Consider the following 916,314-nt stretch of genomic DNA (forward strand, 5'->3'; position numbering starts at 1 on the left):
GCTCCAGTCCTGGATCACCGCACTCACCGGCGGCCGGCTGCGCTGGCAGAAGCTGCGCCGTACCGGAGTCGTGGGAGCCGCACCGGGCGCCGTGCCGACGCAGCGCCGCGACCGGAGGCCCGTCGCATGACGCACAACCATCCCGAGGGCCCGTACCGGCAGCAGTACGAGAACGCGGGCGGGGACCCGTTCGCACCCCAGCCGTACGCGGAGGCGGCAGCGGATCCGTACGCCCAGCCGTACGCGGACGCGACGGCCGATCCCTTCGCGGAGCCGTACGCCCGGACGTACGCCCAGCCGTACGCGGAGGCAACGCCAGAACCGGCGTACGCCTACCCGGCGACCGCACCCGCGACCGCACCCGCGCCCGTGGCCGTCGCCGACCCGGCCGAGGCGCCGGATCCCCAGCCCGCCCCCGCGCCGAAGGCGCCCGGCCGGGACCGGTACCTGGACCTGCTGCGCGCCACGGCCCTCATCCGCGTGGTCCTCTTCCACACCGTCGGCTGGGCATGGCTGACGGTCGTCTTCCCCTCCATGGGCGTGATGTTCGCGCTGGCGGGCTCGCTGATGGCCCGGTCGCTGAGCCGCCCGGCCGGCGGCGTGATCCGTGACCGGCTCCGACGACTGCTGCCGCCCCTGTGGGTGTTCGGCGCCATCATGCTGGGCTTCATGTTCTACGCCGGCTGGAGGGCCTCGGCGGAAGACGGTCTTTGGTGGTGGCTGAAGATCTTCAACTACCTCGTCCCGGTCGGCGCCCCGCCGTTCCCCTGGACCGTCGGTGCCGACACCGACCTGCTGGGTACCGGCTGGGCCATCAGCGCCATCGTCCCGCTCTGGTATCTGCGCACGTACCTGTGGTTCGTGGTGGCCTCGCCGCTGCTGCTCATGGCGTTCCGCAAGAGCCCGTGGCTGACGATGCTCGCGCCGATCGCGCTGACAGCGGTCATCGAGACCGGCCTGGTGACGATCCCGGGGGAGACCGGCAGCGCCGTAAGCGCCTTCGCGCAGTTCGGAGCCTGCTGGATCCTGGGCTTCGCGCACCAGGACGGCCTGCTCAAGAAGATCCCGCGCTACATCGTCGTATCGAGCGCGGCCATGGTCATGGCCTTCGGCCTGTGGTGGGCATCAGGTCACCTGACCGAAGAGGGCTGGAACCTCAACGCCATCCCGCTGGCCCAGGCCACGTGGTCCCTGGGCTTCACCACCATCCTGCTGACGTACTCGCCGTCCTGGCAGCAACTGCCCGGCAGACTGGCCCGGTTCGACAAGCTGGTGACGCTGTTCAACAACCGCGCGGTCACCATCTACCTCTGGCACAACATCCTGATCCTGCTGGCGGTCCCGCTGATCGACCTGCTCTGGAAGATCCCGTTCGTGAGCAACAACTTCGCCGAGATCCTGGGTGATTCCTACCAATTCCTCATGTTCGTCCTGGTCTGGCCGCTCCTCGGTCTGATGATCCTGGCCGTCGGCTGGGTCGAGGACGTCGCCGGCCGGCGAAGCCCGCGCCTCTGGCCGAACGGCAAGGACCGCAGCAAGGTCGCACAACGATCGGAAGCAACAGGATGAAGCGCGTCAGCTGGCTCCTCTTCGCCATCGCCCCCGTCGCGATGATCTCCTTGTACGCCTTCGCGCCGGCCCAGTCCGAAGCGGACCCGGCGCGCACCGGCGCCGCCAAACGGGCGCAGCAGGAGCTCGAATCGGCCGAGGACCTGATAGCCAAGCTGCCGCCGGGGCTCGCCGCCCCGGACAAGAAGGAGCTCGCCCAGGAGCTGGTGGCGACCGCCATGAACTCCACGAAGAAGTGGCGCAGCCTGTACGGCCACATCGCGGACAGCGGTTACGGCTCCGGCTACTGCGGCGGCGTGGTCGGGTTTTGCTCCGGCACGAAGGACATGCTGACGCTCGTCGAGTCCTACACCGAGGACAACCCCGACAACGGCCTGGCCAAGTACCTGCCCGCTCTGCGCGAGGTCAACGGCACCGACTCGCACAAGGGCCTGGACCCCGGTTTCACCGAGGCGTGGGAGCAGGAGGCCGACACTGCCGCCTTCCGCGCCGCGCAGGACGAACTGCGGGACACCATGTACTTCAAGGAGGCTGTCGACCTCGCGAAGATGGACGGCCTCGGGACGCTCGGCCAGTTCATCTACTACGACGCGATGGTCCTGCACGGCCCCGGCATCGACCGTGACGGCTTCTACGAGATCCGCGAGCGCGTGATGGCCAAGGCGAAGACCAAGGCCGAGGGCGGCAAGGAGGAGGCGTACCTCAACGCCTTCCTCGACACCTGCCGTCAGGTGATGAAGCAGTCGGAGTCCGGACGCGACACCAGCCGCATCGACACCACCCAGCGGGTCTTCCTGCGCGACGGCAATCTCGACCTGAAGACACCGCTGACCTGGCACATGTACGGAGAGGAATTCCGCGTCTCCTGAACGGGCCCTCACCATCGAGCCCCGCCCCCCGTGAGAGCAAGGTTGCGCGGCAGTCATCTCGCGGCACGGGGCTGAAACCCGCCGTCCCTAGCGTCAGGTCCATCGACCCGACACCTGTGGAGGCACGTGATGACTGGGCGGCGCTGGATCGAGCGGTGGGACCCCGAGGACGAGACGTTCTGGCGGGAGGGCGGTGAGAAGATCGCCCGCCGCAACCTCCTCTTCTCGGTGTTCTCCGAGCACATCGGGTTCTCCATCTGGACCCTGTGGTCCGTCATGGTGCTCTTTATGGGCCCGGAGTACGGCATCGACCCGGCCGGCAAGTTCTTCCTGATCGGCACGGCCACTCTTGTCGGGGCCGTGGCCCGTGTTCCGTACACCTTCGCGGTGGCCCGCTTCGGCGGCCGGAACTGGACCGTCTTCAGCGCGCTGATGCTGCTCCTGCCGACGGTCGCGGCGTACGCCGTCATGGAACCGGGCACCTCCTACACCACCTTCATGGTGGTCGCGGCCCTCACCGGCGTCGGAGGCGGCAACTTCGCCTCCTCCATGACGAACATCAATTCCTTCTTCCCCCTGCGCAAGAAGGGCTGGGCGCTCGGCCTCAACGCGGGCGGCGGCAACATCGGCGTACCGGTGGTCCAGCTCGTCGGCCTGCTGGTCATCGCGGTGGCGGGCGCGACACACCCCCGCATCCTCCTGGCCGCGTACATCCCGCTCATCCTCCTCGCGGCGGTGTGCGCCGCGCTCTGGATGGACAACCTGGCACCGGTACGGAACGACACAGGCGCGGCCAAGGCCGCCGTGCGCGACCCGCACACGTGGATCATGTCCTTCCTCTACATCGGGACGTTCGGCTCCTTCATCGGCTACAGCTTCGCGTTCGGCCTGGTCCTCCAGACCCAGTTCGGCCGTACGCCGCTCCAGGCGGCCTCGCTCACCTTCATCGGCCCGCTCCTCGGCTCGCTGATCCGCCCCCTCGGCGGCTCCCTCGCCGACCGCTTCGGCGGCGCGCGCATCACCCTCTGGAACTTCGCCGCGATGGCGGCAGCGACGTCCGTGGTCGTCTACGCCTCCACCACGAAATCCCTCCCCGTCTTCCTGACCGGCTTCACCGCGCTCTTCGTCCTGAGCGGCCTCGGCAACGGTTCGACCTACAAGATGATCCCCGCGATCTTCCAGACGAAGGCGCTGGCGAAGGGAATGGAGGGCGAGGCGGCCGCGGCGTACGGGCGGCGGCTCTCCGGGGCCTCCATGGGCCTGATCGGCGCGGTCGGGGCGCTCGGCGGACTCGCGATCAACCTCGCCTTCCGTCAGTCTTTCCAGACGGCGGGAACGGGCACGGCGGCCTTCGCGGCCTTCCTGGCCTTCTACGCCGCGTGCTTCGCCGTCACCTGGGCGGTATACCTTCGGCGTCCGGTGGCCGTACCGGCGAAGCCGCAGCTCACCTATGCGGAGGTGTGAGCCGCGCGGGTCCGTAACGGCCGGGAAATACGAAGGAACCGAGCCTGTCATGTGTTGTTGACAGGCTCGGCCCTCCGCATCACCAGCACAGCGGTACCGAAAGCCGGGATGTCCGTGAACAACGCCACGCAGGAACCACAGTCAGAACCCCACCACGGCCCGCTCGCGGGCTTCACCGTGGGCGTCACCGCCGCGCGGCGCGCCGAAGAGCTGGGCACACTGCTCACCCGGCGCGGCGCGGCGGTCCTGCACGCGCCCGCGCTGCGGATCGTGCCGGTGGCGGACGACAGCGAGCTTCTGGCCACCACGAAGCAGCTGATCGACGACGCACCCGATGTGGTGATCGCGACGACGGCGATCGGCTTCCGGGGCTGGGTGGAGGCGGCCGACGGCTGGGGCCTGGGCGATGCCCTCCTGGCCGGCCTGCAGAACGTCGAAATCCTGGCCCGCGGCCCGAAGGTGAAGGGCGCGATCCGGGCCGCAGGCCTCACGGAGGAATGGTCGCCCACCTCCGAGTCCATGGCCGAGGTACTGGACCGCCTCCTGGCCGAAGGCGTAACGAACCGGCGCATCGCGATCCAGCTGCACGGCGAACCGCTGCCCGGCTTCGTGGAGGCGCTGCGGGCCGGCGGCGCGGAGGTGGTCGGCGTTCCCGTCTACCGCTGGATGCCGCCGGAGGACATCGCACCGCTGGACCGCCTCATCGACGCGACGCTCTCCCGCGGCGTGGACGCCATGGCCTTCACCAGCGCCCCCGCCGCGGCGTCACTCCTGTCCCGCGCCGAGGAACGAGGCCTGCTTCCCGGCCTCCTGGCGGCCCTCAGCCACGACGTACTGGCGGCCTGCGTCGGCCCGGTGACCGCCCTGCCCCTCCAGGCGCACGGCATCGACACCGTCCAGCCCGACCGCTTCCGCCTGGGCCCCCTGGTCCAGCTGGTCTGCCGCGAACTACCGGGCCGCGCCCGCACCCTGCCGGTCGCCGGCCGCAGCCTCGAGATCCGGGGCCAGGCGGTCGTGGTCGACGGCGAGCTGCGCCCTGTGCCGCCCGCCGGCATGTCCCTGCTGCGAGCCCTGGTCCGCCGCCCGGGCTGGGTCGTCTCCCGAGCAGACCTTCTGCGCGCACTCCCGGGCTCGGGCAGCGACGAACACGCCGTAGAAACGGCGATGGCCCGCCTGCGCACGTCCCTCGGCGCCCCCAACCTGATCCAGACGGTGGTAAAACGCGGCTACCGCCTGGCCCTGGACCCGTCGGCGGACACGAAGTACGCGGACACGTAACGCCACTGCCCCGGCCGGACGGACTGAGGGAGGGCGCCGCTTCGCACTCCACGGTGCCGGGAGGGTCGGTGCCGGGGCGGCACCGACCCCGGAGCCCCCGCCCGGCGGACGGACTCCGGCGCAGCCGCATCGAGGCCGGTAGCTCTTCCAGCGGATCCTGCACCGGTAGGAGGGGTTCCGGCGGGCCCCGTCGCCGGGCACTCTGGGAGGGACGGCGAAGGCGGTGACTGACGCATGGCAGCGGGCAGCGCAGGCTCGTGCGAGTTGCGGTTCGATTCCGGACGGATCTGTCTGGACCTGTTGGCGACAGGCGCGCACCCCACCGAGCAACTGAGCGGCCCCCGACGCCTGCGGGAGTGGCTCGTGGGGGCGGAGCTCGTGCCCGGCGACGCGGTGCTGGACGCCGTGAACGACGAGTGGGTCGGGCGATTCGCCGAAGTGCGGGCGTACGTCGCCGAATTGGTGCACGCACAGCTCAAGGGCCGCCCCGCCCCCCGAGCCCTCCGCCACATCAACAGCCTCGCCGCCACCCCGCCCCCCGGCCTCAGAGCCGTACGCACCTCGGACGGCACCTGGATCAGGACCCTCAGCGACGCTCCCGCATGCGCGCCCCTGCTCGCCGCCGTCGCCCGCGACACGGTGGATCTCCTCACGGACCCCGCCGCCCGCGCCCTCCTGCGCCAGTGCGAGGGCGACAACTGCCACCGCCTGTACCTCGATACGTCCAGGGGCCGCCGCAGGCGCTGGTGTTCCAGCGAGGTGTGCGGCAACCGGGAACGGGTCGCCCGGCACCGGCGGCGAGCAGCGGTCGCGCCCCGCGCCTGAAAAGTTTTTCGGATCGCGTTGAGTCGATCGCCGGACCCCTGCGTAGTGATGGGGGAGGGAGCCACACAGGGTCTCGACCGGGAGGTTCGGGTGCGCGAGGATGCGGCCGTGGCCGATAGCCGTCAGCACAGGGCGCGACATAGAAGCGAGCGCCCGCGCGCCGAAAAACCGACACCGGACGAGGAGTTGATGCGCGCGCTCTACCGCGAGCACGCCGGACCGCTGCTCGCCTACGTACTGCGTCTCGTCGCCGGCGACCGCCAGCGCGCCGAGGACGTCGTACAGGAGACGCTCATCCGTGCCTGGAAGAACGCCGGTCAGCTCAACCGGGCGACCGGTTCCGTCCGCCCCTGGCTGGTGACGGTCGCACGACGCATCGTCATCGACAACCATCGCAGCCGGCAGTCCCGGCCGCAGGAGGTCGACCCGTCGCCGCTGGAGGTCATGCCCGCGGAGGACGAGATCGACAAGGCGCTGTGGCTGATGACGCTCTCCGACGCGCTCGACGATTTGACTCCCGCCCACCGGGAAGCACTTGTCGAGACGTATTTCAGGGGGCGTACGGTCAATGAGGCGGCCGAAGTGCTCGGCATACCCAGTGGGACCGTCAGGTCCCGGGTCTTCTACGCACTGCGCTCGATGAAGCTCGCGCTGGAGGAACGAGGGGTGACGGCATGACGACGCACGACCGGCACTCCGAGCACGACGCCGTCGGCGCCTACGTGCTCGGCATCCTGGACGACGCGGACGCCACCGCCTTCGAGGCCCACCTGGCGTACTGCGAGTACTGCGCCGCCCAGCTCGACGACTTCGCGGGCATGGAACCGATGATGGCGGCCCTGGCCCAGTCCCCCGGCCCGCCCCCGCAGCTGACCCAGCCCAGCCCGCAACTCCTCACCCGCCTCACCGACGAGGTGGCCGCGGGCCGCGCGCAGCGCCGCCGCCGCGGGTTCTACCTGGTCGCGGCCGCCGCCGTGCTGGTGATCGGCGGTCCCACGATCGCGGTCGTGACCACGTCCGACGGCAACGACCCGGACCGGCACGTCGCCGGGGAGCCCCACCCCACCAGCCCCGCCGAGGACGCCTTCTTCAACCACATGGAGGAGAAGATCGTCGCGACCGACGCGAGCACGAAGGTCAGCGCGACGGTGGGCATGGAGAAGAAGGCCTGGGGGACCCACACCGTCCTGGAGCTCAAGAACGTCAAGGGCCCGCTGAAGTGCAGCCTGATCGCCGTCTCGAAGGACGGCAAGGAAGAGACAGTGACGACCTGGGCCGTCCCGAAGTGGGGATACGGCATCCCGGACAGCACGCACGAGATGGCGAAGAACCCGCTGTACGTCCACGGCGGCGCGGCGATGAATCGTAACGAAATCGACCACTTCGAGGTCCGGACCTTCGATGGAAAGCGCCTCGTCGAGGTAGAAGCCTGACAGATCAGCACAATCCCCCGTTCCTGACAGGTGCGGTCGCGGCCCCCCGTCGCGTACGGTTGACGGCTGCCCGCAGCACGTCAGAAGGGGGCCTCGGTGGCCGCGCAGGATGCCGCTGTCGATTCCGTGAATTCCGTTGCCGACTCCTCCTCGCAGGAGTCGGCACGGACCCGCGAAATCGGTGTGGAACAGGATCATCTGGATCAGGTGTACCGCCGTCTGGAGGAGAAGATCCACGAGGCGGAATTCCTCATGAACGACGCCGCCAAGCGCGGCCAGGTCGGTACCCCCGGCGCGCTCGCCGAACGCGACGCGCAGGTCTTCCGCGCCGGAATTCACCTCAACCGGCTCAACAACGAATTCGAGGACTTCCTCTTCGGACGCATCGACCTGCTCCGGGGCAAGGACGGTGAGAAGGGCCCGGACGGCGCGTTCACCTCGGTGGAGGCGGCCGACGACGCGGTACGCCCCGACCTCACCGCGGACATCGCCGAGACGCTGCACATCGGACGTATCGGCGTACTCGACTCCGGCTACAGCCCGCTGGTCATCGACTGGCGGGCGCCGGCCGCCGCGCCGTTCTACCGCTCCACACCCAAGGAGCCGGGCCGCGTCGTACGCCGCCGGGTCATCCGCTCGAAGGGCCGCAAGGTGCTCGGCGTCGAGGACGACCTGATGCGCCCGGAGCTGACCGCGACACTCGACGGCGCCGCGCTGCCCGTCATCGGTGACGGCGCTCTGATGGCGGCGCTCGGCCAGGCCCGCAGTCACACGATGCGCGACATCGTGTCGTCCATCCAGGCCGAGCAGGACATGGTCATCCGCGCCCCCGCCGCCTCCGTCACGGAGGTCTCCGGCGGCCCGGGCACCGGCAAGACCGCCGTGGCCCTGCACCGCGCCGCGTACCTGCTCTACCAGGACCGGCGGAAGTACGCGGGCGGCATCCTCGTCGTGTCCCCGACCCCGCTGCTCGTCGCGTACACCGAGGGCGTGCTGCCCTCGCTCGGCGAGGAGGGCCAGGTCGCGATCCGCGCGGTGGGCTCACTGGTCGACGGCGCTGAGGCGTCGACGTACGACGAACCGAACATCTCCCGCATCAAGGGCTCCTCGCGCATGCTCAAGGTGCTGCGCAACGCGGCACGCGGCGCCCTGGACGCGCCGCCCGCCCCGGCGGCCCCCGACGAGGACGGCCAGCTGACCTTCGGGGACGAGGAGCCCCAAGAGCCGCAGGAGGCCCGGACCCCCACCCGTCTGCGCGTCATCGCCTTCGGCCAGCGCGTGGAGCTGAACGCCGACGACCTCAACCGCATCCGCCACAACGTCCTCAGCGGCACCGCCCCCGTCAACCTGCTGCGCCCGCGCGCCCGAAAGCTGGTCCTGGACGCCCTGTGGTCGAAATCCAGCGGCCGGGGCCGGTACACCGACCAGGAGCTGATCGCGGAACTGCGCTCGGGCTTCGACGAGGACGTCTCCACCGAGCAGCACTTCATCGACTTCCTCGACGCCTGGTGGCCCGAGCTCACCCCGCGTCGCGTGCTCGCCGCCATGGCTGACGACAAGCGGCTCGGCCGCTGGGCCCGCCGCGTACTGAACCCGCGCGAGACCCGCCAGCTGGCCCGCTCCCTGCGCCGCCTGGACGCCGAGGGGAACGGCCCTCTGTCCGTGCACGACGTGGCGCTCCTCGACGAGCTCCAGACGCTGCTCGGCACCCCGGCCCGCCCCAAGCGCAAGCGCGAGTACGACCCGCTGGACCAGCTCAGCGGCCTGGAAGAGCTCATGCCGCAGCGCGAGGAGACGCAGTGGGAGCGGGCCGAGCGGCTCGCGCTGGAGCGCACCGAGTACGCGCACGTCATCGTCGACGAGGCGCAGGACCTCACGCCCATGCAGTGGCGGATGGTCGGCCGCCGGGGCCGGCACGCCACCTGGACGATCGTCGGTGACGCGGCGCAGTCGTCCTGGACCGACCCGGACGAGGCGGCGGCCGCCCGCGACGAGGCCCTCGGGTCCCGCCCGCGCCGCCGCTTCACCCTCACCGTGAACTACCGCAACCCGGCGGAGATCGCCGCCCTCGCGGCGAAGATCCTGGCCCTCGCGATGCCCGGCATGGAGTCGCCCGCCGCTGTCCGGTCGACGGGTGTGGAGCCGCGTTTTGTGACAGCAAACAATGAGCACAGCAGCGTCGTACAGGGCGCCGATCTGGCCCGGACCACCCGGGAGGAGGCACAGCGCCTCCTGGACCGCGTGGACGGCACGATCGGCGTAGTCGTGGCGATGAACCGGCGCGCACAGGCCCGCAAGTGGCTCGCGCCGCTCGGCGAGCGCGTGGTGGCGCTCGGCAGCCTGGAGGCGAAGGGCCTGGAGTACGACGCGACGGTCGTCGTGTCGCCGGCCGAGATCGCGGAGGAGTCCCCGGCCGGCCTGCGGGTGCTGTACGTGGCGCTGACGCGCGCGACGCAGCAGCTCACGGTCGTGTCGGGGGAGCGGGACAAGCCCGGCGCGGACGGGGTTCCGGCGCTGCTGAGGGACTGAGGCGGGGCTGAATCCCGGTCAACCTGCCGTCCGGGATTCACTTGCCGGGGTGGTTTGTTAGCCTGGGTGTGGCACCGGCTCGATCCAAGCCCCCGGGCCCAACCTTCGTCGCTTCGAGCGACCACTTGCCGCGAGGCGAGCATGGCGGGTCGGTGCCACCTAGTACGTACATACAAGAAGAGGTCCGCAGCACCCACGGGTGCTGCGGACCTCTTCTGTTTCACCTGGGGTTCTCGTATGGTGGAAAACTCTTTCCGAAAACAAAATGACCGCATTACCTGCTACCCGCTGGTAGGTGCGACCATCGGAAGGCGCTGCCGGGCAACAGTCGCGGCGGCGTAGCAACGAAGTCAGTGAAAGCAGAGGAAGTCGGCCATGGCAACGGCGCCCAGCGTCTCGTACTCGATGACGGTCCGGCTGGAGGTCCCCGCGAGCGGGACCTCGGTCAGTCACCTCACCTCGGCCGTCGAAGCCTCCGGCGGCTCCGTGACCGGCCTCGACGTCACCGCATCCGGCCACGAGAAGCTGCGGATCGACGTCACGATCGCCGCTTCCTCCACCGCGCACGCCGACGAGATCGTCGAACAGCTGCGCGGTGTCGAGGGCGTCGTGCTGGGCAAGGTCTCCGACCGTACGTTCCTGATGCACCTCGGCGGCAAGATCGAGATGGCGTCCAAGCACCCCATCCGCAACCGTGACGACCTCTCGATGATCTACACGCCGGGTGTCGCCCGGGTGTGCATGGCGATCGCCGAGAACCCCGAGGACGCCCGCCGTCTCACCATCAAGCGCAACTCCGTCGCCGTGGTGACGGACGGCTCCGCGGTGCTCGGCCTGGGCAACATCGGCCCGATGGCCGCGCTGCCCGTCATGGAGGGCAAGGCAGCCCTCTTCAAGCGCTTCGCCGGCATCGACGCATGGCCGATCTGCCTGGACACCCAGGACTCCGACGAGATCGTCGCGATCGTCAAAGCCATCGCCCCCGGCTTCGCGGGCATCAACCTCGAGGACATCTCGGCGCCCCGCTGCTTCGAGATCGAGGCCCGCCTGCGCGAGGCCCTCGACATCCCGGTCTTCCACGACGACCAGCACGGCACGGCCATCGTGGTCCTCGCCTCGCTGACCAACGCGCTGCGCGTGGTCGGCAAGTCGTTCGGTGACGTACGGGTCGTCATGTCCGGTGCGGGCGCGGCCGGTACGGCCATCCTCAAGCTCCTGATCGCGGCGGGCGTCAAGCACGCGGTCGTCGCCGACATCCACGGCGTGGTGCACGCGGCCCGCGAGGACCTCGTCGACGCGGCTCCCCAGTCGCCGCTGCGCTGGATCGCCGACAACACCAACCCGGAAGGCGTCACCGGCACCCTCAAGGAGGCCGTGGTCGACGCGGACGTCTTCATCGGCGTCTCGGCCCCCAACGTCCTGAACGGCGACGACGTCGCGGCGATGGCGGACGGCGCGATCGTCTTCGCGCTCGCGAACCCGGACCCCGAGATCGAGCCCGCAATCGCCCGTCAGACGGCGGCTGTTGTGGCCACCGGCCGCTCGGACTTCCCGAACCAGATCAACAACGTGCTGGTCTTCCCCGGCGTCTTCCGAGGCCTCCTGGACGCCCAGTCCCGTACGGTCAACACGGAGATGATGCTCGCCGCCGCGGCCGCCCTGGCGGACGTCGTCACCGAGGACGAGCTCAACGCGAACTACATCATCCCGTCGGTCTTCAACGACAAGGTGGCGGGCGCGGTCGCGGGCGCCGTCCGTACGGCCGCGAAGGCCGTGGGTTCCGCTGTGACGGGTTCCACGTCCGCCTGACGTTTCCCGGCGGTCCTGGCGGATCACCCGGCGCGTCGCGGGCCGCAGGGCCTCACGGCCCCCTCTAGGGTGGCGGGCAATGAGCCCGTAGGGGCCCTGAAGAGCCCTGCGGTCCGCTTCCGGCAGCGGACGGAGCGTCACCAAGTCGAGCCTGTGGCGCTTTTCGTGTGACTCCGGAGGGTGCCGGATTGGCTTTCCCGCCGCTGGTGGGGGCAGGATGCGTATTTGGGCGCGAGGGTCTGACGACAGACCCGGGTCCGGGGACTGTCCGAGGGCCCTGGCAGCATCGGCTTCGATCTCACGCCTTACAGGCAAGAAGAACACGGGAGTACAAACATGAACCGCAGTGAGCTGGTGGCCGCCCTGGCCGACCGCGCCGACGTGACCCGCAAGGACGCCGACGCCGTGCTGGCCGCTCTCGCCGAGACCGTCGGCGAGATTGTCGCCAAGGGCGACGAGAAGGTCACCATCCCCGGCTTCCTGACCTTCGAGCGCACTCACCGTGCCGCTCGCACCGCTCGTAACCCGCAGACCGGCGACCCGATCCAGATCCCGGCCGGCTACAGCGTGAAGGTCTCCGCGGGCTCCAAGCTCAAGGAAGCCGCCAAGGGCAAGTAACACCAAGGCAGCACCGAAGGGGGCGGCCACCCGGAATATGCCGGGTGGCCGCCCCCTTCGGCGTACCGGCGCGCTTGTCCCGCCGGTGGAGGCCCTGCGAGCCGTCCGCCTCCCCAGGGGGCCGGGAGGGGTGCCGTACGCCCGCAGAGGGCCGCTCACGGCCTCCAGGCGCTGAAGTTTTCTCGACAACAAGAGGTTTACGCCCCCGGGAACTGGTAAGGCGCGCTTTCGCCGACTCAGCGACCCAGGAGTTACCGTGCGCGTATCGAACCAGGCCCGACCGAGCCGCTCCCTCCTTCTGGTGGGCGCCGCGCTTCTGACGGCGACGCTCGCCGCCAGCATGGGATCGGCACCGGCCTCATCCGGCGCCGACGGTCAGGCGTCGAAGAACGCGTCGGTGTCGTCCCAGGACGACTGAGCGCCGACAACGCGCACAGCGAAAGGGGCGGCCACCCGGTGAACCGGACGGCCGCCCCTTCGGCGTAGGTCAGACCATCACACGAGCGCGCCGCCCGGCAGCTCGACCTTCGCACCGAGCTCCACGAGCTTCTCCATGAAGTTCTCGTAGCCGCGGTTGATCAGGTCGATGCCGTGGACCCGGGACGTGCCCTGGGCCGCGAGGGCCGCGATCAGGTACGAGAAGCCGCCGCGCAGGTCGGGGATGACCAGATCCGCGCCCTGGAGCTTCGTCGGGCCGCTGACGACCGCCGAGTGCAGGAAGTTGCGCTGGCCGAAGCGGCAGTCGGAGCCGCCGAGGCACTCGCGGTAGAGCTGGATGTGCGCGCCCATCTGGTTCAGCGCGGAGGTGAAGCCCAGGCGCGACTCGTACACCGTCTCGTGGACGATGGACAGGCCCGAGGCCTGCGTCAGGGCGACGACCAGCGGCTGCTGCCAGTCGGTCTGGAAACCGGGGTGTACGTCGGTCTCCAGGGCGATCGCGTTGAGCGGGCCGCCCGGGTGCCAGAAGCGGATGCCCTCGTCGTCGATCTCGAAGGCGCCGCCGACCCGGCGGAAGGTGTTCAGGAAGGTCATCATCGAACGCTGCTGGGCGCCGCGCACGTAGATGTTGCCCTCGGTCGCGAGCGCCGCGGACGCCCAGGAGGCGGCCTCCAGGCGGTCCGGGAGCGCGCGGTGGTTGTAGCCGCCGAGCGAGTCGACACCGGTGATCCGGATGGTCCGGTCGGTGTCCATGGAGATGATCGCGCCCATCTTCTGCAGTACGCAGATGAGGTCCTCGATCTCGGGCTCCACAGCCGCGTTCGACAGTTCGGTGACGCCCTCGGCCAGTACGGCCGTCAGCAGCACCTGCTCCGTCGAGCCGACCGAGGGGTACGGCAGCCGGATCTTGCAGCCGCGCAGCCGCTGCGGAGCTTCCAGGTACTGGCCGTCCGCGCGCTTCTCGATCGTCGCGCCGAACTGCCGCAGCACCTCGAAGTGGAAGTCGATCGGCCGGCCGCCGATGTCGCAGCCGCCCAGACCCGGGATGAAGGCGTGGCCGAGGCGGTGCAGCAGCGGGCCGCAGAACAGGATCGGGATGCGCGAGGAGCCGGCGTGCGCGTCGATGTCGGCGACGTTGGCGGACTCGACGTGGGACGGGTCGAGGATCAGCTCGCCCGGTTCCTCGCCGGGGCGCACCGTCACGCCGTGCAGCTGGAGCAGTCCGCGTACGACGCGCACGTCACGGATGTCGGGCACGTTGCGCAGTCGGCTCGGTCCGCTGCCGAGGAGCGCGGCGACCATCGCCTTGGGCACCAGGTTCTTCGCGCCGCGGACGCGGATCTCGCCCTCGAGCGGGGTGCCGCCGTGGACGAGCAGTACATCTTCAGTGCCGGTCATGGATCTCGCGTTCCGGAGTTGTCGGACAGGTGGCCAGAGAAAAGAGTAAGGGGCGACTACCCCTGTGCCATAAGGCCAAGCGGGCTTCGCGTATGTCATGAATCAGACACAACACGCTCCGCACAGCGGCCTCTGCGGAGGGTGACGTTCCGGTGGCGCGCGCTCCCGTTGCTGCTGTGCGCCCTGAGCTGCGCAGCCTTGCACACCGCCGTCCGCTCCCCCCGGAGGGCGAATGTGCGGGATCATGTCTGCCATGACGGAGGTGTCCTCGCTCACAGGGCGGCTGCTGGTGGCCAGCCCGGCCCTCGCGGACCCGAATTTCGACCGCGCGGTGGTGCTCCTCATCGACCACGACGACGAGGGCTCGCTCGGCGTGGTCCTCAACCGCCCGACCCCGGTGGGGGTCCGGGACATCCTGCTGCCCTGGGCCGGCCTCGCCGGCGACCCGGACGTCGTCTTCCAGGGCGGCCCGGTCTCACTCGACTCGGCTCTCGGTGTCGCCGTGATCCCCGGCGACGAGGGCCCCCTCGGCTGGCGCCGCGTGCACGGCGCGATCGGCCTGGTCGACCTGGAGGCCCCGCCGGAACTCCTCGCGGCGGCGCTCGGCTCGCTGCGGATCTTCGCCGGGTACTCGGGGTGGGGACCCGGCCAGCTGGAGGAGGAACTGAAGACCGGTGCCTGGTACGTCGTCGAGTCCGAGCCCGGCGACGTGTCGTCCCCGGAGCCGGAGAGCCTGTGGCGGGCGGTACTGCGCAGGCAGCGGAGCAAGCTCGCGATGATCGCGACGTATCCGGACGATCCGAGCCACAACTGAACGGGCCGGGGTGGGTACCCTTGGACGCCATGAGCACTCTTGAGCCCGAGCCCGAGCGCGGGGCAGGTACGGGGACCCTCGTCGAGCCGACGCCGCAGACCTCGCGCGGCGACGGAGACCACGAGCGGTACGCCCATTACGTCCAGAAGGACAAGATCATGGCGAGCGCCGTCGACGGTACGCCCGTCGTCGCGCTCTGCGGCAAGGTCTGGGTTCCGGGCCGCGACCCGAAGAAGTATCCGGTCTGCCCCATGTGCAAGGAGATCTTCGAGTCTCTGGGCGCGGGCGGCGACAAGGACAAGGGTGGCAAGGGCGGCAAGGACAACAGCGGCAAGAAGTAAGCGGTAGGTACGGGGCCGGCCCCCGCGGTGCGCATCGGTGCGCGCCGCGGGGTCCGTTCGCGTTGCACGGAGTGCTCCTGCCGGTCACAAGGTGGTGGAGAGCTCGTTCAGAGTGGTTCAGACCTCTTGTCGGCTCGGGTGGGCCGATCTAGATTCCTGCCTGTTGTGCAGCGCGAAACCGACGTTGCGTATGGTGCAACGCCGACTCGACAGGAGTCCCGGATGAAGCTCTCTGCCCGAATTGCCGCACCGGCGGCCGCCCTTGTGCTGGCCGGCCTCACCGCCACCGCCTGCGCCCCGCAGACCTCCGACAACAGCGCGAAGAACGACGAGAAGAGCGGCACGCTGCGTGTCTGGCTCTTCCAGGAGGTCAGCAACGAGCCCAAGCGGAAGGTCGTGGACCGCGCCGTCGACGCCTTCCGCGCGCGCCACGAGGACGCCGACGTCGAGATCGAGTACATACCGGTCGAGACCCGCGCCCAGAAGATCAAGGCCGCCTTCAACGACCCGAAGAGCGCCCCCGACCTGATCGAGTACGGAAACACCGACACCGCCGGCTACGTCAAGGACGGCGGACTCGCCGACGTGACCGAGGAGTTCGGGTCCTGGGCCGAGGCCGAGGACACCGACCCGGCCGCCGAGCAGTCGGTGACCGTGGACGGCAAGGTGTACGGCGCACCGCTCTTCGTCGGCGTACGGGCGCTGTACTACCGCACCGACGTCTTCAAGGACCTGGGGCTGAAGCCGCCCACGTCGCAGGCCGAACTCGTCACCACCGCGAAGAAGATCCGCAAGGCGAAGCCGGCCATGTACGGGCTCGCGGTCGGCGGCGCGTACACGTACGGCGCGATGCCCTTCATCTGGGCCAACGGCGGTGAACTCGCCGAGGAGAGCGGCGGAACGTACACCTCGGCCATCGACAGCCCGGCCGCACGGAAGGGCATCAAGGCGTACACCTCGCTCTTCGGTGACGACAACTGCCCGGCCGCCAAGTGCGCCGAGATGGGCGGCAACGACACCGTCACCGCCTTCGCGTCCGGCAAGGCAGGCATGGCGATCGGCGGCGACTTCAGCCATGCCGCCGTCGAGGCGGGCAAGGTGAAGGGGAAGTACGCGGTGGTGCCGCTGCCGGGCGTCAAGGCGGGGGAGATCGCCCCGGCGTTCGCGGGCGGCAACAACCTCGGCGTACTTAAAAGCAGTTCGCACCGCACGCTGGCCGTCGACCTGATGAAGCAGCTGGCCGGGAAGAAGACGCAAGGAGAGCTCTTCGAAGCGATGGGCTTCCTGCCGACATACACCGACGTACGCGAGACGGCGGCGCGCAAGGAGCCGTTCATCGAGCCGTTCATCAAGACGCTCACGGCAGGCGCCAAGGCGGCTCCGGCCTCCCCGGGCTGGGCGCAGATCGACTCCTCCCTCGTCCTGCCGACGATGTTCCAGGAGGTCGTCAGCGGCCGCAAGGACGTGGCGGCGGCCTCCGGCGACGCGGCGAAGAAGATGAACCAGGCGTTCGGCGCGGCGCGTTGAGCGGTATGAACGCGATCGCACGGCGCGGCAGCGGATGGACGCCGTGGCTCTACCTCGCGCCCGCCCTGGTCGTACTGGGCGGCCTGCTCGTCTACCCCATCTACCAGCTCGGCCTGATCTCCTTCCTGGAGTACACGCAGGCACAGGTCAGCGGTGGCGAGCCGACCACCTTCAAGGGCCTGGGGAACTACGCCACGCTCTTCGGCGACCCGCAGTTCTGGCAGGTGCTCCTCTCGACCGTCGTCTTCGCGGCGGCCTGCGTCCTCGCCACGCTCTCGCTCGGCTGCGCGCTCGCCGTGCTGCTGACACGGATACGGGCGGTTCCCCGGCTCGCGCTGATGATGGCGGCGCTCGGCGCGTGGGCCACTCCGGCGATCACCGGTTCCACCGTCTGGGTGTTTCTCTTCGACCCGGACTTCGGCCCCGTCAACAAGGTGCTGGGGCTCGGCGACCACTCGTGGACGTACGGGCGCTACAGCGCCTTCGCGCTCGTACTCCTCGAAGTCGTGTGGTGCTCGTTCCCGTTCGTGATGGTGACGGTCTACGCGGGCATCAGGGCGATCCCGGGGGAGGTGCTGGAGGCGGCGTCCCTCGACGGAGCTTCCCAGTGGCGGATCTGGCGGTCGGTCATGGCGCCGATGCTGCGGCCGATCCTGGTGGTGGTCACCATCCAGTCGGTCATCTGGGACTTCAAGATCTTCACCCAGATCTACGTCATGACCAACGGCGGCGGCATCGCCGGCCAGAACCTCGTCCTCAATGTCTACGCCTACCAGAAGGCCTTCGCGTCCTCGCAGTACAGCCTGGGCTCGGCGATCGGCGTCGTCATGCTGCTGATCCTGCTGGCGGTCACCCTCGTGTACCTGCGCCTGCTGCGACGCCAGGGAGAAGAACTATGAGTCTTGTACGCCGTCCCTGGCGCCTGGCGGCGGAGGCGTCAGCCCTGCTGATCGCACTGGCCGTCGCCTTCCCCCTCTACTGGATGGTGCTTTCCGCGTTCAAACCGGCGGGCGAGATCCAGTCGACGGAAGCGAGGCCATGGACGCTTTCGCCGTCACTCGACTCCTTCCGGCGCGTCTTCGAACAGCAGGAATTCGGCCGCTATTTCCTCAACAGCCTGCTTGTGGCGACGACTGTCGTCATCGCCTCCGCACTGATCGCCTTTCTCGCGGCGACAGCGGTCACCCGCTTCCGGTTCAAGTTCCGCACCACCCTGCTCATCATGTTCCTGGTGGCGCAGATGGTGCCGATCGAGGCGCTGACGATCCCTCTCTTCTTCCTCATGAGGGACTTCGGACAGCTCAATACGCTCGGCTCGCTGATCCTGCCGCACATCGCCTTCTCGCTGCCCTTCGCGGTGTGGATGCTGCGCGGCTTCGTGAAGGCCGTTCCCGAGGCGCTGGAGGAAGCGGCGTACATCGACGGCGCCAGCCGCTCCCGCTTCCTCTGGCAGATCCTTTTCCCCCTGGTCTTCCCGGGCCTGGTGGCGACCAGCGTCTTCTCTTTCATCTCCACCTGGAACGACTTCCTCTTCGCCAAGTCCTTCATCATCAGCGACACCTCGCAATCGACACTTCCGATGGCACTGCTGGTTTTCTTCAAGCCGGAAGAGAACGACTGGGGAGGGATCATGGCAGCCTCGACGGTGATGACCATCCCGGTGCTGGTCTTCTTCGTACTCGTACAGCGACGCCTGGTCTCCGGACTGGGCGGAGCGGTTAAGGACTGACGCCATGCTCGATCTGGTACCGGCTCCCGGAGCCGCGGCCTGGGCGCCCCCCGCCCAGGGTCACTACCCCATCGGCCACGACACCGCCCTCTTCGCCCGCCCCGGCACCGAGGGCGTGGCCCGCTGGCTGCGCGCCACAGTCGGCGCCGCCACCGGGCTGCCGCTGCCGGACGGCACCGACAGCGACAACGAACGCGACAGCGGCAGCAACCGCATCGAGCTGCGCATCGACCCCGAGATCGAGCAGGACCTCGGCCCGGAGGGCTACCGCCTGGTCGTGGACGGCTACCTGATCCTCATCGAGGCCGGAGCTTCGGCGGGCGTCTTCTGGGGCGCGCAGACACTGCGCCAGCTCCTCGGCCCGGACGCCTTCCGGCGGGCGCCCGTCGATCCGACCCGTCAGTGGTCCGTACCGATGGTGGCCATCGAGGACAAGCCGCGCTTCGCCTGGCGCGGCCTGATGCTGGACGTGTCACGCCACTTCATGCCCAAGGACGGTGTGCTGCGCTATCTGGACCTCCTGGCAGCCCACAAACTCAACACGTTCCACTTCCACCTCACCGACGACCAGGGCTGGCGCATCGAGATCAAGCGCCACCCGAAACTGACAGAAACCGGCGCGTGGCGGACGCGCACGAAATGGGGCCACCGGGCATCGGACCTCTGGACCGATACACCGCACGGCGGTTACTACACCCAGGACGACATCCGCGAGATCGTCGCGTACGCCGCCGAACGGCATATCACCGTCGTCCCCGAGATCGACATCCCGGGCCATTCACAGGCCGCGATCGCGGCATACCCGGAACTGGGCAACACCGACGCCACCGACACGACCACCCTCTCCGTCTGGGACACCTGGGGCATCAACAAAAACGTACTCGCCCCCACTGACAACACCCTCCGCTTCTTCGAGGGCGTCTTCGACGAGGTCCTGGACCTCTTCCCCTCGACCTTCATCCACATCGGCGGCGACGAGGCACCGAAGGACCAGTGGAAGCAGTCCCCGGTAGCCCAGGCGCGCATGAAAGAACTGAACCTGGCGGACGAGGAGGAACTCCAGTCCTGGTTCATCCGGCACTTCGACACCTGGCTCACCGAGCGCGGCCGCCGCCTCATCGGCTGGGACGAAATCCTCGAAGGCGGCCTCGCACCGGGAGCGGCCGTCTCCTCCTGGCGCGGTTACGCCGGTGGAATCGCCGCCGCCAAGGCCGGTCACGACGTCGTCATGTGCCCCCAGCAGCAGGTGTACTTGGACCACCGGCAGGACGGCGGCCCGGACGAGCCGATGCCCATCGGGTACGTCCGCACGCTGGAGGACGTCTACCGCTTCGAGCCCGTACCCCCGCAGCTCACGCCCGAAGAGGCGCGGCACGTGCTCGGCACCCAGGCCAACGTCTGGACCGAGGTGATGGAGAACCAGAGCCGCGTCGACTACCAGACGTTCCCCCGCCTCGCCGCGTTCGCCGAGGTCGCCTGGGCGGACCTGCCGGCACCCGCCGAACGGGACTTCGCCGGCTTCGAGGCGCGAATGGCGGCGCACTACGAACGACTTGACGCACTAGGCGTCGGCTACCGTCCCCCCACCGGCCCGTTGCCGTGGCAGAAGCGCCCCGCCCCCGACGGAAACCCGGCGACCCTCGGACGCCCGATCGAGGGGTCGCCCCCAAACGTGTGAGCCGGAAGGGAAGGAGAGCACCGCACTGTGCCGGGCCTGGGACCGTTGAGAGACCCCGGCTCGGCATAAGTCGTAAGTCGCACAACAGTCGCTGAAGACCAGCAATTCGCCCTCACCGCCCACAGAGTGCGAAAGCGGACCAATGCCCTGGCCGGGGACGAGGGGCCCCTAGTGGACCCTCGCGTCGGCCGGTTCGCAAGATGTGCCAGAGTTGCCTCGTCCGGGCTGTGAGCACGTACCGTACGGCGCAGCAGACGGGACAGCCGGGACACCGGGAAGGGGCAGCTGGGTTGACCACGCACGCACCGCGGGCGGCGCAGTCCGTGACGCTCCCGGCCTCGCTCGACGAGGCCGTGGCGGCACTCACCGCCATGCCTGCCGCCGTGCCCGTCGCGGGCGGCACGGACCTGATGGCATCCGTGAACTCCGGGCAACTGCGGCCCGCCGCCCTGGTCGGGCTCGGCCGGATCAGCGAGATCAGGGGCTGGCAGTACCAGGACGGAAACGCGCTGCTCGGCGCCGGTCTCACGCACGCCCGGATGGGCCGCCCCGACTTCGCGGCGCTCATCCCCGCCCTCGCCGCGGCCGCACGAGCCGCGGGCCCGCCCCAGATCCGTAACGCCGGAACGCTCGGCGGCAACATCGTCACCGCCGCGCCCACCGGCGACACCCTGCCCGTACTGGCGGCGATGGAAGCGACGCTGGTGATCGCGGGACCGGGCGGCGTACGCCGCGAAACCCCCGTCTCGCACCTCCTCGCCGGCCGCGACATGCTGGGCGCGGGCGAGCTGATCGGCTTCGTGCGCGTACCGCTGCTGCACGCGCCCCAGGTCTTCTTCAAAGCCACCGGACGCACCGGCCCCGGCCGCGCGACCGCGTCCGTCGCCCTGGTCCTCGACCCGGCGCGGCGCGAGGTGCGGTGCGCGGTGGGCGCCATCGCGCCGATGCCGCTGCGGCCCCTGGAGGCGGAGCGCTGGATCGCCTCGCTGATCGAGTGGGACGCGGACCGCAAGCTGGCGCCGGAGGCGTGCGCGGCGTTCGGCGAGTACGTAGCCGCCGCCTGCATCCCGGACCCGGCTCCGGCGCCGGACGGGACCGAGGCCGCGCCCCTCCCGCCCGCCGTACTGCACCTGCGGCGCACCGTCGCCGCGCTGGCCCGACGAGCGCTGGGGAGGGCACTGTCGTGAGCGAGAACGAGAACCCCGGGACGCCGAACCACGGCGGCTGGCAGCCGATCCCGCAGGGCGGCGAGTACGACGCGGAGGCCACGGCGTTCGTGCAGTTGCCCGAAGGGATGACGGACTTCGGCGCCTACGGCGACCCGCTCGCGGCGCCGGGCCACGACTACGTACCGCCGCAGATCACGGTGGCATCGGGTACGGCGGCGACCGACCCGGGAGCGACCGGGACCTGGCCCGCACCGGGCGAGATGCGCTGGCCGGAACCGGAGAGCGCGCAGGGCACGGGGACGACGGGCCAGTGGAGCTTCGAGACGGCCCCCGAGCCGACACCGCCGCTCGCGTCGGAACTCACGGGCCAGTGGACGATCCCGGTGGCGAAGGGCGACCTCCCGGACGAATCAGGCGAGTTCACGACCTCGGCCCTGGCCTCCCAGCGGGGCACCACGCACCCTCCGGCAACCCTGCCGGGCGGCGCGCCGTCCCCCTGGGCGAACACCTCCGAAGCGGCCCCGACGCTGCCCGGCGGAGCCCAAGCTCCGTGGGCCCAGCAGGCACCGGACGCCGAGCCGGGCCATGACGCTATCGACCCGGGACTTCAGCCGACACACCCCCACCCCGAGCCCTCCCAGCTGACGCAAGACTTCGAACCCCACGCGACGCCTCCCAACGCCCCGCAGCAGGACGAGACGGCCCCTTCAGGGAACGCGCCCACCGACCCCGCCCACCAGGACGCGACCACCACCCCCGCCTCGCACTCCACGGTGCCGGGAGGGGACGTGCAGGGGCGCTCCCCGCAGGGCGTCGAACGCAACCACCCCGACGAAAACCCAGTACCCGAACGTTCGACGCCCGAGGAGACGCCCCGGCGCGGCACCGACCCCGAAGCCCCCGCCGACAGCGGAGCCGAAGGCGACGTCCGAGACGCCGCCGCCGCCCCCGAAGCCGCCCACAGCGAACACCCCCACGCCTCCTACGTCCTCCGGGTGAACGGCGCAGACCGCCCAGTAACCGACGCCTGGATCGGTGAATCCCTCCTCTACGTCCTGCGCGAGCGTCTAGGACTGGCCGGCGCCAAGGACGGCTGCTCCCAGGGCGAATGCGGCGCCTGCGCCGTCCAGGTGGACGGCCGCCTGGTCGCCTCCTGCCTGGTGCCCGCCGCCACCACCGCCGACAGCGAGGTCCGCACCGTCGAGGGCCTCGCCACCGACGGCGACCCCTCCGACGTACAGCGCGCCCTCGCCAACTGCGGCGCGGTCCAGTGCGGTTTCTGCGTACCCGGCATGGCGATGACCGTCCACGACCTGCTCGAAGGCAACCACGCCCCCACCGACCTGGAGACCCGCCAGGCCCTCTGCGGCAACCTCTGCCGCTGCTCGGGCTACCGGGGCGTCCTGGAAGCGGTACGCGAGGTCGTCGCCGAACGCGAAGCGACCGCCGCGTCCGAAGAGGCCCGTATCCCGCACCAGGCACCCCCCGGCGCGGGCGGTGTCCACCAGCCCCACCCCCACGAGACCCCGCACGAGCACCCGCACGACGGAGGCATGGCGTGAGCAACGACGCGGCCACCGCGACCAGCGCGACGGCGATCGACGGCATCCAGCCCGAGCGCCGCCAAGACGCACCCGCCCACGGCCTCGGCGCGTCCCTCCCGCCGGCCGACGCCCGCGCCAAGACGGAGGGCACGTTCCCGTACGCCGCCGACCTCTGGGCAGAGGGCCTCCTGTGGGCGGCAGTCCTCCGCTCCCCGCACGCCCACGCGCGCATCGTCTCGATCGACACGGCCGCCGCATCCCAGATGCCAGGCGTACGGGCCGTAGTAACCCACCAGGACGTGCCGGGCGACCCCGCGCACGGCCGCAGCGTCCCCGACCGCCCGGTCTTCGCCTCCGACCTGGTCCGCCACCACGGCGAGGCGATCGCCGCGGTGGCCGCCGACCACCCGGACACGGCCCGCCTGGCCGCCGCGGCCATCGCGGTCGAGTACGAGATCCTCGACCCGGTCACCGACCCGGAACAGGCCTTCGCGGCCGACCCCCTTCACCCCGACGGCAATCTCATCCGCCACATCCCGCTCAGCTTCGGCGACCCGGAGGCCGCCGGCGAGGTGATCGTCGAGGGCCTGTACCGCATCGGCCGCCAGGACCCGGCCCCCATCGGAGCCGAGGCCGGTCTGGCCGTCCCGCGCCCCGACGGCGGCGTGGAGATCTACACGGCGTCCACCGACCCGCACACGGACCGCGACCGCGCAGCCGCCTGCTTCGGCCTGGAGCAGGAGCGCGTCAAAGTCGTCGTCACGGGAGTGCCGGGCGCGACGGGCGACCGTGAGGACGGCAGCTTCCAGATCCCGCTCGGCCTCCTGGCCCTGAAGACCGGCTGCCCGGTCAAGCTGGCGGCCACCCGCGAGGAGTCCTTCCTCGGCCACGCCCACCGCCACCCGACCCTCCTGCGCTACCGCCACCACGCGGACGCCGAGGGCCGACTGGTCAAGGTCGAGGCCCAGATCCTCCTGGACGCGGGCGCGTACGCCGACGCCTCCTCGGAATCCCTCGCGGCCGCGGTCTCCTTCGCCTGCGGCCCGTACGTGGTCCCGCACGCCTTCATCGAGGGCTGGGCGGTCCGTACGAACAACCCCCCCTCGGGCCACGTCCGCGGCGAAGGCGCCCTCCAGGTGTGCGCGGCGTACGAGGGCCAGATGGACAAGCTCGCGGCGAAGCTGGGCATGGACCCGGCGGAGCTGCGCCTGCGCAACGTACTGGCGACGGGCGACCTGCTGCCCACCGGCCAGACGGTGACCTGCCCGGCCCCCGTGGCCGAACTGCTCCGTTCCGTACGGGACTACCCCCTCCCCACGCTCCCCAAGGACACCCCCCAGGACGACTGGCTGCTGCCGGGCGGCCCGGAGGGCGCGGGCGAGCCCAGCGCCGTACGCCGCGGAGTCGGCTACGCGGTGGGCATGGTGCACATGCTGGGTGCGGAGGGCGCGGACGAGGTCTCCACGGCCACGGTGAAGGTCCACGACGGCGTGGCGACGGTGATCTGCGCGGCGGTCGAGACGGGCGGCGGCTTCTCCACGCTCGCGCGCCAGATCGTCCAGGAGATCCTGGGCGTCGAGGAGGTCCACGTGGCCTCGGTCGACACGGACCAGCCCCCGGCCGGCCCCGCGACGCACGGCCGCCACACCTGGGTGTCGGGCGGCGCGGTGGAACGCGCGGCGAAGATGGTCCGCACCCAGCTGCTCCAGCCCCTGGCGCACAAGTTCGGCATGTCGACGGAACTCCTGCAAATCGCCGACGGCAAGATCACGTCGTACGACGGAGTCCTGTCCACCACGGTGATGGAAGCGCTGAACGGCAAGGAGCTCTGGGCCACGGCCCAGTGCCGCCCCCACCCCACCGAGGCCCTCGACGACACGGGTCAGGGCGACGCCTTCGTGGGCCTGGCCTTCTGCGCGATCCGCGCGATCGTGGACGTGGACATCGAGCTGGGCTCGATCCGGGTGGTGGAGATGGCGGTCGCCCAGGACGTCGGCCGCATCCTGAACCCGGCCCAGCTGGCGACCCGCATCGAGGCAGGAGTGACCCAGGGCGTGGGCGCGGCCCTGACGGAGAACCTCCGCACGCCCCGGGGCCTGATCCGCCACCCCGACCTCACCCACTACGCCCTCCCCACGTCCCTGGACGCACCGGACATCCGCATCGTGAAGCTGGTGGAGGAGCGCGACGTGGTCGCCCCCTTCGGCGCGAAGCCGGTCAGCGCGGTCCCGGTGGTCACGTCCCCGGCGGCGATCGCCTCGGCGGTCCGCGCGGCGACGGGCCGCCCGGTCAACCGCCTGCCGATCAGGCCGCAGGCGGCGGTTTCCCAGCCCGTAGCCGGGTAAGCCACGCGAGCCGGGTAGGACGCAAGCCGGGTAGGCCACGCAAGCCACGTGAACCACGCAGCCCAAGTAATTCCGGTGGCGCCCCAACGCCCCGCCGCTAGGGTCGGTTCATGGTCGAAGCACTCGGTCCCGCCGTCGTCCTGATCACCGGCGTCATGGCCTCGGGCAAGTCCACCGTCGCGCAGGCGCTCGCCGAGCGCCTGCCGCGCGCCGCCCACGTGCGCGGCGACGCCTTCCGCCGGATGATCGTCTCCGGGCGCGAGGAGATGCTGCCGGAGGCGAGCGAAGAGGCCCTGGCCCAGCTCGAGTTGCGCTACCGCCTGTCGGCCTCCGTCTCCGACGAGTACGCGCGCAGTGGCTGGACCGCGGTCGTGCAGGACGTGGTGGTGGGCGAGCAGCTGGCGGCGTACGTCCGGCTCGTACGCACCCGCCCCCTGTACGTCGTCGTCCTCACCCCGGACCGGGAAGCGGTGGCCGGCAGGGAGGCCGGACGGCCGAAGACCGGCTACGGGGCGGGCTGGACCGTGGCGGGACTGGACCGGGTGCTGCGCGAGGAGACGGAGCGGATCGGACTGTGGCTGGACAACGCCCGGCAGACGCCGGACGGGACGGTCGAGGAGATCCTCGCGCGACTGGAGGAAGGCAGGGTGTCCTCCTGAGCGCCGTCCCCCGGCCCGCCGCAGCGACGGGTGCGCGCGGGTCCTTGCCTCGGGGCCTGGTCCAGGCCACCATCGACCGCGACTGCCGCACGGCTACGGGCATGGTGACGGGCGACCTGAGAGCGCGAGGGCTTCTATGAGCGACGTGCGTACGACCACAGCCACACCCACACCCACACCCACAGCCACGAGCACGGCCGTCGGCACGGACCTGAGCCGAAGGCGCTTCGGGACGCTGGCCGCCGGCGCCGGGTTCGCCGCGCTGGCGCTGCCCGGGAGCGCGCGGGCCGCGGAGGCGCTGCGGCGCGCGTACCTCGGTACGTACACCACGCAGCCGGGCGGCGGCACCGGCATAGGGCTCGCCTCCTACCGGCCGCGCGAGGGGCAGCTGACCTCCACCGGGGTGCTCGCAGGCGTACAGAATCCTTCGTACCTCGCGCTCTCGCCCGATCGCCGCACGCTGTACGCCGTCGACGAGCGCGCCGAGGGTGCCGTCACCGCCGTGCGCGTCGGGGCGGGGCAGCCCGAGGTGCTGGGGCGCGCCCGCGGCACCGGCGGCGCCGACCCCTGCCACCTCTCGGTCCATCCCGGCGGGCGGTTCCTGCTGACCGCGAACTACACCGGCGGCAGCGTGTCCGTACACCCCATCGGGCGCGGCGGTGTGCTCGGTGAGGTGAGCGATGTCGTACGGCACACCGGGTCGGGGCCGGACCCCGAGCGTCAGGAGGGCCCGCACGCGCACATGGTCGTCACGGATCCCGGTGGGCGGTACGTCGTCGCGGTCGATCTGGGGACCGACTCCGTCCACACCTACCGGCTCGACCCGCGCACCGGGAAGCTGCGCGAACGCGGACGGGCCACGATGAAGCCGGGAGCCGGGCCGCGGCACCTCGCCTTCCACCCCACGGGCCGGCATGCGTACGTCGTCAACGAGCTGGACAGCACGCTGGTCGTGTGCGGCTACGACCGGCGCGCCGGGACCCTGACCCCCGGCACTCCCCAACCGACCCTGCCGCCCGGCAGCAAGCTCAGTGAGCGCAACTACCCGGCGGGCGTGGTGGTTTCACCCGACGGGCGGTTCGTGTACGTCTCCAACCGGGGCCACAACAGCATCGCGGTCTTCGCCACCGCGTGCGGCGGCGCGGCGCTGCGGCCGCTGTCCGTCACGCCGTCCGGCGGCTCGTACCCCCGGCACATCGTGCTCGACCCGTCCGGTGCGCTGCTGTTCGCCGCCAACCAGAAGTCGGGCACGGTCGCGGCGTTTCGGGTGGACCGGCGGACGGGCGGGCTCACGCGGGCGGGCGCGGCGCTCGCGGCGCCGGTGCCGGTGTGCGTGCTGCCGGTGTAGGAGGCGGGCTGAACGGTGCCGTGAGCGGCGACGCAGGCGGGTCCCTGAGCCACTCGGGTGCACGGCCGTGTGCTGATGTCACGACCGTAGGCGGCGGGCACCGCGCCCTCAAGGGATCGGCCCGCGCCGCGACGCGACTGCCACACCGGCGACTGCCACACCGCGTTCATACGCCGCCCCCGGTCGTACGACCAAAGGCCGAGCGCCCGCCCTCCCAGCGACAGGGCTCATCCGCCAGTACGCCCCTTACTCTGGGCGAATGACCGCCCTGGAGCCGCGCGACGCCGAGGTCGCGCCCGAAGCCGACGAGATACCCGGCGGACCCGTACCCGCAGAGCAGAGCGGCGTTCTCGGCAAAACCCACCGCGCGCTCAGCACCGGCATCATCGCCGTCGTCCTGCTGATCGCCTTCGAGGCGACCGCCGTCGGTACGGCTATGCCCGTCGCGGCCCGCGAGCTGAACGGCGTCTCCCTCTACGCCTTCGCCTTCTCCTCCTACTTCACCACCAGCCTCTTCGCCATGGTCCTGTCCGGGCAGTGGGCCGACCGGCGCGGCCCCCTCGCGCCGCTCGCCACCGGCATCAGCGCTTTCGGCGCCGGGCTGCTGCTCTCCGGCACGGCGGACGCCATGTGGCTGTTCATCCTCGGCCGGGCCGTCCAGGGCCTCGGCGGCGGACTGGTGATCGTCGCGCTGTACGTCGTCGTCAGCCGCGCCTACCCCTCCCGGCTGCAGCCCGCGATCCTGGCCGCGTTCGCCGCGAGCTGGGTGGTCCCGTCGGTCGTCGGCCCACTCGTGTCCGGGACGGTCACCGAGCACCTCGGCTGGCGCTGGGTCTTCGTCGGCATCCCCGTCCTGGTCGTCTTCCCGCTCGCCATCGCCCTGCCCGCGATACGCCGCACAGCGGCAGGACCCGCCGACGCGGGCGCCCCCGTCCCGGCGTTCGACCGCCGCCGCATCCGGCTGGCGCTCGGCATCTCGCTGGGGGCGGGGCTGCTCCAGTACGCCGGTCAGGCCGCGTCTGTTCAAGGCGCGGGGTGGCTCTCGCTCGTCCCGGCGGCGGTGGGCGGCGCGCTGCTCGTGCCGGCCGTGCTCGGGCTGCTGCCGCGCGGTACGTACGTCGCGGCGCGCGGGCTGCCTTCGGTGGTGCTGCTGCGGGGGATCGCGGCGGGGTCGTTCGTCGCGGCGGAGTCCTTCGTACCGCTGATGCTGGTCACCCAGCGCGGGCTGTCCCCGACGATGGCGGGGCTGTCGCTGGCGGTCGGCGGGGCGACGTGGGCGTTCGGTTCGTACGTACAGTCGCGGCCGCGCATGGAGCCGTACCGGGAGCGGATGGTGTCCGGCGGCATGGTGCTGGTCGCCGTGGCCATCGCGACCGCTCCCAGCGTGCTGATCGCAGCGGTGCCGGTGTGGGTGGTCGCGGTCGCGTGGGGCGTCGGCTGCTTCGGGATGGGCACGGTCATCGCGTCGACCAGCGTGCTCCTGCTCAAGCTGTCGGCCCCGAAGGAGGCGGGCGCCAACTCCGCCGCCCTCCAGATCTCCGACGGCCTTTCCAACGTCATGCTGCTGGCGATCGGCGGCGCGGTCTTCGCGGCCCTGGGCGGCGGCGCGGTCGGCCACCCGGTGGTGTCCGGGGCCTCCGCCTCCCACCCGGCGGCCTTCGCGGCGGTGTTCCTGCCGATGGCGGGGGTGGCGCTGGTGGGGGCGTGGGTGGCGACGCGGCTGCGCGACGGGCGCGCTTAGTACCGTCGGCGGCATCGCACGGAGACTGAAGGCGCTGCACGAAGCGGTGTGACCCGTATCGCACTCCGCGAGGTCATCGCGTCGCTCCGACGGGCAGGGGACCGGGCCACCGGTAGGGTGGCCCGGTTGTCGTACGCGCCCTGTGACCCCGAGAGCCCCTGAACCGGAGACCGTGACTACTACCGCCTCCCACCACCTCTCACCCGCCTTCCCCGGCCGCGCCCCGTGGGGCACGGCCAGCAAGCTGCGTGCCTGGCAGGAGGCTGCCCTGGAGAGGTATCTCCAGGACCAGCCGCGCGACTTCCTCGCCGTCGCGACGCCCGGCGCGGGCAAGACGACCTTCGCGCTGACGCTCGCCTCGTGGCTGCTGCACCACCACGTCGTGCAGCAGATCACGGTCGTCGCGCCGACCGAGCACCTCAAGAAGCAGTGGGCGGAGGCCGCGGCCCGGATAGGCATCAAGCTCGATCCGGACTACAGCGCCGGACCGCTGAGCAAGGAGTACCACGGGGTCGCCGTCACGTATGCCGGTGTCGGCGTACGTCCGATGCTCCACCGCAACCGGTGCGAGCAGCGCAAGACGCTGGTGATCCTCGACGAGATCCACCACGCCGGTGACTCGAAGTCCTGGGGCGAGGCCTGCCAGGAGGCGTTCGACCCGGCGACCCGGCGGCTGGCCCTGACCGGTACGCCGTTCCGGTCCGACACCAACCCCATCCCCTTCGTCGCGTACGAGGAGGGCAACGACGGGATCCGCCGGTCCTCCGCCGACTACACCTACGGATACGGGAACGCCCTCGCCGACGGTGTCGTGCGGCCCGTCATCTTCCTCTCCTACAGCGGCAACATGCGCTGGCGCACCAAGGCCGGTGACGAGATCGCCGCCCGGCTCGGCGAGCCGATGACCAGGGACGCCATCGGGCAGGCCTGGCGCACGGCGCTCGCGCCGACGGGGGAGTGGATTCCGAACGTGCTCGCGGCCGCCGACACCCGGCTGACCGAAGTACGCAAGGGGATCCCGGACGCCGGCGGGCTCGTCATCGCGTCCGACCAGGACACGGCTCGCGAGTACGCCAAGATCCTCAAAAAGATCACCGGCGACCGGCCGACCGTCGTGCTGTCCGACGAGAAGGCGGCTTCCAAGAAGATCGACCAGTTCGCCGCCGACGAATCACGGTGGATGGTCGCGGTCCGCATGGTGTCCGAAGGCGTCGACGTACCGCGCCTGGCTGTCGGCGTGTACGCGACGACGATCTCCACGCCGCTCTTCTTCGCCCAGGCCGTCGGGCGCTTCGTGCGATCGCGCAGGCGTGGCGAGACCGCGTCCGTGTTCGTTCCTACGATCCCGATGCTCCTCGAATTCGCCAACGAGATGGAGGTCGAGCGGGACCACGTCCTCGACAAGCCCAAGAAGGGCAGCGAGGACGAGAACCCGTTCGCGGAGGAGGACAAGCTCCTCGCCGACGCCGAGAAGCTGGAGGACGAGGAGACCGAGGAGCAGCTGCCCTTCGAAGCTCTCGAGTCCGACGCGGTCTTCGACCGGGTGCTCTACGACGGCGCCGAGTTCGGCATGCAGGCCCACCCGGGGAGTGAAGAGGAGCAGGACTACCTCGGAATCCCGGGGCTGCTGGAGCCGGACCAGGTGCAGCTCCTGCTCCAGAAGCGGCAGACCCGGCAGATCGCGCACAGTCGCCAGAAGCCCGCCGCCGAGGCCGATTTGCTGGAGAAGCCGGCCGACTCGCGGCCCGTCGTCACGCACAAGCAGCTCCTGGAGCTGCGTAAGTCGCTGAACACGATGGTCGGGGCGTACGTCCACCAGACCGGCAAGCCGCACGGCGTGATCCACACCGAGCTGCGCCGCGTCTGCGGCGGTCCGCCGAGCGCGGAGGCCACGGCCGGGCAGCTCCAGGAGCGGATCAAGAAGGTCCAGGAGTGGGCCACCCGGATGCGGTGACATCCGGCCGGAGGTGAGAGCGGGGCCTGGAGGATCGTCTCCCGGCCCCGCTTTTTGGTGGGGGCGGGAACTCCAAGGCGGACACCGCGAGGATCTGGTGGCGAATGTGGATCAATTCCCCGTCGGCGCCCGGATTCTGGACGAGGTCTTCCGCTGAGCGGAGTCGATCGCTACCTTTCCCGCAACGCATACGCCCCGTGGCAGAGCCGCCGCGGAGCGCAGCCGGTGCCATGGCCTGCCGGCGGCCTCTGCGCGCGACCGCCGAAGGGACCGGCGGCGCACAGCGTGAGAGAGCCGCCGCACTCACCACAGAGGAGTGGGCGTCGTGACCGCGGAAACCTCCCAGACGCTCGACCGGGGACTTCGTGTCCTCAAGTTGCTTTCCGATACGGACCACGGTCTGACCGTCACCGAGCTGTCCAACAAGCTCGGTGTGAACCGCACCGTCGTCTACCGGCTGCTCGCCACCCTCGAGCAGCACGCGCTCGTACGCCGCGACCTGGGCGGACGTGCCCGCGTCGGTCTCGGCGTGCTGCGCCTGGGCCGTCAGGTCCATCCGCTCGTACGGGAGGCCGCCCTGCCCGCGCTGCGCTCGCTCGCCGAGGACATAGGGGCCACGGCGCACCTGACACTGGTCGACGGCGCGGAGGCGCTCGCGGTCGCGGTCGTCGAACCGACGTGGACCGACTACCACGTGGCGTACCGCACAGGATTCCGTCACCCCCTCGACCGCGGCGCGGCCGGCAAGGCCATCCTCGCCGCCCGCCAGGGCGCCCTGGCCGCCGACGGCTTCACCCTCACCCACGGCGAACTGGAGGCGGGCGCCAGCGGCGCGGCCGCGCCCCTGGTCGGCATAACCGGGCTGGAGGGCAGCGTCGGGGTCGTCATGCTCGCCGACTCGATCCCCGAGCGGGTCGGGCCGCGCGTGGTCGACGCGGCGCGGGAGGTGGCCGACGCGCTGAGGTGAGGCGCACGAGGGAGAGAGGCGCACGGGGGAGGCGCACGAGGGAGGCGTACGAGGGAGAGGCGCACGGGGCGGAGGTATGGACGCCCACTAGATTGGGGGCGTGCTCTCACGTCTCTCCCGTCCCCGTGTCCTCGCTCTTTGCGGGGCCCCCGTGCTCGCGCTCCTCGTCGTGGCCGCCTTCGCGCCGCTGCCGTACGTCCTCGCGCAGCCGGGTAGTACCGCGAACGTCCTGGGCAAGGACAAGGGCAAGCCGGTGATCACCATCACGGGCGCGCCGGTCCGTGAGACCACCGGGCAGCTGCGGATGACGACGATCGTGGCGACCGGCCCGTCCGTCGACATCGACCTGGGGCAGGTCGTCGACGCGTGGTTCAAGACCGACCGGGCGGTGCTCCCCAAGGAGGCGGTCTACCCGACCGGCGGCACCGACGCCGAGATCGAGAAGCACAACGTCGCGGAGATGGAGCAGTCGCAGGAGACCGCCGTCGACGCGGCGCTCGGCTACCTCGGCAAGAAACCGGAGCAGGTGAAGGTGGACCTCGAGCTCGCCGACATCGGCGGCCCCAGCGCCGGTCTCCTCTTCTCGCTCGGCATCGTGAACAAACTGGACGGCGACGGCTCGGGCGGCGACCTCACCGGCGGCCGCAACATCGCCGGTACTGGCACGATCACCTCGGGCGGAGACGTGGGCCCCGTCGGCGGCGTACCGCTCAAGACGCAGGCGGCCCGGCGAGACGGGGCGACGGTCTTCCTCGTACCGAAGGACGAGTGCTCGCAGGCCCAGGCCGAGCTGCCCGACGGCCTGCGGCTGGTGCCCGTCACGACGCTCAAGGACGCGGTGCGGTCACTGGTCGCCCTGGAGAAGAAGACCGGCAAGGTCCCGAGCTGCTGATTCCGGCGGCCGGACCGCCCGCCGCTATCGTCACGGCCAGCGCCGCCGTCCCGTCCACCATTGCCGCGACGACGACGTCCTTGCTGCTCCGCCCCGGATCTAGCCCTCCCGGATGAAGCCCTCCTTCACCAGCCAGTCCTTCGCCACCGCGTGCGGGTCCTGCCCTGCCACGTCCACCTTCGCGTTCAGCTCTCGCGCGACCTCGGTGTTCAGCCGGGCGCTCAGGGGGTTCAGCAGGCCCGCGATCGCCGGATACCTCTCGTACGTCGCCGTGTGCAGCGCGGGCGCGGCGTTGTAGTTGGGGAAGAAGTGCTTGTCGTCCGTCACGGTGTCCAGGTCCATGGCGTCGATCCGCCCGTCGGTGGTGAACACCTCGCCGAGCAGGCACGACCCCGACTCGGAGACCTGGGTGTAGATGATCCCGGCGTCCATCTTCCTGATGTTGCGGGCCGGGATGTTCATGTCGTACGCCCTCTTCATCCCCGGCAGCCCGTCCTCGCGCGACGCGAACTCGTTCTCCACGCAGACCGTCACCGCCGACGGGTCCTTGCGGGACAGCTCCGCGACGTCCGACATCGTCTTGAGCTTGTACTTCGCATTGTTCCGCTTGCTGATCGCCAGCGTGTACGTGTTGTTGAGGGTCGACGGCGGCAGCCAGGTGACCCCGTTCTTCACATCCGCGTCCCGCACCGCCTCCCACTGCTCCTGCGGGTCGACGATCGGCTCCTGGTTGCCCTGGTAGGTGATCCAGGCCGTGCCGGTGTACTCGTAGATGGCGTCCGCGTCGCCCTTGCTGATCGCCTCGCGTCCGCTGATCGATCCCGGCAGGTTCGTACGGTCGAGGACCTCCGCGCCCGCCGCCTTGAAGATCAGGCCGATCATGTGGCCCAGGACGATGTTCTCGCTGAAGTTCTTCGACGTGACCGTCAGGGAGGCGCCCTTGAGGGGCTGTCCCCGGCCGACCGAGCCCGGCACCACGTCGTCGACCATCGGCGAGCCGCTCTTCAGCCCGCAGCCCGACAGCCCGGCCGCCACCACCAGCATCGCCAGGGCGCCGCCCAGCGCCGTACGCGCGTACCGCATCAGCCGCTCACCGCCTCTCACCCCTCCTCCAGTCCGCGCGGTCTCAGCGCCAGCTCGGCCAGCGACGCCAGCCAGTCCACCAGCAGCGCCAGCGCCACCGTCAGCACCGAGCCGAGGATCAGGACCGCCGTCCGCTGGGTCTGGATGCCCGAGGTGATCAGGTCGCCGAGGCCGCCGCCTCCGACGAAGGTGGCCAGGGTCGCCGTACCGACGTTGAGGACGAGTGCGGTACGGACGCCCGCCAGGATCAGCGGTACGGCTAGCGGCAGTTCGACCTTGGTCAGCGTGCCCGCCGCCGACATGCCGATGCCGCGCGAGGCCTCCACCAGCTGCGGGTCGATCGCCCGCAGACCGGCCACCGTGTTGGAGAACACCGGCAGCACGGCGTAGATCACCATGCCGATGATCGCGGTCGAGGGGCCGATGCCCAGCCAGATGACCAGCAGCGCCAGCAGGCCGATGGCGGGCGTCGCCTGCCCGATGTTCGCGACCACCGTCACGGCCGGGGCGCCCCGGCTCAGGCCGCGCCGGGTCAGGGCGATGCCCAGCGGGATCGCGATGATCAGTACCCAGAAGGTGGAGATGGCGGTGAGCCTGACGTGCTGCCACAGCCGCAGCTGGACATTGCCGCCGGCGAGGGAGTTCTCCGCGATCGTGTCGAGGTCGGCGTTGGAGATCCACAGATACGTCACCAGCAGTACGACGGCGAGCGCGGCCGGCATCACCATCAGCTTCCGCCAGGTGAACCTCCGCTTCGGACCGCTCGTCGGCGCCGACGGCTCTTCCCCCGACCCCGCCCCAGCCCCCTCCGCCTCGTGCCCGCGCAGGTCGTCGCGGAAGCCATGGTCCTGGATCTCGTGCTCGCCCGCCGGGCGCCGGTGCGCGCCGCTCACGAGCCGCCACCGCCCTCCAGATCCACCTCGGTCTGGTGGTGGCGCAGTTCCTCCAGGTCGTGCTGGTGCTCGATGGCGGCCAGCCGGTCGGCCTCCAGCATCTCGTGCACGGAATTCATCAGCGTCTCCATGTCGACGACCCCGATGTACTCGCCGCGCCGCCCGGTCACCGGGACCCGGCCGCCGGAGTCGAGGAGTACCGCTTCCAGCGCGTCGTGCAGCGTCGCGTCCCGCGTGACGGTGTCGAGTACGAGCTGCCCGGCCCGCGCCAGGGAGCCCTTGGCCCGCATCAGGTCGCCGCGCCGCAGCCACTTGTACGGCCGGCCCTGCCGGTCGAGCATCAGCAATTCGTTGTGCAGGCCGCCGCGCAGCCGGTTGAAGACCGTCTGGAGCGGATCGTCCACGCTCACCGTCGGGAAGTCCGCCATCTCCACCTCCCGTACGCGGGTGAGGTTGAGCCGCTTCAAGGCCGCCCCGGCCCCGACGAAACCCGACACGAAGTCGTCGGTCGGATTGGTGAGGATCGCCTCCGGGGTGTCGAACTGCGCGATGTGCGAGCGCTCCCGCAGTACCGCGATCCGGTCGCCGAGCTTGATCGCCTCGTCGAAGTCGTGCGTCACGAAGACGATCGTCTTGTGCAGCTCGTGCTGAAGGCGGATCAGTTCGTCCTGGAGGTGGTCCCGGGTGATCGGGTCGACGGCCCCGAACGGCTCGTCCATCAGCAGCACCGGCGGATCGGCGGCGAGCGCCCGCGCCACCCCCACCCGCTGCTGCTGGCCGCCCGACAGCTGGCGCGGATAGCGGCCGTGGAACTCGCGCGGGTCGAGGCCCACCAGGTCGAGCATCTCCTCGACCCGGTCCTTCACCCTGCCCTTCGGCCAGCCGGTCATCTTCGGTACGAGCGCGATGTTCTCGGCCACCGTCATGTGCGGGAAGAGCCCGGAGGACTGGATCGCGTAACCGATCTTCCGGCGCAGCTTCACCGGGTCCATGTCGGTGACGTCCTCGTCGTTGATCCTGATCCGGCCGGAGGACGGCTCGATCAGCCGGTTGATCATCTTCAGGGTCGTCGACTTCCCGCAGCCCGAGGGGCCCACGAGGATCACCGTCTCACCGGCCCTGATCTCCATGGAGACGTTGTCCACCGCCGGGTTCGGGTTGCCCGGGTAGCGCTTGGAGAGGTTCTCCAGCTCGATGGTGGCGCCGGAAGTGGTCGCGTGGGGCGCTGTCTCAGACACGGATCCCCCTCGGGATGGTGAGGCGGCCGACCAGTACGTACGCCGCGTCGAAGAGCAGGGCGAGGACGACGATGCCGAGCGTCCCTGCGAGCACCTGGTTGATCGCGTTGGCGCTGCCCAGTGAGGCGATACCGCGGAAGATCTCGTTGCCCAGGCCGGGACCCGAGGCGTACGCGGCGATGGCGGCGATGCCCATCAGCATCTGCGTGGAGACCCGGATGCCGGTCAGGATCGGAGGCCAGGCGAGCGGTAGCTCCACCTTCAGCATCCGGGCGGCCCGCGACATCCCGATGCCCTTGGCCGCGTCGACGAGGGACGGGTCCACACCGCGCAGGCCCACGATCGCGTTACGGACGATCGGCAGCAGCCCGTACAGCACCAGGGCGATCACGGTCGGCGGCACGCCGAGGCCCACCATCGGGATCAGCAGACCGATCAGCGCGAGGGAGGGGATCGTGAGGACGGTCGCCGTGGACGCGATGGCCAGGTTCCCGGCCCAGTCGCTGCGGTACGTGAGCACGCCGATGGCGATACCCAGCAGGGTGGCGATCACCATGCACTGGAAGACCGCGCTGATGTGCTGGAGGGCGTCGGTGAGCAGCTGCTGGTGCCGGGTTCCCAGGTACTCCCAGAAGCTCACGCGTGCTCCTTGTACTCCCTTGTCAGCCCGGTCCGTCCGCCGCGGCCTGTTCCACCAGCGGGATGATCCGCAGGGGTACGGGGTTCTCCATGACGATCGCCGTGGAGGCCCGCACAATGCCATCAAAACCGACAACCCGGTCGATCACACGTTGAAGATCGGCGTTCGAGCGGGCGACCAGGCGGCAGAGCATGTCCCCGTGGCCGGTGGTGGTGTGCAGCTCCAGGACCTCGGGGACCGTCGCCAGATGCGCCCGCACGTCGGCCCCCTGGCCCTGTTTGATCTCCAGCGTCGCGAACGCCGTCACCGGATAGCCGAGCGCGGCCGGATCGACGTCCGGGCCGAATCCGCGGATGACTCCATTGGACTGAAGCCGGTCCATCCGCGCCTGCACGGTCCCGCGCGCCACGCCGAGCCGGCGCGAGGCCTCCAGCACCCCGATGCGCGGCTCGCGCGCGAGCAGCACGATGAGCCGCCCGTCGAGTTCGTCGATACCGTCTGTGGACATGGGCTTCGCCTGCTTCCCGGGACGCTGCGCCGACCCTGGTCATCCTGTACAGATCGCACCGCCATTCTCGCGAGTTGGTAGGCATATTGCCCAGAGTTTCAGCGAACTATTGCGCAGCTTGCGATACGGAGAGAGTCTGCCGACATGACTGAGACCACGCACCACACCACTCCCAGCACCGCGCGCGAGGCCGATCCCTTCCCGGTCAAGGGAATGGACGCGGTCGTCTTCGCCGTCGGCAACGCCAAGCAGGCCGCGCACTACTACTCGACCGCCTTCGGCATGAAGCTCGTCGCCTACTCCGGACCGGAGAACGGCAGCCGCGAGACCGCGAGTTACGTCCTGACCAACGGCGCCGCGCGCTTCGTCCTCACCTCCGTCATCAAGCCCGCCACCGACCGGGGCCGCTTCCTCGCCGAGCACGTCGCCGAGCACGGCGACGGCGTCGTCGACCTGGCCATCGAGGTCCCGGACGCCCGCGCCGCGTACGCCTACGCCGTCGAGCACGGGGCGCGCGGCATCGAGGAGCCGCACGAGGTCAAGGACGACCACGGGGTCGTCGTCCTGGCCGCGATCGCGACGTACGGCAAGACCCGGCACACCCTCGTCGAGCGCTCCGGCTACGACGGCCCGTACCTCCCGGGCTTCGTCGCCGTCGACCCGATGGTCGAGCCGCCGGCCAAGCGCACCTTCCAGGCCATCGACCACTGCGTCGGCAATGTCGAGCTCGGCAAGATGAACGAGTGGGTGGCCTTCTACAACAAGGTCATGGGCTTCACCAACATGAAGGAGTTCGTGGGCGACGACATCGCGACGGAGTACTCGGCGCTGATGTCGAAGGTGGTGGCGGACGGGACTCTGAAGGTGAAGTTCCCGATCAACGAGCCCGCGATCGCGAAGAAGAAGTCGCAGATCGACGAGTACCTGGAGTTCTACGGCGGCGCCGGCGTCCAGCACATCGCGCTCGCCACGAACGACATCGTCGCGACCGTGCGCAGCATGCGGGCGGCGGGCGTTTCCTTCCTGGACACCCCCGACTCGTACTACGACACGCTCGGCGACTGGGCCGGCGAGACGCGCGTACCCGTCGAGACGCTGCGCGAGCTGAAGATCCTGGTCGACCGCGACGAGGACGGCTACCTGCTGCAGATCTTCACCAAGCCGGTCCAGGACCGTCCGACCGTCTTCTTCGAGATGATCGAGCGCCACGGCTCCATGGGCTTCGGCAAGGGCAACTTCAAGGCGCTCTTCGAGGCGATCGAGCGCGAGCAGGAGAAGCGCGGCAACCTCTGAGGCTGCGCCGCGCGGGCGTTCTGAGGCTGCGCCGCGCGTGCGTTGCGGGCTGCGCCGCGTGTGCTCCGTGTGCTGCGTGCGCGGCCCTGCGCGCCCCTGACCGGGGGTGCGCAGGGCCGCTATCGTGAGTCATGGCCATGACTAGTGTGAGCGCGAGCACCGGTGACGAGCGCATCGACTTAGCCGTGCCGTCGAAGAGATGGCACTGGAAGAAGCCCCTCAGACACACCACCGTCCTCCAGTCCTTCGCCTTCGACGACTCCCGGCAGCGGGTGTACGTCGTCCAGGTCATGCAGGGCGGAATCAAGCTGGCTGGGGAGTCGCGGGCGTACAGCGGCACGGAGCGGCGGCAGCGCGGTGACATGTGTCTGAACCAACTGGACTTCAGCGGTACGCGGCTGGGGCACATGTACCTGCTCGGGCACGGGCACGGCGTCGGCATGGGCGTCGAGCGGGACAAGGCCGGGGCGACCTGGATCTGGACCGAGTCGGACGGGCGGGTCGCGGACTCCGGGGCGTTCGGGCGCGGCATCACGCGGTTCCGGTTCGTGGACCGGCAGATACGCCGCAGCTCGGCGCAGACCACGCGCTACCCGGTCCCCGGCTCCACCGCGAACCAGCCGTCCGTCGACATGAGCCGCAAACGCGTCGCCGTCCGCCACCGCATCGGCGGCAAGGTCCGCTACCGCGTCTTCTCGCTCTCCCACGCCGTCGCCGGCGACTTCTCGAAGCCCCTGCACGACTTCGCCCAGGCGGCCGCGCACCCCGACCCGGACATCGACTTCCAGGGCTTCGCGCTGTACGGCAACTACCTGTACCAGCTGGCCGGCGAGCCCTACGGGGCCGCCAACCCGCCCTCCGGGCACGGCAACGCGTACGTCTCCTGCATCGACATCCGCACCGGCGGCCTCGTCCAGCGGAGCCGCACCGAGGCCGGCTACTCCCTCGACCACCGCGAACCGGAAGGCCTCGCCGTACGCCGCACCAGCAAGCCGCGGCTGTGCATGGGGTTCGCCTCGGGGGAGGCGGGGGCGCGCAGGTACTCGATCTATTACAAGCAGCACGGATAAGCTGCTGATCATGGCCAGGATGAACGACGTGGGCGGCATGCAGGGTTTCGGGCCCGTCGACACCACCGACGACACGCAGCCCTTCCACGCCGACTGGGAGGCGCGGGTCTTCGCCCTGAACGGCGCGCTCATCGCCCAGAAGGTCTACAACCTCGACGAGTTCCGCGACGCCGTCGAGACGATGCCGCCCGCGGAGTACCTCGCGGCGTCGTACTACGAGCGCTGGTTCTTCGCGATCCGGACTCTGCTGGAACGCAAGGGTGTTGTCGCGGCGGGCGAGCTCGATGACTGACGACCGCTACGCCCCCGGCGCGCGCGTCCGTACCGTCCACCACGACCCGCCGCACCACACCCGGCTGCCGCGGTACGCCCGTGGCAAGCCCGGCACGGTCATCGAGCCGGAGGGACGCGCGCCGCTCGCCGACGCGCGGGCGCAGGGGCGTGACGACTTGCCTCTGGAGCAGGTGTACGCCGTGCGGTTCGCGGCGCGGGACCTGTGGGGCGAGGGCGAGCATGATGTGGTCCTGGACCTGTTCGAAAGCTACCTGGAGGACGACCAGCCGTGACCGGTTCCACCCACTCCGACGCCCTGATCTCCCGCCAGGTCCGGCGCCTGGAGACGCTGCTGGAAGACCGTGGCATCGTCACCGGCGCCGCGGTCGACGAAGCCATCGACGCGTTTCTTACGGGCGCCTCGGCGGCCGGGGGTGCCCGCGTGGTGGCCCGGGCGTGGACCGACGCGGGGTTCCGGGAGCGGCTGCTGGCCGACGGGACCACGGCGATCACGGAGCTGGGGCTGTCGGCCGGGGGAGTGCAGCCGCAGCGGCTGCGCGTCGTGGAGAACACGGCGGACACGCACAACGTCGTGGTGTGCACGCTCTGTTCGTGCTACCCGATCCGGCTGCTGGGGCCGTCGCCCAGCTGGTACAAGAGCGAGGCGTACCGGTCACGGGTGGTGCGGGAGCCGCGGGCCGTACTGGCTGAATTCGGCCTGGTCCTGCCGGAGGAGGTCGCCGTCACGGTGTGGGACTCCACGTCGGAGACGCGCTACATGGTCCTGCCGCGACGGCCCGCGGGCACGGAGGGCCTGGACGAACCGTCCCTGGCAGCCCTGATCACCCGCAATGCCCTGATCGGCACGGCGGCGTTGTAGTCCTGGCCGGCGTGGGGAAAGGAAGCTCGGCGGGGGGCACCGCTCGGCCACCCCTGGGCGGGGGGTGCCGTCTGCGCTGGTTGCGGGGGCTCCGGGGTCGGTGCCGCGTCGGGGCGTCTCCTCGGGTGCCGAACGTTCGGGTACTGGGTCTTCATTGGGCTCGTTGCGTTCGACACCCTGCGGGGAGCGCCCCGACACGTCCCCTCCCGGCACCGCGGAGTGCGAAACCGGGCGGTGGTCAGCGGCGGGGGCGGCCTGCAGGGGGCTCGCCCAGGGCGTTCAGGGTCTCCCGCGCCCTCGGGGCCAGGAGCGGGGAGAAGGACGGGTTGACGCGCAAGGCCTCCTCCAGGTGACGCCTGGCCGCGCCGTACTTGCGCAGACGCTGCTCGATCGCACCCAAGTGGTAGAAGAACTGCGCGTTGCGCAAGCCCTGATCCGTGGCCTTACGCGCGTACTTGAGGGCCTGCTTCGCGTCGCCGGTGCGATACAGCGCCCAGGCCAGCGCGTCCGCGACGTACGCGTTCGGATGCCGCCGCCACTCCGCCCGCAACCGCCGCACGGCGGTGGCCGCGTCCCCGTGGTCCGCGTCGAGTTGGCCGAGGAGGAGTTCATTGCCGACGCCGCCGTTCTTCCGGCTGACCGTTACGCCCTCGCGTACGAAGGCGTACTGCTCCTTCGCCTCCGCCTCGCGGCCAAGGGACTGGAGCAGCTCGCCGTACTCGAGATGCAGCTCCGGGAGGGCGACGTCCGCCAGCGCCGCGCGGTAGTCGACCTCCGCGTCGTCCGGGCGGCCCAGCGCCGCCATGACACGGGCGCGGCCCGCCCGCGCCCTGCCGTAACCGGGGTCCGTCCGCAGGGCCGCCTCGTAGTGACTCAGGGCCTCCTCCGGCTCGCCCCGCTCCCACGCCAGCTCACCCATGAGGTGCAGCCCGGTCACCCTCTCCGCCGGGGAGCCCGCGAGCACCGTCGCGTCGGCCAGCGTCGCCGCCGCGTCCTCACGCCAGCCCCGGTCGCGGTACACCTGCGCCGCCAGCCGCCTCGCGGCCGGGCCCGGGCGCAGCGCCTCCAGCTTCTCCACCGCCTCGGCGGCCGCCTTCTGGTCGCCCAGCCGCGTGTACGCGCCGATCAGGACCGGGTACGCCGTCCACCGCCTCGGCGACTGCTTGCGGACCGCCTCGCCCCACTTCTTCGCCGCGCGGTGGTCACCGCGCGCGTGGGCGAGCGCCGCGAGACCGACCGCCGCGTCCGGATTCGCCTTCGGCCGTACGGAGAGGGAGTGGCGCAGTGCCATCTCCGCGCGGGGGAAGTCGGAGGGGTCGGCCGTCCAGCGGCCCCGCTCCAGGTAGGCCGAGCCGAGCACCGACCAGGAGTGGTCGTCCTCGGGGTGCGCGCGCAGCCACGACTCGCGGTCGCCGATGAGCGCGGTCAGGTCGGCGGGGGAGGCCGGTGCGCCGGCCCCCACGGCCTCGACGGCCGCCATCGCGCGTCCGACGGGACCCGGCGCCGGCGGCGGTCCCCCGTTCAGCCCCTCAATGGTGAGCACTCCCGCGACGACCAGCACCGCCACGCCCGCGAGCACGGTGCGGGGCCCCCTCCGCTTCACCTGCTGTTCCGTCTCCATGCCGCTCACTGTGCGCCAGTACTACGAGCACACCCGGAGCCGCGAAGTGGATCGCAGACGGGTTCACACCGATGGCCCCCGAGTGCCACGCTGGGACCATGGGCGATCTTCTCGAACAGCTGCGCACGGGCCTCCCGGCCGAGGTATTGATCACCGACCCGGACGTCATGGCTTCGTACGCCCATGACATGGCCGGGTTCTGCGAGGCCGGAGCCCCGGCCGTCGTGGTGCTGCCGCGCACCGTCGAGCAGGTCCAGCACGTGATGCGCACCGCGACCGCGCTGGGTGTCCCCGTCGTGCCGCAGGGCGCGCGTACGGGACTGTCCGGTGCCGCCAACGCGACCGACGGTTGTGTAGTGCTGTCGATGGTGAAGATGGACCGGATCCTGGAGATCAGTGCGGTTGACCGGATCGCTGTTGTCGAGCCCGGGGTGATCAACGCGGTGCTGTCGCGCGCCGTGGCTGAGAAGGGGCTCTACTACCCGCCCGATCCTTCGAGTTGGGAGATGTGCACCATCGGCGGCAACATCGGCACGGCCGCGGGCGGGCTGTGCTGTGTGAAGTACGGCGTGACGGCGGAGTACGTGCTGGGTCTGGACGTCGTCCTTGCTGACGGACGGCTCCTCACCACGGGGCGGCGCACGGCCAAGGGCGTCGCGGGCTACGACCTCACGCGCCTTTTCGTCGGCTCCGAAGGCACCCTCGGCATCGTTGTCAGGGCGGTGCTCGCGCTCAAGCCGGCCCCGCCTCGGCAGCTCGTCCTCGCCGCCGAGTTCCCGTCCGCGACCGCAGCCTGCGACGCCGTCTGCGAGATCATGGCGCGCGGCCACGCGCCTTCGCTGCTGGAGCTCATGGACCGTACGACCCTGCGAGCCGTCAACAAGATGGCCAACATGGGCCTGCCCGAGACCACGGAGGCGCTGCTGCTCGCCGCCTTCGACACCGCCGATCCGGCCGCCGATCTCGCGGCGGTCGGTGAGCTGTGCACCGCGGCCGGCGCGGTGTCGGTCGTCCCTGCCGACGACGTCGCCGAGTCCGAACTGCTGTTGCAGGCGCGGCGGATGTCCCTGACCGCGCTGGAGGCGGTCAAGTCCGCGACGATGATCGACGATGTGTGTGTGCCGCGTTCCAAGCTCGGCGCGATGCTTGAGGGGACCGCGGCCATCGCGGAGAAGTACGACCTCGTGGTCGGCGTCTGCGCGCACGCCGGTGACGGCAATACGCATCCGGTGGTGTGCTTCGACCATCTGGACGAGGACGAGTCGCGGCGCGCCCGCGAGTCCTTCGACGAGATCATGGCGCTCGGCCTGGAACTCGGCGGCACGATCACCGGCGAGCACGGAGTCGGCGTGCTGAAGAAGGAGTGGCTGGCACGCGAACTGGGGGAAGTGGGCGTGGAGTTGCAGCGCGCCGTCAAAGCGGCCTTCGACCCGCTGGGGCTGCTCAATCCGGGCAAGGTCCTCTGAGACTCGAGGAGTACGGCCAAGGTCCGATGGTCCGGGTGCGGTGCTGCGCATAGCGTGAGGGGGCAGCAGGACAAGCAGCCTCAACGAGGAGGAACCGTGCCCGCGCGCCTCGACCACACCATCGTCCACAGCCGCGACCGCTTCGCCGCCGCCCGCTTCCTCACGGAGCTGATGGGCGCCCCGGAGCCGAAGCCCTTCGGCCCCTTCGCGAGCGTGCCGCTGGAGAACGGCGTCACGCTCGACTACCTCGACTCCGCGAGCGCGCGGATCGTCTCGCAGCACCTGGCGTTCCTGGTGCCGGACGAGGAGTTCGATCAGATTCTCGCGCGGGTGGAGGAGCGTGAACTCCCCTACTGGGCCGACCCGTACCATGAGCGGACGCAGCAGATCAATCATCATCACCAGGGACGCGGGTTCTACATCGACGACCCCGACGGGCACTCGATCGAGTTTCTTACGCATACGTATGTGACCGAGTGACGCGCCGCTCAGCCCTCGCCGTCCTTGGACTCGTCCGACGGCCACGGGTCCCGTAGATACAGGTCGTCGGCCGGGGTCGGCGTCAGCAGCTCGGCCAGCGCCTCGTCGATGCCGAGCCGCCCGGCCTCCGTCCCCGGCGGGACCGCCCGCAGCGTTCGCTCCAGCCAGGCGGACACGGCCGGGGAGGGTGCTTCGAGCAGTGCGTCCCCGTCGGGCGACGTCAGGGCCACACAGATCATGCTGCGGGAGTCGATCTTCGTCGGCCAGATCCGTACGTCGCCGTGACCGCACGGCCGGAACACCCCCTCGACGAGCAGCTCGCGGGCGAACGTCCAGTTGACCGGGGAGTCGGAGCCGACGTGGAAAGTGATGTGCACGGCGTACGGATCGTCCGTGCGGTAGGTCAGCCGGGCCGGGACGGGGATGCTGCGCTCGGGCGACAGCACCAGGACGAGTTCGAGTTCGCGTTCCACCACGGTGTGCATGAGGGTCCCTTTCTCTCCGGGTACGGGCCCTTCGAGCGGGCCTCACAAGGAGAGAGGGGCTTGTCTTCCGTTCATTACGCGACTTCGCCCGACAACTTCAAAGTCTCGCGGGAGGACGTGGGGAGGCTCCGGAGAGGGTACGGGAAGGCCCTGTGGATTGCCCGGAAAGAAGTGCTTCCATTGGGACCGGCCCGGCGCGTCGCGGCGGTCTGATAGATGTGGACCTCGATAACGAGGCCATCGACTAGATACGGGACACGGTGATGAGCGCCCCCACCCCGGCCAGCGGCGACAGCAGCCCCACTCCTGGCTACTATCCCGACCCGTCCATCCCCGGTTACGTCCGGTTCTGGAACGGGGCCTCATGGGTGCCCGGAACCAGTCGCCCCGCCCCGTCGGACGGCGACGGAATGCCGGCCGCGCCCGCCGGTGCGTCGGCCCCGGCCCCGGCGGCCCCGACCCCGTCCGTGGAGGAGACCGGTCCGGTCTTCTTCGACGAGGAACCCGAGGGCGCGCACCTTCACGGCAACACCCCGGAACCCGCGTCGGCCTGGCAGGCCGACACCTCCCGCCAGACCGGCTTCGGCGGCGAACGCGACCGCCGCGTCTCCTGGGGCTCCGCCGCATCCGACTCCGGCACGTCCGGTACCGGCGGCGATTCCGCTGCCGACGACCCCCGGCGTGCTGCGGCGGCGCCGGGTGACACTTCGGCGGAACAGCGGCGCGGGGGCGGCGGAGTCGACCTCCGGCGTACGGGCGGCTCCTCGCCGGAAGCCCCCTCGGAGGCAGCGCCGCGCGGCGGTACGCCCGGAGCCCCGGGCGAGCGCGACCCGCGCGGCACCGCGGCCGACCCCAGCGGGGGCGCGCTTCCCGGCGTCCGTGCGCCGGGCCGTACGCCGCCTCCCGACAACGGCACGGTCACCATGCGCGCCCTGCGCCGCGGCGACCCGGAGCCCCCGCGCACGGCCCAGGCCGACGGCACGATGGCCATCAGGACCATGACGCCGGGCGCCCGCCGTCCCCAAGTCCCGGGCCAGGCCCAGACTCCTGGGCAGCCCCGGACTCCCGGTCAGGCCCAGGCTGCCGGCCAGGTCCAGGTTCCTGGGCAGGCGCAGTCCCCCGGGCAGGCCCAGGCTCCTGGACAAGGTCAGCCCGCCGCGCAGGCGCAGTCCCCCCGCCAGGGCCACACGCCCGGGCAGGCGCATGCCCCCGGACAGGCGCAGGCACCCGGCCAGGGCCACGCCTCGGGGCAGGGACCCATCCCCGGCCAGGGGCCGTCCTCCGGTCAGGCGCAGCCCGCCGGCCAGTTCCAGGCCCTCGGCCAGGGCCAGGCCGCCCAGGGCGGGGGTGCGGCGGCAGCCGCCGCTCCCGTTTCCGCCGGGGCCGGCGGTGGGGCCGCCTCCTGGGCGCAGCAGGTGCACCAGCTGGCGCAGCCGGACCAGGAGGAGGCGGGCTCCCCGCCCGTCGTGCCCTGGAAGCCGCCGGTCAGCGATCCGTTCCTGCAGGCCGCCCAGGCCCAGGCCGCGGCCAGGCCCGCCGGCCTCGCCAAGCGGCTGGCCGCGCGGCTGATCGACACGGCCGTCCTCGGCGCCGTGGTCGGCGCCGTCGCCGTACCGCTCGTATCCGCCGCGCTCGCGCACATCGACGACAAGATCCAGGCGGCGAAGCTCTCCGGCGAGACCGTGACCGTATGGCTCCTCGACGGAACGACCGCCGGATACCTCGGGATCGTGCTCGGCGCGTACCTCCTCGCCGGAGTGGTGTACGAGGTGGTACCGACCGCCAAGTGGGGCCGTACGCTCGGCAAGAAGCTGTGCCGGATGCACGTACGGGACATCGAGGCGCACGAGCCCCCGACGTTCGGCGTCGCGCTGCGCCGCTGGCTCGTCTACGGCGTGCTCGGCGTCCTCGCGATCGGGATCGTCAACGCCGCATGGTGCCTGTTCGACCGCCCGTGGCGGCAGTGCTGGCACGACAAGGCTGCCCGTACGTTCGTGGCGGGGGACTGAGGGGCCCGCCCCGGATCCCCCGAACGGCACCCGACCGGATGCGGGCGGCGGGCGGGCGCGGTGGACTGCCGTTATGAGCACCGACCAGCCGCCGCCCGGCCAGCCGTCCGATGACGATCCGTTTCGCAAGAAGCCGCCGCCGGACCAGCCGCCGTCGCCGCCGCCACCCTCGGCGGGCGGCGGACCGTTCGACACCGGTGGGGCGGGCGACACCAGTGGCGCGGGTGGGACAGGCGGGACAGGCGACACCGGAGGCGCGGGCGGGCCCGCCGGCCCTGGTGGCCCCGGGGGCCCGACCGGGCCCGGTGGCGGATCGCCGTACGGCGATCCCTACGGCGGCACCCCGTACGGCGCCCCGCCCCCGCCCTACAGCGGCGGCGCCGCCGACCCGCTCGCCGGAATGCCGCCGCTCGCCCCCACCGGCAAGCGCGTCGTGGCCCGCATCGCCGACGCACTGATCGTCGGTGTCCCGCTGGGTCTGATCGGCTGGCTGCTGGGCATGTTCGACAGCTACAACGCCGACGACTGGGACGAAGTCTCGACCATGTCCGACGCCAAGTCGCTGATCTGGCAGCTCGTCACGATGGCCGCGTACATCGCCTACGACACCTATATGACGGCCAAGAACGGCCAGACCGTGGGCAAGCGGTGGATGAACCTGCGCGTCGCGATGCTCAACAACGGCATGATCCCGGAGACCAGTGCCTCGCTGATGCGCGCCGTGGTCCTGTGGGTGCCGGCTCTGATCTGCTGCTTCTGCCTGTGGTGGCTCATCAACCTGGTCATGATCCTGGTCGACAAGCCCTACAGACAGGGCCTGCACGACAAGGCGGCCAAGACGGTGGTGGTCTCAACCTCGTAGCGACTGCCCGCCGACCGCCGAGTGGGTCCGGGAGGACCGCGCGGAGACGGGGCGCGGACCGGGCACTCGCGCCTCCAGGTCCTCGGAGACTGTCCCGGAGACGGCCGCATCGTTCGTACCGCGAACCGTGCGCGCCGTCTTCGGCATGGGCACGGTCAGCGAGACCAGCAGGCCAAGTGCGAGCGCGGCGAGGGCGATGATCGCGACGCCGATGCCCGATGCGGTCCGGGACAGCAGCAGCATGGCGAGGGTCGAGAAGACGACGGTGGCTGAACCGTATGCGAACTGTGCGGCAGTCGGACGCGGCATGGCGAATTCCGTCCTCGGAGCAGCGGCAGGGGGTCTGTCTCAACCGGGTCGCACTGCAGGCGACTCTACGACGGTGAGTGCCCGCACGGAACCGGTAGTAAGCGTGACCTAACCCACGGTGCCGGTGCATCGGGGGCGCACGGAGTCATTCCGAATTCCATCAGGTGAGATCGACGCGCCCTGCGACCGAACCGTAACTGATCAAAAAGCGTCCGCTATCCGGAACTGAACGTCTACATAGTGTACTTGAGCTGTCTGAGTCAAGATCTGTCTTTTTTTCGGCAACTCCGGTCCAATGTCGTCACTTGAGACGCGCGCCGCGCCCGGAACCCCTCACCCTCTTCCGTGCTGACGCGGCCCGCGGGGGAGGACATCATCAAGTGACCACCAACAGAGGGCGGATCAGAGCCGCCGCCGTAGTCGTGGCCATGGCCGCGACCGCCGCGACGGCATCCGCATTCGCCACCGCCCAGGCCGACGAGAGGCCCGCGGGCGCGGCGGACAAGGCCAGTATCGAGCGCCGCGACCCGGCGCCCGCCAAGGGGCATGTAGAGCACGATCTCGAAGGGCCGTTCAGCAAGCAGCAGGAGCTGGAGCGCAAGGCGGCGCTGGAGCAGGTCATGGCCGGCGACGCCACCGTGCAGAAGCGGGGCGCCTCCAAGGTCGTGAAGCTCGACGACAAGAAGTACGTCGAACTGGGCCGGGAGAAGACCGACAAGATCTTCACGATCCTGGTGGAGTTCGGCGACAAGGTCGACGACACCACCATGTTCGACCCGGACGGCGACGGTCCCGAGCCGCCGGTGAAGAAGTACGGCGGCGAGCCCGGCCCCGCGCACAACCGGATAGCCGAGCCGGACCGTTCCGAGGACAACTCGACGGCCTGGCAGAAGGACTACGACCGGAAGCACTTCCAGGAGCTGTACTTCGGCGAGGGCAAGGGCAAGGACTCCCTCAAGACGTACTACGAGAAGACCTCGTCCGGCCGCTACTCGGTCGACGGCGAGGTCTCCGACTGGGTCAAGGTCGACTACAACGAGGCCCGATACGGCTCCAACTACTGCGGCGACTCCAACTGCGCCAACGTGTGGGACACCGTCCGCGACGGCGTGACCGCCTGGGCCGCAGACCAGAAGGCCAAGGGCAAGACGGACGCCGAGATCAAGGCGCAGCTCGCCGGTTACGACCAGTGGGACCGCTACGACTTCGACTCCGACGGCAACTTCAACGAGTCCGACGGCTACATCGACCACTTCCAGATCGTCCACGCCGGCGAGGACGAGTCGGCGGGCGGCGGCGCCCAGGGCGAGAACGCCCTGTGGGCGCACCGCTGGTACGCGTACGGCACGGACGCCGGCAGGACCGGCCCGGCGAACAACCCGGCCGGCGGCGCCGAGATCGGCAAGACCGGCATCTGGGTCGGCGACTACACCATGCAGCCGGAGAACGGCGGCCTCGGCGTCTTCGCCCACGAGTACGGCCACGACCTGGGCCTGCCCGACCTCTACGACACCTCGGGCAAGGGCGAGAACGGCGTCGGCTTCTGGTCACTGATGTCGGCCGGCTCCTGGCTCGGCAAGGGCAAGACCGAAATCGGTGACCTGCCCGGCGACATGACCGCCTGGGACAAGTTCCAGCTGGGCTGGCTCGACTACGACAAGGCCAAGGCCGCGACGAAGTCGAAGCACAAGCTGGGCGTCTCGGCGTACAACACCAAGAACCCGCAGGCGCTCGTCGTCGAGCTGCCGAAGAAGGCCGAGACCACGACTGTCGTGAAGCCCGCCGAGGGCTCCAAGCAGTGGTGGAGCGACATGGGTGACGACCTCAAGAACACCCTCACCCGCTCCGTCGACCTGAGCGGCAAGGCCAAGGCCGAGCTGGCGCTCCAGGGCTGGTGGGACATCGAGGCGAACTACGACTATCTGTACGCCGAGGTCTCGACCGACGCCGGCAAGACGTGGAACGCCATCGACGGCACCGCCGACGGCAAGGCGCTGCCGCGCGACGCCGCCGACAAGCCGGGTCTGACGGGCGTGGGTGGCGCGTACAAGAAGCTCGCCTACCCGCTGGACGCGTACGCCGGCAAGAAGATCGACCTGCGCTTCCGCTACCAGACGGACGGCGGCGCGGGCGGCAAGGGCTTCGCGGCCGACGCGATCACGGTGACGGCCGACGGCGCCCCGCTCTTCACGGACAACGCCGAGGGCGACGACAACGGCTGGACCGCCAAGGGCTTCTCGCGCATCGGTGAGTCCTTCACCAAGGAGTACGAGCAGTACTACCTGGCCGAGAACCGCCAGTACGTGTCGTACGACAAGACGCTCAAGGTCGGCCCGTACAACTTCGGGTTCGCCCCGGCCCGTCCCAGCTGGGTCGAGCACTACCCGTACCAGAACGGCCTGATGATCTGGCTGTGGGACACCTCGCAGAAGGACAACAACACCAGCGCCCACCCGGGCAGGGGCCTGATCCTTCCGGTCGACGCGCACGCCAAGCCGCTGAAGTGGGCGGACGGCAAGCTGCTGCGGAACAAGATCCAGTCGTTCGACTCCACCTTCAGTCGCTACCGCACGGACGGCTTCACGCTGCACAACGCGAACGTGCCGCTGAAGCTGGCGTCGCAGAAGGGCGTCTCGGTCTTCGACGACCGCAAGGGGACGTACTGGTACAAGGAGAACCCGACCGGAGGTGTGGATGTTCCTGACACCAACACCAAGATCTCGATCGTCAGCGAGCCCAAGAGCGGCTCGACGATCACCGTGAAGGTCGGTCCCTCGACCAAGTAATTCGTAACACCGCAGGTCAGAGCATGATCGGCCGTCGCCCTCTAGCGGGCGGCGGCCGTTCGCGTTTAGATGCCTCTTGACCAGCTCTTGTTGACACGACGTCTTATGGGGGATTGATCGGCATGTCCGGTGGAGGTTTCGTACGGCTGCCCGGCGGCAACGTGGTGGTGGCTCTCACCCTGCCCAGCCCGTCGGCCGACGGCCGCAAGGTCCGCGTCCTGGTCCATTCCGTGAACCGGGCCCGCGCCCTGACGCGGCTGCGCAACCTCGGACTGCGGGCGGTCTACCTGCGGGGCAACGCGCACCCGCCGACGCTGGACGAGATCACGGCGGTCCTGCACCACCCGGACGGCCTGCTGTGGCGCACGGCGCCGGAGGAGACGGTGGAGCTCTGGCACCCCATACGGGCCCTGCTGAGACCCGTACGCTCGGCGTGAGAGCCCGTGGGGCCCCCGGCTAGCCCGGCTAGACCACCGGCTTCCCCGACAGCTCCACGCCCGCCTCGCGCAGCTCCTCCAGCGCCCGCTCCGTCGTCGTCTCCGAGACGCCCGCCGTCAGGTCGAGCAGTACGTGCGTGGTGAAGCCCTCGCGGACCGCGTCCAGGGCCGTCGCCCGCACGCAGTGGTCGGTGGCGATGCCGACCACGTCGACCTCCGTGACACCGCGCGCCCGCAGCCACTCGGCCAGCCCGACACCGTTCTCGTCGGCGCCCTCGAAGCCGCTGTACGCCGCCGAATGGGCGCCCTTGTCGAAGACCGCGGCGATGGCGCCCGAGGCGACCGCCGGCGCGAAGTTCGGGTGGAAGCCGACGCCCTCCGTACCGGCGACGCAGTGCACCGGCCAGGAGTGGACGTAGTCCGGGTTGGCGGAGAAGTGGTCGCCGGGGTCGACGTGGTGGTCGCGGGTGGCGACGACATGGCGGTACCCGGCCGGGGCATCACCGATCAGCTCGGTGACGGCGGCGGCGACATCGGCGCCGCCCGCCACCGCGAGGCTGCCGCCCTCGCAGAAGTCGTTCTGAACGTCCACGACGATCAAGGCGCGGTGCATGGCGGGTGCCCTTCGGTGGGGGTACGGCGGTGGGGGGTGCGTGTCCGGTTGCCCGGGCGATGGTTCGAGAGTAGAGATTCCAACGGCCTTGCGGCAGGGGGCCTTTGGCTGCTAGGGGGCCGACGACGCCCTTCGCGCCCGTCCTCACGCTTCCCGCTTCCCACTCACCCCGCGTTCATGCGTACTCGGTGGGGATCACCGGCTCGCCCCTCGACAGCTGCACCGCCGACATCGGCAGGGCCCCGCGCGCCGCGATGTGCCGCTCCCGTACGTCGTCCAGGGGCTCGCGCGCCACGACCTCGCCGCCCTTGATCAGCTCGACCTGCAACTGCCGGCCGGCCAGCTCGGGCGGGACCGGCCCGGTGCCGACGACCTCCGCCTCCGCGACGCCGTACGCGTCCGGCCGGCGCGCCGCCCACTTGCGGCCGCCGATCGAGGTCTTCCCGCCCATCGACTTCTTCGCCACCGGCTGGAGCGGAGCCTTCGGGTCCGCCGAGTCGGCCCTGGCCACCAGCTTGTAGACCATCGAGCAGGTGGGGTGCCCGCTGCCCGTGACCAGCTGCGTGCCGACGCCGTACGCGTCCACCGGAGCCGCCGCCAGCGAGGCGATGGCGTACTCGTCGAGGTCGCTGGTCACCACGATCCTGGTACGGGTGGCCCCCAGCTCGTCCAGCTGCTGACGCACCCGGTGCGCGACCAGCAGCAGATCGCCCGAGTCGATACGGACCGCCCCGAGCTCCGTCCCGGCCACCTCGACGGCGGTACGGACCGCCTCGGCGACGTCGTACGTGTCGACCAGCAGCGTCGTACCGCTGCCGAGCGAGGCCACCTGCGCCTGAAAGGCGTCGCGCTCGCTGTCGTGCAGCAGGGTGAAGGCGTGCGCGCTGGTGCCGACGGTGGGGATGCCGTACCGGAAGCCGGCCGCGAGATCCGAGGTGGAGGTGAAGCCGCCGACGTACGCGGCGCGGGCCGAAGCGACGGCCGACAGTTCGTGCGTACGCCGGGCGCCCATCTCGATCAGTGGCCGGTCGCCGGCCGCGGCGGCCATCCGGGACGCGGCGGCCGCGATGGCCGAGTCGTGGTTGAGGATCGAGAGGATCACGGTCTCAAGGAGCACGCACTCGGCGAAGCTGCCCTCGACGCGCAGGATGGGGGAGCCCGGGAAGTAGACCTCGCCCTCGGGGTAGCCCCATATGTCGCCCGTGAAGCGGTACGAGGCCAGCCACTCCAGCGTCGGTTCGTCCACGATCGCGTACTCACGCAGAAAGCCCAGTACGCCCGGGTCGAAACGGAAGTTTTCCACGGCGTCCAGGACGCGCCCGGTGCCCGCGACGACGCCGTAACGGCGGCCCTCGGGCAGTCTGCGGGTGAAGACCTCGAAGACGGAGCGCCGGTCGGCGGTGCCGGCCCTGAGGGCGGCCTGCAGCATCGTGAACTCGTACTGGTCGGTGAAGAGCGCTGTCGACGGCACATCCACCGGCAGCCCAAGGTCCGCAGTGTTCATGGCAAGGATGCTACCTCCTAATCTCGTCAGAGTGACGATTTCTATGTGGCCGTTTGTGCGACGGCACGTCACGGGTGGCACCATGGGACAAGTGAGTACGGCTCCCGTAGAGATCGAACGCCCGGAGTCGGCCGAGGAAACCTCCGCCGTCCCCGAACCCGACGTCCCCTGGGTGACGCTGGTCCACAACGACCCTGTCAACCTCATGAGCTATGTCGCCTATGTATTCCAGGCGTACTTCGGCTACTCCAAGGACAAGGCGCACAAGCTGATGCTCGACGTCCACCACAAGGGCCGTGCGGTCGTCTCCAGCGGCAGCCGCGAAGAGATGGAGCGTGACGTGCAGGCGATGCACGGCTACGGACTCTGGGCGACGCTCACGCAGGACCGCGGCTGATGGCCGGGCTCTTCGAGGAGATCCCCGGCGGCGGCGTGGCCGTCGCGCTCGACGAGGTCGAGATCTCGATCCTGCGCAGCCTGGCCGTACAGCTGCTCGAACTGGTCGGACCCGGTGAACAGCCGACGGCGGGCGAGGACCCGCTGGCCGCGCTGTTCGCGGAGGGCCCCAGCGAGGCGCCGTCCGACCCCGCGCTCGCGCGGCTCTTCCCCGACGCGTACGGCGATCCGCAGGCCGATCCCGACGACGCGCGGGAGCGGGAGGTGCGCGCCAACTCGGCCGAGTTCAGGCGCTTCACCGAGAACGACCTGCGCGAGCGCAAGCGCGAGGACGCGGTCGCGGTCGTACGCAGCCTCGATTCGCTGGCCACCGCCGGCGAGAGCGGCGCCGTACTGAAGCTCGCGGACGACGAGTGCAAGCGCTGGCTCGGCACGCTCAACGATCTGCGGCTGACCATCGGGACGCGCCTTGAGGTCACCGATGAGGATGAGACCGGGGAGCTCTACCGGCTGCCGGACTCCGACCCGCGCAAGCCGATGGTGATGGCGTACCTGTGGCTCGGCGCGCTCCAGGAAAGCCTCGTCGAAACGCTTATGCCCTGACCTGTCCGGACATACCGATCACCGTGTTCGCTCAACGGACACTCAAATCCGGATAACGATCGCATTAACGCCTGGGGTTCCTTTGCCGCCTCAGGCGTTATTTGTCCCATTTTTCCCGTGGTGCGCGCCACATTGAGCGCAGTGGATCATCGTTGCGGGCGTGATAGATCTTCACGACCGCCCGGGTACGCCACCCCTGTCCCCGGGGGCGCTGACGCCGGCTGACCGCCGGCTTGCACTCCATCCACATCCGGGGGCCCGCCCCTCAAAGGATCGTCACAGTCGATCCGAGCCGTTCGAGGCCGGATCGGCATGGAGAAAGGCGCGACACACCATGACCTCAGTGCAGGTCGACAAGCAGCACGACGGCAGTGAGGCCGAAGGCACGACATCCGGCGAGGGTTACCAGCGCGGACTCGGCTCCCGTCAGATCCAGATGATCGCGATCGGCGGCGCCATCGGCACCGGCCTCTTCCTCGGCGCCGGCAAGGGCATCTCCATCGCGGGACCCAGCCTGATCCTGGCCTACGCGATGGCCGGCCTGGTCATCTTCTTCATCATGCGGGCGCTCGGCGAGCTCCTCATGTACCGCCCGGTCTCCGGCTCCTTCTCGGAGTACGCCCGCGAGTTCGTCGGCCCCTTCGCGGGCTTCGTGACCGGCTGGACGTACTGGCTCTTCTGGGTCGTCACCGGCATCACCGAGGTCACCGCGGCCTCGGAGTACATGCAGTACTGGACCAAGGGCACGGACGGCTGGACCGACCAGCCGCAGTGGGTCTTCGCCCTGATCTTCACGGTCCTCCTCTTCTGCGTGAACCTGATCTCCGTCAAGCTCTTCGGCGAGCTGGAATTCTGGTTCTCGATGATCAAGGTGACCGCGATCGTCGGCATGATCCTGATCTGCGCCGGCATCCTCACCATCGGCTTCTCCGACGCCGGCGACACCGCCTCGATGACCATGCTCTGGGACCAGGGCGGCTTCTTCCCCAACGGCATCGGGCAGACCCTGATGACCCTCCAGCTGGTCATGTTCGCCTTCCTCGCCGTCGAGCTGGTCGGCGTCACCGCGGGCGAGGCCAAGGACCCGGAGACCGTCCTGCCCAAGGCCATCAACACCGTCCCGTGGCGCATCGCCGTCTTTTACATCGGCGCGCTGATCATGATCCTGTCGGTCGTCCCGTGGACCCACTTCCAGCCGGGGATCTCGCCGTTCGTGGCCGCCTTCGAGAAGATGGGCCTCGGCATCGGCGCGGCCATCGTCAACTTCGTGGTCCTCACCGCCGCCCTGTCCTCCTGCAACTCGGGCATGTACTCCACCGGCCGCATGCTGCGCGACCTCGCGCTCAACGGCCAGGGCCCGAAGGCATTCACCAAGCTGACCAAGAACGGCCTGCCCCTCGTGGGCACGTCCTTCTCCGCCGCCCTGATGCTGGTCGGCGTGTGGATCAACTACCAGTGGCCGGGCAAGGCGTTCGACTACGTCGTCTCCTTCGCGACCATCTCCGGCATGTGGGCCTGGATCATGATCCTCATCAGCCAGATCCGCTACCGCGCCAAGTCCGACCGCGGCGAGCTGCCGAAGTCCTCCTTCCGGGCCCCGGGAGCGCCGTACACCAGCTGGTTCGCCCTCCTCTTCATCGGCATGGTCATTGTGATCATGGGCATCGGCGAGGACACGCGGATCCCGCTGTACTGCGCGCCGCTGTGGGCGCTGCTGCTCGGTGTGTCGTGGCTGGTGCTGAAGAAGCGCAACGAGCCGGGCGCCACGGGCGGCCCGAAGGGGAAGGCCGGCTCGGACGCCGACGGGCAGCCGCACCACACGGGCATGGAGACCGCCGCCGACGTCGATCTCGACTGACTCCCGGCTCCACCCCGCTGAACCGGCGCAGCCGATCCCAGCATGTGGTCCCGTTCGTACCATCCCTCGGTACGGACGGGACCCTTTGCTTATCCTGGGGCCCATGCTGACCCTTTCCCAGGCCCTGTACGACCAGATCGTCGCGCACTCCCGCGCCGACCACCCCGACGAGGCCTGCGGCGTGGTCGCGGGTCCGGCCGGGTCCGGGCGCCCCGAGCGCTTCATCCCGATGCTCAACGCCGCCCGCTCGCCCACGTTCTACGAGTTCGACTCGTCCGACCTGCTCAAGCTCTACCGCGAGATGGACGACCGGGACGAAGAGCCCGTGATCATCTACCACTCGCACACGGCGACCGAGGCGTACCCGTCCCGCACGGACATCAGCTACGCGAACGAGCCCGGCGCGCACTACGTCCTGGTCTCCACCGCCGACACGGACGACGCCGGCCCCTTCCAGTTCCGCTCGTACCGCATCGTGGACGGCGTGATCACGGAGGAAGAGGTCAAGGTCGAGGCGTAACCCCCGACGCTCACGGCCGTACTGCGAAACCGTGCGGCGTACGCGGACGGGGTCACTCCGAAGTGCCGGGCGAAGGCCCGGCGCAGACTCTCGTCGCTGCCGATGCCACTGCGCGCGGCCGCGACGGTGACCCCGGCCCCCGCCTCCAGCAGGATGCGCGCCGCCTCCAGCCGTACGCTCTCCACGTACCCGGCGGGCGAGGTGCCCGTCTGCTCCCGGAACAGCCGCGTGAGGTGGCGCGTGCTCACCCCGGCGCCGCCGGCCATCACCCGCAGGCTGTGGTCGGCGGCCGGGTCGGCGACGACGGCGTCGAGCAGCGGGCGTACGAGCGGATGGCGGGTCGGTGGCGTACGGGACGCGGCGGAGAACTGCGACTGCCCCCCGGGCCGCTGGAGGAACACGACAAGGTCCCGCGCGACTCGCCGTGCCGCTTCTGGCCCCCGGTCCTGCTCGACCAGGGCAAGGCATACGTCGATGCCGGCGGTCACTCCGGCCGAGGTGAAGACAGCCCCGTCCTGCACGTAGATGGCGTCCGGCGTGACCGCGACCTCGGGATACCGGCGGGCGAGCTCGGCGGCGTGCTCCCAGTGGGTGGTCGCCCGCCGCCCCTGGAGCAGCCCGGCGGCGGCGAGCGCGAACGCGCCCGTACACACGGCGGCCACTCGCCCCGACACCTGTGCCAGGGCGGCGACTTGGCCGATGGTCTCCGGCGTACGAAGAAGCGGGTCGACGTCCACGGCCCCCGGCACGACGAGGGTGTCGGCCCGGCCCACGTCCCCGGCGGCGAGATCCGCACCGATCCGGAGCCCGGTGGACGTGGTGACGTCGCGCCCGTCGGGGGTGCATACGCGCACGGTGTATCCGTTCCCGGCGGTGGTGAAGACCTCCAGCGGGGCGGAGACATCCATGAGCCGCACACCGTCGAACGCGAACACCACCACCGAGTGAGTCATCTTGCGAGGTTAGGTGCCTGCCCCGCGGCCCCGTCCCGCAGCCCGGACGCCCGCCGGAACCCCATGTCCCGATCTGTGGGGAGCCTGGCCCCACAGGCACGGCGGCGGCGCACCCGCACCGTGCAAGCTGACCCCATGACCAACAACACCGCAGCCGGAATCACCGTCCCCGACACCGGACTCGCCGCCGCCGCCACCGAACTGGTCCGCGACACGACAACCGAGCTGATCTACCACCACTCGCGACGGGTGTTCTGGTTCGGCAGTCTCCAGGGCCGCACCCGCGGCCTCGGCTTCGACCCCGAACTCCTCTACATCGGGGCGATGTTCCACGACCTCGGCCTCAACGAGGAGTTCCGCTCCAGCGGCCGCCGCTTCGAGGTCGACAGCGCCGACGAAGCGCGCCGCTTCCTCCGGAGCCACGGCGTCCCCGAGGACAGCATCCGCCGCGTCTGGACGGCCATCGCCCTGCACACCACGCCCGGCATCCCCCAGTACATGGAACCGGAGGTCGCTCTGGTCACCGCCGGGGTGGAGTACGACGTACTGGGCATCGGCTACGACACCATCACCCCCGACCACCGCGCCGCCATCACCGCACTCCACCCCCGACCCGACTTCAAGAAGCGCATCCTCGCCGCCTTCACCGAAGGCATCGCCCCAAGCCCGACACCACCTTCGGCAACGTCAAGGCCGACGTACTGGCGCACTTCGTGCCCGGATACGAGCGCGGCGACTTCGTCGAGACCATCCAGAACTCCGCCTGGCCCGAGTAGTCCCGGATGGCGTCGGCGTCCCCGAAGGAAGCGCTCACCGCCGACCTCCCGCCCACCGCCCACAGGGTGTCCGCCCAGGTCAGCGGCCATCCGGCGGCAGGGGCGCCGGCCTCCGCCACCTCCCCCTGTCCACAGAACGAGCACTTTTCGACCACTATGTGAGATCACATACCGGGAAGTGGCCCGGGAATCTATACGATGACCGCATGGTTCCCCACGACGTGAGTGAGACGACGCCGAGCACCGTGCTGCTCGTAGCGCGCCTGCACGTCGACCTGTGCCGGCTCGCCAGCGCAATCTGTCCGGCCACGGCCTGAGCCGCGGGCCACCCCGGCACACGCACACGCTTGCCCCTGCGCGGGGGACGAACTGCCGCGCGCCTTTCACGCCACCCTCCTGACAGGAGTCGAAAGCCATGGCCATCGAGGTCCGCATCCCGACCATCCTCCGCACCTACACCGACGGCAAGAAGGCCGTCGAAGGCAGCGGCGACACCCTCGCCGACCTCTTCGCGGACCTGGAAGCCCGCCACACCGGCATCCAGGAGCGCATCGTCGACGACGGTCAGCTGCGCCGCTTCGTGAACGTCTACCTCAACGACGAGGACGTCCGCTTCCTCAAGGGCATCGACACCCAGCTCGCCGACGGCGACAGCGTCACCATCCTCCCGGCCGTCGCCGGCGGCATGGTCTGATGCGGTACGACTCCCCGCTGGCGGCGGTCGGCAACACGCCGCTCGTCCGCCTCCCCCGCCTGTCCCCGTCGGACGACGTCCGCATCTGGGCCAAGCTGGAGGACCGCAACCCCACCGGCTCGATCAAGGACCGCCCCGCGCTCCACATGGTCGAACAGGCGGAGAAGGACGGCCGGTTGACGCCGGGCTGCACCATCCTGGAGCCCACCAGCGGAAACACCGGCATCTCGCTCGCGATGGCGGCCCGCCTCAAGGGCTACGACATCGTGTGCGTCATGCCGGAGAACACCTCCCAGGAGCGGCGCGACCTGCTCGCCATGTGGGGCGCGAAGATCATCTCGTCGCCGGCGGCGGGCGGCTCCAACACGGCCGTACGGGTCGCCAAGGAGCTCTCGGCGGAGAACCCCTCCTGGGTGATGCTGTACCAGTACGGCAACCCCGACAACGCGGGGGCGCACTACGCCACCACCGGTCCGGAGATCCTCGCCGACCTCCCGACCATCACGCACTTCGTGGCGGGCCTGGGCACGACGGGCACGCTCATGGGCGTGGGCCGCTACCTGCGCGAGAACCTCGCAGACATCAAGATCGTCGCTGCCGAGCCGCGCTACGACGACCTGGTGTACGGCCTGCGCAACCTCGACGAGGGCTTCGTTCCCGAGCTGTACGACGCGTCCGTGCTGACCACGCGCTTCTCGGTCGGCTCGGCGGACGCGGTGACGCGTACGCGGGAACTCCTCCAGCAGGAAGGAATCTTCGCGGGCGTCTCGACGGGGGCGGCGCTGCACGCGGCGATCGGGATGGGCAAGAAGGCGGTCAAGGCGGGGGAGCGGGCCGACATCGTGTTCGTCGTCGCCGACGGAGGCTGGAAGTACCTGTCGACGGGCGTCTACACGGCGGAGACGACAGAGGCAGCGATCGAGACGCTGCAGGGCCAGCTCTGGGCGTAGGCGGTACGCGGGGCGGGTGACGCCTGCGGCGGGCTTGTTCCCCCGCCCCGCCCCTTCCCGCTGTGACCTGCTGGGCGGAGCCGGCGGCAAATGTCAGCCCCTCCGGCGTTCGGGGAGCGGGGTCCGGGGGCGGAGCCCCGGCAGTCAGTCCCCCGGTCACTTCAGCCCGTCCGGCTTTGAGGACCGGGGCCCGGGGCGGAGCCCCCCACGCGGCGGAGCCGCACATGTCACAGCGGGAAGGGGCGGGTCGGGGAAAGCCCCGCGCAGCGGCCAACCGCGCAGCGCCCCGCCCACTCACGCCCCGCCACCCCGCGTCAGCGGGACAGGTGCCGGACCCGCTCCCAAACCGCACGGTCCGCCACCCCGACCCGCCGCCGAAACCCCCGCACCCCCACATCCCGCAGCTCACCCGTCTCCAGGAAGCTCCGCCGCCCCGCCGCGTCCCCCACCGCCCCCGGCGGCAACGCGATCACCCCGGGCCGCTCCTCGTGGTACTTGCTGGTGATCTTCGCGATCAGCGCACTGTCACCCCGTACGGACAACACCAGGCAGGGGCGGTCCTTCGACCCGGGCCCGTCCTCGTACGGCACATCCGCCCACCAGATCTCCCCCGCCCGAGGCACCCGCTCCGGCCCGCGCCGACGCGGCCCCCCGGGGCGCCCGGGCGGCCGCGTGCGCCCCCCGGGCCGCCGCCCCCGCCCCCAGCCGTCGACCACGGTCGCGACCAGCGCGATCATCACGACGGCGACCACTGCCACCCACCAGAACCTGTCCATGCCCACGACCGTACCGGCGCGCGGACCGCCCCACCCCCCGCGCGCGCTCCGCCCGAACCGGTGACAGTGCAGGTGAGTTCCCCCACAACGCCCCGCCATCGAGGAGCGACCGGCTCCGTCGCGCCTTACGCTCGACGAACCCGCACGAACCCTCCCCGTCCCTGTTACGGAGGTTCACGCTCCATGAAGCTCACCGTCGTCGGCTGCTCAGGGTCGTTCCCGTCCGCGGAATCGGCCTGCTCGAGCTACCTCGTCGAGGCCGACGGCTTCCGGCTGCTTCTCGACCTGGGCAACGGCGCCCTCGGCGAGCTGCAGCGCCACGTCGGTCTCTACGACATCGACGCTGTTTTCCTCAGCCACCTGCACGCCGACCACTGCATCGACATGTGCGGTTACTTCGTCGCGCGCTACTACCGGCACGACGGCGGCCGCGCCCCCGCGATCCCCGTGTACGGCCCGGAAGGCACCGAGCAGCGCCTCACGACGGCGTACGCCGACACCCCGACCGAGAAGTCGATGGCCGAAGTCTTCGACTTCCACACGCTCAAGACGGGCACGTTCGACATCGGTCCCTTCACGGTACGTACGGAGAAGGTGGCCCACCCGGTCGAGACGTACGGCATCCGCGTCGAGCACAGCGGCAAGTCCCTCGCGTACTCCGGTGACACCGGAGCCTGCGCGGCCCTGAACGAACTGGCCGAGGGCGTGGACCTGTTCCTGTGCGAGGCGTCGTTCACGTACGGCAAGGAGGACATCCCGGACCTTCACCTCAACGGCCGCGAGGCGGGCGAATGCGCCACGCGGGCGGGGGCCGGCCGGCTGGTCCTCACGCACATCCCGCCGTGGACGGACGCCGACGTGAACCTGGCCGACGCGCGCGCGGTGTACGACGGGCCGGCGGAACTGGCGGTCGCGGGCGCGGAGTACGAGATCTGACGTACAGCCACAGCGAAGCGAAGAGGGCCCCCGGACCAGTAGCAGCGACTACGGTCCGGGGGCCCTCTTCCGCGTAACGCGACCGGGGCTTGCTGCTTACTTCGCCTCGGCCTTCTGCAGCTCGGCGAGCTCCTCGTCGGACTCGCGGCCCGGCGTCGGAAGGTTGAACTTGGTGATCGCGAAGCGGAAGACCACGTAGTAGACCGCCGCGAAGCACAGGCCCACCAGCGCCAGGCCCCACGGGTTGGTCGCGATGCCCAGGTTGAGTACGAAGTCCACCGCGCCGGCCGAGAAGCCGAAGCCGTCCTTCATCCCCAGAGCCCAGGTCAGCGCCATCGAGACACCGGTCAGCACCGCGTGGATCGCGTACAGCACCGGGGCGATGAACATGAACGTGAACTCGATCGGCTCGGTCACGCCGGTGACGAAGGACGTCAGCGCGAGGGAGAACATCATGCCGCCGACGACCTTGCGGCGCTCGGGGCGGGCGCAGTGGACGATTGCGAGGCAGGCCGCCGGGAGGGCGAACATCATGATCGGGAAGAAACCGGTCATGAACTGTCCGGCGGCCGGGTCACCGGCCAGGAAGCGCGCGATGTCGCCGTGCTTGCCTTCGAACTCGCCGGCCTGGAACCAGGGGAAGGAGTTCAGCAGGTGGTGCATGCCGATGGGGATCAGAGCACGGTTGGCGACACCGAAGATGCCCGCGCCGACGGCGCCGGAGCCGACCAGCCACTCACTGAGGTTGTGCAGACCCGCACCGAGGACCGGCCAGATCAGGCCAAAGACGATGCCGACGACCAGGCCCGCGAAGGCGGAGAGAATCGGGACGAGACGGCGGCCGCCGAAGAAGCCGGCCCAGTCGGGCAGCTTGGTCCGGTAGAACTTCTGGTACAGCAGGGCTACGACGATGCCCATGACCACGCCACCGAGCACACCGGCGTTGACCGGCGCCTCATTCATGACGATCTTGCCGTCCACGACGGCGGCGACCTTCGGCAGGTTGGAGTCGGTGAAGGTGGCGAGCACCTTCTGGAAGACGAGGTAGCCGGTGACGGCCGCGAGGGCGGTCGAGCCGTCGGACTTCTTGGCGAAGCCGATCGCGATACCGACGGCGAACAGCAGCGGCATGTTGTCGAGAATCGCCCCGCCACCGGCCGCCATGTAACCGGCGAGCTTGGTGATGAAGGTCGGGAACGACTCCTTGCCGAGCATGTCGCCCTGGCCGAAACGCACCAGGAGCGCGGCGGCCGGCAGCACGGCGACCGGCAGCATGAGGCTGCGGCCGATGCGCTGCATGACAGCCATCGCGCCGGAGCCCTTCTTCTTGGCGGCCGCGGGGGCGGCGGCGCTGTCCGTGGACATCATTTCCTCCATGGGGCAAGGCGCCGCCAGGGGGAAATCGGGGACGGCGGCGTCTCCGGGACATCGCGGCGCACTCGCCACGTGGTCTACACCACTCAGTGGTGTAGACCAGTTTTAGCATGGTGAAGGACGGATAAGGAACCCACGATTCCCGTGCTCCAGAACACACCCGCACAGGCACGGCAAAAGCCCCCGGACCGGGCAGGTCCGAGGGCTTTACGGGGCGGAGGCGGCGGCGGAGGCGGCTCTTGGGCGGAGGCGGCGACTCTTGGAGGGCGGCGGCTACTTGGTGCTGTCTTCCTCCACCTCCTTCTCGACCTCCTCCGGCTCGCGTCCCGGAGTGGGGATGTTGAACTTCGTGATCACGAGGCGGAAGAGCACGTAGTACACGACCGCGAAGCACAGGCCGATCGGAACGATCAGCCATGGTTTGGTGCCCAGGTGCCAGTTGACGACGTAATCGATCAGGCCGGCCGAGAAGCTGAAGCCCGCGTGCACGCCCAGCGCCCACGTGATCGCCATCGAGGCGCCCGTCAGGATCGCGTGGAGCCCGTACAGCAGCGGTGCGGCGAACATGAAGGAGAACTCAAGCGGCTCCGTAACACCGGTCACGAACGAGGTGAGGCCCACGGAGATCATGAGACCCGTCACCCTCTTGCGGTGCTCGGGGCGGGCGCAGTGCGCGATGGCCAGAGCGGCGGCCGGGAGGCCGAACATCATGATCGGGAAGAACCCCGACATGAACTGCCCCGCCGAGGGGTCCTCCGCGAAGAACCGGGTCAGGTCGCCCTGGACGATCTTGCCGTCCTCCCCCCTGAACTCACCCGCCTGGAACCAGAAGAAGGTGTTCAGGAACTGGTGCATACCGATGGGGATCAGCAGCCGGTTCGCGACACCGAAGATGCCCGCGCCCCACGCGCCCAGGTCGATCAGATGCTTGGAGAACCAGGTCAGCGCGTCACCCACCGGCTCCCACAGCAGCCCGAACAGCACACCGAGAATCGCGCAGAGGAACGCCATGATGATCGGCACGAGCCGTCGGCCGTTGAAGAAGCCGAGCCAGTCGACAAGCCTGGTGCGGTGATAGCGCTGCCAGACCACGGCGGTCAGCAGACCGATGAGGATGCCGCCGAGTACGCCAGGATTCTGCGGCGTCCCCTCCGGGACCAGTTCGGTGACCGAGCCATCGACGGGAAACGCCTTCAGTACGTTGCTGTAGACCAGGAAACCGGCGACCGCCGCCAGCGCCGTCGAACCGTCGGCCTTCTTCGCGAAACCGATCGCGACCCCGATGCAGAACAACAGCGGCAGACCGAACGCACCGTCCAGGATCGCCGTACCGCCCAAGGTGAGGACCTTGGAGGTCTTGTCCCAGAACGCACCGTCCAGGTACGCCGAGAACAGGTTGCCGAGGCTGACGAGCAGGCCGGCCGCCGGGAGGACCGCCACGGGGAGCTGCAGGCTGCGCCCGACCTTCTGCAGCCCTTGGAACAGGCCGTTCCACCACTTCTGCTGCGGCCTCTGCTGTGGCGCGGCCCCGCGGTCCGAACTCATCGGCGTCCTCCCGGAACAAGTCAGGTTTGGCGGGCGTCGCATACTGGTGTAGACCAGTTGCGGGACGGTCCGGAGCTCGGCCGGAAGACAGGGCACCGGTGACCGCCATCATTCGGTACAGGGCGGTTACTCGCCCGCGAAGTTGGGCCAACCGTGAGTTACCGTGACAAAGCGGCCTCGGTGGGCCGAGACTTCGTGCTTGAACCAACAGGGAGAAAGACATGGCCAGCAAGGCTGAGAAGATCGTCGCCGGGCTCGGCGGTATCGCCAACATCGACGAGATCGAAGGCTGCATCACCCGCCTCCGCACCGAGGTCCACAACCCCGACCTGGTCGACGAGGTCGCCCTCAAGGCCGCCGGCGCCCACGGCGTCGTCAAGATGGGCACCGCGATCCAGGTCGTCATCGGCACGGACGCCGACCCCATCGCCGCGGACATCGAAGACATGATGTGAGTCGCCCGTGACTCAGCCGTGACTCGGCAGTGAGGGGGCCCTTCCGAAATCGCACGCAGGCACGCACGCACGCGCGAACCGGAACGGGCCCCTCACGCATGTACGGACCCGGCGGCTAGGCTCCACACATGTCTCGAATCGACGGCCGCACCCCCGAACAGCTCCGCCCGGTCACCATCGAACGCGGATGGAGCAAGCACGCAGAGGGCTCCGTCCTCATCTCCTTCGGCGACACCAAAGTCTTCTGCACCGCCTCCGTCACCGAAGGCGTCCCGCGCTGGCGCAAGGGCAGCGGCGAAGGCTGGGTCACCGCCGAATACTCGATGCTGCCCCGCTCCACCAACACCCGCGGCGACCGCGAATCCGTACGCGGCAAGATCGGCGGCCGTACACACGAGATCAGCCGCCTCATCGGCCGCTCCCTGCGCGCGGTCATCGACTACAAGGCGCTCGGCGAGAACACCATCGTCCTGGACTGCGACGTACTCCAGGCCGACGGCGGCACCCGCACCGCAGCCGTCACCGGCGCCTACGTCGCCCTCGCCGACGCCATCGCCTGGGCCCAGACCAAGAAGATCGTCAAGGCCGGCCGCAAGCCGCTCATCGGCACCGTCGCCGCCGTCAGCGTCGGCATCGTCGACGGCGTCCCGCTCCTCGACCTCTGCTACGAGGAAGACGTCCGCGCCGAGACCGACATGAACGTCGTCTGCACCGGCGACGGCCGCTTCGTCGAGGTCCAGGGCACGGCGGAGGCGGAGCCGTTCGACCGCAAGGAACTGAACGCGCTGCTGGACCTCGCGAGCGGCGGCTGCGCCGACCTCACCGCGATCCAGACGAAGGCGCTCGACGCCACGCTCTGACTCCGACGAGTCGCGAGCAACCGCGGAGACCCGATCCGGCGTCTCCAAGGGCACGGGCGTACGGGCCGAACCGTACGCCCGTCCGTACAACGTGCACCGCACAACCGTGTACCGCACAACCGTGTACCTGGGGGAGGACCCACTCCATGCGCAGTCGCAGTACTGGCCGTACCAGCCGCATAGCACTCGCCGTCGTCACCGCCGTGGCGCTCACCGGCCTCGTCGGCTGCGGAGCCCTCGACAAGGCGATGGACTGCGTGAAGACCGCCGACGCCATCGCCACCAGCGTCGACAAGCTGTCCACGGCCGTGTCCAGCGCGGCCGACGACCCCACCCAGCTGAACGAGGCTCTCAACGACATCGACAAGGAGCTGACGAGCCTCGACGACACGACGGACAACGCGGACCTGTCGAAGGCCGTCGACGACATGAACAAGGCCGTCGACAACGTCCGCACCGCCGTCGAAAAGGGCGACGAAACCCCGGACATCGGTCCCGTCACGGACGCGGCCACCGAGATCGGCAAGGTCTGCACCCCGTAGGCAGCACGGATACTGGGGGCATGACCCGCCTGATCCTCGCCACCCGCAATGCCGGGAAAATCACCGAGCTGCACGCGATCCTCGCCGACGCAGGTCTCCCTCACGACCTCGTCGGCGCGGACGCCTACCCCGAGATCCCCGACGTCAAGGAAACCGGCGTCACCTTCGCCGAGAACGCGCTCCTCAAGGCCCACGCCATGGCCCAGGCCACCGGCCTCCCGGCGGTAGCCGACGACTCGGGCCTGGCAGTCGACGTCCTGGGCGGAGCCCCCGGCATCTTCTCGGCCCGCTGGTCGGGCACCCACGGCGACGACAAGGCGAACCTCGCCCTCCTCCTCGCCCAGCTGGCAGACATCGACACCGCCCACCGCACGGCCCACTTCGCCTGCGCGGCGGCCCTCGCCCTCCCCGACGGCACGGAACGCGTGGTCGAAGGCCGCATGCCGGGCACCCTGCGCCACACCCCGGCCGGCACGAACGGCTTCGGCTACGACCCCATCCTCCAGCCGGACGGCTACGCCGTAACCTGCGCGGAACTGACCCCGGCGGAGAAAAACGCCATCAGCCACCGCGGCAAGGCGTTCCGGGCGCTGGTACCGGTGGTGCGGGAGCTGCTGGGCTGAACGTGTCGAAGGGGCCGCCCCGACAGGGCGGCCCCTTCGCGCTGTGCGGCCGATGGGATTCGAACCCACATGGGCGAAACGCCCAGAGGCACCTAAAACCTCCGCTTATACCCTTCAGCAACGGCCGCTAGCCGCCTGCCATCCTACTGGGCAAGCGGCTCGTACGACACGGGCGCTTTACTGGGTCGGATCACCCCGTCGGCTGTTTCCTCGGCACCAGGTGCTCGTGACTGCGTGGCAATTGGGGCACAGCAACCGCAGATTGGTGGCTCGGTTGTCACTCCAATCGCCATTGGTGTGGTCGACCTCAAGTGTCATTGGCTTGTCGTGCCAGACCGGACCGATGCCGCACCTCACGCACTCCTCAGGAACGCCAATCTCGCGCAGGGCCCGGCGCAGGATCACTGTGCGGGTACGGTGCTTGCCGGCGTTCTTCACCAGTACGTCTTCGGCTCGCTTCCGCGGCGTCGGACCGGGCTTGCCAGTCCGGTGGCCCTGTCCGAGGAAGTGTGACGTCTCGATGCCGTCCTCAGCCGTCCACCGGCGCAACAGCGCACGCTGTTGACCGTTGTCCGGTCGGCCTAGGGCGTGTCTCTTTGATGGGTTGATCAGTTGATCAGACGTGTCTGTCCGATTAGTGATCACTGATGCGATGTGGGACCGGATCGAGCCGCTTATGCCGGCCGATCCGGACCGTGGACGACGGTGGGCCGACCACAGGCGGACCCTGGAAGCCATCGCGTGGAAGTACCGCACATGCTCGCCTTGGCGGGACCTGCCCAGCGAACTCGGCCCATTCCAAACTGCCCACAAACGCCTGATCAGGTGGGCTGTCGACGGCACGTGGGAACGGATCTTCGCTGCCGTCCTCGCCGCTGCGGATGCCGATGACGACGTGGGCTGGACCGTGTCGGTCGACTCCACCGTCTGCCGGGCTCACCAGCACGCCGCCGGAGCGCCCAAAAAGGGGCACCAGGTCGGTCCGAGTCCGACGATCACGCACTCGGACGCTCACGCGGCGGCCTGAGCACCAAGGTTCACCTGGCCAGCGACAGGCAGGCGCGACCGCTTGCACTCCATGTCACCGCAGGCCAGGCCGGTGACGCACCCGCTTTCGAAGCGGTAATGGATGGGATCCGGGTCCCACGAACTGGTCCCGGGAGGCCCCGGACGCGACCAGCGGTTGTCCTGGCGGATCGCGCGTACTCCTCCCGCGCGATCCGCCAACACCTCCGCCGCCGTGGCATCCAGGCCGTCATCCCACAGCCTGCTGACCAGCTTGGCCACCGCCTTCGGCGCGGTCGACGCGGAGGCCGCCCGCCTCGCTTCGATGCCGCGGCATACAAGCAGCGGAACACCGTCGAACGCTGCATCAACCGCCTAAAGCAATGGCGCGGCTTGGCCATGCGAACCGACAAACTTGCCCTCGCCTACCAAGCCGCACTCCACCTCGCCGCCATCCTCATCTGGACACGCTCAAGTGCCCCAAGCGCATCTTGAGTGCATCAGCACGGCCGAACGCGGTCGCAGTCCTGTCGGCCCAGCGGCCCGGAACGAGACCCAAAGCTGTCCCGTGTCATGCCCCTGTGGGAGGGGCGACGAAACGCCCCTCCAGCGACCAGCCCTTACTCATGCGGTGGCCAGAAGGCCGCGAGGCGAGCGACTCCGTGCTCGACGGACTTCCAGGAACCCGAGAAGGTCAGGACCGCGATCGACGCCGTGGGGAAGCCGCTGCGGTTCAGCCGCGGCAGGAGGTCACCCTCCGCCTCACCCGCGAGGGCATCGGCCAGCGCGTGCATGCCCGGGTTGTGTCCAACCAGCAGCAGATCAACGGCATCGTCGGGGGTCTCGCTGACCAACGCGATGAGTTCGCCCAACGAGGCCTCATAGAGACGATCCTCGAAGACGGTCCTGGGACGCTGCGGCAGTTCTTGCACTGCGAGCTTCCAGGCTTCCCTGCACCGCGCGGCCGTCGAACACAGTGCAAGGTCAGGGATGATGCCGGCCGTGGCCAGGCGCCTGCCGGCGACCGGCGCGTCCTTGCGGCCCCTCTCCGCGAGCGGACGCTCATGATCGGAGTCGTCGGACCATTCGGCCTTGGCATGGCGCAGAAGGACGAGGCGGCGGGTGGTTTCAGCACTCATGCACCCAACCTACACGGAGAGTGCCTGCTTGATAACAAGCTGCAACTCAGGGGGCGCTCGCGACTGACCTCTCCGCTACCGGGCCCCTCCGCCTCACTGCCACCTGATCTGGGCTCAGAGATGACCAAGGAGACAGGCTCTAGTCGCCGCAACGTGTCCGCGATGGTGAAGGACTCCGTGACGGCTTCCCGCACTTCCACGGTGGTGGGACGTGGGCGTCGGTGGGGTGAGAGGTGCGAGACGTCGATGTCGTAGTGCGCGAAGCGCTGCATCAGGTAACGACCGAGGCGTTCGTAGGGGGGTGTGCCCAGAAAAGTGATGACGTCGTTGATGTCTTGGCTTTGTGCGGCAGCTTCGGCCAGCAGTTCCCGCGTGTACCGCCGAGTTACGCTCACTGCTCACTGTCCCTCGCCGGCGAGGTGTGATGTGGTGGCAGCAATTCTGCGACCTTTTCCACGACCACGACCACGGTAAGTATCGGTTGTTGAGTGGCAGTTGGGGCAGAGGAGCCGCAGATTTTCAATGCGGTTGTTGCGCCAGTTCCCGTCGATATGGTCGACCTCAAGAGCCAACGGGCGGCCTAGCCATACGGGCCCGATTGCGCACAGGGCGCAGATGCCGCTGACGCCGAGGTCGCGCATTGCTCGCTGGAGACGCACGTTTGGCGTGCGCCTGGCGTGCGTTGAGTGGTCTTCTACCAGGATCTCCTCGGCGGACCGCCGACGTCGGTTCTCCCGCATGTTTTCTGTGCGCACCTGCGGAGTGAAGTGTGAGATGTCGATTCCCAGAGCGCGGATGCGTCGGCTGATGTGCGTGTGCTGTCCGCCAACGAGGTCGATCCCCAGGTGACGGAGAACCTGGTACATGTTGGTTGAGGCAGCGGCGGCGCATTCGAGCGCCTCCCGTGTCCATGGCGTGCCTTCGCGCTCCCAGTGGGCGGTGTCGATCCCCAACTTGTTCATCCGCTCCCGTATGTACTTGCGAGACGAACCCTTCGGATCGACCCCGAGCTTGCTCAGCATTTCGGACAGCGTCTTCGACGAGTTGGCAGCCACTGCGAGGCGCTCGCGGGTGTAAGGGCTTGCCGGCATGGCCCCCTCCATATCCGTATCCGGTTGCGTGTTCGCGATCTCGTACGGGTAAACGAACCGGTTATCGGATGGTCACGTCCGAAATACGGAATGGAGTGCGCCACTCGGGGCGGGGCGGGGGCTTCGGTGGGCCTGGGGCGTTGATCGCTTCTGCGATGGGGGCCGCCTTTACCAAGGTTGGCGGCGGAGGCCCGCCCCTCAAGGGCGCTCCTGCGTCGCGTCGCCTGCGGCGATTGCGCTCCGCTCCACCCTTGACCGCCGAACCTCCGCCGCAATGCTTAAGGGGGGCGGCCCCCCGGGGGGAGCCCACGGGGAAGGCCCGGCGATGGGCTGCTCGCCGCTGCCGAGCGACGGGTGCATGGGTGGGGCGCACGAGCTCTATGGGGCGGCTCGGCCCCAGGCTCAGCGGGTGCGGGAACGGCCGCTGGTGCACCATCCGCAAACCAGACGCACACACGCACCCACGCCGGCGGAGGGTCGCCCGTCCGGGGCGACATGCGACCCGTCCCGTCTGCGGGTGGGGCGCGTCAGTTGAATGGGGTGACTCGGGCGGGTGTGGCGTCCGCCCCGGCCGGTGGTCGGCTGGGCTACAAGCACGTGGTCGGGCTTGGTGGGTGGAGGGGCGCCCAGGGGTGTGGTTCTGCCGATGGCTGCGGCGCGCCTGCGACCAGCAAGCCGCCCCGTCACCGACAACAAAGCCCGGCACGCCCGGGGGCCTTCCGGCCCGCCGTCCCACCCACGCCAGCCGCACCATCCGATCGGTTCGCCCGGTCCGTGGGGCCGTTGTGGGTCGAAACGCTCCCATGACGACTGGAAGCGATACAGGTGGGGCTGGTGTGGTTTGAGGAGCGTTGGGGCTCGACAAGTGTCGGTTTCATTACAGTTGGCCCTGGGAGGGGAGGTTGGAGTGAATGAATCCCAATGAAGGTGGACTTTTGCTCGCGCCATGGCGGGGGCGCGAGTAACTCGGCCAACACCAGCCCACCGAACCACACCAGACTCACCCATCACGCCAACCCGTCCCCCGGTCGCTGTGCTCGGCCTCGCCGACGCTCCCTCCACGTGGGCCGAAATGCTCCCATGATGACTGGAAGGGACACGGCTGGGACGATTGGGACTAGGTCGTGTCTGACAAATGATCACCGAGCGGGAAGTGAGCGCTCGGTCCAATTGCCTTGCCGTCCTGACGACAGCCAGCAATTCTGGGCAGGTGCCAGGACAGGGGAAAAGAAGGCGGCGGCAAGAGGACGCACGGCAGCGGGTTGCTGCTCGCACCGCGCCGGACGCGGGACAGTGGGAAGTCGTCGTTGAGACTCGGGACCAGGCGGAGATGCGTACGCGGTCGCGCCGTCTTCGGGAGGCAGGAGTTGACGGGTCGATGATCCGGATCGACACGCTGTGTGGGCGCCTGGGGCTGCCGACCACCTACCGGCTGAGCCGTTTCATGACGGACCCCGCGCGAGAGCCCGAGCACGAGCACGAGCACTCTGATCATTGATCTTGTGGCAGGTCGAGGCGAGTTGACGGAAGCGGCGTGGGAGCGAATAGAGCCCCTGTTGCCGCGGGTGGATGGGCGTGGTCGGCCGTGGCGTGATCACCGGCAGGTGGTCAACGGAGTGCTGTGGCGGCTGCGGACCGGAGCTCCGTGGCGCGATCTGCCCGAGCGGTACGGACCCTGGCAGACCGCCTACGAGCGGTTCGCCCGCTGGGAAGCGGACGGGACCTGGGCGAAGCTGTTGGAGCACGTCCAGGTCCGCGACGACGCGGTGGGCCGGGTGGAGTTGACCGTCGCCGTCGACTCCACGGTCAACCGTGCTCACCAGCACGCCGCCGGCGCCCGCAAAAAGGGGCCGCAGACGGGGACGAACTGGAAGATCCGGGCCGCTCGCAGACGCGCCAGGCCCTCGGCCGGTCCCGAGGCGGGCTGACCACCAAGGTCCACCTCGCCGTCGACGGTCGGGGCCTGCCCCTGTCCATCGTGCTCACGCCCGGCAACGTCAACGACGCCCCTGCCTTCGGCCAGGTCCTCGACGGGATCCGCGTTCCGAGAGTCGGCACCGGCCGCCCGCGCAGGACACCGGCCCGAGTCCTGGGCGACAAGGCCTACTCCAGCCGGGCGATCCGGCGCCTGCTGCGGCGCCGCGGCATCGCCGTCACGATCCCCGAGCGCCGCGACCAAGCGGCCAACCGCCGACGCCGAGGGCGCCTCGGCGGCCGGCCGCCCGCCTTCGACGAGGAGGTCTACCGCGAGCGCAACGTGGTGGAACGATGCTTCGCACGCCTCAAGCAGTTCCGCGCGATCGCGACCAGATTCGACAAGCTCGCCGACCGCTACCGCGCCGGAGTCGTCCTGGCCTCGCTGATCCTCTGGCTCCGCGAAACCAGTCCGTGATCATTTGTCAGACACTGCCTAGAGGGGCGTTGGGATTCGTCACGTGTCGGGTTCGTTGCATCCGCCTCCTCGAGGCGGCAGGTGAGGCGACCGGATCGTGCAGAAAGAAGCGACAGCCGGACCGCTGCCTCGGCCGTGACGGGGGCAGAAAGAGCGCCCCGGCCTGGCCCAAGCCCGTCGAGCACGCCTTCCCCTGCAAGCCACCGAACCGACAGCCGACAAGTCGCCACAGCAAACGCACCAGTCACACCAACCGAGCCGACCGCCCCCGGCGCGTGGGTCGAAACGCTCCCACGATGACCGGAAGCGCAAGGACTGTGACGAGGAGAAGAAGGTGGCAGGCGGTCAGGAGAAGATCGCGTGCACCTGGTCGACCGCTGCGGGTCCATAGCCGACCGTACCCATGGGGACTGCCGCGTCGATCGCCTCGATGACGCGCCCGACCCATACGGGCCCGAACCCGCCGCAGAGTGCGATCAGTTGCACGCCATCGCCACGAAACGGCGCGCGATCTCGATGCTTTCCTCGCGCTTGTTCACCCCCACCAGCACCGTGCGGCATGTGCTCGTGTCGACGACGCTGACATCACCGCCTGCGGCACTGCCCGCAGCCGTGTAGATGAACCCCCAGTGTGTGAGCGCCATGCGCGTCCACCTCCTGTGATCGTCAAGACCACCGGCCAATCAGAGCCCGCGCGCATGCCCCGTCGGCCGGATAGCCTTCGGTGGGTTACGAGCAACCGGCAGCCCACGTCGAGCCGTTGGCATGCAACAAACCCCGCACATGACGCCTCTGCGTCGGCCACAAGGAACGGAAACTCGGACATAAAGACCGGTCGTTTTCGTCTTCTGTCGGTTTCGGCCCATCCCGCCCCGCCTAGGACCTCGAACCGGCCCACCAACCGGGCCGTCCGGTCCGATCACCGGCCCCAGCCACCGGCAGAACCACCGCTCCTGCGAGCCCTTCCACCCAGCAAGCCCAGCAACGTGCTTGTGGCCCGGCCGACCACCCGTCGGGGTGGACGCCGAACCGGCCCGAGTCGCCCCATTCAACTGTCGCGCCCCACCCGCGCAGACATCAGGTCGCAGGTCGACCGGGGCGGTCGGCCGTCCACCGGCGTGGGTGTTCGTGTGCGTCGGGTTTGGGGATGGTGCACCAACGGCCGTTCCCGCACCCGCTGAGACTGGGGCCGAGCCGACCCATAGACCGCCCGCGCCCCACCCACCAACCCGCAAGCCACCGAACCCACCCGCGCCCCTCCCCGGAGTTGTCGTGCAGGGCGTTTTTTCTTGGGCCGTCCCCTATTGAGCGTTAGCGGTGGGTCGGGGTGGTGGGTCAAGGGTGGAGCGAAGCGAAATCGCCGCAGGCGACGCGACCGTAGGGAGCGCCCTTGACGCGGCGCCCCGGCCCACCGACACTCGAGCGCTCGGGACGGCCCGAAACCCCCCAGACGCAATCAGTGGTTCACCGGCGAGGCGACCGACCCCGCGCACGAGAACTACGGTTGCGGGCGGCCACGAGGGTGCAAGGGGCGGCCGCGCAGGTCCCGGGCGGGGTGCACGATGCGTACTGGTGCCGCCCGGCGTCCGGGGCGGTGCTCCTCCCACCCGTAGAGGAATCTGTTCGCGTCGCGATCAAACGAGACGGTATCGACCGGCAGGGAGCCGAGGCCGAACTCCTCCCGGCACCAGGCCGCCATCGCTCCGGACAGGGTCTCCGCCTGGAAGTGCGCCTCGGGGAACAAGACGTGATGGACCGTCAGCAGAGTGAGCCGTCCCTGCGGCAGGACCGATTCGATCTCCTGGGCCGCCAAGACCGATCCGTGCCGCAGCCAGCCGGCTTCGTTCGGGGTCAGACGCAGACCCGTGCGGTCGGAGGGCGGGTGATGCAGGACAGGCCTGGTGTCCAGCCAAATGCCGGCGCTGATCCGGTCGCCGCCTGGCGGCGGTGCCGTCACCTCGGTCGACATGGCCGTGAGGTCGATGGCGATCCCCCAGGCAGGGCCGAGCACTCGGTAGGCAACCGTACGCACCAACTGTCCGCCCCGCCCGTGTTGTGCCGGTCCGGCACGACCGCGCACTCATGGTCATGCTCGGACTCATGCTCGGACTCATTCGGGCTCGTATCCGTCCAATAGAAGCCCGGACTCACCCCTCCGTCTTCGCGATACCGATCGGGCAGGAGACACCCGTCCCGCCGATGCCGCAGTAACCCGCCGGGTTCTTGTCGAGGTACTGCTGGTGGTACGGCTCCGCCGGCCAGAACGGGCGGCTGTCCGCCGGGAGGATCTCCGTGGTGATCGTGCCGTGGCCGGAGCCCGTCAGCACCTTCTGGTACGCCTCGCGGGACGCCTCCGCTGCCGCCGCCTGGGCGCGGGAGTGGGTGTAGATCGCCGAGCGGTACTGCGTGCCGACGTCGTTGCCCTGGCGGAAGCCCTGGGTCGGGTTGTGGTTCTCCCAGAAGACCTTCAGCAGCTGCTCGTACGAGACGACCGACGGGTCGAAGACGACTCGCACCGCCTCCGTGTGGCCCGTCAGGCCCGAGCAGGCCTCCTCGTACGCCGGGTTCTCCGTGTAGCCGCCCTGGTAGCCGACGAGCGTCGTCCAGGCGCCCTCCGTCTGCCAGAACTTGCGTTCCGCGCCCCAGAAACAGCCCATGCCGAAGTCGGCGATCTCCAGGCCTTCGGGGTACGGGCCCACTAGCGGGTTGCCGAGGACCGTGTGACGGGAGGGGACCTCGAATTCAGGGGTGGAGCGGCCCTTCAGGGCCTGCTCCGGGGTGGGGAGCTGGGGGGTACGGCCGAACATCATGCGGATCTCCTCCTGGGCGGTCTGCGCCTAGGGTCAACGCACGGAGGAGGCGGAGGATTCCAGCGGCCCCATTCCCGCGCTGCGCAGCGCTGCGCCGCGCCGTGCCGTGCCGTGAATCTCCGCCCCCCGTCGCCGTACGCAGCCCCACAAGCGCTGCGACGCAGCGCCCTCAGCCCGGCAGCGTCGCCGGGCTGCCGCCGTTCGCCTCGTAGCCGGCGACCGCCAGCGCCCGGTACACCGCGTAGCCCGCCGCCGGGTCCTGGCCGTGCGTCCAGGGCAGCGCGCCGACGTGGCCGTCGACGTGCCGCAGCTGGTTCATCGCCTCCGACCAGCGTTCCGCGCGTACGAGGAAGAGGATCAAGAGGTGGCGTACGTGCGCCAGCATCGGGTCGTCGGGGCGTGCGGCGTGCACCGCGTAGAGCGCGCCCTCCATCGCCTTCGTCACCACCGCGCTCTGGTAGAAGCCGCCCACGAGGTTGACCTCGGGCAGGTGCTCGTACACCGCGAACAGGGGCAGCGCCGCGAGCAGCGAGCCCTGCGGGGCACGGGCGGCCGCCGCGGTCGCGAAGGCGTCGGCGGCCGTGCGCGAGCCGTGCCAGTTCTCGCTGCGGTAGCTCAGGGCCGCGAGGTGCGCGCCCATGTGGTTCGGCGCCCGGTCCAGGATCTTCGCCCACAGATGGTCGAACTCCGGCTCGGCGTAGGCCAGTCCGCGCGCGACGGCCAGTTCGGTGAGGTACGGAACCGGGTCGCCCGGGGCGAGCAGCCCCGCCTCGGCGCACACCGTACGGGCCTCCTCCAGGATGATCCGGAAGTCGTCCGTGCCGGGTGTCGACGTACGCCACGCCTGCTGCACCAGGAACTCGGCGTGCACCTGCGCACCGCCCGCGTCCTTCGACGACTCCGCGCGCCACGCCCGCAGCCAGCGCCCACCCTCGCCGGGCGTCTGCGCCAGCTCCAGCGACGCGGCCCCGGCGAACGCCTGCACGCGCTGCCAGCGCACCTCGCCCTCCTTGGGCGTTCCGGCCAGCAGCTGGGCCGCGGCCCGCCAGTCCTGGGAGCGCTGGACCACTTCGAGTACGTCTTCCAGGTCCTGGTCCGGGCCCGGCATCCGGACGTCGAGCAGCTCCTGGCGTACGAAGCCGTAGTCGGCCGGGTCGGCTGCGTCGGGCGAGCCGGGCGCGACCAGGCGGATGCCGCCGGCGCGCCTGCGCAGTACGACGGGGCCGATGACCGCCGCCAGCATGCACAGAGCGATCAAGAACCAGAGAATCTCCATGGCTCCATTGTCCCGGACGCCGGAGGGACGCTCCTGAGGGACCAGGGAGTGGCCGGGGAGTGGCCGGGGCGCCGACGAACTACGCTCGTTTCCCATGAGCGATGACCACAGCTTCGAGACCCTCGCGATCCACGCCGGAAACACCGCCGACCCCCTCACGGGCGCGGTCGTACCGCCGATCTATCAGGTGTCCACGTACAAGCAGGACGGCGTGGGCGGACTGCGCGGAGGCTACGAGTACAGCCGCAGCGCCAACCCCACCCGCACTGCCCTGGAGGAGAACTTGGCGGCGCTGGAAGGCGGCAGCCTCGGGCTGGCCTTCGCGTCGGGCCTGGCGGCGGAGGACTGCCTGCTGCGGACCCTGCTGAGCCCCGGCGACCACGTGGTCATCCCGAACGACGCGTACGGCGGCACCTTCCGGCTCTTCGCCAAGGTCGTCTCGCGGTGGGGCGTCACCTTCTCGGTCGCGGACTCCTCCGACCCGGCGGCGGTACGGGACGCCCTCACCCCGCAGACCAAGGTCATCTGGGTCGAGACCCCCTCGAACCCGCTCCTCGGCATCAGTGACATCGAGGCGCTCGCGGGCGTCGCGCGCGCGGCCGGCGTCCGTCTGGTCGTCGACAACACCTTCGCCAGCCCCTACCTGCAGCAGCCGCTCGCGCTCGGTGCGGATGTCGTCGTGCACTCGACGACGAAGTACATGGGCGGGCACTCGGACGTCGTCGGCGGCGCGCTGATCGTCAACGACGCGGCGCTGGGCGAGGAGCTGACGTACCACCAGAACGCGATGGGGGCGATCGCCGGGCCCTTCGACGCGTGGCTGGTGCTGCGCGGCATCAAGACACTCGCGGTGCGGATGGACCGCCACAGTGAGAACGCCACGCGCGTCGCGGACATGCTGACGCGGCACCCGCGCGTCACCCAGGTCCTCTACCCGGGGCTGCCGGAGCACCCCGGTCACGAGACCGCCGCCAAGCAGATGAAGGCGTTCGGCGGGATGGTGTCGTTCCGGGTCGAGGGCGGCGAGGAGGCGGCGATCGAGCTCTGCAACCGCGCCAGGCTCTTCACGCTGGGTGAGTCGCTGGGCGGTGTGGAGTCGCTGATCGAGCATCCGGGGCGGATGACGCACGCTTCGGCGGCGGGGTCCGCGCTGGAGGTTCCGGGGGACCTGGTGCGGCTGTCGGTGGGCATCGAGTCGGGCGACGACCTGCTGGCGGATCTGAAGCAGATGCTGGGCTGAGCCGGCGCCGCCGCCGGCTGCGGGGGCCGGTGCGGGTGCCGGTGCCGGTGCGGGTGCGGGTGCGGGTGCGGGTGCGGGTGCGGGTGCGGGTGCCTGCGGCGCTGTCCCCTCCCCGCCCCTTCCCGAAACTGGGGCGCTGCCCCAGACCCCGGTCCTCACGCCGGACGGGCTGAAGTAGCCGGGGGCAGGTGGGGCGCTGCCCCAGGCCCCGCTCCTCGAGCGCCGGACGGGCTGAAGTCGCCGGGTGGGTGGGGCGCTGCCCCAGGCCCCGCTCCTCGAGCGCCGGACGGGCTGAAGTCGCCGGGGGTGGCTGGGCGCTGCCCCACCCCCGTCCTCGATCGCGGCCGGAGGGGCTGGGTTTGCGGCCCTGGCTGCGAAATTCGGCCCGCGTGGTGGAACCATCCAGCCCGTCCGGCGCTTGAGGACACGCCCGTAGGGCGTCCCGGGGGCCTGGGGGTTTGCGCCCCACGCAGGCACCACTCGCACCGCACCGCTACCAGCCCTCCAGCGGCGGCGCGACCTCCGACGGCGGCGCCACCCATGGCTGCTCCAGCACCGCCCACACCGTGAACGCCACCACCGTCAGCCCCAGTAGCACCCACATCAGCCGCCGTGCGAGCGTCCGGCGGCGCAGCAGACGTGACCCGCGCTCGGCGGCGCGCGGGGCGAGGTCCGCGGGGACCGGTGGGTAGGGGCCCTCCAGCATCCGCCGTACCTCGTTCTGCTTGTGGTCGGGGAGGCTCACGGCGCCGCGACCTTTGGCCTGCTGCGCATCGCGGCCACCGCACGCGTGCAGATCGCCCGCACCCTCTCCGCCGGCACCCCGATCTGCGCCGCGATCTGCTCCTCGGCGACACCCTCGTACAGGCGCAGGACCAGGACCAGCCGCTCCTGCGGCGTCAGCCGCTCCAGCATCCCGCCCCCGGCGGCAGGCTTGCGGTGCTGCGGGAGGCAGAGCCGGCCGTGCTGGTGGTAGCGCCACGCGCCGCGCGCGAAGCGGGCGGCGAGTTCCTGTCGGGTGCGGTCGTACGGGTCCTCGCCGCGCAGCCGCTCCCAGTCCGCGTACGTACGGGCGAGCGCGGCCGTCAGCAGGCGTCGCGCATGCGTGTTGTCGTCCGGCGGCTCCGCCGTCAGCAGCGTCGCGGCATGCAGCAGCCGTCCTGCCGCGCCCGCGACGAACGCCTCGAACTCCCGGGCCCTGCGGCGATGCCGATCCGCCTGCCGCTCTCGCACGCCCTCATATCAGGCCAGGAACCCGCCCCGGGTCAAGAGGTCGGAGGCACCTGCGAGCCGGTCCCGGCGCCCTCGGTGTCCGGCTCGCCGCTAGCCTCCGCCCCGGCCGCGCTCTGGCGGGCCGACAGTGCGGAATTGAAGCGCGTGAGGAGCGTGCAGAAGGAGTCACGTTCCTCCTGGCTCCAGCCGTCCGTCACCTGCGCCATGAGTTCGCGCCGCGACGAGCGCACCTCGTCGAGCCGCGCCTGGCCACGCGGCGACAGCTGGAGCACGACCGCGCGGCCGTCCTCCGGGTGCGACGTGCGCTTGACGAGGCCCGTGTCGACGAGCGGCGCGACCTGCCGGGTCACGGTCGACGAGTCGATCCCCATGCCCGCGGCGAGCGCCTTGACGCCCATCGCGCCTTCCTGGTCGAGCCGGTTGAGCAGCAGATAGGCCGCGCGGTCCATGGAGTTGCGGACCTGGCCCACACCGCCGAGCCTGGTCTGCTCGGCGCGGCGGGCGAAGACGGCCACCTGGTGCTGGAGGGCATCGAGGAGGCCGGTGTCCGGATCAGTCGTCATGTCCTGGGAAGTGGGCATGGCTGGGGGCTCTCTTCGTGCGGTGGTCGGTTTGGTGGGGGACAGAGTACGCGGGTGGCAGCGGGTGCGTACCGGCGCTGCGATAAACGGTGGGAAGGCCTTGGGCCCCGGCAGCCGCCCGACCGCCGCCCGACCGCCGACCTGCCAGACTTGCGGTCATGAGCTTCCGTACGTCCGATCCCTTCCGCAACCTCATCCTCGACGACATCCGAGGGGCGCAGAAGATGCTCTCCGGGGTGGCGAGGACCACGGCGATGGAAGGCAGCCGGCATCTGTCGCAGCTGGTCGGGTCCCCGGTCCACCTCAAGTGCGAGAACCTCCAGCGGACCGGCTCGTTCAAGCTGCGCGGCGCGTACGTACGGATCTCCGGGCTGTCCCCCGAGCAGCGCGCGGCGGGCGTCGTCGCCGCCAGCGCCGGCAATCACGCACAGGGCGTCGCCCTCGCGTCCACCCTGCTCGGCGTACGGTCCACGGTCTTCATGCCGGTCGGGGCGCCCCTGCCGAAGGTCGCGGCGACGCGGGAGTACGGCGCCGAGGTGCGCATGCACGGGCAGGTGGTCGACGAGACGCTGGCCGCCGCCCAGGAGTACGCCGACCGTACGGGCGCGGCCTTCATCCACCCCTTCGACCACCCCGACATCGTCGCGGGGCAGGGCACGCTGGGCCTGGAGATCCTGGAGCAGTGCCCGGAGGTACGGACGATCGTCGTCGGGGTGGGCGGTGGCGGGCTGGCCGCCGGTATCGCGATCGCGGTCAAGGCGCTGCGCCCCGACGTGCGGATCATCGGCGTACAGGCGGCGAACGCGGCGTGCTATCCGCCGTCGCTGGCGGCCGGGCGGCCGGTGTCGATCGAGGCGGCGCAGACGATGGCGGACGGCATCAAGGTGGGGCGGCCCGGCGACGTACCTTTCGCGGTGATCAATCAGCTGCTCGACGGGGTCGTGACGGTCTCCGAGGACGAGCTGTCGAGTGCGCTGCTGCTCTGCCTGGAGCGGGCCAAGATGGTCGTCGAGCCGGCCGGCGCGAGCCCGGTCGCGGCGCTGCTGAGCAAGCCGGCGTCGTTCGAGGGGCCGGTGGTCGCGGTACTGTCCGGCGGCAACGTCGATCCGCTGCTGATGCAGCGCATCCTGCGGCACGGTATGGCGGCGGCGGGCCGGTACCTGTCGCTGCGCCTGCGTCTGACGGACCGGCCGGGCGCCCTGGCGGCGATGCTGGGGGTGCTGTCGGTGGTGGATGCCAACGTCCTCGACGTGGGGCACGTACGGACCGACCCGCGACTCGGACTCACGGAAGTCGAGGTGGAGTTGCACCTGGAGACGAAGGGCCCCGAGCACTGCGCCGAGGTCAGGTCGGCGCTGAGGGAAGCGGGATACACCGTCATGACGTGAGGGTTCCCCCGAGTTCCGTCCAACCTCGTCAAAACCCTCCGGCGACGCGATGTATCGCGTTACGGTGTGTGGCTTGCCCCGCTGTGGCTCCCGCCGAGCGGGGCAAGTCCGGCAAATCTAATATTCGCGTAGGTAATTCACCCAAGTAACCGGGGGACCCTTATGCCAGGCGCCATCTACGCCGAAGGTCTGGTGAAAACCTTCGGCGACGTAAAGGCTCTCGACGGTGTCGACCTCGATGTGCCGGAAGGCACCGTCCTGGGCCTCCTCGGTCCGAACGGGGCCGGCAAGACCACCGCCGTGCGCGTCCTGACCACACTGCTCCGGCCCGACAGCGGAAAAGCGGTCGTCGCCGGTATCGACGTCCTCAAGCACCCCAACGAAGTGCGCCGGTCCATAGGCCTGTCCGGCCAGTTCGCCGCCGTCGACGAGTACCTCACCGGGCGCGAGAACCTTCAGATGGTCGGCAGGCTCTACCAGATGTCCGCGAAGGCGTCGAAGGTACGGGCGGCCGAGCTGTTGGAGCGCTTCCACCTCGCCGACGCCGCCGACCGTACGGCCAAGACGTACTCCGGCGGCATGCGCCGGCGCCTCGACCTCGCCGCCGCCCTGGTCGTCAGCCCGCCCGTGATGTTCATGGACGAGCCGACCACCGGACTCGACCCCCGCAACCGCCAGGAGCTGTGGGAGGTCATCCAGGAACTGGTCGCGGGGGGTACGACGCTCCTGCTCACCACGCAGTACCTCGAAGAGGCCGACCACCTGGCCCACGACATCTGCGTCATCGACCACGGCCGGGTCATCGCGCGCGGCACCTCCGACCAGCTCAAGGCCCAGACCGGCGGCGAGCGCATCGAGGTGGTCGTGCACAACCCCGAGTACCTCACCACCGCCGAGGAGGTACTGCGTACGTTCGGCAAGGGGGAGAGCAAGACCGAGCGGCACACCCGCAAGATCACCGTCCCCGTCGCCGGCGGCGCCAAGCTGCTCGCCGAGGTCATCCGCGAGCTGGACACCCGAGGGGTCGAGATCGACGACATCGGCCTGCGCAGGCCCACCCTCGACGACGTCTTCATCTCCCTGACGGGTCACGCGGCCGAGGTCGCGCAGGAAGAAGCGGAGGCCGCCAAGTGAGCGCCGTAACGGACACCGCACCCGCCCCCCGCGCCCCGCAGCCGCGCGGCGGTCTCTCCCAGTCGGTCACCGACTCGCTGGTCATCGCCAAGCGGAATCTGATCCGCATGGCCCGGATCCCGGAAATGATCATCTTCGGGCTGATCCAGCCAGTGATGTTCGTGGTCCTCTTCAGCTACGTCTTCGGCGGCTCCATGAGCGTCGGAGGCAGCCTCGACCCTGCCACGTACCGCGAATTCCTGATGGCGGGCATCTTCGCCCAGACCGTCACCTTCGCCACGGCCGGCGCGGGCGCGGGAATCGCCGACGACATGCACAAGGGCCTCGTCGACCGCTTCCGCTCCCTGCCCATGGCGCGCGGCGCGGTCCTCACCGGCCGCACCCTCGCCGACCTGGTGCAGACGGCACTGACAGTCGTGGTCCTCGCCGTCGTCGGCCTGCTGGTCGGCTGGCGCATCCACGAGGGCATCCTCAAGGCGCTCGCCGCCTTCGCCCTGCTGCTGTTCCTGGGGTACGCGTTCTCCTGGATCGGCGCGCTGATCGGCCTGTCGGTCCGCACCCCGGAAGCGGCCACCTCGGGCGGCCTGATCTGGCTGTTCCCGGTCACGTTCGTCTCGAACGCGTTCGTGGACCCGACGATGATGGCCTCCTGGATCCGCCCGGTCGCCGAGTGGAACCCCTTCAGCGCCACCGTGCAGGCCTGCCGCGAGCTCTTCGGCAATCCGGGCGTCGTCCAGTCCGACGCCTGGCCCATGCAGCACCCGGTCCTCGCGTCGCTGCTCTGGTCGGTCCTGATCATCGTGGTCTTCAGGACCCTCGCGGTCCGCAAGTACCGCTCGGCGTCGGTCTGACCGTACGCACGAAGAAAGCCCCCGGCCGGAAATCCGGCCGGGGGCTTTCTTCCGGGTCTGGCGGGTCCGCTCAGCCCTGGTACGGCGTGGCTTCGAGGATCTTCACCGAGGTCTTCTTGCCGTTCGGCAGCTCGTACTGCGCGTCCTCGCCGACCTTCTTGCCCATCACGCCGGTGCCCAGTGGGGACTGCGGCGAGTAGGTCTCGATGTCGGAACTCGCGTACTCGCGGGAGGCGAGCAGGAATGTCGTCGTGTCGTCCTCGTCGCCGTCGAAAGCGATCTTGACGACCATGCCGGGGGCCACGACACCGCTGGTCGTGGGGGCCTCACCGACCTTCGCGTTCTCCAGGAGCTGGGTCAGCTGGCGCACACGGAGCTCTTGCTTGCCCTGCTCCTCCTTGGCCGCGTGGTACCCGCCGTTCTCGCGCAGGTCCCCCTCCTCGCGGGCAGCCGCGATCTTGCCGGAGATCTCCGTGCGTGCGGGACCCGACAGGTACTCCAGCTCGGCCTTGAGCTGGTCGTACGCCTCCTGGGTCAGCCAGGTGACGCTCTCGCTGGTCTGGGTCACAGGTGCTCCTCGTCGGTACTTGGAATACAAAGCAAGCATCGCCCTACCCAGAAGGATGTGCCTCCACGGGCGGGCGAAACCACGAGCCTAACAATTCAGGCGGAAAAGGGGGAGGAGGAAAACGGCCGGGGAGGGATCGGCGCAGGTCAGCCCGCCGAAGCGGGGTCTGCCGTGCAGCCTGTCAGCTCGGTGCTGGTCGCCCTGGCCGTCGTACGGACCGTGTAGATCTCGTCGATGCGATCGGCGTCCGACGCTTCGATACGGACGTCCCTGCGGCCCACTTCGGCGCCGTCCTCCGCGAGCGAGCGCAGGGTGCAGGTGCCGGCCGCGTCAGGCTCCTTGCGTACTTCGAGGTGAACCTTGACCTCGGAGTCCGAGACGGTGTCGAACTTGATGAGCTCGGCGCTGATCTTCTCACCGGTGATGTAGTCGTAACCGAACCAGCCGGTCATCGCCAGCAGTGCGGCACCCAGCACGGCGCCCACGATCTTGAGCTTGCGGTCCGCGCGCTCGTCCGCCGAGCGGCCGTAGCGGCCCTCGGGAAGGTCCTGACGCACCGCGCTCATGATCGTTCCTCCTGGGTCGGGCGGCCTGTATCGGCTCCGGAATTTTCCGCCCCCCGATTCGGTCACTATAGAAGCCGCTTATTGCGCCGAATCATTGAGGATCGAGTCTTGACTGAGCAGCTGCGACTGATGGCCGTTCACGCCCACCCCGACGACGAGTCGAGCAAGGGTGCGGCGACCATGGCGAAGTATGTGTCCGAGGGGGTGGACGTGCTGGTCGTGACCTGCACGGGGGGCGAGCGCGGTTCCATCCTCAATCCGAAGCTCCAGGGCGACAAGTACATCGAGGAGCACATCCACGAAGTCCGTAAGAGAGAGATGGACGAGGCCCGGGAGATCCTCGGCGTCGGCCAGGAGTGGCTCGGCTTCGTCGACTCGGGTCTCCCGGAGGGCGACCCGCTGCCGCCGCTGCCGCAGGGCTGCTTCGCGCTGGAGGACGTCGACGTGGCGGCGGGCCGGCTGGTGAAGTCCATCCGTACGTTCCGTCCGCAGGTCATCACGACGTACGACGAGAACGGCGGCTACCCGCACCCCGACCACATCATGACCCACAAGATCACGATGGTGGCCTTCGAGGGCGCGGCGGACACCGAGGAGTTCCCGGAGGCGGAGTTCGGCCCGGCCTACCAGCCGCAGAAGCTCTACTACAACCAGGGCTTCAACCGGCCGCGCACCGTCGCGCTCCACGAGGCGCTCATCGAGCGCGGCATGGAGTCGCCGTACGGGGAGTGGCTGGAGCGCTGGAAGGAGTTCCAGCGGGCGGAGCGGACGCTGACCACGTACGTTCCGTGCGCGGACTTCTTCGAGATCCGCGACAAGGCGCTCATCGCGCACGCGACGCAGATCGATCCGGACGGTGGCTGGTTCCGCGTTCCGATGGACATCCAGCGGGATGTCTGGCCGACGGAGGAGTACGAGCTGGCGAAGTCGCTCGTCGATACATCCCTCCCCGAGAGCGACCTGTTTGCGGGCATCCGCGACAATGCCTGATGTGAACGTAACCCTGGCAATGACGCAGTTCGTGCCGCTCGCCGCGGACAAGTTCGACAAGAACAAGGTGACCCCGGGTGTTCTCGGGTTCCTGGTGTTCGCGGCGCTGGCCGTCGGCGTGTGGATGCTGATGAAGTCGATGAACCGCCACATGGGGAAGGTCAACTTCGAGGAGGCGCCGGATCCGGCGGCGGAGGGGGAGAAGGCTGCCGCCTCCGCCTCCGCCTCCGCTTCCGCTGCTGGTTCCGCTTCGGCTTCGGCGCCGGCCTCGGGGGACCCGGCGGGGGATCGCTCCAAGGACGCGTAGGGCGGGGGCGGGGGGTGGGGCGGGCCCTGCGGGGCTTGTTCCCCTACCCGCCCCTTCCCGAACTGGGGCGCTGCCCCAGTCCCCGCTCCTCAAACGCCGGAGGGGCTGGAGTGTGCCGCTCAGCGAGCAAATCCAGCCCGTCCGGCGTTTGAGGACACGCCCGCAGGGCGTCCGGGGGCTTGCCCCCAGCACGCGGCGGAGCCGCAAAATTACACAGCGGGAAGGGGCGGGCAGGGGAACAGCGCCGCAGGCAACCCGCACCGCACCGCGCCCCTCACCCCCGCGCCACCCCCACCGGCACGCCCATCACCTCCCGCGCATGCCGATTCGGCACCATGCCCAGCCGCCACGCCTGCCAGCCCGCCGCCAGGTCCACACCCCGCTCCAGCACCAGCTGGTACGCCTCCGCGCAGTCCTCCAGCTTGCCGTCACGCGTCGGGTGGACCGCGTCGATCAGCTGGTAGAGCTCCTCCTGGGCCACCGCCGTGCCGACCTCCGAGCCCCCCGGCGAACCGAACGGCAGCAGCGTGCAGCGCAGGAAACGCGCCCAGTCCGCGCCGCGACGGTCGTCGTACGACGTGAACAGGCGCGCCGCCTCGTCGCACAGCTCCAGCGCCTGCGCCGGGCGGTTGTTGCCCGCGTCCACGATGGCCAGCTCCAGGCACGTCCACGCCTCGCCGTGCGCCACCCCGATGCGGCGGAAGTCGGCGCGCGCGTCGACCAGGAGCTGACGAGCGAAGCCGGAATTGCGGAGATTGCCCGTATGAGCCGCGCGCTGATCACGCGTGACGCGGCCCGAGTGGTGGCGGGCGCAGGCCAGCCCGTACACATCCCGCATCCGCGAGAACATCCCGCGCGCCCGCTCCAGCTCACGCACCGCCTGATCGGTGTCGCCGCGCTCCTCCAGCGCCTGCCCGAGGTAGTAAAGCGTCCACGCCTCGCCCCGCGCGTCTTCCGCCTCGCGGTGCCGGGACAGCGCCTGGCGGAGCTGGTCGACGGCCGGGGACGGGTCGCCGTCCACCAGGCGGGCGCGGGCCAGCTGCGTCAGCGCCCATGCCTCGCCGCGTCCGTCGCGCGTACGCCCGTACAGATCCAGCGCCTCGCGCAGCTGCTCCTCCGCGCGCGGTACGTCGCCCATCCGCAGGTACACCTGCCCGAGCTGGAAGTGCGCCCACGCCTGCCCGTGCAGGCTCTCGCTCTCGCGGTGCAGGACGAGAGCCGTGTCGAGGTGGCTGACGGCGTCGGCCAGGTTCGCCCGGTCGCGCTCCACCGCCGCCAGCGCGTGCAGCGTCCACGCACGGTCGGCGGCCAGCTCGTCCGACGCCTGGAGTACGAGGGCCTCGCCCAGCTTCGCCGCGGCCTCCGTCAGGTTGCCCTGGTGGTGGAGCGTGATGCCGAGCGAGCACAGGGCGCGGGCGGCGCCGGCCTCGTGCTGCGCCTCGAAGTAGAGGTCGACGACCGAGGAGAGTGTCGTACGGGCCTTGTCCAGCTCACCGAGCTGCCGGGCCGCGATGCCCGTACGCCACTGGACCGACCGCACCAGCAAGCCCTGGTCGACGGCCTGCGTCAGCTCGCTGATCTCGCCCAGGCGGTAGAGGTCGCCGCGCAGCAGGCAGTAGTCGCACAGCGCGCCGAGGAGGTTCAGTACGGCCTGCTGGTCTACGCCCTCCGCCTGGCGCAGCGCCGCCGTGATGAAGCTCGACTCGTCGTCCAGCCAGCGCAGGGCGGCGTCGAGGGAGGTGAAGCCGTGGGCGCCGAAGTGGTCGGCGCGTGTCGACGTCTTTCCGTCCACCAGGCGGATCACCGAGTCGGCCAGTTCGCCGTAGTTGCGGATCAGGCGCTCCTGCGCCGCCGCCCTGTCCGCCGCCTCCTCCTCGTCGAGCAGCCGCGCTTGCGCGAAGGCCCGTACGAGATCGTGCAGGCGGTAGCGGCTGCCCCGGACGTGGTCGATGAGGCCCGCCCGCGCCAGCGCGGACAGCAGCCGCTGCGCCTCGTGCTCGTCCGTGGCCAGCAGCGCCGCTGCCGCTGCCGCCCCCAGGCTCGCCCGTCCGGCGAGCGCGAGGCGGCGCAGCAGGCGGCGGGCCGCGTCCGGCTGATCGGTGTAGCGCAGCCACAGCGCCCGTTCCACCGGTTCGACCGGACCGTACGCCGCGAGATCCGTCGCCAGCACACGCGGGGTACGAGCGCCCAGTGAGGAGCCCGCGATGCGCAGCGCCAGCGGCAGCCCGCCGCACAGCTCGGCGATCCCGTGCGCCGCCTGGGCGTCGTACGGGCCCTCCTTCTCCTCCGCCACCTCCCGCAGCAACTCCTCCGCGCCCGCCGAATCCAGCGCCTCCACCGGCAGCTGGTGGACCCACGCGGGGATGTCGGCAGGCAGCTCGAGCGGCTCGCGGGCCGTCACGAGCACCAGACTGTCCGAGCGCTCCGGTACGAGAGTGCGCACCTGCGCCGCGTCCGACGCGTCGTCGAGCACCACCGTCACCGGCAGCCCGGTCAGATGCTGGTGGTACAGCTCGGCCAGCCTGCGCAGCTGCTGCTCCTGCGACGACCTCTCCCGGAACAGCAGCTGCTCGCGCGGCGCGCCGAGCCGGTTGAGCAGATGCAGCAGGGCCTCACGGGTCGACAGCGGCGTCTCATCCGCGGTGTCGCCGCGCAGATCCACCACGCACGCGCCCCGGAACTGGTCCCTGAGGTGATGCGCCGCCCGCACGGCCAGCGTCGTACGCCCCGAACCGGGCGCGCCGTGCAGCACCACGACCGTCGGCCGCGTCTCGGTGCTCGCGCGCGCCGCGTGCACCCACTGCGCGATCTGACTCATCGCGGCCCGCCGCCCCGCGAACGGCCCCTCCGGCTCCGGCAGATGCCCGAAGGACTGCTCCAGTACGGACCGTCTGCGCGCCGCCTGGCTGCGGTCGGCCCCACGCAGCTGCCCGACGGCGGCCGCCTTCTTCGCCGTACCGGTACGCCCACGGGTCGCGGCCAGCAGCACATGCTGCTGGTCCAGGAACGGCCGTATCCCCCGCACCTCCAGGGCCGTCAGCCACTGCAGCCTCAACTGCTCCGCCCCACCGGGCTGCGCCAGCGCGCCGGCCCTGCGGTGGGCGGCGGGCCAGTGCGAGGCGGTGACCTTGGCGACGGTGGCGGCGGCCCCGGCGACGGCGACGACGGCCCCGGCGGCGAGCGCGGTGCCGGCTTCCGTACCGAGGGCCAGGTCCGCGCCGAAGGCCGCGACGGCGGCAACGGCCGCCACCAGGGCCGGAGTCGAAAGATTCGCACCGCTGAGCCGCTCCGTCAGGGACTGCTGTCCGGCCTGCGCCTCGTCCAGCGCCCTGACGTACGCGGCGTACTCCTCCTCCGCCCCGGCCGCCATCGTCTCCATGGCGGCCCGCCCCCGCACCAGCAGTGCGTTGGCATCCACCCGTCCACCCGACCGCCGCGCCTGCTCCTCGACGGCCCGTACCAACAGCCGCTCGGCTTCCACCCGGTGGCTGTCCCGCATGTGCGTCCCCCTCCGACAGCAACGATTGCGGGACAAGTGTCCTGCTTGACGCGCGTCAGCGCGAGAGTGACCGGCCCCGGGATCGCGCGTTGCAGCGGTTGCCGGACGAGTACTCGAATACCTGACGAGGTCGTCATGCACGCCCTGGACAGCGCGCCGGAGCCGGGCGCCGGACGGGCTGATCCGACGTCGTGAGGCAGGATGGGAGTATGCCGAATCGCCTGGCTCATGAGACGTCTCCGTACCTGCTCCAGCACGCCGACAACCCGGTCGACTGGTGGCCGTGGTCGGCCGACGCGTTCGAGGAGGCGCGAAGGCGGGGCGTGCCTGTGCTGCTCAGCGTCGGGTATTCGAGCTGCCACTGGTGCCATGTCATGGCTCACGAGTCCTTCGAGGACGAGCCGACCGCCGAGTACCTCAATGAGCACTTCGTCAACGTCAAGGTCGACCGCGAGGAGCGGCCGGACGTCGACGCGGTCTACATGGAGGCAGTGCAGGCGGCCACCGGGCAGGGCGGCTGGCCCATGACCGTCTTTCTGACCGCCGACGCCGCGCCCTTCTACTTCGGTACCTACTTCCCGCCCGAGCCCCGGCACGGGATGCCGTCCTTCCGGCAGGTGCTGGAGGGGGTCAGTGCCGCCTGGGTGGGGCGGCGGGACGAAGTCACCGAGGTGGCTGGCAAGATCGTCCGGGACCTGAGCGGGCGCTCGCTCTCGTACGGGGCGCCGGAGATGCCGGGCGAGGAGGAGCTCGCGCAGGCGTTGCTCGCGCTGACGCGGGATTACGACGCCACGCGCGCCGGATTCGGCGGGGCGCCGAAGTTCCCGCCGTCCATGGTGTTGGAGTTCCTGCTGCGGCATTACGCGCGTACGGGGTCCGAGGGGGCCCTGCAAATGGCCGTGGACACGGGTGAAGCGATGGCACGCGGGGGGATTTACGACCAGCTTGCCGGGGGGTTCGCGCGGTACTCGGTCGACCGCGAATGGGTCGTACCCCACTTCGAGAAGATGTTGTACGACAATGCGCTGCTGTGCCGGGTGTACGCCCATCTGTGGCGGGCCACCGGATCGGAGCTCGCGCGGCGGGTGGCGCTGGAGACCGCGGACTTCCTGGTGAGCGAACTGCGTACGCAGGAAGGCGGATTCGCGTCCGCGCTCGATGCGGACAGCGACGACGGCACGGGCAGGCATGTCGAGGGCGCTTACTACGTATGGACTCCGGAGCAGCTGCGTGAGGTGCTCGGGGAGCAGGACGCGGCGTTCGCCGCCGGGCTTTTCGGGGTGACTCAGGAGGGGACGTTCGAGGAAGGGGCGTCCGTGCTCCAGCTCCCGGTGGGGGAGGGCGAGGCTGATGCGGCGCGGGTGGCCGATGTCCGGGCGCGGCTGCTCGCGGCGCGCGCCGGGCGGGAGCGGCCGGGGCGTGACGACAAGATCGTGGCCTCCTGGAACGGGCTCGCGATCGCCGCGCTGGCCGAGACCGGGGCGTACTTCGACCGGCCGGACCTGGTGGAGCGGGCGACCGAGGCCGCCGATCTGCTGGTGCGGGTGCACATGGACGAGGGGGCGCGGCTTGCCCGTACGTCCAAGGACGGGCACGTCGGGGCGAACGCGGGGGTCCTGGAGGACTACGCCAATGTGGCGGAAGGATTTCTCGCGCTGGCGGCGGTGTCGGGGGAGGGCGTCTGGCTGGAGTTCTCGGGGTTCCTGTTGGACATCGTGCTCGACCAGTTCGTGGGTGAGGGCGGGACGCTGTACGACACGGCTCACGACGCCGAGAAGCTGATCCGGCGGCCGCAGGACCCGACGGACAACGCGACCCCTTCGGGGTGGACGGCCGCGGCCGGTGCGCTGCTTTCGTACGCCGCGCATACGGGCTCCGAGGCGCATCGGAGCGCGGCGGAGAGGGCCTTGGGTGTGGTGAAGACGCTCGGGCCTCGTGCGCCGCGGTTCATCGGGTGGGGTCTGGCGGTGGCCGAGGCGGCACTGGACGGGCCGCGCGAGGTGGCGGTGTTGGGCGCGGGCGACGACCCGCTGACGAAGGAACTGCACCGGATCGCGCTGCTGAGCGGGGCGCCGGGGGCGGTGGTCGCGGTGGGCGAGGTGGGCAGCGAGGAGTTTCCGCTGCTGGCGGACCGGGGTGCGGGCGCGTATGTGTGCCGGCACTTTGTGTGCGATGCGCCGACGCTGGAACCGGTGGTGCTGAGGGAGCGGCTCGGCGAGGCCGTCCGCTAGCCCCGCGGCCCCCACAACTGGGGCGGAGCCCCAGACCCCGGACGCCCTCCGGGCGTGTCCTCAAACGCCGGACGGGCTGGATTTTGCCGCGCTCGGTGTTCCACTTGCGGCGCCTTTCGCCCGGGGTGCCGGTGTGCCGCGTCCGGCGTTTGAGGACCGGGGTCTGGGGCGGAGCCCCGGTTCGGGAAGGGGCGGGTAGGGGAATAGAAGTCCCCGCCCGCCCCCGCCCGCCTCAGGGCGTCGGATCGGGAAGCGGGGACTCGATCCGGACCGGTTCCGGCATGGCGCGGTCGCCTCGGCGGCGGTAGAGCCAGCGGTCGACCAGCAGGAAGCGGCCCGCGAAGACCACGACCATGGCGGCCGCCGTCGCGGGGACGGGGGCGAGGCCGCCCCAGCCGATGAACAGGGCCGCCAGCGGCAGGCGGGCGACCAGGTCCGCGTTGCCCACCGCCGCGAAGGTGAGCAGGCGCATCGACCTGCGGTGGTGGCCCCGTCGCAGGCGGTAGAGGAGCGAGTCGACCAGGACGAAGTTCCAGAGGAGGCCCGCCTGGTTGGCGATGATCTCGGCCGGGGCGTAGTGCATGCCGCCCGGCCCGTTGAGCAGCCACAGCAGCGCCAGGTTCGGGATGAACCCGGAGAGGCCGATCAGGCCGAAGACCGCGACCCGGGCCCGCGGGTCCGACGTCCGCAGCGTCACCAGGTGACGCAGGAAGCGCAGGCCCTCCTTCACGGTCGACTTGGACTCGCCCGCGTGCCGCTCCCCGAAGGCGTAGGGGACTTCCGCGATCCCGCGCGGGCGGCACCGTACCGCCAGTTCCAGCAGGATCTTGTAGCCGAGCGGCTGGAGGCCGTCCTCCCCGGTGGCTGCCCGCTGCACCGCCTCCCGGCGGATCGCGAAGAAGCCGCTCATCGGGTCGGTCAGACCGCGCAGCGCCCGTGGGAAGAGGGACTTCGTGACTACCGTCGACGCGCCCGAGACCAGCATCCGGTAGCCGCCCGACAGCCCCGACCGGCTGCCGCCCGCCGCGTACCGGCTGGCGACGACGAGCTCCGCGCCGGTCGCCCCGCCCCGCCCGATCAGCTCGGGCACCAGCTCCGGCGGGTGCTGGAGGTCGGCGTCGATGACGACGATCCAGGGGGCGGTGGAGCGGCCGATCCCCTCGACGACCGCGCCGCCGAGGCCGCCCGTCGGAACCGCCCTGTGGTGGAGGGTGACAGGAAGCGGAGTGGAGAGCGCCGCCTCCTCGATGACCTCGCACGTGTGGTCCGTCGAGTCGTCGGCGAAGATCACCTCGGCGGTGATGCCGGCCGAGGCGACCGCCGCGCCGATGCGGTGCAGCAACTCCCGGATGTTGTCCGCCTCGTTGAAGGTGGGTACGACGATGGAAACGTTCAGCGGTTCCGCCGTCACCGTGCCTCCTGCCGGGGCTCCAGGTGGGCGCCGATGTGGGACGTCAGTTCCCAGTCCCTGCGCCCCGTGTACTCGCGCCAGACGGCGCGCAGCGCGGCCGCCGCGAGTACGACGGCGTACACCGGGCCTCCGATCGTCAGCTTCACGTACTGCCACGGACCGATCCGGAAACCGTACTCGCGGCCGAAGTCGTGCAGCGCGACGGCCTCGAAAACCATCATCGCGGCCATCGGGACCATCGGGAGCCAGGCGACCAGCGCGATCGGAAGGGACACGCCGCCCACCCAGGCCAGCAGCAGACCCACTGGGATCATGATGCCGGTGGCGGCCTGGAGGAAGGGCGTGGAGAGGGTGTAACGGGCGAGGAGGCGCTGGCGCCGGCCCGGGAGGCGTCGCCACTCGCCCTTCCTGAGGACTTGCAGGAAGCCCTGGTTCCAGCGGGTGCGCTGCTTGTAGAGGGCGAGGAGCGTGTCGGGTGTCTCCTCACGGGTGACGAGCGCGGCGTGGTACGCGACGACGACCTTGGCGCCGCGTGAGGAAAGCCGTACGCCCAGGTCGCAGTCCTCGGCGAGACAGTCGCCGTCCCAGCCGCCGGTCTCGCGCAGCAGCGCGGCCCGGACGAAGACGGTGTTGCCGCCGAGCGGGATGAAGCCCTTGCGGGCGTGCAGGTGCAGCCGGCTGCGGAACCAGAAGAAGTACTCCAGGCAGTTGCGCAGGCTGTACCAGCTGGTGTCGAAGTTGACGAGCTGTACGCCGCCCTGCACCACGTCCGCGTCGTCGCGCCGGAAGGCGAAGTCGACGTGGCTGAGCAGCTCGGGGTGGACGATGTCCTCCGCGTCGAAGACGCCGACGACGTCGCCCTTGGCGTACGGGAGCGCGGTGTTGAGAGCGCGCGGCTTGTTCTTGGACTCGTGGTGGTCCACGACGGTCTGGATCATGTGCGGGTGCTCGGCGGCCAGTTGGTGCGCTATGGCTGCCGTGCCCGGGTCGTCGTGGCCGACGATCAGTACGATCTCGAAGGCGGGATGGTCGATCTTCAGCATGTTCTCGACCGTGTGCCGCAGCACGGTTTCCTCGTGCCGGGCCGGGACGAGCAGCGAGAAGGACACGCCGTGGTGCCCGTCGGGTTCGGCGAAGGCGGTGGCTGCCAATGTCTCTGGTGTGCGCCAGGCGTGGACCATCCACCAGAGCGTGACGCCGGCGGTGGCCATGAGTATGAGCGAGTCCAATAAAAGGACAGCGGAGACCATGAATTCCCCCCTAGGTCTTCCTGGATGTTCCGTTCCGTTTTTCTCTCCCCGCCGGGGAAGCTAGCAGGTCAATGTTTTGCCCGGCAATGACGCCTGGGCCACACGTCGCCAGCACAAACGGAATGCCAGATTCTTCTTATGTGGCATGCCCGGTGTGTGCCATGCTGCTGCGGCATGCCCGGATCCGGGGGGTCGGATCGCGGGAGCTGCAGGCCAGGGGGGCCTTCAGGGTGGGGGGATCTGCATGAGCAATGCTGTGCTGCGCGCCAATACCCGCAGCGGTCCGGAATTACGGCCTCGTCACGCCGCGTCCACATCTCGGAAAGCTCCGGAATCGCCGGGCAGATCAACGTTTCTCAGAGATTTCGTCTGGGTGGCCCCGCTATTGATTCTGATCGTTTCCGTACGGGCGTGGAACATTGGCAATTTCCCGTTCCCGAATGACGACGAGGGCACTTATCTGGCTCAGGCATGGGCCGTACAGAACGGTGACCTCGCCCATTACACCTACTGGTACGACCATCCGCCGTTCGGCTGGATCCAGCTCGCGGGCCTTTCCTGGCTGCCCGGCTGGCTCTTCCCCGAGCTGCCGACGTTCGTCCAGGGCCGCATCGCCATGCTGCCCGTCGTCGCCGCGGGCGCCGCCCTCGTCTTCGTCGTGGGCCGCCGCATCGGACTCGGCCGCCCGGCCGCCGCGTTCGCGATGCTGCTGTACGGGTTCTCTCCGCTCGCCGTGACGCTGCACCGGCAGATATATCTCGACAACTTCGCGGTCGTCTGGGCGCTGGCCGCCTTCGCGCTCGCCCTCTCACCGCGCCGACACCTGTGGCACCACATCGCCGCCGGCAGCGCCTTCGCCCTCGCGATCCTGTCCAAGGAGACGATCGCGGTGCTGCTGCCGGTCGTCCTGGTGACGCTGTGGCACGGCAGCCACCCCAGGACGCGGAAGTTCTCCTTCGCCGGCTTCGGCTCGGGACTCGTCCTCACGGGCCTCTTCTATCCGCTGTACGCGACGCTCAAGGGCGAGCTGGTGCCGGGCGCCGGCCACGTCTCGCTCATCGGCACGCTCAAGTTCCAGCTCGGCGGGCGCGAGGGCAGCGGCTCCGTCTTCGAGGACGGCACCGACGCCAACACCCTCATCCTGGACTGGTTCTCGCGCGACCCCTACCTGCTGACCGCCGGCTGCGCGGCCGCCGTGATCGCCCTCGCCGTACGCCGCCTGCGGCCCGTCGCCCTCGCCGTCCTGGTGCTGGCCCTGGTCGCGCTGCGCCCCGGCGGCTATCTGCCGCAGATGTACGTCGCCCAGCTGCTGCCCTTCCTCGCGCTCGCCGTGACGGGGCTCGGCTGCGCGGTGATCGCCCTGGTCCCGTCCCGCCACCGCGCGATGCGCCCGGCAGCGGTCACCGCCCTGCTGGCCGTCGCCGCCGTCTTCGTGGCCCCGCACTGGTACCGCGAGGACCGGGACACCGTGCGCGGTGACGACAACGGCGTCTACCACGCGGCCGCCCGCTGGCTGCGCGAGGCGCCGGTCGCCGATCGTGAACGTACCCGCATCGTCACGGATGGCGTGCTGTGGCTGGACGCCGTCGAGGCCGGATACCGGCCGGGCACCGGTGCCATCTGGCACTACAAGCTCGACCAGGACCCCGCGGTCGCCAAGACGCTGCCGCGCGGCTGGAAGGACATCGACTACGTCGTGTCCACGCCCGCCCTGCGCGGTGAACAGCACAATCTGCCCACGCTGCGGGACCTGTTCGAGCACAGCGAGCCGGTCGCGAGCTTCGGGGAGGGAGACGGCCGGATCGACATTCTCAAGGTCGACCAGGTCGACCAGGTCGACAGGGCCAAGGAGCTCCAGGAGGGGGAGGGATGACTCCGTACAGAAGAAGCGAAGGCAGAACCAGGCGCGGCAGGAAGCGCCTGTTCCTCACCGCGTTCGCACTGCTTGCGGCAGGGTTCGGGCTGGCGCCGCTCGACGCCCGCCCGGCCAGCGCGGCACCGAACCTGATATCCAACCCGGGACTCGAAACCCTCGACACGCAGGGCGAGTTCCCCGAGTGCTTCGAGAAGTCCGGGTGGGGCGACAACGACTTCACGTACACGGTGACGGACGACGCACACGCCGGTGACCGGGCCCTGCGCATCGACCTCACCCGCCGCACCGACGGCGACCGCAAGGCGATGATGCTGGAGAACGAGTGCGCGCCCCAGGTCGCCGAGGGCCATCAGTACGACCTGTCCCTCTGGTACAAGTCGACGTCGCCCGATGTGGCCATGACGCTCTTCCGGCACGACAAGACCGCCGGCTGGGTCTTCTGGGCCGACCTCAACACCCTGCCGCAGAGCGGAACGTACGCCCGGACCGAGGTCCGTACACCGGTCGTTCCCGCGAACACCGACCAGATCACCTGGGGCGCGGCTCTCTACGGCGTCGGCTCGCTCACCACCGACGACTACGCGATGGTCGACGCGACCGTGGTGCCCGAGCCGCCCGTCGACCCGTGCGAGGGCAAGGGCCCGGAGTGCAAGGGCGAGTGGACCGTACAGACCGCGCCCTCGCCGGTGCGCGCCATCCACTCCGTACTGCTGCACACCGGAAAGGTGCTGCTGATCGCGGGCTCCGGCAACGACCGTGACGCCTTCGCCGCCGGCACCTTCAAGTCCTCGGTCTTCGACCCGGTGACCGGCAAGTACACGGACATCCCGACACCCGAGGACTTCTTCTGCGCCGGACATGTCCAACTGCCGGACGGGCGGGTGCTGGTGGTCGGCGGAAACAAGGACTACGCGTCGGCGGACGGGACGGTCGGCTACAAGGGGCTGAAGAGCAGTTACGTCTTCGATCCGAAGGTCAACAAATACATCAAGGTCAACGACATGCTGGCGGGCCACTGGTACCCGTCGGCGACGGCGATGGGCAACGGTGACGTCGTCTCGCTCGGGGGCCTGGGTGAGGACGCGGCCGGGACAGTCGTCAACGAGCACTTCAGTTACGCCCAGAACAAGTGGCTCCCGATGGGCGAGGCCAAGCAGGCCTGGTCCTTCTGGGGCCTGTACCCGGCGATGATCCTGCTTCAGGACGGGCGCCTCTTCTACAGCGGCAGCCACACCTTCGGCATCGGCCTGCCCGGCACCGGAGCCTCCGTCTACGACTACGAGAAGGGCACCATCACCGACGTACCCGGGCTGCGGAAGAAGGACGAGCGCGACCAGTCCGCGTCGCTGCTGCTGCCTCCCGCCCAGGACCAGAAGGTGCTGACGGCCGGCGGCGGCAACCACACCGTCTCGCCCGACGCGCACCGGCTGGTCGACCTGATCGATCTGAAGGCGCCTTCTCCCGAGTACGTCGCCGGACCCGACCTGCCGCAGGGCAAGTACAAGGACGGCACCTTCCAGAAGGGCGCCGAGGGCAAGGTCTATCTGTCGGCGGTGATCCTGCCGGACGGCAAGGTCATGGAGACGGGCGGCGCGCTGCACACGTACCGCGAGGACCCGGTCTTCGAGGCGTCGATGTACGACCCGGCGACGAACACGTTCGAGCCGGGACTCGCCGCCGACCCCGTCCCGCGTACGTACCACTCCTCATCCACCCTGCTGCCTGACGGCCGGGTGCTGAGCGTCGGTGACAACCCGGGTGACGGTTCCTTCGAGCAGCGGGTGTCGATCTACAAGCCGCCGTACCTCTTCAAGGGCGCCCGCCCGAAGATCACCTCGGTGACCTCGCAGAAGTGGGCGTACGGATCGGCGCAGCGCATCACGGTCGACAAGCCGGTGGTGAAGGCTTCCCTGATCCGCCCGGCCGCCGTCACCCACTCGTCCGACCCGAACCAGCGCCTTGTCGACCTGCCGATGACGGTCGACGGCAACACCATCGACCTCAGCCTCACCAGCAACCCCAACATGGCGCCGCCCGGCTGGTACATGCTGTCGGTCGTCGACGTGAAGGGCGTGCCCTCGGTGTCGAAGTGGGTGCGGATCGGCCCGCAGGGGCAGGTCGCGGCGGAGCGCGTGCAGAGTTACGCCGACGAACTGGCGGCGGCGCCGAAGGCGCCGGGGCACGGGGACCACGGGAAGCAGAAGAGGAAACCGGGCGTGAAGATGCCCGAGGGTTACGACGGCTGTGACCACGCGTACGGCGAGGTCAGCACCTGCGTGCCGTGGAAGTTCCCGAAGAAGGTGCCGGCGGCCGACCGGTGCGAGTGGCTGAAGTCCAAGGGGTACGGCGTGCTGGACGTGCGGCGCGACCGGCACGGCCTGGACCGCAACAAGGACGGCAAGGCGTGCGGGAAGGGAGATTTCCGCAGGCGCTGACACCGTGACCCACCCGGCAGACCCCGGTGGCCAGGACCTCAGGCGGTCCTGGCCACCGGCCTGTCCACAGCGGTCAGAGTCGTCAAAGCCTTCACATCCTTCAAAGCCCTCACAGCCGGAAGCCGTCGTCGAGGGTGTCCAGCGTGCGGTCGACGAGGGCGATCAGATCGTCCTGCCTGCCGCGCTCGGCCCAGTACACGGTCGTCTCCATCAGGGCGGCGACAAAGCCCATCGAGACGACCCGTACTTCGAGCTCGTCCGCGCGCCGCCCCGTCCGCTCGGCGACGACCTGGCACAGCATGCGGCCGGTGACGGACATGCTCTCCATCATGCGGGCACGTACGGCGGGTACTTCCGTCAGCAGCTTCGAACGCAGCAGCATCTCCTCGGGCTCGTGGGCCAGGGAGTGGCGCAGGGCCTGCGTGACCACGTTGCGCAGCGATTCGACGAGCGGTTCGTCGGCCGGGCGGGCGCGCAGGGCCGATTCCATCAGCGGGTCGTACTCGTCGGTGATGACGATGTCTTCCTTGGCCGGGAAGTAACGGAAGACGGTCGAGGGCGAGACCTCGGCGGCATCGGCGATCTGCTCGACGGTGGTGGCCTCGTACCCCTGCTCGGCGATCAGCCGGTAGGTCGCGGTGCGGATCGCGATCCGGGTCTTGAGCTTCTTGCGCTCACGCAGACCCGGTCGGCGGGGCGGCGCTGTGTCGGCGAGGGGATGCGGGATGTCGGCGGCCATGCCCGCCATTGTCGGGCATCGTCCCTGACGCTCCTTCCGGCTGTCAGTAACGCGTGTCACGATGTGTGTGGGGTAGATGTACGGTCCGTGAAAAAGCGGACTGGCGTGCGGAAGGGGGAGCCGGGATGCGGGGAATCGTCAACGCGCTGGCCGTCGTCGTGGCGGCGTTGTGTGTCGCGAGTTTTCTGGTGGGCGGCGGGGCGGCCGTGCTCGGGGTGGTGCTGGCCGCGGTCGCGGTCGTGGCACGGCAGGTGGCCGTGGCTTCGAAGCCACGGCCACCGCGGGTGGAACAGTCGAAAGAGGGGAGGGCGGCCGGTGGGCCGTCAGGCCGAATAGGCCACCAGCGAGATGCCCACATAGTGGGCGATGAAGGCGGCGAGCGTCAGCGAGTGGAACACCTCGTGGAACCCGAACCACCGCGGTGACGGGTTGGGGCGCTTGAGGCCGTAGATCACACCGCCGGCGCTGTAGAGCAGCCCGCCGACGATCACCAGGACCAGTACGGCGATGCCGCCCGCGCGCATGAAGTCGGGGAGGAAGAAGACCGCGGCCCAGCCCATCGCGATGTAGCAGGGGGTGTAGAGCCAGCGCGGGGCGCCGACCCAGAAGACCCGGAAGGCGATCCCCGCGATCGCTGCCGCCCAGACCGCCCACAGCAGGGTGCGGCCGGTGGAGGCGGGCAGCAGGAGCATGGTGAGAGGGGTGTAGGTGCCCGCGATGATCAAGAAGATGTTGGCGTGGTCGAGTCTGCGCAGGATGGCTTCGCCGCGCGGACCCCAGGTGCCACGGTGATAGATCGCGCTGATGCCGAAGAGCAGACACGCGGTCACGGCGTAGATCCCGCAGGCCACCCGGGCGCGGGTGGAGTCCGCGAGGGCGATGAGCACCAGGCCGGCGACGAGCACGGCGGGGAACATCCCGGCGTGCAACCAGCCGCGCAGCTTCGGTTTGACCGGAATCGGCAGGTCGATCTCGACAGGCCCGCGCCCGGGGCCGTCTGGATTCGTGAGCTGATCGGAGTCGGCGGAGGTCATGCGCACAATCCTAGCTACGCGACCGTAGGTTACGCACAGGTAGGGGCGCGATGAGTGGCGATGCTCACGTGAGAGGCCCCCTGGACATATGGGCGCGCTACGCGGATCATCAGATGAGTGCGGTCGGCACCGGATGAGCGCCAACGAATCAACGTCGTGAAGCATCCGGGTCGCGGCCCCCACGGGGCATACATCTACAAAACACCCTCACTTAGGAGCAACCGTGGCGCGCGAGAACGCGGCTCCCACCACCCTTCCGACGAACCACCAGGAGCTGATCTCCTGGGTCGACGAGATCGCAGCCCTCACCGAGCCGGACCAGGTCGTCTGGTGCGACGGCTCGGAGGTCGAGTACGAGAGGCTCGCCGAGGAGCTCGTCGCCAAGGGCACGTTCAAGAAGCTGGATCCCGTCAAGCGCCCGAACTCCTACTACGCCGCCTCCGACCCCAGTGACGTCGCGCGCGTCGAGGACCGCACCTTCATCTGCTCCGAGAAGGAGGAGGACGCGGGCCCGACGAACCACTGGAAGGCCCCGGCGGAGATGCGCGACATCTTCACCGGCGAGAAGGGCGTCTTCCGCGGCTCGATGCGCGGCCGCACCATGTACGTCGTCCCGTTCTGCATGGGCCCGGTCGGCTCGCCGCTCTCCGCCATCGGCGTCGAGATCACGGACTCGGCGTACGTCGCCGTTTCGATGCGCACCATGACCCGGATGGGCCAGGCCGTCCTCGACGAACTCGGCACCGACGGCTTCTTCGTCAAGGCCGTCCACACCCTCGGCGCACCGCTCGCCGAGGGCGAGGCCGACGTCCCGTGGCCGTGCAACTCCACGAAGTACATCTCGCACTTCCCCGAGGACCGCGAGATCTGGTCCTACGGCTCGGGCTACGGCGGCAACGCCCTGCTCGGCAAGAAGTGCTACGCCCTGCGCATCGCGTCCGTCATGGCGCGCGACGAGGGCTGGCTGGCCGAGCACATGCTGATCCTCAAGCTCACCCCGCCGAAGGGTGAGTCGAAGTACGTCGCCGCCGCCTTCCCGTCCGCCTGCGGCAAGACCAACCTCGCCATGCTGGAGCCCACGATCTCCGGCTGGACCGTCGAGACGATCGGCGACGACATCGCCTGGATGCGGTTCGGTGAGGACGGCCAGCTGTACGCGATCAACCCCGAGGCCGGTTTCTTCGGCGTCGCGCCCGGCACCGGCGAGCACACCAACGCCAACGCCATGAAGACCATGTGGGGCAACTCCGTCTTCACGAACGTCGCGCTCACGGACGACAACGACGTGTGGTGGGAGGGCATGACCGACGAGGAGCCCGCGCACCTCACGGACTGGAAGGGCAACGACTGGACCCCCGAGTCCGGCACCCCCGCCGCCCACCCCAACGCGCGCTTCACCGTCCCGGCCGGTCAGTGCCCGATCATCGCGCCCGAGTGGGAGGACCCCAAGGGCGTACCGATCTCGGCGATCCTCTTCGGTGGCCGCCGCGCCACCGCCGTGCCGCTGGTCACCGAGTCCTTCAACTGGCAGCACGGTGTCTTCCTCGGTGCGAACGTCGCCTCCGAGAAGACCGCCGCCGCCGAGGGCAAGGTCGGTGAGCTGCGCCGCGACCCGTTCGCCATGCTGCCGTTCTGCGGCTACAACATGGGCGACTACATGGGCCACTGGGTCAAGGTCGGCGCGGACAAGGCCGATCAGTCCAAGCTGCCGAAGATCTACTACGTCAACTGGTTCCGCAAGAACGACGCGGGCAAGTTCGTGTGGCCCGGCTTCGGTGAGAACAGCCGTGTGCTCAAGTGGATCGTCGAGCGGCTGGAGGGCAAGGCCGAGGGCGTCGAGACCCCCATCGGCATCCTGCCGGCCAAGGGCTCCCTGGACACCGAGGGCCTGGACCTCTCCGAGGCCGAGCTGGACTTCCTGCTGACGGTCGACAAGGAGGTCTGGCGCGAGGAGGCCGCTCTGGTCCCCGAGCACCTCAACACCTTCGGCGACCACACCCCGAAGGAACTGTGGGACGAGTACCGCGCGCTCGTCGAGCGCCTGGGCTGATCCCTCGCACCGCTGAACTCCGCGGCCGGGCCTTCCTGACATCCGCCCTGACCTGTGGGGTCACCGGCCCGCCGCGGCACAACCCCCGAAGCCCCCTCACGGCTTCGGGGGTTGTTCAATCAGTGGCACCCGGCCCGTGCGCCGAGACGGCACGCGGGCCGGGGCCGTCAGTGGGCTCCGACGAGGCGGAGTTCTTCGAGCGCGGCCGCGTGGGCGTCCATGCTCTCGGCGGCGAGGATCGCGGCCGCGGTGTCGGCGCGCGAGGCGGCGACGACCAGCGCGCGGCCGGCGAGCTCGTGGGCGCGGCGGTGAAGGGCGATCGGGGCCGCGTGCGTGAGGCCGGCGTGCCTGGCCGGCGGGGCACCGCGCAGCCGAGCGACCTGGGTGGCGATACGGTCGGCCGCCGCGCCGAGGCTCAGCTCGTCGGTGACCGCGAGGAGCGCCGCCAGGTGTCCGGCGAGCTGGATGTCCAGCTCCTCCTCGCGGGAACGGTGCGGGAAGTCGGCCCGGTCGACAGCTGCAGCCATGCGGTGGACCGATTTGTTGCGGATCGGCTCGTACATGGGGATGGCCTCCTGCCAGGGTCAGGAGACCAGCCTACATTAGATTCTGTCTAAAGTTGAGCCGAGTCGTGCCGGGCCCGCGCGTCTGTCGTCCGCCTACGGCTGTGCGTATCCGTCCAGGAAAGTGCCGATACGCGTCACCGCGTCCGCCAGCTCCTCCACCGCCGGGAGCGTCACGATGCGGAAGTGATCGGGCTCCGGCCAGTTGAAGCCCGTACCGTGCACAACCATGATCTTCTCGGCCCGAAGGAGGTCGAGGACCATCTCCCGGTCGTCCTTGATCTTGTAGACCTTGGGGTCCAGGCGCGGGAAGAGATACAGCGCGCCCTTGGGCTTCACGCAGGTGACGCCCGGGATCTGGGTCAGCAGGTCGTACGCCGTGTTCCGCTGCTCCAGGATCCGGCCGCCCGGCAGTACCAGGTCCTCGATCGACTGCCGGCCGCCGAGCGCCGTCGCCACCGCGTGCTGCGACGGCATGTTGGCGCACAGCCGCATGTTGGCGAGGATCGTCAGCCCCTCGATGTACGACGATGCGTGCGCCTTCGGGCCGCAGACCGCCAGCCAGCCGCTGCGGTAACCGGCGACGCGGTAGTTCTTCGACAGGCCGTTGAAGGTGAGGGTGAGCAGGTCGGGCGCGATCGCGGCGGTCGGGGTGTGCGTGGCGCCGTCGTACAGGATCCGGTCGTAGATCTCGTCGGAGCAGACGACCAGGTTGTGACGGCGGGCGATCTCGGTGAGACCGCGCAGCATCTCGTCGTCGTACACCGCACCCGTCGGATTGTTCGGGTTGATGACGACGATGGCCTTGGTGCGGTCGGTGATCTTGCGCTCGATGTCGGCGAGATCCGGCATCCAGTCGGCCTGCTCGTCGCAGCGGTAGTGCACGGCCGTGCCGCCCGCCAGTGAGACGGACGCGGTCCACAGCGGATAGTCCGGCGCCGGTACGAGCACCTCGTCGCCGTCGTCGAGCAGCGCCTGCATCGACATCTGGATGAGCTCGGAGACGCCGTTGCCGAGGTAGATGTCCTCTACGTCGAGCTCGATGCCCTTGGTCTGGTAGTGCTGCATGACCGCGCGGCGCGCCGCCAGCAGCCCCTTCGCGTCGCCGTAGCCGTGCGCGCCGGCGAGATTGCGGAGGATGTCCTCCAGGATCTCGGGCGGGCACTCGAAACCGAACGCCGCCGGGTTGCCGGTATTGAGCTTGAGGATGCGGTGACCCGCCGCTTCGAGCCGCATCGCCTCCTCGAGCACGGGGCCGCGGATTTCGTAACAGACGTTTGCGAGCTTCGTCGACTGGATCACCTGCATGCTGGCCACCTTACGGGTGCATAACGGGACCCGCCTCGTGTTTTTGGCCACGCGGGCGTCAGGCGGCAGCACGGGCGCGGCTGACGGGCAGGCGCTCCGGGCGGGCCTCGACCGACAGGAAAGAGGCGCTCGGTCCAGGCCCCCGGATTGTCACCGATTGGACAGCCGTAGCGTCCAGGGGCACCGCCCGGCCGTTCACGCAGCTCCGATAAGTTGACCGGTCATGGGGACGCTGAGCGCTGTCGGGTACCGCCGGCTGGGTGCCATCGGGTCGGTCGCGGCAGCGGTGGGCGGCATCGCGGCAGGCCGGCTGCCGGCCCGCGACCCATGGGGGATGTGGGTCCCCCAAGGGTCCGCGACGACCGTGGTGGCCGCCGTCCTGGCGTACATCGGCCTGACCCTCCTGGTCGTGGCCTGGTGGCAGTACGGGCGGCTCGTCGCCCGGGGCGCGGTCGGCGGGGTGCGCGACACAGTGGTCACGCTCGTCTGGTGGGCCGCACCGCTCGTACTCGCACCGCCGCTGCACAGCGCCGACGTCTACAGCTACATAGCCCAGGGCGCGATGGTCGTCGAAGGCCACGACGTCTATACGTACGGCCCCTCCGTGCTCGGCTCCGACGAGCTCGGAGCCGACGCCGCGGCGAGCGGCGGCGCGCACTGGACCGACACCCCCGCCCCGTACGGGCCCGTCTTCCTCGTCCTGGCGAAGTGGGTCGTGCTCGCCACGGGCGGCCAGATCGTCCCCGCCGTGCTCGGCATGCGGCTCGTCGCCCTGGCCGCACTCGCCCTGATCGTCTGGGCGACACTCCACATCGCCCGCGCCCACGGCGCCAGTGAGACCGGCGCGCTGTGGCTGGGAGCGCTCAACCCGCTGCTGCTGATCCACGTCGTCGGCGGCATGCACAACGACGGCCTGATGATCGCCCTCATGCTGACAGGCGTGGTCTGCGCGCTGCGCGGCCGTTGGGTCCTGGGCAGCGCGGTCGTCGCCCTCGCGATGATGGTCAAGTCACCGGCCGCCGTCGCCCTGCTCTTCATCGGCGTACTCGTCGTACGCCGGAGTCCAGGCCCCCTCCCGTCGCGCGTCGTCAAGGCGTTCGCCGTCCCCGGCCTGGTGGCCGGGGCGGTCGCCGTGGCCACCACCCTGCTCAGCGGCACCGGCTTCGGATGGCTGTGGACGCAGAGCGTCGCCGGGACGATCCACACGCCCCTCTCCTTGTCCAGCGACATCGGCCAGGGCATCGGCGATCTGACGCACCTGCTGTTCGGCTGGGACGCGGAGCCGGTCAAGCGCGCGTTCCAGACGCTCGGCCTGGCCCTCGCGCTCGCCGTGATCGGTTACGCCGCCCTGGCGACCTTCCGCCGCGTGCGGCCCTGGCGTGGCGCCCCGCCCCTGCGTCCGGTCCACGCGCTGGGCGTTGCCCTGCTGGCCCTGGTCGTCCTCTCGCCGATGGTGCAGCCGTGGTACCTGCTCTGGGGCACGGCGGCGATCTCCGCCACCGCCTGGAACGGCAGGCTCGGCCGCATCCTGACGGTCCTGTCCGCGGCCCTCGTCTACGAGACCCACCCCAAGGGCAGCACCCCGGCGTACGGCTTCGCCGTCGCGGGCGTCGTGTGCGTGCTGGGCGCGGTGCTGCTGCGCCGGGAGAGCCGGGAGCGCGGGGAGCAGCTGTCGCGGGCGGCGGGAGTGCGGCGTACCGACCGGCCCGTGAGCGGATCTGTACGGCGCCCGTCCGCGACCGTGAGTCTGCCGTCGACGAGGTCGTACGGGACGCCGGCCGGGAGGGTGCGCGCGGACTCGGAGGCGGAGCCGGGAGCAACGGCCGACGGGGAGAAGAAGGCCACGCCGGCGCGGTAGTTGGTCCGTACCTTTGTATTGCCGCCACGCTCCCGTGGGCCCAAGCTCATGTCATGGACATGGAGTTGAGGCACCTGAAGACGATCCGCGCCATAGCCGACGCAGGCAGCCTCACCAAGGCGGCCGGCCATCTCGGCCTCACCCAGCCCGCTCTCAGTGCGCAGCTCAAACGCATCGAACGGTCACTGGGCGGCCGGCTCTTCGAGCGCGGGCGCGACGGCGTACGCGCCACGGCCCTCGGCGAGCTCGTGCTGGACCGCGCAAGCGTCGTCCTGCCCGCCGTGCGCGAACTGCAGGAGGAGGCGGTGAGGTTCGCGCGTACCCGGGCGCAGAAACCGGGCTTCCGGCTCGGCGGTACGCACGGACCCCTCCTCGGCGGTCTGGTCGACCGGCTGGCCGCCGCCGAGCCGGGCGCCCTGGTCGCCACCCACACCTCATGGTCCGAGCGGGAGATCGCCGCCTGCGCCGCCGAAGGGCGCCTCGACTACGCGCTCATCGGCACCTGCGGCGAGTCCGCGCCGCCCGAGCCGGACCGGTTGGTGTGGAGCGAGGTCGCGCGGGACCCCGTCTTCGTCATGCTCGCCGTGGCCCACCCGCTGGCCGGGCGCCGCGAGATCGAGCTGGCGGAACTGTCTGCCGAGGCCTGGACGGACGTACCGGGCGACGGCTGTTTCGCGGACTGCTTCGCCGCCGCCTGCGCCGGCGCGGGATTCACCCCGTCCCGCGTGTACGAGACGGACACGGCTTCCTGCGTCCACCTGGTCCAGGTCGGACGGGCCGTGGGGCTGTGCCGGGCGACGTTCCCCGCCACGCCCGGGATGGTGACCAGGCCGCTCGCCGGTACGCCGCTGATCTGGCGGCACCTCCTTGGCTGGCACCCCAGGGGACGGGCGGCCGCCACCGCCCCGGCCGTGCTCGCGCACGTCCGCGCCGCACACGCCGACGCGCTGGAGCGCAGTACGGGCGACGGGGCGTGGCCGGCCGCGCGGGCGCCGGCGCGGGCAGCCGCTACGCCCGTGGCCATAACACGGTGAGGGGGGACAACTGAGGGCTCCCTCAAGGTCGTTCACGCTTCTACGGTTTCGGCACGCCCCACACCCCCACCGAGACCGAGGAGATTCCTCATGCTCCACAGACACGCCAGGGCAGCGTGCGTCGCCATCGCCGCCGCCGGCGCGCTGGTCCTTGCCGGGCTGCAGAGCTCGGCGATCGCCACGCAGCCGGCCTCCGCCTCCGACGACGCCGACACCGTTCAGCCGGAACTGCTCAACGCCATGCAGCGCGACCTCGGGCTCACCACGGCACAGGCCAAGGACCGGCTGGAGAACGAGGCCGAGGCGGGCGCCACCGCAGGCCGCCTCCAGCACGCGCTGGCCGGGTCGTACGCCGGGGCGTGGGTGGCGGGAGCGGACTCCGCGACCCTCACCGTGGCCACCACCAGGGCCGCCGACGCCGCCGCGATCACCGCCCGGGGCGCGCGTGCCCGGGTCGTCTCCCACACGCTGGCCGAACTCGACGGCGCGAAGGCCGCATTGGACCGTGCGGCGGCCCGTAACGGCTCCACCGGCGCACCGGTCTGGTACGTCGACGTCCGCGCCAACACCGTGGTCGTCCGCGCGAGCGCGCCGGCGGCGGCCGAGAAGCTGATCGCCGCGAGCCGCGCCGACCGTGCGCTCGTCAAGGTGGAGCGGACCACCGAGCAGCCGCGCCCGCTGTACGACATCCGGGGCGGCGACGCGTACTACATGGGCAGCAGCGGCCGCTGCTCGGTCGGCTTCGCCATCACCCGAGGCACCACCCAGGGCTTCGCCACGGCGGGCCACTGCGGCCGGGCCGGCACCACCACCAGCGGGTACAACCGCGTCGCCCAGGGCAGCTTCCAGGCATCCACCTTCCCAGGCCGCGACATGGCGTGGGTGGCGACCAACTCCAACTGGACCGCGACCCCTTACGTCAGCCAGAGCGGCCAGAACGTCCAGGTGGCCGGCTCCGTCCAGTCCCCGGTCGGCGCCTCGATCTGCCGCTCCGGGTCCACCACGGGCTGGCACTGCGGCACCATCCAGCAGCACAACACCAGCGTCACCTACCCCGAGGGCACCATCAGCGGCGTGACGCGGACGTCGGTCTGCGCCGAGCCGGGCGACTCGGGCGGCTCGTACATATCCGGCAGCCAGGCCCAGGGCGTCACCTCCGGCGGGTCGGGGAACTGCCGCAGCGGCGGTACGACGTACCACCAGCCCATCAATCCGCTGCTCCAGGCGTACGGCCTGACCCTGAAGACGACCACCGGCGACCCGGGCGATCCGGGCGATCCGGGCGACCCCGGCGATCCCGGTGACCCGGGCGGCACGTGGGCGGCGGGCACGGTGTACGCGGCGGGCAGCCAGGTCACCTACGGCGGCGCCACCTACCGCTGCCTCCAGGGCCACCAGGCCCAGACCGGCTGGGAGCCGCCGAACGTCCCGGCCCTGTGGCAGCGCGTCTGAGGGCTCTTCACGGTGCGCGTGTCGCGGCTCTCTCCTGACCTGACGGACGGGAGCCGTGACACGCGCACCACGCCGTTCAGCGCCTCCGGGCCGTACGCCGGACCGACCGCCCGGCGAGGACGTCCGTCCGCCTCCCGTCCTCGATCACGAACCGGCCGTCGACGAGCACGTGCGGGATGCCGGTAGGGAGCGTGCGCGGCGACTCGAAGGTGGAACCCGCCGCGACCGTGTCCGGGTCGAACAGGACGAGGTCGGCGCGGTAGCCCTCGCGGACCAAGCCCCGGTCGGGGAGGCGCAGCCGGGCCGCCGGGCGCGAGGTGAGGTGCGCGACGCACTCCTCCAGGGAGAGGACGCCCAGGTCGCGGGCGTAGTGGCCCAGGTAGTGGGGGAAGGTGCCGTACGCGCGCGGGTGCGGCTTGTAGCCCTGGAGGATGCCGTCGCTGCCGCCGGTGTGCACGCGGTGGCGCATGATCGCGCGGACGTTCTCCTCGTGGCCGACGTGCTGGAGGATCGTCGAGCCGAGGCTGTCGTTGATCAGCAGGCGGCGGGCGGTGACCCACGGCGCCTCGCCGCGCTGGGCGGCGGATTCGGCGATCGTCTTGCCCACGCAGCTCGCGAGGCCGGGGTCACTGACGCCCGAGATCTCGATCGTGTCCCACTCGATGGGGACCCCGTGACAGCCGTCTGCTCCGACGACCTCCATGTGGTGACGGATCTTCTCGGCGGTCTCGTCGTGGCGGAGGCGAGTGAGGATCGCCTCGGGGCCTCCCTCGCTCGCCCAGCTCGGCAGCATGGCGACGAGCGTCGTGCAGCCGGGTGTGTAGGGGTAGGTGTCGAGGGAGATGTCGGCGCCCTCGTCCAGGGCCTTGTCGAGGAGGGCGAGGAGGCCGGGCGCCTTGCCCTTGTTGACGCCGAAGTTCATGGTGGCGTGGGCGAGATGGAGCGAGCAGCCGGCGTTGCGGGTGAGGGTCACCATCTCCTCGTACGCCGCGAGGGCTCCGGCGCCGTACGAGCGGTGGTGGGGGCAGTAGTAACCGTCGTAGCGCGCCACCACGCGGCACAGCTCGGTGAGTTCGGCGTCGTCGGCGTACATGCCGGGGGTGTAGGTCAGGCCCGACGACATGCCGACGGCGCCCTGCTCCAGGCCCTCGGCGACGAGCTGCTTCATGCGGGTGAGCTCGGCGGGGGTCGCCCGGCGGTCGTCCCAGCCGGTCGCGTACATGCGGACCGTGCCCTGCGGGACGAGGTACGCGGCGTTGACGGCGATGCCCTGGCGGTCGAGCCGGTCGAGGTACTCGCCGACGGTCCGCCAGTCGAAGTCGATGTCGGAGCCGTCACCGTTCCAGCCCGTGATTGCCTTCCGCACCTCGGCGAGGGTGCGGTCGTCGACCGGCGCGTACGACAGACCGTCCTGGCCGAGGACTTCGAGGGTCACACCCTGGGCGGCCTTGGCGCTGTGGTCGGGGTCGCGGAGCAGCGCGAGGTCGCTGTGCGCGTGCATGTCGATGAAGCCGGGGGAGAGGGCGAGGCCGTCCGCGTGCAGCGTGCGGCGGGCGGTGGGGCGGAGGCCGCTGTCGCTCTGCCGCCGGATCTCGGTGATGCGGCCGCTGTGCAGTCCGACGTCGGCCTGGTAGGAGGCACCGCCGGTGCCGTCGATGACGCGTACGTCACGAATGACGAGGTCCATGGGTGCGGTTTGCCTCTCGGGGTGTCTGCTGGGGGAGGGCGGAGGGGAGTGGGGCTGGGGGCTGTCGGGGGACTGGCTGCTGGGCCGCTGCGCGGGGCCTTTCCCCCACCCCGCCCCTTCCCGGCCGTGACATTTGCGGCTCCGCCGCGTGGGGCGGAGCCACAGTTCGGGAAGCCACCGCCCCCAGACGTCAGAAGAACGTCCGGATGTAGTCCGTGACCGTCCCGTCCGCCTCGACCAGCGGAATCAGCTGCCACTTGTCGAACGACGTGCACGGGTGCGACAACCCGAGTCCGAGCCAGTCACCCACCTCCAGCTCCGCCTCCGGGTCCGTACGCACCCACCCGTGCTGGTCCGACAGCCCGGTGACCGTGACGCCGGTCGCCGGTCGCACCTCGCCCGTACGGGCGTCCCGCACCGCCTGCGCCTGTGGCAGATCGAGGTCGTACGCCGCATCACGCTTGCCCGCGTTCACGAACGCCTGCTCCGGTGTCGGCCGGGACACCACCTGTGCCCAGAGGCGGAACGCGGGCTGGAGCGCTCCCTCGTCCGGGACCCGGTTGAAGGGGGTGAGGTGGCGGTAGTGGCCGTCGTCGTGCGAGACGTACGCGCCGGACCGCAGCAGCTTGAGCACCGGCAGCGAGAGTTCGGGAATCTCCGCGAACACATCCGCCACCGCGTCGAACCACGCACTGCCCCCCGCGCTGATCACGATCTCCGAGGCGCCGGCCCCGGAAGCGAACCGGCCCGCCTTGTCGAATTCCGCGGCCAGGGCGACCATTTCGCGCAGCCACGCACGCACCTTGTCGCCGTCCGCCTGCGGGACCTCGCCCTCGTACCCGGCCACACCCACCAGCCGCAGCGTCGTCGTGGCCGCCACCGCGTCCGCGACCGCCGTGCAGTCGGCGGCCGTCCGGGCGCCGGTACGGGCCCCCTCACCGGCGCCGAGTTCGACGACCACGTCCACCGGACGCGACGCGGAGGCCGCCCGGAGCGCTTCGTCCATCAACTGCACGCCGCGCACGGAGTCGACGTAACAGATGAAGCGGAAGTCGGGGTCGGCGTCCATCTCGGCCGCCAGCCAGCGCAGTGCCGCCGCGTCGACGACCTCGTTGGCGAGGAAGATCCGCTGGATGCCGTACGCCCGGTACACGCGCGCCTGGTGCGGGACGGCCGCCGTGATGCCCCACGCCCCGCGCTCCAGCTGGCGCGCGAAGAGCTGCGGTGACATGGAGGTCTTGCCGTGCGGGGCGAAGGCGAGGCCGTGCCGCTCGGCGTACGTCTCCAGGAGGGCGAGGTTGTGCTCCACCGACTCGGCGGAGAGCGCGAGCACGGGAGTGGTGAACCCGCCGGTGAAGAGATTGCGGCGCTCGGCGGCGAGTTCTGCGACTGTCAGCCCTTCGGCGTCCGGCGGGAGCGCCTTGAAGCGGTGATCCACGCGCTCGTCGGCGAGTTCGGCGAGTCGTCCGACCGGGTTGCCTGCGGCCATGGGAGCCTCCTGGTGCGTCGTGTTGCAGCATGTGCAACGACCATTGCGCATATCGCTGAACGCTGTCTAACATCCGAGCCGATGCAGGGTCAATGGTGAGTCAGTGGTGAGGAGCCCGATCGTGACCGCGCCCGCGGACGAAGCAGCAGAACGAGATGGAGATGCCGCAGTGGTGGATGTGGTCTGCCTCGGCGAGTCCATGGTGACGTTCCTGCCCTCCCGGCCCGGCCGCCTCGCCGACGTACCCTCCTTCGGCCGCGGTATCGGCGGCGCCGAGTCCAACGTCGCCTGCGCCCTCGCCGCCGCCGGGCACCGCGCGCGGTGGGTGGGCCGGGTCGGCGCCGACGGCTTCGGCGACCACCTCGTCGCCGCCGTCGCCGCGTACGGCGTCGACACCTCCGCCGTCCAGCGTGACCCGCACCGCCCCACCGGCATCTACTTCCGTACGGCGACCGACCGCGACGCCGAGGGCTTCGAGGTCCTCTACTACCGCGCCGGGTCGGCGGCATCCGCGATGTCCCCTTGGAACATGCCGCTCGACGAGCTGGCCGCGGGCCGCGTACTGCACCTGTCCGGGATCACGGCGGCGCTGTCCGCCGACTGCCTGGCCCTGATGCGGGCGCTGACCGCGCGCCGCCCCGGCCGCCCGCTCGTCTCCTTCGACGTCAACTACCGGGCGCATCTGTGGAGGAGCGAGGCCGAGGGCCCCAGCGTCCTGCTCGACCTCGCACGCGGCGCGGACCTGGTCTTCGTCGGTGAGGACGAGGCGGAGGCGGCCTGGGGGGTCCGGGGCGCGGCCGAGATCCGCCGCACCCTGCCCGAGCCGGAGACGCTGGTCGTCAAGCAGGGCGCGACAGGCGCAACGGTCTTCACCCGCGCCACGGCGGCCGGCGCGTCCGACACCGTCACCACCGTCCCCGCCCTTCGCGTCGACGTCGTCGCCCCCGTCGGCGCCGGGGACGCCTTCGCCGCCGGGTTCCTCTCCGCGACCCTGCGCGGCCTGCCCGTACGCGACCGGGTCCGGCACGGTCACCTCATGGCCGCCGCCGCCCTCACCGTCCCCGGCGATCTCGGTACGCCGCCCACCCGCGCGCACGCCGATCGCCTCGCCGCCCTCGACGCCGACGCCTGGGGGACACTTCGTCTCGGCCCCGGCTGGACCGATGCAACGCAGCCACAGGGCGCCGCCGACCAGGAGGTACGTACGCCATGAGCCAGACCGTCGACCGAGCGCTGAGCATCCTGCCGCTGCTCGCCCAGGGACCCGCAGACCTCGGCCAGGTCGCGGAGCGCCTCGGCGTGCACAAGTCCACCGCGCTGCGTCTCCTGCGTACCCTCCTCGAGCACGGCCTCGTCTACCGGCAGCAGGACCAGCGCTACCGCCTCGGCGCCCGGCTCTTCGCCCTCGCCCAGGAGGCCGTCGAGAACCTCGACGTACGCGAGATCGCGCACCCGCACCTCGCCGCGCTCAACAGCGAGTGCGGGCACACCATCCACCTCGCCGTGTACGAGGAGACCGAGGTCGAGGTCCTCTACATCGACAAGGTCGAGAGCCGCTACCCCGTCCGCATGTACTCGCGCATCGGCAAGCCCGTCGCGATCACCGTCGCCGCCGTGGCCAAACTGCTGCTCGCCGACCTCCCCGAGACCGAGCGCCGCACCATCGCGGAGAAGCTCGACTACCCCACCTACACGTCCCGTTCGACGCCGAACGCCGCAGCCTTCCTCAAGGAACTGGCGCTCGTACGCGAACAGGGCTGGGCCACCGACCTCGGCGGCCACGAGGAGTCCATCAACTGCATCGGGGCCCCCATCCGCGGTGCGGACGGCCGGGTCGTCGCCGCCATGTCGGTGTCCGCGCCGAACGTCGTCGTCACCGCCGAGGAACTCCTCACCCTCCTGCCGCTGGTGCGCCGCACCGCCGACGCCATCAGCAGGGAGTACTCAGGAAACACCCCCCCGAAGGAAGCAGGCGCATGAGCGACAAGAGCGAGACGACCGCGAAGGCCGCGATCACCCCGTCCACCCACACCGCCCCGCCCGCCAAGTTCTCCCACGGCGTGCGCAAGGGCAACATCCTCCAGGTCGCCGGCCAGGTCGGCTTCCTGCCTGCCGTCGAGGGCCAGGCCCCGACCCCCGCCGGCCCGACCCTGCGCGCGCAGACCCTCCAGACCTTCGCCAACGTCAAGGCGATCCTGGAGGAAGGCGGCGCGAGCTGGGACGACGTGATGATGATGCGCGTCTACCTCACCGACACCGACCACTTCGCCGAGATGAACGCGATCTACAACGCGTACTTCGAGGAGCAGGGCCTCAAGGAGGCCCCCGCCGCCCGTACGACCGTCTACGTCGGTCTCCCCGCCGGGCTCCTCATCGAGATCGACGCGCTCGCCGTCCTCGGCTGAGCCGAGGCGCGTCACCCCCCTTCTTCCCGCACGCCGTACGTCGTCACGGCGCGGCGCCCACCGCTCGGGCGCCGCGCCGCGATACCCCCTGCCCCGAAAGCTCCATGGAATTACGAGGTCACCCTCATGCCCCTGCTCGTCGCCGCCGCCCCCGTTCCCGCGGAGACCCCACCCCACACCGGCGGTCTCCTCACCCTCATCGACGGCACGGCCGGTCTCCTCACCCTCATCGACGGCACGGCCGGTCTGCTGACCGTCGCGACCCTCGGCATCGCCCTGCTCCTCCTCCTGATCATCAAGGTCAGACTCCAGCCGTTCGTCGCGCTGCTCGCCGTCTCCATCGTCGTCGGCCTCGGCGCGGGCCTCTCCGTCACCGAACTCTTCGGTACGGTCCAGAAGTCCGCCGTCGTATCCGTCATCGAATCCGGCATGGGCGGCATCCTCGGCCACGTCGCGATCATCATCGGCCTCGGCACGATGCTCGGCGCGATACTCGAAGTCAGCGGTGGCGCGGAAGTGCTGTCCTCCCGCCTCCTGCACCTCTTCGGCGAGAAGCGAGCGCCCCTCGCCATGGGCCTGACCGGCCTCATCTTCGGCATCCCGGTCTTCTTCGACGTCGGCATCTTCGTCCTCGCGCCGATCGTGTACGCCGCCGCCAAGCGCTCCGGCAAGTCGATCCTGCTGTACGCGATGCCGCTGCTCGCCGGCCTCTCCATGACCCACGCGTTCCTGCCCCCGCATCCGGGACCGGTCGCCGCAGCGGGCCTCTTCCACGTCTCGCTCGGCTGGGTCATCCTCATGGGCATCGTCTGCGGCATCCCCGCCGTGCTCGCGGCCTGGGCGTACGCCGCCTGGATCGGCAAGCGCGTCTTCGTCGAGGTCCCGCACGACATGGTCGAGGCCGCCGAGGACGCCAAGGCCGCCGTCATCGCCGAGCAGACCGCCGCGGGCCGCAGCCCGCAGGAGCAGCCCGTTTCGCTCGCCACGGTCCTGTCCATCATCGGTACGCCGCTGGTCCTCATCCTCGCGGCGACGTTCTCCTCGATCGCGCTGGACCCCTCCACCCTCCGCTCGGTCATCGAGTTCTTCGGCAACCCCTTCGTCGCCCTGACGATCGCGCTGCTGATGGCGTACTACCTGCTCGGCATCCGGCGCGGCTGGTCGCGCAAGTCCCTGGAACAGGTGTCGACTTCGTCCCTCAAGCCGGTCGGCAACATCCTGCTGGTCGTCGGCGCGGGCGGCATATTCGGCGCGGTCCTCAAGGCGAGCGGCGTGGCTCAGGCCCTTTCCGACACGTTCAACGACGTGGGCCTGCCGGTCATCGTCCTCGCGTACCTGATCTCGCTGGTGCTGCGCGTCGCGCAGGGCTCGGCGACGGTCGCGATCGTCACCACGGCCGGCATCGTGCTGCCGCTCGTCGAGAACGGCGACCACTCTCAGGCCTTCCTGGCCCTGGTCATCATGGCCATCTCGGCCGGTTCGATCTTCGCCTCGCACGTCAACGACGGCGGGTTCTGGATCGTTGCCAAGTACTTCGGCATCTCGGAGCGGGACACGCTCAAATCCTGGACGGTGCTTGAGTCGGTCCTGTCGGTCGCGGGCTTCGCGGTCGCGGCGCTCCTGAGCCTGGTGATCTAGCCGTACGGTACGAGGCAGAGGGCGTCCCGGGACCCGTCCGTCCCGGGGCGCTCTTTCGCCTGTCGGCGATACTGGGCCGGGACGTGTGCGAGAGCGAAGGGCTGACTTCAGTGGAACAGACCGGACACCCGGGAGGCGCGACGCCGGGCCCGCCGAGCCCGTACGGGCAGCCGCAGCCGCAGCAAGGCTTCGGCCCCCCGCCACCGCCCTTCGCGCCCGCGCCGGCTCCTGCTCCTATGTACGCGCCCGCGCCTTCGCCGATGCCCGCAGGACCGGACTTCCTGGCCGCTGATCGGCGTAACGCCGTCGTGGTCGACGCCGAAGGCGTCTCGCTCGAAAACAACGGCGCCACCATCGACTTCCCCTGGCGCGACATCCAGACCGTCCACTACAAGCCCGGCCCCGGGGGCGAAGTCCTCATGGTGGCTGTAGTGCTGCCCGACGGCCGGTTCTACGAGGGGGTGGTGGCCGCCCGCAGCCAGGCGGCGCTCCAGCAGTGGTTCGCCGAACTCGCCCCGGTACTCGGTTACTACCTCGGCGGCCACGGCCGCTAGCGCTGTGGCCGCCGAGGCCTCATCGGGATTGCCCGAGGTTTGCCGCGGCGCCACGGAGCACGCCGGGTGCCAGTCGGCGATGGACGGCGGACAACGGGGGCCACACGACATGGCCCAGGCGCCGGTCATAGCGCAGGAAGGTACCCAACGACACCCGCCCGTCGGTTGCCTGTACGACGAGGTTGCAGGTCAGGAACCAGGAAGCAGCCTCGAGCCGGATCCAGCTCTCGCCACGTTCGGCGATCCGCCACCCGGCTACGGTGTCCGGCGATCGCCCTCGGCTGAGCCGGAGACCGAGGAGGCCCCGCCAAATCAGCCGCTCCCCGGCATCGGGGACGTCGCCGAACATGGCACGAGCCCACTGCTCCGGTGTCGTGACCGCATCCGTACCGGCATCCGCATCCGCATCCGCGCAGAGGGTGAATACGTCGACATAGTCGACGTCAGGCAACGAGCTGAGAGCGCGGACGGGCCCGGGGACGTTGTGCGTTCCCACGGCACTCTCAACGGTGGCCCCGCTACTGTCCTTCGGGCCTGGCCGGCCACGGTCCCGCCACGCGTGTTCCAACTGCCGAGTGAATGCCGGGAGAACGATGAAGCGCCGGAACGGCGAGATGGCGGCCATGTACAGCCGTCCGGACAGTCGGTTGGGCTTCACTAGGGCCGCCATTCGGAGCTCGTGTCCGCCACTCGCGGCCGGCGCCCATCCCAGGTGCATGACCGTGTGGACGGTCTTGTTCGCCACTTCGAGGGCGCACTCGTTGTCGAACTCGTACACCGGAGTGAACGGCCCAAACCCGGCGTCCGAGCCACCTGGGGCCTCGCGGAGGTCGCTCGGCAGACGGTCTTGCAGCGACCGGACCCGCGCCCCGATTCCCGCCTCGGGCTTGTCCCACCCAAAGAGAGCACCGAGCTTCCAGCGCACCGCGAACAGGAACCGGAGCGGCAAGGGGTCCTTCGTGTGTTCGGCGGCCGTCCGCATCGCAGCGAGCATGGTGGGGAAGTCGTCCGGCCCGGCGCCAGGCGTGCGGATCGCCCACACGTCCTCGAGCCGGAAGTCGCGGGCGAGTTCGTGGATTCGCCACGGACGGGTGGTGTGAGCAACGTCAGGGAGTCGCGTCATAATTGGCATCCACCTTCTGTACGGCGCCGTATAGAAGGACCCTAGCCGCTTTTATACGGCACCGTACAGACCTGGGAGGTTTCCGGTGGCAAGCGCCAAGACGCCGCGCGCGGCATGGATCGACGCCGGGCTGCGCGCCCTGGCGGCCGGGGGACCGGACGCTGTGCGGATCGAGGCGCTGGCCAGGTCGCTCGGGGTGAGCAAGGGCGGGTTCTACGGCTACTTCACCGACCGGTTCGCGCTGATCGAGGAGATGCTCGACAGGTGGGAGCGCGATGTCACCGACGACATCATCGAACGCGTCGATGCCGAGGGCGGCCACGGCCGGGAGCGCCTGCGGATTCTGTTCCGCATCGTGGAAAGCCGGGAAGGGCTGACCACCGACGTGAGCACAGAGCTGGCGATCAGAGACTGGTCGCGGCGCGATCCTGCTGTGGCGCACCGGTTGCGGCGTGTCGACAACCGGCAGATGAACTACCTGCGTGAGCTGTTCCGGGAGTTCTGCCACGACGAGGACGAGGTGGAGGTCCGCTGCACCATCGTCGCATCGGTACGGGTGGCGGCCCACTTCATGGCTTTCGACCACGGGACGCGAACCCACGACGAGGTCCAGCGCTTGCTGCTCCAGCGGGTGCTGGAGTAGCCCACAGCACCAGTAGCAACGCACGACCGGAGGGCGCCCGAACGCGGACGCGTACGTCCACGGGGCCCCTCCGGCCGCCTGACCTCCGATCAGCTGCCGGAGCCGCAGTACTGCTGCTCCTTCCCGATGGACCGGTACATGCAGTCCGAGTTCTCCAGCAGTTGCAGCACCGCGTCCCGGTTGCGGCTGGTCTCGCGCTCGATCACCTCGTCGGGCGGATAGAAACCGCCGCCCCCGAAGCCGCTCGGGTACATCTCGAAGGTGTACCCGAAGACCTTCTGGTTGCCCCACAGCCAGTCGTCGATCGACCCGTCCGTGATGTAGAGGTCGCTCGACTGCTCGGGGGTGTAGCCGTTGCTCGCGGCCATCTTCTGTCCGACGGCGGCGAAGGCGTTGCGGTCGTCCTGGGTCATGCCGGGCGCCGTGTCCGCCTTCGTGTAGCCGAACGGCCAGAGCACCAGCTCGCTGTACGTGTGGAAGTCGATGCCGGTCCTGATCTGCTGCTTCCCGCCGACGACCCGCGAGCGGACGAAGTCGGCGACGACCTTCACCTCGGGGGCGGACTCGGCGGCCCGGCCCCGGTACGTCTCGGAGCTGAACGAACCCGAAGAGCCGCCGCAGCAGCCCCACTTGTAGTTCCAGTTGCGGTTCATGTCCGTACCGACGTACGACGACCCGGAGTTGGGCTGCCGGTTCTTGCGCCAGCTGCGGTACGAGCCGGAGGCGATGTCGTACTCGCCGCCGTCCGGGTTGAGGTCCGGCACGATCCAGATCTCGCGGCTGTTGACGACATTGGTGATCCGGGAGTCCGAGCCGTAGCCCGCGCCCAGTTCGCGCAGCAGGTAGAGCGCCATCTCGACGGTCAGGTGCTCGCGGGCGTGCTGGTGGTGGGTGAAGAGGACCTCGGGCTCGTTCTCGTCGGTCGCCACGTTGTCGCTGATCTTGATGGCGATGAGATCGCGGCCCTGGTACGACTTGCCGATGACGCGCTTGCTCATGAGATTCGGGTACTGCTGCAACCGCTGGTTGATCTCCGCGTTCATCTCGGCGTAGTTGTGATAGCGCGAGTCGGCCGGCGGGAAGTCCAACGGCTCGACGGCCAGTCCGCCGGTACGGGCGGGCGGCCCCGGCAGCGCCTTCGGGGCGTATCCGAGCGCCTTGAGCCGCTTGAGCTGCTCGGCGTTGGCGCTGACGACGACCGAGTGGTCGTCGGCCTCGTCCACCGAGACTCCGGTGGCCGCGACGGCGGTACGGGCGGCGGCGGTGGCCGGACCGTGGATCTCGTACTGCCTGATCACTTCTTCCGCTGCGGCGGCGGGGGTGGGCCGTGCCTCTGCCGTGGTCGCGCTCGCGGTGAGCGGCGCTGCCACGGCGAGAGCCACGAGGGCCGCGAGGCCCGCGAGGGTGGCGGACTTGGCGGACCCTCTTCCGCGTATGCGAAGTCGCATGCTGTCTCCTGGGTGGGGAGTGTGGGGGTGTGCGACGCATGTCGTGCGGGAGTGCTGGCCCACATGGTGAGGGCATGGCATGGACAGGTCAAGGGCGTGGTTCGGCCATACGCCCGCGCCGCCGCGCTCTCGCGTACCCCTTGCGCGAGTGCCCCCCGCCCCGCTTTGGTGATCTCGATCGCTGTCGGGGACCAACGGGAGGACGCCGAGATGACAGGCACGACACAGAGCGGCACGGGAGAGGCCGTCGCGCAGCCGCGCAAGTCCAGTTGGAAGTACATCGGCCCCGGAATCGTCGTCGCCGCGACCGGCGTCGGAGCCGGTGACCTCGTCGCGACGCTGATCGCGGGCAGCAAGTTCGGCTACACGCTGATGTGGGCGGCCGTCATCGGCTGCCTGGTCAAGATCTCCCTCGCCGAAGCCGCCGGCCGCTGGCACCTGGCCACCGGCCGCACCCTCTTCGAGGGCTGGCGCAGCCTCGGCCAGTGGACCACCGTCTACTTCGCGATCTACGTCGTCATCTGGGGCTTCGTCTACGGCGCGACGGCCATGTCGTCCTCCGCCCTCCCCATCGTCGCGCTGTTCCCCGACGGACCGGGCCTCAAGACGTGGGCGATCATCACGGGCCTGATCGGCCTGGCCTTCGTCTGGTTCAACCAGTACGCCGTCTTCGAGAAGGTCATGACGGTCCTGGTCGGCGTGATGTTCGTGATCGTCGTGTACGTCGCGGCCCGCGTCGGCCCCGACGTCGGTGCGTCCTTCGCCGGCCTGGTCCCGGTCCTTCCCGACGGCTCGCTCCTCTACACCCTCGGCCTGATCGGCGGCGTCGGCGGCACGATCACCATGGCGGCGTACGGCTACTGGGTGAACGCCAAAGGCTGGACCAACACCGGCTGGATGAAGGTGATGCGCCTCGACAACCGCGTCGCGTACATCACCACGGGCGTCTTCGTCGTCGCCATGCTGATCGTCGGCGCCGAGCTGCTGCACTCCTCCCAACTCGCCCTCACCAAGGGCGACCGCGGCCTGATCGACCTCGGCAAGATCCTGGAGGACCGCTACGGGGTGGTCACGGCCAAGCTCTTCCTCATCGGCTTCTTCGCCACGTCCTTCTCGTCCCTCATCGGCGTGTGGCACGGCGTGAGTCTGATGTTCGCCGACTTCGTCGAGCGGTTCCAGCGCGACCGCAAGGGCGCCCCGGTCGAGGTCGGCACGGTCGAGGAGGTCGCGGCCGGCGTGAAGGAACGCTCGGTACCGTTCCGGGCGTACCTGCTGTGGCTGACCTTCCCGCCGATGACCCTGCTGTGGCTGGACCAGCCGTTCGGCCTGGTCGTGGTGTACGGCGTGCTGGGCGCCTTCTTCATGCCGTTCCTGGCGCTGACGCTGGTGTGGCTGCTCAACTCCACCCGTACGCCGAAGGAGTGGCGCAACGGCATGCTCAGCAACGTGATGCTGGTGGCGGCGGGCCTGCTGTTCGTCGTGCTGTGCGTACAGCAGGTCAGGGAGCTGCCCTGGTAGACGCTTCGGCGCGGTGCAGCGCCGCCGGGGGAGCGGCGGCGCTGCACGGGGGTCCGGCTAGGGCAGGTTGTGTACGTGCGGCCCCACCGCGTTCGACCAGGCGTTGCCGGCCGTCGCGTCCCAGTTCGTGGACCACGTCATGGCGCCGCGCAGGCCGGGGTAGGTCTTGGCGGGCTTGAACGATCCGCAGCCGGTCCCGCGCGTCAGGCAGTCCAGCGCGTTGTTCACGATGGACGGGGAGACGTACCCACTGCCCGCGCCCCGCGTGGACGCCGGTACGCCGATGCCGACCTGGCTCGGGGCGAGGCCGCCCTCCAGCTGGATGCAGGCGAGCGCGGTGAGGAAGTCGACGGACCCCTGCGAGTAGACCTTGCCGTCGCAGCCCAGCATGGAACCGCTGTTGTAGTACTGCATGTTGACGACGGTCAGGATGTCCTTCACCGCGAGCGCCGTCTTGAAGTACTCGGTCCCGGTGTTCTGCATGTCGATGGTCTGCGGCGCCATGGTCAGGACCAGCCCGGATCCCGCCTTGGCGGAGAGCTGGCGCAGCGCCTTGGTGAGGTAGACCGAGTTGATGCCGTGCTCGAGGTCGATGTCGACGCCGTTGAAGCCGTACTCCTGCATGAGCGCGTACGTACTGTTGGCGAAGGCGGTCGCGGAGGCGTCACTGTTGATGGTGACGTTGCCCTTTTCCCCGCCCACCGAGATGATCACCGACTTCCCGGCGGCCTTCTTCGCGGCGATGTCGGCCTTGAAGTCGGCGACGCCGGCGTATCCGACAGCCGGATCGAGATTGAAGACGATCTGCCCGGGCGTGGCAGTCGAGTCGGCGAAGGAGACAGCGATGATGTCGTACTGCACCTGCACGTCACGCAGCTTCTGGACGGTCGCGCCGTTGTTGAAGTTCTGCCAGTAACCGGTCAGCGCGTGCTTGGGCACGGCGGGCCCGGGGCCCGGGTCACCGCCGCCGGGAGCGGTCCGGCCGCTGACCGAAGCCGACTTGGGGGACTCGCCGGCGGAGTTGGTCGCGGCCACCTGGAAGTTGTACGCCGTGTCCGCGGCCAGCCCCGAGACGGTCGCGGAGGTTTGGGTCACGGACTGGACCTTAGTACCACCGCGGTAGACGTTGTAGCCGGTCGCGCCGCTCACGCCCGACCAGGAGAGCGCGACGGACGACGAGGTCGTGGCGCCGACGGTGAGCCCGGCGGGGGCGGCCGGTATGCCCGGCTCGGGATCGGTGCCTCCGCCGCCGTCGGGGCCGAAGACGGAGAGGTCGTCGGCGTAGTAGGCGCTCTGGCCGTACCAGCCGTGGGTGTAGACCGTCACGGAAGTGGTGGAGGGCCCGGCCTTGAAGCTGGTGGTGAGCTGCTTCCAGCCGGACGAGTCGGGCGTCCAGGTGGAGACGTCGGTGGTGCCGGTGCCGCTGGCGCCGAGGTAGGCGTAACCGCCCTGCACCCAGGCGCTGAGGGTGTACGTCGCTCCGGGCTTCACGGTGACGGTCTGCGAACAGCGGGCGTTGTCCTGCCCGGCCGGAGTGGCTTTGAGGGCAGCGGCGCCACCGTGGGCGGGGGAAGGAACGGTGACGCCGCTGCCTGCGGAACAGGCCCAGTTGCTGAGCCCGGACTCGAAGCCGGCATTCTTGGCTACGTTCACGTCGGCGGCTTGGGTCGCGGCTTGGGCGGCGGGGGCGGCCAGCCCGGCGGTGAGGAGTGTGGCGGCGGTGAGAGCTATGAGGGGAAACGCTGGGCGGTCCACTTGCAGCCTCCGGTGGGGGAGTGTGGGGAGGAGTCGCTGGGACGGTGGCCACCGTTTGTTGTTGGTCGTTAAAATGGTTCAGACCAATTGACTTGTCAAGACCTCTGGCGGAGCGGTCAGTTGCCCACTCGCGACGCTCGCGGTGACCGCGGCTCGCACCAGACGGCCCCGCTGACGCGGGCGCCGCAATCGAGCCACGTGGCCCGGCCTTCCGAGCGCGGCGGCCACGCCGTCCGTGATCGGCTATGCGCCGAGAGACCGCACGATTCAGGTTTTGCTGAATTCAGGAACCTGTGTATGTTCGGACGATGCTGACCATCACCCCGGAGGTCGAGGTGCTCGCGCGCTTCGGCCGTGCCCTCGCCGACCCGATCCGTTGCCAGCTACTACTGGCTCTGCGGGACGCCCCCGCCTACCCGTCCGACCTCGCCGAGAGGATCGGAGTCTCTCGGACCCGGTTGTCGAACCACCTGGCCTGCCTGCGCGACTGCGGCCTGGTTGTTGCCATCCCCGACGGCCGACGCACCCGCTACGAGCTCGCCGACCATCGTCTGGGCCACGCGCTCGACGACCTGCGCACTGCGGTCGTCGCCGTCGAGACCGACCGCACCTGTGTCGATGCCGACGCAAAGGGCTGCTGCTGATATGGCTTCGATATCCCCGGCCCGCCGCGATGTGCTGACCCGGCACATACGTCTGCTGGTCGCGGCGACGATCACCTACAACGTCATCGAAGCGATCGTGGCCATCACCGCCGGCGCCCTCGCCTCCTCCACCGCACTGGTGGGGTTCGGCCTCGACTCCGTCATCGAAGTGTCCTCCGCACTCGCCGTCGCCTGGCAGTTCTCGGCCGCCGATCAGGCTGTCCGCGAAGCGCGCGAGAAGACCACCCTGCGGATCATCGCCGTCTCCTTCTTCGTACTCGCCGCCTACATCGCCGTAGACGCGATCCGCGCACTGACGGGCACCGGCGAAGCGGAGCACTCCACCCCCGGCATAGTGATCGCAGCCCTCTCCCTGGCGGTCATGCCTTTCCTTTCCGCCGCCCAGCGACGAGCCGGCCGCGAACTCGGCTCCGCCTCCGCAGTCGCGGACTCCAAGCAGACCCTGCTGTGCACGTACCTCTCCGCCGTCGTCCTGGTCGGCCTGCTCGCCAACAGTCTCTTCGGCTGGTCCTGGGCCGACCCGATCGCCGCACTTGTCATCGCCGCTGTCGCAGTCAAGGAAGGCCGCGACGCCTGGCGCGGAGATGCCTGCTGCGGCCCCGTCCCGACGGTCTCCACGGCTTCCGTCGAGACCGGCGCCTGCGGCTGCAAGCCCGGCTGCACCTGCTGCTGACCAGCGACCCGCACAGTCACAGCGCCGGGGACCGCCGGTTCCTCCACGACACCACCATCAAGTGCCACAAACCCAGCACATGACGCATCCCCAGGTCGCCACAGTGGTGTCAACTAGGGCATAAGCACCGGCCGTTTTCGTCTTCTGTCGGTTTCGGCCCATCCCGCCCCGCCGAGGACCTCAAACCGCCCCACCAACCGGGCCGTCCGGTCCGATCACCGGGGCCCGAAACCCCCAGACGCAACCAGTGGTTCACCGGCGAGGGGACCGACCCCGCCCTGCCGCGCCCCCGCCCCCAACGCCCCGTACGAGAAAAAGGAAAAGTGTTCTCCGCCACGTAGGCCGTGGATAAAGTGCTGGTGCAGCACGACGGAGCAGCATCGATCTGCGTACGCCGCCGCGGTCCGCCGGGATCAGCGGCGTACGGAGTGAACGGGGAAACCAACGTGCCGACCGCGATCGCAGTCACCAGCGCCGACTTGGTGTTGCCGCCCACTGATCAACAGACCCCGACCGCCGCCCTGCTCCAGGCCCCGGACGCCCAGCCGCTCGAAGCGGCCCTCGTCGACATGAACGTCATGCTGGAGCGGTACGGGTACGTCGTCGCCGTCTATCCCGCCTCGATCCCCGCCGCCCACGAACGCCGCCTCCACATCCTCCGCTCCATGCTGGAGACCGACCGGCTGGCACTCCTGAAGCTCGACCTGCCACCCCTGGGCATCGCCGTACTCGTACGCCAGCTACGGCAGTTGTCGATCTGCGACTTCAGCGCCGGTGTCGTCGCCTCCGCCGCCAGGCTTCTCTCTCACTACATCTACGCCGGCGCGCTGCTCAACTCCGTCACCAAACTCGACCGCGTTCCCGTCAGCCTCAAGTCGCACGCGAAGTCGTGGATGCCAGGTACGCAGTTCGGGGTACTGGCCAATCCGAACCCGCAGCTGATCAAGATCAGTAGCAGCGCGGCGGGGGCGGGCCCCGCCGACGGTTACGGGGCCGGGCTCGCCGGGCCGGAATTCGCCACCCAACTGCTTGTCGGTAAAGGGTCCCTGGTCTCCGACTGGGTCACCGGAACGCTCGCCCCCGCCTGGCAGGTCTCCGGCGTACACGAAACCGGACTGCCCGCCGACTCCCCGCGCTGGTGGGGCACAGCGAAGATGATCGAGTTCGCCGCGTTCCTGCCGGACATCTCCGTGCTCTATCAACTCGTTGCGTCCGTGCGGCGGGAGAAATGCCACTGGTGCGGCGTCGAACTCATCGGTGATCGCTGCGGCTTCTGTTCGGCCCCCATCACCCCACCACCCGAGAACCAATCCCGCGCGGTCGGTGTCTTGAACCAGGGGTCGCCCTAGCACCGCGCGGGGCACCATATCTCTTGTGCAGCACAACTGTTCCACGTGTTCCATCGCTTCATGCACGCGCCGCACCACCCCGCTCAATGTCCGTTGATCCGACGTTCCTGATCGAGGTAGCCCGACTCCATGAACTCACGTCAGCGCCGCGGCGTCATTCTGCTGCTCCTGTCGGTTCTCTGCGCCTTCGGGGCGTTCGCCGGCGTGCTCTCGGTGATCAGCGATGTGAACTCCAAGGTGGGCCCGGAAGTCGCGGCGTACCGGCTCAAGAGCGACGTGGCGCCGTACAAGCAGCTCGACGCGGGCCAGTTCGAGAAGATCTCGATGCCGAAGCGGTGGCTTTCCGCCAATGCCGTGACCGACATTTCAGAGGTACGGGGAAAGATCGCGGTGACCCAGCTCCAAAGGGGCTCGCTCCTCCAGAGCGACATGATCGTGAAGAAACCCGAGCTCGGTTCCGGGGAGCAGGAAATCGCGATCATGATTGATGCCGCCACGGGAGTGGCGGGCAAGATCAACCCCGGTTCGAGCGTGAACATCTATGCCACTTTCGAGGGCGAGGACGAAGGGCAGCCGAACAAGTCCCAGGTCATCGTCTCCGGCGCTCGCGTGCTCGACGTCGGCAAGATCACGGCGCTGGAGCCCGGCAACAGCAACAGCGACCGCAGGCGCAAGGCCACCGACGCCGTACCGATCACTTTCGCTCTGAACACGCTCGATGCCCAGCGCGTGGCGTACGCAGAGTCCTTCGCCGAGCATGTGCGCCTGGCCCTCGTGGCCGACGGCAGCGACACCACGATTTCGCCGCGCGACCGTGAGTACACCCTCGACGGGGACAAGTGAGGACCGGCGTATGACGACTCGTATCCTCCCGGCGGTCGGCGATCCTGATGCCGCCCGCGCCATCACCACCCTCCTCAGCCAGCTCCCCGACGCGGAACCGGCCGCTCCGGTCACGGACTCGACGGCGCTTCTCGACACCCTCGCGCGGCTCGCGGGCGAGTCGCTCGACGAGCTGCCCGAGGTGGTCCTCGTCCACGAGCGCATCGGACCGGTTCCCGCGCTGGAGCTGATCCGGGAGGTGGCTCTCCGCTTTCCGGCGGTCGGCGTCGTTCTCGTCACCGCCGACACCGGCCCCGCGCTCTTCACGGCCGCCATGGACTCGGGCGCGCGCGGCCTGGTCGGACTGCCGCTCGGTTACGAGGAGTTGGCGGCCCGCGTCCAGGGCGCCGCCTCCTGGTCCACAGGCGTACGCCGCCACCTGGGCACGGGGCCGGACGTCTTCACGGGACCAGGCGGCACGGTGGTGACGGTCACGGGCGCGAAGGGCGGCACGGGGGCCACGGTCGTCGCCGTACAGCTCGCACTCGCGGCGAAGGCGTCGGGGCGTACGGTCGCTCTGGTCGACCTGGATCTGCAGTCCGGGGACGTGGCGTCGTACCTGGACGTGCAGTTCCGGCGCTCGATCGTCGACCTGGCCGGCATCGCCGACATCTCGCCGCGCGTACTCCAGGACGCGGTCTTCTCCCACCCCACGGGCGTCAGCCTGGTGCTGGCACCGGCGGAGGGTGAGCGCGGCGAGGAGGTCACCGACCGGGTGGCGCGGCAGGTGGTGAGCGCGCTCCGCAACCGCTACGAGGTCGTGGTCGTCGACTGCGGTACGCAGATGAACAGCGCGAACGCCGCAGCCATCGAAATGGCCGACCAGGCGGTGCTCGTCGTCACGCCGGACGTGGTGGCGGTACGGGCGGCCAAGCGCATGGTGCGGATGTGGGACCGCCTCCAGATCCGTAAGGCGGAGGAGACGACCACCGTCGTCAACCGCCACAACCGCAACACGGAGATCCAGCCGCCGCTGGTGGAACGGATCACGGGCACGAAGGTCGCGCGGGCCGCGATCCCGGCCAACTTCAAGGAACTCCAGGCCGCTACGGACTCTGGCCGCATGCAGGACCTGGACAGCCGAGGCACGGTCAGGCAGGCGCTGTGGGCGCTGGCCGGCGAGCTGGGGCTGGTGAAGCCGGCGGCGGGAGGAGGAGGCAAGGGCGGCGGGAGGCTGCTGAGGAGCGACCGGGGGGCGATCGGGTTCCGGGGGCGGGGCAAGGACCGGGACCGCAACCAGGACCGGGATCGGGGCGCTGTCACTGTCGAGCTGGCCGGCATGGCTCCTCTCATCCTCTTTGTGATGATCGCGATGTGGCAGGCAGTGCTGTTCGGCTACACGTTCTCGCTGGCGGGCAACGCGGCGGACGAGGGCGCGCGGGCGGCTACGGCGGCTGCGACGAGCGGCGGCGGGACGGAGGCAGCCTGTGAAGCCGCTGCGCAGGAACACCTTCCGTCGTCGTGGCAGGGCGACGCCGAGATCGACTGTGCGCCGGAGGGCAACCTGTGGCAGGCGAGCGTCAAACTCACCACCCCGATCCTCTTCCCCGGAGCCGGCAACTTCCCGTGGGCCGTGGACGGCAGCGCCGGCGCTGCTCTGGAGGGGGACTAGAAATGAGATTCTTACGCCGCCGGATCGCACGCCGCCGGATCAGCGGTCACGACCGTGACCGGGACCGCGACCGAGGCGCAGCCATCCTGGAGTTCGCCGGCTTCCTGCCCATCCTGCTGATCGTCGCTATGGCCGGTATCCAGCTCGGCATCGTCGGTTACGCCGCCTCCCAGGCGGGCACCGCAGCGCGGGCGGCCGCCCGTACGCAGGCGCAGGACGAGCTGCACGGCCAGGGTGAGGCGACCGGCAAGGCGGCGATGAGCGACTGGCTGGCCGAAGGTACGAATATCGACTTCATCGAGGGCGAGACCGTCACCGCCACAGCCAAGGTGTCGATCCCCTCGGTCGTCCCAGGCATGGCCGACTTCGGCGAGGTCGAGCGCTCGGTGACGATGCCCGCCGACCAGGAGGAGCGGTAGTAGCCCCGCCCGGTACGAGAGGTCCGTACGAAAGGTCCGCACGAAGGAACCGCACGAGCGATCCGCACGAGCGCGAGGAGTCACGCACATGAGTCTGCGGGCACGCATCACCGCCCCCGACGAGCACGCGGGAGGACGGGAGGACGGCCACCTGGTCGCCACCTACCGGACCAAGCTGCTCGAGGAGATCGACCTCGCGGAGATGTCCTCGCTCGCGGCGGGCGAGCGGCGGGCCCGGCTGGAGCGCGTACTCGCCCACATCATCAGCCGCGAGGGGCCGGTCCTCTCCACCGCCGAGCGTTCCCAGCTCATCCGCCGCGTCGTCGACGAGGCGCTCGGGCTCGGCGTACTCGAACCGCTCCTCGAAGACGCCTCCATCACCGAGATCATGGTGAACGGCCCCGACTCGATCTTCGTCGAGCGGGCCGGCCGCGTCGAGCAGCTGCCCATGCGCTTCGCGTCCAACGAGCAGCTGATGCAGACGATCGAGCGCATCGTCTCGACCGTCAACCGCCGCGTCGACGAGTCGAATCCGATGGTCGACGCCCGCCTCCCGTCCGGCGAGCGCGTCAACGTCATCATCCCGCCGCTGTCCCTCACCGGTCCGACCCTCACGATCCGCCGCTTCCCGCGCGCGTACCGCCTCCAGGAGCTCATCAGCCTCGGCACCCTCGACGAGCAGATGCTGATGCTGCTGTCCGCCCTCGTCCGCGCCCGCTTCAACGTCATCGTGTCCGGCGGTACGGGCTCCGGAAAGACCACGCTCCTCAACGCGCTGTCCGGCCTCATCCCCGATCACGAGCGCATCATCACCGTCGAGGACGCGGCCGAGCTCCAGCTCCAGCAGGCGCACGTCATCCGCCTGGAGACCCGCCCGCCCAACGTCGAGGGCAAGGGCCAGATCACCATCCGTGATCTCGTACGCAACTCCCTGCGCATGCGCCCCGACCGCATCATCGTCGGTGAGGTGCGCGGCGGCGAGACGCTCGACATGCTCCAGGCGATGTCGACCGGCCACGACGGCTCGCTCGCCACCGTCCACTCCAACAGCGCCGAGGACGCGCTGATGCGCCTGCAGACTCTCGGCTCGATGTCGGAGGTCGAGATCCCGTTCGAGGCGCTCAGGGACCAGATCAACAGCGCTGTCGACGTCATCGTGCAGCTGTCGCGCCTGGCCGACGGCTCCCGCAAGATCAGCGAGATCGCGGTTCTGGTGTCCCACGGCCGGGAGCGGTTCCAGATCGCCACCGTCTCGCGCTTCGTCGCCCAGCCGATGAGCGCGGACCGCATCGTCCACGGCCGGTTCGAACACCTCGGTCTGCCGCGCCGCATCGCGGACCGGCTGCACCTCGCGAACGAGCCGATCCCGCCCGCGTTCGGCGTCGTATCGGAACTGGACGATCCGCTCAGTCCGCTCAATCCGCTCTATGTCCGAGAGGCCCAGTAGGTACGCCATGAACAATCCCGCAATGCTGGCGATCGGCAGCACGCTGCTCTGCGGCGCCCTCGGTGTGGCCGGGCTGCACACGTACGTCTCGGGCAAGGCCCAGCGTGCCGCCCTCGTCGAGCGCCTGGCCATCACCGGCCCCCACTCCATGGGCCGGCAGCGGCGATTCATGGGTGTCGACCGGCGGCTTCGGAAGACCGCGCTCGGCAGGAAGATCCACACGCGGCTCTCGGCCACCGGACTCGACCTGACAGCGGGCGAGTTCTTCGTGTACGTGGTCGTCGGCGTGGCCGCGCTGTGGCTGATCGCCTCCTCGGTACTGGCCCCCTTCTTCGGCCCCGTCGCCGGTCTGGTCGCCGTCTGGGGAGGCAGCGCGTTTCTCAACTGGCAGCGGCAGAAACGGATCGAGGCCTTCATCAACCAGCTTCCCGACCTGTCCCGGATACTCGCCAACGCGACGGCCGCCGGACTGGCCCTGCGTACCGCGCTGAGCATGGCGGCCGAGGAACTGGAGGCACCGGCCGGCGAGGAACTCGCGGGTGTGGCAAACCAGTTGGCAGTCGGGCGGTCCATCGACGATGCCCTGGGGGAGCTGGCCGAACGCCTGCCGTCGCGCGAGCTCGTCGTGCTGGTCACGACCCTGGTGCTCTCCAACCGGGCCGGCGGCACGGTCGTCGGATCGCTCCGAAACCTCACCGAGACGCTGGAGGAGCGCAAGGAGACGCGACGGGAGGTCCGCACGATGCTGGCCGAAGTCAATGCGACCGCGTACACGATCCCGCTTCTCGGCCTCGGGGCAATGATCATGCTCAACTCCGTCACCCCGGGCTCCATGGAGCGGATGACCAGCAGCCCGGTCGGCCAGATCATCGTGATCGTGGCCATAGGGCTGTACGCGCTCGGGTTCATAGTGATGCGCCGCCTGGGAAAGATCGACGTCTGAATCCGCGCTCCCGCATACGAATTGCCCGTACGAATCGCCTGTACGAATCGCCCGTACGAGCTGAAACAGGAGGTGCCCGGCATGGGACTGCTTCTCGCGCTGGTGGTCGGTCTGAGTGTCGCGGGCGTGTTCCAGGGCATCAAGATGTACCGCGCCGAGGCCAAGATCCCCGGGGATCTGGCCGTCGCCCTGGAAATCGGTGCCTCGCGTGTCTCCGGGACCGAATCGGCGGTCGACCGCCTCGGTATGCGCTTCGCCCCGGGCGTGCTCCGCGTCATGGGGCCGAGGATGGTGGACAAGAAGCGCCGCAAGATCGACATGGCGGGGAACCCCGGCGGCCTCACCGTCGACAGGTACGCCGCGCGCCGCGCCGTATACGGCCTGTTCGGCGGCTTCTCGGCCCTCGTACTGCTGATGGCAGACCTGCCGCTGTTCGGTGTCTTCTGCGTCGCCTACGGGTGGTTCGCGGCGGACGTCACCATCTGGCAGGCCATCCGCGAACGCAAGGACGTCATCGAGCGGACCCTGCCCGACTTCCTCGACGTACTCGCCGTCGTGGTCAGCGCGGGCCTGGGCTTCCGGCAGGCGCTGGACCGCGTATCGGAGAAGTACGAAGGCCCGTGGGCGGACGAGCTGCGCATAACCCTCCGCCAGATGGACATGGGCGTGAGCCGGCGCCAGGCCTTCGACGAGCTGCGCAGACGCAACGAGTCCGAACAGGTCTCGCAGTTCGTGACGGCGCTCCAGCAGGGCGAGGAACTCGGCGCGCCGATCGCCGACACCCTGATCCAGATCGCCAACGACATGCGCCGCACCGACGCCCAGAACTCGCGGCGCCGCGCCGCGAAGGCGATTCCCAAGACGACGGTGGTCACGCTCGCGTTCATGGTTCCGGCGACGCTGCTCCTCATCGTGACCAACATGTTCCTGGGGTCGGAGACCGACTTCGGCTCGGTCTTCGGCGGCTGACGGCCATGGCGTCGCTTCCCACGATCCGGCTCGGCCTCCGGTCCGTCCTCGGGTCCGGCGTCCGCTCCGGCCTCCGCCCCGGCCCCCGGTCGGGGCATGAGCTTCAGGGTGGCGCGGCCGCCCCGGAAGTGGCCCCCGCGTCCGCCCTCGCCGACGACGTACCGGCACCGAGCATCCCGATCCAGATCAACGCCCTGCAGGCGCTGTGCCGCCAGGTCTTCGGCTTCCGCCTCGCCATGATCGCGCTGGGCGCGCCCTTCGCGCTCGCCAGGGCCGGGGGGCAGTTCGGCGGCTGGCTGGTCGGCGGGGCCGTGGTCTTCAGCTTCGTGGGCTCGTATGCGATGCTGCGGGACTGGGAGGTGTTCGGCCCCCTGCTCATCAAGTACCGCACGCTGATGGGCGTGGACGTGCTCTTCGGCTCCGTCCTGCTGCTGACGGCCTCCCCGGATTCGGCCCTCGGCTACGCCACCGTGTGTACGCCGCTCCTCGCGGGCCTGCTGTACGGCTGGCGGGGCGCGGGTATCTTCACCGCGATCCAGATTCTCTTGCTGGCGGCGGCGTACACGGCCTGGGCGGAACGGATGGCGAGCCCGGCCAGCACGCTGCTGATAAGCGGTTTCTGTGTGGCGGCCGGAATCATCGGCGTAACGCTTCGGAATCTGATGTTCCGTTTCGGAGCGGCCACACAGGCCCTTTCCGAGGCCAATGCCCGGCTCGCGGTCACGGACGCGGTGGAGGGCGAACGGGCCCGTCTGGCCCGCGAGATGCACGACTCGGTCGCCAAGACCCTGCACGGCGTCGCCATGGCGGCGGAGGGACTGGCGCAGTCCGCCGACCGCATGGACCCGCTGACCGTCAAGCACCAGGCGGGCATGGTCGCGCGCTCGGCGCGGCGGGCGGCGGCGGAGTCCCGCGAGATCCTCTCGGACCTGCGCAGGCAGGCGGATTACGACACCGGGGGAGTGGCGGTAGGGGACGAACTCGCGGCGCGGCTGGCGGATTTCGGGCAGCGTACGGGCATTGGGACGGCGTTCCGTGTGGTGGGCGAGACGCCGCAGTCGCAGCCGCCCGTACCGCTTCTGGCGCAGGTACCTCCGGCCCCCGTACCGACCGTCCCACATGCGATCGCGCGCCACCTCCTGACGATCGCCACGGAGGCCATGGAGAACAGCCACCGCCACGCCCACGCCTCCCGGGTGACGGTGGAGTTCGGCATGGTCGACGGCGTACTGCGCATCAGCGTGCTCGACGACGGCCGGGGCCTGCCCGCAGGCATCAGCCTCGAAGACCTGCGCAAGGCCGGCCACTTCGGGCTGGTGGGGATGGTCGAGCGGGCGGCCGGTATCGGCGCTCGTATCCGCATCGGACGGGGCCGCAGCGCGGGAGGCACTGAAGTACGCCTGGAACTCCCGGCGGCGGCGCTGACACCGACGACGGCCGGGACCGGCCGACAACCGTCGTCGTCTTTGTCTTTGTCGGCATTGCCACCGCTTCCACCGCTTCCACCACCGATGAGGCTCTCGAACTGAGCCAACGCCCACTGCCCACCGCCCACCGTCCCTAGTCAGTAACTCTCCAACCCTCCCGAGAGGAGGCCGCACCATGCCGGACGAAAGCTCGTACAGTTCCGGGCCCCGCCAGTCCGTGTCGTCGCCGTCCCACGTGTCCCAGCACATGTCGTCGCACACGATCGAACCCCGCTCGGAACACACCCCATCCGGGGTCCGCGTTCCCCCGCCGGCGGCGGCATTCCCCGATCCGTCCCTGTCCCCGTCCCCCTTCGACACCCCCGACCCTTTCGGTGCGCCGTCCCTCCTGCGTGTCGTGATCGCTGACGACAACCCGGTCGTACGGGCAGGGCTCACCGTTCTGCTCGGCGGCCGCGACGACGTAGAGGTCGTAGCGGAGGCAGCCGACGGCCGCCAGGCCCTGGCCGAGGCTCACCATCACCGCCCGGATGTCGTGCTGCTGGATGTGCGCATGCCGGGCGTCGACGGCATCTCCGCGCTGCCGTACCTGGTCCAGGTGGCGCCGGTGATGATGCTGACGTACAGCCGCGAGAGCGAGATCGTGCGTGAGGCGTTGCGGCTCGGTGCGGGCGGCTACTTGGTGCACGGCGAGTTCACGGCCGAGCAGCTGGTCGGCGCCGTACGGGACATCAAGGAGGGCCGCGCCCACTTCTCGGCGTCGGCCCAGGACGCGTTGCTGGCTCATATGCGGGGTGGCGGCGGCGCTGCGCCGACCGGGGCGGGACCGGAGCTTCCGGAGGGGCTCGGCACGGTGTACGCCACGGGCCGGGCGTACACGGGGGCGAGTCGGATCCCTGGCCACGCAGCGGCGCACGATGCGACTGCACACGCTTCGCGAGAGGCCAAGGGTGGGCCAGATGTCTCGGATTCGGGGCGACTACGAGAAAACACTTCGCAGGTGCAATCTGGCATGGCACAGTATTCAACTGACCGGCAGCAGGGTCAGCGGACCCAGCGGCCACGCAATGTCCAGGACTCCGGGCTGAGTGCGAGGGAGGTGGAGGTCATGGACCTGATCGCGTCGGGCATGAGCAACCAGCAGATCGCCGCCACCTGCTTCATCAGCGAGAAGACCGTCAAGAACCACATCAACCGCATCTTCGCGAAACTTCACAGCGCGAGCAGGAGCGAGGCGATCGCGCTGTGGCTGGGATCGGCGAGGGGGACGACCAGTCATGGCTGAGCGGATGAGGACGACGACGGTGCCGCTGCGGGCCCAAGTCGGCTTTTGGGCCCAGGGTTGGGCCCACGGACCCTCTGGGGGGACCCGTGTCCCGACGTACGTTTCTCGAGTCGAAGGCGGCACGCACACGTCGGCCCAACTCGGAGGGGTACCCCATGTCGAAGAACCTCACGCTCAAGACCGCGACGAAGGCCCAGCTCACGATCAACAGCTGGCGGAACACGGTCGTGACCCGCATGCAGAAGCGAGCGGACGAGGGCGCGAGCGTCGTGGAGTACGCCGGCTTGGTCGTGGTGATCGCGCTGATCGTGGTGGCGGTGCGGGAGCTGGACTTGGACGACACGATCTCGGAGGCCATCGGCGACGCGGTGGACGACATCACCGGCGGCTGATGGTCGCTGGTCTCCGGCAGGACCGAGGGCAGACCCTTCCCATGTATGTCGTGGTGGTGGGGGGTCTGCTCTTTCTTGCGTTCGCGTACTTTGCTTTTGCTCAGGCGGCTGTTGCCCGCAATGCCGGTCAGTCTGCTGCTGATGCGGCCGCCCTTGCGGCAGCGCAAGACGTACGGGACGAGTTGACCGACGGGTTCTATGACCACCTGGGTAATCCAAAGGCGTGGCCTGAGTGGCTGGCGGCTGAGAATCTCTTCGCTGGCGACGGATCTGACGCAGCTGCGCAGCTCGCCGATAAGAACGACTCGGATCTCGACCAAGTCCAGCTCACCCAGGTCAATGGCTACCCGGCGTTCAAGGCCAGGATCGTGACCCGCTTTACGGTGGGTGATTCGGTCATCCCGGACACAGAGAACACGCACGCCGAGGCCGATGCCACCGCAGTGATTGAACCCCGCTGCGAGATCGTGGGCAGCGATCCGTCGAAGCTCATTGAGATCGACTGCGAGGGCAGCGGGCTCTGGAAAATCGACCCAAAGACCCCCGTCGCAGAGCTGATCGATCCGCCTGAGGCGTATGACTTGTTCTCTGTCCACCTGGCCGAGTGACGAGTGAACGACAAGAAAAGGAAGAGTCACTAATGAGCATGTGGCACACCATGAAGGCCCGAAGGGCACTGACCGCGGTGGCGATCACGACTGGCTTGGTCCTCACGGTGGCCGGTTGCGGTGGGGATGGGGGAGACAAGTCCGATGCAGGCTCCTCTTCGACACCTGTCGACCAGGGCAAGGGCAGCGAGGAGAAGTCGAAGGGTGCAGAGTCTCAGGCCCCGCCGGTTGAGGATGCCGTCCTGGCTGAAGTGACAGGTGGCGGTGACAACACCACTCTCATCGTTAACTCAGCCGTACGGGACGAAGGAGGCTTTCTCACTGTCAGCGGGAAGGTCAAGAACGGCAAGGGAAAGTTCTGGAACCCTGGTAACTGGAGGGGTGAGGAGAAGGAGCTATCCGAGAACTCCGCCTCCATGGCAGGCGCTTCTCTTGTGGACAGGGCAGGGAAGAAGAAGTACCTCATTCTTCGCGACACCGACGGGCGTTGCTTGTGCACACAATTCTCGGGCGGCTTCAAGGAAAACGAGGAGAAGACGTGGTTTGCCCAATTCCCCGCACCGCCAGCCGAAACCGACAAGGTTGATTTTCAGATCGCTGACATGCCTGTAGCCACCATCGAGATCTCCGATGGCGAGTGACGCTATGTCCTTCACCCATTCCCGCAGTCGCCCGGCGCACTTTGCCGCAGCCACCCTCGCGACGGCGGTACTGCTCACGGGCCTGTCTGTAACGAGCGCCCACGCCGAGCCCTCACCCAGCGTGCCCCCCGGCAGCACCACGACATCGCCACCCCCCGACGTCGACTCCAACTCACCCGGTCTCAAATTGGGCGACGGGGCGACTCTCGCTCCAGCCCGCGTGATCGACATCAAGTCCGTAGTCGAAGACCTCGGCGGCGAGGAGCGGCGCGAGGACACCAACTCCGATGTGAAGTTCGCGCTTCAGGCCGAGGTCCTCTTCGGTAGGGACAGCGCGAAGCTCAACCGGGAGGCTGCGTCCCGTATCAAGGCCATCGCCGACGAGATCATCGCTCAGAAGGCCACCAAGATCCGGGTCTTCGGCTTCACCGACGACCTCGGCTCGTACGAGCACGGCAAGGTGCTGTCCAAGAAGCGCGCGGACGCCGTTCAGCAGCAGCTGAACAAGTCCCTCGACTCCACCGTCACGTTCGAGATCCGCGGTTACAGCGAGGACTATCCGATCGCCGACAACAACTCGGAAGAAGGCCGCAAGAAGAACCGTCGTGTCGAGGTCTCGTTCCCGCGCGGCGAAGTCCCCAACACCGGCGCAGACTCAAGCTCCCAAAGCTGAAGCTGACTCTCGCGGATGAGTGAGCGACTTGCCGGCGTCAGGGTCATAGAAGACGTGGGGCTGCGGTCGGTGTCCGCGAGTGGGCGCAGACCGCAGCGATCTGTGCCCGGCCCCGCGACCCGACTCCCGCGATACGGCGAGGCCGGCGCCCAGAGCGCGTGAGCGCGGCGGCTTGCGGGTTGTCCGCTGTGCTCAGACGCCGACGGCTCGGGGCACTCGATCGCCGCAGAGCTTGTTGATGCCGTCCACGTCCGAGGTGACGACGATCCGTGGCCGCCCGGTGTACCCCAGCACCGTCGCTGCCCAGACACGGGGGCCCGGCCGCGATCCGGCTCGTGCGAGGAGCGCCGCACGCGTTCGCTGTGGCTGCTCGCGGCGTTGGTCGAGGACTGCGGTGGCGATTGGGGCTCCATGGGCTCCGCCAACACCCAATCGCCGTATCGGGGCACCAAGTTCTGGGCGGTCCTACCTTGTGCCGGGCTCGACGCCTCTGTGCCGCGTTCACGTTGGTGAACACGCCCTCCCGCGCCGCAGGCACCCCTGCGGCGCGGTTCGTGGTCAGTCAGGGGCGGTCTCCAGGCACCGGTGCGAGACCGTCGGCCACCAGGCCGGCCAGTACCGCTTCACCGAGCGCGTGCACCGCCGACTGCGGGCGGACCATCACCGTGAACTCCTTGATCAGGCCCGCGTCGTCGACGTGCAGCAGGTCGATGCCGTGGATCGCCTTCCCGTTCACCACGGTACGGAAGAGCAGGACCGCCGAGGGGGCTTCATCGCCATCCGTGCTCGTCTCCGCCGTGCCGTCGTACTCGCCGACGTAACGGAAGTCCTCGAAGGTGCGCAGTAGGACGCCGAAGAGCCCCATCACCTGCTGCTTGCCTTCGAACGGCTGGAACTTCACCGGGCTGTAGAGGCGTACGTCCTCCGTGAACAGCCCGTCCAGCGCCCCGAGGTCCCCCTGCTCCACGGCGGCGCGGAAGCGAGCGGCGGCGGCAGTGGCAGTGGTGGTGGCGCCAGAGGTAGCGGCGGGGCCAGTGGTCTCGGTGGTCTTGTGTCGATCACTCCTCCTCATAGTCATCATTTTGATTAGTCACTTTCTTGGCTAGGATGATGCGGGAGCGTACGACGAAAAGAAAGGGGCCCGCATCGATGGCCTTGCGACATGCCGTGCTGGCCGCGCTGCTGGAAGGCGACGGCAGCGACGGTGACGGCCGCGGTGAGTACAGCGGGTACCAGCTGGCCAAGGCGTTCGACATCGGCGTCGCAAACTTCTGGCACGCCCTGCCCCAGCAGCTCTACGCCGAGCTGGCCAAACTGGAGAAGGAAGGCCTGGTCGCAGGCCGGCAAGTGGTCCAGGAGACGCGGCCCAACAAGCGCCTGTTCCGCGTAACCGAAACCGGTCTCGCCGAGCTCGAAGCCTTCGCCGCCGCCGCGTCGAAACCCTCCTTCATCCGCGACGACCTGCTGGTCAAGGTCCAGGCCGCCGACTCCGTCGACACCGGGCCGGTGATCGAACAGCTTGAGGAGCGGGCGTCCCTCGCCGAGGCCAAGATCGAGCTCTTCGGCAAGGTGCTGCGCAAGATGCGCGGCGAGCTGGACGAAGAGGAGTTCCTACGCCGGGGCGAACGGATCGGCCCGTACCTCACCTGCCTGCGCGGCCTGGCGCTGGAGCGGGAGAACCGGGAGTGGGGGCTGCGCGTCGCGACGGTCCTGCGGGAGAGGCGGGCGGCCGATGTCGAGCGGTGAGTGTGTCCCCTGCGAGCCGTCGGGGCTGTCCGGGGTGCCCATGCCGTCGGGGCCGTCCGTGCCGTACGGACCGTCTGATCCGGTTGGACCGCCCGTGCCGCCCGGACCGTCCATGCCGCCGGGACCGTTCGCGCCGCCCGTGTCGTACGGACCGCCCGCGCCGTACGCGCGTTACGTCGCCCTGGGCGACAGCCAGACCGAAGGCCTCGGCGACGGTGACGACGTCACCGGCCTCCGCGGCTGGGCGGACCGCCTCGCCGGACACCTCGCGGCCGCCAACCCCCAGCTCCAGTACGCCAATCTGGCCGTACGGGGACGACTCGCCGGTCAGGTGCACGCCGAACAGCTGGCGCCGGCTCTGGCGCTGCGGCCCGACCTTGCGACGGTCGTCGCCGGGGTCAACGACCTGATGCGGCCGAAGTTCGACGCCGCTGAGGTGGTCGGTCACCTGGAGGCGATGTTCGCCGCCTTGACCGCCGCCGGGGCCTGCGTGGTGACGGTCACGTTCCCCGACATCGGCGAGATCGTGCCGCTCGCCAGGCCGCTGCGTTCCCGCGTGTACGCCCTGAACGCGGGCATTCGCGCGGCGGCCGCCCGCCACGGCGTCACCGTCGTAGAAACCGGCGGGCATGCCTTCGCCGTCGACCCGCGCATCTGGACCGCGGACCGGCTCCACCTCAGCCCTCTCGGCCACGAACGGTTCGCGGCCGCAGCGGCCCACACCCTCCAGCTCCCCGGCGCCGACGACGTATGGACTCATCCGCTGCCTCCGCACTCCGCCCTCGCCGGTTGGCGGGCGGCGCGCGCCGAACTCCGGTGGGTCGCCGCCCATCTCGGCCCCTGGCTGGGGCGGCGACTGCGCGGCCGGTCGTCCGGCGACGGGCGTACGGCGAAGCGGCCTCAGCTGCTGGGTGTGAGCCCGCCGACGTAAGCCGGAAAGGGGATTCACGCGGTTGTCAGGTGATGCCCAGGACTCCTTGCCGTGGAGCCGGCGCTCGAGCAGAGCGCCGATCGCGTCCGCGGCATTCTCCACGCTGCCGCGCCACTGGGGTCGGGGTCGGGTCGGGGCTCGGGCTGTGGGGCGTCGGCGGTGCCGCTGACGGGGCGAATGCGGGGGGTCGGCGGCCACGGCTGGTCATGGAGTCATGGAGTCGCTGGTCGCGGCTTTCCACTACGGGCTGGGCGCGTGCGTGCCGGAGCCGGGCATGCCGGTACGGGGTGACTTGGCCACCCACGTAGGTAACGCCTGTGCGGTGCCCCCTGCAGCCTCACACTCACGGCGGGCGGCGGGCGGCGGGCGGCAGGCGTGGCGGTTCTGGGGCGTTGGTTGTTTCTGGCGTGGGGGCCGCCTTTGGTGAGGGTGGCGGCCCTCGGGGGAGCCCACGGGGAAACTCCGGCATCTTGTCAGCGAACCTGGTCGCTCTTCGGCCCGATGCCTTTGATCCTGGTCGGAGTTCCGTCCGGGGCGAATGAGTGGTGGAAGGTGAAGGCGTGCGGCGCGGAGCCGTGGTCGTGGAGGTGTTCCAGCCTGGAAACCCCGTCCTGCCAGGTGGGTATCACGCCGTCGGAGACCCACCAGAACACGTAAGCCGGGTGTCCTGTCCTCTCGAACCAGTCGTAACGCCTGTTGAGCGCCTCACGGTGCAGACCGGTGTAGATGGCGTCGAAGGCGGGATGCAGGTCGGTCCAGAGTGAGAGGGTCGTGGCCAGGGCGGTGGTTTCCACCGTATGGCCCTTGCCGTACCAGGTCGGTACGGCGAACTCTCCCCATGCACCCCAGTCCAAGTCGAAGTGTGTGCCCCGGTCGCCGTCTGCCGCTTCAGCACGGGCGAGGTATCCGGGGTGCTGGCTGATCTTCCGGTAGATGGCCTCGCCGCTGTCGTGGAACTCGCGCGTGAGAGGTGCGGGATCGGCGAGAGGTGACTTCAGGACGCCGAATGTGTACAGAGCAAGATGGGGCATGCGTCTCTCCCTGGTTTGGGGTGCCTGGTGTGGCCCTGGTTCGGTGGCTTGCGCATAGGGGCGAGGATTCGTGGGGCGTGACCACCTCGTCCCGTCGCGGGTGGCTCAGCCTGAAAAAACCCTGTGCGACCGTGAGCGACCGCCGAAGACCAGGTGAAGGTAGCTGCCTCCGCGGGCCATGTCGAAGTTGCGTTTTCCCTGCCCAAGTGGCCTCTTGCACAGGACATTACGGGGGCTGGGGCGGTGACGGGCGGGGCAGGCTGCGGGGAGCCAGTGATCCACTTCGGCCGATCGGTTCGCCCGCCATGCCCGTCCGCACCCCTGTCCGATAGCCCCGAGTGCCGCCGAACGCATGCGGTTGAAGAAGATGGCCTACGGCCACAAGACCGAGCACCGGCTGCGGGTGCGTGCACAGGTGGTGCTGCACGCCGCGCATGGACGCTCCAACGCATGCATCGCCCGGGAGACGGGGCTGCATTTGGACACCGTGCGCCGCCGGCGTGGCCGGTCCGCCCAGGCGGGCCTGCCCGGGCTCAAAGACCGTCAACGCTGCGGCCGTCCCGCCTCGTTCACACCGCTGCAGGCCGCCGAGGTCAAGGCGCTTGCCTGCCGGCTGCCTGCCGAGAGTGAAGTACCGCTCTCACGCTGGTCGTGCCCGGAACTGGCCCGCGAGGCCGCCCGGCGGGGCATCGCCCCGATCATGTCGGCGTCGACCGTGCGTCGCTGGCTGGCCCAGGACGCGCTCAAGCCCTGGCAGCACCGCTCCTGGATCTTCATCACCAGCCCCGGCTTCCGGCTGAAGGCCGCCCGTGTGCTGGACCTGTACGCCCGCACCTGGGGGGCGAACAGCTCGGCGATGACGAGTACGTGATCAGCGCGGACGAGAAGACCTCCATCCAGGCCCGGTGCCGCTGCCACCCCACCCTCGCCCCCCGGCAACGCCAGGGCGATGCGCGTCAACCACACCTACGGACGCGGCGGTGCCCTGGCCTACCTCGCCGCCTACGACGTCCACGCCGCGAAGGTGTTCGGCCGCACCGAAGAACGCACCGGCATTGTCCCGTTCATGAACCTGGCTACCCAGGTCATGAGCCAGAAACCCTACGCAAGCGCCAAGCGCGTGTTCTGGATCGTCGACAACGGCTCCTCCCATGGCGGTCAGAAGGCGGCCGACCGGCTCACCGCGGCGTTCCCGAACACGGTCATGGTCCACACCCCCGTGCACGCCTCCTGGCTCAACCAAGTCGAGATCTACTTCTCTGCCCTCCAGCGAAAGGCCCTCTCGCCCAACGACTTCACCGACCTCACCGACCTCACCGACCTCACCGACCTCACCGAGGTCAGAGACCGGCTCCGAGCCTTCGAAGACCGCTACAACGCCACGGCACAGCCGCTCCAGTGGAGGTTCACCACCTCCGACCTGGACGATCTACTGGCCAGGCTCGACCGGCACACCGTCGATCACCACGAAGAATCCTCTGCCGCATCGGCAGCGTGAACAACTCCCGAAGGATTTACGGCGCCGACCACTAAGCGGCTGCGGGAACGGCCGTTGGTGCAGCATCCCGAAACTCGACGTACACGCGCACCCACGCCGGTGGGCGGCCGACCGCCGGGGCCGACCTGCGGACCGTCCCGTCTGCGGGTGGGGCGCGTCAGTTGAATGGGGTGACTCGGGCGGGTGTGGTGTCCACCCCTACCGGTGGTCGGCTGGGCTACAAGCACGTTGCTGGGTTTGGTGGGTGGAGGGGCGTCCAGGGGTGTGGTTCTGCCGATGGCTGCGGCGCGCCTGCGACCAGCAGGCCGCCCCGTCAGCGACAACCAACCCCGGCAAGCCCGGGCGGCCTTTTGCCCCGCCGTCCCACCCACGCCAGCCGCACTACCCACGCCAGCCGCACTACCCACGCCAGCCGCACCATCCGCCCGGTCCGCCCGGTCAGTGGGGCCCGCCGTGGGCCGAAACGCTCCCATGATGACTGGAAGGGATACGGCTGGGACGGTTGGGACTAGAGGGGCGTTGGGATTCGTCACGTGTCGGGTTCGTTGCATCCGCCTGCGCGAGGCGGCAGGTGAGGCGACCGGATCGTGCAGAAAGCGAAAGCCGGACCGCCGCCTCGGCCGTGACGGGGGCAGAAAGAGCGCCTCGGCCTGGCCCAAGCCCGCCGAGCCCCCTCCCCCTCCCCCTTCCCCTCCCCCGCAAGCCACTGAACCGGCGACCGACAACCACCACACCAAGCCCACCAGTCACACCCGCCGAGCCGACCGCCCCAACAGCAGCCCGGTTCGACCCCACCGCGCCTGCGCGTGGGTCGAAACGCTCCCATGACGGCTGGGAGCGATACGGCTGTGACGAGTGGGGTCGGAGAGGCGTTGGGGCTCGTCAAGTGTCTGGTTCGTCGCGTCCCAATGGCCGGTACTTGTTCGTTGTGCGCCCGAAGTTGGCGAGTCTCCCTCCCCGTCGAGGGCCGCACCAGCCGCACCAACAAGACCGGCCGTCCTGCCAGCCGGTCGTTGTCGCCGTCCTTGTGGCTCGGGTGGGTTGAAAATCTCCCGCGATGGCTGGAAGCGAGACGTGCGCCCCAAAACGTGGGCCAGGTGCGCGCCGCTGGTCGGCCGCGCTGCGTGTGCGTCTGGTTTGGGGGATGGTGCACCAACGGCCGTCGCCGCACCCGCTGAGACTGGGGCCGAGCCGCCCCCTAGGCCGTTCGCGCCCCACCCATCAACCCGACAGCCACCAAACCCACCCGCGCCCCTCTCCGGAGCCCCCGTGCAGGGCGTTTTTTCTTGGGCCGTCCCCTGTTGAGCGTTAGCGGTGGGTCGGGGTGGCGGGTCAAGGGTGGAGCGAAGCGAAATCGCCGCAGGCGACGCGACCGTAGGGAGCGCCCTTGACGCGCCGCCCCGGCCCACCGACACTCGAGCGCTCGGGACGGCCCGAAACCCCCAGAAGCGGACTGGGCAGTGCCTCTCATCCGCCCCTGCCCAGGCCCAGGCCGTCGCCCCCGCACCGCTCCCTACGGCCCCGCTCACCCCTCCACCGCTCCCCGCCCTTCCCCAGCACAAGTGCGCTGCGGATCGCCTCGATCATTGCGTCCGGGTGGCGGTAGACGTCGATCGCGGTGAAGCGCAGCGATCTGCGGATGGCTTCGCACAGGGTGAGTTCGTTGAAGCGTTGGACGTCACGACGGTGGGCCTCTCGGTCGCCGTGGTACGCGTAGCCCTCGATCTCGACTGCCACGCCCTCGGCCCGGAACAGAAAGTCGACCGACCGGCGCCTGCCGCCTCGCGGTCTGACCTGTGCCTGGGGTTCAGGGTGCAAGCCCGCGTCGTGCATGCGCAGACGGGCGACGGTCTCGGCAGGCGAACCACTTCTCCGGTCCGCCAGCCCGAGCCGGGCGCGCCCCGTCCGTACACCCCGGCGTGGTCCCGATTCCAAGGCGGTAGCGATCGCTCCGAGGTGCGTGAAGGCGGGGCGTCTCGCCCTTGGGTCGGTCGGCAATGGGCGGATCGACACCGCGGACTCGACCGCGACCAGCGCCTCCTCCCTCGGGCTCGTCCGCAGCAGGTCCACAAGCGTGCGAGTGACAGTCGTGACGCGGATGCCCGAGACGTACGCCGTAGTTCCTTCCGGCAGCGACGTCCGGTGCACCCGCGCCTGCGGCGGCAGCGCGTACGACGACTTCCCGGAGGTCGTGAACTCCAGCCCCCACTCCCAAGCGGCCGTCGTCGTCCACGGCAGTTCGATCTCGTGCAACCACGCCGCCGTTCGGTGGCTCGCGACCAGTTGCGGGTGTGCCAGCTGGATCGCCCGTAACCGCACCATCCGGTCGACCGCCAGGCCCGGCTCCGCCCAGCTTCCTCGGCGGACCTGCGTCCAGCCGTCCCGTCTGAACAGACGGTTGAGACGGGACGGCGTCCAGCCCAGCTCCGTGGCTTGGCGCGTCAGCAGGACGCCGTGCTGACGCTGGGCCAGTGCGGTCAGCGAGACCAGTTCCCCCGTGGTGCGAGTCATGTCGTTGAGGTTCCCAGCCGGCCATCGACCTCGCGACCCCTGTGGAAAAGTCTCGGCTGTCCCGCATCGCGGCCGGTCAGTGGGCATACGACGACACCCAGGTCACGACAGCGACCGGATTGCGGACCGCCTTTGGGCCCACAGGCCCAGGCGCTCACGACCCGATCGTTGTTAACGTGCGTGCGTGCGTTCAGTGGTCGTACGAACGGGAGCGGTGAGACGTGAAGGCACGTTCGGTACGTTCGGCTCGGAAGACGGCGACGGCGGTCACCGCAGCGGCAGTTCTGTGCCTCTCAGCGGCCTGCGGCGGGGCGTCCACCGACGCCGGCGGCAAGAACGACACGGGGACCGAGGCGCAAGCAAAGCCCGCCGCGTCTGCCACCGCCCCCGCCACCGCAGCGGCTCCCGCCCCCGCCACCGACAAGCCCGTCATCAGTACTGGCGAGACCCTGAGTGAAGGCGAGTTGAAGAAGGTCGCCCTGGTGAGCGGAGACGTACCGGACTTTGCCGTTACGCCGATGCAGGGAGCCCACGAAACCGGTACCGAACGAGCCGCGCAGCCCGAGTGCCAGCCCCTCGCCGCCGTCATCAACGGCGCCCCCGAGCCGGCCCCGTCCGCCACCGTCCACCGCACGCTCATGGACGAGTCGGAGGAGGGCAGTGACGACCAGACGGTCGTCACCGAAATCCTGACCTCGTATCCCAAGGGCAACGCGGCCGCGGTGCTCCGAGGCGTCAGCCAGGCCGTCGGGGCATGCGTCGGCGGCTTCAGGACCACGGGCGGCGACGGGCCCTCCATCTACACCGAGGTGAAGGAACTGCCCGCGCCCAAGGCCGGCCAGGAAGCGCTCGCGTACCAGGTGACCGGGTCCTTCGAGGGGGCCAAGGTGCCACTCGTCTTCCAGCTCGTACGGACCGGGTCGACGGTAGTCATCTTCTACGCCGCCAATTTCATCGACGCGAAGACGCCCGAGATCCCCACCCGGCTCGCCACGACCCAGGCAGCCAAACTGCCCTGACACCCTGACACCCTGATGGCCTGATCCCCGGGTTGCCCGACCCGGATTTGAGCCCGGGTTGGGCCCGTGGGCCCATGCCCCGTGAACAGGTGTTCCGTACGGTCGCGGGCATGGCACTTCACTTCGGCCGGTCTCGCGGAAGTCGTCAACAACCACGCACAGAGGCACGCCTGTTGGGTCTGCGCAAGGCGCGGTCGGGGCAGGCGGGGCAGACGACGCTGGAGTACGCGGGACTGGTGCTGGTCGTCGCCGCCATCATCGGTGCGCTGGTCGCCACCGGTCTCGGGCAGACGATCTCCCAACAGGTGGGCGCGGCGGTCTGCCGCGTCACCGGGGGCGGGGACTGTGGTGGCGGTGGTGGCGGCGACCCGCAGGCGCGGGACGACGGCGGCGGACAACCCGTCGCCGACGGTGACGGAGACAGCGACGGCGACGGCGAAGGCACCAGGTCTCCCGAGCAACTTGCCTATGAGAAGGCCCTGGCAGAGCTCCAGGACGCCAAGAACGCCGAGCAGAGCGACACCCAGAAGGCCGAACAAGCGGCAAAGGAACTCGGCAAGATCCTCGCCGAGGAGCTCGGCATCACCGACGCCGTCGACTGCGTCACCAAGGGCAACGCCGGAGCCTGCACGGACACCCTCATCAACGTTCTGACCAGCCTCATCGGCGGAGCCGTCGGCAAGCTCGCGGCGAAATACGGCGCGCCGTGGAAGTGGAAGAAGGCCGCCGAGCTCGTACGGAAGCTGAAGAAGCACGGCGACGAGCTGTACGACGGCCTCACCGGCATGGTCAAGAACCGCAAGCGCGTCAAGGAAGCCCAGGACAAACTCGACGACGCCCAGCGCAAGCTCGACGAGAAGAAGCCCGAGAAGCCCGAGAAGCCGGACCGGCCCGACAACCGGCCCATCACCTGCGCCGCCGCTCACAGCTTCCTGCCCGGTACTCCGGTGCTCCTCGCCGACGGCACGCGCATCCCCATCGAGACCGTACGTATCGGCGACCGCGTCACCGTGACTGATCCGGCCAGCGGCGTGACGACCAGCCGCCGCGTCACGAACACCTTCACGACGTACGACGACAAGGACTTCACCCGTCTGACCATCCGGACGCCCGCCGGGCTCCGGGCCGTCACCGCCACCGACACGCACCCGTTCTGGCTGACGGGCAGTGGCGCGTCGGCGCACCGCTGGGCCGACGCCGGCGACATCAGGACCGGCGCGAAGCTCCGCGCCCCGGACGGCGCCGCCCTGCCCGTCATCGCGGTCGCGCACCACACCCGGCGGCAGACCACTCATGACCTCGCCGTCGCTGAAATCCACACGTATTACGTCGGTGTCGGCAGCCAGAACGCCCTCGTCCACAACAACGACTGCGTGGACAAGGAACTCCTCGACGAAATGAAGGAGACCGGCGTCAAGTTCGACCCGGAGAAGGTCATCAGGGCCGAACGCAACGCCGATGGCAAGATCGTGTTCCTGGAGGAGGGCAACTCGCGGGCCGGCCTCAAGCACATCATCGAAGAGCACGCCGATGATTTCGAGCGGAGTGGAATCGCCCGGGAGGACATCCCCGACCTGGTAATGCAGGCTGCGACCAAGGGCAAGAAGGTCGGTACGCAGGGCAAGGGAGACGGGCGGCCCATCTACGAGGTCGAGTTCAAGGGGCAGAAGCGAAGGGTTGCGGTGACGGTGGGTAACAACGGGTTCGTCGTCGGCGCCAACCCGAAGAGTGCGGGATAAGTGGGATAAGTGGGATAGCCGAAGGTTGCGGAAGGTGCAAGAGGTGCAAGAGGTGCAAGAGGTACGACTGGCCGCCGACTACGACTGTCATCCGGTGTGGGTTCGCGGCAGCGACGGCATCAAAGACAACATCGAGCCCGGGGAACTTCCGGTCGATCAGCGCCTCGCGGAGGACTTGGAGCGCTGGGGCGACGCGTACGACGCCACGCTGAACCGGGACGACCCCATGGCGTCCGGCTTCCCGAGCCCACAGGACGAGACGGAGTTCGCCGAGCGCGGCGCGGTGCTGGCGCGCGAGCTGGCACGGCAACTGGGGGCGGCTTGGCGGGTCACGTATTACGATCCGCGGCTGGCCATGGATGTGCTGTACGGACCGGAATAGTGCGGCGGAGCCTTTCGCTCCGCGTGAGGCGCCCTGCCCCCGGGGGCAGAGCCCCGGTTCGGGAAGGTGCCGGGTGGGGCGTGGAGGGGGGCCGGGCGCAGTGTGGTGGGGAAAAGAAAACACCGCCGCGCACCGGCTAACACACGCCACCACCACTCGGCGGCCCCGCCTCTGCCTGCACGTCCCCGTCCCCGCCCCCGCCCCCGCCCACGGTCACGCGCACCCGCGCGCCGGCCCGCACCCCCCACCCCCGCATCACACCCGCCTCCGCCTCCAGCACATGCCGTGCTCGCCGCCGCAGCAGGCCGAGTCGCCGTGGGGGCATCGTGCGTACGGCGACCACCCGGAACTTGCGGTCCAGGTACGCCACATCGATCGCGAACCGCATCCCGAAGGTGTGCACGCTGCTCGCCGGGCTGAGCATCATCGCGCCCACGATCCCGTCCCGCCCGAGCAGCCCGCGCGTCCGCGCCCGCGCCGAAGTCGCGATCTCCAGTGGCACGGACCGGCCCTCGCCGCCCTCCACCGTCAACGTCCCTGCCCCGTCACGCCATTGCCCCATGGCGCCCGACGGTAGCGAACCCATCGCCACCGCGCCCGCCCGGCGAACGCACCCGCCACTCCGGGCCCGCCCCGGCGAACGCACCCGCCACCGCGCCCGCCCGGCGAACGCACCCGCCACTCCGGGCCCGCCCGGCGAACGCACCCGCCACTCCGGGCCCGCCCCCGCGAACGTACCCCCACTCCACCCCCGCCCCCGCCAACACACCCCACTCCACCCCCGCCCCCGCCAACACACCCCCCTCTGGGCCCGCCCCCGCCCGCGATGGGCCCACGGGCCCATGACCCGGCCCCCGGCCCGTCCTAGGCTGCGCACTGTGTACGACGCCCTGCCGCTGATCGCGGCCGCCGCCCTCTGGGGCGCCGCCACCGGACTGCTGGTGCCCCGTGCCGCCTACCGGCTCGCCGTCGAGCCTGAGCAGGCGTGGCGTGCGGCCTGCCCCGCCGGGCATCCGTTCACCGGCCCCGTTCGCGGCTGGCTCGGCACCGCGCGGTGCGCGCGGTGTGCGGCGGTGGTGGGTGCGCCGACCACGTCGGTACGCGACCCGGCCGGCGCACCGCGCGACCGGCCCGCCCCACCCGTGCCGTACGCGCGCACCTTCCGCCCCGCGGTCGCCACCGCCCTCGCGTGCGCGCTGCTCGCCGCCGGTACCGGGGCCAGGCCGGAGCTCGGGGTGTGGCTGCTGCTGGCGCCGTTCGGGGTGCTGCTGGCGGTCGTGGACCTGCGCGTGCACCGGCTGCCCGACGTACTGACGCTGCCGCTCGCCGCCGCGACCGCCGCCCTGCTCGGCCTGGCCGCGCTGCTGCCGGGCAGCGGCGGGTCCTGGCCGGCCGCGCTGCTCGGCGGTGTCGCCCTCGGCGGCGGCTACTTCCTCCTCTTCCTGATCAACCCCAACGGCATGGGCTTCGGCGACGTCAAACTGGCCGTCGCCCTCGGGACCGCCCTCGGCTGGTACGGATGGCCGGTGTTCTTCGCCGGGGCGTTCGCCGGGTTCCTGCTCGGTGCGCTGTACGGCGTCGGGCTCGTGATCCTGCGGCGCGCCGGGCGCAGGACCGCGATCCCGTTCGGCCCCTTCATGATCACCGGGGCGCTGGCGGGGCTCTTGCTGGGTGGACTCGGCGCTTCTGCCGTCTGAGAGGGCGCCTGAGAGAGCGCCCGAGAGGGGCTGAGCGCGCGCGCCGACCACGCAATCGTGAGAAGTTGCCATGAGACGCACGCACGCACGGACGGGCGGCACGGGATGCCGCCTGCCCGCGATCCACAGCCGCAGCCGCAGCCAGGAGTGCCCGAATGACGCAGCCGACCCGCCCCACCCCGGAACTGCTCGCCGAACTGCGCAAGCCCCGCCCGTACCCGGCGGTGTCGGTCACACTGCCCACGCACCGGCACTGGCCGGAGAGCCAGCAGGACCACATCCGCCTGCGCAACCTGCTCGGCGAGGCCGAGAAGCGCGTCGCCGCGGACCCCGAGGTCACGAAGGCGCAGGCCAACGCTGTGGCGCAGCAGCTGGCCGCCGCCGCCGACCGGCTCGACCCGGAGTACTTCGGTGACGGCCTCGTCGTCTACGCCTCGCCCGAAGAGCACCGGAGCTTCCTCGTCGGCGGGACCGTGCCCGAGCGCATCGTGATCAATACGACGTACCTCACCCGCAACCTGGTCGCCCTGGCGGCGCGGGAGCGGCCGTACCTGGTCCTCGTCCTCAGTACGGGCGAGGTGCGGTTGTGGCGCGGGCAGGGCGATCAGGTGGCCGAGGACCAGGACTCGGGCTTCCCGGTCATCTCGTCGGGCGCGGAGCGCGACAAGGCGCCCAGCCGTGACGGCGGTCAGTGGGCCACCCAGGACTTCCGCAACATGCTCATGGAAGCCGACCGGAAACTCACGGCGGTGCTTCAGGGAAACCGGTTGCCGGTTGTACTGGTCGGGCTGTCGCCGCAGATCGCGGCGTACCGCGAGGTCAGCCACCACGGTCAGGCGCTCGCCGCCGAGCTGGAGGCCGGTGGCCTGCTGAACACCACGCCGGCGGAGATGTCCGCCCAGCTGGCCCCGGCCCGCCGGACCCTCGCCGAGGCCGACACGGCGCGCGCGCAGCACGGACTCGACGAGGCGCGCAGCGGCAAGCGGTACTCGGCCGGTGCGCAGGACGTGTGGCAGGCGGCGGGTGAGGGGCGGGTGGCGCTGCTCGTCGTCGAGGAGGGGCTGCGTGTCACGGCCCGCCCCGACACGGTGGAGGGTGCGGAACGGGCGACTCTCACCCTGCTGGAGCCGGAGGAGGCGGGCGTGCCGGGCGCGGAGGAGGACATCGTCGACTCGCTCGTGGAGACGGTGCTGTCCGCGGACGGCGAGGTGATCTTCGTGCCGGACGAGTCACTGGCGGATGCGCACGGGATCGCGGCGGCCCTCCGGTACTGACTGCCCGGCTCGCCCCGGTGGCTCCCGTGGATTCTCCGCCGATGCCGCCGATGCCGCCGATGCCGCCGATGCCGCCGATGCCACCGGGCCACCGGCCGTATCCGCTCCACCGCCCGCCGGCCGAACTGCCCGCTGCCCAGCGGCAGTACGGCTGCGGAGTCGTCGCCGCCCGCGACGGAATGGCCCTGCTCGCCGACGACCGCTCCCGTACAGTCGGGGAAAGCCGTTGCAGAGCAGAGGAGTTGGCAGTTGAACAAGGACACGGGGCCTTATGTCTGCGGTCTCGACGCCGCGATGGATGTGGTCGGCGGCAAGTGGAAGGCGCTGATCCTCTGGGCGCTGGACGACGGTGGCACTCTCCGCTTCGGGCAGCTCAAGCGCGAGGTGCCGGGGGTCAGCGAAAAGATGCTGATTCAGCAGCTGCGCGAGCTGGAGGCGGACGGCATCGTCCACCGCGAGGTGTACCGGGAGGTCCCGCCGCGCGTCGAGTACTCGCTCACCGGGATGGGGGACGGGCTCAACGCGGCCCTCGGCCCGCTCGGCGCCTGGGCGAATCAGCACATGGAGCAGATCCTCGCGGCCAAGCAGCGCGACGTCGCGTAAGCGGAGCGTCAAGTCCGCTCCCTGCGCCGGATTAGCTCTTGAGGGGGACGGGCGGGGATCCGCAGAAGCGTATTTTCCCTAGTGCCGACTGGCCTCACGCCCTGCATTGCGCCCGCTGGGAAAAATCCTCGGCGACTTTCAGCACGGCGTGGGCGCGAGCACCCTTTACGAAGGGTTATGGTGGAAACCCCCCCTCGGGCCGGTCCGTATCCCCCCCACGGACCGGCCCGTTTTTTGTGCCTCGAAGCCCATCGGGACTACTGGGCTCACCGGGCCTACCCGGCCCAGCCGTCACACCGGCGCCGTCAGCCCCGCCCGGCCCAGATGTTCGTGCCCTGGGTGTCGACCGCGAAGGTGTCGATCTCCTTCAGCTCCGCGTCGGTCAGCTCGGGCCCGCCCAGCGCCGCGACGTTCTCCTCCAGCTGCCGCACGCTCGACGCGCCGATCAGCGCCGACGTCATGCGCGGGTCACGCAGTACCCACGAGAGCGCCAGCTGGGCGAGGGACTGGCCGCGCCGCTGCGCGATGTCGTTCAGACCGTTGAGGCGGCGTACGACCTCGTCCGACAGCAGGCCGGGGTCGAGCGACTTGCCCTGCGTGGCGCGCGAGCCCTCCGGGATGCCGTTGAGGTACTTGCCGGTGAGCAGGCCTTGCGCGAGCGGCACGAAGGAGATGCAGCCCATGCCGGCCTCCTCCAGGGTGTCGAGCAGGCCGTCGTCCTCGGTCCAGCGGTTGATCATGGAGTACGAGGGCTGGTGGATCAGCGCCGGTACGCCCATCTCCCGCAGCAGCCCGGCCGCCTCCTCGGTCTGCTCGGCGTTGTACGACGACACACCGGCGTACAGCGCCTTGCCCTGCCGCACCGCCGTCGCCAGCGCGCCCATCGTCTCTTCGAGCGGCGTCTCGGGGTCGAAGCGGTGGGAGTAGAAGATGTCGACGTAATCGAGGCCCATCCGGGTCAGCGACGCGTCCAGCGAGGACAGCAGGTACTTGCGCGAGCCCCACTCGCCGTACGGGCCGGGGTGCATCAGGTAGCCGGCCTTCGTGGAGATGATCAGCTCGTCGCGGTACGGGGCGAAGTCCTGCGCGAAGATCTTTCCGAAGTTCAGCTCGGCGGAGCCGGCCGGCGGCCCGTAGTTGTTCGCCAGGTCGAAGTGCGTCACACCCAGGTCGAACGCGCGGCGCAGGATCGCCCGCTGCGTGTCCAGCGCGCGGTCGTCGCCGAAGTTGTGCCAGAGGCCGAGCGAGACGGCGGGCAGCTTGAGCCCGCTGCGGCCGGTGCGCCGGTACTCCATGGAGTCGTAGCGGTCACCGGCGGCGAGGTACGAAGGGGAATCAGTCACATTCCCCTCCTTATCACGGACTTGTGACAGGCCGGGTTGGGCCGCCGATACGCCTGCGCAGTAGTGTGGCCGCTTCGGGACTGCATGTGTCCGGCCCAGAAGCGCCGCGCGTGCCGCAGGTCCCGGGGGACGTACCGAAACCCGCACGACGCCACGAGGTGAGACCCAGTGAACCTGCGCGACCTGGTGTACAGGCTCTACGCACGCAGGGTGGAAGGCCGCCTCGATCACGACCAGGTGCCCAAGCACATCGGCGTGATCCTCGACGGCAACCGGCGCTGGGCCAAGGCCTCCGGCGGCACCACCGAGCAGGGCCACAAGGCGGGCGCGAGCAAGATCCAGGAGTTGCTCGGCTGGTGCGCCGAGACGGACGTCGAGGTCGTCACGCTCTGGATGCTCTCCACCGAGAACCTGGACCGCGCGGAGGCGGAGCTGACGCCGCTGCTCGGCATCATCGAAGGCGCCGTCCGCGACCTCGCGGCCGACGGCCGCTGGCGCGTGCACCATGTCGGGACCCTGGACGTACTGCCCGCCCGTACCCAGTCCGTACTCAAGGAGGCCGAGCAGGCCACGGTCGGCAACGACGGGATACTCGTCAACGTCGCCGTGGGTTACGGCGGCCGCCAGGAGATCGCGGACGCCGTGCGCTCGCTCCTGCTGGAGCACGCGCAGAAGGGCACCTCCCTGGAGGAGGTCGCCGAGATCGTCGACGTCGAGCACATCTCGGAGCACCTCTACACACGCGGCCAGCCGGACCCGGACCTGGTGATCCGCACCAGCGGCGAGCAGCGCCTCTCGGGCTTCATGCTCTGGCAGAGCGCCCACTCGGAGTACTACTTCTGCGAAGTCTTCTGGCCCGCCTTCCGCAAGGTCGACTTCCTGCGCGCCCTGCGTGACTACGCGGCCCGCCACCGGCGTTACGGGTCCTGACCCGCTCCCCGGGCAGCCCCGGAGAAGTTCCGGCTCACGGCGTGTCATATGCCATGGCATGACGGCGGGTGTTCGAGGGAATACCCCTTCCAGGTCGACGTCCGGTCCACGGACGTCGTATCTCAGTGAGCGGCAAGTCCGCTCGCCCGGGAGGCCCTTTGTACCAGGACGACCACGCGCTCAGCGTGGACGAAGCGGAGGGCCGGAGCTCGGCCCGCGCATCGTGGCCCGAGCCCGGTCCCACCGCTCGCGACGCCGTCGCACCCCGACCTCATGCGGGTTCAAAAAGGGGGTTCGTCCTTCCGTGGTGACCAGCACAAAGCGCCGCATGCCCGACAGGCGCACTTACGTTCTCGACACCAGCGTCCTGCTGGCCGACCCGAACGCCATGTCCCGGTTCGACGAGCACGAAGTCGTGCTCCCGATCGTCGTGGTCACGGAGTTGGAGGCCAAGAGGCACCATCCGGAACTCGGCTACTTCGCCCGGCAGGCGCTGCGCCTGCTCGACGACTGCCGGATCCGGTACGGACGCCTCGACGCCCCCATCCCGATGGGCGAACTGGGCGGAACGCTCCGTGTCGAGCTCAACCACTCCGATCCCGGCGTGCTCCCGGCCGGCTATCGATTGGGGGACAACGACTCTCGGATCCTGGCGGTGGCACGCAACCTCCAGGCCGAGGGGTTCGACGTAACAGTCGTGTCGAAAGACCTGCCGCTGAGGATCAAGGCGTCCTCGGTCGGCCTGCTCGCCGAGGAGTACCGCGCCGAGCTCGCCATCACCGACTCCGGCTGGACCGGGATGGCGGACCTGCCGCTCACGGCCGAGCAGGTGGATCTGCTCTTCACCGAAGAGACGGTGTACGAGCCGGCTGCCGCCGACCTTCCCGTACATACGGGCCTGGTGATCCAGTCCGAGCGCGGCAAGGCGCTGGGCCGGGTCACCGCCGACGGGATGGTCCGGCTCGTACGCGGCGACCGGGAGGCCTTCGGCATCCACGGGCGCAGCGCCGAGCAGCGGATAGCGCTGGACCTGCTCCTGGACCCGGACATCGGGATCGTCTCGATGGGCGGCCGGGCCGGTACGGGCAAGTCGGCGCTGGCGCTCTGCGCGGGTCTGGAGGCCGTGCTGGAGCGCCGGCAGCACAAGAAGGTCATGGTCTTCCGGCCGCTGTACGCGGTGGGCGGCCAGGAGCTCGGCTATCTGCCGGGCTCCGAGTCCGAGAAGATGAGCCCCTGGGCGCAGGCGGTCTTCGACACGCTGTCGGCCGTGGCGGGCCGCGAGGTGATCGAGGAAGTGCTGGGGCGCGGCATGCTCGAAGTGCTGCCGCTCACGCACATCCGGGGCCGCTCGCTGCACGACGCGTTCGTGATCGTGGACGAGGCCCAGTCGCTGGAACGGAACGTCCTGTTGACCGTTCTGTCCCGGATCGGGGCGAATTCACGGGTGGTGCTGACCCATGATGTCGCCCAGCGCGACAACCTGAGGGTCGGCCGGTACGACGGAGTGGTCGCCGTCGTCGAGAAGTTGAAGGGCCATCCGCTCTTCGCGCACGTCACCCTCACCCGATCGGAGCGCTCGCAGATCGCCGCGCTGGTGACCGAAATGCTGGAGGACGTGCACCTCTGAACCCTCTGGACCCTCTGATCCCATAAGGGATGAAAGGCAGTTGGCGCCGCCCGGCGGAACGCAGGATCCTAGCCGGGCGGCGTCCTGCTGCGCTCAAGTTTCGGTAAAACTCCTGGTGTAAACGGCGTGTGAGCTTTCACACGCAACGGAGAATTGCTTCCCGGCATCCGCTTCCGGCAGAGTCTTGCTTCCGTCAGGCCCCGCATACGGCACACCCGCATCTCCAGGGATGCAGCACCACACAACTCAACAGCCGTCGCCGTATGCCGCCCGAGTCACTACGCGGCGCTCCCGCAAAGGAGTTGCCCACCGGGTCCGCGCCTCCTGTGACCTAGCGATAGGGGAGGCCAGTGCCAGGGGCACGATTGCGTCCGCGAGGTCACCCAAGCGGGCACTGCTGGAAGGAAACCGTGTGAGCCGGATTTCGGTCCGGGGATTCGCCGTGGCTTCGGCTACCGCGGTCACCACTGTCGGCGCCGTTGTGGGCGTCGCCTCGGGCGACACTCAGCCCTCGAACGACAACTTCGAGGCGACCGCAGCCGACACGACGCTCCTCGCAGACATCCCTGCCGGCCAGCAGGCCCAGGTGCAGACCGCGTCCCTGACGCAGCAGGCCGACGCACAGGCCTATGCCGCCGACGTGACCGCGAAGAAGTCCGCGGAGGAATCGGCCCGCCTTCAGGCCGCCAAGGACGCCAAGTCCAAGAAGGAGGCCGCCGAGGCCAAGGTCGAAGCGGAAGCCGAGGCCAAGGCGAAGGCCGAAGCCGAGGCCAAGGAGCGCGAGGAGGAGAAGCAGGCCGCCGCCAGCCGCTCCGCGACGCGTGACGCGTCCAGCTTCTCCGCGAAGGGCTCCTACACCGTCGCCGAGGTCCAGGCCATGGCGCGGCAGATGGTCCCCGCGGATCAGTTCCAGTGCTTCAGCAACATCGTGAACCACGAGTCCACGTGGAACTACCGGGCGAGCAACCCCTCGTCGGGTGCCTACGGCCTCGTGCAGGCGCTGCCCGCCTCCAAGATGTCCTCTGCGGGCGCCGACTGGCAGACCAACCCGGCAACCCAGATCAAGTGGGGCCTGAACTACATGGACGAGCGATACGGCAGCCCCTGCGGTGCCTGGTCGTTCTGGCAGGCCAACAACTGGTACTAGTACCAGCCAGCGGTCGCGCAACTTCGTGGAGCCCCTCACCGTCCTACGGTGAGGGGCTCCACGCGTGTACCGTCTGGGGTCGGTGTCTCCCCGGGGGGAGCGAGTTACGCGACGGGGAGAAGAGAGAGCGACATGTCAACGCAGCCACAGCCGCAACAACAGCCACAGCCACAGCCGCAGTCATCACCACCGCTGGGATGGCTCGGTCGTACGGGCGCCAAACTGACCAGGATGGGTGAGCGGTTGAACGAGCGTCGCGCCGCAGCCGAGGCGGAGGCGGAGGCCGCCGATGCCGCGCGCTCCGGGGACGAGGCGTCGTACGGCTCGGGCTCCGGTGTCGATCACGTCCCCGCACCGCCCGCCTACGCCCCCGCCGTCGCCGCCAGGCCCGATCCCGTCGCCGCCGTCCCGTGGGGGATGCGCGTCGCGGCCGAGGCCGGCTGGCGGCTGCTCGTACTGGCGGGCACGCTCTGGGTGCTGATGAAGGTCATCACCGCCGTACAGCTGGTGGTCCTCGCCTTTGTCGCGGCCCTGCTCGTCACGGCCATGCTCCAGCCCACCGTCGCCCGGCTCCGGAGAGTAGGTCTGCCGCGCGGTCTCGCCACCGCCGTCACAGCGATCCTCGGCTTCGTCATCATGGGCCTGGTCGGCTGGTTCGTGGTGTGGCAGGTCATGGAGAACATCGACAACCTCTCCGACCGCCTCAAGGACGGCATCGAGGAGCTCAAGCGCTGGCTGCTCAACAGCCCGTTCCATGTGACCGAGAAGCAGATCAACGACGTCGCGGAGAACCTCACCGACGCGGTCGGCACGAACACCGAGTCGATCACATCGGCGGGCCTCCAGGGCGTCACCGTGATCGTCGAGATGCTCACCGGAATACTGCTCGCGATGTTCTCGACGCTCTTCCTGCTGTACGACGGGAAGCGCATCTGGCAGTGGACGCTCAAGCTGGTGCCCGCACAGGCCCGGCCCGGCGTCGCGGGCGCGGGGCCGCGCGCGTGGCGCACGCTCACCGCGTATGTGCGGGGCACGGTGATAGTCGCCCTGATCGACGCGATCTTCATCGGCCTCGGGATCTGGTTCCTCGACGTACCGATGGCCGTGCCGCTCGCGGTCTTCATCTTCCTGTTCGCCTTCATCCCGCTCGTCGGCGCGGTGATGTCGGGTGCGCTGGCGGTGGTCGTCGCACTGGTGACCCAGGGGGTGTTCACGGCGCTGATGGTGCTGGTCGTCGTACTGGCCGTACAGCAGATCGAGGGCCATGTACTGCAGCCGTTCATCCTCGGCCGCGCGGTACGGGTGCATCCGCTGGCGGTCGTCCTCGCGGTCGCGGCGGGTGGCCTGGTCGCCGGCATCGGCGGCGCGGTGGTGGCGGTGCCGCTGGTGGCGGTGACCAATACGGTGGTCGGCTACTTGCGGAAGTACAGCATGGAGGCGGCGATGCACGCGGCCCCGGAGGCTGCGTCGGCGGTCCCTGCGGCGGGTTCATCGCCGGAGCGGTGACTCGGCCTTTGCGGACCAGCAGCGTCGTACGGCTGGAGCAATGAGTGAAGGGCCCGCGGACGTGGCGTCCGGGGCCCTTCACTCGTACGTACTGCTGACTACTCGGCGGCCATGACGGCTTCGGAGTCGATCGTCACGCCGACGGCCTGGATCACCGCGGCGATCTTGACCGCCTCCTGGACGGTCTCGCGCTCGACACCCGCCTTGCGCAGTACCTGCTCGTGCGAGTCGAGGCACTGGCCGCAGCCGTTGATCGCGGAGACCGCGAGCGACCACAGCTCGAAGTCGACCTTCTCGACGCCCGGGTTGCCGATGACGTTCATCCGCAGACCGGCGCGCAGCGTCCCGTACTCCGGGTCGGAGAGCAGGTGGCGCGTGCGGTAGAAGACGTTGTTCATCGCCATGATCGCGGCGGCCGACTTGGCGGCCTGGAACGCCTCGGCGGAGAGGTTGGCCTTCGCCTCCGGCTCCAGCTCACGCAGCACCTTGGGCGAACGCGAGGCGATCGCGCAGGCCAGGACCGTGCCCCACAGCTGCTGCTGCGGGAGGTCGCTGTTGCCGATGACCGAGCCGAGGTTCAGGCGCAGGTCCTTGGCGTAGTCCGGTATGGCGGACTTCAGCTCGTCGAGGGCCATGGGTCACTCACCGGCCAGCAGCGCGACCGGGTCGAGGGTGTTCTCGCCCTTGGTCCAGTTGCACGGGCACAGCTCGTCGGTCTGGAGCGCGTCGAGGACCCGGAGGACCTCCTTGGGGTTACGGCCCACGGAACCGGCGGTCACCATCGTGAACTGGATCTCGTTGTTCGGGTCGACGATGAAGACGGCGCGCTGCGCGAAGCCGTCCTCGCCCTCGATGCCGAGGTCACGCATGAGCTCGTGCTTCGAGTCGGCCAGCATCGGGAAGGGCAGGCCGGTCAGGTCCGGGTGGTCCTTGCGCCAGGCGTGGTGCACGAACTCGGAGTCACCGGAGAAGCCGAGGATCTGCGCGTCGCGGTCGGCGAACTCGTCGTTCAGCTTGCCGAAGGCGGCGATCTCGGTGGGGCAGACGAAGGTGAAGTCCTTGGGCCACGCGAAGACGACGCGCCACTTGCCCTCGTAGGACTTGTGGTTGATCTGCTCGAACTCCTTGCCGGTCTCCAGGGAGACACAGGCAGTGAGGTCGTACGTGGGGAACTGGTCACCAACAGTGAGCACGCGCGCTCCTTGCATGAGAGGGAAATCCCTATTCAGGAGTTTCCTGGGGTTTGGACGGATGCCCACAGTGACACAGGAACCATTGATCGCAGAAATAGCTAGACTGGCTTGATCCGATCGGAGGTGGTTATCAGTGGCCGGTAGTAATGGAAAACAGCCCAGCCTGGCGCAGCTGCGGGCGTTCGCCGCTGTCGCGGAGTATCTGCACTTCAGGGACGCGGCCGCCGCGATCGGCATGAGTCAGCCGGCGCTGTCCGGGGCGGTCTCGGCGCTGGAGGACGCACTGGGAGTGCAGCTCGTCGAGCGTACGACGCGCAAGGTGCTGCTGTCTCCGGCGGGGGAGCGGCTCGCGGTGCGGGCCAGGGCCGTGCTGGAGGCGGTGGGCGAGCTGATGGAGGAGGCCGAGGCGGTACGGGCGCCCTTCACCGGGGTGCTCAGGCTCGGGGTGATCCCGACGGTGGCGCCGTACCTGCTGCCGACGGTGCTCACGCTCGTACACGAGAGGTATCCGGACCTGGATCTTCAGGTGCACGAGGAACAGACGTCCTCACTGCTGGAGGGGCTGGCGGCGGGGCGGCTCGATCTGCTGCTGCTCGCGGTGCCGCTGGGAGTGCCGGGGGTGGCCGAACTGCCGCTGTTCGACGAGGATTTCGTGCTGGTCACGCCTCGGGAGCACTGGCTGGGCGGGCGTGAGGACATTCCGCGCGAGGCGCTCAAGGAACTGCATCTGCTGCTGCTCGACGAGGGGCACTGCCTGCGGGACCAGGCGCTCGACATCTGCCGGGAGGCGGGGCGTACGGAAGGCGCGCCGGTCACGACGACGGCGGCGGGTCTGTCGACGCTCGTGCAACTGGTCGCGGGTGGGCTCGGGGTGACGCTGCTGCCGCGGACGGCGGTGCGGGTGGAGACGGACCGCAACGACCGGCTGGTGACGGGGCACTTCGCCGATCCGGCGCCGTCGCGCCGGGTGGCGCTGGCGATGCGGACGGGGGCAGCGCGCCAGAGCGAGTTCGAGACGTTCGCCCAGGCGCTGCGGGAGGCGATGAGGCGGTTGCCGGTGCGGGTGGTGGCGAGCGGTAGGTGAGTGGTGGGGGGCGGGGAGGTGAGTGGCGGCGGCCCGAAGGTCCCGCCGCCACCCGGTCCGTGGCGGACCGTCACTCCGTACGCAGGCCCTCCGGACGCATCAGGCGCCACAGCGGCGGCAGCGACAGGAGCGTCACGAGCAGCACGACAGCCGCGCCGAATCCGGCCATCGAGGCCACCGACGCCCAGTCGACGACCACCCGTGTGGCGGTCATCCTGAGCAGCACCGCGCCGAGCCCGAGGCCCACGCCGGTGGCGAGCAGCAGGCCGAGCGCGATCGGGACGGCGGTCTGCCACAGCACCGACATGCTCAGTGTCGACCGGCGCGTGCCGAAGGCGACCAGCGCCGACAGCAGCTTCTTGCGCTCCCGCAGCTGCTCCAGCTGGGAGACGAGCAGGCTCGCCCCGATCAGCAGCAGCACGCACGCCGCTCCCACGAACAGGCCGGTACGGATCGTCGCGAACCGGTTCGACGCTTCGGTGGTCCGCAGGTGGAAGACGGTCAGTGCCGGGTCCGCCTTGAGCACCGCGGTGCGGGCCCGCTCGATCGCGTCAGGCACGGCCTCGTCCAGCTGGACGTAGAGCGAACCGTGCAGCGCGTCGCCGAGGCCGGCAGGCGCCGCGCCCGTCGTGGCGAGGATGCCACTGCGTTTCATGCCTTGCGGGTCCGGGCGGCCGGCGACCTCCCGCGTGGAGGCGGGCAGGGTCCACGCGGTCGGCTTCGGGTCGCCCTCGTCGCCGTAGACACCCCCCGCGTACAGCTCGCGTCCGGGCTGCAGCAGCCCCGGCGTTGCCGGCCGGTCGCCGCCGCGCAGCACGAACGTGTCGCCGTTCCGGCACGACGGCAGTTTCGCCACCTGGCGCAGCGCGGCGCAGTCACCGACGGTGAGGGTGGCGGTGTCCTGCGGGTCCCTGGGAGTGGCGGCGACCTCGGTGACGCTCAGCGCGGTCACCTCGGCGACGCCCTTGTGCGCCCCGATCTTCCGGGCCACGGCGTCGGACTGCCGGGCGGCGTCGGTGCCGCTCGAGGCGATGACGGCCATCGCCGCACGGGACGGGTCCTCGCCGGTGTTCTTCGTGTACGAGCCCTCGACTCCGGCGAACACCATCTGCAACGCGATCGCGCCCGCGATCGCGACGGCCATGCCGTTGACCAGCCGGGCCGCCGTACCACTGCTCATCTGAAGTCGCCGGACGGCCAGTTGCCAGGAGGGTCCGCCCCCGCCGAGCCGGGAGACGACCGCCTCCACCAGCCAGGGCAGCAGCGCCGTGATCCCGATCAGCAGCAGCACGACGCCACCGATGACCTGCCACTGGTTGAACTCACCGCTGTCGTTGCCCTGCCCGATCATCGGGTAGAGCAGCGCCAGTCCGGCGAGGGGCGGCAGCAGCCGCCACCAGAACCGGCGGCGCGTGGGCTTGGCCGTACGGACCACGCCGAGCGGCTCGATGACCACCGAGCGCAGCCCGAACAGGGTCACCGCGACGGCCACGGCCGGCACGGCGACGGCGACGAGCAGCGCCAGCGCCGGTGACGGGTCGAGGTCGTGGGGGAAGACGCTCAGCCCGAACAGCTCGACTCCCGAAGCCGCCTGCCGTATCGCGGCGAAGAACGCGGCCCCGAACAGCAGGCCGACCACGGCGCCGGCCAGCGACTCGCCCGCGGCGACCCGACGGGTCATGCGGGCGTCCGCGCCGACCAGACGCAGCGCCGCGAGCCTGCGGTCGCGACGCTCACCGCCGAAGCGCACCGCGGCGGCGACGAAGACGGCGACAGGGGTCAGCAGCGCGACGAAGACCAGCACGACCAGCAGGGTCAGGACGGGATCGAGGGACTCCGGAGTGGCGGTGTTGGCGAACCCGGTGACCCGCTGGACCTTTCCCTCCGGTTCGAGTGTGCCGCTGCCCGCGTAGTAGGCGAGCTCCCTCGGGCCGCTCAGCCCGTCGTCCCCGATGACGGCGGTGACCCGCCCGTCCAGCCGGTCGCGCAGCAGATGGCTGCCGTCGGCGTCGAGGAGTTCCTTGAGAGCGGGCGAAACAGCCATCTCACCGGGCGCGGGAAACTCGGCCAGGCCCGGCGGAAGCGGGGCGTCCGCGCCTTCCGGCCTGAGGTACCGGCCGTAGATGTCGTCCTCGCGGAACCGGGTGTCCGTCTCAGCGATCAACAGAGTGCCGGGGCCGGCTTTCTCCGCCGTCGGCGCGGTGAGTGTGCTGCGCGTGTCGGCGCGCTGGTCACGGGAGTTCAGCATGCTCGGGATCGCGGCGGTGACCAGCAGGAGCGCCACGCCCAGACCGACACCCACGCCGGTGAGCAGGGTACGGGTCCAGCCCTCGCGTCCGCCGCCCACGGCGAACCTGACCCCCAGGAGGAGGTCCCTGACCCAGCCGCCGGACGTGGCCGTACGGCTCGTACCCCTGCTCATACGGCGTGCTCCAGGTCGCGGGACTTTCCGTCGCGTACGACGATCTCGCGGTCGGAGTACGCCGCGACCCGCGCCTCGTGGGTGACTAGCACGACGGCGGTGTTCGACGACCGGGCCGCCTCGGTGAGCAACTGCATCACCCGCTCACCGTTGAGGGAGTCGAGCGCGCCGGTGGGTTCGTCGGCGAAGATCACGCGCGGCGAGGAGGCGAGGGCGCGGGCGACGGCGACGCGCTGGCCCTGGCCGCCGGAGACCTCGCCGGGGCGCTTGGCGCGGAGGTTGTCGACCTCCAGGTCGGCCATCCACTTCAGCGCCGCGCGCTCGGCGTCCTTGCGCTTGGCGCCGTTCAGCCGCAGGGGCAGCGCGACGTTCTCGACGCAGGTCAGCTCCGGGACGAGCTGGCCGAACTGGAAGACGAAGCCGAACTCGCCGCGGCGCAGGGCGCTGCGCTCACGGTCCGACAGGGCGGACAGCTCACGGCCGTTGTACGTGATGGTCCCCGAGTCGGGGGTGACTATCCCCGCCAGGCAGTGCAGCAGCGTCGACTTGCCGGACCCGGAGGGGCCCATGACGGCGACGACCTCGCCGGGGTGGATCGAGAAGTGGGCGCCGTCGAGGGCGGGGGTGGGCCCGTACGCCTTGTGGAGGTCGTGGGCGACGAGCAGGGAGCCGGCGGGAGTCATGCGCGTACCTCCGTGGCGAGCTTGTCGAGGCGCGCGGCGGCGAGCTCCAGCCAGCGCAGGTCGGCTTCGAGGTGGAAGAGGGCGTGGTCGCAGATGAGCTGGTCGGCGAGATCGCCCCGGCGCTTGCGGTCCGTGAGCACGCGCATCATGCGCAGGTGCTCACCGCGCTGTACGTCGAGGAGGTCGGCGGCGCTGCGCCCGGTCAGGAGGGCGAGGACGACCTTGGTGTAGAGCGTCGACTGGAGGTACGGCTCGGGCTTCTCCGGCTGGGCGAGCCACTGCTCGACATCGGTGATGCCGGCTTCGGTGATGGCGTAGCGCTTGCGCTCGGGGCCGCCTTCGCTCTCGATCCCGTCGACTTCCACGAGCCCGTTCTTCAGCAGGCGCGACATGGTCGAGTAGACCTGGCCGTAGTGCAGGGGGCGGTCGTGGCCGAACCTGTCGTCGAAGGCGCGCTTGAGGTCGTAGCCGTGGCGCGGGCCGGACTCGAGGAGTCCGAGGAGGGTGTGGCCGATTGACATGCGGAGCACTATACACAATGGGTATACATGCAGTGTATAGGCGCTGAGGCGGGTGCGCGCGTGAACGCCTGCGGCGGGCCTGTTCCCCACCCCGCCCCTTCCCGCTGCGACACTTTGCGGCTCCGCCGCGGGGAGGGCAGGCCCCAGCGTCCCCCCGGCAACTTCAGCCCGTCCGGCGCTTGAGGACCGGGGTCTGGGGCGGAGCCCCAGTGGCGGGAAGGGGCGGGTAGGGGAGAAGCCCCGCAGGGTCCGGCTCAGTCCTGCGGAGGGTCCGGTGCCGCTTCCGGGGTCTTCGGGGGCCGCCCCCGGCGGGGGATCGGGCCGGCGGCGCCCGGGAGGCGGCCGGTTTCCGACAGCGCCCGGCGCAGCAGGAACTCGATCTGCGCGTTCGCGCTGCGCAGCTCGTCCGACGCCCACCGGGCCACCGCGTCGTACACAGCCGGATCCAGCCGCAGCAGCACCTGCTTGCGTTGCTGCTGCGGCTGCTTCCGCCGCGGAGCCTCTTCCGTCACTGGTAGAGCGTGCCGGTGTTGAGGACGGGCTGCGCGGCCCGGTCGCCGCACAGCACCACCATCAGGTTGCTCACCATCGCCGCCCGGCGCTCGGAGTCGAGCTCCACGATGTCCTGCTCGGTGATCCGCGTGAGGGCCATCTCGACCATTCCCACCGCACCCTCGACGATCAGCTTGCGCGCCGCCACGACCGCGCCCGCCTGCTGCCGCTGAAGCATCGCCGAGGCGATCTCCGGTGCGTACGCCAGGTGCGTGAAGCGGGACTCGATGATGTGGACGCCGGCCGCCTCGACCCGCGCGTGCAGCTCGACCGCGAGCTTCTCGGTGATCTCCTCCGCGTTGCCGCGCAGGGACAGGCCTTCCTCGTCGTGCGCGTCGTACGGGTACTCGATCGCGATGTGGCGTACGGCGGCCTCGGTCTGCGTGGAGACGAACTCCAGGAAGTCGTCGACCTCGAACGTCGCCTGCGCGGTGTCCTCCACCTTCCAGACCACGACCGCCGCGAGCTCGATCGGGTTGCCGTACGCGTCGTTGACCTTGAGGACGGCCGTCTCGTGGTTCCTGATCCGGGTCGAGATCTTCGAGCGCGTGGTCAGCGGGTTGACCCAGCGCAGTCCGTCCGTGCGGATGGTGCCGCGGTAGCGCCCGAAGAGCTGGACGACGCGGGCCTCGCCGGGCGCGACCATGTTGAGGCCGCACATCGCGAGGAACGCCGCGAAGGCGATCACGACTCCCGCGATGATCAGCGAGACCTTCGGCCCGGTCGAGTCCAGAGTCGCGCCGGTTGCGATCAGGCCCGCCGCGGCGAGCAGACCCACCAGGCCGAGCAGCAGCGCGAGGCCGCCGCCGATGCTGTGCGCCGCCGTCTCGCGCACCCGTGGTGCGGGCATGTCGGGCAGGTCGGTGGGTGTGGGCGTACTGGTCGTGGACATGGTGTTCCCCCGGTTCCGTGCGGTGTGATCGCGGTACGACTGTTCTAGCAAAGTGATATCACTTTTTCTGGGACCGTAAACCTGTGCGAGGACTTTCGCAACCTTGGAGCCCTCTCAGGAGTCGGTTCCAGAGAGACGGGTGCTGATTCTCACGTACGGAAAAGACCGGATCGGCAGTCCTTTGTCCGCAGGTGCGGTGTTAGCTTTCTGAGCTGACATCCGGGGGCTCGATGAGCGGAGTTACGGAGTAATGGGCCGAGCAGAAGCGCGACAGAACCGGAAGCGCGGTGCGCGCCGGGCGAAGAAGGCGGGAGGCATACGCCGCTTCTTCACGTGGAAGAAGATGCTGGGCACCTTCTTCGGGCTTTGCCTGCTCGCGATGGGCGTCTTCGTGGCGCTCTACATATGGGTGCCGGTACCGGCCGCCAATGCCGAGGCGAAGCTGCAGAGCAACGTCTACAAGTACAGCAACGGCAAGATCATGGCCCGGTCCGGCGAGCTCAACCGCGAGATCCTCCCGCTCGCCAAGATCCCCAAGGATGTCCAGACCGCCTTCGTCGCCGCCGAGAACCAGAACTTCTACAAGGACTCCGGCGTCGACTTCAAGGGCACCGCGCGCGGTCTGCTCAACACCGTCACCGGCAAGGGCAAGCAGGGTGGCTCGACGATCACCCAGCAGTACGTCAAGAACTACTACCTGACCCAGGACCAGACCGTCACCCGCAAGCTCAAGGAGCTTGTGATCTCCATCAAGGTGGATCGGAAGCAGGGCAAGCCGGACATCCTGGCCGGGTATCTCAATACCAGCTACTTCGGGCGCGGCGCGTACGGCATCCAGGCCGCGGCCCAGGCGTACTACGGCGTCGACGCCGAGAAGCTGACCGTCGAGCAGGGCGCGTACCTCGCGGCGCTCCTCCAGGCCCCCAGCCAGTACGACTGGGCGGTGGCGAGCCCCACCAGTCAGAAGCTGGTCACGGAGCGCTGGAACTACGTACTCGACAACATGATCGAGATGAACGCGCTGGATCAGACCAAGCGCGACGCCATGACGTTCGACATACCGCAGAACCCCAAGGGTCCCGCCGGTATGGAGGGCCAGGCCGGCTACATGGTCAAGGCCGCGAAGGACGAGCTGAAGAAGCAGGGCGTCAGCGAGGCCGAGATCGACGCGGGCGGCTGGACGATCACGCTCAACATCGACGAGAAGCGCCAGAAGGCGATGGAGAAGGCGGTCGAGCGGCAACTGGAGTCCAAGCTCGATCGTAAGAAGAGCAAGGTCGACGCGACCCTCCAGGCCGGCGCGACGTCGGTGGACCCGAAGACCGGCAGGGTCGTCGCAATGTACGGCGGCGAGGACGCCACCCGGCACTGGATCTCCAACGCGACGCGGTCCGACTACCAGCCGGCCTCGACCTTCAAGCCCGTCGTTCTCGCCTCGGCCCTGGAGAGCAACTCCAAGACCCAGGACGACGAGCCGATCACGCCCAGCACGATCTACGACGGCAAGAGCAAGCGCCCCGTCGAGGGCAGCACCACCCCCTTCGCCCCGCAGAACGACCTCGGCAAGAGCTACGGCCCCATCTCCGTGCAGCAGGCCATGAACAGCTCGGTCAACTCCGTCTTCGCGCAGATGCTCGTCGACGTCGGCCCGTCGCGGGTCAAGGAGACGGCCCTGCGGATGGGCATGACGGACAAGGGCGGCTTCGACGAGCGTCCCGCGATGTCCCTCGGTGTGATGGGCGCCAGCACGATGGACATGGCGAGTGTCTACGCGACGCTCGACAACCACGGCAAGAAGGTCACGCCGACGATCGTGAAGTCCGCGGAGCACAAGGACCGCGAGGGCGGCGAGGTCGACCTCCCCGAGCCGACCGCCGAGCAGGTCATCGACCGCTCGACGGCGGACAGCGTCACCAAGGTCCTCACCGGAGTCGTGAAGAGCGGTACGGGCATGCAGGCCAGTAGCCCGAACTACAACGCGGCAGGCAAGACCGGTACGTCGGAGAAGAACCGGTCCGCCTGGTTCGTGGGCTACACCCCCGAACTCTCCACCGCCGTAGCCCTCTTCGGTGAGTCCAAGGACGGCGGCAGGCAGGTCTCCCTGACCGGTACGGCCGACGCCGGCCGCGCCAGCGGTGGCGGCTTCCCCGCCAAGATCTGGGCGGACTACACCCTCGGCGCCCTCGGCGGCGGCTCCGATGCCGACTTCGACCTGGAGATCGACCCGGACGACACCTATTCGCCTCCGCCGTCCGACACTCCCGAGCCGACCAACACGCCGAGCACGCCCCCGACAACGCCGAGCACGCCCCCCACGAGCCCGTCCACCACGCCCCCGACGACGCCGTCCACCACACCGCCCACGTCGCCGTCCACCACGCCCTCGACGTCGCCGCCGCCGATCACCATCGGCCCGCCGGACCCCGGCGGTGACACCGAAGGCTCCGACGGCGGCGCGGACGGCGGCTCCGGCGGGGGAGCTGACGGAGGGGCCGACGGCGGCGCCGACGGAGGTGCTGACGGGGGAGCCGACGGCGACCTCAGGCCGCCCCGCCCCTGACCGGCGGCATACGACGGCATACGACTGCGGCGGGCACCCTCGGGTGCCCGCCGCAGTCGTGCGTACAAAAGCGGTTACGGGCGTGTGGCCAGCTCGAACCAGACCACCTTGCCGGACGACAGCCGTGTGGCACCCCACCGTCTCGCCAGCCGGTTGACCAGGAACAGCCCGCGCCCGCCCTCGTCCGTGTCCCGCGCCCGCCGCTGCCTCGGCAGCTGCGGCGAGTCGTCGCCGACCTCGCAGCGCAGTACGTCCGTACGCAGCAACCGCAGCGTGACGGGCCGCTCGGCGTACCGCACCGCGTTCGTCACCACCTCGCTGACCAGCAGCTCCACCGAGTCGCTCAGCTCCTCCAGACCCCACCGCGCCAGTGCTCGCCGCGCCAGTCTGCGGGCCCGGCCGGGCGCCTGCTCCTCCGGCTCCAGGAACCAGTACGCCACATCGCTCGGCGCGATCCCGTCGAAACGGGCGGCGAGCAGTGCGATGTCGTCGTCCCGGTCGCCGGGCCCGAGCATGTCGAGTACGTCGTCACACAGGGCCTCAAGGGGCGGGGAGTGATCAGGTCCCGTCAACTGGGCTGTGGCGGCGAGCCGTTCCCGCAGCTGCTCGATGCCTGTCCACACGTCGCGCAGGCGCGACTCGACCAGACCGTCGGTGTAGAGGAGAAGCGTGGCGCCCGCCGGGGCGTCCAGCTCGACGGCCTCGAAGTCGACCCCGCCGACACCGATGGGCGCGCCCGGCGGCACCCGCAGCACTTCGGCGCGGCCGCCCAGGTGCAGCAGGATGGGCGGCGGATGGCCCGCGTTGGCGATGGTGATCCGGTGCGAGACCGGGTCGTACACGGCGTACAGGCAGGTCGCCATCCGGTCCTGGCCGAGCCGCTGCGCCTGCTCGTCGAGGTGGTGCAGGACCTCCTGCGGCGGCAGGTCGAGACCGGCGAGGGTCTGCGCCGTCGTCCGCAACTGGCCCATGATCGCGGCGGACGTCATGGAGTGGCCCATGACGTCACCGACGACCAGCGCGACGCGGCTGCCCGGCAGCGGGATCGCGTCGTACCAGTCGCCGCCCACGCGGGCCGTCTCGGCGGCCGGCAGATAGCGGGAGGCCAGCTTGACGCCGGTCGGCTGCGGGAGCGAGTCGGGCAGCATGGTGCGCTGGAGCTCGTCCGCGATGTACGCCTCACGCCCGTACAGCACGGCCTTGTCGATGCCGAGCGCGGTGTGCGTCGCCAACTGGGCCGCGACCAGCAGGTCGTTGGCATCGAAGGCGGGCCGCTCGGGGCGGCGCAGGAACACGGCCGCGCCGATCACCCGGCGACGCCCGCGCAGCGGCGCGAGGATCGCCCGGCGCCCGCTCGGCAGGCCCAAGACGTCGCCGAGCAGCTCGGACAGCGCCGCCCGCGCGGACGAGGAGTCGCCGAACACCGGGCGTACGCCTCTGAGCACCTCGGCCAGCGCGCCTCCGCTGCGTACCTCGCACAGCTGCGGGACGGGCAGCGGCTCGGCCTGGACGTCGATCTCCTCGGCCCCGTCGTCCGCTAAACGCAGCCGGTCGGTGCGGCGCAGGCGCAGCATGAACGGCACGGCGGGACGCTCGTCGCCGACCGGCAGCGGATCGCGCAGATAGACGAGGATCGCATCGGTGAAGGTCGGCACGGACGCCCGGCACAGGCCGAGCACGATCTCGTCGAGGTCGATGCCGCGCGCGATCCGCCGCGTCGCCGCCCCCACGAACCGCAGCCGGTCCCCCTCGCTTCTGGCCGCCCCGGCCGGTTCCGGTGCCCCGCCGCCGGTGGCCGGCACAGGAGCGGGCGACGCTGGATTCGGCACTGCTGGGGCCTCCTCCTGCCGTGGCCGGGTGCGCTCGTGCGGCCTGGCAACCAGGGGCTGCCGGCCTTCGTGCGAGGTGGACTGGTGCTCCGTCACGCGTGGGGTTCCGTCCGTCCGGGGAGCTTGTGCGATGCAATCGCTTTGTGTGGCGATATACCCGCTCTGCGGGCGGCCTCGACAAGGCGGCGGGGCCTGAACTCGGCAGACTTGCTCTCCGGCACGGCTCCCACCCCCCTGTGGTGACATACGGTCAGGTCTTGCTCCGGGCCCGCCAGTTGCTGGGGGGCCCGGTGCGCTCAGTGCGCTCAGTGTTGCGGAAGGCGATCCTACGTTTGACCCGTGGGGGCGTTTCAAGGGTCTCACGGAGCGATGTGAACAGGAGTGCGGTCCCAGTCATCGGGCAATCTGGGAACGGCCCACCTGGGATCGGGCCGCCAGTTCTCCCAGCCGTCGCGGAACGGCGCGCCCCACGCGGTGATCAGCCCGACCGCCGCGCGCCCCGCGTCCCGTACCTGCCGGGCCTGGACGTCGCTCAGCAGCCCCACCCGGCGGGCCTGGTCGAACTCGTCCTCGTCGAGCCACTGCCAGGCGCGGTCCGGGTGCACCGAGATGTCCAGGAAGTGGTCCTCGGAGTCGACACCGCCCGACCAGCGGGCGCGCGGCTCCTCCAGATTCACGTACCAGTTCTTGAACCGCCAGCCGCGTTCCCAGAACAACCACACCGACCAGGGGTCGCCCGGCCGCGCCAGCTTCAGCACGCCGGTGCCCCACCACCGCGAGGTGGTCGTGGTCCGCGGCGCCGTGTACCGGGTGGCGAGCGGCTCCTCGTGCACCGGCGTACCGTCCGCGAGCACCGGCCGCACACACTGGGTGCCCGGCGCCATCCACACCGCGAGCAGTTCGTCGGTGTCGCGGACGACCGTGACGGGGCGGCAGATGTGGATCCGGTCGGAGGAATTGCCGCGATAGCGCCAGAGGATGTGGTCCCCCGGCGCCCAACGAGCCCCGCATGCACCGCCCGCCGTATCTGTCATGAGCAGATCTTAGAAGTACGTACCCACGGCTGCTGCGAGCCAGGTCACGGGTGCGTCATACGCAGCACGTCCAATGCCTCGTCGAGCTGCTGCTCGGTGAGGTCGCCCCGCTCGACGTACCCGGATTCCAGTACGACTTCGCGGATGGTCCTGCGCTCGGCGAGCGACTTCTTGACGACCTTCGCGGCCTCTTCGTAACCGATGTACTTGTTGAGCGGCGTGACGACGGACGGCGACGACTCGGCGTATTCGCGGGCGCGCTCGACGTTGGCCGTGATGCCGTCGACCGTACGGTCGGCCAGCAGCCGGGACGCGTTGGCGAGCAGTCGCACCGACTCCAGCAGGTTCTTGCCGATCACCGGAAGCATGACGTTGAGCTCGAAGTTGCCCGCGGCACCGGCCACGGCGACCGTCGCGTCGTTCCCCGTCACCTGTGCCGCGACCATGAGAACGGCCTCGGGAATGACCGGATTCACCTTGCCGGGCATGATCGACGAGCCCGGCTGGAGGTCGGGAAGGCTGATCTCGGCCAATCCGGTGCGCGGTCCCGAGGCCATCCAGCGCAGGTCGTTGCAGATCTTGGTGAGGGAGACCGCGATCGTACGGAGCTGACCGGACGTCTCGACGAGTCCGTCCCGCGCGCCCTGCGCCTCGAAGTGGTCGCGGGCCTCGGTGAGCGGCAGTCCGGTGGAGCGGGCGACTTCGGCGATGACGGCGGCCGGGAAGCCGGGCGGGGTGTTGATGCCGGTGCCCACCGCCGTGCCGCCGAGGGGGAGTTCCGCCAGGCGGGGGAGGGATGCGCGCAGGCGCTCGACGCCGTAGCGCACGGCGGCCGCGTAGCCGCCGAACTCCTGGCCGAGGGTGACGGGTGTGGCGTCCATCAGGTGCGTACGCCCGGACTTCACGACGCCCGCGAACTCGGCGGACTTGCGCTCCAGGGCGGCGGCGAGGTGGTCGAGGGCCGGGATCAGGTCAGCCGTCACGGCGGCGGTCGCCGCGATGTGGATGGAGGACGGAAACACGTCATTGGACGACTGCGAGGCATTGACATGGTCGTTCGGGTGGACGGGGCTGCCGAGGCGCTCGGTGGCGAGCGTGGCGACGACCTCGTTCATGTTCATGTTGGAGGACGTGCCGGAACCGGTCTGGAAGACGTCGACGGGGAAGTGCTCGTCCCAGCGCCCCTGCGCGACCTCCTCGGCCGCGTCCCGTACCGCCTGCGCGATGTCCTTGTCCAGTACGCCGAGTTCGGCGTTGACCAGGGCGGCAGCCGCCTTGATGCGGGCCAGGGCCTCGATGTGGGCGCGCTCCAGGCGCTGTCCGGAGATGGGGAAGTTCTCCACGGCCCGCTGGGTCTGGGCGCGCCACTTGGCGTGGGCCGGTACCCGTACTTCACCCATCGAGTCGCGCTCGATCCGGTAGTCGTCAGTCGTCATCGTGACGTACCTCCTCAGAAAAGTTGAGCACTTGTCTTGTTCTGCGTATTCCCAAGTCGCCTACCCGCCAGTAAATACCGGGGGTAACAACAAACCGGGGAGGCGCAATGCAGCGCACACGGCTCAGACTTCGCTCTACGGTCGCGGCCGCCGCCGCACTGGCGGTGGCCATGGGGGGCGGCCTGCTGGCGACGGCCCCCGCCACCGCCGCCGCCGACAAGACAGCATCGGCTTCCACACCCCTTCCGGCCGAACTGGAGGCCGTCCGCGCCGCCGAGGCCACCACGCTCTACGGCAGCCCGGCCGAACGGCCCATGGCCCAGCGCAAGACCGGGCTGATCTCGCTCGGCGACAGTGAGATCTCCGGGGAGGGCGTCGGGACGTACGAACCCGGCACCAACGGCCCCGACAACTGGTGCCACCGCTCGCCGGACGCCGCGATCCACCGCACCGGCATCCCGGCCGACGTCACGTACAACGTCTCCTGCTCGGGCGCGTACACCGGAAACATCAGAATCGGCGGAAGCAAGCAGTACGCCGACGAGCTGGTCCAGAGCGACAATCTGGCCGTCAAGGCCCGCAACACCCGCATCAAGATGGTCCTGCTGGTCGCCGGCGCCAACGACGATCTCCAGTTCGGCCCGGTCATGACGGACTGCGTCACGCGCTGGCTGACCATCCAGGGCCCGTGCGAGCCCAAGTACGCGCCCGGCTGGCAGGGGCGCGTCGACGGGCTCGTACCCAAGGTCGAGCAGACGGTCCGGGACCTGCGGACGGTCATGCGCGGAGCCGGGTACGCCGACGGCGACTACAAGATGGTCGTGATGGGCTACCCGAGCCCCATCGGCCCCGACTTCAAGGACAACCCGAACTTCCCCGGCAAGATCCCGGGCGGTTGCGTGGGGTACGACTCCGACGCGGCCTGGGGTCGCAACACCGCCGTCCCGGTCTTCGAGCGCGGGATGCGGCAGGCGGCGGCGAACACGGGTTCCGTCTATCTCGACAACTCCCGCCTCTTCCACGGCCACGAGGTCTGCATGGACGACCCGTGGGCGCGGGGCCTCTACATCGACCTGTCCAAGCCCGGCATGCCGGACGCAAACTCGGTGCGCCAGTCCTTCCACCCGAACATCCGCGGCCACGCGGCGTTCGCGTCCTGCCTCACCCAGGTGTACAACTCTGCCCTGCGTGAGGCGAGTTGCGGCGATCCGGCCAGTACGGGAAAGCCGGTGCTCTTCGCGGGGGCGTGGGACGACGCGTACAAGCCGCTGAAGAACGCGGGGACGGGCACGTGCGCCGACGTACCCGGATCGACGACCCGTAACGGGACGGCGGTGGGCGGCTGGGACTGTCACGGCGGCCGGAACCAGGGCTGGTGGTACGACACCGCCCAGAAGTCCGTCCGTACGGAACTGAGCCACGACCGGTGCCTCGACGTCCCTGGCGCGCAGTACCAGGCGGGTACGGGACTGGTCCTCTGGAACTGCTCGGGCGCGGCGAACCAGCAGTTCGTACGCGACGGATCGACGATCCGCCCGGCGGCTTCGACGGGCCTGTGCGTGACCCTGGCGGCGGCCAAGGACCCGCTGAAGCTCCAGGCCTGCACGGGCGCGGCCAACCAGCGGTTCGCGTAGGAAGCAGCTCCCCCGCCCCTTCCCGGTCAGGGAGGGGGCGGGGTGGGTTGGGCGCGAGCACCGCTGACGACGAGCCTTACGCCAGGCCGGGGCCCCGCACCGGGATCGAGGTGAACGTCGGGGCGGGGGCCGGCTCGGTGAAGAAGTCGTTGCCCTTGTCGTCGACCACGATGAATGCCGGGAAGTCCTCCACCTCGATCCGCCAGACCGCCTCCATGCCGAGTTCCTCGTACTCGACGACCTCGACCTTCTTGATGCAGTCCTGGGCCAGCCGGGCCGCCGGGCCGCCGATCGAGCCCAGGTAGAAGCCGCCGTGCGTACCGCACGCGTCCGTCACCTGCCTGGACCGGTTGCCCTTGGCCAGCATGACCTTCGAGCCGCCCGCCGCCTGGAACTGCTCGACGTAGGAGTCCATCCGGCCGGCCGTCGTCGGGCCGAAGGAGCCGGACGCGTAACCCTCGGGGGTCTTCGCGGGACCGGCGTAGTACACCGGGTGGTCCTTCAGGTACTGCGGCATCTCCTCGCCCGCGTCCAGCCGCTCCTTGATCTTCGCGTGCGCGATGTCGCGGGCGACGACGAGCGGGCCGGTGAGGGAGAGGCGGGTCTTGACGGGGTACTTGGTGAGCTCGGCGAGCACCTCGTCCATCGGCCGGTTCAGGTCGATCTTGACGACGTCCCCGGCCTCGTCCAGATGCTCGTCCGTCGTCTCCGGCAGGAACCGCGCCGGGTCCTTCTCCAGCTGCTCCAGGAAGACGCCCTCGGCGGTGATCTTCGCGACGGCCTGGCGGTCCGCCGAGCAGGACACGGCGATGGCGACGGGCAGCGAGGCGCCGTGGCGCGGCAGGCGCACCACGCGCACGTCGTGGCAGAAGTACTTGCCGCCGAACTGCGCGCCGATGCCGATCTTCTGCGTCAGCTCGAAGACCTTCTCCTCCAGCTCCTTGTCCCGGAAGCCGTGGCCGAGCGCCGAGCCCTCGGCCGGCAGCTCGTCCAGGTAGTGCGCGGAGGCGTACTTCGCGGTCTTGAGCGCGAACTCGGCCGACGTACCACCGACGACGATCGCCAGGTGGTACGGCGGGCACGCGGCCGTACCGAGCGAGCGGATCTTCTCCTCCAGGAACTTCATCATGGAGGCCTCGTTGAGGACCGCCTTCGTCTCCTGGTAGAGGAAGGACTTGTTGGCGGAGCCGCCGCCCTTCGCCATGAAGAGGAACTTGTACGCGCCGCCGTCGGTCGCGTACAGCTCGATCTGCGCGGGCAGGTTCGAGCCGGTGTTCTTCTCCTCCCACATGTTCAGCGGGGCCATCTGCGAGTAGCGCAGGTTGAGCTTGGTGTAGGCGTCGAAGATGCCGTGCGAGAGGGCTTCCTCGTCGCCGCCCTCCGTCAGGACGTTCTGGCCGCGCTTGCCCATGACGATCGCCGTGCCGGTGTCCTGGCACATCGGCAGGACGCCCGCCGCCGCGATGTTCGCGTTCTTGAGCAGGTCGAGGGCCACGAACTTGTCGTTCGACGACGCCTCGGGGTCGTCGATGATCCGGCGCAGCTGAGCGAGGTGCGCGGGCCGCAGGTAGTGCGAGATGTCGTGCATCGCCTCGGCGGCCAGGGTGCGCAGCGCCTCGGGGTCGACCTTGAGGAACGTACGGCCGTCGGCCTCGAAGGTGGAGACACCTTCTGCGGTCACCAGGCGATACGGCGTGGTGTCCTCTCCCAGGGGGAGCAGATCGGAGTACGCAAACTCTGGCATTTCGGCCATTCCTCACTCGGCAGACGGCAACTGGCCTCCATTGGCGCAGCCCGCCCACCAGCGTAAGACGCCCGCGGAGTGCCGGGTCTGTGAGGTAAGGCTCAGTTGGCGGACCTGCGCACTAGTCGCGATCTATCGCGTCTGGGTACGCTGGGGTGGTGGACCTCGACAAGAATCAATCAGCGGGCTCCGGCCGCGGACACCCTCAGCAGCCGCAGCCGACCGTCCCCGCGGTGCCCGCCGAGCCCGCCCTCCGGGCGTCGGACGCGGACCGCGACCGGATCGCGGACATCCTGCGCGACGCCATGGCCGAGGGCCGGCTGACCGCCGAGGAGCACTCCGACCGTATCGACGCGGTCTACCGTGCCAAGACCGTCGCCGAACTGGAGCCGCTGGTCCAGGACTTGCCCGCCCCCGGCGGCGACGCCCGGCGTGAGCCGGCCTCGGCGGCGTACGAACCGGCCGACCCCTCGATGCCGGTCGCGGCGGAGAATCTGGTCGCAGTCTTCAGCAGCTCGACGCGCAAGGGCCGCTGGCGGATCGGCGGCAGGACGAACGTCTTCGCCCTCTTCGGCAGCGTCGAGATCGACCTCACCGAGGCGCTTTTCGGCCAGCGGCTGACCGTGATCAACGCGACCTCGATCTTCGGCAACGTCGAAGTCCGCGTCCCCGAGAACATCACACTGCGCGGCAGCGGAACCGGGATCTTCGGCAACTTCGAGGTCGACACCCTCGAAGCCGGTAACCCCGAGGCGCCGGTCGTGGTGGTCAACGGCTACGCGGTGTTCGGCAACATCGAGGCGAAACCCAAGCGCGGAAAGCGCATCGCGGACCTGCACGGTCGCATGCGCAAACACCTCGGGTACTGACGCCGGTCGAGACGGTTCGAAACCCTGTGCATAGGCGTGCGCACAGCGGGTAGGGACTGCTGCATCGCTGCTCGCTCCCGAAGCCGTCGTCAGGAGTAGACCGTGCTGCATCCGCCGCATCAGTCCCTGCAGGTCGCCGCCGTTCCGTCGCAGCGCGCGCCGGCCCGGGAGCAGGCCGGCCCATGGCACACGGAGGCGGTGTGCCGCCGGGACGAAGCCGGGCTGTTCTTTGCCCCGTCGAAGGAACCGACGGCCGCGAGGCTGGCGCGGGAAGAGGCCGCGAAGCGCGTCTGCGCGCGGTGCCCCGTGATGGTCGAGTGCCGGGAGCACGCGCTGCTCCAGCCCGAGCCGTACGGCGTGTGGGGCGGCCTGACCGCTGCCGAGCGCCGGGTGGTCCTGGCGAGGCGTCGGCGGCGCGAGATGGAGCTCGGTCAAGCGGCGCAGGCGGGAAGGATCGCCGCCGCCGGCTGACCGGCTGATCAGGACATGAGGAAAAGGGGCGCCCCCCGCCGTACAGCCGGGGCCGCCCCTTTCTCGTGCCGATTCGTACAGGTGCTGCGTACAGGTGCTACTTCGCGCGGTCGAAGTCGATGGCGCTGTAGGCGCGCAGCTTCGAGAGGCGGTGCGTCGAGTCGATCTGGCGGATCGTGCCCGACTTGGAGCGCATCACCAGGGACTGGGTGGTGGCGGTCTCCGAGCGGTAGCGGACGCCGCGCAGCAGCTCGCCGTCCGTGATGCCGGTGGCGACGAAGAACACGTTGTCGCCGCTGACCAGGTCGTTCGTGTGCAGCACGCGGTCGAGGTCGTGACCCGCGTCCAGCGCGCGCTGACGCTCGGCCTCGTCCTTGGGCCACAGCTTGCCCTGGATGGTGCCGCCGAGGCACTTGATCGCGCAGGCCGAGATGATGCCCTCGGGCGTACCGCCGATGCCCATGAGCATGTCCACGCCGGTGCCTTCGCGCACCGCCATGACCGAGCCCGCGACATCGCCGTCCGAGATGAACTTGATACGGGCGCCCGTCTCGCGGATCTCCTTGACGATGCCCTCGTGACGGGGGCGGTCCAGGATCATCACGGTGACGTCTTCGGGCATCGAGTTCTTGGCCTTGGCTACCCGGCGGATGTTGACCGAGACGGGGGCGTTGATGTCGACGAAGTCGGCAGCCTCCGGACCGGTGACCAGCTTCTCCATGTAGAAGACCGCGGACGGGTCGAACATGGTGCCGCGGTCGGCGGCGGCGAGCACGGCGATGGCGTTCGGCATGCCCTTGGCGTTGAGCGTGGTGCCGTCGATCGGGTCGACGGCGATGTCGACCTCGGCGCCGGTGCCGTCACCCACGCGCTCCCCGTTGAAGAGCATCGGGGCTTCGTCCTTCTCGCCCTCACCGATGACGACGATGCCGTTCATCGATACGGTCGAGACGAGCGTCCGCATGGCCTTCACCGCTGCGCCGTCCGCGCCGATCTTGTCACCGCGGCCGACCCACCGCCCGGCGGCCATGGCAGCGGCCTCGGTGACCCGGACGAGCTCAAGGGCCAGGTTGCGGTCGGGGGCCTCGGGAGAGACCTCGAGCTGAGACGGAAGATGGTGCTCGGTCATCGGAGCGCACCTTTCTGTACGGCGACGGCCGGAGTAAAGAGGGTGCTGCCGACTCTATCGGTACGTCGACAAAATGAGCAGAGGGGGGCACGTATGAGCGGCATATCGGGATGAGATGCCCCTCGCGCGGGCCGTGGGGCGGCATGGGGGACGATGGGGGCGTGGCAGGTATGAAAGGCAAGCAGACGATCCGGGACATGGTGCTGTCCATGGCGGCGATCGGTGCCGTCGTCGCGGGCATCTACACGCTGATCCCGCACGACGATTCGGCGGACCCGGTCAAGGCGGTCGACTACCGGGTGGAGCTCATCACGGCCCGGCGGGCGGCACCGTATCCGGTGGCGGCCCCGGTCGGGCTTCCGGAGACCTGGAAGCCGACGTCGGTCTCGTACGACCGGGAGGGCGGCGACGCCTGGCATCTGGGCTTCCTGGACCCGGAGCGGGAGTACGTCGCGGTCGAGCAGTCGAGCGGCCCCGTGGAGAAGTTCGTCCACAAGGTCAGCCAGAAGGCGACGAGGACCGAGAAGACCGTGCGGGTCGGCGGCGAGAGCTGGCAGCGCTGGGAGGGCCCGAAGTACGACGCGCTGGTGCGCGAGGAAAAGGGCGCCACGACGGTGATCACGGGGACGGCGTCGCAGGAGCGGCTGGCGGAGATGGCCGAGGCACTGGAAGCGAAGAAGCCCGGGACGAAGTCCTGAGACGAGACGTGACGTGTACGACGAAGCCGCCGCACCTTCGGGGTGCGGCGGCTTCGTCGTACGTGATCGGCCTGCTCAGACGGTCGTGATGACCTCGTCGTAGGCCAGGCGCGGAGAGCGCGGGAACCACGCGTCGTCGCCCGGCTTGCCGATGTTGACGACCATCAGCGGGGTGTGGTCGTCGTCCAGGAACTCCTTCTGGACGCCGGCGAAGTCGAAGCCGGTCATGGGGCCCGCGGCCAGGCCGGCGGCCCGGACGCCGACGATGAAGTACGCGGCCTGGAGGGCGGCGTTGAGACCGGCGGCCGACTCGCGGACCGGGCGCTCCGAGAAGAACATGTCCTTGGCCTGCGGGAAGTGCGGCAGCAGGGCCGGGAGTTCCTCGTGGAACTCGTTGTCGGCGGCGAGGATCGCGACCAGCGGGGCGGCGGCGGTCTTCGGCTGGTTGCCCTCGGCCATGTGCGCGACGAGGCGCTCGCGGGCCTCGGGGGAGCGGACCAGGACGACGCGCAGCGGCGACTGGTTGAACGCGGTCGGGCCGAACTTGACCAGGTCGTAGATCGCCTGGACCTGCTCCTCGGTCACCGGCTCGTCGGTGAACGTGTTCGCGGTGCGGGCCTCGCGGAAGAGGAGGTCCTGGGCGGCGGGGTCAAGAACGAGAGACATGCGGCTTACCTTCCGGACGTGCAAGGGGATCAGGCTGTGACCTCACCGTATGGCGAAGTAGGTTAAGTTTCAACTAAAAGCGTGCCGCAGTGATCCGCTTCACAGCGAACCCACTTCCGCCCTGCCCTCAGCTCTCGTCGGCGAGCGAGGCGTCCAAGCGGGCCCTTGCCCCGTCCAGCCAGCGTCGGCACACCTTTGCCAGCTCCTCGCCGCGCTCCCAGAGCGCGAGCGACTCCTCCAGCGTCGTACCGCCCGCTTCCAGGCGCCGTACGACGTCGATCAGCTCGTCCCGGGCCTGTTCGTACCCGAGGGGCGTCGCTGCTTCGTCCGTCTGTGCCATGTGATCCACCTTAGGTATGAGCTGATACGAGCTGGGAAAAGACTGCGGCTGAGCGAGGCGGGACCGGCGTCGCCCTACTCCGCGACCCGCGCTGTGAACTCGCCCTCCGCCACCCGCGCCCGCAGCTCGTCGCCGGGCGCGACCTCGTCCGGCGAACGGACCACCGCACCGTCCGCCCGCTGGAGCACCGCGTAACCCCGCTCCAGGGTGGCCGCCGGCGACAGCGCCACCACTCTGGCCCGGGTGTGCGACAGCTCCGAGTCCGCGCGGTCCAGCAGGTGCCCCAACGTGCGCCGGCTGCGCGCCACCAGGGCGTCGACCTCCGCCTCGCGGTCCTCCACCATCCGGTGCGGCCGCTCCATCACGGGCCTGGCCAGCGCGTGCGCCAGCCCGCGCTCCTCGCGGTCCAGCAGGCCCCGTACGGTCCGCAGCGCCCGGTCGCGCAGCAGCTGGACGCGGTCCAGCTCCTCGCCGACGTCCGGCACGACCTTCTTCGCCGCGTCCGTCGGCGTCGACGCCCTGAGGTCCGCCACCAGGTCGAGCAGCGGCGAATCCGGCTCGTGGCCGATGGCGGACACCACCGGCGTACGGCAGCCGAACACGGTCCGTACGAGCTGCTCGTCCGAGAACGGCAGCAGGTCCTCCACGCTGCCGCCGCCCCGCGCCACGATGATCACGTCGACCTCCGGCAGCTCGTCCAGCTCCTTGACCGCCTGGACGACCTGCGCGACCGCGCTCACCCCCTGCACCGCCACGTTCCGCACCTCGAAGCGGACGGCCGGCCAGCGCCGCCGCGCGTTCTCCAGTACGTCGCGCTCGGCCGCCGACGCCCGGCCCGTCACCAGCCCGACGCACTGCGGCAGGAACGGCAGGGGCCGCTTGCGGTCCAGCGCGAAGAGCCCCTCGCTCGCCAGTACCTTCTTCAGCTGCTCCAGCCTGGCGAGCAGCTCGCCGATCCCCACCGGCTTTATCTCCGTGGCCCGCAGCGACAGCTGGCCGCGCGGCGCGTACCACTCGGGCTTCGCGCGCACCACGACCCGCGCGCCCTCCGCCACCACGTCGGCGATCGGGTCGAAGACCTGCCGGAAGCACGTCACGCCCACCGAGATGTCGTGCGAGGGGTCACGCAGCGTCAGAAAGACGACCCCGGCGCCGGGCCGGCGCGAGATCTGCGTGATCTGTCCCTCCACCCACACCGCTCCGAGCCGGTCGATCCACCCGCCGATGAGGCGCGAGACCTGACCGACCGGAAGCGGGGCGTCCGCGGACGTGTTCAGAGCCATGTACGAAGGCTAGCCGTCGGCACTGACACCCAGGCCGGTCCGGCGCCCCCGTTGCACGAACACCACGATCAGCCCCACCACCAGCCACACCGCGCCCACGATCTGCGCCGCGCCCGAGGCCTCCACGATCACCGCGACCGCCACCGCCGCCCCCAGCACCGGCAGCAGCACGTGCCGCCACCACACCGGCGGCCCCTCCATCCTCCGTACGGCGAACCAGCTCACCACCGACACGTGCAGCAGCACGAACGCCGTCAGGGCCCCGATGTCGACCACCGACACCAGATGGTCCAGGCCGTCGTCGCGCCGCGACGCCCACACCGCCGCCACCAGCGTCACCACGGCCGCCACCCCCAGCGCGAGGCGCGGCACGCCGGAGGCGGCGTCGACCTTCGCCAGTACGCGCGGCAGCCGCCCCTCCCTGGCCATCGCGAACAGCAGCCGCCCGGCCGCCGCCTGCCCCGCCAGCGCCGCGAACGCCGCGCCGATCGCCTTGCTCACCGCCACCAGATCGCCCAGCCAGGTCCCGACCGAGGCGTCCACCGCGTCGTAGAAGGCCGTCCCCTGCTTCCCCGGCTCGGCGGCGAACTCCGCCGCCGACACCGGCTGGAGCAGTGCCGCCAGATACGTCTGCGCCACGAACAGCACGCCCGCGAGACCCAGGCAGACCAGCACGGCCCGTGCCACCTTCGCCGAACCGCCCGTCACCTCCTCCGCGAACGACGCGATCGCGTCGAACCCGAGATACGACAGCACCGCCACCGACACGGCTCCCAGGACCGCCGCTACCGAGAAACCACCCAGCGAACCGTCACCGGTCAGCGGCGACAGCCAGCCGCGCCGCGCCCCGTCCTGCATCAGCACCACGACGGCGGCCACCACGAAGACCCCCAGCACCACGATCTCCATGGCCAGCACCGCGAAGCCCACCCGCGCGGCCGCCCGGACGCCCCACATGTTCAGCCCCGTGGTCACCACCACCGCGAGCGCCGTCCACACCCACTGGGAAACGGACGGCACGAGCGCGTGCATCGCGATTCCGGAGAAGAGATAGGCGACCGCGGGGATGAGCACGTAATCGAGCATCGCCATCCACCCGGCGATGAACCCGGGGCCCTCGCCGAGCGCCTTGCGCGCGTACGCGAAGACCGAGCCCGCCTGGGGGACCACCCGCACCATTTGGGCGTAACTGAATGCGGTGAACGCCATGGCGACCGTCGCGACGAGATAGACCAGCGCCACCGCGCCGTGCGACTTGGCGTCGAGCGTCCCGAAGACGCCGACGGGCGCCATGGGGGCGATGAAGAGCAGCCCGTAGACGACAAGATCCCGGAATCCGAGACTCCGCCGCAGCCCCTCCGTGTCCTTCACGGTCACGGTCATCGCGCCTCCGTACGTAGAACCGGCGTCCAGTCTTGATCACCGAGGCGGTCTTCCGCGTCCCCTGGCCTCCGTGGCGCGGCCTTACGATGGGGAACATGACTGCTACTGCCGCCCGTCGTGTCCTTCTCGCCGCTCCCCGTGGCTACTGCGCGGGCGTGGACCGTGCCGTGATCGCCGTGGAGAAGGCCCTGGAGCAGTACGGGGCGCCGATCTACGTCCGGCACGAGATCGTCCACAACAAGTACGTCGTACAGACCCTGGAGAAGAAGGGCGCGATCTTCGTCGACGTGACGGCGGAGGTCCCCGAGGGCTCGATCGTCATGTTCTCCGCGCACGGCGTCGCGCCGACCGTGCACGAGGAGGCCGCCGAGCGGAAGCTCGCGACGATCGACGCGACCTGCCCGCTGGTCACCAAGGTCCACAAGGAAGCGGTCCGCTTCGCCAAGGAGGACTACGACATCCTTCTGATCGGCCACGAGGGCCACGAGGAAGTCATCGGCACCTCCGGCGAGGCCCCCGACCACATCACCCTGGTCGACGGCCCCGACGACGTCGCCAACGTTTCCGTGCGCGACGAGTCGAAGGTCGTCTGGCTCTCCCAGACCACGCTCTCGGTCGACGAGACGATGGAGACGGTCGACGCCCTGAAGGAGAAGTTCCCGAACCTGCTCTCGCCCCCCAGCGACGACATCTGCTACGCCACGCAGAACCGTCAGATCGCGGTGAAGAAGCTGGCCGAGGACGCGCAGCTCGTCATTGTCGTGGGCTCCAAGAACTCCTCCAACTCGATCCGCATGGTCGAGGTCGCCCTGGACGCCGGCGCCCCCGCCGCGCACCTGGTGGACTTCGCGGACGAGATCGACGAGGCCTGGCTGGAAGGCGTCACCACGGTCGGCCTCACCTCCGGCGCCTCGGTGCCCGACGTACTGGTCGACGGCGTACTGGAGTGGCTGGCCGAGCGCGGCTACGGCGACGTGGAGACGGTGAAGACCGCCGACGAGTCGATCACCTTCTCGCTGCCCAAGGAGCTCCGCCGCGACCTGCGCGCCGAAGCGGCCCGCCTCTCCGGAAAGTGACTTTCAGCGACACTGTCAGCCGCGCACCGTAACGTTGTGACCATGAACGTGTTCGGAGTGGACATCGGCGGATCCGGCATCAAGGGCGCTCCCGTGGATCTGGAGCGCGGCGACCTGGCGGAACCGCGGCACAAGGTACTGACCCCGCACCCGGCAACGCCCGACGACGTGGCCGGGTGCGTGCGTGAGGTCGTCGGCAATTTCGGCTGGAGCGGCCCGGTCGGCATCACCTTCCCCGGTGTGGTCACGGGAGGCATCACCCGTACCGCGGCGAACGTCGACAAGGGCTGGATCGACGTCGACGCGCAGGCCCTGCTGGGCGACCGCCTCGGCCTGCCCGTCACCGTACTGAACGACGCCGACGCGGCCGGGGTCGCCGAGATGACGTTCGGCGCGGGCGCGGGTCGCAAGGGCACAGTCTTCTTGCTGACGTTCGGTACGGGCATCGGCAGCGCGCTCTTCATCGACGGCGCCCTCGTACCGAACACCGAGCTCGGCCACCTGGAGCTGAACGGTCACGACGCGGAGAAGCACGCCTCCACGAAGGCCAAGGAGGACGAGGACCTGAGCTGGGAGCACTGGGCGCACCGGGTGCAGAAGTACCTGGCGCACGTCGAGATGCTGTTCTCGCCGGAGCTCTTCGTCATCGGCGGCGGAGTGAGCCGCAAGGCCGAGAAGTTCCTGCCGCTGATCAAGGGCATCCGCGCCGAGATCGTCCCCGCGCAGCTCCAGAACAACGCGGGGATCGTGGGCGCGGCGATGGCGGCAGGCGCCGCCTCCTAGCTACTCCGCCTGCTCCACACCTACTCCAGCTATTCCACCAGCTACTCCACAGGGTCCGGGCTGGGCCGCCGGGCGGCGCGCTGGGCGGCGGCCTGGGTCGCTCGCCGCCGAGTCATCAGCCGCACTTTGCGTACGCTCGCGATGAGCCCGGCGATGAGCGTGCCGCCGTACAGCCAGCCCGCGTGCACGGCGAGCGCCGTGACCACCGCCATGATCTGGCTGCCGAACCCGCCGGCGCCCCCGGCGATCGGCACCAGACCGACGGCGAAGGCGATGGGTACGGCGATCGGCGCCGTGACCAGGTCGGCCGGCCGCACCCACAGTGCGGTCAGCGCGCTCACCGGCAGGAACAGCAGCCCGTACACGATCGGCGAACCGTCGAACAGCAGCCAGTCGAGACCGCCGAGCACCAGCATCACGGCGGAGGCGAACAGCCCGCTGCCGAGCCCGGTCAGCCGCGGGTTGGGCAGCCGCCGCAAGGCGAGGACGACAGGCGGCACGGGACGTGCCGGTCTCGCCGCCACCCGGTAGACGGCGGCGGCGTCGGCGGACCCGCCCGAGGGGAGCAGGGGGGTCTGCGACCGTTGCTGGGGACGAGGGGGACGTGCCCTGTGTTGCTCCACCCGGACAACGTAGGTCGCAGAGAGGGAGGAATCAGGCGCAGGACACGCCCTTTGGTCGACCTTGGCCGTGCGTTCGATGCCACGTGGCCGATCGAAGGCCTCTCGAGCCACTCCGGCGGGGCCTCGTCAGGCCCCGCCGGGTTCCCGTCGTCGGCCCCGCGCCGCCCGCCCGTAAACTGGGGGATCGGTCCACTCCCGGGCCAGTCCTCACTCCAGGAAGTCGCCAACGTGTCGCTCACGATCGGAATCGTCGGTCTGCCGAATGTCGGCAAGTCGACCCTGTTCAACGCCCTGACCAAGAACGACGTGCTGGCGGCCAACTACCCGTTCGCCACCATCGAGCCGAACGTCGGCGTGGTCGGCGTCCCCGACCCGCGCCTGGCCACTCTCGCCAAGATCTTCAGCTCCCAGAAGATCCTTCCCGCCACGGTCGACTTCGTCGACATCGCCGGCATCGTCCGCGGCGCCTCGGAGGGCGAGGGCCTGGGCAACAAGTTCCTGGCGAACATCCGCGAGTCCGACGCGATCTGCCAGGTCATCCGTGCCTTCAAGGACGAGAACGTCGTACACGTCGACGGCAAGGTCTCGCCGAAGGACGACATCGAGACGATCAACACCGAGCTGATCCTGGCGGACCTCCAGTCGGTGGAGAAGGCGGTTCCGCGCCTGACGAAGGAGTCCCGTCTCCAGAAGGAGAAGGTCGCGGTCCTGGCGGCGGTGGAGGAAGCCCAGAAGATCCTCGAAGCGGGCACGACCCTCTTCGCGGCGGGCATCACGGCCGGCACCGAGAAGGGGCAGCTCCTCCACGAGCTCCACCTCCTCACCACCAAGCCCTTCCTCTACGTCTTCAACGTCGACGAGGACGAGCTGGTCGACGAGGACTTCAAGAACGAGCAGCGCGCACTCGTCGCCCCCGCCGAGGCGATCTTCCTCAACGCGAAGATCGAGTCCGAGCTGATCGAGCTCGACGACGACGAGGCCCTGGAACTGCTCCAGTCCATGGGCCAGGAAGAACCCGGCCTCACCACCCTCGGCCGTGTCGGCTTCGACACCCTGGGCCTCCAGACCTACCTGACGGCAGGCCCCAAGGAGACCCGCGCCTGGACCATCAAGAAGGGCGCGACGGCCCCCGAGGCGGCCGGTGTGATCCACACCGACTTCCAGAAGGGCTTCATCAAGGCCGAGGTCATCTCCTTCGCCGACCTGGTCGAAACCGGCTCGGTCGCCGAAGCCCGCGCGAAGGGCAAGGCCCGCATGGAGGGCAAGGAGTACGTCATGCAGGACGGCGACGTGGTGGAGTTCCGCTTCAACGTGTAGTGGGTGACATACCACCACGTCACTGATCTGGCAAACGTCCAGGTCAGAAGGGGTCCAGCCTTTCGAGGCTGGGCCCCTAAGTTTTTCCCGTGCTGGATCGGTGCTGGATAATCTGACACCTCGTCACCTGTCATCACCCCTCATCACCTGCACCGTGCTGGATCGGTGCTGGGTGACTCTGACTGTCTTGGAGGGCGTCTCGCGGGCCGTCCGCATTCTCCTTATGTCCGCTTTCTATGCGACTGAAGAATGAGACCGGAAGGCACTCAAATACTCCTTGTTCTCGAACAGGCGTTCCATGTTCTACTGGCGGAACATGACGTTCCGAAGGGGGAGGACTGCCTTGTCCAGCCGCATGAAGTCCGCGTTTGTCGACCTGCTCGCCATACCCGAGCGAGGCCACGGGCATCGGGCGTCAGCGGCTCTCGGATACGGCCTACTGGCCACCGCCGTCGTCTTCACGGGAACCATGGCGGTCGTCGAGGACGGTCACGGCCAGGCAGCGAAAAGGACCCCCTTCGCCGCCGTGCCCGACCAAGGGCCCGGCGAGGCCGACATGCCCGGCAACGACGTGGAGACGGGCGAAGAGGCGGCCCCCTCGAAGGGGCAGGCGCAGCCCGCGCCGGTCTACAGCGACGACGAGCGCGACGGATACGTCCCGACCTACTTCGACGGGCACGGCGGCATCGCAGGCGTCCCGCTGACCGAAGAGCAGCGTCGAGCCGTCATGGCCGAGGCTGCCCGCCGAGGCATGTCGAAGGAAGCAGCGCACGCCCTCGCGTACGGCGAGGAGGACGGGGCCGACGACGATGCCGTTCTGGCGGACGGGAAAGAGCACCAGCCGATCTACCGGCAGGTTGCACCCGAGGAGGTCGAACATGCCTCGGTCGAGACTCCTGCCCGAAGCGCTAGCGGCGGTAAGCCAGTGAAGCAGGGGCGACGCGAAGGCGCCGGCACTCAGGGGCGACGGGACGAGGAGCGACAGGCTGGGCAGGGGAAGAACCAGGGTCGAGCGCCGGGGGAGAATCAGAAGCGCGAGAAGGCGTCCCTTACCGATGTCTTCGAGGAGGAGCTGAAGGAGCAGATCCCGGACCCGATCGAGGATGTCCTCGGGCCCTTCAACCCGTTCCGCGCGTTCCTGACAGACCTGAGCATGTACGGCGTCGATGTCGAGCTTGAGGTGTCCGAGCCCGACCCGATAACTGACACAGTCACAGTCACGGGCTCTACGACGGTCAGCGACGACGTGGCGGTCACCGTCGAGGCGGAGGTACCCGTCGAGGAGTCGCGACCCGGCGAGCGGAAGCCGTGCACGATTACGACGACCGTGACGCACCCGGAGACAGGCGTCGTGAAGTCGGAGAGTACGGCGATCGTGCACGACCCGGACGACGTTCCGCGAGTGGCTGTGAACGAAGTCGTAGATGCGGTTTTGGAGGCCAGCGACGGGACGCGGGCCGAGGAGAAGGCTGTCCGGGAGGCCGTCGAAGACCTCGCGGACGCTCACGATCTTTGAGGGTGGCCTATCAGAAGCCGGTGACGGGCTGCCCGGTCAACCGCTGGGCGACCTGCCACAACATGCCGCCTCGCGATGCCTTTACGAGCACCTTGTCACCAGGCAGAAGGATCTTTTCGAGCAGGGCTGCGGCCGTCTCGTTGTCGGCGACCATCGCAACGTCGGGCACACCAGCCGCGCCCGCGTATAGAACGAGCTGCTTCACCATGTCCCCGCCGACGCCGATCACCATGTCCACACCCAGCTCGCCAGCCATGCGACCAACGGAACGATGGGCCTCCACGGCTTCGTCGCCCAGCTCCAGCATCTCGCCCAGTACGGCGATCGTTCGTCCGCCTACCGGCTTGGCCTCTGCCTCGGCCACGTCGGTGGCGGTCGAACCGTCTGCCTCGGTCATCGGGACTCTCCGTTGGTCAGGGGAGCGAAGGTAATCGCGCGGCCGGTGTAAGAGAGGGCCAGGCGGCTGAGCGGAACGCTGTCGTGCCTCTGGCCCCACGCGGACGGGTCGCGGAAGTGGATGGTTGGGTCTGGGCCGTCTTCGTATCCGCGCAGGATGACGAGGTGGCCGCCTGAACGCCCGTCGTCGGGGAACTGCTCGGTCACGGACACGATGAGTGGTGCTTCATCGATCCGGGCCGGCAGTTCCTCGACGAGGACGGGTTCAGCGGTCGAGGGAACTCCAAGCTCGGTGGCCAGGCGTGCGATCCCTGCGTGTAGGGCTCCGCGGGGCGTCAGCACTTCGTTCTTCACAGCCAGTTTGAGGAGTTCCGTCACTGTGGGCGCCTCCTGACCGTAGGCCAGGAGAATCATTCGGAGCGACGCCAGGCCGCACGCCCGGTTGGACCACTCGGTCCGGTCTCCCAGTGCCCACCCTCCATGTTGTTCCCACTCTTCGGAGGAGATGAGCTGTCGGCACATGGGGACATCGTGGACGCGCGGCACAGCGGCAAGCTCCTACTGCTAGGCGGCAGCCTCCCGCGTCGCAGTGGGCCCAGGGAACACGGGAGCGGGCAGGGGGACATCGTACGGCGGCCGGGCCAGGGCCTCATGCAGCATCGCCAGCACGACATCCGTGTGTGCGAGCCCGACCATCGCCGCCCCCACCACGAAGTTGCTGTCTCGGGACATGCCGGGCGTGCTGTTCACCTCCAGCACGTACGGCTCGCCGTCCTCGGTCAGGATGAAGTCGATGCGCGCCGAGCCGCGCAGGCCGAGGCCGTCCCACAGCGTTTGGGCATATCGGGTGACCTTGGCCAGCACGTCGGGCGTCAGCTCGGCGGCCTGCACGGTGACGGCACCCTTCGACTCCACGTCGAGCTTGGTGTCGGCGTCGTAGAACTCTGCTTCGGCCACCTCGGTGGTGAGCGGGGGAAAGGCGACGACGGGGCCGCCGGGCAGCTCCAGCAGGCCCACGGTCAGTGGTGTGCCGCTCATGTAGTCCTCGATCAGAACATCTGCACCCTCTTCGCCAGCCGCCTTGGCCAGGGCGCGAGGCAGATCTGCCGCTTCGCGCACAAGGCTCATGCCGACGCTCGACCCGCCGAACGGCGGCTTGATCATGGCGGGGCGCCCGTTCCAGTTCGCCGGGCCGCCGGACCAGACCCGCCAACCGGGGGTCGGGACGCCGAGCGTCAGCATCACCCGCTTGCAGAGGATCTTGTCGGCGGCCACCGCGGATGCGGCGACCCCACTCCCGCAGTAGGGCACGCGAAGGTAGTCGAGGAGACCCTGCAACCGGCCGTCCTCGCCGTATGGGCCGTGGAGATTCGAGAGCGCCACGTCGCAAGCGGCCAGGTCCGCGATGAAGCCGGGCTCGGTGGGGTCCAGCACGCTCCATTGGGCGCCGATCTCGTCGAGTGCCTCGCCCAGGGCGGTCACGGACCGCTGCTCGACGGGGCACTCCGAGTGGTAGAGCCTGTCTTCGGCGGACACAGGGCCGTAGACGAGGGCGACGCCGAGGCCCTGCCGGCTACGTCCCCACTCGCGCAGCTCCTCGGCGGCCTTCTGTACCGCGAGCTGGGAATCGGGGCTGAGAAGGAGGGTCATGCAAGCACTCCCGAGAAGGTGTGGGTGACCGGGCCGCCAACCCAAGCGGTCCGGGTAGGACGGTCATCGTGCGGACGGACGGTGAGCGGCTCACCGGCCTGGTTGTGGACCGTGACGCCACGCTTGGCGACGAGTCCGCGCATGGTGGCGATGACGACGGCCGCGACGGCGCCGCTACCGCAGGAGAGGGTCTCTGCCTCGACGCCGCGCTCGTAGGTGCGGATCTTGAGCGCTTGGCGGCCGAGGTGCTGGACGAAGTTGACGTTTGTGCCGAGTGGCGCCAGGTTCTTGTGGTGCCGGACGACTCGGCCGACTACGTCCGCGTGGATGGCGTCTACGTCTTCCACGACGGCGACGACGTGTTCCGTGCCGGTGTGCGCACTGTCGAACCACGTCGGCCTGCCGTTGATGATCGTCTGTAAGACGCGGGGTTGGATGGCGCCCACTTCGGCCGTGACCCACACGGAATCGCCGTCGACCCTGGCCTCGTGCATGACGCCTGCCATGCGGAGCTGCATCGTGTGCAAGCCCTGATCGCACTTGGCCACCCACGCCGCACAGCGGAGCGCGTTGCCGCACATCGTTGCGACCGACCCGTCTGCGTTGAAGCAGGCGACTTCGAGCACGTTGGCGTCGTCCTCGGCGGGACGGCTGATGACCAGGCCGTCGGCACCGACGCCGGTACGCCTCGCACACAGGCGCTCTGCCGTCTTGGCCCAGACCGTGGCGTCTCTCGGTTCCGCGTTGGTGATGAGGACGAAGTCGTTGCCCGCCCCATGGACCTTGCGAAATTCCATGCCAAAGCTCCTCGCGTCGTGCGGTGAAGGTGTTTGGTACGAAGCCCGAGCGGGCTGATCAGATGGGGCGGAAGACGGTGCGCGCCTTGCGCATGACCCAGGGCGGCCGTCCGGCGAAGTGCAGGACGCGAACGGAAGCGGTGCCCGCGGACCTCATGTCCCGTATCCGCTGGTACCTGCCGCCGAGGAGAACGAAGTCACCGATACGGACCTCGTTCGGTGTGCTGTGCATCTTTACGGTGTTGGTCGGGATGGGCGGCGCCTCGGCGCGTGCAGCCTTGCTGCTCTGGTGGACGTACTGCATTCAGCCCCTCCAGATTTCGAACGCGATGGCGCCGCCGATGAGAAAGACAGCCGTCATGTAGGCGACCTGCTGGGCGCGGTGATTCATCGGGCTCCGACCAAGAGGTTCTCGACGCGCTGTTGGACGGCTTCGATACCGATCTCGGAAAGAGGCATCCAGGCCGCTGCGCCCGTCTCGATTGCGGAGGGGAAGACGGCGCCGGAGTGCGCGCGAAACAGGTAGCGGATGCCAACTCGGAGGCGAGGGCCGTAGTGATGGTCTCCCGGCTTGGTCACGTCGACCAGGAAGGCGCCCTCGGCGCCGGGTTGGGTCCACACGTCCCGAATACCGACCTGCTCAGCCAACAGGCGCAGAGCGGCACCGCTGAGGGTGTCGTCCTCGTCTTCCGGCTCGGCCTCGGCGAGGGCGTAGCGGGTTCCGTTCCGTAGGCAGAGGACGCAGCCATCCTCGTTCACGACGACGGCCCCCGTCACGACGAGAGGGCAACGCTGCTCGTGGGTGCAAGCTCGGCGCCGGGAGTGGTCAACAGCGGCGTCGTACACCGGCATCAAGGCCATCCGCTCGGCCGGGTGCTCGTAGATGTAGTGCGAGAGCTCACGGATGATCTGGTCTTCCTTGACGCTCACGGCGCACCCTGCCCGTTGCGTTCGGTGTAGATCCAGAGGAGTCGTCGAGTGAGCGTTGCGGCGTCCCGGAGGTAGAGGAACGCGCCGAAGGCCGCGGTGTTCTCGGACGGCCGGTTCTTGGGGTCGATCAGGTTGTTGCCCTTGCGGACGAGCTCCCGTACGTCCGCGTCTTCGTCCGCCCCCAAGTCCTCGCCGAGAAGAGAGTTGAGCTGCTGGACGATGGCCGGCGTGACGCCGTCTATGTCCGCTCGGGTCGAGGAGTCCATGCGCATGGTGAGGACGGATTCAGTGCGTGAGGAGATCGCCTCAACGTCGATGGCGGCCGAGCGTTCGTCCACCGTGTTCCTGGCTAGTCCCTTTTCCTTGCCGATACTTGCCAACGTCATCACTGCCCCCTCCGGGCACGTTTTGAGCCGTGCCAATAAAGCTAGAAAGAGGGACAGTTAAGGGGCCACGAGTGTGCCCGGACTTGCCAGGGATTCACCCTAGAGAGTCGATGGCTGCGGTGATGATTTCACGCGCAGCGGCGCCCGTGACGGCAAGTTCGGCCAGCTCAGCGAACGTCTGGGCATACATGGCAAGTTCGTGCCGCTGAACGATGGTGAGGTGTGCCGAGACCAGCTCGACGTTCACCAGCTCATCGTCGTAGAGGAAGAACCCCTCGACGGGCCACAGGCCCGAGCGGTCGGCGTCCTGGGGGATGATGCCGATGCTGATGGAGGGGAGAGCCATGGCGCTCAGCAGATAGCCCAGTTGACCCGCCATCACATCGGTGCCGCCGATCCGGGTGCGGAGGACGCTTTCCTCCAGGAGGATGGCGAACGTGTGCTTCCCGTAGACGACCTGTTGCTTCTCGACGCGTACTTTCACTGCCGCCGGTACGTCGTCGATGAGTCCTCGGCGATTGCGGAGGGAAGTCAGAAGGGCGCTGATGTACGAGGCCGTCTGTACAGGGCCAGGAATGAGCCACGGCGAGTAGATGCGGAAGCGTTCCGTGCGCTCCCAGAGAGGGACCACGGACTCCTGAGCCGTCTTGAGACCGTTGGACTCCATATCTCGCCACTCGACGTACATGCCCTCGATTCCGCGGGCCGTCGAGATGAGGTCTTCCGCTTCGCTGTGCGCGTCGCAGGCGGCGCACCAGTCGCGAAGGTCGCGCTCCGAGGGGGCGCGGGTGCCCCTCTCGAAGCGCGAAGCCTTCGATTCGTGCCAACCGCAACGTTTGGCCAACTCCCGCTTGGTGATTCCGGCTGCGAGGCGGATGTCAGCCAGTCGTTTTCCGAGCGCTTTGCGGGCTTCCTGGACGCTCGAAGATGGTGATGTCATGTCGATGCGGCTAGAGCTGTCAGATCAGCTCGAACTCTGCGTGTGGAGTCGCCCGCTGCCACACGGCTTCGAAGGCCGAGTCACAGAGCTTCGCCACTTCCGGGTCTTCTGTCAGCTCCAGCAGCATGTTCTCGCCCTCGCCGTCGAAGTGGTTGACGAGTACGAGGCTGGAGTCGAACAGCCAGAAGTCGTTGCCCGGAAGCGCCAGGCCGGTCGCGTTTCGTCGCGAGAGCCAGCGCACGCTTTCCCCAGCCGCGATGTTCAGCCCGTCCGTCACGTCGTGCTCGAAGCGGATGTACTCGCTGACGGGCATCGAAACGATGCGGGCACGCCGGACCTCGACGCCCCGCGAGGTCGCTTCCGTGACGATCGCGTGCCAGTCGGCCCAGCGCTCGGCAGGGTCGAGGGCCACGCCGGCCTTCCAGTCGATGAAAGCCCGGTCGGACTTCATGTAGGCGTCGCGCATCTCCAGGTGGACGGCTGTCCTCTGGCAGTCGCGGAACAGCTCCTCAAACGTCGGGGTCCGCGTCATCCTTCTTCACCTCCGAGTCGGCGTCCTTGGTCTCCTGGCTCAGCTCCATGAAGAACTGCACCATGCGCCGGGGGATCTCTACCACCGACTCGTGACCGGGAATGTCCATCGCCGCCAGGCGCTCGGCCTCCTCCACCTTCCACCCCTGAACGAGGTAGGTGTCCTTCTCGTCGTCGAGGTAGATGGTGGGCGATCCGCCGCTAGGACTCTCCGGGTCTTTGCCGAGCTTAACCAGGGCCATGATGTCCTCCTCGAACGTCGGTGACGATCTGTGTGCCTGAGCTTGCCCGTGACATCGCAGCGGGGCGAGGAACTTGCCAGAACTTGCCAGGACTTCGAAGAAGACACTAGGCGGACGAGGCGGGAGGGACGAGCAGTTGATCAGCCGCATACGGCCGTGACCTGGCCCAATCTGATCCCTCACCGCCGCGTCCTGGCCTATGCGGCAGCCTCCAGCTCGTCGTACCCATCGATGTAGGTCCGGCCGTTCAGCCACGCGGCGAGCTTGCCCACGCCGCGTTCGACGCGGTACCGCACCGCCCGGTCGGTCACTCCGTCTCGGGCAGCGATCAGGGCGTCCGGCCAGTCGAGGGCGAACCGCAGGAACAGGGCCCGTCGCTCACCCAGTTCGAGCGGGCAGGCCGCCCAGGCTCGGCGGATGTCGGCGAGGTGGGCGAACAGAGAATCCGCGGCCCGCTTATCGACGCTGCCCTTCGGCATGTCCGCGTCCGGGGCGGCCGGGTTCCGGAGACCGTACGCGGCCTCTGGCGACCACACTGCCGGGAGGAGGTGCTCGATGACCCGGCGGTCGTACGTACTCACAGGAGACCCTTCTCGGCCCCGTTCAGGGCCGCCTCGTAGGACAGGTGCCGCGACTGGTGGCGAAGGTCCGTGAGCCACGCGTTGCGGAGCTGCTGACACAGCCAGCGGTGCAGGAGGCCGGGACCGGCCGCGAGCATCTCGCGCGCTTCGCTGGCCTTTTCCGCGACGACGAGCGCGGCTTCCTGCCGGGCGTCGTCGCGCTCCAGGGCGAGCCCGTACTCCGTGCCGAACTTGCGGGCCACCACGTCGATCACGCGCTGAACCTGCGGGTCGTCGAGGAGAGACCAATCGTGGGTGACGCTCACCGGACCACTTCCTTGATGGGGGTGTGGCCGTCCTTCGTCACCGCGACGATCAGGCCGGGTGCCCCCGTCGTTCCCTTCGCGTGCCGCCACCAGGTCGATTCGCTCTCCATGGCCGGAGGCTGAAGGAAGGTGCGCGGGCCGTCCGTGTCCACGTGCTCGTGGTGGAGGTGACCGGCAAGGAGAAGGTCCGCCTGGTGCATCGCGGACGCTTTGTTGAAGGCTTGCCCCTTCCACCACTCGAAGTGCCGGCCGGGCCTCCACTGGTGCCCGTGGGCGTGGGCCACAGTGGTGCCCGAGCAGTCGACGACCACGGTCAGTTCGTCCGTGTCCGGCACGTAGAACTCGACGTGGCCGAACCGCTCGGGGTCCAGCGCCAGGGCGTCGCGGACACAGATCAGGGACTCGGTGTCGTGGGAGTCGTCGTAGCGCGTCACGCCCCGGCCCGCGATGCGGACCGCCTCGCCGTGGTTGCCGGGCACTGCGGCCATCGAGACGCGGGAGGCGAGCGGCGCCATGGTCAGGGCGCCGTGCAGCATGACGCGCCGGGTAAGGCGGATCTGCTCCGTGAGCGTCAGCGAGGTCCGCCAGGCGTTCGAGCCGTTCTGCGACACGAAGCCCTCGACGTGATCACCGAGCCACCCCATGTGTACGTGTCCGATGTCGAAGCGCCGCCGGTACACGTCGAGGAGCTCGGCCGCGCGGTCGATGCACTCGACCGTGCGCTTCAGGGTGCCCGCCGGGCCGTCGCCGTCAGCCTTGCCGAACTGCATGTCACCGAGGGCGATCACGAACGTGTGGTCACCCTCATCGGCCTTGGCAACCTGCCGGGGCTGGTGGTTGTCGATGGCCGCCAGGAGCTCGTCAATGTCCAGGCCGGACCGGTCGGCGGGCGTCTTCTTCGCGAACTGGAAGCGCGCCGAGACGCCAGTCTCGCCGTTCGGCATCGTCCACTCGCTCGACCGGAAGCCCTTCACCTCCCAGTCGGCCGGATCGAGGCCCTGAGCCGTCAAGCAGGCCGCCGCGCTGCCCTGCGGGTCCATGCTCTCGGGGCCGCGAACGGTGACTTCGGCAGCGTCGCCGCTCACCTCGATCTGCCGGGTGAAGTCCCGGTCCGGATCGGTCTGGCGAGCCGGGATGGTCGGACCCACGGGCTTCGACAGGAGCTCGTCGAGGAGGTTGCTCAAGAATCGTTCGCTTCCTGGCGCAGTCGGCGCCGGTACGTGCGGATGGTGGAGGCGGACACGCGGTGTCCGTAGCGGTCGAGAATCCAGACGAGATCCTCGGCGGCCGTGTCGTTCATGAGGTGGCGCTCGAACGCCTCCCTCTCGGCCCCGTCGAGGGCCGCCCAGATCGCCTGAAGCCGGGGGCCCGGCCGCCCAGGCAGGTCACAGCGCGTCGTCACGGCGCCTCCCGGCCGAGGGACTCCACCGCCGAGATCGCGAGGGCCGCCAGGCGGATCAGCCCGGCCCGGATGTGCTCCGGCTCGCTCTCGGCGAGCGTGCGGTACGCCTGCGCCAGGACGGCGGAGTCCCAGCCGGGAACGCCGTCGAACTTGCGGGCCGTGTCCGCCGCCATCCACCGATTCGCCTCGCGCTCGTGGTGCTCCCGGCCCTTCCGCGGGTTATGGCCGCCCGCGACCGGCATGGACTGGCCGGAGTACGCCTTGCGGGCCGCCTTCACCTCCGCGAGGACAGCCGTCGCGGGGTCGGGCCTCCGCGCCGGCCTCTTGGTCGTCGTCTTCTTCGCGGTCGTCTCGGTCACTTCGTCTTGCTCGCTTCGTCAATCAGGGAGAGGAGGGCGTCAGCGCCTCCGGCCTTGTATGTCTCGGTCACGTCGCCATCGCGCAGGCGGACGCCTCGGGCCGATCGCAGGGACTTGCACACGCGGGTGACCAGCTCGGCCCCCGCCTCGTCCGGGTCACCCCAGACCCACACCCGAGAGAAGCCCGCCAGCATCCGGCGGTGCCTCGGTTGCCAGAGGGCGGCCCCTGGCACGCCGACCGCGTGGAGGCCGAGACGGCGGAGGGTGATCGCGGCGAGCTCGCCCTCCGTCACGTGGATCTCGTCGCCCGCCGCGTGGATCGCGTCCACCCCGTACAGCCGGGGCGGGTCGTCCTTCAGGGTGTTGTACTTCCCGTGCCGGTAGGTTCGGTGGTCGTGGTCTTCCAGGCAGCGGAAGCGGATGGTGAGTGGGTGCCCGTCGTGCGCCAGGTACGGGATCGCGAGGCGGCCCACCTGCCGCTCGTGGCCGGGGTGAGGGTCAGCGACGACGCCAAGCCGGTACGTAGCCGCCTCGTCCTTGCTGATTCCGCGAGCGAGGAGATACCGCGCGGCGTCCGGCGTAAGCGCTGCCTGATACGCGCTCGTCGCCTCCTCCAGCATCGCCCGTTGTGAGGGCGAGAGAGGTCGCAAGGGCTCGTGCTCCGGCAAAGTCTGTGGGCTCCTTCTTCATCAGCAGCGTGTAGCTGTCGCCGCCTTCGCCGCACGAGTGGCACTTCCACAATCCGCGGTCGAGGTGGTACGAGAACGACGGCGTGTTGTCGTCGTGGAGGGGGCACGGGGCCATGCCCGTCGTGCGCTCGGGGTTGTAGTCGATTTCGTAGTGATCGAGGACGGCGGCGAGGGTGGGCTTCTCGTGCTCCTGGTCCTCGAAGCCGTCCCGGAGGCGTCCCAGGTTCACGGCAGCATCCATTCGTCGAGGTCGTGCATCGGGATCTCGAAGAACTCCTCCAGCTCCATGAGGAGTTGGCCGTCGAAGTCGGGATCGTTGAGGCAGTCGAGGAACGCCTCGAACCCGCAGGCAAGGCAACATGAACGCGAAGATCGTCCCTCCGTCCGAGGCGGCGTACAACCTGATGTTGATCGTTGCTCAGCCACAGCGGGGCGAGAGGCCCGCCCGTTGAGTCAGGGCGGCAGTAACCGGCTCCTTACGCCGGAAGAGGTGGCCGCGTGGCTCAAGGTCAGCGAGACCACCGTCAAGAACAAGTACCGGACGTGGGGACTGCGGCCCCAGAAGGTCGGCCGCCTCCTCCGATTCCGTGAGCGCGACATCGTCGCGTACCTCGACGAACACTACGGGTAACGGCACAGCCCTGCCCCAGCACGAAAGGGGGCCACATGGCGACCGTTTTTCAGAGGTGCAAGACAGACAAGCGAAGCCCGCTCTACCCCTGCGAGAAGGTTCGCTGCGGCCACGACTGGACCGTCAGGTACAGGGAGCCGGGTGGGCGCACGGCCCGGCAGCGCGAAGAGTCGTTCACCAAGAAGACGGCGGCGGACAACTTCGCCAACAAGATGGAGAACGACAAGAGCGTAGGGACGTACATCGACCCGAACGCGGGGAAGATCACCGTCCGGGCCTATGTGGAGGACTGGCTGAGCCGTCGCGTGATCGGCGACTCGACGTTCTCGAACTACCGCGGCTTCATCGACAACCACCTGATACCCCGACTCGGCCGCAAGACGATGGCCGGAGTCGCCAAGCGGGACATCGAGCACTTCAAGGCGGCAATCAGTAAGGAGCTGGCCGCCAGCACCGTGTACGACCGCATGAAGATGGTGAAGCACATCTTCTGGTCCGCCAAGGAAGAGAAGATCATCCAGGAGGACCCGACGAAGGAGGTGAAGAACGCCCCCGGAAGCCGTGCGGTGGACGAGGACGAGATCCCCACCCTCCCCGAGGTCCGCCTCCTCTACGAGCACATGTCGCCGCAGTACAAGCTCACTGTCTGGCTCCAGGCCGGGGCCGGGCTGCGGGTGAGCGAGGCCCTCGCCTTCCACACCGGATGCCTGCGCAATGACGTGATCCGCGTTCGCTGGCAGATCAGCTCAAAGGCCCACCGCGACGACTGCAAGACCCGCCTGGTGCCGCTCAAGCACCGGGAAGAGGGCGAGTACCGCGACGTACCCGCCGCCCCGTTCGTCTGCGACGAGATCAACGCCCACGTCGAGCTGTGGGAGCCGATCCCGCTCACCTTCCAGAACGCGGCGGGGAAGACGCGGCAGGTGGAGGTGTTCTTCCCCGCCCGCGAGCGGGCCAAGGGGATCATGCCCACCGCCAACACGTACAGCTACCACTTCAGGAAGGCGTGCGTGGCGGCCGGGCTCGTGGACGCCGAGGGTAAGCCGAAGTACCACCCGCACTCGCTGAGGCACTTCTTTGCCTCGACCGCCCTGGCGGCCGGCATCCCGATCCACGAGGTCTCGCGCTGGCTCGGCCACAAGTCGATCAAGACCACCGTCGACATTTATGGCCACCTCGTTCCCGAAGCGTGGGACCGCTGCCGAGCGATCATGCAGAAGGCCATGGGGCCGGTGCCCGTCGAGGTCCAGAGCGAGGCGCCGGAGGAGTCCTCCGAGTACGACGCCGCAGCTTGAGTCGTTGGGGCTGCCTCCGTGGCACCGACGGGCCTGATGACGTGTTGCGAACCTGAAAGCGATGATGCAATCACTGTGAGTGAGGCAAGATGGCTGGGAACCCGTATGCCGGACGCAACCCTCAAGGGAGCCTGACCGTGTCGTCTCGTAAGCGATTTACCCAGAGCCATGAGTGGGTCAGCGTGGAGCAGGGAGTGGCGACGGTGGGCATCACCGACCACGCCCAGGCGCGCCTGGGCGAGATCGTCTTTGTCGATCTGCCCGAGCACGGCCGGGGGGTCGAGGCCGGTGACGCTATCGGTGCTGTGGAGTCCGTCAAGGCCACTGTTGACGTGTGCAGCCCAGTCAGCGGCGAGGTTGTCGAAACGAACAAGGGCCTCAATGAGATGCCAGAGGGGATCAACACGGGCGCGGAAAGCGATGGATGGATCTGCAAGGTCAAGATGGCCGTTCCTTCCGAGATGGACAAGCTGATGGACGCTGACGCATACGCGACGTTCGCCGAGGAGGAGGAGTAGTAGCTCGCTGACAGGGCTCCTCGTCAGACGTGACCGGCTGTGCTGGATACAGCAAGCTCTCGAACTACCGTGCTGGGTCTGTGCTGGATCTGATCTCTGAAGGTCACGTTCCCGCAGGTGGGAGCGTTGCGGTGAACGTTCCGCTTCAACGTGTAATTCGCTGATCTGGCAAACATGCAGGTCAGAAGGGGTCCGGCCTTTCGGGGTTGGGCCCTGGTTGGTTCTCGTGTCCGGTCGACCTCATCGGCCGCACCCACTGGATGGATCTCGGTCGCCGTAGTCCATCATGGCGTCTTGAGCTCGTTCGCCTCCCGCTCCCTCCTCCCCGCCTTCGCCCGGGTGCAACGACAGCGTGGATGCCGGGGTCCTTGAGTAGTTCGTGATCGCGCGACAGCTGGCGAACCTGCCTACTAATGTCTATGTTAGTAACGTGGTCGTTAGTATCATGCGCGGAGGTCGGCGGACATGGTGGACTTTGTAGGTCGTCGGCAGGAATTGGCGAGTCTGGAGCGAGAGCTGCAGAAGGTGGCGGCAGGGGTTGGCGGGGAGCGGCCCGGTCGGTGCGTGATGTTGCGTGGGCGGCGCCGGGTGGGTAAGTCGCGGCTGGTCGAGCGGTTTGCGGAGCGCTCCGGGGCCCCGTTCTTGTTCTATGCGGCGACCGGTGCGTCCCCTAGGGATGATCTTGCACGGCTCGCCCGGGACGCCCAGGCATCGACGCTGCCGATGGCGCGGCTCGTGACCGCCGCACGGCCGGAGAGCTGGGACGCCGCGTTCGACGTGCTGGCTGCGTCGCTGCCCGCCGACCGGGCGAGTGTGCTGATCATCGACGAGGTGCCGTACCTGATGGATGCCGATGGCGCCTTTGAGGGGATGCTGCAACGGGCCTGGGACCGGGTGCTGGAGACCAGGCCCGTGCTGCTGGTCCTCATCGGCTCCGATCTTTCGATGATGGAGGCCCTGAACAGCTACGGACGCCCCTTCCATCAGCGCGGCCGGGAGATGGTGCTAGGACCACTGAACCCCGCCGAGGTGGGGCAGATGCTCGGGTTGGAACCGGCGGAGGCCTTCGACGCCGCGCTGGTCACCGGCGGGCTGCCGCTGATCTGCGCGGAGTGGCCGCGAGGTGCAGGGCTGTGGGACTTCCTCGACGAGGCCCTGAGCGACCCGGTCTCGGCCCTGCTGGTATCGGCCGAGCGCTCGCTGGCTGCCGAATTCCCTCCGCAGGCTCAGGCGCGTACGGTGCTGGCGGCTATCGGCAGTGGCGAGCGGACCTTCACCAACATCGCCCGTGCAGCCGGCGGAATCGGGGCCACGCCCCTGCAGCGAGCGCTGGAGCTGCTTACGGACAAGCGGATCGTCGCTGCGGAGCTGCCCGTATCGCTGCGTCCGTCGAGGGATCGCCGCTACCGGGTGACAGATCCCTACCTGCGGTTTTGGCTGCACCTCCTCGGCCCGTCCATGGAGGAGATCGAGCGGGGGCGGGGCGATCTGACCTTGGCGCGCATCCGGGAGAACTGGACCAGTTGGCGCGGCCGAGCCGTCGAGCCCCTTGTCCGCGAGGCCCTGGCGCGGACACTGCCCGATGAGAGGCTGCCCGCGGCCCCCGCAGTGGGCGGCTACTGGACCCGTACCAACGACGTCGAGATCGACATCGTCGGGGCGGACCGCGCCCCCATTGCCAAGGAACTGCTCTTCGTCGGCTCCATCAAGTGGCTGGAGCAGTCGCCCTTCGATCGGCACGACCTGGCAGCTCTCCATCGGCACCGGGCCGCCCTCACTGGCGAACCTGTTCCAGTCGTGGCGGTCTCGCGCAGCGGAGTCGACTGTCCGGGGCTCGATGCCGCCTACGGCCCTGGCGATTTGCTGACCGCCTGGCCGCTGTGACGATCAGGCCGGAGACGTGGCGGAGAAGTCACACAGACCTCGGCCCCTTGCCGGCGCTGTTGTGCAGCGTTGGCGAGCCTGAGTCTTCTCGTACTTCGTCGTGGATCTCGTGCTGGGATGGCGAAGTCCCGCTGAGGTACCAAGTGGAGCCTGGTATCCGGTCGGTCAGTTGTCGCGGGGTTTGCCGGACTCTTCTATGAGATCCGGATACTGCTCCCCACCGGCTGCCGGCCGCGACGCGATGCCGGCCTGGGGCCCGTCCCCGCCTGAGCAGCCGGGGCGGACCCAGCTGGGTCCACCCCCGTCGCGGGGCGTACGGACGCCGTCGTACGCCGGTCAGCACGTCAGCAGGATCAGCTGAGTGCCAGTGGGGTGTCGGGGGCGAGCGCGGCCGCGATGCGCTTGGCGACCTGTTCGGCCATGTTGCCTTCGGGCGTCTTCGCGGTCTTGGTGGCGGAGATCGCGATGGCGAGGCGCTCGGACGGGAGGTACGCCTGGATCGCCAGCTCCTTCGGGGTCCACTGGCGGAAGGGATGCGCCTCCAGTGCTGCCAGGAAGGCCGGGTCGGTGACGTAGTCGTGGAGGCCGGTGGTGTTGCTCCCCAGCATCCGCAGGGTGATCTTGTTGGCGTGGGGCAGGCCGGGCAGCCAGCGCTCCACGGTGTCGTCGAGACGGACCGCCCCCTCCTCCACCAGCTGGAGCAGGGCCGTGCTGATGTAGGAGAAGGCCACGGAGCCGGCGCGGAAGTGCATGTCCGGCTCGGCCGGGACGTTGGTCATGGACTCGCCGAGCGCGTCGGTGACGATCTCGTGTCCGTCGACGGTGACCCGCAACTCGACGGACGTCAGTCGGAGTTCGTTCTTGGCCTTACGGGCGATGTCCCGGACCTGGCGGGCCTCGTCACGGAGGGGGCCCTCGGTCCTCACGCAGTCGTGGCCGTCGCGCCCGTCGTGGCCGTCGCGCCCGTCACGGCCCTCGCCGAGCGCGGGTGCGACGGCGGTGGCCTGGAGCGTGACGGCGAGGAGGGCGCCGCAGAGGAGGGCCTTGCGGGCGCGCGCGGGAGTGCTCAGGCGCCTACGGAAGACGGTGCGTGTCATGCCCGCACTACGGAGGGTGAAATGTCGCTATTGCGCGCGAAACACCCCGCAACGGTTGCGGCCCGCCCATGTGGGGCAAGCGGGCCGGACCCGGGCGGCGCCGTTCAGGTGGCGCTCACGCTGACATGCCCGCCGCCTCCGCCGAGGCGGTCCTGGCCAGGAACCGGCGGGCGCTCGACCGTAGCGTCAGGTGGGGCGGGACACCTCGACCAGGACCACTTCGAATTCCTCGATGCTTCGGGTGGTCACGCGGGCCTTTGAAGTGGCTTCCTTCCGTACTGCCGCGACCGCGCTCCGGGATGCCGCCAGGGTGTCGCGGTCGGTGTAGAACGCGCCCACGGTGGCCCGGCCCGCGGTGCGGTCGACGAGCAGTGACCCGCCCGCGAACCCCGGGATGTTCCGGAGCTTGGGCAGGGCGGTGTCGCGGAACGTCTCCACCAGCAGGTCCACGTCGGCCGGCTCGCATTCGAGGCGGACCAGCCGGAACCACGCGCCCGGCCCGAGCGCCTCCGGGGGACTGGCGACCGCCGCCTCCCAGTTGTCGGTCGCCGCGGTCTGCGTGAACGGCGCGGTCAGTTCGGCGCGTCGTTCACGCAGGCGCTCGTCACTGGCCTGCCGGCTCTGTTCGTCGTCCCACCACGACCCCATCAGCAGTTTGCCGAGTTCGCGGTCGACGAAGACGCCCAAGCCGCGGTAGCCGGGCTGCTCCGCCGCCAGCCGGCGCCCTTCGGTGCTGATGGCCTCGGCCGCGCTGTCGAGCTTGGCCGGATCGCCTGTCGCGTAGGTGGTGCGTACGTACATGGCGCCCTTTCCGAGAGCCCGCGGTGGGCTCGTGTCCTGCACTCCATGCGAGGGCCGGGGCGGACCGGGAGCAAGGCGGCTGAGGCGTTCGGGTGACGCCTTCGGCATTAAATTGGGGATAGAGCAGGCAAACGCGACATAGGGAGGCAGTGATGGCTGAAGCGGCCGAAAAGATGGTCGACCCTGTACGGCAGGAACAGTTCGCCGAGCGGATGCTTCATGTGCTCAATGATTCCTGTCTGGGGTATCTGTGCAGCCTCGGCCACCGCACGGGGCTCTTCGACGCCATGGCCGGTCTGCCGCCGTCGACCAGCGTGCAGATCGCCGAGGTCACCCGTCTCGACGAGCGGTACGTACGGGAGTGGCTCGGCGGGATGACCGTGGGCGGCTTCATCGAGTACGACCCGGCCGGCGGCACCTACCGGCTGCCGCCCGAGCACGCCGCCTCCCTCGTCCGGGCCGCCGGGCCCGACAACCTCGCCTCCTTCATGCAGGACCTCGCGATGATCGGCGACGTAGAGGACAAGGTGCTCGACGCGTTCCGGCGGGGCGGCGGCGTCCCGTACTCGGCGTACCCGCGGTTCCAGGAGCTCCAGGCGGAGGAAACGGCACGGGTGTACGACGCCGCGCTCGTCGAAACGATCATTCCCTTGGTCCCCGGCCTTCCTGAGCGGCTGAGCGAAGGCATCGACGCGCTGGACATCGGCACCGGGCAGGGGCACGCGGTGAATCTGCTGGCCCGGGCCTTCCCCGCCAGTCAGTTCCTCGGCGTGGACATCTCCGACACCGGTATCGCGGCAGCGCGGGAGGAGGCGGAGCTGCTCGCGCTCGACAACGCCAGGTTCGTCGTGTCCGACACGGCCGAACTGGCCGGAACGTACGACCTGATCACAGCCTTCGACGTGATCCACGACCTGGCGCGGCCGGAGCGCGCGCTGTCGGCCGTGGCCGGTGCGCTGCGGGACGGCGGGGTGTTCCTGATGGGCGACATCGCCGCCTCCAGCCGGCTGGAGGAGAACATCGGCCACCCGCTCGGCCCCACCCTCTACACCTTCTCGGTCTTCTACTGCATGACCGTCTCGCTCGGCGAGGGCGGCGCGGGCCTCGGCACGGTGTGGGGCAGGCAGAGGGCGCTGCAGATGCTCGGGGAAGCGGGATTCGACGACGTGGAAGTGCGCGAGGTGCAGGGCGACATCCTCAATGTCTACTACGTGGCTCGTATGCGTAAGGGCCGCCGTTGATGCGTGGTGCCGACACCGCGCCCGGTCCGTGGTGCCGGCCGAGGAGGTGGTCAGGTGAGCGTGAGCAGCGCCGCGATCGCCGGGCCGAAGGCGCCGCCGAGCTGGTAGCAGAGGTTGAACAGCCCTATCACCGTCGGGCGTTGGGAGTCGGGGGCGGCATGGGTGGCGTACACCGCGAGGGTGGCGTTGCCCGCCGTCGTCGCGAAGACCGCCGTCGCGGCCACGAGGAGGAGCAGTGGCGCCCAGGGGCTCACGGCGGCCGTCGCCGGCGCCAGCGCGCCCAGGGTGATCAGGACGGTCAGGACTCTGCGCCTGCCCAGCCGTGCTGAGACCGCGGCGAGGGCCAGGGAGAGGAAGGAGCCTGCGAGGAGGGCGACGAGCTGGCCTGTGCCGACGGTGGCGGTGGACCAGTGCGTACGGTCGGCGAGGAGCTGGGGCACCGCGAAGAGCAGAGTGAAGTACGACGTCGCCAGCGCGCAGGCCAGCATCGCCGCCAGCAGGAACGCCGGGGTACGCAGGAGCGTGGCCGGGACGAAACCGTCGGGGCGGGCGCGGACGTGGGCGGCGAGGAGGGCGGCCGCCGTGAGCGCCGCGGCGGCCGCCGGCAGCGGGAAGTGCGGGACGAAGACCAGGGCGGTGGCCAGGGCCACGAGGAGCGAGGCACCGCGGGCGTCGAAGGGGGTGGTGGGGGCCGGGGAGGTGCGCGGGGCGCCGCGGGTCACGGCCGGGAGGGCCAGTAGCGCGAGTACGGAGACCGCGAGCGACACGCGCCAGGAGAGCGCGTCGGCGAGCAGCGAGCCGACCAGCGGGCCGACCGCGCCGAGCACGCCGAAGCCGGCGGTGATGACGCCCATCCGGCGGACCGAACCCGCCAGGCTCATGGCCGAGGTGACCAGGCCGGCGCCGCCCACCGCCTGGGCCGCCCGGCCGGGCAGGGCCAGTGCCATCCAGGGGGCGAGGGCCACGAGCAGGGTGCCGGTCAGGACCAGGAACGTACTCACGCGCAGGGTGGTGCGCAGGCCGCGGCGGCGCAGCAGGCTCGCCATCAGCGGCGTGCCGACCGCCATGGCCCACGCGAACGCCGTGACGAGCCAGGTGACCGACGCGGACTGTACCCCGAACGAGCCGGCCATCTCCGGGAGGATCAGCACCGGGGCGTTGGCACTGGCGGCCACGGGCGTGGCGAGCAGCGCGAGCCAGAGGGCCGGGACTCGGTGTGCCGGGGCGGCGGGAGTGGGATGGGCGGCGGCGACGGCGGGCCGCGCGACGGCGGGCTCGGGCATGAGAGCTCCTGTTGTTCAGGCTTGATAATCTCAACGTTGAGATAAAAACAGGCCTCGTCTCTCAACGTCAAGTCTCTTAACGTTGAGATTGCGCGCGTTGAAGGGAATCCGGAATGAGCGACGCGGTGGACGCGATCATCGGCCAATGGATCGAGGAGCGCCCGGACCTGGAGGAAGACCTCTGGCCCGTGCACGTCCTCGGCCGGCTCCAGCGGCTCGGGCGCGTACTGGACAAGGAGTTCAGGACGTTCGCTGCCCAACGCGGCCTGGAACTCGGCGAGGTGGATGTCCTCACGACCCTCCAGCGCTCGGGTCCGCCGTACGCCCTGCCGGCCGGCGCGCTCCTCAAGGCCGCCATGGTGACCTCCGGCGCGATCACCAACCGCATCGACCGCATGGAGGCCAAAGGGCTGGTGGAGCGCGTCCGCGAAGAGAGCGGCGGCGACCGGCGCACGGTGAGGATCCGGCTCACCGAGCAGGGCCACGAAGTCACCCGCGAGTACATGGCGGCCCATCTCGCCAACGAGGCTCGCATGCTGAGTGAGCTGGGCCGCGAGGAGAGCGACCGCCTCGGCGACTCGCTGCGCAAGCTGCTGGTGTCCTTCGGTGATACGTCGATCGGCTAGGACATGTCCGGCCGATCACGGTTGTGGGCGGTCAGGCATGATGCCTGGATGAGCATCATCGTCGAGTTCTTCGTAGCTCCGGATGACGCGTCAGCGGCTTTGGCTCTTCAGACCGGGCCGCGACGCGCGTTCGAGTCGCTCTCCTTCGGCAACTTCGATCCTGAAGAGGCCGTGGTCGAGTGGGAATGCCTCCTTGCCGATGGCGGCTTTGAGGAACTCGTCGAAGCCGGGGAGCCTCGTATTGTCGCCGGTCAGGACGATGACGGGTGCGTCGTGTTCGCGATCTCGCCTCGTCTGTCCGGAGCACTCGCTGAGGCCGAGCGGCCCAAGTTGAAGGATGCCGCTGTCTCGTGGGCCGCGCAGCGCGCGGAGCACGGCGCGGTCATCGACGCGGAGATCGCCGAGGTGATCCTGAGTGAGCTGGCCGCTCTCGTCGGCAGCGCCCGACGCCAGGACCAGGGCGTTTACTGCTGGGTCGCTTAGGGGTTCACGTTCGGAGCCAGATGGCGCGTGCTCGCCGCCACCGTCGAGAGCGTCGTCGGGCTGTTCGATCTGGGCAGTCGGCGCCTTGTCCTGGATCCGGCAGGATCCGGCCGGATCCGGTCGCGCGGCGGCGTGCATTCGCGGCCGAGCCCGGCCTGCCGGGCGGCGTTTGGAGAGCCGGCGCGCAGGCCGAGTCCGCGCGGCCGGCCTCGGCCGCCGCGTCATCGCTGTGGCGCCGGCCCCGTCTTCGCCCCCGCGCCGCACAGCGGGACCACGGCGGTTCGGCCCTCCTGTGGCGGCTGCGCGCTCATCGCGGCCCAGCACGCGACCCCGGTCGTTTCGACGAAGAGGCCGCGCGCCGCGAGGTCCAGTTGCGCGGCCCGGATCTGGTCCTCCGTCACGGTCAGGAAGGTTCCCTCCGACTCCCGTACGGCACGCAGGATTTGGCCGGCGCGCGGCGGTCGCGGGATGGCGATGCCCTCGGCGAGCGTGGGGGCCGTCACGGGAGCCGACGTATCGTCGGCCAGGTCCTCCGCCCCCGCGCGGAATGCCGCCGCCAGTGGCGACACCGCCTGGGCCTGTACGGCGATCAGTGCGGGGCGGCTGTCGATCAGCCCCTGGGCGAGCAGTTCGTCGATCGCCAGTGAAGCGCCCAGCAACAGCGTCCCGTTGCCGACGGGGACCACGACCGAGTCGGGGAGCCGGCCGCCGAGGTCCTCCCACAGTTCGTAGAGGTACGTCTTCGTGCCGTGCAGGAAGTACGGGTTGTAGACGTGGCTCGCGTAGAAGGTGCCGGGCTCGTCGGCCGCCGTGCGGGCGGCCACCGCCGCGGCCTCGCGGTCGCCGGGGACGAGGGTGAGGTGGGCGCCGTGCGCCCGGATCTGCTCGGTCTTCTTGGGCGAGGTCGCGTCGGGGACGTACACCGTGCAGGGCAGTCCGGCCCGTGCGCAGTACGCCGCGATCGCCGTGCCCGCGTTGCCGCTGCTGTCCGCGACGACGCGGGCCACCCGGCCCGCGCCGAGGCGGCGGGCGAGCTCCACGAGCATGACCGCGCCCCGGTCCTTGAAGGACAGCGTCGGCATCAGGAAGTCGAGTTTGGCCGAAATGGAGTCGGTGAGCGGTACGAGCGGAGTACGGCCTTCCCCGAGCGTGAGACCGGCCGCCGGACCCGCGAGAGGCAGCGCCTCCTCGTAACGCCACAGCGAATTCACCCGCCCGGCGAGGGACTTGAGCGGTACGGGGGAGGCGGGGACGAAGTCGAGGTCCCAGGGACCGCCGCAGGTGGGGCAGTGCCAGGCGAGGGATTCGGCGGGGGCGCGGGAGCCGTCGGCCGGGCAGCGGTAGGTCATGGATGCCGGTGACGCCGGCGGAGGTGTCGAAGCCGTCGAGATCTTCATCCGGGAAGCGTAGGCAGCGCCGCGCGCGGCGGTCGGTCCTGACGGCTGTGCGGCAAGCGTATTGCGGTCCGAATTGACTCTTGTGGGATTCCTATGGATGCGCCAATCTTTCGCCTGGCAGCAAGGTGTGGGAAACGACGCGGACTCCGAAGCGTTGATTTGTCATGCCCCTGTCGCAACGCCGCACCGCCCCCCACCAGCGCACCGCCAATGAGGAGGACCCCTCACATGTCAGTGATGCGTAGTTCCCGGCGAAGAGTTGTCGCAGCCAGTGCCACCGCAGTCGTAGCCCTCGCGCTCGGCGCGGTCTCCGCCCTCCCCGCCACCGCGGCCGGCGCCGCCGAGGGACGGATCCAGAACGCCGGAGCCCCCGGAACCATCGCGGGCAGCTACATCGTGACCCTCGACGAGGCGGCGGCCGACGCCGGTTCGGCCGAGGGCAAGGCGCTCGCGAAGGAGTACGGCGCCAAGATCAAGAAGACGTACACCGCGGCCCTCAACGGGTACGCCGTCGAGCTGTCCGAGGCGCAGGCGAAGAAGTTCGCCGCCGACCCGGCCGTCGACTCCGTCGTACAGAACCGCACCTTCAAGATCAGTGCGACCCAGCCCAACCCGCCGTCCTGGGGCCTGGACCGCATCGACCAGAAGGCCCTCCCGCTGAACCAGAGCTACACCTACCCGGACACCGCCGGTGAGGGCGTCACGACGTACGTCATCGACACCGGCGTACGCATCACCCACAGCGACTTCGGCGGCCGTGCCTCCTACGGCTACGACGCCATCGACAACGACAACACCGCGCAGGACGGCCACGGTCACGGCACGCACGTCGCCGGTACGGTCGCGGGCGGCGCGTACGGCGTCGCCAAGAAGGCCAAGGTCGTCGGCGTACGCGTGCTCAACAACCAGGGCTCGGGAACCACCGCCCAGGTCGTCGCGGGCATCGACTGGGTGACGAGGAACGCCGTCAAGCCGGCCGTCGCGAACATGAGCCTCGGCGGCGGCGCCGACTCCGCCCTCGACACGGCGGTACGCAACTCCATAGCCTCCGGAGTCACCTACGCGGTCGCCGCCGGCAACGAGTCCACCGACGCCTCCACCAAGTCGCCCGCCAGGGTGGGCGAGGCGATCACCGTCGGCGCCACCACCAGCAGCGACGCCAAGGCGAGCTACTCCAACTACGGCAGCATCCTCGACGTCTTCGCACCGGGTTCGTCGATCACCTCGGCCTGGAACTCCAGCGACACGGCGACGAACTCCATCTCCGGTACGTCGATGGCCTCCCCGCACGTCGCGGGCGCGGCCGCGCTGTATCTGGCGGCCAACAAGACGGCCACCCCGGCCCAGGTCTCCAGTGCGCTGACCTCGGCCGCCACCACGGGCGTCGTGACCAGCCCGGGCAGCGGCTCGCCGAACCGTCTGCTGTACGTCGGTACGGGCGACACCACCCCGCCGCCCACCGGCAAGCGGTTCGAGAACCTCACCGACTACACCATCAGCGACAACGCCACAGTGGAGTCGCCCGTCACCGTCAGCGGCATCACCGGCAACGCGCCGGCGACGCTGAGCGTGCCGGTCGACATCAAGCACACGTACATCGGTGACCTCAAGGTCGACCTGATCGCTCCGGACGGCACCGCGTACACCCTCAAGGGCTACGGCACGGGCGGCAGCAGCGACAACCTCGTCACCACCTACACCGTGAACGCCTCGTCCGAGGTGGCCAACGGCACGTGGAAGCTGCGGGTCAACGACAACGCGCGGTACGACACGGGGAAGATCGACTCGTGGGCGCTGCAGTTCTGATTCCTGCGCGCTGAGCCGAGGTGAACGGCTGAACACACATGGGCGGGGGCGGTCGCTTCGGCGGCCGCCCCTTGCTGTGCGTCCGCGCACACCGGATCCTGACGGTGCGTCGTCGGACGGAGGTGCGGTGGACGGAGAAGGTGTCGAAGCGGTGCGGATCTTGGCGGGGAGTTCTGGCTTCTATACCCCGGCAAGCCCCTGCGTAAAGACAAGTCATCACTTCGGGTGAAACTTTGGCCTGCGCTTGCGGTCAACAACCGACGGTTGCCACGCTGTTGCTGTCTGTCAACCTGATGGGAGTGGCCAGTGACATTCGGTGAGCAGCCGGCTTATCTGCGCGTCGCGGGCGATCTACGGCAGAAGATCGTCGACGGTGCCCTGCCACCGCACACCCGGCTCCCCTCGCAGGCGCGCATCCGCCAGGAGTACGGCGTCTCCGACACCGTGGCGCTGGAGGCCCGCAAGGTCCTGATGGCGGAGGGCCTGGTCGAAGGCCGCTCCGGCTCCGGTACGTACGTACGGGAGCAGCCCGTCCCGCGCCGTGTCTCCCGCGCGGGCTACCGGGGGACCGCGCCCTCGACGCCGTTCCGGCAGGAGCAGGCGGAGGCCGGGGCGCGCGGCACCTGGGAGTCCAGCAGCGAGCAGGAGGAGGCCACTTCGTCCATCGCCAAGCGGCTCGGCATCCAGGAGGGCGACCGTGTGATGCGCACCCGGTACGTCTTCAGGGACGCGGGCGAGGCGATGATGCTCTCCACCTCCTGGGAGCCCCTGGCCGTGACGGGGCGTACGCCGGTGATGCTCCCCGAGGAAGGGCCGCTGGCCGGCTGCGGCGTCGTCGAGCGGATGGCGGCCATCGACGTCGTCGTGGACAACGTGGTGGAGGAGGTCGGCGCCCGGCCCGGCCTCGCGGCGGAGCTGCTGAGGCTCGGCGGCGTACCGGGGCATGCTGTGCTGGTCATCGAGCGGACGTACTACGCGTCGGGGATGGCGGTCGAGACGGCCGACGTGGTGGTGCCCGCCGACCGGTACCGGGTCGCGTATCACCTGCCCGTGAAGTGACCCGTACGCGGACTCCGCTGCGGTGAAGAAGGGGGCGCGCTCTGCGGAGTGCGCCCCCTTGTCCATGGCTTGATGCGTACCTCTTTGTGTAAATGCGTATCCGCTGAGTGAAGGTCAGGCGTACGCTCGGGCATATGCGGATTGCGGTTTCCTGGAGATCCTTAGAGGCGAGTGCACCGGCGGACGGGGGCGCACAGTGAACGACAGCGGTGCCGTGCTCCCATGGCTGGTCATACGGCAGGACGACAGCGGCAACCGCTATCGCGTCGGCCGGTACGCGACGAAGGCCGAGGCGCAGAAGATCGCCGACAGTCTCGACGGCCGAGGCCACAAGCAGCTCTACTGGGTCGAGCGGATAGGCCAGAGCGTCCAGTAGATGTCCGTACGCCGTAGGCTCCCGCCATGACTGATCGTGTCGTGGTGGTGGGTGCGGCCGTGTTCGACGAGGGCCGGCTGCTGGCCGCGCGCCGCAGCGCCCCGCCCGAGCTGGCCGGCCGCTGGGAGCTGCCCGGCGGCAAGGTCGAGCCCGGAGAGACCCCGGAGCGGGCGCTCGTACGCGAACTGCGCGAAGAGCTGGGCGTCGAGGCGGACGTGCTGGAGCGCATCCCCGGCGAGTGGCCGCTGAAGCCCGGGCACGTCCTGAAGGTGTGGACCGTCCGGCTGTTGTCCGGCGTGCCCCGCCCCCTCCAGGACCACGACGACCTGCGCTGGCTCCGTCCGTACGAGGCGGACACCGTGGACTGGCTTCCCCAGGACCGCCCTGCCGTGGCCGAGGCGGTACGCCGCCTGAACGCTGCGCCGGGGCCTGCCGCGCAGGCCTGACGGGAGGCGGCTGAGGCAGGGCGTGCGTGGACATCGCGTACGCCGTTCGTGCCACCGTGCTTCCGGCTCTGCGATAGGCCGGACCGTATATCGGGTATGTGCTGATTAACCCCCCGAAAAAGGACGCGGGCCTGCGGCTGATCTGGGATCTGGGATGTGGTCGGCGTGATCGACACCGACGGCGACTGCGCCGAGTGGACATTCCCTGCTGAGCCCGATGCCGTCCGCTCCGCCCGCCACGCCGTCCGCGACGCGCTGCGCGCCTGGGACCTGCTCGACACCGTCGGCGATGTCACCGTGCTGCTGGTGAGTGAGCTGGTGACCAATTCTTTGCGGTACGCGTCTGGGCCGATCGGGGTCCGTCTCGTGCGCCGTGCGGCCGGGGGCGCCGACGCCCACCCTCCGGGCGCACGCCCCGTACTGGTGGTCGAAGTCTCGGACCCCCTTCCGGATCCACCCCTGGAACGGGTCGCGGACGCCGATGACGAGGGAGGACGCGGTTTGCAGCTGGTGGCCTGTTCCGCCCAGCGGTGGGGCACGCGTCGCGGCAGAACGGGCAAGACGGTGTGGTTCGAGCTGGCTCTCCCTGGTTAGAAGAGTGAAGGGACAACGATCACCGCGAAGCCTCTTCCCCGGCTGAAAAGGAACGAGACCGTGCTGTGATCGTGAACGCCGTGCCGGTTGTGGCCGTAGTGCTGAATACTGCGGGAAGGACCGGTCCGGTGCGTTGAGCTGGAGGGGACGGTCGCGTGAACGAGATATCAGCGGCAGCGGGCGAAGTGATGTGGCAGAACAGCCCGCCCGGCTCGATCTACGACTACATAAGAGTCGCGTCCTTCTCGATCGGCCCGGGCGGGCTGGTCGAGCAGTGGAGCAGGCGGGCCGAGGAGCTGTTCGGTCTGCCCGCGCGCGACGTCGTCGGCAAGGACCCGGTCGAGGCATTCATGCCCCCTGAGCTGCGGGTGCGCGGACATCGCCGGCTCTCCGAGATCCTCGACGGCAAGGAATGGACGGGCCTGGTTCCGTTCCGGATGCCCGGCCGGGAAGGCCGCGACGGCCGCGAAGAAGGCGGCGGAGAAGGCGGCGAAAGCCGCGACGGGCGGGAAGGCGCCGAGGCGCGCGACGAAGCGCCGGCACACGGCATCGCGGAGATCTACGTGATGCCCAGCGCCACGGCCGACGGCGACCAGGCCGCGCTCTGCCTGGTCGTGGACGTCCGTGCCGTGCGCCGGATCGAGACCGATCTCGCCGCTTCGCAGGCCATTTTCGGCCAATCTCCTTTCGGCTTCCTGTTGTTCGGTACGGACTTCACCGTTCAGCGCGCCAACAAGCGCTTCGCCACCGTCTTCGGCGGCGCCGTGGAGGATCACCGCGGCCGCACTGTCCACGACTACCTCACCCGCGCCGAGGCCGACCGCATGTCCGCCGCCCTGACGCGGGTCCTGGAGACCGGCGAGGCCGTCACCGACATGCAGATCGTCGGCACCGCCCCCGGGGAGACGGAACGCAGGCACTGGTCGGTCAACCTCTACCGGGTGCACAGCGGATCCGGCCGCACCATCGGCGTCGCCGGGCTCGCCACCGACGTGACCCGACGCCATGTCGCCGCACGCGAGGCCGCCGACGCCCGCCGCAACCTCGCCCTGCTGAACGAGGCCGGCGCCCGCATCGGCAACTCCCTCGACCTGGAGACCACCGCCCGCGAACTCCTCGACGTAGCCGTCCCGGGCTTCTGCGACCTCGCGTCCGTCGACCTCTACCAAGGTCTCCTGGCCGGTGACGAAACCCCGCCGGGCCGGTCCGACGGCAGCGCCGAGCTGCGCCGCGTCGCCTTCGCCAGCGCCGTCTCCGACGGCCCGCTGGCAGCCCCCGGATGCGTCGCCGACGGCGACGACAGAGGCCCGACCCAAGTCGGCGACGTCCATCGCTACCCGTTCAACTCGCCCTGCGCGAGCGCCCTGCGCACGGCTCGCGTCCAGGCCGTACCCCGTGAGGACGGCAGCCTCGTACACACCACGCTCGCCGTGCCGATGGTCGCCCACGACACCGTCGTCGGCCTCGCCAAGTTCTCCCGTACGAAGGGCAGCGAGCCCTTCGGTGAACGTGACTGGGCGCTCGCCACCGAGCTGGCCGCCCGCGCCGCCGTCTGCATCGACAACGCCCGCCTCTACCGGCGCGAGCACGAGCGCGCACTGATTCTCCAGCGCAGCCTGCTGCCCCCCGGCGACCCGGAGGCCGCCGGACTCGACATCGCCTGCCGCTACCTGCCCGGCAACACGGCGACCGAGGTGGGCGGCGACTGGTTCGACGTCATCGAACTGCCCGGCCATCGCACGGCCCTGGTCGTCGGCGACGTCATGGGCCGCGGCCTGCGAGCCGCCGTCGCCATGGGCGAACTGCGCACGGCCGTAAGGACGTTGGCGCTGCTCGACCTGGAGCCGGCCGAAGTCCTGTCCGCGCTGGACGAGATCGCGCGCGGCCTCGGCTCGCCCAGCGGCGCCCAGCACGCCTCACGCGCCGCCCACAAGGCCCGGGAGGCCGACCTGTCGGAGGTCTACCTCGCGACCTGCGTGTACGCCGTCTACGACCCGGTCACCCGCCGGTGTACGTTCGCCAACGCCGGCCACCTGCCGCCCGTCCTGGTCGAACCGGGCGAGGAGGCGCTGCTGCTCGACGTACCGCCGGGCATGCCGCTCGGCGTCGGCGGGGAGCCCTTCGAGGAGGTCGAGGTCGAGGTCCCGGAGGGCGCGCTGCTCGCGCTCTACACCGACGGGCTCGTCGAGTCGCGCGACCATCCGCTGGAGGAAGGGCTGCTGGCGTTCCGCGCCGCGCTCGCCGATCCAGTACGCCCCCTGGAAGACGTCTGCGACCACGTACTGAACACTCTCGACACCCGGCACGGCGAGGACGACATCGCCCTGCTCATGGCCCGCATCCAGGGGATGCCCGCCGAGTCGGTCGGTGACTGGAAGCTTCCGCGCGAGCCGCGCTCGGTGGGCCGGGCGCGGGAACTGGCGCGGGCGCAGCTGATCACCTGGGGCCTCGAAGACCTGGTGGACACCACGGAGTTGCTGGTCAGCGAGCTGGTCACCAACGCCCTGCGGTACGGCGAGGGCGAGATCCGGCTCCGGCTGCTCCTCGACCGTACGCTCGTGTGCGAGGTGTGGGACGCGGGGCTGGTGCAACCGCGGCGGCGCCGGGCCCGCGACACGGACGAGGGCGGGCGCGGGCTCCAGCTGGTGGGGCTGCTCAGCGCCGCGTGGGGATCGCGGCGTACACCGCGGGGGAAGACGGTCTGGTTCGAACTCGCGCTGCCGACGGGGAAGGCGGACAAGGGCGAGCTGAGTGTCGACCAGGTGCTGAGCCTGTTCTGAGACGCGTCCGCGTCACCCGGTCTTCATGGCGGCCAGCCTGGCCTCGATCTCGGCGTCGTCGCCCAGGCTGTCCAGCTGCTCGAACTGCGCGTCCAGCGACGAGGCGGCGAGTTCCTGCTTGCCCATGGCCTTCGCCTCCTCGCGGCGCACCTTGTCCTCGAAGCGGCTCAGCTCGCTCGTCGGGTCCAGGACGTCGATGTTCTTGACGGCGTCCATCATCTGGTTCTGGGCCTGCGCGGTCTTGGCGCGGGCCACCAGTTCGTCGCGCTTGGAGGTCAGTTCGGTGAGCTTGGTCTTCATCTGGACCAGACCGGCCTTGAGCTTGTCGACGACCTCCGTCTGCATCGCGATGACGGGCTCGGCGGCCTTGGCCTCCTTCTCGGACTGGAGCTGGCGCTGGAGCGCGACTTTGGCGAGGTTGTCGAACCTGTCCGCCTCCGCGGCCGGCCCGGCACCGCGCATCTCGTCGGCCTTCCGGCTGGCCGCGAGCGCCTTGACGCCCCATTCCCTGGCCGCCTCGACGTCCTCCTTGTGGTCCAGCTCCAGGAGCCGCAGATTGCCGATCGTGGTGGCGACGGCCTCCTCGGCCTCCGCGATGTTGTTCGTGTAGTCGCGGATCAGCTGGTCCAGCATCTTCTGCGGGTCCTCGGCCTGGTCGAGGAGTGCGTTGATGTTGGCGCGGGCGAGCTGGGTCACACGGCCGAGGATGGTCTGCTTCGTCATGCGTGTCTCCTTGAGTGGTTACGGGGCTGTCGTCAGGGGGCTCAGAACCGGCCGCCGCCTCCTCTGCGGCCCCGCGTGCCGCCTCCGCCGAAACTGCCGGGACCGCGGCCGAAGCCCCCGCCGCCTCCGCCGAAGCCGCCGCCTCCCGGGCCGCCGCCCCGGCCACCGCCGAGCAGGCCGCCGAGGAGGATGCCGCCGAGCACGGCCCCGTTCAGGCCGCCGCCTCCGCCGGGCCCGCCGCCGATTCCGCCCCCGATCCCCCCTCCGAAGCCGCCGCCGAACTGGTCGCCGTACCCCCGTACATCCTGCTCGGCCAGGCTCTGCGCCTGCCGGGCCATGGCGTCCGCCTGTTGCGCCTCGGCCAGTGCGCCCTGCGCGTCGGACGCCGCGGCGGCCGCGGACCGTTCGAGGTGGCGCTGCGCCTCCGCGAGGCGGGTGCGGGCCTGGCTGCCGACCGCGCCCCGGTTCGTCGTGATGTAGTCGGCGGCCGCGCCGATCGCCGAGCGGGCGGTGAGCGTGGCCTGGTCGAGCAGGGCGCGCGCCCGGCGCCCCGCCGTCTCCCGCTCGCGCGCCCCCGCGAGGGCCTCGTCCAGTACCGCGTCGGCCTCCTCGACCCGGCGCAGGGCGTCGATCGGGTCGTACCGCCCCGACTTCTTCTCCTGCTGTACGTCGGCGACGACCGATTCGGCACGGGCGATACGCCCCTGCAGGTCCGCCGTCGCACCCCCGCCCTCCAGGAGGCCGCGCGCGTCGGCCAGATCGGTCTCGGTCTCCGTCAGCGCGCCGGGGAGCCTGCCCGCCGCCTCGGCGAGTTCGCGGGCGCGGCGGTCGATGGCGTCGACGAGGGTGGCGGCCTGGCCGACGGCACCCTCGGCCGCCCGTACGAACACGGCCGCCTTGCCCGTATCGCCCGCGTCCACGGCCTGGCGGGCCTCGGTGAGGCTGGTCGTCGCGAAGGCGAGCCGGTCCTTGGCCTGCCCGGCGTGGCCGGCGACGGGGGCGGCCGCGGAATCGGCGTAACGCTGTCGCATGGCGGTGAGCATCGCCTCGGCCGTGCCGGTACGCCCGGCGAGGTCGCGGAAGGCGACTTCAGCGGTGGCGAGGGCCTGCGGGGCGTTCTGTTCCAGGGCTCGCAGCTGGTCGAACGCGTCCGACTCGGCGTCGAGCCGTCGGTTGGCGCCGCCGCAGCGGGTGATGATCTCGTCGAGCATGCGGCGCCGGGTGGCGTCGTCCTCCGGGTAGGCGTCGTCGAGCTGCTGGCGCAGCCGGAAGGCGACGGCGAGTTCGTTCTTGGCGTACGTGAGTGCCTCGCCGAAGGGCCGGGCGGCCTCCTCGCCGAACTGGGCGGAGGCGAAGCCCAGTTCCTCCTCGCTGGTGCGGACGGCGTCGTCCGCCTCGACGAGCTCCCGCTTGGCCCGCGAGTCGAGCTCGGGCAGCGGGGTCTCGGGCGCTTCCGCGTGCTGGGCGGGCGTGGTGCGGGTGCTCGCGCGCCTTCTGCGCCGGGCGTACGTGTACGCCGCCAGCGCGCCGGCGGCGCCGACCACGACCACGGGGAGCACGAGGTCACCGGCGCCGCTCACGCCGTCGTCCGGCGTGCCGCCGCCGGGGTCGGCGGGGCCCGGGGTGAGGGTGGGCACCGGCACGGGCTTCCCGGCGAGCACGGCGGCGTAGCCGTTCGCGGCACCGATCGCCGCGCCCGCCCAGTCGTTCTCCCGCAGGGCGGGCTCGATGGCGGTTCTGGCGACGTCGTCGAGTTCGGCGTCGGTGAGGCGGGAGTCCTGGTCGACGGAGTAGGCGTACTGCCGGTCGTGGGTGGCGACGGCGAGCAGCGCGTCGTCGCGGCCGAGCCCGTTGCGCTCGGCGGTGTCGTCGGCCCAGCTCTGCGCGGATCTCCCGGAGAAGTCACGGACGTACGCGACGAAGAGCTGGACGCGGCGGGTGTCGTAGAGCCGGTCCAGTGCGGCCTCGACGTCGTTCGTACGGTCGCCGAGCGCGCCGACCTTGTCGGTGACCTGGCCGTCGCGGGAGAGGCCGATGGGGTCGTCGGCGCGGGCGCCTGCGCCTTGGGCGGCGGGCAGGGCGAGGCACGACGCGGCCAGCAGAGTACTGAGGATTACCCGGGCAGCGGCTGTTCGCGTCACGTTTGTGAGGTTATGTCGCGACTGTGCGCCCCGCGACCGGACGGCGGGCGGGTAGGGGAAAGACCCTGCTTCCGGGGCGGAGCGCCGGGTCAGACCAGCTTGGTCAGGAGCAGGGACGTGTCGTCCGGGGTCAGTTCGATCCCGAACACGTCCGCCAGGACCTTCGGGACCTCCTCCGGCTCCAGCTCCCGCACCTCCGGCGGCCCCGGAACCCCCGGCCTGATCGTCGTCAGCGTGCGGTTGTCCAGCAGGTACAGGCGGTCCGGGTGCACCCGCTGGATGAACGGGCGGTAGCTGAAGGGCGAGTGCGAGCTCGTCGCGACGAAGTGGTTCGCCGTACGGAAGTCGACCGGGTACTGCGGGTCGAGCGTGAAGGTGTGCCGCGCCATCCACCCGTCACCGGTGTCGTCGTTCTCGCTCTCGCCCTCCCGCTCGCCCGCCGGCTGGTACAGCGTCCACCCGTCCGCGCCCGGCGTGACCTCCCCGCGCCGCAGCCGGTACGCCCACACCCCGTCCGTCGTCTCCGTACCGTCCGTCAACTCGATCGGCTCCAGCGGGCTCGCCCCGAAACCGATGTCGCTCAGCCAGCGCTGCCCGTCGATCTCCACGATCAGCATGGCGTGCGTGGTCGGCAGCATCTTGGGGGTGCCCATGCGGATGCGGCCCAGGACCGCGAAGAACGTGAAGCCGAGCCGCTCGAGCGCCGCGGCGTACAGCGAGGCGTGCTCGAAGCAGTAGCCGCCGCGCGCGTTCCCGGTCATCTTGGCCTGGAGCGTGGCCAGGTCGAGCGGGACGTCCTGGCGCAGGACCGCGTCCAGGTTCTCCCAGCGCACGGAAAGTACGTGCGCGCGGTGCAGCTCGCGCAAGGTCTCCAGGGTGGGGGCGCGGTCCCCCTCGTACCCCAGATGGGCCAGGTAGGCGTCCAGATCGAGTGCTTCGCCGTTCCACATGCGTACGTTCCCCGTCGTCTTGTCCGTCGTGTGCGACAGGTGAAGCGCGGGACGTACGGCCTCTATTCCGGGCGGCGCCGGAGGATCTTGTCGCCCAGCCAGACCAGCGGGTCGTACTTGCGGTCAACGGCCCGCTCCTTCAAGGGGATCAGCGCGTTGTCCGTGATCTTGATGTTCTCGGGGCAGACCTCCGTGCAGCACTTGGTGATGTTGCAGTAACCGAGCCCGTGCTCGTCCTGCGCGGCCTTCTTGCGGTCGAGCCCGGCCCCGGCGGCCGCGTCCAGCGGATGCATGTCCAGCTCGGCGATCCGCATCAGGAACCGCGGCCCCGCGAAGGACGCCTTGTTCTCCTCGTGGTCGCGCACCACATGGCACGTGTCCTGGCACAGGAAGCACTCGATGCACTTGCGGAACTCCTGTGAGCGCTCCACGTCCATCTGCTGCATACGGTAATCACCCGCCGCGACCCCGGGAGGCGGTACGAAGGCGGGCACCTCCCGCGCCTTCGCGTAGTTGAAGGACACATCCGTGACGAGATCGCGTACGACGGGAAACGCCCGCAGCGGCGTGACAGTGATCGTCTCCTCGCGTGAGAAGACCGACATCCGCGTCATGCACAGCAGCCGCGGCCGCCCGTTGATCTCAGCGCTGCACGAACCGCACTTGCCGGCCTTGCAGTTCCAGCGCACCGCCAGATCCGACGCCTGGGTGGCCTGGAGGCGGTGGATGATGTCGAGGACGACCTCGCCCTCGTTCACCTCGACCTTGAAGTCCTCCAGAGCCCCGCCGTCCGCGTCCCCGCGCCAGACCCTGAAGGCCGCTGTGTAGCTGCTCATCAGTGGAGCTCCTCTTCGGCGAGGTACTTGACCAGCTCTTCCTTCTCGAAGAGGGCGAGCAGGTCGGGGCGGATGGGTTCGGTGGTCTCCCGTACGAGCGAGATCTGGCCCCGCGCCGGATCCGTCGGTGCCAGGCCGCCCGAGTCGTCCGCCAGTCGGCAGAGCAGATTGACCCGCCGCCACGTCCGCTCCATGGCCGGGCAGTCCTCCCGGGTGTGACCGCCACGGCTCTCGGTACGCTCCAGCGCAGCCCGCGCGACGCACTCGCTGACCAGCAGCATGTTCCGCAGGTCCAGCGCGAGGTGCCAGCCCGGGTTGAACTGCCGGTGGCCCTCGACCCCGGCCCGGCGGGCCCGTACCCGCAGGTCGGCCAGCTTCTCCAGGGCCTGCTTCATCTCTTCCTCGCGCCTGATGATGCCGACGAGGTCGTTCATCGTCTGCTGGAGTTCCTGGTGGAGGGTGTACGGGTTCTCCGGCGGGCGCCCGTCCGCCTCTCCCGGCTCCGGGCCCTCCGCGCTGAACGGGCGCAGCGCCTCGGCCGCCGCCGTGTCCACCTGGGCCGCGTCCGGCTGCGGGCGTGCGGTCCCGGTCCCGAACCCGATCGCGTACTGAGCCGCGTGCAGACCGGCCCTGCGGCCGAACACCAGCAGGTCCGACAACGAGTTGCCGCCGAGCCGGTTCGAGCCGTGCATGCCGCCCGCCACCTCGCCCGCCGCGTACAGCCCCGGGACGGTGCGGGTGGCGGCGGTGTCGGAATCGACCGCGATGCCGCCCATCACGTAGTGGCAGGTCGGGCCGACCTCCATCGCCTCGGCGGTGATGTCGACGTCCGCCAGCTCCTTGAACTGGTGGTACATCGACGGCAGCCTGCGCCGGATCGTCTCCGCCGGCATGCGCGTCGACACGTCGAGGAAGACGCCGCCGTGCGGGGAGCCGCGCCCCGCCTTCACCTCGGAGTTGATGGCGCGCGCGACCTCGTCGCGGGGGAGCAGCTCGGGGGGACGCCGGTTGTTGTCCGGGTCCTCGTACCAGCGGTCGCCCTCCTCCTCCGACTGCGCGTACTTCTCCTTGAAGACGTCGGGGACGTAGTCGAACATGAACCGCTTGCCTTCGGAATTGCGCAGTACGCCGCCGTCGCCGCGCACCGACTCGGTGACGAGGATGCCCTTCACCGAAGGCGGCCAGACCATGCCCGTGGGGTGGAACTGCACGAACTCCATGTTGAGGAGAGGGGCGCCCGCCAGCAGCGCCAGCGCGTGGCCGTCGCCCGTGTACTCCCACGAGTTCGACGTCACCTTGAAGGACTTGCCGATGCCACCGGTGGCCAGTACGACCGCCGGCGCTTCCAGTACGAAGAAGCGGCCGGACTCGCGCTCGTAGCAGAAGGTCCCCGCGACGCGGTCGTCCTCGTCCTTCAACACGCGGGTGACCGTGCACTCCTGGAACACCTTCAGCCGCGCCTCGTAGTCACCGAATTCGCGGAAGTCCTCCTGCTGGAGCGAGACGATCTTCTGCTGGAGCGTGCGGATCAGCTCCAGGCCGGTCCGGTCGCCGACATGCGCGAGACGCGGGTACTCGTGCCCGCCGAAGTTGCGCTGCGAGATCTTCCCGTCCGGCGTACGGTCGAACAGCGCGCCCCAGGTCTCCAGCTCCCACACCCGGTCGGGCGCCTCACGCGCGTGCAGTTCGGCCATCCGCCACTGGTTGAGGAACTTGCCGCCGCGCATGGTGTCGCGGAAGTGGACCTGCCAGTTGTCGCCGGAGTTCACGTTGCCCATGGACGCGGCGATGCCGCCCTCGGCCATCACCGTGTGCGCCTTGCCGAAGAGCGACTTGCAGATGACCGCCGTACGGGCCCCCTGCTCCCGCGCCTCGATGGCGGCGCGCAGTCCGGCGCCGCCCGCGCCGACCACGACGACGTCCCACCCCTGCCGTTCGAGCTGCGTCATCAAACACCTTTCAACTGGTCAACCGGTCATCTAGAACAGCCGCGGGTCGTCGAAGACGCCGGACGCCACCAGGTAGACGTAGAAGTCGGCGAGGGCGACGCTGATCAGCGAGGCCCAGGCAAGCTGCATGTGGCGGGCGTTGAGCCTGCCGACCCAGCCCCACAGGCGATAGCGCACCGGGTGCTTGGAAAAATGCTTGAGCTTGCCGCCGACGATGTGCCGGCAGGAGTGGCAGGAGAAGGTGTACGCCCAGATCAGCACGATGTTGATCAGGAAGACGACCGTGCCCAGACCCATGTGGCCCCACGCGTAGTCCTCGTCGCGGAAGGCGAGCACCGTGTCGTACGTGAGGATCCCGGCGACCGGGACGGCGGCGTAGAAGAAGTACCGGTGGATGTTCTGCAGGATCAGCGGGAAGCGGGTCTCGCCGCTGTACGTCTTGTGCGGCTCGGCGACCGCGCAGGCCGGGGGCGAGGCCCAGAAGCCCCGGTAGTAGGCCTTGCGGTAGTAGTAGCAGGTCAGCCGGAAGCCGAGCGGGAAGATCAGGATGAGCAGGGCGGGTGACAGGCCCCACCAGCTGCCGAAGATCTCCCAGTTGGGGCCGCCCTTCATCGGTACGCAGTTCTCCGCCAGGCAGGGCGAGTAGAACGGCGAGACATAGGGCGCCGCGTAGTAGTCGGCGTTCGCGAAGGCCCGCCAGGTCGAGTAGACGATGAAGGCGAGCAGCCCGGCGGCGGTCGCGGCGGGCGCCAGCCACCAGCGGTCCGTACGCAGATGCCGGGCGGTGATCGCGGCGCGTGTGGCGTCATGGACGCCGTGGACACCCGTGCGGGGCTGGGGTTCTGTGCCAGTGGCCAACGAGGACTCCGTATGGAGCGGGCAGTCGGGACAGGGCGGGGGCCGGGGGCCGTGCGTACTGCTACGGCGCGTGCCGGTCGCGTGCGCCGAGGCCCTCGTCGTCCGAGTCGGTCCACAGCGCGCTGTTGTACGGGTCGTCCGAGATGGCCACCAGGTCGGGGCGCTTCTCGGGCCGGCGCAGGGTGGGGGCGGCCTCGCTCAGCAGGGCCAGGCTCTCGCGGAGATGGCCGGCGTCGGTGCGTACCCGCCTGACCTCCAGGCTGCCGCCGCCCACCTGCTGCTCCAGCCGTTCCACCGACTGGACCAAGTTGTCGAGGCAGCGCTGAACCGCTGCCAGGTCGTCTTGCAGGGACATGTGGTGCCCTCATTTCCACGGTGGCGCGTGGTAACGCTCATGCGCCTGCGAGTGTCGCGCGTCACGTCCCCTCTTGTGAAGGGATGTGCAGCGATTCTCGGCGCGCGGCCCTCCGTGCGCCCCCTTCTGTTGGGCCGCACGGGTGGGGTTCGAGAGGTTCGCCGCCGTGTCGCCGACGGCTCACGCGCGGGGTCCTTTTCAGTTGGGGGGTAATAGATGTGATCACCATCATATGCCGCCAAAAGTGAAAAACCGGGCCCATTCCGACAGGGGATGGGCCGGGCCGGCCCTGGAGGTACCAGCCATGTCCCACGACGGCGTCCCAAGCGGGGAGGCAGCCCCGGTAAACCGCCGCAGGCCCCAGCGAGCGCGAGCGGCCCGCTGTCTCGCGCTCGTCACCGCCGGGGTGCTCGGGCTGCCCGCACTGGCGGGCTGCGCCTCGGGAGACGACGAGGCGCAGGGGGTGACGGTCCCCCAGGACATCGCCCCGGCCGGCCGCGAGCAGGTCGCCGACGGCGGCACGGTGCGCTGGGCCGTCGACACGACGCCCGCCACGCTCAACACCTTCCAGGCGGACGCCGACTCCTCCACCACGCGCATCGCGGGCGCCGTACTCCCGTCGCTCTTCACTCTCGACGAGCGAGGCCGCCCGCAGCGCAACGCCGACTACCTGGAGTCGGCGGAGATCGTCGAGCGCGAGCCCAAGCAGGTCGTGCTCTACAAGATGAACCAGCAGGCGGTGTGGAGCGACGGCCGGGAGGTCGGGGCGCCGGACTTCGTGGCCCAGTGGCGTGCGCTCAACGGCCGGGACACGGCGTACTGGACCGCCCGCAACGCCGGCTACGAGCGCATCGAGCGGATCGAGCGCGGCGCCAACGACCTGGAGGTGCGGGTCACCTTCGCCAAGCCCTACGCGGACTGGCGCTCGCTCTTCACGCCGCTGTACCCGAAGGACGTGATGGGCAGCCCCAACGCCTTCAACGACGGGGCCCGCTCCAAGCTCAAGGCGACCGCGGGTCCCTTCACGCTCAAGGAGCTGGACCGCGCGGGCGGCAAGACCACCCTCGAACGCAATCCCCGCTGGTGGGGGCAGCCCTCGAAGCTCGACACGCTCGTCTTCCGCACGGTGACGCGCGACAAGCGCACCGCCGCGCTCGCCGCCGGTGAGCTCGACATCGCCGACATCGGCCGCAGCACCGCCGACCGCGTCGCGCTGGCCGCGCGGGACGGCGGAGCCAAGGGACAGCAGCTGAACCACGGCCCCGGCGCCGCCGTCACGCCCGCCTCCGCGCTCAGATCCTGGGCCCTCGCCCACGGCTCCTCCGAGGAGCTGGCCGCCGCCGAACAGGAGGCCCGTGAGGAGTCTCGGGTGGCGATCGAGAAGTACGCCGACGAGCAGACCGCACTGCGCGGCTTCGACATCCGCAAGTCCCTCGAACCCGCCTACACGCAGCTCGCGCTGAACGGCACGTCGGGACCGCTGACCGACGACCGGGTACGCCGCGCCGTCGCCCGGGCCATCGACCGCCGCGAGCTCGCCGAAGCCGTACTGAAACCGCTCGGCCTGCCCGCCCACCCGCTCGGCAGCCACCTCGCGCTGGCCGGCCAGGAGGCGTACACCGACAGCAGCGGCGCCCTCGGCGACCAGGACACCCAGGCCGCCCAGGCGCTGCTCGCGGACGCGGGCTGGACGCCGGGCGGAGCCAAGGCGCAGAAGCCGGACGGCGCGAAGGCGGGCAGCGCGGCGGAAAAGAAGGAGAAGAAAAAGGAAAGCGAAGCCGACGAAGGCATGTACATCATCGGGGACGAGAGCGACAGCGGCGCCGGCGCCGGCAGCGACTCCGTGCCCGGTGATTCCAAGCCCGGCGACTCCAAGCCCCGCGGCTCCAACAGCGCCCGGTCCGGTACGTACGTCCTGGCCCCGGCGCCCGCCGCGGCCCTCCAGAGCCAGGCGCTGCGCATGCAGGCACGTTTCATCCAGGCGAAGGACAGCACGAGCGGTGCGCGCACCGAGGACAGCGCCGACGGCGAGAAGAAGGGCGGCGTCGCCGGCGCCTACGCCCCGCTCGGCACAGCCGCACCCGCTCCGGGCGCGGCCCGGGGGCCGCTCGGCAAGGACGGCAAGGCCCTGAACTTGCGTTTCGTACTCCCGTCGGGGCCCGGCTCGGAGACGCTGCGTGCCGTCGGGGAAAAGATCTCGAGGATGCTGGAGCGCGTCGGCGTACGCACGGAGATGGTCAAGGTCTCCGACGACAGCTACTTCAAGGACCACATCGCCTCGGGCGACTACGACCTCGCCCTCTACTCCTGGCCCGCCACCGCCTACCCGGCCACCGACGCCCGCCCGATCTTCGCCAAGCCGGAGCCGGCCGCCGACGGGACGCTGGTGGTCGAGCAGAACTACACGCGCGTGGGCACCGACCACATCGACCAGCTCTTCGACCAGGCCATGACCGAGCTGGACGAGAAAGCGGCCCGTGACCTGGTGAAACGGGCCGACGCCCGGATCTGGGCGGCGGCCGGGTCGATCCCGCTCTTCCAGCGTCCCGAGCTGGTCGCGGTCAAGCCGGACCTCGTCAACGCCGGCGCCTTCGGCTTCGCCGCACCGCGCTATCAGGACATCGGCTTCAAGAAGGCCGAAAACGCCGAGCGAGGGAAGAACTAGCAGGTCAGAACCCTCAGGATTGGCTCAACTCCCTTGCCCGCCGGCGCCCCGGCGGGCAAGGTGCTGTGTGCCCATTGACCCGGCACCGCTCCGCACCCCCACCCCCCACGCGCACAGCCGGATTCTCCTCCCCGCCACAGCTCCGCCGGACCCACGGAGCCCTTGTGCGGGGCCGGTATCGATTGCCCGGGAAGCCCGCGCGGCTCACTCCCCGTACCATGGGGGGTAGCCGTGGCGCGACCGCCCGGCGGGCGTATGAGGAAACGAACCGAATACGACGCCCGATCCCACGATCGAGAGAAGCGCAACTCACCCATGCCCACGCGCCACGACATCCGTAACGTAGCCATCGTCGCCCACGTCGACCACGGCAAGACCACCCTGGTCGACGCCATGCTCAAGCAGGCCGGCGCCTTCGCCGCGCACGCCGCCGAGCACCTCGACGACCGCATGATGGACTCGAACGACCTGGAGCGTGAGAAGGGCATCACGATCCTGGCCAAGAACACGGCCGTCAAGTACCACCCCAAGGATGGCGGCGACGTCATCACGATCAACATCATCGACACCCCCGGCCACGCCGACTTCGGTGGTGAGGTCGAGCGCGGCCTGTCGATGGTCGACGCGGTCGTCCTGCTGGTCGACGCCTCCGAGGGCCCGCTGCCGCAGACGCGCTTCGTGCTCCGCAAGGCGCTTCAGGCCCGGATGCCCGTCATCCTGTGCATCAACAAGACGGACCGCCCGGACTCCCGGATCGACGAGGTCGTCAACGAGACGTACGACCTGTTCCTGGACCTGGACGCGGACGAGGAGCAGATCGAGTTCCCGATCGTCTACGCCTGCGCGCGTGACGGCGTCGCCTCGCTGACCAAGCCCGAGGACGGCACCGTCCCGCCGGACAGCACGAACCTCGAGCCGTTCTTCAACACGATCCTGTCGCACGTCCCGGCCCCCGAGTACGACGAGGCCGCCCCGCTCCAGGCGCACGTCACCAACCTCGACGCCGACAACTTCCTCGGCCGTATCGCGCTCTGCCGCGTCGAGCAGGGCGAGCTGAAGAAGGGCCAGACCGTCACGTGGATCAAGCGTGACGGCACGATGTCCAACGTGCGCATCACCGAGCTGCTGATGACCGAGGCGCTCACCCGCAAGCCGGCCGAGAAGGCCGGCCCCGGCGACATCTGCGCAGTGGCCGGTTTCCCGGACATCATGATCGGCGAGACCCTGGCCGACCCCGAGAACCCGATCGCGCTGCCGCTCATCACGGTCGACGAGCCGGCGATCTCCATGACCATCGGTACGAACACCTCGCCGCTGGTCGGCCAGGGCGGCAAGGGCCACAAGGTCACCGCCCGCCAGGTGAAGGACCGCCTCGACCGCGAGCTGATCGGTAACGTCTCGCTCCGCGTCCTGGACACCGAGCGCCCCGACGCCTGGGAGGTCCAGGGCCGCGGTGAGCTCGCGCTGGCGATCCTCGTCGAGCAGATGCGCCGTGAGGGCTTCGAGCTGACGGTCGGCAAGCCCGTCGTCGTCACCAAGCAGGTCGACGGCAAGACGTACGAGCCGATCGAGCGCATGACGATCGACTCCCCCGAGGAGCACCTCGGCGCCATCACGCAGCTGATGGCGACCCGCAAGGGCCGCATGGAGACGATGACGAACCACGGTTCGGGCTGGATCCGCATGGAGTGGATCGTCCCGTCCCGCGGCCTCATCGGCTTCCGTACGGAGTTCCTTACGCAGACCCGCGGTACGGGCATCGCGCACTCCATCTTCGAGGGCCACGAGCCGTGGTTCGGCGACCTGCGCACCCGTAACAACGGCTCGCTGGTGGCCGACCGCGCGGGCAAGGTGACCCCCTTCGCGATGATCAACCTCCAGGAGCGCGGTGTCATCTTCCTGGAGGCCGGCACCGAGGTCTACGAGGGCATGATCGTTGGTGAGAACTCGCGCTCCGACGACATGGACGTGAACATCACCAAGGAGAAGAAGCTCACCAACATGCGCGCGGCTGCCGCGGACAACACGGAGAACGTGGTCCCGGCGCGCAAGCTCTCGCTCGAGCAGTCGCTGGAGTTCTGCCGCGACGACGAGTGCATCGAGGTGACCCCGGAGACCGTGCGTATCCGCAAGGTCGTCCTGGACCAGAAGGAGCGCGGCCGCACGGCTTCGCGCGCCAAGCGCTGACCCACAGGGATCAGGCACAGCGTCGGAAAGACGGGCCCGGTACTCCACGCAGTTCGTGGAGTACCGGGCCCGTCTGTCTGCCTGTCCTGGGGTCAGCAGAACTTCTTCGCGGCGGTCGGCAGGCCTCCCGGCACCGACGTGCCGCAGCGGATGCCGCCTTCGGCGCGGGCCTTCCAGCTCACGGCCTTGCCGTACCGGCCGGTCTTGATCCACTTGGTGCCGCCGTCGCACCGGTACTGGGTGTAGTAGCCCGAACCCTTCACGACACCGTCGTACAGCACGTAGGTGCCGCGCCTGCTGAGCGTGTGACGGATCGACTCGGAGGAGGTCTTGGTGCGCTTGCCCTCGACCATCAGGCTGGTCTCCAGCTTGCCGCCGAGGCTCAGGATGGCGGCGTCACCGCTGACCTCGGCGCCCGCCGTCGCGTTCACGCTCGCCATGATGCTGGTTTCCTTGCCCATGTTGAACGTCTTGGTGATGGTGCCACCGGTGTAGTGCTCGATGACCTTCTTGTGCGTGATCACGTAACTCTTCTTGGCGCTGGTCCACTTGTAGATGTTGGTGCCCCGGTCACAGATCGGCACGGCGGCGTTGGCCGTCGTCGCCGACACGCCGGTCAGGAGCGAGGCGATGGCGAGCGTGGTCGTTGCTCCGGCCGCGATGATTCTGCGCATGAATTCCCCCTTGCAAGAGCGAACAACTCCCGTAGTCCGCCACTCAGTTCAGCCCGGTCACCCGGGGTGCGAGAGCAGTTTTAGTCGTAGACACGACAACGCCGCAATGGACTTGAGTGGAATATGAGCTTTGCTTGAGTGAATACCCGCGTCGTCGGTTTCGGTCGGGGAGTTTTGCCGAACAATGACCTGTCGCATGGAACCCCGACGCACGATCACACCTCTGCGAGGGGGCAGCATTTGCTTTAGTGGTCAACTGGAAGCGGGTGGTCGTCCCGATGCGCGCTCGGCGCCGGCTCCGTGGGTCGCCGCGACCGCTGTACAGGAATGCGGGCCGGGCGGGTCGGCGCAACCGGTTTTTGCGGTCTTGATGTTCGGTTTCCGGGTCATGGCGACCGATAGATGTGTAACGAGTCCGTTTCGCAACCATCTATCTCTGATCGGTTTGTCCAGATTTCGATCCTTGTACACGATGGGTGTGATCGAACCGAGACCAAAAGTCTGTAGTCGAGCCGTACGTGATGGCCAATAGTTGAGCGCGTAGAGCTCGGGTCAATGGGTCACGCGCTGTGGGGAGTGCCGACTCACGAGCACACGATGGGTACGTGAACTGCCGCCTTCAGGGGTGTTGGTCGGCAGGACGGTGCCCTCTCTTGTAGTGAAAAGTGGACTCATGAGGAGGACCCCATGTGTGGTGCCATAAGCACCGAAAGGGTCGTGCGCGCGGTAGTGATCCCCACGGGGGATGAACGATCGTGACCAGTCCAGCACAGACCGAGAATGCCGCCCTGTCCGAGGTGTCGGGCGGGGATGCATTGGCGAAGGGCGAGGTTCCGGCCCCCCGGAAGGCTGTTGGGCTCTCGCCCGGCCAGCTGATGTGGCGCCGCTTCAAGCGGGATCGCACGGGTGTCGTATCCGCTTGCATCGTCATCTTCTTCTTCGTCATCGCCCTTCTCGCCCCGGTGATCTCGATGGTGTACGGGAAGGATCCGTACACCCTCTACGGGCAGGACAGCATCGAGCTCCTCGATGAGTTCAGCATGCCGACCGGTGCTTTCGGAGGAGTCTCCGGCGAGCACTGGTTCGGCATCGAGCCGAACCTCGGCCGCGATGTATTCATGCAGCTGATCTACGGCATCCGCACCTCGATCTACACGGCACTGGCGGCGACCGTCCTGATGGTCTTCATCGGCGTGCTGATGGGGCTCATGGGCGGGTACTTCGGCGGAAAGATCGACTACTGGCTGGGCCGGATCACGGACTTCCTGCTGGGCTTTCCCAGTCAGCTGTTCTTCATCGCGTCCATGCCGGTGATCGTGGCGGCGTTCGTCCGCCCCGACGAGGAAACGCCCACCTACCTCCGTGCGACCGCGATCATCATCGTGCTGTCGTTCCTGGGGTGGATGGGACTGTCCCGACTGATCCGGGCGTCGACGCTCTCCCTGCGTGAGCGGGAGTTCATCGAGGCCGCGAAGATCGCGGGTGCCTCTCCCTGGCGGATCATCCGCAAGGAGCTGCTGCCCAATCTGGTCACACCGATCCTGGTGCAGGGCACGCTTCTGCTGCCTTCCACCATCCTCTCGGTGGCCTTCCTCTCCTTCGTGGGCGTCGGCTTCGTCGAACCCACTCCGGACTGGGGGCGGATGTTCGCGATCGGCGCGGACATCTATGAGCAGGACCCGGCCTACATGTTCTTCCCCGGTGTCGCCATGGTCGTGTTCGTCGTGGCGTTCAACCTCCTCGGCGACTCGGTCAGGGACGCCTTCGACCCGAAGACCGGCCGCTGAAGTCCCACTGAGGGACAGCTGCCCCCAGGGCGACGCCGGCGATCCGACCGGACGAGCCAGGCAGCACAGTTGGATCACTACTGACAGATAGGTACTCATCACCATGAGCATCTTTGGCACGCGCAAAACCCGCGCAGTGGTCGTCGCTCTGGCGGCCGGCTCCCTGGCGCTCACCGGCTGCAGCAGCAACGGCGGCGGCAGCGACACCAAGGGCAAGAGCAAGAACCAGGACGACGCCGCCGCGCAGGCCTCGGCCGTCAACTACGGCGACGCCAAGTCCTCGACCGGCCCGGCCGTCGAGGTTCCGGGCGCCAAGCCCGGTGGCACCATCACCGTGTACCAGGAGGACGACTTCTCCCACCTGGACCCGGCTCAGACCTACGTCAGCGACGGCCGTCTGCTCGGCCGTCTGCTGCACCGCGGCCTGACGCAGAACCAGGAGAACGACAAGGGCGAGATCACTGTCGTCGGCGACATCGCCACCGACGCCGGTAAGTCGTCCAACGGCGGCAAGACCTGGACGTACACGCTCAAGAGCGGCATCAAGGACCAGAACGGCAACGAGATCACCTCGGCCGACGTCCGCCACACCGTTGAGCGTCTGTACGCGCCGTTCATCACCGACGGCCCGATCTACCTGCAGCAGTGGCTGTCGGGCGCGGGCACCACGTACCGCAAGGCGCTGCCGGACGGTCCGTACAAGGGCAAGCACCTGCCCGACTCCGTCCTGTCGACCCCGGACGAGAAGACGGTCGTCTTCAACTTCAAGACCCCGCAGCCCGACCTGCCGCAGGCGCTCGCGATGGTCGGCTACTCCGTCGTGCCCGAGAAGACGGACACGAAGGAGAAGTACGACACGGCCCCGGTCGCCACCGGCCCGTACAAGATCTCGGACTTCAAGCCGGGCAAGTCCATGAAGCTCGTGAAGAACACGAACTGGGACGCCAAGACCGACTCGGTCCGTCATCAGTACGTCGACGGCTTCAACATCGACTTCAACCACGACGACGACGACCAGACCAAGACCATCCTGGCCGACCGCGGCGAGGCCAAGAACGCCGTGATGTTCACGGGTCAGGTCTCCACCAACCAGGTCCGCAACGTCGTCTCGGACGCCGCGGCGAAGAAGCGCACCATCGACGGCTACGCGCCGTACGTGTGGCAGCTCAACTTCAACCTTGACCGGATGAAGGACAAGAAGGTCCGCGACGCCATCACGTACGCGATGCCGAGCACCAACATCTACAAGCCCGACGGTGGCGCGTACGGCGGTGAGACCGCGACCGGTCTGATGGCCCCGACCGTGCCCGGGTACGAGAAGGACTACGACCCCTTCGGCAAGCTGAAGAAGCCGAACGGTGACATCGAGAAGGCCAAGAAGCTGATCGAGGAGGCCGGCGCCAAGGGCAAGAAGGTCGTCTACGCCTACGCCAACACCCCGGTCCGCCAGCAGCAGGCGGTCGTCATCGAGACCGCGCTCGAGAAGATCGGTCTGGACGTCCAGAAGAAGGAGATCGACGGCGCCACCTGGTACGAGCAGGTCGGCAAGGTCAAGAACGGTCTCGACCTCTACATGACCGGCTGGGGCCAGGACTGGCCGTCCGCCTCCACCGTCATCCCGCCGCTGTTCGACGGCAAGCAGCTGCAGGACGGTTCCTCGGTCTACTCGCACATCAACGACCCCAAGGTCAACGCCGAGATCGACCGCATCCTGAAGATCACGGACCCGGCTGAGGCGACGAAGGCCTGGACGACGCTGCACCACGACATCGTGGAGCGGATCAACCCGGCTGCCCCGCTGTACTTCACCAAGGTGTTCCAGATCCAGGGCTCCAACGTCGGCGGTGCGCGCTACTCCACCGACGTGAGCTACGTGGACGTCACGCGCCTGTACCTGAAGAAGTAGCAACGCATCGATCGGTCCCCGGGGTGTGCGCACGGCGGAATGCACACCCCGGGGCTCCGGTCCTCTCCTCTCGACCCCCTCACAGCCGCCGTCCTGAGAGCAGCGACCAGCCATGCTTCAATTCTTCCTTCGCCGATTGTCCGGCGCAGTTCTGATCCTCTTCTTGATCAGTGCTTTCACGTTCTTCATGTTCTTCGCCATTCCGCAGGATCCCGCTCTGCTCGCCTGCGGCAAGAACTGCACGCCGGATGCGCTGGAAGTCATTCACAAGAACCTCGGCCTTGACCAGCCGGTTCCGGTGCAGTACTGGAACTACATGGTCGGCATCTTCGCCGGGCGCGACTTCGCCGTCGGAGCCTGCCCGGCCCCGTGCTTCGGTTACTCCTTCGACAGCCAGCAGCCGGTGTGGGACACGATCATCGACCGGTTCCCGCTGACTCTCTCCCTCTCGGCCGGTGGCCTGCTCGTCTTCCTGGTTGTCGGTCTCGGCGCGGGCATGATCGCCGCGTGGAAGAGGGGCACCGCCACGGACAAGATCTTCAGCGGCGGCTCGCTGGTTCTCACGTCGATGCAGATCTACTTCCTCGGCCCGATCGTGCTCGGCCTGTTCGTCTACAGCACCGGGTGGCTCAACAAGCCGAAGTACGTTCCCCTCACCGAGAGTCTCAGCGGCTGGTTCATGGGCCTGCTGATCCCATGGCTCGTCATGTCGGTGATCTTCACAGCTCAGTACACGCGTATGTCCCGCTCGACGATGATCGAGCAACTTCAGGAGGAACACGTCCGCGCCGCCCGTGCCAAGGGCATGAGCAGCAAGTTCGTCTTCTTCCGCTACGCCTGGCGTGGTTCCCTCATTCCGATCGTCACCATCATCGGAATGGACATGGGAGCGCTCTTCGGTGGCGCCATGGTCACTGAACTCACCTTCGGCCTGGCGGGAATCGGCCGACTGGCACGTGACTCGGTCCTCGACAAGGACCTTCCGCTGACCATGGGCGTGATGATCGTCAGCGCCGCCTTCATCCTTCTGTTCAACGTCATCGTGGACGCCCTGTACGCGATCATCGACCCGCGCGTGCGTCTGTCCTAGGAGAACGACCGTGACCACACTCACCAAGACCGAAGGCGCCGAGGCTCCGACCGAGTCGGATGCGTTTTTGTCGGTGCGCGACCTGCGTGTCCAGTTCTCCACCGAGGACGGCATCGTCAAGGCCGTGGACGGGCTCTCCTTCGAGCTGGAGCGCGGCAAGACCCTGGGTATTGTCGGCGAGTCGGGCTCCGGCAAGTCGGTTACCAACCTCAGCATCCTGGGCCTGCACAATCCGAAGAGCACCACCATCACGGGCTCGATCCGGCTGGACGGCGAGGAACTCGCCGGCGTCAAGGACAAGCAGCTCGAGCACCTCCGTGGCAACAAGATGGCGATGATCTTCCAGGACGCGCTGACCGCCCTGTCGCCCTACTACACCGTCGGCCGGCAGATCTCCGAGCCGTTCATGAAGCACACCGGAGCCAGCAAGAAGGAGGCCCGCGCGCGGGCCGTCGAGATGCTGGGCAAGGTGGGAATCCCCGACCCGAAGGCACGGGTCGACGACTACCCGCACCAGTTCTCCGGTGGTATGCGGCAGCGCGCCATGATTGCCATGTCGCTGGTCTGCAACCCCGAACTGCTGATCGCCGACGAGCCGACCACGGCTCTCGACGTGACCGTTCAGGCGCAGATCCTCGATCTGCTCAAGGACCTCCAGCAGGAGTTCGGTTCCGCCATTGTCCTGATCACCCACGACCTCGGTGTTGTGGCCAACACCGCGGACGACGTGCTGGTGATGTACGCGGGACGCGCGGTGGAGCGCGGCTCCGTGCGCGAGGTGCTCAAGAACCCGCAGCACCCGTACACCTGGGGCCTGCTCGGCTCGATGCCCCGCCTCTCGTCCGATGTGAGTGAGCCGCTGCAGCCCATCCCCGGCACGCCGCCCAGCTTGCTGAACCCGCCGACCGGCTGCGCGTTCAACCCGCGCTGCACGTACGTCGATCTGGTCGACGGAAGCAGCCGTTGCGTGAACGAGCGTCCGCTCCTCCCCGACGGGCGCGGCTCCGCGTGTCACCTGACGGCGGATCAGAAACAGCAGGTTTTTATCGAGAAGATTCAGCCCCGGCTGGGCTGATCAACCAGCGACTGGGGCTATGACCATGAGTACGAAGAACACGAAATCCGATGTCACCGATGCGGTTCCCGCTCAGCGCGAGCCGGCGTCCGGCGAGCCGCTGCTCGAAGTCCGAGGCCTGACCAAGCACTTCCCGATCCGTGGCGGCTTCCCCATCAAGCGCACGGTCGGCGCGGTTCAAGCCGTCGACAACATCGACCTGCAGGTGTACCCGGGCGAGAGCCTCGGTCTCGTCGGGGAGTCGGGCTGCGGCAAGTCGACCACCGGCCGGCTGCTGACCCGGCTGATGGAGCCGACCGGCGGTACGATCACGTACCGCGGCCAGGACATCACGCATGCCGGCCGCAAGAAGCTGGCTCCGATCAGGTCCGAGATCCAGATGATCTTCCAGGACCCGTACGCCTCGCTCAACCCGCGGCAGACGGTCGGCACGATCGTCTCGGGTCCGATGGAGATCAACGGGATCAACCCGCCCGGCGGACGCGAGGCCCGGGTGCGGGAGCTGCTGGAGATCGTCGGTCTCAACCCCGAGCACTACAACCGCTTCCCCCACGAGTTCTCCGGCGGTCAGCGTCAGCGCATCGGCGTGGCCAGGGCGCTGGCGCTCGAGCCGAAGCTGATCGTCGCCGACGAGCCGGTCTCCGCACTCGACGTCTCCATCCAGGCCCAGGTCATCAACCTGCTGCAGGGACTCCAGCGCGACCTGGGGATCGCCTTCGTCTTCATCGCCCACGACCTGGCCATCGTCCGGCACTTCTCGGAGCGCGTCGCCGTGATGTACCTGGGCAAGATCGTCGAGGTCGCGGACCGCGATTCGCTGTACAACCGGCCACGTCACCCGTACACCCACGCCCTGCTGTCCGCGGTGCCCGAAGCTGACGTCGACCAGACCAAGAAGGAGCGGATCCGGCTGTCCGGCGACGTTCCTTCGCCGATTCTGCCGCCGTCCGGCTGCCGGTTCCGTACGCGCTGCTGGAAGGCGCAGGACAAGTGCGCCACGCAGGAGCCGCCGCTCGTCCAGCTCTCGGGCAACAAGGACGGGCACCTGACCGCCTGCCACTTCCCCGAGGACCCGACGACCGAGGCGCGCGGCGAGGACATCATCCTCGACCCCGCTCTCGTGGCCATCGAGTCGGCGCAGGCGCAGGAGGGCAGCCGGGCCGGCAAGACCGGCTGACTCGCCCGACGGACGTCAGAGCCCCCCGTGGACCGGTACCGGTCGGCGGGGGGCTTTCGCGGCTTTACGGGAGCCGCAACGTGATCCAGGGGACGGTGTCACCCGGCAGCAGATAACGCTCGGTCTCGACGAACCCGTGCTTCTGCGCGAACCGCAGGCCGTCCACGTTGGAGAACAGGACGACGGTCTCGATCACCCCGGCACCGAGCTCCCGCGCCCCCGTGCGCACCTCGGGGCGTCAACTCCGTTTGCCTAGCTCCACTGGAGTTCGTTTTCCAGCAGGCCCATGGTGAACATGTCGTACCACTGGCCATCGCGTCGGAAGGTCTGGCGCAGCCTGCCTTCGTTGACGAAGCCGACCTTCTGATAGATGTGGTGGGCAGCGTGGTTCTCCGTCACGACCGTCAGAGTTATCTTGTGCAGGCGCATCTTCTCGAAGCCGTAGCGGCAGATCGTCCGCATCGCGTCGGTGGCGTAGCCACGGCCCCAGTACTCCTTCTCGCCGAGGTAGATGTCGAGCTCGGCGCATCCGGTTTCCGGCGTGGCGTCGTGCAATGCGACGAGACCGATGAGCTTCGAGTCACTGAGGACCTCGATCCCGAAAAGGACGTCGTCGTACGCATTGCGTGGCCGCTCGGCCATCCACTTCTCGACCTGGGCCAGTGACTGGGCGTACCCGTCGCTCATCCATCGCATGACGTCGGGGTCGTGGTTCCACCGCCACAGGGCTTCAGCGTCCGACGGCGCCATGGGCCGCAGCTTCACCAGATCTCCGAGCGCCATGTCTGCCGGCCCTTCGTGGTTTCGTGATCAATCTTTACGAACCCGGTAGTGGTAACACAGGCTGAGCTGCGCGTTCAATCCGATTTACCGCCGCACGCATTGGGGCAGCACGATGGCCGCTCCGACAGAAGCCCGGCCCAGCGGATGCACCGGGCCGGGAGACCGCGGGACGTCTGGTGGGTTGATCATCTTCTTGAACGGCACATCGAGCTCCGGGAAGTCGAGCATCGCCCGGGAACTTCTCCGGGTCCTGGACAACACGTGCTTCCACATGCCGGTTGACGCCTTCCACGCCATGCGGTCCGAGCACGAGATCCCGGCGGAGGGGCTGCAAGCCGAGATCGACCGCACGGTCAGGGGCTTCCACCGCGCGGTTGCCGGCATGTCCGCCAGCGGCAACACCGTCGTGGTGGACCACGTGCTGAGCCAGCGGTGGCGGCTCCTCGACTGCCTCGGTCTGTTCGCTCCCGAGAATGTCTTCCTGGTGGGCGTGCACTGCCCCTTGGAGGAACTGGAACGCCGCGAAGAAGCGCGCGGCGACCGTGGACCGGGGCTGGCCGCGCGGCAGTTCGAACACGTGCACACTCACGGCGTCTACGACATCGAGTGCGACACGAGCAAGAGCACCCCCCTCGAGTGTGCGCAGCAGATCAAGGACTACTTGCCGCACCGGCCGGCCCCCACGGCTTTCGAGCGCTTGCGACTGAGGATGCCTGCGCGTGGCTGATGCGGAAGGTCGTGTGTGACGTCACGCTCGTGCTCCGCGAGAGCGACGGCCCCGGGCGCGCGCCCGGGGCAGCGTGAAGGAGTGGGTGTACGCCGTTCGTGATGTTTTTCGCCGCGCGAACGGGCCCGTCGGAGTGCGGTACGTACTCTTCTGGGGTGGTATGGGTGCTACGTGAGACCCGAGACCGACCCCTGGAGACGACCCATGCGCGGAGCCACGCACGCCAAGTGGATTTCATGCGCTGTGGCCGTCGCCCTCGCGGCGGCGGCCTGCGGTGGCGGCGGCAACGGCGGCGGTGGCGGTGCGTCGGGGGTGGTCAGTTCGTCCTGGGGTGATCCGCAGAACCCGCTGGAGCCCGCGAACACCAACGAGGTGCAGGGCGGCAAGGTCCTCGACATGCTCTTCCGCGGCCTCAAGCGGTACGACCCGAAGACCGCCGAGGCCAAGGACATGCTCGCCGAGAAGATCGACACCACGGACTCGCAGAACTTCACCGTCACCATCAAGGACGGCTGGACGTTCAGCAACGGCGAGAAGGTCACCGCCAAGTCCTTCGTCGACGCCTGGAACTACGGCGCGCACCTCGAGAACAACCAGCGCAACGCCTACTTCTTCGGCTACATCGAGGGCTACGACAAGGTCCACCCCGAGAAGGGCAAGGCCACCGCCGAAACACTCTCCGGCCTGCGGGTCAGGGACGACAGGACCTTCACCGTCAAGCTCACCCAGAAGTTCTCCACCTGGCCCGAGACCCTCGGCTACGCCGCCTTCGCCCCGCTCCCCAGGGCGTTCTTCGACGACCACGACGCCTGGCTGGCCAAGCCCGTCGGCAACGGCCCGTACACCGTCGACTCGTACGCCAGGGGCTCGCACCTGAGCATGAGGAAGTGGGAGCAGTACCCCGGGCCGGACAAGGCGCAGAACGGCGGCGTGGACCTCAAGGTCTACACCGACAACAACACCGCCTACACCCAGCTCATCGCGGGCAACCTCGACCTCGTCGACGACGTACCGGCCTCCCAGCTCAAGAACGTCCAGGCCGACCTCGGCGAGCGGTACCTCAACACCCCGGCCGGCATCATCCAGACCCTCGCCATCCCGTACTACGACGAGCGGTGGAACGCCGACGGCATGGAAAAGGTCCGCAAGGGGCTGTCCATGGCGATCAACCGGCAGCAGATCACCGACACGATCTTCCAGAAGACCCGCACCCCCGCCAAGGACTGGACCTCCCCCGTCCTCAAGGAGGAGGGCGGCTTCGACGACCCCCTGTGCGGCGAGGCGTGCGAATTCAACGCGGCCGAGGCGAAGAAGCTGGTCGCCGAGGGAGGCGGCATCCCCGGCGGCACGCTGAAGATCACGTTCAACGCGGACACCGGCTCCCACCGGGAGTGGGTCGACGCCGTCTGCAACAGCATCAACAACGCGCTGGGCAACGACAAGGCGTGCACCGGCAACCCCGTCGGCACCTTCGCCGACTTCCGCAGCCAGATCACCGACCGCAAGATGACGGGCCCCTTCCGGGCCGGCTGGCAGATGGACTACCCGCTGATCCAGAACTTCCTCCAGCCGCTCTACTACACGAACGCCTCGTCCAACGACGGCAAGTGGTCCAACGAGGAATTCGACAAGCTCGTCGACGAGGCCAACGCCGAGTCCGACCCGGCAAAGGCCGTCACGAAGTTCAAGGACGCCGAGAAGGTCGTACGCGACGAGATGGCCGCCATCCCGCTCTGGTACCAGAACGGCAGCGCCGGCTACTCCGACCGGATCTCCAACGTGGCCCTGAACCCCTTCAGCGTCCCCGTCTACAACGAGATCACGGTCAACTGACGACTGAGAACTGACACCGGGCCAGGCGTAGCCGAGCGTAGGCGCCCCCTTCTGAGGAGCCCTCCATGGGACGTTATGTGATCCGGCGTCTGCTGCAGATGATCCCGGTCTTCTTCGGCGCCACCCTGCTCATCTTCCTGATGGTCAACGTCATGGGCGACCCCATCGCCGGGCTCTGCGGCGACCGCGAGTGCGACCCCGCGACCGCCGCCAGGCTCCGTGCGGAGTTCGGCCTCGACAAGCCCGTGTGGCAGCAATACCTGACGTACATGGGCAACGTCTTCACCGGCGACTTCGGCACCGCCTTCAACGGCCAGAAGGTCACCGAGCTGATGGGGACCGCCTTCCCCGTCACCATCCGGCTGACCCTCGTCGCCATCGTCTTCGAGGTCGTCATCGGCATCAGCCTGGGCGTACTCACCGGCCTGCGCCGCGGCCGCCCCGTCGACACCGGAGTACTGCTCCTCACCCTCGTGGTCATCTCGATCCCCACCTTCGTCACCGGTCTGCTGCTCCAGCTGCTGCTCGGCGTGAAGTGGGGCCTCATCAAGCCGGCCGTCTCGTCCGAGGCCACGGTCGACGAACTGCTGATTCCCGGCCTGGTCCTGGCCTCGGTCTCGCTGGCGTACGTCACCCGCCTCACCAGGACCTCCGTCGCCGAGAACTCCCGCGCCGACTACGTCCGTACGGCCGTCGCCAAGGGTCTGCCCAGGCGCCGGGTGATCTCGCGCCATCTGCTGCGCAACTCGCTCATCCCCGTGGTCACCTTCATCGGTACGGACGTGGGCGCCCTGATGGGCGGCGCGATCGTCACCGAGCGGATCTTCAACATCCACGGCGTCGGCTACCAGCTCTTCCAGGGCATCCTGCGCCAGAGCTCCCAGACGGTCGTCGGCTTCGTGACCGTCCTGGTCCTGGTCTTCCTGCTGGCGAACCTGCTCGTCGACCTCTTGTACGCCGTACTCGACCCGAGGATCCGGTATGCCTGAGCCCCACTACGAACCCGAAGCGGCGGTCTCGGCGGCCGGAGCCGGGGGCGCGACGGATCTCGCCATGGACGAGGGCGAGACGCTGGAGAAGGGGCCCGGCGGCGGCCCGCTGGGTACGGGCCCGGCGGCCAAGCCGCGAAGCCTGTGGTCCGACGCCTGGCGCGACCTGCGCCGCAACCCCGTCTTCATCGTCTCCGGGCTCGTCATCGCCTTTCTCGTCGTCATCTCGCTCTGGCCGTCCCTCATCGCGAGCGGCAACCCGCTCCAGTGCGACCTGGGCAAGGCCCAGGAGGGCTCCCAGCCCGGTCACCCCTTCGGCTTCGACGGCCAGGGCTGCGACGTCTACACGCGGACCGTCTACGGGGCCAGGGCCTCGGTGACCGTCGGCGTCTGCGCCACCCTCGGCGTGGCACTGCTCGGCAGCGTCCTCGGGGGGCTCGCCGGCTTCTTCGGCGGCGCGTGGGACGCGCTGCTTTCCCGTATCACCGACGTCTTCTTCGGCATCCCCGTCGTCCTCGGCGGCCTCGTCTTCCTGTCCGTCATCACGAGCACCACCGTCTGGCCGGTGATCGGATTCATCGTGCTGCTCGGGTGGCCGCAGATCGCCCGTATCGCACGCGGGTCGGTCATCACCGCCAAGCAGAACGACTACGTGCAGGCGGCGCGCGCGCTCGGCGCGAGCAACTCGCGGATGCTGCTGCGGCACGTCACGCCCAACGCCATCGCCCCGGTCATCGTCGTGGCGACCATCGCCCTCGGTACGTACATCTCGCTGGAAGCGACGCTCTCGTTCCTCGGCGTCGGCCTGCGGCCGCCCACCGTGTCCTGGGGCATCGACATCTCCGCCGCATCGCTGTACGTCCGCAACGCCCCCCACATGCTGCTCTGGCCGGCCGGCGCGCTCGCGATCACGGTGCTCGCCTTCATCATGCTCGGCGACGCGCTGCGCGACGCCCTCGACCCCAAGCTGCGCTGAGGAGCCCCGCGATGCCCGCCATGTTGCTCGAAGTACGCGACCTGCACGTGGAATTCCGTACCCGCGACGGGGTCGCCAAGGCCGTCAACGGCGTCAACTACTCCGTCGCCGAAGGCGAGACGCTCGCCGTGCTGGGGGAGTCCGGCTCGGGGAAGTCCGTCACCGCGCAGGCGATCATGGGCATCCTCGACATGCCGCCGGGGAAGATCACGAGCGGCGAGATCGTCTTCCAGGGCCGCGATCTGCTCCAGCTCAAGGAGGACGAGCGGCGGAAGGTCAGGGGCCGGGAGATGGCCATGATCTTCCAGGACGCGCTGTCCTCCCTCAACCCCGTGCTCAGCGTGGGCGAACAGCTGGGCGAGATGTACGTCGTACACCGGGGAATGTCCAGGAAGGACGCGAAGAACAAGGCCGTCGAGCTGATGGACCGGGTGCGCATCCCGGCGGCCCGGGAACGGGTCGGGCAGTACCCGCACCAGTTCTCCGGCGGCATGCGCCAGCGCATCATGATCGCGATGGCCCTGGCCCTGGAACCGTCGCTGATCATCGCGGACGAGCCGACGACCGCGCTGGACGTGACCGTACAGGCGCAGGTCATGGACCTGCTCGCGGAGTTGCAGCGCGAACTCGACATGGGTCTGATCCTCATCACGCACGACCTGGGGGTCGTCGCGGATGTGGCGGACAAGATCGCCGTGATGTACGCGGGCCGGATCGTGGAGACCGCGCCGGTGCACGACATCTACAAGGCGCCGGCCCACCCGTACACGAAGGGCCTGCTCGAATCGATTCCGCGCCTCGACCAGAAGGGACAGGAGCTGTACGCCATCAAGGGCCTGCCACCGAACCTCATGCACATCCCGCCCGGCTGCGCCTTCCATCCCCGCTGCCCGCTGGCGCGTGACGTGTGCCGGACGGACGTGCCGCCGCTGTACGACGTGCCGGAAGGCCGCGGGAGTGCGTGCCACTTCTGGCAGGAGGCGCTCCATGGCTGACACGGCTGAGGCGATCCTCGAAGTACGCGGGCTGCACAAGCACTACCCGCTCACGCAGGGCATCGTCTTCAAGAAGCAGGTCGGCGCGGTCAAGGCGGTCGACGGCGTCGACCTCGACCTGGTGGCGGGGGAGACGCTCGGCATCGTGGGGGAGTCGGGCTGCGGCAAGTCGACCCTGGCGAAGATGCTGGTGCACCTGGAGCGCCCGACGGCCGGGGTGATCCTTTACAAGGGCGAGGACATCACCAAGCTTTCGGGGCGGGCGCTGAAGGCGGTGCGGCGCAACATCCAGATGGTGTTCCAGGACCCGTACACGTCGCTCAATCCCCGTATGACGGTGGGCGACATCATCGGGGAGCCGTACGAGATCCATCCCGAGGTGGCGCCCAAGGGCGACCGGCGGCAGAAGGTCCAGGACCTGCTGGACGTGGTCGGGCTCAACCCGGAGTACATCAACCGCTATCCGCACCAGTTCAGCGGCGGCCAGCGGCAGCGCATCGGGATCGCGCGGGGGCTCGCGCTGCGGCCGGAGATCATCGTGGCCGACGAGCCGGTGTCGGCGCTGGACGTCTCGGTCCAGGCGCAGGTCATCAATCTGCTGGCCCAGCTCCAGAGCGAGTTCAGCCTGAGCTATGTCTTCATCGCGCACGACCTGTCGATCGTGCGGCACATCTCCGACCGGGTGGGAGTGATGTACCTGGGGCGGATCGTCGAGACCGGCAGGGACGCCGAGATCTACGACCACCCGACGCACCCCTACACGCAGGCGCTGCTCTCCGCCGTACCGGTGCCGGACCCGACGGCGCGCGAGCACCGCGAGCGGATCCTGCTGACCGGCGACGTCCCGTCGCCCGCGAACATCCCGTCCGGCTGCCGGTTCCGCACGCGCTGCTGGAAGGCGCAGGACCGGTGCGCGATGGAGGTGCCGTTGCTGGCGGTGCCGGCGGTGTTCCGGGGCGAGGACTCGCCGGCGGCGCACGACTCGGCGTGTCACTTCGCGGAGGAGAAGCGGGTGGTGCCGATGGAGGAGGGACCCGGCGCCGGCTGACCGGGGCGCCGCCGAGAGCATTTTGCCCGCCTCCCCGCCGAATTCCAGTGGCAACGCACGGATCAATTTCGTTAACGCACAGGCAACTTGACTGACGCGACTCCGATATACGAACGCGTCACGCTGAACAGCGTACGGCCGTGCGGGTGCCGTTGCCCGGCCGGGGGCGCCGCCATGTCGCCCCCGGCCGGGCACCCGCGCCTCCGGTTGTGACCTGCCCCACAGGGTTACGCCGGGCCCAGGGACCGTCGCAGGAAGTCCACCTGGAGCAGCAGCAAGTTCTCCGCCACCTGCTCCTGCGGCGTCATGTGCGTGACGCCCGACAACGGCAGCACCTCATGCGGCCGCCCCGCAGCCAACAGCGCCGACGACAGCCGCAGCGAGTGCGCCATCACCACGTTGTCGTCCGCCAGGCCGTGGATGATCATCAGTGGCCGGTGCTCCTCGGCCGGTTGCGACAACCCCCCATCCGTGACGAGCGAGTTCGCGGCGTACACCTTCGGCTGCGCCCCCGGGTCCCCCAGGTACCGCTCCGTGTAGTGCGTGTCGTACAGCCGCCAGTCCGTGACCGGCGCGCCCGCGATCCCCGCGTGGAAGACATCGGGCCGGCGCAGCACCGCCAGGGCCGCCAGGTAGCCGCCGTACGACCAGCCACGGATGGCGACCCGATCCAGGTCCAGCGGAAAGTCCGCCGCCAGCGCGTGCAGCGCCTCCACCTGATCGTCCAGCGTGAGCGTGAAGTCGTCCTTGATCGCCTTCTCCCAGCCGGGGGAGCGCCCCGGCGTCCCCCGCCCGTCGGCGACGACCACCGCGAAGCCCTGGTCGGCGAACCACTGCGAAGTGAGGTGGGCGTTGTGGGCGGCAACAGCGCGCCGCGCGTGCGGTCCTCCGTACGGGTCCATCAGCACCGGAAGCGGACCGTCCCCATCCGCGTAGCCCGTCGGAAGCAGTACGGCGCACGGAATCCGCCGCGCGCCCCCCTCCACGAGCCGCACGCGCGCGTGCAGCACAGGTTCCTCGGCGTACGACGCCACCACGGCCTCCCGCTTGCCGTCGCGCAGCACCTGAACCACCGTGCCGCTGCTCTTCGGACGCGCCGAAGCCAGCACCGTCACCCCGCCCGACCGCACGGCGGAATGCACCCCGGGCCCCTCCGAAAGCCGCTCCACGCCCAGCTCGTTGACCCGGTAGACGTGCACTTCACCGATCTCGGGAACGGCGGCCTCCGCCCCCGCCGAAGCAGAGATCAGTACATCGCCGTCCGACACGTCCAGCACCGCCCGCACCTGCAACTGCGGCCCGGTCAGTGCCCGGTCCCCAACCGTCAGGACCCGCGCCCCGCCCTCGTCCGCGATCCGTACGAGCCGCCCGTCCGGCGCCCAGACCGGCACTCCGTCGAAAAGTTCGAGCCACACCGCGTCCTCGTCCACGTGCACGGTCCGCGTCGCACCGGTCTCGGGGTCCACCGCCAGGTACAGCTGGCTGCGCTGGTCCCGCGACTGCACGAGGAGCAGCGGGGCGCCCGCCTCCGACCAGTGGACCCGCGCCAGATACGGATGCCGGGCCCGGTCCCACACCACCTCCGTACGCCCGCCGTCGCCACCGCCGCCCAGCCCGTACAGGAAGAGCCGCACCTCCGCATTGGACGTCCCCGCCGCCGGGTACGCCACCCGCGCAGGTTCGCTCTCCGGTCGCGCCGGGTCCGAGATCCACCAGCGCGCCACGGCCGTGTCGTCGGCGCGCGCGACCAGCAGCCGGTCCGACTCCGGCGACCACCAGAAGCCGCGCGAGCGGGCCATTTCCTCCGCCGCGACGAACTCCGCCAGGCCGTACGTCGTGTTCTCGTCCTCCGGCTCGGCGAGCGCCCGGTCGCCGTCGCCCTCGGCGCCGATCACCCGCAGAGCGCCCCCGGAGACGTACGCGACATGCCGCCCGTCCGGTGAGGGCCGGGGGTCGAGAACCGGCCCGGCGGCAGGCAGTTCGCGCGCGGTTCCGGCCCGCAGCTCGGCCGCGTACAGCCGGCCCGACAGGGCGAACGCCGCCAGCTCCACCGCCGCGTCCACGGCGTACCCGACAATTCCCGCCGACCCTTCCCGGCTGCGCTCGCGCCGCGCCCTCTCCTGCGCCGACAGCTGCTCGTCGGCGCCGCCGAGCAGCTCCCCGGGGTCCGCGGCGACGCGCTCCTGCGCGCCCCCCTCCAGGTCGAGGACCCAGAGCCGGTTCGCGCGATCTGTGCCCGAAGAGGACCGGAGGAACACCACACGCGTCCCGTCGGGCGACACCGTGAACGCGCGTGGCGCCCCCAGGGTGAAGCGCTGCGTCCTCGCGTGCTGCCGGGGAAAGGAGAGCTGATTCGACGTCATATGCCCGAAGCTACCGCCCGGCGCACTCTCCATGCGCCCCTCGTGCTGCCGTGCACCGATCAATGCGTACGCACGGATAGTTATGATCCGTAGCGCTTGGTGGGTATGAACCTGCCGACGACTGTCCGCATGCCCGTTTTCGACCCGAGTAAGTGGAGGTGAACCGCCGTGGCACTCTCGATTTCGGCGGTAGTGCTGTTGGCGATCATCGTCATCCTGATGGTCCGGAAATCGGGTCTCAAAGCCGGACACGCGGTGGTCTGCGTGCTGCTCGGCTTCTACCTCGCCAGCTCGTCCATCGCACCCACGATCAACGAACTGACCACGAACGTGGCCGGGATGATCGGGGGCATCAAGTTCTGAGCGGCGCCTCGTAGGGTGGTCCCATGACGGACCAGGACCACCCAGCCCGTCGTCTGCTTCTGGTGCACGCGCACCCCGACGACGAGTCGATCAACAACGGCGCCACCATGGCCAAGTACGCCGCCGAGGGCGCCGGGGTCACTTTGGTGACCTGCACCCTCGGCGAGGAGGGCGAGGTCATCCCGCCCGCCCTCGCGCACCTGGCCGCCGGCCGCGACGACACCCTCGGCGCCCACCGCGTCGCCGAACTGGCCGCCGCGATGAAGGAACTGGGGGTCACCGACCACCGCTTCCTCGGCGGCCCCGGCCGGTTCCGCGACTCCGGGATGACGGGCGCCCCGCAGAACCACCGCGAAGGCGCCTTCTGGGCCACGCCGGTGGACGAGGCGGCGGCGTACCTCGTCGAGGTGATCCGTTCCGTACGCCCGCAGGTCCTTGTCACCTACGACCCGGACGGCGGCTACGGCCACCCGGACCACATCCAGGCCCACCGCGTGGCGACGCGCGCCGCGGACCTGGCGGCCGACGCGGACTTCCGCCCGGACCTCGGCGCGCCCCACGCCATCGCCAAGATCTACTGGAACCGCGTGCCGCGCACCTACGCCGAGGACGGCTTCGCCCGCCTGCGCGCGGCCACCGTGAGCTTTCCCGCCGCCGGCGCCGTGGACGACGTCCCCGGCGTGGTCGACGACGCGGTGATCACCACGGAGATCGACGGCACGGCGTACGCCGCCGCCAAGACGGCCGCGATGCGCGCCCACGCCACCCAGATCGCGGTGGAGGGCGACTTCTTCGCGCTCTCCAACAACCTGGGGCAGCCCGTCCTTACGGCGGAGTACTACGAGCTGGTACGAGGCGAACGGTCCGGGCCCGACGGCGGCCGCGAAACCGACCTCTTCGCCGGAGTGACGTCATGAGCCCGACCCCGGCCCGTCTCGGCGCCTATGCCCTCCTCGCCCTCCTCGGCGCGATCACCGGCGCGGCGGGCGTCCTCGTCCACGCGGCGTGGTTCCCCGGCGGTCTGCTGCTCGCCCTGCTGGCGTCGGCGGGCGTCTTCTACGGCGGCATGTACGTCACGGGCACCAAGTCCGGCGTCGGCGCGTCCGCCGCGGGATGGCTCGTCGCCATCGTCCTGCTGACCGTCAGCCGCCCCGAGGGCGACCTGCTCATCGGCGGCAGTACTGTCTCGTACGCCTACATGCTGGGCGGAATGGCCGTCGCTGTGATCTGCGCCACGATGCTGCAGTTGCCACAACAAGGCACGGCGGGCGCCCGACTTGGCAAATGACGTACCACTTGAGTCCGTGAATCGGCCGCGTCCGCACGGCCGTCGGAACCCCTCTTCCAAGGGCGCGGGGCGCCTTTCGGCGGCGGCCAGTATGGTGGTGCGCGCCGCCGAGCCGCCCGCAGTACCAGGTAAGAGCGGGCGAGCGGAGCTAACCGGGAGAACCTGCCTTGAGTCGTGAAACTGACAGTTCGTCCTCCGGCCCCCAGGGGCGTGGCGGAGCCGCGTACCCCTCGGGTACGCCGCCGTACGGATCCCGCCAGTATCCGTCGTCGCACCCCGGGGACGCTCCGGGGGAGAGCGCCGAGGCCGCCGGTCCGGTGGAACCGGACGAGCCCAGGACCGAGACCACGCTGACCACCCGCATCCGGATCAACATCCCCGGGTCGCGGCCGATCCCGCCGGTCGTCATGCGTACGCCGATGGGTGACGTGGAGCCGCCCTCCTCGCCCGCGAACGGCGCGCACACGGGCAGTACGCCGCGCCCGCCCGAGCCGTCGCCGGACACGGCGCCGAGGAACGAGCCGGGTTCCGGCTCGGGTTCCGGCCCGGGCTCCGGGGCGGGCTCCGGGTCGGGCTCGGGTGAGGACAGGCCGCCGGCCAGCGACTGGTTCGCGCCGCGCAAGTCGTCTGCCGCCCCGGCTTCCGCCTCACCGGCGCCGGCCCCGCCGGCCCCGCCGGCCCCGGCGCAGGGCGGCGGGCAGCGGCCCGACCTCCCGTACTTCACGCCCGAAGAGCCGCAGCGCCAGGGCGCCACCGCGCCCCTGCCGCGCCGCAGCCCCGGCGGTTCGCCCGGCGCGCCCGCCGCGAACGCCGGCGGCTCCGGTGCGAGCCCCCGCCCGGTCGGCCCCTCGGGCCCCGCCGGTCCTCTGGGCCCCGTGGGCCCCTCGGGCCCGACCACCGGCCCTGTCACCGGAAGCGGCTCGTTCCCCGGCCCGTCCATCGGCGGCCCGCTGTTCGCCGGTCCCGGTTCCGCCGCGGGGGCGGCCACTCCTCCGGTCTCGGGCCCGCCGCGCATGAGCGACGACACGGCGGTACTGACGCCGCAGAACCCGGCCGCGGGCCCGCCCGTGGGCGGCAACGTCTCCGGTGACACGCTGACCAGCGGCATCCCCGTGGTCCAGCCGGCCGACCGGCACTCGCCGTTCGCCCCGCCGCAGGCCGACGCCCGCTTCGTCCCCGACCTGACGCCCCTCCCGGGCGACCCGACGGCCCCGGCCGCGCAGACCGCACCGCCGCCTTCCTCCGCTTCCGCCCCCGCCCCCGCCAAGAAGGGCCGCTCGAAACTGGTCCTGGTGGCAGTGGGTGTCGTGGCTGTGGCCGGTGTGGCGTACGGAGCGGGTCTTCTGATGAACCACTCCGACGTACCGAAGGGCACCACCGTCCTCGGCGTCGACATCGGCGGCGGCACCAAGGAAGAAGCGGTCGGCAAGCTCGAGGCCGCCCTCGGCAAGCGCGCCGCCGAGCCGCTCCTGCTCACGGTCGACGGGAAGCGGACGGAGCTCGCGCCGTCCAAGGCGGGCCTCAGCCTGGACAGCCAGGAAACCGTGCGTGGCGCCGCGGGCAGCGACTACAACCCCGTCTCCGTGATCGGCTCCCTCTTCGGCGGCGAGCGGGTCGCCGAACCGGTGATCCCGGTCGACAAGGAGAAGCTCAGCGTCGCGCTGGCCGACCTGGCGGGCACCTCGGGCACGGCCGGCGAAGGCACGATCAAGTTCGTACCGGGCAAGGCGGTCGCTGTACCGGGCAAGGCGGGCAAGCAGCTCGACATCGGCCGCTCGATGGTCCGGGTCAAGGACGCCTACCGCGCCAAGGTGGAGACCGGCAAGCCGAACACGGTGGAGCTGCCGGTCACCACGAAGGCCCCGACGATCGACAAGGCCGAACTCGACCGCGCGATGGAGGAATTCGCGCGGCCCGCGATGTCCGGCCTGATCACGATCAAGGCGGGCGGCAAGCAGATCCAGTTCGGCCCGGCGAGGTCCCTGCCGAAGATCCTCTCCATGAAGCCGATCGACGGCCGCCTGGTGGAGGTCTACAACAAGCCGGCGATCGAGCAGCTGCTGGAGGGCGTGTTCGACGGCGTCCAGATCACCAAGGGCGACGGCAACAAGCACCCGGTCACCGCGGACGACGTGGCCTTCGCCATGCGCACCGCGCTCCTGGGCAGGACCCCGGCGGAGCGCGTCCAGGAGATCAGCCTCAACCCGAGCTGACAGCCGGTGTCGTTGATGGTTCCGGGTGCCGCGCCCTACGGGAGCGGCATTCGGGACGCTGGGCTTTCCCGGGGGCAACCCCCGGCCGAACGGCCGGGGCCTCGGCCCGCGGCGCGAGCCCTCAGCACCCAGCGCGAACGGCCCGCACCGGACCCACCGGCGGGAGGGGGCGGGTCGCGCAGGGGGTGGTGTTCGGGACGTAAAGCGTGATTTGTGCGCAGGGAGTGGGCCTCGTACAAAGACCGCTGCTGCGCGGCTAAATCATGCAGTCGCGAACGCCGCCCCCGGAGCGGCCCGCGCCCGCCCCACGAGCCGGCGCCACACCGCAGCCGGCCGCCGGGCCCCCGCCTCAGTTCAGCCGCGCCCGAGCCGCCCGTGCCCGGCGGCGGATCGCCTCCGCCGTCGTGGGTTCCACCGCCGCCACGACGTCCGCATACGCCTCCATCTCCGCCGCCCCGCCGAGGAAGTCCCCCCGCTGCACCAGCAGTTGCGCCCGCTCGAACCTCAGCCGCGCCGCATGCGAGGGCAGCAGCAGGGACAGCTCCACCGCCCACAGCTGGACGTCCGTACGCTCCGGGCGGGCCGACGCCCACGCCCTGATGTTGTTCAGGATCCGCAGCACGATCTCCAGCGGATCCGCCGGCACCAGTATCGAAGGGTCGAGCGGTTCCCCCGTCGCCCCCGCCACCAGCAGCTCCGCGTCCGCCCCCGTCAGCAGCCGCCCCCCGTCGAACGGGTCGACCAGTACCTGCTCGTCCCGGGCGCCGAAGCCCACGACGAAGTGCCCCGGCAGCGCGACCCCGTACACCGGCGCCCCCGCCCGCCGAGCCACCTCGATCCACACCACCGACAGCAGAATCGGCAGCCCGCGCCGCCGCTGGAGCACCTCGTGCAGCAGTGAGGACTCCAGCCGCTGGTAATCCCCCGGCGTCCCCCCGAACCCGCACCGCGCCCCCAGCAGCTCGGCCACGGCCGACGCCCACCCCCGCGCCCCGCCGGGGCGAAACGGCAGCAGACCCGCCAGCCGGTCGAGTTCGATCTCGGCCGCGTCCATCCCGGCCTCGTCCAGCGAGGCATCCGCCTCCGCGCCCACCAGCAGGCACAGCAGCGCGAGGTCCGGCCGCTCGGCGCGGGCCTCGTCGGCGAACCGACGGCGCCGTTCGGGTTCGGTGGGTCGTCCCATACGCGTCGTACCCGCCCTAGGCCGGTCGGAAGTGGTGGTAGCTGTGGTGCGTGGCGAAGTCCATGCCGTCGTACAGCGCCCGCGCCGCGTCGTTGTCGGCCTCGACCTGGAGCCACGCGGCCGACGCGCCTTCGTCGAGCGCCCGCCGAGCCATCGCCGTCATCACCGCGCCGGCGAGACCCTGCCGCCGGTGGGCGGGGTCGACCTCGACCGCCATGAACCCGGCCCACCGCCCGTCGACGACGCACCGACCGATCGCCGCGGGCACCTCCCCGTCGCCGGGGACGGACGCGAACCACACAGAAGGCCCGCTGCCGAGGACCTTCAGAACATGCTGCCCCGGCTCCTCGAACCGCTGGTACCGCGCCAGCCAGCCCGCGTCGCACGCCCTGGCCAGCCGCACCCGCGAGACGTCCGCGTCCAGATCCCCGATCGGGGCGAGCGCGGCGATCCGTACCTGGGCCGTGACCTCGCGCGACCACCCGCACCGCTCCAGCTCGGCGGCGAGGCGTTCCTGGGCGCCCTCGGCGCCGGTGGAGACCTGGACGTACGGGGGAAGCCCTCTGGCGTCGTACCACTCCCGTACGCGTTCCAGCGCCGCGCCGACCGGCATTCCGGGATCGCCGAGCGGCAGTGCCGAGTTGGCGCGCCGGGTGAAGCCGCCGGCGGCGCGCAGCAGCCACTCGCCGAGCGGCTCGCTCTCGACGGGCCGCCACGCGCGGGCGCACACCCGCGCGAGCTCCTCGAAGGTCGCGGCGGGACCGCGCCGCCGGGCCGGGGCGGAGGGCACGACCTTGCCCGCGACCAGCGTGGATTCCGCGATACGGACGGATTCGCCGTCGCGTCGTGTGATCGACAGCACACCGTTGTCCCAGGATGTGAGAACACCGATCGTGTCGGTGAACTTCGCCCCCGGCACTCCGGCTTCGTCGAGGCGCCTGACTGATACACGTTTGCCCACGTCATCAGGCGAAATACGGACCTCAAGTCGTCCGCCGGTAGTGAATTCCACAGCTCTGTCCGCCCCTCCTGTTCGGATCGTGCCCGGGAACGGAGATACTAGGGGCGGGCATCGACGACGCCGCGCTCCCGCGCGCCACGTGGACGGAGCCGCAGATCGGCCCGCCGCGCCCTATCGAGGAGGAACGACAGCGTGACCTACGTCATCGCGCAGCCTTGTGTCGACGTCAAGGACAAGGCGTGCATCGAGGAGTGCCCGGTCGACTGCATCTACGAGGGCTCCAGGTCCTTGTACATCCACCCGGACGAATGCGTCGACTGTGGTGCCTGTGAGCCGGTCTGCCCGGTCGAGGCCATCTTCTACGAGGACGACACCCCGGAGGAGTGGAAGGACTACTACAAGGCGAACGTCGAGTTCTTCGACGAGCTCGGCTCGCCCGGTGGTGCTTCCAAGCTCGGCCTGATCGAGCGCGACCACCCCTTCATCGCAGCGCTCCCGCCGCAGAACCAGTAAGCGACGAGGCAAGTGCGCCGCCCCGGTCCCGTACGGCCTTTTTCCGCCGTACGGGACCGAGGCGTTTCCAGAGCCAGAGTGAGCCCGTACGAGCACGAGAAAGCGATCCACCGTGTCCGCAGTCACTGACCGTCTGCCCACCTTCCCCTGGGACAAGCTGGAGCCGTACAAGGCGACCGCGGCCGCCCATCCGGACGGCATCGTGGACCTGTCCGTCGGCACGCCCGTCGACCCGGTCCCCGAGCTGATCCAGCGGGCCCTCGTCGAGGCGGCGGACTCCCCGGGCTATCCGACGGTGTGGGGCACGGCCGCGCTGCGGGACGCGCTCACCGGGTGGGTGGAGCGGCGCCTCGGCGCGCGCGGCGTCGCGCACACGAACGTCCTGCCGGTCGTCGGCTCGAAGGAGCTGGTGGCCTGGCTGCCGACGCAGCTCGGTCTGGGCGCCGGAGACCAGGTGGCGTACCCCCGGCTCGCGTACCCGACGTACGAGGTGGGCGCACGGCTGGCGCGCGCCGAGCCGGTCGCGTACGACGATCCCATTGCGGACCTCGACCCCGCCCGCGTCAAGCTCCTCTGGCTCAACTCGCCCTCCAACCCCACGGGCCGCGTCCTGCCGAAGGACGAGCTGATCCGGATCGTGGCGTGGGCGCGCGAGCACGGCGTGCTGGTCTTCAGCGACGAGTGCTACCTGGAGCTGGGCTGGGAGGCCGAGCCCGTGTCCGTACTGCACCCGGATGTGTGCGGCGGTACGTACGAGGGCATCGTCGCCGTCCACTCGCTCTCCAAGCGCTCCAACCTGGCCGGCTACCGCGCCGCGTTCCTGGCGGGCGACGCGGGCGTCCTCGGCGATCTGCTGCAGATCCGCAAGCACGGCGGCATGATGACGCCGGCGCCGGTGCAGGCGGCGACGGTCGCGGCGCTCGGCGACGACAGGCACGTGGCGGAGCAGCGGCAGCGGTACGCGGCCCGGCGGGCGGCGCTGCGCGGCGCGCTGGAGGCGCACGGCTTCCGCATCGAGCACAGCGAGGCGAGCCTGTACCTGTGGGCGACGCGGGACGAGCCGTGCTGGGAGACGGTGGCGTACCTGGCGGAGCTGGGCATCCTGGCGGCTCCGGGCGACTTCTACGGGCCCGCGGGCGACCGTTTCGTACGGGTGGCGTTCACGGCCACCGACGAGCGCGTCGCGGCGGCGGTCAAGCGCCTCGGCGGCTGACGGTCCAGTACACGACGAAGGGGCCCCGGGGGGTACGTGAGTACGTACCCCCCGGGGCCCCTTCTGCTCGGGTACGGACTAGCCGAGCGGCAGGCCCGCGGTGGGCAGCTGGCTGGTCGGCAGGACGCTGCCGGCGGGCAGCTTGCCACTGGTCGGCAGGCCCTCGCCGGTCGCGGTCGAGGTGGTCTCGCCGAGGACCTCGCCGGCGCTCCCGGCGACGTCGCCGGCCGCCTTCTGCGCGGCGGGGGTGGCCGTCTTGCCGGCCTTGCCGATGGTCTTGCCGGCAGCCGGGACGGCCTTCTTGACGGCCTTGCTGCCGGTGTCACCCGCTGTCTTGGAGCTCTTCTGCGCCGCGCTGTCGACGGAGTCGCCGAGACCGGCGCCGTCCAGGGCGGTCAGGCCGCCCAGGTTGGGGGCGGCGGGGAGGTCAGCGGCGCTCGCGGAGCCGGCCGCACCGACCACGGGGGCTGCGCCGGCCGCGATGATCAGTGCGGCGCGGGCGATCCGACGGGTCAGGGGGAGAGACATGGTGCTCCTTAGGCGGGAGAGACGACGTGTGATGGAGACTGTCCGTCCGACGATCAGACGCCGTGACAACCGCTCGAGGGGCGGGATTGGTTGCGGTGCGCCGAGGTAAAGAGTTCGTAATGCGTCGCATTATCGGCTCCGGATGAACCCGGGCAAATGGCGTCCGTCGCGAGGGGGTGCCCGAGGCACGGTTCCCTTTGTTCCCCAGGGATTTGGGGAATGGAGGGGTGACGGTCCGCAGGTGCGTGCGCACCCCTGCTGCCACAGGGCGCGCTTACCGCTTTCGGGTGATCGTCCGCACTATTGCGCGGTGGTGATCCGGACCTCTCCGGAGCCGTTCCGTGCGTCCTGCGGCTGCCATTTCTTTCCGGAGTCACCCGTGGTCCACACGCGGTCGGCGTAGGCGACCCGTTCGATGTGCAGCTCCGCGGCGTGGGCGACGGCCCAGTGCGCGAGCTCCCAGCCGCGCCGGTCCCCGGAGCTCCTGCGGGCGCCCGCCGCCTGCGCGGGGACGGGCACGGTGACGGTCGCCGCCGCGGGGGTCCCGCCGAGCTGCGCGTCGGCGCCGACTGTGTTCGCTTCGCCCCGGGATCCGGCGGCCTGCGCCTTGGGCAGTACATCCGCCCCGAAGTCCCGTATCAGCGCGGCCCGTACGTCGGCCGGCTTGCCCGGCTGCGCGTCCCGGGGCGCCGAGCAGGTCAGCGACGCGGGCGCGCGCCCGGTGAGCGCGGCGGCCAGCAGCGCCGCGTCCGGCTCGTGCTTCGCGTACGCCTGGGGGAAGCCGCTGCGCTGGACGCGCTGGGCGGCGACGGTCAGCGGCAGCCGCGAGTAACCGGGGACCTGCTCCAGGTGCTCGTAGAACTTCTCGGCCGAGTAACCGGCGTCGAGAATCTGCTTCGGGGTGCCCCAGCCCTGCGAGGGCCGCTGCTGGAAGAGGCCGAGCGAGTCGCGGTCGCCGTACTTGATGTTGCGCAGCGCCGACTCCTGGAGCGCGGTCGCCAGCGCGATCGTCACCGCCCGCTCCGGCAGCCCGCGCGAGGTGCCGACGGCGGAGATCGTCGCGGCGTTGACGGCCTGCTCGGGACTGAGCTCGTACGTCGTCCCGTCGCCCTCCGCGGAGCGGACGGTGCAGCGCGGTGCGCCCGCGCCGCCGGTCACGTACTGCGCCACCAGATACCCGGCCAGCGCGAGCAGCACGGCGACACCCGCCGCGATGCGCAGGGTGCGGCCGCGAGTTACGGAAGTGGTGGACTCAGGCACGCTGCCTAAGGTACTGGAGGCGGTTCCGGTGCTTCCCGGGGGACGACCCGGTGGCCTCCGGCCACGGACCGTTAGGCTCGGGGTCATGGCCGAAACTCCGCTTGACCTCTTCCTGGACGCGCCCGCGCTGACCGCCCGGCTGATCGACTTCCCGTCGGTGAGCGGCAGCGAGAAGCCCCTCGCCGACGCCATCGAGGAGGCACTGCGCGCGCTGCCGCACCTGACCGTCGACCGGTACGGCAACAACGTGGTGGCCCGTACGAACCTGGGACGCGCCGAGCGGGTCATCCTGGCCGGGCACATCGACACCGTCCCGATCGCCGACAACGTGCCGTCCAGGCTCGACGAGAACGGCGTCCTGTGGGGCTGCGGTACGAGCGACATGAAGTCCGGGGTCGCCGTACAGCTGCGTATCGCCGCGACCGTTCCCGAGCCCAACAGGGACCTGACCTTCGTCTTCTACGACAACGAAGAGGTCGCCGCGCACCTGAATGGCCTCGGGCACGTCGCCGACGCCCACCCGGACTGGCTGGCGGGCGACTTCGCCGTACTCCTCGAACCGTCCGACGCGCAGGTCGAGGGCGGCTGCCAGGGCACCCTGCGGGTGCTGCTGCGCACGGCGGGGGAGCGGGCGCACTCGGCGCGCAGCTGGATGGGCTCCAACGCGATTCACACGGCGGCGCCGATCCTGGCGAGGCTGGCGGCGTACGAGCCGCGGCGGCCCGTGATCGACGGACTGGAGTACCGCGAGGGGCTCAACGCCGTCGCGATCGAGGGCGGTGTGGCGGGCAATGTCATCCCCGACGCGTGCACGGTGACGGTCAACTTCCGTTACGCGCCCGACCGCAGCGAGGAAGAGGCGCTCGCGCACGTGCGTGAGGTCTTCGCGGACTGCGACATCGCGGAGTTCGTGGTGGACGACCACTCGGGGGCGGCCCTGCCCGGCCTTTCGCACCCGGCCGCCGCGGCGTTCATGGCGGCGGTGGGCGGCACCGCGCACCCCAAGTTCGGCTGGACGGACGTCTCGCGCTTCAGCGCGCTCGGCGTGCCCGCGGTCAATTACGGGCCGGGGAACCCGATTTTCGCGCACAAGCGGGACGAGCACGTCGTCGTCGAGCGGATCACGCACTGTGAAGAGCGACTTCGCGCCTGGCTGTCTGCCTGAATTTCACTGTTCGTCACGTCTGTGGACCTACGCTGACCGGACAATGTTCGGCAGCGGAGGGAGTACGGCATGACGATTCCTGAAGGGGAGCGGGTACCGGAAGAGCAGCGTCTGGGGCCTGTGGTGCGTCGCGGCGACCAGATCCAGCCGGGCACGACCGACCAGAGACTGCTGGACTCCGACGGTGACACCGGGTGGGTGCACACCGACCCGTGGCGGGTCATGCGGATGCAGGCCGAGCTGGTGGACGGCTTCGGCGCGCTCGCCGAACTGCCGCCCGCCATCAGCGTGTTCGGCTCGGCCCGCACGCCGGCGGGTACGCCCGACTACGAGGCGGGCGTGGAGCTCGGCAGGGCGCTGGCCGAAGCCGGGTTCGCGGTGATCACGGGCGGTGGCCCGGGTGCGATGGAGGCCGCGAACAAGGGGGCGCGGGATGCGAAGGGCATCTCGGTCGGTCTCGGGATCGAGCTGCCCTTCGAGCAGGGCATCAACCCGCACGTCGACATCGGCGTGAACTTCCGGTACTTCTTCGTCCGCAAGATCATGTTCGTGAAGTACGCGCACGGCTTCGTCGTCCTGCCGGGCGGACTCGGCACCCTGGACGAGCTCTTCGAGGCCCTCACGCTGGTCCAGACCCGCAAGGTCACCCGCTTCCCGATCGTGCTCTTCGGTACGGCGTACTGGGGCGGGCTGGTCGACTGGCTGCGGAACACGGTGATCGCGCAGGGGAAGGCGTCGGAGAGGGACCTGCTGCTGTTCCATGTGACGGACAGCGTGGAGGAAGCGGTGGCGCTGGTGTCGAAGGAGTCGGAAAGGTAGGCGCTCAGCCGCTGCGCGGGGCCTGCTCCCCGCCCTCTCGGACGCTGCACCTTTCAGCCCCTCCGGCGTTTGAGGAGCGGGGTCCGGGGCGGCGCCCCGGTTCGGGAAGGGGCGGGCAGGGGAAAAGCCCCGCGCAGCGGCCCCGCGCCCCGCGCAGCGGCCCCGCGCGCCACCTCCACCCGCTCCGGCCGCTAGGCCAGCCCCCGCCGCGCCACCGCCGGCGCCCGGTGGCCGGCGATGGACGCCACCATGTCCAGTACCTGCCGCGTCTCCGCGACCTCGTGCACCCGATAGACCTGCGCCCCCAGCCACGCCGAAACCGCCGTCGTCGCCAGCGTCCCGACGAGCCGCTCCTTCACCGGCCGGTCGAGCGTCTCGCCGACGAAGTCCTTGTTGGACAGCGAGACCAGCACAGGGCGGCCCGTCGCGACCATCTCGCCCAGCCTGCGCGTCGCCTCAAGGCTGTGCCGGGTGTTCTTCCCGAAGTCGTGCCCCGGGTCGATCAGGATCGCGTCGCGCCGTACGCCCAGCTTCTCCGCGCGCTCCGCCAGCCTGACGGTCACGTCGAGGATGTCCGCCATCACGTCGTCGTACGTGATCCGGTGCGGCCGCGTCCGCGGCTCCGTGCCGCCCGCATGCGTACACACCAGGCCCACGTCATAGCGGGCCGCCACCTCGGCCAGCCGGGGATCGACGCCACCCCAAGCGTCGTTCAGCAGGTCCGCTCCCGCCTCGCAGACCGCCTCGCCCACCTCGTGCCGCCACGTGTCGACGCTGATCACGACGTCCGGGTGCCGCCGGCGCACCTCGGCCACGAAGCCGACCGTGCGCCGCGCCTCCTCGGCCGCGCTCACCTCTTCGCCCGGGCCGGCCTTCACGCCACCGATGTCGATGATGGCGGCGCCCTGCGACACCGCCTGCTCGACGCGGGCGAGCGCGGGCTCGTCGTGGAACGTCGCACCCTGGTCGTAGAACGAATCAGGGGTCCGGTTCACGATCGCCATGATCACCGGCTCGTGCGCTCCGAACTCGCGCCGTCCCAGCCTGAGCACCGTGTTTCCTCCTCGCGTCGGTCGCCTGCGACCTTAACTGTCAGTGCCGCATGGCACGATCGGGACTGGACAGATTCCGCTTTGCGCGTGGCCCGGGGAGACGCTCGTGTTCTTGTTCTTGGTTGTGGCGATGGTCGTCGTGGTCGCCGCGGTCACCCTCGCCGTGGTCGGCGGAGGCGGCAGCGACAGCGGCGGCGCCCTGCCCGAAGCGCCGCCCGAGCAGCTGGTGGACCCGTTGCCCGCGACGCGCCCGGTGGGCCGCGCCGACATCGAGGCGCTGCGGCTGCCCCTGGCCCCCCGGGGCTATCGGATGGCCGACGTCGACGACGTGCTCGGCCGCCTCGGCGCCGAGATCGCCGAGCGCGACGCGCGGATCGCCGAGCTGGAGGCCGCGCTGGCCGGTGTCCAGGCCAGAGCGGTCGGCGGCGCGGACCTCTTCAAGGGCGGCCCGTTCACCGACGGCCCGTTCACCGATTCACCGGGCGAGGAGCCGCGGTCGTGATCGGCGGCGCCGAGCCCGGCCCGGACGGCCGCCTGCGCTGCCCCTGGGGCCTGGCCACCGAGGAGTACGTCGCCTACCACGACGGGGAGTGGGGCCGCCCGGTCCACGGCGACGACGCGCTGTACGAACGTCTCTGCCTGGAGGCCTTCCAGTCCGGGCTCTCCTGGCTGACGATTCTGCGCCGCCGCGAGGGTTTCCGTACCGCCTTCGCCGATTTCAAGATCGATTCGGTGGCCGCCTTCACCGACGAGGACGCCGCGCGCCTGCTCGGCGACCCCGGAATCATCCGTAACCGCGCCAAGATCGAGGCGACCCTCGCCAATGCCAGGACGCTCGCCGGCTGGCAGGCCGGCGAGCTGGACACCCTGATCTGGTCGTACGCCCCGGATGCCGCGACGCGCCCGGCCCCGCGGACGATCTCGGACGTTCCCGCGATCACCCCGGAGTCCGTCGCGCTGTCCAAGGCGCTCAAGAAGCGCGGCATACGTTTCGTCGGCCCCACGACGGCGTACGCCCTGATGCAGGCGTGCGGTCTGGTCGACGACCACCTCGCCCAGTGCGTGGCGCGCGGTGGAGCGGGCGACTAGCGCGGGTCAGCGGCCGAGGTACTTCGGCTTCTCCTTGGCGATGAACGCCTGGACCGCGATGGCGTGGTCCTCCGACGCGCCCGCCCTGGCCTGGAGTTCGTCCTCCTTTTCGAGGGTCTCGCTCAGGGTGTGGCCCGCGCCGTACGCCAGGGACTCCTTGAGCGCGGCGTACGCGAGCGTGGGGCCCGCGGCCAGGGTGCGGGCGACGGCGGCGGCTTCGGCGGCCAGGTCGGCGGCCGGCACGAGCTTGTTGGCGATGCCCAGGTCGAACGCCTCCTGCGCGGAGATCGAGCGCGGGAAAAGCAGCAGGTCGGCGGCGCGGCTCTGGCCGATCAGGCGCGGCAGGGTCCAGGAGACGCCCGAGTCGGCGGTCAGCGCGACCCCGGCGAAGGACGTGTTGAAGGCGGCCGTGTCGGCGACGACCCGGTAGTCGGCGGCGAACGCGAAGCCCGCTCCGGCGCCGGCGGCGACGCCGTTGACCCCGGCGACGACGGGCTTCGGCATCTCGGTCAGGGCCCGCACGATGGGGTTGTAGTGCTCGCGCACCGTGCTCATGGTCTCGCCGGTGCCCGTCTCGCGGTCGGCGGCGAGCGAGGAGATGTGCTCCTTGAGGTCCTGGCCCACGCAGAACGCCCGGCCGGTGGCGGTGAGCAGGACCGCCCGGACCGCCGGATCGGCGCCCGCGGCCTGCACCGCGTCCCGCAGCGCGACCTTCGCCGCCGTGTTCATGGCGTTCATGGCATCGGGACGATTGATCGTGATCGTCGCGAGTCCGTCGGTCACCTCGTAGAGCACGGTGTCGGCCATCGGTGGGTCCCCTTTTGCGGCTCGGGCAGGCATGTCCTGCTCAGCATGGCGGAGATCACGGGGGCTGCACATGTGACCTGCGTCTAACAATGTGAGGTCGCTGGGTGCCCGGCGGCGGCGAAGTATCGCAGGCGGACCGCCGAATTGAGTGGTTTTGAGAGAGCGCGTTGCACAAGCGATGCCGAGCGATGTTGGTCTTTGGGTCCCGCCATGCGGGATAATGACCTGGAAGCAACGTGTTCGATGCCGGTGACACCTGGGTTGTCGGCTGCGATGAGCTGGTTTCAGGAAGGGGAACGAGCATGGCGGCCATGAAGCCGCGAACGGGCGACGGCCCGCTCGAGGTGACCAAGGAGGGGCGGGGCATCGTCATGCGCGTTCCGCTCGAAGGCGGCGGACGACTTGTCGTCGAGCTGACTCCGGATGAGGCCGATGCGCTCGGCGACGCTCTGAAGAAGGTCGTCGGCTGACGCGGAAGCGCCCGAACTTTTCACTGCCCCGGTACGCCGCAAGCGTGCCGGGGCAGTGCTATGCGCTGGGGGCTGTGTCCGGGTGGCTGTGTGCGGCGGCGGGCCGGTCAGCCGCGGCGTACCGCGCAGAGGAGGCCGTCGCCGACCGGGAGCAGGGCGGGGACGAGTTTGTGGCCCTCGCGGACTTCTCGCAGCAGTTCGCGCAGGCGCAGGACCTCGGCGGGCTGCGCCGCGGAGTCGACCGTGCGGCCGTCCGCGAAGGCGCCTTCGAACACGACGATTCCGCCGGGCTTCAGCAGGCGCAACGATTCAGCGAGGTAGTCCATGTACTCGAGACGGTCGCCGTCGCAGAAGACGAGGTCGTACCCGCCGTCGGCGAGGCGGGGGAGTACGTCGAGGGCGTTCCCGGGGATGAAACGCGCGCGGTTCGCCGCGTAGCCGGCCGCGCGGAACGCCTCGCGGGCGAACTGCTGCCACTCCGGCTCCGGGTCCACGGTGGTGAGTACGCCGTCGGGCCGCATCCCATTGAGCAGATAGATGCCGGAAACGCCCGTACCCGTGCCGATTTCGGCCACCGCCTTGGCGTCCGCGGTGGCAGCCAGAAGCTGCAGCGCGGCACCTGTCCCGGGTGACACCGCGCGCAGTCCTGCCTCCCGGGCCCGATCGCGCGCCCAGTGCAGGGCTTCGTCCTCGGCGACATAGGCGTCGGCGAACGCCCAGTTCGTCTGCCGGTTGGCGGTAATGGCCCTCTCCTGTCCCCGTAGTTGGCGCACCCGTGACTGTATCCGCTGACGTCGGGAACCCGCAGATGGGACCGGGCGTTGAAAGAGGACAGGGGGAGACATGGATCAGGACCGCATGCGGCTTCCAAATTCGCGTAAAGATGCTTATCCGGAGCTAACGGGCGAGGTGGCTATGGTAGGGGCTCCACTGGACACCACCAGAGCCGATAGGGGAGGTGCGGCTGCGCCTGTGGATCGGGGAGGAGTGCTGCGGCGCTTTCTCAGGTCGGCGGGTGAGCCGAAATCCGTGACCGACATTGCTGACCGCACGCCTTCCACGCATTCCGCACAGACCGCGACCTTCGCCTCAGACGCGGAATCTCAGGCGTGGACTCCTCCCACCTGGGAGGAGATCGTCAGCACGCACAGTGGTCGCGTCTACCGCCTCGCCTACCGCCTGACCGGCAATCAGCACGACGCCGAGGACCTCACCCAGGAAGTCTTCGTCCGCGTGTTCCGCTCGTTGTCGACGTACACGCCCGGCACGTTCGAGGGCTGGCTGCACCGCATCACGACGAACCTGTTCCTGGACATGGTCCGCCGCAAGCAGCGCATCCGCTTCGACGCGCTCGGCGACGACGCCGCAGAGCGGCTGCCCAGCCGTGAGCCGTCCCCGCAGCAGGTCTTCAACGACACCCACTTCGACGCGGACGTCCAGCAGGCGCTGGACACGCTCGCGCCCGAGTTCCGTGCGGCGGTCGTGCTCTGTGACATCGAGGGCCTGTCGTACGAGGAGATCGCCGCGACGCTGGGCGTCAAGCTCGGGACCGTACGCAGCCGGATCCACCGCGGTCGCTCCCACCTGCGCAAGGCTCTCCAGCACCGGTCCCCCGAAGCGCGCGCCGAGCAGCGGTCGCTCGCGAGCGTGGGCACCGGTGTGTCCGCGGTGGGCGGAGAGGGCGGAGCCGAGTGAGTGGCACCCGACCGACCTCTGCCGAACAGCACCTGGGAGACCGGCTGGCCGCCCTGGTGGACGGCGAGCTGAGTCATGACGTCCGCGAGCGTGTCCTGGCGCACCTGGCGACCTGCGCCAAGTGCAAGGCCGAGGCCGACGCCCAGCGCCGCCTGAAGAGCGTCTTCTCCACCACCGCGCCGCCGCCGCCTTCCGAGGGCCTGCTCGCCCGGCTCCAGGGGCTGCCCGGCGGTGGCCCCGGGGCCGACGACAGCGACGACACACGGCCGTTCGGACAGGGCGGCTTCGGACACGGAGTGTTCGGCGCCGACACCCCGCGAGCGAGACCCGGACGACCCGGCAACACCTTCGACTTCGGTTACGTCCCGGCCGCCGGGCACACCGGCGTGCTTCCCGGCGCCCCGTCCGGGCGTGGCTTCCGCATCCATGACGTGGGCCGCCCCGAGGCGGAGCGTTCCGGCGGGCGCGGAAGGCGGCTGGCCTTCGCGGCCGCGAGCGCCGTGTCGCTCGCCGCGTTCGCGCTCGGCGGCGCCATGCCGGTCGGCTCCGCGGGTGAGAACACCGCGAGGGGCGGAGGCTCGGGCAACAACGTCACGCCGCTGCGCGCGGCGGGCCCGACCGGCGCCGTCACGGAGAACACCCGCCGCCGCACTACGGGCAACGGCCTGGTCGCCACTGCCGGCGTCGGTACCCATACCGGTGTCAACACCGCCGCGCCGTCCGGGCTCTTCGGAGCGGGAACCGGGCAGGGCGGCGCCCAGGGTGGCTCGCTGACGCAGCCGTTCGCGGCGCCCGCGCTCGCCGGTCAGGCCCCGTTGCCGCTGATACGCCGTTCGGCTCCCGCCCTGTCGCTCGGCTACGCCCCCGGCCACCGCCCGCCGGCGATCGCGGCACCGCCGCCGCTTCAGTCGGCCGCTCCGTCACCGCCCGGGCTGCCCGTTTCTCCCTGAGACTGGTTGAATCCTCGCAGGGATGCCCCGAGGGGGCACGGACAACGGAACGCACGGCCCTACGGGCGTGCTCGTGGGGTGCGGGGAGACATGGACGAGGGCAAGCCCACCGGGCCGAAGGCAAAGTGGTGGAGTCGTCCCGCGCCGGTTCACGGGGCGCCGGAGCGGAAGCCGGAGCCGGAGCGGGACTTGGCACAGGACGCGGTGCTCGCGGCCGCAGCTCCTGCGGCCGTGCCCCGGGCGCCCGAAGCCGCCGGGCCGGTGCCTGCGGCGCCCGGCCCGGTGCCGCCGCGACAGGCCGCTGAGGCCGAGCCCGGCCCGCAGGCGCGACCGCAGCCCCTCCACGCGCCCGATCCGTACGCCACACCGCCCTACGGAGGCCCGGGACCTTGGGCGCCCGCGCCACCCGTGGAGCGCCCGGTGCCGACTCCGCCACAGGGCACGTTCGTACCGCCGGGAGCGCCGGGAGCCCATGGGGCGCCCGCGGCGAACGGGGCCGGTGCCCCCATGGCACCGTCACAACACCACCAGCCCCAGCACCAGGCCCACCCCCAGCCCCAGCACCCCCAGCCCTCCCAATGGCTGCAGTACGACCCCTGGGGCGCGCCCCAGCAGCCGCTGACCCACCCCGGTGACCCGGCGGGCGGCCGGCCGAAGAAGGGCCGCCGGGGCACGCTGCTCGTCGGGGCGTTGCTGGTCGCGCTGGTCGCCGGCGGCATCGGCGGCGGCGTCGGGGCGTACGTCGAACGCAACGGCGGCGTCACCCGCGTCGAACTGCCCCAGGCGCAACAGGCGGACGGCAAGGGCCGCGCCCCCGACAGCGTCGCGGGCATCGCGGCCAGCGCCCTGCCCAGCGTCGTCACGCTGCATGTCAGCGGGGCCGGTGAGCAGGGCACGGGCACCGGCTTCGTACTCGACGCCAAGGGCCACATCCTCACCAACCACCATGTGGTGGACCCCGCCGGTGCCAACGGCACCATAAACATCACCTTCAGCGGCGGCCAGACCGCGAAGGCGAAGCTCGTCGGCAAGGACAGTGGCTACGACCTCGCGGTCGTCCGCGTCCTCGGCGTCGACGGGCTCAAGCCGCTTCCCCTGGGCAACTCGGAGAACGTCCAGGTGGGGGACCCGGTGGTGGCCATCGGCGCGCCGTTCGACCTCCAGAACACGGTCACCTCCGGGATCATCAGCGCCAAGGAGCGCCCCATCACCGCGGGCGGCGAGAAGGGCGACGGCAGCGACGTCAGCTATGTGAACGCGCTCCAGACCGACGCCCCGATAAACCCGGGCAACTCCGGCGGCCCGCTGGTGGACGCCCAGGCCCGCGTCATCGGCATCAACAGCGCCATACGCGCGGCGGACAACAGCGCGGGCCTCGAAGGCAGCCAGGGCGGCAGCATCGGCCTGGGCTTCGCCATCCCCATCAACCAGGGCAAGCGCGTCGCCGAGGAGCTGATCAACACCGGGAAGGCGACACACCCGGTGATCGGTGTCACGCTGGACATGAAGTACGCGGGCGACGGCGCCCGCGTCGGCACCAAGGGCGCCGACGGTCCGCCGGTGACGCCCGGCGGCCCCGGGGCCGCCGCCGGGATCAAGCCTCGCGACATCATCACCGAGGTCGACGGCCGGCCGGTGCACAACGGGCAGGAACTGATCGTCAAGATCCGCGCCCACCGCCCCGGCGACCGGCTGGAACTGACCGTGGTGCGCGCGGGCAAGGAGCGGACGGTCTCGGTCACGCTCGGCTCGGCGGACGGCAACTGAGGGAGAAGCGCACAGACGTCCGCGTGAGTGTTACGTGAAGGTACCGTCCGGACAGATTGGGCGGGTACCGTTGACCGGGCCCGGACCGGTCCTCTGCCTGCGGCGGGGGAAGTCCCACCCGACCTGCGGGCGCGGAGAACCCAAGGAGCAACAAGGTGTTCAGTGACATAGGCGCACTCGAGCTGGTGACGCTCGTGGTTCTCGCCGTGCTCGTCTTCGGGCCGGAGAAGCTGCCGAAGCTCATTCAGGACGCCTCGGCGATGATCCGCAAGCTCCGTGAGTTCTCCGAGAGCGCGAAGCACGACATCCGCTCCGAACTCGGCCCCGAGTTCAAGGATTTCGACTTCGAGGACCTGAACCCGAAGACCTTCGTCCGCAAGCAGCTGATGGACAACGACGACCTCGGTCTCAAGGAGATCCGCAGCAGCTTCGACCTCAAGAGCGAGATGGCAGAGGTCGCGGACGCCGTCCACGGGCGCGACAGCGGCTCGTCGGCCGGTTCCGCGAACGGTTCGAACGGTTCGGCCGGCAAGGCGAATCTGTCGAAGGACTCCACCGGCACCCCCGACCTGCTCAAGAAGCGCGAAACGCCCGCTCAGAGCGAGCGCCCGCCCTTCGACGCCGACGCCACCTGAGCCCCGCCCTTCCCGACGAGCCGCACCAAGGTGGCTATCCTCCATCTGTCCGGATGTGAGGACGCCCGAGGGGGGCGGGCCGTATCCGGACGCCACGGAACAAGGAGGCGGCCGGATAGATGGAGACCACGAGTCGGGTCGGAGCGCAGGGAGCACCCCTGACGCCCAGCACGTCCACAGCGGAGGGGGTGCCAGCAGCCCGGCGTACGGTCGACGGCTATCTGCGCGCGCCCTTCCCCTGGTACGGACTGGATGACGCGTTCACCGGGCCCCGCTGGCTGATGCAGGTCGGCACGGCGGCGGACGGCACGGTGCAACACGGTTCCACGGGCCACGGCGAGGAGCCGTCGATACGGCCCGCCGCCGAGGACGGCCAGGAGAAGGAACGCTTCGCGGTGGTCGTCACCGTCGCCAGCAGCCCGGTGCGACGCAGCGGCGACGGTACGGGCGTACTGGAGGCCACTTCGGTCTCCTCCGCCGCCTGGCTGGCCGGCTCGGGCCTGCTCTCGGCCACCTGGCCCGCCCAGCTGGACCACTCGCTGCGCGACGACTGGCTGGACCAGCAGACCGAGACGGCCTTCGAGCTGGCCGACGACCTGTCGGGCCCCGCCTGGTCGTCGCTGTCGCTGCCGGTGGACGGCGTACCGACGCCCTTCCGCTACCGCGAGTCGGAGTACGGCTGGGTGCTCGCCGGGGCCGGGGAGGACGGCGTGATCATCGGGGCGTACGGGCGCGGGATGAGCGCGTACGGACTGGGCTTCTCGGTGGTGAAGGACATCACGTCGTACGACCAGGGCCAGTAGGAGGTCAGGTCGTACGACGAAGGGGGGCGCCGCTCGCTCGGAGCGGCGCCCCCCTTCGGGGTGCCCGGAACGGTCCCGGACGCGTCAGAACTTGTTGCGCGGGGTGATCCCCAGCGACATGCCCGACAGGCCGCGCGCACGGCCGCCCAGCTTGCCCGCGATCGAGCGCAGCGCCGCACCGGCGGCCGAGTCCGGGTCGGTCAGCACGACGGGCTTGCCCTCGTCGCCGCCCTCCCGCAGTCGTACGTCGATGGGGATGGAGCCCAGCACCGGCACGTTCGTACCGGTCGTCTTCGTCAGCCCCTCGGCGACCTTCTGGCCACCGCCGGTGCCGAAGACGTCGACCATCTCGTCGCAGTGCGGGCACGGCAGGCCCGACATGTTCTCGACGACGCCGACGATCTTCTGGTGGGTCTGTACGGCGATGGAACCGGCCCGCTCGGCGACCTCGGCCGCAGCCTGCTGAGGCGTCGTCACGACAAGGATCTCGGCGTTCGGCACGAGCTGCGCCACCGAGATCGCGATGTCACCGGTGCCCGGCGGCAGGTCGAGCAGCAGCACGTCCAGGTCGCCCCAGTACACATCCGCGAGGAACTGCTGGAGCGCTCGGTGCAGCATCGGCCCGCGCCACACCACAGGCGCGTTGCCCGGCGTGAACATTCCGATCGAGATCACCTTCACGCCGTGCGCCGACGGCGGCATGATCATGTTCTCGACCTGAGTGGGCTTGCCGTCCACGCCCAGCATGCGCGGCACGCTGTGGCCGTAGATGTCCGCGTCGACGACGCCGACCTTCAGGCCGTCCGCCGCCATCGCCGCGGCCAGGTTGACCGTCACCGAGGACTTGCCGACGCCGCCCTTGCCGGACGCCACCGCGTAGACCCGGGTCAGTGAGCCGGGCTGGGCGAAGGGCACCTCGCGCTCGGCGGTGCCGCCGCGCAGCGCGCCCGCCAGCTCCTTGCGCTGCTCGTCGCTCATCACGTCGAGCTCGACGGAGACACTTGTCACACCCTCGACGCGCTCGACCGCCTCACGCACGTTGTTGGTGATGGTCTCGCGCATCGGGCAGCCGGAGACGGTGAGATAGACCGCGACGGCAACCGCGCCGTCCGCCCCGATCTCGACCGACTTGACCATGCCGAGGTCAGTGATCGGTTTGTGGATCTCGGGGTCGTTCACCGTCGCCAGTGCTTCGCGCACCGCGTCTTCCATAGCCATACCGTGATGGTACGGCGCGTACTGCCACACCGGGAAAGCCCTGTCAGCGGTCGGCTTCGTCACTCTCGGAAGCGGCCTCGGGCGGGAATAGGGAGCGCCGCTCCTCCAGCTCCTTGACCAGGTCCACGAATTCCGAGCGGATCCAGTCGCGGGTGGCGACCTCGCCGAGCCCCATCCGCAGCGCCGCGATCTCCCGCGTCAGGTACTCGGTGTCCGCGATCGACCGCTCGTTCTGCTTGCGGTCCTGCTCGTGGGTGACGCGGTCCCGGTCGTCCTGGCGGTTCTGCGCGAGGAGGATCAGCGGGGCGGCGTACGACGCCTGGAGGGACAGCATCAGCGTCAGGAAGATGAACGGGTACTCGTCCCAGCGCAGGGCGGGCGGCGCGAAGATGTTCCACGCCACCCACAGCAGGATGGTCAGGGTCATCCAGACGAGGAAGCGCCCCGTGCCCAGGAAGCGCGCGATCCGCTCCGAGAACCGGCCGAAGGCCTCCGGGTCGTACTCCGGCAGCAGCCGCTTGCGCGCGGGGCGCGGCTGGTCCAGACGCACCCGGGACGCCCTGGGCAGCGCGCTCGAGCCGGTCGCGCTCCGGCCGCCCCGCTCCCTCGGCTCGGCGTTCCTGTCACTGCCCACGGGCGGCCTCCCTGTCCAGCGCCGTGCCCGGAGTTTCAGGGGGCTCGTGGAACTCGGTCTCGCGCCAGTCGTCGGGGAGCAGGTGGTCGAGTACGTCGTCGACGGTCACCGCGCCGAGCAGCGAGCCGCCCTCGTCCACGACCGGGGCGGCGACCATGTTGTACGCGGCGAGGTAGCTCGTCACCGCGGGCAGCGGCGTGCCCGGCGACAGCGGCGGCAGATCGGACTCCACGACGGAGCCGATTAGGGTGCCCGGCGGCTCCCGCAGCATCCGCTGGAAGTGCACCGTCCCGAGGTACTTGCCCGTCGGCGTCTCGTCCGGCGGCCGGCAGACGTACACCTGCGCGGCCAGGGCGGGGGAGAGGTCCTGCTGCCGTACGCGGGCCAGAGCGTCCGCGACCGTCGCGTCGGGCCGCAGCACGATCGGCTCGGTCGTCATCAGACCGCCGGCCGTCCGCTCCTCGTACGCGAGCAGCCGCCGTACGTCGGCCGCGTCGTCGGGCCGCATCAGCATCAGCAGCCGCTCCTTGTCCTCCTCGGGCAGCTCGGACAGCAGGTCGGCGGCGTCGTCCGGGTCCATCGCCTCCAGGACATCGGCGGCCCGCTCCTCTGCCAGCTTGCCGAGGATCTCCACCTGGTCGTCGTCGGGCAGCTCTTCCAGTACGTCGGCGAGCCGGTCGTCGTCCAGCGCGGCGGCCACCTCGGCGCGGCGCTTGGGCGTCAGGTGGTGCAGGGCGTTGGCGAGGTCGGCGGGGCGCAGCTGCTCGAAGGTGGCCAGGAGGTTCTCCGCGCCCTGCCCGTGCTCCTCCAGCGAGAACCCGCTGACCGCCGACCACTCCACGGTCAGCGTCTCCCCACGGCGCCGCAGTGCGCCGCCCTTGCCCTTGCGCACGAAGACCTTGTCGATCTCCCAGTCACGGCGGGCGGGCAACTGCGCGATCGACACGTCGAGGACGGTGACCTCCTCGCCGCTGTCGACCAGCTGCACGCGGCGGTCGAGAAGCTCACCGAGGACGAGCCGCTCCGTCGGGCGCTGCTCGAATCGGCGCATGTTCACCACGCCCGTCGTGATGACCTGTCCCGACTCCACGCCCGTCACCCGGGTCATGGGGAGGAAGATCCGGCGCCGGCTCACCACCTCGACGACCATGCCGAGGAGACGCGGCGGCCTGCTGCCCACGCGCAGCATCGCCACCAGGTCGCGCACCCGGCCGACCTGGTCGCCGTTCGGGTCGAACACGGCGATGCCGGCGAGGTGCGAGACGAAGACGCGGGGGGCGCCTGATGCCATGTGGTGCGCCTCCCTTTCTGGACAAAATGCGGCTGACAACGGGTTCAGGCTAGCTCGTGCCGGTCGCCGCCGCTCCAAAGGGGCCGTCCGGACGGCTCTCTGCCGGACGGCGTAGACGGCACGGGTACGCTGCCTGCTGCCACCCCGGACACCCGCATGAGAGGCAGTGCGCTTGTGACTGCATTTCCCCCGGCCGCCCGAGCCCGCCGGGCTGCCCTACTCGGCGTCGTGTGCGTCGGGCTGACCGCGGCGCTCACCGCTTGCGGTGAGGAACCGGTCGACCCGGACAAGGGGACCAACGGAGTGGGGAGACTCTCGGCGACGGCCATCGAGGCCAAGGCGCGGAACGCGGCGCGCGACGCGGAGTCGGTGCGGCTCTCGGGCACCGTCGTCAGCAAGGGACGCTCGTACAAGCTCGACATGCGGCTCAAGGAGGACGGCGGCACGGGCTCCGTGACGTCCAAGGGCAGCTCGTTCGAGCTGTTGCGCATCGACGACGAACTCTTCATGAAGGCGGGCGCGGATTTCTGGGACCACGGGGCGGGGCGTTCCCCCGAGTCCTCAGAGCCTCCGGAGTCCTCAGAGTCCGACGAGGCGGCCGGGGGCAAGCTGGAGGACAAGTACGTCAAGGTCCCGGACGACGACCCGGCGTACGACCAGCTGCGCGGCTTCACGGACAAGGACGTCCTGCTCGACGGCCTGCTCGGGCTGCACGGCAAGCTCAGCAAGGGCGACCGCCCGGAGGTCGGCGGCGTCCGTACGATCGAGGTCACCGGCGGCAAGGGCGTCGGCGGGAGCCTCGCCGTGTCACTGCTCGGCACGCCGTATCCGCTGAAACTGGAGCGGGCGGGGGGTGCGGGCGTGGTGCGGCTGGCCGACTGGGACGAGGAGTTCGCGCTGGAGGCGCCGGGCAAGGGCGAGACGGTGGACTACGGCGGCCAGCTCCCGAAGACGTCGGACGAGTCCTAGCCCTGCCTACTTCCTCTTCCGCTTCATGAGGAGGCGGGGGAGGGCTGCCGGGGCGGGCAGCCGGGTCGTGGCGCCGGTGGGCAGGGGCTTGGCGGCGAGCGACCCGTCAGGCAGGTCGGTCGTGACACTCTGCGGTTCCAGGCGCAGTACGCGGCACTCGCGGGCCCAGCGCTCGGTCATCTGCTCGGCGTCGGGCGCGTTCAGGCGCTTGCCCTTGAGCTCGGCGACGGCGGCTTCCCATTCGTCGGTCCCGGCCGGGTGCTCGGTGACGGCGGCCGTCCAGGCGACGAGCCGGCCGCCCTTGTCCTTGCTGCGTACGGTGACTTCGGCGCTCGCGCCGTCCGCGAGCCCAGGGAACGGCTGCTCGCCGGTCCCGTCTCCTACTACGTACGCGGCGCCGTCGTGCCACACGTGCCACAGGGACCGGGCGGGGCCGGTGCCGCGCACCCAGATGAGCCCGGACTTCTTGGTGGCCTCCTCGACGAGGGCCTGGTCGAGCAAGGTCTGCGTCATACGGGCCAGCCTAGGCGCTGCCCCGCGGGGCTCGTTCCCCTACCCGCCCCTTCCCGGCTGTGACACTTTGCGACTCCGCCGCGTGAGGGTCTCCACCCCGGACCCCGCCCTGCTGGCGATCCCGGGCCCGCATCGCGCTCGTCGTCAGAGCCAGCCGTTCCTCTTGAGCGTGCGGTGGATGGTCACACAGACCACCACGATCGAGCCCAGCACCAACGGGTAGCCGTACCGCCAGTGCAGCTCCGGCATGTGATCGAAGTTCATGCCGTACACACCGCAGATCATCGTCGGTACGGCCACGATCGCCGCCCAGGACGTGATCTTTCGCATGTCCTCGTTCTGGGCGACCGTCGCCTGCGCGAGATTGGCCTGGAGGATCGAGTTCAGCAGTTCGTCGAAGCCGACGACCTCTTCGTGCACGCGCGCGAGGTGGTCCGCGACATCGCGGAAGTACTTCTGGATGTCCGGGTCGACGAGCCGCATCGGCCGCTCGCTGAGCTGCTGCATCGGGCGAAGGAGCGGGGCTACGGCCCGCTTGAACTCCAGGACTTCGCGCTTGAGCTGGTAGATCCGGCCCGCGTCCGAGCCGCGCGGACTCCCTTTGGCGGGCGCCGAGAAGACATCGATCTCGACCTCGTCGATGTCGTCCTGCACGGCCGCCGCCACCGCGATGTACCCGTCGACGACATGGTCGGCGATCGAGTGCAGCACCGCCGAAGGCCCTTTGGCCAGCAGCTCCGGGTCGTCCTGGAGCCGGTGGCGCAGCGCCCGCAGCGAGCCCTTGCCGCCGTGCCGCACGGTGATGACGAAGTCCTTGCCGGTGAAGCACATCACCTCACCGGTCTCCACGACCTCGCTCGTCGCGGTCAGTTCGGTGTGGTCGACGTAGTGGATCGTCTTGAAGACGGTGAAGAGGGTGTCGTCGTACCGCTCCAGCTTCGGCCGCTGGTGCGCGTGTACGGCGTCCTCCACGGCCAGCGGGTGCAGCCCGAACTCGGCTGCGATACCAGCGAATTCGGCCTCGGTCGGCTCGTGCAGACCGATCCAGGCGAAGCCGCCGCCCTCCCGGACTCGGGTCATCGCCTCGTGCGGGGTGAGGTATTCGGCGTCCTTCACCCGGCGCCCGTCGCGGTAGACGGCGCAGTCCACGACCGCGCTGCTCGCGGACGGGTCGCGAGTGGTGTCGTAACCGCTGTACACGGTGCTGCTCTTGCGCAGGGACGGACGGACCGCTGCGCGCAGGTCACGGATCATCGACATGGCGGGCTCCTTCACGGAGAAGCCGTCTGCGAGGCATGGCACTGCCCGGAATGGAGACGTGCGGGCCACAGCGTCGGGGCGGCCGTACGTCGGCAAAGCGGGCGGCACCGCAGGACGCGGTGACGGCGTTCGCTCAGACACGGATCAGGCAAAAATGAAGTGCTCTTCCGTCGCGCGAAATACCGTGAGCCCCGTAGGTTTCACCGGTTGGCGACCGGGTACGAAGGGCTTCAGGCCCCGGGGAACACTGACTGTGCGGAAGAGCGGTTGGTACTGCCGGGACGACTTCGATCCACCGCAGCCCCACCTCCTCCGGCCGGTCCCCCATGGGGGATGACGTGATGTCGGGGCTCGAAAGCCACGCTTCTGCGTGCTGCCCTGACCAGCGGCCAAGACTATCAGCCCACTGTTGTGTCAAGGCTCTCCCTTTGCCCGTTCCATACGCGACTTATGCTCGCGGCATGGGAGATGTTCTTGCGCTGGTCGAAGCCCGGTTGCGTACGACGCTGGGCGAACCGGACGCGCGCGCCGCTGTCACGTTCCTCGGTACCGACCGTATGGAGGTACTGCGTTTCGTGGACGGCGACATCGTCCGCTACGCCACGCTCGGCATGTCGGCCCAGCCGATGGCCGACCCGACCGCCGTCCTCGCCGACCCGGTGAAGGGCCCGCGCGCCGAGCTGGTCCTTTCGGTACGGGCCGGTGTCGCCGACACCGACAAGGTGCTGCGCCCGCTCGCGGTCCTCGCGGCGTCCCCGCAGGTCGAGGGTGTGATCGTGGCTCCCGGCGCCTCGCTGGACCTCGGCGGGCCGCTGTGGCCGGGGGCGCCCTTCAGCTCCGTACTGGTCGCGGAGGCCGGCGGCCTGGTCGAGGACCTGGAGCTGGACGCCCCGATGGACTCGGTGCGCTTCCTGCCCCTGCTGCCCATGACGCCGAACGAGGCGGCCTGGAAGCGGGTCAAGGGCGCCCAGGAGCTCCAGGAGCGCTGGCTGTCGCACGGCACGGATTTGCGCGATCCGCTGCGCGCATCGGTGCCGCTCGATTGATTGCTGCGGCGCGTCGCGCGCAGCGGTGAAGAACGCGTAGGCCGTTGCCAACGCCGCGGCCCGGGCGGTGGCGGATCCGGCGCCCGGACGGATTCGGCTCCGGACGGGTGATCGTCCTTGACGCGAGGACGGCCGGGGAGGACCGTTGGGCCCTATGAGGGGCGAACCCAGTTGCCCGAAGTGCGGTGGCCGGGTCAGGGCGCCCGGTCTCTTTGCCGACTCCTGGCAGTGCGACGTGCACGGGACAGTGCATCCGCAGCAGCCCGTGATCCCGCCGAGTGTCGAGGCCCTCACCGTCGCGGTGAAGCGTGCCAAGGTCCCGGTGTGGATGCCGTGGCCGCTGCCTGTCGGCTGGCTGTTCACGGGGGTGACCTGCGCGGGTGACGACCGCAGTGGCTCACGTGCCACAGCCGTCGCCTGCTCGGGACCAGGACCGCTCGGCGGTCTCGGCGAGATACTGCTCGTCGCGGAGGAACTCGGCGTCGGCCTCGGCGCGCGCTACGCGGGCGTGGAAGGGCCGGACCCCGGGGCGTACCTGAGCATGGACAAACCGCCGCAGGCCAAACTCCTCGCGGCCGGACGCCCCACCCCGCTGTGGCACCTTTCCGGCGTCCCGGACGACCGGGCCGTCTTCGCCGGCGAGGCGTGCGGGCTGTGGCTGTGGGCGATCGTCTGGCCGGAGCAGTCGGGCCTGATGATGTACGACGAACTGATACTGACCGACCTGCGCGAGGCGGGCGCGGAGGTGGACCTCGTACCGTGCGGGGCGCTGTCGCCGCGACTGCTGGCCTGACTCCGCGGCCCCGTTGCCCCGCGACCCCGGAGTGAACGCGGGCGGATCCGGGGGTGTTCGATTCCCGGCTATCCTTGACCGGTCCCCCCGTCCCGCCGAGTCTCCGGAGTCAAGCGTCGTGCGCATCGATCTGCACACCCACTCCACGGCTTCGGACGGCACGGACACCCCCGCCGAGCTGGTGCGCAACGCGGCGGCGGCCGGGCTCGACGTCGTGGCGCTCACCGACCACGACTCGACGCGCGGCCACGCCGAGGCGATCGCCGCGCTTCCGGCGCTCCCGACGGCGCTGACTCTCGTCACCGGCGCCGAGCTCTCCTGCCGCCTCGACGGCATCGGGCTGCACATGCTGGCGTACCTCTTCGATCCCGACGAGCCCGAGCTGGCGCGCGAGCGCGAGCTGGTGCGGGACGACCGGGTGCCCCGCGCGCAGGGCATGGTCGGCAAGCTCCGGGAGCTGGGCGTACCGATCGAGTGGGACCAGGTGGCCCGTATCGCCGGAGACGGTTCGGTCGGCCGCCCGCACATCGCGTCCGCGCTGATGGAACTCGGCGTCGTCGAGACCGTCTCCGACGCCTTCACGCCCGACTGGCTGGCCAACGGCGGCCGCGCGTACGTCGAGAAGCACGAGCTCGACCCCTTCGACGCGATCCGCCTCGTCAAGGCGGCCGGCGGAGTCACCGTCTTTGCGCACCCCGGCGCCGTCAAGCGCGGCGACACGGTCCCCGAGAGCGCGATAGCGGCGCTGGCCGCCGCGGGCCTCGACGGGATCGAGGTCGACCACATGGACCACGACGGGCCGACCCGCGCGCGCCTGCGCGGCCTCGCCGCCGATCTCGGGCTGCTGACCACGGGGTCCAGTGACTACCACGGCAGCCGCAAGACCGTACGGCTCGGTGAGTTCACCACTGACCCCGAGATCTACGGCGAGATCACGCGGCGCGCGACCGGCGCGTTCCCGGTGCCGGGCGCGGGCGGAAGCCTCCTTCCGTAACACCGCGTTTCCCGGTGCTCCTCCCCCTTTCCTCGTAAGACCCTCTTCTCGCAAGGCCTCACTGTGCTCGACTTCGCCGTTTTCGGATCCCTCTTTCTCACGCTTTTCGTGATTATGGACCCCCCTGGGATCACCCCGATCTTCCTCGCCCTCACCTCGGGCCGGCCCGCCAAGGTGCAGCGCAGGATGGCCTGGCAGGCCGTCGCTGTCGCCTTCGGCGTGATCGCCGTCTTCGGCGTGCTCGGCCAGCAGATCCTCGACTACCTGCATGTGTCCGTGCCCGCGCTGATGATCGCGGGCGGCCTGCTGCTGCTTCTGATCGCACTCGATCTGCTCACCGGCAAGACCGACGAGCCGACCCAGACCAAGGACGTCAACGTCGCGCTCGTACCGCTGGGGATGCCGCTGCTCGCGGGCCCCGGCGCGATCGTCTCGGTGATCCTCGCCGTACAGCACGCCAAGACCGTCGAGGCGCAGGTCTCGGTCTGGGCGGCGATCGTCGTGATGCACGTGGTCCTGTGGCTGACCATGCGCTACTCGCTGCTGATCATCCGGGTGATCAAGGACGGCGGAGTCGTCCTGGTGACGCGCCTCGCCGGCATGATGCTGTCCGCGATCGCCGTGCAGCAGATCATCAACGGCGTCACCCAGGTCATCCAGGGCAGCTGACCCCGGCCCGGACGCACGAGCGCCCCCGTACGCGGTGTACGGGGGCGCTTACCTCACAAACAAACCACTACAGAGTGTTATGAAGCCGAGGTCTCGGCCGGGCGGATGTAAATGCGCTGGCCGACAGAGGCGGCCTGCTGCACGATCCGGTTGACGGAGGCGGCGTCCACGACGGTGCTGTCAACGGCGGAGCCGTCGACGTCGTCCAGGCGCATGATTTCGAAGCGCAAGGCTTCTCCCTTCGTCTGATCCTCCTGCTGGAGAACTGTGTGTGGGAACGCGAGGCTAGGCGCCGCGCGTTCTCCAAGGGTTACAACGGTGTGCACACCACAGTCATTCCCTACGCTAAAGAAAACTTTCGACACTCTAAATACTCACTGGTAGCGGGACCGGTTGTGTCCGCTCGCCCACGCCACGGACAATGAGAGCCGTATGGACGACGCACAGCCTTCGGGCCCCTCTGAACTCGCCAGGGTCACCGCCCGCCTGGAACGCACCAACGAGCTGCTCCAGCGCATGCTCGCCGAGGTGGCGAAGACCCCTTCCACCCACGCGATCTTCGTCGACGCCGGATATGTCTACGCGGCGGCCGGCCTGCTCGTGACCGGGACCGAGGACCGCAGGTCGTTCGACCTCGACGCGGAAGGGATCATCGAGGCCTTCATCGACAAGGCCCGAACGATCTTCGCGGACAGCAGGCTGCTGCGCGTGTACTGGTACGACGGGGCCAGGCGCCGCATCCACACCACCGAGCAGCAGTCGATCGCCGAGCTGCCCGACGTCAAGGTCCGCCTGGGCAATCTCAACGCCAACAACCAGCAGAAGGGCGTCGACTCCCTGATCCGTACGGACCTGGAGTCACTCGCCCGGCACCGCGCCATCAGCGACGCGGCGCTCGTGGGCGGCGACGAGGACCTGGTCTCCGCCGTCGAGGCCGCCCAGGGGTACGGCGCACGGGTCCACCTGTGGGGCATCGAGGCGGGGGAGGGACGGAACCAGGCCGAGCCGCTCCTGTGGGAGGTCGACAGCCAGCGCACCTTCGACCTCGACTTCTGCAAGCCGTACGTCACGCGGCGACCGGTGACGACGTACGAGAACGAGGGCACCCCGCGGCCCACCCGCGAGGACGTCCGCTTCATCGGTGCGCAGATCGCGGCGGCGTGGCTGGGCGCGCGCGGCCGGGAATCGCTGGCGGACCTGCTGCCCGGCCACCCCTACCTGCCGGGATCGGTGGACCAGGAGCTCCTGGTGGAGGCCGAGCGGCTGCTCCAGCGGTCCCTGCGCGGTCACGCGGACCTGCGCCGGGCGCTGCGGGACGGCTTCTGGCAGCACCTCCAGGCGCAGTACTAGCCCCCGGCCGGCCCCTCGGCCCTCACAGGGCGTCCCAGAATCCCGCCAGCGCTTTCGCGGTCTCCTCCGGCCGGTCGGTGTTCGGTGAGTGCTGGGCACCCTCGATCACCGTCCGGTACGCGCCGAGCCGCCCGGCCATCTCGTCGATCAGCGGCACGGGCCAGGTGTCGTCCGAGTCCCCGGACACCACGTGCAACGGCAGCCCCACCGCGGCGAGTTCGGCCACGCGGTCCGGCTCCTTGGTCAACTGCCAGCCGGTGGCGATGAGTTGGGCCGGATTGTGCCGCAGCCAGCGGGCGCGCAGGGCGGTGCCGTCGAGGTCTGTTTCCTCCGGAGGGTCGAGCGCCCGCATGGCTTCCCAGACCTGATCCATCGTCATGGCGCCGAGAGCCTCCGTCAGCAGGGCGATCTTCTGCTGCTGGGCGGGCGAAACCTGGGCGGGGCCCGACGACAGGAGGGTCAGCGACGCGAACGGCGAAGCGTCGAGCAGTACGGCCGCGCGGGCGATCTGACCGCCGAGGGAGTGCCCGACAAGATGCAGCGGCGTACCGGCGGCTCGGGCCTGCGCGAGGGCGTCGAGCCCCAACTCCTGCTGTGCGTACCCCTCTTGGCCCTGCGGGCCCTCGGACTCGTACTGCCCGCGCCCGTCGACCGCGACGACCCGGTAACCCGCCTGCGCGAGGGGCACCAGCATCGCGATGAAGTCTTCCTTGCTCCCGGTGTACCCGGGCAGCAGCAGCGCGGTGCCTCTGGGCTCCGGGAGCGGTGGCTCGGCTTCGAGTGCGGCGAAAACGCCGCGCGAGGTGCGCAGGGGGAGCGCGCGGGTGCCGGGGGGCGGGGTGAATGTGGGCGGCCTGCTCATGCGACGAGGCTAACGCGCCGATGGCCCGGCCCCCGCGAACGGGAACCGGGCCATCGGGACGGCGGGCTGAGCCTGCGCTCAGCCGCGCTGCTTGCTCAGCTCTCCGGCTGGGCGGCAGCGGCCGCGCGGTTGCGGCGGCGCGGTGCCTTCACCGGAGCGGCCTGGGCCTCGGCGGACGTGGCGGCCTCGGTGACGGCCTCGGCCGGCTTGGCGGCGCGGGCGCGGCGGCGGGGCGCCTTGGGGGCGGCCTCGGGCTCCGTCGCGGGGACGGGGACCGTCGCCTCGACTGTTTCGACTGCGGCGTCGGCGGTGCGCGTGCGGCGGCGGGTGCGCTTGGGCGCCTCCGGCTCCGCTGCGGGGGCCGGTGCCTCGACTGTTTCGACTGCGGCGTCGGCGGTGCGGGCGCGGGTGCGGCGGGCGCGCTTCGGGGCCTCGGGCTCCGTCGCGGGGGCCGGTGCCTCGACCGTTTCGACCGTCTCGACGGTTTCAGCCGGGGCGTCGGCGGTGCGCGTGCGGCGGCGGGTGCGCTTGGGCGCCTCGGGTGCCTCCGCCGGGGCGGGGACCGCTGCCTCGACTGCCTCGGCTGCGGCGGCGCGGGTACGGCGGCGCGGCTTCTTCGGGGCCTCGGGCTCCGCCGCCGGGGCCGGAACCGGAGCCTCCAGCGTCTCCACCGCGGCCTCCGTCGCACGGGTGCGGCGGCGACGGCGGGGGGTACGGGCCTCGGCGGGAGCCTCGGGAGCCGCATCGGCCTCCGGCGCCTCGGTGGCCGTGGGGCCACCGGAGACCGCCGTCGCCTCGTCCGCCGACACCGGCGCGCCATTGCGCGTACGACGACGCTGACGCGGCGTACGCGGGGCACGCTCCTCAACGACGGCCGGCGCGGCGGCCGCAGCGGCCGGTGCGGACTTGCGCCCGCGGCCACCCGTCTCGCCGAGGTCCTCGACCTGCTCCGCGCGCAGACCCGCACGGGTCCGGTCGGCCCGGGGCAGTATGCCCTTCGTACCGACGGGGATGCACAGGATCTCGTACAGGTGAGCCGACGTGGAGTACGTCTCCTCCGGCTCGTCGAACGGCAGGTCCAGCGCCTTGTTGATGAGCTTCCAGCGCGGGATGTCGTCCCAGTCGACCAGCGTGACGGCGATGCCCTTCGCGCCGGCGCGGCCGGTGCGGCCGACGCGGTGCAGGTACGTCTTCTCGTCCTCGGGCGTCTGGTAGTTGATGACGTGGGTCACACCCTCGACGTCGATACCGCGCGCGGCGACGTCGGTGCAGACCAGCACGTCGACCTTGCCGTTGCGGAACGCGCGCAGCGCCTGCTCACGCGCTCCCTGGCCGAGGTCGCCGTGGACCGCGCCGGAGGCGAAGCCGCGCTTCTCGAGCTGCTCGGCGATGTCCGCGGCGGTGCGCTTCGTACGGCAGAAGATCATCGCGAGTCCGCGGCCGTCGGCCTGGAGGATGCGGGAGACGAGCTCCGGCTTGTCCATGTTGTGCGCGCGGAAGACGTGCTGCGTGATGTTCGCGACGGTCGCGCCCTCGTCGTCGGGCGACGTGGCGCTGATGTGCGTCGGCTGTGACATGTACTTGCGGGCGAGGCTGATGACGGCGCCCGGCATGGTCGCCGAGAACAGCATCGTCTGACGCTTCGGCGGCAGCATCTTCATGATCTTCTCGACGTCGGGCAGGAAGCCCAGGTCGAGCATCTCGTCGGCCTCGTCCAGGACGAGCGAACGCACGTGGGAAAGGTCGAGCTTCTTCTGGCCCGCGAGGTCGAGGAGACGACCGGGCGTACCGACGACGATGTCGACGCCCTTCTTGAGCGCCTCGACCTGGGGCTCGTACGCACGGCCGCCGTAAATGGCGAGCACGCGGACGTTGCGGACCTTGCCAGCGGTCAGCAGGTCGTTGGTGACCTGCTGGCACAGCTCACGGGTCGGTACGACGACGAGCGCCTGCGGGGCCTCGGTCAGCTTCTCGGGCTTGGCCCGGCCGGCCTCGACGTCCGCGGGGACGGTCACGCGCTCGAGCAGCGGAAGGCCGAAGCCGAGCGTCTTGCCGGTGCCGGTCTTGGCCTGGCCGATGACGTCGCTGCCGGAGAGCGCGACGGGGAGCGTCATCTCCTGGATGGGAAAGGGGGACATGATGCCGACGGCTTCAAGGGCCTCGGCGGTCTCGGAAAGAATCCCGAGGTCTCGGAACGTAGTCAGGGTGCTGCCTCTTCTGTGAGACGCGACGCGACGCGAACGAAGGGGGTCGTACCGTGCCTGTTTTCGTCCGGCCATAAAAATGGGCCGGGAGGCGCGGGACCACGTGCCGTCGCTCAAGCGCTCGTGTCGCTGAGGGGGCCCCTCATCTTGCGGTCGTACGCCTTGGTACGCCCCGCGTGGAGGGCTGTCGGGTCGGAGCCGATCGGGCCACCGACCGGGCATCCTCATTCAATTGCGCCGCGAAATGCCCTGGGCACTCTGCTAGCGCTTTACCACTGTACCCCGGAATCGCGCAGGTGTGTCGGTACGATTTACCGCATCGGGGTCGGGGCAGTGGCTGACCAGGCCCTTACGTACCTGGGAGAGCGGGCTATTGTGCGGTTCATGGAGACGCCTGACAACGCCACTGCACCCGAAGAGACACCCCGCACCGGTATCGCCGCCCAGGACTGGGCGACGGCGTCCACCGAGCCGAATTACCACGCCGCGGTCGTGGACCTGCTGGGCGCGCTCGCGTACGGAGAGCTGGCGGCCTTCGAGCGCCTGGCCGAGGACGCGAAGCTCGCCCCGACGCTCGCCGACAAGGCCGAGCTGGCGAAGATGGCGTCGGCGGAATTCCACCACTTCGAGCGGCTGCGGGACCGGCTGACCGCGATCGACGAGGAGCCGACGGCCGCGATGGAGCCCTTCGCGAAGGCGCTCGACGACTTCCACCGCCAGACCGCCCCGTCCGACTGGCTTGAGGGCCTGGTCAAGGCGTACGTCGGCGACTCGATCGCCAGTGACTTCTACCGCGAGGTCGCGGAGCGGCTCGACTCGGACACCCGCGGGCTGGTGCTCGCCGTCCTCGACGACACGGGCCACGGGAACTTCGCGGTGGAGAAGGTGCGCGCCGCGATCGAGGCGGACCCGCGCTGCGGCGGCCGGCTCGCGCTGTGGGCGCGCAGGCTGATGGGCGAGGCGCTCTCGCAGGCGCAGCGGGTCGTGGCGGACCGCGACGCGCTCTCCACGATGCTGGTGGGCGGCGTCGCCGACGGGTTCGACCTGGCGGAAGTGGGACGGATGTTCTCGCGGATCACCGAGGCCCACACCAAGCGCATGGCGGCGCTGGGCCTGGCGGCGTAACGCCGCATCCGGAAGGACCGGGCGTTACGCCGCCGCCGAACGGCGGATGCGGCCCCTGGGGCGGATGAGGAGCGACAGCAGAACCGCTCCCACTGCCACCGCGCCGATCAGTGTCGCCACGACATGACCCGGGCCGAGTGCGGAATGTGTGACATACGCACCGAACAGGGCCCCGAGCGGTCCCGCGGTCAGGACCACGCGCCGCGCGGGCAGCCGGTCGCCGAGCCGGTGGGCAGCCGCCCAGGCGAGGGCGAAGCCGAGGGCGATGGAGCCGAGAGCTTCCAGGATCACGTGGTTTCCTCCCGTGCGGCCAGGGTGCAAATGGGTCGTAGCCCGTACTACCCCCACCTCGCGGAAGGCAACCCTCCCCGGGCCCGGCGAGCAGGGCCGGCGTACGAGGAACACACGAACAGACGGAACCGGCCCGGTGGGAAGTCCCACCGGGCCGGTTCCGTCTGCGTACTGCTGTGTGGTGCTGCTCTGCAGCCGACGCCTACAGCGCGCCGAAGCCCACCCTGCGCGTCGCCGGCTCGCCGATCTCTACGTAGGCGATCCGGTCAGCGGGAACGAGGACCGTACGGCCCTTCTCGTCCTTGAGGCTGAGCAGCTGCGCCTTGCCGGCCAGCGCGTCGGATACCGCGCGCTCGACCTCCTCGGCGGACTGCCCGCTCTCCAGAACGATCTCCCGGGGCGCGTGCTGCACGCCGATCTTGACCTCCACGGCTATGTCCCTCCGACGGTGTGCTGCGGTGCGCGGTCAGCCGCGCCGTACGCAGCACACATTAGCCCGGTGAGGGGACCCCGAACGCTCCGGCGCCGCACGCCAGAAGCGAACACGCACCGGGAACACGCTCCGGGCAGCTGCCGAAAACGCCGCGTCAGTGCTCGCTGCCGTGCAGCGGGAAGCCCGCGATGCCGCGCCAGGCGAGCGACGTCAACAACTGCACCGCAGTGTCGCGCGGGATCGTGCTGCCGCTGGAGAGCCAGTAGCGGGCGACCACCTGCGACACGCCGCCCAGGCCGACGGCCAGCAGCATCGACTCGTCCTTGGACAGGCCGGTGTCCTCGGCGATGACCTCACTGATCGCCTCGGCGCACTGCAGTGACACACGGTCGACGCGCTCGCGCACGGCCGGCTCGTTCGTCAGATCCGACTCGAAGACCAGCCGGAACGCGCCGCCCTCGTCCTCGACGTACGCGAAATAGGCGTCCATCGTCGCGGCCACGCGCAGCTTGTTGTCCGTGGTCGAGGCGAGGGCCGTACGAACCGCCTGGAGCAGCGATTCGCAGTGCTGGTCCAGGAGGGCCAGGTACAGCTCCAGCTTTCCCGGGAAGTGCTGGTACAGGACCGGCTTGCTCACGCCGGCCCGCTCGGCGATGTCGTCCATCGCCGCCGCGTGGTACCCCTGCGCGACAAAGACCTCCTGCGCCGCGCCCAGAAGTTGATTGCGTCGGGCTCGGCGGGGCAGGCGTGTGCCGCGTGGGCGCGCCGCCTCTGTCTGCTCGGTGGCTGTCACGCCGCCTCCCATGTCTTTCAGTGTCGCGGCCTTTCAACAGCACGGCCGTTCCGTGCGCCGTGTGCGCCGCGCCGCCATCGTACTTTTGGGTAACCCGGGAGCGCGCGGTGCGGACGGAGAATTTCACGGACCGGACGGCTACGGAAGGCCGATCACGTGCTGATCAGGTGCCGGACGGGGCTTTGGGCCGGCCCCGTCAGCGATAGTCGTCCTCGTCGACGGTGACCACGCGGGCCTGCTCGGCGGCGTCCCCGTCGGCCGCCTCCCCGGTGTCGATGCCGGTCGGACGGTCGTCGTGGGTCTGCTGCCATTCCGTGCGCTGCTCTGCGGCGTCCGCCTCGGAGGCGTCGTTGTCGAGCTCGTCGGGTTCGTCGAGGGACTCCACTTCTGCGAAGGTCTCCGGGTCGGTCGGATCGACAGACATCTGGCTGCCTTTCGGGAGGAAGCACGGGCCGGCGCGTACGCCCTTTGCTCCGAGGGTAGATCTGTGACGGCGAACACACGATTCAGTGCGTGATCGTCTCGTAACATTGCCGCATGTCTTCGACCGAGCTGCCCGGATCCAGCCTCGCCGCCGCCACGGTGGTGCCGCGGGTCAGTGCCGTCCGGGTCGCCGAGGGGGAGAAGCTGCGGTGCGTCACCCTGCCGGGGCTGACGCTGAACGTACGCACCCGGCCTCCGGCGCGCACCGGACTGCCGCCCGCGCTGTACGTGCACGGGCTCGGCGGGTCCTCGCAGAACTGGTCCGCCCTGATGCAGGCGCTCGACACGCACCTCGACGGCGAGGCGGTCGACCTGCCCGGCTTCGGGGACTCCCCGCCGCCGGACGACGGCAACTACTCGGTCAGCGGGCAGGCGCGCGCCTGCATCCGGCTGCTCGACGCGAGCGGACGCGGACCGGTGCACCTGTTCGGCAACTCGCTGGGCGGCGCCGTCGCCACCCGCATCGCGGCCGTCCGGCCCGACCTGGTGCGCACGCTCACGCTCGTATCGCCCGCCCTTCCGGAGATCCGGGTGCAGCGCACGGCGGTGCCGACCGCGCTGCTCGCGCTGCCGGGGATCGCCTCGCTGTTCGCCCGGCTCAGCAAGGACTGGACGGCGGAGCAGCGCACGCGCGGCGTGATGGCGCTCTGTTACGGCGATCCCGAGGCGGTCACGCCCGAGGCCTTCCAGCACGCCGTGGACGAGATGAAGCGGCGGCTGGAGCTGCCGTACTTCTGGGACGCGATGACGCGGTCCGCGCGGGGCATCGTCGACGCGTACACACTGGGCGGCCAGCACGGTCTGTGGCGGCAGGCGGAGCGGGTGCTCGCGCCGACGCTGCTGGTGTACGGAGGGCGGGATCAGCTCGTGTCGTACCGTATGGCGCGCAGGGCTGCCGCGGCGTTCCGCGATGCGCGGCTGCTGACCATGCCCGACGCGGGGCACGTGGCGATGATGGAATATCCGGAGGCGGTCGCCAGCGCTGTCCGGGAACTGATCAATGACAGCGGTAGGAGCTGATCCGGCGCGTGGGACGTCATAGTCGCCGAGGCCCCGCACCCAAGGGGGCTGCCGAGAAACCCGCCATACCGGGGCCCGGTGGGGCATCCGCGGCAGGTCCGGACGCGGGAGGCGGACGACGCGGACGGGTGAGAGACGCGGCGTACGACGCCGCGTCGGCGCCCGCGCCCCAGCGGCCACAGCAGCAGCATCAGCAGTACGGCGGCACTCCGGCTCACGGGGTGCCGCAAGTGCGCGGTGGGCACCCCGAGCAGCGGGAGACCGGCGGCGGCTGGGGCGTCGCGCCCGGTGGCAGGTACGGCGACTGGCAGGGGGCGCCTCGCGGGCCGCACGGGCCGCAGGGATCCCATGGGCCGTCGCAGAGCCCGCCCGGAGCGCAGGCCCAGTCCCAGGGCCCGTCACCGTCCCAGGCGCAGGCACGGTACGGGGCGGCCGGGGCCCGGATACCGGGACCGCGGCAGGAGTTCGTCGAGGCGTTCGACGCCCCGCCGAGGGTCCCGTCGGCGGCCGATCCGTTCGGCCCGGTCGCCGACCGCGGCCCCGACGACGAGAGCGCGGCCACGGGCGCAGCCGCGACCGACGCCGGCCACGGCGACGATCTCCAAGACGGCCATGGCGGCCATGACGGCCACGACGCCACCCCGGCCAAGGGCGGCAAGGGACGGACCTTCACCGGGATCGCCGCAGCCGCGGTGACCACCGTGCTCGCCGTCGTCGTGGCCGGGCAGGTCGCCCAGGTGGAGAAGGACCCCGGCGCGGTCCCGGCCGCGGGGGACAGGAGCACCCTCGACAGTGACGCCTCTCGTTCGGACGCCCGGCCCACCCCGTCGCAGGAAGCGGCGGCCGCCCCGGCGACGTACGAGCAGCAGATGACCCGGACGTACCCGATCGACCCGAAGCTGACGGGCCGGGGCGAGTTCCAGGCGATCGGCGGGTTCGACAAGGCACCCGGCAAGGGGCAGAAGTACGCGTACCGGGTGGACGTCGAGAAGGGGCTCGGCCTGGACGGCGCTGTCTTCGCACGCGCCGTGCAGGAGACCCTCAACGACGACCGGAGCTGGGCGCACAACGGCGCCATGACGTTCGAGCGGATCTCCTCCGGGCGGCCCGACTTCGTCATCACGCTCGCGAGCCCGGGCACCACCGGTGTGTGGTGTGCGAAGTCCGGCCTCGACACGCTCTCCGGGAACGTCTCGTGCGATTCGGCGGCGACCGAGCGCGTCATGATCAACGCGTACCGGTGGGCGCAGGGGGCCGAGACGTTCGGCAAGGAAAACATGTTCGCGTACCGGCAGATGCTCATCAATCATGAGATCGGCCACCGGCTCGGGCACGGTCACAAGAATTGCGAGACGCCCGGCGAATTCGCGCCGATCATGCAGCAGCAGACGAAGTCGCTCGACATCGGCGGCATCGAGTGCAAGCCCAACGCATGGGTGTTTCCCGGCAGTTGAGCCCCGCTGCGCACTGGCCGCAGCCTGACACTCCGTAATCGGAAAGCCTCCTAGCGCGACGGAACGCTACCGCGCGGCGAAAGTTACGCGTGTTCACCCCTTTTGGTGGCGCGATGGACAACCGTCCGTCGCGTCACCGGCATGTCCGCATACGGTCGGTCCCGCTGCGAGTCGCCGGACCAACGGCGGCCGTGCACAAGGGAGATCGGGGGTGTGCTCATGCGCATCGGACTGCTCACGGAGGGTGGCTACCCGTATGCGACGGGTGAGTCCAGGCTCTGGTGCGACCGGCTCGTGCGCGGGCTCGCGCAGCACGAATTCGACATCTACGCCCTGAGCCGCAGCGCCCGCCAGGAGGCGCAGGGCTGGATTCAGCTGCCGCCCCAGGTGCAGCGCGTGCGCACGGCCCCGCTGTGGGCGCCGGAGGACGACGGCGGTACGTACGGCCGGCGCGAACGGCGCCGCTTCGCCGGGCACTTCGGGGAGCTGGCCGGCGCGCTCTGCGCCCCTGAGGAGGAAGCCGCGGGCGACCGCTTCGCCGCCGGGCTCTACGGGCTCGCGGAGCTGGCCGGCGAGCACGGCGGGCTGCACGCCGCCCTGCGCTCGGAAGTCGCCGTACGCGCCCTTGAATCCGCCTGCCGCGCACCCGGGGCCAACCGCGCCGTACAAGCGGCGAAAGTCCCCGACTACCTCGAATTCGTCGACCTGCTGGAGCGCGCCCTGCGGCCCCTCTCGCTGGACTGGTACGACGACGAGAGCCTCGGCGCGGTCGACCTGTGCCACGCGGCTTCGGGCGGGTCCGCCGCTCTGCCGGGGCTGCTGGGCAAACGCTTCTTCGGCGTTCCGCTGCTGGTCACCGAGTACGGCGTACAGCTGCGGGCGCGCTACCTGGCGGCGGGTGACACCGCGCGCAGTGCGCCGGTACGGGCGCTGCTCGCCGCGTTCCACGGCAAGCTCGCCGCCGAGGTGTACGACCGGGCCACGCTCATCACGCCGGGCAATACGCACGCCAGGCGGTGGCAGGAGCGGTGCGGCGCCGACCGCGCCAAGCTTCGTACCGTCTACCCCGGCATGGAGTCCGACCGCTTCGCGGCCCTGGGGGAGGGGGGCGACAGCGGCGACCCTCACACGCTGGTCTGGGTCGGCCGCGTCGAGCCGGCCAAGGACCTCGTCTCGCTGCTGCACGCCTTCGCCGAGGTGCGAAAGGCGGAGCCGCGGGCGCGGCTGCGCATCGTTCACAACCAGCACGGGCAGGGCGCCGAGGCCGCCGCGTATCTCGGGCACTGCGAGGCGCTCGCCGCGCAGATGTTCCCCGACGAGGCCGCTGACCAGCACGCCGTCGGCGACAACCCCGTCTCCTTCGAGGAGATCGGCGGGCCCGAGGTGCCGGACCTGACGGACGCGTACGCCGCAGGCAGCGTGGTCGTCCTCTCCAGCGTCGTCGAGGGCTTCCCGATCAGCCTCGTCGAGGCGATGTTCTGCGGGCGGGCCACGGTCTCGACGGACGTCGGCGCGGTCGTCGAAGTCATCGGCGGTACGGGCCTGGTGGTCCCGCCGCGCAACCCCCGCGCACTGGCCGACGCCTGCGTGGCGCTGATGCGCGACCCGGAGCGGCGCGAACGGCTGGGAGCGGCGGCGCGCGCACGTGCGCTCGAACTCTTCACTGTCGAGCAGAACCTCGCGGCATTTCGAGGCATTTACCTGGAGTTGATCTCGCACTGCCCGGTGCGGCGAGAGCCGGTGGGCGCGGACGGCGAACCCCTGCTCTTCGCCCACCCGGCGGAAGCGCACGTGCCGGTCCGGTGGGCCGGCGGTGCGGCGAGCGGCGGCTCGGCCGCCCCGAGCTGGGCGGATGCGGCAGATCTGTCGCGGCGGGTGGGCGCGAGCGCCGGGTCGGGACCGGGGGAGTGCGATGTCTGAGCGACGCAGTGGTCAGGACCCGGCGAGACCTCCGGCGCCCGCGACAGAGCCTGCCGGCGCGATCGAAACCACGACGGCTGCGACCGCGACGGTCGTGAAGACCGCCACCTGGGACGCAGCGCCTGCGGCGGCTGTGACCGCAGCGACCGTCGGGGCCGTACCTGTTGCGAGCAGGGCCGCAAGCACGAACGGCAGCGAAGGAGGCACGGCGATGGGCGCATCCCGTACGCCGGCTGTTCCCGGCGGGGGTGCGTGGGACGCGCCCCGTACGCCCGCGAGTCCCGGCGCGTGGGATGCCGATGCGCCGCCACTGGCGGCCGCGCCCGTCGCGTCCGTCGGTGCCGCTTCGCCGCCGAGGCGTGGGCCCGCCGATCCGGTGCGGGCGCTCATGCACCGGCACCGGGAGCTGTGCGAGCGGGCCGTCGACCCGCTGGAGATCGCCGCCGGGCTCGAAGCGCACGGGGTGACCGACAGGACCGCCGCGCGTTTCCGCCACCGGGACGTCTTCGCGCTCGCCGAGGAGCTGTACGCACGCGTGCCGCGGGTCGGTGACAGTGCCGGGCGTGCCCCGGCGCGCGAGGCCCCCGCGCACGCCGGCTGGATCGCGTACGCGCTGCTGCCCGGCGTGGCGTGCGCCCTCACGGCCGCCGGGCTCGAACTCACCACCGGGGGCGTGTGGTTGGCGGTCGGCGTGACGGGGGTGCTGGTCGTCGCGGTCGCCCTCGCCCTCTGCCTGCGTCACGGGCCCCTGCGCGCCGAGGGGCGCACAGCGCCCGCCGCACGCGTGTGGGTGTGCTGGCTGCTCGGATACGCCGTCTTCGGCGACGGGCTGCTCGGCCGGCTCATCGCCGGCGGCCCGGACGGGCCCTGGCCGATGGAGACGACCACTCTCGTCGCCCTCGCCGCTGCGGCGGCCCCGGCCGCCTGGTGCGCACACCTTCTCGCCGTACAGGCGCGGCGCAAACTCGCCGCGAGCCGCGGCACCGAGGAGTTCGGCGCGTCGGTACGCCCCCTCCTGCTCGCCGTCACCGGGCTGTTCGTGGGCGTACTCCTCTGCCTCCAGATCGCGGTGGGAAGCGTGACCGGCGGCAGCGGCCGGGCCGCCCTGGCGGCCGGGGTGGCCCTCGGCGCGCTCCTGTTCCTCGCCCGGCTGCTCACCGTTCACGGCTTCCCCCGGCCCGCGTCCGCCGGGCTCGCCGCCGCAGCCGCCTTGCAGGTCACCGCCCTTTCCGCCGTACTGGCAGCCCGACTGCCCGGCTGCGGCTTCCTTGCCCGGCCCGTCGAGCACCTCGTCGGTGCCGTTGGCGTGGGCGCCGTCCCGGCCGTCGCCTGCGCCGCCGCCGCGACCGGCCTGCTCGTCCACGCCACCGTGGCCCTCTCCCGCGCCTCGGCCCACGCCGGGCGGCGCGGGGCCGACGACCCGTACCCGGCGCGGGCGCCGCACGGACAGCAGAGTCCGCATTGACCGCACCGAATCCGCCACAGCCCTCCCGCGGAGCCGACGCCGCGGGCGTACACCGCAGCACTCACCGCATCACCGCCACATCCCCGAAGGAGAACGTGAACATGACCCCCCAACCCCCAACTTCCGCCGGTCGGCACCGAGGGGACGCGCGATGAGGGTGCTGCTGCTGGGTGCCAACGGATATCTCGGCCGCTTCGTCGCCGACCGGCTGCTCGCCGACCCGGCCGTGCAGCTCACCGCCCTCGGGCGGGGCGACGACGCCGACGTACGGTTCGACCTCGCCACCGGCAGTCCCGGCGCGCTGACCCGCTTCCTCAACGCCGTCCACCCCGGCGTCGTCATCAACTGCGCCGGCGCCACGCGCGGCGGCGCCCGCGACCTGACCCGGCACAACACCGTCGCCGTCGCCACCGTCTGCGAGGCCCTGCGTCGCAGCGGCTGCGGGGCGCGGCTCGTACAGCTGGGATGCGCCGCCGAGTACGGGCCCTCCCAGCCGGGATCGTCCACCGCCGAGGACGCCGTACCCCGCCCCGGCGGCCCGTACGGCGTGAGCAAACTGGCCGCGACCGAGCTGGTGCTCGGCTCCGGGCTCGACGCCGTCGTGCTCCGGGTCTTCTCGCCGGTCGGGCCCGGTACGCCCGCCGGCTCGCCGCTCGGGCGGCTCGCCGAGGCGATGCGCCGCGCGATGCAGTCCGGGGACGGCGAGCTGAAGCTCAGCGGACTCGGCGTACAGCGCGACTTCGTCGACGTGCGCGACGTGGCGCGCGCCGTGCACGCCGCCTCGCTGTCCGCCGCGCAGGGCGCCGTCAACATCGGCACCGGGCGCGCGGTCCGGCTGCGGGACGCCGCCGCGGTCCTGGCCAGGGTCGCCGGCTACGGCGGCGCCCTGCACGAACTCGACGCGCCGTCCGGTTACGTCCCGGGCAGCGCGGCAGCGGCTGCGCGCAACGGGGGAGTGGGCAGCGTGCTCTCCTCGGTGGGCGCGCCGCGTGGGGAGGTGTCCCCGGAGCACCTGGGCGGCGCGCCGTACCCCTACCCGGACGGCTGCGGCAGCTGGCAGCAGGCCGATGTGCGCACCGCGCGCGACCGGCTCGGCTGGCGGCCCCGGATCAATCTGGAGGAGTCGCTCGCCGACATCTGGATGGAGGCGGCATGCCGCATCTGACCAGGCCCCGGCGCGCGCAGCCCGCGACCGCCGCCGACCGGATGGGTGTCGGTGTTCCCGGGTACGCCCATCCGCTCGTCGCCCCGGTCGAGTGGGGCGAACTGACCCGCCCGGGAACGCCGTTGCACTGGGTGGTGCTCAACGTGTCGAACGGCCCGGGCGACCGCCCCGACCCGCACTGCCTGGAGGCCGCGGGGCGCATCCGTAACGCCGGTGTCCGAGTGCTGGGGCGGCTCGACATGGCGTACGGGACGTGCTCCTTCGGCGAGCTCGTCTCCGACGCGCACCGGTTCCGCGACTGGTACCGGGTCGACGGTTTCTATCTGGACCGCTGTCCCACCGACCGGACGGACCTGGCCCGGGTGCGCCGGGTGACCAGTACCGTGTCCGAGCTGGCCGAGGGCGGCGGCCACCTGGTTCTCGGCCACGGCACGCACCCCTGCCCCGGCTACGCCGAGATCGCCGACCAGCTGGTGACGTTCTCCGGTCCATGGACGGACTACCGCTGGTCACAGGTGGCGGAGTGGACGGCGGACCACCCGCCGGAGCGCTTCTGCCACCTGGTGCACGGGGTGCCGCGTACGCATCTGGAGGAGGCCGTACGTATCGCCCGCTGGCAGGGCGCCGGGACTGTCTTCATGACGGATCGGACGGCCGGCGGGGACGGTGGCGACAGCGGCGGACAGAACGATCCATTTGAGGCGCTGCCCGGCTACTGGGACGAAATCGTCTCGCGGATCGGACCGGGTGTCTCGGAATGAGAAGGGGCGTGGCAGTGTTACGCGGAGAACAACCGTACTGATTGACCGACCTACGGAGTCCCCGTGTCGCTGCCACCCCTGGTCGAGCCCGCTGCCGAGCTCACTGTTGACGAGGTTCGCAGGTACTCCCGCCACCTGATCATCCCGGATGTCGGGATGGACGGGCAGAAGCGGCTGAAGAACGCCAAGGTGCTCGCCGTGGGCGCTGGCGGCCTGGGCTCGCCCGCGCTCATGTACCTCGCGGCGGCCGGTGTCGGCACGCTCGGCATCGTGGAGTTCGACGAGGTCGACGAGTCGAACCTCCAGCGCCAGATCATCCACAGCCAGGCCGACATCGGCCGCTCGAAGGCCGAGTCCGCCCGGGACTCGGTCCTCGGCATCAACCCCTACGTGAATGTCGTCCTTCACGAAGAGCGGCTCGAAGCCGAGAACGTGATGGAGATCTTCTCCCAGTACGACCTGATCGTTGACGGCACCGACAACTTCGCGACCCGTTACCTGGTCAACGACGCGTGCGTGCTGCTGAACAAGCCGTACGTCTGGGGCTCGATCTACCGCTTCGACGGCCAGGCGTCCGTGTTCTGGTCCGAGCACGGCCCCTGCTACCGCTGCCTCTACCCGGAGCCCCCGCCGCCGGGCATGGTCCCGTCCTGCGCCGAGGGCGGCGTGCTGGGCGTGCTCTGCGCGTCCATCGGCTCGATCCAGGTCACCGAGGCGATCAAGCTGCTGGCCGGTGTGGGAGACCCGCTGGTCGGCCGGCTGATGATCTACGACGCCCTGGAGATGCAGTACCGCCAGGTCAAGGTCCGCAAGGACCCCGACTGCGCGATCTGCGGCGAGAACCCGACCGTCACCGAGCTCATCGACTACGAGGCCTTCTGCGGTGTCGTGTCCGAGGAGGCGCAGGAGGCGGCGCTCGGCTCCACGATCACTCCCAAGCAGCTCAAGGAGTGGATCGACGGCGACGAGAAGATCGACATCATCGACGTCCGCGAGCCGAACGAGTACGAGATCGTCTCGATCCCCGGTGCGCGTCTGATTCCCAAGAACGAGTTCCTGATGGGCTCCGCTCTCCAGGACATGCCGCAGGACAGGCGCATCGTCCTGCACTGCAAGACGGGTGTCCGCAGTGCGGAGGTCCTCGCGGTGCTGAAGTCGGCGGGCTTCTCGGACGCGGTGCACGTCGGTGGCGGAGTCATCGGCTGGGTCAACCAGATCGAGCCGCAGAAGCCGATCTACTAGTCGTACGTACGAAAGGGCCGCCCCGCACATGTTGTGTGCGGGACGGCCCCTTCGCGCTTCCCGGGGCTTCAGCGCCCCCGGACCAGCAGCTCGGCAACCCTTTCGAGCGCCGCGGGCGCCAGATTGCGGCGCAGTACCTCCACGAGCTCCTCCGGCGTACCCCGGCTGTCGAGGGTGATTACGCCGTAATCGCGCCTCCGCGCCTTGGGTACGGCCGCCGGCGGCTCCTGCGACGTGCCGGGCAGTTGCTGCTCGTCGCGCGGCAGCCGCGCGATCCGCCGGGCGTCCTCGACCGAGACCCGGCCGTCGGCCAGCGCCTCCTGAAGATCCTCGCGCAGCCTCATCAGCGACAGTCGCTGCGAGACGAACCCCTGTGTCTTGCCGATACGAGCGGCCACCTGCCGTTGCGAGTAGCCGTACGAGGTGATCAGGCCCTGGATGGCCTGGGCCTGTTCCAGCTCGGTGAGATCGTCGCGCTGGACGTTCTCGATGAGTGCGTCCTCGTCGGTGCGGGTCGCGTCCTCCCGTACGAGAACCGGTACCTCACTCAGTCCCGCGAGCTTCGCGGCCGCGAGCCTGCGGTGGCCGTGCAGGACGACGTACGGGGCGTCGCCGACCGCCGCCTCGTGCTGCGGATGCGCGGCGAGGAAGGCACCTCGGGAGACGACGCCGAGGGCCTGGAGCACCCCGCGTTCGCGCAGCGTCTCCGCCAGGCCGTCGAGGTCGCGCAGCTCGTGGCGCGGGTTGTCCGGGTTCTCGGCGAGGTCCGTGACGGGGACGGTCAGCTGGTACGTGTCCCGCCCGGTGGGCGGCGCGGGGGCGCCGCCCGGGGTGAGCAGGGTAGCGAGGTCGGTGCGGCGCCCCATCAGCGGGCCACCGCCTTCTTGGCGGCCCGGGAGCGCCTGGGCCTGGCCGGGGCCGGGATCACCGCGAGGCCGACCTCCAGGGCGAGCCGGAAGAAGTCCTCGCGGGCCTGGAGTGCGACGCGGTTGGCGCCGTACTGCGTGACGACGAGGCCGTCCGCCGATGCGCGGGTGTGCAGCTTGTAGTGGCGTACGACGGTCCGCGCGAGCGGCCAGCCCTGCGCCTCGACGAACGCCCGGGTCTGATCGAGGTCCGCCTTGCCGTCGCGCGGGTCCCAGTTGTTGATGACCACCCGGAACGGCAGTCCGCGCGGCTTCACCACGCGCTCGATGGTGCGCTGGGTGGGCTGGAAGCCGAGCGGCTCGGGCTCGATCGGCACGATCACGTCGTGCGCGCTGTCGAGGACGGCGCGCAGCGCGTCGGCGGCGGCCCCCTTCCCGAGCGGATCGTCGCCGTCGGTCCCGGCGAGGTCGAGCCAGCCGGGCGTATCGACGAAGACGTGCTGGGCGGAGGGGATGCGGGAGAGCGCGGCGAGGCCGGGGAGGTCGTCGTGCGCCTGCACGAAGTCGAACGGCAGGCCGTCGCCGACCCGTTCCGACCACCATACGGCGGAGCCCTGCGGGTCGATCGAGACGGCGACGACGGGCGGGCGCTCGCCCTCGGGCCCGGCGCCGAGCACGTCGGCTGTGACGGCGGCGAGGTTGACGGCGAGCGTGGATTTACCCACGCCGCCCTTCTGATTGAGGATCACGTGTACGTGTGCCACGACCACTCACTCTCCCTGATTCGCGCAAATCCGACATTCGGGATTTACGGTCACTGTGACAGTGGTGCGCCGACGCGCGCCGCATACACGCCGGAGGGCGGCGTCGGCGTCGGCGCCGTCAGGAGCAGGTGGTGTTGTTCGCCGGGACCCGGCCGTCGAGGAAGTACGGGTCGACGGCGCGCGCTATGCAGGGATTGCCGTTCAGGTACGCGCCGTGGCCCTCGCCCTCGAAGGTGATCTGTACGCCCACGCCCTCGCCCAGCTCCTCGACCATCCGCAGTGAGCCCTCGTACGGCGTGGCCGAGTCGCCCGTGCCGCCGATCACCAGGACCGGGGCCGAGCCCTTCGCCCCGACCTCGGGCGTCACATGCTCCCCCTCGACCGGCCAGGAGGCGCACCAGCCGGCCAGGTCCCACGCCAGGTAGGGCCCGAAGACGGGGGAGACCTCGCGGAAGTCGGCGAGGTGGGTCGCCCTGACCTGGTCGCCGCTCACGCGTCCCTTGGCGTCGGCGCAGGATATGGCGCGCTGGGCGTGGTGGTCCGTGCCGTAGCGCCCCTGCCCGTCGCGGTTGTTGTACCTGTCGGCGTGCTTCAGGAGCGTGGAGCCGTCGCCGTTCTCCGCCGCGCGCAGGGAGGCGGTGAGGCCGGGCCAGCTGTCCTCGCTGTAGAGCTGCGCGACGATGCCGGTGGTCGCGAGGCTCTGGGTGAGCGGGCGGCTCGTTCCGGTCGTCAGCGGCTTCTTGTCGAGCCGGTCGAGGAGCCGCACGACGCGCGCGGTGCCGGCCTCGGCGGTGGTGCCGGTGCTCTTGAAGTAGTTCTCCAGGGCGCGCTGGAACCCCAGGGCCTGGTTGCGGGAGTGACGGACGATGTCCGCCGACGGGTCGACGACCGCGTCCAGCGCCATGCGCCCGACGTTCCCCGGGAACAGGTGGGCGTACGTGCCGCCCAGCTCGGTGCCGTAGGAGAAGCCGAAGTAGTGCAGCTTCTTGTCGCCCAGTACCTGGCGGATCAGGTCCATGTCGCGGGCGGCGCTGCTCGTCGCGACGTACGGCAGGACCTTGCCGGAGCGCTGGGCGCAGCCCGCGCCGAAGGCGGCCGCGTCGTCGAGGTAGGCCTTCTCCTCGGCGTGGGTGTCGGGGGTGAAGTCCAGCCGGAAGAAAGCCTCGGACTGCCGGTCGTCCTGGCAGACGACGGCGGAGCTCTCGGCGACGCCGCGCGGGTCGAAACTCACCAGGTCGTAGCGGGTGTGCAGGGTGGTGAAGCCCGGGGCGTGGCCGGGCATCGACGCCACGCCCGAGCCACCGGGCCCGCCGAAGTTGAAGAGGAGCGAGCCGATGCGCCGGTCGCCGTCGGTGGCCTTCGAGCGGATCAGCGCGATGCCGATCGTCTCTCCGGCCGGTTCGCGGTAGTCCAGTGGCGCGGTGAGGGTGGCGCACTGCCAGCGGCCGCCGGGTGCCTGGGCCGCGCTGCCGCGCGCCTTGCGGGGCGCGGAGCACCGCTTCCAGTCGAGCTGCTGGCCGGTGAGTGCGGAGGGGAGGGCAGGCAGCTTGCCGACGCTGTCGGTGTCGCCGCCTACGCCGTCGTCTTCGCTGCCGTCCTGGTGGGCGGAGGCTGTGGGGGACGCGGAGGGCTTGTCGCCGCCGCCGGTGGAGCCGCTGCCGCAGCCGGCGGCCGCTCCCGCCACGAGGAGGGCGGCGGCCGCAAGGGCGCCTGCCCGTACCAGATTCGCCATCGTGGCCCCCCGCGTGCGCCCAGAACTCGAAAAGAGATTCGCCATCCTAAGCGGCCCCACTGACAAGTCCCCTCACAAGCCCCTGCACAAGCCCATGCACAAGCCCTCTGGCATCCCGTGGACCGGACTACGGGCAGACGGTCCCGTCGGCCGGGACCTTGCCCCGCAGCAGGTACGCGTCCACCGCGCCCTGCACGCACTTGTCGCCGCTGTTGTACGCGCCGTGGCCCTCGCCCTCGTACGTCAGCTCGATGCCGACGCCCTTGCCCAGCTCGTCGGCCATCTTCTTCGCGCCCGCGTAGGGAGTCGCGGGGTCGCCGGTGTTCCCGATGACGAGGATGGGGGCCGAGCCGGGTGCGCTCACGTCCGGGGTGTCCCACTGGCCGTCCACCGGCCACTCGGAGCAGCCCGTCAGACCCCAGCCCAGGAAGTCGCCGAAGACGGGCGAGACCTCCCGGAACTCGGGGAGCTCCGCCTTGGTCTGCGCCAGGTCGAAACGCGCCTTGTAGTCCACGCAGTTGATGGCGGCGTTGGCGGCGCCGATGTTGCGGTACGAGCCGTCGGGGTTCCGGCCGTTCATGGAGTCGGAGAGGGTGAGCAGAAGCTCGCCGTTGCCTCCGTCCGCGTCGTCGAGACCCTGCTCCAGGTACTTCCAGTACTCCTGGGAGTAGAGGCTCTGGGCGATGCCGTTGGTGGCGTGGGTCTGGGTCAGTTCGCGGTCGCCGATGCCCTTGACCGGCTTCTTGTCGAGCCGCTCGAGCAGGTCGACGACGAAGTCCTCGATTTCCTTCACGGTGTTGCCGGGCAGCGTGCACTCGTCGCCGCGCTGGACGCAGTCCTTGGCGAAGTTGTCGAGGGCGAGCTGGAAGCCCCTGGCCTGGCCGAGTGAGCCCTGCTCGGAGGACTGGGTGGGGTCGACGACCGCGTCGAAGACCGCCCTGCCGACCCTCTTGGGGAACAAGTGGGCATATACGCCGCCCAGTTCGGTGCCGTACGAGATGCCGAAGTAGTGCAGCTTGTCGTCGCCGAGGGCCTGCCGCATGAGGTCCATGTCGCGGGCGGCGTTGGTGGTGCCGACGTGCGGGAGGTCCTCGCCCGAGTTCTCCTCGCAGGCGGAGGCGTACTCCGCGAGGCCCTCGGTGAGGGCCTTCTCCTCGGCGGCGTCGTCCGGGGTGCTGTCCTGGGCGTAGTACTCGTCGAGCTCCTTGTCGTCCTGGCACTGCACCCCCACGCTGCGGCCGACGCCGCGCGGGTCGAAGCTGACCAGGTCGTAGCGGGAACGCAGCCGCTCGTAGTCCGCGGCCAGGGAGGGCAGGCCGGTCACTCCCGAGCCGCCGGGCCCGCCGAAGTTGAAGACGAGGGAGCCGATGCGGTTCTTCGTGTCGCGGGCCTTCGCGCGGATGAGCGCCAGCTCGATCGTGTCGCCGTCGGGCTTCGCGTAGTCGCGCGGGACGTCCATGAAGGCGCACTGCCAGGTGGCGCCGCCGGGGAGGGGAGAGGGGGAGGTGCCGCCGCCCTCGGCCGTCGACGGAGCGGGGCAGTCCGTCCACTCGAGCTTCTGGGTGGCGAGACCGTTGGTGCCGCTTCCTTCCGTGCCCTTGTCGCCGCTGTCGGAACAGCCGGCGACGGACACGAGAACGGCGGTGGCGGCGAGGACGGCCGTGGCACGCAGGGCGGCGGAAGTCGGCATGCGTCCATCGTGCGACGGGGGGCGGGAGCGTGCGCCCCGGGAGCGCCATTCGGGACGGCGTAGGGGGCGTTGTGAGCGTTCCCGGGACGCCACCGGGGAGCGGTACGGGAGCGGTACGGCTTGTGCGAAGTGACTAGAGCTGTTCCTTGCGCGTCAAGTTGTTGAAGAACAGCCAGCCCGGCAGCACCGGCAGCCAGAACGTCAGCAGCCGGTACAGCAGCACCGCCGGGGTCGCCACCGCGTAGGGCAGGCCCGCGACCGACAGAGCCGCGATGAGCGCGCCCTCGACGGCGCCGACACCGCCGGGCGTGGGCACCGCAGAGCCGATTGCGTTGGCGGTCAGGAAGACGACAGCGACGGTGGCGTAGCTCAGGTGGACGTCGCTCCCGAAGGCACGGATCGACGCGTCCAGGCACATCACGAACGCCGCGGTCAGCAGCAGCATCCCGCCGATTCCCGTGATCAGCTTCTGAGGCCGCTGCAGTACGTCGAGCATGCGCGGCACCACGCCCGCGAACAACGACCGCACCCGTGTCACCACGAACCTGCGCAGGATCGGCACGGCCGTCACCACCAGCGCCAGCACGGCCGCCGTCAGCAGGCCGGCGATCACCGTCCTCGACGGGGAGAGCGTGGGGGTGTGTTCGGTGCCCGTGACATAGCCGAAGATCATCAGCAGTGTGATGTGGCTGGCCAGACCGAAGAGCTGCGAAGCGCCGACGCTTGCCACCGCGAGTCCGGGGCGTACGCCGGCGCGCTGGAGGAAACGGGTGTTGAGCGCCACGCCGCCGATCGCCGCCGGGGTGACCAGCTTCACGAAGGAGCCGGCGACCTGTGCTTTGACCGTTCGCCAGAAGGAGACCTTCTCGGGAACGAAGCCGAGCAGACTCATCGACGCGGCCGGATAGCTCAGCGCGGAGAACAGCGCGGCCACCGCGGCCCAGCGCCAGTCCGCTTTCGCGATCGCCTCGGTGATGTCGTTGGCCATCAGCGTCGAGATCAGGAAGTACGCGGCGAAGGCGCCGGCGATGACGCTGACGAGTGTGCGGAGCCTGATGCGCTCCAGGCGGGCCGGCTCGACCAGCGCCTGCGGACGGATGAGCAGCACCTGATGACGGATCTGCGTCAGCAGGTCCTCCTCGCGTGCCTCCTCCAGAGCCTCCTCTATGGCCCCCTTCTCGGCTTTCTTCTCCGCCCGTACGGCCTTGCGGCCACCGGGAGCCGCGGTGGCCTCCTCGGCGCCCGGCTCGGCCGCCTTGGCGTCGTGCGCGGCGTCGGTCACCGCCTCGCGTTCGCGCTGCGACCGTTCGCGCGCCAGCTTGCGCAAGGTGGAGCGGGTGGAGCGGCTGAGCGCGATCGGCTGGAGCAGCGGAAGGCTGTCGGCGACCGCGTCGGGGCCCAGCACCTCCACGGCGGCGGCCACGGCCCGCTCGGCGCCCGCGCGCAGCCCGAGCGTGGTCAGGAGCTGCGCGACGTCCATGCGCAGGACGACGTCGCCTGCCGCGATCTCACCGCCGCGCAGGTCCGTCAGGATCACCTTGCCGGAACGATCCACCAGGATCGCGTCGCCGACCAGCCTGCGGTGTGCGATACGGCGCGACTGAAGGGCCTTGACCTGACGCCAGGCCCCGCGCAGCAGCTCGTCGGTGATCTCCTCGTCGGGCAGCGAGTCCAGCGAGCGGCCGCCCAGGTGCTGGTATACGAGCATCACGGCGTCCGGGCCGAGCTCGGACGTGGCGATCAGCTTCGGCGCGTTGGCCCCGGCGGCGATGGCGGCGTACGCGAGCAGCGCCTCCTGCTCCAGGGCCTGGCGCAGGGACTGGATGGAGCGGCGCTGGGTGATGCCGCGCAGGGTCACCTGACGCCATACGCGGTAGAAAAACCCCTGCGCCTGCTGTTCCCGGTCGACGACCGTGACGTCCAGAGGCGGCCCGTCCTCAAGGGTGACGAGATAGCGGCGGCCGCGGTCGCCCTGCTCGGCCGAGTCGGACACGTCCTCGGCGCGCATCGCCGTCACGGGGCGGAAGCCGACGTGCCGCAGGCCCGCGAGGAGCGTCTGTCCGGTGGGCCGTACGTTCGGCGATCCGACGGCGTAGAGGGTCCCGTACGCGACCGTCCAGCCGATCAGAACGGTCACGATGATCGAGAACGGTGTGGTCTGGCGGCCGACCAGTACGGCGAAGGAGTTCAGCAGCAGGACCGCCCACAGGGCCACACGCCAGCGCGGCCTGCGAGCCATGCCGACCGCCGTCATGTAGGCGATGACGGGCGCGAGATAACCGTGTACGGGATCGGTCAGTTCGCCGTTCGCCGTTGCCTGCGTGAGCGCTTCCCTGATCGTGTCCGGGGCCGCCTCGGAGACCCACAGGTCGGTGGCGAGCGCCACACCGTGCGCGAGAACGGCCGCGAGTACGCCGTCCGCGATCCGCAGCCCGTCGCGCTTGATCAGCCGCTCGATCGCGAAGGCGACCGGGAGGATCAGTACGGCGATGCTGGAGATCAGGCCGGCCAGTTTGATGAAGACGTCCGGCGTCTGGCCCGTGCCTTTGCTGATGTCCTGTTCGAGTCCGGAAGCGGTGCCGTGCGCGAAGGCCGCGATCGCGAGAACGCAGACGATGCCGAGCACGCCGGCGAGCAGTCGCACCAGGTCGGAGGGGCGGTGCACGCGCGCGGAGAGCAGCGGCTCGTCGCCGGAGACCCGGTCGGTGTGGCTTCCTTCGGGCCCGCTGTCCATGGTCTCGGTGGGCCTCTCGGGAGCGTCAGGGTGCGACTCGGCGCCAGGGGTGCTCGCCGCCGGGGGAGGCTGCACGCCCTGCTCCTTCGTCGTTTCTTCTTGATCTCGTATCACCTGTCACCGCCCGGATGATGGTGGCATGACCGGATGACAGAGGGGGGCATCAGGGTGCATTGCGGGGGCGTGCGGTGTTTTGGGTACGCCCCCTGGAGCAGTGCGCACTGTCGGTGCCGTGGTGCAGGATGGGCCGGATGAGCGACGAGCCGGAAGTCTCCGAACTGCCCGAGTACGCCGAGCGCGTGCTGGAGGTGGCGGAGATGATTCCACCCGGCCGGGTGATGACGTACGGCGACGTCGCCGAGTGGCTCGAGGAGGGCGGCCCGCGCCAGGTGGGGCGGGTCATGGCGCTCTACGGCGGAGGCTCGCCCTGGTGGCGCGTGGTGCGTTCCGACGGCGTACTGCTGCCCGGCCACGAACTGCGGGCCCTGGAGCACTACCGCGCGGAGGGCACCCCGCTGCGGACGGCCTCCCGGCAGTCCGGGACCCACGTGCCGCGCCTGGACATGAAGCAGGCGCGGTGGGACGGCGCCGCGGCCGGCTCCGGCGGAAGTGCACAAGCTCACACGTCTCACACCTGACAGCTTCCTGCATACGGAGCCGCGGCGGGGAAAACCAGGACCGTACGGGGCGCCGGGCGGGTCAGGAGGCTGACTCGCTGCGGCCCGGTCGCCCACTGGCGTAGCGTCGTCGGGACGCGGCACGCGCACACCGACCGTCCCGCGTCACCCACGCCCCGCGCGGGGCGGCAAGTCAACCCGTACACCCACCAGGACCGGCGATCCACGTGAGCTCCTCCCCTTCCTCAGGTTCCGCAGATTCCGCTGGTTCCGTTGGTTTCGCGGGTTCTGCTGGTTCCGCCTGGAATCCCCCGCCCCGTCAGGCGCGGCAGCGGACTGTGGGTGCGTACCGACTGGTACGCACCCGGCCGGGCCCGGTGGACCCTCCTCTTCTGGACGCACGGCAGCGTGCGGTGGTTGACCATGCGGGCGGGCCGCTGCTGGTCCTCGCGGGACCGGGCACCGGCAAGACGACGACTCTGGTGGAGGCGGTCGCCGCGCGTGTCGCCAAGGGAGCCGACCCGGAGCGCATCCTGGTGCTCACTTTCAGCCGCAAGGCGGCGGTGGAGCTGCGCGACCGGATGGCGCTGCGGCTCGGTGGCGCGTACGGGCCGCAGGCGACCACGTTCCACTCCTTCTGCTACGCCCTGGTCCGCGCCCATCAGGACAGCGACCTGTTCAGCGAACCGCTGCGGCTGCTGTCCGGCCCCGAACAGGACGTCGCGGTACGTGACCTGCTGGCGGGCCACGTCGAGCTGGAGCGGGACGGCCGGCCCTCTCCCATTCACTGGCCGGACGAACTGCGCGCCTGCCTCACGACGCGCGGCTTCGCCGACGAGGTCCGCGCGGTGCTGGCGCGCAGCCGGGAGCTGGGGCTCGGCCCCGACTCCCTCGGAGCCTTCGCGGCGCGCACCGGGCGGCCCGACTGGAAGGCCGCGGCGGCCTTCCTGGCCGAGTATCTCGACGTACTCGACATGCAGGGTGTCCTGGACTACGCCGAACTGGTCCACCGCGCGGTGCTGCTCGCCGAGCAGGCGGAACTCACGGGCCGGCTCAGCGCGCGGTACGACGCGGTCTTCGTCGACGAGTACCAGGACACGGATCCGGCGCAGGTCCGTCTGCTGCGGGCGCTGGCCGGGTCGGGCCGCACCCTGGTGGCCTTCGGCGACCCGGACCAGTCGATCTACGCGTTCCGTGGAGCGGACGTCGGCGGCATCCTCGACTTCCCGGACACGTTCCGCGGAACGGACGGCAGCCCTTCACCGGTGGAGGTCCTGACGACCTCCCGCCGCTCGGGAGCAGGCCTCCTGGCGGCCACCCGTCTGCTCACCCGCCGGATGCCGCTGACGCGCCTGCCGGCCGAGAAGGTACGGGCGCACCGCGACCTGGCCACCGTACGCGAAGGGGGCCGCGCGGAGGCCTTCACGTACCCGACGGCGGGCACCGAGCTGGACAACATCGCGGACATCCTGCGCCGCGCCCACCTGGAGGAGGGCGTGCCGTGGAACGAGATGGCGGTACTGGTCCGAGCCGGCGGCCGCAGCATCCCCGCCGTACGCCGCGCCCTGACCTCCGCGGGCGTCCCCCTGGAGATCGACGGCGACGACCTCGCCCTGCGCCACGAGCCGGCGGTGACCCCGCTGCTGGCGGCCCTGCGAGCGGTGGCAGAGGCGGCACTCACCCAGGCGCCGGACAAGGCCGCCGGCCACAGCGAAGCCGACACCCGAGAGCACGCGCGGGCGGCACCTCCAGACGGCCGCGAAGCCGACTCCCCCGACGGTTTGGCCGCGCCCGCCGGCCGCCGCGAAGCCGACGCGCCGGACGGGCCGGCAGCGCCCACTGACGGCCCTCATGGCGTCACGCAGCCCGAAGGCGCGAGCGCCGGCCCCGGCGAGGGCCAGGAAAGCTCCGCCTCACCCGCCACCACCTGGCTCGGCACCGAGGTCGCCGCCGAACTGCTCGCCTCGCCGCTCGCCGGTATGGACACCGCCGACCTGCGCCGGCTCGGCCGCGCGCTGCGCGACGATGAGCGCGCCGCCGGGAACCGGCTCCCGCCGCCCTCCGACGAACTGCTCGCCCGCGCGCTCGCCGAACCCGAGCGCCTGGCGGCACACGACCCGGGGTACGCCCGTGGCGCCCAGCGCCTCGGAGCGCTCCTGCGAAAGGCCCGTACGCTCCTGGAATCCGGCGGCACCGCCGAAGAGGCCTTGTGGGAGCTGTGGAACGGCACCCCCTGGCCGGGGCGCCTCGAACGCGCCGCCCTGCGCGGCGGCGCGGCCGGCCGCAACGCCGACCGCGACCTCGACGCCGTGTGCGCGCTCTTCGACACCGCGGCCCGCGCCGAGGAACGCTCCGGCGGCCGCGGCGCCCTGAACTTCCTGGAAGAGCTGGACGCCCAGGACATCGCCGCCGACACCCTCAGCAAGCGCGCCGTACGCCCCGACGCCGTACGCCTGATGACCGCACACCGGTCAAAGGGCCTGGAGTGGCGCCTGGTCGTCGTCGCGGGCGTACAGGAAGGCCTGTGGCCGGACCTGCGCCGTCGCGGCTCGCTCCTCGAAGCGGACCGGATCGGCCGCGACGGCCTCGCCGAGCCGCTCACCCCCGGCGCCCTCCTCGCCGAGGAACGGCGGCTCTTCTACGTCGCCGCGACCCGCGCCCGCGAGCGCCTCGTCGTCACCGCCGTCAAGGCCCCCGCCGACGACGGCGACCAGCCCTCCCGCTTCCTCACCGAACTCGGCGTCGAACCCAAGGACGTCACAGGCCGCCCCCGCCGCCCGCTCGCCGTAGCGGCTCTGGTGGCCGAACTGCGCGCCACCACCGTCGACCCGGCCGCGACCCCCGCCCTGCGCGACGCCGCCGCCCGCAGGCTGGCCCGCCTTGCCGCGCTCGCGGACGAGGACGGCCAGCCGCTGGTCCCTTCCGCGCACCCGTACCGCTGGTGGGGTCTGTACGACCCGACGCACAGCAGCATCCCTTTGCGCGACCGCGAACAGCCCGTGGCGCTATCGGGAAGCGCACTGGACCAGCTCGCGAACACGTGCTCCCTCCAGTGGTTCCTGGGACGCGAGGTAAAGGCGGACGCACCCGCGACCGCCGCCCAGGGCTTCGGCAACGTCGTGCACGTCCTCGCCGACGAGGTCGCGTCCGGCCGTACGCCCGCCGATCTCGCCGTACTCATGGAACGCCTCGACTCCGTCTGGAACGCCCTGGCCTTCGACGCCCCCTGGAAGTCCACGCAGGAGAAGGGCCACGCGCGCGTGGCGCTCGAACGCTTCCTCAAGTGGCACGTCATGGACCGCGGCGACCGCACCCCGGTCGCGACCGAGCACGCCTTCGACGTCACCCTGGAAGCGGGCGGCGAGTACGAGGTGCGCATCCGCGGTTCCATGGACCGCGTCGAGACGGACGCCGAGGGACGGGCGTACGTCGTCGACTTCAAGACCGGCAAAGCGACCCCCACGCGCGACGAGGTCGCCCACCACCCCCAGCTCGCGGTCTACCAGCTCGCCGTACGGGAAGGCGCGGTGGACGAGGCGTTCGGCGGAACGCGCCCCGAACCCGGCGGCGCCGAACTCGTACAGCTGCGGCAGGCGGCCGCCAAGAAGGACGGCGGGGAGGCACTTCCCAAGATCCAGGCGCAGGAGCCGCTCGCGGGGGAGTGGGTCGGCGACCTGCTCGCCACCGCCGCCGGCCGCGTACTCGACGAACGCTTCAGCCCGGCGACCGGCCAGCACTGCACGCACTGCGCGTTCCGCGCCGCGTGCAGCGCACAGCCGGAGGGCCGCCACATCGTCGAGTAGCGGAAGCTTCACCAACCGTGGTTGTCAGTGGGGCCCGATAGCCTCTGTGGGGTGTCAGCTCGAATCACCGACCCCGAGCAGCTCAAAGAGCTCCTCGGCATCCCGTTCACCACGGAGCAGATGGCGTGCATCACCGCACCGCCTGCCCCGCAGGTCATCGTGGCCGGAGCCGGTTCGGGCAAGACGACGGTCATGGCCGCGCGCGTGGTGTGGCTGGTCGGCACCGGGCAGGTCGCCCCCCAGCAGGTGCTCGGCCTCACCTTCACCAACAAGGCGGCCGGTGAACTCGCCGAGCGCGTCCGCAAGGCGCTGATCCGCGCCGGGGTGACCGACCCCGACGTCATCGACCCCGACAACCCTCCCGGCGAGCCCAGGATCTCGACGTACCACGCCTTCGCCGGGCAGCTCCTCGCCGAGCACGGTCTGCGCATCGGCCTCGAACCGACCGCCCGCCTCCTCGCCGACGCCACCCGCTACCAGCTCGCCGCGCGCGTGCTGAGGGAGGCGCCCGGCCCGTACCCGGCGCTCACCAAATCCTTCCCGTCCCTGGTCAGCGACCTGCTCGCGCTGGACGCGGAGCTTGCCGAGCACCTGGTGAAACCGGCCCGCCTCGCGACGTACGACACCGAGCTCCTGAACACCCTCGCGTCCGTCAAACTCTCCAACGCCGACCTGCGCAAGGTCCCCGAAGCCGCCGGCGCCCGCCTCGAACTGCTCGAGCTCACCACTCGCTACCGCGAGGCCAAGCGCAGCCGCGACCTCCTCGACTTCGGTGACCAGATCGCGCTCTCCGCCGAGCTCGCGCTCACCAGCGAGGAGGCCGGCCGGATCCTGCGCGAAGAGTTCCGGGTGGTCCTGCTCGACGAGTACCAGGACACATCGGTCGCACAGCGCCTGCTCCTCTCCGGCCTGTTCGGCGGCGGCACCGGGCACGCGGTGACGGCGGTCGGCGACCCCTGCCAGGCGATCTACGGCTGGCGCGGCGCGTCCGTCGCCAACCTCGACGACTTCCCCACCCACTTCCCGTACGCCGACGGGCGCCCCGCCGACCGCTTCTCGCTCAGCGAGAACCGCCGCAGCGGCGGCCGCCTCCTCGACCTCGCCAACGGCCTCGCCGTCCCTCTCCGTGCGATGCACGAGGGCGTGGAGGCCCTGCGCCCGGCCCCGGGCGCGGAGCGCGACGGCATCGTCCGCTGCGCGCTCCTGCCCACCCACGCGGAGGAGATCGCGTGGCTGGCCGACTCGATAGCCCACCTCGTCCGCACGGGCAAGGAGCCCGGCGAGATCGCCGTCCTGTGCCGTACGGCGGGCGACTTCGCCGAGATCCAGGGCGCTCTGGTGGCCCGCGACGTACCGGTCGAGGTCGTCGGCCTCTCCGGGCTGCTGCACCTCCCCGAGGTCGCCGACCTCGTCGCGGTCTGCGAGGTGCTCCAGGACCCGGGTGCCAACGCCTCGCTCGTACGCATCCTCACGGGCCCGCGCTGGCGCATCGGCCCGCGCGACCTGGCGCTGCTCGGGCGTCGCGCGCGCCTGCTGGTCCACCGCGCGCCGGGGGCCGACGCGGACGCCGACCCCGACGGCAGGCTGGCCGAGGCCGTCGAGGGCGTGGACCCGGCGGAGGTCATCTCCCTCGCTGACGCGCTCGACACCTTCCTGGAATCCGGCGGAGGTACGGACGACGGCCTGCCCTTCTCGGCGGACGCCCGGGTCCGCTTCGCGCGCCTCGCGGCCGAGCTGCGTGACTTGCGGCGCTCGCTCGCGGACCCGCTCATGGACGTACTCCACAGAGTGCTGGCCACCACAGGCCTGGAGGTGGAGCTGTCCGCCTCACCGCACGCCCTGGCCGCGCGCCGGCGCGAGACGCTGAGCAACTTCCTGGACACGGCGGCGGGGTTCGCGGCGCTGGACGGCGAGGCGAACCTGCTGGCCTTCCTCGCCTTCCTGCGTACGGCCGCCCAGTACGAGAAGGGTCTGGACAACGCCCTGCCCGGCGGCGAAAACAGCGTCAAGGTCCTCACCGCACACAAGTCCAAGGGCCTGGAATGGGATGTCGTGGCGGCGCCGGGCCTGGTCACGGGCCACTTCCCGAGCGAGCAGTCCCGCGACTCGTGGACCTCCCAGGCCAAGGTCCTGCCGCACGCGCTGCGCGGCGACGCGAAGACGCTCCCGGACGTGGGCGTCTGGGATGCCAAGGGGATCAAGGCCTTCAAGGACGAGATGAAGGCCCACCAGCACACGGAGGAACTGCGCCTCGGGTACGTCACGTTCACGCGCCCGCGCTCTCTGCTGCTCGGCTCGGGCCACTGGTGGGGCCCGACCCAGAAGAAACCGCGCGGTCCCTCCGGCTTCCTACGGGCGCTGTACGACCACTGCGCGGCCGGATTCGGCGAAATCGAGGCGTGGGCGGACGAGCCGGCGGAGGACGAGGAGAACCCGTCCCTGCACGAGTCTTCGGCCGACCGGGTATGGCCGCTGCCACTGGATCCGACGTCCATGGCCCGCCGCCGCCGTGCGGCGGAGACGGTCATGGCCCACTTGGCGGCCCTGGCTTCGCGCCCGACGGAGACTGCCGCCGACACCGACGGGGACTTCGCCCCCGCCCCGGAGGACTGGGACACCCTCCTCACTGAGCCCCTTGCGGCGACCCCGGGCCAAGCCCCCACGACAGTCGGGACCGGCAGTGCGACGGACGCCGCGACCCGCGCGGAGGGCGATGTCGATGGCCTTGCTGACGCGTTTTACGACGATGACGGCCCCGAAATGGCGGACTGGGACACGTTTCTCACGGAGCGCCCCGCGGCGGCGTCCGCCCGAGGCTCTGCGGAGGGCGAGACCAGCACCGCGCCTCGCGCCGAGGATGACATCGACGGTGCTGCCGACGTGTTCTACGGCGATGCGCAGGACCCGGCGGACTCGGCCGGCGGGCCCGCCCTGCCACCCCGCGTCGTCCCCGCAGCTCGGACGCACTCGGACTTGGACGCGCACTCCCACGTGCGCGACGCCGAAGCGCCCGGCGCCCGGGAGCATGACCTGACCGCGCCCGCCCACGACACCGTGCCCGCACGCCGCCACCCGGCGGACCCGGCGACGGAGTCCGCCGGGGCTCTCGGCGGGCGGCGCCCGGCGGGCGAGCGGGCGATCACCGGGGGGCCCGGGGGGCCTGGGGGGCCTGGGGAGTCTGCTCCCCAGTTCCGGGAAGGGGCGGGTCAGGGGAACGCCCCCCTCACCCCCGAAGAGGCCCGAGCCGTCGCCTCCTGGGACCGGGACCTCGACGCCCTCGCCGGGGAGCTCCGCCGTGCCCGCGCCACCACCCGGGACGTTCCCGTACCGCTCTCCCTCACCGCCTCGCAGCTCCTGCGGCTCGCCGCCGACCCCGACGGCTTCGCGCACGAGCTCGCCCGCCCCATGCCACGCCCGCCCCAGCCCGCCGCCCGCCGGGGCACCCGGTTCCACGCCTGGGTGGAGTCGCGTTTCGAGGAGCTGCCGCTGCCCATGCTCGGCCCCGACGAACTGCCCGGCGGCGACGAGACCGAGGCCGAGATCGCGGACGAGCGCGACCTGGCGGCCCTCAAGGAGGCGTTCGAGCGCAGCCCGTACGCCCGCCGCACCCCGTACCGCGTCGAGGCGCCCTTCCACCTCACCCTCGCGGGCCGCGTGATCCGGGGCCGTATAGACGCCGTGTACCGCGACGAGGAGAGCGGCGCGTACGAGATCGTCGACTGGAAGACGAGCCGCACGCGCGCCGCCGACCCCCTCCAGCTGGCTGTCTACCGCCTCGCCTGGGCCGAGCAGTACGGCCTGCCCCTCGAGTCCGTGGGGGCCGCGTTCCTCTACGTCCGCACCGGAGAAATCGCACGCCCCGCGACACTGCCTGGCCGTGCCGAGCTCGAACGGATCCTGCTGGACGAGCCCGGTCCGGCGGCCGGATAGGCTCGGGAGCATGAGCGACACCCCGGACAGCGTCGTCCGTACGTACATCGACACGCACCGCGCGGCCTTCCTCGGCGACCTCGCCGACTGGCTGCGCATCCCGTCCGTGTCGGCGCAGCCGGACCACGCCGCAGACGTGCGGCGCAGCGCCGAATGGCTGTCCGCGAAGCTCCAGGAGACCGGCTTCCCGGTCACCGAGATCTGGCCCACCGCAGGCGCCCCGGCGGTCTTCGCCGAGTGGCCGAGCCGTGACCCCCAGGCCCCCACCGTCCTTGTGTACGGACACCACGACGTGCAGCCGGCCGCCCGCGAGGACGGCTGGCATACCGGCCCCTTCGAGCCGGAGATCATCGACGGCAGGCTCTACGCGCGCGGGGCGGCCGACGACAAGGGCCAGGTCTTCTTCCACACCCTCGGCGTACGCGCCCACCTGGCCGCCACCGGCCGCACCACCCCTGCCGTGAACCTCAAGCTCCTCATCGAGGGCGAGGAGGAGTCCGGCTCCCCGCACTTCCGCACCCTGGTCGAGGAGCACGCCCAGCGCCTCGCCGCCGACGCGGTGATCGTCTCCGACACCGGCATGTGGTCCGAGGACACCCCGACCGTCTGCACCGGCATGCGCGGCGTGGCCGACTGCGAGATCGAGCTGTACGGGCCCGACCAGGACATCCACTCGGGATCCTTCGGCGGCGCCGTCCCCAACCCGGCCACCGTCGCCGCCCGCCTCGTCGCGGCCCTCCACGACGAGAACGAGCGCATCACGATCCCCGGCTTCTACGACGGGATCATCGAACTCACGGACCGCGAGCGCGAGCTCTTCGCCGAGCTCCCCTTCGACGAGGCCGAATGGCTCCGTACGGCCAAGTCCCGAGCCACTCTCGGCGAGGCGGGCCACACCACCCTGGAGCGCGTCTGGGCCCGCCCGACCGCCGAGGTCAACGGCATCGGCGGCGGTTACCAGGGCCCCGGCGGCAAGACGATCGTCCCGTCCCGCGCCCACCTGAAACTGTCGTTCCGCCTGGTCGCGGGCCAGGAGCCGGACAAGATCGAGCAGTCCGTACGCGACTGGATCGCATCCCGCGTCCCGGCCGGCATCCGCCACGAGATCACCTTCGGCGCCGCCACGCGCCCGTGCCTGACGCCGCTGGAGCACCCCGCACTCCAGTCCGTCGTACGGTCGATGGCCCGCGCCTTCGGCCGGCAGATCCGCTTCACCCGCGAGGGCGGCTCGGGACCCGCGGCGGACCTCCAGGACGTACTCGGTGCACCCGTGCTCTTCCTGGGCATCTCCGTACCGTCCGACGGCTGGCACGCACCCAACGAGAAGGTCGAGCTCGACCTGCTCCTCAAGGGCGTCGAAACCACCGCGTACCTGTGGGGCGACCTCGCGGCGCACTGGCGCGCCTCCTGAACCTGAACATCGCCCGAATCCACCAGGGGGAGTTGGAAGCACCTGTGAGCACCTCGACCGACCACACGGGCCTGACCGCGGCGGCCGCCGGGCTGCCGATCGGGTTCACGGCCCCGAGCGGCATCGACCGCGCCGCGCACCACCGCCTCGACGAGGCCTGGCTGGCCGCGGCGTGGAGCCACCCGACGACCCGCGTCTTCGTGGTCTCCGGCGGACAGGCCCTGATCGACGAGCCCGCAGACAACGCCGACGGGCGCACCGAACTCGTCATGACCCCGGCCTTCGAGGCCCCGGTCACCGAGACGCACCGCTATTTCCTCGGTACGGACGAGGAGGGCGTCAGCTACTTCGCTCTCCAGAAGGACTCTCTGCCGGGCCGCATGGACCAGTCGGCACGCCCCGCCGGCCTGCGCGAGGCCGGGCTGCTGCTCGGCCCGCGCGACGCGGGCCTGATGGTCCACGCGGTGGCTCTGGAGAACTGGCAGCGACTGCACCGATTCTGTTCGCGCTGCGGCGAGCGCACCGTCATCGCGGCGGCGGGGCACATCCGCCGCTGCCAGGCCTGCGGCGCCGAGCACTACCCGCGCACCGACCCCGCCGTGATCATGCTGGTCACGGACGAGGAGGACCGGGCGCTCCTGGGCCGCCAGGTCCACTGGCCGGAAGGCCGCTTCTCGACGCTCGCCGGCTTCGTGGAGCCTGGCGAGACGATCGAGGAGTCGGTGGCCCGCGAGGTCTTCGAGGAGGCGGGCGTCACCGTCGGCCGTGTCGAGTACGTCGCCAGCCAGCCCTGGCCGTTCCCGTCCAGCCTGATGCTGGGCTTCATGGCGCGCGCCACGTCGTCGGAGATCAACGTGGACGGCGAGGAGATCGAGGAGGCCCGCTGGTTCTCCAGGGACGACCTGCGCGGCGCGATCGAGTCCGGCGAGATCCTGCCCCCGTCCGGCATCTCGATCGCGGCCCGCCTGGTGGAGATCTGGTACGGCAAGCCGCTGCCGAAGCCGCTGAACCCGTAACGCGTCACATCCATACGGAAGGGCCCCACGCCGCAGCGTGGGGCCCTTCCGTATGCGTCCGGCACTCAGGCCGTGCCTCAGACGGCCAGCGCCTGCTTGACCTGCGCGAGGCTCGGGTTTGTCATGACCGACTGCTCACCAGCGGCGGGAACCACGAGGACGGTCGGGACCGTCTGGTTTCCGCCATTCGCCTTCTCGACGAAGGCCGCCGACTCGGGGTCCAGCTCGATGTTGATCTCGGTGTACGCGATGCCCTCACGGTCCATCTGGCTCTTGAGCCGACGGCAGTAGCCGCACCACGTGGTGCTGTACATCGTCACTGTGCCCTGCATGTCGTATGCGCTCCTCTGGTTCGCCGGGGTCCGTGTCCCCAGTGCGTCGAAATTCCAGTGAGTCGAACGTACGGGACCCCACCACCATTCCCGCATTAGTACGACCGGTGCCCAGGCCCTGTGGACAAGCGAACCATCCACCTCCCCCGACCTGGCAGCATGGCGGGGTGACAGCAGCAACGCACTCCTCCCTTTTCCCGCAGGCCCCCGACGTCCCGGACTCGGCGGACGCGGTGCTCGAAGGGCTCGACCCCGAGCAGCGCGAGGTCGCGACGGCCCTGCACGGTCCGGTGTGCGTGCTGGCCGGAGCCGGCACCGGCAAGACGCGGGCCATCACGCACCGCATCGCGTACGGCGTGCGCGCCGGGATCCTGCAGCCCGCCAGTGTGCTGGCCGTCACCTTCACCAACCGCGCCGCCGGAGAGATGCGCGGGCGGCTCCGCCAGCTCGGCGCGGGGGGCGTCCAGGCGCGGACCTTCCACTCCGCCGCGCTCCGCCAGCTCCAGTACTTCTGGCCGAAAGCAGTCGGTGGCGACCTGCCCCGGCTCATCGAGCGCAAGATCCAGCTGGTCGCCGAGGCTGCCGCGCGCTGCCGCGTCCGCCTCGACCGCAACGAGCTGCGCGACGTGACGGGCGAGATCGAGTGGGCGAAGGTCACGCAGACCGTCCCCGGCGACTACCCCGCCGCGGCCGCCAAGTCGGGCCGCGACGTCCCGCGGGACGCGGCGGAGATCTCCCAGATCTACGCGATGTACGAGCAGCTCAAGCGCGACCGCGCCATGATCGACTTCGAGGATGTGCTGCTGCTCACCGTCGGCATCCTCCAGGACCGCCACGACATCGCCGATCATGTGCGCAGCCAGTACCAGCACTTCGTGGTGGACGAGTACCAGGACGTCAGCCCGCTCCAGCAGCGGCTGCTCGAACTGTGGCTGGGCGACCGGCCGAATCTGTGCGTCGTCGGCGACGCCAGCCAGACGATCTACTCCTTCACCGGCGCCACCCCCGACCACCTGCTGAACTTCCGCACCAAGCACCCGGACGCGACCGTCGTGAAACTGGTCCGCGACTACCGCTCGACGCCGCAGGTCGTCCACCTGGCCAACGGCCTGCTGAGCCAGGCGCGCGGCCGCGCCGCCGAGCACCGCCTGGAGCTGGTGTCCCAGCGGGAGCCGGGCCCCGAGCCGGTCTACACGGAGTACGCGGACGAGCCCGCCGAGGCCGAGGGCACCGCCCGCCGCATCCGTGACCTCATCGCCGCCGGCGTTCCGGCCGGCGAGATCGCCGTGCTGTACCGGATCAACGCGCAGTCGGAGGTCTACGAACAGGCACTGGCCGACGCGGGAGTGCCGTACCAGCTGCGCGGCGCCGAGCGCTTCTTCGAACGCCAGGAGGTGCGCAAGGCCATCAACGGTCTGCGCGGCGCCGCCAGGTTCGGCAACAACGACTCACTGCTCGACGACGTCGTCGACCTGCCCTCCCAGACTCGCGCCGTCCTCAGCGGCAACGGCTGGACCACGCAGCCCCCGGCCGGCTCCGGCGCCGTACGCGACCAGTGGGAGTCCCTGGCCGCGCTGGTCCGTCTCGCCGAGGACTTCACGAAGACCAAACCCGCCGCTACGCTCTCCGACCTCGTGGCCGAGCTCGACGAGCGCGCGGCCGCCCAGCACGCGCCCACCGTCCAGGGCGTCACCCTCGCCTCATTGCACTCGGCGAAGGGGCTGGAGTGGGACGCCGTGTTCCTGGTCGGTCTCACCGAGGGCATGATGCCGATCACGTACGCCAAGACCGACGAGCAGGTCGAGGAGGAGCGGCGCCTGCTGTACGTCGGCGTCACGCGCGCCCGCCTCCATCTGGGCCTGTCCTGGGCACTGTCCCGCTCCCCGGGCGGCCGGGCCTCCCGTCGCCCGAGCCGCTTCCTGAACGGGCTGCGCCCCGGCTCCTCGGCCCCCGGCAGCCGTGGCACGGGCGGCAGCGGGGGCGCGGTGCGCGGCGGTGGCGGCGTCAGCGGTACCGGCGGCGCGGCCAAGCGCCGGCGTCGCAGCTCCGCCCTGTGCCGGGTGTGCGGAAAGACGCTCACCGACGCAGGTGAGGTGAAACTGATGCGCTGCGAGGACTGCCCCTCCGACATGGACGAGGCGCTGTACGAACGGCTGCGCGACTGGCGGGCCGGCCAGGCGGAGCGGCTGAGCCAGCCCGCGTACTGCGTCTTCACCGACAAGACGCTGATGGCGATCGCCGAGGCGGCGCCGGGCGAGGCGGGAGAGCTGGCCGTCATCTCTGGGGTCGGCGCGCGCAAGCTGGAGCGTTTCGGAGCCGATGTGCTGGCTCTCTGCGCAGGTCAGGACCTTGGAGGGGCCGACGAGGAGGACTGATTCAAACTCGTCGAAAAAATAGTTTGCGCATGCCCCAGGGATCCCCATAGGTTCTTAACCACGGGAACAGCGACTTCTCTGAAGCCCTGAATCCGTGCTGTACTTATCCGAATACGTAGGGACCGGCACCCGTGCCACCAGGTCCCCGAGACGCCGAGAGGAGGCGAGCCCAGTGACCAGCTTCATGAACTTCACCAAAATGACCGATCGCTCGGTCGTCGCCCCCTGCCCGCTCGGCTCCTCGCTCCGTGGCACCGGTGTGTCCGGCATTCCCGCCGTCCGCCCGGCGTCTCTCGCGAGCCTCCCCGTCCTGGTTCTGGCGCGCAATGAGCGACCGACCAAGGCACCGGAAGCAGCAGTAGCAGCGGCACAGGCGAAGGCCTATGCCTTTGCGGCAGCCGGTGCCGGATTCAAGAAGCAGACGACGCAGCACCACACGATGTGGGCCTTCCGTGGGCTCGAACCCTGGAGTGATCCAGCCTGATCCAGGATCAGGCAGGCGCCTCCAGGGCCGCGGAACCCCACCAGGGATCCGCGGCCCTTCTGTTTTGCCCGAACGGGAGAAACAGAGCGGAGGGGCCTCGGGACAGCAACCGCCACCCGGCCGACCGGCCGGAACGACTCGACGAGGAAACAACCACCGTGCAACTCGAAACGCACGCCCCGTCCGTACCGCCTTCCCAAACGATCACCCCGCCCGGTCTCACGGAGGACCCCGCCTTGACTCCCCTCACCGCGCTCACCGCGCTCACCGCGCTCACCGCGCTCGACGACGCCATCGAGAACCTCGGCGTGCCCGTCCCCTGCCGTTCGTACGACCCGGAGGTCTTCTTCGCCGAGTCCCCGGCCGATGTCGAGTACGCCAAGTCGCTCTGCCGCACCTGCCCGCTGGTCGAGGCCTGCCTCGCCGGCGCCAAGGAGCGCCGTGAGCCCTGGGGTGTCTGGGGTGGCGAGCTCTTCGTCCAGGGTGTCGTCGTCGCCCGCAAGCGGCCGCGTGGTCGCCCGCGCAAGAACCCGGTCGCGGCATGAACGTCACCGGAACCATCGACCGACCCCATACGCACGATCCCAAGAAGCAGGCACCAATGACCTCTTCCCCCAGCGAGCCCTTCGGCTCCGCTACCCATGACGTGACGATCACCGGCGCGAACGACTCGCGTCAGAACAGGAACCGCGAGATGCAACTCATCCCAGAAGCCCTGGCCCGTGCCCATATGCAAGAACGCATGCGGGAAGCCGAGGCGGAACACCAGGCCCTGCGCGTGGTCGCCGCCCGGCGGATGCAGCGCCGCGCCGAGCGCGTCTCACTGCGCGCCCGCCGCGCTCTGGCCATGGCGGTCATGCAGTAACAGGCAGGCACCCAGCAGGCCATAGCAGATGGAAGCCCTCCGCGGGGGCCGGTCCTAACCGACCGGCCCCCGCGGTGCGTTGTGCCGGCCGCCGCCCCTCTTCGGGGATATCGTCACTGAGTGCTGAGTTCTCCCGGGGAGGATCCCCGGCCCCCTGAGCAGGCTCCCGACCCCACCGGGCCGGGTGAGGGCGAGACCATCGTGTGCTCCCGCTGCGGCAAGCCCTCCGAGAGCACACCACCGACCTGGACCTGCTCCGTGGAGAACGGCCGCCGCCACTACTTCTGTGACGACTGCGCGCGCGCCAACCTCAGAGCGATCGAGGGCCGGCTCGACTCCCCCTGGTGGTGACCGGACCCGTCCGGTCACGCCCCGGCCGCCGCCCCGTCCGCTTCTTCGGCCTCCTCGGCGAGGAAGCCGGGCAGCCACTCCTCCAGTTCGTGCCGCAGCCGTACGGTCGCACCCAGCTGGCAGAGCACTCCGATGGTGCTCAAGGTCACCCGGTGGATCAGCAGATAGGCCGGCGGCAGATTGAGCTGCTTGCCCAACTGGTGTGCGGGGGAGCGGATATCGGCGATCCGCGCCGCCTGCTGGCGCATCCAGCCCCGGCTGAACGTGAACTCGTCCGCCTGCGCGGGCTCGATGATCGGCAGCAGATAATCCAGCACCGCGTCCGGGTCGAGGTCGATGGAATCCTTCACGAAGCCCTCCTCGCGGAGCAGCTCGTACACCGCCTCGGCCTCACCGTCGATCGTCATCCGCAGCGACGTGCCGATCGTCGCGGGCAGTCCTCCGGGCAGCCGGTCCACGGTGCCGAAGTCCAGCACCCCGAGCCGCCATTGGCCGACCGTCCCGCCCTCGCCGCCCGCGTCCCCCAGGGGCAGCAGCCGGAAGTTGCCCGGATGGGGATCCGCGTGCAGCAGGCCCGTGCGGGCCGGCCCCGAGAAGAGGAAGCGAGCCAGCAGCTGTCCCGCCCTGTCCCGCTGCTCCGGAGTCCCGTCCGAGATCACGTCGGCCATGGGTATGCCGTCGATCCACTCGGTCACCAGCACCTGGTCGCTCTGGTGCACCACATCGGGCACCACCACGTCCGGGTCGTCGGCGAACACCCGCGCGTGTTCCCGCTGGGCCTGTGCCTCGAGCTCGTAGTCCAGCTCCTCCGACACCCGGTCGCGCAGCTCGGTGATGAGCGGCTTGATGTCCATCCCCGGGATCAGGGGGCCGAGCATCCGGGCAAAGCGGCTCAGTTGGTTCAGATCGGAGAGCAGCGCCTCACCGGCCCCCGGGTACTGGACCTTGACGGCCACCTCACGCCCGTCGTGCCATACCGCCCGGTGCACCTGGCCGATCGAAGCGGCCGCCGACGGCTTGTCCTCGAACTCCAGGAACAGGTCACGCCATTGCGATCCGAGCCGCTCCTCCAGCACCGAGTGCACCGTGCGGGTCGGCATCGGCGGCGCGGCTTCCTGGAGCTTTGTCAGCGCCGCCCGGTACGGTCCGGCGACCTCTTCCGGCAGCGCGGACTCGAAGACGGACAGGGCCTGCCCGAGTTTCATCGCGCCGCCCTTCAGCTCGCCCAGAACCTTGAACAGCTGGTCGGCCGTGCGCTGTTGAAGCTCGCGGGCCACTATCTCGGCCGACTTGCCGCCGATTCGCTTGCCCAGGCCCCAGGTGGCTCGGCCGGCGAAGCCCAGTGGCAGTGCCGCCAGCTTGGCGGTACGGGTGACCGCCTTCCGGGGAAGATCAGACATGAGCCCCTCCAAATCCCAGACACCCGTGGCCGCCTGCGACGGTCACCCGGCCATTGTGTCCTGTGGCTCCCCGGCCCCCGAGGCGCACTCCCCCTGAGTCTGCCCACCGGCGCCGCAGGTACAGTCGCTGTGCGGTGACATCCGTTCCTGCCGCCAGTCCAGCAGCGGCATCGACACCTCCCACCGCACCCCCGTAGTGGCAGGCAGCTCACCGTCCAGAAACGACAGGGCGTGCGCCGCGGCCAGCCCCGCCACCGCGGTCGCCAGGCCGATGTCGCAGGCCGGTACGGCCGCGCCGCGGCCGGAACGCCACTGCGCCAGTATCCGCAGCCATCCCGGGTCCCGGTCCGCCCGCCCCCGCGCCATACACCCCGCGCACGCACTCCCGCCCGGCAGCACCAGCGGCCCCACCACTCCCGTAGCTTCGACGACCCCCGCATAGATATGAGGCGTTCCCGAACGAAGCCACGGCTCCGCGGCCACGGGATCGGGCGCGTACGCGGCGGATCCGTCCCGGGGCGCCACGATCACCAGTGACAGCCCCGGCTCGCCCCCGGCCGCCGGCCCCGCCGATCCGGTGGCCTCCGCCGCACGCGGAGGCCGGCCGGGCGCGGCCCGCCGCACCGATTGCCGTGCCGCCACGTCGCGGCGGCCGCCCACCGACTCCGCGCTCAGCCCGCCCGGTGCGACGTCCCACAGCTCCGTACACCCGCCGTCCAGCACCTCGACCCGCCCCACGCCCCCGGCGGCCAGCACCGACGCGATCGTCGCGCCGACCCGCCCGGCGCCCCGCACCTGGACCCGCATCGCGCGCCGCGCCGCCATCCGCCGTGTCCCGCCGCCCGGTTCGGCGTGGACGACCGAGAGCGTTGCCAGATCGGGCCGCAGTCGGTCGAACACGTCGGCGCGCCCCCGCAGCGCTTCCGCCCCCGCACCGCCGGCCGTCGCGTCGTCGATCAGCCCCGCCGCCGTCAGCCGCCCGATCAGGTCGTCCACCCGTCCGTCGGGCAGCCCCATCGCCCGTGCCTCCTCCCGCAGCAGCGGAAGACCGCGTGTCCCGTCGAGCAGCCCGAGGAAACTGCCCGTCGCGGTGTCCACCGGACCCACGGTCACCGCGTGTGCGGACGTCATGCCGAACTGCACTGTCTGCCGGTCCCGCCATGCCCGCCGCAGCGCGGGCTTCACCATCGGATGCATATCGCCGTCCCCCGTCGGTCTGTCACGAGATCCGCTCTCGGGTCTCAGAATGCACGGCCCGGTCAAAGAGGGCCGAAAGTTGTCCACAGGCGCGGTGTATTAGTCGTACGAGTCGCACCAGGCGTTCAAATGCTGCACACCAGGGAGTGGATCGCGTTCGAACCATCCGGAGGCGGGACTTCCGCCATTGACAGCGGGTAACGTCGTGGTGTGCCCGTCGACCCGCTGCAGAGCGCGACCAATCAGCCGCCACGCGGCTCGCGGTCGAGCGCTGTCGAGGTCCGCAGAAGTGCCCGCCGCAGCAGGACGGTCTCCGCGTACCGTGAGGGCGACCGCACGATCGTGCTCATCCCCGACCGTATGTCCGAGGCCGAGGAGCAGCGCTGGGTGACCGTGATGCTCGACAAGCTCGCCGCCCAGGAGAACAAGCGCGTCTTCGGTGACGCCGAACTCGCCGAGCGCGCCCGCCGGCTGTCCGCCCAGTGCTTCGACGGCAGGGCGCGCCCCGCCTCGGTGCGCTGGGTGACGAACCAGAACACCCGCTGGGGGTCGTGCACCCCGGCCGAAGGCAGCATCCGGCTTTCGCACCGACTTCAGGGCATGCCGGAGTACGTCGTCGACTACGTTCTCGTCCACGAGCTCGCCCACCTGCTGGTGCCGGGTCACGGCCCGCGCTTCTGGCAGCTTCTGGAGGCGTATCCGCGTACCGAGCGGGCGCGCGGTTATCTCGAAGGGGTTGTCGCCGCCGAGCGGTTGCCGTACCTGCCGGGCGCACGCACCGAGTGACGCTCGGTGATTGTGTACCGAGTGTGTACCGGCTTGGCCGGATGCGCCCCTTCGCGGGTTAGCCTGACGCGACGCATTCACCTCGGGATGGGGGACGGTCGTTACGCATGGCCAGGGAATTTCAACGCGGCCACAAGGCCAAGATCAGTGACCTCACAGCGGGCACGGATCTGTACGTAGGTGTGCAGATCGCGGCGCCCGGACTGTCTTTCGACATCAGCTGCTTCGGGCTGGACGCCAACGAGCAGCTCTCGGACGACCGGTATTTCATTTTCTTCAACCAGCCGAAGTCGCCCGAGGAGTCGATTCAGCAGCTCGGCGCACAGTCGGGTGACACCGAGTCGTTCCGCGTCACGCTGGACCGCGTCCCGGCGAACATCCACCGGCTCTCCTTCACCGCGACGATCGACGGTGCGGGCCAGATGTCGCAGGTGGGGCCCGGTTACATCCGGATCGTCGCGGGTGGTGAAGAGGTCGTCAGGTACGCCTTCACGGGTTCGGAGTTCACCACCGAGCGCGCGGTGATGCTGGGCGACTTCTACCTCAAGGACGTGTGGCGGTTCGCCGCGATCGGCCAGGGCTTCGACGGCGGGCTCGACGCCCTGCTGAAGAACTTCGGCGGTGAGGTGGCCGAGGAAGAACCGGCCGCGCAGCCGCAGGCCGCGGCACCCTCCTTCGCGCCACCGCCCCAGGCGGCGCAGCCCGCACCGTCCTTCGGCGCACCCACAGCCCCTCCGGCTCCCGCCCCGGCGCAGGGCTTCGCCCCGCCGCAGCAGCCTGCCCCGCAGATGCACGCGGCGCCGACGGTCGCAGCGCCGATGGCGATGCCGCCGCAGGGTGGCGCCGCAGCGCCGGCCCCTCCGTCACCGTACGGACAGCCGCCGCAGCAGCCGCAGTTCGGCCAGGTCCCGGGACAGGCACCCGGTCAGTTCCCCGGCCAGGGCCAGCCGCCCGGCGGCTACGGCCAGCCGGCCCCGTACGGCCAGCCCCAGGGAATGCCGCCGGGCGTGCCCCAGGGCGTACCGCAAGGCGTGCCCCAAGGAGTCCCGCAGGGCGGAGGCGGCCTCAAGGCGGCCCTCCAGCCCTACCGCGAGGCGGCCACCGGACAGCGCTGGACGCCGCAGAACCAGCAACTCATGCGGGTCGAGCTCGGCATGGGCGGTACGCCGATCCTCGCCCGCCAGGGCAGCATGGTGATGTACCAGGGCAAAGTCGACTTCAGCCACAAGGGCGCGGGCTTCACCGGCCGCATCGTGGGCAACGCGACCGGCCAGGAAATGCAGTTGATGCGCTGCTCCGGACGCGGCCAGGTCTTCCTCGCGGAGAACGGCGCGAACCTGCACCCCGTCGAGCTGCAGGGCGACGGCATCTGCGTCTCCGCGGAGAACGTTCTCGCGTTCGACGAGTCGCTGCAGTACGAGGTCCGTCGCATCGAGGGTCACGGCATTCCCGGCGGTGCCCTTTTCACCATGCAGTTCCAGGGAACGGGCACGGTCGTCGTGAAAACGAACGGCATCCCGGTGGTGCTGCCGGTCACGCCGACCACGTTCGCCGACGCCAACGCCGTCATCGCGTGGTCCTCGGCGTCCCAGGTGATCCTCACCAGCCAGGTGCGGCTGCGCCGCAACGCCTACCCGGGCCACAGCGGAGAGACCATAAACCTGCAGTTCCGGGGAGCGCCCGGAAACTTCATCGTCGTCCAGCCCTACGAGGTCTGAGGGAGCCCGTCATGAATCAGCAACTCGCGGGCTTCGCCCCGACCCCGATCGCGGCCCGTATGGAGAACCACGGGCCCGCGATGCTCAAGGTCGCCATGGCCACCGGCCAGGACCTCTACGCGCGCACCGGCTCGATGGTGGCGTACGAGGGCTTCATCCAGTACGAGCCGAACCCGCCCGCTGCCCGCCAGGTCGCGTCGCAGTGGGTCACCGGCGAGGGCGCGCCCATCATGAAGTGCGCCGGCGACGGCCTGCTCTACCTCGCCGACTACGGCGCGGACGTCGTCGTCATCAACCTCGACAACGACTCCCTCTCGGTCAACGGCAGCAATGTGCTCGCCTTCGACGCGCACCTCCAGTGGGGCGTCGAAAAGGTCAAGGGGATGGCGAAGTTCGCCGGCCAGGGCCTGTGGAACGTCGAGATCGCGGGCACCGGCTGGGTCGCCCTGACCTCGCGAGGTACGCCGATCGTCGTCGAGTGCGGGCGTGGCGAGGACGAGACGTACGTCGACCCCGACGCCCTCGTCGCCTGGTCCCCGAACCTCAAGGTGAAGGGCAAGCGCAGCTTCAAGGCGTCCGCCCTCGTCGGTCGGGGCAGCGGAGAGGCGTACCAGATGGCCTTCTCCGGCGAGGGAATCGTCGTCGTACAGCCGAGCGAGGACAGCACCGACCGCCTGCGGGTCCGGGGCTGAGGGGGAGCGAGAACACACCATGCAGAGCCCGCTTTTCAGTCACACCGAACAGCAGTCCCAGGACCGGTACACCGTGCAGAACCCGCAGCTCCTGCGGGTCTCGCTGCTCGGCCAGGACGACGTCCTCGCGCGCAAGGGCGCGATGGTCGCCTACCAGGGGCTGATCGAATTCGACGGCGAGTACCGGTCGAACAGCCAGCGGCGCGCCCGCGCCAACACCGGTGAGGGCCTCGACCTGATGCGCTGCTCCGGGCAGGGCACCGTCTACCTCGCCAACCTCGCGCAGTACGTCCATCTCGTGGACATCGACCGCGAGGGCATGACGGTGGACAGCGCCTACGTCCTGGCGCTGGACTCCTCGCTCAACACCGAAGTCATCGCCGTGGACAGCCAGTACGGCATCTCCGGCACCGGCAAGTACCAGCTCAACATCACCGGGCAGGGCAAGGTCGCCCTGATGACCTCGGGCCAGCCCCTGATGCTTCAGGTCACGCCGGAGAAGTACGTCAACGCCGACGCCGATGCGATCGTCGCCTGGTCCAGCTCCCTGCGCGTACAGATGCAGGCCCAGACGCACTCGTCGAACGTGCGCCGGCGGCGCGGCGACACCGGTGAGGGCTGGGAGCTCAGCTTCCTGGGGCAGGGCTTCGCGCTCGTACAGCCCAGCGAGGTGATGCCGCCGCAGAACGCACAGTTGGGGCAGGGTGCCGCCGCGCAGTTCGGCGTGGGACAGCAGGGCGCCCGCGGCCAGAACCAGAACAACGCCTGGAACTGACCGCCCACAGGGCACAGGTAAGGGGCGGGCTCCTGGGAGCCCGCCCCTTACCTGTGGCGCGTACGTCCGTCTACAGCGCCGCGCGCGTGCGTTCCATCAGCCGTACGACCGACTCGTCGGCCACGCCCGCCACTTCGTCGTACGTGAACCAGCGCAGATCCAGCGACTCCTCGCTGATCGCCTCGACCGCACCGCCCGGCGCCAGCGCCGCGTACTGCACGTCCAGGTGCCAGTTGCAGGGCGCCGGAATGGGGTGCCGGTCCAGTCGCACGGGGCCGACGGGCAGTAGCGCCAGCCCCGCGATGCCGGACTCCTCCGTCGCCTCGCGCAGCGCCGCGTCCCTGAGCGTGGTGTCTCCCGGCTCGCAGTGACCGCCCATCTGAAGCCACATGTTCAGCTTCTTGTGCAGCGTCAGCAGCACCCGCCCGCGCTCCGGATCGACGACCAGCGCACTCGCCGTGAGATGCCCGGCCCCACAGGCCTTCCACATCCCGTCCGGGTGCGCCGACAGGTGATCCAGATACGCCCGGCGCAGTTCCTCCTGGCCTTCGTAGCTCTTCAGTACGAGGACCGCGTCGTCGTGCAGGGTCACTTGTCGCTGTCGCCCTCTGCGTCGCCGTTGCCTTCGCCGTCCGTGTCCTTCTTCAGGTTCGGCTTCGGCCCGCTGCCGCCTGCCGCCTCACCGAGCATCTTGTCGAGCTCGGAGAAGTCCATCTGCTCGCGGTGCACGAACCCGTCCGGGTCGTCCAGGTCCTCCGCCGTCGGCAGCATGTCCGGGTGCTCCCACAGGGCGTCGCGCCCGTCCAGGCCCCGCGCGTCCGTGAGCGATGCCCACAGCCGCGCCGCGTCCCGCAGCCGCCGCGGACGCAGCTCGAGACCGATCAGCGTCGCGAACGTCTGCTCGGCCGGACCACCGGAGGCCCGCCGCCTGCGCAGCGTCTCGCGCAGCGCGTCCGCCGAGGTGAGCCGGGGCTTGGCCGCCTCGTGCACCACGGCGTCCACCCAGCCCTCGACGAGCGCGAGCGCGGTCTCCAGACGGGCCAGCGCCGCCTTCTGCGCGGGGGTGTCCTCCGGCTGGAACATGCCCTGCTGGAGTGCCTCCTGCAGCTGCTCCGGGTGCGACGGGTCGAGCTGGCCGACCACGTCCTCCAGCTTCGAGGTGTCGACCTGGATACCGCGCGCGTATCCCTCGACCGCGCCGAACAGGTGCGAGCGCAGCCACGGCACATGGGCGAAGAGCCGCTGGTGGGCGGCCTCGCGCAGCGCCAGATACAGCCGCACCTCGTTCTTCTCGACGCCCAGGTCCTTGCCGAACGCCTCGATGTTCAGCGGCAGCAGCGCGGCTTTGCCGGCCGGGCCCAGCGGCAGCCCGATGTCGGTCGAACCGACCACCTCGCCCGCCAGTACGCCCACGGCCTGCCCGATCTGCTGACCGAACATCGCACCGCCCATGGACCGCATCATCCCGAGCAGCGGGCCCGCCATGGCCTGCATCTCCTCGGGCAGTACGTCGCCCATGGCAGCCCCGACGCGCTCCGCGACCGGGTCCACCAGCTGCTTCCATGCGGGCAGGGTCGCCTCGACCCACTCCGCGCGGCTCCACGCCACCGACGTGCTCGCTCCGGAGGGCAGGGAGGTCACGCCGTCCAGCCACAGATCGGCGAGACGCACCGCCTCCTCGACGGCCGACCGCTCACCGGGGCTCACGCTGGAGTCCTTGGTGCCGTCGGCGGTGCCCTGGGAGACCGTCTGGCGCGCGATGTCCTTGGCCATGTCCCAGTTCACGGGACCGCCCTCGTAGCTGAGCATCTGCCCGAGCTGCTGGAAGGCGGCGCCCAGGTCGTTCGGGTTCAGCGAACCGAACATCGCGGCGAACGGATTGTCTCCGCCCGGGCCACCTGGGCCGCCCGAGCCGCCCGGCAGGCTGCCGAACCCGCCGAACGGGTTCGCCGGACCCTGGCCACCGCCCTCGCTGCCCTTCTTCTTGCCATCGTCGCCGTCCTCCGGCTCCTCCGGCGGAAGGCCGAATCCGAATGGGGTGTCACTCACGGGTTTCCTCGGCTCGTAAGGCCGCCGGCTCGGCCGGCGGCGGCTGCCCGACATCACCACCCAGCGTAGACACCGGAACCCGAGAAGGGCTCGGTGCTTCGCCGGGACTCCGCCTGCGGCAGGATGGACGCCACCTGGTACGTACGCGCCACGGCGTGTACGTACTGAAGACAACCGCTGGAGACGCCCGGTGAGTTCCCCAGATCCGCAGGTTCGAGCATCGCAGAGCGCTGAAGTTCGCCAGAGGCGAAACGACTCAACCCCGACAGCCCGAGGTCCCGTCGTCGCGGTCACGGGTGCCGCCTCGGGCATCGGCGCGCTGCTCACCCGGCGCCTTGCCGCGTCCGAGGAGATCAAACAGGTCGTGGCCATCGACGAGCGCCGCGGCGATGTCGCCGAGGCGCGGTGGCACATCCTGGACGTACGCGACCCGGCCATCGCCGAGAAGCTGCGGGGCGCCGACGTCGTGGTGCACCTCGCGCTCGACCTCGACCTGGAGTCGGACCCCGCCGCCCGTACGGCGTACAACGTGCGGGGCACCCAGACGGTGCTCACCGCCGCCGCTGCCGCCGGGGTCCACCGTGTCGTGCTGTGCACGTCGGCGATGGTCTACGGCGCCCTGCCCGACAACGACATCCCGCTGTCCGAGGACGCGGAACTGCGTGCGACCGCCGAGGCGGCCGGTGTCGGCGACCTCCTCGAAATCGAACGCCTGGGCCGCCGTGCGCCCCGCGCGCACCCCGGTCTCAACGTCACGGTGGTGCGGCCCGCCGTCCTGGTAGGCGGTACGGACACCGCGCTCACCCGGTACTTCGAGTCGCCCCGCCTCCTGGTCGTCGCCGGCTCCCGCCCCACCTGGCAGTTCTGCCACGTCGAGGACCTGGTCGCCGCGCTGGAGTACGCCGCGCTGGAGAAGGTCGACGGCGAGCTGGCGGTTGGCTGCGACGGCTGGCTGGAGCAGGAGGAGGTCGAGGAGCTCAGCGGCATCCGCCGCATGGAGCTGCCGTCCGCGGTCGCCCTGGGCGCCGCGGCGAGGCTGCACAGGATCGGCCTCACGCCCTCTCCCGCCGGGGACCTCGCCTACACGATGCATCCGTGGGTGGTGAGCGTGAGCAGGCTCCACGAGGCGGGATGGCGGCCGCAGTGGACCAATGAGGAGGTACTCACCAAACTGCTGGAGGAGGTCGCGGGCCGGCACACCGTCGCGGGCCGCCGCCTCGGCCGCAAGGACGCCACGGCGGCGGGCGCCGCGGGCGCCACGGTGGCGCTGCTGGGCACGGCCGCGCTGGTACGCCGCGTACGCAAGGCCAGGGGCCGCTAAATTCGCGTGCCGGAAGCCCGTCAGAAGCCCGCCAGAAACCGGCCGCATGTAGGACCCTCCATACCGGGGGCCCGTACAGCCGGTCGAAAAGGCTATTCCGCAATGTCAGTGCGGTACGGCACGATGGGCAGCATGGCAGGCACGTACTCCCACCCCGGCGAGCAGGCGGCACAGGATCCCATCCGGCTGCTGGCGATTCGCGACACCCCGCTCTCCGTCGACGAGATCTTCACAGCCGTGGGGGACGACGCCGCGGGCGGCACGGCGCTGTTCGTCGGCACCGTGCGCAACCACGACGGGGGTGCCGACGTGGACAAGCTCGGCTATTCCTGTCACCCCTCGGCCCAGGACGAGCTACGCCGTGTGGCCGAAAAGGTCGTAGCGGATTTCCCGGTACGCGCGCTGGCGGCCGTCCACCGTGTGGGTGACCTAGAAGTGGGTGACCTCGCGGTCGTCGTCGCGGTCTCCTGTCCGCACCGTGGCGAGGCGTTCGAGGCGTGCCGCAGGCTGATCGACGACCTCAAGCACGAAGTGCCGATCTGGAAGCACCAGACCTTCTCCGACGGTACGGAGGAGTGGGTCGGAGCGTGCTGACGCGCTTCTGCGCCGAAACCGTCCGCTGAAACCTGGGTGCCGCCCAAGCGCCCCGATTTGCGTAACCGGGCCCCTGCCGTGAGCGTTGGACGCACCGGTGGCTAATCTGCTGATCGGCCGAATGCGGCCGGTCCCTAGGGGTCGGGAGGACGGAATGGCGGCACTCGCGTGGTTGCTGATTCCGCTTTTCGCTGCACTTGGTGCTGCGATATGGGGAAGCTGGGCAGCCAGAAATCGAACGGCCGGCGATGTCTCCGAACTCGCCGGCTACGCGCGGTTCCGTGAGGCCATGGAGAAGTCCCACTCCGGCACCGACGCCGTCTGACGACCCGTGAAGCGGCCTCGACCGTACGTCCGGGCCCCGAGGCCCCGTACGGACCGGCCCCAGCGGTGTACTGACGGACCCGTCCCGTACTGTCGTTCCATGCCACGCCGCACAGCGACGATGCTCGCCTCCACCCTCATCCTGATCGCGCTGCTGTGCGCGGGCGTATTCATCAAAGTCCCGTACTCGGAGATGTCCCCCGGCCCGACGGTGAACACTCTCGGTGAGGCCGGTGGCGAGCCGGTGCTTCAGATCTCCGGTCGCAAGACGTACCCCACGAGTGGCCATCTCAATATGACGACGGTCAGAGTCACCGGCGCGGACTACAAGATGAACCTCGTCGAAGCGGTCTACGGCTGGCTCGCGCACGACAGTGTGGTCGTCCCGCACGACACGCTCTATCCGGACGGCAAGACGGAAGAGCAGTCGACGCAGGAGAACGCCGAGGAGTTCAGCCAGTCCCAGGAGACCGCGAAAACCGCTGCTCTTCGGGAAATGGGCATTCCCGTGAAGACCCGGGTAGTGGTTTCGACCGTTCTCAAGAACAGCCCCGCCGAGGGCAAGCTGCACGCGGGCGATGTCATCAAGGCCGTGGACGGTACGCCCGTCAAGGACCCCAAGGACGTCGCCAAGCTCGTCACCGAGCACAAGCCCACGGAGAAAGTCGTCTTCACGATCGTCCCCGCCAAGGACGCGGCCGCGGCGGAGAAGGCGGGCAAGGAGCCGGTGGGCAGCGAGGACATCGCCCTCACCACCAAGAAGGCCGGCGACGACGACCGCGCCATCGTGGGCATCCAGGCGGGCCCGGACCACATCTTCCCGTTCACCATCGACATCAAGCTGGCGGACGTCGGCGGCCCCAGCGCGGGCCTGATGTTCTCGCTCGGCATCGTCGACAAGATCACGCCCGGCGACCTGACCGGCGGCAAGTTCGTGGCGGGCACCGGCACGATCGACGAGGACGGCAAGGTCGGCCCGATCGGCGGCATCGAGATGAAGACCGTCGGGGCGCGCAACGCGGGCGCCGAGTACTTCCTGACGCCCGCCGAGAACTGCGCGTCGGCGGCGGCGGACATCCCCGACGGCCTCACCCTCGTGAAGGTCAAGACGATCGACGACGCGAAGAATTCGCTGGAGAAGATCCGCGAGGGGGACACGGCAGGCCTGCCGCGGTGCACCACGGGCTGACCGCCGGCAGCCGTGCCCCCACAGGGCCCGCGGTGCCTACGCCTCGAAGGTCGCGGCCAGGGCCTCGGCGAGACCGGGCACGAGCATGGCGCCGGTGAGCACCTCGGTCGGGGAGTCCTTCTCCCGCAGCCGCAGTGCGGACTCGCGCACGCCGTTGCGCAGCACGGCCACCGTCATACGGACCTCCTGGCGGTCGGGGTGCTTCGCGACCCACTTCGCCAGCTGGGCCTCGTTCAGGCCCTCCGGTACGGACGCCTCGGCGGACGGCGGAAGCATCAGCCGCTCCACTGTCAGCGCGCAGCCGGCCACCGCGTCGGGCCAGGCGATCGTGGCGAGGAACTCGTCGAGCGCGGTGCCCGACGGGATCTCTTCCTGCTCGACGGGCGTGAGTGCCGCCGTCGACCCGCCCTCGGCGAGACCGAGCTGGGCGGCGAGACCCGGCTCCTGGGCACGCAGCTGGGCAGAGTCGACAAGGGCGAACAGCCTGGCGGGCTGGTCCCAGCCAAGGCCGGAGGTGTATTCGTCGATTTCGAGCACGGCGCGGGTGAGCGGGCTCGTGGCCATGGGGGGCCCGGAGGGGGAAACGTTGGACATGGTCGACATCCTGCCTCCTTCGGACCCGAAAGCGGGAACTGAGTAAAGCTTCAGTAAGTTGCATGAGTGGGCTCTACGATCGCGGAGCCTGCTCCTACGACAGCGAACTTTCGAGGTGCGCACCTTGGCTTTCCAGATGCCGGACCGCGGCGGAGGCCCGACAGGGCCACGGATCAGAGTCGGCCGCCCGTCCCGGCGCGTCCGGACCCTGCTCATGACATTGGGCGTCCTGGCCGTCCTGGCCATGGCTTTTGTCATGTTTGCCGGGTTCTGGACGGACTGGCTCTGGTACCGCTCGGTCAGATATTCGTCCGTTTTCACCACCACCCTGTGGACCAAGATCGGGCTTTTCGCCGTCTTCGGTCTGCTCATGGCCCTGGCCGTCGGAGTGAACATCTGGCTCGCGCACCGGCTCAGGCCGCCGCTGAGCGCGATGTCGCTCGAGCAACAGAACCTCGACCGCTACCGGATGGGCATCGCCCCGTACAAGAAGTGGGTGCTCCTCGCAGTCACCGTTCTGGTCGGGCTGATCGCCGGAGCCTCCGCCTCCGGGCAGTGGCGTACCTGGCTGATGTGGGTCAACGGCGTGTCCTTCGGCCAGAAGGACCCGCAGTTCCAGATGGACGTCGCGTTCTACGCGTTCGACCTGCCCTGGTACCGGTTCCTGCTCGGCTTCGGCTTTGCGGCCGCCGTGCTCTCCCTGATCGCCGCCGCGATGGTGCACTACCTGTACGGCGGCCTGCGGATCACCAGTCCGGGAGCCAGGGCCACCGCCGCGGCGACCGGCCACCTGTCGGTGCTGCTCGGCATCTTCGTGGCGCTCAAGGCAGTCGCGTACTGGCTCGACCGGTACGGCCTCGCGGTGAAGTCCAGTGACTTCAAGGCCACGGGCAACTGGGCGGGTCTGCGGTACGTCGACGCGAACGCCTACCTGCCGGCGAAGACGATCCTCTTCTGCATCGCCGTCATCTGCGCGCTGCTGTTCTTCGCGACGCTGTGGCGCCGCACTTGGCAGTTGCCCGTCATCGGCTTCGGCCTGATGGTGCTCTCGGCGATCCTCATCGGTGGGCTCTACCCGGCGATCGTGCAGAAGTTCCAGGTCCAGCCGAACGAGCAGGCCAAGGAAGCGCCGTACATCAAGAAGAACATCGATGCGACGCGCAAGGCGTACGACATCGATGACGCGAAGGTGGACGACTACCAGGGCGTCGGCGACAGCAAGGACAACTCGCAGCTGCGCAAGGACGCCGACTCGGCGGCCAGCTACCGGCTGATCGACCCGAACGTCGTCCCGCCGACCTTCCAGCAGCTCCAGCAGGAGCGTAAGTACTACCAGTTCCCCGCGACGCTGGACGTGGACAGGTACAAGGGCCAGGACACGGTCGTCGGTCTGCGCGAGCTCGACCTCAAGGGCATCCCCAAGCGCAACTGGATCAACGACCACTTCACGTACACCCACGGATACGGCGTGGTCGCGGCCAAGGGCACGGCGGTCAAGCCGGACACCGAGGGCGCCCCGGACTTCATCGAGTCCGGCCTCCCGTCGCAGGGCATGCTCGGCGATTACGAGCAGCGGATCTACTACGGCGAGAAGACCGAGCAGTACTCGATCGTGGGCGGCCCGCAGAGGGAGCTCGACTACGAGAAGAACGGCGAGCCCACCAAGACCACGAGCTACGAGGGCAAGAGCGGCGTCAACCTGTCGAGCCCGCTGAACCGCGCCGCGTACGCCGCGGCCTTCAGCGAGCCGCAGATCCTCTACTCGGGAGCCATCGGCGAGGGCTCGCGGATCCTGTACAACCGCACGCCCAAGGAGCGCGTCGAGGCGGTCGCACCCTGGCTGTCCCTCGACGGCGACGCCTACCCGGCCGTCGTCGACGGACGTGTCCAGTGGATCGTCGACGCGTACACCACCACCAACGGCTACCCCTACGCCTCGCGCACGACGCTGGGGGACACCACGGCCGACTCGCTGTCGCAGACCGACAGCCAGCGTGCGGTGATCGCCCAGCAGAACCAGGTCAACTACATCCGCAACTCGGTGAAGGCCACCGTCGACGCGTACGACGGCACGGTCAAGCTGTACCAGTGGGACACCGAGGACCCGGTCCTCAAGACCTGGATGAAGGCGTTCCCGGGCACGGTGAAGTCGAAGGGCGACATCGAGCCGGCGCTGATGGAGCACCTGCGCTACCCGCAGGACCTCTTCAAGGTGCAGCGCGAGCTGCTCACCCGCTACCACGTGGAGAACCCGTCGCAGTTCTACAGCGGCAGTGACGCGTGGCAGGTGCCGGACGACCCGACGACGGGCGAGAAGAGCTCCGTACCGCCGTACTACCTGAGCCTGAAGATGCCGCAGGAGCAGGACCGGAAGTTCTCGCTGACGACGACCTTCACTCCCAACGGGCGCCCGAACCTGGGGGCGTTCATGGCGGTTGACGCCGACGCGTCGAGCAAGGACTACGGCACGATAAGGCTCCTGAGAGTCACGGGTGACGTGCCAGGTCCGCAGCAGGTGCAGAACCGGCTGAACAGCAATGCCGAGGTTGCCGAGTTCGTCAGGAACATGAAGGGCGCCAACTCGGACATCGAGTACGGCAACCTGCTGACGATCCCGCTGAACGACGGCTTCCTGTACGTCGAGCCGGTGTACGCCCAGGGCAACAACGCCTACCCGCTCCTGAAGAAGGTCGCCGTGTCGTACGGCAGGGAGACCGTCTTCAAGGACACGCTCGGTGAGGCGCTGAACGCCGTCTTCGGGGAGGAGGGCGAAACGCCGCCACCGCCCGGCGATGGTGACGATGACACCACCAGGCCCCCGTCCGACGGCGACGAGTCGCTCCAGAAGGCCATCGAGGACGCCCAGAAGGCGTACGAGGAGGGCGAGGAAGCGCTGAAGCAGCAGGACTGGACCGCGTACGGCGCGGCGCAGGAGAAGCTTCAGGACGCGCTCCAGCGGGCCGCCGACGCGGAGCCGAAGACCGAGGCGCCGGCCAGTCCCGGGGCCGAGGGCGAGAAGCCCGAGAAGGCCGCCGAGAAGGACGGGCAGGGCGACCAGAAGGGCAGCTGAGCTGGGACGTCCCCGCGCCGTGGTACTGTTTGAACACAACGGCGCGGGGTGGAGCAGCTCGGTAGCTCGCTGGGCTCATAACCCAGAGGTCGCAGGTTCAAATCCTGTCCCCGCTACTGAAGAAGAAGACGAGGGCCCGGATCTCGAAAGAGATCCGGGCCTTTGTTGTGTTCTCGGATGGCTCGCGCGTCCGTGCGAAGCGTCGTTCTGGCGGGGGGAGTTGGTGATTGAGCGTTTGGAGTGTCTCTCTGTGGGCATGTCGACAAAACGCTGAAGTGACCTCACTGGCTGCGGTATACCAGGTGTACGCGGGTTGCGGGTGGTGCGACGATGGTTTTTATGGGGGACAGGACAACTCTGTTGGAGACAGGGCGGTTTGTGCAGCGACACCAAGAGCACGCTGTTGACACCGTTGATACCGCCGAGTCCGAGGCGCGGCACCGGAGCGCCGCCGAGAGCGGCGACACGGAGTCCATGAGCGTGCTCGGCTCGCTGCTGCTGCGCCGCGGTGACCTCGACGGCGCCGAGCCGCACCTGCGTGCCGCGACCGCCGACGGCGACCGCGCCGCCGCGAACAATCTGGGCGTACTCCTCCACCAGCGCGGGTACGCCGACGAGGCGGCCGGCTGGTGGCGCATCGCCGCCGTGGCCGGGTCCGCGGCCGCCGCGCACGCACTCGGCCGCCACTACCGCGAGCGCGGCGACGAGCCCGCCGCGGAGTACTGGCTGCGCCAGTCCGCCGAGCAGGGGCACGCGCTGGGGGCGTACGCCCTCGCCGACCTGCTGGAACACCGCAGCGACGTGGGCGCCGAGCGGTGGCTGCGCGCCGCCGCCGAGCAGGGACACCGGGAAGCGGCGTACCGCCTGGCCCGGACGCTGGACCGCCGCGCCGCCGCGGAGGCGCACGACGGCGTGGCCGGTTCCGGCGTCGCGCGCGCGAGGCGCGGAGCGGGCCCGCGCACGGGTGCGGGCGGGCCGAACGCGGCCCGTAACGCGGGGACGGGTCCCGGCACGGCCGCCGGAACCGGCCGAACGGACGCTGACGGCCGGGCCGGCAGCCTGCTCGGCAGCGGCGGCCTGGACGGCGGCTGGGACACGGGCACCGGCCGGGGCACCGGCTACGTCGACTTCGGCACGGGCACGCGGTACCCGGGCGTGGGAGCGGGCACCGACTTCGCTACGGACACCGGCACCGGTCCGGACCTCGGCCCGTCCGGCACCCGCCACCCCGGGTACGGCTCCATCGGGACCGGCGCCGGCGCCGTCAGGGGCGACGGCCGGGCGGGCGGGGATGCCGGCGAGCCCGGTCGTGCGGGCGGGGCCGAAGCGGATACCGCCGCCGACGCGGAACACGGGGCCGGCGGATCGGGGCAGGCCGGTGCGGGCCCGGACACCGGAACGCGCCGGGGCGGGGCCGAGACCGGCACGGGCCCCGGCACCGGTACCCGTCACGCCGTGGCGAGCGGCAGCCGCCGTAGCGGCGCCGGACAGCTCGGTACCGGGCAGTTCGGCACCGGCACCCGGCATGCGGGGATCGGTGCCGGAGAGCTGCCCCCCGCCGTGGAGGCCGAGCAGTGGTACCGGCAGGCCGCCGCGCGCGGGCACCGCCGCGCCGCCCTGCACCTCGGCGCCATCCTCGAAGAGCGCGGCGAGCTCAAGGAGGCCGGGCGCTGGTACCTGACCTCCGCCAAGGACGGCGAGGCACGGGCCGCATGCGCCCTGGGCTTCCTGCTGCGCGACGCCGGTGACGAGGAGAGCGCCGCCGTGTGGTGGCTGCGCGCCGCCCAGGACGGTGACGGCAACGCCGCGAACGCGCTGGGCGCCCTGCACGCCGCGCGGGGCGAGCAGCAGACCGCCGAGCGGTGGTACCGCGCCGCCCTCGACGCCGGTGACGTGAACGGGGCGTACAACCTCGGGCTGCTGTGCGCCGCCCAGGGCCGTAACGCCCAGGCCGACCAGTGGTACCGCCGCGCCGCCTACGCGGGCCACCGCGAGGCCGCCAACGCGCTCGCCATCCTGCTGCTCCAGGGCGGGGACGCGGCCGGCGCCGAGCCGTGGTTCTCCAAGGCCGCCGAGGCGGGCAGCGTCGACGCCGCCTTCAACCTCGGCATCCTGCATGCGGGCCGCGACGACGACCGTACGGCCTTCGTCTGGTACGAGCGCGCGGCCGCCGCCGGGCACACCGAGGCCGCACTCCAGGTCGGCATCGCCCTGCTGCGCGACGGCGAGGAGCAGGACGCCGAGCGGCATCTGCGCTGCGCCGCCGGCAGCGGCAGCGCCGAGGCGGCCTTCCGCCTCGCCACGCTGCTCGACCGCAGGCAGCCCCCGCCGAGCGCGCCCGGGCTCGGCGAGACGCTGGACGAGAAGACCGAGTGCGAGGAGTGGTACGAGCGGGCCGCCGAGCAGGGCCACCGCCGCGCCCAGGTGCGCGTCGGCATGCTCGCCGCCGGGCGCGGCGACCTGGAAGGGGCCGCGCGCTGGTACCGGGAGGCCGCCGAGGCGGGCAGCCGCAACGGCGCCTTCAACCTCGGGCTGCTGCTGGCCCGCGAGGGAAGCGAGCCGGAGGCCGCCCTGTGGTGGTCCCGCGCCGCGCACGCGGGCCACGGCCGCGCCGCGCTGCGCCTCGCGCTGCTCGCCGCCCGCCACGGCGAGCTGGACGAGGGCGAGCGGTGGTGCGCGCGGGCGGTGGAGCTCGGACCGGCCGAGGTCGCCGAGCGCGCGGCGCGGCTGCGCGAGGCGCTGCACCAGGAGCTCACCGCGTAGCCACGGCTGCTGGCGGATCGTTTCACCACTGGTCACCACCTCGTACGGGAACGGATTTGCGCTGGTCGGCGGTGCGACGTAGAGTCATGTTTACCGACGCGGGGTGGAGCAGCTCGGTAGCTCGCTGGGCTCATAACCCAGAGGTCGCAGGTTCAAATCCTGTCCCCGCTACTGAAGAGGTAGCCGAAGGCCCGGATCTCGAAAGAGATCCGGGCCTTCGTCGTTTGCGGGCGGTTGAGGCAGTGCTGAACACAACTGAGCTGAACACAACTGAACGGGCCCGGCACCAGATCTGGTGCCGGGCCCGTTCACATGCGTGGTCGTGGTATCAGGCGGAGGCGCAGTTGGGGCACGTGCCCCGGTAGGTCACCTCGACGTCCGAGATTGTGAAGCCGAAGCGCTCGGAGTCCGGCAGATCCGTGAGGGGATTGCCGATCGGGTGTACGTCGCGGATGGCGCCGCACCGCGCGCAGACCAGGTGCTGGTGCGGGGTGTGCGCGTTCGGGTCGTACCGCTTCGCCCGGCGGTCCGTGGACACCTCGAGCACCTCGCCGAGAGACACCATCTCGCCCAGCGTGTTGTAGACGGTTGCCCGCGAGATCTCGGGCAGCTTGGCCACGGCGCGCGCGTGCACCTCGTCGGCGGTCAGGTGGATGTGGTCCCCGTCGAGGACTTCGGCCACGACGCGCCGCTGAGCGGTCATACGCCAGCCGCGTCCGCGCAGTCGTTCCAACAGGTCACTCATGCGGTCCAGCCTAACAGTGGGGGGACCCTGGTCCCGAACGGGTGTGACTTTGGATGATTGCTTGACTTAGACAGAGTCCATTGTAGGATCGGAAGCGGCAAACGCCAAGGGACAGGACTTGCAGGTATGACGCAGGAGGCGCACGTGACGCAGGGACCGCTTACCACGGAGGCCGGGGCGCCGGTCGCCGACAACCAGAACAGCGAGACCGCTGGCGTCGGCGGCCCCGTTCTGGTCCAGGACCAGGCGCTGCTCGAGAAGCTCGCGCACTTCAACCGGGAGCGCATACCGGAGCGCATCGTTCATGCGCGCGGCGCCGGTGCGTACGGCACCTTCACGCTGACCCGCGACGTCTCGCAGTGGACGCGGGCGAAGTTCCTCTCCGAGGTCGGCAAGCAGACCGAGACCTTCCTGCGCTTCTCGACGGTCGCGGGCAACCTCGGTTCGGCCGACGCGGTGCGCGACCCCCGCGGCTTCGCGCTGAAGTTCTACACGGAGGAGGGGAACTACGACCTCGTCGGGAACAACACGCCCGTCTTCTTCATCAAGGACGCCATCAAGTTCCCCGACTTCATCCACACGCAGAAGCGCGACCCGTACACCGGCTCGCAGGAAGCCGACAACGTGTGGGACTTCTGGGGCCTGAGCCCCGAGTCGACGCACCAGGTGACCTGGCTGTTCGGTGACCGAGGCATCCCGGCGACGCTGCGCCACATGAACGGGTACGGCTCGCACACGTACCAGTGGAACAACGAGGCCGGCGAGGTCTTCTGGGTCAAGTACCACTTCAAGACCGACCAGGGCATCAAGAACCTCACCACCGACGACGCCAACCGCCTCTCCGGCGTCGACCCCGACTCGCACCAGCGCGACCTGCGCGAGTCCATCGAGCGCGGTGACTTCCCGTCCTGGACCGTGCAGGTGCAGATCATGCCGGCGGCTGAGGCGGCGACGTACCGCTTCAACCCGTTCGACCTGACCAAGGTCTGGCCGCACGAGGACTACCCGCCGATCGAGATCGGCAAGCTGGAGCTCAACCGCAACCCGGAGAACATCTTCGCCGAGGTCGAGCAGTCGATCTTCAGCCCCGCGCACTTCGTGCCGGGCATCGGCCCGTCCCCCGACAAGATGCTCCAGGGCCGCCTCTTCGCGTACGGCGACGCCCACCGCTACCGCGTCGGCATCAACGCCGACCACCTGCCGGTGAACCGCCCGCACGCCACCGAGGCGCGGACGAACTCCCGTGACGGCTACCTGTACGACGGCCGCCACAAGGGCACCAAGAACTACGAGCCCAACAGCTTCGGCGGTCCCGCCCAGACGAACAGGCCGCTGTGGCAGTCCGTCCCGGTCACGGGCACCACGGGCAACACCGAGGCCCCGGTCCACACCGAGGACAACGACTTCGTCCAGGCGGGCAACCTCTACCGTCTGATGTCCGAGGACGAGAAGGGCCGTCTGGTCGACAACCTGGCCCAGTTCATCGCCAAGGTGTCGCGCGACGACATCGCGGAGCGCGCGGTCAACAACTTCCGTCAGGCCGACGGTGACTTCGGCAAGCGGCTGGAAGCCGCGGTCCAGGCCCTGCGCGGCTAGTACGGACCGCTTGTCGTGGGCAGAGGGCCGGATTCCCGCAGGGGAGTCCGGCCCTCTTTCGTGCTCAGCCCACCAGTGCGGTCGGCTGTGAGCGGAGCTGTCTGCGGCTCGGTGCCCAGCAGCGGATGATGTCGCGTACGGAGACGACGCCCACGGGGCCGTCGCCGTCCAGCACGATCAGGTGCCGGAAGCCGCCGTGCGCCATGGCGTCGGCGGCGTCCTCCAGCGTCCAGGCGGGCGCCGCGAAGACGACGTCGGTGGTGGTGTGGGCGCCGGCTGTCTCGAGGTCGGGATTCTGGCCGGATCCGAGGGAAACGAGGATGTCGCGTTCGGTCAGGATGCCGAGTCCGTCGGCGTCGGTGTCGAGGACGACGGCCGCCCCGACGCGGCGCTCCGCCATCAGGCGGGCTGCCTGGCGGAGCGTGTGGGCGGGGCCGATGGTGAGGACCACCGTGCTCATGGCGTCACGGACGAGCATGGACAGAGCCACCTCCTTGGTGAAGCGGGTCGCGCAACTCGCTACGAGAACCGATTCACAAGTTCACAAGTGGGGGGACTGTCAGAGTGGCAGCCGAGCGCGGCGGCAACAAGAGGGCGCGGGAGGATGTGTCGGGCGATCGCACGCCCCCGCGCGCCGGTTTCCCGGGCGCGAGGGCGGATGATCACCGCGCAGTGGTACGAAGCCGCTAGCCGCGGAGGTAGCCGAGCATCTCCTCGTGCAGCAGGCCGTTGGACGCCGCGGCGTTGCCACCGTGGGGCCCCGTCACTCCTTCGAGGCTGGTGAAGACGCCCCCCGCCTCCTGGACGATGATCGCGTTCGCGGCCATGTCCCAGAGCGACAGCTCCGGCTCCGCGCAGATGTCCACCGACCCCTCGGCGACCATCATGTACGGCCAGAAGTCGCCGTACCCACGCGTCCGCCAGCAGTCGCGGGTCAGGTCCAGGAAGCCGTCGAGCCGGCCCTGCTCCTCCCAGCCGCTGAGCGAGGAGTACGCGAAGGACGCGTTCACGATCTTGTCGACCTTGGATACGTGCAGCCGCGTCGCCGACGTAAGACTGCGGCCGGTGTACGCGCCGCCGCCCTTGGCGGCCCACCAGCGACGGCCCAGCGCGGGCGCGGACACGACGCCCATCACGGGCTGGAAGCCGTGCTCGCCGGCCTCCATGAGGGAGATCAGCGTCGCCCAGACCGGCACACCGCGCACGTAGTTCTTGGTGCCGTCGATCGGGTCGACCACCCAGCGGCGCGGGCCCGTGCCCTGGAGCCCGTACTCCTCGCCGAGAACGGCGTCACGCGGCCTGCCTCGGTGCAGATGGCTGCGGATCAGTTCCTCCGCGGCCTTGTCGGCCTCCGTCACCGGGGTCATGTCCGGTTTTGTCTCGACCTTGAGATCCAGAGCCTTGAAGCGCTCCATCGTCGTGGCGTCCGCGGCGTCCGCGAGGACATGGGCAAAGCGCAGATCATCGTGATAGTCGGGCATGACTGAACAGTATCGACCGCGTTGTGAGCAAACCACACGGTGTCGCTGTGCGGGCGTGGTCCCTTGTCCGTACGCTCCGAACGAGGCGCACGCGCCATTGACAGTGCCCGGCGGCGCGTCAACCCTGAAACCGGAGCAGCCGGGGAGGCAACGCGATGGCCACAGCGCGAGAAGCCTTGTTGGACGCCGCCTTCGCCGCGCTCGCGGGCCGGCCGTGGTCCGGGGTGCGGATGGTCGACGTGGCCGCGGCGGCCCGGGTCTCGCGGCAGACCCTCTACAACGAGTTCGGCAGCAAGGACGGCCTCGCCCGCGCGCTCGTGCGCCGCGAGGCCGACGGCTACCTGGCGGGCGTGGAACGCGCGCTGGCCGGCGCAACGGCCGATCGTACGGCCGGCTGGACCGTCGAACCGGCGGCCGGCCCGCCGGCGGGCATCGAGAGCCGGCTCGTGGCCGTCGCCGAGTGGACCGTCGGCGCCGCCCGCACCAGTCCGCTCGTACGGGCCCTGCTCACCGGCTGCTGGGGCGAGAGGCTCACCGCTCCGCGCCCCGCCAGGTACGTCCCCAGCGTCTCGGTGTCCCCGGTGCCCGCCCAGCGCCGCGCCGACGCGGGATCGCCGGGGCCCGGCGAACTGGCCGTGGCGGTACGGGACAGAGCGCTCGCCGCACTCGGGGCCGGACGTACGAAGGAAGAGGCCGCGGACATCGCGTACCGCTGCGAGCTGGCCGTCCGTCTCGCGCTCTCGTACGTCGTCGCGCCCGCGGCGTCGGGGGACGACTTCACGCGGCTGCTGCGGACCGCGCTCGGCGCGGCGGGTCTGCGCGGGCCGGGCCCCGGCCGGCCGGGCCCCGGCGGGACGGGTTCGGGCGGGGCGGGCCCGGGCGGGACGGGTTCGGGCGGGCCGGGTCTCAGTGGGCCGAGCCCGAGAGCTGGAGCCCGATGACACCGACGATCACCAGCGAGATGGAGATCAGCTTCAGCGTCGACACCACATCGCCGAGGAAGACCATCCCGTAGATCGCGGTGCCCGCGGCGCCGATGCCGGTCCACACCGCGTACGCCGGTCCCACGTCGAGCTTCCGCAACGCCAGCGTGAGCAAGCCGAAGCTGCCCAACGCGAACGCGGCGAAGGCCACCGTCGGCCAGAGCCGGGTGAAGCCGTGGGACAGCTTCAGGCACACCGCGAAGCCGGTCTCCAGCAGTCCTGCCACTATCACCAGCAGCCACGCCATGGTCGGTGCCCTCCCGCGTCGGTGACTGCTTCGTCTGACTTGGTGCGATTATGCACTTACCAGGAGTGGGCAAGGGTAAACGCGACGCGGTCAGTCGCCTTCGCGCCGCTCCCGCGTGGCGAGCAGTCGGCGCAGCGAGTCGAGCCTGGCCGGATCGGCGTGACCGTCGGCCACCCACTGGTCCAGCGCGCACTCCGCCTCGTCGTGGCTGCAGCCGCGCGGGCAGCCCTCCGTCCCCGGCTCGAGGTCGGGGAAGGCGAGGATGACGCGTGACGGATCCACGTGGTGCAGCCCGAAGGAACGCACGCCCGGCGTGTCGATCACCCAGCCGCGCACGCCCGTGAGCGGCAGCGCGAGCGCCGATGTGGTGGTGTGCCGGCCGCGGCCCGTGACCGCGTTGACCACACCGGTCGTACGCCAACGGTCCTCGGGTACGAGCGTGTTGACCAGGGTCGTCTTGCCGACGCCCGAGTGGCCGACGAAAGCAGTGACCTTGTTCTCCAGATGCTTGCGCACCAGCTCGCTCGCGGCCCCGTTCGCCAAGTCCTCGCGGCTGGTCACGATGTACGGGACGCCGAGCGGCCGATAGGAGGCCAGGAGCTCGTCCGCCGGTGCCAGGTCCGACTTGGTCAGCACGAGGAGAGGTTCGAGCCCGGCGTCGTACGCCGCCACCAGACAGCGGTCGATCATGCGCGGGCGCGGCTCGGGGTCGGCCAGGGCCGTGACGATCGCCAGCTGGTCGGCGTTGGCGACGACCACACGCTCGAACGGGTCGTCGTCGTCGGCGGTACGGCGCAGCACCGAGGCGCGCGTCTCCACCCGCACGATGCGGGCCAGAGTGTCCTTGTCGCCGGTCAGGTCGCCGACGATGGCGACCCGGTCGCCCACGACGACGGACTTGCGGCCCAGCTCGCGGGCCTTCATCGCGATGACCGTACGGCTCTCGACGAGGCAGGTGATGCGGCCACGGTCGACGGTCAGGACGAAGCCTTCGACGGCGTCCTCGTGCTTGGGGCGGGTATGGGTGCGGGGCCGGTTGCCTTTGCGGTTCGGGCGGATCCGGATGTCGTCTTCGTCGGGGTTCTTGCCGTAGCGGCGCATGTCGTCAGGCCCCGTCAGTTTCCGTCGAGCATTCCGGTCCACATCTGCGGGAAGTCGGGCAGTGTCTTGGCGGTGGTCGCCACGTTCTCGATCTGTACGTCCTTGACGGCGAGGCCGATGATCGCGCCCGCGGTCGCCATGCGGTGGTCGTGGTACGTGTGGAAGATCCCGCCGTGCAGACGGCGCGGCCGGATGCGCAGGCCGTCCTCGGTCTCGGTGACATCGCCGCCGAGCGCGTTGATCTCCCGGGTGAGCGCGGCCAGCCGGTCGGTCTCGTGCAGCCGCAGGTGCGCGACGCCGCGCAGGACGGACTCGGAGTCGGCCAGGGCCGCGACCGCCGCGATGCCCGGGGTCAGCTCACCGACGTCACTCAGGTCCACGTCGATGCCGTGGACGGTGCCGGTGCCGGTGAAGGTCAGGCCCTGCTCGGTGAGCTCGCAGGAACCACCCATGGCGGTGAAGATGTCGCGCAGCGCGTCGCCCGGCTGGGTGGTGCGCTCCGGCCAGTCGGGGATCGTGACGCGGCCACCGGTGATAAGGGCGGCGGCCAGGAACGGCTGAGCGTTGGAGAGGTCGGGCTCGACGGTCAGGTCACGGCCGAGCAGGGCGCCGGGGGAGACCCGCCAGACGTTGGGCTCACCGCCGGACTCGGGGGTGTCCACCTGGGCGCCGACCGCGCGCAGCATGTCCACGGTCATCAGGATGTGCGGCATGGACGGGAGAGTGGCGCCGGTGTGGCGTACCTCCACGCCCTGGTTGAAGCGCGGGGCGGACAGCAGGAGCGCGCTCACGAACTGCGAGGACGAGGACGCGTCGATGTCGACCGCTCCGCCGTCCAGCGCGCCGCCGCCGTGCACGGTCAGCGGGAGTGCGCCGCGGCTGTCGTCGTCGATACGGGCGCCGAGCGTGCGCAGCGCCTCGATGACGGCGCCGAGAGGGCGTTCGTACGAACGGGGGTCGCCGTCGAAGCGGATCTCGCCGTCGGCGAGCGCCGCGACGGGCGGCAGGAAGCGCATCACGGTGCCCGCGTTGCCGACGTCGACGGTGGCCGGACCGTGCAGGCCCGCCGGGATGACGCGCCAGGCCTCGCCGGAGCCGCTGAGGTCGCCCGTGGCGGACGAGCTGGACGACACGGTCTCCTCGATGCCGACGCCCATCGCGCGCAGCGCGTCGGCCATCAGCAGGGTGTCGCGGGAGCGCAGCGGGTGGCGCAGCCATCCGGGCTCGGCGGCGAGGGAGGCCAGGACGAGAGCGCGGTTGGTGACCGATTTCGATCCGGGCACGGTGACGGTCGCGTCGACGGCTTCGCCCGCGCGCGGGGCGGGCCAGAGGGCGGGGTGCACGGGGCTTTCGGTCATGGCCATCACTTTAGTGGCTCGCGGCGAACCCGGATCTTGATCAAATGTGGCGAAACCCGGGCGTAACTCGGTGGTGTGAGTAGGCCGACGGGCAGTGACGGCCGTCGGGCCGACGACGGACGGCGCACCGCGGACGGCGGGCATGCGGGCTCTAGAGCCCGAGCAGCCAGCGGCCGCCGCCCAGCAGCGCGCAGACCGACACGGTGTGGAAGAAGAGCAGCCACAGCACGGCCGGTACGTGCGTGAGCCGCGACAGCTGGTCGGCGTCCGAGTCGGGGGCGCCGCCGTGCCGGCGCTTGGACTGGAGCTCGAAGGCGGGCCGGACACCGCCGATGAGCATGAACCAGACGGCGGCGTACGCGAAGGCCGCCTGCACCTGCGGGGTCGTCAGCCAGGAGATGAGGAGGAAGACGGCACCGGTGAGGATCACGGTCAGGGCGCCGTACGCGTTGCGGATCATCACCAGCATCGCGAGCAGCAGGATCGTCGCGATCCAGAGGAAGAGCGTGATGTGGTTCGCCGCGAGCAGCCAGGCGCCGCCGACACCCAGGAGGGAGGGGGCGGTGTAGCCGGCGGCGGCCGTGAGGATCATGCCGATGCCGGTCGGCTTGCCCCGGCTGACGGTCAGGCCGCTCGTGTCGGAGTGCAGCCGTATACCGTCCAGGCTGCGGCCCGTGAGCAGCGCGATCAGGCCGTGGCCGCCCTCGTGGGCGATGGTGATGGCGTTGCGCGCCACACGCCAGACGGCGTGCGGGACGACGACGGCGAGGGCGGCGAGAGCCGTTGCGATCACGAGCCACTGGTCGGGATCGGGCTGCGTACCGAACACGCGGTCCCACAGGTCGCCGAGTTGGGTGCTGTCCATTTTCCGGGCGGCTCCTTGAGGTCTGGGCAGTCGTGGCAGTCTGGCACTTATGTGCGGACGGTATGCAGCGAGCCGGCGGCCCGAGGATCTCGTCGGGCTCTTCGATGTGCGGAAGTGGGAGCCCACGGAGGCCCTCGCCCCGGACTGGAACGTGGCGCCCACCAAGGAGGTCCACGTCGTACTGGAGCGTCCTGTGAAGGACGCACAGGACGAGGGCCCGGTTCGGCAGCTGCGGAAACTGAAGTGGGGGCTCGTGCCCTCGTGGGCGAAGTCACCCGAAGGCGCGGCACGGCTGATCAACGCGCGGGCGGAGACGGTGCACGAGAAGCCGTCGTTCCGGCAGCCGTTCGTCTCGCGGCGCTGCCTCGTTCCGGCCGACGGTTACTACGAGTGGGTCACCGGGGTGGAGGAGCGGCAGCTGGAGGAGAAGGGGAAGAAGAAGCGGCCGCGAAAGCAGCCGTACTTCGTGACGCCGGCTGACGGGTCGGTCATGGCCATGGCCGGGCTGTACGAGTTCTGGCGCGACCAGACGCTGCCGGACGGCCATCCGCAGGCGTGGTGGGTGACGTGCTCCGTCATTACGACCGAGGCGGAGAAGTCGCCGCTGGCGGTCGCGCCGGCCGCCGGGCCGGGGGCGCTGGCCGACATCCACCCCCGGATGCCGCTGATGCTGACGCAGGAGCGGTGGGACGCGTGGCTGGATCCGGCCCTTACAGACATCGAAGAGGTACGGGAGCTGCTGGCGCCGCCGCCGGGCGGGCTGATGCGGGCGTACCCGGTGACCACCGCTGTGAGCAACGTGCGCAACAACGGGCCGGAGCTGCTGGAGGAGCTGGCGGCGCCGGAGGTGGGGACGCTGTTCTGACCCCGTGGGGCGTGGAGCGCCGCAGGCGTCGTTTCGGGCCGTCCGGCAGGATGGGGGGCGTGACGCAGAGTGAGATGGTTGACACCGAGGTCGGGCAGGCGCGGATTACCTGGGTCGAGGCCGAGGCGGCCTGGACCGTGCTCGCCCTGAGCCACGGCGCCGGTGGCGGCATCGGGGCGCGGGACCTTCAGGCGCTCGCGGCCGCGCTGCCCGCGCGCGGGGTGACCGTCGCCCTGGTGGAGCAGCCGTGGCGGGTGGCCGGCAAGAAGGTGGCACCCGCGCCCAAGACCCTGGACGCCGGATGGCGCGGGCTGTGGCCCGCCCTGGCCGGGCCCGGGCTGCCGGTCGTGTCCGGCGGGCGCAGCGCCGGGGCGCGCGTCGCGTGCCGTACCGCCGTGGAACTGGGCGCGTTCGCCGTACTCGCGCTGAGCTTCCCGCTGCACCCGCCCGGCAGGCCCGAGAAGTCCCGGGCGCAGGAGCTCCTGGGCGCCGGGGTCCCCACGCTGGTCGTACAGGGCGGAAACGATCCCTTCGGGAAGCCGGAGGAGTTCCCGGACGGGGCGTACGACCTCGTGGAGGTCCCGTACGGGGACCACGGATTCGCCGTACCGAAGAAGGCCGGAAGCAGCCCGGAAGAGGTGGTGGAAACGATCACGGAGGCCGTCGGGGCCTGGATCGACCGGCTGCGGGAATGATGTGCGCGGCACCTCTGTTATTGCGTGCGTCGACATACACCGCACGTACGTGGAGAGGGAGTCCGTCGCATGGGATCGACCATCTGCCCGAGCCGCTCGAACACCGCTGACCTGGAGTGGACGGTGCTCAGCGCGGCCAAGACCGCCCCTCGTCGGGCGGCGGCCGGGCAGGATCGTCGTCTATCCTCCGATTCGAGCGGGTCCGCATTCGGCCCCGCCACGGCGTTGGAGGAGGTGGGTCCGGTCACTGGGACCGACACAGGGACCGACGACGGCCAGGCGGCGGAGGAGAGCACCGTCGAGCGCAACGCGCGTTTCGAGCGCGACGCCCTCGGCTTCCTCGACCAGATGTACTCGGCCGCACTGCGCATGACGCGCAATCCGGCCGACGCGGAGGACCTGGTGCAGGAGACGTACGCCAAGGCGTACGGGTCCTTCCACCAGTTCCGTGAAGGTACGAATCTGAAGGCGTGGCTTTACCGCATTCTGACGAACACCTTCATCAACACGTACCGGAAGAAGCAGCGGGAGCCTCAGCGCAGCGGCGCCGAGGAGATCGAGGACTGGCAGCTCGCGCGCGCCGAGTCGCACATGTCGACCGGCCTGCGTTCCGCCGAGTCGCAGGCGCTCGACCACCTGCCCGACTCGGACGTCAAGTCCGCGCTGCAGGCGATCCCCGAGGAGTTCCGCATCGCGGTCTACCTCGCGGATGTAGAGGGCTTTGCGTACAAGGAGATCGCGGACATCATGGGAACGCCCATCGGCACGGTGATGTCCCGGCTGCACCGGGGCCGCCGCCAGCTGCGCGGCATGCTCGAGGACTACGCGCGTGACCGGGGTCTGGTCCCGGCGGGTGCCGGAGAGTCGAACGACGGGAAAGGTTCGGGCTCATGAGCTGCGGAGAGCCGCACGAGACTGATTGCTCAGAGGTCCTGGACCATCTCTACGAGTTCCTCGACCACGAGATGCCCGACAGCGACTGCACCAAGTTCGAGGTGCACTTCGAGGAGTGCTCCCCGTGCCTGGAGAAGTACGGCCTCGAGCAGGCCGTCAAGAAGCTGGTGAAGCGCTGCTGCGGCAGTGACGACGTACCGGCCGACCTGCGGTCCAAGGTCATGGGACGGATCGACCTGATCCGGTCCGGGCAGGCCGTGCCCGAGCAGGACGTCACGGTCACGTCGGCCGCCGATCTGCCGGCCGCCGCCAACGAGGCGTAACCGCCTCCACTCTTCTCACCGCTTGTCGCGGAGTCGGCCGATTATCACTCGAAGGTGCTAATCGGCCGCTTCGTCGTCTCCAGCTCCGTTCAACTCGCTAGCGTGGCGCACGAATTGTGTGGCGGGCGTACCGGGACAACAGGAGCGGGGCTGGTGAGAGCTCTTTCGGCGGGGGCGCGCGCGTACATCCTGTGTGCGCTGCTCGCGGCAGCCTGCTGTGCGCTCCCCGCCTTGCGGCCGGGCGCCGGGACCCCCTGGGGGACCACCGCGCTGCTCGCCGCGCTCTACGCCGCGTGCGAGCTGCTCGGGCGCCGGCCGTTCCTGGTGAGCGCGGTACGGGTCGGGGCGGGTTCCTTCTTTCCCGTGCTGCTCGCCGCCGTGCTGCTGCTGCCGCCGTCGGCCGCGGCACTCGTCGCCGTACCCGGGGCCCTCGTCGGCCATGTCGAGCGGCGCCCGCGCGCGGTGCGGCGGGCCTGGCGGGCGGCCCAGCTGGCGCTTGCCGCGTGGTGCGCGGCGAGCGTCTGCACGTTCCTGGACGGCGGTGCGTCGCTGGGCGGCGGGGGCGGGGTTTCGGCCGCAGCGCCCGCTTTTCCGTACGTCCTGCTGCCCGCAGGTGCCGCCGTCCTCGCCTTCTGCCTCGCTCTGACCGCCCTCGACGGCGGCATCCTCGCCACCGCCGAGCGGCAGCCCGCGCGCACCGCGTGGCGAGGGCTGCTCCTGCGGTCCGTCGCGCCGCACTGTGTGCACGGGCTGGCGGGGCTGATGATGGCTGTGCTCTGGCGCAGTACGTACGGGCCGCTCGCCGCGCTCTTCGTGCTGCTGCCGATGTACATCTCCTGCTGGGTCTTCGCGCAGTACCACCGCGAGCGGGCCGCCCACCAGGCCACGATCCGCGCTCTCGTGCAGGCGGTCGACATCAAGGACCAGTACACGCGCGGGCACAGCGAACGCGTCGGCCGGGCGTCCGTGATGATCGCGCACGAGCTGGGCATGGACGAGGACCGCGTCGAGGGCCTGCGCTTCGCCGGGATCCTGCACGACGTCGGCAAGCTCGGCGTCCCCACGCGGCTGTTGCGGAAGGACGGGCCGTTGACCCCCGAGGAGCGCCGCGTCATCGAGCTGCATCCGGAATACGGGCACGAGATGGTCCGGGGGATCGGATTTCTCGGGGAGGCGCGGGCGGCGATCCTGCACCATCACGAGCGGCTCGACGGGAGCGGGTATCCGTACGGGCTCGCGGGCGGCCAGATCCCGGAGTTCGCACGGGTCGTCGCCGTGGCGGACGCGTTCGACGCGATGACCTCGACGCGGTCGTACCGGCGGGCGCGGCCGGTGGAGACGGCTTTGCGGGAGCTCGAACGGTGTGCGGGAACCCAGTTCGATCCGCGGATGGTGGAGGCGCTGACCCGGGCGCTGGCGCGCCAGGGCTGGCACCACCCGGTCACTTCGGACGAACAGCCCGACCCGAGAGGAAACGTCCCGCCACCCGTCCCGCCACCTCGCGTCGGTGACGCCTGCTGCGCCCCTGACCTGGGGAATCCGGCGCCGCGCTCTGTCGCCGCCGCACGGCACCGGGCCCCGGACAGGCCCGCATGAGGGCCGCCCGAGCGGCCGCGCGGCGGAGCCGCAAAGGTTCACGGTGGGAAGGGGCGGCGGGGTGGGGAACAACCCGTACGCGCGCGGACCGGGCCGCGTGACGCGCGCGCGGCCCGCCCTGGCCCTCGGACTCGTGTACGGCGCCGCCTTCGTGCTCTCCGCCTACGCCCTCGGCGACACCCTCTGGTACGGCATCACCGAACCCGGGATCGCCCTCGCCTTCGGCGCGCTCATCGCCGTAGGGGAGTTGTCCCGGTGGGGGGTACGGGGGAGCCCGGCCACGCTGCCCGCCGAGCGCGAGCCCGCCCCGCTCGGCGCCGCCGGGGCCCTCGCGTACGCCCTGCTCGGCCAGATCGCCGGGCAGCCCACCAGCCACGGCCTCCTCCAGGTCGTCGCCGTCGTCGTCGCGGTCTCACTCGCCGGCGCGGTGCCGCACATCGCCGCCGGGCACGGGCCCGCTCTGGACCACGTGGCCCGCCGCGTCCTCACCGTCGCCTTCGCCGCCGTCTGCTTCCAGCCGCTCTACAACTCCGGGCTCTGGGGGAAGTGGGTCGGCCACGGCCCGTACCACGCGCTCCTGCTCGTACTTCTCCTTGTGCTCACCGCGCTGTGCGACGCGGTACTCGCCGCCGCCATGGCCCGCGCCCGCACCGGCTACCCCTACGGGCCGCTTCTCCGCGAAGAGCTGCGGGCGCTTCTCGGGATCGGGTCGGCCGTCTGCGCCACGGGGGCTGTCATGGCGCTCGGTGTCGCCGTCGCGGGGTTGTGGGCTCTGCCCGTCTTCTGCGTACCCCTGCTGCTCACCCAGCTGTCCTACCGCCGGTACGCCGACGTCCGTACGACGTACCGCCAGACCATCACCTCGCTCGCCCGCGCCACCGAGATCGCCGGATACACCCCACAGGGCCATGCCCGCCGCGTCGCCCTGCTCAGCAGAGCCGTCGGGCGTGAGCTGGGGCTTTCCGAGCCGGATCTGACCGTCCTGGAGTACGCCGCCCTGATGCACGACATCGGACAGCTCTCCCTTCTCGACCCGGTGCAGGGAGGAGCCACCGCCTCCCTCCCGGCCGCCGAACAGCGCCGTATCGCCCTCCTGGGGGGAGCGGTCGTACGCCAGACCGGGGTCCCGGCCGAGGTGGCGGTGGTCGTGGAGCGGCAGGCCGATCCGTACCGGGAGCAGCCGCTTTCCGCCCGGATCGTCCGCGCCGTCAATGCATACGACGATCTGGCGGGGGAAAGCGGTGGGGGACTGGGCGGGCCGCTCAGCGCCCTGGAACAGCTGCGTCTCGGCACGGGCCGCGACTATCAGCCCGAGGTCGTGGAATCCCTGGCGCGCGTCCTGTCCCGGGGCGGTCTGACCCCGTCCCCACCTGGGTAACCCATGGGTAATGAGCGGCCCTGTGACCCGGCATGGTTGGATGCGAAGAAGAGGAAGAAGAGGGCGTCCGGGGGGACTGACCTTCAGCGACCGGCAGGCGGGACAGGCGGGAATCGTGAAGATCTTCGGGAAGGTACGGCATCGGCCATCCGCCTCGTGGCGGCAGGCCACCGACCGCGCGTTCACGCTGATCGGTGACGGTCGGTACGAGGACGCGGGGGCTCTGCTGACACGCGCGGCGGACCTCGAACCCTGGTTGTCCGAGTCCTGGTTCAACCTCGCGCTGCTGCACAAGTTCCGGCACGACTGGGAGCAGGCACGCTCCGCCGGCCTGCGCGCCGTCGCGCTCCTCGACCGGGAGACCGGCGCCCCGGACTGGTGGAACGTCGGCATCGCGGCCACCGCGCTCCAGGACTGGCCGCTGGCCCGCCGCGCCTGGCAGGCGTACGGACTGAAGGTGCCCGGCGAGCCCACCGAGAGCGGCGAGCCGCACGGCATGGAGCTGGGCAGCGCCGCCGTCCGCCTCTCGCCCGAGGGCGAGGCCGAGGTGGTGTGGGGCCGCAGGCTCGACCCGGCCCGGATAGAGGTGCTGTCCATTCCGCTGCCGTCGTCCGGGCGGCGCTGGGGCGAGGTCGTCCTGCACGACGGCGTACCGCACGGCGAGCGCGTCACCGCGGCCGGGCCGTCCTTCCCCGTGTTCGACGAGATCGAGCTGTGGGCGCCGTCGCCGGTGCCGACCTGGGTGGTGCTGCTGGAAGCCGCCACCGAGGCCGACCGGGACGCCCTGGAGCGGCTGGCCGCCGACGCGGGGTTCGCCGCCGAGGACTGGTCGTCGTCCGTACGGCTGCTCTGCCGGTCCTGCTCGGAGTCGCAGATGCCCAGCGACGAGGGCGACGGCGAGCACCTCGACCCGCACGACCACAGCGAGCCCGGCCACCCGGGGCCGCTCGGTCACCGCACGGCCGGCGCCGGGGAACTGTGGCTGCCGGAGCGCGAGTGCGGCATCGCGGCGCCGGCGGGACTTGTGCGCGGGCTGCTCGACGGGTGGGTCGCCGACAACCCCGACAGCCGTGAATGGCGGGATCTCGAAGAAGTCTGCTGAGAACTCCGCCGACGCCTGCCCGTAGGCTGTACGGGCACTGGATTCGGTATTTCGGGGTTTTGAGGAAGGCGTACGGCGGAATGTCGCAGCACGAGACGGACCAGCAGGTCATCAACGACGGGTTCGTCGTGGACACGGAGAACACCGAGGAGCGCGAGCAGGCGTACCGCGAGCGAGGTACGGCCCGCCCCATCACCGTCGTCGGGAACCCGGTCCTCCACAAGGAGTGCAAGGACGTCACGGAGTTCGACGACAAGCTTGCCGCGCTGATCGACGACATGTTCGCCAGCCAGCGCGCCGCCGAGGGGGTCGGCCTGGCCGCCAACCAGATCGGTGTCGACCTCAAGGTCTTCGTCTACGACTGCCCGGACGACGACGGCGTGCGCCACGTCGGCGTGGTCTGCAACCCGGTCCTGCAAGAGCTCCCGCAGGATCAGCGGAACCTCGACGAGGCCAACGAGGGGTGCCTGTCCGTCCCGACGGCGTACGCCGAACTGGGCCGCCCCGACTACGCGGTAGTGCACGGCCAGGACGCCCGGGGCAACCCGATCAAGGTGCGCGGTACGGGCTATTTCGCGCGGTGCCTCCAGCACGAGACGGACCACCTGTACGGCTACCTGTACATCGACCGCCTGTCGAAGCGTGACCGCAAGGGCGCGCTGAAGCAGATGGCCGAGGGCACCGCGCGGTACGAGACCGTCCCCAACGACTGAGTTTCCTTCGTCTTGCCGTGGGGCGACTGCCATTGATCCGACAAATGACCCTGGCGGTCGCCCTGTTGACGCGCGTCCACGAGCGCGTCAGTCTCGGGCGTGCCCCCGCTCCTCCGCTCCTCGGCATGGAGGTCCAATGCTCCGACGTACGGCGAGATCCGCCCTCTCGCTTGTCATGCTCATGGTTGCCACATTGGCCGGTACGGTCGCCACCACCGGCACCGCGCACGCCGACGGCTGCTACACCTGGTCCCGCACCCTCTCGCAGGGCGCCACCGGAGGCGACGTCACGCAGCTCCAGATCCGGCTCGGCGGCTACCCCGGCTACGGCGCGGTGCTCGCCATCGACGGCGACTACGGACCCGCCACCACAGCCGCCGTCAAGCGCTTCCAGTCCGCGTACGGACTCTCCGCCGACGGCGTCGCGGGAAGCGCCACCTTCAGCAAGCTCTACGCCCTCCAAGACGATGACTGCACGCCCATTCACTTCACCTACGCCGAGCTCAACGACTGCAACAGCACCTGGGCGGGCGGCGCGGTGAGCGCGGCCACCGCCAAGTCCAACGCCCTGCGCACCATGTGGAAACTGGAGGCCCTGCGGCACGCGCTCGGCGACCAGCCCGTGACCGTCACCAGCGGCTTCCGCTCGCACGCTTGCAACGACGCGGTCGGCGGGGCGTCGAGCAGCCGCCACCTGTACGGCGACGCCGCCGACCTCGGGGCCGGCCCCCACTCCCTGTGCACCCTGGCCAAGCAGGCCCGTAACCACGGCTTCAACGGCATCCTCGGCCCGGGCTACCCGGGCCACAGCGACCACACCCACGTCGACCACCGCGCGAGCCGCTTCTGGTCCGCGTCGAGCTGCGGCGTCTCCTGACCCCGTTCCCGGGAACGCGCCACCGTGCGTTCCCGGGAACGCGAAACCGTGCGTTCCCGGGAACGCTCGAAAAGGCGCCCCTACGCTGCCAGTGCTGGTCCCCGGAACGTACGGCGGTAGGCGTTCGGTGTCGTCCCCAGTGACCGTACGAACTGATGACGCAACGCCGCCGCGTTCCCGAACCCCGCGCGGCCCGCGATCGCGTCCACCGTGTCGTCAGTCGCCTCCAGCAACTCCTGCGCCAGCAGCACCCGCTGGCGCAGCAGCCAGCGGTACGGCGTCGTACCCGTCTCCTGGAGGAAGCGCCGCGCGAACGTCCGGGGCGACATGTGCGCCCGCTCCGCCAGCTGCTCCACGGTCATCTCCTGATCCAGGTGCCGCTCCATCCAGCCCAGCACTCCACCCACCGTGTCGCAGCGCACGTGCGTCAGCGGACGCTCGATGTACTGCGCCTGGCCGCCGTCGCGGTGCGGCGGGACGACCATGCGGCGGGCGATGGTGTTGGCGACCTCGGACCCGTGCTCCTGGCGGACGAGATGCAGGCAGGCGTCGATCCCGGCGGCGGTCCCGGCCGACGTGATGACGGAGCCCTCGTCGACGTACAGCACATCGGGCTCGACCCGCGCCCGGGGATGGCGGCGCGCCAGCTCGGCGGAGAGCCGCCAGTGGGTCGTGCACCGGCGCCCGTCCAGCAGCCCCGCGGCCCCCAGCACGAACGCGCCCGAGCAGACGCTGAGCACCCGCGCCCCCCGGTCGACGGCCCGGCGCAGTGCGTCGAGCAGCGGCTCGGGGTAGGTGCGGGCCTCGCAGTTCTGGTCAGCGGGGATGGCGATGAGATCGGCGCCGTCCAGCCGGTCGAGACCGTGCGGTACGGAGATGGAGAAGGCCGCGGAACGGGCGGCGAGCGGGCCCGGCTCGGCGGCGCAGACCGCGAAATCGTAGACCGGCAGCCCCTGATCGCTCCGGTCGATCCCGAACACCTCGCAGAGCACGCCGAGTTCGAAGGGATTGACTCCGTCGACCAGCGCCACGGCAACGTTTTTCAGCATGCCGGCAGTGTGGCAGTAATTCGAGGTTCCATGACAGTCCTGCCACTGACTTTTCTCGGCCCGGAAGACCAGAGTGGACGTCATGGAAACCTTCTTGAACTACCTCGCGGTCATCGCCCTCTTCGTCCTCCTCACCCTCCCGTCGTTCATCGGCCACGCCAGGGAACGCCGCATCGACCGGCAGCTCAGACAGGCCGAGAACCCCCGCCCGCGTCGGCCGGAAACCACCCGCAGCGCGCCCGGCCGACGGGCCGTGAGGCGGCCCGTCGCGTCGGACGTGCTGTCGTCGGCCGGCAGGTGCTAGAAGTCGTCGTCGAAGGCGACCGAGCCCTCGACCGCGACCTGGTACGCCGACGGGCGGCGCTCGAAGAAGTTCGTCAACTCCTGTACGCCCTGGAGCTCCATGAAGGAGAAGGGGTTCTGCGAGCCGTACACCGGGGCGAAACCGAGGCGCTCCAGGCGCTGGTCGGCGACGCACTGGAGGTACTCGCGCATCGACTCGGTGTTCATGCCGGGCAGGCCCTCACCGCACAGGTCGCGGCCGAACTGGAGCTCCGCCTCGACGGCTTCCTTCAGCATGTCCGTGACCTGCTGCTGAAGGGCGTCGTCGAAGAGCTCCGGCTCCTCCTTGCGGACGGTGTCCACGACCTCGAACGCGAAGTTCATGTGCATGGTTTCGTCCCGGAAAACCCAGTTCGTCCCGGTCGCCAGGCCGTGCAGCAGGCCCCGCGAGCGGAACCAGTAGACGTACGCGAACGCACCGTAGAAGAACAGGCCCTCGATGCACGCCGCGAAGCAGATCAGGTTCATCAGGAAGCGGCGGCGGTCGGTCTTCGACTCCAGGCGGTCGATCTTCTCGACCGAGTCCATCCACTTGAAGCAGAACTGAGCCTTCTCGCGGATCGAGGGGATCTCCTCCACCGCGTCGAACGCCGCAGCGCGGTCGTCCGGTTCGGGGAGGTAGGTGTCCAGGAGGGTCAAGTAGAACTGGACGTGTACCGCTTCTTCGAAGAGCTGGCGCGAGAGGTAGAGGCGCGCCTCGGGGGAGTTGATGTGCTTGTAGAGCGTCAGCACCAGGTTGTTGGAGACGATCGAGTCGCCGGTCGCGAAGAACGCGACCAGCCGGCCGATCATGTGCTGCTCACCGGGCGAGAGCTTCGCGAGGTCGGTCACGTCCGAGTGGAGGTCGACCTCCTCCACCGTCCACGTGTTCTTGATCGCGTCCCGGTAGCGCTCGTAGAAGTCCGGGTAGCGCATGGGGCGAAGGGTCAGCTCGAAGCCCGGGTCGAGAAGGTTCTTGTCAGGATTGGTTGACATTACTGGCATGCCTCGCAGGACTCGGGGTTTTCAAGGGAGCAGGCGATCGCGTCCGCGTCGGGAGCGGGGGATTCGGTCGTCGTCTGCTGTACGGGGACGGGGGCTGGGACGGGGGCCGCGGTCGCCGCGCCGGAGCCGGCCGCGCGGGCGATGCGGGTCGCGGGTCGCGAGCGCAGGTAGTACGTCGTCTTCAGCCCCTTCTTCCACGCGTACGCGTACATCGAGCTGAGCTTCCCGATGGTCGGCGTCTCCAGGAAGAGGTTCAGGGACTGAGACTGGTCGAGGTACGGCGTACGGGCCGCCGCCATGTCGATCAGACCGCGCTGCGGGATCTCCCACGCCGTGCGGTAGAGGGCCCGTACCTCCTCGGGGATCCAGCTGAAGCCCTGCACCGAGCCGCTCGCCTCGCGCAGCGCCTCGCGGGACTGGGCGTCCCAGACACCGAGCTTCTTCAGTTCCTCGACCAAGTAGGCGTTGACCTGAAGGAACTCGCCGCTGAGCGTCTCGCGCTTGAAGAGGTTGGAGACCTGCGGCTCGATGCACTCGTACACGCCCGCGATCGACGCGATGGTCGCTGTCGGCGCGATCGCGAGGAGCAGCGAGTTGCGCATTCCGGTCTTGGCGATACGGGCGCGCAGCGCGTCCCAGCGCTCCGGCCAGGTGACCTCGACGCCGTAGTGGTCGGGGTGCAGTACGCCGCGTGCCGCGCGGGTCTTCTCCCAGGCGGGGAGGGGGCCGCTGACCTCGGCGAGGTCGCAGGACGCCTCGTACGCGGCGAGCATGATGCGCTCGGCGATCTTCGTGGAGAGCGCGAGGGCCTCGGGGGAGTCGAAGGGCAGGCGCAGCTTGAAGAAGACGTCCTGGAGACCCATCGCGCCCAGGCCCACCGGGCGCCACTTGGCGTTGGAGCGGCCGGCCTGCTCGGTCGGGTAGAAGTTGATGTCCACGACGCGGTCGAGGAAGGTGACGGCCGTACGGACGGTCTCGTCCAGGCGCTCCCAGTCGATTTCGCCGTTCCCGAGAACGAACGAACCGAGGTTGACGGAGCCGAGGTTGCAGACGGCCGTCTCGCCGTCGTTCGTGACCTCCAGGATCTCGGTGCAGAGGTTCGAGGAGTGGACCACCGAGCCCGGCTCAGCCGTCTGGTTCGCCGTACGGTTCGACGCGTCCTTGAACGTCATCCAGCCGTTCCCGGTCTGCGCCAGGGTGCGCATCATCCGCCCGTACAGCTGGCGTGCGGGAATGGTCGTACGGGCGAGACCGTCCGCCTCCGCCTTGCGGTACGCCTGGTCGAAAGCGTCGCCCCACAGATCGACGAGCTCGGGAACGTCCGACGGCGAGAACAGCGACCAGTCGGCGTCCGCGTCGACGCGGCGCATGAACTCGTCGGGGATCCAGTGCGCGAGGTTCAGGTTGTGCGTACGACGCGCCTCCTCACCCGTGTTGTCGCGCAGCTCCAGGAACTCCTCGATGTCCGCGTGCCACGTCTCCAGGTAGACGCAGGCGGCGCCCTTGCGGCGGCCGCCCTGGTTGACGGCGGCGACCGACGAGTCGAGGGTGCGCAGGAAGGGGACGATGCCGTTCGAGTGACCGTTGGTGCCGCGGATCAGGGAGCCGCGGGCGCGGATGCGGGAGTACGAGAGGCCGATGCCGCCCGCGTGCTTCGAGAGACGCGCGACCTCGTGGTAGCGGCCGTAGATCGAGTCGAGCTCGTCGAGCGGCGAGTCCAGCAGGTAGCAGGAGGACATCTGCGGGTGGCGCGTACCGGAGTTGAAGAGCGTCGGGGACGACGGCAGGTAGTCGAGGCGGCTCATCAGGCGGTACAGCGCGGCGACCTCGTCGGCGGCCGCGGCGGACTCGTCCTTGGCGAGACCGGACGCCACGCGCAGCATGAAGTGCTGCGGGGTCTCGATCACCTGACGGGTGATCGGGTGGCGCAGGAGGTAGCGGCTGTAGACCGTGCGCAGGCCGAAGTAGCCGAAGCGGTCGTCGGCGGCCGGGTCGATCAGCGCGTCGAGGCGGACCGTGTGGGCGGCCACGAAGTCGGCCGTACGGTCGGCGATCAGGCCCTCGCGGTGGCCGACGGAGACCGACTCGGAGAAGGTACGGACGCCCTGCGTCGCCGCCTCGTCCCGGATCGTGCGGGTCAGGAGGCGGGCTGCGAGGCGGGAGTACGCCGGGTCCTCGGAGATCAGCCCGGCGGCGGCGTCGGTGGCGAGGCCCCGCAGCTCGGCCGCGTCCGACGCCGCGTTGCGGCCGCGCAGGGCGGCGGCGGCGACTCTGCCCGGGTCGGTGTCGGGGAGGTCGACGGTCAGGTCGGTGAGGGTCCGCAGGAGTGCGGTCCCGGCTCCGGGTCCGTCGGACGACTCCGTCGATTCCGTGGCAGTTGCCGGATCGGCTGGCGCGATGGTCACGGGGTGCTCTCCCTCGCTCGGCTCGGGGCCGGCGGGAGGAGGAGTGGGGGCGTACGGGCATGCGTCACCCTTGAAGGGCGGCACACCGCGTAGCGTCCACCGGCCCAACCGCGAGGCCCGGACGTGTCGGTATCCGGTTCGGTCGAGCCGGATACGCCGTCGGCAGGTCGTCGGACTCCTGGGTGCACGAATGCGCACCAATCACACCGTTGCGGGACAGTTCCGGATTCACACCGGATTTCCCTGCGGCGACAGCGAGCATGAGCATACATGTGGGGGCGGTTGGATGAGGCAGCCCCCACATGTTGTGTCGCACGGGAAGAGTGACTGCGGCTGTCACAGGGCTCCGCTATCGTCGTGAGCACAAGGAGGTACGCCCCATGTCAGCGATCGACGACCGGCCCCACCTGCTCCCCGAAGAGTTCGACGAGGCCACGCGCATACTGGCCCGCACGACCGAGGGTGTGCGGCTGGAGCTCATCGACGGGAGGCTGAGGAGCAGGGTTGTGCCGGACGGGGACCACGGGCGGATCATCGAGTGGCTGACGCGCATCTGTCTGCAGTCACGGCCCGAACTGTGGCTCTACCCGGGCCAGGGACTGAAGGTGCAGGCCTACCGCAAGGGCCGAGCCCGGCCCGACGGTTCCCTCGCGCCCAGCGGTGCGTTCGTCGGCCAGGGCGAGTGGGCCGACACCGAGCAGGTGCTGATGGTCGTCGAGGTCACCTCGTACGACACCGACACCGACCAGCGCGACCGGGTGGAAAAGCCCCGCGCGTACGCCGAGACGGGCATCCCGGTCTATCTGCTGATCGACCGGGACACCTGCGAGGTGACGGTCTACAGCGAGCCCGACGGCGTCCGGTACGAGAACGCGCACACCGTCCCGTTCGGCAAGCCCGTCGCGCTGCCGGCCCCGGTCGAACTGACCCTGGAGACCGAAGCCCTGAAGGAGTGGGTGCGCTGACGGCGACGGCCGTCGCATCCCGTGGATGTGACGGCCCGTGCTGGGCGGCGCCCGGTGTGTGCGGCAGCCCTCGCGGATGACGTGCTCGTGGCCGGCTCAGAGCCGGCGCTCCATCTGCTCCACGGCGTTCTTGGCCTGGAGGAGGTCGGCTCCCGTGATTTCGCGGTAGCTCTTGATCGCCGGGATCTTCTTGCCCTCCTGGAGGAGCGCGACGACCTTCTCCATCTCCGGGTCGGTGTGGCTGATGCCCAGGCTGTCGAGGATCAGGTCGATCTTGGCTTCGAGGCGTGCGATCTGGCGTCCGGTGCGCTTGATCCGGCTGTCGGCGACGGAGCCGGTGAGCACGACGAGGATGACGAGGGCGACCAGGGCGAGAAACAGAGTGTGCGTGTCCATGATCGGCGATCCTAGGCGGTACGGCGGCGCCGGATTCCCCTGCTGAGGCGCCCCTTTGCCGCCACCCGGCCTCCGCACGGCAACGGGCCGCCGCCTCCCCCAGGGGAGACGGCGGCCCGTACGAGGCGCCGCTCAGCAGCAGCGGAAGCCCTCGCGGGGGTCCGCCTCGCGGGCGTCCGTGCGGCTGCGTTCGAACTCGCGGCGGGTCATGACCGGCGCTTGGGGGTCGCAGGACCTCGCGTGGGCCACGTACCGGTCGTACGTGGCTTCGCCGGTCAGCTCGCGGACGTACCAGCGGATGCGGCCCGCCGCGCGGCGTACGTCCGTCAGAGTCATTCGGAGGTCCCTGTCCCGGCCGGCGCGGCGTCCGCGGTGTCCTTGCGGATGCCGCCCTCCGGGCCGACGCCGGCCGCGACCAGCTCGGCCTTCTCCTCCTTGGTCGCGATGATCGACGCGGGGGCGACAATCCTGGACTCGACGTACGGCGCCTCGTGGAGCCGCACGGTCTCGGGAGCGCGGACCGCCTTCATGCAGACCCGGCCGGCGTCCGCCAGTACGACCACGATGAGGATCGCGAAGAGCGCGCACAGCACGCCGTCGACCGTCGAGTTGGTGACGACGGTCTGCATCTGGTCCATGTTCTTGGCGGGCGGCAGCACCTGGCCCGCGTCGATGCCGGCCTGGTACTTGTCGCGCTGGGCGAAGAAGCCGACCTTCACGTCGTCCGAGAAGATCTTCTGCCAGCTGGCGGTGAGTGTGACCGCCACGTCCCAGGCGAGCGGCACCGCCGTCACCCAGGCCCACTTCAGGCGGCCGGACTTGACGAGCAGTACGGTGCAGACGGCGAGCGCGACGGCGGCGAGCAGCTGGTTCGCGATGCCGAACAGCGGGAAGAGCTGGTTGATGCCGCCGAGCGGGTCGTGCACGCCGACCCACAGGAAGTAGCCCCAGCCGCCGACGACGACCGCGCTGGCGAACCAGACGCCCGGCTTCCAGCTGACCTGGCGGAACGGCTTGTAGACGTTGCCGAGCATGTCCTGAAGCATGAAGCGGCCGACACGGGTGCCCGCGTCCACCGTCGTCAGGATGAACAGCGCCTCGAACATGATCGCGAAGTGGTACCAGAACGCCTTCATGGCCGTGCCGCCGACCACCGCCGAGAAGATCTCCGCCATGCCGAGCGCGAACGTCGGCGCGCCACCGGTGCGCGACTGCAGGCTCGCCTCCTCGACGTCCTTGGCCGCCTGGGTGAGCGCCTCGGGAGAGATGGAGAAGCCGAGGTTTCTCACCGCTTCGGACGCGGACTGGACGGTGTCCCCCATCACGCCGGCGGGTGAGTTGATAGCGAAGTACAGGCCCGGGTCGATGATGGAGGCGGTGATCATCGCCATGACCGCGACGAACGACTCGGTCAGCATCGCGCCGTAACCGATCATCCGGATCTGCGTCTCCTTCTGGACCATCTTCGGCGTGGTGCCCGAAGAGACCAGGGAGTGGAAGCCGGACAGCGCGCCGCAGGCGATGGTGATGAAGACGAACGGGAACATCGAGCCGGCGAAGACGGGGCCCGTGCCGCTGGTCGCGAATTCCGTGACCGCGGGCATCTTCATCGTCGGCAGGGCGATGAAGACGCCGACCGCGAGCAGCCCGATCGTGCCGACCTTCATGAAGGTGGAGAGGTAGTCGCGCGGGGCCAGCAGCAGCCACACCGGGAGGACCGAGGCGAGGAAGCCGTAGATGATCATCCAGATGACGAGCGTGCCCGGCTCCAGCGTGAAGGTGTCCGCCCACGAGGACTCCGCGACCCAGCCGCCCGAGACGATCGCGAGCAGCAGCAGCGCGACGCCGATGACGGAGACCTCGCTGACCCGGCCCGGACGCAGTACGCGCAGGTAGACGCCCATGAAGAGGGCGATCGGGATCGTCATGCCGATGGAGAAGACGCCCCACGGGGAGTGCGCGAGCGCGTTCACGATGACCAGGGCGAGCACCGCGAGCAGGATGATCATGATGGCGAAGACGGCGACCAGGGCGGCCGCGCCGCCGAAGGGCCCGATCTCGTCACGCGCTATCTGGCCGAGCGAACGGCCGTCGCGGCGGGTGGAGAAGAAGAGCGTCACCATGTCCTGGACGGCGCCGGCGAGGATGACGCCGACGATGATCCAGATCGTGCCGGGCAAGTAGCCCATCTGCGCGGCGAGTACGGGACCGACCAGCGGGCCGGCGCCCGCGATGGCGGCGAAGTGGTGCCCGAACAGGACGCGGCGGTCGGTGGGGTGGAAGTCGACACCGTTGTCGAGCCGCTCGGCGGGAGTGGCGCGGTTCTTGTCGACCTTCAGGACCCGGTTGGCGATGAACCGCGAGTAGAAGCGGTACGCGATGGCGTACGAGCCGAGAGCCGCCGCGAGCATCCACGCGGCGGAGACCTCTTCACCGCGCGAGAGGGCCAGTACGGCCCAGGAGATGGCGCCGACGAGGGCCACCGTGCTCCATATCGCTATGGACTTCGGGGACAGGGCCCGTTGTCTCTGGGCTGGCGTTGTCGACTGCGACTCCGGCATGACGATCCGTCCCCTCGCGCGATCTTTACTCGTAACGTGCGCGAAATCTAGGTCCTGTGACCGCCGTCCGTAACCCCCTGTCCGCATATCGGTACGGACACGGCCCGATCACCGCAGGTCAGGGCCGTACGAGATCGTTGCCGCCGCAGCAGAGGTCGCCCCCGGCCGCCCCCGGCTCGCCGCCGTGTCAGTCCGTCGGCCGCTTGAGGTTCGCGACGAACTTGTAGCGGTCGCCCCGGTAGACCGAGCGCACCCACTCCACCGGCTCGCCGTTCCCGTCGATCGAGTGGCGGGACAGCATCAGCATCGGCAGGCCCACGTCCGTACCGAGCAGCCCCGCCTCGCGCGGGGTGGCCAGTGACGTCTCGATCGTCTCCTCGGCCTCGGCCAGGCGTACGTCGTATACCTCCGCCAGTGCCGTGTAGAGGGACGTGTACTTGACGAGCGAGCGGCGCAGCGCCGGGAAGCGCTTCGCCGACAGGTGCGTCGTCTCGATGGCCATCGGCTCGCCGCTCGCCAGCCGCAGCCGCTCGATCCGCAGGACCCGGCCGCCCGCCGAGATGTCGAGGAGGCCGGCGAGGGTGTCATCGGCGGTGACGTAACCGATGTCGAGGAGCTGGGAGGTGGGCTCCAGGCCCTGCGCCCGCATGTCCTCCGTGTACGACGTGAGTTGCAGCGCCTGCGAGACCTTCGGCTTGGCCACGAACGTGCCCTTGCCCTGGATCCGCTCGAGCCGGCCCTCGACGACCAGCTCCTGGAGCGCCTGGCGCACCGTCGTACGAGAGGTGTCGAACTCGGCCGCCAGGGTCCGCTCCGGCGGTACCGGGGTTCCGGGCGGGAGAGTTTCCGTCATGTCCAGCAAATGCCGCTTGAGCCGGTAGTACTTGGGTACGCGCGCCGTGCGTGTTGCCGCCGCCGCCGTACCCTCGGCCTCCGTGCCGCCCCCGTCCGTGGCCATGACCCGCCTTCCCGACTTCTGTGCTGCTGCCGTCACCGGCTCCTCCGACTGTCGCGGCTCACATGGTGGCACGGCCTTGTCACAGGTCGTCGCCCTTGCTCAGGTGTCGGTCCGATAACGGACGCGAGAGCCCTTCTTATACACCCTTGACACCCCTAAAGGTCTAGGCCAAGCTCCCGGTACTGGTCTAAACCATTAAAGACCAACCCAGCCCCGGGCAGTAGTCGTCGTAAGTCTTCGCGGTGGGCGGGGGGTTGCTGGAATCCCTGAGGAGTGGTGGCGTGAAGCGCAAGCTCATCGCGGCGATAGGCGTCGCGGGCATGATGGTCGGCATTGCGGCGTGCGGCGGCTCGGACAGCGCGGGCGGTGGCGACAAGGCGAAGCCCAAGGAGCTCACCGTCTGGCTGACGGTCGACGCCCAGAACAACTGGCCCGAACTGGTCAAGGCGGCCGACGACACGATCGTCAAGAAGTACCCGGGCATCAAGATCAAGCACGAGTACTACGGCTGGCCGGACAAGAACGCCAAGCTCGACGCCGTACTCGCCACGGACAAGGCTCCGGACGTTGTCGAGATGGGCAACTCCGAGATGGTCGGCTACATGGCCACCGGTGCCTTCGCCGAGATCGACCCGTCGAAGTTCGACAAGTCGGGCGACTGGCTGGACGGCCTCAAGCTGTCCGTCACCTATGAGGACAAGACCTACGGTGTGCCGTACTACGCCGGTGGCCGTGTGGGCACCTGGCGCAAGGACATTGCCGCCGACGCGGGCGTGAAGGCCACGCCGAAGACGTACAAGGAGCTCACCTCCGCCCTGGACAAGATCCAGGAGAAGAAGGGCGACAAGTTCAGCGCCTGGTACCAGCCGTCGCCCGACTGGTACGCGGCCATGTCGTTCGTCTACGACGCCGGCGGCTCCATCGCCGAGCAGAACGGCGACCAGTGGAAGTCCAACCTGTCCTCGCCGGAGTCCCTCAAGGGCCTGGGCGAGTACAAGAAGGTCCTCGACAAGTACATGCACGCCGACAAGACCAAGGACGAGGCCGACCGTCCGATCGTCTTCGGCCAGGGCAAGGCGGCGACGATGTTCGCCGCGGCCTGGGAGGGCGGGACCGCCGCCGACCCGAAGAACGACAAGGTCGGCAAACTGGCCGACAAGATCGAGAGCTTCGTGATGCCCGGCCCGTCCGGCAAGAACCTCCCGGTCTTCCTCGGCGGCTCCGACCTGGCCATCCCGGTCAAGTCCGACGCCCAGGCCGTCGCGGGTGAGTGGATCAACGCGTTCACCGGCGCCGAGGGCCAGAAGGGGCTCATCGGGAAGGGCAACCTCCCCAACAACAAGTCGGATCTGGAGCCCCTGAAGTCGGACCCGGCGACCGCCGTCCCGGCCACCGCCGCCGCGTCCAGCTGGTTCGTTCCCACCGCTCCCGGCTGGGGTCAGGTCGAGAAGGCCAAGATCCTCCAGACCATGCTCAAGGAGATCGGCACCGGCAAGAAGTCGGTCGAGGCCGCCGCGAAGGCCGCCGACGCCGAGATCGACAAGGTCATCAACACCAAGTGACCTTGAGCGGGCAGGGCCTCGCCGGTTCGGCGGGGCCCTGCCCGCCCGCAGTAGGAGAGGGAGCTGTGAGGAGCGCGCGATGAGTGCCGCAGAGACAACCACCGCCAAGGTGCCGCCGACGCGGCCGTCGCCATCACCACGGAACGGGGCGCAAGTTCCCGGAAAGCCCGGAAGGCCCGGAAAGGGCGTCAGGACACGGGTAGCCGACAGGGCCGCCGTGCCCTGGGCCCTTCTCGCGCCCTGTCTGCTGATCACCGTGCTCGTCATGGGCTATCCGCTGGTGCGGCTGGTCACGCTCTCCTTCCAGAGCTTCGGCAAGTCGGAGCTGTGGGGCTTCAAGGACGCCGAGTGGGTCGGCCTCAAGAACTTCGGCGCCATCCTGGGGGACGGCGAGTTCTGGGCCGTCGTCGTACGGACCATCGTCTTCACGGCCGGCGCCGTCATCCTCACCATGGTGCTCGGCATGCTGATCGCCCTGCTGATGCAGCGGGTGTCCGGCTGGGTCAAGGCGCTCATCAGCATCGCCCTGGTGGCGAGTTGGGGCATGCCCATCATCGTGGCCACCGCGATCTTCAAGTGGATCTTCGACACCGACTACGGCGTCCTCAACTGGCTGCTGAGCAAGCTGCCCGGAGTCGAGATGGTCGGCCACAACTGGTTCGCGAGCGGCCCGCAGGGTCTCGCCGTGATCATGCTGCTGGTCGTGTGGGGCGCGGTGCCCTTCGTCGTCATCACCCTGAGCGCCGGTCTCACCCAGGTCCCCAAGGAGATGGAGGAGGCCGCCCGGCTCGACGGCGCCGGTGCCTGGGGCGTCTTCCGCTGGGTCACCCTGCCGATCCTCAAGCCCATCCTCGTCATGCTGACCACGCTCTCGGTGATCTGGGACATGGGCGTCTTCCCGCAGGTCTTCGTGATGCGGGGCGGCAACCCCGAGGCCGAGTTCCAGCTGCTGACCACGTACTCGTACCAGAAGGCGTTCGTCGTCAACGACTACTCCGGCGGCTCCGCGATCGCCCTGGTCACCGTGTTGCTGCTGCTTGGCGTGGTCGCCGTCTACATGCGTCAGATGCTCAAGATCGGAGAGGTGGAGTGACCTCGACCACCGCGGCTCCCGCCGGCGTCCAGCACCGTCCCAAGAGCCAGAACCGTCCCAAGGGCCGTCCCCGCAAGGGCAGGAGGGGAAAGGCCGGCTGGAACGCCGTCGGCCTCCTGGTCTTCGTCGTCATGGGCTTCCCGGTCTACTGGATGCTCAACACGGCGTTCAAGCCGGCCAAGGACGCGATCGACCCCGACCCGCAGTTCTTCCCGAGCCCCTTCACGCTGGAGAACTTCAAGCGAGCGTTCGACGTCGCGGACTTCTGGGGGCCGGTCGGGCGCAGCCTGGCCGTCTCCTCCGTCGTGGTCGTCATCGGCATCGTGGTCGGCATGCTCGCCGCGCTCGCCATCTCGAGGTTCGCCTTCCGTGGCCGCAAGATCGTGATCGTGGGCATCCTCGCGGTCCAGATGGTCCCGCTGGTCGCCATGATCATCCCGGTCTTCCTGCTGCTGAACGAGCTGGGTCAGTACGACAAGATCACCGGCCTGATCATCACGTACCTGACCTTCATCCTCCCCTTCACCGTGTGGACGCTGCGCGGCTTCATCGTGAACATCCCGAAGGAGCTGGAAGAGGCGGCCATGGTCGACGGCTGCACGCGCACCGGAGCGTTCGTACGGGTGGTCTTCCCGCTGCTGGCCCCCGGAATGGTGGCCACCTCCGTCTACGGGTTCATCCAGGCCTGGAACGAGTACCTGTACGCCCTGATGCTGATGAGCCAGCAGAACCAGACAGCCACGGTCTGGCTCGGCAACTTCACCACCAAGCACGGCACGGAGTACGCCCCGATGATGGCCGGCGCCACGATGATGGCCGTCCCCATCGTGATCCTCTTCCTCCTCGTCCAGCGCAAGATGGCCGCGGGCCTGACGGCCGGCGCAGTGAAGGGATAACGCCGCCATGACGACGCTCGTAAGCCGCACCGACACCCTGACCCGCGACGCTCTCGCCGTCCTCCAGCCCGGATTCCCGGGCACCGCGGCCCCTGACTGGCTGCTGCGCCGGGTCGGTGAGGGCCTGACCTCCGTGGGCCTCTTCGGCCGTAACATCGCGTCTTCCGCGCAACTGGCGGCGCTCACGGCCCAGTTGCGAGCCGAGCGTGACGACGTGCTCGTCGCGATCGACGAGGAGGGCGGCGACGTCACCCGCCTGGAGGTCCGCAACGGCTCCTCGTTCCCCGGCAACCTCGCGCTCGGCGCCGTCGACGACACCGCCCTCACCCGGGACGTCGCCCGCGAACTCGGCCGAAGGCTCGCCGAATGCGGCGTCAACCTCAACTGGGCCCCGTCCGCCGACGTCAACTCCAACCCGGGCAATCCGGTCATCGGTGTACGTTCCTTCGGCGCCGACCCGAAGCTCGTGGCCCGGCACACCGCGGCGTACGTCGAAGGCCTCCAGGCATCCGGTGTCGCCGCCTGCACCAAGCACTTCCCGGGCCACGGCGACACCGCCGTCGACTCGCACCACGCACTGCCCCGCATCGACGTGGACTTGGACACACTGCACGCCCGTGAGCTGGTGCCTTTCCGGGCCGCGATCGCCGCGGGCTCCAAATCCGTGATGAGCGCGCATATCCTGCTGCCTGCGCTCGACCCGTCCCGTCCGGCCACTTTGAGCCCGCAGATCCTCACCGGTCTGCTGCGCGAGGAGCTCGGCTACGACGGGCTGATCATCACCGACGGCATGGAGATGCAGGCGATCTCCGCGACGTACGGAATCGAGCGCGGCAGCGTCCTGGCGATCGCCGCCGGCGCCGACGCGATCTGTGTCGGCGGCGGACTGGCGGACGAACAGACCGTGCTGCGGCTGCGCGACGCGCTGGTCGCGGCCGTGCGGGACGGCGTACTGCCGGAGGAGCGACTGGCCGACGCGGCCGCGCGCGTGCGCGCGCTCGCGAGCTGGACGCGGGAGACCAGGGGGGCCCGGAAGGCCCCGGGGCCGGGCGTGGCTTCACAGGAGGGGACCGCGCCCGGCGCCGGTACGGGCCCTCGCGCCGAGGTCGGTCTGGTGGCCGCGCGGCGGGCTCTGCGGATCACGCGGAGCACCGGGTTCGAGCCTGTCACTTCCGCCCCGTACGTCGCTTCCTTCTCCCCGGTCGCGAACATCGCCGTCGGCGACGAGACGCCGTGGGGTGTGGCCGCCGAGCTGGCACGCCTGCTGCCGGGCACCACGACGGGTACGTACGGCAGCGAGAACTCCGCCCCGGAGCAGGTGATCGGGGCCGCGGGCGACCGCCGGATCGTCGCCGTCGTACGCGATGCCCACCGCCACCCGTGGATGGCGGTCGCGCTGGAGGCGCTGACCGCTGCCCGGCCGGACACGGTCGTGGTGGAGATGGGCGTCCCGCAGGCGCGGTCGCGCGGAGCCCTGTACATCGCGACGCACGGCGCCGCGCGGGTGTGCGGTCTGGCCGCCGCCGAGGTCGTCGCCGGCGTCTGACACCTGCCGCATACGACAAGTGCCGAGATCCGGGGGGATCTCGGCACTCGTCCTGTGCGGGTAGTGCTACAGGCCCTGCCAGGCCGGCTTGGCCGCGTACGTGGCGCGGAAGTAGTCGGCCAGCTTCAGCTTGGACGCCGCCGCCTCGTCGACGACGACCGTCGCGTGCGGGTGCAGCTGGAGGGCGGAGGCCGGGACCAGCGCGGCGACCGGACCCTCCACGGTCTGCGCCACGGCCTCGGCCTTGCCCTCACCAGTGGCGAGCAGTACCAGGTGGCGGGCCTCCAGGATGGTGCCGATGCCCTGGGTGATGACGTGGTGGGGCACCTGGTCGATGTCGTTGTCGAAGAAGCGCGCGTTGTCGACGCGGGTCTGCTCGGTCAGCGTCTTGATCCGGGTGCGGGAGGCGAGCGAGGAGCACGGCTCGTTGAAGCCTATGTGCCCGTCGGTGCCGATCCCGAGCAGCTGGAGGTCCACGCCGCCGGCCTCGCCGAGTGCGCGGTCGTACGCCTCGCACGCGCTCTCGATGTCCTCGGCGGACCCGTCGGGCCCCATGAAGGACGCCTCGGTCAAGCCGAGCGGCTCGACGACCTCGCGCAGTACGACGGAGCGGTACGACTCGGGGTGCCCGGCGGGCAGACCGACGTACTCGTCGAGCTGGCAGATCCGGGCGCGCGACGCGCCGGCCCCGCCCGCGCGGACCTTGGCGGTCAGCGCCTCGTAGATGGGCAGCGGGGACGAACCGGTGGCCACGCCGAGCAGCGCGTCGGGCTTGTGGCTCAGCAGCCGGGCGATGGCCGCCGCGATGAGCTCGCCGCCCGCTTTGGCGTCCGGAACGATGACAACTTCCACGCTGAGCCTGCCGATCTGAGAGGGGGAGCCGCTTGTGGTATAGACCAATCTAGCAGAGGGGTCGCCGTCTGCCGGGTGGTCTTCGCCATGCGGACGCCCGTATCTCCATGGTCGACTGGGACGCGCCGATCGTCACCTTTTTGGAGGCACCGAGCATGGTCGAACAGCCAGGCAGGATCATGTCCGCCGAAATCGCGGAGCAGCCCGCGGTCCTGCGCCGGATCCTCGAAACCGGTGCCCCGCGGATCCGCGAGACCGCGCGGGCGATCGCCGCGAGAAGCCCGCGCTTCGTCCTGCTCGCCGCGCGCGGTACGTCGGACAACGCGGCCCTCTACGCGAAGTACCTGCTGGAGATCCAGCTCGGCCTGCCGTGCGGACTGACCTCCATGTCGACGACGACGGCGTACGGCGCCCGCCCCGACCTCAGGGACGTCCTGCTCGTCACGGTCAGTCAGTCCGGCGGCTCGCCCGACCTCGTGGCTTCCACCAGGGCGGCCCGCGAGGCCGGCGCGATCACGCTCGCCGTGACCAACAACGCGGACTCGCCGCTGGCGGCGGTCAGCGAGTACCACATCGACATCCTGGCGGGGCCGGAGAAGGCCCTGCCGGCGACGAAGACGTACACCGCCTCCCTCCTCGCCCTCTACCTCTTCGTGGACGGTCTGCGGGGCGGTGACGGGTCGGCGGCGGCGGCCCTGCCCGGCCTGGCAGACGGGATTCTGGCGCGCCAGGCGGAGATCAGGCAGTTGGCCGGCCGCTACCGGTTCGCCGAACGGATGGTCATCACGTCGCGCGGTTACGGCTATCCGACGGCCAAGGAGGCGGCGCTCAAGCTCATGGAGACGAGCTACATCCCGGCTCTCTCCTACTCCGGCGCCGACCTGCTGCACGGCCCGCTCGCCATGGTCGACAACATCTCGCCCGTCATCGCCGTCGTCACGGCCGGCAAGGGCGGCGAGGCCCTCCAGCCCGTCCTGGACCGACTGCGCGGCCGCGGCGCCGACCTGGTGGTGATCGGGCCGCAGGCGCAGGTCGACGCGGCCTCGGCGGGATTCGTGCTGTCCATGGAGGGCGTACCGGAGGAGCTCCAGCCGGTCCTGGAGATCCTGCCGCTCCAGCTCCTGGCGTACGAGGTGACGATCGCCAGGGGCCAGGACCCGGACGCCCCGCGCGCCCTGGCGAAGGTCACGGAGACCCACTGACCTCCCTCTGTGCCCTTGAGGTCTCAGGCCAGTGAGCCGCCCGTCGTGTCCAGCCACTGGCCCGTGATCCAGCGGGCGTCGTCGGAGGCCAGGAACGCCACGACGTCCGCGATGTCGGAGGGCTCCCCGACCCGGCCCAGCGCCGACATCGCGGCCGCCCCCGCCCACACCTCGTCGCTCGCACGCAGCCAGCCCGCGTTGATGTCCGTGTCCACGATGCCGGGAGCCACCGCGTTGACCGTGATGCCCCGGGGGCCCAGCACCTTGGACAGGTACCGGGTGAACACGTCCAGCGCGCCCTTGCTCATCGCGTACGCGATCAGGTCCGGCATGACCGCCGCGTGCGACAGGCCGGTCGAGACGTTGATGATCCGCCCGCCGTCCCGCAGCCGGTCCGCTCCCCGCTGCGCCACGAAGAACGGCGCCTTCGTATTGACCGCGAACACCCGGTCGTACTCGGGCTCCTCGATCTCGGCGAAGCCGTTCCACGCCGCGATCCCCGCGTTGTTGACCAGGATGTCCAGCCCGTCGGGGGAGTGGCGGTCGAACTCCGCCCACAGCGCCGCCGCGTCCCCCTCCACGCCCAGCTCCGCGCCGATCGCGAACGCCGAGCCGCCCGCCGCCTCGATCGCGGCCACCGTTTCCTTGGCCGCCACGTCGTTGCTGCCGTAGTGCACGGCGACCCGCGCCCCCTCCCGGCCCAGGCGAAGTGCGATGCCGCGTCCGATGCCCCGGCTGCCGCCCGTGACCAGTGCCGTCTTGCCCGTGAGCGTGCTCATTGCGACGCCCCCCATTTCTCTAGTGGTCGCTACAGAAAGAACCGTAACAGATAACCTAACGACCGCTATAGAATTGAGGTCATGGCGACGAGACAGCGCGGCCGGCCCCGCTCCTTCGACCGTGAAGCGGCGCTGCGGCAGGCGACCCTGGCCTTCTGGGAGCACGGTTACGAGACGACGTCCGTCGCCGACCTCACCCGTGTCATGGGGATCGGGGCGCCGAGCCTGTACGCCGCCTTCGGCGACAAGAAGGCGCTGTTCGCGGAAGTCGTGAGCTCGTACGGCGAGTGGTACGGCTCCTTCGCGGCGCGCGCGCTGCACGAGGAGCCCACTGCCCGCGCCGGCATCGCCCGGATGCTCCACGAGGCGGCCGGCGAGTTCACCGATCCCACGCACCCGCGCGGCTGCCTGATCGTCTCCTCGGCGGTCAACTGCACGACGTCGGAGGTCGAAGCGGCCCTGCGCGACCAGCGCAACGCCAACCTCGCCGCGATCGAGGCCCTCATCCGCGCGGACATCGACGCGGGCGTGCTGCCGCGGGGCACCGGTGCCCGCGGCCTCGCGCGCTTCAGCGGCGCCGTGTTCCAGGGGATGTCGCAGCAGGCGCGCGACGGCGCGACGAAGGGGGAGCTGGAAGCGGTGGCCGCGCAGGCCATGTGTGCTTGGCCGGCCGGGGCGGATGACCGCTAATCTGACTCGGCACGGCCATAGACACAACGTAATGGTCTAGTCCACAATGTGCAGGTAAAGCTTCCTCCCTCCCCGCACAGGAGGGCGGAACGAGGTACCGGCGCTCTCTGCCCTGACTGCGCCGTGGCCTCCGTCGGCCGCGCGGGACCGCACATCCGCTCGGCCGGAGCAGCTCCGGGCTGCGGTGCCGGGAGGGCTGAGGGTCCCTCCCAGGCGCCGCGGCCATGGGGTCGCTCGCTCGAACGGGCGGGTACGCTCGCACATGTGCCCTCCATGAACGACCTCGTCCGCCAGCACACCGCTCTGAGTGAAACCGACCTCGAGTGGCTCCACCTGCTGGTCTCGGAGTGGCAGCTGCTCTCCGACCTCTCCTTCGCCGACCTCGTCCTGTGGGTCCCCACCCTCGACGGGACGCGCTATGTCTCCGTCGCGCAGATGCGGCCCAACACGGGCCCCACGTCCTACCAGGACGACATGGTCGGCCACCTCGTCCCGCGCGGCCGCCGCCCGCTCCTCGACGCCGCCCTCGACGAGGGCCGGATCGTGCGCGAGGGGGACCCGGAGTGGCGGGAGGAGGTCCCGGTCCGGGTCGAGTCGATTCCCGTACGCCGCGAAGGCCGAGTCCTGGGCGTCATCGCCCGCAATACGAACCTGCTGACCGTACGGACCCCCAGCCGTCTGGAGCTGACGTACCTCCAGAGCGCCTCCGACCTGGCCCAGATGATTGCCGCCGGGTCGTTCCCCTTCCCGGCCCAGCAGGTCGACATGGACGCCTCGCCGCGCGCGGGCGACGGGCTGATCCGGCTCGACGCGGACGGCATCGTCCAGTACGCGTCGCCGAACGCGCTCTCCGCGTACCACCGTCTCGGCCTCGCCTCCGACCTCGTCGGGCACCACCTCGGCCAGGCCACCGCCGAACTCGCCCCGTCCCGGGGCCCGGTGGACGAAGCCCTGGTCAAGCTGGCCAGCGGCTATGCCCCGCGCGAGACCGAGGTCGAGGGGAACAGCGGGGTCATCCAGCTGCGCGCGATCCCGCTGAAGCCCAAGGGCACCCGGATCGGTTCGCTCGTACTGTGCCGCGACGTCACGGAACTGCGCCGTCGCGAGCGCGAGTTGATCACCAAGGACGCGACCATCCGGGAAATCCACCACCGGGTGAAGAACAACCTCCAGACGGTCGCGGCACTGTTGCGGCTCCAGGCGCGCCGGATGGACTCGGAGAAGGGCCGCGAGGCGCTCAATGAGGCGGTGCGACGGGTCGGCTCGATCGCGATCGTTCACGAGACGCTCTCCCAGAACCTCGACGAGCGCGTCGAGTTCGACGAGATCGCCGACCGGGTGATCGCGATGGTCGCAGAGATCTCGCCGGGAAAGGTCGACTGCCGCCGTACGGGCCGCTTCGGCATACTCGACGCCGAGGTCGCGACGCCGCTGGCGATGGTCCTCACCGAGATTCTGCAGAACGCGCTGGAGCACGCCTTCGCGCCGGCGGAGCACGGCTCGGTCGAGGTGGCCGCGGTGCGCGGCGGCGAGCGCAAGGACGCCCGGCTGCTGATCACCGTCCAGGACGACGGCCGCGGACTGCCCGAGGGGTTCGACCCGCAGCGGACCGGCAATCTGGGGCTGCAGATCGTACGGACGCTGGTGGAGGGCGAGTTGGGCGGGACCTTCGACATGGTCCCTGGTCCCGAGGGCGGTACCCGGGTCGTACTCGACGTTCCCGTACGCGCCGACAAGTAGTCCGACGTACGACGTAGTACGTAGGGTGACGTAGTACGCAGGGCAAGAAAGCGGCGAGCCCCGGACCGAGGATACGGTCCGGGGCTCAAAGCTCACGTTGCTATGCGCATCGGGGGTACTGCGCGCTGCGGCTCGGGGGCGGGTGGTGCGTACGCGCTGTACGCGCCGCCAAGCTCAGGCTCGTGCGGGGTGGTGGTTCAGGCGGTCGCGTTACGCGCCCGGTTGCGGGCGGCGCGGCGCTTCATCGCGCGGCGCTCGTCCTCGCTGAGGCCACCCCAGACGCCGGAGTCCTGGCCGGACTCGAGCGCCCACTGCAGGCACTGCTCCATGACGGGGCAGCGGCGGCAGACGGCCTTGGCTTCCTCGATCTGCAGCAGCGCAGGACCGGTGTTGCCGATGGGGAAGAACAGCTCCGGGTCTTCCTCACGACAAACGGCGTTGTGACGCCAGTCCATGGCTGCTACCTCTCCTTGGTATTACAAGCACGTTGCTTGTGAATGTGAACGCTTTCACGAATCCCCCCGCAAGTGAAGGGCCGACTGCCAGTCGCCTGGTGTGGGTCCTGTGTGGAGGAGGGGTTCTGGCTTTCAGTGGAGGCTGGTGTTGCGGGCCGTCCCGATCGCCATGTAGAGATTCGCAAACCTCGGCAGCGGATACAACCCCTTCTGGAAAGTTTTTTTTGATTCCTCGGTGTCGGGTAGGTCACAGCCGTACTTCTATGGGGTGTAACCCAGCCCGTACGTTCGAGTTAAAGGACTTTTGCGCCTTCCGCTCACACAATCACACGCAGTGCACGGCGAACGCCTGTGAACGTCACGCTCGTACGCAGCCCCAGGTGGTCACCGTCCATCTGGAAGGGCAGTGGGGCCTTCGAATGCAAGGTGAAGTCGGTCAGGTCGTGCAATGTCACCGCATGCTTACCGTGCGGCCCGCGCTCGGGCGACGAGGTCAGCAACTGGGTCGCGTAACGGGCCACGGCAGGGGTGGACAACTTGCTCAGTCCGAGCACGTCCAGCGCCTTGTCGAACGAGGCCTCCGGGGACGCGTACATCGGGCGATTGCCCAGGTAGGTCCAGGGGGAGGTGTTGCAGACTATGGACAGCACAAGATCTTCGACCGGGTCGTGACCGGGGCGCTCCAGGGTGATCAGCCCCTGCCGGCGGTGCGGTTCCGTCACGAACTGGCGCACCACCTGACGCACATAGAGGGCGTGCGTCGAACGTTTTCCGCGCTCCCGGTGCTGCTCGACCCTTCCGATCACTCCGGCGTCGAAGCCGAAGCCCGCGCAGAACGTGAACCAGCGGGCCGGAACCGATTCGTCCTCCGTTCCCGGGGTACCCGCGGCCAGACCGAGACCGACCGTGCGCTCACTGCGGGTCTTCAGCGCGTCCAGAATGGCGCCGGTCGCCTCGACCGCGTCGTTGGGGATACCGAGGGCGCGTGCGAAGACATTCGTGGAACCGCCCGGGACCACGGCGAGGCGCGGAAGCCTTTCCGGGTCCGGACCCTCGTGGAGGAGACCGTTGACGACCTCGTTGACCGTGCCGTCGCCACCGAGCGCCACGACCAGCTCTATGTCCTTGCTCTCCACTGCCCGCCGGCCCAGGTCGCGGGCGTGCCCGCGGTACTCGGTCGTCACGACTTCCAGCTTCATCTCGCTGGCAAGGGCATGGATCAGGACATCGCGGGTGCGCGCGCTGGTGGTGGTAGCTGCCGGATTGACCACGAGGAGTGCACGCATGGGCGCCAGACTACCCAGTGGGGCGTACCCGGCCCAGACCTGGTCCGCCGGGGCAGGCCGTTACGCTGCAGGGGTGAGCAATGAGCAGACTCCCGAACCCCTCGCCGCACCCCGCCCCACCCGGCTGACCGCCGCAGCGGGGCTCGCCGCGCTGGAGGGCCTGGCCCTGGTCGTAGGCGGCGCGTACATGCTCGTCATGGGTCTGCTCGGCAGTCCCGACAAGCCCGAGCAGGCGGAGATGGGCGGCCTGACGCTGCTCGTACTGGCGCTGCTGCCGCTGCTGGCCGCGCGGGGGCTGCTGAAGTGCCGCGCGTGGAGCCGCGGGCCCGCGATCATCACGCAGATCATGGCGCTGCCGGTGGCCTGGACCCTGCTGCGCTCCGAGGGCTCCCTGCTGATCCCGGCCGGCATCGTCCTCGCGGTGGTGGCCGTGACGTCCCTGGTCCTGCTGGTCAATCCCGAGACGACCCGGGCGCTCGGCATTCGCGGTCCCCGCGACGCATAACTACAGCGCCGCGGGTCACCGCTGGGGCGGCACGGACCGTACCTTCCGTACGGGCTACTCCTCGACCAGAAGCTTTTCGCGGAGCTGCGCCAGCGTGCGCGCCAGCAGCCGGGAGACGTGCATCTGGGAGATGCCGACCTCCGTGGCGATCTGCGACTGCGTCATGTTCCCGAAGAAGCGCAGCAGCAGAATCCGCTTCTCGCGCGGCGGAAGGTCTTCCAGGAGCGGCTTCAGTGACTCCCGGTACTCGACGCCTTCGAGCGCCTCGTCCTCGGAGCCCAGCGTGTCCGCGACCGCCGGGGACTCGTCGTCGGTGTCCGGCACGTCCAGCGACAGCGTGCTGTACGCGTTGGCGGACTCCAGCCCCTCCAGGACCTCTTCCTCGGAGATGCCCAGGCGCTCGGCCAGCTCGTGCACGGTCGGGGACCGGCCGTGCTGCTGGGAGAGCTCGGCCGTGGCCGTCGTGAGCGACAGGCGCAGCTCCTGGAGCCGGCGGGGCACGCGAACGGCCCAGCCCTTGTCGCGGAAGTGCCGCTTGATCTCGCCGACGACGGTCGGGGTGGCGTACGTCGAGAACTCGACGCCGCGCTCCGGATCGAACCGGTCCACCGACTTGATCAGGCCGATCGTGGCGACCTGCGTGAGGTCGTCGAGCGGCTCGCCGCGGTTGCGGAAGCGGCGGGCCAGGTGCTCGACCAGAGGCAGGTGCATGCGCACCAGCCGGTTGCGCAGCTCCGCCTTCTCGGCCGATCCGTCCGGCAGCTTGCGCAGCTCGATGAACATCGCGCGCGCACCACTGCGGTCGTGCGGATCGTGGCGCCCGTGCTCCAGCTCCGTGGATTGCTGTCCGTGCTCGCTCATATGGCCCGCCCGCTCTGCCTGCTCCGCCGCCACCGTGCCCACCGGGCCGTCCACCGGTCCGTCGACCGCCGGCCCGTCGGCCACCACCGGTTCGTCGACCGGGTGGGGCCGGGCCTGCTGCTCAGGGATGTCCGAGGGTGCGGGCGCCGACGCGGCCGGGACCGCGCGCCCTCCCGTCGGCGTCTGTGGGCTGAGCTCCTCGTTGCGCACCGGCCCGTCCCCGTCCCTCACGCCGGCCCGGGTCCCGCGCCGCGCTGTTTGTACAGGCTGATGGTGACCGTTCGGTCCTCCGCGACCGAGGAGTCGACCTTGCCCGCCAGTGCCGAGAGCACCGTCCAGGCGAAGGTGTCTCGCTCCGGCGCGCGTCCGTCGGTGGTGGGGGCCGAGACCGTGACGTCGAGCGAGTCCTCGACGAGCCGGAAGACGCAGCTGAGGACGGAACCGGGCACAGCCTGCTGGAGCAGGATCGCGCAGGCCTCGTCGACTGCGATGCGCAGATCCTCGATCTCGTCGAGGGTGAAGTCCAAGCGCGCCGCGAGTCCGGCCGTGGCCGTACGCAGCACGGACAGGTAGGCACCTGCAGCGGGCAGCCGGACTTCCACGAAGTCCTGGGTCCCGGGCTCGCCTGCGATCTGGGACACCCTCACCTCCAAGGTGGCACAAGCTCTTTCGGGGGTCCGGGAGGCAGCGCCCCCCGAAGCCACGCGGTACGTCGTTACGTCGTTCGCCGGTGACGCTATCGCGATCCATTCTGCCCTGTCGCCGGGCCCCCACCCAGGACTGTCACTCATGGTAAGCACATGAGTACGCACAGTGGCTAGGGGTCTGCGGCGCCCAATTGGAAACAACCGGCGCCGGGTTGACGTACCCACACGTCAGACGATCGAACCGTCCTCGTGGCACCAGCGCCAGTGTCCCCGGGCTCGAAGCTGCGTACCACCGAATGGCCGTCCTCGCTCCGGGCCCGGGCCCGGGTGCGGGGCCGCGAAGGGGTGGCGTACTGACGCCGGCGAAGATGAAGGGCCCGCTGGAGATCGTGTGGTCCCGGCCTCTGCCTCAGGGTGCCGAGCCGTCCACGGTGACCGTGTCCCAGGACAGTGCGGGCCGCTGGTTCGTGTCCCTGCTGTGCGAGGACGCGTCCGTCATTCCCCGGCCGGCCGCAGCCGTCGCGGACCGGCTTCGGGCCGTTCTCGAGAGGCGTCGAAACGCCGTCTGGGAACATGCTGCGCAGCCTGATGCGCAGACTCGACCTGGAGGAGGCGGCGGCCTACCGCGCGGAGTCGGGCTGACCCGTGATCACGGCCGCGACGGTGGTGCCGGGCGGGAAGGCGTCCTCGGTGGCGAGGACGGTCAGTCCGTACAGCATCTTGGCGACGTAGAGCCGCTCCACAGGCAGCCCGTGCCGGTCTTCGAAGTCCGTGGCGAACGCTTCGAGTTCCGGGGTGGTACGGGCGTATCCGCCGCAGTGGAAGCGGTCGTCCAGGGTCCAGTCGCCGGCGGGGGCGCCGAAGGCGGCGTCCTGGAGCGCGCGTATCTCGTCGCCGAGGAAGCCGCCCTTGAGGGCCGGGAACCCGATGACACGTTGCCCGGGCCCCAGCCCCGCCGCGAGCCCGGCGACGGTTCCGCCGGTGCCGCATGCGACTCCCACGACGTCGGCGACCCCGCGCAGCTCCCGCCCGAGCCGGACGCACCCCCGCACGGCGAGGGCGTTGCTGCCGCCCTCGGGAACGACGTAGATGTCCCCCACTCCGCTCCTTCCCGAACGCCCTTCGTTTGAAAATGTCACAGCGGGAAGGGGCAGGTCGGGGCAAAGGCCCCGCGCAGCGGCCGAGACCAGCTCGGCCAGCACCTCCGGCTCCGCCTTCGCCCGATACGTCGCCCGGTCCACGAAGCGCAGCCGCATGCCGTCCGCCGCGCAGCGGGCCAGGGACGGGTTCAGGGGGCGCCCGGACAGCTCGCCGCCCCGTACGACACCGATCGTCGGGAAGCCCAGCAGCCGGCCCGCCGCGGCCGTGGCCCGCAGGTGGTTCGAGTACGCGCCACCGAAGGTCAGCACCGTGCGCCCCGCCGCCGCCCGCAGATTCAGCTCCAGCTTGCGCCATTTGTTGCCCGGCAGATCCGGGTGGATCAGATCGTCGCGCTTGAGCAGCAGCCGTACGCCGCGACGGGTGAAGCGCTCGTCCTCGGCCTGCCACAGCGGCGACGGGAGCCGCGGCCGCAGGCGGGAGAGGTCGAGCGCTTCGTGGGTCATGCACCCATTGTCGCCACAGGCGGCGCCACCCACTGGCCTCAGCTGAGGCGTTCGTGGATCCGCGCGCGCATCGTGTTCATCGAGAAGCCCCGAGGGTCTATTTTCCCCGGCTGCCATTCGAGGTGGCCGATGACCGAACGCGAGTTCCATCCGTGGTGCCTGCAGACGGCCGCCGCCGCCCGTTCGATGGCTTCGAGCTGCGCCTCGGGCCACGGGTCCTCGCCGTTGCCGAGGTTCTCGCACTCGAAGCCGTAGAAGTGCCGGTTTCCGTCGGTGTTGGACTCGTTGTCGGGCGGCAGGGCCCGCTCGGCGATGACCGCGCGCAGTACGTCGTCGTCGCCCAGCCCCGCGTGGTTGGCGCGGCCGTACCCGACCAGATGGATCGAGCCGCTTTTGGCGATCACGCCGTGGCAGAGCGGACCGGGGAGTCCGGGATAGCCGTCGCGGCAGATACGTACGGTCTTGGCGGTGCCGGAGGTGACGGTGTGGTGAATCATCACGCCGTGTACAGGCCCCCAGGGCCCCTTGTGGTTGCGGTTGTGCGTACGCCAGTCGCCGACCTGGACGACGTCGATGCCCTCGTCTCTCAGTACGGCGAGAAATCTGCTCGCGGACATGGGTGAGGCCATGACCGCCTCCTTATGTGAGTCGCGCACCATCTCGTACCGCTGCTTGTACCCGAACTCCGCTGTCACGGCTATCTGTTCGGACAGCGTGCGAGCCGATCCGGTCAACTTGCGTGCCGGCCCGTCACTTCGGTGCCGTGCGACATGCCCCGCTCCCCGGTGATCTAGTCACACTCTTTTGTGTAATGGCGCGGTGACTCCCCACCCTGCAAGGCTTCTTGGCGCAGGTCAGCACATGATCGAGAGGGAGTCAGATGTCGGTCGAGGCAGGTTCCGAGATCCGCGAAGAGCAGGCGCAACCGCAGCAGAGTCTCGGTACGGCCGCCGCGCGGAACTTGGCGACCACCACCAAGTCCGCTCCGCAGATGCAGGAGATCACCTCGCGGTGGCTGCTGCGGATGCTGCCGTGGGTCCAGGTCCAGGGCGGTACGTACCGGGTGAACCGCAGGCTCAGTTACGCGATGGGCGACGGGCGGGTGACCTTCGTGCAGACCGGGGAGCGCGTCGAGGTCATCCCGAACGAGCTCTGCGAACTGCCGGCGCTGCGCACCTTCGGCGACGAGGCGGTGCTCGGCGAGCTGGCCCAGCGGTGCGCACAGCGCGAGTACGCGGCCGGTGAAGTGCTGGCAACCGCCGGTGAAGCCGCGGAAACGGTCTTCCTGCTGGCCCACGGAAGGATCGAGAAAGTCGGCGACGGTCCCTACGACGAGGAGGCGGTGCTCGGCGTCCTCGCCGACGGCGCGTACCTCGGAGACCAGGCACTCGTCGAGGAGAACGCCACCTGGGGGTACACAGCCCGCGCGCAGACCGCGTGCACCGTACTGACCCTGTCCCGGCAGGACGTGCTCACGCTCGCCGACCGGGCGGAGACGCTGCGCGACCACCTCACGCGGGTACGGTCGCTGCCCCGCCAGCGCACCAACAAATACGGCGAGGCGCCCATCGACCTGTCCGCCGGCCACGTCGGTGAGGCCGTCGTACCGCACACATACGTCGACTACGACGCGGCCCCGCGCGAGTACGAACTGAGCGTCGCGCAAACCGTGCTGAAGGTCCACAGCCGGGTCGCGGACCTCTACAACCAGCCGATGAACCAGACCGAGCAGCAGTTGCGGCTCACCGTCGAGGCGCTGCGCGAGCGCCAGGAGGACGAGCTCATCAACCACCGTGAGTTCGGGCTGCTCAACAACTGCGACTACGGGCAGCGCTTCCAGCCGCACGACGGCGTGCCCGGCCCGGACGACATGGACGAGCTGCTGTCGCGGCGGCGCGGCTCCAAGCTCTTCCTCGCCCACCCGCGCGCCATCGCCGCCTTCGGGCGCGAGTGCAACAAGCGCGGCCTGTACCCGGAGAGCATCGAGATCGGCGGCAGCCGGGTGCCTTCCTGGCGCGGCGTCCCGATCTTCCCGTGCAACAAGATCCCGGTGAGCGACGCCCGTACGACCTCGATCATCTGCATGCGTACGGGCGAGGCCGAGCAGGGCGTCGTCGGGCTCCAGCAGAGCGGCATCCCGGACGAGATCGAGCCGAGCCTGTCGGTGCGCTTCATGGGCATCGACGAGCAGGCGATCATCCGGTACCTGGTCACGGCGTACTACTCGGCGGCGGTACTGGTCCCGGACGCGCTCGGTGTCCTGGAGAACGTCGAGATCGGCAGGTGGCGCTGATCCCGGCACTCGCCCAGGCGGTCCGTGCCCCCGGTCGGGGGCACCGTACAAACACTGCTGGAGGAAGTGACCGTGACCATGACCAGAGCGGAAGCGGCCGCCACCGAGGGGCACGAGGCGGCGGCCCTCCTCGAACGGACCCGCAGTACCGTCAACCCCGCACTGCGCACGGGCGTGGAGAGTCTGCCGGCGTCGATACGACGGATCGCGATGTACCACTTCGGCTGGGAACTGGCCGACGGCACGCCGGCCGCGGGGCTGGCCGGCAAGGCGATCAGGCCCGCGCTCGTCCTTGCCGCCACCGAGGCGCTCGGCGGGGATCCGAGCCGGGCCGTACGGGCGGCGGCGGCCGTGGAGCTCGCACACAATTTCACGCTGCTCCACGACGACGTCATCGACGAGGACCCGACCCGCAGGAACCGGCCCACCGCCTGGACGGTCTTCGGCGTACCCGATGCCATCGTCGCCGGGGACGCGATGTGCGCCCTCGCGCTGCGGCTGCTCGCCGAGGACCCGCATCCGGCGGCCGGCCGGGCGTCGGCGCGGCTCGCCGCCTGCGTGATCGAGCTGTGCGAGGGACAGCAGGCCGACTGTGAATTCGAGCGGCGAGGACCGCGGGAGGTGTCGCTCGAAGAGTGCCTGACCATGGCCGAGGCGAAGACCGGAGCCCTGCTCGGCTGCGCGTGCGCACTCGGCGCGCTCTACGCGGGCGCGGACGAGGACGAGGTCGCGGCCATGGACGCCTTCGGGAGGGAGGCGGGGCTGGCCTTCCAGCTCATCGACGACCTGATCGGGATCTGGGGCGACCCGGCGCACACGGGCAAACCGGCGGGCGCCGATCTGGCGGCCCACAAGAAGTCCCTCCCGGTGGTGGCGGCGTTGACCTCGGACACCGAGGCCGCCGTCGAGCTCGCCCACCTGTACGCGGGGCCGCTGGACGGGGCCGCCGTCCGGCGCGCGGCCGACGCCGTCGACCGGGCGGGGGGCAGGGACTGGGCGCAGGCGCACGCGGCGGACCGGATGGCCCAGGCCGTGCAGCACCTGGCGCGCGCGGTGCCCGACCTGGGGGCGGCGGGGGATCTGCTGTCGCTCGCCGAGTTCGTCACCCGCAGAACACGCTGATCCGCAGGGGGAGAGACCATTGCCGGCGGGCGTCCGGGGGAAACCCCGGGCGCCCGCCGGCTCGCGTGCGTCAACTCTAGGATCAGTCACGTCAGTTCCGTTGACAGATCCTGATCCTGGAGAGAAGAGGCCGGACCGTGGGCGTGGAGATACGACAGGCGGGGGAGAGCGACCGCGAGGCGCTCGTCAGGCTGCTGGACGAGACCTTCATGGACGATCCGGTGAGCAGCTGGGTCTTCCCCGACCGGGCGCACCGCCGCCGCGTGCACGGCACGTTCCTCGGCGTCTTCCTCGACGTGGCCCTGCGCGAGGGACGGGTCGACGTGACCGAGGACGGATCGGCCACGGCTCTCTGGCTCCAGGTGCCGGCCGGGCTGCCCGAGGAGGAGGACGACACTCCCGTACGGATGAGGGAGGCAGCGGACCCGGACAACGAACGCGCCGAGCTCGTCGGCCGGCTGACCGGCGAGGTGCATCCGCACGACCGGGCGCACGAGTATCTGCTGCTCATCGCCGTATCCCCGGACCGCCAGGGGGAGGGGCTCGGGGCGGCGCTGATCCAGCCGGTCCTCGACCGCTGCGACCGGGACGGCGTACCGGCCTATCTGGAGGCGAGCAGCGCGCGCAGCGGCAAGCTGTACGAGCGGCTCGGGTTCGCCTACACCGGCCGTACGGTCGATCTGCCCGACGGGCCGCACATGTGGCCCATGTGGCGCGAGCCGGTGAGCTGACGCCCGGCGGGGCTTCAGGGCGGTCCGTCAGACGGGCAGGTTGCGCGTGACGATCTTCTCGACCAGCGCGGCCAGTTCGTCCTCGGGGAGCATCCCGGGGAGCGTGAGGATTTCGAGCAGCAGTCCCGTCATGGCGAGATACAGCATCACTACGTCCTCCGCCTCGCCCGGCAGCCCGGCCTCCAGGTGGAAGCGGATGTTGGCGTCGAGGGTGGCGCGTACGGCCTCGGTGAGCTCCGCCCGCAGGGCGGGGCGGCGGGTGGCTTCCAGCCGCAGTTCCAGCATGGCCAGGTAGCTGGTGCGTTCGTCGGTCTGCCGCTGCACGAGCCGGCGCATCAGCTCGATGACCAGCTCGCGGGAGGGAGCGGGGCGCATGGCTTCGGCGACCTGTGCGGGGTCCGGAGCCATCCGTACATAGATGTGGCGTCCGGCCTGGGTGAGCAGGTCGTCGCGTCCGGTGAAGTAGTTGGACGCTGTGCCGGCCGGGCAGCCGGCCTGGGCGTCGACCGCTCGGAACGTCAGCCCGCGCGCGCCTTCCCGGGCCAGCACCTCGATGGCGGAGTCGACCAGGGCGATCCTTCGCTCCGGATTACGGGCCATGCCGCACTCCTCAACTGCCTGTTTGAAAAAGGGGCTTGTGCAACCACTACAGGTGAATCACTATAGCTGTAGTGGTTGGCGGGCGGTGGGCCCGCCGCCCGGCCTGCTTCTTCCGACCAGGGGACCAGTTTGCGCAAGCTCACGTATTACGTCGGTATGTCCATCGACGGCTTCATCGCGGCGCCCGACGGCGCCTACGACTTCTATCCGCTGAGCGAGTCCTTCATCAAGGACTTCCACATCGGCGAGTATCCCGACTGCCTCCCGACGCATGTGCGTCAGCACCTCGGCGTCGACCACCTGGAGAACAAGCACTTCGACACGATGCTCCAGGGGCGCGCCACCTACGAACCGGCGCTGGAGATCGGCATCACCAGCCCGTACAAGCATCTGCGGCAGTACGTCGTGTCGCGCAGCCTGGACCAGTCGATCGATCCCGATGTCGAGGTCGTCTCCGGTGATGTGGCCGCGAAGGTGCGCGAGCTCAAGCAGGAGGAGAGCGGGCTCGGGATCTACCTCGCGGGCGGGGCGAATCTCGCCGCGCAGTTGCTGGAGGAGATCGACGAGCTGGTGTGCAAGGTGTACCCGATCGTGGTGGGTTCGGGCATCCCGGTGTTTTCCGCCGAGTTCCGCGTGTTCGACTTCGCGCTCGAATCGACCCGGACCTTCGACAACGGCACGATCGTGCTGACGTACAGCAAGAAGCGGTGACGACAGGGCTGTTCGGGGCCGTGCATCCGAACGGGCTAAAGTCCGGATCATGACAGGAGAGCCATGGGCCGGCTGGTACCGCGACCGTGAGGGTTCCGTCGCCGTGCACTTCACGGCGGACGGACAACGGTTGCGCACCCGCATCAGGGGAGTCGACTTCGAGGGCGACAGCTTCGACGCGCTGGACCCGGTGGCCGGACCGCCGTCCGAGGGTGCGGGGTTCGCACTGTCGGGCGGATCGTTGTGCGACTGCGTACTCGAGTGGGACATCCCGATGCCGGTGTACGCCGACGGGCGGGTGCACCGGGCCACTCTCAGCTGCCTGCTCACCCTGGGGAAGCCGCTCGCCGGGGGCGGCATCGACCGCGAACACCTCGCCCTGACCCTTCACTTCGACGGGGCGGCGTACGAGTCGGAGCGTGCGGAGAGCGACTTCGAGCACGCGCTGACGGTGATCCAGCGACGGCTGCCGGCCGGGGCGTATCTGCGGGCCTGCATTTCCTGTGCCTTCTCGGACTACCACCCCGCGGGGGGCGGGCTGTTCGGGAACCTGGCTTGTTTCCGAGGGGCAAAGGACGCGTACCGGGCGGTCGAGGGCAAGCGCGAGCTGTTCGAGCTGTGGGATCTGCGGTCGGGCTTCGTACAGGAGACGTGGGCGTGCGCGGACTTCGAGCGCAGGCCGGCGGAGGGGCCGGGGACGGGATACCGCGGCGCGTTTCCGTATGTGCGGGGCGAAGCGGGGCCGCTGACCGCGGAGGCGACGGGCTAGCCAGGATGCCCCGCACTCGCCAGAGCGCTTCCCTGGTTGTCGTTGGGGAACGCCTGTACGTGTACGGGGCATCCGGGAGCCGGGCCGTAGTGGTCAGGAGGCCGGGGCGAAGCCGTTCTGCCAGAGCTGGTTGACGCGGCTGCGCTCGCGCTGGTCAGGGGTGGCGTTCTGGCAGGACGTGCCGGGGCCGCCGCCGGACATCAGCTCGCTGCACGGGCCCGAGTAGTGGTCGGGCAGGCCCAGCACGTGGCCGGTCTCGTGGGAGGTGACGCGGGTCGAGTTGTACTGCTGGTTCTGGCGGTAGTCGAGGAAGATGTACCCGCTGCCGTGGCCGTCGGTGCTGGCGTACGAGCCGCGCGGGTCGTTGCCCTCGCGGTAGACGAAGTCCGGGTTCGAGCCTTCCTGGAGCTTCACGTTGGTGACGGAGCTGTTCCAGATCTGGGTGCTCCTGGCTATCTGGGTGCGGAAGCTCGGCGCCCTCGAGGCTGAGTAGACGACGGTGACCGCCAGGGCGTCGGGGTTCGCGGCGCGCTTCTCGGCGACCGACTTCTTCACGGCGTCGAAGAACGCCTTGTTGGCGGCGGCGTTCTCCTTGGACTTCTCGTACGAGACATACGAGTTGTACGAGGCCGACGGGGTGGAGGAGGCCGACGGGGCCGCCGTCGCCGGTGCGGCGCCGAGGGTCGCGGCGGCGAGACCGAGGCCGAGGGCGGTGGTGAGAAGGGTTCTGGGGTGCCGCATGTTCATGTGGGGGGCTCCTACTCGTTCCGTTCATGTCAAACGGTTGGGTAGGGAGAGTGTCGGGGCCCGCAGGCAGGCCGCGGATGATGGCAACCGGCGATAGCGCGAGCGCATCACCTCGGCCAACTCGCCCCGAATCAAAGGTGATTCTTGTACTTATGGCGTCTGGTGTGGCACGTGGGGGCCGCCTTAGGGTCGTGGCATGGAGCTCGAGGTCAGGCACCTTCGTGCGTTGTGCGCCATCGCCGACACCGGCAGCCTGCACAAAGCCGCCCGTACGCTCGGAATGAGCCAGCCGTCGCTGACCACGCAGCTCCGCCGCATCGAGAACGCGCTGGGCGCGGAGCTGTTCTCGCGCGAGCGCACCGGCTGCCGGCCGACGCCGCTGGGGCGTTCGGTGCTCAGCCGGGCGCGTCCGCTCGTCGAGCAGATGAGCGCGCTCGTGACCGAGACCAGAGCGGCCGCGGCCCGTTCCTCGGAAGGCCCGCAACTGCGCATCGGAGCCACCGCCAGCCGCGTCATCGGCGGGTGGCTGCGCCGGCTCCGCACGCGGTTGCCGGAGACCGACACCTCGCTCCATGTCGACGTATCGGCCCACACGCTGCTGCGGCTGCTCGCGGCCGGGCAGCTGGATGTCGCCTTCGTGCACGAGGTGGAGGGGTCGGCGCTGCGCGTACCCGCCGGTCTCGAACAGCGCGTACTGGTCGAGCGGGAGCCGCAGTTCATCGCGCTGTCACGGGATCATCCGGCGGCCGGCCGGTCCGTGGTGGACCTGGCCGATCTCGCCGCCGACCGGTGGATGATCGACCCCACGGTGGACGGCGAATGGGACGGAGTGCAGCGCGTCTTCGCCGCGGCCGGCCTCGATCCGCCGGTCCTGCGCGGGGATTACCACACCGCGATGTCCCTGATCGTGATGGGCGAGGCCGTCGCGCCGTGCCAGCCGACGTCGGGGCCGCGCGACGACATGGCGATCCGGCCGCTGCGGGGCGACCCGCTCGGCGTACGGCTGCTGCTCGTGTCGCGGCCCGGGTTCGCCGAGGCGATGGCGGTGTACGCCGATCTGGAGGCCGCGTACCGCGACGCGGCGCTGCGGGCGCCCGGCTACCGGCAGTGGCTGCTGCGCAACGAGAGTCCGCTGCCGGCGGGAAGCGCGGTGGCGTGATGTGCGTGCGGTGGCGTGTCGTCGTACGGGGGCGCGCTCACCGCGCTTCTGCGTAAATGCTCACCGCCCTCGCCACGGCCCGTGGGAGCGGCGCTGCCGCCCGCCGAACCGTCGCTCTGGCCGGCGCGACCAGCCGGCTCGTGATGCTCGCGGCCTTCGGTGGGTACGGCCTGTACCGGCTCGTCCTGCGGCGCTCCGGAGTGACCGCCGTCAACATCCGGTCACGGCCATCTGGGGAGCCCTGATGCTCAGCGAGCCCTTCGGCGGGCCCTTTGGCGAGCCCTTTGGCGCGCAGACCGCCGCCGGTCCGGTGGCCGGCCCGGCCGACGTGGTGATCGTCCGCAGTGATGGTGCCAATGGCCGTACGAAGGAATGCTCCCCGGCCGCGGTCCATTGACGCTGTAGGGGGCGGCGGGCGCCTCCGCCGTCCGACAGCGACGTAGGACGCGACGCACCAGCAAAGGACAACTCTCCATGACCCCAGCAATCGCCGTCACCGGAGTGAGCGGCCGGATCGGCGGACGTGTCGCAAGCCGTCTCGCCGGCGCCGGCGTCTCCCAGCTCCTCCTCGGCCGCGACCCCGCCCGCCTGCCCGGCCTGCCCGGCGCGGTCAAGGCGCCGCCCGCCTCGTACGGTGACGCGGAGGCGATGCGAGCCGCGGTGGACGGCGCCAGGACGCTCTTCCTCGTCTCCGCGCACGAGAACCCCGACCGGGTGCGCCGGCACAAGACCGCCGTGGACGCGGCCGTCGCGGCGGGCGTGGAGCGGATCGTGTACGTGTCCTTCCTGGGCGCGGCGCCGGACGCCGCTTTCACCTTCGCCCGCGACCACTGGCACACCGAGCAGTACATCCGCTCCACCGGAGTGCGCCACACGTTCCTGCGCGACAGCTTCTACCAGGCCGCGTTGCCCGCCATGACCGGCAAGGACGGTGTGATCCGCGGCCCGGGCGGCGAAGGGCGCGTCTCGGCCGTCGCGCACGAGGACATCGCGGACGCGGCGACCGCCGTACTCCTCGCCGAGCTGGAGGACCTCGACAGTCACGACGGCGCCACGTACGACCTGACCGGCCCCCGAGCCCTGTCGTTCGCCGAGATCGCGGAGGAGCTGAGCCGGGCCACGGGCCGCGCGGTCAGCTACGTACCGCAGACGCGCGAGGAGGCGTACGCCTCACGGGCGGCGTACAACGCCGAGCCGTGGGAGGTCCAGGGCTGGGTGTCGTCGTACGAGGCCATGGCGAACGGCGAGCTGGAAGCCGTCTCCGACGCCGTGCCCCGCCTCACCGGCCGCCCGGCCACGGCCTTCGCCGACTTTCTCCGCGAGAACCCGGACAGCTACCGGCACTTGACCCGTTAGGGTCCGGTTTCATGGCGGCACGGATGCGGGTGGACACGGCCGAGCGCAGAGCACGTCTCGCGTGGCGGCACCGGCTGGCCGTGGAGGCCAGGTCCGACGACCCGGTGGAGGTCGCGCGCGACCTGGTGGCACTGCACGGCACCGACCCGTCGTCCGTCCATCTCGGCGCGCTGGTACGGATGAAGGCGGGTGGCGTCGCGGACGTCGAACGCGCGCTGTACGAGGACCGCTCGCTGCTGCGACTGCTCGGGATGCGCCGCACGGTGTTCGTCACCTCCCTCGACGTCGCCCCGGTCGTCCAGGCGGCGTGCTCGCGCGCCGTGGCCGCGCGTGAGCGGCGCAGGCTGCTGGACATCCTGGCCGGTACGGGCGTCGCCGCCGACGCTTCGGGCGTCGAGGAGTGGCTGGCGGGAACCGAGCGCGCGGCACTCGACGCGCTGGAGGCCGCGGGCGAGATCACGGCGGCGGAACTGGCGGCCGCCGACCCCCGCCTGGCCACCGAGTTCGTCATGTCGCCGGGCAAGTCCTACGAGGGCCGGCAGAAGGTCGCCGGCCGCCTGCTGCTCCTGCTCGCCGCCGAAGGGCTCGCGGTACGGGGCAGACCGCGCGGATCGTGGACGTCCCACCAGTACCGCTGGTCACCGCTGACCCGGTGGTGCCCGGACGGCCTGGCCGAACCGGACACCCAGGCAGCCGAGACCGACCTGGCCAGGCGCTGGCTGCGCACCTTCGGTCCCGGTACGGCGGACGACCTGCGCTGGTGGACGGGCTGGACCAAGACGCAGGTCAAGCGGGTCCTGGTCGAACTGCGCACGGTCGAGACCGACCTGGAGGGCGGCGGCACCGGCCTGCTGCTGCCGGACGACCTCGACCCGACGCCCGCCCCCGAGCCCTGGGCCGCACTGCTGCCCGCCCTCGACTCGACCCCGATGGGCTGGCACGCACGCGACTGGTACCTCGGAGAGCACGCCCCCCGCCTCTTCGACAGGGCGGGCAACATCGGCCCCTCCCTCTGGTGGAACGGCCGGATCGTCGGCGGCTGGGCGCAGGACGCGGCCGGCGAGATCGTCTGCCGCTACCTGGAGGACGTGGGCCGGGACGCCGAGGCGGCGGTACGCGCGGAGGCCGAGCGCCTTGCCCCGCTGCTGACGGGCGTACGCCTGACGGCGCGCACGCGGGGCAAGACCTGGCTGGAGGAGGAGCTGACGGCGTGAGCGGCGTCCGTCAGCGGGCGAGCTCGTAACTGATCTCGTCCGTCGGGCACTCCGCCACCATGTTCTGCAGCGCGGCCAGCTCATCCGAATCCACGGACAGCTTCCAACGGCCCTTCACCGCCGCCCACTCGGCGATGTACCGGCAGTCGGCGCTGTCGTCGGTCGGCTCCCACCGCGCCGGATCCTTGTCCCCCTTCAGCCGCTTCTCGCTCGCCGTCACGGCGGCGAGCACCCGCGGATCGGCCATGTCGTTCGCGTACTGCTGCCGCTCCTCGGCGCTCCACCCCGAAGCCCCGCTGCGCCACGCCTCGGCCAGCGGCACCAGGTGGTCGACATCGAGCGCTCCGGAACCGGAGTGGTCCCTCTTGTCGTAGTACGAGTGCCACGCGCCTCCCGTGATCGTGCACCACCGGTCGACGGCCGGCGGCGTGGTCGCCTCCGCGATGAGCACCTCCGCCCGCGTGCTGCAACCGTCCTGATCCGGGTCGGTCCAGTGCGTGAACTTCCCGATGCTGTACCCGGCGCCGTCCTCGGCGGCGACGGGCAGATCGGTGATGGCCTTCTCGACGGTGGTGCTCACCGTGTCCCCGGGCGCCGCACCGGCGTTCGGCGCCGCACCGACGACGACTGTGGTGGTGACAAGGGCAAGGGCTGCTGACACCAGGAAGCTGAGCTTGGGCTTGTGCATACGGATCCCTCCAGCTCGTACGGACGGATCAGTACTAGCGACACCTGTCACCCGGACACGCCGCAGAGCCCGCACAGATCACCCGCACGGGTCACGGCCATGCGCGGAAACGCCGACAGCACCCGGCTCCGCGCGGATGCCGGGTGCTGTCGGGCGTACCGAAGAGGGTGACCGGTGAGGTCAGGCCTTCTTCGTCTCCCAGAAGATCTTGTCGATCTGGGCGATGTAGTCCAGCGCCTTCTGGCCCGTCGCGGGGTCGACCGAGGCCTTCGCGGCGCTGAGCGCCTTGAGGGCGTCGTTGACGAGCTGGTGCAGCTCCGGGTACTTCTCGAAGTGCGGGGGCTTGAAGTAGTCGCTCCAGAGCACCGAAACGTGGTGCTTGGCGAGCTCCGCGCGCTGCTCCTTGATGACCGTGGCGCGCGCCTGGTAGTGCGCGTCGTCGTTGGCCTGCATCTTTTCCTGCGTGGCCTTGACCGACTCGGCCTCAATGCGGGCCTGGGCCGGGTCGTACACGCCGCAGGGCAGGTCGCAGTGTGCGCTGACCTTCACCTTGGGGGCAAACAGGCGGGAGAGCATGTAAGAGCTTCCTTCCTCGTGATCGTCTTCTCAGGTGGGACATTACTCCGTGAGAGACGTGTTTTCGCGGGTGCCCCCATGGGCTTAGGTCAAAAGTCCAGGGTGAGTACGGGACTGGTGGAGGATCGGACCGGGAGGTACCGGATGGTGGATCAAGAGCGGGAACCCACAGCGATGTTCGGGGTCGCCGAGGTGACGGGTCTTTCCATGGTGCCGACGCTGCTGCACCGCGATCAGTTGCTCGTGCATTACGGCGCGCAGTTGCGGGCGGGGGACGTGGCCGTACTGCGCCACCCCCTGCAGCAGGATCTGCTCATCGTGAAGCGGCTGGTCGAGCGGCGCGACGCCGGCTGGTGGGTGCTCGGCGACAACCCGGACGCCGAGGTCGTGGACAGCCGCGCCTTCGGGGCGGTGCCGGCCGAGCTGGTGCTGGGGCGGGTCCGGGCGCGCTACCGGCCGGTCCGGGCCGGACGTCAGCGGTCGGCCGGGGTGATGCTGTCCTGGCTGGTTTCCGCCGTACGGCCGGTGCTCGCCGACCGGTCCGTCTCCAGGCGCTTGCGCGCCCGGTAGGCGGCGACGTTGGCGCGGGTCGCGCAGCGGTCGGAGCAGTAGCGGCGCGAGCGGTTGGTCGAGGTGTCCAGGTAGGCGTTGCGGCACGGCGCCGCCTGGCACAGGCCGAGGCGGTCCGCGCCGTGCTCGGTGAGGTGGAACGCGAGGCCCATCGAGGCGATGGCGGCGTAACCCGCGGTCGCGTTGGACGGGTGGTCGGCGAGGTGCATGTGCCAGTCGGGGCGGCCGTCGCCCTTGCGCAGCTCGTGGCCGGAGATCTGCGGGCTGACCGGGAACTCCATCAGGAGCGAGTTCAGCAGGTCGACGGCGAGGGTCTCGTCGCCCCCGTCCGCCGCCTCGAAGATCGCGCGCAGTCGGGCCCGTACGGACCGGAAACGGGTGACGTCCGCGTCCGTCGCGCGGCGGCCCGCCGAGGCGTTGCCGCCGAAAAGGGCCCTGACCGCTTCCACCGACGTGAGGGTGTCCTTGTTGCGGGCCGGCTCCTCGCTGTTGACCAGGCGCACGGCGTAGTCCGAGTAATAGGCCAGTTCCACTTGTAGTCCTTACGAGGGCGGTCTAGGGTCTGCGTAATAGCTGGTGGTGCTTCGAGGGTATTACGGATACGGATCGGAGTGGAGGAGTTCTGATGGCGGATACGGACATGGCAGCGGGGACGGGAACGGACTGGGCGGCCTGGCAGGAGAGCTGGGACCGGCAGCAGGAGTGGTACATGCCGGACCGCGAGGAGCGGTTCCGGGTCATGCTGGACATGGTCGAGGCGCTGGTCGGCCGCGAGCCGCGGGTGCTGGATCTGGCGTGCGGTACGGGAAGTATCACGGACCGGCTGCTCAAGCGGTTCCCGAAGGCCACCAGCACGGGCGTCGATCTCGACCCGGCGCTGCTCGCCATCGCGCGGGGGTACTTCGACGGGGACGAGCGGGTCACCTTTGTGACGGCCGACCTGAAGGACCCGGAGTGGACGCGTGCGCTGCCGTACGAGTCGTACGACGCCGTCCTCACAGCCACCGCGCTGCACTGGCTGCACAGCGACGCGCTCACCACCCTGTACGGGCAGCTGGGCGGCCTCGTGCGCGCCGACGGCGTCTTCATGAACGCCGACCACATGAAGGACGAGGGCACCCCGCGCATCAACGCGGCCGAGCGCGCCCACCGGCACGTCCACATGGACCGCGCCAAGGCCGCCGGCGCGGTCGACTGGGCCGACTGGTGGGCGCTGGCCGCCAAGGACCCCGTACTCGCCGAGCCGACGGCCAGGCGGTTCGAGATCTACGGCGAGCACGCGGACGGCGACACCCCGAGCGCCGACTGGCACGCACGGACGCTGCGCGAGGCGGGCGGGTTCGGGGAGGCGCGGACGGTGTGGCGCTCGCCTTCGGACGCGCTGGTGCTGGCGGTGAAGTAGGCGCGGACCGCGCACGGAAAAGCAGAGGCGGTACGGACCCGCCGGTCCGTACCGCCTCTGCTTCGAGTGGGTGGTGACTACAGCACCTTCGAGAGGAAGGCCTTCGTGCGGTCGTGCTGGGGGTTCGTCAGTACGTCGCGCGGGGTGCCGGACTCGACCACCACGCCGTCGTCCATGAAGACCAGCGCGTCGCCGACCTCACGCGCGAAGCCCATTTCGTGCGTGACGACGATCATCGTCATGCCCTCCTCGGCGAGACCGCGCATCACGTCGAGCACCTCGCCCACCAGCTCGGGGTCGAGCGCCGACGTCGGCTCGTCGAAGAGCATCAGCTTCGGCTCCATGGCCAGCGCGCGGGCGATCGCCACGCGCTGCTGCTGACCGCCGGAGAGCTGAGACGGGTAGTTCTTGGACTTCTCGCCCAGGCCCACCCGGTCCAGCAGACGCTCGGCCCGCTCGCGGGCCACCGCCTTCGTCTCGCCCTTGACCTGGATCGGGGCTTCCATGACGTTTTCGAGCGCCGTCATGTGCGGGAAGAGATTGAAGCGCTGGAAGACCATGCCGATGTCCCGGCGGTGTGCCGCGACCTCTCTGTCCTTCAGCTCGTAGAGCTTGTCGCCCTTCTCGCGGTAGCCCACGAGCCGGCCGTCGACCGAGAGCCGGCCGGCGTTGATCTGCTCCAGGTGGTTGATGCACCGCAGGAACGTGGACTTGCCGGAGCCGGACGGGCCTACCAGGCAGAACACCTCACGCGGAGCGACCTCCAGGTCGATGCCCTTGAGGATGTGGGCGGCCCCGAAGGACTTGTGTACGCCCTCGGCCTTCACCATGGCGGTCATGTCAGGCCCCCCTGGGACTTGAGAAGGAGAAGAGGTTCTTCTTGATCTTCTGCAACGGAGTCGGCGGCAGCGTGCGCAGTGAACCACGTGCGTAGCGGCGCTCCAGGTAGTACTGGCCGACGCTGAAGATGCTGGTCAGGGTCAGGTACCAGACGGAGGCCACGAGCAGCATTTCCATCACGGCGAACGACGTGGAGCCGATGTTCTGCGCGGCTCGCGTCAGGTCCACGTACGTCACGACCGCCACCAGGGACGACGTCTTGAGCAGGTTGATGAACTCGTTGCCGGTCGGCGGCACGATCACCCGCATCGCCTGCGGCAGCACGATGCGCCGCATGGTCTTGCTGTTCTTCATGCCGAGCGCGTGCGCCGCCTCGGTCTGGCCCTCGTCGACCGACTGGATGCCGGCCCGGACGATTTCGGCCATGTACGCGCCCTCGTTCAGGCCCAGGCCCAGCAGGGCGACCATGAACGGGGTCATGACCTGGACCATCTCGTCCTTGTAGATCGGCCCGAGATCGAGGTACGTGAACACCAGGCCCAGGTTGAACCACAGCAGCAGCTGCACGAACACCGGAGTGCCGCGGAAGAACCAGATGTACAGCCAGGCCACGGCCCCGGTGACGGGGTTCTTCGACAGTCGCATGACCGCGAAGACGACGCCCAGTACGAGCCCGATGAGCATCGAGAGCACGCTGATCAACAGCGTGCGGCCCATACCCGCGAGGATCCGGCCGTCGAAGAGGAAGTCTCCGACCGTCTGCCACCGGACATTGCCCTGCGAGAACGCGTAGACCAGCGAGCCCAGCAGCGCGATCACGACCACGCCGGAGACCCAGCGGCCCCAGTGCCGGACAGGGATGGCCTTGATCTGCTCGGGGGAAGCGGGGGCTTCCGTCTTGACGGACGCCGAGTCCTCGGGTGGCTCCTCGGCGGGCGCCTTGTCGAACTTGTCAGTCACTGTGACTGCCCTTCAGTGAACGCTTGAGGCGAGAGACGCCGGGACTTACTTGCCGGCGTTGATGGTCGCCTCGGTGACGGCGCTGTTCTTGACGTCCCACTTCTCCAGGACCTTCGCGTACTCACCGTTCTTGATGATCGCGTTCAGCGCGTCCTTGAGGGCGTCGCGCAGCTCGGTGTTCTCCTTGTTGACGGCGATGCCGAACGGGCCTGCCTCGGTCTGGCCGCCGGCGACCTCGAAGTCCTTGCCGCCGCCCGCGGTCTTCGCGATGTGGGCGGCGACCGGGTAGTCGTTCAGGTCGGCGACCGCGCCGCCGATCTTCACTCGGGTCTGCGCCTCGGCGTCGGTGTCGAAGGCGCCGATCTTCAGCTCCTTCTTGCCGCACTTCTTGGCCTGCGCCTTGAAGGTGTCCTCGTAAATTGTCCCGCGCTGGACGGCGACCGTCTTGCCGCACAGGTCGTCCAGGGACTTGATGTTCTCCGGGTTGCCCTTCTTGACCAGCAGGGAGACGCCCGAGTTGAAGTAGTCGACGAAGTCGACGCCCTTACCGGCCTTGTTTCCCTTGTCGTCCAGGCCCTCCTGGCGGGCCTTGGTGTCGCTCATGGCGGACATGACGATGTCCTGGCGGCCGGTGTTCAGTGAGGTGATCAGGCCGTCGAACGTGCCGCTGGTGAACTCGAACTTGACGCCGAGCTGCTTGCCGAGGGCCGCGGCGATGTCGGGGTCGATACCGACGATCTTGCCGCCCTCCTCGTACTCCATCGGAGCGTACTGGGCGTCCGTACCGACCTTGATCACGCCGGCGTCCTGGTACTTCTTCGGCAGCTTGTCGAAGAGCGGTGCGTCCGACGTCTTCGTGGCGCCGTCGTTGCCGGTCTGGTCGCCGCAAGCGGTCAGCAGCATGGTGCCCGCGACCGCGATCGCGCCGACCGCGACAATCCGGGACGTCCTGGCGGTCGTACGGCGGGTGAAGCTTGCGGTCATGGGTGGTTCCTCCAGCGGGACGGGGGAGTGGCCTGGGAGGTCGGGCACACTACTTCGAGTATCGCGACCTCGTGTGATTACGGCATCTTGCCATTCGGACTAGCCCATTCAGGGCTCCAGTCATGTCAAAATCGGGTAACGGGTGACCCCCGATTCTCAACAGGCCGGCACATCCAGGCCGGACCTTCTGTTGAGTACTGCCGTTTCGGCCGGAAAATCTCCGGCCCGTCTCGCCCTGTGGGACCGAATCATGCCGCCAAACGGACTTGTCACCACATGCGGGCATGAGTCGTGTCACTGAGGCGATACGGGCTCGTCGGCGATGCCGTCGATCAGGTAGAAAAGACGGTTACACCCCTCATCCGGGGCTCAGGGCGCGTGTGCGGCGCGCCCGCGCGTATGTACCTCCTCTCTGCCAGGGCGGGCCAACCGTCCGGCGCAGGGCACGTACGCGGTGCCCGCCCACCCCTCCTCAACCAGGAGCGGCCACCCTCAACTGATGAAGACTTAAGGGGTAAAACAAGATGGCAGCGGAGATCGTCAATCCTCGCAGCGACAGCAGTACGGAAGGTGCTCCCGAGGAGCCCTTCGACCCGGCCTTCGCCCTCCACCGGGGTGGCAAAATGGCCATCCAGGCGACCGTGCCCGTGCGCGACAAGGACGACCTGTCCCTCGCGTACACGCCGGGCGTCGCCAAGGTGTGCAGCGCGATCGCCGAGCAGCCCGAGCTCGTGAACGACTACACCTGGAAGTCGAACGTCGTGGCCGTCGTGACGGACGGTACGGCGGTTCTGGGACTCGGCGACATCGGCCCCGAGGCCTCGCTCCCCGTCATGGAGGGCAAGGCGATCCTCTTCAAGCAGTTCGGCGGCGTCGACGCGGTTCCGATCGCGCTCGCGACGACCGACACGGACGAGATCATCGAGACCGTCGTGCGGCTCGCCCCGTCCTTCGGCGGCGTGAACCTCGAGGACATCTCGGCGCCGCGCTGCTTCGAGATCGAACGCCGGCTCCAGGAAGCACTGGACATCCCGGTCTTCCACGACGACCAGCACGGCACGGCCGTGGTCACCCTGGCCGCCTTGCGCAATGCCGCCAGGCTCACCGGCCGTACGCTCGGCGACCTGCGCGCCGTGATCTCGGGCGCGGGTGCGGCCGGGGTCGCCATCGCGAAGTTCCTGCTGGCGGCCGGGCTCGGCGACGTGGCGGTGGCGGACCGCAAGGGCATCGTCAGCCGGGACCGCGAGGACCTGACGGACGTCAAGCGCGAGCTTGCCGAGATCACCAACCGGGCGGGGCTGAGCGGCTCACTGGAGACCGCGCTGGTCGGCGCCGACGTCTTCATCGGCGTTTCCGGCGGTACGGTGCCGGAGCCCGCGGTGGCGTCGATGGCGCCGGGGGCGTTCGTGTTCGCCATGGCCAACCCGAACCCCGAGGTTCACCCGGACGTGGCGCACAAGTACGCGGCGGTCGTGGCGACCGGGCGCAGCGACTACCCGAACCAGATCAACAACGTTCTGGCCTTCCCGGGGATCTTCGCCGGTGCGCTCCAGGTGCGGGCCTCCCGTATCACCGAGGGCATGAAGATCGCGGCGGCGAACGCGCTGGCGGACGTCGTCGGCGACGCGCTCGCCGCGGACTACGTGATCCCGTCCCCGTTCGACGAGCGGGTCGCCCCGGCCGTCACGGCGGCGGTGGCGGCGGCGGCTCGCGCGGAGGGCGTCGCGCGCCGGTAGTCGGCGTGGGCTCTGCCTGTACGGGCCGTGCCGCACCCCTGCGAGGGGCGCGGCACGGCCCGTGCGCGTTTCCGGCCGGCCCCCGGCTCCGGGAGGGAGGGACGCGTGTCACACCAATGCGTGGTTCCGCCACGGACCCGTCCGCCTTATCGTCATGGTCATGTTCGCCGCCTACGCCGCCCGCATCGACCGTGACCAGCCGCTCAACGGCCTTGAGCTGGGCGAGCGGCCCGTGCCCGAGGTCAAACCCGGCTGGACCACCGTCACCGTCAAGGCCGCCTCCCTCAACCACCACGACCTGTGGTCGCTGCGTGGCGTCGGCCTCGGTGAGGAAGCGCTGCCGATGATCCTCGGCTGCGACGCCGCCGGGATCGACGCCGAAGGCAACGAGGTCGTCGTGCACTCCGTCATCGGCGAGACCGGCCACGGCGTCGGGCCCCGCGAGAAGCGCTCGATCCTGACCGAGAAGTACCAGGGCACCTTCGCCGAGCAGGTCACCGTCCCGGTGTGGAACGTGCTGCCGAAGCCCAAGGAGCTGTCGTTCGCGGAGGCCGCGTGCCTGCCGACCGCCTGGCTCACGGCGTACCGGATGCTGTTCACCAACGCGGGCGTACGCCCCGGCGACTCCGTTCTCGTGCAGGGCGCCGGCGGCGGTGTCGCGACCGCCGCGATCGTGCTCGGCAAGGCGGCGGGCCTGCGGGTGTACGCCACCAGCCGCGACGAGGCCAAGCGCAAGCGGGCCGTCGAGCTGGGCGCGGTGGAGGCGTTCGAGCCGGGCGCGCGGCTGCCGCAGCGGGTCGACGCGGTGATCGAGACGGTCGGCGCCGCCACCTGGTCGCACTCGGTGAAGTCCCTGCGGCCCGGCGGCACGCTGGTCATCTCGGGCGCGACGAGCGGCCCCAACCCGCCGTCCGCCGAACTGAACCGGATCTTCTTCCTGGAGCTCAAGGTCGTCGGCTCGACGATGGGTTCCAAGGACGAGCTGGAGGACCTGCTGTCCTTCTGCGCGGCGACCGGCGTACGCCCGGTCATCGACGAGGTACTGCCGCTGGACCGGGCCCGTGAGGGCTTCGAGCGGATGGCGGGCGGCGACCTTTTCGGAAAGATCGTGCTGACAACCTCTTGATGGTCCGTCAGTTCTGCTGATTGCCTCTCCGGTACGCGTGCGTAAGCGTCGACGTGCTGGAGGGGTGTCCGTGCGAACGTTCCGAGGTACCAGAGGCATTGGCGTTCTCGTCTGTACGGTCCTACTGGCGGCCGGGGTCCTGACCCCGGCCGCCGACGCCGGGGAAGCCGACGGCGGTGACGCGATACCCCGGCTCACCGACGACCGCGGCCGGGTCCTCACCCTGCGCGGCTGGAACGTCGAGGACAAGACGAACCGCGGCGACAAGGCGCTGTCCGCCATCACCGAGAAGCACTTCCGCGACCTGCGTGCCAACGGCTTCAACTTCGCCCGGCTGCTCGTCTTCTGGGACGACCTGGAGCCCCGGCGCGGGCAGTACAGCGCGGCGTACCTCCGCAAGATCGAACGGGTCCTGGACTGGGCCGCGAAGTACGACATCCAGGTGCTCATCGACGCCCACCAGGACGTCTTCGGCCCGGCCTTCGGGCATCGCGGCATCCCGAAGTGGGCGACGCGCACCGACGGGCTGCCGTTCACGCCGAACCCCGACGACTGGTTCTCGGAGTACTTCCAGCCGGCCGTGCAGCGCGCCTTCACGCATCTCTACGAGGACCGGGACCTTCAGCGCGCCCAGGCCGCGATGTGGCGGGTGCTCGCGCACCGGTTCGGGGACCATCCGGCCGTACTCGGGTACGACCTGATCAACGAGCCGATGGGTGAGCTGAGGGAGGGCGAGGACCTGCCCACCGCCGCGCGCCGTATCGAGCGCGACCAGATCACGCCGATGCACAACCGCCTGGCCGACGCCGTCCGTTCGGTCGACCGCGACAGCTGGGTGTTCGTCGAGCCGACGCCGATCGTGGGCGAGGGCGTGCCGACCGGGCTCGGGAAGATCAAGGACCCGAAGGTCGTGTACGCCCCGCACTTCTACAACACCGCCATGGAGGCGGGCGCCGACTACGACCCGGCGGCCGGCTGGATCGAGTCGTACGAGGCCGCCGTCACGGCGTATCCGAAGGAGCACCGCGTCCCGGTGGTCGTGGGGGAGTGGGGTCCGCTCAACAACTCCCTCCCCAACATGGGCCGTTTCTACCGCGAGGGCCTGGCCTCCATGAACCGCTACAGCTCCGGCTGGGCGGGCTATGTGTGGTGCTACGGCGGTGGTTACTGCGCGGTGGACGCGGCGGGGAAGTTCCGTACGAACAAGGAGCAGACGGCTTCGCCGTACGCGCCGGCTGTCGCGGGCCGGGTGCGATCCGAATCCTACGACCCGGTGGCTCGTACCTACCGCCTGTCGTACGCCGCCTCCGCGCGCGGCGTCACCGAGCTGTCACTGCCGTCGCACGCCCGCGACTGGCGGGTGCGGGTGAGCGGGGCGGCTTGGGTGAGGGAGGGGCGGATCCATGCCCGGCCGGGCGCGCGGATCTCCGTGACGGTCGCACCTGCCGTGGCCGCCCATGCGGCAACCGCCCCCTTGCCCGCCTCTCGCGTCAACCATGGTTGACGGCTGTCGAGTGTCAATGTAGGTTGACGCTTATGACCGATGCAACGGATCTTGCCGAGCGCGCGGGCGACCACGACCCACGGGTCGGGCTGCGCGCCGTTGTCGCGCTGCGACGGCTGCTGGAGCAGCTCGAAGCCGTGCAAGTGAGAAGTGCGCGCGCCAAGGGGTGGTCGTGGCAGGAGATCGCGGCCGAACTGGGCGTCAGCCGGCAGGCCGTCCACAAGAAGTACGGGAGGCGTTGATGTTCGAGCGGTTCACGAAAAGTGCCCGGGGCGCGGTGAAGGGTGCCGTCACCCAGGCGGAACGGGCGGGGGCGGAGTCGGTCACCGACGAGCACCTGCTGCTGGCGCTGATCGACCAGGAGGGCACGCGCTCGTCCTTCGCCTTCACCTTGCTGGGAATCACCGAGCGCCGGGAAGCGGTCGCGCGGGCGCTGGCCGACGCGCGGCGCCGGGGCGGTCTGTCGAAGGCCGACCAGGAGGCGCTCGCCGGTATCGGCATCGACGTCACGGAGATCGTCGCGAAGGTGGAGCAGGCGCACGGCGAGGGCGCGCTGCGGTTCGGCCGCGGCGCGAAGCGCGGCCTGCTGACGGGGCACCGCCCGTTCACGCGGGAAGCCAAGGCCGTACTGGAGAACTCCCTGCGGGTCGCGCTGGGCCGGGGCGACCGGCACATCGGCGACGAACACCTGCTGCTGGCACTGACCGCCCGGCCGGGGACGGTGGCCGACGTGCTGACCGAGCACGGCGCGACGTACGGGGCGGTGGAGCGGGCGCTGTTCGGCGGGGGTTTCGAAGGCGGGGCCAAGGCGGGCTGACTGGGCGCGCGTGGGGCGGGGGCCTGCGCCATCTTCCTGCCCCCGCCCCTTTCCGAAGCCGGGGCAGGCCGCCAGACCTCCAGGCCCCCGAACGCCCTTCGGGCGTGCCCTCGGACGCCGGGCGGACTGGTTGTGCGCCCGCGACCTTGGGGCGGCTACGGGAAGGAATGGTCCGCCGGGCGCGCCCTACTCCTTCGGGTTCCGCAGGAGCGCGCCGATGTGGGCCGCCGCTGTGGACAGGTGGCGGCGTGTCTCGCGGAGCTGGTTCTCCGTTACGCCGTGGTCGCGGGCCGCGTCGCGGATGTCGTCGCGGAAGCGGTCCAGCAGGCGGTCCAGGTCGCGGGCCGGGTCGCCGGACGGCGGCTCCTGGGCCCACTCGGGCTCCGGGGGCGCGTCCGTACGCCCGACCTTGGCTTCGGCGTCGGAGGGCTTCTCGTGGGGTGTCGCCGGGCGGCCGAAGAAGCCGAACTCCTTGGTGATCTCGGCCAGGCCCTCCCGTACCCCCTTCGGCCAGTCGCCCCGCGCGAAGCGGTCCTGCACCTGCTCCTGCACCTGCTGCGCGATCCGCTGCATCTGCTCGCGCGCCTTCTCCTGCGCCCTCTCCTGGGCCTCCGTGGCCTGGCGGCGCGCCTGCTGCGCGTCCTCGCGGGCGCGGCGGCTCTCGTCCTTCGCGCGGCGCGCCTGCTCCTTCCACTCCTGTTTGGCCTTGCGCAGCTCCTCCTTCGCCGCCTGCCACGCCTCGTTGTCGCCGAACGCGCTCTCCCAGTCGACCCCGACCCCCTTGGGCTGCGACGGCGCCGCCTTGTGGCGGGCCTCGCTCGCCGCGGCCCGCATCTCGCGGCGCAGGTTGCCCGCCGCGCCGCGTACGTCGTCGCGGATCTCGGCGGCCAGCTCGGAGACCGACTCGCGGATCTCCAGCTCCAGGTCGGCCAGTTCGCCGCCCCGGCCGGCCAGCTCGGCGCGGCCCGCGTCGGTGATCGAGTAGACCTTGCGGCCGCCCTCGGTGGCGTGCGTGACCAGGCCTTCGGCCTCCAGCTTGGCGAGGCGCGGGTAGACGGTGCCGGCGGACGGGGCGTACAGGCCCTGGAAGCGCTCCTCCAGGAGGCGGATCACCTCGTAACCGTGGCGCGGAGCCTCGTCGAGCAGCTTGAGGAGGTACAGACGCAGACGGCCGTGGGCGAAGACGGGGGGCATGTCAGAGCACCTTCTTGTCGGCCGGAGCTTCAGTGGCCACGTCGTAGGGGTCCTCGCCGGCCGGCGGGCGGCGCAGCAGGGCGATGGAGCCGGAGACGGTCGTCGCGCGCAGCCGGCCGTTGCCGGTTCCGAGCGTGCCCGTGATCCTCTTCGCGCCCCACTGGCCGCTGACCCGCAGATCCTCGAAGGCGTTGGAGACGGACCCGCTCGCCGTGTTCGCCTCGACCGTCGCGTCGGCCGGGTGCGGCAGGCGGATGGCGACCTCGCCCGAGACCGAGGTGAGGGAGATGTCGGTGGGCTTCCCGGCAGGGTCCACGTCGACGACCATGTCGCCGGTGACCGAGTCGGCCCGTACGGACGATCCCGATCCGTCGACGACCGTCAGGTCTCCGGAGACGGAGTGGAAGCTGAGGTCGCCGGTGACGCCCTGGGCCTCCAGGCTGCCCGCGACGGTGTCGGCGCGCACGGCGCCGGAGAGGCCGACGAGTGTGGTGTCGCCGGTGATGCCGCGTACGTCGGTGCGGCCGCTGATCCGGGAGACGACGGCGCCCGCGCCGATCACGCCGACGGCGACGGAGGAGCCGGCGGGCACGGCCAGGGAGACGACCGCGCTGCGGTGCGGGCCCTTGCGGTCGAGCCACTTGAGGAAGCCCTTCCAGGGCAGGTCCTCGTACGTGACGGTGAGCGTGCCGTCCTTGTGGGTCACGGTCAGGGGCGGGCCGTCGATCTCCGAGACTTCGAGGCGGGCGGGGCCCTCCTCGATGCCGACGACGTTCACTGTCCCGTTGACGATGCGCACGCTGAGCGCCGTCACCGGGTCCTCGAAGGTGAGCTTCCGCGGCTCGGCGACCGCCCATGTCGGCTCTGTCATGTTGTCCTCCCCGATCTGGATGGACGGACGCAACATATCGCGTCTACGTAGAAACACGATATATCGCGGACTTGTGAAGTCAAGGGCGGTGTCCGCGCGAGCGGCCCACTCATATGCGCCACAGGCGGACAAAATGCCCTAGCGTGAGGGCATGAACGCGACATCCGGATACGGCTCCGGCCCCGTCGGAGCGCTGCTGCTGTGCGCGGCCGAACCCGACGCGGTACGGCCGGCGGCCCACCTGCTGCGCGAACGGCTGCTCCTCGCGCCCGCCGGCGACAGGGGCGGTTCAGGCTCCGCCGATGGCTGGAGCGTGGTCGTACCGGAGGGGAAACCCTGGCTGGACGGCGGCGAAGCGGTCGACCGGGTGCTGGCGGGCTGGGCCACGGCGCTCGCCGTCGGCGTCACGTGGCCGGTTCTCGCCCTCTGGTGGGACGCCGACCGGGCCGGCTTCACGCTCGCTTCGGGCTTCCGGCGCCAGGTCGGCTACGAATGGCTGGCCGACGGGACGCCGGTGGGGGAGGACGAGGCGATGCGCACGTTCGCGGCGCGGCTCGGGCTCGACCCCGTACTGGACGTGGAGTCGCTGGCGGCGCTCACCCGGCCCGACCCGGACGCGGACGGCAGGGCCCGGCTGCTCGGCCTGATCGCGGTCATGTCCCGCTTGGGGCTGGTGCTCCCCGCGGGCCTGACGCCCGGCGAACCGGCCGACCGGCTGCGGGAGGCGGCACGGGTGCAGCCGGGTGCGGAGCCGGTCGAGTGGTCCGGCTGGCGCGACGCCGTGCGCGCGGAACTCGACGTGGTCGAGAGCGGCCCCGTCGGCCCCTGGGTCCGTGGGCCCCGGGCCCGGCTGCTGAACGCGGCCCAGCTGGCGGCCGGTGTCTCGCTCGCCCTCTGGGGCCTGGGGCGGCGCAGCGGCGGCTGGGCGTTCGCGGGCGGGGTGCTGGTGGCGCAGGGGGCGCTGGGACTGGCGTACGACCGGATGCGCGCCTGCGACTGACGCGGCACGGCCGTCGGGCCCGGTGCTACTCGTCCTCGTCCTCGTCGTCGTCCAGGCGGGCCAGCCAGGTCGCGAGACGCTCGACCGGAACCTCGAAGTCCGGATTGAGGTCCACGAACGTACGCAACTGCTCGGCGAGCCACTCGAAGGTGACTTCCTCCTCGCCCCGCCGCTTCTCCAGTTCCTCGATGCCACGGTCAGTGAAGTACATGGGGACAGCGTAACGACCGGGGAAGGAGGGGAGGTATCGCGGAGCCGGTTGCCGGAAGATGACGACTAGGGGGCACATATGGAACTGAGGGGGGCGCACATGGAACAAGGTGTGCGGGAGCTGGTTCTGCAGGACGGGCAGGTCATCCTCGCCCGGGTCAAGGCGCTCGATACGGACGAGGGCCGGAGTCCCGGGGACTCCGAGTTCGAGGACGTCGGCGCCCTGGACCGGCTCCGCGACGGGGCCACCCGGATCAACGAGGTGATATCCGGGGTCGCCTCGGCCGTGGTGGACGCGGCGCGGGCGTCCCGGCCGTCCGAGATCACCGCCACCTTCGGCATCGAGCTCGCGGCCAAGCCGGGGAAGGCCGTGGCCGCCGTGCTCGCGGACGGGGAGGCCAAGGCATCGATCTCGGTCACCCTCACCTGGCAGACCGGAGAAGCACTCCCCTCTGTCGCACCAGGGAGTTAGCCTCTCCCCACAAATCTCACTCGCGGGGGAACGCGGGGAACGGGGTGCCCATGGTTGTCACCGATGCATGCGCGCGCGCGTCGAACGGAGTGGGGGTGCGCGCCGCCCATCTGTTTCTGTACGCCCCCTTCGTCCCCGCGTGAGCCCGCTGGAGCAATCCGTCAGCCGGGGCGTGGTCCGCATTGGTCCAGGCGCCAACGGGTATGACGGACGAAGTGTCCATTTCTGGGGCAGCGGCTTCTTTGTCGCACCGGAATGGGTGCTGACCTGCGCGCATGTCGTCGTCGGCAAGGGGGCGGTGGGGGTGGATCAAGGGCAGGGGTCAGAGGAGCAGCTTCACGTCGCCCTCACCACCTACGACGAACAGCGGCTGTCCGGTCAGGTCGTACGCGTACTGCCGGATCACGATCTCGCGCTCGTACGCGTCCCGGGCGCGGACTTCCAGGACTGCCTGTGGCTCAGCGACCGATCGGGCTCCGGACCCGCCGACGTGCAGCTCTTCGGCTGGGCGCAGACGGCGGGTCAGGACATGGGCGAAGAGTTCCTCTCCCCCACGGCGATGGCCACCGGCGGCGGTCACAGGCAACCAATCATGCTTCAGGCCGCGCTTGTGTTCCACGGCCTGTCGGGCGGTCCCGTCGTCGACCGGGTCAGCGGCTCCGTGGTCGGCGTCATCAAGGGCAAGGGGCAGAGCACTCCCACCTACGGCCGGGCGGCGCCGGTCAGCCGGCTGCGCACGCTCTGCGACGAACCGGGATCGCCGGACGCCCGGCTCTGGCACGGGATCGTCGCCGCGCACGACCGCCACCACCTCGACCGCTACAGGTCGGGGGACGACTGCTGGCCGCGCGACCAGAAGCTGCTGGCCGCCGGGTCCGGCCAGTCGTGCAGCTTCTCCCCTGACATCAGGGCGCATCTGTACGGCCTGTTCGCCGAGTTGCCGCCGCCTTCAGGGGCGGGGCAGGTGCTGCGGCTGGTGAACGCGGCGCGCGGCCGGGTGCTGCGCGGCCCGCTCCGGCAGGGCCCGGACGCCCCCTGCGACTGGCGCGACGGGACCGGGCTGCTGCACGACCCGCGCGAGGGCACCGAGGCGGCCGGCCCGCAACTCGAACTGGAAGCCGTGGTGGTGTACGCGGCGATGGTCCACGCGGCGATGGCCTCGGCGGCGGTGGACGGGCCGCGCGAGGCGGTCGCCCTCGACCGGCTGCGCCGCTGGGCCGAGCACACCGGACAGCAGCTCGGCAACGAAGTGATACGCCGACAGGTCCCCGGACTCCTCGGCGGCCCCTCGACCCAGGAGCCGGACGCGGCCGCGGCTGCCGAGGCGTCCGCCCACGACGACGTGCTCGTGGTCATCGGCCCCGAGTTCTACGGAACGTACCGCTGGAGGGTCCAGTTGCTGGGCTCCGACGGCACGACCACCATGCTGCTCAACGACGACGAAGGGGCCCCGCGCGAGCGCCTGGAGGAAGCGGTCCGCGAGGGACTGCACGCCGCGTTCGTCCGCGCGGACGCCAACGAACACCTGGCGGCCGTCGACTTCATGCTGCCCCGGGCGCTCTTCGACGAGCCGTTCGAGGAATGGCGCTCGAAGCTGCCCCGCCCCGGCCAGGAGCCGAGCGTGCACACGTACCCCATCGGGCAGCGCCGCATCGTCGCGCTCCGCGATCAGCAACGGCGCGGCGACGGCGCCACGCCCGAGTGGCACCGTGGCTGGAACTCCGTGGAGAACGGGCCGCTGGAGGCCGTGCCGCTGTGCCTGGACGTCGTCGAGTCGAGGCACGGGGCGGATTCCAAGGAGAGCGCGGAAGCGGCGTACAACCGGCTGCGCGTCGGCGCGTCGGGCGCGGTTCCCGTGCACTGCGCGAGTACGGCGGCGGGTCACGGATCGCAGGTCCTCACCCGGGCGTTCCACGTGGGGCACGCCGCCGTGCTCTGCCGCCGGCTGAGGGACAATGGGCACAACGACTGTGCCGAATTCCACGAGAGGGCAGCCGAGTTGATACGGCAAGCGGGCACCGGCAGGGCGCTGCGCGAACGCATCCGCGAACTGCGCAATCTCAACGCGGACCCGGACCGGCCCAACCCCGACACGGCCTGGGCACGGCACATCGTCCTCATCTACGATCCACCCCACAGGCCGGCTCTCTCTCATGGCCCTTTACGTCAGGACGTCTAGGATGCCGGGCCATGGACGGGCAGGCAGCGGTGAGGAGCCCACAGTGAGTGACTGGCACATCTACCGGGGAGCGGGCCTGCCGCACGACAGTGTCCGGGACTTACCCGACCCGCCGCCGTGGCGGGACTTCGCCGCCGAAGGCACCGACGTCGCTCGCAGACTGGGCGTAAAACGCCGCCTGGTGCAGTCGTTCCACCCCCAGCCGGAAGAGGTCGAGGCCGTCAACGCCGCGCTCCAGCTGCGCCGGCCGCTCCTCGTCACCGGCAACCCCGGCACCGGGAAGTCGACGCTCGCCCATGCGGTCGCGTACGAGCTGAACCTCGGCCGGGTACTGCGCTGGCCCATCGTCAGCCGCACCACCCTCCAGGACGGGCTGTACCACTACGACGCGATCGGCAGGCTGCAGGACGTCCAGCTGGACCGGGCCGTGTCGGGGGACGCGGTACCGCCGCCGCCGATCGGCTCGTACATCCGGCTGGGACCGCTCGGCACGGCGCTGCTGCCCTCGCCGCCGGACGGACCGCCGCGCGTCCTGCTGATCGACGAGTTCGACAAGAGCGACATTGACCTCCCCAACGACCTGCTGAACGTCCTGGAAGAGGGCGAGTTCGCCATCCGCGAGCTGGAGCGGCGGGCCGAGCGGGAGCCGCAGACCCAGGTGCTCACCGACGACGGGACGCAGGTGACCGTCACCGGAGGCCGCGTGCGCTGCACGAGCTTCCCCTTCATCGTCCTCACCTCCAACGGCGAACGTGACTTCCCCGCGGCCCTGCTGCGCCGCTGCATCCAGCTGGATCTCAAGCCGCCCGGCGAGAAACAGCTGGCCGCCATGGTCACCGCACACCTCGGCGAAGAGGCACTGCGCGACGGGGCCGAACTCATCGAGCGCTTCCTCCAGCGCGAGCCGGGGCAGGTCGTCGCCACCGATCAACTGCTCAACGCGCTGTACGTGACCCAGCGGGCGGCCAACGCCGAACAGGTCACCCGCAACAGGCTGGCCGAGATGCTCCTGCGACCGCTGGACCGTCCGAGGTGATGGCCGATGACGACGCCTGGCCAACGGCAGGCGGAACAACTGGCGGAGCTGATCGCGCGGTTGCGCGCGGCAGGCCTGGACATGTCGGCCCCGGAGGTGGCCGACGCGCTGTGGCTCGCCGCGCGGACCGGGCCGGGCAGACGGCCGGGGGGTGCCACGGGAGGTGGTCCGGGCACCGGTGAGCCCGGGCCCTCGGACCACCCGCTGTCCGGCGCGCTGTCCGGTGCGCGGCCGGGCCCGGTCGAGCAGCGGGCCGACGAGCCCCCGCTGCGCACCACCGAACACACCGCGCCGGTCTCCCTGTACGTCCCCTCGGGACCGGACGCCGCGCCGCTGCGGTCCTTCCCCATACGGGCCCCCGCCACCGGAACGCTGTCCGGGCTGCTCGGGCTCCAGCGCGCCCTGCGCCCGCTGCGCGGCTACCGGCCGCCGGTGCCACCGGTCCTCGGTACGGAACTGGACGAGGAAGCCACCGCCGAACGCAGCGCCCGCGAGGGCCTGTTGCGTCCGGTGCGCCGCCCCGCGCGGCACCGGGAGGCCGAGATCCAGCTGCTGATGGACGCCTCGCCCACCACCTCGGTCTGGCAGCTCACGCTGGAGCGTCTGAGGCAGGCCTGCGAGCGGCTCGGCGCCTTCCGTGACGTCCAGGTGCACTACTTGCACCCCGGCCCGGACGGCACACCGATGGCGGGCACCGGAGCGGATCCGGTCCACACCCGGCTGCGCCCCGCCGACCAGCACCGTGACATCACCGGGCGACGGCTGACCCTCGTCGTCAGCGACTGCGCGGGGCCGCTGTGGCAGTCCGGCGGCGCCCAGCGGCTGCTGCACCGCTGGGCCGGGGTTTCCCAGGTCGCCGTGGTCCAGCCGCTGCCGCCCCGGCTCTGGGAGCGCACCGCGCTGCCCGCCGGCCCCGGCCTGCTGGTGCGCGAGCCCGCGGCGGGCGGCATGGGCTTCGTACCGGACGCGGCCGACCCCTACGCCGCCGCGCCCGGCCCCGGTGCGCTGCCGGTGCCCGTACTGCTGCCGACCGAACGGGTACTGGGCAGCTGGGCCCAGCTGCTCGGCGGCAACGGCCGGCGCACGATGCGCGGCGCGGCCGCGTGGGTGCTGGCGGACCATCCGGCGCAGCTGGGGACCGGAACGTACGGAGCGGGAGCCCGCACGCCGCAGGCGGCGCTGCGCGACTTCCAGTCCACCGCGTCACCCGGCGCCCTCGAACTGGCCGTGCATCTGGCGGCGGTGCCGCTCTACCTGCCCGTGATGCAGCTGGTGCAGGAGGCGCTGTTGCCCCACACCGGGCCCATGCAGCTGGCAGAGGTCCTGCTCGGGGGCCTGTTGGAGCGGCTGCCCGAGGTGCCGGAAGTGCCGGGGCCGCGCTACGACTTCGCTCCGGGCGTGCGGGAGCTGCTGCTGGGGATGCTCGACCGGGGCGCGGCCGAGCTGGTCCTCAAGTACCTCTCCGAGTACATAAGCCGCCGCTTCGGCAAGGGGGTACGCAACTTCCCCGCGCTGGCCGTCGCCCGCCTCCAGGGCCGTGAACCCTCGGAGCCGGACGAGCCCGAGCGGGAGGAGGAGGCGGAAGCGGCGGCGGCCAGGGAAGCGCTCTTCGCGCATGTCTCGGCCCGGGTGGTGCGCTGGTACCAGCCCGTGCTGCCGGTGCCGGGACGGCTGGACGAGGCGGAGCGGCTGCTGGGCCTGTGGCGTGGTCAGCGCGACCGCCAGCTGCTGGCGGACGCCCAGGCGCTGGCCGAGGCGGCCCGCGCCGAGGGCGGTGGCGAACGCTCCCGCCGCGTACTGGGGCAGGTGCTCCACGCCCAGGCGGGCACCGCCGAGGAGCGCCGCACCCCCGACCGTGCGCACCGGCTGCTGCTGCGGGCGCAGCAACTGCTCACCGGGGACGAGCCGGCCACCGCCGTGGCCCGCGCCGCGGTCCAGCACGACCTGTGGCGTTCGGAGCCGGGCTCGTCGCTGCTGCACGCCGCGGTGGAGAGCCTGAGGTCCGTACGGGCGACAGAAGCGGAAGCGGACACCGAGACGGAGACGGCCCGCAGGCTGGGACTCGGACGAGTCCTGCTCGACCTCGCCCGTACGGAGACCGCCCCCGTCGCCCGGGCGGCGTACGCCGATGAAGCGGTACGCGAACTCCGCGCCGCCCACCGGCTGCTGACGTCCTCCGACGCGCCCGCGCACCGTCGCTGCACCGCACTGCTCGACCTGGTCGTGGCCGTGCGGCTGGCGGGCGGCGACGACATCGGCGACCTGCTGGAGCTGACTGCGGCCGCGGAGGCCGCCGCCGGCGACAGCGATCCGCTGCGGCTGCGCTGCCGGCGGGAGAAGGCCCGGATCCACCGGGAGGCGGGCGACTGGGAGTCGGCCACCGCCTCCTATGCCGAGGCCGAGCGGTGCGCTCCGCGCGACAGCCCGGCCAGGTGCGAACTCCTCGCCGAGTGGGGCGAGATGCTGCTCCTGGACGCTCGGGCGGTGGACCGCGCGGAGGGCATCTTGCGCGAGGCGCTCACCAACGTGTCCCCGCAGGCGCCACTGCGCTGGCGGCTGCATCTGCTGCTGGGCACCGCACTGGTGGAGCGCTACCGGGGCGAGCGGCGAGGCGGCGGTTTCCTGCCCGATCTGTACGAAGGCGTCCACCTGCTGGACCAGTCGGCCCGTAAAGGCGTCGAATCCGCGACCCGGGCCAGGTCCTGGCTCCTGCTGGCCGCGGCGCAGCTCGAATTCCCCGGCGCGGCCCGTCACTTCACCGCCGCCGAGGCGGCCTACGGCAGGGCGCTGCGCGAGGTCGGCAAGCCCACCTCGATCACGGCGGCCCGGACCCTGCACGGCAGGGGCGTGCTGTACGAGCGGATGGGGCGCCCGGCAGCGGCTCTGGCCGACTACCTGGCCGCCGAGGGCCACTGGCGCAGACTGGCCGACGAGGGCAAGGAGCTCCCGCAGGACGAGAGAGGGGCCACTCGGGAGCGGCTCGCCGCGCTGGAGCGGTGAACGACGGGGGTCCGGCTGGATAGTCGACTCCAGTCAACTCCCTGTATGGCGAACGGGTTTCCGAACAGGAACGCTCGGGAAGAAGAAGGCTCACGGCAGTCGCCTCCGAGGGGGCACGGGGAGGAGAAGGACGTGCTGCAGCAACGTGATGCCGGATCCGCGCGGCAGGGCCGTGACCCCGTCGGTGGTCCCGTGCTTCCCGATCTGACGGGGGTTGACCTGCGGACTCTCCGGGCCATGGACGATGCGGCGCTCTGTGTCGCGGTCAACGATGTGCTGGACTGCGCCGGTGGCCTCACCGAGGCGTGGAACGACGGCAAGTGAACCGGACGCCGCGACGACGGAATCCGGCCAGGTTCGGGCAAGCCCCCCGGCGTACGGGAAAGAGCTGCACAGCGTGGCTCGCGGCGACGGGGCGATCGAAGCGATCAAGGCGTTCGGAGCGGTGGGCATGGCGTCCGTGACGGCAGGGTTCACCATTGCGGCCGGCACGCCCGCGCGCCTCGCCGCCACGCGCTCGGCCCCGCGCGACCTCGCCCTGCTGCACGCCGCGCTGCACAGCCGGCGCCTGGTCCTGTTCAAGTCGCTGCTCACCCGGCTCGGCCGGGAGGCGGTGGACCCGGCGGCGCGCGCGGGCTTCGACCGGGACTGGCGGCTCCTCGAACTGGCCGAGGCCCATGCCCCGCAGACGGCGCGACGGGCCCTCGACTACCCGTCCGTCGGCGGCTGGCTGGCGCACGCCCTCAACGCGCCGGGCGCCTCCGGCCTCGCCGCCGCCCTGCCCCATCTGGGGGAGATCGCCGTGAGCGTCGCGGTGCGCACCGGCGCCCCGTTCAGGGCCACGCTGCCCACCGTCGGCGGCGACCTCGTCCTTCCCGGCCTCGGCCGCTACCGGGTGGGCACCGCCTCGGTCCGGGTGGCCTCAGGGCCGTACGGAATGCTCCTGAGCCCTCAAGGCCGCCGGTCGGTCCCGGTGCTGCTGCGCACCGGCGGACAGGGGTACGGACCGGGCTGGCGGGGCCTTCCCGTGCTGCCCGGCAGCCGGGCCCGGCTGGACGCTCTGGTGTCACTGCGCGCTCCGTCCCCGCAGGTCCGTCCGCCGTCCGGCGCGGCCTCTGCCTCGGCCTGGACGGCCTGCTGGCGGGCGGCGACGGCGCTGCTGGAGTCGGCCGACCCCTGGCGCGCCGCCGAAGTCGTCTCGCTGGTCCGCTCGGTGGTGCCGATGGCGGACGTACGGGACGGACCTTCCAGCAGTACGCTGCGGGCCGCCCCCTGGGCCGTGCACACCGCGCTGCCGGCCACCGCGCAGAAGTTCGCCGAAGTACTGGTGCACGAGCTCGCGCACAGCAAGCTCGCGGTTCTCGGTGACCTGGTGCCGCTGCACCGCGCGAACGGCGACGCCGTGCACCGAGTGGCCTGGCGCCCGGACCCGCGGCCGTTCGCCGGGGTGCTGCAGGGCACGTACGCACATCTCGCGCTCTCGGACCTCTGGAGCCGCGTCGCGGAGCGCCCCGGGGCCGGCGCCCTCGCGCGCAAGAGCGCCCGGGCCCGCTGCGAGGACTATCGCGAACAGATCGCGGGGGCCTTGCCGATACTCTTGGACTCGCACCAACTCACGTCAGCCGGAAGGGAATTCGTTCTCGGCATGCGGCGCCATCACAGAGATCTCGGCCGACCGGGTACCTCGTTTGCGCTGCCGGATGGCCTGTCAGTGGATGGTGACGTTCGGTAACATCCCAGTCGCGTCATGTGCGGAGTGACGCGGCCGACGATGAGGAGACGTGCGCATGGTCGCTCAGCGGCACCTGGCGGGCGGCGCAGCCCCCGACCAGGAGTCCCAGCATTTCGTGGTGGCCTTTCCCGGGTACCACCGTTCGTGGGCCAACTGGATAGCTCACCGGCTCGAGGCACACGGCCACCGCGTGACCGCGCACCGGTGGGACCCCGACCGCGATCAGCCGCTGGACGAGGCCCTCAGCGACCTGCTGATGGCCAGAGGCCGGGTCCTGCTCGTACTCAGCGACTGGTTCTTCCAGCTGGGCCCGCGCCGGGAGGGCGAGTGGAACGAGGTGCTGCGCGGCTTCGTCGCCGACAACGCCGAACGCTTCGCCGCCGTCAGCCTCACCAACCAGGCGCTGCTGCCCGCCACCGCCGTACTGGAACCGGTGGATCTGTGGGGCATCACCGAACAGGAAGCCGAACGGCGGCTGCTGGCCCGGCTCTCCATGGAACCGGCGCCGCGCCGCGTCCCGATCGGCGCCGCTTCCCGCTACCCCAACGACGCACCCCCGGTATGGGGTGAAGTACCCCGTCGCAACGGCCGGTTCACCGGCCGCGACGAGCTGCTCAACCGCGTCCGCGAGTCCCTGATGAACGCGGAGGCCGGAGCGGCCGTCTGCGCCCTCGTCGGAATGGCGGGCATCGGCAAGACCCAGATCGCGGCGGAGTACGCCCACCGCTTCAGCCCCGACTACGACGTCGTGTGGTGGGTCAACTCCGACCAGCGCGGCATCCTCCGCGACCGCCTCGGCGAACTCGCCCCCGTACTGGGGCTGCGCAGCGGCTCCGAGCCGGGAGAGCGGATCCGCGCGGTGCGCGACGCGCTGCGCCGCGGTGAACCGCACGGCCGCTGGCTGGTGATCTTCGACGGCTGGGAGGACGTCCGTGAAGCCCTGGAGGTGCTGCCGCAGGGCGGCACCGGACACGTCCTGATCACCTCGCGCAACCACGGCTGGCGCACCTCGGCCGATGTCCAGGAGGTGCCGGTCTTCTTCCGCGCGGAGTCGACCGCCTATCTGATGCGCCGGGCCAAGCACGTCACCGAGGCGCAGGCCAACATGGTCGCGGCCGAGTTCGAGGACCTGCCGCTGCAGATGGCGCACGCCGCCGCGCTGCTGGACGTCTCCCGGATGGAAGTGCCGGAGTACCTGGCCAAGGTCCGGGCCGGGGAGATCGACCCCCTGGAACAAGTGGTGCCCGAGCTGGGCGACTACCCCCGCTCCTCGCTCACGTCCTGGTCGATGCTGTTCAACAGCATCCTCGAATCCGAGACCCGGGCCCTGGGGCTGCTCAAGCTCTGTGCCTGCTTCGCGCCGGGCCGGATCCCCATCGGACTGGTGCGCGGAGTCCCGCCGGCCGATCTGCCGGAAGAGCTGCGCTGGATCGCCAGTGCGACGCCGGAGTGGCCACGGGCCCTGGACGCGCTGACCAACTACTCGGTCATCACCAGGGATTCGCGCAGCCTGTCGGTCTCCTCCGGAGGAGAGGCGGGCCCCCGGCAGGAATCGATCCACATGCACCGGATCGTCCATGGCGTGGTCACCCAGCTCACCGCGGGCGACGACCGCGAGACCCACCGGTCGGTGGTACGCCGGGTCCTCGTCGAGGCCGACCCGGGAGCGCCGTCGGACAGCAGGCAATGGCCGCGTTACGCCGAGATCCTGCCCCAGCTGGATCCGTCCGGCGCCCTGGAGAGCACCGATCCGCGCACGGTCCAGATGGTCCTGAACTGCCTGCGCTACTGCTACTCCAGCGGCGAGTTCAGGGTCGGCATCGATCTCGCCGAGCGGATGCGGGCGAAGTGGACGGACCTCTTCGACCCCACCGACCAGCCGATGCTGGAGCTCAGCAGCGAACACACCGCCATCCTGCGGGCCAGCGGCCGCTTCCACGAGGCGTACGACATCGACAAGGCGACCCTGGCCCGGCTGACCTCCCACCCCGACCGCGACGACATCCGGCTGATGAACGCCCACAACAGCGTCGCGTCCGACCTGCGCTTCCTGGGCCAGTACCCCGAGTCGTTCCGGATCCAGGAGGAAGTGGTCACCACCGCCCGCAGACTCCTCGGCGCCGAGGAGTGGAGCACCCTGTGGGCCCAGCACAATCTGGGCGTGGCCCTGCGGCTCCAGGGGCGGTACGAGGAGGCGTACGAGAGTGATCTCGACACCCTCCGCAAGCGGGAGTCGGTGCTGAGCACCCGCCACCCGGAGACCCTGCACTCGGAGAACGCCTGCGCCCGCGACCTGCGCCTCATGGGCCGCTACCACGACGCGCTGTCCCGCCAGGAACTCGCACTGCGCAAGCACCTCCAGGTGCTGGGGGAACGCCACCCGCAGACGCTGTGGGCCCAGCACAACCTGGTCATGTGCCGGCGCCGCGCGGGTGTGGCGGCGCAGGACATCGGCCAGGAGATGGCCGAGCTGCTGGCGCGGTACGAGCGAGCGAACGGCAAGGGGCATCACAACAGCCTGATGCTCGTCACCGACTACGCGAACCTGCTGCGGGTGCGCGGCGACCTGGGGCTGGCGCGGGATCTGATCGGCGAGGCGGAGGACACGTACCGCAGGCTGGTGGGCCAGGCCCACCCCGTACCGACGGGCATGCAGTCCAACGTCGGCCTGATCCTCCAGGCGGAGGGCGACCGGGACGGGGCGCTGAACCTCTTCGAGCAGGCGCTGTCCGGGCTGCGTACGCTCCTCGGCCCCGACCACCCGTGGACCCTGGGCTGCGCGCTGAACACCGCGGGAGGGCGCAACCTCACCGGCCGGCTGGAGCAGGCGGCCGAGCTCAGCCGGGACACGCTGGACCGGGCCCGGCGGGTGCTGGGCGGGGACCATCCCATGACCCTCTCCAGCCAGACGGCGCTCGCGAGCGACCTGCGCGCGCTGCGGGAGCAGGAGGAGGCCGACAAGCTGGAGGAGGACGCGCTGCAGAAGCTGACCCGGACCATGGGCGCCCAGCACCAGCACACGCTGTCCTCGCGCCGGCGGGTGCGTCCGTACTGGGACTTCGAGCCGTATCTGGGCTGAGCCGCGCTTTTCGCCGTACGCCGGAGGGCCCGGCACCGCATCGCTGCGGTGCCGGGCCCTCCGTGCGTACGAGCCGAACTGATCAGGCCGGTCGGGCCGGTCCGACCAGCTCGGGCCGGTCAGGCCTCGAAGACCTCGTTCAGCAGCTGCTGCTGCTCCGCCTGGTGGCGCTTGGCCGAGCCGACCGCCGGGGACGAGCCGTGCGGGCGCGAGATGCGCCGCAGGCGCTCGCCGTGCGGGATGTCGGCGCCGACCGCCAGGTCGAGGTGGTCGATCAGGTTGAGCGCGATGAACGGCCACGCACCCTGGTTCGCCGGCTCTTCCTGCGTCCACAGGTACTTCTCGGCGTTCGGGTACTTCGCGATCTCCTCCTGGAGCTCCTTGCCCGGCAGCGGGTACAGGCGCTCGAGGCGGATGATCGCGGTCTCCGTGTCGCCGCGCTTCTGACGCTCGGCCTCCAGGTCGTAGTAGACCTTGCCGGCGCAGAAGACGACCTTGCGGACGGCGGCCGGGTCGACGGTCGAGTCGCCGATCACCGGGCGGAAGCCGCCGGTGGTGAACTCCTCGGCCTTCGACGACGCCGCCTTCAGACGCAGCATCGACTTCGGGGTGAAGACGATGAGCGGCTTGTGGTGCGGGTTGTGCACCTGCCAGCGCAGCAGGTGGAAGTAGTTCGAGGGGAGAGTCGGCATGGCGACCGTCATGTTGTCCTGCGCGCACATCTGGAGGAAGCGCTCGGGACGGGCGGACGAGTGGTCCGGGCCCTGGCCCTCGTAACCGTGCGGAAGCAGGAGCGTGACGCCGGACGTCTGGCCCCACTTCTGCTCGGCGGACGAGATGAACTCGTCGACGACGGTCTGCGCGCCGTTGACGAAGTCACCGAACTGGGCCTCCCACATGACCAGCGACTCGGGCCGGGCGAGCGAGTAGCCGTACTCGAAGCCCATGCACGCGTACTCGGAGAGCAGCGAGTCGTAGACGTTGTAGCGGGCCTGCTCGTCCGACAGGTACTGGAGCGGGGTGTAGTCCTCGCCGGTGTTCTGGTCGACGAGCACCGCGTGGCGCTGGCCGAACGTACCGCGGCGGGTGTCCTGGCCGGACAGCCGGACCGGGACGCCCTCCATCAGCAGCGAGCCGATGGCGAGGGTCTCGCCCATGCCCCAGTCGATCGTGCCGTCCTCCACCGAGGCCGCGCGGCGCTGCATCTGCGGCATCAGGCGGGGGTGGACGGTGATCCGGTCGGGGATGTTGACCTGGGACTCGGCGATCCGCTTGACGGTCTCCTGGGAGACCGCCGTCTCGATGGCCACCGGGAACGTGGCCTGGACCTCCGGGGTGTGGGCCGGAGCCGGGTGCGAAGTGGCCTCGCGGACCTCCGCGAACACCTTCTCCAGCTGGCCCTGGAAGTCCTGGAGCGCCTGCTCGGCCTCTTCCAGCGTGATGTCGCCGCGACCGATCAGCGACTCGGTGTAGAGCTTGCGCACCGAGCGCTTCTTGTCGATCAGCGTCACCATCTGCGGGTTGGTGAACTGCGGGTTGTCGCCCTCGTTGTGACCGCGGCGGCGGTAGCAGATGAGGTCGATCACCACGTCCTTGTTGAACGACTGGCGGAACTCGAAGGCGAGCCGCGCGGTGCGGACCACGGCCTCCGGGTCGTCGCCGTTCACGTGGAAGATCGGCGCCTCGATCATGCGGGCCACGTCGGTCGCGTACATCGAGGAACGCGAGGACTCCGGGGCGGCGGTGAAGCCGACCTGGTTGTTGATGACGATGTGGATTGTGCCGCCGGTGCGGTAGCCCCGCAGCTGCGACATGTTCAGGGTCTCGGCCACGACGCCCTGGCCGGCGAAGGCCGCGTCGCCGTGGAGCGCGAGGGGCAGGACCGTGAAGTCCGTACCGCCCTTGTTGATGACGTCCTGCTTGGCGCGGGCGACACCCTCCAGGACCGGGTCGACCGCCTCCAGGTGGGAGGGGTTGGCGACGAGCGAGACCTTGATCTGCTCGCCGTCGAGACCGGTGAAGGTGCCGTCGGCGCCCAGGTGGTACTTGACGTCGCCGGAGCCGTGCATCGACTTCGGGTCGAGGTTGCCCTCGAACTCCCGGAAGATCTGCGCGTACGACTTGCCGACGATGTTCGCGAGGACGTTCAGGCGGCCGCGGTGGGCCATGCCGATGACGACCTCGTCCAGGCGCGACTCGGCGGCGGAGTCGATGACCGCGTCGAGCAGCGGGATGACGGACTCGCCGCCCTCCAGGGAGAAGCGCTTCTGACCGACGTACTTGGTCTGGAGGAACGTCTCGAAGGCCTCGGCGGCGTTCAGGCGGCGCAGGATGCGCAGCTGCTCCTCGCGCTCCGGCTTGGCGTGCGGGCGCTCCACGCGGTCCTGGATCCACTTGCGCTGCTTGGGGTCCTGGATGTGCATGAACTCGACGCCGACGGTCCGGACGTACGAGTCGCGCAGGACACCGAGGATGTCGCGCAGCTTCATCATCGACTTGCCGGCGAAACCGCCGACGGCGAACTCGCGCTCCAGGTCCCAGAGCGTGAGGCCGTGCTCGTTGATGTCCAGGTCGGGGTGCTTGCGCTGCTTGTACTCCAGCGGGTCGGTGTCGGCCATGACGTGGCCGCGGACCCGGTAGGAGTGGATCAGCTCGAAGACGCGGGCGGCCTTGGTGACGTCGTCGTCGTGGGAGACGTCGATGTCCTTGAGCCAGCGGACCGGCTCGTACGGGATCCGCAGCGCTTCGAAGATCTGGTCGTAGAAGTCGCTCTCGCCGAGCAGCATGTTGGCGAGGATGCGCAGGAACTCGCCGGAGGCGGCGCCCTGGATGACCCGGTGGTCGTACGTCGAGGTCAGGGTCATGACCTTGGAGATGCCCAGCTTGTTCAGGGTGTCCTGCGAGGTGCCCTGGAACTCGGCCGGGTAGTCCATCGCGCCGACGCCCATGATGAGGCCCTGTCCGGGCATCAGGCGGGGCACGGAGTGGACGGTGCCGATGCCGCCGGGGTTCGTCAGCGACGCGGTGACGCCGGTGAAGTCGTCCATCGTCAGCTTGTTCGCGCGGGCGCGGCGGACGATGTCCTCGTACGCCTGCCAGAACTCGAAGAAGTTGAGCGTCTCGGCCTTCTTGATGGCCGCGACGACGAGCTGGCGGTCACCGTTGGGCTTGACCAGGTCGATGGCCAGGCCGAGGTTGACGTGCGGGGGCTTGACCAGGGTCGGCTTGCCGTCCTTCTCCGCGAAGGAGTAGTTCATCGACGGCATGGCCTTGAGGGCCTGCACCATCGCGAACCCGATGAGGTGCGTGAAGGAGACCTTCCCGCCCCGGGCGCGCTTGAGGTGGTTGTTGATGACGATGCGGTTGTCGAACAGCAGCTTCACCGGGACGGCGCGCACGGACGTGGCCGTGGGCAGTTCGAGTGAGGCGTTCATGTTCTTGGCGACCGCCGCGGACGGGCCGCGCAGCGTCACGTACTCGGGGCTCGCGGGGGCTTCCTTGGCGGCCTCGGCCTTGGGCTCGGTCTTCGCCTTCGTGCCGGCCTGCTGTGCGGCGGCCGGTGCTGGGGCGGAGGCGGGCTTGGTGGCGGGGGCTGCCGGTGCGGCGGCCGGTGCGGCCGTCGCGGGGGCCTGGGCCTGGGCCGCGGGCTTTGCCGCAGCGGGTGCGGCAGGCGCGGCGGGGGCCGGCTGGTTGGCCGCGGGCGTCGCCGGGGTGGCGGGCGCGGCGGGTGTGGCAGGTGCCGGAGCGGCGGCCTGGGCCGGCTGTGCGGCGGCCCCGGTCACGTCTTCGGCTTCGGGGGTGGCGGACTTCTCCGCCGCCGGGGTGGATCCGGGCTTGTAGTCGGCGAAGAAGTCCCACCAGGCACGGTCGACCGAATTCGGGTCCTGGAGGTACTGCTGGTAGATCTCGTCGACGAGCCACTCATTGGGACCGAAGGCAGCGGCAGGGTTCTTCCCTTGCCCGTCTTGGTCGGTCGAGACGCTCGGGCTACTGGGGGACTGAGACGACACGGCGTTAACCGCCCTCTTCCGCTTCGCAAGGTGATGGACAGCGGAAATAAAGGCTACGCCTCCCCGGCCGAGAGGTGCAGGCCGGGCGGGCCTTCCGTCGCGTAAGTCACATCGGAGAGCTGGTTTCGGCGCCTGGAATGGCGGGAAACAAGCGTGGTTCCGGTGTGGTCCGCTGTGGTCCGGGTAGGACGGACCGTGGTTACGGCCCACTTTGGGCCGCACCCCCAAAGGAAGACACGCAGAACGTGTGCTTCCGGTTCGACCCTACGTCAATGGACGGGGCGCGGGCTTCCCCGGAAGAGTGACCTGGATCCGGCAGCCACGCGCGGATTCGGCCACACCTATCCGTCCGCCGTGCAGATCCACCGCCCAGCGCGCGATCGCGAGGCCCAGGCCCGTACCGCCGTCGCTGCCCGGACCGTGCGGGGCCGGCAGGCTGCCGCGGTTGAAACGCTCGAAGACCCGGTGCCGCTCGGACTCCGGTATTCCCGGCCCCTCGTCCAGGACCTCCAGGTCCAGGCTCTCGGGCTGCGGGCCGCGCCGGGCGCGCACGGTGACGCGGCCGTGCGGCGGGCTGTGCTTGACCGCGTTGTCGAGGAGATTGGCGACGACCTGGTGCAGCCGCTCGATGTCCGCGTGCGCGGTCAGCTCGGGCGGCGAGACATCCAGATGCAGATGTACGTCCGTACGGGTATGACTGCCTGACCCGGAGGCGAGGCCGCGCTGCGAGGCGATGACGTTCGCCTCCTTGAGCACGCCCGAGAGGTACGGCCAGACCTCGAAGCGGTGCGCCTTGAGCGGTACGACGCCGTTGTCGAGGCGGGAGAGGTCGAGCAGGGTCTCGACGAGCCGGCCGAGCCGCTCGGTCTGTTTCAGCGCCGTACGCATCGTCTCGGGGTCCGCGGCGGACACCCCGTCCACGACGTTCTCCAGTACCGCTCTGAGCCCCGCGATGGGGGTTCTGAGCTCGTGGGAGACGTTGGCGACCAATTCCTTGCGGTGCCGGTCCACGGCCTCCAGATCGTCCGCCATGCGGTTGATCGTGGCGGCCAGGTCGCCCAGCTCGTCGCGGCGGCCCGCGCCGCGCACCCGCCGGGTGTAGTCACCGTGCGCGATGGACTTGGCCACCGTCGTCATCTCGTCGAGAGGTGACGTCAGGCTGTGGGCCACGAACTGGGTGATCAGCATCGACGCGATGACGGAGAAGACCGTGATGAAGCGCAGCTCGGTCTTGGTGCGCAGTGCGACAAGGATCAGACCAGTGGTGATGAAGACCGAGACGACGACGAGCGTGCCGAGCTTGGTCTTGATCGAGAAGGGACGCAGCCTGTTCGCCGGCCTGTGGCCCGGGGTGTGGCCCGGGCGGTTCCCCGGCCTGTGGCCCGGGGCGTTGCGCGGGCTGTTGCGCGGCTTGTTCCCCGGGCTGTTGCCCGGTCTGTTCCCCGGGTCGTTGCCCGGCCTGTTTCCCGGCCTCCCCGGTCTGGTCATGCCGGTGGAGTCTCCAGTGCGTAGCCCACACCGTGGACCGTACGGATCCGCTCCGCCCCGATCTTCCGCCGGAGCGCCTTGATGTGGCTGTCGACGGTCCTCGTCCCCGACGCGTCCGCCCAGTCCCACACCTCGGCGAGCAGCTGCTCGCGCGAGAGCACGGCGCGCGGCGTGTTCGCCAGGCACACCAGGAGGTCGAACTCGGTCGGAGTGAGGTGTACGTCGTCACCGCGCACGCGCACGCGACGCTGTGCGTGGTCGATCTCCAGCTCGCCGAGGCGCAGGATGCCGCTGCGCGGCGTCGAGGCGGCGAGCGTGGCCCGCTCGACGCGGCGCAGCAGGACGTGCACGCGGGCCGCGAGCTCGCGCATGGAGAACGGCTTTGTCATGTAGTCGTCGGCGCCTACCCCGAGCCCGACCAGCATGTCGGTCTCGTCGTCGCGTGCCGTCAGCATCAGGACCGGTACCGGCCGCTGCGCCTGCACGCGCCGGCAGACTTCGAGCCCGTCGAAGCCCGGCAGCATGATGTCGAGAACCATCAGATCGGGCTGCCACGCCTCGGCGGCGTCCACCGCCGCGGGTCCGTCGACGGCTGTCTGCACCTGGAAGCCCTCGGCGCGAAGTCGCGCAGCAATGGCGTCGACGATGGTCGCGTCGTCCTCGACGACCAGCACCCGGCGCTGAGCGCCCGGAGTGGCCGCGAGGCCGTTGTGGCTGGTGTGTGTCTGCTGCTCCATTGCCCCGCCCCTGGGAGTTCTCTTCTATCCCACGTGTAGGGCAGCAGCGTAGATGCACTGACAGCGTCCCGGCTACGCAGGGCGAACCGCGAGATGGACCACGTCAGGAACGCCCCGGGCAACTTGGATCTCTTCCGTCCGAACCAAGTTGAATCCGGCATTCCGCAACGCGTCGTCGAATGCCGGGGACGGTTTGGCCGACCAGACGGCGAGGATTCCCCCTGGTCTCAGCCGCCTCATGCACCCCGCAAGTCCCTGCGGGGAGTAGAGATTGGCGTTGTCTTCGGTCACGGTCCAGTCGGGGCCGTTGTCGATGTCGAGGCAGAGCGCGTCGTACGTGTCCTGGTACGTACCAACACTCCCGATCCGGTTTTCCCGGACGTAATCCACGAGATCGGTGTGAATGATCTCGCATCGTGGATCGGCGAGCGCGTCGCCCGTGATCCGGGCCAGGGGGCCCTCACGGTGCCAGTCGATGATCGCCTGCTCACGCTCGATGACGGTGATCCGCCCCCAGCGAGGCTGAGCGGCGGCGCGGGCGAGGGAGAAGCCGACACCGAGGCCGCCGACGAGGAGGGCGGGGGAGGGGCGGGCGGGCGTCTCGGTCCGGTCGGTGGGGTCGGTCCGGTCGGTGGTCGGGAGTGCTTCGAGGGCGGCGTCGACGAGGAGTCGCTCGGAGCGGCCGTCGGAGGTGTCCATCAGGAAGCAGCCGTTGGCGATGATCTCGAAGTGGGTTCCACGCTCCCGCAGAACGACTTCGCCGTACGGGCCCTCGCGCCGGTCGATGGTGATGGCGTACGGAGCCTGGCTTGCCATGGGGGAACCTCCGGGTGACGGTTCGGTGCTTCTTTTTGTGGGCGGGGCCATCCTGGCGTTGCCGGAGGGGCGGAACAAACCCTGGGGGCGGAGCCTCTGGTGACGGGGTGTTGGGGGAGGGTGACTGAGGCGGGGGCGTTGGTGGTTCTGGGGCGTTGGTTGTTTCTGGTGTGGGGGCCGCCTTTGGTGAGGGTGGCGTCGGAGGCCCGGCGGTAAAGGGCGCTCCTGCGTCGCGTCGCCTGCGGCGATTGCGCTGCGCTTCACCCTTGACCGCCGGTCCTCCGCCGCAGTGCTTCTGGGGGGCGGCCCCCGGGGGGAGCCCACGGGGGAGGCTCGGGGAGTGGCTGGGCTGTCGTTGCCGGGCTGCGGGTGTGTGGGTGGGGCGCATGGGGTCTTGGGGGTGGTGCGGCCCCTGGCTCGGCGGGTGCGGGGACGGCCGTTGGTGCACCATCCCCAAACTCGACGTACACGCGCACCCAGGCCGGTGGAGGGCCGACCGTCCGGGACGACCTGCGGACTCATGTCCATGCGGGTGGGGCGCGTCAGTTGAATGGGGTGACTCGGGTGGGTGCGGCGTCCACCCCGTCCGGTGGTTGGTTGGGCCACAAGCAGGTTGCTGGGCTTGGTGGGTGGAGGGGCGTCCAGGGGTGTGTGGTTCTGCCGATGGCCCAGGCGCATCTGCGACCAGCAGGCCGCGCCATCCGATCGGTTCGCGCGGTTCATGGCGTTGCTGTGGGTCGAAACGCTCCCATGACGACTGGAAGCGTTACAGCTGTGACGGGTGGGGTTGGAGGGGTGTTGAGACTTGCCACGTGGTGGGTTCCGTTCATCGCCGGCGTCCTCCCGGACCGTCGGTTGCCGTCAGGCGAGGCGAATCGGCTTAGCCACGACTCGCGGCGGCCGAATAGGTTACGCCGACCAAAGGGGCGTACACCTGCCAGCCCAGCGACTCGTACAGCCCCCGGCCCTCCGTCGTCGCGCCCAGCACCCCGACTGTGGCTCCCTGTTCGTACGCCGCGCCCTGGAGCGTACGCATCACCAGCGCGCCCAGGCCCTTGCGCCGGTGCGCCGGGTCCGTCTCCACCTGGTCCACCACCGCCGTCCTGCCGGTCGGGGCCACCTGGCCACGTGCGGCGAAGCCGCCGTCGGGGGCGAGGACCAGGAGGCGGGTCACGCCGCCCCGCTCCCAGGACTTGAGTGTGTAGCCGTCTGGGACGCCGGTGCCGTACAGCGGCCGCAGCGGTGTCGTCATCAACCAGCCCGGGCCGTCGGACACCCACTCCGGGCCGAGCCACGCCGCGACGGTCTCCGGCTCCAGGGGCACCTTGAGCCAGACGGCCGGCGCGCCGTACGTCTCGGCCAGCTTGCGAACCGTCGCCTCGTCCGCCTCGGTCATGACGTGCCGGGTGGCGTGGTGGGGAAGTCCGACGTCGACCGTGAGGCCCCAGGGCTGCGGCACCGGGTGCGCCGCACCCCGCGACACGACCCATCCGTCCACCCACGCACGGATCGCCTCGGCGGTGGAATCGAAGGGTGTGCTGAGCATTCGGGCCCCTTGGTAAGGAGTGGGTGGCGAGCGAGGCTATTACCTGGCTTGCTTTTTGGGGAGCGTTGATCGCTCACAGCGAACGTGATCCCGGCCGGGGAACATCCGGCACGGCGCAAGCATTGAGTCGGCATAGCTCAAGTTAACTGCCGAAGGGGAGATCATGGCATCGACGTCCAACCCGCTCACCCTGCCCGTGCTGCCGCTCGACGACGAGGTCGTGCTGCCGGGAATGGTGGTGCCCCTGGACCTTTCCGATACCGACGTACGCGCCGCGGTGGAGGCCGCCCAGGCCGCCGCCCGTTCCAGCGGCGACTCCAGTGGCAACAAGCCACAGGTGCTTCTCGTTCCGCGTATCGACGGTACGTACGCCGCGACCGGCGTCCTGGGCACCGTCGAGCAGGTCGGGCGGCTCTCCGACGGCGACCCCGGCGCCCTGATTCGCGGCCGCAGCCGCGTCCGGATCGGCGCGGGGACGACCGGGCCCGGCGCCGCGCTGTGGGTCGAAGGCACCAGCGTCGACGAGACGCTGCCCGACCCGCTTCCCGGATCGGTCACCGACCTGGTCAAGGAGTACAAGGCACTCGCCACCAGCTGGCTGAAGAAGCGCGGTGCCTGGCAGGTCGTCGACCGCGTCCAGCAGATCGACGGCGTCTCCGCCCTCGCCGACAACTCCGGCTACTCGCCCTTCCTCACCACCCCCCAGAAGGTCGAGCTGCTCGAGACCGCCGACCCGGTGGTCCGCCTCAAGCTCGCCGTGAAGTGGCTCAGTGAGCACCTCGCGGAGCAGGACGTCGCCGAGTCCATCGCCAAGGACGTACAGGAGGGTGTCGACAAGCAGCAGCGCGAGTTCCTGCTGCGCCGGCAGCTCGACGCCGTACGCAAGGAGCTGCGCGAGATCAACGGCCAGGGCGGCGAGGACGAGTCCGACGACTACCGGACCCGCGTCGAGGCTGCCGATCTCCCCGAGAACGTGCGCGAGGCCGCCCTCAAGGAGGTCGACAAGCTGGAGCGGTCATCCGACCAGTCGCCCGAGGGGTCCTGGATCCGGACCTGGCTCGACACCGTTCTTGAGCTGCCGTGGAATCAGCGGACCGAGGACCAGTACGACATCCGCAGCGCCAAGGAGGTCCTGGACGCCGAGCACGCCGGTCTGCAGGACGTGAAGGAGCGCATCACCGAGTACCTCGCCGTGCGCAAGCGCCGGGCCGACCGCGGGCTCGGTGTGGTCGGCGGGCGTCGTGGCGGCGCGGTGCTGGCCCTCGTCGGCCCGCCCGGCGTCGGCAAGACGTCGCTGGGCGAGTCCGTGGCGCACGCGATGGGCCGGAAGTTCGTACGGGTCGCGCTCGGCGGCGTACGCGACGAGGCGGAGATCCGCGGACACCGGCGTACGTACGTCGGGGCTCTTCCGGGGCGGATCGTGCGCGCCGTCAAGGAAGCCGGGTCCATGAACCCCGTCGTCCTGCTGGACGAGATCGACAAGGTGGGGTCCGACTTCCGCGGCGACCCCGCCGCCGCGCTGCTCGAAGTGCTCGACCCCGCGCAGAACCACACGTTCCGCGACCACTACCTGGAGGTCGAGCTCGACCTGTCGGATGTGGTCTTCCTTGCCACCGCCAATGTCCTGGAGGCGATTCCGGAAGCGCTGCTCGACCGCATGGAGCTGGTCACGCTCGACGGCTACACGGAGGACGAGAAGGTCGTCATCGCCCGCGACCACCTGCTTCCGCGCCAGCTGGAGCGGTCCGGCCTGGAGCCCGGCGAGGTCGCGCTCGACGACTCCGCGCTGCGCAAGCTGGCGGGCGAGTACACCCGTGAGGCGGGCGTACGGAACCTGGAGCGGTCGGTGGCACGGCTGCTCCGCAAGGTGGCGGCGCAGCACGAGCTCGGCGAGCGGAAGCTGCCGCTCACGGTCACGGACGGTGACCTCCGTGGCCTGATCGGCCGGCCGCATCACGTCCCCGAATCGGCCCAGGATCCGTCCGAGCGCCGTACGGCGGTTCCGGGGGTGGCTACAGGTCTCGCCGTCACGGGCGCCGGCGGTGACGTCCTCTTCGTCGAGGCGTCGCTGGCGGACGAGGAGACGGGGGGTGCGGGGCTGACCCTCACGGGCCAGCTCGGTGACGTCATGAAGGAGTCGGCCCAGATCGCGCTCTCCTTCCTGCGCTCGCACGGCGCTGAGCTGGAGCTTCCGGTCGGGGACCTGAAGGACCGGGGCGTACACATCCACTTCCCGGCGGGCGCGGTGCCGAAGGACGGCCCGAGCGCGGGCATCACGATGACGACCGCCCTGGCGTCACTGCTGTCCGGGCGGCTCGTCCGTACGGACGTGGCCATGACGGGTGAGGTGTCCCTGACCGGGCGGGTCCTCCCGATCGGCGGCCTGAAGCAGAAGCTGCTGGCGGCGCACCGGGCGGGCATCACGACGGTCGTGATCCCGAAGCGGAACGAGGCCGACCTGGACGACGTACCGGCCGAGATCCTCGACAAGCTGGAGGTTCACCCGGTTACCGACGTCCGCCAGGTCCTGGAGATCGCGCTGGCCCCGGCAGAGGTACGGGTGCCGGCGGCGGCGTGACGGACGCCTCCGGTGGCCCGGCCGTGGCAAGCCCCCTGCTCCTCTCGTACGAGGGCGGGGGGCTTCCGCTTGAGCGAGGCGGCGGGCGGCTTCCGCGCGAAAAGGCAGGTAATCGGATACAACGGAGGTAGAAAGCGAACGGCGGGGGAGGACGACGGCGAGGGCGAGGTGGCGGTATGGGCGTTCCGGAGCGGCTCACGGTGGCTGTCGGCCTTCTCGACGTACGCCCCGACGACCGCGTACTGGAGATCGGCTGCGCGCGTGGTGCCGCGGCCGAGCTGATTCTGCAGCGCCTGCCGCGGGGCGAGCTCGTGGGGCTGGACCGCTCCGAGGTGGCTGTCGCGGCCGCGGGTGAGCGCAACGCCGATGCCGTGTCGGCGGGCAGGGCCGCGTTCCTCCATACGGCCCTCGCCGACGCCGATCCCGAGACGCTCGGCCGCTACGACAAGATCCTGGCCGTCGACGTCAACGTCTTCTGGACCGGACCGGCCACGCGCGAGCTGGAGGTCGTCGCCGGTCTGCTGCGTCCGTCGGGCAGCCTGGTGCTCTGTTACGCACCGCCGGACCGCGCGCGGGCCGCCGAGCTGAAGGGCCTGCTCCTCACGCACCTCAGTGACGCCGGGTTCATCGCCACGGCCACGACACATCCGCTCGCCGACGAGGAGTCCCTGCTGGCGGTGGTCGCGGCGGTCGCACAGCTTCCGGGGGACTGACGGGGCGCCCGCACCGGCCCCGCGGCGGCCGCGGGACCGGGTCTGGCCGGACCGGTCAGCCGTTGGCGAGGGCCTGGACGCGGTCGAGGGCGCCGTTGAACTTGTTGTGGTCGCCGACGATGGGGCCGGTGGAGGTGTACTGCCACATGGTCTGTACGCCCCAGCCTGCCGGGAGTTCGCCCACGGTGGTGTTGTAGCGGGCGATCCACAGCGGGTTGGCGGAGCCGAAGCCGCCGTAGTTGCCGGTGCAGGTCTTCCACCAGCTGGTCGCCGTGTAGATGACGGCGTCGCGGCCGGTGCGGGCCTTGTAGGTGTTGAGGAAGTCGCGGATCCAGGCGACCATCCCGCTCTGCGTCTTGCCGTAGCACTGCGAGCCGTACGGGTTCCACTCGATGTCGAGCGCGCCGGGCAGCGTCCTGCCGTCGCGCGACCAGCCGCCGCCGTTGTCGACGAAGTAGTTGGCCTGGTTGGCGCCGCTGGAGTCGTCGGGCGTCGCGAAGTGGTAGGCGCCGCGGATCATGCCGACGTTGTACGAGCCGTTGTACTGCTGCCCGAAGTAGGGGTTCTTGTAGTAGTTCCCCTCGGTGGCCTTCACGTAGGCCCACTTGACGCCGCTGGTCCACAGGGAGGACCAGTTGACGTTGCCCTGGTGGCTGCTGACGTCCACGCCTTCGGTCTGGGCGGCGCGGGTGTCGCGCGGCAGGCCGCCCTGGCCGTCGTGCTTGACGACCCCGTTGCCCATGCGGGCGGAGCCGCGTTCGGGCTTCTCCGCGGCGGCGGCCGCTCCGGGCAGGGTGAGGAGGAGGGCGAGAGCGGAGAGGGTGGCTGGGACGGAGAGGAGAATCCCGGCCGCCGCGGTGTGCGGGCGGCGGGCCGTTCCGGATCTGTGCACGGGCATCGCGTGCCTCCGAAAGGCTCGGTGGGGGATGTGAAACAGGTCCGGGTGAGACCTGTCGACAAAAGCCACTGGCGTGGGCATGTCATCAAGGAAGCTACGCACGTAGACAGGCCGGGCGGAAGGGGGGCTGGGTGCCGCCGTTGGTCTACTCCTGCGAAATACTGGCCGAGCTGCGGCAATGGACGCTGGTGAAAGAAACCTTCAGGGTGAGGAAAGCGCGCAATGAGTTCTGACGTGCACGGAAACGGAAGAGCGGATGACGGGCGCACGCCGGAGGCGAGTGGTGTGGACCAAGAATTCCTCGCGCTGGAGCGTGAATTGGCGGTCTTTCTGCGCCGGGCCCGCGCTTCCTCCGGCGACATGGCACGCGAAGTACACCCCGAGCTGGAGCCGGCGGCGTACGGGCTGCTCGTACGGCTCGACGAGGCGGACCGGCAGCGGGCCACGGAACTGGCCGCGTGGTTCGGTGTGGGCAAGGCGACGATGAGCCGGCAGCTGCGGGCCATGGAGGACCTCGGCCTGGTCACGCGCGAGCCCGACCCGGCCGACGGGCGGGCCTCGCTGGTCGCGCTCACGGAGGAGGGCCGGGCGCGGTTCCGGCGGGTGCGCGATGCGCGGCGGGCGCGGTACGTACGGAAGCTGGCGGGCTGGGACCGGGCGGAGGTGGCGGAACTGGCGCGGCTGCTGCACCAGTTGAACGCGCGGGCGGAGGGGTGAGGCGGCGGAGGCCCGGGGCGGGGTGCGGTGCGTTGGCGGGTGCGGGCGTTGGTTGCCTGTGGCGCCTTCCCCGCCCCGCCCCTTCCCGGCTGTGACATTTTGCGGCTCCGCCGCGTGCGGGCGTGCCCCCAGTTCGGGAAGGGGCCGGTAGGGGAACAGCGCCGCAGGCACCCGCACAGGCGCCCCCACCTGCACCCCACTCATAGCTCCGCGTAAGCCGCCGCCGCGTCGTCGTGCCGCTTCCAGCGGCGTACCAGCGGCTCGGCCGACTCCCCGTGCTCCAGCGACCGCACGCGGTCGATCAGGGCCTGCGCGCCCTCCTTGTGCAGTACGCCCATGCAGTCCGCCCAGTCGCCCGCGCCGAACATGTCCACCCAGCGCGTCACCCCGTCGCTCAGCGCGGCCAGTGCCCTCACCTCCGACCGCGCGCTCACCCCCGTCACCGACCGCTCCGCCACCGCGGGATCAGCGGCGGCCGTGAAGAAGCCGGCCTCGGTGTTGCGCAGGGCATCGGTCGCCGCGAGGGAGGAGAGCACCTCCGGGGGGACGCGGTCGAGGCGGTCGTCGAGAACCGCGCGCACCGTGCCGTCCGGGGACTCCAGCAGCAGCGCCGAGTCCGACAGCACCAGGTGTTCGACCTCGTCCGCACCCCAGCGCGCCAGGACCACCGTCGCCTGGGGCGTACGCACGTGAGAAAGATCACAGGTGTCGCGGTGGGCGTCGGCGGTGCGGCGAATGGCCTCCGCCAGGACCTCGGTCAGGGTCAAATCCCGCCGCGAAGCGGACAATTCGAGCAGTGCGCCGCCAAGCCGGGCGGTGAACCAGGGCACCGAATGAACGCACCCGTAGTCGCCCGCCGGAGGGGTCACGCCGTCCAGCAGGACGAGCGCCCCACCCTGGCCGGCGGCAGGCAGGGCGACAGACGCCCAGTCCTCGTTGGGGCGTTCGGGGCTGCCGGGGGCCGTGGCCAGTTCGAAGCGCATGCGGCCAAGTCTGCATGAGGTGGCGGCGCGCCGGTCGACGGCTTTCGCGCGGCGCCCAATTGGCCCGTACCGCAGGTGACGCGCGGGTTTATGGGCGGAATGAGGCACTCCGCGAAGCTGCGGGGGCGCATCCTGCCAAAGGCGGGGCGGAACTTCCAACCGGCGCTCCGCGCGCCCGTGAGACGAACAGGATCGGGAGTTGTTCGCCAACTCCCGATTGATGTTCACTCGTTCAGGTGGCGGGGCGCGCGATGCGCGGCTTCTTCCCAAAAGCACTGGAATGGTCTGAAGCCATTCGAGCCGTTAACTGGGGTGGGGCGCTCTTGAGTGACCAGTCGTCACCTCGGCCACGTGAGCAGACGAGTCAAGCAAGAATGCGAGCACCGGTGCAGAAAAAGCGGCCTCGTGGCGACAGCGGCAATGGCGAGCGGACCGAACGCACCGTACGGGTACGCAGTCGGCTGGTCGCCGGCGTGGCCGTCGTCGGCGTCACCGTGCTGGCCGCCGGTACGCCCGCCATCCTCAGCGCGTCCTCCGAACTCTCCGAGTCCCAGCGTCTGGTCACCCTCGCCGAACTGAACCGGCAGGCCGTCACCCTCGCCCACTCCCTCGCCGACGAACGCGACGACGTCACCGCGTACATCGCGGCCGGACGCGGCGGCGAGGGCGGAGGCAAGAGTGAGCAGGGGCTCTCCGAGAACCGCAGCGCCCGCGTCGACCGCCAGATGGACGAGATCGAGCTCGCAGCCCCCGCCGGCCTGCACCGTGACCTGGCCAGGATCCCCGGCATCCGCCGGGATGCCCTGACCGGCGAGGGCACCGCGCTGGAGGCCCACAAGGCGTACACCGAGGCGATCGAAAAGCTCCAGGACCTCGCCGACGAGCTCGCCGACAAGACGCCCCCGCGCGCCGCCGAGGCCACCCGGGCGCCCGCCTCGCTCGGCCAGGCCGTCGAGCAGGCCGCCGCCACCCGTGGGCTGCTGCTCGCCGCGCTCTCCGTGCCGCGCGAGAACACCGGCAACCGCATCGACCCCATCACCGGACTCCTGGTCCCCGCCGAGGAGGACCCGGACTCCGAGAGCGTCCGCACCCGCAACGCGCTGAGCGCCGCCGCTCAGCAGTCGCGCGTACGCGAACTCGCCGCGCTCGGCGACTTCGACCAGGCCGCCGGGCAGGCCGCCCGTGAGTCCCTCAAGACCACCGTCACGGGCCCCGAGGTCAAGACCGCCGAGCAGTACCTCGCACGCCTCACCGACCAGCCCCAGCTCTCCGACTCCGAGCTCGGCACCGACCGTACGAAGGCCGAGGCCGCACTGTCGGCCCGTATCGACCTGATGCGAGGCGTCGAGTCGTCTCTCGGCTCGGCGCAGGTGAACCGCCTCTCCCAGCTGCGCGACGACGACGTGACCGCGCTGGAGATCCGGATCGCCCTGGCCGGCGCCTGCCTGCTGGTCGCCGTCGGCGTCAGCACAGCCGTCGCCCGTACGCTCACCCGGCCGCTCGCCGTACTGCGCCTCGGCGCCGCGAGGCTGGCCGCCGAGCCGGGGGAGCCCGGCGGCGAGGCGGTCGAGCCGGTCCGCTTCAACGGACGCAACGACGAGTTCGCCCAGGTCGTACGCTCCCTCAACACGCTGCACGGCAGGCTCACCGAGGTCGGTGTCCGCGCGGAGAAGCTCGCCGGCGACCGCACGCACCTGATCGGCCAGCGCGAGACCCTCGCCACCCAGCGCGCCGAACTCCAGGAGCAGGTCGCCGAGGCGGCCGCCCAGCTCGAGCGCATGCGCCACACCGTCCACTCCACCTTCGTCAATCTCTCGCTGCGCACGCTGGGCGTCGTGGAGCGCCAGCTCGGCGTCATCGAGAGCCTGGAGGAGCGTGAGCAGGACCCGGAGCGGCTCTCCACCCTCTTCAAGCTCGACCACATGGCGACCGTCATGCGCCGCCACGGCGAGAACCTGCTCGTCCTGGCCGGTACGGAGCACGGACAGGGGCAGCAGGGGCCGGTGCCCCTCGTCGACGTACTGCGGGCCGCCGTGAGCGAGATCGAGCGGTACGAGCGGGTGGCCATCCAGTCGATCCCGCCGCACGCCCAGGTCGCGGGCTTCGCCGCCAACGACCTCAGCCACCTCCTAGCGGAACTCCTGGAGAACGCCACCTCGTTCTCGCCACCGGACGCCAAGGTCGAGCTCTCCGGCTGGCTCCTGGAGAGCGGCGAGGTCATGCTCTCCGTCCAGGACGAGGGCATCGGCGTGCCGCCGGACCGGCTCACCGACCTGAACGCGCGCCTCGCCGCACCGGACGCGTACGAGCCGGGCGACGGCACCGACGGCGGCATCGGCCTGCACGTGGCCGCGCTGCTGGCTGCCCGGCACGGCGTACGGGTGATGCTGCGCGAGCAGAAGCAGGGCGGGGTGGCCGCCGTCGTCGTACTGCCCGACGCACTGCTGCCCACCGCCCCGCCGATGGCCGCGCCGCCCGCGGTGCCGGTGGCGGGGGACGCCCCCACGCTGAACCTGCCCGGGTCGGTCGCGGAGGCCAACTCCAACGCGCTGCCCGGGCGTTCGGGAGCGATGCCCGGCGATCCGCTGCGGGAGGGCGTGAAGGACCCGCTGGTGGAGGCGGCCGAGCGGACGATCCGCGAGGACGCGGAGGCCGACGACGAGCCGACGGCTGACGCCGGCCAGGCAGCCGACGTCGAGCCCGATACGACGCCGGCCCCCGGCCCCTACGACATCGGCCCCGACACGCATGAGCGCGCCGCCGACGGGAACGTGGACACCGAAGCGCCGGTCGACGAACCGACCTGGGCGATGCGACTGCCCCAGCAGTCCGCCGCGCCCGCAGGTGAGATGGACGCCGATACGGAGGTGGACGCCGGCACCGAGGACACCACCGCGCCGACCGCCCCCGCACCCGCCCCCACCAGGACCCAGGTCGAGCCGGTCACCGACAAGGGGCTGCCCAAGCGCACTCCCAACGTCGTCAAGTCCGGCCCGGCAGAGCCCAAGGAGCGCTCCGGCAGCATCGACGCGGACGCCCTGCGGCGCCGGCTCGGCGGTTTCCACCAGGGCGCGATCAAGGGCCGCCGTGATGTCGAGGCGGAGATTTCGGCACACGCGGACCGTACGGACACAGATAGCGCCAAAGAGACAGAGACCGAGGGGGACACAGTTGAGGAGGCACGCAGTTGACTGCGTCCAGCACGTTCGGGCTGAGTAGCGAAGCCCGTAATCTCCATTGGCTGTTGAGCAATCTCGTCGACGAGGTGCCGGGGCTCCTCTCGGTCGCCGTCGTGTCGTCCGACGGGCTGCTCCTCCTGTCCTCCGACCCGGAGCGGAACGTCGGACCGGCCACCCCCTCCGTCCGCCAGGACGGCCCGAAGGGTTCGAGCGCCGACCTGGCGACCATCGTCTCGGGACTCGCCAGCCTCACCCAGGGCGCGGCGAAGCTGATGGACGGCGGCGGCGTCAAGCAGACGATGATCGCGATGGAGGCGGGCAGCGTCTTCGTCATGTCCATCAGCGACGGCTCGCTGCTCGGCGTGCACGGCTCGCCGGACTGCGACATGAGCGTCGTGGCGTACCACATGGCGCTCTTCGTCGGCCGCGCCGGCCACGTCCTCACCCCCGAACTCCGCAGCGAGCTGCGCAAATCGTTGGAGAGCGCCCTGTGACGCCGCCCCCCGCCCCCGCCAAACTCCCGGTACGGGGCGACGGCCGCAGGCCCGCCCGCGTACGCCCGTACTCGCTCACCGGCGGCCGTACCCGCTTCACGCACGTCCTGCTCGTCGAGACGTTCGTGGCGGCGATCGAGGCGCCCGAGGAGCGGCGCGAGCTGACCAACGGCGGCCTCCAGACACGCGTCATGCCGGAGCTGCGCGCCATCGTCGAGCTGTGCCGCCGCATGCGTACGGTCGCGGAGATCTCCGCACTGCTGAAGATGCCGCTGGGCGTGGTCCGCGTGCTGCTCAGCGACTTGGCCGACCAGGGAAAGATCCGTGTGTACGGGACCGGGCACGCGCCCGGCCAGCCGAACCGCGCGCTGCTCGAAAGGGTGCTGAGTGGACTCCGCCGTCTCTGAAACCGAGACCTTCCACGCCCGCGCCACCGGGCACACACCGCCGGTCCCGCCCCAGCCTCAGGTGCCCCTGCCGGCCCTCCCGCCCGAGGCGGACGAGGGCGCCCGGGACTGGCAGACCGACCGCACCCGGGCCCCGACAGCCACCAAGATCGTGGTTGCCGGCGGCTTCGGCGTAGGCAAGACGACCTTCGTCGGTTCGGTCTCGGAGATCACACCGCTCAAGACCGAGGCGGTGATGACCACCGCGAGCGAGGAGACGGACGATCTCACCGCGACGCCGGAGAAGACCCACACCACCGTGGCGATGGACTTCGGCCGTGTCACCCTCGACGACGACCTCGTGCTGTACGTCTTCGGAACACCCGGCCAGCAGCGGTTCTGGTTCATGTGGGACGACCTGGTGCGCGGCGCGATCGGCGCGGTCGTCATGGCCGACACGCGCCGGCTGTCCGACTGCTTCCCCGCGCTCGACTACTTCGAGAGCTGCGGACTGCCGTACATCGTCGCCGTCAACCACTTCGAGGGAACGGCGTCGTACGAGGCCGAGGACGTCAGGGAAGCCCTGACCGTGCCGCCGCACGTACCGGTCGTGATCATGGACGCGCGCAAGCGGATCACGGTGGTCGACTCGCTGCTCGCCCTCGTCGGTCACGCGCTTGCCGTCACGCCCGAATAGCGCCGAAGCGCCGTACCCCCGAACAGCTACTCAAGCTACTCAACGGAGAACCCCGCCATGCGGAAGATACTCATAGTCGGAGCCGGTCAGTCCGGTCTCCAGCTCGCCCTCGGACTCCAGACCCGTGGGTACGAGGTCACCCTGATGTCCAACCGCACGGCGGACGAGATCCGGTCGGGCCGGGTCATGTCGACGCAGTGCATGTTCCACACCGCCCTCCAGCACGAGCGCGATCTCCAGATCAACTTCTGGGAGTCGCAGGCCCCGAAGATCGAGGGCCTCGGCGTCTCGGTCGCGGCCCCCGACTCGTCCCGCGCCATCGACTGGGTCGGCAAGCTCGACGGTTACGCCCAGTCCGTCGACCAGCGGGTGAAGATGGCCGGCTGGATGGAGACGTTCGCGCAGCGCGGCGGACAGCTCGTCATCCACGGCGCGGCCGTGTCGGACCTGGACTACTTCTCCCGTACGTACGACCTGGTCATGGTGTCGGCGGGCAAGGGCGAGCTGGTCTCGATGTTCGGCCGCGACGCGTCCCGTTCACCGTACGACGCCCCGCAGCGCGCCCTCGCCGTGGCGTACGTCCATGGTCTCGGCCCGCGCCCCGAGCACCCGGAGTTCGACGCGGTCCGCTGCAACCTGGTGCCGGGTGTCGGCGAGCTGTTCGTCATGCCGACGCTCACCACGTCGGGCCGCGCGGACATCCTGTTCTGGGAGGGCATCCCGGGCGGTCCGGTGGACGCGTTCAAGGGTGTCAAGGACCCCTCCGAGCACCTGTCCCTCACGCTGGAACTGATGGAGAAGTTCCTGCCGTGGGAGTACGCGCGAGCGACCAAGGTCGAACTGACCGACGCGAACGGGACGCTGGCCGGACGGTACGCCCCGACGGTGCGCAACCCCATCGGGCGGCTGCCGGGCGGGGGCCTCGTCCTGGGTGTCGCCGACGTGGTCGTCGCGAACGACCCGGTTACGGGGCAGGGCTCCAACTCCGCTTCGAAGTGCGCCGCGTCGTACCTCTCCTCCATCACGTCGCACGGTGACCAGCCGTTCGACGAAGCGTGGATGCAGTCGACGTTCGACCGGTACTGGGACACCGCGCAGCACGTCACCAAGTGGACGAACGCGATGCTGGGCGTACCGCCGGAGCACGTGCTGAACCTGATCGGCGCGGCGGGTGGCCTGCAGCCGGTGGCCGACCGCTTCGCGAACGGCTTCAACGACCCGTCGGACTTCGAGAACTTCTTCTACGATTCGGAGAAGACGAACGCGTACCTGGCGTCGGTCTCCGGTCCTGCCTGAGTGGGTGACCTGTGACACGGCGGTACTGGGTAGTGAGAGGGCCATCTCCTACCCAGTACCGCTCGGTCTGCCCAGCCGCCCGGCCGGGGTCAGTTCGGTCTACTCGTAGAGGTAGGCCGTCTTCGTGGGGCCGCCGCCGTGCCGCTCAATTCCCCACATGTAGGTGTTGCCCTCAGTGATGTTGAAGTTGAAGTGATCGCATCCCGCGTCCCCGCCGTCATCCTGTGATCCCACCAGAATCCAGTCGTTGACCTGGTTGGCAGCCCAAATCCAGAGCTTCCCCGTGACTCCCTTGCCGTCCGCGTACGAGTCGCAGACCGCGAACGAGTCCGGGTCGGAATCGTAGTGCTTCATGTATCCGACCCGGACTCCGTCCTTGTTGAGGCTGAGGACGGAGTCCGCCGCCTGAGCGGGGTTCGCGATACCGACCACGAGGGCGCCCGCCGCACACATGGTGGCGACTCGGGAAGTCCATGTTCTGAGCAACATTCCTTGAAGCTCCTTCGCTCGACCGTTCGAGTTGGTGTGAAGGAGTATCACTTCGGCGTCCTAGAGAGCCGGTAGAGAACCGCGTCCGAGGTCAGTCGTCCGGCGCCGAATCCGATCCGTAGCCCGCGTCCGACCCCGCCGACGCGCCGCGCGGCAGCTTCGGCGGGACGTAGGACTGCATCGGCTTCACCAGCGGGTCCGGCCGCACCGCGCCCAGCAGCGGATTCGAAGCGATCGGTGACACCTTCACCCGGGCCCCCGGCCGCGGCGCCTGGATCACCCGGCCGTTGCCCAGGTAGATCGCCACATGCGTGGCCTTGGGGAAGTAGATCACCAGGTCACCCGGTCGCAGATCCCGCAACGGCACCTTCGGCAGCTGCCGCCACTGCTCCTGGCTCGTCCGGGGGATCTCCCGCCCCGCGTGCGCCCACGCCTGCGACGTGAGCCCCGAGCAGTCGAAGGAGCCCGGCCCCTCCGCACCCCACACGTACGGCTTCCCGATCTGCCGTACGGCGTACTCCAGCGCCCGGCCGCCCAGCCGTGAGGGCGCCCGCGTCGCGGCCGAGCCGGGGCTGCCGAGCGCGCCCGAGGCCAGCAGGTCGCGCTGCGCCACGCCGGTGTTCCGCTCCTCCAGCTGTGCCAGATCGGTGAGCTGTTCCTCGGTCAGCGAGGCCAGCAGCTCCTCGACCTTCCTCAGCCGCACCCGTACCTCGTCGCGCTGCTTCTTCTGCTTCCTCGCCAGCGTCTGCCGCTTGTCGAGCGCGGACCGCTCCCTGGTCGCCAGCTCGTCCGCCCGCCGCTCGCCGCTCTCCAGCCGCGCGATCGTCGCCGCCCGGTCGTCGGCCGCCCGCTTCAGTACGTGGCCCTGCGTCAGCGCCTGCTGCGGGTCCCTCGCCAGCAGCAGCCGCAGGTACGGGGAGAGGCCGGTGCGGCCCTGGTACTGCTCGCGCGCCAGACGCCCCGCCGCGCCCCGGCTCTCGGCGAGCGCGAGCCGGGCCCTGGACAGGCCCGAGGTCACCTTCTTGACCTCGCCCAGCTGCTCCTTGACGGACTCCTCCGTCGCCTTGTACGTCTCACTGGCCTCTTCGGCCCGCTGGTACAGCTTCTGAAGCTCCGTCAGCAGCTCCGCGACGGTCGCCTCCGCGACGGTGGCCTCCCCGCGCACGGGAGACGGTGGGGAAGGAGGCCGGGGGGTGGGAGCGCCCGGTACCGCCGCGGTGGATGGGGCCGGCAGTGCCGTGAGCACCGTGGCGGCGGCCAGTGCCACCGTACAGACGGACTTGGAGAGTCTGCCTGACACGTCATCACCTCCGGTTCGTCGGCCGGGCGGTCCGGCCCATAGGTGATGATGTGCGGCGGCGTCGCGCCCGTGAGCGGGTGACTGGGCGGGTTGGGCCAACGCCGTCACCCGTCGAGGGGCAATGCGGGGAGCGACCGGCGTGGCTCCGGGCGGCCCGGGCGGGACGGGGGGAGGCGGACAAGGTGCGACCCCGCCCCCCGGCACAGGCGGGGACGGGGTCGTGGCCCTCGGGTTCAGCCGACGGGCGATGCTCAGCCGAGCTTGGCCAGCTGCGCCTCGATGGCGGCCTTCGGCTGCTCCGTCTTGCCCGCGAAGTTCTGCGCGTAGAAGGACACGAGCGTGTTGCCCTTGCGCACCGCCACGAACTGGGACGTGCTGGACTCGCCAGCGAGCTCGCTCGTCAGCGTGAGGGCGACCGCCTCGTCACCACCGGTGTAGGTGGCGGGGGCGACCTTGGTGTACTTCGTCTTGTCCGAGCCGGTGGTCACGGTGAAGCCGTCGCCGCAGGCCTCGCCCGCGGCGCGCAGCCCTGCGAGGGCCTCCTGGGCGCCCTTGCCGTCGTACGAGCCGAGGGTGTCCGACATGACCGTCATGCTGCCCAGTGCGGCCAGGCCGGACTCGAGCTTCTCCTCGGCCGAAGCGTCCTTGTCCGACTTCTCGGGCACCGTGGAGATCTTGCGCGGCGAGGACGCGGCGGGCTTGCCCACGGAACGGAGCGCGATGGCGTCGACGAGCGGCGCGCACTCGGCCTTGTCGGCGGTGGCGGCCTTCGCCACGGCGAGATCCGCCTTGGACACATTGGCGACCTTGTGGTTCTTCAGGTCGCCCTGGGCCAGGACGAGCTTGTCCAGCTCGGCCTGCGACAGGGCCTTCGCGGCGGGCTCGGCGGCGGCGGGCTTGTCAGCGGCCTTGCCGGCCGGCTTGTCGGCGCTCTTGTCGCCGCCGCAGGCGCTGACGAGCAGGGCCAGCGAGAGGGCGGAGGCGGCGACGGCGGTACGGCGGACAGTGGTGCGACGCATGAGACGGCAGTCCTCTGATTCGGTGAACAACGTTCGCCCCGCGCGAAGTTCACCCAGCCGGTGACACGCGGAATTGGCTCTGACCAGTGAACTTACGGCCTGCCTCAGCCTGGTGATCAACGAATTCGCCCCAGCACGACGATCGTGACGTCTGTGCAATCCCAGAGGCATTCAATCGATACGCGTTTCTGTACAACCCTCGCCCCCGCGCCCTCAGTCGAGAGGGAGCGCGTAGAAGTTGCGGCCGCGCCACAGCACGGCCGTGCCCCCGATCGTCTGGGCCCGGTACTGGGCCCCCGCTTCCGAGTCCTCCGCGCCCGGCTCCGTGACGCCGGAGTCCTGGAACTTCCACAGCCGCCGGCCGTCGCGCGCGCCGAACGCGGTGGCCTGCGTCCCGTTGAGCGCGAAGACCGTGCGGCCGCTGCCGCTGAGGGCGACACGGGGCGTGGCCGGGCCGGGGTACTCGGTGGAGCGCTTCCACTGCTGGGCGCCGGATGCCGTGTCGACGGCGTACACCTGGTTGAAGCCACTGGCGACGTACAGCGTCTTGTCGCGTACGACGCCGTGGCCGAAGCCGAAGGGGGCGTCGTCGGCGGGCCCCGTGGCGTCCTTGAGCTTCCAGAGCTTCTTGCCGGTCCGGGTGTCGTACGCCTGCAAGGCGCCGTCCGCCGCCGCGTAGAGCCGGCCCGAGGGGTCGTCGGTGGCGCCCGCGTCCGGGCGTACGCCGGGAAGGAACTTGCGCCACAGCGTCTTGCCGGTCCTGCGGTCGATGAGGACGAAGGCCGACCTGCCCTTCGCCTTCTTCTTCTGGTCCGCGGTGAGGGAGCCGGTGTCCTGGCGTACGAGCAGACTGCCGGGGCGGATTCCGACCGCCTCGTACCGGGGGACGGGGCCGGGGCGGCCGTTCGGCATCTCGGTGCGCCACAGTTCCTTGCGGGCGGCCATGTCGTACGCGAGGAGGTAGGTCCGCGTGCGCGTCACCTTGTCCTTCTTCCCGCCGAGGGTCTCGACCTTCCCCGAGAACCAGACGACGGAGCCTTCCGCGGCCACCCTCCCGCCCAGGGTGGCGCGGGCGTCCTTCTGGCCCTTGGTCAGGAGGGGGGCGTACGCCGCACGATGCTTGACCAGTCCGTTCTTCGCGGACAGCCAGAGGAAGTCGGTGGAGGTGACGACGAAGCAGTGGGTGTCGTCGGCGGCTTCGGGGCCGTACTTCGTACCGGCCGCCTTCTGCTCCCAGAGCGTGCGGCCGGTGCGCAGATCCAGCGCGGTCGTCAGTTCCTCGCCGGGGATCAGAAGCACCCGTTCGCGCCAGGGGCGGGGGATCGGACCGCCGGCCGTGAGCCCGACGGGGTGCTGGTAGTGCCAGAGGGGGTCCGGGGCGACCCCGGGCAGCGGCTTGCGGCGGGCGGCCGGCTTGGCGTCGCCCGCGTCCGTCCGGCGCGGGGGCGCGTCGTCGTCGCCGGAGACGGCCAGCACTGCGCCGCCGCCCACCACCAACCCCGCGGCGCCCGCCGCGATGCCGGCGAACAGCCCACGCCGGCTGAGGCCGCCGAGCCGGTGGCCCGCCCCTGCCGCAGTGGGTGCGGATGCGGTGGCCGGCGTCGGCGCGGGCCGGGCCGGCTGCGTCGGCTGCGGGGGAGCGGTGCGTACGACGGTCGCGGGCGTCGCGGGCGGCAGGGCGAGCGCGGTGGCGGGATGCGTGAGGGCGGGGGTGGCGGCGCCGGGTGTCGTTACGGTACGTCGCGGTGCGCGGAGGCGCCGGGTCAGCCCGCCGTCGATGTCCGCGGCGCCGGTGGTCGGGCCTGCGGCGCTTTCCCCTACCCGCCCGTTCCCGGCGGTGACATTCGCGGCTCCGCCGCGTGGGGGAGCAGGCCCCCAGACCTCCGGCCGCCCTTCGGGCGTGTCCTCGAACGCCGGGCGGGCTGGATCTGCCTCGGGTGGTAGCGCGTGGTGGCCGTTCGCCGGCCGGACTTTCAGCCCGTCCGGCGTTTGGGGACCGGGGTCCGGGGCGGAGCCCCGGTTCCGGGAAGGGGCGGGTAGGGGAACAAGGCTCTGCGGCCCCGCGCCCGCCTCCGCACTCGTCCCCGCTGCCCCAGCCGCCAGGCCCGCCCGGTTCGCCTGTCCCCCCAGGGCCGATACCAGCGTGTCCGGGAGCCAGCCGGGGCGGGCCAGGGCTGCCGCGCCCTCCAGGGCCAGTTCGGCCGCCAGGGCGCCGGGGGCCGGGCGGTCCGCCGGGGACTTGGCCAGGCAGCGGGCGATCAAGGCGCGCAACTCGGCCGGCACGGCGGTGAGTTCGGGCTCCGCGTGCGCGATGCGGTCGGCGGCGGCGCCCTGCGGGCCCGCCGCCCACGGGGTCGCCCCGGTCGCGGCGTACGCCAGGAGCAGGCCGAGGACGAACATGTCGGACGCGGGCCCGGGCTCCTGGCCCGCCAGTTGCTCCGGGGTGAGGTATCCGAGGCGTACGGACAACTGGCCGCCGGGCCCCGCTTCGGCGGCCGCCGCAGCGCCCAGCGCACCGAACGCCGTCAGCCGCGGCCCGTCGGCGGCCAGCAGCACGGTGTCGGCGGCGAGGCCGTGGAGTACGGCGCCGGTGGCGTGGACCCGGGACAGGGTCTCGGCGAGCGCGGCGCCCAGGATGCGTACGGCCGGCTCCGGCAGCGGCCCGGCGAGCGCGACCGCCTCGGCGAGGGTCAGCGCCGGCACGTAACCGGTGGCCGTCCACAGCTCGACGCCGTCGCTGCCGGCGGCGAGCGGGGTCTGCACCCAGCCGCCGGCCAGCCGTTCGGCCGTCTGTGCCTCGGACCGGAAGCGGCGGCGGAACGCGGGCAGGCCGGCCAGCTCCGGCCTGGCCACCGCGACCACGGCCTTCGCACCGTCGGGAGCGTGCGCCACGTACTGCACCGCGCTCGCCGTCTCGCGCAGGCGCAACAGCAGGGCGTACGGCCCGATTCGGCGTGGATCGTCCTGACGCAGCGCCTCCAAGGCGCACCCCCTGTGGTCGCCGTGATCACCGTGATCACCGTACCGGGCCGCCGGTGTTCCTGCGGTCACAGTGGCCACGTCCGGCACAACCGCCGATCTTATGGGGCGGTGTCCGGTTTCGACCAGGGCCATCTGGGCCGGTGGCGCTCGCGCCCGTCCGGCGCGTACTCGTACTTCCAGCCGCGCTGGAGCCCCAGCCGCTTGCTGTACCCGGCGGGGACGCGCAGGTAGGCGTGCACGGTCGGCGGCCCGCCGTCGTCGTCCGGCACGGGCACCTCGTACCACTTCGGCGGGTGTCCGGTCGGCCCGACCAGGACCGGCAGCACCCGCCCGTCCAGGGGGCCGCCCACGAAGGGGGTGTTCTCGCTTCTCACCCGGCCAGTCTCGCAGGACGAGCAGGGCGAGGGGTCACAGCAGGTGCGCCGCCTCCGCGATCACCGGGATCACCCGCCGCGCCAGCACCCCCGCCGGGCCGTCCGCCGTCTCCGTCGCCAGCGCCGCCCGCGTCACGGCCGCCGTCTGCGGGTCCGTCGCCGCCGTCACGGTCAGCAGCGCGATGAAGTGGTCGACGAGCCAGTCCCGCAGCTCGCCCACCGGCGGCTGCTTGTCCTCGTCCAGCCAGATGAGCGAGGCCGCTTCGACGGCCGTGATCCAGGTGCGGACCATCATCCGCAGCCGTGGCCCGGCCGTCCCCGCCACGCCGAGGTGGGTCAGGATCTGCTCGGCCGCGGCCCGCCGCACCCCGTCCACTGTCGCGGTCGTACGAGAGGTCTCGGCGACGCTGCCGCCCTGGAGCAGCGCGCTGAACCCTGTGTCGTGCTGGTCGACGAAGGTCAGGTAACGGTCGAGGGCGCGGGTGAGGCGCCGGGTGAGCGGCCCGGTCTGCGGTTCGGCGAAGCACAGCTTCAGCTCGTCGGCGGCGGAGCCGAGCGCGGCCTCGTACAACTGCTGCTTGCCGCCCGGGAAGTAGCGGTACACGAGCGGCCGCGACACCCCGGCCGCCTCCGCCACGTCGTCCAGCGAGACCTCCTCGGGCGCCCGGTGCGCGAAGAGCGCCAGGGCGGCGCCGAGGAGCTGACTGCGACGCTCCTCGACGCTGAGCCTGCGGTACGCGGGGGTGGCTGGGGTGGTTGCTGCCGGGGTCATGTCGGCAGCGTAACCATAGATTTGACCGTTTACGCGAGGAGTCCCGAGCTCTTCCAGAGCTTGCGGCCGACGCCCTGGAGCACACCGATGTCGTCCAGGAAGTCGGTGAGCCGCTTCGCGCCGTTCTGCATGACCTCCGTGCGGTGGCCGCTCGCCTTGACCTGGGCCACGGCCTCGCGGCGGTCGAGGCCGACGTTCTCGTACACCTTCGGATTGACGAAACAGGTCGAGAAGACGCGGGCCGCCTCGCCGCAGCTCACCCGGGTCAGCTCGCGCTCCCAGGCCGGGGCGGTCACCATCTGGCGGCGCAACTCCTCGCGGGCGTACCGGACGTGGCGCGCCTCCTCGACCACGTGGATGCGGGTCACGCCGCGCACCAGGGTCTGGACGCGCTCGTCCGGGAAGGTCAGGCGCTGCATCCAGTCGAGGATCTCCTCGCCGAGGAGGGTGGCCGCGAAGGACCCGGGTGTCGTCGAGACGGTCTTCAGGACGCGCGCGAGGTTGTGGTAGAGGCGCGGCACCGGGTACGAGGGGGCGCCGCCCTTCTGGATCATCTTGGCGAACATCATCGAGTGCCGGCACTCGTCGGCTATCTCGGTGAGCGCGTACCGCACGTGGTTGCTGGTCACGGACTTGTCGTAGATGTGCCTGACCAGCAGCTGCATCAGGATGATCTCGAACCAGATGCCGAGGGAGGCGAGGGACGCGGCCTCGTGCCGTGCCAGGTCCATGCGCTGCTCCTCGGACATCTTCCGCCAGAGCGGGGTGTCGTAGAGCGACACGAGCTCGGGCGGCCAGAACCACTTGCCCTCCTCGACCGGGGCAGCCCAGTCGAGTTCCGTCTCGGGGTCGAAGGAGTGCTTGGCGGACGACTCCAGCAGGCGCTCGGCGACCTGCTCACGGTCCTTGAGGAGGCCGAGTGCGTCGCTGAGGACGTCGCGTTCGGTCACTGTCGTCATGGCGGGGGACACCTCACGGGTGGCATTCGGGGGTACGGGGGTCGTCCCCCGAAAGGGGCGGTCTCGCGGTCACAGCTGCGTTCCCGTCTTATGAGACTGCTTGTCAGCAAGCCAGTCAATCCCCTGTGCACGACTTATTGACCGGCTTGTTGACCCGTCGTCTATCAGCGTGTGACGCTGCCAACTATTGGTCCCAGTAAGGGATATAGAGGCAAAGGGAGGCGTCAGTGTCGACGCACGAGCTCTACACCAAGGCCCCGTCCGACCCGATGTGGCAGGTGCCGGCCTCCGGCGCGGCACGCTTCAGCTGGGAGTACGACGAAGGTCGCGCCCGTCTCCTCGCGCTCTACCAGAAGGGCAAGGACAAGCAGTGGGACGGCGCGACCCGCATCGACTGGGACATCGAGGTCGACCCGTACGACCCGCTCGGCACCCCCGACGAGGCGCTCAACCTCTACGGCACCCGCCACTGGGCGAAAATGACCGAAAAGGACAAGGGCGACCTGCGCCGGCACTACTCCTCCTGGCAGTTCAGCCAGTTCCTCCACGGCGAGCAGGGCGCGATGGTGTGCGCGGCCCGGATCGTCGAGTCCGTCCCCGACCTCGACGCGAAGCTGTACTCCGCCACCCAGACCATGGACGAGGCCAGGCACGCGGAGATCTACAGCCGCTTCCTGCACGAGAAGGTCGGGATGCTCTACCCGGTCAACGACAGCCTCCAGGGCCTGCTGGGCGACACTCTGCGCGACTCCCGCTGGGACATGCCGTACCTCGGCATGCAGGTCCTCATCGAGGGCCTTGCGCTCGCGGCCTTCGGCATGATCCGCGACACCACGGACAAGCCCCTGCCCAAGCAGATCCTCGCGTACGTCATGCAGGACGAGGCCAGGCACGTGGCCTTCGGGCGGATGGCGCTGCGCGACTACTACAAGCAGTTGTCCGACGCCGAACTCCGGGAGCGGGAGGAGTTCGTCATCGAGGGCTGCTACCTGATGCGCGACCGGCTGCGCGGGGTCGAGGTGCTGGAGAACTTCGGCGTGTCGAAGAAGGAGGCCGAGGAGTACACCGAGCAGTCCGAGTTCCTGCACCTCTTCCGCAAGCTGCTGTTCAGCCGCATCGTGCCGTGCGTCAAGGACATCGGCCTGTGGGGCGAGCGGCTGCAGAAGGCCTACCTCGACATGGGGGTCTTCGACATGGGCGACTCCAATTTGGACCTCCTCATGACCCAGGACGAGGAAATCGCCGAAGCGCTCGACAAGCAGCGCTTCGAGGCGGAGGACGCGGCGCGGGTGGCGGAGATCGAGAAGGCGATCACGGACGGCGCGGCCTGACCGGTGGCCGCCGGCCGGCTCGACCGGTCACGCGGCTGCGCCGCCGGGGGCCGGAAACGTCGTACGCAACGTGAAGGCCTCCGGCGTCGGGCCGTGCTCGCGCAGGCGCAGGAGCGCCTTCTCGGCGTCCGCCACCGTCGGGCGGCGGCCCGCCTCCACCCACCACAGCGCCGTCATCGACTCCTTGACGCGCTCGAACCACTCGTTGCGCCGGCCGAGCAGCTCCCGGTGCTGCCCCTGGTACATGAAGGCCGTCAGAGCGTTCACGTCTCGCCATACGGTCAGGTTGATGATCAGCCACTCGTCCCCGAACACCTGCACGTCCGTCGCGTCGCCCCCTCGCTCTGCAGCCGCCATCCCTCTCTTCGGAGGGAATCCCTGCCTTCAGGCGGGGAGGGAATCCGATCTCTGGGTTGCTCTGACTCGCAGGCTGGAGCGGGTGTTTCTGCTGCTCGATGTACTGCTTGACGATGCTCAGCGGTGTCCCGCCGCATGATCCGGTGAAGTAGGAGCGCGACCAGAACCGGCCGTGCGTGATGAAGCGGTTGACGCGGCTGGTGAACTCCTGTCGCAGGTAGCGCGAGAAGACACCCTTGAGGGAGTTCACGAGCGAGGACAAGGTGACCTTGGGCGGATAGGTGCACCAGCAGGTGCATGTGAGTCTCGTCGCCGTTGGACTATTCGTGCTCCGCCTCGAAGTTCTGGCAGGCGTTCCTCGTGCTCTCTTGGCACGTTGGGAACGGAGGAGCCGATGTCGGCAAGCAAGCGTCGAGGGTGGCTTGCCTGGCGTACCGGTCCTGCGTCACACGTTCGGGTGAGGGCCGGCGGAAGGCCGCGGCGGGTGTATGCGGCAGGCATATCTTCGGCATTGCCGGTCTGACCAGACCTTGAGGGGGTGAGGCTGGATGATTCGAGCGTACAAGTTCCTCATGCGGCCCACCGTGGGACAGGCGATCGCGCTGGGCGAGATGCTGCGGGATCACTGCTCGCTCTACAACGGTGCGTTGCAGGAACGCCGCGACGCCTACCGGCACGCCTCGAAGACGAGCATCAAGTACGGACAGCAGTCCGCGCAGCTCAAGGAGATCCGGGCGTTCGACCCCGAGCGTCAAGGACGCTGGTCCTTCTCGTCACAGCAGGCCACCTTGCGTCGTCTCGACAAGGCGTTCGCGGCGTTCTTCCGCCGGACCAAGGCCGGGGACAAGCCCGGCTATCCCCGCTTCCGGGGCGTCAACTGGTTCGACACCGTCGACTTCCCAAAGGACGGGGACGGCTGCCGGTGGGACTCGACTCCGCACGACCCGGTGACCCGCGTCCGCTTCCAAGGCGTCGGGCATGTCAAGGTCAACCAGCACCGGCCGGTGGCCGGCAAGGTCAAGACCGTGTCGGTCAAGCGCGAGGGCCGCAAGTGGTACGTCGTCCTCACCTCTGAGCAGCCCCCGCCCGAGCCGCTGCCCAAGACCGGCTCCGTGGTCGGTATCGATCTGGGCATAGCGTCGTTCCTGACCGACTCGGGCGGCGAGCATGTCCTCAACCCGCGCCACGGCCGGAAGGCTGCCGCGAAACTGGAGGCCGCACAGCAGGCGCTGAGCCGTTTCCCCCGGTGCAAAGCCAAGAATCGCACCCGCAACCACCAGCGGGCGGTGGAGAAAGTCGCGGCCCTGCACGGCAAGGTGCGCCGCCAGCGCCTCGACCACGCGCACAAGACCGCGCTCGGCCTGGTTCGCTCGCACGACTTCATCGCGCACGAAGACCTCAAGATCCGCAACATGAGCAAGACCCCGAAGCCGAAGCCCGACCCCGAGACGCCGGGCAGTTTTCTGCCCAACGGGGCCGCGAGCAAGGCCGGACTGAACCGAAGCATCGCTGACGCCGGATGGGGGGTGTTCCTCGCGATCCTGAACGCAAAGGCTGAAAGCGCCGGGCGGGAAGTGATGGCCGTGGACCCCCGCAACACCTCCCGGCGGTGTCCCGAATGCGGGCACACCGCGAAGGAGAACCGGCCCACACAGGAGAAGTTTCACTGCGTCAGCTGCGGCCACCGCGCGCACGCTGACACCGTCGGAGCACTCAACGTTCTATGGGCCGGGCTGGTCCGTCGCAACGCCAACCAGGCATAGCGAGAAGCCACCCCGTTTACAGGGTGGAGGAGTCACATGAAACCGTCGGAGCCGTATCGGCCGCCGCGTTCACCGGGTCCAGGGCGTCCACGAAGTCCTTCAGTTCCGGCGAGTCGAGCGGGAACTTGAGGCGGGAGATGTTCACTTGGGCGAGTTCGTACGCGGCGGATGCGGCAGCGGGAGCGGCGGATTCAGTAGTCATGACCGCACGACAAGCGCGTGCGGCGAGCGCACAGCGTCCGTTTCGCGGACCGAGACGACAACGCGTCGAGCGACCGTCAGTCGTCCAGCGCCGCCAGCATCACGGCCCGCGCGATCGGCGCCGCGCTGCCCCCGCCGCTGATGTCGGCCCGGTCCGCCGACGCGTCCTCCACGACGACCGCGACCGCGACGGCCGGCTGACCGTCGCCGCGCTCCTGCGCCCAGGAGATGAACCAGGCGTACGGCGTCCCCGTGTTGTCGGTGCCGTGCTGCGCCGTGCCCGTCTTGCCGCCGACCCTGACCCCCGGGATGGCGGCGTTCGTGCCCGTCCCGTTCTCCACGACGTCGACCATCATCTGCTGGAGCTGCGTGGCCGTGGACGGGTTCATCGCCTGGTGCAGGGACTTCTGGCTGTTCTGCGAGACGACGTCGCCGTCCGACCGCGTCGTCCTGTCGACCAGATACGGGGCTTTGAGTTCGCCGCCGTTGGCGACCGCCGCCGCGACCATCGCCATCTGGAGCGGTGTCGCCCTGGTGTCGTACTGGCCGATGGAGGAGAGCGCGAGCTGATCGGCGGTCATGCTGGTGTCGAAGTTGCTCCTGGACACCCGTGAAGGGATCCTCAGCCCGTCGTCGTTGAAGCCGAACTTCCGTACCGTGTCCAGCATTCCGGCCATCCCCACCCGCACGCCCAGCTCCGCCATCACCGTGTTGCACGAGACCCGGATCGCGAACTCCAGCGACGCGTTGCGGCAGCCGCTCGCCTCGTTGGGGAGTGTGGTGCTGGTGCCCGGCAGGACGTACGGATCTGGTGTCTTCGTCGGCGCGTCGAGGTCGGTCACCACCTCGGTGTCGAGGGCCGCCGCCGCCGTCACGACCTTGAAGGCGGACCCCGGCGGATACGTCTGCCGGATCGCCCGGTTGAGCATCGGCTGACTCGGCGAGCCGTTCAGCCGCGCCCACGCGTCCGTGACCCGCTTCCCGGTCCCGGAAAGCTCCTCGGGATCGTACGAAGGGCTGCTGACCAGCGCCAGGATCTTCCCCGTCGACGGCTGGACCGCAGCGACGGCGCCCTTTCTGCCGCCGAGCCCGTTGTACGCCGCCCGCTGGACCGCGCCCTTGATGGTCGTGACGGCGTGGCCGCCGGGCCGGCGCGAGCGCGTGATCTCGTTCCACAGGGGGAGCGGGGCGAGCATCGAGGCGGTGCCGGAGAGCACGTCGTCCTCGGCGTTCTCGATGAGGGTCGTGCCGTACGTCTGGGAGGCGTAGCCGGTGACGGGCGCGTACAACGGGCCGTGCGGATACGTTCTTTCGAACCGCAGCCGGTCACCGCTGTCCCTGGACCCGGTGACCGGCTTCCCGTCGACGACGATGTTGCCGCGCTTCTGTTCGTAACGGGTGATGGTCTGGCGGCGGTTGGCGGGGTTGTCGTCGAGCGCCTCCGCCTGGAAGACCTGGATACGGGCCGCGTTCAGCAGCAGCGCGACGAGCAGCAGCAGGCAGAACCCGGCCGCGCGACGGATGTAGCGGATCACTGGTCCTCCTCCACGACGGGCGCGATGACGCCGGTCTCGACGTGCTCGGGCTGTGGCCGGCGGGCCGAGTCGCTGACCCGGATCAGCAGCGCCACGATGATCCAGTTGGTGACGACGGACGAACCGCCCTGTGCGAGGAACGGCATCGCCATGCCGGTCAGCGGGATCAGTCCCGTCACGCCGCCCGCGATGACGAACACCTGGAGGGCGAGGATCGAGGCGAGGCCGATCGAGAGCAGCCGCCCGAACGGATCGCGCAGCGCGAGGCCCGCCCGGTAACCGCGGGCCACGAGCAGGGCGTACAGCAGGAAGACTGCGGTGAGTCCGGACAGGCCGAGCTCCTCGCCCGCCGTCGCCAGGATGAAGTCGGACTTGGCGGCGAAGCCGATGAGGATGGACTCGCCCGCGCCGAGCCCCGCGCCGAGCATGCCGCCCGCCGCGAACGCGAAGAGCGACTGGGCGAGCTGGCCGGGGCCCTGGCCGGCGTCGATGGAGGCGAAGGGGTGCAGCCAGTCCTGGACGCGGCTGTGGACATGCGGTTCGAGCGAGCCGACGACGAAGGCGCCGACCGCCGCGAGGAGCAGGCCGACGGCGATCCAGCCGGTGCGGCCCGTCGCGACGTACAGCAGGATCACGAAGAGTCCGAAGAAGAGCAGCGAGGTGCCGAGGTCGCGTTCCAGGACGAGTACGCCGACGCTGAGCAGCCAGATCGCGACGATGGGGCCGAGCACGCGGCCCGTGGGCAGCTGGAGTCTCCAGATCTTGCGGCCGGTGTAGGCGAGGGCGTTGCGGTTCGCGGCGAGGTAGGCGGCGAAGAAGACGGCCAGCAGGATTTTCGCGAACTCGCCGGGCTGGAAGGAGAAGCCGCCGACGCGGATCCAGATCTTCGCGCCGTTGATGGCGGGGAAGAAGATCGGCACGGTCATCAGGACGAGGGCGGCGGCCACCGAGATGTACGCGTACCGCTGGAGGACGCGGTGGTCGCGGAGCAGGATCACGACGCCGATGAAGAGCGCGACGCCGAGGGTGGACCAGACGAGCTGGGTGGGCGCGGCCTGGTCCTTCGGCGTCTCCAGGTCGAGGCGGTAGATCAGCACCAGCCCGAGGCCGTTGAGGAGGACCGCGATGGGCAGGAGCAGCGGATCTGCGTACGGGGCGCGGAAGCGGACGGCGAGGTGGGCGAGGAGCGCGAGGACGCCGAGGCCCGCGCCGTAACCGGCGGCGTCGGGGGGGACGGTGCCGTCCTTGGTGAGGCCCACGTCGATGTAGCCGAACACGGCGATGAGGACGGCGCCGACGAGGAGCGAGAGTTCGACGCCGCGACGCTTGGGAAGGCGTACGTCGGGCGGGGGAGCGTCCACCGTCGTTGCGGTCATGTCAGGCAACGTAGCAAGCGGGCAGGCTGTATGTCCGTATATGTGTACTCACGCCCGAGGAGTTCGCGCAACGGGAGCGGAACCCTTCGGGCGTGAGCGGTGTGCGGTTACGGCCGGTTCCAACGGCGCGTCAGCACCAGCGCGGCGCGGCGCCGATGTTCGAGATGTAGTGCGCCGAGCCCCAGGCCCAGGTGCCGTCGGTGAGCAGGTACCAGCGGTCGTTCCCGTGCACGTTGCCGCCGCGGGTCTTGCAGAAGATGTGGACGATCGCGCCATAGGGCTTGTTGCCGATGACCCGGCTGCTGCGGGTGGGCTTGTCGCGCAGCAGCAGTCCGGACTTGGCTATGACACGCCCCTTGTACGAGCGGCTCTCGGCCGGGGGCTTCACGGGTTCCGCTGCGGCGAGCGCGGGGCCCGCGGCGGTGAGGGCGGCGACGGCGCCTGTGGCGACGCACAGGCCGAGCCTGGAGAGCGGAGACCGGGGGAGCAGGGGCATGGTGGCTCCTGACAGGTGAGAGGCCTTCGCCGCGGCGAAGGGCGGCGGGGCGCGCCGGTTCGTAGTGAACCGGTCCCCGACTCGCCCGGTTTACGCTATTTTCGCCACTCGGTGATCGCAACCCGTCACTCTGCGTGCGCCACGCACGGGGCGCTCGGTGCTTCTCCTGCGGTGCCGGGTGGTTCTCCGGCCCCTACTACCGGTCCAGGTCCTCCGCTGCCTCCGGCAGCCTCAGCGTCGCGACCGCCCCGCCGTCCGGCGCGTTCGCGAAGCTCAGTTCCGCGCCGATGGCCTCCGCCTGCCCCACGGCGATCGTCAGGCCCAGACCGTGCCCCTTGCCGCCGGCGTGCGGCTCGGTCCTGAAGCGCTGCGGGCCGTGTTCCACGAGGTACGCGGGAAAGCCCTCGCCGTGATCGCGCACCGTCACCACCGGCCCGTCCACGGTCATTACGACCGGCTCGCGGCCGTGCCGGTGCGCGTTGCCGATCAGATTGCCCAGCACCCGCTCCAGCCGCCGCCGGTCGGTCTCCACGCAGGTGTCCCGTACGATCCGGACCTCCGTCGGCGCCCCCGGCCCGCGCGTGCCCCTCGCCACGCGCTCGGCGAGCGGTCCGATCCGGTGCACGTCCGGGCTGATCTGCTCGCTGCCCGCGTCGAGCCGGGAGATCTCCAGCAGGTCCTCGGTCAGCAGCCGCATCGCCCGTACCCGGTCCTGGACGAGCTGGGTCGGCCGGCCGGGCGGCAGCAGCTCCGCCGCCGCGTGCAGACCGGTCAGCGGGGTGCGCAGCTCGTGGGCCACATCGGCGGTGAAGCGCTGCTCGCTCTGCAGCTTGCCCTGGAGCGTGGAGGCCATGGTGTCCAGGGCGCCGGCGACCGTGGCCACCTCGTCCTGGGGGCGTGAACCGGCTTTCGTGCGCGGATCGTTGACGCGGGCGTCGAGGTCTCCCGCGCTGATCCGGCGCGCCACCCCGGCGGTCTGGTGCAGGCGGCGCGTCACGCGGGTGACGGCGAAAACGCCGACGAGCAGTGTCGCGGAGATGGCGAGGAAGGACGAGCCGACGATGGCCCGGTCCAGGCCCGTGATCGTACTGACGCCCTGGCTGTAGTCGATCTCGGCGGCCATGGCGCGCCGGTCGGCCGGCGCCGCCGCCCACATGGTCGGGCGGCCGTCGTGCTCGCTGACGAGCGTGCCGTGCCGGCCGGACAGGGCGAGGTCGCGCAGCGAGGCGGGCAGCCCCTCCGGGTCGATGCCGGTGTCCGGCGGCAGCGGATCGCCGGCTTCGTACGCCCGAGTCGCCTCCTGCAGCCTGGTGAGCGCCTTCTCGCGGGCCTGGTTGAGGGTCTGGTGCGTTACGGAGACGTGGACGAGCGCGCCGAGGAGCGCCGCGAGCGCGCAGCACATCACGGTGATGAAGGCGGCGGCCTTCCAGGTGAGCCGCCCGGTCCAGGCGGGCAGGCGGGGCCTCATGGGCGACTGCCGGGGGTGGTCGTGTGCGAGTGGGAAGGCAGCGTCTCGCCGCTCTCCTCGTCCACCCGCAGGATTTCGTCGTGGGTGGGGAGCATGGCGTGCTGGTGGTCGTCCCAGGACCATGCCGTCCTGTACTCGTATCCCGGCAGGTTCGACGGCGCCCGGATGATGAGGTCACGGCTCGCCAGCGAGACCCCGATCACGGCGTCGGTGGTGCCCATGATGCGGGTCAGCCGGCCCTTCTCGGCCAGGTAGCAGCGCACCGCGAGCTGACCCTTGGGCAGGGAGACGCCGATGATCAGCTCGGCGTTGCCGTCGCCGGTGAGGTCGCGGTAGTACGCCTTCAGTACGGGACACGACTCCGGCTTCGTGTCGCAGGCCCGGAGCTGCCCGGCGGTCTCCTCGTACACCCCGTCGGGCCCGCTGAGGGTGTCGGGATGCGCGGCCTGCTCGGCCTGGACGACGGCCACCGGATCGACCTCGCGCACGTCGTCGCCCGGCACCCCGATCCCGCGAACCGTCTCTGTTTCGCCCTCGCCGTAGTCCATGGGAGGGGCCGTGGCGGGCGGCCGCTCGGGCCACAGGCGGGTCGGACCGATGGCGGTGGGTGTGGGCCCGGCGCTCTCGAGCTCGCCCGCGTCGGCGCAGCCCGACAGCGCGAACAGCGCCGACAGCGCTGCGGCGGCGGACAGGAGCAGCAGTGCCGCGCGGGCGGGGCGGTGCGCGCTCAAGGCTCCCCTCTCAGCGGGGCCGAGGTCGTGCGAGTCGTCCCGTAGACCTTATGGGCAAGAATGTGGCTTTTCTACTTCGCGTCTACTTCGCGCGCAGCCTGCTTCGGCGGCTCAGCGCTGGTAAGGATTCTGCCCGGGCTGGTGCTGCGGGGGAGCCTGCCCGTACGCCTGGTCGCCGCCACCCTGGGCCTGCGTCGCCTCGAGCTGCTCGGCCTGCTCCTTGCCGACCTGCTGCTCGGCGCCGCAGAAGGTGCACTGGGTCGCGTACTTCGTGGAGAACGGGAACAGCGGGACGAAGAACAAGGTGAACTTGCTGACGCGCTTCTTGAGCGTGTGCGCGGCGGGATTGCCGCAGCGCCCGCACACCAGCGTGATGATGGCCAGTTGGTAGAGATAGCTCTTGCTGCCAAAGATGATCATTCGATGGACCCCTCCGTGCCGTGCCGAGTCGCTCGGTGCCGTGATCAGCGCGTACGCCCTGTGCTGTCGAGTCTGCACCAAGCGGACCGGGAAGGGGCATTGCCCCTGTGGCTCCGGTACTGCTCCCATGGGCTGGGGATGGTGATGGGGCATGACGGCACTGAGGATCGTACCGACGCGGCACCAGGGGCAGGAGCGGCTGTACGTCAGCCTGCCCGACGGCACGAGCATCGCCTGGTACGACCGGGAATCCGGGCGCGTCAGTCTGCTGGCGGACGACGGGAGGGAGGCCGTACTGGCCGCCCTCGCCCCGTACGTCACAGGGCCTGTCACGGTGGGGCCGCCGCCGGTCCCCACGGCCGATGACCTGGCCCGCCTCGCCCTCCACCCGGACGACGACCTGGCGCCGAACCGTCCCGGCGAGGCGCTGTACGCGGCGCTGGCGCGGACCTCGGGCGGGCCGGCGCGCCGCCGCTTCCGTAGCGACCCGCTGCGCGACGCGCTGGCGGCGGAACAACTGCTGGGCGAGGAACTGGACCGCTTGGAGGAGACGGGGGCGGGGGCGGGCTGGCGCGTACTGCACTCGATCCCACTGCCGGGCGGGGCGCACATCAGTCACCTCCTGATCGGCCCGGCCGGCGCGCTGAGCGTACGCACGGTGCACGCGGGGAACGGGCGCGGCCGCGTCAGGATCGCCGACCCCCTGGTGGCCGTCGGCCGCGCCGAGCCCCTGCCACAGCTGCGCTGGGCCCGCCGCGACGCCGAACGCGCGTCGTTCGCCCTGACGGCGTCGGTACGCCCGGTGCTGGCGCTCGCGGGGGCGGGAAGGGTGGACCCGGCGCCCACGCTGCGCGATGTGCGGGTGCTGAGGGAGTACGAGGTGAGGACGCTGGCCCGGGCGGGCGGCGTCCTGAAGCCGGCGGACGTCGAGTCCCTGTACGCGACGGCCCGCAACCGCCGAACCTGGCTCTGCCGCTGACGAACGCGGGTGGCGGCGGAAGGCTGGGCGCGTACGCCGCGCACCGGGCTGCCCCCTCGCCCCGCCGGACGGACTGAACACCCCGCCCCGCCCCGCCGCGAACCCCTCGCGGCCCCGCCGCGCATGGGGCTCCGCCTCCGGCCTCGGTCCTCAAATGCCGGACGGCTGCATTTCCCGGACACGGGCCAGGTCGAATTCCCCTTCCGGGGGCGGAATTTCGAGTTGTCCGGAGTGAGGCGGACTTCCCGGCTCGGGCGAAGAAAAAGAGCCCGTCCGGCGATTGAGGACACGCGGCGGCAGCCGCAAGGGACAAAGCGGGAAAGGGGCGGGGCGGGGCACTGCGAAGGCGCCCGCCGCGGCGCCGGGCGCGCCTGCGAGGCGCGAAGGTGGCGGCTGCCGGGCGGCGGAGCCGCGTATGGGACGGCTGGGGCCGGGATGTTCAGCCCGTCCGGCGCTTGAGGACCGCGGTCCGGGGCGGGGCCCCGTGTGGCCTCGGTGGGCCGTCCGCGCGCCCGCCCGCCCGCGCCCGCCCCGCTCAGCGGTCCGCCCCCCGCCCCCCGCTCACCGATCCGCCGGACGCAACCGCTGGACCGTCGTGGTCGCGTGGCGGCCGACGTCCTGGCGTACCTCGGCCAGCACACCCGCGCCCACCTTCCGGTACGGCACGTCCCCGAGCCCGATCGCGACGATCCGCTCCTCGCCCTCGTCCGTCACCCCGGCCAGCGCCTCCCGCGCCTGCGCCCGCACCGCCGGTGTCAGCGGGCTCGACAGCAGCGGGTCCGCGTCCCCCGGAAGCACGAGCACCAGCGCCCGCGGGTGCCGCGCCGTGCCCGTGTAGCCGGCGACGGCCGCGTCACGCGTGTCCGAATGCCGCACCTTCACCCAGGACTTGGCGTCCTGAGTCCGGTAGCGCGAGGCCAGGCCCTTGCACACCAGCCCCTCCACCCCCTGGCCCACCAACGCCTCGTACCAGATCAGCGCCTGCTCGCGGTCGGTCGTCGCCAGCACCCGCTGCACCTGCGGACCCGCCCCGGCCTCCTCCAGGACGGCGCCGAGCAGCTCCCACCGCTGCTCCAGCGGCAGTTCGCGTACGTCGCGCCCCGGCACGGCCAGTACGTCGAAGGCGACGTACGCCACCACGACCCCGTCCGCCACCCGCGCGGCGTGCGGCCGCATCAGCTGCGCGAACGCGAACGCCCCGTCCGCCCACGCGCACACCTCCCCGTCCAGGACCAGCCCCGCCGGCAGCGCGCCGACCGCCGCCGCGATGTCCGGGAAGTCGAGCGCCATGTTCCGCCCCGAGCGGGACTGGAGCACGGCCGCGCCCCCGTCACCCCGCGCGAACGCCACGCACCGGAACCCGTCCAGCTTGACGCTGTACTGCACCCCGCCCGGCAGCCCGTTCGCCGCCGGGATCTCCGCCGCCGTCCGGGGCCGCATCACCTGGACGGGCGGTACGACCGTGACCACGCCGCTCACCCCTTCGGCAGCGGATGGGCATGGTCCGGATCGACCAGCGGGCCGAGCAGGTCGCCGTACCGCTCCAGCCGTACTCCGATGTCCCCGGCCCGGAAGACGAGCCGCGCCGGGTCCGCCCGCCCGTCCTCCACCTCGCCCCAGGCCACCGGCGTCGAGACGGTCGGCTCGGTCTTCGCCCGCAGCGTGTACGGCGCGGCGGTCGTCTTCGCGGCGGCGTTCTGGCTGAAGTCGACAAAGACCTTCCCCGGCCGCAGCGCCCGCGTCATCCGGTGCACGACCAGCTCCCCGAGCGCCTCCTGCGCCTCCACCGCGAGCCCCTTCGCGTACGCCGACACCTCCTCGGACGGCGTCGGCTCCAGCGCCGCCAGCAGATGCAGCCCCTTGGAGCCGGAGGTCTTCGCGTACGCCTCGATGCCGTCCGCCGCGAGCCGCTCCCGCAGCCACAGCGCGACCTCGGCGCACTCCGCGACACCCGCCGGCGCCCCGGGGTCGAGGTCGAGGACCAGCCGGTCGGCGATGCCCGGATCGGGGGCCAGCCACTGCGGCGTATGGAACTCCACCACCAGGTTCGCCGCCCACATCAGCGTCGGCAGGTCCTGAACGACGACCTGGCGCGCCGTCTGCCCCTCGGTGCGCGAGACCTCCGCCGTCCGCACCCAGTCGGGCGTACCCTGCGGCGGATTCTTGGTGAAGAACAGCTGCCCGTCGGGGCCGTCCGGATAGCGCAGGAACGACACGGGCCGGTCGCGCAGATGCGGCAGGAACGCGTCCGCGGTCGTTGCGTAGTAGTGCAGCACCTCGCCCTTGGTGGTCCCGGTGGCGGGATAGAGGACCTTGTCCAGATTGCTGAGCGCCAGGCGCCGCCCCTCCACCTCCGTGATAGGCGACATACGATGAGAATCCCACGTATTCATCATTAAAGGCTTCTCAAGGGGGCGAAACGTGCGATCCATCTGGAACGGTGCCATCTCCTTCGGCCTGGTCAGCATCCCGATCAAGCTGGTGAACGCCACCGAGCACCACTCGATCTCGTTCCGCCAGATCCACACCGCCGACGGCGGCCGCATCCGCTACCGGAAGGTCTGCGAGCTCGACGGCGAGGAGATCCCGTCGTCCGAGATCGGCAAGGGGTACGAGGAGCCGGGCGGCGGCATCATGCCGATCACGGACGACGACCTGGCCGCGCTCCCGCTGCCCACGGCCAAGACGATCGAGATCGTCGCCTTCGTTCCGGCGGCCAGGATCGACCCCCTCCAGATGGACTCGGCGTACTACCTGTCCGCGAGCGGTGTGCCTGCCGCCAAGCCGTACGTCCTGCTGCGCGAGGCACTCAAGCGCAGCGACAAGGTGGCGGTGGCCAAGTTCGCGCTGCGCGGCCGTGAGCGGCTTGGCATGCTGCGCGTCGTGGACGACGTCATCGTCATGCACGGACTGCTCTGGCCCGACGAGGTACGGGAACCCGAGGGTGTCGCGCCGGAGACGGACGTGACGGTCCGCGACGCCGAACTCGACCTGGCCGACGCCCTGATGAACACCCTGGGCGATGTCGAACTCGAATCGCTCCACGACGACTACCGTCAGGCGGTCGAGGAGATGATCGCCGCGAAGGCCTCGGGCGGCGAGCTCCCGGCGGAGGCCGCGCCGGCGGCCGGTGGCGGCCAGGTGATCGACCTGATGGCGGCGCTGGAGAAGAGCGTGCGGGCGGCGAAGGAGTCGCGCGGCGAGGACGAAGGGGAAGGTGAGGGCGAAGAGGTCGCCGAGGTCACGCAGATGGAGAGAGGCAAGGAGAGGGGCAAGGAGAGGGGCGGGGCGGCGGCCTCCTCCTCCGACGCGAAGAAGAAGCCGGCGGCGAAGAAGGCGGCCACGGCGAAGAAGGCCGGCGCGGCCAAGAAGACGACCGCGGCGCAGAAGCAGCAGGCCACCGGGGAGAAACAGTCGGCGCGGTCGTCCACGGCGAAGAAGACCACGGCGGAGACCACCGCGAAGAAGTCGGCCCCCAGGAAGCGCACATCGGCCTGACGGGCGGCCGGTGACCGCCATTCCGCAGCCCCGTGCGCCCGCGTTGGCGACGTATACCGCGACTCTTCACAGTGTCGTCACCACCCCTTCCTTTCCACTCGGTCCTCTTGGAACATTCTGATCGCTTCTGTCTCCTCACACCCCAAGAGGCCCCACACTCATGCCAGAACTCAATAGGCGCCGCTTCCTCCAGATCGCCGGCGCGACCGCGGGCTTCGCCGCCCTGTCGAGCAGCATCGACCGCGCCGCCGCCATCCCGGCCAACCGGGCGTCCGGCACGATCCAGGACGTCGACCACATCGTCGTACTGATGCAGGAGAACCGTTCCTTCGACCACTACTTCGGCGCGATGAAGGGCGTACGGGGCTTCGGAGACCCGCGCCCGGTGACGCTGCCCAGCGGAAAGCCGGTCTGGTACCAGGCGGACGGCAACAAGAAGGAGACGCTGCCGTTCCACCCGACGGCCGACGACCTCGGCATGCAGTTCCTCCAGGGCCTCAACCACGACTGGGCGGGCGGCCACAAGGCGATCAACAAGGGCAAGTACGACCAGTGGGTGCCCGCGAAGACGCCGACGACGATGGCGTACCTGACGCGGGAGGACATTCCCTTCCACTACGCCCTCGCCGACAAGTTCACGGTGTGCGACGCGTACCACTGCTCGTTCATCGGAGCCACCGACCCCAACCGCTACTACATGTGGACGGGTCACACCGGCAACGACGGAACCGGCGGCGGCCCGGTCCTCGGCAACGAGGAGGCGGGCTACGGCTGGACGACGTACCCCGAGCGCCTGGAGAAGGCCGGGGTCTCCTGGAAGATCTACCAGGACACCGGCGACGGCCTGGACGCCGCCGGCCACTGGGGCTGGATAAATGACGCCTACCGGGGCAACTACGGCGACAACTCGCTCCTGTACTTCAACCAGTACCGCAACGCCAAGCCCGGCGACCCGCTGTACGACAAGGCCCGCACCGGCACCAGCGTCAAGAACGGCGACGGCTACTTCGACGACCTCAAGGCCGACGTCCAGGCCGGCAAGCTCCCGAAGATCTCCTGGATCGCCGCCCCGGAAGCCTTCACCGAGCACTCCAACTTCCCCTCCAACTACGGCGCCTGGTACATCGCGCAGGTGCTGGACGCGCTGACGTCCAACCCGGAGGTGTGGAGCCGGACGGCCCTGTTCATCACGTACGACGAGAACGACGGCTTCTTCGACCACATCGTGCCGCCGTACCCGCCGGCCTCCGCCGCCCAGGGCAAGTCCACCGTCGACACCTCCACCGAGCTCTACGCGGGCGGATCGTCGTACGCGGCGGGCAACTACGGCCTCGGCCCGCGCGTCCCCATGCTCGTCGTCTCGCCCTGGAGCACCGGCGGTTACGTCTGCTCCGAGGTCTTCGACCACACCTCGATCATCCGATTCATGGAACGCCGCTTCGGCGTGAACGAGCCCAACATCTCCCCGTGGCGACGCGCCGTCTGCGGCGACCTCACCTCGGCCTTCGGCTTCGGTACGCCGGACGCGGAGCCTGCCGAGCTGCCCGACACCGCCGCGTACGAGCCGCCGGACCGCGAGCGCCACCCCGACTACCGGCCCACCGCGCCGGCCGTCGGCAGCATGCCCAAGCAGGAGCCGGGCGCGCGCCCGGCCCGTGCGCTGCCGTACGCGCCCTACGTGGACGGCGCCGTCAACGTCGGCGACGGCCGCATCGCCCTCACGTTCAGCCCGGGCGCGGCGGCCGGAGCGCAGTTCTACGTCACGTCGGCGAACCGCACCGACGCCCCGTGGACGTACACCGCCGAGGCCGGCAAGAAGATCTCCGACACCTGGAACTCGGCGTACTCCAAGGGCACCCACCACCTCACGGTCCACGGCCCGAACGGCTTCCTGCGCACCTTCAGGAGCCCCGCCAAGACCGCGTGCCCCGAGGCGACGGCCCGCCACAACGCGACCACCGGAAACCTCGACCTGACGCTGACGAACCCGGGCGCCGCGACCGCCAATCTCACCGTCAGCAACGCGTACGGCGGCGCGCCGCAGACGTTCCCGGTGCGCGCCGGCGCCACGGTGACGCACTCGGTGGACCTGCGCGCCACCAAGCGCTGGTACGACGTGTCCGTGGTCTCCGACACGAACACCACCTTCCTGCGCCGCTTCGCCGGCCACGTGGAGACGGGTGCGCCGGGCGTCAGCGACCCGGCGACGATCACCACCTGACAGCGCGCCAGTGGTGGGGCAGGCCATACCCGTCACCTCCACCTGGGGGGACGGGTATGGCCGGCCCCGGCTTCTACGGTGAGGCCATGCGACCGATCCACGTGACTGCCGTCGCGTTCACGCTCGTCGTCATCTGGGGATTGCCCAACTCCACAACGACCTCGACTACCCCGACGACGCTTCCCCCGGCGGCTGCAGTGCGCCGGCCACTCCAGCATCTGCACCTCCTTACTCGGCTTCAGCGGTGTGGCGCGGGACGGCGACGGCACCTGCTGCGGCCGAAGAGCTGTCGGATGAGGAAACTGCCGCAGCCGCGTCATGGGGTCGAAGGTGCACACGCCACTCACACGTAAGCAGGATGGGAACGACAAAGAGCCGGACCCAGTGGGACTGGGTCCGGCTCTTGAAGTCTGGCACTTCCGCAGGTCAGCGGTTGTTTCACGCTGGTCCGGCTTCTGTGCCCCCGGCAGGATTCGAACCTGCGCACACGGCTCCGGAGGCCGTTGCTCTATCCCCTGAGCTACGGGGGCGTACCGCCGTGGTTAAGCGGCGACGGGTTGAACACTACCAGCTCCCGCCGGGTGTCCATGAACAGGTTTTGGGAGCATCGGGCCCGTGCCCCGGCAGGCTTGTGGGTCTCGGGGTGCGGGGGTCCGCCGGCCGCTGTCCCGGCCCCGCTGTGCCGTTCGTCGTCCCCCTCCCGGGGTGGAAGTGGGCAAAAGCCGGACGCGGTGGTGGGGGGCGACCTACTCTCGAGTTGTGCCAGGCGTGTCCGGCCGCGTGCTTGTTGTGGACGACAACAAGGTCATCCGGCAGTTGATCAGGGTCAATCTCGAGCTGGAGGGCTTCGAGGTGGTGACCGCGGCCGACGGTGCCGAGGCTCTGGACATCGTTCACCGGGTCTGCCCCGACGTCGTGACGCTGGACGTCGTGATGCCGAGGCTGGACGGGTTGCGTACGGCCGCCCGGCTCCGGGACGACCCGCGGACCAGCCACCTGCCCGTCGCGATCATCAGCGCGTGTACGCAGTACGAGGTGGAGAGCGGCCTTGCCGCAGGCGTCGACGCCTTCCTCTCCAAGCCCTTCGAGCCCGCCGAGCTCGTCAGGATCGTCCGGCAGTTGATGCACCAGGAGCGCCCCCCGTCCGCCGACGGCAGGCATGAAGCCGGGCAGGCCGGGCGTACGGTCGGCTGAGTTCGCCGTCGAGGTGACGGTGGAGCCGGGAGTGCCCGCCGGTGCAGCGACGAGCACGGCCCCGGCGGTGCATCGGCGGGGCCGGCGGTGACCGGATGGCGAAACCGGTTCGCGTTGCGACCCCCCTCCTCCCATACGCTTGTCCCGTGACCCCCGCAGAGCTCTCCCGTACCGTGCTGCGCGCCGTGCGTCGCGCCGTGGACGAGGACGTGCTGCGGGCGCCGGTGCCGGAGCGCGCCGTCGTCGAGCGGCCGCGGCCCGGCGGCCGTGGCGATTACGCCAGCAACGTCGCCCTCAAGCTCGCCGGACCCGCCGGCCGCCCCGCCCGCGAGGTCGCCGAGATCCTGCGCGGGCTGCTTCTGGGGGACGGGGCGATCGCCGACGTCGAGGTCACCGGGCCCGGATTCCTGAATTTCACCCTCGCGCAGGACACGCACGCTTCCGTCGTACGTACCGTCCTCGCCCAGGGGCCCGCGTACGGGCATGGCCGCGCCCTCGCCACCGACGTCGTCCGAGTCGGCAACGGGCCCCTCGCCGACGCCGTCGCCCGGCTCGTCCACGCCCAGGGCGCGACAGTCGTACGCACGGAGACCGGGGAGGCGTACGACCTCTCCGCGCTCGTCGCGCGCCTCGGGCGGGATGCCGCCGTGTGGAGCCTCCTGTGGCCCACCGCGACCGCTACCCCCGACGGCCTCCTCGTGCAGCGCGAGACCAACCCCCTCTTCCGCGTGCGGTACGCCCACGCCCGCACCCGCGCCCTGGTACGGAATGCCGCCGCGCTCGGGTTCCAAGGAGAGGGAGAGGCTGAGGAGGGGGAGGCCGGTCCGCTCGTGCGTCTCCTCTCCGACCACCCCGCCGTCCTCGAAGCCGCCGCCCGCCACCAGGCCCCCGACCGGCTCGCGCGGCACCTGGACATGGTGGCGGAGGGCTTCTTCCGCTTCCACGACACCCACCCCGTCCTGCCCCTCGGCGACGAGAAACCCTCGGTCGCCCACCGTTCCCGGCTGGCCCTCGCCGAGGCCACCGGAACGGTGCTCGCCGGCGGCCTGTCCTTGCTCGGCATCAGCGCCCCCGAACATCTGTGAGAGAGACAGAAGACCCATGAGCCGTTCCGCACACCCCGCCGGGCCCCGTCACGCCGACGTCTACCCCGAGGGCCACTACACCGCCCCGGCCGCCGACCTCAACGTCCTCGACGAGAAGGTCTGGGCCAGGACCGTCCGGCGTAATGACGATGGTGTCGTCTCCGTCGGTGGTATCGAAGTCAGCCGCCTCGCCGAGGAGTTCGGCACGCCCGCCTACTTCCTCGACGAGAGCGACTTCCGCGCCCGCTGCCGGGCCTGGGCCGACGCCTTCGGGCCGGACGCCGACGTGTTCTACGCCGGGAAGGCCTTCCTCTCGCGGGCCGTCGTCCGCTGGCTCCAGGAGGAGGGGCTCAACCTCGACGTCTGTTCCGGTGGTGAGCTGACCACCGCCCTCGACGCCGGAATGCCCGCCGAGCGCATCGCTTTCCACGGCAACAACAAGTCGGTCGAGGAGATCGAGAGGGCTGTACGCCTCGGGGTCGGCCGGATCGTCCTCGACTCCTTCCAGGAGATCGTCCGCGTCGCGCACATCGCGCAGAGCATGGGCAAGCGCCAGCGCGTGCAGATTCGCGTGACCGTCGGGGTCGAAGCCCATACGCACGAGTTCATCGCCACCGCCCACGAGGACCAGAAGTTCGGGATCGGGCTCGCGGACGGGCAGGCGGCCGAAGCGGTACGGCGGGCCCTGCGGCTCGACGGGCTCGAGCTCATCGGCATTCACTCCCACATCGGGTCGCAGATCTTCGACATGGCCGGTTTCGAAGTGTCCGCGCGCCGTGTCGTGCAGCTGCTCGCCGAAGTACGCGACGAGCACGGTGTCGAGCTGCCCGAGATCGACCTCGGCGGCGGCCTCGGCATCGCGTACACCTCCGAGGACGACCCCGGCGAGCCGCACCAGATCGCCAAGGCGCTCAACGAGATCGTCAGCAGGGAGTGCGAGGCCCACGGGCTGGCCACCCCGCGCATCTCCGTCGAGCCCGGGCGCGCCATCGTCGGGCCGACCGCCTTCACCCTCTACGAGGTCGGCACCATCAAGCCGCTGGAGGGACTGCGTACGTACGTGAGTGTGGACGGTGGCATGTCCGACAACATCCGCACCGCCCTCTACGACGCCGAGTACAGCGTGGCGCTGGTGTCGCGGACCTCGGACGCCGATCCGATGCTCGTGCGCGTCGTCGGCAAGCACTGTGAAAGTGGCGACATCGTGGTGCGGGACGCTTTCCTGCCCGCCGATCTCGCGCCCGGTGATCTCATTGCCGTGCCCGCCACCGGCGCTTACTGCCGCTCGATGGCCAGCAACTACAACCACTCGCTGCGCCCGCCCGTCGTAGCCGTCGATGATGGACAGGCGCGCGTGATCGTCCGACGCGAGACGGAGGAAGATCTCCTGCGTCTCGATGTCGGCTGATGAAATAGATGTCTCGCAATCTGGACCGGGGACAGAAACTCCCGTCCGGTGAGTGAGACTGGTTCACACTCAAGCAAGAAACGCTGTGCTGAATGAAAGGCGTAGGTCGAATGATGCGTACGCGTCCGCTGAAGGTGGCGCTGCTGGGCTGTGGTGTGGTCGGCTCAGAGGTGGCGCGCATCATGACGACGCACGCCGACGACCTCGCCGCGCGCATCGGAGCCCCGGTCGAGCTCGCCGGGGTCGCGGTGCGGCGCCCCTCCAAGGTCCGTGAGGGCATCGACCCCGCGCTGATCACGACGGACGCGACCGCCCTGGTCAAACGGGGCGACATCGACGTCGTCATCGAGGTCATCGGCGGCATCGAGCCGGCCCGTGCCCTCATCACCACCGCGTTCGAGCACGGCGCCTCCGTCGTCTCCGCGAACAAGGCACTGCTCGCGGAGGACGGCGCGGCCCTGCACGCCGCCGCCGAGGAGCACGGGCGGGATCTGTACTACGAGGCCGCCGTCGCCGGCGCCATCCCGCTCGTACGGCCGCTGCGCGAGTCGCTCGCCGGCGACAAGGTCAACCGGGTGCTCGGCATCGTCAACGGCACGACCAACTTCATCCTCGACAAGATGGACACGAGCGGAGCCGGTTACTCCGAGGCGCTCGACGAGGCCACCGCCCTCGGGTACGCCGAGGCCGACCCCACCGCCGACGTCGAGGGCTTCGACGCCGCCGCCAAGGCCGCCATCCTGGCCGGGATCGCCTTCCACACCCGGGTGCGGATCGGCGACGTACACCGGGAAGGGCTGACCGAGGTCACCGCCGCCGACATCGCTTCCGCGAAGCGCATGGGCTGCACCGTCAAGCTGCTCGCCATCTGCGAGCGCGCCGCCGACGGCAAGTCCGTCACCGCGCGCGTCCACCCGGCGATGATCCCGCTGACCCACCCGCTGGCCTCGGTCCGCGAGGCGTACAACGCGGTCTTCATCGAGGCCGAGGCGGCCGGGCAAATCATGTTCTACGGTCCGGGCGCCGGCGGCGCTCCGACCGCGTCCGCCGTGCTCGGCGACCTCGTGGCCGTCTGCCGGAACCTGGTCGCGGAGACCACCGGGCCCGGCGAGTCGGCGTACACCCAGCTTCCTGTCAGCTCCATGGGCGAGGTCGTCACGCGGTACCACATCAGCCTTGATGTGGCCGACAAACCGGGTGTTCTCGCCCAGGTCGCGACGGTCTTCGCCGAGCACGGTGTCTCCATCGACACCGTGCGCCAGCAGAGCCGGCAGGACGGAGGCGGCGAGGCATCCCTCGTCGTCGTCACCCACCGCGCGCCCGACGCCGCCCTTTCGGGGACCGTCGAGGCGCTGCGCAAGCTCGACACCGTGCGCGGTGTCGCCAGCATCATGCGTGTTGAAGGGGAGTAAGGACCCATGACCAGCATCGGCACCCACCAGTGGCGGGGCATCATCGAGGAGTACCGGGACCGTCTTCCGGTGACGGAGACGACGCCCGTCGTCACGCTCGGCGAGGGTGGCACGCCGCTCGTACTGGCGCAGGTCCTCTCCGAGCGCACGGGCTGCGAGGTGTACCTCAAGGTCGAGGGCGCCAACCCGACCGGCTCCTTCAAGGACCGCGGCATGACGATGGCGATCACCCGTGCCAAGGAGGAGGGCGCGAAGGCCGTCATCTGCGCCTCCACCGGCAATACGTCGGCCTCGGCCGCCGCCTATGCCGTACGCGCCGGAATGGTCTGCGCCGTCCTCGTGCCGCAGGGCAAGATCGCACTCGGGAAGATGGGCCAGGCGCTCGTGCACGGCGCCAAGATCCTCCAGGTCGACGGCAACTTCGACGACTGCCTGACGCTGGCCCGCAGCCTGTCGGACAACTACCCCGTGGCGCTGGTCAATTCGGTCAACCCCGTTCGCATTGAGGGGCAGAAGACGGCAGCCTTCGAGATCGTCGACCGGCTCGGCGACGCCCCGGACATTCACGTGCTTCCCGTGGGCAACGCCGGAAACATCACGGCGTACTGGCGCGGCTACCGCGAATACGCGGCGGACAAGATCTCCACGCACAGCCCGCGAATGTGGGGCTTCCAGGCCTCCGGCTCGGCGCCGATCGTGCGCGGCGAGGTCGTCAAGGACCCGCACACCGTCGCCACCGCGATTCGCATTGGCAACCCCGCTTCCTGGCAGTACGCCCTCGCCGCGCGCGACGAGTCGGGCGGCCTCATCGATGAAGTGACCGACCGTCAGATTCTGTCCGCCTACCGGCTGTTGGCCTCCCAGGAGGGCGTCTTCGTCGAGCCGGCGTCGGCAGCCAGCGTCGCCGGTCTGCTCAAGGCCGCCGACGAGGGCAAGGTCGACCCGGGGCAGAAGATCGTCTGCACGGTGACCGGAAACGGCCTCAAGGACCCGGACTGGGCGGTGGCCGGAGCGCCGCAGCCCGTCACGGTGCCGGTGGACGCCGCGACGGCCGCGGAGCGCCTCGGCCTCGCGTAGGGCGCCCGGCGGGGGCCGGCAGGCGGCGTAAAGCCCCGTAAGGCCCCGTAAGACCAGACATAGGCGCACAGGACGGCTCGCGACACGCATCGTGCGCCTCCTGTGCGCCCTATGTCGTCACAGAACCTTCCTTCGATAAGCTGTACTGAACCCGCCCCGCCGCATATGCCGCGGTGCTGTTGCCGTCATGGCCTTCGGGTGTTCGTACTTCCCGCATTCCCCGCTTCCCGCAAATCTCGCAGTCCCACAAGGAGAGTCGTCGAGCGATGGCCGGTCCCGCGTTCCGCGCCGCCGCCGTAAGGGTGCGCGTCCCCGCCACCAGCGCAAATCTTGGTCCCGGCTTCGATGCCCTGGGCCTGTCGCTGGGGCTGTACGACGATGTCGTCGTCCGGGTCGCGGACTCCGGGCTGCACGTCGACATCGCAGGTGAGGGCGCCGAGACGCTGCCCCGCGACGAGAGTCACCTGCTCGTACGGTCGCTCCGTACCGCCTTCGACCTGCTCGGCGGACAGCCGCGCGGCCTCGAGGTCGTCTGCGCCAACCGCATCCCGCACGGTCGCGGCCTCGGCTCCTCCTCCGCCGCCATCTGCGCCGGCATCGTCGCCGCGCGCGCCGTGACCATAGGCGGCGACGCGCGGCTCGACGACGCCGCGCTGCTGGAGCTGGCGACCGAGATCGAGGGCCACCCCGACAACGTCGCCGCCTGCCTGCTCGGCGGCTTCACGCTCGCCTGGACCGACGGGGGAGCGGCCAGGGCGATCAGGATGGACCCCGCGAGTTCCATCGTTCCGGTGGTCTTCGTCCCCGGAAAGCCGGTGCTCACCGAGACCGCCCGCGGCCTGCTGCCGCGCACCGTCCCCCATGTGGACGCCGCCGCCAACGCGGGCCGCGCCGCCCTGCTCGTAGAAGCCCTGACCAGGCGTCCCGAGCTGCTGCTCGCGGCGACCGAGGACCGACTCCACCAGGACTACCGCGCCCCGGCGATGCCGGAGAGCCTGGCCCTGGTCAACCGACTGCGCGCGGACGGCGTCCCCGCGGTCATCTCCGGCGCGGGCCCCACGGTGCTCGCGCTGGTCGAGGACAGTGCGGCCGACAAGGTCGCGCGACTGGCGGGCGAGGGGTGGGCGGCCAACCGGCTGGCTCTCGACGCCGCCGGAGCGAGTGTCCTGCCGCTCGGAGCGCAGTGACACACGATTGCCGGTGAACGAGAGGGGGAATATTTGTTGGATCCGGTAGTGTTAATCTCAAGTCTGCACCCGGCGTCCTCGTGGCGCGGTGCATCGTGTCCCCGTTCGGGACCACCATTCTTCCGGGAGCCTCCCCAACTGCCTGAGCAGCCTGCCTGAGCAGTTTCGAGCACGCTCCGGAACCGGCATTGCAAGAGCCGGACCCCCAGCACGTTGCACATTTTCTTTCCGCCGTACCCCGGCGGACCACCGCCCCGGCACGGTTTACCAAGACCGCAGTCGGACAGCACAACCGGTCGCCGAGCCAGACAGGCCGACGTCCGCTCCAGGGAAGGACCCTTCGTGAGCGACACCACCGATCTGATGGGCGTGACTGCCGACAAGAATGTCGACAACACCGCGCCCGCCGCAGGTGCTGCCACTGGTAGTGCCGCACGGCGCCGCCGCTCCGGCACCGGCCTCGAGGGCATGGTCCTGGCCGAGCTGCAGCAGGTCGCGTCCGGCCTCGGGATCAGGGGCACCGCGCGTATGCGCAAGAGCCAGCTGATCGAGGTCATCAAGGAAGCGCAGGCCGGAGGCTCGTCCCCGGCGAAGAGCGCCGAGACGGCCGGCTCCGCTGCCGAGACCAAGCCGAAGCGCCGCGCGACCTCCAAGGCGCGTACGGGCGACGAGACCGCTGCGGCCCCGGCCGCCGCGCCCGCTGCTGAAAAGGCTGTAGCCCAGCAGCAGATCGACATCCCCGGCCAGCCGGCCAGCGACGACCAGCCGGTCGGCGAGCGCCGCCGGCGTCGTGCCACCGCCCAGGCGGGCAGCCCCGAGACGGCTGTCGCCACCGAGGTGAAGGCCGAGCCCAAGGGCGACGTCAAGACAGAGGCACGGACCGACGCGCAGCCCGAGGCCAAGGCCGAGGCCGCCGTCAGCGCGCCTGCTCAAGAGGGTGCCGAGGGCCGCCGGGGTGACCGCCAGGAGCGCGGTCAGCGCGGCGACCGCCGCGAGCGCGGCCAGCGTGACCGTGGCGAGCGTGGTGACCGCGGTGACCGTGGTGACGGCGCGCGCGGCGACCGCCAGGACCGTGGCGACCGCGGTGACCGCCGTGACCGCGGCAAGGGCGACGACCAGGCCGGCCAGCGCCAGCAGCGTCAGGGCGGCCAGGGTGGCCCCCAGAACGCCGGTCCCCAGGACGACGACGACTTCGAGGGTGGCCGCCGTGGCCGCCGCGGCCGCTACCGCGACCGCCGTGGCCGTCGTGGCCGCGAGGAGTTCGGCAGCGACGCGCCGCCGGTCTCCGACGACGACGTCCTGATCCCCGTCGCGGGCATCCTGGACATCCTCGACAACTACGCGTTCATCCGGACCTCCGGCTACCTGCCGGGCCCGAACGACGTGTACGTATCGCTGGCCCAGGTCCGCAAGAACGGCCTGCGCAAGGGTGACCACGTCACCGGCGCCGTCCGCCAGCCCAAGGACGGCGAGCGCCGCGAGAAGTTCAACGCGCTCGTACGCCTCGACTCGGCGAACGGCATGGCGGCCGAATCCGGCCGCGGACGCCCGGAGTTCCAGAAGCTGACGCCGCTGTACCCGCAGGACCGTCTGCGTCTGGAGACCGACCCGGGCGTCCTGACGACCCGGATCGTCGACCTCGTCGCGCCGATCGGCAAGGGCCAGCGTGGCCTGATCGTGGCCCCGCCGAAGACCGGTAAGACCATGATCATGCAGGCGATCGCGAACGCGATCACCGTCAACAACCCCGAGTGCCACCTGATGGTCGTCCTCGTCGACGAGCGTCCTGAAGAGGTCACCGACATGCAGCGGTCGGTGAAGGGCGAGGTCATCTCCTCGACCTTCGACCGCCCGGCCGAGGACCACACCACCGTCGCCGAGCTGGCCATCGAGCGCGCGAAGCGTCTCGTCGAGCTGGGTCACGACGTGGTCGTCCTGCTGGACTCGATCACCCGTCTGGGCCGTGCGTACAACCTCGCGGCTCCCGCGTCCGGACGAATCCTGTCCGGTGGTGTCGACTCGACCGCGCTCTATCCGCCGAAGCGCTTCTTCGGTGCGGCGCGCAACATCGAGGACGGCGGCTCGCTGACCATCCTGGCCACCGCACTCGTCGAGACCGGCTCGCGCATGGACGAGGTGATCTTCGAGGAGTTCAAGGGCACCGGCAACATGGAGCTCAAGCTCGACCGGAAGCTCGCCGACAAGCGCATCTTCCCGGCTGTGGACGTCGACCCGTCCGGCACCCGTAAGGAGGAGATCCTCCTCAACGCGGAAGAGCTCGCCATCGTCTGGAAGCTGCGCCGGGTGCTGCACGCACTCGACTCGCAGCAGGCGATCGAGCTTCTGCTGGACAAGATGAAGCAGACGAAGTCGAACGCCGAGTTCCTGATGCAGATCGCGAAGACGACTCCCTCGGGCAACGGCAGCGACTGACCGCAGTAGCGCCCAGCGCGCCGGCCGCGCCAACTGAGCCGCCCCGTCACGAAAGTGGCGGGGCGGCTTTGCTGCGCCCGGCCCTAAACGTCTCCCGCGGGGAGATGTTGCCAAGTTGTGTTCACGAGTTGGTCACAAGTGACTGTTGGTGTACGGGAGTCGGTCGTACGATCGGTCGGCCACAGGTGGGGGGATCCATTTGGGGCGCCTCATCGACATCTGAATCAGGAGTCCCGAGTGATCTCAGGCAAGCAGGGCGGCACGCATCGCCGCCGCGTGCGCATAGCAGTGCCGGCCGCGGCCGCCGCGATCGCAGCCGCCGTGGCCGGTGCGATGCTGATGGCCCCGGCCAGTGCCGCGGAGCCGCTGCCCAAGCCCACGATCAAGCCGGCCGTCAGCTCGCCCTCCCAGGCCGAGCTGGCAGCGCGCCTCGCGGCCGCGGCCAAGACGGCCGAGGAGCCGCCCAAGGGCGCCAAGTTCTCGGCGGGCGCCACGATCGACCCCAAGGTCATCGGCGGTACGGAAACCAGCATCACCTCGGCCCCGTGGATGGCGCAGCTCTTCTACGAGGACGGCGCCAACTCCTTCTTCTGCGGCGGCGCAGTCATCGCGCCGACGAAGATCCTCACCGCGGCGCACTGCGTCAAGGGTGTGGACTGGAAGAGCAACGGAGTCGTCGTCACCGGCACCGAGACCCTGGCGACCGACCCGAACCACGGCGGCGCCATGAGCGGTGTCTGGCGGCAGTGGAACCACCCGAAGTACAGCGACTACACGCTCGACAACGACATCGCGGTCCTGACCCTGGACTACCCGGTCAAGGCCAAGCCGATCAACATCACGAAGTCGGACGACACCACGTCGTACAAGCCGGGGACCACCGCCACGGTCTACGGCTGGGGCCGCACGACCTCCACCAGCAACGACATCTCGCCGACCCTGAAGAAGGCGAGCCTGCCGATCAACTCCGACGCCACGTGCGCCAATTGGCAGCTCGGCGGCGAGTTCATCAAGGGCCACATGGTCTGCGCGGGCAAGCCCGCGAGCGGCCAGGACGACGGCACGACGACCGCCTGCAACGGCGACTCGGGCGGCCCCCTGGTCGTCGGCGGAAAGATCGTCGGCGTGGTCTCGTGGGGCATCGAGGACTGCGTGGAGAAGGGCGCGTACAGCGTCTACGCCAAGGTCAGCTCGTACGCCGGCTCCGTCGTCCCGCGCGTCGACGACGCCAACCTCACCAACGACCACCGGTCCGACGTGCTGGCCCGCCGCAGCGCGTCCGACGGCACGCTGTACTACTACGCGTCCAAGGGCACCTCGTTCGCCACGCGCGTCTCGGCCGGCAACTACAGCAACACCAATGTGATCCTCCAGACCGACCTCAACCGGGACGACTACGAGGACATCGTCTTCCGGACCAAGTCCGGTGACGTCTGGTGGCAGCACTTCGTGCCGTCCACCGAGCAGTGGGCCGAGACGAAGATCGCGTCCGGCTGGAGCTCCAGGAAGCAGATCGTCTTCCCCGGTGACGTCACCGGCGACGCCCTGCCCGACCTGCTGTCCGTCGACTCCGCGGGCGTCCTGTGGATCTACCCGGGCAAGGGCAACGGCACCTTCTCGCCCCGCGTCAAGGTCGGCAGCGGCTGGAACCAGTTCAACTCGGTGCGCGGAAACGGTGACTTCACCGGCGACGGCAAGGCCGACCTGATCGCGCGCAAGGCCGGCACGTCCGAGATGTTCCTCTACAAGGGGACCGGCAAGGCCGGCGCCGGCGCCTTCGCGTCCAAGCTCAAGGTGCGTACGTGGAGCGGCTACAACGCCTTCGACGCGGCCGGCGACGTCACCGGTGACGGCAAGGCCGACTACCTGGCCCGTACGCCCGGCGGCACGCTCTACCTCTACCCGGGCACCGGCAAGGCCTCGTCGGAGATCTTCGCCACACGCGTCAAGATCGGAACCGGCTGGCAGCAGTACAACATCTTCGGCTGAAAACCCTGGTGAGACGGGACTTTGGTCCCTCTCGTCCGGGCCACTCATCCGCGCCCTGTGGCCCCTGCCCCCAGCAGGGGCCACAGGGCGTTGTGCAACCCTTCACGGTGATCCGTCGTCTGACAAGTGTCGTAAGTGCCGACAAACCGTGCCTGATCACCACGGCAGGGGGTACCGGAACCAACGAGCGCTGGGGAGAACATGACCGAGCAGGAGAGCAGGAGCAGCCGAATACGGGGCACCGGCAAACGCCGGAAGCAGCCCGAACCCGGCGCTCGCCCCAAGGCGCTGGCCGTCACCGCCTGGGCCGCCGCGGGCGTGGTGCTGCTGGGCGGCACCGGACTCGGTTTCGTGTACTTCAAACTCAACGGCAATCTCAAGGGCGTTGACATCAACACCCAGCTCGGCAGCGACCGCCCCGACGACGTGGACAACGGTTCCCTGGACATCCTCGTCCTCGGCTCCGACTCCCGCTCGGGCGACAACGCCAAGTACGGCGAGGACGAAGGCGGCGCCCGCTCCGACACGGCGATGGTCATGCACGTGTACGAGGGCCACAAGAAGGCCAGCGTCGTCTCGATACCGCGCGACACCCTGATCGACCGCCCCACGTGCGCCTCGGACAGCGGCGGCGGGAGCGTCCCCGGCGGAAAGCACCAGATGTTCAACACGGCGTACCAGGCGGGCGGTCCGGCCTGCGCGGTCAAGACCGTCGAGAAGATGTCCGGCATCCGTATGGACCACTACGTCGAGGTCGACTTCACCGGCTTCAAGAAGCTCATAGACGACCTGGGCGGCGTGGAGATCACCACGAACCGGTCCATCAACGACGACAAGAGCCACCTCCACCTGAAGCCCGGCACGCACACCCTCGACGGCGAGAAGTCGCTCGGTCTCGTACGGACCCGCAAGAGCGTCGGCGACGGCAGCGACCTCGGTCGCATCCAGCTCCAGCAGGCCTTCATGAAGGCACTGATCAACCAGGTCAAGAACGTCGGCGTCTTCACGAGCCCCAAGAAGCTGTACGACCTGGCCGACAGCGCCACCAAGACCGTCACCACCGACTCCGACCTCGCCTCGGTCAATGAGCTGGTGAGCTTCGCGGGCGGCCTCAAGGGCATCGGCGCCGGCGACATGAAGATGGTGACGCTGCCCGTGCAGTACGACCCGGCCGACCCCAACCGTGTCCTGCCGCTCCAGCGCCAGTCCAAGCAGGTCTGGGACGCTCTGCGCCGGGACAAGCCCGTGCCGGCTTCCGCGACCAAGGACTCGGCGGGCGACAAGGGCGACGCGGGCAAGGTCGTACAGAGCCAGTAGCGGGACCGGTGGCGGGTGGGGAATAGTTCCGGCCCGTCCCCGGTTTTGGGAGATGCGGCCAGTGCTGGCAGACTGGTACGTCGGCCCCGGTTCACGTATGCGCAATCCGCGCGTGCGACCCGGCGCCCTCCCGAAACTAGGAGTCACCTTGAAGCGCGAAATCCACCCCGAGTACTTCGACACCCAGGTCAGCTGCACCTGTGGCGCGACGTTCACCACCCGCAGCACGATCTCCAGCGGCACCGTCCGCGCCGAGGTCTGCTCCGAGTGTCACCCGTTCTACACGGGCAAGCAGAAGATCCTCGACACCGGTGGCCGCGTGGCCCGCTTCGAGGCCCGCTTCGGCAAGGCTGCCGCCGCGAAGTAGCGAGCCAATGCGCCGGTCCTCGGCCGCTCCGTACAGGGGCGGGGAGGACCGGCGCTTTGTCGTGACGCACAGTCCGCACTTCCCACTCGTTTTTTGCAACCCAGGAGCCCGAAGATGTTCGAGGCGGTCGAGGATCTGATCGGCGAGCACGCCGATCTCGAGAAGAAGCTGGCCGACCCCTCGGTCCACGCGGACCAGGCCAACGCGCGGAAGCTGAACAAGCGCTACGCCGAACTGACCCCGATCATCGGGACGTACCGGACCTGGAAGCAGACCGGCGAGGACATCGTCACGGCGCGCGAATTCGCCCACGACGACCCGGACTTCGCCGCCGAGCTCAAGCTGCTGGAGAAGCAGCAGAACGAGCTCACCGAGAAGCTGCGGCTGCTCCTCGTCCCGCGCGACCCCAGCGACGACAAGGACGTCATCCTCGAGGTCAAGGCGGGCGCGGGCGGCGACGAGTCGGCCCTGTTCGCCGGCGACCTGCTGCGGATGTACCTGCGGTACGCCGAGCGCATCGGCTGGAAGACCGAGATCATCGACGCCACCGAGTCCGAGCTGGGCGGCTACAAGGACGTCCAGGTCGCCGTGAAGACCAAGGGCGGCAACGGCGCGACCGAGCCCGGCCAGGGCGTCTGGGCGCGGATGAAGTACGAGGGCGGTGTGCACCGCGTGCAGCGCGTGCCCTCCACCGAGTCCCAGGGCCGTATCCACACCTCCGCGGCGGGCGTGCTGGTCACCCCCGAGGCGGAGGAGGTCGACGTCGAGATTCACGCGAACGATCTCCGTATCGACGTCTACCGCTCGTCGGGCCCCGGCGGCCAGTCCGTCAACACCACCGACTCCGCCGTGCGCATCACGCACCTGCCGACCGGCGTCGTCGCCTCCTGCCAGAACGAGAAGAGCCAGCTCCAGAACAAGGAGCAGGCCATGCGCATCCTGCGCTCGCGGCTGCTCGCCGCAGCTCAGGAAGCCGCCGAGCAGGAAGCCTCCGACGTACGCCGCAGCCAGGTCCGCACGGTTGACCGCTCGGAGAAGATCCGTACGTACAACTTCCCGGAAAACCGGATCTCGGACCACCGCGTGGGCTTCAAGGCGTACAACTTGGACCAGGTACTCGACGGCGAACTGGACGCGGTGATCCAGGCCTGCGTCGACGCCGACTCCGCCGCCAAGCTCGCGGCGGCCCAGGAAAGCCAGTAGGCCGAGAACGCCAAGCACGCCAGGAACGCCAGTAAGCCCCCTGCAAGTCGGAGGACCGGGATGAATCTGCTGCTCGCCGAGGTGGCTCAGGCCACCCAGCGGCTGGCCGACGCCGGCGTGCCCTCACCGCGATTCGACGCGGAGGAGCTCGCCGCGTTCGTGCACGGCGTCAAGCGGGGAGAGCTGCACAACGTCAAGGACGCCGACTTCGACGCGCGCTACTGGGAGACCGTCGCGCGCCGCGAGGCCCGCGAACCGCTGCAGCACATCACCGGACGCGCCTTCTTCCGCTTCCTGGAGCTCCAGGTGGGCCCCGGCGTCTTCGTCCCGCGCCCCGAGACCGAATCGGTCGTGGGCTGGGCGATAGACGCCGTACGCGCCATGGACGTCGTCGAGCCGCTCATCGTCGACCTGTGCACCGGCTCGGGCGCCATCGCGCTCGCCATGGCGCAGGAGGTGCCGCGCTCGCGCGTGCACGGCGTGGAGCTGTCCGACGACGCCATCAAGTGGACCCGCAAGAACGCCGAGGGGTCGCGCGTCACCATCCACCAGGGCGACGCCAGGACCGCCCTCCCGGAGCTCGACGGCCAGGTCGACCTGGTCGTCTCCAACCCTCCCTACATCCCGCTCACCGAGTGGGAGTACGTCGCTCCCGAGGCCCGTGACCACGACCCGGAGATGGCTCTCTTTTCCGGCGAGGACGGCCTCGACCTGATCCGCCACATCGAGCGCACCGCCCACCGGCTGCTGCGGCCCGGCGGCGTCGTCGTCATCGAGCACGCCGACACCCAGGGCGGCCAGGTGCCGTGGATCTTCACCGAGGAGCGTGGCTGGGCCGACGCGGCCGACCACCCCGACCTGAACAACCGGCCCCGCTTCGCGACCGCCCGCAAGGCCATGCCGTGACCGCCGGCCGCAAAAACCAGTTCCCGCACGAGGAGGCCCGTTAAATGGCACGGCGATACGACTGCAACGACGCGACCGACCGCAAGACCGGTCTGCGCGAAGCCGCGGCCGCCGTCCGTCGTGGCGAGCTGGTCGTCCTGCCGACCGACACCGTCTACGGCATCGGGGCCGACGCCTTCAGCGCCGAGGCCGTCGGCGACCTCCTGGAGGCCAAGGGCCGGGGCCGCAACATGCCCACGCCCGTCCTCATCGGCTCCCCGAACACCCTGCACGGCCTGGTCACCGACTTCTCCGAGCAGGCGTGGGAACTTGTCGACGCGTTCTGGCCGGGAGCCCTGACCCTGGTCGCCCGCCACCAGCCGTCCCTCCAGTGGGACCTGGGCGAGACGCGCGGCACGGTCGCCGTCCGCATGCCGCTGCACCCGGTGGCGATCGAGCTTCTGACCGAGTTCGGCCCGATGGCCGTCTCCAGCGCCAACCTCACGGGACACCCGTCTCCGGAGGACTGCGACGCGGCTCAGGAAATGCTCGGCGACTCGGTGTCCGTCTACCTCGACGGCGGCCCGACGCCCGGCATCGTCCCGTCGTCGATCGTCGACGTCACGGGCAAGGTCCCCGTCCTGCTGCGAGCCGGTGCGCTGTCCGCCGAGGAGCTGCGCAAGGTCGTACCCGACCTCGAGGTGGCCAGTTGACCGCCCTTGACGGGCGTGGCATAGCCGAAGGCAGCACCAGCGACACCTTCCGTATCCTCCACGTCAGCACCGGCAACGTCTGCCGCTCGCCGATCACCGAGCGGCTGACCCGCCATGCCCTCAGCGACCGCCTGGGCGACCCGATGACCCGTGGCCTCGTCGTGGAGAGCGCGGGCACCTGGGGGCACGAAGGCGCGCCCATGGAGGCGAACGCCGCCGCCGTGCTCGCCGACTTCGGCGCGGACGCGGCGGGGTTCACCGGGCGGGAGCTGCTGGACGAGCACGTCATCCGCGCGGACCTGGTCCTGACCGCGACCCGGGACCACCGCGCCCAGGTCATCTCGATGGGCCACTCGGCGGGCCTGCGCACCTTCACGCTCAAGGAGTTCACGCGGCTCGTACGGGCCATCGACCCGGCCACTCTGCCCGACCCGCTGCAGGAGGGCGTGGTGGAGCGGGCACGCGCGCTCGTGCGGGCGGCGGCGGCGCTGCGCGGGTGGCTGCTGGCCCCCAGCGTGGAGGCCGACGAGGTGTACGACCCGTACGGCGCCCCCATCACCTTCTTCCGGTCGATCGGCGACGAGATCAACACGGCGCTGGACCCGGTGGTCACGGCCCTGACGGGCACCCCGGCCCGCACCCCCTGAGGGGCGGGGTGGGGAAAAAGGAACGTCTCGCACGGCGGGCACGGCGGCCCGGCCCGTCCTACATTGGAGGGGCCGCACCCCTTCGCCAGGCCCGGAGCCAGCCATGCCTGTCACCGCCGCACCCGTTCAGCAGGAGCACGCCGTCCTCGGAGCCGGCTTCGACGAGCTTCGTCGCCAGGACCCGGAGATCGCCGACGTCATCCTCGGCGAAATGGGCCGCGAGGCCACCGGCCTCCAGCTGATCGCCGCCGAGAACTTCTGCTCCCCGACCGTCCTGGCCGCCCTCGGCTCCCCGCTCGCCAACAAGTACGCCGAGGGCTACCCCGGCGCCCGCCACCACGGCGGCTGCGAGCTCGTCGACGTCGCCGAGCGCATCGCCATCGACCGTGCGACCACCCTCTTCGGCGCCGAGCACGCCAACGTCCAGCCGCACTCCGGCTCCGCCGCCGTCCTCGCCGCGTACGCCGCGCTGCTGCGCCCCGGGGACACGGTCCTGGCCATGGGTCTCCCGTACGGGGGGCACCTCACCCACGGCTCCCCGGCCAACTTCTCGGGCCGCTGGTTCGACTTCATCGGCTACGGCGTCGACCACGAATCCGGTCTCATCGACTACGAGCAGGTGCGCCTCCTCGCCCGTACGCACCGCCCCAGGGCCATCGTCGTCGGCTCCATCGCCTACCCCCGGCACCCCGACTACGCGTACTTCCGCGAGATCGCCGACGAGGTCGGCTCCTACCTCATCGCGGACGCCGCGCACCCCATCGGCCTGGTCGCCGGGGGAGCGGCTCCCACTCCCGTCCCCTACGCCGATGTCGTCTGCGCCACCACCCACAAGGTGCTGCGAGGCCCGCGCGGCGGCATGCTGCTGTGCGGCGCGGAGCTCGCCGAGCGCATCGACCGGGCCGTCTTCCCCTTCACGCAGGGCGGCGCCCAGATGCACTCGGTGGCCGCGAAGGCGGTCGCTTTCGGCGAGGCGGCGACGCCCGCCTTCTCGACGTACACCCACCAGGTCGTCGCCAACGCGCGCGCACTCGCCGAGGGCCTGGCGGCGGAAGGCTTCGCCGTCACCACCGGTGGCACGGACACCCACCTGATCACCGCGGACCCGGCCCCCCTCGGCGTGGAAGGCCGCACGGCCCGGGCCCGGTTCGCGGCAGCCGGCCTGGTGCTGGACTGCTGCGCCCTGCCGTACGGCGACGAGCGCGGCATCCGCCTCGGCACCGCGGCCGTCACCACCCAGGGGATGCGCGAGCCCGAGATGGCCCGCATCGCGGGACTTCTCTCACTGGCCTTGCGGGGCGAGGGCGGGAAGGTGGCGGCCGAGGTCCGCGATCTGGCCGGGAATTTCCCTCCGTACCCCGTCTGAGAACGAGTCGTGCAACCATCAACGGATACCCGAATGTCCTGGAGCATGTGGTCGCGAAGCTAGGGTGTGGGGCTGAGATGGCCGTCGATACCTGTGGGGCAGCCCGTGCGTGAATATCTGCTGACGCTCTGTGTCACGGCGGCGGTGACCTACCTGCTGACCGGACCGGTGCGGAAGTTCGCCATCGCGACCGGCGCGATGCCGGAGATCCGTGCCCGCGACGTGCACCGGGAGCCGACACCGCGGCTCGGTGGCATCGCGATGTTCGGCGGTCTGTGCGCCGGGCTGCTGGTCGCGGACCACCTGCAGAACCTCAGCAGTGTCTTCGAGCTGTCGAACGAGCCGCGCGCGCTGCTGTCGGGCGCCGCGGTGATCTGGCTCATCGGCGTACTGGACGACAAGTTCGAGATCGACGCGCTGATCAAGCTGGGCGGCCAGTTCATCGCCGCCGGTGTGATGGTCGCGCAGGGCCTGACGATCCTGTGGCTCCCGGTGCCCGGCATCGGCCCGGTCTCGGTGACCGCCTGGCAGGGCAATCTCCTCACCGTCGCGCTCGTCGTGATCACCATCAACGCGGTGAACTTCGTGGACGGCCTCGACGGCCTGGCCGCGGGCATGGTCTGCATCGCCTCGGCGGCGTTCTTCATGTACGCGTACCGGATCTGGTACGGGTACGGCATCGAGGAAGCCGCGCCCGCCACCCTCTTCGCCGCGATCCTGATGGGTATGTGCGTGGGCTTCCTGCCGCACAACATGCACCCGGCCAGGATCTTCATGGGCGACTCCGGGTCGATGCTGATCGGCCTGGTCCTGGCGGCCGGCGCGATCTCGGTCACCGGCCAGGTGGACCCGGACGCGATGAAGCTCTTCCCGGGCGCCAGCACGCGTGAGGTCACGCACGCGATGCTGCCGGTCTTCATCCCGTTGCTGCTGCCGCTGACGATCATCGCGATCCCGGTCGCGGACCTGCTGCTGGCGATCGTGCGGCGTACCTGGCAGGGCAAGTCGCCGTTCGCGGCGGACCGGGGGCACCTGCACCACCGCCTGCTGGAGATCGGCCACTCGCACAGCCGGGCCGTGCTGATCATGTACTTCTGGTCGGCCCTGATCGCCTTCGGTGCGGTCGCGTACTCGGTGCACTCGGCGAGCATGTGGATCGTGCTCGGCATCGTCGCGCTCAGCGCGGTCGGCCTGGTGCTCCTGCTCCTGCCGCGCTTCACGCCACGTGCCCCGCGCTGGGCGGAGTCCTTCCTCCCGCCGCGCTACCGCAGGAGCAGCAGGGCCTTCGCCGACGGGGGCGGCACGGACGAGGCCGGTGAGGCTGCTGAGGGTGACGAGGCGGCCGAGGAGCCGCAGGAGCGCACGCCCGTACCCGCGGGCGTCAACGGGGCGACCGCCATCGGGCCCCGTTCGCGCTTCCCCGAGCGACACAAGGCCGGGACGCCTCGCTGACGATTTGCCGCGTCGGCCCCTAATACCAGACAAAGGGCCGGGTTGTCGTGCACAGACGGGCGGCGTCACTCTCATGTGTGACAGCCAGCACACCTCTTGGTAAAGACCTCATCAAATAGTTTGTGATACCGTTCACGAGACCCGGCGACAGAGCCGAAGGGCCGTAGTGCGAAGGCCCTTTGGACGTGAGGCACCCCCTCGGTCCCGGCTTACGCTCGTCCATGACGACACCTACTGCCCCCACCAGGAAAGCGGAGCTGCCGCCATGCCGTCCAACGACGTCCGGAGTCTCCTCCAGACCGCCGTACCCACCGCTGCCGCCGGCGCGATTGCCGCCGCTGTCAGCGCTGTGGTCGCGGGCGGCGAGGGAGCGCTCGGAGCCGTCGTCGCGACGCTGGTTGTGATCCTCTTCATGGGGGTGGGACTGGTCGTACTCCAGCGGACCGCGAAGTCGCTGCCGCACCTTTTCCAGGCGATGGGGCTGATGCTCTACACCGCCCAGTTGCTGCTGCTGTTCATCTTCGTGGCGCTGTTCAAGGACACCACCCTGTTCAACCCCAAGGCGTTTGCCATCACATTGGTCGCGACGACCCTTGTGTGGATTGCCGCTCAGGCGCGTGCGCACATGAAGGCCAAGATTCTTTACGTCGAACCGGAATCCTCCGAGGCGAAGAAGCCCGGAAACCCGGGGTCCTCGTCGTGAAGGGTAGGGCCGGTATAAAGGCGCGTTCGAGATCCTGCTATCGTCCGGTGCCAACTGCGGCACTGCGGGCGCGGGCATCCGAGCTGACGCCTGTTCCATCGCGAGGCTCAATGCCTGACAGCCGCCCCCACATCCGTTACACCAGTCCAGTGCCGAACCGCGGCCGCTTGCCGCGCCGACACAACGAGGTTGCCGTACCTATGCGCCACGCTGAAGGAGCCCGCGGTGAGTGCTGAAAAGACGACGCTCGCCTTCGATTGGAGCTGCCGCATCCTCGCCGACAACGGCTGTGGATTCCCGGCCCCGGGCCTGCACTCCTTTCTCTTCAAGCCGATGTTCACCGTCGGTGGCTACGAGTTCAACAAGCCGATGCTTCTGGCGCTGATTTCGACCGTCCTGGTCGTCGGCTTCTTCTGGGCGGCGTTCAGCAAGCCCAAGCTCGTGCCGGGCAAGCTTCAGATGATCGGCGAGGCGGGCTACGACTTCGTACGCCGCGGCATCGTCTACGAGACCCTCGGCAAGAGGGACGGTGAGAAGTACGTGCCACTGATGGTGTCGCTGTTCTTCTTCATCTGGATCATGAACATCTGGTCGGTCATCCCGCTCATGCAGTTCCCGGTGAGCTCGGTCATCGCCTTCCCGGCAGCACTTGCGGTCATCGTCTACGTGCTCTGGATGTCGCTGACATTCCGCACGCACGGTTTCGTCGGCGGACTGAAGAATGTCACCGGCTACGACAAGTCGCTCGGCCCGGTGCTGCCGCTCGTCATGGTCATCGAGTTCTTCTCGAACGTGCTTGTCCGGCCGTTCACGCACATGGTCCGACTGTTCGCGAACATGTTCGCCGGTCACCTCCTGCTGGTGATGTTCACCGTCGCCAGCTGGTACCTGCTGAACGGCTGGATGATCCCGGCCGCCGGTGTCTCGATCGTCATGACCGTCGTCATGATCGTCTTCGAGCTCTTCGTGCAGCTTGTGCAGGCGTACGTCTTCGTGCTCCTGGCCTGCACCTACATCCAGGGCGCGCTCGCCAAGCACCACTGACCAGCGCCTGCCCGTACAACCCCCATCGTCCGGTGGCCAACCCCCACCGGTCCGTACAGAGAAGGAAGAATCAGCATGGCTGCCACTGAGACCCTTGCTGCCGTCACCGGCTCCCTCGGCTCCATCGGTTACGGCCTCGCCGCCATCGGCCCCGGCGTCGGCGTCGGCATCATCTTCGGTAACGGCACCCAGGCCCTGGCCCGCCAGCCCGAGGCTGCCGGCCTGATCCGTGCCAACCAGATCCTCGGCTTCGCCTTCTGTGAGGCGCTCGCCCTGATCGGCATCGTCATGCCGTTCGTCTACGGCAAGTGATCTTCACCTCCGTAGATCTTTTCGACGAAAGGCACTGATGTGAACGCGCTGGTATTGGCGGCGACCGAGGAGCAGAATCCTCTCGTCCCGCCCGGTCCAGAGTTCGTCGTCGGGCTCATCGCCTTCGCCGTCGTCTTCTTCTTCCTCGCCAAGAAGCTCCTCCCGGCCATCAACAAGGTCCTGGACGAGCGTCGTGAGGCGATCGAGGGAGGCATCGAGAAGGCCGATGCAGCTCAGACCGAGGCCCAGAGCGTGCTTGAGCAGTACAAGGCTCAGCTCGCCGAGGCCCGCCACGAGGCCGCCCGCCTGCGCCAGGAGGCGCTGGAACAGGGCACTGTCCTGAAGGAAGAACTTCGGGCAGAGGGTCAGCGCCAGCGCGAGGAAATCATCGCCGCAGGCCACGCCCAGATCGAGGCGGACCGCAAGCAGGCCGCACTGTCGCTGCGCCAGGACGTCGGCAAGCTCGCCACCGACCTGGCCGGCAAGCTCGTCGGCGAGTCCCTCGAGGACCACGCCCGGCAGAGCCGCACGATCGACCGTTTCCTCAGCGAGCTCGAGGAGAAGGCCGAGGCCGCCCGATGAACGGAGCGAGCCGCGAGGCACTGGCCGGCGCACGCGAGCGTCTCGACGCGCTGACCGACAACACGTCGGTCGACGCGGCGAAGCTCGCGGGCGAGCTGGCCGCCGTCACCGCGCTGCTCGACCGCGAGGTGTCGCTGCGTCGGGTCCTGACCGACCCGGCGCAGGCCGGTGAGGCGAAGGCCCAGCTGGCCGCGCGACTGCTGAGCGGTCAGGTGGGTGGCGACGCCGCCGACCTGGTTTCCGGCATGGTCCGCAGCCGCTGGTCGCGGTCGCGTGACTTGGTCGACGCGATCGAGGAGCTGGCGGACACCGCCGACCTCACCGCGGCGCAGCAGGCCGGCGCGCTCGACGACGTGGAGGACGAGGTGTTCCGGTTCGGCCGGATCGTCGCGTCCGACACCGGGCTGCGGGCCGCGCTGACCGACAAGGCGGCCTCGGTCTCCGCCAAGAGCGAGCTGCTGCGCAGCCTGCTCGGCGGAAAGGCCCAGCCGGTCACCGAGCGTCTGGTGGTGCGTCTCGTGGCTCAGCCGCGTGGACGTAGCCTGGAGGCGGGACTCGAGTCCCTGTCCAAGCTCGCCGCGGCGCGCCGGGACCGCATGGTCGCCGTCGTCACCACGGCGGTGCCGCTCACCGACCAGCAGAAGCAGCGCCTCGGCGCCGCACTGGCGAAGCTGTACGGGCGCCAGATGCACCTGAACCTCGAAGTGGACCCCGAGGTCCTCGGCGGGATTGAGGTACAGGTCGGTGACGAGGTCATCAACGGGACCATCGCGGACCGTCTCGAAGAGGCGACCCGCCGCATGGCCGGCTGACCCAGCCACCAACTGAACACGTATCACTAGCGGCCCGGTTGGGCCGTGCAGAGATTGCAGAAGATTCCTGGGGGACGGCCCCCAGACCCCCAAGAACTTCGGGCCCAACAAGGAGAGCAGGGAACCCAGATGGCGGAGCTCACGATCCGGCCGGAGGAGATCCGGGACGCGCTGGAGAACTTTGTCCAGTCGTACCAGCCGGACGCGGCCTCGCGCGAGGAGGTCGGAACGGTAAGCGTTGCCGGCGACGGCATCGCGAAGGTCGAGGGTCTTCCCTCGGCCATGGCGAACGAGCTGCTGAAGTTCGAGGACGGCACCCTCGGTCTCGCCCTCAACCTTGAGGAGCGCGAGATCGGTGTCGTCGTCCTCGGCGAGTTCAGCGGTATCGAGGAGGGACAGCCGGTGCAGCGCACCGGTGAGGTCCTCTCCGTCGGCGTCGGCGAGGGTTACCTCGGCCGCGTCGTCGACCCGCTCGGCAACCCGATCGACGGTCTCGGCGAGATCGCGACCGACAGCCGCCGCGCCCTCGAGCTGCAGGCCCCCGGTGTCATGGTCCGCAAGTCGGTCCACGAGCCGATGCAGACCGGCTACAAGGCCGTCGACGCGATGGTGCCGATCGGCCGTGGCCAGCGTCAGCTGATCATTGGTGACCGTCAGACCGGCAAGACCGCTCTGGCCGTCGACACGATCATCAACCAGCGCGACAACTGGCGCTCGGGCGACGTGAACAAGCAGGTGCGCTGCATCTACGTCGCCATCGGCCAGAAGGGCTCCACCATCGCGTCCGTTCGCGGTGCGCTGGAGGAGGCGGGCGCGCTCGAGTACACGACGATCGTCGCCGCCCCGGCTTCCGACCCGGCCGGCTTCAAGTACCTCGCCCCGTACACCGGTTCGGCCATCGGCCAGCACTGGATGTACGCCGGCAAGCACGTCCTGATCATCTTCGACGACCTGTCGAAGCAGGCCGACGCCTACCGCTCCGTGTCGCTGCTGCTGCGCCGTCCGCCGGGCCGCGAGGCCTACCCGGGCGACGTCTTCTACCTGCACTCGCGTCTGCTCGAGCGCTGCGCGAAGCTCTCGGACGACATGGGTGCCGGTTCGATGACCGGTCTGCCGATCGTCGAGACCCGCGCGAACGACGTCTCGGCGTTCATCCCGACCAACGTCATCTCCATCACCGACGGCCAGTGCTTCCTGGAGTCCGACCTGTTCAACGCGGGCCAGCGCCCGGCGCTGAACGTCGGTATCTCGGTCTCGCGTGTCGGTGGCTCCGCCCAGCACAAGGCCATGAAGCAGGTTTCCGGCCGACTGCGCGTGGACCTCGCCCAGTACCGTGAGCTGGAGGCATTCGCCGCCTTCGGTTCCGACCTGGACGCGGCCTCCAAGGCGTCGCTGGAGCGCGGTAAGCGCATGGTCGAGCTGCTGAAGCAGCCGCAGTACGCCCCGGTCCCGGTCGAGGAGCAGGTTGTCTCCGTCTGGGCCGGCACCACCGGCAAGATGGACGACGTACCGGTCGAGGACATCCGCCGCTTCGAGTCCGAGCTGCTGGAGTACCTGCGCCGCGAGCGCAAGGACCTCCTCACCTCGATCGCCGAGGGCGGCAAGATGTCGGACGACACGCTCCAGTCCGTCGCCGACGCCATCAAGGCGTTCAAGCAGCAGTTCGAGACCTCGGACGGCAAGCTCCTGGGCGAGGACGCGCCGGCCGTCAACGTCTCCAAGTGACGACGGAAGGGACCTGACTCATGGGAGCGCAGCTCCGGGTCTACAAGCGTCGCATCCAAGCCGTCACCGCGACCAAGAAGATCACCAAGGCGATGGAGATGATCGCCGCCTCGCGCATCGTCAAGGCGCAGCGCAGGGTGGCGGCGTCGATGCCGTACGCGACCGAGCTCACCCGTGCGGTGACCGCGGTGGCGACCGGCTCCACCACCAAGCACGCCCTGACCACCGAGGTCGAGGCGCCGACCCGCGCCGCGGTTCTGCTCGTCACGAGCGACCGCGGTCTGGCCGGCGGCTACTCCTCCAACGCCATCAAGGCGGCGGAGCGGCTCCGTGAGCGGCTCAGCGGTGAGGGCAAGGAGGTCGACACGTACATCGTCGGCCGCAAGGGTGTCGCTTACTACAACTTCCGCGAGCGCAAGGTCGCGGAAGTGTGGACCGGCTTCACCGACAGCCCGACCTACGCGGACGCCAAGAAGGTGGCCGCACCGCTGATCGAGGCCATCCAGACGGAGACGGCCGAGGGCGGCGTGGACGAGCTGCACATCGTCTTCACGGAATTCGTGTCGATGATGACGCAGAACCCGGTCGAGAACCGGATGCTGCCGCTCTCGCTCGACGCAGTGACATCAGCGGCTGCCGCCGCGGGCGCGGAGAAGAACGGCACGAAGGGCGAGATCCTTCCGCTGTTCGACTTCGAGCCGTCGGCGGAGGACGTCCTCGACGCCCTTCTGCCGCGCTACGTCGAGAGCCGTATCTACAACGCACTGCTGCAGGCCGCCGCTTCCGAGCACGCCGCCCGCCGTCGTGCGATGAAGTCGGCGACCGACAACGCCGGGGATCTCATCAAGAGCCTCTCCCGGCTTGCCAACGCGGCCCGCCAGGCCGAAATCACCCAGGAAATCAGCGAGATCGTCGGTGGCGCCAGCGCTCTGGCCGACGCGACCGCGGGGAGTGACAAGTAATGACGACCACTGTTGAGACGGCCGCCGCCACGGGCCGCGTCGCCCGGGTCATCGGCCCGGTCGTCGACGTGGAGTTCCCCGTCGACGCGATGCCGGAGATCTACAACGCACTGCACGTCACGGTCGACGACCCGGCCGAGGAGGGTGCGCGCAAGCTGCTCACCCTCGAGGTCGCCCAGCACCTCGGTGAGGGCGTCGTCCGCGCGATCTCGATGCAGCCCACCGACGGTCTGGTCCGCCAGGCGCCGGTGACCAACACGGGCGCGGGCATCATGGTGCCGGTCGGTGACATCACCAAGGGCAAGGTCTTCAACACCCTTGGCCAGATCCTGAACGACCCGGACGCCGAGGCTCAGATCACTGAGCGCTGGCCGATCCACCGCAAGGCTCCGGCCTTCGACCAGCTCGAGTCCAAGACCGAGATGTTCGAGACCGGCCTGAAGGTCGTCGACCTTCTCACCCCGTACGTCAAGGGTGGAAAGATCGGTCTGTTCGGTGGTGCGGGCGTCGGCAAGACGGTCCTCATCCAGGAAATGATCATGCGTGTGGCGAAGCTGCACGAGGGCGTTTCCGTGTTCGCCGGTGTCGGTGAGCGCACCCGTGAGGGCAACGACCTCATCGACGAGATGACCGAGTCGGGCGTTCTGGACAAGACCGCGCTGGTCTTCGGCCAGATGGACGAGCCGCCGGGCACGCGTCTTCGCGTCGCCCTGTCCGCCCTGACCATGGCGGAGTACTTCCGCGATGTGCAGAAGCAGGACGTGCTGCTCTTCATCGACAACATCTTCCGCTTCACCCAGGCCGGTTCCGAGGTCTCCACGCTGCTCGGCCGTATGCCGTCCGCAGTGGGTTACCAGCCGACCCTGGCTGACGAGATGGGTGTGCTCCAGGAGCGCATCACCTCGACGCGTGGTCACTCGATCACCTCGATGCAGGCGATCTACGTCCCCGCGGACGACCTGACCGACCCGGCGCCGGCGACCACCTTCGCCCACCTGGACGCGACGACCGTTCTGTCGCGTCCGATCTCGGAGAAGGGCATCTACCCGGCGGTCGACCCGCTGGACTCGACGTCCCGCATCCTGGACCCGCGCTACATCACGCAGGACCACTACGACGCGGCCAGCCGCGTCAAGGGAATCCTGCAGAAGTACAAGGACCTCCAGGACATCATCGCGATCCTCGGTATCGACGAGCTGGGCGAGGAGGACAAGCTTGTTGTCCACCGTGCCCGTCGCGTCGAGCGCTTCCTGTCGCAGAACACCCACGCCGCCAAGCAGTTCACCGGCCTGGACGGTTCGGACGTTCCGCTCGACGAGTCGATCGCCGCGTTCAACGCGATCTGCGACGGCGACTACGACCACTTCCCCGAGCAGGCGTTCTTCATGTGCGGTGGCATTGAGGACCTCAAGGCCAACGCCAAGGAGCTCGGCGTCTCCTGAACGAAGTGAGCCGCGTGGGCCGAAGTGACTCACGTGACTCGTGGGAGAGGGGCGGGTACGTCCCGCCCCTCTCCGTACGCCCCCTAGAATTGACCCAACACCCGGCACAACCGCCGGGTGGTGACCCGAGGAGCCACCTTGGCTGCTGAGCTGCACGTCGAGCTGGTCGCGGCGGACCGTAACGTCTGGTCCGGCGAGGCCTCCCTGGTCGTCGCGCGGACCACGTCCGGCGACATCGGCGTCATGCCCGGTCACCAGCCGCTCCTTGGCGTGCTGGAATCGGGCCCGGTGACCATTCGTACGAGCGACGGCGGCACTGTCGTCGCCGCGGTGCACGGCGGGTTCATCTCTTTCGCCGACAACAAGCTGTCTCTGCTCGCGGAGATCGCCGAGCTGGCGGACGAGATCGACCCCGCGCGCGCCGAGCGGGCGCTGGAGCGGGCGAAGTCGGAGGCGGATGCCGCCGCCGAGCGCCGCGCCGCCGTCCGACTGAGCGCGGTTGCGGGACACTGAGTCCCGCGACAACGAATTTGACCTCAGCCGCGGTCCGTACTGGATACTCCAGGGCGGGTCGCGGCTGAGGCGATACAGCTGGAACTTGTGTTTTGTTGCCGGTACTGGATGAGATGACGCGAGGAGGTCGGTGGAGATGTTCCTCGCTCTGCTCGTGAGCGGCTCGGTAGTCGCGCTGGTACTGGTGGGACTGTTCGTCTTCGGGCTGCGCCGGCGGCTGATCCAGCGCTCCGGCGGTACCTTCGACTGCAGCCTGCGCTGGAACATCCCCGAGGAGCCCGACCGCTCGGGCAAGGGATGGGTGTACGGCGTCGCCCGCTACAGCGGCGACCGCATCGACTGGTTCCGCGTCTTCTCGTACGCCCCCCGCCCCCGCCGCGTCCTCGAGCGCTCGGCGATCGAGGTGCTCTCCCGCCGCGTCCCCGAGGGCGAGGAGGAGCTGGCGCTGCTGTCCGACCACTGCATCCTCGGCTGCTCGCACCGCGGTACGCGGCTGGAACTGGCGATGAGCGAGGACGCTCTCACCGGTTTCCTCGCCTGGCTGGAGGCCGCGCCTCCCGGCCAGCGCGTCAATGTGGCGTAGACGCCCAGAACGTAGTCGGGGGGACGGGTCACTGACCCGTCCCCCCGATTGTTTCAAGCCTTTGTGCTGCTGATCCTTTTCTACTTCAGACCGTTGTTGATCGCGGTCACCAGCTCGCCATTGGCGGTGTCACCGCTGAACTCCCAGAAGAACGCGCCTCCCAGGCCCTGCCCCTTCGCCCAGCTCATCTTGGAACCGATGGTGGCCGGGGTGTCGTAGCTCCACCAGTCGGAGCCGCAGTGGGCATAAGCCGTTCCCGCGACGGTCCCATTGGCGGGGCACTTGGTCTTGAGGACCTTGTAGTCCTCGATGCCGGACTCGTACGTACCGGCTGCCGCGCCGGTCGCGGTGCCGCCCGGCTCCTTCTGCGTCACGCCCGTCCAGCCGCGCCCGTAGAAGCCGATGCCGAGCAGCAGCTTCTTCGCCGGGACGCCCTTCGCCTTGAGCTTGGCGATGGCTTCGGCCGAGTTGAAGCCGGCCTGCGGGATGCCGGGGTACGAGGTCAGCGGGGAGTGCGGGGCCGTCGGGCCCTTGGCCGCCCAGGCGCCGAAGAAGTCGTACGTCATCACGTTGTACCAGTCGGAGTACGCGGCCGCTCCGGCGTAGTCGGTGGCGTCGATCTTGCCGCCGGCCGAGGCGTCGGCCGTGATGGCGGCGGTGACCAGGTTGTTCGTACCGAACTTGCCGCGCATCGCCTGCATCATGTTCTTGAACGCGGCCGGGCCGCTGGTGTCGCAGGACAGACCGCAGGCGTTGGGGTACTCCCAGTCCAGGTCGATGCCGTCGAAGACGTCGGCCCAGCGCGGGTCCTCCACCAGCTTGTAGCAGGAGTCGGCGAACGCGGCCGGGTTCTTGACGGCCTCCGTGAAGCCGCCGGACCAGGTCCAGCCGCCGAACGACCACAGCACCTTGATGTTCGGGTACTTCGCCTTGAGCTTGCGCAGCTGGTTGAAGTTGCCGCGCAGCGGCTGGTCCCAGGTGTCGGCCTTGCCGTCGACGCTCTGGTCGGCGGTGTACGCCTTGTCTATCGCGGCGAAGCTGTCGCCCATGGTGCACTTGCCACCCTGGACGTTGCCGAACGAGTAGTTGATGTGCGTGATCTTGCCGGCGGAGCCCGAGGTGTCCAGGTTCTTCACGTGGTAGTTGCGTCCGTAGATGCCCCACTCGGTGAAGTACCCCAGCTTGACCTGGTCGCCCGGGCCGGGGCCCGGGTCGGTGCCGCCGCCAGTGGTCTTGACCGCGCGGGCGCCGCTGACCGGCCCCGTCTGGTCGCCGGTGTCACGGGCCTGGACCGAGTACGAGTAGTCCGTACCGGCGCTGAGGCCGCTGTCCGTGTACGACGTAGTGGTCACCGTGACGACCTTGGCGCCGTCGCGGAGCACGTCGTAGTTCTTGACGCCCTTGTCGTCGGTGGCCGCGGCCCACGAGAGCTTCACCGACGTGTCGGTGATGGTGCTCGCGGAGGGGGTGCCGGGCGCGGTCGGCGGGGTGTCGCCCGGCACGGAACCGCCGTCGCAGGACCCGCCGTTGAGCTTGCAGCCGCTGGGGGAGCCGGCGCCGGTGCCGTTGAAGCCGAAGGACACACTGGCGCCGGGGGCCAGGTTGCCGCCCCAGCTCTTGTTCTTGGCGGTCCAGTGGTTGCCCGAGTTGGTGACGTCGGCGTCCCAGGCGGAGGTGACGGCCGTACCGGACGGGAAGTCCCACTCCACGGTCCAGGTGCTGAGGGTGGTGGTGCCGGTGTTCTTCACCGTCCACTTGCCCTCGAAGCCGTTGCCCCAGTCGGAGACCTTGGTGTACGAGGCGGTCGCCGAGGCGGCGGCCTGTGCGGGGGAGGCCAGGCCGACCATGGCGGCGAGGGGAACGATCAACGCGGTGAGACCGGCTGCCGCTCTGGTTCTGAAGCGGGTGCGTAGGGGGGTGGTTGTACTCAAGGGTGCTCCCAAGAGAGAGGTCCGGCGGTGAACGGGGATAGGACCTGCGCCGCCTGGCGAGCACTTCTTGACATGACACGCTCACCACTGCGGTGCGGTGAGCGTAGGAAGGTCTGGACCAATCGTCAAGAGGTCTGGACCAGAGGAGTCTGTGGGGGCGTCATCCGCAGGCCACCGAGCCGTCAGATCCCCAACTCCTGAGCGAGCACGGCCGCCTGCACCCGGCTGCGCAGCTCCAGCTTCCCCAGCAGGCGGCTCACATGGGTCTTCACCGTGGCCTCGGCCATGGTCAGGCGCCGGGCGATCTCCGCGTTCGACAGTCCCTCCCCGAGACACGACAGCACCTCGCGCTCGCGCCGGGTCAGCGAATCCAGGGCCTCGGCGCCGGGCGCGTTCGCGGACCGTACGGGCGCGGGCGAGGCGAACTCCGCGATCAGCCGGCGGGTGACGGCGGGCGCGATCAGGCCCTCGCCGCGCGCCACCGTCCGTACCGCCTCGATCAGGTCCTTCGCGTCGGTGTTCTTCAGCAGGAAGCCGGCCGCCCCCGCGCGCAGCGCCCCGAAGACGTACTCGTCGAGATCGAAGGTCGTCAGCATCAGGACGTCGGCGAGCTGCTCCGCCACCACCTGCCGGGTCGCCGAGACCCCGTCCAGACGCGGCATCTGTACGTCCATCAGCACCAGATCCGGCCGCAGTTCGCGCGCCATGGCGACCGCCGCCTCGCCGTCCCCGGCCTCCCCGACGACCTCCACGTCCGGGGCACTGTTCAGGATGAGCACCAGGCCCGCCCGTACGGCCGACTGGTCCTCCGCGACCAGTACGCGAATCGTCATGCGGACAGCTCCGTATCGTCCTCCGCGGGCAGTTGCGCCCGTACCTGCCAGATCTTCGTGCCGTCCGCCGCGGTGGCCGGGCCCGCCTCCAGCGCCCCGTCGAGCAGCGTCACGCGCTCCCGCATCCCCACCAGACCCGCGCCGGAACCGGGCGCGCGTGGGCCTGGCCGTTCGCCGTACGGGCTGGTCACGCCCACGGTCAGCGTGTGGTCGGTGTGCGCGAGCGTCACCCTGACCGGGCCGGGGGAAGCGTGCTTGAGCGCGTTGGTGAGGGACTCCTGGACGATCCGGTACGCGGCCATCTCGACCGGCGCCGGAAGCCGGCCGCCCGGTGCGCGGCCGTCGTCGAGGACGAAGACGAGTCCGCTGTCGGCGCCGACCGTACGGACCTGGGCGACGAGCGCGTCGAGCCCGTCGAGCGCCGGGGCGACGGCCGGTTCCTGGTCGCCGCTGGTGTCGCGGAGCAGACCGATGAGCCTGCGCATCTCCGACAGGCCCTGGACGCTGTTCTCGCGGATGACGGTGAGCGCGTCCGTCGATGCCTTGGGCTCGTTGATGGACAGCGCGGCCGTGGAGTGGATGGCGATGGCGGAGAGGTGGTTGGCGACCATGTCGTGCAGCTCGCGCGCCATCCGGGAACGCTCGGCCGCGACGGCCTGGCTGCGGTCCATCTCGGCCAGCAGCGCGGTCTGCTCGGCGCGCAGCCGGGCGGCCTCGGCGGCCTGGCGGTGGTTGCGGAGGGTGGCGCCGGTGAGCGCGGGCGCGAAGGAGACGAGCCCGGTGACGACACCGATGAGCAGCGCTTCCGGCTGACGGAGCCAGGCCAGGGCGCCGATCGTCATGGCGACGGTGATGAGCCCCGTGATGACCGGGATACGGCGGGCCGCGCCCGGGGTTCCGTACACCACGGCGGCGTACATCAGGTCCGTGAACATGATGACGGTGGCCAGGTTGCCGAAGGTGAACTGGTCCGCGACGAGGGCGGCCGTGCCGATGAGCAGGGCCGCCCTGGGACACGACCTGCGCAGCAGCTCCAGGAACGCCATCACGGCGAGCGGTACGAGGGTCACCCACGGCGGCATGAGTTCGCGCATGGCGGTGGTGTGCAGCCCGAGGCCCCACAGCAGGGCACCGCCGAGCAGGCCGGTCACCGCGATGAGTACGTCGTCGTGGTGGGGGCGCAGGCGGGGGAACCGGGTCACTCCACCATCCAACACGGCATGGACCGGCTCGTCCTCCCCGCGTGGGGTGAGCCGCCGCTACATCGAAGGATGCAGTGCGGGTTCGTCATTGGCGACGACGATTCGGGGCTTCGCGGACGGGAGGGTTGGGAGCGTAACGGGAGGAGAGTGAACACCGTGATCGTCACGCTGATCATCATCTGCGAAGTCGGCTTCTGGATACTGCTGGCCGGGGGCCTGGCCCTGCGCTATCTGGCGAAGATGCCGCGCGCCGGGGCGGCCGTGCTGCTCATGGAGCCGCTGCTGGAGGTCGTGCTGCTGGTCGTCACGGCGGTCGACCTGAAGAACGGCGCGGAGCCGGACTGGAAGCACGGTCTCGCGGCAGTCTACATCGGCTTCACGGTCGCGCTGGGGCATCGCACCATCAAGTGGGCCGACGCCCGGGTCGCCCACCGCTTCGCGGGCGGGCCGGCGCCGGTGCAGGCACCGAAGTACGGGATTGCCCGGGCGGTGCACGAGTGGAAGGTCGCGGGGCGGTGGATGCTGGCGGCGGGGATCGCGATGGGGTTGCTCCAGGCGGCGATCTGGTACGTCGGGGGCGACGGGGACATCGGTTCGCTGCGGATGTGGCAGCAGAAGATGCTCTTCGTGATCGGCATCAACGTGATCATCGCCGGGGCGTACACGGTGTCCCCGAAGCGGGCGCCGGAGGGGGAGCGGGTGGGGTAGGCGGGTGCGGGTGCGGCTGGGGCGGGCCGCCGCGCGGGGCTTCCCCGACCCGCCCCTTCCCGAAGCTGGGGCTCCGCCCCCAGACCCCGCTCCTCAAACGCCGGAGGGGCTGGATGGTGCCGCTGAGCGGGGATGCGCCGCTGAGCGCGGCTCATCGACCCGCGCTCAGAAAAGGCCCGCCGCAGGCGCCCCTACCGCTCGCCGCCCGGCACCCACAGCACGTCGCCGACCTCCTTGTTGGCCACCCGGGCCAGGATGAACAGCAGGTCGGACAGGCGGTTCAGGTACGTCGCCGTCAGCGGGTTCATCGCCTCGCCGTGGACCTCGAACGCCGCCCACGTCGACCGCTCCGCCCGCCGCACCACCGTGCACGCCTGGTGCAGCAGCGCCGCCCCCGCCGTACCCCCCGGCAGGATGAAGCTCCGCAGCTTCTCCAGATCCTCCAGGAACCGGTCGCAGTCCGCCTCCAGCTTGTCGATGTACGCCTGCTCGACGCGAAGCGGCGGGTACTTGGGGTCCGCGACCACCGGCGTCGACAGATCCGCGCCCACGTCGAAGAGGTCGTTCTGGACCCGGACGAGGACCTTCACGACAGCCTCGTCGAGCTGCCCGAGGGCGATCGCCGTCCCGATGACGGCATTGGCCTCATTGGCGTCGGCGTACGCCGAGATCCGCAGGTCGGTCTTGGCGGTGCGGCTCATGTCGCCCAGGGCGGTGGTGCCCTTGTCGCCGGTACGGGTATAGATGCGCGTCAGATTGACCATGCAACCGAGCCTAGCCATGCCCGGCCTTCCGGAAGACCCGTGTGCCCACCGTCACGCGCCCAACTGGGCAGTGCGGGCGATGGATGAGTCGTACCGGTGTGATGTCCGTCATCTGGACCGTGACGCGCATCTCTTCGCCGCCACTCGGCCCCTCACGGGCGCTAACCTCCGCCGGAGAGCCTGAAGTAAACAGGCGTTAAGGCCGAAGAATTCAAGGGGTGTCGCAGTGGCCAGGAAGCTCGCCGTCATCGGAGCCGGACTCATGGGGTCCGGTATCGCGCAGGTCTCGGCGCAGGCGGGCTGGGACGTCGTCCTGCGCGATGTCACCGACGCCGCGCTGACCCGCGGCCGTGACGGCATCAAGGCCTCGTACGACAAGTTCGTGTCCAAGGGCAAGCTGGACGCCGCGGACGCGGAGGCGGCGCTCGGCCGCATCACCACGACCACCGACCTCGACGCGGTCGCCGACGCCGACATCGTCGTCGAAGCCGTCTTCGAGAAGCTCGAGATCAAGCACGAGATCTTCCGTACGCTCGACAAGATCGTCCGGGCGGACGCGGTCCTCGCGTCCAACACCTCCGCCATCCCGATCACCAAGATCGCGGCCGTGACGGAGCGTCCGGAGCGGGTCGTCGGCGCGCACTTCTTCTCGCCCGTACCGATGATGCAGCTCTGCGAGCTGGTACGGGGCTACAAGACCAGCGACGAAACGCTCGCCATCACGCGCGAGTTCGCCGAGTCCGTCGGCAAGACCTGCATCGTCGTCAACCGCGACGTGGCCGGCTTCGTCACCACCCGCCTCATCTCGGCCCTCGTGGTCGAGGCCGCGAAGCTGTACGAGTCGGGCGTCGCCTCGGCCGAGGACATCGACATCGCCTGCAAGCTGGGCTTCGGGCACGCCATGGGCCCGCTCGCCACCGCGGACCTGACCGGCGTCGACATCCTGCTGCACGCGACCAGCAACATCTACACGGAGTCGCAGGACGAGAAGTTCGCGCCGCCGGAGCTGATGCGCCGGATGGTTGATGCCGGTGACATCGGGCGCAAGAGCGGGCAGGGGTTCTACAAGCACTGATGCCATGTCAGCTCCTGGGTCACTCCCAGGGGTGAATTCGGTATCGGTTCGCTTACGGACGGCAACTTCCTTGCCCGTACGGCAGTCAGTTGGGTGCAGGGAAAGAAAAGCAAGACACGGAGAACTGACGCACTCTCAGGGAGCGCATATGCACATCAGGGGCGACCACGTCGAGCTGGTCGTCGGGGGCCGCCTCGACGTCCGCAGCGCGGCGGACGCCCGTACGGTCCTGCACTCGGCCGTCGACGACGGTGTCGGCGATCTGGTGCTGGACCTGACCGAGCTGGATTCCTGGGACGCCACCGGACTGGGCGTGATCATGGGCGCCCACCGGCGGGCCGGGCGGGCGGGCCGCCGGCTCGTGCTGCGCGGCGTACCGGCGCAGATGCAGCGCCTGCTGGTGGCGACCAGACTGCACCGCATCCTCGCCATCGAGGGCGGCATCGCCGCCGAGTCGCTGCCGCGGGTCTGAGCGGGCTGGCCGGCGCGTCCATACAGGGGGCGTACGGCGGGCGCACGGCGGACGCACAATCCTCACGAGACTGTGACGTCCCGGGCGGGGTGGCACCCCTCCTGTTCCTGGATACTGTGCGAAGGCCTAGGGTTCGGCTCGCCTGCCGATTGACGAACCCGAGTACGGCGGGCACCGGACCAGAAGCGACAGCGAGCGTGTGAAAGGCCGGGAGGGGCATCCGCACGCAACGCATCTGGGGGGCTTTGACCATGGACCCGATGAACCGGGGACCGGAAGAGTACGGCCACGACGACGACCGATTCGGCGAGAGCGACACCGGTGACGGATCGCGCCGACCGCCACGAGACGCGCTGACACCGGCCCTCGCCCAGAGCGGCCAAAGCGGTCAGAGCGGCAAGGGCGGCGGACCGGCCTCGTCGGCGCCCGCCCGCACCGTGCAGGTCGTCGCGGGCGACTTCCTGCTCACCGTCAACCCTGTCGACGGCAGTGAGATCGAAGCCTGCCCGCCCGGCGAGCGCCCGGCGCAACCGGTCAAGCACAGCGCCGACGACCGCGCCGAACTGCTGCGCGCGGCCAGGCCGCCCGTCCCGCCGGGGCCCGCTGTCCCCGATCTCCCGCTCCTGGAGCGCCAGGAGGAGCGCGAGAGGCTCGTACGGCTGCTCGCGCGCGGGCGCTCGGTGCGGGTGACGGGGCCGTCGGGGTCCGGTCGTACCGCGCTGCTCGACGCCGTGGCCGCCGACTGCGCGGACCTCGCGCCGGACGGAGTCGTACGGCTCTGCGGAGCCCACCGCACGCCCGACGAGCTGCTCCACGACCTGTTCGCCGCCGTCTACAGCGCGCCGCTGCACCGCCCGGACCGGGCGGGGCTGCTCGGCCTGGTGCACGAGATCGGGGCCGTCGTCGTACTCGACGACCTGGAGTTCGGCGGGGCGGCGCTGGACGAGCTGCTGGAGGCCACACCCGAGTGCGCCTTCCTGCTCGCCGCGACACCCGGGGTCGCCGCTCCCTCGCCCGAGTCGCACATCGAGGAGGTGTTCCTCGGCGGTCTCGACCGCAGTGCCAGCCTGGAGCTCCTGGAGCGCGCCGTGGGGCGGCCGCTCACCGACGACGAGGCGAACTGGGCGGGCGACCTGTGGTTCGAGTCCGAGGGGCTGCCGCTGCGTTTCGCGCAGGCGGGTGCTCTGCTGCGGCAGCGCGATCAGCTTCGCGCGGACCCCAACGCCTTCGACGAGTACGGGTACTTCAACGAGCAGCCGTTCGACGCGCCCTTCGACGCGGAGGACGGACACGACGTACCCCTGCCGTCACTCGCCGAGGGCGCGATGCCGGCGGCGCTGCTCGCGTCCCGGCTGAGCGAGTCCGCCCGCGCCACGCTGCGCTTCGCCCTCGCGCTCGGCGGCGAGGTCCCGAACCAGGCGCACCTGCCGGCGCTGGTGGGGGACACCCATGCGGACGCCGCGCTCGGTGAGCTGCTGAGCTGCGGGCTGCTCTCGTCGGTGGGGGCGCGTTTCCGGCTGGCGGCCGGTGTGGCCGTACAGCTGGAGGCCGCCGGATTCGCGGACGACGTCACGGAGCAGGCGCACACCGCCGCCCAGCACTACGCCTGGTGGGCCGGGCATCCCTCGGTGACGCCCGAGCGGGCGGCGGCGGAGGCCGACGCGATTCTCGCGGCGATGGGCGCGCTGGTGCCGGGCGCGGAGGCGGGGCATGCGAGCGCCGCTGTCCTGCTGGCCCGTACGGCGGCGCCCGCGTTCGCCGCCGGGCTGTGCTGGGGCGCGTGGGAGCGGGCGCTGCGGACCGGGCTCGAGGCCGCGCGCATCGCGGGAGAGGTTGCCGAAGAGGCGTACTTCCACCACGAGTTGGGTGTACTCGCGCTCTGTACGGGCAATCTGGACCGGGCCCGGGCCGAGCTGGAGGCGTCCGTCGCGATGCGCGGCGCCGTGGCCGACAAGAGCGGCACGGTCGCCGGACGCAGGGCGCTGGCGCTGGTCGCGGACCGCTCCGGTGCGGTTGCGGGCGCGCTTGTGCTCGGTGGCCGTACGCCTGCCGGGGAGGAGGTGCCGGCGGCTCGGTACGAGGAGTCGGCGTCGCCGCCCGGTGGCGTACCGGCGGCGGTCGTGCCCCTGGCGCTGCCTGCCAGGCCCGAACGGGCGGGTGAGGACGTCACGTTGGTCACCCACCGCACGGAGGCCGGTGGCGGTGGCGGTGGCCGTCTCGCCGTGCTCAGTGGCGCCCGGCGCAACATGGTCGCGGCGGGCGCGGGCGCGCTGCTCGTCGCCGTACTCGGCACTGTGGTGACACTCGGCGCGACGTCGGACGGCGAGGAGCCGCAGAACAGGGTCACGTCCGAGCAGTCGGCCAACGAGGACGACGGTCAGGACGGCCTTACGGCGGACGAGCCGACGCAGGGCTCGACGAAGCGCCCGGGCGATCCGGGCCGACCGGCCGGTCCTGGTACGTCGGGACAGCCCCAGCCGGGCGAGAGCGGCGGCAGCGGCAGCGGGGCGCCGGGGGATCCGTCGAAGAGCGGCAAGCCGACGGACGACGATTCGTCGTCGCCGGGCAGCAAACCGCCGACGTCGGACGATCCGACCACGGGTGGCCCGACGACGGGCGGTCCGACGACCGGCGGTCCGACCACCGGTGGTCCGACGACGGGCGGCCCGACGACGGGCGGTCCGACCACGGGTGGCCCGACGACCGGCGGTCCCACCACGGGCGGTCCGACGACCGGCGGTCCCACCACGAGCGGCGGTACTTCCGACGGCGGCACGACCGACGGCGGGACCACGGACGGTGGGACGACGGACGGCGGGTCCACGGACGGCGGCACCACTGGCGGGACGACGAGCGGGGCGGAAGGCGGGACCACCGAAGGCGGCACGGCGGACGGCGGCACCACCACGGGCGGCAGCAGCCCGAGCAACAGCGCCCCGGCTTCGTCGAGCGCACCTGGTTCCTCGAGCCCGGCGTAGGGGGCGGGGCGGACGGGTTCTTCCCCCACCCCGCCCCCCCCGCAACCGGGGCTCCGCCCCAGACCCCGGTCCTCAAACGCCGGACGGGCTGAACTCGCCGGGAGCAGCCCGGACGTCAGAACAGGCGGAGCTTGTCGTCCTCGATGCCGCGCATCGCGTTGTAGTCCAGGACCACGCAGCCGATCCCGCGGTCCGTCGCCAGTACGCGCGCCTGCGGCTTGATCTCCTGCGCCGCGAAAACGCCCTTCACCGGCGCCAGGTGCGGGTCCCGGTTGAGCAGTTCGAGGTAGCGGGTGAGCTGCTCCACGCCGTCGATGTCGCCGCGTCGTTTCAGTTCCACCGCCACCGTCGCCCCGTCCGCGTCACGGCAGAGGATGTCCACCGGGCCGATGGCCGTGGGGTATTCGCGGCGGATCAGGGAGTAGCCCTCGCCGAGCGTGTCGATGCGGTCGGCCAGCAGCTCCTGGAGGTGCGCTTCCACGCCGTCCTTGATGAGCCCGGGGTCGACGCCCAGTTCGTGGGACGAGTCGTGGAGGACTTCCTCCATCGTGATGATCAGTTTCTCGCCCGCCTTGTTGATCACCGTCCAGGTGCCGGCATCGTCCCCCGTGCCCTCCTTGAGGGTGCACGGCGGCGACATCCAGTTGAGCGGTTTGTACGCCCGGTCGTCGGCGTGGATCGACACGCTGCCGTCCGCCTTCACCAGGATCAGACGGGGAGCGGAGGGCAAGTGGGCGGTGAGCCGGCCCGCGTAGTCCACGGAGCAGCGGGCAATGACGAGACGCATGGGGCGCAACGCTACTCGACGACGAGTGCTCTACGCGATTCGCCCAGTAAGACCCCCTTCGCTGTTGGCTGGTTGTGTTCCCAATCTCCTGGTGCGGTCCGGACCGCACGCTTAACTTGGATGCAGGAGGTCGTCGTACGTGCACTCTGCGTCGTCGTCCGTCTTCCCTGCCCGTAAGACCCCGGCCCCGGGGTCGCGAGAGGAGAACCCATGTCGCTCGACGTCTCACCGGCACTGTTGGAACAGGCCGAGCGAGGCGATGTCGACGAAGCCGCCTTCGTCGACTGCGTCCGGACCTCCCTGCCTTACGCATGGGAGATGATCAGCTCTCTGGTGGCACAGCTGAAGGTCGACGGTGGCGAGTTCGCCGACAACCAGACGCCTCCGCCGGACGAGCAGGCACGTGGTCAGCTGCTGCGCGCACTCGCGAGTGACGCGATTCGCGGTGCGCTGCAGCGGCACTTCGGCGTACGTCTTGCGTTCCAGAACTGCCACCGCGTAGCGGTGTTCCCGATGGACTCCTCGTCGGACGAGCGGCTCGGCCGCTTCACGTCGATCAGGGGTCAGCTGCTCAACCAGTCGCCGGAACTGCGGGACTGCTGAGGCAATGCTGTCGCTCCGCATCGCGGGAGGTCCACTGATGCGGAGCGGCGGCGTCCGGCCGGCAGACGGCGTGCTCAGGACAGCAGGGGCAGCACTTCGGACCCCAGCAGCCGTACGTTCTCCTCGGTGGCCGCAAGGTCGCCCGACCCCTCGACGAGCAGCGCGAAGCGCGTGATCCCGGTCCGCTCGGCGGTCGCCGCGAGCCGGTCGGCGGCCAGTCGCGGCGGGCCCACGGGATGCAGTTCGCACAGCATTTCCGTGTACGCGACCGGGTCCCGCATCGCGCGGTGCCGCCCGTCGACCGTGACGTGGGCGTCGAGTCCCTGCTTGAGCCAGCCCGGCATCGCCTTCGTCAGCGTCTCCGTGGCTTCGGCCGCGCTGCTCGCGATCTGAGCCACCCCGGCTGAAACATGGCCTGCCCGCGCGACCGTTTCAGGCTCATGTCCGGCGGCGAGTGCGAGCCTGCGCCACAGCGCGACCATCTCCGCTTTGTCCTCGTCGCCGCAGTGCATGCCGAGCAGCATCGGCAGCCCGCGCTCGGCGGCCATCCGTACGCTCTTCGGGGATGTGCAGGCGACCACGACCTCGGGGCCGCCCGGTACGTCGGGCCCCTCGCGCAGCAGCTCGTCCGGCCTCGGTACGACGGCGACTTCGCGGAAGTCGAACCGCTCGCCCCGCGCCTCGACGCGCGGTTCGCGCAGCCAGCGCAGCAGCAGATCCAGCGACTCGGGGAAGCCGTGCTCGTACGCCGAAAGACCCTGCCCGAACACCTCCAGGTCCACCCACGGCCCGCCCCGCCCGACGCCGAGCGTGAAGCGCCCGCCGGAGGTGAGGTGCAGCAGGGCGGCCTGCTCGCCCAGGGCGACCGGGTGCACGGTGGGCAGGACGCTGACCGCCGTACCCACCCGGATGCGCCGGGTGCGCCCGAGCAGCAGCGCGGCGAGCGTCACGGCGGACGGGCACACGCCGTACGGTACGAAGTGGTGTTCCGCGAGCCAGACCGAGTCCAGCCCGGCTTCCTCGGCGACCTCGGCCGACCGCACTGCCCGGTGCAGCGCCTCCCCCTGGCCCTGGCCCGGAAACTGGGCCGCCAGTACAAACGTTCCGACACGCATCGCCTACTGCCTCCTTGCGGTCGACGCGGCTTCCCCCTTACTGGCAACAACGTCTGACACGTGCCAAAGGCACGGCCGCGCGCGAAGTTGTTGCGATTTTCCGGTAAGCCGGTGCCCGGCGAGCACCGGCCGTCGCGCGATGCCGTACGGGTACCCCTGCCGGATGGCCCTAGGCTGGGGGAAACCAGTGCCGTCCGACCCGTGAGGTTTCAGGTGTCCCCGCGTCGCAACCGCCCCAAGGGCGGCGAGAGTCCGGCCGAGTCCCGAAGTGGCGTGGAAGGAGACCGGTTCGGGCTCCAGAGCACCGAGTCGTGGCAGGGCGAGGAGTGGTCGCTGCGTCATGTCGCCGGCGCGAGCGCGGCCGGCAAGCGCTACCGCTGCCCGGGCTGCGACCAGGAGATCCCGTCCGGGGTCCCGCACCTGGTGGCGTGGCCGGAGTACGGCGGCGTCGACGACCGCAGACACTGGCACAAGGCCTGCTGGAACGCGCGGGACCGCCGCACCACGAAGGTGCAGCGGTCCCGCAATGCCCCGCGCTACTGACCGGCGGCGCGCCGGCCCCGGTCAGACGTCGCGCTTCTCCAGGGCCAGGAAGGCACCGCCGAGCGCCGCGGCCGTCACGCCCAGCAGGATCCACAGCGGCTCCCATCCGGACGGCCCCGACTGGGTGACCGAGGCGTCGTAGAAGACGCCGAGCTGGTTGGGGATCGAGTACTCGAAGAGCGCCGTCTGAAGGTCGGCCAGTGTCTCGGAGAACATGAACATCGCCAGCACCAGCGGCAGCAGCACCAAGCCGATCATGATGGTGATCGCGCCCGCCGAGTGCCGGATGAGCGAGCCGACGGCCAGCGACAGCAGGCCGAGCGTCGCGATGTACAGGCTGACGCCGAGCGTCGCGCGCAGCCAGTCCTCGCCGGTGGGCGTGACGCCGTCGAGCATCACGGTCTGCAGCGCGCCGACGATGGCGGTGGTAACCAGTGTGATGGCGAAGGCCAGTACGAAGAAGACGATCGCCTTGGCCGTCAGCACGCGGGAGCGGCTGGGGCACGCCGTGAGGGTCGTACGGATCATTCCCGTGCCGTACTCCGACGCGACCGTCATCACGCCGAGCGTGATCACCGGGATGGCACCGAGCAGCACACCGAAGAATCCGAGGCTCAGTACCGGGGTCTCGCCGAGGTCGGCGCCGGACGAGCCGACGGCCACGGCCGCGAGCAGGCCGATGCCGAGGACGAGCACGACCATCACGCCGAGCGTCCACACCGTGGAGCGCACCGACCGGATCTTCGTCCACTCGGAGGCGAGAGCGTCCCCGAGCGTCGCCTTGCGCACCGGGATCGGCGAGACGTACGACGCGACGCCCTGCGGCTGGTAAGGCTGCGGGGCCTGCTGAGGGGCCTGCTGCTGGTACGGGGTCGTCATCGGGCGTCCTCGGGGCTGTCGTCGCTGTCGCTCTTGGTCAGGTCGGGTGCGGGGGCAGCGGGCGCGGGAGGCGCCGCCGGGGCCGCAGGCGCCGCGTACGGGTTCTGGACCGGCGCGGGGGCCTGGCCGGGGGCGGGGTAGCCGGGGGCGGGCGCCGGGCCGCCCGGCATCGGGGCGCCGGCGAAGGGCGGCTGTCCGCCCGGCTGGGGCGGCGGCGGGGCGTACCAGCCCTGCTGCTGTCCTGCGGGCTGGGCGTAACCGCCGGGCTGCTGGAGCTGCTGCGGCTGCTCGAAGCCGGCCAGCTGGTCGGCCGTCGAACGGTAGTCGACCGCGCCCTGCGTCATCCGCATGTACGCCTCTTCCAGCGAGGCCTGGTGCGGCGAAAGCTCCCACAGCCGTACGTCGGCGTCGTGCGCGAGGTCGCTGATCCGCGGCAGCGGCAGCCCGGTGACGCGCATTGCGCCGTCCTGCTCGGTCATGACGTGGCCGCCGGCCTCGGTCAGTACCGACGACAGCTTCTCGCGCTGCTGCGGCTCGGTCTGCGGCGTACGCACCCGGGCGAAGTCGGCGGAGTTCGCGGAGATGAAGTCCTTGACGCTCATGTCGGAGAGCAGCTGCCCGCGCCCGATCACGATCAAGTGGTCCGCGGTCACCGCCATCTCGCTCATGAGGTGGCTGGAGACGAAGACCGTACGGCCCTCGGCGGCCAGCGACTTCATGAGGTTGCGGACCCAGAGGATGCCCTCGGGGTCGAGGCCGTTGACCGGCTCGTCGAAGAGCAGCACCTGCGGGTCGCCGAGGAGCGCCGCCGCGATGCCCAGGCGCTGCCCCATGCCGAGCGAGAAGCCGCTGGAGCGCCGCCTGGCGACGTCCTGGAGGCCGACGACCCCGAGCACCTCGTCGACCCGCTGGGCGGGGATGCCGGAGAGCTGCGCGAGCGACAGGAGGTGGTTGCGCGCGCTGCGTCCGCCGTGCACGGCCTTGGCGTCGAGCAGGGCGCCCACCTGGCGGGGGGCGTTGGGCAGGTTGCGGAAGGGGTGACCGCCGATGGTGACGTGACCGGCCGTGGGCTCGTCGAGCCCGAGAATCATGCGCATCGTCGTGGACTTGCCGGAGCCGTTGGGGCCGAGGAAGCCCGTCACCGTGCCCGGGCGCACCTGGAAGGAAAGGTTGTACACGGCTGTCTTGGCGCCGTAGCGCTTCGTCAGGCCGACTGCCTCGATCATGTGTGTGCAGCCCCATCGACAGGTCGGGTCGTCGGGGCTGTGACCTCTTGGCCGAACGCGCCCCCGTAAGGGTTAGGAGGATAACCAGCGGCTGACGGTTCCTGCTAAGCCGGTACGAGGGCGATGTGTCTGCGCGTCTTCTGCCTGTCGCCTACGCGTCGCGCTTCCTCAGCAGGACATATCCGCCCATCAGGGCCGCGGCGACCCAAAGGATCATGATCAGCAGCCCGCCCCACGGGCCGTACGGAGTGTCGTCGCCGATCGGCGCGACCACCTGCATGATCTTGCTGCCGGCCTGGTCGGGGAGGTACTGGCCGACCTTCTTGGTGGCGGAGACGTTGCCCAGGATCGGCGCGAGCAGGAAGAAGAACGGCATCAGGACGCCGAGCGCGAGCACCTGGCTGCGCAGCATGGAGGCCACGCCCATCGAGAAGAGCGCGATCAGCGTCATGTAGAGGCCGCCGCCGATCACCGCGCGCAGCACGCCCGGGTCGCCGATGTTCGCCTTCAGGTCGCCGAGCATCGCCTGGCCGAGGAAGAAGGAGAGGAAACTCGTGGCCATTCCGACCGCGAGCGCGAGCGCGGCGGCGACGGTGATCTTGCTGAAGAGGAAGGTGCCGCGCTGCGGGACCGCCGCCAGCGACATGCGGATCATTCCGGTGGTGTATTCGTTCGACACGACCAGCACACCGAAAACGATCATGGCAAGCTGCCCAAGACTCGTCCCCGCGAAACTCACGAACGTCGGGTCGAAGGTGAGCTTGTCCTCGGCGCTCATCTTCTTGAATTCGTTCTTCGAAAGAATACTGATGAGTACGCCGAGGCCGATTGTGACGATCGCGGCAAGGCCCAGTGTCCATACTGTGGACTGAACCGATTTGATCTTGGTCCATTCCGACTTGAGTACCTGCGTGGCCGCCATTGGCTCAGACCCCCTTCTTCTTCTTTTGCTGCTGTACGCCGACGCCCCAGCCGGCCCCCGGCGGACCGGGCACCTCGCCGCCGGAATGCGCGTGGTACTCGACGGACTCGGCGGTCAGCTGCATGAAGGCCTCCTCCAGCGAGGCCTGCTGGGGGCTCAGCTCATGGAGTACGAGCTGATGCCTGGCGGCGAGATCACCGAGCTGCTCCGAGGGCACGCCGTCCACTTCCAGCGACCCGTTGACCGCGCTGACCGCCGTGATCCCGGCCCCGTGCATGACATCGCGCAGCCGCTCCTGCTCCGGGGAGCGCAGGCGTACGTAACTGCGCGAGTTCTCCCGGATGAAGTCGGCCATCGACGTGTCCGCGAGCAGCCTGCCCTGGCCGATGACGACCAAGTGGTCGGCGGTGAGCGCCATTTCGCTCATCAGGTGGGAGGAGACGAAGACCGTACGCCCCTGACCCGCCAGCGTCTTCATCAGATTGCGGATCCAGTGGATGCCCTCGGGGTCGAGGCCGTTCACCGGTTCGTCGAACATCAGGATCTCGGGGTCGCCCAGCAGCGCGCCCGCGATGCCCAGGCGCTGTCCCATGCCGAGCGAGAAGCCCTTGGCGCGCTTCTTGGCGACCGAGGTGAGGCCGACCGTCTCCAGGACCTCGGAGACCCGGCCGCGCGGGATGCCGTTGCTCTGGGCGAGGCAGAGGAGGTGGTTGTACGCGCTGCGGCCGCCGTGCATCGCCTTCGCGTCGAGGAGCGCGCCGATGTACTTCAGCGGATCCTTGAGTTCGGCGTAGTGCTTCCCGTCGATGCGGACGTCGCCGGCCGTCGGGTTGTCCAGGCCGAGCAGCATCCGCATGGTCGTGGACTTGCCGGCCCCGTTCGGGCCCAGGAAGCCGGTCACGATGCCCGGCCGTACGGTGAAGGTCAGATGGTCGACGGCCACCTTCTCGCCGTAACGCTTCGTCAGCCCCGTCAGTTCGATCACTGAAGTTCACCTCGCGAAGGCGCCTCGGTCAGGTGGCCGGCCTGTTTGTCCGGCCGGGGGCACGGGGGTTGCCCCCCGGGATAGCACAGCATCCCGCCACGCTAAGGGCGCGCAAAGCCCCCCGCCACTGGAATGACGGGGGGCTTTCGCGGCACTTACGGCCTGATGGGTTCCGCTTCGGGCCTAGCGGGTCTGCTGGGCCGGGACGCCGCGGGTGATCGGCTCGTCGTCGGCCGGAGCACCGGCCGCGGCGACAGCCGCACCGGTCAGCGTGGCCAGCATCTCGCGGACGTTGGTCAGCTGCGCGTTGATCGAGTCGCGGCGGTTGGTGAGCGCCGCCAGCTCGCGCTCCGATTCGCTGCGGATCCGGTCGGCCTTGGCGTTGGCGTCGGCGACGATGTCCTCGGCCTGGCGCTGCGCGGTCTCCACCGTCTGACGGGCACGGCGCTCCGCGTCCGTACGCAGCTTCTCGGCCTCGAGGCGCAGCTGCTCCGCGCGGTGCTCGATCTCGGCCAGACGCTTCTCGGCCTTGGCCTGACGCGAAGCCAGGTCGCGCTCGGACTGCTCGCGGCGCTTGGCCAGGTTCGTCTCGAAGTCCGCGGCGGCCTGGGCGGCCTTGGCGCGGGTCTCCTCGAAGAGGGCGTCCGCCTCCTCGCGCTTCTGCTGCGCGTCCTTCTGGGCCTCGCTGCGCAGCGTGGAGGCGTCACCCTTGGCCTTCTCGACGATACGAACGCCCTCGTCCTCGGCCTTCGCCTTGCGCTCGGAGGCAAACGATTCGGCGTCGTTGCGCACCTGCTGCGCGGCCGACTCGGCGAGCTCGCGGTGCTGCTCGGCGGCGCGACGGGCCTCCTCACGCAGGTCCTTCGCCTCCTCCTCGGCGAGGCGGAGGATCTTCTCGACGCGCGCACCGAGTCCGGCGTACGACGGCTCCGCGTCGCTCACCTGGGCCTGGGCGTTCTGCGTCTCGAGGTGGAGTTCCTCGATGCGCTTTTCCAGAGCAGTGATTCGGGCCAGAGCACTGTCACGGTCGGCGACGAGTTTGGTAATGCGGTCGTCCACCTGACCGCGGTCGTAACCACGCCGCACGAGCTCGAAGCCGAAGGGGGAGGAAGTGTCGCTCATGGGGTTCCTGGGTTCCTGTCGAATGTGACCGGTGAGGTGTTAGGGGGAATCCTAGGGGCCGAAGCGGCGTGTCATCGAGTCAATGCCCGTTTGATCTGGAGAATGACACCCCTTTTGAGTGGCTAACCGTCGGATGGCTTGCCACCCGAACGAGTTGCGCCCGCCGCCGCACCCGCTTTGACGCCGCCTGCCCCGGAGCCGCTGTTCGATGCCGCCTTGCCGCCCCCGGTAGGTGCCTCAAAGGACTCCAACGCCTCAAGTACGTCCTGGACACGGGAGATTTCGGCCTGAATGTCCTCCCGGCGACGTACGAGCACGTCAAGTTCCCGCTGCCCCTCCTCGACCATGCGCGCGGCCTCGGCCTCGGCCTCGGCGTGCACCCGCTCGGCCTCCCGCACCAGCTCGGCCTTCTTCTGCCCGGCCTCCTTGAGCAGCGCCTCGGCCTTCTTCACCGCGGCGATACGGACCTTGCCCGCCTCCGAACTCGCCTCGGAGATCATCGCCTTCGACTTCGCGTCGGCCTCCGCCTGCTGCTCCGTCGCGGCCTTGACCAGCTTGTCGACACGCTCGCCCGCCGTCCGCATCTGCTCGGACGTCTCCCGGCGGGCCCGCTCGTGCAGCTCCTCGATCTCGCCCTCGACGCGGGTACGCAGCTCCTCCGCGCGCTCCCTTATGGCGGTCGCGTCCCTGCGGGCCCCGACCAGCAGCTCGTCGGCGTCCGTACGGGCCTTCTCCACCAGCGAGTTGCCCTCGACCGTCGACTCCGCGACCAGCCGCTCGGCCTCCTTGCGGGCGGCGCCGACCATCGTGTCGGCCTGCTCCTCCGCCCGCGTCGCGGCGAGCAGCGCCTCCTCCTGGGCCTTCGCCATCAGCTGGTCGGCCTGCTCGGCCGCGTCCGAGCGGCGCTTGGACGCCGCCTGACGCGCCTCGTCGAGCAGCCGGTCCGCCTCGGCGCGCGCCTCGCTCCGCATCCGCTCGGCGGCCGCCTCGGCGTCTTCCTTGACCTTCTGGGCCTCGGCCCTGATGCGCTCCGACGCCTGCTGGGCGGAGCCCACCATCTCGGCGGCCTCCGCGCGCAGCCGCTCGGCCTCGCCGCTCGCCTCGGCGATGAGCTGGTCGGCCTGCGTCGCCGCGTCGCCGCGCCGCTTGTCGGCGGCCTTGCGCGCCTCGTCCAGGATCCGCTCGCCCTCGGCGCGCGCCTCGGCGTGCACCCGCTCGCCCTCCGCGCGCAGCCGCTCGGCCTCGCTGGTCGCGTCGGCGACGAGCTTGTCCGCCTCGCCGCTCGCCTCGGAGACGAGCTTGTCGGCCTGGGACGCCGCGTCGCCGCGCCGCTTGTCCGCCGCCTTGCGAGCCTCGTCGAGAACCCGCTCGCCCTCTTCGCGCGCCTCGGCGCGCAGCCGCTCGGCCCCGGCCTCGCCGTCCGCCTTGACCTGCTCGGCCTCGGCCCGCATACGGGCCGCGTCCTGCCCGGCCGCCGTCAGCGACTGCACGGCCTCGGCCGCCATGCGCTCGGCCTCGCCCGTCGCCTCGCCGATGAGCCGGTCCGCCTGCGACGCCGCCTCGTTACGGATGCGGTTCGCGTCCTCGCGTGCCTCGGCACGCGAACGGGCCGCGTCCTGCTCGGCCGAAGCCAGCGCGTCGGAAGCCTCCGTACGAAGCCTCTGTGCGTACTCCGAGGAATCGGAACGCAGCCGCTCCGCCTCCGTGATCGCGTCCCCGACCGTGCGCTCCGCGAGCGCCTTCGCGGCGTCCGTCTCCTCCTGTGCCCGGCGGCGCAGCCGGTTCGCGTCCTCGGTGGCCCGCTCCCGCTCCTCGTACGCGTCGGCGCGGAGCCGGTCCGCCTCCTCCTGCGCCTCGGTCTTCGTACGCTCCGCCACATGCTCGGCGGCGGATCGCAGTCCGGCGATCTCCTGCTCGGCCTGCTCGTGCAGCCCGGCCACCGCGTCCCGTACCTGCTGGGCGGTCTGCTCGGCGGCCGCGACCAGCTCGGTCGCCCGGTAGTCCGCCTCCTGGACCAGGCGCTGCGCCTCGGTCTGCGCGTCCTCGACCCGCTTGCGGGCCGAAGCGAGCAGCTCCTCGCTCTGCTCACGGGCCTGCGTACGCTCCCGCTCGGCCTCCTCGCGGGCGGCGGCCAGCGTCTCCTCGGCCTCCCGGCGGCGCCTCGCGGCCTCCTCCTGGGCGGCGGCGAGCGCCTCGGCGGCCTCGGTCCCGACGCGCTCGGCGGCGGCAGCCGCCTCGGCGCGCATCCGGTCCGCGCTCTCCTGCGCCTCCGCCTTGAGCCGCTCGGCCTCGTTCGACGCCTCACTGCGCAGCCGTACGGCGACGGCCTCGCCCTCGGCGCGCGACTGCGAGGCATCGGAAGCCGCCTCGGTCCGCAGCCGTTCCGCCTCGGTCTCCGCCTGGGCCTGGAGCGTGCGTACCCGCTCGGCCGCTTCGGTCCGCAGCCGCTCGATCTCCTCGCCGGCCTCCCGGCGCAGCCGCTCCGCTTCGGTGCGCGCGTCGCCCAGGGCCTTCTCGGCGGCGGTGACACGCTGCTCGGCCTCGGTGTGCAGCCGGGTCAGTTCCGTGGCGGCCTCGGCCTGGCGGGCCGTGATGCCGCGCTCGGCCTCCTCGCGCAGCGCGCGGGCGGCCTCCTCGGCGTCGGCGGTGGTGCTCGCCGCCTGCTCCTCGGCCTCGGCGCGCAGCTGGTCGGCCTCGGTGCGGGTGCGCTCCAGGGTCTCCTCGGCCTGCTTGCGCAGTGTCGTGGCGCGCTCGATTGCCTCGCCGCGGACGCGCTCGCTCTCGGCGGATGCGGACGTACGCAGCTCGTCCGCGTCGCCCCGCGCCTTGGTCAGCAGCTCCTCGGCGGTCCTGGCCGCCTCCTCGATCTGCTGGACGGCCTCGCGACGGGCCTCGCCGCGGATGCGCTCGCCCTCGGCGACCGCCTCGGCCCGCAGCTGCTCGGCCTCGCCGCGCAGCCTGCGCGCCTCCTCCTGCAGCTCGACCGTCTTGGCCCGGTACTCCTTGGTGTCGTCCTTCGCCGCGCCCTTGAGCTGGTCGGCCTGGGCCGCCGCCTCGCTGCGCAGCCGTTCGATCTCCGCCTCGGCCTCGCGGCGGATCCGCTCGGCCTCCTCGGACGCCTTGCGGGTGGTCTCCTTGGCGTTGTCGGACGCCTTGGTGAGGACCTCTTCGGCGGTACGGGCGGCCTTGGCCAGCGCGGCAGCCGAATCCTCGGCGGCGACCGTACGGGCCTTCTCGGCGGCCTCGGCCACCAGCCGCTCGGCCTCGGCGACGGCATCGGCGCGGGCCTGCTCGGCCTCCGCCTTCAGCGCCTCGGCGTCCTTCGTGGCCTCGCCGACCAGCCGCGCGATCTCGGACTTGGCCGTACGGGTGCGCTGCTCGTTGACGGACTCGGCCGTCGTCAGCTGCTTGGCCGCCGCGTCCTTGGCCTCGGTGAGGACCTTCTCGGCCTCGGCGCGGGCCTCGCGCAGCGCCGTCTCGGCCTCCTGCATCCGCTGCTCGGCGGTGCGGCTCAGCTCGGCGGCCTGCTTGCGTGCCTGGTCGGACTCGGCGCTCGTCGACGTACGAAGCTGCTCGGCGTGGGTCGTCGCCTCGTGCGCCTGGTTGGAGGCGGCGTTCAGCAGGCGCTCGGCGTCCTTGCGGGCGCGCAGCAGGATCGTCTCGGCCTCGGCGCGGGCGTTCTCGGCCTCGGAACCGAGGCGCTGGCGGGCCTCCTGGGCGACGCGCTCGGCCTCGGCGCGGGCGGCGGCCAACGACTGCTCGGCCTCGGCGCGGGACTCCTCCAGGAGCCTGCGGGCCTGCGACTCGGTACGGGCGCGCAGCTGCTCGGCCCACGCCACATTCTCGTTGACGTGCGCCTCGACGGTCTGGCGGCGCTCGGAGAGCTCCTGGTCGAGCCGCTGGCGGCGGGTGACCGCCTCCGTGTGCAACTCGGCCTGGAGCCTTGCCTGATGCTCCGCGTGCTCCTGGAGGATCCGCTGGGTCTGCGCCCGGGCGTCACGCAGTTCGCGCTCGGCGTCGGTGCGCAGCTGCTCCGCCTGGATCTGGGCGTTACGGAGCAACTGCTCGGCCTGGTAACCGATGTCCGCCGCGTCGTAGGCAGGACGGGACGCGAGGTTGCGGCGCGCCTCGTGGAGCTTGGCGCGCAACACCTCGACCTGGTAGCCGAGGTCCTCGGCGTGCTGAACGGCCTTCTCCCGCTCGGTCTTCAGCCGGTCCATCTCGGCTTCGAACCGCGAGAGATGGTCGTCAGGCTCGTGGCGTTCGTAGCCCCGCACTGCGCGGTCCCATCCGTCCCCTGGTCGCAACTCTTCCGAACTCTCAGAACAAGCACCGCCCCGACATCGGGCGGCCCCCGGGGGAATGGTCTCAGATCAACAGCGAGGCATGGGTCACAGGCCCCGGTCCGGCCCCGGACCGGAACCGCCCACTCTACCGGCGTGGGATCAGGGGGACAGTGCTCCGGTCAGTGCTCGGGGGTGGGGGCGGACGCCGAAGTGACCAGTTCTGTTAGTACGCCGTGGCAGTCCTTGGGGTGCAGGAAGGTGATGCGGGAGCCCATGGAACCGATGCGGGGCTCGTCGTAGAGGACCCGTACGCCCTTGTCGCGGATGGCCGCTGCGTCGGCGTCCACGTCCGGGGTGCCGAAGGCGATGTGGTGGACCCCCTCACCGTTCTTGGCCAGCCACTTTCCCACCGCGGAGTCCTCGCGGGTGGGCTCCAGGAGCTGGAGGTAGGTGGCGCCGCCGTCGGACGTTTCGTTGATCTTGAGCATGGCCTCACGTACGCCCTGCTCCTCATTGACCTCCGAGTGGTACACCTGGAAGCCATAGGTCGAGCGGTAGAACTCGATGGTCTTGTCGAGGTCGAAACAGGCGATTCCGATGTGGTCGATTCGCGTCAGCATGAGACCAGTGCAGCGCTATTGGTGGTGGTTACGCAACGTGCGCGCGATCACACTCGCTGCCCGGTGACCGGGCCCGTACCGCTCAGTACATTGAGGTAAACCCTCGTTCACTCCTCATCCCAAGGGGCCGTGCCTCATGCCTGGAACGAACCGCACAACGTCCGTCATCGTCGCTGGCGCCCGTACGCCCATGGGCCGGCTGCTCGGCTCGCTGAAGTCCTTCTCCGGAGCCGATCTTGGTGGGTTCGCCATCAAGGCGGCCCTGGAGCGGGCCGGCATCGGCGGTGACCAGGTCCAGTACGTGATCATGGGGCAGGTGCTCCAGGCCGGGGCGGGGCAGATTCCTGCCCGTCAGGCGGCCGTGAAGGCCGGGATTCCCATGGCCGTGCCTGCTCTGACCATCAACAAGGTCTGTCTGTCGGGACTCGACGCGATCGCGCTGGCCGATCAGCTGATCCGCGCCGGTGAGTTCGACGTGGTGGTCGCCGGCGGGCAGGAGTCCATGACCAACGCTCCTCATGTGCTGCCGAAGTCGCGTGAGGGGTTCAAGTACGGCGCGATCGAGATGCTCGACTCGATGGCCCACGACGGTCTGACCGACTCCTTCGAGGGCATCGCGATGGGGGAGTCGACCGAGAAGCACAACACCCGCCTCGGGATCGCCCGCGGGCCGCAGGACGAGTTCGCGGCGCAGTCGCACCAGCGGGCCGCCGCCGCGCAGAAGAACGGGCTCTTCGAGGCGGAGATCACGCCCGTCGAGATCCCGCAGCGCAAGGGCGACCCGGTTCTCTTCTCCAAGGACGAGGGGATCCGGGCGGAGACGACCGCGGAGTCGCTGGGCAAGCTGCGGCCTGCTTTCGCGAAGGACGGGACGATTACCGCTGGGACCGCCTCGCAGATCTCGGACGGTGCGGCGGCCGTGGTGGTGATGAGCAAGGCCAAGGCCGAGGAGCTCGGGCTCGAGTGGATCGCCGAGATCGGGGCCCACGGGAACGTGGCCGGGCCGGACAACTCGCTTCAGTCGCAGCCGTCCAATGCGATCGCGCATGCGCTGGGCAAGGAAGGTCTCGGGGTTGAGGACCTCGACCTCATTGAGATCAATGAGGCTTTTGCGGCGGTTGCGGTCCAGTCAATGAAGGACCTCGGGGTGTCCCCGGAAAAGGTGAACGTCAACGGTGGTGCGATTGCCCTGGGACATCCGATCGGGATGTCCGGTGCGCGCGTTGTTCTTCACCTGGCGCTTGAGCTGAAGCGGCGGGGCGGGGGCGTCGGGGCTGCCGCACTGTGTGGTGGCGGTGGTCAGGGTGATGCGCTGATCATCAGGGTCGCGGGCAAGTAACCCGCCCCTAACCCTTCCGTAGTGCTTGATCGAGGAGCGGAGTTGTGATGCAGGACGTCCCCGAGCTGGTGGCTCAGGCGCGAGAGGGCCGGCCGCGTGCGGTGGCCCGGCTGATCTCGCTGGTCGAGGGGGCGTCCCCGCAGCTGCGTGAGGTGATGGCGGCGCTGGCTCCGCTCGCCGGTAACGCGTACGTGGTGGGGCTTACGGGGTCGCCGGGAGTCGGCAAGTCGACATCTACTTCGGCGTTGGTCTCGGCGTACCGGCGGGCCGGGAAGCGGGTCGGGGTGCTGGCGGTGGACCCGTCGTCGCCGTTCAGTGGCGGTGCGCTGCTCGGTGACCGGGTGCGGATGAGTGAGCACGCCTCGGACCCCGGGGTTTACATCCGGTCCATGGCTACGCGTGGGCACCTGGGCGGGCTGGCATGGGCGGCGCCGCAGGCCATTCGGGTGCTGGACGCGGCCGGGTGCGATGTGGTGCTGGTGGAGACCGTGGGGGTCGGGCAGTCGGAGGTGGAGATCGCCTCGCAGGCGGACACCTCTGTGGTGCTGCTGGCGCCGGGGATGGGGGACGGGATTCAGGCCGCGAAGGCGGGGATCCTGGAGATCGGTGACGTGTACGTGGTGAACAAGGCCGACCGGGACGGGGCCGATGCGACTGCGCGGGAGCTCAATCACATGCTGGGGCTGGGGGAGTCCCGGGGGCCCGGGGACTGGCGGCCGCCGATCGTGAAGACGGTGGCGGCTCGGGGCGAGGGCATCGACGAGGTCGTCGAGGCGCTGGAGAAGCACCGGGCGTGGATGGAGGAGCGCGGGGTGCTGGGGGAGCGGCGGGCCAAGCGGGCGGCGCACGAGGTGGAGACGATCGCGGTCACCGCGCTGCGGGAGCGGATCGGTGACCTGCGGGGTGATCGGCGGCTGGGCGCGCTGGCGGAGCGGATCGTTGCGGGGGAGCTTGATCCTTATGCGGCGGCGGATGAGCTGGTGGCGGGGATCACTGAGGGCTGAGCGGGTGAGTGGGGCGGGGGCGGGCCGCTCCGGGGGCGGCGTTCGGGACTGCATGATTCAGCCGCGGAGCGGTGTTCTTTGTACGACGCCCGCGCCCTGCGGCACAAATCACGCTTTACGTCCCGAACGCCGCCCCCTGCGCGTCCCGCCCCCTCACGCCGGTGGGCGGCGTGCGGGCCGGCGTCAGTCGGAGTCGTTGTCGTCGTCCGCGTCGTCCGCGTCGTCCGCGTCGTCCTGGTCGTCCTGGTCCGGGGTCACCTTCGCTGTGGTCGCGTCGACGTTCAGCTCGTGGTGCTTGCCGTCCTTGCCCCGGATTTCTGCCTCCCAGGTGTGGGAGCCCTCGTCGTCCAGGTCGATGGACGTCAGCTTGCCCGGCTGCGCCTTGAGGGCTGCCGCTGCTGCCTCGTTCATGGTGACCTTGGTGGGCTTGGGGGCGCGGTCGTCCTCGTCGTCGGTGTGGGTGTTCAGGACCTTCGCGGTCTTGGCGTCCACGTCCACGTCGTGCCACTTGGTGTCCTTGCCGAAGACGTCGACCTCCCACGTGGGCTCGTCGTCGTCGAGTTCGACTCCGGTGACCGTGCCCGGGGTGGACTCGGTGGCTGCCGTCGCCGCCTCGTCGAGGGTGACCGTGCTCGGCGCCGGCTTCTTGTCGTCGTCCGAGGTGGCGAACGCGGTCGCGGTGCCGCCGCCGATGAGCAGGGCCGTGACGGTGGTGGCGATGACGAGCTTGCGCTTCATGAGGTTTCCTCCCGAGCGGTTGGTTGCTACGGGGATCAATGTGGCTGAGAGATGCTGAAGGCCCGCTGAAGCCTCCTGAAGGCTTCTTCAGGTTCGGTTTGCGAACCTTGGCGCATGCGCTTGTTGATCGTGGAGGACGAGAGGCGGCTCGCGGTGGCCCTGGCCAAGGGGCTCACCGCCGAGGGCTTCGCCGTGGACGTGGTGCACGACGGGCTCGAAGGGCTGCACCGGGCCGGGGAGGGCTCGTACGATCTCGTCCTTCTCGACATCATGCTGCCCGGTATGAACGGCTATCGGGTGTGTGCGGCGTTGCGGGCCGCCGGAAACGACGTGCCGATTCTGATGCTGACCGCCAAGGACGGGGAGTACGACGAGGCGGAGGGGCTCGATACGGGCGCTGACGATTATTTGACGAAGCCGTTCTCGTACGTGGTTCTCGTCGCCCGGGTCAAGGCTCTGCTGCGGCGGCGGGCGAGTGCCGGGGCTTCGCCGGTTGTCGCCGTGGGGGATCTGCGGATGGATACCGCCAGTCGGCGGGTGTACGTGGGTGACGACGAAGTCGTGCTGACCGCCAAGGAGTTCGCCGTGCTGGAGCAGTTCGTGGTGCGGGCCGGTGAGGTGGTCAGCAAGGCGCAGATTCTGGAGCATGTGTGGGACTTCGCGTACGACGGTGATCCCAACATCGTCGAGGTGTACGTGAGCGCCCTGCGGCGCAAGCTCGGCGCCCGGCGGATCCAGACGGTGCGCGGCGCCGGGTACCGGCTGGTGGCGGCATGAGGCGGTTCTTCGGGTCCGTACGGGCCAGGGCGGCGCTCGGGGCCACCGCGGTCGTCGCGGTGGCGCTGGTGGCCGCCGGGCTGGCCGTGCTGCTGGTGCTGCGGGCCAATCTGATCGACCAGGCCGACCTCCAGGCCGAGGTCACCGCCCAGAATCTGGCCTCGCAGATGGCCGTGGAGCCTTCGTACGCGGATGTCGAGTGGCCCGACGACCGTCCCGTGCAGGTGGTCGACGAGGACGGGCGCGTGGTGGCCGTCAGTGAGGATCTGGAGGCGATCGAGGGGGCGGGGAGCCCCGAGGTGGCGGTGAGCGGTGGGGGTTCGGGTGAGGACGACGATCCCGGGCGTGGGGAGGTTTCCGGCGACGAGCCGAGGCTGTCGTCCGGGAGCGCCACTGTGGACGGTGAGCGGGCCGATTACCGGTTCGCCGCCGTCGAGGCGACGTCGTACCGCGGGCAGGACATCACGGTGTACGCCGGTGCGCCGCTCGCCACCGAGCGGGACGCCGTCGGTACGGTGCGCGAGGCCATGCTCATCGGGCTGCCGGCGCTGCTCGTGGTGGTAAGCGGGGTGACCTGGCTCGTGACGCGGCGGGCCCTGCGGCCCGTGGAGGGCATCAGGCGCGAGATGGCCGCGATCACCGCCTCCGAGGACCTGTCGCGGCGGGTCCCGGAGCCGGACGCGCACGATGAGGTGGCGCGGCTGGCCGTGACCACCAATGAGACGCTCGCGGCGCTCGAGGCTTCGGTGGAGCGGCAGCGGCGGTTCGTCGCCGACGCGTCGCATGAGCTGCGGAGCCCGATCGCCTCACTGCGGACGCAGCTGGAAGTGGGCGCCGCGCACCCGGAGTTGCTCGATGTGGAGGGCGCGGTGCGGGACACCGTGCGGCTTCAGGGGCTGGCTGCTGATCTGTTGCTGCTGGCGCGGCTGGACGCGGGGGAGCGGCCGGGGCAGGGGCGTGTGGACCTGGGGGCGCTGGTGCGCGAGGAGGTCTCCCAGCGGGCGGACCGGCTGCCGGTGGCGGTCGTGGGCTCGGGTGCGTTCGAAGTGTCCGGGTCGCGCGGCCAGTTGGCGCGGGTGCTCGGCAACCTGCTCGACAACGCGCAGCGGCACGCGCGGAGTCGCGTCGAAATTCGGTTGCGGCGTGCGGGCGGCGCTGTGACGCTTGAGGTCGCAGATGACGGCGCGGGGGTGCCTGTGGGGGAGCGTGAGCGGATCTTCGAGCGGTTCGTCCGGCTGGACGACGCCCGCACCCGCGACGACGGTGGCGCGGGGCTGGGGCTGGCGATCGCTCGCGATGTCGCGATGCGGCACGGGGGAATGCTGTCGGTGGCTGAAGGGCCGTCGGGTGGGGCCCTGTTCGAGCTGCGGCTGCCGGGTGGCTAGACCTTGCCCCGTCGGCCGCGCAGCTGCTCGACCACCGGGGTCAGGACGGCCTTCATGTCGTCGAGCGCCTCGGGAGAGAGCATGCCGATGAAGTGCCGGCGTACGGACTCCACGTGGTGGGGAGCGACCTGCTGCATGGTTTCGCTGCCCTGGTCGGTCAGTACGGCGTACAGGCCGCGGCGGTCGGACTCGCAGTTCTCCCTGCGGACCAGTCCCGCGTTCTCCATGCGGGTGATCTGGTGGGAGAGCCGGCTCTTGGACTGGAGGGTCGCTGCCGCCAGGTCGCTCATCCGCAGGCGGCGGTCGTCCGACTCGGAGAGGTTGACCAGGATCTCGTAGTCGTTGATCGTCAGTCCGTACGGCTGAAGATCCTTTTCGAGCTGATAGGTCAGCAGCCTGTTGGCGTCCAGATAGGTTCGCCAGGCGCACTGTTCGGCATCGGTCAGCCAGGGGGTGGCCGTCTCGGTCTCCATATATGGATTCTACCTAAGAAGTTGAATGCTGGACGAAGTTGTGGAATGTGACGCCCGGCACGCGACAAGGGCGCAGACGTTCGACGTCACACTCCGCAGACTACCGCTCACAGGCCGAAGCGACGCTGGAGGTCCCCCAGCTGACCGGGAAGACGCGGTGCGCCGCCGGGCTGCCCCTGCCCCGTGCCCTGGCCGCCGGGCACCCCGGCCTGGGACGGGACGGCGCCCGTGGCCTGCTCCGCCATAAGGAGTTCGGTGGACTGGAGCAGGACGGTGCCGGCCCCGACGAACTCGAACTGGTGCTCCTCGCCTGACGTACCGCCGATGCCCGTGAGTGACCTGATACCGCCCATGACGCCTGTCATGTAGCCGTGGTCGTAGTGGTGGCAGGGCGAAGGGCAGTCCGCCCAGCCCACGAGGGCCTGCGGGTCCACGCGGATCGGCGGCTCCATGAAGACCACCGGGCCGTTCGAGGCCGCCACGAACTTGCCCGTGCCGATGAGGGTGAGGAAACCGGGGACGATCGACTGCTTGAGCGCGAGCGTCGGCTCGTACGCCAGGAGGTTGCCGGAGCGGATCGTGAGGTTGCCGTTTTCGAGGTCGAAGCTGTTGACGTCGAACGCGCGGTCCGCGAGCAGCATCTTGCCCTGGCCCTCCGCCACCACCCAGTCGCTCGCGTGCAGCGGCGAGTGGAAGCTGGTGCGCAGGAGTCGGTCGAAGCGGCCGTGGCCGATGCCGTTGAAGTCGATGCGCCCGTAGTAGGCGATCATTTTGCCCTTCTGCAGGAACCACTGGCTCCCCTTGAGCTCCACGCAGAAGGTGTACGAATTGACGTTGTCGTCGGAGGGGAGCGTGTGCGGGTCGAAAATCACGGGGGTGGTCAAAGCTTTTCCTCCGAGGCCTGTACGTACACCGCGCCCTGGCCGGACAGCTCCAGCTGGAACGCCTCGCCCGAGCCGCGGCCCACCATGTCGCGCCAGCCGAGTGCGGTGGAGAGCTTGTTGCGTACGTCGCCGTGGTGCGCGACGTACGCCTGCGGGTCGACGTGAATCGGCCGCTGGGGTGTGATGGGGATCTCGATCACACCGCCGTGCGCCATCACCGCCACCGCGCCGTGGCCCTTGAGGGTGGTGGTGAACAGGCCCTGGCCGGTCACCTGGCCGCGCACCATGCCCATGACGCCGCCCTGCGAGCCCATGAACATCGTGCCCTGGGTGAGGGTGCCGTCGAAGGCGAGGAGGCGGTCCGCCTCGACGCACAGGGTGTCGCCGGACAGGTTGATCACCTGGATGTGGTGCCCGCCGTGGCCGAACATCACGGTGCCCGAGCCTTCGACCGTCATGAGCGGGGTCGACTCGTTCGCGACCCGGCGGCCGATCATGGACATCACGCCGCCCTGGCCACCCTGGATGTTGGGTGTGAAGGAGACGTCGCCCTGGTACGCCAGCATCGCGCCGCGCTGGCTGAACATCTTCTGGCCGGGCGCGACCCGCGCCTGGACCATGCGGGAATTGATCTCGGTGAATGGCATCTCAGACGTCGCCCCCGACGGTGTTGCGCTCGCTGGGCTGTACGTAGACGAGCCCCTCGCCCTCGAAACGGATCTGGAACGCCTCGCCCGAGCCCTCGCCGATCAGCGTGCGGAAGTTCACGCCCGACTGGAAGTGCTGCTGGAGATTGCCCTGGTGCGCGATGTACGCACCGGGGTCGACCTGGAGCGGGTACTGGGAGGAGACGCGCAGGACGACCGCCGGGCCGTCCGACATGATCGCCGCCTGGCCGGTGCCTTCCACGGTCGTGGTGAACAGGCCGTTGCCGGTCGCGCCGCCGCGCAGCCCGGTGAAGGAGGTGCCGGTGCGCAGGCCCGCGTCCGTGCACAGGAGATTGCTGGATTCGACGTACAGCTTGTCGCCGTGGAGAGAGACGAGGTTGATCTCGCTCGCGCGGTCGGCGAAATAGCACGTGCCGTGGCCCTTCACCTCCATCACGGTCATCTGCTCACCGGTCAGGCGGCGGGTCACCATGCCGCGCATGCCCTCACCGCCGCCGGACATCTTCTTGAAGGCCATCTGGCCGTCGTAGGCGACCATCGAGCCGTTTTTGGCTTTGACGGCGTCGCCGGTCATGTCGACGGCGAGCACCTTGCTGCCTTGGAGTCGGAACTGAGCCACGTGAGTGACGTTACCCGGGACCCCGACCCTGACAAAGGGGTGGCGAAGCGGGCTGCCACAATGGGGGTCGAGCTTGTGCGCGACGGGGGTCCGGGGGTGCCCCCCGGAAAGCACAGCACAAGATCCATCACAGTTTCCCTGCGACGACGAAGGTTGCCCCTCCGTGGACATCAAGACCGCTTCCGCACTCCGCCGCCTCCGCCTGGTGTCCGTACCCGAGGCGGTCTCCTTCCTGCTGCTGCTCGTCTGCTCGGTGCTCAAGCGCACCACGGAATTCAACGCGGTGCCCGTCATGGGCGCGATCCACGGTCTGCTCTTCGTCCTGTACGTCCTCTTCTGGGCGGACGCCTGGAACCGCACGAAGTGGTCGCTGAAGACCGCCGCCTTCTACTTCGTCATGTCGGTCCTGCCGACCGGCGGCTTCTTCGCCGACAAGCGCCTCAAGCGCGAGGCCGAGGACGCGGTCATCGCGGGCCGCGCCCGCAAGGAAGGTGTGGTCGGCGCATGATCGTCGCCTTCTCCGTGAGCCCGCTGGGCGTCGGCGAGGACGTCGGGGAGTACGTCGCCGACGCGGTGCGCGTGGTGCGTGAGTCCGGGCTGCCCAACCGCACCGACGCCATGTTCACCTCGATCGAGGGTGAGTGGGACGAGGTGATGGCCGTCGTCAAGCGCGCCGTCGCCGCCGTCGAGGCGCGCGCCCCGCGCGTATCGCTGGTCCTGAAGGCCGACATCCGGCCCGGTGTCACCGACGGCCTGACCTCCAAGGTCGACACGGTGGAGCGCCATCTGGGCGCCTGATCCGGCGCTCGGCCAGGCCGGCCGCAAGCCCCCGACCGCCTCGCGCGGCCGGGGGCTTCGTCGTCCAAACTGCCGGTCGTCAAAACCGCCCGCTCGGCCTACCCGGTTCGACACGCCGCCAAATGTCCCTTTATGTGGGGGTATCGAACGCCCTCGACTGCGGGAGGCACAGTGCGGCCGGACGGCTACGACTACGAGACCCACAGCCGGCTCGCGGGGCCGCTGACGGAACCCGGCGCCACCGCGTACCGCGTTCAGTACCGAAGCCTGATGGCGCAGGAACCGCACCGAATACGCGCCGTACTGCTGATGACGCTGGCTCCGCTGCTCTCGGCGCTCCTGCTCGTCTACCTCGTCTGGCCCACGCACTGGACCGAACGCGAGGGCGGCGACCGCTGGCTGGTCCATCTCGACATGGTGATGCTGGCCTCGATCGGCCTGATCATGTTCTTCATGCTGGTCAACGTGGTGTCGATCGCACACGCCACGATGGTCGCCAGGGACCCGATACCGGTGACGCCCGAGCCGGGCATCCGGGTGGCGTTCCTCACGACGTACGTACCGGGCAAGGAAGCCCTCTCCATGGTGCGGTCCACGCTCGAAGGCGCGGTCGGGCTCCGTCACGACGGGCCGCTCGACATCTGGCTCCTCGACGAGGGCAACGACGAGCAGGCCCGGGCGCTCTGCACGGAGCTGGGCGTACGGCACTTCAGCCGCAGCGGCGTACCGGAGTGGAACACCAAGAAGGGCCCGCACCGGGCGAAGACCAAGCACGGCAACTACAACGCCTGGCTCGCCATGCACGGTGACGACTACGACTTCTTCGCCTCCGTCGATACCGACCATGTGCCGCTCCCCAACTTCCTGGAACGGATGCTCGGTTACTTCCGTGACCCGGACATCGCCTTCGTCGTCGGGCCGCAGGTGTACGGCAACTACGACAAGTGCGTCACCAAGGCCGCGGAGTCGCAGCAGTTCCTGTTCCACGCCCTGATCCAGCGCGCGGGCAACCGCTACGGCGCCCCCATGTTCGTCGGCACCAACAACGTCGTACGCGTCAGGGCGCTCAAGCAGATCGGCGGCCTGTACGACTCGATCACCGAGGACATGGCCACCGGCTTCGAACTGCACCGCAGGAGGAACCGGGAGACCGGACGCTTCTGGCGGTCCGTCTACACCCCGGACGTGCTGGCCGTCGGCGAAGGGCCGGCCTCCTGGACCGACTTCTTCACGCAGCAGCTGCGGTGGTCGCGCGGGACGTACGAGACGCTGTTCAAGCAGTTTTGGAAGGCGCCCTTCCGGGTGCCGCCGGGCCGGCTGCTCACGTACACGCTGATGCTCGTCTACTACCCGATGACGGCCGTCAACTGGCTGCTGGGCATCCTCAGTTGTGTCCTGTTCCTGTGGTTCGGGGCGTCCGGCACCCAGGTCTCGTCCTCGGTCTGGCTGATGCTCTACAGCGACGCCGCGGCCCTCCAGATCGGGCTGTACCTGTGGAACAGGCGGCACAACGTCTCGCCGCACGAGCCCGAGGGCTCCGGCGGGCTGGCCGGAATGGCGATGTCCGCGCTCTGCGCGCCCATCTACGCCAAGTCGCTCGGCTCGGCGGTGCTGCGCACCCGGGGCAGGTTCGTGGTCACGCCCAAGGGCGGCGAGGCGAGCCACGACCGGCTGCTGACGTTCCGCATCCATCTCTTCTGGGCCGTGGTGCTGATCGTCTCGCTGGTCGCGTCGTTCCAGCTCGACCACAGCCATGTGGCGATGCGCACCTGGTCGGTACTGGCCCTGGTCATCGCACTCTCGCCGGTCGCGGTGTGGTGCTGGACCTCCGCGCGCGAGCGCGCCGCGGCCAAGGCGGTCAGGGTCAGGGCCGCGGCCGGGTCCGGGGCCGTCAAGGGCGCCGGCAGCGGCGCGGTGCCGGGCGAGGAGCCGGAGCCCGCGTTCGCCACGACGACCGGAGGGAACTGAGCCATGGCCTACCGGCCGACGAAGAAGTTCAAGAAGACGCTGCTGGGCGGCGGAGCCGTCGTGGTGCTCGCGGGGCTCAACGCCCCGGCGGCGCTGTCCTTCGCGGAGGAGAAGTACCACGCGTACAAGATCGCCCAGCCCGCCTACAAGGCGCAGTACGGCTCCTGGTCGACTGTCGACATCCCCGACGAATACCGTACGAACGCGATTCACGCCGCCCTGCTCAACACCGGCAAGGTGCTGATCATCGCGGGCTCGGGCAACGAGGAGGAGCAGTTCGACGAGGGGACCTTCGAGACCGTCCTGTGGGACCCGAAGGACAATTCCTTCAAGCTGGTCCCGACCCCCGAGGACTTCTTCTGCGGCGGGCACGCCCAACTGCCCGACGGGCGGCTGCTGGTGGCGGGCGGGACCGCGCGCTACGAGGTGCTGGGCGACAAGGTCATGCGGGCCGGCGGCGGGATGCGGGTCAAGAACGAGAACCCGGACAAGGCCGTCACGTTCAAGAAGGGCACCCGTTTCCGCTCGCCCTCCGGGGTCACGTACGTGTCGAAGTTCGACGTGACCGTGCCGAAGGCGAAGCGCGACTTCAAGGTCTCGTACGCCAAGAGCGGGCGCATGCTGCCCTGGCAGACCACGGTCAAGGCGGCCGAGGCCCGGGTCTTCGTCGAGGCCGTCAAGGAGGGGCCGAAGTCGGTCACGAAGGAGTCCGCGCAGTACGAGATCGTGGGGCTCAAGGGCGAGGACGCCGACAACGCCTACGGCCTGGCCGAGGCCATCACCATGGACAAGCAGGACTTCCAGGGGATCAGGGCGGCATACGAATTCGACCCGAAGGCGGAGAAGTACATACCCGTCGACCCCATGAAGGAGGCCCGCTGGTACCCGACGCTGGTCACCCTTCAGAACGGCAAGGTGCTCGCCGTCTCCGGGCTCGACGACGTCGGCGCGATCCTCGCGGGCGACAACGAGTACTACGACCCCAAGACAAAGAAGTGGTCGAAGGCGCCCTTCCGGTACTTCCCGACGTACCCGGCGCTCTTCCTCACCAAGGGCGGCAAGGTCTTCTACTCCGGCGCGAACGCCGGTTACGGGCCGGCCGACAAGGGCCGCGAGCCCGGCATCTGGGACCTGGAGAAGAACACCTTCAAAAAGGTCGGCGGCCTCACGGACCTGGACCAGACCGAGACGGCGGCCTCACTGGTCCTGCCGCCCGCTCAGGACCAGCGGGTGATGATCCTCGGCGGCGGCGGCGTCGGCGAGTCCGACAAGGCGACCGGGCGTACGGCGATCATCGACCTGAACGAGGAGAGCCCGGCATTCAAGACCGGCCCTCAACTCCCGCAAGGCACCCGTTACTTGAACAGCGTCATCATGCCGGACGACACCGTCTTCACCAGCGGCGGCTCGGCGGACTACCGGGGGCGCGGCGCCAGCAACATCCTCAAGGCGCAGTTCTACGACCCGAAGGCGAACGCCTTCAAGGAAGCCGCCGCGCCGACCGTGGGCCGCAACTACCACTCCGAGGCACTGCTGCTTCCCGACGGCCGGGTGGTGACCTTCGGTTCCGACTCGCTCTTCGGCGACAAGGACAACACCAAGCTCGGCAGGTTCGAGCAGCGCATGGAGGTCTACACGCCGCCGTACCTCTTCCGGGACAAGGCGCTGCGGCCGGTGCTGGGAGCCGGGCCGCGCGAGCTGGCCGCGTCGGGGAAGGCGACGTACAAGACCGCGCATCCGGAGCGGATCGAGCGGGCCAGGCTGATGCGGCCGAGCGCGGTCACGCACACCACGGATGTCGAGCAGCGCTCGATCGAACTGGACCTGAAGAAGGGCAAGGGCGAGGTGACGGTGGAGGTGCCGGGCGACAAGTCGCTGGTGCCGCCCGGCTGGTACATGCTCTTCGTCACGGACGGCGAGGGGACGCCGTCGGAGGCGAAGTGGATCCACGTGCTGTGACTGTGACTGTGGATATGACTGGCTATGACTGTGACTGTGCCGGTCATGCCTTGGCGCGGCGGGCGAGACCGAGGGCGTAGTCCGGCCACCAGGTGCCTGCCTGCGGGCCGCCGCGGCACTCGCCGTCCGAGTCGCCGGGCCGCTTGATCCACAGGTACGCGTCGAGCAGCGGGTCTCCGGTGCGGTCGCTGGGCGGCGTACCGAGGGCGCGGCCGGTCGGGTTGCACCAGGCGTCGGTACGGCCGCCGGACAGGGGGCCGTTGCCGTTGCGGCTGCTGTCGATCACGAAATGGGTGCCGCCCAGCAGGGACGACAACTGGGCGCCGAACGCCTTGACGGCGTCGTTCGTCTGGAAGTTGGAGACGTTGAGCGCGATGCCGTCGGCCCGGTCGACGCCGGCCCGCTTGAGCGGGTCCACGAGCTTGCCGGGGCTGTCGATCCAGGCCGGATTGCCGGCGTCCAGGTACACCTTGGTCTTCGGCTGCTGCTTCAGCCGGTCGATCGCCTCGGAGAGCAGCTCGGTGCGCTCGTCGTGCTCTTCGGCCGGGGTGCAGCCGTCGACGATGTGCGCCACGGCGTCCGGCTCCAGGACCACGATGGCCGGGGCGGGGCCGATGCTGTCGGCGAACGAGCCGATCCAGCGGCGGTAGGTGTCGGCGTCGGCCGCGCCGCCGGCGGAGTGCTGGCCGCAGTCGCGGTGCGGGATGTTGTACGCGACGAGTACGACGGTCCGGCGGTCCTCGGCGGCGCCGCGTACGGCGTTCTCGATGTCCGGCGCGGGATCGTCGCCGGCCGGCCAGTCGGCGACCGGCCGCTCCGAAATACGCCGCAGGACGTCCGCGTCGGCGCCGCGGCCCTCCGCGTCCCACGCCTCGACCTGGCGGGCGGCGTCGCTTTCCGGGTCGACCCAGTACGGGGACGAGTTCCGGTTCGGCTGCCGGTTCTGCGCGACGGCTGATTCGCCGGCCTGCCCGGCCTTCTCGGGCCCGGAGCTGCTGGAGTCGGAGCAGCCGGCGGCGCTGAGGCTGAGCGCGAAGAAGGCGATGGCTGCGGCGGTGAGCGAGCGGATCGGTCTGCGGCCGGACATCCAGCCCCCTTGAGCGGTTCGACTGGGCGACGATATGGACCGGGCAATCGTTGCATAGGGCGCATATCGCCTGTGGCTGCGACACCGACTGGCCCGCCTCCGGTCCCCGTCGGCACTGCCGGCGCTGCCGGCCTGCCGGCGCTGCCGGCGGAGGATCGGCGTACCGGAGGGATCGGCGTACCGGAGTCGAAGGGCCGGTGGGCCGTGGCGGAAGGAAATCGACCGAAGCGCGAGACGGGGATGTTCACGATATGACCGGCCGGTAAGGTCGACGCCGTGCCGAAGCCGCTCAGCCTCCCGTTCGATCCCATCGCCAGAGCCGACGAACTCTGGCAGCAGCGCTGGGGACCCGTGCCCTCGATGGGCGCGATCACCTCGATCATGCGCGCGCACCAGATCCTGCTTGCCGAGGTCGACGCCGTCGTCAAGCCGTACGGGCTGACCTTCGCGCGCTACGAGGCGCTGGTGCTGCTCACGTTCTCGAAGCAGGGCGAGCTGCCGATGTCCAAGATCGGCGAGCGGCTGATGGTCCACCCGACGTCCGTCACGAACACCGTCGACCGGCTGGTGAAGTCCGGCCTCGTCGACAAGCGCCCCAATCCGAACGACGGCCGCGGCACGCTGGCCTCGATCACCGAGAAGGGCCGCGAGGTGGTGGAGGCGGCGACCCGCGACCTGATGGAGATGGACTTCGGGCTCGGCGCGTACGACGCGGAGGAGTGCGGGGAGATCTTCGCGTTGCTGCGGCCGCTGCGGGTGGCGGCGCACGACTTCGAGGAGAAGTAGGCGCCAGGCGCACCAAACGGGCGGGAAGCGAGCCGGAAGCGGGCCGGAATGCGGGCGGGAAAGCGGCAACCCGCGCGAAGATCGCCCGTCGAGCCCCGCTACGCTCGATGCCATGAAGTCGAATGTGCTGTCCCGATACCGGGTGATGGCGTACATCACCGCCGTGTGGCTGCTGGTGTTCACCGTGGCGATCATCGCGAAGTACGCGTTCCAGGTCGGCGACACCATGATGATCTCGCAGATCCACGGTGTGTTGTTCATCATCTACGTCGTCTTCGCCTTCGATCTCGGCGCCAAGGCGAAGTGGCCGTTCGGCAAGCTGCTGTGGGTACTGGCGGCCGGCTGCATCCCGCTGGCCTCGTTCTTTGTCGAGCCGAAGATCACCCGCGAGGCGCGTTCGCTGATCACGGAAGCGCGCCCGGCGACTGCGAAGGCGTAACCGCTCACCCGTTTTGAACCGCCGGTGACCGGCGGTGACCGCCGGTGACCGCCGGTGACCGCCGGTGACCGCCGGTGACCGCCGCAAGCGTGGCTTGCGGCGGCCAGCCATCGACATTTACTAGGACGTCCTAGTAAATTCGAAGGTATGGACGCTGAAGCGATTGAGGAAGGCCGCCACCGCTGGCAGGCCCGTTACGACAAGGCCCGCAAGCGCGACGCGGACTTCACCACGCTCTCCGGAGACCCGGTCGACCCCGTGTACGGGCCGCGGCCCGGTGACACGTACGAGGGATTCGAGCGGATCGGGTGGCCGGGGGAGTACCCCTTCACCCGCGGCCTGCACCCGACCGGCTACCGCGGCCGGACGTGGACCATCCGCCAGTTCGCCGGCTTCGGCAACGCCGAGCAGACGAACGAGCGCTACAAGATGATCCTGGCGAACGGCGGCGGCGGCCTGTCCGTGGCCTTCGACATGCCGACGCTGATGGGCCGCGACTCGGACGAGCCGAAGGCGCTCGGCGAGGTCGGGCACTGCGGTGTGGCCATCGACTCCGCCGCCGACATGGAGGTCCTGTTCAAGGACATCCCGCTGGGTGACGTCACGACGTCGATGACGATCAGCGGCCCGGCCGTCCCCGTCTTCTGCATGTACATCGTCGCGGCGGAGCGCCAGGGGGTGGACCCGGCTCTGCTGAACGGCACGCTCCAGACCGACATCTTCAAGGAGTACATCGCGCAGAAGGAATGGCTCTTCCAGCCGGAGCCGCACCTGCGCCTGATCGGCGACCTGATGGAGCACTGCGCGCGCTCGATCCCCGCGTACAAGCCCTTGTCCGTCTCCGGCTACCACATCCGCGAGGCGGGAGCGACGGCCGCGCAGGAGCTGGCGTACACGCTGGCGGACGGTTTCGGTTACGTCGAGCTGGGTCTCAGCCGGGGCATGGACGTGGACCACTTCGCGCCGGGTCTGTCGTTCTTCTTCGACGCGCACCTGGACTTCTTCGAGGAGATCGCGAAGTTCCGTGCGGCGAGGAGGATCTGGGCGAGGTGGATGCGTGACGAGTACGGCGCGCAGACGGACAAGGCGCAGTGGCTGCGTTTCCACACGCAGACGGCGGGCGTCTCGCTGACGGCGCAGCAGCCGTACAACAATGTCGTCCGTACGGCGGTCGAGGCGCTGGCGGCGGTGCTGGGCGGCACGAACTCGCTGCACACGAATGCCCTCGATGAGACGCTGGCGCTGCCGAGCGAGCAGGCGGCGGAGATCGCGCTGCGGACGCAGCAGGTGCTGATGGAGGAGACGGGCGTCGCGAACGTGGCGGACCCGCTGGGCGGCTCCTGGTACATCGAGCAGCTGACGGACCGGATCGAGGCGGACGCGGAGAAGATCTTCGACCAGATCAAGGAGCGGGGGCTCCGGGCGCATCCGAACGGCCGCCACCCGATCGGTCCGATCACGTCGGGGATTCTGCGCGGGATCGAGGACGGCTGGTTCACCGGTGAGATTGCGGAATCCGCCTTCCAGTACCAGCGGTCGGTGGAGAAGGGCGACAAGCGGGTGGTGGGCGTGAACTGCCACCACGGGTCGGTGACGGGCGACCTGGAGATTCTGCGGGTGAGCCACGAGGTGGAGCGCGTGCAGGTGAGCACGCTGGTGGAGCGCAAGGCGGCGCGGGACGACGCGAAGGTGAAGGCATCGCTGGACGCGATGCTGGCGGCGGCGCGCGACGGCTCGAACATGATCGAGCCGATGCTGACGGCGGTACGGGCGGAAGCGACGCTGGGCGAGATCTGCGGCGTACTGCGGGACGAGTGGGGGGTCTACACGGAGCCGCCGGGGTTCTGAGGGCGGCTTCGGCGGGCCTGGGGCGTTGGTTGTTTCTGGTGTGGGGGCCGCCTTTGGTGAGGGTGGCGTCGGAGGCCCGGCGGTAAAGGGCGCTCCTGCATCGCGTCGCCTGCGGCGATTGCGCTGCGCTTCACCCTTGACCGCCGGTCCTCCGCCGCAGTGCTTCTGGGGGGCGGCCCCCGGGGGAGCCCACGGGGGAGGCTCGGGGAGTGGCTGGGCTGTCGTTGCCGGGCGGCGGGTGTGTGGGTGGGGGCGCATGGGGTCTTGGGGGTGGTGCGGCCCCTGGCTCGGCGGGTGCGGGGACGGCCGTTGGTGCACCATCCCCAAACTCGACGTACACGCGCACCCACGCCGGTGGACGGCCGCCCGCCCGGGCCGACCTGCGACCCGTCCCGTCTGCGGGTGGGGCGCGTCAGTTGAATGGGGTGACTCGGGTGGGTGCGGCGTCCGCCCCGGCCGGTGGTTGGTTGGGCCGCAAGCAGGTTGCTGGGCTTGGTGGGTGGAGGGGCGTCCAGGGGTGTGTGGTTCTGCCGATGGCTGCGGCGCATCTGCGACCAGCAGGCCGCGCCGTCCCAGGAGTCACACCGCTCACGCCAGCCGCATCATCCGATGGGTTCGCCCGGTCCGTGGGGGCGTTGTGGGTCTAAACGCTCCCATGATGGCTGGAAGTGATGCGGGTGGGGGTGGTGTGATCAGAGGGGCGTTGTGCCTCGTCACGTGTCGGGTTGGTTGCATTCGACACCGCCCCGAATGGTGCGTAGTTGCAGACGCATGAATGTGCCGACCCCGCCGGGTCGTGGGCCGGGATCCGGCGGCGGGCGCGGGCCCGTGGCTTTTGTTATGGCCGGCCGGTCTCCAGGGTGCGTACCACCCGCGCCGGGTTTCCCACCGCCAGTACGCCGGGCGGCAGGTCCTTGGTGACCACGGCGCCCGCGCCCACCACCGAACCCGCGCCAATGGTCACGCCCGGGCAGACGATTACGCCGCCGCCCAGCCAGACGTTGTCGCCGATCGTCACCGGGTCTGCCTTCTCCCAGCCGGCCCGGCGGCGCTCGGCGTCCAGCTCGTGGGAGGGGGTGAGGAGCTGGACGTTCGGGCCGATCTGTACGTCCGTGCCGATGGTGATCGGCGCCGCGTCGAGGAAGACCGCGCCGAAGTTGATGAACGTACCGGCGCCGATGGCGATGTGGTGGCCGTAGTCGCAGTGGAACGGGGGGCGGATGCGGACCGTGGCGTCGACCTTGCCCAGCAACTGGCCCAGGATCGCGCTGCGTTCCGGCGCAGTGGCGGTCGTGGCCGCGTTGTATGCCGCGCAGAGTTCGGCGCGGCGTTGGGTGTCCGCGGCGAGTTCGGGGTCGTCGGGGAGGTACCAGTCACCGGCCAGCATGCGCTGCTTGTTCTCGCCCACGGGTCGTCCTCTCGTACGGGTGTGACTTCATGATGGAGTCAGTCCTGCCGGGGTGGGGCGTCCGGGAACCGCGCATCGCAGCCGGAACAGCGCCCCGCCACCCGCCGCCCGTTCCGCCGTCAGCTCCGCCCCGTGGGCCCTCGCGATCTGGCGGGCCATGGCCAGGCCCAGGCCCGAGCCCGGGAGCGCGCGGGCCGACTCTGCGCGGTAGAAGCGGTCGAAGACGTACGGGAGGCCTCCTCCGCGATTCCCCGGCCGTGGTCGCGAACTGTCAGCTCCAAGCCGCTGGGGAAGAGGGAAAGGTCCACCTCCACCGGCGCTCCCGCCGGGCTGAACTTCGCCGCGTTGTCCAGCAGGTTCGTCAGCAGTCGCGCCAACCTGGCCGGCACGCCCGGGAGCGTCGTCGCCGCCTCCGAGGAGATGGTGAGGGCGAAGGGGACCTCCGGCCAGTGCGCGCGGGCCGCGTTCACGCCGTGCTCGACCAGGGCCGCGATACGCACCTCCTCCAGCAGCGGCCGCGGTTCCTCGTCACGCGCGAGTTCGATCAGGTCGTTCACCAGGCCGGTGACTTCCCGCAACTGGCGGCCCAGCGCCGCCGACGCCCGGTCGCGCTGGGCGTCGGTGAGGCGGTCCGCGCGGGCGAGCAGTTCGGCGTTCGTACGCAGGGCGGTGAGCGGGGTGCGCAGTTCGTGGGAGGCGTCGGCGACCAGGCGACGCTGGGCCGCCACCGACTGTTCCAACTCGTCCAGCATCGTGTTGAAGCTGGCCGCGAGGCGTGTTACTTCGTCCTGGCGGCCCCCGCCGGCCCCTGGCGGCAGCTCGATGCGGTAACGCGCGTCGCGGGTCGCGGTGATGCGTTCGGCGGTGGCGGTGAGGCGGGCGACCGGGGCCAGGCCGGTCCGCGAGACCCAGTAGCCGAGCGCTCCAGCCAGCAGTACGCCCGCACCGCCGACCAGCGTGAGCAGCCATGCTGCCTGGCGCACGCCCTTCTCCACCGAGTCCGAGCGCAGGGCGACCTGGAGTGCCTTGCCCTTGCCGAAGTTGGTGGTCAGCATGCGCATCGGGCGGTCGTGGAGCGTGACGTTGGAGAAGTACGGCGCGCGCTCGCCCGCGCCCACCTGCCGTACCGGCGCCGAGACCGGCAGGAGGTAGGGCGCGGCGGGGTCTCCGGCCGGGGCCGCCGGTACGATCTGCGCGCACGCCGGAGCCGAGAGGAAACGGCACTCGCCCGCCAGGACCTCGGGGCTCCCGCCCCTGTTCTCCTGGATCGCCCGGGTCGCCGACTGCGTCAGGTTCAGGTCGAGCTGGTGGTACATCTCGTACCGGATCACGAAGAAGGCCGCCGTGCACACCCCCACCGCGACCAGCGCCACGGCGGCCGAGGCCGCCGTGGCGAGCCGGGTGCGCAGCGGGCGCCGGCGGCGCCGGCGCGCCCGGCCCGCGGCCGCCGCTCACGCCAGGTCCAGGCGGTATCCGATGCCGTGCACGGTGTGCACGAGGCGCGGCTCGCCGTCCGTCTCCAGCTTCCGGCGCAGGTAACCGACGTACACGGCCAGGGAGTTGGAATCCGAGCCGAAATCGCGGCCCCAGACGAGTTCCAGGATCATCTCGCGCGGCAGCACCTGGCCCGGGTGGCGCATCAGCAGCTCCAGCAGCGTGAACTCCGTGCGGCTGAAGACAAGCGCGCGGCCGCCCCGCCGCCCTGTACGTGACGCCGGGTCCAGTACCAGGTCGGCGTACGAAAGCTCAGCGGTCTCCTGCGACGCGGGCGCGGCCCGCCGCAGCAGGGCGCGGACCCGCGCCACCAGTTCGTCCAGCGCGAAGGGTTTGACGAGGTAGTCGTCCGCGCCCGCGTCGAGGCCGTCCACGCGTTCGCTCACCGAGCCGAGCGCCGTGAGGACCAGCACGGGCGTACGGTCCTCCATCGCCCGCAGCCGACGGCACACGCCCAGCCCGTCCAGCACCGGCATCATCACGTCCAGCACGATCGCGTCGGGCTGCCAGGACGCGGTCTCGGAAAGCGCGGCCAGGCCGTCGGCCGCGCCCCTGACCTCGTACCCCTCGATGGCGAGTCCGTCCCTGACGGCGCTCTCCTTCCACCACGCCTTCGAGCTGCCGGTGACGGTCGTACGGCCCTTCAACACCTACGGCCCGCGCCAGTCCGCGCGCGCTGCATACCCACGATCCTGGCCCCAACTCCACTCGGGCGCCCGGCAGATCAGGCTCGGTTCCCTCACACCGACCCGCGACTTCACGTATGTCACGGACACGGCCCTCGGATTCCTCGCGATGGCGGGCTGCGACCGTGCGCTCGGCGAGGTCGTCAACCTCGGTACGGGGCGTGAGATCTCGGTGGGGGACCTGGCGCGGGCGCTGATCGCCGCGTCCGGGCGGGAGGCGGAGGTCGTCGTCGACCCGGCGCGGCTGCGGCCGTCCGGCAGCGAGGTGGAGCGGCTGCTGTCGGACAACAGGCGGGCGCTGGAGTGGTCGGGGTGGCGGCCCGAGGTGTCGCTGGAGGACGGGCTGAAGCGGACTTCCGAGTGGGTCGCCGAGAACCTGCGTCTCTTTGCGGCCGACCGCTATCAGGTCTGAGGCGGAGCCCCCGGGCCCGCCGTCAGGCCGTTCATCAGCAGGAGTGAGAAGCTGTGCGCCCACTCCGTGTCCACCGGTTCCGCGCTCACCAGTGCCCGGTGGACCACTGCGCCGGCGATGACGTCGAAGATCAGGTCCGCGTTACGGGCCGCCTGTGCGGGGTCGTCCTCGTACGGCAGCTCGCCGCGGGCCTGCGCGCGTTCCCGGCCGAGCAGCACCAGTCGCTTCTGGCGGTCCACGATCGCCGAGCGGATGCGCTCGCGCAGCGCCTCGTCGCGCGTCGACTCCGCGACCACCGCCATCAGCGCGGTCTTCGCCTCGGGCCGGTCGAGCAGCGCCGCGAACTGGAGCACCACGCCCTCGACGTCGGCTGTCAGGCTGCCCCGGTCGGGGAGCTGCAGTTCGTCGAAGAGCACGGCCACGGCGTCGACGACCAGCTCGCTCCTGTTCGCCCAGCGGCGGTACAGCGTCGTCTTGGCGACGCCGGCCCGGCTCGCCACGTCGCTCATCGTCAGCTTCGACCAGCCCAGTTCGACCAGCGCCGCTCTCGTCGCCTCGAGGATCGCTGCGTGGGCCTCGACGCTGCGTGGGCGGCCCGTGCGGGTGGGAGGGGGGAGTGGGGGGTGGCTGGGCGGCATGCCGCGACCATACCGGTCGGTAGGTCGCTGGTCGCCGTGAGCGAGATCACCGAATGCGGACGCCGGGCCGGCCGGCATTCGAGTTACGCTACGACCAGTAGCGAAAGAGTGGCGACCAGAGCGACAAACCACAGCGGCAACTGGCGCGAGGGTGGGGACCCCGCGCCGACCCCGGTCCTCCTCGGGACCTTGGGCGTGTTCGTCCGTACGCCCCGCAACCGGCGGGGGGCTGCGGGCGGACGCGGTTCGGCACATGTTTTTCTCTACCGCGCGCGAAAGGGGGAGGATGTACGCATGCAGCCTAGGAACATGTCCATGAGCGGCGTCGTCGACCTCGCCGCGGTGAAGGCGGCCGGCGAAGCCCGGCAGAAGGCGGAGCAGGCACGCGCCGACGCCGCCGGCAACGGTGGTGGCGGTGCGGGAGCCGTTGCCCCGGTGAGTCTGGTGATCGATGTCGACGAGGCCGGCTTCGAGCGCGATGTCCTCCAGCGCTCCGCCGAAGTCCCGGTCGTCATCGACTTCTGGGCCGAGTGGTGCGAGCCGTGCAAGCAGCTCGGCCCGCTCCTCGAGCGCCTCGCCCTCCAGTACAACGGTCGCTTCGTCCTCGCCAAGGTGGACGTCGACGCCAACCAGATGCTGATGCAGCAGTTCGGGATCCAGGGGATCCCGGCGGTCTTCGCGGTGGTCGCCGGACAGGCGCTGCCCCTCTTCCAGGGCGCGGCCCCCGAGGCGCAGATCCGCGAGACGCTGGACCAGCTGATCCAGGTCGCGGAGGAGCGCTTCGGTCTGACGGGCATCGTCGTCGACCCGGCGGCGGCCGGCGGCGTCGAAGCTGCGGCCGAGGCGGCCGAGGCGCCTCCCGGCCCGTACGACGCGCTGCTCGAAGCGGCGGCGCTGGCGCTGGACGCGAACGACTTCGGCGGTGCGGTCCAGGCGTACAAGAACGTCCTGGTCGACGACCCGGGCAACACCGAGGCCAAACTGGGGCTCGCGCAGGCCGAACTCCTGGCGCGCGTCCAGGACCTCGACCCGCAGCAGGTCCGCCAGGACGCCGCCGAGAACCCGGCCGACGTGGCCGCGCAGATCGCCGCGGCCGACCTGGACCTGGTCGGCGGCCATGTGGAGGACGCCTTCGGGCGTCTGGTCGAGACGGTGCGGCGCACGGCCGGTGACGACCGCGACGCCGCGCGGGTGCGGCTGCTGGAGCTCTTCGAGGTGATCGGCGGCGACGACCCGCGCGTGGCGCCGGCGCGAGCGGCGCTGGCGAGGGTGCTGTTCTGACAGGTGGTACGGGTGGTGCTCCTGCTGCCACCCGCGTTGATTTGGCGACACAGTGACAAGAGGCGGCCGCGCTTTACCGAAAATTGGTAAACGCGGCCGCTGTTACTTGCAGTAAGTCCATCAAGGTGTTCTGCCCGTTTCTGGGCGACAATCACTGCGTTTTTCCCGTCACTTGACGGCACCGTCCGTGGCCCCTCGATACCGGCCGGTCGCGCTTCGGTTATCCGGCCGTTACTAGCGAGTAACGAACCCCTTGTGCCCCGGCCGTGAATGCACCACGATCGGCCACGCTCGGTCCAATACCGCACCAGCCCGACAGCCAATCGGCGCCGCGGTCCCGTTGGGTCCCCACCGAGCCGGTCGGCGGCAGTGCTCGCCGGCCGTGGACAGGGGGGTCTCTGCCGAACGGCGGGGCCTGTCCAGGAGGTTGCGCGAATGCGTGGCCAGTGGTTGTCGCTCGGGGGTGATCGCCGGTGATTCGGAAGTCGTTCGCGCCTCCGATACGGGCGCTCTCCTTCCCGAGGACGTAGCACTTCTCCCATCCCCCTGCGGGCCCCTGCCCGTACCGGAGATGTACGTCCGAGAAGGAGGAAAGTCATGGAGTCTGCAGTTCGTGGCGGGACCAGATGGAAGCGGTTCGCCGTCGTCATGGTGCCGAGTGTGGCCGCGACGGCCGCGATAGGTGTCGCCCTCGCACAGGGCGCGCTCGCGGCGTCGTTCAGCGTTTCTGGCCAGAGCTTCAAGGTCAGCGCGAAGAAGCTCGAGGGTAAGGGCTTCTTCCAGTACGGAGGAATGGCCGAAGGCACCGACCTCGAGGGCAACAAGGCTGCCCACCCGGTCGCGGTGTCGGCGTTCACGTCCGCCAAGATCACCAAGATGTGTCAGTCGGTCGTGACGCCCAACGTCCCGGTCTTCGGCAACATCTCGCTTGAGCTCACCGCCGGCGGAAACGGTAAGCCGGTCGAGGCAAAGAACCTGTACCTGGACGTCGAGGAGCTCGGCGCCGACGCCGTGTTCACGAACATCGACATCGGTGTGGCGGCGGGCAAGGCCACGAAGGGCCCGGGTATCCAGCCGGGCACCAGGGCCAACCCGTACGGCTTCTCGCAGCAGGCCGACGAGGCCCTGCTGACCGACGTGAAGCAGAAGGCCTGGTCCACCACGGCCGGCACCTTCAAGCTCAGTGGTCTGAGCATGAAGCTGCACAAGGGCGTCAAGGAGTGCTACTAAGCACCCCCTCTGCGGGCGGGACGCGTGACGCGTCGCGTCGTCCCGCCCGCTGTCCCCTCCCTCATCTCTGCACAGCAACACCGGTTCCAGGGAGCTGTTTTCCATGAGCGCCGAGTCCTCGGGTCCGAGCCGCGATTTCAACTACTGGCGGCTGCGCTTCCGTGCCTGGCGGGGCGGCCGGCCGTTCTGGGCGGGCCTGCTCACGCTGGTGGGCGGTGTGCCGATCGCCTGGCTTCCGTACGCCGAAATCAAGATCGGCCACCTCACGATGGCCATGGCCACCACCGCAGGAGCGGGCTCGCTGATCATCGGCGTACTGCTCGTCACGCTCGGCCTGACCATGTGGTACCACCACATCGTCCGGATCTTCGCGGGTGTCGCCTCGATTCTGCTGGCGCTCGTCTCGATCCCCGTGTCCAACCTGGGCGGCTTCGGAGTCGGCTTCCTCCTGGCGCTGACCGGCGGAGCCCTGTCCATCTCCTGGGCGCCTGCCACGCCGGACGCGCCCGGCGGATACCCGGTCCAGACCGGCGAGATACCGCCCGCGGGCGATGTTCCCGTCGGTGGCCCGGCGGACGGCACGGACCACACGTACGTAACAGACACATCTGTTGACGCCAATGGCGGGAGGAACAGTGCGGGGTGACGAAGCGGAGCTGACTGCGGCCGGAGGCGACCGGACCCGTGAAAGAAGCGGGCCGCGTCACGCGGCCCCCAGGAAGTCGCTCCTGACGAAGCTGCAGATACCCGCCGGCAAGGCGATGGCTCTGGCCGCGATGCCCACGGCCGTGTTCGTCGGCATGGGGCTCACCCCGAAGCTGGCGCTCGCCGACGACCAGGTGACGAACCCCTTCGCTCCCGGCCCCTGCGTAACCCGCTCGGACACTCCTGACCCGGACGCCTCCGAGTCCACCTCCCCCTCGGCCAAGCCCACACCGACGGCCACCCCGAGCCCGGGCACCACGCCGGACAAGCCGGCCGGGACGCCCGGTGCGGGAGAGACGCCGAAGCCCGGCGAGACCCCGGACGCGAGCAGCACCGCGCCTGCGGCCGAGCCCACCAAGGCACCGGAGGCGGGCAAGACCGCGACTTCGACGCCCACGCCGTCTCCGACTCCGACGGAGAGCGAGACCAAGAATCCGCTCGACCCGCTGGGTGTGGGCGACGCGATCAAGGACGTACTCGACGGGCCCGACAAGGAGACCGCTGCTCCGGAGCCCTCCGGGACGGACGCCGCCGACGGCGGCAGCGCGACCGACGAGCCCGAGGCCGACAAGCCGGACACCGACGGGCCGGACGCCGACAAGCCCGCCGTCGGCAAGCCCGATGCGGACGAGCCGAAGACTCCGGCGGAAGAGGCGGCCGACAAGACCGCGGACGCCATCAGGGACGCGGCGGACAAGGCGGGCGCCAAGGTCGAGGAGCTCGGCGACGAGGCCAAGGGCACCGCGGAAGACACCGCGGACAAGGCCGCCGACGCCGACGAACCCGCCGCGGACGCCAACGGCAAGGAGCCCTTCCCCTGCCCGACGGCGGACCCGCAAGCGCTCGCGAACGCCGAGCTCGAACAGGGCATCCCCGACCTGCCGGACGACCCGTGGATCCTGGAGAGCTCGATGCTCACCCTGCGCGGGCTCGACTACAAGGGCATCGTCGAGGTCAGGACCGGCAGCGGCAAGATCAAGAAGGTCCTGAAGTTCACGGCGAAGGAAACCGACATCAAGGACCTTCACCAGAAGGTCGTCGGCCCCAACGGCACCACGGCGCACGTGCAGGCCGCGGGTGGGTCCACGTCGACCATCCGCGAAGGCACGGTGACCATGTACACGGAGGAGCTGAAGGGCAACCTCTTCGGCCTCATCCCGGTCACGTTCAGCCCGGAGACCCCGCCCCCGCTGAACGTCCCGATCGCGATGTTCACGAAGGTCAAGGTGACCCAGGCCGGCCAGTTCGGCGGCACCCTCAAGGTCCCCGGCCTGCACAACTTCTTTACCGGCTGACGGCCCGTCCGGCGCGGACCGGCAACGGCGGTGGCCGCCCCCTTCGATCAGGGGGCGGCCACCGCCGTTCGCATGTGCGGAGCCGCAGCGGCGTCAGTCCGCCGTCTGCTCGCCGCCGCCCAGGTGGTGGACCCGGACCATGTTCGTGGTGCCGGGTACGCCGGGGGGCGAGCCGGCCGTGATGACCATGGTGTCGCCGTTGTTGTAGCGCTGGAGCTTGAGCAGCTCGGCGTCGACGAGGTCGACCATCGCGTCGGTGTTGTCGACGTGCGGTACGACGAAGGACTCGACGCCCCAGCTCAGCGCGAGCTGGTTGCGCGTGCCGACGTCCGTCGTGAAGGCCAGGATCGGCACCGCCGTACGGTAGCGGGACAGCCGGCGGGCCGTGTCGCCGGACTTGGTGAAGGCGACCAGCGCCTTGCCATTGAGGAAGTCCGCGATCTCGGCGGCCGCGCGGGCGACCGAACCGCCCTGCGTACGGGGCTTCTTTCCCGGAACCAGGGGCTGGAGGCCCTTCGAGAGGAGCTCCTCTTCCGCCGCTACGACGATCTTCGACATCGTCTTGACCGTCTCGATCGGGTACGCCCCGACCGAGGACTCCGCGGACAGCATGACCGCGTCCGCGCCGTCCAGGATCGCGTTGGCGACGTCGGACGCCTCGGCGCGCGTCGGGCGCGAGTTGGTGATCATCGACTCCATCATCTGGGTCGCGACGATCACCGGCTTGGCGTTGCGGCGGCACAGCTCGATGAGCCGCTTCTGCACCATCGGGACCTTTTCGAGCGGATACTCGACGGCCAGGTCGCCGCGGGCGACCATCACACCGTCGAACGCCATGACGACGCCCTCCATGTGCTCGACGGCCTGCGGCTTCTCGACCTTGGCGATGACGGGGACCCGGCGGCCCTCCTCGTCCATCACCTTGTGGACGTCCTTGACGTCGTCGGCGTCGCGCACGAAGGACAGCGCGACCATGTCGCAGCCCATCCGAAGGGCGAAGCGCAGGTCATCGACGTCCTTCTCGGACAGCGCGGGGACATTGACCGCCGCGCCGGGCAGGTTGATGCCCTTGTGGTCGGAGACGACACCGCCCTCGATCACGATGGTGTGGACCTGCGGGCCCTCGACCGAGACGACCTTGAGCTCGACGTTGCCGTCGTTGATCAGGATCGGGTCGCCCTTGGAGACGTCGCCGGGCAGACCCTTGTAGGTCGTGCCGCAGATCGACTTGTCGCCCGGGACGTCCTCGGCGGTGATGACGAACTCGTCCCCGCGGACCAGTTCGACCGGGCCCTCGGCGAACTTCGCCAGCCGGATCTTCGGGCCCTGGAGGTCGGCGAGCACGCCCACCGCGCGGCCCGTCTCCTCGGCGGCCTTGCGGACCCGGTCGTACCGGCCCTGGTGCTCGGCGTGGGTGCCGTGGCTGAAGTTGAATCGGGCCACGCTCATGCCGGCGTCAATCAGAGCGACGAGCTGGTCATGGGAGTCGACGGCGGGACCCAGTGTGCAAACGATTTTGGAACGGCGCATGAGGCGGATCCTATCGGTTTGTTTCGCTGCGGAATATTCCGTCTGGTGGAATGTACAAATGGGCGGGATGCCGCTCAGGCGTTGACCAACGCATACGTCTGCCGCGCGATTTCCAGTTCCTCGTCGGTCGGTACCACGGCGACCGCGACCCGGGCGTACTCCGGCGAGATCAGCCGCGCCGAATCCGCCCGAACGGCGTTGAGATCCGCGTCCACCACCAGGCCCAGCTCCTCCAGACCCGCGATCGCGGCCGCGCGCACGGGCGCCGCGTTCTCGCCGACACCGGCAGTGAACACCACCGCGTCGACCCGGCCGAGAACGGCGTAGTAAGCCCCGATGTATTTCTTCAGCCGGTGGATGTAGATCTCGAAGGCCAGCAATGCGCGCTGATCACCCTCGTCGATACGGCGGCGTATCTCCCGCATGTCGTTGTCACCGCAAAGGCCGACAAGCCCGCTTTTCTTGTTCAGCAATACGTCGATCTCGTCCGTGCTCATCCCGGCGACCCGCTTGAGGTGGAACACCACCGCCGGATCGATGTCACCGGAGCGCGTACCCATGACCAGCCCCTCCAAGGGGGTCAGTCCCATCGACGTGTCCACGCACTCCCCGCCCCGCACGGCGGACGCCGACGCCCCGTTGCCCAGGTGCAGCACGATGACGTTGACCTCGGACGGGTCCTTGCCGAGCAGCTTCGCCGTCTCGCGCGACACGAACGCGTGCGAGGTGCCGTGGAAGCCGTAGCGGCGGATGCGGTGCGCGTCGGCGGTCTCGACGTCGATCGCGTAACGGGCCGCCGACTCGGGCATCGTCGTATGGAAGGCGGTGTCGAAGACGGCGACCTGCGGCAGGTCCGGGCGCAGCGCCTGGGCCGTACGGATGCCCGTGATGTTCGCCGGGTTGTGCAGCGGGGCGACCGGGACGAGCCGCTCGATCTCCGCCATCACCTCGTCGGTGATCACGGTCGGGGCGCTGAACTTCAGGCCGCCGTGGACCACCCGGTGACCGATGGCGGCCAGCTCGGGGGAGTCCAGGCCGAGCCCGTCGTGCGCCAACTCCTCGGCGACGGCCTTCAGCGCGGCCTCGTGGTCGGCCATCGGGGCGGTGCGCTCGCGCTTTCCGGAGCCCTCGCCACCGTCGCCGGTCAGCGGGCTGTGCACCAGGCGCGAGGTCTCCTCACCGATCCGCTCGACCAGGCCGACGGCGAGGCGCGAGTTGTCGCGCATGTCGAGCAGCTGGTACTTCACCGACGAGGAGCCGGAGTTGAGGACAAGGATGCGCGTGGCAGCGGTCACGGGTACGGCGCCTTCTCGGGTCGGGGTGCTCGGGGTGGACGTCACGCGCTCTCACCCTGGGCCTGGATCGCCGTGATGGCGACCGTCTGGACGATGTCCTGCACCAGGGCGCCGCGCGACAGGTCGTTGACCGGCTTGTTCAGGCCCTGGAGGACCGGGCCGACGGCGACGGCGCCGGCCGAGCGCTGGACGGCCTTGTAGGTGTTGTTGCCGGTGTTCAGGTCCGGGAAGATCAGCACCGAGGCCTGGCCGGCGACCTCCGATCCCGGCAGCTTGGTGGCGGCGACCGACGGCTCGACCGCCGCGTCGTACTGGATCGGCCCCTCGACCAGCAGGTCGGGACGGCCGACGCGCACCAGCTCGGTGGCGTCGCGCACCTTGTCGACGTCCGCGCCGGTGCCGGAGCTGCCCGTCGAGTACGACAGCATCGCGATCCGGGGGGCCACGCCGAACTTCTCGGCCGTGGCCGCCGACTGGACGGCGATGTCCGCGAGCTCGGCGGCGTCCGGGTCCGGATTGACCGCGCAGTCGCCGTACACGAGCACCTTGTCGGCCAGCAGCATGAAGAAGACCGACGAGACGATCTTGGCGTCCGGCTTGGTCTTGATGATCTCGAAGGCGGGGCGGATGGTCGCGGCGGTGGAGTGCACCGAGCCCGACACCATGCCGTCGGCCAGGCCCTCGTGGACCATCAGCGTGCCGAAGTAGTTGACGTCGGCCACCACGTCGTACGCCAGCTCCACGCTGACACCCTTGTGGGCGCGCAGCTTCGCGTACGTCTCGGCGAACCGGCCGCGCAGCTCGGAGGTCTGCGGATCGATGAGCTGGGTCTTCGTGAGGTCGATGCCCAGGTCGGCGGCCTTCTTGCGCAGTACGTCGACGTCGCCGAGCAGCGTCAGGTCGCACACGTCGCGGCGGATCAGTACGTCGGCGGCGCGCAGGACGCGCTCCTCGGTGCCCTCGGGCAGCACGACGCGGCGGCGGTTCGAGCGGGCCCGCTCCAGCAGCTCGTGCTCGAACATCATCGGCGTGACGCGGCCGCTGCGGGCCACCGCCATCCGCTCGAGCAGGTCCGCCGTGTCGACGTACCGCTCGAAGAGGCCGAGCGCGGTCTCCGCCTTGCGGGGGGTCGCGGCGTTCAGCTTGCCCTCCAGGGCGAAGAGCTCGCCCGCGGTGGGGAAGGAGCCGCCGGCCACCGAGACCACCGGGGTGCCGGGCGCGAGGCGCGCGGCCAGGGTGAGCACCTCGTCGCCGGGGCGCTCGTCGAGGGTCAGGAGTACGCCCGCTATGGGCGGGGTCCCGGCGCTGTGCGCGGCGAGCGCGCCCACCACGAGGTCGGCGCGGTCGCCCGGGGTCACGACCAGGCACCCGGGGGTCAGGGCGTTCAGGAAGTTCGGCAGCATCGCGCCGCCGAAGACGAAGTCCAGGGCGTCGCGCGCCAGACCCGCGTCGTCCCCGAGCACCACCTTGCCGCCCAGCGCGTGGGTGATCTGGGCGACGGTGGGGGCGGCCAGCGCGGGCTCGTCGGGCAGGGCGTAGCAGGGCACCGGGAGGCGGGCCTCCAGGCGCTCGGCGATCTCGGCGCGGTCCATGGGGGCGACGCGGTTGGCGACCATGGCCAGGACATGGCAGCCCAGGGCCTCGTACGCGCGGTACGCGTTGCGGGTCTCGGCGCGCACCGCGTCGGCGGGCTGCTTCCTGCCGCCGACCACGGGGATCACCGAGGCGCCGAACTCGTTGGCCAGGCGGGCGTTCAGTGCGAGCTCGTCGGGCAGCTGGGTGTCGGCGAAGTCCGTGCCGAGTACGAGAACGACCTCGTAGTCCCGCGCCACCCGGTGGAAGCGGTCGACGATACGGGTCACCAGCTCGTCGGTGCCCTTCTCGGCCTGGAGCGCCGCCGCCTCCTGGTAGTACATGCCGTACCCGGTCTCCGGGTCCTGCGACAGCCGGTACCGGGCGCGCAGCAGGTCGAAGAGCCGGTCCGGCCCGTCGTGCACCAGGGGGCGGAAGACGCCCACCCGGTCCACCTGGCGCGTCAGGAGCTCCATGACTCCCAGCTCGATGACCTGCCGGCCGTCTCCCCGGTCGATCCCGGTCACGTACACGCTGCGCGTCACGCGTGCTCTCCGTCCAGATAGGGTGGTCTTGCCCTCTTGACAATACCTGTGCGGGTGGATAGGGCGCCCGCCGGGCAGGGGGCTGTGAGACCCCGGTCCGCAGGCCTGGCCAGGGCTGATCCGCGAGGTCGCCCCAGCGTCTCCGTGGGCCTCCGCAACGCCCCGGTACGGCCCGGTTCGGGCCCTGATGGAGGAGTAGCCGGAAGCGCGGAGCCCATGCGACCCGTGAAACAATCGGATTCTGGCTCACATGTACCACTAGCGAGCAGGAGACACAGCACGATGCGTATCGGAGTTCTCACCGCAGGCGGAGACTGCCCCGGGCTGAACGCAGTGATCCGGTCGGTCGTGCACCGTGCCGTGGCAGGTCACGGCGACGAAGTCATCGGTTTCGAGGACGGTTTCAAGGGCCTGCTCGACGGCCATTTCCGTCCCCTCGACCTCGACGCCGTCAGCGGCATTCTGGCGCGCGGCGGCACGATCCTCGGCTCCGCGCGCCTGGAGCGCGACCGGCTGCGCGAAGCGGCCGAGAACTGGCACGAGTTGGCGGAGCGCTCCGGCATCGACGCGCTCATCCCGATCGGCGGCGAGGGCACGCTCACGGCGTCCCGGATGCTGTCGGACGCGGGGATGCCGGTCGTCGGCGTACCGAAGACCATCGACAACGACATCAACGGCACCGACCGCACCTTCGGCTTCGACACGGCCGTCGGGGTCGCGACCGAGGCCATAGACCGCCTCAAGACCACCGCCGAGTCCCATCAGCGCGTGATGGTCGTCGAGGTCATGGGCCGGCACGCGGGGTGGATCGCGCTGGAGTCCGGCATGGCGGGCGGCGCGCACGGCATCTGCCTGCCGGAGCGCCCCTTCGAGGTGGACGACCTGGTCAAGATGGTCGAGGAGCGCTTCGCGCGCGGCAAGAAGTTCGCGGTCGTCTGCATCGCGGAAGGCGCGCGTCCGGCCGAGGGCTCCATGCCGTACGAGAAGGGCGCCATCGACCAGTTCGGACACGAGCGCTTCACCGGCATCGGCAACCGGCTCGCGAGCGAGCTGGAGAAGCGGCTCGGCAAGGAGGCGCGGCCGGTCATCCTCGGCCACGTCCAGCGCGGCGGCACCCCGACGGCGTACGACCGTGTCCTCGCCACCCGCTTCGGCTGGCACGCGGTGGAGGCGGTGCACCGGGGCGACTTCGGCAACATGACGGCGCTGACCGGCACCGAGATCACGATGGTGCCGCTGGCGGCGGGTGTCGAGGAGTTGAAGACGGTTCCGGAGAAGCGGATGTACGAGGCCGAATCGGTCTTCTGAGCCGCGCCACACGCCACTGGCCCGCTTCGATCCGCCTGTCAGGGAATCAAGGCATCAGCTGCCAGAACTGGCTGACGATGTCGTCCAGGAAGTCCCGGCCTTTCGCACCGTCCCCGGAACCGCTGCCGCTCCAGCTCAGCGTCGACACCATTTGCGACTGGTAGTCGGTGTGCAAGCGCTGGAGTGCGTCCTCCAAGTGGCGCCGGGGCACAGGGACCAGCTTCGCCGTCGGCCGTACGTACGCCTGCCAGCGAGTCGTCACCGCGCTGCACAGGACCTCGGACAGGTCCTCGTCGCGGCCCGTCGCCGTGACGAACTCCTGCGGTGTCAGACCGAGGACCTCGGAGAGCGCCCCGGACTGCCGCTCGTTGCCGCGCCAGCGCCCCGCGTCCTCCATCCGCTGGTACGCGTCCGCGTCCACGCCGATCAGCCGCGCGAGATCCGGCGCCGCCAGACCCCGCGCCATCCGGTGCTCGCGCAGCGTGCCCGGGGCGGCGATCAGGTCGCCGACCGCGCACCACAGCACTCCGGCGAGCGCCGTGATCTCCTGCATGCCGGGCGCGCGCTGCCCGCGCTCCCAGGCGATGACGAGGTCGGGACCGATGTTCAGGCCGTACTGCGCACGGAGCCCGTAGGCGACATGGCCGGGGGCCATGCCCAGGGCCTCGCGCAGTTGTCGCGCGGCGAGGGCGTTGAAAGGCGGAGAGGGGTGCACGGGCACACCGTACGGAGGCGAGGGCCCGGCTGACTACGGTGCGTTCACCCAAGATAACAACTCGTAGGAACGTCCTACGATCCGACAGTCTCCACTGCCACCCTCACGTTACCCCCCGGTCACCCCCAGGCCGCCCCGCAGAGGGTCGGGCGCGGCGACAGGGGCATTCCCCCGCAGGACCCTCGACTTGCCCTCACCGGACAGCGGTCCAGCGGTAGTGCAGCTCCGGGCGGCCGACCTGGCCGTACTGCGGGCTGCGCTCGGCGCGGCCCGCCGAGACCAGGTGTTCCAGGTAGCGGCGGGCGGTGATCCGCGAGATGCCGAGCGCGGCGGCGGCCGTCGCGGCGGTGGTCCCGGCCGGCGATTCGCGCAGGGTACGGGTCACCGCCTCCAGCGTCGGGGCGCTGAGCCCCTTCGGGAGGGCGGCGGGCCTGGGAGTGCGGAGGGCGGCGAGCGCGCGGTCCACCTCGTCCTGGCCGCTGGCCTCACCGACGCTGGCACGGAACTCGGCGTAGCGGGTGAGACGGTCGCGCAGGGTGGCGAAGGTGAAGGGCTTCAGTACGTACTGGACGACGCCGAGGGACACCCCTTCGCGTACGACGGCCAGATCGCGGGCGGAGGTGACGGCGATGACGTCGGCGGTGTGCCCGGCGCCGCGGATCGAACGTACGAGGTGGAGGCCGTGGCCGTCGGGGAGGTAGAGGTCGAGGAGCAGCAGATCGACGCGCCCGCGGTCGAGCGCCCGGACCGCCGCCGCGCGCGTATGAGCCACCCCGGCGACGGTGAAGCCGGGGACGCGGCCCACATACATCGCGTGGGCGTCGGCGGCGACGGGGTCGTCTTCGACGACGAGGACGCGGATCGGGGACGCCGGGTCGGTACTCATGCGGCCGTCGGCACTCATACGGCCACCGCCGGGCGCGGGCGGCGGGAGGCTGCGGCGGGCGGGTGGGGGAAAGCAAAAATTCGCCGGCTCATGAACGCACCTTCTCCGTCGCCGCCGCACGCAACGGCAGTCGTACGGTGAACTCCGCGCCGCCCCCGGCCGCACTCGCCAGCACGATCGCGCCGCCTCCCCGGTGCACCGCCTGGCGCACCAGCGCCAGCCCCAGCCCGCGCCCCGCGCTCTTCGTCGACCAGCCGCGGGCGAAAACCGCTTCCGCCGAGGCGGGGGCCACACCCGGGCCCGTGTCGCAGACGCGCAGCAGCAGCTCGTGGGACTCGTCGGTGCGGGCCGTCACCGTGACCCGTGCGCCGTCGCTGCCCTGCGCCGCGTCCACCGCGTTGTCGATCAGGTTGCCCAGTATCGTCACCAGGTCGCGGGCCGGGAGCGTGCACGGCAGGAGGCCGTCGTCGATCCGGCTGTCCTCGTCCAGTACGAGCGCCACGCCCCGCTCGTTCGCCTGCGCAGCCTTCCCGAGCAGCAGCGCCGCCAGCACCGGCTCGCCGACCGCGCCGACGACCTGGTCGGTCAGGGCCTGCGCCAGCTCCAGCTCCGCCGTGGCGAACTCCACCGCCTCGTCCGCGCGGCCGAGTTCGATGAGGGAGACGACGGTGTGCAGGCGGTTCGCCGCCTCGTGGGCCTGCGAGCGCAGCGCCTGTGTGAACCCCCGCTCGGAGTCCAGCTCGCCGGACAGTGCCTGGAGTTCGGTGTGGTCGCGCAGGGTCACGACCGTACCCCGCTGCTCCCCGCCCGTGACCGGCCGGCTGTTGACGACGATCACCCGGTCCGCCGTCAGGTGCACCTCGTCGACGCGCGGCCCGGGGGCGAGCAGCGCCGTCGTCAGCGGGGCCGGCAGGTCCATTTCGGCCACCGGGCTGCCGACCGCGTCCGGCCCGAGCCCGAGCAGCTCGCGCCCGCCGTCGTTGATCAGCGCGATGCGCTGGTGCCCGTCGAGCATCAGCAGCCCCTCGCGCACCGCGTGCAGTGCGGCCTCGTGGTAGTCGTGCATGCGGCTGAGCTCGCCGGCGTTCATGCCGTGCGTGTGCCGCCGGAGCCGGGCGTTTATGACGTACGTACCGAGGCCTCCGAGGGCGAGCGCGCCCGATGCCACGCCGAGCAGCGCCGCCACCTGCTGCCGGATCTGCGCGCTGATCGTCTCGATGGTGATGCCCGCGCTGACGAGCCCGATGATCCGCCCGCCGCGGGCCTCGGTGTCCCGTACCGGCGCCACCACGCGCACGGACCGCCCCAGCACCCCGACGTACGTCTCGTCGAAGGTGCGGCCCGCCAGGGCGGGGCCCGTGTGCCCCAGGTACGTCCTGCCGATCTGCTGCGGTTCCGGGTGCGTCCAGCGGGTGCCGTCCGGCGCCATGATCGTGACGAAGGTGACGCCGGCCTCCTTGCGCAGGGCCTCCGTGTACGGCTGGAGGAGACCCGTCGGGTGGTCCGAGCGGGCCGCCTCGATCACCGCCGGGGACCTGGCCACGGCGGTGGCGGTCGCGAAGGCCTGGCGCCGCGCGGTCTCCGCGGCCTGGGAGCGGTCCGAGACGTACGCGAAGACCGCGCACCCCGCGACGATCGCCGCAACCAGGACGACCTGCATCGCGAAGAGCTGGCCGGCCAGGCTGCGGGGGCGGGGAATGCGCATGCGGCAAGTGTGCCTGAGCGCTCCTGGCCGAAAACCTGTGAACGAAATGCACGTAACGGTGACGGCCGTCACAGCGTGAGGGAGAGTCGCCGGGACCCAACGGGACGTGGGTATCGCAGGACAATACGAGGAGGACCCCGTGGCAGGGACAGCAGCCGCAAGACGGGACCGCACGCACTACCTGTACATCGCCGTCATCATCGCCGTGGTGCTCGGCGTCGCGGTGGGCTTCGCCGCCCCCGGTGTGGCCGTCGAGCTCAAGCCGCTCGGCACCGGCTTCGTCAATCTGATCAAGATGATGATCTCGCCGATCATCTTCTGCACGATCGTGCTGGGCATCGGCTCGGTCCGCAAGGCCGCCAAGGTCGGCGCGGTCGGCGGCATCGCACTCGGCTACTTCACCGTGATGTCGCTGGTCGCCCTCTCCATCGGTCTGATCGTCGGCAACGTGCTGCACCCCGGTGACAGCCTGGCGGTGACCGACGCGGTCAAGGAGGCGGGCCAGGGCCAGGCCGCGGCCGAGGCCAAGGGAACGGTCGAGTTCCTGCTCGGGATCATCCCGACCACGTTCGTCTCCGCCTTCACCACGGGCGAGGTCCTTCAGACGCTGCTCGTGGCGCTGCTCGCCGGCTTCGCACTACAGGCCATGGGCAAGGCCGGCCAGCCCGTCCTGCGCGGGGTCGAGCACATCCAGCGGCTCGTCTTCCGCATCCTGGCCATGGTGATGTGGGCGGCGCCGATCGGTGCCTTCGGCGCGATCGCGGCCGTCACCGGCTCGGCCGGTCTGGACGCTCTCAAAAGCCTCGCCGTGCTGATGCTGGGCTTCTACGTCACGTGTTTCCTCTTCGTCTTCATCGTGCTCGCCGCGCTGCTGCGCATCGTCGCGGGCCTCAACATCCTCACGCTGTTCAAGTACCTGGGCCGCGAGTTCCTGCTCATCCTGTCCACCTCCTCCTCCGAGTCCGCCCTCCCGCGGCTCATCGCGAAGATGGAGCACCTGGGCATCAGCAAGCCGGTGGTCGGCATCACGGTTCCGACCGGCTACTCCTTCAACCTCGACGGCACCATGATCTACATGACCATGGCCTCGCTCTTCATCGCCGAATCGATGGGCGACCCGATGTCGATCGGGGAGCAGATCCCGCTCCTCCTCTTCCTTCTCGTCGCGTCGAAGGGCGCGGCGGGTGTCAGCGGGGCCGGTCTGGCCACCCTGGCCGGCGGCCTCCAGTCGCACCGCCCGGAACTGGTCGACGGCGTCGGCCTGATCGTCGGCATCGACCGCTTCATGAGCGAGGCGCGCGCCCTGACTAACTTCGCGGGCAACGCGGTGGCGACGGTGCTGGTCGGCACATGGACGAAGGAGATCGACAAGGACCGCGTCGACCAGGTCCTGGCAGGTCTGGCCCCCTTCGACGAGAAAACCCTGCTCGACGACCACGCCTCGGCCCAGGACGCCGCCCAGCCGCACGACGTGTCCACCCCGCGCGACGACGACAAGGCGTCGGTGAGGGTGTGAGGCGCTGACCCGCTGACGTGATCCGGTCGGTACGGAATCCCTTCCGCACCGGCCGGACGGCGATCGCAGCGCTGACCTCGACTCTTACCCTTTGGTGAGTATCGGACTTTAAAGTCGGTACTTGTCGGGCAGTTGGTGGGGCCGAAGCATGGTGGTCATGACTTCGGACAACCTTGTTCCCGTTACCGTCATCGGCCTCGGCGCCATGGGGCGCGCCCTCGCCGGTGCTTTTCTCGCTGCCGGGCATCCCACCACCGTCTGGAACCGTTCCGCCGGTAAGGGGGAGGACCTCGTCGCGCGCGGCGCGGTGCTTGCCCCGACCGCTGAAGAGGCCGTCCGCGCCGGTGAGTTGACCGTCGTGTGTGTGGTGGATTACGACGCCTCGCACGCCGTCCTCGAACCGCTGGCCGGCGCCCTCGCCGGACGGGTCCTGGTCAACCTCACCTCGGACTCCCCGGAGCGGGCCCGTACGGCCGCGGCCTGGGCGGACGAGCACGGCATCGCGTATCTGGACGGCGCCGTGATGGTGCCGACCCCGCTCGTCGGCGGGGCGGAGGCGCTGATCCTGTTCGCCGGTGCGCGCCCGGCTTTCGACAAGTACGAGACCGTCCTCAAGGCCCTGGCCGGGCAGGCCGCCCATCTGGGCGAGGACCCCACCCTCGCCGCCGTCTACGACCTGTCGATGCTCGACCTCTTCTACGCGAGCATGTCGGGCCTGGTGCACTCCTTCGCCCTGGCGCGGGAGCACAACGTCGCCGCCACGGCTCTCGCGCCGTATCTCAGCTCCATCGCCGCGATCCTGCCGGACATCGCGTCCGGCATGGCGACCGCGATCGACACGGGCGACTACGACGGTCAGCAGGCCAACCTGAGCATGATGACCGCGAGCGTCGACCACCTGCTGCACATGTCCCGGGACCGGGGTCTGGACACGGGCCAGCTGGAGGCGATCAAGGCCGTGGCCGACCGTGCGATCGCCAAGGGGCACGGCGCCGACGACTGGGCGAGCACGATCGAAGTGCTCAAGAACGCGGGCTGAGCCGCCGGGATCTGCTCTCTTGCCTTGACGCCGACGTCAAGGATTACCGTCGGGGCATGCGAATCGGCGAGCTGGCGGAGCGGGCGGGGACAACGACCCGCGCGCTGCGCTACTACGAGTCCCGCGGGCTCCTCCCCGCCCGGCGCGCGGTCAACGGCTACCGCACGTACGACGAGGAGGACCTGCGGCTTCTCCAGCAGATCCGGACCCTTCAGGACTTCGGGTTCGACCTGGAGGAGACCCGCCCCTTTGTGGACTGCCTGCGGGCCGGCCATCCGGCGGGGGACTCCTGCCCGGCCTCGCTGGACGTGTACCGGCGCAAGCTGGCCGAACTCGACGCCTTGATCGGGCAGTTGGACGCCGTACGCACGCAGGTGGGCGCCCAGCTCGCCCGCGCCGAGCTCGAAGCCGGTGCGGCTGTGCCCGGTGGCCCCGAGCCTCGCTGTGAACTGACGGACTGAGGAGAGATTTTGATGGTGCAAGCAGTGGGTGTGGATGCGGTCACGGATGCCACCTTCGACGACGACGTACTCAAGTCCGAGCTGCCCGTCCTGGTGGAGTTCACCGCCGACTGGTGCGGGCCCTGCCGTCAGCTCGCTCCCGTACTGAGCGAGGTGGCCCGGGAGGGAACCGGCCGGCTCAAGGTCGTCCAGCTCGATGTGGACGTCAATCCCGAGACGACGCTCCGGTACGGGGTGCTGTCGATGCCGACGCTCATCGTCTTCCGCGACGGTGAGCCCGTGAAGCAGATGGTCGGCGCGCGCCCCAAGCGCAAGCTCCTCCTGGAGCTGGCGGATGCGTAACCGGACCGGCCGGCAAGCTGCCGACGGGCAAAAGAAATACCCCGGGGAATTGACACCCGGGGTATTTCTCTGCGTATATTGAGCGTTTCTGCGACCTTGCTTTAAATTGGTCACAGAGGTGCCGTATGAACACAGCGTAGCTTGTTGGGAGCTGAATTGTCAACCGAGGATTTCCAGAAAGAGCAGGAATTCATCACCGGTCTCTACGCGCGCCTCGATGACCTGCGCGAAGAGACCGAAGCCACTGTGCAGAAGGCATTGACGCAGGTGGGGACCGGACACCACCAGACGAAGCTGGAGCGCGACGTGCTGGTGGCCGAACAGTCCGGGCTGCTCGCCGCATTCAATGCGGGGGAGAGCGGGCTCTGTTTCGGGCGGCTCGACTTCCAGGACGGGCGTCAGTACCACATGGGGCGCATCGGAATCCGGCAGAACGACGCCGACCGTACTCCTCTCGTTGTCGACTGGCGGGCCGACATCGCCCGTCCCTTCTATCTCGCGACCGGATATTCCCCGATGGGCCTGCGCCGCCGGCGGCACATCACCACCGAGGGCCGCACCGTCACCGCGCTGCACGACGAAATCCTCGATCTCACCGACACCACCCGCACCGGCCACGAGGGCGCGGCGGCGGACACCGTGCTGCTCGCCGCGCTGGACGCGGCACGCTCCGGGCGGATGCACGACATCGTGCAGACCATCCAGGCCGAGCAGGACCGCATCATCCGCGCCTCGCACCAGGGCGTACTCGTCGTCGAGGGTGGGCCCGGCACCGGCAAGACCGTCGTCGCGCTGCACCGGGCGGCGTACCTGCTGTACGCGTACCGGGACCTGCTCGCCCGTCGCGGCGTGCTGATCGTCGGGCCGAACCCCGCCTTCCTCGCCTACATCGGTGAAGTGCTGCCCTCGCTCGGCGAGACCGGTGTGCTCCTGTCGACCGTGGGCGAGCTGTTCCCCGGCGTCGTTGCCACCGGTGCCGACACCGCCGCGGCCGCCGAGGTCAAGGGCCGGGCCGCGATGGCCGACGCGCTGGCCCGCTTCGTACGGGACCGGCAAACCGCGCCCGACCCGGGCATCGAGATCGAACACGAGGACGGCACGCTGGTGCTGGACCGGGCGATGGCGGAGGACGCCCGGGCCGCCGCGCGTCAGACCGGACTGCCGCACAACCTCGCCCGCCCCCACTTCGCCTTCCGGATCATCGACGCGCTCACCGAGCAGCTCGCGGACCGGATCGGCGCCGACCCGTACGGCGGCCCCAACTTCCTCGGCCCCGACGACATCGCCCAGCTCGGCAAGGCCGTCGCGCTCAGCGGCGAGGTGTACGCGGCGATCGACCAGCTGTGGCCCGTGCTCACGCCGCAGCAGCTGGTCTCGGAGTTTCTCGCCGACCCCGCTCATCTGCCGGACGCGGACGCCGAGTTGATCCGGCGTGACGGCGACGAGTGGACGCCCGCCGACGTACCGCTCCTCGACGAGGCCGCCGAACTGCTCGGCCGGGACGACTCGGCGGCGCGGGCCGCCGAGGAGGCCGAGCGCCAGCAGCGCATCGCCTACGCCCAGGGAGTGCTGGACGTCGCGTACGCCTCCCGTACCTACGAGTTCGAGGACAAGCACGACGAGGAGTCCGAGGTGCTCGGCGCGCAGGACATCGTCGACGCCGAGCGGATGGCCGAGCGTCACGAGGAGGCCGACCACCGCAGCGCCGCCGAGCGCGCCGCCGCCGACCGCACCTGGGCCTTCGGCCACATCATCGTCGACGAGGCGCAGGAGCTGTCCGCCATGACCTGGAGGCTGCTGATGCGCCGCTGCCCGACCCGTTCCATGACACTCGTCGGCGACCCCGCGCAGACCGGTGACGCGGCGGGATGCGATTCCTGGCAGCAGATCCTCGACCCGTACGTCGGGAGCCGCTGGGACCACACCCGGCTCCGCGTCAACTACCGCACACCCGCCGAGATCATGGAGGTCGCGGCCGGTGTACGACGCGCCGAGGACCCCGCGTTCGAGCCCCCGGGCTCGGTGCGCTCCACGGGGACCCGCCCCCGGGCGCACGCCGCGCGGCCGGACGGCCTCGCCCGTACCGTCGCCGCAACGGTCGCGGACCTGGCCGGTGAGGAGGGCAGATTGGCCGTCGTCGCGCCCGCGGCCCTGCACGAGGAGCTCGCCGCCGCGCTGCCCGGGGCGTCGTACGGCACCAGGCCCGACCTCACCCGGCCCGTCGTGCTCCTCGACCCCCGGCAGGCGAAGGGCCTGGAGTTCGACACGGTGGTCGTCGTCGAGCCCGGCCGGATTCTCGCCGGGTCGCCACGCGGCGCCAACGACCTGTACGTCGCTCTGACCCGGGCCACGCAGCAGCTCGCCGTCGTCCACACGGGAGCCCTTCCCGAATGCCTCCGGGAAGGGCTCGCGCAAGGGTGACGCGGGTGGTCAGGCCGGCTTGAACCACACCGTCGCCAGCGGCGGCAGCGTCAGCTCCAGGCTCGGCCGGCCGCCGTGCGCGCCGCCCGGCTCGGGCTTGAGCGGCTCTGTGTTGCGTACGTCGCCGCCGCCGTACCGGGCCGCGTCCGTGTTCAGGACCTCCGTCCAGGCCGGGATCAGGTCGGGTACGCACAGCCGGTACCCGTGCCGTACGACCGGCGAGAAGTTGGAGACGGCCAGCAGCGGGCCGCTCTTCGCGTCGAAGCGCAGGAACGCGAAGACATTGTCCTCGGCGGCGTCGCCCAGCACCCAGGCGAAACCGTCGGGGGCCGTGTCCAGCTCCCACAGGGCGGGCGTGGCGGAGTACACCTGGTTGAGATCGCGGACCAGGTCGCGTACGCCCCGGTGGTCCGGCTCCGCCGAGTAGGACGGGTCGAGCAGCCACCAGTCGGGGCCGTGCCCCTCCGACCACTCCGCCCCCTGGGCGAACTCCTGTCCCATGAAGAGCAGCTGCTTGCCGGGGTGCGCCCACATGTAGCCGAGGTACGCACGGTGATTGGCGCGCTGCTGCCACCAGTCGCCCGGCATCTTGCTGACGAGAGCCTGCTTGCCGTGCACCACCTCGTCGTGGGAGATGGGCAGGACGTAGTTCTCGCTGTACGCGTACACCATCGAGAAGGTCATCTCGTTGTGGTGGTACTTGCGATGCACGGGCTCCTTGCTGACATACACGAGGGAGTCGTGCATCCACCCCATGTTCCATTTGAGGCCGAAGCCGAGACCGCCGCTGTCGGTGGGGCGGGTGACGCCGTCCCAGGCGGTGGACTCCTCGGCGATCGTCACGACGCCGGGGTTGCGGCGGTAGACGGTCGCGTTCATCTCCTGGAGGAAGGCGACGGCGTCCGGGTTGTCGCGGCCGCCGAACTCGTTCGGCGCCCACTCGCCCTCCTCGCGGGAGTAGTCGAGGTAGAGCATCGAGGCGACCGCGTCGACGCGCAGACCGTCGATGTGGAACTCCTCGCACCAGTAAGTGGCGTTGGCGACAAGGAAGTTACGGACTTCGGGGCGGCCGTAGTCGAATTCGAGCGTGCCCCAGTCGGGGTGCTCGGACCGCCGCCAGTCCTCGTGCTCGTACAGGTTCGGGCCGTCGAACCGCGCCAGCGCCCAGTCGTCCTTCGGGAAGTGGGCCGGGACCCAGTCCATGATGACGCCGATGCCGGCCCGGTGCAGCGACTCGACCAGGAAGCGGAAGTCGTCGGGCGTGCCCATGCGGGCCGTCGGGGCGTACAGGCCGGTGACCTGGTAGCCCCAGGAGCCGCCGAAGGGGTGCTCGGCGACCGGCATCAGCTCGACGTGGGTGAAGCCGAGGTCGGCGACGTACGCGGGAAGCTGCTCGGCGAGTTCGCGGTACGACAGACCGGGACGCCAGGAGGCCAGGTGCACCTCGTAGACCGAGAACGGCGACTGGTGGACGGGCCGGTCGGCGCGGTGCTCCATCCACTCCTGGTCGCGCCACTCGTGGTGCGAGGCGGTCACGATCGAGGCGTTGGCGGGCGGGCACTCGGTGCGACGGGCCATCGGGTCGGCGCGCATCGTGTGGCTGCCGTCGGGGCGCATGATCTCGAACTTGTAGAGCGCGCCCTCGCCGACGCCGGGCACGAACAGCTCCCAGATGCCGGACGAGCCGAGGGAACGCATCGGGAACCCGGTGCCGTTCCAGTAGTTGAAGTCGCCCGCGACGCGTACGCCGCGCGCGTTCGGCGCCCAGACCGTGAAGCGGGTGCCGCTCACGCCCTGGTGGTCCATCGGCTGCGCGCCGAGCGCCCGCCACAGCTCCTCGTGGCGGCCCTCGCCGATGAGGTACAGGTCGAGTTCGCCGAGGGCGGGCAGGAAGCGGTACGGGTCCTGCACCTCCAGCTCGTTGTCCTCGTACGTGACGATCAGGCTGTACTCCGGTGGCACGGCGTCCAGCGGCAGTACGCCGGAGAACAGCCCGTCGCCGTCGTCGTGCAGCGGGGTGCGGTTGCCGGCGGCCAGCACGGTGACGGCCCGGGCGAAGGGCCGCAGGGCGCGGAAGACGACGCCGGTGCCTGTGCCCTGCGTGGGGTGGGCGCCGAGGAGGCCGTGCGGGTCGTGGTGACCACCGGCCAGCAGCCGGTCCCGGTCGCTGCCTTGGAGGGCGGGGCCTTCGGGCTGCTGCTTCCCGGGCGGGTGCTTGGGCGTGTTCCTGGGCGTGGCGCGTCGCGCCGGGGTGATGGGCTCGGTGTCCTGCACGGCCTTCGCCGGGGAGTCGGGCGCCGGGGTGGACCGGGGCGCCCGCCGCGACTTGGCGGCCTTGGCCGGCTGCGCTTTCGCGCCTTCACGCGGGGACTCGGCGTCCTGGGCCGCCTTGGCCGCGGAGTCGGGCGGCCCGGCCGCCGCGGCAGGCTGCGGAGCCTGCGCGGACTTGGCGGCCCTGGGCTTCGCGGCCCTGGCGGGCTTGCGCGGCTGCGGCGCCTCGGCGGCCTGGGCCGGCTCGGCGGCCGTGGCGGGCTTGGCGCGCTTGCGGGCCGGTGCGGGCTTCTCTGCCTCGGTGGGCTTGGGCACGTTCGGGGAATCGGCGGACTTGCGGGACGGTGGACGGGGGGTCACGGGTGCGGCCTCCTCGGGAGGGTCCGGTCGGGTGCGGTGGACGGGGGGCGGTTGGCTGAATCCCGCGTCACGGGAGCGCGCGGGCGCGGTGGTCCGGCCGCGCGCCGGAGCCACAGGCGGCCACGGCCGGCCCAGGACAGCTGCGGGGCATGCGGCCCCTTGCGGCCGGGGCGGGACCGGGTGCGGCGGACCGGCGCCGCGCGGGCCCGGCGGAGCTTTCCCCCACCCCGCCCCTTCCCGTAACTGTGGCTCCGCCCCAGACCCCGGTCCTCAAACGCCGGACGGGCTGGAAACGCGCCGCGAGTTGGACGGGCCGGATGCGCGCTGCGCGCTGCGTGGGCCGGGCGGGTGGGGTGCGCCCGGCGCGCCGAAGGGGCCGGGTGGGGAAAGCAGCCGTCCGCCGTCCCGCGCGTGCGGGCGAATAGTGGTGTTGACCGGCGTGGGGTCATGGTGTCGGTCCCGGGGTGGGGTCGGTGTCCGGGGGCGGTTCGGCGGCCCGGTGGCCGGTGGTGTCCGAGGACGGCGCGGGGCGGCTGTGCGGGGGTGTCCCCGGCGGCCGGGTGGGGCCGCCGTGCCTCGCCGTCCCAGGGGCGCGGTGTGTGGTGGTCTCCGGGCGGTGGCCGGGGGTTCGGGCCGCCGGTGTCGCCGCGGCCAGGCGGTGGATGGCTGCCAGGGGGACCGGGAGCCAGTCCGGGCGGTGGCGGGCCTCGTAGAGGACCTCGTACACCGCCTTGTCCGTCTCGTACGCCCGGAGCAGTTCGGGTTCCTCGCGCGGGTCCGTGCCCGACGCCTTCGCGTACCCGTCGCAGAACGCCTCCCGGCACCGCGTCGCCCAGTCCGCGTCCCACGGCTGGTGGGAGCGGGCGGCGTAGTCGAAGGACCGCAGCATCCCCGCCACGTCGCGCACGACCGGCTGCGGGCGCCGCCGTTCCGTGAGCGGGCGCGACGGCTCGCCCTCGAAGTCGATCACCGACCACTCGCCGCCCGGCGCGCGGAGCGTCTGGCCCAGGTGCAGATCACCGTGGACACGTTGGGCCGGCCAGGTCCGCCCCACCCGGCCCCGCGCCGCGAACGCGTCGAAGGCGGTGCGGAGAGCCGGTACGTACGGAACCAGCGCCGGCACCGCCTGCGCCGCCGCGTCGAGGCGCTCGGTCATCGCCGCCGCCAGCGCTTCCGTCTGCTGCCGGCGAAGGGTCGCCGTCGGCAGCGCCACGGCCAGCGCGGTGTGCACCTCCGCGGTGGCGCGGCCCAGGGCCTGTGCGTCGGCCGTGAAGTCGTTGCCCACGGCCAGCGCCCGCAGCGCGCGCTGCCAGCCGTCCTCCGAGCCGTGCAGGAAGGGCTGCAGGACTCCGAGGGTGTACGGCTCGTACGGATCGTCGGCGTTGTCGGCCTCGTACCAGGCGACCGGCGCCGGTACCCGCTCGCAGCCCTTGCGGGCGAGGGCGAGCGGCAGCTCCAGGTCCGGGTTGGAACCGGGACTGACGCGCCGGAAGACCTTGAGGATGAACGAATCTCCATAGACGAGAGAAGAGTTGGACTGCTCTGCGCCAAGGGGCCTCGGGGTGAGGCCGGGCGGGATGACGACCGACGGGTCGCGCTCGAAGCGCAGCGCCCCCGGCGCACCGGTGGTGCGCAGCCGTTCCAGGAGCAGACCTGCCAGGCGCGGGTCCAGGAGCGCGTCGTAGACGGTGAGGCCTGCGAGGGGCCCCTCCTGGACGTGCCCGATCAGGGCGGGCGCCAGCCGCGGCGGCAGCGCGGACCGTACACCGAGCAGCAGTTGATAGCAGTCGGCCACCGGCGGCGCCGGCGGACCGTGCGTGTGACCGGCCGGCTGCTGGACGCTCACCAGCAGATGCAGCAGACCGGGGGAGCCCGAACCGCCACTGCTGGACGAGGGCAGCAACTCCGTGGCGGCGACGAGCGAGAACCCGGTGACCGGGCGTCCCTTGCCCGCGAACCACCGCTGCCTGGGCAGCCATTCGTGGAGCAGCGGCGCCAGCGAGGGGAGCAGCGCCGGGGGTGGGGCTGGAGGAGTGGCGCGGCGGGCGGCCGTACTCCGGGTGGATGCAGCCTCCGACATGGCATCGCGTCCTTTCCCCGGGCACACCACAGGATGCGCAGAGTGTCCCGGATTGCGACCGTAGCTGTCCGGGCGGTGCGTGGGGTTCTCCCCGCAGCCGAAACGCGGGGAGTGTCGGGTCGGGGATCGTCCGTACGGACCCGATATGACGGGATGAGTGCCCACGGCGGGGCGGGGGAAACCGCCCCGCCGCCAAAGGCACTTCAGGCGCGCTTGGCCGGCGGCGGCGACGCGTCCTTGCGCAGCCGGAACCAGTAGAAGCCGTGACCTGCGAGGGTCAGCAGATACGGCCATTCGCCGATGGCCGGAAAACGCACCCCGCCGATCAGCTCGACCGGATGCCGGCCGTTGAAGGCCTGAAGATCCAGTTCCGTCGGCTGCGGGAAGCGCGAGAAGTTGTGGACGCACAGCACCAGGTCGTCCTTGTACTCGCGCAGGAACGCGATCACCGCCGGGTTGGTCGACGGCAGCTCGGTGTACGAGCCGAGTCCGAAGGCCCGGTTCTGCTTGCGGATCTCGATCATCCGCCGCGTCCAGTGCAGCAGCGAGGAGGGCGAGGTCATCGCCGCCTCGACGTTGGTGACCTGGTATCCGTAGACCGGGTCCATGATCGTGGGGAGGAAGAGGCGTCCCGGGTCACAGGACGAGAAGCCGGCGTTGCGGTCGGGCGTCCACTGCATGGGTGTGCGTACGGCGTCCCGGTCGCCCAGCCAGATGTTGTCGCCCATCCCGATCTCGTCGCCGTAGTACAGGATCGGCGATCCGGGGAGGGACAGGAGCAGAGCCGTGAACAGCTCGATCTGGTTGCGGTCGTTGTCGAGGAGGGGGGCCAGCCGCCGGCGGATGCCGATGTTGGCGCGCATCCGCGGGTCCTTGGCGTACTCCGCGTACATGTAGTCGCGCTCTTCGTCCGTGACCATTTCGAGGGTCAGCTCGTCGTGGTTGCGCAGGAAGATGCCCCACTGGCAGTTGGACGGGATGGCCGGGGTCTTGGCCAGGACTTCCGAGACCGGGTAGCGCGACTCACGCCGTACGGCCATGAAGATGCGCGGCATGACCGGGAAGTGGAAGGCCATGTGGCACTCGTCGCCGCCCTTTTTGAAGTCGCCGAAGTAGTCGACGACGTCTTCCGGCCACTGGTTGGCCTCGGCGAGGATCACGGTGTCCGGGTACGAGGCGACGATCTCGGCCCGTACCCGCTTCAGGAACTCGTGGGTGCGGGGGAGGTTCTCGCAGTTCGTCCCTTCCTCCTGGTAGAGGTAGGGGACCGCGTCGAGGCGGAAGCCGTCGATGCCCAGATCCAGCCAGAAGCGCAGAGCCGAGATCATCTCCTCCTGCACGGCCGGGTTCTCGTAGTTGAGATCCGGCTGGTGGGAGAAGAAGCGGTGCCAGAAGTACTGCTTGCGGACCGGGTCGAAGGTCCAGTTGGACGTCTCCGTGTCGACGAAGATGATGCGGGCGTCCTGGTACTGCTTGTCGTCGTCGGCCCAGACGTAGTAGTCGCCGTAGGGCCCGGTGGGGTCTGCCCGGGACTCCTGGAACCACGGATGCTGGTCGCTCGTGTGGTTCATGACGAAGTCGATGATCACGCGCATGCCGCGGTGGTGCGCGGCGTCCACGAACTCCACGAAGTCGGCGAGGTCGCCGAACTCGGGGAGGACGGACGTGTAGTCCGACACGTCGTAACCACCGTCGCGCAGCGGTGACTTGAAGAACGGCGGCAGCCAGAGACAGTCGACGCCCAGCCACTGGAGATAGTCCAGCTTGGCGGTGATGCCCTTGAGGTCACCTACGCCGTCTCCATTGCTGTCCTGGAAGGAGCGGACGAGCACCTCGTAGAACACGGCGCGTTTGAACCACTCGGGGTCGCGGTCCTTGGCCGGCGTGTCCTCGAACGTGTCGTGGACGGGCTCGTTGACGATCATGATGTGGGTGACCCTCCGATCGGCGGGGACGGTCGCAGGACGACGATGTGCGCGGGCGTACGGCCCGGCTCGAGGCGCACATAGTTGGCCCTGCCCCAGTGGTAGGTCTCACCGGTGAGCTCGTCGCGCACCGGGACGGAATCGGACCAGTCGAGGCCGAGTTCCGGCATGTCCAACGAGACCGTGGCCTCCTGGGTGTGGTGCGGGTCGAGGTTGACGACGACGACAACGATGTTCGAGCCGGAGCGCTTCGAGTACGCGAGGACCGCGTCGTTGTCGGCGTGGTGGAAGTGCAGATCGCGCAGCTGCTGGAGCGCCGGGTGGCGGCGGCGCACGCGGTTGAGAGTGGTGATCAGGGGGGCGATGGTGCGGCCCTCGCGCTCCGCCGACTCCCAGTCGCGCGGCCTCAGTTGGTACTTCTCCGAGTCGAGGTACTCCTCGCTGCCCGGCTTGGCCGGCGCGTTCTCGCACAGCTCGTAGCCCGCGTACACGCCCCACGAGGGCGCCAGCGTGGCGGCGAGCACAGCGCGTGCTTCGAAGGCGGGACGGCCGCCCTGCTGGAGGTAGCCGTGCAGGATGTCCGGGGTGTTCACGAAGAAATTGGGACGCATGTACGAAGCCGCGTCGCCGGTGAGCTCCGTGAGGTACTCGGTCAGTTCCTGCTTGGTGTTGCGCCAGGTGAAGTACGTGTACGACTGCTGGAAGCCGATCGCGCCGAGGGTGTGCATCATCGCCGGGCGGGTGAAGGCCTCGGCGAGGAAGACGACGTCGGGGTCGGTGCGGTTGATGTCCGCGATGACCTTTTCCCAGAAGACCACCGGCTTGGTGTGCGGATTGTCGACGCGGAAGATCCGTACGCCGTGGTCCATCCACAGTCTCAGCACTCTCAGGGTCTCGCGGACCAGGCCCGGCATGTCGGCGTCGAACGCGATCGGGTAGATGTCCTGGTACTTCTTCGGCGGGTTCTCGGCGTACGCGATCGTGCCGTCGGCCCGGTGGTGGAACCACTCGGGGTGCTCGGTGACCCAGGGGTGGTCGGGTGAGCACTGGAGCGCGAAGTCCAGCGCGATCTCCATGCGCAGGTCCCGGGCGCGCGCGACGAAGTCGTCGAAGTCCGCGAAGGTGCCGAGGTCGGGGTGGATCGCGTCGTGGCCGCCGGCCGCCGAGCCGATCGCCCACGGCACACCTACGTCCTTGGCGGACGCCGACAGTGTGTTGTTGGGGCCCTTGCGGTGGGTGGTGCCGATGGGGTGGATCGGCGGCAGGTACACCACGTCGAAACCCATCGCGGCGACGGCGGGCAGCCGCTCGGCGGCCGTCTTGAACGTTCCGCTCTTCTGCTTCCCCCTTTTGTCGGTACGGGCGCCCTCCGAACGCGGGAAGAACTCGTACCAGCTTCCGTAGAGCGCGCGCTCGCGCTCGACGAGCAGCGGCATCTCGGGCGAGGAGGTGACCAGCTCGCGCAGCGGGTGGCGGGAGAGTGCGGCGTCCGCCTCCGGGCCGAGCGCGGCGGCGAGCCGGACGGCAGGGGGCTTCGCGGTGTCCCGCAGCGCGTCGACGGCGGCCAGGACGGCCTCCCGCCCGTCCTTCTTCGGCACGCCCGACGCGGCCCGTTCGTACAGCTCCGCGCCCTCCGCGAGTACGAGCTCGGTGTCCTGGCCCGCCGGAACCTTGATGCGGGCGTTGTGGCGCCAGGTCGCCACCGGATCCGACCAGGCCTCCACGGCGTACGTCCACTGCCCCTCGGCGACCGGCGTCACGCGCGCGCCCCACCGGTCGGTGCCCGGCGCGAGCTCGCGCATCGGGGTCCAGGGGCCCTCCCGGCCCGCCGGGTCACGCAGGACGACATTGGCGGCGACGGCGTCGTGGCCCTCGCGGAAGACGGTGGCGGTGACTTCGAACGTCTCACCCGCCACCGCCTTCGCCGGCCTTCTGCCGCAGTCGACGGCAGGACGTACGTCCAGGACAGGGATGCGACCGATCATTGGCTCACCTGGGGGCTGTGCGACCGCGGACGAGCGCGGCTCGCGTTCGGGGGCTTTCTTGGGGTCTGTCCTTTTTATCTGCTCCGTTGGCGACTCACGGGGTGCGGGCATCACCGCTCCTGTCCACGTTCACTCGGGTGGACCGACTTGGACCGACTTGTGGCGCGCGGGGGACGTACCGGAGGAGCCTTCCCTCGTACTACGGGTGCGCAATCCGGGGGTTTGCTAACTACCAGCGCGTAATCGTGGCCAAAAGAAACAGCCCCGCCTTTCGGGCGGGGCCGTCCGTATTCCGGTAATGCTTTTGTGCCGCTGAATCAGTTGTTCACCTGGAGCAGGCGGTTCGGCGTGGCGAGGCCCGGGCCCGTGACCTTGCCGCCGACCGCCTTCGCGGTCAGCGCCTTGCTCACCTCCGCCGGGGTCGCCGACGCGTGGCCGGCCAGGTACAGCGCCGCCGCACCCGCCGTGTGCGGGGCCGCCATCGACGTACCGGAGATGGACTTTGTCGCCGTGTCACCCGTGTTCCAGGCGGACGTGATCGCGACTCCGGGGGCGAACAGGTCGAGCCCCGGGCCCCAGTTCGAGAAGCTCGCGCGCGCGTCCTTGACGTCCGTCGCGCCGACCGTGACCGCTTCGGCGACGCGGGCGGGCGAGTACAGGTTCGCCGGAAGCCCGTCGTTGCCCGCCGCGACCGTGTACGTGACGCCGGCCGCGATCGAGTTGCGTACGGCCGTGTCCAGCTGGGCGTTGGCGAAGCCGCCGAGGCTCAGGTTGGCCACGGCGGGCTTCCTGGCGTTCTTGGTCACCCAGTCGATGCCCGCGATGACCTGGGCCGTCGTACCGGCTCCGGCGTTGTCGAGCACCCGTACGCCGACGACGCCGGCCTTCTTCGCGACGCCGTACTGCCCACCCGCGACGGTGCCGGCGACGTGCGTGCCGTGGCCGTTGCCGTCCTGGGCGGTGGCGTCGTTGTCGACGAAGTCCCAGCCGCTGCTCGCCCGGCCGCCGAAGTCCTGGTGGGACGTGCGGATGCCGGTGTCGATGACGTACACCTGCACGCCGCTGCCGGCGCTCTCGGGGTACGTGTACGACTTGTCCAGCGGGAGGCCGGGCTGGTCGAGCCGGTCCAGGCCCCAGGCCGGATTCGCCTGGGTGCTGTTCAGCGACACCTCGGTGTCCTGGACCACGGAGGCGACGTTCGGGTCGGCCGCGAGGCGCTTGGCCTCCGCCTCGTCCGCTCTCACCGCGTAACCGTTGAGCGCGGTGCTGTACGTGTGCTTGATGGTCGCCCCGTACTGCTGCGCCAGGTCGCTGCCGGCCTCGGACGGAGCCTTGATCCCCGATCCTGCCTTGAGCGTGACGATGTAGCTGTCGCCGACCGAACCGGGTGAACCGGCTCCCAGTATTCGCCCCTCGGCCGGGGCGGCCTGCGCGGGCAGCGTGATGGAGACAAGCACCGTTGCCGTGGTGGCAGCGGTGACGGCTCCCGCAAGGCGCAGGCGAGTATTCCGCGTTTGTGCCATGTGCTGGGTCCCCTCCTCAACTCGGCGCACGTACGGCGGGGTTGGGCCGGCACTCGCTGCCGGTCCCCCCGTGGTGCTGCCGCAGACGGCCCTGGGCAGCGTCTCGTGCGCTGTGAAGCACTACAAGACCGCACGGCGGGTTGGAATTGGCCGTACCGCCGGTGAGGGCATTGAGGAGGTGATCACCCAGGTCGTTCGCAGGTCGTCCAGAACTAGGAGACCGGCGTCGCGTCGTCCGACCAGATCTGCCACGGCTGCCTGGCCACCCACTCGTCCACCGGCACCGGCTTCACCCGGAGCGCCTCGGCGGCGGCGCCGTCGTCGCCCGCCATCAGGCCGGGGCCCGCGCCGCTCGCCATGTAGTGGTAGATGCCCGCCACACCGGCCGCTGCCTCCGGGCCGACGACCTGCGCCAGTCCCTCCTCGAAGACGTGCGGCGGCAGCGGCACGTAGTGCACGTCGCGGCCCAGCCCCTGCGCGAACGCCTCCGCGAGCTCGTCGCCGGTCAGGGTCTGCGAGCCGCCGATGTCCAGCGTGCGGCCGTCGACACCGTCCACGGTGAGCGCCGCGTACACGGACTCGGCGAGGTCCCGGTGGGAGATCCACGCGGTCCTCGTGTCGACGGGCAGGGGGTAGGCGAGTAGGCCGTCCTGCGCCAGTGCCGGGCCGTTCCAGGGACTGAAAAGGTTGTCGAGGTAGACCGGCGGCCGCAGTACGACCAGCTCGACACCGCTCCCGCGCAGGCCCTCCCGCAGTACTGTCTCGGCGAGCCGCCGGGTCTCGAAGGCCGCCACATTGGTGGAGGCCTCGGGGACGCGTGTGTTGGCGTTGTAGACGACCCTGCGCACTCCGGTCTCACGAGCGGCACCCGCGATGTTGCGCGCGTACGTCCCGACCGTCTCGGCGTCGTACACGAGCGGCATCACGACCGAGGCGTGCGTGGCGCCCTCGAAGAGGTTGCGTACGTCGTCGGCGTTCGCGAGGTCGCCGGAGACGAAGGCGGCACCCGCGAGGTCGGGGCGCTCGCTCTCGGGCTTGCGGGTCAGTGTGCGGATGCGGTGCTTCCGCTCGGCCAGCAGGCGGGCGACGGCGCCGCCCTGGAAGCCGGTCGCCCCCACGACCGCGACCCGCATCGGAATGTGATCGGACATGAGTGTGTAGAGCCCTTCGATAGGGTGAGGCTGTTGCCGTGAACGGTCTTTCCAGGCTGGCGGCGGGGGCTTAGGCCGATCAATTAACAAACCGGGGCGAGGGTTGAGGGATCGTCCAATGGACGGCATGGAACGAGCAGGCCACGACGGCCACGAAAGCGACGAAGGCGACGATCTGCTCAGCGAGCTGCTGAAGCCCTTGCGTCTCACCGGCGTTTTCGACAGCCGCTGGCACGTGAGCGCACCCTGGGCGATCGAGGGGGACGCCGAGCAGAGTTGCGCCGTACTCCACTACATCGTGGAGGGCGGCTGCTGGATCAGCGGCGAGGGGCAGACGCCGCTCGAACTGAACGCGGGTGATCTCGCCGTCTTCCCGACCGGGATCGCGCACCGGCTCTCCGACCGGCCGGACCGGCAGGGAGTGCCGCTGCGGGCCGTGCTGCCCGAGCGGCAGCCCGGTACGTCCGGCGAGATCAGGATCGAGGGCGGGGGGCCGGAGAGTCGGCTGCTGTGCGCGGGGCTGCACTACGACGCGAGCGCCGCGACCGGGCTCTACAAGGCGCTCCCGTGGGCCCTGGTGCTCGACGGTCCGCAGGTCGCCGCCGAACCGCTGCTCCGGGACACGCTGCGGCTGCTGGCGGCGCCGGACCGGCCCGTCGGGCCCGGCGACCGGCTCATTACGCTGCGCGCGTTCGAGATGGCGCTGGTGCTCGCGCTCCGGCCGCTGCTGCGGGAACTCGCGGACAACCCGGCCGCGCTGCCGGTACTCCGTCACCCCGGTATCAGCAGGGCCATGGTGATCATCGCGACCCGGTTCGCCGAGCCGTGGACGATCGAGTCGCTGGCCCGGGAGGTCGGCATGTCGAGGTCGGCCTTCACCGCCGCCTTCCGCAGCCTCGTCGGGGACGCGCCGGCCCGGCACCTGACGGGACGCCGGATGCAGGAGGCGGCGCGGCTGCTGGGGGAGACGACGGTGGCGCAGTCGGCGGTGCCGCAGCGGGTGGGCTACCAGAGCTCGGTGGGCTTCCACCTCGCGTTCCGCAAGTGGTTCGGGACGACACCGGGGGAGTACCGGATCGCGGCGGGGGTGGCGTAGGGGGTGGGCTGCTGTTGGGGCGGGCCGGGGGCACGGGGGCTTGCCCCCTCACGCGGCGGCAGCCGCAAAATGTCACAGCGGGAAGGGGCGGGGTGGGGAACAAGCCCAGCAGGGCCGCCGTCCCGCGCCACGGACTGGCCGGTTCATAAGGACCGGTGGACGGGTGTTCATTGCCGGGGCGGGCACGGCCAGACAGGCTCGGCAGCGGCAGTGCCGTTCCGCATGAGGAGAAATGGTGACGAGGTCCGGTCAGGATTATCTGGAATCGCTGCGAGACGGCCGAGAGGTGTGGCTGGACGGCGAACGCGTCAAGGACGTCACCCGGCACCCCGCCTTCCGCAACACCGCGGGATCCATCGCGCGCCTCTTCGACCTCGCGCACGACTCCGCGCACACACCCGTGCTCACCTCGGACGGTGTGCACCGCGCGTACACGATCCCGCGATCGTACGAGGACCTGGTCGCCCGCCGCCAGGCCCACAAGGTGTGGGCAGAGGCAAGCTTCGGCTTCCTCGGCCGTACGCCCGACTACATGGCCGCCGGCGCCGCCGGCTTCGCCGCGCTGCCCCAGGTGTTCACCACGGAGTCGTTCGACGGGGCCCCGAACGCCCTCGCCTACCACCGGCGGCTGGCCGAGGGCGACCTCTATCCCACCTTCACCATCACCAATCCGCAGATCGACCGCACCAAGTCCGCCTCCGAGCAGGAGGAGGACGACCTGGTGGTCCGCGTCGTCGCGGAGCGGGACGGCGGGATCGTCGTACGCGGCGCCAAGATGATCGGCACCGGCGCCGTCTTCGGCAACGAGGTCATCGTCGGGACGATCGAGCCCCTCGCCCCGCAGGACGTCGAGCACGCCGTCTGCTTCTCGGTGCCGATCGACACCCCGGGGCTGAAGTTCCTGTCGCGCACGTCGTACGAGGCGCAGGCGCGCAGCGTCTTCGACAACCCGCTCTCCTCCCGCTTCGACGAGAACGACGCGCTGCTGGTCTGCGAGGACGTCTTCGTACCGTGGGAGAACGTCCTCGCCTACCGCAACGTCGACGCGAGCTTCAAGATGTGGTGGCAGACCCCGGCGTACGTCAACTTCGTGCACCAGGCGGCGACCCGCTTCTGGACCAAGATCGAGTTCCTCACCGGTCTCGCCATCCTCATCACCAAGGCCAACAACACCTACAGCCTGCCGCCCGTCACCCAGGCCATCGGCCGGCTGATGGGGAAAGTCGCGCAGGCCAAAGCCTTTGTGCTGGCCGCCGAGGCCTCGTACGAGAACGTCGAGGGCGGGCACGGGGTCAAGCCCGGCAAGGAGATCTCCTTCGCGCAGCGCATCATGGCCGGCGAGCTCTACCCGCAGGCCGTGCAGGAGATCAAAATGCTCGCGGGCGGCGGCGTCATCCAGCTGCCCGCCTCCGCCGAGGATCTGCTGCACCCCGAGCTCGGGCCGCTGGTCAGGAAGTACATCCGCTCGCCCGGGCACCCCGCCGAGGACCGGATCAAGCTGCTCAAGCTGGCCTGGGACGCGCTCGGTTCGGAGTTCGCCGGACGCCATGAGCAGTACGAGCGCTTCTACCACGGCGCCCCGCACATCTACCTGATGCAGCAGGTGTGGGAGGGCGACACCGGAGCGTGCGAGTCCCTCGCGCAAGCCTGTCTCGACGGATACACGCTGGGGGCGGGGCGCGAGGAGCGCTCGGCACTGTGAAGGGCTCTCCGAAGGCCGCGCTCGCGCTGCTCGCCTCCACCCAGCTGCTGCTGATCATGGACACCGCGATCATCAACGTCGCACTGCCCTCGATCGGTGAGGACCTCGGCTCGGGCTCGGCGGGACTGTCGTGGGTGGCCAACGCCTACCTCATCACCTTCGGCGGGCTGCTGCTGCTCGGCGGGCGCACCGCCGATCTGCTCGGCCACCGGCGGCTGTTCGTCGCCGGGCTGGCCCTGCTCGCCGCCGCTTCCGCCGTCGGCGGGATCGCCACCACCTCCGGCGCGCTGATCGCCGCCCGCGCCGTCCAGGGCGTGGGCGCGGCGCTGGCCGCGGCCGCCGCGTTCGCCCTGCTGCTGATCCTGTTCCCGGACGGCCCCGGGCGGCACAAGGCGCTCGGCGCGTTCGCCGCGATGGGCGGGCTCGGCGGCGTACTGGGAACCGTCTTCGGCGGGGTCCTCACCGACCTGCTCGGCTGGCGCTCCACCTTCTGGCTCAATGTGCTCGTCGGGCTGCTGCTCGGCGTACTGGCCCTGCGCCTCCTCGACGGCGGTACGCGCTCCGCCGAGCGCGGCTTCGACCTCGGCGGCGCGCTCACCGCCACCGGCGGCCTCGGCCTGATCGCGTACGCCCTCGTCGGCGCCGGCGAGGCGGGCTGGACCAGCGGGCGGACGCTGGGCGCGGCAGGCGCCGGAGTGCTGCTGCTCGTCGCCTTCGCCGTACTCGAAGGGAAGATCGCGCGTCCGCTGGTGCCGCCCGCCGTACTGCGACGGCCCGCGCTGCGGCTCGCCAATGTGCTGAGCGCGCTCGCGCAGATGGCACTCTTCCCGATGTTCTTCCTGGTCAGCCTCTATCTCCAGAGCGTGCTCGGTTACTCGCCGCTCGTCGGCGGGCTCGGGCTGCTGCCGCTGTCGGTCGTCGTCGTCGCCACCGCGCCGCAGACCGGGCGCCTCATCGCCCGGCTCGGTCTGCGCTCCACGATGACGCTCGGCTTCGCACTGCTCTTCGCCGGTACGGCCTGGCTGGCCCTCGCGCTCGTCGCCGAAGGCACCCTCCTCACCACCGTCCTCGCCCCCAGCCTGGTGCTCGGCGTCGCGCTGCCGCTCGTCATGGTCACCACCAACGTGGCCGCGACGGCCGAGGCGTCAGCCGAGGAGACGGGGCTCGCCTCCGGGCTCATCAACACCAGCCAGCAGTTCGGCTCGGTGCTCGGCCTCGCCGTCCTGGTCGCCGTCGCCACCGCCGTCACGGACGCGTCCTCCAGCGCCGCCGCCACGGCCGACACCGCCGGCTTCAGGGCCGCACTGCTCGTCGGCGCCGCCTTCGCGGGCGTGGCCGCACTGCTCTCCACCCGGTTGCGCCTCCCCGCGGCCGCGGACCTCCCGGTACCCCGGGAGCAGGTGGAGGACGCCGTGAAGTGAGGCCGTGGCGGGCGGCGTTGAGGGGCGCCGCCCGCCCGCGCGCGGGACTCGCCGCGCTCCGGTGCGCCCCGGCGTGCCGTACGGACGGGCAGTGCTGCCCCGCGTACGGAACGCCCCGGCGCCGTCCGGGCACCACGCGCCGGCCGGCCACGAGCCGCCGCCGCGACTGATCCGGGGCCGCCACCACGGACCGCACCACCGCACTGCGCAAACCTCCGCCGCGCCCACACCGCAGCGGACCACGCCGTCGGCCGCACCGCATGGCATCCACCGAATCCACGGCCCGAAGGGGCATTCCATGACCACGCACCTGACGCACCTGACGCAGCTCACGCACCTGACGGACCCCGCCGACCTCGTCGCGCCCGGTCTCGACCGGTTCAGCGAACCGCGTTACCGGATATCCGAGATACGCCAGGCCGACCCACTGGCCGCCGACCCGCTGCTCGCCGTACTGCCGGCGATGAACCGCGACGCCGACGTGCCCGCGCTCACCGTCGCGCTGCGCACCCTCCTGCCGGTCCACGCCACCGTCGACCGTTGGAGCGTCGTCGAGTCGCTCGCCGCGATGCGCGACCTCGGCATGATCCTCGGCTCCCTCAAACGGCACGGCGTCGAGCCGCTCGGCGTCGTCCCCGAAGCCCTGCCCGTGCTGGAGGCGCTGGGGCGGCGGACCGACATGGTGCCGCGCGACACCGTGCACCACTACACGACGTGGAACCCCATCGGCGTACGCCAGCGCATGTACACGGGCGAGGAGATGGAGGGCAACCTCCAGGACGCCGTCCGCATGGTCTTCCCCAGCCTCGCCGCCTCGCTCGACACCTGCGCCGCGCTGGCCCGCCTCGAACCGCACGACCCGGGCTTCGCCATCGCCCTGGACCGCACCGCCCAGCACGTCCAGTCCATGGTCGACTCCATCGACTTCACCGTCGCCAACGTCTCGCCGGTCTTCTTCGCGCAGATACTGCGCCCGTACTTCGAGGAGATCGACGTCGCGGGCAGCGACTACCTCGGCCCGGCGGCCGCCCAGGTGCCGCTGTGGCTGGTCGACCTGACGCTGTGGCAGTGCGACCACAGCGGCCCGGAGTACGACGCCTTCCTCGCCGAGTCGGTGCAGTACTCCCTGCCTTCCTGGCGTGACTTCTACGCCGCGCACAGCGGTGGCACCTCCGCGGTCTCCAAGCTGGCCACCGCCATCGACTGGGAGAACGCGGACCGGCTGTCCCCGCAGCTCGCGGCCGCCGCCGTCTCCCTCACCCGCGTACTGCGGATCCTCAAGACCTTCCGGGCCCGCCACATCGGCATCGCGCGCAAGGCGTACAGCGAGGACGTGCGGCTGTACGAGGTGGGCTCCGGCGGCGCCCCGATCGAGCTGCTGCGCTCCGTGCTCGACCTGACCCGGGACAACGAGACCCTGGTGCGCCGCGCCACCGCCCGCCGGCGCGCCCCGGTCGCCTCACACGTCTGAAGGACTCCCCCCATGACCCACATCCTGATCGCAGGCGGAGGCATAGCCGGGCTCACCGCCGCCCTGAGCCTGCACGCGGCCGGCTTCGACCGGATCACCGTGGTGGAGGCGGCGCGCGAGATCCAGCCGGTCGGCGCCGGGCTGAACATCATGCCCAACGCCGTGCGTGAACTCGACGCGCTCGGGCTCCTCGGCGTACTCGAGCAGCAGGCCGTACGCACCCGCGAGCTGCGCTACTACCACTGCTCCGGCGGCCTGATCTCCCGCGAGCCGCGGGGTCTCGGCGCCGGCTACCACTGGCCGCAGCTGTCCGTCCACCGCGGCCACCTGCAACTGACGCTGGCCGACGCGGTACGGGAACGGCTGGGCCCGGACGCCATCGTCGGCGGCGTCCGGGTGTGCGGTGTGACCGTGCGGCCGGACGGCAGGCCGCACGTACAGCTGGAGCACCGCGAAGACGGGACGCGCGGGCACGCGGCCCTGGAGCCCGACGTACTCGTCGGCGCCGACGGCATCCGCTCAACGGTCCGCGCCGCGCTCGACCCGGGCAGCGGAGAGCCGCCGTGGAACGGCATGCTCGTATGGCGCGGCACCTCGCGGATGCCCGCCGAGCGAGCGGGTTCCTTCATGTTCGTCGCGGGCTCCGACCGGCAGAAGGCGGTCGTCTACCCGATGACCGAACCGGACCCGGAGACGGGGGAAGTGCTGGTCAACTGGGCGCTCGCGATGACCGCCGACTCGGTCGACGACGCCTCGCGGGGCGACTGGAACCGGCCGGTACCGGTCGGCAAGTTCCTGCGTCACTACGAGGGCTGGCAGTTCGACGGCGTCAGCGTCCCGGACGTACTGCGGGCCACCGACCGGGCGTTCGAATACCCCATGGTGGACATCGACCCCCTGGAGCGCTGGAGTCACGGCCGTACGACGCTGATCGGCGACGCGGCCCACGCCATGTACCCGATCGGGTCCAACGGCGCGACCCAGTCCATTGTCGACGCCCGCGCCCTCGCCCACGCCATGGCGCTCCACGCCGACCCGGCCGGGGCACTGGCGGCGTACGAGGCCGAGCGCAGGCCCGCGATGACCGAACTCCAGCGGGCCAACCGGCGGCTGGGACCCGAGGTCGTCATCAATCTGGCGCACGAGCGGGCGCCGGACGGTTTCACCGACATCGACGAGGTGATCCCGGCCGGGGAACTGGCGGCGATCGCCGCCACGTACGCGGCGACCGGGGCCTTCGACCCGGCCACCGTCAACCTGGGATCGCCGTACGACGTCGGGGTGCACGCCCTGCGCTGATCCTCAGCGCCCCCGTGCGCCGTGGTTGCGGAGGGCGGGGTGCCACTACCTTCGTGAGGGAAAGGCCGGACACACACCGCCGTGCGTCCGACCCGGTTCGTATGTCCCCTGCGAAGGTGGAACACGTGAAGGCCATTCGTCGATTCACCGTGCGCCCCGTTCTCCCCCAACCTCTACGACCACTCAGCGACCTCGCCCGCAATCTGCGATGGTCCTGGCACACCGAGACCCGCGAGCTGTTCCAGGCCGTGGACCCCGAAGGCTGGGCAGCCTGCGGGGGTGATCCCGTACGGCTGCTCGGGGCCGTACCTGCCGGGCGGCTGGCCGAGCTGGCCCAGGACCGGCGGTTTCTGCGCAGACTGACCGCCGCGGCAGACGACCTGGACGACTATCTGCGCGGCAGGCGGTGGTACCAGTCGCAGTCGCCCACCCCGGAACTGCCTGCCGCCGTCGCCTACTTCTCACCCGAATTCGGAGTCACAGCGGCTCTGCCCCAGTACTCGGGCGGCCTCGGCATCCTCGCCGGGGACCACCTGAAGGCCGCGAGCGACCTCGGCGTACCCCTCATCGGGGTCGGACTCCTCTACCGCCACGGATACTTCCGGCAAAGCCTGTCCAGAGAAGGCTGGCAGCAGGAGCACTACCCCCTCCTCGACCCCAACGAACTGCCCGTCTCCCTGCTCCGGGAGGCCGACGGCGCCCCCAGCCAGGTCGCGCTGACGCTGCCCGGCGGGCGGTCCCTGCGGGCCCACATCTGGCAGGCGCGGGTCGGACGCGTACCACTGCTGATGCTCGACTCGGACGTCGAGGAGAACGCGGCGGGGGAGCGCGACGTCACCGACCGGCTGTACGGCGGCGGCAGCGAGCACCGGCTGCTCCAGGAGATGCTGCTCGGCATCGGCGGGGTGCGGGCGGTCCGCTCGTACTGCCGCCTGACCGGCCATCCGGCCCCCGAGGTGTTCCACACCAACGAGGGGCACGCCGGCTTCCTCGGCCTGGAGCGGATCCGGGAGCTGGCGGGCGAGGGGGTGGAATTCGACCCCGCGCTGGAATCGGTGCGGGCCGGAACCGTCTTCACCACCCACACCCCGGTCCCGGCCGGCATCGACCGTTTCGACCGCGAGCTCGTCGCGCGCCACTTCGGTGAGTCCGGCGAACTGCCGGGCGTCGACGTCGCACGCATCCTCCAGCTCGGCATGGAGACCTACCCGGGCGGCGAGCCGAACCTCTTCAACATGGCGGTGATGGGTCTGCGGCTCGCCCAGCGCGCCAACGGCGTCTCCACGCTCCACGGCGCGGTCAGCCGCCAGATGTTCTCGGGGCTGTGGCCCGGCTTCGACCCCGAGGAAGTACCGATCACCTCCGTCACCAACGGCGTGCACGCACCGACCTGGGTCGCCCCCGAGGTCATGCGCCTCGGGGCGCGGCAGATCGGCACGGGCCGCGCCGAGGACGCCCTGTCGGTCGGCTCCGTCGGCGGCTCCCAGCGGTGGGACGCCGTCGCCGACATCGCGGACGCCGACATCTGGGAGCTGCGGCGCACCCTGCGCGAGCAGCTGGTCCAGGAGGTACGGGACCGCCTGCGCGCGTCGTGGCGCCAGCGCGGCGCGGGCGACGCCGAACTCGGCTGGATCGACGAGGCGCTCGACCCCGACGTCCTGACGATCGGCTTCGCGCGCCGGGTTCCCTCGTACAAACGCCTCACCCTGATGCTGCGCGACCGCGACCGCCTGATGGAGATGCTCCTCCACCCGACCAGGCCGGTCCAGATCGTGGTGGCGGGCAAGGCGCATCCGGCGGACGACGGCGGGAAGCGGCTGGTGCAGGAGCTGGTGCGGTTCGCGGACGATCCGCGCGTACGTCACCGGATCGTCTTCCTGCCGGACTACGGCATGGGCATGGCCAAGAAGCTCTACCCCGGCTGCGACGTCTGGCTGAACAACCCGCTGCGTCCGCTCGAAGCCTGCGGGACGAGCGGCATGAAGGCCGCGCTCAACGGCTGCCTCAACCTGTCGGTGCTCGACGGCTGGTGGGACGAGTGGTTCGAGCCGGACTTCGGCTGGGCGATCCCGACGGCCGACGGCGCGGCGACCAACGAGGACCGCCGCGACGAGCTGGAGGCCAATGCTCTCTACGAGCTGATCGAGCAGCGCGTCGCGCCGCGCTTCTACGACCGGGGGCGCGGCGGACTGCCCGACCGCTGGATCGAGATGGTCCGTCAGACCCTGGTCCGGCTCGGCCCGAAGGTGCTGGCGGGGCGCATGGTGCGGGAGTACGTCGAGAGGCTGTACGCACCGGCCGCCGAGGCGCACCGCGCCATGCTCCCGGACGCGGCCCGCGAGCTGGCCCAGTGGAAGGCGCGGGTGCGCGCCGCGTGGCCGCAGGTCGCGGTGGACCACGTCGAGGCGACGGCGGCGACCCCGGTCAATGGCACGGCGGAGCTGGGCTCGACGCTCGTCCTGCGCGTACGCGTCGCCCTGGGCCGCCTCGGCCCCGACGACGTGGAGGTGCAGGCGGTCGCGGGCCGGGTCGACCCGGACGACGCGATCGGCGAGGCGCAGACCTTCCCGCTGAAGCCGGCGGGCGGCCCGGACCTGGAAGGGCGCTGGATGTACGAGGGCCCGCTGGCCCTGGACCGCACGGGCCCCTTCGGCTACACGGTCCGGATACTGCCGTCCCACCGCCTGCTGCCGCACAGCGCGGACCTGGGCCTGGTGGCGCTGCCTACGGAGGCGACGGGGGAGGGCGCGGGCGTACTGATGCGCTGACGGCCCGTACCGGCACATGGAACAGCCCTGCGGGAACGGTGGTCCGCTCCCGCAGGGCTGGTCTGTGTTCGAGGTGCCTTACGGGGGTGCTTTACAGGAGTGCTTTACGGGAACGTCACCTTGAAGCTGTTGATGTACCCGGTGTCCTGCCTCGCCACGTCCTGGACCTTGAGCTTCCAGACGCCGTTCGCCGTCTCGGACGACGCGTTGACCGTGTACGTCTCCTTGACGTTGTCCGCGGAGTCCGAGCCGCTGGAGCCCTTCAGGCGGTACGCCGTACCGTCCGGAGCCAGCAGGTCGACGACCAGGTCACCGCGCCAGGTGTGCACGATGTCCACGCCCACCTTGAGCGCGCTCGGCGCAGCACCCGTCTTGGTCGAGGTGACCGACGAGGTGACCGCCGCACCGTAGTCCGGGATGGCCACGTCGGCGGTGTTCTCGAACGACGTGCCCGTACCCGGGTCACCGCCACCCGGACGCGTCCCGACGTTCACGCCCGCCCAGGCGTCCGCCACGGCCTTGTACTCCGCGCTGGTGGTGCCGTACAGCTCACCGGCGACCGCGAGCGTCCCGGTGCGCGCACCGGCGTAGTTGGTCGACGAGCCGAACTTGGTCGTGAGCGCCTTGAACCAGATCTGCGCGGCCTTCTCCCGGCCGATGCCGGTCACCGGCAGACCGTCGGAGGTGGGCGAGTCGTAGCTGACGCCGTTGACGGTCTTCGCGCCGCTGCCCTCGGAGAGCAGGTAGAACCAGTGGTTCGCCGGACCGGACGAGTAGTGGACGTCGATGGAGCCGATGCCCGAGTACCAGGCGTCCTTGGACGAACCGTCCCTGCTCGGCTTGTCCATGTAGCGCAGCGGCGTGCCGTTGCCCCGGATGTCGATCTTCTCGCCGACGAGGTAGTCGCCGAGGTCCTTGGGGTTGTTGGCGTTGAACTCGACCGCGGCGGCGAAGATGTCGGAGGTCGCCTCGTTGAGGCCGCCCGACTCGCCGCTGTAGACGAGGCCGGCGGTGTTGGAGGTGATGCCGTGCGTCATCTCGTGCGCGGCGACGTCGATCGACGTGAGCGGCTTCGCGTTGCCGGCTCCGTCGCCGTACGTCATGCAGAAGCAGGCGTCCGACCAGAAGGCGTTGACGTACGCGTTGCCGTAGTGGACGCGGGAGTACGCGCCGACACCGTCACCGCGGATGCCGCTGCGCCCGTGCACGTTCTTGAAGTAGTCCCACGTCAGCCCGGCGCCGTACGCCGCGTCCGCGCCCGCCGTCTCGAGGTTCTGCGGTGTGCCGTCGCCCCAGACGTCGTCGGGACCGGAGAAGAGGGTGCCGGTGCCCGACGTACCGCGATTGAGGTTGTACGTCTTGTGGTTGCCGCGCCCGGTGTCGGTCAGGGTGTACGACGGGGCGGAGCCGACCGTCACCTGGCCGCTGTACTGGGTGTTGCCGGTGCCGTTGTGGATCGCCTGCCACTCGAAGATCTTCTTGCCGGTGGAGGCGTCGGTGACGACGTGCAGTTCGTTCGGGGTGCCGTCGTGCTGCAGGCCGCCGACGACCGTCTCGTACGCGAGCGTGGGCTTGCCCTGCCCCATCCACACCACCTTGCGCGGGGCGCGGTCGGCCTCGGTCTTCTTCGAGCCCTCGGCCTTCGCGGCGCCCAGTGCCTGCTTCTCCGCGACGGCGGGCGCGACCTCGGCGCTCGTGTCGACGGACTTGAGCTGCTCCCTGGAGGCCTTGGTCACCCCCTCGGTCCTGCCCGCCTTGGTCTCGGCGACGATCAAGTCACCGCCGAGGACCGGGAGTCCGTCGTACGTGCGCTCGTACCGCGTGTGAGTGGTCCCGTCGCGGTCCTGGACGACGTCGCGTACGGCGAGCTTCTCCTTGGCGCCGAGGCCGAGATCCTTGGCGGTGTCCGCCTTGGTGGCGTTGGCCTCGCGTATGAGCTCGGCGCGCTGGGCGGGGGAGAGCTTCGCGGGCAGGGCGCCGGGGTCGGCCTTCCCCGCTGCGGCTGTCTTCGGCGCGGCGGTCCGGGGGTCGTCGGCCGATGCGGTGCCGGCCTGTACGCCGACGGTGAGCAGTGCCGCTGCGGTCAGCAGAGCGCCGGTCGCGGTGGCGCGTCGTCTGGGCGTGGATCTCACGCGAACTCCTTCTGCAAGGGGGGTGGCGGGCGGCTTGGGTGGGCTGCCCGGGCAGAGCCGTGCGGAGCAAGGTGGAGCGCGGAACGGGGGAAGAGTGGCAGGAGCGAGGACCCTGTGTCAGGAGCGCGTCAAGAAGTTGGCCGGAATTCGTCCGTTGCCCGAATAGTCATGTTCGTTAAGCGGACGTTTCGCGGGCCGTTGCCGCAACGCCACCGGGGGCCCCGGCGGCGGTCCGCGACCGAAGGACGATGATGCTGCGGACCGACCGGTTTCAACGCTGATCTGGAGGCTCGGGAAAGTGACGACGGACAGACCGACTTTGGTCACGGGTGCCACCGGCACACTGGGACGCCCCGTGGTGGACCGCCTGCTGGCGGACGGTGCTTCAGTACGGGCGATGAGCCGCCGCCCGCGGCGCGCGTACGACGACCGGCCGTACGAATGGGCGGTCTGCGACCTCGCGTCGGGCAAGGGACTCGAGGCGGCGGTGCGGGGCGTGGGAACGATCGTGCACTGCGCCACGAACGCCCGTAACGACGTGGCGACGACCCGGCGGCTGATCGACGCCGCCCGGCAGGCCGGCAACCCGCACTTCGTCTACATCTCGATCGTGGGCGTCGACCGGGTCCCCTTTTCCTACTACGACTCGAAGCTCGCGGCGGAACGGCTCGTCGAAGCCTCAGGACTGCCGTGGACGACCCTGCGCACCACGCAGTTCCACGACCTGGTCGCCGCCATGACCCTCGCCCAGCGGCGGCTTCCGGTGGCGCTGGTGCCGGCCGGCCTGCGCTTCCAGCCCGTCGAGGTCACCGAGGTCGCCGGGCGGCTCGCGCAACTCGCCCTGGCCGCCCCCGCAGGGCGGGTGCCGGACATGGGCGGCCCCGAGGTGCGCGACGCCGGAGACCTCGCGGCGTCGACACTGCGCGCGGCGGGCCGGCGTCGGCGGCTCGTGCCGGTTCGGCTGCCGGGCAAGACGTTCCGGGCGTTCCGCGAGGGCGGCAACCTGGCTCCTGACCGGGCCGTCGGGACGGTGACGTTCGAGGAGTACTTGAACGGGAGGGCGAAGGCGGACCGGCTGTGAACGGGCTGTCAGGCCAGACTGTCCCGCCAGGCCCGGTGCAGGCCGGCGAAGTGTCCCGTACCGCCGATGAGTCCGGCGGGGGTGCCGTCCTCGACGATCCGGCCGCGCTCCATCACCAGCACCCGGTCCGCGATCTCCACCGTCGACAGCCGGTGCGCGATCACCACTGCCGTACGCCCGCGCAGCACCGTGTCCATGGCCCGCTGCACCGCCCGCTCGCCCGGCACGTCCAGGGACGACGTCGCCTCGTCGAGGATCAGCACGGCGGGGTCGGCGAGCAGCGCGCGGGCGAAGGCGACCAACTGCCGCTGCCCCGCCGAAATCCGGCCGCCCCGTTTGCGTACGTCCGTGTCGTACCCCTCGGGCAGACCGCTGATGAAGTCGTGCGCGCCGATCGCCTTCGCGGCCCGCTCGATGTCCTCGCGGGTGGCGTCGGGGCGGCCGACGGCGATGTTCTCGGCGACCGTGCCGGAGAACAGGAACGCCTCCTGGGTCACCATCACCACCCCGCGCCGCAGTTCGGGAACGGCGAGATCGCGCAGGTCGGTGCCGTCGAGCAGGACGCGGCCCTCGATCGGGTCGTAGAAGCGCGCCAGCAGCTTGGCGAGCGTCGACTTGCCGGCGCCCGTCGAGCCGACGACGGCGACCGTCTGGCCGGCCGGGAGCGTCAGGCTGAGGCGCGGGAGGACCTCGCCGCCGGTGCGGTAGGCGAAGCTGACACCGTCGAAGACGACCTCGCGGCCCGGCCCGCCGCCGAGTGGGGCGGGCAGCTCACGCGGCTCGGCCGGCTCGCGGACGGTCGGGGTCTGCGCGAGCAGGCCCGCGATCTTCTCCAGGGACGCGGCCGCCGACTGGTAGGAGTTCAGGAACATCCCGAGCCGGTCGATCGGGTCGTAGAGCCGCCGCAGATAGAGAACGGAGGCGGCGAGGACGCCGAGCGCCAGGCTGCCGCCGGCGACCTGGTAGGCGCCCCACAGCACGACCCCGGCGACGGTGGTGTTGGCGACCAGCCGTGAGCCGACGACGTACTGCGCCATCTCCAGCAGACCGTCGCCGTTCGTCCGCTCGTGATGGTGGTTGAGCGCGCGGAACTCCGCGTCGTTCGCCCGCTCGCGCCGGAACGCCCGTACCGGCCGGATCCCGTTCATCGTCTCCGCGAACTTCACGATGACGGCGGCGATCGCCGTCGACCGCTTGCTGAAGATGACGGAGACACGGGCCCGGTAGCGCCGGATGAGCAGATACAGCGGTACGAACGACAGCACCGCGAGCCCGCCGATGCCCACGTCGAGATACAGCAGCAGCGCGCAGATGTAGACGGAGGACAGGACGACACCGATCAGTTCCTGCAGGCCCTCGCTGAGCAGCTGCCGCAGCGATTCCACGTCGGTCGTCGACCGGGAGATCAGCCGCCCGGAGGTGTACCGCTCGTGGAAGTCGACGCTCAGCGCCTGCGCGTGCCGGAAGATCCTGCCGCGCAGGTCGAGGAGTACGTCCTGGTTGACGCGGGCGGCGAGCCGGGTGAAGGCGTACTGGAGCAGGCCCGCGCCGACCGAGCACAGCAGATAGCAGACGGCGACGACGACCAGCGGCCCGAAGTCGTCGCGTCGCAGGGCCGGTACGCCCCGGTCGATGGCATACGCGACGAGCAGCGGGCCGGCCTGCACCGCCGCCTGCTGGAGCAGCAGGATCAGCGTGGTGACGCCGACCCTGCCCCGCCGGGGCCGCAGCAGGGAACGCAGCAGCGCCCCCGTCGCCCCTTTCGGCGCGGGCAACGCGTCCCGGTCGAACGGGTCACCGTCCCGCTCCCCGCCCCGGGCGGTCCCGGCTGCGGTCTGGTCCCCGGCCCCCGCCCCGGCGGCGCCCGCTGTGCCGGGCGTGCGCTCGTTCGGCGGCTGCGGCTGCGGATTCGCCTTCGGGGGCGGCCAGGTCCGGGCAGACTTCCGGTCGTCCTCCGCCTGGCCGTCCGCGGTCGTGGTCATGCGATGTCCCCCTTCTCGCCGACGGCCCCGCTGTCGCCCGCCCCGGACATCAGCCAGGCGTACTCGTCGCTGCTGTGCAGCAGTTCCTGGTGCGTGCCGACGGCCGTGATGCGGCCGTCGGAGAGCAGCGCCACCCGGTCGGCGAGCAGCACGGTGGACGGACGGTGCGCGACGACGAGCGCGGTGGTGTCCGCCAGTACGCGCCGCAGCGCCGCCTCCACCAGCGCCTCCGTATGCACGTCGAGCGCCGACAAAGGGTCGTCCAGGACGAGGAAGCGCGGCCTGCCCACCACCGCCCTGGCCAGCGCCAGCCGCTGCCGCTGTCCGCCGGACAGGCTCAGCCCCTGCTCGCCGACCCGGGTGGCCGTGCCCTGCGGCAGCCGGTGTACGAAGCCGGCCTGCGCGGTGTCCAGTGCCCGCGCCAGTTCGGCCTCGCCGTCGCCGTCGCCCGCGCCCATCAGGACGTTCTCGCCGACGCTCGCCGAGAACAGGGTGGGCTCCTCGAAGGCGACGGACACCAGCTGCCGCAGCCGCTCGCGCGTCATGGACGTGATGTCCTGCCCGTCGAGCGTGATCCGCCCGCCCGTCACTTCGTGCAGCCGCGGTACGAGCGTGGTGAGCGTCGTCTTGCCGCTGCCGGTGACTCCGACGAGGGCCATGGTCTCGCCCGGCCGTACGTGCAGATCGATATGGGCCAGGACGGGCGGACTCCCGTGGGGCGCGTCGGGGTAGCGGAACTCGACCCCGTCGAAGACGATCCCGCCCGGAGCCGCGGAGTGCTGAACGGCGGCGGGCGCGGAGACCACGTCTTCCGTCTCCTCCCGCGCGTCCATCACCTCGAAGTACCGCTCGGTCGCCGTCGCCGCGTCCTGGCTGATCGCCAGCAGGAAGCCGATCGACTCCACCGGCCAGCGCAGCGCCAGCGCCGTCGACAGGAACGCCACCAGCGTGCCCGCCGACAGGTCGCCGTCGGCGACCTGGACCGTGCCGAGGACCAGCGCCGCGCCGACGGCCAGCTCCGGCAGGGCCGTGATGGTCGCCCATATCCCCGCGAGCAGCCGGGCCTTGGTCAGTTCGGTGCCCCGCAGCGTCAGCGACAGCTCCCGGAACGCGTGGGCCTGACTGCGGTGGCGGCCGAACCCTTTGATGACGCGGATGCCGAGCACGCTCTCCTCGACGATCGTCGTCAGATCACCGACCTGGTCCTGGGAGCGCCGCGCGACCAGCGAGTACTTCGACTCGAAGACCGAGCAGAGCACCACGAGCGGAATCGCGGGCGCCAGCAGCACCAGCCCCAGCGACCACTGCTGTTGGAGGAGGATGACGAACCCGACCAGGATCGTCACCCCGTTGACCAGCAGAAACGTCAGCGGAAAGGCCAGGAACATCCGCAGCAGCATCAGATCCGTCGTGCCGCGCGACAGCAACTGCCCCGACGGCCACCGGTCGTGGAAGGCCATCGGCAGCCGCTGCAGATGCCGGTACAGATCGTCCCGCATCGCCGCCTCCACCCAGGCCAGCGGCCGCGCCACCAGCCACCTACGGAGGCCGAAAAGCACCGCCTCCGTGAGCCCGAGCAGCAGCACGAACAGCGCGCCGAGCCACACCCCGCCCGGGTCCCCCTCCGCCACCGGGCCGTCCACGATCCACTTCAGGACGAGCGGGATGACCAGGCCCAGGCAGGAGGCCAGCACCGCGACAAACGCCGCGCAGGCAAGGCGCGTTCGCACCGGACGCACGTATGGCCACAGGCGCAGCAGTGAACGTACGGCCGATCGGTCCTTGGTGGGTCCATCCGTTCCTGTCATCAGGATCGAGCGTACGGTTCACCACTGACAGCGCTCATTGAATTTCGGTCGTCAGCGCCTTCAGCAGGAGCACCGATCTGGCCGGCACGGTGATCACCCCGCCCGCCGGATGCACCGTCCCCGGCCCGTCCTCCTGGCTCTCCCGCGAGGTGTCGACGACCAGTTCGTACGCCCGCGCCCACGGCGGCCCGGGCAGCACGAAAATCGCCGGGCCTTCCCCCGCGTGCAGTACGGCGAGAAAGCTGTCGTCCGCGATCTTCGCTCCGCGTGCGTCGCGTCCCGGGATGTCACGGCCGGACAGGTAGAAGCCGACCGTCGAGGCCGGCGCGTACCAGTCCTGCTGTGTCATCTCCTCCCCGTGCGGGGTGAACCACGCCAGGTCGCGCAGCCCGTCCGCCGTCTGCGGCCGCCCCGAGAAGAACGCGCGCCGGCGCAGCACCGGATGCGCGTGGCGCAGGGCCAGCAGGCGCGATGTCAGCTGGAAGAGCTCCCGCCAGCCGGGATCCTCGAGGAGCGACCAGTCGATCCAGCTGACCTCGTTGTCCTGGCAGTAGGCGTTGTTGTTGCCGCCCTGCGTACGCCCCATCTCGTCGCCCGCGATCAGCATCGGCACGCCCGTCGACAGCAGCAGCGTCGTCACCAGATTGCGCAGCTGCTGCCGGCGCAGCGCGTTCACGCCGGCGTCCTCGGTCTCACCCTCGGCGCCGCAGTTCCACGAGCGGTTGTCGTTCGTCCCGTCCCGGTTGCCCTCGCCGTTCGCCGCGTTGTGCTTCTGGTGGTACGACACGAGGTCCCGCAGCGTGAAGCCGTCGTGCGCGGTGACGAAGTTGACCGAGGCGTACGGACGACGGCCGCCCCACGCGTACAGATCGCTCGACCCCGACAGCCGGTATCCCAGGTCCCGCACATCCGGCAGCGCACCCCGCCAGAAGTCCCGTACAGCGTCCCGGTAGCGGTCGTTCCACTCCGTCCACAGCGGCGGGAAGGCGCCGACCTGGTAGCCGCCGTTGCCCACGTCCCAGGGCTCCGCGATCAGCTTCACGCGCCGCAGCACCGGGTCCTGCGCGATCACCGCGAGGAACGGCGACAGCATGTCGACGTCGTGCATCGAGCGCGCGAGCGCCGCCGCCAGGTCGAAGCGGAAGCCGTCCACGCCCATCTCGGTGACCCAGTACCTGAGCGAGTCCGTGATCAGCCGCAGGACGTTCGGCTGTACGACGTGCAGGGTGTTCCCGCAGCCCGTGTAGTCGGCGTACCGCCTGGCGTCGTTCTGGAGGCGGTAGTAGCCGCGGTTGTCGATGCCGCGCAGCGACAGCGTGGGTCCCAGCTCGCCCGCCTCCGCCGTGTGGTTGTAGACGACGTCGAGGATGACCTCGATACCGGCCGCGTGCAGGGCCCGCACCATCTCCTTGAACTCGCCGACCTGCTGCCCGGCCGTCCCCGACGCCGCATAGCCCGCGTGCGGCGCGAAATAGCCGATCGAGTTGTAGCCCCAGTAGTTGCGCAGGCCGCGCCGCAGCAGGTGGTCCTCGTGGGCGAACTGGTGCACGGGCAGCAGCTCGACCGCCGTCACCCCCAGCCGCTGGAGATGCTCGATCGCCGCCGGATGCCCGAGTCCGGCGTACGTACCGCGCAGCTCCTCGGGAATGCCCGGGTGCAGCTTGGTGAAGCCGCGTACGTGCAGTTCGTAGATGACGGAGTCCGCCCACGGCGTCTTGGGCCGCCGGTCGTCCACCCAGTCGTCGTCGGGCGCGTCGTCGTGCACGACCACGCCCTTGGGGACGTACGGCGCCGAGTCGCGGTCGTCGCGCACCGTGTCCGCGACGCTTTGCTGCGGCCAGTCCCTGACGTGCCCGTACACCTCACCGGGCAGCGTGAAGTCCCCGTCGACGGCACGCGCGTACGGGTCGAGGAGGAGCTTCGCGTGGTTCCAGCGGGCGCCGGTCCACGGGTCCCAGCGGCCGTGCACGCGGAAGCCGTAGCGCTGTCCCGCCCGTACGCCCGGTACGAAGCCGTGCCAGATCTCGTGGGTCAGCTCGGTCAGCGGGCAGCGCGTCTCGGCGCCGTCCTCGTCGAAGAGGCACACCTCCACGGCCTCGGCCCCGCCCGCCCACAGCGCGAAGTTGGTGCCCGCCACGCCGTCGGGCCCGACGCGAAAGCGCGCCCCCAGAGGGGTCGGCGCTCCGGGCCACACCGGCGGTCCGCCCGGGCCGCGCCCCGGGCGCCGCCCGTTGACCGCGACCGGGGCGGGTGAGGGGGCGGGCGCGGGGCGGCGGTCGCTCACCGCCCCGGGCACCGCTGCCCGCACCGCCTCCTGTACTGCCTCCTGCTCGGGTGCGCTGGACACCTGAAAGCCTCCCGCGGCTCGTTGGGACCGGCGGATCCTTGAGGCCGTACGGCGTCCCGGCCGTGGCCCCCTCGCGCGGTCCTCCCACCTGTTCTTCCCGTAACGGGGCTCGTACTCACGTTTCCCCTGGAGGGGGGCGGTCGTTGGGCCGGACGTGAGAGACGCAGTGAGACGCGCGCGGGCGGCCCTGGCCGCCGCACTGGCAGGGGCGGCACTGATCGCCGGGTCGGCGGGATGCACGGCCGACGGCGATTCGCTGTTCGGCGGGAAGCCGCGTTCCCCCGAGGACACCATCCGGATCGTTCCCGAGAACGGGGCGAAGGGGATCAGGGCCGACGGCCGCATCGAGGTGAGGGTCCCCGACGGGCGGCTGGAGCGGGTTCAGGTCGTACGGGTCGAGGACGCCGACCAGCACGAGGTCACGGGCAGGATCGCCGACGACGGACTGAGCTGGCGGCCGGACGCGGGGCCGCTGCGGCTGGCCGCGAAGTACACGGTCGACGCGGTCGCCGTCGACGGCCACGGCCGCCGCTCGGCCCGGCACACCTCGTTCACGACGGTCGTCCCCGAGCACCGCTTCATCGGCTACTTCAAGCCGGAGAACCGCTCCACCGTCGGCACCGGCATGATCGTTTCCTTCTCGTTCAACCGTGCCGTCGTCAACCGCGCAGCGGTCGAACGCGCCATCAAGGTCACCTCGCAGCCGCCGGTGGAGGTGTCCGGCCACTGGTTCGGCGCCCAGCGCCTGGACTTCCGGCCGCGCCAGTACTGGAAACCGGGCACCCGCGTCGGCATCGATTTGCGGTTGCGCGACATCGAGGCGGCGCCCGGCGTGTTCGGCATCCAGCACAAGGCCGTCGGCTTCACGGTCGGCCGCTCCCAGGTCTCCACGGTGGACGCGCAGACGCACACGATGGTGGTACGGCGCGACGGTGCGAAGCCCGTGCGGGTGCCCGTCAGCGCCGGCGCGCCGAAGACCACGACGTACAACGGGAAGATGGTCGTCACGGAGCTGTACGACGTGACGCGGATGGACGGCGCGACCGTCGGCTTCGGCGGCGAGTACGACATCCCCGACGTCCCGCACGCGATGCGGCTGACGGCTTCGGGGACCTTCCTGCACGGCAACTACTGGGCCCCGCCGGAGACGTTCGGATCGGTCAATACGAGCCACGGATGCATTGGGCTGCGCGATGTGAAGGGCGGCAGTCCGGACACCCCGGGCGGCTGGTTCTTCGACCGCACGCTCGTCGGGGACGTGGTGGAAGTGGTGAACTCGCGCGACCGGAAGGTGGCTCCCGACAACGGCCTCGGCGGCTGGAACCTGGACTGGAACCGCTGGAAGGCCGGTTCCGCACTCCTCTGACCACGGCTGACCTGCGTGTGCCCGCACCGGTTTCACAGCTACTTGGAACTGAATGGTGACAAACACGGGGAGCCCGCGACATGCCCGGTGTGATTACCATTCACCAGGCGCGCGGTTGCTGCGCGTGGGGGTGCGGGCCATGGCTGAGGCCAGGCCGTGCGAGGGGAGAACAACACGTGAAAAGGCAGCCGATACCGGGGACATCGGCCGGAGCACGTCGGGGGCGCGGATCTCGGCGCGGGGGCCCGGGACTGCTGGCCCTGCTGCTGGGGGCGATGCTGCTGTTCGTCACAGCGTGCGCGGGCGGCTCGGGCGACGGTGCCGGCGACGGCAAGGGCAAGAAGGACGGGGCGGGGAAGGCCGCCGACACCAAGGCGTCACAGGCGGTGGTGACGATCGCGCCCAAGGACGAGGCGAAGAACGTCGCCACCAGCGGTGCTCTGAAGATCGGCGCGGACAAGGGCAAGCTGACGTCCGTCAAGGTCGAGGACACCAAGGGCAACGAGGTCGAGGGGAAGATCACCGGCGGCGGCACCTCCTGGGAGCCGACGCACCACCTCGGCGCCGCGACCAAGTACAAGGTCCACGCGATCGCGAAGGACTCCGAGGGCCGTGAGTCCGCGAAGGACACCACCTTCACCACGCTGGTACCGAAGAACACCTTCGTCAGCTACTTCACGCCCGAGGACGGCTCCGAGGTCGGCGTCGGAATGCCGGTCTCGCTGCGCTTCAGCCGTGGCATCACCGCGCCCGAGGACGTCGAGAAGGCCGTCAAGGTGACCGCCGAGCCGTCGGTGCCGATCGAGGGCCACTGGTTCGGCAACGACCGCCTCGACTTCCGCCCGGAGAAGTACTGGGCCAAGGGCACCAAGGTGACGCTGAAGCTGAACCTCGACGGCGTCGAAGGCCGGCCCGGTGTGTACGGCAAGCAGTCGAAGACCGTGAAGTTCACGGTCGGCCGCAGCCAGGTCAGCGTCGTGGACGCCAAGGCCAAGACGATGACGGTCGAGCGCGACGGCAAGGTCTTCAAGACCATCCCGATCACCGCCGGTGCCCCGTCGACGACGACGTACAACGGCCAGATGGTCATCAGCGAGAAGTACCAGGTGACGCGCATGAACGGCGCCACCGTCGGTTTTGGTGGCGAGTACGACATCAAGGACGTACCGCACGCGATGCGCCTGTCGACCTCCGGCACCTTCATCCACGGCAACTACTGGGCGGGCGCGAGCACCTTCGGCTCGGCGAACGTCAGCCACGGGTGTGTGGGCCTGCGGGACGTACGGGGCGGGTGGGACAAGGAGGCTCCGGCCGCCTGGTTCTTCAACAACTCGATCCTGGGTGATGTGGTCGTCGTGAAGAACTCGCACGACAAGCAGATCCAGCCGGACAACGGCCTCAACGGCTGGAACATGTCCTGGGACCAGTGGAAGAAGTAACACCGCTGTACGTACGTACGGGCCCGGTGCGCTGTGATCGAGCGCACCGGGTCCGTTGTCGTTAACGGGGGCTAACCTCGTTCGTATGACTGTGAATCTCGAAGTCTCCGAGGGCGTCGGCACCATCCGCCTGGACCGCCCCCCGATGAACGCGCTGGACATCGCCACCCAGGACCGGCTGCGCGAGCTCGCCGAAGAGGCGACCCGGCGCGACGACGTGCGCGCCGTGGTCGTCTACGGCGGCGAGAAGGTGTTCGCGGCCGGCGCGGACATCAAGGAGATGCAGGCGATGGACCACGCGGCGATGGTCGTACGCTCCAAGGCTCTCCAGGACTCCTTCACCGCCGTCGCCCGCATCCCCAAGCCCGTCGTCGCCGCGATCACCGGCTACGCGCTGGGCGGCGGCTGCGAGCTCGCCCTGTGCGCCGACTTCCGTATCGCCGGGGACAACGCCAAGCTCGGCCAGCCCGAGATCCTGCTCGGCCTGATCCCCGGCGCGGGCGGCACGCAGCGGCTCGCGCGGCTCGTCGGCCCTTCCAAGGCCAAGGACCTGATCTTCACCGGGCGGCACGTGCGCGCGGACGAGGCGCTGACGATCGGTCTGGTCGACCGGGTCGTGCCGGCGGCCGAGGTGTACGAGCAGGCGCACGCCTGGGCGGCGAAGCTCGCGCAGGGCCCCGCGATGGCGTTGCGGGCGGCCAAGGAGTGCGTCGACGCGGGTCTTGAGACGGACCTGGAGACCGGGCTCGCCATCGAACGCAACTGGTTCGCGGGGCTGTTCGCCACCGAGGACCGCGAGCGCGGGATGCGCAGTTTCGTCGACGAGGGCCCGGGCAAGGCCAAGTTCCTCTGACGGGCGGCAAGTTGGCGTGAAGTTGGCGGGTACTCCTCTCGGGCGGATTAACCCAGCCTTAACGGAGCCTGAAGGCGGCCTTGTCGGCGCGCCTGCGTGATCACTCGTACGCACTGCGTAACCGCAGGTCAGTCGGGCGCGGCGGGGTATTTTCTGCCACCGGCATATGCCAATGCGCACCCGGGGGCGGGGTGGTTCCGAGGGACCGAATCCCCCGGAACGGCCCCGGGCGGCGTTACGGGCGGCCATGATGGGGGCATGGCGGGGCTGGAGGATGTGGAGCAGCCGCGGCCGCGCGGCAGCGCGACCGCCGCGCGGTGGACGTCGGCCGTCGAGGACGAACAAGCGTTCAAAGCAGTCGAGTTGTTCGGGAATCCGACGGACGAAGAAGTCCGGCTGCCCTCCCGTCCGGAGTCGGCGGCAACGGCGCGGCGGCTCACGCACTGCGTGGTGTTCCGTCAGTGGGGGCTCTCCCCGCAGACCGCCGAATACGCGGTGCTGCTCGTCTCGGAACTCGTGGGCAACGCGGTGCGGCACACCGGCGCCCGTGTCTTCGGGCTGCGCATGCTGCGCCGCAGGGGCTGGATAAGGATCGAGGTGCGCGACCCGTCGCGCGGCCTGCCCTGTCTGATGCCCGTGCACGAACTCGACACCAGTGGCCGTGGGCTTTTCCTGGTCGACAAACTCTCCGACCGGTGGGGCGTGGATCTGCTGCCGCGCGGCAAGACGACCTGGTTCGAGATGCGGGTCAGTGACCGCACCACCGAGCGCTGAGGAACACGCGATCGAGGGGCGCACAAAAGCCCCCTGCGGGCCGGGGTGCGGCACTTCGGGGGCTTCTGTGGAGCGCCGTGGAACGGGGGGGGGTGTGATCCACGGCTGCTTGTAATGACGACCTGGCCCGGGTCAATGGGGGTCGTGGCACCGACTATGGCAGACAGGTGAGCAGGCGCCAAAAGCCCTTACCGGTCAGAAGTTGTGCAATACGGGTCATTCTTGGGATGAATCGCAGGTGAGCTGGGCCACTTGCCTGGTAAAGGGTGCATAAGTATGGGCTCTGGCGCGTGAATCCTTTCCTGGTGCGGGTGTGTGGCGACCAGGGTGCGGCGACCCACTGGGCCCCGAATTGGCTCAATCATTACCTTTTGCTCGCATTACCCCTTAAATGGGGCGCGTGACACTGACATGCCGCCGCAGCGTCCTGCGCGCCGGAGCGGGAGCGGCCGGGGCGGTCGTCGCGGGCGCGCTCGCCACCGGCTGCGGGGCGGGCGCCGGGTCACCCGTCCCCGTACCGTCCGCCGATCCCTCCGCCGATGCCCCCACCGGTTCCACCGCCGCGTCGAAACAGCCCGCGCCGCCGCGCCCGGCCCCCGCCCCCCACCGCTTCCCCGGCCTGCCCGCCCAGATCACCCACGGCCCGCGCGACCGCCCCCGCGTGGCCCTCACGTTCCACGGCCAGGGCGACCCGGCCACCGCGAAGGCCGTACTCGCCGAGGCCGAGCGGGGCGGCGCCCGCCTCACCGTCCTCGCGGTCGGCAGCTGGCTCGACGCCCATCCTCAGCTCGCCCGCCGGATCCTCGACGGCGGCCACGACCTCGGCAACCACACCCAGCGCCACCTCACCCTCTCCGCCATGGGCGAGCGGGAGGCGTACGCCGAGATCAGCGGCTGCGCGGACCGGCTGCGCCGGCTCACCGGGTCCATCGGCACCTGGTTCCGGCCCTCGCGCACCCAGTACGCCACCCCGCTCGTGCAGAGGCTGGCGCGCCGGGCCGGCTACCCGCATGTCCTCTCGTACGACGTCGACTCGCTCGACTTCACCTCGCCCGGTGCCCCGGCCGTCACCCGCAAGATCACTGGGGAAATCCGCAACGGATCCGTGGTGAGCCTGCACTTCGGTTACGCGGACACGGTCGCCGCCATGCCCGCCCTCCTTGACCAACTCGACCGCCGCGGCCTGCGCGCGGTGACCACCACGGAGCTGCTGACCCGATGACGACAATCATTCGACGTACGACCGCGCTGCTCGCCGGCGCCCTCCTGGCCGCCCTCGCGGGCTGCGCCGACCCCGACGCGAAGGGCCTGGCCGAGGGGCTCGGCACCAAGGGCGCCGCGAAGCCGGCCGAGGTGAAGAAGACCGCGCCCGCCGGGCTGCCGGGGATGCCGCCGGTGCTCGACCCGAAGGACGTGTACGCCGCCGACCGGCCGAACAAGCTGTCGCCGGTGGTCAAGAACTTCCCGTCCCGCGTCTACGTCCCCAACACCAACTCCAACACGGTGTCGGTGATCGACCCCAAGACGTACAAGGTCATCAAGACGATCCCGGTCGGCGTCCAGCCGCAGCACGTCGTCCCGTCCTGGGACATGAAGACCCTGTGGGTCAACAACAACCGCGGGCACACCCTCACGCCGATCAACCCGGCCACGGGCGCGGTGGGCAAGCCGGTGGAGGTGCACGACCCGTACAACCTCTACTTCACGCCCAACGGCAAGTACGCCGTCGTCATGGCGTCGATGGACCGCGAACTGGTCTTCCGCGACCCGCACACCATGGACCGCGTCAAGACCGTGCCGGTGACCTGCGCGGGCGTCAACCACGCGGACTTCTCCGCCGACGGCCGGTACTTCGTCGTCTCCTGCGAGTTCTCCGGCGAGCTGCTCAAGGTCGACACCGAGAAGATGGAGGTCGTCGGCCAGCAGAAGCTGCCGTTCGAGGGCGCGATGCCGCAGGACGTGAAGATCTCGCCCGACGGCAAGAGGATCTACATCGCCGACATGATGGCGCACGGCATGTGGGTCCTGGACGGCGAGAAGTTCACCACCCCCGAGCTGCTGCCGACGGGCAAGGGCTGCCACGGCCTCTACGTCTCGCGCGACTCCAAGGAGATGTACGTCTCCAACCGGGGCGAGGGGTCCGTCTCCGTCTTCGACTTCGCCAAGAACAAGCTGACGAAGAAGTGGCACCTGCCGGACGGCGGCAGCCCCGACATGGGCGGTGTGTCGGCCGACGGCAAGGTGCTGTGGCTGTCCGGGCGTTACGACTCGGAGGTGTACGCGATCGACACCACCACCGGCAAGCAGCTCGCCCGCATCCCGGTCGGCGGCGGCCCGCACGGCCTCGCGGTCTACCCCCAGCCGGGCCGCTACTCACTGGGCCACACAGGCATCTTCCGCTGAGAGGCGGCGCCCCGCGGGCGTGTCCTCGAACGCCGGACGGGCCGGATTTTGTCCCTGGGCGACTTCCGCCCCTCCGGCGTTCGGGGGGCGGGCAGGGCACACACCCCACGCCACCTACCAAAGCACCGGCAGCCGTTCGGGCAGCCGCTTGATGAAACCCGTGCGCCACACCAGTTGCTCGGCCGGGACCGCCAGCCCCAGCCGCGGCATCCGGTCCACCAGCGCCGCCAGCGCCGTCTCCGCGTGCGCGCGCCCCAGCGTCGACGCCGGGCAGAAGTGCCGGCCGCCGCCGAAGGCGAGATGCGGGTTGTGTTCGCGGTTCAGATTCAGCGTCTCGGGGTCCTCGAAGACCTCCGGGTCGAAGTTCGCGCCCTCGACGAGGACCAGGACCAGTTCTCCCTTGCGTACGAGCACGTCCCCGAGCTGTACGTCGGCGAGGGCGAGGCGGGGCAGCCCGTCGCCGACCGACAGATTCCAGCGCAGCAGCTCGTCGACGGCCCGGCCCATCCGGTCGGGATGGTCGCGCAGATACCCGATCAGTTCCGGCCGCTGGAGCAGCGCGAGCACAGCCAGCACCAGGAAGGAGGAGGTCGAGACCGCGCCCGCGCCGAACAGCGAGGCGGCGACGGTCGCGAGCATCTCGTCCGTCAGATGCGCCGACTCCGCGTCCTCCCGCAGCGCCGCCAGCTCGCCCAGCAGCCCCGAGCGTTCGGACGCGGGCGCGTTCAGCCGCTCCACCATGTAGCCGACGTCCTTGTACCAGTTGAGCTGCGAGCCCTCGAAGGGCTGCGCGCTGGTCATGAACGCGATGTCCAGGCTCGACATGAGCCGCGGCCAGTCCTCGAACGGCACCCCGAGAATCTTGCAGTGCAGCGCCGCCGAGAAGGGGTCGGCGAACCCCGCCCGGAGGTCCACCGGCGGCCCCCAGGCCATCAGGTCGTCGATGAGCCGGTCCGCGGTGACGCGCAGCCAGCCGTGCAGCCCCTCACCCGTGGGCGGGTTGAGGGCCTTCATCACCGCCCCGCGCAGCCCGGCGCTGCTGATGTTCCCCATGTTGTTGACGACCTCGGGCGGGACGGTCAGCGCGTACTGCCGTGGCACGCCGGGAGCCGCCGTGTCCTTGAGGCTGAACCGCTCGTCCTCCAGCACTTGCTTGGCCAGTGGATAGCTGCTCACCAGCCAGGCGCTGTCACCGGTCAGTGTGCGTACCCGGGCCACCGGCTGCTGCTCGCGAAGCCAGGAACACTCTTCGGGGAGTTCGTCGCCGCGCCGGGAGAGGGGGAATTCAAGCAGCTTGTCGGTCATCGTCCGCAGTCCTTCCGTAGGCATCGGGGCAGGCCAGGTGATAGCAGGAGAGGGAGGTGGGAACTCGCAGAATTCCGGGGCTGTCATCCGTCTTCGGCGGCGCGCCGGGCGGAATGCCCGGTGGTGTGACCGGGCGTCGCGTGAGTTCCGTGAGGGGTCTGACATTGAAATAGCTGTTACCCGGGGAGACCCCGATAAGGGCATGGTCGAATGCGTCAGTCGTGATGTCCACTGAAGGAAACGCCCTTGGCGCCGCTAGTCCCGGGGAGCCCTGTGCTCCTGGTGTGGCGGCGACGCCATGAAGTTATCGCCCGGCGGCGGAGAGTTACGAAGCCGCCCCTGGTATTGGCCGGAACTAAGCACTCCGCGGCGGAAAATGTGCCGTCCCCACGTAGCAAATGTTTTACGGAGAAATACTTCAGTACGCCACCATCAAGGCTTCGGAGCCCACCGGCCGGTACCCCGCCCCCCGGCGCAGGTCCAACTCCGGGGGGCCGGGCGTCCAAGCACGGGTGCCCGCCGTGGCCGGTGACCGGCCCGATAATCTGTGCGGGTTCTGATCAGCACCAGAAGGGGTGGACCCAGTGGCGGACATCGAGTCGGCGCGCAAGGCTTTCGAGCGGTACGACCTCAACGGGGACGGGACGATCTCGGCGGTCGAGTACAAGAGCGTCATGGCGCAGCTCGGTGACCCCTACGTCACCGAGACGGTGGCCCAGGCCGTGATCAACTCCCACGACGGCAACGGTGACGGCAAGCTCACCTTCGACGAGTTCTGGGCGTCCCAGAACAAGGGCTGAGGCGCGGACCGACGCCGCGCACGGCTACGGGCCCGGAATCCGCTCAAGCCGTGGATTCCGGGCCCGTACGCGCGTCGGCACCCTGGCTTGCGCCCATGCCCGCGCGCATGTCCTCGAGTTCCGCCCGCGCCGCTTCGAGCCAGCCGACCCAGAAGTTCTCCAGATCGATCCCGGCACGCAGGACCAGATACCGCAGCCGGTCGCCCTCGCTGCCCCCGCCGTCGCCGAAGTCCCGCTCCTCGATCGCCCGGTACTCCGCCAACTGCGCCCGGTGGAGCGCCAGATGGCGCCGCACCTCGGCCTCCAAGCCCTGCGGGCCCACCACTCCTGCCGCGCGCAGGCGCAGCAGGAGGGCGTCACGGATCGGCTTGGGGTCCTCGATCTTCCCCACCCACGCGGCCAGTTCCTCGCGGCCGGCCGGCAGGACCTCGTACTCCTTCTTCTGCCCGCGCGTCGGCTGCTCCGGCCGGGGCAGGGCCCGGATCGCGCCCGACTGCTCCAGCTTGGCCAGCTCGCGGTATATCTGCTGATGCGTGGCGGACCAGAAGTAGCCGATGGACTTGTCGAACCTGCGGGTCAGCTCCAGCCCGGACGACGGCTTTTCGAGCAGTGCGGTGAGGATGGCGTACGGGAGAGACATGAGCGCATCTTAGGTAGGGCGTCCCCGTCGGCTCCCCGTCACAGGGCGGCCGCGAGCTCCGTTCCCTGCCGGATCGCGCGCTTGGCGTCGAGCTCGGCCGCGACATCGGCGCCGCCGATGAGGTGCACGGGCAGCCCGGCGGCGAGCAGGGTGTCGTACAGCTCGCGGCGCGGCTCCTGGCCGGTGCACAGGACGACCGTGTCGACGGGGATCAGCCGCTGCTCGCCGTCGACCGTGACGTGCAGTCCCTCGTCGTCGATACGGTCGTACGCCGCGCCCGCGACCATCGTGACGCCGCGGTGCTTGAGCTCGGTGCGGTGGATCCAGCCGGTGGTCTTGCCGAGTCCGGCGCCGACCTTGGTGGCCTTGCGCTGGATCAGGGTGACGGTGCGGGTCTGCGGGGCGCGCACCGGGGCCTGGAGGCCGCCGCGCGAGCCGTACTCCATGTCGACGCCCCACTGGGCGAAGAAGACCTCGGGGCTGAGACTCGCGGCGTCGTCGGCGCTCGTGGACGTGTCGGTGAGGAACTCGGCCACGTCGAAGCCGATGCCGCCCGCGCCGATGACCGCGACGCGGTCACCCGCCTTCGCGTCGTCACGCAGGAGGTCGAGGTAGCTGACGACGCTGGGGTGGTCGATGCCGTCGATCTCCGGGACGCGCGGGGTGACGCCGGTGGCGAGGACGATCTCGTCGTAACCGGCGGCGGTGAGGGACTCGGCGGTGGCGGGCGTACCGAGACGGACTTCGACGCCGTGCTCGTCGAGCTGGTTGCGGAAGTACCGCAGCGTCTCGTTGAACTCCTCCTTGCCCGGCACCTTGCGCGCGATGTTGAGCTGGCCGCCGACCACGTCGGAGGCGTCGTACAGGGTCACCGTGTGACCGCGCTCGGCCGCCGTCACCGCGCAGGCGAGGCCGGCGGGCCCGGCGCCGACGACGGCGACGCGCTTGGAGCGACGGGTGGGGGAGAGGACCAGCTCGGTCTCGTGGCAGGCGCGCGGGTTGACCAGGCAGGAGGTGATCAGGCCGCTGAAGGTGTGGTCGAGGCAGGCCTGGTTGCAGCCGATGCAGGTGTTGATGGCGTCGGAGCGGCCGGCCTTGGCCTTGGCGACGAAGTCGGGGTCGGCGAGGAAGGGGCGGGCGAGCGAGACCATGTCCGCACAGCCGTCGGCGAGGAGTTCCTCGGCCAGTTCGGGGGTGTTGATGCGGTTGGTCGTCACGAGGGGGATGTTCACCGAGCCCATGACGCGCTTCGTCACCCAGGCGTACGCGCCGCGCGGCACGGAGGTCGCGATGGTGGGGATGCGGGCCTCGTGCCAGCCGATGCCGGTGTTGATGATGGTCGCACCGGCCGCCTCGATGGCGCGGGCGAGCGTGATGACCTCGTCGAGCGAGGAGCCGCCGGGGATCAGGTCGAGCATCGACAGCCGGTAGACGAGGATGAAGTCCGGGCCGACGTGCTCGCGCACCCGGCGGACGATCTCGACGGGGAAGCGCATGCGGTTCTCGTACGAGCCGCCCCACCGGTCGTCGCGGTGGTTGGTGTGGGCGGCGATGAACTCGTTGATCAGGTAGCCCTCGGACCCCATGATCTCCACGCCGTCGTACCCCGCCGACTTGGCCAGGCCCGCCGCACGGACGAAGTCCTCGATGGTCTCCTCGACCTCGGCCTCGGTCAGGGCGTTCGGGGTGTACGGGCTGATGGGGGCCTGGATCGCGCTGGGGGCGACGAGGTCGGGGTGGTAGGCGTACCGGCCGAAGTGCAGGATCTGCATCGCGATCCTGCCGCCCTCGCGGTGCACGGCATCGGTCACCTGCCGGTGCTGGGCCGCTTCCTCCGGCGTGGTGAGCTTCGCACCGCCGGGGTACGGGCGGCCCGCGTCGTTGGGGGCGATGCCGCCGGTGACCATGAGGCCGACGCCGCCGCGGGCGCGGGTCGCGTAGAACTCGGCCATCCGCTCGAAGCCGCGCTCGGCCTCTTCGAGTCCGACGTGCATCGAACCCATCAGCACGCGGTTGGGCAGGGTCGTGAAGCCCAGGTCGAGGGGGCTCAGCAGATGCGGGTACTCAGTCGTCGGACTCATGCCGCAATGTGTAGTCCACCGAGGCCGTGTTGTGCAACAAGTTGCATAAGCGGTGCGGTGTTACTTCGGCTACATCCGCGACGAGGTGTGCCGAGCGGGTCGTCCATACCGTCACCGGTGAGTACGGCACGCTCGGCGGTGGTCATCGCGCGCTGTAGACCGCTTCCACCAGCGCCATCTTGCGCGGGTCGTCCGCGATGTTCGGGCCCATCCGGTTCATGACGTACCCCATGGCGATGTCCGCCTCGGGGTCGGCGAGCCCGCAGGAGCCGCCGAAGCCGTCGTGGCCGAAGGCCCGCGGGTTGGGTCCGTACGAGCCGCGCGGGCCGCTCAGCCACAGGCCCAGCCCGATCTCCGTGTCGTGGCCGAAGCCCGTGCCGAGCACCAGGTCCCGGCAGCTGCCCTGCCCCTCGCGGGCCCGCTCGGCGGCCTCGGGGGAGAGCACGCGGTGCTCGCCTGACCGGCCGCCCCGGGCGAAGATCCCGTACAGGGCGGCCACCGCGCGGGCCGTGCCGTGACCGTTGGCGGCGGGGATCTCGGCGGCCCGCCACTCGAGGGTGTTGGCCTGGGCCGCGCCGGGGCCCGGGTTGATCAGGGCCGCGAGGGCGACCGGCTCCAGCGCGGCGAACATCGCCGCCCGTTCGCCGTCGGGCTCGGCACGCGGGTGCACGAGTTCGGCGGCGCGTCCGGCTTCCTTCTCCGGCAGCCCCATCGTGAAGTCGATGCCGAGCGGCCCGGTGACCTCCCGGTGCAGGAACTCGCCCGGCAGCAGGCCGGTGACGCGCCGGACGACCTCGCCGACCAGGAAGCCGTACGTGATCGCGTGATAGCCGGACCGCGTGCCCGGCTCCCACCACGGCTCGGTCGCCGCCAGCCGCGCGCAGGTCAGTTCCCAGTCGTACAGCTCGGCGAAGGTGTGCGGCTCGCGCAGCCCGGCCAGCCCCGCGCGGTGCGAAAGAAGGTGGCGTACGGGAATGGCTTCCTTGCCGGCGGCTGCGAACTCCGGCCAGTACGACGCGACCGGGGCGTCAAGGTCGAGCAGCCCGCGGTCGGCCAGCAGATGGGCGCACAGCGCCGTCGGCCCCTTGGTCGTCGACCACACGTTGACCACCGTGTCCCGCTCCCAGGGCCGGCTGCGCCCGCCGTCGGCCCAGCCGCCCCACAGGTCGACCACGGTCTCCCCGCCGGCCAGCACGGTCACGGCCGCACCCAGCTCCCCGCGCTCCCGGAAGTTCTCCTCGAACGCGGCGCGCACGGCGGCGAACCGGTCGTCGCAGTGGCCATGGATCTGCGGCACGTTCCGAGGCGTGGGCTGGCTCATCGGCCCTCCAGGCGGCAGTCGGCTTTCGAGGAACGTACCGACTGGTCGGACTGGTGGGAAGAGGCCACGCGTGGCGAACCGGGCTGTCCGTGCCGGCACTCCGGCACGGACAGCCCCGCGGCGGCGTATCAGATGTTGACGCCGAAGTCCGTCGCGATGCCGCGCAGGCCCGAGGCGTACCCCTGGCCGACGGCACGGAACTTCCACTCCGCGCCGTTGCGGTAGAGCTCGCCGAAGACCATGGCGGTCTCGGTCGAGGCGTCCTCGGAGAGGTCGTAACGCGCGAGCTCCTTGTTGTCCGCCTGGTTGATGACCCGGATGAAGGCGTTGCGCACCTGGCCGAAGCTCTGGCCGCGGCTCTCGCCCTCGTGGATCGACACCGGGAAGACGACCTTGTCGACCTCGGCGGGAACCGTCGACAGGCCCACCTTGATCTGCTCGTCGTCGCCCTCGCCCTCACCGGTGAGGTTGTCACCGGTGTGCTCCACCGAGCCGTCGGGGCTCTTGAGGTTGTTGAAGAAGACGAAGTGCTGGTCCGACACGACCTTGTTGTTGACATCGACCAGCAGGGCGCTGGCATCGAGGTCGAAGTCGGTCCCGGTCGTGCTGCGTACGTCCCAGCCCAGGCCCACCGTGACAGCGGTCAGGCCGGGGGCTTCCTTGGAGAGCGAGACGTTGCCGCCCTTGGAGAGACTGACACCCATGAAGATCCCTGCTCAATCCGGCGCGGGCCGCGCCCTTTGACATCTCTTTGCCCAACCCGCCAACGCTTGCGCGGCCCGCTCAGTTCCCGTCGGTTCCCCTGAGTCCTCCGAATGGCGGCGCGACTGCTGCGTTTTTCGGGCGCGGCCCCCGGATCTCCGGCCGGACAGTCGGGTCAGCTGACCGGAATGACCAGTTCAGGGCGGTCCCACAGCACCGCGGGCGGGTTGGCGCGCTCGGTTCCGGTCCGCTCGCCGCCCACGCTCAGGTAGAAGCCCTCGGCCGGCGGGTGCGAGATCACGCGCACCCCGGAGATCCCCGCCGAGCGCGCCTCGCCGAGCATGTGCTCGGCCAGCAGACGGCCGATGCCGAGGCCCTGGGCGGAGTCGGCGACGAACATCAGGTCGAGCTCCGGCGGGTCGAGGACGAGGGCGTAGAACCCCAGCACCCGGCCGTCGTCGGGACCGACCGCCACGAAGACCCGGTGCGTCTCGATGTAGTCGGGCCCCACCCGGTAGCCGGCGACCATCGGGGCGTACTGGCCCTCGTAGGCGCGGGAACTGCGCACCAGCCTGGTGAGCCGCTTCGCGTCCCGTGCGGTGGCCCGCCGGATGGTCGTAATGCGTGAAGCCATATGGAGAGTATTACTCACCCCTCGTCGTCAAGGCGACAGCCGCCCGCCCCGCGAACCTCGCTGTTCATGCGACGGATCCGGCGGCCGACCCTCCCCGTCACCGGGACGACCGTCACCGCCGCCATGCTCCTTGCGCGATCGGCCACGAACCGGACGGAGAACGGCACCCTCATGCACTCCATAGCCACCGCCCTGACGCCCACCAGCTCGTACGTCACCTCCATCGCGGACTCCCAGGAACAGATCCGGGCGGCGCAGCGGCTGCGGTACCGGGTCTTCGGCGAGGAGATGGGCGCGACCCTCGACTCGCCCCTGCCCGGGCACGACATCGACGCGTACGACGACCTCGTGGACCACCTCGTCGTCACCGACAGCGCGACGGGCGAGGTGGTCGGCACCTACCGGCTGCTCCCGCCCGGGCGCACCGAACGGTCCTACTCCGACAGCGAATTCGACCTCCGGGCCCTGGACGGCCTGCGCCCCGCCATGATCGAAGCCGGCCGGTCCTGCGTACACCCGGATCACCGCTCGGGCGCGGTGATCAACCTCATGTGGTCCGCGCTCGCCCGCTACGTCCTGCTCTCCGGCCACCGCTACCTGGCAGGCTGTGCCTCCGTACCCCTGGCGGACGGCGGCACGGCCGCGGCCGGCGCCTGGCTGCTCGGCACGGCCAAGCACTCCTCGCCGCCCGAGCTGAGGGTCCACCCCCGCCGGCCCTGGACGCCCGTCGAACTGCCGAACAGGAAGCCGAGTTACGCCGACCTGCCGCCGCTGCTGCGGGGCTACTTCCGGCTCGGAGCGTGGATGTGCGGGGCGCCCACCCACGACCCCGAGTTCGACGTCGCCGACTTCTTCGTCCTGCTGGACATGAACCGGCTGGGGGACCGCTACCGTCGCTATTTCCTTGGCGAGACCGCGTGAACCCGTGGGCCGTGGACGCGGGATGCGGTCCTGACTGCGCCGCCCACGCCGCCCCGCAGGTACCGATGGCGGAGTCCGTACGCCGGTGGGCCGGGCTCGCCTGCGCGATCGCCCGGGCCGTGTCGAGGGGCGAGCGGCTCGCCGAACCCGAGGTGCTGCGCGAGAGGGCCGGGAGCATCCTCGGCGCCCTCGGCGTACGGCTGTTGGCAGGCCCGGGACCGCTGACCGTACCGGGCCGGACGTCAGGCCCCGGCACGCTGATCGTGGCCAATCACATCTCCTGGCTCGACGTCGTCGCCGTACTCGCCGTGGAGCCCGTGACCCTGCTGGCCAAGCGTGAGATCGGCCAGTGGCCGGTCGTCGGCACCCTCGCGCGGCGCGTGGGTGCCCGCTTCATCGACCGCGAGCGGCCGCGTGAACTGCCGTATGCCATGGCTGACTTGGCCTCGGCCCTTCGCTCCGGCCGGTCCGTACTGGTCTTCCCCCAGGCCACCACCTGGTGCTCGGCGCCCGGCGGCCCGTTCCGGCGGGCCGCGTTCCAGGCGGCGCTCGACGCGGGCGCGCCCGTCCGGCCGGTGACGATCGCGTACGAGCAGACGGGCGCCCCCAGCACGGTGGCCGCGTTCCTGGGCGAAGAGGACTTCGTCACCTCGCTGCGGCGGGTGGCCGGTGCGTCCGGTCTGGCGGTACGTGTCACCGCCCACCCACCGCTGCCCCTGACCGACCGGCGGTCGCTGGCCGCGGCGGCCAGGGCGGCCGTCGGCGGTCCGCAGCCGCTCGTGCGGTCGGGCGGGGGTGTGGGCGGGACGGACTTGGCTTGACGCCCTACGGCGCCGCGAGCTGGGCGGCGAGTCCGTCGAGGATCAGGCGCAGGCCCAGTTCGAAGCCGCGGTCGTCGAGGGCGGCGAGGCCGTCCGGATGGGCGTCCGACGACTCCAGGGAGTCGGCGAGGGCCGGGTAGTCGGGGCGGTAGCCGGCCGGGGTGCGCGTGAATCCGGCGGCGAACGTCTCGAGGGCGGAGCCGAGGACGAGGTAGTCGAAGGCGGCGGCTGCCTCCGCCGCCCGTTCCGGAGTGCACCCCGCACGTATGAGGGTGGACAGCAGGGCGTCGTAACCCCGCAGGGCCTTGTCGGCCTCGACCCGGCGGCGGGCGACCAGGGCGATCACGTTCGGGTGGCGCAGGTACACCCGGCGGTATCCGCGCGCGTACTCGGCGAGACCCTCGCGCCACCGCGGGTCCTGGAGCGGGCGGAGATCGATCTCCTCGTTGATGAGTTCCGAGGCCGCGTCCAGCAGGTCGTCCTTGGAGGCGACGTGGTGGTAGAGCGAGGCGCCACGGACTCCGAGACGCTCCGCGAGCGCCCGCATTTTGAGGGCCTGAGGGCCTTCCTCGTCGAGGAGTTCCAGCGCGGCGCGCGCGATGATCGCGCGGCTCAGCAGCGGCTGACTCGGTCGGGCCATGGTGGCGGCTCCCCCTCTTTCGCCGGTCAGGTTACTCGGCGGCAGGGGCTTCACAAGAGGACGGGGGCGGGTTACGGTCCCCGCAGTCCATAAACCTAACAACGTTAGATTTAGGTCGGCAGTGCGATGCCGGCCGTCTCCCCCGCCTGCCCCTGCCCTCCGAGGTTGCCCCATGTCAAAACCCTCTTCGCGCGGCCCGGCGGCGGCCGCTCAGCACGACACCGCCCCGCATGCCGCCGCCCCGCAGGACACCGACTCGGCCCGGCTGAGCGACCTGGGATACCAGCAGGAGCTGCGCCGCAGTCTCGGCATCCTGGGGAACATCTCCATGGGCTTCGCCGTCGTCTCACCGGTGGTCGCGCTGTACGCGGTGTCCATGGTCGGAACGATGATCGCCGGGCCCGCCTGGGTGTGGGCGCTGCCCGTCGTCCTGCTCGGCCAGTGCCTGGTCGTCAACGTCTACTCCGAGCTGGCGTCCCAGTGGCCGCTGACCGGCGGCCCGTACCAATGGGGACGACGGCTCCTCGGTCCGACCTTCGGCTGGCTGAGCGGCTGGGTGTGGCAGTTCGCGGTGATGTTCGGCAACACCACCGTGGCCTACCTGGCCGCGCCCTGGGTCTTCGCCCTCATCGGGGTCACGCCCACACCGGGGACGATGGTGGCGGTGGCCGCCGGCATCCTCCTCGCCTGCATGCTGGTCAACGCCTTCGGCATCAGGATCCTCAGCTGGTTCGTGTCGCTGGGCATCGCCGCCGAGGCGGTGGCGTCGGTACTGGTCGGCTTCGCCCTGCTGCTGTTCTTCCGCGAGCACGGTTTCGCGATGTTCACCGGGACGCTCGGGGCCGAGCAGCTGTCCGGCGGCTCCACCGCGATGGCGTTCCTCGCCGTCCTCGCCGTCGCCGGCTGGGGCTTCATCGGCTTCGACGCCTGCGTCTCGACGGCCGAGGAGACGAAGGACGCCGGCCGCCAGGTCCCGCGCGCCATGTGGTGGGCGCTGCTCAGCGTCGGCGTCGTCGTCATCCTCAACGCCATGGCGGTCGCCCTGGCCCACCCGGACCCGGCGGCCGTGGTGGCGGGGGAGGACCTGGACCCCGTGACGACTGCCGTGGTCTCGTCGTTCGGCTCCTGGTCCGACAAGCCGTTCGTGCTCGTCGTACTGATCGGATTCCTCGCCTGCGCCATGGCGTCCCAGGGCGGTGCGGCCCGCGGCGTGTACTCACTGGCCCGCGACGGTGTCTTCCCCTTCTCCCGGTACGTACGGAAGGTGAACCGGCGCCAGGCCCCGATCGGCGGACTCATCGCCTCCACCGTGGTCAGCTGCTCCGCCCTGCTGCTCGGCCTCGACGCCACCGCCATCGGCAGCCTGATCGCCTTCGGCACGGCGGCGACCTTCCTGCCGTTCTTCCTCGTCTCACTGGCCGCGCTCATCGCGCGCCTGCGCGGCACCTGGGTGCCGTCCGGACACATACGCCAGGGGCGCAAGGGCACCTTCCTCAACATCCTCGCGGTGCTGTGGACGGCCTTCGAGGTCGCCAACGTCTGCTGGCCCCGCGCCATCCTGGCCCCGCCCGGTGCCCCCTGGTACCAGGTCTGGGCCGGACTTCTGGGCACCGGCGTCGTGATCACCGCCGGTCTCCTCTACCTGCTCGTCAGACGGCCCCAGGACAAGCTCCGCGCCGCCGAACGGATCGCGGCGGGTCCCGGCGCGCCGCAGCGGCCCGCCGAGCTCGCGCCCGAGCCGTCCTGATCCTGGCGGGCGGCGAAGCAGACATACGGGTGGGGCCGGCCGGAGAGAACTCCGGCCGGCCCCACCCGCGTTGTGCGTACGGTGCTCAGACGCGGCGGTGGCGGCCGTAATAGCCGCCCACCTGCTCGTGGTAACCGGCGTCGCCGATGTGCTTGTCCTTGTCGAACTCGGGCGCGTCCTTGATCTGCGCCTTGGTCCGGTCGACGTAGATCTTCTCTTCGGCGGCGTCGACGCGCGTTACGGTGCCGGCCGGCAGCAGTACGTGCTTGCCGAAGATCCAGACTCCCGTGTCCACGACGAGGTACGAGGACCCGACCTCGTCGGAGTGCTTGTCCACCTTCCCGATGCTGCCGTCGGTCGCCTCGACCTTGTATCCGGTCAGAGTGTTGCCCGCGGTGTGCCCGGTCGTCGGCTGGTAGCCCCAGATGTCGCTCATACTCAATGGCTCCTTTGTGTCGACGCGGTGTATCCAATTCATCGTGTGTCCGGGATTCGCGGACTTACACAGGAGCAATGCCACGTTTGAATCATGCGTTTGTGGTGAGACGCAACAGCGTCCAATGTTTTCGACCGGCAGGACGTGAGTGTTGTGGCTGGCAAGAAGAACGAGAAGTCCAAGGCGAAGGCCGAGCAGGTCAAGGGCAAGGTCAAGGAAGCCACGGGCCGGGCAGTGGGCAACGAATCCATGGAAACCGAAGGCCGGGCGGGCCAGGCCAAGGGCGACGCGCGCCAGGCGAAGGAAAAGATCAAGGACACCTTCAAGCACTGACCTCCACAGCAGGCCGCGTCCGGGCCGGACAGATCACATCAGATCTGTCCGGCCCGGACGCCGTCTTGTCCCGTCCCCGGGTGGTCGCCCGGTCCGTCGTGGTGACCGGCGAGAGGGGTCGGGGAGAGGGTGGTGCTTTCCTCGCCGGGTTCCAGGAGGGTGTCCGCCGGGCCGACGATCAGTGGGTCGGGTTCACCGACTGCCTTGTCGTCCCTGTCCGCATAGTCGAATCGCCACAGCAGACTGCGCATCGCTTCCAGCCGGCCGCGCTTCTTGTCATTGGTCTTCACGACGGTCCACGGCGCGTGAACGGTGTCGGTGGCCCGGAACATGTCGATCTTCGCCGCCGTGTACGCGTCCCACAGATCCAGCGAAGCGAGATCGGTCGGCGACAATTTCCACTGCCTTACCGGATCCACTTGCCGGATGGCGAAACGGGTGCGCTGCTCGTTTCGGGAGACGGAGAACCAGAACTTCACCAGCCGAAATCCGTCCTCGGTCAGCATGCGCTCGAACAATGGGGTCTGTTCGAGGAAGTGCTCGGACTCGGCCGGAGTGCAAAAGCCCATCACGCGCTCCACTCCCGCGCGGTTGTACCAGGAGCGGTCAAAGAAGACCATCTCTCCCGCTGACGGGAGATGGGCGACGTACCGCTGGAAATACCACTGACCGGCCTCGCGTTCGGTCGGCTTCTCCAGAGCCACGACGCGGGCGCCGCGGGGATTGAGCCGCTCGGTGAACCGATGGATCGTGCCGCCCTTGCCGGCCGCGTCACGCCCCTCGCAGACCACGACGAGCCGCTGCCCCGTGTCCTTGACCCACCGCTGCAGCTTGAGCAGTTCGATCTGCAGCAGCCGCTTGCTCTGCTCGTACTCCTGGCGCCGGAGCTTGCGGTCGTACGGGTAATTCTCCCGCCACGTCCGCAGCGGCCGGCCCTCGTCGTCAAGCAGGACGGGCCGCTCGGGGCGACGGTTGTCGACCGTCAGCCCATCGAGCAGCGCTTCGTCCTCGGCGCCGGTCAGGGCCGCGAGGGCGGGGCCGAGACGGATGAACTCCCGTAATGCGCCATCACACTCTCCAGACCAGCCGATTGTCTTCCTTCTGGGGACCGAGTGCCCACGCCCTGTCTGTCTACTCGCTACTCGCCATGGTTCGGCACTCGATGATGTCCACCGGGCTTTGCAGCAGATCCGTTTGCCGTGCGAGGGGAAGATCCTGTGCGACTGCGGCCTCCGCGGCGACGGCGCGAGAGGTCACTTCGTCTGCCTGCGGGCCTGCTTCACCTCGCGGTCGATCGCCCAGGCGTCGCCGACCGGCCCGAGGTGGCCGAGCTTGTCGGGGTTGATCACCGAGCGGATCGTCTGGATCTGCCCGTCGAGCACCTCGACGGCGCAGCCGTTGATCCGACTCACGCGCAGGGCCACCAGCTCCTGCGTCGTGGCCGTCGGTGACTTCACCCCTGAGACGAGACAGCCCGTACCCCTGTGACACGGCGACGTGTGACCCACGTCTCCCCGCGTCCCGGGTCGGGACATGTCACAGGCCGAGTCGCTGTCTCGTCTCGGGTGCTGAAGACCTCGAGCAAGGAGTTGATGATGAACGTCGCGCTGTGGATCACCGCCGGAGTACTGGCCGCTGTCTGTCTGGTCGGCAGTGCCAAGATGTTCGTGGCGTGGGGCCGTTTCGGCCCGGAGTCCTTCACCGGCTGACCACCCAGCGGCAACCGTGCCTCTGGTGCCCGGTAGTTCGAGTCTGAGCGCAGGGAAGGCCCTGACAGCGCCGAAGGATGCGGAGGCGCTGGTCAGGGCCTAGGTGCTCAGCATTCGATGATGTTCACCGCGAGGCCGCCGCGTGCGGTCTCCTTGTACTTGACCGACATGTCCGCGCCGGTCTCCTTCATCGTCTTGATGACCTTGTCCAGGGACACCTTGTGGCTGCCGTCGCCGCGCATCGCCATCTTCGCCGCCGTGACCGCCTTGACCGCCGCCATGCCGTTGCGCTCGATGCACGGGATCTGGACGAGGCCGCCGACCGGGTCGCAGGTCAGGCCCAGGTTGTGCTCCATGCCGATCTCGGCCGCGTTCTCGACCTGCTCGGGGGTGCCGCCGAGGACCTCGGCGAGTGCGCCGGCCGCCATCGAGCAGGCGGAGCCGACTTCGCCCTGGCAGCCGACCTCGGCACCGGAGATGGAGGCGTTCTCCTTGAAGAGCATGCCGATCGCACCGGCGGAGAGCATGAAGCGGACCACGCCCTCCTCGTCGGCGCCCGGCACGAAGTTCATGTAATAGTGCAGTACGGCCGGGATGATGCCGGCGGCGCCGTTCGTCGGGGCGGTGACGACGCGGCCGCCCGCGGCGTTCTCCTCGTTGACCGCCATCGCGTAGAGCGTGATCCACTCCATCGCGAGCGCCAGCGGGTCGCCCTCGGAGCGCAGCTTGCGCGCGGTGTTCGCGGCGCGGCGGCGCACCTTCAGGCCGCCGGGCAGGATGCCCTCCTGGGACATGCCGCGCGAGACGCAGTCCTGCATGGCGCGCCAGATCTCCAGCAGCCCCTCGCGGATCTCGGGCTCCGTGCGCCAGGCCTTCTCGTTCTCCAGCATCAGGGCGGAGATCGACAGGCCGGTCTCGTTGGCCATGCGCAGCAGCTCGTCGCCGGTGCGGAAGGGGTACTTCAGTACGGTGTCGTCGAGCTTTATCCGGTCCTCACCGACCGCGTCCTCGTCCACGACGAAGCCGCCGCCCACCGAGTAGTACGTCTTCTCCAGCAGCGGCGCGCCCTCGGCGTCGTACGCCCACAGCGTCATGCCGTTGGCGTGGTACGGCAGGGCCTTGCGGCGGTGCAGGATCAGGTCCTCGTCGAAGTCGAAGTCGATCTCGTGCGCGCCGAGGAGGTTGAGGCGCTTTTGCGCCTTGATCCGCTCGTACTCCTCGTCGGCGGTCTCGACGTCGACCGTGCGCGGGGAGTTTCCCTCCAGGCCGAGCAGTACGGCCTTCGGGGTCCCGTGGCCGTGGCCGGTCGCGCCGAGCGAGCCGAACAGCTCGGCGCGTATCGACGTGGTGTGGGCCATCAGGCCGTCGTTCTTGAGGCGGCCCACGAACAGGCGGGCGGCGCGCATCGGGCCGACCGTGTGGGAGCTGGAGGGGCCGATGCCGATCGAGAACAGGTCGAAGACCGAGATGGCCACGGGTAACTCCTAAGGGGTGGGTAGACGCCGTTGTCTGCCTGCGGGGGTGGTGCAGATGATCAAGGCGGGGCAACACGGTGCGGGGCACCGCACTCACTGTTCAGTGTGCGCGGTGCCCCGATATTCAGTCTGTGTCGTACGTAACTACTTCAGACCAGGGTAAAGCGGGTGCTTGCCGGCCAGGGCCGTGACCCGGGCGGCCAGGGCATCGGCGTCGTACGACGGCTTCAGCGCCTCGGCGATGATGTCCGCGACCTCGGTGAAGTCCTCGGTCTGGAAACCGCGGGTGGCCAGGGCCGGCGTACCGATCCGCAGACCCGAGGTGACCATCGGGGGACGGGGGTCGTTCGGGATGGCGTTGCGGTTGACCGTGATGCCGAGCTGGTGGAGGCGGTCCTCGGCCTGCTGGCCGTCGAGCTCGGAGTTCCGCAGGTCGACCAGGACCAGGTGGACGTCGGTGCCGCCGGTGAGGACGGACACGCCGTGCTCGGTGACGTCGGGCTGCACCAGGCGCTCGGCCAGAATGCGGGCGCCGTCCAGGGTGCGCTGCTGGCGCTCCTTGAACTCCTCGGAAGCCGCCACCTTGAAGGAGACCGCCTTCGCCGCGATGACGTGCTCCAGCGGGCCGCCCTGCTGACCCGGGAAGACCGCCGAGTTGATCTTCTTGGCGAGCTCCTGGGTCGACAGGATGACTCCACCGCGCGGGCCGCCGAGCGTCTTGTGCGTGGTCGTGGTGACGACATGGGCGTGCGGCACCGGGTTGGGGTGCAGGCCCGCGGCGACCAGACCGGCGAAGTGCGCCATGTCGACCATCAGGTACGCGCCGACCTCGTCCGCGATGCGGCGGAAGGCGGCGAAGTCCAGCTGACGCGGGTACGCCGACCAGCCGGCCACGATCAGCTTCGGCTTCGACTCCTTGGCGAGGCGCTCGACCTCGGCCATGTCGACCTCGCCGGTGGCGTCGTCCACGTGGTACGCGACCACGTTGTAGAGCTTGCCGGAGAAGTTGATCTTCATGCCGTGGGTCAGGTGACCGCCGTGCGCGAGGTTCAGGCCCATGATCGTGTCGCCGGGCTTGATCAGCGCGAACATCGCGGCCGCGTTGGCCTGGGCGCCCGAGTGGGGCTGTACGTTCGCGTGCTCGGCGCCGAAGAGCGCCTTGATGCGGTCGATCGCGATCTGCTCGACCACGTCGACGTGCTCGCAACCGCCGTAGTAGCGGCGGCCGGGGTAGCCCTCGGCGTACTTGTTGGTGAGTACGGAGCCCTGGGCCTCCATGACCGCGACCGGAGCGAAGTTCTCCGAGGCGATCATTTCGAGGGTGGACTGCTGGCGGAGCAGCTCGGCGTCGACGGCGGCGGCGACGTCCGGGTCGAGCTCGTGCAGGGGAGTGTTGAGAAGCGTCATCACGGTCCCGTTCGAGGTGTTAGTTGCCGGAGGAGAAGGCGTCGTACTCAGCGGCGGAGAGCAGGTCGCCCGGCTCGTCCGTGACGCGCACCTTGAAGAGCCAGCCGCCCTCGAAGGGGGCGGAGTTCACCAGCGACGGGTCGTCCACGACGTCCTGGTTGGCCTCGACGATCTCGCCGGTCACCGGGGAGTACAGGTCGCTGACCGACTTGGTCGACTCCAGCTCGCCGCAGGACTCGCCCGCCGTCACCGTGTCGCCGACCTCCGGGAGCTGGGCGAAGACGACGTCACCGAGCGCGTTGGCCGCGAACTCCGTGATGCCGACCGTCGCGACGCCGTCCTCGGCGGTCGACAGCCACTCGTGCTCCTTGCTGTAACGCAGCTGCTGGGGGTTGCTCATGACCTGAATTCTCCTGTACGCGGGGGAGTGCTGGTGAACGGGGAGGTTGTGCGGGGGGTCACTTCTGGCGCTTGTAGAAGGGCAGCGCGACGACCTCGTACGGCTCATGCGTACCGCGGATGTCTACGCCGATACCGGGCGTGCCCGGCGCCGCGTGCGCGGCATCGACGTACGCCATGGCGATCGGCTTGCCCAGCGTCGGGGACGGGGCGCCGGAGGTGACCTCGCCGATGACCTTGCCGTCCGCCACTACAGGGAAACCCGCGCGCGGGACGCGGCGGCCCTCGGCGATCAGGCCGACCAGCTTGCGCGGCGGCGCGGTCTCGGCGCGCTCGGCGGCGGCTTCGAGGGCGGCGCGGCCGACGAAGTCGCCCTCCTTCTCGAACTTCACGACCCGGCCGAGGCCCGCGTCGAACGGGGTGAGCGAGGTGGTCAGCTCGTGCCCGTACAGCGGCATGCCCGCTTCCAGGCGCAGGGTGTCGCGGCAGGAGAGGCCTGCGGGGACGAGGCCGGCGTCCTTGCCCGCTTCGGTCAGTGCCTGCCACAGCTGCTCGGCGTCGGCCGGGGCGACGAACAGCTCGAAGCCGTCCTCACCGGTGTAGCCGGTACGGGCGATGAGGGCGGGGACGCCGGAGACGGTGCCGGGGAGGCCGGCGTAGTACTTCAGACCGTCCAGGTCGGCGTCCGTGACGGACTTCAGAATCCCGGGGGACTCGGGGCCCTGGACGGCGATCAGGGCGTACGCGTCACGGTCGTCCCGTACGGCGGCGTCGAAGGCGGCGGCGCGCTCGGTGATGGCGTCGAGGACGATCTGGGCGTTGCCGGCGTTGGCGACGACCATGTACTCGGTTTCGGCCAGGCGGTAGACGATCAGGTCGTCGAGGATCCCGCCGTCCTCCTGGCAGATCATCGTGTAGCGGGCGCGCCCGATGCCGACCGTGCCGATGTTGCCGACGAGCGCGTAGTCGAGGGCGTCCACGGCCTGCGCGCCGGTGACCGTGATCTCGCCCATGTGGGAGAGGTCGAAGAGGCCGGCGCGGGTACGTACGGCGTTGTGCTCGTCGCGCTCGCTGGCGTACCGCAGCGGCATGTCCCAGCCCGCGAAGTCGGTCATGGTCGCGCCCAGCGAACGATGCAGCGCGTCGAGTGCGGTGTGACGGGGGACATTGCTCATGTGTGGGGCTCCCAGGGCATGACAGGCGAGGACAATCCTCCCCATCTGTCATCGGAACCTGAGAGGTTCACCGAGAGAGTGACTGTCTCGGCTTGCACCTTGGGTGGAGCCGCGACGAAGCGGCCCGCTTTTCAGATCTGCCTCGCCCGCGCGGTACGGGGCCTGAGAGATTCAAGGGAGGAACTTGCTCCTTCGGCGTCCTGGACACAGAGTGCCTTCGGACTCTCCCGCGCGGATTCAAGCGGCCGGTATGCAGTTGGCGCGCACATCATTGCACGGAAATGGACTTGTGACGCATTACCTTTTCTTTACACTTCTTGGGCAAGGGTGGGGGACACCCGACAGGGGGAAGACGATGACGTTCCAGCAGTCAGGTGTGTACGCGTCGACCACGGGCGCCGCGCACCGTGCGGTGCCCGACCAGCAGGGCGTGGCGGTGCCGGTTCCGGCACCGGTCAGGGCGGCCGCCCGGCGGCCCGCGCCGACCGTGCGCGATCTGCGCGGGCGCGCGGGGCGCAGCCCGCGGTCACTGGCCTTCGCGGCCGGGGACACGGTGGTCGTGTCCGGTCTGCCCGGCAGCGGCAAGAGCACGCTGATCCGGCGTACGGCGAGCACGGCGGCGCACCGTATCGACTCGCAGGACGTGCGTGAGCGCTGGGAGGCGCGGATGCCGCGGCTGCTGCCGTACGGGCTGTACCGGCCGCTGGTGCGCGCGGCGCACTACGGCGGGCTGTGGCGCGCGCTGCGCTCGGGCGACGGCGTCGTGGTGCACGACTGCGGTACGCAGGCCTGGGTGCGGCGCTGGCTGGCGCGCGACGCCCGCCGCCGGGGGGTCGCGCTGCACCTGCTGCTGCTCGACGTGACGGCCGATGTGGCGCGGGCCGGGCAGGAGGAGCGGGGCCGCGGCGTCTCGGGCTATGCCTTCGCCCGGCACCGGCGGGCGGTGGGCCGGTTGGTACGGGACGCGGAGGCGGGCCGGCTGCCGGCGGGGTGCGCGTCGGCGGTGCTGCTGGACCGGGATGCGGCGGGGGCGCTCGGGGTGATCGATTTCTCCGGAGTCTGAGGAGCGGGGCCCGGGCGGAGCCCTCGCGCGGCGGAGCCGCGAAATGGCACAGCGGGCAGAGGCGGGCAGGGGAACGGCTCCGCAGGGACAGCCCGCAGGGTGCCTCCCGCCCCGCGTTAAGGTCGTACCCGTGGACTACCCCGACTTCCCCATACCCGCCCACCCGCACGGCGGCAACGGCTGGCCCGGCAACGAGCTCGAAGAGGTACTCGGCGCCTCGCTCGGCAACCCCGCCGCCGGCGGCCGCATCGTCGAGGTGCTGGGGCGCAGCCAGGTATGGGTGCCGCTGCCGAACGGCGGCGGGCCCGACTCCCCGAACCTCGACCTGCCCACCGTGCAGATCCACGGCGAGGCGTACGTCCCCGTGTACAGCTCCGAGGAGCAGTTGCGCCACTGCGCCGGGCCCCACATGTCCTTCACCGTCGCGCCCGCCCGCGAGTTCGCCCGCGGGCTGCCGCCCCAGCTCGGCATCGCGGTGAACCCGGACGGCGCGGTCGGCGTGCCGCTGCCGCCGCCCGCCGTCGCCGAGCTCTGCCGGGCCGGGCGTACACCGCTGGACGGGCCGGCCAGTGGAGGCAGGGTGCGGCTCTTCGAGCCGGACTGGCAGGAGGAGCCCGTCGACTTCCTCGCCGCCGCCGCCGGGGAGTTCGAGGAGAGCGGTGTGGTGCTGACCGCCCGTCGCGCGCTCGCGAGCATCGAGGGCGGGCCCCCGGCGCTGTTCGTCGGCGTACAGCTGTCCTCCTGGGAGGGCGCCGACCGCAACGCTCCGATGGACGCCCTCGGCCGGGCGCTCGGCCGCGTCCAGGTGCCCTGGGAGGTCAACCTGATTCTGCTGGACGTGGCGGCCCAGGACCCCGTCGCCGGCTGGATGCTGGAAAAGGTGCGGCCCTTCTACACACGCGCCTGACTCGTGCTCTGTGTCAGTGCTGCCGCTTAAGCTGAAGCAACACGGTGGATCGAAGAGGGGCGGGACCCAGGGTGAGCGCGTCAGGCACTGCGGCGGCCGGGCAGGTCGAGCACATGCTGCGCCAGGTGACGCCCGGGCGGTACGACGCGTACGAGGCGCTGCTGCGCGCCCTCGCCGATCCGGCGGGCGGCCAGGTCTGGATGCTGCTCTGGCACGGCCAGGCGGGGTCCCCCGACGCCCAGTACGGAAACATGGACGTCGACGGCCTCGGCTACGCGCCGTGCGTCACCTCCGCCCAGGAGCTCGCCGCGAGCGGCTGGAGCCGGGCGTACGAAGTGGTGTCCGGCCGCGATGTCGCGCGCGCGCTCTTCTCCGACCGCTGGGGCATCTGGCTCAACCCGCACGCCCCCGGCGGCGGCGTCGGCATCCCCTGGCTCGATCTGCGGCGTATCGCGACCGGACTCGACCGGATGCCGGCAGGGCCGCTGCGGCTGTCCGAACCGGCCATCGAGATCCCCCAGTTCTACGCCCTGCTCACGCAGAACGCCCACCGTACGCCCGCGGTCCGCGCGCTGCGCCGTGCCTGGGTGCAGCCGGCGCTCGGGGCGCCCTATCTGGCTGTCGGACTCGATCTCTACGACACGAGCCAGCAGTCCGTCGACGCGGTGCGCGCGATGATGCAGCAGTCGATCGGCGTGGTCCCCGAGGGACTGCCCGTGTCCACCGTCGCGATGTCCGACGAGTACGACCCCGTCTCCATGTGGCTGCGCGCCAACGCCCGCCCGTTCTACGACCGCGAGGCCCACGCGCCCGCCGCCCCGGCCGCCCCCGGCTACGGCTACCCGCCGCAACGCCGCTGAACTGGGCCTGATGTCCGGGACGTCGATGCGTCACGCGGGAATGTCCCCTACCGGCTGGTTTGTTGGGTGTCCGGGTCTCGACTAGGTCTCACCGCTATCCGGACTGTTCTATTGCGGTGGGTGGCGTCTGTAGTGTGCGGCCATCATTACGTCACCACATGGCGAACCAGGGGTGGACCCATGCGAATATTCAAGTCCCGGGCCGTCCGGGCGATCACGACAGCGGTCGCTGTCGGCCTGATCGCCACGGGCTGTTCCAGCGAGCGGAACGAGGGTGGCGACAAGGGGAACGACAAGGACACCTTCGTATTCGCCGGCGCCGGTGACCCCGGTTCCCTCGACCCGGCCCTCGCGAGCGACGGCGAGACCTTCCGGGTCACCCGTCAGGCGTTCGAGGCGCTGCTCGAGCACGAGCCCGGCGGCAGCAAGCTCGTCGGTGGTCTCGCCGAGAAGTGGTCGAGCAACCCGGCCGGTACGGTCTGGACGTTCAACCTGCGGCAGGGCGTGAAGTTCCACGACGGCGAGGCGTTCAACGCCGAAGCGGTCTGCGCGAACTACAACCACTGGTTCAACTGGAAGGGCACGTACCAGTCCGGCGCGGTCTCGTACTACTGGCAGTCCATCATGGGCGGCTTCGCGAAGAACGAGGACAAGGAAGCCCCGAAGGCGAACTACAAGTCCTGCACCGCCAAGGACGACAACACGGCCGTCATCGAGGTCAACGAGCCCTCGGCCAACCTCCCCGGCGGATTCTCCCTCCAGGCCCTCGCGATCCACTCGCCGAAGGCGCTCGAGGAGTACGAGAAGCAGGACGCGAGCGCCAAGGGCGACGCGATCACGTACCCCAAGTACAGCCAGGAGGCCGGCACGGTCGCCGGCACCGGCCCGTACAAGATCGTCAAGTGGAACAAGGGCAACAAGGAAGTCTCCCTCCAGCGCTTCGACGACTACTGGGGCGACAAGGCCAAGGTCAAGAACCTGGTCTTCCGGACGATTTCCACCGAGGAGACCCGCCGTCAGGCGCTGCAGGCCGGTGACATCGACGGCTACGACCTCGTGGCTCCGGCCGACGTGAAGACGCTGGAAAAGGACGGCTACAAGGTCCCGACCCGTGACGTCTTCAACATCTTCTATGTCGGGATGAGCCAGGGGGCGAACAAGGCGCTGAAGAAGCCCGAGGTCCGCCAGGCCATCACGCACGCGATCGACCGTGAGAACCTCGTCAAGACCCAGCTGCCCGAGGGCGGAAAGGCCGCGACCCAGTTCATGCCCGACACGGTCGCCGGCTTCTCGGACAAGGTGAAGACGTACCCCTTCGACACCGACAAGTCGAAGGAGCTCCTCAAGCAGGCCGGTGAGGAGAAGCTGAAGGTCGAGTTCTGCTACCCGACCGAGGTCACCCGCCCGTACATGCCTGCCCCGCAGGACATGTTCGAGCTGATGAAGGCCGACCTGGAGAAGGCCGGCATCACGGTGGTCCCGAAGGCGATGAAGTGGGCCCCGGACTACCTGGACGCCACCGAAGCCGGCTCGTGCGCCCTGCACATGCTCGGCTGGACCGGTGACTTCAACGATGGCTACAACTTCATCGGCACCTGGTTCAGCGGGCCCGACAAGCAGTGGGGCTTCAAGGACAAGAAGGTCTTCGACGCGGTGAACGCCGCCTCGAAGGTCACCGACGCCGCCGGTCGCACCGAGGCGTACAAGAAGGCCAACGAGACGATCATGGCGTACGCCCCGGGCGTGCCGATCTCGTCGTCCCCGCCGGCCATCGCATTCGCCAAGAACGTCAACCCGCCGAAGGTCTCCCCGCTGACGCAGGAGAACTTCGCCGAGGTCTCCTTCAAGTAATCGCACACCTGCGGTTCCGCCCGGCCACCGCGATCCGGTGGCCGGGCGGAACCGCATCGACGCACGTGAGAAAGGGGCATGCGGGGTGCTGCGACTTGTCGTAAGAAGACTTCTCCAGCTCATTCCCAGCCTGCTCGGCCTGTCGGTTCTGCTCTTTCTGTGGCTGAACCGACTGCCCGGCGGACCCGCCTCAGCGATCCTGGGCGAGCGGGCGACCGAAGCCGAAGTAGCGAGAATCAACCGGGCACTGGGCCTCGACGAGCCGGTCCATGTCCAGTACTGGCGCTTCCTCAAACGAATCTTCGAGCTGGACCTCGGAACCTCCACCCAGACCGGGCAGCCGGTGTGGGAGGAGTTCACCCTGCGCTTCCCGGCCACCGTGGAACTCAGCGTCGCCGCGATCCTGATCGCCGTGGTCGTCGGCATTCCGATGGGCTACCTGGCGGCCAAGCACCGCGGCGGCTGGCTGGACGTCGCTTCGGTGTCCGGATCGCTCCTTGGCATCTGCATCCCGGTGTTCTTCCTGGCCATGCTGCTGCGGGGCATCTTCTCCGTCCAACTGCACTGGTTCCCGAGCCAGGGCCGGCTCACCACCGGCATCGACGCCACCGACGTCACCGGATTCGCCGTCCTGGACGGGTTGTTGACCGGCGAGTTCGACGCGAGCTGGGACGCCCTCCAGCATCTGATCCTGCCGGCCGTCGCGCTGGCCTCCATCCCGCTGGCCGTCATCGTCCGGATGACCCGCGCGAGTGTCCTGGAGGTGCTCGGCGAGGACTACGTCCGCACCGCCGAGTCCAAGGGCCTCGACAAGCGGGTCGTGCGCGGCCGCCACGTACTGCGCAACGCGCTGCTGCCCGTGATCACCGCGATCGGCCTGCTGACCGGCAGTCTGCTGTCGGGGGCCGTGCTCACCGAGTCGGTGTTCGACTTCGGCGGCATCGGCTCCTTCATCCGTACGGCGATCGACGGCCGTGACTACCCGGTGCTCGTCGGGTTCATTCTCTTCATCGCGATGGTGTACGTGCTCATCAACCTCCTGGTCGACCTCGCGTACAGCATCATCGACCCCAGGGTGCGGGTGCACTGACGTGACGATTCTGACCAACAAAGCGGACAAGATCGACCGCCTTGCGGAGCTGACCCAGAGCTCCGAGACGGTCACGGGCTCCAGCCTCTGGCGCGAGGCCTTCCGCCGGATGCGGGCCAGCAAGATGGCCGTCATCGGAGCGGTGATCATCGCGACGTTCGTGCTCGTCTCGGTCGTCGGACCGTGGGTCGCACCGCATGCCCCCACCGCGCAGATCTGGCGCAGTGAGGTCTTCCCCAACCAGGGCAAGTTCGTCGGCATGCGCGGCGAGAACTGGTTCGGCCTGGACCACCTGGGCCGGGACATGTTCTCCCGGTGGCTCGTCGGCGCCCGGCAGACGCTGCTCGTCGGTGTGGTGTCGATGCTCATCGGCCTGGTCATCGGGGCTTTGATCGGTGTGCTCTCCGGAGCCGCCGCCACCCTCGGCGGCAAGTCGGGCCAGCGGGTCGACACCGTCATCATGCGCGTCACCGACATCATGCTGTCGCTGCCCTCGCTGCTGCTGGCCGTCTCCATCGCCGCTGTCCTCGGGCAGTCCCTGACCACCGTGATGATCGCCGTCGGTGTCGTCCAGATCCCCATCTTCGCCCGCCTGCTGCGGGGTTCGATGCTGGTCCAGGGCGGTTCGGACTACGTGCTCGCCGCGAAGGCGGTCGGGATCAGGCGCAGGCGGATCGTCCTCACCCAGATCCTGCCGAACTCCCTGAGCCCTGTGATCGTCCAGGCCACGCTCAGCCTCGCCACCGCGATCATCGAGGCGGCCGCGCTGTCCTACCTGGGCCTGGGCAACCCCGATCCGGCCATCCCCGAGTGGGGCGTCATGCTCTCCCAGGCCCAGCGCTTCTTCGACAACGACCCGATGATGGCCGCCTACCCGGCCATCGGGATCATCATCACCGCTCTCGGCTTCACCCTGCTCGGCGAGGCCATGCGCGAAGCCCTCGACCCGAAGTTGCGAGGCTGAAATCCCATGTCACTGCTTTCTGTTGAGGAACTCAGCGTCACTTTCGTCGCGCGGGACCGCAAGGACTCGACCGCGGTGGACGGCGTCTCCTTCGATGTCGACCAGGGCCAGGTCGTCGGCCTGGTGGGCGAGTCGGGCTGCGGCAAGTCCGTGACCTCGCTCGCGCTGATGGGCCTGCTGCCCGCCAAGGGCGTGAAGATCGGCGGACGAGCCGACTTCGACGGCAAGAACCTGCTCACCATGAGTCAGCGAAACCTGCGGGACATGCGCGGCAGCCAGCTGGCGATGATCTTCCAGGACCCGCTGTCCTCGCTGAACCCGGTCGTCCCGATCGGCATCCAGGTCACCGAGATCCTCCAGCGCCACCGCGGACTCAAGGGCGAGAAGGCCCGCAAGGAAGCGGCCGCACTGCTCGACCGGGTCGGCATCCCCGACCCGGCGCGGCGGCTCAAGGAGTATCCGCACCAGCTCTCCGGCGGCATGCGCCAGCGCGCACTCATCGCCATGGCGGTGGCCTGCGCCCCCCGAATGCTGATCGCCGACGAGCCGACGACCGCCCTGGACGTGACCATCCAGGCGCAGATCCTGGAGCTCCTCAAGGAGCTGGTCGACCAGGAGGGCACCGCGCTGCTGATGATCACGCACGACCTCGGTGTCGTCGCCGGCATCTGCGACCAGGTCAATGTCCTCTACGCGGGACGGGCGGTGGAATCGGCGGGCCGCCGCGAGCTGTTCGCCCACCCCACCCACCCGTACGCCCACGGTCTGCTCGGGTCCATCCCGCGGCTCGACGCACCGCGCGGGGAGCCGCTCAACCCGATCCGCGGCTCCATCAACGACAAGATCGCCTGGGCCGACGGCTGCGCCTTCGCACCCCGGTGCGACCACTACTCGATGGAGTGCCTGACCGGCACACCCGCACTGACCGAACCACGCACGGCCGGACACCAGGTGCGCTGCGTCAACCCCGTCCTGCCCAAAGCGGAGGTCCCGGCATGAGTCTTCTCGAACTGGACGACGTCAAAGTCCACTTCCCGATCAAGACGGGCCTCTTCTTCGACCGTACGGTCGGCCATGTCTACGCGGTCGACGGCGTCTCGCTCAGCATCGAGGCCGGCCAGACGTACGGCCTGGTGGGGGAGTCGGGGTGCGGCAAGAGCACGCTCGGCCGCGCCGTGCTGCGACTGAACGACATCACCGCCGGCGGGGTCGTCTTCGACGGGACCGACCTCGCCAAGCTTCCGCCGGAAGAGATGCGAACGTTTCGCCGCCGGCTCCAGATGGTCTTCCAGGACCCGCTGGGCAGCCTCAACCCGCGGCAGAACATCGAGTCGATCCTCTCCGAGGGCATGGCCGCCCACGGCATCGGCAAGGACCAGGCCGAGCGCCGGGCGAAGATCGAGAAGATCCTCGCCAAGGTCGGACTGCCCGCCAACGCCACGTCCCGGTACCCGCACGAGTTCTCCGGCGGACAGCGCCAGCGCATCGGCATCGCGCGAGCCCTGGTCCTCGAACCCGACGTGATCATCTGCGACGAGCCCGTCTCGGCGCTCGACGTGTCGATCCAGGCACAGGTCATCAATCTCCTGGAAGAACTCCAGAAGTCCCTGGGGCTGACCTATCTCGTCATCGCCCACGACCTCGCCGTCGTCCGGCACATCTCCGACGTCATCGGGGTCATGTACCTGGGCGGGCTGGTCGAGGAGGCGCCGAGCGACTCGCTGTACGCCGGGCCCCGGCACCCTTACACCAAGGCGCTGATGTCCGCCGTACCGGTGCCCGACCCCGAGGTCGAGGACCGGCGCGAGCGCATTCTGCTGCACGGTGATCTGCCCTCCCCGGCGAACCCGCCGACAGGCTGCCGGTTCCACACCCGCTGCCCGTGGGTGCAGGAGACGAAGTGCGCCACGGAACGCCCGGTGCTGACGGACATGGGCGACGGCCACAAGGTGGCGTGCCACTTCGCCGCGGAGATCGAGGCCGGGACGGTGAAGCGGACCCTGGCCACCGGGATCGAGGCCGTGGTCGCCACGGAGGCCGTCGCCTCCGAGGCTGCGGAGACGGCCGAAAGCGCCCTGACCGTACCGGCCCAGGCCCCCGCGGCCGGGTCCCCGGGCGCGGGGGACACCGGCAAGGATTAGAACCGGCACAATTGCCCGGTGTTCCAGGAACTCTTCACGCCCTCCGTCCAGCATTCGCTCGACCTCGCCGGGATCTTCGTCTTCGCGATCTCCGGCGCGCTGCTCGCCGTACGCAAGAACTTCGACGTCTTCGGCATCGTGGTGCTCGCAGAGGTCACCGCGCTGGGCGGAGGGCTGTTCCGAGACCTCATCATCGGCGCGGTGCCGCCGGCCGCCTTCACCGACCTCGGGTACTTCATCACCCCGCTGATCGCGGCCACGCTGGTCTTCTTCCTGCACCCCGAGGTGGAGCGCATCCAGGGCGCGGTCAACGCCTTCGACGCGGCCGGGCTCGGGCTCTTCTGTGTCACGGGCACCACCAAGGCGTACGACTACGGGCTCGGCCTGACCGCTTCGGCGGCCCTCGGCCTGGCGACCGCAGTCGGCGGCGGCGTACTGCGTGACGTACTCGCCAACGAGGTGCCCTCGCTGCTGCGCTGGGACCGTGACCTGTACGCCGTACCGGCGATCGTCGGGGCCGCGATGGTCGCCCTGTGCATCCGCTTCGACATGCTGAACGCCCTGACCAGCGGGATCGCCGTCGTCACCGCTTTCACGCTGAGACTGCTGGCCATGCACTTCCACTGGCGGGCGCCGCGCGCCTGGCACCGGAGCTCGGCGAAGGCCGAGGAAAAATCCGAGGCCACCACTTAGCTACCGCTTAGTAACGTGTCGGTGTACGGTGCATGCCATGGCACAGGCATCCATCGGGGACAGTGAGTTCGACCGCGACACCGCCCTCTCGGCGCGGGAACCGGGCGTCTACGACGCGGAGCTCTCCGCGGGCTGGACGATCATCCACGCCGTCAACGGCGGCTACCTCCTCGCCCTGCTCGGCCGGGCGCTCGGCGACGCGCTGCCGCACTCCGACCCGTTCACGGTCTCGGCGCACTACCTGACGCCGTCCGTGCCCGGCAAGGCGGTCATCCGGACGCAGACCGTCCGCACCGGACGCACCCTCTCCACCGGTCAGGCCTCCCTCTTCCAGTACGCCGACGACGGCACCGAGGTCGAGAGGATTCGCGTCCTCGCCTCCTACGGCGACCTCGACGCCCTGCCCGACGACGTCCGCACGACCGCGAGCCCGCCGGACATGCCGCCGTACGAGCACTGCCTCGGCACCGAAGCCGGGCCCGCCGCCATCCCGGGCAGCTCGGCCATCACCGAGCGGCTCAACATCCGGCTCGACCCCGCTACCGTCGGCTGGGCCGTCGGCGCGCCCTCCGGCAAGGGCGAGATGCGCGGCTGGTTCGGCCTCGCCGACGGCCGCGACGCCGACCCGCTCTCGCTGCTGCTCACGGTCGACGCCCTGCCGCCGACCTCGTTCGAGCTGGGCCTCAAGGGGTGGACGCCGACCGTCGAGCTCACCACCCACATACGCTGCCGGCCAGCCCCGGGACCGCTGCGCGTCTCCATCACCACCCGCAACCTCGCGGGCGGCTTCCTGGAGGAGGACGCGGAGGTCTGGGACAGCGCGGACCGGCTCGTCGCCCAGTCCCGGCAGCTCGCTCGGGCGCCGCGCGGCTGATTCCCGCCCGGCCGGCCCCGGCCCTCCGGGCAGGATGGGCGCCGTGAAATCAGAACGGCTGCTCTCGATACTGCTCCTGCTCCAGACCAGGGGACTGGTCCCGGCCGCTGAGCTGGCCGAGCGCCTCGAAGTCTCCGTACGCACCATCTACCGCGACGTCGAGTCGCTGTCGGCGTCGGGCGTCCCGGTGTACGCCGAGCGCGGGCGGCACGGCGGGATCGCGCTGCTGCCCGGGTTCCGCACGGATGTGACGGGGCTGACCCGTGACGAGTCGCGGGCCCTGTTCGTACTGGCCGCGCAGGGCGCGCACACCGCGCTCGGGCTCGACGAGGCGCTCGGGTCCGCGCTGCGCAAGGTGATGGCGGCGCTGCCCGAACCGCACCGCCCCGGAGCGGAGTCGACGAGCCGGCGCGTCCTCGTCGATCCGCTGCGGTGGCGCGCGCCGCAGGCCGAGGTCGATCTGGCCCAGTTGCAGGGCGCGGTGTTCGCCGACCGCCGGCTGCGGCTGCGCTACCGGCACAGCGGGGCGGACGAGGTGCGGACGTACACCGTCGATCCGTACGGACTCGTCGTCAAGGCGGGCGTCTGGTACCTCGTGGCGGACCACGAGGGCGCCCCGGCCCTCTACCGCGCCGACCGTGTGCACGCGGCCGCGCCCACCGACCAGCCCGTCCGGCGGCGGGCCGGGGTGGAACTGGCGGACGCCTGGGCGGTGTTGCGGCGCCGGGTGGAGGAGCGGTCGGCAGAGGTGCGGGTGCGCGCCAGGGTGATGCTGTCCCGGCTGGGCCTGTTCGTACGCGTCCATGCCCAGCACCTGACAGCGGAGCCGGAGCCGCTGGACGAGCAGTGGGCGGCGGTCGAGCTCGCTTTCGGCTCGGTGCCGGAGGCGCGGTCGCTGCTGGCGTTCGGGGAGCGCGTCGAGGTGCTTTCGCCGCCGGAGGTGAGGGCGGAGCTGGCCAGGGCGTCGGCGGCGGTCGTGGAGCTGTACGGGGGCGGGGCCGGTCTCAGTAGAGCCGGTGGCGGCGAGGCCGGTCTCAGTCCAGCCAGTGGCGGCGGCCGAGGCTGACCAGGCGCAGCTGGCGGCGCGCGAGGGATGCGGCGGCCTCGACGCGCTCGTCGCCGTACGGCTCGGCCTCCAGGAACGCGGACGCGGTCATCACCATGTGGTCCACGTAGACGTGCGCGAGCATCCGCAGGTCCTCCTCGCTCCAGCCGGCCGAGTCGGGCTGGGTGGTGAGCCAGGCCGCCACCTCGTCGGCGAACAGGCGCAGTTGCTCGCCTATCGCGGTGCGGACCCGCTCCACGCCACCGTGGCGTTCGCGGGCGATGAACCGGACGTGGGCGGGGTACGCGTGGACGAGGCGGGCCATGAGGCCGACCGTGCTGTCGATGCGCTCGGCGCTGTCGCCGGTCGCGGCGAGGGTCGCGCGGATCACCTCGTGCAGGCTGCCGAGGGCCTCGTCGACGAGGGCGACGCCGAGGTCGGCCGTGTCCCGGAAGTGCCGGTAGAACGCGGTCGGTGCGACGCCGACGGCGCGGGTGACCTCGCGCAGGCCCAGGCTGCTCAGGCTCTGGTCCTCGAGCAGGGTGAGGGCCGCCTCCATGAGGGCCCGGCGGGTCTTCTGCTTCTGGGCCTGGCGGATCCCGGCGGTGTGACTCATGACATTCAGTAAACAACTGTTCTCTGTTGCGGGGAACCCCGGGGGCAGGCCTAGGCTGAGTGGTCAGTGAACAGTCGTACTCTCAACCTCTCAGGAGGGGTTTACGTGTTCTTCCTCGTCGCGGCTCTGCTGTTGCTGGGGGTGCTGATGGGCTCGGTCGCCCATGTACCGGTCCCGGTGTCCCTCGTCGCCGCCGCACTCATCGGTGTCTGGCTGCTCGTCTTCGCCGCCCGTGAGCGTCACTCGCGACGCTCCACCCGAAGGAGCTGAACACGCCGTGGAGTTCACCGCATTCAAACCGGCATCCGCGCGCGGCCGGACCGGCGCGCGGGACGCCGACGGGATGGCCGTCGCCTCGTTCGTCCTCGGCCTCGTCGGACTGCTCGTACTCAACATCTTCCTCGGCCCCATCGCCGTGGTCCTGGCGTCCATGGCCCTGTGGCGGGGCACCGAACGCCGGGGCAGGGCGCTGCTCGGCCTGGGTCTCGGAGTGGCCGACCTGGTGGTCCTCGCCGTCCTCGCCTCGGCCGACAACACCGTGTCCTGGACCTTCGGCGGCTGACCGACGGCGGCGGGACGCCGGCCGGGACAAAGGCCGGGACGGGGAGCGTGCGGCGGGCTCGTAGAATCGAGTGCACCATGGCTTACCTCGACCACGCCGCGACCACCCCGATGCTTCCGGAAGCGGTCGGGGCGATGACCGCCCAGCTCACCGTCACCGGCAACGCGTCGTCCTTGCACGCCGCCGGCCGACGGGCCCGGCGTACCGTCGAGGAGGCCCGCGAGATGCTCGCCGAGTCCCTCGGCGCCCGGCCGAGCGAGGTGGTCTTCACCGCCGGCGGCACCGAGGCGGACAACCTCGCCGTGAAGGGCCTGTACTGGGCCCGGCGCGACGCCGACCCGCGCAGAACCCGGGTGCTGGCCAGCCCCGTCGAGCACCACGCCGTGCTGGACGCCGTCCACTGGCTGGGCGAACACGAGGGCGCGAGGGTCGAATACCTGGCGGTCGACGCGTACGGACGCGTCCACCCGGAAGCACTCCGCGCCGCCATTGAACGCGACCCGTCCGATGTCGCCATGGCCACCGTGATGTGGGCCAACAACGAGATCGGCACCGTCATGCCGGTCCGCGAACTGGCCGACGTGGCAGCGGAGTTCGGCGTACCGCTGCACGCCGACGCGGTACAGGCGTACGGCCAGCTCGACGTCGACTTCGCGGCCTCCGGACTGGCCGCTATGACCGTATCGGGGCACAAGATCGGCGGCCCGTACGGCATCGGCGCGCTGCTCCTCGGCCGCGAGTACACCCCCGTACCCGTACTGCACGGCGGCGGCCAGGAGCGGCACGTGCGCTCCGGCACTCTCGACGCCCCGGCCATCGCCGCGTTCGCCGTGGCGGGCCGGGTCGCGGCCGAGCAGCGCGAATGGTTCGCGCGCGAGATCGGCGGCCTGCGCGACGACCTGGTGGCGGCCGTACGCGCGGCCGTCCCCACGGCGATCCTCGGCGGCGACCCGTCCCCGGCGGGCCGGCTCCCCGCCAACGCGCACTTCACCTTCCCGGGCTGCGAGGGGGATTCCCTGCTCCTCCTCCTCGACGCACAGGGCATCGAATGCTCCACCGGGTCCGCCTGTACGGCGGGAGTCGCCCAGCCCAGCCACGTCCTGCTGGCCACCGGAACCGACCCGGACCTCGCGCGCGGCACGCTGCGCTTCTCGTTCGGGCACACCTCGACCGCCGACGACGTGGCGGCGGTGGCCGACGCGATCGGTCCGGCGGTGGAGCGGGCGCGTACGGCCGGACTCGTGTGACACGGCCGGACTGGTCTGTCACAGCCGGACTCTTCTGACGGCGCCGGGCCGGCCCGGCTAGGTCTTGACCGGCGGCCCGCCCGCCAGCTCCTCCCGCACGAACCGGAGGTAGCGGCTCCAGTCCCAGTGCGGGCCGGGGTCGGTGTGGTCGGTGCCCGGGACCTCGACGTGGCCGATGATGTGCTCCCGGTCGGCGGGTATCTCGTACCGACGGCAGATCCCGGCGGCGAGACGGGCCGACGAGCGGTACATGACGTCCGTGAAGTTCTCCGGCCGGTCGACGAAACCCTCGTGCTCGATGCCGACGCTGCGTTCGTTGTACGAGCGGTTCCCGGCGTGGTACGCGACGTCCAGCTCCCGCGCCATCTGCGTGATGTGGCCGTCCTTCGCGCGCACTATGTAATGCGCCGCGGCCGCGTGCAGCGGGTCCTTGAAGACGCGCACGGCCGAGGCGTAGCTGCCCTGCGTCACATGGATCACGATCCGGTCGATGGTGTAGTCCGCCGGACGGTCGGCGGTCCGCAGATTCGCGGCCGACGCCGACACCCACCGGGCGCCCTTGTGATCCACCTCTCCGTCCGTGCGCTGCTTGTCGATGCCCGGCACGAGCCACCACAGCCGGGACACTTCCTCCCCGAACAGGGCGGCCGTACCGCCCACGACGGCCGCGCCGCCCCCGATGAACAGAGCGCGTCTGCTCACCCCTGCCGCCTTCTTGTGTTCCATGAGCTCTTTAACGCTTTCGGCCCTGTCGGTGGTTCCGTCTACCCTGGTGGAGCTATGACTGAGACCCCGCGCCGCCTCCGTGTCCTCGCCGCCATGTCCGGCGGGGTCGACTCCGCCGTTGCAGCCGCCCGAGCCGTTGAGGCCGGGCACGATGTGACCGGCGTACACCTCGCCCTGTCCGCCAACCCGCAGTCGTTCCGTACGGGCGCGCGGGGCTGCTGCACGATCGAGGACTCGCGCGACGCGCGCCGGGCCGCCGACGTCATCGGCATCCCCTTCTACGTCTGGGACCTCGCCGAGCGCTTCCGCGAGGACGTGGTCGAGGACTTCGTCGCTGAGTACGAGGCCGGGCGCACCCCGAACCCCTGCCTGCGCTGCAACGAGAAGATCAAGTTCGCGGCGCTGCTCGACAAGGCGCTCGCCCTGGGCTTCGACGCGGTGGCCACCGGCCACTACGCGACGGTCGTACTGAACGAGGACGGCAGCCGCGAGCTCCACCGCGCGTCCGACATGGCCAAGGACCAGTCGTACGTCCTCGGCGTCCTCGACGAGCGGCAGCTCGCGCACGCGATGTTCCCGCTCGGCGACACCCTCACCACCAAGGACGAGATCCGCGCGGAGGCCGAGCGCCGCGGTCTCGCGGTCGCGAAGAAGCCGGACAGCCACGACATCTGCTTCATCGCCGACGGCGACACCCAGGGCTTCCTGGCGGACCGGCTCGGCGGCAAGGCGGAGGGCGACATCCTCGACGAGTCGGGCGCCAAGCTCGGCAGCCACGACGGCGCCTTCGGCTTCACCATCGGCCAGCGCAAGGGCCTGCGCATCGGCCACCCCGCCGCCGACGGCAAGCCGCGCTACGTCCTGGACATCTCGCCGGTGAACAACACGGTGACGGTCGGCCCGGTAGAAGCCCTCGACGTCACCGCCCTGACCGCGATCAAGCCCCGCTGGTGCGGGACCGCCCCGGCGGGGAGCGGCACGTACACGGCGCAACTGCGCGCGCACGGCGGCGAGACACCGGTGACGGCGGAGCTGGTCGACGGCTCTGAGCTCCGGGTCACCTTCACCGAGCCGGTGCGCGGGGTGGCACCCGGCCAGGCGATCGTGCTGTACGACGGCACCCGCGTGGTCGGCTCCGCAACGATCGCGACGACGAGCCGAGCGGCTGCGGCCCTGGCCTGACCTCCGGATCCGTGCCGGGGAGCCCTACCGGAAGATCGCCATGGCCTGGACTTCGAGCACGCCGTCGTGAGCGTTCCAGTCCTGCACCTTGCCCAGACAGCGGGCCGAGAACGTGCCCTGCGGGACCTCGTTGCGCAGCCCCTCGGTCGCGCAGGTGACCCGCACCCGCGGGCCCCGGGAAGGGTCGTCGGGGTCGCCGTAGGGTGCCAGGAACACCGTGGACTCCGGTGATTCGCTGATCTTGCGGAACCGGCCGCGTACGAGCACGAAGTCCTCGATGTCGCGCAGTCGCACGGTCCGCGGGGCGGGCGAAGCGGCCCGCGGCCGGTTCGCGAGCGCCCGGGTGAGCGCGGCGTTGCGCCGTATCGTCTCGCCCGCGAGGTCGACATGGACGATGACGTTCTTCTCCTCCAGGACGTCCATGATGACGCCGATGACCGAAATGGGTTCGGCGACCTCCATGTACTTGCTGACGATCTCGCTGTTGTCCTTCCGGCCCGCGCCCGCGCTCAGACCGAAGACCTTGGCACGGATGTTGCCGTCCGCGCTGTCACTGGTCCGCTGTTCCACCTCTTTGCGGAGCGCCGCGGCGTACCCGCGCATCTGGTAGTGGTCCATGACGGAGCGGTCGTGGAGGTAGAAGCAAATGCTGTACGTCAGGGTCTGGTCGCGGTCGCGCCTGCCGCCGACGAGCCACAGCACCGCCAGGACGAGCAGAACCCCGACCCCCGAGGCGGTCAGCAGCCACAGGAGCATCCAGGGCCACCACACGCCCCACCACGCTTCAGTCAGCACACCCACGGATCTCCTTGAAAGCGCTGATGAGGGACCGGTCGGTGGCATCGACCATGCGGCCGCCCGTTGCCCGTGCCCCTCGGTCCAGTTCCCCGGCGTCCGCCTCGCCGTAGCGAATGGCGTACGTACGTACCGCGTCGGCCTCCCGCGGCAGCCGGGCATGGCGGCGGACGAACGCGTCCAGGCCGATACCGGTGTTGTTCTCTCCGTCGGTCATCAGGACGATGGAGAGGGTACGTTCCGGGTCCTTCCGCAGGAGTGCGGAGGCGTTGCGGTAGGCGTGGTCGAGCGAGGACCAGATGGCGGTGGCGTCGTCGAAGTCGTCGGACGCGACGAAGCCGCGCAGCCGGTCCAGGTCGGCCGGGTTCCGGTAGGTGATGCTCCGCTCGTCCAGCACGCTGCCGCCGAACCGCATCACGGTGAGCCTCTCGCGTTGGTAGAAGCGGACGAACTTGCCCGAGCGTGAGTCGTCTTCGCCGGCCAGAGCGTCGAAGGCGGCGCGCAGCTGGGCGATCCGGTCGCCACGCATCGACGTCGAGAAGTCGAGCAGGAAGATCACCTCCGAGGACCGGTCGCGCCCCGGGTTGCCGTAGTCGGCGAGGAGCCGGTCGATCACCTTCTGGTCGTCGGGAAAGTAGAAGGCGTTGCCGACAGGCTCGCGCAACGGCGCGCTGCGGGGCACGGCCGGGTCGATCGGCCGGCGCAGGGTGCGTTCCATGATCTGTTTCTGCGCCGGTTCGCTGCGCAGCCACTGCACCAGCGTGTCGTACGCGGCACGCTTGGCCGGGTCGAGGAGCAGCACCGGGTAGTCGGACAGGACCATGCCGTCCCTGGGATAGATGATCTCCAGCGGTTCGCGCAGCCTGCCGCTGTTGTTGAGCGCCAGAAGTTCGGATTCGTACGTGATGAGGGCGTTCAGCTCGTTCTGGCGGGCGGCGAAGCCGTCGGCGAGCTTGGCGGAGACATCGCCGGTGAGCGCGTGGCCGGCGAAGAAGCCGCGCAGCCGGTCGCAGGAGACGTCGTCCGGGCGCAGTGCGGTGCCGGTTCCCGCCGCGGCGGTCGCCACTCCGACGAGCGCCGCCAGGCCACTGTTGGTGTGGCGCGGGTCGGCCATCCCGAACCGCAGGGATCCGTCGGCCGCCGCATCGGCCGCTTCGGCCCAGGAGATCTGGCCGTCGGCAGTGCCCTTGCGCAGCCGCTCGGCCGTCCCGCGCTTCATTCCGATCACGACGGGGGAGCGCATGATGCTGGTGGACAGGGGCCTTTCCCCGCTGTCGCCGTTCGCCCTGGCCTTGAGCAGGTAGTAGCGGTCGGAGGAGAGCCAGGCCAGGTCGTGCCGGCGGCCGCCGGGCCCGGCGAGCTCGTTTCCGGCGTCCACCGTGCCCCGGTAGTCCATCTCCAGCGAGATCCCTGTCTCCCGGCGCAGTTCGTCGAGCACGGGCCCCATGTCGGCGAGTTCCGAACTGGCCAGCACGCGCAGTGTGATCGGCTCGGGGCGGTCGGTGGAGCAGGCGGTGGCGACGGTGAGCCACAGGGACGCGAGGCACAGCGCGATCAGGCCCGTGGACCCGCGACGCGGCCTCATCAGGGCCGTCCGGGCACGACGTCGGCGGCGGGGCAGTCGCCGACGCCGGAGATCATCCGCTCCAGGAAGCGCAGCCGCGGCATGGCCGACCTGGTGGCGTCGCCGGCGATGGACGGGACAGGGATCTCACGGTCCTGGAGAAAACGGGTGAGCTGGTCGCCCGCGACCTGGCCCGAGGGGTCGAGTATCCGAAATCCCAGCTCCATCGCGCGGCGCCGCAGCTGCGGGTCGTGTGTGATCAGCTCACCGAGCCGGTCGCCGTCCTTGTTGAGCGCGATGAACTGCGGCTGCGTGACGAACTGGCCCGAGGGATACAGCAGCACGCGCTGGGAGTCGAGCTTCTTCGCGTTCGCCCTGTACCGCACCTGGTAGGCGAGGTACTGGTGTTCATACGCCACCACCACAGGAGCGATGTTCTTGCCCTCGGGCGAGATGTAGGTACGGAAGACGTCGGCGGCCGGCAGGCCCTGTTCCATGAGGTGGCGGATGTCGCGGGCGCGCTCGTCGGCCTCCCGGTCCGAGTCCGGCACCTCGTCGCCGTCGCCGCGCCAGGTGAACGCGACCAGGGCCAGGTACGTACCGGCGGAATTGGAGCCGCAGACGTCGGGGGTCTGGGCGACGATCCTGTTGGCGTTGGCGAGCCCGTGCCGCCGTATCCCGATGTCGTTCCAGCGACGCTTGTCGTGGATGTGCCGCAGGAACTTCGGCATGTCCAGCGCGTAGTAGTACGGCTCGTCCGGCCCCGAGCCGCTCTGGGGCTTCGCGATGCCCGCGTCGGTGAGTGTCTCGGCGTACTCGCGGTAGGTCGGAAGCACGATGGGGCTGACGAACGGGCGGTGCACCTTGGCGTACTGGTTGTTCGCCGCGCGCTCACCGGTGATCAGGTCGCCGGCCGGCTGCCCGGACGGGAACACGAAGTCGTACGAGTCGACATCACGTATGGCGACCTCGCGCGATCCCGTACTGGTGATGTGAATACGCAGGTGATGCTTCAGCAGCAGACGCTTGACCTCCTCGTCCTCGAAGAAGTCCCGCTTGGAGGCCATCCTGCCCTCCAACGTGATGACACGTTCGGCCGGAAGCAGGATGTTCCCCGACACGGCCAGTACGGCCGTTCCGGTCAGCACGACCGCCAGCAGCGGCAGGAACGTCACGAGGAAACTGCGTCGTGACCGCGCCGAGCGCGACTCATGCCTGATGCCGAGCCGTGGTTCCTCGGCTGTCTGTCTTTCCCCCACCGCCACAGACGCCTCCCCCGCCGACCCCGGCCACGTCACGCAACAGCATTGCGTCTCCGGATGACTTCCCGCGGAACCTTCGGCCAATGCCTGGGAAACAACGTGCCGCCGCATCTGTGGCGCGCTTTTCGGCGAGCGTCCGAGCGCGTCGGCCTCACGCCGCGAAGAACTCCCGCAGCACGGGCGCCAGTACCTGGGGTGACACGTCGTGGACCTGGCCCGTGAGCGTCCGGTGGCGCCCGCAGCGCACCGCTTCCGCCACCCGCCGCGCGGCGTCCCGCATCGACGGCGGGCTCGCGCCACCGTCGACCACGAGGACCGGCGGTCCGACGGACGCCAGCCGCTCCGCCGGCACCGTGCCGTCGCCCATCACCGCGTCGTCGTACGCCAGGGTCGGTGCCACCGCCTCCAGCTCCGGCCACATCGGCGCCTCGCGCACCTGCGCGACGACCTCGGGCGGCATGCCCACCAATGACAGGAAGAGTTCGGCGGCGCCCCCGCGGTCCCCCGCCGCGAGGAGTTCGCCGAGCCGTGTCGTGTACCGCGACTTGGCGGCCCTGCCGTCGGGTTCGATGACGGTGAAGGGCGGCTCGTACACGGCGATCCTGTCGAACGGCACGCCGCTTGCCGCCGCCTCCAGGACCAGCGCACCGCCCGACGACATGCCGTACACCGACACGGGACCGCGCTCTTCCCCGACCAGGGCCGCCAGGTCCTCGACCTCGCGCGCTACCGCGTAGGGCGCGGTGTCGCCGCTGTCGCCGCGGCCCCGCCTGTCGTACGTGACGACGCCGAAGTGCGGCGCGAGCAGCGCCGCCAGCGGCGCCTCGGCGGCGCCCGTGCTGAACGCACCGCCCACCAGGATCAACGGCGGCCCCTCGCCCAGCCGTTGGCAGGCGATGGGCGTGCCGTCCCGTGAAATCACTTTGGTCATACGGTGCTGACCGGTCGGCGCCCGGGAACTCATCGCTCCCGCGAGAGAAAATCAGCCCGTACCGACAACCTCCGTCTCGTAGAAGCAGAAGTGGCCCTTCACCGCCACCACTTCCGGCTTCGGGTCGAGGTAGGCCCACACCAGATCCGCCGCGTCCGGCAGCGACCAGTACGAAGCGTCCCCCTTGAAGGGACAGTGGGTGCGCCTGTCCGAAGGCGTCAGCAGGTCGGTCCTGACGTCCTCGGGAGGCAGGTAGTAACGCACCGGCAGGCCGGTCTCGCGCAACAGCAGCGGGCGGCGGCTCTCCGCCAGTACCTGCCCGCCGTGCGTGACCCGCACATGCTCGGTGCCCTGCTCTACGGTGATGCGGTGTCCTGCGGTCACGGGCGACCCTTTCGTCGGTCCTTGTAGTACGACAGCCGTCTCCCACTCCAGCATTCGTGCGGCGTAGGTTCTTCCCCATGGCACTGAACATCTGCGTCTTCCTCTCGGCCGCCGATCTCGACGAGCGCTACACCCGCCCCGCCCGCGAATTCGGCGAACTGATCGGCAAGGGCGGCCACACCCTCGTGTGGGGCGGCTCGGAGGCCGGTCTGATGAAGGTCGTCGCGGACGGCGTGCAGGAGGCCGGCGGGCGGCTCGTCGGCGTATCGGTGGAGTTCCTGCACACCGTGGCGCGGGAGAACGCCGACGAGATGGTGATCGCCAAGGACCTCGCCGAGCGCAAGGCGCTGCTGCTCGCCAAGTCCGACGCGGTCGTCGTCATGGTCGGCGGCACCGGGACGCTGGACGAGGCCACCGAAATGCTGGAGCTGAAGAAGCACGGGCTGCACACCAAGCCGGTGGTGCTGCTCAACACGGCTGGTTTTTACGACGGCCTCAAGCTGCAGTTCCAGCGGATGGAGGCGGAGGGCTTCCTGCCCGTACCCCTCGCCGACCTGGTCTTCTTCGCGGAGGACGGCGTCGCGGCACTCGCCTACCTTGAGGAGTCTCTGGGAGTGCAGTAGTGCGAGCATGGGCCCTATGGCTACACATGTGATCACCGGAGCAGGCTCGGGCATCGGCGCGGCCGTCGCCCGCCGCCTGCACGAGCGCGGCGACGACGTCGTCCTGATGGCCCGCGACGCGGGCCGCGCCAAGCAGCTCGCGGAAGGCCTCCCAGGCGCCCGTACGCTCGTCGGCGACCTCGCGAACCCGGACCGGCTCTCGTGGGCGTTCTCGCACCAGCCGATGCCGGAGCGGGTGGACTCGCTGCTGCACATCGCGGGTGTCGTCGACCTCGGCCGGATCGGCGACCTCGGCACCAAGGCGTGGCACAACCAGCTCAACGTGAACCTGGTTTCCCCGGCCGAGCTGACCCGCCTCTTCCTGCCCCAACTCCGCCAGGACAAGGGCCATGTCGTCTTCGTCAACTCGGGCGCCGGCCTTGTCGCGCATGCCGAATGGGGCCCGTACGCCGCGAGCAAGCACGGCCTGAAGGCCCTCGCCGACTCGCTGCGCCAGGAGGAGCACGGCAATGGTGTGCGCGTCACCTCCGTCTATCCGGGGCGTACCGCGAGCGCCATGCAGGAGAAGGTGCATTCCCAGGAGGGCAAGGAGTACGACCCGTCGCGCTGGATCGACCCCGAGTCGGTCGCGACGACGATCCTCATGGCCCTCGACCTCCCGCGCGACGCCGAGGTCAACGACCTGTCCGTACGGCCGGGCCGATGAGCGAGACGTTCGTGTGGGGTCCGGCAACAGGTGTCGGGTCGATGCCGGGCGGCGATGCGCGGGAGACCGCGAAGACCGTCAGCGGCAGCTTCGAGGACTTCCCGTACCTGGCGGAGCTTCCCGCGCGCGGCCCCGGCGCCGACATGATCGGGCGGACCGCCGGGATGCTCGTCGAGATGTACGTCCATCTCGAACCCAGCGGCTGGCGCTTCAGCGACCGGCCGGGGCGCGACACCCGGCGGGCGCGGTCCTGGCTGGGGGAGGACCTCGACGCGCTGGAGGAGTTCACGCAGGGGTACACGGGTCCGCTGAAGGTGCAGGCCGTCGGTCCGTGGACGCTGGCGGCCTCGCTGGAGCTGCGCGGCGGCGAGTCGGCGATCGGCGACCCGGGCGCGGCCCGGGACCTCGCGGGGTCGCTGGCCGAGGGGCTGCGCGAGCATCTCGCGGAGGTGCGGCGGCGCGTGCCGGGCGCGCAGGTGGTGCTGCAGCTCGACGAGCCGTCGCTGACGGCCGTACTGCGCGGGCACGTCAGGACCGCCAGCGGGTACCGGACGTACCGGGCGGTGGACCGTCAGGTCGTCGAGGGGACGCTGCGGGACGTGATGGGCGTCATGGGGGACGGCGGCGGCCCGGTCGTGGTCCACTCCTGCGCGCCGGACGTGCCGTTCGCGCTGCTGCGCCGGGCCGGCGCGGCGGGTGTCTCGTTCGACTTCTCGTTGCTCACGGAGCGTGACGAGGAGTCGATCGGTGAGGCGGTGGAGGGCGGTACGCAGCTGTTCGCCGGAATCGTCCCGGGCACCGACGCCGCATTGTCGGACCCGGCCGGTAGCGTCATGGGTGTCAGGACGCTGTGGCGCAGGCTGGGGCTGAATCCGGGGACTCTGGCGGAGTCCCTGGTGATCACCCCGTCGTGCGGGCTCGCGGGGGCTTCCCCCGCGTACGCGCGCGCCGCGCTCGCGCACTGCGCCAGGGCCGCGAGATCGCTCGCGGACAACCCTGAGTAACGGGAATCGGAAACGGGAGGACAAGACGGTGGCTGGCGAACAGCAGGCGGCGGTACCCGCGGAGGCACGGGAGCAGCACGCACAGCTCGCTGAGCAGATCGAGGAACACCGCTTCCGGTACTACGTGAAGGACCAGCCGGTCATCAGCGACGCCGAGTTCGACAAGCTGCTGCGGACGCTGGAGGCGCTGGAGGACGAGTACGCCGAGCTGCGTACGCCGGACTCGCCGACCCAGAAGGTCGCGGGGGCGTACGAAACGGAGTTCACGGCGGTCCAGCACCGCGAGCGGATGCTGTCTCTCGACAACGCCTTCGACGACGAGGAGCTCGCGGCCTGGGGTGAGCGCGTCGCGGGCGAGCTGGGCGCCGTGCCGTACCACCTGCTGTGCGAGCTGAAGGTGGACGGCCTCGCGGTCAATCTGACGTACGAGAAGGGGCGGCTGACCCGGGCCGCGACCCGCGGCGACGGGCGCACGGGCGAGGACATCACGCCCAACGTCCGTACGATCGCGGGCATCCCGGAGCGGCTGAAGGGCGACCGGATCCCGGACCTGGTCGAGATCCGCGGCGAGGTCTACTTCCCGATGGAGAAGTTCCAGGAGCTGAACGCGCGGCTGGTGGCGGCGGAGGACAAACCCTTCGCCAACCCGCGCAACGCGGCGGCCGGTTCGCTGCGGCAGAAGGACCCCAAGGTCACCGCGAGCCGCCCGCTGCACATGGTGGTGCACGGCATCGGCGCCCGCGAGGGCTTCGACATCGACCGCCTGTCGCAGGCGTACGAGCTGCTGCGCGAGTGGGGCCTGCCGGTCGCGCAGCACAACAGGGTGGTGAAAGACCTCGCTGGCGTACGGGAGTTCATCGCGTACTTCGGCGAGAACCGGCACTCCGTGGAGCACGAGATCGACGGCGTCGTCGTCAAGCTCGACGAGATCCGGCTCCAGGGGCGGCTCGGCTCCACCTCGCGGGCGCCGCGCTGGGCCATCGCCTGGAAGTACGCGCCGGAGGAGGTCAACACCAAGCTGGTCAACATCCGGGTGGGGGTCGGCCGCACGGGGCGTGTGACGCCTTATGCCCAGGTGGAGCCGGTGACGGTCGCCGGTTCCGAGGTCGAGTTCGCCACCCTGCACAACCAGGAGGTGGTGAAGGCCAAGGGCGTACGCATCGGGGACACGGTGGTGCTGCGCAAGGCGGGCGATGTCATCCCCGAGATCCTGGGGCCGGTGGTGGACCTGCGGGACGGCAGCGAGCGGGAGTTCGTGATGCCGTCCGAGTGCCCCGAGTGCGGCACGGCGCTGCGGCCGATGAAGGAGGCCGACATCGACCTCCGCTGCCCCAACGCCCGGTCGTGCCCTGCGCAGTTGCGGGAGCGGCTGTTCTATCTGGGCGGGCGCAAGTGCCTGGACATCGAGAACTTCGGGTATGTCGCGGCGGCCGCGCTCACCAGGCCGCTGGAGCCGGCCGAGCCGCCGCTGCGCGACGAGGGCGACCTCTTCGACCTCAAGGTCGAGCAGTTGCTGCCCATCAAGTCGTACGTACTGGACCAGGACTCGGGTCTTCCCAAGCGTGACCCGAAGACGGGCGAGGAGAAGGTCGTCACCTTCTTCGCCAACCAGGAGGGCGAGGCGAAGAAGAACACCCTCGCCATGCTGGAGAACATCGCGGCGGCGAAGGAGCGGCCGCTGGCCCGCGTCATCACCGGGCTCTCCATCCGGCACGTGGGGCCGGTCGCGGCGGAGGCACTGGCCCGCGAGTTCCGTTCGCTGGAGCGGATCGAGCAGGCGACGGAGGAGGAACTGGCCGCCGTGGAGGGCGTCGGGCCGACCATCGCCGCCTCGCTCAAACAGTGGTTCGAGGAGGACTGGCACCGGGAGATCCTGCGCAAGTGGCGGGCGGCCGGGGTCCGGACGGAGGAGGAGGGCGCCGGCGAGGAGCAGGGGCCGCGTCCGCTGGAGGGCCTCACGGTGGTGGTGACCGGGACCCTGCAGAACTACACGCGTGATGGCGCGAAAGAGGCGCTCCAGGACCTTGGAGCGAAAGTGACCGGATCTGTTTCGAAGAAGACCGGATTTGTCGTTGTCGGCGACAGTCCCGGTTCGAAGTACGACAAGGCCATGCAGTTGAAGGTGCCTGTTCTGAACGAAGAGGGATTTGCCGTCCTTTTGGCGGACGGCCCGGACGCCGCTCGTGAAGCGGCTGTGCCGACCGAGGAGTAGGCGACCCGCGGGGCGGGGAAAAAGGGCGGTGAGAGGGGGGAAGAACGGCAGCCGGGATCACCCGTTCGGCGCATAGCAGACGGACACGGGTGGCTGGGTCGCATTCGGGCAACAGCGGTGGACAGCTGCCCCGGAGAGCCTTCTGCGGCCTACTGTTGAGATGTGCGCCTGTCGTGCACGGCTGCGATGAGGTGTCCCCTGCTCATAAAGAGCCCGGGGAAGGGATTTCAGTCGTGGACGGCATGACATCGGAGCCATCGCTCGGCACGGGCACCGCCGGCTGTGAGAGGGACGGAATGAAACCCACCGGAGTTGCCGACCCGGCCTCACGGCTGCGGCGGTGGGCAGGCGCCCCCAGGGCGCTGCCGGCCGCCGTCGTGACAGTGGCCGCCCTCGTCCTGGCCACCGGGATCTTCCGTGCTCTGACCGGGGACCGCGCGCTGTTCCCCGACGGCACGGTCGGCTGGTCCCTCGCGGTGCTCACCGGAGTCATCGTCGGCCATCTCGTCGCCCTCGGCCGCGACCGGTGGTGGGGCGGCACGGGATCGGGCGCCGCGCTCACCCTGGCCGTCCTGCTGCTGTTCGGCTGGGTCCCGGCCGGTCTGGTCAGCCTGGCCGTCGTGGTGCTCGTCGGCCTGGCCCGCAGGCACCGCTGGAAGCAAGGGCTGCTGCACGGCGCGGTGGACATCCTGGGCATCGGCGCGGCGGCGCTCGTGCTGGCCGTGTTCGGCGACGTACCGACCGTCGAGAAGCCCTGGAATCCGCTGGAGTGGGGGATCGAGACGGTCCCCGAGGTCGTGCTGGCCGCCACCGCCTACCTCGCGCTCACCCGGCTGCTGCTCTGGTACGCGCTGGCGCCGCGCGGCGGAAGGCTGCCGTCCGTCGCCCGGACGGCCCTGCACCGGCAGGGGCTCGTCGCGGTTGCCCTGCTCGGCATCGCGCCGCTGATCTGCGTGATCGCGGTGGCGCTGCCCGTCCTGCTCCCGCTGTTCGCCGTACCGCTCATCGCGCTGGACTCCACGCTGTGGATCGCCAGGGCGAGGGCCGAGGAGCAGCTCAGGGACCCGCTGACCGGGCTGCCGAACCGGCAGTGGCTGCTGGAGCGGGCCTGGCCCGCGCTGGAGGAAGCCGAGAACATCGGGACCAGGTCCGCACTCGTACTGATAGACCTCGACCGCTTCCGGGCGGTCAACGACACCCTCGGCCACCTGGCGGGCGACCGGCTGCTGCTCCAGATAGCCGACAGGCTTCGCCTGGCGCTGCCGCGCGGGGCGGAGGCCGCGCGGCTCGGCGGCGACGAGTTCGCGGTCCTGCTTCCGACCGCGGACTCGACGACCAGCGCGCAGCGCGTGGCCAGGCATCTGGTGGCCGAGCTCTCCTCGCCGCTCGACCTGGACGGCCTGACGCTCGTCCTGGAGGCCAGTGCGGGCGTCGCCGTCTTCCCCGACCACGCGCTGGACGCGGAAGGGCTGCTGCGGCGGGCGGACGTGGCGATGTATCAGGCCAAGCGGGACCGTACGGGCGTAGAGGTCTACGAGTCCAAGCGGGACAGCAACACACCGGACCGGCTCGGTCTGCTGGGCGACCTGCGGCGCGCGCTGGACGCGAGCGAGGTCGAGCTGCACTACCAGCCGAAGGTCCAGTTCGACGGGCAGGTCGCCGGCCTCGAAGCGCTGGTCCGGTGGGTGCACCCGGAGCGCGGGCGGGTCCCCCCGGACGAGTTCATCGCCATCGCGGAGTCGTCAGGACTCATGCCGCACCTGACGGAGTACGTCCTGGAGACCGCGCTCGCGCAGGTCGCGCGCTGGCGGGCGCAGGGCCTGAACACCCCGGTCGCGGTGAACGTCTCGCCGCGCGACGTGCACACGCCCGGCTTCGCGGGCGCGGTGGCGGCGCGGCTGGCCCGGCACGGTGTCCCCGCCGGCTCCCTCCAACTGGAGATAACGGAGCACGTGCTGCTGGAGGACCCGCAGCGGGCCGCGGACACGCTGGCCGGGCTGACCGGGCACGGCGTGAAGATGTCCCTGGACGATTTCGGTACGGGCTACTCCTCCCTCGTCCACCTTCGCCGGCTCCCGGTGAGCGAGCTGAAGATCGACCGGTCGTTCGTGGCCCGTCTTGCCGTCGACAACGAGGACGCCGAGATCGTCCGCTGCACGGTCGACCTCGCCCACTCGCTCGGCCTGCTGGTGGTGGCGGAGGGCGTCGAGGACGACGAGACGTGGGAGCGGCTGCGGGACCTGGGCTGCGACGCGGTGCAGGGCTGGCTGGTGGCCGCCGCGATGCCGCCGGACGAGGCGACGGCGTGGCTCCTCGCCCGCGGCGAGCGAGGCTGGCACCGCCAGGTCGACCTGGACCGGTTTGCCGCGGCGGCAGCCCTGGAGGAGGCGCAGCGCCCGTCCCCGGCCCCGTCCGGTCAGGTGATGAACTAGCCGCGACCGGCACGGCCTAGAGAAGCTCGATGGCGCCGATCAGCGGGAGGGGCGCAAGGGCCAGGGCGCCCGCCGCCCATGCGAGGCCCACGCGGATCTCGCGCTTGGCGCGGATGCCCAGGTACGCCGCGACGGGCGGCAGCACGCACAGGGCGAGGAAGCTCATGTGCCAGCCCTCTTCCTTGGTCAGGAACCAAGCGAGCAGCAGGCAGCCGGGTGTCCACCCGACGGCCAGGTCGCGCACGCGGGTGAGGAACAGTTCAAGAGCGTCGGGGCTGTCGCCGAACATGAAAGACATGCGTGATTCCTCCGTCTCTAGACCGCACGGTGGTCGTAGGCGCTCGAACTGACCTCGGGGAATCCGTCCGCCGCGGAGAAGCCGTGCATTGCCGTGGTCATGGCCAGAGCGATGGCACTCAAAGCGGTCGCCATCGCGTCGAAGGCCTTGGACGCCTCGACCCACAGCGCCATGATCCGCACTGCCTGTGCCGCCGCCAGGGCGAACATGGCGACCGACGCGACCTGCCCGCCGACCGGAATCGCGTTGACGGCCGCAGCGGCGGCCAGATTCACCATCCAGATGACCAGGAGGTCACAGAACGCGACGAGGAAGGACTTCAGGAATTCTGCGAACTGGAACGCCATCTGTGCGGCCTGCTTGTAGCAGCTCTCCAGGGAGTCGAAGGTCGCCTTGATCTCAGCGAGTTTCCCGGCGAACTCGTCGAAGTAGATCCTTGCCGCGTCCGAGGCGTTGCCGGCCCAGCTCAGGCTGACGTTCCCGTTGCCCTTCTTCAGGTTGGCGGCCACCGCGTCGCTGTACGCGCCGAGACAGCCCCACACGTCGGCGCAGTCGTTGTACTTGTTCCAGTCTCCGACCACCCAGTTCGTCACTTCACCGAACGGGTCGAACCCGAAGAGCAGCTTGGACGCCTCCACCGCCATGGCCGACGGGCTGCCGAGGTCGAGGACGGAGCCGAGGGTCTTCTGGACCGGGCTCATGTTGTACTCGTCGGCGTGCCCCTGGCCGTAGTTGACCAGCGAGTTGGTGCTGTCGGCGGGCTTCTTCAGCAGGTCCGCGGCGTCGCTCGCGTCGGAGAAGTCCTGTGCGTCGCCATTGGCCGGCCGGCCGCCGCCCGCACCCTTGGACACCGGATAGGTGGCGTCCATCTTCGCTGCTGCACCACTGTCCGTCTCGCGGTAGTACGTGGCGGACCTGCTCAGTTCCCGCTGAGAGGCTTCGAGGACCTTCTGCACCTTCTGCATAGCGCTCTTGGCGTCGCTCACGTACTTTTCGTGATCGCCCGTGACCACGTCCCAGAGCGCTCCGCCCAGCATGTTGTCGATCTGCGCGTTGGCCGTGTACGAGGCAGCTCGCGTACTGCCGTCGGCGGCACGCCCCACCAGCTTCGCAAAGCCGTCAATCGCGCCCGGCTCCACCCGAAAGCTCACTGTTTGCCCCTGCCCCTGAAAGATGAGTGGTTGTCCGGTCTTCCGAGGCCTTGTCCCACGCCTCGCAGCTGCTCAGTACAGCGACCAGCCCCGGCCCTCGTGGCGGGACTTCTTGCCGCCGTCGGCCGGCGCCGCACGCCGCTCTTCGTCGATCCGCTTCTGCTCCTCGGCCATGCTGCGCTCACCCTCGGCGGCGAGCTTCTCGCGCTCGGCCTCGGAGAGCGCCGCCCATTTCTCGGCCATGGGAGCCGCCTGCGCGACGAGCTGGTCGGAGTAGGCCGACACGTTCACTGCGTCCCGAAGGCTCGTACGGCCCGAAAGGACCTCCTGGGCCATTTCCTTGAGGGCGTCCCCGCCCCGCCCCGAGGCGAGCTCCTCCAGGGACTTGCGCAGCACTCTCGCCTGCGCGGGGTCCTGCTGGCTCATCTCAAGCATTTCGGATTCATCGACTCGCCTCGTCGACTCCTGGCCCTCGGCCACGTGCCCTCCCGAGCGCAGATCACCACATCATTGCGGGTACGAAGCTACCTACTCTCCGGTCACTCCCCCAATGCGCTGCCGTCACAGAGGTGTCACAGGGCCACCGTTTCGTGGCCAGGGGCCCGCGCCCCATAGGATTGGGCCAAAATCCACACACTCACCCCTGAGGATCGCTGCATGCCTGGCATCACGCGCGAGGAGGTCGCCCACCTCGCACGGCTGGCGCGTCTGGAGCTGAAGGGCGAAGAGCTCGATCACTTCGCCGGTCAGCTCGACGACATCATCGGCGCGGTCGCCCGCGTCTCCGAGGTCGCCGACCAAGACGTACCGCCGACCTCCCACCCGCTGCCGCTGACCAACGTCATGCGCGCGGACGAGGTCCGTCCGTCGCTCAGCCCGGAGCAGGCCCTCTCCGGCGCCCCCGCCCAGGAGCAGCAGCGTTTCAAGGTGCCGCAGATCCTGGGGGAGGACTAGTCATGACCGAGCGCATCATCAAGCTCACCGCCGCCGAGACCGCCGCGAAGATCGCTTCGGGCGAGCTCACGGCCGTCGAGGTGACCGAGGCCCACCTGGCCCGTATCGACGCCGTCGACGAGAAGGTGCACGCCTTCCTGCACGTCGACCGCGAGGGGGCCCTGGCCCAGGCTCGCGCCGTCGACGCGAAGAAGGCGAACGGCGAGAAGCTCGGCCCGCTGGCCGGCGTCCCGCTCGCGCTCAAGGACATCTTCACCACCGAGGGCATCCCGACCACCGTCGGATCGAAGATCCTCGAAGGCTGGATCCCGCCGTACGACGCCACGGTCACCCGGAAGCTCAAGGCGGCCGACATCGTCATCCTCGGCAAGACCAACATGGACGAGTTCGCCATGGGGTCCTCGACGGAGAACAGCGCGTACGGCCCGACCGGCAACCCGTGGGACCTGACCAAGATCCCCGGCGGCTCCGGAGGCGGATCGAGCGCCGCGCTCGCCTCGTACGAAGCCCCGCTCGCCATCGGCACGGACACCGGCGGCTCCATCCGCCAGCCCGCCGCCGTCACCGGCACCGTCGGCGTCAAGCCGACGTACGGCGGAGTCTCCCGCTACGGCATGGTCGCGTTCTCGTCCTCCCTCGACCAGGGCGGCCCCTGCGCCCGTACGGTCCTGGACGCCGCGCTCCTCCACGAGGCCATCGCCGGGCACGACCCGCTCGACTCGACCTCCATCGACGCCCCGGTCCCGCCGGTCGTCGAGGCCGCCCGCAACGGCTCCGTCGCCGGCATGCGCGTCGGCGTCGTCAAGCAGTTCCGCGGCGAGGGCTACCAGGCCGGCGTCCTCCAGCGCTTCGACGAGTCCGTCGAGCTGATGCGCGGGCTCGGCGCCGAGATCGTCGAGCTGGACTGCCCGTCCTTCGACCTCGCCCTCTCCGCGTACTACCTCATCGCCCCCTCCGAGTGCTCCTCCAACCTGGCCCGCTTCGACGCCATGCGCTACGGCCTGCGGGTCGGCGACGACGGCACGAAGTCCGCCGAGGAGGTCACCGCCCTCACCCGCGAGGCCGGCTTCGGCGACGAGGTCAAGCGCCGGATCATTCTCGGTACGTACGCGCTCAGCTCCGGCTACTACGACGCGTACTACGGCTCGGCCCAGAAGGTCCGTACCCTCATCACGCAGGACTTCGAGAAGGCCTTCGAGAAGGTCGACGTGATCGTCTCGCCGACCACGCCCACCACCGCCTTCCCGATCGGCGAGCGCGCCGACGACCCGATGGCGATGTACCTCGCGGACCTGTGCACTATCCCGACCAACCTGGCCGGCAACGCCGCCATGTCGCTGCCCTGCGGCCTGGCGCCCGAGGACGGCATGCCGGTCGGTCTCCAGATCATCGCCCCCGCCATGAAGGACGACCGGCTCTACAAGGTCGGGGCTGCCGTAGAGGCGGCCTTCGTGGAAAAGTGGGGCCACCCGCTGCTCGAGGAGGCACCGTCGCTGTGAGCCCAATGCCCATCAAGGCCAAGGGATTCAAGAATTCCAAGGCCGGTACGTACCTGTCGATCGGCTCCACCGCCTTCGGCGCGATCAGCGTCGTCAAGCAGGCCCGTATGGCCCGCAAGGACAATGACACGCTCCGTCTCGTCGACGCCGCTGTCTCCGCCGCCGCCATCGTCACCGGCCTCGCTCTGCTCTACCGCGAGCTGAAGAAGCTCGGCGACGACGACGTTCTGCTGGGCTGAGAGGGAAAGTTTCACCGTGACCGTCACTGAACTTGTGTCGTACGAGGACGCCCTCGCGACCTACGACCCCGTCATGGGCCTCGAGGTCCACGTCGAGCTCGGCACAAAGACGAAGATGTTCTGCGGCTGCTCCACGGAGCTCAAGCAGGACGCCAACAGCCAGACCTGCCCCACCTGCCTGGGGCTCCCCGGCTCGCTCCCGGTCGTCAACGCGATCGGCGTCGAGTCGGCCATCAAGATCGGCCTCGCGCTCAACTGCGAGATCGCCGAGTGGTGCCGTTTCGCCCGGAAGAACTACTTCTATCCGGACATGCCGAAGAACTTCCAGACCTCCCAGTACGACGAGCCGATCGCCTTCAACGGTTATCTGGACGTCCAGCTGGAGGACGGCGAGATCTTCCGCGTGCAGATCGAGCGCGCCCACATGGAGGAGGACACCGGAAAGTCGCTGCACGTCGGCGGCGCCACCGGCCGTATCCACGGCGCGTCCCACTCCCTCCTGGACTACAACCGGGCCGGCATCCCGCTCATCGAGATCGTCACCAAGCCGATCGAGGGCGCGGGCACGCGTGCCCCCGAGGTCGCGAAGGCGTACGTCGCCGAGCTCCGCGAGCTCATCAAGGCGCTCGGCGTCTCCGAGGCCCGCATGGAGCAGGGCCAGATGCGCTGCGACGTGAACCTCTCGCTGCGGCCGCACGGCCGTGAGGAGTTCGGCACGCGCTCCGAGACGAAGAACGTCAACTCCCTTCGCTCGGTGGAGCGCGCGGCCCGCTTCGAGATCCAGCGGCACGCCGCGGTGCTCGACTCCGGCGGCACGATCGTGCAGGAGACCCGGCACTTCCACGAGGAGGACGGCTCCACCACGGCCGGCCGCATCAAGGACAACGCCGAGGACTACCGGTACTTCCCGGAGCCGGACCTGGTCCCCGTGGCCCCTGCCCGCGAGTGGGTCGAGGAGCTCCGCAAGGGCCTTCCCGAGCTGCCGCGCGTACGCCGCAACCGCCTCCGCGAGGAGTGGGGTGTCAGCGAGCACGACATGCAGTCGATCCTGAACGCCGGCGCCATCGACCCGATCGTCGCCACGATCGAGGCGGGCGCGGACGCCGCTTCGGCGCGCAAGTGGTGGATGGGCGAGCTGGCCCGTAACGCCAACGAGTCCGGCCGCGACCTCGCGTCGCTGCCGGTCACGCCGGAGCAGGTCGCCCGTGTCACGGCGCTGGTCAAGGAGGGCTCGCTCAACGACAAGCTGGCCCGCCAGGTCTTCGAGGGTGTCCTCGCGGGCGAGGGCGGCCCGGACGAGGTCGTCGAGAAGCGCGGCCTGAAGGTCGTCTCCGACGAGGGCGCGCTCGGCACCGCCGTGGACGAGGCCATCGCCGCCAACGCCGGCATCGCGGACAAGATCCGCAGCGGCAAGGTCGCGGCCGCCGGTGCGCTGGTCGGCGCGGTCATGAAGGCCACCCGCGGCCAGGCGGACGCGGCACGCGTGCGCGAGCTGATCCTGGAGAAGCTGGGCGTCAGCGAGGGCTGAGTCCGCCGTTCCTCTCAGGTCTGTACGGAAGGCGGCCCGCATCGGAGGTGGTTCCTCCGATGCGGGCCGCCTTCGTCATGCGGTCGGCTGTGCACATGACGACTGATCATGAGCGCCGGTTCTGGCTCCTGCGGGGCGGCGGAGCCGGAGCGGCGCGGCAGGGCAGGGTGGTGGAGCGGGTCGTCATCGAGCGGTACCGCAGTCCGAAGGCTGTCGAAGCGGTGCTGGAGCGATGCGACGGGCGGTGCGAACCCCGGCCGCCAAAGCGCCTTTGGTGTCGAGCAGTTCGTCCAGCTCCTTCGCCAGTTTCAGCTTCAGCGGTCTGCGCCCCTGCTCGATCGAGCCGAGGGTTTCGAGGTGGATGCAGACGCGTGTGGCGAGCTGTGGCTGCGTGAGCCCCGCCAGCCTGCGGAAGTTGCTGAGCTGAGCGCCGACGACCTCCCAGGAGGGGGTCTTCTTCGTAGATTGCTTCCCCGGGTGCATGGGGCGTTCATGCCCAACTCGCGCCGTGCCCGAGCAAGCCGGGTGCCGTACAAGGAATTTGTACGGCACCCGTTCCTGGGGCGGGCCGACCGTGGCCGGAAATGGCTTGGACTGAACGCGCCGCCTCTTGGACGTTCACCACTGAGTCGTCACCAAGTCTTCTCGTCGACATCCGGCCTCACTACCGTCCCAGACGTACCCCTCAATGGATCACAGGCGGACCATTGGCTGTCGACTGGAGGTCGAGCTTGTCACCGGACATTTCGCGCAGAAGGATGCTCGCGCTGGGCGGGGGCGCCATCGGCGCCGCCGCGGCCGGATCGCTGCTTCCGCCGTCGCTGCAGGCCGCGATAGCCGCCGAACCGGCCTCGGGCGGGCTGGGGGCGATCAAGCACGTCGTCGTCCTCATGCAGGAGAACCGGTCCTTCGACCACTACTTCGGAACCCTGCGCGGTGTACGGGGATTCGCTGACCGCAATGCGGTGGAGCTGCCGTCGGGAAAGCCGGTCTTCGAGCAGCCCGCGCCGTCGCGCACGGTCCTGCCCTTCCCCGTCCGGGACGCCGCCGAGGCGCAGAAGAAGGACCTCCAGTACATCGGCGACCTCGACCACTCGTGGGGCGGCGGCGCCAAGGCCTGGAACGGAGGGTGGATGGACGGGTGGGTTTCCGCCAAGACCGCCGCCACCATGGCGTACTACGACCGGCGCGACCTGCCGCTGCACTACGAGCTCGCGGACACCTTCACCATCTGCGACGCCTACCACTCCTCGATCCATACGTCGACGAGCCCCAACCGGAACCATCTGTGGAGCGGGTGGACCGGTTTCGAGGCCGACGGGAGCCGAGCCGTCACCAATGCGGCGTACGCCGAGGGCTCCCACCCGGGTTACCCGTGGCCGACGTACGCCGAGCGGCTGGAGAAGGCGGGCCGGTCCTGGAAGACGTACCAGGAGTGGGAGAACTTCACCGACAACAACATCGAGTTCTTCACCGCCTTCAAGAAGATCGCCCGCAAGGCGCTCGCGAAGGCCCCCGGCGGCTTCACCTACATGGAGGCCTTCTACGCCAAGGTGCGGGACACGGACGACGCCGCCGAGCGCGAGCGGCTGCTCGCCGCGCTGGAGGAGGGCGTGGCCACGCTGACGAAGGCCGAGCGCTCGCTCTTCGAGCGCGGCCTGCGGCGAGGGGAGACCGGCAGCCTCGCTGAGCAGTTCCGGGCCGATGTGGCAGCGGACAAGCTGCCCGAGGTGTCGTACCTGGTGCCTTCGGCGGTCGACTCGGAGCACCCCGGTTCCTCCTCGCCGATCGCCAGCGCCTCGCTGGTCTACCAGGTCCTCGACGCGCTCGGCTCGCACCCGGACGTCTGGCGGCACACCGTCGTGCTGATCAATTACGACGAGAACGACGGGTTCTTCGACCACGTTCCGCCGCCCGTGCCGCCCGCCGACAACACCGACGAGCGGTACCAGGGGCGCCCGACCGGCCTCGGGATCAGGGTCCCGATGCTGGTGGTCTCGCCGTGGACGGTCGGCGGGTACGTCTGCTCCGAGGTCTTCGACCACACCTCCGTGATCCGCTTCCTGGAGCGGTGGACGGGCGTCGAGGAGCCCAACATCACGCCGTGGCGGCGCACGGTCACGGGCGATCTGACCTCCGCGTTCGACTTCAAGCGCGGGCGCCGGCAGCCGCCGGTGGAGCAGCCGGGGGCGATACCGCCGTTCACGGGGCGCTGGCGGCCGGTTCCGCCGCTGGAGCAGCACATGCCCGTACAGGAGGAAGGGACGCGTCCCGCGCGCCCGCTGCCGTACCAGCCGGACGCGCACGGGAAGGTGCGGGAGGACGGTGCCTTCAAGGTCCGGCTCAGCAATACGGGGCGCGCGAGCGCGCACTTCGCGCTTTACCCCTATGCCGGTGAGTTCGCCATTCCGCAGCACCGGGATGTAAGGGGCACGGCGCAATGGGCGGTACCCCTTACGCGTGACGCCTACCGCTTCACGATCACCGGACCGAACGGGTTCCGCCGCGAGTTCGCCGGTACGAAGGCGGGCGTCGCCGAGGTCACCTCGTACCTCGACGCCCGCGACCTAGACCTGCACCTCACGCTCGTCAACCGGGGCAAGGAGCCGCTGACCTTCACCTTGCGGACGCTCGCGTACGCCGGCGAGGCCGATCTCGACGAGGGGCGGCCCCGCGAGGTGACGGTGAAGCCGGGCCGCAGCCGCACCGTGGTGCACTCCGCGGCGGACGCACACGGGTGGTACGACTTGGCGATCACCGTTACGGGTGATGACGCTTTCCGCAGGCGTCTCATGGGGCACATTGAGAACGGGCGCGCGAGCGTCTCAGGCTGACACGCCGGGTGGTACGCGGGAGCCCGGGAGCTGCCCCTGGCTCCCGCGACTCCTGTGACGAAGGGCACGAATGGGACAATCGATCACGTTTAGCTGTCAAAGTTGCTGAGCGTAGGTCATGAGTTCTTTGCGGGTTTGTCTCCCGGTAAAGATCCAGAACCACCCAGGGAGCAAGTCCGTTGGCAGCAATCGCCCGGTGGTGCGTCAAGCACCGTTTCGCCTCAGTCCTGCTGTGGCTGCTCGCGCTCGGCGCGGTCGCCGGAGCCGCCGGAGTCGCCGGTTCGGCGTACTCCAACGACTACGAGGTCCCCGGCACCGAGTCGGGCCGGGCGACCGCCCTCCTCGACGCCGGATTCGACGGCAGGGGAGGCGACAGCGACACCGTCGTCTGGCACACCGCCGGCCGCACCACCGTCAAGGCCGCCGGGGTCGAGCAGTCGATGACACGGACGCTCGACGCCATTGAGGACCTCCCGGGCGTGGTGAGCGTCGTCAGCCCGTACGAGCGCGAGGGCGACGCCGCACAGATCAGCGACGCCGCGCAGATCAGCAAGGACGGGCACACCGCCTACGCCGTCGTCACCTTTGACGCGCAGAGCGACGAGGTCCTCCAGCAGCAGGCAAAGGCCCTGGTCAAGACCGCCAAGGCCGCGGAGACCGGAGGTCTCCAGGTGGAGCTCGGCGGCAGCGCCGTGGCCCTCACCGAGGCCCCCACCTCGCACCTCAGCGAGCTGGTCGGAGTCGTGGTCGCGGCCGTCGTCCTCTTCGTCGCCTTCGGCTCCCTCGCGGCCAGCCTGCTGCCCATCGCGACCGCACTGGTCAGCGTCGGCACGGCGTACGCCGGAACCGTGCTGCTCGGCCACGTCATGACGGTCGCCGACTTCGCGCCGATGCTCGGCATGCTGGTCGGTCTCGGCGTCGGCATCGACTACGCGCTTTTCATCGTCACCCGGCACCGCAAGGGGCTGCGCCGAGGCCTGTCCGTCACCGACTCGGCGACGAACGCGGTCGCCACCACCGGCCGCGCGGTCGTCTTCGCGGGCGCCACCGTCTGCATCGCCCTGCTCGGCATGCTGATACTGCGCCTGTCCTTCCTCAACGGCGTCGCGATCGCCGCGTCCCTGACCGTCGTCCTCACCGTCGCCGCCTCGGTGACCCTGCTGCCCGCCCTGCTCTCCCACATCGGCATGCGGGCGCTCAGCCGCCGCGAACGCAGGCAGCTCGCCGAGCACGGCCCGCAGCCCGAGCTGCCCACCGGGTTCGCCGCCCGCTGGTCCGCCTTCGTCGAGCGCCACCCCAAGCTGCTCGGCGCCGTCGCCACCGTCGTCATGCTGGTCCTCGCGCTGCCCACGCTCGGGCTGCACCTGGGCACCTCCGACCAGGGCAACAACCCGGCCTCCTCGACGACCCGCGCGGCGTACGACCTGATCGCCGACGGCTTCGGTCCCGGCAGCAACGGCCCGCTGACCCTCGTCGCCGAGGTTCACGGCGCCGACGACCGCGCCGCCATGGCCTCCCTCGCGGGCACCGTGCGCGGCGCCGACGGGGTCGCGTCCGTCAGCCCGGTGGCGTACAACGGCGACGGCCGGACGGCCGCGCTCACCGTCGTACCGGAGTCGTCGCCGCAGTCGCAGGACACCAGCGACCTCGTCGACCGGCTGCGGGAAAGCATCCTGCCGCAGGCCGAGCAGGGGACGTCGCTCGAGGTGTACGTCGGCGGGATCACCGCGAGCTACGACGACTTCGCCGAGGTCATCGTCGACAAGCTGCCGCTCTTCGTCGGCGTCGTGATCGCGCTGGGCTGCGCCCTGCTGCTGCTCGCCTTCCGCAGTGTCGGCATCCCGCTCAAGGCCGCGCTGATGAACGTGCTCGCCGTCGCCTCCTCCTTCGGAGTCGTCGTGGCCGTCTTCCAGTGGGGCTGGGGCAGCGAGCTGCTCGGGCTCGGCAGCGCGGGCCCGATCGAGCCGTTCCTGCCGGTGATCATGGTGTCGGTGCTCTTCGGGCTCTCGATGGACTACCAGGTCTTCCTGGTCAGCCGGATGTACGAGGAGTGGCTGGAGACCGGTGACAACCGGCGTGCGGTGCGGGTCGGCCTCGCCGAGACCAGCCGGGTGATCAACTCCGCGGCCGTGATCATGATTTCGGTCTTCCTGGCCTTCGTCCTGAGCGGCGACCGCGTGATCGCGATGTTCGGCATCGCGCTCGCGGCGGCCGTCGCCCTGGACGCGTTCGTGCTCCGTACGCTCCTGGTGCCCGCCCTGATGCACATGCTGGGCGGCGCGAACTGGTGGCTGCCGCGCGGGCTCGACCGGTGGCTGCCGCGCATCAGCATCGAACCCGCCGAATGCCTCACGACGCATGACAGGATCGAGGCTCAGCGCACGGGCGAATCCGAGGACTCCCAGCAGCTCGTGCCTTGACCGGCAAGGAGCGGGATGTTCGCGATACAGCTGGGCGCCGGCGACGAGGACGCCGTACTGCGCCCCCTGGAGCCCTGGCAGGCCGAGGAGTACCTGGCCCACATCGACCGCGGGCGTGAGTACATCGACCAGTACATCGGGCTCGCGGCGGCCGCCACGGACCTCGGTTCGGCGCGGGCCTTCCTCCAGTCGTACGCCGAGAAGCAGGCCTCGGACACCGGCCGCCTCTACGGCATCTGGCTCGACGGCACACTGGTCGGCGGGGTGCTCTTCCGGACCTTCGACGCCGCGTCGGGCAACTGCGAGGCCGGCTGCTGGCTGGAGGAGTCCGCGGTGGGCCGCGGGCTGATCACGCGCGCCACGCGGGCACTGATCGACTGGGCGGTGGACGAGCGGGGGATGCACCGCGTCGAGTGGCTGGTTTCCTCCGCGAACACCGCAAGCATAAATGTGGCGAAGCGGCTGGGGATGACGCGGGACGGCGTACTGCGCGAAAGCCGCCCGTACCGGGGCGTACGGCACGACATCGAGGTCTGGTCGGTGCTGGCGCGGGAGTGGCGCGAGTGTCGTTAAGAAAGTTCTCAGAAACCGCGCCTAGCGTGCGGCGTATGACAGCCACAGCCCGTACCAAGTCCGACGAAACACCCGACGCGACAGCCGCCGCCGCAGGCACGCCCGACAAGGGCGACGAGGCCGCCGCAGTAGACATCGAGAAGGCCGCCGACCAGGACGTCACGGTCGACGGCACCAAGGCCGACGACGCGGCCGTCGACGTCGACGAGGCCGAGGACGAGGACGACGCGGACGTCCTGGACGAGGCCCCGCGCGCCTCGTCCTCCGGCGTCGGCGCGGGCGCCGCCGCCGTGGTCTCCACAGTGCTCGGCTTCGCCGCCCTCAGCGGGACCTGGACCAGCCGTGTCGCCGCCGAGCGCCAGACGCTCATCGGCCAGCTGGGGACCAAGCAGACCGACAGCCCCGCCGACCAGGTCGCCGCGCTGTACGGCAACGGCTGGCACATGACCGCCCTCGTCAACGGCGGCTTCGCGCTGCTCGCGCTCGTCGTCGCCGTCGTGGTGCTGGTCCTTCCGTCCTTCGGTACGCCCGGCACGAGCATCCGGTCCGGCTGGGTCCGGTCCTTCGCCTGGGCGGGCTTCGCCCTCGGCATCCTGGGGCTGCTCGTCTCCGCCGGGATGTACTTCGACCTCTTCGCCTCGATGCCTACGCCGCCCACCGCCGGCCCGGGCGCCGGAGCAGGCCAGTAAGGCGGCCACACCAGGGGCCTTAGGCACGTACGCACCTTTGCGCGTACGTCCCTAAGGCCCTTCGTGCTGCCAAGATGCGGCACTCTCCCGATGCGCGGGGGCCCCTGGGAAACGAGAGTTGAGGCATCGCGGAAAGCGACCTCAACGAACGACTCACCTCACCGGGGAGAACACCGTGTACGAGTACGAGATCCAGCAGCAGCACGTGGCCGAACTGATGCGCGTCGCCGCCACCGAACGGCTCGCACGGCAGGTCGTCAAGGCCCGCCGCGCCGCCCGCCGGGCCGCCCGCACGTCAGGGCAGAACGCATCAGAGGGGCCGGTGAGTTCGCTGCGCAACCGCTTCGCACGGGCCGCGTGACGGCGGCCTGACGGCGACGTGAGGGACGCGAGATGACTGTCGTGCCCTTTACGGGTTCCCTGGTCGCTCCCACGATGTCGGACCCTTGTGCGATGCTCAGCGATGTGGAAACCAGGTCTGTCAGCCCGGTGTTCGTCGGCCGCGCCGGCGAACTGGCCCAGCTCACCGATGCGCTCGCCCGCGCCACCGCGGGCGAGCCGCAGGCGTTGCTCGTGGGCGGTGAGGCAGGGGTGGGCAAGACCCGCCTCGTCGAGGAGTTCTTCACCGCCGCCTGCGAGGCCGGCGCTGTCGTCGTGGTGGGCGGCTGCGTCGAAATCGGCGCCGACGGCCTGCCGTTCGCGCCGTTCTCCACCGCGTTGCGCGCCCTGCGGCGCAGGATGCCCGACGAGGTCGCCGCCGCAGCCGAGGGCCAGGAGGGCGAACTGGCCCGGCTGCTGCCCGAGCTCGGTGAGACCACCCGCGACCAGCACAGCGAAGACGGCATGACGCGCCTCTTCGAGCTGACCGTCCGCCTCCTGGAGCGCATCACGGCCGACCGTACGGTGGTGCTCGCCCTGGAGGACCTGCACTGGGCGGACACCTCCACCCGCCACCTCCTCGCGTACCTCTTCCGCACGCTGCGGCGCGGACGCCTCGTCGTCGTCGGCACCTACCGCGCGGACGACATCCACCGCCGCCATCCGCTGCGGCCCCTCCTCGCCGAACTCGACCGGCTGCGCACGGTCCGGCGCATCGAGCTGTCCCGCTTCAACCGCTCGGAAGTACACCGCCAGCTGTCCGGAATCCTCGCCGCCGAGCCGGAAGCGTCCCTGGCCGAAGAGGTGTTCACCCGCTCCGACGGCAACGCGTTCTTCGTCGAGGAACTGGCCTCGTGCATCGGGACCGGCTGCGCCACCGGCCTGAGCGACTCCTTGCGCGACATCCTGCTGGTGCGGGTCGAGGCGCTGCCCGACGGCGCCCAGAGGGTCGCCAGGATCGTCGCCGAGGGCGGCTCCACCGTCGAGTACCGGCTGCTGCTCGCCGTCGCGCGGCTCCCCGAGGACGAGCTGATCGAGGCGCTGCGGGCCGCCGTCGGCGCCAACCTGCTCCTCGCGACGCCGGACGGCGACGGGTACCGCTTCCGGCACTCCCTCGTGCGCGAGGCGCTCAGCGACGACCTGCTGCCCGGCGAGCGCTCCCGCCTGAACCGCCGGTACGCCGAAGCCCTGGAGGCCGACCCCTCGCTCGTACGGGCCGACGAGTACGCCACGCGCATCGCCAGCTACTGGTACGCCGCGCACGACGCCGCCAAGGCCCTTCCCGCCGTACTGAAGGCCTCCGTCGAGGCGCGCGGCCGCCACGCGTACGCCGACCAGCTGAGCCTGCTGGAACGCGCGATGGAGCTGTGGGACGACGCCCCCGCCGAGGTCCGCGCGGTCCTGCGGCCCCTGGACTACGCCGAGGTCTACCCGCCCTGCGGCTGCGATCCCGAGACGACGCCGCTGCGCTACCTCGACCTCATGGCGGAAGCCACCGTCGCCGGCCGGTTCGGCGGCGAGCGCGAACGGGCGCTCAAGATCTCCAAGAAGGCGCTGAGGCTCCTGGACGGCGAGGGCGACGCTTTGCGCGAAGCCTGGTTCTGGGTGCAGCGCTGCAAGCTGATATCCAGCCTTGGCCGTGGCGACGGCTGGACCGAACTGGCCCGTGCGCGCGAGCTCGTGCGCGGCCTTCCGCCGTCCGCCGTCCACGCCGAGGTCCTGGCCTACGTCGCCGGCTGGGGCATGCTGCACGAGCCGGGCCCGGACAGCCTGGTCTCCGCCGAGCAGGCCGTGGAGTACGCGCGGATGGTCGGAGCCCGGGACACCGAACTGTCCGCGCTCACCACCCTGGGCGGCCTGACCGTCGACTCGGGTGACGTCGAGGGCGGCCTCGCCACGCTGTACGCCGTCAAGGAACAGGCGGTCGCGCAGGGCATGGCCAGTGTGGCCGGCCGCATCCACGTGAACCTCCCCTCGGCCCTGGAGTCCGTGGGGCGCTCCCAGGAGGCGGTGGCGATAGCCAAGGAAGGCGTCTGCTTCTCCAGGAAGTACGGCCTCGCCGACGTCGAAGCCTGGGTCCGGGGGAATCTCGCCGAGTCGCTGGTCTCCCTCGGGCGCTGGAGCGAGGCCGTCGAGCACGCCGTGGACATCGAACGGGCCTCGGCGCCCAGCGCCAAGCCGCGCGGCGCCGCCGCCTGGATACAGGCCGACGTGGCGCGTGCGCGCGGTGAACTGACCGCTGCCGACGAGCGGCTGGCAGCCGCCCACGCGTACTTCGGCAGCCACGACCCGATGCCCCAGCACGACCTTCCGATGCGCCGGATCGAGCTGGCTCTCGCCGCCGCCCGGGGCCGCATCCTGGACGTCCGCGCCGGGTTCGCGCGCGCCGCCTCGGCCGGCTTCCCCCTCGGGACCCACCGTTACGCCTGGGCGCTGCTGGCCGAAGCCGCCGTCGCCGAGGCGGACGCACGTGGCCTCCCGGCCGCGGAGGCGGGCCGGCGCGAAGCTCTGGAGCTGATCCGGGCCGGAGCGAAGCGGCTGGCGACCCCGGCGCCGCTCTGGCACGCGTACGAACACTGGGTGAGAGCCGAGCTGCGCCGGGCCGAGGGCCTCGCCACCCCCGACGACTGGGCCGGCGTCGTCACGGCGTTCGAGACGCTGGAGCGTCCGTACGACCTGGCGCGCGCCCGGCTGCGCTGGGCGGAGGCACTGCTCGCCGCCTCCGCCACCGGCGGCGACACCCAGGCGGTTGTCGCGCCGGGGGCCGGAGCGGTGAGCCAGCGCGAGCTGAACGCCGACGAGCGCGAGCGGGCCGCCGAACTGCTCCGGCTGTCCTGGGCAGTGGCGGAACAACTGGGCGCCCGTCCCCTGGGCGAGAGCGTCGCGCTGCTCGCCCAGCGCGCCCGCCTCTCGCTCACGCAGGCGCCCGACGTCCCGGTACTCACCGCGAGCCCGGCCGCGTCGCTGGGCCTGACCCCGCGCGAACAGGGCGTACTGCGCCTGGTCGCGGCCGGCCGGACCAACCGGCAGATCGCCGAGGAGCTCTACATCTCACCCAAGACGGCGAGCGTCCACGTCTCCAACATCCTGGCCAAGCTCGGCGTCTCCGGCCGGGGCGAGGCGGCTGCCGTGGCCCACCGCCTGCGCCTGTTCACCGACGTACAGGACCAGTCCCTGGCGGCCGGATGACAACCTTGCCCGAGGCGAGGTCTATCGGCCCCTGCCCCGGGTCGCTGTCCCCGGTGTCGGTCCGGGACAGCTCCAGCCGCCGACGCTCGTCGTGGGTGTGCTTGCGACCCGGTGCGAAGAGCTGCTCGATCATGTTGAACATGTGCCCCCCCGGTCCTGGATTCCGCTCCAGCGTAAACACACGGCCCCTGAAACAGCCGTGGGTTACTTCACCTCCAGGTTCAGGATCCGGTCGTCGCCCGGCTCCGGCGTGCCCCGGGTGTCCGTCTCGCTGGTGACCAGCCACAGCTTGTCGCCGCCGGCCGCCAGCACCGTGCGCAGCCGGCCGTACTTCCCCGCCAGGAACGATTCCGGGTCCGCCACCGGCTCCGTACCGTCCAGCGGAATCCGCCACAGCCGCTCGCCGCGCAGGCCCGCCATCCAGATCGAGCCCTCGGCGTACGCGATCCCGCTCGGCGAGGCCTCGGACGTCTTCCACTGGGCGACCGGGTCGACGAACCCCTCCTGGCTGCCCTTGCCCTCGACCTCGGGCCAGCCGTAGTTCTGGCCGGGGCGGATCTGATTGAGCTCGTCCCAGGTGTTCTGGCCGAACTCGGCGGCCCACAGCCGCTTCTCGCTGTCCCAGGCCAGGCCCTGCACGTTGCGGTGCCCGTACGAGTAGACGACCGAGTCCGCTTCCGGATTGCCGTGCACCGGCTCGCCGTCCGGCGTCATCCGCAGGATCTTGCCGGCCAGCGACTTCTTGTCCTGCGCCAGCCCGGTGTCACCCGTCTCGCCCGTCCCGGCGTAGAGCATTTTGTCCGGGCCGAAGGCGATCCGCCCGCCGTTGTGGACGGTGCCCTTGGGGATGCTCCTCAAGATGGTGTCCGGGGCGCCCAGTTGCTGCCCGGCGGGCTTCTTCTCGTCGTACAGCATGCGGGCGATGCGGTTGTCGGACTCGGTGGTGAAGTACGCGTAGACCATGTGGTCCGAGGCGAAGGAGGGCGAGACGGCCAGGCCCATGAGCCCGCCCTCCCCGGCCGGCGCGACCCCCGCGACGGTCCCGGTCTCCGTCTTCTCGCCGCTCTCGCCGTCGACGCGGGTGATCGTCCCCTCGTCGCGCGAGGAGACCAGCAGATCGCCGTCGGGCAGTGCGGCGAGCCCCCAGGGCGACTTGAGGCCTTCGGTGAGGGTGCTCAGCACCTTGGCCGACCCCTTCGCGGGCGGCGGCTCGGCGCGGGACCCGGATCCGGGCCGGGACGCGTCTCCCGACGGCGACGCACTCGCGTCGCCCGCGGCCGTCGGGGCGGGCGCGTTCTTGTCCGCGTCGGAACACCCCACGGCGAGCAGGAGAACGGCGGCAGCCAACGCAGCGGTCACAGCAGGACGTTGCACGGTACGCATCCCTTCGACGGCCGGCAGTCGTCACCGGCAACGGCTCCCACTCTTCATACACCGCTCGCGCGCCGGAGTTTCCCTTCTGCATCAGCCCGGCGCGCAGGTTGCCACTGCGCGGCGCTTTCCCCGACCCGCCACCCGGCGGTCAGTCCCACGAGCCTCGCGCACGCGGCAGTCCCGCGATCTCCGCCAGGTCGTCCCCCGTGAGCCGCAGCCCCGCCGCCCGCGCGTTCTGCACCGCCCACCGCTCGCGCTTGGCCCCCGGCACCGGGACCACATGGCGGCCGCGCTCCAGCACCCACGCCAGCGCCACCTGTGCCGGAGTCGCGCCGTGGCGCCCGGCGATCCGCCGCAGCCCGGCCACCACCGGCTGGTTCGCCGCCATCATCTCGGCCGTGAAGCGGGGATGCCTGGCCCGTACGTCGTCCGGCTCGAAGCCTTGCCCCGGTGTGAGCGTCCCGGTCAGAAAACCGTTGCCCAGCGGCATGGCGGCCAGAAAACCGACACCCCGCGCCTCGCACCACGGCAGCAGTGCCGTCAGCGCCTCCGGCGACCACACCGAGAGCTCGGCCTCCACCGCGCTCACCGGAAAAACCTGCTGTACCCGCTCCAGCTGACGAATCGTTTCGTCGTGCATCCGCGCCCCGGGCCGCCGCGACGCCCGCGCCCCCACCGCGCACATCCCCAGCGCCCGCACCTTCCCCGCCCGCACCAGGTCCGCCATCGCGCCCCAGGTCTCCTCGACCGGCACCTCCGGATCCGGCCGGTGCAGCTGGTAGAGGTCGATCACATCGGTCTGCAGCCGCCGCAGCGAAGCGTCGCAGGCCCGCCGTACGTACCCCGGGCGCCCATTGGCGACGACGTGCTGATCGCCGACGAGCAGCCCGCACTTGGTCGAGACGAAGGCCTCGGCGCGCCGCTCCCTGAGCACCCGCCCCAGCAGCAGCTCATTGGTGAAGGGCCCGTACATGTCGGCCGTGTCCAGCAGGCTGGACCCCGCGTCGAGCGCCGCGTGCACGGTACGGAGCGACTGGTCCCCCCGCTGCTGCGAGCCGGTGTACGCCCAGCTCATCGGCATGCATCCGAGTCCGATCGCGCCCACTTCGAGCGCTGCCGCACCGATTGTCCTGCGCTCCAACTCCCCGTACCCCTCCCTCTGCCGCTCCCAAAACTAACCTCTGCGCTCCACGGCCCTTCGCATAGCCTCGTGACCATGACTTCAGACGTATGGCTCCCCGTCCCCGCAGCCGAGACAGAAGGCCTCCCCGACGGCTTCAATTACCGCTTCTGGGACGGTGGCCAGGACTTTCCCGCCGATCCGGCCGACTGCGCCTTCTATGTCGTCCCGTACATGAAGGGCCCCGAGATCGCGGTGCGCCCGCTCGCCGCGATGACGTCCGTACGGGCCGTCCAGACGCTTTCCGCAGGCATCGACCACGTCGAGCCGGGCCTCGGGGACCTGCATGCCGGCGTTCACCTGTGCAACGCCAGGGGTGTCCACGAGGCCAGCACCGCGGAGCTCACGCTCGCGCTGGTCCTCGCCTCGCTGCGCGGCATCCCCGGCTTCGTGCGCGGCCAGGACAAGGAGGAATGGCGGGCCGGTTTCTATCCCGCGCTCGCCGACAAGTCCGTGCTCATCGTCGGGTACGGCTCGATCGGCGCGGCCATCGAGGACCGGCTCGCGCCCTTCGAATGCGCGCGGGTGGCGCGCGTCGCGCGCTCCGCCCGTACAACGGAGCGCGGCCCGGTGCATCCACTGGCGGACCTGCCCGGACTGCTGCCCTCCGCCGACGTGGTGATTCTCTCCACCCCGCTCACCGAGGCGACCCAGGGCCTGGCGAACGCCGACTTCCTCTCCCGCATGAAGGACGGGGCGCTGCTGGTGAACGTCTCGCGCGGTCCTGTCGTCGACACCAAGGCACTCCTCGCCGAGCTCGAAACGGGCCGTCTGCGTGCCGCCCTCGACGTCACCGACCCTGAGCCGCTTCCCGCGGGCCACCCCCTGTGGCACGCGCCCGGCGTTCTCGTCAGCCCCCACGTGGGCGGCAGTACTTCGGCGTTCATGCCCCGGGCCAAGCGCCTGATGGCCGGCCAGCTCACCCGCTTCGCCGCCGGGGAACCGCTGCGCAACATCGTTCTCACCACTCCCTGAGGAGACCCGCCGGGAGGGCGTACGGACACGCTACGAAGCCACTCGAATGCGCGGCGTGCCGACAACCTCCCTGGTCGTCACGCAGAGTAGAGGGAGTATGTCCCTGAGTGACGGGATTGGTGTATCGTCCGGACCAAGGGGCTGCGCCGCGCATTATCACGGCGCTGGGGAGCGACTGGACTGAGGGGGGCGACGGGCGATGCACGGCGAATGGACCAAGGATCCGACGCGGCGGGGCCACCGGCGACCACGCTCGCGCGACCGGGCGGGCACGCCGGACCCGGGACCGCTCCCCGCTCCTGAGGCGCCGGCGGCGCCGTGCGTCAGGGCGGTCCGGTGAGTGCCCCCGGAGCGCTCCTCGCCCGGCAGCAGGTGCCCGGCAGCGGGATGAGCCTGCTCTCGCAGCTCGCTCTCGCGCTGGTCTGCGGCGCCTATGCCGTCGGCTCGGCCGTCGGGTGGGGCTCCCCCGAAGTGGCGTTGATCATGGGTGATTTCGGCCTCGCCGTCGCCGCCCTGATCGCCGCGGTCTCCTGCTTCCTCTACGCACGCACGCGTGAGAGCCGCTTTCGGCCCGCCTGGCTGCTGTTCGGGGTCTCCTCCGCGATGGCGGCGTGCGGGAACGCCGTATGGGGCTGGTACGAAGTGGTGCTGGGCCGCGAGGTCCCCTCGCCCTCCCTCGCCGACCTGTTCTTCCTCTGCTTCGGCCCGCCCGCCATCGTCGGCCTGCTGGTTCTCGCCAAGCGCCCCGTGACGCGCGCCGGCTGGCTCTGCCTGGCACTCGACTCCTGGCTCATCGGCGGCTCGCTGCTGACGCTCTCGTGGAGCCTCGCCCTGGCGCACACCGCGCACTTCCAGGCCGAGAGCACGGCCCACGCCGCTCTCTCCCTCGCGTACCCGCTGCTCGACATCGCGCTGGTCAGCATGGTGCTCGCACTCCACTTCCGCCGCTCCAACACCAACCGCACCGCCATCAACACGGCGATCGCCGCTCTCGCCATGACCGTGGTGTGCGACGCGCTGTTCACCTCACCCCTGCTGCGCGAGAACTACCGCTCGGGCCAGCTCCTCGACGCGGGCTGGTTCGCCGGCTCGCTGCTCCTCGCCTACGCGCCCTGGGGCGCGCGCCGCGCGGGGCAGTGGGGGGAGAGTGCTCCGTACAACCGGAGCAGTCACAATCCGGGCAGTCACCACCCCGGGACCCGCAATCCGGGCGCCCGCCACCCGGCCCTCCGCAGTCCGGGCAGCCGCCCCATCGGCGGTTCGCTGGCCGCCCTCACGCCCTACCTCGCCGCCGCCGTGTGCACCCTCGGCATCCTCTACAACGTCATCGAGGGCCGCCGCGTGGACCGTGTCGTGGTCCTCACCGGCTGCACGGTCGTCCTCGCCCTGGTCGTACGCCAGGGCATCATGCTCGTCGACAACATCTCCCTCACCCAGGAACTGGCGCAGAAGGAGAACCACTTCCGCTCCCTGGTGCAGGGATCGAGCGACGTCATCATGATCGCTGCCCCGACCGGCATATTGCGGTACGTCAGCCCCGCCGCGTCCGGCGTCTACGGCCGTGAGGCGGAGGAGCTCATCGGATCCGAGCTCGCCTCGCTGATCCATGCGGAGGATCTGGGCAGAGTCGTCCACGAAGTACGCCGCTTTCTGGCCGCGCCTCCCGCCGAGGAGCCGACCACCCGCATCGAATGCCGCTTCAAGTCGGGCACGGGGGAGTGGCTCAATGTCGAGTCCACCGTCAACCGGCACCAGGGCGGCCTGATCTTCAACAGCCGGGACGTGACCGAAAGGGTCCGTCTCCAGGCCCAGCTCCAGCACAATGCCGAGCACGACCCGCTCACCGACCTTCCCAACCGCGCGCTGTTCACCGCGCGCGTCCGCCAGGCCCTCGGCGGCCGCCGCGTCGGCGATCCCGGCACGGCCGTTCTCTTCATCGACCTCGACGGCTTCAAGGCGGTGAACGACACCATCGGCCACCAGGCCGGCGACGAGCTGCTGATCCAGGCGGCCCGCCGCCTCCAGGACTCCGTGCGGGCGGGCGACACCGCGGCCCGCCTCGGCGGCGACGAATTCGCCGCCCTGATCGTCGGTGAGGGCTCCCGGGACCAGGCCGCCCGCGAATGCCAGGTTCACGAGATCGCCGACCGGCTGCGCCTCACGCTCTCGCAGCCGTACCGGATCGGCGGCAACGAGGTGCGCGTCGCCGCGTCCATCGGGGTCGCCTTCGCCGAGCCCGGCATCAGCCCCACCGACCTCATGCGCAACGCCGACCTCGCCATGTACCGGGCGAAGGCGGGCGGCAAGGACCGGGTCGAGCTGTACGCGCCGCAGATGCAGGCCGAGGTGGTCCGCAGGACCGAACTCGCCACCCGGCTGCGCACCGCCCTCCACGACGGCGAGTTCGCGCTGCTCCACCAGCCGGTGGTGAGCCTGATCACCGGCCAGGTCGCCTCTGTCGCCGCCCAGGCGCGCTGGCGGTCCACCCAGGGCATCCTCTTCACGCCCGCCGAGTTCCTGCGCGTCGCCGACACCGGCGAGTCCCAGGAGGGCGCCCGCACCGCCGAGCTCGGCCGCTGGCTGCTGGCAGAGGCGGTCGAGCAGGCGGCGGAGCGCAACCGGGCGGGCCACGAGGTGCCCGTGACGGTCCGGCTCTCGGCCCGCAGGCTGGTGGACAAGTCCCTGCCGCTCGGCTCCATCGAGGCCCTCCTCACCCGGCACGGGCTGCCCTCCGGCTCGCTGATCATCGAGCTGGCCGACAGCGACCCCAGGATCTCCTTCGACGAGCTGGAGCGGCGCCTGGTGTCGCTGCGCAGGCTCGGCGTGCGGATCGCGCTCGACGGGTTCGGCAGTGGTTACGCCGCCATCAACGCGCTGCGCCGGCTCCCCATCGACGTACTGAAACTGGATCGCGGTCTGGTCGAAGGTGTGGTGGAGTCGGCACGGCTGCACAAGATCACCAGCGGCCTGCTGCGGATCGCGTGCGACCTCGGGATGCAGTCCGTGGCGGACGGCGTGGACGTACCGGAGCAGGTGGTCGCACTGCGCGCGATGGGGTGCACGCACGGGCAGGGGATGGCCTTCTCGGGGCCGCTCGACGAGTACCGGCTGCGGCGGGCGCTGGTGCGCGGCGAGTTCCCCGTACCGGGCGGGGCGGCACTGTCCGTCCTGGCGGGCGGATCGGGTGGATCACTTCCCGTACGTCATGTGGGCGGGAACGGAAGTGAAACGATCACGCATCCACCATTGCGCTCAAATAGTGAGACGCCTGTCCCACCTACTTGACAGGCACCGGGCGCCAGAGGGAGGGTCAGTGCCATGCGCACCCGAATTCTCGTACTTGGAAAGCGCGTCGGCTGAAGCAGAGCACGCACATGCAGCTCTGCACACCGCACCGGCGCGCTCCCCTCGCTTGCCTCACGGCACGGGGGGTTTTTTGTTGCACCGGCACTTCCCAAACCCCCGCATAAGATCCTCAGCTTCAAACCCTCAGCTTCGAGAAGAGAATGCCGATGACCGAGCAGGCCTCCGGGGCCCACCATCCGCAGCCGCGGCCCCGCAACGGCGGACACCACGCCACCACTGTCGAGCACGTGACGGGCGCCCAGTCGCTCATCCGCTCCCTCGAGGAAGTGGGGGCCGACACGGTATTCGGCATTCCCGGCGGCGCCATCCTGCCGGCCTACGACCCGCTGATGGACTCCACGAAGGTCCGCCACGTCCTGGTCCGCCACGAGCAGGGCGCGGGCCACGCGGCGACCGGTTACGCGCAGGCCACCGGCAAGGTCGGCGTGTGCATGGCCACTTCGGGGCCCGGTGCCACGAACCTGGTCACGCCGATCGCCGACGCCCACATGGACTCGGTGCCGATGGTCGCGATCACCGGCCAGGTCGCCTCCAAGGCGATCGGCACGGACGCCTTCCAGGAGGCGGACATCGTCGGCATCACCATGCCGATCACCAAGCACAACTTCCTGGTCACCAAGGCCGAGGACATCCCGCGCACCATCGCCGAGGCCTTCCACATCGCCTCGACGGGACGCCCGGGACCGGTCCTGGTCGACATCGCCAAGGACGCTCTCCAGGCGAAGACCACCTTCAGCTGGCCGCCCACGCACGACCTGCCCGGCTACCGCCCGGTCACCAAGCCGCACGCCAAGCAGATCCGCGAGGCCGCCAAGCTGGTCGTCCAGGCCAAGCGACCCGTGCTGTACGTCGGCGGCGGCGTCATGAAGGCCAACGCCACCGCCGAGCTGAAGGTCCTCGCCGAGCTCACCGGCGCCCCCGTCACCACCACCCTGATGGCGCTGGGCTCCTTCCCCGACAGCCACCCGCTGCACGTGGGAATGCCGGGCATGCACGGAGCGGTCACCGCCGTCACCGCGCTGCAGCGGGCCGACCTGATCGTCGCGCTCGGAGCCCGCTTCGACGACCGCGTCACCGGCAAGCTGGACAGCTTCGCGCCGTACGCCAAGATCGTCCACGCCGACATCGACCCGGCCGAGATCGGCAAGAACCGCGCCGCGGACGTGCCGATCGTCGGTGACGCCCGAGAGGTCATCGCCGACCTCGTCCAGGCCGTCCAGGCCGAGCACACCGAGGGCAACACCGGCGACTACACCGCCTGGTGGAACGACCTCAACCGCTGGCGCGACACCTACCCGCTCGGCTACGACCTGCCGGAGAACGGCCAGCTCTCCCCGCAGCAGGTCATCCAGCGCATCGGCCAGCTCGCCCCCGAGGGCACCATCTACGCCGCGGGCGTCGGCCAGCACCAGATGTGGGCCTCGCACTTCATCCAGTACGAGCAGCCCGCCACCTGGCTGAACTCCGGCGGCGCGGGGACGATGGGGTACGCCGTCCCGGCCGCCATGGGCGCCAAGGCCGGCATGCCGGAGCGTACGGTCTGGGCCATCGACGGCGACGGCTGCTTCCAGATGACCAACCAGGAACTCACCACCTGCGCGCTCAACAACATCCCGATCAAGGTCGCCATCATCAACAACGGCGCGCTCGGGATGGTCCGCCAGTGGCAGACCCTCTTCTACAACCAGCGCTACTCCAACACCGTGCTGCACAGCGGCCCGGAGGCCGACGGCAGGCAGCCGAGCGCCGGCACCCGCGTCCCGGACTTCGTGAAGCTGTCCGAGGCCATGGGCTGCCACGCGATCCGCTGTGAGGACCCGGCCGATCTGGACAAGGTCATCGCCGAGGCCAATGCCATCAACGACCGCCCGGTCGTGGTCGACTTCATCGTGCACGAGGACGCCATGGTCTGGCCGATGGTGGCCGCCGGCACCTCCAACGACGAGGTCATGGCCGCCCGCGGGGTGCGCCCCGACTTCGGCGACAACGAAGACGACTGAGCAGACGAGAGAGAGAATTGAAGCCCATGTCCAAGCACACCCTCTCCGTCCTGGTCGAGAACAAGCCGGGCGTCCTCGCGCGGATCACGGCCCTGTTCTCCCGCCGCGGGTTCAACATCGACTCCCTCGCGGTGGGGACCACCGAGCACCCCGAGATCTCGCGCATCACCATCGTGGTCAACGTGATCGAGGCACTGCCGCTCGAACAGGTGACGAAGCAGCTGAACAAGCTCGTCAACGTACTGAAAATCGTCGAACTCGAGCCGAGCGCCGCGATCCAGCGTGAGCTCGTCCTCGTGAAGGTGCGCGCCGACAACGAGACGCGCTCGCAGATCGTCGAGATCGTCCAGCTGTTCCGCGCCAAGACCGTCGACGTCTCCCCGGAGGCTGTGACCATCGAAGCCACCGGCGGCGCCGACAAGCTCGAAGCGATGCTCAAGATGCTCGAGCAGTTCGGCATCAAGGAGCTGGTCCAGTCCGGGACGATCGCCATAGGGCGCGGCTCCCGGTCGATCACGGACCGCAGTCTGCGCGCCCTCGACCGCTCGGCCTGACCGGCCTCCGGTCCTGCTGCTCGCACAGCGCTGTGACATTTGCTCGCACAGCGCTGTGACATTTGCTCGCATAGCGAGACCCAAAAACCTTCATTCCGCACCCCGCCGTACGGTGGGACGCACAACCAGCACACAAGGAGAATCCCAGTGGCCGAGCTGTTCTACGACGACGATGCCGACCTGTCCATCATCCAGGGCCGCAAGGTCGCGGTGATCGGTTACGGCAGCCAGGGCCACGCCCACGCGCTGTCGCTCCGTGACTCGGGTGTCGACGTCCGCGTCGGTCTGCACGAGGGCTCCAAGTCCAAGGCGAAGGCCGAGGAGCAGGGCCTGCGCGTCGTCACTCCGGCGCAGGCCGCCGAAGAGGCCGACGTCATCATGATCCTGATCCCGGACCCGATCCAGGCCCAGGTCTACGAGGAGTCCATCAAGGGCAACCTGAAGGACGGCGACGCACTCTTCTTCGCCCACGGCTTCAACGTCCGCTTCGGCTTCATCAAGGCCCCGGCCGGCGTCGACGTCGCCCTGGTCGCCCCGAAGGGCCCGGGCCACCTGGTCCGCCGTCAGTACGAGGAAGGCCGCGGCGTTCCGGCGATCGCCGCCGTCGAGCAGGACGCCACCGGCAGCGCCTTCGCGCTGGCCCTGTCGTACGCGAAGGCCATCGGCGGCACCCGCGCCGGCGTCATCAAGACGACCTTCACCGAGGAGACCGAGACCGACCTGTTCGGTGAGCAGGCCGTTCTCTGCGGCGGCGCGTCGGCGCTCGTCAAGGCGGGCTTCGAGACCCTGGTCGAGGCCGGCTACCAGCCGGAGATCGCGTACTTCGAGTGCCTCCACGAGCTGAAGCTCATCGTGGACCTCATGTACGAGGGCGGCCTGGAGAAGATGCGCTGGTCTGTCTCCGAGACCGCCGAGTGGGGCGACTACATCACCGGCCCGCGCGTCGTCACGGACCAGACCAAGGCCGAGATGAAGAAGGTTCTCGCCGAGATCCAGGACGGCACGTTCGCCAAGAACTGGATGGACGAGTACCACGGCGGTCTGAAGAAGTACAACGAGTACAAGACGCAGGACTCCGAGCACCTGCTGGAGACCACCGGCAAGGAGCTCCGCAAGCTCATGAGCTGGGTCGACAACGACGAGGCGTAAGCCTCGGGACCGGGGGGCCGCGGCGTATCGCCGCGGCCCTTCGCGCACAACTGGACAGAACGTCCAGCCACGGACGGGTGATCCTTCCGCTGCGGCGGAAGACCAGCTGTCCGGCGCCACTAGACTGCTTCATACATACACGCGTCAGGCCCACAGCGTCGTGCGTCTTCCACGCGGCTAGCCCCTCCACCGCCTGCGGCCGTCGGGACGGCCGTCCGCAAAGGACCAGTGAGGACTCACGTGAGCTCGAAACCTGTCGTACTCATCGCTGAAGAGCTGTCGCCGGCCACAGTCGACGCCCTGGGCCCGGACTTCGAGATCCGGCACTGCAACGGCGCCGACCGGGCAGAGCTTCTGCCGGCCATCGCCGATGTCGACGCGATTCTCGTCCGCTCCGCCACCAAGGTCGACGCCGAGGCCATCGCAGCCGCGAAGAAGCTCCGCGTCGTCGCCCGTGCCGGTGTCGGCCTCGACAACGTCGACGTCTCCGCCGCCACCAAGGCCGGCGTCATGGTCGTCAACGCGCCGACGTCCAACATCGTCACCGCCGCCGAGCTCGCCTGCGGCCTGCTCGTCGCCACCGCGCGCAACATCCCGCAGGCCAACACGGCCCTGAAGAACGGCGAGTGGAAGCGCTCGAAGTACACGGGCGTCGAGCTGAGCGAGAAGACCCTGGGTGTCGTCGGCCTCGGCCGCATCGGTGTCCTGGTCGCGCAGCGCATGTCGGCCTTCGGCATGAAGATCGTCGCGTACGACCCCTACGTACAGCCCGCGCGCGCCGCCCAGATGGGCGTCAAGCTGCTCACGCTCGACGAGCTGCTCGCGGTGTCGGACTTCATCACCGTTCACCTCCCCAAGACCCCGGAGACCCTCGGCCTCATCGGTGACGAGGCGCTCCACAAGGTCAAGCCCGAGGTCCGGATCGTCAATGCCGCCCGTGGCGGCATCGTCGACGAGGAGGCGCTGGCCTCCGCGCTCAAGGAGGGCCGTGTCGCGGGCGCCGGCCTGGACGTGTACACGAAGGAGCCCTGCACGGACTCCCCGCTGTTCGAGTTCGACCAGGTCGTCTGCACGCCGCACCTCGGCGCCTCCACCGACGAGGCCCAGGAGAAGGCGGGCATCGCGGTCGCCAAGTCCGTGCGGCTCGCGCTCGCCGGTGAGCTCGTTCCGGACGCGGTCAACGTCCAGGGCGGTGTCATCGCCGAGGACGTACGCCCCGGTCTGCCGCTCGCCGAGAAGCTCGGCCGGATGTTCACCGCGCTCGCGGGCGAGGTCGCGGTGCGTCTCGATGTCGAGGTGTACGGCGAGATCACGCAGTACGACGTCAAGGTGCTCGAACTGTCCGCGCTGAAGGGCGTGTTCGAGGACGTCGTCGACGAGACGGTGAGTTACGTCAACGCGCCGCTCTTCGCGCAGGAGCGCGGCGTCGAGGTCCGCCTCACGACGAGCTCGGAGTCCCCGGACCACAAGAACGTCGTCACCGTGCGCGGCACGCTCTCCGGCGGCGAGGAGGTCTCGGTCTCCGGCACGCTGGCGGGCCCGAAGCACCTCCAGAAGATCGTCGGTATCGGCGAGCACGACATCGACCTGACCCTGGCCGACCACATGGTCGTCCTGCGGTACCAGGACCGTCCGGGTGTCGTCGGCACCGTCGGCCGCATCCTCGGTGAGGGTGGCCTGAACATCGCGGGCATGCAGGTGTCGCGGGCGGACCAGGGGGGCGAGGCGCTGGCCGTTCTCTCCGTGGACGACACGGTTCCGCCGGCGGTTCTCGCGGAGATCGCCGACGAGATCGGCGCGGCGTCGGCGCGGTTCGTGAACCTCGCGAGCTGACACAGCTGGGCCAGGTGCCCGGGACGCGCGCCCGCGTCCCGGGCACCGGTGCGTCCGGGGCCCGCGAGGCTGTAGGTTCCACGGCTTCGTGCGCACTGACTCCTGCCGTAAGGCTGAAATCCGGGCTTGATGCGCAATGCCGTCGCTAGGCAGTGGTGCGCAATCTTGGGCCGGTAGGTGACACGGAAGGGTACTCAGAGTGAGATATGCCGCGCGCTGACACGCGTCGCGGTGGGCCCGCGCTCCTCGCTTCCGCGGTGGCTGTGTGGAACGTCCTTCGCGGCGGTGCGAGCCTTGACACCTGGCATCAGGAAGGGCAGATCTCGGTCGGCAGGCCGTTGGAGAGTCCGCCGCGTTCGCCGTCGGTGAGATCACGACCGAGGACGGAGCACAGGTGCCGCTTCCAGAGGGTGGGGTCGAGGCGGAACAAACCGAGGCGGCCTCCGGAGACGGGTGAGCGTAGAAGCGCCTTGCCGTCCTTGGTGGCCGCCAGGAAGCCCTGCTTCTCCCCAAATTCGTACGTTTCCCGGTACGCGGGGTCGTCCGCCTTCAGGAAGCTTACGGAACTGTCGTTGGCCATGAAGAACCCGGAGCCCCCGGTGCCACCCGCCGCCCACTGGTTAGGGGTCAGCGGCCCGAGCGGACCCACCACTCTCTTCGGCGGCTGCCCAGGTTGCGCCGACCACAGCTCGACCAGGCCGCCTATGCTCTTCACGGCCGCGTAGCGCGAGTCCTTCATGAACACGGCCGTGTCGAGGTCGACTCCGAGGCGTACACGAAGTCCTTTGTTCTTCTTGCCTGTTCGCAGATCGACAGCGTGCACGTCCGGTTCGCCGCGCACGGTGACCCCCGCGTACCCCGGCTCGGGGTGGTTGCCCACGAAGTAGTCCGGTCGGTCTTTCGTGGTGAGCTGAAGGTCACGCAGGTCGATCGGCAGCGTCACGCGGCGGCCCTCGCGAGTATCCCAGTGCTCGACGAGTGTGCCGGAGACTGTCAGGAGCCGATCGTCATCGAGGAAGCGGAAGGCAACCAGTCCCGGCTTGCCGTCTTTGCCGACAGGAGGTTGTGCCACGGTGAACTCGGTCACCCGGCGCAACGAGGGCAGTGCGCGAACCGTGATCCGGTTCAGGTCCGAGACATCCGCCACCAGCGTCTCGGCGTTGTTGACCCGGAGTGCCTGGTTCGCGTCCGGAGGCGTTTTGGCATCGCTGTCCACTTCGGCAAGAGTTCTCTCCTCCCCTTCTGTTTCCATGACGCGCAGACTGTCGCTGTCCTTGCCCACACGGACCACCATCCTGCTTCCGTCGCCGAGCAGCGTCGGAGGGCTGTGGGCGCTGACGTCCTCCGACTTTGCCAGCGCCCATCCAGTCACCGCGTCCTCGTTCCAGGTGACCACGACAGGCTCGCGCGAAGTCCCGAGAAGAGGAAGGTTCTTGACGTCCTGCAGGCTGTCGGGTCCGAAGAACCGCTGAGTCCTGCCGCCGTCTCGAGTGTGGACCAGGTCCCACTCGCCCGTCGTGGAGAGCACCGCGAAGCGGTCGCCTTCCTCGTCAACGGCCACATCACTGCATGAAGTGCCGTCCCCGCGACGGTATTGGCCCAGCACCTCTCCGTCCGCCACGCGTACGGCCTGGTATTGGGCCTGTCCGTCCAAGTCGGGGTCGGGCTTGTCTTTCCGGCAGACGATCACCACGCTGCCGTTTCCCGACACTCCGGTGCCACCGAATTCGAGGCCCTTTGCCAGTTCACGCATCGTCCCGGCACCGATATCGACAGCAACCACTGACTGCTTCAGGACCGACCCGGGGCTGCGCTGGGCCACGAGTGTGTTCCCGTCCGGGCCGAACCACACGTTGACAAGCCCGGAGACCTGGACCGGAAGCTCCCGAGGCTGTTGTGTCTCCAGGTCCCACACCTGCACCGGCCGCTTCGCCGACGACGCCGGCACGCCGACCAGTCGACGCCCGTCCGGGGAGAAGTCCATGATTTTGACGTTGAGCCATTGCGCGCCCAAGGAGATGTTCTTGAGCGCACCGCTGAGCGGGTGTGGCGGCCCTACCAGCCGTTTCCCTGAGGGGGTCACGTCGTGCCAGACCACCACCCCGTCCACATCGCGCAGGTAGGCGATCCGTCGCCCATCCCGGCTGACCACGGGGGACAGGACGTTGTTGGCGAGGCGGAGTTGCTCCTGTCTGACCCTGCCCTTGGCCGTGCGGACGAAAAGGGTTGCGCGGCCGAGCTCGGTCGTCACCAGCGTCACTCTGCCGTCCGCGCTCATGGCGGCCGCACGGGCTGGTCCCTCGGCTCCCGTCAGCATCCATTCCGCGTCCTTGAGTTCCTCGTACCGGCGCATCAGCGCACTGCGGGCCTCTTGTGTCGGAGCGACCTCGTACGCCGCGAGCGCCGCCAGGGCAGCCTGCCCGGGGTTGCTGTCCGTCAAGTCGTCCGACTGCACCGCAAGCGTCCGGGACCGCCCCTCGGCCTCCCGGTGTGCGCTTACCTGTGATTCCTGCACGAGGAACGTGCCCAGCCCGGCGATCAGCAGAAGGGTCAGGGCCACCGCGACCCATCCCGCACGCGCCCGAACCTGCCGTGCCCGCTGGCGCTGACGGGCCAGCGCAAGGAATTCCCGCTGGTCCTCGGTCAAATCCGTCTCGCGTCCGTGCAGCCTCGCTTCCACGGCCGCGAGCTGAAGGGGGCCGGGCAGCAGATCGGCCGAGCCGTCCGCCTTTTGCCACCGCTCCAGATCGTGCTGTACCTCCGCCCGCCCCGTCAGGAAATCAGCATCGGCCCGGACCAGCTCTGCCAGGGCTGGCCATACCGCGATCAAAGCCTCGTGGGCCAGCTCCGCGCTCTCCGGTCGGCCATCACCTCCGTACAGGACCAGCAGGCGCTGCTCGGCCAGCGCCTGCGCCAGGCGCCAGCGTCCTTCTCCCGCCTCTTCGCGTGTCAGGGCGCGCCGCAGCGGAGCCTCGCCGCCCGGCAGCACCCGCACCAGCCCCGTCAGCAGCCGTGCCGCTTCGGCCTCACCCTCAGGTGGGACGCACTTCCGCCACGCCTCCTCGGCATGGCGCCGCAGTGCGCCGGATACTCCGTCGATGTGCTCGTACGTCGCGGCCTGTAACCGTCCGGCGGCTCGTCGCTGCCACAACTGCGCCAGGACGAACCCCAGAAGGGGCAGAATTCCCGGCTCGCCGCCCGCATCGTCCAGGATGCGGCGGTCAAGCCCGGGGTCGTACTCGACCGCCGGAATGCGCTTGAGCGGTTCGGTGATCACCGCGTGCAGCTGGTCCCGGGCCATGGGAGTGAGCGGAAGTGTCACCCCGCGTTTCAGAGCGGGACCCAGGTGCGAGTGACTCAGTGCGGCGTCCATGAAGTCGGCGCGCAGGGTGACGAGAACCCGCAGGGCGGCTGGCTGCCACTGAGGGAACAGCAGCTCGACAGTCTCGGTGAGCTCCGGCTGCGGGCGGTTCAACAGTGCCTCGGCCTGATCGAGTACGACCAACAACCGTGACGCCGGCCGTCCTGTTACCCGATGGAAGGCGTCCGCAAGCCCTAGCTCACTCAACCAATGATCTACGTGGTCGGCGTTCTGCGCGCGGGGGGGCCGCCCATACTCCCCCGATCTTTCGATCTCGAACAGCTCGGTGGCGAGCGCGGCCCGCAGGGAAGAGGAACGTGTCGCGTTAACCTGCAGAATCCGGTAGCCGTCCTGCCGCATCCTCGGCACCACACCGGCCAGCGCGAGCGACGACTTGCCGCAGCCCGACGGCCCGTACACCGTCACAGTGGGCTGATCGCCCCGCAGGGCGGTGACGACTCGCTCGATGTCGTCGTCCCGGCCGAAGAAGACATCCGCGTCGTCCTCCTGAAAGGCGGACAGACCACGAAAAGGCGTAGCCGGGCTCACGTACGGGGCGAGGTCGGGTACTTCCTTCAGTAAGGTTCTCGTCCGCAGGACGAACGCCTGCTGGGCCTCGCGGACCGACTGTGCCGCCACCATCATCCCGACGACAGCGCCCAGTTTGTTGTCCCAGACCGGGCTCCCACTGAAACCCCCCTTGACGTGCACGGCTTCATCGTTGGCCCGCGAGAGCTGGATCCAGCCCGGGCGGGTGGGCCCCCGGAACCTGCCGCTCTGCCAGATCCCATCCGGGTTTTCGTCGGTGAAGCCCACGGTACGCGCATCGTGGTCCCATACGCCGCTCTGCGGGTCGGCCATGGGGAGCGGACGGGCTCCGGGAATCCGGTTCCGCAACCGCAGCACGGCGATGTCCCCGGTCTGATCGGGCCTGATCGGCATCCAGTGCTGGACCTCGGCACGGTGGTCGCCCCCGTCGACGCCGTCGGCGTTCCCGGCCAGCGGCACGTCGACCGTGACCTCGGTGCCGGCCTCCACCGTGTCGTCCCGGGGCCGGTCCAGCGCGTCCGACACCACATGAGCGCAGGTCAGCACCAGGTTCGCGGCGATGAGGAAGCCCGCGCCGCCGATCGCACCGTCCGGCCCCTTAACACGGACGACCGCCGCGACCAGTGACGGCTCCGCCTCCCCGGTGTCGCGCTCCTGAATCTCCGTCACTGCGACCCCCCGTGCCCCGTTGTCGCGCCTGACTGGGTCAACTTCCCTGCGGTGTATTCCCGTTGGGGTCTCTCGCGTCACTCCTGTTCCAGGTCAGGCTCACGGAGAAATTGGCCGCTGTCGCCGTGCTGGCAATGACCACGTCCGCCTCGGCCGACAGCGAAACCCCGAACTCCAGCGTGATCTCGTCCGGCGCGTTCGCCAGCCCTTGGAACCGCCCCACGAAGCTCTCCGCCACCGGACGCACGGTGTCCAGCATCTGACCGAACGACCGTTCGGCGCGCGCTATGGAGCGGCCTCCGCGCCCCACGCGGACCAGCGTCTCGTCCACCTCCCGGATCTGGACACGCACGGACTCGTCGCTGCCGTCCCCCAGGGGGACTTCTACCGTGTGGACAGGGCCGTCGCTCATGACTCTCCTCCGTTGCTCGGGAGTTGGAGATCGTAGCGGCATGCCCCTCTCCGATCGCAAGAGACCGACAACGATAGCTACGGACTGCAACGAATGCGCATCGAGCCTTGGATCTGCGCATTCATTGCGCATCCTCAGCCGACACCGCGCATCGACTCGCGGATCCTAGAGAGGCGTTACATGCGGGCGGCCTTGAGGGACATGTGCAGCAGCAGCCGGTCCTCGCCGTCGTGGAGGTCCAGGCCGGTGAGTTGTTCCACCCTCGACAGGCGGTAGTAGAGCGTCTGGCGGTGGATGTTCAGGGCGCTCGCGGTCCGGCCCGCCTGGCCCGCGCAGTCCAGGAAAGCCTCCGCCGTACGCGCGAGTTCGGCATGCGCGGGTTCCAGGAGCGGGCGTACGGCGGGGTCGACGGGGTGGCCCGGGCCGCTGTCGGGGAGTGCGGCCAGCAGGCGGTACGGTCCGATGCCCGCCCACTCCGCGACCGGTCCGAGGTGGGGCCGCGCCAGCGCAGCCCGGGCGGCGGCGGAGGCTTCGCGCCATGCGCCCGGCAGGTCCTCCAGTGTTCGTACCGGATTGCCGATGCCGACGACCGGGCCCGGCGCGGCCAGCAGGCCGGCGGCGGCCTGGTGGGCGGGGGAGAGGTCGGCCTGCGTACGGATCCTGACCAGGGCGGCGAGGCGCGGACCGGCCGGGCCGGGCACCGGAAGCAGACACAACGCCGCGGCGCCCGGGACCGTACGTACACCCGGCACGGACTGCGCCCAGGGCGCGGCGCACAGCAGGGCGTACGCTCCCGGGTCGCCCAGCGCCGCACCCAGTGAGGCCAGGGCGGCGGCCCGGCTGTCGGCGGAGTCCGTGGTGAGCAGGGTCAGCAGGTGGGGGCCGAGGTCGGCGCGGGCGCGGGCCTCGTCCGCCAGCAGCTCCCCGATCCGGGCGCAGACCGCCATCGCCGCGGGCGGTACCGGTCCCGGCGGGCCGTCGTCCCCGGCGAGCAGCCATACGTAACCGTGGACCGTGCCCCGATGGCGTACGGGGAGGCAGAGCCGGCCGCGCAGTACGCCGGCCGCGGGGTCGGCGGGGATGTGAACCGGCGTCTGGGCCGTGGCGATGCCGAACTTCTCGAACCACGCGCGGACCTCGGCCGTCGAGCGGCGGGTGAGGATCGAGCGCGTACGGACGGGGTCCAGGGTCGTTTCGTCGAAACCGCTGCCGCTGTCGTGCGCGCCGAACGCGATCAGCCGGAAATCGCGGTCCTCCAGCGTCGCCGGGGCGCCGAGCAGTGCCGAGACCTCGTCGACCAGCTCCTGATAATCGCCTTTCACGCTTCTCATTCTCGCACCCCTTCAGACATCTGTATGAGATACGGGCCACGGATGCGTGACAGCTGTCGATGGTTCAAGATGCGAGCGATCCTTAGATTTCACGGTGGTTATCCGTGCCGTACCGAATTCTCCTGGTCACGGCCCCCTTCAAGCCTTATCCGTGGAGGTGCCCCGTGCTGGGTCCCGTGATCCTCGCCGCTTCGCGCAGCGACAAGATGCGCCGCTTCGTGTCGGCCGCCCCGGGCACCAAACAGGTCGTCGGCCGGTTCATCGCCGGTGAGACGGTCGAGCAGGTCGTTCCGATCGTCCGGGACGCCGCCGACAAGGGGCTGGAAGTGACCCTGGACGTCGTGGGCGAGGACATCACCACCCGCGAGCAGGCCTACGCCGCTCGTGACGCCTACCTGGAGCTGATCGATCAGCTCAAGGGGCTGGGGCTGGGTGAGCGGGCCGAGATGTCGGTGAAGCTGTCGATGTTCGGGCAGGCGCTGGAGGGCGGCCACGAGCTGGCGCTCGCCAACGTCCGGCCGGTCGTCGAGGCCGCCGCCGAGATCGGCACCACGGTCACACTGGACGCCGAGGACCACACCACGCTCGACTCGATGTTCGCCATCCACGAGGAGCTGCGGAAGGACTTCCCGCAGACCGGCTGCGTGATCCAGGCCTACCTCTTCCGCACCGAGGAAGACGCGCGCCGCCTTTCCGGGGCCGGCAGTCGCGTCCGTATCGTGAAGGGCGCCTACAAGGAGCCCGCCGGTGTCGCGTTCCAGGACAAGGCGGAGATCGACAAGGCGTACGTCCGGATTCTGAAGATCCTGATGGCCGGTGACGGGTACCCGATGATCGGATCGCACGATCCGCGGCTGATCGCCGTCAGCCAGGAGCTCGCGCGGCGTGCGGGGCGCAAACTGGATGAGTACGAATTCCAGATGCTGTACGGGATCCGCAGCGAAGAGCACGTGCGGCTCGCGGCAGAGGGCCACCGGATGCGTGTGTACACCGCGTACGGCACCGACTGGTACGGCTACTTCATGCGGCGCCTCGCGGAGAAGCCGGCCAACCTGCTGTTCTTCGTCCGTTCGATGATCACCAAGAACTGACCCTAGGGCCGAGCCCTTCCACCCCTCACAAAGGAGTCAAGGACCTCATGGACGCTGTGACCCAGGTCCCCGCCCCGGTCAACGAGCCGGTGCACACCTACGCGCCCGGTTCGCCGGAGCGTGCGCGCCTCGAAGCCAAGCTCAAGGAGCTGGCCGAGAACCCCATCGATCTCCCGATGACGATCAACGGTGAGAAGCGGATGGGCGGTGGCGAGCGTTTCGACGTCGTACAGCCGCACAACCACAAGGCCGTCCTCGGCACCGCCGCCCACGCCACGCAGGACGACGCGCGGGACGCGATCGACGCCGCGCTGGCCGCCGCTCCGGCGTGGCGCGCGATGTCCTTCGACGACCGCGCCGCGATCATCCTGCGCGCCGCCGAGCTGCTGTCCGGCCCGTGGCGCGAGACGCTCGCCGCCTCGACCATGCTCGGTCAGTCCAAGACCGCCCAGCAGGCCGAGATCGACACGCCGTGCGAGCTGATCGACTTCTGGCGATTCAACGTCAAGTACGCCCGTGACCTGCTCGCCGAGCAGCCCCCGGCGAACTCCCCGGGTGTGTGGAACCGGCTGGACCACCGTCCGCTGGAGGGCTTCGTCTACGCGATCACGCCCTTCAACTTCACGGCGATCGCCGGCAACCTGCCGACCGCTCCCGCCCTGATGGGCAATGTCGTGGTCTGGAAGCCGTCCCCGACGCAGACGCACGCCGCCGTGCTGCTCATGGAGCTGCTGGAGGAGGCCGGTCTCCCCAAGGGCGTCATCAACCTGGTCACCGGTGACGGCATCGCGGTCTCCGAGGTCGCCCTCAACCACCGCGACCTGGCCGGGATCCACTTCACCGGCTCGACCCCGACCTTCCAGTACCTGTGGAAGACGGTCGGCAACAACATCGAGAAGTACCGCACGTACCCGCGCCTCGTCGGCGAGACCGGCGGCAAGGACTTCGTCGTCGCGCACCCGAGCGCCGACCGCGCCGTGCTGAAGACCGCGCTGACCCGTGGCTCCTTCGAGTTCCAGGGCCAGAAGTGCTCCGCTTCCTCGCGTGCGTACGTCCCTGCCTCGATTTGGGAGTCCGGCTTCAAGGAGGAGTTCGCGGCCGAGGTCGACGCCATCACCATGGGCGACGTCACCGACCTGTCGAACTTCATCGGCGCCGTCATCGACGAGCGTTCGTTCGCCAAGAACAAGGCCGCGATCGACCGCGCCGCCGCCGACCCGACGTGCACGATCGTCGCGGGCGGTACGTACGACGACTCGGTCGGCTACTTCGTCCGCCCGACGGTCATCGCCTGCACGGACCCCGCGAACGAGGTCTTCACGACCGAGTACTTCGGCCCGATCCTCGCGGTCCACGTCTACGAGGACGCGAAGTACGACGCCATGCTGGAGCAGATGGAGTCGGCGTCCGACTACGCCCTGACCGGCGCCGTCATCTCCGGCGACCGCGCGGCGGCCGCGTACACGATGGACAAGCTCCGCTACGCCGCGGGCAACTTCTACATCAACGACAAGTCGACCGGCGCCGTCGTCGGCCAGCAGCCCTTCGGCGGCGGCCGCGCGTCCGGCACGAACGACAAGGCCGGCGCCCCGCAGAACCTCCAGCGCTGGACCCTGACCCGGGCCATCAAGGAGACCCTGGTCTCGCCGACCGACTACACCTACCCGCACCAGGGCTGATCCGGCCCCGCCCGAAACTCCGCCCCCGTCCGGCCCCCACGCCGACGGGGGCGGTTTCGTGTGTGCGCGCAGGTGTTCGTGTGGGCGCAGGTGTCAGATCTTGCGCCAGCGGGCCATCGCGAAGGAGAAGACGCCGAACAGGGCGAGGCCGACGGCTATCAGGGCCAGCAGCCACGGGCCCGCCGGGGTGTCGGTGAAGGAGCGCAGGGTGTCGTCGAGGCCCTTGGCCTGGTCGGGCTTGTAGTCGACCGCCGCCTTGACCGCGAATCCGCCGAGCACGGCGAAGACCACGCCGCGCGCGATGCCGCCCGCGACGCCGGTGACGTCGACGACCTGGCGGGTACGGCCCCGCAGCTCGCCCATCTTCAGGTGCTTGTGGTACTTGCGCATCGCGGCGCGGGCCGCGATCCACACGCCGGCGACCGCGATGGCGAGGCCGCCGATGCCTACGATCCACTGGCCGCCGGGGAGTTCCATGGCCTTGGCTGTCACGTCCTCCGACTGCTTGTCGCTCGATCCGCTGCCGCTGCCCTGGGAGCCCGCGGCGAACGACAGCACGGAGTACGCGACGAAGCCGTAGAAGGCGAAGCGCGCCAGTGACAGCAGGCGCTTGCTCGCCTTGTGTCCGTCCGGGCCCGCCGCGCCGAAGACGGCTTCGGAGAGCCGCCACAGTGCCATGCCGGCCAGACCGATGCCCAGGGCCCAGAGCAGGACCGCACCGAACGGCTGCTTGGACACCTCCGCGAGCGCGCCCCCTCGGTCCGCCTGGCCGCCGCCCCCGAAGGCGATACTCAGCGCCAGGGCGCCGATCAGCAGGTAGAGCACCCCGCGCGCCCCGAATCCCCAACGCGCGGCCGCCTCCAGTGCCGAACTGTCCGACGCCTGGCGGGCGGTGCGCCTGCCGCGGCGGGTGAGTGCCGATGTACCCATGTCCTGCCTCCTTCGTCGCAGTGCATGTGCCCCGAAGTGGACGGCGGAACCGGTGGGGGCGCGGGGGTGTGCCGACGCGGTCTTGTGAAATGGAAATGGACATGTCAAATTCCTCAACGGTGTCTCCGTTCCCCACGGAGACCTGACTGAGGAGATCCCCCCATGAGACGCATCCTCCGTGCGCGCACAGCCGTGACCGCCCTCATAACCGCCGGCGCGCTGGGCCTCGCCTCGACGCCCGCCGGCGCCCAGCCCGCGGCGCAGACCGCGGCCGCAGGCCCGTCGACGTACGCCATCGACTCCGAACTCTCCCAGCGGCTCGGCGACGACACCGCCGGCAGCTACATCGACCGCCGCACCGGCGAGCTCACCGTCACCGTCACCAGCGAGCGCGCGGCCGAGCAGGTCCGCGCGGCGGGCGCCGTCGCGAAGCGCGTGGAGCGCGGCGCCGCCCGGCTCGAGGCGGCCATGGCCGCGCTGGAGGCCGGAGCGAAGATCACCGGTACGTCGTGGGGCGTCGACCCGAGGACCAACCAGGTCGGCGTCGAGGCCGACCAGTCCGTTTCCGTACGGGAGATGGCCCGGCTGAAGAAGGTCGCGGACGCGCAGGACGGGGCGGTGCGCATCTCGCGCGTACCGGGGACCTTCGAGCGCGAGGTGGCGGGCGGTGACGCGGTCTACGGCGGCGGGTACCGCTGCTCGGCGGCGTTCAACGTCTCGAAGGGCACGACGCGTTACTTCGTGACGGCCGGCCACTGCACCAACGATGTGGCCAACTGGTCGGCCACGTCCGGCGGTCCGGTGATCGGTGTCCGCGAGGGCACCAGCTTCCCGACCAACGACTACGGCATCGTGCGCTACACGAACGGCTCGGCGCCGGCGGGCAACGTCAACCTCTACAACGGCGGTCACCAGGACATCGCGTCCGCCGCCAACGCCGTCGTCGGCCAGGCCATCAAGAAGAGCGGCTCCACGACCAAGGTGACCAGCGGCACCGTCACCGCCGTGAACGTCACCGTCAACTACGGTGACGGGCCCGTCTACGGCATGGTCCGCACCACCGCCTGCTCGGCCGGCGGCGACAGCGGCGGCGCCCACTTCGCCGGCAGCGTCGCGCTCGGCATCCACTCGGGCAGCTCCGGCTGTACGGGCACCAATGGCTCCGCCATCCACCAGCCCGTGCGGGAAGCCCTGTCGGCGTACGGCGTGAACGTGTACTGAGCGGCTTTCTGGTACGGGCGGGGCCTGGGAGAGTTCGGTGCATGAATGAGCCGATGCGCCGCAAGCATGCCGACCTCGTCCGTACCGCCCACACCGCCGATCTCGCGCCTGCCGCGCTCCACGAGATCCGCGCCCTCCTGGACGCCGCCTTCGACGGCGACTTCGGCGAGGACGACTGGGACCACACCGTCGGCGGCATACACGCCTTCGTCCAGGACGAGCGCGGCCTCGCCGCCCACGGGAGCGTCATCCAGCGCCGGGTCTTACACCGCGGCCGGTCGCTGCGCGTCGGTTACGTCGAGGGCGTGGCCGTGCGCCCGGACCGCCGGCGCGAGGGGCTCGGGGGCCTGGTGATGGAGGCCCTGGAGCGGGTGATCGACCGGGCGTACGTCCTCGGCGCGCTGTCGGCGTCGGACGACGGGGCGGCGCTCTACGCCGGGCGGGGGTGGGTGGTGTGGCCCGGGCGGATCGGGGCGCTGGGCCCGGACGGCGTCGTACCGCTGCCCGACGAGGAGGGCTCGACGTACCTGCGGGCCGCCGCGACCGGGCTTCCCGACGCGTCCGACGCCCTGTTCTTCGACTGGCGCGGTGGCGACGTGCTCTAGGGGGCCGTGTTCTCGTGCGGGGACGTGTTCTCGTGAGCGAGGTGCGCGGGCGGCGGGGTCACAGGAACCGGCGGATGGGCAGGACGGCCACTTCGCGGGCTCGCTGGGCGAGAGAGCGTCTCTTCCACCGGCCCGCCCGGATCTGTTCACTCACCGCCACGTCCTCGTCGAAATGCGCGTCCAGCGTGGCCGTGAACTCCTGGTCCAGGACGGCGAGCATGACCTCCTCGTCGTGGTCGAGCGAGCGCCGGTTGAAGTTCGTCGAGCCGATCAGCGATGCCACGTGGTCGACGGTGATCACCTTCGCGTGCATCATCGTCGGCTGGTACTGGAAGATCTTCACGCCGCAGGCGGTGAGTTCCTCGTAGAAGTGCTGTCCGGCCAGCCGGCACACCCGCTTGTCGGTGTGCGGGCCCGGCAGCACGATCTCCACCTCCACCCCGCGCCGCGCCGTGGCGCAGAGCAGCTCGACGAAGTAGGCGTCCGGCGAGAAGTAGGCCGTGGACAGCCGGAAGCGTTCCTCGGCCGACTCCAGCATCACCCGCATCAGGGTCTGCATGTCCTGCCAGCCGAAACTGGCCGAGCCGCGCACCACCTGCACTACCGAATCGCCATGCGGGCGGTGCTCGACGAAGCGGTCCCGGTCGTCGAAAAGTTCGTCGTGGCACTCCGCCCAGTTCTGCGCGAACGCCGCGGCGATGCCGTCCACCGCGGGCCCCCGCACTTCGACGTGCGTGTCACGCCACTCGTGCTCGTCGCGCGCGTCGCCGCACCACTCCTCGGCGATCCCCACACCGCCCGTGAACGCGGTCTCCTCGTCGACGACGAGGACCTTGCGGTGGCAGCGGTGATTCTGCTTGAACGGCGAGAGATACAGCGGCTTGCGGAACCACGCCACCTGCACCCCGGCCCGCTCCATCGCGTCCAGCTGCTCCGTCTCGATCAGCCGGCTGCCGAACCCGTCCAGCAGCAGTCGTACCCGTACCCCGGCGCGGGCCCGCTCGGCCAGCGCCTCGGCGAACCGGCGGGCGATGTCGCCCTTCCAGTACACGAACGTCATCATGTCCACCGTGTGCTCGGCGGACCCGATACCGGCCAGCATGGCGGCGAAGATCTCATCCCCGTTGCGCAGGGGAACGAGCGCGTTGCCCTCGGTCGCCGCGATGCCTATCAGCCGCTCCAGGCGGCGCCGTATTCGGGCGATGCGGTCCTCGGCGGATGCCGACGCCCGCGCTGTGGGGGCGTCGGGGGCCAGCTCGGGAAGATCCTGCGTACTGGTCATGGAGTCACCGGGCCGGCACGCAAGAGAGGGGACGGGGCCGCGGTGCCCGGTCCGGCGCGGGCAGCGCAGCGTGCAGACTGTACCCCCGCGGTCCGCGCCCGGTCGCCTGGCAAGGGGGCCGCAGCACGGCGGGGGGCGGACGCTTCGAGGAGGTCCTTGACGGCGTCCCTACAACGACCTGCTAGAGATCGCGTCTCAGATAGTAGGAAGTCCGAGTAATTGTGGAGACAGACAGTCCGGCCTCGCTTAGCTTGGAAGAAGCCGAACGTCTCGCTCCATCAGCGAACGGCGGTCGCGAGCCCGTGCCCCATGCAGGTAACCCCTGCGGCACCTGCTCCCCGCCCATTCCGGCGCCCTGAAATCATCTGATCTCAAGGAGTCGATCATCATGGCCGAGACCGCGCGCCGCGTGCGCCACACCCCCCGTTCGAACGACACCGACCGCAAGCAGGCGGCCGCCGCCCTCCAGCGCGCTCTGGACCGCCGCGACAACGGCGGCGCGACCGGCCACTGAGCTGCCGTTCACCGGCCGCGCTGGATCTCGAAGTAGTCGACGCGCTCGCCCGATTCGGCGAGCGCGGAGACCTTCAGCTTCGGCGACGCACCGGTCTCGGCCTCCACCGCGAGGAACGAGAAGCCGGTGTAGCGCACCCGCGACCACTCCACCGTGTCCGGGTCCGGGAGCCGCAGCTTCGTCCAGTGGAAGGTCACGATGTGGTCGTGGTCGTGGACGTTGCCCTCGTAGCTGTCCTTCACGCCGAGCCCGAAGCCGTACAGGTCCTTGCCCGCGCCGCCCGCCGTGACGTACACGATCCCGTCCCGCGTGGGGTCGGTCGAGGCCCCGACCGGCACCGGCTTGCCGACCTCGCCGCCCTTGATGGCGTCGGTCCGCTCGTACACATGGTTGTGCCCGTTGATCACCAGGTCGACCTGGTGCTTGGTGAAGAGCGCCAGCCACGCGTCGCGCACCCCGCCGTCCGAGGCGTGCGTGGACGTCGAGTACACGCAGTGGTGGAAGAAGGCCACGATGAAATCGATGCCGGCCTGCCGCCGCAGCCCGCCGAGCCGCTTGTCGAGCCAGGCGCTCTGGGCGCCGTCCGTGTAGCCCTTGTTGGCGGGTATCTCGTACGACACGTCGTTCGCGTCCAGTGCCACGACGCCGACATTGCCGTACGTGAAGGAGTAGATGCCCGGGGCGTTCGTCGCGTCGGGCCCGTTCGCCGGCAGCGACCAGCGCGCGGACTGGCCGCCGTAACCGTTGGGGGAGTACCAGGCCTCCATGTCGTGATTGCCGGTCGTCACCATCCACGGAACCCGCGAGGCCACGCTCTCGGTCTGCGCCAGGAACTGGTCCCACACGCGTGCGTCGTAGGTGTCCGACTCCCTGCCCTGCCCGCTGCTGTCCGCGTAGCAGATGTCGCCCGCGTGGAGGTGGAAGGACGGGTTCTGGCCGAGGATCAACTGGTCGTTGGCGAGGGCGTCGTAGCTGACCCCCTGGTCCCCGAAGGCCGTGAAGACGAAGGTCTCCGGCCGCTCGGGCGCCGTACGGAACGAGCCGATGGTCGACAGGCGTGAGGCGGCGGCCGGGTCGAAGCCGTCGTGCCCGACGCCGTAGTAGTACGTCGTCCCGGGCCTCAGCCCGTCGAGCCCCACATGCAGATAGAACTGGTCGACCGCGGGCTGCTTGCGCGACAGCGACGGCGTGTGCAGATCGCGCACCTCCGCCTCGATCTTCCGGCTCAGCTCCCACGGCTGAAGACCGATCCGTACGTACGGGCGCTTGACCGCGAAAGGCACCTGCCAGGAGATCCGCATCTGCGTCTTCGGGTCGGCGCCGAAGGCGAGGTGGCGGCCGAAGGGCGCGACGAGCGACCCGTCGACGCGGGGAGTGGGCGTACTGACAGCGGGCGCGGCCGAGTACGCCGGACTCGCGCCGCCCAGCAGGGCCGTTCCGCCCACCGTGGCGGCGGATGAGGTGATCACTCGCCTGCGCGACAGCTTCGTACGCAGATACTCGTGCTGCTCCGGCATGCTCATGCGGCGGGCGAGCTGCTCGGGGATACCGGTGCGTGGGGTGTCGGCCATGAGAAAAAACTTCCCAGTAACAACCAACTCTGGCCAGTACTGAGGGTGAACAGAATCTGTCGAGATTCCGAGTCCGAATGGCGGACGCCCGGTGTCACGGGATGGGACGCGGGAGTAGGGTGCCGACATGTCTCGCAGCCTCAATCTCGCAGTGATCCCTGGTGACGGCATCGGCCAGGAGGTCGTGGCCCAAGGGCTCAAGGTCCTCAACGCCGTCCTTCCGCAGGATGTGAAGCTGCAGACCAAGGAGTACGACCTCGGCGCCCAGCGCTGGCACCGCACCGGAGAGACCCTCCCGGAGGCGGAGCTCGACTCCCTCAAGCAGCACGACGCCATCCTGCTCGGCGCGATCGGCGACCCGTCCGTGCCGTCCGGCGTCCTGGAGCGCGGGCTGCTGCTCAAACTGCGGTTCGCCTTCGACCACTTCATCAACCTGCGCCCGTCGAAGCTGTTCCCCAACACCGCGACCCCGCTGGCCGGCCGCCCCGACATCGACTTCGTCGTCGTGCGCGAGGGCACCGAGGGCCCGTACACCGGAAACGGCGGCTCGATCCGCACCGGTACGGAGCACGAGGTCGCGACCGAGGTCAGCCTGAACACGGCGTACGGCGTCGAGCGCGTCGTCCGTGACGCGTACGAGCGGGCCAACGCCCGCCCGCGCAAAAAGCTGACGCTGGTCCACAAGAACAACGTCCTCGTCTACGCCGGCCACATGTGGAAGAACATCTTCGACAAGGTCGGCCAGGAGTACCCCGAGGTCACCACCGACTATCTGCACGTCGACGCCGCGACGATCTTCTTCGTCACGCAGCCGGAGCGCTTCGACGTCATCGTCACCGACAACCTCTTCGGCGACATCCTCACCGACCTCGCCGCAGCCGTGACCGGCGGCATCGGCCTGGCGGCCTCCGGCAACATCAACCCGACGGGCGCCTTCCCGTCGATGTTCGAGCCCGTCCACGGCTCCGCGCCCGACATCGCGGGCCAGGGCAAGGCCGACCCGACGGCCACGATTCTCTCCGTCGCCCTCCTCCTGCGGCACCTCGGCTTCGAGCCCGAGGCCGTCCGTATCGAGGAAGCGGTCTCCGCCGACCTCGCGGAGCGCGACGGCAGCACGGTCCGTACGACGGACGAAATCGGCGACGCGCTCGCGGTACGAGTAGCGGGCTGACCCGACGGACTCCTCCCACAGCCGCCGGGTCACAGACACCCGGCGGCTGTGCTTTGCCGCGGCCGGGTGGGACCATCAATCCTGGGCCGCACTACACGCCGTTTCATGCACGCACTCCCACAGGCGATAATCGAACGTGGGGCCGCGGTATGAAGGGAAGCTCGGACGTCCTACTAAGGCGTGAGCGCGGTCCACCACACACAACCGGTGAAGGACACGCACTCATGACGACGCCCACGATCGAGCTCAAGCCCTCCTCGCACCCGCTGTCCGACGCGGAGCGCGAGGCGATCCTGGCCAACCCCGGATTCGGCCGCCACTTCACCGACCACATGGTCACCATCCGGTGGACCGAAGGCCGTGGCTGGCACGACGCCCAGCTCGTGCCGTACGCGCCGCTGTCGATCGACCCGGCCAACATGACCCTGCACTACGCGCAGGAGATCTTCGAGGGCCTGAAGGCATTCCGCCGGCCCGACGGCACGGTCACCACCTTCCGCCCCGACGCGAACGCCAAGCGCTTCCAGGTCTCCGCGCGGCGGCTGGCGATGCCGGAGCTGCCGGTCGAGACGTTCATCGCGGCGTGCGACGCGCTGGTGCAGCAGGACAAGGCATGGGTTCCGGCGCACGGCGGCGAGGACTCGCTGTACCTGCGCCCGTTCATGATCGCCAACGAGGTCGGGCTCGGTGTGAAGCCGGCCAACGAGTACCTCTTCATCGTCATCGCGTCGCCCGCCGGCGCGTACTTCTCCGGTGGTGTGAAGCCGGTCTCGGTCTGGCTGTCCGAGAACTACGTGCGCGCCGTCCCCGGCGGCATGGGCTTCGCCAAGACGGGCGGCAACTACGCCGCCTCGCTGCTCGCCTTCGCCGAAGCGGCGGAGAAGGGCTGCGACCAGGTGGTCTGGCTGGACGCGCTGGAGCACAAGTGGGTCGAGGAGATGGGCGGCATGAACCTGTACTTCGTGTACGGCGCTGCGTCGAATCAAAAGCCCAGGATCGTCACCCCGGAGCTGACCGGCTCGCTCCTCGCCGGCATCACGCGTGACTCGCTGCTCCAGCTCGCGCGTGACCTCGGGTACGAGTCGACGGAGGGCCGGATCTCCACGGAGGACTGGAAGCGCGACAGCGAGAACGGCACCCTCACCGAGGTCTTCGCGTGCGGCACGGCGGCGGCGATCACGCCGGTCGGGTCGGTGAAGTCGGAGAGCGCGGAGTGGGTTCAGGCCGACGGGCAGCCGGGCAAGGTGACGATGGAGCTGCGCAAGGCGCTGCTCGCCATCCAGACCGGCACGGCGGAGGACACCCACGGCTGGACCCACGAACTGGCCTGACATCCGCCGGTAGTTGTACGTACTCGAGGCCGCGCCCGGCACCTTCTGCCGGGCGCGGCCTCACGCGTCCCGGTGCGGGTGGCGCGGGTTGCCTGCGGCGCTCTCCCCGACCCGCCCCTTCCCGCTGTGACATTTGCGGCTCCGCCGCGTGGTGGGGGCAAGCCCCCAGGCCCCCGGACGCCCTCCGGGCGTGTCCTCAAGCGCCGGACGGGCTGGAATTGCCTGGCGGCGCTGGATGTGCCGCTCAGCGGCACCATCCAGCCCCTCCGGCGTTTGAGGAGCGGGGTCTGGGGCGGAGCCCCAGCAACCCCCGGCGCACTCAGCCCGTCCGGCGCTTGAGGACCGGGTCTGGGGCGGAGCCCCAGTTCGGGAAGGGGCGGGTAGGGGAAAGCTCCGCAGGACAGCCGGCGGTGGCGTTTACGCGGGGATGGGCGTCTCGCTCAACGGCTCCGCCTCCGCCTCCGCAGGACGCCCCGCCGGGCGCCCCTTCGCCGTCAACGCGGCGTACGCCGCCCCGCCCACCAGCCCAGACAGGATGAAGCTGCAGTCCACGCCACCCGTCAGGGCCAGCAGCGGGCCCTCGTACACCGTCGTCGAGACCGCCGCGAGGCCTACCGCCGCGCCCAGTGCCCAGGAGACCGTGGCCTGGACGTTCCAGCCCGACCGGTACCAGTAGACGCCACCCTTGGCGCGGCGGTTGAAGACCTGGAGGGCGTCCGCGTCGTACTGGCCGCCGCAGCGCACGTACCCGATGAGGGAGATGACCGCCCACGGCGTGCCGATCGCCGTCAGGAGCAGGACGAAGGACGTCATAGCGGACTGGACCGACCACGCGAAGGAGCCCACGAACACGAACGCCGTCGCGACGGCAGCCGCGATCACGGTGGCCCGGGTACGCGTCGTCTTCGGCAGGATCGCGTCCAGGTCGAGGCCCATCGAGTACAGCATCAGGCCGGCGTTGCCGACGGACCCGGCCGAGGCCGCCAGGAGCAGCGGCACCAGGTACCAGACGGGTGCGGCCTCGACGAGCGGTCCGGCGTAGTCGAGGCCGGCTCGCGCCGCGAGGGCCGTGTACGTACCGAACAGCTGCGGCACCAGCAGGCCCAGCGCCAGGCCCAGACACGTCGCCCAGAAGACCTTGCGCGAGCTGTGGCGGCGCGGCGAGATGTAACGCGTGTAGTCACCGAGCAGCGTGATGAAGGCGACCGGGCCGCTTAGACCGGCGGCGACGGCCGCAAGCAGCCAGGTGGGCCAGAACGAGCCGAGGAGGTACGGGGTGTCCGGCGGCGCCGCCGTGGTGAAGTCGCCCGAGTAGGCGTAGACGCCGACGAGCAGCAGAACGACCATGCCGATGGACAGCACCTTGCTCAGGCGGAGGAGCAGCTTGTAGCCGTACACCGCCGCGACGACCGTGGCGCCCGCGAGCACGGTGTACATCAGGGCGCGCGAGGCCCCGCCGTCCGGCAGGCCGGTGAGCCGGGAGAGGGTCCCGACCATCACGTCGCCGCCGATCCACAGCGTGAGCGCCGTATAACCGAGCGAGAGCAGCAGGCCGACGACCGAACCGACGAGCCTGCCGCGTACGCCGAACTGGGCGCCGCTGGAGGTGGAGAGGTTGGTGGCCGTACGCAGAGAGATCAGCGCGAGCGGTGCGGTGACCGCGATACCGGCCAGGGTGCCGACGAGGATCGAGGTCACCGAGGGCCACAGGCCCAGGCCGAAGGACGGCGGCAGCCACCCGAAGACGATGACGCCCAGGCAGAGATTGGAGCCGAGAAGGATGGAGACGAGGTCGCGCGGCCCGCTGGTGCGCTCCTCGTCGGGGATGGTGTCGACTCCGCGCTGTTCTATCGGCATGGCTGGGTCCTCCCGGTCCGCCGGACAACAAAGTTTTGAGTGCTGCTCAATGTGACTTGACTCAAGGTGGCGCGTCAATGTTTCCGGCATGTGAATCTCATGGTTAGAGTGAAGTTCTAAACTTTTGGAGGTGTGGCGGCGTGCGACTGACCCCGACGGAACGCGACCGGCTGCTGCTGTTCGGAGCCGCCGAGCTGGCGCGTGCGCGCCGGGCGCGCGGGCTGCGGCTCAACGTGCCGGAGGCGACCGCGCTCATCGCGGACACGGTCTGTGAGGCGGCCCGCGACGGGCGGCGGCTCGCGGAGGCGATCGAGGCGGCACGCTCGGTGCTCGGCCCCGACGACGTGCTGCCCGGCGTGGCCGATGTGGTGACCGAGGTGCATGTGGAGGCCGTCTTCGACGACGGGTCCCGGCTCGCGGTCGTCTCGTCCCCGATCGGTGGCGGCGCGCTGGGCGACGACGCCCCGGGCGCGGTCCTGCCCGGCCCCGCGGACGCCGAGCCGGAGCCCGCGGTGCGGCTGTCCGTACGCAACACCGCGACTGTCCCCATCAGCGTCACCTCCCACTTCCACTTCTTCGAGGCCAACCCGCGCCTCGACTTCGACCGCTCGGCGGCGTACGGCATGCGGCTGTGCGTACCGGCCGGGTCCTCCGTCCGCTTCGACGCGGGCGGCGAGGCCGAGATCGGCCTGGTCCCGATCGGCGGCGGCCGGGTCGCGATCGGTTTCGCGGGCCTGGTCGACGGCCCGCTGGACGCCCCCGGAGCGAAGGAAGAGGCCCTGCGCAGGGCCGCGGCCTGCGGCTACCTGGGAGCAGGAGCACAGCCCGAAGGAGGAGCTGAGGCATGAGCATCGATCCGCATGAGTACGCCGCCGTCCACGGCCCCCGCGCCGGGGACCGTGTCAGGCTCGGCGACTCCGGGCTGACCGTGCGCGTCGAGTCGGACGCGCAGAAGCCGGGCGAGGAGTTCCTGGCGGGCTTCGGCAAGACCGCCCGCGACGGGCTGCACCTCAAGGCCGCCGCCGTGCGCGACACCTGCGACGTCGTGATCAGCAATGTGCTGGTCATCGACGTGGCGCAGGGCATCCGCAAGGTGTCGATCGGCATCAAGGAAGGCCGGATCCACGCCATCGGGCGGGCCGGCAATCCGGATACCCTCGACGGTGTGGACGTCGTCGTCGGCACCGGTACGTCGATCGTCTCGGGCGAGGGCCTGATCGCGACGGCGGGATCTGTCGACACCCACGTCCATCTGCTCTCGCCGCGCATCATGGAGGCCTCGCTCGCCTCCGGCGTGACCACGATCATCGGCCAGGAGTTCGGCCCCGTCTGGGGCGTCGGCGTGAACTCGCCGTGGGCCCTGCGCCACGCCTTCGGCGCCTTCGACGCCTGGCCCGTCAACATCGGCTTCCTCGCGCGCGGCTCGTCCTCCGACGCGGCCCCGCTCGTCGAGGCCCTCGCAGAGGGCGGCGCGTCCGGCTTCAAGGTCCACGAGGACATGGGCGCGCACACCCGCGCCCTGGACACCGCGCTGCGCGTCGCCGAGGAGCACGACGTACAGGTCGCACTGCACAGCGACGGCCTGAACGAGTGCCTGTCGGTCGAGGACACCCTGTCCGTCCTCGAAGGCCGTACGATCCACGCCTTCCACATCGAGGGCTGCGGCGGCGGGCACGTCCCGAATGTGCTGAAGATGGCGGGCGTACGGAACGTCATCGGCTCGTCCACCAACCCCACCCTTCCCTTCGGGCGGGACGCGGTCGCCGAGCACTACGGGATGATCGTCTCCGTACACGACCTGAAGACCGACCTGCCCGGCGACGCCGCCATGGCGCGCGACCGGATCCGCGCCGGGACGATGGGCGCCGAGGACGTGCTGCACGACCTGGGCGCGATCGGCATCACGTCGTCCGACGCGCAGGGGATGGGGCGCGCGGGCGAGACCGTGCGCCGTACCTTCCAGATGGCCGGGAAGATGAAGGCCGAGCTGGGTCCGATGGAGGGCGACGGCCCGGACGACGACAACGCGCGCGTCCTGCGGTACATGGCCAAGCTGACCATCAACCCCGCCATCGCCCACGGTCTCGCCCACGAGATCGGGTCGATCGAGGTCGGCAAGATGGCCGACATCGTGCTGTGGCGGCCGCAGTACTTCGGCGCGAAGCCGCAGATGGTGCTGAAGTCGGGCTTCCCGGCGTACGGCGTCACCGGTGACCCCAACGCGGCGACCGACACCTGCGAGCCGCTCGTCCTCGGACCGCTGTTCGGGGCGTACGGCGCGACGCCCGCCGACATCTCGGTGGCCTTCGTCGCGCAGGCCGCGCTCGACCAGGGCAACGACCTGATGCCCACGCGCCGACGCCGCGTCGCCGTGCGCGGCACGCGCGGTATCGGCCCCGCCGACCTGCGCCTGAACTCCCGTATCGGACAGGTGGGCGTCGACGGACTCAGCGGACTCGTCACACTCGACGGCGACCCGCTCCGGTCCGAACCCGCCGACTCCGTCTCCCTCAACCGTCTCTACTTCCTCTGATTCCAGTAAGGACCCCCCCATGGCTTTCCGTATGCCCGCCGAGTGGGCCCCGCACGAGCGCACCTGGATGGCGTGGCCCGGCCCCAACGTCACCTTCTCCAGCGAGGAGGAGCTCGCCGCCTCCCGCCAGGCCTGGGCGAGCGTCGCCCGCGCCGTACGCGCCTACGAGCCGGTCACCGTGGTCTGCGGCCCCGGCCAGTCGGCCGGCGCCCGCGAACTGCTCGGCCCCGACATCGAGCTGGTCGAGCGTGAGCTGGACGACGCCTGGATGCGCGACATCGGCCCCACCTTCGTCAAGGACGACGAGACCGGTGAACTGGCCGCTGTGGACTGGGTGTTCAACGGCTGGGGCGCCCAGGACTGGGCGACCTGGGAGCACGACTCGAAGATCGCTGGCATGGTCGCCGATCTCACGGGCGTACCCACGCTCTCCTCCCCGCTCGTCAACGAGGGCGGCGGCATCCACGTCGACGGCGAGGGCACGGTCCTGCTCACCGAGACCGTCCAGCTCGGCCCCGAGCGCAACCCCCAGTGGACGCGCGAGCAGGTCGAGGCGGAGATCCACGCCAAGCTCGGCACGACCAAGGCGATCTGGCTGCCGCGCGGCCTGACCACGGACTACCCGCCGCACGGCTTCGGCACCCTCGGGCACGTCGACATCGTCGCCGCGTTCGCCGCCCCCGGTGTCGTCCTCGCGCACACCCAGCCGGACCCGTCGCACCCCGACCACGAGCCGTGCAAGGCGAACGTCGAGCTGCTGCGCGCGCAGACGGACGCCAAGGGCCGCCCGCTCAAGGTGATCGAGGTGCCCGCCCCGACCAAGGTGAAGGTCGACGGCGACTGGGTCGACTACTCGTACATCAACCACTACCTCTGCAACGGCGGCGTGGTCCTGTGCGCCTTCGACGATCCGCGCGACGAGGAGGCGGCCGAGATCTTCCGCGGCCTCTTCCCCGACCGTACGGTCACCCTGGTCGATGCCCGCGAGATCTTCGCAGGCGGCGGCGGCATCCACTGCATTACGCAGCAGCAGCCCGCGACGCACAGCTGATCGGGTAGAACATACGGGTGCTTAATGTGAACGCCTACGCCTCATGACCGAGTCCGCCAAGCCGTCGTCCCGTCGGCGCAACTCAGCACCGCCCCGCGAGACGATGCTCGCCGCCGCCATGGCGAGCATCGCCGAGCACGGGCTGGAGCGGCTGACCATGGCCGGGCTCGGTCGTGAGGTCGGGATGAGCAGTGGGCACCTGCTCTATTACTTCCGCAGCAAGGACGAGCTGCTCCTGCAGACGCTCGAATGGAGCGAGGAGCAGCTCGGCATCGACCGCAGGGCCGCGCTCGCCCGCCAGGTCCCGGTCCGCGAGCGCCTCGACGCGTACGTCGACCTGTACGTGCCGTCGGGGCCCCGCGATCCGCACTGGGCGCTGTGGCTCGAACTCTGGAACCGCTCGCACGCCGTCGACGAGGAGGCGCGGGCCCGTCTCCTCGACATCGAGCTGTCCTGGCACCGCGATCTGGTGGCCCTGCTCGTCGAGGGCGCCTCGCGCGCCGAACTGCGCACGGTCGTCGACGCCGACCGCTTCGCGACCCGGATACGGGCGCTGCTCGACGGCTTCAGTACGCATGTGGCGATGGGCCTGCCGGGCTCGGAGCGGTCGCAGGTCCTCGCCCAGATCGGTGAGTTCCTCGACGAGACGCTCCACTGAGCCCGCGGGTTCCCCGGTTCGTCCGCCCGCATGGTGAGACGGAAATACCACGGCAGCGCAAACGTGCCAAACTGCCCTCGTGTTCTCGTTCGCCATGATTATGGGCAGCAGGCGCGCCGGTCCCCAGTGACCGCTCCCGTACCACCACGTGCGGCGCGGCCACCGTGCCCCAGACCCGCGCGCAGACCTCTCGCACCCGCGAGAGGTTTTTTCGTTTCCCGGCCCCATCACGGCCGGGGCGAGGCGCGCGCGATGATGGGGGCAAGTGGAGCCAGTCCTTCCACTCGACAGGAGTCCAGAAAGCCATGACCACTTCAGGCCCCGACGACAGTTTTCACGTCTTCGACACCACGCTGCGCGACGGCGCCCAGCGCGAAGGCATCAATCTGACGGTCGCCGACAAGCTGACCATCGCCCGGCACCTGGACGACTTCGGCGTGGGCTTCATCGAGGGCGGCTGGCCGGGCGCCAACCCGCGCGACACCGAGTTCTTCGCCCGCGCGAAGAAAGAGATCACCTTCAAGAACGCGCAGCTCGTGGCCTTCGGCGCCACCCGCCGCCCCGGCGCCAAGGCAGAGAACGACCCGCAGGTCGCCGCCCTCCTGGACTCGGGCGCCCCCGTGGTCACCCTGGTCGCCAAGTCCCACGACCGTCACGTGGAACTCGCCCTGCGCACCACGCTCGACGAGAACATCGCGATGGTCCGCGACACGGTCTCCTACCTCCGCGCCCAGGGCCGCCGTGTCTTCGTCGACTGCGAGCACTTCTTCGACGGCTACCGCGCCAACCCCGAGTACGCCAAGTCGGTCGTACGGGCGGCCTCGGAGGCCGGCGCCGACGTCGTGATCCTCTGCGACACCAACGGCGGCATGCTCCCCGCGCAGATCCAGGCCGTCGTCGCCACCGTCCTCGCCGACACCGGCGCACGCCTGGGCATCCACGCCCAGGACGACACGGGCTGCGCGGTCGCCAACACGCTCGCCGCCGTCGACGCGGGCGCCACCCACGTCCAGTGCACCGCCAACGGCTACGGCGAGCGCGTGGGCAACGCCAACCTCTTCCCCGTGGTCGCGGCCCTGGAGCTGAAGTACGGCAAGCAGGTCCTGCCGCCCGGCGCGCTCGCCGAGATGACCCGCATCTCGCACGCCATCGCCGAGGTCGTCAACCTGACGCCCTCCACCCACCAGCCGTACGTCGGCGTCTCCGCCTTCGCGCACAAGGCCGGCCTGCACGCCTCCGCGATCAAGGTCGACCCCGACCTGTACCAGCACATCGACCCGGGCCTGGTCGGCAACCACATCCGGATGCTGGTCTCCGACATGGCGGGCCGCGCCTCCATCGAGCTCAAGGGCAAGGAGCTCGGCGTCGAACTGGGCAACGACCGCGAGCTGGTCGGCCGCGTCGTCGCCCGCGTCAAGGAGCGCGAGCTCAAGGGCTACACGTACGAAGCGGCCGACGCCTCCTTCGAGCTCCTCCTGCGCGAGGAGGCCGAGGGTCACGCCCTCAGCTACTTCCGTACGGAGTCCTGGCGCGCGATCGTCGAGGACCGCCCCGACGGCACCCACGCCAACGAGGCCACGGTGAAGCTGTGGGCCAAGGGTGAGCGCATCGTCGCCACGGCGGAGGGCAACGGCCCGGTCAACGCCCTGGACCGCGCCCTGCGCGTCGGACTGGAGCGGATCTACCCGCAGCTCGCCAAGCTGGAACTGGTCGACTACAAGGTCCGCATCCTGGAGGGCAAGCACGGCACGGAGTCCACGACCCGCGTGCTGATCACCACGGGCGACGGCGAGGGCGACTGGTCCACGGTCGGCGTCGGCGAGAACGTGATCGCGGCTTCCTGGCAGGCCCTGGAGGACGCGTACACGTACGGCCTCCTGAAGGCGGGCGTCGAGCCCGCGGAGTAGCCACCGGCGCGAGGGAGCGGGTGACTCGCGCGAGGGCCCGCCGGGCCGCCCGCTCTTCCGTTAAACGCGTCTGTCTTAAAATGCACCCTTTCGGGTAGCTTTTAAGTATGAGGACACGACTGTTCTCCACCTTGTCAGGGCTGCTGCTCTCGCTGGCGGCCACCGCACTCGCCGTGGCGCCGGGCGCGCAGGCTGCCACGGGGCTCGATGCCGCGGGCGATGCGCTGCGGCAAGGGCCGGTGTACGTCGACGAGCGCGCCCGAGATCAGCTGCCGCCCCGTGCGGCGGACGCGCTGGAGCAGAAGATCCTCGACGCGGACAAGCCGGTCTTCGTCGCCGTACTGCCGCAGAACGCGGAGTTCCCCGAGGACGGTCTGCTGGCGGACCTGCGGACCAAGACCGGGATCACCGGGGTCTACGCAGTCCGGCTCGGTGATGCCTTCGACGCGGGCGCCGACCGCAGCGTGATGTCGCCGCAGGCGGTCGCCAACCTCACCGCCTCCGTCGAGCCGGCGGGCGGCCTTGACGCCACGACCCAGCTGAACACCTTCGTCGACGACGCTCTCGAACAGGCGAGGGGCAGTGCCCCCAACACCTGGGAAGGTGCCCAGAGCGGGCCGTCGTCCGTCGTCGGTCTGGTGACCTTCGGGCTGGTACTCGTCGCCGGCGTCTCCGGTGTGTTCCTGGTGGCGAAGCGCAATCGCCGCAGGCGGGCGGCGCAGGAGCGGGCTGCGCTGGAGAAGGTGCGGGTGGTCGTCGACGAGGACATCACCGCGTTCGGCGAGACCCTGGACCGCCTCGACTTCCACCCCGCCGAACCGGGAGCGGACGACGCGATGCGCGCCGACTACGAGCGCGCCCTGGACGCGTACGAAAAGGCCAAGTCGATCATGGCGAAGGCCACGAAGGCCGACGACGCCCGAGGCGTCACCGAGGCGCTGGAGAACGGCCGCTTCTCGCTCGCCGTACTCACCGCGCGCCGCGAAGGCGCCCCACTGCCGGAACGCCGCCCACCCTGCTTCTTCGACCCGCGCCACGGCCCCTCCACGGCGGACGTCGACTGGGCCCCGGCCGACGGCAACACGCGCCGGGTGCCGGTCTGCGCGGCAGACGCCACCCGGCTGGCCGACGGCCAGGACCCGATGTCCCGCATGGTCGAGACGGCGGACGGCCGCCGCCCGTACTGGGAGGCGGGCCCGGCGTACGCCCCGTGGATCGGCGGCTACTACGGCGGCGGCATCCTCCCCGGCCTGCTGATGGGCACGATGCTCGGCTCGATGCTCTCCACCCCCGCTTACGCCGACGCCGGCGCCGGCGGCTACGAGGGCGGCGACTTCTCGGGCGGCGACTTCAATTCGGGTGACTTCGGCGGCGGAGGCGACTTCGGCGGAGGCGGGTTCGGTGGCGGCGACTTCGGCGGTGGCGGCTTCTAGGACCTCCGACGGGCCTACGGGCGTACGGAAATAGGGCTGCGGGCGCGAACGGCCCACTGCTGACATGGCCTTCATGGTGCCTACCGACCGGCTGCTCGCTTCCGCGGCCATGTCATTCCTGCTGATCGTGATTCCCGGCCCCAGCGTGCTGTTCGTGATCGGCCGGGCCCCGGCGCAGGGCCGCCGCGCCGCGCTGACCACGGTCGTGGGGAACACGCTCGGGGCGTACGTGCTGGTCGTGGCCGTGGCGCTCGGAGTCGGGGCTGTCGTGGAGCGCTCGGTGCTCGTCTTCACGGCGCTGAAGTTCGCGGGCGCCGCGTACTTGGTGTACCTCGGCGTCAAGGCGGTGCGCCAGCGCGGATCGTTGCATGCCGCGATCACGGGAGATCGCCATGATCGGCCTCGGCGTCACCGTCGCCGCGACAGGCCGCAAGGAATAGGGCGGCCAGGTCCAGTCGGTTCCGCCGAGGGGCCTGAACACATGCAGTCCCCGGTAGTCCGTCCCGGTCCCGCGAGTCTTCAGCCGTCGCTGAAGGCTCCGAGCCCGAGGGGATCTGCCGGGGGCCTGGCCAGCTCCTGCGAGTGGGTCAACACGCTGGTTGACGAACGTCTTCGTCAACTGTGCGGCTCGCTCCGGTTTTCTGGTGTAATAAGGATTTTCCTCCCGATTTCGCCCCAGTCAAGAGGTTGCCCACCTCCACTTTTGGCAGCCGGTCAGGCCTGCTCGGCCGCGTTCTTGATCGCGGAGATGTCGAAGGTCAGCTTGACCTTGTCGCTGACCATCACGCCGCCGGTCTCCAGCGCCGCGTTCCAGGTCAGGCCCCAGTCGGAGCGCAGGATCTCCGCGCTGCCCTCGAAGCCGACGCGCTCGTTGCCGTACACATCGGTCGCGGAGCCGTTGAACTCCAGGTCGATGGCGAGCGGCTTGGTGACGTCCTTGATGGTCAGGTCGCCCACGATCCGGTAGTTGTCACCGCCGTGCTGAGCCGCCGACGTGGAGCGGAAGGACATGACGGGGAACTGCTCGGCGTCGAAGAAGTCTCCGCCGCGCAGGTGGCCGTCACGGTCACCGATGCCGGTGTCGATGCTGGCGATCTTGACGTCGATCGCGGCGGCGGAGCGGGACGGGTTGGAGCCGTTCAGGGTCAGCGTGCCGTCGTGGTCGGCGAAGCTGCCGCGGACGTTGGTGACCATGGCGTGGCGGACGGTGAAGCCGATGCTGCTGTGCGCGGGGTCGATGGTGTAGTCGCCGGTCAGGGCGGCCAGGGCCGGGTCCACCGCGAGGGTGGTGGTGGCGACCGGGGCGGTGTTGTTCTTGCGGTTGAACAGAGCCATGGCTCCTCCTCGGGTGATGTGTGACCAGTTGTTTAACCTTCAACGACATTCACTGTAGGGCACTGTTGTTCAAGTTTCAACATGTTCCGGAGGGCAAGCGCTTTCCATTAAGGCGCGCACGACCATTGAATGCTCCCGGAGCGCCGTGCTAGACCAGCGGTCGACGCAACCGGTCTAAACCACTTCCGCTCCGGAGGCCCCCGTGCCGCTGCTCTGGTCCCGCCGTACCTTCCTCGCCGCCACGTCCGGCACCTCACTCGCCTTCGCCCTCGCCGGGAACGGCGCTTCCGCACAAGCGGCGGGCTCCGCCGACGAGTTCGAGACGCTCCGGCTCCGCTGGGCCGAGCTCTCCCTCGGCACCGGATTCGACGCCACCGCCGAGCCCTACGCCTCGCGCCTCAAGGAGACCGGCCGCCTCGCCACCGGGTTCCGCGCCACCATGGCCCCGGCCGACAAGTCCCTGTGGCCCGGCCACGCCTTCGACCCGCCCGCCGGCATCACCCAGAGCTACGGCCGCCTGTGGACCATGACCCAGGCCTACCTCCAGCCGGGCACGGGCCTCACCGCCGACGCGGGCCTGCTCGCCGACATCATCAAGGGCCTCGACCACCTCTCCGCCAAGATCTACAACCCCTCCACCACCCGCTACGGCAACTGGTGGGAGTGGCAGATCGGCAGCCCCCGCCTCCTCATGGACATCGTCGCCGCCCTCCACGACCACCTCACCGAAGACCGTCGCCAGGCCGCCTGCGCCGCCGTCGACCACTTCATCCCCGACTCCGTACTGACCAACTACTCCGGCACGAGCACCGGCGCCAACCGCGTCGACCTCTGCCGCTCCGTCGCACTGCGCGGGGTCATAGGCCGCAGCCCGGCGAAACTCGCCCTCGCGCGCGACGCGCTGTCGCCCGTCTTCCCTTACGTGACCAAGGGCGACGGCCTGTACGCCGACGGCTCCTTCGTCCAGCACACCTGGGTCGCCTATTCCGGTACGTACGGCCAGGTCATGCTCGACGGGCTGGGTAGACTCTTCACCCTCCTCGCGGGCTCCACCTGGGCCGTCACCGACCCGAACCGCCAGATCATCCTCGACTCGGTCGAGAACGCCTACGCGCCCCTCATCTACAACGGCCTGATGATGGACAGCGTCAACGGCCGTGCCATCAGCCGCGGTTACCTCAAGAGCGACGACCGCAAGGTCATGCGCAGCGACCACTTCCACGGGCAGGGGCTCATAGCCGCCATCCCGCTGCTCGCGGCCGCCGCGTCGGAGGCCGAGCGAAAGCGCTGGACCGCCGTCGTCAAGGGCTGGATCGAGCGCGACCGTACGACGCCGCTGCTCACCGCACCGCAGTTCAACGTCGCCGACCTCTCCCGGCTGCACGCCGTCGCCGCGTCGCCGGTGCCCGCCGCCCCGGAGCCCGTCGCGCACAAACTCTTCGCCTCCATGGACCGTGCCGTGCACCGGCGCCCCGGCTGGGCGGCCGGCATCTCGATGGCCTCGGAGCGGATCTCGTACTACGAGTGCGGCAACGGCGAGAACCCGCGCGGCTGGCACACCGGCGCCGGAATGCTCTACTGGTGGCCGGGGGAGAAGGAGAACGACCAGTACACGGACTGGTTCTGGCCGACCGTCGACTTCTACCGCCTGCCCGGAACCACCGTGTCCACCAAGCGACTTGCCGACAGGGCGGGCGGCGAATGGGGAGCCCCCAAGCCCGCCACCAAATGGGTCGGCGGCGCCACGGACGGCGAGTTCGCCGCCGTCGGCCAGCACCTCAAGGGCCTCGGCTCCACCCTCGAAGCCCGCAAGTCGTGGTTCTGCGTGGCCGATACGGTCGTCTGCCTCGGCGCCGGCATCACCTCCACCGACGGCGTACCCGCCGAGACGATCGTCGACAACCGCATGCTGGGCGAGGGCGGTACGGACCTTCTCACCCTCGACAGCGACCACGCCACTCCCCGCTGGGCCCACCTCGACGGCCACGGCGGCTGGGTCTTCCCCGGAGCCCGGAGCGGCGCGGGCCTGAAGACCCTGCGCGAGGACCGCACCGGTTCCTGGAGCGACATCAACACCACCAGTACCACCGAGCGCCGCACCCGCCGCTACCAGACCCTCTGGTTCGACCACGGCACCGACCCGGTGGACGCCGACTACGCCTACCTGCTGATGCCGGGAGCGTCGCTGCGTACCGTCGCCGCTCGCGCGGCCGACCGCTACTGGCTGAACATCCTCGCCAACAGCCGAGCCGTCCAAGCCGTGGCGATCCGCTCCCTCGGCGTCACGGCCGCCAACTTCTGGCAGCCGGGCACGGTGGAGCGGCTGACGACGACAGCCCCGGCGAGTGTGCTCGTACGCAGCAGGCGGCGCACCGCGACCCTCGCCATCAGCGAGCCGGCGCGCGGCGGGCGGCCTCTGGAGATCACCTGGGAGCACCGCACGGTCCGCGTCATCTCGAAGGACCCGGGCGTCGAGGTGCTGTCCACCGGCCGTACGCTGAGGCTCCGCGTCACGCCGGGAACGGCCGGGGCGACCCACCGCTGTGAGGTGGCTCTCAGCTGACGCCGCCATAGCTCCTTGTTGGACCCCAACAAACCCCGACGGCTCTGAGCTGGTACTTAGGCTGCATGGCCGGATGGTTCTGTTCAGTGGTGACAGGAGAACGGGCCGGAGACTGTGCAGAGTCGACGGCCTGTTTTTCTTGTGCGCCTTCGTAGGGTCAGTACATGACCGTTTTGGACGAGACGCCGCGCGAGCCCACCGACGCCCGTGGCCGGGTGGCCGAGCTGCTCGCGCTGCGTGAGCAGGCCCGCCGCGGCCCCAGTGACCGGGCGACCGAGGCTCAGCACGCCAAGGGCAAGCTGACGGCGCGTGAGCGCATCGAGCTGCTGCTCGACCCGGGTACGTTCAAGGAGGTCGAGCAGCTGCGCCGGCACCGGGCGACCGGGTTCGGCCTGGAGGCCAAGAAGCCGTACACCGACGGTGTCATCACCGGCTGGGGCACGGTGGAGGGCCGTACGGTCTTCGTCTACGCCCACGACTTCCGGATCTTCGGCGGCGCGCTGGGCGAGGCCCACGCCACCAAGATCCACAAGATCATGGACATGGCCATCTCGGCCGGTGCCCCGCTGGTCTCGCTCAACGACGGCGCCGGCGCCCGTATCCAGGAGGGCGTCTCGGCGCTCGCCGGCTACGGCGGGATCTTCCAGCGCAACACCCGTGCCTCCGGTGTCATCCCGCAGATCAGCGTGATGCTCGGCCCCTGCGCGGGCGGCGCGGCGTACTCGCCCGCCCTCACCGACTTCGTCTTCATGGTCCGCGAGACCTCGCAGATGTTCATCACGGGCCCGGACGTCGTCCGCGCCGTGACCGGTGAGGAGATCACCCAGAACGGCCTCGGCGGCGCCGACGTGCACGCCGAGACCTCGGGCGTCGCGCACTTCGCGTACGACGACGAGGAGACCTGCATCGCCGAGGTCCGCTACCTGATCTCGCTGCTGCCGTCCAACAACCGCGAGAACCCGCCGACGGTCGAGTCCGAGGACCCGGCGGACCGTCGTTCCGAGGTGCTGCTGGACCTGGTGCCGGCCGACGGCAACCGTCCGTACGACATGCGCAAGGTCATCGAGGAGCTCGTCGACGACGGCGACTTCCTGGAGATCCACGAGCGCTGGGCCACCAACATCCTGTGCGCGCTGGCCCGCCTCGGCGGCCAGGTCGTCGGCATAGTCGCCAACCAGCCGCAGTCCCTGGCCGGTGTCCTCGACATCGAGGCCAGCGAGAAGGCCGCGCGCTTCGTGCAGATGTGCGACGCGTTCAACATCCCGATCGTCACTCTTCTGGACGTACCCGGGTTCCTGCCGGGCGTCGATCAGGAGCACGGTGGGATCATCCGCCACGGCGCCAAGCTGCTCTACGCGTACTGCAACGCCACCGTGCCCCGGATCTCCCTGATCCTGCGGAAGGCCTACGGAGGTGCGTACATCGTCATGGACTCCCAGTCCATCGGCGCCGACCTCACCTACGCCTGGCCGACGAACGAGATCGCGGTGATGGGCGCGGAAGGCGCCGCCAACGTCATCTTCCGCAAGCAGATCGCCGATGCCGAGGACCCCGAGGCCATGCGCGCCCGCATGGTCAAGGAGTACAAGGCCGAGCTGATGCACCCCTACTACGCCGCAGAGCGCGGCCTGGTCGACGACGTCATCGACCCGGCCGAGACCCGCGAGGTGCTCATCGCCTCCCTCGCGATGCTCCGCAACAAGCACGCAGACCTGCCGTCGCGCAAGCACGGCAACCCCCCGCAGTAACCCTGCGACGAAGACGAAGACGAGACGGAGATACCTCAATGAGCGAATCCTTGCTGCGCGTCGAGAAGGGCCACGCCGAGCCCGAGGAGCTGGCCGCGATCACCGCGATCCTGATGGCCCGCGCCGCGAACCGTTCCGACGACGCCCCGGCCCACCACGGCCGCTCCACGGCCGGCTGGCGCCGCCTGGAGCGCACGCCCGGCTTCCGCGCGCCGCACAGCTGGCAGGGCTGAGCCCCACCGCTTTTCGCGCGTACGACGAAGGCCCCCGTCCACTCCTCGGAGTGGCGGGGGCCTTTCTCGTACGTACGCTCCGTACGCCGGTACTGCCGGTTCCTACCGGAGCCGTGCCATCAGGGCGTGCTCGACCAGCGTGATCAGCGCGCTCTTGGCGTCCGCGCGGTGGCGGGCGTCGGTGGTGAGGATCGGGGTGTCGGGGCCGATCTGCAGGGCCTCACGAACCTCGTCCGGATTGTACGGCTGGTGCCCGTCGAAGCCGTTGAGGGCGATGACGAACGGCAGGCCGCTGTTCTCGAAGTAGTCGACGGCGGGGAAGCAGTCGGCGAGCCGCCTCGTGTCGACCAGGACCACGGCGCCGATCGCGCCGCGCACGAGGTCGTCCCACATGAACCAGAAGCGGTCCTGACCGGGCGTACCGAAGAGGTACAGGATCAGGTCCTGGTCCAGGGTGATACGGCCGAAGTCCATGGCCACCGTGGTGGTGGTCTTGTCTCCGGTGTGAGTGAGGTCGTCGATGCCCGCCGATGCGGACGTCATGACGGCTTCGGTGCGCAGCGGGTTGATCTCCGAGACGGCTCCGACGAACGTGGTCTTGCCCACGCCGAAGCCGCCCGCCACCACGATCTTCGCGGAGGTTGTGGAGCGGGCTGCTCCGCTGCTAGAGCTTGCGAAGTCCACTGAGCACCCTTTCGAGCAGTGTCACGTCTGGCTGACCGCCGGCGGACTCGTCGCCGCCGGGCTGGTGAATGGCTACAAGTCCGGCCTCTGCCAGGTCGGCGACGAGGATCCGGGCAACCCCGAGGGGGATGGTGAGAAGTGCCGAGATCTCGGCGACCGACTTGATCTCCCGGCACAGGTGGCAGATCCGCTGGTGCTCGGGCAGCTGCCCTTGCAGACGTGACGGGTCCGCCGTGGTACTGACCAGCGCCTCGATGGCGAGCTGATAGCGCGGCCTGGTGCGCCCGCCGGTCATGGCGTACGGCCGGACCAGAGGGTTGTGGTTCGCCTGCGAGGCGGCGGGCGCGGGGGCCCGCCGCGACTGCGTCGGCTGGACGCGCTGCTGCGGCGGCTGCCGATGCTGCGGCGGCTGCTGCTCGTACGGCTGCGCGCGGCTCGGCGCGGAGGGGAAGTTGAACCTGTTCTGCGAGGTATCACCCTGATTCTGACCCTGGCCGTAAGGCCAGTTGGCCGAAGAACCGTCCGGGGGTGTTGCCACGTTTCCTCCTCCGACTGCCGGGCGCCACATTGCTGTTGGTGCCGCGTTCTCGAACATTAAAGCCCGCGGACACCAAAGCGCACTCTCTGATTGCTAGTTGAGAAGACTTCCTTGCAGCTCGGCGCGCAGGTCCGGGGTGAGGACACTGCCGGCCCGGTCCACCAGGAGAGCCATCTCGTACCCCACGAGGCCGATGTCGGCCTCCGGGTGGGCGAGTACGGCCAGCGAGGAGCCGTCCGAGATCGACATGAGGAAGAGGAAGCCGCGCTCCATCTCCACCACGGTCTGGTTGACCGCGCCGCCCTCGAAGATCCGGGACGCACCCGCCGTCAGCGAGGTCAGTCCGGAGGCCACCGCTGCCAGCTGGTCGGCGCGGTCCCGGGGGAAGCCTTCGGACATGGCCAGCAGGAGTCCGTCCGCGGAGACCACCACCGTGTGGGACACCCCGGGGGTGTTGTCCACGAAGTTGGTGATCAACCAGTTCAGATTCTGCGCCGCCTGGCTCATCGGGCTCACACTAACGCTCCTGGTTGTAGGTGTTGCCATGGCCACCGTTCTGATCGTAGGTGGCCGCCGTGTTCGTGTCCGTTCCCGCGTTGCGACCCTGCTGGACACCACGGCGCAGGTTGCTCAACCTGCCCCGTACGTCCTCGGGAGCGCGGGAGACCTGGGGGCCGCCCTGCGGGGTCTGCTCCGCGGTTCCCTCGACCAGGTTGGCCTTGGGAACCCGCCGGGGGAGGCCGGAGGAGGTGACTCCGCCTGCCTTGGGCTCACGGAGCTTCTCCGCCCGGTGCCAGCGCTCGTCGTTCGAGGAACGCCAGTCATCGGTGGTGCTGCCCGTTTCGTTCCCGTCCTGCTGCGGCGCGTCCTGCTGCGGCTGCTGGGCGACGACCGGCTGCTGCTGCGCCGCTTCCTGTCCGACGGACTGTCCGGCCGGCTCCCCGCCGGGCTGCCAGTGCTGCTGGCCGCCACGCCGCGGGAGGCCGGCGCCGGTCACATCGTGGCCGGAAGCCGGGGCGGAACTGGGACGGTCGAAGCCTACGCGCTCCCGGTCGTTCGCGGGAGCGCCCGGCGCAGATTCCGCTTCCGACCCGAACTCCGGCTCGTACGCGCCCTGGTACGACGCCTGCTCCGGCCAGTTCCCCTGGTGGGAGGGGGAATCGTACGTGTCTTCGTACGTCGCCCGGGGTGCCGCAGGCTCCTGGTACTCGGCGTCCGGATAGGTCTGGTACGCCGGGTAGTCGTCGTACCCGCCCTGGTCGTACGCCGGCTGCTGAGGCTGCTCGTACTGCGCCTGCGAGTCGTCGTACGACTGCTGCGGGTTCTCGTACGACGCCTGCTGCATCTCGTCGCGGAACAGCGGGCGGTCGCCGACGGCCTGCGCCTCCAGCTGCGCACGCCGCTCCTCGCGCATCAGCGAGCGGCCCACCGGGTCCAGCTGGGCGTCGTCGCCCTCGTTGCCGTAGGCCGAGTCGTCGAAGCCAAGCTCGGCCGCCGTGCGCATCGGAGCGCTCTCGTACGCCTGCTGCTCGGGAATGATCGAGGAGACCGTGAAGTCGTCGTGCGGGAGCTGCTCGCCGCCGCCACCGTGGGTGATGGCGTCCGGAAGCATGACCAGCGACGTGGTGCCGGCCTGCTCGCCCGAGGGGCGCAGCTGGACGCGGACGCTGTGCCGGTCCGCGAGGCGGCCGACCACGAACAGGCCCATGCGCTGCGAGACGGCGGCGTCCACGGTCGGCGGGTTCGCCAGCTTGTGGTTGATGTCCGCGAAGTCCTCGGCGGTGAGGCCGATGCCCTTGTCGTGGATCTCGACCATGACACGGCCGTCCGGGAGACGGGTCGCGGTGACGCGCACCTTCGTCTGCGGCGACGAGAACGTGGTGGCGTTCTCCAGCAGCTCGGCGAGCAGGTGCACGAGGTCGGTCACGGCCTGGCCGTGGATCTCCGACTCCGGTACGCCGGTGAGCTCGATGCGCTCGTACATCTCCACCTCGGAGGCGGCGGCGCGCAGCACGTCGACCAGCGGGACCGGCTGGTTCCAGCGGCGGCCCGGCTCCTCGCCGGCGAGGACCAGGAGGTTCTCGCCGTTGCGGCGCATACGGGTCGCGAGGTGGTCCAGCTTGAAGAGGTTCTCCAGCTGGTCCGGGTCGGCCTCGTTGTTCTCGAGGTCGGTGATCAGCGTCAGCTGGCCCTCGATGAGGGACTGGTTGCGGCGCGAGAGGTTGGTGAAGATCGCGTTGACGTTGCCACGGAGCATGGCCTGCTCGGCGGCGAGCCGCACGGCCTCACGGTGCACCTGGTCGAAGGCGCGGGCGACCTCGCCGATCTCGTCGTGCGACGTGATCGGGATCGGCTCGACCCGGGTGTCGACGCGGCCCGGCTCCGTACGGGAGAGCTGGTCGACCAGCATTGGCAGACGCTGCTCGGCGATGCCGAAGGCGGCGGTACGCAGCTGGCGCATGGCGTTACTCATCTGGCGGGCCATGAGACCGGCCAGGATGACCGAGGCCAGCAGGGCGATGACGACGATCAGGCCGTTGACGATGGCGTCGGTCTTGGCGTCGGAGGAGATCGCCGCGGCCTCCGTCACGGCCTTGTCGACGAGTTCGTTCTCGATCTCGGTGTAACCGTCGAACTTGGCGGTCGCGGCGGCCATCCACACCTCGGGCGTGACGCCCTTGGCCTTCAGGCCCGCGGGCTTGCCCTGGCCGATCTCCTCGGCCATGCCGTCGAGGATCGAACCGTCCTTGCTCGGCGGAGCCACGAAGGGGACGCCGGCCTGGTCGGCCTGCTGCTTGGCGGCGGCGAGCTTCTTGGCGCCGTCCTCCGCCTTGCCCTTCATGATGCGCTTGAGCTTGTCGGTGTCCTCCTGCGTACCGCCGGAGACGTACTCGCCGAGGGCGATCTGCTCCAGGTAGTTGTACGAGTTGAACGCGACCGTCTGCTTCGCGAGCTTCTCCGGGTCGGCGCTCGGGCGGATCAGGAGGTGCATGCCGATGGAGCGCTGGAGCGACGTGGCGGCCTTGGCGAGCTGGACGGCGTAGACCGTACGGCCGTAGGCGGTGATGTTGCCGGTGCCGAGGCCGAGCTCGTTCGACAGCTCCATCAGGTAGTGCTGGATGCCGACGTAACCCTCTTCGGTCTGCACCGGGTCCAGGGCCTTGCTGTACGCGGCCTTGCGGAGCGCGGGGAGCTTGGGCTCCTCCTTCGCGAGCAGGCCGAGACGGCGCTCCAGGCCCTGCTTCTCGGGGATGTCGCCGGAGGCGTCCGCGAACTTCTTCGCGGCCTCGTCGGTCAGGGCGTACGCCTGCTTGACCTCGGAGCTGGTGCGCTTGCCCTGGAGGAGCGGGGCGGCGGTCAGGTCACGCTCGTTGAGCAGCGCCTGGCTGTACTCGGAAGCCGCGCGGATGAGGACCGCGGTCTTCTCGGCGTCCTGCGCCTCCTGCCAGGTGTCGACCGAGCCCTTCACCTGGAAGCCGCCCATGACGAGGCCGACCAGCACGGGTATGAGCAGGATCGCGTTCAGCCTGGTGGGCACGCGCCAGTTGCGCGGCGAGAAGCGGCTGTTGCTGCCACCGCCCTTGCCACTGCCACCGCTGCCCGCAGGAGCGGCACCAGCGGGCGAGGTCGCGGGCGACGTCGCTGTGCGCGGCGGCGGGGTGAAGTTGCCCCGCGCGTCCATGCCCTGCTGCTGTGCGGAGCTCGTCTTGCTACGCCTCACTCGACCAACAACCTCTCGGCGCCGGCACCTACGTTGTGCCGTTTTTTCGTTCAGGGCCGTACTACTCGGGAGTTCGACGAATTCCAGCACGTCGAGCGGCTGCGTTCCAAACAGCGGGAACCGGCCGTTCCGAGTGGTGTAAGCCTCAGATAAAACGGTCAAACAGAACGAGCCCCGCCAAAATGCGGGGCCAATGTGAGCGCAGTGGTACCGCGCGAACGCGTGCGGTGGCCGTGGCGGGGCAATTCTCTTTCGAAACGTTATGAACAGAGGGGCGGAGAGTGTCTAAGGACACAGTCCGCCCCCTATCCGCTACGACAACGTACGACAACTGCCGTATGCGAGGGACTACTTGAGGCGTGCCATCAGGGCGTGCTCCACGAGCGTGATCAGACCGCTCTTGGCGTCCGCCCGGTGGCGCGCGTCGGTGGTGATGATCGGCGTACCGGGACCGATCTGCAGGGCTTCGCGCACCTCGTCCGGTGTGTACGGCTGGTGCCCCTCGAAGCCGTTGAGGGCGATGACGAAGGGCAGGCCGCTGTTCTCGAAGTAGTCGACCGCGGGGAAGCAGTCGGCGAGACGGCGGGTGTCCACCAGCACCACGGCGCCGATCGCACCGCGTACGAGGTCGTCCCACATGAACCAGAAGCGGTCCTGACCGGGCGTACCGAAGAGGTACAGGATCAGGTCCTGGTCCAGCGTGATGCGGCCGAAGTCCATGGCGACGGTCGTCGTCGTCTTGCCACCGGTGTGCGTGAGGTCGTCGATACCGGCGCTCGCGCTGGTCATGACCGCCTCGGTGCGCAGCGGGTCGATCTCGGAGACGGCTCCGACGAACGTCGTCTTGCCGACGCCGAAGCCGCCCGCCACCACGATCTTCGCGGAGGTGGTGGAGCGGGCAGTTCCGCTGCTAGAGCTTCCGAAGTCCACTGAGCACCCTTTCCAGCAGCGTCACATCCGGCGTGCCGCCGGCCTCTCCATTGCCCGGCTGGTGGATCGCCACCATGCCGGCCTCCGCCAGGTCGGCGACAAGGATCCGCGCGACTCCGAGCGGCATCGACAGCAGCGCCGAGACCTCGGCCACCGACTTGACCTCGCGGCACAGGTGGCAGATCCGCTGGTGCTCGGGCAGCAGCGAGGAGAGGTGCGCGGGGTCGGCGGTGGTGCTGACCAGCGCTTCGATGGCGAGCTGATAGCGGGGCCGGGTCCGGCCGCCGGTCATCGCGTACGGACGTACCAGCGGCTGGTCGCCTTCCTGATCGTACGACGCGTCGAGGCGCGCTCCGTACGGATCACGAGAGGCGGGGGGCGGGGTCATGGATCGATCCTCCGGGCATGACAGCAGTGGATGGGCCTGCCGTCTGACGGGGCCGGGGTGGGGGGCTTCTGCGCGGCCTGACGGTTTGTTTCTCGGCAATACCTGAGGGTGCGCGGGCTAGTGGAGAAGGCTGCCCTGAAGCTCCGCACGGAGGTCAGGGGTGAGCACGCTGCCGGCCCGGTCGACCAGCAGCGCCATTTCGTAACCGACGAGGCCGATGTCGCAGTCGGGGTGTGCGAGCACGGCCAGGGAGGAGCCGTCGGAAACGGACATGAGGAAGAGGAAACCGCGCTCCATCTCGACGACGGTCTGGGTCACAGCCCCGCCCTCGAAAATCCGGGAAGCCCCCGCGGTCAGCGAGGTCAGGCCGGAGGCCACGGCCGCCAGCTGGTCGGCACGGTCACGCGGGAAGCCTTCGGACATCGCCAGAAGGAGTCCATCGGCGGAGACCACCACCGTGTGGGACACCCCTGGGGTGTTGTCCACGAAGTTGGTGATCAACCAGTTCAGATTCTGCGCCGCCTGGCTCATCGGACTCAACTAACGCTCCTGCTGGTGAGTGGGGTCAATGTTGAAACTCCCGGTCGACGAGCCGCTTCCGGCCTGCCGGCCTTGCTGGATACCCCGACGAAGATTGGTCAGCCGGCCGCGTACGTCGTCTGGCGCACGCGAAACCTGCGGACCGGTCTGGTGGTTCTGCTGCTGCGCTGTACCCGGCACCAGATTGGCACGGGGGACGCGACGCGGCAGACCCGAGGTCGTGACACCGCCGGCTGCGGGCTTCTTTACCCGCTCGGCCTGCTTTACGAGTTCGTCGTTCGGCGAGGTGCGCCAGGCGGCGCCGTTGGTGGCGTTCGTACCGTTGGCGGTGCTGCTCGCGGCACCCGTGTCGCGCGCCTGGGCGCGCTGCGGCATTGGAGGGGTGGCGGCGGGCGCGGCAGGTGACTGCTGCGCGGGCCGCCCGGACTGCTGGGGTGCGGCGGGCGCCTGCTGCTCGCCCTGCTGCTGCTGGAACCAGTTCGACTCGAGCGTGTCGAAGAGCGGCGTACGTCCGTCACCGGGACCGGCGGCGGGCGGCAGCTCGTGCTGCTGCGGCTGCGGAGGCAGGCTCGCGGCGGGCTGACGCGGTGCGGGGGCGGCTGTGTTTTCGTCGCGCCGGACGTCGCGGCCGTGCCTGCGCGGCGCCGGGCCGAGGGCCTGGGGACCGCCCTGGTTCGGGGCGCCCTGATTCGGGGCGCCCTGGGGACGGCCCTGGCCCGGACGGCGGCCCTGTCCCTGCGGCTGGGCCGGTCCGCCGTACGCGCCGGCCGGGTTGGCCTGCTGCGGGGCGTTGAAGTCCGGCCGGGGGAGCTGCGCGGTGGACGCGGGGTCCATGGGGCCGGGGAGCTCGGGGCGCTGGTACTGGCCGGCCGGGGCGTTGCCCTGCGGAACGCTGCCGTGCGGGGCGTTGTTCTGCGGGGCGTTGGCCGTGGGCCTGGCGAACTGGCCCGCGGCGGGGTCCTGCTGACCGCGCTGGCCGGGACGCTCGTACTGGCCGCCGGCCGCAGGTCCCACGGGGCCGCGGACGTCGGAACGCTCGAACACGCCCGTGGAAGCGGGCGGCGGTCCGTCCGGTGCGTCGAAGTTCGGCCGCTGGAACTCCGCGGTGGAGCCGGGACCCTGCCGGGACGCCGTCTCCGCCTCTTCGTGTCCGCGCGGCTGGTCGTTGCCCCAGCTCGTCGTCTGCGGACGCGCCGGGCGCTGCTGGGCGGGGCCGCCGCCAGGCAGCTCGGCGCGGGCGCCGCCCCGGTTCGGCTGCTGGGGCTGCGGCTGCGGACGGCCCTGGTCGCCCTGGGCGGGGCCGTTCTGCTGGAAGGAGTTCGGGCGTACGTCGGAACGCTCACGGTTCCCGGCCTGGCGGTTGCCGCCGAAGGCACCGCCGAGACCGCCACCCTGACCGGAGCCGCGCTGCTGGCCCTGCGCGGGCCCGCCGTCGCGTCCGGGCAGGGCCGCACGCTGACCGGCGCCGGCGACCTGGCCACGGGCGCCGCCGGGACCGGCCGGCAGCCGTCCCGCCGGAGCGGCTGGGCCGCCGACAGCACCGGGACCGGCCGGCATACGGCCGCCGGGGCCCGAAGGCACCTGCGGCTGCGCGGCGGCGCCGGTGTTCGCCGGAACCTTCTTGCCGCCCTGGGCGACGTCGACGGGCAGCATGACGAGCGCGGTCGTGCCGCCGGAGTCGGAGGGGCGCAGCTGGATGCGGATGCCGTGTCGCAGCGACAGGCGGCCGACCACGAACAGGCCCATGCGGCGCGAGACCGAGACGTCCACGGTGGGCGGCGAGGCGAGCCGTTCGTTGATCGCCGCGAGGTCTTCCGGCGACAGGCCGATACCGGTGTCGTGGATCTCGACGAGCACGCGGCCGTCGGGCAGGGCGTGCCCGGTGACGCGGACCTTGGTCTGCGGCGAGGAGAACGACGTGGCGTTCTCCAGCAGCTCGGCGAGCAGGTGCACGAGGTCGTTGACGACGCGTCCCGCGACCTCGGTGCCCGGCACCGACGACAACTCGATGCGCTCGTACTGCTCCACCTCGGACGCGGCGGCACGCAGCACGTCGACGAGCGGCACGGGCCGCGTCCAGCGGCGGCCGGGCTCTTCACCGGCGAGAACGAGCAGGTTCTCACCGTTACGGCGCATGCGGGTCGCGAGGTGGTCGAGCTTGAAGAGCGAGGACAGCTGGTCGGGGTCGGCCTCGCGCGACTCCAGCTCGGAGATGAGCGAGAGCTGACGCTGGATAAGACCCTGCGAACGCCGCGACAGGTTGGTGAACATCGCGTTGACGTTGCCTCGCAGCAGCGCCTGCTCGGCGGCCAGTCGGACCGCCTCGCGGTGCACGTCGTCGAAGGCCGCGGCCACCTGGCCGATCTCGTCGCGCGAGTGCACACCGACGGACTCCACGGACGTGTCGACGTCCTGCGGGTCGGCCTCGGAGAGCTGCTTGACGAGCTCGGGGAGGCGGTCCTGGGCGACCCGGGTCGCGGTGTCCTGGAGGCGGCGCAGCGAGCGGATCATGGAGCGGGCCACGACGAACGCGCCGACGAGCGAGACGCCGAGGACGAGCAGGATCAGTACACCGTTGAGGATGGCGTCCTGCTGCGACTCGTTGCGCAGCTCACGGGCCTTCTGCTCCATCTCGTTGAGAAGCGTGGCCTCGATCCGCTTCATCGCGTCGATCTTGGTGGAGTCGGCGTCGACCCAGTCCATGTACGAACGCTCTTGCTCGCTCTTGAGCCTGCCCGGCGTCGAGAGCACCCGGTTCGCGTACTTGTCGGCGGCCTCGATCGTGGGGCTGCCGCTGTCCAGCGAGGCGGTGAGTTCCTCGTTGTCGCCGACGTACACCTGGTCGAACTGCTTGAGCGCCGCGCGCTCGCTGTCCATGGCGGACTTGGCATAGAGGCGGTCGTTCTCGGTGAGCACGCCGGATTCGCGGTCGTTCGCCGGCAGGGAGGCGGCGATGATCGCGCGCTGGATGGAGGCGTACTCCTTGGCGGAGGAGAACGCGGACAGGGCACGCGTCCGCTTGATCATCTCCGGGTTGGAGGTCGCCTGCGCCATGTCCTGGGAGAGGCTCAGCAGTGACTCGATCAACTGGTTGTAGTTGTTGACCGTCTGCGAGTTGGTCGTCTTCTTCTGGTACGCGCCGTCGCGGATCTGGCGAATGGAGTTCAGCCGGGACGCGATCTGGTAGAGGCTGGCCCTGATGCTCCGCAGGCTCTCGTCGCCGCCCGGGTCGATGTTCTGGGTCCCGGCGACGAACGAGTCCTTGGCGCGGTCCGTCTTGTCCCTGGGGCCCTTGACCTTGAAGTCGGCCGGGCTGGTGCCGTTGGCGAGAGGACCGGCAGACTTGTCGCGCTCATCCTGGAGCGCGAGGGCGAGCTCGGTCGCCTGCTTGGTCATGTCGGTCAGCAGCTGCATGTGCTCCAGCTGCTCCATGTCGTTCATGGACTCGTTGATACGCAGACCACCGAGGGTGGTCGCCGCGACCACCGGCAGGGCCAGCAGGGAGACCAGACGGGTGCTGATTCGCCAGTTGCGCAGGGCTATTCGAGAGCCCGTGGAAGTGGGCTCCTTGGCTCTCGCCGGGGCCGCCTGCTCGCTGCCGCCCTTGACCCCGGCGCGCAGAGCGCGATCGCCGCCGTCGGCCGCGGCCGACGCGTGGTTTTGGGCGTGCTGGGGCGAGGATCCGCGGTCGGTCCCGCGCGGCTCCTGCTCCGCCGCAGCGCTGCCATCCCTCTTGAAACGTCCCTGCACTAGCGTCGCAACCTCTGGACCAGGCGTTCCTCCGCGTGAACGGCGGAACGGTGTCGAGTCGTGGGGCACCGAGCGGCCCCATGGGTGGTCGTGAGTGACCGGCGCTTCTCCCCTTCCCGCCGCCACTCGGCGCTGCGTTGCGCCCTGCGCGCCGGCTGGAATCTCGCGGCGGTCCGGGGAATTCCAGCACAGTGCCGGATCTCCAACAAGGCCCGCGTGTCGGGCCGTGACCCGAGTGACCCCCTGTGAGTGCCCCGTAACCCCATGTAGAAAGTGTTCGGGCTTAAAAGGGTCAAAGCGGAACGAGTCGCTTAGGGGTAGGGGGTGTCCCAGTCCTGATGATCAGGAGCGGAATGATGCCTTCAGTGGTGCAATGTCCGTTTCCTCGGTCTGTGTGCGGCGCCTGAAATGGTTGATTTGCCCGCCATCTCGTGAGGAAACTCACACGCCTTTCTCGACTGCTTCACATCTTCGGCGGGGATCCGGATGTTTAGCCTGACGCTTTACAGGGATGGCGAATCCGACAATCACCGCGCCCAGGTGGCGCCCGTACCGACAAGGCCCCAACAGCAGATGAAGACCACGACCGCGTCGATGTTCCGCAGCACCGCCAACCCCCGCCGCACCACGCTGGTGCATCTCGCGGACGCCGCGGACCTGCGGGAGGCCGAGCGGCCCGAGCACCCCGTCGACCTGCCCTCCGAGACCGCCAACCCGCGCCGGACCATTCTGATGGAAGCCCCCGCCGCGTAGGCAGGCACGCCGCTGATGCGGGAGGCCGGACGCCCCGGCCGCGTTAGCCTGGGGCGTCAGTCTCCAGCCAGCCAGCAAGTAAGGGGCGGCAGCATCCCGTGCGCATCGCCAGGTTCTCCATCGACGGCAATGTTGCCTTCGGCGCGGTCGAGGGCGAGCGTCCCGACGACCTCGTCCTGGACATCATCAAGGGCATTCCGTACGCCGACTTCGAACTCTCCGGCGTCAAGGTCCCGCTGAGCAAGGTCCGCCTCCTGCCGCCCGTGCTTCCCAGCAAGGTCGTGGCCGTCGGCCGCAACTACGCGGAGCACGCGGCGGAGCTCGGCAACCAGGTCCCGGACGCGCCCCTCACCTTCTTCAAGCCGTCCACCTCGGTGACCGGCCCGGGCGACGACATCGCGTACCCCTCCTTCTCCAGCGAGCTGCACCACGAAGCCGAACTGGCCGTGGTCATCGGCCGCATGTGCCGCGAGGTCCCGCGCGAACGCGCCAGGGAAGTCATCCTCGGCTACACCTGCGCCAACGACGTGACCGCACGCGACGTCCAGCAGCGCGAGAAGCAGTGGGCCAGGGCCAAGGGCTTCGACACCTCGTGCCCGCTCGGCCCCTGGGTGGAGACCGACCTCGACCCCGGCGACCTCACCATCCAGTGCACGGTCAACGGCGAACAGCGCCAGCTGGGGCGTACGAGCGAGATGGTCCGGTCCGTCGAGGACCTGATCGTGCACATCTCCGAGGCCATGACGCTGCTCCCGGGCGACGTCATCCTCACGGGGACCCCGGCCGGAGTCGGACCCCTGAACGTCGGCGACGAAGTCGCCGTCACCATCGAAGGCATCGGCACTCTCACCAACAAGGTGATCAAGCGTGGCTAGCGCACCCGTACGAGTACGTTTCTGTCCCTCGCCGACCGGCAACCCCCACGTGGGCCTGGTCCGCACCGCCCTGTTCAACTGGGCGTTCGCCCGGCACAACGGCGGCACGATGGTCTTCCGCATCGAGGACACCGACGCCGCCCGCGACTCCGAGGAGTCGTACAACCAGCTGCTCGACTCGCTGCGCTGGCTCGGCCTCGACTGGGACGAGGGCCCCGAGGTGGGCGGCCCGCACGCCCCGTACCGCCAGTCGCAGCGGATGGACATCTACAAGGATGTCGCCCAGAAGCTGATGGCGGGCGGTTACGCGTACGAGTGCTTCTGCACCGCCCTTGAGCTGGAGGTACGCCGCGACGCCGCCCGCGCGGCCGGGAAGCCGTCGGGCTATGACGGCACGTGCCGCAACCTCAGTGAAGACCGCATCGCCCGCTACAAGTCGGAAGGCCGCGAAGCCATCGTGCGCTTCCGCATGCCCGACGAGCCGATCACCTTCACGGACCTGGTCCGCGGCGAGCTGACCTTCAACCCGGACAACGTCCCGGACTACGGCATCGTCCGCGCCAACGGCGCCCCGCTCTACACGCTCGTCAACCCGGTCGACGACGCGCTGATGGAGATCACTCACGTACTGCGCGGCGAGGACCTTCTCTCCTCCACCCCGCGCCAGGTCGCGCTTTACAAGGCGCTGATCGAGCTGGGTATCGCCAAGGAGGTCCCGGCCTTCGGCCACCTCCCGTACGTCATGGGAGAGGGCAACAAGAAGCTCTCCAAGCGCGACCCCGAGGCGTCGCTCAACCTCTACCGCGAGCGCGGCTTCCTCCCCGAGGGCCTGCTCAATTACCTCTCCCTCCTCGGCTGGTCCATCGCCGAGGACCGTGACATCTTCACGATCGAGGAGATGGTCGCCGCCTTCGACATCGCGGACGTCAACGCCAACCCGGCGCGCTTCGACCTGAAGAAGTGCGAGCACATCAACGCCGAGCACCTGCGCAAGCTCTCGGTCGAAGACTTCACGGCGGCCTGCGAGCCCTGGCTGAAGGCGCCGTACGCGAACTGGAAGCCGGAGTCCTTCGACCGCGCGGCCTTCGAGGCGATCGCCCCGCACGCGCAGACCCGCGTAACAGTCCTCTCCGACATCACAGCGAACGTCGACTTCCTGTTCCTCGACGAGCCGGTGGAGGACGAGGCGTCCTGGGCAAAGGCGATGAAGGGCGAGCCGGTCCCGCTCCTCACCACAGCTCGCGCCAACCTCGAAGCGGCCGACTGGACCAGTCCGGAGTCCCTCAAGGAGGCCGTCCTGGCCGCCGGCGAGGCCCACGGCCTGAAGCTCGGCAAGGCCCAGGCCCCGGTCCGCGTGGCAGTCACCGGCCGCACGGTAGGCCTGCCCCTCTTCGAGTCCCTGGAGATCCTGGGCAAGGAGAAGACCCTGACCCGCATCGACGCGGCCCTGGCGAAGCTCGCCGCGTAGTTCGTACGTCCGAAGGGCCCGGAAGCCACACCGGCGTCCGGGCCTTTCGCGTACCGTCGGAGCATGCCGATCCGTGCTGTGGTCTGGGACATCGACGACACGATCTTCGACTATGCGAGCGCCGATACCGCCGGCATGCGTGATCACCTCGCGGCCGAGGGGCTGCTGGGCGAGTACGAGTCCGTCGACCTGGCCCTCGGCCGCTGGCGTGAGATCACCGAGCTGCACTGGGCGCGGTTCGCCGCCGGCGAAGCCGGTTTCGAGGAGCAGCGGCGCGACCGGGTGCGGGCCTTTCTCGGGACGCCGCTGACCGACGAGGCGGCGGACGAGTGGTTCCTGCGGTACGTCGCCCACTACGAGGCCGCCTGGAAGCTCTTCCCCGACACCGTCCCGGCGCTGAATGTCCTGGCGGACGAGTACCGCCACGCCGTGCTGTCCAATTCCAGCGTTCACAATCAGGATCGCAAGCTGCGCGTCCTCGGCGTACGCGACCGCTTCGAGGCGCTCCTGTGCGCCGCCGAGCTTGGCTTCTGCAAGCCCGCCGCCGCGGCCTTCCACGCCGCCTGCGACGTGCTCGGGCTGCCCCCGTGCGAGGTGGCGTACGTCGGTGACCAGCCCGACATCGACGCGCGGGGAGCCGACGCCGCCGGCCTGGTCGGGATCTGGCTCGACCGCGGCGGACTCGGTGGCCGTCCGGAGCTCGTCCGGATCACCGGCCTTGAGCAGCTACCTGGGCTGTTGCGGGGCGATACCCGTTTTGGAGCGCCGTCCACCTTCGGGTAATGTTCTTTCTGCGCCGCCCGAGAGGGCCGAAAGGTCCGGCCGGGAAGCGCGAACCAAACAAACCCCCATCAGGGGGTTGCGTTTTGGTGGGCTATGGTGTAATTGGCAGCACGAGGGTTTCTGGTTCCCTTAGTCTAGGTTCGAGTCCTGGTAGCCCAGCTCGCAGAGCTTTTTCTGCACAGGCCCCCGTTGTGTAGCGGCCTAGCACGCCGCCCTCTCAAGGCGGTAGCGCCGGTTCGAATCCGGTCGGGGGTACAGATCCTTTCTTTCCACCACCTTCGGGTCGCTCCTGGATGTGGTGACGTAGGGATCGCCAAAGGCCCCCGTTGTGTAGCGGCCTAGCACGCCGCCCTCTCAAGGCGGTAGCGCCGGTTCGAATCCGGTCGGGGGTACGGGTAAAACCACATTGGTCTAAACCACCATGGGCTATGGTGTAATTGGCAGCACGAGGGTTTCTGGTTCCCTTAGTCTAGGTTCGAGTCCTGGTAGCCCAGCGCAGTACCAAGTCGCAGTAAACAGGCCCCCGTTGTGTAGCGGCCTAGCACGCCGCCCTCTCAAGGCGGTAGCGCCGGTTCGAATCCGGTCGGGGGTACGTACAGAGAAGGCCCTTCGCATCGCGGAGGGCCTTCTCGCGTTCTCTGTGCTCCTTGCGGCAGTCGCCGCCGCCCGAGCCGCCCGGTGTCGGGGCGCCGGGCGGCTCGGGCGGTTTCCGGGAATGTCAGCCGCCGGAGCGGCGCAGCGCCTCCGACAGGCGCGCCGCCGAGTCGATGACCGCTTGGGCGTGCATCCGGCCCGGATGGCGGGTCAGCCGCTCGATCGGTCCGGATACCGAGACAGCCGCGACCACGCGGTTGGACGGACCGCGCACCGGCGCCGACACCGAGGCCACGCCCGGCTCCCGCTCGCCGATCGACTGGGCCCAGCCCCGGCGGCGTACACCCGACAGGGCGGTCGCCGTGAAGCGGGCGCCCTGGAGGCCGCGGTGCAGGCGCTCCGGCTCCTCCCAGGCCATCAGGATCTGGGCGGACGAGCCCGCCTTCATGGTGAGCGTGGAGCCCACCGGGACGGTGTCCCGCAGTCCGGACAGCCGCTCGGCCGCCGCGACGCAGATACGCATGTCGCCCTGCCGGCGGTAGAGCTGCGCGCTCTCGCCGGTGACGTCACGCAGATGCGTGAGTACGGGACCGGCCGTGGCCAGCAGCCGGTCCTCGCCCGCCGCGGCGGAAAGTTCCGACAGCCGCGGGCCGAGGATGAACCGGCCCTGCATGTCCCTCGCCACCATCCGGTGGTGTTCCAGTGCCACGGCAAGGCGATGTGCCGTGGGTCGTGCAAGCCCTGTCGCCGCGACCAGCCCGGCGAGGGTGGCCGGACCGGACTCCAGTGCGCTCAGTACCAGAGCTGCCTTGTCGAGAACGCCGACGCCGCTAGAGTTGTCCATGCGTCGATACTCGCGTCTCACTCTGTGAAACGCAAGTTCAATTTTTCCGGGAACTTGCGAATCTGTAGGGGAGGCCGCACAACGGCTCAGCAGCCACCGCCCCGTACGGGGGTCCAGGGCGAGGGCGATCCGATCTCTAGATGGGCCGGCGAAGACGCCGGTCGAAGGGAAAGCGATGGGTAGGACACTTGCGGAGAAGGTCTGGGACGACCATGTCGTCAGGCGCGCCGAGGGCGAGCCGGATCTCCTCTTCATCGATCTGCACCTGCTGCACGAGGTGACCAGCCCGCAGGCCTTCGACGGCCTCCGCAAGAGCGGCCGCCAGGTACGGCGGCTCGACCTCACCATCGCCACCGAGGATCACAACACCCCGACCATCGACATCGACAAGCCGATCGCGGACCCGGTCTCCCGGATCCAGCTGGAGACGCTGCGCAAGAACTGCGCGGACTTCGGCGTCCGGCTGCACCCGCTCGGCGACGTCGAGCAGGGCGTCGTCCACGTGGTGGGACCGCAGCTGGGCCTGACCCAGCCCGGCACCACCGTGGTCTGCGGCGACAGCCACACCTCCACCCACGGCGCGTTCGGCGCGCTGGCCTTCGGTATCGGTACGTCGCAGGTCGAGCACGTCCTGGCGACGCAGACGCTGCCGATGGCGCCCCCGAAGACCATGGCGATCACCGTCGAGGGCGAACTGCCCGACGACGTAACCGCCAAGGACCTGATCCTCGCCATCATCGCGAAGATCGGCACCGGCGGCGGTCAGGGTTACGTCCTCGAATACCGCGGTTCCGCCATCGAGAAGCTCTCGATGGAGGCCCGGATGACCATCTGCAACATGTCGATCGAGGCCGGCGCGCGGGCGGGCATGATCGCCCCCGACAAGACCACCTTCGACTACCTGCAGGGCCGTGTGCACGCCCCGCAGGGCGAGGACTGGGACGCCGCCGTCGCCTACTGGCAGACGCTGCGCACCGACGACGACGCCGTTTTCGACGCGGAGGTCGTCATCGACGCCGCCGCACTGGCGCCGTTCGTCACCTGGGGCACCAACCCGGGCCAGGGCGCGCCGCTGTCGGCCAACGTCCCCGACCCTGCTTCGTACGAGGACGCTTCGGAGCGCTTCGCCGCCGAAAAGGCCCTGGAGTACATGGGGTTGACCGCGGGGCAGCCGCTGCGCGAGATCAAGGTCGACACCGTCTTCGTAGGTTCGTGCACCAATGGCCGCATCGAGGACCTGCGGGCCGCCGCCGCGCTCATGGACGGCCGCAAAGTCGCCGACGGCGTACGGATGCTGATCGTCCCGGGGTCCGTGCGCGTCGCGCTGCAGGCGATCGAGGAGGGCCTGGACAAGGTGTTCACCGCCGCCGGGGCCGAATGGCGGCACGCGGGCTGCTCGATGTGTCTGGGCATGAACCCGGACCAGCTGGCGCCCGGTGAGCGCTCCGCGTCCACCTCCAACCGCAACTTCGAGGGCAGGCAGGGCAAGGGCGGCCGTACCCACCTGGTGTCGCCGCAGGTTGCCGCCGCCACGGCGGTGCTGGGCCACCTGGCCGCGCCCGTCGACCTGTCCGACGCTCCGACGCTCGTGGAGGCCTGAGCATCATGGCCATGGAAGCTTTCACCGCACACACCGGCCGGGCCGTTCCGCTGCGCCGCAGCAACGTCGACACCGACCAGATCATCCCGGCGCACTGGCTGAAGAAGGTCACCCGCGACGGTTTCGAGGACGGGCTGTTCGAGGCCTGGCGCAAGGACCCGGAGTTCGTCCTCAACCGCCCCGAGCGCAAAGGTGCCACGGTCCTGGTGGCGGGCCCCGACTTCGGTACCGGCTCCTCCCGTGAGCACGCCGTGTGGGCCCTGCAGAATTACGGCTTCAAGGCCGTGATCTCCTCGCGGTTCGCCGACATCTTCCGCGGCAACTCGCTCAAGAACGGCCTGCTGACCGTCGTACTGGACCAGAAGGTCGTTGATGCCCTCTGGGCACTGGCCGACGCGGACCCCACGGCGGAGATCACCGTGGACCTCGAGGACCGTCAAGTACGGGCAGAAGGCATTACGGCTGATTTTGAGCTTGACGAGAACGCCCGCTGGCGTCTGCTGAACGGCCTGGACGACATCAGCATCACCCTCCAGAACGAGCCGTCCATCGCCGCTTACGAGGCCGGCCGGCCGTCCTTCAAGCCCAGTACGACGCAGGTCTGACGCCCCTGCCGTCACTCCGTTGCCCCCTACCGTCCGCGGTAGGGGGCAACGCCATGTTTGGGCTCCAACTCCCGTGGTACGTGGGGAAGATGGACGCCGCGCCGTGAGCTTACTGGAGGGCTTTTGGACACCTGGATTCCATTAGTTGCCCCCGCCGGAGGCGACAACTCGCCCCAGATGGCACAATCGGTGCATGGAACGCGACAGCCAACTCAAGCTCTATGAGGCGGTCGCGGACCGGCTGAAAGAAGCACACACAAGGGTGCGCACACTGCAAGTCCCGGAGGGCGTACGGATGGCGCTGACCCGGAAGCTGCTGGTCATAACGGCCGCGGCGAAACACGATCTCGCCGATGCGGCAAGGCGCCTGGACAGGTTGCTGAAGGACCTCGACGAGGGTCGATTCCCTGAAGGTGACTGAGGCCTGTGGAACTCCGCAAGGTCTACTTCGTTGCGGCACTAGGGTGATTAGCCCGTTTCGTGTTTGATTTGCGGTATATATCTGCCTAACGTGCGAAAAAGCTTGAACACATTCGTTCTGGCAATGTCTCCGAAGGGGAAGACGTGAACAAGGCGCAGCTCGTAGAAGCGATTGCAGACAAGGTCGGCGGCCGTCAGCAGGCCGCTGACGCGGTCGACGCGGTACTCGACGCGATCGTCCGTGCAGTGGTCGCCGGCGACCGTGTGTCGGTCACCGGCTTCGGATCGTTCGAGAAGGTCGACCGTCCGGCCCGTTACGCCCGCAACCCGCAGACGGGCGAGCGGGTACGGGTCAAGAAGACCTCGGTTCCGCGCTTCCGCGCCGGTCAGGGCTTCAAGGACCTGGTCAGCGGCTCGAAGAAGCTCCCCAAGGGTGGCGAGGTCGCCGTAAAGAAGGCCCCCAAGGGCAGCCTTTCGGGCCCGCCCCCCACCATCTCCAAGGCATCGGCCAAGAAGGCCGCCACCAAGAGGGCCGCCGCCAAGAAGACGACCACGGCGAAGAAGGCGACCCCCGCCAAGAAGATTACCGCCACGGCGAAGAAGGCGACCCCGGCCAAGAAGGCCACGGGCGCCGCCAAGAAGACCACCGCGACCGCCAAGAAGGCCACCGCGACGGCGAAGAAGACGGCCGGCGCCAAGAAGGCCACGCCCGCCGCCAAGAAGGCCACCGCCAAGAAGACCGCGCCGGCCAAGAAGACCACCGCGAAGAAGGCGCCCGCCAAGAAGGCCACGGCGCGCAAGACCACCGCGAAGAAGACCGCTGCCGGGAAGTAGCAGGGGCAGCCACGACTCACGCGCCGGGCCGGGCTCCCTCCGGGGAGCCCGGCCCGCGGTGTGTCCGGGGCCCCACGAGCAGGGGCCGCCCGTCAGCGGCGGGGAGCCGCCCCCGGGGGAGGCTTGTCAGAAGGTCTGCAGCGTCACCAGGGTGATGCGCAGACCCGCGCCGGCGCCCTCGCCCTCGATACGCACCCGCTGCCCCGGACGCAGCAGCCGCAGGCCGCCCGCGTCGAAGGCCGTGGCGTCGAAGTCCACCGGGGTGCCGTCGTCGAGCAGCACACTGCCGCTGCGGGTCTCGGAGTCGTACGTGTACGCGGTCGCCTGCATGAGCGCAGCGTATCTGCCGGTGACCGCCGCGCTCAGCCGGGCCGTGCGCGGGCCCACGCCGAGCGCCAGCGCCGCCCGCAGATCCTCGCCGGTGTCCACGTCCTGGCGTACGGAATCGACTCCCGCCAGCGGTATTTCCCGGGCCCCCGCGGCCGAATGCCGGGCGCGCGAAGGGCCACCGAAGAACGGCGCCAATTCCACCCCCGGCGCCGCGGAAAGCAGCGTCGTACCGATTCCGGTCGCATCCGCCAGAAATGCGCGGGGAAATGCGGCGGCATAATCGAGCACTTGCTGCAATTCCGCCGGGCGCAGTGCGGGAAGATCCGCATTCAGCGCGGCGACTGCCGCGCCGGGCCGCAGCGCCCGCACCGTGCGTGCCCCGTGCGCCAGAGCGGCGTTGAGACCCGCGGCCGGGGTGTCCGGCGTGATGCGCGCCCCAAGGGCGGCCAGGGCCGCGCCCGCGGGCCCGTCGTCCGTGACGACCACCACATCCCGTACCGCCGCGCAGGCCAGCACGGCGGCCACGGTGTCCTCGGCGAAGGCCAGAGCGAGCCTGCGGCGCAACGCGTCGCCCGCCGACAGGGCGAGCCTGCTCTTGGCCAGCAACAGGGGCTTCAGGGGGACGACCAGGGACCAGGGAGCGGTCCGGAGCGTGTTCAGTGGCCAGCCCTCCGTCCGGTGTGCGTCGGACCCCATTGTGGCCTGCGCGTACTGCGGGCAGGGGGTCCGGGGCCCTGCCCGGGGCGTACGGTGTTCTCGACAGACAGGGGACCTGGGGCGACACTTGTGCGGCTGACCAGGCACATACGTACAACGCAGCCCGGTCCTAGAGGAAGGTGTCCGAGTGTCCCGCCGCAGAATCGGCTTCTGGTACCGCCTGGCAGCGGTCATCGCCAAACCCCCGCTGGTGGTGCTGTTCAAGCGGGACTGGCGCGGAATGGAGAACATTCCGGCCGAGGGCGGATTCATCACCGCGGTCAATCACAACTCGTATCTGGACCCGCTCTCCTACGGGCACTTCCAGTACAACACGGGACGTGTTCCCCGGCTGCTTGCCAAAGCGGGCCTCTTCAAGACCCCGTTCGTCGGGATGATGCTGCGCGGTACGGGCCAGATCCCCGTCTACCGCGAGACCACCAACGCACTCGACGCTTTCCGCGCGGCAGTCGACGCCATCGAGCGCGGTGAATGCGTCGCCTTCTATCCCGAAGGAACGCTCACCCGCGACCCCGGCATGTGGCCGATGGCGGGCAAGACCGGAGCGGCGCGCGTGGCCCTCATGACGAAGGCCCCCGTCATCCCGGTCGCCCAGTGGGGCGCCAACTTGGCGATGCCGCCGTACGCCGAGGAGAACAAACTTCGGCTCTTCCCGCGCAAGACGCTGTCGGTGCAGGCAGGTCCACCCGTCGACCTGGACCGGTTCTACGACAAGGAACCGACGCCCGACGTGCTGCGCGAAGCGACCGAGGCCATCATGGCCGCCATCACGGAGCAGCTCGCCGAGCTGCGCGGCGAGCCCGCGCCCGGCGAGCCGTACGACCACCGCAGGGCCCGCGCGGAGCAGCGGCGCAAAGCCGAGGGAGAGAACGCAAAGTGACACGCCAGCCGGTGAAGGCCGCCGTATACGGAACAGGCTCCTGGGGCACCGCCTTCGGCATGGTGCTGGCCGACGCGGGCTGCGAGGTGACCCTCTGGGGCCGCCGCGCCGAAGTCGCCGACGCCATCAACAACGGCCGTACGAACCCCGACTATTTCCCGGGCGTCGAACTGCCCGCCTCGCTGCGCGCCACCACCGACCCCGCCGAGGCCGCCGAGGGCGCCGACTTCACGGTGCTCGCCATCCCCTCGCAGACGCTGCGTGGCAACCTCGCCGCGTGGGCGCCGCTGCTGCCCGCCGACACCGTCCTCGTCTCCCTGATGAAGGGAGTCGAACTCGGCACCGCCAAGCGGATGAGTGAGGTCATCGAGGAGGTGGCCAAGGCGCCCGCCGAGCGGGTCGCGGTGGTCACCGGACCCAACCTCGCCAAGGAGATCGCGGCCCGGATGCCCGCCGCCGCGGTCGTCGCCTGCACCGACGAGGCGGTGGCCACCCGGCTCCAGTCCGTCTGCCACACCCCGTACTTCCGCCCGTACACCAACACCGACGTCGTCGGCTGCGAACTCGGCGGCGCCGTCAAGAACGTCATCGGCCTCGCCGTCGGCATCGCGGACGGCATGGGCCTCGGCGACAACGCCAAGGGCTCCCTCATCACCCGCGGCCTCGCCGAAACGACCCGCCTGGGCCTGGCGATGGGCGCCGACCCGCTCACCTTCTCCGGACTCGCGGGCCTCGGCGACCTGGTCGCCACCTGCTCCTCGCCGCTCTCGCGCAACCACACCTTCGGCACCAACCTCGGCCGCGGCATGACGCTCGACGAGACCATCGCGGTCACCAAGCAGACCGCCGAGGGCGTCAAATCCTGCGAGTCTGTGGCTGATCTGGCCCGCCGTCACGGCGTCGACATGCCGATCACGGACACGGTCGTCGACATCGTCCACAACGGGAAGCCGCCGATCGTCGCGCTGAAGGAACTGATGTCACGCAGCGCCAAGCCCGAGCGCCGCTGATCCCTTCCGCACGCACCTCTCGCGCGCTTTGCGGGCTTCGAGGTGTTGCGGCGGCCTCCGGCCACCGGCCCGGGGAGCCGGGCAGCACGCCGGGGCCGCGCCCGCACTCCACGGCACCGGATGTGCACGGTAGTCTCAACGCGATATGAGCAGCGAGAACCTCCCCCAGAGCCCTGCGCAGGAGCCCCGCAAGCCGCGCGTGGCCGTCGTATTCGGCGGCCGCAGCTCCGAGCACGCCATCTCGGTCGTCACGGCCGGCGCCGTACTGCGCTCCATCGACCGTGAGAAGTACGACGTACTGCCGATCGGCATCACGACGGAAGGCCGCTGGGCGCTGACCGCCGACGAGCCCGACCGGATGGCCATCGCCGACCGGGTCCTGCCGAGTGTCGAGGACCTCGCCGAGTCCACCGAGGGCGGCGTGGTCCTGTCGGTCGACCCGGGCAACCGTGAAGTCGTCCTCAGCGAGCCGGGCTCGGTGCCCAAGGCGCTGGGCGAGGTCGACGTCGTCTTCCCCATGCTGCACGGCCCGTACGGCGAGGACGGCACCCTCCAGGGCCTCCTGGAGCTCTCCGGTGTCCCGTACGTCGGCTCCGGTGTGCTCGCCTCGGCCGTCGGCCAGGACAAGGAGTACATGAAGCGGGTGTTCATCTCCTTCGGGCTGCCGGTCGGCCCGTACGAGGTCATCCGCCCCCGGGAGTGGGAAAACGATCCCTCAGCCGCCCGCAAGAAGATCGTCGACTTCGCCGGCGAGCACGGCTGGCCGCTCTTCGTGAAGCCCGCACGCGGTGGCTCCTCGATGGGCATCACCAAGGTCGACGACCTCTCCGGCCTCGACGAGGCGATCGAGGAGGCGCAGCGCCACGACCCCAAGATCCTGGTCGAGTCGCTGCTGCGCGGCCGCGAGATCGAGTGCGGTGTGCTGGAGTTCGAGGACGGACCGCGCGCGAGCGTGCCCGCCGAGATCCCGCCCGTCACGTCCCACGACTTCTACGACTTCGAGGCGAAGTACATCGACTCGGCGGCCGGCCTGGTGCCCGCGCCGCTGACCGAGGAGCAGACCGCCGAGGTGCGGCGGCTCGCGGTCGAGGCGTTCGACGCCGCGTCCTGCGAGGGTCTCGTACGCGCGGACTTCTTCCTGCTCGACACCGGCGAGTTCGTGATCAACGAGATCAACACGATGCCCGGCTTCACGCCGATCTCCATGTACCCGCGGATGTGGCAGGAGACCGGGGTGTCCTACCCGGAGCTCGTGGACCGGCTGATCCAGGCCGCGCTGCGCCGCCCGACGGGCCTGCGCTAGAGGGTTTTGGGCACTGCCTTCTTCACCGGCCCCGCGAAGGCCGCCAACGGCGTGACGTCGTGGGCGTACTTCGCGGGGAGCGTGACCTCGACGTAGGCCTCGCGGTACGTGGTGGTGAACCGCGGGCTGCCGTCCTCCTGCCGCTCCAGCATCCAGTTGACGCCGTCCGCCTCCACCGCTTTCGCCGACGGATCGCTCATCTTCTCCGGCCGGGGGACACCGCAGCGCAGTACGATCGCCGGATCTCCCCATACGACGGTGAGCTCCGACTCCGGGTCGGCGGTGCGCCGCTTCTGCCCCTCGACGGTCTGAGGCAGCTCACGGTGCAGCGCCCGGCACACCTCGGCCTCTTCCGAGGACGGGGTGGGAACCGGGATCGCCACGGCATCGTCCGTGAGGGAGCAGCCGGCGGCGGCGAGCAGCAGGGCGGCGCACGAAAGCGCCGACAGCCGCGGCACCGACGAACGCGACAGGAGCCGGCGGGAAGAAGAAGTCACCGGCCAAGAGTAGACGGGGGCTAAAGGTGCACGACCGGGCAGGTCAGAGTGCGGGTGATGCCGTCCACTTGCTGGACCTTGGCGACCACCAGGCGGCCGAGGTCGTCGACCGTGTCGGCCTGCGCGCGCACGATCACGTCGTAGGGTCCGGTCACGTCCTCGGCCTGGATCACTCCCGGAATCTTGCCGATGGTCTCGGCGACGGACGACGCCTTGCCCACCTCGGTCTGAATGAGGATGTACGCCTGTACCACGGAACCTCCAGGGCGGCCACGAGGATCATGTGGGAGATAAAGAGACGCCACCGTATCGCGTCGTCGCGGGCAGCGGGGAGACCTGCGCGGCCGTCGGCGTACGGAGCGTGGCGTACGGAGACCAGAAGTTGACGTATGAGTTGACGGTACCTACAGCAGTGATGGCTCGCGACCGCAAGCGCACTGGGGCAGAAGGGGCACATCCATGAAGGGCACTGTGGGCGAACTGGGGGAGTTCGGGCTCATCAGAGAGCTCACCTCCCGGCTCACCTCCACCCCGGCGGTACGGCTGGGGCCCGGCGACGACGCCGCCGTCGTGGCCGCACCCGACCGGCGGGTCGTGGCGAGTACGGACATTCTGCTCGAGGGACGCCACTTCCGGCGCGACTGGTCGACGGCGTACGACGTGGGCCGCAAGGCCGCGGCCCAGAATCTGGCCGACATCGCCGCGATGGGCGCGGTGCCGACCGCGCTGCTCCTCGGCCTCGTCGTGCCCGCCGAACTCCCGGTCAGCTGGCCGACCGAGCTGATGGACGGCATCAGGGACGAGTGCCAGGTCGCGGGCGCCGCAGTCGTCGGCGGTGATGTCGTACGGGGCGAGACCATCACCGTGGCGATCACCGCGCTCGGCGACCTGCGCAACCACGAACCGGTGACGCGGTCGGGCGCGCGGCCCGGGGATGTCGTCGCGGTCACCGGCTGGCTGGGCTGGTCGGCGGCGGGCCTGGCGGTCCTCTCGCGCGGCTTCCGCTCGCCGCGCGCCTTCGTCGAGGCGCACCGGCGCCCCGAGCCGCCGTACCACGCGGGCCCCGCGGCCGCCGGGCTCGGCGCCACCGCCATGACCGACGTCAGTGACGGGCTCGTCGCCGATCTCGGGCACATCGCGGAGGCCAGCAAGGTCCGTATCGACCTGCGGTCCGGGCTCATCGACATCCCGACGCAGATGTCCGACATCGGGCAGGCGGTCGGCGTGGACCCGCTCCAGTGGGTGCTGACCGGGGGAGAGGACCACGCGATCGTGGCGACGTTCCCGCCGGACACGAAGCTGCCCGCCCGCTGGAAGATCATCGGCGAGGTCCTCAACCCGTCGGCGCTGCCGCAGGTGACGGTCGACGGGGCGCCCTGGACGAGCAAGGGCGGCTGGGACCACTTCGGGGACGATCACTTCGGGGACATCGAGACCGCCCCGTAGCCCTGGCGTACTAGATTCGCCCGTATGCGAATACTTCCTTGCGTTCTCACCGTCGCCGGATCCGATTCCGGTGGCGGTGCGGGCATTCAGGCCGACCTCAAGACGATGCTGGCCCTCGGCGTGCACGGCATGAGTGTGCTCACCGCGGTGACGGCGCAGAACTCCCTGGGTGTGCAAGGCACCTGGGACCTGCCGGTGGAGGCCGTACGGGCCCAGTACCGCAGCGTCGTCGACGACATCGGCGTACAGGCCGTGAAGACCGGGATGCTGTCCTCGGCCGAACTCGTCGAGACGGTCGCCGAACTGCTCGCCGGCACCGACGCCCCGGTGGTCGTCGACCCGGTGGGCGTCTCCAAGCACGGCGACCCGCTGCTCGCCACCTCCGCCCTCGAATCGGTACGGACGAAGCTGCTGCCCACGGCGACCGTCGCCACCCCGAACCTCGACGAGGTGGCCCAGCTCACCGGCGTACGCATGGAGTCCGAGGCCGGACTGCGGCGGGCGGCCGACGCGCTCCTCGAATTCGGCCCGCGCTGGGTGCTGGTCAAGGGCGGCCACCTGCCCGGCGACGCGGTGGACTTCCTCACCGACGGCGCCGAGGAGCACTGGCTGCGCGCCCCCCGCCACGACAACCGGCACACGCACGGGACGGGCTGCACGCTGGCCTCCGCGATCGCGTCGGGCCTGGCGAAGGGCCTCGACGTACCGCAGGCCGTGGCTGCCGCCAAGGAGTACGTGACCGAGGCGATCGCCGCCGGGTTCGCGCTCGGGGCGGGAATCGGACCGGTGGATCACGGCTGGCGGCTCAGGAGTACTCCCTCAGCCTGATGCCGGACGCCTGTGGCCGGCGAGTGCGCAGGCCACAGGCGTCCGGACATAAAAAGAACCGGCCCACCACGAGGGTGGACCGGTTCTCAAGCAACCAGCTAGGTGGCCGCGCTTGGCATACGTCAGCGCGAGACCTTGCCGGCCTTGATGCACGAGGTGCAGACGTTGAGCCGCTTCGGCGTCCGACCGACCACTGCACGCACGCGCTGGATGTTGGGATTCCAGCGACGAGACGTACGGCGGTGCGAGTGCGAAATGTTGTTGCCGAAGCCCGGCCCCTTGCCGCAGACGTCGCAGTTGGCAGCCACGGGTCACTCCAAAGACTTCAGATGCACTTACAGTGGATCCCGGCATGCCGGGATCGAAGAATCGAGTGGCGTAGCCGGGGGAATGTCCCGATTTTCATCGGGCAACCGGAGCAGCATACATCGGCTGCTCCCGTAGAACGAAACTACCATGTCTCCCGAGGGGCCCTCGCCCCGTCCCCCGCGTCCGCCCCCGCCACCGCCGTGGCGCATCGCGCGACTACCCTGCGGTTCAACCCGCTCTCAAGGAGGACGCCAGGTGCCGCAGACCCTCGACGCCGTCGCGGTACGCACCTGGTGCTCGCTGGCCCTGGAGGCGCTGGGCAGAGCCCGCGAGGAAATCGACGCGATCAACGTCTATCCGGTCGCGGACGGGGACACCGGCACCAATCTCTACCTGACCGTGGAATCCGCCGTTCAGGCCGTCGAAGCGGTGTTCACCGCACATGAGACCGTCACCGGCGCCGACGCTGCTCAGACCTCGGGACCCGATCTCGCGGACGCGGTACGGGCCATGGCGCACGGCGCCCTCATCGGCGCCCGGGGGAATTCCGGGACCATCCTGGCGCAGTTGCTGCGCGGGATGGCGCAGGTTTTTTCCGACCGGGCAGCCGACGCCGAGGGGCTGCGCCAGGCACTGCGCAGGGCCGCCGAATCGGCGTACCAGGCGGTCGCGCATCCCGTCGAGGGCACCGTCCTCACCGTCGCCACGGCGGCGGCCGAGGCCGCCGAGCGGGTGGGCGGAGACACCACCGCCGTGGTGCGCGCGGCGTACGAAGGGGCGCGCACCGCGCTCGACGCGACCCCCGGGCAGTTGGCGGTGCTGGGGCGGGCGGGCGTCGTGGACGCGGGCGGGCGGGGCCTGGTGGCCGTCCTCGGCGCGCTGGTCGAGGCGGTCTCGGGCGAGGCGGTCGCCGTACGCAAGAGGGAAGCCCCCGCGTCGCTGCCGCTTCCCGTGACCGACGACTGCCCCGCGGACGCGGAGTGGGCGGACGCGGCGCAGGAGGGCGGCCCGGCCTTCGAGGTGATCTACCTGCTGGAGGCGGACGACGCGGCGGTGGCCCGGCTGCGGACCCGCCTCGACGGGCTCGGGGACTCGCTCGTCGTGGTCGGCGGCGACGGCCTGTGGAACGTCCATGTGCACGTGGACGACGCGGGCGCCGCGGTGGAGGCGGGCGTCGAGGCCGGGCGGCCGTACCGGATCCGCATCACGCACTTCGCCGCCGACCGGGTCGCGGCGCCCCGCGAGAGGGCCCAGCGGGCGGTCGTCGCCGTCGTACCCGGTGAGGGCCTGGCGGGACTGTGCGCGGAGGCCGGCGCGACCACTGTGCTCGCGCGCCCGGGGGAGCCGCCCGCGAGCGGGGAGCTGGCGGAGGCGATCCGGCGCGCCCACGCGCGCGAGGTCGTCCTGCTGCCGAACGACGCCGACCTGCGGCACACGGCGGCCGCGGCGGCCGAGCAGGTCCGTACCGAAGGGGTACGGGTGGCCCTCATCCCGACCCGCGCGGCGGTCCAGGGCATCGCGGCCCTCGCCGTCCACGAACCGGACCGGCGCTTCGACGAGGACGTCGTGGCGATGACGTCGGCGGCGGGCGCCACTCGCTACGGCGAACTGACCATCGCCGAGCGGCAGTCGTGGACGATGGCCGGCATCTGCCAGGCCGGTGACGTGCTCGGTCTGATCGACGGCGACGTGGTCGTGATCGGGTCCGACCTGACAGCGGCGGCCCGCACGGTCCTGGACCGGATGCTGGCGGCGGGCGGGGAGATGGTCACGCTGGTGCTGGGGGAGGAGGCGCCGGCGGGGCTTGCGGAGTACCTGGAGGCGCACGTCCGGGAGTCCCACCTGGCGGTGGACACGGTCACGTACGACGGCGGCCGCCAGTCGTCCGCCCTACTGATCGGCGTCGAGTAGGCCTTTCCCTTCCCCCCGCCCCGCCCCTTCCTGCCTGCGACACTTGCGACTCCGCCACGTGGGGCTCCGCCCCAGACCCCGCTCCTCAAAGCCGGAGGGGCTGAATTTGCCCGGGCTGACCCACCCAGCCGGCTCGGCGGAGCCGGCTTCGCCGAGCCGGGGCCCTGGCCGAGGGGGCTCCGCCCACCTGCGGCTCCGCCCGAGTGGGCTTCGCCTCCTGGTCGGGATTGCCGCGCTCTGGGGACCCAGCTCCGGCAAAAACCAGCCCGTCCGGCGATTGAGGACACGCCCGCAGGGCGTCGGGGGTCCGGGGCGGGCCCTGGCGGCGGAGCCGTAAATGGCACAGCGGGAAGGGGCGGGGCGGGGAGGAAACCGGCTCTCGTGCCTGGAGACGTCGCCCGCTGTCAGAGCCATGGTGTGCAATGGATCCCGTGCCCGCGCTCGACGAACCACTCAAGAAGACGCTCGGCGGCACCACCGCGAAGGTGATGGCCGAGCACCTCGACCTGCACACGGTCGGTGACCTGCTGCACCACTACCCCCGGCGGTACGCCGAGCGCGGCGAGCTCACGCAGCTCGCCGACCTCCCGCTCGACGAGCACGCCACCGTTGTGGCGCAGGTCGCCGACGCCCGCGTCCTGCGGTTCAACAACGGCAAGGGCCAGCGCCTGGAGGTGACCCTCACCGACGGCAGCGGACGGCTCCAGCTGGTCTTCTTCGGCAAGTCGATCTACCACCACCAGAAGGAACTGCTGCCGGGCCGCCGCGGCATGTTCTCCGGCAAGGTCGGCATGTTCCGCAACATCCGCCAGCTCTCCCACCCGGCGTACGAAATGCTCGGCAAGGACAGCGGCGCCGACGCCGTCGAGGCCTGGGCCAACCAGCTCATCCCGCTCTACCCCGCCTGCGCCCAGATGGAGAGCTGGAAGATCGCCAAGACGGTCGACGTCGTCCTGGCCTCGATGGAGGCCACCGGCTGGCAGGAGATCGCCGACCCCCTGCCGCCCGCCCTGCGCGAAGGCCGTGGGCTCACCGACCTGCCCGACGCGTTCCGCAAGGTCCACCGCCCGCGCACCAAGGCGGACATCGAAGAGGCGCGGGACCGGCTCAAGTGGGACGAGGCGTTCGTACTCCAAGTCGCGCTCGCCCGGCGCCGGTTCGACGAAACCCAGCTCCCCGCCGTCGCCCGCCGCCCCACCCCCGGCGGCCTGCTCGACGCCTTCGACGCCAAGCTGCCCTTCACCCTCACCGACGGCCAGCAGAAGGTCTCCAAGGAGATCTTCGACGACCTGGCCACCGAACACCCCATGCACCGCCTCCTCCAGGGCGAGGTGGGCAGCGGGAAGACCATGGTCGCGCTGCGCGCCATGCTCGCCGTCGTCGATGCGGGCGGTCAGGCCGCGATGCTCGCGCCCACCGAAGTGCTCGCCCAGCAGCACCACCGGTCCATCACCGAGATGATGGGCGAGCTGGCCGAGGGCGGCCTGCTCGGCGGCGCCGAGCAGGGCACCAAGGTCGTACTGCTCACCGGCTCCATGGGCATGCCCGCCCGCCGTCGGGCCCTGCTCGACCTGGTCACCGGTGAGGCCGGCATCGTCATCGGTACGCACGCGCTGATCGAGGACAAGGTCCAGTTCCACGATCTGGGTCTCGTCGTGGTCGACGAGCAGCACCGCTTCGGCGTCGAGCAGCGCGACGCCCTGCGCTCCAAGGGCAAGCAGCCTCCGCACCTGCTCGTGATGACGGCGACCCCCATCCCGCGCACGGTCGCGATGACCGTCTTCGGCGACCTGGAGACCTCGGTCCTCGACCAGCTCCCGGCCGGCCGCTCGCCCATCGCCACCCACGTCGTCCCGGCCAAGGACAAGCCGCACTTCCTCGCCCGCGCGTGGGAGCGCGTGCGCGAAGAAGTGGAGAACGGGCACCAGGCGTACGTCGTCTGCCCCCGCATCGGCGACGACGAGGACGCCCCGAAGGGAGCGAAGGGCGCCAAGAAGAACGTCGCGGCCGCGGACGAGGACCCCGAGAAGCGGCCGCCGCTCGCGGTCCTGGAGATCGCCGAGCAAATCGCCGCCGGTCCCCTCAAGGGCCTGCGCGTCGAGGTCCTGCACGGGCGGATGCAGCCCGACGACAAGGACGACGTGATGCGCCGCTTCTCCGCGGGCGACGTGGACGTGCTGGTCGCCACGACCGTCATCGAGGTCGGCGTGAACGTCCCCAACGCCACCGCGATGGTGATCATGGATGCCGACCGGTTCGGCGTGTCCCAGCTGCACCAGCTGCGCGGCCGGGTGGGCCGTGGCTCGGCCCCCGGGCTGTGTCTGCTGGTCAGCGAGATGCACGAGGCGAGCCCGGCCCGCGCCCGGCTGGCTGCCGTGGCCGCCACCCTGGACGGTTTCGAGCTCTCCCGCATCGACCTCGAACAGCGCCGCGAGGGCGACGTACTCGGCCAGGCCCAGTCCGGTGTCCGGTCGTCCCTGCGGATGCTCGCCGTCATCGACGACGAGGAGGTCATCGTGGCGGCCCGCGAGGAGGCCGTCGCCGTCGTCACCGCCGACCCCGGGCTCGAAGGGCTCCCGGAGCTGCGCACCGCCCTCGACGCCCTGCTGGACAAGGAGAGGGAGCAGTACCTCGACAAGGGCTGACAATGGGTGCAGCATCCGTTCCACCCACAGCTCACAACCCTAGGAACCGACACCCATGACCCGCGTGATCGCCGGCACGGCCGGCGGACGCCGCCTGGCCGTCCCGCCGGGCAACGGCACCCGCCCCACATCCGACCGCGCGCGCGAGGGCATGTTCTCCACCTGGGAGTCGCTGCTCGGCACGCTCGAGGGCATCAGGATCGCCGACCTGTACGCCGGCTCGGGCGCCGTGGGCCTGGAGGCGCTCTCGCGCGGCGCCGTGCACGCCCTGCTGGTCGAGGCCGACAGCCGGGCCGCCCGCACCGTCCGCGACAACGTCCGCACGCTGGGCCTGCCCGGTGCCGAAGTCCGGGCGGGCAAAGCGGAGCAGATCGTCACAGGCCCGGCGCCCGAGACCCCGTACGACGTGGTGTTCCTCGACCCGCCGTACGCCGTCACCGATGACGATCTTCGCGAGATCCTCCTCACACTCCGCACTCAGGGCTGGCTTGCGGACGACGCCGTAGCCACCGTGGAGCGCAGCACAAGAGGTGGAGAATTCAACTGGCCCAAGGGATTTGAACCATTGCGGGCCCGTCGCTACGGCGAGGGGACGCTTTGGTACGGTCGCGCCGCCTCTACGTGCGAAGACGCACGATGACCGGACCGGAGAGCGAGGGACTACAGATGCGCCGCGCAGTCTGTCCCGGGTCATTCGACCCGATCACCAATGGACATCTCGACATCATTGCCCGCGCCTCCAAGCTGTACGACGTCGTACACGTCGCGGTGATGATCAATCAGTCCAAGCAGGGACTCTTCACGGTCGAGGAGCGGATCGACCTCATCCGCGAGATCACCGCCGAGTTCGGCAACGTCGAGGTCGAGTCCTTCCACGGCCTCCTCGTCGACTTCTGCAAGCAGCGCGACATCCCGGCCATCGTGAAGGGCCTGCGCGCGGTCAGCGACTTCGACTACGAGCTTCAGATGGCCCAGATGAACAACGGCCTCTCGGGTGTCGAGACCCTGTTCGTCCCCACCAACCCCACCTACAGCTTCCTCTCCTCCAGCCTGGTCAAGGAGGTCGCGGCCTGGGGCGGCGACGTCTCCCACCTCGTACCGCCGCGGGTTCTCGGCGCTCTCACCGAGCGTCTCGCGAAGAAGTGACAACCTGACGGAACGTCATCAGGTGTCGGGCGGGGGCCGACTGCCCGTACAGTCGTCCCGTCCGTCTCCAGCCGGAAGAACAGGTGGCGAGCACACGGTGGACGTGCAGAAGAAGCTCGACGAGATCGTCGAAGCGGTGGGCAGCGCCCGGTCCATGCCCATGTCGGCCTCGTGCGTGGTCAACCGCGCCGATCTGCTCTCGATGCTCGAAGAGGTGCGCCAGGCCCTGCCGGGTTCCCTCGCGCAGGCCCAGGAGCTGCTCGGCGGCCACGAGCAGATGGCCGAGCAGGCCCGCCAGGAGGCCGAGCGGATCATCGAGTCCGCACACGCCCAGCGCGGCTCGCTCATCTCCGACACCGAGGTCGCCCGCCGTTCCCAGGAAGAGGCCGACCGCATCCTCGGCGACGCCCGCCGGGACGCCGAGGAGATCCGCGCCGAGGCCGACGAGTACGTCGACTCCAAGCTCGCGAACTTCGAGGTCGTCCTCACCAAGACCCTCGGCTCCGTCGACCGCGGCCGCGAGAAGCTGCTCGGCCGCGGCCCCGGCCTCGACGACCAGGGTTACGCCGACGAGGAAGCGCCGGAGCGCAGCCACGACCCGGAGACCCTGCGGCAGCGGGCGGACGAGTACGTCGACACCAAGCTCGGCGCCTTCGAGGCCGTGCTCTCCAAGACCCTGGAAGCGGTCGGCCGCGGCCGGCAGAAGCTGCACGGGCGGGTCGCCTCGGACGAGCTCGGCGCGCACATGGTGGCCCAGGACGAGGCCGGAGCGCAGCGCAGCAGCGACGCAGACTTCCTCGCCGACCTGGCCGAGCCGCAGGCCGTCGCGCCGGCGCCCGGGCAGCAGCACCTGCCGCAGCTCCCCGAGCAGCAGCAGGCCCCACAGATCCCCGCGCAGCAGCCGTACGACCCGTACGCGTACCAGCAGCCGCAACAGCAGCCGGACCCCTACGCGTATCAGCAGGCTCACGACCCGTACGCCGCTCAGCAGCCGGATCCGTACGCCTACCAGCAGGACTCCTACGCGTACCAGCAGCAGGGCTACGACCAGGGCCAGGGTCAGGGCTACGGCCAGCAGGCGCAGCCGGCCGGGCATCTTCCCCAGCAGCAGGCCGCTCTCGACGAGACCAGTCTGTTCGACACGAGCATGATCGACCTCGATCAGCTGCGGGAGTACGAGCAGGGGCGCTAGGGGACCGATTGGGCCCTGGGCGAAGCGTCAAGTATCCTGGCTCTTCGGTCGCGCGTATGCCCGCGATCTCGGCTGCCCGCTTCGCCTCCGCGACAGCGACACGGCGGCCCACCACAGCGAACCGAAAGCAGGAAGACCCCTGAACGCCCACCTCGACCACCGCAACCCCCTCGTGTTCGACACACACGAGCTGGGCCGGCGTCCCGGTGCGCTCCAGCGGCTGACCCGCTCGGTGGCTGCCCCCAAGGACTTCGGTATCGAAGGAGTCATCGCTGTGCCCGAGGGCGCACCGGTGAATCTCAGGCTCCGCCTCGAATCCGTCATGGAAGGGGTGCTTGTCACAGGCACCGCCCGTGCGACGGCCGAGGGGGAGTGCGTAAGGTGTCTGGAGCCGCTGAAGCTCGACGTTGCAGCGGATTTCCAGGAGATGTTCTCGTACCCTGCCGCCGATGACCGGGGCCGCTCAAAAGCGGAACCGGCCGACGACGACGAGGACGACGAGGACAGGCTCTACCTCGAGGACGGTCTGTTCGACCTCGAGTCCGTGCTGCGTGATGCGGTAGTGCTCGCACTGCCGATGCAGCCGGTGTGCCGGGAGGACTGTCCCGGCCTGTGCCCGCAGTGCGGGATCAGGCTGGACGAGAACCCTGGGCACGATCACGACGCCGTCGACATTCGATGGGCGGCACTGCAAGGACTCGCCGGGACCAACCAGGACGGCGAGAAGGACAACATTGGCGACGCCGCCGAGTCGGGCGTCGACGAGAAGCAGGAGAAGTAGCCGTGGCTGTTCCGAAGCGGAAGATGTCGCGCAGCAACACGCGCCACCGCCGGTCGCAGTGGAAGGCTGCGGTCCCCACCCTGGTTTCGTGTGAGCGTTGCCAGGAGCCGAAGCTCCAGCACATCGCGTGCCCGAGCTGCGGCACGTACAACAAGCGCCAGGTCCTCGAGGTCTGAGCGGCTGGTGAGAGGCACGATGTCTGACGCCAAGAAGCCGGCGGAGAACACGGCCTCGTCCCACACGCTTCTGGAAGGGCGGCTCGGGTATCAGCTCGAGTCCGCCCTTCTGGTGCGTGCGCTGACCCATCGTTCGTACGCGTACGAGAACGGCGGTCTGCCCACCAACGAGCGCCTCGAGTTCCTCGGGGATTCCGTGCTCGGCCTGGTGGTCACGGACACGCTGTACCGGACCCACCCCGATCTGCCCGAAGGCCAGCTGGCCAAACTGCGGGCCGCGGTGGTCAATTCTCGTGCACTGGCGGAGGTGGGTCGCGGCCTCGAACTCGGCTCCTTCATCCGGCTCGGCCGGGGCGAAGAGGGCACGGGTGGCAGGGACAAGGCATCCATCCTCGCCGACACCCTTGAAGCGGTGATCGGCGCGGTCTATCTCGACCAGGGTCTCGGAGCCGCATCGGAACTGGTGCACCGGCTCTTCGATCCACTGATCGAGAAGTCTTCGAGCCTCGGTGCGGGCCTGGACTGGAAGACCAGTCTCCAGGAACTCACCGCGAGCGAGGGCCTCGGCGTACCCGAGTACCTCGTCTCGGAGACCGGACCGGATCACGAGAAGACCTTCACTGCTGCTGCCCGCGTCGGTGGTGTCTCGTACGGCACCGGCACCGGCCGCAGCAAGAAGGAAGCGGAACAGCAGGCGGCGGAGTCCGCGTGGCGCGCGATTCGCGCGGCCGCGGACGAGCGTGAGGCGGCGGCCGGGGTCGCTGCCGAACCGACGGCCGGCGCCTGAGTCACACGCACTGCCCGCTGTGCCCCCTGCCGGGATCCGGCAGGGGGCACAGCGGTATTCTGTGTCCGTGCCCGAGCTGCCCGAAGTTGAAGTCGTACGACGCGGGTTGGAGCGCTGGGTCACCGGCCGCACCGTCTGTGAGGTGCAGGTGCTGCACCCCCGGGCCGTACGCCGCCACCTCGCCGGCGGCGAGGACTTCGCCGTACGCCTCAAGGGGCACCGCATCGGGGCCGCGCGCCGCCGCGGCAAGTACCTGTGGCTGCCGCTCGAGGACACCGACGCCTCGGTCCTCGGCCACCTCGGGATGAGCGGCCAGCTGCTCGTACAGCCGGAAGCAGTCCCCGACGAGAAGCATCTGCGCATCCGGGTCCGCTTCGACGACGCTCTCGGTACGGAGCTTCGCTTCGTCGACCAGCGCACCTTCGGCGGGCTCTCGCTGCACGACAATTCGCCCGACGGGCTCCCCGACGTCATCGCGCACATCGCGCGCGACCCCCTGGACCCGGCCTTCGACGACGCCGCTTTCTGTACGGCGCTGCGCCTGCGCCGTACGACGGTCAAGCGCGCCCTGCTCGACCAGTCACTGATCAGCGGCGTCGGCAACATCTACGCGGACGAGGCGCTGTGGCGCGCGCGGCTGCACTACGAGCGCCCCACCGCGACTCTCACGCGCCCCCGTGCGGCCGAGCTCCTCGGTCACGCGCGGGACGTCATGAACGCCGCGCTCGCCGTCGGCGGCACGAGCTTCGACAGCCTGTACGTGAATGTGAACGGCGAATCGGGCTACTTCGAGCGGTCGCTGGACGCGTACGGGCGTGAGGACGAGCCCTGCCGCCGCTGCGGCACGGCGATGCGCCGGCGCCCATGGATGAACCGCTCCAGTTACTTCTGCCCGCGTTGTCAGCGCCCTCCGCGCGTCTCGTCGTAACGCGCGCGCGGTCAGTACCTCGGGCATGCGCCCGCCGGCCGGTGAACAGATCAACGCGAAGGCCCCCGTCGCCGTGGACGGGGGCCTTCGTGGTGCGTGTGCGAGCGGGTCAGAAGCCGAAATTCTGAGTCCACCAGGGGCCGCCGGGTGCCATGTGCACGCCGACGCCCAAGGTCTTGAAGTCGCAGTTCAGTATGTTCGCCCGGTGGCCTTCGCTGTTCATCCAGGCGTCCATCACCGCCTGGGCGTCGGCCTGGCCGCGGGCTATGTTCTCGCCGCCCAGGCCATCGACGCCCGCCTTGTCGGCGCGGTCCCAGGGGGACGCCCCGTCCGGGTCGGTGTGGTCGAAGAAGTCACGGGCGGCCATGTCCTCGCTGAAGTTCTGGGCCAGCGAGGCCAACGCGCCGTCGGCCCGTACCGGGCTGCACCCTGCCGACGCCCGCTCCTGGTTGACCAGGTTCAGTACGGCCGCCTCGGCGGCGGTCTCGGCGCCGGAGCCAGCGGCGTTGCCGGTCCCCGGCGGCTTCACCGTCGGGGCGGGCACGACGCGCTCGGGCTTCGCGGTCTTCCGGGACTCGGCCGGCTTCTCCGTGGGCTTGTCCGCGGCCGTCTCCCGCTCGGAAGGCTTGGCGGACGGCTTTGCCGAGGGCTTGTCCGCGGACTTGCTGGGCTTGGAGGGCTTCGGCGCGGGGGCCTTCGACGGCGCGTGCGCACGCCCGGTGTCCTCTGCGGCGGGCGTCGTCGCCGTGTCAGTGGGCTGCGCCGTGCTGCCGCCCTGGGTCTCGAGGTCGGCCGCGCCCTCGGCGCGGACCCGGTCTCCCGAGCCGCCGCTGAAGGAGTAGTTCTCCGCGCCGGGAACCAGCCCGGAGGCGACGGCCACCGCGCCCATGGCCACGGCGGCGGATACGCCGAGCAGTCCGGTGCGTACGGGCGCGGCCCGCTTCTTCCGGCGGCGCGCACCACCCTGGTGCCGGCCTGCCGGGGCGTCCGCGTGGTCTGCTGCTACCGATCCGGCGGCGGAGCGACGATGGCGTCCCATCTGCTGTGCCTTCCTCAATGCTTACTCGACGCGGTCAACGTCAATGCGCCTCACCCGAACGAGTGAGGCCTCATTTCGTCGGGACTGTACGCCATGACGCGTGGGGGCGAAGTGCCTCGTGAGCAATTGGCCAGTTAGCGTGCAGCCATGAACGAAGATGTGCGGCTCACCGCCTGGGTACGCGGCCGAGTACAGGGAGTGGGCTTCCGCTGGTTCACCAGGGCAAACGCTCTGGAAATCGGCGGCATCGCCGGCTTCGCACTCAACCTGGACGACGGCCGGGTACAGGTGGTGGCAGAGGGGGCACGTGAGAATTGCCACCGTCTGCTGGAATGGCTGCGCTCGGACGACACTCCCGGGCGGGTCGACGGAGTGACCGAGATCTGGGGCACACCGCGCGGCGGTTATGAGGGCTTCGCGATTCGGTGATCAATCCCGGCGCGGGGGCGCCTCCGGCGCATTCCGCGCGCCCCCGTGACAGGTGCCTGGGACAGAAACGACCTGGTGGTTGCCAAGAAACGCGTGTCGTGGAAAGCTGCCGGAGTACGGATGATCTCTACGCCCCCAGGGCCCCGCAGAAGAGGCGGCACCGCGCATTCGGCGGCTGCACGCTCCCGGGCTGCCCAGTGATGCGGGGCGTGATCGTGTTGACCGTCAAACTTTTTGGTGAGACTCTGGAAGCCCCGCGCACCTTAGCTGTTTGGCATTGAGAACAACAGAGATGACAAGCACCGCGGGTGCGATTCCCTCACGACCCACCACCGCTTCGGTCGGTCACTCAGTGTGGAGGACCATCCATCATGGCAAAGGCGCTTCTCGGTTACGTCGGCGGCTCCGACCCGCGACTCCTCGCCGAGATGCGACGGCTTCAGCAGCGCGTTCAGGATCTTGAATCCGAGCTCAACCGGATTCAGTCCGAGAACGACGCGCTCAGCGCCGCCGCTCACCACCGCGGAGATTCGCTGCTCGACAGCATCGACATCGACGTACCCCAGGCGGAGCCTGCGCTCACCTGACACGGCTCGTAGGAGAATCCGAGCCCGTCAGGCTGTCCGTATCAGCCGCTTGAGATCTGCTCAAGATCTATCCAGCAAGACATTGCAAGGGACGCTTCGGCGTCCCTTCTTTTTTTGCGTCCCGTATGTAGACCTCTTCCCTTACCGTCTGATGTGCCCTGCACCTTCATGGGTGAAACCGGCGGTGAAAGGTAGAGTGCGGCGGTGCATCTCAAGGCCATGACTCTCCGCGGTTTCAAATCATTCGCATCGGCCACGACGCTCCGGTTCGAACCAGGGATCACCTGTGTCGTCGGCCCCAATGGCTCGGGCAAGTCCAACGTGGTGGACGCCCTGTCCTGGGTGATGGGAGAGCAGGGAGCGAAGTCGCTGCGCGGCGGCAAGATGGAGGACGTCATCTTCGCCGGGACGACCGGGCGGCCCCCGCTCGGCCGCGCCGAGGTCTCGCTGACCATCGACAACTCGGACGGCGCGCTGCCCATCGAGTACGCCGAAGTCACCATTACGCGGATCATGTTCCGCAACGGCGGCAGCGAATACCAGATCAATGGCGATACGTGCCGGCTGCTCGATATCCAGGAGCTGCTCTCCGACTCCGGCATAGGGCGCGAGATGCACGTGATCGTCGGGCAGGGGCAGCTCGACTCCGTACTGCATGCCGATCCGATGGGCCGCAGGGCGTTCATCGAGGAGGCCGCGGGCGTTCTCAAGCACCGTAAGCGGAAAGAGAAAGCGCTGCGGAAGCTGGACGCGATGCAGGCGAATCTCTCGCGCGTGCAGGACCTGACCGACGAACTGCGGCGGCAGCTCAAGCCGTTGGGGCGGCAGGCGGCAGTGGCGCGGCGGGCCGCCGTCATCCAGGCCGACCTGCGCGACTCCAGGCTGCGGCTGCTCGCCGACGACCTGGTGAAGCTGCGCGACGCACTGAGCGCGGAGATCGCCGACGAGGCGGCGCTCAAGGAGCGCAAGGACGCGGCCGAGGCGCAGCTGAAGGCCGCGTTGGCGCGCGAGGCGGACCTGGAGGAAGAGGTACGCCGCCTCGCTCCGCGACTGCAGCGGGCGCAGCAGACCTGGTACGAGCTGTCGCAGCTGACGGAACGGGTGCGCGGCACGGTCTCGCTCGCCGACGCCCGGGTGAAGAGCGCGACGGCCCCGCAGGAGGAGGAGCGGCGCGGGCGCGATCCCGAGGACATGGAGCGCGAGGCGGCAAGGATCCGTGAGCAGGAGGCGGAGCTCGAAGCCGCGCTGGAGGCGGCGCAGCGGGCGCTGGAGGATACGGTCGAGCACCGCGCCGAACTCGAACGCGAGCTGGCGTCCGAGGAGCGCAGGCTGAAGGACGTGGCGCGGGCCATCGCCGACCGGCGTGAGGGGCTCGCGCGGCTGAGCGGCCAGGCCGGCGCGGCCCGCAGCCGAGCCGGTTCCGCCCAGGCGGAGATCGACCGGCTGGCCGCCGCGCACGAAGGTGCCCAGGAGCGGGCCGTAGCCGCGCAGGAGGAGTACGAGCAGCTCAGGGCCGAAGTGGAGGGGCTGGACGAGGGCGAATCCGACCTGGCCGCGCAGTACGAGGCGGCCAGGCGGGAACTCGCCGAGGCGGAGGCCGGGCTCACGGAGGCCCGGGAGGCGGCCACCTCCGCCGAGCGCCGCCGGGCGGCGATGTCCGCGCGGCACGACGCGCTGGCCCTGGGGCTGCGGCGTAAGGACGGCACGGGCGCACTGCTCGGCGCTCAGCCCCGGCTGACCGGCCTGCTGGGCCCGGCGGCGGAGCTCCTCACGGTGGCCCCCGGCTACGAGATCCCGGTGGCGGCGGCGCTGGGCGCGGCGGCCGACGCGATCGCGGTGTCCGACCCGGCCGCGGCCGCCGAAGCGATCCGCCTCCTGCGCAAACAGGACGCGGGCCGGGCGGTACTCCTGCCGGGCGCGCCTGCCGCCCCGGCTGCCGCACGCGTCCCCGCAGGGTCGGCGGCGTACGCGGAGAGAGACGCCGGCATCTCGGTGGCCGTCGGCGGTCCGCCCGACCGGACGGCCGACGCGGGGGCCGCGAACTCCGCCGGGGGCGACAGGGAGTCCGCTGCCACGGCAAGGGTCGGCAGTGCGCCGCGCCACGCGGTCGGCGCCGACTCGACGGGTACGTGGGGCGAGCGGGACGAGGACGCGGTTCCTGGGGAGGGGCCCGGCGCCGGCGGTCCGACTGGTCCGCGCGACGCGGCCTCTGGTGCAGGTGGGGTTGCTGCGACGGGCGGTCTGCCGGGCCAGGCAGCCGGCGTCGGCGCCGGTTCGGCTGGTGCGGGCGGTAAGGATGCCGCTCGACGCGGGCCGGGGGCTTTGCACGGCGTGCCCGGGCAGGGTGGCGGGTCCGGGACGGGGGGCGGGGCCGCAGGTGTGCCCGGTGAGCCGGGGCAGGAGCACGGCGCCCGGCAGGTGGCCGTGGTCGCGCCCCGGCAGGAGGGCAGTGCCGCTCCGGCCGTTGCCGATCTCCTGCGGGGGCCCGTCGAGCTGATGCCCGCCGTGCGGCGGCTCGTGCGGGACATGGTGGTCGTCGGAACACTGGAGGACGCGGAGGATCTGATCGCCGCCCGGCCGGGGCTGACCGCTGTGACCGCCGAGGGGGATGTCCTGGGGGCGTACTTCGCGCACGGCGGGTCGGCCGGGGCGCCGAGTCTGCTGGAAGTGCAGGCCTCCGTCGACGAGGCCGCCGCCGAGCTGGAGGAGCTGGCCGTACGGTGCGAGGAGCTGGCGGGAGCGCAGCACCGGGCGGGGGAGCGGCGTGACGCGTGCGCCGCGCTCGTCGAGGAGCTGGCCCAGCGGCGCCGCGCCGCCGACCGGGAGAAGTCGGGCGTCGCGCAGCAGCTCGGGCGGCTCGCCGGGCAGGCGCGCGGAGCCGTCGGCGAGGCCGAGCGGTCGGCCGCTGCCGCCGCCCGCGCCCAGGAGTCCCTGGAGCGGGCCACCGAGGAGGCGCAGGAGCTGGCCGAGCGGTTGCTGGTGGCCGAGGAAGCGCCAATGGAGGAAGAGCCGGACACTTCGGTCCGGGACCGGCTCGCCGCCGACGGGGCCAACGCCCGCCAGACCGAGATGGAGGCCCGCCTCCAGGCCCGTACGCACGAAGAGCGGGTGAAAGGCCTCGCCGGACGCGCCGACGCCCTCGACCGGGGGGCGCGCGCGGAGCGTGAGGCGCGGGCGCGCGCCGAGCAACGGCGCGCCCGGCTGCGCCACGAGGCACAGGTCGCGGCGGCCGTCGCGGCGGGCGCGCGTCAGCTGCTGGCCCATGCAGAGGTGTCGCTCGTACGGGCCGACGAGGAGCGGGCCGCGGCCGAGGCGGCCAAGGCGGACCGCGAGCGCGAACTGGCTGCCGAGCGTGGCCGCGGCCGCGATCTCAAGGGTGAGCTCGACAAGTTGACTGATTCGGTTCACCGCGGCGAGGTACTCGGCGCCGAGAAACGGTTGCGCATCGAGCAGCTGGAGACCAAGGCGCTGGAGGAACTGGGCGTGGAACCGACGGGACTGGTGGCGGAGTACGGGCCCGACCAGCCCGTACCGCCGTCGCCGCCCGCCGAGGGCGAGGAGGTGCCGGAGGATCCCGAGGACCCCCGCAACCAGCCGCAGCCGTTCGTGCGCGGGGAGCAGGAGAAGCGGCTCCGGGCGGCCGAACGGGCGTACCAGCAGCTCGGGAAGGTGAATCCGCTGGCCCTTGAGGAGTTCACGGCACTGGAGGAGCGCCACAAGTTTCTGTCCGAGCAACTTGAAGACCTGAAGAAGACGCGCACCGACCTGATGCAGGTGATCAAGGAGGTCGACGAGCGCGTCGAGCAGGTCTTCAGCGAGGCGTTCCGGGACACGGCCCGGGAGTTCGAAGGGGTCTTCTCGCGGCTCTTCCCGGGCGGCGAGGGGCGGCTGGTTCTGACGGATCCCGACAACATGCTCACCACGGGGGTGGACGTAGAGGCCAGACCGCCCGGCAAGAAGGTCAAGCGGCTCTCGCTGCTGTCGGGCGGCGAGAGGTCGCTGACCGCGGTGGCCATGCTGGTGTCGATCTTCAAGGCCAGACCGAGCCCGTTCTACGTGATGGACGAGGTCGAGGCCGCGCTCGACGACACCAACCTCCAGCGGCTCATCCGGATCATGGAGGAGCTCCAGGAGAGCTCGCAGCTGATCGTGATCACTCACCAGAAGCGGACGATGGAGGTCGCAGACGCGCTGTACGGCGTCTCCATGCAAGGGGACGGCGTGTCCAAGGTCATCAGCCAGCGTCTTCGCTGAGCCTGGCGGCTGCTCGCCAGCATCTTCAAATGTTGAACACAAGTCGCCACGCCGGGTCCACAAATTTCACGTTGCCCTACTCTTGACTTCGAAACCTGAAGACATAGTCTCGGCAACGTTGTTTTTACCTTCAAGTGGTGGGCAACGCGATGTTGTGCCCCACTTGAAGTGCTTGCCCCCCACGCCAGGCGACGCGGCCAGGCCCCAGGAGTTGATGTGACCAGCACTGCCCAACCACCGGCGTCCGGAGCCCGCACGGTCCACCCGGACCACCTCGGCCACGTCATCTTCATCACGGCGGCAGCCGCGATGGGCGGCTTCCTCTTCGGTTACGACAGCTCGGTGATCAACGGCGCTGTCGAAGGCATCCGAGGCAAGTACGACGTAGGTTCCGGCACCCTCGCCCAGGTCATCGCGATCGCCCTGATCGGCTGTGCCATCGGCGCCGCCACCGCGGGCCGCATCGCCGACCGCATCGGCCGTATCCGCGTCATGCAGATCGCGGCCGCGCTGTTCACGATCAGCGCCGTCGGCTCGGCGCTCCCGTTCGCCCTGTGGGACCTCGCCTTCTGGCGGGTGCTCGGCGGTATCGCCATCGGCATGGCCTCGGTCATCGGCCCCGCCTATATCGCAGAGGTCGCCCCGCCGGCGTACCGCGGACGCCTCGGCTCCTTCCAGCAGGCCGCGATCGTCATCGGCATCGCGGTCTCGCAGCTCGTCAACTGGGGGATCCTCAACCTCGCCGACGGCGACCAGCGCGGCAAGCTGCTCGGCATCGAGGCCTGGCAGGTCATGCTCGGTGTGATGGTGGTTCCGGCCGTCCTCTACGGCATGCTCTCCTTCGCGATCCCCGAGTCGCCGCGCTTCCTGATCTCCGTCGGCAAGGTCGACAAGGCCAAGGCGATCCTGGCCGACGTCGAGGGCAAGGACATCGACCTCGACGCGCGCGTCGCCGAGATCGAGCACGCGATGCACAGCGAGCACAAGTCCACCTTCAAGGACCTGCTCGGCAGCCGCTTCGGCTTCCTGCCCATCGTCTGGGTCGGCATCGGCCTCTCGGTCTTCCAGCAGCTCGTCGGCATCAACGTCGCCTTCTACTACTCCGCGACGCTGTGGCAGTCGGTCGGCATCAACCCGAGCGACTCGTTCTTCTACTCGTTCACGACGTCGATCATCAACATCATCGGCACCGTGATCGCCATGATGTTCGTCGACCGGATCGGCCGCAGGCCGCTCGCGCTCATCGGCTCGACCGGTATGGCGCTCGCCCTCGCCTTCGAGGCCTGGGCCTTCTCCGCGGACCTCATCGACGGCAAGCTGCCGCACACCCAGGGCATCGTCGCGCTGATCGCCGCTCACGTCTTCGTGCTCTTCTTCGCCCTTTCGTGGGGTGTCGTCGTCTGGGTCTTCCTCGGCGAGATGTTCCCGAACCGGCTGCGCGCCGCCGCGCTCGGTGTCGCCGCCTCCGCGCAGTGGATCGCCAACTGGGCGATCACCTCGAGCTTCCCGAGCCTGTCCGAGTGGAACCTCTCGGGGACGTACGTGATCTACACATTCTTCGCCGTGCTCTCGATCCCCTTCGTGCTCAAGTTCGTGAAGGAGACCAAGGGCAAGGCGTTGGAGGAGATGGGCTAATCCCCGCTGCCCCTCTTCTCGAACACGGCACTGCCCCGGCTCAGCTGTTGAGCCGGGGCAGTACGTTTTCGGCGAAGAGGTGCAGGCTGCGCCAGCCCTCGTCCACGGGCATCCCGCCGCACAGCGGATGCAGTACGAGACTGCCGGCCGCGAGCGCCACGCACTCGTCCGGCGTCACGACGCGGTAGACGCCTTCGTCGCGCAGTTCGCCGACGGTGGCCGCCCGCGAACGTACGGCCGACTTGATGTCCTTGGACTGCCAGGAGGCGTACGTCTGCGCCTCGTGCAGGAAGTACTCGCCGTACTCCGCCCACGTACGGTCCGGGTCCTCCGCGACATGCAGCAGCGGCGTCTTCTCCGCCGGCATCATGCAAAAACCCTGTCCTGTCGCAGTCCCGAACTCCGCCCGCTGCGCGTGGTAGTACGCCTCCAGCTCGGGCAGATGCGCGCTCGGGAAGAACGGCAGCCCGAGCCGCGCCGCCCGCCGCGCCGCCGCCTGCGACGATCCGCCCACCAGCAGGAGCGGATGCGGCTGGGTGTACGGGCGCGGCGTGACGCGCACGGTCCTGCCCCGGTACGGGAAGGGCTCACCGGTCCACGCCAGCAGCAGCGTTTCGAGCACCTCGTCCTGGAGCCTGCCGCGCTGCCCCCAGTCGACGCCCAGCTGCTCGTACTCCTCCGGCCGGTAGCCGATGCCCGCGACCGTGACCAGGCGCCCCTTGCCGATCAGATCGAGTACGGCGATGTCCTCGGCCAGCCGCAGCGGTTCGTACAGCGGCCCGATGATCGCGGAGACGGTGACGGTGATGCGCCGGGTCGCGCCGAGGACCGAGCCGGCGAAGACGAAGGGGGACGGCAGCCAGCCGTTCGCGGCGCCGTGGTGCTCCTCGGTCTGGACGGTGTCGATGCCGCGGTCGTCGGCGTACGCGGCCATCTCCAGCGCGGCGCGATAGCGGGCGGCGTGCGAGTCGGGGGTCGCGTCCGGATCGACGAGATTGAAGCGGACCACTGTGAAGGCCATGACGAAACGTCCCCCTCCGCCGGGTGTCGATGTGGCGAAGGGGGACGTTAGTTGACGTTACGTCAGTTGGACAGGCTTCCGACGCGCTCGGGCTGCGGCGCCTCGGCCCCGGGCTCCGGCTGTGCCACCGGCTTCGTCCTCGGCAGCACCGCGTACAGCACCGCGGCCACGACGACCGTCGCCGCCCAGCCCAGGCCGTTGCGCCCGATCCAGGAACCGGCGAGCGGTCCGGTGAACCAGTCGACCTTGGTGAACAGCAGGCCCGCCACCAGCGCGACGCCCCACGCCGTCATGGCCTGCCAGGCGAAACCGCCCCGGTACCAGTAACCACTGGTGCGGGTGGTGTCCATGAGCGCCTCACCGTCGTACGTACGACGGCTCAGCATGTCCACACCGAAGACGCCGATCCACGCCGAGAACGCCACCGCCAGCAGCGTCAGGAAGGAGATGAACGAGCCGAAGAAGCTCGTCGCCACCACCATCAGCAGGAAGCCGAAGATCAGGCTGATGATCGCGTTGACACTCACCGCCCAGGCGCGCGACACCTTGATCCCCAGCGTCTGCGCGGTGAAGCCGGCCGAGTACATCGACATCGAGTTGATCAGCAGCATGCCGATCAGGGCGATCAGCAGGTACGGAACGGCGATCCAGGTCGGCAGCAGCTCGCCGATGAAGGACACCGGGTCGGTGGCCGACGCCAGGTCCGGCGTACTGACGGCCATGACCGCGCCCATCAGGACCATGGGCAGGACGACAACGCCCGCGCCGCCGATGGTCGTGCCGACCAGGCCCTTGCCCGACGCCGTACGCGGAAGGTAGCGGGTGAAGTCGGGGCCCGACGGCACCCAGCTGATGCCGCCGGCCGCGATGGTGCCGATGCCCGCGATCATCATCGCGGTCGAACCGGCGGGCTTGGCGAACACGGCCGACCAGTCGGTGCCGGCGATCAGATAGACCAGCACGAGCACGCTGAAGGCGCCGAAGAGGTACGTCGACCAGGTGCTGCACCGGCGCAGGGCGTTGATGCCGAGGCCGGAGACCAGGAAGGTGCAGCCGACGAAGAGCAGCAGCGTCACGACGATGAGCGGGGTGTTGCTCTTGATGCCGAAGAGCAGATCGAGCACGGTCAGCACGGCGTACGCGCCGGTCACCGCGTTGATCGTCTCCCAGCCCCAGCGCGCGACCCAGATCAGCGAGCCGGGGAAGAGGTTGCCCCGCTGGCCGAAGACGGCCCTGGAGAGCGCCATGCCGGGGGACCCGCCGCGCTTGCCCGCGATCGAGATCAGACCGACGAGCCCGTACGAGACGACCGGCGCGGCGACGGCCACGCCCAGCACCTGCCAGAAGTTCAGTTTGTTGAAAACGACCAGGCCGGCGCCCATGGTGAGCAACAGCACGCTGATGTTGGCGGCGACCCAGGTGGGGAAGAGTTCGCGGACGCGGCCCGAGCGCTCGTTGTCGGGTACGGGCTCAAGACCGCGGGTCTCTATCGCGCCCTCGGACTCCGGGGCGGACGTTTCAGGCATGGTGGAACTCCGTGCAGGGGTGGGGGGAACGAACAGCATCTTACGGGCACACCGGCGTGCGGTCCCCCCAAAAGGTCCAAATCCTACGCAAGGCCCTCGTGTGATCCTCCGACAAGGCTCTGCGTCACGGCTGTGGCTGATACTGGGTGGGTTATGGAAATCCTCATCCTTGCTGTAGTCATCGCCCTGGTCGCGATCGGCGCCATCAGCGGGCTCGTGGTCAGCAGCCGCAAGAAGAAGCAGCTGCCACCGCAGGCGCCGCCGACCACGCCGACCATCACCGCCCCGCCCGCCGAACCGCAGGTCGGCGAGGACGCGGCGCCACCGCGCGACGAGGCGCGCCGGACCATCGAGGAGGTGGACCTCCCCGACGCGTCGACCGCCGTCGAGGAGCCCGTCGCCCTCGAGGACCCGGTCGTCGCCGAACCCGTCGCGCCCGAGATCGAGATCCCCGAGCCCACCGCCGGCCGCCTGGTGCGGCTGCGCGCCCGGCTCGCCCGCTCGCAGAACACGCTCGGCAAGGGTCTGCTGACCCTGCTCTCCCGCGAACACCTCGACGAGGACACCTGGGAGGAGATCGAGGACACCCTGCTCACCGCGGACGTCGGGGTGGCCCCGACCCAGGAACTGGTCGAGCGGCTGCGCGAGCGCGTACGGGTGCTCGGTACGCGTACGCCGGAAGAGCTGCGTCTCCTGCTCCGCGAGGAGCTGCTGAACCTGCTCGGTACGGACATGGACCGCGTGGTCCATACCGAGAGCGCGACCGACGTCCCGGGCATCGTCATGGTCGTCGGCGTCAACGGCACCGGTAAGACCACCACGACCGGCAAGCTCGCCCGCGTGCTGGTGGCCGACGGCCGCAGCGTGGTGCTGGGCGCGGCGGACACGTTCCGCGCGGCCGCCACCGACCAGCTCCAGACCTGGGGCGACCGGGTCGGCGCGCGCACGGTGCGCGGACCCGAGGGCGGCGACCCCGCGTCGGTCGCGTTCGACGCGGTGAAGGAAGGTATCGCCGAGGGCGCGGACGTCGTACTCATCGACACGGCGGGCCGACTGCACACCAAGGCCGGGCTCATGGACGAGCTCGGCAAGGTCAAGCGCGTCGTGGAGAAGCACGCCCCGCTCGACGAGGTGCTGCTGGTGCTGGACGCGACGACCGGGCAGAACGGCCTGGTGCAGGCGCGGGTGTTCGCGGAGGTCGTGGACATCACCGGCATCGTGCTGACGAAGCTGGACGGCACGGCGAAGGGCGGCATCGTGATCGCTGTGCAGCGGGAGCTGGGCGTACCGGTGAAGCTGATCGGGCTCGGTGAGGGCGCGGACGATCTGGCTCCGTTCGAGCCGGAGGCGTTCGTGGACGCGCTGATCGGCGACTAGCGCGGTGCGGCGGGGCGGCCCCAGGCCCCGCTCTTCAAACGCCGGAGGGGCTGGATGCGCCGCTGAGCGGCGCATCCAGCCCCTCCGGCGTAACCCCTACGCCGGCGACCGGTGCGCCACGTACGCCAGCGTCCCCAGCAGCAGCCGTGCCTGCGGCGGCGCCTGGTCCGTGTCCAGGGACGGGGCGCGGAGCCAGCGGACCGGACCCAGGCCGGCCAGGTCGGACGGCGGCGCCGTGATGTGGTCGCCGGGGCCCAGACCGCACAGGTCGAGCTCCGCGTCGTCCCAGCCCATCCGGTAGAGAAGGCGGGGAAGTTCCGCGGCCGCGCCGGGGGCGACGAAGAACTGGGCCCGGCCGTCCGGCGTCGCGGCCACCGGCCCGAGCGGCAGCCCCATCCGCTCCAGCCGTACGAGCGCCCGCCGCCCCGCGGCCTCGGCGACCTCGATAACGTCGAACGTACGCCCCACGGGCAGCAGCACCGAGGCACCGGGGAAGTCGGACCAGACCTTCGTCACGTCGTCGAGGCTGGCACCCGCCGGCACCTCGGGCGCGAAGTCCAGCGGATGGGCGCCGGGCGCCCGGCACGACGTATCGCCGCAGGAGCAGGCCCGCACCGCGGAGCCCGCTGCCGACGCTCTGGCGCCCGGCACGGCGGCCCAGCCCCACAGGCCGGTGTACTCAGCCACCGTTGTGCAGTCCGACATGCGGCCGCGGCGCCGTGAGCCGGACCGTGTCTCCCAGCCGATCGTGAAGCCCATGCCCCCTCCAACGGGTCCAGTGCGCCGGTGGTAACGACTTGGAGTCAAGCCGTTACGCTCCGCTGCCGTCCAGGCGGTCCGGCGGCGCACAGAGTCATCGGAGGTGGTGCGGGCCGGTCCGAGCGCCCCGGCGCACATCGCTCCGCCGACTCCCGATCGGCGTATGTCAAGTGAATCGCGCCCGACTGCGGGGGAGTTCATTCGATGGGGTGGCGAATGGTGGCGTTTGTGGAATCGCCATGGCCGGAGGGGTGATCGTAGGATTACTTTCGGTACACGAAACCCGGAATGACCGCGCGGGTGGGTATGCCGGAGGCAACCCGGTTTCCTGTTCGAAGGGGCGCATCCCCGGGACAACAGGCCGCAACTCACGGCATTCTGTCAGGGGTTCGGGCAAAGAGGCTTCAGCGGGATGGGGGCGTTCCAGTGAGCGGCAGTGGCGCAGGCGGTACGAACGCTGGAAAGCGCCCGAACGAGCAGCTGGGTTCGTGGTTCGTGCGCAGCGGCTGGTCCAAGGGCGAACTCGCGCGTCAAGTGAACCGCAGGGCCCGCCAGATGGGCGCGCACCACATCAGCACGGACACCTCACGGGTGCGCCGCTGGCTGGACGGCGAACAGCCGCGCGAGCCGATCCCGCGCATCCTGTCCGAGCTGTTCTCCGAGCGCTTCGGCAGCGTCGTCGCCGTCGAGGACCTCGGACTGCGCTCCGCGCACCAGTCACCCTCGGTGTCCGGCGTCGACCTGCCCTGGGCGGGTCCGCAGACGGTCGCCCTGCTCAGCGAGTTCTCGCGCAGCGACCTCATGCTCGCGCGGCGCGGCTTCCTCGGCACCTCACTGGCGCTCGCGGCGGGACCCGCCCTCATCGAACCCATGCAGCGCTGGCTCGTGCCGGCGCCTCCCGGGGAGCCCGGCCGCGCGGAACCGGCCGGATCGTCGCGGCGGCCGTCCCGGCTCTCCAAGCCGGAGCTGGACCTGCTGGAGTCCACGACGATGATGTTCCGCCAGTGGGACGCCCAGTGCGGCGGCGGACTGCGGCGCAAGGCGGTCGTCGGCCAGCTCCACGAGGTCACCGACCTGCTCCAGGAGTCGCAGCCCGAGTCCACCTCCAAGCGGCTCTTCAAATGCGCCGCCGAGCTGGCCGAGCTGGCCGGCTGGATGAGTTACGACGTGGGCCTGCAGCCCACGGCCCAGAAGTACTTCGTCCTCGCCCTGCACGCAGCGAAGGAAGCGGGCGACAAGCCCTTCGGGTCGTACGTCCTGTCGAGTATGAGCCGGCAGATGATCCACCTCGGCCGGCCCGACGACGCACTGGAGCTCATCCACCTCGCGCAGTACGGAAGCCGCGACTGCGCCACGCCCCGGACCCAGGCCATGCTGTATGCGATGGAGGCCCGCGCCTACGCCAACATCGGCCAGCCCAGCAAGTGCAAACGAGCGGTCCGGATGGCCGAGGACACCTTCTCCGACGCAGGCCTGGACGGCGAGCCCGAGCCCGACTGGATCCGCTTCTTCTCCGAGGCCGAGCTCAACGGCGAGAACGCCCACTCGTACCGCGACCTGGCCTATGTCGCCGGCCGCAGCCCCACCTACGCCTCGCTCTCCGAGCCCGTCATGCAGCGTGCCGTCGAGCTCTTCGGCAAGGACGAGGAGCACCAGCGTTCGTACGCACTCAACCTCATCGGCATGGCCACCGTGCACCTGCTCAAGCGCGAGCCCGAGCAGTCCGTCGTACTGGCCGAAAAGGCCCTCGGCGTCGCCCGGCGCGTGCGCTCCGAGCGCGTCAACACCCGGCTCCGCAAGACCGTCGACACCGCCGCCAGGGACTTCGGCGACGTCGCCCAGGTCCTGGATCTCACCGACCAGCTCGCAGCCCAGCTGCCCGAAGCCGCCGAAGCGGTCTGAGGGCCCGGCCGACGGCCGCCACAGACGCCGGCCGCGACAGCCACCCCGTGAAGCCCGACTCGGCTCCCCCGCGCCAGGTCAACCGGGTGGCGGTCGCGGCCGGTTTTTTGATGGTTGCGACACGATAACGGCCGCACGGCCCCCGGTCCGGCGGTTCACCCGTACGTAACACGCGCGACCTCTTCGTCACTGCGGCGAAACATCGAGGGGCATCGACGGAAACGGCGCTGCGCCAACCTCATGGCGCATAACGGCTCATCCCTTTGCTGCCGATCACGCCAACAGGTCATCAGGCCAACAGGCTCCGCCCCCGCACGGGCCGCACCGACGACGAGGAGACGCCGATGCCTCCAGGCATCATGACGCTCGCCGCAGACAAGATCGAACTGTCTGCCGCCAATACCGGCTTCATGCTCATCTGTTCCGCCCTGGTGATGCTCATGACTCCGGGCCTGGCCTTCTTCTACGGAGGCATGGTCCGGGTCAAGTCCACCCTGAACATGCTGATGATGAGCTTCATCAGCCTCGGGATCGTCACGATCCTTTGGGTGCTGTACGGCTTCAGCCTCGCCTTCGGCACCGACGTCGGCTCGGTCATCGGCTGGTCCTCGGACTACGTCGGACTGAGCAACATCGGAGTCACCGAACTCTGGGACGGCTACACCATCCCGGTCTACGTCTTCGCCGTCTTCCAGCTGATGTTCGCGATCCTCACCCCCGCCCTCATCAGCGGCGCCCTCGCAGACCGCGTCAAGTTCACCGCTTGGGCGCTGTTCGTCACCCTCTGGGTCACCGTCGTCTACTTCCCGGTCGCGCACTGGGTGTGGGGCTCCGGCGGCTGGCTCTTCGAGATGGGCGTCATCGACTTCGCGGGCGGTACGGCCGTCCACATCAACGCCGGCGCCGCGGCGCTGGGCGTCATCCTCGTCATCGGCAAGCGCGTCGGCTTCAAGAAGGACCCGATGCGCCCGCACAGCCTCCCGCTGGTGATGCTCGGCGCCGGACTCCTGTGGTTCGGCTGGTTCGGCTTCAACGCCGGCTCCTGGCTGGGCAACGACGACGGCGTGGGCGCCGTGATGTTCCTCAACACCCAGGTCGCCACCGCCGCCGCCATGCTCGCCTGGCTGGGATACGAGAAGATCCGGCACGGCTCGTTCACCACCCTGGGCGCGGCCTCCGGCGCCGTCGCGGGCCTCGTCGCGATCACCCCGGCCGGCGGCTCCGTCAGCCCGCTGGGCGCGATCGCCGTCGGCGCCATCGCCGGTCTGCTGTGCGCCATGGCTGTCGGCCTCAAGTACAAGCTGGGTTACGACGACTCCCTCGACGTCATCGGCGTCCACCTCGTCGGCGGCATCGTCGGCTCGCTCCTCGTCGGCTTCTTCGCCACCGGCGGCGTCCAGTCCGACGCCAAGGGCCTGTTCTACGGCGGCGGACTCGACCAGCTCGGCAAGCAGGCCGTGGGTGTCTTCGCGGTACTGGCCTACTCTCTGGTGGTCTCCGCGCTCCTCGCCCTCGTCATCGACAAGGTGATGGGCATGCGGGTCCCCGAGGACGACGAGGTGTCCGGCATCGACCAGGTCGAGCACGCCGAGACCGCGTACGACTTCAGCGGAGCGGGCGGCGGTACGGCCTCCCGTACGGCCGTATCCCCGGCGACGGGCCCGACCGACAAGGCCGGCGCCGCGACGCAGACCAAGAAGGTGGACGCATGAAGCTCATCACCGCAGTCGTGAAGCCGCACCGGCTCGACGAGATCAAGGAGGCCCTCCAGGCCTTCGGGGTCCAGGGACTCACGGTCACCGAGGCCAGCGGATACGGCCGCCAGCGCGGCCACACCGAGGTCTACCGGGGCGCCGAGTACACCGTCGACCTCGTACCGAAGATCCGGATCGAGGTGCTGGTCGAGGACGGTGACGCCGAACAGCTCATCGAGGTGGTGGTGAAGGCCGCCCGTACCGGCAAGATCGGCGACGGCAAGGTGTGGAGCGTGCCGGTCGAGACGGCGGTCAGGGTCCGGACCGGCGAACGCGGTCCGGACGCCCTCTGACCGCACGGTGAAAACGGGAGCTGCTGGGTGACGAGTGTGGAAGTACTTACTGAACCGGCCGACGACTCGGGACCCAGCGGCTACGCGGCGGCCCGGCTGCGACTTCTCCAGGAGAAGTCGCGGTCCGGGCCGTCGCGCCGTTCCGGTCTCGCCCGGCTGACCGACGACTGGCTGGAAGCACTGTTCACCACGGCCGCCCTGGAATCGGGGGTACGCGGCGCGGCACTCGTCGCCGTCGGCGGCTACGGGCGGGGCGAACTGTCGCCGCGCAGCGACCTGGACCTGCTGCTGCTGCACGACGGCCGCGCGGAGAAGAGCGCCATCGCGGCGCTTGCCGACCGCGTCTGGTACCCGGTCTGGGACCTGGGCGTGGCCCTGGACCATTCCGTACGTACGCCCGCCGAGGCCCGTAAGACCGCCGGCGAGGACCTCAAGGTGCACCTCGGGCTCCTCGACGCCCGCCACATCGCCGGGGACCTCGGAGTCACCGCCGGACTGCGCACCGCCGTACTGGCCGACTGGCGCAACCTCGCCCCCAAACGGCTGCCGGAACTCCACGAGCTCTGCCGGGAACGGGCAGTGCGGCAGGGCGAACTGCAGTACCTCCTCGAACCCGACCTCAAGGAGGCCCGCGGCGGGCTGCGCGACGCCACCGTGCTGCGCGCCGTCGCCGCCTCCTGGCTGGCCGACGCCCCGCGCGAGGGCCTCGACGCGGCGCGGCGCCGGCTCCTCGACGTACGCGACGCACTGCACCTCACCACCGGCCGCGCCACCGACCGCCTCGCGCTCCAGGAGCAGGACCAGGTCGCCGCCGCGCTCGGGCTGCTGGACGCGGACACGCTGCTGCGTGAGGTGTACGAGGCGGCGCGCACCGTCTCGTACGCCAGCGACGTCACCTGGCGCGAGGTCAACCGCGTCCTGCGCGCCCGGTCCGTGCGGCCGAGGCTGCGCGCCATGCTCGGCAGCAAGAGCGCCCCCGAACGCACCCCGCTCGCGGAGGGCGTCGTCGAGCAGGACGGCGAGGTGGTGCTCGCCCGCACCGCGCGCCCCGAGCGTGACGCGGTGCTCCCGCTGCGGGCCGCCGCCGCGGCGGCGCAGTCGGGGCTGCCGGTCTCCCTGCACGCCGTACGCCGCCTGGCGGCCGTCGCGCGACCACTGCAGGTGCCGTGGCCGGCCGAGGCGCGCGAGGAACTCGTCACGCTGCTCGGCGCGGGCGAGGCGACGATCGCGGTGTGGGAGGCGCTGGAGGCCGAAGGGCTTATCACCCGGCTGCTGCCCGACTGGGAGCGGGTGCGGTGCCGGCCGCAGCGCAACCCCGTGCACACCTGGACCGTCGACCGGCACCTGGTCGAGACGGCCGTACGGGCCTCCGCGCTCACCCGCCGCGTCCACCGCCCCGACCTGCTGCTGATCGCCGCCCTGCTGCACGACTTCGGCAAGGGCTGGCCCGGCGACCACTCGGTGGCCGGCGAGATCATCGCTCGGGACATCGCCACCCGGATCGGTTTCGACCGGGCGGATGTCGGGGTGATCGCCACGCTCGTACGTCACCACCTCCTCCTCATCGAGACCGCGACCCGCCGCGACCTGGACGACCCGGCGACGGTCCGCGCGGTCGCCGACGCGGTGGGGGCGACCGGCACCCTCGAACTCCTGCACGCCCTCACCGAGGCCGACGCGCTGGCCACCGGGCCTGCGGCCTGGTCCACCTGGCGCGCCTCACTCGTCACCGACCTGGTCAAGCGCGTCGCCGCAGTCCTCGCGGGAGAGGAGCCCGCCGCCCCGGAACCCGCCGCTCCCAGCGCCGAGCAGGAGCGCCTGGCCGTCGAGGCGTTCCGTACCGGAGGACCGGTTCTCTCCCTGCGGGCACAGACAGAGGGCCATGGGGGCGACGCGGCGGAGGAGCCGGAACCGCTGGGCGTCGAGCTGCTGATCGCCGTACCGGACCAGGCCGGTGTCCTGCCCGCCGTGGCCGGCGTACTGGCGATGCACCGGCTGACCGTACGCACGGCTGAGCTGCGGGCCGCCGAGCTGCCGGACTGGGTGGACGGCTCGGATGCGCGGACCGGCGTACTGCTGCTCGACTGGCGGGTGGCGGCCGAGTACGGGGCGCTGCCGCAGGCCGCGCGGCTGCGGGCGGATCTCGTACGCGCCCTGGACGGCTCGCTGGACATCCCCTCGCGGCTGGCGGAGCGGGAGCGCGCGTACGAGAAGAACCCGCGCAGGCGCGGCGCCCAGGCCCCGCCGCCCCGCGTCACGGTCGCCCCCGCCGGGTCCCGCCTCGCGACGGTGATCGAGGTACGCGCCCAGGACGCCCCCGGGCTGCTGCACCGCATCGGCCACGCACTGGAGGCCGCGAAGGTACGGGTGCGCAGCGCGCATGTGTCGACGCTGGGCGCGAACGCGGTCGACGCGTTCTACGTCACAGGGCCGGAGGGCGCCCCGCTACCGGACGGTGACGCGGCCGAGGTCGCCAGGGTTCTGGAAGCGGCCCTGGGCTGAGCGGCGGCGTAATCCGCTGTCCCGTGCGTGTGTTGATGTGTCGTACGCGGTCGCCTGTGCACGCGGGGGTGACCCGGTCGCCGCGAGACGGCCCGAGAGGGTGTCCAAGCGCTCCCCGCGTCTGCGGGGATCAGCCCTCGCCCGTGCTTAGTACGGGCGAGGGCCTTCCGCTTGGCGAGGTCCGGATACCCTGGAGGGCGATTGACCTGCCCCACCCCCGACCTTGAGGACCGACGAGCGCCGTGTTCGATACTCTTTCCGACCGCTTGGCGAGCACTTTCAAAAGTCTCCGGGGCAAGGGGCGCCTCAGCGAGGCGGACATCGATGCCACCGCCCGCGAGATCCGTATCGCGCTGCTCGAAGCGGATGTCGCGCTGCCCGTCGTCCGGGCGTTCATCAAGCAGATCAAGGAGCGCGCCGCCGGGGCCGAGGTCTCACAGGCGCTGAATCCCGCGCAGCAGGTCATCAAGATCGTCAACGAGGAGCTCATCGGCATCCTCGGTGGCGAGACCCGCCGCCTGCGGTTCGCCAAGAACCCGCCCACCGTGATCATGCTCGCGGGTCTCCAGGGCGCCGGCAAGACGACCCTCGCCGGAAAGCTCGGCCTGTGGCTCAAGGCCCAGGGCCACTCCCCGATCCTGGTCGCCTGTGACCTCCAGCGCCCCAACGCCGTCAACCAGCTGAGCGTCGTCGCCGAGCGCGCCGGTGTCGCGGTGTACGCGCCGGAGCCGGGCAACGGCACCGGTGACCCGGTCAAGGTCGCCAAGGACTCGATCGAGTACGCCAAGAACAAGCAGCACGACATCGTCATCGTCGACACCGCGGGCCGCCTCGGTATCGACCAGGAGCTGATGCAGCAGGCCGCGGACATCCGCGACGCCGTCAGCCCCGACGAGGTCCTGTTCGTCGTCGACGCGATGATCGGCCAGGACGCGGTCAACACCGCCGAGGCCTTCCGCGACGGCGTCGGCTTCGACGGCGTGGTGCTCTCCAAGCTCGACGGTGACGCCCGTGGTGGCGCCGCGCTGTCGATCGCCAAGGTGACCGGCCGCCAGATCATGTTCGCCTCCAACGGCGAGAAGCTGGACGACTTCGACGCGTTCCACCCGGACCGCATGGCGTCCCGCATCCTCGGCATGGGCGACATGCTCTCGCTGATCGAGAAGGCCGAGCAGACCTTCAGCCAGCAAGAGGCCGAAGCGATGGCGGCCAAGCTGGCGAGCAGCAAGGGCAAGGACTTCACGCTCGACGACTTCCTGGCCCAGATGGAGCAGGTCCGCAAGATGGGCTCCATCTCCAAGCTGCTCGGCATGATGCCCGGCATGGGGCAGATCAAGGAGCAGATCGCCAATATCGACGAGCGCGACGTGGACCGTACCGCCGCGATCATCAAGTCGATGACCCCCGCCGAGCGCCAGGACCCGACGATCATCAACGGCTCGCGCCGGGCCCGTGTGGCCAAGGGGTCGGGTGTTGACGTCAGCGCCGTGAAGAACCTGGTGGAGCGGTTCTTCGAGGCGCGCAAGATGATGTCGAAGATGGCCCAGGGCGGCGGAATGCCGGGTATGCCGGGGATTCCGGGCATGGGTGGCGGTCCGGGCCGTCAGAAGAAGCAGCAGAAGCAGGCCAAGGGCAAGCGCAAGAGCGGCAACCCGCTGAAGCGCAAGCTCGAGGAGCAGGCCGCGGCCGAGCGCCGCGAGCAGGCCGCGCAGTCGGGCGGCGCGCTGGGTCTGCCGGCCGGTCAGGGTGCGAAGGACTTCGAACTGCCCGACGAGTTCAAGAAGTTCATGGGCTGACGGGCGACCGTACGCACAGCGCCGTGGGCGCCCGTTCCTTTCCCGGAGCGGGCGCCCACGCTGCTTATGCGCTCATGGCGTACGTGCGATCAGATAGCGGAAGACGTTCGACATCCAGACCGTTCCGTCCCGCCGTACATGGGGGTGGAGCGCCTCGGTCAGTTCCTTCTCCACCTGCGCCGGATCCGTGGCCCGTACGGCCGCATCGAAGAGCCCGGTCGACAGGAGGCCGCGTACGGCGCTGTCCATGTCGGCGTAACCGAAGGGGCAGGCGACCCGCCCCGAGCCGTCCGGTTTGAGACCGGCCCGCGAGGCCACGTCCTCCAGGTCGTCCCTGAGCGCGGGCCGCCAGCCGCGGCCGCCGGTGGCGCGCAGGGTCTCGGTCAGCCGGGAAGCGACCCGCAGTACCGCGGAGGTCGCGCAGCGCTCGGGCGGGCCCCAGCCGGCCAGCACCACTTCGCTGCCGCGCGCGGCGAGGGGTATCGCGCTTTCGAGCGCCGCCGCGAGCCCCTCGGAGTCGCCGGCCGCGCAGCCGAGCGGTTCGAAGGCGGTGATGAGGTTGTACGCCGGGGCAGCGCCGTCGCAGACCTCTGCCGAATGGCCTTCGTACAGGCGTGTGGGGCGCGTGGGCCCGTCCGGGGGGACCCCGATGCCGCCGCCGTCCCGCGGGGCGTCCACCGGCAGACGCTCGCGGGCGAGGGCGACCCGGTCGGGATCGGCTTCGACGCCTGTCACCTGCGCGCCTCGCGACGCGGCGATCAGCAGGGCGAGTCCCGAGCCGCAGCCGAGTCCGAGCAGCCGGGTGGCGGGGCCCACCTCGAGCCGCTCGTACGCCGCTTCGTAGAGCGGGACCAGCATCCGTTCCTGAATCTCGGCCCAGTCGCGGGCGCGCGAGCCCGCGTCGGTCGCCGGCGCTGAGGCTGTGTTCGGGTCGTGCCGGTGGTGCCGGACGAGCGTAGGTGTCATCGAAAGCGCCCCAATCCGCCGAGAGGTCAATTCGTGTCCTTGTGGACGTTCCCCCGTGTGCGTGCTGTGCGTGCGCTCGTACTCCCCGTAGTCAGGGAACTCCGCATCCGGCATCAAGTCCAGGGGTCGTAAGGCAATGCTTGTGTGCCCCTGCCGTGCGCCCCCGAGCCGGAGCGGATCCAGGTTCCAGAGTGCCGTCGCCGGGCCGATCCCGCCACGGGAAGGACCACGAGGCCGTACGGGGTCCGGCCCCCGGGGACGGGGCAGTGCCCGGCGCGAAGCGCGCCCCCGGTACTGTCGCCGTCAGCGGCCAACGGATGCCCCGGCGTGCGGTCTTTGTCTACGCGCCGGGGCGTACGCGCGGGTACGCCCCGGGTTGATGCGAGCTGGGCGGGTCCTCCGCAGATCAGCGCACCCGCCCTCGTCAGGACGCATCAATGGCAACTGACTGGTACGTGCAAATTATTTGGGATGGCCCGGAATAGGAACACTGGGGCACCCCGGCTCGTTATCACGACGTGAGCACGACACCACCTGTTCTCGCCGCAGAGCTGGCGCAGGCGTGGGCCGACATTCAGCGGTACCACCCCGAGCTGCCAGACCTAGCCGCGCCCGAATCCCTCATCGGAGAGTCCTCGTCCGCCTGTGGCGCCGAACTCTCCTTCGAACGCCTGCTGCACGAGGCAGTCCACGGCATCGCCGCCGCGCGCGGCGTCCGTGACACCTCCCGCGCCGGCCGCTACCACAACCGCAGATTCCTCGCGATCGCCGAGGAGATGGGCCTCGACCACCCCGAGGAGCCGCACCCGAGCAGCGGTTTCTCGCTGGTCTCGCTCAACCCCGAGGCGAGGCGGCGCTACCGGCCGACGATCGAGCGGCTCCAGCGCGCCCTCAAGGCGCACACGGTCGCGACCGCGTCGGACACCAAGCGCTCCTTCCGCGGGCCTGCCGCCCGGCACGGTTCGTCCGGCGGCGGGGTGCGGGTCAAGGCCGTCTGCGACTGCGGGCGCAACGTCCGCGTCGTGCCTTCGGTCCTGGCCCAGGCCCCGATCGTGTGCGGGGGCTGCGGAAAGCCGTTCCGTATCCCGGAAGTGGTGGCCGCAGCGAGCTGACCGCCTATTGCCGACGCCATTCACGCCCGTGCGGAGCCGTGCTGGTCGGGTGCTGGTCGGGTGATGTCTGTGCCACAGGTGTGTGGCACAATGTCTAGCTGTACTCGACAGCCGCACAGGAACCCTCTCGCCTCCGGCTGACGCGTCCATCGGGCACCCCGAGTACCGCAACCCCACGTGGCATCTTCGTTGTGCCCAACCACGTCAGAGACCAGGAGACACCACTCCAGTGGCAGTCAAGATCAAGCTGAAGCGTCTGGGCAAGATCCGTTCGCCTCACTACCGCATCGTCGTCGCCGACTCCCGTACCCGCCGTGACGGCCGGGCCATCGAGGAGATCGGCCTGTACCACCCGGTGCAGAACCCCTCGCGCATCGAGGTCAACTCGGAGCGTGCCCAGTACTGGCTGTCCGTCGGCGCCCAGCCGACCGAGCCGGTCATGGCCATCCTGAAGCTCACCGGCGACTGGCAGGCGCACAAGGGCCTGCCGGCCCCCGCGCCGCTGCTCCAGCCGGAGCCGAAGGCCGACAAGCGTGCCGCGTTCGACGCGTTCGCCAAGGGCCTCGAGGGCACCGACGAGTCCAAGGGCGAGGCGATCACCCCGAAGGCGAAGAAGGCCGACAAGAAGGCTGACGAGGCTCCTGCGACTGCAGAGTCGTCCGCCGTTGAGTCGACCGAGGCCTGAGCATGCTCGAGGAGGCTCTTGAGCACCTCGTGAAGGGCATTGTCGACAACCCCGACGATGTGCAGGTCGCCTCGCGCAACCTGCGCCGCGGACGCGTGCTGGAGGTCCGGGTTCACCCGGACGATCTCGGCAAGGTGATCGGCCGTAACGGCCGCACCGCCCGCGCTCTGCGTACGGTCGTGGGCGCCATCGGCGGCCGTGGTATCCGCGTCGACCTCGTCGACGTGGACCAGGTCCGCTGAACAAAGTTGGCCGTTTTTACCTAGATACGCCGGCTCGGGCCGGGAAGGGCTCTGGAGCCCTTCCCGGCCCGTAGTCGTGAGACAGGAGAAACATCAAGTGCAGCTCGTAGTCGCACGGATCGGCCGCGCCCACGGGATCAAGGGCGAGGTGACGGTAGAGGTACGTACGGACGAGCCGGAGCTGCGGCTCGGGCCCGGCGCCGTACTCGCCACGGACCCTGCCTCCGCGGGGCCGCTGACCGTCGAGACCGGCCGCGTGCACAGCGGCCGGCTGCTGCTGCGCTTCGCGGGGGTCAAGGACCGCACGGGCGCCGAGGCCCTGCGCAACACGCTCCTCATCGCCGAGGTCGACCCGGAGGCGACTCCGGAGGACCCGGAGGAGTTCTACGACCACCAGCTGATGGACCTCGACGTCGTCCTGGAGGACGGCACCGAGATCGGCCGGATCACGGAGATCACCCACCTGCCCTCGCAGGACCTGTTCATCGTGAAGCGCCCCGACGGCAGCGAGGTGATGATCCCCTTCGTCGAGGAGATCGTCGCCGAGATCGACCTGGAGGAGCAGCGCGCGGTCATCACCCCGCCGCCCGGCCTGATCGACGACAGCCAGGCGGAGGTCGTGTCGTCGCGGGACGAGGACGACAAGGCATGAGGCTCGACGTCGTCACGATCTTCCCCGAGTACCTGGAGCCGCTGAACGTCTCGCTCGTCGGCAAGGCGCGGGCGCGCGGGCAGCTCGGCGTACACGTGCACGACCTCAGGGACTGGACGTACGACCGGCACAACACGGTCGACGACACCCCCTACGGCGGCGGCCCCGGCATGGTCATGAAGACCGAGCCCTGGGGCGCCGCCCTCGACGACGCCCTGGCGGACGGCTACGAGAGCGGGGCGCACGGCCCGGTGCTCGTCGTGCCCACGCCCAGCGGCCGCCCCTTCACCCAGGAACTCGCCGTCGAGCTCTCCGAGCGGCCCTGGCTGGTCTTCACGCCCGCGCGTTACGAGGGCATCGACCGCCGCGTCATCGACGAGTACGCCACCCGCATGCCGGTGTACGAGGTGTCCATCGGGGACTACGTCCTGGCGGGCGGCGAGGCCGCCGTACTGGTGATCACCGAGGCCGTCGCCCGGCTGCTGCCCGGCGTCCTCGGCAACGCGGAATCGCACCGCGACGACTCCTTCGCACCCGGCGCGATGGCCAACCTCCTCGAAGGCCCCGTCTACACCAAGCCGCCCGAGTGGCGCGAGCGGGGCATCCCGGACGTGCTGCTCAGCGGGCACCACGGGAAGATCGCCCGGTGGCGGCGGGACGAGGCGCTGCGGCGGACGACGGCCAACCGGCCGGACCTGATCGAGCGCTGCGATCCCAAGGCCTTCGACAAGAAGGACCGCGAGATGCTGAGCATCCTCGGCTGGCAGCCGGGCCCCGACGGCCGATTTGGGCGTAACCCCGAGGCCGTGGAAGAATAGGCCGCTGCTGTACGTCCGGCGTGCGCCCCTGCCACAGGGGGAACGACGCCCGCCCGACGCGGACAGCACCCCGAAACTCTCTTATCGAATTCCGTCGATGACCTGTGGCATCGGCGAGGAAGCAGACTCACATGTCCAGCCTTCTCGACTCCGTCGACTCCGCATCGCTGCGTACCGACCTTCCCGCGTTCCGCCCGGGTGACACCGTGAACGTCCACGTTCGCGTCATCGAGGGCAACCGCTCGCGTGTGCAGCAGTTCAAGGGCGTAGTCATCCGCCGCCAGGGTTCGGGCGTCCGCGAGACCTTCACGGTCCGCAAGGTCTCCTTCTCCGTCGGCGTCGAGCGCACCTTCCCCGTGCACAGCCCGATCTTCGAGAAGATCGAGCTCATCTCCCGCGGTGACGTCCGCCGCGCGAAGCTGTACTTCCTCCGTGAGCTGCGCGGCAAGGCCGCGAAGATCAAGGAGAAGCGCGACCGCTAAGTCGCGCATTCGGCGCCCGGGACCGGCCGGATAGGCTCACGTCCCGATGGACACCGAAGCACACGACACGGAGCGCGACCGCTCCTCCGCCCCTGAAACGGGGCAGGAGGAGGGGTCGCGCTCCGTGCGTTTTCTCGACACGCCGTGGCGCGGGCCGGCTCTGCTCGGCGCCACGTGCGCGGTTTTTCTGCTGCTCTTCAGCACCTTCGTGATGCAGCCCTTCCTGATTCCCAGCGGCTCGATGCAGCCCACCCTGGAGATCGGCGACCGGGTGCTCGTCAACAAGTTGGCGTACCGTTTCGGTTCCGTACCTCAGCGCGGCGATGTCGTCGTCTTCGACGGCACCGGGTCCTTCGTACGCGAGGAACCCTCCGGGAACCCGGTCACCGGGCTGCTGCGGTGGGCGGCCGCGGCCGTGGGACTGGCCGAGCCCGCCGAGACCGACTACATCAAGCGCGTGGTGGGCGTGGGGGGCGACCGGGTCGTGTGCTGCGACAAGCGGGGGAGGGTCGGGGTGAACGGCCGGCCGGTGGACGAGAAGTACCTGTACCCGGGCGACGCTCCGTCGCGTGTTCCGTTCGACATCGTCGTACCGCAGGGCACGCTGTGGGTCATGGGCGACCACAGATCGCATTCGCGCGACTCCCGCGACCATCTGGGTGAGCCCGGCGGCGGCATGGTGCCCGTCGAAAAGGTCGTGGGGCGGGCGGACTGGATCGGCTGGCCGGTGGGCCGCTGGTCCTCGCTGGAGGAGTCCGGCGCCTTTGTACGCGTTACGGCGCCCGGGCCGGTCGGGTCCCATGGGTAACCGGGGGCGGGCACGGGCGAGCCACCGTGCGGACACCAGGCTGCCCACGGGTACGCGGCCGACCACCGGGCCCGCGTTGCCGGGCCGGGCGGACCGGCGGAAGCTGGCGCGGCGGGTGAAGCGGCGGCGGCAGAGGTCGGCCGTGAAAGAGATACCGATCCTGATAACTGTGGCGCTGCTGATCGCGCTCGTACTCAAGACCTTCCTGGTGCAGGCTTTCGTGATCCCGTCGGGCTCCATGGAGCAGACGATCCGGATCGGTGACCGGGTGCTGGTCGACAAGCTGACACCGTGGTTCGGGGCGAAGCCCGAGCGCGGTGATGTCGTGGTCTTCAAGGACCCCGGCGGCTGGCTGCAGGAGGAAAAGACCGACATAAAGGACGACCCGGTGGTCGTCAAGCAGATCAAGGAAGCCCTGACCTTCATCGGGCTGCTGCCGTCCGAGGACGACCAGGACCTGATCAAGCGGGTGGTCGCGGTCGGCGGGGACACCGTCAAGTGCTGCGACCAGGACGGGCGGGTCACGGTCAACGGCGTACCGCTCGCGGAACCGTATCTGAATCCGGGCGACCGTCCCTCCGAGCTGGAGTTCGACGTGAAGGTGCCCGCCGGGCGGCTGTTCGTGATGGGGGACCACCGGTCGAACTCCGCGGATTCCCGCTTTCACCTGGACGAGAAGTTCGAGGGCACGGTCGGGGAGGCGGAGGTCGTCGGGGAGGCCGTCTTCATCGGGTGGCCCTTCAGTCACTGGCGGAAGCTGGAGGCGCCCGAGACGTACGTGAGTGTCCCTGACCCGCGCGGCGGGACGACGACGGCGACCGGACCGTCGAATAGGGTGTCGTCCCAGGATCCGAACGATCCGAACGCGATGATCCTGCTCCCGACCCCTGCGGAACTCCCGCTCGTTATGGGAGTGGTGGGCCTGCGCCAGGTATGGCGCGGGCGGTGGAACGGAGTGAGGAGTGGATGTGGGGGATTTGGCGGTCGGCGCACGATCCGAACGCGACGAGCCCGAGGAACGACCGGAGTCACCCGCAGCCGTGAGCGATGACGTACGGGGCGAAGACCCGAACAGCAGCGACAGCGACAACAGCAGCATCGGGGACGGCGCGGGGCCGAGGAAGCCGCGCTCGTTCTGGAAGGAGCTGCCGCTGCTGATCGGCATCGCGCTCCTGCTCGCGCTGCTGATCAAGACCTTCCTGGTGCAGGCGTTCTCGATCCCTTCGGACTCGATGCAGAACACCTTGCAGCGGGGCGACCGGGTTCTGGTCGACAAGCTGACGCCGTGGTTCGGCTCGGAGCCGGAGCGCGGCGAGGTCGTGGTCTTCCACGACCCGGGCGGCTGGCTGGACAACACCGCGGCGCCCGACCCGAACGTCGTACAGAAGTTCCTCAGCTTCATCGGCCTGATGCCGTCCGCGGAGGAGAAGGACCTGATCAAGCGGGTCATCGCGGTCGGCGGGGACACGGTCGAGTGCAAGAAGAACGGGCCGGTCGAGGTCAACGGGAAGGTGCTCGACGAGAAGTCGTACATCTTCCCCGGTGACACCGCGTGCAACGACGAGCCCTTCGGGCCGCTCAAGGTGCCGGACGGCCGGATCTGGGTGATGGGCGACCACCGCCAGAACTCCCTGGACTCGCGCTACCACCAGGAGCTGCCGGGCCACGGCACGGTCGCGAACGACGAGGTCGTCGGGCGCGCCATCGTGGTGGCGTGGCCGGTCAACCGCTGGTCCATGCTGTCGGTTCCCGGCACCTTCGACCAGCAGGGGCTCAACGCAGCGGGCATCGCGATGACGGCGGCGCCCGGGGCGCTGGGGCTCGCGGGTGCGGTGCCGCTGGTGCTGTGGCGCAGGCGGAGGCTGACCGGCGGGCGTACCGCCGGGTAGGGTGCCGCTCGGATCAGCGATTTTCGATCTCCTAGGTGGGGAGCGCTGCGATGAGCGGAACAGGACGTAAAGAAGGCGGCCACGGCCGGCTCGGCAACGCGTTGTCCGGGCTGGCCGTGGCCGTCGGCTGTGTGCTCTTCCTCGGCGGCTTCGCCTGGGGAGCGGTGCAGTACAAGCCGTACACGGTGCCGACCGATTCGATGGCCCCCTCGATCAAGGCCGGGGACCGGGTGCTGGCGGAGCGAATAGACGGCGGCGAGGTGCGGCGCGGAGACGTGGTGATCTTCACCGACTCCGTGTGGGGCAACCTGCCGATGGTCAAGCGCGTGGTCGGGATCGGCGGCGACAAGGTCGCCTGCTGCGGCAAGGACGGCCGGCTGACCCTGAACGGCAAGCCCCTCGACGAGCCCTACCTGCAGGACGGGGAGCCGGCGTCGACCACCCCCTTCACGTCCGAGGTGCCCGAGGGCCACCTCTTCCTGCTGGGTGACGAGCGGCGTACGTCGGTGGACTCGCGGGGGCACATCGAGGACGCCGCGAAGGGAACGGTCCCGGTGGGGAAGGTGGACGCGCGCGTCGACGCCGTGGCCTGGCCGTGGGGCGGGACCATCGACCGGCCGGACTCTTTCGAGGCGCTGTCCGGTGGGGTTTCGGAGCCCGGACCGGTCGCTCCGGTACTGGCCGCTGTGGTGGCGGGTGTGGTGCTGATCTTCGGTGGGGCGGCGTACGGACCTGTCGCGAAGCGGGTCGGGCGGCGGAAGGCGGGTACCGGTGGACGGTGAGGTGACGGTGGACTCGGAAACAGCGGCGCGAGAGCCGGTACAGCTGCGGAAGGTCGCGCGGGTGATCCTGCTCGATCCGGACGACCGCGTCCTGCTGATGCACGGGTACGAGCCCGAGGTACCGGCGCTGACCTGGTGGTTCACCCCGGGTGGCGGGCTGGAGGGCGAGGAGACGCGGGCCGAGGCGGCGCTGCGTGAGCTCGCGGAGGAGACCGGCATCACAGAGGTCGAGCTCGGCCCGGTGATCTGGCAGCGGCACTGCTCGTTCATGTTCGACGGGCGGCGCTGGGACCAGGACGAATGGTTCTACCTGGCCCGTACGACGCGGACCGAGACGGTGCTGGACGGACTGACCGGTCTCGAGCGGCGGAGCGTCGCCGGCCTGAGGTGGTGGACCTCCGCCGAACTGTCCGCGACGCGTGAGACGGTGTACCCCATCAAGCTCGCCGGGCTGCTGCGTACGCTGCTCGACGAGGGTCCTCCTGGTACGCCGATGGTCTTGGCCCCGGAAGTCGCATAGGGGCGCACGGGGCTGGCGCACAATAGGGGGACGCAAGGCTGAAGGGGAACATGCCATGAGCGCCGAGGACCTCGAGAAGTACGAGACCGAGATGGAGCTGAAGCTCTACCGGGAGTACCGCGATGTCGTCGGTCTGTTCAAATACGTGATCGAGACCGAGCGGCGTTTCTATCTCACCAACGACTACGAGATGCAGGTGCACTCGGTCCAGGGTGAGGTCTTCTTCGAAGTTTCCATGGCGGACGCCTGGGTCTGGGACATGTACAGGCCGGCGAGGTTCGTCAAGCAGGTGCGGGTGCTCACGTTCAAGGACGTGAATATCGAGGAGCTCAACAAGAGCGACCTCGAGCTTCCGAGTGGCTGACTTTTCCACAACTGACGAGTAGTCCACCAAGATCCACTTGTTGGCGGTGATCGCGGCACATTCGGTTCCGGAGGTGGAACCGGATGAACGCGAAGAATGCCACAGGAGCTCTCGGCCGGTACGGCGAGGAGCTCGCGGCGCGCAGGCTCGTCGAGGGCGGCATGACCGTCCTGGAGCGCAACTGGCGCTGCCGCGCGGGAGAGATCGACATCGTCGCCCGGGACGGCGACGCACTGGTCGTCTGCGAGGTCAAGACCCGCAGGGCCGGACCGTTCGAACACCCGATGCAGGCCCTCAGGTCCACGAAGGCGGAGCGGCTGCGCCGCCTTGCCGAGCGCTGGGTGCACGAGCACGGGGGACCGCCGCCGGGCGGGGTGCGTATCGACCTGGTCGGGGTGGTGCTGCCCCGGCGCGGGGCGCCGCTCGTCGAGCATGCACGGGGGGTGGCGTGAGATGGGGTTCGCGCGCACGTGCTCGGTGGCCCTGGTCGGGGTCGAGGGCGTGGTGGTCGAGGTCCAGGCGGACCTGGAGCCGGGAGTGGCCGCCTTCACGCTGGTGGGACTGCCGGACAAGAGTTTGATCGAGAGCCGGGACCGAGTGCGGGCGGCCGTCGTCAACTCGGGCGCCGACTGGCCGCAGAAGAAGCTCACGGTGGGCCTCAGTCCCGCCTTCGTCCCCAAAAGCGGGAGCGGATTCGATCTCGCTGTCGCGGTGGCGGTACTGGGGGCGGCCGAGCGCATCGACCCCCGGGAGATCGCCGATCTGGTGATGATCGGAGAACTGGGGCTCGACGGGAGGGTCCGGCCGGTGCGCGGGGTCCTGCCGGCGGTCCTCGCCGCCGCCGAAGCCGGGTACCGGCAGGTCGTCGTACCGGAACAGACGGCGGCGGAGGCCGCGTTGGTGCCCGGGGTGTCGGTCCTCGGCGTGCGGAACCTGCGCCAGCTGATCGCCGTGCTGACCGGCTCCGAGGTGCCGGAGGAGGAGCGGGCCGAGGAGGGGCGGCCCGACGCCATGCTCGCGGGGCTGGTGGTGCCGGGCGCGGGGGTGGGGACCGGGCTTGCGGTCGGTGACAGGAGTGGTGGGGGCGACGGTCCGGATCTCGCGGAGGTCGCCGGTCAGCACGCGGCGCGTACCGCCCTGGAGGTTGCTGCCGCGGGAGGCCACCACCTCCTGCTCCACGGGCCGCCGGGAGCGGGCAAGACGATGCTGGCGGAGCGGATGCCCGGGGTCCTGCCGCCGCTGACCAGGCGGGAGTCGCTGGAGGTGACCGCCGTGCACTCGGTGGCGGGCATCCTGCCACCCGGCGAGCCCCTGGTGAGGACACCGCCGTACTGCGCCCCGCACCACTCGGCGACGATGCAGTCGCTGGTGGGCGGTGGCAACGGGCTGCCGAGGCCCGGAGCCGTCTCGCTGGCGCATCGAGGAATTCTCTTTCTGGACGAAGCTCCCGAGTTCAGCGGGCGGGCCCTGGACTCGTTGCGGCAGCCGCTGGAGTCGGGGCATGTGGTGGTGGCGCGGAGCGCGGGGGTGGTGCGGCTGCCCGCCCGGTTCCTGATGGTTCTGGCGGCCAATCCGTGTCCCTGCGGACGGCACACCCTGCACGGATCGGGGTGCGAGTGCCCGCCGTCGGCGATCCGCAAGTACCAGGCCCGGTTGTCGGGGCCGCTGCTCGACCGGGTCGACCTGCGGGTCGGGGTCGAGCCGGTACAGCGCGCCGACCTTATGGGCCAGGGCGGGCGCGGTGAGTCGACGGCGGCGGTCGCGGAGCGCGTACGCGAAGCGAGGGCGCGGGCGGCCGCGCGGCTGGAAGGCACTCCGTGGAACACCAACAGTGACGTGCCGGGGCATGAGCTGCGTACCCGCTGGCAGCCGGCGCCCGGGGCCCTCGGGGCTGCCGAGCGGGACATGGAACGCGGGCTGCTGACGGCCCGTGGCCTCGACCGGGTGCTGCGCGTGGCCTGGACCGTCGCCGATCTTGCCGGGCGGGACCGGCCCGACGAACGCCATGTCGACCTGGCGCTGGAGCTGCGTACGGGGGTCGCGCGGGGCGCCCCCGCGCTGATCGGAGGTAAGGGGTGAGCGGGGCAGCGGGCGAGGAGACGGCGGAGGGGACAGCCGTGGGGGCGGTCGAGGGCGTGGCCCTTGAGGTGCGTGAGCGGGAGCGGCTGGCCAGGGCGGCGCTGACGCGGGTCATCGAGCCGGGGGACGAGGCCGGCGGGCGGTGGCTTCGGGAGTGCGGGGCGGTGGAGCTGATGCGCAGGCTCACCTCGCTCGACTTCGAGGAAGCGGCCGAGGTGCTGACCGGCGTGACGGGGAAGCGCCTCGGTGGCTACCGGATGCGGGCGGCGTCGGCCGACCCCGCGCGGGACCTGGCGGCTGTGGCCGCGGTCGGGGGTCGGTTCGTGTGCCCCGGCGACGAGGAGTGGCCCGGGCAGCTCGACGACCTGGGGGACGGCCGGCCGGTCGGGTTGTGGGTGCGCGGGGGGCCGCATCTGCGGATGTGGGCGCTGCGGTCCGTCGCCGTCGTCGGGGCCCGGGCCTGTACGTCGTACGGGGCACACATGGCGGCATCGCTGGGCGCCGGGCTCGCGGAGCGCGGCTGGGTCGTGGTGTCCGGGGCCGCGTTCGGGGTCGACGGCGCCGCCCACCGGGGCGCCCTGGCCGCGGGCGGGGCCACCGTCGCGGTGCTGGCCTGCGGGGTCGACGTCGTCTATCCGCGCGGGCACGCCGAGTTGATCGGGCGCATCGCGGAACAGGGGCTGGTGGTGGGGGAGTTGCCGCCCGGAGGTCATCCCACGCAGAGCCGGTTCATCCTCCGGAACCGGGTGATCGCCGCCCTCACCCGGGGCACTGTCGTGGTGGAGGCGGAGTACCGCAGTGGCTCGCTGGTCACGGCGCGCAGCGCGCAGCGGCTCGGACGTTTCACGATGGGCGTGCCCGGCCCCGCCACCAGCGGACTCTCGGCGGGCGTGCACGAACTGCTGCGGGGCGAGGGCGTGCTGGTCACCGACGCCGCGGAGGTGGTGGAGCTGGTCGGGGGGATCGGTGATCTCGCCCCGGCGCGCCGGGGGCCCGTACTGCCCAGGGATCTGCTGGACCCGGTCGCGGCTCTGGTGCTGGAGTCGTTGCCGGCCCGCGGCTCCGTCGACGCGCGCGGCGTCGCCCGGGGCGCGGGGACCACCCCCGACGACGCACTCGGCAAGCTGTACGAACTGCACTCCTTGGGGTTCGTGGAACGGCGGGGTGACGGCTGGCAGTTGACGCCGGGGGCCCTACACCATGCGAACGTGCGGCGAGGCGGTACTTGACCAGCGGCATTCGGGTGAAAAGGTACTGGTGATGACCTTCTCAGCCCTCCCTGAACCCTCTCCTGGGCCGTCGTACACGGTGACGGCCCGGGAGAGGGGAGTGTTTCCCGGCATTCAACTTGAAGGGGGCCATCCCATATCCTGCGCGGACTGCGACACCGCAGTCACGCTACGCTCACGAGGATTCCCGCCCAGAAGCAAGACTCCCCCGACGTCACAGCAGAACGGCTCAAGGCAACGCATGCCCCAGCACACCTCCGGGTCTGACCGCGCGGCAGTGCCACACGCGGCGCGTGGCAGCGTGCGGCCCGCCGCACCCTCGTCGGTCGACGAGTTGTGGCGGTCGTACAAGACCACGGGCGACGAGCGGCTGCGGGAGCAGCTGATCCTGCACTACTCGCCGCTGGTGAAGTACGTCGCGGGGCGGGTGAGCGTCGGGCTGCCGCCCAATGTCGAGCAGGCCGACTTCGTCTCCTCCGGAGTCTTCGGACTCATCGACGCCATTGAGAAGTTCGACATCGAGCGGTCCATCAAGTTCGAGACCTACGCGATCACCCGCATCCGCGGCGCCATGATCGACGAACTGCGGGCCCTGGACTGGATCCCCCGCTCGGTGCGGCAGAAGGCCAAGGCGGTCGAGCGCGCCTACACGACGCTGGAGGCGCAGTTGCGCCGTACGCCCACCGAGAGCGAAGTCGCTGCGGAGATGGGCATCCTGCTGGAGGAACTGCACGCTGTTTTCAGCCAGTTGTCGCTGGCGAACGTCGTCGCCCTGGAAGAGCTGCTGCACGCCGGGGGTGAGGGCGGCGACCGGCTGAGTCTGATGGACACGCTGGAGGACACCCACGCCGACAACCCGGTCGAGGTGGCCGAGGACCGGGAGCTGCGCCGGCTGCTGGCTCGTGCCATCAATACGCTTCCCGAACGTGAGAAGACCGTGGTCACGCTGTACTACTACGAAGGCCTCACTCTCGCCGAGATCGGCAATGTCCTCGGGGTCACCGAGAGCCGGGTCAGCCAGATCCACACCAAGTCGGTGCTCCAGCTGAGGGCGAAGCTGGCCGACGCGGGGCGCTGACGACGGCGCTGAATCGTCCCTGCCGCTCTTGTTGCGTCGTTCGTTACATCGTCATCGCGGCGGCTCATCCGTAGAGTGGGACCGTGCCAAGGATTCGAGCGGCCTCGGTGGCCGAGCACCGGACGATGCAGCGCGGCGCCCTGCTGGACGCTGCCCGCTCCCTGCTGTCCGAAGGCGGTACGGAAGCGCTGACCTTCCCCGCCCTCGCTGAGCGCACCGGCCTCGCCCGGTCGTCCGTGTACGAGTACTTCCGTTCCCGCGCCTCCGTCGTCGAAGAGCTGTGCGCCGTCGACTTCCCGGTCTGGGCCGCGGAGGTCGAGAGCGCGATGGAGCGGGCCGGCACCCCGGCCGGCAAGGTCGAGGCGTACGTACGTGCGCAGCTCGTCCTGGTCGGCGACCGGCGTCACCGCGCCGTCGTCGCCATCTCCGCCAGCGAGCTCGACGCGGGGGCCCGCGAGAAGATCCGCGCCGCGCACGGCGGTCTGGTGACGATGATCGTCGAAGCGCTCGGCGAGCTCGGCCACGAGCAGCCGCGGCTGGCGGCGATGATGCTCCAGGGGGTCGTCGACGCCGCGGTGCGGCGCATCGAGCTCGGTGCGGCGGAGGATCCGGGCGTGATCGCTGATACGGCTGCGGCGATGGCGCTGCGCGGGGTCCAGGGCTGACCACCCGCTCCCGCGGCGGGCACTGTCGTGCGCATCGCGTCGGCCGGACCTGTCGCCGGAGGCGGCGGGACTCCCGGAACACCGAAGACCGGCAGTAGGCGCGGCGGGCCCCGGTGGAGACGGTGCGGTGGGAGCAGCGTCAGTGGGTCCAGGTAGGTCTTCCCTCTGCGCAGGCCCCAGTGAAGGCAGCCGGACGGGCAGTGGAACGGGCCGTTCTGAAGTACGCCCACCACTTGGCCGGCTCTCACCTCCTCCCCCTTCCCGACCAGTGCGCGCACCGGTTCGTACGTCGTCCGCAGCGGCGGTTCGCCCGTACCCGGCAACGTGATGGACAGGACCCCGCGCCCGGCCACCGGGCCCGCGAAGAAGACCCGCCCCGCGGCCGCGGCCCTTACCGGCTCACCCGGCTCGGCTGCCAGGTCCGCGCCGCGGTGGCCTGCCGAGTAGGGGGTCGGGGGCGGCTCCCAGGCCCGTACTACCAATGGGCGCTCGCCCACTGGCCACACCGTCGTCGCATCAGGGATCACACCGGCGGTGGTGAGCATCGCGGTGATCAGGGTCAGGACCAGCACAGTCATTCGTCGCATCCACAAACCGTGGCGTGACGAGACGATTCGTGGGGATCATGACCCCGATCTGTGGATGGCGGACCGGTTGTGGACATCGCCGTCACCCGGCACTGCGTAGGTCCCGTACACTTCTTGTGGCGATCCGGGTCACCGGGTCGACTTCGCACGCCCCGCCACCACACCCTCTCTGCGGTCGGTGGCCGCGCCGCTCGGTCCTTCACGGCACGGCGCATGGGGCGTCAGGCGCGACCGCAATCCTGCGGACGCGGCAAACCGAGTAACTCAAGGAGTACGGCCATGGCCGTCGTCACGATGCGGGAGCTGCTGGAAAGCGGCGTCCACTTCGGTCACCAGACCCGTCGTTGGAACCCGAAGATGAAGCGATTCATCTTCACGGAGCGCAACGGCATCTACATCATCGACCTGCTCCAGTCGCTGTCGTACATCGACCGCGCCTACGAGTTCGTCAAGGAGACCGTCGCCCACGGCGGCTCCATCATGTTCATCGGCACCAAGAAGCAGGCGCAGGAAGCGATCGCCGAGCAGGCGACGCGCGTGGGCATGCCCTACGTCAACCAGCGCTGGCTCGGCGGCATGCTGACCAACTTCTCCACCGTCTACAAGCGCCTTCAGCGTCTGAAGGAGCTTGAGCAGATCGACTTCGACGATGTGGCCGCGTCCGGCCTCACGAAGAAGGAGCTCCTGGTCCTCTCCCGCGAGAAGACCAAGCTGGAGAAGACCCTCGGCGGTATCCGCGAGATGTCCAAGGTGCCCAGCGCCGTCTGGATCGTGGACACCAAGAAGGAGCACATCGCCGTCGGTGAGGCGCGCAAGCTCCACATCCCGGTCGTCGCGATCCTCGACACCAACTGCGACCCCGACGAGGTCGACTACAAGATCCCGGGCAACGACGACGCGATCCGCTCCGTCACCCTGCTCACCCGCGTGATCGCCGACGCCGTCGCCGAGGGCCTCATCGCCCGTTCCGGCGCCGCCACCGGCGACTCCAAGCCGGGCGAGAAGGCCGCCGGCGAGCCGCTCGCCGAGTGGGAGCGCGACCTGCTCGAGGGCGACAAGAAGGCTGACGAGGCTCCGGCCGCCGACGCCGAGGTCCAGACCTCCGCCGAGACCGAGAAGGTCGCCGACGCCGAGCAGGCCGACGAGGCTGCCGCTCCGGCCGCCGAGGCCACCGAGGTCGTCGAGGCCGAGGCTGCTGCCCCGGCCGCCGAGGCCGACAAGGCCTGACACCCGTCACGGTTGACGACGGCGGGGGAGGGCGCGACGAGCGCCCGCCCCCGCCGCCACCCGTAGATCTTCGTTTCGACTTCGAAAGAGATTCACAGATCATGGCGAACTACACCGCCGCGGACGTCAAGAAGCTCCGCGAGCTCACCGGCGCGGGCATGATGGACTGCAAGAAGGCCCTGGACGAGGCCGACGGCAGCGTCGACAAGGCCGTAGAGGCCCTGCGCATCAAGGGTCAGAAGGGCGTCGCCAAGCGCGAGGGCCGTTCCGCCGAGAACGGTGCCGTCGTCTCCCTCATCTCCGACGACAACACCTCCGGTGTCATCGTCGAGCTGAAGTGCGAGACGGACTTCGTCGCCAAGGGCGACAAGTTCCAGGCCGTCGCCAACGCGCTCGCCGCCCACGTCGCCGCCACGTCCCCGGCCGACATCCCGGCGCTCCTCGCGTCCGAGATCGAGCCCGGCAAGACCGTCCAGGCGTACGTCGACGAGGCCAACGCCAACCTCGGCGAGAAGATCGTCCTGGACCGCTTCGCGCAGTTCACCGGCGCCTTCGTCAGCGCGTACATGCACCGCACCATGCCCGACCTGCCCCCGCAGATCGGTGTCCTGGTCGAGCTGGACAAGGCCGACGCCGAGCTGGCCCGTGGCATCGCCCAGCACATCGCCGCCTTCGCGCCGAAGTACCTGGACCGCGACGAGGTCCCCGCCGAGGTCGTCGAGGCCGAGCGCCGCGTCGCCGAGGAGACCACCCGCGCCGAGGGCAAGCCCGAGGCCGCGCTCCCGAAGATCGTCGAGGGTCGCGTCAACGGCTTCTTCAAGGAGGCCACCCTCCTCGGCCAGCCGTACGCCCTGGACAACAAGAAGTCCGTCCAGAAGGTCCTGGACGAGGCCGGTGTCACCCTGAAGCGCTTCTCGCGCATCAAGGTCGGCATCTAGTCCGTTTCAGCGATCGAGCGTAGACCCCGCTAGGGTCTACAGCAGTCGGCCGCGTACGTAACGGACGACCGCAGATCTTACGAGGAGGCCATTGCCGCGCACGGGACTCAGCACCCACCGGCAATGGCCTTCTTCGTATGTGCACTAGGAGATCTCCATGACGAATACCCAGAAGAGCGACGACGGCAAAGTGACCGGCCGTTTCATGCTGAAGCTGTCCGGCGAGGCGTTCGCGGGCGGCGGCGGCCTGGGTGTGGACCCTGACGTGGTGCACGCCATCGCGCGGGAGATCGCCGCCGTCGTGCGCGACGGTGCGGAGATCGCGGTCGTCATCGGCGGCGGCAACTTCTTCCGTGGCGCCGAGCTCCAGCAGCGCGGCATGGACCGGGCCCGCTCGGACTACATGGGCATGCTCGGTACGGTCATGAACTGCCTCGCACTCCAGGACTTCCTGGAGAAGGAAGGCATCGACAGCCGCGTGCAGACCGCCATCACCATGGGCCAGGTCGCGGAGCCGTACATCCCGCTGCGCGCCGTGCGCCACCTGGAGAAGGGCCGGGTCGTCATCTTCGGCGCCGGCATGGGCATGCCCTACTTCTCCACCGACACCACCGCCGCCCAGCGGGCCCTGGAGATCGACGCCGAGGTCATGCTGATGGGCAAGAACGGTGTCGACGGGGTCTACGACTCCGACCCCCGGGCCAACCCCGCCGCCGTCAAGTTCGACGCGCTCGAGTACGGCGAGGTCATCACCCGGGACCTCAAGGTCGCCGACATGACGGCGATCACCCTCTGCCGGGACAACAATCTTCCGATCCTCGTCTTCGAGCTGCTCGCCGAGGGCAATATCGCGCGGGCGGTCAAGGGTGAGAAGATCGGCACGCTCGTGAGCGACCGGGGCACCCGGGCCTGACCGGAGGATGGACAAACACTCTGCCGGTCGGACACCGTGCAGAGAAGACGCGCACATTCACAGACGCAGGTTCACAGGGTCTGTTCATGCAGTTCATGCCGGGCCCGATCGAGACACGCAGGAGCAAGTGGTGATCGAAGAAATCCTCCTCGAGGCCGAGGAGAAAATGGAGAAGGCCGTCGTGGTGGCCAAGGAGGACTTCGCCGCGATCCGTACCGGCCGTGCGCACCCGGCGATGTTCAACAAGATCGTGGCCGACTACTACGGCGCGCTGACGCCGATCAACCAGCTGGCCTCCTTCTCGGTTCCCGAGCCGCGGATGGCGGTCGTGACGCCGTTCGACAAGAGCGCGCTGCGCAACATCGAGCAGGCGATCCGCGACTCCGACCTGGGCGTCAACCCCAGCAACGACGGCAACATCATCCGGGTGACGTTCCCCGAGCTGACGCAGGACCGCCGCAAGGAGTTCATCAAGGTCGCCAAGACCAAGGCCGAGGACTCCAAGATCTCGATCCGCGCCGTCCGCCGCAAGGCCAAGGAGACCCTCGACAAGCTCGTCAAGGACAAGGAGTCCGGCGAGGACGAGGTCCGCCGTGCGGAGAAGGAGCTCGACGACACCACCGCGAAGTACGCCGCGCAGGTGGACGAGCTGCTCAAGCACAAGGAAGCCGAGCTGCTCGAGGTCTGATGAACGACTCTTCCTGGGGGGCCCCGGCGCGGGGCGACTACGCCGCCGCGTGGGGACCCTCCGACCAGGGGCATGCCCCGGCGGGTCCCGCCTACGATGCGCATCAGGCCGAGCAGACTCGCCCCATGCCCATCGTGCCGCCCGAGGAGCCCATGCCCACCCCGCCGACGCCCCCGCAGAAGAAGCGTGCGGGGCGTGATCTGCGTGCCGCCATAGGGGTGGGCGTGGGACTCGGCGCGGTGATCATCGCGTCGCTGTTCATCTGGAAAGCCGCCTTCGTCGGCGTGATAACGGTCGCTGTGGTGGTCGGGCTGTGGGAGCTGACCTCGCGGCTGGAAGAGCGCAAGGGGATCAAGGCTCCGCTGGTGCCGCTCGCGGTCGGCGGAGCCGCGATGGTCGTGGCGGGGTACGTCAGGGGCGCGGAGGGCGCGTGGGTCGCCATGGCGCTCACCGCGCTCGCGGTGCTCGTCTGGCGGATGACCGAACCTCCCGACGGCTACCTCAAGGACGTCACGGCGGGCGTCTTCGCGGCGTTCTACGTACCGTTCCTGGCGACGTTCGTCGCGATGATGCTGGCGGCCGACGACGGTGCGCAGCGGGTCCTGACCTTCCTGTTGCTGACAGTGGTCAGCGACACCGGGGCGTACGCCGTGGGCTGGCGCTTCGGCACGCACAAGCTCGCCCCGCGCATCAGCCCCGGGAAGACGCGGGAAGGGCTGGGCGGCGCGGTCGCCTTCGCCATGGCGGCGGGCGCCTTGTGCATGGAGTTCCTCGTGCACGACGGCACGTGGTGGCAGGGGCTGGTGATCGGTTTCGTCGTGGCCGCGAGCGCGACGCTCGGTGACCTCGGCGAGTCCATGATCAAGCGGGATCTCGGCATCAAGGACATGGGCACACTGCTGCCGGGCCACGGCGGCATCATGGACCGGCTCGACTCCTTGCTGCCGACCGCTCCGGTGGTCTGGCTGCTGCTTGTGATCTTCGTAGGTACTGGCTGACCTGCGCGTCTTCCGGCGAGGGGCTTGTCGTCCACAGGCGGCAGGCCCCTTTCCGTACGTCTGCGACACTGGAAGAACCATGCCTGTACCTGGAGAACTCACTTTCGTCGCGCCGCGCGGAGCCAAGAAGCCCCCGCGGCATCTCGCCGACCTCACGCCCGCCGAGCGTCGCGAGGCCGTGGCCGCGATCGGCGAGAAGCCGTTTCGCGCCAAGCAGCTGTCGCAGCACTACTTCGCGCGGTATGCGCACGACCCGGCCGAGTGGACCGACATCCCCGCCGGCTCGCGCGAGAAGCTCCAGGCGGAGCTGCTGCCCGAGCTGATGACCGTACTGCGCCACATCAGCTGCGACGACGACACCACCCGCAAGACGCTGTGGAAGATGCACGACGGGACGCTCGTCGAGTCCGTCCTGATGCGTTACCCGGACCGGGTCACCATGTGCATCTCGTCGCAGGCCGGGTGCGGCATGAACTGTCCGTTCTGCGCGACCGGGCAGGCCGGCCTCGACCGCAACCTGTCGACCGCCGAGATCGTGCACCAGATCGTCGACGGCATGCGCGCCCTGCGCGACGGCGATGTTCCGGGCGGCCCCTCGCGGCTGTCCAACATCGTCTTCATGGGCATGGGCGAGCCGCTCGCCAACTACAAGCGCGTGGTGGGTGCGATTCGTCGGCTCACCGACCCGGAGCCGGACGGGCTCGGGCTGTCGCAGCGCGGCATCACCGTCTCGACCGTGGGCCTGGTTCCGGCAATGCTGCGGTTCGCCGACGAGGGCTTCAAGTGCCGCCTCGCGGTCTCGCTGCACGCCCCGGACGACGAGCTGCGCGACACCCTCGTGCCGGTCAACACGCGCTGGAAGGTGCGGGAGGTGCTGGACGCGGCGTGGGAGTACGCCGAGAAGTCCGGCCGCCGGATCTCCATCGAGTACGCCCTGATCCGCGACATCAACGACCAGGCGTGGCGCGGTGACCTGCTGGGCCGCCTCCTCAAGGGCAAGCGGGTGCACGTCAACCTGATCCCGCTGAACCCGACCCCGGGCTCGAAGTGGACCGCCTCCCGTCCCGAGGACGAGAAGGCATTCGTCGAGGCGATCGCGGCTCACGGCGTGCCCGTGACCGTACGGGACACCCGTGGCCAGGAGATCGACGGAGCGTGCGGGCAGCTGGCGGCCACCGAGCGCTAGGCCGGTGAGAGGGCCCGTGTAACGTGGGCCGCACATTTACATATTCCGACAGGGGAGCGCCACAGCGCTGAGAGTGCGGTACGCCGCAGACCCTCTGAACCTTGCCCAGGTCATTCTGGGTAGGAAGTTCGGTCGCTACTCGAGCTGTTGCGCCCTGCCCGTTTTCCACCGGGCAGGGCCGCGTCTCTTCCTGGATGTCCCATCCCAGGAGGAATTCAGTGAGCACCACCAAGAAGTTCGCGGTCACGGCTCTGGCCGCCGCGCTCGGCGTCTCGACCCTCGCGGCATGCGGGGGCAAGGACGACTCCGGGTCCGGCGACGGGCAGAAGAAGTCCAAGGCCGTGACGCTCGTCAGCCACGACTCGTTCAACGCCTCCGACGCCGTACTGAAGGCGTTCACCAAGGAGACCGGCTACACGGTCAAGGTACTCAAGAGCGGGGACGCGGGCGCCGCCCTCAACCAGGAGATCCTCACCAAGGGCTCCCCGCGCGGCGACGTCTTCTTCGGTGTCGACAACACGCTGCTCTCGCGCGCCCTCGACAACGGCATCTTCACGCCGTACGAGGCCAAGGGGCTGGGCGCGATACCCGAAGGTGTCCAGCTCGACGGTGACAAGCACCGCGTCACGCCCGTCGACACCGGCGACATCTGCGTCAACTACGACAAGAAGTACTTCGCCGACAAGAAGCTCGCGCCGCCGAAGTCCTTCGACGACCTGATCAAGCCCGCGTACAAGAACCTCCTCGTCACCGAGAACGCCGCGACCTCCTCGCCCGGCCTCGGCTTCCTGCTCGGCACGGTCGGGCAGTACGGCGACGACGGCTGGCAGGGTTACTGGAAGAAGCTCAGGGCGAATGGGGTCAAGGTCGTCGACGGCTGGGAGCAGGCGTACAACGAGGAGTTCTCCGGCTCCGCGGGCGGTAGGAAGGCGAAGGCCGACCGGCCGCTCGTCGTCTCGTACGCCTCCAGCCCGCCCGTCGAGGTGCTGTACGCCGAGCCGCAGCCCAAGGAGGCGCCGACCGGCGTCGCGACCGGCACCTGCTTCCGGCAGACCGAATTCGCGGGACTGCTGACCGGCGCGAAGAACGAGGAGGGCGGCAAGGCGCTCATCGACTTCCTCATCGGGAAGAAGTTCCAGGAGGACATGCCGCTGAACATGTTCGTGAACCCGGTGGTCAAGGACGCGAAGCTGCCCGAGCTGTTCACGAAGCACGGCGTGGTCGTCGACAAGCCGCAGACCGTGGCCCCGGACAAGATCGCTGACAACCGCGAGCAGTGGGTCAAGTCGTGGTCCTCGCTCGTCCTGAAGTAGGCAGGGCCATGCGCGGGAGCGCGGTGCGGCTCGGCCTCATGGCCGTGCCCGTCGCGTTCTTCGCGGTCTTCTTCGCCTATCCCGTGACCGCGATCGTCGGGCGCGGGCTCGAGGTGGACGGCGTGTGGCAGTTCGGCCGGATCGGTGAGGTGCTCGCCGATCCGGACATCACCGGTGTCCTGTGGTTCACCACGTGGCAGGCACTCGCCTCGACGGCGCTGACCCTGCTGATCGCGCTTCCCGCGGCGTACGTCTTCGCCCGGCTCGACTTCCCCGGCAAGCAGCTGCTGCGCGCCGTGGTCACCGTGCCCTTCGTGCTGCCGACGGTCGTCGTCGGGACCGCCTTCCTGGCGCTCCTCGGACGGGGCGGGCTGCTGGACGAGCTGTGGGGCGTACGGCTCGACACCAGCGTGTGGGCCATCCTGCTCGCGCACGTGTTCTTCAATTACGCGGTGGTCGTACGGACCGTGGGCGGCCTGTGGTCGCAGCTCGACCCGCGCCAGGAGGAGGCGGCGCGGGTGCTCGGCGCCGGGCGCTTCGCCGCCTGGCGGCGGGTGACGCTGCCGGCGCTGGTGCCGGCCGTCGCGGCCGCCGCGCTGATGGTCTTCCTGTTCACGTTCACCTCCTTCGGCGTCGTACAGATCCTCGGCGGGCCCGCCTACTCCACCCTCGAGGTGGAGATCTACCGGCAGACCGCGACGTTCCTGGACCTGCCGACGGCGGCCGTGCTGACGCTGGTGCAGTTCGCGGCGGTGGGCGCGATTCTCGCCGTACACGCGTGGACCGTACGGCGCAGGGAGAGCGCGCTGAAGCTGGTCGACGCGGCGCAGACCTCGCGGCCGCCGCGCGGGGCCGGGCAGTGGGCGCTGCTCGGCGGAGTGCTGGCGACGGTGGCGGCGCTGATCCTGGTGCCGCTCGGGGTGCTCGTGGAGCGGTCGCTGGACGGGCCCGACGGGTACGGGTTCGGGTACTACCGGGCGCTTCAGTCGGCAGGCGCGAGCGGGGGCACCTTCCTCGTACCGCCGCTGGAGGCGGTCTGGAATTCGCTGGCGTACGCCCTGGCGGCCACCGCCGTCGCGCTGCTCGTCGGCGGGCTCGCCGCGGCCGCGCTGACCCGGCGGGCGGGGCGGCTGGTGCGCGGCTTCGACGCGCTGCTGATGCTCCCGCTGGGCGTTTCGGCGGTGACGGTCGGCTTCGGTTTCCTCATCACGCTCGACCGGCCGCCGCTGGACTTGCGTACGTCGTGGATTCTGGTGCCGCTGGCGCAGGCGCTGGTGGGTGTGCCGTTCGTCGTACGGACGATGCTGCCCGTACTCCGCGCGGTCGACGCGCGGCTGCGCGAGGCGGCGGCGGTGCTCGGGGCGTCGCCGCTGCGGGCGTGGCGGGAGGTCGACCTGCCGATGGTGCGGCGGGCGCTGCTGGTCGCCGCCGGGTTCGCCTTCGCCGTATCGCTGGGCGAATTCGGGGCGACCGTGTTCATCGCGCGGCCCGACAATCCGACGCTGCCGGTGGCCGTGGCACGGTTGCTCGGGCGGGCCGGGGACTTGAACTACGGGCAGGCGATGGCCCTGAGCACGATTTTGATGGTGGTGTGCGCGGTGTCGCTGCTGATTCTCGAACGCATGCGGCCCGACCGATCCGGAGCCGGGGAGTTCTGATGTTGCGACTGGACGGGGCGACCGTACGGTTCGGGAAGCGGGCCGTGCTCGACGACGTGGACCTGGAGGTCGCCGACCACGAGATCGTGTGCGTGCTCGGGCCGAGCGGCAGCGGGAAGTCCACGCTGCTGCGGGTCGTCGCGGGGCTGCAGACGGCGGACGCCGGGCGGGTGCTGCTCGACGGCCGTGACCAGCGCGGGGTGCCGGTGCACCGGCGGGGGGTCGGCCTGATGTTCCAGGACCATCAGCTCTTTCCGCAGCGGGACGTCGGCGGGAATGTCGCCTTCGGGCTGCGGATGCGGGGTGCGGGAAAGGCGGAACAGGCGCGCCGGGTCGGTGAGCTGCTGGAGATGGTCGGCCTGCCGGGCGCCGGGCGGCGCGCGATCGGCACGCTGTCGGGCGGCGAGCAGCAGCGGGTCGCGCTGGCGCGGGCGCTGGCCCCGGAGCCGAAGCTGCTGATGCTCGACGAGCCACTGGGGCAGCTGGACCGTGGCCTGCGTGAGCGCCTTGTGGTCGAGCTGCGTCAGCTCTTCGGGCGGTTGGGTACGACCGTGCTGGCCGTCACGCACGACCAGGGCGAGGCCTTCGCGCTCGCCGACCGGGTGGTGGTCATGCGGGAGGGGCGGATCGCGCAGACCGGTACGCCGCTGGAGGTCTGGCAGCGGCCGGCCTCGGAGTTCGTCGCGCGCTTTCTCGGCTTCGACAATGTCGTGGCGGCGACGGTCAGTGGTGAGGCCGCCGACACGGTGTGGGGCAAGATCCCCGTTCCGGCGGGGACCGCGCCGGGGGAGACTCGGCTGCTGGTCCGGCCGGCGGGGGTCAGGATGGTGCCGGCCGAGGACGGGCTGCCGTGCGTGGTGACGGGGCGGACGTTCCGGGGCAACCATGTCGCCGTACTGCTGCAGCCGGTGGGGGCGCCGTCGCTGGAGGCGGAGTGTTCGCTGCGGGACGCGCCCGAGGAGGGGGCCGAGGTGGGCGTCGCCTTCGCCGCGGACGATGTCGTGGTGCTGGAGGCCCTCGCGCCGGGCGACGACGAGTCCCAGCGCCTCGGCGGACTGCTCAAGACTGATCGTCGCGCCTGACAGCCCGACCGGGGGCCCGGCCGGTGTTCGCGCGTGCGGCTTTGCCGGTCGGCGTCAGGTGCTCGTTCCCGCGCGGACCAGGCCCAGTTCGTACGCCAGGATCACCGCCTGCGCGCGGTCTCTCAGCCCCATCTTCGTGAAGAGACGGTTGATGTGGGTCTTCACGGTGTGGTCGGTGATCGTCAGCCGGCGGGCGATGTCGGCGTTCGACAGGCCCTGCGCGATCAGCACCAGCACCTCGACCTCGCGGGCGGTCAGTTCCTCGACCGTACGGACCGGCCGCGGGGCGGAGCGTGCGCTGATGAACTGTCCGATCAGCCGTTTCGTGATCTCCGGCGAGAGCAGCGCGTTCCCGGCCGCCACCACCCTCACCGCGTGCAGGAGTTCGGGGAACGTCGCGTCCTTGAGCAGGAAGCCGCCCGCCCCGGCGGCCAGCGCCTCGTACACGTACTCGTCCAGACCGAAGGTCGTCAGCATCAGCACCTTCGTCGCGCCGTCGGACGCGGCGAGGATCTCGCGGGCCGCCTCGATGCCGTTCTTGTGCGGCATGCGGATGTCGAGCAGGGCCAGGTCGGGACGTGTCTCGGCGGCGACACGGACCGCCTGGGCGCCGTCCTCGGCCTCGCCGACCACCTCGATGTCGTCCTGGGTGCCGAGCAGGCTCACGAAGCCCGTCCGCACGACCGCCTGGTCGTCGGCCACCATCGCCCTGATCACCAAGGCAGCTCCCCCTCCACCAGAAATCCGCCGTCCGGGCCCGGGCCGGCACTCAGCCTGCCGCCGACCAGCGCCGCCCGCTCACGCATCCCGGTCAGCCCGTGGCCGGTCGTTCCCGGTGCGGCGGGCCCCGGTCCGTCGTCGGCTATGCGCAGTGCCAGCCGGTCCGGACCGTAGTCGATCTCCACCACCGTACGGGCCCCGGGCGCGTGCTTGCGCGCGTTGGTCAGCGCCTCCTGCACGATGCGGTACGCCGACAGTTCCCACGCGGCGGGCAGCGGGACCTGCTCGCCGGTGACCTTGAGCTCCGCCTCGCCGCCCACCGCCCGGTGCTGGTCCAGCAGTTCGTCGAGGTGGGCGAGGGTCGGCTGCGGCGCCGTGAGAGCCGTGCCGTCCTGCGGTGAACGCAGCACGCCGAGGAGGCGGCGCAGCTCGGCCATCGAGGAGCGGGCGGTGGACGCGATCTGCTGGAAGCCGTCGCGCGCGGCGGGGGTGAGTCCCGGAGTGGTGTACGTCGCGCTCTCCGCCTGCACCGCGATCATCGACACCGAGTGGGAGACGATGTCGTGCAACTCGCGGGCGATGGCGGCCCGTTCGTCCTCGGCGGCCTGCTGCCGTTCCAGCGCGATCAGCTGGGCCTGGGACTGGGCGCGTTCCTGCCTGGTTTCCTCTCGGGCGCGTACCGCGTCACCCATCGACACGGCTCCGAGCAGCACCACCGACAGTACGAACGCCTCGGCGAAGAGCCCCAGCGAACCGGGGCCACCGAGCGAGGGCACCGGCAGTCCGTCCTGCCGCGACCAGCTCGCTATGTGCGCCAGGTTCACGGCGAGGGAGCCGAGCGTGCCGCCCGCGACGAGGATCGCCGGGTGGTGGACGCGGTGGCGGCCGAGCGTGTAGAAGCCGACGAGCCCGCTGATGATGGTGCAGATGTAGAGGCTGCTGTCCGCCGCGAAACTGACCAGTCCGGCGGCGACCGTGAGTACGGCGACGGGCGGGCACGAGCGCCGCCACATCAGTGAGGCGGCGGAGAGCAGCACACCGGTCGCGATCGTCACCGAGCCGGGGTAGGCGAACAGTTCCGCGACCGCGCAGACCGTCAGTGCGCCACCGGTGATCCAGGGGTAGGCGGGGGCGGCGATCCAGGCGCGGAAGCGCTGCCGAGGGGACGAACTCATGCTCCCATTCTTCGGACTGGGCCGGCGGTGTGCGTCACCGCACGGGTTGAGGCGGCCGCCGGATGTCATGCCACGGGTTGACGGCAAGGATCGGATTCCCGTTTGACGCCGTGGGGGCGGGTGATTTCTAGCGTTGCACGCATGAGTGATCTCCGACATGAGCGGTACGGATGGGCCGCCTGCGCGGCCGCAGCGCTCGCGCTCGCCGCGCTGTCGGACCTCACGCCCCACCGGGTGTGGGGCCTGGTCGCGGCCCTTGGCTACGGCCTCGCCGCGCTCGCTGTCTCCCGGGCGCTCAACGCCTCGCGGGCGGTCGCCGTGGCCGGCGCGGTCGTGGTGCCGCTCGGCGTCCTCGTCGCCACCGGGCTCGCGCAGCTCGAAGTGGCCGTCGTGGAGCGTTCCGGGGAGCTGCTGCGGGCGACCGGCAGCCCGTACCTCCCCGAACCCTCCGCCGTGGCCGACTTCAACCCGTACCTGCCGGGCATGGCGGTCTTCGGCCTGCTGCCCGGCGACAGCCGTTGGTGGATGGGTGCGGTGTTCGTGGGTGCGTCGGCCGCCATCGCGGGTCGGTGCACGAGGACGGCATGGCTGATCGCGTGCCCGGTCGTCGCGCTGCCCCTGTGCGTGGGGGGCACGGACCTGCCGGTCGTGGGGCTGATGTGCCTCGGGACCGCGCTGGCGGGGCAGGGCCGGTCCTGGCAGGCGGGGCTGGTGCTCGGCGCGGCCGCCGCGCTCAAGTGGACGGCCTGGCCCGCGCTCGCGGTGGCTTTCGCGCTTCTCGCCGTACGGAACGGAGTGCGCCCGGCGGCGCGTTTCGCCGCCGTGGCCCTGGCGACCGCGTCGGCCGCCGTCGCGCCGTTCGCCCTCGCGGGCCCCGGCGGTTTCTACGCGAACGTCGTCGCCTTCCCGCTCGGCCTCGGTACGGCGGCCTCGCCCGCGGCCAGCCCGCTGCCCGGCCACCTCCTCGCCGCGTATGTGCCCGGCGGCACGGTGATCGCCCTGTCGCTGCTCGCCGTGAGCGCTCTGCTGCTCGCAGCCTCCCTGTTCGTACGCCCGCCCCTCACCGCCCTCGCCGCCGCCGACCGCCTCGCGCTCGGCCTCGGGCTCGCGATGTCCCTGATGCCGGCCACTCGTTTCGGCTACCTCGTCTACCCGCTGGTGCTCTGGGCGCTGCCCCGGTGCGCGCGGCCGGTGCCCGCCCCGCGAAAGGCCCTGACATGACCCGCACGCTCGTCGTCACCAACGACTTCCCGCCCAGGCAGGGCGGCATCGAAACCTTCGTGCATGCCATGACCAGCCGGTTTCCCGCCGGTGGAGTGGTCGTGCACACCTCGTCCGAGCCGGGTTCGGCGGCGTACGACGCGACTCTCCCGTACCCCGTCGTCCGCGAACCCGTGCGGACGCTGCTGCCCACCCGGCGGACCGCCGCCCGATCGGCCGCGATCGCCCGCCGGTACGGCTGCGACCGGGTGTGGTTCGGGGCCGCGGCGCCGCTGGGGCTGATGGCGGAGCGGCTGCGCCGCGAGGCCGGTATACGGACCGCTGTCGCGACGACGCACGGCCACGAGGTGTGGTGGGCGCGCACGCCGGGCGCGCGGACGCTGCTGCGGAGGATCGGGGCGCGGGCCGACACGGTGACGTACCTCGGGGCGGGCACCCGTACCCCCATCGCGGCGGCACTCGGGCCAGGCGCGCGGTTGGAGCGGCTCGTTCCCGGGGTCGACGTCACGGCTTTCCGGCCCGGTCTCGACGCGGCGCCGGTGCGGGAGCGGTACGGCCTCGGGGACCGGCCGGTGATCCTGTGCGCCGCGCGGCTCGTGGCCCGCAAGGGGCAGGACACGCTGATCAGGGCGCTGGGGAAGGTGCGGTGCGAGGTGCCGGGCGCTGTGCTGCTGCTCGTCGGAGGCGGTCCGTACGAGCGCGGGCTGCGGAGGATCGCCGCCGAGTACGAGGTCACGGACTCCGTCGTGTTCGCGGGCGGTCACCCGCACGACGCCATGCCGTCCTTCTACGCCGCCGCCGATGTCTTCGCGATGCCGTGCCGTACGCGAAGGCGCGGGCTGGAGGTGGAAGGGCTCGGGATCGTCTTCCTGGAGGCGGCCGCTTGCGGACTGCCGGTCCTGGTGGGCGACTCGGGCGGGGCGCCGGACACCGTGCGGGACGGGGAGACGGGGTATGTCGTCGACGGGCGGTCGGGCGCGGCGGTCGCCGAACGGCTGGTGCGGATGCTCTCCGACCCCCTTCTCGCCCGGGCGATGGGCGAGAAGGGGCGGTACTGGGTGGGTACGGAGTGGAGCTGGGACCGGTCGTACGAGCGGCTGGCGGGGTTACTTCGCCGATAGGCGGGCCAGCGCCGCCGGGGCCTCTTCGACGGTGTCGACCAGGGCGATGCGGGACTCCATCGGGCGGCCCTTGGCCAAGGACTGGAGGAGGGACCAGGTGGGGAGCTTCTCGGTCCAGTGGGCGTGGTTGACGAGGACCATGGGCGTCGGTTCACCGCGCGACTCGTAGTAGTTGGGGGTCGCGTTGTCGAAGATCTCCTGGACCGTGCCGGCCGCGCCGGGCAGGAAGACGACGCCGCCGTTGCAGCGTGCGAGGAGGCCGTCCTCGCGGGTGGCGTTGGCGAAGTACTTGGCGATGTGGCCGGCGAAGGGGTTCGGCGGCTCGTGACCGTAGAACCAGGTGGGAATGCCGATGGAGTCGCCGCCGGACGGCCAGCGGTCGCGTACGTCGAAGGCGGCGCGGGCCCAGTCGGTGATGGAGGGGGTGAAGGACGGGGTCTTGGCGAGGAGTTCGAGTGCGTCGTCGAGCGCGCCGTCGTCCTGGAGCGGGGCCATGTACGCGCCGAGGTTCGCGGCCTCCATCGCGCCGGGGCCGCCGCCGGTGGCGACGGTCAGGCCGCTGCGGGCGAGGGTACGGCCGAGGTGGGCGGCGCCGGTGTAGGCGCTGGTGCCGCGGGCCATGGCGTGGCCGCCCATGACGCCGACGACGCGTGCGCCGGCGAGGTGTTCGTCGAGGGCGTCGGAGACGGCGTCGTCGTGGATTGAGCGGAGCATCGAGGCGAATATGTCGCCGTCGGCCTTCGTGCGCTGGAACCAGGCGTAGGCGAGGGCGTCGGGGGTCGCTTCGTACCCCTCATCCAGATGCTCGAAGAGGGCTTCGGCGGTGTAGAGGAGCCCGCGGTACGGGTTGAAGGGCAGGTCGGGGACGGGCGGGAACACGAGCGCGCCGTCCGCGCGGACCTTGGCGAGGCCGTCGGGGTGCATGGGGCAGCCGAGGAAGACGGCGCCGGATGTGGCGACGGCGAGGAGATCGGGGGTACGGGCCGTCAGGTCGACAGCCTGTACGCGAAAGCCGTCGAGTGAGCCGCGCGCGACGGCTTCGTCGAACTCGGCGAGGGTTTCGATCTCGCGATCGTGGGCGGGGTCGTGGGCGCGGTCCGTGAGTCGATGCACGCGAAGATGCTAGGCGGTACGTGGCGCAGGGCCGGGGGGCGCCCCCGCAGCGCCCGGCCGAGGCCGCGGCCGCGGGCTTCTCCTCCGTGGTGCGGTGCGCCGGCGGGGTGCGTCCGGGGTGGCAGGGGCAGGTGGGGGCGGCGGGGTCAGGTGGTCAAGGGGATTGCTGCCAAGGCTGCCAGGGCGATGGTCACCGGGGTGAAGACCGCGAGGACCGCTGCCGCCCTCAGGGCCGCTGCCGTGCGCAGCGTCTGGGCCGGGGCGCCCAGGCCCACCAGCGCTTCGGTGGTCGCGGTGCGGGACTGTTTCGCCTCCAGGGTCGCCGTCAGCAGCGTGGCGACCGTGCACGCCGTCACCAGCGCCGCGCCCAGGCCCGTCAGAGGGCCGAGGGGGGCGGGGGAAGAGCCGGCGCCGTACAGGGTCGCCGCCGCGATCGCCGCCGACGCCACCGCGCACACCACGCCCAGCGGGCGGCCGATGCGGCGGGCCTCGTCCATCAGGACGCGGCCCGCCAGCAGCCGGACCGCACCGGGGCGTACGGACTGGAGAAGGCGTCCCGAGAGGTACGTCAGGCCGGGGCCGGCCAGGGCCAGGCCGAGGGCGGTGAGTACCCAGCCCGCCAGGACACCGGCCGGGACGACGTCGAGCCTGCCCGGCAGCGGGAGCGGCGCACCGGGACGGCCCCGGCTCGCGTACGTCTCGACCGCGAGGCCCGCCGTGACGAGGGCCACCCCCCACGGCAGGCCGGTAGGGGGAACGAGGGGTGCGGGCTCGTCGTCCGGGTGCTTCGGCGTGCGGCGCGGGCGCAGGGCCAGGGCGCACGCCGTCGCCGCCGCGACCGGCACCACGCACAGCAGCGTGAGCACGGCCGCCGGCGGCAGCGGCTGGCCCGCGGCCAGCAGCTCCGCCCCCGCACCGTCGAACGGCATCCCGGAGAGGTCCCCGCGCAGGTGGAGAAAGAAGAGGAGGGCGAGCGCGCTGCCCAGCGTGCACGAGACCGCCGTGGAGGCCGCCGCCAGCGCCGCCAGGCGGACCGGGCCGAGGCCCACCGCGGAGAGCCCGGCGCGCGGCGGGTTCGTACTCGGGTCGGTACGGGCCACCGCCACCGCGAAATAGACCGTGGCCGCCAGCGGCGGCAGGCACCACAGCAGGCGCCGCACCGAACCCGTGGACTGCTCGGGATGGCCCAGCGCGTAACCCAGGGTGCACAGGAGCAGGAAACCTACGCCGCCCGACGCCGCCGCGACCAGCAGCCGGCGCAGCAGGACCAGCGGTTGGGCGCCGCGGGCTAGACGGAGAGCGAGCACGCGGCCCGGCCTTCCGCACCGTCGGCGCCGTCCAGCTGTACGGAGTTCACCCGGCGCCCGTCGAGCAGCGCCACCGTACGGTCCGCGAGCGCCGCCACCTGCGCGTCGTGCGTCGCGAGGAGAACGGTGATCCGGTGCGAGCGGGCCGCGGTGGTGAGCGTACGCAGCACCTGGGCCCGGTCCGTGCGGTGCAGCGGCGCCGTCGGCTCGTCCGCGAAGATCACTGACGGGGTGCTGATCAGGGCGCGGGCGACGGCGACCCGCTGGCGCTGGGACTGCAGGAGCGCGGCCGGGCGCTTGCGGGCGATCATGCCGATGTCGAGCCGCTCCAGCCACTCCATGGCGGCCTTCTTGGCGGCGCGGTGCGAGGTGCCGTTCAGGAGGAGGGGGAGAGCGGCGTTCTCCCAGGCTTTCAGTTCCGGTACGAGCCTGGGCTCGGGGTCGATCCAGCCGAACCGGTCGCGGCGCAGCCGCTCGCGCAGCGGGAGGCTCATGGTGTGGACGGGCGTGCTGTTGAACCACACCTCGCCCTCCTGGGGGACGAGCCGGCCGGAGAGGCATCGCAGGAGGGTTGTCTTACCGCTGCCGCGCGCACCGCTGACGGCGAGGATCTCACCCTCGCGCACACCCAGCGAGACGCCGGTGAGGGCGGGGGATCCGCCGTGGGAGTAGTGCAGGGAGCGTGCCCACAGCACATCGTTGTCGGGCGGGGCCACCATGGCGTACACCTCACGTCTTGAGTGTCAGCAGATATCCCGTCCCCCGTACGGGGGAACGAAGACGGGGCCGATCGGTCACTGCACCGTAAGGATTCGAGGCGTGGTGGCGTGGCAAGCGCGCGGCCCGGATGCGTCCGTTCTCACTCGAACGGGCGCATCCGGGCCGCGATTGGGTCATACGATCAGAGCAAGCTCAGACGTTGACCGACTGCTCCGGGATCAGAGCTTGGTCCAGGCCTCCGTGAGCACCTGGCGCAGGATCCCCTCGATCTCGTCGAAGGTCTCCTGGGTGGAGATCAGCGGCGGGGCGAGCTGGACGACCGGGTCGCCACGGTCGTCGGCGCGGCAGTACAGGCCGTTCTCGAAGAGGGCCTTGGAGAGGAAGCCGTAGAGCACGCGCTCCGTCTCCTCGTCCGTGAAGGTCTCCTTCGTGGCCTTGTCCTTCACCAGCTCGATGCCGTAGAAGAAGCCGTTGCCGCGTACGTCGCCGACGATCGGCAGGTCGAGCAGCTTCTTCAGCGTCGAGTGGAACGCGTCCTCGTTGTCGAGCACGTGCTGGTTGAGACCCTCGCGCTCGAAGATGTCGAGGTTCGTGCAGCCGACCGCCGCGGAGACCGGGTGGCCACCGAAGGTGTAGCCGTGCAGGAAGGTGTTCTCACCCTTGTAGAACGGCTCGGCGAGCTTGTCCGAGATGATGCACGCGCCGATCGGGGAATAGCCCGACGTCATGCCCTTGGCGCAGGTGATCATGTCCGGTACGTAGTCGAACTTGTCGCACGCGAACATCGTGCCGAGGCGGCCGAAGGCACAGATGACCTCGTCCGACACGAGCAGCACGTTGTACTTGTCGCAGATCTCGCGGACCCGCTGGAAGTACCCGGGCGGCGGCGGGAAGCAGCCACCGGCGTTCTGCACCGGCTCCAGGAAGACGGCGGCGACGGTTTCCGGGCCCTCGAACAGGATCTCCTGCTCGATCTGGTCGGCGCACCAGCGGCCGTAGGCCTCCGGGTCGTCGCCGTGGATCGTGGCGCGGTAGATGTTGGTGTTCGGGACCTTGTGCGCGCCCGGGACGAGCGGCTCGAAGGGGGCCTTCAGAGCCGGCAGGCCGGTGATCGACAGGGCGCCCTGCGGGGTGCCGTGGTAGGCGACCGCGCGGGAGATGACCTTGTACTTGGTCGGCTCGCCGGTGAGCTTGAAGTACTGCTTGGCAAGCTTCCAGGCGGTCTCGACGGCCTCGCCACCACCGGTGGTGAAGAAGACCTTGTTGAGGTCACCGGGCGCGTAGTTGGCGAGGCGCTCGGCCAGCTCTACGGCCTTGGGGTGCGCGTACGACCAGATCGGGAAGAAGGCCAGCTCCTGCGCCTGCTTGTACGCGGTCTCGGCGAGCTCGTGACGACCGTGGCCGGCGTTCACCACGAACAGGCCGGAGAGGCCGTCGAGGTACTTCTTGCCCTTGTCGTCGTAGATGTAGGTGCCCTCACCACGCACGATGGTGGGCACGGGTGCGTTCTCGTAGGACGACATGCGGGTGAAATGCATCCACAGGTGGTCGTACGCGGTCTTGGAGAGGTCCTGGCTCACGACTATCGGGTTCCCCACATATAGGTCTGCTTCTTCAGCTTGAGGTAGACGAAGCTCTCGGTGGATCGCACGCCGGGGAGCGAGCGGATCCTTTTGTTGATCACTTCGAGCAGGTGGTCGTCGTCCTCACAGACGATCTCCACCATGAGGTCGAAGGAGCCCGCGGTCATCACCACGTACTCGCATTCGGCCATGGCTGTCAGCGCTTCGGCGACGGGATCGAGGTCGCCCTCGACATTGATGCCGACCATGGCCTGCCGCCGGAGGCCCACGGTGAGCGGGTCGGTGACGGCGACGATCTGCATGACACCCTGGTCGAGCAGCTTCTGTACGCGCTGGCGTACGGCCGCCTCGGAGAGGCCGACGGCCTTGCCGATGGAGGCGTAAGGACGGCGTCCGTCCTCCTGGAGCTGCTCGATGATCGCCAGAGAGACGGCGTCGACCGTTGGGGACGAGCCGTTCCCTGTTCTGGAATCTGCGCTTCTACTGGCCACGTCTTCACTGTGCACGACGTCTCGCCTGTTCCGCAACCCCAAACCGATGAAATTCGTTGTTTGAGGCACGGGATCTCACTGAATCCGAAGTTCCTGGCGTGCGGGTATGTCGAAAGCGATACCCGAGCGACTAGGGTGGGGATCTCAGTAATCGGACATCTGACAAGGGAGGGGTGGCTGTGACCACCGAACTGCGCCGCCTGCGCAACTACATCGACGGAGAGTTCCGCGAAGCCGCCGACGGGCGGACCATCGACGTGGTCAACCCGGCCACAGGCGACGTGTACGCCACCTCGCCGCTCTCCGGCCAGGAGGACGTCGACGCCGCCATGGCGGCCGCCGCCGCGGCCTTCCCGGCCTGGCGCGACACCACCCCCGCGGAGCGCCAGAAGGCGCTGCTCAAGATCGCGGACGCCTTCGAGGAGCGTGCCGAGGAGCTGATCGCGGCGGAGTCCGAGAACACCGGCAAGCCGCTCGGCCTCACGCGGACCGAGGAAGTCCCGCCCATGGTCGACCAGATCCGCTTCTTCGCGGGTGCGGCCCGGCTGCTCGAAGGCCGCTCGGCCGGCGAGTACATGGAGGGTCTGACCTCCATCATCCGCCGTGAGCCGGTCGGCGTCTGCGCGCAGGTCGCGCCGTGGAACTACCCGATGATGATGGCCGTCTGGAAGTTCGCCCCGGCGCTCGCCGCGGGCAACACCGTCGTGCTGAAGCCGTCGGACACGACGCCCGCGTCGACCGTCCTGATGGCCGAGATCATCGGCAACATCGTCCCCAAGGGCGTCTTCAACGTCGTCTGCGGCGACCGTGACACCGGCCGCGCGATGGTCGAGCACCCGACCCCGGCGATGGCCTCCATCACCGGTTCGGTACGGGCCGGCATGCAGGTCGCCGAGTCCGCCGCCAAGGACGTCAAGCGCGTACACCTGGAGCTGGGCGGCAAGGCGCCGGTCGTCGTCTTCGACGACACCGACATCGCCAAGGCCGTCGAGGACATCTCGGTCGCGGGCTTCTTCAACGCCGGCCAGGACTGTACGGCCGCGACGCGCGTGCTCGTACAGGAGTCGATCCACGACGAGTTCGTGACCGCGCTGGCGAAGGCCGCCGCCGACACGAAGACCGGGCAGCCGGACGACGAGGACGTGCTCTACGGCCCGCTGAACAACGCCAACCAGCTCAAGCAGGTCAGCGGCTTCATCGAGCGCCTCCCGGCGCACGCCAAGGTCGAGGCGGGCGGCGAGCGGGTCGGCGACAAGGGCTACTTCTACGCCCCCACCGTCGTCTCCGGCCTCAAGCAGGACGACGAGATCATCCAGAACGAGGTCTTCGGCCCCGTCATCACCGTCCAGTCCTTCACGGACGAGGCGCAGGCCCTCAAGTGGGCCAACGACGTCGAGTACGCGCTGGCCTCCTCGGTGTGGACCAAGGACCACGCGCGGGCGATGCGCATGTCCAAGAACCTCGACTTCGGCTGCGTGTGGATCAACACCCACATTCCGCTGGTCGCGGAGATGCCGCACGGCGGCTTCAAGAAGTCCGGTTACGGCAAGGACCTCTCGGCGTACGGCTTCGAGGACTACACGCGCATCAAGCACGTGATGACCTCGATCGAGGGCTGATCACAACCGGCTGATCAGGACGCTGTTACACGAGGGCGGGCAATAGACACACTGTCTATTGCCCGCCCTTCGTGCGCGGGACGAGAGTGGGGCCCATGAGTGATCTTGGCCGTGGTCGTGTCTCGCGTCGTACGCTGCTCCGCGGATTCCCGGCGGCGGGCGCGCTGGCCGCGCTCACCGGGTGCGGGGTGCCGGCGGCGTACGTCGAACCGGGCGAGCGGGCCGCCGACGAGGACCGGTCGGAGCGCGACCACAGCCTCCACTTCGCCAACTGGCCGCTCTACATCGACACCGACGACGAGAACGAGTCGCAGCGGCCCACGCTCAACGCCTTCACCGGGCGGACCGGGATAGCCGTCCGCTACACCGAGGAGATCAACGACAACGACGAGTTCTTCGGGAAGATCAGCCCCGCGCTGATGAACCACCAGGAGACCGGCCGCGACCTGATCGTCATCAGTGACTGGATGGCCGCCCGGTTCGTACGCCTGGGCTGGGTCCAGGAGATGGACCGGGCGAAGCAGCCGAACGTCGCCAAGTACCTGGACCCGCAGCTTCGTACGCCCGCCTTCGACGAGGGCCGGCTGCACGCCGTGCCCTGGCAGTCCGGGATCACCGGCATCGCGTACAACCGCAGGAAGGTCGGCCACGATATCCGCTCCACCTCGCAGCTGTGGGAAGACGACCTGCGCGGCAAGGTGACGCTCTTCTCCGGACTCGACGAGAGCTTCGCGCTGCTGATGCAGGGCAACGGCGCCGATGTCACGCGGTGGACCGGTGACGACTTCCACGCGATGTGCGAGCAGGTGGAGAAGCTCGTGCGGCGCAGGCACATCAGGCGTTTCACCGGCAACGACTACATCAAGGACCTCGCGAGCGGCGACGTACTGGCCTGCCAGGCGTACTCGGGCGACGTCATCCAGCTCAAGGCCGACAACCCCGACATCGAGTTCGTGGTGCCGCAGGAGGGGGCGGAGCTGTGGGCGGAGAGCTTGATGATCCCCAACCTCGCCCGCCACAAGCGCAACGCGGAGAAGCTCGTCGACTACTACTACGAGCCCGCGGTCGCGGCGGAACTCGCCACCTGGGTCAACTACGTCTGCCCGGTGCCGGCGGCCCGCGACATCCTGGCCTCCGCCAAGGACGAGGAAACCGCCGCACTCGCCGAGGACCCGCTGATCTTCCCCGACGACGCGATGCGCGAACGGCTGGCGATCGCACGGGACATCACGGCGCAGGAGCGCGTCGGCTTCGCGAAGAAGTGGAATTCGATCGTCGGGCTGTAGCTCGGCGCACCGACGGCTTCAGGAACGCGCCGGAAGCTCAACAGGCCTACGAGCGGGGCTCCTTGGCGAGTAGGGCGTGCAGTACGCCGACGCGGTTCGTGGTGATCGAGTCGACGCCGTGGCCGATGAGGCGGCGCATCGTACGCCCGGTGTCGGCGGTCCACGCGGAGACCAGCAGGCCGTCCCGGTGCACCCGGTCCGTCAGGTCGCGGCTGACCAGGCCGAAGCGGTAGTTGAGCCAGCGGGGCTTCATCGCGTCGAGCAGCGTCGCGCGGGGCGGGGTGAGGGTTGTCCAGGTCATGGCGATCTCGGCGCCGGGGTCGGTGGCGCGTACGTCGAGCATGGCGGAGGTGCCCCCGCAGTAGTACGCGCGCTCGGCGGCCCCGCACTCGTGGACGACGCCGACCACGGTGCGTACGGCCTCGGCTGTGGCGCCCGGCAGGTCGATCATGACGCGGTGGGCGTCCACGGCGCTCAGTGCCTCGCGCAGGGTGGGGATGCCGCCGCCGGTGAGCTCGTACAGGTCCTTCTCGGTGAGGCGTGCGATCAGCCGCTCGTGACCCCAGAGCCGCTTGAGCGAGTCGTCGTGGAGCAGGACGGGTACGCCGTCGCGGGTCAGCCGGACGTCGATCTCGACGGCGTCCGCGCCCCGCTCCACGGCGGAGCGGAGCGAGGCGAGGGTGTTCTCACGGACCCGGTACGGGTCGCCGCGGTGGGCCACGGCGGTGACGGTGCGCATGGCCCCATTGTCCGGTGACGCGTTACCGGGCGAGCCAGTTCTCGGTGTACGAGTCGATCTCGGCGGCGATCCGCGCCTTGCCCGCCGGGTCGAGGAAGGACGCCTCCACGGCGTTCTTGGCGAGGTCCGCGACTCCGCGCTCGTCGAGGCCCAGCAGGCGGGCGGCGACGCCGTACTCGCTGTTCAGGTCGGTGCCGAACATCGGCGGGTCGTCGCTGTTGATCGTGACCAGGACACCCGCTTCCACCATCTCCCTGATCGGGTGCTCGTCCAGCGTGGCCACCGCGCGGGTCGCGATGTTGGACGTCGGGCACACCTCCAGCGGGATGCGGTGCTCGGCGAGGTGGGCCAGCAGCCGGGGGTCCCGCACCGCGCTGGTGCCGTGGCCGATGCGCTCGGCGCGCAGGTCGTTCAGCGCGTCCCAGACGGTCTCGGGCCCGGTCGTCTCACCCGCGTGCGGCACGGAGTGCAGCCCGGCGGCGATCGCGCGGTCGAAGTACGGCTTGAACTGCGGGCGCGGTACGCCGATCTCGGGGCCGCCGAGCCCGAACGACACCAGGCCCTCCGGGCGCAGGTCCACGGCCAGCCTGGCCGTCTCCTCCGCCGCCTCCAGGCCGGCCTCGCCAGGAATGTCGAAGCACCAGCGCAGCACGGTGCCCAGCTCCGCCTCCGCCGCCTTGCGGGCGTCCTCGATCGCCTCCATGAAGGCCTTCTCGTCGATGCCGCGGCGGGTCGAACTGAACGGCGTGATGGTCAGCTCGGCGTACCGGATGTTCTGCCTGGCCATGTCGCGGGCGACCTCGAAGGTCAGCAGCCGGACGTCCTCGGGGGTGCGGATCAGGTCCACGACGGAGAGATATACGTCGACGAAGTGCGCGAAGTCGGTGAAGGTGAAGTAGTCCGCGAGCGCCTCGGGGTCGGTCGGGACCTTCGAGTCGGGGTGGCGGGCGGCCAGTTCGGCGACGATGCGGGGTGAGGCGGATCCGACGTGGTGCACATGCAGTTCGGCCTTGGGCAACCCCGCGACGAAGGGGTGCAGATCGGTCATCGGATCCTCCGGTGTACGGGCAGGTGGAGCGGGTTCAAGGATCATCGTAGGCGGGCGGTACGGGCCGGAACTCAGGCCGTAGCATGACGGAACACGATGGGGGAGGCACATGTCAGACAACGCACAGCACCCCTCGGGCCAGCCGCCCGAGCAGCCGAGCGACCCGTGGGCTCCGCCCGAGCAGTCGGCGCAGAAGGTGCCGCTGGACAAGCCGGCGGGCGGCCGGCCTCCGGTGCACGACCAGCAGACGGTCACGTCGATGCCGGCCGCCGAACCGGCGCCGGGCTTCGGTCCGGGCGCGGGCGGCGCCCCGGGGCAGGGCGCGGTGCCGCCGCCTCCGGCCGCACCGGTGCCGCCGGGCGGTCCGGCGCAGACGGCACCGGGCCAGTACGGCTACCCGGCGTACGCGAACCCGCAGCCCCAGGCCCCGTACAACACCGGCGGCTATCCCGGATACCCCGGTTACGGCGGGCCGGCCGCCTGGACCGGACAGCTGGGGCCGGCGCCGGCGAATGGCTACGGCACCGCCGCGATGGTGCTCGGCATCATCGCCGTCACGTTCTTCTGCGCGTACGGGCTGGGCATCATCCTCGGCATCCTCGCGCTGATCTTCGGCATCCTCGGCCGCAAGCGGGTTCAGCGCGGCGAGGCGACGAACAGTGGCATGGCGACGGCCGGGATCATCCTCGGCATCATCGGGTTCGTGTTCAGCGCGGCGTTCATCGCGTTCATGGTCTGGGCGATCGTCCAGTCGGAAAAGGACAATGACCTCGACTCCGAGTACGACCCCTACGCGAACTCGTCGCTGATCGTCGAGGTACCCGTCCGCGGGTAGGGCGGATCCGGCCCGCTTTTCCTTCCCCGCCCCCGCCCCTTCCCGCAGTGACACCGCGCGCGGCTCCGCCGTACGGGGGCGGCCCGCACGCCGTCGTGCCGGGCCAGCCCCTGGCGGGTGGAAGGGCGCCCCCCCCGCGGCGGGTGGGGCAGGCCGCCTTGGCGGCTGGGCCTGCGCCGCGGGCACACCCGCCCCACCTGCGGTTTCGTCCGATAACACCGTCATGCCACGCGGTTTCGGCGGGCGCCACGGACACTCCGTACTGTATTTGCGCCTCGCCTCGACACATGGTCGACCGATTCCGTCGCGTAACCAAAAGGCAACAACGGAATCCCTTGTTGGTGGTGAACCGCTCTGTCAGGATCGGCACTCAAATCCAGCTGGAGCTACGGAGTGCCTCATGGTCAACCGCTTCCCGGTGCAGGACCGATTCGCGGACGGTGCGCAGTACATCGGCGGACAGCTGCGTGCGGGTACCTCGGGACGGAGACACGCCGTCGTGGACCCCGCGACCGGCGAGAAGGTCTTCGAGTACGAGCTGGCGTCCACCGCTGACGTCGACGCCGCCGTCGCCGCAGCGCGAGACGCGTTCCCCGGGTGGGCCGCCACCACACCCGGCGAGCGCTCCGACGCGATGCACCGCTTCGCTGCCGTACTCGCCGAACAGGCCGACGACTTCGCGTACGTCGAGTCCCTCCAGTGCGGCAAGCCGATCAAGCTGTCCACGGAGTTCGACGTACCCGGCAGTGTCGACAACACCGCCTTCTTCGCGGGCGCGGCCCGGCACCTCGAAGGCAAGGCCGCAGGCGAGTACTCCGGCGACCACACCTCGTACGTACGGCGCGAGCCGATCGGTGTCGTAGGGTCCATCGCACCCTGGAACTATCCCCTCCAGATGGCGGCCTGGAAGGTCCTCCCGGCGATCGCCGCGGGCAACACCATCGTCCTGAAGCCCGCCGAGATCACGCCCCTCACGTCGATCATGTTCGCGCAGGCGGCGAAGGCGGCCGGCATCCCCGACGGTGTCGTCAACATCGTCACGGGAGCCGGCAAGGACGCCGGTGAGCACCTTGTCGGGCACCCGGACGTGGTCATGACCTCCTTCACCGGGTCGACCGCCGTCGGCAAGCGCGTCGCCGAGATCGCCACCTCCACCGTCAAGCGCCTCCACCTCGAACTCGGCGGCAAGGCCCCCTTCGTGGTCTTCGACGACGCGGACCTCGAAGCCGCCGTGAACGGCGCGGTCGCCGGCTCGCTCATCAACACCGGGCAGGACTGCACGGCCGCGACCCGCGCCTACGTCCAGCGCCCGCTCTACGACGCCTTCGTCGCGGGCGTCGCCGAGCTGATGGACAGCGTGCGGCTCGGTGACCCCTTCGATCCGTCCACCGACCTCGGCCCGCTCATCAGCCACGCCCAGCGCGACCGGGTCGCCGGTTTCGTCGAGCGGGCCCGTGCGTACGCCCGTGTCGTGGCCGGTGGCGAGGCGCCCGGAGGCGACCTTGCCAAGGGCGCGTACTACCGGCCCACCCTCATCGCCGACGCCCCCCAGGACAGCGAGATCGTCCAGGCCGAGATCTTCGGGCCGGTTCTGGTCGTGCTGCCCTTCGACAGCGACGACGAGGGGATCGCGCTCGCGAACGACACGCCGTACGGGCTCGCCGCCTCCGCCTGGACCCGTGACGTGTTCCGCGCGAACCGCGCCACCCGCGAGATCAAGGCGGGCTGCGTATGGGTCAACGACCACATTCCGATCATCAGCGAGATGCCGCACGGCGGCTACAAGGCCAGCGGCTTCGGCAAGGACATGTCGGCGTACTCCTTCGAGGAGTACACGCAGGTGAAGCATGTGATGTACGACAACACCGCGGTCGCCCGCAAGGACTGGCACCGCACGATCTTCGGGGACCGATAGAGATACGCCGCGCGACCAGCGGCCATACCCACCCGGAAGGGCACCAGCGCATGGAGCAGTACGAGCCTGACAGCCTGTCCGCGGCCCAAGTGGCCGCAATGCGACGCAGCGCGACGAGCGGCCGGGGCGCCCTCACCCGCCGTTCGCTGCTGCGCGCCTCAGGCATGGGCGCGCTCGCGGTCGGCGGCCTGGGCGCCCTCAGCGCCTGCGGCATCCCGCCCGCCAAGCGGGAAGGCGGCGCCCCGGCGTCCGACGACCACTCGGCCAAGGAGAAGCGGATCGCTTTCTCCAACTGGACCGAGTACATGGACGTCAGCGAGGACGAGAAGGGCCGGCCCACCCTGGAGGCGTTCACCAGGCGCACCGGGATCACGGTCAAGTACACCGAGGACATCAACGACAACGTCGAGTTCTTCGGCAAGATCAAGCCGCAGCTCGCGGCCGGTCAGGACACCGGTCGCGACCTGGTCTGCGTCACCGACTGGCTGGCCGCCCGGCTCATCAGGCTCGGCTGGGCGCAGAAGCTCGACCCGTCGAACCTGCCCCACGCGTACGCCAACCTCTCCTCCCAGTTCCGCTCTCCCGACTGGGACCCGGGCCGCGCCTACTCGTACCCCTGGACCGGCATCTCCACGGTCATCGCCTACAACGTGAAGGCGACCGGCGGGAAGAAGATCGAGAACGTCACTCAGCTGCTGGAGGACCCCGCGCTCAAGGGCAAGGTCGGCTTCCTCTCCGAGATGCGCGACTCCATCGGGATGACCCTCCTCGACATGGGCAAGGACCCGGGGAAGTTCACCGACGACGACTTCGACGCGACCGTCGCCCGCATCCAGAAGGCCGTCGACAAGAAGCAGATCCGCCGTTTCACGGGCAACGACTACACCTCGGACCTGAGCAAGGGCGACCTCGCCGCCTGCCTCGCCTGGGCCGGTGACGTCATCCAGCTCCAGGCCGACAACCCGGACATCAAGTACGTGATCCCGGAGGCCGGTTACATCACCTCCAGCGACAACCTGCTGGTCCCGGCCAAGGCGCGGCACAAGACCAACGCCGAGAAGCTCATCGACTACTACTACGAGCCGCCGGTCGCCGCCGAACTCGCCGCGTACATCAACTACGTCTGCCCGGTCGACGGCGTGCGCGAGGAACTGGCGAAGATCGACGAGTCGATGGCCTCCAACACGCTGATCCTTCCCGACAAGGCGATGGCCGCCAAGTCCCACGCCTTCCGCTCGCTCAGCAGCAAGGAAGAGTCGGCGTACGAGGAGAAGTTCGCCAAGCTCATCGGCGCCTGAGCCGCTGCCCGCCCCCGCTCCCGCCCCCTCTCAACACCCTGGGACCACACCCCATGACGCAGAAGACAGAAGGCGGCGACGTCCGCCTCTCCGGGATCAGCAAGACCTACGGCTCCTTCACGGCCGTACACCCGCTCGACCTCACCATTCCGCAGGGCTCCTTCTTCGCCCTGCTCGGCGCGTCCGGCTGCGGCAAGACCACCACCCTGCGGATGATCGCCGGTCTGGAGGACCCGACCACCGGCACGGTCTTCCTGGGCGACAAGGACGTCACGGACCTCCAGCCGTACAAGCGGCCGGTCAACACCGTCTTCCAGAGCTACGCGCTCTTCCCGCACCTCAACGTCTCCGAGAACATCGCCTTCGGACTGCGCCGGCGCGGCATCAAGTCGGTGAAGAAGCAGGTCGACGACATGCTGGACCTCGTCCAGCTCGGCTCCTTCGCCGCCCGCAAGCCCCACCAGCTCTCCGGCGGCCAGCAGCAGCGCGTCGCCGTCGCCCGCGCGCTCATCAACCACCCGCAGGTGCTGCTCCTCGACGAGCCGCTCGGCGCGCTCGACCTCAAACTGCGCCGTCAGATGCAGCTGGAGCTCAAGCGCATCCAGACCGAGGTCGGCATCACCTTCGTGCACGTCACCCACGACCAGGAGGAGGCCATGACCATGGCCGACCAGGTCGCGGTGATGAACGGCGGCCGGGTCGAGCAGCTCGGCGCCCCCGCCGACCTCTACGAGAACCCGAAGACGACGTTCGTCGCCAACTTCCTCGGTACGTCGAACCTCATCGAGGCCGAGGTCGTCGAGACCACTGGCGACGACACCGTGGTCACCTGCGGCGGCGCCAAGCTGCGCCTGCCCGGCGGCCGGTGCGCGTCGCAGCCCCGCAGCGGCGGCAAGCTCCTCGTCGGCGTCCGCCCGGAGAAGGTCTCGGTCACGCACGCCGACGACGCGGGCACGGTCGCGGACGGCCGCAACAAGATCACCGGCCGGATCGTCGCGTCCAGCTTCATCGGTGTGTCGACGCAGTTCATCGTCGACAGCCCGGCCTGTTCCGACTTCGAGGTGTACGTCCAGAACATCGAGCGCGACGCGCGGCTGGTCCCGGGCGCCGAGGTCGTCATGCACTGGAACCCCGCGCACACCTTCGCTCTGGACGCCGATCAGGACATCGACGCCGGCGTGGAGACAGTGGAGGAGAGCGCGTGAGCGTGACCGACGCGCCGCCCCTGGCGCCCTCACCGGTGGAGCCCCCCGCCCCGCGCAAGCCCGCCACCCGCAAGCGGCTCGTACCGTACTGGCTGCTGCTTCCCGGCATCCTGTGGCTGATCGTCTTCTTCGCGCTGCCGATGGTCTACCAGGCGTCGACCTCCGTGCAGACCGGCTCGCTGGAACAGGGCTTCGAGGTCACCTGGCACTTCCAGACGTACTGGGACGCGCTGACGGACTACGCCCCCCAGTTCGTACGGTCGCTGCTGTACGCCGGCACCGCCACCCTGCTGTGTCTGCTGCTGGGCTACCCGCTCGCGTACATGATCGCCTTCAAGGCGGGCCGCTGGCGCAATCTGGTCCTGGTGCTGGTCATCGCGCCGTTCTTCACCAGCTTCCTGATCCGTACGCTCGCGTGGAAGACGATCCTCGCGGACGGCGGTCCGGTGGTGGACGTGCTGAACACCCTGCACGTCCTGGACATCACCAGCCTGCTCGGCTGGACCGAGGGCAGCCGCGTGCTGGCCACGCCGATGGCGGTGGTCTGCGGTCTGACGTACAACTTCCTGCCCTTCATGATCCTGCCGCTCTACACCTCGCTGGAGCGCATCGACGGCAGGCTGCACGAGGCGGCCGGCGACCTGTACGCCACCCCGGCGACCACCTTCCGCAAGGTGACCTTCCCGCTCTCCATGCCGGGTGTCGTCTCCGGCACGCTGCTCACGTTCATTCCGGCGAGCGGTGACTACGTCAACGCGGAACTGCTCGGATCGACCGACACGAAAATGGTCGGCAGCGTCATCCAGTCGCAATTCCTGCGCGTGCTCGACTATCCGACGGCGGCCGCGCTTTCCTTCATCCTGATGGCGATCGTGCTGGCCATGGTCACCGTGTACATCCGCAAGTCCGGGACGGAGGATCTGGTCTGATGTTTGTGATTCGCTGGATACGGCGCAATCTCGTCGTCATCGCCGGGCTGCTGACGCTCGCCTACATGATCCTGCCGAACATCGTCGTCATGGTGTTCTCCTTCAACAATCCGAAGGGGCGTTTCAACTACGCCTGGCAGGAATTCTCGCTGGACGCGTGGAAGGACCCCTGCGGCGTCGCCGACCTGTGCGGCTCGCTCTCCCTCTCGCTCCAGATCGCCGCCTGGGCGACGGTCGGCGCCACCGTACTCGGCACGATGATCGCCTTCGCGCTGGTCCGCTACCGCTTCCGGGCGCGCGGCGCGATCAACTCGCTGATCTTCCTGCCGATGGCCATGCCCGAGGTCGTCATGGCCGCCTCGCTGCTGACGCTCTTCCTCAACATGGGCGCCCAGCTGGGCTTCTGGACCGTCCTCATCGCGCACATCATGTTCTGCCTCAGCTTCGTGGTGACGGCGGTCAAGGCGCGCGTGATGTCGATGGACCCGCGCCTCGAAGAGGCGGCGCGCGATCTCTACGCCGGCCCCGTGCAGACGTTCGTACGGGTGACCCTGCCGATCGCGGCGCCCGGAATCGCGGCGGGAGCACTGCTCGCCTTCGCGCTTTCCTTCGACGATTTCATCATCACCAATTTCAATGCGGGCTCGACCGTCACCTTCCCCATGTTCGTATGGGGATCGGCGCAGCGCGGCACGCCCGTACAGATCAACGTCATTGGTACGGCTATGTTCGTCATCGCTGTACTGATGGTTCTCGGCGGTCAGTTTCTCGCGAGCCGGCGAAAGAAAAGCGCACAGCCCCAGTAAGTCCTGAAGGAGTTGGAAACCATGGCCCCAGTTGCCATGCGTAGTGCAGCACAATCCCTTTCCGGCGCGAAGCCGGTGTCGTTCTGGCTGGACGATCCGGCAAAGCCCGCACCACAGCCCGCCCTCACCGGCGACGAGCGATGCGATCTGCTCGTCATCGGCGGCGGATACAGCGGACTGTGGACCGCGCTCCTCGCCAAGGAGCGCGACCCCGGGCGGGACGTCGTACTGATCGAGGGCCACGAGGTGGGCTGGGCCGCCTCGGGCCGCAACGGCGGCTTCTGCGCCGCCTCCCTCACCCACGGCCTGAGCAACGGCATCTCCCGCTGGCCCGGCGAGCTGGCCAAGCTGGAGGAGCTCGGCGAGCGCAACCTCGACGCGATCGAGGCGGCGGTGGCGGCGTACGGCATCGACTGCGACTTCGAGCGCACCGGCGAGATCGACGTCGCCACCGAGCCGCACCAGCTCGAAGAGCTGCGGGAGATGTACGAGGAGGCGCAGAAGCTCGGCTTCACCGAGCATCTCGAACTCCTCGACCAGGACGCGGTACGCGCCGAGGTCGATTCGCCCACCTTCATCGGCGGGCTGTACGACCGGCGCGGGGTGGCCATGCTGCACCCGGCCAAGCTGGCCTGGGGCCTGAAGCAGGCGTGCCTCGGTCTGGGCGTACGGATCTACGAGCACACCAGGGGCCTGGACCTGGCCTCGGCCGGCGAGGGGATGGCGGTGCGCACGCCGTACGGCCGGGTCTTCGCCCGCCGGGTCGCGCTCGGCACCAACATCTTCCCGTCGCTGGTCAAGCGCGTCCGGCCGTACACCGTGCCGGTCTACGACTACGCGCTGATGACCGAGCCGCTCACCGACGAGCAGCTCGCCTCGATCGGCTGGAAGAACCGCCAGGGACTGGGCGACAGCGCCAACCAGTTCCACTACTTCAGGCTGAGCGCCGACAACCGCGTCCTGTGGGGCGGTTACGACGCCATCTACCCCTTCGGCGGCAAGCTGGACGCCGCCATGGACCACCGCCCGGAGACGTACCTCAAGCTCGCCGAGCACTTCTTCCGCTGCTTCCCGCAGCTGGAGGGCGTGAACTTCAGCCATGCGTGGGGCGGCGCGATCGACACGTGCTCGCGCTTCTCCGCCTTCTTCGGCACGGCTCATGCGGGGAAGGTCGCGTACGCCGCCGGGTACACCGGGCTCGGTGTCGGCTCCACGCGCTTCGGCGCGGACGTCATGCTCGACCTCCTCGCGGGCGAGCGGACCGAGCGTACGGAGCTGGAGATGGTGCGCAGCAAGCCGCTGCCCTTCCCGCCGGAACCTTTCGCCTGGGCGGGCATCGGCATCACCAAGTGGTCGCTCGCCCGGTCTGACGACAACGGCGGACACCGCAATCTGTGGCTGAAAGCGATGGACAAGCTGGGCCTCGGCTTCGACAGCTGAGAGCCGGTTCACATCAACGAGGTGACCGAACCCGCGTCATAGTCCGGTCCCGGGCCCCTCTCCATTCGTGAACGCACTGACTGCGCACACGAATGGAGGCCGGACATCATGACTGGCTCGGGGGACAAGACCGCGGTGGAATGGCTCGTCTCGGTAGCACCCGACCCCGACGCCTGCCGGTGGGAATGGGAGCGCAACCCGCTGGGGATCGCTCTCCTTCCCGCCGGCAGGCGCTGGGACGTCCTGATCCTGCCGGGGGAGCTCGGCTACCCCACTCTCGACATCCTGGCCCGTCTCATCGACCGCCCGGGCCCCGTACTCGCCGACTTCGGCGACTCCCGCATGGGCTTCTTCGTGCCACCGGGCACGGTCGGCCGCTGGCTCGGTACGGGCGTACGCGGCGCGGGGCGTGGCACCTGGATCGTCGTCCCCTATCCCGGCCGGACGGCGGGCGGAGTGCGCTGGGTGGTCCTGCCGGACGGTACGGGCACGCTCACCGATCCGGCGGTGCTGGAGCTCGCGATGCACGAGGCGGCGGCGAGTATCGCGCGGCGAGGCGACGGCCGGTCAGAAGAAGCATGACGCACAGGCACCAGCTGCCGACGACGTCCAGCGGCCAGTGGTAGCCGCGCAGGACGAGGCCGGCGCCGGTGCCGAGTGTCAGTACGACGGCGAGGACCGGCGGCCACCAGCGGTGCCGGCGTACGTACGCCTGGAGGAGCAGGGCCGCGCCGCAGTAGGCGACGACCGCTGTCGCCGTATGCCCCGACGGGTAGTAGCCGGTGTCCTGGGTGAGCGGGCCCGTACGGGCGATCCAGGACTTGAGCGGGACGACCAGGGCGGGCACCGCCGCCATGGCGAGCACAGCGGCCGAGGCGTGGGGGAGAGCGCCGCGGCCGCCGCGCCACAGGGTGTACGCGACGGCGGCGCCCAGCACGGGGAGCGCGACCGCCAGGTTGCCGAGATCGGCGAGGAATTCCGTGAGGCGGGTGGGGCCGTGGCCTACGACGGCGCGGCCGAGGCGCTCGTCGGCGCGGCGCAGGGGACCGGCGGCGGCGACCTGCCAGGTGATCAGCGCGAAGAGGAGCCCGGAGAGGGCGAAGAGGGCGACGAGCCGGGAGAGGAAAGCCGGCTGCCCCGGAACAGGGGGGGTAGTTCCGAGGCAGCCGCCTGGACCGGGCTGCCGCGCGCCCCGGGGGGTGTGGGGCGGGCGGCGATCCGATCGGTGAGGAGTTCCGGAGCTCGAGGCTCCAGTCATGTGCGCGAAGGCACGACCAGGGCGGGGCAGGGGGTGCCTCGACCTGGAACCGCCCGCAGTCCCCTGCGAGCGGGGTGTTTCTCTCATCTGCAGAAACCGTACGGCAGGTGGTGGGGGACCGACAGGCGGAACTCCATCCCGCCATTGCCCCCCCACCGTTTCTTCACAGCTCGCACCCCGGTCAGACGCCGGCGAAGGCCGCCTCGATGATGTCCAGACCCTCGTTGAGCAGGTCCTCGCCGATGACGATCGGCGGCAGGAAGCGGAGCACGTTGCCGTAGGTGCCGCAGGTCAGGACCAGCAGACCCTCGGCGTGGCAGGCCTTGGCGAGGGCACCGGCGGCGGCCGCGTTCGGCTCCTTGGCGTCGCGGTCCGTCACGAGCTCGATGGCGATCATGGCGCCGCGGCCACGGATGTCACCGATGATGTCGAACTTCTCGGCCATGGTGGCCAGGCGGCCCTTCATGACCTCTTCAATCCGCTTCGCCTTCGCGTTGAGGTCCAGCTCCTTCATCGTCTCGATGGAGCCGAGCGCACCGGCGCAGGCGACCGGGTTTCCGCCGTACGTGCCGCCGAGGCCGCCGCCGTGCGGGGCGTCCATGATCTCGGCGCGGCCGGTCACGGCGGCGAGCGGCAGACCGCCCGCGATGCCCTTGGCGGTCGTGATCAGGTCGGGGACGATGCCCTCGTCCTCGCACGCGAACCACTGGCCGGTGCGGCAGAAGCCGGACTGGATCTCGTCGGCGACGAAGACGATGCCGTTGTCGTTGGCGAACTTCACGATCGCGGGCAGGAAGCCCTTGGCCGGCTCGATGAAGCCGCCCTCGCCGAGCACCGGCTCGATGATGATCGCGGCGACGTTGTCGGCGCCGACCTGCTTCGTGATCTGGTCGATGGCCTGGGCGGCGGCCTCGGGGCCGCAGTTCTCGGCGCCGGTGGGCCAGCGGTAGCCGTAGGCGACCGGGACGCGGTAGACCTCGGGGGCGAACGGGCCGAAGCCGTTCTTGTACGGCATGTTCTTGCTCGTCAGCGCCATCGTGAGGTTCGTACGGCCGTGGTAGCCGTGGTCGAAGACGACGACGGCCTGGCGCTTGGTGTACGCACGGGCGATCTTGACGGCGTTCTCGACGGCCTCGGCGCCGGAGTTGAACAGCGCGGACTTCTTGGCGTGGTCGCCGGGGGTCAGCTCGGCGAGCGCCTCACAGACCTCGACGTAACCCTCGTACGGCGTGACCATGAAACAGGTGTGCGTGAAGTTCTGCAGCTGGGCGCTCGCCCGCCGCACGACCGCCTCGGCGGAGGCGCCGACGGAGGTCACGGCGATGCCGGAGCCGAAGTCGATCAGGCGGTTGCCGTCGACGTCCTCGATGATGCCGCCGTCCGCGCGCGCGGTGAAGACGGGCAGCACGGAGCCCACGCCACCGGCGACCGTGGCGGTGCGCCGGGCCTGCAGCTCTGCCGACTTCGGGCCGGGAATCGCGGTGACGACGCGGCGCTCCTGCGGGATTGCGGTCATGGGGGGCTCCTGGGGGTATTCCGGACGCTTCTTTACTTCGCAGGCTAGGGGTGGGTGGTGGGGGGCGGCATGTTCCGTTCGGGAGAAGTGCGGGCGTGTCCTTGTCCGTGGCGGACATAGCGGCGGCGGCGTTCGGGGGCGCCGGTCGCCCTGCGGGGCTTCGCGGCCCCCCTCCAGCCCCGTCGCGGAAACCCTTCAGCCCTGCGCGGCGATATCCAGCCCGTCCGGGTCTGGGGGCTTGCCCCTCACGCGGCGGAGCCGCAAATGTCACAGCCGGGAAGGGGCTGGGTGGGGAACAGCGCCGCAGGCGACATCGCCCTCGCCCAGGCGCGGGACGGACAACTGCCCTGCCCCGGGCACTAGATTGAGGCCCTGTGCGCAGCGCACGCACTGAGCTGGTCAGGGGACGAGGGGCAGGGCAGCACACATGGATACCGAAGGCACCGGCACACCCGACGCACGCGCCACCCGAGCCAACCCCGTACCGCGCCCGGCCGGGCCGCCGCCGTCGCTGCCCCCCGCCCCCACGCACGCCCCCGCCACCGGCCCGACCCTCACCGAATGGCTTCGCACCCCCCGCGACGCCGAAGGCGGCCCCGGCGTCTGGTCGTACGGCCATGTCCCGCGCCCCGCCGAGGAACCCGAGGTCATCCCCGGACGCCAGCTCGTCAGCGGGGCTCTGATCTCGCTCCTCACCGCGCTGCTCATCTGGTCGCTCTGCTGGAACGGCTACATCAGCTTCTGGCTGTGGCCACTGTTCTGGTTCACCCCCGAATCGTGGCGCGAGGACGGCGGCAACATGGCCTACGTCTGGGTCTCGTACTTCTACTACGGCCTCTTCGCCCTCCTCCTCGCCGTCGCCTTCGGCCGCATGGGCCGCTGGGCCGAGGTCGTACGCCGCTACCTCCTCCCCAGGCCCGCCGCCGCCCGCCCCGTGCCCGATCCCCGCACCGAACCCGGCTCCGCCGCCGACCCCGCCGAGTGGCCCGAGCTGCGCGGCGCCGGCCAGGCCGAGGCCGCCGCCCGGCTCGCGGAGGAGGCCAGGTCCGGGCGTATGAACGACGTCGACTACGCCCGCATCCGCCGCGCCTGGCAGTCCGTCCGGGCCGACCCCTCCCGCCTGAGCGCCTTCACGGACACCGTCCTGCGCAACGGCGCCGCCGCCTGCACCCACCCCTCCGGCGCACGCGACCTGCCCGTACGCGCCGCCGCGCACGACCTGTGCGCCCGCCAGGTCAGGCTCGGCACCGTCCACCCCGGCGAGCGCAATCCGTACGGCCGACGCGGTACCGGCCTCGCCCTCGACCCGGAGCTGCTCGGCACCTCCCTCGTCGCCGTCGGCCCGCCCGGCACCGGCAAGACCCGCGACCTCGTGCGGCCCGTCGTCGAGTCGCTCGCCCTCCAGGCGCTCGCGGGCCAGGCCGCCGTCGTCGCAGTCGCGGCGGCCGGGACGCAGCTCGGCCCCGACGAGGCGTACGACGTCGTCATCAAGCTCGGCGACCCCGCCTCCGTGTACGACCTGGACCTGTACGGCGGCACCACCGACCCCGACGAGGCCGCCGCCGTACTCGCCGAGGGCTTCGTCGGTGACCTCCCCGACGTCGACAGCCGGCGCGCCGCCACCGCCCTCGCCCAGCTCCTCGGCCCGTACCGCGCCGCCTTCGGACGCTTCCCCTCCGTACCCGAACTGCGCGAACTCCTCGACGGCGTACCGGCCGCGCTCGCCGCGCTGCGCGAGGCGCTCGACGACGGCTCGCAGTACGCCCTCCAGCGCGAACTCGACGCCCGCGCGCGGCAGTCGGGGGCGCCGGGTGACCCCGGCATCGCACTCGCCGACCGGGTCGCGCTGCTCGACCGGCCCGCCTTCGCGTCCTTCTTCGACACGAGCGGGCAGGGCCGGCCCTTCTCGCTCCGCTCACTGGAGCACCCGCTGCGGGTCCGGATCGACCTGCCCGAGCGCGGTCACGCCGAGGCGTCGCGGATGCTCGCGCGGCTCGTCCTCGCCCAGTTCACGGCGAGCGCGGCGCACCGCGCGGACCGATCTCTCTTCGCCTGCCTGGTGCTGGACGACGCGACGCGCGCGATCACCGCGGAGACCGTGCGGGGCGTCCAGAGGCTGCGTTCGGCGAACGCCGGCGCCGTGATCACGCTGCGGTCGCTCGACGACGTACCGGAGAACCTCCACTCGGCGCTGCTGGGTGCGGTCGGGTGCCGGATGGCCTTCTCCGGTGTCACGACGTGGGACGGGAAGCGGTTCGCGGAGGCGTGGGGCACCGAGTGGGTCGAGACGCGTGATGTGACGAGCCGGACGGTCTTCGCCGACCAGCCGCTCACCCGGGCTTTTCACGTCTTCCGGCGGATCGTGACCGGCAAGGCCGTGACGACCGACGCGATTACGGTACGGAAGGTCGAGCGCGAGCGGTGGTCCGCGTCGGATCTGGCACATTCGGTGCCCGCGGGGCACGCGGTGCTGTCGTTGACGACGGTGCGCGGGGAGCACGCTCCGCCGCTGCTTGTGGATCTGCGGAGCTGAGTGGCGCGGCGCGCGGGACCCGTACGTCCTGGCACAATCGGTAGGAGCCGTTCATACGTGACGGCGAAAAAACCTCCGAGAAGTCCTCCAAAAAATCCTCCGTCCTAAGGTCATGCCGTCCATGCCGCCCACTCTCGCCTCGCTCGTCCACCACTCGGCGCTCAAGCTCACCGTGCGCGCGGGGGAGGACCGGCTGGACAGGCCGGTGCGCTGGGCCCACGTCAGTGAGCTCCCCGATCCCGTCCCGTACATGGAGGGCGGCGAGCTGCTGCTCGTCACCGCCGTGAAGCTTGAGGCGGAGGATCCGGAAGTCATGCGCCGGTACGTGCGGCGGCTGGCCGGGGCGGGGGTCGTGGGGCTCGGCTTCGCCGTCGGCGTCCATTACGACGACATCCCGCAGGCCCTCGTGGACGCCGCGGCGGAGGAGGGCCTGCCGCTGCTGGAAGTGCCGCGCCGTACGCCCTTCATCGCCATCAGCAAGGCCGTCTCCGCCGCGAATGCCGCCGACCAGTACCGCGCGGTGACCGCCGGTTTCGAAGCGCAGCGTGAACTGACGAAGGCGGCGCTGTCGGGCGACGGGCCGGGGGACCTGCTGGCCCGCCTCGCCTCGCACATCAACGGGTGGGCGGCTCTGTACGACGTCTCCGGCGCGGTCGTGGCCGCCGCGCCGGACTGGGCCGCGCGCCGGGCGGCCCGGCTCACCGCCGACGTCGAACGGCTGCGGGAGCGGCCGGCGCCGGCGAGTTCCGTCGTGGGCGGCGGCGGGGCGGACAGCGACGCGGAGGCGGACGACCGGGTCGAGCTGCAGTCGCTGGGCGCGGGCCGGCGCGTGCGGGGCGTACTGGCGGTCGGGACGGGGGCTCCGCTGGGGACGGCGGAGCGGTACGCGGTGCATTCGGCCATCGCGCTCCTGACTCTGACCACGGAGCGGTCGCGCTCTTTGCAGGCGGCCGAGCAGCGGCTGGGCGCGGCGGTGCTGCGGATGCTGCTGGCGGGGGAACCGGACCACGCGCGGGCGGTGGCGGGCGATCTGTACGGGGCGCTGCTGGACGCTCCCTTCCGCCTCCTCATCGCCGAGCCGACGGCCGGGGAGGCGGAGGGCGCGCCGGCGGGGTCGGACCCTTTGCACGCGCTGGCCGAAGCGATGGAGTCGGCGGCGATGCGGGCGGGCGAGCCGGTGCTGGTGGTGCCGGACGGCGACCGGCTGGTGGTGCTGGCGGCGGACGGGGGCGACGCGGTGGAGGCGTGCCTCGCGCATACGGAGGCGCGGCGCGGCGATTCGGCGCGGCCGCACGAGCCGGCGGACGAAGACGAGCTGGTGGTCGGTCTTTCGGCGCCGGCCGGGCCGATCGCGGCGGTCGGGGCGTACAAGCAGGCGGAACAGGCGCTTTCGGTGGCGCGGCGGCGGGGGCGGGCGCTGGTGGAGCACGAGGAGCTGGCGGCGGGGTCGGTGATGCAGCTGCTGGCGGACGACGCGGTGCGATCTTTCGCTGACGGGACGCTGCGGGCACTGCACGAGCACGACGCGAAGGGCCGGGGCGACCTGATCGCGTCCCTGCGGGCGTGGCTCTCGCGCCACGGGCAGTGGGACGCGGCGGCGGCGGACCTGGGCGTTCACCGGCACACGCTGCGGTACCGGATGCGGAGGGTCGAGGAGATCCTGGGCCGGTCGCTGGACGACGCGGACGTACGGATGGAGCTGTGGCTGGCGCTGAAGGCGACGGCGGGGTCGGGCACGGGCTCGGGCTGAGTGGTGGTGCCGGGGGTCGGGACCTACGGGAGCGGCATTCGGGACTGCATGATTTAGGTGCCACGCGGCGGCATCGACCTTCACGGCGCTACGGCCCACAAATCACGCTCTACGTCCCGAACACCGCTCCCTACGGCCCCGCCCCCCTCCCGCCGTCGTTGCAACCCTCCAGCCGCGCGCCGTAAAATCCAGCCGCGCGCGGGAAAATCCAGCCTGTCCGGCGTTTGAGGACACGCCCGTAGGGCGTCCGGGGGGTCTGGGGGCTTGCCCCCAGTTTCGGGAAGGGGCGGGTAGGGGAAAGCGCCGCAGGCACACCCGCGCGTGGCCCCCCGGCCAGCCCCCCGGCCAGCCCCCGTGGCCGCGGCCCCGGTCCCTGAACCGCACCCCAGCCCCTGCGGCCCGGCCCCCGCCCCGCCCACAACCTCCGCCCCCGCACTCCCCGCCGGAAGGCGTAAACGTGTGTCGTCGTCCAAAGCGGCGTCTCCGCGTCGTCCAGCACTCCACCCCGGACAAACGACCTCCGGCGTCCGGCCCCCTACCGTGGTGGACATCAGCACCCACTCCCTCGGAAGGGCCGGAAACGATATGACTTCCACCCACGCCTTCTGGCTCGCCGGCCGCCAGGCCACCGGCGAGGACGCGTTCGACGTCACGTCCCCCTGGGACGGCCGGCTCGTCGGCACGGTGAGCATCCCCACCGACGCGCAGGTCGAAGAGGCCGTCGCGGCCGCGTACGCCGTGGAGGCCGAGTTCGCGGCCACCCCCGCGCACGTCCGGGCCGCCGCCCTCGACCACGTCAGCAAGCGTCTCGTGGAGCGGACGGAGGAGATCGCGCAGCTGATCTCCGCCGAGAACGGCAAGCCGATCAAGTGGGCCCGCGGCGAAGTCGGCCGCGCCGTTTCCGTGTTCCGGTTCGCCGCCGAGGAAGCCCGCCGTTTCAACGGCGGGGAGGCCCAGCGCCTCGACACCGACGCCGGCGGCACCGGCCGCCTCGCCCTGACGCGCCGCTTCCCCCGCGGCACCGTCCTGGGCATCGCGCCGTTCAACTTCCCGCTGAACCTGTGCGCCCACAAGGTCGCCCCGGCCATCGCCGTCGGCACCCCGATCATCCTGAAGCCGGCGCCCGCCACGCCGCTGTCCGGCCTGATCCTGGGTGAGCTGCTCGCCGAGACCGACCTCCCGGCCGGTTCGTGGTCCGTGCTGCCGGTCGCGAACGACAAGATGCCCGCGCTGGTGCAGGACGAGCGTCTGCCCGTCATCTCCTTCACCGGGTCCGAGAAGGTCGGTTACGCGATCATGGACTCGGTGCCGCGCAAGCACTGCACCCTGGAGCTCGGCGGCAACGGCGCGGCCGTCGTCCTCGCCGACTGGGCGTCCGACGAGGACCTGGACTGGGCCGCGACCCGTATCGCGACCTTCTCCAACTACCAGGCCGGCCAGTCCTGCATCTCCGTGCAGCGCGTGATCGCCGACGCGTCCGTGTACGAGCGCCTCGTGCCGAAGATCGTCGCGGCCGTCGAGGCCCAGGTCACCGGCGACCCGAACGACGCCGGCACCGACGTCGGCCCGCTGGTCAACGAGGACGCCGCCAAGCGCGTCGAGGCGTGGGTCGAGGAAGCCGTCAAGGCGGGCGCGGCGCTGCTCACCGGCGGCAAGCGCGACGGTGCGTCGTACGCCCCGACTGTGCTCGCCGACGTACCGGCCGACACCACGATCTCCTGCGAGGAGGTCTTCGGCCCGGTCCTGACGGTGCGCAGGGTGGAGGGCGAGGCCGAGGCGTTCGCCGCGGTCAACGACTCCAAGTACGGCCTCCAGGCGGGCGTGTTCACGCACGACCTGCAGACGGCCTTCCGCGCCCACCGCGAGCTGGAGGTCGGCGGCGTGGTCGTCGGCGACGTCCCGTCGTACCGCGCGGACCAGATGCCGTACGGCGGCGTCAAGCAGTCCGGCGTCGGCCGCGAGGGTGTGCGGTACGCGATGGACGACTACACGTACGAGCGGGTCATGGTTCTCACGGGCCTCGCCCTCTGAGTCCTATGACCTCGTACGACATCTGAGCCAACGGCCGGAGCCCACTGTGCGGGGGCTCCGGCCGTTTCCTTGTGCCGCGAAGTCCTGCGACGACGATCGGTGCGCCAGGGGTGGTGAGCATGCTGGGAATCGGGTAGATACGGACGAGTAAAACCGGGCGGTAATGCGACCGGCCGGGCCACGACTCGCGGCGAGGTGAGCTCCTCATGTCCGCACAACCGACCCAGCAGCCCAAGGTCTCCGAGCGCGAAGCGCGCCAGGTCGCCGAGGCGGCGCGCGAACAGGACTGGCGAAAGCCGAGTTTCGCGAAGGAACTCTTCCTCGGCCGCCTGCGGATGGATCTGATCCATCCGCATCCGATGCCGCCGCCCGAGGACGCGGCGCGCGGAGAGGCGTTTCTCGCCAAGCTCCGGGACTTCTGCGAGACGAAGATCGACGGCGCGCGGATCGAGCGCGAGGCGAAGATCCCCGACGAGGTGATCAACGGGCTCAAGGAGCTCGGCGCGCTCGGCATGAAGATCGACATCAAGTACGGCGGCCTCGGTCTCACCCAGGTGTACTACAACAAGGCCCTGGCGCTCGTCGGCTCGGCGAACCCGGCGATCGGCGCGCTCCTGTCGGCGCATCAGTCGATCGGCGTACCGCAGCCGCTCAAACTTTTCGGCACGCAGGAGCAGAAGGACACCTTCCTGCCGCGCCTCGCCCGTACCGACATCTCCGCCTTCCTCCTCACCGAGCCCGACGTGGGCTCCGACCCGGCCCGGCTCGCGACGACGGCTGTGCCGGACGGCGACTCGTACGTCATGGACGGCGTGAAGCTCTGGACGACGAACGGGGTGGTCGCCGACCTGCTGGTGGTGATGGCCCGCGTTCCGAAGTCCGAGGGGCACAAGGGCGGCATCACCGCCTTCGTGGTGGAGGCGGACGCCCCGGGCATCACCGTCGAGAACCGCAACGCCTTCATGGGCCTGCGCGGCCTGGAGAACGGCGTCACCCGCTTCCACCAGGTACGGGTCCCCGCCGCGAACCGCATCGGCCCCGAGGGCGCCGGCCTCAAGATCGCCCTCACCACGCTCAACACCGGCCGTCTGTCGCTGCCCGCGATGTGCGTGGGCGCGGGCAAGTGGTGCCTGAAGATCGCCCGCGAGTGGTCGTCGGTGCGCGAGCAGTGGGGCAAGCCGGTCGCCTTCCACGAGGCGGTGGGCTCGAAGATCTCCTTCATCGCCGCGACGACCTTCGCGCTCGAAGCGGTCCTCGACCTGTCCTCGCAGATGGCCGACGAGGACCGTAACGACATCCGCATCGAGGCGGCCCTCGCCAAGCTGTACGGCAGCGAAATGGCCTGCCTGATGGCCGACGAGCTGGTCCAGATCCGAGGCGGCCGCGGGTTCGAGACGGCGGATTCCCTGGCGGCGCGCGGCGAGCGGGCCGTCCCCGCGGAGCAGATCCTGCGCGACCTGCGCATCAACCGGATCTTCGAGGGCTCGACCGAGATCATGCACCTGCTCATCGCGCGCGAGGCGGTCGACGCCCACCTGAAGGTGGCGGGCGACATCATCGACCCCGACAAGCCGCTGTCGGCGAAGGCCAAGGCGGGCGCGAACGCGGCCGGCTTCTACGCCAAGTGGCTGCCGAAGCTGGTGACGGGACCGGGCCAGCTCCCGCGTTCGTACGCCGAGTTCCACCCGGCCGGGCACCCGGACCTCTCGGTCCACCTCCGCTACGCCGAACGCACGGCACGCAAGCTCGCCCGCTCCACCTTCTACGCGATGTCGCGCTGGCAGGGCCGCATGGAGACGAAGCAGGGCTTTCTCGGCCGGATCGTCGACATCGGCGCGGAGCTGTTCGCGATGAGCGCGGCGTGCGTACGCGCCGAACTCCTGCGTACGACGTCGGACCACGGCCGCGAGGCGTACCAACTGGCCGACGTCTTCTGCCGCCAGTCCCGCATCCGGACGGAAGAGCTCTTCAACCGGCTGTGGACCAACACCGACGACCTCGACAACAAGGTCGTCAAGGGCGTTCTGTCCGGTACGTACACCTGGCTGGAGCAGGGCGTCGTCGATCCGAGCGGCGAGGGCCCCTGGATCGCCGAGGCGGCCCCCGGCCCCTCGCAACGGGAGAACGTCCACCGCCCGATCCGCTGAGGAACCGGGAAGCTCGGCGGTGGCGGCGACCAGCAGGTCGACCGCCCCCGCCGAGCGGTGCTCGCCACCCGACCTCGGTGAACGGGGAGCGCGCGACGACGCCTTCCTGCGGCCGGCGGTGCGGGGCCGTCCGTATGTCCAAAGGGCGAAACGGCCGAGGGCCACCGCGCCGCACGCGGCAGGATGGGGTCCCGTGACCGTCGTAGACATCCCCGGCTCCAAGTCCGTCACCGCGCGCGCCCTCTTCCTCGCCGCCGCGGCCGCCGGAACCACCACCCTCCTGCGCCCCCTGCGCTCGGACGACACCGAGGGCTTCGCCGAGGGGCTCGGGCGGCTCGGGTACCGGCTGGAGCGCGGGCCCGACGCCTGGCGCGTCGAGGGCCGCCCGGCGGGGCCCGCCGTCGGCGAGGCCGATGTCTACTGCCGCGACGGCGCCACCACCGCCCGCTTCCTGCCCACGCTCGCCGCCGCCGGCGCGTCCGGCACGTACCGCTTCGACGCGTCGCCGCAAATGCGCCGCCGCCCGCTCGCCCCGCTCACCGAAGCGCTGCGCGCGCTCGGCGTCGACCTGCGTCACGAGGAGACCGAGGGGCACCACCCGCTGCGCATCGCGGCCGCCGGCATCAAGGGCGGCGAAGTGACCCTGGACGCGGGGGAGTCGTCGCAGTACCTGACCGCGCTCCTGATGCTCGGCCCGCTCACCGCCGAGGGCCTGCGCATCACCGTCACCGACCTCGTCTCGGCGCCGTACGTCGAGATCACGCTCGCGATGATGCGCCACTTCGGCGCCGAAGTGACGCGCGAGGGCAGCACTTTCACCGTCCCGCCCGGCGGCTACCGCGCGACGACGTACGCCGTCGAGCCCGACGCCTCCACCGCGAGCTACTTCTTCGCTGCGGCAGCGATCTACCCCGGCCGCGAGGTCACGGTCCCGGGGCTCGGCGCGGGTGCGCTCCAGGGTGACCTGCGCTTCGTCGACGTACTGGAGCGGATGGGCGCGGAGGTCCGTGTCACGGCGGACAGTACGACGGTCCGGGGCACCGGCGCCCTGGGCGGCCTCACGGTCAACATGCGCGACATCTCCGACACCATGCCGACGCTGGCCGCCATCGCGCCCTACGCCGAGGGTCCGGTCCGTATCGAGGACGTGGCCAACACGCGCGTGAAGGAGTGCGACCGGCTGGAGGCGTGCGCGGAGAATCTGCGCCGGATGGGCATCACGGTCGCCACCGGCCCCGACTGGATCGAAATCCACCCCGGCACGCCCCGCCCGGCCGAGATCGCCACGCACGGCGACCACCGCATGGCGATGTCCTTCTCGGTCACCTCACTGCGCACCGCACCCGGGGTCACGTTCGACGACCCCGGCTGTGTACGGAAGACCTTCCCGGCCTTCCACGAGGCCTTCGCGGCGCTTCAGCGCGCCTGGTAGCCCCCGACGAACGCCCACCACGCCTCGCGCGCGATACGAAGGTGTCCCGGCCGGGACCCTCACACGCCGACGGTTCCGTCGATGCCCTCGCGGAGGAAGTCTGCGTGGCCGTTGTGCCGGGCGTACTCGTGCAGCATGTGCAGCATCACCAGCCGCAGCGACACGTCCTCGCCCGTTCTGGCCCGGTAGCCCGTCACGTCCAGCGACTGCGCCTGTCGCTCGACGCGGCGCGCGTGCTCCACCTCCGCCTGCCAGGCGTCGAACGCCTCCGAGCGCGTGGCGGCAGTCGCGTCGTACGCCACCTGGAAGTCACCCTCGTCCGACCACACAAGTCCTATGTCCTCGCCGCTGATCACCCGCCGGAACCACGCCCGTTCCACCTCCGCCATGTGCCGCACCAGACCCAGCAGCGACAGCGCCGACGGCGGCATCGACTGTTTCCGCAGGTCCTCGTCGGTCAGCCCCTCGCACTTCATGGCGAGCGTCGCCCGGTGGTGGTCGAGGAAGGCGCGCAGCGTCTCGCGCTCACCCGCGGCGACAGGCGGGGCGATGCGTGCGGTGGTCAAGGCAAGCTCCATTTCGTACGGGCGGATGAGCGGCCGGGGGCGGCGCCTGTGGCGCGGGCCGCGCCCGTGCACCACAATCGTGCATTCACCCACGCATCAACAGAACCAGAGGTCACGCATGTTCGGGGCGGGAAAGCACAGCAGGCGGCGGCGTGGGACGGCGCTGGTGGTGGGCGGGGTCCTGTTCGCGGGCGCGGTCGCGTGCGGCGGCGGCGAGGGCGGCGACGGCGCTCAGGACGACAAGAAGCCCAGCGGCAAAGCCACCGCGAGCGCGAAGGGGCCCAAGGCGCTCACCGAGGCGCAGCTCACCGCCGCCTCCTTCACCGACGGCGAGACGGTCGGCAAGTACACCGCGTCCGAGTTCACCCTCGGTGCTCCCCACGGCAGCGACTACACCGCCGACCCCGCCGTCTGCCAGCCCCTCGTCAGCCTCGCCGCCGACGTGACCGACTACGACCTGAAGACCGAGGTCAGCCGCAAGGTCGACGTCCCCGACGAGATGCTGGGCCTCACCGTCGACGTCCAGCTCCGCTCGTACGGAAGCGGCGACGCGGCCCGCGTCATGAAGGACCTCGACAAGGCCGGCAAGGAGTGTGCCGACGGCTTCACCGAGGAGCGGGCCATCGCGAAGGGGAAGTACCTCAAGGTCGAGCCCGTCAAGGCGCCCGCGTTCGGAGCCGGCGCGGACGAGGCCAGGGCGTACCACTTCACGATTCTCGACGTGAAGGGGAAGCTCGAGCTCCACGACTACCTCACGGTCGTACGCTCCGGCTCGGCCACTCTCTCCTTCCGCGGCGACATCCTCGACACCAAGGACATCGGCGGAGTGCCCGAGGAGATCACCGACGCCCAGTGGGAGAAGTTCCGGGCGGCGGTCGGCACCAAGTGATCCGCGCGTTGTCCGTGCTCCACCGGAGGAACGAAACGGACTCGCTGTCCACCCAGTGAGCCATTGCGGCAACAATGGGGGGCATGAGCGACAGCCCAGCCCCCCTAGCCGACCCGCACATCGCCTTCGACCCGTCCGAAGGCCGCCGGGACATCGTCGTCCTCGGCTCCACCGGGTCCATCGGAACCCAGGCCATCGACCTGGTACTCCGCAACCCCGACCGCTTCCGCGTCACCGCGCTCTCCGCGGCCGGCGGCCGGGTCGGACTGCTCGCCGAGCAGGCGCGACAGTTGCGGGTCCGCAGCGTCGCGGTCGCCCGCGAGGACGCCGTGCCCGCGCTGCGCGAGGCGCTGAAGGCGCAGTACGGGAACACAGAGCCCCTTCCCGAGATCCTCGCCGGGCCCGACGCGGCCACCGAGGTCGCCGCCTCCCCGTGCCACACCGTGCTCAACGGCATCACCGGCTCCATCGGCCTCGCGCCGACCCTCGCCGCCCTCGAAGCCGGCCGCACCCTCGCGCTCGCCAACAAGGAGTCGCTGATCGTCGGCGGCCCGCTCGTGAAGGCGCTCGCCAAGCCCGGCCAGATCATCCCGGTCGACTCCGAGCACGCCGCGCTCTTCCAGGCGCTGGCCGGCGGCACCCGCGCCGATGTCCGCAAGCTCGTCGTCACCGCTTCCGGCGGCCCCTTCCGCGGACGTACGAAGGCCGAACTGGCCAACGTCACCCGCGAGGACGCCCTCGCGCACCCCACCTGGGCCATGGGACCGGTGATCACGGTCAATTCGGCCACCCTGGTCAACAAGGGGCTGGAGGTCATCGAGGCGCACCTCCTCTACGACATTCCCTTCGACCGCATCGAGGTCGTCGTCCACCCCCAGTCGTACGTTCACTCGATGGTGGAATTCACCGACGGTTCGACGCTCGCCCAGGCGACGCCGCCCGACATGCGCGGTCCGATCGCCATCGGCATCGGCTGGCCCGAGCGCGTCCCGGACGCCGCCCCCGCCTTCGACTGGTCCAAGGCGTCGACGTGGGAGTTCCACCCGCTCGACAACGACGCGTTCCCCTCCGTGGGACTCGCCCGTCACGTCGGTACGCTCGCGGGCACCGCCCCCGCGGTGTTCAATGCCGCGAACGAGGAGTGCGTCGACGCGTTTCTCGCGGGACGGCTGCCGTTCACAGGAATCGTGGATACGGTCGCCGAAGTAGTGGCCGAGCACGGCACCCCCCGTACGGGAACCTCGCTCACGGTCGCGGACGTCCTGGAAGCCGAGACCTGGGCACGGGCCCGGGCCCGCGAAATCGCAGCACAGGCAGCAAATCCAGCACCACAGGCAGCAGTACAGGCAACAGCGGAGGCTCGCGCATGACGACGATCCTGTTGACGGTCCTCGGGATAGTCATCTTCTTTGTCGGGCTGCTGGTCTCCATCGCCTGGCACGAGCTCGGTCACCTCTCGACCGCCAAGCTCTTCGGCGTACGCGTGCCGCAGTACATGGTCGGTTTCGGCCCGACCATCTGGTCCCGGCACAAGGGCGAGACGGAGTACGGCATCAAGGCGATCCCGCTCGGCGGCTACATCCGCATGATCGGGATGTTCCCGCCGGGAGCCGACGGGAAGATCGAGGCCAGGTCGACCTCCCCGTGGCGCGGCATGATCGAGGACGCCCGTTCGGCGGCGTACGAGGAACTGCGGCCCGGCGACGAGACCCGCCTCTTCTACACGCGCAAGCCGTGGAAGCGCACGATCGTGATGTTCGCCGGCCCCTTCATGAACCTGATCCTCGCCGTGGCGATCTTCCTCGGCGTCTTCATGACGATCGGGCTGAACCAGCAGACCACCACGGTCGACACCGTCGTTCCCTGCGTCGTCGCGCAGAGCGAGAACCGCGACTGCCGCAAGAGTGACCCCGCGTCGCCCGCCAAGGCCGCCGGTCTGGAGAAGGGCGACAAGATCGTCGCTTTCAACGGCAAGCCCGTCGAGGACTGGACCGCCCTGTCGGACCGTATCCGCGAGACCATCGGCCCCGCCTCCATCACGGTCGAGCGCGACGGCCGCGAGCAGGTCCTCCAGGCGAACCTGATCGCCAACAAGGTGGCCAAGAAGGACGCCCAGGGCCAGCCCGTCGCCGACCAGTACGTCAAGGCAGGCTACCTCGGCTTCGGCCCCGGCACGGCCGTCACCCCGCTGTCCTTCACGGACTCGCTGGACCGGATGGGCGTCATGATCGAGTCCGGTGTCGACTCACTCATCGCTCTGCCGTCCAAGGTCCCCGACCTGTGGAACGCGGCATTCAACGGCGAGGAGCGCAAGGCCGACTCCCCGATGGGCGTCGTCGGCGCGGCCCGCGTGGGCGGCGAGATCCTCGGGCTCGGGCTGCCCATGGAGAACACCGTCGGGATGATGCTGTTCCTCATCGCGGGCTTCAACCTCTCGCTCTTCCTCTTCAACATGCTTCCGCTCCTGCCGCTCGACGGCGGGCACATCGCGGGGGCCCTGTGGGAGTCGCTGAGGCGCAATGTGGCGAAGGTCTTCCGGCGGCCCGACCCGGGTCCCTTCGACGTCGCCAAGCTGATGCCCGTCGCCTACGTCGTCGCCGGGATCTTCATCTGCTTCACCGCGCTCGTACTGGTGGCCGACGTGGTGAACCCGGTTCGGATCTCCTGACTCCGCCGGAACTCCTGCCGCCCATCGGGTGGACATGCGGACGCAAGGTGCTCCGGGCTTTCGAGGTGACGTAACCTCGGAGTCCGGAGCCCGCCGATCTCGGGACCTTGATCCACACCTTGGGGTTGCACAGCAGATGACTGCAATTTCTCTCGGAATGCCATCCGTTCCGACGAAGCTCGCCGACCGAAGGGTCAGCCGCAAGATCCAGGTCGGATCAGTGGCCGTCGGCGGGGACGCACCCGTCTCGGTGCAGTCGATGACGACCACCAGGACGTCCGACATCGGCGCGACGCTCCAGCAGATCGCGGAGCTGACCGCCTCGGGCTGCCAGATCGTACGCGTGGCCTGTCCCACCCAGGACGACGCCGACGCCCTCGCGACCATCGCGCGCAAGTCGCAGATCCCGGTGATCGCGGACATCCACTTCCAGCCGAAGTACGTCTTCGCGGCGATCGACGCCGGCTGCGCGGCGGTCCGGGTGAACCCGGGCAACATCAAGCAGTTCGACGACAAGGTGAAGGAGATCGCCAAGGCGGCCTCCGCCACCGGCACCCCGATCCGCATCGGCGTGAACGCCGGATCGCTGGACGCGCGACTGCTCGCGAAGTACGGCAAGGCCACCCCGGAGGCGCTCGTCGAGTCCGCCCTGTGGGAAGCCTCCCTCTTCGAGGAGCACGGCTTCGGCGACATCAAGATCTCGGTCAAGCACAACGACCCGGTCGTGATGGTCAACGCCTACCGGCAGCTCGCCGCCCAGTCCGACTACCCGCTGCACCTCGGTGTGACGGAGGCCGGACCGGCCTTCCAGGGCACCATCAAGTCGGCCGTCGCCTTCGGCGCGCTGCTCAGCGAGGGCATCGGCGACACCATCCGCGTCTCGCTGTCCGCGCCGCCCGTCGAAGAGGTCAAGGTCGGCCTCCAGATCCTCGAGGCGCTCAACCTCAAGCAGCGCCGCCTGGAGATCGTCTCCTGCCCGTCCTGCGGCCGCGCCCAGGTGGACGTCTACAAGCTCGCCGACCAGGTGGCCGCCGGTCTCGACGGCCTCGAGGTCCCGCTGCGCGTCGCCGTCATGGGCTGCGTCGTCAACGGCCCCGGCGAGGCCCGCGAGGCCGACCTCGGTGTCGCCTCCGGCAACGGCAAGGGTCAGATCTTCGTCAAGGGCGAGGTCATCAAGACCGTCCCCGAGTCGAAGATCGTCGAGACCCTCATCGAAGAGGCGATGAAGATCGCCGAGCAGATGGAGAAGGACGGAATCATGTCGGGCGAGCCCGAGGTCTCCGTCAGCAGCTGACCCGGCCTCCCCGCACTACGACGCAACGGAGCCCCGCCCCCCGCGGGGCTCCGTTCCGTTTTGCGGCGTCCCGAAGGAGCGCCCGGTAGAGTGCGGAGATCAGCAGACCGTACGGTGAGGCCCCTCACGTGTTGACTCAGACCACTACCCGGGTCCTCGGCCCCGGCGAACTCGGCGCCGCGCTCGCCATCCTCGAGAGCGAGCCCGTCACCAACGCCTTCGTGACCTCGCGCGTCCAGGCCGCCGGCCTCGACCCGTGGCGCCTCGGCGGCGAGATGTGGGGCTGGTACGCCGACGGGCGGCTCCGCTCGCTCTGCTACTCCGGCGCCAACCTGGTCCCGATCTGCGCGACCCCCGAAGCGGTACGCGGCTTCGCCGACCGCGCCCGCAGGGCCGGCCGCCGCTGCTCGTCGATCGTCGGCCCCGCCGAGGCCACCGGACAGCTGTGGCAGCTGCTGGAACCCAGCTGGGGCCCGGCCCGCGACGTACGCCCGCACCAGCCGCTCATGGTCACCGAGCAGCCCTCGCCCGACGTCCGGCCCGACCTCCGCGTCCGTCGCATCCGCAAGGCCGAGATGGACGTGATCATGCCCGCCTGCGTGTCGATGTTCACCGAGGAGGTCGGCGTCTCGCCGCTCGCGGGCGACGGCGGACTGCTCTACCAGGCGCGGGTCGCCGAACTCGTCGCCGCCGGGCGGTCGTTCGCCCGTATCGAGGACGGCAAGGTCGTCTTCAAGGCGGAGATCGGCGCCGCGACCTCGCAGGCCTGCCAGATCCAGGGCGTCTGGGTGGCCCCCGAATTCCGCGGTCAGGGACTGTCCGAGACCGGCATGGCGGCCGTGCTGCGCTACGCGCTGGCCGACATCGCGCCCGTCGTCAGCCTGTACGTCAACGACTTCAACACGGCGGCGCGCGCGTCGTACCGCCGGGTCGGGTTCCGCGAGGTCGGCGCGTTTATGAGCGTGTTGTTCTGACGTTGCCTCGAAGTAGGGTGCGCTGCATGGCACCTCTTTCCGGGGGCGGACCCCAGACCCCCGCCGTAGCGATCGCACCCGTCGATCTCGCCGCGCGCGTGGACGAGGCGCTCGCCGTACAGGCCCTCGCCTTCGGGCTCACCGACGACGAGATCGGTGTACGCCGTCACATCGTCCTGCGGCACCTGCTGAGCCCCGGAGCGCGGGCGCTCGGCGCCACGACGCCCGACGGACGGCTCGTCGGCTTCGTCTACGGGATGCCCAACGACCGTACGCACTGGTGGTCCACCGTCGTCGAGCCGTACCTGCGCCACACCGGCAACGACGACTGGCTCGACGACTCCTTCGTCATCACCGAACTGCACGTCGCCCCCACCCACCAGGCACGCGGCATCGGCCGTGAGCTGATCACCACCATCACGGACACCGCGGGGCAGCCCCGTTCGATCCTCTCCGCGATCGACATCGAGAGCCCGGCCCGCGGCCTGTACCGGGCGCTGGGTTACGTCGATCTGGCACGCCAGGTCCACTTCCCGAGCGCCCCCAGGCCGTACGCCGTGATGGGCGCGCCCCTCCCGCTGCGCCGTAACGGCCAGTAACGGATTTCCCGTGCCTGGGCCGCCCGGCTAACCTCCTAGCCATCACACTTTTCTTCGCAGGAGTTCACCATGGCCCAGGTCCAGCGCATGTCCCGTCTGATGGTCAAGACACTGCGTGACGACCCGGCGGACGCCGAGACGCTCAGCCACAAGCTGCTGGTGCGCGCCGGATACGTCCGCCGGAACGCGGCGGGGATCTGGACCTGGCTCCCGCTGGGCAAGAAGGTCCTCGACAACATCTCGCGCGTCGTGCGCGAGGAGATGGACGACATCGGGGCCCAGGAGGTGCTGCTCCCCGCGCTGCTGCCCAAGGAGGCGTACGAGGCGAGCGGCCGCTGGGAGGAGTACGGCGACCTGCTGTTCCGCCTCAAGGACCGCAAGGGCGCCGACTACCTGCTCGGCCCGACGCACGAAGAGATCTTCACGCAGACGGTCAAGGACCAGTGCACGTCCTACAAGGACCTGCCGGTGATGCTCTACCAGATCCAGGTCAAGTACCGCGACGAGGCGCGTCCGCGCTCCGGCGTGCTGCGCGGCCGTGAGTTCCACATGAAGGACTCGTACTCCTTCGACACGACGGACGAGGGCCTCGCCGAGTCCTACGCGCTGCACCGCGCCGCGTACCAGAAGATCTTCGCGCGCCTCGGCCTCGACTACCGCATCGTCTCCGCCGTGTCCGGCGCGATGGGCGGCTCGGCGTCCGAGGAGTTCCTGGCCCCGGCGGCGGCCGGCGAGGACACCTTCGTGGACTGCCCGGCGTGCGACTACGCCGCCAACACGGAGGCCGTCACCTTCAGCGCCGCCGCTGTCGCCGCCGCGTACGACGACGCGGAGCACGGCCCGGTCGTGGAGCTGGACACCCCCGACACCCCGACGATCGAGACCCTCGCCGACCACCTGGGCGTACCGGCCTCGGCGACCCTCAAGAACCTGCTGGTCAAGGTCGACGGCGAGATCGTCGCCGTCGGCATCCCCGGTGACCGCGAGGTCGACCTGGGCAAGCTCGGCGAGCACCTGGCGCCCGCCGTGGTCGAGCTGGTCACGGCCGAGGACTTCGTGGGCCGCCCCGATCTCGTACGCGGCTACGTCGGCCCGCAGGGCCTGGAGAAGGTCCGCTACATCGCCGACCCGCGCGTCGCCGCCGGCACTGCCTGGATCACCGGCGCCAACAAGCAGGACAAGCACGCGAAGAACGTCGTCGCGGGCCGTGACTTCGAGGTCGACGACTACCTGGACGTCGTGGTCGTCGAAGAGGGCGACCCCTGCCCGAACTGCGGTACCGGCCTCAAGCTGGATCGCGCGATCGAGATCGGCCACATCTTCCAGCTCGGCCGCAAGTACGCCGACACCTTCCAGCTCGACGTGCTCGGCCAGCAGGGCAAGCCGGTCCGCGTGACCATGGGCTCGTACGGCATCGGCGTCTCGCGCGCCGTGGCCGCGCTCGCCGAGCAGTCCGCCGACGACAAGGGCCTGTGCTGGCCCGCCGAGATCGCGCCGGCCGACGTGCACGTGGTCGCCGCGGGCAAGGCGCTCCAGACCGAGCTGGCCGTCGAGGTCGCGGAGAAGCTGGGCGCGGCGGGTCTGCGCGTGCTGGTCGACGAGCGTCCGGGTGTCTCGCCGGGCGTGAAGTTCACGGACGCCGAGCTCATCGGCGTACCGAAGATCCTGGTGGCGGGCCGCCGCAGCGCCGAGGGCGTCGTGGAGCTCAAGGACCGCCGCACGGGCGAGCGCGAGGAGCTGACGGTCGACGAGGCGATCGCCCGCCTGACCGCCTGACCCGTCAGCAGTAACGAAACGCCACGAGGGCCCCGCGCGACCGCGCGGGGCCCTCGTTTTCGCTGCTCAGCGGTAGGAGTCGATGAGCCTCGACAGATGGCGGCCCGCGATCTCCAGCGGCTCCTCGCTCCGGGAGACGACATCTTCAAGCGGGACATGGTCGAGGTCTTCAAGAAGGGTGCGGTCCGGTAGGTCCGGCTACAGCCAGCCGGCGAACTCCAGCAGGAGTTCCGCGTCCTGGTGGCGGCCGGCCGCGGTCGCCCGTACGCCCGACTCCACCGCACGGAACAGCGTCCACCCGTGCAGCCGGGCCCGGTCCACGTCCAGGGAGTCGGCGAGCTTGTTCACCCGGCGGCGTGCGCCGGACGCGCCCGCCGCCGTCGCGACGAGGTCCTCGACCCGGTCGCGGACCAGCCGGGCCAGGTCGTACGCCCGCTCGCCGACCAGCGGATCGGGCCCGACGGCCAGCCACGGCGCCCGGTCGCCGGCGAGCACCTTGCCCTGCCTGAAATTGCCGTGCAGGAGCAGGAGTTCGGCTTCGGACGAGGTCAGTTCGTCGCGGGCCGCCAGGGCGGCTTCGACCAGTGGGGCCAGTTCCGGGCCGGCGGCGCGCATCGGCGCCGCCTGGCGGGCCGTGCGCTCGGTGACGGTCTCGAAAGGGTGGTCCGGGGGCGGCTCGATCCACAGCCGGCGTACGATCCCGGCCGCCTCCAGCAGTGCCTTGGCCTCCGGCAGGGAACGCAGCGAGACCTCGGAGTGCAGCCGCTCCAGGAGCAGTTCACCGGCCTTGGCGTCCCCGTCGAGCAGCTGGACCGCGCCCCAGCCGTCCCAGTGCGCCAGCGCCGCGCGCTCCAGGGCGGGCGCCGCCGCCCCGGGGGCGATCTTGAGGGCGGCCTGGGTGCCGTCCTGCTGCCGTACGAGGACGACAAGGCTGCTTCTGCCGCCGGGATTCTGCACCCGTTCGACCGTCAGATTCCGCCGGGTCACGGCCTCTTCGGCCAGCTCGGGCAACTGCCCGAGCCAGTCGGCGGCCACGTCCGGGTACACCTCGCCGAGCGCTCGTACGAGACGCTGCGGCGGTTCGAAAAGCATGCGTGTGGTGTCCCCTTCAAAGGCCAGTTCAAAAGCCGGTTCGAAAGCCGGTTCAAAGCTCACTGCTTGCGGCTCACGGCCGGGGTGGTCAGCTCGGCAAGCCCAGGAAAGGCTACGCCGCGTCCCCGCCAGCGCACGGCCCGCACCGCTGCCTCCCGCAGCGCCCCCGCCGCCTCGCGCCGGAGCGGGCCCGCGGCGGCGCGTACGACATCGGAGTAGACTCCGGCCACCCGGTCCTCCAGCTCGGCTGCGAGCCGTACCGCCGCTCCCGCGTCGGGCACCGGGAACGGCAGGGCGTACGCGGCGGCCGCGGCCACCGGGGTGGCGCCCAGGTCGCGCACGGTCCGCTCCAGCGCGTCGCGCCGCGAACGGTGGGCGTCGTACGCCTCCCGCGCCTCGTCCCGGCGCTCGTCGGCGACCCGGCCGCCGACCACCCCGTACCCGTACACGGCGGCGTGCTCGGCGGCCAGCGCGGCCTGCACGGCCTCCACCGCCTGCATGGCGGTCGGCGTCCCGCTCACCCGTCGCTCCCTTCGGTCAGCAGATATACGTGGGCCGCGCCGGCCGCGGCGACGGACGCCAGCAGCCGCGCCAGCTCCGGCGGCGCTTCGACGAGAGCCGCGGTGTGCGCGTCGGCGGCGCGCTGCTCCTCGGCGGCGAGCGCCTTGAGCGCGGCCCTGCGTTCGGCGGCGACGGCCGGGGGCGCGCCCGCACGGCCCGTCGCACCCTTGCCCCGCAGCGCGTCCGCCTGCCTGGCCACCGCTTCGCGCAGCGGCGCCAGCCGCTCCGCGACGGAAGGATGGGCGGCGACGACGGCGTCGTAGTGCGCCAGCAGCGTCTGCCGGGCCCGCGAGGAACGCTTGCGCAGCCCGGTCTCCGCTCGCGCGGCGGCGGCCACGGCTTCGGCCGTCGATCCTTCCCTGCCACGCGGGGCCGAATCCTGCGCACACCCACCGGTCAGCAGCGCGACGGCAGCGGCCCCGGTCGCGGCGAGCGCACCCCTGCGTGTGGTTTCCGTGCGCCGCACCTGTGTCTCCCTCGGGCCTCTGCGGTGATCACCGCAGGCGAGCGTACCTGCGGCTCCCCGGCACACTGACGGCAACACCCCTCGGGACCGGATACCCTTTGATCTGACACGCGACGACACGCGACGATCCACACAACAGCACACGCGGCCGAGGAGTCACCCGGATGAGCACCACCCAGAGCGACAGGCTGCGCGCACTCGTGGAACCACTGGTCGGCGCAGAGGGCCTCGATCTGGAAGACATCGAGGTGTCCCGGGCAGGCAGACGCCGCCAGCTGAGGATTGTCGTGGACTCCGACGAAGGCGTGGAACTCGACGCCTGTGCCGAACTGAGCCGCGCCATCTCCGAGAAGCTCGACGAGACGGACGCGATGGGCGAGGGCGAGTACGTCCTCGAAGTCAGCTCCCCGGGCGCCGACCGCCCGCTGTCGGAGCACCGCCACTACGTACGGGCCACCGGCCGCCTCGTCAAGCTGACGCTGAACGACGCCACCGAGCTGGTCGCACGCATTCTGACCGTGGACGACGAGGGGCTCGACCTCGAAGTGCCGGGCGTGAAGGGCCGCAAGCCCACCGCCCGCCGGGTCGCCTTCGCGGACATCGCCAAGGCCCGGGTGGAGATCGAGTTCAGCCGCAAGGACAAGAAGGAAGAGGAGGCGTAGCCATGGATATCGACGTAAAGCTCCTGAAGGGCTTGGCGAAGGAAAAGGAGATCTCCTTCGACCTGATGGTCGAGGCGATCGAATCGGCCCTCCTCATCGCGTACCACCGCACCGAGGGAAGCCACCGCCGCGCGCGCGTGGAGCTCAACCGCGAGAGCGGCCATGTGACGGTCTGGGCGAAGGAAGACCCGGCCGATCTCGAAGAGGGCCAGGAGCCCAAGGACTTCGACGACACCCCGTCCGACTTCGGACGGATCGCGGCCAGCACCGCCAAGCAGGTCATCCTCCAGCGTCTGCGCGACGCCGAGGACGACCGGACCTTCGGCGAGTACGCGGGCCACGAGGGCGATGTCGTCACCGGCGTCGTGCAGCAGGGCAGGGATCCCAAGAACGTCCTGGTCGACATCGGCAAGCTGGAAGCCATCCTGCCGGTGCAGGAGCAGGTGCCGGGCGAGGAGTACACCCACGGCTTGCGGCTGCGTTCGTACGTCGTACGGGTGGCCAAGGGCATGCGCGGCCCGTCCGTGACGCTCTCGCGTACCCACCCGAACCTGGTGAAGAAGCTCTTCGCGCTCGAGGTCCCGGAGATCGCCGACGGCTCGGTCGTCATCGAGGCCATCGCCCGCGAGGCAGGCCACCGCTCCAAGATCGCCGTACGGTCGACGCGCTCGGGTCTGAACCCCAAGGGCGCCTGCATCGGCCCGATGGGCGGCCGTGTGCGCAATGTCATGGCCGAGCTGCACGGCGAGAAGATCGACATCGTCGACTGGTCGGACGACCCGGCCGAGATGGTCGCGAACGCCCTGTCGCCCGCGCGCGTCAGCAAGGTCGAGGTCGTCGACATGGCGGCCCGCTCCGCCCGGGTCACCGTGCCCGACTACCAGCTGTCGCTCGCCATCGGCAAGGAGGGCCAGAACGCCCGCCTCGCCGCCCGGCTGACCGGCTGGCGCATCGACATCCGTTCTGACACCGAGCAGCCGTCGGACCAGGACTGAGACAAGTTTTACGACAACATCCGTTCGATTATTGCCCCCATGGGGTGACGTCGCCGCGGGGAGGTAGACTTAATAGTGTCTGGCCGGACGCATGCCCGCGTGTGCCCTGAGCGAACCTGTGTGGGATGCCGGGAGCGAGCGGCCAAGCGCGAACTGCTGCGCATCGTGGAGATCGAGGGCGAATGTGTCCCCGATCCTCGCGGTACGCTGCCCGGCCGGGGTGCGTACATTCACCCCGCCCCTGCCTGTCTCGCCCTGGCGGTCCGCCGCCGGGCGTTTCCCCGGGCCTTTCGGGGCCGGGCACCGCTCGACACAACGGCACTCAGCCAGTTTGTCGAGCAGGCAACAGCTACACCGTAAGAAGAGAACGGCACGGATAACCGTGCGGTCAGGTACCTCGCGAGTTGGAAGTAGGTCGAGATTGCGATGAGCACTCGATGAGTACGCGATGAGTACGCCCATGAAGTAGCGACGGTCCGGCGGTAACCCGGACCTAAAAGGAGCGAAGTGGCAAAGGTCCGGGTATACGAACTCGCCAAGGAGTTCGGTGTTGAGAGCAAGGTCGTCATGGCCAAGCTCCAAGAACTTGGTGAATTCGTCCGTTCGGCGTCCTCGACGATCGAGGCGCCGGTTGTACGCAAACTGACTGACGCACTGCAGGGTCCCGGCGGCAACGCCGGCAAGTCCGCAGCAAAGCCGGGTGCGCCTCGTAAGGCAGCGCCCGCCAAGCCGTCCGCGGCTACCCCCTCGTCTGCGCCTTCACCGGCCCAGGCGGCACGTCCCGGCGCTCCGAAGCCCGGCGCACCGGCCCCCAAGCCGGCCGCGGCCGAGGCTCCGGCCGCCACCCCCGAGTCGGGAACGGCGGCGTCCGCGCCGTCCGGCGCCCCGCGTCCGGGTCCGAAGCCCGCACCGGCCAAGCCCGCTCCGGCGGCCCCGGTGCCCGCGGCGGAGTTCTCCGCGCCCGAGCCGGCCCAGCAGACCGCGCCGGCTGCCCCCGCGCAGCCGCAGCAGGCCCCGCGTCCCGCGGGTGCCACGCCCGGCCCGCGTCCGGCCCGTCCGGCCCCGGCCGGCGGTCAGCGTGACGGTGGTGCCCGCGAGGGTGGCCAGCGTGACGCCGGCCAGCGTGACGACCGCCGTGGTGGCGAGCGCCCCGCCCGCCCCGGTGGCCAGCAGGCCCCCCGTCCCGGTGGTGCCCGTCCCGCGGGTCCCCGTCCGGGCAACAACCCGTTCACCTCTGGTGGCTCCACCGGTATGGCGCGTCCGCAGACGCCCCGTCCGGGTGGCGCCCCGCGTCCCGGCGGCGCCGGTGCCCCCGGTGGCGCCCCGCGTCCGCAGGGTGCTCCCGGCGGCGCTCCGCGCCCGCAGGGTCAGGGTGGCGCACGTCCTTCCCCGGGCGGCATGCCCCGTCCGCAGGGCGGCGCCCCGCGTCCGGGTGGTGCTCCGGGCGGTAACCGTCCGAACCCCGGCATGATGCCGCAGCGTCCCGCGGCCAGCCCCCGTCCCGGTGGCGGTCCTGGCGGCGGTGGCCGCGGTCCTGGCGGCCCCGGTGGCCGTCCGGCCGGCGGTGGCGGCGGCGGTCGTCCCGGTGGCGGCGGCTTCGCCGGCCGTCCGGCCGGTCCCGGTGGTGGCGGTGGCGGCTTCGCCGGCCGTCCCGGTGGTCCCGGTGGCGGTGGCGGCGCTGGTCGTCCCGGCGGTGGCGGCGGCTTCGGCGGTCGTCCCGGCTTCGGTGGACGTCCCGGCGGCCCCGGTGCCCGTGGTGGCACACAGGGCGCGTTCGGCCGTCCCGGCGGTCCCGCGCGTCGCGGTCGTAAGTCGAAGAGGCAGAGGCGCCAGGAGTACGAGGCCATGCAGGCCCCGTCGGTAGGCGGCGTCATGCTGCCTCGCGGCAACGGACAGACCGTCCGCCTGTCGCGCGGTGCCTCGCTCACCGACTTCGCCGAGAAGATCAACGCCAACCCGGCGTCGCTCGTCGGCGTGATGATGAACCTCGGCGAGATGGTCACTGCTACGCAGTCCGTCTCCGACGAGACTCTGAAGCTGCTCGCGGACGAGATGAACTTCATCCTCGAGATCGTCAGCCCGGAGGAAGAGGACCGCGAGCTTCTCGAGTCCTTCTCCATCGAGTTCGGCGAGGACGAGGGCGGCGAGGAAATGCTCGTCTCCCGTCCGCCGGTCGTGACCGTCATGGGTCACGTCGACCACGGTAAGACCCGACTGCTGGACGCGATCCGCAAGACGAACGTCGTTGCGGGCGAGGCCGGCGGTATTACGCAGCACATCGGTGCGTACCAGGTCGCCACCGAGGTCAACGGTGAAGAGCGCGCCATCACCTTCATCGACACCCCCGGTCACGAGGCGTTCACCGCCATGCGTGCCCGTGGTGCGAAGTCCACCGACATCGCGATCCTCGTGGTCGCGGCGAACGACGGTGTGATGCCGCAGACGATCGAGGCGCTGAACCACGCCAAGGCGGCCAACGTGCCGATCGTGGTCGCGGTCAACAAGATCGACGTCGAGGGTGCCGACCCGACCAAGGTGCGCGGTCAGCTCACCGAGTTCGGTCTGGTGGCCGAGGAGTACGGCGGCGACACGATGTTCGTCGACATCTCCGCGCGCCAGGGCCTCAACATCGAGCAGCTGCTCGAAGCCGTGGTCCTCACCGCCGACGCGTCGCTCGACCTCCGGGCGAACGCCGAGATGGACGCGCAGGGTATCGCCATCGAGGCCCACCTCGACAAGGGCCGCGGCGCCGTCGCCACCGTGCTCGTCCAGCGCGGAACGCTCCGCGTCGGTGACACGATGGTCGCGGGTGACGCCTACGGCCGAGTCCGCGCCATGCTCGACGACAACGGCAACAACGTCGAGGAAGCGGGTCCGTCGACCCCCGTCCTGGTCCTGGGTCTCACCAACGTCCCCGGCGCCGGCGACAACTTCCTGGTCGTCGACGAGGACCGTACGGCCCGCCAGATCGCCGAGAAGCGTGCTGCGCGTGAGCGCAACGCCGCCTTCGCCAAGCGCACCCGCCGGGTGTCCCTCGAGGACCTCGACAAGGTGCTCAAGGCCGGTCTGGTCCAGGACCTCAACATCATCATCAAGGGCGACGCGTCCGGTTCGGTGGAGGCTCTCGAGTCCTCGCTGCTCCAGCTCGACGTCGGTGAAGAGGTTGAGATCCGGGTCCTGCACCGCGGTGTGGGTGCGGTCACCGAGTCCGACATCGACCTGGCGATGGGCTCCGACGCCATCGTCATCGGCTTCAACGTCCGAGCTGCCGGCCGCGCCGCGCAGATGGCGGACCGTGAAGGCGTGGATGTCCGGTACTACTCGGTCATCTACCAGGCGATCGAAGAGATCGAAGCAGCCCTCAAGGGCATGCTCAAGCCGGAGTACGAAGAGGTCGAGCTCGGTACGGCGGAGATCCGCGAGGTCTTCCGCTCGTCCAAGCTGGGCAACATCGCCGGTGTTCTCGTCCGCTCCGGAGAGGTCAAGCGCAACACCAAGGCGCGCCTCGTCCGCGACGGCAAGGTCATCGCCGAGGACCTCAACATCCAGGGTCTGCGCCGGTTCAAGGACGACGTCACCGAGATCCGCGAAGGCTTCGAGGGCGGTATCAACCTCGGAAACTTCAACGACATCAAGATCGACGACGTCATCGCGACGTACGAGATGCGCGAGAAGCCGCGCGGCTAGTCCGTGTAGCTGATCCGTACAACGTCAGTCGGGGCCGCCCGGCGGAGATTATTTCCGTCGAGCGGCCCCGGCCGTTGCGTGTACGGTTCTTGTGTCCCTGCCAAGTGGTTGGCGGGGCACGACCCCGAACCGGCGGGACATCCGGACACACATGTATGTGGGGACACTGTCCTTCGACCTGCTCCTCGGCGACGTACGGTCGCTGAAGGAGAAGCGTTCCGTAGTACGCCCGATCGTCGCTGAGCTTCAGCGCAAATTCGCAGTCAGTGTGGCGGAAGTCGGCGATCAGGATGTCTACCGCAGGGCCGAGATCGGCGTGGCGGTGGTATCAGGGGAGACAGGGCATCTCACAGACGTACTGGACCGGTGCGAGCGCATGGTCGCCGCCCGGCCCGAGGTGGAGCTGCTGTCGGTACGACGGCGGCTGCACACTGACGAAGACTGAAGTTCAGCAGAAGCAGAAGCAGGAAGAGGAGACGGACCGGTGACCGACAAAGCGCGGGCCCGCAAGCTGGCCGATCGCATCCAGGTCGTGGTCGCGGAGACCCTGGACCGGCGAATCAAGGATCCGCGACTGGGGTTCGTGACCATCACGGACGCCCGGGTCACCGGTGACCTGCGGGAGGCCACGGTCTTCTACACGGTCTACGGCGACGACGAGGCGCGCGCGGCCTCCGCCGCCGCGCTGGAGAGCGCCAAGGGCGTCCTGCGTTCCGAGGTCGGCCGGCAGACCGGGGTGCGGCACACGCCGTCGCTGGCCTTCGTCGCGGACGCGCTGCCGGACAACGCGCGCACGATCGAGGACCTCCTCGACAAGGCGCGCGCCAAGGACGCGGAGGTGCGCGAGGTGTCGACGGGCAAGACGTACGCCGGCGAGGCCGACCCGTACCGCAAGCCCGAGGACGAGGACGAGGCCGAGGCCGCCGCCGAGGACCAGGGCAAGGGCGAAACCGCGGAATGAACAAGCGCACCACCACGACGCCGGACGGCCTTGTCATTGTCGACAAGCCGTCCGGCTTCACTTCGCACGACGTCGTAGCCAAGATGCGCGGGATCGCCAAGACCCGCCGCGTCGGGCACGCGGGCACCCTCGACCCCATGGCGACGGGCGTCCTCGTCCTCGGCGTGGAGAAGGCCACGAAGCTCCTCGGCCATCTCGCCCTGACCGAGAAGGAGTATCTCGGTACGATCCGGCTCGGCCAGACCACCGTCACCGACGACGCGGAGGGCGAGATCACCGCGTCCGTCGACGCGTCGGGCGTCAAGCGGGACGGCATCGACGCGGGCGTGGCCGAGCTGACCGGCGCCATCATGCAGGTGCCGTCCAAGGTCAGCGCGATCAAGATAGACGGAAAGCGGTCGTACTCGCGGGTGCGCGAGGGCGAGGAGTTCGAGATCCCGGCCAGGCCGGTGACCGTCTCGTCCTTCCAGGTGTACGACGTGCGCGCGGCGGTGGCCGAGGACGGGACGCCCGTGGTCGACCTCGTCGTCTCCGTGGTCTGCTCCTCCGGTACGTACATCCGCGCTCTCGCCCGTGACCTGGGCGCGGGCCTCGGCGTCGGCGGTCATCTGACCGCGCTGCGGCGCACCCGGGTCGGCCCGTACGGGCTCGACGCGGCGAAGACGCTGGAGCAGCTCCAGGAGGAGCTCACCGTCATGCCGATCGCCGACGCCGCCGCGGCCGCGTTCGCGCGGTGGGACGTGGACGAGCGGCGCGCGGGCCTGGTGACCAACGGCGTACGGCTCGACATGCCGGCGTACGACACCAGCCCGGTCGCGGTCTTCGGGCCCGAGGGGCGGTTCCTGGCGCTGGTCGAGGAGAGCCGGGGCAAGGCGAAGAGTCTGGCCGTCTTCGGCTGAGGTGTCGCCGGGGGCGCTGCCGGCCCCCCATCGTGGAACGGGCAGCCCGTCGGTTGCCCGCTCCACGATCCCCCCTCCCCAAGTCTCTCCACCCTGCCCCGCCGATTCACCCCTTCGGGCGGGCGCTCGGAGTGAACGGCGGGTGCACTGGGGGGCGCTTTCGCGCTGCGTCCTTCTCCTGGTGATCACTGCCGACCTACCGTCGTGACACGGGGCACGGCGGGAGGTTCGGCGATGGCGGTACGGGAGACGCCGTTGCCGTCGGCGCCGGAGGTCACCCTCGTACGGATCTGCGATCTGGCCGGGCGCCCGCGCGGAACCGGGTTCGTCGCGGACGACCGGGGCACCGTCGTCACCAGCCACGAGGCCGTCGACGGCCTGACCCGGGTCGTGCTGCACGCGCCGGGGGAACGGACCTGTCTGGCCGAGGCCGACGCCATCGTCCCGCTGCCGGAGTCGGACCTGGCGCTCGTACGGACCGAAGGGCTCGGCGTACGGCCCGTTCCGGTCGCGGCGCGGGACCGGATCGAGACGGGCACGTACGTACGGCTGGCGGCCGGTGGCTGGCGGGAAGCGCGGGTCCTCAGGCCGGTTTCGGTCACCTACACGGCGACGGACCGCTTCCACATCGTCGACCACGCCGTGGAGTTGGCGATGGGGACAGCCGGCAGTGACGCGCTACGGCTCGGCGGCCGGGCGGCGGGCGGGCCGGTCCTGGACGCGGAGACGGGTGCGGTGCTGGCCGTGCTCGGCACCGCGCTGTGTGCGGAGCAGCGGGCGGCGGGATTCGCCGTACCCCTGCGGGCGGCGGCAGCGGCGTCGCCCGACGGGCCGCTGGCGGAACTGCTGCGGCGGAACGCGGCGACGGTGCCGGGCTATGGGCCGGACCTCAACCTCGCGGGCGCGTTGCAGCTGACGGCGACGTCGGTCGGGTCGGCGGGCGGGCCGGGGGCGTGGCGGGCGGCGGTGGAACGCCCGGAGATCGCAAGGGAGTTCACCGCCTTCACCACGGCGGGCTGTGCGGTGGCGCTCGCCCTGGTCGGGGATCCGGGGACCGGGCGTACGACGGAACTCGCCGCGCTGGCGCAGCGGCGCGCCCAGGGTCCCGAACCGGCCCCGACGCTCTGGCTGCGCGGCGCCGACCTGCGGCCCGGTGACGCGTCGGTCGCGGACGCGGTGGGGCGGGCGCTGCGGCAGGCGGGGCGGATCGTCGCCGCTTCGGGGGAGCGGAGCGGCGACCCGGGGGCGGCCACACCGGAGCGGGTGGCGCGGCTGGCTCTCGAAGCGGGCAGGCCGCTGCTCGTACTGCTGGACGCCCCCGAGGAAATGCCGCCCGCACTGGCTCACCGGCTGCCGGAGTGGACCGGCGGGACGGTGAGTTGGCTGCGGGCGGCCGGGGCACGGCTGGTCGTGGCGTGCCGGGCCGAGCACTGGGAGGAGGCGGGGGCGCTGTACCCGGAGGGCGCCTTGCACTTGCCGGCGCGGCCTTGGCCGGGGCTGCCGGCGGCCGTACGGATCGGGGACCTGACCGAGGCGCAGGCGGTACGCGCCCGCGAGCGGTACGGCATCCCGGACGGAGTGCTCGCGGACGACGCGGACGCCCGGCACCCGCTGACGCTGCGGCTGCTGGCGGAGGTGCGGGAGGCGCTGCCCGGCGACGTACCCGGGCAGCCTTCGCGCGAGGACGTGTTCGGCGCGTACCTGGACCTGATGTGCCTGCGCATCGCGGTGCGGCTGGCGGCGGCGACCCGGCCGACGCTACGGGGCACGGCGGTGCGGCGGCTGGCGGCGAGGGTCTCGGGACAGGTGCACGAGGCGGCGCGGCGGTGCCTGGGGCCCGGCCAGGGCGGACTGGACCGCGAGCCGTTCGAGGAGCTGTTCCCGTGGCGTACCGGGTGGGCGTCGGCGGTACTGACCGAGGGCCTGCTGGTGCCTGCCGGGTCCGGCTACCGGTTCGCCCACGAGGAGCTGGCGGACTGGCTCCAGGGTGCGCACCTGGACGTCGACGCGGCACTGCGGACCCTGGTCCACCGCGCGCGAGAGGACGAGCCACCGGAACCGGCGGCGCACATGCCGCCGCCGCCCGGTTCGCACGCGGGGGCCGCCAACGGGCAGGCGCCCGAGGCCTCCGGTGCGGCGTGCACACCTGTGGAGCCCGGGTTCGGCTCGCACGGGGGGACCGGCGAGGTGTGCGGGCGTGTGCCGTATCCGCCGGGGGCGTTTTGCGGCGGGGCGTATGGGCAGGGGCCGCTCCACTGTGGCTCGCGCGGCGAGGCGCAGTGGTCGTCGGTGCCGCGTCATCGCATCGGACCAGTGGTGCAGGCGCTGCTGCTCATGCACCGGATGCAGGGGTCGCCCGTCTTGTCCCGCAGGCTGCTGGCCTTGGTCCGGGCGCTGGAAACCTTCCCGCACCCGTCCCCGTTCCCGGCACCGGCACCGTGCTGCCCCGGGCCCGGCGCATGTGTGGCGCAGGCACGTGAGGCCTTGTGGTGGGGGAGGCGGTTGTTGCGGGAGGTGTTGTTGCGGGTGGGGGACGCAGCGGGATACCTGGGCGTGCTCCGGGAGCTGGCCGACAGCGTCAGCCGGCGGTCGGTCCGGGACGGCGGGCCTCAAGGACCGGGCGGGACCGATGAGTTCACACCCCGGTTCTGGGAGCGGGTACGCGTCGCGGAGGGGGAGCGGGTCGATCTGCTGCGGCGGCTCCTGCCTGCCGACGGGGCGCCGGGGAGCGGACTCGTACCGCCGCAGGGGCGGTATCTCGATGCCGTGGCGCGCTTGCTCGAGGCCGCGCCACGGTCCGTGCAGCCGATGCTCTGCCGCTGGTTCGACGACGAGCGGCCGCTGCCCGCCGCCGACGACGCAGAGGTACGTCCCACCGTCGCCGGCGTCGCCCAGGCGCTGCTCTACGCCCGCCGCGCGCTCGCCGTCGACGATCTGACCGAGGCCCTCGTCGACGGCGCGCACCCCCGTGCCGACGAACTGCTCACCGCCCTCGCCGAGGACGAGCCGTCCGCGCTCTGCCGCGCCGTCGACCGCTGGTCCCACGACGACGAGCGGCCGGAGCGCCGGGTCGCCGCCGCTCTGTACGGGCTCACCGCCGCGCCGTACGTCACGACGGAAGCCGACCGCTACCTGCTCAGGTATGCCGCGCTCGCGCTGCTCGGCCGGCCGGGGGACGCCACCCTGCACGGCCCCGCTCTCGGTCTGCTCGTACGGGATCCGGACACCCGGCCCCGCTATCTGGCCGGCGCCCTGGCGGCGTTCGGCGCCGCCGGCTCGCAGTTGCCCGCCACTGCCCTCGCCGCCGCGCTCAGCACCGACCCCGAGCCCGTCCTCGCCGCCTTCCGGGCCCGCCTGGCACGCGGCGGAGAGGGCGCGGGCGACGTGCTGCGCGCGCTCGCCGACGTCAGTACGCCCGCCCTCGCCCACCGCGCCGCCACCCTTGTCCGCGAATACGCCGGCCGTCACCCCGAGGGTGCCGCGCACGCCGCCGCCTACGTGGACCGGCGCCTCGAACACGGCCCCGCCGCCCGCGCCGTCCTCTTCCCGCTGGTCATGGGCCTGCTGCGGGACCACCCCGGCCGGCTGCGGCGCGCCCTCGCCCCCGTGTTCGCCGCGCCCGGCAGCCGCGCCTCACGGCCGATGCGGGCCGAGCTGCTCGACGTACTGCTGGAGTACGAGCAGTACGGGGAGGGCGGGGGGTACGGGGAGCACCAAGCGCGGGACCTCGGAGTTCTGGAGGCGGTGCTGCTGGCCGCCGGCACCGGCGCCCGGCGCAGGGGCGAGGCCCGGACCAGGGACCTCGTACACCGCACCGGGATGCTCCTCGTCCGTACGCCCGAAGGGGCCACCCGCTTCGACCGGCTGCTGGTCGGGCTCGCCCGCGAGGTCCCCGGATTCGCGGCACTCGTCGCCGGCTGGCTGGCCGCCGCGCCGCAGGAGTGGGCGGCGGTGGTCGGGCCGAGCGCCCGCCGTACCGTCGAGAGCCTGGGCACCCCCATGCCGATGCGAGCCGCACCCCGTGGGCATGGCAGTCTTAGACCTGCGTAATCGGGTTCGAGTTCGGACGAGGAGAGCGGTCACAGTGCAGCGCTGGCGTGGCTTGGAGGACATCCCCCAGGACTGGGGACGCAGCGTCGTCACCATCGGCTCCTACGACGGCGTGCACCGCGGGCACCAGCTGATCATCGGTCGCGCGGTCGAGCGCGCGCGTGAGCTGGGCGTGCCGTCGGTCGTCGTTACGTTCGATCCTCACCCGAGCGAGGTCGTGCGCCCCGGCAGCCACCCCCCGCTGCTCGCCCCGCACCACCGCCGGGCTGAGCTGATGGCCGGGCTGGGCGTGGACGCGCTGCTGATCCTGCCCTTCACGCAGGAGTTCTCGAAGCTCTCGCCGGCCGACTTCATCGTGAAGGTGCTGGTCGACAAGCTGCACGCGCGTGCGGTCATCGAGGGCCCCAACTTCCGCTTCGGGCACCGGGCGGCCGGCAATGTGGCGTTCCTGGCCGAACTCGGTCCGACGTACGACTACGAGGTCGAGGTCGTCGACCTGTACGTGCGCGGAGAGGCGGGCGGCGGCGAGCCGTTCTCGTCGACGCTGGTGCGGCGCCTGGTCGCCGAGGGCGACGTCGAGGGCGCCTCGGAGATCCTCGGCCGGCCGCACCGCGTCGAGGGCGTCGTGGTGCGCGGCGCGCAGCGCGGCCGCGAGCTCGGCTATCCGACGGCGAACGTCGAGACACTGCCGCACACCGCGATTCCCGCCGACGGCGTGTACGCCGGCTGGCTGACCGTGGAGGGCGAGGAGATGCCCGCCGCGATCTCGGTCGGCACGAATCCGCAGTTCGACGGCACGGAGCGGACGGTCGAGGCGTACGCCATCGACCGGGTCGGCCTCGACCTGTACGGGCTGCACGTCGCCGTCGGCTTCCTCGCGTACGTACGCGGTCAGGAGAAGTTCGAGTCGATCGAGGCGCTGCTGGAAGCGATCGGGGCCGACGTGAAGCGGTCGAGCGAGCTCATCGAGGCGCACGCGGCTCAGTAGCCGCCCCCTGTGCGGGCCGGGCCGCCGCCCAGTGGCAGGCGACCTGCGCCTCGTCGCTGCCGGTCAGGACCGGCAGGAGCGTCGTACGGCAGTCGGCGGCGACGCCGGCGCTCTCCGCTTCACCCGAGGCGAGCACCTGGCAGCGGGCGTGGAAGCGGCAGCCGCCGGGGACGCGGGACGGGTCCGGGGGCTCGCCGGTGAGGACGACCGGTACCTCGCCGGACTCGGGGAGTACGGACAACAGGGCGCGGGTGTACGGGTGCTGAGGCGCCGTCAGGACCTTGTCCGCCGGCCCCGTCTCCACGATCCGGCCCAGATACATCACCGCCACGCGGTCCGCGATGTTCCAGGCGAGACCGAGGTCGTGGGTCACCACCAGTGCGGAGAGCCCGAGTTCGTCGCGCAGCGACAGGAGCAGGGCCAGGATCTCCCCGCGTACGGAGGCGTCCAGTGAGGCCACCGGCTCGTCGGCGACGATGAGTTCGGGTTCGAGTACGAGCGCGCCGGCGATGACGACGCGCTGGCGCTGGCCGCCGGAGAGTTCGTGCGGGTAGCGCAGGAAGAACCGCTCGGGGGGCCGGAGCCCGGCGCGGGAGAGCGCCCCGGCGACGGCCTCGCGCTCGTCACCGGTGTAACCGTGGATCCGCAGGCCTTCCGCCACGGCGTCGTACACCGTGTGACGGGGGTTGAGCGAGCCGCTCGGGTCCTGGAGCACGAGCTGGACGCGCTTGCGGTACGCCTTGAGGGAGCGCGAGCCGTAGTCGAGGGGCGCGCCGCCGAAGGTGACCTGGCCGGAGGTGGGCGGGACGAGGCCGAGCAGGGAGCGGGCGAGCGTGGTCTTGCCGCAGCCGGACTCGCCGACGAGCGCGACGATCTCGCCGGGCCGGATGTCGAGGTCGACCCCGTCGACGGCGCGGGCGGTGGCCGCGCCACGCCGCCCGGGGAAGGCGACGTGGAGTCCGGTGGCGGAGAGGAGTGAGGTGGTGCGCGTGGTGCGGGTGGTGGTGCTGCTGGTCATGTCTGGCTCCGGTGGGGTGGTGGGTGCGGGTGGTGTGGGTGCGGTGGGGTGCGTGGGGCTGCTGCGCGGGGCTTGTTCCCCACCCCGCCCCTTCCCCCTGTGACATTTGTGGCTCCGCCGCGGGTGGGGCAAGCCCCGGACCGCGGACGCCATGCGCGCGTGTCCTCAAACGCCGGACGGGCTGGATGTGGCTGAACTGGAGTCTTGGAGTGCGGATACCTCGAGCGCGGCCACCTCGAGCCGGGGCGGAGCCCCCGGCTCGGGTGACCCACCCCGGCACCCTCCAGCCCGTCCGGCGCTTGAGGACCGGGGTCTGGGGCGGAGCCCCAAGCGCCCACCCCCGCCACTTCAGCCCGCCCGGCGTTCGAGGAGCGGAGTCTGGGGCGGAGCCCCAGTTGCGGGAAGGGGCGGGTCGGGGAGAGCCCCGCGCAGCGGAGACGGCGCACGCCCCCTCACGCCGGCGGCTCGGGCACCGCCACCTGTGCCGGCACCCCCGCCCCCACCCGCACGCACGCCGCCCGCCGTCCCGGCCCCGCCTCCCGCAGCGCCTGGTCCTCCGTACCGCACTCGTCCAGCGCGACCGGGCAGCGCGGGTGGAACGTACAGCCGGGCGGCAGCGCCGACGGATCCGGCGGGTCGCCCGGCAGACCGCGCGGGGCCCGGCGCGAAGCCGGGTCGCCGATGCGGGGGAACGCCGCCGAGAGGGCCAGGCCGTACGGATGCCGCGCGTCGGTGAAGACCTGGTCCGCCGGGCCCTCCTCGACGACCCTCCCCGCGTACATCACCGCGAGCCGGTCGCACGTGTCGGCCAGCATCGACAGATCGTGGCTGATCATCAGCAGGCTGATGTCCTTGTCCGCGACCAGCTGCTCGATGAGCCGCAGAATCTGCGCCTGGATCATCACGTCCAGCGCCGTCGTCGGCTCGTCCGCCACGATCAGCCGCGGATCGCACGCCAGCGCCATGGCGATCATCACGCGCTGCCGCTGCCCGCCGGACAGCTCGTGCGGATACGCGTCCGCGCGCCCCGCCGGCAAGCCCACCTGTTCCAGCAGATCGTCCGCCCGCCGCCGCGCGGCCGCCGCGGTGGACTTCTGGTGCAGCAGCACCGGCTCGGCGATCTGCTCCCCGATCCGGTGCACGGCGTTCAGCGAATGCATCGCGCCCTGGAAGACGATCGAAGCCCCCGCCCACCGTACGGCCCGCAGCCGCCCCCACTTCATGGTGAGGACGTCCTCGCCGTCGAGCAGGATCTCCCCGCTCAGCTTCGCCGAAGCCGGCAGCAGCCGCAGCAGCGCCAGCGCCAGCGTCGACTTCCCGCAGCCCGACTCGCCCGCGATGCCGAGCTTCTGACCGGCGGACAGCGTCAGATCCACGCCCCGTACGGCCCGCGTCCCCGCGCCGTACGTCACGTGGAGGTCCTTCACCTGGAGCAACGCGCTCATCGGGTCGACACCCCCAGCTTCGGGTTCAGTACGGACTCCACCGCGCGCCCGCACAGCGTGAACGCCAGCGCGACGGCCGCGATGGCGATGCCGGGCGGCGCCAGATACCACCAGTGCCCCGACGAGACCGCGCCCGCCTCCCGCGCGTCCTGGAGCATGCCGCCCCACGAGACCACGTCCGGGTCACCGAGGCCGAGGAAGGCGAGCGTCGCCTCGGTCAGGATGGCGTTGGAAATGCCGAGCGTGGTCTGGGCGAGGACCAGTGGCATGACGTTGGGCAGGACGTGGCGGCTCATGATGTGCCCGTGGCCGCCGCCGAGCGCCGTCGCCCGTTCGATGTAGGGACGCGACTCGACAGCCAGCGTCTGCGCCCGCACGAGCCGCGCCGTCGTCGGCCAGCTCGTGACCCCGATCGCCAGGATCACCGTCCACACACTGCGCGACATCACCGTCGCCAGCACGATCGCGAGCACCAGCGTCGGCATCACCAGGAACCAGTCGGTGATCCGCATGATCACGGTCGAGAACCAGCCGCCGAAGTGTCCGGCGAGGATGCCCACGAGCGTACCGATGGCCACGGACAGCGCCGCCGCCATCAGGCCCACGGTCAGCGAGATGCGCGCGCCCCAGATCAGCAGCCCCAGCAGCGAGCGCCCGAACTGGTCGGTGCCGAGCGGGAATTCGCCGCTCGGCGGCTCCAGCGCCGACCCGGGAGCGCTCGTGACACTCTGTACGTCGCCGCCGACGAGCAGCGGCGCGGCCAGCGCCACCAGCGCGATCACGGCCAGGGCGCCGAGCCCGAAGAGGCCCGCCCGGTGCGTACGGTACGCACGCCAGAACCGGACAACGGAGCCGCGGCGCCGCGCCCAGGCGAGGGACGAGGCGGTCTGAGCGGCAGGTGCGGGAACAGTCATCGGCCCACCCGGGGATCGAGCAGCGGATAGAGCAGGTCGGCGAGGAGATTCATCACGATCATCGCGCCGGCGAAGACGACGAACAGCCCCTGCACCAGCGGCAGATCGGGCACGCTCAGCGCCTGGTAGAAGAGCCCGCCGAGCCCCGGCCAGGAGAAGACCGTCTCGACGAGGATCGAACCGGCCGCCACATGGCCGAGGTTGATGAAGACCATGGTGACGGTGGGCAGGAGTGCGTTCGGTACGGCGTGATGGCGCCGCACCAGGTCGTCGCGCAGCCCCTTCGCGCGCGCCGTCGTCAGGTAGTCGCTGCCCATCTCGTCGAGCAGTGAGGCCCGCATGACCAGCAGCGTCTGCGCGTACCCGACCGCGACCAGGGTGACGACCGGCAGCGCCATGTGGTGCGCGACATCGGCGACGTACGCGAAACCGGTCTCGCCGCCCGTCTCCATGCCACCCGTCGGGAACATGCCGGGGATCGGGCCGATGCCCACCGAGAAGGTGATGATCAGCAGCAGTCCGAGCCAGAACGACGGCACGGACCACAGGGTGAGGGCCACCCCGGTGCTGACCTTGTCGCCCAGCCGGCCGTGATGCCACGCGGAGCGTGTGCCGAGCCACAGGCCGAGCGCCGAGTAGATGACGACGGCGACGCCGGTCAGCAACAGCGTCGCGGGCAGCTTCTCCACGATCAGCTCACCGACCGGTGCGTGGAACTGGTACGAGATGCCGAGATCACCGCTCAGCGCCTTGGCGCAGTACTCCGTGAACTGCTGCCACATCGGCAGGTCGAGACCGAACTGGCGCCGAAGCGAAGCCAGTTGCTCGGCCGACACCTGGCGGCCGTGCGTCATGGTGCGCACCGGGTCGCCGGGGATGATCCGGAAGAGGAAGAAGCTGGTGACGAGTACGGCGAAGAGCGAGACGGCCGCGCCGCCGAGCTTTCCGGCGACGTACAGCAGATAGGCACGGGCGGAGCGGGCGCGGGGGCCGGACGGCCCGGTCTTCACCGGGACCGGGCCGTCGGCCGTGCCCTCCGCGAGGGGGGCGGTGCTTGCAGTGCTCATGTACTACTCACGGTCTTCCGCGGTGGAACGGCGGCGCATGGCGACGAAGGCCCCGAGCCCCGCGACGAGGACGACGGCCACACCGATACCGACGACGAGACCGGTGGAGGAGCTGCCTCCGCCGGAGGTGTCGTCGACTTCGGCGGGCACGGCGGACCACCAGCTCCAGTAGCCGTCCTGGCCCCACAGATTGCCGCCGGACTCGGGCATCGTCGTGATCGCCCTGATCTGGTCGGTACGGTACGCCTCGACCGCGTTCGGGTACGCCATGACATTCATGTAACCCGTGTCGTAGAGCCGCGACTGCATCTGCTTGACGAGATCGGCGCGCTTGGCCTCGTCGTACTCCGCCGTCTGCTTCGCGTAGAGCTCGTCGAACTTCTTGTCGCAGATGAAGTTGTCCGTCGCGCCGGTGTCCTTCGGCGTGGACGGCAGCGCGGCGCACGTGTGGATGGAGAGGACGAAGTCGGGGTCGGGGTTGACGGACCAGCCGTCGAAGGCCAGGTCGTACTCGCCGGCCAGCCAGGGGTCGGAGACGTTGTCGAGGCAGTCGACCTTGAGCCCGATGCCGAGGTCGCCCCACCATTCCTGCATGTACTTGCCGATGGCCTTGTCGTTCGGGTCGGTGGCGTGGCACAGGATGCGGAAGTCGAGCGCCTTGCCGTCCTTGCCGACGCGCTTGCCCGCGCCGTTCTTCTTGTAGCCCGCCTCGTCGAGCAGCGCGGCCGCCTCGACCGGGTCGTACGCGATCTTCTGATCGGCCGTCGGCTTCCAGTGGTACGCCGAGAAGCGCGGCGGGATGTACCCCTCGCCCTCGACGGCGTGGCCCTGGAACACCTTGTCGATGATGGTCTTGCGGTCGGTGGCGGCGAAGAGGGCCTGGCGCACCTTCGGATTCAGCAGCGCGGGGTGGCCGTCGCCGAACTTCTTGCCGTCCTTGGACCGGGCGCCCGGGTTGGTGGCGAGCGCGTAGAAGCGGCGGCCCGGCGCGTCGTTGACCTTGATGTTCTTGGAGGCGGCGAGGGATGCGGCCTGGGCGGGGGTGAGGTTGGACGCGAACGACACCTCACCCTTCTGGAGCGCGGCGACGGCCGCGTCACCGTCCTTGTAGTACTTCAGGACCAGCGCGTCGAACTTCGGGGCGCCGCGCCAGAACTTCTGGTTCGGCTTGAACTTGACGTACTGGTCGACCTTGTAGTCCGTGAGGACGAAGGGACCATTGCCGACGACCGGGAACTTCTTGTCGTTGTTGAACTTCGAGTAGTCGCCGACCTTCTCCCACTCGTGCCTGGGGAGGATCGGCACATCGAGCGCGGCCATGGTGGCCTGCGGCTTCTTCAGCTCGATGACCAGCTGGGTGGGGCTGGGGGCGGTGACCTTCTTGAAGTTGGCGACGAAGCTGCCGTTCGCGGTGGCCGCGCCCTCGTCGGTCATCATCTTGTTGAACGTCCAGGCGGCATCCTCGGCGGTGGTCTGCTTGCCGTCGGACCACCGGGAGTTCTCACGGATGGTGTACGTCCACGTCAGCTTGTCCGGGGACGGCTGCCACTTGGTGGCGAGGCCCGGGATGGCGTGGTTGTCCTTGGCGTCGTAGTTCGTCAGGTTCTCGTAGATCAGCCGGTGGACGGTCGTGGAGACCAGGCGCTGGGCCAGGAACGGGCTGAGGGAGTCGACGCTCTGCGAAACCGCGACGGTCAGCGTCCGCTGCCCGTCCGCCTGCGCCTCCTGGGGGGCGGGATTCAGCGGGGTCGCGGCTCCGGCGGCCAGGGCCAGGGCAGCGGCTCCGACGGCGAGCAGCGTTCGGATTCGGGGGGAGGGCGGGGTACTGCGCGGAACTGTGGTGTCCATAGGACTTGACCTCGCGTCATCACTCGCTCGGAAAAGGCGTGTTGAGCACTGATGTCCAGCTCGTGCAGCGAAGGTCTATCAGCGCCGGTCCGGCGCGTCAACGATGCCCGAAACCCCGTGTGTACTGCGGGAATACCGCAACGGATGACGGGGGCGCGTGTCGTGGAAGCGGTGCGCGCCCTCATTGGTCTACACCCTTGTCGCCCTCCTGGTGAGGGTCTGGCGGAGACTGCGATCGCCCGGGGGGCGCGAGTGATCCGGTTTGATAATTTGGGCAGCTCCACCATCCGCTTCTCGGGGGACCCCTTCATGAGCCAGCCCTGGCAGCCCCAGTACAACCCGGGCAACCAGCCACCACCCGTGCCCCAGCAGCCGCCGGGGCCCCCACAGGGGTTCGGCGCCCCGCCGCCCGTGCCGGGGCAGTTCCCGATGCAACCCGGCCCTCCTGGCCCTGCCGGCCAGCCGGGCCACCCCGGCTTTCCCTTCCCTGCGCCGTACGGACAGCCGCAGAAACCACCCGGGAGCCCGGCTGGGGCGTTCTTCCTCGGGCTGCTCGTCTCCGTGGTCGTCGCGACCGTCTACAGCTTCGTCATGTACGCCACGTTCGAAGACCAGTCGAAGAACACGGCGCAGGCCATGTACGTGATCCACGCCCTGCTCAACGGAGCGGCCGTCGGTGCCGTCGTCGGCCTCGTGGGCCGCAGTCGCGGCGGTGCCAGGATCTGCGGGGCCGTCGTGGCCGTGCTCGGAGGCTTCTTCGGCTACACCAACGGCGTGGTGCTCATTGCCTTCGACTCCGGCTGGCTCGAGGACATGGTGCGGTTCGACCTCTTCTTTCCGGCCAAGAACTGGTTCGGAAGCGACGGCGTGACGCAGCTGATCGCCGTGCTGGCTCTCGTGGGAGCCGCGGCAGCCGCCTGGGGACTCGCCTACGCCATCGGTAAAAACCGCCGCTGACACCCTTGGCGCCGTACGGAACCGACTTCGCCCCGCCGGATCACGTCCGGCGGGGCGAAGTGCTGTCACGGCACCGGCGACTCAGGTCAGGTCGAACTCACCGTCGCGCGCCCCGAGCACGAACGCCCGCCACTCGGCTTCGGTGTACCGCAGGACGGTCTCGGGGTCCATGGACGACCTCATCGCGACGGCCCCGTCGGGCAGGTACGCGATCTCGACCCGCTCCTCGTTCTCGCTCGTGCCGGGGGCGCTGTGCCACTCGACGCCAGAGATGTCGAGGGCATACAGCTCTTCCTTCTCCTGTGCGCTCCCCATCAGTCAAACTCCCTTTCGCGAACGGCAGGACGTCGTTTCGGGCATCTTAGGCCGACTCGATGTGCCTTGCGCATAAGCACCTTGTAGCAACTCACTCGCACGAGCGATGGATCCGAGTGCTACTGCTGTGTCCAGCCGGGGCCGGGCTGCTGCGGGTTCTGCGGCTGCGCCGGCGGTTGCTGCTGCCAGCCCTGGCCCTGCGGGGGCTGCTGGCCCGGCTGCTGCCAGCCCTGGCCGGGCGGGGGCGCGGCGCCGGGGTGCTGCTGCGGCGCGTAACCCTGCGGGGGCTGCTGCTGCGGGGCCTGCTGTTGCGGGGCGAAGCCCTGGCCCTGCTGGGTGCGGGCGATGTCCTCGGCGACGAGGGCCGCGATGTGGAAGTACGCCTCCCGGGTCTTGGGACGCATCATGTTCAGGTCGACCTCGGCGCCGGCCGCGAGGTGTTCGTCGAAGGGCACCACGACGACGCCGCGACAGCGGGTCTCGAAGTGCGCGACGATGTCGTCGACCTTGATCATCTTGCCCGTCTCGCGGACCCCGGAGATCACCGTGAGCGACCGCTGGACCAGGTCGGCGAAGCCGTTCGCGGAGAGCCAGTCGAGGGTCGTCGACGCGCTGCTCGCCCCGTCCACGGACGGGGTCGAGATGATGATCAGCTGGTCGGCGAGGTCCAGGACCCCGCGCATCGCGCTGTAGAGCAGCCCGGTGCCGGAGTCGGTGAGGATGATCGGGTACTGCTTGCCCAGGACTTCGAGCGCACTGCGGTAGTCCTGGTCGTTGAAGGTGGTCGAGACCGCCGGGTCCACGTCGTTGGCGATGATCTCGAGTCCGGACGGCGCCTGCGAGGTGAAGCGGCGGATGTCCATGTAGCTGTTCAGCTGCGGGATCGCCTGCACCAGGTCACGGATGGTGGCGCCGGTCTCGCGCCGTACGCGTCGGCCGAGGGTGCCGGCGTCCGGGTTGGCGTCGATGGCGAGGATCTTGTCCTGGCGCTCGGAAGCGAGCGTGGCGCCGAGCGACATGGTCGTCGTGGTCTTGCCGACGCCGCCCTTGAGGCTGATGACCGCGATCCGGTAGCACGACATCACCGGCGTACGGATCAACGCCAGCTTGCGCTGCCGCTCTTCCTCTTCCTTCTTGGCGCCGAGCTTGAAGCGGGACGGGCCCGAGTTGTTCTTGCGGGCCTTGGGCTGGTTGCGCAGCAGCCGGTCGGAGGAGAGCTCGACGGCGGCGTTGTAACCGAGCGGCGTGCCGGGCGCGGCCTGCTGCTGCGGGGCACCGGCCTGCGGCCCTGCCGGGGCGGTCCAGCCCTGGGAGCCGTAGGCGGGGGGCTGCTGCTGGGGCGCCTGTTGTGGGGCGTGCTGCTGCGGCTGCTGCGGCTGCTGCTGGTACTGAGGCTGTTGGGCCTGCGGCTGCTGCGGCTGCTGATGTGGCTGCGCCTGCGGTTGCTGCTGAGGCTGTGCGGCCTGCTGCGGGGGTACCGGCTGGGCGACCTGCGGGTAGCCGTAACCGGCCTGCTGTGGCGGGTAGTTGTAGCCGGGCTGCGCCTGCTGGTGGGGCTGGTGGGGCTGCTGCGGGTGCCCGGGCTGGGGCTGCGCGCCCTGCGGGGGCACCTGCTGCGGCTGCTGCTGCATGGGCTGCGGCTGCGGCTGCGCGGCCTGGGGCGCCTGCTGCTGGGGCTGCTGCGGGTAGCCGGGTGCGCCGGCCTGGCCGCCCTGCGCCGGGTACCCCGGGTGCTGCTGTGGTACGGGCTGCTGCTGCTGCGCCGTCGGCAGCGGCTGCGCAGCGCCGAAGGCGCCCTGCTGAGGGGGCTGGTGCTGCGGCGGCTGCTGCTGGGGGAAGGGCTGGGGGTAGCCGTATCCGGCTGCCTGCGCGGCCGCGGCCTGCGGGTCCGGCGCTGCGGCCTGCTGCGGTACTCCCTGGACGGGCTGGGCGGGCGGCTGCGCGGGCTGGTAGCCCTGCGGCAGCGGCGGAAGCTCCTGCGCAGCCTGCGGCGCGGGCTCGCTCTGCGGCTGAACCTGCGCTGCGGGCTGGGGTTCGGGCGCGGCGGGCGCCAGCGCTGCGGACGCGGCGTCGGCCTCGCCACCGCCGGCGGCAGCCTCGGCCCGCGCGTCCGTCGCCGAGTCGGAATCGGCGTCGCCCTCGGCGCCGGACGCGGTTGCGGAGCCACCCGTCGCCTCGTCGGCACGCTCCTCCGCCGGTTCCTCGTCGTCCGCACCACCGAACAGCGCTGCCGCTTCGGCATCGGCGGCGGCGTAGTCGGGCTCGGGGATCTGCTGAGCGGGGGCCTGCTGCTCGGGGACGCCCGCCTCCGGGGCAACTGCCTGGGCCGGGACGGCCTGCGCGCCCTCGTCGACCGGACGCAGTACGGGAAAGCCGGGAGCCGGCGCCGGGGCCTGGGGAGCGGCGGCCGCTATCGGCTGGGCAGGCGCCTGCTGCTGCGGATACCCGTAACCGCCGGACGGGTCCTGCCCCTGCTGCTGCGGAACAGCGGGCGCGGCCTGCTGCGGGACGGCCGGTGGGGCCTGCTGCGGGACGGCCGGCGCGGGCTGCTGGGGGTATCCGTAACTACCCGGCGCGACCTGCTGCGGATATCCGTAACCGCCGGCCTGCTGGGGCGCTGCCTGCTGAGGCGCGCCGGGAGCCTGCTGCTGCGGAAACCCGTAGCCACCCGTCCCGTACTGGTTCGCCTGCGGCTCGCCCGGCGCGTACTGCTGCGCCTGAGCATGCCCTTGCGGCGAGGGCGGCCCCGGCTGAGCCGGGCCACCCTGACCCAGCGGCGGTCCGGTCGGCGGCGGGGGAGACGCAGGTCCGGCGTTCCCCTGTCCGCCCTGCGCGGAGCCACCCCGCGTGCTCTGGTCGTACCAGGCAGGAGGCTCGTAGACGATTTCGAACTCGCCGGTGAGATCCAGCTCGCGGTCGTCCCCGTCCGAGGACTGGCCGCCGCCGTCGTACTCGGACCGATCCCTGTTCACTGCTTTGCCTCCTGGTCAGCCACTGCTGCTGAATGCGTCGTCGCGGTCGTGCGGATGGGTGGCGCGTCCTACGCGGCTGCGACGTTCACCGCATCACCAGAAGACTAATCTTTCGCCCCACGGTACGGAAAAGCGCCCTTGCGTGCGGACCCGCTCCGCTGTTCCCCCGGAGCCCACCCGCCCCACACCCGCTCCACGACCCGCGGCGAACGGCACTCAGTCCAGGCGGCGGGCCATGCCGAGCAGACCCGTCTCCGCGTCCGTGGGCTCGGTCATGACGTACTTGCGATGCTTGCGCGTGCACCACAGGGCGACGTTGTCGGAAAGAGTCGGCAGCATCTCGAGGTGCTCCGCCGGAATGCCGAGTGTCTCGCGTACGACGTCGGTCTCCTGGGGCGAGATGCGCTGGATCCCGACCAACTGCGCCTGCGCCAGCCAGCGCGGCGCGTGCTCGCCGACGAACGGCAGCACGGTCACCACGGCCTGCCACGGCAGTGAGGTCACCCGCCCGCGCGGCGGACGTACGCCACAGTCGCGGATCAGCACCACCGGGCTGGAGACGGAAGGGCCCTGCGCGGGCACCCGTCCCACCGGATAGACCGTCATGCACTGCTGACCGCCGCCCGCCGCCTGGGCGAGCTGCTGCCAAGCCTGCGGACGACCGGTCTCGACGGCCACACGCGCGCCCGTCGCGGCCGAGCGCAGCGCCAGTACCTGGGCGATCCACAGGCCGCCCACGACGACGACGTCGAAGGGGGTGGGCCGGGCCAGGCCGAGCACCGCGGGCTGGGACTGTGTGTCGGTGCCGATGATCACGCCGTCGTCGCCGATCGGCATGCTGATCGCCGCGATCTCCTCGGCGGTGACGACATGACGGGTACGACGCGGTCCGCGCAGCCCGAACCCCGGGCTGAAGATGCGCCGTTGCTGCTCCGGCGTCTCGGGGCGGATGATCGGGATGAGGCCGGTGTCGGTGGGCGAGGCCACATGCGCGGGTGTGCGGGCGGCGGGGTCCTGGCCGCGCTGGCCCGGGTTCATGGTCGGCGTGGGGTAGGACATCAGGACGTACCTCCGAGCGGCAGGGTGGCGAGTGCTCCGGGGACCTGTTCCCGGTCGAGGCGCACCAGGCCGACCTTGGACGCGCTCGCGGCGCGCTCCAACTCCCGCCTGACCTGACCGAGTTCGTTCTCGCCCCGGCCGGTGATGCGCACGTGCCCGGCGACGGAGATGCCGCGGTTGCCTGCCTTGCTCAGGGTCATGCTGAACGTCGTCGCGAGTACGGGCAGCGAGGTGAACTGCGTGATGAGCCGGGGCAGCGCGACTCCGCCGTCGCCCAACTGCGGCCAGCGGGAAATCCAGTACGTGGAGTGCCACCGGTCGTCGACCCGCCAGCTCCGCACGGACTCGACCGTACGCCGCTGAGCCGGGCGCCCGTCCTGGCCGCGCTGGGCGTTGTTCGCCCGCGGGTTGAGGCAGCTCGACGTCGCGAGCGCCTGTACGAGCTCGCTCTCGTCCAGGATGGTCGCCTCGAAGCCGGCTCCGGCGAGCCTGCTCGCCAGCTGGTCCGCCACGCGCAGCAGCGCGCGCTGGGTGCCGGGGACGCCGTCGCCGCGCGCCTCCACCGCCTCGGGGCACAGTTCGGGGTCGAGCTTGAGGGCGACCCAGGTGAGCCGGAGCGCGGGAGAGCCGGCGTGGGCCTGGAGAGGACCGTACGACCGTGCGGCGACGGACTGCTGGGGCAGATGCGGCGCGGGCGCCGGCTGGGTGTGCTGCACGACCTGCGCGGAGGCGAGCCGGATGCCGTCGACCTCCAGGGCGTCCTGGACCAGCTGGAGCGGCAGCTGCCGCCCGGCGAACCCGGGCCGCAGCGGCTCGTCGCCCGGCTGCACGAAGAGCACGGCGGTCAGGAACGACCCGTCGCCGATCATGCCGATCGAGCGGTCGTCACGGGAGACGAAGGTGTACGTCCGCAGGGCGGAATCGCACTCCACGGTCGGGGCCAGCAGCGGATCCGTACCGGGCGGGACGGGCAGCTTGGCCTCCCGCTGGCGGCGCTTGAGGGCGCGAGCCGTCTCGTACCACTCGGGCAGCGGCCGGTGGTGCCGGCGCAGGATCGCCAGGAGCAGCAGCAGCGCGGCCACGGCGCCGGCCGGGGCGAGCAGCCAGCGCTCGGAGGTGACCCAGGCGACCAGCATGACGGCCGCCGCCAGCTCGACCAGGATGAGTTGCTGGAGCCGCAGCGGACCCAAGCCGCCGGGATGGGGCAGCGTGCGCGGCGCCGCGGAGTTGTTGGCCGCGTTGTTTGCCGCGTTGTTGGCCGCGGGAGCCGGGGCCGGGGCGGCTCTGCGGCCACGGCCCGGTTGCTGCTGTGCGCGGCGTCCGCGCCGAGTGCTCGTAGCGCTGGTCATCCCCCGGGACATCCCTTTCGCGAAGTGGTGGCCGTCGTCGGTGCCGATCCGTCGGTGCGGAGCTCAGCGACGGGGCCTGGGGCCACAATTGCCCACGTCAGTTGTGCGAGTGGTCACGGTACCCGTTGATGAACACGGGGCGACACAGGTGCCGGGCTACGAACATGGCACAGGCCTGTGAAGATGCGGCGGGGACCGCGCACCTGGTGGATCACGGTCGTGTGGAGCAGTGCATAGTAGGTGGCCTGTTCGGCAGAAGCACTCTTTACGCATACGCACGACTACGCACGACCAAACGGGAGAGCCAGGACCATGGCAACGCGTCGGGATGAGCTCGCCGCCTATACGTTCGCTCGCAAGCGCACTGTCGCAGCGTTCCTGGCACCTTCGCCCGGAGGCTCCGACGAGGGAGCGCCGCGCCCCATTCGCACCGTGATGCCCAGCTTGGCGGTGGGTGTTGTGCTGGTGATCGGCTTCATCGCCTGGGGTGTGCTCAAGCCGTCGGCACCCAAGGGGTGGGACACCCCCGGTGCGCACATCATCGTCGACAGTGATTCCACGACGCGCTACGTCGTGATCAAGGACAAGGCCGAGAACGGCAAGCAGGTCCCGACGCTGCACCCCGTCCTCAACTACGCCTCCGCCAAGCTCCTTCTGGACAAGGGCAAGGGCAAAGTCATCGAGGTCCCCGGCAAGGACATCGACAAGAGCGGCATCCCGCACGGCGCGACACTCGGCATCCCGTACGCCCCGGACCGGCTGCCCACCAAGGAAGACGCCGAGAAGGCGAAGACGTGGGCGGTCTGCGAGCGCCCCGCACCCGGCTCGAACACCGCCATCGACCGCGCCGTCTTCGTCCTCGACGGCGACGACGCGAAGTCGGTCGCGAACGCGGGCAAGGTCGACCCGCGCGAAGCCCTGTACGTCGTCGACGCCAGGACGAAGGCGGAATACCTCGTCGACGGCAGGGGCAGCGCCTTCGTGCTCGGCGGCTCGTCGGGTCTCAACGCCACCAGGATGCAGCAGCTGCGCGCCGCCGTCATCGGGCAGGCGGCCGAGCCGCAGCCGGTGAGCACACAGTGGCTGAAGACCCTCAACCCGGGCGGCGAGATCACCTTCCCGACGGTGGAGTCCAACGGGGCGCGGACCACGGTCCAGAGGCTTCCCGCCGAGGCGGGGACGGTGGGCCGGGTACTCAAGGCGCAGGACGCCCAGGGTGATCAGTACTACGTCGTACTCAAGGACAGGGTCGCCGCGATCACGCCTTTCGTCGCCGCCCTGCTCAAGAGCTCTCCGTCCGCCGCGCAGGCGTACGGAACCGATGAGGTCGCCGACATCAAGGCCGACACCTCGGCCATCATCGAGGCCAACGGCGGCCAGAAGTACGGGTTCTACGGCGACAGGGGCTGGCCGGAGACCGTTCCGCAGCAGGCCAACCCGGTGGCGACGGCGACCGAAGCGGCCCGTACCACCTCGTGCAGTGTCTACGGCGGCACCATCGGAGCGGACCTGAAGCCGAAGCTGGCGGCCTGGGCCGGGACGACGTACCCCAAGAAGGTCATCGCCGACTCGCTGAACGCGTACGTCTCTTCGGGCTCGGGGCTGCTCTTCCAGGAGGTCACGGGCTCGGCTCAGGGCGGCGGCGCGATGTACCTGCTGACGGACACCGGCCTGCGCTACTCGCTGCCGTCGAACAACGACAGCGCGGCGGACAAGGCCGGCACGGGGTCCTCGTCGGAGGGCGAGGCGAGCGAGACCGACAAGGCGCGCACGCGACTGGGATACGAGAAGGTCACCCGGTCCGCGGTGGTGCCGCAGCCGTGGGCGGAGTTCATCCCCAAGGGCCCGACGCTGGACACCGGCAGCGCGGCGCAGCCGCAGAGCCAGTGAGCCCAACGGGCATAAAAGCGGCGGCACTTGGTGTTGTCGATCACACAACCGTCGCGCGCGTGTGTGAACTCTGTAACTGATAACTCGCACATGTGGATGTGTGACGGACGGGCGATAGAGTGGTTGCAGCGCTCATTGATGTGACGCTTATCCGGGAAGTGGCACAGGCTTCCCGGACCATCATCGACATGGGGGAAGGTTCACCATGGCCGGGCAGTTTCGGGTAACAGAAGATGAGCTGGCCAGGCTCTCGGGCCAGATCACCACGGTGAATGGTCAGATCCAGGGCGAGATCCGCCGTCTCGGCGGAGTGATCGACCAGGTCGCGAGCGGCTGGCAGGGCCAGGCGGCCAAGTCGTACCACGAGCTCCAGAACAAGTGGAACGAAGAGGCGAAGAGGATGAGTGAGATCCTCGAGGGCATCAAGGAAGCGGTGGACTCCACGCGGAGCAACTACACCGCGTCGGAAGAGCAGCAGAACGCTGAAGTCAGCAAGATCATGTCTGACTTCGGCTGATCCACTCTTCCCCGACTTCCCAAGTCTTCTTCCTGAAAGGGAGCAACGATGTCGATTCTCGTCAATTACGCCACCATCACCAACGCGTCGACGGACGTGAAGAACACCGCCGGTCGTATCAAGCAGCAGCTTGACGACTGCGAGGCCGCAGTAAGGCGCGTCGCCACCACCTGGGAAGGTGAGGCGCAGGAGGGTTACCAGCGCAGGCAGCGCGAGTGGGACAAGACGGCGGCCTCCCTGCACCAGACCTTGATGAAGATCTCCGCGGCGCTGCAGAGCTCGGCCGAGAACTACCAGGCCACTGAGAAGAGCAACGCCAACACCTGGGGCTGATCCAACCCGCGGTGACGAGATGGGCCGGCCCGGCCGACGCCATGGCGCGTCCGCTGGGCCGCCCCACTTCTACAAGACCCAAAACTGCGACCAGAACTTCAACCAAAGCTTCATCTAGAGCTTCGAAACCGAAGCAAGAATGCCTGGGGAGCCTGAACATGGGGGTCCTGACACCCCGTCCGCGTAGGCGCACGAGTGGAACCCGCACACTGCAGCGGGCATTTGGCGTGCTCGCGGTCACGGGGGTGTGTCTCGCGACAGCCCCGCCGACGTCGGCCGCGACCACTCCAACCCACCTCGCGGACTCCGACGAGCCGTCCTTCGGCCTGTCCTCGAGTTCCGAGTGCACCTTCGGCGGCGACATCATAAAGTCCACGCCGTGGTCGCTCCAGCGCGTACTCCTGGACCAGTTGCGCGCCCAGGCGACCGGCCAGGGCGTCACGGTCGCCGTGATCGACACCGGCGTCGACGACAAGAACCCCCAGCTGCGCGGCGCGATGGCCGCGGGCGGCAAGAACTACGTCGGCAAGGGCGACGGCACGGAAGACATCGAGGGCCACGGCACCCGGGTGGCCGGCATCATCGCGGCCCGCGAGATCCCGGGCACCGGCTTCGCGGGCATTGCACCGGAAGCCAAGATCCTCTCTCTCCGCTACACAGGGGGAGAGGAGAAGCAGGGTGATTCGGGCACGATGTCCGCCGCGATCCGCGACGCGGTCGCCAAGGGCGCGGAGATCATCAACATTTCGTCGGACACGGCGAACAAGAAGGACAACCTGCCGCTGCGGAACACCGTGGCGGCCGCCGTGGAGGCCGGCGTCCTGATCGTCGCGGCCTCCGGCAACGACGGCGCCGACGGCAGCTCCGCCGACACGTACCCGGCGTCGTACCCCGGCGTACTGGCGGTGGCGGCCTCGGACCGCAACGACGAGCGGGCGTTCTTCTCGCAGGCGGGCGACTTCGTGGACATCGCGGCCCCCGGCGTCGGCATGGTCTCGACCGTCCCGGTGAAGGGCCAGTGCACGGCGGACGGCACGAGCTTCGCGGCCCCGTACGTAGCGGGCGTAGCGGCACTGCTCAAGGAAAAGCACCCGGGCTGGTCGGCGACCCAGATCACCACCCGCCTCCAGGAATCCGCCAACCGCCCCGGCCGAGGCCCGAACCGCTACCTGGGCTGGGGAGTGGTGGACCCGGTAGCCGCCCTCGCGGACGACTCCACCCCAGGCACCCGCCCGGAACCGGACCCACAGGTGACACCGGGCGCGGGGGCGGTGATCCCCATGGAAGTAACGATGGGCGAGACAGAGGCGGAACAGGAAAGCCGGATCGCCATGTACGTGGTGGGGGTGGGCTTGCTGCTGGTGCTGTTGGCCAGCGGCAGCGGGATCGCGGTGCGCGACTGGCGAAACAAGCACGCCAGGCAGACAGGTTAAGGAAACAGGGGAGAGGACACGGGGTATGAGCAGCGGAGTGCGGGTCGATCTGAGCGCGCTGGATGACGTCATCCGGAAGCTCTTGGGTCTCCTTGGCGACATGGAGTCAGCCAAGACCAAAGCCAAGTACGAAACGAACATCCCTAGCAGTGCCTTCGGCAGTGACAAGTTCCTGGAGTCGAACGCACTGTACTCGGCTCACGAGGATGAGAAGGTCCGGATCGAGAACATGATCCGGGGACTTCACGACTTGATTGAGAAGTTCGGCACGAGCGCCTCGAAGGTCAAGGACAAGTACGCCGACCAGGAGCTCGCGGTCGAGAAGAACATGGGTGGCGGCTCCGGTGAGTCCAAGGGCTCGGCGTTCTAAACGGCTTACAGGCATCAGTCACTGACGGAGGGGATGTTCGAAGATGGTGTACGGCGGTTATCACCCCACGCCCGAGCAGATCAAGGCAGGGCAGGAGGCGCGAGAGCAGCGCCTCCAGGAGAAGCACGACGAGCTGCTTGAGGAGCAGCCCAACGGAGGTAAGGGGGGGCCGGACCGTAGTCAGATCGACACGCCCCTCATGGACCAGGGAATTCCTGCCCTGAAAGACATGATCATGAACGCGGATCCGGACCGGATCTACGAGGTCAGTCAGCACTGGAAGCAGGTGCACAACATCCTCTCCGGAGGAGATGGTGACGGCAAAAGCGGTGGTGTGGACTCGGTGTCCGCCAAGGACAGCGTCGCCGGCATGCTGCAGACGGCCGTCGACAACGTTATGGAGCACTGGGAGGGCGAGGCAGCTCAGGCGTTCCAGCGCGAGGCGGCCAAGCTTGCCCAGAAGGTCCGGAATAGCTCTGCCTGGGCCAATCGCAACGCGCAGATGATGGATGCTGCGCAGCAGGACCTGCGCGCATCCAGGGAGAAGATGCGGGACATCAAGGAGCCGTCCGGCTGGGACAGGGCTTGGGACAAAGCGTTCGACGATGAACGGAACGACACTCGGCTGCTGGAAGACATCAAGAACGGTGCCAGCACGGAAGCTGCGGCGAAGGCGAACGCGGATTCACTGTCGCTGGGCAAGCAGAAGCAGTTGGAAGCTGTTGCGGTCATGGAGCAGCTGGCAGTCAACTACAAGGCTTATGCGCGTCCGGCCACCGATGAGAAGAACCCTGGGGATCCCTACGCCCCGCCGAGCCCGAACGTTCCCATGCCGCCGCCGATCTCAATGCCGGCTCCTGCGGGCAGTGGCCCCGGTGCGGCAGGTGCTGCCCCCAAACCCTGGAGCGCTGGTGGGACCAGCAGGATCGGTACGGCTCCGCAGGTTCCCCGTGCCAAGGGAATTACAGGGGGCTCCCAGCTCCCGCCGACGACCGGGACGAACGTTGACAGCATCAAGCCCGGTCTGACAGGACCGGGCCTCAGCCCGGGGCCCGTCGGCGGTGGCGGCGGTGGCGGTGGCGGCGGAGGAGCCACCCCCCCTGGCCTCATGGTCCCCGGGGGCTCCGGAGGAGGTGCTCGCCCGGCCGGCGCCCGGGGCGGGATCAGTCCCGTTGCTGGTGGTCGAGGCGGTAGCCCGAGTGGCGCCGGAGCCACGGGCCGTAGCGCCGGAGGCCGACCCGGCATGGGCGGCATGGGCGGTGGCGCCGGAGCTGGCGCGGCCGGCCGTGGTGGCGCCGGTACCGGTGGCCGTGGGGCCCTTGCCAAGGCTCGCGGCGGCGTAGTCGGGGCGGCCCAGGGCATCACCGCCAAGGGAGCCGGTGGCGGCGCGGGCCTGCACGGTAGCCGCGGCGGTATGGCGGGTGGGATGGCTGGAGCTGGAGGCATGGGCGGTCGCAACGGCCGTCGCCCCGGCGAGGAGAATGAGCGGGGCGAGCGTCCCGACTACCTTGTCGAGGACGAAGAGACCTGGATCTCGGAAGAGGACCGCAACCGGAACGTGCCGCGCAACATCGAGTAGGCACACACGAGCGAGCCGCACGGCTTATTCGTGCGGCTCGCCTGTATGAAGGCTGGCGTCACCAGTCGTAGTTGAGTGAGGAGCAAGGAATGGGTGTCAAGCGAGTCTGGTCCACGGCGGGAGTCGTGACGCTGACAGGAGCCTTGCTCCTCACTTCAGCCCCCGTTGCCTCGGCCGATCAGGTGCGAGACAAGCAGTGGCCGCTGACGGTTTATGACGCGGAGAGGGTCTGGTCGATGTCTCAAGGGGAAGGCGTCACTGTTGCTGTTGTCGATTCAGGTGTAGATGTCAATCACCCGGACTTGACTGGACAAGTGCTGGAAGGAAAGGACTTCTCCAGGGAGAGCAGTGACCCTCACCAAGACAACTACGGTCACGGCACAGGGATGGCCAGTCTCATTGCTGGGCATGGGCATGGACTGAACAACTCTCTTGGAGTGATGGGTCTCGCGCCGAAGGTGAAAATCTTGCCAGTCAAGGCTTTCAAGGGCGAGGAGATGGATTCAACTTGGCCTGAGGGTGTGCGTTACGCAGTAGATCAGGGTGCCAAGGTAATTAACCTTTCCTTTAATGACCCCGGCGCGTCCCCGGGAACGAAGGGTGCCAAGGCAATTACATATGCGCAGCAAAATGACGTCGTAGTCGTAGCCGGTGTAGGGAACGACGGAGGAGCCGTCAAGTATCCCGCTGCCCTTCCGGGAGTGGTTGCTGTGACGGCAGTAGATGAATCCCTAAGTCTCTGGGATAAGGCAAACTCCGGCAACGGGGTAACGCTCGCCGCTCCGGGAGCGAAGATCCCGCGAGCAGATCCTCCGAGTCAGCGTGGCTACGCCGAATCGAGTGGCACCTCTGACTCAACCGCCTACGTTTCGGCAATCGCAGCCCTAGTCCGATCGAAGTACCCGGACTTGACCGCAGGCCAGGTCATTAACCGCCTGATCAAGTCCGCCTCATTCCTCAAGAACGAGGTCAGCGAGGTTCCCGACCGTCAGTACGGCTACGGGATCGCACGCCCCGGTTCAGCGCTCACGATGGACATCCCCAAGGGCCCCAAGGAGGGCCCCCTCGCGCAGGCCCCGTCGTCCACGTCCTCGAAGGCCGGCAGCGCATCGCAGGGCGACGACAGCACCACGAACCAGGCCAAGAAGAATAAGTCCTCCTCCAGCGGCATCCTCGTAGTCGCCGGCATCGTAGCCGTAGTCGTAATCGGCGGTATCGTCTTCGCAGTCATCCGCAGCCGCAGCAACCGCAATAACGGCGGTCCCGGCGGCGGAACTTCTCCCCAGGGCATGGGCTACCCGAGCCAGCCCCCGTACCCGACGGCCCACCAGCCGAATTTCCACGCGGCGCCCGGCCAGCAGTACCCCTCACATCCCGGCCAAGCCTCACAAAACCCCAACCCGTACGTCCAACAGCCTCCAACGCAAGGCCAGTAAGCCCGGCCCTCTCATGTGTGCGCCCAGAATCTGCCGGGTCAGCTTCCTTCCTGGCAAATTTGCGAGGTAACTGTTCAGCCCGAGTGAGCAGCGGTCAGATAGCTAGTGGCTGAGGCTCTGTGCCCTGGCATCGGTGAGTGAAAAGTCGCTGACGAGTGGCGTGCAACGCTGGGGTATCCAGTCGTGGCGGAGTGAGGAGCGAGGATTTGACAGCCAACCGGGTCTGGTCCACGGCGGGAGTCGTGGCGCTGACAGGGGCCCTGCTCCTCACTTCGGCTCCTACTGCCTCGGCGGATTACATCCGGGACAAGCAGTGGGTTTTGGATGCGTTCGACGCGAAGGCAGTGTGGGCTGAATCTCAAGGGCAGGGAGTCACGGTCGCTGTCCTCGACACTGGCGTTGAAGGCAGTCACCCTGACCTGACCGGGCAAGTGCTGAAAGGGAAGGACGCCACCGACGGTGGCTCCGACCCGCAGTCGGACACCGGCGGCCATGGCACGCGCATGGCGAGCCTCATTGCTGGACACGGGCATGGGGCCGGAAACACTGCGGGCGTGATGGGCTTGGCCCCCAAGGCTAAGATTCTTCCGGTACGAATTGCACGCACAGGGGACGACGACTATGTGATCGAACGCTGGGCGGATGCACTTCGCTATGCGGTCGATCAGGGGGCCAAAGTGGTCAACCTGTCGTTCGTAGATACCGCGGCAGGTCCGCAATCGAAGGGCGCGGAAGCAATTGCGTACGCTCAGGAGCACGACGTTGTAGTAGTGGCTGGCGCTGGAAATGACGCGATGAGACACGTGGGCCTCCCTGCCCGACTCCCGGGCGTAGTGGCTGTCGGTGCTGTCGACGAATCTCAGAAGCGGTGGGATTACTCGAACTATGGCTCTGGCCTCGTTCTTATGGCCCCGGGCGGGGAGCATGTGGCAGCTGATCCGACTATTCCCAGCGGCTATTCGACTTCCACCAGCACATCGAACGCGACGGCCTACGTATCAGCCGCAGTAGCGCTGGTCCGCTCCAAGTTCCCCGACCTCACAGCAGGCCAGGTCATCAACCGCCTCATCAAGTCGGCGACCTTCCTCGACCACAAGGTCAAGAAGGTCCCGGACGACGAGTACGGCTACGGTGCGATCCGCCCGTACTCGGCGCTAACGATGGACATCCCTGCCGGCCCCAAAGAAGGGCCGCTCGGGAAGGCCTCACCGTCCGACGCCTCGTCAAAGTCCAGCGGAACTGCAGAGGAAGACGACAACAAGCCAGCACAACCGTCGGACAGTTCTTCCTCCGGCACGCTCATCACCATCGGTGCAGGCATCGCGGCCGTCGTAGTCATCGGCGGCATCGTCTTCGCCGTACTTCGAAGCCGCGGAAACCGTGGCAACGGTGGCCCCGGCCCCGGTGGACCTCCAGGCGCGGGCTACCCGAATCAGTCCCCGTACACGACTGCTCAACAGCCGTACCCCGCCCCTCCGGGGCAGGCGCCACAGAATCCCAACCCGTACAACCGCTAGTTACGGCGTTAGGCAACCCCGGAGGCGAACCATGTCCGAATCCCTTCCCGGGACGTTCCGTGTGGACGCCCAGCAGCTCAGCCAGCTTGCTGGGCATCTGGAGGATTGCACTACGGAGATGAAGTCCGCCGGATACCGGTTGGAGCAAGCCTCCGTGCGCGACGTGGGTCACGCCGGACTCGAGGAGCGCTGCGGCGAGTTCCGGGACGCGTGGAAGTACGGCATTGGCCAGCTCTCCAAGTTTACCGACGCGATCCGCGGTGGTTTGCAGCAGACCGCGCAGAACTATGCCGAAGCCGAGCGCCGTATTGGGGAGTCGTTCGGCTCTGGCGGTGGGACGGTCGGTGGCGCAAGGGGTTCGAGCGGGCCCACTGCGTCCGGCGGCACGGGCGGGGATGCAGATGCGCGTGGGCAGAGCCGCAGCATGGCCGACGACTTCGGCTGACAGCCGCGACGAGTTCTCCGGTGGAACTTGGCCCCACACCGGCAGGCGTCGACGCCCCTGCTGCTCTTTTCACCCCGAAATGTGCCACCTGGAGTGAACCTTGGCTGCCCCTGGGACCACGACCGTCGAGGGCTACCCCGCGTTGGGTTTGATCCTTTCCCCGGTCCCCCGGTTCCCCGGCCGCCGTCGCCACCCTTGCGCAGGACGTCAACGGGACGTACGCCAAGCTGAAGGCGGCCGACGATGTTCTCACCAGCATCGTCGGCGGCTCAGGCGGATGGTCGGGTACCGCCGCCGATGCCTTCACCGCTAAGGTCCGCGAACTGCCGAAGACCCTGGGCGAGGCCACCGGCAGCTTCCAGCGGGCAGGCGGCGCGATGCTGGACTGGCAGGGCCAGTCCTGGGTTCCGTCGTCAAGGGAACCGCAGGGACCGGCTAGCCACTTGGTACCGGCCTCCCGCTTCAACTTCTCCTGGGACCGAGCCGTGGCCTTGTACGCCCTGGCGGTCATCGCGGCGTGGGGGGCATGGGACCGACATCAGAACGGAGGGTCGGTCATCGCCCCCGGTGTCGGTGCAGTCGTGTTCCTCGCGTAGGGCCGGCGCCCACGCGAGCATGGCGGGGGCCTTCACGGTCACGTCACTCGGGGAGTCCAGTGCTGTGGACGTGGTCCACCTCGGTACCCCCTTGTCTATCCTGCGGCTGGAGAGCGAGCAGGACACTGCGCACCATGCGGTCACCTTCGACCGGGTCGCGCGGAACGCGCTCGCTCAAAACGACTTTCGGCGAGTGCGTCGAGGTCGCCACGAACATTCCCGGTGCCGTCGCCAAACGGGGCTCCAAGGCACCGGACGGCAAGACACTTCGCTTCAGCTGAGCCGCATGGCGGGCATTTCAGTCCCGAGGGGCACTCGGGTGGCGAACCTGCACGGGGCGCCTGACGTCGAGCACGTGTTGAAGCGCTCCGGGGCCTTCAAGATCTTGTGTCTCGGGTGTCCAAGGCTCGGGGGTAAAGTCCCCGCGGCGCGAACCGTCTCCCGGACGACGCTGAGGCTCCGGCACCGGCATGTTCGCCGTACGGGCGTCGCCTGTGTGCCCACTACCCGAAGTCAGCCCTGACCTGGTCGGAGATGGTGGCTCTCCTCTCGCCGCTGGTTTCCGGGCCGGAGGGGGAAGGCTCTGCGCCGCTCGAAACAGTGAGGTCGTGGGCGGACTTCGACAACAGTGAGACGTAGAAGGGGAGATCGGGCAGGGACGGCGTGGTGAGGCTCATGACGAGGAGCCGGCCCATGCGAGGGAGCGGGAGGTAGACATCGGCCCGCGCCAGGGGCAGGAACGGCGCCGTGTCGTCCTCCGTGTCCGCCTGCCATTCCAGCCCGCACAGCACGAGCACGCCGGGTCCCGCCGGTACACGGACTTGCTCGACCGTGTTGTTCTCATTCGCGGAGAGCGCCTCGAAAAGGCCGCGCGCCGAGAGTTCGGCATCCGGCTCGTCCAGCGGGTCGAGGCGGGCAAGCAGCGACGCGGTGGTGAGGCGGCCGTCCGGTGCCTCGTCCAGGCAGAAGCCTGCGTAGAAAGAGTTCTCGGCGAAGGCGTGGTCGGCCATTTCGCGGTACGAGTGGAAGGCGACCTCGCGTTGGAAGTCGGTCCCGGCCGGCCAGATCTCCTTGGCGATGCTCCAGAGCTGATCCACCTGGCCCTGGGCGTCGAGGTCGAGGCCCAGGGAGTGGAATCCACCGGGTATGTCGAGATGCAATTCCGGCTCGGCAGAGGGGTTCATGTCAGTTCCGACCACAGCTGTCCTTCGAAGATACGCAGAGACTTTCCGATGCCGCCCTCGCTCCCGCAGCGCAGTCCGTGCGAGGCGATGACCTGCTCGATGACGCCCTTCGGGATGCCCCGGTAGTCGCGGGCGTGGAGGGTGAGCCCTTTGCTTCCCCTCCGCACGTTCCACCTGGGGGCGTGGAAGACCGAGGTAGCGAGAGTGAAGCGCTGAGTGCGGAGTTCTTGGGCCAATTCAGCGACCTTCCGCTCAAGGTGTGCTCGCCGCTTTGCCGGGTCACGCGACATCTGGAACCGCAGGCTGCTCAGCGAAGTCGCCCGCGCGATGGCACAGCGAGGATCGGTCCCGTCGCTGGAGACAGCGTCCCCAAGGATCTTGACGGCCGTGAACGCGATACGTGCCAGAACTTCGAGGGGAATGACGACCCACTGAACGACGAACCAGAGAAGCAGCGCCGATCGGGGAAGTACCGGAAGTACCGGAAGTACCGGAAGTGCCGGGGCACCGGTGGGGGAGTTCGTCATCATCGTTGTCCTGTGACGCTGTCGTAGATGTCGCTTGCGGTGCTGGGTACCTGGGAGGCGAGCAGAGGACCCTTCGACCACCACGAGGTGGGGTCAAGCGACCCGTCGACACGGAAGGCCGAACGCAAAGAATCGATGTTCCTCAGTCCGGGAATACGTTCAACAGCCTCGCTCAGCCCCCTCTCGGTCATGCTCGCTCCGAGGTTCTTGGCCACTGAATGCTCCCAGGCGAGCTTGAACCGGTGGCCGTCCGACGCGATGACGTCACCGATCTGCTCGGTTCTGCTGAAGAGTTTGTAGGCAGGGCCCTTGACCGTGTCGAAGCCCGCGTCGGCGATGCGGGCGGCATGCATGGCCTCATCGACGCTGCGCCCGGCCGTCGTGACCACCTTCACCGAGCCGGTGATCGCCGTCTTGGCGAACGCCGCTCCCGGGATGATGCCGATGGCGTCACCGGCGAGATCCATCAGGCCGACGTCGGCTCCACCGAGCTTCGCCGCCCCGTGCGAGAGCAGCGCTCCCGCCGAGAACCCCGCACTCGCCAGCGCGAGTGCGCCGGACAACGGCGGACACCACAGCGTCAGCAGCGCCAGGATGCCGAGCACGGCGGAGATGTTGCCCAGCCAGTCGCCGATCTTCTTGAGCAGGTCCTTGTGCCGGGCGCACCACTCCTGGATCGCGTGCCCGATCTCCTTGAACTTGTCGCCGAGCCGCTCCCAGAACCCCGGATCGGGGGCGCCGTCCGTCGCCTTGCGTATGTGCCCCGCGATCCCGCGGGCCTCGGCCTGGTGGTCCTCCAGCAACTGCTCGGCCCGCTTGATGATCTCCTCGAGCTCGCGCTGCGCCTGTTCCAACTGCGCGGACGCGGAAGAGAGTTCACCGTCCGCCTGCTTCAGTCGCGCGTTCGCCGCGTCGACCTTCGCCTGGGCATCCTGTAGCGCGGGGCCCGTGAAGACCTGGCCGCTGAGCCGGAACGCGGGGTCGGCAGCGGCCTGGTTGTAGCGGCCGGCCGCGGCGTCGTTGGCCTTCTCCGCCGAAGCCACCTTGCCTTTGGCTTCCTTGGCCCGGACCTCGTACGTACGGGCCGTGCTCTGGTAGTGAGTGAGCCCCTCGCGCCACTTCGACAGCTCCGACGACGCGGTCTGCATCGCTTCCTGGCTGTCCTTCAGGTAGCGCGGCAGCTCGCCGACCTTCTTCGAGAACGCGGAGGCGGCATCTCCGGCCCAACTCACGTTCCCGGTAAGTCGTTTGATGCTGTTCTGCGCGGTGTCGAGCGCGGTCGCCGCCTTCTTGGTACGGGCCGCGAGCGTCCCCACGTTGCCCACGTCACCCGGCGCCGGGTCGAAACCGAGGGAAGGGTACTTGTCGCTCACTTCCGGCCCGCCGTCCCAGCGAAACCGTCCCGGATGGCCGCATCGACATCCCGGTAGACGTCACGGGTCTGCTTGAGCTTGTCCTCGATGGTCTGCGTACCATCGGCGATCTTCTTGATCGCGTCGTCCCAGCTGTCGTGGAACTCATCGCAGGCGTTGTCGAGTTCCTTGCTGCCTGTGGTCTTCGGGCCAGTGTCACGCAGCGCGTTCAACGCCGCGCGCATCTCCTCCTGGCTCCGGTGAAGCTCCCTGACGAGCCCGTCGAGCTCGCCAATCTCGACCTTGAAGCCTGCCCCCATCGCGCGGTGCTCCCCGTTGTCTCGTAAATGGCAGTGAAAAATCCTGGGCAGACGCTAATCAGCAGGTGCCTGGGGGCCCGCAAGGGGGTCCTGCCCGTTCGCCAAACCTTCACAGCACATCAGCCGGCCATCCCCAACGTCCATGACGTACTCAGCGCCGGGCGTGAGTCCCCTGAGCGGTAGCGTGGTCCTCCGTAGGTTTTACGGCTCGTGGGCAGTCGGGACAGTTGGTCGTCAGCCGGCGGGGGAGAGGTCGCAGTGGGCGGGCGCCCGCTCGATGCGCTGCTCTTGCCCGGCGGCAGCGTACGCACCCGCGCTTCCGTAGCGGAGTCAGTAGGACAAGACCATGTCCTACGCGGTGTGTTGATCGTTGGTCCGGTACCCGTGGGAGTTCCCCGCGGGCAGGGTCGACAGGTGGGTCGCAAGTGCTTTGCACGGTGCACCACCGATACGAATGAGAGTCGAAAGTGGCTGACGACGCGCCATTTTACGCACAGGATGCGGGCAGGAAGCTTGCTCGAAAGTTTGAACTCCAAGCTTACGATTTACGGGCGCATCTGAAGAAATTCATGGACCAAACGGGAGAAGAAGCCATCTCTGACGGCTTCGGCTTCCTGACGGAATCGGATGAGCTGAGAACCACCTACGTCGAATACTCCACGGATGCCGCCGAGGCCATGAATGGCCTGCATCAGTACCTGGATGCCGTCGCCGATGCGCTGAGAAAGGTCAACCGCAACACCGAACTCACCGATGAGGGCGTCGCCGTACTTTTCGGCAAGAAGGGTGACGGGGGCAAGAAGTGAGTGGAACCGAGTCGGTGGGCGAGGAGCTCGTAGAGCTTGGCATCGAGCTTGTGAATCCGGGTGGTGACCCGGAGGGGATCAGGCAGGCAGCCAAGGCGTGGCGGCGGCTGCGGGCCGAGACCGTGGGCGTCACGGGGTTACTCAAGGCCCTCGACAAGAACGTCGAGGACGTGGTGGGGGACACCTGGCGCGGTCCTGCTGCCGAAGCGTTCAAGGAGCATTGGCGCGAGGTCAAGGCGGAAGTCGAGCGGTCGACGACGCAGTACGACGACATCGCCGAGCAGCTTGATGAAGCCGCCGATTCCATCGAGCAGGTCAACTCGGAGATCCACGACATCTACATCGAGATTGGCGTCTCGATCGGCGTCGGAGTGGCTCTTTCCTTCGTCACGCTCGGCCTCGGAAGCGCCGCCGCGGCTACGAACGTGGCCAGGCTGGCCGGGCAAGCCATTAGTCTCTCCGAGCGGCTCGGTCGGCTGTTGAGCCGCGTTGCGGCAGCCATGCGCGCATATCAGCGGTCGACGAAGCTGACAAAGCTGCTGGTGGAATTCGGTGTCAATTGGGCAGGGAATACCACTATCGCGACCGTCAGTTCGGCTGCGACGGGCGAGGGCGTCCATGGCGCCGGCTTTTACGAAGCGACCTGGCAGGGCGGCGTGGCGTCTCTTGCCGGTACGCCGTTGGGGACGGCCGGGGCAGGAGGGGCAACGGCCCTGTTGCGAAGCCGTGGGATGAGTGAATTCGGGAAGCGCGCCTCGCAAAACGCGGCGGGTGGCGTAGTGGGCAATGTCGGAGGCGGAGCCGCCGTTGACGGAGTCTCCCGGGTCACCGGCAGTGAGAAGCCCGAGTGGATGAAGAACGCCGTGGTCAATGCCGCGGGTGGCGGCGTCGGCGGTCTGGGCGGAGTAGGGATGGGAGCCATGGCGCGCCATCGGCTGCAGTCGGCGGGCACCCCTGCCGTTCCCCCTGCGGTCCCCGCCCCGGCGCGGCCAACTCGTGGCGGAGCGGGCGCCGGGCCTGTGCGGGAACCTTCCGCGGGACAGCGTGACATCAGGGATGACTTTGGATGAGCGGGAGCCGTCCCCGCTCGTCGTAGGGCCGTAGTTCGTCCCGCAGGTTGAACTGACGGGCACCGCACTCCGCCTGTCGCCTGCGTTGCTGATCGTCCTGCTAGCGTTGACGATCTTTGCAGCGAGCTTAGGGAACGAATGCCAATGACGTACGACGTCCAAGTGCCCCTCACGACCTGCGCCTTCGACGATCCGGGAACGCGGGAGGCGTTGCGGCAGTCCTGGCGGCGGGCCCTCGTCCGCTTTGCTGTGTGGACCGTTGCGTGGGTGGTCTCGCTCGTCGTGGCGGCGACGATCAGCGACGACGCTCCCGCGCCGGTTGGTGCGGCCGCCGTCATCCTCGTGCTCGTGCTCCTGCGGCCGTTGGCGCTCTCCGCAATCTCTCTGCGGTATCTGCGCACAATTGAGACCGTGTTGCGCGTTCGCCCGTGGGAGTACCTCACCTCGGTGCGCAAACATCCGAAGGCCAAGGTTCGCGGGGCCGTCGCCGTACAGGTCAAGACCGGCGAGGGTGACGACGACTGGACTTCGACGATGTCCGCGCGAGCCCCGTTCCGGTGGAGGCGCTGGACGGGGGAGATGGAGAGGGGCGCCTGGTTCGCGGGCGACCTTGCCCGCGGTGGTGTCCTCGCGCTGCCCGGCGGCCACGGACCGGTGATCGTGCGGAACCAATAGTAACTGCGTCGCTGCCCCTTCCGGCGCGGCGGCGAAGCTCCTGTTGGACGGCTGCCCGCGAAGGCCGGCCGCGTCATCGGGAGCTTCGTGCTGTCGGGCGAGTGCGACGGCATGCAGCCACCAACCTCCGACCGTCTCTGCACCGACTTCGGGTGACGGGAGATACTTGGGGTGACGAGAGGCGAGGAGAAGCGAGATGGCCCAGCAACCCCAGAACCCCAACGGCCCCAACACCGACCGCGGCGTGTTGGACGAAGCGCTCGAGCCGGAGCAGGTCCGCTCACTGAATTCCGCGTTGCGCAAGCTCATGGACAACGGCGGCGGCAGCAAGGAACTGCAGGACACGGCAAGGAACTTGCTTTCCGGCCGCGTCCCCCTGCGCGACGCCCTGGACGACCCCTCGGCCGCACGCGTCCTGGGCAGCGGCATGGCCTCCCTGCGCGGGCAGTGGGAATCGCTCTCCGAGGAGGAGCGCGAGCAGATCAGGCAGGGGGAGACGCCCGCGAGTGATGGAGCTGCCGCGGACCCGTCCGAACCGAAGCGCTCGGAGGGACAGCCTTCGCAGCCCCCGAAGAAGAGCCAGGGGCGCCACAGCGGCGGATTCTCGCTCTACTGAGCCCGCCACTCCCGTGCGGTTCAGGTGCGTACGCCGAAGGCCTTGGGGCGGCGGCCGAACCCGCCTCGGGCAGGCTGCCGCAGCCCGCACACCTTGTGCCCCCTGGCATGGTCGGCCGGCTGTGGGGGGAGAGGCGGTGGCGGGCGCGCCGATCGGCCGTGTGCATGGCCGCTACCTGTCCTCGTTACTCCTGGTCGTCGCTGAGACCGAGTCGTCCCTCAGCTGCTCGAAGATGTGCTGCCAGAAGTCCCGCCAGCTGAGGCAGGGAGGACATCGCCCAGCCACCGTAACCAGCGGCGTGGTCCCAGCCGTTCGGGTCATGGACATCGACGTTGCCGGTGTCCCCGTGCATGACTCATCGGCCTGCACGGGCTGGGCGATCACCGGCACCCAGGTTCCCGTCGGCCGAGGCCGGCAGCATCATCGCCCGCCGGTAGCGCACCGAGCTGGTGCTGCCCCGGCGCACGATCTGCTGCAGCCGCTGCCCCTCCTGGTCGGTCAGTCTGCGCACACGGCCAGGCTCAGCCGCCGCGCCTCCAGCGGTCGGAACGGACGTCACCGCACCGCCACGACCGCCATCCCGGCGAACCTATGCGGTCACAGCACCTAGGAATCGGTCGTCGGCAACGCGATGAGTGTGTACGCCTTACTGCTGAAGCCGACGGTGCTGCCGGTTCCGGAGACGTAGAGCGTCCCCTTGTTCCAATACGGCCGACTCCAGACGCTCATTTCCTTGTAGACCTCTTCGGGATACTCGGCGACTGTCTTCATCGCACCATCCTTGGGGTCGAACTCCACCAGCTTCGGTTTCTGCAAGGCCTGAGTGACATACACCAGCGGTCGCTCGCTACCGGTGCCCCTCAGCGGAGTGAAGTGAATCGCCTCTGAAGCCTCTGACTTCCACAGCTCCTTGCCGCTGTCCAAGTCGTAGGCAACCAACGCATTGTCCTCGCCCGGCGCGTCACGTTCGGATACCTCCATGACGAAGATGTTTCCGAACCCTGCGGCCTCGTGGGACGGGCCGCCGTTGTCCCCAAGGTGGAAAAGGTACTTCTCCTCCAGCTTCGGGAACGTGCCTCGCCTTTCACCTGTGTTCTCGTCGAGTGCGAAGCCGCCCTCGTATCCGCTGATCACAAGCGGGGAACTGCTGAGGACGACATCGACTTCATCCTCACCAAACCTCTTCGTCCACTCAGCCTTGCCCGTGGCAGGGTCGATCAGCGATACCTGGGTCCACTTCTTCTCGTTGCCCTCAAGCGGATCTCCCGCGCTGCACGACACCTGGCTGATCAGGTTCTTGCCACCGGTGAACGCGCCCGTGCCGCAATCGTCCGTCAGCGGCTTCTTCACATCCCAGGCCACCGAGCCGTCGGCTGCCTTCAGTGCTACCTGCCCCTTCTTGCTACCGACCACCACCACCTCACCGGTGCGAGCCACGCTCAGCTCCTTGCCGGCGAAGCCTCGGTGCCACAGTTCCTTGCCGGAGTTGAGGTCGAACGCGGCAACGTTGTTGCAGTCGCCCGGGGCCCCACCCACACCCGAGGCACCATAGGCAACGATCCCGATGCCGCCATCAGAGACGGAGGGAGCGAGGCATGCTTCATTACCAGCGCCGGGCAGCGCTGTGGCCCACAGCTTCTTACCTGTGTCGCGTCCATAGGCCTTCACCCCATCGGACGCGGTCTGGACCACGGCCTTTTCGGTGAACCAAGTGCCGTCCACCTCCGACTGGCCCGTACCCGAGCCCTGTTGCGGTTTCCCCTCCACGCTCCACAACGGCTCGGTGGGAGCACCCGCCAGCACGTACCACGCGGCGCCGCCCGCCCCACCGAGTACGACCAGCGCGAGAACCAGCAGCACGATCAGGCCGCTCTTATTCTTACGCGGCGGCGCTGCCGGAATGGGTGCCCCGGGGAACTGCTGCTGATAGCCATAGCCCTGCTGGGGCTGGGGCGCCATCGGCTGCTGCTGAAAGCCATAGCCATAGCCCTGCTGCGGTGCCGACGCGTGCTGTTGCTGCGGATAGCCGTATCCCGGCTGCGGCACAGACGACTGCTGCTGAGGCGGCACGGGAGCCTGCGGTGGCATGGGCGGCTGCTGCCCATAGGGGCCGGTGCCCGGCACGGGTCCGTTCGTGCTCATCGGCTGTTGCTCCTGACGTACTGGGCCCACGCGGTCTGGAATTCACTCTCGCCCATACCCACGGCCTTCCGTAGCTGCTGGTCGAGTTCCCCGGGCGTCTTGTAATGGGCGACAACGAACTCGAAGGCCGCCTCTTCACCGCCCTTCTCGGCCAAGAACCGGATGGCGAGGTAGCTGAGGGCGTAGTTCATGCTGACCGGATTGGCGTCACTGTCGAAGTCGCTTCCGGGCAGCTCTCCGTCGAAGTCCTGGCCTGCCAGTGCATCCCGGACGCCCTGATCCCCCAACTCCCGGTCGAATCGGTTCGCGACGTATTCCGCGAATCCTTCGACAACCCACGTACGGAGGGTTTTGTCTTCAGCGTAGGAGTAGGATCCGCTGTCTTGTGGCTGTACGAGAGCATGCGCGATTTCATGACGCGAAATATCCGCAACGCCGCGCCTCCACGCAGGAGAAGTGAAGCGCCCTGACGAGGCGTCCATCTTGATGCGCGCGCCGCCGAATTCGAGCCTGTCCTCCTTGTTGCCGCCGTAACCCTCATTGAAGGCCGGCATCGGCACGCTCTGCCCGGCATCCCAGCCAACGTCCAGGCCACCATTGTTGTAAAGCTTCGTGTACGTCTTCCGGTCAGGTTCGACGACGACGAGGAAGCCCTCCGGGGTATTCGGAACGGAAGGGCCCTTCGACTTCCACAGTTCCAGATCGGTCTTCGCGCCCTGCTCGATGATCGGCGCGTAGCGACTCGCAGCGGCAGCATTCTTCTTCGCCGCGATCGTGACCGTGTGCTCTGCACGCTTGACGTACATGTCGTCGTAAAGGTCCCAGGGGGCCGGATAGTAGACCGCCGAGGCCATACCAAACGCGGACGGCGAACCGCCCACGCCGGTGATGCGCGGCTCCGCTTCCTTGGAGTCCCGTTCCACCTCCCACCGGTACCACTCGGAAACCGGGCGTACATCAACGCCCTTGATCTGGTGGACGAAGGCGACATCGAGAGCGAGCTTCACATCGGAGCCGTATTCATCCGAACCGTCGCCCGTCTGCTGGAGGACCATGTACTTGGCCTCGGCGAAAGGCACCTTGCGCAGATTGCGGAATATCTTGCGCTGTTTCTCCTTCGCCTTGCCGCCGAAGGGAGCGAGGTACTCGTCCTCGTCACCGCTCTTCAGCGCCTGGGTGCGACCGTTGAGCAAAGTGGTTATGTCATCTTGGCTCAGCACCTGTTCGGAGCCGTCCCCCGACCCTTCGGCACCCGGCAGGGAACCCCCACCAACCTCTTTGTACAAGGCAAACCCGCCGACACCGAGCACAGCCACCAGCGCCAGGACCGAGAGCCCGATGACGGCCGTCTTCAAACCCTTACCGCCACCCTGGGCGTTGGGCGGTGGCGGCACAGGCGGGTACCACCCGGGCTGCTGGGGCGGTGCGCCATAAGGACCAACGGGCTGCTGACCCGGTGCACCGTATGGACCCGCTGGGCCCGGACCGCCGGGCGGCGCCGAATAAGACATAGCTTCCCTCTCGCACAATTCACCTAGTGAGGGAGCGCGTAACGCGGCCTGGCCGCACGCAAAGGCGAGCCGGCATCTCGGCCGACTCGCTACGGAGTTACGTATGCAAGCTCATGTTGAGCGAGACTCGCACCCTCCGGACCACTCTCCCCGTTAGTCACACAACACCTTATGGGCTTCGCTAACGCGAGGCCGCCCCAGCCCCCGTAGGACTTCGTGCAGAAACTGTGATTGGTCGCGTTCGGCGCTGCGTAGGCCAGATCCCGAGGTGGACCGCGGATGCGCGGGCCAGACAAGCCACTTCGGCCGACCCGAGAGACCAGGGCTCATGAACTCTTCGGCCTCGGGCAGACAAACGCGGTAAGCAGCTCCTCCAAGAACAAGGTCCGGCGGACAACTGCCCACCGGACCTTTCACTGCGCAGCAGGTCGAGTGCCTCGCGCAGGGATGTGGGCAGTTGGCTCTCGTCTATGGGTACGAAGCCTGCTGGACTCGCCAGGATGCTCTGTCGGGCCGGTGGTGAAAGGCAGATCCGGCGCCCCGTGCTCAGGGCTGAGCAGGGCCTCTGCCTGCAGCAGCAGATCCTGCGGGCCGCGGCCCCCTGCGGGTCGTCGAGGTCGGTGATCTGCGCGGTGCCGGGCGGCAACCCTTCAGCGAGGCTCGCGGTGAGCTCACGCGGTTCCTTGGCAAGGAGCCGGATAGTTTCCGTGGTGGCGAGCGGCTTGAGTACTTCCTGTACGAGGCGGGCCGGCTCGCCTGTGGTACGTACCGGGCCTGCGCGGTCGACCTCCGGCACGACGACGGTCACGGTCCGGTCGAGGGCGGCCAGTTCGGCGTACACATCCGACCTGTGCAGCGGTCAGCCCTGCCGCACTTGGCACTGCGGGTGCGGGGAGCTCGGGCCCCACGGTCGACGGGTCGAGGTCGGCCAGCGGAAGACGCTTGCGGAACTCCGGGTGTCGCACAGCATCAGGAACCCGGTGACCAGGTGCGAACGCCCGCTGCCCGGGCTGCCGGTGAGCACGATGACGCGCCGGCGCACCCGGCCACTCCATCCGCCAGGCGGGAGAGCGCGCAGCACGGTGATGCGGCCGCCTATGTGGGGATGGGGTGCGTAGCCGTCGGTCGGGGCGGTCATGGTTATGGCCCTCGCGGGTGCCGGGGCAGGGGCTGAAGGCTCGTCGCCGGGCGTCAGGCGCCAGGGCCGGATGTCGGGCGACAGCTAGGGCGCGTCGTTTGGATCATCTGGTGGTTGGCCAAGGCTGCTGCCTGGAGAGTCGATCGCGGTGCCGATTGTGGCGTGCGCGTCGGCGGGGGACTTCCGCAAGGGCTCACTGGATCAGCTCGATATGAGGGTGGGACGGGTCCACCGGGCAGACGTGGAGCTGGAGGTTGTAGCCGCCGACGATGTCGATCAAGGTGAAGTTGCCGCCCCGGGCGCCCAGGGGAGGCGGGGCCGGGTTCGCCGGTTCCTCCTCGGCGATCCAGGTCTCGCTGCCGCCGTCCCATTCCGAGGAGGCGATGGTGAGGAGCGGGACCTGCTCGGTGCCGCACTCGGGGCAGGGGCGGGGCTTGGGGTCGGTGAGGCTCCAGCGGGTCCAGCCGCCGGTCTTCCAGCCGGGGGCGGTGGAGAGGTTGTTCAGGTAGAGCTCGCCCGGGTCGTCCGCGTACGTGTTGTACCGCGCGGGGTCGATAGACTCCCAGCGGCTCATGTCGTCCACCTGGTCCTGAAGTTCCTCGTCCAGGTCCGAGGGGTGGGGGTACTCGGTGACCTGCTCCGGTGAGAACAGGCACGGCTGAGGGAGGTAGCAGTCGCGCTGGACGATGGGCGGCTCGGGTGGTATCTCGAGGACGTCCTTGACGGTTGCGGAGGAGCGCCAGAACAGTGCGGTTTTGGGGCTGGCATGTTCCGCGTGGTCGAAGGGGCACCACAGGACCTGGAGGAGGTCCGCGTCGGACGGGCACGGGAAGGGGACGTCACGGGCGTAGAGCTGGGCGACGGGGAGGAGGGGGATCGGGCCGTCGAACCACGGGCGGTCCGCGAGCCGCTCCCAGGTAGCTCGTTCCTCGGGAGTCCACTGGGGTGCCTCGGGGTCGAGGCGCCGCCGCTCGGCCGCTGCGGCGCGGTCGTGGCGGAGTAGCCGGACGTCATCCGGGGAGTGGACCACCGGCGCCGCGCCGCTGTCGTGCGGCTCGTCGCAGTACGGCCACGGCTCGTCGGCGGGCCACAGGAGCGGCCCGCCGACGGAGCTGTCGTGCACGGTCGGCGACCCGGGGCGCGGGTGCAGCCGGGTCGCCGTGCGCGCCAGCGGGGCCAGCTGAGGAAAGAGCGCGGTGATGTCGAACGGCCGCGGCGGGGTTGTAAATATGGCGTTCATAGCGGTGATGCTGCCAGCAGCGTCTGGCAATGGGTGTACCGAGCCACGTCAGCTGACACTGCACAGCTTCCCTGAGTCAGCAGGCGGACCAGAGGAAGATGCCGGCGATATGGAGTCCGGCCAGGTAGATGGTCGCGGTCTTCTCGTAGCGCGTGGCGATGCCGCGCCACTGCTTCAGACGGTTGATGCACCGTTCGACGGTGTTGCGCTGTTTGTAGGTCTCGCGGTCGAACGCCGGCGGTCTCCCGCCCCGACTGCCCCGCCGCAGCCGATGACCACGTTGATCCGCCGGCACGGGGATCACCACACGGATGCCGCGCTTGCTCAGGTGGTCGCGGATCGCGCGGGAGGAATACGCCTTGTCGGCCAGGACTACGTCCGGCCTGGTTCGGGGCCGTCCGCGGCGACGCGGTACACGCAGGCCGGCCATGACGTCCATGAAGGTGGGTGCGTCGCCCGCTTGGCCGCCGGTTAGGACGAACCCGAGGGGACGGCAACGGCCGTCGGCAGCAAGATGGACCTTCGTTGTAAGTCCCCCGCGCGACCGGCCGATGGCGTGGTCGTGCGGCTCGGCCGCTGGGGCCCCCTTTTGCGGGCCCCAGCGGCGTGCTGATGAGCGCGCACGATTGTGGAGTCCACCGAGACGACCCAGTCAAGCTCATTATCGGCGTCGGCTTGGGCCATCAGCGCCGTGAACACCCGCTCCCAGGTGCCATCGAGGGCCCACATCCGAAGGCGGTTGTAGACGCCCCGCCAATTGCCGTACTTCTCCGGCAGGTGCACCCACTGAGTTCCGGTCTGGAACTTGAAGGCGATCGCGTCGATTACCTCACGGTGGTCCCGCCAGCGGCCACCCCGCTTCGGCGTCCGGTCCGGGAGCAACGGTTCGATCCGCGCCCACTGCGCATCAGTCAACGGCACACCCGGACCAACGACTGACAGATCCAAACGAAACCGCCTAGGCGTTGCGCTCGAGGTTCTTGCGGTAGAGCGCGATGGCCTGCTCGGCCGGGTAGTTGGGGACGGTGACGGATTCGCCGGTCTCCTTCGACACCACGAGCTTGGCTCCGCCCGGCGGGGAGGGCTGTGGGCGGCCGGCGGCGTCGGTGCGGGGCGGGAAGACGGCGTACACCAGGTAGCCGATGTCGAACTCGTGGACCTTGAGTTCGGCGGGGGTGCCGTCAGGCAGCTTGGGCTGGGCGTAGCGGCTGCGGACGATGTCCACAGCTTGGGCGGGGGTGGAGGGTGGGGCGCCGGGGATCATACAGAGGGCGTGGCCGATCTGCATCGCGGTGACACAGGCTTCCCAGGTCTCCAGCTTGTCAGCTTTGGGATCCCTCGAGCAGCGCCTGTCGAGGGCGGTGGTCGCAGAGCCCAGGGCCATGGAGAACCACTCGGGGTTCTCCTTGAGGTCCTCGAGCTCTCCCTCCAGCCTTCGCGCGAGCACCTTCAGCACTTGGGGCAGCGCCCCCGTGGGGAATCCATGACGCGGAATCCTGATCATCTTCGTCCCTCGCGGCGCTCAGGTAGGGAAGTCGCCGACGCGGCCGCCTTCGAGCAAGTATTTCGGGATGTAGCCGGACAGGCACCTCGTGCCGCGTCACTTGCGTAGTCATCCCTGCCTGTCCTCCGGTTCGCGGATGGGCCGGTTGGCCGTCGTGGAGCATGGGGGAGGTGGCGGTCGACGTGTGGGGCTTCTCAGAACAGCCCGTGCCACATCTGCTCGACGATCAGCGACCACCAGGTGTCCGGGTTCGCCAGCGCCGAAGCGTCAATGGCGACCAACTGCTCCTGCAGCTCCGCCACCGCCGCACCCGCTGCCACCGGGTCGAGCCCCTGCATCTGCTCCCGGACGGTGGCGAGCAGGGCGAGGGAGCGGACGTACGCGCCGGCCGAGATGTTCACGTAGCGGGCCGACGCGGTGACCGGGTCGATCGCCCAGACCGCGCCGAGGCCGTTGGGTTCCGTTGAGCCGGGCAGGCACTGTACGGCGAGGACGGCGACGCCGTCCCAGCCGATGCGGGTCAGGTGCGCGAGCGCGCCGATCTTCTCCTCGCCTGCTGGGCTGCGGCGCTCCCGCAGATTCGTGGCCACGTCGGTGAACAGGCCACCCGCCGGGGGAGCGTCGGGCCGGTCCGCGGTGAAGAACAGAGGCAGGTCGACGGGGAGCCCGGCCCACGTCAGCAACGACTGGATGTCCTCGGGAAGTTGGCTGGCCGCGAGGTCGTCGGCGTCGTAGCGGCGGACGCCGTCGGAGCCGAAGACGTCGGTGAGGTGGCGGCCGAGGGCTACGTCTCGCAGGGGCTCGGCGGGGGGCACGTTCGTGGGGACAGGAATGCGGTGGGGGCGGGGCGGGGGCTGCCGGCTGGCCACCTGGTGCATCATCTCGACGTGCTGGATCAGCGCGGCGATGCCCTCCGCGCGGGCCTCGGGGCAGCCGCCGTACGTCTGGGTGCAGGAGAGCTCAGCGTTCCGGAAGGTGTTGAGGAGTTCGGCCGTGTAGCCGCCGGGGAGCAGGCTGGGGCGCAGGTCGGTGTGGATCGCGAGGACGTTCTCGCTGGGCACGCCCATCCGCCGCAGCTCGGCCGTCACCTGGTACTCGGACGGCGGGAGGCCGGGGCCGGAGTTGCGGAAGAGGGTTGTTTCCTCGCCGGTGGCCGGGTCGGTGTAAGTGAAGACGGAGGTGTTGCCAGGGCCGGTGACCGGACGGGTGCTCTCAGCCGAGGCGGGGGCGTCGCCGTGCTTTTGCCGGTACATCCGTACGACCTCGTCGACCGGAACCGAAGGCCAGACCGTCAGCTCACCGGTACGCCGGTCCACCACCCCGCACGCGTCCCCGATCTCGGCGGGCGGCCGCCGCTGCCCGGTCTCGGGGTCGCGCTCCAGTGGGGCGGGTGCGGCCCACACGACCCAGCCCAGGTCGAACTCCCGCATCTTGACCTCGCGGCGGTCCCCCGAGTCTTCGGGGTTGAGCCAACGGTCGGCGGTGGCGAGCGCCTGCTCCTGAGTGGTCACACGGGACTCCTTCACGTGGTCGGGGACGGGATTAGGAGGCTATCGCCCGGGCCTGTGCCGGAATGCGCAGGGCCTTCGCCCCGCGTTCGGTCGCGACAAGCAGGATGCCGCCGGGGGAGACATCGGTGTCCGTCACGGCGATGTCGGAGATCAGCGTGGCAACGGCACCCCCGGAGGTGCGATCCCAGACACGGACATAGTCCGCGCCCCGGCTCAGGCCGAGGGGAGCGGCGTTCCTCTCCTCCTCGGTCGGGCGCACGATCTGTGCCGGATCTGCCGCACTGAGAACTTGTGGCCGCAACAGGTCATGCACGAGCAGTCCACGCCGCTGCGCATCAGTGCTGTCCTCCACGCCTTCTACTGCATGGGCTCCCGGCGTGTCTGCGGAAACGACAAGGACCGCGACTGGGCGCTGGTCTCCTTCGGCCGTGGGCAGCTCAGCGACCGTCACCTCACTGATGTCGGCTACGGGCAGGCTCCACAAGGTCTGCCAGGGAAGATCGAAACCCAGCCTGTGCAGGGCTGCGGCGTACTCGTGCAGGCCGTCCTCCACGAAAGCGGTCTCCAGCATCGCGGCGCGCCCCAGCTGGGACAGCTCGTTACGGGTCAGCAGCGCGGCGGTTCGCAGATAAGTGCGTGCCGGAGCACCGAGAGAGTCCGACGGCACCGCCTCGATGGCGGCACGCAGCGGAATGGGTGACGCGTATACGAAGAGTCCGGGATCGGTGAGGAGCTGAGGCAGCAGACCTGCGCCGAGGGCATGTCCGGCGATGTGATCACGTACATAGGGATCTGCCATGCTCCAGTCCTGCTCGGGCACGGCTTCGAGGAGCGCCATGGCGATCTGGGCCTGGGCGGCATGCTCCTGCGGCAGGGCTGCGCGGACCGCTTCACCGATCGCGGGGTGCGTGAGACGTAGCAGGGTGCGCTGTCCAGAGGCAACGTCAGGGTCCTCGACCGGCGTTACGAACGGACCGACGAGCAGCATTCCGGACGTGACGGCCTCTGTCATGTCCCGCCCCGCGACCGCGCTCACGAGCCGAGGCCACAGATCGACGGGGATTCCGTGGCCTTCGGCCAATGCCAACGGAGCGAGGAGCGTGAACAGGGTCCCCGGGTCGGCGCCCAGACGCCTGCTGTGCCATTCGAGAGCCGAGGAGACGGACGTCGGCAGCCATTCCTGGTCGGTAGGGTCGAACCCCTCGGGTGCGGTGAGGATGCTCTGGACGCCGAGTTGGACGACCAGGGGACTGGTGTCCGCCCGGCGGGCGATGGCTGCGGCCAGCGAGTGCCGGATCTCGGGTTGGACGGTGAAGGGCAGCTCGGGCGCGCCGAACCGTGGGCTCAGGATCGCTTCGGCCTGCCGTACGAGAGCTTCGGGGTCGGCCCACTGGTGATCGTCGAGATCCATGATCTGTACGACACCGGGGGGCAGGCTCTCGGCCAGTTCGGTGGCGAGCGGTCGTGACAGTTCGACCAGGAGCCGTACCGGATCAAGAGCGGCCAGCGGCTTGAGCACCTCCCGCACAAGAGTGGTCGGCTCGTCCGCGGACCGCACCGGGCCCGCCCGGTCCACATCGAGGACGACGAGTGGCACGGGTTCGCCGAGGCCTGCCAGTGCCGGATGAATGTCCTCGACGCGCTCGACTCCCAGGCCGTAGTGGTCGGCGAGAGCCCAGAGGAACTGTGCTGCGGTCAGCCCGGAGGCGTTCGTCGCGGAAGGGGCGGGCAGCTCGGGAGGGACGGTCGAAGGATCGAGCCGGTCGAGGAGGAGGTGCTCGCGGAAGTCGGGGTCGCAGAGCATCAGAAAGCCAGTGAGCAGTCGGGAGCGACCGCTGCCGGAATCTCCGGTCAGGGCCACCACCCGCGGCGCCCCGGGCCACTCCATGCGCCAGGCGGCAAGTGCCCGCAGGGCGTTGGTGCGGCCACCTATGTGGGGATGCAGGGCGTAGCCGTCGGTTGCATCGGTCATGGAGTTCCGTCCTCCACTGGTACGGACGTGTATGAAGGGCCGCAGGCTATGGGCCGGTGCGCTTCGGTGGTACGGGCATCAGACGGGCAGGGCGCCTTTGAAGCGTGCGTTGGGAGCCTCGGGGTGAGTGGTGGCGAGCCAGCCGTGGCCGCGTGTGCTCTCCGCGAGCATGGGGCCTGGTTCCACCGAGAGGTTGTCGGCGGCCGTGCTGGCGTAGGGGACGCCCTCGGCGTACTCCTCGGCCTCGTCGTCCACCGCGTCTTCCCGGTAGCTGACCTCGAAGGGCAGGGGTTCTCCCGCGAACTGCGGGTTGTCATAGGTGCCGTAGCTGCGCACCCGCTGGCCGTTGCGGGCGATATACCAGACTTCGGAGTCGTTGTAAGGATCGATCACGTAGAAGTGAGCCTCAGCGCAATGCTCGCTGAGTTTTCCGGCCAGGGCGAAGCCATCAAGTTCATCCAGGAACGAATTGCCCCACAGCAAGCGCCAGTTCTTGAACTCCAGGTCTGAATGCCAGGTCTCGAACTCCGGGGTGATGAAGACCCGGTAGGCAGTCTCCGTTTGACCTCGGGAATCCTGGAACTCCACGGAATCGGTGGCCTCGGTGGCGGCGGCCACGCCCATGACGGTGGTGACAGGCCGGAGATCGTGAAGACCGAGAGCCGATACGGCATTGTCGAGTCGGTGCGCGGGGAAGGCCAGCCAGCGGCCGGCTTCCATGGGGACCTCAACCGGCAGTTCGTTCAGGAGCTTGATGCGGATGAGGCGCTCCACGGCGCTTCGGTCGGCCTCGTCGAGAGATGCTGCGCCACCGAGATCAACGAGGGCCTTGAGGGCCTTGCCGCGCAGAGCCCCGGGACCCTCACGGCGGATCTCCCGTAGACGCGGCAACGCCTCGTCGCCCAAGCGGCTCAGGACGGTCTCGGCACCTCGCCCCAGAGTGGACGACCCGTCGCCGCCCGTATGAGGCAGCAACCTGTCGATGGCCTGTGCGCCGAGCGCGACCAAGCCGCCCTCCGCGGCCCGCCGAATGCTGCGATCGCTGTTGGACAGGTCTTGTAGGAGCGTATCGATGGTATTGGGCATGTGACACAGCCTAGTTGTACTGCGGGACGGCTGAGGGCCGCCCCTGAACGGTAACTCTCTTGTTTGCGGAAACTGGTCAGCTGGGTGTGGTCAGCTGCGGATGGAGCTTTCCCCAGACTTCTTGGAGGACGTCGACGTGCCGATCGAATTCGGCAGTGATTGCCCGCTCTTCATCTGTCCTGTTCTCCTTTCGCTGGGCGTCGAGCTCCTTTCCAATTTCTTTTATGAGGTCCTTTTCTGGATCGTCCCCAAGCCTGTTCAGCGCCCTCTGGAGTCGCGCCGGATCATCCTTGTACTGCTCGCTCCACTGATCTGTCATGCGTTGTCTGACATCGTCTTCCGGCAGCTTCTTCAACTCTGCGAGCAGGGCCTTCTTGTCCTTGGACATCTCCTTGCGTTCGGCCACACCTTCAGGGTCGTCCCGGTACGTCGTGCTGTAGTGGATCGGTACGTCCTTGAACCGTTCGTTCTGAAGGGTATTGGAGCACTTCATGTGCCCTTGCCCCTTTCCGCACGGTTCACGCTCGGTGTAGAGCCCCAGCGGTGTCAGCTCGCCCTTGGGGTCCACGCGTTTGAGCCAGTCGAGCAAGTGCGTCTCGGAGTGGCGTGGTTTGACTCCCGGCAAGTTCTGATTGGCGGGAACGGAAGAGTCCACGACGTAGGTGATTTCGTTCTTCGGCGGCGGACCTTGCACTTCCAGAACGGCGAAGTTCTTTCCACTGAAATCGGGCCCGTGCTTCGCGACTTCCTCGCGCTGGTCGTCGGGAAGGTTCTTGAAAGCAGCCCTCTCGAGTATCTGGTTCCGTGCCATTTCATGCAGGAGCACACCGAGTGACTTCTCGGAGTTCTTGGCGCCCCAGTCCTTCGTTCCCTCTGCGGCGTCGCCCTCGTTCGGGCCGCGGTACGGGTGCTGGACCGACTCCGGATTGGAACCCACGCTGTGGGCCTCGTGGAAGGAGAGGCTGAGCCTGGCCAGCGAAGCCACGACTGCCTGCTGCTCTCCTTGCGAAAGACGGTCGAATCCGTCGAGGTTTTCGGTGAGCTGGTCCCGGGTGAAGCTTCTCGGGGTGTCCGGATCACCCGGGAGCGTCGCACGCATGACGTTCGCGAGTTGATCTGTCGACGCCCAGTGGTTGAGGCGCTCGTGGACCCGGTCGAGTTCGACTCGGTGGACGTCCCGGTTGTCGCGCAGCTCCTGCTGCAGGGCATCGGGCTCGATGCCGTATTCCTTGGCCTTCGTATCCTCCGGCTGCTCGTGGGTGCGCGAGACATCACTGTCCGGCCCGCCGTCGGTGACTCGGCGGCTCTCGTCCGAAGTGTCGCTCTCGCCGCGGTCGTGGGGATCGGAGTACTTCTTCTCCTTCTTGTCGTTGGGATCCGTCCCGGCAGGTTCTGCGTCCGGCCTTCGCTCGGCGCTGCCCGGTCGCTCAGGGGTGCGTCGGTCCGGGCTCTGGCCGGCATCGCTCCGGGACCGTTCTCCGCCGGGTGTGACCGGCTGTCGGTTCGAGTTCAGGGGAATCGCGAAGACGCCGTTGTTTCCGCTGTGCAGCGGGTTGGGGCTGGTCCGTCCCGTCTGCGCGTCGATGTACGTGATCTTGCCGTTGTGGTTGACGGCGTTCCACGCGTGGGCGCGGCCGTTGGCGTCCTGCGTGATGATCACGGCCTGCGAGCCGTGGCCGCTCTGGCGGAGGGTGTTCTCCAAGCGGTTGAACGCGTCCCGGCCGTTGCCCATGTCGCTGAAGCGAGCGCCGAGCGTGTTCTCTATTCGGTCGCGGCCGCCCTTCTCGCCGCGGTCCGACGGGTTGCCGTTCGCATCCAGGTCCGGGGTGCGCGCGCCCGCGGCCGTGGGGTTGCCGGCGAATGTGTCGACCGTGGACAGGGCGGTGTCGACACAGTTGTTGTTGCGGCCGGGGGTGTTGGGGCCGTCGCCGTTGATGTTCTGGACCCAGGGGCCGTCGTCGGGGTCCGGTGGGCGGGTGGGGTCGCCGTTTTCGTCTCGGGGGACGGAGTTGTCGAGGGCGTCCTGTTCGGCGCGGGTGGGGTCGGTGACGCCGCCGGGGGGTGTGGTGTTGCGGGTGGCGGAGGCCGGGGTCGGGGTGGTGGGCTTGTTGTTGTCCTGGCCCTGCTGCTGGGTGGGCGGGGTGGTGCTGGGGGTCTGGGTGGTGGGCTGGGCGGTGTGGCCGTTGGAGGCGTGGGTCACGGTGTGGATGGGGACCGCCGTCACCTGTTGTTGCTGCTGTTGGTTCGGCGTGTTCGGCGTGTTCGCCGGGCTTGGTTGTGTGTTCTGAGGCGTGTTGGGCTGTGAGCCCGGCTGTTGCGGCTTGTTGCCCGGATTGGGGCTGGGACTGGGGCTGGGGGTGGGGGTGGCTCCGGGCTGGTTCGGCGTGCCAGGTGAGCTTGGAGTGCTCGGGATGCTGTTGGTCGGCGTCGACGCCCTGTCGGGCGTACGGCTGGGAGCGTTGGAGTCCGAGGCGTTCGGGCTCGGCGTCGCCGCTGGGGTGCCGGCGGGCGACTGTGTGGTCCTGGTCGGGGCCGGCTGCCTCGGGTCCTGGCTCGGGGTGGTTGATTCGGGGCGGCTCGTGTTGGGCGTGGTCGAGGCCGGGTTCGTGTTCGTGTTCGTGTTGGGCGTACGGGTGTCTGCCGATCCCGGTGCGCTGGTGTTGGGCGTGCTCGGGTGCGACGTGCGACCCGGTGCAGTTCCGGGTGCGGGCTGGTTCGGGTTCGGGGAGCGGCTGTCAGGGGTCCCTGGAGTGCGGCCGTCCGTCGATGGTGTCGGCGTACTGCGGGGTGGTGTCGACGGTGTCGGGCTCGGCGTCGAGGCGGGGCCGGTTCCCGTGGGGTTGGGGGTGCCCGGGGTGGTGGAGGGGGTCCTGGGCGGGCCCTGTGCGGGGTTGGGGCTGGTGGCGCTCGTGCCGGACGGGGAGCCGCTCGGGGTGGTGTTCGTGCCGGTACGTGCGCCCGCCGCGCCGTCCGCTGTGGAGGGCGGCGTGGGCGAGGCCGGCATCGAGGAGTTGCCGTCCGGGCGCGGGCCCGCGGTCGACGGGTCGGCCGTGGTCGGTGTCGGGGCGGCGTTGGACTGGGTGGGGGTGTTGGCGGCGAGGCTGTCGACCGAGGTGCTGATCGAGCCGCTGCTGCCTGTGGAGGACGGTGCCCCGCCTGCCGTCGGTGTGGGAGCCGATTGCGGGGTGGGTGAGGTGAGGCCGCCGGATGAGGAGGATCCGCCGGGGGTGTTGCCGGCACTGGGTGTGTTGCTGCTGGTGTCCGGGGCGGGGGATGGGGACGGCGACGTATTGCTGGGCGCAGGGTCGTCGAAGTCCGACAGTGTCGGCCGCGAGGGTGAGTTCGAGGAGGAAGGATTCTGCCCGAAGTCCGGGGCGCTGGGCGACGAGTCCGGGGTGCCGCTTCCCGTGTCGGTGCTGGGAAGACTTCCGAGGTCGGGGGCGCTGTAGCTCGCGGGGTCGTCACCGCCGGCGGATATGCCACCGCCGATGTTCGTGTTGCTCGTGCTGGGGATCGAACGTGAGGTCGTCGACGAGTCCGAGCTGGAGGAGTCCGAGGAGTCCGAGGAGCCCGAGCCGCGCGAGGAGCCCGAGCCGCCCGAGGAGTCGGGCGAGGAGGAGTTCGAGTCGGACGCGTTCGAGTTCGGGGAGCTCGAGCTGTTCGAGGAGCTGTTGTTCCCCGGATTGCCGCCGCTGTCACCGCTGTTGTCACCCGTTGTGGGGTTGGAGCGGTTGTTGTAGGTGTCCAAGCTGTTGTTGTAGCCGCTGTCGATGCCGTCGCGGATGCTGCTGCCGGCCTTCCGGCCGAGACCGTCGCGCAGGCCCTCGGTGAACGTCTGCTGCGTCTGCTGGATGGCTTCCCAGCCGCCTTGTGCGCCGGCCCTGACCGTCTTGCCGAGGTCGAAGCCTTCCTGGGTGCCGAAGCCGACGTTGACGGACTGCGTGACCAGGTCGGTGACCATGGCCTGGACCGCCGAGACGGCCGGTTCCTTCATCATTTCGATGACGGCCTGCATCAACGCGTCCTTGAGTGCGTCGATGATGCGTCGTACGGCGATACGGGTGACCTGGGTGGCGGCCATTCCGGCGGCGGCGGAGAGGCCGAAGGTGACGACGGCTGTGGCGGCGGCGAAGGCTATCTGGAAGGCCAGTGCGATCAGCTGGACGATGACCGCCCATTTGGCGAACTCCACCAGGAACGCGGCGGTTTCGAAGGCGTTCGCGATGATGAAGGCGGCTTCGGAGGCGTTGGCGAGGTAGCCGTCGGAGCCGTCGGAGAACTTCTTGTAGCGGGTGGTGAACTTGTCGATGGACTCGCCCGCGTTGTGCGCGATCACGGTCCGTGCGCTGGTGTCCGCCCGTACGCGGAGCTTGTGGGCGTCCTCACCGAACTGGCGCCACAGCTTGGCGGAGTCTCTGAGCAGGTCCTCGTTGGCTGTCGGCCACTTGTAGCCGAGCATCTCCAGGATCCACTCGAGCTCGTCGGGCAACATTATCGCCACAGCGCGCCACACCCCCGTCAGGCAACCACCGCACAACCTCCCCCAACGACAGGGGAGTCACTAGAAGTGCGGCAGTGCCCAGAGCTTACTAACCGCCTCTGGCGCTGCTCGAGGGCGTTCCTGTCACAACCATGTTGCAGGGTCCCCCGTTCCCAGAGACCCTTCCGGTTCGGCGGTCGCTCCTCGCCCAGCCCAGCCGACCGGCCCGCCCACAAACGACCCCGCGTCAGACCGACTTGAAGTCGTTGGCGTTGGCGCCGGCATCGTGCTGAGACGTGAGCGCCGCGTACTTCGCGTCCTCTTCGAGCTCGTGCTTCTCGTGCCGCACGCCCATCTCGCCGAACTTCATGCCCATGCCCGCCAGCCGTTGCGCGAGGCTTGGCATCGAGTCCTTCATGCCGTCGCGCAGACCTTCGTAGACGACGCCGAAGTGCTCGCCCATCTCGTCATCACCCCACGGTGGCGTCTTCCCCGACCCGGCCTCGATGCCGGCCAGCCCCTCGAACAGCACCTTGGCGGCCGAAGCGAAGTCCTGAGCCACCTCGAGCATGTAGAGGCCTTCGCTCTTGAGAACCGAAACGTCGGTAATCATCGTGTCGTTCGCCATCACAACCGCCCCCTGGACTCCGCACGTCTGTCGCAGCGTCAGCCTAACGCCCGACCACACCCCTTCCAAGGCATGGAAAAAACGTGTGGGGGCGGCGCCCCAACCGGGCGCCGCCCCCACACGTTCGTACAGCCAAGCCGCACAGAGGTCAGAACCTCGGTGGCAGCCAACCCGTCTGCACCATCTGTCCACTCCGTCGACGCGTGTGGAAGTACCCACGTCCCGGCGGCAGTTGCGACGGCGAGATGTTCCCGAGCAGCGCACCCTCCGACCGGTCGCCGGACATCACGAGACCCTGCGCCCCGAGCTCCCGCAGACGCTGCATCACCGGCTCGTACAGCGACCGGCTCGCGCCGCCCGCCGAGCGCGCGATGATCACGTGCAGGCCCACATCACGGGCGTACGGCAGATACTCCACCAGCGGCGACAGCGGGTTCATGCCGGTCGCCACCAGGTCGTAGTCGTCGATGATGACGTACGCGTCCGGGCTGTTGTACCAGCTCCGGTTGCGCAGCTGCTCCGGTGTGACATCCGGCCCCGGCATACGACGGCTCAGCGACCCGGCCAGCCCCTCCAGCGTCTCCGTCAGCGCGGGCGCCGACGCGCAGTAGCGCGACAGGTGCGAGTCCGGTACGGCCTCCAGGTGCGCGCGCCGGTAGTCACCCATGACGATCTTCGCCTGGTCGGGCGTGTACCGCTCGGTGATCTGCTTGATGAGCAGCCGCAGCACCGACGACTTGCCGGACTCGCTCTCACCGAACACGATGAAGTGCGGGTCCGTCTCGAAGTCGATGAAGACCGGCGCGAGCGCCGACTCGTCGATACCGAAGGCGACACCGCGCTCCGGGTGCTCGAAGCCCTTCGGCAGCCGGTCGGCCTCCATGATCCTCGGCAGCAGCCGTACGGCCGGAGCCGGGTTGCCCTGCCAGTTCTCGTTGATGCCCCGGATGAGTACGGAAGTGGCCTCCGCCAGGTCCTCCGTCTCCGAAGAGCCGTCGACCCGCGGCAGCGCGGTCATGAAGTGCAGCTTGTCCGTGGTCAGGCCACGACCCGGGACGGAGGCAGGCACGTTCTGCGCCACCTTGCGGTCGATCTCCGACTCCGTCGGGTCACCGAGCCGCAGCTCGATGCGGTTCTGCAGCATGTCCTTGAGCGCCGGCCGCACCTCGGTGTAGCGGCTCGCCGTCAGGATCACGTGTACGCCGAAGCCGAGCCCGCGCATCGCCATGTCGGTGATGGACGCCTCGAGCATCTCGTAGTCCGTCTTGAACGTCGCCCACCCGTCAACGACGAGGAAGACGTCACCCCACGGCTGATCGGGCAGCAGCCCCGCCGCCCGGCGCTGCCGGTACGTCTGGATCGAGTCGACGTTGTTCGCGCGGAAGTACTCCTCCCGCGCGTTGAGAATCCCCTCGACCTCGCTGACCGTACGACGCACCTTCTCGCCGTCGAGCCGGTTCGCGACCCCGCCGACGTGCGCCAGGTCCTCCATCGCGATCAGACCGCCACCGCCGAAGTCCAGGCAGTAGAACTGCACTTCGCTCGGCGTGTGCGTGAAGGCGAAGGACGAGATGAGCGTACGCAGCAGAGTCGACTTGCCGGACTGCGGACCACCGATGAACAGACCGTGGCCCGCCCCGCCCGCGAAGTCCCGGTACAGCACGTCACGCCGCTGCTCGAACGGCTTGTCCACCAGACCGACCGGCACATTGAGCCGGCCGAGCGCGGTGTACTCCGGCGCGGTCAGACCACGCTCCGGCGTGACCGCCAGCGCCGGCAGCAGCTGCTCCAGCGAAGGCGCCTCCTCCAGCGGCGGCAGCCACACCTGGTGGGCGGGCGGGCCCTGGTTCTCCATCTTGGCGACGATGACGTCCAGGACGGTGTCGGCCAGCGCGTCGTCCACCCGGTTGTCGGCCTCCGGCTCCTCGATCACCGGCTGCGGCGGAAGCGCCACGTGCTGCGCCGTGAACTTCGCCGGCCGCAGCTGGGTCGAGCGGTGCACCCGCGACGGGCCCTCACCGTGGTAGGCGCCCGACACGTACGCCGCCTTGAAGCGCACCATGGTGTCGGTGTCGTACCGCAGATAACCGGACCCGGGAATCGACGGCAGGTGGTAGGCATCCGGCACACCGATCGCCGTACGCGACTCGGCGGCGGAGAACGTACGCAGACCGATCCGGTACGACAGATACGTGTCCAGCCCGCGCAGCTTGCCCTCCTCCAGGCGCTGCGAGGCGAGCAGCAGGTGCACACCCAGCGAACGGCCGATGCGGCCGATCTGGATGAACATGTCGATGAAGTCCGGCTTGGCCGTCAGCAGCTCGGAGAACTCGTCCAGCACGATCACCAGAGAGGCCAGCGGTTCGAGCGCGGCTCCGGCCGCCCGCGCCTTCTCGTAGTCGTGGATGTTGGCGTAATTGCCGGCTGTACGCAGCAGCTCCTGGCGGCGCTGCATCTCACCCATGATCGAGTCACGCATACGGTCGACGAGCGTGAGGTCGTCGGCCAGGTTGGTGATGACGGCGGCGGTGTGCGGCATGTCCACCATGCCGGCGAAGGTCGCACCGCCCTTGAAGTCCGCGAGGATGAAGTTCAGCGTCTCCGAGGAGTGCGTCACCGCCAGCCCGAGCACGAGCGTACGCAGCACCTCGGACTTGCCGGAACCGGTCGCTCCGACACACAGGCCGTGCGGGCCCATGCCCTCCTGCGACGCCTCCTTGAGGTCGAGCATGACCGGCTCGCCGTTCTCACCGACACCGATCGGTACGCGCAGCCGCTCGTGCAGCGTGCGCGGACGCCAGGTGCGCGAGACGTCGACCGAGCCCGCGTCGCCGATCCCCATCAGATCCGTGAAGTCCAGGTTCGACAGGAGGGGTTCGCCCTCCTCGGCGGTGCCGACCCGGAAGGCGGCCAGCTGCCGTGCCAGCGCGTCGGCCTGCTCCTGGCTCAGCACGTCCGGCTTGCCGCTGTACGCCGACTCGTGGCCGACGTACAACTGCATGCGGTTCGGCTTGACGTACGCCGTCAGATTGCCCCGCAGTTCGTCCTCCAGCTCCCCGGGGGAGATCTCCAGGAACGTGACGCCCTGAAGTCCCTCCGCGCCGGCGAGCCCGGAGTCCGGCGGTACGGTCCCGCCGTCGAGCACCACGATCAGGTGCGGCTGGTCGTACACCGGGTTCGTGTCCCGGTTCCAGCGCGGCCGGTCGGCCAGCTGGTCCTCCAGCGCCTCCTCCAGCTCACCGAGGTCGTCGAAGAGCAGCCGGGCGGAGCCCGCGCCGTCCTTGGCCTTCGGATGCTGGCTGTGCGGCAGCCACTTGATCCAGTCCCAGTCCGCGGCGGCGGAGGGGTGCGCGACCACGGCGACCATCAGGTCCTCGGGCGAGTGCAGCGTCGCGAGCTGGGCGATCACCGCACGGGCGTTGCCGTAGACGGTGTCACTGTCTCCGGCCAGGGCCAGGTGGTAGAAGGCGCGCAGCGAAACCGACACCGGCAGGTCGGCGATGCTTCCGTGCGCGTCGAGGAACGCCTTCATGGCCGCCGCCGTCAGCGGTTCCAGCTCCTCCTTGGGAGCGGTCTCCGGCGCGGCGAGCGGAGTTGCCAGCTGCTGACTGCCGAGCCCCATGCGCACGGACGCGAAGTCGGCGTCGGTCGGGCGCCGTTCCCACAGCCGCTTGCCGTCGGCGGCGAGCGCCCACAGCTGGTCCGGGTCCGGATGCTGGAAGAGCTGTGTACGCCGCTGCAGTTCAGCGGTCTTGTGCACGTCCTTGCGGACCTGCTCGAGATAGCGGAAGTAGTCACGCCGGTCCTGCGCCATCCCCGCGCCGCCGCCCTGCCGGGACTTGGCGAACTGGGCGATGGCCATGGCGAGGGTCGAGGCCAGCATGAGCCCGCCGACCACCCGCATGTAGGAGGGCAGGTTCGGCATGAAGAAGAAGCCGACGGAACCCAGCATGCCCATCATCGGCAGCAGGGTCATCAGGACACCGTCGTCGTTCTCCCGCGGAATCTCGGGCGGCGTCTCCAGTTTGACCTCGCCGTCCGGGACAGCAGGCGGCTGGATCCGCGGCTGCCGTTTGATGATGACGACGCTCACCGATGCACTCATCCTTCGCGATTGCTGTGTCTTCCCGGGTACAACGCCCGGGCCCCCGGCCCGAAGAACGGGCACGCACAGCCGCTGATCCTACTGTTACGCCGGAGGCCGCCGGGAGGCAGGAGCGTGGAGATGCGGGGGAGGGCGAGGAGGAATGAGGGAGGCGGGACCGCTGCCCCCCGGAGCGGGCGATAGGGTGGCGCTCCGCGTCGTACGAGCGGCGTAAAGAAGCTTATCCAGCAGGGGGAACTACCAGGTGAGCACGGGCACATCGACGGGTTTCTGCCGAGTCACCGTCGCAGCTCCGGACAGTCGTATCGATGTGGCGCTGCCGGAGGACCTGCCGATCCAGGACATCTATCCGGAGATCATCAGGCTCTCGGGCATGGTCCAGTCCGACGGCAGCCTCGCCGGCTACCACCTCGTACGCCGCGACGGCCATGTGCTCGACGCGAGCCGTTCGTTGCTCGAGCACCGGGTCAGGGACGGCGAGGTGCTGCTGCTGCGCACGTTCGCCGATTCGCTGCCGCCGGCCGTCCACGACGACGTGGTCGACGCGGTCGCCACCGCCGTCAAGCAGGACCTCCGCGGCTGGAACGACAACCTGATGCGGGTCGCGGGCCTGATCTCAGGAGTACTCCTCCTGACGATGCTCGGCTTCGTGTTCTGGTTCGCGGACCCGCTGCGGCACGACATGCACGGCCTCCAGGGCATCGTCGCCGGTGTGGTCGCGCTGGCTCTGACGGCGCTCGCCGGTGTACGCGGCCGGGTGTACGACGACAGAGCTTCCGCCGTGGCCCTGGGCATCGCCGCCCTGCCGCACGCGCTCATCGCGGGCTCCGGTGTCATCCCGCAGGACGCGGGCGAAGGCCCCGGCAGGCTGCAGTTCCTCGTCGGCTGCGTAGCCGTACTGATCTTCTCCGTCGTACTGATCATGCTGCTGCCGCAGGGAGACGCCCCGTTCGTCGCCGCCGCGCTGGCAGCGGTCATCGGTACGTTCGCCGCATTCGGCGGAGTACTCACCGAGGCGCAGCCCCGCGAGATCGCCGCCGTCACCTCGGTCGTCGCACTGGCCGTCGTCGGCTTCCTGCCGGGCTGGTCGGCCCGCTTCGCCAAGCTGCCGATCGGCTTCCGCAACCCGGAGGACCTGGCCAGGGCGCGCCGCGAGGGCCAGGACGGCAACCTCGAGGCCGTCGACGTACAGCGCATCGTCGCCCAGACCAGCCGCGGCCACGAGCTTCTGCTCGGCCTCGTCGGCGGCTGCGCCGTCGTCATCCTCGGCGCCGGCGGCGCGGTGCTCGGCTTCAGCGACAGCGGCTGGGCCCAGCTGATGGCCCTGGTCACCGCCCTGGCCGCGATGCTCCGCGCCCGCCTGTTCCGCTACACCGCGCAGGTCACCTGCCTGCTGGTGGCCGGCGTCCTCACGACCGGCCTGCTGATCCTCGGCCTCGCGATCTCGCCCCCCACCCAGATCCTCGTGGACCTGGCCCAGGGCAACACCGCGGGCATCGACGTACGGACCCTGTGGCTCGGCGCCTCGGTCGCGGCCGGCGCGATGCTCCTGATCGCGATCGCCCTGATCGTCCCCCAGAAGGGCCTGTCCCCCTTCTGGGGCCGCATGCTGGACCTGGCGGACTCGCTGGTACTGCTCTCCCTGATCCCGATCTGCCTGGCGGTCCTCGACGTCTACGCCAAGGTCCGCGGCGGCGTCTGACCGGGCGAGGCACGCAGGCGGGCGCCGGCACCCTTGACGACGGAGTGCTCGCATCTGCTGGTAAGCTGCATGACGGCCGCTTGTGTATGCGCCCCCGGACATCCGGAGGCTGCGCCCAGCGGATCCCCGCCTCCCGAGTAACGGAAGCTCCCCAGAGAATTCGACCTGGGGCACTCGATGGCAATACGAAGACCAAGAGGAGTACGCGTGCCGCTCGACGCCGCTACGAAGAAGCAGATCATGACCGAGTTCGCTCAGAAGGAAGGCGACACCGGCTCCCCCGAGGTCCAGGTCGCCATGCTTTCGCGCCGGATCTCGGACCTGACCGAGCACCTGAAGACGCACAAGCACGACCACCACTCCCGCCGTGGTCTGCTGATCCTGGTCGGCCAGCGTCGCCGCCTGCTGCAGTACCTGGCCAAGAAGGACATCCAGCGCTTCCGTGCCCTGGTCGACCGCCTCGGCATCCGCCGTGGCGCGGCCGGCGGCGCCAAGTAAGACGGACGTCGTGAAGGGAGCGGTACCCCACTTCTAGGGGACCGCTCCCTTTGCTGTACGTGCGGGACGTACCGGACGCTCAGTAGTCTGGTCGTACAACGCAACACAGAACACGAGCGAGAAGCGGCTTCCCCGCCGCCGGTCCTCGGTAGTGGCCCCCGGAGCACATGGACCCCGGGGTCTTCGATCGAAGACCGGCCCGCAGCCGGAAGCGCTTCTCCGCCACCGTCCCTCCGCCATACGGGCGCATGGGACGTAAAGACGAAAAGTATCGGAGATAACGCTAGTGGAGAACGAGACCCACTACGCCGAGGCCGTCATTGACAACGGTTCCTTCGGCACCCGCACCATCCGCTTCGAGACGGGCCGCCTGGCCAAGCAGGCCGCCGGCTCCGCCGTGGCGTACCTGGACGACGACACCATGGTGATGTCGGCCACCACCGCTTCGAAGAAGCCCAAGGACCAGCTCGACTTCTTCCCCCTGACGGTGGACGTCGAGGAGCGGATGTACGCAGCCGGCAAGATCCCCGGCTCCTTCTTCCGTCGTGAGGGCCGGCCCTCCGAGGACGCGATCCTCACCTGCCGCCTGATCGACCGCCCGCTGCGCCCCTCCTTCAAGAAGGGCCTGCGCAACGAGATCCAGATCGTCGAGACGATCATGGCGCTCAACCCCGACCACCTGTACGACGTGGTCGCGATCAACGCCGCCTCCTGCTCCACGATCCTGGCGGGCCTGCCCTTCTCCGGCCCGATCGGCGCCACCCGCGTCGCCCTGATCAAGGGCCAGTGGGTCGCCTTCCCGACGCACACCGAGCTCGAGGACGCCGTCTTCGACATGGTCGTCGCGGGCCGCGTCCTGGAGGACGGCGACGTCGCGATCATGATGGTCGAGGCCGAGGCCACCGAGAAGACGATCCAGCTCGTCAAGGACGGCGCCGACGCCCCGACCGAGGAGATCGTCGCCGCCGGTCTCGACGCCGCGAAGCCGTTCATCAAGGTCCTCTGCAAGGCCCAGTCGGACCTCGCCGCCAAGGCCGCCAAGCCCACCGGCGATTTCCCGGTCTTCCTCGAGTACCAGGACGACGTGCTGGAGGCGCTGACCGCCGCCGTCAAGTCCGAGCTCACGCAGGCGCTCACCATCGCCGGCAAGCAGGACCGCGAGAACGAGCTCGACCGCATCAAGGAGATCGCCGCCGAGAAGCTGCTCCCGCAGTTCGAGGGTCGCGAGAAGGAGATCTCCGGTGCGTACCGCGCGCTGACCAAGCATTTGGTCCGCGAGCGCGTCATCAAGGACAAGGTCCGCATCGACGGCCGTGGCGTCACGGACATCCGTACGCTCGCCGCCGAGGTCGAGGCCATCCCGCGCGTGCACGGCTCGGCGCTGTTCGAGCGTGGCGAGACCCAGATCCTGGGCGTCACCACCCTCAACATGCTCCGTATGGAGCAGCAGCTGGACACCCTTTCCCCGGTGACCCGCAAGCGCTACATGCACAACTACAACTTCCCGCCGTACTCCGTCGGTGAGACCGGCCGCGTGGGCTCGCCCAAGCGCCGCGAGATCGGCCACGGCGCGCTCGCCGAGCGCGCCATCGTGCCGGTGCTGCCGACGCGCGAGGAGTTCCCGTACGCGATCCGTCAGGTGTCCGAGGCCCTCGGCTCCAACGGCTCGACGTCCATGGGCTCGGTCTGCGCCTCCACCATGTCGCTGCTGAACGCCGGTGTGCCGCTCAAGGCCCCCGTCGCCGGTATCGCCATGGGTCTGATCTCGCAGGAGATCGACGGCAAGACGCACTACGTCGCCCTCACCGACATCCTCGGTGCCGAGGACGCGTTCGGTGACATGGACTTCAAGGTCGCCGGTACGAAGGAATTCGTCACCGCCCTCCAGCTCGACACCAAGCTGGACGGCATCCCGGCCTCCGTCCTGGCCGCGGCCCTCAAGCAGGCCCGCGACGCCCGCCTCCACATCCTCGACGTGATGATGGAAGCGATCGACACGCCGGACGAGATGTCCCCCAACGCCCCGCGGATCATCACCGTCAAGATCCCCGTGGACAAGATCGGTGAGGTCATCGGCCCCAAGGGCAAGATGATCAACCAGATCCAGGAGGACACCGGCGCGGACATTACGATCGAGGACGACGGCACCATCTACATCGGTGCCCAGGTCGGCTCGCAGGCCGAGGCGGCCCGCGCGACGATCAACGCGATCGCGAACCCGACCATGCCGGAGGTCGGCGAGCGCTACCTGGGTACGGTCGTCAAGACCACCACCTTCGGTGCCTTCGTCTCCCTGATGCCCGGCAAGGACGGTCTGCTGCACATCTCGCAGATCCGCAAGCTCGCCGGCGGCAAGCGCGTGGAGAACGTCGAGGACGTCCTCGGTGTGGGCCAGAAGGTCCAGGTCGAGATCGCCGAGATCGACTCCCGCGGCAAGCTCTCCCTCGTCCCCGTGATCGAGGGCGAAGAGGGCACCGACGCCGACCAGAAGGCCGACGCCGACCAGTGACATCCCGTAGTTCCGTGACGACGGCCCGCACCTCTTCGGAGGGGCGGGCCGTCGCCCGTACCCAAACACTGCTCAAGGGCCAGAACGGCATCGGCACCGTCCGCAGGACCACCCTCCCCGGCGGCCTGCGGATCGTCACCGAGACCCTGCCCTCCGTACGCTCCGCCACCTTCGGCATCTGGGCGCATGTCGGCTCGCGCGACGAGACCCCGACGCTGAACGGCGCGACGCACTACCTGGAGCACCTCCTCTTCAAGGGCACCGAGAAGCGCAGCGCCCTCGACATCTCGTCCGCGATCGACGCGGTCGGCGGCGAGATGAACGCCTTCACGGCGAAGGAGTACACCTGCTACTACGCACGTGTACTGGACACCAACCTCCCCCTCGCCATCGACATCGTCTGCGACATGCTGACGGGGTCCCTGATCAAGCCCGAGGACGTCGACGCCGAGCGCGGTGTCATCCTCGAAGAGATCGCGATGACCGAGGACGACCCGGGCGACGTCGTCCACGACCTGTTCGCCAGGACGATGTTCGGCGACACCCCGCTGGGCCGTCCGGTCCTCGGAACCGTCGACACCGTCGAGGCGCTCTCCGCGGACCGCATCCGCCGCTTCTACAAGAAGCACTACGACCCGACGCACCTGGTCGTAGCGGCCGCGGGCAACGTCGATCACGCCACCGTCGTACGCCAGGTCCGCAAGGCCTTCGAGCGCGCCGGCGCCCTGTCCCGTACGGACGCGGTCCCGCTCGACCCGCGCGACGGCTCCCGCATCATCCGCACCGCCGGCCGCGTCGAGCACCTGAACCGCAAGACCGAGCAGGCGCACGTGGTCCTCGGCATGCCGGGCCTGTCCCGCACCGACGACCGCCGCTGGGCGATGGGCGTACTGAACACGGCTCTCGGCGGCGGCATGTCGTCCCGCCTCTTCCAGGAGGTACGGGAGAAGCGCGGCCTGGCCTACAGCGTGTACTCGTACACCTCCAGCTTCGCCGACTGCGGTCTCTTCGGCGTGTACGCCGGCTGCCGGCCCGCCCAGGTCCACGACGTACTGAAGATCTGCCGTGACGAACTCGAGAAGGTCGCCGCGAACGGTCTGCCCGACGAGGAGATCGACCGCGCCGTCGGCCAGCTCTCCGGTTCCACCGTCCTCGGTCTGGAGGACACCGGCGCGCTCATGAACCGCATCGGCAAGAGCGAGCTGGCGTGGGGCGACCACATCTCGGTCGACGACATGCTCGCCCGGATGGCGGCAGTGACCCCCGACGAGGTACGGGAGGTGGCCGCCGAAGTCCTGGGTCACCGTCCCTCGCTGTCGGTCATCGGCCCGCTGAAGGACAAGCAGGCAGACCGCCTGCACGAATCAGTCGCCTAGAGCCTCAGAGACGTCAGACAGAAAGAAGCAAGCAATGAGCAAGCTGCGCGTGGCCGTTCTCGGTGCCAAGGGCCGTATCGGCTCGGAAGCCGTACGGGCCGTCGAGGCCGCGGACGACATGGAGCTGGTGGCGGCGCTGAGCCGGGGCGACAAGCTCGACGCCCTCGTCGAAGCCGACGCCCAGGTCGTCGTCGAGCTGACCACCCCCGCATCGGTGATGGACAACCTCGACTTCTGCGTACGCCATGGCATCCACGCGGTCGTCGGCACCACCGGCTGGACCGGCGAACGCCTCGCGCAGCTGCGCTCATGGCTCGACACCTCTGCGGAGACGGGCGTGCTCATCGCGCCCAACTTCTCCATCGGCGCCGTCCTCACCATGAAGTTCGCCCAGCAGGCGGCCCCGTACTTCGAGTCCGTCGAGGTCGTCGAGCTGCACCACCCGAACAAGGCCGACGCCCCCTCCGGCACCGCGACCCGCACGGCCCAGCTCATCGCGGCCGCGCGCGCCCGGGCCGGCAGCGCCCCCCAGCCCGACGCCACGGCCACGGCGCTGGACGGCGCGCGCGGCGCGAACGTGGACGGCGTACCCGTACACGCCATCCGCCTGCGCGGTCTCCTCGCCCACCAGGAAGTCCTCCTGGGCGGCGAGGGCGAGACCCTGACGATCCGTCACGACTCCCTGCATCACAGCAGCTTCATGCCGGGCATCCTGCTCGGCGCGCGCCGCGTGGTGACCACTCCCGGCCTCACCTTCGGCCTGGAAAACTTCCTCGACCTGAACTGACGGCAGAACAACAGCCATGCGCGCAAAGATCACGTACTTCGTCCTCGCCGCCGTCCTGGTCGTCTACTTCGTCCTGGCCGGCAGCCGCGGCTACTTCCTCATCCGCGAAGGCACCGTCCTCACCGTCACCTTCGGCGTCGCGGTGCTGGTCCTCCCGGCCATCGGCATGTGGTTCCTCTGGCACACCACACAGTTCGCCCGCAAGGCGGACGTGCTGTCGGCGAAGCTGGAGGCCGAGGGCGGCCTGCCCGTCGACGAACTGGTACGCACGCCCGGCGGCCGCATCGACCGCGACAGCGCCGACGAGGTCTTCGCCCGCCGCCGAGCGGAGACCGAGGACGCCCCGGACGACTGGCGCTCCTGGTTCCGCCTCGCCATCGCCTACTACGACGCGCGTGACACCCCGCGCGCCCGCAAGGCGATGCAGCGCGCGATCGCGCTGCACGCGGGCAAGTAGGCCCATGCCGAAGGGGGCGTCCGACCGGACGCCCCCTTTCGCGTGCCGAGTCTCAGACCGGCCGGTACTCGTCGCCCCAGACCTCCACCGTGTCGGCCGCCCGGTCGAAGGCCTCCACCCGCGACAGGAAGTCCGCGTTGTGGTCGGTGAGCAGCTGCAGCCGCTCACCGCTCTGCTGGATCAGTACGAGCGCCTGCCCCTGCACCGTGCGCGGCAGCCCGAGCCACCGCACCGGCTGCTGGACCGTACGTACGGTCGTCGCCCGGCTCCACGGCACCGTGGTCGTCGAGAAGAACCCCACGCGCCGCAGCCCGTGCCGGCTGACCCAGGCACCGACGCGCAGCAGTCGAAGGGCACAAGTGATCATGACCACGGCGAGGCCGAGACAGATGCCCGCACCCGGCATCGCCCCCGTAAAGGCGATGATCATCGCAGCCAGGAGAACGAAGGACGCGAGGAGCAGCAGCAGGGCTGCCGCTCCCACGCGCCAGGGCCCGGGGCGGTAGGGCCGGCGCCATTGATCGTGGTCGTCGAAGGGCAGGGCGACATCGTCGGAAGTCTCACCGGACGCTTCGAAAGCACGGTCGGCCGTCAGGAAAGGCAGGGGCACGACTGATCCTCACTCACCAGCACGCTCGATTGGGCTGTGCCCGGTGAGGCTACCGAGGAGGTCTTCGCCGGGCCACCTCAGGGGGCCCGGACGAGTCAGCGCCCGTCAGCGGCTTCGGACTTCTGGTTCGCTCCGGGAGCCTGCGACGGATCGAGGGCGGGGAGCCCGAAGAGCAGCGATCCCACCAGTCCGGCGACGACGGTGAGACCGATGAGCGTACGTCCCACGACCTGGGACGCACTCGGACGTTCGGGGGGCGGAGGGGTGACGTTACTGCGGAATCGGTCGGCCTCGGCAACGAATGCGAAGGGGACGGACTCTCGCCGGCGCAACATGGGGCGGCACTCCTTTGTTTTTTTGATCCGGTACCAGGGCTTCTACAGGGACAGACGTACAAAGCTGTCGCTTGGTGCCCGATTTCCCCGAATCGGCCGAACAATGTCCCCCGAGCGCCGACGGGCGGTCGCGCTGGCCCTGGCCCGTAGAGTGTGGGGCGCCCGAGCGATGTACATGGAAGGACCCCGCCGGTGACTGTTACCCCTGATGGCACCCCCACCGAGACCACCAAGCCCAGCTTCCGCAGCGAAGTGACCGTCGAGCTGGTGAAGCACACCGCCAGTGACTCCGACGTCCTGTGGGCCGCCCGGGTCTCGACCGCCGGCGAGCAGTCCCTGGAGGAGCTGAGCAAGGACCCCGAGCGCTCCAAGGGCCTCATCAACTACCTGATGCGGGACCGCCACGGCAGCCCCTTCGAGCACAACTCGATGACGTTCTTCATCAGCGCCCCGATCTTCGTCTTCCGCGAGTTCATGCGCCACCGCGTCGGATGGTCGTACAACGAGGAATCCGGCCGCTACAGAGAGCTGGAGCCGGTCTTCTACGTCCCCGGTCAGTCCCGCAAGCTCGTCCAGCAGGGCCGCCCCGGCAAGTACGAGTTCGTCGACGGCACTCCGCAGCAGCAGGAGCTCACGACCCGCGCCATGGAGGACTCCTACCGCCAGTCGTACGAGGCCTACCAGGAGATGCTCGCCGCCGGAGTCGCCCGCGAGGTCGCCCGCGCGGTGCTCCCCGTGGGCCTGTACTCCTCGATGTACGCGACGTGCAACGCCCGGTCCCTCATGCACTTCCTCGGCCTGCGCACCCAGCACGAGCTCGCGAAGGTGCCGTCCTTCCCGCAGCGCGAGATCGAGATGGTGGGCGAGCAGATGGAGGCCCACTGGGCCACGCTCATGCCCCTCACGTACGCGGCCTTCAACGGCAACGGACGAGTCGCCCCGTAGGGCCGGGACGCCGGCCTGAGGACAGATGTACGGATCGACCGTCCGAAGTGTCCGTATTGCCGCAGTTCGAGAATTTCATCTAGGCTGATCAAACGGACCCGGCACTGCTTGAACCCCCGAGCAGGCAGTGTCGGGTTCTACTCTTCCCGTACGTCTGACCTCCCCCGAGGGGACACGACGCGTTGAGCAGCGAGTAGCGTGTTACCCATGGCTCCGATCTCCACTTCGCAGACCCCCTTCGGGCGGGTCCTCACCGCCATGGTCACGCCCTTCACGGCGGACGGCGCACTCGACCTCGACGGCGCCCAGCGTCTCGCCGCCCACCTCGTGGACGCCGGCAACGACGGGCTGGTCGTCAACGGCACCACCGGCGAGTCCCCGACCACCAGCGACGCGGAGAAAAACGACCTGGTACGGGCTGTACTGGAGGCCGTCGGAGACCGGGCCCACGTCGTCGCCGGAGTCGGCACGAACGACACCCGCCACAGCCTCGAGCTGGCCCGAGCCGCCGAGAAGACCGGCGCACACGGCCTCCTCGCCGTGACGCCGTACTACAACAAGCCCCCGCAAGAGGGCCTCCTCCGGCACTTCACGGCCATCGCCGACGCGACCGAGCTCCCCGTGATGCTCTACGACATCCCGGGCCGCAGCGGTGTGCCCATCAACACCGAGACACTCGTCCGCCTGGCCGAGCACCCGCGCATCGTCGCCAACAAGGACGCCAAGGGCGACCTCGGCCGCGCCAGCTGGGCCATCGCCCAGAGCGGCCTCGCGTGGTACTCCGGCGACGACATGCTGAATCTCCCCCTGCTCTCCGTCGGCGCGGTCGGATTCGTCTCGGTGGTCGGCCACGTGGTCACCCCCGAGCTGCGCGCCCTCCTGGAAGCCCACCTCGCCGGCGACGTACGCAAGGCCACGGAGATCCACCAGCAGCTGCTCCCGGTCTACACCGGCATGTTCCGCACCCAGGGCGTCATCACCACCAAGGCCGCCCTCGCCCTCCAGGGCCTGCCCGGAGGCCCCCTGCGCCTGCCGATGATCGAGCTGACGCCGGACGAAGAGGCACAGCTCAAGCGAGACCTGGCAGCCGGCGGAGTGCAGCTCTAACCCCAGACTTCACAACTGAATACGCAGGAATCCCACAAACAACAGCAAGTGCACGAATGTCATGCGCGCCACGTGCCTCAGCGGTACGTGGCGTGTGTGGTGAGGAGAGTCTTTTGAGTCATCCGCATCCTGAACTCGGCACGCCGCCCAAGCTCCCGAAGGGCGGCCTGCGCGTCACCCCGCTAGGCGGCCTCGGCGAGATCGGCCGCAACATGACGGTCTTCGAGTACGGCGGCCGCCTGCTCATCGTCGACTGCGGCGTGCTCTTCCCCGAGGAAGAGCAGCCCGGCATCGACCTGATCCTGCCGGACTTCACGTCCATCAAGGACCGCCTCGACGACATCGAAGGCATCGTGCTCACGCACGGCCACGAGGACCACATCGGCGGCGTCCCCTTCCTGCTCCGCCTGAAGCAGGACATCCCGCTGATCGGCTCCAAGCTGACGCTCGCGCTGATCGAGGCGAAGCTCCAGGAGCACCGCATCCGCCCGTACACCCTTGAAGTCACGGAGGGCCACCGCGAGCGCGTCGGTCCCTTCGACTGCGAGTTCGTGGCGGTCAACCACTCCATCCCGGACGCGCTGGCCGTCGCCATCCGCACCCCGGCGGGCATGGTCGTCCACACCGGCGACTTCAAGATGGACCAGCTTCCGCTGGACCGCCGCCTCACCGACCTCCCGACGTTTGCCAGGCTCGGCGAGGAGGGCATCGACCTCCTCCTCTCCGACTCGACGAACGCCGAGGTCCCGGGCTTCGTCCCGCCCGAGCGCGACATCTCCAACGTCCTGCGCACGGTCTTCGCGAACGCCCAGAAGCGCATCATCGTGGCCAGCTTCGCCAGCCACGTGCACCGCATCCAGCAGATCCTCGACGCCGCCCACGAGTACGGTCGCCGCGTCGCCTTCGTAGGCCGCTCGATGGTCAGAAACATGGGCATCGCCCGAGACCTGGGCTACCTGAAGGTCCCGGCAGGCCTGGTAGTGGACGTAAAGACCCTCGACGACCTCCCCGACCACGAAGTCGTCCTCGTCTGCACCGGCTCCCAGGGCGAGCCGATGGCGGCCCTCTCCCGCATGGCCAACCGCGACCACCAGATCCGCATCGTCCAGGGCGACACCGTCATCCTGGCCTCGTCGCTCATCCCGGGTAACGAGAACGCGGTCTACCGGGTGATCAACGGCCTGACCCGCTGGGGCGCCAACGTCATCCACAAGGGCAACGCCAAGGTCCACGTCTCGGGCCACGCCTCGGCCGGCGAGCTGCTGTACTTCTACAACATCTGCAAGCCGAAGAACCTGATGCCGGTCCACGGCGAATGGCGCCACCTGCGCGCCAACGCCGAACTGGGAGCCCTCACAGGAGTCCCCAAGGACCACATCGTCATCGCCGAGGACGGCGTGGTGGTCGACCTGATCGACGGCCGAGCGAAGATCGTCGGCAAGGTCCAGGCGGGCTATGTGTACGTCGACGGCCTCTCGGTCGGTGATGTCACCGAGACCCACCTCAAGGACCGCCGCATCCTGGGCGAAGAAGGCTTCATCTCGGTCTTCGTCGTGGTCGACACCGCCACCGGCAAGATCGTGGGCGGCCCGAACATCCATGCCCGTGGCTCCGGCATCGACGACTCGGCGTTCGCGGCCGTCGTCCCGCGGATGGAAGAGGCGATCGCCAAGTCGGCCCGGGACGGCGTCCTGGAGACGCACCAGATCCAGCAGCTCATTCGCCGCACGGTGGGCAAGTGGGTCTCCGACACCTACCGCCGGCGTCCGATGATCCTGCCGGTCGTCGTCGAGGTCTGACGTCGCCGTAGCACGTCAACCGGGAGCGGGGCACCTCGATTTGCATCGAGGCGCCCCGCTCCAGTACGTTTACGACTCCTCCTGAACGGGAAGCCCGGCGCACTGGTGCGCCTGGACCACCCGAGCGGGGCGGGAATTCCGACTCAGAACTTCTGATAAAGTCGGAATCGCCGGAAAGGGAAACGCGAAAGCGAAAACCTGGAAAGCGCCGAGGAAGTCGGACACGAAAGAGTCTGATAGAGTCGGAAACACGAAATACCGAACGAAAGCCCGGAGGAAAGCCCGAGAGGGTGAGTACAAAGGAAGCGTCCGTTCCTTGAGAACTCAACAGCGTGCCAAAAGTCAACGCCAGATATGTTGATACCCCGGCCCACTTCGGTGGGTTGGTGGTTCCTTTGAAGAAGACCTGGCTGTCCTAGTGATAGTGCAGTCCAGGCAAACACAGCGAGGACGCTGAGAACAGCGGGCCATATTCCGGCCCGATCTGTTCCGCTCTTTCGTGGTGCTAGCTCGATTACGAGCAAACATTCATGGAGAGTTTGATCCTGGCTCAGGACGAACGCTGGCGGCGTGCTTAACACATGCAAGTCGAACGATGAAGCCCTTCGGGGTGGATTAGTGGCGAACGGGTGAGTAACACGTGGGCAATCTGCCCTTCACTCTGGGACAAGCCCTGGAAACGGGGTCTAATACCGGATAACACTCCTCCCTGCATGGGGAGGGGTTAAAAGCTCCGGCGGTGAAGGATGAGCCCGCGGCCTATCAGCTTGTTGGTGGGGTAATGGCCTACCAAGGCGACGACGGGTAGCCGGCCTGAGAGGGCGACCGGCCACACTGGGACTGAGACACGGCCCAGACTCCTACGGGAGGCAGCAGTGGGGAATATTGCACAATGGGCGAAAGCCTGATGCAGCGACGCCGCGTGAGGGATGACGGCCTTCGGGTTGTAAACCTCTTTCAGCAGGGAAGAAGCGAAAGTGACGGTACCTGCAGAAGAAGCGCCGGCTAACTACGTGCCAGCAGCCGCGGTAATACGTAGGGCGCAAGCGTTGTCCGGAATTATTGGGCGTAAAGAGCTCGTAGGCGGCTTGTCACGTCGGATGTGAAAGCCCGGGGCTTAACCCCGGGTCTGCATTCGATACGGGCAGGCTAGAGTGTGGTAGGGGAGATCGGAATTCCTGGTGTAGCGGTGAAATGCGCAGATATCAGGAGGAACACCGGTGGCGAAGGCGGATCTCTGGGCCATTACTGACGCTGAGGAGCGAAAGCGTGGGGAGCGAACAGGATTAGATACCCTGGTAGTCCACGCCGTAAACGTTGGGAACTAGGTGTTGGCGACATTCCACGTCGTCGGTGCCGCAGCTAACGCATTAAGTTCCCCGCCTGGGGAGTACGGCCGCAAGGCTAAAACTCAAAGGAATTGACGGGGGCCCGCACAAGCAGCGGAGCATGTGGCTTAATTCGACGCAACGCGAAGAACCTTACCAAGGCTTGACATATACCGGAAAGCATCAGAGATGGTGCCCCCCTTGTGGTCGGTATACAGGTGGTGCATGGCTGTCGTCAGCTCGTGTCGTGAGATGTTGGGTTAAGTCCCGCAACGAGCGCAACCCTTGTCCTGTGTTGCCAGCATGCCCTTCGGGGTGATGGGGACTCACAGGAGACCGCCGGGGTCAACTCGGAGGAAGGTGGGGACGACGTCAAGTCATCATGCCCCTTATGTCTTGGGCTGCACACGTGCTACAATGGCCGGTACAATGAGCTGCGATGCCGCGAGGCGGAGCGAATCTCAAAAAGCCGGTCTCAGTTCGGATTGGGGTCTGCAACTCGACCCCATGAAGTCGGAGTTGCTAGTAATCGCAGATCAGCATTGCTGCGGTGAATACGTTCCCGGGCCTTGTACACACCGCCCGTCACGTCACGAAAGTCGGTAACACCCGAAGCCGGTGGCCCAACCCCTTGTGGGAGGGAGCTGTCGAAGGTGGGACTGGCGATTGGGACGAAGTCGTAACAAGGTAGCCGTACCGGAAGGTGCGGCTGGATCACCTCCTTTCTAAGGAGCACTTCTTACTCGGTTCGCCGGGTCAGAGGCCAGTTCATCGGCGAACGTCCGGTGCTGGTTGCTCATGGGTGGAACGTTGACTACTCGGCACGGTTTGGTGGGTTCACAAGTACTGCTTCGGCGTGGAAAGTGAGCACAGTAAATCGGGTCGGGCACGCTGTTGGGTATCTGAGGGTACGGACTTCGGTCCTTATCTTCGCGATGCCGGCCCCAGTGCACTCGCCCGTAAGGGTGGGGTGATGGGTGGCTGGTCGTTGCTTGAGAACTGCACAGTGGACGCGAGCATCTGTGGGCAAGTTTTTAAGGGCGCACGGTGGATGCCTTGGCACCAGGAACCGATGAAGGACGTGGGAGGCCACGATAGTCCCCGGGGAGCCGTCAACCAGGCTTTGATCCGGGGGTTTCCGAATGGGGAAACCCGGCAGTCGTCATGGGCTGTCACCCATACCTGAACACATAGGGTATGTGGAGGGAACGCGGGGAAGTGAAACATCTCAGTACCCGCAGGAAGAGAAAACAACCGTGATTCCGGGAGTAGTGGCGAGCGAAACCGGATGAGGCCAAACCGTATGCGTGTGATACCCGGCAGGGGTTGCGCATACGGGGTTGCGGGATCTCTTTGTCACAGTCTGCCGACTGTGAGACGAGTCAGAAACCGTATGGATAGGCGAAGGACATGCGAAAGGTCCGGCGTAGAGGGTAAGACCCCCGTAGCTGAAATTCATACGGCTCGTTTAAGAGACACCCAAGTAGCACGGGGCCCGAGAAATCCCGTGTGAATCTGGCGGGACCACCCGTTAAGCCTAAATATTCCCTGGTGACCGATAGCGGATAGTACCGTGAGGGAATGGTGAAAAGTACCGCGGGAGCGGAGTGAAATAGTACCTGAAACCGTGTGCCTACAAGCCGTGGGAGCGTCGCGCATTGAGTTTACTCAATGCGTCGTGACTGCGTGCCTTTTGAAGAATGAGCCTGCGAGTTAGCGGTGTGTAGCGAGGTTAACCCGTGTGGGGAAGCCGTAGCGAAAGCGAGTCCTAATAGGGCGATTGAGTTGCACGCTCTAGACCCGAAGCGGAGTGATCTAGCCATGGGCAGGTTGAAGCGGCTGTAAGAGGTCGTGGAGGACCGAACCCACCAGGGTTGAAAACCTGGGGGATGACCTGTGGTTAGGGGTGAAAGGCCAATCAAACTCCGTGATAGCTGGTTCTCCCCGAAATGCATTTAGGTGCAGCGTCGTGTGTTTCTTGCCGGAGGTAGAGCACTGGATAGGCGATGGGCCCTACCGGGTTACTGACCTTAGCCAAACTCCGAATGCCGGTAAGTGAGAGCACGGCAGTGAGACTGTGGGGGATAAGCTCCATGGTCGAGAGGGAAACAGCCCAGAGCATCGACTAAGGCCCCTAAGCGTACGCTAAGTGGGAAAGGATGTGGAGTCGCAGAGACAACCAGGAGGTTGGCTTAGAAGCAGCCACCCTTGAAAGAGTGCGTAATAGCTCACTGGTCAAGTGATTCCGCGCCGACAATGTAGCGGGGCTCAAGCGTACCGCCGAAGTCGTGTCATTCACACATATAGGGCCAACGCCCGTGTGGATGGGTAGGGGAGCGTCGTGTGCCGGGTGAAGCAGCCGCGGAAGCGAGTTGTGGACGGTTCACGAGTGAGAATGCAGGCATGAGTAGCGATACACACGTGAGAAACGTGTGCGCCGATTGACTAAGGGTTCCTGGGTCAAGCTGATCTGCCCAGGGTAAGTCGGGACCTAAGGCGAGGCCGACAGGCGTAGTCGATGGACAACCGGTTGATATTCCGGTACCCGCTTTGAAACGCCCAGTATCGAATCCATTAATGCTAAGGCCGTGAAGCCGTCCTGGAGCCTTCGGGCAAAGGGAAGTGGTGGAGCCGCCGGCCCAAGGTGGTAGTAGGTAAGCGATGGGGTGACGCAGGAAGGTAGTCCAGCCCGGGCGGTGGTAGTCCCGGGGTAAGGGTGTAGGCCGAGGGGTAGGTAAATCCGTCCCTCATTGAGGCTGAGACCTGATGCCGAGCCGATTGTGGTGAAGTGGATGATCCTATGCTGTCGAGAAAAGCCTCTAGCGAGTTTCATGGCGGCCCGTACCCTAAACCGACTCAGGTGGTCAGGTAGAGAATACCGAGGCGTTCGGGTGAACTATGGTTAAGGAACTCGGCAAAATGCCCCCGTAACTTCGGGAGAAGGGGGGCCATCACTGGTGATCCGTTTTACACGGTGAGCTGGGGGTGGCCGCAGAGACCAGCGAGAAGCGACTGTTTACTAAAAACACAGGTCCGTGCGAAGCCGTAAGGCGATGTATACGGACTGACGCCTGCCCGGTGCTGGAACGTTAAGGGGACCGGTTAGTGCGCTTTCGGGCGTGCGAAGCTGAGAACTTAAGCGCCAGTAAACGGCGGTGGTAACTATAACCATCCTAAGGTAGCGAAATTCCTTGTCGGGTAAGTTCCGACCTGCACGAATGGCGTAACGACTTCTCGACTGTCTCAACCATAGGCCCGGTGAAATTGCACTACGAGTAAAGATGCTCGTTTCGCGCAGAAGGACGGAAAGACCCCGGGACCTTTACTACAGTTTGATATTGGTGTTCGGTTCGGCTTGTGTAGGATAGGTGGGAGACTGTGAAGCATGCACGCCAGTGTGTGTGGAGTCAATCTTGAAATACCACTCTGGTCGTGCTGGATGTCTAACCTCGGTCCGTGATCCGGATCAGGGACAGTGTCTGATGGGTAGTTTAACTGGGGCGGTTGCCTCCTAAAGAGTAACGGAGGCGCCCAAAGGTTCCCTCAGCCTGGTTGGCAATCAGGTGTTGAGTGTAAGTGCACAAGGGAGCTTGACTGTGAGACCGACGGGTCGAGCAGGGACGAAAGTCGGGACTAGTGATCCGGCAGTGGCTTGTGGAAGCGCTGTCGCTCAACGGATAAAAGGTACCCCGGGGATAACAGGCTGATCTTCCCCAAGAGTCCATATCGACGGGATGGTTTGGCACCTCGATGTCGGCTCGTCGCATCCTGGGGCTGGAGTCGGTCCCAAGGGTTGGGCTGTTCGCCCATTAAAGCGGTACGCGAGCTGGGTTTAGAACGTCGTGAGACAGTTCGGTCCCTATCCTCTGCGCGCGTAGGAATATTGAGAAGGGCTGTCCCTAGTACGAGAGGACCGGGACGGACGAACCTCTGGTGTGCCAGTTGTCCTGCCAAGGGCATGGCTGGTTGGCTACGTTCGGAAAGGATAACCGCTGAAAGCATCTAAGCGGGAAGCCTGCTTCGAGATGAGTGTTCCCACCCCCTTTGAGGGGTTAAGGCTCCCAGTAGACGACTGGGTTGATAGGCCAGATGTGGAAGCCCGGTAACGGGTGGAGCTGACTGGTACTAATAGGCCGAGGGCTTGTCCTCAGTTGCTCGCGTCCACTGTGTTTGTTCTGAAGTAACGAACTGTGCCATTACCGGTTTGTTTAACTTCATAGTGTTTCGGTGGTCATAGCGTTAGGGAAACGCCCGGTTACATTCCGAACCCGGAAGCTAAGCCTTTCAGCGCCGATGGTACTGCAGGGGGGACCCTGTGGGAGAGTAGGACGCCGCCGAACAATTATTCAACGCTGGTCCCTGAACTTCGGTTCGGGGACCAGCGTTTTTTTATGCCCTGTTACTTGGTGTTCACGTTGTACGACCAGCATCCCAAGGCATGGGGACGATCGGAATGCTGAAGTCCGCGGGTGTCGGTGTCGGCGACGAGGTCGTCGTGCCGGCCTACGGGAACGTCGAAGTGACAGAGGCCGTGCTGGCCGTTGGCGCCGTGCCTGTGTTCGCCGACATCGACGGGGCCACGTACTGCCTCGATGCGGTCGCTGTTGAGGCCGCTGTAACACCGCGTACGACGGCCGTCGTCGTCGTACCGCGCTTCGGGCATCTGGCCGGGGTGCGGCCGGTGCAGGAGCTCGGGCGCCGGCGGGGACTCCTGGTGGTGGAGCACCGCGAGGGGGTCGCTACTGACCAGAGTGCGCTCGCTCAACGGCAGGTGCACGCTGCCTATCTGGCCAGGCGGCTCACCGGGGTGCGGACGCCGGAGGCGTGCGTGGGCCATACGTACCAGCAGTACGTCGTCCGGGTTCCTGGCAATGGGCGGCCCGATCGTGATGCCTTCGCCCGTGCGGTCCGGCGCCGGGGTGTGGAGTGTGAGGTGCCGGTGAAGACGCCTGTGCATCGGCTGGCCGCCTTTCGGCGGGAGATTTGCCTGCCGGAGACCGAGCGCGCTGCTGATGAGACGCTCGCGCTGCCCGTGGGCGGATCGCTGGCTCGGCGTGATCTTCAGCGCGTCGTGGCTGCCTGTAATGCGCTCGGCGGGCTCCTGCAACCTGCCTTCTAGGACCTTTGTTTGGGGTGTGACGCGAAGAATTTCAGCATCAGGTCGGTCGCGTTGACGCCGGCCTCCGGGGCGGCCATGTCGCCCCGGCCCGGCGCCCGGCCGGCTACGGCCCATGTGCGGGATCCGGTACGTGACCACCTCGGACTTGTCCCGGCACTTCGCGAACGTTCGAGTGATCTGTTCCGAGAGTTTTGTCGGTGGTGCCGTCTTGCAAGAGAGGCGTTTGTGCCGTGACTTGCTTGATGGCCGCGTCAGCTGTTTCGTAGACGAGGATGTGGTGGAGTTCCAGTGCAGTAGCCGGGCGGTGTGTGCACCCTGTAGACGCGCTTCTTGCCGTCCCAGGTCATCGTCACCTTCTGGTCTCCCGGGCGCGGAGCCTCGCGTGCGGCGGCGGTGGCGGTCGGCTTCGGTTTTTCGGCGGGCTTCTTGCCGTCGTCCGCGTCTCCGCAGGCGGTGAGTGAGAGGAGTACGGTCACCACGGCCGACCAGAGCGACCAGTAGGTGAGCGTGCCCGGGCGGGTCCGCATCCGGGCATGGTGGCAGCGCGGGCACGGAGGGTCCAGAGGAATGGCGGGTTCAGAGCACGGCTGGATTCGGGGTATGATCTATCCCGTTGCCCAGCGCAGCAAGGCCCCAATAGCTCAGTCGGTAGAGCGTCTCCATGGTAAGGAGAAGGTCTACGGTTCGATTCCGTATTGGGGCTCAACACACGAAAGGCCCCCGCCGGTTGGCAGGGGCCTTTCGCGTACCTCTCACGGGTTGTGCGGCATCGGGACGCGCATGGCGAGGATGGCCATGTCGTCGGAGGCCGGTTCCGCCGCGAAGCGTTCGACGGCGCGCAGGATGCGGGCGGCGACGGCGCCGGCCGTCAGGCCCGTACAGGTGGCCAGGACGTCGGCCAGACCGTCGTCGCCGAGCATGCGGGTGCCCTCGCGGCGTTCGGTGACGCCGTCGGTGACGCACAGGAGTACGTCGCCCGGGTCGAGGGTGACCATCTGCTCGTACAGCTCCAGGTCCTCCATGACGCCGAGCAGCGGCTGGGGTTCGGCGGCCGGTTCGACCGAGCCGTCCGGGCGCAGGCGCAGCGGGAGCGGGTGGCCCGCGCAGACCACCTTCAGGATGGCGCTGCCGTCCTCCTGGGGCCACAGCTCGCCGTACAGGAGCGTCAGGAAGCGGCTGCGGGCGCCCTCGTCGAGGATCGCCGCGTTCAGGCGCTCCAGGACGGCGGGACCGCCGAAGCCTTCGCGGGCGAGGAGGCGCAGGGCGTGGCGGGCGAGGCCGGTGACGGCGGCCGCCTCGGGGCCCGTACCGCAGACGTCGCCGATGGCGAAGCCGTACGCGCCGTCACGGATCGGGAAGAGGTCGTAGAAGTCGCCGCCGACCTCGTTGCCCTCGCCCGCGGCTCGGTAGATGACCTCCACCTCGACGTTCGGGACGTGGGGGAGCTCCGGGGGGAGCAGGCTGCGCTGGAGGGACTGGCTGATGGCCATGCGCTCGGAGTACAGGCGCGAGTTGTCCAGGGCGAGCGCGGCGCGGCGGGAGAGGTCCTCGGCGAGCTCGAGGATCTCCTGGCGGAAGTGGTCGTCGGTGGGCTTGCCGAGGGTGAGCATGCCGATGACGCGGTTGCGGGCGACCAGGGGGAGCACGACGGTCTCGCCGCCGACTGCTGCCGCTGTGGCGAGTGTGGTGCCGATGCCCGAGCCGAGGTGGGGGGCGGAGCCGAGGCCGAGGCTGCGCATCGACGTACGGAGGGCTGCCTGGTGGGCGGCTTCGCCCGGGGCGTTCCAGATGCGGGCGCCGGGGCTCGGGACGGGCTCCGGCGGGTCGATCTTGGAGAGCAGGGCCTTGAGGCCGTCGATGCGCTCCTCGTCCTCGTGGAGTACGAACGAGAGGTACGGCTCGGAGGACTGGTCGGCGATCGTGTAGACGGCGCACCAGGTGGCGAGGGTGGGGACCGTCATCTGGGCCATGAGGGCCAGGGTCTGGTCGCGGTCGAGCGTCCCGGCGAGGAGGTCGGAGGCTTCGACGAGGAAGGAGAGGGAGCCTCTGCGGAGGCGTTCCAGCTCGCCGAGGCGGGCGGACTCGACGGCCAGGGCGATCCGGTCCGCCGCGAACTGGAGGCGCAGGGCCTCTTCGTTCGAGTAGCGGCCGGGGGCTTCGGCGGCGACGCCGAGCGAGCCGGTGAGGCGGCCCTCGACCTTGAGGGGGACGGTGACGACGGAGCGCATGCCGGTGCCGTTGAGGAGCGGTACGGCCCCTGGGACGGCTGTGAGGTCGTCGTGTACGGCGGGCATGCGGGCGGAGCCGTAGCGGCCCGTGCCGGCCTCCACAGGGACGCGGGCGAAGCGCTGGCGGGCGGAGGGCAGGCCGGTGGTGGCCCGTACCTCCAGCTCTGTCTCGTCGTCGGTGGCGAGGAGGAGGAACGCGGAGTCGGCGTCCAGCATGTCGCGGGAGCGTTCGACCGTGCGCTGGAGGAGGCCGTCGAGGTCGTCGGGGGCGGGCGAGCCGATGAAGACCTCGAAGGGGTCTGTGCCGCGGCCCTCGGAGAGCGAGCCCTTGGCGGTGTCGCTGGGGGTGCGCTGGGGGGACTGGAGCACTGCGCGCTCGAAGTCGCGTACGAGGAGGCAGACGGTGGAGGGCTCGCCCGCGGTGTCCCGTACGCGCAGGTGGGAGGCGTAGACGGCCACGGTGCGGCCGTCGGCGGCGCGGATGCCGTAGCTGCCTTCCCAGCGGGAGAGCTGGAGGGCGTCGGCGATGCCGGTGGCGATGCCGGGCGTGTGCGGCCAGGCAGCGAAGTCGGTGAGCTGCTTGCCGATGACCTGGTCGGCGGTGTATCCGAACAGCTCTTCCGCGTCCTCGTTCCAGGCGTTGACGGCGCCGGAGCCGTCGATCTGGACGACGGCGACCCGGATGCGGCCGTCGGCGACCGGGAGCATCGCCACCGGGAGGACGGGGCCGGCGGAGCGGATGCCCACGGGCCGTTCGGGGAGGTCCAGCTGGAACCAGACGTGCTTGTGGGTGGGGGCGTAGTCGACGCCCCAGCGGTTGGCGAGGGCCGCGCAGAGCAGCAGGCCGCGGCCTCCTTCGCGGTCGGGGCTGCCGAAGGACTGGGCCGTGCCCTGGAGCGGGACCTCGCGCTCGGGGTAGCGGTCGCCGACCTCGACGCGGACGCCTTCCTCCGTACGCAGACAGAGCACGTCGGCGGTGGTGCCGGCGTGCACCACCGCGTTCGTGACGAGCTCGCTGGTGAGGACGACGGCGTCGTCCACGATGTCGGAATAGCCCCAGCCCTGGAGTGTGTCCCTGACAAAGGCGCGGGCGGTCGCGACGGACCGTCCCACGGGGTCGAAGCTGGCAGCCGCCCGCGCGGTGATCACAGAACTCCTCGTACGCGTCTCGACGCCCGGCTCTGCCATGATCGGCCCCGCCCCTCCGCTGCCCGGTTGTGGATCTCGCGTGACCGCCCCCGCCGGGCGGACCGGGGCGGCTGGACAGCCTGAAGCCAGGTTACTTACCTTCCATGTCCGAGCGGATGCCGGTCACCAGTGTTTCCGCCCCCGGAGTCCGGGGAGGGGTGTGCGAAGCTGCCGAACTGTTATGGCCTGGTTCGGCCATGGTGAAACACTGGGAAGGCTTCGGGCGAAGCTCGATGAGTACGGTCGACCCCTGCGGGAGGGACACGGTGGAGTCTGGCGCAGCCGCGCGGAGCACCAGCACGCGCGCAAAAGGCGGACGGTCCCGGAACAATGGGACAACCGAAGTGGACACAGCGGCCCTGAACAGGCTGCTGCAGGCCCTTGTGACGATGCGGGACGGCAATTTCCGTAAACGCCTGACGGTGTCGGGCGACGGCGTGATGGCCGAGATCGCCGCTGTCTTCAACGAGGTGGCCGACCGGAATCTGCATCTGACGGGCGAGATCGCCCGGGTACGGCGGATGGTCGGACGCGAGGGGAAGCTGGCCGAGAGGCTGGAAACCGGGGCCTGTGAGGGCTCCTGGGCCACCGCGATCGATGCGTCGAACGCTCTGGTGGATGATCTGGCGCGGCCTGTTTCCGAGGTCGGGCGGGTGCTGTCCGCGGTGGCGGACGGTGATCTTGACCAGCGGATGGAGCTGCGGACGCAGGGTGGTGAGGGCGCCGACGGCGCCGGGCATCCGTTGCGCGGAGAGTTCCTCAAGGTCGGGCGTACGGTCAACAACCTGGTCGACCAGTTGTCTGCGTTCACGGACGAGGTGACGCGAGTCGCCCTCGAAGTGGGTACCGAGGGCAAACTGGGCGGCCAGGCCCAGGTGCGCGGTATGTCCGGTTCATGGAAAGATCTGACGGATTCCGTCAACACCATGGCGTACCGGCTGACCGCTCAGGTGCGTGACATTGCTCTCGTTACGACGGCGGTCGCCAAGGGCGATCTGTCACGCAAGGTCACGGTGCATGTGGCCGGCGAGATGCTGCAGCTGAAGAACACCGTCAACACGATGGTCGACCAGCTGTCCTCGTTCTCCTCCGAGGTGACCCGCGTGGCGCGCGAGGTCGGTACCGAGGGCGAGCTGGGCGGACAGGCGCAGGTGCCAGGGGTCGCCGGCGTATGGAAGGACCTGACGGACTCCGTCAACCTGATGGCGGGGAACCTGACCGCGCAGGTGCGCGGGATCGCGGAGGTGACCACGGCGGTCGCCAATGGTGATCTGTCGCGCAAGGTCACGGTGAGCGCGCGGGGCGAGGTCGCCCAGCTCGCCGAGACGATCAACCAGATGACCGAGACGCTGCGTACGTTCGCGGACGAGGTCACGCGAGTGGCGAGCGAGGTCGGCGGCGAGGGCCTGCTGGGCGGTCAGGCGCAGGTGCCGGGCGCGGCGGGTACGTGGAAGGACCTGACGGACTCCGTCAACACGGTCTTCCGGAATCTGACGACGCAGGTGCGGGACATCGCCCAGGTGACGACGGCGGTCGCCAACGGTGACATGACGCAGAAGGTCACCGTCGACGTCGCGGGCGAGATGCTGGAGCTGAAGAACACCGTCAACACGATGGTGGACCAGCTCCAGTCCTTCGGTTCCGAAGTGACGCGAGTGGCGCGTGAGGTCGGCGTCGAGGGTCTGCTGGGCGGTCAGGCGCAGGTGCCGGGCGCGGCGGGTACGTGGAAGGACCTGACGGACTCCGTCAACACGGCCTTCCGGAACCTGACCGGTCAGGTGCGCAACATCGCGCAGGTGACCACGGCGGTGGCCAATGGTGATCTGTCGCAGAAGGTCACCGTCGATGTCTCCGGCGAGATGCTGGAGCTGAAGAACACCGTCAACACGATGGTCGACCAGCTGTCGTCGTTCGCCGACCAGGTGACGCGGATGGCCCGTGACGTGGGTACGGAGGGCCGCCTCGGCGGCCAGGCGCGGGTGGACGGCGTCAGCGGCACCTGGAAGGAACTCACCGACTCCGTCAACTTTATGGCGGGGAACCTGACTTCTCAGGTACGGCAGATCGCGCAGGTGACGACGGCGGTGGCCCGTGGTGACCTGTCGCAGAAGATCGACGTGGACGCGCGCGGCGAGATCCTGGAGCTGAAGAACACCATCAACACGATGGTCGACCAGCTGTCGTCGTTCGCCGACCAGGTGACCCGGGTCGCCCGTGAGGTGGGTACGGACGGCCGGCTGGGCGGTCAGGCGCAGGTGCCGGGTGTGGCCGGCGTATGGCGCGATCTGACCGACTCGGTGAACGGCATGGCCGGGAACCTCACCGCTCAGGTACGCAACATCGCGCAGGTCGCGACGGCGGTGGCGCGCGGTGACCTGTCGCAGAAGATCGACGTGGACGCGCGGGGCGAGATCCTGGAGCTGAAGAACACCCTCAACACGATGGTGGACCAGCTGTCGAACTTCGCCGAGCAGGTGACCCGGGTGGCCCGCGAGGTGGGTACCGAGGGCATTCTGGGCGGCCAGGCCGAGGTGCAGGGCGTCAGCGGTACGTGGAAGGACCTCACCCAGTCCGTCAACTTCATGGCGAACAACCTGACCTCCCAGGTCCGCAACATCGCAGAGGTCACGACGGCGGTCGCCAAGGGCGACCTGTCGAAGAAGATCACCGTCGATGCCAAGGGCGAGATCCTGGAGCTGGTGACGACCGTCAACACGATGGTCGACCAGCTGTCGTCGTTCGCCGACGAGGTGACGCGGGTCGCGCGTGAGGTGGGCACCGAGGGCATCCTCGGCGGCCAGGCCAGGGTGCGCGGGGTCACCGGCATCTGGAAGGACCTCAGCGACAACGTCAACCTGATGGCCAACAACCTGACTTCGCAGGTGCGCAACATCTCGCAGGTGTCGGCGGCGGTCGCCAACGGTGATCTGACGAAGAAGGTGACGGTCGAGGCGCGCGGCGAGGTCGCGCAGCTCGCCGACACCGTCAACACCATGGTGACGACGCTGTCGTCGTTCGCCGACGAGGTCACGCGTGTGGCCCGGGAGGTGGGCACCGAAGGCGAGCTGGGCGGCCAGGCGCGCGTGCCGGGCGTCTCCGGTACGTGGAAGGACCTCACCGAGTCCGTGAACTCGATGGCGTCGAACCTGACCGGTCAGGTCCGCCAGATCGCGATGGTCACCACCGCCATCGCCAAGGGCGACCTGACCAAGAAGATCGACATCGACGCGCGCGGCGAGATCCTGGAGCTCAAGACCACCATCAACACGATGGTCGACCAGCTGTCGTCGTTCGCCGACCAGGTGACGCGGGTCGCCCGCGAGGTGGGTACGGACGGTCAGCTGGGCGGCCAGGCGCGCGTACGCGATGTGGACGGCACCTGGCGCGACCTGACCGAGTCCGTGAACGAGATGGCCGGGAACCTCACCCGGCAGGTGCGGGCCATCGCGGCCGTGGCCACCGCGGTGACCCGCGGCGATCTCAACCTCAAGATCGAGGTCGATGCGCGCGGCGAGATCCAGGTCCTCCAGGACAACATCAACACGATGATCGCGAACCTGCGCGACACCACCCTCGCCAACAAGGAACAGGACTGGCTCAAGGGCAACCTGGCCCGCATCTCGGGTCTGATGCAGGGCCGCCGCGATCTCGACGACGTGGCTTCCCTGATCATGAGCGAGCTCACGCCGGTGGTCTCGGCGCAGCACGGCGCCTTCTTCCTGGCTCTGACGACGCGGGGCACGGCCGAGGTCGGCGCGGGCGAGGACAGCCCGTACGAACTGCGCATGCGCGGGAGCTACGGCTACTCGGCGGGCTCGATGCCGACGTCCTTCAAGCCCGGTGAGACGCTCATCGGCACGGCGGCGGAGGAGAAGCGCACGATCCTGGTGGACAACGTGCCGCCGGGTTATCTCAAGATCTCCTCCGGTCTCGGCGAGGCACCGCCAGCGCATGTGATCGTGCTGCCGGTGCTCTTCGAGGGGAAGGTCCTCGGTGTGATCGAGCTGGCGTCCTTCCAGCCCTTCACCCAGATCCAGAAGGACTTCCTCAACCAGATCGCCGAGATGATCGCTACCAGCGTCAACACCATCAGCGTCAATACGAAGACCGAGGTGCTGCTGGAGCAGTCGCAGGAGCTGACCGAGCAGCTGCGGGAGCGCTCGGCGGAGCTGGAGAACCGGCAGAAGGCCCTTCAGGAGTCCAACGCCGAACTGGAGGAGAAGGCGGAGCTGCTGGCCCAGCAGAACCGCGACATCGAGGTGAAGAACACCGAGATCGAGGAGGCCCGGCAGGTCCTGGAGGAGCGCGCCGAGCAGCTCGCGGTCTCGATGCGCTACAAGTCCGAGTTCCTGGCGAACATGTCGCACGAGCTGCGTACGCCGCTCAACTCGCTCCTCATCCTCGCGAAGCTGCTCGCCGACAACGCGGAGGGCAACCTCTCGCCGAAGCAGGTGGAGTTCGCCGAGACCATCCACGGGGCGGGTTCCGACCTGCTCCAGCTGATCAACGACATCCTCGATCTGTCGAAGGTCGAGGCGGGCAAGATGGACGTCAGCCCGACGCGGATCGCGCTGGTCCAGCTCGTCGACTACGTGGAGGCGACCTTCCGGCCGCTCACCGCGGAGAAGGGACTCGACTTCTCCGTACGGGTGTCCCCGGAGCTGCCGGCGACGCTGCACACGGACGAGCAGCGGCTGCTGCAGGTCCTGCGCAACCTGTTGTCGAACGCGGTCAAGTTCACCGACAGCGGGGCCGTCGAGCTCGTCATCCGGCCGGCCAAGGCCGACGTACCGAACGCGATTCGTGAGCAGCTGCTGGAGGCCGGTTCGCTGCGTGACGCGGACGCCGATCTCATCGCCTTCTCGGTGACCGACACCGGCATCGGGATCGCGGCCAGCAAGATGCGGGTGATCTTCGAGGCGTTCAAGCAGGCCGACGGGACGACCAGCAGGAAGTACGGAGGCACGGGTCTGGGGCTTTCCATCAGCCGGGAGATCGCCAGGCTGCTGGGCGGCGAGATCCACGCGGCGAGCGAGCCGGGCCGCGGGTCGACGTTCACGCTCTACCTGCCGCTGCACCCGAGCGAACTGCCGCCGCAGGGCTACCCGCAGCTCACGCCCGGCGGCATGGAGCCGCTGCGCGGGAGCGCCCCGGACGACGACCGGGCGACGGATGTCGCGACGCCGTCGGACAACGGGCCGGCCAGGCTGCCCTCGGACCCGCAGACCGGTCCCGCGGGGTTGTTCCGGCGTCGTCGCAGGGCGGTGGCCGGCGGCGAACAGCGGACCGCGCTGCCGGGCCAGGCGGCCGGTCAGCCGGGTCAGTCCGGTCAGGGTGGACGGCCCGGCCAGGCCGCGGACGTACCGCAGGCACAGGCGGCTCCCCAGGACTCGTGGTCCACGAGCGGTCAGGAGACGGCGACGCCCGAGCCGCGTCGCGGCATCATGTTCTCGAGTGAGAAGGTGCTGATCGTCGACGACGACATCCGCAACGTCTTCGCGCTCACCAGCGTGCTGGAGCAGCACGGGCTCTCCGTGCTGTACGCGGAGAACGGCCGGGAGGGCATCGAAGTCCTGGAGCAGCACGACGATGTGACGGTCGTACTGATGGACATCATGATGCCGGAGATGGACGGGTACGCGACAACCACGGCGATCCGCAGGATGCCGCAGTTCGCCGGACTGCCGATCATCGCGCTGACGGCGAAGGCGATGAAGGGCGACCGGGAGAAGGCGATCGAGTCCGGCGCTTCCGACTACGTTACGAAGCCGGTCGATCCGGATCATTTGCTCTCTGTGATGGATCAGTGGATGCGTGGGGAGTGATCGTAGGTTGCGCGAATGTGGGCAGGTTGCTGACTGACTGTGGCCGAAGGCGTGTGAGTCTGCGGGATTCGGGGAACCTTTTGGTCTCCCACTGCGTTTTTGCTACGTGCACAGTGACATCGCGGTGACAGGGTGTGGCGACAGGCGGGGTGCGGCTACCATGACCGGCACAAGGACGGGCGACGCAAGAGAGTCGCCCCCTGGGGCGGCGCCCGGTGCACTGCCGGGGCGAGGAGGGCGGGCCATGGTGCAGAAGGCCAAGATCCTCCTGGTCGATGACCGGCCGGAGAATCTGTTGGCGCTGGAGGCCATCCTCTCTGCGCTCGATCAGACACTGGTACGGGCATCGTCAGGGGAGGAAGCGCTCAAAGCGCTGCTGACGGACGATTTCGCGGTCATCCTGCTGGACGTTCAGATGCCGGGAATGGACGGGTTCGAGACCGCCGCGCACATCAAGCGGCGAGAGCGGACCCGGGACATCCCGATCATTTTTCTCACCGCCATCAACCACGGCCCGCACCACACCTTCCGGGGTTACGCGGCGGGCGCGGTGGACTACATCTCGAAGCCGTTCGACCCGTGGGTGCTGCGCGCCAAGGTCTCCGTCTTCGTCGAGCTGTACATGAAGAACTGTCAACTGCGTGAGCAGGCCGCGCTGCTGCGCCTCCAGCTGGAGGGCGGCGGACAGGCGGGCGGTGTGGGTGACGCGAAGGAACCCGCGGGACTCCTCGCCGAACTCTCCGCGCGGCTCGCCGCCGTTGAGGAGCAGGCCGAGGCGCTGTCCAAGCAGCTCGACGAGGAGTCCGCCGACGCGGCGGCCGTCGCCACGGCGGCTCACCTGGAGCGCAAGCTGACCGGGCTGCGCCGGGCGCTGGACGCGCTCGAACCGGGCACGAACGGCGCCGCGCCCCCGTTCCCCTCGCAGCACTGACCGGGCCGCGCCGGCCGGACGTACTCACGGACGTGGTGGTGCGCGTGAGGTGGCGTCAGTTTTCTGTCACTCGGACCACGACACGAACGGGTGAAGCGGTGGGCACACGTGTCCGTAGCGGCCCGCACCGGTAACCTCACCACCATGGCCTCACGTACGTCCGGCAAGGGTTCCCAGGGCACGGCGGGCACCGCGAAGCCGCGCGCCGGCCGTACCACCGGCGCCACGAAGAAAGCGGCGCCCGCCAAGAAGACCGCCGCCGCAGCGAAGAAGACCGCGCCCGTGAAGAAGGTGCCGGTGAAGAAGGCGCCCGCCAAGAAGGCGGTGGCCAGGCATGCTCCCAAGGCGGCGCCGTCGCCCACCGGCGGCGTCTACCGGCTCGTGTGCGCCCTCTGGCTGGGCCTCGCGCACGGTGTGGGCGCGATGTTCCGCGGAATAGGGCGCGGCGCGAAGGGGCTCGACCCGGCGCACCGCAAGGACGGCGTCGCGCTGCTCCTGCTCGGTCTCGCGCTGATCGTCGCCGCCGGTACGTGGGCGCAGCTGCGCGGGCCGGTCGGCGACCTCGTCGAGATGCTGGTGACCGGTGCCTTCGGGCGGCTGGATCTGCTGGTGCCGATACTGCTGGGCGTCATCGCCGTACGGCTGATCCTGCATCCGGAGAAGCCCGAGGCCAACGGCCGTATCGTCATCGGGCTCTCCGCCCTCGCCGTCGGCGTCCTCGGACAGGTGCACATCGCCTGTGGGGCGCCCGCGCGCGGTGACGGCATCGAGGGGCTGCAGGAAGCCGGCGGCCTGATCGGCTGGGCGGCCTCCACGCCGCTGGTCTTCACCATGGGCAGCGTTCTCGCCGTACCGCTGCTGCTGTTGGTCACCGTCTTCGGGCTGCTGGTGGTCACGGCCACGCCGGTCAACGCCGTCCCGGAGCGGCTGCGGCAGCTCGGGGTCATGCTGGGGATCCTGGCGGCGCCGCCGCAGGAGTACGACTTCCAGGACGACGAGCGGTACGAAGAGCAGTGGCGCGAGGCGCTTCCGGCCGGCGCGCGCCGCTCGTCCGCGCGCCGGGCCCCGGCTCCCGCGGAGTACGACGACGCGGACCTCGCGGAGGAGGAGGCGCTCACCCGGCGCCGCCGGCCCCGCAGGGCCGCCGCGCAGCCGGGGCCCGCGTCCGGGCGCGCGATGGACCCCGTGGACTTCGCCGCGGCCGCCGCTGCCGCGCTGGACGGCGCCGTACTGAACGGACTGCCGCCCTCGGCCCTCGTGGCCGACCTGACGCAGGGGGTCTCCACCGAGCGTCCGGCCGCCGTACCGCCGGCGCGGGAGGGCGCCGGGAAGCCGGAACCGACACCCGCTCCCGCGGCCGGGTCGGGTGCCGCGTCCGGGCCGAAGGCGGCGGATCTGACCAAGGCGCAGCCCGAGGTGCCCCAGCCGCTGCCGCCCCGCGCCGAACAGCTCCAGCTCTCCGGCGACATCACCTACTCCCTGCCCTCGCTGGACCTGCTGGAGCGCGGCGGTCCCGGCAAGACGCGCAGCGCCGCCAACGACGCGGTCGTGGCCTCACTGACGAACGTCTTCACGGAGTTCAAGGTCGACGCGGCCGTCACCGGCTTCACGCGGGGGCCGACGGTCACGCGGTACGAGGTGGAGCTCGGCCCGGCCGTCAAGGTCGAGCGGATCACCGCGCTCGCCAAGAACATCGCGTACGCCGTCGCCAGTCCCGACGTACGCATCATCAGCCCGATCCCCGGCAAGTCCGCCGTCGGCATCGAGATCCCCAACAGTGA

General features: G+C 70.0%; 795 protein-coding genes, 10 tRNA genes, 3 rRNA genes, 17 pseudogenes and 3 riboswitches (2 of these 828 running past the window's edge). Of the genes and pseudogenes, 503 read left to right on the forward strand and 322 right to left on the reverse strand.

Translation table 11 applies throughout. From position 1 onward, the window contains the following. The 12 genes from AC1P0E_RS21205 to AC1P0E_RS21260 form a co-directional block, all read left to right on the forward strand. Positions 1–130 carry the 3' end of a bifunctional polysaccharide deacetylase/glycosyltransferase family 2 protein gene (locus AC1P0E_RS21205; RefSeq protein ID WP_482743708.1) on the forward strand. It extends 2,033 nt beyond the left edge of the window, so the window shows 130 of its 2,163 coding nt (coding positions 2,034–2,163); its start codon lies beyond the left edge, outside the window; the stop codon is at positions 128–130. Further along, positions 127–1,569: an acyltransferase family protein gene (locus AC1P0E_RS21210; RefSeq protein ID WP_482743709.1), complete on the forward strand. Its 1,443-nt coding sequence runs from the start codon at positions 127–129 to the stop codon at positions 1,567–1,569. Before AC1P0E_RS21205 ends, AC1P0E_RS21210 begins: the two co-directional genes overlap by 4 nt. Beyond that, positions 1,566–2,438, forward strand: a complete 873-nt coding sequence (locus tag AC1P0E_RS21215) for a chitosanase (RefSeq protein WP_482743710.1) — start codon at positions 1,566–1,568, stop codon at positions 2,436–2,438. Before AC1P0E_RS21210 ends, AC1P0E_RS21215 begins: the two co-directional genes overlap by 4 nt. A 129-nt stretch (positions 2,439–2,567) precedes the next feature. Beyond that, complete coding sequence (locus AC1P0E_RS21220) at positions 2,568–3,902, forward strand: MFS transporter (protein ID WP_482743711.1); 1,335 nt, start codon at positions 2,568–2,570, stop codon at positions 3,900–3,902. Positions 3,903–4,010: 108 nt separating this feature from the next. Beyond that, positions 4,011–5,180: a uroporphyrinogen-III synthase gene (locus tag AC1P0E_RS21225; RefSeq protein ID WP_482743712.1), complete on the forward strand. Its 1,170-nt coding sequence runs from the start codon at positions 4,011–4,013 to the stop codon at positions 5,178–5,180. Between the two features lie 234 nt (positions 5,181–5,414). Further along, the gene (locus AC1P0E_RS21230) at positions 5,415–6,005 is read left to right on the forward strand and encodes a CGNR zinc finger domain-containing protein (RefSeq protein WP_482743713.1); all 591 of its coding nucleotides are present in this window, start codon (positions 5,415–5,417) and stop codon (positions 6,003–6,005) included. A 48-nt stretch (positions 6,006–6,053) separates the two neighbouring features. After that, the gene (locus AC1P0E_RS21235; RefSeq protein WP_214969366.1) at positions 6,054–6,683 is read left to right on the forward strand and encodes a sigma-70 family RNA polymerase sigma factor; all 630 of its coding nucleotides are present in this window, start codon (positions 6,054–6,056) and stop codon (positions 6,681–6,683) included. Further along, on the forward strand, positions 6,680–7,438 hold the full coding sequence (locus AC1P0E_RS21240) for an anti-sigma factor family protein (protein WP_482743714.1): 759 nt from the start codon (positions 6,680–6,682) through the stop codon (positions 7,436–7,438). The genes AC1P0E_RS21235 and AC1P0E_RS21240 overlap by 4 nt, the downstream gene beginning before the upstream one ends. Before the next feature lie 96 nt (positions 7,439–7,534). Beyond that, positions 7,535–9,967 carry a HelD family protein gene (locus AC1P0E_RS21245; RefSeq protein ID WP_482743715.1) on the forward strand — a complete coding sequence of 811 codons (2,433 nt, stop codon included), beginning with the start codon at positions 7,535–7,537 and terminating at the stop codon, positions 9,965–9,967. Positions 9,968–10,342: 375 nt separating this feature from the next. After that, positions 10,343–11,776: an NAD-dependent malic enzyme gene (locus AC1P0E_RS21250; RefSeq protein ID WP_482743716.1), complete on the forward strand. Its 1,434-nt coding sequence runs from the start codon at positions 10,343–10,345 to the stop codon at positions 11,774–11,776. 336 nt (positions 11,777–12,112) lie between these two features. After that, positions 12,113–12,394, forward strand: a complete 282-nt coding sequence (locus tag AC1P0E_RS21255; protein ID WP_028815325.1) for an HU family DNA-binding protein — start codon at positions 12,113–12,115, stop codon at positions 12,392–12,394. Between the two features lie 256 nt (positions 12,395–12,650). After that, entirely contained in the window at positions 12,651–12,812 is a 162-nt protein-coding gene (locus AC1P0E_RS21260; protein ID WP_482743717.1) for a hypothetical protein, read from the forward strand. 77 nt (positions 12,813–12,889) lie between these two features. Here the strand turns inward: AC1P0E_RS21260 and murA are convergent, their stop codons facing one another. Beyond that, positions 12,890–14,230, reverse strand: coding sequence for a UDP-N-acetylglucosamine 1-carboxyvinyltransferase (gene murA, locus AC1P0E_RS21265; protein WP_215133448.1), 1,341 nt, complete (start codon positions 14,228–14,230; stop codon positions 12,890–12,892). A 253-nt stretch (positions 14,231–14,483) separates the two neighbouring features. Here murA and AC1P0E_RS21270 point away from each other — a divergent pair, with 253 nt between their 5' ends. From AC1P0E_RS21270 to AC1P0E_RS21340, 15 genes are all read left to right on the forward strand, one after another. Further along, on the forward strand, positions 14,484–15,044 hold the full coding sequence (locus tag AC1P0E_RS21270; RefSeq protein WP_482745851.1) for a YqgE/AlgH family protein: 561 nt from the start codon (positions 14,484–14,486) through the stop codon (positions 15,042–15,044). A gap of 29 nt (positions 15,045–15,073) precedes the next feature. Continuing rightward, on the forward strand, positions 15,074–15,385 hold the full coding sequence (locus AC1P0E_RS21275) for a DUF3039 domain-containing protein (protein ID WP_482743718.1): 312 nt from the start codon (positions 15,074–15,076) through the stop codon (positions 15,383–15,385). Positions 15,386–15,607: 222 nt separating this feature from the next. Then, positions 15,608–16,912 carry an extracellular solute-binding protein gene (locus AC1P0E_RS21280; RefSeq protein WP_482743719.1) on the forward strand — a complete coding sequence of 435 codons (1,305 nt, stop codon included), beginning with the start codon at positions 15,608–15,610 and terminating at the stop codon, positions 16,910–16,912. 5 nt (positions 16,913–16,917) lie between these two features. Continuing rightward, positions 16,918–17,811, forward strand: coding sequence for a carbohydrate ABC transporter permease (locus AC1P0E_RS21285; protein WP_482743720.1), 894 nt, complete (start codon positions 16,918–16,920; stop codon positions 17,809–17,811). After that, positions 17,808–18,641: a carbohydrate ABC transporter permease gene (locus tag AC1P0E_RS21290; protein WP_482743721.1), complete on the forward strand. Its 834-nt coding sequence runs from the start codon at positions 17,808–17,810 to the stop codon at positions 18,639–18,641. The genes AC1P0E_RS21285 and AC1P0E_RS21290 overlap by 4 nt, the downstream gene beginning before the upstream one ends. Before the next feature lie 4 nt (positions 18,642–18,645). Continuing rightward, on the forward strand, positions 18,646–20,319 hold the full coding sequence (locus AC1P0E_RS21295) for a beta-N-acetylhexosaminidase (RefSeq protein ID WP_482743722.1): 1,674 nt from the start codon (positions 18,646–18,648) through the stop codon (positions 20,317–20,319). 290 nt (positions 20,320–20,609) lie between these two features. Continuing rightward, on the forward strand, positions 20,610–21,506 hold the full coding sequence (locus AC1P0E_RS21300; protein WP_482743723.1) for an FAD binding domain-containing protein: 897 nt from the start codon (positions 20,610–20,612) through the stop codon (positions 21,504–21,506). Beyond that, positions 21,503–23,050, forward strand: a complete 1,548-nt coding sequence (locus AC1P0E_RS21305; protein WP_482743724.1) for a (2Fe-2S)-binding protein — start codon at positions 21,503–21,505, stop codon at positions 23,048–23,050. The genes AC1P0E_RS21300 and AC1P0E_RS21305 overlap by 4 nt, the downstream gene beginning before the upstream one ends. Further along, positions 23,047–25,377, forward strand: coding sequence for a xanthine dehydrogenase family protein molybdopterin-binding subunit (locus AC1P0E_RS21310; protein ID WP_482743725.1), 2,331 nt, complete (start codon positions 23,047–23,049; stop codon positions 25,375–25,377). The genes AC1P0E_RS21305 and AC1P0E_RS21310 overlap by 4 nt, the downstream gene beginning before the upstream one ends. Positions 25,378–25,487: 110 nt before the next feature. Beyond that, positions 25,488–26,036, forward strand: coding sequence for an AAA family ATPase (locus tag AC1P0E_RS21315; protein ID WP_482743726.1), 549 nt, complete (start codon positions 25,488–25,490; stop codon positions 26,034–26,036). Positions 26,037–26,172: 136 nt separating this feature from the next. Next, a complete protein-coding gene (locus tag AC1P0E_RS21320; RefSeq protein WP_482743727.1) occupies positions 26,173–27,384 on the forward strand; it encodes a lactonase family protein in 1,212 nt (403 codons plus the stop codon). A 259-nt stretch (positions 27,385–27,643) separates the two neighbouring features. Beyond that, positions 27,644–29,125, forward strand: coding sequence for an MFS transporter (locus tag AC1P0E_RS21325; RefSeq protein WP_482743728.1), 1,482 nt, complete (start codon positions 27,644–27,646; stop codon positions 29,123–29,125). Positions 29,126–29,297: 172 nt separating this feature from the next. Further along, positions 29,298–31,079 (forward strand): DEAD/DEAH box helicase, encoded by a 1,782-nt coding sequence (locus AC1P0E_RS21330; protein WP_482743729.1) that lies wholly within the window; start codon positions 29,298–29,300, stop codon positions 31,077–31,079. A 325-nt stretch (positions 31,080–31,404) separates the two neighbouring features. Beyond that, a complete protein-coding gene (locus tag AC1P0E_RS21335; RefSeq protein ID WP_482743730.1) occupies positions 31,405–32,046 on the forward strand; it encodes an IclR family transcriptional regulator in 642 nt (213 codons plus the stop codon). 100 nt (positions 32,047–32,146) lie between these two features. Further along, the gene (locus AC1P0E_RS21340; RefSeq protein WP_482743731.1) at positions 32,147–32,938 is read left to right on the forward strand and encodes a S16 family serine protease; all 792 of its coding nucleotides are present in this window, start codon (positions 32,147–32,149) and stop codon (positions 32,936–32,938) included. A 99-nt stretch (positions 32,939–33,037) separates the two neighbouring features. On the opposite strand, the gene AC1P0E_RS21345 is transcribed toward AC1P0E_RS21340, so the two are convergent. The 5 genes from AC1P0E_RS21345 to AC1P0E_RS21365 are packed head-to-tail and all read right to left on the reverse strand — an operon-like array spanning position 33,038 to position 37,300. Then, positions 33,038–33,982, reverse strand: a complete 945-nt coding sequence (locus AC1P0E_RS21345; RefSeq protein WP_482745852.1) for a glycine betaine ABC transporter substrate-binding protein — start codon at positions 33,980–33,982, stop codon at positions 33,038–33,040. Between the two features lie 56 nt (positions 33,983–34,038). Continuing rightward, on the reverse strand, positions 34,039–34,914 hold the full coding sequence (locus tag AC1P0E_RS21350; RefSeq protein ID WP_482743732.1) for an ABC transporter permease: 876 nt from the start codon (positions 34,912–34,914) through the stop codon (positions 34,039–34,041). Next, a complete protein-coding gene (locus AC1P0E_RS21355) occupies positions 34,911–36,152 on the reverse strand; it encodes a betaine/proline/choline family ABC transporter ATP-binding protein (RefSeq protein ID WP_482743733.1) in 1,242 nt (413 codons plus the stop codon). Before AC1P0E_RS21355 ends, AC1P0E_RS21350 begins: the two co-directional genes overlap by 4 nt. Next, positions 36,145–36,792, reverse strand: coding sequence for an ABC transporter permease (locus AC1P0E_RS21360; RefSeq protein WP_482743734.1), 648 nt, complete (start codon positions 36,790–36,792; stop codon positions 36,145–36,147). The genes AC1P0E_RS21355 and AC1P0E_RS21360 overlap by 8 nt, the downstream gene beginning before the upstream one ends. Positions 36,793–36,814: 22 nt before the next feature. Then, on the reverse strand, positions 36,815–37,300 hold the full coding sequence (locus tag AC1P0E_RS21365; RefSeq protein WP_482743735.1) for an Lrp/AsnC family transcriptional regulator: 486 nt from the start codon (positions 37,298–37,300) through the stop codon (positions 36,815–36,817). 144 nt (positions 37,301–37,444) lie between these two features. Between AC1P0E_RS21365 and hppD the strand changes: the two genes are divergently transcribed. The 5 genes from hppD to nthA all read left to right on the forward strand — a co-directional run bounded on the left by hppD (position 37,445) and on the right by nthA (position 40,816). Continuing rightward, the gene (gene hppD, locus AC1P0E_RS21370) at positions 37,445–38,593 is read left to right on the forward strand and encodes a 4-hydroxyphenylpyruvate dioxygenase (RefSeq protein WP_482743736.1); all 1,149 of its coding nucleotides are present in this window, start codon (positions 37,445–37,447) and stop codon (positions 38,591–38,593) included. Between the two features lie 137 nt (positions 38,594–38,730). Next, positions 38,731–39,663, forward strand: coding sequence for a phage baseplate protein (locus AC1P0E_RS21375; RefSeq protein WP_482743737.1), 933 nt, complete (start codon positions 38,731–38,733; stop codon positions 39,661–39,663). A 10-nt stretch (positions 39,664–39,673) separates the two neighbouring features. Next, the gene (locus tag AC1P0E_RS21380) at positions 39,674–39,955 is read left to right on the forward strand and encodes an SH3-like domain-containing protein (RefSeq protein WP_028813154.1); all 282 of its coding nucleotides are present in this window, start codon (positions 39,674–39,676) and stop codon (positions 39,953–39,955) included. After that, a complete protein-coding gene (locus AC1P0E_RS21385; protein WP_482743738.1) occupies positions 39,948–40,229 on the forward strand; it encodes an SH3-like domain-containing protein in 282 nt (93 codons plus the stop codon). Before AC1P0E_RS21380 ends, AC1P0E_RS21385 begins: the two co-directional genes overlap by 8 nt. Then, positions 40,226–40,816, forward strand: coding sequence for a nitrile hydratase subunit alpha (gene nthA, locus AC1P0E_RS21390; protein ID WP_482743739.1), 591 nt, complete (start codon positions 40,226–40,228; stop codon positions 40,814–40,816). Before AC1P0E_RS21385 ends, nthA begins: the two co-directional genes overlap by 4 nt. Before the next feature lie 238 nt (positions 40,817–41,054). Here the strand turns inward: nthA and AC1P0E_RS21395 are convergent, their stop codons facing one another. Next, the gene (locus tag AC1P0E_RS21395) at positions 41,055–42,437 is read right to left on the reverse strand and encodes a tetratricopeptide repeat protein (RefSeq protein WP_482743740.1); all 1,383 of its coding nucleotides are present in this window, start codon (positions 42,435–42,437) and stop codon (positions 41,055–41,057) included. 98 nt (positions 42,438–42,535) lie between these two features. Between AC1P0E_RS21395 and AC1P0E_RS21400 the strand changes: the two genes are divergently transcribed. Further along, on the forward strand, positions 42,536–43,903 hold the full coding sequence (locus AC1P0E_RS21400; RefSeq protein ID WP_482743741.1) for an FAD-binding oxidoreductase: 1,368 nt from the start codon (positions 42,536–42,538) through the stop codon (positions 43,901–43,903). Positions 43,904–43,999: 96 nt separating this feature from the next. Then, positions 44,000–44,383 carry a VOC family protein gene (locus tag AC1P0E_RS21405; protein ID WP_482743742.1) on the forward strand — a complete coding sequence of 128 codons (384 nt, stop codon included), beginning with the start codon at positions 44,000–44,002 and terminating at the stop codon, positions 44,381–44,383. Between the two features lie 8 nt (positions 44,384–44,391). Here AC1P0E_RS21405 and AC1P0E_RS21410 read toward each other — a convergent pair whose 3' ends face one another. Then, entirely contained in the window at positions 44,392–44,868 is a 477-nt protein-coding gene (locus AC1P0E_RS21410) for an SsgA family sporulation/cell division regulator (RefSeq protein ID WP_482743743.1), read from the reverse strand. Between the two features lie 263 nt (positions 44,869–45,131). On the opposite strand from AC1P0E_RS21410, the gene AC1P0E_RS21415 reads away from it, so the two are divergent. Both AC1P0E_RS21415 and AC1P0E_RS21420 read left to right on the forward strand, forming a co-directional pair. Further along, positions 45,132–46,877 carry an RDD family protein gene (locus tag AC1P0E_RS21415; RefSeq protein ID WP_482743744.1) on the forward strand — a complete coding sequence of 582 codons (1,746 nt, stop codon included), beginning with the start codon at positions 45,132–45,134 and terminating at the stop codon, positions 46,875–46,877. A gap of 73 nt (positions 46,878–46,950) precedes the next feature. Next, positions 46,951–47,739: an RDD family protein gene (locus tag AC1P0E_RS21420; RefSeq protein WP_482743745.1), complete on the forward strand. Its 789-nt coding sequence runs from the start codon at positions 46,951–46,953 to the stop codon at positions 47,737–47,739. On the opposite strand, the gene AC1P0E_RS21425 is transcribed toward AC1P0E_RS21420, so the two are convergent. Next, a complete protein-coding gene (locus AC1P0E_RS21425) occupies positions 47,728–48,048 on the reverse strand; it encodes a hypothetical protein (protein WP_482743746.1) in 321 nt (106 codons plus the stop codon). The genes AC1P0E_RS21420 and AC1P0E_RS21425 overlap by 12 nt on opposite strands. Before the next feature lie 428 nt (positions 48,049–48,476). Between AC1P0E_RS21425 and AC1P0E_RS21430 the strand changes: the two genes are divergently transcribed. Both AC1P0E_RS21430 and AC1P0E_RS21435 read left to right on the forward strand, forming a co-directional pair. Beyond that, on the forward strand, positions 48,477–50,834 hold the full coding sequence (locus tag AC1P0E_RS21430) for an immune inhibitor A domain-containing protein (protein ID WP_482745853.1): 2,358 nt from the start codon (positions 48,477–48,479) through the stop codon (positions 50,832–50,834). A gap of 122 nt (positions 50,835–50,956) precedes the next feature. Next, positions 50,957–51,271, forward strand: coding sequence for a hypothetical protein (locus AC1P0E_RS21435; protein WP_482743747.1), 315 nt, complete (start codon positions 50,957–50,959; stop codon positions 51,269–51,271). 28 nt (positions 51,272–51,299) lie between these two features. Here the strand turns inward: AC1P0E_RS21435 and AC1P0E_RS21440 are convergent, their stop codons facing one another. Together AC1P0E_RS21440 and AC1P0E_RS21445 are read right to left on the reverse strand one after the other, a co-directional pair. Then, positions 51,300–51,884 (reverse strand): isochorismatase family protein, encoded by a 585-nt coding sequence (locus AC1P0E_RS21440; RefSeq protein ID WP_482743748.1) that lies wholly within the window; start codon positions 51,882–51,884, stop codon positions 51,300–51,302. 175 nt (positions 51,885–52,059) lie between these two features. Continuing rightward, on the reverse strand, positions 52,060–53,388 hold the full coding sequence (locus AC1P0E_RS21445; RefSeq protein ID WP_482743749.1) for a nicotinate phosphoribosyltransferase: 1,329 nt from the start codon (positions 53,386–53,388) through the stop codon (positions 52,060–52,062). An 82-nt stretch (positions 53,389–53,470) separates the two neighbouring features. On the opposite strand from AC1P0E_RS21445, the gene clpS reads away from it, so the two are divergent. The 4 genes from clpS to AC1P0E_RS21465 all read left to right on the forward strand — a co-directional run bounded on the left by clpS (position 53,471) and on the right by AC1P0E_RS21465 (position 56,765). Continuing rightward, positions 53,471–53,785, forward strand: coding sequence for an ATP-dependent Clp protease adapter ClpS (clpS, locus tag AC1P0E_RS21450; RefSeq protein WP_482743750.1), 315 nt, complete (start codon positions 53,471–53,473; stop codon positions 53,783–53,785). Further along, positions 53,785–54,387, forward strand: coding sequence for a DUF2017 domain-containing protein (locus AC1P0E_RS21455; RefSeq protein ID WP_482743751.1), 603 nt, complete (start codon positions 53,785–53,787; stop codon positions 54,385–54,387). Before clpS ends, AC1P0E_RS21455 begins: the two co-directional genes overlap by 1 nt. A 334-nt stretch (positions 54,388–54,721) precedes the next feature. Continuing rightward, positions 54,722–56,245, forward strand: coding sequence for an amino acid permease (locus AC1P0E_RS21460; RefSeq protein WP_482743752.1), 1,524 nt, complete (start codon positions 54,722–54,724; stop codon positions 56,243–56,245). Between the two features lie 103 nt (positions 56,246–56,348). Then, positions 56,349–56,765, forward strand: coding sequence for a M67 family metallopeptidase (locus AC1P0E_RS21465; protein WP_482743753.1), 417 nt, complete (start codon positions 56,349–56,351; stop codon positions 56,763–56,765). Here AC1P0E_RS21465 and AC1P0E_RS21470 read toward each other — a convergent pair. Then, entirely contained in the window at positions 56,654–57,718 is a 1,065-nt protein-coding gene (locus AC1P0E_RS21470; protein ID WP_482743754.1) for a GlxA family transcriptional regulator, read from the reverse strand. The two genes, AC1P0E_RS21465 and AC1P0E_RS21470, sit on opposite strands and share 112 nt — an antisense overlap. A gap of 135 nt (positions 57,719–57,853) precedes the next feature. Here AC1P0E_RS21470 and AC1P0E_RS21475 point away from each other — a divergent pair. The 4 genes and pseudogenes from AC1P0E_RS21475 to AC1P0E_RS21490 all read left to right on the forward strand — a co-directional run bounded on the left by AC1P0E_RS21475 (position 57,854) and on the right by AC1P0E_RS21490 (position 60,138). Then, positions 57,854–58,494, forward strand: a pseudogene (locus tag AC1P0E_RS21475) (HD domain-containing protein). Positions 58,495–58,700: 206 nt separating this feature from the next. After that, positions 58,701–58,811 (forward strand): putative leader peptide, encoded by a 111-nt coding sequence (locus AC1P0E_RS21480; protein WP_482743755.1) that lies wholly within the window; start codon positions 58,701–58,703, stop codon positions 58,809–58,811. 98 nt (positions 58,812–58,909) lie between these two features. Further along, a complete protein-coding gene (locus tag AC1P0E_RS21485) occupies positions 58,910–59,188 on the forward strand; it encodes a MoaD/ThiS family protein (protein WP_482743756.1) in 279 nt (92 codons plus the stop codon). Next, entirely contained in the window at positions 59,188–60,138 is a 951-nt protein-coding gene (locus AC1P0E_RS21490; RefSeq protein ID WP_482743757.1) for a PLP-dependent cysteine synthase family protein, read from the forward strand. Before AC1P0E_RS21485 ends, AC1P0E_RS21490 begins: the two co-directional genes overlap by 1 nt. A gap of 314 nt (positions 60,139–60,452) precedes the next feature. On the opposite strand, the gene AC1P0E_RS21495 is transcribed toward AC1P0E_RS21490, so the two are convergent. Then, positions 60,453–60,914, reverse strand: coding sequence for a type II toxin-antitoxin system PemK/MazF family toxin (locus AC1P0E_RS21495; RefSeq protein WP_482743758.1), 462 nt, complete (start codon positions 60,912–60,914; stop codon positions 60,453–60,455). Between the two features lie 183 nt (positions 60,915–61,097). Here AC1P0E_RS21495 and AC1P0E_RS21500 point away from each other — a divergent pair, with 183 nt between their 5' ends. Then, positions 61,098–61,850, forward strand: coding sequence for an MBL fold metallo-hydrolase (locus AC1P0E_RS21500; protein ID WP_482743759.1), 753 nt, complete (start codon positions 61,098–61,100; stop codon positions 61,848–61,850). A gap of 96 nt (positions 61,851–61,946) precedes the next feature. On the opposite strand, the gene AC1P0E_RS21505 is transcribed toward AC1P0E_RS21500, so the two are convergent. After that, complete coding sequence (locus AC1P0E_RS21505) at positions 61,947–63,215, reverse strand: PTS transporter subunit EIIC (RefSeq protein WP_482743760.1); 1,269 nt, start codon at positions 63,213–63,215, stop codon at positions 61,947–61,949. Positions 63,216–63,497: 282 nt separating this feature from the next. After that, positions 63,498–64,769 carry a PTS transporter subunit EIIC gene (locus AC1P0E_RS21510; protein ID WP_482743761.1) on the reverse strand — a complete coding sequence of 424 codons (1,272 nt, stop codon included), beginning with the start codon at positions 64,767–64,769 and terminating at the stop codon, positions 63,498–63,500. A gap of 221 nt (positions 64,770–64,990) precedes the next feature. On the opposite strand from AC1P0E_RS21510, the gene AC1P0E_RS21515 reads away from it, so the two are divergent. The 4 genes from AC1P0E_RS21515 to rdgB all read left to right on the forward strand — a co-directional run bounded on the left by AC1P0E_RS21515 (position 64,991) and on the right by rdgB (position 67,249). Continuing rightward, the gene (locus AC1P0E_RS21515; RefSeq protein ID WP_482743762.1) at positions 64,991–65,224 is read left to right on the forward strand and encodes a PTS sugar transporter subunit IIB; all 234 of its coding nucleotides are present in this window, start codon (positions 64,991–64,993) and stop codon (positions 65,222–65,224) included. Positions 65,225–65,352: 128 nt separating this feature from the next. Then, entirely contained in the window at positions 65,353–66,084 is a 732-nt protein-coding gene (gene rph / locus AC1P0E_RS21520) for a ribonuclease PH (protein ID WP_482743763.1), read from the forward strand. A gap of 146 nt (positions 66,085–66,230) precedes the next feature. Further along, positions 66,231–66,626: a hypothetical protein gene (locus AC1P0E_RS21525; protein ID WP_482743764.1), complete on the forward strand. Its 396-nt coding sequence runs from the start codon at positions 66,231–66,233 to the stop codon at positions 66,624–66,626. 20 nt (positions 66,627–66,646) lie between these two features. Continuing rightward, a complete protein-coding gene (gene rdgB / locus AC1P0E_RS21530) occupies positions 66,647–67,249 on the forward strand; it encodes an RdgB/HAM1 family non-canonical purine NTP pyrophosphatase (protein ID WP_482743765.1) in 603 nt (200 codons plus the stop codon). A gap of 44 nt (positions 67,250–67,293) precedes the next feature. On the opposite strand, the gene AC1P0E_RS21535 is transcribed toward rdgB, so the two are convergent. Both AC1P0E_RS21535 and AC1P0E_RS21540 read right to left on the reverse strand, forming a co-directional pair. Beyond that, positions 67,294–67,377: transfer RNA gene (locus AC1P0E_RS21535), tRNA-Leu, on the reverse strand. Between the two features lie 49 nt (positions 67,378–67,426). Then, positions 67,427–67,834 (reverse strand): annotated as a pseudogene (locus tag AC1P0E_RS21540) (HNH endonuclease); the annotation flags it as partial. A gap of 67 nt (positions 67,835–67,901) precedes the next feature. On the opposite strand from AC1P0E_RS21540, the gene AC1P0E_RS21545 reads away from it, so the two are divergent. Further along, positions 67,902–68,749 (forward strand): IS5 family transposase gene (locus AC1P0E_RS21545; protein WP_482745854.1). Its coding sequence is split into 2 segments (ribosomal slippage): positions 67,902–68,208 and positions 68,208–68,749, totalling 849 coding nucleotides; the frame shifts between segments, so codons are not numbered across the junction. A 125-nt stretch (positions 68,750–68,874) separates the two neighbouring features. Here AC1P0E_RS21545 and AC1P0E_RS21550 read toward each other — a convergent pair. Both AC1P0E_RS21550 and AC1P0E_RS21555 read right to left on the reverse strand, forming a co-directional pair. Beyond that, on the reverse strand, positions 68,875–69,393 hold the full coding sequence (locus tag AC1P0E_RS21550; protein WP_482743766.1) for a SixA phosphatase family protein: 519 nt from the start codon (positions 69,391–69,393) through the stop codon (positions 68,875–68,877). Between the two features lie 398 nt (positions 69,394–69,791). After that, complete coding sequence (locus AC1P0E_RS21555; protein ID WP_482743767.1) at positions 69,792–70,484, reverse strand: HNH endonuclease; 693 nt, start codon at positions 70,482–70,484, stop codon at positions 69,792–69,794. Positions 70,485–71,986: 1,502 nt separating this feature from the next. Here AC1P0E_RS21555 and AC1P0E_RS21560 point away from each other — a divergent pair. Next, positions 71,987–72,898: pseudogene (locus tag AC1P0E_RS21560) on the forward strand (IS5 family transposase). 323 nt (positions 72,899–73,221) lie between these two features. Here the strand turns inward: AC1P0E_RS21560 and AC1P0E_RS21565 are convergent. From AC1P0E_RS21565 to AC1P0E_RS21580, 4 genes and pseudogenes are all read right to left on the reverse strand, one after another. After that, positions 73,222–73,520: pseudogene (locus tag AC1P0E_RS21565) on the reverse strand (DUF6506 family protein). Positions 73,521–74,374: 854 nt separating this feature from the next. Then, a complete protein-coding gene (locus AC1P0E_RS21570; protein WP_482743768.1) occupies positions 74,375–74,887 on the reverse strand; it encodes a hypothetical protein in 513 nt (170 codons plus the stop codon). Positions 74,888–75,023: 136 nt separating this feature from the next. Next, complete coding sequence (msrA, locus tag AC1P0E_RS21575) at positions 75,024–75,686, reverse strand: peptide-methionine (S)-S-oxide reductase MsrA (protein WP_482743769.1); 663 nt, start codon at positions 75,684–75,686, stop codon at positions 75,024–75,026. A gap of 169 nt (positions 75,687–75,855) precedes the next feature. After that, positions 75,856–76,962 (reverse strand): hypothetical protein, encoded by a 1,107-nt coding sequence (locus AC1P0E_RS21580; RefSeq protein WP_482743770.1) that lies wholly within the window; start codon positions 76,960–76,962, stop codon positions 75,856–75,858. A gap of 94 nt (positions 76,963–77,056) precedes the next feature. Between AC1P0E_RS21580 and AC1P0E_RS21585 the strand changes: the two genes are divergently transcribed. Continuing rightward, positions 77,057–78,202, forward strand: a complete 1,146-nt coding sequence (locus tag AC1P0E_RS21585) for a cystathionine gamma-synthase (RefSeq protein ID WP_482743771.1) — start codon at positions 77,057–77,059, stop codon at positions 78,200–78,202. Between the two features lie 493 nt (positions 78,203–78,695). On the opposite strand, the gene AC1P0E_RS21590 is transcribed toward AC1P0E_RS21585, so the two are convergent. From AC1P0E_RS21590 to AC1P0E_RS21600, 3 genes are read right to left on the reverse strand one after another with little or no spacing between them, the layout of a single operon-like run. Further along, a complete protein-coding gene (locus AC1P0E_RS21590) occupies positions 78,696–78,908 on the reverse strand; it encodes a hypothetical protein (RefSeq protein WP_482745855.1) in 213 nt (70 codons plus the stop codon). Positions 78,909–78,943: 35 nt separating this feature from the next. Then, entirely contained in the window at positions 78,944–79,435 is a 492-nt protein-coding gene (locus tag AC1P0E_RS21595; protein ID WP_482743772.1) for a sigma factor-like helix-turn-helix DNA-binding protein, read from the reverse strand. A 32-nt stretch (positions 79,436–79,467) separates the two neighbouring features. Next, the gene (locus AC1P0E_RS21600; protein WP_482743773.1) at positions 79,468–80,016 is read right to left on the reverse strand and encodes a MarR family winged helix-turn-helix transcriptional regulator; all 549 of its coding nucleotides are present in this window, start codon (positions 80,014–80,016) and stop codon (positions 79,468–79,470) included. A 158-nt stretch (positions 80,017–80,174) separates the two neighbouring features. On the opposite strand from AC1P0E_RS21600, the gene ilvA reads away from it, so the two are divergent. The 3 genes from ilvA to AC1P0E_RS21615 all read left to right on the forward strand — a co-directional run bounded on the left by ilvA (position 80,175) and on the right by AC1P0E_RS21615 (position 83,389). Further along, on the forward strand, positions 80,175–81,404 hold the full coding sequence (ilvA, locus tag AC1P0E_RS21605; RefSeq protein ID WP_482743774.1) for a threonine ammonia-lyase: 1,230 nt from the start codon (positions 80,175–80,177) through the stop codon (positions 81,402–81,404). Between the two features lie 162 nt (positions 81,405–81,566). Further along, positions 81,567–82,538: an ATP-binding cassette domain-containing protein gene (locus AC1P0E_RS21610; RefSeq protein ID WP_482743775.1), complete on the forward strand. Its 972-nt coding sequence runs from the start codon at positions 81,567–81,569 to the stop codon at positions 82,536–82,538. Beyond that, complete coding sequence (locus tag AC1P0E_RS21615; RefSeq protein WP_482743776.1) at positions 82,535–83,389, forward strand: ABC transporter permease; 855 nt, start codon at positions 82,535–82,537, stop codon at positions 83,387–83,389. Before AC1P0E_RS21610 ends, AC1P0E_RS21615 begins: the two co-directional genes overlap by 4 nt. A gap of 70 nt (positions 83,390–83,459) precedes the next feature. Here AC1P0E_RS21615 and greA read toward each other — a convergent pair whose 3' ends face one another. Together greA and AC1P0E_RS21625 are read right to left on the reverse strand one after the other, a co-directional pair. Next, on the reverse strand, positions 83,460–83,957 hold the full coding sequence (gene greA / locus AC1P0E_RS21620) for a transcription elongation factor GreA (protein ID WP_482743777.1): 498 nt from the start codon (positions 83,955–83,957) through the stop codon (positions 83,460–83,462). A 146-nt stretch (positions 83,958–84,103) separates the two neighbouring features. Then, positions 84,104–84,523: a DUF4307 domain-containing protein gene (locus AC1P0E_RS21625; RefSeq protein ID WP_482743778.1), complete on the reverse strand. Its 420-nt coding sequence runs from the start codon at positions 84,521–84,523 to the stop codon at positions 84,104–84,106. Between the two features lie 108 nt (positions 84,524–84,631). On the opposite strand from AC1P0E_RS21625, the gene mca reads away from it, so the two are divergent. Both mca and AC1P0E_RS21635 read left to right on the forward strand, forming a co-directional pair. After that, entirely contained in the window at positions 84,632–85,513 is an 882-nt protein-coding gene (gene mca, locus AC1P0E_RS21630) for a mycothiol conjugate amidase Mca (protein ID WP_482743779.1), read from the forward strand. Then, positions 85,506–85,820 (forward strand): hypothetical protein, encoded by a 315-nt coding sequence (locus AC1P0E_RS21635; RefSeq protein ID WP_482743780.1) that lies wholly within the window; start codon positions 85,506–85,508, stop codon positions 85,818–85,820. The genes mca and AC1P0E_RS21635 overlap by 8 nt, the downstream gene beginning before the upstream one ends. Before the next feature lie 274 nt (positions 85,821–86,094). Here the strand turns inward: AC1P0E_RS21635 and AC1P0E_RS21640 are convergent, their stop codons facing one another. Further along, positions 86,095–89,319, reverse strand: coding sequence for a tetratricopeptide repeat protein (locus AC1P0E_RS21640; protein ID WP_482743781.1), 3,225 nt, complete (start codon positions 89,317–89,319; stop codon positions 86,095–86,097). A 209-nt stretch (positions 89,320–89,528) separates the two neighbouring features. Between AC1P0E_RS21640 and AC1P0E_RS21645 the strand changes: the two genes are divergently transcribed. Then, positions 89,529–91,550 (forward strand): thioredoxin domain-containing protein, encoded by a 2,022-nt coding sequence (locus AC1P0E_RS21645; RefSeq protein ID WP_482743782.1) that lies wholly within the window; start codon positions 89,529–89,531, stop codon positions 91,548–91,550. Between the two features lie 232 nt (positions 91,551–91,782). Here the strand turns inward: AC1P0E_RS21645 and AC1P0E_RS21650 are convergent, their stop codons facing one another. Together AC1P0E_RS21650 and AC1P0E_RS21655 are read right to left on the reverse strand one after the other, a co-directional pair. Next, the gene (locus AC1P0E_RS21650) at positions 91,783–92,961 is read right to left on the reverse strand and encodes a glycosyltransferase (RefSeq protein WP_482743783.1); all 1,179 of its coding nucleotides are present in this window, start codon (positions 92,959–92,961) and stop codon (positions 91,783–91,785) included. Further along, positions 92,958–94,172, reverse strand: a complete 1,215-nt coding sequence (locus AC1P0E_RS21655; protein ID WP_482743784.1) for a glycosyltransferase — start codon at positions 94,170–94,172, stop codon at positions 92,958–92,960. The genes AC1P0E_RS21650 and AC1P0E_RS21655 overlap by 4 nt, the downstream gene beginning before the upstream one ends. 424 nt (positions 94,173–94,596) lie before the next feature. Here AC1P0E_RS21655 and AC1P0E_RS21660 point away from each other — a divergent pair, with 424 nt between their 5' ends. Together AC1P0E_RS21660 and AC1P0E_RS21665 are read left to right on the forward strand one after the other, a co-directional pair. Then, the gene (locus tag AC1P0E_RS21660) at positions 94,597–96,084 is read left to right on the forward strand and encodes an ArnT family glycosyltransferase (protein ID WP_482743785.1); all 1,488 of its coding nucleotides are present in this window, start codon (positions 94,597–94,599) and stop codon (positions 96,082–96,084) included. Further along, positions 96,081–98,522 (forward strand): galactose oxidase early set domain-containing protein, encoded by a 2,442-nt coding sequence (locus AC1P0E_RS21665; RefSeq protein ID WP_482743786.1) that lies wholly within the window; start codon positions 96,081–96,083, stop codon positions 98,520–98,522. Before AC1P0E_RS21660 ends, AC1P0E_RS21665 begins: the two co-directional genes overlap by 4 nt. A gap of 109 nt (positions 98,523–98,631) precedes the next feature. On the opposite strand, the gene AC1P0E_RS21670 is transcribed toward AC1P0E_RS21665, so the two are convergent. Together AC1P0E_RS21670 and trhA are read right to left on the reverse strand one after the other, a co-directional pair. Beyond that, a complete protein-coding gene (locus AC1P0E_RS21670; RefSeq protein ID WP_482743787.1) occupies positions 98,632–99,261 on the reverse strand; it encodes a TetR/AcrR family transcriptional regulator in 630 nt (209 codons plus the stop codon). Positions 99,262–99,584: 323 nt separating this feature from the next. Beyond that, a complete protein-coding gene (trhA, locus tag AC1P0E_RS21675; RefSeq protein WP_482743788.1) occupies positions 99,585–100,295 on the reverse strand; it encodes a PAQR family membrane homeostasis protein TrhA in 711 nt (236 codons plus the stop codon). 223 nt (positions 100,296–100,518) lie between these two features. Between trhA and AC1P0E_RS21680 the strand changes: the two genes are divergently transcribed. Further along, entirely contained in the window at positions 100,519–102,345 is a 1,827-nt protein-coding gene (locus AC1P0E_RS21680) for a phosphoenolpyruvate carboxykinase (GTP) (RefSeq protein ID WP_482743789.1), read from the forward strand. Positions 102,346–102,512: 167 nt separating this feature from the next. Here AC1P0E_RS21680 and AC1P0E_RS21685 read toward each other — a convergent pair whose 3' ends face one another. Together AC1P0E_RS21685 and AC1P0E_RS21690 are read right to left on the reverse strand one after the other, a co-directional pair. After that, positions 102,513–102,908: an SCO4983 family protein gene (locus tag AC1P0E_RS21685; protein WP_482743790.1), complete on the reverse strand. Its 396-nt coding sequence runs from the start codon at positions 102,906–102,908 to the stop codon at positions 102,513–102,515. Between the two features lie 96 nt (positions 102,909–103,004). Next, the gene (locus AC1P0E_RS21690; protein WP_482743791.1) at positions 103,005–104,216 is read right to left on the reverse strand and encodes a pyridoxal phosphate-dependent aminotransferase; all 1,212 of its coding nucleotides are present in this window, start codon (positions 104,214–104,216) and stop codon (positions 103,005–103,007) included. 223 nt (positions 104,217–104,439) lie between these two features. Between AC1P0E_RS21690 and mptB the strand changes: the two genes are divergently transcribed. The 3 genes from mptB to AC1P0E_RS21705 all read left to right on the forward strand — a co-directional run bounded on the left by mptB (position 104,440) and on the right by AC1P0E_RS21705 (position 108,560). Further along, positions 104,440–106,074, forward strand: coding sequence for a polyprenol phosphomannose-dependent alpha 1,6 mannosyltransferase MptB (gene mptB, locus AC1P0E_RS21695; protein WP_482743792.1), 1,635 nt, complete (start codon positions 104,440–104,442; stop codon positions 106,072–106,074). A gap of 53 nt (positions 106,075–106,127) precedes the next feature. After that, positions 106,128–107,108 carry a LysR family transcriptional regulator gene (locus AC1P0E_RS21700; RefSeq protein ID WP_482743793.1) on the forward strand — a complete coding sequence of 327 codons (981 nt, stop codon included), beginning with the start codon at positions 106,128–106,130 and terminating at the stop codon, positions 107,106–107,108. A gap of 90 nt (positions 107,109–107,198) precedes the next feature. Then, positions 107,199–108,560, forward strand: coding sequence for a carbohydrate-binding protein (locus AC1P0E_RS21705; RefSeq protein WP_482743794.1), 1,362 nt, complete (start codon positions 107,199–107,201; stop codon positions 108,558–108,560). Positions 108,561–108,636: 76 nt separating this feature from the next. On the opposite strand, the gene AC1P0E_RS21710 is transcribed toward AC1P0E_RS21705, so the two are convergent. Together AC1P0E_RS21710 and AC1P0E_RS21715 are read right to left on the reverse strand one after the other, a co-directional pair. Beyond that, complete coding sequence (locus AC1P0E_RS21710; protein ID WP_482743795.1) at positions 108,637–110,247, reverse strand: N-acyl-D-amino-acid deacylase family protein; 1,611 nt, start codon at positions 110,245–110,247, stop codon at positions 108,637–108,639. 190 nt (positions 110,248–110,437) lie between these two features. Then, positions 110,438–111,736, reverse strand: coding sequence for an amino acid deaminase (locus AC1P0E_RS21715; protein ID WP_482743796.1), 1,299 nt, complete (start codon positions 111,734–111,736; stop codon positions 110,438–110,440). A 121-nt stretch (positions 111,737–111,857) separates the two neighbouring features. Between AC1P0E_RS21715 and AC1P0E_RS21720 the strand changes: the two genes are divergently transcribed. The 5 genes from AC1P0E_RS21720 (at position 111,858) to AC1P0E_RS21740 (ending at position 116,333) form a co-directional block, all read left to right on the forward strand. Further along, positions 111,858–112,949: a sugar kinase gene (locus tag AC1P0E_RS21720; protein WP_482743797.1), complete on the forward strand. Its 1,092-nt coding sequence runs from the start codon at positions 111,858–111,860 to the stop codon at positions 112,947–112,949. Then, the gene (locus AC1P0E_RS21725) at positions 112,946–113,716 is read left to right on the forward strand and encodes an IclR family transcriptional regulator (RefSeq protein WP_482743798.1); all 771 of its coding nucleotides are present in this window, start codon (positions 112,946–112,948) and stop codon (positions 113,714–113,716) included. The genes AC1P0E_RS21720 and AC1P0E_RS21725 overlap by 4 nt, the downstream gene beginning before the upstream one ends. Then, a complete protein-coding gene (locus AC1P0E_RS21730) occupies positions 113,713–114,141 on the forward strand; it encodes a RidA family protein (protein WP_482743799.1) in 429 nt (142 codons plus the stop codon). Before AC1P0E_RS21725 ends, AC1P0E_RS21730 begins: the two co-directional genes overlap by 4 nt. Positions 114,142–114,273: 132 nt before the next feature. Further along, complete coding sequence (locus tag AC1P0E_RS21735; RefSeq protein WP_482745856.1) at positions 114,274–115,779, forward strand: GntP family permease; 1,506 nt, start codon at positions 114,274–114,276, stop codon at positions 115,777–115,779. A gap of 260 nt (positions 115,780–116,039) precedes the next feature. Continuing rightward, positions 116,040–116,333, forward strand: a complete 294-nt coding sequence (locus tag AC1P0E_RS21740; protein ID WP_482743800.1) for a hypothetical protein — start codon at positions 116,040–116,042, stop codon at positions 116,331–116,333. 19 nt (positions 116,334–116,352) lie between these two features. Here the strand turns inward: AC1P0E_RS21740 and AC1P0E_RS21745 are convergent, their stop codons facing one another. Continuing rightward, positions 116,353–117,465 (reverse strand): DUF2867 domain-containing protein, encoded by a 1,113-nt coding sequence (locus AC1P0E_RS21745; RefSeq protein ID WP_482743801.1) that lies wholly within the window; start codon positions 117,463–117,465, stop codon positions 116,353–116,355. Positions 117,466–117,541: 76 nt separating this feature from the next. Between AC1P0E_RS21745 and AC1P0E_RS21750 the strand changes: the two genes are divergently transcribed. Next, the gene (locus AC1P0E_RS21750; protein ID WP_482743802.1) at positions 117,542–118,099 is read left to right on the forward strand and encodes a TetR/AcrR family transcriptional regulator; all 558 of its coding nucleotides are present in this window, start codon (positions 117,542–117,544) and stop codon (positions 118,097–118,099) included. Between the two features lie 89 nt (positions 118,100–118,188). Here the strand turns inward: AC1P0E_RS21750 and AC1P0E_RS21755 are convergent, their stop codons facing one another. Further along, a complete protein-coding gene (locus tag AC1P0E_RS21755) occupies positions 118,189–119,547 on the reverse strand; it encodes a M14 family metallopeptidase (RefSeq protein ID WP_482743803.1) in 1,359 nt (452 codons plus the stop codon). A 210-nt stretch (positions 119,548–119,757) separates the two neighbouring features. Between AC1P0E_RS21755 and AC1P0E_RS21760 the strand changes: the two genes are divergently transcribed. Next, the gene (locus AC1P0E_RS21760; RefSeq protein ID WP_482743804.1) at positions 119,758–121,065 is read left to right on the forward strand and encodes an Nramp family divalent metal transporter; all 1,308 of its coding nucleotides are present in this window, start codon (positions 119,758–119,760) and stop codon (positions 121,063–121,065) included. Between the two features lie 57 nt (positions 121,066–121,122). On the opposite strand, the gene AC1P0E_RS21765 is transcribed toward AC1P0E_RS21760, so the two are convergent. Then, positions 121,123–122,820: a chitinase gene (locus AC1P0E_RS21765; protein ID WP_482743805.1), complete on the reverse strand. Its 1,698-nt coding sequence runs from the start codon at positions 122,818–122,820 to the stop codon at positions 121,123–121,125. 308 nt (positions 122,821–123,128) lie between these two features. On the opposite strand from AC1P0E_RS21765, the gene AC1P0E_RS21770 reads away from it, so the two are divergent. The 15 genes from AC1P0E_RS21770 (at position 123,129) to AC1P0E_RS21840 (ending at position 136,805) form a co-directional block, all read left to right on the forward strand. Beyond that, positions 123,129–123,464, forward strand: coding sequence for an ArsR/SmtB family transcription factor (locus tag AC1P0E_RS21770; protein ID WP_482743806.1), 336 nt, complete (start codon positions 123,129–123,131; stop codon positions 123,462–123,464). 1 nt (position 123,465) lies between these two features. Next, the gene (locus AC1P0E_RS21775; RefSeq protein WP_482743807.1) at positions 123,466–124,158 is read left to right on the forward strand and encodes a cation efflux transmembrane domain-containing protein; all 693 of its coding nucleotides are present in this window, start codon (positions 123,466–123,468) and stop codon (positions 124,156–124,158) included. A 446-nt stretch (positions 124,159–124,604) separates the two neighbouring features. Further along, positions 124,605–125,507 carry a hypothetical protein gene (locus AC1P0E_RS21780; protein ID WP_482743808.1) on the forward strand — a complete coding sequence of 301 codons (903 nt, stop codon included), beginning with the start codon at positions 124,605–124,607 and terminating at the stop codon, positions 125,505–125,507. Positions 125,508–125,636: 129 nt separating this feature from the next. Then, positions 125,637–126,350, forward strand: coding sequence for a Flp pilus assembly protein CpaB (gene cpaB, locus AC1P0E_RS21785; protein ID WP_482743809.1), 714 nt, complete (start codon positions 125,637–125,639; stop codon positions 126,348–126,350). Positions 126,351–126,360: 10 nt separating this feature from the next. Then, a complete protein-coding gene (locus AC1P0E_RS21790; protein ID WP_482743810.1) occupies positions 126,361–128,001 on the forward strand; it encodes a CpaE/TadZ family protein in 1,641 nt (546 codons plus the stop codon). Positions 128,002–128,003: 2 nt separating this feature from the next. After that, entirely contained in the window at positions 128,004–128,420 is a 417-nt protein-coding gene (locus AC1P0E_RS21795; RefSeq protein ID WP_482743811.1) for a TadE family protein, read from the forward strand. A gap of 88 nt (positions 128,421–128,508) precedes the next feature. Further along, positions 128,509–129,867 (forward strand): TadA family conjugal transfer-associated ATPase, encoded by a 1,359-nt coding sequence (locus tag AC1P0E_RS21800; RefSeq protein ID WP_482743812.1) that lies wholly within the window; start codon positions 128,509–128,511, stop codon positions 129,865–129,867. Between the two features lie 7 nt (positions 129,868–129,874). Further along, positions 129,875–130,810, forward strand: a complete 936-nt coding sequence (locus AC1P0E_RS21805) for a type II secretion system F family protein (RefSeq protein ID WP_482743813.1) — start codon at positions 129,875–129,877, stop codon at positions 130,808–130,810. Positions 130,811–130,891: 81 nt separating this feature from the next. After that, positions 130,892–131,779, forward strand: coding sequence for a DUF5936 domain-containing protein (locus AC1P0E_RS21810; RefSeq protein ID WP_482743814.1), 888 nt, complete (start codon positions 130,892–130,894; stop codon positions 131,777–131,779). A gap of 5 nt (positions 131,780–131,784) precedes the next feature. Beyond that, on the forward strand, positions 131,785–133,308 hold the full coding sequence (locus AC1P0E_RS21815) for a sensor histidine kinase (protein WP_482743815.1): 1,524 nt from the start codon (positions 131,785–131,787) through the stop codon (positions 133,306–133,308). Between the two features lie 73 nt (positions 133,309–133,381). Further along, complete coding sequence (locus tag AC1P0E_RS21820) at positions 133,382–134,491, forward strand: response regulator (protein WP_482743816.1); 1,110 nt, start codon at positions 133,382–133,384, stop codon at positions 134,489–134,491. A 155-nt stretch (positions 134,492–134,646) separates the two neighbouring features. Continuing rightward, complete coding sequence (locus AC1P0E_RS21825) at positions 134,647–134,883, forward strand: hypothetical protein (protein ID WP_482743817.1); 237 nt, start codon at positions 134,647–134,649, stop codon at positions 134,881–134,883. Continuing rightward, positions 134,883–135,491: a pilus assembly protein TadG-related protein gene (locus AC1P0E_RS21830; protein WP_482743818.1), complete on the forward strand. Its 609-nt coding sequence runs from the start codon at positions 134,883–134,885 to the stop codon at positions 135,489–135,491. Before AC1P0E_RS21825 ends, AC1P0E_RS21830 begins: the two co-directional genes overlap by 1 nt. Before the next feature lie 32 nt (positions 135,492–135,523). Beyond that, positions 135,524–136,132, forward strand: a complete 609-nt coding sequence (locus AC1P0E_RS21835; protein WP_482743819.1) for a hypothetical protein — start codon at positions 135,524–135,526, stop codon at positions 136,130–136,132. Between the two features lie 4 nt (positions 136,133–136,136). Beyond that, a complete protein-coding gene (locus tag AC1P0E_RS21840; RefSeq protein WP_482743820.1) occupies positions 136,137–136,805 on the forward strand; it encodes an OmpA family protein in 669 nt (222 codons plus the stop codon). Between the two features lie 562 nt (positions 136,806–137,367). Here the strand turns inward: AC1P0E_RS21840 and AC1P0E_RS21845 are convergent. Further along, positions 137,368–137,877 (reverse strand): nuclear transport factor 2 family protein, encoded by a 510-nt coding sequence (locus tag AC1P0E_RS21845; protein ID WP_482743821.1) that lies wholly within the window; start codon positions 137,875–137,877, stop codon positions 137,368–137,370. A gap of 77 nt (positions 137,878–137,954) precedes the next feature. On the opposite strand from AC1P0E_RS21845, the gene AC1P0E_RS21850 reads away from it, so the two are divergent. Beyond that, a complete protein-coding gene (locus AC1P0E_RS21850; protein ID WP_482743822.1) occupies positions 137,955–138,551 on the forward strand; it encodes a PadR family transcriptional regulator in 597 nt (198 codons plus the stop codon). 112 nt (positions 138,552–138,663) lie between these two features. Further along, positions 138,664–139,482 carry an SGNH/GDSL hydrolase family protein gene (locus tag AC1P0E_RS21855; RefSeq protein ID WP_482743823.1) on the forward strand — a complete coding sequence of 273 codons (819 nt, stop codon included), beginning with the start codon at positions 138,664–138,666 and terminating at the stop codon, positions 139,480–139,482. Positions 139,483–139,955: 473 nt separating this feature from the next. Here the strand turns inward: AC1P0E_RS21855 and AC1P0E_RS21860 are convergent, their stop codons facing one another. Continuing rightward, positions 139,956–140,513: a DUF3291 domain-containing protein gene (locus tag AC1P0E_RS21860; protein ID WP_482743824.1), complete on the reverse strand. Its 558-nt coding sequence runs from the start codon at positions 140,511–140,513 to the stop codon at positions 139,956–139,958. A 352-nt stretch (positions 140,514–140,865) separates the two neighbouring features. Between AC1P0E_RS21860 and AC1P0E_RS21865 the strand changes: the two genes are divergently transcribed. Together AC1P0E_RS21865 and AC1P0E_RS21870 are read left to right on the forward strand one after the other, a co-directional pair. Further along, positions 140,866–141,384 carry a helix-turn-helix domain-containing protein gene (locus AC1P0E_RS21865; protein WP_482743825.1) on the forward strand — a complete coding sequence of 173 codons (519 nt, stop codon included), beginning with the start codon at positions 140,866–140,868 and terminating at the stop codon, positions 141,382–141,384. A 78-nt stretch (positions 141,385–141,462) separates the two neighbouring features. After that, complete coding sequence (locus AC1P0E_RS21870) at positions 141,463–142,011, forward strand: transposase (protein ID WP_482743826.1); 549 nt, start codon at positions 141,463–141,465, stop codon at positions 142,009–142,011. Between the two features lie 1,467 nt (positions 142,012–143,478). Here AC1P0E_RS21870 and AC1P0E_RS21875 read toward each other — a convergent pair. Continuing rightward, positions 143,479–144,522 carry a hypothetical protein gene (locus AC1P0E_RS21875; RefSeq protein ID WP_482743827.1) on the reverse strand — a complete coding sequence of 348 codons (1,044 nt, stop codon included), beginning with the start codon at positions 144,520–144,522 and terminating at the stop codon, positions 143,479–143,481. A 221-nt stretch (positions 144,523–144,743) separates the two neighbouring features. On the opposite strand from AC1P0E_RS21875, the gene AC1P0E_RS21880 reads away from it, so the two are divergent. From AC1P0E_RS21880 to AC1P0E_RS21890, 3 genes are all read left to right on the forward strand, one after another. Then, complete coding sequence (locus AC1P0E_RS21880) at positions 144,744–145,541, forward strand: hypothetical protein (protein ID WP_482743828.1); 798 nt, start codon at positions 144,744–144,746, stop codon at positions 145,539–145,541. Positions 145,542–145,651: 110 nt separating this feature from the next. Continuing rightward, on the forward strand, positions 145,652–147,280 hold the full coding sequence (locus tag AC1P0E_RS21885) for a polymorphic toxin-type HINT domain-containing protein (protein ID WP_482743829.1): 1,629 nt from the start codon (positions 145,652–145,654) through the stop codon (positions 147,278–147,280). A gap of 43 nt (positions 147,281–147,323) precedes the next feature. Beyond that, a complete protein-coding gene (locus AC1P0E_RS21890; protein ID WP_482743830.1) occupies positions 147,324–147,662 on the forward strand; it encodes a hypothetical protein in 339 nt (112 codons plus the stop codon). A 136-nt stretch (positions 147,663–147,798) separates the two neighbouring features. On the opposite strand, the gene AC1P0E_RS21895 is transcribed toward AC1P0E_RS21890, so the two are convergent. Further along, positions 147,799–148,224 (reverse strand): DUF192 domain-containing protein, encoded by a 426-nt coding sequence (locus AC1P0E_RS21895; RefSeq protein ID WP_482743831.1) that lies wholly within the window; start codon positions 148,222–148,224, stop codon positions 147,799–147,801. A gap of 280 nt (positions 148,225–148,504) precedes the next feature. On the opposite strand from AC1P0E_RS21895, the gene AC1P0E_RS21900 reads away from it, so the two are divergent. The 3 genes from AC1P0E_RS21900 (at position 148,505) to AC1P0E_RS21910 (ending at position 151,236) form a co-directional block, all read left to right on the forward strand. Next, positions 148,505–149,359 (forward strand): prepilin peptidase, encoded by an 855-nt coding sequence (locus AC1P0E_RS21900; protein ID WP_482743832.1) that lies wholly within the window; start codon positions 148,505–148,507, stop codon positions 149,357–149,359. A 155-nt stretch (positions 149,360–149,514) separates the two neighbouring features. After that, complete coding sequence (locus AC1P0E_RS21905) at positions 149,515–150,633, forward strand: baeRF3 domain-containing protein (RefSeq protein WP_482743833.1); 1,119 nt, start codon at positions 149,515–149,517, stop codon at positions 150,631–150,633. 294 nt (positions 150,634–150,927) lie between these two features. Further along, complete coding sequence (locus tag AC1P0E_RS21910) at positions 150,928–151,236, forward strand: winged helix-turn-helix transcriptional regulator (protein WP_482745857.1); 309 nt, start codon at positions 150,928–150,930, stop codon at positions 151,234–151,236. Positions 151,237–151,541: 305 nt separating this feature from the next. On the opposite strand, the gene mgrA is transcribed toward AC1P0E_RS21910, so the two are convergent. Continuing rightward, positions 151,542–152,579 (reverse strand): L-glyceraldehyde 3-phosphate reductase, encoded by a 1,038-nt coding sequence (gene mgrA / locus AC1P0E_RS21915; RefSeq protein WP_482743834.1) that lies wholly within the window; start codon positions 152,577–152,579, stop codon positions 151,542–151,544. 168 nt (positions 152,580–152,747) lie between these two features. Here mgrA and AC1P0E_RS21920 point away from each other — a divergent pair, with 168 nt between their 5' ends. From AC1P0E_RS21920 to AC1P0E_RS21935, 4 genes are all read left to right on the forward strand, one after another. Continuing rightward, positions 152,748–153,509, forward strand: coding sequence for an isoprenyl transferase (locus AC1P0E_RS21920; protein ID WP_482743835.1), 762 nt, complete (start codon positions 152,748–152,750; stop codon positions 153,507–153,509). Between the two features lie 304 nt (positions 153,510–153,813). Further along, positions 153,814–155,136: an RNA 5'-3' helicase PhoH2 gene (gene phoH2, locus AC1P0E_RS21925; RefSeq protein ID WP_482743836.1), complete on the forward strand. Its 1,323-nt coding sequence runs from the start codon at positions 153,814–153,816 to the stop codon at positions 155,134–155,136. Between the two features lie 412 nt (positions 155,137–155,548). After that, entirely contained in the window at positions 155,549–156,283 is a 735-nt protein-coding gene (locus tag AC1P0E_RS21930; RefSeq protein WP_482743837.1) for an aggregation-promoting factor C-terminal-like domain-containing protein, read from the forward strand. A gap of 231 nt (positions 156,284–156,514) precedes the next feature. Further along, positions 156,515–157,789, forward strand: a complete 1,275-nt coding sequence (locus tag AC1P0E_RS21935; protein ID WP_482743838.1) for an AI-2E family transporter — start codon at positions 156,515–156,517, stop codon at positions 157,787–157,789. A 98-nt stretch (positions 157,790–157,887) separates the two neighbouring features. On the opposite strand, the gene AC1P0E_RS21940 is transcribed toward AC1P0E_RS21935, so the two are convergent. Together AC1P0E_RS21940 and AC1P0E_RS21945 are read right to left on the reverse strand one after the other, a co-directional pair. Then, a complete protein-coding gene (locus AC1P0E_RS21940) occupies positions 157,888–158,424 on the reverse strand; it encodes an alkyl hydroperoxide reductase (RefSeq protein WP_482743839.1) in 537 nt (178 codons plus the stop codon). A gap of 3 nt (positions 158,425–158,427) precedes the next feature. Next, complete coding sequence (locus tag AC1P0E_RS21945; RefSeq protein WP_482743840.1) at positions 158,428–158,982, reverse strand: peroxiredoxin; 555 nt, start codon at positions 158,980–158,982, stop codon at positions 158,428–158,430. A gap of 133 nt (positions 158,983–159,115) precedes the next feature. On the opposite strand from AC1P0E_RS21945, the gene AC1P0E_RS21950 reads away from it, so the two are divergent. Then, the gene (locus AC1P0E_RS21950) at positions 159,116–160,066 is read left to right on the forward strand and encodes a hydrogen peroxide-inducible genes activator (RefSeq protein ID WP_482743841.1); all 951 of its coding nucleotides are present in this window, start codon (positions 159,116–159,118) and stop codon (positions 160,064–160,066) included. 70 nt (positions 160,067–160,136) lie between these two features. Here AC1P0E_RS21950 and AC1P0E_RS21955 read toward each other — a convergent pair whose 3' ends face one another. The 5 genes from AC1P0E_RS21955 to AC1P0E_RS21975 all read right to left on the reverse strand — a co-directional run bounded on the left by AC1P0E_RS21955 (position 160,137) and on the right by AC1P0E_RS21975 (position 165,136). After that, positions 160,137–162,488, reverse strand: coding sequence for an ABC transporter permease (locus AC1P0E_RS21955; RefSeq protein ID WP_482743842.1), 2,352 nt, complete (start codon positions 162,486–162,488; stop codon positions 160,137–160,139). Beyond that, positions 162,485–163,171 (reverse strand): ABC transporter ATP-binding protein, encoded by a 687-nt coding sequence (locus AC1P0E_RS21960; RefSeq protein ID WP_482743843.1) that lies wholly within the window; start codon positions 163,169–163,171, stop codon positions 162,485–162,487. The genes AC1P0E_RS21955 and AC1P0E_RS21960 overlap by 4 nt, the downstream gene beginning before the upstream one ends. After that, positions 163,168–163,692, reverse strand: a complete 525-nt coding sequence (locus AC1P0E_RS21965; protein WP_482743844.1) for a PadR family transcriptional regulator — start codon at positions 163,690–163,692, stop codon at positions 163,168–163,170. The genes AC1P0E_RS21960 and AC1P0E_RS21965 overlap by 4 nt, the downstream gene beginning before the upstream one ends. A 254-nt stretch (positions 163,693–163,946) precedes the next feature. Next, complete coding sequence (locus tag AC1P0E_RS21970; protein WP_482743845.1) at positions 163,947–164,204, reverse strand: type II toxin-antitoxin system antitoxin; 258 nt, start codon at positions 164,202–164,204, stop codon at positions 163,947–163,949. Then, complete coding sequence (locus tag AC1P0E_RS21975) at positions 164,201–165,136, reverse strand: SPFH domain-containing protein (protein WP_482743846.1); 936 nt, start codon at positions 165,134–165,136, stop codon at positions 164,201–164,203. The genes AC1P0E_RS21970 and AC1P0E_RS21975 overlap by 4 nt, the downstream gene beginning before the upstream one ends. Before the next feature lie 250 nt (positions 165,137–165,386). Here AC1P0E_RS21975 and AC1P0E_RS21980 point away from each other — a divergent pair, with 250 nt between their 5' ends. Continuing rightward, positions 165,387–167,696 carry a transglycosylase domain-containing protein gene (locus tag AC1P0E_RS21980; RefSeq protein WP_482743847.1) on the forward strand — a complete coding sequence of 770 codons (2,310 nt, stop codon included), beginning with the start codon at positions 165,387–165,389 and terminating at the stop codon, positions 167,694–167,696. A 74-nt stretch (positions 167,697–167,770) separates the two neighbouring features. Here AC1P0E_RS21980 and AC1P0E_RS21985 read toward each other — a convergent pair whose 3' ends face one another. The 3 genes from AC1P0E_RS21985 to AC1P0E_RS21995 form a co-directional block, all read right to left on the reverse strand. Continuing rightward, entirely contained in the window at positions 167,771–169,621 is a 1,851-nt protein-coding gene (locus tag AC1P0E_RS21985) for a SpoIIE family protein phosphatase (protein WP_482743848.1), read from the reverse strand. A gap of 263 nt (positions 169,622–169,884) precedes the next feature. Further along, positions 169,885–170,559, reverse strand: coding sequence for a cytidylyl-2-hydroxypropylphosphonate hydrolase (gene fomD, locus AC1P0E_RS21990; RefSeq protein WP_482743849.1), 675 nt, complete (start codon positions 170,557–170,559; stop codon positions 169,885–169,887). A gap of 44 nt (positions 170,560–170,603) precedes the next feature. Then, positions 170,604–171,995, reverse strand: a complete 1,392-nt coding sequence (locus AC1P0E_RS21995; protein WP_482743850.1) for a class II fumarate hydratase — start codon at positions 171,993–171,995, stop codon at positions 170,604–170,606. Positions 171,996–172,102: 107 nt separating this feature from the next. Here AC1P0E_RS21995 and AC1P0E_RS22000 point away from each other — a divergent pair, with 107 nt between their 5' ends. Then, positions 172,103–173,629: a ricin-type beta-trefoil lectin domain protein gene (locus AC1P0E_RS22000; protein WP_482743851.1), complete on the forward strand. Its 1,527-nt coding sequence runs from the start codon at positions 172,103–172,105 to the stop codon at positions 173,627–173,629. Positions 173,630–173,705: 76 nt separating this feature from the next. Here AC1P0E_RS22000 and AC1P0E_RS22005 read toward each other — a convergent pair whose 3' ends face one another. Further along, on the reverse strand, positions 173,706–175,382 hold the full coding sequence (locus AC1P0E_RS22005; RefSeq protein ID WP_482743852.1) for a fumarate hydratase: 1,677 nt from the start codon (positions 175,380–175,382) through the stop codon (positions 173,706–173,708). A 149-nt stretch (positions 175,383–175,531) separates the two neighbouring features. Between AC1P0E_RS22005 and AC1P0E_RS22010 the strand changes: the two genes are divergently transcribed. Both AC1P0E_RS22010 and AC1P0E_RS22015 read left to right on the forward strand, forming a co-directional pair. Then, the gene (locus tag AC1P0E_RS22010; RefSeq protein ID WP_482743853.1) at positions 175,532–176,242 is read left to right on the forward strand and encodes a DUF1707 SHOCT-like domain-containing protein; all 711 of its coding nucleotides are present in this window, start codon (positions 175,532–175,534) and stop codon (positions 176,240–176,242) included. 102 nt (positions 176,243–176,344) lie between these two features. Beyond that, positions 176,345–176,713 (forward strand): WhiB family transcriptional regulator, encoded by a 369-nt coding sequence (locus tag AC1P0E_RS22015; protein ID WP_482743854.1) that lies wholly within the window; start codon positions 176,345–176,347, stop codon positions 176,711–176,713. A gap of 97 nt (positions 176,714–176,810) precedes the next feature. Here AC1P0E_RS22015 and glpX read toward each other — a convergent pair whose 3' ends face one another. After that, the gene (gene glpX, locus AC1P0E_RS22020) at positions 176,811–177,842 is read right to left on the reverse strand and encodes a class II fructose-bisphosphatase (RefSeq protein WP_482743855.1); all 1,032 of its coding nucleotides are present in this window, start codon (positions 177,840–177,842) and stop codon (positions 176,811–176,813) included. A gap of 161 nt (positions 177,843–178,003) precedes the next feature. Between glpX and AC1P0E_RS22025 the strand changes: the two genes are divergently transcribed. Further along, on the forward strand, positions 178,004–178,540 hold the full coding sequence (locus AC1P0E_RS22025; RefSeq protein ID WP_482743856.1) for a DUF4245 domain-containing protein: 537 nt from the start codon (positions 178,004–178,006) through the stop codon (positions 178,538–178,540). 75 nt (positions 178,541–178,615) lie between these two features. Here the strand turns inward: AC1P0E_RS22025 and AC1P0E_RS22030 are convergent, their stop codons facing one another. From AC1P0E_RS22030 to AC1P0E_RS22045, 4 genes are all read right to left on the reverse strand, one after another. Further along, on the reverse strand, positions 178,616–179,206 hold the full coding sequence (locus AC1P0E_RS22030) for a malonic semialdehyde reductase (protein ID WP_482743857.1): 591 nt from the start codon (positions 179,204–179,206) through the stop codon (positions 178,616–178,618). A gap of 127 nt (positions 179,207–179,333) precedes the next feature. Further along, positions 179,334–179,546 (reverse strand): exodeoxyribonuclease VII small subunit, encoded by a 213-nt coding sequence (locus AC1P0E_RS22035; RefSeq protein ID WP_482743858.1) that lies wholly within the window; start codon positions 179,544–179,546, stop codon positions 179,334–179,336. A 74-nt stretch (positions 179,547–179,620) separates the two neighbouring features. After that, the gene (gene xseA, locus AC1P0E_RS22040) at positions 179,621–180,829 is read right to left on the reverse strand and encodes an exodeoxyribonuclease VII large subunit (RefSeq protein WP_482743859.1); all 1,209 of its coding nucleotides are present in this window, start codon (positions 180,827–180,829) and stop codon (positions 179,621–179,623) included. A 9-nt stretch (positions 180,830–180,838) separates the two neighbouring features. Continuing rightward, positions 180,839–182,212, reverse strand: a complete 1,374-nt coding sequence (locus AC1P0E_RS22045) for an APC family permease (protein ID WP_482743860.1) — start codon at positions 182,210–182,212, stop codon at positions 180,839–180,841. A gap of 86 nt (positions 182,213–182,298) precedes the next feature. Here AC1P0E_RS22045 and AC1P0E_RS22050 point away from each other — a divergent pair, with 86 nt between their 5' ends. Continuing rightward, a complete protein-coding gene (locus AC1P0E_RS22050; protein ID WP_482743861.1) occupies positions 182,299–183,288 on the forward strand; it encodes a 4-hydroxy-3-methylbut-2-enyl diphosphate reductase in 990 nt (329 codons plus the stop codon). A gap of 42 nt (positions 183,289–183,330) precedes the next feature. After that, positions 183,331–184,071, forward strand: coding sequence for a polyphosphate--glucose phosphotransferase (ppgK, locus tag AC1P0E_RS22055; protein WP_482743862.1), 741 nt, complete (start codon positions 183,331–183,333; stop codon positions 184,069–184,071). Positions 184,072–184,112: 41 nt separating this feature from the next. Here ppgK and AC1P0E_RS22060 read toward each other — a convergent pair whose 3' ends face one another. Further along, positions 184,113–184,694, reverse strand: a complete 582-nt coding sequence (locus AC1P0E_RS22060) for a DUF6542 domain-containing protein (protein WP_482743863.1) — start codon at positions 184,692–184,694, stop codon at positions 184,113–184,115. Between the two features lie 228 nt (positions 184,695–184,922). Here AC1P0E_RS22060 and ychF point away from each other — a divergent pair, with 228 nt between their 5' ends. Both ychF and AC1P0E_RS22070 read left to right on the forward strand, forming a co-directional pair. Beyond that, positions 184,923–186,011, forward strand: a complete 1,089-nt coding sequence (gene ychF / locus AC1P0E_RS22065) for a redox-regulated ATPase YchF (protein ID WP_482743864.1) — start codon at positions 184,923–184,925, stop codon at positions 186,009–186,011. Positions 186,012–186,309: 298 nt separating this feature from the next. After that, on the forward strand, positions 186,310–187,527 hold the full coding sequence (locus AC1P0E_RS22070) for a hypothetical protein (RefSeq protein WP_482743865.1): 1,218 nt from the start codon (positions 186,310–186,312) through the stop codon (positions 187,525–187,527). 10 nt (positions 187,528–187,537) lie between these two features. On the opposite strand, the gene AC1P0E_RS22075 is transcribed toward AC1P0E_RS22070, so the two are convergent. The 17 genes from AC1P0E_RS22075 to AC1P0E_RS22155 all read right to left on the reverse strand — a co-directional run bounded on the left by AC1P0E_RS22075 (position 187,538) and on the right by AC1P0E_RS22155 (position 196,964). Then, positions 187,538–187,924: a glutamate ligase domain-containing protein gene (locus AC1P0E_RS22075; protein ID WP_482743866.1), complete on the reverse strand. Its 387-nt coding sequence runs from the start codon at positions 187,922–187,924 to the stop codon at positions 187,538–187,540. Then, positions 187,921–188,445: a C39 family peptidase gene (locus tag AC1P0E_RS22080; protein ID WP_403500207.1), complete on the reverse strand. Its 525-nt coding sequence runs from the start codon at positions 188,443–188,445 to the stop codon at positions 187,921–187,923. The genes AC1P0E_RS22075 and AC1P0E_RS22080 overlap by 4 nt, the downstream gene beginning before the upstream one ends. A 42-nt stretch (positions 188,446–188,487) precedes the next feature. Then, entirely contained in the window at positions 188,488–189,573 is a 1,086-nt protein-coding gene (locus AC1P0E_RS22085) for a D-alanine--D-alanine ligase family protein (protein ID WP_482743867.1), read from the reverse strand. Continuing rightward, a complete protein-coding gene (dapF, locus tag AC1P0E_RS22090; RefSeq protein ID WP_482743868.1) occupies positions 189,570–190,370 on the reverse strand; it encodes a diaminopimelate epimerase in 801 nt (266 codons plus the stop codon). The genes AC1P0E_RS22085 and dapF overlap by 4 nt, the downstream gene beginning before the upstream one ends. A 58-nt stretch (positions 190,371–190,428) precedes the next feature. Next, positions 190,429–190,674 (reverse strand): hypothetical protein, encoded by a 246-nt coding sequence (locus AC1P0E_RS22095; protein ID WP_482743869.1) that lies wholly within the window; start codon positions 190,672–190,674, stop codon positions 190,429–190,431. Between the two features lie 83 nt (positions 190,675–190,757). After that, positions 190,758–191,300, reverse strand: coding sequence for an NUDIX hydrolase (locus tag AC1P0E_RS22100; RefSeq protein WP_482743870.1), 543 nt, complete (start codon positions 191,298–191,300; stop codon positions 190,758–190,760). After that, positions 191,297–191,686, reverse strand: coding sequence for a hypothetical protein (locus AC1P0E_RS22105; protein WP_482743871.1), 390 nt, complete (start codon positions 191,684–191,686; stop codon positions 191,297–191,299). The genes AC1P0E_RS22100 and AC1P0E_RS22105 overlap by 4 nt, the downstream gene beginning before the upstream one ends. A 94-nt stretch (positions 191,687–191,780) precedes the next feature. Beyond that, positions 191,781–192,626: a helix-turn-helix domain-containing protein gene (locus tag AC1P0E_RS22110; RefSeq protein ID WP_482743872.1), complete on the reverse strand. Its 846-nt coding sequence runs from the start codon at positions 192,624–192,626 to the stop codon at positions 191,781–191,783. 19 nt (positions 192,627–192,645) lie between these two features. Next, positions 192,646–193,158 (reverse strand): DUF6879 family protein, encoded by a 513-nt coding sequence (locus AC1P0E_RS22115; protein WP_482743873.1) that lies wholly within the window; start codon positions 193,156–193,158, stop codon positions 192,646–192,648. Continuing rightward, a complete protein-coding gene (locus tag AC1P0E_RS22120) occupies positions 193,136–193,399 on the reverse strand; it encodes a hypothetical protein (protein ID WP_482743874.1) in 264 nt (87 codons plus the stop codon). The genes AC1P0E_RS22115 and AC1P0E_RS22120 overlap by 23 nt, the downstream gene beginning before the upstream one ends. Positions 193,400–193,596: 197 nt before the next feature. Next, entirely contained in the window at positions 193,597–193,980 is a 384-nt protein-coding gene (locus AC1P0E_RS22125) for a hypothetical protein (protein WP_482743875.1), read from the reverse strand. After that, the gene (locus tag AC1P0E_RS22130; RefSeq protein ID WP_482743876.1) at positions 193,977–194,285 is read right to left on the reverse strand and encodes a hypothetical protein; all 309 of its coding nucleotides are present in this window, start codon (positions 194,283–194,285) and stop codon (positions 193,977–193,979) included. Before AC1P0E_RS22130 ends, AC1P0E_RS22125 begins: the two co-directional genes overlap by 4 nt. Continuing rightward, positions 194,282–195,469 carry a hypothetical protein gene (locus AC1P0E_RS22135; RefSeq protein ID WP_482743877.1) on the reverse strand — a complete coding sequence of 396 codons (1,188 nt, stop codon included), beginning with the start codon at positions 195,467–195,469 and terminating at the stop codon, positions 194,282–194,284. The genes AC1P0E_RS22130 and AC1P0E_RS22135 overlap by 4 nt, the downstream gene beginning before the upstream one ends. After that, positions 195,466–195,687 (reverse strand): hypothetical protein, encoded by a 222-nt coding sequence (locus tag AC1P0E_RS22140; RefSeq protein WP_482743878.1) that lies wholly within the window; start codon positions 195,685–195,687, stop codon positions 195,466–195,468. Before AC1P0E_RS22140 ends, AC1P0E_RS22135 begins: the two co-directional genes overlap by 4 nt. Beyond that, positions 195,684–196,046: a hypothetical protein gene (locus AC1P0E_RS22145; protein ID WP_482743879.1), complete on the reverse strand. Its 363-nt coding sequence runs from the start codon at positions 196,044–196,046 to the stop codon at positions 195,684–195,686. Before AC1P0E_RS22145 ends, AC1P0E_RS22140 begins: the two co-directional genes overlap by 4 nt. Then, positions 196,043–196,519, reverse strand: a complete 477-nt coding sequence (locus AC1P0E_RS22150) for a toprim domain-containing protein (RefSeq protein WP_482743880.1) — start codon at positions 196,517–196,519, stop codon at positions 196,043–196,045. Before AC1P0E_RS22150 ends, AC1P0E_RS22145 begins: the two co-directional genes overlap by 4 nt. A gap of 25 nt (positions 196,520–196,544) precedes the next feature. After that, positions 196,545–196,964, reverse strand: a complete 420-nt coding sequence (locus tag AC1P0E_RS22155; RefSeq protein ID WP_482743881.1) for a CHC2 zinc finger domain-containing protein — start codon at positions 196,962–196,964, stop codon at positions 196,545–196,547. A gap of 219 nt (positions 196,965–197,183) precedes the next feature. Between AC1P0E_RS22155 and AC1P0E_RS22160 the strand changes: the two genes are divergently transcribed. The 4 genes from AC1P0E_RS22160 (at position 197,184) to AC1P0E_RS22175 (ending at position 201,063) form a co-directional block, all read left to right on the forward strand. Continuing rightward, positions 197,184–197,366 (forward strand): helix-turn-helix domain-containing protein, encoded by a 183-nt coding sequence (locus AC1P0E_RS22160; protein WP_150171742.1) that lies wholly within the window; start codon positions 197,184–197,186, stop codon positions 197,364–197,366. A gap of 35 nt (positions 197,367–197,401) precedes the next feature. After that, positions 197,402–198,661 carry a tyrosine-type recombinase/integrase gene (locus AC1P0E_RS22165; RefSeq protein WP_482743882.1) on the forward strand — a complete coding sequence of 420 codons (1,260 nt, stop codon included), beginning with the start codon at positions 197,402–197,404 and terminating at the stop codon, positions 198,659–198,661. Between the two features lie 137 nt (positions 198,662–198,798). Then, the gene (gene gcvH, locus AC1P0E_RS22170) at positions 198,799–199,179 is read left to right on the forward strand and encodes a glycine cleavage system protein GcvH (protein WP_482743883.1); all 381 of its coding nucleotides are present in this window, start codon (positions 198,799–198,801) and stop codon (positions 199,177–199,179) included. Positions 199,180–199,644: 465 nt separating this feature from the next. Next, the gene (locus AC1P0E_RS22175; RefSeq protein WP_482743884.1) at positions 199,645–201,063 is read left to right on the forward strand and encodes an ATP-binding protein; all 1,419 of its coding nucleotides are present in this window, start codon (positions 199,645–199,647) and stop codon (positions 201,061–201,063) included. Between the two features lie 353 nt (positions 201,064–201,416). Here the strand turns inward: AC1P0E_RS22175 and AC1P0E_RS22180 are convergent, their stop codons facing one another. Continuing rightward, complete coding sequence (locus AC1P0E_RS22180) at positions 201,417–202,160, reverse strand: serine hydrolase domain-containing protein (protein WP_482743885.1); 744 nt, start codon at positions 202,158–202,160, stop codon at positions 201,417–201,419. A 186-nt stretch (positions 202,161–202,346) separates the two neighbouring features. Beyond that, positions 202,347–202,961 (reverse strand): hypothetical protein, encoded by a 615-nt coding sequence (locus tag AC1P0E_RS22185; RefSeq protein WP_482743886.1) that lies wholly within the window; start codon positions 202,959–202,961, stop codon positions 202,347–202,349. 152 nt (positions 202,962–203,113) lie between these two features. On the opposite strand from AC1P0E_RS22185, the gene AC1P0E_RS22190 reads away from it, so the two are divergent. Continuing rightward, entirely contained in the window at positions 203,114–204,202 is a 1,089-nt protein-coding gene (locus tag AC1P0E_RS22190) for a class I SAM-dependent methyltransferase (protein ID WP_482743887.1), read from the forward strand. 50 nt (positions 204,203–204,252) lie between these two features. Here the strand turns inward: AC1P0E_RS22190 and AC1P0E_RS22195 are convergent, their stop codons facing one another. Beyond that, on the reverse strand, positions 204,253–205,485 hold the full coding sequence (locus tag AC1P0E_RS22195; RefSeq protein ID WP_482743888.1) for an MFS transporter: 1,233 nt from the start codon (positions 205,483–205,485) through the stop codon (positions 204,253–204,255). Between the two features lie 113 nt (positions 205,486–205,598). Here AC1P0E_RS22195 and AC1P0E_RS22200 point away from each other — a divergent pair, with 113 nt between their 5' ends. Together AC1P0E_RS22200 and AC1P0E_RS22205 are read left to right on the forward strand one after the other, a co-directional pair. Beyond that, complete coding sequence (locus AC1P0E_RS22200) at positions 205,599–206,111, forward strand: MarR family winged helix-turn-helix transcriptional regulator (protein ID WP_482743889.1); 513 nt, start codon at positions 205,599–205,601, stop codon at positions 206,109–206,111. A gap of 48 nt (positions 206,112–206,159) precedes the next feature. Further along, positions 206,160–206,594, forward strand: coding sequence for a hypothetical protein (locus AC1P0E_RS22205; RefSeq protein ID WP_482743890.1), 435 nt, complete (start codon positions 206,160–206,162; stop codon positions 206,592–206,594). A gap of 221 nt (positions 206,595–206,815) precedes the next feature. Here AC1P0E_RS22205 and AC1P0E_RS22210 read toward each other — a convergent pair whose 3' ends face one another. Further along, the gene (locus AC1P0E_RS22210) at positions 206,816–207,991 is read right to left on the reverse strand and encodes a threonine synthase (protein WP_482743891.1); all 1,176 of its coding nucleotides are present in this window, start codon (positions 207,989–207,991) and stop codon (positions 206,816–206,818) included. Between the two features lie 228 nt (positions 207,992–208,219). On the opposite strand from AC1P0E_RS22210, the gene AC1P0E_RS22215 reads away from it, so the two are divergent. From AC1P0E_RS22215 to AC1P0E_RS22240, 6 genes are all read left to right on the forward strand, one after another. After that, positions 208,220–209,797, forward strand: coding sequence for a S8 family peptidase (locus AC1P0E_RS22215; protein WP_482743892.1), 1,578 nt, complete (start codon positions 208,220–208,222; stop codon positions 209,795–209,797). Positions 209,798–210,103: 306 nt separating this feature from the next. Next, the gene (locus tag AC1P0E_RS22220; protein WP_482743893.1) at positions 210,104–210,856 is read left to right on the forward strand and encodes a GntR family transcriptional regulator; all 753 of its coding nucleotides are present in this window, start codon (positions 210,104–210,106) and stop codon (positions 210,854–210,856) included. A gap of 196 nt (positions 210,857–211,052) precedes the next feature. Then, on the forward strand, positions 211,053–211,232 hold the full coding sequence (locus AC1P0E_RS22225; protein WP_482743894.1) for an SPOR domain-containing protein: 180 nt from the start codon (positions 211,053–211,055) through the stop codon (positions 211,230–211,232). Between the two features lie 26 nt (positions 211,233–211,258). Next, a complete protein-coding gene (locus tag AC1P0E_RS22230) occupies positions 211,259–211,678 on the forward strand; it encodes a (deoxy)nucleoside triphosphate pyrophosphohydrolase (RefSeq protein ID WP_482743895.1) in 420 nt (139 codons plus the stop codon). A 156-nt stretch (positions 211,679–211,834) separates the two neighbouring features. Further along, on the forward strand, positions 211,835–212,272 hold the full coding sequence (locus tag AC1P0E_RS22235) for an ATP-binding protein (protein ID WP_482743896.1): 438 nt from the start codon (positions 211,835–211,837) through the stop codon (positions 212,270–212,272). 188 nt (positions 212,273–212,460) lie between these two features. Further along, positions 212,461–215,052, forward strand: coding sequence for a SpoIIE family protein phosphatase (locus AC1P0E_RS22240; RefSeq protein ID WP_482745858.1), 2,592 nt, complete (start codon positions 212,461–212,463; stop codon positions 215,050–215,052). 12 nt (positions 215,053–215,064) lie between these two features. Here the strand turns inward: AC1P0E_RS22240 and AC1P0E_RS22245 are convergent, their stop codons facing one another. The 7 genes from AC1P0E_RS22245 to AC1P0E_RS22275 form a co-directional block, all read right to left on the reverse strand. After that, positions 215,065–215,775, reverse strand: coding sequence for a PspA/IM30 family protein (locus AC1P0E_RS22245; protein ID WP_482743897.1), 711 nt, complete (start codon positions 215,773–215,775; stop codon positions 215,065–215,067). A gap of 41 nt (positions 215,776–215,816) precedes the next feature. Beyond that, positions 215,817–217,916, reverse strand: a complete 2,100-nt coding sequence (locus AC1P0E_RS22250) for a TPM domain-containing protein (protein ID WP_482743898.1) — start codon at positions 217,914–217,916, stop codon at positions 215,817–215,819. A gap of 89 nt (positions 217,917–218,005) precedes the next feature. Then, on the reverse strand, positions 218,006–218,866 hold the full coding sequence (locus AC1P0E_RS22255; protein ID WP_482743899.1) for an arylamine N-acetyltransferase family protein: 861 nt from the start codon (positions 218,864–218,866) through the stop codon (positions 218,006–218,008). Positions 218,867–218,928: 62 nt separating this feature from the next. Beyond that, on the reverse strand, positions 218,929–219,702 hold the full coding sequence (locus AC1P0E_RS22260; RefSeq protein ID WP_482743900.1) for a succinate dehydrogenase/fumarate reductase iron-sulfur subunit: 774 nt from the start codon (positions 219,700–219,702) through the stop codon (positions 218,929–218,931). Further along, positions 219,702–221,651 carry a fumarate reductase/succinate dehydrogenase flavoprotein subunit gene (locus tag AC1P0E_RS22265; RefSeq protein ID WP_482743901.1) on the reverse strand — a complete coding sequence of 650 codons (1,950 nt, stop codon included), beginning with the start codon at positions 221,649–221,651 and terminating at the stop codon, positions 219,702–219,704. Before AC1P0E_RS22265 ends, AC1P0E_RS22260 begins: the two co-directional genes overlap by 1 nt. A gap of 30 nt (positions 221,652–221,681) precedes the next feature. Then, positions 221,682–222,509 carry a hypothetical protein gene (locus AC1P0E_RS22270; protein WP_482743902.1) on the reverse strand — a complete coding sequence of 276 codons (828 nt, stop codon included), beginning with the start codon at positions 222,507–222,509 and terminating at the stop codon, positions 221,682–221,684. 61 nt (positions 222,510–222,570) lie between these two features. Next, positions 222,571–222,864, reverse strand: coding sequence for a hypothetical protein (locus AC1P0E_RS22275; RefSeq protein ID WP_482743903.1), 294 nt, complete (start codon positions 222,862–222,864; stop codon positions 222,571–222,573). Between the two features lie 304 nt (positions 222,865–223,168). Between AC1P0E_RS22275 and AC1P0E_RS22280 the strand changes: the two genes are divergently transcribed. Continuing rightward, positions 223,169–225,529 carry an ABC transporter family substrate-binding protein gene (locus AC1P0E_RS22280; RefSeq protein WP_482743904.1) on the forward strand — a complete coding sequence of 787 codons (2,361 nt, stop codon included), beginning with the start codon at positions 223,169–223,171 and terminating at the stop codon, positions 225,527–225,529. 315 nt (positions 225,530–225,844) lie between these two features. Further along, positions 225,845–227,716, forward strand: a complete 1,872-nt coding sequence (gene typA, locus AC1P0E_RS22285) for a translational GTPase TypA (RefSeq protein ID WP_482743905.1) — start codon at positions 225,845–225,847, stop codon at positions 227,714–227,716. A 92-nt stretch (positions 227,717–227,808) separates the two neighbouring features. On the opposite strand, the gene AC1P0E_RS22290 is transcribed toward typA, so the two are convergent. Continuing rightward, the gene (locus AC1P0E_RS22290; RefSeq protein ID WP_482743906.1) at positions 227,809–228,390 is read right to left on the reverse strand and encodes a hypothetical protein; all 582 of its coding nucleotides are present in this window, start codon (positions 228,388–228,390) and stop codon (positions 227,809–227,811) included. A gap of 797 nt (positions 228,391–229,187) precedes the next feature. Here AC1P0E_RS22290 and AC1P0E_RS22295 point away from each other — a divergent pair. From AC1P0E_RS22295 to AC1P0E_RS22315, 5 genes are all read left to right on the forward strand, one after another. Then, on the forward strand, positions 229,188–230,177 hold the full coding sequence (locus tag AC1P0E_RS22295; protein ID WP_482745859.1) for an ABC transporter permease: 990 nt from the start codon (positions 229,188–229,190) through the stop codon (positions 230,175–230,177). Positions 230,178–230,280: 103 nt separating this feature from the next. Beyond that, positions 230,281–232,083 (forward strand): ABC transporter substrate-binding protein, encoded by a 1,803-nt coding sequence (locus AC1P0E_RS22300; RefSeq protein WP_482743907.1) that lies wholly within the window; start codon positions 230,281–230,283, stop codon positions 232,081–232,083. A gap of 112 nt (positions 232,084–232,195) precedes the next feature. Further along, positions 232,196–233,173, forward strand: coding sequence for an ABC transporter permease (locus AC1P0E_RS22305; RefSeq protein ID WP_482743908.1), 978 nt, complete (start codon positions 232,196–232,198; stop codon positions 233,171–233,173). Positions 233,174–233,183: 10 nt separating this feature from the next. Then, positions 233,184–234,248 carry an ABC transporter ATP-binding protein gene (locus AC1P0E_RS22310; protein WP_482743909.1) on the forward strand — a complete coding sequence of 355 codons (1,065 nt, stop codon included), beginning with the start codon at positions 233,184–233,186 and terminating at the stop codon, positions 234,246–234,248. Between the two features lie 25 nt (positions 234,249–234,273). Further along, positions 234,274–235,425, forward strand: a complete 1,152-nt coding sequence (locus tag AC1P0E_RS22315) for an ABC transporter ATP-binding protein (protein ID WP_482743910.1) — start codon at positions 234,274–234,276, stop codon at positions 235,423–235,425. A gap of 64 nt (positions 235,426–235,489) precedes the next feature. Here AC1P0E_RS22315 and AC1P0E_RS22320 read toward each other — a convergent pair. Together AC1P0E_RS22320 and AC1P0E_RS22325 are read right to left on the reverse strand one after the other, a co-directional pair. Further along, positions 235,490–235,642, reverse strand: a pseudogene (locus AC1P0E_RS22320) (GNAT family N-acetyltransferase); the annotation flags it as partial. Positions 235,643–235,677: 35 nt separating this feature from the next. Further along, positions 235,678–236,208 (reverse strand): GNAT family N-acetyltransferase, encoded by a 531-nt coding sequence (locus tag AC1P0E_RS22325; protein WP_482743911.1) that lies wholly within the window; start codon positions 236,206–236,208, stop codon positions 235,678–235,680. A 112-nt stretch (positions 236,209–236,320) separates the two neighbouring features. On the opposite strand from AC1P0E_RS22325, the gene AC1P0E_RS22330 reads away from it, so the two are divergent. The 6 genes from AC1P0E_RS22330 (at position 236,321) to AC1P0E_RS22355 (ending at position 242,776) form a co-directional block, all read left to right on the forward strand. Further along, complete coding sequence (locus tag AC1P0E_RS22330) at positions 236,321–236,935, forward strand: chloramphenicol phosphotransferase CPT family protein (RefSeq protein WP_482743912.1); 615 nt, start codon at positions 236,321–236,323, stop codon at positions 236,933–236,935. Positions 236,936–237,139: 204 nt separating this feature from the next. Next, positions 237,140–238,768 carry a peptide ABC transporter substrate-binding protein gene (locus tag AC1P0E_RS22335; protein WP_482743913.1) on the forward strand — a complete coding sequence of 543 codons (1,629 nt, stop codon included), beginning with the start codon at positions 237,140–237,142 and terminating at the stop codon, positions 238,766–238,768. A gap of 65 nt (positions 238,769–238,833) precedes the next feature. After that, positions 238,834–239,757, forward strand: coding sequence for an ABC transporter permease (locus AC1P0E_RS22340; RefSeq protein ID WP_482743914.1), 924 nt, complete (start codon positions 238,834–238,836; stop codon positions 239,755–239,757). Continuing rightward, positions 239,750–240,733, forward strand: coding sequence for an ABC transporter permease (locus AC1P0E_RS22345; RefSeq protein WP_482743915.1), 984 nt, complete (start codon positions 239,750–239,752; stop codon positions 240,731–240,733). Before AC1P0E_RS22340 ends, AC1P0E_RS22345 begins: the two co-directional genes overlap by 8 nt. A 20-nt stretch (positions 240,734–240,753) precedes the next feature. Continuing rightward, positions 240,754–241,728, forward strand: a complete 975-nt coding sequence (locus tag AC1P0E_RS22350; protein ID WP_482745860.1) for an ABC transporter ATP-binding protein — start codon at positions 240,754–240,756, stop codon at positions 241,726–241,728. Next, positions 241,721–242,776 (forward strand): ABC transporter ATP-binding protein, encoded by a 1,056-nt coding sequence (locus tag AC1P0E_RS22355; protein ID WP_482743916.1) that lies wholly within the window; start codon positions 241,721–241,723, stop codon positions 242,774–242,776. Before AC1P0E_RS22350 ends, AC1P0E_RS22355 begins: the two co-directional genes overlap by 8 nt. Before the next feature lie 227 nt (positions 242,777–243,003). Here AC1P0E_RS22355 and AC1P0E_RS22360 read toward each other — a convergent pair whose 3' ends face one another. Next, complete coding sequence (locus tag AC1P0E_RS22360; protein WP_482743917.1) at positions 243,004–245,139, reverse strand: S9 family peptidase; 2,136 nt, start codon at positions 245,137–245,139, stop codon at positions 243,004–243,006. 168 nt (positions 245,140–245,307) lie between these two features. Between AC1P0E_RS22360 and AC1P0E_RS22365 the strand changes: the two genes are divergently transcribed. The 4 genes from AC1P0E_RS22365 to AC1P0E_RS22380 all read left to right on the forward strand — a co-directional run bounded on the left by AC1P0E_RS22365 (position 245,308) and on the right by AC1P0E_RS22380 (position 249,003). Further along, positions 245,308–245,502: a hypothetical protein gene (locus tag AC1P0E_RS22365; RefSeq protein WP_138896464.1), complete on the forward strand. Its 195-nt coding sequence runs from the start codon at positions 245,308–245,310 to the stop codon at positions 245,500–245,502. 23 nt (positions 245,503–245,525) lie between these two features. Further along, on the forward strand, positions 245,526–246,419 hold the full coding sequence (gene mshB, locus AC1P0E_RS22370) for an N-acetyl-1-D-myo-inositol-2-amino-2-deoxy-alpha-D-glucopyranoside deacetylase (RefSeq protein WP_482743918.1): 894 nt from the start codon (positions 245,526–245,528) through the stop codon (positions 246,417–246,419). Beyond that, positions 246,416–246,790 (forward strand): DUF6113 family protein, encoded by a 375-nt coding sequence (locus AC1P0E_RS22375; protein WP_482743919.1) that lies wholly within the window; start codon positions 246,416–246,418, stop codon positions 246,788–246,790. Before mshB ends, AC1P0E_RS22375 begins: the two co-directional genes overlap by 4 nt. A 167-nt stretch (positions 246,791–246,957) precedes the next feature. Beyond that, positions 246,958–249,003 carry a peptidoglycan binding domain-containing protein gene (locus tag AC1P0E_RS22380; RefSeq protein WP_482743920.1) on the forward strand — a complete coding sequence of 682 codons (2,046 nt, stop codon included), beginning with the start codon at positions 246,958–246,960 and terminating at the stop codon, positions 249,001–249,003. Between the two features lie 349 nt (positions 249,004–249,352). Here the strand turns inward: AC1P0E_RS22380 and AC1P0E_RS22385 are convergent, their stop codons facing one another. Both AC1P0E_RS22385 and AC1P0E_RS22390 read right to left on the reverse strand, forming a co-directional pair. After that, a complete protein-coding gene (locus AC1P0E_RS22385) occupies positions 249,353–250,186 on the reverse strand; it encodes a transglutaminase family protein (RefSeq protein WP_482743921.1) in 834 nt (277 codons plus the stop codon). Between the two features lie 16 nt (positions 250,187–250,202). After that, on the reverse strand, positions 250,203–251,198 hold the full coding sequence (locus AC1P0E_RS22390; protein ID WP_482743922.1) for a GNAT family N-acetyltransferase: 996 nt from the start codon (positions 251,196–251,198) through the stop codon (positions 250,203–250,205). A 141-nt stretch (positions 251,199–251,339) separates the two neighbouring features. Here AC1P0E_RS22390 and fdxA point away from each other — a divergent pair, with 141 nt between their 5' ends. Beyond that, a complete protein-coding gene (gene fdxA, locus AC1P0E_RS22395; RefSeq protein ID WP_018089397.1) occupies positions 251,340–251,660 on the forward strand; it encodes a ferredoxin in 321 nt (106 codons plus the stop codon). A gap of 112 nt (positions 251,661–251,772) precedes the next feature. After that, positions 251,773–252,873, forward strand: a complete 1,101-nt coding sequence (locus AC1P0E_RS22400) for a bifunctional succinyldiaminopimelate transaminase/glutamate-prephenate aminotransferase (protein ID WP_482743923.1) — start codon at positions 251,773–251,775, stop codon at positions 252,871–252,873. Positions 252,874–252,951: 78 nt separating this feature from the next. Here the strand turns inward: AC1P0E_RS22400 and AC1P0E_RS22405 are convergent, their stop codons facing one another. Then, a complete protein-coding gene (locus tag AC1P0E_RS22405) occupies positions 252,952–253,401 on the reverse strand; it encodes an ATP-binding protein (protein WP_482743924.1) in 450 nt (149 codons plus the stop codon). Between the two features lie 300 nt (positions 253,402–253,701). Continuing rightward, a complete protein-coding gene (locus tag AC1P0E_RS22410) occupies positions 253,702–254,661 on the reverse strand; it encodes a VldE C-terminal domain-containing protein (protein WP_482743925.1) in 960 nt (319 codons plus the stop codon). An 85-nt stretch (positions 254,662–254,746) separates the two neighbouring features. On the opposite strand from AC1P0E_RS22410, the gene dapE reads away from it, so the two are divergent. Further along, a complete protein-coding gene (dapE, locus tag AC1P0E_RS22415) occupies positions 254,747–255,826 on the forward strand; it encodes a succinyl-diaminopimelate desuccinylase (protein ID WP_482743926.1) in 1,080 nt (359 codons plus the stop codon). Between the two features lie 69 nt (positions 255,827–255,895). Then, positions 255,896–256,645: an LOG family protein gene (locus AC1P0E_RS22420; protein ID WP_482743927.1), complete on the forward strand. Its 750-nt coding sequence runs from the start codon at positions 255,896–255,898 to the stop codon at positions 256,643–256,645. 191 nt (positions 256,646–256,836) lie between these two features. Here the strand turns inward: AC1P0E_RS22420 and folP are convergent, their stop codons facing one another. Further along, positions 256,837–257,697, reverse strand: coding sequence for a dihydropteroate synthase (gene folP / locus AC1P0E_RS22425; protein WP_482743928.1), 861 nt, complete (start codon positions 257,695–257,697; stop codon positions 256,837–256,839). 106 nt (positions 257,698–257,803) lie between these two features. On the opposite strand from folP, the gene AC1P0E_RS22430 reads away from it, so the two are divergent. Next, positions 257,804–258,199 carry a hypothetical protein gene (locus tag AC1P0E_RS22430; protein WP_482743929.1) on the forward strand — a complete coding sequence of 132 codons (396 nt, stop codon included), beginning with the start codon at positions 257,804–257,806 and terminating at the stop codon, positions 258,197–258,199. Then, on the forward strand, positions 258,196–258,786 hold the full coding sequence (locus AC1P0E_RS22435; protein WP_482743930.1) for a DNA-3-methyladenine glycosylase I: 591 nt from the start codon (positions 258,196–258,198) through the stop codon (positions 258,784–258,786). Before AC1P0E_RS22430 ends, AC1P0E_RS22435 begins: the two co-directional genes overlap by 4 nt. Positions 258,787–258,792: 6 nt before the next feature. Here AC1P0E_RS22435 and chcB read toward each other — a convergent pair whose 3' ends face one another. Beyond that, positions 258,793–259,593, reverse strand: a complete 801-nt coding sequence (gene chcB, locus AC1P0E_RS22440; protein WP_482743931.1) for a 2-cyclohexenylcarbonyl CoA isomerase — start codon at positions 259,591–259,593, stop codon at positions 258,793–258,795. A gap of 302 nt (positions 259,594–259,895) precedes the next feature. Here chcB and AC1P0E_RS22445 point away from each other — a divergent pair, with 302 nt between their 5' ends. Beyond that, positions 259,896–260,063, forward strand: coding sequence for a DUF3117 domain-containing protein (locus AC1P0E_RS22445; protein ID WP_003966491.1), 168 nt, complete (start codon positions 259,896–259,898; stop codon positions 260,061–260,063). Between the two features lie 107 nt (positions 260,064–260,170). On the opposite strand, the gene AC1P0E_RS22450 is transcribed toward AC1P0E_RS22445, so the two are convergent. Next, the gene (locus tag AC1P0E_RS22450) at positions 260,171–260,836 is read right to left on the reverse strand and encodes an O-methyltransferase (protein ID WP_482743932.1); all 666 of its coding nucleotides are present in this window, start codon (positions 260,834–260,836) and stop codon (positions 260,171–260,173) included. 142 nt (positions 260,837–260,978) lie between these two features. On the opposite strand from AC1P0E_RS22450, the gene sigE reads away from it, so the two are divergent. The 5 genes from sigE (at position 260,979) to AC1P0E_RS22475 (ending at position 265,913) form a co-directional block, all read left to right on the forward strand. Further along, entirely contained in the window at positions 260,979–261,758 is a 780-nt protein-coding gene (gene sigE, locus AC1P0E_RS22455) for an RNA polymerase sigma factor SigE (protein ID WP_482743933.1), read from the forward strand. Continuing rightward, positions 261,755–262,708 (forward strand): anti-sigma factor family protein, encoded by a 954-nt coding sequence (locus AC1P0E_RS22460; protein WP_482743934.1) that lies wholly within the window; start codon positions 261,755–261,757, stop codon positions 262,706–262,708. The genes sigE and AC1P0E_RS22460 overlap by 4 nt, the downstream gene beginning before the upstream one ends. A 90-nt stretch (positions 262,709–262,798) precedes the next feature. Next, positions 262,799–264,475 (forward strand): S1C family serine protease, encoded by a 1,677-nt coding sequence (locus tag AC1P0E_RS22465; RefSeq protein WP_482743935.1) that lies wholly within the window; start codon positions 262,799–262,801, stop codon positions 264,473–264,475. 155 nt (positions 264,476–264,630) lie between these two features. Then, on the forward strand, positions 264,631–265,110 hold the full coding sequence (locus AC1P0E_RS22470; protein ID WP_482743936.1) for a sec-independent translocase: 480 nt from the start codon (positions 264,631–264,633) through the stop codon (positions 265,108–265,110). A gap of 119 nt (positions 265,111–265,229) precedes the next feature. Next, positions 265,230–265,913 (forward strand): hypothetical protein, encoded by a 684-nt coding sequence (locus AC1P0E_RS22475; protein ID WP_482743937.1) that lies wholly within the window; start codon positions 265,230–265,232, stop codon positions 265,911–265,913. Positions 265,914–265,997: 84 nt separating this feature from the next. On the opposite strand, the gene AC1P0E_RS22480 is transcribed toward AC1P0E_RS22475, so the two are convergent. The 3 genes from AC1P0E_RS22480 to AC1P0E_RS22490 are packed head-to-tail and all read right to left on the reverse strand — an operon-like array spanning position 265,998 to position 269,056. Continuing rightward, positions 265,998–267,131, reverse strand: coding sequence for an Mrp/NBP35 family ATP-binding protein (locus tag AC1P0E_RS22480; RefSeq protein ID WP_482743938.1), 1,134 nt, complete (start codon positions 267,129–267,131; stop codon positions 265,998–266,000). Positions 267,132–267,174: 43 nt separating this feature from the next. Continuing rightward, a complete protein-coding gene (locus AC1P0E_RS22485; protein WP_482743939.1) occupies positions 267,175–267,765 on the reverse strand; it encodes a DUF1003 domain-containing protein in 591 nt (196 codons plus the stop codon). Continuing rightward, entirely contained in the window at positions 267,755–269,056 is a 1,302-nt protein-coding gene (locus AC1P0E_RS22490; RefSeq protein ID WP_482743940.1) for a magnesium transporter MgtE N-terminal domain-containing protein, read from the reverse strand. The genes AC1P0E_RS22485 and AC1P0E_RS22490 overlap by 11 nt, the downstream gene beginning before the upstream one ends. A 174-nt stretch (positions 269,057–269,230) precedes the next feature. Here AC1P0E_RS22490 and AC1P0E_RS22495 point away from each other — a divergent pair, with 174 nt between their 5' ends. Further along, entirely contained in the window at positions 269,231–270,025 is a 795-nt protein-coding gene (locus tag AC1P0E_RS22495; protein WP_482743941.1) for a hypothetical protein, read from the forward strand. A gap of 6 nt (positions 270,026–270,031) precedes the next feature. On the opposite strand, the gene AC1P0E_RS22500 is transcribed toward AC1P0E_RS22495, so the two are convergent. Both AC1P0E_RS22500 and AC1P0E_RS22505 read right to left on the reverse strand, forming a co-directional pair. Beyond that, positions 270,032–270,538: a hypothetical protein gene (locus AC1P0E_RS22500; RefSeq protein ID WP_482743942.1), complete on the reverse strand. Its 507-nt coding sequence runs from the start codon at positions 270,536–270,538 to the stop codon at positions 270,032–270,034. Between the two features lie 144 nt (positions 270,539–270,682). Beyond that, a complete protein-coding gene (locus tag AC1P0E_RS22505; RefSeq protein WP_482743943.1) occupies positions 270,683–271,798 on the reverse strand; it encodes a magnesium and cobalt transport protein CorA in 1,116 nt (371 codons plus the stop codon). Between the two features lie 461 nt (positions 271,799–272,259). Between AC1P0E_RS22505 and AC1P0E_RS22510 the strand changes: the two genes are divergently transcribed. The 4 genes from AC1P0E_RS22510 to AC1P0E_RS22525 all read left to right on the forward strand — a co-directional run bounded on the left by AC1P0E_RS22510 (position 272,260) and on the right by AC1P0E_RS22525 (position 275,300). Further along, positions 272,260–272,844 (forward strand): suppressor of fused domain protein, encoded by a 585-nt coding sequence (locus tag AC1P0E_RS22510; RefSeq protein WP_482743944.1) that lies wholly within the window; start codon positions 272,260–272,262, stop codon positions 272,842–272,844. 154 nt (positions 272,845–272,998) lie between these two features. Next, entirely contained in the window at positions 272,999–273,637 is a 639-nt protein-coding gene (locus AC1P0E_RS22515; RefSeq protein WP_482743945.1) for a DUF6758 family protein, read from the forward strand. Between the two features lie 118 nt (positions 273,638–273,755). Further along, positions 273,756–274,631, forward strand: coding sequence for a PHP domain-containing protein (locus tag AC1P0E_RS22520; protein WP_482743946.1), 876 nt, complete (start codon positions 273,756–273,758; stop codon positions 274,629–274,631). A gap of 63 nt (positions 274,632–274,694) precedes the next feature. Then, positions 274,695–275,300, forward strand: coding sequence for a MarC family protein (locus tag AC1P0E_RS22525; RefSeq protein WP_482743947.1), 606 nt, complete (start codon positions 274,695–274,697; stop codon positions 275,298–275,300). Between the two features lie 77 nt (positions 275,301–275,377). Here AC1P0E_RS22525 and AC1P0E_RS22530 read toward each other — a convergent pair whose 3' ends face one another. Further along, positions 275,378–275,530, reverse strand: a complete 153-nt coding sequence (locus AC1P0E_RS22530; RefSeq protein ID WP_093799180.1) for a hypothetical protein — start codon at positions 275,528–275,530, stop codon at positions 275,378–275,380. A gap of 202 nt (positions 275,531–275,732) precedes the next feature. Here AC1P0E_RS22530 and AC1P0E_RS22535 point away from each other — a divergent pair, with 202 nt between their 5' ends. Next, positions 275,733–276,650, forward strand: coding sequence for an NYN domain-containing protein (locus tag AC1P0E_RS22535; protein ID WP_482743948.1), 918 nt, complete (start codon positions 275,733–275,735; stop codon positions 276,648–276,650). A 22-nt stretch (positions 276,651–276,672) separates the two neighbouring features. On the opposite strand, the gene AC1P0E_RS22540 is transcribed toward AC1P0E_RS22535, so the two are convergent. After that, entirely contained in the window at positions 276,673–277,512 is an 840-nt protein-coding gene (locus tag AC1P0E_RS22540; protein ID WP_482743949.1) for an alpha/beta fold hydrolase, read from the reverse strand. Positions 277,513–277,607: 95 nt separating this feature from the next. Continuing rightward, on the reverse strand, positions 277,608–279,650 hold the full coding sequence (locus AC1P0E_RS22545) for a DEAD/DEAH box helicase (RefSeq protein WP_482743950.1): 2,043 nt from the start codon (positions 279,648–279,650) through the stop codon (positions 277,608–277,610). 450 nt (positions 279,651–280,100) lie between these two features. Between AC1P0E_RS22545 and AC1P0E_RS22550 the strand changes: the two genes are divergently transcribed. Further along, positions 280,101–280,841 carry a ferritin-like fold-containing protein gene (locus AC1P0E_RS22550; RefSeq protein ID WP_214975350.1) on the forward strand — a complete coding sequence of 247 codons (741 nt, stop codon included), beginning with the start codon at positions 280,101–280,103 and terminating at the stop codon, positions 280,839–280,841. 24 nt (positions 280,842–280,865) lie between these two features. Here AC1P0E_RS22550 and AC1P0E_RS22555 read toward each other — a convergent pair whose 3' ends face one another. From AC1P0E_RS22555 to AC1P0E_RS22570, 4 genes are all read right to left on the reverse strand, one after another. Next, on the reverse strand, positions 280,866–281,132 hold the full coding sequence (locus tag AC1P0E_RS22555) for a hypothetical protein (RefSeq protein ID WP_482743951.1): 267 nt from the start codon (positions 281,130–281,132) through the stop codon (positions 280,866–280,868). 202 nt (positions 281,133–281,334) lie between these two features. Continuing rightward, entirely contained in the window at positions 281,335–281,562 is a 228-nt protein-coding gene (locus AC1P0E_RS22560; protein ID WP_482743952.1) for a DUF3107 domain-containing protein, read from the reverse strand. Positions 281,563–281,719: 157 nt separating this feature from the next. Beyond that, the gene (locus AC1P0E_RS22565) at positions 281,720–282,358 is read right to left on the reverse strand and encodes a TetR/AcrR family transcriptional regulator (RefSeq protein WP_214978069.1); all 639 of its coding nucleotides are present in this window, start codon (positions 282,356–282,358) and stop codon (positions 281,720–281,722) included. Positions 282,359–282,554: 196 nt separating this feature from the next. Next, positions 282,555–282,782: a hypothetical protein gene (locus tag AC1P0E_RS22570; protein WP_482743953.1), complete on the reverse strand. Its 228-nt coding sequence runs from the start codon at positions 282,780–282,782 to the stop codon at positions 282,555–282,557. A gap of 113 nt (positions 282,783–282,895) precedes the next feature. Here AC1P0E_RS22570 and AC1P0E_RS22575 point away from each other — a divergent pair, with 113 nt between their 5' ends. The 7 genes from AC1P0E_RS22575 to moeZ all read left to right on the forward strand — a co-directional run bounded on the left by AC1P0E_RS22575 (position 282,896) and on the right by moeZ (position 291,868). Beyond that, the gene (locus AC1P0E_RS22575; protein WP_482743954.1) at positions 282,896–283,861 is read left to right on the forward strand and encodes an alpha/beta fold hydrolase; all 966 of its coding nucleotides are present in this window, start codon (positions 282,896–282,898) and stop codon (positions 283,859–283,861) included. An 8-nt stretch (positions 283,862–283,869) separates the two neighbouring features. Further along, the gene (locus AC1P0E_RS22580; RefSeq protein ID WP_482743955.1) at positions 283,870–285,315 is read left to right on the forward strand and encodes a DUF3152 domain-containing protein; all 1,446 of its coding nucleotides are present in this window, start codon (positions 283,870–283,872) and stop codon (positions 285,313–285,315) included. Positions 285,316–285,534: 219 nt separating this feature from the next. Beyond that, positions 285,535–287,235 carry a DUF3492 domain-containing protein gene (locus AC1P0E_RS22585; protein ID WP_482743956.1) on the forward strand — a complete coding sequence of 567 codons (1,701 nt, stop codon included), beginning with the start codon at positions 285,535–285,537 and terminating at the stop codon, positions 287,233–287,235. A 211-nt stretch (positions 287,236–287,446) separates the two neighbouring features. Next, complete coding sequence (locus AC1P0E_RS22590; RefSeq protein WP_482743957.1) at positions 287,447–288,700, forward strand: hypothetical protein; 1,254 nt, start codon at positions 287,447–287,449, stop codon at positions 288,698–288,700. Positions 288,701–288,851: 151 nt separating this feature from the next. Further along, entirely contained in the window at positions 288,852–289,865 is a 1,014-nt protein-coding gene (locus AC1P0E_RS22595; RefSeq protein WP_482743958.1) for an SDR family oxidoreductase, read from the forward strand. Beyond that, entirely contained in the window at positions 289,853–290,626 is a 774-nt protein-coding gene (locus AC1P0E_RS22600; protein ID WP_482743959.1) for a spherulation-specific family 4 protein, read from the forward strand. Before AC1P0E_RS22595 ends, AC1P0E_RS22600 begins: the two co-directional genes overlap by 13 nt. 63 nt (positions 290,627–290,689) lie before the next feature. Next, entirely contained in the window at positions 290,690–291,868 is a 1,179-nt protein-coding gene (gene moeZ, locus AC1P0E_RS22605) for an adenylyltransferase/sulfurtransferase MoeZ (protein WP_482743960.1), read from the forward strand. Positions 291,869–291,936: 68 nt separating this feature from the next. Here moeZ and AC1P0E_RS22610 read toward each other — a convergent pair whose 3' ends face one another. The 5 genes from AC1P0E_RS22610 to AC1P0E_RS22630 form a co-directional block, all read right to left on the reverse strand. Further along, positions 291,937–292,734, reverse strand: a complete 798-nt coding sequence (locus tag AC1P0E_RS22610) for a ParB/RepB/Spo0J family partition protein (protein WP_482743961.1) — start codon at positions 292,732–292,734, stop codon at positions 291,937–291,939. Beyond that, positions 292,734–293,498 carry a nucleotide-binding protein gene (locus AC1P0E_RS22615; protein ID WP_482743962.1) on the reverse strand — a complete coding sequence of 255 codons (765 nt, stop codon included), beginning with the start codon at positions 293,496–293,498 and terminating at the stop codon, positions 292,734–292,736. The genes AC1P0E_RS22610 and AC1P0E_RS22615 overlap by 1 nt, the downstream gene beginning before the upstream one ends. A 118-nt stretch (positions 293,499–293,616) precedes the next feature. Further along, on the reverse strand, positions 293,617–295,230 hold the full coding sequence (locus tag AC1P0E_RS22620) for an alpha/beta hydrolase (RefSeq protein ID WP_482743963.1): 1,614 nt from the start codon (positions 295,228–295,230) through the stop codon (positions 293,617–293,619). 127 nt (positions 295,231–295,357) lie between these two features. Next, positions 295,358–296,920, reverse strand: coding sequence for an alpha/beta hydrolase (locus tag AC1P0E_RS22625; RefSeq protein WP_482743964.1), 1,563 nt, complete (start codon positions 296,918–296,920; stop codon positions 295,358–295,360). A 133-nt stretch (positions 296,921–297,053) separates the two neighbouring features. Further along, a complete protein-coding gene (locus tag AC1P0E_RS22630; RefSeq protein WP_482743965.1) occupies positions 297,054–299,729 on the reverse strand; it encodes a lysylphosphatidylglycerol synthase transmembrane domain-containing protein in 2,676 nt (891 codons plus the stop codon). Positions 299,730–299,905: 176 nt separating this feature from the next. Here AC1P0E_RS22630 and AC1P0E_RS22635 point away from each other — a divergent pair, with 176 nt between their 5' ends. The 5 genes from AC1P0E_RS22635 to nudC all read left to right on the forward strand — a co-directional run bounded on the left by AC1P0E_RS22635 (position 299,906) and on the right by nudC (position 310,431). Beyond that, positions 299,906–300,292 (forward strand): MGMT family protein, encoded by a 387-nt coding sequence (locus AC1P0E_RS22635; protein ID WP_482743966.1) that lies wholly within the window; start codon positions 299,906–299,908, stop codon positions 300,290–300,292. 332 nt (positions 300,293–300,624) lie between these two features. Next, entirely contained in the window at positions 300,625–304,074 is a 3,450-nt protein-coding gene (locus tag AC1P0E_RS22640; RefSeq protein ID WP_482745861.1) for an ATP-dependent helicase, read from the forward strand. A gap of 51 nt (positions 304,075–304,125) precedes the next feature. After that, positions 304,126–308,004: a UvrD-helicase domain-containing protein gene (locus AC1P0E_RS22645; RefSeq protein ID WP_482743967.1), complete on the forward strand. Its 3,879-nt coding sequence runs from the start codon at positions 304,126–304,128 to the stop codon at positions 308,002–308,004. 10 nt (positions 308,005–308,014) lie between these two features. After that, entirely contained in the window at positions 308,015–309,415 is a 1,401-nt protein-coding gene (locus tag AC1P0E_RS22650; RefSeq protein WP_482743968.1) for a dipeptidase, read from the forward strand. A gap of 44 nt (positions 309,416–309,459) precedes the next feature. Beyond that, positions 309,460–310,431, forward strand: coding sequence for an NAD(+) diphosphatase (gene nudC, locus AC1P0E_RS22655; RefSeq protein ID WP_482743969.1), 972 nt, complete (start codon positions 309,460–309,462; stop codon positions 310,429–310,431). A 77-nt stretch (positions 310,432–310,508) separates the two neighbouring features. Here the strand turns inward: nudC and AC1P0E_RS22660 are convergent, their stop codons facing one another. After that, positions 310,509–310,763 (reverse strand): mycoredoxin, encoded by a 255-nt coding sequence (locus AC1P0E_RS22660; protein WP_482743970.1) that lies wholly within the window; start codon positions 310,761–310,763, stop codon positions 310,509–310,511. A 233-nt stretch (positions 310,764–310,996) separates the two neighbouring features. Between AC1P0E_RS22660 and AC1P0E_RS22665 the strand changes: the two genes are divergently transcribed. From AC1P0E_RS22665 to AC1P0E_RS22685, 5 genes are all read left to right on the forward strand, one after another. After that, positions 310,997–313,138, forward strand: a complete 2,142-nt coding sequence (locus tag AC1P0E_RS22665) for an ATP-dependent DNA helicase UvrD2 (RefSeq protein ID WP_482745862.1) — start codon at positions 310,997–310,999, stop codon at positions 313,136–313,138. Between the two features lie 184 nt (positions 313,139–313,322). Beyond that, positions 313,323–313,622 (forward strand): hypothetical protein, encoded by a 300-nt coding sequence (locus AC1P0E_RS22670; RefSeq protein ID WP_482745863.1) that lies wholly within the window; start codon positions 313,323–313,325, stop codon positions 313,620–313,622. A gap of 158 nt (positions 313,623–313,780) precedes the next feature. After that, positions 313,781–314,167, forward strand: a complete 387-nt coding sequence (locus AC1P0E_RS22675) for a WhiB family transcriptional regulator (RefSeq protein ID WP_482743971.1) — start codon at positions 313,781–313,783, stop codon at positions 314,165–314,167. Beyond that, on the forward strand, positions 314,164–314,487 hold the full coding sequence (locus AC1P0E_RS22680; RefSeq protein WP_482743972.1) for a hypothetical protein: 324 nt from the start codon (positions 314,164–314,166) through the stop codon (positions 314,485–314,487). The genes AC1P0E_RS22675 and AC1P0E_RS22680 overlap by 4 nt, the downstream gene beginning before the upstream one ends. A 120-nt stretch (positions 314,488–314,607) precedes the next feature. Then, positions 314,608–314,838 carry a hypothetical protein gene (locus AC1P0E_RS22685; RefSeq protein WP_482743973.1) on the forward strand — a complete coding sequence of 77 codons (231 nt, stop codon included), beginning with the start codon at positions 314,608–314,610 and terminating at the stop codon, positions 314,836–314,838. 14 nt (positions 314,839–314,852) lie between these two features. On the opposite strand, the gene AC1P0E_RS22690 is transcribed toward AC1P0E_RS22685, so the two are convergent. Together AC1P0E_RS22690 and AC1P0E_RS22695 are read right to left on the reverse strand one after the other, a co-directional pair. After that, positions 314,853–316,238 (reverse strand): ABC1 kinase family protein, encoded by a 1,386-nt coding sequence (locus tag AC1P0E_RS22690; protein WP_482743974.1) that lies wholly within the window; start codon positions 316,236–316,238, stop codon positions 314,853–314,855. A gap of 42 nt (positions 316,239–316,280) precedes the next feature. Next, entirely contained in the window at positions 316,281–317,435 is a 1,155-nt protein-coding gene (locus AC1P0E_RS22695) for a ThiF family adenylyltransferase (RefSeq protein WP_482743975.1), read from the reverse strand. A gap of 210 nt (positions 317,436–317,645) precedes the next feature. Between AC1P0E_RS22695 and AC1P0E_RS22700 the strand changes: the two genes are divergently transcribed. The 4 genes from AC1P0E_RS22700 (at position 317,646) to AC1P0E_RS22715 (ending at position 321,406) form a co-directional block, all read left to right on the forward strand. After that, on the forward strand, positions 317,646–318,221 hold the full coding sequence (locus tag AC1P0E_RS22700) for a M48 metallopeptidase family protein (RefSeq protein ID WP_482743976.1): 576 nt from the start codon (positions 317,646–317,648) through the stop codon (positions 318,219–318,221). A 107-nt stretch (positions 318,222–318,328) separates the two neighbouring features. Next, a complete protein-coding gene (locus AC1P0E_RS22705) occupies positions 318,329–319,939 on the forward strand; it encodes a TerD family protein (RefSeq protein ID WP_482743977.1) in 1,611 nt (536 codons plus the stop codon). Between the two features lie 11 nt (positions 319,940–319,950). After that, positions 319,951–320,631 (forward strand): AIM24 family protein, encoded by a 681-nt coding sequence (locus AC1P0E_RS22710; RefSeq protein ID WP_482743978.1) that lies wholly within the window; start codon positions 319,951–319,953, stop codon positions 320,629–320,631. A 19-nt stretch (positions 320,632–320,650) separates the two neighbouring features. After that, complete coding sequence (locus tag AC1P0E_RS22715; RefSeq protein ID WP_482743979.1) at positions 320,651–321,406, forward strand: AIM24 family protein; 756 nt, start codon at positions 320,651–320,653, stop codon at positions 321,404–321,406. A gap of 70 nt (positions 321,407–321,476) precedes the next feature. On the opposite strand, the gene AC1P0E_RS22720 is transcribed toward AC1P0E_RS22715, so the two are convergent. Together AC1P0E_RS22720 and AC1P0E_RS22725 are read right to left on the reverse strand one after the other, a co-directional pair. Further along, positions 321,477–321,998 carry an NUDIX hydrolase gene (locus AC1P0E_RS22720; protein WP_482743980.1) on the reverse strand — a complete coding sequence of 174 codons (522 nt, stop codon included), beginning with the start codon at positions 321,996–321,998 and terminating at the stop codon, positions 321,477–321,479. Next, positions 321,995–323,455: a zinc-dependent metalloprotease gene (locus AC1P0E_RS22725; RefSeq protein ID WP_482743981.1), complete on the reverse strand. Its 1,461-nt coding sequence runs from the start codon at positions 323,453–323,455 to the stop codon at positions 321,995–321,997. Before AC1P0E_RS22725 ends, AC1P0E_RS22720 begins: the two co-directional genes overlap by 4 nt. A gap of 190 nt (positions 323,456–323,645) precedes the next feature. On the opposite strand from AC1P0E_RS22725, the gene AC1P0E_RS22730 reads away from it, so the two are divergent. From AC1P0E_RS22730 to AC1P0E_RS22745, 4 genes are all read left to right on the forward strand, one after another. Beyond that, complete coding sequence (locus AC1P0E_RS22730) at positions 323,646–324,776, forward strand: SDR family oxidoreductase (protein ID WP_482743982.1); 1,131 nt, start codon at positions 323,646–323,648, stop codon at positions 324,774–324,776. Positions 324,777–324,908: 132 nt separating this feature from the next. Beyond that, on the forward strand, positions 324,909–325,370 hold the full coding sequence (locus AC1P0E_RS22735) for a molybdenum cofactor biosynthesis protein MoaE (protein ID WP_482743983.1): 462 nt from the start codon (positions 324,909–324,911) through the stop codon (positions 325,368–325,370). Between the two features lie 154 nt (positions 325,371–325,524). Continuing rightward, a complete protein-coding gene (locus AC1P0E_RS22740; RefSeq protein WP_167546446.1) occupies positions 325,525–325,695 on the forward strand; it encodes a hypothetical protein in 171 nt (56 codons plus the stop codon). Positions 325,696–325,794: 99 nt separating this feature from the next. Further along, the gene (locus AC1P0E_RS22745) at positions 325,795–326,883 is read left to right on the forward strand and encodes a YlbL family protein (protein ID WP_482743984.1); all 1,089 of its coding nucleotides are present in this window, start codon (positions 325,795–325,797) and stop codon (positions 326,881–326,883) included. Positions 326,884–326,919: 36 nt separating this feature from the next. On the opposite strand, the gene AC1P0E_RS22750 is transcribed toward AC1P0E_RS22745, so the two are convergent. Then, on the reverse strand, positions 326,920–327,486 hold the full coding sequence (locus tag AC1P0E_RS22750) for a PPA1309 family protein (RefSeq protein ID WP_482743985.1): 567 nt from the start codon (positions 327,484–327,486) through the stop codon (positions 326,920–326,922). 127 nt (positions 327,487–327,613) lie between these two features. Between AC1P0E_RS22750 and AC1P0E_RS22755 the strand changes: the two genes are divergently transcribed. The 4 genes from AC1P0E_RS22755 to AC1P0E_RS22770 all read left to right on the forward strand — a co-directional run bounded on the left by AC1P0E_RS22755 (position 327,614) and on the right by AC1P0E_RS22770 (position 333,481). Beyond that, positions 327,614–330,547 carry a UPF0182 family membrane protein gene (locus AC1P0E_RS22755; RefSeq protein ID WP_482745864.1) on the forward strand — a complete coding sequence of 978 codons (2,934 nt, stop codon included), beginning with the start codon at positions 327,614–327,616 and terminating at the stop codon, positions 330,545–330,547. A gap of 42 nt (positions 330,548–330,589) precedes the next feature. Then, a tRNA-Met gene (locus tag AC1P0E_RS22760) sits at positions 330,590–330,663 on the forward strand. 223 nt (positions 330,664–330,886) lie between these two features. Then, positions 330,887–333,310, forward strand: coding sequence for a tetratricopeptide repeat protein (locus AC1P0E_RS22765; RefSeq protein WP_482743986.1), 2,424 nt, complete (start codon positions 330,887–330,889; stop codon positions 333,308–333,310). 97 nt (positions 333,311–333,407) lie between these two features. Beyond that, positions 333,408–333,481, forward strand: a tRNA-Met gene (locus AC1P0E_RS22770). A gap of 157 nt (positions 333,482–333,638) precedes the next feature. On the opposite strand, the gene AC1P0E_RS22775 is transcribed toward AC1P0E_RS22770, so the two are convergent. Beyond that, positions 333,639–334,055: a Fur family transcriptional regulator gene (locus AC1P0E_RS22775; RefSeq protein ID WP_482743987.1), complete on the reverse strand. Its 417-nt coding sequence runs from the start codon at positions 334,053–334,055 to the stop codon at positions 333,639–333,641. Positions 334,056–334,181: 126 nt separating this feature from the next. Between AC1P0E_RS22775 and AC1P0E_RS22780 the strand changes: the two genes are divergently transcribed. After that, positions 334,182–335,651, forward strand: coding sequence for a catalase (locus AC1P0E_RS22780; RefSeq protein WP_482743988.1), 1,470 nt, complete (start codon positions 334,182–334,184; stop codon positions 335,649–335,651). Between the two features lie 64 nt (positions 335,652–335,715). On the opposite strand, the gene AC1P0E_RS22785 is transcribed toward AC1P0E_RS22780, so the two are convergent. Continuing rightward, complete coding sequence (locus AC1P0E_RS22785; RefSeq protein WP_482743989.1) at positions 335,716–336,129, reverse strand: CBS domain-containing protein; 414 nt, start codon at positions 336,127–336,129, stop codon at positions 335,716–335,718. A gap of 208 nt (positions 336,130–336,337) precedes the next feature. Continuing rightward, the gene (gene hisN, locus AC1P0E_RS22790; protein WP_482743990.1) at positions 336,338–337,132 is read right to left on the reverse strand and encodes a histidinol-phosphatase; all 795 of its coding nucleotides are present in this window, start codon (positions 337,130–337,132) and stop codon (positions 336,338–336,340) included. A 155-nt stretch (positions 337,133–337,287) separates the two neighbouring features. Here hisN and AC1P0E_RS22795 point away from each other — a divergent pair, with 155 nt between their 5' ends. Beyond that, a complete protein-coding gene (locus AC1P0E_RS22795; RefSeq protein ID WP_482743991.1) occupies positions 337,288–338,073 on the forward strand; it encodes a TetR/AcrR family transcriptional regulator in 786 nt (261 codons plus the stop codon). Here AC1P0E_RS22795 and AC1P0E_RS22800 read toward each other — a convergent pair. The 4 genes from AC1P0E_RS22800 to AC1P0E_RS22815 all read right to left on the reverse strand — a co-directional run bounded on the left by AC1P0E_RS22800 (position 338,039) and on the right by AC1P0E_RS22815 (position 341,686). Next, positions 338,039–338,362, reverse strand: coding sequence for a DMT family transporter (locus AC1P0E_RS22800; RefSeq protein WP_482743992.1), 324 nt, complete (start codon positions 338,360–338,362; stop codon positions 338,039–338,041). The two genes, AC1P0E_RS22795 and AC1P0E_RS22800, sit on opposite strands and share 35 nt — an antisense overlap. Positions 338,363–338,452: 90 nt before the next feature. Beyond that, entirely contained in the window at positions 338,453–339,463 is a 1,011-nt protein-coding gene (rsgA, locus tag AC1P0E_RS22805) for a ribosome small subunit-dependent GTPase A (protein WP_482743993.1), read from the reverse strand. Between the two features lie 14 nt (positions 339,464–339,477). After that, the gene (gene aroA / locus AC1P0E_RS22810; protein ID WP_482743994.1) at positions 339,478–340,821 is read right to left on the reverse strand and encodes a 3-phosphoshikimate 1-carboxyvinyltransferase; all 1,344 of its coding nucleotides are present in this window, start codon (positions 340,819–340,821) and stop codon (positions 339,478–339,480) included. A 151-nt stretch (positions 340,822–340,972) separates the two neighbouring features. Next, complete coding sequence (locus AC1P0E_RS22815; protein WP_482743995.1) at positions 340,973–341,686, reverse strand: M50 family metallopeptidase; 714 nt, start codon at positions 341,684–341,686, stop codon at positions 340,973–340,975. A gap of 49 nt (positions 341,687–341,735) precedes the next feature. Between AC1P0E_RS22815 and AC1P0E_RS22820 the strand changes: the two genes are divergently transcribed. The 9 genes from AC1P0E_RS22820 to AC1P0E_RS22860 all read left to right on the forward strand — a co-directional run bounded on the left by AC1P0E_RS22820 (position 341,736) and on the right by AC1P0E_RS22860 (position 350,129). Continuing rightward, positions 341,736–342,551 carry an SOS response-associated peptidase gene (locus tag AC1P0E_RS22820; RefSeq protein ID WP_482743996.1) on the forward strand — a complete coding sequence of 272 codons (816 nt, stop codon included), beginning with the start codon at positions 341,736–341,738 and terminating at the stop codon, positions 342,549–342,551. Between the two features lie 74 nt (positions 342,552–342,625). Further along, a complete protein-coding gene (locus AC1P0E_RS22825; RefSeq protein ID WP_482745865.1) occupies positions 342,626–343,246 on the forward strand; it encodes an alpha/beta hydrolase family protein in 621 nt (206 codons plus the stop codon). Positions 343,247–343,480: 234 nt separating this feature from the next. Further along, the gene (locus AC1P0E_RS22830) at positions 343,481–344,140 is read left to right on the forward strand and encodes a sigma-70 family RNA polymerase sigma factor (protein ID WP_454374414.1); all 660 of its coding nucleotides are present in this window, start codon (positions 343,481–343,483) and stop codon (positions 344,138–344,140) included. Continuing rightward, the gene (gene rsrA / locus AC1P0E_RS22835) at positions 344,137–344,463 is read left to right on the forward strand and encodes a mycothiol system anti-sigma-R factor (RefSeq protein ID WP_482743997.1); all 327 of its coding nucleotides are present in this window, start codon (positions 344,137–344,139) and stop codon (positions 344,461–344,463) included. The genes AC1P0E_RS22830 and rsrA overlap by 4 nt, the downstream gene beginning before the upstream one ends. A gap of 153 nt (positions 344,464–344,616) precedes the next feature. Beyond that, positions 344,617–346,059, forward strand: coding sequence for an HD-GYP domain-containing protein (locus AC1P0E_RS22840; protein ID WP_482743998.1), 1,443 nt, complete (start codon positions 344,617–344,619; stop codon positions 346,057–346,059). A 97-nt stretch (positions 346,060–346,156) separates the two neighbouring features. Next, the gene (locus tag AC1P0E_RS22845; protein WP_482745866.1) at positions 346,157–347,437 is read left to right on the forward strand and encodes an HD domain-containing protein; all 1,281 of its coding nucleotides are present in this window, start codon (positions 346,157–346,159) and stop codon (positions 347,435–347,437) included. Between the two features lie 115 nt (positions 347,438–347,552). Then, complete coding sequence (locus tag AC1P0E_RS22850) at positions 347,553–348,539, forward strand: tetratricopeptide repeat protein (protein WP_028811741.1); 987 nt, start codon at positions 347,553–347,555, stop codon at positions 348,537–348,539. An 80-nt stretch (positions 348,540–348,619) separates the two neighbouring features. Continuing rightward, positions 348,620–349,252 (forward strand): peptide deformylase, encoded by a 633-nt coding sequence (gene def, locus AC1P0E_RS22855; RefSeq protein ID WP_482743999.1) that lies wholly within the window; start codon positions 348,620–348,622, stop codon positions 349,250–349,252. Positions 349,253–349,388: 136 nt separating this feature from the next. Next, positions 349,389–350,129 carry a D-Ala-D-Ala carboxypeptidase family metallohydrolase gene (locus AC1P0E_RS22860; protein WP_482744000.1) on the forward strand — a complete coding sequence of 247 codons (741 nt, stop codon included), beginning with the start codon at positions 349,389–349,391 and terminating at the stop codon, positions 350,127–350,129. A gap of 80 nt (positions 350,130–350,209) precedes the next feature. Here AC1P0E_RS22860 and AC1P0E_RS22865 read toward each other — a convergent pair whose 3' ends face one another. Beyond that, positions 350,210–351,178 (reverse strand): helix-turn-helix domain-containing protein, encoded by a 969-nt coding sequence (locus AC1P0E_RS22865; protein ID WP_482744001.1) that lies wholly within the window; start codon positions 351,176–351,178, stop codon positions 350,210–350,212. A gap of 82 nt (positions 351,179–351,260) precedes the next feature. Between AC1P0E_RS22865 and AC1P0E_RS22870 the strand changes: the two genes are divergently transcribed. Continuing rightward, the gene (locus AC1P0E_RS22870) at positions 351,261–351,482 is read left to right on the forward strand and encodes a hypothetical protein (protein WP_482744002.1); all 222 of its coding nucleotides are present in this window, start codon (positions 351,261–351,263) and stop codon (positions 351,480–351,482) included. On the opposite strand, the gene AC1P0E_RS22875 is transcribed toward AC1P0E_RS22870, so the two are convergent. Together AC1P0E_RS22875 and AC1P0E_RS22880 are read right to left on the reverse strand one after the other, a co-directional pair. Continuing rightward, positions 351,479–352,495, reverse strand: a complete 1,017-nt coding sequence (locus AC1P0E_RS22875) for a ribonucleotide-diphosphate reductase subunit beta (protein WP_482744003.1) — start codon at positions 352,493–352,495, stop codon at positions 351,479–351,481. The two genes, AC1P0E_RS22870 and AC1P0E_RS22875, sit on opposite strands and share 4 nt — an antisense overlap. Continuing rightward, entirely contained in the window at positions 352,495–354,909 is a 2,415-nt protein-coding gene (locus AC1P0E_RS22880) for a ribonucleoside-diphosphate reductase subunit alpha (RefSeq protein WP_482744004.1), read from the reverse strand. The genes AC1P0E_RS22875 and AC1P0E_RS22880 overlap by 1 nt, the downstream gene beginning before the upstream one ends. 144 nt (positions 354,910–355,053) lie before the next feature. Beyond that, positions 355,054–355,177: riboswitch (cobalamin riboswitch) on the reverse strand. Positions 355,178–355,289: 112 nt separating this feature from the next. Between AC1P0E_RS22880 and AC1P0E_RS22885 the strand changes: the two genes are divergently transcribed. Beyond that, complete coding sequence (locus AC1P0E_RS22885; RefSeq protein WP_482744005.1) at positions 355,290–355,874, forward strand: Uma2 family endonuclease; 585 nt, start codon at positions 355,290–355,292, stop codon at positions 355,872–355,874. A gap of 96 nt (positions 355,875–355,970) precedes the next feature. Here AC1P0E_RS22885 and AC1P0E_RS22890 read toward each other — a convergent pair whose 3' ends face one another. The 4 genes from AC1P0E_RS22890 to AC1P0E_RS22905 form a co-directional block, all read right to left on the reverse strand. Beyond that, positions 355,971–356,270, reverse strand: a complete 300-nt coding sequence (locus tag AC1P0E_RS22890; RefSeq protein ID WP_482744006.1) for a hypothetical protein — start codon at positions 356,268–356,270, stop codon at positions 355,971–355,973. Between the two features lie 132 nt (positions 356,271–356,402). Then, complete coding sequence (locus AC1P0E_RS22895) at positions 356,403–356,606, reverse strand: YbdD/YjiX family protein (protein ID WP_482744007.1); 204 nt, start codon at positions 356,604–356,606, stop codon at positions 356,403–356,405. Next, entirely contained in the window at positions 356,603–358,831 is a 2,229-nt protein-coding gene (locus AC1P0E_RS22900; RefSeq protein WP_482744008.1) for a carbon starvation CstA family protein, read from the reverse strand. Before AC1P0E_RS22900 ends, AC1P0E_RS22895 begins: the two co-directional genes overlap by 4 nt. Before the next feature lie 187 nt (positions 358,832–359,018). After that, on the reverse strand, positions 359,019–359,789 hold the full coding sequence (locus tag AC1P0E_RS22905; RefSeq protein ID WP_482745867.1) for a GntR family transcriptional regulator: 771 nt from the start codon (positions 359,787–359,789) through the stop codon (positions 359,019–359,021). Between the two features lie 281 nt (positions 359,790–360,070). Here AC1P0E_RS22905 and AC1P0E_RS22910 point away from each other — a divergent pair, with 281 nt between their 5' ends. From AC1P0E_RS22910 to AC1P0E_RS22925, 4 genes are all read left to right on the forward strand, one after another. Beyond that, entirely contained in the window at positions 360,071–361,351 is a 1,281-nt protein-coding gene (locus tag AC1P0E_RS22910) for an extracellular solute-binding protein (protein WP_482744009.1), read from the forward strand. A gap of 79 nt (positions 361,352–361,430) precedes the next feature. Continuing rightward, the gene (locus AC1P0E_RS22915) at positions 361,431–362,444 is read left to right on the forward strand and encodes a carbohydrate ABC transporter permease (protein WP_482744010.1); all 1,014 of its coding nucleotides are present in this window, start codon (positions 361,431–361,433) and stop codon (positions 362,442–362,444) included. Then, complete coding sequence (locus tag AC1P0E_RS22920) at positions 362,441–363,340, forward strand: carbohydrate ABC transporter permease (protein WP_482744011.1); 900 nt, start codon at positions 362,441–362,443, stop codon at positions 363,338–363,340. The genes AC1P0E_RS22915 and AC1P0E_RS22920 overlap by 4 nt, the downstream gene beginning before the upstream one ends. A 7-nt stretch (positions 363,341–363,347) precedes the next feature. Next, complete coding sequence (locus AC1P0E_RS22925; RefSeq protein WP_482744012.1) at positions 363,348–364,886, forward strand: glycoside hydrolase family 3 protein; 1,539 nt, start codon at positions 363,348–363,350, stop codon at positions 364,884–364,886. Positions 364,887–364,952: 66 nt separating this feature from the next. Here AC1P0E_RS22925 and nagB read toward each other — a convergent pair whose 3' ends face one another. Beyond that, positions 364,953–365,738, reverse strand: a complete 786-nt coding sequence (gene nagB, locus AC1P0E_RS22930) for a glucosamine-6-phosphate deaminase (protein WP_482744013.1) — start codon at positions 365,736–365,738, stop codon at positions 364,953–364,955. Between the two features lie 155 nt (positions 365,739–365,893). Between nagB and AC1P0E_RS22935 the strand changes: the two genes are divergently transcribed. Further along, on the forward strand, positions 365,894–366,940 hold the full coding sequence (locus AC1P0E_RS22935; protein WP_482744014.1) for an SIS domain-containing protein: 1,047 nt from the start codon (positions 365,894–365,896) through the stop codon (positions 366,938–366,940). 23 nt (positions 366,941–366,963) lie between these two features. On the opposite strand, the gene AC1P0E_RS22940 is transcribed toward AC1P0E_RS22935, so the two are convergent. Next, positions 366,964–367,719: an SDR family oxidoreductase gene (locus tag AC1P0E_RS22940; protein ID WP_482744015.1), complete on the reverse strand. Its 756-nt coding sequence runs from the start codon at positions 367,717–367,719 to the stop codon at positions 366,964–366,966. 81 nt (positions 367,720–367,800) lie between these two features. Between AC1P0E_RS22940 and AC1P0E_RS22945 the strand changes: the two genes are divergently transcribed. Beyond that, the gene (locus AC1P0E_RS22945) at positions 367,801–368,409 is read left to right on the forward strand and encodes a TetR/AcrR family transcriptional regulator (RefSeq protein ID WP_482744016.1); all 609 of its coding nucleotides are present in this window, start codon (positions 367,801–367,803) and stop codon (positions 368,407–368,409) included. 264 nt (positions 368,410–368,673) lie between these two features. Then, the gene (locus tag AC1P0E_RS22950; RefSeq protein ID WP_482744017.1) at positions 368,674–370,149 is read left to right on the forward strand and encodes a sensor histidine kinase; all 1,476 of its coding nucleotides are present in this window, start codon (positions 368,674–368,676) and stop codon (positions 370,147–370,149) included. Between the two features lie 197 nt (positions 370,150–370,346). On the opposite strand, the gene AC1P0E_RS22955 is transcribed toward AC1P0E_RS22950, so the two are convergent. Together AC1P0E_RS22955 and AC1P0E_RS22960 are read right to left on the reverse strand one after the other, a co-directional pair. Then, positions 370,347–370,604, reverse strand: a complete 258-nt coding sequence (locus tag AC1P0E_RS22955; RefSeq protein ID WP_004937597.1) for a WhiB family transcriptional regulator — start codon at positions 370,602–370,604, stop codon at positions 370,347–370,349. Positions 370,605–370,921: 317 nt separating this feature from the next. Beyond that, complete coding sequence (locus tag AC1P0E_RS22960; protein ID WP_482744018.1) at positions 370,922–371,890, reverse strand: diacylglycerol/lipid kinase family protein; 969 nt, start codon at positions 371,888–371,890, stop codon at positions 370,922–370,924. Positions 371,891–371,963: 73 nt separating this feature from the next. Between AC1P0E_RS22960 and AC1P0E_RS22965 the strand changes: the two genes are divergently transcribed. Further along, positions 371,964–372,395, forward strand: a complete 432-nt coding sequence (locus AC1P0E_RS22965; protein WP_482744019.1) for a hypothetical protein — start codon at positions 371,964–371,966, stop codon at positions 372,393–372,395. Positions 372,396–372,449: 54 nt separating this feature from the next. Here AC1P0E_RS22965 and AC1P0E_RS22970 read toward each other — a convergent pair whose 3' ends face one another. Beyond that, entirely contained in the window at positions 372,450–373,340 is an 891-nt protein-coding gene (locus tag AC1P0E_RS22970) for an RNA polymerase sigma factor SigF (RefSeq protein ID WP_482745868.1), read from the reverse strand. 143 nt (positions 373,341–373,483) lie between these two features. Next, a complete protein-coding gene (locus tag AC1P0E_RS22975; RefSeq protein ID WP_482744020.1) occupies positions 373,484–373,897 on the reverse strand; it encodes an ATP-binding protein in 414 nt (137 codons plus the stop codon). 347 nt (positions 373,898–374,244) lie between these two features. Between AC1P0E_RS22975 and AC1P0E_RS22980 the strand changes: the two are divergent. Beyond that, positions 374,245–374,427, forward strand: a pseudogene (locus AC1P0E_RS22980) (RNA-guided endonuclease TnpB family protein); the annotation flags it as partial. Positions 374,428–374,523: 96 nt separating this feature from the next. On the opposite strand, the gene AC1P0E_RS22985 reads toward AC1P0E_RS22980, so the two are convergent. Together AC1P0E_RS22985 and AC1P0E_RS22990 are read right to left on the reverse strand one after the other, a co-directional pair. Continuing rightward, positions 374,524–375,507: a 1-aminocyclopropane-1-carboxylate deaminase/D-cysteine desulfhydrase gene (locus AC1P0E_RS22985; protein ID WP_482744021.1), complete on the reverse strand. Its 984-nt coding sequence runs from the start codon at positions 375,505–375,507 to the stop codon at positions 374,524–374,526. Positions 375,508–375,545: 38 nt separating this feature from the next. After that, complete coding sequence (locus tag AC1P0E_RS22990) at positions 375,546–376,136, reverse strand: N-acetylmuramoyl-L-alanine amidase (protein WP_482744022.1); 591 nt, start codon at positions 376,134–376,136, stop codon at positions 375,546–375,548. A 251-nt stretch (positions 376,137–376,387) separates the two neighbouring features. On the opposite strand from AC1P0E_RS22990, the gene AC1P0E_RS22995 reads away from it, so the two are divergent. The 3 genes from AC1P0E_RS22995 (at position 376,388) to AC1P0E_RS23005 (ending at position 379,653) form a co-directional block, all read left to right on the forward strand. After that, positions 376,388–377,800 carry a family 2B encapsulin nanocompartment shell protein gene (locus AC1P0E_RS22995; RefSeq protein WP_482744023.1) on the forward strand — a complete coding sequence of 471 codons (1,413 nt, stop codon included), beginning with the start codon at positions 376,388–376,390 and terminating at the stop codon, positions 377,798–377,800. A gap of 78 nt (positions 377,801–377,878) precedes the next feature. Beyond that, positions 377,879–378,922 carry a family 2 encapsulin nanocompartment cargo protein polyprenyl transferase gene (locus AC1P0E_RS23000; protein WP_482745869.1) on the forward strand — a complete coding sequence of 348 codons (1,044 nt, stop codon included), beginning with the start codon at positions 377,879–377,881 and terminating at the stop codon, positions 378,920–378,922. 137 nt (positions 378,923–379,059) lie between these two features. Beyond that, positions 379,060–379,653: a GNAT family N-acetyltransferase gene (locus tag AC1P0E_RS23005; RefSeq protein WP_482744024.1), complete on the forward strand. Its 594-nt coding sequence runs from the start codon at positions 379,060–379,062 to the stop codon at positions 379,651–379,653. 27 nt (positions 379,654–379,680) lie between these two features. On the opposite strand, the gene AC1P0E_RS23010 is transcribed toward AC1P0E_RS23005, so the two are convergent. Continuing rightward, complete coding sequence (locus tag AC1P0E_RS23010; protein WP_482744025.1) at positions 379,681–380,253, reverse strand: TetR/AcrR family transcriptional regulator; 573 nt, start codon at positions 380,251–380,253, stop codon at positions 379,681–379,683. 129 nt (positions 380,254–380,382) lie between these two features. Between AC1P0E_RS23010 and AC1P0E_RS23015 the strand changes: the two genes are divergently transcribed. Together AC1P0E_RS23015 and AC1P0E_RS23020 are read left to right on the forward strand one after the other, a co-directional pair. Beyond that, positions 380,383–380,964 (forward strand): dihydrofolate reductase family protein, encoded by a 582-nt coding sequence (locus AC1P0E_RS23015; protein WP_482744026.1) that lies wholly within the window; start codon positions 380,383–380,385, stop codon positions 380,962–380,964. Between the two features lie 49 nt (positions 380,965–381,013). Beyond that, entirely contained in the window at positions 381,014–381,733 is a 720-nt protein-coding gene (locus AC1P0E_RS23020; protein ID WP_482744027.1) for a DUF6304 family protein, read from the forward strand. A gap of 93 nt (positions 381,734–381,826) precedes the next feature. On the opposite strand, the gene snpA is transcribed toward AC1P0E_RS23020, so the two are convergent. After that, entirely contained in the window at positions 381,827–382,474 is a 648-nt protein-coding gene (gene snpA / locus AC1P0E_RS23025; RefSeq protein ID WP_482745870.1) for a snapalysin, read from the reverse strand. A gap of 202 nt (positions 382,475–382,676) precedes the next feature. Between snpA and AC1P0E_RS23030 the strand changes: the two genes are divergently transcribed. The 5 genes from AC1P0E_RS23030 to AC1P0E_RS23050 all read left to right on the forward strand — a co-directional run bounded on the left by AC1P0E_RS23030 (position 382,677) and on the right by AC1P0E_RS23050 (position 386,209). Next, entirely contained in the window at positions 382,677–383,639 is a 963-nt protein-coding gene (locus AC1P0E_RS23030) for a LysR family transcriptional regulator (RefSeq protein WP_482744028.1), read from the forward strand. Positions 383,640–383,695: 56 nt separating this feature from the next. Continuing rightward, positions 383,696–383,884 (forward strand): hypothetical protein, encoded by a 189-nt coding sequence (locus AC1P0E_RS23035; RefSeq protein ID WP_482744029.1) that lies wholly within the window; start codon positions 383,696–383,698, stop codon positions 383,882–383,884. Continuing rightward, positions 383,884–384,036 (forward strand): hypothetical protein, encoded by a 153-nt coding sequence (locus AC1P0E_RS23040; RefSeq protein ID WP_482744030.1) that lies wholly within the window; start codon positions 383,884–383,886, stop codon positions 384,034–384,036. Before AC1P0E_RS23035 ends, AC1P0E_RS23040 begins: the two co-directional genes overlap by 1 nt. 77 nt (positions 384,037–384,113) lie before the next feature. Further along, complete coding sequence (locus tag AC1P0E_RS23045; protein ID WP_482744031.1) at positions 384,114–384,995, forward strand: NAD(P)H-binding protein; 882 nt, start codon at positions 384,114–384,116, stop codon at positions 384,993–384,995. An 11-nt stretch (positions 384,996–385,006) separates the two neighbouring features. Beyond that, positions 385,007–386,209 carry a winged helix DNA-binding domain-containing protein gene (locus tag AC1P0E_RS23050; protein WP_482744032.1) on the forward strand — a complete coding sequence of 401 codons (1,203 nt, stop codon included), beginning with the start codon at positions 385,007–385,009 and terminating at the stop codon, positions 386,207–386,209. 10 nt (positions 386,210–386,219) lie between these two features. Here AC1P0E_RS23050 and AC1P0E_RS23055 read toward each other — a convergent pair whose 3' ends face one another. Next, positions 386,220–386,897 (reverse strand): HNH endonuclease family protein, encoded by a 678-nt coding sequence (locus AC1P0E_RS23055; RefSeq protein ID WP_482744033.1) that lies wholly within the window; start codon positions 386,895–386,897, stop codon positions 386,220–386,222. A 180-nt stretch (positions 386,898–387,077) separates the two neighbouring features. Continuing rightward, entirely contained in the window at positions 387,078–387,473 is a 396-nt protein-coding gene (sodN, locus tag AC1P0E_RS23060; protein ID WP_482744034.1) for a superoxide dismutase, Ni, read from the reverse strand. A 144-nt stretch (positions 387,474–387,617) separates the two neighbouring features. On the opposite strand from sodN, the gene sodX reads away from it, so the two are divergent. Further along, positions 387,618–388,043 carry a nickel-type superoxide dismutase maturation protease gene (gene sodX, locus AC1P0E_RS23065; RefSeq protein WP_482744035.1) on the forward strand — a complete coding sequence of 142 codons (426 nt, stop codon included), beginning with the start codon at positions 387,618–387,620 and terminating at the stop codon, positions 388,041–388,043. Here the strand turns inward: sodX and AC1P0E_RS23070 are convergent. Next, complete coding sequence (locus AC1P0E_RS23070; RefSeq protein WP_482744036.1) at positions 387,947–388,576, reverse strand: CGNR zinc finger domain-containing protein; 630 nt, start codon at positions 388,574–388,576, stop codon at positions 387,947–387,949. The genes sodX and AC1P0E_RS23070 overlap by 97 nt on opposite strands. Positions 388,577–388,668: 92 nt before the next feature. Here AC1P0E_RS23070 and AC1P0E_RS23075 point away from each other — a divergent pair, with 92 nt between their 5' ends. After that, on the forward strand, positions 388,669–389,445 hold the full coding sequence (locus tag AC1P0E_RS23075) for a class I SAM-dependent methyltransferase (RefSeq protein ID WP_482744037.1): 777 nt from the start codon (positions 388,669–388,671) through the stop codon (positions 389,443–389,445). A gap of 77 nt (positions 389,446–389,522) precedes the next feature. Here the strand turns inward: AC1P0E_RS23075 and AC1P0E_RS23080 are convergent, their stop codons facing one another. From AC1P0E_RS23080 to AC1P0E_RS23090, 3 genes are read right to left on the reverse strand one after another with little or no spacing between them, the layout of a single operon-like run. Next, positions 389,523–390,275, reverse strand: a complete 753-nt coding sequence (locus AC1P0E_RS23080; protein WP_482745871.1) for an amino acid ABC transporter ATP-binding protein — start codon at positions 390,273–390,275, stop codon at positions 389,523–389,525. A 10-nt stretch (positions 390,276–390,285) separates the two neighbouring features. Then, positions 390,286–391,245, reverse strand: a complete 960-nt coding sequence (locus AC1P0E_RS23085; RefSeq protein WP_482744038.1) for an amino acid ABC transporter permease — start codon at positions 391,243–391,245, stop codon at positions 390,286–390,288. Positions 391,246–391,290: 45 nt separating this feature from the next. After that, positions 391,291–392,229 carry an ABC transporter substrate-binding protein gene (locus AC1P0E_RS23090; RefSeq protein WP_482744039.1) on the reverse strand — a complete coding sequence of 313 codons (939 nt, stop codon included), beginning with the start codon at positions 392,227–392,229 and terminating at the stop codon, positions 391,291–391,293. A 524-nt stretch (positions 392,230–392,753) separates the two neighbouring features. On the opposite strand from AC1P0E_RS23090, the gene AC1P0E_RS23095 reads away from it, so the two are divergent. From AC1P0E_RS23095 to AC1P0E_RS23115, 5 genes are all read left to right on the forward strand, one after another. Further along, positions 392,754–393,965, forward strand: coding sequence for an NAD(P)-dependent malic enzyme (locus tag AC1P0E_RS23095; protein ID WP_482744040.1), 1,212 nt, complete (start codon positions 392,754–392,756; stop codon positions 393,963–393,965). A gap of 160 nt (positions 393,966–394,125) precedes the next feature. Next, entirely contained in the window at positions 394,126–395,091 is a 966-nt protein-coding gene (locus AC1P0E_RS23100; protein ID WP_482744041.1) for a zinc-binding dehydrogenase, read from the forward strand. A gap of 70 nt (positions 395,092–395,161) precedes the next feature. Continuing rightward, positions 395,162–396,595 (forward strand): cellulase family glycosylhydrolase, encoded by a 1,434-nt coding sequence (locus AC1P0E_RS23105; RefSeq protein WP_482744042.1) that lies wholly within the window; start codon positions 395,162–395,164, stop codon positions 396,593–396,595. A 32-nt stretch (positions 396,596–396,627) separates the two neighbouring features. Next, positions 396,628–396,837 carry a helix-turn-helix domain-containing protein gene (locus tag AC1P0E_RS23110; RefSeq protein WP_387943644.1) on the forward strand — a complete coding sequence of 70 codons (210 nt, stop codon included), beginning with the start codon at positions 396,628–396,630 and terminating at the stop codon, positions 396,835–396,837. Continuing rightward, complete coding sequence (locus AC1P0E_RS23115) at positions 396,837–397,412, forward strand: Clp protease N-terminal domain-containing protein (protein WP_482744043.1); 576 nt, start codon at positions 396,837–396,839, stop codon at positions 397,410–397,412. The genes AC1P0E_RS23110 and AC1P0E_RS23115 overlap by 1 nt, the downstream gene beginning before the upstream one ends. A gap of 186 nt (positions 397,413–397,598) precedes the next feature. Here AC1P0E_RS23115 and AC1P0E_RS23120 read toward each other — a convergent pair whose 3' ends face one another. Together AC1P0E_RS23120 and AC1P0E_RS23125 are read right to left on the reverse strand one after the other, a co-directional pair. Further along, complete coding sequence (locus tag AC1P0E_RS23120; RefSeq protein WP_482744044.1) at positions 397,599–398,606, reverse strand: PadR family transcriptional regulator; 1,008 nt, start codon at positions 398,604–398,606, stop codon at positions 397,599–397,601. 1 nt (position 398,607) lies between these two features. Further along, positions 398,608–399,477 (reverse strand): DUF4097 family beta strand repeat-containing protein, encoded by an 870-nt coding sequence (locus tag AC1P0E_RS23125; protein ID WP_482744045.1) that lies wholly within the window; start codon positions 399,475–399,477, stop codon positions 398,608–398,610. Between the two features lie 151 nt (positions 399,478–399,628). On the opposite strand from AC1P0E_RS23125, the gene AC1P0E_RS23130 reads away from it, so the two are divergent. Beyond that, positions 399,629–400,477, forward strand: a complete 849-nt coding sequence (locus AC1P0E_RS23130) for a hypothetical protein (RefSeq protein WP_482744046.1) — start codon at positions 399,629–399,631, stop codon at positions 400,475–400,477. Positions 400,478–400,502: 25 nt separating this feature from the next. Here the strand turns inward: AC1P0E_RS23130 and AC1P0E_RS23135 are convergent, their stop codons facing one another. Continuing rightward, positions 400,503–400,688 carry a DUF6104 family protein gene (locus AC1P0E_RS23135; RefSeq protein ID WP_018102711.1) on the reverse strand — a complete coding sequence of 62 codons (186 nt, stop codon included), beginning with the start codon at positions 400,686–400,688 and terminating at the stop codon, positions 400,503–400,505. Between the two features lie 99 nt (positions 400,689–400,787). Here AC1P0E_RS23135 and AC1P0E_RS23140 point away from each other — a divergent pair, with 99 nt between their 5' ends. From AC1P0E_RS23140 to fxsT, 7 genes are all read left to right on the forward strand, one after another. Next, entirely contained in the window at positions 400,788–401,159 is a 372-nt protein-coding gene (locus AC1P0E_RS23140; protein ID WP_482744047.1) for a CU044_2847 family protein, read from the forward strand. Positions 401,160–401,331: 172 nt separating this feature from the next. After that, positions 401,332–403,338: a VMAP-C domain-containing protein gene (locus AC1P0E_RS23145; protein WP_482745872.1), complete on the forward strand. Its 2,007-nt coding sequence runs from the start codon at positions 401,332–401,334 to the stop codon at positions 403,336–403,338. A gap of 43 nt (positions 403,339–403,381) precedes the next feature. Further along, positions 403,382–404,374 carry an AAA family ATPase gene (locus AC1P0E_RS23150; RefSeq protein ID WP_482744048.1) on the forward strand — a complete coding sequence of 331 codons (993 nt, stop codon included), beginning with the start codon at positions 403,382–403,384 and terminating at the stop codon, positions 404,372–404,374. A 6-nt stretch (positions 404,375–404,380) separates the two neighbouring features. Continuing rightward, positions 404,381–407,374 carry an SAV_2336 N-terminal domain-related protein gene (locus AC1P0E_RS23155; protein WP_482744049.1) on the forward strand — a complete coding sequence of 998 codons (2,994 nt, stop codon included), beginning with the start codon at positions 404,381–404,383 and terminating at the stop codon, positions 407,372–407,374. Between the two features lie 132 nt (positions 407,375–407,506). After that, entirely contained in the window at positions 407,507–407,698 is a 192-nt protein-coding gene (locus AC1P0E_RS23160) for a hypothetical protein (RefSeq protein WP_482744050.1), read from the forward strand. 73 nt (positions 407,699–407,771) lie between these two features. Continuing rightward, positions 407,772–409,106, forward strand: coding sequence for an aKG-HExxH-type peptide beta-hydroxylase (locus AC1P0E_RS23165; RefSeq protein WP_482744051.1), 1,335 nt, complete (start codon positions 407,772–407,774; stop codon positions 409,104–409,106). Positions 409,107–409,161: 55 nt separating this feature from the next. Then, positions 409,162–412,185 (forward strand): FxSxx-COOH system tetratricopeptide repeat protein, encoded by a 3,024-nt coding sequence (gene fxsT, locus AC1P0E_RS23170; RefSeq protein WP_482744052.1) that lies wholly within the window; start codon positions 409,162–409,164, stop codon positions 412,183–412,185. Between the two features lie 119 nt (positions 412,186–412,304). On the opposite strand, the gene AC1P0E_RS23175 is transcribed toward fxsT, so the two are convergent. The 5 genes from AC1P0E_RS23175 to AC1P0E_RS23195 form a co-directional block, all read right to left on the reverse strand. Continuing rightward, positions 412,305–416,195 (reverse strand): multifunctional oxoglutarate decarboxylase/oxoglutarate dehydrogenase thiamine pyrophosphate-binding subunit/dihydrolipoyllysine-residue succinyltransferase subunit, encoded by a 3,891-nt coding sequence (locus AC1P0E_RS23175; protein WP_482744053.1) that lies wholly within the window; start codon positions 416,193–416,195, stop codon positions 412,305–412,307. Positions 416,196–416,459: 264 nt separating this feature from the next. After that, a complete protein-coding gene (locus AC1P0E_RS23180) occupies positions 416,460–417,521 on the reverse strand; it encodes a HAMP domain-containing sensor histidine kinase (protein WP_482745873.1) in 1,062 nt (353 codons plus the stop codon). A 158-nt stretch (positions 417,522–417,679) separates the two neighbouring features. Continuing rightward, positions 417,680–418,420, reverse strand: coding sequence for a response regulator transcription factor (locus AC1P0E_RS23185; protein ID WP_214977941.1), 741 nt, complete (start codon positions 418,418–418,420; stop codon positions 417,680–417,682). A gap of 72 nt (positions 418,421–418,492) precedes the next feature. Beyond that, positions 418,493–419,236: a spermidine synthase family protein gene (locus AC1P0E_RS23190; protein ID WP_482744054.1), complete on the reverse strand. Its 744-nt coding sequence runs from the start codon at positions 419,234–419,236 to the stop codon at positions 418,493–418,495. A gap of 880 nt (positions 419,237–420,116) precedes the next feature. Beyond that, positions 420,117–420,782 (reverse strand): GNAT family N-acetyltransferase, encoded by a 666-nt coding sequence (locus AC1P0E_RS23195; RefSeq protein ID WP_482744055.1) that lies wholly within the window; start codon positions 420,780–420,782, stop codon positions 420,117–420,119. A gap of 163 nt (positions 420,783–420,945) precedes the next feature. Here AC1P0E_RS23195 and lon point away from each other — a divergent pair, with 163 nt between their 5' ends. Next, positions 420,946–423,360 (forward strand): endopeptidase La, encoded by a 2,415-nt coding sequence (lon, locus tag AC1P0E_RS23200; protein ID WP_482744056.1) that lies wholly within the window; start codon positions 420,946–420,948, stop codon positions 423,358–423,360. Between the two features lie 176 nt (positions 423,361–423,536). Beyond that, positions 423,537–424,073, forward strand: a complete 537-nt coding sequence (locus tag AC1P0E_RS23205; RefSeq protein ID WP_482744057.1) for an SAM-dependent methyltransferase — start codon at positions 423,537–423,539, stop codon at positions 424,071–424,073. A 55-nt stretch (positions 424,074–424,128) separates the two neighbouring features. Here the strand turns inward: AC1P0E_RS23205 and AC1P0E_RS23210 are convergent, their stop codons facing one another. After that, positions 424,129–424,971 carry a lysozyme gene (locus tag AC1P0E_RS23210; protein WP_482744058.1) on the reverse strand — a complete coding sequence of 281 codons (843 nt, stop codon included), beginning with the start codon at positions 424,969–424,971 and terminating at the stop codon, positions 424,129–424,131. 222 nt (positions 424,972–425,193) lie between these two features. Here AC1P0E_RS23210 and AC1P0E_RS23215 point away from each other — a divergent pair, with 222 nt between their 5' ends. Next, the gene (locus tag AC1P0E_RS23215; RefSeq protein WP_482744059.1) at positions 425,194–425,688 is read left to right on the forward strand and encodes a MarR family winged helix-turn-helix transcriptional regulator; all 495 of its coding nucleotides are present in this window, start codon (positions 425,194–425,196) and stop codon (positions 425,686–425,688) included. Between the two features lie 200 nt (positions 425,689–425,888). On the opposite strand, the gene AC1P0E_RS23220 is transcribed toward AC1P0E_RS23215, so the two are convergent. Further along, positions 425,889–426,671: a hypothetical protein gene (locus tag AC1P0E_RS23220; protein ID WP_482744060.1), complete on the reverse strand. Its 783-nt coding sequence runs from the start codon at positions 426,669–426,671 to the stop codon at positions 425,889–425,891. A gap of 386 nt (positions 426,672–427,057) precedes the next feature. On the opposite strand from AC1P0E_RS23220, the gene AC1P0E_RS23225 reads away from it, so the two are divergent. The 5 genes from AC1P0E_RS23225 to AC1P0E_RS23245 are packed head-to-tail and all read left to right on the forward strand — an operon-like array spanning position 427,058 to position 432,723. Further along, positions 427,058–429,862, forward strand: coding sequence for a sensor histidine kinase (locus tag AC1P0E_RS23225; RefSeq protein ID WP_482744061.1), 2,805 nt, complete (start codon positions 427,058–427,060; stop codon positions 429,860–429,862). Beyond that, positions 429,859–430,344 (forward strand): roadblock/LC7 domain-containing protein, encoded by a 486-nt coding sequence (locus tag AC1P0E_RS23230; protein ID WP_482744062.1) that lies wholly within the window; start codon positions 429,859–429,861, stop codon positions 430,342–430,344. The genes AC1P0E_RS23225 and AC1P0E_RS23230 overlap by 4 nt, the downstream gene beginning before the upstream one ends. Continuing rightward, a complete protein-coding gene (locus tag AC1P0E_RS23235) occupies positions 430,341–430,751 on the forward strand; it encodes a DUF742 domain-containing protein (protein ID WP_482744063.1) in 411 nt (136 codons plus the stop codon). Before AC1P0E_RS23230 ends, AC1P0E_RS23235 begins: the two co-directional genes overlap by 4 nt. Continuing rightward, positions 430,732–431,427, forward strand: coding sequence for a GTP-binding protein (locus AC1P0E_RS23240; RefSeq protein WP_482744064.1), 696 nt, complete (start codon positions 430,732–430,734; stop codon positions 431,425–431,427). The genes AC1P0E_RS23235 and AC1P0E_RS23240 overlap by 20 nt, the downstream gene beginning before the upstream one ends. 57 nt (positions 431,428–431,484) lie before the next feature. Beyond that, positions 431,485–432,723 (forward strand): styrene monooxygenase/indole monooxygenase family protein, encoded by a 1,239-nt coding sequence (locus AC1P0E_RS23245; RefSeq protein ID WP_482744065.1) that lies wholly within the window; start codon positions 431,485–431,487, stop codon positions 432,721–432,723. A gap of 99 nt (positions 432,724–432,822) precedes the next feature. On the opposite strand, the gene AC1P0E_RS23250 is transcribed toward AC1P0E_RS23245, so the two are convergent. From AC1P0E_RS23250 to AC1P0E_RS23280, 7 genes are all read right to left on the reverse strand, one after another. Next, a complete protein-coding gene (locus tag AC1P0E_RS23250; protein ID WP_482744066.1) occupies positions 432,823–433,212 on the reverse strand; it encodes a hypothetical protein in 390 nt (129 codons plus the stop codon). A gap of 91 nt (positions 433,213–433,303) precedes the next feature. Further along, complete coding sequence (locus tag AC1P0E_RS23255) at positions 433,304–434,512, reverse strand: C40 family peptidase (RefSeq protein ID WP_482744067.1); 1,209 nt, start codon at positions 434,510–434,512, stop codon at positions 433,304–433,306. Between the two features lie 251 nt (positions 434,513–434,763). Beyond that, positions 434,764–435,531, reverse strand: coding sequence for a hypothetical protein (locus AC1P0E_RS23260; RefSeq protein WP_482744068.1), 768 nt, complete (start codon positions 435,529–435,531; stop codon positions 434,764–434,766). Between the two features lie 213 nt (positions 435,532–435,744). Next, a complete protein-coding gene (locus tag AC1P0E_RS23265; protein WP_482744069.1) occupies positions 435,745–438,513 on the reverse strand; it encodes an outer membrane protein assembly factor BamB family protein in 2,769 nt (922 codons plus the stop codon). A gap of 98 nt (positions 438,514–438,611) precedes the next feature. Beyond that, complete coding sequence (locus AC1P0E_RS23270) at positions 438,612–438,887, reverse strand: hypothetical protein (protein WP_482744070.1); 276 nt, start codon at positions 438,885–438,887, stop codon at positions 438,612–438,614. A gap of 34 nt (positions 438,888–438,921) precedes the next feature. Then, positions 438,922–439,659, reverse strand: a complete 738-nt coding sequence (locus tag AC1P0E_RS23275; protein ID WP_482744071.1) for a TetR/AcrR family transcriptional regulator — start codon at positions 439,657–439,659, stop codon at positions 438,922–438,924. A gap of 29 nt (positions 439,660–439,688) precedes the next feature. After that, the gene (locus AC1P0E_RS23280) at positions 439,689–440,618 is read right to left on the reverse strand and encodes an AurF N-oxygenase family protein (protein ID WP_482744072.1); all 930 of its coding nucleotides are present in this window, start codon (positions 440,616–440,618) and stop codon (positions 439,689–439,691) included. Positions 440,619–440,845: 227 nt separating this feature from the next. Here AC1P0E_RS23280 and AC1P0E_RS23285 point away from each other — a divergent pair, with 227 nt between their 5' ends. Continuing rightward, complete coding sequence (locus AC1P0E_RS23285) at positions 440,846–441,949, forward strand: ferritin-like domain-containing protein (RefSeq protein WP_482744073.1); 1,104 nt, start codon at positions 440,846–440,848, stop codon at positions 441,947–441,949. Between the two features lie 27 nt (positions 441,950–441,976). On the opposite strand, the pseudogene AC1P0E_RS23290 reads toward AC1P0E_RS23285, so the two are convergent. Together AC1P0E_RS23290 and AC1P0E_RS23295 are read right to left on the reverse strand one after the other, a co-directional pair. Continuing rightward, a pseudogene (locus tag AC1P0E_RS23290) lies at positions 441,977–442,305 on the reverse strand (DUF3291 domain-containing protein); the annotation flags it as partial. Between the two features lie 149 nt (positions 442,306–442,454). Beyond that, positions 442,455–442,556: pseudogene (locus tag AC1P0E_RS23295) on the reverse strand (IS200/IS605 family transposase); the annotation flags it as partial. Positions 442,557–442,854: 298 nt separating this feature from the next. Between AC1P0E_RS23295 and AC1P0E_RS23300 the strand changes: the two are divergent. Beyond that, positions 442,855–444,069 carry an RNA-guided endonuclease InsQ/TnpB family protein gene (locus tag AC1P0E_RS23300; protein WP_482744074.1) on the forward strand — a complete coding sequence of 405 codons (1,215 nt, stop codon included), beginning with the start codon at positions 442,855–442,857 and terminating at the stop codon, positions 444,067–444,069. Positions 444,070–444,118: 49 nt separating this feature from the next. Here AC1P0E_RS23300 and AC1P0E_RS23305 read toward each other — a convergent pair. The 7 genes and pseudogenes from AC1P0E_RS23305 to AC1P0E_RS23335 all read right to left on the reverse strand — a co-directional run. After that, positions 444,119–444,271, reverse strand: a pseudogene (locus tag AC1P0E_RS23305) (DUF3291 domain-containing protein); the annotation flags it as partial. A gap of 76 nt (positions 444,272–444,347) precedes the next feature. Further along, positions 444,348–445,805, reverse strand: a complete 1,458-nt coding sequence (locus AC1P0E_RS23310; RefSeq protein WP_482744075.1) for a penicillin-binding transpeptidase domain-containing protein — start codon at positions 445,803–445,805, stop codon at positions 444,348–444,350. Next, positions 445,802–447,181 (reverse strand): FtsW/RodA/SpoVE family cell cycle protein, encoded by a 1,380-nt coding sequence (locus tag AC1P0E_RS23315; protein WP_482744076.1) that lies wholly within the window; start codon positions 447,179–447,181, stop codon positions 445,802–445,804. The genes AC1P0E_RS23310 and AC1P0E_RS23315 overlap by 4 nt, the downstream gene beginning before the upstream one ends. A 130-nt stretch (positions 447,182–447,311) precedes the next feature. Further along, complete coding sequence (locus tag AC1P0E_RS23320) at positions 447,312–447,677, reverse strand: SH3 domain-containing protein (protein ID WP_482744077.1); 366 nt, start codon at positions 447,675–447,677, stop codon at positions 447,312–447,314. A gap of 196 nt (positions 447,678–447,873) precedes the next feature. Further along, a complete protein-coding gene (locus tag AC1P0E_RS23325) occupies positions 447,874–449,145 on the reverse strand; it encodes an ATP-binding protein (protein ID WP_482744078.1) in 1,272 nt (423 codons plus the stop codon). Then, complete coding sequence (locus AC1P0E_RS23330) at positions 449,142–449,876, reverse strand: hypothetical protein (RefSeq protein WP_482744079.1); 735 nt, start codon at positions 449,874–449,876, stop codon at positions 449,142–449,144. Before AC1P0E_RS23330 ends, AC1P0E_RS23325 begins: the two co-directional genes overlap by 4 nt. Before the next feature lie 111 nt (positions 449,877–449,987). Further along, on the reverse strand, positions 449,988–450,296 hold the full coding sequence (locus AC1P0E_RS23335; protein ID WP_482744080.1) for a zinc-ribbon domain-containing protein: 309 nt from the start codon (positions 450,294–450,296) through the stop codon (positions 449,988–449,990). A 151-nt stretch (positions 450,297–450,447) separates the two neighbouring features. Here AC1P0E_RS23335 and AC1P0E_RS23340 point away from each other — a divergent pair, with 151 nt between their 5' ends. Next, positions 450,448–451,275, forward strand: a complete 828-nt coding sequence (locus AC1P0E_RS23340; protein WP_482744081.1) for an NERD domain-containing protein — start codon at positions 450,448–450,450, stop codon at positions 451,273–451,275. Between the two features lie 561 nt (positions 451,276–451,836). Here the strand turns inward: AC1P0E_RS23340 and AC1P0E_RS23345 are convergent. Both AC1P0E_RS23345 and ligD read right to left on the reverse strand, forming a co-directional pair. Then, positions 451,837–452,745 carry an ATP-dependent DNA ligase gene (locus AC1P0E_RS23345; RefSeq protein ID WP_482744082.1) on the reverse strand — a complete coding sequence of 303 codons (909 nt, stop codon included), beginning with the start codon at positions 452,743–452,745 and terminating at the stop codon, positions 451,837–451,839. Positions 452,746–452,750: 5 nt separating this feature from the next. After that, entirely contained in the window at positions 452,751–453,644 is an 894-nt protein-coding gene (ligD, locus tag AC1P0E_RS23350; protein ID WP_482744083.1) for a non-homologous end-joining DNA ligase, read from the reverse strand. 52 nt (positions 453,645–453,696) lie between these two features. Here ligD and ku point away from each other — a divergent pair, with 52 nt between their 5' ends. Both ku and AC1P0E_RS23360 read left to right on the forward strand, forming a co-directional pair. After that, entirely contained in the window at positions 453,697–454,773 is a 1,077-nt protein-coding gene (gene ku, locus AC1P0E_RS23355; RefSeq protein ID WP_482744084.1) for a non-homologous end joining protein Ku, read from the forward strand. A 160-nt stretch (positions 454,774–454,933) separates the two neighbouring features. Next, positions 454,934–456,994, forward strand: a complete 2,061-nt coding sequence (locus tag AC1P0E_RS23360; protein ID WP_482744085.1) for a phosphocholine-specific phospholipase C — start codon at positions 454,934–454,936, stop codon at positions 456,992–456,994. 458 nt (positions 456,995–457,452) lie between these two features. Here AC1P0E_RS23360 and AC1P0E_RS23365 read toward each other — a convergent pair. After that, a tRNA-Arg gene (locus AC1P0E_RS23365) sits at positions 457,453–457,524 on the reverse strand. Positions 457,525–457,699: 175 nt separating this feature from the next. Here AC1P0E_RS23365 and AC1P0E_RS23370 point away from each other — a divergent pair. The 26 genes from AC1P0E_RS23370 to AC1P0E_RS23495 all read left to right on the forward strand — a co-directional run bounded on the left by AC1P0E_RS23370 (position 457,700) and on the right by AC1P0E_RS23495 (position 485,407). After that, the gene (locus AC1P0E_RS23370; RefSeq protein ID WP_482744086.1) at positions 457,700–458,188 is read left to right on the forward strand and encodes a response regulator; all 489 of its coding nucleotides are present in this window, start codon (positions 457,700–457,702) and stop codon (positions 458,186–458,188) included. Positions 458,189–458,334: 146 nt separating this feature from the next. After that, complete coding sequence (nrtL, locus tag AC1P0E_RS23375; RefSeq protein ID WP_482744087.1) at positions 458,335–459,273, forward strand: ArgS-related anticodon-binding protein NrtL; 939 nt, start codon at positions 458,335–458,337, stop codon at positions 459,271–459,273. Between the two features lie 16 nt (positions 459,274–459,289). Continuing rightward, a complete protein-coding gene (lysA, locus tag AC1P0E_RS23380) occupies positions 459,290–460,681 on the forward strand; it encodes a diaminopimelate decarboxylase (protein ID WP_482744088.1) in 1,392 nt (463 codons plus the stop codon). Between the two features lie 110 nt (positions 460,682–460,791). Continuing rightward, complete coding sequence (locus AC1P0E_RS23385; RefSeq protein WP_482744089.1) at positions 460,792–462,093, forward strand: homoserine dehydrogenase; 1,302 nt, start codon at positions 460,792–460,794, stop codon at positions 462,091–462,093. A 6-nt stretch (positions 462,094–462,099) separates the two neighbouring features. Then, the gene (thrC, locus tag AC1P0E_RS23390) at positions 462,100–463,170 is read left to right on the forward strand and encodes a threonine synthase (protein ID WP_482744090.1); all 1,071 of its coding nucleotides are present in this window, start codon (positions 462,100–462,102) and stop codon (positions 463,168–463,170) included. Between the two features lie 266 nt (positions 463,171–463,436). Next, positions 463,437–464,357, forward strand: coding sequence for a homoserine kinase (thrB, locus tag AC1P0E_RS23395; protein ID WP_482744091.1), 921 nt, complete (start codon positions 463,437–463,439; stop codon positions 464,355–464,357). Positions 464,358–464,699: 342 nt separating this feature from the next. Further along, positions 464,700–466,790, forward strand: coding sequence for a transcription termination factor Rho (gene rho, locus AC1P0E_RS23400; protein WP_482744092.1), 2,091 nt, complete (start codon positions 464,700–464,702; stop codon positions 466,788–466,790). A gap of 240 nt (positions 466,791–467,030) precedes the next feature. Next, a complete protein-coding gene (locus tag AC1P0E_RS23405) occupies positions 467,031–468,779 on the forward strand; it encodes a trypsin-like serine protease (RefSeq protein ID WP_482745874.1) in 1,749 nt (582 codons plus the stop codon). A gap of 201 nt (positions 468,780–468,980) precedes the next feature. Further along, entirely contained in the window at positions 468,981–470,096 is a 1,116-nt protein-coding gene (locus tag AC1P0E_RS23410) for an LCP family protein (RefSeq protein WP_482744093.1), read from the forward strand. Between the two features lie 148 nt (positions 470,097–470,244). Next, positions 470,245–470,463: a 50S ribosomal protein L31 gene (gene rpmE, locus AC1P0E_RS23415; protein WP_482744094.1), complete on the forward strand. Its 219-nt coding sequence runs from the start codon at positions 470,245–470,247 to the stop codon at positions 470,461–470,463. Positions 470,464–470,577: 114 nt separating this feature from the next. Then, positions 470,578–471,666 carry a peptide chain release factor 1 gene (gene prfA / locus AC1P0E_RS23420; protein ID WP_482744095.1) on the forward strand — a complete coding sequence of 363 codons (1,089 nt, stop codon included), beginning with the start codon at positions 470,578–470,580 and terminating at the stop codon, positions 471,664–471,666. Between the two features lie 60 nt (positions 471,667–471,726). Next, positions 471,727–472,572 (forward strand): peptide chain release factor N(5)-glutamine methyltransferase, encoded by an 846-nt coding sequence (gene prmC / locus AC1P0E_RS23425; RefSeq protein WP_482744096.1) that lies wholly within the window; start codon positions 471,727–471,729, stop codon positions 472,570–472,572. Between the two features lie 44 nt (positions 472,573–472,616). Further along, positions 472,617–473,264 (forward strand): L-threonylcarbamoyladenylate synthase, encoded by a 648-nt coding sequence (locus AC1P0E_RS23430; RefSeq protein WP_482744097.1) that lies wholly within the window; start codon positions 472,617–472,619, stop codon positions 473,262–473,264. Further along, the gene (locus AC1P0E_RS23435) at positions 473,261–473,911 is read left to right on the forward strand and encodes an arsenate reductase/protein-tyrosine-phosphatase family protein (protein ID WP_482744098.1); all 651 of its coding nucleotides are present in this window, start codon (positions 473,261–473,263) and stop codon (positions 473,909–473,911) included. Before AC1P0E_RS23430 ends, AC1P0E_RS23435 begins: the two co-directional genes overlap by 4 nt. Positions 473,912–474,014: 103 nt before the next feature. After that, positions 474,015–475,277, forward strand: coding sequence for a serine hydroxymethyltransferase (locus AC1P0E_RS23440; protein WP_482744099.1), 1,263 nt, complete (start codon positions 474,015–474,017; stop codon positions 475,275–475,277). Positions 475,278–475,382: 105 nt separating this feature from the next. Further along, positions 475,383–476,729, forward strand: coding sequence for an MraY family glycosyltransferase (locus AC1P0E_RS23445; RefSeq protein WP_482744100.1), 1,347 nt, complete (start codon positions 475,383–475,385; stop codon positions 476,727–476,729). A gap of 265 nt (positions 476,730–476,994) precedes the next feature. Beyond that, a complete protein-coding gene (locus tag AC1P0E_RS23450; RefSeq protein WP_482744101.1) occupies positions 476,995–477,432 on the forward strand; it encodes a Cg1360 family ATP-synthase-associated protein in 438 nt (145 codons plus the stop codon). A gap of 225 nt (positions 477,433–477,657) precedes the next feature. Continuing rightward, entirely contained in the window at positions 477,658–478,476 is an 819-nt protein-coding gene (atpB, locus tag AC1P0E_RS23455) for a F0F1 ATP synthase subunit A (RefSeq protein ID WP_387947856.1), read from the forward strand. A 75-nt stretch (positions 478,477–478,551) separates the two neighbouring features. After that, positions 478,552–478,788 (forward strand): ATP synthase F0 subunit C, encoded by a 237-nt coding sequence (gene atpE / locus AC1P0E_RS23460; protein WP_138906500.1) that lies wholly within the window; start codon positions 478,552–478,554, stop codon positions 478,786–478,788. A 39-nt stretch (positions 478,789–478,827) separates the two neighbouring features. Continuing rightward, positions 478,828–479,370 (forward strand): F0F1 ATP synthase subunit B, encoded by a 543-nt coding sequence (locus tag AC1P0E_RS23465; protein ID WP_482744102.1) that lies wholly within the window; start codon positions 478,828–478,830, stop codon positions 479,368–479,370. After that, positions 479,367–480,182: a F0F1 ATP synthase subunit delta gene (locus tag AC1P0E_RS23470; protein WP_482744103.1), complete on the forward strand. Its 816-nt coding sequence runs from the start codon at positions 479,367–479,369 to the stop codon at positions 480,180–480,182. Before AC1P0E_RS23465 ends, AC1P0E_RS23470 begins: the two co-directional genes overlap by 4 nt. Before the next feature lie 129 nt (positions 480,183–480,311). Next, on the forward strand, positions 480,312–481,907 hold the full coding sequence (atpA, locus tag AC1P0E_RS23475) for a F0F1 ATP synthase subunit alpha (protein WP_482744104.1): 1,596 nt from the start codon (positions 480,312–480,314) through the stop codon (positions 481,905–481,907). A 20-nt stretch (positions 481,908–481,927) separates the two neighbouring features. Further along, complete coding sequence (locus AC1P0E_RS23480) at positions 481,928–482,869, forward strand: F0F1 ATP synthase subunit gamma (RefSeq protein ID WP_482744105.1); 942 nt, start codon at positions 481,928–481,930, stop codon at positions 482,867–482,869. Next, on the forward strand, positions 482,869–484,311 hold the full coding sequence (atpD, locus tag AC1P0E_RS23485) for a F0F1 ATP synthase subunit beta (protein ID WP_482744106.1): 1,443 nt from the start codon (positions 482,869–482,871) through the stop codon (positions 484,309–484,311). Before AC1P0E_RS23480 ends, atpD begins: the two co-directional genes overlap by 1 nt. A 138-nt stretch (positions 484,312–484,449) precedes the next feature. Further along, on the forward strand, positions 484,450–484,824 hold the full coding sequence (locus AC1P0E_RS23490) for a F0F1 ATP synthase subunit epsilon (RefSeq protein WP_214971974.1): 375 nt from the start codon (positions 484,450–484,452) through the stop codon (positions 484,822–484,824). Between the two features lie 136 nt (positions 484,825–484,960). Further along, entirely contained in the window at positions 484,961–485,407 is a 447-nt protein-coding gene (locus AC1P0E_RS23495) for a DUF2550 domain-containing protein (protein ID WP_482744107.1), read from the forward strand. A gap of 80 nt (positions 485,408–485,487) precedes the next feature. On the opposite strand, the gene AC1P0E_RS23500 is transcribed toward AC1P0E_RS23495, so the two are convergent. The 3 genes from AC1P0E_RS23500 to AC1P0E_RS23510 all read right to left on the reverse strand — a co-directional run bounded on the left by AC1P0E_RS23500 (position 485,488) and on the right by AC1P0E_RS23510 (position 489,373). Next, complete coding sequence (locus AC1P0E_RS23500) at positions 485,488–487,338, reverse strand: glycosyl hydrolase family 18 protein (RefSeq protein ID WP_482744108.1); 1,851 nt, start codon at positions 487,336–487,338, stop codon at positions 485,488–485,490. 182 nt (positions 487,339–487,520) lie between these two features. Continuing rightward, positions 487,521–488,171 carry a response regulator gene (locus AC1P0E_RS23505; protein ID WP_482744109.1) on the reverse strand — a complete coding sequence of 217 codons (651 nt, stop codon included), beginning with the start codon at positions 488,169–488,171 and terminating at the stop codon, positions 487,521–487,523. Beyond that, the gene (locus tag AC1P0E_RS23510; RefSeq protein WP_482744110.1) at positions 488,168–489,373 is read right to left on the reverse strand and encodes a sensor histidine kinase; all 1,206 of its coding nucleotides are present in this window, start codon (positions 489,371–489,373) and stop codon (positions 488,168–488,170) included. Before AC1P0E_RS23510 ends, AC1P0E_RS23505 begins: the two co-directional genes overlap by 4 nt. A 156-nt stretch (positions 489,374–489,529) precedes the next feature. Here AC1P0E_RS23510 and AC1P0E_RS23515 point away from each other — a divergent pair, with 156 nt between their 5' ends. Next, positions 489,530–490,081: a hypothetical protein gene (locus AC1P0E_RS23515; RefSeq protein ID WP_482744111.1), complete on the forward strand. Its 552-nt coding sequence runs from the start codon at positions 489,530–489,532 to the stop codon at positions 490,079–490,081. Positions 490,082–490,272: 191 nt separating this feature from the next. Here the strand turns inward: AC1P0E_RS23515 and AC1P0E_RS23520 are convergent, their stop codons facing one another. Next, complete coding sequence (locus AC1P0E_RS23520) at positions 490,273–490,845, reverse strand: cob(I)yrinic acid a,c-diamide adenosyltransferase (protein WP_482744112.1); 573 nt, start codon at positions 490,843–490,845, stop codon at positions 490,273–490,275. Between the two features lie 226 nt (positions 490,846–491,071). On the opposite strand from AC1P0E_RS23520, the gene AC1P0E_RS23525 reads away from it, so the two are divergent. From AC1P0E_RS23525 to AC1P0E_RS23535, 3 genes are all read left to right on the forward strand, one after another. Then, a complete protein-coding gene (locus AC1P0E_RS23525) occupies positions 491,072–491,920 on the forward strand; it encodes a 3-hydroxyacyl-CoA dehydrogenase family protein (protein WP_482744113.1) in 849 nt (282 codons plus the stop codon). Positions 491,921–492,068: 148 nt separating this feature from the next. After that, positions 492,069–492,392 carry an STAS domain-containing protein gene (locus AC1P0E_RS23530; RefSeq protein ID WP_214899360.1) on the forward strand — a complete coding sequence of 108 codons (324 nt, stop codon included), beginning with the start codon at positions 492,069–492,071 and terminating at the stop codon, positions 492,390–492,392. Between the two features lie 251 nt (positions 492,393–492,643). Further along, positions 492,644–495,370, forward strand: coding sequence for an ATP-binding protein (locus tag AC1P0E_RS23535; protein WP_482744114.1), 2,727 nt, complete (start codon positions 492,644–492,646; stop codon positions 495,368–495,370). 115 nt (positions 495,371–495,485) lie between these two features. Here AC1P0E_RS23535 and nucS read toward each other — a convergent pair whose 3' ends face one another. After that, the gene (nucS, locus tag AC1P0E_RS23540) at positions 495,486–496,157 is read right to left on the reverse strand and encodes an endonuclease NucS (protein ID WP_482744115.1); all 672 of its coding nucleotides are present in this window, start codon (positions 496,155–496,157) and stop codon (positions 495,486–495,488) included. Positions 496,158–496,367: 210 nt separating this feature from the next. Between nucS and AC1P0E_RS23545 the strand changes: the two genes are divergently transcribed. Further along, entirely contained in the window at positions 496,368–496,760 is a 393-nt protein-coding gene (locus tag AC1P0E_RS23545) for an SCO5389 family protein (protein WP_069926897.1), read from the forward strand. Positions 496,761–496,834: 74 nt separating this feature from the next. Here the strand turns inward: AC1P0E_RS23545 and AC1P0E_RS23550 are convergent, their stop codons facing one another. Beyond that, positions 496,835–497,875, reverse strand: coding sequence for an LLM class flavin-dependent oxidoreductase (locus AC1P0E_RS23550; RefSeq protein WP_482744116.1), 1,041 nt, complete (start codon positions 497,873–497,875; stop codon positions 496,835–496,837). Positions 497,876–498,088: 213 nt separating this feature from the next. Here AC1P0E_RS23550 and AC1P0E_RS23555 point away from each other — a divergent pair, with 213 nt between their 5' ends. Further along, entirely contained in the window at positions 498,089–498,418 is a 330-nt protein-coding gene (locus tag AC1P0E_RS23555; protein WP_482745875.1) for an ATP/GTP-binding protein, read from the forward strand. 21 nt (positions 498,419–498,439) lie between these two features. Here the strand turns inward: AC1P0E_RS23555 and AC1P0E_RS23560 are convergent, their stop codons facing one another. From AC1P0E_RS23560 to mce, 7 genes are all read right to left on the reverse strand, one after another. Then, positions 498,440–499,297, reverse strand: coding sequence for an ABC transporter permease (locus tag AC1P0E_RS23560; RefSeq protein WP_482744117.1), 858 nt, complete (start codon positions 499,295–499,297; stop codon positions 498,440–498,442). After that, positions 499,294–500,523 (reverse strand): ABC transporter ATP-binding protein, encoded by a 1,230-nt coding sequence (locus tag AC1P0E_RS23565; RefSeq protein ID WP_482744118.1) that lies wholly within the window; start codon positions 500,521–500,523, stop codon positions 499,294–499,296. Before AC1P0E_RS23565 ends, AC1P0E_RS23560 begins: the two co-directional genes overlap by 4 nt. A gap of 151 nt (positions 500,524–500,674) precedes the next feature. Further along, positions 500,675–501,445, reverse strand: a complete 771-nt coding sequence (locus AC1P0E_RS23570) for an ABC transporter permease (protein WP_482744119.1) — start codon at positions 501,443–501,445, stop codon at positions 500,675–500,677. A 4-nt stretch (positions 501,446–501,449) separates the two neighbouring features. Further along, positions 501,450–502,430 carry an ABC transporter ATP-binding protein gene (locus AC1P0E_RS23575; RefSeq protein ID WP_482744120.1) on the reverse strand — a complete coding sequence of 327 codons (981 nt, stop codon included), beginning with the start codon at positions 502,428–502,430 and terminating at the stop codon, positions 501,450–501,452. Between the two features lie 183 nt (positions 502,431–502,613). Next, positions 502,614–503,552: a coiled-coil domain-containing protein gene (locus AC1P0E_RS23580; RefSeq protein ID WP_215136860.1), complete on the reverse strand. Its 939-nt coding sequence runs from the start codon at positions 503,550–503,552 to the stop codon at positions 502,614–502,616. A 122-nt stretch (positions 503,553–503,674) separates the two neighbouring features. After that, a complete protein-coding gene (gene scy, locus AC1P0E_RS23585) occupies positions 503,675–507,829 on the reverse strand; it encodes a polarized growth protein Scy (RefSeq protein WP_482744121.1) in 4,155 nt (1,384 codons plus the stop codon). Between the two features lie 188 nt (positions 507,830–508,017). Continuing rightward, positions 508,018–508,458 (reverse strand): methylmalonyl-CoA epimerase, encoded by a 441-nt coding sequence (mce, locus tag AC1P0E_RS23590; protein ID WP_482744122.1) that lies wholly within the window; start codon positions 508,456–508,458, stop codon positions 508,018–508,020. Positions 508,459–508,594: 136 nt separating this feature from the next. On the opposite strand from mce, the gene AC1P0E_RS23595 reads away from it, so the two are divergent. Continuing rightward, the gene (locus AC1P0E_RS23595; RefSeq protein ID WP_482744123.1) at positions 508,595–509,797 is read left to right on the forward strand and encodes an acetyl-CoA C-acetyltransferase; all 1,203 of its coding nucleotides are present in this window, start codon (positions 508,595–508,597) and stop codon (positions 509,795–509,797) included. 47 nt (positions 509,798–509,844) lie between these two features. After that, complete coding sequence (meaB, locus tag AC1P0E_RS23600; RefSeq protein WP_482744124.1) at positions 509,845–510,801, forward strand: methylmalonyl Co-A mutase-associated GTPase MeaB; 957 nt, start codon at positions 509,845–509,847, stop codon at positions 510,799–510,801. A 183-nt stretch (positions 510,802–510,984) separates the two neighbouring features. Here the strand turns inward: meaB and AC1P0E_RS23605 are convergent, their stop codons facing one another. After that, entirely contained in the window at positions 510,985–511,539 is a 555-nt protein-coding gene (locus AC1P0E_RS23605; protein ID WP_482744125.1) for a PepSY domain-containing protein, read from the reverse strand. 114 nt (positions 511,540–511,653) lie between these two features. Between AC1P0E_RS23605 and AC1P0E_RS23610 the strand changes: the two genes are divergently transcribed. Together AC1P0E_RS23610 and AC1P0E_RS23615 are read left to right on the forward strand one after the other, a co-directional pair. Further along, positions 511,654–512,316, forward strand: a complete 663-nt coding sequence (locus tag AC1P0E_RS23610; protein ID WP_482744126.1) for a response regulator transcription factor — start codon at positions 511,654–511,656, stop codon at positions 512,314–512,316. Then, on the forward strand, positions 512,313–513,701 hold the full coding sequence (locus AC1P0E_RS23615; RefSeq protein ID WP_482744127.1) for a sensor histidine kinase: 1,389 nt from the start codon (positions 512,313–512,315) through the stop codon (positions 513,699–513,701). The genes AC1P0E_RS23610 and AC1P0E_RS23615 overlap by 4 nt, the downstream gene beginning before the upstream one ends. Here AC1P0E_RS23615 and AC1P0E_RS23620 read toward each other — a convergent pair. The 4 genes from AC1P0E_RS23620 to AC1P0E_RS23635 all read right to left on the reverse strand — a co-directional run bounded on the left by AC1P0E_RS23620 (position 513,698) and on the right by AC1P0E_RS23635 (position 516,345). Next, positions 513,698–514,174: a MarR family winged helix-turn-helix transcriptional regulator gene (locus tag AC1P0E_RS23620; RefSeq protein ID WP_482744128.1), complete on the reverse strand. Its 477-nt coding sequence runs from the start codon at positions 514,172–514,174 to the stop codon at positions 513,698–513,700. The genes AC1P0E_RS23615 and AC1P0E_RS23620 overlap by 4 nt on opposite strands. Positions 514,175–514,281: 107 nt before the next feature. After that, positions 514,282–515,058 carry an AIM24 family protein gene (locus AC1P0E_RS23625; RefSeq protein WP_482744129.1) on the reverse strand — a complete coding sequence of 259 codons (777 nt, stop codon included), beginning with the start codon at positions 515,056–515,058 and terminating at the stop codon, positions 514,282–514,284. Further along, on the reverse strand, positions 515,055–515,705 hold the full coding sequence (locus tag AC1P0E_RS23630; protein WP_482744130.1) for an AIM24 family protein: 651 nt from the start codon (positions 515,703–515,705) through the stop codon (positions 515,055–515,057). The genes AC1P0E_RS23625 and AC1P0E_RS23630 overlap by 4 nt, the downstream gene beginning before the upstream one ends. A gap of 1 nt (position 515,706) precedes the next feature. Continuing rightward, entirely contained in the window at positions 515,707–516,345 is a 639-nt protein-coding gene (locus AC1P0E_RS23635; RefSeq protein ID WP_482744131.1) for an AIM24 family protein, read from the reverse strand. Between the two features lie 163 nt (positions 516,346–516,508). Between AC1P0E_RS23635 and AC1P0E_RS23640 the strand changes: the two genes are divergently transcribed. The 4 genes from AC1P0E_RS23640 to glxA all read left to right on the forward strand — a co-directional run bounded on the left by AC1P0E_RS23640 (position 516,509) and on the right by glxA (position 521,070). Further along, on the forward strand, positions 516,509–516,853 hold the full coding sequence (locus tag AC1P0E_RS23640) for a DUF3817 domain-containing protein (RefSeq protein WP_482744132.1): 345 nt from the start codon (positions 516,509–516,511) through the stop codon (positions 516,851–516,853). Then, the gene (locus AC1P0E_RS23645; RefSeq protein WP_482744133.1) at positions 516,850–517,143 is read left to right on the forward strand and encodes an MTH1187 family thiamine-binding protein; all 294 of its coding nucleotides are present in this window, start codon (positions 516,850–516,852) and stop codon (positions 517,141–517,143) included. Before AC1P0E_RS23640 ends, AC1P0E_RS23645 begins: the two co-directional genes overlap by 4 nt. Before the next feature lie 171 nt (positions 517,144–517,314). Next, on the forward strand, positions 517,315–519,111 hold the full coding sequence (locus AC1P0E_RS23650; RefSeq protein ID WP_482744134.1) for a glycosyltransferase family 2 protein: 1,797 nt from the start codon (positions 517,315–517,317) through the stop codon (positions 519,109–519,111). Positions 519,112–519,114: 3 nt separating this feature from the next. Next, positions 519,115–521,070: a radical copper oxidase GlxA gene (gene glxA / locus AC1P0E_RS23655; protein WP_482744135.1), complete on the forward strand. Its 1,956-nt coding sequence runs from the start codon at positions 519,115–519,117 to the stop codon at positions 521,068–521,070. A 43-nt stretch (positions 521,071–521,113) separates the two neighbouring features. Here glxA and AC1P0E_RS23660 read toward each other — a convergent pair whose 3' ends face one another. After that, on the reverse strand, positions 521,114–522,157 hold the full coding sequence (locus AC1P0E_RS23660) for a glycoside hydrolase family 6 protein (RefSeq protein ID WP_482744136.1): 1,044 nt from the start codon (positions 522,155–522,157) through the stop codon (positions 521,114–521,116). 276 nt (positions 522,158–522,433) lie between these two features. Between AC1P0E_RS23660 and AC1P0E_RS23665 the strand changes: the two genes are divergently transcribed. The 3 genes from AC1P0E_RS23665 to icmA all read left to right on the forward strand — a co-directional run bounded on the left by AC1P0E_RS23665 (position 522,434) and on the right by icmA (position 525,230). Beyond that, positions 522,434–522,943 (forward strand): MarR family winged helix-turn-helix transcriptional regulator, encoded by a 510-nt coding sequence (locus AC1P0E_RS23665; protein WP_482744137.1) that lies wholly within the window; start codon positions 522,434–522,436, stop codon positions 522,941–522,943. Positions 522,944–523,055: 112 nt separating this feature from the next. Further along, positions 523,056–523,382: a DUF3817 domain-containing protein gene (locus tag AC1P0E_RS23670; protein ID WP_482744138.1), complete on the forward strand. Its 327-nt coding sequence runs from the start codon at positions 523,056–523,058 to the stop codon at positions 523,380–523,382. 147 nt (positions 523,383–523,529) lie between these two features. After that, positions 523,530–525,230, forward strand: a complete 1,701-nt coding sequence (gene icmA / locus AC1P0E_RS23675) for a coenzyme B12-dependent isobutyryl-CoA mutase large subunit (protein WP_482744139.1) — start codon at positions 523,530–523,532, stop codon at positions 525,228–525,230. An 838-nt stretch (positions 525,231–526,068) separates the two neighbouring features. Here the strand turns inward: icmA and AC1P0E_RS23680 are convergent. The 3 genes and pseudogenes from AC1P0E_RS23680 to AC1P0E_RS23690 form a co-directional block, all read right to left on the reverse strand. Further along, the gene (locus tag AC1P0E_RS23680) at positions 526,069–526,638 is read right to left on the reverse strand and encodes a sugar O-acetyltransferase (protein ID WP_482744140.1); all 570 of its coding nucleotides are present in this window, start codon (positions 526,636–526,638) and stop codon (positions 526,069–526,071) included. 27 nt (positions 526,639–526,665) lie between these two features. Beyond that, positions 526,666–528,011: pseudogene (locus tag AC1P0E_RS23685) on the reverse strand (HAMP domain-containing sensor histidine kinase). Positions 528,012–528,089: 78 nt separating this feature from the next. After that, on the reverse strand, positions 528,090–528,779 hold the full coding sequence (locus AC1P0E_RS23690; RefSeq protein WP_482745876.1) for a response regulator transcription factor: 690 nt from the start codon (positions 528,777–528,779) through the stop codon (positions 528,090–528,092). Between AC1P0E_RS23690 and AC1P0E_RS23695 the strand changes: the two are divergent. Then, positions 528,721–529,230 (forward strand): annotated as a pseudogene (locus AC1P0E_RS23695) (GDP-mannose 4,6-dehydratase); the annotation flags it as partial. The gene AC1P0E_RS23690 and the pseudogene AC1P0E_RS23695 sit on opposite strands and share 59 nt — an antisense overlap. On the opposite strand, the gene AC1P0E_RS23700 reads toward AC1P0E_RS23695, so the two are convergent. Continuing rightward, positions 529,221–529,868 (reverse strand): TetR/AcrR family transcriptional regulator, encoded by a 648-nt coding sequence (locus tag AC1P0E_RS23700; protein ID WP_482744141.1) that lies wholly within the window; start codon positions 529,866–529,868, stop codon positions 529,221–529,223. The pseudogene AC1P0E_RS23695 and the gene AC1P0E_RS23700 overlap by 10 nt on opposite strands. A gap of 294 nt (positions 529,869–530,162) precedes the next feature. On the opposite strand from AC1P0E_RS23700, the gene AC1P0E_RS23705 reads away from it, so the two are divergent. The 4 genes from AC1P0E_RS23705 (at position 530,163) to AC1P0E_RS23720 (ending at position 534,379) form a co-directional block, all read left to right on the forward strand. Beyond that, positions 530,163–531,149, forward strand: a complete 987-nt coding sequence (locus tag AC1P0E_RS23705; RefSeq protein WP_482744142.1) for a tetratricopeptide repeat protein — start codon at positions 530,163–530,165, stop codon at positions 531,147–531,149. A gap of 597 nt (positions 531,150–531,746) precedes the next feature. Beyond that, complete coding sequence (locus AC1P0E_RS23710) at positions 531,747–532,379, forward strand: DUF6230 family protein (RefSeq protein WP_482744143.1); 633 nt, start codon at positions 531,747–531,749, stop codon at positions 532,377–532,379. 103 nt (positions 532,380–532,482) lie between these two features. Further along, complete coding sequence (locus AC1P0E_RS23715; protein ID WP_482744144.1) at positions 532,483–533,025, forward strand: DUF6114 domain-containing protein; 543 nt, start codon at positions 532,483–532,485, stop codon at positions 533,023–533,025. Continuing rightward, entirely contained in the window at positions 533,015–534,379 is a 1,365-nt protein-coding gene (locus tag AC1P0E_RS23720) for a hypothetical protein (RefSeq protein WP_482745877.1), read from the forward strand. Before AC1P0E_RS23715 ends, AC1P0E_RS23720 begins: the two co-directional genes overlap by 11 nt. A gap of 93 nt (positions 534,380–534,472) precedes the next feature. Here AC1P0E_RS23720 and pyk read toward each other — a convergent pair whose 3' ends face one another. The 3 genes from pyk to pta form a co-directional block, all read right to left on the reverse strand. Continuing rightward, positions 534,473–535,909, reverse strand: coding sequence for a pyruvate kinase (pyk, locus tag AC1P0E_RS23725; protein WP_482744145.1), 1,437 nt, complete (start codon positions 535,907–535,909; stop codon positions 534,473–534,475). Positions 535,910–535,983: 74 nt separating this feature from the next. Then, a complete protein-coding gene (locus AC1P0E_RS23730; RefSeq protein ID WP_482744146.1) occupies positions 535,984–537,204 on the reverse strand; it encodes an acetate kinase in 1,221 nt (406 codons plus the stop codon). A 41-nt stretch (positions 537,205–537,245) separates the two neighbouring features. After that, positions 537,246–539,321 carry a phosphate acetyltransferase gene (gene pta, locus AC1P0E_RS23735; protein WP_482744147.1) on the reverse strand — a complete coding sequence of 692 codons (2,076 nt, stop codon included), beginning with the start codon at positions 539,319–539,321 and terminating at the stop codon, positions 537,246–537,248. A gap of 282 nt (positions 539,322–539,603) precedes the next feature. On the opposite strand from pta, the gene AC1P0E_RS23740 reads away from it, so the two are divergent. Beyond that, positions 539,604–540,629, forward strand: coding sequence for an ATP-dependent 6-phosphofructokinase (locus AC1P0E_RS23740; RefSeq protein ID WP_482744148.1), 1,026 nt, complete (start codon positions 539,604–539,606; stop codon positions 540,627–540,629). Between the two features lie 46 nt (positions 540,630–540,675). Here the strand turns inward: AC1P0E_RS23740 and AC1P0E_RS23745 are convergent, their stop codons facing one another. The 3 genes from AC1P0E_RS23745 to AC1P0E_RS23755 all read right to left on the reverse strand — a co-directional run bounded on the left by AC1P0E_RS23745 (position 540,676) and on the right by AC1P0E_RS23755 (position 543,935). After that, positions 540,676–541,344 (reverse strand): helix-turn-helix domain-containing protein, encoded by a 669-nt coding sequence (locus tag AC1P0E_RS23745; RefSeq protein WP_482744149.1) that lies wholly within the window; start codon positions 541,342–541,344, stop codon positions 540,676–540,678. A gap of 193 nt (positions 541,345–541,537) precedes the next feature. Further along, positions 541,538–542,230: a response regulator gene (locus AC1P0E_RS23750; protein ID WP_482744150.1), complete on the reverse strand. Its 693-nt coding sequence runs from the start codon at positions 542,228–542,230 to the stop codon at positions 541,538–541,540. A gap of 88 nt (positions 542,231–542,318) precedes the next feature. Further along, the gene (locus AC1P0E_RS23755; protein WP_482744151.1) at positions 542,319–543,935 is read right to left on the reverse strand and encodes a sensor histidine kinase; all 1,617 of its coding nucleotides are present in this window, start codon (positions 543,933–543,935) and stop codon (positions 542,319–542,321) included. Positions 543,936–544,074: 139 nt separating this feature from the next. On the opposite strand from AC1P0E_RS23755, the gene AC1P0E_RS23760 reads away from it, so the two are divergent. From AC1P0E_RS23760 to AC1P0E_RS23780, 5 genes are all read left to right on the forward strand, one after another. Further along, positions 544,075–545,451, forward strand: a complete 1,377-nt coding sequence (locus tag AC1P0E_RS23760; protein WP_482744152.1) for a cation:dicarboxylate symporter family transporter — start codon at positions 544,075–544,077, stop codon at positions 545,449–545,451. 157 nt (positions 545,452–545,608) lie between these two features. Further along, complete coding sequence (locus AC1P0E_RS23765) at positions 545,609–546,490, forward strand: NAD(P)-dependent oxidoreductase (RefSeq protein WP_482744153.1); 882 nt, start codon at positions 545,609–545,611, stop codon at positions 546,488–546,490. 56 nt (positions 546,491–546,546) lie between these two features. Next, on the forward strand, positions 546,547–546,951 hold the full coding sequence (locus AC1P0E_RS23770) for a MerR family transcriptional regulator (protein WP_482744154.1): 405 nt from the start codon (positions 546,547–546,549) through the stop codon (positions 546,949–546,951). A gap of 12 nt (positions 546,952–546,963) precedes the next feature. Then, positions 546,964–547,293 carry a thioredoxin gene (trxA, locus tag AC1P0E_RS23775; RefSeq protein WP_482744155.1) on the forward strand — a complete coding sequence of 110 codons (330 nt, stop codon included), beginning with the start codon at positions 546,964–546,966 and terminating at the stop codon, positions 547,291–547,293. 156 nt (positions 547,294–547,449) lie between these two features. Further along, positions 547,450–549,714 (forward strand): HelD family protein, encoded by a 2,265-nt coding sequence (locus tag AC1P0E_RS23780; RefSeq protein ID WP_482744156.1) that lies wholly within the window; start codon positions 547,450–547,452, stop codon positions 549,712–549,714. A gap of 9 nt (positions 549,715–549,723) precedes the next feature. Here AC1P0E_RS23780 and glgB read toward each other — a convergent pair whose 3' ends face one another. The 6 genes and pseudogenes from glgB to AC1P0E_RS23810 all read right to left on the reverse strand — a co-directional run bounded on the left by glgB (position 549,724) and on the right by AC1P0E_RS23810 (position 561,009). After that, positions 549,724–552,345 (reverse strand): 1,4-alpha-glucan branching enzyme, encoded by a 2,622-nt coding sequence (gene glgB / locus AC1P0E_RS23785; protein ID WP_482744157.1) that lies wholly within the window; start codon positions 552,343–552,345, stop codon positions 549,724–549,726. A gap of 634 nt (positions 552,346–552,979) precedes the next feature. Then, positions 552,980–554,425 (reverse strand): annotated as a pseudogene (locus tag AC1P0E_RS23790) (maltokinase N-terminal cap-like domain-containing protein); the annotation flags it as partial. Positions 554,426–554,628: 203 nt separating this feature from the next. Continuing rightward, on the reverse strand, positions 554,629–556,350 hold the full coding sequence (gene treS, locus AC1P0E_RS23795; protein WP_482744158.1) for a maltose alpha-D-glucosyltransferase: 1,722 nt from the start codon (positions 556,348–556,350) through the stop codon (positions 554,629–554,631). Next, on the reverse strand, positions 556,347–558,335 hold the full coding sequence (locus tag AC1P0E_RS23800) for an alpha-1,4-glucan--maltose-1-phosphate maltosyltransferase (protein ID WP_482744159.1): 1,989 nt from the start codon (positions 558,333–558,335) through the stop codon (positions 556,347–556,349). Before AC1P0E_RS23800 ends, treS begins: the two co-directional genes overlap by 4 nt. Before the next feature lie 317 nt (positions 558,336–558,652). Then, positions 558,653–559,858, reverse strand: a complete 1,206-nt coding sequence (locus tag AC1P0E_RS23805; protein WP_482744160.1) for a S8 family peptidase — start codon at positions 559,856–559,858, stop codon at positions 558,653–558,655. A 212-nt stretch (positions 559,859–560,070) separates the two neighbouring features. Continuing rightward, positions 560,071–561,009 carry an SDR family oxidoreductase gene (locus AC1P0E_RS23810; RefSeq protein WP_482744161.1) on the reverse strand — a complete coding sequence of 313 codons (939 nt, stop codon included), beginning with the start codon at positions 561,007–561,009 and terminating at the stop codon, positions 560,071–560,073. Between the two features lie 127 nt (positions 561,010–561,136). Between AC1P0E_RS23810 and AC1P0E_RS23815 the strand changes: the two genes are divergently transcribed. The 6 genes from AC1P0E_RS23815 to glgP all read left to right on the forward strand — a co-directional run bounded on the left by AC1P0E_RS23815 (position 561,137) and on the right by glgP (position 570,766). Next, complete coding sequence (locus tag AC1P0E_RS23815; protein ID WP_482744162.1) at positions 561,137–562,105, forward strand: AraC family transcriptional regulator; 969 nt, start codon at positions 561,137–561,139, stop codon at positions 562,103–562,105. Positions 562,106–562,337: 232 nt separating this feature from the next. After that, complete coding sequence (locus tag AC1P0E_RS23820; RefSeq protein ID WP_482744163.1) at positions 562,338–563,807, forward strand: 4-hydroxyphenylacetate 3-hydroxylase family protein; 1,470 nt, start codon at positions 562,338–562,340, stop codon at positions 563,805–563,807. Further along, positions 563,804–565,228, forward strand: coding sequence for an MFS transporter (locus AC1P0E_RS23825; protein ID WP_482744164.1), 1,425 nt, complete (start codon positions 563,804–563,806; stop codon positions 565,226–565,228). The genes AC1P0E_RS23820 and AC1P0E_RS23825 overlap by 4 nt, the downstream gene beginning before the upstream one ends. A 298-nt stretch (positions 565,229–565,526) precedes the next feature. Beyond that, the gene (locus AC1P0E_RS23830) at positions 565,527–566,699 is read left to right on the forward strand and encodes a monodechloroaminopyrrolnitrin synthase PrnB family protein (RefSeq protein WP_482744165.1); all 1,173 of its coding nucleotides are present in this window, start codon (positions 565,527–565,529) and stop codon (positions 566,697–566,699) included. Positions 566,700–566,711: 12 nt separating this feature from the next. After that, positions 566,712–567,998: an FAD-dependent monooxygenase gene (locus tag AC1P0E_RS23835; protein ID WP_482744166.1), complete on the forward strand. Its 1,287-nt coding sequence runs from the start codon at positions 566,712–566,714 to the stop codon at positions 567,996–567,998. 125 nt (positions 567,999–568,123) lie between these two features. Next, complete coding sequence (gene glgP, locus AC1P0E_RS23840; protein WP_482744167.1) at positions 568,124–570,766, forward strand: alpha-glucan family phosphorylase; 2,643 nt, start codon at positions 568,124–568,126, stop codon at positions 570,764–570,766. 104 nt (positions 570,767–570,870) lie between these two features. Here glgP and AC1P0E_RS23845 read toward each other — a convergent pair whose 3' ends face one another. Next, positions 570,871–572,898, reverse strand: a complete 2,028-nt coding sequence (locus AC1P0E_RS23845; RefSeq protein WP_482744168.1) for a M4 family metallopeptidase — start codon at positions 572,896–572,898, stop codon at positions 570,871–570,873. A 298-nt stretch (positions 572,899–573,196) separates the two neighbouring features. On the opposite strand from AC1P0E_RS23845, the gene AC1P0E_RS23850 reads away from it, so the two are divergent. Continuing rightward, positions 573,197–573,979 (forward strand): SDR family oxidoreductase, encoded by a 783-nt coding sequence (locus AC1P0E_RS23850; RefSeq protein ID WP_482744169.1) that lies wholly within the window; start codon positions 573,197–573,199, stop codon positions 573,977–573,979. Positions 573,980–573,987: 8 nt separating this feature from the next. Here AC1P0E_RS23850 and AC1P0E_RS23855 read toward each other — a convergent pair whose 3' ends face one another. From AC1P0E_RS23855 to glgX, 3 genes are read right to left on the reverse strand one after another with little or no spacing between them, the layout of a single operon-like run. Beyond that, the gene (locus AC1P0E_RS23855) at positions 573,988–575,961 is read right to left on the reverse strand and encodes an ABC transporter ATP-binding protein (RefSeq protein WP_482744170.1); all 1,974 of its coding nucleotides are present in this window, start codon (positions 575,959–575,961) and stop codon (positions 573,988–573,990) included. Continuing rightward, the gene (locus AC1P0E_RS23860; protein WP_482744171.1) at positions 575,958–577,769 is read right to left on the reverse strand and encodes an ABC transporter ATP-binding protein; all 1,812 of its coding nucleotides are present in this window, start codon (positions 577,767–577,769) and stop codon (positions 575,958–575,960) included. The genes AC1P0E_RS23855 and AC1P0E_RS23860 overlap by 4 nt, the downstream gene beginning before the upstream one ends. A 34-nt stretch (positions 577,770–577,803) precedes the next feature. Further along, positions 577,804–580,116 (reverse strand): glycogen debranching protein GlgX, encoded by a 2,313-nt coding sequence (gene glgX, locus AC1P0E_RS23865; RefSeq protein WP_482744172.1) that lies wholly within the window; start codon positions 580,114–580,116, stop codon positions 577,804–577,806. A gap of 166 nt (positions 580,117–580,282) precedes the next feature. Between glgX and AC1P0E_RS23870 the strand changes: the two genes are divergently transcribed. The 6 genes from AC1P0E_RS23870 (at position 580,283) to AC1P0E_RS23895 (ending at position 586,951) form a co-directional block, all read left to right on the forward strand. After that, positions 580,283–581,482, forward strand: coding sequence for a L,D-transpeptidase (locus tag AC1P0E_RS23870; RefSeq protein WP_482744173.1), 1,200 nt, complete (start codon positions 580,283–580,285; stop codon positions 581,480–581,482). 176 nt (positions 581,483–581,658) lie between these two features. Next, complete coding sequence (locus AC1P0E_RS23875; protein ID WP_482744174.1) at positions 581,659–582,921, forward strand: L,D-transpeptidase; 1,263 nt, start codon at positions 581,659–581,661, stop codon at positions 582,919–582,921. Between the two features lie 85 nt (positions 582,922–583,006). Beyond that, the gene (locus AC1P0E_RS23880; protein ID WP_482744175.1) at positions 583,007–583,774 is read left to right on the forward strand and encodes an enoyl-CoA hydratase/isomerase family protein; all 768 of its coding nucleotides are present in this window, start codon (positions 583,007–583,009) and stop codon (positions 583,772–583,774) included. Between the two features lie 258 nt (positions 583,775–584,032). Beyond that, entirely contained in the window at positions 584,033–584,548 is a 516-nt protein-coding gene (locus AC1P0E_RS23885; protein ID WP_482744176.1) for an ATP-binding protein, read from the forward strand. Between the two features lie 391 nt (positions 584,549–584,939). After that, a complete protein-coding gene (locus AC1P0E_RS23890) occupies positions 584,940–585,770 on the forward strand; it encodes a polysaccharide deacetylase family protein (RefSeq protein ID WP_482744177.1) in 831 nt (276 codons plus the stop codon). Beyond that, positions 585,767–586,951: a YncE family protein gene (locus tag AC1P0E_RS23895; protein WP_482744178.1), complete on the forward strand. Its 1,185-nt coding sequence runs from the start codon at positions 585,767–585,769 to the stop codon at positions 586,949–586,951. Before AC1P0E_RS23890 ends, AC1P0E_RS23895 begins: the two co-directional genes overlap by 4 nt. Before the next feature lie 114 nt (positions 586,952–587,065). On the opposite strand, the gene AC1P0E_RS23900 is transcribed toward AC1P0E_RS23895, so the two are convergent. Beyond that, positions 587,066–588,256, reverse strand: coding sequence for a cytochrome P450 (locus tag AC1P0E_RS23900; protein ID WP_482744179.1), 1,191 nt, complete (start codon positions 588,254–588,256; stop codon positions 587,066–587,068). A 584-nt stretch (positions 588,257–588,840) separates the two neighbouring features. Here AC1P0E_RS23900 and AC1P0E_RS23905 point away from each other — a divergent pair. After that, on the forward strand, positions 588,841–589,056 hold the full coding sequence (locus tag AC1P0E_RS23905) for an EF-hand domain-containing protein (RefSeq protein WP_482744180.1): 216 nt from the start codon (positions 588,841–588,843) through the stop codon (positions 589,054–589,056). Positions 589,057–589,099: 43 nt separating this feature from the next. On the opposite strand, the gene AC1P0E_RS23910 is transcribed toward AC1P0E_RS23905, so the two are convergent. The 5 genes from AC1P0E_RS23910 to AC1P0E_RS23930 all read right to left on the reverse strand — a co-directional run bounded on the left by AC1P0E_RS23910 (position 589,100) and on the right by AC1P0E_RS23930 (position 594,434). Further along, positions 589,100–589,696, reverse strand: coding sequence for a PadR family transcriptional regulator (locus AC1P0E_RS23910; RefSeq protein WP_482744181.1), 597 nt, complete (start codon positions 589,694–589,696; stop codon positions 589,100–589,102). Between the two features lie 38 nt (positions 589,697–589,734). Continuing rightward, entirely contained in the window at positions 589,735–591,777 is a 2,043-nt protein-coding gene (locus tag AC1P0E_RS23915) for an oxidoreductase (RefSeq protein ID WP_482744182.1), read from the reverse strand. Between the two features lie 142 nt (positions 591,778–591,919). Further along, positions 591,920–593,098 carry a serine hydrolase domain-containing protein gene (locus tag AC1P0E_RS23920; protein WP_482744183.1) on the reverse strand — a complete coding sequence of 393 codons (1,179 nt, stop codon included), beginning with the start codon at positions 593,096–593,098 and terminating at the stop codon, positions 591,920–591,922. Positions 593,099–593,226: 128 nt separating this feature from the next. Then, positions 593,227–593,802, reverse strand: coding sequence for a TerD family protein (locus AC1P0E_RS23925; protein WP_215127355.1), 576 nt, complete (start codon positions 593,800–593,802; stop codon positions 593,227–593,229). Between the two features lie 173 nt (positions 593,803–593,975). Continuing rightward, positions 593,976–594,434: a GNAT family N-acetyltransferase gene (locus tag AC1P0E_RS23930; protein WP_482744184.1), complete on the reverse strand. Its 459-nt coding sequence runs from the start codon at positions 594,432–594,434 to the stop codon at positions 593,976–593,978. A gap of 171 nt (positions 594,435–594,605) precedes the next feature. Between AC1P0E_RS23930 and AC1P0E_RS23935 the strand changes: the two genes are divergently transcribed. Then, entirely contained in the window at positions 594,606–595,355 is a 750-nt protein-coding gene (locus AC1P0E_RS23935) for a GNAT family N-acetyltransferase (RefSeq protein WP_482745878.1), read from the forward strand. Continuing rightward, entirely contained in the window at positions 595,352–596,176 is an 825-nt protein-coding gene (locus AC1P0E_RS23940; RefSeq protein WP_482744185.1) for a lysophospholipid acyltransferase family protein, read from the forward strand. Before AC1P0E_RS23935 ends, AC1P0E_RS23940 begins: the two co-directional genes overlap by 4 nt. 4 nt (positions 596,177–596,180) lie before the next feature. On the opposite strand, the gene AC1P0E_RS23945 is transcribed toward AC1P0E_RS23940, so the two are convergent. Next, a complete protein-coding gene (locus AC1P0E_RS23945; RefSeq protein ID WP_482744186.1) occupies positions 596,181–596,816 on the reverse strand; it encodes a TetR/AcrR family transcriptional regulator in 636 nt (211 codons plus the stop codon). Positions 596,817–596,988: 172 nt separating this feature from the next. On the opposite strand from AC1P0E_RS23945, the gene AC1P0E_RS23950 reads away from it, so the two are divergent. Further along, positions 596,989–598,563 carry an APC family permease gene (locus AC1P0E_RS23950; RefSeq protein ID WP_482744187.1) on the forward strand — a complete coding sequence of 525 codons (1,575 nt, stop codon included), beginning with the start codon at positions 596,989–596,991 and terminating at the stop codon, positions 598,561–598,563. 85 nt (positions 598,564–598,648) lie between these two features. Here AC1P0E_RS23950 and AC1P0E_RS23955 read toward each other — a convergent pair whose 3' ends face one another. Further along, a complete protein-coding gene (locus AC1P0E_RS23955) occupies positions 598,649–598,999 on the reverse strand; it encodes a PRC-barrel domain containing protein (RefSeq protein WP_482744188.1) in 351 nt (116 codons plus the stop codon). A 153-nt stretch (positions 599,000–599,152) separates the two neighbouring features. Between AC1P0E_RS23955 and AC1P0E_RS23960 the strand changes: the two genes are divergently transcribed. Beyond that, a complete protein-coding gene (locus AC1P0E_RS23960; protein ID WP_482745879.1) occupies positions 599,153–599,332 on the forward strand; it encodes a CsbD family protein in 180 nt (59 codons plus the stop codon). A 38-nt stretch (positions 599,333–599,370) separates the two neighbouring features. On the opposite strand, the gene ppk2 is transcribed toward AC1P0E_RS23960, so the two are convergent. The 6 genes and pseudogenes from ppk2 to gcvT form a co-directional block, all read right to left on the reverse strand. Beyond that, positions 599,371–600,354, reverse strand: a complete 984-nt coding sequence (gene ppk2, locus AC1P0E_RS23965) for a polyphosphate kinase 2 (protein WP_482745880.1) — start codon at positions 600,352–600,354, stop codon at positions 599,371–599,373. 231 nt (positions 600,355–600,585) lie between these two features. Continuing rightward, positions 600,586–600,723: pseudogene (locus tag AC1P0E_RS23970) on the reverse strand (RNA polymerase subunit sigma-24); the annotation flags it as partial. Between the two features lie 425 nt (positions 600,724–601,148). Continuing rightward, on the reverse strand, positions 601,149–602,516 hold the full coding sequence (locus tag AC1P0E_RS23975; RefSeq protein WP_482744189.1) for an L-serine ammonia-lyase: 1,368 nt from the start codon (positions 602,514–602,516) through the stop codon (positions 601,149–601,151). Between the two features lie 144 nt (positions 602,517–602,660). Next, positions 602,661–603,923 (reverse strand): serine hydroxymethyltransferase, encoded by a 1,263-nt coding sequence (gene glyA / locus AC1P0E_RS23980; protein WP_482744190.1) that lies wholly within the window; start codon positions 603,921–603,923, stop codon positions 602,661–602,663. A 19-nt stretch (positions 603,924–603,942) separates the two neighbouring features. Then, a complete protein-coding gene (gene gcvH, locus AC1P0E_RS23985; protein WP_482744191.1) occupies positions 603,943–604,323 on the reverse strand; it encodes a glycine cleavage system protein GcvH in 381 nt (126 codons plus the stop codon). 58 nt (positions 604,324–604,381) lie between these two features. After that, positions 604,382–605,497: a glycine cleavage system aminomethyltransferase GcvT gene (gene gcvT, locus AC1P0E_RS23990; RefSeq protein WP_482744192.1), complete on the reverse strand. Its 1,116-nt coding sequence runs from the start codon at positions 605,495–605,497 to the stop codon at positions 604,382–604,384. A gap of 35 nt (positions 605,498–605,532) precedes the next feature. Next, a riboswitch (glycine riboswitch) is annotated at positions 605,533–605,638 on the reverse strand. Further along, a riboswitch (glycine riboswitch) is annotated at positions 605,639–605,737 on the reverse strand. Between the two features lie 115 nt (positions 605,738–605,852). Between gcvT and AC1P0E_RS23995 the strand changes: the two genes are divergently transcribed. The 11 genes from AC1P0E_RS23995 (at position 605,853) to AC1P0E_RS24045 (ending at position 617,006) form a co-directional block, all read left to right on the forward strand. Then, positions 605,853–606,560: an AAA family ATPase gene (locus AC1P0E_RS23995; RefSeq protein WP_482744193.1), complete on the forward strand. Its 708-nt coding sequence runs from the start codon at positions 605,853–605,855 to the stop codon at positions 606,558–606,560. A gap of 130 nt (positions 606,561–606,690) precedes the next feature. Further along, positions 606,691–607,467, forward strand: a complete 777-nt coding sequence (locus AC1P0E_RS24000; protein WP_482744194.1) for an enhanced serine sensitivity protein SseB — start codon at positions 606,691–606,693, stop codon at positions 607,465–607,467. 71 nt (positions 607,468–607,538) lie between these two features. After that, positions 607,539–608,327, forward strand: coding sequence for an enhanced serine sensitivity protein SseB C-terminal domain-containing protein (locus AC1P0E_RS24005; RefSeq protein WP_482744195.1), 789 nt, complete (start codon positions 607,539–607,541; stop codon positions 608,325–608,327). Positions 608,328–608,507: 180 nt separating this feature from the next. Continuing rightward, complete coding sequence (locus tag AC1P0E_RS24010; RefSeq protein WP_482744196.1) at positions 608,508–610,178, forward strand: ABC transporter substrate-binding protein; 1,671 nt, start codon at positions 608,508–608,510, stop codon at positions 610,176–610,178. Positions 610,179–610,263: 85 nt separating this feature from the next. Next, positions 610,264–611,268: an ABC transporter permease gene (locus AC1P0E_RS24015; protein WP_482744197.1), complete on the forward strand. Its 1,005-nt coding sequence runs from the start codon at positions 610,264–610,266 to the stop codon at positions 611,266–611,268. 1 nt (position 611,269) lies between these two features. After that, positions 611,270–612,232 carry an ABC transporter permease gene (locus tag AC1P0E_RS24020; protein WP_482744198.1) on the forward strand — a complete coding sequence of 321 codons (963 nt, stop codon included), beginning with the start codon at positions 611,270–611,272 and terminating at the stop codon, positions 612,230–612,232. 6 nt (positions 612,233–612,238) lie between these two features. After that, positions 612,239–613,231 (forward strand): ABC transporter ATP-binding protein, encoded by a 993-nt coding sequence (locus AC1P0E_RS24025; RefSeq protein ID WP_482744199.1) that lies wholly within the window; start codon positions 612,239–612,241, stop codon positions 613,229–613,231. Beyond that, positions 613,228–614,373, forward strand: a complete 1,146-nt coding sequence (locus AC1P0E_RS24030) for an ABC transporter ATP-binding protein (RefSeq protein ID WP_482744200.1) — start codon at positions 613,228–613,230, stop codon at positions 614,371–614,373. Before AC1P0E_RS24025 ends, AC1P0E_RS24030 begins: the two co-directional genes overlap by 4 nt. Before the next feature lie 18 nt (positions 614,374–614,391). Further along, positions 614,392–615,066: a trimeric intracellular cation channel family protein gene (locus AC1P0E_RS24035; RefSeq protein ID WP_482744201.1), complete on the forward strand. Its 675-nt coding sequence runs from the start codon at positions 614,392–614,394 to the stop codon at positions 615,064–615,066. A 37-nt stretch (positions 615,067–615,103) separates the two neighbouring features. After that, on the forward strand, positions 615,104–615,940 hold the full coding sequence (locus tag AC1P0E_RS24040; RefSeq protein ID WP_482744202.1) for a thioesterase family protein: 837 nt from the start codon (positions 615,104–615,106) through the stop codon (positions 615,938–615,940). Positions 615,941–615,983: 43 nt separating this feature from the next. Next, positions 615,984–617,006 carry a helix-turn-helix transcriptional regulator gene (locus AC1P0E_RS24045; RefSeq protein ID WP_482744203.1) on the forward strand — a complete coding sequence of 341 codons (1,023 nt, stop codon included), beginning with the start codon at positions 615,984–615,986 and terminating at the stop codon, positions 617,004–617,006. On the opposite strand, the gene AC1P0E_RS24050 is transcribed toward AC1P0E_RS24045, so the two are convergent. Next, positions 616,975–617,601 carry a TetR family transcriptional regulator gene (locus AC1P0E_RS24050; protein WP_482744204.1) on the reverse strand — a complete coding sequence of 209 codons (627 nt, stop codon included), beginning with the start codon at positions 617,599–617,601 and terminating at the stop codon, positions 616,975–616,977. The two genes, AC1P0E_RS24045 and AC1P0E_RS24050, sit on opposite strands and share 32 nt — an antisense overlap. Positions 617,602–617,706: 105 nt before the next feature. Here AC1P0E_RS24050 and AC1P0E_RS24055 point away from each other — a divergent pair, with 105 nt between their 5' ends. The 3 genes from AC1P0E_RS24055 to AC1P0E_RS24065 all read left to right on the forward strand — a co-directional run bounded on the left by AC1P0E_RS24055 (position 617,707) and on the right by AC1P0E_RS24065 (position 619,410). After that, the gene (locus AC1P0E_RS24055) at positions 617,707–617,871 is read left to right on the forward strand and encodes a hypothetical protein (RefSeq protein WP_482744205.1); all 165 of its coding nucleotides are present in this window, start codon (positions 617,707–617,709) and stop codon (positions 617,869–617,871) included. A gap of 73 nt (positions 617,872–617,944) precedes the next feature. Continuing rightward, positions 617,945–618,163: a DUF4190 domain-containing protein gene (locus AC1P0E_RS24060; protein ID WP_482745881.1), complete on the forward strand. Its 219-nt coding sequence runs from the start codon at positions 617,945–617,947 to the stop codon at positions 618,161–618,163. Between the two features lie 77 nt (positions 618,164–618,240). Further along, complete coding sequence (locus AC1P0E_RS24065) at positions 618,241–619,410, forward strand: cysteine desulfurase family protein (protein WP_482744206.1); 1,170 nt, start codon at positions 618,241–618,243, stop codon at positions 619,408–619,410. A 57-nt stretch (positions 619,411–619,467) separates the two neighbouring features. Here the strand turns inward: AC1P0E_RS24065 and AC1P0E_RS24070 are convergent, their stop codons facing one another. Next, positions 619,468–620,136 (reverse strand): N-acetylmuramoyl-L-alanine amidase, encoded by a 669-nt coding sequence (locus AC1P0E_RS24070; protein WP_482744207.1) that lies wholly within the window; start codon positions 620,134–620,136, stop codon positions 619,468–619,470. Between the two features lie 54 nt (positions 620,137–620,190). On the opposite strand from AC1P0E_RS24070, the gene mnmA reads away from it, so the two are divergent. Then, positions 620,191–621,318: a tRNA 2-thiouridine(34) synthase MnmA gene (mnmA, locus tag AC1P0E_RS24075; protein ID WP_482744208.1), complete on the forward strand. Its 1,128-nt coding sequence runs from the start codon at positions 620,191–620,193 to the stop codon at positions 621,316–621,318. A gap of 24 nt (positions 621,319–621,342) precedes the next feature. Here mnmA and AC1P0E_RS24080 read toward each other — a convergent pair whose 3' ends face one another. The 5 genes from AC1P0E_RS24080 to AC1P0E_RS24100 all read right to left on the reverse strand — a co-directional run bounded on the left by AC1P0E_RS24080 (position 621,343) and on the right by AC1P0E_RS24100 (position 626,254). Further along, a complete protein-coding gene (locus AC1P0E_RS24080) occupies positions 621,343–622,113 on the reverse strand; it encodes a hypothetical protein (protein WP_482744209.1) in 771 nt (256 codons plus the stop codon). Beyond that, the gene (locus tag AC1P0E_RS24085; RefSeq protein ID WP_482744210.1) at positions 622,103–623,698 is read right to left on the reverse strand and encodes a vWA domain-containing protein; all 1,596 of its coding nucleotides are present in this window, start codon (positions 623,696–623,698) and stop codon (positions 622,103–622,105) included. The genes AC1P0E_RS24080 and AC1P0E_RS24085 overlap by 11 nt, the downstream gene beginning before the upstream one ends. Next, positions 623,698–624,852, reverse strand: coding sequence for a hypothetical protein (locus AC1P0E_RS24090; protein WP_482744211.1), 1,155 nt, complete (start codon positions 624,850–624,852; stop codon positions 623,698–623,700). Before AC1P0E_RS24090 ends, AC1P0E_RS24085 begins: the two co-directional genes overlap by 1 nt. Positions 624,853–625,090: 238 nt before the next feature. Beyond that, positions 625,091–625,870 carry an alpha/beta fold hydrolase gene (locus tag AC1P0E_RS24095; RefSeq protein WP_482744212.1) on the reverse strand — a complete coding sequence of 260 codons (780 nt, stop codon included), beginning with the start codon at positions 625,868–625,870 and terminating at the stop codon, positions 625,091–625,093. Between the two features lie 51 nt (positions 625,871–625,921). Further along, positions 625,922–626,254, reverse strand: a complete 333-nt coding sequence (locus tag AC1P0E_RS24100; protein WP_482744213.1) for a DUF427 domain-containing protein — start codon at positions 626,252–626,254, stop codon at positions 625,922–625,924. Positions 626,255–626,337: 83 nt separating this feature from the next. Here AC1P0E_RS24100 and AC1P0E_RS24105 point away from each other — a divergent pair, with 83 nt between their 5' ends. From AC1P0E_RS24105 to AC1P0E_RS24125, 5 genes are all read left to right on the forward strand, one after another. Then, positions 626,338–626,877, forward strand: a complete 540-nt coding sequence (locus AC1P0E_RS24105) for an LOG family protein (RefSeq protein ID WP_482745882.1) — start codon at positions 626,338–626,340, stop codon at positions 626,875–626,877. A 16-nt stretch (positions 626,878–626,893) separates the two neighbouring features. After that, positions 626,894–627,583 (forward strand): SDR family oxidoreductase, encoded by a 690-nt coding sequence (locus AC1P0E_RS24110; RefSeq protein WP_482744214.1) that lies wholly within the window; start codon positions 626,894–626,896, stop codon positions 627,581–627,583. Next, positions 627,580–628,587, forward strand: a complete 1,008-nt coding sequence (locus AC1P0E_RS24115) for a methionine synthase (protein WP_482744215.1) — start codon at positions 627,580–627,582, stop codon at positions 628,585–628,587. Before AC1P0E_RS24110 ends, AC1P0E_RS24115 begins: the two co-directional genes overlap by 4 nt. Positions 628,588–628,615: 28 nt before the next feature. Beyond that, positions 628,616–630,799, forward strand: coding sequence for an NAD-dependent DNA ligase LigA (ligA, locus tag AC1P0E_RS24120; RefSeq protein ID WP_482744216.1), 2,184 nt, complete (start codon positions 628,616–628,618; stop codon positions 630,797–630,799). Positions 630,800–631,095: 296 nt separating this feature from the next. Continuing rightward, complete coding sequence (locus AC1P0E_RS24125; protein WP_482744217.1) at positions 631,096–633,231, forward strand: putative bifunctional diguanylate cyclase/phosphodiesterase; 2,136 nt, start codon at positions 631,096–631,098, stop codon at positions 633,229–633,231. Positions 633,232–633,247: 16 nt separating this feature from the next. On the opposite strand, the gene AC1P0E_RS24130 is transcribed toward AC1P0E_RS24125, so the two are convergent. The 3 genes from AC1P0E_RS24130 to AC1P0E_RS24140 form a co-directional block, all read right to left on the reverse strand. Beyond that, on the reverse strand, positions 633,248–633,529 hold the full coding sequence (locus AC1P0E_RS24130) for a hypothetical protein (protein WP_482744218.1): 282 nt from the start codon (positions 633,527–633,529) through the stop codon (positions 633,248–633,250). Between the two features lie 17 nt (positions 633,530–633,546). Then, entirely contained in the window at positions 633,547–634,680 is a 1,134-nt protein-coding gene (locus tag AC1P0E_RS24135; RefSeq protein WP_482744219.1) for a WXG100 family type VII secretion target, read from the reverse strand. Positions 634,681–634,752: 72 nt separating this feature from the next. Beyond that, a complete protein-coding gene (locus AC1P0E_RS24140) occupies positions 634,753–635,115 on the reverse strand; it encodes a hypothetical protein (RefSeq protein WP_482744220.1) in 363 nt (120 codons plus the stop codon). 222 nt (positions 635,116–635,337) lie between these two features. On the opposite strand from AC1P0E_RS24140, the gene gatC reads away from it, so the two are divergent. Genes gatC through gatB form a run of 4 tightly spaced genes read left to right on the forward strand, consistent with a single transcriptional unit; the run spans position 635,338 to position 638,900 of the window. Continuing rightward, on the forward strand, positions 635,338–635,634 hold the full coding sequence (gene gatC / locus AC1P0E_RS24145) for an Asp-tRNA(Asn)/Glu-tRNA(Gln) amidotransferase subunit GatC (protein ID WP_482744221.1): 297 nt from the start codon (positions 635,338–635,340) through the stop codon (positions 635,632–635,634). Between the two features lie 2 nt (positions 635,635–635,636). After that, positions 635,637–637,133: an Asp-tRNA(Asn)/Glu-tRNA(Gln) amidotransferase subunit GatA gene (gene gatA, locus AC1P0E_RS24150; protein WP_482744222.1), complete on the forward strand. Its 1,497-nt coding sequence runs from the start codon at positions 635,637–635,639 to the stop codon at positions 637,131–637,133. 5 nt (positions 637,134–637,138) lie between these two features. Continuing rightward, complete coding sequence (locus tag AC1P0E_RS24155; RefSeq protein ID WP_069926802.1) at positions 637,139–637,372, forward strand: hypothetical protein; 234 nt, start codon at positions 637,139–637,141, stop codon at positions 637,370–637,372. A gap of 16 nt (positions 637,373–637,388) precedes the next feature. Continuing rightward, positions 637,389–638,900, forward strand: coding sequence for an Asp-tRNA(Asn)/Glu-tRNA(Gln) amidotransferase subunit GatB (gatB, locus tag AC1P0E_RS24160; protein WP_482744223.1), 1,512 nt, complete (start codon positions 637,389–637,391; stop codon positions 638,898–638,900). A 183-nt stretch (positions 638,901–639,083) separates the two neighbouring features. On the opposite strand, the gene AC1P0E_RS24165 is transcribed toward gatB, so the two are convergent. Continuing rightward, entirely contained in the window at positions 639,084–639,383 is a 300-nt protein-coding gene (locus tag AC1P0E_RS24165) for a helix-turn-helix transcriptional regulator (RefSeq protein WP_482744224.1), read from the reverse strand. A gap of 248 nt (positions 639,384–639,631) precedes the next feature. On the opposite strand from AC1P0E_RS24165, the gene AC1P0E_RS24170 reads away from it, so the two are divergent. The 6 genes from AC1P0E_RS24170 (at position 639,632) to AC1P0E_RS24195 (ending at position 648,983) form a co-directional block, all read left to right on the forward strand. Then, positions 639,632–641,734 (forward strand): phosphocholine-specific phospholipase C, encoded by a 2,103-nt coding sequence (locus AC1P0E_RS24170; RefSeq protein ID WP_482744225.1) that lies wholly within the window; start codon positions 639,632–639,634, stop codon positions 641,732–641,734. 179 nt (positions 641,735–641,913) lie between these two features. After that, positions 641,914–644,154 carry an MMPL family transporter gene (locus AC1P0E_RS24175; RefSeq protein WP_482744226.1) on the forward strand — a complete coding sequence of 747 codons (2,241 nt, stop codon included), beginning with the start codon at positions 641,914–641,916 and terminating at the stop codon, positions 644,152–644,154. A 15-nt stretch (positions 644,155–644,169) separates the two neighbouring features. Beyond that, positions 644,170–644,727: a GNAT family N-acetyltransferase gene (locus AC1P0E_RS24180; protein ID WP_482744227.1), complete on the forward strand. Its 558-nt coding sequence runs from the start codon at positions 644,170–644,172 to the stop codon at positions 644,725–644,727. Positions 644,728–644,762: 35 nt separating this feature from the next. Further along, positions 644,763–645,416, forward strand: a complete 654-nt coding sequence (locus tag AC1P0E_RS24185) for a hypothetical protein (RefSeq protein ID WP_482744228.1) — start codon at positions 644,763–644,765, stop codon at positions 645,414–645,416. A 175-nt stretch (positions 645,417–645,591) separates the two neighbouring features. Next, complete coding sequence (locus AC1P0E_RS24190; protein WP_482744229.1) at positions 645,592–645,777, forward strand: hypothetical protein; 186 nt, start codon at positions 645,592–645,594, stop codon at positions 645,775–645,777. A gap of 92 nt (positions 645,778–645,869) precedes the next feature. Continuing rightward, on the forward strand, positions 645,870–648,983 hold the full coding sequence (locus tag AC1P0E_RS24195) for a helix-turn-helix transcriptional regulator (RefSeq protein WP_482744230.1): 3,114 nt from the start codon (positions 645,870–645,872) through the stop codon (positions 648,981–648,983). Here AC1P0E_RS24195 and AC1P0E_RS24200 read toward each other — a convergent pair. The 3 genes from AC1P0E_RS24200 to AC1P0E_RS24210 all read right to left on the reverse strand — a co-directional run bounded on the left by AC1P0E_RS24200 (position 648,946) and on the right by AC1P0E_RS24210 (position 651,498). Further along, positions 648,946–649,125, reverse strand: a complete 180-nt coding sequence (locus AC1P0E_RS24200) for a DUF6191 domain-containing protein (RefSeq protein ID WP_482744231.1) — start codon at positions 649,123–649,125, stop codon at positions 648,946–648,948. The two genes, AC1P0E_RS24195 and AC1P0E_RS24200, sit on opposite strands and share 38 nt — an antisense overlap. A 62-nt stretch (positions 649,126–649,187) precedes the next feature. Beyond that, positions 649,188–650,366, reverse strand: a complete 1,179-nt coding sequence (locus AC1P0E_RS24205; protein WP_482744232.1) for a PQQ-dependent sugar dehydrogenase — start codon at positions 650,364–650,366, stop codon at positions 649,188–649,190. A 139-nt stretch (positions 650,367–650,505) separates the two neighbouring features. Then, the gene (locus AC1P0E_RS24210; protein WP_482744233.1) at positions 650,506–651,498 is read right to left on the reverse strand and encodes an aldo/keto reductase; all 993 of its coding nucleotides are present in this window, start codon (positions 651,496–651,498) and stop codon (positions 650,506–650,508) included. Between the two features lie 75 nt (positions 651,499–651,573). Between AC1P0E_RS24210 and AC1P0E_RS24215 the strand changes: the two genes are divergently transcribed. The 6 genes from AC1P0E_RS24215 (at position 651,574) to serA (ending at position 661,414) form a co-directional block, all read left to right on the forward strand. Continuing rightward, entirely contained in the window at positions 651,574–652,512 is a 939-nt protein-coding gene (locus AC1P0E_RS24215) for a 2-hydroxyacid dehydrogenase (RefSeq protein WP_482744234.1), read from the forward strand. Between the two features lie 336 nt (positions 652,513–652,848). Further along, positions 652,849–655,797 (forward strand): putative bifunctional diguanylate cyclase/phosphodiesterase, encoded by a 2,949-nt coding sequence (locus AC1P0E_RS24220; RefSeq protein WP_482744235.1) that lies wholly within the window; start codon positions 652,849–652,851, stop codon positions 655,795–655,797. 221 nt (positions 655,798–656,018) lie between these two features. Then, on the forward strand, positions 656,019–657,878 hold the full coding sequence (locus AC1P0E_RS24225) for an acetolactate synthase large subunit (RefSeq protein WP_482744236.1): 1,860 nt from the start codon (positions 656,019–656,021) through the stop codon (positions 657,876–657,878). Between the two features lie 26 nt (positions 657,879–657,904). Then, on the forward strand, positions 657,905–658,432 hold the full coding sequence (gene ilvN / locus AC1P0E_RS24230; RefSeq protein ID WP_028813778.1) for an acetolactate synthase small subunit: 528 nt from the start codon (positions 657,905–657,907) through the stop codon (positions 658,430–658,432). A gap of 147 nt (positions 658,433–658,579) precedes the next feature. Then, a complete protein-coding gene (gene ilvC, locus AC1P0E_RS24235) occupies positions 658,580–659,581 on the forward strand; it encodes a ketol-acid reductoisomerase (protein ID WP_482744237.1) in 1,002 nt (333 codons plus the stop codon). Positions 659,582–659,821: 240 nt separating this feature from the next. Continuing rightward, the gene (gene serA, locus AC1P0E_RS24240) at positions 659,822–661,414 is read left to right on the forward strand and encodes a phosphoglycerate dehydrogenase (RefSeq protein WP_482744238.1); all 1,593 of its coding nucleotides are present in this window, start codon (positions 659,822–659,824) and stop codon (positions 661,412–661,414) included. Positions 661,415–661,721: 307 nt separating this feature from the next. On the opposite strand, the gene AC1P0E_RS24245 is transcribed toward serA, so the two are convergent. From AC1P0E_RS24245 to AC1P0E_RS24255, 3 genes are all read right to left on the reverse strand, one after another. After that, complete coding sequence (locus tag AC1P0E_RS24245; RefSeq protein WP_482744239.1) at positions 661,722–665,993, reverse strand: nSTAND1 domain-containing NTPase; 4,272 nt, start codon at positions 665,991–665,993, stop codon at positions 661,722–661,724. 37 nt (positions 665,994–666,030) lie between these two features. Beyond that, complete coding sequence (locus tag AC1P0E_RS24250) at positions 666,031–666,405, reverse strand: CU044_2847 family protein (protein WP_482744240.1); 375 nt, start codon at positions 666,403–666,405, stop codon at positions 666,031–666,033. Positions 666,406–666,581: 176 nt separating this feature from the next. After that, a complete protein-coding gene (locus AC1P0E_RS24255; protein WP_482745883.1) occupies positions 666,582–667,727 on the reverse strand; it encodes a PucR family transcriptional regulator in 1,146 nt (381 codons plus the stop codon). Between the two features lie 173 nt (positions 667,728–667,900). On the opposite strand from AC1P0E_RS24255, the gene AC1P0E_RS24260 reads away from it, so the two are divergent. Both AC1P0E_RS24260 and pruA read left to right on the forward strand, forming a co-directional pair. Then, positions 667,901–668,827, forward strand: a complete 927-nt coding sequence (locus AC1P0E_RS24260; RefSeq protein ID WP_482744241.1) for a proline dehydrogenase family protein — start codon at positions 667,901–667,903, stop codon at positions 668,825–668,827. A 47-nt stretch (positions 668,828–668,874) separates the two neighbouring features. Beyond that, positions 668,875–670,506, forward strand: a complete 1,632-nt coding sequence (gene pruA / locus AC1P0E_RS24265) for an L-glutamate gamma-semialdehyde dehydrogenase (RefSeq protein WP_482744242.1) — start codon at positions 668,875–668,877, stop codon at positions 670,504–670,506. Positions 670,507–670,599: 93 nt separating this feature from the next. On the opposite strand, the gene AC1P0E_RS24270 is transcribed toward pruA, so the two are convergent. Then, positions 670,600–671,436 carry a DUF1206 domain-containing protein gene (locus AC1P0E_RS24270; RefSeq protein WP_482744243.1) on the reverse strand — a complete coding sequence of 279 codons (837 nt, stop codon included), beginning with the start codon at positions 671,434–671,436 and terminating at the stop codon, positions 670,600–670,602. Between the two features lie 162 nt (positions 671,437–671,598). On the opposite strand from AC1P0E_RS24270, the gene AC1P0E_RS24275 reads away from it, so the two are divergent. Together AC1P0E_RS24275 and AC1P0E_RS24280 are read left to right on the forward strand one after the other, a co-directional pair. Next, positions 671,599–672,657 carry a S1 family peptidase gene (locus AC1P0E_RS24275; RefSeq protein ID WP_482744244.1) on the forward strand — a complete coding sequence of 353 codons (1,059 nt, stop codon included), beginning with the start codon at positions 671,599–671,601 and terminating at the stop codon, positions 672,655–672,657. 41 nt (positions 672,658–672,698) lie between these two features. After that, on the forward strand, positions 672,699–673,262 hold the full coding sequence (locus AC1P0E_RS24280) for a GNAT family N-acetyltransferase (RefSeq protein ID WP_482744245.1): 564 nt from the start codon (positions 672,699–672,701) through the stop codon (positions 673,260–673,262). Positions 673,263–673,320: 58 nt separating this feature from the next. Here the strand turns inward: AC1P0E_RS24280 and AC1P0E_RS24285 are convergent, their stop codons facing one another. Beyond that, entirely contained in the window at positions 673,321–674,544 is a 1,224-nt protein-coding gene (locus tag AC1P0E_RS24285; protein ID WP_482744246.1) for a phospholipase D-like domain-containing protein, read from the reverse strand. Positions 674,545–674,932: 388 nt separating this feature from the next. Between AC1P0E_RS24285 and AC1P0E_RS24290 the strand changes: the two genes are divergently transcribed. Next, on the forward strand, positions 674,933–675,058 hold the full coding sequence (locus AC1P0E_RS24290) for a hypothetical protein (RefSeq protein ID WP_454374385.1): 126 nt from the start codon (positions 674,933–674,935) through the stop codon (positions 675,056–675,058). An 8-nt stretch (positions 675,059–675,066) separates the two neighbouring features. On the opposite strand, the gene AC1P0E_RS24295 is transcribed toward AC1P0E_RS24290, so the two are convergent. Next, complete coding sequence (locus tag AC1P0E_RS24295) at positions 675,067–676,629, reverse strand: purple acid phosphatase family protein (protein ID WP_482744247.1); 1,563 nt, start codon at positions 676,627–676,629, stop codon at positions 675,067–675,069. A gap of 127 nt (positions 676,630–676,756) precedes the next feature. Between AC1P0E_RS24295 and AC1P0E_RS24300 the strand changes: the two genes are divergently transcribed. After that, positions 676,757–677,800: a 3-isopropylmalate dehydrogenase gene (locus AC1P0E_RS24300; RefSeq protein WP_482744248.1), complete on the forward strand. Its 1,044-nt coding sequence runs from the start codon at positions 676,757–676,759 to the stop codon at positions 677,798–677,800. 224 nt (positions 677,801–678,024) lie between these two features. Next, positions 678,025–679,131 carry a branched-chain amino acid aminotransferase gene (locus tag AC1P0E_RS24305; RefSeq protein ID WP_482744249.1) on the forward strand — a complete coding sequence of 369 codons (1,107 nt, stop codon included), beginning with the start codon at positions 678,025–678,027 and terminating at the stop codon, positions 679,129–679,131. A gap of 417 nt (positions 679,132–679,548) precedes the next feature. Here the strand turns inward: AC1P0E_RS24305 and AC1P0E_RS24310 are convergent, their stop codons facing one another. Next, positions 679,549–680,988, reverse strand: a complete 1,440-nt coding sequence (locus AC1P0E_RS24310) for a cytosine permease (protein ID WP_482744250.1) — start codon at positions 680,986–680,988, stop codon at positions 679,549–679,551. Positions 680,989–681,128: 140 nt separating this feature from the next. On the opposite strand from AC1P0E_RS24310, the gene ureA reads away from it, so the two are divergent. The 7 genes and pseudogenes from ureA to AC1P0E_RS24345 form a co-directional block, all read left to right on the forward strand. Next, positions 681,129–681,836 carry an urease subunit gamma gene (ureA, locus tag AC1P0E_RS24315; RefSeq protein ID WP_482744251.1) on the forward strand — a complete coding sequence of 236 codons (708 nt, stop codon included), beginning with the start codon at positions 681,129–681,131 and terminating at the stop codon, positions 681,834–681,836. Continuing rightward, complete coding sequence (locus AC1P0E_RS24320) at positions 681,833–683,521, forward strand: urease subunit alpha (protein ID WP_482744252.1); 1,689 nt, start codon at positions 681,833–681,835, stop codon at positions 683,519–683,521. The genes ureA and AC1P0E_RS24320 overlap by 4 nt, the downstream gene beginning before the upstream one ends. A 19-nt stretch (positions 683,522–683,540) precedes the next feature. Beyond that, positions 683,541–684,572 (forward strand): agmatine deiminase family protein, encoded by a 1,032-nt coding sequence (locus AC1P0E_RS24325; protein ID WP_482744253.1) that lies wholly within the window; start codon positions 683,541–683,543, stop codon positions 684,570–684,572. 43 nt (positions 684,573–684,615) lie between these two features. Continuing rightward, complete coding sequence (locus tag AC1P0E_RS24330; RefSeq protein WP_482744254.1) at positions 684,616–685,230, forward strand: TetR/AcrR family transcriptional regulator; 615 nt, start codon at positions 684,616–684,618, stop codon at positions 685,228–685,230. Positions 685,231–685,535: 305 nt separating this feature from the next. Next, complete coding sequence (gene cimA / locus AC1P0E_RS24335; RefSeq protein WP_482744255.1) at positions 685,536–687,137, forward strand: citramalate synthase; 1,602 nt, start codon at positions 685,536–685,538, stop codon at positions 687,135–687,137. 107 nt (positions 687,138–687,244) lie between these two features. Further along, entirely contained in the window at positions 687,245–688,570 is a 1,326-nt protein-coding gene (locus tag AC1P0E_RS24340; RefSeq protein WP_482744256.1) for a hypothetical protein, read from the forward strand. 73 nt (positions 688,571–688,643) lie between these two features. Further along, a pseudogene (locus tag AC1P0E_RS24345) lies at positions 688,644–688,958 on the forward strand (LysE family translocator); the annotation flags it as partial. A 326-nt stretch (positions 688,959–689,284) separates the two neighbouring features. On the opposite strand, the gene AC1P0E_RS24350 reads toward AC1P0E_RS24345, so the two are convergent. Further along, positions 689,285–689,905, reverse strand: coding sequence for a YceI family protein (locus AC1P0E_RS24350; protein ID WP_482744257.1), 621 nt, complete (start codon positions 689,903–689,905; stop codon positions 689,285–689,287). A gap of 208 nt (positions 689,906–690,113) precedes the next feature. Here AC1P0E_RS24350 and AC1P0E_RS24355 point away from each other — a divergent pair, with 208 nt between their 5' ends. The 3 genes from AC1P0E_RS24355 to AC1P0E_RS24365 all read left to right on the forward strand — a co-directional run bounded on the left by AC1P0E_RS24355 (position 690,114) and on the right by AC1P0E_RS24365 (position 694,449). Further along, on the forward strand, positions 690,114–692,468 hold the full coding sequence (locus tag AC1P0E_RS24355; RefSeq protein ID WP_482745884.1) for a polysaccharide lyase 8 family protein: 2,355 nt from the start codon (positions 690,114–690,116) through the stop codon (positions 692,466–692,468). Positions 692,469–692,632: 164 nt separating this feature from the next. Continuing rightward, complete coding sequence (locus AC1P0E_RS24360; RefSeq protein WP_482744258.1) at positions 692,633–694,216, forward strand: acyl-CoA carboxylase subunit beta; 1,584 nt, start codon at positions 692,633–692,635, stop codon at positions 694,214–694,216. Positions 694,217–694,254: 38 nt separating this feature from the next. Continuing rightward, the gene (locus AC1P0E_RS24365; protein ID WP_482744259.1) at positions 694,255–694,449 is read left to right on the forward strand and encodes an acyl-CoA carboxylase subunit epsilon; all 195 of its coding nucleotides are present in this window, start codon (positions 694,255–694,257) and stop codon (positions 694,447–694,449) included. 102 nt (positions 694,450–694,551) lie between these two features. On the opposite strand, the gene AC1P0E_RS24370 is transcribed toward AC1P0E_RS24365, so the two are convergent. From AC1P0E_RS24370 to AC1P0E_RS24405, 8 genes are all read right to left on the reverse strand, one after another. Continuing rightward, the gene (locus AC1P0E_RS24370) at positions 694,552–695,133 is read right to left on the reverse strand and encodes a GTP-binding protein (protein ID WP_028813754.1); all 582 of its coding nucleotides are present in this window, start codon (positions 695,131–695,133) and stop codon (positions 694,552–694,554) included. Continuing rightward, positions 695,114–695,671: a DUF742 domain-containing protein gene (locus AC1P0E_RS24375; protein ID WP_482744260.1), complete on the reverse strand. Its 558-nt coding sequence runs from the start codon at positions 695,669–695,671 to the stop codon at positions 695,114–695,116. The genes AC1P0E_RS24370 and AC1P0E_RS24375 overlap by 20 nt, the downstream gene beginning before the upstream one ends. 93 nt (positions 695,672–695,764) lie before the next feature. Beyond that, positions 695,765–696,178, reverse strand: coding sequence for a roadblock/LC7 domain-containing protein (locus AC1P0E_RS24380; protein ID WP_037649449.1), 414 nt, complete (start codon positions 696,176–696,178; stop codon positions 695,765–695,767). A gap of 10 nt (positions 696,179–696,188) precedes the next feature. Then, a complete protein-coding gene (locus tag AC1P0E_RS24385) occupies positions 696,189–699,392 on the reverse strand; it encodes a nitrate- and nitrite sensing domain-containing protein (RefSeq protein WP_482744261.1) in 3,204 nt (1,067 codons plus the stop codon). Positions 699,393–699,740: 348 nt separating this feature from the next. Further along, the gene (locus tag AC1P0E_RS24390; protein ID WP_482744262.1) at positions 699,741–700,322 is read right to left on the reverse strand and encodes a GTP-binding protein; all 582 of its coding nucleotides are present in this window, start codon (positions 700,320–700,322) and stop codon (positions 699,741–699,743) included. Continuing rightward, on the reverse strand, positions 700,303–700,710 hold the full coding sequence (locus tag AC1P0E_RS24395; RefSeq protein WP_454379300.1) for a DUF742 domain-containing protein: 408 nt from the start codon (positions 700,708–700,710) through the stop codon (positions 700,303–700,305). The genes AC1P0E_RS24390 and AC1P0E_RS24395 overlap by 20 nt, the downstream gene beginning before the upstream one ends. A gap of 117 nt (positions 700,711–700,827) precedes the next feature. Continuing rightward, positions 700,828–701,241 (reverse strand): roadblock/LC7 domain-containing protein, encoded by a 414-nt coding sequence (locus tag AC1P0E_RS24400; protein WP_037649408.1) that lies wholly within the window; start codon positions 701,239–701,241, stop codon positions 700,828–700,830. A 9-nt stretch (positions 701,242–701,250) separates the two neighbouring features. After that, on the reverse strand, positions 701,251–705,000 hold the full coding sequence (locus tag AC1P0E_RS24405; protein WP_482744263.1) for a sensor histidine kinase: 3,750 nt from the start codon (positions 704,998–705,000) through the stop codon (positions 701,251–701,253). Positions 705,001–705,573: 573 nt separating this feature from the next. On the opposite strand from AC1P0E_RS24405, the gene AC1P0E_RS24410 reads away from it, so the two are divergent. The 9 genes from AC1P0E_RS24410 to AC1P0E_RS24450 all read left to right on the forward strand — a co-directional run bounded on the left by AC1P0E_RS24410 (position 705,574) and on the right by AC1P0E_RS24450 (position 709,471). Then, on the forward strand, positions 705,574–705,753 hold the full coding sequence (locus AC1P0E_RS24410) for a hypothetical protein (RefSeq protein WP_482744264.1): 180 nt from the start codon (positions 705,574–705,576) through the stop codon (positions 705,751–705,753). A 98-nt stretch (positions 705,754–705,851) separates the two neighbouring features. Next, entirely contained in the window at positions 705,852–706,628 is a 777-nt protein-coding gene (locus tag AC1P0E_RS24415; RefSeq protein WP_482744265.1) for a fumarylacetoacetate hydrolase family protein, read from the forward strand. Next, positions 706,621–708,096, forward strand: coding sequence for a glutamate--tRNA ligase (gene gltX, locus AC1P0E_RS24420; protein ID WP_482744266.1), 1,476 nt, complete (start codon positions 706,621–706,623; stop codon positions 708,094–708,096). Before AC1P0E_RS24415 ends, gltX begins: the two co-directional genes overlap by 8 nt. Before the next feature lie 63 nt (positions 708,097–708,159). Next, positions 708,160–708,879 carry an HAD family hydrolase gene (locus AC1P0E_RS24425; protein WP_482744267.1) on the forward strand — a complete coding sequence of 240 codons (720 nt, stop codon included), beginning with the start codon at positions 708,160–708,162 and terminating at the stop codon, positions 708,877–708,879. An 87-nt stretch (positions 708,880–708,966) separates the two neighbouring features. Further along, positions 708,967–709,038: transfer RNA gene (locus AC1P0E_RS24430), tRNA-Gln, on the forward strand. Between the two features lie 23 nt (positions 709,039–709,061). Next, positions 709,062–709,134: transfer RNA gene (locus AC1P0E_RS24435), tRNA-Glu, on the forward strand. A 64-nt stretch (positions 709,135–709,198) separates the two neighbouring features. Beyond that, positions 709,199–709,271 (forward strand) — tRNA-Glu (locus tag AC1P0E_RS24440). A 30-nt stretch (positions 709,272–709,301) separates the two neighbouring features. Continuing rightward, positions 709,302–709,373 (forward strand) — tRNA-Gln (locus AC1P0E_RS24445). A gap of 25 nt (positions 709,374–709,398) precedes the next feature. Further along, positions 709,399–709,471, forward strand: a tRNA-Glu gene (locus AC1P0E_RS24450). A gap of 126 nt (positions 709,472–709,597) precedes the next feature. Here the strand turns inward: AC1P0E_RS24450 and ndgR are convergent. Beyond that, positions 709,598–710,317, reverse strand: coding sequence for an IclR family transcriptional regulator NdgR (gene ndgR / locus AC1P0E_RS24455; protein WP_028813744.1), 720 nt, complete (start codon positions 710,315–710,317; stop codon positions 709,598–709,600). Between the two features lie 175 nt (positions 710,318–710,492). Between ndgR and leuC the strand changes: the two genes are divergently transcribed. The 4 genes from leuC to AC1P0E_RS24475 all read left to right on the forward strand — a co-directional run bounded on the left by leuC (position 710,493) and on the right by AC1P0E_RS24475 (position 713,776). Further along, on the forward strand, positions 710,493–711,917 hold the full coding sequence (gene leuC, locus AC1P0E_RS24460; protein ID WP_482744268.1) for a 3-isopropylmalate dehydratase large subunit: 1,425 nt from the start codon (positions 710,493–710,495) through the stop codon (positions 711,915–711,917). Positions 711,918–711,928: 11 nt separating this feature from the next. Then, positions 711,929–712,522: a 3-isopropylmalate dehydratase small subunit gene (gene leuD, locus AC1P0E_RS24465; protein ID WP_482745885.1), complete on the forward strand. Its 594-nt coding sequence runs from the start codon at positions 711,929–711,931 to the stop codon at positions 712,520–712,522. Positions 712,523–712,715: 193 nt separating this feature from the next. Next, entirely contained in the window at positions 712,716–712,943 is a 228-nt protein-coding gene (locus AC1P0E_RS24470; protein WP_482744269.1) for an SCO5555 family protein, read from the forward strand. Positions 712,944–713,086: 143 nt separating this feature from the next. Next, positions 713,087–713,776 (forward strand): HU family DNA-binding protein, encoded by a 690-nt coding sequence (locus AC1P0E_RS24475; RefSeq protein WP_482744270.1) that lies wholly within the window; start codon positions 713,087–713,089, stop codon positions 713,774–713,776. A gap of 354 nt (positions 713,777–714,130) precedes the next feature. Here AC1P0E_RS24475 and cofC read toward each other — a convergent pair. Then, positions 714,131–714,802, reverse strand: a pseudogene (gene cofC / locus AC1P0E_RS24480) (2-phospho-L-lactate guanylyltransferase); the annotation flags it as partial. Between the two features lie 148 nt (positions 714,803–714,950). Here cofC and AC1P0E_RS24485 point away from each other — a divergent pair. The 3 genes from AC1P0E_RS24485 to AC1P0E_RS24495 all read left to right on the forward strand — a co-directional run bounded on the left by AC1P0E_RS24485 (position 714,951) and on the right by AC1P0E_RS24495 (position 718,016). Next, a complete protein-coding gene (locus AC1P0E_RS24485; protein ID WP_482744271.1) occupies positions 714,951–715,703 on the forward strand; it encodes a lysophospholipid acyltransferase family protein in 753 nt (250 codons plus the stop codon). Further along, entirely contained in the window at positions 715,700–716,713 is a 1,014-nt protein-coding gene (locus AC1P0E_RS24490; RefSeq protein WP_482744272.1) for an NAD(P)H-dependent glycerol-3-phosphate dehydrogenase, read from the forward strand. Before AC1P0E_RS24485 ends, AC1P0E_RS24490 begins: the two co-directional genes overlap by 4 nt. A gap of 145 nt (positions 716,714–716,858) precedes the next feature. Further along, a complete protein-coding gene (locus AC1P0E_RS24495) occupies positions 716,859–718,016 on the forward strand; it encodes a D-alanine--D-alanine ligase family protein (protein WP_482744273.1) in 1,158 nt (385 codons plus the stop codon). Here the strand turns inward: AC1P0E_RS24495 and AC1P0E_RS24500 are convergent. Then, the gene (locus tag AC1P0E_RS24500) at positions 718,013–718,513 is read right to left on the reverse strand and encodes a DUF3515 domain-containing protein (protein ID WP_482744274.1); all 501 of its coding nucleotides are present in this window, start codon (positions 718,511–718,513) and stop codon (positions 718,013–718,015) included. The genes AC1P0E_RS24495 and AC1P0E_RS24500 overlap by 4 nt on opposite strands. Before the next feature lie 20 nt (positions 718,514–718,533). Then, the gene (locus tag AC1P0E_RS24505; protein ID WP_482744275.1) at positions 718,534–718,767 is read right to left on the reverse strand and encodes an Lrp/AsnC family transcriptional regulator; all 234 of its coding nucleotides are present in this window, start codon (positions 718,765–718,767) and stop codon (positions 718,534–718,536) included. A gap of 205 nt (positions 718,768–718,972) precedes the next feature. Between AC1P0E_RS24505 and AC1P0E_RS24510 the strand changes: the two genes are divergently transcribed. Beyond that, complete coding sequence (locus AC1P0E_RS24510; protein WP_482744276.1) at positions 718,973–719,959, forward strand: thiamine-phosphate kinase; 987 nt, start codon at positions 718,973–718,975, stop codon at positions 719,957–719,959. 24 nt (positions 719,960–719,983) lie between these two features. Then, entirely contained in the window at positions 719,984–720,787 is an 804-nt protein-coding gene (thiD, locus tag AC1P0E_RS24515; protein ID WP_482744277.1) for a bifunctional hydroxymethylpyrimidine kinase/phosphomethylpyrimidine kinase, read from the forward strand. 122 nt (positions 720,788–720,909) lie between these two features. Here thiD and rpmB read toward each other — a convergent pair whose 3' ends face one another. After that, positions 720,910–721,095, reverse strand: coding sequence for a 50S ribosomal protein L28 (rpmB, locus tag AC1P0E_RS24520; RefSeq protein WP_003957616.1), 186 nt, complete (start codon positions 721,093–721,095; stop codon positions 720,910–720,912). Positions 721,096–721,243: 148 nt separating this feature from the next. Here rpmB and AC1P0E_RS24525 point away from each other — a divergent pair, with 148 nt between their 5' ends. The 9 genes from AC1P0E_RS24525 to mutM all read left to right on the forward strand — a co-directional run bounded on the left by AC1P0E_RS24525 (position 721,244) and on the right by mutM (position 730,662). Then, positions 721,244–723,007: a DAK2 domain-containing protein gene (locus AC1P0E_RS24525; protein ID WP_482744278.1), complete on the forward strand. Its 1,764-nt coding sequence runs from the start codon at positions 721,244–721,246 to the stop codon at positions 723,005–723,007. A 422-nt stretch (positions 723,008–723,429) separates the two neighbouring features. Next, entirely contained in the window at positions 723,430–725,652 is a 2,223-nt protein-coding gene (recG, locus tag AC1P0E_RS24530) for an ATP-dependent DNA helicase RecG (protein WP_482744279.1), read from the forward strand. Positions 725,653–725,707: 55 nt separating this feature from the next. Beyond that, positions 725,708–726,292, forward strand: a complete 585-nt coding sequence (gene rsmD / locus AC1P0E_RS24535; RefSeq protein WP_482744280.1) for a 16S rRNA (guanine(966)-N(2))-methyltransferase RsmD — start codon at positions 725,708–725,710, stop codon at positions 726,290–726,292. Between the two features lie 26 nt (positions 726,293–726,318). Beyond that, the gene (coaD, locus tag AC1P0E_RS24540; protein WP_482744281.1) at positions 726,319–726,798 is read left to right on the forward strand and encodes a pantetheine-phosphate adenylyltransferase; all 480 of its coding nucleotides are present in this window, start codon (positions 726,319–726,321) and stop codon (positions 726,796–726,798) included. A 97-nt stretch (positions 726,799–726,895) separates the two neighbouring features. Further along, entirely contained in the window at positions 726,896–727,990 is a 1,095-nt protein-coding gene (locus AC1P0E_RS24545) for an ATP synthase subunit B family protein (RefSeq protein ID WP_482744282.1), read from the forward strand. Between the two features lie 139 nt (positions 727,991–728,129). Next, positions 728,130–728,771, forward strand: coding sequence for a YceD family protein (locus AC1P0E_RS24550; protein WP_482745886.1), 642 nt, complete (start codon positions 728,130–728,132; stop codon positions 728,769–728,771). A gap of 2 nt (positions 728,772–728,773) precedes the next feature. Beyond that, positions 728,774–728,947, forward strand: coding sequence for a 50S ribosomal protein L32 (gene rpmF / locus AC1P0E_RS24555; RefSeq protein ID WP_003965982.1), 174 nt, complete (start codon positions 728,774–728,776; stop codon positions 728,945–728,947). Positions 728,948–728,966: 19 nt separating this feature from the next. Continuing rightward, positions 728,967–729,734, forward strand: a complete 768-nt coding sequence (rnc, locus tag AC1P0E_RS24560) for a ribonuclease III (protein WP_482744283.1) — start codon at positions 728,967–728,969, stop codon at positions 729,732–729,734. Positions 729,735–729,801: 67 nt separating this feature from the next. Next, entirely contained in the window at positions 729,802–730,662 is an 861-nt protein-coding gene (mutM, locus tag AC1P0E_RS24565; protein WP_482744284.1) for a bifunctional DNA-formamidopyrimidine glycosylase/DNA-(apurinic or apyrimidinic site) lyase, read from the forward strand. 109 nt (positions 730,663–730,771) lie between these two features. Here mutM and AC1P0E_RS24570 read toward each other — a convergent pair whose 3' ends face one another. Beyond that, a complete protein-coding gene (locus AC1P0E_RS24570) occupies positions 730,772–731,701 on the reverse strand; it encodes a CAP domain-containing protein (RefSeq protein ID WP_482744285.1) in 930 nt (309 codons plus the stop codon). A gap of 147 nt (positions 731,702–731,848) precedes the next feature. Here AC1P0E_RS24570 and AC1P0E_RS24575 point away from each other — a divergent pair, with 147 nt between their 5' ends. From AC1P0E_RS24575 to AC1P0E_RS24590, 4 genes are all read left to right on the forward strand, one after another. Then, the gene (locus AC1P0E_RS24575) at positions 731,849–732,130 is read left to right on the forward strand and encodes an acylphosphatase (RefSeq protein ID WP_482744286.1); all 282 of its coding nucleotides are present in this window, start codon (positions 731,849–731,851) and stop codon (positions 732,128–732,130) included. 371 nt (positions 732,131–732,501) lie between these two features. Continuing rightward, the gene (locus tag AC1P0E_RS24580) at positions 732,502–732,717 is read left to right on the forward strand and encodes a hypothetical protein (RefSeq protein WP_028814575.1); all 216 of its coding nucleotides are present in this window, start codon (positions 732,502–732,504) and stop codon (positions 732,715–732,717) included. A 204-nt stretch (positions 732,718–732,921) separates the two neighbouring features. After that, complete coding sequence (locus tag AC1P0E_RS24585; RefSeq protein ID WP_482744287.1) at positions 732,922–736,971, forward strand: AAA family ATPase; 4,050 nt, start codon at positions 732,922–732,924, stop codon at positions 736,969–736,971. Positions 736,972–737,187: 216 nt separating this feature from the next. Continuing rightward, a complete protein-coding gene (locus tag AC1P0E_RS24590) occupies positions 737,188–738,606 on the forward strand; it encodes a sugar porter family MFS transporter (protein ID WP_482744288.1) in 1,419 nt (472 codons plus the stop codon). 40 nt (positions 738,607–738,646) lie between these two features. Here the strand turns inward: AC1P0E_RS24590 and AC1P0E_RS24595 are convergent, their stop codons facing one another. Beyond that, positions 738,647–739,627 carry an LLM class flavin-dependent oxidoreductase gene (locus AC1P0E_RS24595; protein ID WP_482744289.1) on the reverse strand — a complete coding sequence of 327 codons (981 nt, stop codon included), beginning with the start codon at positions 739,625–739,627 and terminating at the stop codon, positions 738,647–738,649. 62 nt (positions 739,628–739,689) lie between these two features. Then, on the reverse strand, positions 739,690–741,153 hold the full coding sequence (locus tag AC1P0E_RS24600; RefSeq protein ID WP_482744290.1) for a cytosine permease: 1,464 nt from the start codon (positions 741,151–741,153) through the stop codon (positions 739,690–739,692). 153 nt (positions 741,154–741,306) lie between these two features. Between AC1P0E_RS24600 and ftsY the strand changes: the two genes are divergently transcribed. After that, a complete protein-coding gene (ftsY, locus tag AC1P0E_RS24605; protein WP_482744291.1) occupies positions 741,307–742,530 on the forward strand; it encodes a signal recognition particle-docking protein FtsY in 1,224 nt (407 codons plus the stop codon). Between the two features lie 96 nt (positions 742,531–742,626). Here ftsY and AC1P0E_RS24610 read toward each other — a convergent pair whose 3' ends face one another. Continuing rightward, positions 742,627–743,289, reverse strand: a complete 663-nt coding sequence (locus AC1P0E_RS24610) for a bifunctional DNA primase/polymerase (protein WP_482744292.1) — start codon at positions 743,287–743,289, stop codon at positions 742,627–742,629. Between the two features lie 426 nt (positions 743,290–743,715). On the opposite strand from AC1P0E_RS24610, the gene nsdA reads away from it, so the two are divergent. The 5 genes from nsdA (at position 743,716) to ffh (ending at position 751,536) form a co-directional block, all read left to right on the forward strand. Further along, a complete protein-coding gene (gene nsdA / locus AC1P0E_RS24615) occupies positions 743,716–745,191 on the forward strand; it encodes a transcriptional repressor NsdA (RefSeq protein WP_482744293.1) in 1,476 nt (491 codons plus the stop codon). A 344-nt stretch (positions 745,192–745,535) separates the two neighbouring features. Next, positions 745,536–746,903 (forward strand): ammonium transporter, encoded by a 1,368-nt coding sequence (locus tag AC1P0E_RS24620; protein WP_482744294.1) that lies wholly within the window; start codon positions 745,536–745,538, stop codon positions 746,901–746,903. Next, positions 746,900–747,238, forward strand: a complete 339-nt coding sequence (locus tag AC1P0E_RS24625) for a P-II family nitrogen regulator (RefSeq protein WP_384344490.1) — start codon at positions 746,900–746,902, stop codon at positions 747,236–747,238. The genes AC1P0E_RS24620 and AC1P0E_RS24625 overlap by 4 nt, the downstream gene beginning before the upstream one ends. Before the next feature lie 27 nt (positions 747,239–747,265). Beyond that, positions 747,266–749,740 carry a [protein-PII] uridylyltransferase gene (locus AC1P0E_RS24630; RefSeq protein ID WP_482744295.1) on the forward strand — a complete coding sequence of 825 codons (2,475 nt, stop codon included), beginning with the start codon at positions 747,266–747,268 and terminating at the stop codon, positions 749,738–749,740. Between the two features lie 242 nt (positions 749,741–749,982). After that, positions 749,983–751,536: a signal recognition particle protein gene (gene ffh, locus AC1P0E_RS24635; RefSeq protein ID WP_482744296.1), complete on the forward strand. Its 1,554-nt coding sequence runs from the start codon at positions 749,983–749,985 to the stop codon at positions 751,534–751,536. A gap of 72 nt (positions 751,537–751,608) precedes the next feature. Here ffh and AC1P0E_RS24640 read toward each other — a convergent pair whose 3' ends face one another. After that, the gene (locus tag AC1P0E_RS24640) at positions 751,609–752,502 is read right to left on the reverse strand and encodes a methyltransferase domain-containing protein (RefSeq protein ID WP_482744297.1); all 894 of its coding nucleotides are present in this window, start codon (positions 752,500–752,502) and stop codon (positions 751,609–751,611) included. Between the two features lie 518 nt (positions 752,503–753,020). Between AC1P0E_RS24640 and AC1P0E_RS24645 the strand changes: the two genes are divergently transcribed. The 17 genes from AC1P0E_RS24645 to AC1P0E_RS24725 all read left to right on the forward strand — a co-directional run bounded on the left by AC1P0E_RS24645 (position 753,021) and on the right by AC1P0E_RS24725 (position 765,907). Continuing rightward, on the forward strand, positions 753,021–753,614 hold the full coding sequence (locus AC1P0E_RS24645; protein WP_138901802.1) for a hypothetical protein: 594 nt from the start codon (positions 753,021–753,023) through the stop codon (positions 753,612–753,614). Positions 753,615–753,843: 229 nt separating this feature from the next. Then, positions 753,844–754,299: a 30S ribosomal protein S16 gene (rpsP, locus tag AC1P0E_RS24650; protein ID WP_482744298.1), complete on the forward strand. Its 456-nt coding sequence runs from the start codon at positions 753,844–753,846 to the stop codon at positions 754,297–754,299. Between the two features lie 2 nt (positions 754,300–754,301). Beyond that, a complete protein-coding gene (locus AC1P0E_RS24655; RefSeq protein WP_005311361.1) occupies positions 754,302–754,541 on the forward strand; it encodes an RNA-binding protein in 240 nt (79 codons plus the stop codon). Between the two features lie 97 nt (positions 754,542–754,638). Beyond that, positions 754,639–755,193 (forward strand): ribosome maturation factor RimM, encoded by a 555-nt coding sequence (rimM, locus tag AC1P0E_RS24660; protein WP_482744299.1) that lies wholly within the window; start codon positions 754,639–754,641, stop codon positions 755,191–755,193. Continuing rightward, positions 755,190–756,011: a tRNA (guanosine(37)-N1)-methyltransferase TrmD gene (trmD, locus tag AC1P0E_RS24665; protein ID WP_482744300.1), complete on the forward strand. Its 822-nt coding sequence runs from the start codon at positions 755,190–755,192 to the stop codon at positions 756,009–756,011. The genes rimM and trmD overlap by 4 nt, the downstream gene beginning before the upstream one ends. A gap of 131 nt (positions 756,012–756,142) precedes the next feature. After that, positions 756,143–756,493, forward strand: a complete 351-nt coding sequence (rplS, locus tag AC1P0E_RS24670; RefSeq protein WP_093798805.1) for a 50S ribosomal protein L19 — start codon at positions 756,143–756,145, stop codon at positions 756,491–756,493. Between the two features lie 46 nt (positions 756,494–756,539). After that, a complete protein-coding gene (gene lepB, locus AC1P0E_RS24675) occupies positions 756,540–757,301 on the forward strand; it encodes a signal peptidase I (RefSeq protein ID WP_482744301.1) in 762 nt (253 codons plus the stop codon). Continuing rightward, positions 757,294–758,352 (forward strand): signal peptidase I, encoded by a 1,059-nt coding sequence (lepB, locus tag AC1P0E_RS24680; protein ID WP_482744302.1) that lies wholly within the window; start codon positions 757,294–757,296, stop codon positions 758,350–758,352. Before lepB (AC1P0E_RS24675) ends, lepB (AC1P0E_RS24680) begins: the two co-directional genes overlap by 8 nt. Next, on the forward strand, positions 758,279–759,190 hold the full coding sequence (gene lepB, locus AC1P0E_RS24685; protein ID WP_482745887.1) for a signal peptidase I: 912 nt from the start codon (positions 758,279–758,281) through the stop codon (positions 759,188–759,190). The genes lepB (AC1P0E_RS24680) and lepB (AC1P0E_RS24685) overlap by 74 nt, the downstream gene beginning before the upstream one ends. 50 nt (positions 759,191–759,240) lie before the next feature. Further along, on the forward strand, positions 759,241–759,972 hold the full coding sequence (lepB, locus tag AC1P0E_RS24690; RefSeq protein WP_482744303.1) for a signal peptidase I: 732 nt from the start codon (positions 759,241–759,243) through the stop codon (positions 759,970–759,972). Beyond that, the gene (locus AC1P0E_RS24695) at positions 759,962–760,492 is read left to right on the forward strand and encodes an NUDIX hydrolase (protein WP_482744304.1); all 531 of its coding nucleotides are present in this window, start codon (positions 759,962–759,964) and stop codon (positions 760,490–760,492) included. Before lepB (AC1P0E_RS24690) ends, AC1P0E_RS24695 begins: the two co-directional genes overlap by 11 nt. A 55-nt stretch (positions 760,493–760,547) precedes the next feature. Continuing rightward, complete coding sequence (locus AC1P0E_RS24700) at positions 760,548–760,856, forward strand: DUF2469 domain-containing protein (RefSeq protein WP_003993268.1); 309 nt, start codon at positions 760,548–760,550, stop codon at positions 760,854–760,856. Positions 760,857–760,939: 83 nt separating this feature from the next. Continuing rightward, positions 760,940–761,308, forward strand: coding sequence for a YraN family protein (locus AC1P0E_RS24705; RefSeq protein ID WP_482744305.1), 369 nt, complete (start codon positions 760,940–760,942; stop codon positions 761,306–761,308). A gap of 1 nt (position 761,309) precedes the next feature. After that, a complete protein-coding gene (locus AC1P0E_RS24710) occupies positions 761,310–762,935 on the forward strand; it encodes a YifB family Mg chelatase-like AAA ATPase (RefSeq protein WP_482744306.1) in 1,626 nt (541 codons plus the stop codon). 38 nt (positions 762,936–762,973) lie between these two features. Then, positions 762,974–764,164 carry a DNA-processing protein DprA gene (dprA, locus tag AC1P0E_RS24715; protein ID WP_482745888.1) on the forward strand — a complete coding sequence of 397 codons (1,191 nt, stop codon included), beginning with the start codon at positions 762,974–762,976 and terminating at the stop codon, positions 764,162–764,164. A 241-nt stretch (positions 764,165–764,405) separates the two neighbouring features. Beyond that, entirely contained in the window at positions 764,406–765,242 is an 837-nt protein-coding gene (whiG, locus tag AC1P0E_RS24720; protein WP_482744307.1) for an RNA polymerase sigma factor WhiG, read from the forward strand. Positions 765,243–765,349: 107 nt separating this feature from the next. Then, positions 765,350–765,907: a TetR/AcrR family transcriptional regulator gene (locus AC1P0E_RS24725; protein ID WP_482745889.1), complete on the forward strand. Its 558-nt coding sequence runs from the start codon at positions 765,350–765,352 to the stop codon at positions 765,905–765,907. A 74-nt stretch (positions 765,908–765,981) separates the two neighbouring features. Here the strand turns inward: AC1P0E_RS24725 and AC1P0E_RS24730 are convergent. Further along, a pseudogene (locus AC1P0E_RS24730) lies at positions 765,982–766,494 on the reverse strand (murein hydrolase activator EnvC family protein); the annotation flags it as partial. A 279-nt stretch (positions 766,495–766,773) separates the two neighbouring features. Between AC1P0E_RS24730 and rpsB the strand changes: the two are divergent. The 9 genes from rpsB to AC1P0E_RS24775 all read left to right on the forward strand — a co-directional run bounded on the left by rpsB (position 766,774) and on the right by AC1P0E_RS24775 (position 776,497). After that, positions 766,774–767,721, forward strand: a complete 948-nt coding sequence (gene rpsB / locus AC1P0E_RS24735) for a 30S ribosomal protein S2 (RefSeq protein ID WP_482744308.1) — start codon at positions 766,774–766,776, stop codon at positions 767,719–767,721. A gap of 101 nt (positions 767,722–767,822) precedes the next feature. Further along, positions 767,823–768,659, forward strand: coding sequence for a translation elongation factor Ts (tsf, locus tag AC1P0E_RS24740; protein WP_482744309.1), 837 nt, complete (start codon positions 767,823–767,825; stop codon positions 768,657–768,659). 157 nt (positions 768,660–768,816) lie between these two features. After that, complete coding sequence (gene pyrH / locus AC1P0E_RS24745; protein WP_482744310.1) at positions 768,817–769,572, forward strand: UMP kinase; 756 nt, start codon at positions 768,817–768,819, stop codon at positions 769,570–769,572. Between the two features lie 130 nt (positions 769,573–769,702). Beyond that, positions 769,703–770,260: a ribosome recycling factor gene (gene frr / locus AC1P0E_RS24750; RefSeq protein ID WP_482744311.1), complete on the forward strand. Its 558-nt coding sequence runs from the start codon at positions 769,703–769,705 to the stop codon at positions 770,258–770,260. Beyond that, a complete protein-coding gene (locus tag AC1P0E_RS24755) occupies positions 770,260–771,258 on the forward strand; it encodes a phosphatidate cytidylyltransferase (protein WP_482744312.1) in 999 nt (332 codons plus the stop codon). The genes frr and AC1P0E_RS24755 overlap by 1 nt, the downstream gene beginning before the upstream one ends. Before the next feature lie 79 nt (positions 771,259–771,337). Then, complete coding sequence (gene rlmN, locus AC1P0E_RS24760; protein ID WP_482744313.1) at positions 771,338–772,444, forward strand: dual-specificity RNA methyltransferase RlmN; 1,107 nt, start codon at positions 771,338–771,340, stop codon at positions 772,442–772,444. 218 nt (positions 772,445–772,662) lie between these two features. After that, positions 772,663–773,757 (forward strand): thiamine ABC transporter substrate-binding protein, encoded by a 1,095-nt coding sequence (locus AC1P0E_RS24765; protein WP_482744314.1) that lies wholly within the window; start codon positions 772,663–772,665, stop codon positions 773,755–773,757. Positions 773,758–773,795: 38 nt separating this feature from the next. Next, the gene (locus tag AC1P0E_RS24770; RefSeq protein ID WP_482745890.1) at positions 773,796–775,415 is read left to right on the forward strand and encodes an ABC transporter permease; all 1,620 of its coding nucleotides are present in this window, start codon (positions 773,796–773,798) and stop codon (positions 775,413–775,415) included. Next, complete coding sequence (locus AC1P0E_RS24775; RefSeq protein ID WP_482744315.1) at positions 775,415–776,497, forward strand: ABC transporter ATP-binding protein; 1,083 nt, start codon at positions 775,415–775,417, stop codon at positions 776,495–776,497. The genes AC1P0E_RS24770 and AC1P0E_RS24775 overlap by 1 nt, the downstream gene beginning before the upstream one ends. A gap of 54 nt (positions 776,498–776,551) precedes the next feature. Here the strand turns inward: AC1P0E_RS24775 and AC1P0E_RS24780 are convergent, their stop codons facing one another. Both AC1P0E_RS24780 and AC1P0E_RS24785 read right to left on the reverse strand, forming a co-directional pair. Further along, complete coding sequence (locus AC1P0E_RS24780) at positions 776,552–777,217, reverse strand: response regulator (protein ID WP_482744316.1); 666 nt, start codon at positions 777,215–777,217, stop codon at positions 776,552–776,554. Then, a complete protein-coding gene (locus AC1P0E_RS24785; RefSeq protein WP_482744317.1) occupies positions 777,211–778,392 on the reverse strand; it encodes a sensor histidine kinase in 1,182 nt (393 codons plus the stop codon). Before AC1P0E_RS24785 ends, AC1P0E_RS24780 begins: the two co-directional genes overlap by 7 nt. A gap of 141 nt (positions 778,393–778,533) precedes the next feature. Here AC1P0E_RS24785 and AC1P0E_RS24790 point away from each other — a divergent pair, with 141 nt between their 5' ends. Both AC1P0E_RS24790 and AC1P0E_RS24795 read left to right on the forward strand, forming a co-directional pair. After that, on the forward strand, positions 778,534–779,613 hold the full coding sequence (locus AC1P0E_RS24790; protein ID WP_482744318.1) for a glycosyltransferase 87 family protein: 1,080 nt from the start codon (positions 778,534–778,536) through the stop codon (positions 779,611–779,613). Next, positions 779,610–780,734, forward strand: coding sequence for a glycosyltransferase family 4 protein (locus tag AC1P0E_RS24795; protein WP_482744319.1), 1,125 nt, complete (start codon positions 779,610–779,612; stop codon positions 780,732–780,734). The genes AC1P0E_RS24790 and AC1P0E_RS24795 overlap by 4 nt, the downstream gene beginning before the upstream one ends. Here AC1P0E_RS24795 and AC1P0E_RS24800 read toward each other — a convergent pair. The 5 genes from AC1P0E_RS24800 to AC1P0E_RS24820 form a co-directional block, all read right to left on the reverse strand. Beyond that, the gene (locus tag AC1P0E_RS24800; protein WP_482744320.1) at positions 780,720–781,847 is read right to left on the reverse strand and encodes an LOG family protein; all 1,128 of its coding nucleotides are present in this window, start codon (positions 781,845–781,847) and stop codon (positions 780,720–780,722) included. The two genes, AC1P0E_RS24795 and AC1P0E_RS24800, sit on opposite strands and share 15 nt — an antisense overlap. A gap of 146 nt (positions 781,848–781,993) precedes the next feature. Further along, on the reverse strand, positions 781,994–783,154 hold the full coding sequence (locus tag AC1P0E_RS24805) for a hypothetical protein (protein ID WP_482744321.1): 1,161 nt from the start codon (positions 783,152–783,154) through the stop codon (positions 781,994–781,996). Next, a complete protein-coding gene (locus AC1P0E_RS24810) occupies positions 783,136–783,873 on the reverse strand; it encodes an ABC transporter ATP-binding protein (RefSeq protein ID WP_482744322.1) in 738 nt (245 codons plus the stop codon). The genes AC1P0E_RS24805 and AC1P0E_RS24810 overlap by 19 nt, the downstream gene beginning before the upstream one ends. Before the next feature lie 219 nt (positions 783,874–784,092). Then, positions 784,093–785,472 (reverse strand): aspartate aminotransferase family protein, encoded by a 1,380-nt coding sequence (locus tag AC1P0E_RS24815; protein ID WP_482744323.1) that lies wholly within the window; start codon positions 785,470–785,472, stop codon positions 784,093–784,095. Beyond that, on the reverse strand, positions 785,457–785,963 hold the full coding sequence (locus AC1P0E_RS24820; RefSeq protein ID WP_215133344.1) for an Lrp/AsnC family transcriptional regulator: 507 nt from the start codon (positions 785,961–785,963) through the stop codon (positions 785,457–785,459). The genes AC1P0E_RS24815 and AC1P0E_RS24820 overlap by 16 nt, the downstream gene beginning before the upstream one ends. A 164-nt stretch (positions 785,964–786,127) precedes the next feature. Here AC1P0E_RS24820 and AC1P0E_RS24825 point away from each other — a divergent pair, with 164 nt between their 5' ends. Together AC1P0E_RS24825 and AC1P0E_RS24830 are read left to right on the forward strand one after the other, a co-directional pair. Next, entirely contained in the window at positions 786,128–787,567 is a 1,440-nt protein-coding gene (locus AC1P0E_RS24825; RefSeq protein ID WP_482744324.1) for a gamma-aminobutyraldehyde dehydrogenase, read from the forward strand. A gap of 95 nt (positions 787,568–787,662) precedes the next feature. Beyond that, entirely contained in the window at positions 787,663–788,853 is a 1,191-nt protein-coding gene (locus AC1P0E_RS24830) for a polyamine ABC transporter substrate-binding protein (protein WP_482744325.1), read from the forward strand. A gap of 46 nt (positions 788,854–788,899) precedes the next feature. On the opposite strand, the gene AC1P0E_RS24835 is transcribed toward AC1P0E_RS24830, so the two are convergent. Both AC1P0E_RS24835 and AC1P0E_RS24840 read right to left on the reverse strand, forming a co-directional pair. Next, a complete protein-coding gene (locus AC1P0E_RS24835) occupies positions 788,900–789,592 on the reverse strand; it encodes a glycerophosphodiester phosphodiesterase (protein WP_482744326.1) in 693 nt (230 codons plus the stop codon). A gap of 22 nt (positions 789,593–789,614) precedes the next feature. Continuing rightward, positions 789,615–790,640: an adenosine deaminase gene (locus AC1P0E_RS24840; protein WP_482744327.1), complete on the reverse strand. Its 1,026-nt coding sequence runs from the start codon at positions 790,638–790,640 to the stop codon at positions 789,615–789,617. A gap of 109 nt (positions 790,641–790,749) precedes the next feature. On the opposite strand from AC1P0E_RS24840, the gene AC1P0E_RS24845 reads away from it, so the two are divergent. The 8 genes from AC1P0E_RS24845 to AC1P0E_RS24880 all read left to right on the forward strand — a co-directional run bounded on the left by AC1P0E_RS24845 (position 790,750) and on the right by AC1P0E_RS24880 (position 799,650). Further along, positions 790,750–791,475, forward strand: coding sequence for a DUF4190 domain-containing protein (locus AC1P0E_RS24845; protein WP_482744328.1), 726 nt, complete (start codon positions 790,750–790,752; stop codon positions 791,473–791,475). 400 nt (positions 791,476–791,875) lie between these two features. Then, complete coding sequence (locus AC1P0E_RS24850; protein ID WP_482744329.1) at positions 791,876–793,390, forward strand: gamma-aminobutyraldehyde dehydrogenase; 1,515 nt, start codon at positions 791,876–791,878, stop codon at positions 793,388–793,390. A gap of 50 nt (positions 793,391–793,440) precedes the next feature. Then, a complete protein-coding gene (locus tag AC1P0E_RS24855) occupies positions 793,441–794,688 on the forward strand; it encodes an ABC transporter substrate-binding protein (protein WP_482744330.1) in 1,248 nt (415 codons plus the stop codon). Positions 794,689–794,741: 53 nt separating this feature from the next. Continuing rightward, positions 794,742–795,893: an ABC transporter ATP-binding protein gene (locus AC1P0E_RS24860; protein ID WP_482744331.1), complete on the forward strand. Its 1,152-nt coding sequence runs from the start codon at positions 794,742–794,744 to the stop codon at positions 795,891–795,893. Then, positions 795,890–796,822 carry an ABC transporter permease gene (locus tag AC1P0E_RS24865; protein ID WP_482744332.1) on the forward strand — a complete coding sequence of 311 codons (933 nt, stop codon included), beginning with the start codon at positions 795,890–795,892 and terminating at the stop codon, positions 796,820–796,822. Before AC1P0E_RS24860 ends, AC1P0E_RS24865 begins: the two co-directional genes overlap by 4 nt. Next, positions 796,822–797,628, forward strand: coding sequence for an ABC transporter permease (locus AC1P0E_RS24870; RefSeq protein WP_482744333.1), 807 nt, complete (start codon positions 796,822–796,824; stop codon positions 797,626–797,628). Before AC1P0E_RS24865 ends, AC1P0E_RS24870 begins: the two co-directional genes overlap by 1 nt. Positions 797,629–797,649: 21 nt before the next feature. Then, a complete protein-coding gene (locus tag AC1P0E_RS24875; protein ID WP_482744334.1) occupies positions 797,650–799,068 on the forward strand; it encodes an NAD(P)/FAD-dependent oxidoreductase in 1,419 nt (472 codons plus the stop codon). Between the two features lie 108 nt (positions 799,069–799,176). Further along, positions 799,177–799,650, forward strand: coding sequence for a hypothetical protein (locus tag AC1P0E_RS24880; RefSeq protein ID WP_482744335.1), 474 nt, complete (start codon positions 799,177–799,179; stop codon positions 799,648–799,650). On the opposite strand, the gene AC1P0E_RS24885 is transcribed toward AC1P0E_RS24880, so the two are convergent. Continuing rightward, complete coding sequence (locus AC1P0E_RS24885; RefSeq protein WP_482744336.1) at positions 799,562–800,413, reverse strand: phosphatase PAP2 family protein; 852 nt, start codon at positions 800,411–800,413, stop codon at positions 799,562–799,564. The two genes, AC1P0E_RS24880 and AC1P0E_RS24885, sit on opposite strands and share 89 nt — an antisense overlap. A 94-nt stretch (positions 800,414–800,507) precedes the next feature. Then, positions 800,508–801,842 carry a 4-aminobutyrate--2-oxoglutarate transaminase gene (gabT, locus tag AC1P0E_RS24890; protein WP_482744337.1) on the reverse strand — a complete coding sequence of 445 codons (1,335 nt, stop codon included), beginning with the start codon at positions 801,840–801,842 and terminating at the stop codon, positions 800,508–800,510. A gap of 427 nt (positions 801,843–802,269) precedes the next feature. Here gabT and AC1P0E_RS24895 point away from each other — a divergent pair, with 427 nt between their 5' ends. The 5 genes from AC1P0E_RS24895 (at position 802,270) to aroA (AC1P0E_RS24915) (ending at position 811,735) form a co-directional block, all read left to right on the forward strand. Continuing rightward, a complete protein-coding gene (locus tag AC1P0E_RS24895) occupies positions 802,270–804,375 on the forward strand; it encodes a type IV secretory system conjugative DNA transfer family protein (RefSeq protein WP_482744338.1) in 2,106 nt (701 codons plus the stop codon). A 121-nt stretch (positions 804,376–804,496) separates the two neighbouring features. Next, a complete protein-coding gene (locus AC1P0E_RS24900; RefSeq protein ID WP_482744339.1) occupies positions 804,497–806,125 on the forward strand; it encodes a PucR family transcriptional regulator in 1,629 nt (542 codons plus the stop codon). Positions 806,126–806,710: 585 nt separating this feature from the next. After that, positions 806,711–808,156 (forward strand): aldehyde dehydrogenase family protein, encoded by a 1,446-nt coding sequence (locus AC1P0E_RS24905; RefSeq protein ID WP_482744340.1) that lies wholly within the window; start codon positions 806,711–806,713, stop codon positions 808,154–808,156. A gap of 206 nt (positions 808,157–808,362) precedes the next feature. Beyond that, the gene (locus tag AC1P0E_RS24910; protein ID WP_482744341.1) at positions 808,363–810,303 is read left to right on the forward strand and encodes an acyl-CoA dehydrogenase family protein; all 1,941 of its coding nucleotides are present in this window, start codon (positions 808,363–808,365) and stop codon (positions 810,301–810,303) included. 193 nt (positions 810,304–810,496) lie between these two features. After that, the gene (gene aroA, locus AC1P0E_RS24915; RefSeq protein ID WP_482744342.1) at positions 810,497–811,735 is read left to right on the forward strand and encodes a 3-phosphoshikimate 1-carboxyvinyltransferase; all 1,239 of its coding nucleotides are present in this window, start codon (positions 810,497–810,499) and stop codon (positions 811,733–811,735) included. Between the two features lie 59 nt (positions 811,736–811,794). Here aroA (AC1P0E_RS24915) and AC1P0E_RS24920 read toward each other — a convergent pair whose 3' ends face one another. Beyond that, positions 811,795–812,301 carry a DinB family protein gene (locus AC1P0E_RS24920; protein ID WP_482744343.1) on the reverse strand — a complete coding sequence of 169 codons (507 nt, stop codon included), beginning with the start codon at positions 812,299–812,301 and terminating at the stop codon, positions 811,795–811,797. A gap of 118 nt (positions 812,302–812,419) precedes the next feature. Here AC1P0E_RS24920 and AC1P0E_RS24925 point away from each other — a divergent pair, with 118 nt between their 5' ends. The 7 genes from AC1P0E_RS24925 to AC1P0E_RS24955 all read left to right on the forward strand — a co-directional run bounded on the left by AC1P0E_RS24925 (position 812,420) and on the right by AC1P0E_RS24955 (position 820,501). Beyond that, positions 812,420–813,190, forward strand: coding sequence for a hypothetical protein (locus AC1P0E_RS24925; RefSeq protein ID WP_482744344.1), 771 nt, complete (start codon positions 812,420–812,422; stop codon positions 813,188–813,190). An 83-nt stretch (positions 813,191–813,273) separates the two neighbouring features. Next, positions 813,274–814,560: a 1-deoxy-D-xylulose-5-phosphate reductoisomerase gene (gene dxr / locus AC1P0E_RS24930; RefSeq protein WP_482744345.1), complete on the forward strand. Its 1,287-nt coding sequence runs from the start codon at positions 813,274–813,276 to the stop codon at positions 814,558–814,560. After that, a complete protein-coding gene (locus tag AC1P0E_RS24935; protein ID WP_482744346.1) occupies positions 814,557–815,858 on the forward strand; it encodes a M50 family metallopeptidase in 1,302 nt (433 codons plus the stop codon). Before dxr ends, AC1P0E_RS24935 begins: the two co-directional genes overlap by 4 nt. Positions 815,859–815,994: 136 nt before the next feature. Next, the gene (gene ispG, locus AC1P0E_RS24940; protein ID WP_482744347.1) at positions 815,995–817,152 is read left to right on the forward strand and encodes a flavodoxin-dependent (E)-4-hydroxy-3-methylbut-2-enyl-diphosphate synthase; all 1,158 of its coding nucleotides are present in this window, start codon (positions 815,995–815,997) and stop codon (positions 817,150–817,152) included. Between the two features lie 128 nt (positions 817,153–817,280). After that, positions 817,281–818,126 (forward strand): GNAT family N-acetyltransferase, encoded by an 846-nt coding sequence (locus tag AC1P0E_RS24945; RefSeq protein ID WP_482744348.1) that lies wholly within the window; start codon positions 817,281–817,283, stop codon positions 818,124–818,126. Positions 818,127–818,152: 26 nt separating this feature from the next. Then, on the forward strand, positions 818,153–818,725 hold the full coding sequence (locus tag AC1P0E_RS24950; RefSeq protein ID WP_482744349.1) for a GNAT family N-acetyltransferase: 573 nt from the start codon (positions 818,153–818,155) through the stop codon (positions 818,723–818,725). A gap of 69 nt (positions 818,726–818,794) precedes the next feature. Further along, positions 818,795–820,501, forward strand: a complete 1,707-nt coding sequence (locus AC1P0E_RS24955) for a proline--tRNA ligase (RefSeq protein ID WP_482744350.1) — start codon at positions 818,795–818,797, stop codon at positions 820,499–820,501. A gap of 198 nt (positions 820,502–820,699) precedes the next feature. Here the strand turns inward: AC1P0E_RS24955 and AC1P0E_RS24960 are convergent, their stop codons facing one another. Genes AC1P0E_RS24960 through AC1P0E_RS24970 form a run of 3 tightly spaced genes read right to left on the reverse strand, consistent with a single transcriptional unit; the run spans position 820,700 to position 822,620 of the window. Next, the gene (locus AC1P0E_RS24960; RefSeq protein WP_482744351.1) at positions 820,700–821,593 is read right to left on the reverse strand and encodes an aminoglycoside phosphotransferase family protein; all 894 of its coding nucleotides are present in this window, start codon (positions 821,591–821,593) and stop codon (positions 820,700–820,702) included. Positions 821,594–821,652: 59 nt separating this feature from the next. Further along, positions 821,653–822,093 carry a ferritin-like domain-containing protein gene (locus AC1P0E_RS24965; RefSeq protein ID WP_482745891.1) on the reverse strand — a complete coding sequence of 147 codons (441 nt, stop codon included), beginning with the start codon at positions 822,091–822,093 and terminating at the stop codon, positions 821,653–821,655. 17 nt (positions 822,094–822,110) lie between these two features. Further along, positions 822,111–822,620, reverse strand: a complete 510-nt coding sequence (locus AC1P0E_RS24970) for a hypothetical protein (protein ID WP_482744352.1) — start codon at positions 822,618–822,620, stop codon at positions 822,111–822,113. A 164-nt stretch (positions 822,621–822,784) separates the two neighbouring features. On the opposite strand from AC1P0E_RS24970, the gene rimP reads away from it, so the two are divergent. The 9 genes from rimP to AC1P0E_RS25015 all read left to right on the forward strand — a co-directional run bounded on the left by rimP (position 822,785) and on the right by AC1P0E_RS25015 (position 834,862). Continuing rightward, on the forward strand, positions 822,785–823,282 hold the full coding sequence (gene rimP / locus AC1P0E_RS24975; protein ID WP_482744353.1) for a ribosome maturation factor RimP: 498 nt from the start codon (positions 822,785–822,787) through the stop codon (positions 823,280–823,282). Positions 823,283–823,284: 2 nt separating this feature from the next. Next, a complete protein-coding gene (gene nusA / locus AC1P0E_RS24980) occupies positions 823,285–824,277 on the forward strand; it encodes a transcription termination factor NusA (RefSeq protein ID WP_482744354.1) in 993 nt (330 codons plus the stop codon). A 75-nt stretch (positions 824,278–824,352) separates the two neighbouring features. Continuing rightward, positions 824,353–824,637 (forward strand): YlxR family protein, encoded by a 285-nt coding sequence (locus AC1P0E_RS24985; protein WP_482744355.1) that lies wholly within the window; start codon positions 824,353–824,355, stop codon positions 824,635–824,637. A 147-nt stretch (positions 824,638–824,784) separates the two neighbouring features. Beyond that, the gene (gene infB / locus AC1P0E_RS24990) at positions 824,785–827,964 is read left to right on the forward strand and encodes a translation initiation factor IF-2 (protein ID WP_482744356.1); all 3,180 of its coding nucleotides are present in this window, start codon (positions 824,785–824,787) and stop codon (positions 827,962–827,964) included. A gap of 151 nt (positions 827,965–828,115) precedes the next feature. Further along, entirely contained in the window at positions 828,116–828,409 is a 294-nt protein-coding gene (locus AC1P0E_RS24995) for a DUF503 domain-containing protein (RefSeq protein WP_454379588.1), read from the forward strand. A 39-nt stretch (positions 828,410–828,448) separates the two neighbouring features. Continuing rightward, positions 828,449–828,925 carry a 30S ribosome-binding factor RbfA gene (gene rbfA / locus AC1P0E_RS25000; protein WP_482744357.1) on the forward strand — a complete coding sequence of 159 codons (477 nt, stop codon included), beginning with the start codon at positions 828,449–828,451 and terminating at the stop codon, positions 828,923–828,925. After that, entirely contained in the window at positions 828,922–829,824 is a 903-nt protein-coding gene (gene truB / locus AC1P0E_RS25005) for a tRNA pseudouridine(55) synthase TruB (protein WP_482744358.1), read from the forward strand. The genes rbfA and truB overlap by 4 nt, the downstream gene beginning before the upstream one ends. Positions 829,825–830,079: 255 nt before the next feature. After that, positions 830,080–833,874 carry a trypsin-like peptidase domain-containing protein gene (locus tag AC1P0E_RS25010; RefSeq protein WP_482745892.1) on the forward strand — a complete coding sequence of 1,265 codons (3,795 nt, stop codon included), beginning with the start codon at positions 830,080–830,082 and terminating at the stop codon, positions 833,872–833,874. 34 nt (positions 833,875–833,908) lie between these two features. Continuing rightward, positions 833,909–834,862, forward strand: a complete 954-nt coding sequence (locus AC1P0E_RS25015; protein WP_482744359.1) for a bifunctional riboflavin kinase/FAD synthetase — start codon at positions 833,909–833,911, stop codon at positions 834,860–834,862. Here the strand turns inward: AC1P0E_RS25015 and AC1P0E_RS25020 are convergent. From AC1P0E_RS25020 to AC1P0E_RS25040, 5 genes are all read right to left on the reverse strand, one after another. After that, complete coding sequence (locus AC1P0E_RS25020; RefSeq protein WP_482744360.1) at positions 834,837–835,880, reverse strand: ABC transporter ATP-binding protein; 1,044 nt, start codon at positions 835,878–835,880, stop codon at positions 834,837–834,839. The genes AC1P0E_RS25015 and AC1P0E_RS25020 overlap by 26 nt on opposite strands. A gap of 452 nt (positions 835,881–836,332) precedes the next feature. After that, positions 836,333–837,325 (reverse strand): ABC transporter ATP-binding protein, encoded by a 993-nt coding sequence (locus tag AC1P0E_RS25025; RefSeq protein ID WP_482744361.1) that lies wholly within the window; start codon positions 837,323–837,325, stop codon positions 836,333–836,335. Next, positions 837,322–838,239: an ABC transporter permease gene (locus AC1P0E_RS25030; protein WP_482744362.1), complete on the reverse strand. Its 918-nt coding sequence runs from the start codon at positions 838,237–838,239 to the stop codon at positions 837,322–837,324. The genes AC1P0E_RS25025 and AC1P0E_RS25030 overlap by 4 nt, the downstream gene beginning before the upstream one ends. Next, positions 838,236–839,306 carry an ABC transporter permease gene (locus AC1P0E_RS25035; RefSeq protein ID WP_482744363.1) on the reverse strand — a complete coding sequence of 357 codons (1,071 nt, stop codon included), beginning with the start codon at positions 839,304–839,306 and terminating at the stop codon, positions 838,236–838,238. The genes AC1P0E_RS25030 and AC1P0E_RS25035 overlap by 4 nt, the downstream gene beginning before the upstream one ends. Before the next feature lie 3 nt (positions 839,307–839,309). After that, positions 839,310–841,154: an ABC transporter substrate-binding protein gene (locus AC1P0E_RS25040; protein WP_482744364.1), complete on the reverse strand. Its 1,845-nt coding sequence runs from the start codon at positions 841,152–841,154 to the stop codon at positions 839,310–839,312. A gap of 309 nt (positions 841,155–841,463) precedes the next feature. Here AC1P0E_RS25040 and AC1P0E_RS25045 point away from each other — a divergent pair, with 309 nt between their 5' ends. Continuing rightward, positions 841,464–842,111, forward strand: a complete 648-nt coding sequence (locus AC1P0E_RS25045; RefSeq protein ID WP_482744365.1) for a hypothetical protein — start codon at positions 841,464–841,466, stop codon at positions 842,109–842,111. Positions 842,112–842,192: 81 nt separating this feature from the next. On the opposite strand, the gene AC1P0E_RS25050 is transcribed toward AC1P0E_RS25045, so the two are convergent. The 4 genes from AC1P0E_RS25050 to eccE form a co-directional block, all read right to left on the reverse strand. Next, the gene (locus AC1P0E_RS25050; RefSeq protein WP_482744366.1) at positions 842,193–842,426 is read right to left on the reverse strand and encodes a DUF397 domain-containing protein; all 234 of its coding nucleotides are present in this window, start codon (positions 842,424–842,426) and stop codon (positions 842,193–842,195) included. Positions 842,427–842,545: 119 nt separating this feature from the next. Then, a complete protein-coding gene (locus AC1P0E_RS25055) occupies positions 842,546–845,398 on the reverse strand; it encodes an SCO5717 family growth-regulating ATPase (protein WP_482744367.1) in 2,853 nt (950 codons plus the stop codon). A 216-nt stretch (positions 845,399–845,614) separates the two neighbouring features. After that, positions 845,615–846,457, reverse strand: a complete 843-nt coding sequence (locus AC1P0E_RS25060; RefSeq protein ID WP_482744368.1) for a hypothetical protein — start codon at positions 846,455–846,457, stop codon at positions 845,615–845,617. After that, on the reverse strand, positions 846,457–847,806 hold the full coding sequence (eccE, locus tag AC1P0E_RS25065) for a type VII secretion protein EccE (protein WP_482744369.1): 1,350 nt from the start codon (positions 847,804–847,806) through the stop codon (positions 846,457–846,459). Before eccE ends, AC1P0E_RS25060 begins: the two co-directional genes overlap by 1 nt. Before the next feature lie 312 nt (positions 847,807–848,118). Between eccE and eccB the strand changes: the two genes are divergently transcribed. The 10 genes from eccB (at position 848,119) to AC1P0E_RS25115 (ending at position 858,203) form a co-directional block, all read left to right on the forward strand. Next, complete coding sequence (gene eccB, locus AC1P0E_RS25070) at positions 848,119–849,696, forward strand: type VII secretion protein EccB (protein WP_482744370.1); 1,578 nt, start codon at positions 848,119–848,121, stop codon at positions 849,694–849,696. Between the two features lie 205 nt (positions 849,697–849,901). Further along, the gene (locus tag AC1P0E_RS25075) at positions 849,902–850,213 is read left to right on the forward strand and encodes a WXG100 family type VII secretion target (protein WP_482744371.1); all 312 of its coding nucleotides are present in this window, start codon (positions 849,902–849,904) and stop codon (positions 850,211–850,213) included. Between the two features lie 48 nt (positions 850,214–850,261). After that, positions 850,262–850,546, forward strand: a complete 285-nt coding sequence (locus AC1P0E_RS25080; protein ID WP_482744372.1) for a WXG100 family type VII secretion target — start codon at positions 850,262–850,264, stop codon at positions 850,544–850,546. Positions 850,547–850,791: 245 nt separating this feature from the next. Continuing rightward, positions 850,792–851,979 carry a type VII secretion-associated serine protease mycosin gene (mycP, locus tag AC1P0E_RS25085; RefSeq protein ID WP_482744373.1) on the forward strand — a complete coding sequence of 396 codons (1,188 nt, stop codon included), beginning with the start codon at positions 850,792–850,794 and terminating at the stop codon, positions 851,977–851,979. Positions 851,980–852,004: 25 nt separating this feature from the next. Beyond that, entirely contained in the window at positions 852,005–852,349 is a 345-nt protein-coding gene (locus AC1P0E_RS25090) for a hypothetical protein (RefSeq protein WP_482744374.1), read from the forward strand. A 43-nt stretch (positions 852,350–852,392) separates the two neighbouring features. Further along, complete coding sequence (locus tag AC1P0E_RS25095; RefSeq protein ID WP_482744375.1) at positions 852,393–853,928, forward strand: WXG100 family type VII secretion target; 1,536 nt, start codon at positions 852,393–852,395, stop codon at positions 853,926–853,928. 89 nt (positions 853,929–854,017) lie between these two features. Further along, positions 854,018–855,364 carry a S8 family serine peptidase gene (locus AC1P0E_RS25100; RefSeq protein WP_482744376.1) on the forward strand — a complete coding sequence of 449 codons (1,347 nt, stop codon included), beginning with the start codon at positions 854,018–854,020 and terminating at the stop codon, positions 855,362–855,364. Positions 855,365–855,570: 206 nt separating this feature from the next. Further along, positions 855,571–856,881 carry a S8 family serine peptidase gene (locus AC1P0E_RS25105; RefSeq protein WP_482744377.1) on the forward strand — a complete coding sequence of 437 codons (1,311 nt, stop codon included), beginning with the start codon at positions 855,571–855,573 and terminating at the stop codon, positions 856,879–856,881. Between the two features lie 31 nt (positions 856,882–856,912). Then, the gene (locus AC1P0E_RS25110) at positions 856,913–857,326 is read left to right on the forward strand and encodes a hypothetical protein (RefSeq protein WP_482744378.1); all 414 of its coding nucleotides are present in this window, start codon (positions 856,913–856,915) and stop codon (positions 857,324–857,326) included. 730 nt (positions 857,327–858,056) lie between these two features. Beyond that, complete coding sequence (locus AC1P0E_RS25115) at positions 858,057–858,203, forward strand: DUF397 domain-containing protein (protein WP_482744379.1); 147 nt, start codon at positions 858,057–858,059, stop codon at positions 858,201–858,203. 222 nt (positions 858,204–858,425) lie between these two features. On the opposite strand, the gene AC1P0E_RS25120 is transcribed toward AC1P0E_RS25115, so the two are convergent. The 4 genes from AC1P0E_RS25120 to AC1P0E_RS25135 all read right to left on the reverse strand — a co-directional run bounded on the left by AC1P0E_RS25120 (position 858,426) and on the right by AC1P0E_RS25135 (position 861,305). Next, positions 858,426–859,106 (reverse strand): hypothetical protein, encoded by a 681-nt coding sequence (locus AC1P0E_RS25120; RefSeq protein ID WP_482744380.1) that lies wholly within the window; start codon positions 859,104–859,106, stop codon positions 858,426–858,428. Further along, on the reverse strand, positions 859,103–859,273 hold the full coding sequence (locus AC1P0E_RS25125) for a hypothetical protein (RefSeq protein ID WP_482744381.1): 171 nt from the start codon (positions 859,271–859,273) through the stop codon (positions 859,103–859,105). The genes AC1P0E_RS25120 and AC1P0E_RS25125 overlap by 4 nt, the downstream gene beginning before the upstream one ends. Positions 859,274–859,632: 359 nt before the next feature. After that, entirely contained in the window at positions 859,633–861,006 is a 1,374-nt protein-coding gene (locus AC1P0E_RS25130) for a putative T7SS-secreted protein (RefSeq protein WP_482744382.1), read from the reverse strand. Next, positions 861,003–861,305 (reverse strand): WXG100 family type VII secretion target, encoded by a 303-nt coding sequence (locus AC1P0E_RS25135; RefSeq protein WP_482744383.1) that lies wholly within the window; start codon positions 861,303–861,305, stop codon positions 861,003–861,005. The genes AC1P0E_RS25130 and AC1P0E_RS25135 overlap by 4 nt, the downstream gene beginning before the upstream one ends. A 467-nt stretch (positions 861,306–861,772) precedes the next feature. Between AC1P0E_RS25135 and AC1P0E_RS25140 the strand changes: the two genes are divergently transcribed. The 4 genes from AC1P0E_RS25140 to AC1P0E_RS25155 all read left to right on the forward strand — a co-directional run bounded on the left by AC1P0E_RS25140 (position 861,773) and on the right by AC1P0E_RS25155 (position 864,472). Continuing rightward, the gene (locus AC1P0E_RS25140; RefSeq protein ID WP_482744384.1) at positions 861,773–862,111 is read left to right on the forward strand and encodes a hypothetical protein; all 339 of its coding nucleotides are present in this window, start codon (positions 861,773–861,775) and stop codon (positions 862,109–862,111) included. A gap of 14 nt (positions 862,112–862,125) precedes the next feature. Beyond that, a complete protein-coding gene (locus tag AC1P0E_RS25145) occupies positions 862,126–863,181 on the forward strand; it encodes a WXG100 family type VII secretion target (RefSeq protein WP_482744385.1) in 1,056 nt (351 codons plus the stop codon). A 144-nt stretch (positions 863,182–863,325) separates the two neighbouring features. Continuing rightward, on the forward strand, positions 863,326–863,856 hold the full coding sequence (locus AC1P0E_RS25150; protein WP_482744386.1) for a hypothetical protein: 531 nt from the start codon (positions 863,326–863,328) through the stop codon (positions 863,854–863,856). Positions 863,857–864,052: 196 nt separating this feature from the next. Beyond that, positions 864,053–864,472 (forward strand): hypothetical protein, encoded by a 420-nt coding sequence (locus AC1P0E_RS25155; RefSeq protein WP_482744387.1) that lies wholly within the window; start codon positions 864,053–864,055, stop codon positions 864,470–864,472. A gap of 354 nt (positions 864,473–864,826) precedes the next feature. Here AC1P0E_RS25155 and AC1P0E_RS25160 read toward each other — a convergent pair. The 13 genes and pseudogenes from AC1P0E_RS25160 to eccCa all read right to left on the reverse strand — a co-directional run. Next, a pseudogene (locus tag AC1P0E_RS25160) lies at positions 864,827–865,031 on the reverse strand (hypothetical protein); the annotation flags it as partial. Positions 865,032–865,078: 47 nt separating this feature from the next. Beyond that, positions 865,079–866,614 carry an outer membrane protein assembly factor BamB family protein gene (locus tag AC1P0E_RS25165; protein ID WP_482744388.1) on the reverse strand — a complete coding sequence of 512 codons (1,536 nt, stop codon included), beginning with the start codon at positions 866,612–866,614 and terminating at the stop codon, positions 865,079–865,081. Then, entirely contained in the window at positions 866,611–867,969 is a 1,359-nt protein-coding gene (locus tag AC1P0E_RS25170; protein WP_482744389.1) for a hypothetical protein, read from the reverse strand. The genes AC1P0E_RS25165 and AC1P0E_RS25170 overlap by 4 nt, the downstream gene beginning before the upstream one ends. A 1,015-nt stretch (positions 867,970–868,984) precedes the next feature. Beyond that, a complete protein-coding gene (locus tag AC1P0E_RS25175; RefSeq protein ID WP_482744390.1) occupies positions 868,985–869,263 on the reverse strand; it encodes a hypothetical protein in 279 nt (92 codons plus the stop codon). A 193-nt stretch (positions 869,264–869,456) separates the two neighbouring features. Further along, a complete protein-coding gene (locus AC1P0E_RS25180; protein ID WP_482743426.1) occupies positions 869,457–870,503 on the reverse strand; it encodes a hypothetical protein in 1,047 nt (348 codons plus the stop codon). Between the two features lie 76 nt (positions 870,504–870,579). Continuing rightward, positions 870,580–871,445, reverse strand: a protein-coding gene (locus tag AC1P0E_RS25185) for an IS5 family transposase (RefSeq protein ID WP_482745816.1) whose coding sequence is annotated in 2 segments (ribosomal slippage) — positions 870,580–871,065 and positions 871,068–871,445 — 864 coding nt in all. Because the reading frame shifts where the segments join, the coding sequence is not laid out codon by codon here. Positions 871,446–871,461: 16 nt separating this feature from the next. Beyond that, a complete protein-coding gene (locus AC1P0E_RS25190; protein ID WP_482744391.1) occupies positions 871,462–872,007 on the reverse strand; it encodes a hypothetical protein in 546 nt (181 codons plus the stop codon). Between the two features lie 194 nt (positions 872,008–872,201). After that, positions 872,202–873,518 carry an SUKH-4 family immunity protein gene (locus tag AC1P0E_RS25195; protein ID WP_482744392.1) on the reverse strand — a complete coding sequence of 439 codons (1,317 nt, stop codon included), beginning with the start codon at positions 873,516–873,518 and terminating at the stop codon, positions 872,202–872,204. 31 nt (positions 873,519–873,549) lie between these two features. Continuing rightward, complete coding sequence (locus AC1P0E_RS25200) at positions 873,550–875,490, reverse strand: ATP-binding protein (protein WP_482744393.1); 1,941 nt, start codon at positions 875,488–875,490, stop codon at positions 873,550–873,552. Positions 875,491–875,568: 78 nt separating this feature from the next. Beyond that, the gene (locus tag AC1P0E_RS25205; protein WP_482744394.1) at positions 875,569–876,576 is read right to left on the reverse strand and encodes a HEAT repeat domain-containing protein; all 1,008 of its coding nucleotides are present in this window, start codon (positions 876,574–876,576) and stop codon (positions 875,569–875,571) included. A 76-nt stretch (positions 876,577–876,652) separates the two neighbouring features. Beyond that, positions 876,653–881,068 carry a toxin glutamine deamidase domain-containing protein gene (locus tag AC1P0E_RS25210; protein ID WP_482745893.1) on the reverse strand — a complete coding sequence of 1,472 codons (4,416 nt, stop codon included), beginning with the start codon at positions 881,066–881,068 and terminating at the stop codon, positions 876,653–876,655. Between the two features lie 235 nt (positions 881,069–881,303). Continuing rightward, on the reverse strand, positions 881,304–881,684 hold the full coding sequence (locus AC1P0E_RS25215) for a hypothetical protein (protein WP_482744395.1): 381 nt from the start codon (positions 881,682–881,684) through the stop codon (positions 881,304–881,306). A 148-nt stretch (positions 881,685–881,832) separates the two neighbouring features. Next, the gene (eccCa, locus tag AC1P0E_RS25220; RefSeq protein ID WP_482744396.1) at positions 881,833–885,777 is read right to left on the reverse strand and encodes a type VII secretion protein EccCa; all 3,945 of its coding nucleotides are present in this window, start codon (positions 885,775–885,777) and stop codon (positions 881,833–881,835) included. Between the two features lie 256 nt (positions 885,778–886,033). On the opposite strand from eccCa, the gene eccD reads away from it, so the two are divergent. From eccD to AC1P0E_RS25250, 6 genes are all read left to right on the forward strand, one after another. Further along, complete coding sequence (gene eccD / locus AC1P0E_RS25225; protein ID WP_482744397.1) at positions 886,034–887,491, forward strand: type VII secretion integral membrane protein EccD; 1,458 nt, start codon at positions 886,034–886,036, stop codon at positions 887,489–887,491. 207 nt (positions 887,492–887,698) lie between these two features. Further along, on the forward strand, positions 887,699–887,989 hold the full coding sequence (gene rpsO, locus AC1P0E_RS25230) for a 30S ribosomal protein S15 (RefSeq protein ID WP_018551846.1): 291 nt from the start codon (positions 887,699–887,701) through the stop codon (positions 887,987–887,989). A gap of 286 nt (positions 887,990–888,275) precedes the next feature. Beyond that, entirely contained in the window at positions 888,276–890,498 is a 2,223-nt protein-coding gene (locus AC1P0E_RS25235; protein ID WP_482744398.1) for a polyribonucleotide nucleotidyltransferase, read from the forward strand. After that, positions 890,495–891,874 (forward strand): M16 family metallopeptidase, encoded by a 1,380-nt coding sequence (locus AC1P0E_RS25240; RefSeq protein WP_482744399.1) that lies wholly within the window; start codon positions 890,495–890,497, stop codon positions 891,872–891,874. The genes AC1P0E_RS25235 and AC1P0E_RS25240 overlap by 4 nt, the downstream gene beginning before the upstream one ends. Before the next feature lie 34 nt (positions 891,875–891,908). Further along, a complete protein-coding gene (dapB, locus tag AC1P0E_RS25245) occupies positions 891,909–892,661 on the forward strand; it encodes a 4-hydroxy-tetrahydrodipicolinate reductase (protein ID WP_482744400.1) in 753 nt (250 codons plus the stop codon). A 16-nt stretch (positions 892,662–892,677) separates the two neighbouring features. After that, a complete protein-coding gene (locus AC1P0E_RS25250; RefSeq protein WP_482744401.1) occupies positions 892,678–893,118 on the forward strand; it encodes a hypothetical protein in 441 nt (146 codons plus the stop codon). A 52-nt stretch (positions 893,119–893,170) separates the two neighbouring features. Here AC1P0E_RS25250 and AC1P0E_RS25255 read toward each other — a convergent pair whose 3' ends face one another. Both AC1P0E_RS25255 and AC1P0E_RS25260 read right to left on the reverse strand, forming a co-directional pair. Next, entirely contained in the window at positions 893,171–893,728 is a 558-nt protein-coding gene (locus tag AC1P0E_RS25255; RefSeq protein ID WP_482744402.1) for a hypothetical protein, read from the reverse strand. 95 nt (positions 893,729–893,823) lie between these two features. After that, positions 893,824–894,063 carry a hypothetical protein gene (locus tag AC1P0E_RS25260; protein ID WP_482744403.1) on the reverse strand — a complete coding sequence of 80 codons (240 nt, stop codon included), beginning with the start codon at positions 894,061–894,063 and terminating at the stop codon, positions 893,824–893,826. Positions 894,064–894,255: 192 nt separating this feature from the next. Here AC1P0E_RS25260 and thyX point away from each other — a divergent pair, with 192 nt between their 5' ends. The 7 genes from thyX to AC1P0E_RS25295 all read left to right on the forward strand — a co-directional run bounded on the left by thyX (position 894,256) and on the right by AC1P0E_RS25295 (position 904,361). Then, on the forward strand, positions 894,256–895,008 hold the full coding sequence (gene thyX, locus AC1P0E_RS25265; protein ID WP_482744404.1) for an FAD-dependent thymidylate synthase: 753 nt from the start codon (positions 894,256–894,258) through the stop codon (positions 895,006–895,008). A gap of 207 nt (positions 895,009–895,215) precedes the next feature. Continuing rightward, positions 895,216–896,115, forward strand: a complete 900-nt coding sequence (gene dapA, locus AC1P0E_RS25270; RefSeq protein ID WP_482744405.1) for a 4-hydroxy-tetrahydrodipicolinate synthase — start codon at positions 895,216–895,218, stop codon at positions 896,113–896,115. A gap of 113 nt (positions 896,116–896,228) precedes the next feature. Continuing rightward, a complete protein-coding gene (locus AC1P0E_RS25275; RefSeq protein WP_482744406.1) occupies positions 896,229–897,914 on the forward strand; it encodes a ribonuclease J in 1,686 nt (561 codons plus the stop codon). 527 nt (positions 897,915–898,441) lie between these two features. After that, positions 898,442–899,967, forward strand: a 16S ribosomal RNA gene (locus AC1P0E_RS25280). 299 nt (positions 899,968–900,266) lie between these two features. Next, positions 900,267–903,391: ribosomal RNA gene (locus tag AC1P0E_RS25285) — 23S ribosomal RNA — on the forward strand. A 74-nt stretch (positions 903,392–903,465) separates the two neighbouring features. Beyond that, a 5S ribosomal RNA gene (gene rrf / locus AC1P0E_RS25290) occupies positions 903,466–903,582 on the forward strand. Together the 16S, 23S and 5S rRNA genes form the textbook arrangement of a ribosomal RNA operon. A gap of 98 nt (positions 903,583–903,680) precedes the next feature. Further along, positions 903,681–904,361 (forward strand): DegT/DnrJ/EryC1/StrS family aminotransferase, encoded by a 681-nt coding sequence (locus AC1P0E_RS25295; RefSeq protein WP_482744407.1) that lies wholly within the window; start codon positions 903,681–903,683, stop codon positions 904,359–904,361. A 251-nt stretch (positions 904,362–904,612) separates the two neighbouring features. Here the strand turns inward: AC1P0E_RS25295 and AC1P0E_RS25300 are convergent, their stop codons facing one another. After that, entirely contained in the window at positions 904,613–904,888 is a 276-nt protein-coding gene (locus AC1P0E_RS25300; RefSeq protein WP_482744408.1) for a hypothetical protein, read from the reverse strand. Positions 904,889–904,991: 103 nt separating this feature from the next. Here AC1P0E_RS25300 and AC1P0E_RS25305 point away from each other — a divergent pair. Next, positions 904,992–905,064, forward strand: a tRNA-Thr gene (locus AC1P0E_RS25305). A 49-nt stretch (positions 905,065–905,113) separates the two neighbouring features. Here the strand turns inward: AC1P0E_RS25305 and AC1P0E_RS25310 are convergent. Next, on the reverse strand, positions 905,114–907,777 hold the full coding sequence (locus tag AC1P0E_RS25310) for a SpoIIE family protein phosphatase (RefSeq protein WP_482744409.1): 2,664 nt from the start codon (positions 907,775–907,777) through the stop codon (positions 905,114–905,116). Positions 907,778–908,043: 266 nt separating this feature from the next. Here AC1P0E_RS25310 and AC1P0E_RS25315 point away from each other — a divergent pair, with 266 nt between their 5' ends. The 3 genes from AC1P0E_RS25315 to AC1P0E_RS25325 form a co-directional block, all read left to right on the forward strand. Further along, positions 908,044–913,602, forward strand: coding sequence for a HAMP domain-containing protein (locus tag AC1P0E_RS25315; protein WP_482744410.1), 5,559 nt, complete (start codon positions 908,044–908,046; stop codon positions 913,600–913,602). Positions 913,603–913,846: 244 nt separating this feature from the next. After that, positions 913,847–914,533, forward strand: coding sequence for a response regulator (locus AC1P0E_RS25320; protein WP_482744411.1), 687 nt, complete (start codon positions 913,847–913,849; stop codon positions 914,531–914,533). Between the two features lie 144 nt (positions 914,534–914,677). Next, on the forward strand, positions 914,678–916,314 hold the 5' portion of the coding sequence (locus tag AC1P0E_RS25325; RefSeq protein WP_482744412.1) for a DNA translocase FtsK. It continues 1,159 nt past the right edge of the window; 1,637 of the gene's 2,796 nt are visible here — the first part of the coding sequence; it begins with the start codon at positions 914,678–914,680; its stop codon lies beyond the right edge, outside the window.

Source organism: Streptomyces sp. TRD_SC_5, assembly GCF_056836825.1.

Bases quoted from the DNA above. Each gene is read 5' to 3' on its own strand.
- AC1P0E_RS23100 (WP_482744041.1), top strand. From the start codon at position 394,126: ATGTTCGCCGCCTACGCCGCCCGCATCGACCGTGACCAGCCGCTCAAC.
- AC1P0E_RS21215 (WP_482743710.1), top strand. From the start codon at position 1,566: ATGAAGCGCGTCAGCTGGCTCCTCTTCGCCATCGCCCCCGTCGCGATG.
- rsrA (WP_482743997.1), top strand. From the start codon at position 344,137: ATGAGCTGCGGAGAGCCGCACGAGACTGATTGCTCAGAGGTCCTGGAC.
- AC1P0E_RS22925 (WP_482744012.1), top strand. From the start codon at position 363,348: ATGACGACGCTCGTAAGCCGCACCGACACCCTGACCCGCGACGCTCTC.
- AC1P0E_RS24285 (WP_482744246.1), bottom strand. From the start codon at position 674,544: ATGACCAGTACGCAGGATCTTCCCGAGCTGGCCCCCGACGCCCCCACA.
- AC1P0E_RS22465 (WP_482743935.1), top strand. From the start codon at position 262,799: ATGGACGAGGGCAAGCCCACCGGGCCGAAGGCAAAGTGGTGGAGTCGT.
- gcvT (WP_482744192.1), bottom strand. From the start codon at position 605,497: ATGAGCAATGTCCCCCGTCACACCGCACTCGACGCGCTGCATCGTTCG.
- AC1P0E_RS21900 (WP_482743832.1), top strand. From the start codon at position 148,505: ATGACCCGGCCCCCGGCCCGTCCTAGGCTGCGCACTGTGTACGACGCC.
- sigE (WP_482743933.1), top strand. From the start codon at position 260,979: ATGGTAGGGGCTCCACTGGACACCACCAGAGCCGATAGGGGAGGTGCG.
- AC1P0E_RS22110 (WP_482743872.1), bottom strand. From the start codon at position 192,626: ATGACATCACCATCTTCGAGCGTCCAGGAAGCCCGCAAAGCGCTCGGA.
- AC1P0E_RS22785 (WP_482743989.1), bottom strand. From the start codon at position 336,129: ATGCTCGTCCGTGACGCCATGAGCACGGTGGTCCTCACCATCGGCCCC.
- pyrH (WP_482744310.1), top strand. From the start codon at position 768,817: ATGACGAATACCCAGAAGAGCGACGACGGCAAAGTGACCGGCCGTTTC.
- truB (WP_482744358.1), top strand. From the start codon at position 828,922: ATGAACAAGCGCACCACCACGACGCCGGACGGCCTTGTCATTGTCGAC.
- AC1P0E_RS23925 (WP_215127355.1), bottom strand. From the start codon at position 593,802: ATGGGTGTCAGTCTCTCCAAGGGCGGCAACGTCTCGCTCTCCAAGGAA.
- thrB (WP_482744091.1), top strand. From the start codon at position 463,437: ATGGCCGGTCCCGCGTTCCGCGCCGCCGCCGTAAGGGTGCGCGTCCCC.
- dxr (WP_482744345.1), top strand. From the start codon at position 813,274: ATGAGCGACAGCCCAGCCCCCCTAGCCGACCCGCACATCGCCTTCGAC.
- AC1P0E_RS21210 (WP_482743709.1), top strand. From the start codon at position 127: ATGACGCACAACCATCCCGAGGGCCCGTACCGGCAGCAGTACGAGAAC.
- AC1P0E_RS23320 (WP_482744077.1), bottom strand. From the start codon at position 447,677: ATGCCCCTGCTCCCCCGGTCTCCGCTCTCCAGGCTCGGCCTGTGCGTC.
- leuC (WP_482744268.1), top strand. From the start codon at position 710,493: ATGGGTAGGACACTTGCGGAGAAGGTCTGGGACGACCATGTCGTCAGG.
- AC1P0E_RS24050 (WP_482744204.1), bottom strand. From the start codon at position 617,601: ATGAGTCACACCGCCGGGATCCGCCAGGCCCAGAAGCAGAAGACCCGC.
- AC1P0E_RS22335 (WP_482743913.1), top strand. From the start codon at position 237,140: ATGCGCGGAGCCACGCACGCCAAGTGGATTTCATGCGCTGTGGCCGTC.
- AC1P0E_RS24270 (WP_482744243.1), bottom strand. From the start codon at position 671,436: ATGGGTACATCGGCACTCACCCGCCGCGGCAGGCGCACCGCCCGCCAG.
- AC1P0E_RS24495 (WP_482744273.1), top strand. From the start codon at position 716,859: ATGAGCAGCGAGAACCTCCCCCAGAGCCCTGCGCAGGAGCCCCGCAAG.
- AC1P0E_RS23315 (WP_482744076.1), bottom strand. From the start codon at position 447,181: ATGACCGCAACGACGGTGGACGCTCCCCCGCCCGACGTACGCCTTCCC.
- dapB (WP_482744400.1), top strand. From the start codon at position 891,909: ATGAGCAAGCTGCGCGTGGCCGTTCTCGGTGCCAAGGGCCGTATCGGC.
- AC1P0E_RS22205 (WP_482743890.1), top strand. From the start codon at position 206,160: ATGAGCATCATCGTCGAGTTCTTCGTAGCTCCGGATGACGCGTCAGCG.
- dapA (WP_482744405.1), top strand. From the start codon at position 895,216: ATGGCTCCGATCTCCACTTCGCAGACCCCCTTCGGGCGGGTCCTCACC.
- AC1P0E_RS23075 (WP_482744037.1), top strand. From the start codon at position 388,669: ATGGCGGATACGGACATGGCAGCGGGGACGGGAACGGACTGGGCGGCC.
- AC1P0E_RS21435 (WP_482743747.1), top strand. From the start codon at position 50,957: ATGTCCGGTGGAGGTTTCGTACGGCTGCCCGGCGGCAACGTGGTGGTG.
- AC1P0E_RS21480 (WP_482743755.1), top strand. From the start codon at position 58,701: ATGGTTCCCCACGACGTGAGTGAGACGACGCCGAGCACCGTGCTGCTC.
- AC1P0E_RS24655 (WP_005311361.1), top strand. From the start codon at position 754,302: ATGCTCGAGGAGGCTCTTGAGCACCTCGTGAAGGGCATTGTCGACAAC.
- AC1P0E_RS21320 (WP_482743727.1), top strand. From the start codon at position 26,173: ATGAGCGACGTGCGTACGACCACAGCCACACCCACACCCACACCCACA.
- msrA (WP_482743769.1), bottom strand. From the start codon at position 75,686: ATGATGTTCGGCCGTACCCCCCAGCTCCCCACCCCGGAGCAGGCCCTG.
- AC1P0E_RS25045 (WP_482744365.1), top strand. From the start codon at position 841,464: ATGAGCCAGCCCTGGCAGCCCCAGTACAACCCGGGCAACCAGCCACCA.
- AC1P0E_RS23900 (WP_482744179.1), bottom strand. From the start codon at position 588,256: ATGACCGACAAGCTGCTTGAATTCCCCCTCTCCCGGCGCGGCGACGAA.
- AC1P0E_RS24925 (WP_482744344.1), top strand. From the start codon at position 812,420: ATGTTCGGGGCGGGAAAGCACAGCAGGCGGCGGCGTGGGACGGCGCTG.
- AC1P0E_RS24950 (WP_482744349.1), top strand. From the start codon at position 818,153: ATGGCACCTCTTTCCGGGGGCGGACCCCAGACCCCCGCCGTAGCGATC.
- rph (WP_482743763.1), top strand. From the start codon at position 65,353: ATGTCTCGAATCGACGGCCGCACCCCCGAACAGCTCCGCCCGGTCACC.
- AC1P0E_RS23275 (WP_482744071.1), bottom strand. From the start codon at position 439,659: ATGACCCCGGCAGCAACCACCCCAGCCACCCCCGCGTACCGCAGGCTC.
- AC1P0E_RS21625 (WP_482743778.1), bottom strand. From the start codon at position 84,523: ATGAGCGCGGTGCGTCAGGACCTTCCCGAGGGCCGCTACGGCCGCTCG.
- AC1P0E_RS24025 (WP_482744199.1), top strand. From the start codon at position 612,239: ATGTCACTGCTTTCTGTTGAGGAACTCAGCGTCACTTTCGTCGCGCGG.
- sodX (WP_482744035.1), top strand. From the start codon at position 387,618: ATGGTGGATCAAGAGCGGGAACCCACAGCGATGTTCGGGGTCGCCGAG.
- AC1P0E_RS23250 (WP_482744066.1), bottom strand. From the start codon at position 433,212: ATGTTGCTCAGAACATGGACTTCCCGAGTCGCCACCATGTGTGCGGCG.
- clpS (WP_482743750.1), top strand. From the start codon at position 53,471: ATGGGACAAGTGAGTACGGCTCCCGTAGAGATCGAACGCCCGGAGTCG.
- AC1P0E_RS22890 (WP_482744006.1), bottom strand. From the start codon at position 356,270: ATGGACACGCACACTCTGTTTCTCGCCCTGGTCGCCCTCGTCATCCTC.
- AC1P0E_RS21705 (WP_482743794.1), top strand. From the start codon at position 107,199: ATGCTCCACAGACACGCCAGGGCAGCGTGCGTCGCCATCGCCGCCGCC.
- meaB (WP_482744124.1), top strand. From the start codon at position 509,845: ATGCAGGACGTCCCCGAGCTGGTGGCTCAGGCGCGAGAGGGCCGGCCG.
- AC1P0E_RS24300 (WP_482744248.1), top strand. From the start codon at position 676,757: ATGTCTCGCAGCCTCAATCTCGCAGTGATCCCTGGTGACGGCATCGGC.
- AC1P0E_RS24960 (WP_482744351.1), bottom strand. From the start codon at position 821,593: ATGCTTTTCGAACCGCCGCAGCGTCTCGTACGAGCGCTCGGCGAGGTG.
- AC1P0E_RS21860 (WP_482743824.1), bottom strand. From the start codon at position 140,513: ATGCCCCATCTTGCTCTGTACACATTCGGCGTCCTGAAGTCACCTCTC.
- AC1P0E_RS21725 (WP_482743798.1), top strand. From the start codon at position 112,946: ATGAGCCAGACCGTCGACCGAGCGCTGAGCATCCTGCCGCTGCTCGCC.
- mnmA (WP_482744208.1), top strand. From the start codon at position 620,191: ATGACTGAGACCCCGCGCCGCCTCCGTGTCCTCGCCGCCATGTCCGGC.
- AC1P0E_RS21440 (WP_482743748.1), bottom strand. From the start codon at position 51,884: ATGCACCGCGCCTTGATCGTCGTGGACGTTCAGAACGACTTCTGCGAG.
- AC1P0E_RS23115 (WP_482744043.1), top strand. From the start codon at position 396,837: ATGTTCGAGCGGTTCACGAAAAGTGCCCGGGGCGCGGTGAAGGGTGCC.
- AC1P0E_RS23710 (WP_482744143.1), top strand. From the start codon at position 531,747: ATGGAGTCTGCAGTTCGTGGCGGGACCAGATGGAAGCGGTTCGCCGTC.
- AC1P0E_RS23045 (WP_482744031.1), top strand. From the start codon at position 384,114: ATGACCCCAGCAATCGCCGTCACCGGAGTGAGCGGCCGGATCGGCGGA.
- AC1P0E_RS21430 (WP_482745853.1), top strand. From the start codon at position 48,477: ATGGCCGCGACCGCCGCGACGGCATCCGCATTCGCCACCGCCCAGGCC.
- hisN (WP_482743990.1), bottom strand. From the start codon at position 337,132: ATGCCCGACTATCACGATGATCTGCGCTTTGCCCATGTCCTCGCGGAC.
- AC1P0E_RS23135 (WP_018102711.1), bottom strand. From the start codon at position 400,688: ATGTACTTCACTGACCGTGGCATCGAGGAACTGGAGAAGCGGCGGGGC.
- AC1P0E_RS21730 (WP_482743799.1), top strand. From the start codon at position 113,713: ATGAGCGACAAGAGCGAGACGACCGCGAAGGCCGCGATCACCCCGTCC.
- AC1P0E_RS21800 (WP_482743812.1), top strand. From the start codon at position 128,509: ATGAGTCTGCGGGCACGCATCACCGCCCCCGACGAGCACGCGGGAGGA.
- AC1P0E_RS21325 (WP_482743728.1), top strand. From the start codon at position 27,644: ATGACCGCCCTGGAGCCGCGCGACGCCGAGGTCGCGCCCGAAGCCGAC.
- AC1P0E_RS22280 (WP_482743904.1), top strand. From the start codon at position 223,169: ATGTCCCACGACGGCGTCCCAAGCGGGGAGGCAGCCCCGGTAAACCGC.
- AC1P0E_RS23090 (WP_482744039.1), bottom strand. From the start codon at position 392,229: ATGACCGCAAGCTTCACCCGCCGTACGACCGCCAGGACGTCCCGGATT.
- AC1P0E_RS23190 (WP_482744054.1), bottom strand. From the start codon at position 419,236: ATGGCAAGCCAGGCTCCGTACGCCATCACCATCGACCGGCGCGAGGGC.
- gatC (WP_482744221.1), top strand. From the start codon at position 635,338: ATGCCTGGCATCACGCGCGAGGAGGTCGCCCACCTCGCACGGCTGGCG.
- AC1P0E_RS24885 (WP_482744336.1), bottom strand. From the start codon at position 800,413: ATGAGAGAAACACCCCGCTCGCAGGGGACTGCGGGCGGTTCCAGGTCG.
- AC1P0E_RS24155 (WP_069926802.1), top strand. From the start codon at position 637,139: ATGCCCATCAAGGCCAAGGGATTCAAGAATTCCAAGGCCGGTACGTAC.
- AC1P0E_RS21850 (WP_482743822.1), top strand. From the start codon at position 137,955: ATGGCCTTGCGACATGCCGTGCTGGCCGCGCTGCTGGAAGGCGACGGC.
- lepB (WP_482744302.1), top strand. From the start codon at position 757,294: ATGGGTAACCGGGGGCGGGCACGGGCGAGCCACCGTGCGGACACCAGG.
- AC1P0E_RS21770 (WP_482743806.1), top strand. From the start codon at position 123,129: ATGCTGACCATCACCCCGGAGGTCGAGGTGCTCGCGCGCTTCGGCCGT.
- AC1P0E_RS25175 (WP_482744390.1), bottom strand. From the start codon at position 869,263: ATGACCGCCCCGACCGACGGCTACGCACCCCATCCCCACATAGGCGGC.
- AC1P0E_RS22185 (WP_482743886.1), bottom strand. From the start codon at position 202,961: ATGTACGTACGCACCACCTACGCGACAGGCGATCCGGCCAAGCTCGAC.
- AC1P0E_RS22325 (WP_482743911.1), bottom strand. From the start codon at position 236,208: ATGGCGCTCGGAGATCTGGTGAAGCTGCGGCCCATGGCGCCGTCGGAC.
- AC1P0E_RS25200 (WP_482744393.1), bottom strand. From the start codon at position 875,490: ATGACCGATGCAACCGACGGCTACGCCCTGCATCCCCACATAGGTGGC.
- AC1P0E_RS23095 (WP_482744040.1), top strand. From the start codon at position 392,754: ATGGCAGCGGAGATCGTCAATCCTCGCAGCGACAGCAGTACGGAAGGT.
- glpX (WP_482743855.1), bottom strand. From the start codon at position 177,842: ATGACCGAGCACCATCTTCCGTCTCAGCTCGAGGTCTCTCCCGAGGCC.
- AC1P0E_RS24895 (WP_482744338.1), top strand. From the start codon at position 802,270: ATGGATACCGAAGGCACCGGCACACCCGACGCACGCGCCACCCGAGCC.
- AC1P0E_RS21840 (WP_482743820.1), top strand. From the start codon at position 136,137: ATGTCCTTCACCCATTCCCGCAGTCGCCCGGCGCACTTTGCCGCAGCC.
- AC1P0E_RS21465 (WP_482743753.1), top strand. From the start codon at position 56,349: ATGCTGACCCTTTCCCAGGCCCTGTACGACCAGATCGTCGCGCACTCC.
- AC1P0E_RS22505 (WP_482743943.1), bottom strand. From the start codon at position 271,798: ATGTCGATGATCCGTGACCTGCGCGCAGCGGTCCGTCCGTCCCTGCGC.
- AC1P0E_RS23335 (WP_482744080.1), bottom strand. From the start codon at position 450,296: ATGATCATCTTTGGCAGCAAGAGCTATCTCTACCAACTGGCCATCATC.
- AC1P0E_RS24910 (WP_482744341.1), top strand. From the start codon at position 808,363: ATGTCCGCACAACCGACCCAGCAGCCCAAGGTCTCCGAGCGCGAAGCG.
- nucS (WP_482744115.1), bottom strand. From the start codon at position 496,157: ATGCGTCTCGTCATTGCCCGCTGCTCCGTGGACTACGCGGGCCGGCTC.
- AC1P0E_RS24095 (WP_482744212.1), bottom strand. From the start codon at position 625,870: ATGACCAAAGTGATTTCACGGGACGGCACGCCCATCGCCTGCCAACGG.
- AC1P0E_RS21420 (WP_482743745.1), top strand. From the start codon at position 46,951: ATGAGCACCGACCAGCCGCCGCCCGGCCAGCCGTCCGATGACGATCCG.
- dapF (WP_482743868.1), bottom strand. From the start codon at position 190,370: ATGGAATTTCGCAAGGTCCATGGGGCGGGCAACGACTTCGTCCTCATC.
- AC1P0E_RS21220 (WP_482743711.1), top strand. From the start codon at position 2,568: ATGACTGGGCGGCGCTGGATCGAGCGGTGGGACCCCGAGGACGAGACG.
- AC1P0E_RS21965 (WP_482743844.1), bottom strand. From the start codon at position 163,692: ATGTCAATCGGCCACACCCTCCTCGGACTCCTCGAGTCCGGCCCGCGC.
- AC1P0E_RS24225 (WP_482744236.1), top strand. From the start codon at position 656,019: ATGCCGATGACCGAGCAGGCCTCCGGGGCCCACCATCCGCAGCCGCGG.
- AC1P0E_RS21580 (WP_482743770.1), bottom strand. From the start codon at position 76,962: ATGGAGATTCTCTGGTTCTTGATCGCTCTGTGCATGCTGGCGGCGGTC.
- AC1P0E_RS24610 (WP_482744292.1), bottom strand. From the start codon at position 743,289: ATGGGCTTCACGATCGGCTGGGAGACACGGTCCGGCTCACGGCGCCGC.
- AC1P0E_RS22545 (WP_482743950.1), bottom strand. From the start codon at position 279,650: ATGTCCCCCTTTCCCATCCAGGAGATGACGCTCCCCGTCGCGCTCTCC.
- AC1P0E_RS21645 (WP_482743782.1), top strand. From the start codon at position 89,529: ATGCCGAATCGCCTGGCTCATGAGACGTCTCCGTACCTGCTCCAGCAC.
- AC1P0E_RS25150 (WP_482744386.1), top strand. From the start codon at position 863,326: ATGACGTACGACGTCCAAGTGCCCCTCACGACCTGCGCCTTCGACGAT.
- AC1P0E_RS25210 (WP_482745893.1), bottom strand. From the start codon at position 881,068: ATGTTGCCCGACGAGCTCGAGTGGATCCTGGAGATGCTCGGCTACAAG.
- AC1P0E_RS24785 (WP_482744317.1), bottom strand. From the start codon at position 778,392: ATGAGTTCGTCCCCTCGGCAGCGCTTCCGCGCCTGGATCGCCGCCCCC.
- AC1P0E_RS23300 (WP_482744074.1), top strand. From the start codon at position 442,855: ATGATTCGAGCGTACAAGTTCCTCATGCGGCCCACCGTGGGACAGGCG.
- AC1P0E_RS21375 (WP_482743737.1), top strand. From the start codon at position 38,731: ATGACTAGTGTGAGCGCGAGCACCGGTGACGAGCGCATCGACTTAGCC.
- AC1P0E_RS21495 (WP_482743758.1), bottom strand. From the start codon at position 60,914: ATGGACAGGTTCTGGTGGGTGGCAGTGGTCGCCGTCGTGATGATCGCG.
- AC1P0E_RS22240 (WP_482745858.1), top strand. From the start codon at position 212,461: ATGTGGCAGAACAGCCCGCCCGGCTCGATCTACGACTACATAAGAGTC.
- AC1P0E_RS22085 (WP_482743867.1), bottom strand. From the start codon at position 189,573: ATGACCCTCCTTCTCAGCCCCGATTCCCAGCTCGCGGTACAGAAGGCC.
- AC1P0E_RS21820 (WP_482743816.1), top strand. From the start codon at position 133,382: ATGCCGGACGAAAGCTCGTACAGTTCCGGGCCCCGCCAGTCCGTGTCG.
- prmC (WP_482744096.1), top strand. From the start codon at position 471,727: ATGAATCTGCTGCTCGCCGAGGTGGCTCAGGCCACCCAGCGGCTGGCC.
- AC1P0E_RS23995 (WP_482744193.1), top strand. From the start codon at position 605,853: ATGACGTTCCAGCAGTCAGGTGTGTACGCGTCGACCACGGGCGCCGCG.
- AC1P0E_RS23605 (WP_482744125.1), bottom strand. From the start codon at position 511,539: ATGAAGCGCAAGCTCGTCATCGCCACCACCGTCACGGCCCTGCTCATC.
- AC1P0E_RS21230 (WP_482743713.1), top strand. From the start codon at position 5,415: ATGGCAGCGGGCAGCGCAGGCTCGTGCGAGTTGCGGTTCGATTCCGGA.
- AC1P0E_RS21415 (WP_482743744.1), top strand. From the start codon at position 45,132: ATGAGCGCCCCCACCCCGGCCAGCGGCGACAGCAGCCCCACTCCTGGC.
- AC1P0E_RS21955 (WP_482743842.1), bottom strand. From the start codon at position 162,488: ATGAGCAGGGGTACGAGCCGTACGGCCACGTCCGGCGGCTGGGTCAGG.
- AC1P0E_RS24085 (WP_482744210.1), bottom strand. From the start codon at position 623,698: ATGAGGCCGCGTCGCGGGTCCACGGGCCTGATCGCGCTGTGCCTCGCG.
- AC1P0E_RS22480 (WP_482743938.1), bottom strand. From the start codon at position 267,131: ATGGCTATGGAAGACGCGGTGCGCGAAGCACTGGCGACGGTGAACGAC.
- AC1P0E_RS25155 (WP_482744387.1), top strand. From the start codon at position 864,053: ATGGCCCAGCAACCCCAGAACCCCAACGGCCCCAACACCGACCGCGGC.
- AC1P0E_RS25135 (WP_482744383.1), bottom strand. From the start codon at position 861,305: ATGGGGGCAGGCTTCAAGGTCGAGATTGGCGAGCTCGACGGGCTCGTC.
- AC1P0E_RS21795 (WP_482743811.1), top strand. From the start codon at position 128,004: ATGAGATTCTTACGCCGCCGGATCGCACGCCGCCGGATCAGCGGTCAC.
- AC1P0E_RS25295 (WP_482744407.1), top strand. From the start codon at position 903,681: ATGGGGACGATCGGAATGCTGAAGTCCGCGGGTGTCGGTGTCGGCGAC.
- AC1P0E_RS23945 (WP_482744186.1), bottom strand. From the start codon at position 596,816: ATGGCCCGACCGAGTCAGCCGCTGCTGAGCCGCGCGATCATCGCGCGC.
- AC1P0E_RS22230 (WP_482743895.1), top strand. From the start codon at position 211,259: ATGACTGATCGTGTCGTGGTGGTGGGTGCGGCCGTGTTCGACGAGGGC.
- AC1P0E_RS21525 (WP_482743764.1), top strand. From the start codon at position 66,231: ATGCGCAGTCGCAGTACTGGCCGTACCAGCCGCATAGCACTCGCCGTC.
- AC1P0E_RS23855 (WP_482744170.1), bottom strand. From the start codon at position 575,961: ATGACCACGACCGCGGACGGCCAGGCGGAGGACGACCGGAAGTCTGCC.
- AC1P0E_RS23805 (WP_482744160.1), bottom strand. From the start codon at position 559,858: ATGGCACAAACGCGGAATACTCGCCTGCGCCTTGCGGGAGCCGTCACC.
- AC1P0E_RS22745 (WP_482743984.1), top strand. From the start codon at position 325,795: ATGCCACGCCGCACAGCGACGATGCTCGCCTCCACCCTCATCCTGATC.
- AC1P0E_RS24575 (WP_482744286.1), top strand. From the start codon at position 731,849: ATGAACGAAGATGTGCGGCTCACCGCCTGGGTACGCGGCCGAGTACAG.
- AC1P0E_RS21485 (WP_482743756.1), top strand. From the start codon at position 58,910: ATGGCCATCGAGGTCCGCATCCCGACCATCCTCCGCACCTACACCGAC.
- AC1P0E_RS21500 (WP_482743759.1), top strand. From the start codon at position 61,098: ATGAAGCTCACCGTCGTCGGCTGCTCAGGGTCGTTCCCGTCCGCGGAA.
- AC1P0E_RS24305 (WP_482744249.1), top strand. From the start codon at position 678,025: ATGACGACGCCCACGATCGAGCTCAAGCCCTCCTCGCACCCGCTGTCC.
- atpD (WP_482744106.1), top strand. From the start codon at position 482,869: ATGACGACCACTGTTGAGACGGCCGCCGCCACGGGCCGCGTCGCCCGG.
- AC1P0E_RS23550 (WP_482744116.1), bottom strand. From the start codon at position 497,875: ATGCGTGTCGGAACGTTTGTACTGGCGGCCCAGTTTCCGGGCCAGGGC.
- AC1P0E_RS22080 (WP_403500207.1), bottom strand. From the start codon at position 188,445: ATGTGCCGACAGCTCATCTCCTCCGAAGAGTGGGAACAACATGGAGGG.
- AC1P0E_RS23035 (WP_482744029.1), top strand. From the start codon at position 383,696: ATGCTCACCGCCCTCGCCACGGCCCGTGGGAGCGGCGCTGCCGCCCGC.
- AC1P0E_RS22200 (WP_482743889.1), top strand. From the start codon at position 205,599: ATGAGCGACGCGGTGGACGCGATCATCGGCCAATGGATCGAGGAGCGC.
- AC1P0E_RS22115 (WP_482743873.1), bottom strand. From the start codon at position 193,158: ATGACGCGGACCCCGACGTTTGAGGAGCTGTTCCGCGACTGCCAGAGG.
- AC1P0E_RS22945 (WP_482744016.1), top strand. From the start codon at position 367,801: ATGGCGACGAGACAGCGCGGCCGGCCCCGCTCCTTCGACCGTGAAGCG.
- AC1P0E_RS24790 (WP_482744318.1), top strand. From the start codon at position 778,534: ATGAGTGATCTCCGACATGAGCGGTACGGATGGGCCGCCTGCGCGGCC.
- AC1P0E_RS24010 (WP_482744196.1), top strand. From the start codon at position 608,508: ATGCGAATATTCAAGTCCCGGGCCGTCCGGGCGATCACGACAGCGGTC.
- glxA (WP_482744135.1), top strand. From the start codon at position 519,115: ATGGCCTACCGGCCGACGAAGAAGTTCAAGAAGACGCTGCTGGGCGGC.
- AC1P0E_RS24580 (WP_028814575.1), top strand. From the start codon at position 732,502: ATGGCAAAGGCGCTTCTCGGTTACGTCGGCGGCTCCGACCCGCGACTC.
- AC1P0E_RS21550 (WP_482743766.1), bottom strand. From the start codon at position 69,393: ATGAGTGCTGAAACCACCCGCCGCCTCGTCCTTCTGCGCCATGCCAAG.
- rdgB (WP_482743765.1), top strand. From the start codon at position 66,647: ATGACCCGCCTGATCCTCGCCACCCGCAATGCCGGGAAAATCACCGAG.
- AC1P0E_RS23055 (WP_482744033.1), bottom strand. From the start codon at position 386,897: ATGCACAAGCCCAAGCTCAGCTTCCTGGTGTCAGCAGCCCTTGCCCTT.
- AC1P0E_RS24835 (WP_482744326.1), bottom strand. From the start codon at position 789,592: ATGCGCACCGTCACCGCCGTGGCCCACCGCGGCGACCCGTACCGGGTC.
- AC1P0E_RS22535 (WP_482743948.1), top strand. From the start codon at position 275,733: ATGGACGACGCACAGCCTTCGGGCCCCTCTGAACTCGCCAGGGTCACC.
- AC1P0E_RS24770 (WP_482745890.1), top strand. From the start codon at position 773,796: ATGGCCGTGCCCGTCGCGTTCTTCGCGGTCTTCTTCGCCTATCCCGTG.
- AC1P0E_RS23040 (WP_482744030.1), top strand. From the start codon at position 383,884: ATGCTCAGCGAGCCCTTCGGCGGGCCCTTTGGCGAGCCCTTTGGCGCG.
- AC1P0E_RS22695 (WP_482743975.1), bottom strand. From the start codon at position 317,435: ATGCATCCGATGGTGAAGCCCGCGCTGCGGCGGGCATGGCGGGACCGG.
- AC1P0E_RS22540 (WP_482743949.1), bottom strand. From the start codon at position 277,512: ATGAGCAGGCCGCCCACATTCACCCCGCCCCCCGGCACCCGCGCGCTC.
- AC1P0E_RS24425 (WP_482744267.1), top strand. From the start codon at position 708,160: ATGCCGATCCGTGCTGTGGTCTGGGACATCGACGACACGATCTTCGAC.
- AC1P0E_RS22305 (WP_482743908.1), top strand. From the start codon at position 232,196: ATGCTTCAATTCTTCCTTCGCCGATTGTCCGGCGCAGTTCTGATCCTC.
- AC1P0E_RS21365 (WP_482743735.1), bottom strand. From the start codon at position 37,300: ATGTCCACAGACGGTATCGACGAACTCGACGGGCGGCTCATCGTGCTG.
- tsf (WP_482744309.1), top strand. From the start codon at position 767,823: ATGGCGAACTACACCGCCGCGGACGTCAAGAAGCTCCGCGAGCTCACC.
- AC1P0E_RS25100 (WP_482744376.1), top strand. From the start codon at position 854,018: ATGGGTGTCAAGCGAGTCTGGTCCACGGCGGGAGTCGTGACGCTGACA.
- AC1P0E_RS21410 (WP_482743743.1), bottom strand. From the start codon at position 44,868: ATGCACACCGTGGTGGAACGCGAACTCGAACTCGTCCTGGTGCTGTCG.
- AC1P0E_RS24280 (WP_482744245.1), top strand. From the start codon at position 672,699: ATGAATGAGCCGATGCGCCGCAAGCATGCCGACCTCGTCCGTACCGCC.
- AC1P0E_RS22290 (WP_482743906.1), bottom strand. From the start codon at position 228,390: ATGCGCAGAATCATCGCGGCCGGAGCAACGACCACGCTCGCCATCGCC.
- AC1P0E_RS22340 (WP_482743914.1), top strand. From the start codon at position 238,834: ATGGGACGTTATGTGATCCGGCGTCTGCTGCAGATGATCCCGGTCTTC.
- AC1P0E_RS24595 (WP_482744289.1), bottom strand. From the start codon at position 739,627: ATGGCCTTCACAGTGGTCCGCTTCAATCTCGTCGATCCGGACGCGACC.
- AC1P0E_RS25030 (WP_482744362.1), bottom strand. From the start codon at position 838,239: ATGACTGTTCCCGCACCTGCCGCTCAGACCGCCTCGTCCCTCGCCTGG.
- AC1P0E_RS21910 (WP_482745857.1), top strand. From the start codon at position 150,928: ATGGATGTGGTCGGCGGCAAGTGGAAGGCGCTGATCCTCTGGGCGCTG.
- AC1P0E_RS25320 (WP_482744411.1), top strand. From the start codon at position 913,847: ATGGTGCAGAAGGCCAAGATCCTCCTGGTCGATGACCGGCCGGAGAAT.
- AC1P0E_RS23155 (WP_482744049.1), top strand. From the start codon at position 404,381: ATGACGACGCCTGGCCAACGGCAGGCGGAACAACTGGCGGAGCTGATC.
- murA (WP_215133448.1), bottom strand. From the start codon at position 14,230: ATGACCGGCACTGAAGATGTACTGCTCGTCCACGGCGGCACCCCGCTC.
- AC1P0E_RS22690 (WP_482743974.1), bottom strand. From the start codon at position 316,238: ATGTCTGATCTTCCCCGGAAGGCGGTCACCCGTACCGCCAAGCTGGCG.
- AC1P0E_RS22005 (WP_482743852.1), bottom strand. From the start codon at position 175,382: ATGGCCGAAATGCCAGAGTTTGCGTACTCCGATCTGCTCCCCCTGGGA.
- AC1P0E_RS24855 (WP_482744330.1), top strand. From the start codon at position 793,441: ATGGAGCAGTACGAGCCTGACAGCCTGTCCGCGGCCCAAGTGGCCGCA.
- AC1P0E_RS22405 (WP_482743924.1), bottom strand. From the start codon at position 253,401: ATGTCTCTCCCCCTGACCCGTCGGATCGCCCGCGCCGCACTGATCATC.
- AC1P0E_RS24030 (WP_482744200.1), top strand. From the start codon at position 613,228: ATGAGTCTTCTCGAACTGGACGACGTCAAAGTCCACTTCCCGATCAAG.
- lysA (WP_482744088.1), top strand. From the start codon at position 459,290: ATGAGCCGTTCCGCACACCCCGCCGGGCCCCGTCACGCCGACGTCTAC.
- AC1P0E_RS22570 (WP_482743953.1), bottom strand. From the start codon at position 282,782: ATGTCTGTCGATCCGACCGACCCGGAGACCTTCGCAGAAGTGGAGTCC.
- recG (WP_482744279.1), top strand. From the start codon at position 723,430: ATGGATCCCGTGCCCGCGCTCGACGAACCACTCAAGAAGACGCTCGGC.
- AC1P0E_RS22915 (WP_482744010.1), top strand. From the start codon at position 361,431: ATGAGTGCCGCAGAGACAACCACCGCCAAGGTGCCGCCGACGCGGCCG.
- AC1P0E_RS24180 (WP_482744227.1), top strand. From the start codon at position 644,170: ATGTTCGCGATACAGCTGGGCGCCGGCGACGAGGACGCCGTACTGCGC.
- AC1P0E_RS22375 (WP_482743919.1), top strand. From the start codon at position 246,416: ATGAGCCCGACCCCGGCCCGTCTCGGCGCCTATGCCCTCCTCGCCCTC.
- AC1P0E_RS21755 (WP_482743803.1), bottom strand. From the start codon at position 119,547: ATGCGACTTCGCATACGCGGAAGAGGGTCCGCCAAGTCCGCCACCCTC.
- rlmN (WP_482744313.1), top strand. From the start codon at position 771,338: ATGCCTGTACCTGGAGAACTCACTTTCGTCGCGCCGCGCGGAGCCAAG.
- AC1P0E_RS23895 (WP_482744178.1), top strand. From the start codon at position 585,767: ATGACGACAATCATTCGACGTACGACCGCGCTGCTCGCCGGCGCCCTC.
- AC1P0E_RS24350 (WP_482744257.1), bottom strand. From the start codon at position 689,905: ATGGCTCTGTTCAACCGCAAGAACAACACCGCCCCGGTCGCCACCACC.
- AC1P0E_RS22510 (WP_482743944.1), top strand. From the start codon at position 272,260: ATGGGAGATGTTCTTGCGCTGGTCGAAGCCCGGTTGCGTACGACGCTG.
- lon (WP_482744056.1), top strand. From the start codon at position 420,946: ATGGCATCGACGTCCAACCCGCTCACCCTGCCCGTGCTGCCGCTCGAC.
- AC1P0E_RS24205 (WP_482744232.1), bottom strand. From the start codon at position 650,366: ATGCGTACCGTGCAACGTCCTGCTGTGACCGCTGCGTTGGCTGCCGCC.
- AC1P0E_RS22050 (WP_482743861.1), top strand. From the start codon at position 182,299: ATGGGGAACATGACTGCTACTGCCGCCCGTCGTGTCCTTCTCGCCGCT.
- gcvH (WP_482744191.1), bottom strand. From the start codon at position 604,323: ATGAGCAACCCCCAGCAGCTGCGTTACAGCAAGGAGCACGAGTGGCTG.
- AC1P0E_RS24995 (WP_454379588.1), top strand. From the start codon at position 828,116: ATGTATGTGGGGACACTGTCCTTCGACCTGCTCCTCGGCGACGTACGG.
- AC1P0E_RS24620 (WP_482744294.1), top strand. From the start codon at position 745,536: ATGCCTCCAGGCATCATGACGCTCGCCGCAGACAAGATCGAACTGTCT.
- AC1P0E_RS23450 (WP_482744101.1), top strand. From the start codon at position 476,995: ATGCCGTCCAACGACGTCCGGAGTCTCCTCCAGACCGCCGTACCCACC.
- AC1P0E_RS24185 (WP_482744228.1), top strand. From the start codon at position 644,763: ATGACAGCCACAGCCCGTACCAAGTCCGACGAAACACCCGACGCGACA.
- mce (WP_482744122.1), bottom strand. From the start codon at position 508,458: ATGCTGACGCGAATCGACCACATCGGAATCGCCTGTTTCGACCTCGAC.
- AC1P0E_RS22895 (WP_482744007.1), bottom strand. From the start codon at position 356,606: ATGACTCTGACGGACGTACGCCGCGCGGCGGGCCGCATCCGCTGGTAC.
- AC1P0E_RS22735 (WP_482743983.1), top strand. From the start codon at position 324,909: ATGGCAGGCACGTACTCCCACCCCGGCGAGCAGGCGGCACAGGATCCC.
- AC1P0E_RS24040 (WP_482744202.1), top strand. From the start codon at position 615,104: ATGGCACAGGCATCCATCGGGGACAGTGAGTTCGACCGCGACACCGCC.
- AC1P0E_RS25075 (WP_482744371.1), top strand. From the start codon at position 849,902: ATGGCCGGGCAGTTTCGGGTAACAGAAGATGAGCTGGCCAGGCTCTCG.
- AC1P0E_RS22905 (WP_482745867.1), bottom strand. From the start codon at position 359,789: ATGGCCACGGACGGGGGCGGCACGGAGGCCGAGGGTACGGCGGCGGCG.
- AC1P0E_RS22515 (WP_482743945.1), top strand. From the start codon at position 272,999: ATGAGGGGCGAACCCAGTTGCCCGAAGTGCGGTGGCCGGGTCAGGGCG.
- typA (WP_482743905.1), top strand. From the start codon at position 225,845: ATGCCCACGCGCCACGACATCCGTAACGTAGCCATCGTCGCCCACGTC.
- AC1P0E_RS22590 (WP_482743957.1), top strand. From the start codon at position 287,447: ATGGGCGCATCCCGTACGCCGGCTGTTCCCGGCGGGGGTGCGTGGGAC.
- AC1P0E_RS23950 (WP_482744187.1), top strand. From the start codon at position 596,989: ATGTCAAAACCCTCTTCGCGCGGCCCGGCGGCGGCCGCTCAGCACGAC.
- AC1P0E_RS21810 (WP_482743814.1), top strand. From the start codon at position 130,892: ATGGGACTGCTTCTCGCGCTGGTGGTCGGTCTGAGTGTCGCGGGCGTG.
- AC1P0E_RS24875 (WP_482744334.1), top strand. From the start codon at position 797,650: ATGGCCCCAGTTGCCATGCGTAGTGCAGCACAATCCCTTTCCGGCGCG.
- AC1P0E_RS24310 (WP_482744250.1), bottom strand. From the start codon at position 680,988: ATGCCGATAGAACAGCGCGGAGTCGACACCATCCCCGACGAGGAGCGC.
- AC1P0E_RS22610 (WP_482743961.1), bottom strand. From the start codon at position 292,734: ATGGGGCGCCGCACCGACCTCGCTACCCTGCTCACCCCGGGCGGCGCC.
- AC1P0E_RS21460 (WP_482743752.1), top strand. From the start codon at position 54,722: ATGACCTCAGTGCAGGTCGACAAGCAGCACGACGGCAGTGAGGCCGAA.
- AC1P0E_RS23195 (WP_482744055.1), bottom strand. From the start codon at position 420,782: ATGCTCAGCACACCCTTCGATTCCACCGCCGAGGCGATCCGTGCGTGG.
- AC1P0E_RS22030 (WP_482743857.1), bottom strand. From the start codon at position 179,206: ATGTCTCTCGTTCTTGACCCCGCCGCCCAGGACCTCCTCTTCCGCGAG.
- AC1P0E_RS22045 (WP_482743860.1), bottom strand. From the start codon at position 182,212: ATGACCGTGACCGTGAAGGACACGGAGGGGCTGCGGCGGAGTCTCGGA.
- AC1P0E_RS22490 (WP_482743940.1), bottom strand. From the start codon at position 269,056: ATGGCATCAGGCGCCCCCCGCGTCTTCGTCTCGCACCTCGCCGGCATC.
- AC1P0E_RS21815 (WP_482743815.1), top strand. From the start codon at position 131,785: ATGGCGTCGCTTCCCACGATCCGGCTCGGCCTCCGGTCCGTCCTCGGG.
- AC1P0E_RS21315 (WP_482743726.1), top strand. From the start codon at position 25,488: ATGGTCGAAGCACTCGGTCCCGCCGTCGTCCTGATCACCGGCGTCATG.
- AC1P0E_RS24775 (WP_482744315.1), top strand. From the start codon at position 775,415: ATGTTGCGACTGGACGGGGCGACCGTACGGTTCGGGAAGCGGGCCGTG.
- AC1P0E_RS23495 (WP_482744107.1), top strand. From the start codon at position 484,961: ATGTTCCTCGCTCTGCTCGTGAGCGGCTCGGTAGTCGCGCTGGTACTG.
- AC1P0E_RS25090 (WP_482744374.1), top strand. From the start codon at position 852,005: ATGAGCAGCGGAGTGCGGGTCGATCTGAGCGCGCTGGATGACGTCATC.
- AC1P0E_RS21610 (WP_482743775.1), top strand. From the start codon at position 81,567: ATGCCAGGCGCCATCTACGCCGAAGGTCTGGTGAAAACCTTCGGCGAC.
- AC1P0E_RS25300 (WP_482744408.1), bottom strand. From the start codon at position 904,888: ATGCGGACCCGCCCGGGCACGCTCACCTACTGGTCGCTCTGGTCGGCC.
- hppD (WP_482743736.1), top strand. From the start codon at position 37,445: ATGACTGAGACCACGCACCACACCACTCCCAGCACCGCGCGCGAGGCC.
- AC1P0E_RS25115 (WP_482744379.1), top strand. From the start codon at position 858,057: ATGCGGTCACCTTCGACCGGGTCGCGCGGAACGCGCTCGCTCAAAACG.
- AC1P0E_RS23885 (WP_482744176.1), top strand. From the start codon at position 584,033: ATGGCGGGGCTGGAGGATGTGGAGCAGCCGCGGCCGCGCGGCAGCGCG.
- AC1P0E_RS22865 (WP_482744001.1), bottom strand. From the start codon at position 351,178: ATGCTGAAAAACGTTGCCGTGGCGCTGGTCGACGGAGTCAATCCCTTC.
- AC1P0E_RS22860 (WP_482744000.1), top strand. From the start codon at position 349,389: ATGCTCCGACGTACGGCGAGATCCGCCCTCTCGCTTGTCATGCTCATG.
- AC1P0E_RS23000 (WP_482745869.1), top strand. From the start codon at position 377,879: ATGACCAGAGCGGAAGCGGCCGCCACCGAGGGGCACGAGGCGGCGGCC.
- AC1P0E_RS23830 (WP_482744165.1), top strand. From the start codon at position 565,527: ATGACCACGCACCTGACGCACCTGACGCAGCTCACGCACCTGACGGAC.
- pyk (WP_482744145.1), bottom strand. From the start codon at position 535,909: ATGCGCCGTTCCAAAATCGTTTGCACACTGGGTCCCGCCGTCGACTCC.
- AC1P0E_RS22705 (WP_482743977.1), top strand. From the start codon at position 318,329: ATGGCCAGGGAATTTCAACGCGGCCACAAGGCCAAGATCAGTGACCTC.
- AC1P0E_RS24365 (WP_482744259.1), top strand. From the start codon at position 694,255: ATGAGCGAATCCTTGCTGCGCGTCGAGAAGGGCCACGCCGAGCCCGAG.
- AC1P0E_RS24900 (WP_482744339.1), top strand. From the start codon at position 804,497: ATGCCGCCCACTCTCGCCTCGCTCGTCCACCACTCGGCGCTCAAGCTC.
- AC1P0E_RS21745 (WP_482743801.1), bottom strand. From the start codon at position 117,465: ATGCCAATTATGACGCGACTCCCTGACGTTGCTCACACCACCCGTCCG.
- AC1P0E_RS25260 (WP_482744403.1), bottom strand. From the start codon at position 894,063: ATGTTGCGCCGGCGAGAGTCCGTCCCCTTCGCATTCGTTGCCGAGGCC.
- AC1P0E_RS21975 (WP_482743846.1), bottom strand. From the start codon at position 165,136: ATGTCCACGACCAGTACGCCCACACCCACCGACCTGCCCGACATGCCC.
- AC1P0E_RS21875 (WP_482743827.1), bottom strand. From the start codon at position 144,522: ATGACTCGCACCACGGGGGAACTGGTCTCGCTGACCGCACTGGCCCAG.
- AC1P0E_RS21585 (WP_482743771.1), top strand. From the start codon at position 77,057: ATGAGCGATGACCACAGCTTCGAGACCCTCGCGATCCACGCCGGAAAC.
- AC1P0E_RS24195 (WP_482744230.1), top strand. From the start codon at position 645,870: ATGCTCAGCGATGTGGAAACCAGGTCTGTCAGCCCGGTGTTCGTCGGC.
- AC1P0E_RS21895 (WP_482743831.1), bottom strand. From the start codon at position 148,224: ATGGGGCAATGGCGTGACGGGGCAGGGACGTTGACGGTGGAGGGCGGC.
- AC1P0E_RS24640 (WP_482744297.1), bottom strand. From the start codon at position 752,502: ATGACACCTACGCTCGTCCGGCACCACCGGCACGACCCGAACACAGCC.
- AC1P0E_RS24065 (WP_482744206.1), top strand. From the start codon at position 618,241: ATGGCTTACCTCGACCACGCCGCGACCACCCCGATGCTTCCGGAAGCG.
- AC1P0E_RS23770 (WP_482744154.1), top strand. From the start codon at position 546,547: ATGCGAATCGGCGAGCTGGCGGAGCGGGCGGGGACAACGACCCGCGCG.
- AC1P0E_RS23705 (WP_482744142.1), top strand. From the start codon at position 530,163: ATGCAGCCTAGGAACATGTCCATGAGCGGCGTCGTCGACCTCGCCGCG.
- AC1P0E_RS23125 (WP_482744045.1), bottom strand. From the start codon at position 399,477: ATGACAGAGCCGACATGGGCGGTCGCCGAGCCGCGGAAGCTCACCTTC.
- AC1P0E_RS21940 (WP_482743839.1), bottom strand. From the start codon at position 158,424: ATGGCCCTCGACGAGCTGAAGTCCGCCATACCGGACTACGCCAAGGAC.
- AC1P0E_RS24700 (WP_003993268.1), top strand. From the start codon at position 760,548: ATGAGCGCCGAGGACCTCGAGAAGTACGAGACCGAGATGGAGCTGAAG.
- AC1P0E_RS22990 (WP_482744022.1), bottom strand. From the start codon at position 376,136: ATGGCCTCACCCATGTCCGCGAGCAGATTTCTCGCCGTACTGAGAGAC.
- AC1P0E_RS25110 (WP_482744378.1), top strand. From the start codon at position 856,913: ATGTCCGAATCCCTTCCCGGGACGTTCCGTGTGGACGCCCAGCAGCTC.
- AC1P0E_RS21590 (WP_482745855.1), bottom strand. From the start codon at position 78,908: ATGCTGGAGGGCCCCTACCCACCGGTCCCCGCGGACCTCGCCCCGCGC.
- AC1P0E_RS22660 (WP_482743970.1), bottom strand. From the start codon at position 310,763: ATGCAGGGCACAGTGACGATGTACAGCACCACGTGGTGCGGCTACTGC.
- AC1P0E_RS22265 (WP_482743901.1), bottom strand. From the start codon at position 221,651: ATGACGCAGCTCGAACGGCAGGGGTGGGACGTCGTCGTGGTCGGCGCG.
- AC1P0E_RS25190 (WP_482744391.1), bottom strand. From the start codon at position 872,007: ATGATCAGGATTCCGCGTCATGGATTCCCCACGGGGGCGCTGCCCCAA.
- AC1P0E_RS21685 (WP_482743790.1), bottom strand. From the start codon at position 102,908: ATGTACGAGCCGATCCGCAACAAATCGGTCCACCGCATGGCTGCAGCT.
- chcB (WP_482743931.1), bottom strand. From the start codon at position 259,593: ATGGCCGACACCGTGCTCTACGAGGTGACCGACGGACTCGCGACGATC.
- AC1P0E_RS22635 (WP_482743966.1), top strand. From the start codon at position 299,906: ATGAGCGACGAGCCGGAAGTCTCCGAACTGCCCGAGTACGCCGAGCGC.
- AC1P0E_RS21445 (WP_482743749.1), bottom strand. From the start codon at position 53,388: ATGAACACTGCGGACCTTGGGCTGCCGGTGGATGTGCCGTCGACAGCG.
- AC1P0E_RS24215 (WP_482744234.1), top strand. From the start codon at position 651,574: ATGACTTCAGACGTATGGCTCCCCGTCCCCGCAGCCGAGACAGAAGGC.
- AC1P0E_RS22385 (WP_482743921.1), bottom strand. From the start codon at position 250,186: ATGGGACGACCCACCGAACCCGAACGGCGCCGTCGGTTCGCCGACGAG.
- AC1P0E_RS22625 (WP_482743964.1), bottom strand. From the start codon at position 296,920: ATGCCGACTTCCGCCGCCCTGCGTGCCACGGCCGTCCTCGCCGCCACC.
- AC1P0E_RS22190 (WP_482743887.1), top strand. From the start codon at position 203,114: ATGGCTGAAGCGGCCGAAAAGATGGTCGACCCTGTACGGCAGGAACAG.
- whiG (WP_482744307.1), top strand. From the start codon at position 764,406: ATGCCCCAGCACACCTCCGGGTCTGACCGCGCGGCAGTGCCACACGCG.
- AC1P0E_RS23630 (WP_482744130.1), bottom strand. From the start codon at position 515,705: ATGCCATTCACCGAGATCAATTCCCGCATGGTCCAGGCGCGGGTCGCG.
- AC1P0E_RS24130 (WP_482744218.1), bottom strand. From the start codon at position 633,529: ATGTCTTTCATGTTCGGCGACAGCCCCGACGCTCTTGAACTGTTCCTC.
- AC1P0E_RS23080 (WP_482745871.1), bottom strand. From the start codon at position 390,275: ATGGTGAAGGCCGAGGGCGTACACAAGTCCTTCGGGGCCGCCCACATC.
- ppgK (WP_482743862.1), top strand. From the start codon at position 183,331: ATGAACGTGTTCGGAGTGGACATCGGCGGATCCGGCATCAAGGGCGCT.
- AC1P0E_RS22355 (WP_482743916.1), top strand. From the start codon at position 241,721: ATGGCTGACACGGCTGAGGCGATCCTCGAAGTACGCGGGCTGCACAAG.
- AC1P0E_RS24710 (WP_482744306.1), top strand. From the start codon at position 761,310: ATGGGGTTCGCGCGCACGTGCTCGGTGGCCCTGGTCGGGGTCGAGGGC.
- AC1P0E_RS23835 (WP_482744166.1), top strand. From the start codon at position 566,712: ATGACCCACATCCTGATCGCAGGCGGAGGCATAGCCGGGCTCACCGCC.
- AC1P0E_RS21775 (WP_482743807.1), top strand. From the start codon at position 123,466: ATGGCTTCGATATCCCCGGCCCGCCGCGATGTGCTGACCCGGCACATA.
- AC1P0E_RS21935 (WP_482743838.1), top strand. From the start codon at position 156,515: ATGGGTGAGCGGTTGAACGAGCGTCGCGCCGCAGCCGAGGCGGAGGCG.
- AC1P0E_RS22420 (WP_482743927.1), top strand. From the start codon at position 255,896: ATGACGATTCCTGAAGGGGAGCGGGTACCGGAAGAGCAGCGTCTGGGG.
- AC1P0E_RS22070 (WP_482743865.1), top strand. From the start codon at position 186,310: ATGTTCTACTGGCGGAACATGACGTTCCGAAGGGGGAGGACTGCCTTG.
- glyA (WP_482744190.1), bottom strand. From the start codon at position 603,923: ATGACGCTTCTCAACACTCCCCTGCACGAGCTCGACCCGGACGTCGCC.
- trmD (WP_482744300.1), top strand. From the start codon at position 755,190: ATGAGGCTCGACGTCGTCACGATCTTCCCCGAGTACCTGGAGCCGCTG.
- AC1P0E_RS22795 (WP_482743991.1), top strand. From the start codon at position 337,288: ATGGCCACAGCGCGAGAAGCCTTGTTGGACGCCGCCTTCGCCGCGCTC.
- AC1P0E_RS24510 (WP_482744276.1), top strand. From the start codon at position 718,973: ATGAAGGGCACTGTGGGCGAACTGGGGGAGTTCGGGCTCATCAGAGAG.
- thiD (WP_482744277.1), top strand. From the start codon at position 719,984: ATGCGAATACTTCCTTGCGTTCTCACCGTCGCCGGATCCGATTCCGGT.
- AC1P0E_RS22300 (WP_482743907.1), top strand. From the start codon at position 230,281: ATGAGCATCTTTGGCACGCGCAAAACCCGCGCAGTGGTCGTCGCTCTG.
- rsmD (WP_482744280.1), top strand. From the start codon at position 725,708: ATGACCCGCGTGATCGCCGGCACGGCCGGCGGACGCCGCCTGGCCGTC.
- ligD (WP_482744083.1), bottom strand. From the start codon at position 453,644: ATGTCGCCTATCACGGAGGTGGAGGGGCGGCGCCTGGCGCTCAGCAAT.
- AC1P0E_RS21490 (WP_482743757.1), top strand. From the start codon at position 59,188: ATGCGGTACGACTCCCCGCTGGCGGCGGTCGGCAACACGCCGCTCGTC.
- AC1P0E_RS22255 (WP_482743899.1), bottom strand. From the start codon at position 218,866: ATGTGGAACGGCGAAGCACTCGATCTGGACGCCTACCTGGCCCATCTG.
- fxsT (WP_482744052.1), top strand. From the start codon at position 409,162: ATGGTCGCTCAGCGGCACCTGGCGGGCGGCGCAGCCCCCGACCAGGAG.
- AC1P0E_RS25040 (WP_482744364.1), bottom strand. From the start codon at position 841,154: ATGGACACCACAGTTCCGCGCAGTACCCCGCCCTCCCCCCGAATCCGA.
- AC1P0E_RS24955 (WP_482744350.1), top strand. From the start codon at position 818,795: ATGGCCCAGGTCCAGCGCATGTCCCGTCTGATGGTCAAGACACTGCGT.
- AC1P0E_RS23410 (WP_482744093.1), top strand. From the start codon at position 468,981: ATGACCGAGCAGGAGAGCAGGAGCAGCCGAATACGGGGCACCGGCAAA.
- AC1P0E_RS22955 (WP_004937597.1), bottom strand. From the start codon at position 370,604: ATGGACTGGCGTCACAACGCCGTTTGTCGTGAGGAAGACCCGGAGCTG.
- AC1P0E_RS23520 (WP_482744112.1), bottom strand. From the start codon at position 490,845: ATGGTCAATCTGACGCGCATCTATACCCGTACCGGCGACAAGGGCACC.
- AC1P0E_RS23750 (WP_482744150.1), bottom strand. From the start codon at position 542,230: ATGAGTACCGACCCGGCGTCCCCGATCCGCGTCCTCGTCGTCGAAGAC.
- AC1P0E_RS21635 (WP_482743780.1), top strand. From the start codon at position 85,506: ATGCCTGATGTGAACGTAACCCTGGCAATGACGCAGTTCGTGCCGCTC.
- AC1P0E_RS22600 (WP_482743959.1), top strand. From the start codon at position 289,853: ATGCCGCATCTGACCAGGCCCCGGCGCGCGCAGCCCGCGACCGCCGCC.
- AC1P0E_RS25205 (WP_482744394.1), bottom strand. From the start codon at position 876,576: ATGCCCAATACCATCGATACGCTCCTACAAGACCTGTCCAACAGCGAT.
- AC1P0E_RS25215 (WP_482744395.1), bottom strand. From the start codon at position 881,684: ATGGCGAACGACACGATGATTACCGACGTTTCGGTTCTCAAGAGCGAA.
- AC1P0E_RS22360 (WP_482743917.1), bottom strand. From the start codon at position 245,139: ATGACGTCGAATCAGCTCTCCTTTCCCCGGCAGCACGCGAGGACGCAG.
- AC1P0E_RS23815 (WP_482744162.1), top strand. From the start codon at position 561,137: ATGGAACGAGCAGGCCACGACGGCCACGAAAGCGACGAAGGCGACGAT.
- AC1P0E_RS23010 (WP_482744025.1), bottom strand. From the start codon at position 380,253: ATGGCCCGTAATCCGGAGCGAAGGATCGCCCTGGTCGACTCCGCCATC.
- AC1P0E_RS21395 (WP_482743740.1), bottom strand. From the start codon at position 42,437: ATGGAGACGGAACAGCAGGTGAAGCGGAGGGGGCCCCGCACCGTGCTC.
- lepB (WP_482744301.1), top strand. From the start codon at position 756,540: ATGGACACCGAAGCACACGACACGGAGCGCGACCGCTCCTCCGCCCCT.
- AC1P0E_RS21400 (WP_482743741.1), top strand. From the start codon at position 42,536: ATGGGCGATCTTCTCGAACAGCTGCGCACGGGCCTCCCGGCCGAGGTA.
- AC1P0E_RS24470 (WP_482744269.1), top strand. From the start codon at position 712,716: ATGGAACGCGACAGCCAACTCAAGCTCTATGAGGCGGTCGCGGACCGG.
- AC1P0E_RS22755 (WP_482745864.1), top strand. From the start codon at position 327,614: ATGCCGGACCGCGGCGGAGGCCCGACAGGGCCACGGATCAGAGTCGGC.
- AC1P0E_RS22000 (WP_482743851.1), top strand. From the start codon at position 172,103: ATGCAGCGCACACGGCTCAGACTTCGCTCTACGGTCGCGGCCGCCGCC.
- AC1P0E_RS21865 (WP_482743825.1), top strand. From the start codon at position 140,866: ATGCGGTTGAAGAAGATGGCCTACGGCCACAAGACCGAGCACCGGCTG.
- AC1P0E_RS23340 (WP_482744081.1), top strand. From the start codon at position 450,448: ATGACGGCACTGAGGATCGTACCGACGCGGCACCAGGGGCAGGAGCGG.
- AC1P0E_RS22260 (WP_482743900.1), bottom strand. From the start codon at position 219,702: ATGAGCAGCTACACAGCGGCCTTCAGGGTCTGGCGCGGGGACGCGGAC.
- AC1P0E_RS23580 (WP_215136860.1), bottom strand. From the start codon at position 503,552: ATGAGCGACACTTCCTCCCCCTTCGGCTTCGAGCTCGTGCGGCGTGGT.
- AC1P0E_RS23660 (WP_482744136.1), bottom strand. From the start codon at position 522,157: ATGTCCGGCCGCAGACCGATCCGCTCGCTCACCGCCGCAGCCATCGCC.
- AC1P0E_RS24275 (WP_482744244.1), top strand. From the start codon at position 671,599: ATGAGACGCATCCTCCGTGCGCGCACAGCCGTGACCGCCCTCATAACC.
- AC1P0E_RS22710 (WP_482743978.1), top strand. From the start codon at position 319,951: ATGAATCAGCAACTCGCGGGCTTCGCCCCGACCCCGATCGCGGCCCGT.
- AC1P0E_RS23120 (WP_482744044.1), bottom strand. From the start codon at position 398,606: ATGCCCCCCGTCTTCGCCCACGGCCGTCTGCGTCTGTACCTCCTCAAG.
- sodN (WP_482744034.1), bottom strand. From the start codon at position 387,473: ATGCTCTCCCGCCTGTTTGCCCCCAAGGTGAAGGTCAGCGCACACTGC.
- AC1P0E_RS22825 (WP_482745865.1), top strand. From the start codon at position 342,626: ATGGTTGACACCGAGGTCGGGCAGGCGCGGATTACCTGGGTCGAGGCC.
- AC1P0E_RS22210 (WP_482743891.1), bottom strand. From the start codon at position 207,991: ATGAAGATCTCGACGGCTTCGACACCTCCGCCGGCGTCACCGGCATCC.
- AC1P0E_RS22820 (WP_482743996.1), top strand. From the start codon at position 341,736: ATGTGCGGACGGTATGCAGCGAGCCGGCGGCCCGAGGATCTCGTCGGG.
- AC1P0E_RS24200 (WP_482744231.1), bottom strand. From the start codon at position 649,125: ATGTTCAACATGATCGAGCAGCTCTTCGCACCGGGTCGCAAGCACACC.
- AC1P0E_RS24320 (WP_482744252.1), top strand. From the start codon at position 681,833: ATGAGCATCGATCCGCATGAGTACGCCGCCGTCCACGGCCCCCGCGCC.
- prfA (WP_482744095.1), top strand. From the start codon at position 470,578: ATGTTCGAGGCGGTCGAGGATCTGATCGGCGAGCACGCCGATCTCGAG.
- AC1P0E_RS23615 (WP_482744127.1), top strand. From the start codon at position 512,313: ATGAGGCGGTTCTTCGGGTCCGTACGGGCCAGGGCGGCGCTCGGGGCC.
- AC1P0E_RS24410 (WP_482744264.1), top strand. From the start codon at position 705,574: ATGAAGACCACGACCGCGTCGATGTTCCGCAGCACCGCCAACCCCCGC.
- AC1P0E_RS24840 (WP_482744327.1), bottom strand. From the start codon at position 790,640: ATGACCGATCTGCACCCCTTCGTCGCGGGGTTGCCCAAGGCCGAACTG.
- fomD (WP_482743849.1), bottom strand. From the start codon at position 170,559: ATGACAGATACGGCGGGCGGTGCATGCGGGGCTCGTTGGGCGCCGGGG.
- AC1P0E_RS23890 (WP_482744177.1), top strand. From the start codon at position 584,940: ATGGGGCGCGTGACACTGACATGCCGCCGCAGCGTCCTGCGCGCCGGA.
- AC1P0E_RS24965 (WP_482745891.1), bottom strand. From the start codon at position 822,093: ATGCAGGCGGTGGAGGCCGTGCAGGCCGCGCTGGCCGCCGAGCACGCC.
- AC1P0E_RS25120 (WP_482744380.1), bottom strand. From the start codon at position 859,106: ATGAACCCCTCTGCCGAGCCGGAATTGCATCTCGACATACCCGGTGGA.
- AC1P0E_RS22550 (WP_214975350.1), top strand. From the start codon at position 280,101: ATGGAGACGCCTGACAACGCCACTGCACCCGAAGAGACACCCCGCACC.
- AC1P0E_RS23245 (WP_482744065.1), top strand. From the start codon at position 431,485: ATGCGGAAGATACTCATAGTCGGAGCCGGTCAGTCCGGTCTCCAGCTC.
- AC1P0E_RS21345 (WP_482745852.1), bottom strand. From the start codon at position 33,982: ATGCTGGTGGTGGCGGCCGGGCTGTCGGGCTGCGGGCTGAAGAGCGGC.
- rnc (WP_482744283.1), top strand. From the start codon at position 728,967: ATGTCTGACGCCAAGAAGCCGGCGGAGAACACGGCCTCGTCCCACACG.
- AC1P0E_RS21255 (WP_028815325.1), top strand. From the start codon at position 12,113: ATGAACCGCAGTGAGCTGGTGGCCGCCCTGGCCGACCGCGCCGACGTG.
- rsgA (WP_482743993.1), bottom strand. From the start codon at position 339,463: ATGCGCCGCTACGGCAAGAACCCCGACGAAGACGACATCCGGATCCGC.
- icmA (WP_482744139.1), top strand. From the start codon at position 523,530: ATGGACGCTGAAGCGATTGAGGAAGGCCGCCACCGCTGGCAGGCCCGT.
- AC1P0E_RS23910 (WP_482744181.1), bottom strand. From the start codon at position 589,696: ATGTCTCTCCCGTACGCCATCCTCACCGCACTGCTCGAAAAGCCGTCG.
- AC1P0E_RS23755 (WP_482744151.1), bottom strand. From the start codon at position 543,935: ATGCGCATTCCCCGCCCCCGCAGCCTGGCCGGCCAGCTCTTCGCGATG.
- AC1P0E_RS24325 (WP_482744253.1), top strand. From the start codon at position 683,541: ATGGCTTTCCGTATGCCCGCCGAGTGGGCCCCGCACGAGCGCACCTGG.
- AC1P0E_RS23595 (WP_482744123.1), top strand. From the start codon at position 508,595: ATGCCTGGAACGAACCGCACAACGTCCGTCATCGTCGCTGGCGCCCGT.
- AC1P0E_RS21250 (WP_482743716.1), top strand. From the start codon at position 10,343: ATGGCAACGGCGCCCAGCGTCTCGTACTCGATGACGGTCCGGCTGGAG.
- AC1P0E_RS22680 (WP_482743972.1), top strand. From the start codon at position 314,164: ATGAACGTCACCGGAACCATCGACCGACCCCATACGCACGATCCCAAG.
- coaD (WP_482744281.1), top strand. From the start codon at position 726,319: ATGCGCCGCGCAGTCTGTCCCGGGTCATTCGACCCGATCACCAATGGA.
- AC1P0E_RS21845 (WP_482743821.1), bottom strand. From the start codon at position 137,877: ATGAGGAGGAGTGATCGACACAAGACCACCGAGACCACTGGCCCCGCC.
- AC1P0E_RS22935 (WP_482744014.1), top strand. From the start codon at position 365,894: ATGGTCGAACAGCCAGGCAGGATCATGTCCGCCGAAATCGCGGAGCAG.
- gabT (WP_482744337.1), bottom strand. From the start codon at position 801,842: ATGACCGCAATCCCGCAGGAGCGCCGCGTCGTCACCGCGATTCCCGGC.
- AC1P0E_RS23325 (WP_482744078.1), bottom strand. From the start codon at position 449,145: ATGAGGCCCCGCCTGCCCGCCTGGACCGGGCGGCTCACCTGGAAGGCC.
- AC1P0E_RS21225 (WP_482743712.1), top strand. From the start codon at position 4,011: ATGTCCGTGAACAACGCCACGCAGGAACCACAGTCAGAACCCCACCAC.
- AC1P0E_RS21270 (WP_482745851.1), top strand. From the start codon at position 14,484: ATGACGGAGGTGTCCTCGCTCACAGGGCGGCTGCTGGTGGCCAGCCCG.
- AC1P0E_RS24400 (WP_037649408.1), bottom strand. From the start codon at position 701,241: ATGAGCCAGGCGGCGCAGAATCTGAACTGGTTGATCACCAACTTCGTG.
- AC1P0E_RS21715 (WP_482743796.1), bottom strand. From the start codon at position 111,736: ATGGCCGCAGGCAACCCGGTCGGACGACTCGCCGAACTCGCCGACGAG.
- AC1P0E_RS23955 (WP_482744188.1), bottom strand. From the start codon at position 598,999: ATGAGCGACATCTGGGGCTACCAGCCGACGACCGGGCACACCGCGGGC.
- AC1P0E_RS25310 (WP_482744409.1), bottom strand. From the start codon at position 907,777: ATGGCAGAGCCGGGCGTCGAGACGCGTACGAGGAGTTCTGTGATCACC.
- AC1P0E_RS23810 (WP_482744161.1), bottom strand. From the start codon at position 561,009: ATGTCCGATCACATTCCGATGCGGGTCGCGGTCGTGGGGGCGACCGGC.
- AC1P0E_RS21665 (WP_482743786.1), top strand. From the start codon at position 96,081: ATGACTCCGTACAGAAGAAGCGAAGGCAGAACCAGGCGCGGCAGGAAG.
- AC1P0E_RS25250 (WP_482744401.1), top strand. From the start codon at position 892,678: ATGCGCGCAAAGATCACGTACTTCGTCCTCGCCGCCGTCCTGGTCGTC.
- AC1P0E_RS21740 (WP_482743800.1), top strand. From the start codon at position 116,040: ATGCCCGCAGGACCGGACTTCCTGGCCGCTGATCGGCGTAACGCCGTC.
- AC1P0E_RS24060 (WP_482745881.1), top strand. From the start codon at position 617,945: ATGGCCGTCGCCTCGTTCGTCCTCGGCCTCGTCGGACTGCTCGTACTC.
- AC1P0E_RS22585 (WP_482743956.1), top strand. From the start codon at position 285,535: ATGCGCATCGGACTGCTCACGGAGGGTGGCTACCCGTATGCGACGGGT.
- AC1P0E_RS25180 (WP_482743426.1), bottom strand. From the start codon at position 870,503: ATGAACGCCATATTTACAACCCCGCCGCGGCCGTTCGACATCACCGCG.
- AC1P0E_RS24880 (WP_482744335.1), top strand. From the start codon at position 799,177: ATGACTGGCTCGGGGGACAAGACCGCGGTGGAATGGCTCGTCTCGGTA.
- AC1P0E_RS23920 (WP_482744183.1), bottom strand. From the start codon at position 593,098: ATGAGCCAGCCCACGCCTCGGAACGTGCCGCAGATCCATGGCCACTGC.
- AC1P0E_RS24070 (WP_482744207.1), bottom strand. From the start codon at position 620,136: ATGGAACACAAGAAGGCGGCAGGGGTGAGCAGACGCGCTCTGTTCATC.
- AC1P0E_RS21805 (WP_482743813.1), top strand. From the start codon at position 129,875: ATGAACAATCCCGCAATGCTGGCGATCGGCAGCACGCTGCTCTGCGGC.
- AC1P0E_RS23715 (WP_482744144.1), top strand. From the start codon at position 532,483: ATGAGCGCCGAGTCCTCGGGTCCGAGCCGCGATTTCAACTACTGGCGG.
- AC1P0E_RS23440 (WP_482744099.1), top strand. From the start codon at position 474,015: ATGCCTGTCACCGCCGCACCCGTTCAGCAGGAGCACGCCGTCCTCGGA.
- AC1P0E_RS21290 (WP_482743721.1), top strand. From the start codon at position 17,808: ATGAGTCTTGTACGCCGTCCCTGGCGCCTGGCGGCGGAGGCGTCAGCC.
- AC1P0E_RS21790 (WP_482743810.1), top strand. From the start codon at position 126,361: ATGACGACTCGTATCCTCCCGGCGGTCGGCGATCCTGATGCCGCCCGC.
- AC1P0E_RS24165 (WP_482744224.1), bottom strand. From the start codon at position 639,383: ATGCACCCGGGGAAGCAATCTACGAAGAAGACCCCCTCCTGGGAGGTC.
- AC1P0E_RS23545 (WP_069926897.1), top strand. From the start codon at position 496,368: ATGTCGCTCGACGTCTCACCGGCACTGTTGGAACAGGCCGAGCGAGGC.
- AC1P0E_RS23030 (WP_482744028.1), top strand. From the start codon at position 382,677: ATGGAGCTCGAGGTCAGGCACCTTCGTGCGTTGTGCGCCATCGCCGAC.
- AC1P0E_RS24395 (WP_454379300.1), bottom strand. From the start codon at position 700,710: ATGACCCCGCCCCCCGCCTCTCGTGATCCGTACGGAGCGCGCCTCGAC.
- AC1P0E_RS21885 (WP_482743829.1), top strand. From the start codon at position 145,652: ATGGCACTTCACTTCGGCCGGTCTCGCGGAAGTCGTCAACAACCACGC.
- AC1P0E_RS21470 (WP_482743754.1), bottom strand. From the start codon at position 57,718: ATGACTCACTCGGTGGTGGTGTTCGCGTTCGACGGTGTGCGGCTCATG.
- AC1P0E_RS24525 (WP_482744278.1), top strand. From the start codon at position 721,244: ATGTCTCCCGAGGGGCCCTCGCCCCGTCCCCCGCGTCCGCCCCCGCCA.
- AC1P0E_RS25035 (WP_482744363.1), bottom strand. From the start codon at position 839,306: ATGAGCACTGCAAGCACCGCCCCCCTCGCGGAGGGCACGGCCGACGGC.
- AC1P0E_RS21295 (WP_482743722.1), top strand. From the start codon at position 18,646: ATGCTCGATCTGGTACCGGCTCCCGGAGCCGCGGCCTGGGCGCCCCCC.
- AC1P0E_RS22095 (WP_482743869.1), bottom strand. From the start codon at position 190,674: ATGCAGTACGTCCACCAGAGCAGCAAGGCTGCACGCGCCGAGGCGCCG.
- AC1P0E_RS24380 (WP_037649449.1), bottom strand. From the start codon at position 696,178: ATGAGCCAGGCGGCGCAGAATCTGAACTGGTTGATCACCAACTTCGTG.
- AC1P0E_RS22775 (WP_482743987.1), bottom strand. From the start codon at position 334,055: ATGAGTGACCTGTTGGAACGACTGCGCGGACGCGGCTGGCGTATGACC.
- AC1P0E_RS22075 (WP_482743866.1), bottom strand. From the start codon at position 187,924: ATGACCGAGGCAGACGGTTCGACCGCCACCGACGTGGCCGAGGCAGAG.
- AC1P0E_RS23430 (WP_482744097.1), top strand. From the start codon at position 472,617: ATGGCACGGCGATACGACTGCAACGACGCGACCGACCGCAAGACCGGT.
- AC1P0E_RS23820 (WP_482744163.1), top strand. From the start codon at position 562,338: ATGGTGACGAGGTCCGGTCAGGATTATCTGGAATCGCTGCGAGACGGC.
- AC1P0E_RS22765 (WP_482743986.1), top strand. From the start codon at position 330,887: ATGGGGGACAGGACAACTCTGTTGGAGACAGGGCGGTTTGTGCAGCGA.
- AC1P0E_RS22815 (WP_482743995.1), bottom strand. From the start codon at position 341,686: ATGGACAGCACCCAACTCGGCGACCTGTGGGACCGCGTGTTCGGTACG.
- ispG (WP_482744347.1), top strand. From the start codon at position 815,995: ATGACTGCAATTTCTCTCGGAATGCCATCCGTTCCGACGAAGCTCGCC.
- ilvA (WP_482743774.1), top strand. From the start codon at position 80,175: ATGAGCTTCCGTACGTCCGATCCCTTCCGCAACCTCATCCTCGACGAC.
- AC1P0E_RS21960 (WP_482743843.1), bottom strand. From the start codon at position 163,171: ATGACTCCCGCCGGCTCCCTGCTCGTCGCCCACGACCTCCACAAGGCG.
- AC1P0E_RS21690 (WP_482743791.1), bottom strand. From the start codon at position 104,216: ATGCAGGTGATCCAGTCGACGAAGCTCGCAAACGTCTGTTACGAAATC.
- AC1P0E_RS24340 (WP_482744256.1), top strand. From the start codon at position 687,245: ATGAGGACACGACTGTTCTCCACCTTGTCAGGGCTGCTGCTCTCGCTG.
- AC1P0E_RS22800 (WP_482743992.1), bottom strand. From the start codon at position 338,362: ATGGCGTGGCTGCTGGTGATAGTGGCAGGACTGCTGGAGACCGGCTTC.
- AC1P0E_RS24810 (WP_482744322.1), bottom strand. From the start codon at position 783,873: ATGGTGGCCCCGCCCGACAACGATGTGCTGTGGGCACGCTCCCTGCAC.
- AC1P0E_RS22670 (WP_482745863.1), top strand. From the start codon at position 313,323: ATGAACTTCACCAAAATGACCGATCGCTCGGTCGTCGCCCCCTGCCCG.
- AC1P0E_RS21640 (WP_482743781.1), bottom strand. From the start codon at position 89,319: ATGCGGGACAGCCACCGGGTGGAAGCCGAGCGGCTGTTGGTACGGGCC.
- AC1P0E_RS22180 (WP_482743885.1), bottom strand. From the start codon at position 202,160: ATGACACGCACCGTCTTCCGTAGGCGCCTGAGCACTCCCGCGCGCGCC.
- AC1P0E_RS24860 (WP_482744331.1), top strand. From the start codon at position 794,742: ATGACGCAGAAGACAGAAGGCGGCGACGTCCGCCTCTCCGGGATCAGC.
- dapE (WP_482743926.1), top strand. From the start codon at position 254,747: ATGGCCGAAACTCCGCTTGACCTCTTCCTGGACGCGCCCGCGCTGACC.
- AC1P0E_RS24110 (WP_482744214.1), top strand. From the start codon at position 626,894: ATGGCTACACATGTGATCACCGGAGCAGGCTCGGGCATCGGCGCGGCC.
- snpA (WP_482745870.1), bottom strand. From the start codon at position 382,474: ATGCGGCACCCCAGAACCCTTCTCACCACCGCCCTCGGCCTCGGTCTC.
- AC1P0E_RS24250 (WP_482744240.1), bottom strand. From the start codon at position 666,405: ATGAGCGACGGCCCTGTCCACACGGTAGAAGTCCCCCTGGGGGACGGC.
- AC1P0E_RS23360 (WP_482744085.1), top strand. From the start codon at position 454,934: ATGCCAGAACTCAATAGGCGCCGCTTCCTCCAGATCGCCGGCGCGACC.
- pruA (WP_482744242.1), top strand. From the start codon at position 668,875: ATGGACGCTGTGACCCAGGTCCCCGCCCCGGTCAACGAGCCGGTGCAC.
- AC1P0E_RS23280 (WP_482744072.1), bottom strand. From the start codon at position 440,618: ATGACGACAGTGACCGAACGCGACGTCCTCAGCGACGCACTCGGCCTC.
- AC1P0E_RS23205 (WP_482744057.1), top strand. From the start codon at position 423,537: ATGGGCGTTCCGGAGCGGCTCACGGTGGCTGTCGGCCTTCTCGACGTA.
- AC1P0E_RS21380 (WP_028813154.1), top strand. From the start codon at position 39,674: ATGGCCAGGATGAACGACGTGGGCGGCATGCAGGGTTTCGGGCCCGTC.
- AC1P0E_RS23565 (WP_482744118.1), bottom strand. From the start codon at position 500,523: ATGATCGAGGCAGTCGGCCTGACGAAGCGCTACGGCGCCAAGACAGCC.
- AC1P0E_RS23140 (WP_482744047.1), top strand. From the start codon at position 400,788: ATGGAACAAGGTGTGCGGGAGCTGGTTCTGCAGGACGGGCAGGTCATC.
- AC1P0E_RS22475 (WP_482743937.1), top strand. From the start codon at position 265,230: ATGGAGACCACGAGTCGGGTCGGAGCGCAGGGAGCACCCCTGACGCCC.
- AC1P0E_RS22275 (WP_482743903.1), bottom strand. From the start codon at position 222,864: ATGTCCCTGCAAGACGACCTGGCAGCGGTTCAGCGCTGCCTCGACAAC.
- trxA (WP_482744155.1), top strand. From the start codon at position 546,964: ATGGTGCAAGCAGTGGGTGTGGATGCGGTCACGGATGCCACCTTCGAC.
- AC1P0E_RS22900 (WP_482744008.1), bottom strand. From the start codon at position 358,831: ATGCCGGAGTCGCAGTCGACAACGCCAGCCCAGAGACAACGGGCCCTG.
- AC1P0E_RS21555 (WP_482743767.1), bottom strand. From the start codon at position 70,484: ATGCCGGCAAGCCCTTACACCCGCGAGCGCCTCGCAGTGGCTGCCAAC.
- AC1P0E_RS22350 (WP_482745860.1), top strand. From the start codon at position 240,754: ATGTTGCTCGAAGTACGCGACCTGCACGTGGAATTCCGTACCCGCGAC.
- AC1P0E_RS23765 (WP_482744153.1), top strand. From the start codon at position 545,609: ATGACTTCGGACAACCTTGTTCCCGTTACCGTCATCGGCCTCGGCGCC.
- AC1P0E_RS21505 (WP_482743760.1), bottom strand. From the start codon at position 63,215: ATGTCCACGGACAGCGCCGCCGCCCCCGCGGCCGCCAAGAAGAAGGGC.
- AC1P0E_RS24290 (WP_454374385.1), top strand. From the start codon at position 674,933: ATGGCCGAGACCGCGCGCCGCGTGCGCCACACCCCCCGTTCGAACGAC.
- AC1P0E_RS23505 (WP_482744109.1), bottom strand. From the start codon at position 488,171: ATGACGATTCGCGTACTGGTCGCGGAGGACCAGTCGGCCGTACGGGCG.
- AC1P0E_RS25050 (WP_482744366.1), bottom strand. From the start codon at position 842,426: ATGGGGAGCGCACAGGAGAAGGAAGAGCTGTATGCCCTCGACATCTCT.
- AC1P0E_RS23050 (WP_482744032.1), top strand. From the start codon at position 385,007: ATGGCGGCACGGATGCGGGTGGACACGGCCGAGCGCAGAGCACGTCTC.
- AC1P0E_RS22120 (WP_482743874.1), bottom strand. From the start codon at position 193,399: ATGGCCCTGGTTAAGCTCGGCAAAGACCCGGAGAGTCCTAGCGGCGGA.
- AC1P0E_RS23670 (WP_482744138.1), top strand. From the start codon at position 523,056: ATGAAGTCGAATGTGCTGTCCCGATACCGGGTGATGGCGTACATCACC.
- AC1P0E_RS22105 (WP_482743871.1), bottom strand. From the start codon at position 191,686: ATGACGTTGGCAAGTATCGGCAAGGAAAAGGGACTAGCCAGGAACACG.
- AC1P0E_RS24295 (WP_482744247.1), bottom strand. From the start codon at position 676,629: ATGGCCGACACCCCACGCACCGGTATCCCCGAGCAGCTCGCCCGCCGC.
- AC1P0E_RS22870 (WP_482744002.1), top strand. From the start codon at position 351,261: ATGGAAACCTTCTTGAACTACCTCGCGGTCATCGCCCTCTTCGTCCTC.
- AC1P0E_RS25095 (WP_482744375.1), top strand. From the start codon at position 852,393: ATGGTGTACGGCGGTTATCACCCCACGCCCGAGCAGATCAAGGCAGGG.
- AC1P0E_RS24115 (WP_482744215.1), top strand. From the start codon at position 627,580: ATGAGCGAGACGTTCGTGTGGGGTCCGGCAACAGGTGTCGGGTCGATG.
- AC1P0E_RS23210 (WP_482744058.1), bottom strand. From the start codon at position 424,971: ATGCCCGTGCACAGATCCGGAACGGCCCGCCGCCCGCACACCGCGGCG.
- AC1P0E_RS23480 (WP_482744105.1), top strand. From the start codon at position 481,928: ATGGGAGCGCAGCTCCGGGTCTACAAGCGTCGCATCCAAGCCGTCACC.
- AC1P0E_RS22445 (WP_003966491.1), top strand. From the start codon at position 259,896: ATGGCGGCCATGAAGCCGCGAACGGGCGACGGCCCGCTCGAGGTGACC.
- AC1P0E_RS24830 (WP_482744325.1), top strand. From the start codon at position 787,663: ATGAGTGATCTTGGCCGTGGTCGTGTCTCGCGTCGTACGCTGCTCCGC.
- AC1P0E_RS22195 (WP_482743888.1), bottom strand. From the start codon at position 205,485: ATGCCCGAGCCCGCCGTCGCGCGGCCCGCCGTCGCCGCCGCCCATCCC.
- AC1P0E_RS25165 (WP_482744388.1), bottom strand. From the start codon at position 866,614: ATGAGCACGAACGGACCCGTGCCGGGCACCGGCCCCTATGGGCAGCAG.
- AC1P0E_RS24935 (WP_482744346.1), top strand. From the start codon at position 814,557: ATGACGACGATCCTGTTGACGGTCCTCGGGATAGTCATCTTCTTTGTC.
- AC1P0E_RS24755 (WP_482744312.1), top strand. From the start codon at position 770,260: ATGAACGACTCTTCCTGGGGGGCCCCGGCGCGGGGCGACTACGCCGCC.
- atpE (WP_138906500.1), top strand. From the start codon at position 478,552: ATGGCTGCCACTGAGACCCTTGCTGCCGTCACCGGCTCCCTCGGCTCC.
- AC1P0E_RS25060 (WP_482744368.1), bottom strand. From the start codon at position 846,457: ATGTCCTACCCCACGCCGACCATGAACCCGGGCCAGCGCGGCCAGGAC.
- AC1P0E_RS23570 (WP_482744119.1), bottom strand. From the start codon at position 501,445: ATGGCGGCCACGCAGGTACTCAAGTCGGAATGGACCAAGATCAAATCG.
- AC1P0E_RS22985 (WP_482744021.1), bottom strand. From the start codon at position 375,507: ATGACCCACGAAGCGCTCGACCTCTCCCGCCTGCGGCCGCGGCTCCCG.
- AC1P0E_RS21240 (WP_482743714.1), top strand. From the start codon at position 6,680: ATGACGACGCACGACCGGCACTCCGAGCACGACGCCGTCGGCGCCTAC.
- AC1P0E_RS21285 (WP_482743720.1), top strand. From the start codon at position 16,918: ATGAACGCGATCGCACGGCGCGGCAGCGGATGGACGCCGTGGCTCTAC.
- AC1P0E_RS21670 (WP_482743787.1), bottom strand. From the start codon at position 99,261: ATGGCCGCCGACATCCCGCATCCCCTCGCCGACACAGCGCCGCCCCGC.
- AC1P0E_RS23215 (WP_482744059.1), top strand. From the start codon at position 425,194: ATGAGTTCTGACGTGCACGGAAACGGAAGAGCGGATGACGGGCGCACG.
- ndgR (WP_028813744.1), bottom strand. From the start codon at position 710,317: ATGGACAACTCTAGCGGCGTCGGCGTTCTCGACAAGGCAGCTCTGGTA.
- AC1P0E_RS24905 (WP_482744340.1), top strand. From the start codon at position 806,711: ATGACTTCCACCCACGCCTTCTGGCTCGCCGGCCGCCAGGCCACCGGC.
- AC1P0E_RS24140 (WP_482744220.1), bottom strand. From the start codon at position 635,115: ATGCTTGAGATGAGCCAGCAGGACCCCGCGCAGGCGAGAGTGCTGCGC.
- AC1P0E_RS24705 (WP_482744305.1), top strand. From the start codon at position 760,940: ATGAACGCGAAGAATGCCACAGGAGCTCTCGGCCGGTACGGCGAGGAG.
- AC1P0E_RS22885 (WP_482744005.1), top strand. From the start codon at position 355,290: ATGTCAGCGATCGACGACCGGCCCCACCTGCTCCCCGAAGAGTTCGAC.
- AC1P0E_RS25080 (WP_482744372.1), top strand. From the start codon at position 850,262: ATGTCGATTCTCGTCAATTACGCCACCATCACCAACGCGTCGACGGAC.
- AC1P0E_RS23560 (WP_482744117.1), bottom strand. From the start codon at position 499,297: ATGACGACCCCGTACCAGCAGCAGGCCCCTCAGCAGGCCCCGCAGCCT.
- AC1P0E_RS23860 (WP_482744171.1), bottom strand. From the start codon at position 577,769: ATGACAGGAACGGATGGACCCACCAAGGACCGATCGGCCGTACGTTCA.
- AC1P0E_RS21905 (WP_482743833.1), top strand. From the start codon at position 149,515: ATGACGCAGCCGACCCGCCCCACCCCGGAACTGCTCGCCGAACTGCGC.
- AC1P0E_RS23260 (WP_482744068.1), bottom strand. From the start codon at position 435,531: ATGCGTCGCACCACTGTCCGCCGTACCGCCGTCGCCGCCTCCGCCCTC.
- AC1P0E_RS24795 (WP_482744319.1), top strand. From the start codon at position 779,610: ATGACCCGCACGCTCGTCGTCACCAACGACTTCCCGCCCAGGCAGGGC.
- AC1P0E_RS22245 (WP_482743897.1), bottom strand. From the start codon at position 215,775: ATGACGAAGCAGACCATCCTCGGCCGTGTGACCCAGCTCGCCCGCGCC.
- AC1P0E_RS21515 (WP_482743762.1), top strand. From the start codon at position 64,991: ATGGCCAGCAAGGCTGAGAAGATCGTCGCCGGGCTCGGCGGTATCGCC.
- AC1P0E_RS22175 (WP_482743884.1), top strand. From the start codon at position 199,645: ATGGTGGACTTTGTAGGTCGTCGGCAGGAATTGGCGAGTCTGGAGCGA.
- nusA (WP_482744354.1), top strand. From the start codon at position 823,285: ATGGATATCGACGTAAAGCTCCTGAAGGGCTTGGCGAAGGAAAAGGAG.
- AC1P0E_RS21455 (WP_482743751.1), top strand. From the start codon at position 53,785: ATGGCCGGGCTCTTCGAGGAGATCCCCGGCGGCGGCGTGGCCGTCGCG.
- AC1P0E_RS21700 (WP_482743793.1), top strand. From the start codon at position 106,128: ATGGACATGGAGTTGAGGCACCTGAAGACGATCCGCGCCATAGCCGAC.
- eccE (WP_482744369.1), bottom strand. From the start codon at position 847,806: ATGACCAGCGCTACGAGCACTCGGCGCGGACGCCGCGCACAGCAGCAA.
- trhA (WP_482743788.1), bottom strand. From the start codon at position 100,295: ATGACCTCCGCCGACTCCGATCAGCTCACGAATCCAGACGGCCCCGGG.
- AC1P0E_RS21655 (WP_482743784.1), bottom strand. From the start codon at position 94,172: ATGGCCACCGCCGGCGTCACGCTCTGGTGGATGGTCCACGCCTGGCGC.
- AC1P0E_RS23185 (WP_214977941.1), bottom strand. From the start codon at position 418,420: ATGGAGCAGCAGACACACACCAGCCACAACGGCCTCGCGGCCACTCCG.
- AC1P0E_RS24360 (WP_482744258.1), top strand. From the start codon at position 692,633: ATGACCGTTTTGGACGAGACGCCGCGCGAGCCCACCGACGCCCGTGGC.
- AC1P0E_RS22780 (WP_482743988.1), top strand. From the start codon at position 334,182: ATGACGCAGGAGGCGCACGTGACGCAGGGACCGCTTACCACGGAGGCC.
- AC1P0E_RS22620 (WP_482743963.1), bottom strand. From the start codon at position 295,230: ATGGCGAATCTGGTACGGGCAGGCGCCCTTGCGGCCGCCGCCCTCCTC.
- AC1P0E_RS21425 (WP_482743746.1), bottom strand. From the start codon at position 48,048: ATGCCGCGTCCGACTGCCGCACAGTTCGCATACGGTTCAGCCACCGTC.
- AC1P0E_RS22035 (WP_482743858.1), bottom strand. From the start codon at position 179,546: ATGGCACAGACGGACGAAGCAGCGACGCCCCTCGGGTACGAACAGGCC.
- AC1P0E_RS21760 (WP_482743804.1), top strand. From the start codon at position 119,758: ATGACAGGCACGACACAGAGCGGCACGGGAGAGGCCGTCGCGCAGCCG.
- AC1P0E_RS23220 (WP_482744060.1), bottom strand. From the start codon at position 426,671: ATGCGCTTCGAACTGGCCACGGCCCCCGGCAGCCCCGAACGCCCCAAC.
- AC1P0E_RS22875 (WP_482744003.1), bottom strand. From the start codon at position 352,495: ATGTCAACCAATCCTGACAAGAACCTTCTCGACCCGGGCTTCGAGCTG.
- leuD (WP_482745885.1), top strand. From the start codon at position 711,929: ATGGAAGCTTTCACCGCACACACCGGCCGGGCCGTTCCGCTGCGCCGC.
- AC1P0E_RS24125 (WP_482744217.1), top strand. From the start codon at position 631,096: ATGAAACCCACCGGAGTTGCCGACCCGGCCTCACGGCTGCGGCGGTGG.
- mptB (WP_482743792.1), top strand. From the start codon at position 104,440: ATGGGGACGCTGAGCGCTGTCGGGTACCGCCGGCTGGGTGCCATCGGG.
- ilvN (WP_028813778.1), top strand. From the start codon at position 657,905: ATGTCCAAGCACACCCTCTCCGTCCTGGTCGAGAACAAGCCGGGCGTC.
- AC1P0E_RS21275 (WP_482743718.1), top strand. From the start codon at position 15,074: ATGAGCACTCTTGAGCCCGAGCCCGAGCGCGGGGCAGGTACGGGGACC.
- AC1P0E_RS21710 (WP_482743795.1), bottom strand. From the start codon at position 110,247: ATGGACCTCGTCATTCGTGACGTACGCGTCATCGACGGCACCGGCGGT.
- cimA (WP_482744255.1), top strand. From the start codon at position 685,536: ATGACCACTTCAGGCCCCGACGACAGTTTTCACGTCTTCGACACCACG.
- AC1P0E_RS24330 (WP_482744254.1), top strand. From the start codon at position 684,616: ATGACCGAGTCCGCCAAGCCGTCGTCCCGTCGGCGCAACTCAGCACCG.
- AC1P0E_RS23620 (WP_482744128.1), bottom strand. From the start codon at position 514,174: ATGGAGACCGAGACGGCCACCCCCTGGCTGACCGATGCCGAACAGTGC.
- AC1P0E_RS22330 (WP_482743912.1), top strand. From the start codon at position 236,321: ATGGCCGCTCCGACAGAAGCCCGGCCCAGCGGATGCACCGGGCCGGGA.
- AC1P0E_RS22995 (WP_482744023.1), top strand. From the start codon at position 376,388: ATGTCGGTCGAGGCAGGTTCCGAGATCCGCGAAGAGCAGGCGCAACCG.
- AC1P0E_RS21855 (WP_482743823.1), top strand. From the start codon at position 138,664: ATGCCGCCGGGACCGTTCGCGCCGCCCGTGTCGTACGGACCGCCCGCG.
- AC1P0E_RS23645 (WP_482744133.1), top strand. From the start codon at position 516,850: ATGATCGTCGCCTTCTCCGTGAGCCCGCTGGGCGTCGGCGAGGACGTC.
- AC1P0E_RS23930 (WP_482744184.1), bottom strand. From the start codon at position 594,434: ATGGCTTCACGCATTACGACCATCCGGCGGGCCACCGCACGGGACGCG.
- AC1P0E_RS22595 (WP_482743958.1), top strand. From the start codon at position 288,852: ATGAGGGTGCTGCTGCTGGGTGCCAACGGATATCTCGGCCGCTTCGTC.
- AC1P0E_RS25025 (WP_482744361.1), bottom strand. From the start codon at position 837,325: ATGAGCGCGTTGCTCCAGGTGAAGGACCTCCACGTGACGTACGGCGCG.
- AC1P0E_RS23880 (WP_482744175.1), top strand. From the start codon at position 583,007: ATGACTGTGAATCTCGAAGTCTCCGAGGGCGTCGGCACCATCCGCCTG.
- rpsB (WP_482744308.1), top strand. From the start codon at position 766,774: ATGGCCGTCGTCACGATGCGGGAGCTGCTGGAAAGCGGCGTCCACTTC.
- AC1P0E_RS22315 (WP_482743910.1), top strand. From the start codon at position 234,274: ATGAGTACGAAGAACACGAAATCCGATGTCACCGATGCGGTTCCCGCT.
- AC1P0E_RS22960 (WP_482744018.1), bottom strand. From the start codon at position 371,890: ATGCGTGCACTCCTCGTGGTCAATCCGGCAGCTACCACCACCAGCGCG.
- def (WP_482743999.1), top strand. From the start codon at position 348,620: ATGTCGCAGCACGAGACGGACCAGCAGGTCATCAACGACGGGTTCGTC.
- aroA (WP_482743994.1), bottom strand. From the start codon at position 340,821: ATGACCGAAAGCCCCGTGCACCCCGCCCTCTGGCCCGCCCCGCGCGCG.
- AC1P0E_RS23610 (WP_482744126.1), top strand. From the start codon at position 511,654: ATGCGCTTGTTGATCGTGGAGGACGAGAGGCGGCTCGCGGTGGCCCTG.
- AC1P0E_RS21825 (WP_482743817.1), top strand. From the start codon at position 134,647: ATGTCGAAGAACCTCACGCTCAAGACCGCGACGAAGGCCCAGCTCACG.
- AC1P0E_RS23800 (WP_482744159.1), bottom strand. From the start codon at position 558,335: ATGATCGGTCGCATCCCTGTCCTGGACGTACGTCCTGCCGTCGACTGC.
- AC1P0E_RS22750 (WP_482743985.1), bottom strand. From the start codon at position 327,486: ATGTCGACCATGTCCAACGTTTCCCCCTCCGGGCCCCCCATGGCCACG.
- AC1P0E_RS22650 (WP_482743968.1), top strand. From the start codon at position 308,015: ATGAGCGACACCCCGGACAGCGTCGTCCGTACGTACATCGACACGCAC.
- AC1P0E_RS23110 (WP_387943644.1), top strand. From the start codon at position 396,628: ATGACCGATGCAACGGATCTTGCCGAGCGCGCGGGCGACCACGACCCA.
- AC1P0E_RS21385 (WP_482743738.1), top strand. From the start codon at position 39,948: ATGACTGACGACCGCTACGCCCCCGGCGCGCGCGTCCGTACCGTCCAC.
- AC1P0E_RS23385 (WP_482744089.1), top strand. From the start codon at position 460,792: ATGATGCGTACGCGTCCGCTGAAGGTGGCGCTGCTGGGCTGTGGTGTG.
- AC1P0E_RS21830 (WP_482743818.1), top strand. From the start codon at position 134,883: ATGGTCGCTGGTCTCCGGCAGGACCGAGGGCAGACCCTTCCCATGTAT.
- AC1P0E_RS23470 (WP_482744103.1), top strand. From the start codon at position 479,367: ATGAACGGAGCGAGCCGCGAGGCACTGGCCGGCGCACGCGAGCGTCTC.
- ftsY (WP_482744291.1), top strand. From the start codon at position 741,307: ATGGAAATCCTCATCCTTGCTGTAGTCATCGCCCTGGTCGCGATCGGC.
- AC1P0E_RS22575 (WP_482743954.1), top strand. From the start codon at position 282,896: ATGTCTTCGACCGAGCTGCCCGGATCCAGCCTCGCCGCCGCCACGGTG.
- AC1P0E_RS22940 (WP_482744015.1), bottom strand. From the start codon at position 367,719: ATGAGCACGCTCACGGGCAAGACGGCACTGGTCACGGGCGGCAGCCGG.
- AC1P0E_RS24870 (WP_482744333.1), top strand. From the start codon at position 796,822: ATGTTTGTGATTCGCTGGATACGGCGCAATCTCGTCGTCATCGCCGGG.
- AC1P0E_RS22715 (WP_482743979.1), top strand. From the start codon at position 320,651: ATGCAGAGCCCGCTTTTCAGTCACACCGAACAGCAGTCCCAGGACCGG.
- AC1P0E_RS21870 (WP_482743826.1), top strand. From the start codon at position 141,463: ATGCGCGTCAACCACACCTACGGACGCGGCGGTGCCCTGGCCTACCTC.
- AC1P0E_RS21510 (WP_482743761.1), bottom strand. From the start codon at position 64,769: ATGAGTTCGGACCGCGGGGCCGCGCCACAGCAGAGGCCGCAGCAGAAG.
- AC1P0E_RS24625 (WP_384344490.1), top strand. From the start codon at position 746,900: ATGAAGCTCATCACCGCAGTCGTGAAGCCGCACCGGCTCGACGAGATC.
- AC1P0E_RS21835 (WP_482743819.1), top strand. From the start codon at position 135,524: ATGAGCATGTGGCACACCATGAAGGCCCGAAGGGCACTGACCGCGGTG.
- AC1P0E_RS24845 (WP_482744328.1), top strand. From the start codon at position 790,750: ATGTCAGACAACGCACAGCACCCCTCGGGCCAGCCGCCCGAGCAGCCG.
- AC1P0E_RS21600 (WP_482743773.1), bottom strand. From the start codon at position 80,016: ATGCCCACTTCCCAGGACATGACGACTGATCCGGACACCGGCCTCCTC.
- AC1P0E_RS22165 (WP_482743882.1), top strand. From the start codon at position 197,402: ATGGCGACCGTTTTTCAGAGGTGCAAGACAGACAAGCGAAGCCCGCTC.
- mshB (WP_482743918.1), top strand. From the start codon at position 245,526: ATGACGGACCAGGACCACCCAGCCCGTCGTCTGCTTCTGGTGCACGCG.
- AC1P0E_RS23020 (WP_482744027.1), top strand. From the start codon at position 381,014: ATGACAGGAGAGCCATGGGCCGGCTGGTACCGCGACCGTGAGGGTTCC.
- AC1P0E_RS23700 (WP_482744141.1), bottom strand. From the start codon at position 529,868: ATGCCGCCCAGCCACCCCCCACTCCCCCCTCCCACCCGCACGGGCCGC.
- AC1P0E_RS22345 (WP_482743915.1), top strand. From the start codon at position 239,750: ATGCCTGAGCCCCACTACGAACCCGAAGCGGCGGTCTCGGCGGCCGGA.
- AC1P0E_RS24570 (WP_482744285.1), bottom strand. From the start codon at position 731,701: ATGGGACGCCATCGTCGCTCCGCCGCCGGATCGGTAGCAGCAGACCAC.
- cpaB (WP_482743809.1), top strand. From the start codon at position 125,637: ATGAACTCACGTCAGCGCCGCGGCGTCATTCTGCTGCTCCTGTCGGTT.
- atpA (WP_482744104.1), top strand. From the start codon at position 480,312: ATGGCGGAGCTCACGATCCGGCCGGAGGAGATCCGGGACGCGCTGGAG.
- AC1P0E_RS23740 (WP_482744148.1), top strand. From the start codon at position 539,604: ATGCGTATCGGAGTTCTCACCGCAGGCGGAGACTGCCCCGGGCTGAAC.
- rplS (WP_093798805.1), top strand. From the start codon at position 756,143: ATGTCCAGCCTTCTCGACTCCGTCGACTCCGCATCGCTGCGTACCGAC.
- AC1P0E_RS22500 (WP_482743942.1), bottom strand. From the start codon at position 270,538: ATGACGCAGACCTTGCTCGACCAGGCCCTCGTCGAGGAGGCCACCAAG.
- AC1P0E_RS23530 (WP_214899360.1), top strand. From the start codon at position 492,069: ATGCACATCAGGGGCGACCACGTCGAGCTGGTCGTCGGGGGCCGCCTC.
- rimP (WP_482744353.1), top strand. From the start codon at position 822,785: ATGAGCACCACCCAGAGCGACAGGCTGCGCGCACTCGTGGAACCACTG.
- AC1P0E_RS22740 (WP_167546446.1), top strand. From the start codon at position 325,525: ATGGCGGCACTCGCGTGGTTGCTGATTCCGCTTTTCGCTGCACTTGGT.
- eccB (WP_482744370.1), top strand. From the start codon at position 848,119: ATGGCAACGCGTCGGGATGAGCTCGCCGCCTATACGTTCGCTCGCAAG.
- AC1P0E_RS21995 (WP_482743850.1), bottom strand. From the start codon at position 171,995: ATGACGACTGACGACTACCGGATCGAGCGCGACTCGATGGGTGAAGTA.
- AC1P0E_RS23935 (WP_482745878.1), top strand. From the start codon at position 594,606: ATGCACTCCATAGCCACCGCCCTGACGCCCACCAGCTCGTACGTCACC.
- AC1P0E_RS25020 (WP_482744360.1), bottom strand. From the start codon at position 835,880: ATGACCAGCAGCACCACCACCCGCACCACGCGCACCACCTCACTCCTC.
- lepB (WP_482744303.1), top strand. From the start codon at position 759,241: ATGAGCGGAACAGGACGTAAAGAAGGCGGCCACGGCCGGCTCGGCAAC.
- AC1P0E_RS23130 (WP_482744046.1), top strand. From the start codon at position 399,629: ATGAACGCGACATCCGGATACGGCTCCGGCCCCGTCGGAGCGCTGCTG.
- gatA (WP_482744222.1), top strand. From the start codon at position 635,637: ATGACCGAGCGCATCATCAAGCTCACCGCCGCCGAGACCGCCGCGAAG.
- AC1P0E_RS23535 (WP_482744114.1), top strand. From the start codon at position 492,644: ATGGACCCGATGAACCGGGGACCGGAAGAGTACGGCCACGACGACGAC.
- AC1P0E_RS23915 (WP_482744182.1), bottom strand. From the start codon at position 591,777: ATGAGTCCGACGACTGAGTACCCGCATCTGCTGAGCCCCCTCGACCTG.
- AC1P0E_RS21980 (WP_482743847.1), top strand. From the start codon at position 165,387: ATGGGCCGAGCAGAAGCGCGACAGAACCGGAAGCGCGGTGCGCGCCGG.
- AC1P0E_RS24600 (WP_482744290.1), bottom strand. From the start codon at position 741,153: ATGCCTGAAACGTCCGCCCCGGAGTCCGAGGGCGCGATAGAGACCCGC.
- treS (WP_482744158.1), bottom strand. From the start codon at position 556,350: ATGATCGTCAACGAGCCCGTCCACGACACGTTCGAGGACACGCCGGCC.
- AC1P0E_RS22215 (WP_482743892.1), top strand. From the start codon at position 208,220: ATGTCAGTGATGCGTAGTTCCCGGCGAAGAGTTGTCGCAGCCAGTGCC.
- xseA (WP_482743859.1), bottom strand. From the start codon at position 180,829: ATGGCTCTGAACACGTCCGCGGACGCCCCGCTTCCGGTCGGTCAGGTC.
- AC1P0E_RS24850 (WP_482744329.1), top strand. From the start codon at position 791,876: ATGGTCAACCGCTTCCCGGTGCAGGACCGATTCGCGGACGGTGCGCAG.
- AC1P0E_RS21280 (WP_482743719.1), top strand. From the start codon at position 15,608: ATGAAGCTCTCTGCCCGAATTGCCGCACCGGCGGCCGCCCTTGTGCTG.
- AC1P0E_RS21235 (WP_214969366.1), top strand. From the start codon at position 6,054: ATGGGGGAGGGAGCCACACAGGGTCTCGACCGGGAGGTTCGGGTGCGC.
- thrC (WP_482744090.1), top strand. From the start codon at position 462,100: ATGACCAGCATCGGCACCCACCAGTGGCGGGGCATCATCGAGGAGTAC.